870 protein-coding genes, 2 tRNA genes, 2 other RNA genes, 21 pseudogenes and 1 riboswitch (2 of these 896 running past the window's edge) are annotated in these 906,304 nt (G+C 63.4%); of the genes and pseudogenes, 361 read left to right on the top strand and 534 right to left on the bottom strand.

Going from position 1 to position 906,304, the window contains the following annotated elements; all coding sequences use genetic code 11:
• The 3 genes in view from FJ972_RS15115 to cobT are tightly spaced (at most 24 nt apart) and all read left to right on the top strand, a layout consistent with a single transcriptional unit that may run on beyond the window.
• A protein-coding gene (locus FJ972_RS15115) for a cobyrinate a,c-diamide synthase (RefSeq protein ID WP_140521155.1) crosses the window boundary here: on the top strand, nt 1–105 show its final stretch. Its footprint begins 1,209 nt before the window's first position; only the last 105 of its 1,314 coding nucleotides appear in the window; its start codon lies off the left edge, out of view; its stop codon occupies nt 103–105.
• Between the two features lie 3 nt (nt 106–108).
• The gene (gene cobS / locus FJ972_RS15110) at nt 109–885 is read left to right on the top strand and encodes an adenosylcobinamide-GDP ribazoletransferase (RefSeq protein WP_140521156.1); all 777 of its coding nucleotides are present in this window, start codon (nt 109–111) and stop codon (nt 883–885) included.
• A gap of 24 nt (nt 886–909) precedes the next feature.
• A complete protein-coding gene (gene cobT, locus FJ972_RS15105) occupies nt 910–1,920 on the top strand; it encodes a nicotinate-nucleotide--dimethylbenzimidazole phosphoribosyltransferase (protein WP_140521157.1) in 1,011 nt (336 codons plus the stop codon).
• A 7-nt stretch (nt 1,921–1,927) separates the two neighbouring features.
• On the opposite strand, the gene FJ972_RS15100 is transcribed toward cobT, so the two are convergent.
• The 3 genes from FJ972_RS15100 to FJ972_RS15090 all read right to left on the bottom strand — a co-directional run bounded on the left by FJ972_RS15100 (nt 1,928) and on the right by FJ972_RS15090 (nt 4,634).
• Entirely contained in the window at nt 1,928–3,265 is a 1,338-nt protein-coding gene (locus tag FJ972_RS15100; protein ID WP_140521158.1) for a hypothetical protein, read from the bottom strand.
• A gap of 253 nt (nt 3,266–3,518) precedes the next feature.
• Nucleotides 3,519–3,594: transfer RNA gene (locus FJ972_RS15095), tRNA-Lys, on the bottom strand.
• Between the two features lie 107 nt (nt 3,595–3,701).
• Nucleotides 3,702–4,634 (bottom strand): PhzF family phenazine biosynthesis protein, encoded by a 933-nt coding sequence (locus tag FJ972_RS15090; RefSeq protein ID WP_140495414.1) that lies wholly within the window; start codon nt 4,632–4,634, stop codon nt 3,702–3,704.
• A 130-nt stretch (nt 4,635–4,764) separates the two neighbouring features.
• On the opposite strand from FJ972_RS15090, the gene FJ972_RS15085 reads away from it, so the two are divergent.
• Genes FJ972_RS15085 through FJ972_RS15075 form a run of 3 tightly spaced genes read left to right on the top strand, consistent with a single transcriptional unit; the run spans nt 4,765 to nt 7,989 of the window.
• A complete protein-coding gene (locus tag FJ972_RS15085; RefSeq protein WP_140521159.1) occupies nt 4,765–6,057 on the top strand; it encodes an efflux RND transporter periplasmic adaptor subunit in 1,293 nt (430 codons plus the stop codon).
• A gap of 4 nt (nt 6,058–6,061) precedes the next feature.
• The gene (locus FJ972_RS15080) at nt 6,062–6,769 is read left to right on the top strand and encodes an ABC transporter ATP-binding protein (RefSeq protein WP_140516445.1); all 708 of its coding nucleotides are present in this window, start codon (nt 6,062–6,064) and stop codon (nt 6,767–6,769) included.
• Between the two features lie 2 nt (nt 6,770–6,771).
• Entirely contained in the window at nt 6,772–7,989 is a 1,218-nt protein-coding gene (locus FJ972_RS15075; RefSeq protein ID WP_140521160.1) for an ABC transporter permease, read from the top strand.
• 24 nt (nt 7,990–8,013) lie between these two features.
• Here FJ972_RS15075 and FJ972_RS15070 read toward each other — a convergent pair.
• The 3 genes and pseudogenes from FJ972_RS15070 to FJ972_RS15060 form a co-directional block, all read right to left on the bottom strand.
• Nucleotides 8,014–8,259: pseudogene (locus tag FJ972_RS15070) on the bottom strand (PIN domain-containing protein); the annotation flags it as partial.
• A gap of 88 nt (nt 8,260–8,347) precedes the next feature.
• On the bottom strand, nt 8,348–9,064 hold the full coding sequence (locus FJ972_RS15065; RefSeq protein WP_140516449.1) for a hypothetical protein: 717 nt from the start codon (nt 9,062–9,064) through the stop codon (nt 8,348–8,350).
• Between the two features lie 3 nt (nt 9,065–9,067).
• Nucleotides 9,068–10,180, bottom strand: coding sequence for an endonuclease/exonuclease/phosphatase family protein (locus FJ972_RS15060; protein ID WP_140521162.1), 1,113 nt, complete (start codon nt 10,178–10,180; stop codon nt 9,068–9,070).
• A 188-nt stretch (nt 10,181–10,368) separates the two neighbouring features.
• Here FJ972_RS15060 and FJ972_RS15055 point away from each other — a divergent pair, with 188 nt between their 5' ends.
• The gene (locus FJ972_RS15055) at nt 10,369–10,938 is read left to right on the top strand and encodes a BA14K family protein (protein ID WP_140495400.1); all 570 of its coding nucleotides are present in this window, start codon (nt 10,369–10,371) and stop codon (nt 10,936–10,938) included.
• Between the two features lie 69 nt (nt 10,939–11,007).
• On the opposite strand, the gene ilvC is transcribed toward FJ972_RS15055, so the two are convergent.
• The 3 genes from ilvC to FJ972_RS15040 form a co-directional block, all read right to left on the bottom strand.
• Nucleotides 11,008–12,027, bottom strand: coding sequence for a ketol-acid reductoisomerase (gene ilvC, locus FJ972_RS15050; protein WP_140495398.1), 1,020 nt, complete (start codon nt 12,025–12,027; stop codon nt 11,008–11,010).
• Between the two features lie 25 nt (nt 12,028–12,052).
• Nucleotides 12,053–12,703, bottom strand: a complete 651-nt coding sequence (locus FJ972_RS15045; RefSeq protein ID WP_263482980.1) for a TetR/AcrR family transcriptional regulator — start codon at nt 12,701–12,703, stop codon at nt 12,053–12,055.
• Nucleotides 12,704–12,856: 153 nt separating this feature from the next.
• Entirely contained in the window at nt 12,857–13,315 is a 459-nt protein-coding gene (locus FJ972_RS15040) for a MarR family winged helix-turn-helix transcriptional regulator (protein WP_140516702.1), read from the bottom strand.
• Nucleotides 13,316–13,415: 100 nt separating this feature from the next.
• Here FJ972_RS15040 and FJ972_RS15035 point away from each other — a divergent pair, with 100 nt between their 5' ends.
• Nucleotides 13,416–14,153, top strand: coding sequence for a glutathione S-transferase family protein (locus FJ972_RS15035; RefSeq protein ID WP_140521163.1), 738 nt, complete (start codon nt 13,416–13,418; stop codon nt 14,151–14,153).
• 79 nt (nt 14,154–14,232) lie between these two features.
• On the opposite strand, the gene FJ972_RS15030 is transcribed toward FJ972_RS15035, so the two are convergent.
• Nucleotides 14,233–14,643 carry a winged helix-turn-helix transcriptional regulator gene (locus FJ972_RS15030; protein WP_140495388.1) on the bottom strand — a complete coding sequence of 137 codons (411 nt, stop codon included), beginning with the start codon at nt 14,641–14,643 and terminating at the stop codon, nt 14,233–14,235.
• 134 nt (nt 14,644–14,777) lie between these two features.
• On the opposite strand from FJ972_RS15030, the gene FJ972_RS15025 reads away from it, so the two are divergent.
• Complete coding sequence (locus tag FJ972_RS15025) at nt 14,778–15,671, top strand: SDR family oxidoreductase (RefSeq protein ID WP_140495386.1); 894 nt, start codon at nt 14,778–14,780, stop codon at nt 15,669–15,671.
• A 42-nt stretch (nt 15,672–15,713) separates the two neighbouring features.
• On the opposite strand, the gene FJ972_RS15020 is transcribed toward FJ972_RS15025, so the two are convergent.
• The 3 genes from FJ972_RS15020 to FJ972_RS15010 form a co-directional block, all read right to left on the bottom strand.
• A complete protein-coding gene (locus tag FJ972_RS15020; RefSeq protein WP_140521164.1) occupies nt 15,714–16,754 on the bottom strand; it encodes an SDR family oxidoreductase in 1,041 nt (346 codons plus the stop codon).
• A gap of 40 nt (nt 16,755–16,794) precedes the next feature.
• The gene (locus FJ972_RS15015) at nt 16,795–18,714 is read right to left on the bottom strand and encodes a potassium transporter Kup (RefSeq protein ID WP_140495382.1); all 1,920 of its coding nucleotides are present in this window, start codon (nt 18,712–18,714) and stop codon (nt 16,795–16,797) included.
• Nucleotides 18,715–18,817: 103 nt separating this feature from the next.
• Nucleotides 18,818–19,558 carry a pyridoxine 5'-phosphate synthase gene (locus FJ972_RS15010; RefSeq protein ID WP_140521165.1) on the bottom strand — a complete coding sequence of 247 codons (741 nt, stop codon included), beginning with the start codon at nt 19,556–19,558 and terminating at the stop codon, nt 18,818–18,820.
• Nucleotides 19,559–19,670: 112 nt separating this feature from the next.
• Here FJ972_RS15010 and FJ972_RS15005 point away from each other — a divergent pair, with 112 nt between their 5' ends.
• Nucleotides 19,671–20,072: an STAS/SEC14 domain-containing protein gene (locus tag FJ972_RS15005; RefSeq protein WP_140521265.1), complete on the top strand. Its 402-nt coding sequence runs from the start codon at nt 19,671–19,673 to the stop codon at nt 20,070–20,072.
• Here the strand turns inward: FJ972_RS15005 and FJ972_RS15000 are convergent.
• The 9 genes from FJ972_RS15000 to FJ972_RS14960 all read right to left on the bottom strand — a co-directional run bounded on the left by FJ972_RS15000 (nt 20,065) and on the right by FJ972_RS14960 (nt 30,795).
• Entirely contained in the window at nt 20,065–21,192 is a 1,128-nt protein-coding gene (locus FJ972_RS15000) for an ATP-dependent DNA helicase (protein ID WP_140516474.1), read from the bottom strand. The two genes, FJ972_RS15005 and FJ972_RS15000, sit on opposite strands and share 8 nt — an antisense overlap.
• Before the next feature lie 128 nt (nt 21,193–21,320).
• The gene (locus FJ972_RS14995) at nt 21,321–21,683 is read right to left on the bottom strand and encodes a nitrile hydratase accessory protein (protein ID WP_181168352.1); all 363 of its coding nucleotides are present in this window, start codon (nt 21,681–21,683) and stop codon (nt 21,321–21,323) included.
• Nucleotides 21,670–22,329, bottom strand: a complete 660-nt coding sequence (gene nthB / locus FJ972_RS14990) for a nitrile hydratase subunit beta (RefSeq protein WP_140521166.1) — start codon at nt 22,327–22,329, stop codon at nt 21,670–21,672. The genes FJ972_RS14995 and nthB overlap by 14 nt, the downstream gene beginning before the upstream one ends.
• The gene (nthA, locus tag FJ972_RS14985; protein ID WP_140521167.1) at nt 22,326–22,949 is read right to left on the bottom strand and encodes a nitrile hydratase subunit alpha; all 624 of its coding nucleotides are present in this window, start codon (nt 22,947–22,949) and stop codon (nt 22,326–22,328) included. Before nthA ends, nthB begins: the two co-directional genes overlap by 4 nt.
• Before the next feature lie 73 nt (nt 22,950–23,022).
• Complete coding sequence (locus FJ972_RS14980; protein ID WP_140521168.1) at nt 23,023–26,184, bottom strand: efflux RND transporter permease subunit; 3,162 nt, start codon at nt 26,182–26,184, stop codon at nt 23,023–23,025.
• Entirely contained in the window at nt 26,181–27,467 is a 1,287-nt protein-coding gene (locus FJ972_RS14975; RefSeq protein WP_140521169.1) for an efflux RND transporter periplasmic adaptor subunit, read from the bottom strand. The genes FJ972_RS14980 and FJ972_RS14975 overlap by 4 nt, the downstream gene beginning before the upstream one ends.
• Before the next feature lie 215 nt (nt 27,468–27,682).
• Nucleotides 27,683–28,279, bottom strand: a complete 597-nt coding sequence (locus FJ972_RS14970; protein WP_140516483.1) for a LysE family translocator — start codon at nt 28,277–28,279, stop codon at nt 27,683–27,685.
• Nucleotides 28,280–28,388: 109 nt separating this feature from the next.
• Nucleotides 28,389–28,961 carry an acetolactate synthase small subunit gene (ilvN, locus tag FJ972_RS14965; RefSeq protein ID WP_023676680.1) on the bottom strand — a complete coding sequence of 191 codons (573 nt, stop codon included), beginning with the start codon at nt 28,959–28,961 and terminating at the stop codon, nt 28,389–28,391.
• Between the two features lie 82 nt (nt 28,962–29,043).
• The gene (locus FJ972_RS14960) at nt 29,044–30,795 is read right to left on the bottom strand and encodes an acetolactate synthase 3 large subunit (protein ID WP_246671750.1); all 1,752 of its coding nucleotides are present in this window, start codon (nt 30,793–30,795) and stop codon (nt 29,044–29,046) included.
• Between the two features lie 475 nt (nt 30,796–31,270).
• Here FJ972_RS14960 and FJ972_RS14955 point away from each other — a divergent pair, with 475 nt between their 5' ends.
• Complete coding sequence (locus tag FJ972_RS14955; RefSeq protein WP_140495364.1) at nt 31,271–33,073, top strand: NAD(P)/FAD-dependent oxidoreductase; 1,803 nt, start codon at nt 31,271–31,273, stop codon at nt 33,071–33,073.
• Between the two features lie 73 nt (nt 33,074–33,146).
• Here FJ972_RS14955 and FJ972_RS14950 read toward each other — a convergent pair whose 3' ends face one another.
• Together FJ972_RS14950 and FJ972_RS14945 are read right to left on the bottom strand one after the other, a co-directional pair.
• The gene (locus FJ972_RS14950; protein WP_140495362.1) at nt 33,147–33,737 is read right to left on the bottom strand and encodes an HD domain-containing protein; all 591 of its coding nucleotides are present in this window, start codon (nt 33,735–33,737) and stop codon (nt 33,147–33,149) included.
• Entirely contained in the window at nt 33,734–34,885 is a 1,152-nt protein-coding gene (locus tag FJ972_RS14945; protein ID WP_140521170.1) for a gamma-butyrobetaine dioxygenase, read from the bottom strand. Before FJ972_RS14945 ends, FJ972_RS14950 begins: the two co-directional genes overlap by 4 nt.
• 118 nt (nt 34,886–35,003) lie before the next feature.
• Here FJ972_RS14945 and FJ972_RS14940 point away from each other — a divergent pair, with 118 nt between their 5' ends.
• Nucleotides 35,004–35,891: a LysR family transcriptional regulator gene (locus tag FJ972_RS14940; RefSeq protein ID WP_140495358.1), complete on the top strand. Its 888-nt coding sequence runs from the start codon at nt 35,004–35,006 to the stop codon at nt 35,889–35,891.
• Between the two features lie 3 nt (nt 35,892–35,894).
• On the opposite strand, the gene FJ972_RS14935 is transcribed toward FJ972_RS14940, so the two are convergent.
• From FJ972_RS14935 to FJ972_RS14925, 3 genes are read right to left on the bottom strand one after another with little or no spacing between them, the layout of a single operon-like run.
• The gene (locus FJ972_RS14935) at nt 35,895–36,416 is read right to left on the bottom strand and encodes a GNAT family N-acetyltransferase (protein WP_140521171.1); all 522 of its coding nucleotides are present in this window, start codon (nt 36,414–36,416) and stop codon (nt 35,895–35,897) included.
• A 49-nt stretch (nt 36,417–36,465) separates the two neighbouring features.
• Entirely contained in the window at nt 36,466–36,774 is a 309-nt protein-coding gene (locus FJ972_RS14930; protein WP_140495355.1) for a hypothetical protein, read from the bottom strand.
• A 4-nt stretch (nt 36,775–36,778) separates the two neighbouring features.
• On the bottom strand, nt 36,779–37,342 hold the full coding sequence (locus FJ972_RS14925; protein ID WP_140495353.1) for a helix-turn-helix domain-containing protein: 564 nt from the start codon (nt 37,340–37,342) through the stop codon (nt 36,779–36,781).
• A 154-nt stretch (nt 37,343–37,496) separates the two neighbouring features.
• Here FJ972_RS14925 and FJ972_RS14920 point away from each other — a divergent pair, with 154 nt between their 5' ends.
• Complete coding sequence (locus FJ972_RS14920; RefSeq protein WP_140495864.1) at nt 37,497–39,329, top strand: ATP-binding protein; 1,833 nt, start codon at nt 37,497–37,499, stop codon at nt 39,327–39,329.
• 221 nt (nt 39,330–39,550) lie between these two features.
• Here the strand turns inward: FJ972_RS14920 and FJ972_RS14915 are convergent, their stop codons facing one another.
• Both FJ972_RS14915 and miaA read right to left on the bottom strand, forming a co-directional pair.
• Nucleotides 39,551–40,342: a GGDEF domain-containing protein gene (locus FJ972_RS14915; RefSeq protein WP_140495351.1), complete on the bottom strand. Its 792-nt coding sequence runs from the start codon at nt 40,340–40,342 to the stop codon at nt 39,551–39,553.
• A gap of 106 nt (nt 40,343–40,448) precedes the next feature.
• Complete coding sequence (miaA, locus tag FJ972_RS14910) at nt 40,449–41,414, bottom strand: tRNA (adenosine(37)-N6)-dimethylallyltransferase MiaA (protein ID WP_140516708.1); 966 nt, start codon at nt 41,412–41,414, stop codon at nt 40,449–40,451.
• On the opposite strand from miaA, the gene serB reads away from it, so the two are divergent.
• Together serB and FJ972_RS14900 are read left to right on the top strand one after the other, a co-directional pair.
• On the top strand, nt 41,404–42,291 hold the full coding sequence (gene serB / locus FJ972_RS14905; protein WP_140521172.1) for a phosphoserine phosphatase SerB: 888 nt from the start codon (nt 41,404–41,406) through the stop codon (nt 42,289–42,291). The two genes, miaA and serB, sit on opposite strands and share 11 nt — an antisense overlap.
• Nucleotides 42,288–42,850: pseudogene (locus tag FJ972_RS14900) on the top strand (GNAT family N-acetyltransferase). The gene serB and the pseudogene FJ972_RS14900 overlap by 4 nt, the downstream one beginning before the upstream one ends.
• Here the strand turns inward: FJ972_RS14900 and FJ972_RS14895 are convergent.
• The 8 genes from FJ972_RS14895 to FJ972_RS14860 form a co-directional block, all read right to left on the bottom strand.
• Nucleotides 42,851–43,111: a toxin-antitoxin system HicB family antitoxin gene (locus FJ972_RS14895; RefSeq protein ID WP_140495345.1), complete on the bottom strand. Its 261-nt coding sequence runs from the start codon at nt 43,109–43,111 to the stop codon at nt 42,851–42,853.
• Nucleotides 43,108–43,503, bottom strand: coding sequence for a putative toxin-antitoxin system toxin component, PIN family (locus FJ972_RS14890; protein ID WP_246671748.1), 396 nt, complete (start codon nt 43,501–43,503; stop codon nt 43,108–43,110). Before FJ972_RS14890 ends, FJ972_RS14895 begins: the two co-directional genes overlap by 4 nt.
• A gap of 85 nt (nt 43,504–43,588) precedes the next feature.
• Nucleotides 43,589–45,103: a DegQ family serine endoprotease gene (locus FJ972_RS14885; protein ID WP_140495341.1), complete on the bottom strand. Its 1,515-nt coding sequence runs from the start codon at nt 45,101–45,103 to the stop codon at nt 43,589–43,591.
• 137 nt (nt 45,104–45,240) lie between these two features.
• On the bottom strand, nt 45,241–45,429 hold the full coding sequence (locus FJ972_RS14880) for a DUF2065 domain-containing protein (protein WP_140521173.1): 189 nt from the start codon (nt 45,427–45,429) through the stop codon (nt 45,241–45,243).
• 6 nt (nt 45,430–45,435) lie between these two features.
• Nucleotides 45,436–46,404, bottom strand: coding sequence for a protease modulator HflC (gene hflC, locus FJ972_RS14875; protein WP_140521174.1), 969 nt, complete (start codon nt 46,402–46,404; stop codon nt 45,436–45,438).
• On the bottom strand, nt 46,404–47,525 hold the full coding sequence (hflK, locus tag FJ972_RS14870; RefSeq protein ID WP_140495337.1) for an FtsH protease activity modulator HflK: 1,122 nt from the start codon (nt 47,523–47,525) through the stop codon (nt 46,404–46,406). The genes hflC and hflK overlap by 1 nt, the downstream gene beginning before the upstream one ends.
• A gap of 166 nt (nt 47,526–47,691) precedes the next feature.
• Nucleotides 47,692–48,210 (bottom strand): dihydrofolate reductase, encoded by a 519-nt coding sequence (locus FJ972_RS14865; protein ID WP_140495334.1) that lies wholly within the window; start codon nt 48,208–48,210, stop codon nt 47,692–47,694.
• Nucleotides 48,210–49,220, bottom strand: a complete 1,011-nt coding sequence (locus FJ972_RS14860) for a DUF4424 domain-containing protein (protein WP_140495332.1) — start codon at nt 49,218–49,220, stop codon at nt 48,210–48,212. Before FJ972_RS14860 ends, FJ972_RS14865 begins: the two co-directional genes overlap by 1 nt.
• Before the next feature lie 124 nt (nt 49,221–49,344).
• Here FJ972_RS14860 and cobF point away from each other — a divergent pair, with 124 nt between their 5' ends.
• A complete protein-coding gene (cobF, locus tag FJ972_RS14855) occupies nt 49,345–50,109 on the top strand; it encodes a precorrin-6A synthase (deacetylating) (protein WP_140495330.1) in 765 nt (254 codons plus the stop codon).
• Nucleotides 50,110–50,244: 135 nt separating this feature from the next.
• Here cobF and FJ972_RS14850 read toward each other — a convergent pair whose 3' ends face one another.
• The 6 genes from FJ972_RS14850 to FJ972_RS14825 form a co-directional block, all read right to left on the bottom strand.
• Nucleotides 50,245–50,586 carry a winged helix-turn-helix domain-containing protein gene (locus FJ972_RS14850; RefSeq protein ID WP_140495328.1) on the bottom strand — a complete coding sequence of 114 codons (342 nt, stop codon included), beginning with the start codon at nt 50,584–50,586 and terminating at the stop codon, nt 50,245–50,247.
• Nucleotides 50,587–50,677: 91 nt separating this feature from the next.
• Nucleotides 50,678–51,790, bottom strand: coding sequence for a molybdenum ABC transporter ATP-binding protein (gene modC, locus FJ972_RS14845; RefSeq protein WP_140521175.1), 1,113 nt, complete (start codon nt 51,788–51,790; stop codon nt 50,678–50,680).
• A complete protein-coding gene (gene modB, locus FJ972_RS14840) occupies nt 51,787–52,491 on the bottom strand; it encodes a molybdate ABC transporter permease subunit (protein ID WP_140521176.1) in 705 nt (234 codons plus the stop codon). Before modB ends, modC begins: the two co-directional genes overlap by 4 nt.
• Nucleotides 52,492–52,506: 15 nt before the next feature.
• On the bottom strand, nt 52,507–53,301 hold the full coding sequence (gene modA, locus FJ972_RS14835) for a molybdate ABC transporter substrate-binding protein (protein ID WP_140521177.1): 795 nt from the start codon (nt 53,299–53,301) through the stop codon (nt 52,507–52,509).
• Between the two features lie 730 nt (nt 53,302–54,031).
• On the bottom strand, nt 54,032–54,826 hold the full coding sequence (locus FJ972_RS14830) for a thymidylate synthase (protein ID WP_140521267.1): 795 nt from the start codon (nt 54,824–54,826) through the stop codon (nt 54,032–54,034).
• Between the two features lie 303 nt (nt 54,827–55,129).
• A complete protein-coding gene (locus FJ972_RS14825) occupies nt 55,130–55,441 on the bottom strand; it encodes a DUF2853 family protein (RefSeq protein ID WP_140495320.1) in 312 nt (103 codons plus the stop codon).
• 167 nt (nt 55,442–55,608) lie between these two features.
• Between FJ972_RS14825 and ssrA the strand changes: the two genes are divergently transcribed.
• Nucleotides 55,609–55,969: a transfer-messenger RNA gene (gene ssrA, locus FJ972_RS14820) on the top strand.
• Between the two features lie 115 nt (nt 55,970–56,084).
• Nucleotides 56,085–56,636 carry an AAA family ATPase gene (locus tag FJ972_RS14815; protein WP_140521178.1) on the top strand — a complete coding sequence of 184 codons (552 nt, stop codon included), beginning with the start codon at nt 56,085–56,087 and terminating at the stop codon, nt 56,634–56,636.
• Between the two features lie 64 nt (nt 56,637–56,700).
• On the opposite strand, the gene FJ972_RS14810 is transcribed toward FJ972_RS14815, so the two are convergent.
• Nucleotides 56,701–57,906: a multidrug effflux MFS transporter gene (locus FJ972_RS14810; protein WP_140516527.1), complete on the bottom strand. Its 1,206-nt coding sequence runs from the start codon at nt 57,904–57,906 to the stop codon at nt 56,701–56,703.
• A gap of 186 nt (nt 57,907–58,092) precedes the next feature.
• Between FJ972_RS14810 and FJ972_RS14805 the strand changes: the two genes are divergently transcribed.
• From FJ972_RS14805 to FJ972_RS14790, 4 genes are all read left to right on the top strand, one after another.
• Complete coding sequence (locus FJ972_RS14805) at nt 58,093–58,782, top strand: TetR/AcrR family transcriptional regulator (protein ID WP_140521179.1); 690 nt, start codon at nt 58,093–58,095, stop codon at nt 58,780–58,782.
• A 145-nt stretch (nt 58,783–58,927) separates the two neighbouring features.
• Nucleotides 58,928–59,461 (top strand): SspB family protein, encoded by a 534-nt coding sequence (locus FJ972_RS14800; RefSeq protein ID WP_140495312.1) that lies wholly within the window; start codon nt 58,928–58,930, stop codon nt 59,459–59,461.
• An 18-nt stretch (nt 59,462–59,479) separates the two neighbouring features.
• On the top strand, nt 59,480–59,677 hold the full coding sequence (locus FJ972_RS14795; RefSeq protein WP_140495310.1) for a DUF4169 family protein: 198 nt from the start codon (nt 59,480–59,482) through the stop codon (nt 59,675–59,677).
• Nucleotides 59,678–59,684: 7 nt separating this feature from the next.
• On the top strand, nt 59,685–59,906 hold the full coding sequence (locus tag FJ972_RS14790) for a ribbon-helix-helix domain-containing protein (protein WP_140495308.1): 222 nt from the start codon (nt 59,685–59,687) through the stop codon (nt 59,904–59,906).
• Between the two features lie 12 nt (nt 59,907–59,918).
• On the opposite strand, the gene FJ972_RS14785 is transcribed toward FJ972_RS14790, so the two are convergent.
• On the bottom strand, nt 59,919–61,712 hold the full coding sequence (locus FJ972_RS14785) for a chloride channel protein (RefSeq protein ID WP_140495306.1): 1,794 nt from the start codon (nt 61,710–61,712) through the stop codon (nt 59,919–59,921).
• A 148-nt stretch (nt 61,713–61,860) separates the two neighbouring features.
• Between FJ972_RS14785 and FJ972_RS14780 the strand changes: the two genes are divergently transcribed.
• The 4 genes from FJ972_RS14780 (at nt 61,861) to FJ972_RS14765 (ending at nt 64,085) form a co-directional block, all read left to right on the top strand.
• Complete coding sequence (locus FJ972_RS14780) at nt 61,861–62,307, top strand: MarR family winged helix-turn-helix transcriptional regulator (protein WP_140495304.1); 447 nt, start codon at nt 61,861–61,863, stop codon at nt 62,305–62,307.
• A 38-nt stretch (nt 62,308–62,345) separates the two neighbouring features.
• Nucleotides 62,346–62,591 (top strand): DUF982 domain-containing protein, encoded by a 246-nt coding sequence (locus FJ972_RS14775; protein ID WP_140495302.1) that lies wholly within the window; start codon nt 62,346–62,348, stop codon nt 62,589–62,591.
• A 267-nt stretch (nt 62,592–62,858) separates the two neighbouring features.
• Nucleotides 62,859–63,164, top strand: a complete 306-nt coding sequence (locus tag FJ972_RS14770) for a hypothetical protein (RefSeq protein WP_140521180.1) — start codon at nt 62,859–62,861, stop codon at nt 63,162–63,164.
• Between the two features lie 33 nt (nt 63,165–63,197).
• Entirely contained in the window at nt 63,198–64,085 is an 888-nt protein-coding gene (locus FJ972_RS14765) for a sigma-70 family RNA polymerase sigma factor (RefSeq protein ID WP_140521181.1), read from the top strand.
• 46 nt (nt 64,086–64,131) lie between these two features.
• Here the strand turns inward: FJ972_RS14765 and FJ972_RS14760 are convergent, their stop codons facing one another.
• Nucleotides 64,132–67,974 carry an AsmA family protein gene (locus FJ972_RS14760; RefSeq protein ID WP_140521182.1) on the bottom strand — a complete coding sequence of 1,281 codons (3,843 nt, stop codon included), beginning with the start codon at nt 67,972–67,974 and terminating at the stop codon, nt 64,132–64,134.
• A 224-nt stretch (nt 67,975–68,198) separates the two neighbouring features.
• On the opposite strand from FJ972_RS14760, the gene FJ972_RS14755 reads away from it, so the two are divergent.
• The gene (locus FJ972_RS14755) at nt 68,199–69,182 is read left to right on the top strand and encodes a Dyp-type peroxidase (RefSeq protein WP_140521183.1); all 984 of its coding nucleotides are present in this window, start codon (nt 68,199–68,201) and stop codon (nt 69,180–69,182) included.
• A gap of 112 nt (nt 69,183–69,294) precedes the next feature.
• Here FJ972_RS14755 and FJ972_RS14750 read toward each other — a convergent pair whose 3' ends face one another.
• Both FJ972_RS14750 and FJ972_RS14745 read right to left on the bottom strand, forming a co-directional pair.
• On the bottom strand, nt 69,295–69,816 hold the full coding sequence (locus FJ972_RS14750; protein ID WP_140521184.1) for a hypothetical protein: 522 nt from the start codon (nt 69,814–69,816) through the stop codon (nt 69,295–69,297).
• 99 nt (nt 69,817–69,915) lie between these two features.
• A complete protein-coding gene (locus tag FJ972_RS14745; RefSeq protein WP_140521185.1) occupies nt 69,916–71,331 on the bottom strand; it encodes an FAD-binding oxidoreductase in 1,416 nt (471 codons plus the stop codon).
• 215 nt (nt 71,332–71,546) lie between these two features.
• On the opposite strand from FJ972_RS14745, the gene FJ972_RS14740 reads away from it, so the two are divergent.
• Nucleotides 71,547–72,032 (top strand): thioesterase family protein, encoded by a 486-nt coding sequence (locus tag FJ972_RS14740; RefSeq protein ID WP_140495288.1) that lies wholly within the window; start codon nt 71,547–71,549, stop codon nt 72,030–72,032.
• A gap of 147 nt (nt 72,033–72,179) precedes the next feature.
• Entirely contained in the window at nt 72,180–72,377 is a 198-nt protein-coding gene (locus FJ972_RS14735) for a hypothetical protein (RefSeq protein WP_140495286.1), read from the top strand.
• A 51-nt stretch (nt 72,378–72,428) separates the two neighbouring features.
• Here the strand turns inward: FJ972_RS14735 and FJ972_RS14730 are convergent, their stop codons facing one another.
• Nucleotides 72,429–72,908 (bottom strand): Lrp/AsnC family transcriptional regulator, encoded by a 480-nt coding sequence (locus tag FJ972_RS14730; protein ID WP_140521186.1) that lies wholly within the window; start codon nt 72,906–72,908, stop codon nt 72,429–72,431.
• Nucleotides 72,909–72,997: 89 nt separating this feature from the next.
• Here FJ972_RS14730 and FJ972_RS14725 point away from each other — a divergent pair, with 89 nt between their 5' ends.
• A complete protein-coding gene (locus FJ972_RS14725; protein ID WP_140521187.1) occupies nt 72,998–73,897 on the top strand; it encodes an EamA family transporter in 900 nt (299 codons plus the stop codon).
• A gap of 8 nt (nt 73,898–73,905) precedes the next feature.
• On the opposite strand, the gene FJ972_RS14720 is transcribed toward FJ972_RS14725, so the two are convergent.
• Nucleotides 73,906–74,805 carry a dienelactone hydrolase family protein gene (locus tag FJ972_RS14720; protein ID WP_140521188.1) on the bottom strand — a complete coding sequence of 300 codons (900 nt, stop codon included), beginning with the start codon at nt 74,803–74,805 and terminating at the stop codon, nt 73,906–73,908.
• A 232-nt stretch (nt 74,806–75,037) separates the two neighbouring features.
• On the opposite strand from FJ972_RS14720, the gene FJ972_RS14715 reads away from it, so the two are divergent.
• Nucleotides 75,038–75,193, top strand: a complete 156-nt coding sequence (locus FJ972_RS14715) for a hypothetical protein (RefSeq protein ID WP_181171994.1) — start codon at nt 75,038–75,040, stop codon at nt 75,191–75,193.
• A 4-nt stretch (nt 75,194–75,197) separates the two neighbouring features.
• A complete protein-coding gene (locus tag FJ972_RS14710; RefSeq protein ID WP_140521189.1) occupies nt 75,198–75,632 on the top strand; it encodes a hypothetical protein in 435 nt (144 codons plus the stop codon).
• A gap of 30 nt (nt 75,633–75,662) precedes the next feature.
• On the opposite strand, the gene FJ972_RS14705 is transcribed toward FJ972_RS14710, so the two are convergent.
• Complete coding sequence (locus FJ972_RS14705; protein ID WP_140521190.1) at nt 75,663–77,978, bottom strand: glucose/quinate/shikimate family membrane-bound PQQ-dependent dehydrogenase; 2,316 nt, start codon at nt 77,976–77,978, stop codon at nt 75,663–75,665.
• 182 nt (nt 77,979–78,160) lie between these two features.
• Between FJ972_RS14705 and FJ972_RS14700 the strand changes: the two genes are divergently transcribed.
• Complete coding sequence (locus FJ972_RS14700; protein WP_140521191.1) at nt 78,161–80,845, top strand: ATP-dependent helicase; 2,685 nt, start codon at nt 78,161–78,163, stop codon at nt 80,843–80,845.
• 186 nt (nt 80,846–81,031) lie between these two features.
• Here FJ972_RS14700 and FJ972_RS14695 read toward each other — a convergent pair whose 3' ends face one another.
• From FJ972_RS14695 to FJ972_RS14685, 3 genes are all read right to left on the bottom strand, one after another.
• Nucleotides 81,032–81,346: a hypothetical protein gene (locus tag FJ972_RS14695; RefSeq protein WP_140495272.1), complete on the bottom strand. Its 315-nt coding sequence runs from the start codon at nt 81,344–81,346 to the stop codon at nt 81,032–81,034.
• A 123-nt stretch (nt 81,347–81,469) separates the two neighbouring features.
• Nucleotides 81,470–83,023, bottom strand: a complete 1,554-nt coding sequence (locus FJ972_RS14690) for a trimethylamine methyltransferase family protein (RefSeq protein WP_140521192.1) — start codon at nt 83,021–83,023, stop codon at nt 81,470–81,472.
• Nucleotides 83,024–83,035: 12 nt separating this feature from the next.
• The gene (locus tag FJ972_RS14685) at nt 83,036–85,447 is read right to left on the bottom strand and encodes a GcvT family protein (protein ID WP_140521193.1); all 2,412 of its coding nucleotides are present in this window, start codon (nt 85,445–85,447) and stop codon (nt 83,036–83,038) included.
• A gap of 303 nt (nt 85,448–85,750) precedes the next feature.
• Here FJ972_RS14685 and FJ972_RS14680 point away from each other — a divergent pair, with 303 nt between their 5' ends.
• A complete protein-coding gene (locus tag FJ972_RS14680) occupies nt 85,751–87,241 on the top strand; it encodes an esterase-like activity of phytase family protein (RefSeq protein WP_140521194.1) in 1,491 nt (496 codons plus the stop codon).
• Between the two features lie 168 nt (nt 87,242–87,409).
• The gene (locus FJ972_RS14675; RefSeq protein ID WP_140521195.1) at nt 87,410–88,882 is read left to right on the top strand and encodes an MATE family efflux transporter; all 1,473 of its coding nucleotides are present in this window, start codon (nt 87,410–87,412) and stop codon (nt 88,880–88,882) included.
• A gap of 12 nt (nt 88,883–88,894) precedes the next feature.
• Here FJ972_RS14675 and FJ972_RS14670 read toward each other — a convergent pair whose 3' ends face one another.
• Both FJ972_RS14670 and FJ972_RS14665 read right to left on the bottom strand, forming a co-directional pair.
• Nucleotides 88,895–90,103: an MFS transporter gene (locus FJ972_RS14670; protein ID WP_140521196.1), complete on the bottom strand. Its 1,209-nt coding sequence runs from the start codon at nt 90,101–90,103 to the stop codon at nt 88,895–88,897.
• A gap of 197 nt (nt 90,104–90,300) precedes the next feature.
• Nucleotides 90,301–90,705 carry an SH3 domain-containing protein gene (locus FJ972_RS14665; RefSeq protein WP_140521197.1) on the bottom strand — a complete coding sequence of 135 codons (405 nt, stop codon included), beginning with the start codon at nt 90,703–90,705 and terminating at the stop codon, nt 90,301–90,303.
• 237 nt (nt 90,706–90,942) lie between these two features.
• Here FJ972_RS14665 and FJ972_RS14660 point away from each other — a divergent pair, with 237 nt between their 5' ends.
• Nucleotides 90,943–91,518, top strand: coding sequence for a TMEM175 family protein (locus FJ972_RS14660; RefSeq protein ID WP_140495258.1), 576 nt, complete (start codon nt 90,943–90,945; stop codon nt 91,516–91,518).
• A gap of 4 nt (nt 91,519–91,522) precedes the next feature.
• On the opposite strand, the gene FJ972_RS14655 is transcribed toward FJ972_RS14660, so the two are convergent.
• Entirely contained in the window at nt 91,523–91,804 is a 282-nt protein-coding gene (locus tag FJ972_RS14655) for a hypothetical protein (RefSeq protein WP_140521198.1), read from the bottom strand.
• Between the two features lie 158 nt (nt 91,805–91,962).
• On the opposite strand from FJ972_RS14655, the gene FJ972_RS14650 reads away from it, so the two are divergent.
• Nucleotides 91,963–92,829 (top strand): SDR family NAD(P)-dependent oxidoreductase, encoded by an 867-nt coding sequence (locus FJ972_RS14650; RefSeq protein WP_140521199.1) that lies wholly within the window; start codon nt 91,963–91,965, stop codon nt 92,827–92,829.
• A gap of 79 nt (nt 92,830–92,908) precedes the next feature.
• Here the strand turns inward: FJ972_RS14650 and FJ972_RS14645 are convergent, their stop codons facing one another.
• The 3 genes from FJ972_RS14645 to FJ972_RS14635 all read right to left on the bottom strand — a co-directional run bounded on the left by FJ972_RS14645 (nt 92,909) and on the right by FJ972_RS14635 (nt 94,775).
• On the bottom strand, nt 92,909–93,349 hold the full coding sequence (locus tag FJ972_RS14645) for a low affinity iron permease family protein (protein WP_181173455.1): 441 nt from the start codon (nt 93,347–93,349) through the stop codon (nt 92,909–92,911).
• A gap of 201 nt (nt 93,350–93,550) precedes the next feature.
• Nucleotides 93,551–94,192 (bottom strand): DapH/DapD/GlmU-related protein, encoded by a 642-nt coding sequence (locus tag FJ972_RS14640; protein WP_140516571.1) that lies wholly within the window; start codon nt 94,190–94,192, stop codon nt 93,551–93,553.
• A gap of 79 nt (nt 94,193–94,271) precedes the next feature.
• A complete protein-coding gene (locus tag FJ972_RS14635) occupies nt 94,272–94,775 on the bottom strand; it encodes a CreA family protein (protein WP_181168350.1) in 504 nt (167 codons plus the stop codon).
• Nucleotides 94,776–94,995: 220 nt separating this feature from the next.
• On the opposite strand from FJ972_RS14635, the gene FJ972_RS14630 reads away from it, so the two are divergent.
• The 3 genes from FJ972_RS14630 to FJ972_RS14620 all read left to right on the top strand — a co-directional run bounded on the left by FJ972_RS14630 (nt 94,996) and on the right by FJ972_RS14620 (nt 98,387).
• Nucleotides 94,996–95,574, top strand: a complete 579-nt coding sequence (locus FJ972_RS14630; protein WP_140521201.1) for an SCO family protein — start codon at nt 94,996–94,998, stop codon at nt 95,572–95,574.
• Between the two features lie 10 nt (nt 95,575–95,584).
• Nucleotides 95,585–96,457 carry a 50S ribosomal protein L11 methyltransferase gene (locus tag FJ972_RS14625; protein ID WP_140521202.1) on the top strand — a complete coding sequence of 291 codons (873 nt, stop codon included), beginning with the start codon at nt 95,585–95,587 and terminating at the stop codon, nt 96,455–96,457.
• An 85-nt stretch (nt 96,458–96,542) separates the two neighbouring features.
• Nucleotides 96,543–98,387 carry an aminopeptidase P family protein gene (locus tag FJ972_RS14620; protein ID WP_140521203.1) on the top strand — a complete coding sequence of 615 codons (1,845 nt, stop codon included), beginning with the start codon at nt 96,543–96,545 and terminating at the stop codon, nt 98,385–98,387.
• A gap of 46 nt (nt 98,388–98,433) precedes the next feature.
• Here FJ972_RS14620 and FJ972_RS14615 read toward each other — a convergent pair whose 3' ends face one another.
• The 23 genes from FJ972_RS14615 to mraZ form a co-directional block, all read right to left on the bottom strand.
• Nucleotides 98,434–98,730: an AzlD family protein gene (locus FJ972_RS14615; RefSeq protein WP_140521204.1), complete on the bottom strand. Its 297-nt coding sequence runs from the start codon at nt 98,728–98,730 to the stop codon at nt 98,434–98,436.
• On the bottom strand, nt 98,727–99,455 hold the full coding sequence (locus tag FJ972_RS14610; protein WP_140521205.1) for an AzlC family ABC transporter permease: 729 nt from the start codon (nt 99,453–99,455) through the stop codon (nt 98,727–98,729). Before FJ972_RS14610 ends, FJ972_RS14615 begins: the two co-directional genes overlap by 4 nt.
• A 104-nt stretch (nt 99,456–99,559) precedes the next feature.
• Nucleotides 99,560–100,252, bottom strand: a complete 693-nt coding sequence (locus tag FJ972_RS14605; protein WP_140521269.1) for a DUF2461 domain-containing protein — start codon at nt 100,250–100,252, stop codon at nt 99,560–99,562.
• A complete protein-coding gene (ligA, locus tag FJ972_RS14600; RefSeq protein WP_140521206.1) occupies nt 100,252–102,456 on the bottom strand; it encodes an NAD-dependent DNA ligase LigA in 2,205 nt (734 codons plus the stop codon). Before ligA ends, FJ972_RS14605 begins: the two co-directional genes overlap by 1 nt.
• A 211-nt stretch (nt 102,457–102,667) precedes the next feature.
• Complete coding sequence (gene recN, locus FJ972_RS14595; protein WP_140521207.1) at nt 102,668–104,341, bottom strand: DNA repair protein RecN; 1,674 nt, start codon at nt 104,339–104,341, stop codon at nt 102,668–102,670.
• 13 nt (nt 104,342–104,354) lie between these two features.
• The gene (locus FJ972_RS14590; RefSeq protein ID WP_140521208.1) at nt 104,355–105,224 is read right to left on the bottom strand and encodes an outer membrane protein assembly factor BamD; all 870 of its coding nucleotides are present in this window, start codon (nt 105,222–105,224) and stop codon (nt 104,355–104,357) included.
• 262 nt (nt 105,225–105,486) lie between these two features.
• Nucleotides 105,487–106,437, bottom strand: coding sequence for a UDP-3-O-acyl-N-acetylglucosamine deacetylase (gene lpxC, locus FJ972_RS14585; RefSeq protein ID WP_140521209.1), 951 nt, complete (start codon nt 106,435–106,437; stop codon nt 105,487–105,489).
• Nucleotides 106,438–106,719: 282 nt separating this feature from the next.
• Nucleotides 106,720–108,402, bottom strand: a complete 1,683-nt coding sequence (gene ftsZ / locus FJ972_RS14580) for a cell division protein FtsZ (RefSeq protein WP_140521210.1) — start codon at nt 108,400–108,402, stop codon at nt 106,720–106,722.
• A 66-nt stretch (nt 108,403–108,468) separates the two neighbouring features.
• A complete protein-coding gene (ftsA, locus tag FJ972_RS14575) occupies nt 108,469–109,776 on the bottom strand; it encodes a cell division protein FtsA (protein WP_140516589.1) in 1,308 nt (435 codons plus the stop codon).
• A complete protein-coding gene (locus FJ972_RS14570) occupies nt 109,773–110,714 on the bottom strand; it encodes a cell division protein FtsQ/DivIB (protein ID WP_140516591.1) in 942 nt (313 codons plus the stop codon). The genes ftsA and FJ972_RS14570 overlap by 4 nt, the downstream gene beginning before the upstream one ends.
• Nucleotides 110,702–111,628, bottom strand: coding sequence for a D-alanine--D-alanine ligase (locus FJ972_RS14565; RefSeq protein ID WP_140495223.1), 927 nt, complete (start codon nt 111,626–111,628; stop codon nt 110,702–110,704). The genes FJ972_RS14570 and FJ972_RS14565 overlap by 13 nt, the downstream gene beginning before the upstream one ends.
• Before the next feature lie 301 nt (nt 111,629–111,929).
• Nucleotides 111,930–112,895, bottom strand: a complete 966-nt coding sequence (gene murB, locus FJ972_RS14560) for a UDP-N-acetylmuramate dehydrogenase (protein WP_140521211.1) — start codon at nt 112,893–112,895, stop codon at nt 111,930–111,932.
• Nucleotides 112,892–114,292: a UDP-N-acetylmuramate--L-alanine ligase gene (gene murC, locus FJ972_RS14555; RefSeq protein WP_140495219.1), complete on the bottom strand. Its 1,401-nt coding sequence runs from the start codon at nt 114,290–114,292 to the stop codon at nt 112,892–112,894. Before murC ends, murB begins: the two co-directional genes overlap by 4 nt.
• A complete protein-coding gene (murG, locus tag FJ972_RS14550; RefSeq protein WP_140521212.1) occupies nt 114,289–115,416 on the bottom strand; it encodes an undecaprenyldiphospho-muramoylpentapeptide beta-N-acetylglucosaminyltransferase in 1,128 nt (375 codons plus the stop codon). The genes murC and murG overlap by 4 nt, the downstream gene beginning before the upstream one ends.
• A 1-nt stretch (nt 115,417) precedes the next feature.
• Entirely contained in the window at nt 115,418–116,569 is a 1,152-nt protein-coding gene (gene ftsW, locus FJ972_RS14545) for a putative lipid II flippase FtsW (protein WP_140516599.1), read from the bottom strand.
• A complete protein-coding gene (gene murD, locus FJ972_RS14540; protein WP_140521213.1) occupies nt 116,569–117,969 on the bottom strand; it encodes a UDP-N-acetylmuramoyl-L-alanine--D-glutamate ligase in 1,401 nt (466 codons plus the stop codon). The genes ftsW and murD overlap by 1 nt, the downstream gene beginning before the upstream one ends.
• A 9-nt stretch (nt 117,970–117,978) precedes the next feature.
• Nucleotides 117,979–119,061 (bottom strand): phospho-N-acetylmuramoyl-pentapeptide-transferase, encoded by a 1,083-nt coding sequence (gene mraY / locus FJ972_RS14535; RefSeq protein ID WP_140495211.1) that lies wholly within the window; start codon nt 119,059–119,061, stop codon nt 117,979–117,981.
• 24 nt (nt 119,062–119,085) lie between these two features.
• Nucleotides 119,086–120,567 (bottom strand): UDP-N-acetylmuramoylalanyl-D-glutamyl-2,6-diaminopimelate--D-alanyl-D-alanine ligase, encoded by a 1,482-nt coding sequence (locus tag FJ972_RS14530; RefSeq protein ID WP_140521214.1) that lies wholly within the window; start codon nt 120,565–120,567, stop codon nt 119,086–119,088.
• Nucleotides 120,564–122,018: a UDP-N-acetylmuramoyl-L-alanyl-D-glutamate--2,6-diaminopimelate ligase gene (locus FJ972_RS14525; RefSeq protein WP_140521215.1), complete on the bottom strand. Its 1,455-nt coding sequence runs from the start codon at nt 122,016–122,018 to the stop codon at nt 120,564–120,566. The genes FJ972_RS14530 and FJ972_RS14525 overlap by 4 nt, the downstream gene beginning before the upstream one ends.
• Before the next feature lie 54 nt (nt 122,019–122,072).
• Nucleotides 122,073–123,782, bottom strand: a complete 1,710-nt coding sequence (locus FJ972_RS14520; RefSeq protein WP_140495205.1) for a peptidoglycan D,D-transpeptidase FtsI family protein — start codon at nt 123,780–123,782, stop codon at nt 122,073–122,075.
• Nucleotides 123,779–124,174, bottom strand: a complete 396-nt coding sequence (locus FJ972_RS14515; RefSeq protein WP_140495202.1) for a hypothetical protein — start codon at nt 124,172–124,174, stop codon at nt 123,779–123,781. Before FJ972_RS14515 ends, FJ972_RS14520 begins: the two co-directional genes overlap by 4 nt.
• Nucleotides 124,175–124,178: 4 nt before the next feature.
• Nucleotides 124,179–125,210, bottom strand: a complete 1,032-nt coding sequence (gene rsmH / locus FJ972_RS14510; RefSeq protein ID WP_140521216.1) for a 16S rRNA (cytosine(1402)-N(4))-methyltransferase RsmH — start codon at nt 125,208–125,210, stop codon at nt 124,179–124,181.
• Complete coding sequence (gene mraZ, locus FJ972_RS14505; protein ID WP_140495198.1) at nt 125,207–125,665, bottom strand: division/cell wall cluster transcriptional repressor MraZ; 459 nt, start codon at nt 125,663–125,665, stop codon at nt 125,207–125,209. The genes rsmH and mraZ overlap by 4 nt, the downstream gene beginning before the upstream one ends.
• Before the next feature lie 408 nt (nt 125,666–126,073).
• Here mraZ and FJ972_RS14500 point away from each other — a divergent pair, with 408 nt between their 5' ends.
• Complete coding sequence (locus tag FJ972_RS14500; RefSeq protein WP_140516714.1) at nt 126,074–127,189, top strand: cystathionine gamma-lyase; 1,116 nt, start codon at nt 126,074–126,076, stop codon at nt 127,187–127,189.
• A gap of 8 nt (nt 127,190–127,197) precedes the next feature.
• Here the strand turns inward: FJ972_RS14500 and FJ972_RS14495 are convergent, their stop codons facing one another.
• The 7 genes from FJ972_RS14495 to FJ972_RS14465 form a co-directional block, all read right to left on the bottom strand.
• The gene (locus FJ972_RS14495) at nt 127,198–127,500 is read right to left on the bottom strand and encodes a type II toxin-antitoxin system RelE/ParE family toxin (protein WP_140521217.1); all 303 of its coding nucleotides are present in this window, start codon (nt 127,498–127,500) and stop codon (nt 127,198–127,200) included.
• A complete protein-coding gene (locus FJ972_RS14490) occupies nt 127,497–127,772 on the bottom strand; it encodes a type II toxin-antitoxin system ParD family antitoxin (protein ID WP_140495192.1) in 276 nt (91 codons plus the stop codon). Before FJ972_RS14490 ends, FJ972_RS14495 begins: the two co-directional genes overlap by 4 nt.
• A gap of 172 nt (nt 127,773–127,944) precedes the next feature.
• An RNA gene (gene rnpB / locus FJ972_RS14485) (RNase P RNA component class A) lies at nt 127,945–128,354 on the bottom strand.
• Nucleotides 128,355–128,419: 65 nt separating this feature from the next.
• Nucleotides 128,420–129,136 carry a lytic transglycosylase domain-containing protein gene (locus FJ972_RS14480; protein ID WP_140516614.1) on the bottom strand — a complete coding sequence of 239 codons (717 nt, stop codon included), beginning with the start codon at nt 129,134–129,136 and terminating at the stop codon, nt 128,420–128,422.
• 210 nt (nt 129,137–129,346) lie between these two features.
• On the bottom strand, nt 129,347–130,102 hold the full coding sequence (locus tag FJ972_RS14475; protein ID WP_140516616.1) for an N-acetylmuramoyl-L-alanine amidase: 756 nt from the start codon (nt 130,100–130,102) through the stop codon (nt 129,347–129,349).
• Nucleotides 130,099–130,818, bottom strand: a complete 720-nt coding sequence (locus tag FJ972_RS14470) for a J domain-containing protein (protein ID WP_140495186.1) — start codon at nt 130,816–130,818, stop codon at nt 130,099–130,101. The genes FJ972_RS14475 and FJ972_RS14470 overlap by 4 nt, the downstream gene beginning before the upstream one ends.
• A 153-nt stretch (nt 130,819–130,971) precedes the next feature.
• The gene (locus FJ972_RS14465; protein ID WP_140495184.1) at nt 130,972–131,181 is read right to left on the bottom strand and encodes a hypothetical protein; all 210 of its coding nucleotides are present in this window, start codon (nt 131,179–131,181) and stop codon (nt 130,972–130,974) included.
• Between the two features lie 235 nt (nt 131,182–131,416).
• On the opposite strand from FJ972_RS14465, the gene FJ972_RS14460 reads away from it, so the two are divergent.
• Nucleotides 131,417–132,664 carry a DUF3419 family protein gene (locus FJ972_RS14460; protein ID WP_224518994.1) on the top strand — a complete coding sequence of 416 codons (1,248 nt, stop codon included), beginning with the start codon at nt 131,417–131,419 and terminating at the stop codon, nt 132,662–132,664.
• Entirely contained in the window at nt 132,661–133,326 is a 666-nt protein-coding gene (locus FJ972_RS14455; RefSeq protein WP_140521218.1) for a class I SAM-dependent methyltransferase, read from the top strand. Before FJ972_RS14460 ends, FJ972_RS14455 begins: the two co-directional genes overlap by 4 nt.
• A 4-nt stretch (nt 133,327–133,330) precedes the next feature.
• Here FJ972_RS14455 and FJ972_RS14450 read toward each other — a convergent pair whose 3' ends face one another.
• On the bottom strand, nt 133,331–134,710 hold the full coding sequence (locus FJ972_RS14450; RefSeq protein WP_140521219.1) for a serine hydrolase domain-containing protein: 1,380 nt from the start codon (nt 134,708–134,710) through the stop codon (nt 133,331–133,333).
• A gap of 316 nt (nt 134,711–135,026) precedes the next feature.
• Here FJ972_RS14450 and FJ972_RS14445 point away from each other — a divergent pair, with 316 nt between their 5' ends.
• Both FJ972_RS14445 and FJ972_RS14440 read left to right on the top strand, forming a co-directional pair.
• Complete coding sequence (locus FJ972_RS14445; RefSeq protein ID WP_140516622.1) at nt 135,027–135,821, top strand: GH25 family lysozyme; 795 nt, start codon at nt 135,027–135,029, stop codon at nt 135,819–135,821.
• A gap of 186 nt (nt 135,822–136,007) precedes the next feature.
• Nucleotides 136,008–137,186 (top strand): lytic murein transglycosylase, encoded by a 1,179-nt coding sequence (locus FJ972_RS14440; RefSeq protein WP_140516624.1) that lies wholly within the window; start codon nt 136,008–136,010, stop codon nt 137,184–137,186.
• Nucleotides 137,187–137,280: 94 nt separating this feature from the next.
• Here the strand turns inward: FJ972_RS14440 and FJ972_RS14435 are convergent, their stop codons facing one another.
• Nucleotides 137,281–138,501 (bottom strand): alanine racemase, encoded by a 1,221-nt coding sequence (locus FJ972_RS14435; RefSeq protein WP_140516626.1) that lies wholly within the window; start codon nt 138,499–138,501, stop codon nt 137,281–137,283.
• Nucleotides 138,502–138,709: 208 nt separating this feature from the next.
• On the opposite strand from FJ972_RS14435, the gene FJ972_RS14430 reads away from it, so the two are divergent.
• Nucleotides 138,710–139,639 (top strand): DMT family transporter, encoded by a 930-nt coding sequence (locus tag FJ972_RS14430; protein WP_140521220.1) that lies wholly within the window; start codon nt 138,710–138,712, stop codon nt 139,637–139,639.
• Between the two features lie 372 nt (nt 139,640–140,011).
• On the opposite strand, the gene metF is transcribed toward FJ972_RS14430, so the two are convergent.
• Both metF and FJ972_RS14420 read right to left on the bottom strand, forming a co-directional pair.
• Nucleotides 140,012–140,929: a methylenetetrahydrofolate reductase [NAD(P)H] gene (metF, locus tag FJ972_RS14425; RefSeq protein ID WP_140521221.1), complete on the bottom strand. Its 918-nt coding sequence runs from the start codon at nt 140,927–140,929 to the stop codon at nt 140,012–140,014.
• On the bottom strand, nt 140,929–141,951 hold the full coding sequence (locus FJ972_RS14420; protein ID WP_140521222.1) for an ArsR/SmtB family transcription factor: 1,023 nt from the start codon (nt 141,949–141,951) through the stop codon (nt 140,929–140,931). The genes metF and FJ972_RS14420 overlap by 1 nt, the downstream gene beginning before the upstream one ends.
• A gap of 179 nt (nt 141,952–142,130) precedes the next feature.
• Here FJ972_RS14420 and tsaA point away from each other — a divergent pair, with 179 nt between their 5' ends.
• The 4 genes from tsaA to FJ972_RS14400 all read left to right on the top strand — a co-directional run bounded on the left by tsaA (nt 142,131) and on the right by FJ972_RS14400 (nt 145,029).
• Nucleotides 142,131–142,652: a tRNA (N6-threonylcarbamoyladenosine(37)-N6)-methyltransferase TrmO gene (gene tsaA / locus FJ972_RS14415; protein ID WP_140516630.1), complete on the top strand. Its 522-nt coding sequence runs from the start codon at nt 142,131–142,133 to the stop codon at nt 142,650–142,652.
• The gene (locus FJ972_RS14410) at nt 142,652–142,966 is read left to right on the top strand and encodes a DUF2293 domain-containing protein (RefSeq protein WP_140495859.1); all 315 of its coding nucleotides are present in this window, start codon (nt 142,652–142,654) and stop codon (nt 142,964–142,966) included. Before tsaA ends, FJ972_RS14410 begins: the two co-directional genes overlap by 1 nt.
• Nucleotides 142,967–143,097: 131 nt before the next feature.
• Nucleotides 143,098–144,054 carry an aminotransferase class IV gene (locus tag FJ972_RS14405; protein WP_140521223.1) on the top strand — a complete coding sequence of 319 codons (957 nt, stop codon included), beginning with the start codon at nt 143,098–143,100 and terminating at the stop codon, nt 144,052–144,054.
• 135 nt (nt 144,055–144,189) lie between these two features.
• A complete protein-coding gene (locus FJ972_RS14400) occupies nt 144,190–145,029 on the top strand; it encodes an SDR family oxidoreductase (RefSeq protein ID WP_140521224.1) in 840 nt (279 codons plus the stop codon).
• A gap of 45 nt (nt 145,030–145,074) precedes the next feature.
• Here the strand turns inward: FJ972_RS14400 and FJ972_RS14395 are convergent, their stop codons facing one another.
• Nucleotides 145,075–145,701: an MOSC domain-containing protein gene (locus FJ972_RS14395; protein ID WP_140521225.1), complete on the bottom strand. Its 627-nt coding sequence runs from the start codon at nt 145,699–145,701 to the stop codon at nt 145,075–145,077.
• Nucleotides 145,702–145,881: 180 nt separating this feature from the next.
• On the opposite strand from FJ972_RS14395, the gene FJ972_RS14390 reads away from it, so the two are divergent.
• Complete coding sequence (locus tag FJ972_RS14390; protein WP_140521226.1) at nt 145,882–146,448, top strand: methyltransferase family protein; 567 nt, start codon at nt 145,882–145,884, stop codon at nt 146,446–146,448.
• Between the two features lie 15 nt (nt 146,449–146,463).
• Here FJ972_RS14390 and FJ972_RS14385 read toward each other — a convergent pair whose 3' ends face one another.
• The 4 genes from FJ972_RS14385 to FJ972_RS14370 form a co-directional block, all read right to left on the bottom strand.
• Nucleotides 146,464–147,585, bottom strand: a complete 1,122-nt coding sequence (locus FJ972_RS14385) for a beta-ketoacyl-ACP synthase III (protein WP_140521227.1) — start codon at nt 147,583–147,585, stop codon at nt 146,464–146,466.
• 221 nt (nt 147,586–147,806) lie between these two features.
• Nucleotides 147,807–148,589 carry a trans-aconitate 2-methyltransferase gene (tam, locus tag FJ972_RS14380; protein WP_224671090.1) on the bottom strand — a complete coding sequence of 261 codons (783 nt, stop codon included), beginning with the start codon at nt 148,587–148,589 and terminating at the stop codon, nt 147,807–147,809.
• 115 nt (nt 148,590–148,704) lie between these two features.
• Nucleotides 148,705–150,354, bottom strand: coding sequence for an energy-dependent translational throttle protein EttA (ettA, locus tag FJ972_RS14375; protein ID WP_140495150.1), 1,650 nt, complete (start codon nt 150,352–150,354; stop codon nt 148,705–148,707).
• A gap of 174 nt (nt 150,355–150,528) precedes the next feature.
• Entirely contained in the window at nt 150,529–151,536 is a 1,008-nt protein-coding gene (locus FJ972_RS14370; protein WP_140521229.1) for a ribonuclease T2 family protein, read from the bottom strand.
• A 186-nt stretch (nt 151,537–151,722) separates the two neighbouring features.
• Here FJ972_RS14370 and FJ972_RS14365 point away from each other — a divergent pair, with 186 nt between their 5' ends.
• The 3 genes from FJ972_RS14365 (at nt 151,723) to FJ972_RS14355 (ending at nt 155,554) form a co-directional block, all read left to right on the top strand.
• On the top strand, nt 151,723–152,655 hold the full coding sequence (locus FJ972_RS14365) for an alpha/beta fold hydrolase (protein WP_140521230.1): 933 nt from the start codon (nt 151,723–151,725) through the stop codon (nt 152,653–152,655).
• A gap of 80 nt (nt 152,656–152,735) precedes the next feature.
• Nucleotides 152,736–153,908, top strand: coding sequence for a CaiB/BaiF CoA transferase family protein (locus FJ972_RS14360; RefSeq protein ID WP_140516648.1), 1,173 nt, complete (start codon nt 152,736–152,738; stop codon nt 153,906–153,908).
• Nucleotides 153,905–155,554, top strand: coding sequence for a thiamine pyrophosphate-binding protein (locus tag FJ972_RS14355; RefSeq protein WP_140521231.1), 1,650 nt, complete (start codon nt 153,905–153,907; stop codon nt 155,552–155,554). Before FJ972_RS14360 ends, FJ972_RS14355 begins: the two co-directional genes overlap by 4 nt.
• 87 nt (nt 155,555–155,641) lie before the next feature.
• Here the strand turns inward: FJ972_RS14355 and FJ972_RS14350 are convergent, their stop codons facing one another.
• The 5 genes from FJ972_RS14350 to FJ972_RS14330 all read right to left on the bottom strand — a co-directional run bounded on the left by FJ972_RS14350 (nt 155,642) and on the right by FJ972_RS14330 (nt 160,474).
• Complete coding sequence (locus tag FJ972_RS14350; protein WP_140521232.1) at nt 155,642–156,091, bottom strand: CHRD domain-containing protein; 450 nt, start codon at nt 156,089–156,091, stop codon at nt 155,642–155,644.
• A gap of 184 nt (nt 156,092–156,275) precedes the next feature.
• Nucleotides 156,276–157,247: an ABC transporter substrate-binding protein gene (locus FJ972_RS14345; protein ID WP_140521233.1), complete on the bottom strand. Its 972-nt coding sequence runs from the start codon at nt 157,245–157,247 to the stop codon at nt 156,276–156,278.
• Between the two features lie 38 nt (nt 157,248–157,285).
• Nucleotides 157,286–158,440 carry an ABC transporter permease gene (locus FJ972_RS14340; RefSeq protein WP_140521234.1) on the bottom strand — a complete coding sequence of 385 codons (1,155 nt, stop codon included), beginning with the start codon at nt 158,438–158,440 and terminating at the stop codon, nt 157,286–157,288.
• Nucleotides 158,437–159,315 (bottom strand): ABC transporter permease, encoded by an 879-nt coding sequence (locus FJ972_RS14335; protein WP_140495135.1) that lies wholly within the window; start codon nt 159,313–159,315, stop codon nt 158,437–158,439. Before FJ972_RS14335 ends, FJ972_RS14340 begins: the two co-directional genes overlap by 4 nt.
• Nucleotides 159,316–159,682: 367 nt before the next feature.
• Nucleotides 159,683–160,474, bottom strand: a complete 792-nt coding sequence (locus FJ972_RS14330; protein WP_140495131.1) for an ABC transporter ATP-binding protein — start codon at nt 160,472–160,474, stop codon at nt 159,683–159,685.
• 130 nt (nt 160,475–160,604) lie between these two features.
• On the opposite strand from FJ972_RS14330, the gene FJ972_RS14325 reads away from it, so the two are divergent.
• Entirely contained in the window at nt 160,605–161,009 is a 405-nt protein-coding gene (locus FJ972_RS14325) for a cupin domain-containing protein (protein ID WP_140521235.1), read from the top strand.
• A 328-nt stretch (nt 161,010–161,337) separates the two neighbouring features.
• Here the strand turns inward: FJ972_RS14325 and hydA are convergent, their stop codons facing one another.
• The 4 genes from hydA to FJ972_RS14305 all read right to left on the bottom strand — a co-directional run bounded on the left by hydA (nt 161,338) and on the right by FJ972_RS14305 (nt 165,986).
• Nucleotides 161,338–162,789: a dihydropyrimidinase gene (gene hydA / locus FJ972_RS14320; protein ID WP_140495127.1), complete on the bottom strand. Its 1,452-nt coding sequence runs from the start codon at nt 162,787–162,789 to the stop codon at nt 161,338–161,340.
• A 64-nt stretch (nt 162,790–162,853) separates the two neighbouring features.
• Entirely contained in the window at nt 162,854–164,104 is a 1,251-nt protein-coding gene (locus tag FJ972_RS14315; protein WP_140521236.1) for a Zn-dependent hydrolase, read from the bottom strand.
• Nucleotides 164,105–164,467 (bottom strand): endonuclease domain-containing protein, encoded by a 363-nt coding sequence (locus FJ972_RS14310; protein WP_246672706.1) that lies wholly within the window; start codon nt 164,465–164,467, stop codon nt 164,105–164,107.
• Between the two features lie 190 nt (nt 164,468–164,657).
• Nucleotides 164,658–165,986, bottom strand: coding sequence for an aspartate aminotransferase family protein (locus FJ972_RS14305; RefSeq protein WP_140521238.1), 1,329 nt, complete (start codon nt 165,984–165,986; stop codon nt 164,658–164,660).
• A 227-nt stretch (nt 165,987–166,213) separates the two neighbouring features.
• Between FJ972_RS14305 and FJ972_RS14300 the strand changes: the two genes are divergently transcribed.
• Complete coding sequence (locus FJ972_RS14300) at nt 166,214–166,849, top strand: TetR family transcriptional regulator C-terminal domain-containing protein (protein ID WP_140495120.1); 636 nt, start codon at nt 166,214–166,216, stop codon at nt 166,847–166,849.
• A 15-nt stretch (nt 166,850–166,864) separates the two neighbouring features.
• Here the strand turns inward: FJ972_RS14300 and FJ972_RS14295 are convergent, their stop codons facing one another.
• Nucleotides 166,865–167,737, bottom strand: coding sequence for a helix-turn-helix transcriptional regulator (locus FJ972_RS14295; protein ID WP_140521239.1), 873 nt, complete (start codon nt 167,735–167,737; stop codon nt 166,865–166,867).
• A gap of 101 nt (nt 167,738–167,838) precedes the next feature.
• Between FJ972_RS14295 and FJ972_RS14290 the strand changes: the two genes are divergently transcribed.
• Nucleotides 167,839–168,681: an SDR family NAD(P)-dependent oxidoreductase gene (locus FJ972_RS14290; RefSeq protein ID WP_140521240.1), complete on the top strand. Its 843-nt coding sequence runs from the start codon at nt 167,839–167,841 to the stop codon at nt 168,679–168,681.
• On the top strand, nt 168,678–169,400 hold the full coding sequence (locus tag FJ972_RS14285) for an SDR family oxidoreductase (protein WP_140495115.1): 723 nt from the start codon (nt 168,678–168,680) through the stop codon (nt 169,398–169,400). The genes FJ972_RS14290 and FJ972_RS14285 overlap by 4 nt, the downstream gene beginning before the upstream one ends.
• Nucleotides 169,401–169,409: 9 nt before the next feature.
• Here the strand turns inward: FJ972_RS14285 and FJ972_RS14280 are convergent, their stop codons facing one another.
• The 5 genes from FJ972_RS14280 to FJ972_RS14260 form a co-directional block, all read right to left on the bottom strand.
• Nucleotides 169,410–169,787, bottom strand: a complete 378-nt coding sequence (locus tag FJ972_RS14280; protein ID WP_140516666.1) for a DoxX family protein — start codon at nt 169,785–169,787, stop codon at nt 169,410–169,412.
• Between the two features lie 69 nt (nt 169,788–169,856).
• Nucleotides 169,857–170,315, bottom strand: coding sequence for a carboxymuconolactone decarboxylase family protein (locus tag FJ972_RS14275; RefSeq protein WP_140495113.1), 459 nt, complete (start codon nt 170,313–170,315; stop codon nt 169,857–169,859).
• Between the two features lie 11 nt (nt 170,316–170,326).
• The gene (locus FJ972_RS14270) at nt 170,327–170,845 is read right to left on the bottom strand and encodes an RrF2 family transcriptional regulator (protein WP_140495111.1); all 519 of its coding nucleotides are present in this window, start codon (nt 170,843–170,845) and stop codon (nt 170,327–170,329) included.
• A 109-nt stretch (nt 170,846–170,954) separates the two neighbouring features.
• Nucleotides 170,955–172,268, bottom strand: coding sequence for an NAD-dependent dihydropyrimidine dehydrogenase subunit PreA (preA, locus tag FJ972_RS14265; protein ID WP_140521241.1), 1,314 nt, complete (start codon nt 172,266–172,268; stop codon nt 170,955–170,957).
• Nucleotides 172,269–172,270: 2 nt separating this feature from the next.
• Nucleotides 172,271–173,635 (bottom strand): NAD(P)-dependent oxidoreductase, encoded by a 1,365-nt coding sequence (locus FJ972_RS14260; RefSeq protein ID WP_140495107.1) that lies wholly within the window; start codon nt 173,633–173,635, stop codon nt 172,271–172,273.
• Between the two features lie 300 nt (nt 173,636–173,935).
• On the opposite strand from FJ972_RS14260, the gene FJ972_RS14255 reads away from it, so the two are divergent.
• Nucleotides 173,936–174,712 (top strand): VOC family protein, encoded by a 777-nt coding sequence (locus FJ972_RS14255; RefSeq protein ID WP_140495105.1) that lies wholly within the window; start codon nt 173,936–173,938, stop codon nt 174,710–174,712.
• 72 nt (nt 174,713–174,784) lie between these two features.
• Here FJ972_RS14255 and FJ972_RS14250 read toward each other — a convergent pair whose 3' ends face one another.
• Nucleotides 174,785–175,273: a hypothetical protein gene (locus tag FJ972_RS14250; RefSeq protein WP_140495103.1), complete on the bottom strand. Its 489-nt coding sequence runs from the start codon at nt 175,271–175,273 to the stop codon at nt 174,785–174,787.
• Between the two features lie 200 nt (nt 175,274–175,473).
• On the opposite strand from FJ972_RS14250, the gene FJ972_RS14245 reads away from it, so the two are divergent.
• Nucleotides 175,474–175,866 carry a DoxX family protein gene (locus FJ972_RS14245; protein ID WP_140495101.1) on the top strand — a complete coding sequence of 131 codons (393 nt, stop codon included), beginning with the start codon at nt 175,474–175,476 and terminating at the stop codon, nt 175,864–175,866.
• A 21-nt stretch (nt 175,867–175,887) separates the two neighbouring features.
• Here the strand turns inward: FJ972_RS14245 and FJ972_RS14240 are convergent, their stop codons facing one another.
• Both FJ972_RS14240 and FJ972_RS14235 read right to left on the bottom strand, forming a co-directional pair.
• On the bottom strand, nt 175,888–178,314 hold the full coding sequence (locus tag FJ972_RS14240; RefSeq protein ID WP_140521242.1) for a GcvT family protein: 2,427 nt from the start codon (nt 178,312–178,314) through the stop codon (nt 175,888–175,890).
• A gap of 66 nt (nt 178,315–178,380) precedes the next feature.
• On the bottom strand, nt 178,381–179,919 hold the full coding sequence (locus FJ972_RS14235; RefSeq protein ID WP_140521243.1) for a trimethylamine methyltransferase family protein: 1,539 nt from the start codon (nt 179,917–179,919) through the stop codon (nt 178,381–178,383).
• Between FJ972_RS14235 and FJ972_RS14230 the strand changes: the two genes are divergently transcribed.
• On the top strand, nt 179,918–180,121 hold the full coding sequence (locus FJ972_RS14230) for a hypothetical protein (protein ID WP_140516680.1): 204 nt from the start codon (nt 179,918–179,920) through the stop codon (nt 180,119–180,121). The two genes, FJ972_RS14235 and FJ972_RS14230, sit on opposite strands and share 2 nt — an antisense overlap.
• A gap of 16 nt (nt 180,122–180,137) precedes the next feature.
• On the top strand, nt 180,138–180,728 hold the full coding sequence (locus tag FJ972_RS14225) for a transglycosylase SLT domain-containing protein (protein WP_140521244.1): 591 nt from the start codon (nt 180,138–180,140) through the stop codon (nt 180,726–180,728).
• 448 nt (nt 180,729–181,176) lie between these two features.
• Here the strand turns inward: FJ972_RS14225 and FJ972_RS14220 are convergent.
• The 6 genes and pseudogenes from FJ972_RS14220 to FJ972_RS14195 all read right to left on the bottom strand — a co-directional run.
• Nucleotides 181,177–183,474, bottom strand: a pseudogene (locus FJ972_RS14220) (dipeptide ABC transporter ATP-binding protein); the annotation flags it as partial.
• A 52-nt stretch (nt 183,475–183,526) separates the two neighbouring features.
• Entirely contained in the window at nt 183,527–184,684 is a 1,158-nt protein-coding gene (locus FJ972_RS14215; protein ID WP_140495091.1) for an ABC transporter permease, read from the bottom strand.
• Nucleotides 184,685–184,696: 12 nt separating this feature from the next.
• On the bottom strand, nt 184,697–185,731 hold the full coding sequence (locus FJ972_RS14210) for an ABC transporter permease (RefSeq protein WP_140521245.1): 1,035 nt from the start codon (nt 185,729–185,731) through the stop codon (nt 184,697–184,699).
• Nucleotides 185,732–185,880: 149 nt separating this feature from the next.
• On the bottom strand, nt 185,881–187,539 hold the full coding sequence (locus FJ972_RS14205; RefSeq protein WP_140495085.1) for an ABC transporter substrate-binding protein: 1,659 nt from the start codon (nt 187,537–187,539) through the stop codon (nt 185,881–185,883).
• 261 nt (nt 187,540–187,800) lie between these two features.
• Nucleotides 187,801–193,854, bottom strand: a complete 6,054-nt coding sequence (locus tag FJ972_RS14200) for a translocation/assembly module TamB domain-containing protein (RefSeq protein WP_140521246.1) — start codon at nt 193,852–193,854, stop codon at nt 187,801–187,803.
• 2 nt (nt 193,855–193,856) lie between these two features.
• Nucleotides 193,857–195,782, bottom strand: coding sequence for an autotransporter assembly complex protein TamA (locus tag FJ972_RS14195; protein ID WP_140521247.1), 1,926 nt, complete (start codon nt 195,780–195,782; stop codon nt 193,857–193,859).
• A gap of 273 nt (nt 195,783–196,055) precedes the next feature.
• Here FJ972_RS14195 and FJ972_RS14190 point away from each other — a divergent pair, with 273 nt between their 5' ends.
• The 6 genes and pseudogenes from FJ972_RS14190 (at nt 196,056) to FJ972_RS14160 (ending at nt 208,366) form a co-directional block, all read left to right on the top strand.
• Nucleotides 196,056–201,554 carry an alpha-2-macroglobulin family protein gene (locus tag FJ972_RS14190; protein ID WP_140521248.1) on the top strand — a complete coding sequence of 1,833 codons (5,499 nt, stop codon included), beginning with the start codon at nt 196,056–196,058 and terminating at the stop codon, nt 201,552–201,554.
• A 212-nt stretch (nt 201,555–201,766) separates the two neighbouring features.
• The gene (pbpC, locus tag FJ972_RS14185) at nt 201,767–203,860 is read left to right on the top strand and encodes a penicillin-binding protein 1C (RefSeq protein WP_140521249.1); all 2,094 of its coding nucleotides are present in this window, start codon (nt 201,767–201,769) and stop codon (nt 203,858–203,860) included.
• Between the two features lie 560 nt (nt 203,861–204,420).
• Entirely contained in the window at nt 204,421–205,446 is a 1,026-nt protein-coding gene (locus tag FJ972_RS14175) for a sulfate ABC transporter substrate-binding protein (protein ID WP_140521250.1), read from the top strand.
• Between the two features lie 21 nt (nt 205,447–205,467).
• Nucleotides 205,468–206,321 (top strand): annotated as a pseudogene (cysT, locus tag FJ972_RS14170) (sulfate ABC transporter permease subunit CysT).
• Nucleotides 206,314–207,200 (top strand): annotated as a pseudogene (gene cysW, locus FJ972_RS14165) (sulfate ABC transporter permease subunit CysW). Before cysT ends, cysW begins: the two co-directional pseudogenes overlap by 8 nt.
• A 125-nt stretch (nt 207,201–207,325) precedes the next feature.
• Nucleotides 207,326–208,366, top strand: coding sequence for a sulfate/molybdate ABC transporter ATP-binding protein (locus tag FJ972_RS14160; RefSeq protein WP_226880267.1), 1,041 nt, complete (start codon nt 207,326–207,328; stop codon nt 208,364–208,366).
• 2 nt (nt 208,367–208,368) lie between these two features.
• On the opposite strand, the pseudogene FJ972_RS14155 reads toward FJ972_RS14160, so the two are convergent.
• Together FJ972_RS14155 and FJ972_RS14150 are read right to left on the bottom strand one after the other, a co-directional pair.
• A pseudogene (locus FJ972_RS14155) lies at nt 208,369–208,778 on the bottom strand (type II toxin-antitoxin system VapC family toxin).
• Nucleotides 208,778–209,052, bottom strand: a pseudogene (locus tag FJ972_RS14150) (antitoxin). Before FJ972_RS14150 ends, FJ972_RS14155 begins: the two co-directional pseudogenes overlap by 1 nt.
• A gap of 212 nt (nt 209,053–209,264) precedes the next feature.
• On the opposite strand from FJ972_RS14150, the gene FJ972_RS14145 reads away from it, so the two are divergent.
• Nucleotides 209,265–210,251, top strand: a complete 987-nt coding sequence (locus tag FJ972_RS14145; RefSeq protein ID WP_140499837.1) for a sulfate ABC transporter substrate-binding protein — start codon at nt 209,265–209,267, stop codon at nt 210,249–210,251.
• 258 nt (nt 210,252–210,509) lie between these two features.
• Entirely contained in the window at nt 210,510–210,959 is a 450-nt protein-coding gene (locus FJ972_RS14140; protein ID WP_013530871.1) for an RrF2 family transcriptional regulator, read from the top strand.
• Between the two features lie 62 nt (nt 210,960–211,021).
• On the opposite strand, the gene FJ972_RS14135 is transcribed toward FJ972_RS14140, so the two are convergent.
• The 7 genes from FJ972_RS14135 to FJ972_RS14105 form a co-directional block, all read right to left on the bottom strand.
• Nucleotides 211,022–211,549: a gluconokinase gene (locus FJ972_RS14135; RefSeq protein WP_181173510.1), complete on the bottom strand. Its 528-nt coding sequence runs from the start codon at nt 211,547–211,549 to the stop codon at nt 211,022–211,024.
• 23 nt (nt 211,550–211,572) lie between these two features.
• Nucleotides 211,573–212,559: an ABC transporter permease gene (locus FJ972_RS14130; protein ID WP_140499839.1), complete on the bottom strand. Its 987-nt coding sequence runs from the start codon at nt 212,557–212,559 to the stop codon at nt 211,573–211,575.
• A complete protein-coding gene (locus tag FJ972_RS14125) occupies nt 212,556–213,536 on the bottom strand; it encodes an ABC transporter permease (protein ID WP_140499841.1) in 981 nt (326 codons plus the stop codon). The genes FJ972_RS14130 and FJ972_RS14125 overlap by 4 nt, the downstream gene beginning before the upstream one ends.
• 13 nt (nt 213,537–213,549) lie before the next feature.
• Entirely contained in the window at nt 213,550–215,097 is a 1,548-nt protein-coding gene (locus FJ972_RS14120; RefSeq protein WP_140521565.1) for a sugar ABC transporter ATP-binding protein, read from the bottom strand.
• A 79-nt stretch (nt 215,098–215,176) separates the two neighbouring features.
• Nucleotides 215,177–216,304 carry a sugar ABC transporter substrate-binding protein gene (locus tag FJ972_RS14115; RefSeq protein WP_140499844.1) on the bottom strand — a complete coding sequence of 376 codons (1,128 nt, stop codon included), beginning with the start codon at nt 216,302–216,304 and terminating at the stop codon, nt 215,177–215,179.
• A gap of 309 nt (nt 216,305–216,613) precedes the next feature.
• Entirely contained in the window at nt 216,614–217,642 is a 1,029-nt protein-coding gene (locus tag FJ972_RS14110; protein WP_140499846.1) for a LacI family DNA-binding transcriptional regulator, read from the bottom strand.
• Nucleotides 217,643–217,806: 164 nt separating this feature from the next.
• Nucleotides 217,807–219,051 (bottom strand): MFS transporter, encoded by a 1,245-nt coding sequence (locus FJ972_RS14105; protein ID WP_140500151.1) that lies wholly within the window; start codon nt 219,049–219,051, stop codon nt 217,807–217,809.
• 198 nt (nt 219,052–219,249) lie between these two features.
• Here FJ972_RS14105 and FJ972_RS14100 point away from each other — a divergent pair, with 198 nt between their 5' ends.
• Entirely contained in the window at nt 219,250–219,537 is a 288-nt protein-coding gene (locus FJ972_RS14100) for a DUF3175 domain-containing protein (RefSeq protein WP_140521564.1), read from the top strand.
• Between the two features lie 33 nt (nt 219,538–219,570).
• Here FJ972_RS14100 and FJ972_RS14095 read toward each other — a convergent pair whose 3' ends face one another.
• Nucleotides 219,571–220,347: a FadR/GntR family transcriptional regulator gene (locus tag FJ972_RS14095; protein WP_140500153.1), complete on the bottom strand. Its 777-nt coding sequence runs from the start codon at nt 220,345–220,347 to the stop codon at nt 219,571–219,573.
• Between the two features lie 103 nt (nt 220,348–220,450).
• A complete protein-coding gene (locus FJ972_RS14090; RefSeq protein ID WP_140521597.1) occupies nt 220,451–221,347 on the bottom strand; it encodes an NAD-dependent epimerase/dehydratase family protein in 897 nt (298 codons plus the stop codon).
• 117 nt (nt 221,348–221,464) lie between these two features.
• Between FJ972_RS14090 and FJ972_RS14085 the strand changes: the two genes are divergently transcribed.
• Nucleotides 221,465–222,403, top strand: a complete 939-nt coding sequence (locus FJ972_RS14085; protein ID WP_140521563.1) for an NAD(P)-dependent oxidoreductase — start codon at nt 221,465–221,467, stop codon at nt 222,401–222,403.
• A 136-nt stretch (nt 222,404–222,539) separates the two neighbouring features.
• Here FJ972_RS14085 and FJ972_RS14080 read toward each other — a convergent pair whose 3' ends face one another.
• Nucleotides 222,540–223,322, bottom strand: coding sequence for a FadR/GntR family transcriptional regulator (locus FJ972_RS14080; protein WP_140499852.1), 783 nt, complete (start codon nt 223,320–223,322; stop codon nt 222,540–222,542).
• A 181-nt stretch (nt 223,323–223,503) separates the two neighbouring features.
• The gene (locus FJ972_RS14075) at nt 223,504–224,493 is read right to left on the bottom strand and encodes a sugar-binding protein (protein WP_140499854.1); all 990 of its coding nucleotides are present in this window, start codon (nt 224,491–224,493) and stop codon (nt 223,504–223,506) included.
• 455 nt (nt 224,494–224,948) lie between these two features.
• On the opposite strand from FJ972_RS14075, the gene FJ972_RS14070 reads away from it, so the two are divergent.
• The 11 genes from FJ972_RS14070 (at nt 224,949) to FJ972_RS14025 (ending at nt 234,996) form a co-directional block, all read left to right on the top strand.
• Complete coding sequence (locus FJ972_RS14070) at nt 224,949–225,692, top strand: ATP-binding cassette domain-containing protein (RefSeq protein WP_140521596.1); 744 nt, start codon at nt 224,949–224,951, stop codon at nt 225,690–225,692.
• Nucleotides 225,693–225,752: 60 nt separating this feature from the next.
• The gene (locus FJ972_RS14065) at nt 225,753–226,751 is read left to right on the top strand and encodes an ABC transporter permease (RefSeq protein ID WP_140521562.1); all 999 of its coding nucleotides are present in this window, start codon (nt 225,753–225,755) and stop codon (nt 226,749–226,751) included.
• Between the two features lie 177 nt (nt 226,752–226,928).
• Nucleotides 226,929–227,756 carry a helix-turn-helix domain-containing protein gene (locus tag FJ972_RS14060; protein WP_140521561.1) on the top strand — a complete coding sequence of 276 codons (828 nt, stop codon included), beginning with the start codon at nt 226,929–226,931 and terminating at the stop codon, nt 227,754–227,756.
• A 117-nt stretch (nt 227,757–227,873) separates the two neighbouring features.
• The gene (locus tag FJ972_RS14055) at nt 227,874–228,317 is read left to right on the top strand and encodes an SRPBCC family protein (RefSeq protein ID WP_140515847.1); all 444 of its coding nucleotides are present in this window, start codon (nt 227,874–227,876) and stop codon (nt 228,315–228,317) included.
• 10 nt (nt 228,318–228,327) lie between these two features.
• Nucleotides 228,328–229,122 carry an FAD binding domain-containing protein gene (locus tag FJ972_RS14050; RefSeq protein ID WP_140499860.1) on the top strand — a complete coding sequence of 265 codons (795 nt, stop codon included), beginning with the start codon at nt 228,328–228,330 and terminating at the stop codon, nt 229,120–229,122.
• A gap of 52 nt (nt 229,123–229,174) precedes the next feature.
• Nucleotides 229,175–229,657: a (2Fe-2S)-binding protein gene (locus tag FJ972_RS14045; RefSeq protein ID WP_140499861.1), complete on the top strand. Its 483-nt coding sequence runs from the start codon at nt 229,175–229,177 to the stop codon at nt 229,655–229,657.
• Nucleotides 229,658–229,667: 10 nt separating this feature from the next.
• Nucleotides 229,668–231,035: a xanthine dehydrogenase family protein molybdopterin-binding subunit gene (locus tag FJ972_RS30170; RefSeq protein WP_140499863.1), complete on the top strand. Its 1,368-nt coding sequence runs from the start codon at nt 229,668–229,670 to the stop codon at nt 231,033–231,035.
• A gap of 1 nt (nt 231,036) precedes the next feature.
• Nucleotides 231,037–232,041, top strand: coding sequence for a xanthine dehydrogenase family protein molybdopterin-binding subunit (locus FJ972_RS30165; protein WP_140521560.1), 1,005 nt, complete (start codon nt 231,037–231,039; stop codon nt 232,039–232,041).
• A gap of 8 nt (nt 232,042–232,049) precedes the next feature.
• Complete coding sequence (locus FJ972_RS14035; RefSeq protein WP_140515853.1) at nt 232,050–232,931, top strand: AAA family ATPase; 882 nt, start codon at nt 232,050–232,052, stop codon at nt 232,929–232,931.
• A 101-nt stretch (nt 232,932–233,032) separates the two neighbouring features.
• Nucleotides 233,033–234,109, top strand: coding sequence for a vWA domain-containing protein (locus FJ972_RS14030; protein WP_181167242.1), 1,077 nt, complete (start codon nt 233,033–233,035; stop codon nt 234,107–234,109).
• Nucleotides 234,109–234,996 carry an amidohydrolase family protein gene (locus tag FJ972_RS14025; protein ID WP_181167212.1) on the top strand — a complete coding sequence of 296 codons (888 nt, stop codon included), beginning with the start codon at nt 234,109–234,111 and terminating at the stop codon, nt 234,994–234,996. Before FJ972_RS14030 ends, FJ972_RS14025 begins: the two co-directional genes overlap by 1 nt.
• An 11-nt stretch (nt 234,997–235,007) precedes the next feature.
• On the opposite strand, the gene FJ972_RS14020 is transcribed toward FJ972_RS14025, so the two are convergent.
• The 7 genes from FJ972_RS14020 to FJ972_RS13990 form a co-directional block, all read right to left on the bottom strand.
• Nucleotides 235,008–235,415, bottom strand: coding sequence for a carboxymuconolactone decarboxylase family protein (locus tag FJ972_RS14020; RefSeq protein WP_140499869.1), 408 nt, complete (start codon nt 235,413–235,415; stop codon nt 235,008–235,010).
• 258 nt (nt 235,416–235,673) lie between these two features.
• Nucleotides 235,674–237,170 (bottom strand): sugar ABC transporter ATP-binding protein, encoded by a 1,497-nt coding sequence (locus tag FJ972_RS14015; protein ID WP_140521559.1) that lies wholly within the window; start codon nt 237,168–237,170, stop codon nt 235,674–235,676.
• Nucleotides 237,170–238,219 (bottom strand): hypothetical protein, encoded by a 1,050-nt coding sequence (locus FJ972_RS14010; protein WP_140521558.1) that lies wholly within the window; start codon nt 238,217–238,219, stop codon nt 237,170–237,172. The genes FJ972_RS14015 and FJ972_RS14010 overlap by 1 nt, the downstream gene beginning before the upstream one ends.
• A complete protein-coding gene (locus tag FJ972_RS14005; RefSeq protein ID WP_140521557.1) occupies nt 238,216–240,339 on the bottom strand; it encodes an ABC transporter permease in 2,124 nt (707 codons plus the stop codon). The genes FJ972_RS14010 and FJ972_RS14005 overlap by 4 nt, the downstream gene beginning before the upstream one ends.
• Before the next feature lie 229 nt (nt 240,340–240,568).
• Nucleotides 240,569–241,594 carry a sugar ABC transporter substrate-binding protein gene (locus FJ972_RS14000; RefSeq protein WP_140499876.1) on the bottom strand — a complete coding sequence of 342 codons (1,026 nt, stop codon included), beginning with the start codon at nt 241,592–241,594 and terminating at the stop codon, nt 240,569–240,571.
• 118 nt (nt 241,595–241,712) lie between these two features.
• Complete coding sequence (locus tag FJ972_RS13995; protein ID WP_140521556.1) at nt 241,713–242,699, bottom strand: ABC transporter permease; 987 nt, start codon at nt 242,697–242,699, stop codon at nt 241,713–241,715.
• Nucleotides 242,700–242,869: 170 nt separating this feature from the next.
• On the bottom strand, nt 242,870–244,405 hold the full coding sequence (locus tag FJ972_RS13990; protein WP_226880587.1) for a DHA2 family efflux MFS transporter permease subunit: 1,536 nt from the start codon (nt 244,403–244,405) through the stop codon (nt 242,870–242,872).
• A 37-nt stretch (nt 244,406–244,442) separates the two neighbouring features.
• On the opposite strand from FJ972_RS13990, the pseudogene FJ972_RS13985 reads away from it, so the two are divergent.
• Nucleotides 244,443–244,670: pseudogene (locus FJ972_RS13985) on the top strand (ornithine cyclodeaminase family protein); the annotation flags it as partial.
• Nucleotides 244,619–245,104 carry an aromatic amino acid lyase gene (locus tag FJ972_RS13980; RefSeq protein ID WP_413466336.1) on the top strand — a complete coding sequence of 162 codons (486 nt, stop codon included), beginning with the start codon at nt 244,619–244,621 and terminating at the stop codon, nt 245,102–245,104. The pseudogene FJ972_RS13985 and the gene FJ972_RS13980, both read left to right, overlap by 52 nt.
• Here FJ972_RS13980 and FJ972_RS13975 read toward each other — a convergent pair.
• The 9 genes from FJ972_RS13975 to FJ972_RS13935 form a co-directional block, all read right to left on the bottom strand.
• A complete protein-coding gene (locus FJ972_RS13975; RefSeq protein ID WP_140521555.1) occupies nt 245,069–245,869 on the bottom strand; it encodes a 3-methyl-2-oxobutanoate hydroxymethyltransferase in 801 nt (266 codons plus the stop codon). The genes FJ972_RS13980 and FJ972_RS13975 overlap by 36 nt on opposite strands.
• A 49-nt stretch (nt 245,870–245,918) precedes the next feature.
• On the bottom strand, nt 245,919–246,230 hold the full coding sequence (locus tag FJ972_RS13970; RefSeq protein ID WP_140515869.1) for a MocE family 2Fe-2S type ferredoxin: 312 nt from the start codon (nt 246,228–246,230) through the stop codon (nt 245,919–245,921).
• Nucleotides 246,231–246,258: 28 nt separating this feature from the next.
• Complete coding sequence (locus FJ972_RS13965) at nt 246,259–247,341, bottom strand: fatty acid desaturase family protein (RefSeq protein ID WP_140500160.1); 1,083 nt, start codon at nt 247,339–247,341, stop codon at nt 246,259–246,261.
• A gap of 85 nt (nt 247,342–247,426) precedes the next feature.
• Nucleotides 247,427–248,608, bottom strand: coding sequence for an aldose 1-epimerase family protein (locus tag FJ972_RS13960; protein ID WP_140499885.1), 1,182 nt, complete (start codon nt 248,606–248,608; stop codon nt 247,427–247,429).
• 4 nt (nt 248,609–248,612) lie between these two features.
• Complete coding sequence (locus tag FJ972_RS13955) at nt 248,613–249,389, bottom strand: ATP-binding cassette domain-containing protein (protein ID WP_140499887.1); 777 nt, start codon at nt 249,387–249,389, stop codon at nt 248,613–248,615.
• 2 nt (nt 249,390–249,391) lie between these two features.
• Nucleotides 249,392–250,411 carry an ABC transporter permease gene (locus tag FJ972_RS13950; protein WP_181165269.1) on the bottom strand — a complete coding sequence of 340 codons (1,020 nt, stop codon included), beginning with the start codon at nt 250,409–250,411 and terminating at the stop codon, nt 249,392–249,394.
• Nucleotides 250,412–250,454: 43 nt separating this feature from the next.
• Nucleotides 250,455–251,399, bottom strand: coding sequence for a substrate-binding domain-containing protein (locus FJ972_RS13945; RefSeq protein WP_140499889.1), 945 nt, complete (start codon nt 251,397–251,399; stop codon nt 250,455–250,457).
• A 55-nt stretch (nt 251,400–251,454) separates the two neighbouring features.
• Entirely contained in the window at nt 251,455–252,369 is a 915-nt protein-coding gene (locus FJ972_RS13940; protein WP_140499891.1) for a sugar phosphate isomerase/epimerase family protein, read from the bottom strand.
• 42 nt (nt 252,370–252,411) lie between these two features.
• Nucleotides 252,412–253,509 (bottom strand): Gfo/Idh/MocA family protein, encoded by a 1,098-nt coding sequence (locus tag FJ972_RS13935; RefSeq protein ID WP_140521554.1) that lies wholly within the window; start codon nt 253,507–253,509, stop codon nt 252,412–252,414.
• A gap of 459 nt (nt 253,510–253,968) precedes the next feature.
• Here FJ972_RS13935 and FJ972_RS13930 point away from each other — a divergent pair, with 459 nt between their 5' ends.
• Nucleotides 253,969–254,997, top strand: coding sequence for a LacI family DNA-binding transcriptional regulator (locus tag FJ972_RS13930; RefSeq protein WP_140521553.1), 1,029 nt, complete (start codon nt 253,969–253,971; stop codon nt 254,995–254,997).
• A 51-nt stretch (nt 254,998–255,048) separates the two neighbouring features.
• Here FJ972_RS13930 and FJ972_RS13925 read toward each other — a convergent pair whose 3' ends face one another.
• From FJ972_RS13925 to FJ972_RS13845, 17 genes are all read right to left on the bottom strand, one after another.
• Nucleotides 255,049–256,068, bottom strand: a complete 1,020-nt coding sequence (locus FJ972_RS13925; protein WP_140521552.1) for an aliphatic sulfonate ABC transporter substrate-binding protein — start codon at nt 256,066–256,068, stop codon at nt 255,049–255,051.
• A 36-nt stretch (nt 256,069–256,104) separates the two neighbouring features.
• The gene (locus tag FJ972_RS13920; protein WP_140521551.1) at nt 256,105–257,004 is read right to left on the bottom strand and encodes an ABC transporter permease; all 900 of its coding nucleotides are present in this window, start codon (nt 257,002–257,004) and stop codon (nt 256,105–256,107) included.
• Between the two features lie 12 nt (nt 257,005–257,016).
• Entirely contained in the window at nt 257,017–257,853 is an 837-nt protein-coding gene (locus tag FJ972_RS13915) for an ABC transporter ATP-binding protein (protein ID WP_140499899.1), read from the bottom strand.
• 13 nt (nt 257,854–257,866) lie between these two features.
• Complete coding sequence (locus FJ972_RS13910; protein ID WP_140499901.1) at nt 257,867–258,193, bottom strand: ferredoxin family protein; 327 nt, start codon at nt 258,191–258,193, stop codon at nt 257,867–257,869.
• Entirely contained in the window at nt 258,190–259,815 is a 1,626-nt protein-coding gene (locus FJ972_RS13905) for an FAD-binding protein (protein WP_140521550.1), read from the bottom strand. Before FJ972_RS13905 ends, FJ972_RS13910 begins: the two co-directional genes overlap by 4 nt.
• A gap of 27 nt (nt 259,816–259,842) precedes the next feature.
• Nucleotides 259,843–260,439: a thioredoxin family protein gene (locus tag FJ972_RS13900; RefSeq protein ID WP_140521549.1), complete on the bottom strand. Its 597-nt coding sequence runs from the start codon at nt 260,437–260,439 to the stop codon at nt 259,843–259,845.
• A gap of 246 nt (nt 260,440–260,685) precedes the next feature.
• Nucleotides 260,686–261,132, bottom strand: a complete 447-nt coding sequence (locus tag FJ972_RS13895; protein ID WP_140521548.1) for an aconitase X swivel domain-containing protein — start codon at nt 261,130–261,132, stop codon at nt 260,686–260,688.
• Nucleotides 261,129–262,379 (bottom strand): aconitase X, encoded by a 1,251-nt coding sequence (locus FJ972_RS13890; RefSeq protein WP_140521547.1) that lies wholly within the window; start codon nt 262,377–262,379, stop codon nt 261,129–261,131. The genes FJ972_RS13895 and FJ972_RS13890 overlap by 4 nt, the downstream gene beginning before the upstream one ends.
• 58 nt (nt 262,380–262,437) lie before the next feature.
• Complete coding sequence (locus FJ972_RS13885; RefSeq protein WP_140499909.1) at nt 262,438–263,502, bottom strand: ABC transporter ATP-binding protein; 1,065 nt, start codon at nt 263,500–263,502, stop codon at nt 262,438–262,440.
• The gene (locus FJ972_RS13880; protein ID WP_140521546.1) at nt 263,502–264,290 is read right to left on the bottom strand and encodes an ABC transporter permease; all 789 of its coding nucleotides are present in this window, start codon (nt 264,288–264,290) and stop codon (nt 263,502–263,504) included. The genes FJ972_RS13885 and FJ972_RS13880 overlap by 1 nt, the downstream gene beginning before the upstream one ends.
• Entirely contained in the window at nt 264,290–265,159 is an 870-nt protein-coding gene (locus tag FJ972_RS13875) for an ABC transporter permease (RefSeq protein ID WP_140521545.1), read from the bottom strand. Before FJ972_RS13875 ends, FJ972_RS13880 begins: the two co-directional genes overlap by 1 nt.
• Nucleotides 265,160–265,224: 65 nt before the next feature.
• On the bottom strand, nt 265,225–266,286 hold the full coding sequence (locus FJ972_RS13870; protein WP_140499914.1) for an ABC transporter substrate-binding protein: 1,062 nt from the start codon (nt 266,284–266,286) through the stop codon (nt 265,225–265,227).
• Nucleotides 266,287–266,326: 40 nt separating this feature from the next.
• Nucleotides 266,327–267,310 (bottom strand): PfkB family carbohydrate kinase, encoded by a 984-nt coding sequence (locus tag FJ972_RS13865; protein ID WP_140521544.1) that lies wholly within the window; start codon nt 267,308–267,310, stop codon nt 266,327–266,329.
• On the bottom strand, nt 267,307–268,359 hold the full coding sequence (locus FJ972_RS13860) for an ADP-ribosylglycohydrolase family protein (RefSeq protein WP_140499917.1): 1,053 nt from the start codon (nt 268,357–268,359) through the stop codon (nt 267,307–267,309). Before FJ972_RS13860 ends, FJ972_RS13865 begins: the two co-directional genes overlap by 4 nt.
• A gap of 3 nt (nt 268,360–268,362) precedes the next feature.
• Nucleotides 268,363–269,088 carry a GntR family transcriptional regulator gene (locus tag FJ972_RS13855; protein ID WP_140499919.1) on the bottom strand — a complete coding sequence of 242 codons (726 nt, stop codon included), beginning with the start codon at nt 269,086–269,088 and terminating at the stop codon, nt 268,363–268,365.
• Between the two features lie 479 nt (nt 269,089–269,567).
• Entirely contained in the window at nt 269,568–269,732 is a 165-nt protein-coding gene (locus tag FJ972_RS13850; protein ID WP_023757858.1) for a DUF3309 family protein, read from the bottom strand.
• 95 nt (nt 269,733–269,827) lie between these two features.
• Nucleotides 269,828–270,007: a hypothetical protein gene (locus FJ972_RS13845; protein ID WP_224619446.1), complete on the bottom strand. Its 180-nt coding sequence runs from the start codon at nt 270,005–270,007 to the stop codon at nt 269,828–269,830.
• A gap of 148 nt (nt 270,008–270,155) precedes the next feature.
• On the opposite strand from FJ972_RS13845, the gene FJ972_RS13840 reads away from it, so the two are divergent.
• Complete coding sequence (locus tag FJ972_RS13840) at nt 270,156–272,558, top strand: tetratricopeptide repeat protein (protein ID WP_140521543.1); 2,403 nt, start codon at nt 270,156–270,158, stop codon at nt 272,556–272,558.
• Nucleotides 272,559–272,726: 168 nt separating this feature from the next.
• On the opposite strand, the gene FJ972_RS13835 is transcribed toward FJ972_RS13840, so the two are convergent.
• The 4 genes from FJ972_RS13835 to FJ972_RS13820 form a co-directional block, all read right to left on the bottom strand.
• Nucleotides 272,727–273,749 (bottom strand): ABC transporter substrate-binding protein, encoded by a 1,023-nt coding sequence (locus tag FJ972_RS13835; protein WP_140521542.1) that lies wholly within the window; start codon nt 273,747–273,749, stop codon nt 272,727–272,729.
• Complete coding sequence (locus FJ972_RS13830) at nt 273,742–274,509, bottom strand: ABC transporter ATP-binding protein (RefSeq protein WP_140500163.1); 768 nt, start codon at nt 274,507–274,509, stop codon at nt 273,742–273,744. Before FJ972_RS13830 ends, FJ972_RS13835 begins: the two co-directional genes overlap by 8 nt.
• Complete coding sequence (locus FJ972_RS13825) at nt 274,506–275,261, bottom strand: ABC transporter permease (RefSeq protein ID WP_140521594.1); 756 nt, start codon at nt 275,259–275,261, stop codon at nt 274,506–274,508. The genes FJ972_RS13830 and FJ972_RS13825 overlap by 4 nt, the downstream gene beginning before the upstream one ends.
• Nucleotides 275,262–275,359: 98 nt before the next feature.
• On the bottom strand, nt 275,360–275,968 hold the full coding sequence (locus tag FJ972_RS13820) for a YkoF family thiamine/hydroxymethylpyrimidine-binding protein (RefSeq protein WP_140499924.1): 609 nt from the start codon (nt 275,966–275,968) through the stop codon (nt 275,360–275,362).
• A riboswitch (TPP riboswitch) is annotated at nt 275,959–276,072 on the bottom strand. Its footprint overlaps the gene before it by 10 nt.
• A 218-nt stretch (nt 276,073–276,290) precedes the next feature.
• Between FJ972_RS13820 and FJ972_RS13815 the strand changes: the two genes are divergently transcribed.
• Nucleotides 276,291–276,608 (top strand): hypothetical protein, encoded by a 318-nt coding sequence (locus tag FJ972_RS13815; RefSeq protein WP_140515911.1) that lies wholly within the window; start codon nt 276,291–276,293, stop codon nt 276,606–276,608.
• Nucleotides 276,609–276,746: 138 nt separating this feature from the next.
• On the opposite strand, the gene msrA is transcribed toward FJ972_RS13815, so the two are convergent.
• From msrA to FJ972_RS13785, 6 genes are all read right to left on the bottom strand, one after another.
• Nucleotides 276,747–277,265, bottom strand: a complete 519-nt coding sequence (msrA, locus tag FJ972_RS13810) for a peptide-methionine (S)-S-oxide reductase MsrA (RefSeq protein WP_140521541.1) — start codon at nt 277,263–277,265, stop codon at nt 276,747–276,749.
• Between the two features lie 184 nt (nt 277,266–277,449).
• On the bottom strand, nt 277,450–277,761 hold the full coding sequence (locus tag FJ972_RS13805; RefSeq protein WP_140521593.1) for a hypothetical protein: 312 nt from the start codon (nt 277,759–277,761) through the stop codon (nt 277,450–277,452).
• Nucleotides 277,762–277,861: 100 nt separating this feature from the next.
• Nucleotides 277,862–278,062, bottom strand: a complete 201-nt coding sequence (locus FJ972_RS13800) for a hypothetical protein (protein ID WP_140499930.1) — start codon at nt 278,060–278,062, stop codon at nt 277,862–277,864.
• On the bottom strand, nt 278,047–278,286 hold the full coding sequence (locus FJ972_RS13795; RefSeq protein ID WP_140521540.1) for an ABC transporter permease: 240 nt from the start codon (nt 278,284–278,286) through the stop codon (nt 278,047–278,049). The genes FJ972_RS13800 and FJ972_RS13795 overlap by 16 nt, the downstream gene beginning before the upstream one ends.
• On the bottom strand, nt 278,283–278,483 hold the full coding sequence (locus tag FJ972_RS13790) for a hypothetical protein (RefSeq protein ID WP_140499933.1): 201 nt from the start codon (nt 278,481–278,483) through the stop codon (nt 278,283–278,285). Before FJ972_RS13790 ends, FJ972_RS13795 begins: the two co-directional genes overlap by 4 nt.
• Nucleotides 278,484–278,485: 2 nt before the next feature.
• The gene (locus tag FJ972_RS13785; RefSeq protein ID WP_140521539.1) at nt 278,486–279,223 is read right to left on the bottom strand and encodes a glycoside hydrolase family 108 protein; all 738 of its coding nucleotides are present in this window, start codon (nt 279,221–279,223) and stop codon (nt 278,486–278,488) included.
• Nucleotides 279,224–279,406: 183 nt separating this feature from the next.
• Between FJ972_RS13785 and FJ972_RS13780 the strand changes: the two genes are divergently transcribed.
• Nucleotides 279,407–280,234 (top strand): O-methyltransferase, encoded by an 828-nt coding sequence (locus FJ972_RS13780; protein ID WP_140515917.1) that lies wholly within the window; start codon nt 279,407–279,409, stop codon nt 280,232–280,234.
• 179 nt (nt 280,235–280,413) lie between these two features.
• Here FJ972_RS13780 and FJ972_RS13775 read toward each other — a convergent pair whose 3' ends face one another.
• On the bottom strand, nt 280,414–282,987 hold the full coding sequence (locus FJ972_RS13775) for a hypothetical protein (protein ID WP_140521538.1): 2,574 nt from the start codon (nt 282,985–282,987) through the stop codon (nt 280,414–280,416).
• A gap of 334 nt (nt 282,988–283,321) precedes the next feature.
• Between FJ972_RS13775 and FJ972_RS13770 the strand changes: the two genes are divergently transcribed.
• Nucleotides 283,322–283,510 (top strand): hypothetical protein, encoded by a 189-nt coding sequence (locus FJ972_RS13770; protein ID WP_140521537.1) that lies wholly within the window; start codon nt 283,322–283,324, stop codon nt 283,508–283,510.
• 39 nt (nt 283,511–283,549) lie between these two features.
• On the opposite strand, the gene FJ972_RS13765 is transcribed toward FJ972_RS13770, so the two are convergent.
• On the bottom strand, nt 283,550–283,741 hold the full coding sequence (locus tag FJ972_RS13765; protein WP_140521536.1) for a hypothetical protein: 192 nt from the start codon (nt 283,739–283,741) through the stop codon (nt 283,550–283,552).
• Between the two features lie 132 nt (nt 283,742–283,873).
• On the opposite strand from FJ972_RS13765, the gene FJ972_RS30360 reads away from it, so the two are divergent.
• Both FJ972_RS30360 and FJ972_RS30160 read left to right on the top strand, forming a co-directional pair.
• Nucleotides 283,874–284,227, top strand: a complete 354-nt coding sequence (locus tag FJ972_RS30360) for a transposase (protein WP_226880586.1) — start codon at nt 283,874–283,876, stop codon at nt 284,225–284,227.
• Between the two features lie 194 nt (nt 284,228–284,421).
• Nucleotides 284,422–284,553: a hypothetical protein gene (locus FJ972_RS30160; protein ID WP_264297144.1), complete on the top strand. Its 132-nt coding sequence runs from the start codon at nt 284,422–284,424 to the stop codon at nt 284,551–284,553.
• Here the strand turns inward: FJ972_RS30160 and FJ972_RS13755 are convergent.
• From FJ972_RS13755 to FJ972_RS13740, 4 genes are all read right to left on the bottom strand, one after another.
• Nucleotides 284,550–285,071, bottom strand: coding sequence for a helix-turn-helix domain-containing protein (locus FJ972_RS13755; protein ID WP_140521535.1), 522 nt, complete (start codon nt 285,069–285,071; stop codon nt 284,550–284,552). The genes FJ972_RS30160 and FJ972_RS13755 overlap by 4 nt on opposite strands.
• Before the next feature lie 416 nt (nt 285,072–285,487).
• Nucleotides 285,488–285,901, bottom strand: a complete 414-nt coding sequence (locus FJ972_RS13750; RefSeq protein WP_140521534.1) for a hypothetical protein — start codon at nt 285,899–285,901, stop codon at nt 285,488–285,490.
• Between the two features lie 112 nt (nt 285,902–286,013).
• A complete protein-coding gene (locus FJ972_RS13745; protein ID WP_140521533.1) occupies nt 286,014–286,475 on the bottom strand; it encodes a hypothetical protein in 462 nt (153 codons plus the stop codon).
• Nucleotides 286,472–286,684 (bottom strand): hypothetical protein, encoded by a 213-nt coding sequence (locus tag FJ972_RS13740; protein ID WP_140521532.1) that lies wholly within the window; start codon nt 286,682–286,684, stop codon nt 286,472–286,474. The genes FJ972_RS13745 and FJ972_RS13740 overlap by 4 nt, the downstream gene beginning before the upstream one ends.
• 165 nt (nt 286,685–286,849) lie before the next feature.
• Between FJ972_RS13740 and FJ972_RS13735 the strand changes: the two genes are divergently transcribed.
• Nucleotides 286,850–287,113 carry a hypothetical protein gene (locus FJ972_RS13735; protein ID WP_140521531.1) on the top strand — a complete coding sequence of 88 codons (264 nt, stop codon included), beginning with the start codon at nt 286,850–286,852 and terminating at the stop codon, nt 287,111–287,113.
• A gap of 10 nt (nt 287,114–287,123) precedes the next feature.
• Here FJ972_RS13735 and FJ972_RS13730 read toward each other — a convergent pair whose 3' ends face one another.
• A complete protein-coding gene (locus FJ972_RS13730; protein ID WP_140521530.1) occupies nt 287,124–287,717 on the bottom strand; it encodes an SOS response-associated peptidase in 594 nt (197 codons plus the stop codon).
• A gap of 179 nt (nt 287,718–287,896) precedes the next feature.
• Between FJ972_RS13730 and FJ972_RS13725 the strand changes: the two genes are divergently transcribed.
• Complete coding sequence (locus tag FJ972_RS13725; RefSeq protein WP_140521529.1) at nt 287,897–289,156, top strand: hypothetical protein; 1,260 nt, start codon at nt 287,897–287,899, stop codon at nt 289,154–289,156.
• Between the two features lie 152 nt (nt 289,157–289,308).
• Here the strand turns inward: FJ972_RS13725 and FJ972_RS13720 are convergent, their stop codons facing one another.
• The 7 genes from FJ972_RS13720 to FJ972_RS13690 form a co-directional block, all read right to left on the bottom strand.
• Nucleotides 289,309–290,022 carry a hypothetical protein gene (locus FJ972_RS13720; RefSeq protein WP_181173440.1) on the bottom strand — a complete coding sequence of 238 codons (714 nt, stop codon included), beginning with the start codon at nt 290,020–290,022 and terminating at the stop codon, nt 289,309–289,311.
• A complete protein-coding gene (locus FJ972_RS13715) occupies nt 290,022–290,525 on the bottom strand; it encodes a hypothetical protein (protein WP_140521528.1) in 504 nt (167 codons plus the stop codon). The genes FJ972_RS13720 and FJ972_RS13715 overlap by 1 nt, the downstream gene beginning before the upstream one ends.
• Nucleotides 290,526–290,527: 2 nt before the next feature.
• Nucleotides 290,528–291,181 carry a hypothetical protein gene (locus FJ972_RS13710; RefSeq protein WP_140521527.1) on the bottom strand — a complete coding sequence of 218 codons (654 nt, stop codon included), beginning with the start codon at nt 291,179–291,181 and terminating at the stop codon, nt 290,528–290,530.
• Between the two features lie 291 nt (nt 291,182–291,472).
• Complete coding sequence (locus FJ972_RS13705; protein WP_140521526.1) at nt 291,473–293,929, bottom strand: hypothetical protein; 2,457 nt, start codon at nt 293,927–293,929, stop codon at nt 291,473–291,475.
• Nucleotides 293,929–294,540 carry a hypothetical protein gene (locus tag FJ972_RS13700; RefSeq protein WP_140499954.1) on the bottom strand — a complete coding sequence of 204 codons (612 nt, stop codon included), beginning with the start codon at nt 294,538–294,540 and terminating at the stop codon, nt 293,929–293,931. Before FJ972_RS13700 ends, FJ972_RS13705 begins: the two co-directional genes overlap by 1 nt.
• 177 nt (nt 294,541–294,717) lie before the next feature.
• Nucleotides 294,718–295,707 (bottom strand): Coat protein, encoded by a 990-nt coding sequence (locus FJ972_RS13695; protein WP_140515933.1) that lies wholly within the window; start codon nt 295,705–295,707, stop codon nt 294,718–294,720.
• A gap of 45 nt (nt 295,708–295,752) precedes the next feature.
• Complete coding sequence (locus FJ972_RS13690; protein ID WP_140521525.1) at nt 295,753–296,664, bottom strand: hypothetical protein; 912 nt, start codon at nt 296,662–296,664, stop codon at nt 295,753–295,755.
• Between the two features lie 305 nt (nt 296,665–296,969).
• On the opposite strand from FJ972_RS13690, the gene FJ972_RS13685 reads away from it, so the two are divergent.
• Complete coding sequence (locus tag FJ972_RS13685; protein ID WP_140521524.1) at nt 296,970–297,284, top strand: YMGG-like glycine zipper-containing protein; 315 nt, start codon at nt 296,970–296,972, stop codon at nt 297,282–297,284.
• 258 nt (nt 297,285–297,542) lie between these two features.
• On the opposite strand, the gene FJ972_RS13680 is transcribed toward FJ972_RS13685, so the two are convergent.
• A complete protein-coding gene (locus FJ972_RS13680; protein WP_140515949.1) occupies nt 297,543–297,866 on the bottom strand; it encodes a hypothetical protein in 324 nt (107 codons plus the stop codon).
• A complete protein-coding gene (locus FJ972_RS13675) occupies nt 297,863–299,641 on the bottom strand; it encodes a portal protein (protein ID WP_140521523.1) in 1,779 nt (592 codons plus the stop codon). The genes FJ972_RS13680 and FJ972_RS13675 overlap by 4 nt, the downstream gene beginning before the upstream one ends.
• A gap of 259 nt (nt 299,642–299,900) precedes the next feature.
• On the opposite strand from FJ972_RS13675, the gene FJ972_RS13670 reads away from it, so the two are divergent.
• Complete coding sequence (locus FJ972_RS13670) at nt 299,901–300,515, top strand: class I SAM-dependent methyltransferase (protein WP_224519113.1); 615 nt, start codon at nt 299,901–299,903, stop codon at nt 300,513–300,515.
• Between the two features lie 143 nt (nt 300,516–300,658).
• Here the strand turns inward: FJ972_RS13670 and FJ972_RS30155 are convergent, their stop codons facing one another.
• On the bottom strand, nt 300,659–300,784 hold the full coding sequence (locus FJ972_RS30155; protein WP_263486360.1) for a hypothetical protein: 126 nt from the start codon (nt 300,782–300,784) through the stop codon (nt 300,659–300,661).
• Between the two features lie 4 nt (nt 300,785–300,788).
• The gene (locus FJ972_RS13665; protein WP_140521522.1) at nt 300,789–301,322 is read right to left on the bottom strand and encodes a hypothetical protein; all 534 of its coding nucleotides are present in this window, start codon (nt 301,320–301,322) and stop codon (nt 300,789–300,791) included.
• A gap of 150 nt (nt 301,323–301,472) precedes the next feature.
• Here FJ972_RS13665 and FJ972_RS13660 point away from each other — a divergent pair, with 150 nt between their 5' ends.
• A complete protein-coding gene (locus FJ972_RS13660; protein WP_140521521.1) occupies nt 301,473–301,844 on the top strand; it encodes a nuclear transport factor 2 family protein in 372 nt (123 codons plus the stop codon).
• A gap of 104 nt (nt 301,845–301,948) precedes the next feature.
• Here FJ972_RS13660 and FJ972_RS13655 read toward each other — a convergent pair whose 3' ends face one another.
• The 5 genes and pseudogenes from FJ972_RS13655 to FJ972_RS13635 form a co-directional block, all read right to left on the bottom strand.
• On the bottom strand, nt 301,949–302,704 hold the full coding sequence (locus FJ972_RS13655) for a terminase large subunit domain-containing protein (RefSeq protein WP_140499972.1): 756 nt from the start codon (nt 302,702–302,704) through the stop codon (nt 301,949–301,951).
• A gap of 348 nt (nt 302,705–303,052) precedes the next feature.
• Nucleotides 303,053–303,781, bottom strand: a pseudogene (locus FJ972_RS13650) (terminase large subunit domain-containing protein); the annotation flags it as partial.
• On the bottom strand, nt 303,669–304,064 hold the full coding sequence (locus FJ972_RS13645; protein WP_140521519.1) for a hypothetical protein: 396 nt from the start codon (nt 304,062–304,064) through the stop codon (nt 303,669–303,671). The pseudogene FJ972_RS13650 and the gene FJ972_RS13645, both read right to left, overlap by 113 nt.
• Nucleotides 304,057–304,437, bottom strand: coding sequence for a hypothetical protein (locus tag FJ972_RS13640; RefSeq protein ID WP_140521518.1), 381 nt, complete (start codon nt 304,435–304,437; stop codon nt 304,057–304,059). The genes FJ972_RS13645 and FJ972_RS13640 overlap by 8 nt, the downstream gene beginning before the upstream one ends.
• Before the next feature lie 696 nt (nt 304,438–305,133).
• Entirely contained in the window at nt 305,134–305,781 is a 648-nt protein-coding gene (locus tag FJ972_RS13635) for a glutathione S-transferase family protein (RefSeq protein ID WP_140499977.1), read from the bottom strand.
• A 253-nt stretch (nt 305,782–306,034) separates the two neighbouring features.
• Between FJ972_RS13635 and FJ972_RS13630 the strand changes: the two genes are divergently transcribed.
• Entirely contained in the window at nt 306,035–306,340 is a 306-nt protein-coding gene (locus tag FJ972_RS13630; RefSeq protein ID WP_140499979.1) for a hypothetical protein, read from the top strand.
• Here the strand turns inward: FJ972_RS13630 and FJ972_RS13625 are convergent, their stop codons facing one another.
• The gene (locus tag FJ972_RS13625) at nt 306,341–306,769 is read right to left on the bottom strand and encodes a DoxX family protein (protein WP_140515969.1); all 429 of its coding nucleotides are present in this window, start codon (nt 306,767–306,769) and stop codon (nt 306,341–306,343) included. It lies immediately after the preceding gene.
• A gap of 395 nt (nt 306,770–307,164) precedes the next feature.
• Here FJ972_RS13625 and FJ972_RS13620 point away from each other — a divergent pair, with 395 nt between their 5' ends.
• The 3 genes from FJ972_RS13620 to FJ972_RS13610 all read left to right on the top strand — a co-directional run bounded on the left by FJ972_RS13620 (nt 307,165) and on the right by FJ972_RS13610 (nt 308,208).
• Complete coding sequence (locus FJ972_RS13620) at nt 307,165–307,344, top strand: DUF3606 domain-containing protein (protein WP_115144153.1); 180 nt, start codon at nt 307,165–307,167, stop codon at nt 307,342–307,344.
• 81 nt (nt 307,345–307,425) lie between these two features.
• Nucleotides 307,426–307,869, top strand: a complete 444-nt coding sequence (locus FJ972_RS13615; protein ID WP_140521517.1) for a GFA family protein — start codon at nt 307,426–307,428, stop codon at nt 307,867–307,869.
• A gap of 87 nt (nt 307,870–307,956) precedes the next feature.
• A complete protein-coding gene (locus FJ972_RS13610; protein ID WP_140499984.1) occupies nt 307,957–308,208 on the top strand; it encodes a DUF982 domain-containing protein in 252 nt (83 codons plus the stop codon).
• A gap of 60 nt (nt 308,209–308,268) precedes the next feature.
• On the opposite strand, the gene FJ972_RS13605 is transcribed toward FJ972_RS13610, so the two are convergent.
• On the bottom strand, nt 308,269–308,565 hold the full coding sequence (locus FJ972_RS13605) for a hypothetical protein (protein WP_140499986.1): 297 nt from the start codon (nt 308,563–308,565) through the stop codon (nt 308,269–308,271).
• A gap of 75 nt (nt 308,566–308,640) precedes the next feature.
• Nucleotides 308,641–309,618 carry an SDR family oxidoreductase gene (locus tag FJ972_RS13600; protein ID WP_140499988.1) on the bottom strand — a complete coding sequence of 326 codons (978 nt, stop codon included), beginning with the start codon at nt 309,616–309,618 and terminating at the stop codon, nt 308,641–308,643.
• 194 nt (nt 309,619–309,812) lie between these two features.
• On the opposite strand from FJ972_RS13600, the gene FJ972_RS13595 reads away from it, so the two are divergent.
• Nucleotides 309,813–310,745: an alpha/beta fold hydrolase gene (locus FJ972_RS13595; RefSeq protein WP_140521516.1), complete on the top strand. Its 933-nt coding sequence runs from the start codon at nt 309,813–309,815 to the stop codon at nt 310,743–310,745.
• 157 nt (nt 310,746–310,902) lie between these two features.
• Nucleotides 310,903–311,217 carry a plasmid stabilization protein gene (locus FJ972_RS13590; RefSeq protein WP_140515975.1) on the top strand — a complete coding sequence of 105 codons (315 nt, stop codon included), beginning with the start codon at nt 310,903–310,905 and terminating at the stop codon, nt 311,215–311,217.
• A 28-nt stretch (nt 311,218–311,245) separates the two neighbouring features.
• Here FJ972_RS13590 and FJ972_RS13585 read toward each other — a convergent pair whose 3' ends face one another.
• Nucleotides 311,246–311,398, bottom strand: coding sequence for a hypothetical protein (locus FJ972_RS13585; protein ID WP_181173439.1), 153 nt, complete (start codon nt 311,396–311,398; stop codon nt 311,246–311,248).
• 228 nt (nt 311,399–311,626) lie between these two features.
• On the opposite strand from FJ972_RS13585, the gene FJ972_RS13580 reads away from it, so the two are divergent.
• Nucleotides 311,627–311,917 carry a hypothetical protein gene (locus tag FJ972_RS13580; RefSeq protein WP_140521515.1) on the top strand — a complete coding sequence of 97 codons (291 nt, stop codon included), beginning with the start codon at nt 311,627–311,629 and terminating at the stop codon, nt 311,915–311,917.
• Nucleotides 311,918–312,026: 109 nt separating this feature from the next.
• A complete protein-coding gene (locus tag FJ972_RS13575) occupies nt 312,027–312,233 on the top strand; it encodes a hypothetical protein (protein ID WP_140515979.1) in 207 nt (68 codons plus the stop codon).
• A 58-nt stretch (nt 312,234–312,291) separates the two neighbouring features.
• On the opposite strand, the gene FJ972_RS13570 is transcribed toward FJ972_RS13575, so the two are convergent.
• Both FJ972_RS13570 and FJ972_RS13565 read right to left on the bottom strand, forming a co-directional pair.
• Entirely contained in the window at nt 312,292–313,356 is a 1,065-nt protein-coding gene (locus FJ972_RS13570) for a sensor histidine kinase (protein ID WP_140521514.1), read from the bottom strand.
• A 281-nt stretch (nt 313,357–313,637) separates the two neighbouring features.
• The gene (locus FJ972_RS13565) at nt 313,638–313,883 is read right to left on the bottom strand and encodes a hypothetical protein (RefSeq protein WP_140499998.1); all 246 of its coding nucleotides are present in this window, start codon (nt 313,881–313,883) and stop codon (nt 313,638–313,640) included.
• Between the two features lie 257 nt (nt 313,884–314,140).
• Here FJ972_RS13565 and FJ972_RS13560 point away from each other — a divergent pair, with 257 nt between their 5' ends.
• Nucleotides 314,141–314,431 carry a hypothetical protein gene (locus FJ972_RS13560; protein ID WP_224519116.1) on the top strand — a complete coding sequence of 97 codons (291 nt, stop codon included), beginning with the start codon at nt 314,141–314,143 and terminating at the stop codon, nt 314,429–314,431.
• A gap of 144 nt (nt 314,432–314,575) precedes the next feature.
• Complete coding sequence (locus FJ972_RS13555) at nt 314,576–315,583, top strand: aldo/keto reductase (RefSeq protein WP_140521513.1); 1,008 nt, start codon at nt 314,576–314,578, stop codon at nt 315,581–315,583.
• A 26-nt stretch (nt 315,584–315,609) separates the two neighbouring features.
• On the opposite strand, the gene FJ972_RS13550 is transcribed toward FJ972_RS13555, so the two are convergent.
• The 8 genes and pseudogenes from FJ972_RS13550 to FJ972_RS13515 form a co-directional block, all read right to left on the bottom strand.
• Complete coding sequence (locus tag FJ972_RS13550; RefSeq protein ID WP_140521512.1) at nt 315,610–316,761, bottom strand: GNAT family N-acetyltransferase; 1,152 nt, start codon at nt 316,759–316,761, stop codon at nt 315,610–315,612.
• Entirely contained in the window at nt 316,758–317,750 is a 993-nt protein-coding gene (locus FJ972_RS13545; protein WP_140521511.1) for a sterol desaturase family protein, read from the bottom strand. The genes FJ972_RS13550 and FJ972_RS13545 overlap by 4 nt, the downstream gene beginning before the upstream one ends.
• Before the next feature lie 326 nt (nt 317,751–318,076).
• Complete coding sequence (locus FJ972_RS13540) at nt 318,077–318,841, bottom strand: slipin family protein (protein ID WP_140515988.1); 765 nt, start codon at nt 318,839–318,841, stop codon at nt 318,077–318,079.
• Nucleotides 318,838–320,211 (bottom strand): NfeD family protein, encoded by a 1,374-nt coding sequence (locus FJ972_RS13535; RefSeq protein WP_226880585.1) that lies wholly within the window; start codon nt 320,209–320,211, stop codon nt 318,838–318,840. Before FJ972_RS13535 ends, FJ972_RS13540 begins: the two co-directional genes overlap by 4 nt.
• 190 nt (nt 320,212–320,401) lie before the next feature.
• Complete coding sequence (locus FJ972_RS13530; RefSeq protein ID WP_140500009.1) at nt 320,402–320,761, bottom strand: SPW repeat protein; 360 nt, start codon at nt 320,759–320,761, stop codon at nt 320,402–320,404.
• A gap of 207 nt (nt 320,762–320,968) precedes the next feature.
• Nucleotides 320,969–321,391, bottom strand: a complete 423-nt coding sequence (locus FJ972_RS13525) for a VOC family protein (protein ID WP_140500011.1) — start codon at nt 321,389–321,391, stop codon at nt 320,969–320,971.
• Nucleotides 321,392–321,460: 69 nt separating this feature from the next.
• Complete coding sequence (locus tag FJ972_RS13520; RefSeq protein WP_140521510.1) at nt 321,461–322,546, bottom strand: D-alanine--D-alanine ligase family protein; 1,086 nt, start codon at nt 322,544–322,546, stop codon at nt 321,461–321,463.
• Between the two features lie 35 nt (nt 322,547–322,581).
• Nucleotides 322,582–323,198: pseudogene (locus tag FJ972_RS13515) on the bottom strand (hypothetical protein).
• 218 nt (nt 323,199–323,416) lie between these two features.
• Between FJ972_RS13515 and FJ972_RS13510 the strand changes: the two are divergent.
• The gene (locus FJ972_RS13510; protein WP_140515996.1) at nt 323,417–323,887 is read left to right on the top strand and encodes a nucleoside deaminase; all 471 of its coding nucleotides are present in this window, start codon (nt 323,417–323,419) and stop codon (nt 323,885–323,887) included.
• 133 nt (nt 323,888–324,020) lie between these two features.
• Here FJ972_RS13510 and FJ972_RS13505 read toward each other — a convergent pair whose 3' ends face one another.
• The 7 genes and pseudogenes from FJ972_RS13505 to FJ972_RS13475 all read right to left on the bottom strand — a co-directional run bounded on the left by FJ972_RS13505 (nt 324,021) and on the right by FJ972_RS13475 (nt 328,934).
• A complete protein-coding gene (locus tag FJ972_RS13505; RefSeq protein WP_140500017.1) occupies nt 324,021–324,569 on the bottom strand; it encodes a YbhB/YbcL family Raf kinase inhibitor-like protein in 549 nt (182 codons plus the stop codon).
• A 134-nt stretch (nt 324,570–324,703) separates the two neighbouring features.
• Nucleotides 324,704–325,495 carry a hypothetical protein gene (locus tag FJ972_RS13500; protein ID WP_140521509.1) on the bottom strand — a complete coding sequence of 264 codons (792 nt, stop codon included), beginning with the start codon at nt 325,493–325,495 and terminating at the stop codon, nt 324,704–324,706.
• Nucleotides 325,496–325,610: 115 nt separating this feature from the next.
• Nucleotides 325,611–325,775: pseudogene (locus tag FJ972_RS13495) on the bottom strand (PLP-dependent aminotransferase family protein); the annotation flags it as partial.
• An 11-nt stretch (nt 325,776–325,786) separates the two neighbouring features.
• Entirely contained in the window at nt 325,787–326,167 is a 381-nt protein-coding gene (locus FJ972_RS13490) for an ester cyclase (protein WP_140500021.1), read from the bottom strand.
• 109 nt (nt 326,168–326,276) lie between these two features.
• The gene (locus FJ972_RS13485; RefSeq protein WP_181173444.1) at nt 326,277–327,476 is read right to left on the bottom strand and encodes a PLP-dependent aminotransferase family protein; all 1,200 of its coding nucleotides are present in this window, start codon (nt 327,474–327,476) and stop codon (nt 326,277–326,279) included.
• 502 nt (nt 327,477–327,978) lie between these two features.
• On the bottom strand, nt 327,979–328,431 hold the full coding sequence (locus FJ972_RS13480) for a GNAT family N-acetyltransferase (protein ID WP_140521507.1): 453 nt from the start codon (nt 328,429–328,431) through the stop codon (nt 327,979–327,981).
• Between the two features lie 215 nt (nt 328,432–328,646).
• On the bottom strand, nt 328,647–328,934 hold the full coding sequence (locus FJ972_RS13475; protein ID WP_140521506.1) for a GIY-YIG nuclease family protein: 288 nt from the start codon (nt 328,932–328,934) through the stop codon (nt 328,647–328,649).
• 241 nt (nt 328,935–329,175) lie between these two features.
• Between FJ972_RS13475 and FJ972_RS13470 the strand changes: the two genes are divergently transcribed.
• On the top strand, nt 329,176–329,823 hold the full coding sequence (locus FJ972_RS13470; RefSeq protein WP_140521505.1) for a DUF922 domain-containing Zn-dependent protease: 648 nt from the start codon (nt 329,176–329,178) through the stop codon (nt 329,821–329,823).
• A gap of 16 nt (nt 329,824–329,839) precedes the next feature.
• On the opposite strand, the gene FJ972_RS13465 is transcribed toward FJ972_RS13470, so the two are convergent.
• The 3 genes from FJ972_RS13465 to FJ972_RS13455 form a co-directional block, all read right to left on the bottom strand.
• Entirely contained in the window at nt 329,840–330,898 is a 1,059-nt protein-coding gene (locus FJ972_RS13465; protein WP_140521504.1) for a Gfo/Idh/MocA family protein, read from the bottom strand.
• Nucleotides 330,899–330,992: 94 nt separating this feature from the next.
• Complete coding sequence (locus FJ972_RS13460) at nt 330,993–331,697, bottom strand: SDR family oxidoreductase (protein WP_140516008.1); 705 nt, start codon at nt 331,695–331,697, stop codon at nt 330,993–330,995.
• A gap of 125 nt (nt 331,698–331,822) precedes the next feature.
• Nucleotides 331,823–332,440, bottom strand: a complete 618-nt coding sequence (locus FJ972_RS13455; protein ID WP_140521503.1) for a helix-turn-helix domain-containing protein — start codon at nt 332,438–332,440, stop codon at nt 331,823–331,825.
• A 131-nt stretch (nt 332,441–332,571) separates the two neighbouring features.
• On the opposite strand from FJ972_RS13455, the gene FJ972_RS13450 reads away from it, so the two are divergent.
• From FJ972_RS13450 to FJ972_RS13440, 3 genes are all read left to right on the top strand, one after another.
• Nucleotides 332,572–333,705: an NAD(P)/FAD-dependent oxidoreductase gene (locus FJ972_RS13450; RefSeq protein WP_140521502.1), complete on the top strand. Its 1,134-nt coding sequence runs from the start codon at nt 332,572–332,574 to the stop codon at nt 333,703–333,705.
• A 49-nt stretch (nt 333,706–333,754) separates the two neighbouring features.
• Nucleotides 333,755–335,359 carry an ABC transporter substrate-binding protein gene (locus FJ972_RS13445; protein WP_140521501.1) on the top strand — a complete coding sequence of 535 codons (1,605 nt, stop codon included), beginning with the start codon at nt 333,755–333,757 and terminating at the stop codon, nt 335,357–335,359.
• 183 nt (nt 335,360–335,542) lie between these two features.
• The gene (locus FJ972_RS13440) at nt 335,543–336,664 is read left to right on the top strand and encodes a serine hydrolase domain-containing protein (RefSeq protein WP_140521500.1); all 1,122 of its coding nucleotides are present in this window, start codon (nt 335,543–335,545) and stop codon (nt 336,662–336,664) included.
• On the opposite strand, the gene FJ972_RS13435 is transcribed toward FJ972_RS13440, so the two are convergent.
• Complete coding sequence (locus tag FJ972_RS13435; protein WP_140521499.1) at nt 336,627–337,181, bottom strand: cytochrome b; 555 nt, start codon at nt 337,179–337,181, stop codon at nt 336,627–336,629. The genes FJ972_RS13440 and FJ972_RS13435 overlap by 38 nt on opposite strands.
• A gap of 148 nt (nt 337,182–337,329) precedes the next feature.
• Nucleotides 337,330–338,049, bottom strand: coding sequence for a 3-keto-5-aminohexanoate cleavage protein (locus FJ972_RS13430; RefSeq protein WP_140521498.1), 720 nt, complete (start codon nt 338,047–338,049; stop codon nt 337,330–337,332).
• A 252-nt stretch (nt 338,050–338,301) separates the two neighbouring features.
• On the opposite strand from FJ972_RS13430, the gene FJ972_RS13425 reads away from it, so the two are divergent.
• Nucleotides 338,302–338,499, top strand: coding sequence for a hypothetical protein (locus FJ972_RS13425; protein WP_181165267.1), 198 nt, complete (start codon nt 338,302–338,304; stop codon nt 338,497–338,499).
• Nucleotides 338,500–338,621: 122 nt separating this feature from the next.
• On the opposite strand, the gene FJ972_RS13420 is transcribed toward FJ972_RS13425, so the two are convergent.
• Nucleotides 338,622–340,718, bottom strand: coding sequence for an EAL domain-containing protein (locus FJ972_RS13420; RefSeq protein WP_140521497.1), 2,097 nt, complete (start codon nt 340,716–340,718; stop codon nt 338,622–338,624).
• A 216-nt stretch (nt 340,719–340,934) separates the two neighbouring features.
• On the opposite strand from FJ972_RS13420, the gene FJ972_RS13415 reads away from it, so the two are divergent.
• Together FJ972_RS13415 and FJ972_RS13410 are read left to right on the top strand one after the other, a co-directional pair.
• A complete protein-coding gene (locus tag FJ972_RS13415) occupies nt 340,935–341,384 on the top strand; it encodes an ester cyclase (protein ID WP_140521496.1) in 450 nt (149 codons plus the stop codon).
• 431 nt (nt 341,385–341,815) lie between these two features.
• Nucleotides 341,816–342,709, top strand: coding sequence for a phosphatase PAP2 family protein (locus tag FJ972_RS13410; RefSeq protein ID WP_226880606.1), 894 nt, complete (start codon nt 341,816–341,818; stop codon nt 342,707–342,709).
• Between the two features lie 55 nt (nt 342,710–342,764).
• Here FJ972_RS13410 and FJ972_RS13405 read toward each other — a convergent pair whose 3' ends face one another.
• Together FJ972_RS13405 and FJ972_RS13400 are read right to left on the bottom strand one after the other, a co-directional pair.
• Nucleotides 342,765–343,301: a hypothetical protein gene (locus FJ972_RS13405; RefSeq protein ID WP_181167216.1), complete on the bottom strand. Its 537-nt coding sequence runs from the start codon at nt 343,299–343,301 to the stop codon at nt 342,765–342,767.
• A 121-nt stretch (nt 343,302–343,422) separates the two neighbouring features.
• Complete coding sequence (locus FJ972_RS13400; protein ID WP_140500048.1) at nt 343,423–343,749, bottom strand: DUF1330 domain-containing protein; 327 nt, start codon at nt 343,747–343,749, stop codon at nt 343,423–343,425.
• 177 nt (nt 343,750–343,926) lie between these two features.
• Here FJ972_RS13400 and FJ972_RS13395 point away from each other — a divergent pair, with 177 nt between their 5' ends.
• Complete coding sequence (locus tag FJ972_RS13395) at nt 343,927–344,619, top strand: winged helix-turn-helix transcriptional regulator (protein ID WP_140521494.1); 693 nt, start codon at nt 343,927–343,929, stop codon at nt 344,617–344,619.
• Nucleotides 344,620–344,706: 87 nt separating this feature from the next.
• On the opposite strand, the gene FJ972_RS13390 is transcribed toward FJ972_RS13395, so the two are convergent.
• Entirely contained in the window at nt 344,707–344,892 is a 186-nt protein-coding gene (locus tag FJ972_RS13390) for a transcriptional regulator (protein ID WP_140500052.1), read from the bottom strand.
• Between the two features lie 123 nt (nt 344,893–345,015).
• Between FJ972_RS13390 and ada the strand changes: the two genes are divergently transcribed.
• The 4 genes from ada to FJ972_RS13370 all read left to right on the top strand — a co-directional run bounded on the left by ada (nt 345,016) and on the right by FJ972_RS13370 (nt 347,781).
• Nucleotides 345,016–346,095: a bifunctional DNA-binding transcriptional regulator/O6-methylguanine-DNA methyltransferase Ada gene (ada, locus tag FJ972_RS13385; protein WP_181173438.1), complete on the top strand. Its 1,080-nt coding sequence runs from the start codon at nt 345,016–345,018 to the stop codon at nt 346,093–346,095.
• 12 nt (nt 346,096–346,107) lie between these two features.
• Nucleotides 346,108–346,338, top strand: a complete 231-nt coding sequence (locus tag FJ972_RS13380; protein WP_140500055.1) for a hypothetical protein — start codon at nt 346,108–346,110, stop codon at nt 346,336–346,338.
• 157 nt (nt 346,339–346,495) lie between these two features.
• A complete protein-coding gene (locus FJ972_RS13375; RefSeq protein ID WP_140521492.1) occupies nt 346,496–347,041 on the top strand; it encodes a methylated-DNA--[protein]-cysteine S-methyltransferase in 546 nt (181 codons plus the stop codon).
• Entirely contained in the window at nt 347,038–347,781 is a 744-nt protein-coding gene (locus FJ972_RS13370) for a 2OG-Fe(II) oxygenase (protein WP_140521491.1), read from the top strand. Before FJ972_RS13375 ends, FJ972_RS13370 begins: the two co-directional genes overlap by 4 nt.
• Nucleotides 347,782–347,931: 150 nt before the next feature.
• Here the strand turns inward: FJ972_RS13370 and FJ972_RS13365 are convergent, their stop codons facing one another.
• Complete coding sequence (locus FJ972_RS13365; RefSeq protein ID WP_140516033.1) at nt 347,932–348,519, bottom strand: dihydrofolate reductase family protein; 588 nt, start codon at nt 348,517–348,519, stop codon at nt 347,932–347,934.
• A 140-nt stretch (nt 348,520–348,659) separates the two neighbouring features.
• Here FJ972_RS13365 and FJ972_RS13360 point away from each other — a divergent pair, with 140 nt between their 5' ends.
• On the top strand, nt 348,660–349,076 hold the full coding sequence (locus FJ972_RS13360; protein WP_140521490.1) for a winged helix-turn-helix transcriptional regulator: 417 nt from the start codon (nt 348,660–348,662) through the stop codon (nt 349,074–349,076).
• Nucleotides 349,077–349,220: 144 nt separating this feature from the next.
• On the opposite strand, the gene FJ972_RS13355 is transcribed toward FJ972_RS13360, so the two are convergent.
• A complete protein-coding gene (locus tag FJ972_RS13355) occupies nt 349,221–349,457 on the bottom strand; it encodes a hypothetical protein (RefSeq protein ID WP_140500063.1) in 237 nt (78 codons plus the stop codon).
• A gap of 141 nt (nt 349,458–349,598) precedes the next feature.
• Between FJ972_RS13355 and dinB the strand changes: the two genes are divergently transcribed.
• Nucleotides 349,599–350,840, top strand: coding sequence for a DNA polymerase IV (gene dinB, locus FJ972_RS13350; protein WP_140521489.1), 1,242 nt, complete (start codon nt 349,599–349,601; stop codon nt 350,838–350,840).
• A gap of 47 nt (nt 350,841–350,887) precedes the next feature.
• On the opposite strand, the gene FJ972_RS13345 is transcribed toward dinB, so the two are convergent.
• Together FJ972_RS13345 and FJ972_RS13340 are read right to left on the bottom strand one after the other, a co-directional pair.
• Nucleotides 350,888–351,421, bottom strand: coding sequence for a sterol desaturase family protein (locus tag FJ972_RS13345; protein WP_140500066.1), 534 nt, complete (start codon nt 351,419–351,421; stop codon nt 350,888–350,890).
• Between the two features lie 280 nt (nt 351,422–351,701).
• Nucleotides 351,702–352,886 (bottom strand): Gfo/Idh/MocA family protein, encoded by a 1,185-nt coding sequence (locus FJ972_RS13340; protein WP_140521488.1) that lies wholly within the window; start codon nt 352,884–352,886, stop codon nt 351,702–351,704.
• A 331-nt stretch (nt 352,887–353,217) separates the two neighbouring features.
• Here FJ972_RS13340 and FJ972_RS13335 point away from each other — a divergent pair, with 331 nt between their 5' ends.
• The 8 genes from FJ972_RS13335 to FJ972_RS13300 all read left to right on the top strand — a co-directional run bounded on the left by FJ972_RS13335 (nt 353,218) and on the right by FJ972_RS13300 (nt 362,613).
• Nucleotides 353,218–354,111 (top strand): MurR/RpiR family transcriptional regulator, encoded by an 894-nt coding sequence (locus tag FJ972_RS13335; protein WP_140500070.1) that lies wholly within the window; start codon nt 353,218–353,220, stop codon nt 354,109–354,111.
• 70 nt (nt 354,112–354,181) lie between these two features.
• A complete protein-coding gene (locus FJ972_RS13330; RefSeq protein WP_140500072.1) occupies nt 354,182–354,964 on the top strand; it encodes an SDR family oxidoreductase in 783 nt (260 codons plus the stop codon).
• On the top strand, nt 354,961–356,496 hold the full coding sequence (locus FJ972_RS13325) for a mannitol dehydrogenase family protein (protein ID WP_140521487.1): 1,536 nt from the start codon (nt 354,961–354,963) through the stop codon (nt 356,494–356,496). Before FJ972_RS13330 ends, FJ972_RS13325 begins: the two co-directional genes overlap by 4 nt.
• Before the next feature lie 38 nt (nt 356,497–356,534).
• Nucleotides 356,535–357,449: a sugar phosphate isomerase/epimerase family protein gene (locus FJ972_RS13320; protein ID WP_140521486.1), complete on the top strand. Its 915-nt coding sequence runs from the start codon at nt 356,535–356,537 to the stop codon at nt 357,447–357,449.
• Nucleotides 357,450–357,550: 101 nt separating this feature from the next.
• Nucleotides 357,551–358,600: an ABC transporter substrate-binding protein gene (locus tag FJ972_RS13315; protein ID WP_140516043.1), complete on the top strand. Its 1,050-nt coding sequence runs from the start codon at nt 357,551–357,553 to the stop codon at nt 358,598–358,600.
• Between the two features lie 278 nt (nt 358,601–358,878).
• The gene (locus FJ972_RS13310; protein WP_140521485.1) at nt 358,879–360,429 is read left to right on the top strand and encodes a sugar ABC transporter ATP-binding protein; all 1,551 of its coding nucleotides are present in this window, start codon (nt 358,879–358,881) and stop codon (nt 360,427–360,429) included.
• Nucleotides 360,426–361,397, top strand: a complete 972-nt coding sequence (locus tag FJ972_RS13305; protein WP_140521484.1) for an ABC transporter permease — start codon at nt 360,426–360,428, stop codon at nt 361,395–361,397. Before FJ972_RS13310 ends, FJ972_RS13305 begins: the two co-directional genes overlap by 4 nt.
• 229 nt (nt 361,398–361,626) lie before the next feature.
• The gene (locus FJ972_RS13300; protein WP_140521483.1) at nt 361,627–362,613 is read left to right on the top strand and encodes an ABC transporter permease; all 987 of its coding nucleotides are present in this window, start codon (nt 361,627–361,629) and stop codon (nt 362,611–362,613) included.
• Nucleotides 362,614–362,661: 48 nt separating this feature from the next.
• Here the strand turns inward: FJ972_RS13300 and FJ972_RS13295 are convergent, their stop codons facing one another.
• Nucleotides 362,662–363,102, bottom strand: a complete 441-nt coding sequence (locus tag FJ972_RS13295) for a hypothetical protein (RefSeq protein ID WP_140500175.1) — start codon at nt 363,100–363,102, stop codon at nt 362,662–362,664.
• Between the two features lie 296 nt (nt 363,103–363,398).
• Here FJ972_RS13295 and FJ972_RS13290 point away from each other — a divergent pair, with 296 nt between their 5' ends.
• Both FJ972_RS13290 and FJ972_RS13285 read left to right on the top strand, forming a co-directional pair.
• Entirely contained in the window at nt 363,399–365,384 is a 1,986-nt protein-coding gene (locus FJ972_RS13290) for an ABC transporter ATP-binding protein/permease (protein WP_140521482.1), read from the top strand.
• 85 nt (nt 365,385–365,469) lie between these two features.
• Nucleotides 365,470–366,183: an SEL1-like repeat protein gene (locus FJ972_RS13285; protein ID WP_140521481.1), complete on the top strand. Its 714-nt coding sequence runs from the start codon at nt 365,470–365,472 to the stop codon at nt 366,181–366,183.
• Nucleotides 366,184–366,210: 27 nt separating this feature from the next.
• Here FJ972_RS13285 and FJ972_RS13280 read toward each other — a convergent pair whose 3' ends face one another.
• From FJ972_RS13280 to FJ972_RS13225, 12 genes are all read right to left on the bottom strand, one after another.
• Complete coding sequence (locus FJ972_RS13280; protein WP_226880584.1) at nt 366,211–366,753, bottom strand: invasion associated locus B family protein; 543 nt, start codon at nt 366,751–366,753, stop codon at nt 366,211–366,213.
• A gap of 139 nt (nt 366,754–366,892) precedes the next feature.
• Entirely contained in the window at nt 366,893–367,360 is a 468-nt protein-coding gene (locus FJ972_RS13275) for a DUF4189 domain-containing protein (RefSeq protein ID WP_140521479.1), read from the bottom strand.
• Nucleotides 367,361–367,410: 50 nt separating this feature from the next.
• Nucleotides 367,411–368,097, bottom strand: coding sequence for a hypothetical protein (locus tag FJ972_RS13270; RefSeq protein WP_140521478.1), 687 nt, complete (start codon nt 368,095–368,097; stop codon nt 367,411–367,413).
• 13 nt (nt 368,098–368,110) lie between these two features.
• Nucleotides 368,111–368,698: an invasion associated locus B family protein gene (locus FJ972_RS13265; protein ID WP_140521477.1), complete on the bottom strand. Its 588-nt coding sequence runs from the start codon at nt 368,696–368,698 to the stop codon at nt 368,111–368,113.
• Nucleotides 368,699–368,705: 7 nt separating this feature from the next.
• On the bottom strand, nt 368,706–373,109 hold the full coding sequence (locus tag FJ972_RS13260) for a YadA-like family protein (RefSeq protein ID WP_140521476.1): 4,404 nt from the start codon (nt 373,107–373,109) through the stop codon (nt 368,706–368,708).
• 196 nt (nt 373,110–373,305) lie between these two features.
• The gene (locus tag FJ972_RS13255) at nt 373,306–373,824 is read right to left on the bottom strand and encodes an AraC family transcriptional regulator (RefSeq protein WP_140521475.1); all 519 of its coding nucleotides are present in this window, start codon (nt 373,822–373,824) and stop codon (nt 373,306–373,308) included.
• Nucleotides 373,825–373,998: 174 nt separating this feature from the next.
• Nucleotides 373,999–375,189, bottom strand: a complete 1,191-nt coding sequence (locus FJ972_RS13250; RefSeq protein ID WP_226880583.1) for a helix-turn-helix domain-containing protein — start codon at nt 375,187–375,189, stop codon at nt 373,999–374,001.
• 107 nt (nt 375,190–375,296) lie between these two features.
• Nucleotides 375,297–375,497: a hypothetical protein gene (locus FJ972_RS13245; protein WP_140500096.1), complete on the bottom strand. Its 201-nt coding sequence runs from the start codon at nt 375,495–375,497 to the stop codon at nt 375,297–375,299.
• 187 nt (nt 375,498–375,684) lie between these two features.
• The gene (locus FJ972_RS13240; protein ID WP_140500097.1) at nt 375,685–376,776 is read right to left on the bottom strand and encodes a BsuBI/PstI family type II restriction endonuclease; all 1,092 of its coding nucleotides are present in this window, start codon (nt 376,774–376,776) and stop codon (nt 375,685–375,687) included.
• The gene (locus FJ972_RS13235; protein ID WP_226880582.1) at nt 376,773–378,545 is read right to left on the bottom strand and encodes a class I SAM-dependent DNA methyltransferase; all 1,773 of its coding nucleotides are present in this window, start codon (nt 378,543–378,545) and stop codon (nt 376,773–376,775) included. The genes FJ972_RS13240 and FJ972_RS13235 overlap by 4 nt, the downstream gene beginning before the upstream one ends.
• Before the next feature lie 131 nt (nt 378,546–378,676).
• A complete protein-coding gene (locus tag FJ972_RS13230) occupies nt 378,677–380,221 on the bottom strand; it encodes an ATP-binding protein (protein ID WP_224655998.1) in 1,545 nt (514 codons plus the stop codon).
• 253 nt (nt 380,222–380,474) lie between these two features.
• Nucleotides 380,475–381,116, bottom strand: a complete 642-nt coding sequence (locus tag FJ972_RS13225; protein WP_140521589.1) for a glutathione S-transferase family protein — start codon at nt 381,114–381,116, stop codon at nt 380,475–380,477.
• A 220-nt stretch (nt 381,117–381,336) separates the two neighbouring features.
• Here FJ972_RS13225 and FJ972_RS13220 point away from each other — a divergent pair, with 220 nt between their 5' ends.
• Together FJ972_RS13220 and FJ972_RS13215 are read left to right on the top strand one after the other, a co-directional pair.
• On the top strand, nt 381,337–381,642 hold the full coding sequence (locus FJ972_RS13220; RefSeq protein ID WP_140500102.1) for a hypothetical protein: 306 nt from the start codon (nt 381,337–381,339) through the stop codon (nt 381,640–381,642).
• Nucleotides 381,643–381,889: 247 nt separating this feature from the next.
• A complete protein-coding gene (locus FJ972_RS13215; RefSeq protein WP_140521473.1) occupies nt 381,890–382,261 on the top strand; it encodes an endonuclease domain-containing protein in 372 nt (123 codons plus the stop codon).
• Nucleotides 382,262–382,461: 200 nt separating this feature from the next.
• On the opposite strand, the gene FJ972_RS13205 is transcribed toward FJ972_RS13215, so the two are convergent.
• The 3 genes from FJ972_RS13205 to FJ972_RS13195 form a co-directional block, all read right to left on the bottom strand.
• A complete protein-coding gene (locus tag FJ972_RS13205) occupies nt 382,462–383,292 on the bottom strand; it encodes an aldo/keto reductase (protein WP_140521472.1) in 831 nt (276 codons plus the stop codon).
• A 160-nt stretch (nt 383,293–383,452) separates the two neighbouring features.
• Nucleotides 383,453–384,085 (bottom strand): glutamine cyclotransferase, encoded by a 633-nt coding sequence (locus tag FJ972_RS13200; RefSeq protein ID WP_140521471.1) that lies wholly within the window; start codon nt 384,083–384,085, stop codon nt 383,453–383,455.
• A 35-nt stretch (nt 384,086–384,120) separates the two neighbouring features.
• Nucleotides 384,121–385,341, bottom strand: coding sequence for a helix-turn-helix domain-containing protein (locus FJ972_RS13195; protein ID WP_140521470.1), 1,221 nt, complete (start codon nt 385,339–385,341; stop codon nt 384,121–384,123).
• A gap of 110 nt (nt 385,342–385,451) precedes the next feature.
• Here FJ972_RS13195 and FJ972_RS13190 point away from each other — a divergent pair, with 110 nt between their 5' ends.
• The 3 genes from FJ972_RS13190 to FJ972_RS30150 all read left to right on the top strand — a co-directional run bounded on the left by FJ972_RS13190 (nt 385,452) and on the right by FJ972_RS30150 (nt 386,806).
• Nucleotides 385,452–386,204 (top strand): DUF899 domain-containing protein, encoded by a 753-nt coding sequence (locus tag FJ972_RS13190; RefSeq protein WP_140521469.1) that lies wholly within the window; start codon nt 385,452–385,454, stop codon nt 386,202–386,204.
• A gap of 120 nt (nt 386,205–386,324) precedes the next feature.
• Nucleotides 386,325–386,645, top strand: coding sequence for a hypothetical protein (locus FJ972_RS13185; RefSeq protein ID WP_140521468.1), 321 nt, complete (start codon nt 386,325–386,327; stop codon nt 386,643–386,645).
• 32 nt (nt 386,646–386,677) lie between these two features.
• Nucleotides 386,678–386,806, top strand: a complete 129-nt coding sequence (locus tag FJ972_RS30150; RefSeq protein WP_263483591.1) for a hypothetical protein — start codon at nt 386,678–386,680, stop codon at nt 386,804–386,806.
• An 84-nt stretch (nt 386,807–386,890) separates the two neighbouring features.
• On the opposite strand, the gene FJ972_RS13180 is transcribed toward FJ972_RS30150, so the two are convergent.
• Together FJ972_RS13180 and FJ972_RS13175 are read right to left on the bottom strand one after the other, a co-directional pair.
• On the bottom strand, nt 386,891–387,889 hold the full coding sequence (locus FJ972_RS13180) for a bestrophin family protein (protein ID WP_140521467.1): 999 nt from the start codon (nt 387,887–387,889) through the stop codon (nt 386,891–386,893).
• Between the two features lie 57 nt (nt 387,890–387,946).
• Nucleotides 387,947–388,561 carry a TetR/AcrR family transcriptional regulator gene (locus FJ972_RS13175; RefSeq protein WP_140521466.1) on the bottom strand — a complete coding sequence of 205 codons (615 nt, stop codon included), beginning with the start codon at nt 388,559–388,561 and terminating at the stop codon, nt 387,947–387,949.
• Between the two features lie 300 nt (nt 388,562–388,861).
• On the opposite strand from FJ972_RS13175, the gene FJ972_RS13170 reads away from it, so the two are divergent.
• From FJ972_RS13170 to FJ972_RS13160, 3 genes are read left to right on the top strand one after another with little or no spacing between them, the layout of a single operon-like run.
• Nucleotides 388,862–389,341 carry a (2Fe-2S)-binding protein gene (locus FJ972_RS13170; protein WP_140516079.1) on the top strand — a complete coding sequence of 160 codons (480 nt, stop codon included), beginning with the start codon at nt 388,862–388,864 and terminating at the stop codon, nt 389,339–389,341.
• Nucleotides 389,338–390,321: an FAD binding domain-containing protein gene (locus FJ972_RS13165; RefSeq protein ID WP_140516081.1), complete on the top strand. Its 984-nt coding sequence runs from the start codon at nt 389,338–389,340 to the stop codon at nt 390,319–390,321. Before FJ972_RS13170 ends, FJ972_RS13165 begins: the two co-directional genes overlap by 4 nt.
• On the top strand, nt 390,318–392,615 hold the full coding sequence (locus tag FJ972_RS13160; RefSeq protein WP_140521465.1) for a xanthine dehydrogenase family protein molybdopterin-binding subunit: 2,298 nt from the start codon (nt 390,318–390,320) through the stop codon (nt 392,613–392,615). Before FJ972_RS13165 ends, FJ972_RS13160 begins: the two co-directional genes overlap by 4 nt.
• Before the next feature lie 155 nt (nt 392,616–392,770).
• On the opposite strand, the gene FJ972_RS13155 is transcribed toward FJ972_RS13160, so the two are convergent.
• Nucleotides 392,771–393,907 carry a helix-turn-helix transcriptional regulator gene (locus FJ972_RS13155; protein WP_140521464.1) on the bottom strand — a complete coding sequence of 379 codons (1,137 nt, stop codon included), beginning with the start codon at nt 393,905–393,907 and terminating at the stop codon, nt 392,771–392,773.
• Between the two features lie 199 nt (nt 393,908–394,106).
• Between FJ972_RS13155 and FJ972_RS13150 the strand changes: the two genes are divergently transcribed.
• On the top strand, nt 394,107–395,066 hold the full coding sequence (locus FJ972_RS13150) for a helix-turn-helix transcriptional regulator (protein WP_140516087.1): 960 nt from the start codon (nt 394,107–394,109) through the stop codon (nt 395,064–395,066).
• Between the two features lie 225 nt (nt 395,067–395,291).
• Entirely contained in the window at nt 395,292–400,301 is a 5,010-nt protein-coding gene (locus FJ972_RS13145; RefSeq protein WP_226880577.1) for an autotransporter domain-containing protein, read from the top strand.
• Nucleotides 400,302–400,353: 52 nt separating this feature from the next.
• Here FJ972_RS13145 and FJ972_RS13140 read toward each other — a convergent pair whose 3' ends face one another.
• From FJ972_RS13140 to FJ972_RS13125, 4 genes are all read right to left on the bottom strand, one after another.
• The gene (locus FJ972_RS13140) at nt 400,354–401,235 is read right to left on the bottom strand and encodes an EamA family transporter (protein WP_140521462.1); all 882 of its coding nucleotides are present in this window, start codon (nt 401,233–401,235) and stop codon (nt 400,354–400,356) included.
• A gap of 131 nt (nt 401,236–401,366) precedes the next feature.
• Entirely contained in the window at nt 401,367–402,605 is a 1,239-nt protein-coding gene (gene arsK / locus FJ972_RS13135; RefSeq protein ID WP_140521461.1) for an arsenite efflux MFS transporter ArsK, read from the bottom strand.
• Nucleotides 402,586–402,999, bottom strand: a complete 414-nt coding sequence (gene arsC / locus FJ972_RS13130; RefSeq protein ID WP_140521460.1) for an arsenate reductase (glutaredoxin) — start codon at nt 402,997–402,999, stop codon at nt 402,586–402,588. Before arsC ends, arsK begins: the two co-directional genes overlap by 20 nt.
• A gap of 85 nt (nt 403,000–403,084) precedes the next feature.
• On the bottom strand, nt 403,085–403,438 hold the full coding sequence (locus FJ972_RS13125; protein WP_140521459.1) for an ArsR/SmtB family transcription factor: 354 nt from the start codon (nt 403,436–403,438) through the stop codon (nt 403,085–403,087).
• A 42-nt stretch (nt 403,439–403,480) separates the two neighbouring features.
• On the opposite strand from FJ972_RS13125, the gene FJ972_RS13120 reads away from it, so the two are divergent.
• Nucleotides 403,481–404,017 (top strand): DUF6428 family protein, encoded by a 537-nt coding sequence (locus FJ972_RS13120; protein ID WP_140516099.1) that lies wholly within the window; start codon nt 403,481–403,483, stop codon nt 404,015–404,017.
• 164 nt (nt 404,018–404,181) lie between these two features.
• Here the strand turns inward: FJ972_RS13120 and FJ972_RS13115 are convergent, their stop codons facing one another.
• The 4 genes from FJ972_RS13115 to minC form a co-directional block, all read right to left on the bottom strand.
• Nucleotides 404,182–405,639: a hypothetical protein gene (locus FJ972_RS13115; RefSeq protein ID WP_140521458.1), complete on the bottom strand. Its 1,458-nt coding sequence runs from the start codon at nt 405,637–405,639 to the stop codon at nt 404,182–404,184.
• 340 nt (nt 405,640–405,979) lie between these two features.
• Nucleotides 405,980–406,252 carry a cell division topological specificity factor MinE gene (gene minE / locus FJ972_RS13110; protein WP_140500137.1) on the bottom strand — a complete coding sequence of 91 codons (273 nt, stop codon included), beginning with the start codon at nt 406,250–406,252 and terminating at the stop codon, nt 405,980–405,982.
• Nucleotides 406,249–407,064: a septum site-determining protein MinD gene (gene minD, locus FJ972_RS13105; protein ID WP_140500139.1), complete on the bottom strand. Its 816-nt coding sequence runs from the start codon at nt 407,062–407,064 to the stop codon at nt 406,249–406,251. The genes minE and minD overlap by 4 nt, the downstream gene beginning before the upstream one ends.
• A 173-nt stretch (nt 407,065–407,237) precedes the next feature.
• Nucleotides 407,238–408,074, bottom strand: a complete 837-nt coding sequence (gene minC / locus FJ972_RS13100) for a septum site-determining protein MinC (RefSeq protein ID WP_140521457.1) — start codon at nt 408,072–408,074, stop codon at nt 407,238–407,240.
• Between the two features lie 337 nt (nt 408,075–408,411).
• On the opposite strand from minC, the gene FJ972_RS13095 reads away from it, so the two are divergent.
• Together FJ972_RS13095 and FJ972_RS13090 are read left to right on the top strand one after the other, a co-directional pair.
• A complete protein-coding gene (locus FJ972_RS13095) occupies nt 408,412–409,401 on the top strand; it encodes a TAXI family TRAP transporter solute-binding subunit (protein WP_140516103.1) in 990 nt (329 codons plus the stop codon).
• An 85-nt stretch (nt 409,402–409,486) separates the two neighbouring features.
• Nucleotides 409,487–411,544 carry a TRAP transporter permease gene (locus tag FJ972_RS13090; RefSeq protein WP_140521456.1) on the top strand — a complete coding sequence of 686 codons (2,058 nt, stop codon included), beginning with the start codon at nt 409,487–409,489 and terminating at the stop codon, nt 411,542–411,544.
• A gap of 189 nt (nt 411,545–411,733) precedes the next feature.
• Here the strand turns inward: FJ972_RS13090 and FJ972_RS13085 are convergent, their stop codons facing one another.
• The 14 genes and pseudogenes from FJ972_RS13085 to FJ972_RS13020 form a co-directional block, all read right to left on the bottom strand.
• The gene (locus FJ972_RS13085) at nt 411,734–412,081 is read right to left on the bottom strand and encodes a hypothetical protein (protein ID WP_140500147.1); all 348 of its coding nucleotides are present in this window, start codon (nt 412,079–412,081) and stop codon (nt 411,734–411,736) included.
• Nucleotides 412,082–412,237: 156 nt separating this feature from the next.
• Nucleotides 412,238–412,332 (bottom strand): annotated as a pseudogene (locus tag FJ972_RS13080) (PRC-barrel domain containing protein); the annotation flags it as partial.
• Nucleotides 412,333–412,551: 219 nt separating this feature from the next.
• The gene (locus tag FJ972_RS13075) at nt 412,552–413,709 is read right to left on the bottom strand and encodes a sulfite oxidase (protein WP_140516107.1); all 1,158 of its coding nucleotides are present in this window, start codon (nt 413,707–413,709) and stop codon (nt 412,552–412,554) included.
• Nucleotides 413,710–414,075: 366 nt separating this feature from the next.
• Nucleotides 414,076–414,225: a hypothetical protein gene (locus FJ972_RS13070; protein WP_127204769.1), complete on the bottom strand. Its 150-nt coding sequence runs from the start codon at nt 414,223–414,225 to the stop codon at nt 414,076–414,078.
• Complete coding sequence (locus FJ972_RS13065; protein ID WP_140521455.1) at nt 414,222–414,554, bottom strand: DUF2934 domain-containing protein; 333 nt, start codon at nt 414,552–414,554, stop codon at nt 414,222–414,224. The genes FJ972_RS13070 and FJ972_RS13065 overlap by 4 nt, the downstream gene beginning before the upstream one ends.
• Nucleotides 414,555–414,754: 200 nt before the next feature.
• The gene (locus FJ972_RS13060) at nt 414,755–415,006 is read right to left on the bottom strand and encodes a hypothetical protein (RefSeq protein ID WP_140521454.1); all 252 of its coding nucleotides are present in this window, start codon (nt 415,004–415,006) and stop codon (nt 414,755–414,757) included.
• 277 nt (nt 415,007–415,283) lie between these two features.
• Entirely contained in the window at nt 415,284–415,880 is a 597-nt protein-coding gene (locus FJ972_RS13055) for a BA14K family protein (RefSeq protein WP_140521453.1), read from the bottom strand.
• Between the two features lie 111 nt (nt 415,881–415,991).
• Nucleotides 415,992–416,513: a DoxX family protein gene (locus FJ972_RS13050; RefSeq protein ID WP_140521452.1), complete on the bottom strand. Its 522-nt coding sequence runs from the start codon at nt 416,511–416,513 to the stop codon at nt 415,992–415,994.
• A 217-nt stretch (nt 416,514–416,730) separates the two neighbouring features.
• A complete protein-coding gene (locus tag FJ972_RS13045; protein WP_140521451.1) occupies nt 416,731–417,228 on the bottom strand; it encodes a tetratricopeptide repeat protein in 498 nt (165 codons plus the stop codon).
• 31 nt (nt 417,229–417,259) lie between these two features.
• Nucleotides 417,260–418,231 carry an MBL fold metallo-hydrolase gene (locus tag FJ972_RS13040; protein WP_140499010.1) on the bottom strand — a complete coding sequence of 324 codons (972 nt, stop codon included), beginning with the start codon at nt 418,229–418,231 and terminating at the stop codon, nt 417,260–417,262.
• A gap of 109 nt (nt 418,232–418,340) precedes the next feature.
• Nucleotides 418,341–418,586, bottom strand: a complete 246-nt coding sequence (locus FJ972_RS13035) for a DUF680 domain-containing protein (protein ID WP_140499012.1) — start codon at nt 418,584–418,586, stop codon at nt 418,341–418,343.
• A gap of 283 nt (nt 418,587–418,869) precedes the next feature.
• Entirely contained in the window at nt 418,870–419,175 is a 306-nt protein-coding gene (locus tag FJ972_RS13030) for a hypothetical protein (RefSeq protein WP_140499015.1), read from the bottom strand.
• Nucleotides 419,176–419,374: 199 nt separating this feature from the next.
• Nucleotides 419,375–420,262 carry a helix-turn-helix transcriptional regulator gene (locus FJ972_RS13025; RefSeq protein ID WP_140521450.1) on the bottom strand — a complete coding sequence of 296 codons (888 nt, stop codon included), beginning with the start codon at nt 420,260–420,262 and terminating at the stop codon, nt 419,375–419,377.
• A 127-nt stretch (nt 420,263–420,389) separates the two neighbouring features.
• On the bottom strand, nt 420,390–421,517 hold the full coding sequence (locus FJ972_RS13020) for a KamA family radical SAM protein (protein WP_140521449.1): 1,128 nt from the start codon (nt 421,515–421,517) through the stop codon (nt 420,390–420,392).
• Between the two features lie 126 nt (nt 421,518–421,643).
• On the opposite strand from FJ972_RS13020, the gene FJ972_RS13015 reads away from it, so the two are divergent.
• Together FJ972_RS13015 and FJ972_RS13010 are read left to right on the top strand one after the other, a co-directional pair.
• Nucleotides 421,644–421,997 carry a hypothetical protein gene (locus FJ972_RS13015; protein WP_140521448.1) on the top strand — a complete coding sequence of 118 codons (354 nt, stop codon included), beginning with the start codon at nt 421,644–421,646 and terminating at the stop codon, nt 421,995–421,997.
• An 87-nt stretch (nt 421,998–422,084) separates the two neighbouring features.
• Nucleotides 422,085–422,615: an imm11 family protein gene (locus FJ972_RS13010; protein ID WP_140521447.1), complete on the top strand. Its 531-nt coding sequence runs from the start codon at nt 422,085–422,087 to the stop codon at nt 422,613–422,615.
• Nucleotides 422,616–422,639: 24 nt separating this feature from the next.
• Here the strand turns inward: FJ972_RS13010 and FJ972_RS30255 are convergent, their stop codons facing one another.
• Nucleotides 422,640–423,875, bottom strand: coding sequence for an SDR family oxidoreductase (locus FJ972_RS30255; protein ID WP_210239838.1), 1,236 nt, complete (start codon nt 423,873–423,875; stop codon nt 422,640–422,642).
• Nucleotides 423,876–423,986: 111 nt separating this feature from the next.
• On the opposite strand from FJ972_RS30255, the gene gcvA reads away from it, so the two are divergent.
• A complete protein-coding gene (gene gcvA / locus FJ972_RS12995; protein ID WP_140499030.1) occupies nt 423,987–424,871 on the top strand; it encodes a transcriptional regulator GcvA in 885 nt (294 codons plus the stop codon).
• Between the two features lie 36 nt (nt 424,872–424,907).
• Here the strand turns inward: gcvA and FJ972_RS12990 are convergent, their stop codons facing one another.
• Nucleotides 424,908–426,530 (bottom strand): ABC-F family ATP-binding cassette domain-containing protein, encoded by a 1,623-nt coding sequence (locus FJ972_RS12990; protein ID WP_140499032.1) that lies wholly within the window; start codon nt 426,528–426,530, stop codon nt 424,908–424,910.
• A gap of 608 nt (nt 426,531–427,138) precedes the next feature.
• Between FJ972_RS12990 and FJ972_RS12980 the strand changes: the two genes are divergently transcribed.
• Nucleotides 427,139–427,405, top strand: coding sequence for a hypothetical protein (locus FJ972_RS12980; protein ID WP_140516127.1), 267 nt, complete (start codon nt 427,139–427,141; stop codon nt 427,403–427,405).
• A 166-nt stretch (nt 427,406–427,571) separates the two neighbouring features.
• Here the strand turns inward: FJ972_RS12980 and FJ972_RS12975 are convergent, their stop codons facing one another.
• Entirely contained in the window at nt 427,572–428,477 is a 906-nt protein-coding gene (locus FJ972_RS12975) for a S1C family serine protease (RefSeq protein ID WP_140516129.1), read from the bottom strand.
• Nucleotides 428,478–428,714: 237 nt separating this feature from the next.
• On the opposite strand from FJ972_RS12975, the gene yghU reads away from it, so the two are divergent.
• Together yghU and FJ972_RS12965 are read left to right on the top strand one after the other, a co-directional pair.
• Complete coding sequence (yghU, locus tag FJ972_RS12970) at nt 428,715–429,581, top strand: glutathione-dependent disulfide-bond oxidoreductase (protein WP_140499040.1); 867 nt, start codon at nt 428,715–428,717, stop codon at nt 429,579–429,581.
• 355 nt (nt 429,582–429,936) lie between these two features.
• The gene (locus FJ972_RS12965) at nt 429,937–430,677 is read left to right on the top strand and encodes a sulfotransferase family protein (RefSeq protein WP_140499042.1); all 741 of its coding nucleotides are present in this window, start codon (nt 429,937–429,939) and stop codon (nt 430,675–430,677) included.
• A 151-nt stretch (nt 430,678–430,828) separates the two neighbouring features.
• Here FJ972_RS12965 and FJ972_RS12960 read toward each other — a convergent pair whose 3' ends face one another.
• From FJ972_RS12960 to FJ972_RS12915, 10 genes are all read right to left on the bottom strand, one after another.
• Nucleotides 430,829–431,791, bottom strand: coding sequence for a hypothetical protein (locus FJ972_RS12960; protein ID WP_181167220.1), 963 nt, complete (start codon nt 431,789–431,791; stop codon nt 430,829–430,831).
• Nucleotides 431,792–431,824: 33 nt separating this feature from the next.
• Nucleotides 431,825–432,856 carry a hypothetical protein gene (locus tag FJ972_RS12955; protein WP_140499046.1) on the bottom strand — a complete coding sequence of 344 codons (1,032 nt, stop codon included), beginning with the start codon at nt 432,854–432,856 and terminating at the stop codon, nt 431,825–431,827.
• Nucleotides 432,853–433,674: a hypothetical protein gene (locus FJ972_RS12950; protein WP_140499048.1), complete on the bottom strand. Its 822-nt coding sequence runs from the start codon at nt 433,672–433,674 to the stop codon at nt 432,853–432,855. The genes FJ972_RS12955 and FJ972_RS12950 overlap by 4 nt, the downstream gene beginning before the upstream one ends.
• Nucleotides 433,671–435,092: a hypothetical protein gene (locus tag FJ972_RS12945; RefSeq protein WP_140521446.1), complete on the bottom strand. Its 1,422-nt coding sequence runs from the start codon at nt 435,090–435,092 to the stop codon at nt 433,671–433,673. Before FJ972_RS12945 ends, FJ972_RS12950 begins: the two co-directional genes overlap by 4 nt.
• A 243-nt stretch (nt 435,093–435,335) precedes the next feature.
• Nucleotides 435,336–436,106, bottom strand: a complete 771-nt coding sequence (locus tag FJ972_RS12940) for an exodeoxyribonuclease III (protein ID WP_140499052.1) — start codon at nt 436,104–436,106, stop codon at nt 435,336–435,338.
• 7 nt (nt 436,107–436,113) lie between these two features.
• Nucleotides 436,114–436,758 (bottom strand): alpha/beta family hydrolase, encoded by a 645-nt coding sequence (locus FJ972_RS12935; protein WP_140521445.1) that lies wholly within the window; start codon nt 436,756–436,758, stop codon nt 436,114–436,116.
• Between the two features lie 213 nt (nt 436,759–436,971).
• Nucleotides 436,972–438,093 (bottom strand): tetratricopeptide repeat protein, encoded by a 1,122-nt coding sequence (locus FJ972_RS12930; RefSeq protein ID WP_140521444.1) that lies wholly within the window; start codon nt 438,091–438,093, stop codon nt 436,972–436,974.
• Entirely contained in the window at nt 438,090–438,998 is a 909-nt protein-coding gene (locus FJ972_RS12925; RefSeq protein ID WP_140521443.1) for a Ku protein, read from the bottom strand. Before FJ972_RS12925 ends, FJ972_RS12930 begins: the two co-directional genes overlap by 4 nt.
• A gap of 225 nt (nt 438,999–439,223) precedes the next feature.
• A complete protein-coding gene (gene ligD / locus FJ972_RS12920; RefSeq protein WP_140521442.1) occupies nt 439,224–441,710 on the bottom strand; it encodes a DNA ligase D in 2,487 nt (828 codons plus the stop codon).
• Nucleotides 441,711–441,830: 120 nt separating this feature from the next.
• Nucleotides 441,831–442,055 carry a hypothetical protein gene (locus FJ972_RS12915; protein ID WP_140499061.1) on the bottom strand — a complete coding sequence of 75 codons (225 nt, stop codon included), beginning with the start codon at nt 442,053–442,055 and terminating at the stop codon, nt 441,831–441,833.
• 341 nt (nt 442,056–442,396) lie between these two features.
• Between FJ972_RS12915 and FJ972_RS12910 the strand changes: the two genes are divergently transcribed.
• Entirely contained in the window at nt 442,397–443,662 is a 1,266-nt protein-coding gene (locus FJ972_RS12910; RefSeq protein ID WP_140521441.1) for an NAD(P)-binding domain-containing protein, read from the top strand.
• A 107-nt stretch (nt 443,663–443,769) separates the two neighbouring features.
• The gene (locus FJ972_RS12905; protein WP_140521440.1) at nt 443,770–444,957 is read left to right on the top strand and encodes an ATP-grasp domain-containing protein; all 1,188 of its coding nucleotides are present in this window, start codon (nt 443,770–443,772) and stop codon (nt 444,955–444,957) included.
• 12 nt (nt 444,958–444,969) lie between these two features.
• Here FJ972_RS12905 and FJ972_RS12900 read toward each other — a convergent pair whose 3' ends face one another.
• From FJ972_RS12900 to FJ972_RS12885, 4 genes are all read right to left on the bottom strand, one after another.
• Nucleotides 444,970–445,788 carry a class I SAM-dependent methyltransferase gene (locus FJ972_RS12900; RefSeq protein ID WP_140521439.1) on the bottom strand — a complete coding sequence of 273 codons (819 nt, stop codon included), beginning with the start codon at nt 445,786–445,788 and terminating at the stop codon, nt 444,970–444,972.
• A gap of 22 nt (nt 445,789–445,810) precedes the next feature.
• The gene (locus FJ972_RS12895) at nt 445,811–447,022 is read right to left on the bottom strand and encodes a GNAT family N-acetyltransferase (RefSeq protein WP_140521438.1); all 1,212 of its coding nucleotides are present in this window, start codon (nt 447,020–447,022) and stop codon (nt 445,811–445,813) included.
• A gap of 480 nt (nt 447,023–447,502) precedes the next feature.
• Nucleotides 447,503–448,804: a hypothetical protein gene (locus tag FJ972_RS12890; protein ID WP_181169975.1), complete on the bottom strand. Its 1,302-nt coding sequence runs from the start codon at nt 448,802–448,804 to the stop codon at nt 447,503–447,505.
• Nucleotides 448,801–449,970 (bottom strand): glycosyltransferase, encoded by a 1,170-nt coding sequence (locus FJ972_RS12885; protein WP_140516153.1) that lies wholly within the window; start codon nt 449,968–449,970, stop codon nt 448,801–448,803. The genes FJ972_RS12890 and FJ972_RS12885 overlap by 4 nt, the downstream gene beginning before the upstream one ends.
• 294 nt (nt 449,971–450,264) lie before the next feature.
• On the opposite strand from FJ972_RS12885, the gene FJ972_RS12880 reads away from it, so the two are divergent.
• Entirely contained in the window at nt 450,265–451,425 is a 1,161-nt protein-coding gene (locus tag FJ972_RS12880) for a DUF1972 domain-containing protein (RefSeq protein WP_140521437.1), read from the top strand.
• A complete protein-coding gene (locus FJ972_RS12875; protein WP_140521436.1) occupies nt 451,422–452,681 on the top strand; it encodes a glycoside hydrolase family 5 protein in 1,260 nt (419 codons plus the stop codon). The genes FJ972_RS12880 and FJ972_RS12875 overlap by 4 nt, the downstream gene beginning before the upstream one ends.
• 33 nt (nt 452,682–452,714) lie before the next feature.
• Here FJ972_RS12875 and FJ972_RS12870 read toward each other — a convergent pair whose 3' ends face one another.
• On the bottom strand, nt 452,715–453,584 hold the full coding sequence (locus FJ972_RS12870) for an NmrA/HSCARG family protein (RefSeq protein ID WP_140521435.1): 870 nt from the start codon (nt 453,582–453,584) through the stop codon (nt 452,715–452,717).
• Between the two features lie 103 nt (nt 453,585–453,687).
• Here FJ972_RS12870 and FJ972_RS12865 point away from each other — a divergent pair, with 103 nt between their 5' ends.
• Nucleotides 453,688–454,578, top strand: coding sequence for a LysR family transcriptional regulator (locus tag FJ972_RS12865; RefSeq protein ID WP_140521434.1), 891 nt, complete (start codon nt 453,688–453,690; stop codon nt 454,576–454,578).
• Between the two features lie 111 nt (nt 454,579–454,689).
• Here the strand turns inward: FJ972_RS12865 and FJ972_RS12860 are convergent, their stop codons facing one another.
• Together FJ972_RS12860 and FJ972_RS12855 are read right to left on the bottom strand one after the other, a co-directional pair.
• Nucleotides 454,690–456,060: a VpsF family polysaccharide biosynthesis protein gene (locus FJ972_RS12860; protein ID WP_140499081.1), complete on the bottom strand. Its 1,371-nt coding sequence runs from the start codon at nt 456,058–456,060 to the stop codon at nt 454,690–454,692.
• Between the two features lies 1 nt (nt 456,061).
• Nucleotides 456,062–458,194: a GumC family protein gene (locus tag FJ972_RS12855; RefSeq protein WP_140521433.1), complete on the bottom strand. Its 2,133-nt coding sequence runs from the start codon at nt 458,192–458,194 to the stop codon at nt 456,062–456,064.
• Between the two features lie 264 nt (nt 458,195–458,458).
• Here FJ972_RS12855 and FJ972_RS12850 point away from each other — a divergent pair, with 264 nt between their 5' ends.
• From FJ972_RS12850 to FJ972_RS12840, 3 genes are all read left to right on the top strand, one after another.
• On the top strand, nt 458,459–459,964 hold the full coding sequence (locus tag FJ972_RS12850) for a formyl transferase (protein ID WP_140521432.1): 1,506 nt from the start codon (nt 458,459–458,461) through the stop codon (nt 459,962–459,964).
• A gap of 320 nt (nt 459,965–460,284) precedes the next feature.
• Nucleotides 460,285–461,316, top strand: coding sequence for a hydroxyacid dehydrogenase (locus FJ972_RS12845; protein ID WP_140521431.1), 1,032 nt, complete (start codon nt 460,285–460,287; stop codon nt 461,314–461,316).
• Between the two features lie 232 nt (nt 461,317–461,548).
• On the top strand, nt 461,549–462,205 hold the full coding sequence (locus FJ972_RS12840) for a GntR family transcriptional regulator (RefSeq protein ID WP_140521430.1): 657 nt from the start codon (nt 461,549–461,551) through the stop codon (nt 462,203–462,205).
• Nucleotides 462,206–462,262: 57 nt separating this feature from the next.
• On the opposite strand, the gene FJ972_RS12835 is transcribed toward FJ972_RS12840, so the two are convergent.
• Together FJ972_RS12835 and FJ972_RS12830 are read right to left on the bottom strand one after the other, a co-directional pair.
• The gene (locus tag FJ972_RS12835) at nt 462,263–463,264 is read right to left on the bottom strand and encodes an NADP-dependent oxidoreductase (RefSeq protein ID WP_140521587.1); all 1,002 of its coding nucleotides are present in this window, start codon (nt 463,262–463,264) and stop codon (nt 462,263–462,265) included.
• A 96-nt stretch (nt 463,265–463,360) separates the two neighbouring features.
• Nucleotides 463,361–464,176: an oxidoreductase gene (locus FJ972_RS12830; RefSeq protein ID WP_140521429.1), complete on the bottom strand. Its 816-nt coding sequence runs from the start codon at nt 464,174–464,176 to the stop codon at nt 463,361–463,363.
• Between the two features lie 104 nt (nt 464,177–464,280).
• Between FJ972_RS12830 and FJ972_RS12825 the strand changes: the two genes are divergently transcribed.
• Both FJ972_RS12825 and FJ972_RS12820 read left to right on the top strand, forming a co-directional pair.
• A complete protein-coding gene (locus FJ972_RS12825) occupies nt 464,281–464,850 on the top strand; it encodes a TetR/AcrR family transcriptional regulator (RefSeq protein WP_140521428.1) in 570 nt (189 codons plus the stop codon).
• 220 nt (nt 464,851–465,070) lie between these two features.
• Entirely contained in the window at nt 465,071–465,376 is a 306-nt protein-coding gene (locus tag FJ972_RS12820; RefSeq protein WP_140499097.1) for a hypothetical protein, read from the top strand.
• A gap of 64 nt (nt 465,377–465,440) precedes the next feature.
• On the opposite strand, the gene FJ972_RS12815 is transcribed toward FJ972_RS12820, so the two are convergent.
• The 6 genes from FJ972_RS12815 to FJ972_RS12790 all read right to left on the bottom strand — a co-directional run bounded on the left by FJ972_RS12815 (nt 465,441) and on the right by FJ972_RS12790 (nt 471,327).
• On the bottom strand, nt 465,441–466,505 hold the full coding sequence (locus FJ972_RS12815; RefSeq protein ID WP_140521427.1) for an ABC transporter ATP-binding protein: 1,065 nt from the start codon (nt 466,503–466,505) through the stop codon (nt 465,441–465,443).
• A gap of 34 nt (nt 466,506–466,539) precedes the next feature.
• The gene (locus tag FJ972_RS12810) at nt 466,540–467,361 is read right to left on the bottom strand and encodes a carbohydrate ABC transporter permease (protein WP_140521426.1); all 822 of its coding nucleotides are present in this window, start codon (nt 467,359–467,361) and stop codon (nt 466,540–466,542) included.
• Nucleotides 467,362–468,267: a carbohydrate ABC transporter permease gene (locus tag FJ972_RS12805; protein ID WP_140521586.1), complete on the bottom strand. Its 906-nt coding sequence runs from the start codon at nt 468,265–468,267 to the stop codon at nt 467,362–467,364.
• 95 nt (nt 468,268–468,362) lie between these two features.
• A complete protein-coding gene (locus FJ972_RS12800; protein ID WP_140521425.1) occupies nt 468,363–469,700 on the bottom strand; it encodes an ABC transporter substrate-binding protein in 1,338 nt (445 codons plus the stop codon).
• 63 nt (nt 469,701–469,763) lie between these two features.
• Complete coding sequence (locus tag FJ972_RS12795; RefSeq protein WP_140499104.1) at nt 469,764–470,423, bottom strand: GntR family transcriptional regulator; 660 nt, start codon at nt 470,421–470,423, stop codon at nt 469,764–469,766.
• A 19-nt stretch (nt 470,424–470,442) separates the two neighbouring features.
• A complete protein-coding gene (locus FJ972_RS12790; RefSeq protein WP_140521424.1) occupies nt 470,443–471,327 on the bottom strand; it encodes a dihydrodipicolinate synthase family protein in 885 nt (294 codons plus the stop codon).
• Between the two features lie 251 nt (nt 471,328–471,578).
• Here FJ972_RS12790 and FJ972_RS12785 point away from each other — a divergent pair, with 251 nt between their 5' ends.
• Entirely contained in the window at nt 471,579–473,540 is a 1,962-nt protein-coding gene (locus FJ972_RS12785; RefSeq protein WP_140521423.1) for an acyltransferase family protein, read from the top strand.
• Between the two features lie 149 nt (nt 473,541–473,689).
• Entirely contained in the window at nt 473,690–473,995 is a 306-nt protein-coding gene (locus FJ972_RS12780; protein WP_140499110.1) for a hypothetical protein, read from the top strand.
• A 107-nt stretch (nt 473,996–474,102) separates the two neighbouring features.
• On the opposite strand, the gene FJ972_RS12775 is transcribed toward FJ972_RS12780, so the two are convergent.
• A complete protein-coding gene (locus FJ972_RS12775) occupies nt 474,103–474,699 on the bottom strand; it encodes a DUF6456 domain-containing protein (RefSeq protein ID WP_140521422.1) in 597 nt (198 codons plus the stop codon).
• A gap of 134 nt (nt 474,700–474,833) precedes the next feature.
• Here FJ972_RS12775 and FJ972_RS12770 point away from each other — a divergent pair, with 134 nt between their 5' ends.
• Both FJ972_RS12770 and FJ972_RS12765 read left to right on the top strand, forming a co-directional pair.
• A complete protein-coding gene (locus FJ972_RS12770) occupies nt 474,834–475,115 on the top strand; it encodes a DUF982 domain-containing protein (RefSeq protein WP_140499114.1) in 282 nt (93 codons plus the stop codon).
• Between the two features lie 99 nt (nt 475,116–475,214).
• A complete protein-coding gene (locus tag FJ972_RS12765) occupies nt 475,215–475,517 on the top strand; it encodes a DUF982 domain-containing protein (RefSeq protein WP_140559951.1) in 303 nt (100 codons plus the stop codon).
• Between the two features lie 241 nt (nt 475,518–475,758).
• On the opposite strand, the gene FJ972_RS12760 is transcribed toward FJ972_RS12765, so the two are convergent.
• Both FJ972_RS12760 and FJ972_RS12755 read right to left on the bottom strand, forming a co-directional pair.
• The gene (locus FJ972_RS12760; RefSeq protein ID WP_140521421.1) at nt 475,759–476,343 is read right to left on the bottom strand and encodes a GcrA family cell cycle regulator; all 585 of its coding nucleotides are present in this window, start codon (nt 476,341–476,343) and stop codon (nt 475,759–475,761) included.
• 128 nt (nt 476,344–476,471) lie between these two features.
• Complete coding sequence (locus tag FJ972_RS12755; RefSeq protein ID WP_224618688.1) at nt 476,472–476,618, bottom strand: hypothetical protein; 147 nt, start codon at nt 476,616–476,618, stop codon at nt 476,472–476,474.
• A 299-nt stretch (nt 476,619–476,917) separates the two neighbouring features.
• On the opposite strand from FJ972_RS12755, the gene FJ972_RS12750 reads away from it, so the two are divergent.
• The 3 genes from FJ972_RS12750 to FJ972_RS12740 all read left to right on the top strand — a co-directional run bounded on the left by FJ972_RS12750 (nt 476,918) and on the right by FJ972_RS12740 (nt 478,317).
• Nucleotides 476,918–477,622, top strand: coding sequence for an XRE family transcriptional regulator (locus FJ972_RS12750; RefSeq protein WP_140499435.1), 705 nt, complete (start codon nt 476,918–476,920; stop codon nt 477,620–477,622).
• Nucleotides 477,623–477,718: 96 nt separating this feature from the next.
• Nucleotides 477,719–478,009, top strand: a complete 291-nt coding sequence (locus tag FJ972_RS12745) for a type II toxin-antitoxin system ParD family antitoxin (protein ID WP_140521419.1) — start codon at nt 477,719–477,721, stop codon at nt 478,007–478,009.
• The gene (locus FJ972_RS12740) at nt 478,006–478,317 is read left to right on the top strand and encodes a type II toxin-antitoxin system RelE/ParE family toxin (RefSeq protein ID WP_140521418.1); all 312 of its coding nucleotides are present in this window, start codon (nt 478,006–478,008) and stop codon (nt 478,315–478,317) included. Before FJ972_RS12745 ends, FJ972_RS12740 begins: the two co-directional genes overlap by 4 nt.
• Before the next feature lie 20 nt (nt 478,318–478,337).
• On the opposite strand, the gene FJ972_RS12735 is transcribed toward FJ972_RS12740, so the two are convergent.
• Nucleotides 478,338–478,640 (bottom strand): hypothetical protein, encoded by a 303-nt coding sequence (locus FJ972_RS12735; RefSeq protein ID WP_140521417.1) that lies wholly within the window; start codon nt 478,638–478,640, stop codon nt 478,338–478,340.
• Nucleotides 478,641–478,813: 173 nt separating this feature from the next.
• On the opposite strand from FJ972_RS12735, the gene FJ972_RS12730 reads away from it, so the two are divergent.
• The 4 genes from FJ972_RS12730 (at nt 478,814) to FJ972_RS12715 (ending at nt 481,123) form a co-directional block, all read left to right on the top strand.
• Nucleotides 478,814–479,182: a hypothetical protein gene (locus tag FJ972_RS12730; RefSeq protein ID WP_140521416.1), complete on the top strand. Its 369-nt coding sequence runs from the start codon at nt 478,814–478,816 to the stop codon at nt 479,180–479,182.
• A gap of 191 nt (nt 479,183–479,373) precedes the next feature.
• Nucleotides 479,374–479,934, top strand: coding sequence for a hypothetical protein (locus FJ972_RS12725; protein ID WP_224519033.1), 561 nt, complete (start codon nt 479,374–479,376; stop codon nt 479,932–479,934).
• On the top strand, nt 479,931–480,551 hold the full coding sequence (locus tag FJ972_RS12720; RefSeq protein WP_140521415.1) for a hypothetical protein: 621 nt from the start codon (nt 479,931–479,933) through the stop codon (nt 480,549–480,551). The genes FJ972_RS12725 and FJ972_RS12720 overlap by 4 nt, the downstream gene beginning before the upstream one ends.
• Nucleotides 480,548–481,123 carry a hypothetical protein gene (locus tag FJ972_RS12715; RefSeq protein ID WP_140516193.1) on the top strand — a complete coding sequence of 192 codons (576 nt, stop codon included), beginning with the start codon at nt 480,548–480,550 and terminating at the stop codon, nt 481,121–481,123. The genes FJ972_RS12720 and FJ972_RS12715 overlap by 4 nt, the downstream gene beginning before the upstream one ends.
• 22 nt (nt 481,124–481,145) lie before the next feature.
• Here the strand turns inward: FJ972_RS12715 and FJ972_RS12710 are convergent, their stop codons facing one another.
• The 5 genes from FJ972_RS12710 to FJ972_RS12690 all read right to left on the bottom strand — a co-directional run bounded on the left by FJ972_RS12710 (nt 481,146) and on the right by FJ972_RS12690 (nt 487,576).
• Nucleotides 481,146–482,261 carry a calcium:proton antiporter gene (locus FJ972_RS12710; protein ID WP_140521414.1) on the bottom strand — a complete coding sequence of 372 codons (1,116 nt, stop codon included), beginning with the start codon at nt 482,259–482,261 and terminating at the stop codon, nt 481,146–481,148.
• A 127-nt stretch (nt 482,262–482,388) separates the two neighbouring features.
• The gene (locus FJ972_RS12705; RefSeq protein WP_140521413.1) at nt 482,389–483,684 is read right to left on the bottom strand and encodes a hypothetical protein; all 1,296 of its coding nucleotides are present in this window, start codon (nt 483,682–483,684) and stop codon (nt 482,389–482,391) included.
• Nucleotides 483,685–483,816: 132 nt separating this feature from the next.
• Nucleotides 483,817–484,833 (bottom strand): ABC transporter permease, encoded by a 1,017-nt coding sequence (locus tag FJ972_RS12700; protein ID WP_140516199.1) that lies wholly within the window; start codon nt 484,831–484,833, stop codon nt 483,817–483,819.
• Nucleotides 484,830–486,395, bottom strand: coding sequence for a sugar ABC transporter ATP-binding protein (locus FJ972_RS12695; protein WP_140521412.1), 1,566 nt, complete (start codon nt 486,393–486,395; stop codon nt 484,830–484,832). The genes FJ972_RS12700 and FJ972_RS12695 overlap by 4 nt, the downstream gene beginning before the upstream one ends.
• A gap of 233 nt (nt 486,396–486,628) precedes the next feature.
• A complete protein-coding gene (locus FJ972_RS12690) occupies nt 486,629–487,576 on the bottom strand; it encodes a substrate-binding domain-containing protein (protein WP_140499137.1) in 948 nt (315 codons plus the stop codon).
• A 318-nt stretch (nt 487,577–487,894) separates the two neighbouring features.
• Here FJ972_RS12690 and FJ972_RS12685 point away from each other — a divergent pair, with 318 nt between their 5' ends.
• Nucleotides 487,895–488,587, top strand: a complete 693-nt coding sequence (locus FJ972_RS12685; RefSeq protein WP_140521411.1) for a RibD family protein — start codon at nt 487,895–487,897, stop codon at nt 488,585–488,587.
• An 18-nt stretch (nt 488,588–488,605) separates the two neighbouring features.
• Here FJ972_RS12685 and FJ972_RS12680 read toward each other — a convergent pair whose 3' ends face one another.
• Nucleotides 488,606–489,496 (bottom strand): SDR family oxidoreductase, encoded by an 891-nt coding sequence (locus tag FJ972_RS12680; protein ID WP_140521410.1) that lies wholly within the window; start codon nt 489,494–489,496, stop codon nt 488,606–488,608.
• 90 nt (nt 489,497–489,586) lie between these two features.
• Here FJ972_RS12680 and FJ972_RS12675 point away from each other — a divergent pair, with 90 nt between their 5' ends.
• A complete protein-coding gene (locus FJ972_RS12675) occupies nt 489,587–490,432 on the top strand; it encodes a helix-turn-helix transcriptional regulator (RefSeq protein ID WP_140685648.1) in 846 nt (281 codons plus the stop codon).
• An 84-nt stretch (nt 490,433–490,516) separates the two neighbouring features.
• Here FJ972_RS12675 and FJ972_RS12670 read toward each other — a convergent pair whose 3' ends face one another.
• Nucleotides 490,517–491,416: a LysR family transcriptional regulator gene (locus FJ972_RS12670; protein ID WP_140521408.1), complete on the bottom strand. Its 900-nt coding sequence runs from the start codon at nt 491,414–491,416 to the stop codon at nt 490,517–490,519.
• A 94-nt stretch (nt 491,417–491,510) separates the two neighbouring features.
• Between FJ972_RS12670 and FJ972_RS12665 the strand changes: the two genes are divergently transcribed.
• From FJ972_RS12665 to FJ972_RS12655, 3 genes are all read left to right on the top strand, one after another.
• Nucleotides 491,511–492,395 (top strand): aldo/keto reductase family oxidoreductase, encoded by an 885-nt coding sequence (locus FJ972_RS12665; protein ID WP_140521407.1) that lies wholly within the window; start codon nt 491,511–491,513, stop codon nt 492,393–492,395.
• Nucleotides 492,396–492,514: 119 nt separating this feature from the next.
• Entirely contained in the window at nt 492,515–493,267 is a 753-nt protein-coding gene (locus tag FJ972_RS12660; RefSeq protein ID WP_140521406.1) for a pseudouridine synthase, read from the top strand.
• 142 nt (nt 493,268–493,409) lie between these two features.
• Nucleotides 493,410–493,811 (top strand): VOC family protein, encoded by a 402-nt coding sequence (locus tag FJ972_RS12655; RefSeq protein ID WP_140521405.1) that lies wholly within the window; start codon nt 493,410–493,412, stop codon nt 493,809–493,811.
• A gap of 6 nt (nt 493,812–493,817) precedes the next feature.
• On the opposite strand, the gene FJ972_RS12650 is transcribed toward FJ972_RS12655, so the two are convergent.
• The gene (locus FJ972_RS12650; RefSeq protein WP_140521404.1) at nt 493,818–494,399 is read right to left on the bottom strand and encodes a histidine phosphatase family protein; all 582 of its coding nucleotides are present in this window, start codon (nt 494,397–494,399) and stop codon (nt 493,818–493,820) included.
• A 219-nt stretch (nt 494,400–494,618) separates the two neighbouring features.
• Between FJ972_RS12650 and FJ972_RS12645 the strand changes: the two genes are divergently transcribed.
• Nucleotides 494,619–495,068 (top strand): universal stress protein, encoded by a 450-nt coding sequence (locus FJ972_RS12645; protein WP_140499152.1) that lies wholly within the window; start codon nt 494,619–494,621, stop codon nt 495,066–495,068.
• Nucleotides 495,069–495,103: 35 nt separating this feature from the next.
• Here the strand turns inward: FJ972_RS12645 and FJ972_RS12640 are convergent, their stop codons facing one another.
• Together FJ972_RS12640 and FJ972_RS12635 are read right to left on the bottom strand one after the other, a co-directional pair.
• The gene (locus FJ972_RS12640; RefSeq protein WP_140521403.1) at nt 495,104–495,853 is read right to left on the bottom strand and encodes a sulfite exporter TauE/SafE family protein; all 750 of its coding nucleotides are present in this window, start codon (nt 495,851–495,853) and stop codon (nt 495,104–495,106) included.
• 21 nt (nt 495,854–495,874) lie between these two features.
• On the bottom strand, nt 495,875–496,087 hold the full coding sequence (locus tag FJ972_RS12635; protein WP_140521402.1) for a hypothetical protein: 213 nt from the start codon (nt 496,085–496,087) through the stop codon (nt 495,875–495,877).
• A 171-nt stretch (nt 496,088–496,258) separates the two neighbouring features.
• Between FJ972_RS12635 and FJ972_RS12630 the strand changes: the two genes are divergently transcribed.
• From FJ972_RS12630 to FJ972_RS12605, 7 genes are all read left to right on the top strand, one after another.
• Nucleotides 496,259–497,131, top strand: coding sequence for a LysR substrate-binding domain-containing protein (locus FJ972_RS12630; protein ID WP_140521401.1), 873 nt, complete (start codon nt 496,259–496,261; stop codon nt 497,129–497,131).
• Nucleotides 497,132–497,257: 126 nt separating this feature from the next.
• Nucleotides 497,258–497,764, top strand: a complete 507-nt coding sequence (locus tag FJ972_RS12625; protein ID WP_140499160.1) for an Lrp/AsnC family transcriptional regulator — start codon at nt 497,258–497,260, stop codon at nt 497,762–497,764.
• Nucleotides 497,761–497,886, top strand: coding sequence for a hypothetical protein (locus FJ972_RS30145; protein ID WP_263486469.1), 126 nt, complete (start codon nt 497,761–497,763; stop codon nt 497,884–497,886). The genes FJ972_RS12625 and FJ972_RS30145 overlap by 4 nt, the downstream gene beginning before the upstream one ends.
• Before the next feature lie 110 nt (nt 497,887–497,996).
• Entirely contained in the window at nt 497,997–498,785 is a 789-nt protein-coding gene (locus tag FJ972_RS12620; protein ID WP_140516312.1) for an ABC transporter substrate-binding protein, read from the top strand.
• 121 nt (nt 498,786–498,906) lie between these two features.
• Entirely contained in the window at nt 498,907–499,578 is a 672-nt protein-coding gene (locus tag FJ972_RS12615) for an amino acid ABC transporter permease (RefSeq protein ID WP_140521400.1), read from the top strand.
• Nucleotides 499,575–500,249: an amino acid ABC transporter permease gene (locus FJ972_RS12610; protein ID WP_140521399.1), complete on the top strand. Its 675-nt coding sequence runs from the start codon at nt 499,575–499,577 to the stop codon at nt 500,247–500,249. Before FJ972_RS12615 ends, FJ972_RS12610 begins: the two co-directional genes overlap by 4 nt.
• A 25-nt stretch (nt 500,250–500,274) precedes the next feature.
• Nucleotides 500,275–501,018: an amino acid ABC transporter ATP-binding protein gene (locus tag FJ972_RS12605; RefSeq protein ID WP_140521398.1), complete on the top strand. Its 744-nt coding sequence runs from the start codon at nt 500,275–500,277 to the stop codon at nt 501,016–501,018.
• A 15-nt stretch (nt 501,019–501,033) separates the two neighbouring features.
• Here FJ972_RS12605 and FJ972_RS12600 read toward each other — a convergent pair whose 3' ends face one another.
• The 5 genes from FJ972_RS12600 to FJ972_RS12580 all read right to left on the bottom strand — a co-directional run bounded on the left by FJ972_RS12600 (nt 501,034) and on the right by FJ972_RS12580 (nt 504,863).
• Nucleotides 501,034–501,732 carry an RES family NAD+ phosphorylase gene (locus FJ972_RS12600; protein ID WP_140521397.1) on the bottom strand — a complete coding sequence of 233 codons (699 nt, stop codon included), beginning with the start codon at nt 501,730–501,732 and terminating at the stop codon, nt 501,034–501,036.
• Nucleotides 501,726–502,136, bottom strand: a complete 411-nt coding sequence (locus FJ972_RS12595) for an MbcA/ParS/Xre antitoxin family protein (protein WP_140499170.1) — start codon at nt 502,134–502,136, stop codon at nt 501,726–501,728. The genes FJ972_RS12600 and FJ972_RS12595 overlap by 7 nt, the downstream gene beginning before the upstream one ends.
• 269 nt (nt 502,137–502,405) lie before the next feature.
• Nucleotides 502,406–503,839, bottom strand: coding sequence for an aldehyde dehydrogenase family protein (locus FJ972_RS12590; protein ID WP_140521396.1), 1,434 nt, complete (start codon nt 503,837–503,839; stop codon nt 502,406–502,408).
• A 152-nt stretch (nt 503,840–503,991) separates the two neighbouring features.
• A complete protein-coding gene (locus tag FJ972_RS12585; protein WP_140521395.1) occupies nt 503,992–504,375 on the bottom strand; it encodes an ACT domain-containing protein in 384 nt (127 codons plus the stop codon).
• Nucleotides 504,376–504,395: 20 nt separating this feature from the next.
• A complete protein-coding gene (locus tag FJ972_RS12580; RefSeq protein ID WP_140521584.1) occupies nt 504,396–504,863 on the bottom strand; it encodes a GNAT family N-acetyltransferase in 468 nt (155 codons plus the stop codon).
• A gap of 415 nt (nt 504,864–505,278) precedes the next feature.
• Here FJ972_RS12580 and FJ972_RS12575 point away from each other — a divergent pair, with 415 nt between their 5' ends.
• Nucleotides 505,279–506,343: a YeiH family protein gene (locus FJ972_RS12575; RefSeq protein ID WP_140521394.1), complete on the top strand. Its 1,065-nt coding sequence runs from the start codon at nt 505,279–505,281 to the stop codon at nt 506,341–506,343.
• A gap of 51 nt (nt 506,344–506,394) precedes the next feature.
• Here FJ972_RS12575 and FJ972_RS12570 read toward each other — a convergent pair whose 3' ends face one another.
• Complete coding sequence (locus FJ972_RS12570; RefSeq protein WP_140499180.1) at nt 506,395–506,892, bottom strand: GAF domain-containing protein; 498 nt, start codon at nt 506,890–506,892, stop codon at nt 506,395–506,397.
• Nucleotides 506,893–506,969: 77 nt separating this feature from the next.
• Here FJ972_RS12570 and FJ972_RS12565 point away from each other — a divergent pair, with 77 nt between their 5' ends.
• A complete protein-coding gene (locus tag FJ972_RS12565; protein WP_140521393.1) occupies nt 506,970–507,374 on the top strand; it encodes an NUDIX hydrolase in 405 nt (134 codons plus the stop codon).
• A gap of 17 nt (nt 507,375–507,391) precedes the next feature.
• Here FJ972_RS12565 and FJ972_RS12560 read toward each other — a convergent pair whose 3' ends face one another.
• The 3 genes from FJ972_RS12560 to groES all read right to left on the bottom strand — a co-directional run bounded on the left by FJ972_RS12560 (nt 507,392) and on the right by groES (nt 509,703).
• Nucleotides 507,392–507,550, bottom strand: a complete 159-nt coding sequence (locus tag FJ972_RS12560; RefSeq protein ID WP_181165260.1) for a hypothetical protein — start codon at nt 507,548–507,550, stop codon at nt 507,392–507,394.
• A 149-nt stretch (nt 507,551–507,699) separates the two neighbouring features.
• Entirely contained in the window at nt 507,700–509,328 is a 1,629-nt protein-coding gene (groL, locus tag FJ972_RS12555; protein WP_140521392.1) for a chaperonin GroEL, read from the bottom strand.
• A 60-nt stretch (nt 509,329–509,388) separates the two neighbouring features.
• Nucleotides 509,389–509,703: a co-chaperone GroES gene (gene groES, locus FJ972_RS12550; RefSeq protein ID WP_140516246.1), complete on the bottom strand. Its 315-nt coding sequence runs from the start codon at nt 509,701–509,703 to the stop codon at nt 509,389–509,391.
• A 245-nt stretch (nt 509,704–509,948) separates the two neighbouring features.
• On the opposite strand from groES, the gene FJ972_RS12545 reads away from it, so the two are divergent.
• Both FJ972_RS12545 and FJ972_RS12540 read left to right on the top strand, forming a co-directional pair.
• The gene (locus FJ972_RS12545; RefSeq protein ID WP_140499188.1) at nt 509,949–510,197 is read left to right on the top strand and encodes a hypothetical protein; all 249 of its coding nucleotides are present in this window, start codon (nt 509,949–509,951) and stop codon (nt 510,195–510,197) included.
• Nucleotides 510,194–510,460, top strand: coding sequence for a DUF1488 domain-containing protein (locus tag FJ972_RS12540; protein ID WP_140499190.1), 267 nt, complete (start codon nt 510,194–510,196; stop codon nt 510,458–510,460). The genes FJ972_RS12545 and FJ972_RS12540 overlap by 4 nt, the downstream gene beginning before the upstream one ends.
• Before the next feature lie 23 nt (nt 510,461–510,483).
• Here FJ972_RS12540 and FJ972_RS12535 read toward each other — a convergent pair whose 3' ends face one another.
• Together FJ972_RS12535 and FJ972_RS12530 are read right to left on the bottom strand one after the other, a co-directional pair.
• Nucleotides 510,484–510,675: a hypothetical protein gene (locus tag FJ972_RS12535; RefSeq protein ID WP_140521391.1), complete on the bottom strand. Its 192-nt coding sequence runs from the start codon at nt 510,673–510,675 to the stop codon at nt 510,484–510,486.
• Nucleotides 510,676–510,680: 5 nt separating this feature from the next.
• On the bottom strand, nt 510,681–510,887 hold the full coding sequence (locus FJ972_RS12530; RefSeq protein ID WP_140521390.1) for a hypothetical protein: 207 nt from the start codon (nt 510,885–510,887) through the stop codon (nt 510,681–510,683).
• Between the two features lie 728 nt (nt 510,888–511,615).
• On the opposite strand from FJ972_RS12530, the gene FJ972_RS12525 reads away from it, so the two are divergent.
• From FJ972_RS12525 to FJ972_RS12505, 5 genes are all read left to right on the top strand, one after another.
• Nucleotides 511,616–512,653, top strand: a complete 1,038-nt coding sequence (locus tag FJ972_RS12525; RefSeq protein ID WP_140521389.1) for a LacI family DNA-binding transcriptional regulator — start codon at nt 511,616–511,618, stop codon at nt 512,651–512,653.
• Nucleotides 512,654–512,716: 63 nt separating this feature from the next.
• Nucleotides 512,717–513,964 carry an ABC transporter substrate-binding protein gene (locus tag FJ972_RS12520; protein ID WP_140521388.1) on the top strand — a complete coding sequence of 416 codons (1,248 nt, stop codon included), beginning with the start codon at nt 512,717–512,719 and terminating at the stop codon, nt 513,962–513,964.
• A 374-nt stretch (nt 513,965–514,338) separates the two neighbouring features.
• Complete coding sequence (locus FJ972_RS12515) at nt 514,339–515,265, top strand: carbohydrate ABC transporter permease (RefSeq protein WP_140521387.1); 927 nt, start codon at nt 514,339–514,341, stop codon at nt 515,263–515,265.
• Nucleotides 515,265–516,122: a carbohydrate ABC transporter permease gene (locus FJ972_RS12510; protein WP_140521386.1), complete on the top strand. Its 858-nt coding sequence runs from the start codon at nt 515,265–515,267 to the stop codon at nt 516,120–516,122. The genes FJ972_RS12515 and FJ972_RS12510 overlap by 1 nt, the downstream gene beginning before the upstream one ends.
• A gap of 21 nt (nt 516,123–516,143) precedes the next feature.
• A complete protein-coding gene (locus FJ972_RS12505; RefSeq protein WP_140521385.1) occupies nt 516,144–518,126 on the top strand; it encodes a glycoside hydrolase family 127 protein in 1,983 nt (660 codons plus the stop codon).
• Nucleotides 518,127–518,200: 74 nt separating this feature from the next.
• Here FJ972_RS12505 and FJ972_RS12500 read toward each other — a convergent pair whose 3' ends face one another.
• The 7 genes from FJ972_RS12500 to FJ972_RS12470 form a co-directional block, all read right to left on the bottom strand.
• Nucleotides 518,201–518,599, bottom strand: a complete 399-nt coding sequence (locus tag FJ972_RS12500; RefSeq protein ID WP_140499206.1) for a DUF1801 domain-containing protein — start codon at nt 518,597–518,599, stop codon at nt 518,201–518,203.
• 96 nt (nt 518,600–518,695) lie between these two features.
• Complete coding sequence (locus tag FJ972_RS12495; RefSeq protein ID WP_140521384.1) at nt 518,696–519,151, bottom strand: DUF1801 domain-containing protein; 456 nt, start codon at nt 519,149–519,151, stop codon at nt 518,696–518,698.
• Nucleotides 519,152–519,162: 11 nt separating this feature from the next.
• On the bottom strand, nt 519,163–519,387 hold the full coding sequence (locus tag FJ972_RS12490) for a hypothetical protein (protein ID WP_140516265.1): 225 nt from the start codon (nt 519,385–519,387) through the stop codon (nt 519,163–519,165).
• A gap of 34 nt (nt 519,388–519,421) precedes the next feature.
• A complete protein-coding gene (locus tag FJ972_RS12485; protein WP_140521383.1) occupies nt 519,422–519,814 on the bottom strand; it encodes a VOC family protein in 393 nt (130 codons plus the stop codon).
• 72 nt (nt 519,815–519,886) lie between these two features.
• The gene (locus tag FJ972_RS12480; RefSeq protein ID WP_140516269.1) at nt 519,887–520,318 is read right to left on the bottom strand and encodes an SRPBCC family protein; all 432 of its coding nucleotides are present in this window, start codon (nt 520,316–520,318) and stop codon (nt 519,887–519,889) included.
• The gene (locus FJ972_RS12475; RefSeq protein WP_140499215.1) at nt 520,315–520,638 is read right to left on the bottom strand and encodes an ArsR/SmtB family transcription factor; all 324 of its coding nucleotides are present in this window, start codon (nt 520,636–520,638) and stop codon (nt 520,315–520,317) included. Before FJ972_RS12475 ends, FJ972_RS12480 begins: the two co-directional genes overlap by 4 nt.
• 130 nt (nt 520,639–520,768) lie before the next feature.
• On the bottom strand, nt 520,769–521,488 hold the full coding sequence (locus FJ972_RS12470) for a gamma-glutamylcyclotransferase (RefSeq protein ID WP_140521382.1): 720 nt from the start codon (nt 521,486–521,488) through the stop codon (nt 520,769–520,771).
• A 212-nt stretch (nt 521,489–521,700) separates the two neighbouring features.
• Between FJ972_RS12470 and FJ972_RS12465 the strand changes: the two genes are divergently transcribed.
• The 3 genes from FJ972_RS12465 (at nt 521,701) to FJ972_RS12455 (ending at nt 526,503) form a co-directional block, all read left to right on the top strand.
• Nucleotides 521,701–522,393: a DUF2270 domain-containing protein gene (locus FJ972_RS12465; protein ID WP_140521381.1), complete on the top strand. Its 693-nt coding sequence runs from the start codon at nt 521,701–521,703 to the stop codon at nt 522,391–522,393.
• 161 nt (nt 522,394–522,554) lie between these two features.
• Nucleotides 522,555–523,829, top strand: coding sequence for a DUF763 domain-containing protein (locus FJ972_RS12460; protein WP_140521380.1), 1,275 nt, complete (start codon nt 522,555–522,557; stop codon nt 523,827–523,829).
• 352 nt (nt 523,830–524,181) lie between these two features.
• A complete protein-coding gene (locus FJ972_RS12455; protein ID WP_140521379.1) occupies nt 524,182–526,503 on the top strand; it encodes a cation:proton antiporter in 2,322 nt (773 codons plus the stop codon).
• Nucleotides 526,504–526,512: 9 nt separating this feature from the next.
• On the opposite strand, the gene FJ972_RS12450 is transcribed toward FJ972_RS12455, so the two are convergent.
• The 10 genes from FJ972_RS12450 to FJ972_RS12405 all read right to left on the bottom strand — a co-directional run bounded on the left by FJ972_RS12450 (nt 526,513) and on the right by FJ972_RS12405 (nt 540,627).
• Nucleotides 526,513–526,656, bottom strand: coding sequence for a hypothetical protein (locus FJ972_RS12450; RefSeq protein WP_181165259.1), 144 nt, complete (start codon nt 526,654–526,656; stop codon nt 526,513–526,515).
• Between the two features lie 199 nt (nt 526,657–526,855).
• On the bottom strand, nt 526,856–527,689 hold the full coding sequence (locus FJ972_RS12445) for a class I SAM-dependent methyltransferase (RefSeq protein WP_226880569.1): 834 nt from the start codon (nt 527,687–527,689) through the stop codon (nt 526,856–526,858).
• Between the two features lie 161 nt (nt 527,690–527,850).
• The gene (locus FJ972_RS12440) at nt 527,851–528,294 is read right to left on the bottom strand and encodes a hypothetical protein (RefSeq protein ID WP_140521378.1); all 444 of its coding nucleotides are present in this window, start codon (nt 528,292–528,294) and stop codon (nt 527,851–527,853) included.
• A 459-nt stretch (nt 528,295–528,753) separates the two neighbouring features.
• On the bottom strand, nt 528,754–529,464 hold the full coding sequence (locus FJ972_RS12435; RefSeq protein WP_140521377.1) for a hypothetical protein: 711 nt from the start codon (nt 529,462–529,464) through the stop codon (nt 528,754–528,756).
• A complete protein-coding gene (locus FJ972_RS12430) occupies nt 529,424–535,822 on the bottom strand; it encodes a hypothetical protein (protein WP_140521376.1) in 6,399 nt (2,132 codons plus the stop codon). Before FJ972_RS12430 ends, FJ972_RS12435 begins: the two co-directional genes overlap by 41 nt.
• 356 nt (nt 535,823–536,178) lie before the next feature.
• Nucleotides 536,179–536,637 carry a hypothetical protein gene (locus FJ972_RS12425; protein WP_140577955.1) on the bottom strand — a complete coding sequence of 153 codons (459 nt, stop codon included), beginning with the start codon at nt 536,635–536,637 and terminating at the stop codon, nt 536,179–536,181.
• Nucleotides 536,638–536,778: 141 nt separating this feature from the next.
• Nucleotides 536,779–537,024: a MoaD/ThiS family protein gene (locus FJ972_RS12420; RefSeq protein WP_140521374.1), complete on the bottom strand. Its 246-nt coding sequence runs from the start codon at nt 537,022–537,024 to the stop codon at nt 536,779–536,781.
• Nucleotides 537,024–539,288, bottom strand: a complete 2,265-nt coding sequence (locus FJ972_RS12415; RefSeq protein ID WP_140521373.1) for a xanthine dehydrogenase family protein molybdopterin-binding subunit — start codon at nt 539,286–539,288, stop codon at nt 537,024–537,026. The genes FJ972_RS12420 and FJ972_RS12415 overlap by 1 nt, the downstream gene beginning before the upstream one ends.
• A 2-nt stretch (nt 539,289–539,290) precedes the next feature.
• Nucleotides 539,291–539,767 (bottom strand): (2Fe-2S)-binding protein, encoded by a 477-nt coding sequence (locus tag FJ972_RS12410; RefSeq protein WP_140521372.1) that lies wholly within the window; start codon nt 539,765–539,767, stop codon nt 539,291–539,293.
• Complete coding sequence (locus FJ972_RS12405; protein ID WP_140521371.1) at nt 539,767–540,627, bottom strand: FAD binding domain-containing protein; 861 nt, start codon at nt 540,625–540,627, stop codon at nt 539,767–539,769. The genes FJ972_RS12410 and FJ972_RS12405 overlap by 1 nt, the downstream gene beginning before the upstream one ends.
• 248 nt (nt 540,628–540,875) lie before the next feature.
• On the opposite strand from FJ972_RS12405, the gene FJ972_RS12400 reads away from it, so the two are divergent.
• Nucleotides 540,876–541,319, top strand: coding sequence for an SRPBCC family protein (locus FJ972_RS12400; RefSeq protein ID WP_140499234.1), 444 nt, complete (start codon nt 540,876–540,878; stop codon nt 541,317–541,319).
• 98 nt (nt 541,320–541,417) lie between these two features.
• Nucleotides 541,418–542,566 (top strand): amidohydrolase, encoded by a 1,149-nt coding sequence (locus FJ972_RS12395; RefSeq protein WP_140521370.1) that lies wholly within the window; start codon nt 541,418–541,420, stop codon nt 542,564–542,566.
• Nucleotides 542,567–542,632: 66 nt separating this feature from the next.
• Here FJ972_RS12395 and FJ972_RS12390 read toward each other — a convergent pair whose 3' ends face one another.
• On the bottom strand, nt 542,633–542,833 hold the full coding sequence (locus FJ972_RS12390; RefSeq protein WP_140521369.1) for a hypothetical protein: 201 nt from the start codon (nt 542,831–542,833) through the stop codon (nt 542,633–542,635).
• 370 nt (nt 542,834–543,203) lie between these two features.
• On the opposite strand from FJ972_RS12390, the gene FJ972_RS12385 reads away from it, so the two are divergent.
• Both FJ972_RS12385 and FJ972_RS12380 read left to right on the top strand, forming a co-directional pair.
• Nucleotides 543,204–545,231 carry an amidase gene (locus FJ972_RS12385; RefSeq protein WP_140521368.1) on the top strand — a complete coding sequence of 676 codons (2,028 nt, stop codon included), beginning with the start codon at nt 543,204–543,206 and terminating at the stop codon, nt 545,229–545,231.
• A gap of 67 nt (nt 545,232–545,298) precedes the next feature.
• Nucleotides 545,299–545,718 (top strand): VOC family protein, encoded by a 420-nt coding sequence (locus FJ972_RS12380; RefSeq protein WP_140499242.1) that lies wholly within the window; start codon nt 545,299–545,301, stop codon nt 545,716–545,718.
• 23 nt (nt 545,719–545,741) lie between these two features.
• Here the strand turns inward: FJ972_RS12380 and FJ972_RS12375 are convergent, their stop codons facing one another.
• The gene (locus FJ972_RS12375; RefSeq protein WP_140499244.1) at nt 545,742–546,389 is read right to left on the bottom strand and encodes a ThuA domain-containing protein; all 648 of its coding nucleotides are present in this window, start codon (nt 546,387–546,389) and stop codon (nt 545,742–545,744) included.
• A 52-nt stretch (nt 546,390–546,441) separates the two neighbouring features.
• Entirely contained in the window at nt 546,442–547,464 is a 1,023-nt protein-coding gene (locus FJ972_RS12370) for an LLM class flavin-dependent oxidoreductase (RefSeq protein ID WP_140521367.1), read from the bottom strand.
• 122 nt (nt 547,465–547,586) lie between these two features.
• On the opposite strand from FJ972_RS12370, the gene FJ972_RS12365 reads away from it, so the two are divergent.
• Together FJ972_RS12365 and FJ972_RS12360 are read left to right on the top strand one after the other, a co-directional pair.
• On the top strand, nt 547,587–548,684 hold the full coding sequence (locus FJ972_RS12365) for a CaiB/BaiF CoA transferase family protein (RefSeq protein WP_140521366.1): 1,098 nt from the start codon (nt 547,587–547,589) through the stop codon (nt 548,682–548,684).
• A gap of 163 nt (nt 548,685–548,847) precedes the next feature.
• Nucleotides 548,848–550,074: an NAD(P)/FAD-dependent oxidoreductase gene (locus tag FJ972_RS12360; protein ID WP_140521365.1), complete on the top strand. Its 1,227-nt coding sequence runs from the start codon at nt 548,848–548,850 to the stop codon at nt 550,072–550,074.
• A 25-nt stretch (nt 550,075–550,099) separates the two neighbouring features.
• On the opposite strand, the gene FJ972_RS12355 is transcribed toward FJ972_RS12360, so the two are convergent.
• The 15 genes from FJ972_RS12355 to FJ972_RS12285 form a co-directional block, all read right to left on the bottom strand.
• Nucleotides 550,100–550,375, bottom strand: a complete 276-nt coding sequence (locus tag FJ972_RS12355; protein WP_140517323.1) for a hypothetical protein — start codon at nt 550,373–550,375, stop codon at nt 550,100–550,102.
• A 165-nt stretch (nt 550,376–550,540) separates the two neighbouring features.
• Entirely contained in the window at nt 550,541–552,037 is a 1,497-nt protein-coding gene (locus FJ972_RS12350) for an aldehyde dehydrogenase family protein (protein ID WP_140521364.1), read from the bottom strand.
• A 113-nt stretch (nt 552,038–552,150) separates the two neighbouring features.
• Nucleotides 552,151–553,413: a D-tagatose-bisphosphate aldolase, class II, non-catalytic subunit gene (locus FJ972_RS12345; protein ID WP_140517327.1), complete on the bottom strand. Its 1,263-nt coding sequence runs from the start codon at nt 553,411–553,413 to the stop codon at nt 552,151–552,153.
• Complete coding sequence (locus FJ972_RS12340; RefSeq protein ID WP_140521363.1) at nt 553,410–554,405, bottom strand: sugar kinase; 996 nt, start codon at nt 554,403–554,405, stop codon at nt 553,410–553,412. Before FJ972_RS12340 ends, FJ972_RS12345 begins: the two co-directional genes overlap by 4 nt.
• A gap of 72 nt (nt 554,406–554,477) precedes the next feature.
• On the bottom strand, nt 554,478–558,287 hold the full coding sequence (locus FJ972_RS12335) for a hydantoinase B/oxoprolinase family protein (protein ID WP_140521362.1): 3,810 nt from the start codon (nt 558,285–558,287) through the stop codon (nt 554,478–554,480).
• 263 nt (nt 558,288–558,550) lie between these two features.
• The gene (doeB, locus tag FJ972_RS12330; RefSeq protein ID WP_140521361.1) at nt 558,551–559,552 is read right to left on the bottom strand and encodes a N(2)-acetyl-L-2,4-diaminobutanoate deacetylase DoeB; all 1,002 of its coding nucleotides are present in this window, start codon (nt 559,550–559,552) and stop codon (nt 558,551–558,553) included.
• A gap of 5 nt (nt 559,553–559,557) precedes the next feature.
• Nucleotides 559,558–560,736, bottom strand: a complete 1,179-nt coding sequence (doeA, locus tag FJ972_RS12325) for an ectoine hydrolase DoeA (protein WP_140499261.1) — start codon at nt 560,734–560,736, stop codon at nt 559,558–559,560.
• Between the two features lie 138 nt (nt 560,737–560,874).
• Nucleotides 560,875–561,867, bottom strand: coding sequence for an ectoine utilization protein EutC (eutC, locus tag FJ972_RS12320; protein ID WP_140521360.1), 993 nt, complete (start codon nt 561,865–561,867; stop codon nt 560,875–560,877).
• A complete protein-coding gene (gene eutB, locus FJ972_RS12315; protein WP_140521359.1) occupies nt 561,867–562,853 on the bottom strand; it encodes a hydroxyectoine utilization dehydratase EutB in 987 nt (328 codons plus the stop codon). Before eutB ends, eutC begins: the two co-directional genes overlap by 1 nt.
• Nucleotides 562,854–562,881: 28 nt before the next feature.
• Nucleotides 562,882–563,658, bottom strand: coding sequence for an ectoine utilization protein EutA (gene eutA / locus FJ972_RS12310; RefSeq protein WP_140521358.1), 777 nt, complete (start codon nt 563,656–563,658; stop codon nt 562,882–562,884).
• 5 nt (nt 563,659–563,663) lie between these two features.
• Nucleotides 563,664–564,323 (bottom strand): ectoine/hydroxyectoine ABC transporter permease subunit EhuD, encoded by a 660-nt coding sequence (ehuD, locus tag FJ972_RS12305; RefSeq protein ID WP_140521357.1) that lies wholly within the window; start codon nt 564,321–564,323, stop codon nt 563,664–563,666.
• Nucleotides 564,324–564,339: 16 nt separating this feature from the next.
• Nucleotides 564,340–564,999, bottom strand: a complete 660-nt coding sequence (ehuC, locus tag FJ972_RS12300; protein WP_140499272.1) for an ectoine/hydroxyectoine ABC transporter permease subunit EhuC — start codon at nt 564,997–564,999, stop codon at nt 564,340–564,342.
• A 208-nt stretch (nt 565,000–565,207) separates the two neighbouring features.
• Entirely contained in the window at nt 565,208–566,059 is an 852-nt protein-coding gene (gene ehuB, locus FJ972_RS12295) for an ectoine/hydroxyectoine ABC transporter substrate-binding protein EhuB (protein WP_140521356.1), read from the bottom strand.
• A 93-nt stretch (nt 566,060–566,152) separates the two neighbouring features.
• Nucleotides 566,153–566,944: an ectoine/hydroxyectoine ABC transporter ATP-binding protein EhuA gene (gene ehuA / locus FJ972_RS12290; RefSeq protein ID WP_140499274.1), complete on the bottom strand. Its 792-nt coding sequence runs from the start codon at nt 566,942–566,944 to the stop codon at nt 566,153–566,155.
• Nucleotides 566,945–567,165: 221 nt separating this feature from the next.
• Entirely contained in the window at nt 567,166–568,551 is a 1,386-nt protein-coding gene (locus FJ972_RS12285; RefSeq protein WP_140499275.1) for a PLP-dependent aminotransferase family protein, read from the bottom strand.
• 84 nt (nt 568,552–568,635) lie between these two features.
• Between FJ972_RS12285 and FJ972_RS12280 the strand changes: the two genes are divergently transcribed.
• The 4 genes from FJ972_RS12280 to FJ972_RS12265 all read left to right on the top strand — a co-directional run bounded on the left by FJ972_RS12280 (nt 568,636) and on the right by FJ972_RS12265 (nt 573,451).
• Complete coding sequence (locus tag FJ972_RS12280) at nt 568,636–569,127, top strand: Lrp/AsnC family transcriptional regulator (protein ID WP_140517347.1); 492 nt, start codon at nt 568,636–568,638, stop codon at nt 569,125–569,127.
• Nucleotides 569,128–569,326: 199 nt separating this feature from the next.
• On the top strand, nt 569,327–570,820 hold the full coding sequence (locus tag FJ972_RS12275; protein WP_140521583.1) for an NAD-dependent succinate-semialdehyde dehydrogenase: 1,494 nt from the start codon (nt 569,327–569,329) through the stop codon (nt 570,818–570,820).
• A gap of 32 nt (nt 570,821–570,852) precedes the next feature.
• Nucleotides 570,853–572,232 (top strand): aspartate aminotransferase family protein, encoded by a 1,380-nt coding sequence (locus FJ972_RS12270; protein WP_140499277.1) that lies wholly within the window; start codon nt 570,853–570,855, stop codon nt 572,230–572,232.
• A 112-nt stretch (nt 572,233–572,344) separates the two neighbouring features.
• Entirely contained in the window at nt 572,345–573,451 is a 1,107-nt protein-coding gene (locus tag FJ972_RS12265) for an alcohol dehydrogenase family protein (protein ID WP_224655844.1), read from the top strand.
• A gap of 68 nt (nt 573,452–573,519) precedes the next feature.
• Here FJ972_RS12265 and FJ972_RS12260 read toward each other — a convergent pair whose 3' ends face one another.
• Genes FJ972_RS12260 through ehuB (FJ972_RS12240) form a run of 5 tightly spaced genes read right to left on the bottom strand, consistent with a single transcriptional unit; the run spans nt 573,520 to nt 577,329 of the window.
• Entirely contained in the window at nt 573,520–574,245 is a 726-nt protein-coding gene (locus FJ972_RS12260; protein ID WP_140517353.1) for a GntR family transcriptional regulator, read from the bottom strand.
• Nucleotides 574,242–575,021, bottom strand: coding sequence for an ectoine/hydroxyectoine ABC transporter ATP-binding protein EhuA (ehuA, locus tag FJ972_RS12255; protein WP_140499280.1), 780 nt, complete (start codon nt 575,019–575,021; stop codon nt 574,242–574,244). The genes FJ972_RS12260 and ehuA (FJ972_RS12255) overlap by 4 nt, the downstream gene beginning before the upstream one ends.
• On the bottom strand, nt 575,018–575,677 hold the full coding sequence (gene ehuD, locus FJ972_RS12250) for an ectoine/hydroxyectoine ABC transporter permease subunit EhuD (RefSeq protein ID WP_140499281.1): 660 nt from the start codon (nt 575,675–575,677) through the stop codon (nt 575,018–575,020). The genes ehuA (FJ972_RS12255) and ehuD (FJ972_RS12250) overlap by 4 nt, the downstream gene beginning before the upstream one ends.
• Entirely contained in the window at nt 575,674–576,402 is a 729-nt protein-coding gene (gene ehuC / locus FJ972_RS12245) for an ectoine/hydroxyectoine ABC transporter permease subunit EhuC (protein ID WP_140517355.1), read from the bottom strand. Before ehuC (FJ972_RS12245) ends, ehuD (FJ972_RS12250) begins: the two co-directional genes overlap by 4 nt.
• A gap of 57 nt (nt 576,403–576,459) precedes the next feature.
• A complete protein-coding gene (gene ehuB / locus FJ972_RS12240; RefSeq protein WP_140517357.1) occupies nt 576,460–577,329 on the bottom strand; it encodes an ectoine/hydroxyectoine ABC transporter substrate-binding protein EhuB in 870 nt (289 codons plus the stop codon).
• Between the two features lie 452 nt (nt 577,330–577,781).
• On the opposite strand from ehuB (FJ972_RS12240), the gene FJ972_RS12235 reads away from it, so the two are divergent.
• From FJ972_RS12235 to FJ972_RS12215, 5 genes are read left to right on the top strand one after another with little or no spacing between them, the layout of a single operon-like run.
• Nucleotides 577,782–578,930 carry a M24 family metallopeptidase gene (locus tag FJ972_RS12235; protein WP_140499284.1) on the top strand — a complete coding sequence of 383 codons (1,149 nt, stop codon included), beginning with the start codon at nt 577,782–577,784 and terminating at the stop codon, nt 578,928–578,930.
• A gap of 9 nt (nt 578,931–578,939) precedes the next feature.
• On the top strand, nt 578,940–580,196 hold the full coding sequence (locus FJ972_RS12230; protein WP_140521355.1) for a sarcosine oxidase subunit beta family protein: 1,257 nt from the start codon (nt 578,940–578,942) through the stop codon (nt 580,194–580,196).
• A 12-nt stretch (nt 580,197–580,208) separates the two neighbouring features.
• On the top strand, nt 580,209–580,475 hold the full coding sequence (locus tag FJ972_RS12225; protein WP_140521354.1) for a sarcosine oxidase subunit delta: 267 nt from the start codon (nt 580,209–580,211) through the stop codon (nt 580,473–580,475).
• Nucleotides 580,472–583,420, top strand: a complete 2,949-nt coding sequence (locus tag FJ972_RS12220) for a sarcosine oxidase subunit alpha family protein (RefSeq protein ID WP_319023028.1) — start codon at nt 580,472–580,474, stop codon at nt 583,418–583,420. Before FJ972_RS12225 ends, FJ972_RS12220 begins: the two co-directional genes overlap by 4 nt.
• Nucleotides 583,413–583,919: a sarcosine oxidase subunit gamma gene (locus FJ972_RS12215; protein ID WP_226880567.1), complete on the top strand. Its 507-nt coding sequence runs from the start codon at nt 583,413–583,415 to the stop codon at nt 583,917–583,919. Before FJ972_RS12220 ends, FJ972_RS12215 begins: the two co-directional genes overlap by 8 nt.
• A 224-nt stretch (nt 583,920–584,143) precedes the next feature.
• Here the strand turns inward: FJ972_RS12215 and FJ972_RS12210 are convergent, their stop codons facing one another.
• The 5 genes from FJ972_RS12210 to FJ972_RS12190 all read right to left on the bottom strand — a co-directional run bounded on the left by FJ972_RS12210 (nt 584,144) and on the right by FJ972_RS12190 (nt 589,083).
• Nucleotides 584,144–584,737 carry a DJ-1/PfpI family protein gene (locus FJ972_RS12210; RefSeq protein WP_140499290.1) on the bottom strand — a complete coding sequence of 198 codons (594 nt, stop codon included), beginning with the start codon at nt 584,735–584,737 and terminating at the stop codon, nt 584,144–584,146.
• A gap of 66 nt (nt 584,738–584,803) precedes the next feature.
• Nucleotides 584,804–585,754: a substrate-binding domain-containing protein gene (locus FJ972_RS12205; RefSeq protein ID WP_140517365.1), complete on the bottom strand. Its 951-nt coding sequence runs from the start codon at nt 585,752–585,754 to the stop codon at nt 584,804–584,806.
• A gap of 57 nt (nt 585,755–585,811) precedes the next feature.
• On the bottom strand, nt 585,812–586,783 hold the full coding sequence (locus FJ972_RS12200; protein ID WP_140499447.1) for an ABC transporter permease: 972 nt from the start codon (nt 586,781–586,783) through the stop codon (nt 585,812–585,814).
• 17 nt (nt 586,784–586,800) lie between these two features.
• The gene (locus FJ972_RS12195; RefSeq protein ID WP_140521353.1) at nt 586,801–588,378 is read right to left on the bottom strand and encodes a sugar ABC transporter ATP-binding protein; all 1,578 of its coding nucleotides are present in this window, start codon (nt 588,376–588,378) and stop codon (nt 586,801–586,803) included.
• A gap of 6 nt (nt 588,379–588,384) precedes the next feature.
• Nucleotides 588,385–589,083 carry a GntR family transcriptional regulator gene (locus FJ972_RS12190; RefSeq protein WP_140521352.1) on the bottom strand — a complete coding sequence of 233 codons (699 nt, stop codon included), beginning with the start codon at nt 589,081–589,083 and terminating at the stop codon, nt 588,385–588,387.
• A 209-nt stretch (nt 589,084–589,292) separates the two neighbouring features.
• On the opposite strand from FJ972_RS12190, the gene FJ972_RS12185 reads away from it, so the two are divergent.
• The 3 genes from FJ972_RS12185 to FJ972_RS12175 are packed head-to-tail and all read left to right on the top strand — an operon-like array spanning nt 589,293 to nt 592,845.
• Complete coding sequence (locus FJ972_RS12185) at nt 589,293–590,516, top strand: iron-containing alcohol dehydrogenase (RefSeq protein ID WP_140521351.1); 1,224 nt, start codon at nt 589,293–589,295, stop codon at nt 590,514–590,516.
• 14 nt (nt 590,517–590,530) lie between these two features.
• The gene (locus FJ972_RS12180) at nt 590,531–592,018 is read left to right on the top strand and encodes an NAD-dependent succinate-semialdehyde dehydrogenase (RefSeq protein ID WP_140521350.1); all 1,488 of its coding nucleotides are present in this window, start codon (nt 590,531–590,533) and stop codon (nt 592,016–592,018) included.
• Between the two features lie 11 nt (nt 592,019–592,029).
• On the top strand, nt 592,030–592,845 hold the full coding sequence (locus FJ972_RS12175) for an alpha/beta hydrolase (protein ID WP_140521349.1): 816 nt from the start codon (nt 592,030–592,032) through the stop codon (nt 592,843–592,845).
• A gap of 59 nt (nt 592,846–592,904) precedes the next feature.
• Here FJ972_RS12175 and FJ972_RS12170 read toward each other — a convergent pair whose 3' ends face one another.
• The 6 genes from FJ972_RS12170 to FJ972_RS12145 all read right to left on the bottom strand — a co-directional run bounded on the left by FJ972_RS12170 (nt 592,905) and on the right by FJ972_RS12145 (nt 599,045).
• A complete protein-coding gene (locus tag FJ972_RS12170; protein WP_140499304.1) occupies nt 592,905–593,273 on the bottom strand; it encodes a putative quinol monooxygenase in 369 nt (122 codons plus the stop codon).
• Nucleotide 593,274: 1 nt separating this feature from the next.
• Nucleotides 593,275–594,249 (bottom strand): ABC transporter permease, encoded by a 975-nt coding sequence (locus tag FJ972_RS12165; protein WP_140499306.1) that lies wholly within the window; start codon nt 594,247–594,249, stop codon nt 593,275–593,277.
• Nucleotides 594,239–595,825 carry a sugar ABC transporter ATP-binding protein gene (locus tag FJ972_RS12160; RefSeq protein ID WP_226880565.1) on the bottom strand — a complete coding sequence of 529 codons (1,587 nt, stop codon included), beginning with the start codon at nt 595,823–595,825 and terminating at the stop codon, nt 594,239–594,241. The genes FJ972_RS12165 and FJ972_RS12160 overlap by 11 nt, the downstream gene beginning before the upstream one ends.
• Nucleotides 595,822–596,991, bottom strand: coding sequence for a Gfo/Idh/MocA family protein (locus FJ972_RS12155; protein WP_140521348.1), 1,170 nt, complete (start codon nt 596,989–596,991; stop codon nt 595,822–595,824). Before FJ972_RS12155 ends, FJ972_RS12160 begins: the two co-directional genes overlap by 4 nt.
• A gap of 64 nt (nt 596,992–597,055) precedes the next feature.
• Nucleotides 597,056–598,177, bottom strand: coding sequence for a substrate-binding domain-containing protein (locus FJ972_RS12150; RefSeq protein ID WP_140521347.1), 1,122 nt, complete (start codon nt 598,175–598,177; stop codon nt 597,056–597,058).
• Nucleotides 598,178–598,217: 40 nt separating this feature from the next.
• Nucleotides 598,218–599,045, bottom strand: coding sequence for a sugar phosphate isomerase/epimerase family protein (locus FJ972_RS12145; RefSeq protein ID WP_140521346.1), 828 nt, complete (start codon nt 599,043–599,045; stop codon nt 598,218–598,220).
• A 314-nt stretch (nt 599,046–599,359) separates the two neighbouring features.
• Between FJ972_RS12145 and FJ972_RS12140 the strand changes: the two genes are divergently transcribed.
• From FJ972_RS12140 to FJ972_RS12130, 3 genes are read left to right on the top strand one after another with little or no spacing between them, the layout of a single operon-like run.
• Complete coding sequence (locus tag FJ972_RS12140) at nt 599,360–600,733, top strand: ROK family protein (protein ID WP_224519041.1); 1,374 nt, start codon at nt 599,360–599,362, stop codon at nt 600,731–600,733.
• A 46-nt stretch (nt 600,734–600,779) separates the two neighbouring features.
• Nucleotides 600,780–601,793, top strand: coding sequence for a substrate-binding domain-containing protein (locus tag FJ972_RS12135; protein WP_140499314.1), 1,014 nt, complete (start codon nt 600,780–600,782; stop codon nt 601,791–601,793).
• Nucleotides 601,790–602,029, top strand: a complete 240-nt coding sequence (locus tag FJ972_RS12130) for a transporter substrate-binding domain-containing protein (RefSeq protein ID WP_181167255.1) — start codon at nt 601,790–601,792, stop codon at nt 602,027–602,029. Before FJ972_RS12135 ends, FJ972_RS12130 begins: the two co-directional genes overlap by 4 nt.
• Before the next feature lie 193 nt (nt 602,030–602,222).
• On the opposite strand, the gene FJ972_RS12125 is transcribed toward FJ972_RS12130, so the two are convergent.
• Together FJ972_RS12125 and rocF are read right to left on the bottom strand one after the other, a co-directional pair.
• The gene (locus FJ972_RS12125; protein ID WP_246674128.1) at nt 602,223–603,245 is read right to left on the bottom strand and encodes an ornithine cyclodeaminase; all 1,023 of its coding nucleotides are present in this window, start codon (nt 603,243–603,245) and stop codon (nt 602,223–602,225) included.
• A 48-nt stretch (nt 603,246–603,293) separates the two neighbouring features.
• Nucleotides 603,294–604,214 carry an arginase gene (gene rocF, locus FJ972_RS12120; protein WP_140521344.1) on the bottom strand — a complete coding sequence of 307 codons (921 nt, stop codon included), beginning with the start codon at nt 604,212–604,214 and terminating at the stop codon, nt 603,294–603,296.
• A 126-nt stretch (nt 604,215–604,340) separates the two neighbouring features.
• Here rocF and FJ972_RS12115 point away from each other — a divergent pair, with 126 nt between their 5' ends.
• Nucleotides 604,341–604,778 carry an Lrp/AsnC family transcriptional regulator gene (locus FJ972_RS12115; protein WP_140499320.1) on the top strand — a complete coding sequence of 146 codons (438 nt, stop codon included), beginning with the start codon at nt 604,341–604,343 and terminating at the stop codon, nt 604,776–604,778.
• 226 nt (nt 604,779–605,004) lie between these two features.
• Here the strand turns inward: FJ972_RS12115 and FJ972_RS12110 are convergent, their stop codons facing one another.
• The 3 genes from FJ972_RS12110 to FJ972_RS12100 all read right to left on the bottom strand — a co-directional run bounded on the left by FJ972_RS12110 (nt 605,005) and on the right by FJ972_RS12100 (nt 607,915).
• The gene (locus FJ972_RS12110) at nt 605,005–606,333 is read right to left on the bottom strand and encodes a cation diffusion facilitator family transporter (RefSeq protein ID WP_140521343.1); all 1,329 of its coding nucleotides are present in this window, start codon (nt 606,331–606,333) and stop codon (nt 605,005–605,007) included.
• A gap of 10 nt (nt 606,334–606,343) precedes the next feature.
• Nucleotides 606,344–606,625, bottom strand: coding sequence for a metal-sensing transcriptional repressor (locus FJ972_RS12105; protein WP_140521342.1), 282 nt, complete (start codon nt 606,623–606,625; stop codon nt 606,344–606,346).
• Between the two features lie 219 nt (nt 606,626–606,844).
• Entirely contained in the window at nt 606,845–607,915 is a 1,071-nt protein-coding gene (locus FJ972_RS12100; protein ID WP_140521341.1) for an NAD/NADP-dependent octopine/nopaline dehydrogenase family protein, read from the bottom strand.
• A 242-nt stretch (nt 607,916–608,157) separates the two neighbouring features.
• Between FJ972_RS12100 and FJ972_RS12095 the strand changes: the two genes are divergently transcribed.
• From FJ972_RS12095 to FJ972_RS30140, 10 genes are all read left to right on the top strand, one after another.
• Nucleotides 608,158–609,129, top strand: coding sequence for a LysR family transcriptional regulator (locus tag FJ972_RS12095; protein WP_140499328.1), 972 nt, complete (start codon nt 608,158–608,160; stop codon nt 609,127–609,129).
• Nucleotides 609,126–610,595 (top strand): NAD(P)-binding domain-containing protein, encoded by a 1,470-nt coding sequence (locus FJ972_RS12090; protein WP_140521340.1) that lies wholly within the window; start codon nt 609,126–609,128, stop codon nt 610,593–610,595. The genes FJ972_RS12095 and FJ972_RS12090 overlap by 4 nt, the downstream gene beginning before the upstream one ends.
• Nucleotides 610,592–611,074: a CMD domain-containing protein gene (locus FJ972_RS12085; RefSeq protein WP_140521339.1), complete on the top strand. Its 483-nt coding sequence runs from the start codon at nt 610,592–610,594 to the stop codon at nt 611,072–611,074. The genes FJ972_RS12090 and FJ972_RS12085 overlap by 4 nt, the downstream gene beginning before the upstream one ends.
• Nucleotides 611,071–611,634, top strand: a complete 564-nt coding sequence (locus tag FJ972_RS12080; RefSeq protein WP_140517387.1) for a peroxidase-related enzyme — start codon at nt 611,071–611,073, stop codon at nt 611,632–611,634. The genes FJ972_RS12085 and FJ972_RS12080 overlap by 4 nt, the downstream gene beginning before the upstream one ends.
• Before the next feature lie 57 nt (nt 611,635–611,691).
• On the top strand, nt 611,692–612,432 hold the full coding sequence (locus FJ972_RS12075; RefSeq protein ID WP_140521338.1) for an amino acid ABC transporter ATP-binding protein: 741 nt from the start codon (nt 611,692–611,694) through the stop codon (nt 612,430–612,432).
• Nucleotides 612,433–612,456: 24 nt separating this feature from the next.
• Nucleotides 612,457–613,284, top strand: coding sequence for a transporter substrate-binding domain-containing protein (locus tag FJ972_RS12070; protein ID WP_140521337.1), 828 nt, complete (start codon nt 612,457–612,459; stop codon nt 613,282–613,284).
• A 66-nt stretch (nt 613,285–613,350) separates the two neighbouring features.
• On the top strand, nt 613,351–614,067 hold the full coding sequence (locus FJ972_RS12065) for an amino acid ABC transporter permease (RefSeq protein WP_140499340.1): 717 nt from the start codon (nt 613,351–613,353) through the stop codon (nt 614,065–614,067).
• Nucleotides 614,068–614,087: 20 nt separating this feature from the next.
• Nucleotides 614,088–614,780 carry an amino acid ABC transporter permease gene (locus FJ972_RS12060; protein ID WP_140499342.1) on the top strand — a complete coding sequence of 231 codons (693 nt, stop codon included), beginning with the start codon at nt 614,088–614,090 and terminating at the stop codon, nt 614,778–614,780.
• 229 nt (nt 614,781–615,009) lie between these two features.
• The gene (locus tag FJ972_RS12055) at nt 615,010–616,365 is read left to right on the top strand and encodes a D-alanyl-D-alanine carboxypeptidase family protein (protein ID WP_226880563.1); all 1,356 of its coding nucleotides are present in this window, start codon (nt 615,010–615,012) and stop codon (nt 616,363–616,365) included.
• A gap of 333 nt (nt 616,366–616,698) precedes the next feature.
• Complete coding sequence (locus FJ972_RS30140) at nt 616,699–617,067, top strand: SH3 domain-containing protein (RefSeq protein WP_246671768.1); 369 nt, start codon at nt 616,699–616,701, stop codon at nt 617,065–617,067.
• Between the two features lie 263 nt (nt 617,068–617,330).
• Here the strand turns inward: FJ972_RS30140 and fdhF are convergent, their stop codons facing one another.
• The 4 genes from fdhF to glp form a co-directional block, all read right to left on the bottom strand.
• Complete coding sequence (gene fdhF, locus FJ972_RS12045; RefSeq protein WP_140521336.1) at nt 617,331–620,123, bottom strand: formate dehydrogenase subunit alpha; 2,793 nt, start codon at nt 620,121–620,123, stop codon at nt 617,331–617,333.
• Nucleotides 620,123–621,796 (bottom strand): NAD(P)H-dependent oxidoreductase subunit E, encoded by a 1,674-nt coding sequence (locus FJ972_RS12040; protein ID WP_140521335.1) that lies wholly within the window; start codon nt 621,794–621,796, stop codon nt 620,123–620,125. The genes fdhF and FJ972_RS12040 overlap by 1 nt, the downstream gene beginning before the upstream one ends.
• Before the next feature lie 149 nt (nt 621,797–621,945).
• On the bottom strand, nt 621,946–622,197 hold the full coding sequence (locus FJ972_RS12035) for a sulfurtransferase TusA family protein (protein ID WP_224618804.1): 252 nt from the start codon (nt 622,195–622,197) through the stop codon (nt 621,946–621,948).
• A 76-nt stretch (nt 622,198–622,273) separates the two neighbouring features.
• Entirely contained in the window at nt 622,274–623,530 is a 1,257-nt protein-coding gene (gene glp, locus FJ972_RS12030) for a gephyrin-like molybdotransferase Glp (RefSeq protein WP_140521334.1), read from the bottom strand.
• A gap of 150 nt (nt 623,531–623,680) precedes the next feature.
• Between glp and FJ972_RS12025 the strand changes: the two genes are divergently transcribed.
• Together FJ972_RS12025 and mobA are read left to right on the top strand one after the other, a co-directional pair.
• Nucleotides 623,681–624,565, top strand: coding sequence for a formate dehydrogenase accessory sulfurtransferase FdhD (locus FJ972_RS12025; protein ID WP_140521577.1), 885 nt, complete (start codon nt 623,681–623,683; stop codon nt 624,563–624,565).
• Nucleotides 624,555–625,196, top strand: a complete 642-nt coding sequence (gene mobA / locus FJ972_RS12020) for a molybdenum cofactor guanylyltransferase MobA (RefSeq protein WP_181165257.1) — start codon at nt 624,555–624,557, stop codon at nt 625,194–625,196. Before FJ972_RS12025 ends, mobA begins: the two co-directional genes overlap by 11 nt.
• Here mobA and FJ972_RS12015 read toward each other — a convergent pair.
• The 5 genes from FJ972_RS12015 to FJ972_RS11995 form a co-directional block, all read right to left on the bottom strand.
• Nucleotides 625,180–627,129 (bottom strand): molybdopterin biosynthesis protein, encoded by a 1,950-nt coding sequence (locus FJ972_RS12015; protein ID WP_140521333.1) that lies wholly within the window; start codon nt 627,127–627,129, stop codon nt 625,180–625,182. The two genes, mobA and FJ972_RS12015, sit on opposite strands and share 17 nt — an antisense overlap.
• 14 nt (nt 627,130–627,143) lie before the next feature.
• A complete protein-coding gene (locus FJ972_RS12010; RefSeq protein ID WP_319023029.1) occupies nt 627,144–628,196 on the bottom strand; it encodes a molybdopterin-binding protein in 1,053 nt (350 codons plus the stop codon).
• A gap of 117 nt (nt 628,197–628,313) precedes the next feature.
• Nucleotides 628,314–629,141, bottom strand: a complete 828-nt coding sequence (locus tag FJ972_RS12005) for an extracellular solute-binding protein (protein WP_140521331.1) — start codon at nt 629,139–629,141, stop codon at nt 628,314–628,316.
• Between the two features lie 20 nt (nt 629,142–629,161).
• Nucleotides 629,162–629,884, bottom strand: coding sequence for an ATP-binding cassette domain-containing protein (locus FJ972_RS12000; protein ID WP_140521330.1), 723 nt, complete (start codon nt 629,882–629,884; stop codon nt 629,162–629,164).
• Between the two features lie 2 nt (nt 629,885–629,886).
• On the bottom strand, nt 629,887–630,579 hold the full coding sequence (locus tag FJ972_RS11995; protein WP_140521329.1) for an ABC transporter permease: 693 nt from the start codon (nt 630,577–630,579) through the stop codon (nt 629,887–629,889).
• Nucleotides 630,580–630,674: 95 nt separating this feature from the next.
• Between FJ972_RS11995 and FJ972_RS11990 the strand changes: the two genes are divergently transcribed.
• Complete coding sequence (locus FJ972_RS11990; protein WP_140521328.1) at nt 630,675–631,550, top strand: helix-turn-helix transcriptional regulator; 876 nt, start codon at nt 630,675–630,677, stop codon at nt 631,548–631,550.
• Nucleotides 631,551–631,577: 27 nt separating this feature from the next.
• On the opposite strand, the gene FJ972_RS11985 is transcribed toward FJ972_RS11990, so the two are convergent.
• From FJ972_RS11985 to FJ972_RS11960, 6 genes are all read right to left on the bottom strand, one after another.
• Nucleotides 631,578–631,784: a DUF6494 family protein gene (locus FJ972_RS11985; protein WP_140499366.1), complete on the bottom strand. Its 207-nt coding sequence runs from the start codon at nt 631,782–631,784 to the stop codon at nt 631,578–631,580.
• Between the two features lie 309 nt (nt 631,785–632,093).
• Nucleotides 632,094–633,149, bottom strand: a complete 1,056-nt coding sequence (locus tag FJ972_RS11980) for an ABC transporter ATP-binding protein (RefSeq protein ID WP_140521327.1) — start codon at nt 633,147–633,149, stop codon at nt 632,094–632,096.
• Nucleotides 633,150–633,174: 25 nt separating this feature from the next.
• Nucleotides 633,175–633,930, bottom strand: coding sequence for a ribonuclease activity regulator RraA (locus FJ972_RS11975; protein ID WP_140521326.1), 756 nt, complete (start codon nt 633,928–633,930; stop codon nt 633,175–633,177).
• Between the two features lie 106 nt (nt 633,931–634,036).
• Nucleotides 634,037–634,915: a carbohydrate ABC transporter permease gene (locus FJ972_RS11970; RefSeq protein WP_140499370.1), complete on the bottom strand. Its 879-nt coding sequence runs from the start codon at nt 634,913–634,915 to the stop codon at nt 634,037–634,039.
• Nucleotides 634,912–635,835, bottom strand: coding sequence for a carbohydrate ABC transporter permease (locus FJ972_RS11965; RefSeq protein ID WP_224646876.1), 924 nt, complete (start codon nt 635,833–635,835; stop codon nt 634,912–634,914). Before FJ972_RS11965 ends, FJ972_RS11970 begins: the two co-directional genes overlap by 4 nt.
• Before the next feature lie 2 nt (nt 635,836–635,837).
• On the bottom strand, nt 635,838–637,121 hold the full coding sequence (locus FJ972_RS11960; RefSeq protein ID WP_140499374.1) for an ABC transporter substrate-binding protein: 1,284 nt from the start codon (nt 637,119–637,121) through the stop codon (nt 635,838–635,840).
• A gap of 311 nt (nt 637,122–637,432) precedes the next feature.
• Here FJ972_RS11960 and FJ972_RS11955 point away from each other — a divergent pair, with 311 nt between their 5' ends.
• Nucleotides 637,433–638,077 carry a FadR/GntR family transcriptional regulator gene (locus tag FJ972_RS11955; RefSeq protein WP_246674124.1) on the top strand — a complete coding sequence of 215 codons (645 nt, stop codon included), beginning with the start codon at nt 637,433–637,435 and terminating at the stop codon, nt 638,075–638,077.
• An 84-nt stretch (nt 638,078–638,161) separates the two neighbouring features.
• On the opposite strand, the gene FJ972_RS11950 is transcribed toward FJ972_RS11955, so the two are convergent.
• Nucleotides 638,162–639,148 carry an aldo/keto reductase gene (locus FJ972_RS11950; protein WP_140521324.1) on the bottom strand — a complete coding sequence of 329 codons (987 nt, stop codon included), beginning with the start codon at nt 639,146–639,148 and terminating at the stop codon, nt 638,162–638,164.
• Nucleotides 639,149–639,436: 288 nt separating this feature from the next.
• On the opposite strand from FJ972_RS11950, the gene FJ972_RS11945 reads away from it, so the two are divergent.
• The 3 genes from FJ972_RS11945 (at nt 639,437) to FJ972_RS11935 (ending at nt 643,838) form a co-directional block, all read left to right on the top strand.
• A complete protein-coding gene (locus FJ972_RS11945; protein ID WP_140521323.1) occupies nt 639,437–640,594 on the top strand; it encodes a mandelate racemase/muconate lactonizing enzyme family protein in 1,158 nt (385 codons plus the stop codon).
• A 54-nt stretch (nt 640,595–640,648) separates the two neighbouring features.
• Nucleotides 640,649–641,545, top strand: coding sequence for an NAD-dependent epimerase/dehydratase family protein (locus FJ972_RS11940; protein ID WP_140521322.1), 897 nt, complete (start codon nt 640,649–640,651; stop codon nt 641,543–641,545).
• 670 nt (nt 641,546–642,215) lie between these two features.
• Nucleotides 642,216–643,838, top strand: coding sequence for an alpha/beta hydrolase (locus FJ972_RS11935; RefSeq protein ID WP_140521575.1), 1,623 nt, complete (start codon nt 642,216–642,218; stop codon nt 643,836–643,838).
• A gap of 8 nt (nt 643,839–643,846) precedes the next feature.
• Here FJ972_RS11935 and FJ972_RS11930 read toward each other — a convergent pair whose 3' ends face one another.
• The 3 genes from FJ972_RS11930 to FJ972_RS11920 form a co-directional block, all read right to left on the bottom strand.
• Nucleotides 643,847–643,987, bottom strand: coding sequence for a hypothetical protein (locus FJ972_RS11930; protein WP_411909462.1), 141 nt, complete (start codon nt 643,985–643,987; stop codon nt 643,847–643,849).
• 243 nt (nt 643,988–644,230) lie between these two features.
• Nucleotides 644,231–645,706, bottom strand: a complete 1,476-nt coding sequence (locus tag FJ972_RS11925) for a Do family serine endopeptidase (RefSeq protein ID WP_140521321.1) — start codon at nt 645,704–645,706, stop codon at nt 644,231–644,233.
• A 656-nt stretch (nt 645,707–646,362) separates the two neighbouring features.
• A complete protein-coding gene (locus FJ972_RS11920; protein WP_224618816.1) occupies nt 646,363–646,617 on the bottom strand; it encodes a hypothetical protein in 255 nt (84 codons plus the stop codon).
• On the opposite strand from FJ972_RS11920, the gene FJ972_RS30355 reads away from it, so the two are divergent.
• From FJ972_RS30355 to FJ972_RS11895, 5 genes are all read left to right on the top strand, one after another.
• On the top strand, nt 646,511–646,933 hold the full coding sequence (locus tag FJ972_RS30355) for a BA14K family protein (RefSeq protein ID WP_318012677.1): 423 nt from the start codon (nt 646,511–646,513) through the stop codon (nt 646,931–646,933). The two genes, FJ972_RS11920 and FJ972_RS30355, sit on opposite strands and share 107 nt — an antisense overlap.
• 57 nt (nt 646,934–646,990) lie before the next feature.
• Nucleotides 646,991–647,551 (top strand): hypothetical protein, encoded by a 561-nt coding sequence (locus tag FJ972_RS11910; protein WP_224655847.1) that lies wholly within the window; start codon nt 646,991–646,993, stop codon nt 647,549–647,551.
• An 806-nt stretch (nt 647,552–648,357) separates the two neighbouring features.
• Nucleotides 648,358–648,903: an HdeD family acid-resistance protein gene (locus tag FJ972_RS11905; RefSeq protein ID WP_181167676.1), complete on the top strand. Its 546-nt coding sequence runs from the start codon at nt 648,358–648,360 to the stop codon at nt 648,901–648,903.
• Between the two features lie 415 nt (nt 648,904–649,318).
• A complete protein-coding gene (locus FJ972_RS11900) occupies nt 649,319–649,840 on the top strand; it encodes a DUF1269 domain-containing protein (protein WP_140499392.1) in 522 nt (173 codons plus the stop codon).
• A gap of 85 nt (nt 649,841–649,925) precedes the next feature.
• A complete protein-coding gene (locus FJ972_RS11895) occupies nt 649,926–650,270 on the top strand; it encodes a hypothetical protein (protein WP_140521320.1) in 345 nt (114 codons plus the stop codon).
• Between the two features lie 31 nt (nt 650,271–650,301).
• Here the strand turns inward: FJ972_RS11895 and FJ972_RS11890 are convergent, their stop codons facing one another.
• The 4 genes from FJ972_RS11890 to FJ972_RS11880 form a co-directional block, all read right to left on the bottom strand.
• Nucleotides 650,302–651,330: an AI-2E family transporter gene (locus tag FJ972_RS11890; RefSeq protein ID WP_140521573.1), complete on the bottom strand. Its 1,029-nt coding sequence runs from the start codon at nt 651,328–651,330 to the stop codon at nt 650,302–650,304.
• Nucleotides 651,331–651,477: 147 nt separating this feature from the next.
• Entirely contained in the window at nt 651,478–651,735 is a 258-nt protein-coding gene (locus FJ972_RS30350) for a YMGG-like glycine zipper-containing protein (RefSeq protein WP_348640292.1), read from the bottom strand.
• A 254-nt stretch (nt 651,736–651,989) separates the two neighbouring features.
• Nucleotides 651,990–653,234 (bottom strand): arginine deiminase, encoded by a 1,245-nt coding sequence (arcA, locus tag FJ972_RS11885; RefSeq protein ID WP_140499398.1) that lies wholly within the window; start codon nt 653,232–653,234, stop codon nt 651,990–651,992.
• Between the two features lie 18 nt (nt 653,235–653,252).
• Nucleotides 653,253–654,686: a basic amino acid/polyamine antiporter gene (locus FJ972_RS11880; RefSeq protein ID WP_140499399.1), complete on the bottom strand. Its 1,434-nt coding sequence runs from the start codon at nt 654,684–654,686 to the stop codon at nt 653,253–653,255.
• Between the two features lie 265 nt (nt 654,687–654,951).
• Between FJ972_RS11880 and FJ972_RS11875 the strand changes: the two genes are divergently transcribed.
• Entirely contained in the window at nt 654,952–656,382 is a 1,431-nt protein-coding gene (locus FJ972_RS11875; RefSeq protein WP_140521319.1) for a basic amino acid/polyamine antiporter, read from the top strand.
• Here FJ972_RS11875 and FJ972_RS11870 read toward each other — a convergent pair.
• On the bottom strand, nt 656,379–657,434 hold the full coding sequence (locus tag FJ972_RS11870) for a helix-turn-helix domain-containing protein (RefSeq protein ID WP_140499403.1): 1,056 nt from the start codon (nt 657,432–657,434) through the stop codon (nt 656,379–656,381). The two genes, FJ972_RS11875 and FJ972_RS11870, sit on opposite strands and share 4 nt — an antisense overlap.
• Before the next feature lie 472 nt (nt 657,435–657,906).
• Between FJ972_RS11870 and FJ972_RS11865 the strand changes: the two genes are divergently transcribed.
• The 13 genes from FJ972_RS11865 (at nt 657,907) to FJ972_RS30250 (ending at nt 674,162) form a co-directional block, all read left to right on the top strand.
• Nucleotides 657,907–659,100, top strand: a complete 1,194-nt coding sequence (locus FJ972_RS11865) for a succinylglutamate desuccinylase/aspartoacylase family protein (protein ID WP_140521572.1) — start codon at nt 657,907–657,909, stop codon at nt 659,098–659,100.
• A 79-nt stretch (nt 659,101–659,179) separates the two neighbouring features.
• Nucleotides 659,180–660,622 (top strand): metal-dependent hydrolase family protein, encoded by a 1,443-nt coding sequence (locus FJ972_RS11860; protein WP_140521318.1) that lies wholly within the window; start codon nt 659,180–659,182, stop codon nt 660,620–660,622.
• Between the two features lie 266 nt (nt 660,623–660,888).
• Complete coding sequence (locus tag FJ972_RS11855; RefSeq protein ID WP_140521317.1) at nt 660,889–661,470, top strand: HdeD family acid-resistance protein; 582 nt, start codon at nt 660,889–660,891, stop codon at nt 661,468–661,470.
• A 15-nt stretch (nt 661,471–661,485) separates the two neighbouring features.
• Complete coding sequence (locus FJ972_RS11850; protein ID WP_140521316.1) at nt 661,486–662,619, top strand: efflux RND transporter periplasmic adaptor subunit; 1,134 nt, start codon at nt 661,486–661,488, stop codon at nt 662,617–662,619.
• Nucleotides 662,616–665,777, top strand: a complete 3,162-nt coding sequence (locus FJ972_RS11845) for an efflux RND transporter permease subunit (protein ID WP_140521315.1) — start codon at nt 662,616–662,618, stop codon at nt 665,775–665,777. Before FJ972_RS11850 ends, FJ972_RS11845 begins: the two co-directional genes overlap by 4 nt.
• A 334-nt stretch (nt 665,778–666,111) precedes the next feature.
• Nucleotides 666,112–666,723, top strand: a complete 612-nt coding sequence (locus FJ972_RS11840) for an META domain-containing protein (protein WP_181173436.1) — start codon at nt 666,112–666,114, stop codon at nt 666,721–666,723.
• Nucleotides 666,724–666,741: 18 nt separating this feature from the next.
• Nucleotides 666,742–667,923 (top strand): alpha/beta hydrolase, encoded by a 1,182-nt coding sequence (locus FJ972_RS11835; protein ID WP_140521313.1) that lies wholly within the window; start codon nt 666,742–666,744, stop codon nt 667,921–667,923.
• Nucleotides 667,924–667,961: 38 nt separating this feature from the next.
• Nucleotides 667,962–668,669, top strand: coding sequence for an MgtC/SapB family protein (locus tag FJ972_RS11830; protein WP_181165254.1), 708 nt, complete (start codon nt 667,962–667,964; stop codon nt 668,667–668,669).
• Between the two features lie 62 nt (nt 668,670–668,731).
• Nucleotides 668,732–668,932, top strand: a complete 201-nt coding sequence (locus FJ972_RS11825) for a hypothetical protein (RefSeq protein WP_140499417.1) — start codon at nt 668,732–668,734, stop codon at nt 668,930–668,932.
• Nucleotides 668,933–669,042: 110 nt separating this feature from the next.
• The gene (locus tag FJ972_RS11820; protein ID WP_140527977.1) at nt 669,043–669,981 is read left to right on the top strand and encodes a helix-turn-helix domain-containing protein; all 939 of its coding nucleotides are present in this window, start codon (nt 669,043–669,045) and stop codon (nt 669,979–669,981) included.
• 653 nt (nt 669,982–670,634) lie between these two features.
• Nucleotides 670,635–671,705 (top strand): helix-turn-helix domain-containing protein, encoded by a 1,071-nt coding sequence (locus FJ972_RS11815; protein WP_140499421.1) that lies wholly within the window; start codon nt 670,635–670,637, stop codon nt 671,703–671,705.
• Between the two features lie 532 nt (nt 671,706–672,237).
• Nucleotides 672,238–673,305 carry a helix-turn-helix domain-containing protein gene (locus tag FJ972_RS11810; RefSeq protein WP_140521311.1) on the top strand — a complete coding sequence of 356 codons (1,068 nt, stop codon included), beginning with the start codon at nt 672,238–672,240 and terminating at the stop codon, nt 673,303–673,305.
• Nucleotides 673,306–673,556: 251 nt separating this feature from the next.
• On the top strand, nt 673,557–674,162 hold the full coding sequence (locus tag FJ972_RS30250) for a L,D-transpeptidase (protein WP_140521310.1): 606 nt from the start codon (nt 673,557–673,559) through the stop codon (nt 674,160–674,162).
• Nucleotides 674,163–674,299: 137 nt separating this feature from the next.
• Here the strand turns inward: FJ972_RS30250 and FJ972_RS11800 are convergent, their stop codons facing one another.
• The 4 genes from FJ972_RS11800 to FJ972_RS11785 form a co-directional block, all read right to left on the bottom strand.
• Nucleotides 674,300–674,752 (bottom strand): universal stress protein, encoded by a 453-nt coding sequence (locus FJ972_RS11800; RefSeq protein WP_140499425.1) that lies wholly within the window; start codon nt 674,750–674,752, stop codon nt 674,300–674,302.
• A gap of 672 nt (nt 674,753–675,424) precedes the next feature.
• Nucleotides 675,425–676,249 (bottom strand): Ku protein, encoded by an 825-nt coding sequence (locus tag FJ972_RS11795; protein ID WP_140521309.1) that lies wholly within the window; start codon nt 676,247–676,249, stop codon nt 675,425–675,427.
• Between the two features lie 137 nt (nt 676,250–676,386).
• The gene (locus FJ972_RS11790) at nt 676,387–677,382 is read right to left on the bottom strand and encodes a YihY/virulence factor BrkB family protein (RefSeq protein ID WP_140521308.1); all 996 of its coding nucleotides are present in this window, start codon (nt 677,380–677,382) and stop codon (nt 676,387–676,389) included.
• Between the two features lie 228 nt (nt 677,383–677,610).
• Nucleotides 677,611–677,916 (bottom strand): preprotein translocase subunit YajC, encoded by a 306-nt coding sequence (locus tag FJ972_RS11785; RefSeq protein WP_140521307.1) that lies wholly within the window; start codon nt 677,914–677,916, stop codon nt 677,611–677,613.
• A gap of 671 nt (nt 677,917–678,587) precedes the next feature.
• On the opposite strand from FJ972_RS11785, the gene cyoA reads away from it, so the two are divergent.
• The 15 genes from cyoA (at nt 678,588) to FJ972_RS30135 (ending at nt 692,493) form a co-directional block, all read left to right on the top strand.
• A complete protein-coding gene (gene cyoA / locus FJ972_RS11780; RefSeq protein WP_246674226.1) occupies nt 678,588–679,457 on the top strand; it encodes a ubiquinol oxidase subunit II in 870 nt (289 codons plus the stop codon).
• A gap of 2 nt (nt 679,458–679,459) precedes the next feature.
• Complete coding sequence (cyoB, locus tag FJ972_RS11775; RefSeq protein ID WP_181173507.1) at nt 679,460–681,463, top strand: cytochrome o ubiquinol oxidase subunit I; 2,004 nt, start codon at nt 679,460–679,462, stop codon at nt 681,461–681,463.
• Entirely contained in the window at nt 681,460–682,134 is a 675-nt protein-coding gene (gene cyoC, locus FJ972_RS11770) for a cytochrome o ubiquinol oxidase subunit III (RefSeq protein WP_140521305.1), read from the top strand. Before cyoB ends, cyoC begins: the two co-directional genes overlap by 4 nt.
• Nucleotides 682,131–682,541, top strand: coding sequence for a cytochrome o ubiquinol oxidase subunit IV (gene cyoD / locus FJ972_RS11765; RefSeq protein ID WP_140521304.1), 411 nt, complete (start codon nt 682,131–682,133; stop codon nt 682,539–682,541). Before cyoC ends, cyoD begins: the two co-directional genes overlap by 4 nt.
• 369 nt (nt 682,542–682,910) lie before the next feature.
• Nucleotides 682,911–683,693: a GlcG/HbpS family heme-binding protein gene (locus FJ972_RS11760; RefSeq protein ID WP_140521303.1), complete on the top strand. Its 783-nt coding sequence runs from the start codon at nt 682,911–682,913 to the stop codon at nt 683,691–683,693.
• Nucleotides 683,694–683,905: 212 nt separating this feature from the next.
• The gene (locus tag FJ972_RS11755; protein WP_246674224.1) at nt 683,906–685,576 is read left to right on the top strand and encodes a methanol/ethanol family PQQ-dependent dehydrogenase; all 1,671 of its coding nucleotides are present in this window, start codon (nt 683,906–683,908) and stop codon (nt 685,574–685,576) included.
• On the top strand, nt 685,557–686,426 hold the full coding sequence (locus tag FJ972_RS11750; RefSeq protein ID WP_140521301.1) for a substrate-binding domain-containing protein: 870 nt from the start codon (nt 685,557–685,559) through the stop codon (nt 686,424–686,426). Before FJ972_RS11755 ends, FJ972_RS11750 begins: the two co-directional genes overlap by 20 nt.
• Complete coding sequence (locus tag FJ972_RS11745) at nt 686,423–686,956, top strand: c-type cytochrome (protein WP_140521300.1); 534 nt, start codon at nt 686,423–686,425, stop codon at nt 686,954–686,956. Before FJ972_RS11750 ends, FJ972_RS11745 begins: the two co-directional genes overlap by 4 nt.
• Nucleotides 686,953–687,966 carry a cytochrome c oxidase subunit II gene (gene coxB / locus FJ972_RS11740; RefSeq protein WP_140521299.1) on the top strand — a complete coding sequence of 338 codons (1,014 nt, stop codon included), beginning with the start codon at nt 686,953–686,955 and terminating at the stop codon, nt 687,964–687,966. Before FJ972_RS11745 ends, coxB begins: the two co-directional genes overlap by 4 nt.
• On the top strand, nt 687,963–689,933 hold the full coding sequence (ctaD, locus tag FJ972_RS11735; RefSeq protein ID WP_140521298.1) for a cytochrome c oxidase subunit I: 1,971 nt from the start codon (nt 687,963–687,965) through the stop codon (nt 689,931–689,933). The genes coxB and ctaD (FJ972_RS11735) overlap by 4 nt, the downstream gene beginning before the upstream one ends.
• Nucleotides 689,930–690,535, top strand: a complete 606-nt coding sequence (locus FJ972_RS11730) for a heme-copper oxidase subunit III (protein WP_140500655.1) — start codon at nt 689,930–689,932, stop codon at nt 690,533–690,535. Before ctaD (FJ972_RS11735) ends, FJ972_RS11730 begins: the two co-directional genes overlap by 4 nt.
• Before the next feature lies 1 nt (nt 690,536).
• The gene (locus FJ972_RS11725; RefSeq protein ID WP_140500656.1) at nt 690,537–690,878 is read left to right on the top strand and encodes a hypothetical protein; all 342 of its coding nucleotides are present in this window, start codon (nt 690,537–690,539) and stop codon (nt 690,876–690,878) included.
• A complete protein-coding gene (locus tag FJ972_RS11720; protein ID WP_140521297.1) occupies nt 690,875–691,753 on the top strand; it encodes a cytochrome c oxidase assembly protein in 879 nt (292 codons plus the stop codon). The genes FJ972_RS11725 and FJ972_RS11720 overlap by 4 nt, the downstream gene beginning before the upstream one ends.
• A gap of 1 nt (nt 691,754) precedes the next feature.
• Nucleotides 691,755–692,141, top strand: coding sequence for a c-type cytochrome (locus tag FJ972_RS11715; protein WP_226880554.1), 387 nt, complete (start codon nt 691,755–691,757; stop codon nt 692,139–692,141).
• 226 nt (nt 692,142–692,367) lie between these two features.
• On the top strand, nt 692,368–692,493 hold the full coding sequence (locus FJ972_RS30135) for a hypothetical protein (RefSeq protein WP_263486168.1): 126 nt from the start codon (nt 692,368–692,370) through the stop codon (nt 692,491–692,493).
• 338 nt (nt 692,494–692,831) lie between these two features.
• On the opposite strand, the gene FJ972_RS11710 is transcribed toward FJ972_RS30135, so the two are convergent.
• Entirely contained in the window at nt 692,832–693,821 is a 990-nt protein-coding gene (locus tag FJ972_RS11710) for an NAD-dependent epimerase/dehydratase family protein (RefSeq protein WP_140521295.1), read from the bottom strand.
• A gap of 605 nt (nt 693,822–694,426) precedes the next feature.
• On the opposite strand from FJ972_RS11710, the gene FJ972_RS11705 reads away from it, so the two are divergent.
• Both FJ972_RS11705 and FJ972_RS11700 read left to right on the top strand, forming a co-directional pair.
• A complete protein-coding gene (locus FJ972_RS11705) occupies nt 694,427–695,269 on the top strand; it encodes an ABC transporter permease (RefSeq protein WP_181169484.1) in 843 nt (280 codons plus the stop codon).
• Between the two features lie 3 nt (nt 695,270–695,272).
• Entirely contained in the window at nt 695,273–696,502 is a 1,230-nt protein-coding gene (locus tag FJ972_RS11700; protein WP_140521293.1) for an ABC transporter ATP-binding protein, read from the top strand.
• 9 nt (nt 696,503–696,511) lie between these two features.
• Here the strand turns inward: FJ972_RS11700 and FJ972_RS11695 are convergent, their stop codons facing one another.
• From FJ972_RS11695 to FJ972_RS11585, 23 genes and pseudogenes are all read right to left on the bottom strand, one after another.
• Nucleotides 696,512–697,450: a glycosyltransferase family 2 protein gene (locus FJ972_RS11695; RefSeq protein ID WP_181173506.1), complete on the bottom strand. Its 939-nt coding sequence runs from the start codon at nt 697,448–697,450 to the stop codon at nt 696,512–696,514.
• Nucleotides 697,447–698,325: a glycosyltransferase family 2 protein gene (locus tag FJ972_RS11690; RefSeq protein WP_140521291.1), complete on the bottom strand. Its 879-nt coding sequence runs from the start codon at nt 698,323–698,325 to the stop codon at nt 697,447–697,449. Before FJ972_RS11690 ends, FJ972_RS11695 begins: the two co-directional genes overlap by 4 nt.
• Nucleotides 698,318–699,262 (bottom strand): polysaccharide deacetylase family protein, encoded by a 945-nt coding sequence (locus FJ972_RS11685; protein ID WP_181173505.1) that lies wholly within the window; start codon nt 699,260–699,262, stop codon nt 698,318–698,320. Before FJ972_RS11685 ends, FJ972_RS11690 begins: the two co-directional genes overlap by 8 nt.
• Nucleotides 699,263–699,303: 41 nt before the next feature.
• Nucleotides 699,304–700,875, bottom strand: coding sequence for a glycosyltransferase (locus FJ972_RS11680; RefSeq protein ID WP_140521289.1), 1,572 nt, complete (start codon nt 700,873–700,875; stop codon nt 699,304–699,306).
• Entirely contained in the window at nt 700,872–701,966 is a 1,095-nt protein-coding gene (locus FJ972_RS11675; RefSeq protein WP_181173504.1) for an NAD-dependent epimerase/dehydratase family protein, read from the bottom strand. Before FJ972_RS11675 ends, FJ972_RS11680 begins: the two co-directional genes overlap by 4 nt.
• Nucleotides 701,963–703,066: a Gfo/Idh/MocA family protein gene (locus FJ972_RS11670; RefSeq protein WP_181165249.1), complete on the bottom strand. Its 1,104-nt coding sequence runs from the start codon at nt 703,064–703,066 to the stop codon at nt 701,963–701,965. The genes FJ972_RS11675 and FJ972_RS11670 overlap by 4 nt, the downstream gene beginning before the upstream one ends.
• Nucleotides 703,050–704,042: a glycosyltransferase family 2 protein gene (locus tag FJ972_RS11665; RefSeq protein WP_140521286.1), complete on the bottom strand. Its 993-nt coding sequence runs from the start codon at nt 704,040–704,042 to the stop codon at nt 703,050–703,052. Before FJ972_RS11665 ends, FJ972_RS11670 begins: the two co-directional genes overlap by 17 nt.
• Nucleotides 704,039–705,055: a glycosyltransferase family 2 protein gene (locus tag FJ972_RS11660; protein ID WP_140521285.1), complete on the bottom strand. Its 1,017-nt coding sequence runs from the start codon at nt 705,053–705,055 to the stop codon at nt 704,039–704,041. The genes FJ972_RS11665 and FJ972_RS11660 overlap by 4 nt, the downstream gene beginning before the upstream one ends.
• Nucleotides 705,052–706,197 (bottom strand): glycosyltransferase family 2 protein, encoded by a 1,146-nt coding sequence (locus FJ972_RS11655; protein ID WP_181165248.1) that lies wholly within the window; start codon nt 706,195–706,197, stop codon nt 705,052–705,054. Before FJ972_RS11655 ends, FJ972_RS11660 begins: the two co-directional genes overlap by 4 nt.
• A gap of 937 nt (nt 706,198–707,134) precedes the next feature.
• Complete coding sequence (locus FJ972_RS11650; RefSeq protein ID WP_140521283.1) at nt 707,135–708,256, bottom strand: aminotransferase class I/II-fold pyridoxal phosphate-dependent enzyme; 1,122 nt, start codon at nt 708,254–708,256, stop codon at nt 707,135–707,137.
• Between the two features lie 11 nt (nt 708,257–708,267).
• Nucleotides 708,268–709,527, bottom strand: coding sequence for a cysteine desulfurase-like protein (locus FJ972_RS11645; protein ID WP_140521282.1), 1,260 nt, complete (start codon nt 709,525–709,527; stop codon nt 708,268–708,270).
• 11 nt (nt 709,528–709,538) lie between these two features.
• Nucleotides 709,539–710,528 carry a pyridoxal-phosphate dependent enzyme gene (locus FJ972_RS11640; protein ID WP_140521281.1) on the bottom strand — a complete coding sequence of 330 codons (990 nt, stop codon included), beginning with the start codon at nt 710,526–710,528 and terminating at the stop codon, nt 709,539–709,541.
• 14 nt (nt 710,529–710,542) lie between these two features.
• On the bottom strand, nt 710,543–711,529 hold the full coding sequence (locus FJ972_RS11635; protein WP_140521280.1) for an ornithine cyclodeaminase family protein: 987 nt from the start codon (nt 711,527–711,529) through the stop codon (nt 710,543–710,545).
• Between the two features lie 11 nt (nt 711,530–711,540).
• Nucleotides 711,541–712,665 (bottom strand): aminotransferase class I/II-fold pyridoxal phosphate-dependent enzyme, encoded by a 1,125-nt coding sequence (locus tag FJ972_RS11630; protein WP_140521279.1) that lies wholly within the window; start codon nt 712,663–712,665, stop codon nt 711,541–711,543.
• 20 nt (nt 712,666–712,685) lie between these two features.
• Nucleotides 712,686–713,495 carry a histidinol-phosphatase gene (gene hisN / locus FJ972_RS11625; protein WP_140500676.1) on the bottom strand — a complete coding sequence of 270 codons (810 nt, stop codon included), beginning with the start codon at nt 713,493–713,495 and terminating at the stop codon, nt 712,686–712,688.
• On the bottom strand, nt 713,482–714,216 hold the full coding sequence (locus tag FJ972_RS11620; protein ID WP_140500677.1) for an ABC transporter permease: 735 nt from the start codon (nt 714,214–714,216) through the stop codon (nt 713,482–713,484). Before FJ972_RS11620 ends, hisN begins: the two co-directional genes overlap by 14 nt.
• The gene (locus FJ972_RS11615) at nt 714,213–714,911 is read right to left on the bottom strand and encodes an ABC transporter permease (protein ID WP_140500678.1); all 699 of its coding nucleotides are present in this window, start codon (nt 714,909–714,911) and stop codon (nt 714,213–714,215) included. The genes FJ972_RS11620 and FJ972_RS11615 overlap by 4 nt, the downstream gene beginning before the upstream one ends.
• A 77-nt stretch (nt 714,912–714,988) precedes the next feature.
• Nucleotides 714,989–715,783 carry a transporter substrate-binding domain-containing protein gene (locus tag FJ972_RS11610; RefSeq protein WP_140521278.1) on the bottom strand — a complete coding sequence of 265 codons (795 nt, stop codon included), beginning with the start codon at nt 715,781–715,783 and terminating at the stop codon, nt 714,989–714,991.
• Nucleotides 715,784–715,805: 22 nt separating this feature from the next.
• On the bottom strand, nt 715,806–716,570 hold the full coding sequence (locus FJ972_RS11605) for an ABC transporter ATP-binding protein (RefSeq protein WP_140500680.1): 765 nt from the start codon (nt 716,568–716,570) through the stop codon (nt 715,806–715,808).
• 129 nt (nt 716,571–716,699) lie between these two features.
• Nucleotides 716,700–718,181 carry a PLP-dependent aminotransferase family protein gene (locus tag FJ972_RS11600; protein ID WP_140500681.1) on the bottom strand — a complete coding sequence of 494 codons (1,482 nt, stop codon included), beginning with the start codon at nt 718,179–718,181 and terminating at the stop codon, nt 716,700–716,702.
• A 223-nt stretch (nt 718,182–718,404) separates the two neighbouring features.
• Nucleotides 718,405–718,497, bottom strand: a pseudogene (locus tag FJ972_RS11595) (integrase); the annotation flags it as partial.
• Between the two features lie 171 nt (nt 718,498–718,668).
• Nucleotides 718,669–720,000 carry an aspartate aminotransferase family protein gene (locus FJ972_RS11590; protein WP_140521277.1) on the bottom strand — a complete coding sequence of 444 codons (1,332 nt, stop codon included), beginning with the start codon at nt 719,998–720,000 and terminating at the stop codon, nt 718,669–718,671.
• A 97-nt stretch (nt 720,001–720,097) separates the two neighbouring features.
• Nucleotides 720,098–721,075 carry a LysR family transcriptional regulator gene (locus FJ972_RS11585; protein WP_140521276.1) on the bottom strand — a complete coding sequence of 326 codons (978 nt, stop codon included), beginning with the start codon at nt 721,073–721,075 and terminating at the stop codon, nt 720,098–720,100.
• Between the two features lie 119 nt (nt 721,076–721,194).
• On the opposite strand from FJ972_RS11585, the gene FJ972_RS11580 reads away from it, so the two are divergent.
• From FJ972_RS11580 to FJ972_RS11570, 3 genes are read left to right on the top strand one after another with little or no spacing between them, the layout of a single operon-like run.
• A complete protein-coding gene (locus tag FJ972_RS11580; RefSeq protein ID WP_140521275.1) occupies nt 721,195–723,642 on the top strand; it encodes an FAD-dependent oxidoreductase in 2,448 nt (815 codons plus the stop codon).
• Nucleotides 723,639–726,104 (top strand): GcvT family protein, encoded by a 2,466-nt coding sequence (locus FJ972_RS11575; RefSeq protein WP_140521274.1) that lies wholly within the window; start codon nt 723,639–723,641, stop codon nt 726,102–726,104. Before FJ972_RS11580 ends, FJ972_RS11575 begins: the two co-directional genes overlap by 4 nt.
• A gap of 14 nt (nt 726,105–726,118) precedes the next feature.
• Nucleotides 726,119–727,675: a trimethylamine methyltransferase family protein gene (locus FJ972_RS11570; protein WP_224684688.1), complete on the top strand. Its 1,557-nt coding sequence runs from the start codon at nt 726,119–726,121 to the stop codon at nt 727,673–727,675.
• 80 nt (nt 727,676–727,755) lie between these two features.
• On the opposite strand, the gene FJ972_RS11565 is transcribed toward FJ972_RS11570, so the two are convergent.
• The 5 genes from FJ972_RS11565 to FJ972_RS11545 all read right to left on the bottom strand — a co-directional run bounded on the left by FJ972_RS11565 (nt 727,756) and on the right by FJ972_RS11545 (nt 733,065).
• A complete protein-coding gene (locus FJ972_RS11565) occupies nt 727,756–729,282 on the bottom strand; it encodes an ABC transporter permease (RefSeq protein WP_210239839.1) in 1,527 nt (508 codons plus the stop codon).
• Nucleotides 729,269–730,399: a quaternary amine ABC transporter ATP-binding protein gene (locus FJ972_RS11560; protein ID WP_413466333.1), complete on the bottom strand. Its 1,131-nt coding sequence runs from the start codon at nt 730,397–730,399 to the stop codon at nt 729,269–729,271. Before FJ972_RS11560 ends, FJ972_RS11565 begins: the two co-directional genes overlap by 14 nt.
• Nucleotides 730,400–730,485: 86 nt before the next feature.
• Nucleotides 730,486–731,499, bottom strand: a complete 1,014-nt coding sequence (locus tag FJ972_RS11555; protein WP_140577957.1) for a glycine betaine ABC transporter substrate-binding protein — start codon at nt 731,497–731,499, stop codon at nt 730,486–730,488.
• Between the two features lie 120 nt (nt 731,500–731,619).
• Complete coding sequence (locus FJ972_RS11550; RefSeq protein ID WP_140500687.1) at nt 731,620–731,973, bottom strand: Rieske (2Fe-2S) protein; 354 nt, start codon at nt 731,971–731,973, stop codon at nt 731,620–731,622.
• 9 nt (nt 731,974–731,982) lie between these two features.
• Nucleotides 731,983–733,065, bottom strand: coding sequence for an amidohydrolase family protein (locus FJ972_RS11545; RefSeq protein WP_140521568.1), 1,083 nt, complete (start codon nt 733,063–733,065; stop codon nt 731,983–731,985).
• Nucleotides 733,066–733,191: 126 nt separating this feature from the next.
• Here FJ972_RS11545 and FJ972_RS11540 point away from each other — a divergent pair, with 126 nt between their 5' ends.
• From FJ972_RS11540 to FJ972_RS11530, 3 genes and pseudogenes are all read left to right on the top strand, one after another.
• Nucleotides 733,192–734,049, top strand: coding sequence for a LysR family transcriptional regulator (locus FJ972_RS11540; protein WP_140521272.1), 858 nt, complete (start codon nt 733,192–733,194; stop codon nt 734,047–734,049).
• A gap of 86 nt (nt 734,050–734,135) precedes the next feature.
• Complete coding sequence (locus FJ972_RS11535; RefSeq protein ID WP_140521271.1) at nt 734,136–735,194, top strand: hybrid-cluster NAD(P)-dependent oxidoreductase; 1,059 nt, start codon at nt 734,136–734,138, stop codon at nt 735,192–735,194.
• A 99-nt stretch (nt 735,195–735,293) separates the two neighbouring features.
• Nucleotides 735,294–735,570, top strand: a pseudogene (locus FJ972_RS11530) (zinc-binding dehydrogenase); the annotation flags it as partial.
• Nucleotides 735,571–735,614: 44 nt separating this feature from the next.
• On the opposite strand, the gene FJ972_RS11525 reads toward FJ972_RS11530, so the two are convergent.
• The 4 genes from FJ972_RS11525 to FJ972_RS11510 are packed head-to-tail and all read right to left on the bottom strand — an operon-like array spanning nt 735,615 to nt 739,213.
• A complete protein-coding gene (locus tag FJ972_RS11525) occupies nt 735,615–737,633 on the bottom strand; it encodes a hydantoinase/oxoprolinase N-terminal domain-containing protein (RefSeq protein ID WP_140622691.1) in 2,019 nt (672 codons plus the stop codon).
• Between the two features lie 5 nt (nt 737,634–737,638).
• Nucleotides 737,639–737,977: a ferredoxin FdxA gene (gene fdxA / locus FJ972_RS11520; RefSeq protein ID WP_140525745.1), complete on the bottom strand. Its 339-nt coding sequence runs from the start codon at nt 737,975–737,977 to the stop codon at nt 737,639–737,641.
• A gap of 10 nt (nt 737,978–737,987) precedes the next feature.
• Nucleotides 737,988–738,680 (bottom strand): CBS domain-containing protein, encoded by a 693-nt coding sequence (locus FJ972_RS11515; RefSeq protein ID WP_140525744.1) that lies wholly within the window; start codon nt 738,678–738,680, stop codon nt 737,988–737,990.
• Between the two features lie 11 nt (nt 738,681–738,691).
• Complete coding sequence (locus FJ972_RS11510; protein ID WP_140525743.1) at nt 738,692–739,213, bottom strand: hypothetical protein; 522 nt, start codon at nt 739,211–739,213, stop codon at nt 738,692–738,694.
• 174 nt (nt 739,214–739,387) lie between these two features.
• Here FJ972_RS11510 and FJ972_RS11505 point away from each other — a divergent pair, with 174 nt between their 5' ends.
• The 3 genes from FJ972_RS11505 to FJ972_RS11495 all read left to right on the top strand — a co-directional run bounded on the left by FJ972_RS11505 (nt 739,388) and on the right by FJ972_RS11495 (nt 741,652).
• Complete coding sequence (locus FJ972_RS11505; RefSeq protein ID WP_224519094.1) at nt 739,388–739,834, top strand: hypothetical protein; 447 nt, start codon at nt 739,388–739,390, stop codon at nt 739,832–739,834.
• A 630-nt stretch (nt 739,835–740,464) separates the two neighbouring features.
• Nucleotides 740,465–740,929, top strand: coding sequence for a nucleoside diphosphate kinase regulator (rnk, locus tag FJ972_RS11500; RefSeq protein ID WP_140525742.1), 465 nt, complete (start codon nt 740,465–740,467; stop codon nt 740,927–740,929).
• Nucleotides 740,930–741,091: 162 nt separating this feature from the next.
• Complete coding sequence (locus tag FJ972_RS11495) at nt 741,092–741,652, top strand: nucleoside-diphosphate kinase (RefSeq protein ID WP_140525741.1); 561 nt, start codon at nt 741,092–741,094, stop codon at nt 741,650–741,652.
• A gap of 8 nt (nt 741,653–741,660) precedes the next feature.
• Here FJ972_RS11495 and FJ972_RS11490 read toward each other — a convergent pair whose 3' ends face one another.
• On the bottom strand, nt 741,661–742,206 hold the full coding sequence (locus FJ972_RS11490; RefSeq protein WP_140525740.1) for a DUF488 family protein: 546 nt from the start codon (nt 742,204–742,206) through the stop codon (nt 741,661–741,663).
• Between the two features lie 71 nt (nt 742,207–742,277).
• Nucleotides 742,278–743,123 carry a LysR family transcriptional regulator gene (locus FJ972_RS11485; protein ID WP_140518333.1) on the bottom strand — a complete coding sequence of 282 codons (846 nt, stop codon included), beginning with the start codon at nt 743,121–743,123 and terminating at the stop codon, nt 742,278–742,280.
• Nucleotides 743,124–743,249: 126 nt separating this feature from the next.
• Between FJ972_RS11485 and FJ972_RS11480 the strand changes: the two genes are divergently transcribed.
• The 3 genes and pseudogenes from FJ972_RS11480 (at nt 743,250) to FJ972_RS11470 (ending at nt 746,286) form a co-directional block, all read left to right on the top strand.
• Nucleotides 743,250–743,912, top strand: coding sequence for a 5-formyltetrahydrofolate cyclo-ligase (locus tag FJ972_RS11480; RefSeq protein WP_140525739.1), 663 nt, complete (start codon nt 743,250–743,252; stop codon nt 743,910–743,912).
• Nucleotides 743,913–744,044: 132 nt separating this feature from the next.
• Nucleotides 744,045–745,610: pseudogene (gene ctaD / locus FJ972_RS11475) on the top strand (cytochrome c oxidase subunit I); the annotation flags it as partial.
• Between the two features lie 55 nt (nt 745,611–745,665).
• A complete protein-coding gene (locus tag FJ972_RS11470) occupies nt 745,666–746,286 on the top strand; it encodes a Tim44/TimA family putative adaptor protein (protein WP_140525737.1) in 621 nt (206 codons plus the stop codon).
• Between the two features lie 302 nt (nt 746,287–746,588).
• Here the strand turns inward: FJ972_RS11470 and FJ972_RS11465 are convergent, their stop codons facing one another.
• The 3 genes and pseudogenes from FJ972_RS11465 to FJ972_RS11455 form a co-directional block, all read right to left on the bottom strand.
• Nucleotides 746,589–746,909: a hypothetical protein gene (locus FJ972_RS11465; RefSeq protein ID WP_140525736.1), complete on the bottom strand. Its 321-nt coding sequence runs from the start codon at nt 746,907–746,909 to the stop codon at nt 746,589–746,591.
• A gap of 524 nt (nt 746,910–747,433) precedes the next feature.
• Nucleotides 747,434–748,969, bottom strand: a complete 1,536-nt coding sequence (locus tag FJ972_RS11460; protein ID WP_140525735.1) for an FAD-dependent oxidoreductase — start codon at nt 748,967–748,969, stop codon at nt 747,434–747,436.
• Between the two features lie 256 nt (nt 748,970–749,225).
• Nucleotides 749,226–749,435 (bottom strand): annotated as a pseudogene (locus FJ972_RS11455) (transaldolase family protein); the annotation flags it as partial.
• A 326-nt stretch (nt 749,436–749,761) separates the two neighbouring features.
• On the opposite strand from FJ972_RS11455, the gene FJ972_RS11450 reads away from it, so the two are divergent.
• The 3 genes from FJ972_RS11450 (at nt 749,762) to FJ972_RS11440 (ending at nt 750,943) form a co-directional block, all read left to right on the top strand.
• Nucleotides 749,762–750,226: a group III truncated hemoglobin gene (locus tag FJ972_RS11450; protein ID WP_140525734.1), complete on the top strand. Its 465-nt coding sequence runs from the start codon at nt 749,762–749,764 to the stop codon at nt 750,224–750,226.
• 61 nt (nt 750,227–750,287) lie between these two features.
• Entirely contained in the window at nt 750,288–750,749 is a 462-nt protein-coding gene (locus FJ972_RS11445) for an RrF2 family transcriptional regulator (protein WP_140525733.1), read from the top strand.
• Nucleotides 750,750–750,799: 50 nt separating this feature from the next.
• The gene (locus FJ972_RS11440) at nt 750,800–750,943 is read left to right on the top strand and encodes a hypothetical protein (protein ID WP_181165452.1); all 144 of its coding nucleotides are present in this window, start codon (nt 750,800–750,802) and stop codon (nt 750,941–750,943) included.
• Between the two features lie 307 nt (nt 750,944–751,250).
• Here the strand turns inward: FJ972_RS11440 and FJ972_RS11435 are convergent, their stop codons facing one another.
• The 8 genes from FJ972_RS11435 to FJ972_RS11400 form a co-directional block, all read right to left on the bottom strand.
• Complete coding sequence (locus FJ972_RS11435; RefSeq protein WP_226880550.1) at nt 751,251–752,486, bottom strand: cyanate transporter; 1,236 nt, start codon at nt 752,484–752,486, stop codon at nt 751,251–751,253.
• Entirely contained in the window at nt 752,483–753,076 is a 594-nt protein-coding gene (locus FJ972_RS11430) for an ankyrin repeat domain-containing protein (RefSeq protein ID WP_224680357.1), read from the bottom strand. Before FJ972_RS11430 ends, FJ972_RS11435 begins: the two co-directional genes overlap by 4 nt.
• Nucleotides 753,077–753,150: 74 nt before the next feature.
• Nucleotides 753,151–753,909, bottom strand: coding sequence for an aspartate/glutamate racemase family protein (locus tag FJ972_RS11425; RefSeq protein WP_140500705.1), 759 nt, complete (start codon nt 753,907–753,909; stop codon nt 753,151–753,153).
• Nucleotides 753,910–753,993: 84 nt separating this feature from the next.
• Nucleotides 753,994–755,436, bottom strand: a complete 1,443-nt coding sequence (locus FJ972_RS11420; protein WP_140500706.1) for an amidohydrolase family protein — start codon at nt 755,434–755,436, stop codon at nt 753,994–753,996.
• On the bottom strand, nt 755,436–757,160 hold the full coding sequence (locus FJ972_RS11415; RefSeq protein ID WP_140525731.1) for a dipeptide ABC transporter ATP-binding protein: 1,725 nt from the start codon (nt 757,158–757,160) through the stop codon (nt 755,436–755,438). The genes FJ972_RS11420 and FJ972_RS11415 overlap by 1 nt, the downstream gene beginning before the upstream one ends.
• Entirely contained in the window at nt 757,160–758,059 is a 900-nt protein-coding gene (locus FJ972_RS11410) for an ABC transporter permease (RefSeq protein WP_140525730.1), read from the bottom strand. Before FJ972_RS11410 ends, FJ972_RS11415 begins: the two co-directional genes overlap by 1 nt.
• Nucleotides 758,059–759,024 (bottom strand): ABC transporter permease, encoded by a 966-nt coding sequence (locus tag FJ972_RS11405; RefSeq protein WP_140500709.1) that lies wholly within the window; start codon nt 759,022–759,024, stop codon nt 758,059–758,061. The genes FJ972_RS11410 and FJ972_RS11405 overlap by 1 nt, the downstream gene beginning before the upstream one ends.
• A 160-nt stretch (nt 759,025–759,184) precedes the next feature.
• Nucleotides 759,185–760,756, bottom strand: a complete 1,572-nt coding sequence (locus tag FJ972_RS11400; RefSeq protein WP_140500710.1) for an ABC transporter substrate-binding protein — start codon at nt 760,754–760,756, stop codon at nt 759,185–759,187.
• Nucleotides 760,757–760,915: 159 nt separating this feature from the next.
• Here FJ972_RS11400 and FJ972_RS11395 point away from each other — a divergent pair, with 159 nt between their 5' ends.
• The 4 genes from FJ972_RS11395 to FJ972_RS11380 all read left to right on the top strand — a co-directional run bounded on the left by FJ972_RS11395 (nt 760,916) and on the right by FJ972_RS11380 (nt 765,853).
• On the top strand, nt 760,916–762,286 hold the full coding sequence (locus FJ972_RS11395; RefSeq protein WP_140525729.1) for an amidohydrolase family protein: 1,371 nt from the start codon (nt 760,916–760,918) through the stop codon (nt 762,284–762,286).
• A gap of 33 nt (nt 762,287–762,319) precedes the next feature.
• Entirely contained in the window at nt 762,320–763,516 is a 1,197-nt protein-coding gene (locus tag FJ972_RS11390) for an amidohydrolase (protein ID WP_140525728.1), read from the top strand.
• Complete coding sequence (locus FJ972_RS11385; protein WP_140525727.1) at nt 763,506–764,981, top strand: amidohydrolase family protein; 1,476 nt, start codon at nt 763,506–763,508, stop codon at nt 764,979–764,981. The genes FJ972_RS11390 and FJ972_RS11385 overlap by 11 nt, the downstream gene beginning before the upstream one ends.
• Before the next feature lie 155 nt (nt 764,982–765,136).
• Nucleotides 765,137–765,853: a GntR family transcriptional regulator gene (locus FJ972_RS11380; protein ID WP_140500714.1), complete on the top strand. Its 717-nt coding sequence runs from the start codon at nt 765,137–765,139 to the stop codon at nt 765,851–765,853.
• Nucleotides 765,854–765,934: 81 nt separating this feature from the next.
• Here the strand turns inward: FJ972_RS11380 and ade are convergent, their stop codons facing one another.
• Both ade and FJ972_RS11370 read right to left on the bottom strand, forming a co-directional pair.
• Nucleotides 765,935–767,734 carry an adenine deaminase gene (gene ade, locus FJ972_RS11375; protein WP_140525726.1) on the bottom strand — a complete coding sequence of 600 codons (1,800 nt, stop codon included), beginning with the start codon at nt 767,732–767,734 and terminating at the stop codon, nt 765,935–765,937.
• The gene (locus FJ972_RS11370) at nt 767,731–768,705 is read right to left on the bottom strand and encodes a LysR family transcriptional regulator (RefSeq protein ID WP_140500716.1); all 975 of its coding nucleotides are present in this window, start codon (nt 768,703–768,705) and stop codon (nt 767,731–767,733) included. The genes ade and FJ972_RS11370 overlap by 4 nt, the downstream gene beginning before the upstream one ends.
• Nucleotides 768,706–768,865: 160 nt before the next feature.
• On the opposite strand from FJ972_RS11370, the gene FJ972_RS11365 reads away from it, so the two are divergent.
• Genes FJ972_RS11365 through FJ972_RS11345 form a run of 5 tightly spaced genes read left to right on the top strand, consistent with a single transcriptional unit; the run spans nt 768,866 to nt 775,233 of the window.
• Nucleotides 768,866–770,647: an adenine deaminase gene (locus FJ972_RS11365; RefSeq protein ID WP_140518203.1), complete on the top strand. Its 1,782-nt coding sequence runs from the start codon at nt 768,866–768,868 to the stop codon at nt 770,645–770,647.
• 15 nt (nt 770,648–770,662) lie between these two features.
• On the top strand, nt 770,663–771,676 hold the full coding sequence (locus FJ972_RS11360; RefSeq protein WP_140500718.1) for a BMP family protein: 1,014 nt from the start codon (nt 770,663–770,665) through the stop codon (nt 771,674–771,676).
• Between the two features lie 29 nt (nt 771,677–771,705).
• Nucleotides 771,706–773,223 carry an ABC transporter ATP-binding protein gene (locus FJ972_RS11355; RefSeq protein WP_140518204.1) on the top strand — a complete coding sequence of 506 codons (1,518 nt, stop codon included), beginning with the start codon at nt 771,706–771,708 and terminating at the stop codon, nt 773,221–773,223.
• Nucleotides 773,220–774,302 (top strand): ABC transporter permease, encoded by a 1,083-nt coding sequence (locus FJ972_RS11350; protein ID WP_224680353.1) that lies wholly within the window; start codon nt 773,220–773,222, stop codon nt 774,300–774,302. The genes FJ972_RS11355 and FJ972_RS11350 overlap by 4 nt, the downstream gene beginning before the upstream one ends.
• The gene (locus FJ972_RS11345) at nt 774,295–775,233 is read left to right on the top strand and encodes an ABC transporter permease (protein WP_140525725.1); all 939 of its coding nucleotides are present in this window, start codon (nt 774,295–774,297) and stop codon (nt 775,231–775,233) included. Before FJ972_RS11350 ends, FJ972_RS11345 begins: the two co-directional genes overlap by 8 nt.
• Nucleotides 775,234–775,499: 266 nt before the next feature.
• Here FJ972_RS11345 and FJ972_RS11340 read toward each other — a convergent pair whose 3' ends face one another.
• Nucleotides 775,500–775,898: a hypothetical protein gene (locus FJ972_RS11340; protein ID WP_140500741.1), complete on the bottom strand. Its 399-nt coding sequence runs from the start codon at nt 775,896–775,898 to the stop codon at nt 775,500–775,502.
• Nucleotides 775,899–777,146: 1,248 nt separating this feature from the next.
• On the opposite strand from FJ972_RS11340, the gene FJ972_RS11335 reads away from it, so the two are divergent.
• The 8 genes from FJ972_RS11335 (at nt 777,147) to FJ972_RS11300 (ending at nt 786,084) form a co-directional block, all read left to right on the top strand.
• Complete coding sequence (locus FJ972_RS11335) at nt 777,147–778,784, top strand: methyl-accepting chemotaxis protein (RefSeq protein WP_140525724.1); 1,638 nt, start codon at nt 777,147–777,149, stop codon at nt 778,782–778,784.
• A 23-nt stretch (nt 778,785–778,807) separates the two neighbouring features.
• Nucleotides 778,808–779,272: a chemotaxis protein CheW gene (locus tag FJ972_RS11330; RefSeq protein ID WP_140525723.1), complete on the top strand. Its 465-nt coding sequence runs from the start codon at nt 778,808–778,810 to the stop codon at nt 779,270–779,272.
• On the top strand, nt 779,272–780,507 hold the full coding sequence (locus FJ972_RS11325; protein WP_140525722.1) for a CheR family methyltransferase: 1,236 nt from the start codon (nt 779,272–779,274) through the stop codon (nt 780,505–780,507). The genes FJ972_RS11330 and FJ972_RS11325 overlap by 1 nt, the downstream gene beginning before the upstream one ends.
• Nucleotides 780,507–781,211, top strand: a complete 705-nt coding sequence (locus FJ972_RS11320; protein ID WP_140525721.1) for a chemotaxis protein CheW — start codon at nt 780,507–780,509, stop codon at nt 781,209–781,211. Before FJ972_RS11325 ends, FJ972_RS11320 begins: the two co-directional genes overlap by 1 nt.
• Nucleotides 781,208–783,475: a hybrid sensor histidine kinase/response regulator gene (locus tag FJ972_RS11315; RefSeq protein WP_140525720.1), complete on the top strand. Its 2,268-nt coding sequence runs from the start codon at nt 781,208–781,210 to the stop codon at nt 783,473–783,475. The genes FJ972_RS11320 and FJ972_RS11315 overlap by 4 nt, the downstream gene beginning before the upstream one ends.
• A gap of 22 nt (nt 783,476–783,497) precedes the next feature.
• Nucleotides 783,498–784,535, top strand: coding sequence for a chemotaxis response regulator protein-glutamate methylesterase (locus tag FJ972_RS11310; protein ID WP_140525719.1), 1,038 nt, complete (start codon nt 783,498–783,500; stop codon nt 784,533–784,535).
• On the top strand, nt 784,532–785,536 hold the full coding sequence (locus FJ972_RS11305; RefSeq protein ID WP_140525718.1) for a response regulator: 1,005 nt from the start codon (nt 784,532–784,534) through the stop codon (nt 785,534–785,536). Before FJ972_RS11310 ends, FJ972_RS11305 begins: the two co-directional genes overlap by 4 nt.
• Nucleotides 785,537–785,781: 245 nt before the next feature.
• Nucleotides 785,782–786,084 (top strand): Hpt domain-containing protein, encoded by a 303-nt coding sequence (locus FJ972_RS11300; RefSeq protein WP_181165450.1) that lies wholly within the window; start codon nt 785,782–785,784, stop codon nt 786,082–786,084.
• 15 nt (nt 786,085–786,099) lie between these two features.
• Here FJ972_RS11300 and FJ972_RS11295 read toward each other — a convergent pair whose 3' ends face one another.
• The 6 genes from FJ972_RS11295 to FJ972_RS11270 all read right to left on the bottom strand — a co-directional run bounded on the left by FJ972_RS11295 (nt 786,100) and on the right by FJ972_RS11270 (nt 793,794).
• Entirely contained in the window at nt 786,100–787,527 is a 1,428-nt protein-coding gene (locus FJ972_RS11295) for a glycosyltransferase family 2 protein (protein ID WP_181165449.1), read from the bottom strand.
• Nucleotides 787,524–788,561 (bottom strand): HEAT repeat domain-containing protein, encoded by a 1,038-nt coding sequence (locus tag FJ972_RS11290; RefSeq protein ID WP_140525717.1) that lies wholly within the window; start codon nt 788,559–788,561, stop codon nt 787,524–787,526. Before FJ972_RS11290 ends, FJ972_RS11295 begins: the two co-directional genes overlap by 4 nt.
• A gap of 2 nt (nt 788,562–788,563) precedes the next feature.
• The gene (locus FJ972_RS11285; protein WP_140525716.1) at nt 788,564–790,318 is read right to left on the bottom strand and encodes a YaiO family outer membrane beta-barrel protein; all 1,755 of its coding nucleotides are present in this window, start codon (nt 790,316–790,318) and stop codon (nt 788,564–788,566) included.
• Nucleotides 790,318–790,710 (bottom strand): response regulator transcription factor, encoded by a 393-nt coding sequence (locus FJ972_RS11280; protein WP_140500730.1) that lies wholly within the window; start codon nt 790,708–790,710, stop codon nt 790,318–790,320. Before FJ972_RS11280 ends, FJ972_RS11285 begins: the two co-directional genes overlap by 1 nt.
• Before the next feature lie 259 nt (nt 790,711–790,969).
• On the bottom strand, nt 790,970–791,347 hold the full coding sequence (locus tag FJ972_RS11275; protein ID WP_140500731.1) for a response regulator: 378 nt from the start codon (nt 791,345–791,347) through the stop codon (nt 790,970–790,972).
• A 5-nt stretch (nt 791,348–791,352) separates the two neighbouring features.
• The gene (locus FJ972_RS11270; RefSeq protein ID WP_140500732.1) at nt 791,353–793,794 is read right to left on the bottom strand and encodes an ATP-binding protein; all 2,442 of its coding nucleotides are present in this window, start codon (nt 793,792–793,794) and stop codon (nt 791,353–791,355) included.
• 217 nt (nt 793,795–794,011) lie between these two features.
• Between FJ972_RS11270 and FJ972_RS11265 the strand changes: the two are divergent.
• Nucleotides 794,012–794,511 (top strand): annotated as a pseudogene (locus FJ972_RS11265) (DUF892 family protein).
• A gap of 562 nt (nt 794,512–795,073) precedes the next feature.
• On the opposite strand, the gene FJ972_RS11260 reads toward FJ972_RS11265, so the two are convergent.
• The 3 genes and pseudogenes from FJ972_RS11260 to FJ972_RS11250 all read right to left on the bottom strand — a co-directional run.
• Nucleotides 795,074–796,198, bottom strand: coding sequence for a phospholipase D-like domain-containing protein (locus tag FJ972_RS11260; protein ID WP_226880544.1), 1,125 nt, complete (start codon nt 796,196–796,198; stop codon nt 795,074–795,076).
• Nucleotides 796,199–796,417: 219 nt separating this feature from the next.
• On the bottom strand, nt 796,418–796,744 hold the full coding sequence (locus FJ972_RS11255) for a low affinity iron permease family protein (protein WP_140632143.1): 327 nt from the start codon (nt 796,742–796,744) through the stop codon (nt 796,418–796,420).
• 179 nt (nt 796,745–796,923) lie between these two features.
• A pseudogene (locus FJ972_RS11250) lies at nt 796,924–797,110 on the bottom strand (serine/threonine protein kinase); the annotation flags it as partial.
• A 221-nt stretch (nt 797,111–797,331) separates the two neighbouring features.
• Between FJ972_RS11250 and FJ972_RS11245 the strand changes: the two are divergent.
• A complete protein-coding gene (locus FJ972_RS11245; protein WP_140495889.1) occupies nt 797,332–797,856 on the top strand; it encodes an EF-hand domain-containing protein in 525 nt (174 codons plus the stop codon).
• Between the two features lie 332 nt (nt 797,857–798,188).
• Here FJ972_RS11245 and FJ972_RS11240 read toward each other — a convergent pair.
• Nucleotides 798,189–798,287, bottom strand: a pseudogene (locus FJ972_RS11240) (DUF488 family protein); the annotation flags it as partial.
• Between the two features lie 31 nt (nt 798,288–798,318).
• Here FJ972_RS11240 and FJ972_RS11235 point away from each other — a divergent pair.
• From FJ972_RS11235 to FJ972_RS11225, 5 genes and pseudogenes are all read left to right on the top strand, one after another.
• Nucleotides 798,319–798,540 (top strand): DUF2188 domain-containing protein, encoded by a 222-nt coding sequence (locus FJ972_RS11235; RefSeq protein WP_140495891.1) that lies wholly within the window; start codon nt 798,319–798,321, stop codon nt 798,538–798,540.
• A gap of 26 nt (nt 798,541–798,566) precedes the next feature.
• Complete coding sequence (locus FJ972_RS30130) at nt 798,567–798,728, top strand: multiubiquitin domain-containing protein (protein ID WP_246679088.1); 162 nt, start codon at nt 798,567–798,569, stop codon at nt 798,726–798,728.
• Nucleotides 798,713–798,838, top strand: a complete 126-nt coding sequence (locus FJ972_RS30125; RefSeq protein WP_246679089.1) for a multiubiquitin domain-containing protein — start codon at nt 798,713–798,715, stop codon at nt 798,836–798,838. Before FJ972_RS30130 ends, FJ972_RS30125 begins: the two co-directional genes overlap by 16 nt.
• A pseudogene (locus tag FJ972_RS30345) lies at nt 798,813–798,887 on the top strand (hypothetical protein); the annotation flags it as partial. The gene FJ972_RS30125 and the pseudogene FJ972_RS30345, both read left to right, overlap by 26 nt.
• Before the next feature lie 36 nt (nt 798,888–798,923).
• Nucleotides 798,924–799,187: pseudogene (locus tag FJ972_RS11225) on the top strand (tyrosine-type recombinase/integrase); the annotation flags it as partial.
• 20 nt (nt 799,188–799,207) lie between these two features.
• Here FJ972_RS11225 and FJ972_RS11220 read toward each other — a convergent pair.
• Nucleotides 799,208–799,283: transfer RNA gene (locus tag FJ972_RS11220), tRNA-Ile, on the bottom strand.
• A 145-nt stretch (nt 799,284–799,428) separates the two neighbouring features.
• Here FJ972_RS11220 and FJ972_RS11215 point away from each other — a divergent pair.
• Nucleotides 799,429–800,139 carry an SIMPL domain-containing protein gene (locus tag FJ972_RS11215; protein WP_140524832.1) on the top strand — a complete coding sequence of 237 codons (711 nt, stop codon included), beginning with the start codon at nt 799,429–799,431 and terminating at the stop codon, nt 800,137–800,139.
• A 296-nt stretch (nt 800,140–800,435) separates the two neighbouring features.
• On the opposite strand, the gene FJ972_RS11210 is transcribed toward FJ972_RS11215, so the two are convergent.
• Nucleotides 800,436–800,792, bottom strand: a complete 357-nt coding sequence (locus tag FJ972_RS11210; protein WP_140516721.1) for a hypothetical protein — start codon at nt 800,790–800,792, stop codon at nt 800,436–800,438.
• A 257-nt stretch (nt 800,793–801,049) separates the two neighbouring features.
• Nucleotides 801,050–801,496: a YcgN family cysteine cluster protein gene (locus tag FJ972_RS11205; RefSeq protein ID WP_140524949.1), complete on the bottom strand. Its 447-nt coding sequence runs from the start codon at nt 801,494–801,496 to the stop codon at nt 801,050–801,052.
• Nucleotides 801,497–801,693: 197 nt separating this feature from the next.
• Between FJ972_RS11205 and FJ972_RS11195 the strand changes: the two genes are divergently transcribed.
• Nucleotides 801,694–803,901, top strand: a complete 2,208-nt coding sequence (locus tag FJ972_RS11195) for an OmpA family protein (RefSeq protein ID WP_140495894.1) — start codon at nt 801,694–801,696, stop codon at nt 803,899–803,901.
• Nucleotides 803,902–804,264: 363 nt separating this feature from the next.
• Here the strand turns inward: FJ972_RS11195 and FJ972_RS11190 are convergent, their stop codons facing one another.
• From FJ972_RS11190 to FJ972_RS11180, 3 genes are all read right to left on the bottom strand, one after another.
• On the bottom strand, nt 804,265–805,131 hold the full coding sequence (locus FJ972_RS11190; RefSeq protein ID WP_140495895.1) for an SDR family oxidoreductase: 867 nt from the start codon (nt 805,129–805,131) through the stop codon (nt 804,265–804,267).
• A 186-nt stretch (nt 805,132–805,317) separates the two neighbouring features.
• Nucleotides 805,318–805,998 carry a helix-turn-helix transcriptional regulator gene (locus FJ972_RS11185; protein ID WP_140524833.1) on the bottom strand — a complete coding sequence of 227 codons (681 nt, stop codon included), beginning with the start codon at nt 805,996–805,998 and terminating at the stop codon, nt 805,318–805,320.
• Nucleotides 805,999–806,006: 8 nt separating this feature from the next.
• Entirely contained in the window at nt 806,007–806,879 is an 873-nt protein-coding gene (locus tag FJ972_RS11180) for a S1C family serine protease (protein WP_140524834.1), read from the bottom strand.
• Between the two features lie 168 nt (nt 806,880–807,047).
• Between FJ972_RS11180 and FJ972_RS11175 the strand changes: the two genes are divergently transcribed.
• Nucleotides 807,048–807,998, top strand: coding sequence for a S1C family serine protease (locus FJ972_RS11175; protein WP_140495898.1), 951 nt, complete (start codon nt 807,048–807,050; stop codon nt 807,996–807,998).
• Between the two features lie 10 nt (nt 807,999–808,008).
• Here the strand turns inward: FJ972_RS11175 and FJ972_RS11170 are convergent, their stop codons facing one another.
• Entirely contained in the window at nt 808,009–808,434 is a 426-nt protein-coding gene (locus FJ972_RS11170; RefSeq protein WP_140495899.1) for a VOC family protein, read from the bottom strand.
• 66 nt (nt 808,435–808,500) lie between these two features.
• On the opposite strand from FJ972_RS11170, the gene FJ972_RS11165 reads away from it, so the two are divergent.
• Entirely contained in the window at nt 808,501–809,094 is a 594-nt protein-coding gene (locus FJ972_RS11165; protein WP_140524835.1) for a TetR/AcrR family transcriptional regulator, read from the top strand.
• Between the two features lie 42 nt (nt 809,095–809,136).
• Here the strand turns inward: FJ972_RS11165 and FJ972_RS11160 are convergent, their stop codons facing one another.
• Nucleotides 809,137–810,090: a LysR family transcriptional regulator gene (locus FJ972_RS11160; RefSeq protein ID WP_140495901.1), complete on the bottom strand. Its 954-nt coding sequence runs from the start codon at nt 810,088–810,090 to the stop codon at nt 809,137–809,139.
• Between the two features lie 108 nt (nt 810,091–810,198).
• Between FJ972_RS11160 and FJ972_RS11155 the strand changes: the two genes are divergently transcribed.
• Nucleotides 810,199–810,834: an FMN-dependent NADH-azoreductase gene (locus FJ972_RS11155; RefSeq protein WP_140495902.1), complete on the top strand. Its 636-nt coding sequence runs from the start codon at nt 810,199–810,201 to the stop codon at nt 810,832–810,834.
• A gap of 55 nt (nt 810,835–810,889) precedes the next feature.
• On the opposite strand, the gene FJ972_RS11150 is transcribed toward FJ972_RS11155, so the two are convergent.
• The gene (locus FJ972_RS11150) at nt 810,890–811,189 is read right to left on the bottom strand and encodes an AzlD family protein (protein ID WP_140495903.1); all 300 of its coding nucleotides are present in this window, start codon (nt 811,187–811,189) and stop codon (nt 810,890–810,892) included.
• The gene (locus FJ972_RS11145; protein ID WP_140495904.1) at nt 811,186–811,917 is read right to left on the bottom strand and encodes an AzlC family ABC transporter permease; all 732 of its coding nucleotides are present in this window, start codon (nt 811,915–811,917) and stop codon (nt 811,186–811,188) included. The genes FJ972_RS11150 and FJ972_RS11145 overlap by 4 nt, the downstream gene beginning before the upstream one ends.
• A 171-nt stretch (nt 811,918–812,088) precedes the next feature.
• Here FJ972_RS11145 and FJ972_RS11140 point away from each other — a divergent pair, with 171 nt between their 5' ends.
• Together FJ972_RS11140 and FJ972_RS11135 are read left to right on the top strand one after the other, a co-directional pair.
• A complete protein-coding gene (locus tag FJ972_RS11140; RefSeq protein ID WP_140524836.1) occupies nt 812,089–812,547 on the top strand; it encodes an Lrp/AsnC family transcriptional regulator in 459 nt (152 codons plus the stop codon).
• Between the two features lie 146 nt (nt 812,548–812,693).
• Nucleotides 812,694–813,896, top strand: a complete 1,203-nt coding sequence (locus FJ972_RS11135; protein WP_140524837.1) for an MFS transporter — start codon at nt 812,694–812,696, stop codon at nt 813,894–813,896.
• A gap of 76 nt (nt 813,897–813,972) precedes the next feature.
• Here the strand turns inward: FJ972_RS11135 and FJ972_RS11130 are convergent, their stop codons facing one another.
• The 8 genes from FJ972_RS11130 to FJ972_RS11095 form a co-directional block, all read right to left on the bottom strand.
• Nucleotides 813,973–814,266 (bottom strand): HlyU family transcriptional regulator, encoded by a 294-nt coding sequence (locus FJ972_RS11130; protein WP_140524838.1) that lies wholly within the window; start codon nt 814,264–814,266, stop codon nt 813,973–813,975.
• A 113-nt stretch (nt 814,267–814,379) separates the two neighbouring features.
• A complete protein-coding gene (locus FJ972_RS11125) occupies nt 814,380–815,054 on the bottom strand; it encodes a PadR family transcriptional regulator (RefSeq protein ID WP_140516739.1) in 675 nt (224 codons plus the stop codon).
• Between the two features lie 168 nt (nt 815,055–815,222).
• Nucleotides 815,223–815,591: a thiol-disulfide oxidoreductase DCC family protein gene (locus tag FJ972_RS11120; protein WP_140524950.1), complete on the bottom strand. Its 369-nt coding sequence runs from the start codon at nt 815,589–815,591 to the stop codon at nt 815,223–815,225.
• A 20-nt stretch (nt 815,592–815,611) separates the two neighbouring features.
• Complete coding sequence (locus FJ972_RS11115) at nt 815,612–815,881, bottom strand: DUF333 domain-containing protein (RefSeq protein ID WP_140524839.1); 270 nt, start codon at nt 815,879–815,881, stop codon at nt 815,612–815,614.
• 106 nt (nt 815,882–815,987) lie between these two features.
• The gene (locus FJ972_RS11110; protein ID WP_140495910.1) at nt 815,988–816,281 is read right to left on the bottom strand and encodes a GYD domain-containing protein; all 294 of its coding nucleotides are present in this window, start codon (nt 816,279–816,281) and stop codon (nt 815,988–815,990) included.
• Between the two features lie 209 nt (nt 816,282–816,490).
• Nucleotides 816,491–818,515, bottom strand: coding sequence for an RNA polymerase sigma factor RpoD (gene rpoD, locus FJ972_RS11105; RefSeq protein ID WP_140495911.1), 2,025 nt, complete (start codon nt 818,513–818,515; stop codon nt 816,491–816,493).
• Nucleotides 818,516–819,036: 521 nt separating this feature from the next.
• On the bottom strand, nt 819,037–820,971 hold the full coding sequence (dnaG, locus tag FJ972_RS11100; protein ID WP_140524840.1) for a DNA primase: 1,935 nt from the start codon (nt 820,969–820,971) through the stop codon (nt 819,037–819,039).
• Between the two features lie 141 nt (nt 820,972–821,112).
• The gene (locus FJ972_RS11095) at nt 821,113–821,508 is read right to left on the bottom strand and encodes an RcnB family protein (protein ID WP_140495913.1); all 396 of its coding nucleotides are present in this window, start codon (nt 821,506–821,508) and stop codon (nt 821,113–821,115) included.
• A gap of 247 nt (nt 821,509–821,755) precedes the next feature.
• On the opposite strand from FJ972_RS11095, the gene FJ972_RS11090 reads away from it, so the two are divergent.
• From FJ972_RS11090 to FJ972_RS11075, 4 genes are all read left to right on the top strand, one after another.
• On the top strand, nt 821,756–821,902 hold the full coding sequence (locus tag FJ972_RS11090; protein ID WP_181165210.1) for a hypothetical protein: 147 nt from the start codon (nt 821,756–821,758) through the stop codon (nt 821,900–821,902).
• Nucleotides 821,899–823,560, top strand: coding sequence for a Na/Pi cotransporter family protein (locus FJ972_RS11085; protein ID WP_140524841.1), 1,662 nt, complete (start codon nt 821,899–821,901; stop codon nt 823,558–823,560). Before FJ972_RS11090 ends, FJ972_RS11085 begins: the two co-directional genes overlap by 4 nt.
• Before the next feature lie 219 nt (nt 823,561–823,779).
• Complete coding sequence (locus FJ972_RS11080; protein ID WP_140495915.1) at nt 823,780–823,989, top strand: DUF2061 domain-containing protein; 210 nt, start codon at nt 823,780–823,782, stop codon at nt 823,987–823,989.
• Between the two features lie 122 nt (nt 823,990–824,111).
• Entirely contained in the window at nt 824,112–825,296 is a 1,185-nt protein-coding gene (locus FJ972_RS11075) for an MFS transporter (protein WP_140524842.1), read from the top strand.
• Nucleotides 825,297–825,410: 114 nt separating this feature from the next.
• Here FJ972_RS11075 and FJ972_RS11070 read toward each other — a convergent pair whose 3' ends face one another.
• Both FJ972_RS11070 and FJ972_RS11065 read right to left on the bottom strand, forming a co-directional pair.
• Complete coding sequence (locus FJ972_RS11070; protein WP_140524843.1) at nt 825,411–825,968, bottom strand: GNAT family N-acetyltransferase; 558 nt, start codon at nt 825,966–825,968, stop codon at nt 825,411–825,413.
• A gap of 52 nt (nt 825,969–826,020) precedes the next feature.
• Nucleotides 826,021–826,725, bottom strand: a complete 705-nt coding sequence (locus tag FJ972_RS11065) for a DNA helicase (RefSeq protein ID WP_140524844.1) — start codon at nt 826,723–826,725, stop codon at nt 826,021–826,023.
• A 290-nt stretch (nt 826,726–827,015) separates the two neighbouring features.
• Here FJ972_RS11065 and FJ972_RS11060 point away from each other — a divergent pair, with 290 nt between their 5' ends.
• Nucleotides 827,016–828,005, top strand: coding sequence for a hypothetical protein (locus FJ972_RS11060; protein ID WP_140524951.1), 990 nt, complete (start codon nt 827,016–827,018; stop codon nt 828,003–828,005).
• Nucleotides 828,006–828,051: 46 nt separating this feature from the next.
• Here the strand turns inward: FJ972_RS11060 and FJ972_RS11055 are convergent, their stop codons facing one another.
• A complete protein-coding gene (locus tag FJ972_RS11055) occupies nt 828,052–828,843 on the bottom strand; it encodes an alpha/beta fold hydrolase (protein ID WP_140524845.1) in 792 nt (263 codons plus the stop codon).
• Nucleotides 828,844–828,945: 102 nt separating this feature from the next.
• Here FJ972_RS11055 and FJ972_RS11050 point away from each other — a divergent pair, with 102 nt between their 5' ends.
• Nucleotides 828,946–829,872 carry a LysR family transcriptional regulator gene (locus tag FJ972_RS11050; protein ID WP_140524846.1) on the top strand — a complete coding sequence of 309 codons (927 nt, stop codon included), beginning with the start codon at nt 828,946–828,948 and terminating at the stop codon, nt 829,870–829,872.
• Between the two features lie 36 nt (nt 829,873–829,908).
• On the opposite strand, the gene FJ972_RS11045 is transcribed toward FJ972_RS11050, so the two are convergent.
• Complete coding sequence (locus FJ972_RS11045) at nt 829,909–830,358, bottom strand: GatB/YqeY domain-containing protein (RefSeq protein WP_140524847.1); 450 nt, start codon at nt 830,356–830,358, stop codon at nt 829,909–829,911.
• A 278-nt stretch (nt 830,359–830,636) separates the two neighbouring features.
• On the opposite strand from FJ972_RS11045, the gene carA reads away from it, so the two are divergent.
• Complete coding sequence (gene carA, locus FJ972_RS11040; protein ID WP_140524848.1) at nt 830,637–831,848, top strand: glutamine-hydrolyzing carbamoyl-phosphate synthase small subunit; 1,212 nt, start codon at nt 830,637–830,639, stop codon at nt 831,846–831,848.
• Nucleotides 831,849–831,861: 13 nt separating this feature from the next.
• Here the strand turns inward: carA and FJ972_RS11035 are convergent, their stop codons facing one another.
• From FJ972_RS11035 to mntR, 3 genes are all read right to left on the bottom strand, one after another.
• Nucleotides 831,862–833,127, bottom strand: a complete 1,266-nt coding sequence (locus FJ972_RS11035; RefSeq protein WP_140524849.1) for a TCR/Tet family MFS transporter — start codon at nt 833,125–833,127, stop codon at nt 831,862–831,864.
• Between the two features lie 157 nt (nt 833,128–833,284).
• Nucleotides 833,285–834,217: a neutral zinc metallopeptidase gene (locus tag FJ972_RS11030; protein WP_140524850.1), complete on the bottom strand. Its 933-nt coding sequence runs from the start codon at nt 834,215–834,217 to the stop codon at nt 833,285–833,287.
• 205 nt (nt 834,218–834,422) lie between these two features.
• Entirely contained in the window at nt 834,423–834,872 is a 450-nt protein-coding gene (mntR, locus tag FJ972_RS11025; protein ID WP_181165236.1) for a manganese-binding transcriptional regulator MntR, read from the bottom strand.
• A 232-nt stretch (nt 834,873–835,104) separates the two neighbouring features.
• Between mntR and FJ972_RS11020 the strand changes: the two genes are divergently transcribed.
• The 3 genes from FJ972_RS11020 to FJ972_RS11010 all read left to right on the top strand — a co-directional run bounded on the left by FJ972_RS11020 (nt 835,105) and on the right by FJ972_RS11010 (nt 838,111).
• Nucleotides 835,105–836,469 (top strand): Nramp family divalent metal transporter, encoded by a 1,365-nt coding sequence (locus FJ972_RS11020; RefSeq protein ID WP_140524851.1) that lies wholly within the window; start codon nt 835,105–835,107, stop codon nt 836,467–836,469.
• Nucleotides 836,470–836,515: 46 nt separating this feature from the next.
• Nucleotides 836,516–837,358 carry a protein-L-isoaspartate O-methyltransferase family protein gene (locus FJ972_RS11015; protein WP_181167698.1) on the top strand — a complete coding sequence of 281 codons (843 nt, stop codon included), beginning with the start codon at nt 836,516–836,518 and terminating at the stop codon, nt 837,356–837,358.
• Between the two features lie 102 nt (nt 837,359–837,460).
• Complete coding sequence (locus FJ972_RS11010) at nt 837,461–838,111, top strand: dihydrofolate reductase family protein (RefSeq protein ID WP_140524852.1); 651 nt, start codon at nt 837,461–837,463, stop codon at nt 838,109–838,111.
• A gap of 61 nt (nt 838,112–838,172) precedes the next feature.
• On the opposite strand, the gene FJ972_RS11005 is transcribed toward FJ972_RS11010, so the two are convergent.
• Nucleotides 838,173–839,042: a LysR substrate-binding domain-containing protein gene (locus FJ972_RS11005; protein WP_140524953.1), complete on the bottom strand. Its 870-nt coding sequence runs from the start codon at nt 839,040–839,042 to the stop codon at nt 838,173–838,175.
• 96 nt (nt 839,043–839,138) lie between these two features.
• On the opposite strand from FJ972_RS11005, the gene FJ972_RS11000 reads away from it, so the two are divergent.
• Nucleotides 839,139–839,738, top strand: coding sequence for a LysE family translocator (locus FJ972_RS11000; RefSeq protein ID WP_140524853.1), 600 nt, complete (start codon nt 839,139–839,141; stop codon nt 839,736–839,738).
• Between the two features lie 62 nt (nt 839,739–839,800).
• On the opposite strand, the gene FJ972_RS10995 is transcribed toward FJ972_RS11000, so the two are convergent.
• On the bottom strand, nt 839,801–840,595 hold the full coding sequence (locus FJ972_RS10995) for an SDR family NAD(P)-dependent oxidoreductase (protein WP_140524854.1): 795 nt from the start codon (nt 840,593–840,595) through the stop codon (nt 839,801–839,803).
• A 192-nt stretch (nt 840,596–840,787) separates the two neighbouring features.
• Here FJ972_RS10995 and FJ972_RS10990 point away from each other — a divergent pair, with 192 nt between their 5' ends.
• A complete protein-coding gene (locus FJ972_RS10990; protein ID WP_140524855.1) occupies nt 840,788–841,252 on the top strand; it encodes a MarR family winged helix-turn-helix transcriptional regulator in 465 nt (154 codons plus the stop codon).
• Nucleotides 841,253–841,293: 41 nt separating this feature from the next.
• Here the strand turns inward: FJ972_RS10990 and FJ972_RS10985 are convergent, their stop codons facing one another.
• Nucleotides 841,294–842,472 (bottom strand): MFS transporter, encoded by a 1,179-nt coding sequence (locus FJ972_RS10985; RefSeq protein WP_140516769.1) that lies wholly within the window; start codon nt 842,470–842,472, stop codon nt 841,294–841,296.
• Nucleotides 842,473–842,666: 194 nt separating this feature from the next.
• Here FJ972_RS10985 and FJ972_RS10980 point away from each other — a divergent pair, with 194 nt between their 5' ends.
• The 4 genes from FJ972_RS10980 (at nt 842,667) to carB (ending at nt 848,740) form a co-directional block, all read left to right on the top strand.
• Nucleotides 842,667–843,023 carry an ArsR/SmtB family transcription factor gene (locus FJ972_RS10980; RefSeq protein WP_140495932.1) on the top strand — a complete coding sequence of 119 codons (357 nt, stop codon included), beginning with the start codon at nt 842,667–842,669 and terminating at the stop codon, nt 843,021–843,023.
• Between the two features lie 70 nt (nt 843,024–843,093).
• On the top strand, nt 843,094–843,852 hold the full coding sequence (locus tag FJ972_RS10975) for a metallophosphoesterase family protein (RefSeq protein ID WP_140524856.1): 759 nt from the start codon (nt 843,094–843,096) through the stop codon (nt 843,850–843,852).
• A gap of 270 nt (nt 843,853–844,122) precedes the next feature.
• Nucleotides 844,123–844,956 carry an SH3 domain-containing protein gene (locus FJ972_RS10970; RefSeq protein ID WP_140524857.1) on the top strand — a complete coding sequence of 278 codons (834 nt, stop codon included), beginning with the start codon at nt 844,123–844,125 and terminating at the stop codon, nt 844,954–844,956.
• A gap of 280 nt (nt 844,957–845,236) precedes the next feature.
• Entirely contained in the window at nt 845,237–848,740 is a 3,504-nt protein-coding gene (gene carB, locus FJ972_RS10965) for a carbamoyl-phosphate synthase large subunit (RefSeq protein ID WP_140524858.1), read from the top strand.
• Between the two features lie 292 nt (nt 848,741–849,032).
• On the opposite strand, the gene FJ972_RS10960 is transcribed toward carB, so the two are convergent.
• From FJ972_RS10960 to FJ972_RS10920, 9 genes are all read right to left on the bottom strand, one after another.
• Nucleotides 849,033–849,425, bottom strand: coding sequence for a Rid family hydrolase (locus tag FJ972_RS10960; RefSeq protein WP_140524859.1), 393 nt, complete (start codon nt 849,423–849,425; stop codon nt 849,033–849,035).
• Nucleotides 849,426–849,568: 143 nt separating this feature from the next.
• Nucleotides 849,569–850,033, bottom strand: a complete 465-nt coding sequence (locus FJ972_RS10955) for a cupin domain-containing protein (protein ID WP_140524860.1) — start codon at nt 850,031–850,033, stop codon at nt 849,569–849,571.
• Between the two features lie 294 nt (nt 850,034–850,327).
• Nucleotides 850,328–850,879 (bottom strand): DUF4142 domain-containing protein, encoded by a 552-nt coding sequence (locus FJ972_RS10950; RefSeq protein ID WP_140524861.1) that lies wholly within the window; start codon nt 850,877–850,879, stop codon nt 850,328–850,330.
• A 79-nt stretch (nt 850,880–850,958) separates the two neighbouring features.
• Nucleotides 850,959–851,702, bottom strand: coding sequence for a DUF899 family protein (locus FJ972_RS10945; RefSeq protein WP_140524862.1), 744 nt, complete (start codon nt 851,700–851,702; stop codon nt 850,959–850,961).
• Between the two features lie 93 nt (nt 851,703–851,795).
• On the bottom strand, nt 851,796–852,620 hold the full coding sequence (locus tag FJ972_RS10940; RefSeq protein ID WP_140524863.1) for a carbohydrate ABC transporter permease: 825 nt from the start codon (nt 852,618–852,620) through the stop codon (nt 851,796–851,798).
• Nucleotide 852,621: 1 nt separating this feature from the next.
• Nucleotides 852,622–853,596 (bottom strand): carbohydrate ABC transporter permease, encoded by a 975-nt coding sequence (locus FJ972_RS10935; protein WP_411969488.1) that lies wholly within the window; start codon nt 853,594–853,596, stop codon nt 852,622–852,624.
• Nucleotides 853,597–853,634: 38 nt separating this feature from the next.
• Nucleotides 853,635–854,903, bottom strand: a complete 1,269-nt coding sequence (locus tag FJ972_RS10930) for an ABC transporter substrate-binding protein (protein WP_140524864.1) — start codon at nt 854,901–854,903, stop codon at nt 853,635–853,637.
• Nucleotides 854,904–855,050: 147 nt separating this feature from the next.
• On the bottom strand, nt 855,051–855,539 hold the full coding sequence (locus tag FJ972_RS10925; RefSeq protein WP_140516793.1) for a GNAT family N-acetyltransferase: 489 nt from the start codon (nt 855,537–855,539) through the stop codon (nt 855,051–855,053).
• 5 nt (nt 855,540–855,544) lie between these two features.
• Nucleotides 855,545–856,456: a lytic transglycosylase domain-containing protein gene (locus tag FJ972_RS10920; RefSeq protein ID WP_140524865.1), complete on the bottom strand. Its 912-nt coding sequence runs from the start codon at nt 856,454–856,456 to the stop codon at nt 855,545–855,547.
• A 180-nt stretch (nt 856,457–856,636) separates the two neighbouring features.
• On the opposite strand from FJ972_RS10920, the gene FJ972_RS10915 reads away from it, so the two are divergent.
• On the top strand, nt 856,637–857,206 hold the full coding sequence (locus FJ972_RS10915; protein WP_140524866.1) for a methylated-DNA--[protein]-cysteine S-methyltransferase: 570 nt from the start codon (nt 856,637–856,639) through the stop codon (nt 857,204–857,206).
• 28 nt (nt 857,207–857,234) lie between these two features.
• Here FJ972_RS10915 and FJ972_RS10910 read toward each other — a convergent pair whose 3' ends face one another.
• A complete protein-coding gene (locus FJ972_RS10910; RefSeq protein ID WP_140495945.1) occupies nt 857,235–857,564 on the bottom strand; it encodes a hypothetical protein in 330 nt (109 codons plus the stop codon).
• Nucleotides 857,565–857,839: 275 nt separating this feature from the next.
• Between FJ972_RS10910 and FJ972_RS10905 the strand changes: the two genes are divergently transcribed.
• Both FJ972_RS10905 and FJ972_RS10900 read left to right on the top strand, forming a co-directional pair.
• Entirely contained in the window at nt 857,840–858,052 is a 213-nt protein-coding gene (locus FJ972_RS10905) for a cold-shock protein (RefSeq protein ID WP_010910991.1), read from the top strand.
• A gap of 267 nt (nt 858,053–858,319) precedes the next feature.
• Entirely contained in the window at nt 858,320–858,520 is a 201-nt protein-coding gene (locus FJ972_RS10900; RefSeq protein WP_140524867.1) for an iron-containing alcohol dehydrogenase, read from the top strand.
• 354 nt (nt 858,521–858,874) lie between these two features.
• On the opposite strand, the gene FJ972_RS10890 is transcribed toward FJ972_RS10900, so the two are convergent.
• The 3 genes from FJ972_RS10890 to FJ972_RS10880 form a co-directional block, all read right to left on the bottom strand.
• Nucleotides 858,875–859,483, bottom strand: coding sequence for a glutathione S-transferase family protein (locus FJ972_RS10890; protein WP_140524868.1), 609 nt, complete (start codon nt 859,481–859,483; stop codon nt 858,875–858,877).
• Nucleotides 859,484–859,596: 113 nt separating this feature from the next.
• The gene (locus FJ972_RS10885; RefSeq protein ID WP_140524869.1) at nt 859,597–860,445 is read right to left on the bottom strand and encodes an EAL domain-containing protein; all 849 of its coding nucleotides are present in this window, start codon (nt 860,443–860,445) and stop codon (nt 859,597–859,599) included.
• Nucleotides 860,442–861,332 (bottom strand): EAL domain-containing protein, encoded by an 891-nt coding sequence (locus FJ972_RS10880; protein ID WP_140524870.1) that lies wholly within the window; start codon nt 861,330–861,332, stop codon nt 860,442–860,444. The genes FJ972_RS10885 and FJ972_RS10880 overlap by 4 nt, the downstream gene beginning before the upstream one ends.
• 216 nt (nt 861,333–861,548) lie before the next feature.
• Here FJ972_RS10880 and FJ972_RS10875 point away from each other — a divergent pair, with 216 nt between their 5' ends.
• Complete coding sequence (locus FJ972_RS10875; protein ID WP_140495950.1) at nt 861,549–862,751, top strand: pyridoxal phosphate-dependent aminotransferase; 1,203 nt, start codon at nt 861,549–861,551, stop codon at nt 862,749–862,751.
• Nucleotides 862,752–862,807: 56 nt separating this feature from the next.
• On the opposite strand, the gene FJ972_RS10870 is transcribed toward FJ972_RS10875, so the two are convergent.
• Entirely contained in the window at nt 862,808–863,203 is a 396-nt protein-coding gene (locus FJ972_RS10870) for a cupin domain-containing protein (protein WP_140524871.1), read from the bottom strand.
• A 324-nt stretch (nt 863,204–863,527) separates the two neighbouring features.
• Between FJ972_RS10870 and FJ972_RS10865 the strand changes: the two genes are divergently transcribed.
• Together FJ972_RS10865 and FJ972_RS10860 are read left to right on the top strand one after the other, a co-directional pair.
• Nucleotides 863,528–865,579, top strand: coding sequence for an elongation factor G (locus FJ972_RS10865; RefSeq protein WP_140524872.1), 2,052 nt, complete (start codon nt 863,528–863,530; stop codon nt 865,577–865,579).
• An 880-nt stretch (nt 865,580–866,459) separates the two neighbouring features.
• The gene (locus FJ972_RS10860) at nt 866,460–866,957 is read left to right on the top strand and encodes a methyltransferase family protein (protein WP_140524873.1); all 498 of its coding nucleotides are present in this window, start codon (nt 866,460–866,462) and stop codon (nt 866,955–866,957) included.
• A 21-nt stretch (nt 866,958–866,978) separates the two neighbouring features.
• Here FJ972_RS10860 and FJ972_RS10855 read toward each other — a convergent pair whose 3' ends face one another.
• Together FJ972_RS10855 and trxB are read right to left on the bottom strand one after the other, a co-directional pair.
• Nucleotides 866,979–867,875, bottom strand: a complete 897-nt coding sequence (locus tag FJ972_RS10855; protein ID WP_140495954.1) for a LysR family transcriptional regulator — start codon at nt 867,873–867,875, stop codon at nt 866,979–866,981.
• An 89-nt stretch (nt 867,876–867,964) separates the two neighbouring features.
• Nucleotides 867,965–868,939 carry a thioredoxin-disulfide reductase gene (gene trxB, locus FJ972_RS10850; RefSeq protein ID WP_140495955.1) on the bottom strand — a complete coding sequence of 325 codons (975 nt, stop codon included), beginning with the start codon at nt 868,937–868,939 and terminating at the stop codon, nt 867,965–867,967.
• Between the two features lie 250 nt (nt 868,940–869,189).
• On the opposite strand from trxB, the gene FJ972_RS10845 reads away from it, so the two are divergent.
• On the top strand, nt 869,190–869,669 hold the full coding sequence (locus FJ972_RS10845) for an Lrp/AsnC family transcriptional regulator (RefSeq protein WP_140495956.1): 480 nt from the start codon (nt 869,190–869,192) through the stop codon (nt 869,667–869,669).
• Nucleotides 869,670–869,842: 173 nt separating this feature from the next.
• Entirely contained in the window at nt 869,843–870,637 is a 795-nt protein-coding gene (locus FJ972_RS10840) for a glycosyltransferase family 2 protein (protein WP_140495957.1), read from the top strand.
• Between the two features lie 15 nt (nt 870,638–870,652).
• On the opposite strand, the gene gmhB is transcribed toward FJ972_RS10840, so the two are convergent.
• From gmhB to FJ972_RS10820, 4 genes are all read right to left on the bottom strand, one after another.
• The gene (gene gmhB / locus FJ972_RS10835; RefSeq protein ID WP_140524874.1) at nt 870,653–871,303 is read right to left on the bottom strand and encodes a D-glycero-beta-D-manno-heptose 1,7-bisphosphate 7-phosphatase; all 651 of its coding nucleotides are present in this window, start codon (nt 871,301–871,303) and stop codon (nt 870,653–870,655) included.
• The gene (locus FJ972_RS10830) at nt 871,296–871,868 is read right to left on the bottom strand and encodes an SIS domain-containing protein (RefSeq protein WP_140524875.1); all 573 of its coding nucleotides are present in this window, start codon (nt 871,866–871,868) and stop codon (nt 871,296–871,298) included. Before FJ972_RS10830 ends, gmhB begins: the two co-directional genes overlap by 8 nt.
• Nucleotides 871,869–871,875: 7 nt before the next feature.
• The gene (rfaE1, locus tag FJ972_RS10825) at nt 871,876–873,369 is read right to left on the bottom strand and encodes a D-glycero-beta-D-manno-heptose-7-phosphate kinase (RefSeq protein ID WP_140495960.1); all 1,494 of its coding nucleotides are present in this window, start codon (nt 873,367–873,369) and stop codon (nt 871,876–871,878) included.
• 122 nt (nt 873,370–873,491) lie between these two features.
• Nucleotides 873,492–874,124 (bottom strand): LysE family translocator, encoded by a 633-nt coding sequence (locus FJ972_RS10820; protein ID WP_140524876.1) that lies wholly within the window; start codon nt 874,122–874,124, stop codon nt 873,492–873,494.
• A gap of 216 nt (nt 874,125–874,340) precedes the next feature.
• Between FJ972_RS10820 and rfaD the strand changes: the two genes are divergently transcribed.
• The 3 genes from rfaD to waaC are packed head-to-tail and all read left to right on the top strand — an operon-like array spanning nt 874,341 to nt 877,257.
• Complete coding sequence (gene rfaD / locus FJ972_RS10815; RefSeq protein WP_140524877.1) at nt 874,341–875,291, top strand: ADP-glyceromanno-heptose 6-epimerase; 951 nt, start codon at nt 874,341–874,343, stop codon at nt 875,289–875,291.
• Nucleotides 875,264–876,271, top strand: a complete 1,008-nt coding sequence (gene waaF / locus FJ972_RS10810; RefSeq protein WP_140524878.1) for a lipopolysaccharide heptosyltransferase II — start codon at nt 875,264–875,266, stop codon at nt 876,269–876,271. Before rfaD ends, waaF begins: the two co-directional genes overlap by 28 nt.
• A complete protein-coding gene (gene waaC / locus FJ972_RS10805; RefSeq protein ID WP_140524879.1) occupies nt 876,268–877,257 on the top strand; it encodes a lipopolysaccharide heptosyltransferase I in 990 nt (329 codons plus the stop codon). The genes waaF and waaC overlap by 4 nt, the downstream gene beginning before the upstream one ends.
• Nucleotides 877,258–877,478: 221 nt before the next feature.
• On the opposite strand, the gene greA is transcribed toward waaC, so the two are convergent.
• Together greA and FJ972_RS10795 are read right to left on the bottom strand one after the other, a co-directional pair.
• Complete coding sequence (gene greA / locus FJ972_RS10800) at nt 877,479–877,952, bottom strand: transcription elongation factor GreA (protein ID WP_008877613.1); 474 nt, start codon at nt 877,950–877,952, stop codon at nt 877,479–877,481.
• 268 nt (nt 877,953–878,220) lie between these two features.
• Nucleotides 878,221–878,754: a tetratricopeptide repeat protein gene (locus tag FJ972_RS10795; protein WP_140495965.1), complete on the bottom strand. Its 534-nt coding sequence runs from the start codon at nt 878,752–878,754 to the stop codon at nt 878,221–878,223.
• Between the two features lie 150 nt (nt 878,755–878,904).
• On the opposite strand from FJ972_RS10795, the gene FJ972_RS10790 reads away from it, so the two are divergent.
• From FJ972_RS10790 to FJ972_RS10775, 4 genes are all read left to right on the top strand, one after another.
• Complete coding sequence (locus tag FJ972_RS10790) at nt 878,905–879,330, top strand: DUF3775 domain-containing protein (RefSeq protein WP_140524880.1); 426 nt, start codon at nt 878,905–878,907, stop codon at nt 879,328–879,330.
• 115 nt (nt 879,331–879,445) lie between these two features.
• Nucleotides 879,446–880,510, top strand: coding sequence for an extensin family protein (locus tag FJ972_RS10785; RefSeq protein WP_140524955.1), 1,065 nt, complete (start codon nt 879,446–879,448; stop codon nt 880,508–880,510).
• Between the two features lie 109 nt (nt 880,511–880,619).
• Nucleotides 880,620–881,435 carry an extensin family protein gene (locus tag FJ972_RS10780; RefSeq protein WP_140524881.1) on the top strand — a complete coding sequence of 272 codons (816 nt, stop codon included), beginning with the start codon at nt 880,620–880,622 and terminating at the stop codon, nt 881,433–881,435.
• Between the two features lie 61 nt (nt 881,436–881,496).
• Entirely contained in the window at nt 881,497–882,204 is a 708-nt protein-coding gene (locus FJ972_RS10775; protein WP_140524882.1) for an LssY C-terminal domain-containing protein, read from the top strand.
• Nucleotides 882,205–882,213: 9 nt separating this feature from the next.
• On the opposite strand, the gene FJ972_RS10770 is transcribed toward FJ972_RS10775, so the two are convergent.
• A complete protein-coding gene (locus tag FJ972_RS10770; RefSeq protein WP_140524883.1) occupies nt 882,214–883,236 on the bottom strand; it encodes a zinc-dependent alcohol dehydrogenase family protein in 1,023 nt (340 codons plus the stop codon).
• A 124-nt stretch (nt 883,237–883,360) separates the two neighbouring features.
• Between FJ972_RS10770 and FJ972_RS10765 the strand changes: the two genes are divergently transcribed.
• Both FJ972_RS10765 and FJ972_RS10760 read left to right on the top strand, forming a co-directional pair.
• Nucleotides 883,361–884,275: a LysR family transcriptional regulator gene (locus tag FJ972_RS10765; RefSeq protein ID WP_140524884.1), complete on the top strand. Its 915-nt coding sequence runs from the start codon at nt 883,361–883,363 to the stop codon at nt 884,273–884,275.
• 81 nt (nt 884,276–884,356) lie between these two features.
• The gene (locus FJ972_RS10760; RefSeq protein ID WP_140495971.1) at nt 884,357–885,667 is read left to right on the top strand and encodes a hemolysin family protein; all 1,311 of its coding nucleotides are present in this window, start codon (nt 884,357–884,359) and stop codon (nt 885,665–885,667) included.
• Nucleotides 885,668–885,717: 50 nt separating this feature from the next.
• On the opposite strand, the gene FJ972_RS10755 is transcribed toward FJ972_RS10760, so the two are convergent.
• From FJ972_RS10755 to FJ972_RS10740, 4 genes are all read right to left on the bottom strand, one after another.
• Complete coding sequence (locus FJ972_RS10755) at nt 885,718–887,034, bottom strand: HlyD family type I secretion periplasmic adaptor subunit (RefSeq protein ID WP_140524885.1); 1,317 nt, start codon at nt 887,032–887,034, stop codon at nt 885,718–885,720.
• A 3-nt stretch (nt 887,035–887,037) separates the two neighbouring features.
• Complete coding sequence (locus FJ972_RS10750) at nt 887,038–888,780, bottom strand: type I secretion system permease/ATPase (RefSeq protein WP_140524886.1); 1,743 nt, start codon at nt 888,778–888,780, stop codon at nt 887,038–887,040.
• Nucleotides 888,781–888,825: 45 nt separating this feature from the next.
• Entirely contained in the window at nt 888,826–890,250 is a 1,425-nt protein-coding gene (locus tag FJ972_RS10745) for a family 16 glycosylhydrolase (protein WP_140524887.1), read from the bottom strand.
• Nucleotides 890,251–890,657: 407 nt separating this feature from the next.
• Nucleotides 890,658–891,536 (bottom strand): DMT family transporter, encoded by an 879-nt coding sequence (locus FJ972_RS10740; protein WP_140524956.1) that lies wholly within the window; start codon nt 891,534–891,536, stop codon nt 890,658–890,660.
• A gap of 294 nt (nt 891,537–891,830) precedes the next feature.
• On the opposite strand from FJ972_RS10740, the gene FJ972_RS10735 reads away from it, so the two are divergent.
• Together FJ972_RS10735 and FJ972_RS10730 are read left to right on the top strand one after the other, a co-directional pair.
• Entirely contained in the window at nt 891,831–892,223 is a 393-nt protein-coding gene (locus tag FJ972_RS10735) for a gamma-glutamylcyclotransferase family protein (RefSeq protein ID WP_246674162.1), read from the top strand.
• Between the two features lie 155 nt (nt 892,224–892,378).
• On the top strand, nt 892,379–892,900 hold the full coding sequence (locus FJ972_RS10730) for a hypothetical protein (protein WP_181168554.1): 522 nt from the start codon (nt 892,379–892,381) through the stop codon (nt 892,898–892,900).
• Nucleotides 892,901–892,961: 61 nt separating this feature from the next.
• On the opposite strand, the gene FJ972_RS10725 is transcribed toward FJ972_RS10730, so the two are convergent.
• Entirely contained in the window at nt 892,962–893,939 is a 978-nt protein-coding gene (locus FJ972_RS10725; RefSeq protein WP_140524888.1) for a quinone oxidoreductase family protein, read from the bottom strand.
• A 97-nt stretch (nt 893,940–894,036) separates the two neighbouring features.
• Between FJ972_RS10725 and FJ972_RS10720 the strand changes: the two genes are divergently transcribed.
• Entirely contained in the window at nt 894,037–894,438 is a 402-nt protein-coding gene (locus FJ972_RS10720) for a winged helix-turn-helix transcriptional regulator (RefSeq protein ID WP_140495976.1), read from the top strand.
• A gap of 53 nt (nt 894,439–894,491) precedes the next feature.
• On the opposite strand, the gene FJ972_RS10715 is transcribed toward FJ972_RS10720, so the two are convergent.
• Nucleotides 894,492–895,097, bottom strand: a complete 606-nt coding sequence (locus FJ972_RS10715; RefSeq protein ID WP_140495977.1) for an NADPH-dependent FMN reductase — start codon at nt 895,095–895,097, stop codon at nt 894,492–894,494.
• A gap of 104 nt (nt 895,098–895,201) precedes the next feature.
• Here FJ972_RS10715 and FJ972_RS10710 point away from each other — a divergent pair, with 104 nt between their 5' ends.
• Complete coding sequence (locus FJ972_RS10710) at nt 895,202–895,570, top strand: winged helix-turn-helix transcriptional regulator (protein ID WP_181165214.1); 369 nt, start codon at nt 895,202–895,204, stop codon at nt 895,568–895,570.
• A 94-nt stretch (nt 895,571–895,664) separates the two neighbouring features.
• Here FJ972_RS10710 and FJ972_RS10705 read toward each other — a convergent pair whose 3' ends face one another.
• On the bottom strand, nt 895,665–896,060 hold the full coding sequence (locus FJ972_RS10705; RefSeq protein ID WP_091579483.1) for an acyl-CoA thioesterase: 396 nt from the start codon (nt 896,058–896,060) through the stop codon (nt 895,665–895,667).
• 128 nt (nt 896,061–896,188) lie between these two features.
• The gene (locus FJ972_RS10700; protein WP_140524889.1) at nt 896,189–897,130 is read right to left on the bottom strand and encodes a phosphoribosylaminoimidazolesuccinocarboxamide synthase; all 942 of its coding nucleotides are present in this window, start codon (nt 897,128–897,130) and stop codon (nt 896,189–896,191) included.
• Nucleotides 897,131–897,336: 206 nt separating this feature from the next.
• On the opposite strand from FJ972_RS10700, the gene FJ972_RS10695 reads away from it, so the two are divergent.
• Genes FJ972_RS10695 through FJ972_RS10685 form a run of 3 tightly spaced genes read left to right on the top strand, consistent with a single transcriptional unit; the run spans nt 897,337 to nt 901,078 of the window.
• Nucleotides 897,337–898,953: a GMC family oxidoreductase gene (locus tag FJ972_RS10695; RefSeq protein WP_140524890.1), complete on the top strand. Its 1,617-nt coding sequence runs from the start codon at nt 897,337–897,339 to the stop codon at nt 898,951–898,953.
• Nucleotides 898,950–900,164: a mandelate racemase/muconate lactonizing enzyme family protein gene (locus FJ972_RS10690; RefSeq protein WP_140495981.1), complete on the top strand. Its 1,215-nt coding sequence runs from the start codon at nt 898,950–898,952 to the stop codon at nt 900,162–900,164. Before FJ972_RS10695 ends, FJ972_RS10690 begins: the two co-directional genes overlap by 4 nt.
• The gene (locus FJ972_RS10685; RefSeq protein ID WP_140524891.1) at nt 900,161–901,078 is read left to right on the top strand and encodes an NAD(P)-dependent oxidoreductase; all 918 of its coding nucleotides are present in this window, start codon (nt 900,161–900,163) and stop codon (nt 901,076–901,078) included. Before FJ972_RS10690 ends, FJ972_RS10685 begins: the two co-directional genes overlap by 4 nt.
• A 90-nt stretch (nt 901,079–901,168) precedes the next feature.
• On the opposite strand, the gene FJ972_RS10680 is transcribed toward FJ972_RS10685, so the two are convergent.
• Nucleotides 901,169–902,107: a diacylglycerol/lipid kinase family protein gene (locus FJ972_RS10680; protein ID WP_140524892.1), complete on the bottom strand. Its 939-nt coding sequence runs from the start codon at nt 902,105–902,107 to the stop codon at nt 901,169–901,171.
• Nucleotides 902,108–902,902: 795 nt separating this feature from the next.
• Between FJ972_RS10680 and FJ972_RS10675 the strand changes: the two genes are divergently transcribed.
• From FJ972_RS10675 to FJ972_RS10665, 3 genes are all read left to right on the top strand, one after another.
• Complete coding sequence (locus FJ972_RS10675) at nt 902,903–904,033, top strand: hypothetical protein (protein WP_140524893.1); 1,131 nt, start codon at nt 902,903–902,905, stop codon at nt 904,031–904,033.
• A gap of 208 nt (nt 904,034–904,241) precedes the next feature.
• Nucleotides 904,242–904,757 carry a hypothetical protein gene (locus FJ972_RS10670; RefSeq protein ID WP_140495985.1) on the top strand — a complete coding sequence of 172 codons (516 nt, stop codon included), beginning with the start codon at nt 904,242–904,244 and terminating at the stop codon, nt 904,755–904,757.
• Nucleotides 904,758–904,908: 151 nt separating this feature from the next.
• On the top strand, nt 904,909–905,403 hold the full coding sequence (locus FJ972_RS10665; RefSeq protein WP_140495986.1) for a YegJ family protein: 495 nt from the start codon (nt 904,909–904,911) through the stop codon (nt 905,401–905,403).
• 16 nt (nt 905,404–905,419) lie between these two features.
• Here FJ972_RS10665 and FJ972_RS10660 read toward each other — a convergent pair whose 3' ends face one another.
• Nucleotides 905,420–906,304, bottom strand: the 3' portion of a protein-coding gene (locus FJ972_RS10660) for a DUF3137 domain-containing protein (protein ID WP_140524958.1). It continues 84 nt past the right edge of the window; the window shows 885 of its 969 coding nt (coding positions 85–969); the start codon falls outside the window, past its right edge; its stop codon occupies nt 905,420–905,422.

The raw sequence follows: 906,304 nt of genomic DNA, 5'->3' as shown, positions 1-906,304 counted from the left end.
CCCCTGGCCGACCTCGCTGACGGGCAAGGCAATCCGATCGGCGCCTCGGGCTACCGGCGCGGCCAGGTCAGCGGCACCTTCTTCCATGCCATCGCAAGGGGCTGAGGCATGAAGTTCCCGAAGGTCACCCTTTCGCCCCGGCAAATCCCCAGCGATGTTGCCCTCTGCCTGGTCTTCTTCACCAGGCTGCCCTTGCCCGTCATCGACTTTCGCGACCGCAGCCTTGCCGCCGCGATCTGGGCCGCCCCGGTCGCCGGCCTCGTCGTCGGCCTGATCGGCGCCATCGTCTTTGCCACGGCGGAACGGTTTGGCCTTGCCATCGGGTCGGCGGCAGCCCTTGCCCTGGTTGCAACCGCGGTCACCACCGGCTGCCTGCACGAGGACGGGCTGTCCGATGTCGCCGACGGTTTTGGCGGCGGCAACACGCGCGGTCGCAAACTGGAGATTATGCGCGACAGCCGAATCGGCGCCTATGGCGCCATGGCGCTGGCGCTGTCGCTGCTCATCCGCTGGAGCGCCCTGTCGGAATTCGTCGATCCCACACAGGCCCTCTTCGCCCTCTTGGCCGCCCATGCCGCCTCGCGCGGTGTATTCGGCGCCTTCATGCATCTCTTGCCGCCGGCGCGCGACGATGGCCTCTCGGCCGGCGCCGGCACCGTCTCGCGGGAAATCGCCATAGCCGGCGCCGTGCTCGGCGCCATCCCGCTCCTCCTGCTTGGAATCGGCGGCGCCATCGCCGCGCTTATCCTGCTCGGCCTGCTCTTTGCCGCCTTCCACGCGCTTTGCCTCAACCAGATCGGCGGCCAGACCGGCGACACGATCGGCGCTATGCAACAGGTGAGCGAAATCGCGGTGCTGCTCGTCGCTTCCGTAGCCCTTTCCTGACTCTGTTTCGGAGAATTTCCTTCCATGCCTTTCAAATCCCTAGATGAATTGCGCGCTGCTTGCCTAGACCTGCCTGGTGGCGATGACGCCGCCGCGAGCGCGGTCGCTCGCCGCCAGGACACGTTGACCAAGCCGCAGGGCAGCCTCGGCCGGCTTGAGTCCATCGCCGCGTGGCTGGCGCGCTGGCAGGGCCGCGACATGCCTAGGCTCGAGCGGGTGAAAGTTTTCGTCTTCGCCGGCAACCACGGCGTTACCGCGCAAGGCGTGTCGGCTTATCCTTCGGAAGTCACGGTGCAGATGGTGGCGAATTTCGCCGGCGGCGGTGCGGCCATCAACCAGCTCGCCCGCATCGCGGGCGCCGAACTCGATGTCATTCCGCTCGATCTTGACCATCCGACCGGCGATTTCACGCAAACGCCGGCGATGGACGACAAGACGTTTCTTGCCGCGGTCTCGGCCGGCTACGATGCGGTGACTGATGATCTCGATCTCGTCTGCTTCGGCGAGATGGGCATCGGCAACACCACGCCGGCCGCCGCGATCTCGGCGGCGCTGTTCGGCGGCGGTGCGGAAAAATGGACCGGACGCGGCACCGGCGTCGACGATGCCGGCCTCAAGCGCAAGGTGGTTGCCATCGAATCGGGCTTGAAGCGCCACGCCGCCATTCTTGCCGACCCCCTGGGGGTTGCCGCGGCGCTCGGCGGCCGCGAACTCGCCGCCATCTTCGGCGCCACGCTTGCCGCCCGTCACATGGGCATACCGGTGCTGCTTGACGGCTTCGTCTGCACCGCAGCCGCAGCACCTTTGGCAAAGCTGCACTCCACAGGCCTTGCTCATACGATCGCCGCCCACGTCTCTGCCGAGTCAGGTCATCGCGGCCTGCTGGAAGCGCTCAATCTGCTGCCGCTGCTCGACCTCGGCATGCGGCTCGGCGAAGGCTCCGGCGCTTGCCTCGCCGTCAACATCGTCCGCTCGGCGCTGGAGTGCCATGCGAGGATGGCGAGCTTTGCCGAGGCCGGCGTGTCGGAGAAATGACAGTACGCTAGCTGTCTATTTCGTCTGCGAGCTTGCGCGCGCCACGACTGGTCATTTCGAACTCGGCTCCGGTAGGTCCAATTTTGGCTCTGGTGGATGCCCGCAGAAGAGACCCCAACGCCTCTGATCCATGGCCGTCGGACGATTTATCTCCTTCGCCAAATAAATTTCTGGAAACACCAGCCACTAAAATGTCTGGAATAGTCGATCCATCGTGTTTGGCTTCCATAATTGTTTCGACGGCCCAGCTGGCCCGATTTAGGTCGATAGAATATCGCTCAAGATCGCGATGAGCGCGCAATCGATCGTGATAAATATTCTTAAGCCAGGCAATCGCATAGACGAGGAAGGCAACCGCACCAATTCCAGTCACAGCAGCCCTGGCAAGAACGACCCACGCCTGACTGGACTGCACACGCGCTATGGCCAATTTGTCTTCCGGCGATTCCATTTTTGAGCCAGCACTTTGTATCGCAGACTTCAGGAGTTGGGAAAACTCCTGAAGCGAATAGACCGATGTCACAGCGAGGAAAACCGTCCCGACTAACGTAAGAAAGAAAACTCCCCACCCAATGAACGATGTTTGCGCTGGAACCATGGAGCTTCTGAGCCTTGTCGCTATCCCACTTGTAATCTGCTCCCTTAGTTCGCGTCGCGCGTGAATGTGATCTCTGTCGTCTAGCTCCTTCGCTCGTGTCTGTAGTTGCTCCTCTCGGCGTTCCAGCGCCTGACGCACGTCATCGAGTGCTTGTTCTGCCAAGGTTTTTCGTTTCTCGAATTCGGTTTCGAGAACCGTCAACCGTTGCGCGGCCTCTTTTTCCAGGCGAATCCGCTCTGAAGCAACCTGCTCGCCAACGGAGACAACGGACTCTTGCATTCTCTCAATCATCCGCTGATGCGAGGCTAGCAATTCTCTATAAGTGTCCGGATCCGAATACAACAGAGCAGACGATTCTATCGAATTTAGGAATATACTGTTAGCTATATTGTTGACTTTATATATTGTATCTTCACCAAATGGATTAGCAACCTGTTGATGGTCATACTGTCCGTTATGGGTTTTAATTCGATCAAAAATAAAGCTTTGGGAATCAGAGTCTCTAGAGAGAGAGACTGAAAATTTGTTTATTGTCGTTGTAATACTCTGTATTAGGTATGCATTTGAACTTGCATAGGGCTCAAATGGTAGATCCTCACTCGCCAGCGGTATCTGCACTCCCTTGGCAGAGCCGAACTGTCGTATGGCGATGACATCGGAGCCGAGGATAGTTGCGACCTGGCGAAAGAACGCTATTAGGTCACAGTCCTTAGCTCGAGGTATTTGTAGATAGTGCTCTACAGCCATGATTCGCCCCCAATAAAGAACCCCAATGCGTGGAGAAGAAATCACACGCGCAACTGGCCGACAAGCAACAATGCTTGTCGGCCAAAACTAAATGATTTGAGGCGGCTGGAGTCAGATGCGCACTGGGTGCGCCGCCAGTGGGAGGCTCAGCAATGATCGGATCAGCCACGGCTGAAATCCTACGTAGGACGGCCGCAATCCCGTCCCACGTTCCCCCGCTTTCCGGGTCTTTCCACCAAGTCTTTGAAGAATTTGGTGGGTGCGCACAGGATTGAACTGTGGACCCGCTGATTAAGAGTCAGCTGCTCTACCAACTGAGCTACGCACCCACTCGGCCGGCAAAAACCGGCGTTGGCGGGCATATAGCCGCCGATGCCGGTCCTGTCCAGCCCTGCCGGAATCATTTCCCGACAAATCGCCGAAGTGACGCAGATGGTCAGACGAACAGCTTGCCTTCCGCCACCTTGACCGCGTTGCCACCGATGCGCGCCGAGACCAGTTTTCCGCCCTGTACACTTAGTTCCAGGCGGATACGCGAGGGCCGCCCCATCTCCAGCCCCTGTTCGATCCACAGCTGCGAAACGCCATCCGTCGGAGCGTCGAAATGCATAACGGCGCCGGCGAAAGCCGCCGCCGCCGAGCCCGTCGCCGGGTCCTCGTAGGAAGGCGTGCCGGGCACGATCATGCGCACATGGAAGGCGCTCTCGTGGTTCACCGTCTCTCGGCAATAGACATAGGGACTGGCAAAGGCCCATTCGCTCTTGCGCGGCGCCAGTTCCGACCACGCCTGATTGTCGAGCCGGATCCGGCCGGCCGCCTCCAGATTGGCCACCGGTATGGTCACGTAGGGCACGCCCGCCGACCAGAACGCGACGCGGTGATTCTCGAAACCGATCTCGTGCGGCGCCAGGCCAAGGGCGGCGCCGATCGCCACCGGGTCGGCTTCGAGCTTCAGCGGCTCCGGCAGCTTCGCCAGGTCGAATTCGGCGAAGGTGGCGCCATCGTGCTTGCTGACGGCACAGCGCACCGGGCCGATGTTTTCCTCCAGCACGAAAATGCTCGCAGCGCCGTCATTGTCGGCCATTTCAGCGAGCGCGATATCGGCCAGTTCGGCCAGCGCGATCGCCGAGCCCACGGTCGGGTGGCCGGCGAAAGGCATTTCATAGTCGGGCGTGAAGATGCGGATACGGGCGCGGTGCTTGGGATTGTCCGGCGGCAGCACGAACACCGATTCCGACAGGTTGAACTCTCGCGCGATGGCCTGCATCGCAGCCGTGTCCAGTCCGCCGCTGTCCAACACCACCGCCAGCGGGTTGCCGGCCAGCCGATCGGTCGTAAACACATCGTAAAGCAAGTAATCGCGTCTCATGGAGGAAACCTTCCGCTTTGATCCGAATTTCTGCCTCAATCCCAACATGAGCGAAATTTAATTTGATATTCGAACCATTAGCACTGATCTGTGCACTCATAGGGACTTATTGCGCTTCAGGGGGTCCGGCGTGGACCAGATTGTCAATCTGCCAAAGACGGAATCGGATTCCGCCATCGAGACCGCGCTCGGGCTCGACCAGACGGGGCGGCGCAAGAATCGCCGCCGCGGCTGGCTCTATGCGCTGCTGGCGCTGATCGTCCTTGTCGCGGCTTTTGCCGGCTACCAGTGGTATGCCGGCTCGCCGGTCAAGATCGACTATACGACGGCGCCCGCCGCCAAGGCCGACCTCACTGTCGAGGTTTCGGCGACCGGCATCTTGCAGCCCCTCACCCAGGTCGACATTTCCAGCCAGCTCTCGGGCATCATTCGTTCAGTCTCGGTCAACGAGAACCAGCAGGTCAAGAAGGGCGATGTGCTGGCCGCGCTCGACACCGCCAAGCTGCAGGTGCAGATCGAACGCGCCGAGGCATCCGCCAAGGCGGCCGCCGCCAATGTCGCGGACGCCACCGTGACGCTGGCCGAGAATGAGAGCGCGCTCGTGCGCGCCGCCGCCCTCACCAAGCGCGGCATGGCCACCGACCAGTCGCTCGAAGCGGCGACCGCGACCCGCGACCGTTCGAAGGCAGCGCTCGATAGCGCCGAGGCCAATCTCGCCATCGCCAACGCCGACCTGAAATCGCAGCAGACCGACCTTGCCAACAGCACCATCTATGCGCCGATCGACGGCATCGTGCTGACGCGCTCTGTCGACCCCGGCCAGACGGTCGCCTCCTCCTTGCAGGCGCCGGTGCTGTTCATCATCGCCGCCGATCTCAGGAACATGGAACTGGTGGCGGCGGTCGACGAAGCCGATATTGGCGCGGTGAAGCCGGGCCAGCATGCCCGCTTCACCGTGGATGCCTTCCCGGAGCGGCCGTTCGACGCCGAGATCCGCGACATCTCCTACGCCTCGGTCACCACCGACGGCGTCGTCACCTACAATGCGCGGCTCGAGGTCGACAACAACGAGCTGTTGCTGCGCCCCGGCATGACGGCCACTGTTTCGGTCGTCACCCGGCAGGCCAAGGACGTGCTGACCGTCCCCTCCTCCGCCTTCCGCTATCGTCCTGCGCAGCAGGCCGCCCGCGGCTGGAGCCTGAGCGACCTGTTCACCGGCCGCATGGGACGTCCCGGCGGCAATCGCCAGCGCCAGGCGGCAGCGCCGCCGACCGACGGCTCACGCATGCTCTACGTGCTGGAGAAAGGCCGTCCGCATCCGGTCAACGTCAGGATCGGCTCGACCGACGGCGAGCTGACCGAGATCACCTCGGGCCTGTCAGAGGGGGCGCAGGTCATCACGGCCTCGCAGCAGCGGAGCTGACTTCGTGGCGATGGGCGCCCCCCTCATCACCTTCGACAAGGTCTGGAAGAGCTACGGCCATGGCGAAGCCAAGGTGCACGCGCTGGCCGGCGTCGACCTGGCGATCCGGCGCGGCGAATTCGTCGCCATCATGGGCCCGTCCGGCTCCGGCAAATCGACGGCGATGAACATCATCGGCTGCCTCGACACGCCGACCGCCGGCACCTATTCCTTCATGGGCGTCGATGCCGGCCGGCTCGACCGCAACCGCCGCGCCATGCTGCGCAACCTCTATGTCGGCTTCGTCTTCCAGGGCTATAATCTGCTGGCGCGCACCACGGCGGCGGAAAATGTCGAACTGCCGCTGATCTATCGCGGCGTGGCCAGCCGCGAGCGCCGCGATCTTGCCATGCAGGCGCTGGCGCAAGTCGGCCTTGTCGGTCGCGAGCATCACACTCCGGCCGAGCTTTCCGGCGGCCAGCAACAGCGCGTGGCGATCGCGCGCGCCATTGTCACGAGGCCGACGCTGCTCGTCGCCGACGAACCGACCGGCAATCTCGACACTGCCCGCACGCACGAGATCATGGAGTTGCTGACGCAACTGAACAAGGAGCTTGGCCTGACCATCACCATGGTCACCCACGAGGCCGACGTCGCCGAATATGCCGAGCGCACGGTGCGCTTCCTCGACGGCCATGTCGCCTCCGACACCATGACCGTCGAGGTGGCCTGACAATGCTCTGGGAAACCGTCCGCCTCTCCTTGCGCTCGATCCGCCGCAACATGCTGCGCTCGTTCCTGACCTTGCTCGGCATCGTCATCGGCGTCGCCGCGGTCATCGCCATGCTCACCATTGGCGCCGGCACCACCGCCAAGGTCAAGGACGACATCGCCAAGCTCGGCAGCAATCTTCTGGTTGTGCGCTCCGGCCGCCCGGCCGGTCCCGGCGGCCCGGGCGGGCTCGACCAGGTCGTCCGTCCGCTCACCGAAAAGGATCTTGCCGCGCTCATTGCCCATCTGACAGGCGCACGCGCCATTTCGCCGGCCTCGCAGAAGCAGGTCCGCGTCATCTTCGGTACCGAGAGCCTGACCTCCGGCGTCACCGGCACCGACAGTGCCTATCTCGATGCTCGCGACTGGAAACTGGTCTCAGGCCGTTCGTTCAGTGAGTCCGAGACCCGCTCGGGCACCGGCGTATGCCTGATCGGTGAGACGGTGCGCCAGCAGTTCTTCGGTGCCGGCGACCCGGAGGGCGAAATCATCCGCGTCAACCGCACCTCCTGCAAGATCATCGGTCTGCTCGAGCCGAAGGGCTATACCGGCTTCGGCCAGGACCAGGACAATGTCGTGTTGATGCCGCTGCATGCCTATCAGCGGCGCATTGCGGGCAACCGCAACATCGACAACATCTACGTCGCCGCCGACGACCGCACCCCGACCAGCGAGCTGCAGCCGCGCGTCGAGGATATTCTGCGCGACGCCAGACGCCTCACGCCCGACCGCGAAAGCGATTTCGCGATCCGCGACATGACCCAGATCGCCGATGCCATGGCCAGCGCCACCACCACCATGACCGGCATGCTGGGCGCGGTCGCCGGCGTCAGCCTGCTGGTCGGCGGCATCGGCATCATGAACATCATGCTGGTGTCGGTCACCGAGCGCACCCGCGAGATCGGCATCAGGCTCGCCATCGGCGCGCATGAAAAGCACATCCTCATCCAGTTCCTGGTCGAGGCGACGGTGCTGTCGCTGCTCGGCGGCATCATCGGCATCCTGATCGGGCTCTCGCTGGCCGGTCTCGCCTCGGCGACGCTGGCCATTCCCTTTGCGCCGAGCCCGGCAGTCATCCTGCTCGCCGTCGGCTTTTCCGCGCTGATCGGCATGGTCTTCGGCTTCTTCCCGGCGCTGCGCGGCGCCAGGCTCGACCCGATCGACGCGCTGCGGCATGAATAAGGCGATTGGAAAGCAAAGGCGCGGCTACGACGCTGTTTCCCAGGGATTAATCGTATTCAATCCGGCGGCCGCGAATGGACTGGTGTCGCGGGTGGCGACCGTAAGACCGTTTGCTGCGGCCGTGGCTGCGATGTAGCCATCCGCATTGCCGATCGCCTTTCCTGAGGCTCTCGCCTTTACCATGAGGTCGGCATAGGCGCGCGACGCGTCGAGGTCGAAAGGCAGAATGCGGCCTGCAAACAGTGGCAACACATCCTGATCGAGACGATTGTCCGCGCACGCACCCGATGTTTGGGGTTGCAGGCAGCCACTCAGACCTTCGTATGCCGGCATTGGCGATCAGCACGGAAGGTAAGGTTTAGTCCGCGTTCGCAAAATGCCACTCGATCAGCGGCTTCATGTGCGGCATCAGCCCGTGCGGCAGGTCGGCGGCGTGGCGGATGATGACCGGACCGACGATCTCCGGTTCGGCCTCGGTTGCGACGAAGGCCGAGATGCGCCGCGCGATCTCCTCGGCGGGCTCGGGAACCCGGTAGCGGCGGAAGATCACCGTGCCGCTTTCCGTCGACAGGGCATGGTAATGCAGGCCGCGTGCGGCGCCTGAAATGTCGAGGCCGGTTTCTTCCCGCACCTCGCGGATCATATTGAAATCGACATCGACGAGGCCATCGCGAAAATCGGCCGGTTCGAAGGAACCGGCGGCGAAATAGACGCGGCCGGCAGTAACGGTGTGGGCGGCCATGCGAATCGCCACCAGCGCATTGTCGCCGGCCACAAGCATGGCATGGGCATAGGCGTGCTCGGCGCCGGAATTCTCGCGCCGTTTACGCCAAAGCATGAACGTGGAGTAGTTGACCGCGTGGCACCGGCCGACGAGGCGATTGTCGCGCCAGGCCAGTCGCGAGAGCAGCACCACGGGGCCGTCGAAGAGCGCGGGGTTGGCCGCGATCTCATGCTGCCAGTTCGCGGCGATCGCCTCGGCATTATCCAGCGAAAAAGGATGCGGGCCAGGGTCGAGCCGGACATCGACGGCGTCGACCGGCAAAATAACGTTGCGCGGCAGGTCGAAGCTCACGGCTCAGGCCATGTCCAGCGTGATCGCCACCGGACAATGGTCCGATGCCTTGGGCCGGTCCCAGCCGGCGCGCGGAAAGCGCTCCACTTCCTGGCCGGCAGGAAAGATCGTGCGCCAGGGCTGGCCGTTGCGGATGATGTCCGGGACGGCGGTGGCGTTCTTAGCCGCCAATCCCTTGGACAGCAGGATATAATCGAGCTGGCACAAATGCCGCTCTTGCGGCCCACGCGTGTGGTAGAAGGTCCAGCGGTTCATTTCCGGCCGCCTCTCGACCACGTTTTCGCAAAAACCGCCGGCCGTCAGCACGTTGATGCAGGACAGGTTCTCGTCGACCACCTCGAAACGATAGCCGTCGAATTCGTCGCCGGCGATCTTCACGCGCTGGCGGTAATCGTTCATGTCGCCGCAGATCGCCCAGCGCTTGTCGGCTGCATGATCCGCCCCGAAGCGCTCCTCGATGATCCGGCGCACCGCCTGCGCCTCCGCGATGCGGACCGGCATCGTCGCTTCACGCCCGTCGAGCCCGTTGCGGGGCGAGCCCATCGACTTGAAGTGCACGAGATAGAGTGTCAGCGGCGAACCGCCAACGGTAATGTCCACTTCCAGGCAGTCGCGCCGGAAGATACGTTCATTGGGCTGGTTGCCGAGCGCCGCCAGCTCCGGCGTGTGCAGCCCGAACTGTTCATAGGTCACATAGGCGTGGCTGGTCATGCGCACGAATTCGATGGGCTGGCCCTGCGCGGTCTCGCTGCGCATCATCACGGCGACGTCGATGCCGCGCGAATCATTGCCGGCAGCGGTGTACTTCTGGCGGTAGCCCTGCCCCACCATCTTGAAAAGATAGCCATATTCGAACGCCTTGAGGGCTTCGATATTGTCGACCTCCTGCATGCAGATGATATCCGCGCGCGTGGCCGCTATGGCCAGCGCCGTCAGCTGCCGCATGTCGTCCGACTGCGCGATGGCGCGGGCCTGCTCCAGCATCTTGTACTCGGCCTCGCTCTGGATATCGAAGAGAGCCAGCGTCCGGTCCTCGTTGAGCTGGTTGCGGTATCCGGAGAAATCGAACCTGTTCATCAGGTTCTCGACATTGAAGGTTGCAAGACGCAGCGACATATCATGACCTTTGCCCGCAAGCGCGGCAGAAAACAAGGCCGGGCAACCACCAGCTGGAATCGATTGATCCTGGCGCGCCTCGCGCCATGGTTGAGGGAACCTTTCCGTTCATCCGCCGTTCAGACGCAAAGACCCACAGTGGGCCCATCCCAGGGTCGGCGTGGGGCCTGTTCTCTTGGAGAAGTGCAATGAACGCGCTCTTTTCTTCCACAGTCAAATCCGGGCTGATAGCGCTCGGTATCTTCTCCGGCATCACGGCACCATCCGCTGCCGGACCAATCCTTCAGCCGGAGCTGTCGATCCCAGCCAGCACCGCGGCGCCGACGGTCACGCCTGTGCGTGACAGCTGGGCCGGCGGCAACAACCGGAGCTTCAACAACGACTGGAGATGGCGCCGGTCGGGCGGGTGGAACCACGGCAATTGGAACCGCGGCGATTGGGGCGGCCGTCACTGGAGCGGTCGTCACTGGAACGGCGGCGATGATTGGCGTTGGCGCCGCCACCATTATCGCGGCCGCTACTATGATGACAGCGCCGGCGCCGCGATCCTGGGGCTTGGCTTGGGGCTCGGCCTCGGCAGCATGTACAACAACTACAATTACTACGATGCACCGCCGCGCCGCTACTATCGCGCCGGCCGGCTGTCGAGCGCCCATGTCCGGTGGTGCTACAACAGATACCGCTCGTATCGCGCTTACGACAACACCTTCCAGCCCTATAACGGCCCACGCCAGCAGTGCTACTCGCCCTATCGCTGAGCCAGGCCGCACAATCCTGCAATAAAAAACGGCGCCGCGCGGCGCCGTTTCTTTTGGAGCGTGGATCGCTCAGTTCTTCGCCTTGTCGACCAGCTTGTTCTTGGAGATCCACGGCATCATCGCGCGCAGCTTGGCGCCGACTTCCTCGATCTGATGGCTGTCGTTGTTGCGGCGGATGCCCTTGAAACGCGACAGGCCGGCACGGTATTCCTGCATCCACTCCGAGGTGAACTTGCCGGTCTGGATATCCTTCAGCACCCGCTTCATCTCGGCCTTTGTCTCGGCGGTGATGATGCGCGGCCCCGAGACATATTCGCCCCATTCGGCGGTGTTCGAGATCGAGTAATTCATGTTGGCGATGCCGCCTTCATAGATCAGGTCGACAATCAGCTTGACCTCGTGCAGGCACTCGAAATAGGCCATTTCGGGCGCATAGCCGGCTTCCACCAGCGTCTCGAACCCGGCGCGGATCAGCTCCACCAGGCCGCCGCACAGCACGACCTGCTCGCCGAACAGATCGGTCTCGCATTCCTCGCGGAAATTGGTCTCGATGATACCCGAACGGCCGCCGCCGACGCCGCAGGCGTAGGAGAGCGCGAGGTCGAGCGCATTGCCCGAAGCATCCTGGTTGACGGCGACCAGGCACGGCACGCCGCCGCCCTTCTGGTATTCGCCGCGCACCGTATGGCCGGGCCCCTTCGGCGCGATCATGACGACGTCGACCGTCGACTTCGGCTCGATCAGGCCGAAATGCACGTTGAGGCCATGCGCGAAGGCGATTGCCGCGCCGTCGCGGATGTTCGGCGCGATCTCGTTTTTGTAGATGTCGGCCTGCAATTCGTCGGGCGTCGCCATCATCATCAGGTCGGCCCATTTGGCGGCGTCGGCCACGCTCATCACCTTGAGCCCGTCGGCCTCGACCTTCTTGGCGGTCGCCGATCCGGCCTTGAGGCCGATGGCGATCTCCTTGGCGCCGGAATCCTTGAGGTTGAGCGCATGCGCCCGGCCCTGGCTGCCATAGCCGATGATGGCGACCTTCTTGCCCTTGATCAGGTTGAGATCGGCATCACGATCGTAATAGACGCGCATTTTTGTCTTCCTTCCCGTTTGAAGATCAGAGGCCTTGCGGCCCGGTTTTTGCTCCGAAAAGAGCGAGAAACTGCTGCGTCGCGCGGACGGCATCACCGCCGATCGCCGCCTCAGTCAATTCCAGCCGGTCGCCAAGCAAGAGACGGATCTGCACGTCGCGGGCGACCAGCCCGAAAAACGTACGGAACGCCGTCTCGGCGTCCGAGAAATCGAGCAGCCCGGCCTGGCGGCCGGCCTCCAGCACCGGCTTCAGGCGCTTGGCGAGGGCAAAGCGCCCGTTCTCCAGCACCACCGCGCCAAGATCATCCTTGCCCGAACCGGCATGGCCGACCGCCACCCGGTTGAGTGCGATCGAAGTGTCGCTGGAAATGACCTTCAGCCAGTCGGAAGCAAATCGCTCCAGGCTCGCGGCCAACGACGCAAGGTCGAGCCCCCTGCCGTCGACCGCCGTCACCCGCACCTTCGAGGCCTGCCATTGCACCGTCGCCGTCAGCAGTCCGTCGCGGTCGCCGAACCATTTGTAGAGCGTTTCCTTGGAGCAGCTCGCCCGCCGCGCCACTGCGGTCATGGTCAGATTGTCGCCCTCTTCGACCAGCAGGCGGAGCGCTGCATCCAGGACCGCCTTCTGACGCTCCGTCAGCGCTTCGCCGTTGTCGATATCGGCATTTGCCTGCAACACGCTCTGTTCCCGTTTGATGGTAGAGCCGTAGATCGCCCGAGCTTAGTACCGTACGTTACGGTTCGGCATATTGCGCAATCCGAAGATCGGCGCAAGGCCAAAATGACGAAATGTCTTCCCCGTGTCCCCGCAGCCGCGCAACGCGTATGTTCAGTCGCCGGCTGGCGGATCGCGCAACCGCCCGAGCAAGGCCGATACCGTGTTCAGTTCTTGCGGCGAGAGCTTGTCGCCAACCAGCTCCGCGATCGACCTGCCATAGACGGCCCACATACGGCGGCGCGTCTCTCGTCCCTTGGCCGTGATGCGGACGGTTTGGCCGCGGCCGTCATCAGCCACCGGCAGCTTCTCGACAAACCCATCGGCTTCAAGTCGGGCCAGCAGCCGCGAAATATTATACTGCGCGAACAGGGTTCGTTCGATCAGCTGGAACGGCCGCAAGCCGCCCTCGCCCGCCTCAGCGAGTTCGTGCAGCACGTCATACCAGGCAAGCGGCGGCAGGCCGCCTTCCTTCAGCGCGTCTTCGGCACGTTCCACCAGCTGGCGTGATACCCGCATCAGGCGTGCCCAGGTCTTGATGGCCTCCGGCGATGGCATGGCTGTCTCGATCATGACGGCATCATAAGAGATAGATGCAATTGCATCAAGCTTGACGACCAATGCATTTGCATCTAGATAGATGCGAATGCATCGATATTGAGAGGCAAATCCGATGAAGCATGCCAGCACCCTCATTCTCGTCAGCCATCCCCTTTGCCCCTATGTCCAGCGTGCGGCGATCTCGCTGACCGAGAAAGGCGTGCCGTTCGAGCGCGTCGACATCGACCTCGCCAACAAGCCTGACTGGTTCAAGGCGGTCTCGCCGCTCGGCAAGGTGCCGCTGCTGCGCGTGCAGCGGGGGAACGATGAGACGGTGATCTTCGAATCCGCCGTCATCCTCGAATTCCTCGAAGAAACTGAGGCCAATCCCCTCCACCCGGCCGACCCCTATGCCCGTGCCCGGCATCGTGCCTGGATCGAGTATGGCTCAGCCATCCTCAACGCCGTCGGCCGGTTCTATTCGGCGTCGACCGAGGCAGGATTCCTTGCCGAGTCTCGGACGCTGTCGGAAATGTTCGATCGTGTGGAGACCGAATTGGCGGGCGAAGCCGGCCGGACTGGACCATGGTTCGAAGGCGGGCGCTTTTCGCTCGTCGACGCAGTCTACGGCCCTGTCTTCCGCTACATCGATACCTTCGACCGGATCGGCGATTTCGGCATTCTGGACGGCAAACCGCTCGTCCAGGCCTGGCGCCAGGCATTGAGTGGACGCCCGTCCGTCAAGCATGCCGTGGCGCAGGACTATCCACTGCGCCTGCATGCCTTCCTGCGGGCGAAGGGATCGTATCTTTCGACGGTCATTCGCAAGAACGATCGGGCCAGCGCGCTTCCGCCAGCCCAGTTCGGCTGAACGGATCGACCACCGTGCCGGCCACCATCGAGGCCAGGAACTGCGGCGAATGCGCGGCGTCGCGGCGCCACCACGCGGCTTATGCCTGGGCGGCATCAAAATCCGCACGCGCTTCGCGCACCGCATCATGGTTGAGTTCGGCCCATAGGATCAGTTGATGAAAGGCGCCGAACATCGAGCGCCCGAGATCGGTCAGGCTGTATTCAACGCTCGGTGGTTTGGTCGGGAACACTTCACGATGCACATAACCGTCGCGTTGCAAATCGTGCAGTGTCTGGGTCAGCATGCGCTGCGAAATGTCAGGCACCAGCCGCCGCAACTCGCCGAAACGATACGGCCTTTCAGCCAGCGCCATCACCAGCAGCGATCTCCATTTGCCGCTGACGCCCTGGATGACATTGCGAACCGGACAATCGGCAAAATTACCGCCCCCGCTCATCGCTTTGTAGGTCTCCAGCTTCGATTTCAGATTGGTGACCTTGCCGTCCATCGCTGGTTCCCTGGGTGTGCCTACCTCCCGAAAAACTGCCTTCTTTACGGCGACAGGTCAATTCCTATTTTAGTGCTGGTCTCTTTCTGAGACCACTAGAGCACCCGCCGCTTCGGCACAAATCAGGATCTCCGATGACCGAAACCCTTCTCGTCACCGGCGCCTCCGGCCAGCTTGGCCGCGGCGTCATCCGCTATCTCCTGGACGCGCATAAAACTCCGCCTGCAAAGATCATCGCTATCACGCGCAATCCCGAAAGCCTGGCAGATTTGGCGGTGCGCGGCGTCGTTGTCAGGGCCGCAGACTTCAACGACGCCATTTCGCTGGAAACCGCATTCAAGGGCGCCGACAAGGCGCTGATCATTTCGACCGGCGATCTCGATCTCAAAAGCGGCAAGCGCCTGAAGCAGCACGAGAATGCCGTCGCGGCGGCCAAAAACGCCGGCGTCTCGCACCTGCTCTATACCTCGATGCCCAACCCGGAACCGGTGTCGCCGGTCCTGTTTGCCGGTGACCACTACAGCACCGAGCAGGCAATCAAGGCGAGCGGCATCCCCTACACGATCTTCCGCAACGGCTGGTACCAGGAGAACCTGTTCATGGCGCTGCCGCACGCGATCGCCTCGGGGCACTGGTACACGTCCGCCGGCGAAGGCCGCATCGCCCATGGCGCGCGCGACGACATGGCAGCGGCGATCGCCGCCGGTCTCGCTTCCGGCTCGACCGACAACAAAACCTACACGCTGACTGGCCCGCAAGCGTACACGACGGCAGAGATCGCCGCCCTTGTCAGCGAAGTCACCGGCAAGCCGCTCGATGTCGTGCAGGTTTCGGATGATGTCCTGACCGAAGGGGTAAAGGCATCAGGCGTTCCCGAGGATTTTGCCGGCGTCATCGTTTCCTTCGACGTCAACACGCGTGCCGGCCGCATCGCCATGGTGACGGACGCGATCGAGATGCTTTCCGGCAGGACGCCAAGGACGTTGAGACAATTCCTCGAGGCGAACAAGGCTGCCCTGGCAGGTTGAAATCCACGCGGCGGGAAGTCTGTTCTCGACTTCCCGCCGCCCCTACTTCGATGTTTTGATCAGGCCGTGCCGAATAAGGCTCTCTCCGGTCGCAGCCAGCGCGTCTTCGCGCGAACGCGACTTCCAGCCGAGCATGCGAACCGCCTTGGCATTGGTGGCATTCTTGACCTTGCCCAGCTCAGGCACGAGCTGCGCGACTTCCGGATTGAACAGTCCCACCATGCGCACCAGCCAATCGGGAAGCTCTCTGGTCGAAACGCGCTTCGCCGCGTTACCGAGCCGCTTTCTCAAGGTTTGCGCGATTTCCCGCACGGTCATGAAATCGCCGGCCACCGCCAAGAAGCGCTCGCCGTTGGCAGCTGGATCGGTCATGGCGCGGATATGCAGGTCCGCCACGTCGCGTGCATCGACGACGCCGAAGGACAGGCGCGGCAGCCCCGGCATGGCGCCATTCATCATGCGTTGGACAAATTCGGTGGAGGTCGAATGGTCCGGGCCAAGCACAGGCCCGAAGATGCCGACGGGGTTGACGGCAGCAAGCTCCAACCCGCCCGCCTCGGCGGCGATAAAATCCCAGGCCGCGCGCTCGGCGAGCGTCTTCGACTTCACATAGGCGCTGACCCTTCCCATCGGATCGGTCCAGCTCTCCTCGGTGAACGGACGGCCGTCGGGCGGCATCTTGCCGTAGCCGACAGCCGCGAAGGAGGACGTCAGCACGACGCGTCTGACACCGGCATCTCGTGCCGCCCGCAGCACCCGCAACGCGCCTTCACGGGCCGGAATGATCAGCTCGTCATCATGCTTGGGCACGCCGGGCGGGAACGGCGAGGCGACATGCAGGACATAGTCGCAGCCCGCAGCGGCTAGCGGCCAGCCGGCATCGCTCATGAGATCGGCGATTGTAAAGGAGAGCCTGTCATCCGGCTCGACGCCACCTGCCTTGAGCATGGCCAGGACATCGGCTTGCCGCCTGGCCGAGCGCACAGTCGTGCGCACGCGGTAGCCAGCCTTCAGCAATTCAAGGATACAGTGAGCGCCGAGAAAGCCAGATCCGCCGGTGACAAGCACCAATTCGCCGCTCATGCCCGTCCCCCGAAGCGTCAGCCCAAGGCGATCGAGACCGTCAGATCGCCACCTGCGTGCCGATCTCTACCACACGGCCGGTCGGTATCTGGAAATATTCAGTGGCGTCGGCCGCCGTGCGCGCCAGCCCGATGAACAGCCGGTCTTGCCACACCGGCATGCCGGAATTGGGCGAGGCTTTCAGCGAGCGCCGGGACAGGAAGAAGGAGGTCGTCATGATGTCGAACTTCCAGCCTTGCTTGCGGCAGATCGCCAGCGCGCGCGGGATGTTGGGCTGCTCCATATAGCCGAAGGTCAGCGTCACCCGCATGAACAGCTCGTTGACCGTCTCCATCTTGACCCGGTCGCTGTCGGGCACCACCGGCTGCGGCGCGGTCACCACCGAGAGGATCACATTCTGCTCGTGCAGCACCTTGTAGTGCTTCAGGCTGTGCATCAGCGCGGTCGGCGCGCTGAGCGGATCGCTGGTCAGGAACACCGCGGTGCCGGATACCAGTTGCGGCTTTTTCTTCAACAGATTGCCGGCCAGGAAATCGAGCGGGATCTCGTTGCGGCGGGTCTTGTCGAAGAGATAACGGCTGCCGCGCACCCAGGTCCACATCGCCAGAACGATGGTGAAGGCCACCGCCAGCGAGGCCCAGCCGCCTTCGAACACCTTGACGATGTTGGAAGCAAAGAACCCGACATCGATGAAACCGAACAAGGCTGTCATCGCGACAGCCACCCACAGCCGCCATTTCCAGATGCGGGTCATGACGACAAACAGCAGCACGGTGGTCACCAGCATGTTGCCGGTCACCGAGATGCCGTATGCCGAAGCCAGCCTGCTGGATTCGCCGAAGCCCACCACCAGCATCATCACCACCAGCGCCAGCAACAGGTTGACGCGCGGCATGTAGATCTGGCCGGACTGTTTTTCCGACGTGTGCAGGATTTCCAGCCGTGGCAGCATGTTGAGCTGCACCGCCTGCCTGGTCAGCGAGAATGCGCCTGAAATCACCGCCTGGCTGGCGATGACCGTCGCGGCGGTCGCCAGCACCACCATCGGGATCAGCGTCCAGCCTTCGTTCATTTCGAAGAAGGGATGTCCGACCACGCCGTTCTTGGCCAGCACGAAGGCGCCCTGGCCGGCATAGTTGAGCAGCAGGCAAGGGAACACGATCGCCAGCCAGGCGAGCACGATCGGCTTGCGGCCGAAATGGCCGAGATCGGCATAAAGCGCTTCGGCGCCGGTGACCGCAAGGAAGATGGCGCCGATGGTGACGAAGGCGACATCGGGCGAATTGATCAGGAAGGCGACGATATAGTGCGGGCTGATCGCCCACAGGATTTCCGGATCGGCGATGATATGGTTGAGGCCGGACAGGCCGATAGCCAGGAACCAGACCGCGGTGATCGGGCCGAAGATCAGCGCCACGCCGCCGGTGCCGAAGCGCTGCACCGAAAACAGAACCGCCAGGATGACCAGTGTCAGCGGCACGACATAAGGCTGGAAGGTCGGCGTGACGACATTCATGCCCTCGACCGCCGAGAGCACCGAAATTGCCGGGGTTATGACGGCGTCGCCGAAGAACAGCGAGGCGCCGACGATACCGATGCCCAGGATGATCGCCGAGCGCTTCGGGAAACTGCCGCGCGCCAATGCCATCAACGACAGCACGCCGCCTTCGCCGCGGTTGTTGGCGCGCAGCACGAACATGATGTATTTGATGGTGACGATGATCGTCAGTGACCAGATGATCAGCGAGAGAACGCCAAGAATGTCGCCACGGTCGGCCACTTCGCCGCCCGACGACGCCACCAGCGCCTCGCGGAACGCGTAGATCGGGCTGGTGCCGATATCGCCGTAAACAACGCCGAGCGCGCCGAGCATCAACACCTTGGTGCTGTGCTGCTCGATCTCAGGATGGCTCGATTGTTCGACGGTTTCTGCCTCACTACCAGTGTTGGCAAGGGCCATGAACGACACTCCGATAAGCGGGCGGTGCTCTACGCTTGCTGCGATGCAATATCAAGTACCGTCGCGTTATGGCTGCCATGCTTTGCACGCGAGGCTGCCACCATTACCACCCGCAAGCCCTGAGAAATCGGCCCACCGTGCCGGCCATGCCATACTCCAACGCGTCGGCTGTCAACCCATGTCCGATCGACACTTCGGCCAATGCCGGAACGCGTCGCGCCAGGGCCGGCAGGTTGCTCACCGTCAGATCGTGCCCGGCATTGACCTCAAGGCCCGCGACAAAGGCCGCATCGGCGGTTTTTCCCAGTCTTTCCAGCTCCTTGGCCGCCTTGGCGGAATCGGCATGGCAACTGCCATAAGGTCCCGTGTAAAGCTCGATACGGTCGGCGCCGGTATCGCGCGCGGCGTTTATGCCGGCAGGATCCGCATCGGAGAACAACGAGACCCGGAAACCGCCCTTCTTCAGGCGTCTCACGATCGGTGTCAGGAACGCTGCATCGGCGATGAAGTTCCAGCCATGGTCCGAGGTTGCCTGGGAGGGATCGTCAGGCACCAGGGTCACCTGTTCCGGTTGATGCTTTTCCACGAGAGCCAGGAAATCCTCGGTCGGATGGCCCTCGATGTTGAATTCGGCCCGCGGGAACTCATCGTCGATCAAGGCCCTGATCTCAGGCAGGTCTGAACGGCGGGTATGGCGCTCGTCCGGGCGAGGATGCACCGTCAGCCCATGCGCTCCCGCCGCAAGCGCGATGCGGCCAAGCGTGATCACATCGGGCCACGGCAGGTCGCGCCGGTTGCGCAGCATGGCGATGGCGTTGAGATTGACGGAAAGCTTTGCGGGCATGGCTTCGGATCCTGCTCGATTTCGGCGCATCTATACCGCCTTTGACTGGAACAGATAGGGGGTTTCCGGTGTTCCAGAAGATCGGATGACGTTTGTGAAAGGATACGATCCCTTGAATTTCCTCGAAGCCGTGCCGGCAATCCGGCGCATCGATACGGACCGTGAGGATCTCTTCGCCATCGATATCGTCGGCCATGTCTCGGCGGCCGACGCGGAAAACCTGTTCGGCCTGCTCGAAGCGGCTTACGCGCTTCACCCGCGAATCGATGTGCTGGTGCGCGTGATCGATCATGACGGCGTCGACTGGAGCGACATATCGGACGAGACGCTGCGACAGGGCGCGGTCCAGGCCGCAGAGCATATCGGCCGTTGTGCCGCGATCGGCGAGCCGGACTGGACGGCGCAGGCGCGAGACTTCCTCCCTACCCCGCCGCCGGTCGAACTCAGGCATTTCAAAGACGAGGCCGATGCCTGGCAATGGCTCGGCGCCAGGCAACTGGGCTCCGCTACCTGACGATCGTCAACCGTTCGGCCGCCCGGGTGATCGCGGTGTAAAGCCAGCGCTGGCGCGTTTCCTTGAACGCCCAGCTTTCGTCGAACAGCACGATCTCGTTCCACTGAGACCCCTGCGCCTTGTGCACGGTCAGCGCATAGCCATAGTCGAAATCATCGAACCGCTTCTTCTGCTGCCACGGGATATCGGCGTCGGGATCCTCGAACGCCGCCTTGAGCAGCTTGATCTTGGCGACACCGCGGTCCGGATCATCCTCTTCGGGCGACACCAGGAGGTTGATGCCAGGTTTCACCGTCTCGCGCGACGAGGTCATCACCTTCCACAGCGAACCGTTGAGCAGGCCCTTGGCCGGGTCGTTGCGCAGGCACACCAGCTTGTCGCCGGCCTGCGGATAGTCGGCATTGAACCCCTTGAGCTCGCGCAGGCGCTGGTTGTAGCGGCGGCGCGTGCGGTTGGTGCCGACCAGCACCTGGTCCGCCCTCAGCACTAGGTCCTGGTTGACGTCTTCCTTGCCGATCACCTGCGCCGTGCCGTAGTCGCCGCGCATGAATTCGCGCCCCTCGCGCACGTCGAGCGCCAGCCGCAGGATCGGATTGTCGCGCGCCTGCCGGTGGATTTCGGTGAGCAGGAAATCCGGCTCGTGGTCGGTGAAGAAGCCACCGCCCGAGATCGGCGGCAACTGGCCGGGATCGCCCAGCACCAGGATCGGCGTGCCAAAGCTCAAGAGGTCACGGCCAAGCTGCTCGTCGACCATCGAGCATTCGTCGATGATGACCAGTTTCGCACGCGAGATCGGGCTCTGCCGGTTGAGCGAAAAAGTCGGCGACATCGACGTCTTGCCAGTCACCTCGTCTTCGACCGATTCCTCCCCCTTGGGCCTGTAGATCAGCGAATGGATGGTGCGGGCATTGACCGCGCCCTTGGAGCGCAGCACCTGCGCCGCCTTGCCGGTGAAGGCGGCGAACTGCACCTGGCCGTCGACATGTTCGGCGAAATAGCGCGCCAGCGTCGTCTTGCCGGTGCCGGCATAGCCGAACAGCCGGAACAATTGCGGCTTGCCGGCCTTGAGCCAGCGCGCGACCGCCTGCAGCGCCTCGTCCTGTTGGGGTGAAAATTCCATCTGATCGTGTGACCGGATTCGCAAGGGAAAGACAAGATGGCGGCCACCGCCATCGAGGCAGCCGGCGGCAAACAAGGTTATCAGGCGAGGACGGGAACGTAAAGGGAACGGGCGGCGTGTCCGCACGATCACCTGACGGCGTGCGGATCGTTCTCCAGCAGGATCGGCTTGCCGTGCGGCGTGGCATGCGCGGCGCGCTCCCAGGCCCGTGCCATCGCATCGACATCGGGCTTGGCGGCCAATCCTTTCGACGCCAGCAGCGTTTCCAGCGCTGCCAACCAATGTTCGTAATAGTCATGGCCGTCAGCCCCGGCGCCGGGTTTCTTCACTTCGGCCGACAGTGCCTGCGCCCACTCGCTCCACGAAAACAGGCCCTTGTCGTGCAGCGCCACCGTCATCGCGAAGGCTTCGGCCTGCCAGGGCTCGGCGAAGACGGGCGCATCGAGGCCGGCGGGCAGACCGGCAGGCCCGTTCGCCTCAGGCCGGTTCAAGATAGTTCTCCCAGGCATCGATGGACACGGTCAGCGTCGGATCGGCCCCGTCGCCCCAGATCTCGGCTCCGTCGAAAACCACCGTATAGACCCATTGCGGGTTCTCGCCCTGCCCATGCGCGTTGGTGTCCGGGAATACAAAGCCGTCGCGCACCGCTTCGATCCTCCCATGCTTGCCACGCGCGTAGCGCGGCAGCCTGGTGTGGCCGGTCGGATTGAAATTCCTGGTCCGCACGCGGTCGCCGGCCCTGAACCGCGGCGCCGTTTCGACCGGCCGGTTGCACGGAGCGCCCTTGGCCAGCACGGCCGGAACGTCATCGGCCTTCAGCACTCTTTTGGGCGTCGCCGCCGCATCGATCGCCTCGCCTGCCTTGAGATCACGCTCGCTGACGAAACCATGGCGCTTGAGCAGGGTTTCCAGCGCCTTGATCCAGATCTGGTAGTAGCTGGAGGCATAATAGTCGGCCGGATGCAGCGATTCCCGCGCATGCCGACTCTCATCGATATTCCAGGCGCCCATTCCGCCGGCGGTGAGCGTCACGCCGAGCGCCCGCCGCTCCCAGTCGGCATGAAAATACGGCTCGTCCCGTTCCGGCGCCACCGGTCCGAATCCCATCTGTCCACCGAGATCCTGCGGGCCGTTCATGCCGGCTCCCCCGTTTGTTCCGTTTTTTGGGCCAGCGCGGTGCCGATCATGGCATCGCGGCTTACCAATTCGGACAAGCGCTCCTCGCTCCAGCCATCGGTTCCTTGAGGCCGCATCGGGACGACGAGATAGCGCAACTCCGCCGTCGAATCCCAGACGCGTATCTTTGTTGAGGCCGGCAGCGTCAGCCCGAATTCCTCAAGCACGCCGCGCGGATCGATGACCGCGCGCGAGCGGTATGGCGGCGCCTTGTACCAGACCGGCGGCAGGCCGAGCACCGACCATGGATAACAGGAGCACAGCGTGCAGACGACGAGATTGTGCGTCTCTTCGGTGTTGAACACCGTCTGCATGTGCTCGCCTTGCCGGCCGGTGTAGCCCAGCGACCCGATCGCCGCCGTCGCATCGCGCTTCAGCCAGTCGGCAAAAGCGGGATCGCTCCAGGCCTTGGCCACCACCCTCGCGCCGTTGCGCGGACCGATCTTGGTCTCGTAGGTATCGACGATGACATCGATCGCGGCCGGATCGATCAATCCCTTGCGGGTGAGAATGGTTTCCAGCGCGCGCACGCGAGCGGCAAACGGATCGAGTTCGTTGTCGTGGTCATGATCGTGGGACATGGCCACAAACTACGGCTGCGATCCGCCGGCCGCAAGCATGACGACTTGGGCCAGTGGGCGCGACGCGGATACACTACTCCGCGGCCGTCTTTTGCGGCTCGCCTCGGATTTCGTCATCATCGTCGAACAGCGAAGGCTGATCCCCCGCTTCGACCAGATGCAATTCGGGCTTGCGCTTCGGCATCAGCCCGACCAGCCAGCCCGAGAAATTTTCCATGTAGACATAGATTACCGGTGTGACGAACAGCGTCAGCGCCTGCGAGGCGAGCAGACCGCCGACAACGGCGACGCCCAGCGGCTGGCGCAGCTCCGCGCTGGCGCCCGTGCCGAGCGCGATCGGGAACGTGCCCATCAAGGCGGCCAGGGTCGTCATCATGATCGGCCGGAACCGCATCAGGCAGGCCTTGTGGATGGACTCGGTGGCCGACATGCCCTCTCGTCGCAATTCGAGCGCGACGTCGACCATCATGATGCCGTTCTTCTTGACGATGCCGATCAGCATCAGGATGCCGATCACCGCGATGACGGACAGGTCCATGCCCGCGAAGCGCAAGGCGACAACCGCCCCCAGCACAGCCGATGGCAAGCCTGTGAGGATCGTGAGCGGGTGGATGAAGCTCTCATAGAGAATGCCGAGAACGATATAGATGGTCAGGATCGCGCCGCCGATCAGCAGGCCCTGGTTGGCGAGCGAGTCCTGGAAGGTCTTGGCCGTGCCGGCAAAGCTGGTCGAGATCGTCTCCGGCATGCCGATCTGCTCTTTGAGCGCGTTGATGCGGCTCACGCTGTCGCCGAGCGCCACGCCTTGCGGCAGATTGTAGGAGATCGTCACGGCCGGAAGCTGGCCGAGCTGGTTGACCGTCAAGGCGCCCGCCGTGCGATCGACCCGGGCGAAGGCGCCAAGCGGAACCAGCGAGCCGCTCGCCGTCCGCATCTGGATGGCCAGCATCCGCTCCGGGGACCACTCGATCTTGGGATCGAGCTCGGTGATGACTTCGTAGCTGTCGGCGGAGCCGAAGATCGTCGAAACCTGGTCGGTGCCGAACCCGCCATAAAGCGCCGAGCGCAGCGTGTCGGTGTCGATGCCGAGCTGGGCCGCCTTGTCGCGATCCACCACCAGCGTCGCCTGCAGCGCATTGTTCTGCAAATCGCTGGTGACGTCGGTGAAGGTCGCATGATCGGCCGCCATCGCGTCATTCAGTTTCTGCGCCCAGATGTCTGTCTGGCCGGTGTCGAGGCCCTGAACCACGAGCTGGTAGGCGCTGGCAGACGAGCGCGAACCCAGCCTCAGATTCTGCACAGGCTGCATGTAGGTCTCGATGCCTGCGACGCCGGCCAGTTGCTTGCGCAGATCGGCAAGCACCTTCTCGATATTGGGCCGCTGGTCCTTGCCCTTGAGCTGGACGAAAAGCTGCCCCTGGTTGAGCGCATTGTTGCCGCTGCCCGCCGACCACGCAACATGGTCGACATAGGGCGAATGCGAGAACACGCTGGCCACCTGCCCCTGCAGCTTTGCCATGGCGTCGAACGAGATGTCCTGGCGCGCAATGGTCGTCACCGATATCTGGCCGATATCCTCCTGCGGGAAAAAGCCCTTCGGCGAGACCTCGATCAGCCACACCGACGCCGCCGCGGTGCCTATGAAGACCAGGAACACCGGGAAAGTGTGCCGCAGGCAGAAGCTCAGGATCCGGTCGTAGCCGCGGGTGATGAAATCGCGCTTGTGGCCATCGCCATGCGCCTCCCGGTCGGCCTTGGTCACCGACAGCAGCCGCGAGCACAGCATCGGCGTCAGCGTCAGCGACACGAACATTGACGCCAGGATGGCGACCGTCACCACGACGGCGAACTCGTTGAAGATGCGCCCGATCACGCCGCCCATCAGAAGCACCGGGATGAACACGGCCACGAGCGAGATCGAAATCGAGATGATGGTGAAGCCGATTTCGCGCGCGCCCTTCAGCGACGCATCGAAAGCCGACAATCCGTCCTCCTCCATGTGACGGAAGATGTTTTCCAGCATCACGATGGCGTCGTCGACGACGAGGCCGACCGCAAGCGTCAGGCCCATCAGCGAAATGTTGTCGATGGAAAAGCCGAACAGGAACATCGCGCCGAGCGTGGCGATCAACGAGATCGGCACCGCCACGGCCGGGATGATGGTCGCCGTAACGCGGCGCAGGAACACGAAGATCACCATGACCACCAGTGCGATGGTCAACAGCAGCGTGAACTGCACGTCGTCCACGGCCTGGCGGATCGAGGTCGAACGATCGTTGAGCAGCTTGATCTGGGCGGCGGCCGGCATCTGGTCCTGGAAGGACGGCAGCATCGCCTTGACCTTGTCGACGACGTCGACAGTGTTGGCGTCGGGCTGGCGCTGCACCGCCATGATGATCGCGCGCGTGCCGTCATACCAGCTCGCAGTCGTCGTGGTCTGCACCGAATCAACGACGCGCGTCACCTCGCCCAGCCGCACCGGATGACCGTTCTTGGTGGCGATGATGAGGTTGGAGAATCCGGCGGCGTCGGTCAGCTGCGTATTGGCCGTGATCGTCAACTGCTGTTTGTTGTTCTTCAGAACGCCCAGCGGGGTGTTGGAGTTGGCGGATGCGATCGCCGCCTGCAGCTGGTCGATCGAAATGCCGCGCGCGGCAAGCGCGGTCGGATCGATCTGAATGCGGACTGCATATTTCTGCTGGCCGAAGATGGAGACCTGCGCCACGCCGTCGATGGTCGACAGCGACGGCGAGATGACGTTTTCGGCGAAAGCATCGAGATCGGTCAGCGGAACCGTATCGCTGACCAGCGACATCAAAAGGATCGGCGCGTCGGCCGGATTGACCTTGCGGTAGCTCGGCGGCGAGGTCATCTGGGGCGGCAGCGATCTTTGCGTGCGCGCGATCGCTGCCTGCACGTCCGCGGCCGCGGCATCGATGTCGCGGTTGAGCACGAACTGGATGGCAATCGAGGTCTGGCCGAGCGAGTTGGTGGTCGAGATCGAGTCGATGCCGGCAATGGTGGCGAATTGCTTGATCAGCGGCGTCGCCACCGACGTTGCCATCGTTTCCGGCGAGGCTCCGGGTAGCTGAGCCGAGACGTTGACGACAGGGAATTCGGCACTGGGCAGCGCGGCCACCGGGAGGAACTTGTAGGCGAACAGCCCGCCCAGAACGAGGGCGAACGACATCAGGAGGGTGGCGACAGGCCTGCGAATGCAGAACTCGGAGATCATTGGGCCGCCTCGCCGGCCTTGTCCGCTTGCGCGATCTTGGGTGCTGCCTGGTCGCCGGATCCGGCGGATGCCTTGCCTTCGTGCACGGCAGCCCCGTTCTTCAGTCGCGTCTGGCCTTCGATAACAACCTTCTCGCCGCTTTTCAGGCCATCGCTGATGGCGGCGCTCTGACCCACGGTCAGCGCCACTTGCACCGGCCGCATTTCGACTGTGTTGTCAGGCTTGACCACATAGACGAACGGCCCCTTCTGGCTGGGCTGCACCGCGACCGTGGGGACGGACGTCATCTGCGGCATGATGCCCGCGTCGAGCACGACATTCACATATTGGCCCGGCCACAGCGACAGATCGGCGTTGGGTATGCTGGCTCGCGTTGCGATGGTGCCGGAAGCGGTATCGACGCTGGAATCGACGAAATCGAGCGTGCCCTTGCCAATGGGTGTCGGGTCGCCGTCCTGGGTCAGGGTCACTGCCCCTTGCTGTGGCTTTGCCAGTGCCTTGTGCAGCAGCGCAAGGTTGCTTTCGGGCAGGTTGAAGTTCACCTGCAGCGGATCCATCTGGGTGATGGTGACGAGCGGGGTCGAAGTGCTGCTGCTGCCATTGCTCGTGGTCACGAGATCGCCCACGGCAACGTTGACCGCGCCAAGCCTGCCGGAAATCGGCGCGGTGATCCTGGCAAAGCCAAGCTGGACATTGTCTGCATCGATTGTCGCCTTGTCGGCATCGACAGTCGCTGCCGCCGCCTTCTGCGCGGCAACGGCCTGGTCGTAGGTCTGCTGCGTACCGGCCTGCTTGGCGACAAGATCCTTGGCGCGCTGAAGATCGGAATTCGAACTGGCAAGCAGCGCCTGATCCTTGGCGAGCGTCGCCTGATCCTTGGCGAGCTGCGCCTTCAAGGCACGGTCATCCAGCGAAAACAGGAGATCGCCGGTTTTCACCATCTGCCCGTCCTTGACGTCGATCGACACGATCTGGCTGGACACGCGCGCGTTGATGCTGACCACGGCGGGAGAGGAGACGAAGCCGATGGCGTAGCGCCGGACCGGGAAATCGGCCGTCGTTGCCGTGGCCGAGATGATCGAGGCCGAACGGGCGCCAGTGCCGCCAGCCGCCTGCTTGCCCCCTGCCTGCGGATCCTGGCTATCCGGCGCCGGCTTGTCCGACGCGACCTGATTTACACCGATGATCTGCCGGGCCCTGCTCAGCGCATCGGGAGACAGATAGAGCCAGGCCGCGCCTGCGCAGGCGACCGCAAGCAATGAAAGAATGACTTTTCCACGCATCGACAAAAGACCCTCTCCGTCCGACACGCCATAGCCAGGTGGTCGTATTCTAGCTCAAATCACGACGCCCTGCCGCGATTTCGCCGAATAGATAGGACAGGGCTTTGGCGGAAAAGGGCCAAAACACGGCATTACGAAGATTTAATGTGCACTGCACAATGGATGGGCTGGCCACCATGATCGCGTGCAAAAGGCGGATCGCGAACCTGGACAACTCACCGCAGCATCGGCCAAAGCGTCGCGGCCAGCAACACGCCCATGGCGATGTTGAACCATTTCAGCCGCACTGGATCGGACAGGAAACCGCGCAGCGCCGTGCCGAATCCCGCCCACACTGAAACGCTCGGCAGGTTGACGATGGTGAAGGCCACCGAGATCAGCGCCACCGACAGGAACGGATGCTCCGGATTGGAGTAGACGGCCATGGCGGTGATCGCCATCACCCAGGCCTTGGCATTGACCCACTGGAACGCCGCCGCCTCGATGAAACGCATCGGCCGCGCCTTCGTCTCGCCTTTGCCGCTGAGCGAGCGTGACATGGCGATTTTCCAGGCAAGGTAGAGCAGATAGGCGGCGCCGGCGATCTTGAGCGCGGTGTGCAGCGCCGGGAACGCCGTCAGCACGGCGCCAAGACCAAGGCCGACCGCCAGCAGCAAGACAAGAAACCCGATGCTGATGCCGAACATATGCGGCACGCTCCTCACCAGGCCGAAATTCACACCTGAGGCGAGCAGCATCAGATTGTTAGGCCCGGGCGTGATCGAGGTCACGAAGGCGTAGACAAGCAAGGCGAGGAATGCGTCGAGCGACATGATATCCTCCCAGATAAGCCAGTATTATTGTCTCTTCCAACGACCGCACAAATGCCACCCTCGGCCGGTGGCCGATCCCGTCGTCACGCTGTGGAGAAACTTACCGGTGCTACATCCCCTGCGGGCCACGGTTCATCGCCGCCACGCCGGTGCGGCAGATTTCGACCAGGCCGAGTGGCTTCATGATGGCGATGAACTGGTCGAGCTTGGAGCCCTTGCCGGTGATCTCGAAGATGAAATGCTCGGTGTTGGCGTCGATGACGCTGGCGCGGAAGGCATCCGCCAGGCGCAGCGCCTCGACGCGGGCCTCGCCGGTGCCGGCGACCTTGACCAGCGCCAGTTCCCGCTCCAGCGGCCGCTCCTGGCCGAACTCCTGCGAGCGCACGGTGAGGTCGACGACGCGGTGGACCGGCACGATGCGCTCGAGCTGGTGCTTGATCTGCTCCAGCACATGCGGCGTGCCGCGCGTCACGATGGTGATGCGCGACAGATGTTTCTCATGCTCGGTTTCCGAGACTGTCAGGCTCTCGATGTTGTAGCCGCGCCCGGAAAACAGGCCGATGACCCGGGCAAGCACGCCCGGCTCGTTGTCGACCAGCACGGAAAGCGTGTGGTTCTCGGGCTTTTCCGTTTCCTTGGCGATGAAATAGGCGGAGCCGGTCGGTTGTAGCTGTGCGTTCATGATGTGAATCTCGACTTCAAACTCTTGGATCTAATCTCTGTTTACGCACGGCTTCTCGCGACAGCCCTGCCTCTGTCCGCTGCTAAACCAGTTCCCTGCCCTTGGCGTCGATGGCGTTGGCCACCGCTTCGTCCGTCGCCTCGTCCGGCAAGAGCATCTCATTGTGCGCCTTGCCCGACGGGATCATCGGGAAGCAGTTGGCGAGCGTCGCCACGCGGCAGTCGAACAGCACCGGCTTTCTGACCGAGATCATCTCCTTGATGGCATCGTCCAGCTCGTCCGGCTTGTCGCAGCGAATACCGTGGCCGCCATAGGCTTCGGCCAGCTTGACGAAATCAGGCATGGCTTCGGTGTAGGAATGCGACAGCCGGTTGCCGTGCAGCAGCTGCTGCCATTGCCGCACCATGCCCATATACTGGTTGTTGAGAATGAAGATTTTGATCGGCGCGTCGAACTGCACCGCGGCACTCATCTCTTGCATCGTCATCTGCACCGAAGCGTCGCCGGCGATATCGACGACCAGCGCGTTCGGATGCGCGATCTGCACGCCCAGTGCCGCCGGCAAGCCGTAACCCATCGTGCCGAGCCCCCCGGACGTCATCCAGCGGTTCGGCTTCTCGAAATGGTAGTGCTGGGCCGCCCACATCTGGTGCTGGCCGACCTCCGTCGTGATGTAGGTGTCCATGTCCTTGGTCAGGGCATAGAGCCGCTGGATGGCATATTGCGGCATGATCACGTCGTTGTTCATCTTGTACGCGAGCGAATCGCGCGCGCGCCATTTGGCGATCTGCTCCCACCAGGGATAGAGCGCCTTCTTGTCGGCCTTGGCGGTTGCCCGCCACAGCCGCACGAGATCCTCCAGAACCCGGCCGACATCGCCGATAATGGGCACGTCGGTGTGGACGTTCTTGTTGATCGAGGACGGATCGATGTCGATATGGATCTTCTTCGAGTTCGGCGAGAACGCGTTGAGCCGGCCGGTGATGCGGTCGTCGAAGCGCGCACCGATGCAGACCATCACGTCGCAGTCATGCATGGCCATGTTGGCTTCGTAGGTGCCGTGCATACCGAGCATGCCGAGCCAGTTCTTGCCAGATGCCGGATAGGCGCCGAGCCCCATCAGCGTCGAGGTGATCGGGAAACCGGTGAGGTCGACCAGTTCGCGCAGCAGATGGCTCGCTTCCGGACCGGAGTTGATGACGCCGCCGCCGCTGTAGATGATCGGTTTCCTGGCACCGGCCAAAAGCTCGACCGCCGCCTTGATCTTCTCCAGATCACCCTGCACCTTCGGCTGATAGCTGGTGCGTGGCGCGGTTTGCGGAGAAACGTAAAAACCCTTGGCGAACTGCACGTCCTTCGGGATGTCGACCACGACAGGACCGGGACGGCCGGTGGTGGCGACATGGAAGGCCTCATGGATGGTTGCGGCAAGTTCGTTGACGTCCTTCACCAGCCAATTGTGCTTGGTGCAGGGGCGCGTGATGCCGACCGTGTCGCACTCCTGGAAAGCGTCCGAACCGATCAGCGAGGTCGGCACCTGCCCGGTCAGGCACACCAGCGGGATCGAATCCATCAGCGCGTCCTGCAAAGGCGTCACCGCGTTGGTCGCGCCCGGACCCGATGTCACCAGCATGACGCCTGCCCTGCCGGTCGAGCGCGCATAGCCCTCGGCCGCGTGGCCGGCGCCCTGCTCGTGCCTCACCAGGATGTGCTCGACGTCGTCCTGCTGGAATATCTCGTCATAGATCGGGAGAACCGCGCCGCCCGGATAACCGAAGACATGCTTGACGCCATTGTCCTTCAGCGCCTGCACCACCATTTCGGCGCCAGTCATTTCGCGCCGCTCGCTCTGTCCGTTGCTCATCGGTTTGGTCCCGTACTGTCCGCCATCTGGCGATTTGCTGGTCGTTTAGTCGTGTTTAAGGCAATAAAAAAGGCCCCCGAGGGAGCCTGTGTGTTGCGCATGGGAGGTTTTCGCCCGGCGGTTACACCGCCTTGCCCACGCGCCTTCCTACGAGAATGAGTGCCTTTTTCATGGTGGCGAACCATAAGGGTGAAAGCAGCCGTTCGTCAATGGGGTCGATTCCGCTTTCATGCCGGCTTGCCCGGTGCATGGCACGAAGCACGCGCACGCCGTCATTTAGACCCGGCTCGACGTCGGGTCGCTGGTCAAACCCTTGAAAACAAGCCGAACTATTTGGCGACGTGACGCGGCCCATGGTTTGCCGCGATACTGCCCGAGGCCGGACCCCAAGCTCGGCAAAGGCAGCTCGCAACGAGGCCGATCAACAAAAACGCGGAGGAAACTGATGCTCGACAAGGCCCCGAACAGGAAGCTTTCCGACCTTCTCGAACGATTTGGCGCGGCCCTTGCCGCCGGCGACGTCGACAAGGCGGTCGAATGCTTCCAGGAAGATTGTTATTGGCGCGACCTCGTCACCTTCACCTGGAATATTAAGACCATGGAAGGCCGCGATCAGGTGCGTGACATGCTGGAAAGCCAGCTGTCGAAGACGAAGCCATCACATTTCGCCATCGCCAGGGGCGAGGACGCGACCGAGGCGAACGGGGTGATCGACGGCTGGATCAGCTTCGAGACGGATGTGGCGCGCGGCTTCGGCCATATCAGGTTGAAGGACGGCAAGATCTGGACGCTGCTGACCACGATGGTCGAGCTGAAAGGGCATGAAGAGCCGGCCGGCTTCGCCCGGCCGATGGGCGCCAAGCACGGCTCCGGCAAGAACCGCCCGACCTGGAAGGAAGAGCGCGAAAAGGAAGCGGCCGAGCTTGGCTTCAAGACGCAGCCCTATACGGTCATCATCGGCGGCGGCCAGGGCGGCATCGCGCTTGGCGCGCGGCTCCGCCAGCTCGGCGTGCCGACGATCATCATCGAGAAGAATGAACGTGCCGGCGACAGTTGGCGCAAGCGCTACAAGTCGCTCTGCCTGCACGACCCGGTCTGGTATGACCATTTGCCCTACATCGATTTTCCCCGGAACTGGCCGGTTTTCTCGCCCAAGGACAAGATCGGCGACTGGCTGGAAATGTACACCAAGGTGATGGAGCTGAATTACTGGTCCTCAACCGAGGCCAAGAGCGCTTCCTACGACGAGGAGAAGAAGGAATGGACAGTTGTCGTCCACCGCGACGGCAAGGACATCACGCTGAAGCCGAAGCAGCTGGTGTTGGCCACCGGCATGTCCGGCCGTCCCAATCTGCCGAAGTTCAAGGGCATGGAGAATTTCAAGGGCGATCAGCACCACTCCTCCAAGCACCCCGGCCCCGACCAATATGCCGGCAAGAAGGTTGTCGTCATCGGCTCGAACAATTCCGCGCACGACATTTGCGCAGCACTGTGGGAAGCCGGCGTCGACGTCACCATGGTGCAGCGATCGACCACCCACATCGTCAGATCCGACACGCTGATGGATATCGGGCTTGGCGCGCTCTACTCGGAGCAGGCGGTGCAGAACGGTATGACCACCGCCAAGGCCGACCTCATCTTCGCCTCCCTGCCCTACAAGATCCTGCACGAGTTCCAGATTCCGCTTTATGAGAAGATGAAGGAGCGCGACGCGGCGTTCTACAAGGGCCTGGAAAAGGCGGGGTTCATGCTCGACTGGGGCGACGACGGCTCCGGCCTGTTCATGAAATATCTCAGGCGTGGCTCCGGCTACTACATCGATATCGGCGCTTCGCAGCTGATCATCGATGGCGCCATCAAGCTCAAGAGCGGCGTCGATGTGGCCGAGATCAAAGAACATTCCGTCCTGCTCAGCGATGGCACCGAACTGCCGGCGGACGTCATCGTCTACGCCACCGGCTACGGCTCGATGAATGGCTGGGCGGCGGAGCTGATCTCAAAGGAGGTTGCCGACAAGGTCGGCAAATGCTGGGGGCTCGGCTCGAACACCACCAAGGATCCCGGCCCATGGGAAGGTGAGCAGCGCAACATGTGGAAGCCGACGCAGCAGGAGGCGCTCTGGTTCCATGGCGGTAACCTGCACCAGTCGCGCCATTATTCGCAGTTCCTGTCGCTGCAGTTGAAGGCCAGGCAGGAAGGCATTGCGACGCCCGTCTATGGGCTGCAGCAGGTTCACCACAAGGGATAAGCCAGATCGTGGTGAAAAACCGAGGGAGGCGCGGTTTTGGACCGCGCCTCCCTTTCCTGATCGGTGCGATCGGCTACGCCGCCTGGTCGGCCGCGAACCGCGCCACCACGCGTTCTAGCAACGGCACATAGTCGCGAAACGTGCGCGTCCTCATGTCGGCGACCTTGCCGCCCTCGTCCCAGATGCGGACGCGCACCGCCTCTTCGTGAAACGGGTTCTTGCGGAACCCGGCCACCTCGTCCGGGCTCATCGGCCCGCCCTGCAACGACAGCGTATGAACCGAAGCCGGCGACAGCTTGTCGAAATAGGTCGGGTCGGTGGCGCAGAGATAGCGCTTGGCCGAGACATGCAGCCTGACGCATTCGACGATGACCGGCGGGAAGAACGGCGCCAGCACCTCGCCGCCGGCCTCGTCATGGTGCTTGTCCTCGACGTCATCGGGCGAATAGGTACCGAACTCGCTGGTGTAGTGGCCGATATCGTGCAGCAGGGCTGCTGCCACCAGTTCTTCCGGCGCACCATCCTGCTCTGCGAGCCAGGCGCCCTGCAGCATATGCTCGGACATCGTCACCGGCTCGCCGAGATAGGATTCGGCTCCCCGGCGCTCGAAGATATCGGCGATGAATTCGACGATGTTGCCGGCGTTCAGATCATGTGCGTTCATTCCGCCGCCTCCTTGAAACCGTGCTCGATCGCCGCCAACGTCGACAGCAGGCCGTCCTTGTCGGCATAACAGCCCTGCAGCCAGCGTTTGCCGGTTCCCGAAAACGCCTTGCGCGCATGCATGACGCGGGTGTTGTCGACGATGAAGGCCTGCCCCGGCTCAAGCTTGAACGTTACTTCGAAAGCCGGATCCTCGATCAACTCCGCAAAGCGGCGATAGGCGGCGTAGTAGGCATCCATCTCGGCGAAAGGCACGTCGATGGTCGGCGCCAGCGAGCGGTTGTTGAAGCGGATGCAGATCAGTTCGCCGTCCGGCCCGAGTTCGATCATAGGCCGCTTCGCCTGCAGCCGCACGCCGGACGATCCGGCATATTCGAAACGGGCAGGATGCGAACTCAGGAGTCGGAAGCCTTCGGGATTCTCGGCCTGCAAGGCGGCCGCCACGGCGAACCCGTCGACCACGCTGGACTCACCACCCTCCACCGTGTTCTCGATACAGGACAGGATCTGCAGCGTCGGCACCGGGTCGCGATAAGGATTGTCGGTGTGCGCCTGGAGGCCGAGATTGGTGTAGGCCAGATTGTTCGGATTGACCTCGGCGCGCACTTCGAACCAGCGCCCGTAATTGGTCTCCCTAATGTAGCCGAACAGGTCGGAGACCTTGCACAGAGCGCCGGATTCGGCCGGCAGTCCGTCCATCACTGCAAAACCGTAGGCCCTCACCGCCAAGAGCCATTCCCGCAGCACACTGCGGCTGCGGCTTGCCTTCGGATAACCGGCGCGCGGCACCGAATTCTGCATCGTGGCCCTTGTCCAGCGCTGCACCGCGTCGGCGGTCCATCCGGACTGAGGGGCCTCGGCGCGATCATAGGCATTGGCTCGAAGCCACGCCTCGGGAAAGCTGACCGTCTTCTTCTCGGGCACGAATCTGATCTCCACGGCATTGCCCTTGATCGAAGCGGCACCGATCCGCGTCTCGGCTGGAACATCGAGGATGGTGATCAGTCGCTGGCCGTTGCCGGCGCTGCGTGTCTTGTCGTCGAGTGCGTTGTCGCGAAGCCACATGGCGTGGAATCGGCAGCGTGTCCCGTCCTTCCAGCCCAGCTCGATCATTCTTCCTGCGTCGCCTATCAGCGCATCGGTCAACATGGAGATGTTCCTGTCCGTTGCGCCCCGCAGTCCGCTCAGCGGGGCCTCGATTGCATGTTGACCGAGCGAAAGGTATAATTGAAATTATCATTTTTCGGTCAATGGCTGCAAAACCATAATGCCTGCGAGAACCATCCCCACCTTGCCCCCACTCGACTGGCTGCGCAGCTTCGAGGCAGCGGCGCGGCTTTCGAATTTTACGGCGGCGGCCGCCGAGCTCGGCCTGACCCAGGCGGCCGTCAGTCAGCATATCCGGTTGCTTGAGGAGCGGCTGAAGACGCGTCTGTTCTCACGGCTGGCGCGGGGCGTCGCACTGTTGCCGGAGGGTGCCGCCTACTTGCCCCACATCCAATCAGCCTTCGCCACCATCGGCAGCAGCACGGCGGAACTGTTCGAGCCCCGCGCCGTCGAGACCGTTACCTTGCGGGCGCCGATCTCCTTCTCTTTGCTGGTGCTCGTTCCGAAGCTGCCCGACCTTGCCAAGGCGCTGCCGCGCATCCACCTCCACCTGGTGACGATCCATCGCCCGACCGACTATGACCTGCCGGGTTCAGCGCTGGACATCCGTTTCGGCAACGGATCCTTTCCCGGACGCATAGCCGACAGGCTGACCGCCGAGCGGCTTGTGCCGGTGGCCGCCCCGGCCTTGGCCGGTGCCGCCGACTGGATATCCCTGCCGCTGCTCCTGGTCGCTGGTGCGCGCGAGATGTGGGCGGAATGGTTCGCCGCGGCGGGATTGGCCGGTCACCCCAGGCGCTCGCATCGCTTCGACAGCTTCGTGGCTGCGATGGAGGCTGCGCGAGCCGGCGCGGGCGTGCTTCTGGGCTCGCGGCCGCTGATTGACGCGGCACTCGAAAGCAAGGCCCTGGCCAGGCTTTCCGATTTCGAGCTCCCGAGCACATCGGGGCATTTTCTGACCAAGGCACCGATCGCGCGACTGACCGGTGCCGAGCAGGATTTCCGCCAATGGCTGCTGTCGCGCCTCGGCGAGCCATCTCCGACATGACGTTCACCGGCCGATGCGCTTCCAGTAGATGAGCGTGCCGGTCAGCCCGCCATGGGGCTTCAATGCATAGTCCGGTATTTCCCCGGTCAGCGTGAAGCCCAGCCTCTCATAGAGCCCGGACGCCCCCTCTTCGGTCGCCGTATCCAGAACCAGAAGCGTGCGGCCCCTCTCCACCGCAAGGGCCTCGGCCGCTTGCATCAGGCGGGTCGCCACGCCTTTGCCTCGACGATCGAGGCGCGTCATCAGCTTGGCGATCTCGGCCGGGTGCGGCTGGTTGGGCGGACAGTCGAGCAGCAGCGTGACCGTGCCGACCAGCGTGTCTGCCTCCCACGCGCCAAGCACCACCCGCTCACCTCTTGCGGCCGCCGTCAGCGACGTGTCCCAGAACCTGCGGGCGGTTTCCGGCGCCAGCGGATGCATGAAGCTCACCGACCCGCCCGCGGCAACCGTTTCGACCAGAAGATCGCCAAGCAACGCCTGTGTCCGCGCGTCCTGCGTCAACATTCTGATCTCGATGGAATGCATGCTCGTTCTGCTTGGCTGAGATGGAAGGATCGATACGGTCGAACTGGCGTCAATCGAAAGCGCTGAATCGCTTTCCCTTGCGCGCCGCCTTGATCGCGGCGATGCGTTCGGTGTCCTCTTCCTGAAGGTGGCGTCCGCGTTCGAGGAGTTCGAGCGTGTATTCCTCATAGGTAAGTCCCAGCCGTTCCGCCTTGTCCACGCGCATCAGCATGACGTCGCGGCTCGGTGCTTTCAACGCCTTGGCATGCGCGGCCTGCCAGGCCAGGAAAATATAAGGATCGCCCTTGCCCCATGGCGGCCCCTTGTAGTCGTCGAGCGGCGGTCCCCCATTGTGGGAGCGCTTTGGACGTCTCGGCATGATGTCAGGCCCTGACCAGCGCGACGAGATAGTCGGCGCCCGCCTCGAGCGCATGGAAGGTGCAGTCCGACGGCGCGCCGAGCGCCAGACAGTCGCCGGGCTCGAGCCTGTGCACCAGATCGCCCTCGATGAATTCCAGCCGTCCGGAGATCAGCCATATCTGCTGTTTGATGAAGGCGTAGGACGCCGCGGGCAAACTGACCTTGGCGCCCGCCGGCAGATGAACCCTGATCAGTTCGAGCGGCATGTCGCCGGCCGGCGAAAGATGCCGCCTGACATAGCCGGTATCGGGATCGCGCCAGACGGGCTGGTCGCTCGCCCGCAGCAAGCCGCCACCCTGCAATTCCGCGCGTGCGATAAGGGTCGACAGCGTCATGCCGAAGGCGGCGGCGATCCGCACCAGGAGCGCTGCCGTCGGGCTGGTCATGCCACGCTCGATCGTGCTCAGCATGGCTTTGGAGACGCCGGAGCGCTCGGCGAGTTCGGCCAGGGACCAGTCCCGTATCGTCCTCTCGGCGTGTATCCGCCTGCCGATTGTCGAGGAGATGTCGTTCGCTATATCATCCATTCGTCTATTATAGCGAAAACTGATAACTGGAAAAGAGCCTTGTCGCGACAATTTTCGCCGGCTTCTTAATCCTCCCTACACCATCCGGCCACACTCGACCTTAACCCCGTTCCTGTAGGCTTCGACGTGAGGGAAAATGGGGATTGGCCTGTCCATGTATGTCGAACGCGAAGCCTCGGTCGGAGAACCGACATCGCAGGAGCGCCGCAACGCCGAACAGAACGACAGGCGCATCCTGGGCAATGTCGTGCAATGCGACGGCGCCCGCGCCACCATCAGCGCCTTTGCGGACGACGTCGACGGCGCGGTGACCGGCCTGTGGACGGTCGGCAAGATGATCTCGGTCAATCTCGGCACGACACGCACCGTCGGCCTGGTCTATGCGATCGGCAAGTCGGATCGCGCCTGGAACAGCGAAGGCCAGAACGCCATCGAGGTCAGCATCGAGCTGATCGGCGAAGTGCGCGACGGCGCCGAACCCGGCTCCAAGCCGATCTTCGACCGCGGCATCACCACCTATCCCCATATAGGCGCCATCGCGCACCGCATCCGCAGCCGTGACCTGCAGGCCGTCTACGATCTGGCCGGGCGTCATTCGATCACCATCGGCTCGCTGTCGCAGGACGAGGCGATCGCCGCCAACATCGCCATCGACGACACGCTGGCGCGCCACTTTGCCATTGTCGGCACCACCGGCGTCGGCAAGTCCACCGCCGTCTCGCTGCTGCTGCGCAAATCGATCGCGGCGCGGCCGGATCTGCGCATCCTGATCCTCGATCCGCACAATGAATTCGCCGCGTCGCTGCCCGAATATTGCGTCAAGGTCGATTCCAAGACGCTCGACCTTCCGTTCTGGATGTTCCGGCTCGAGGAATTCGCCGAGGTTCTATTTCGCGGCCGCGAGACCGTGCCCGACGAGATCGATGCGCTGCGCGACCTCATTCCGCTCGCCAAAAACCTCTATCGCAACCCCAATTCCGGTGCCTATCTCAGGCGCGGCAGCGATGCGCTGACCGCCGATACGCCAGTGCCCTACCGCATTGCCGATCTGCTCAAGCAGATTGACGAGCGCATGGGCATGCTCGAAAGCAAGAACGAGCGCCCGACGCTCAAATCGCTGAAGACGCGCATCGAATCGGCGGCAGCCGATCCGCGCTACCGTTTCATGTTCAACTCGCGCCTGATCGAGGACACCATCCACGAGACGATCGGCAACATCTTCCGCGTGCCGCATAACGGCCGCCCTGTGACCTGTTTCGAAATGGCCGGCATGCCGTCCGAAGTGGTCAATTCCGTCTGTTCGGTGCTGGCGCGCCTGGCGTTCGACCTTGCACTGTGGAGCGAGGGCAAGCTGCAGCTCCTATTGCTGTGCGAAGAAGCGCATCGCTACATGCCGGCCGATGCGCGCCTCGGCTTCGCGCCGACAAGGCACGCGCTGTCGCGCATTGCCAAGGAAGGCCGCAAGTATGGCTGCTATCTCGGCGTCGTCACACAGCGCCCGGGCGAACTCGACCCGACCATCCTGTCGCAGTGCTCGACCTTCTTCGCCATGCGGCTCGCCAATGAGCACGACCAGGCGATCATCCGCTCGGCCATCGCCGACTCGTCCGCCTCCACGCTTGCTTTCCTGTCGTCCATGGGCCAGCGCGAAGCGATCGCCTTCGGCGAAGGCGTGGCCACGACGATGCGGCTGAAGTTCGAGAGACTGCCGGCTGAACTGATCCCCGGCACGGCCAAGCGCGAACAAGCCATGTCGTCGAAAACCGGCGACGATGTCGATCTGGTGACGATCGTGGAACGGCTTCGCAACGTTCCAAAGCCGCAGCAGCAGGCGATGGCCTTTGCCGAAGTGGTCGATTCTGGCCGCCAGGCCGGCGATCCCGACTACCGCAAGCCGCCGGCCGCACGCGTGCAATCGGACGATGATTTCGACATGCGCTACGGCCTAAAGCCCGCCACCTTCGGCATGCGCCCCCAGAACGATTGAGCCTGCAAGCTCTCTGACGACCGGCCGGGAAGCCGCACACAAGCTTCCAAGGGCTTCACATCATCGAACCAGCTTGGTCAAATCCCGAAAGGGAATTCATCAGGCCGGATTGAATGGCGTGGTTTCGAGAAGCCGGAGCGGAGCGGACATTCAGTCCGTGAGCACCGGAAGTCGAAAAAGCCGCGTCAGGCAACCGGCCTCGTGAATTCTTCTTCGGGATTTCAGGCGCAGACGCGGTTGCGGCCTTGCCTCTTGGCCTCGTAGAGCTGGCGGTCGGCGCGGCGATAGAATTCTTCCGCCGTCTCCTTGCGGTCCCAGACGGCAAGGCCGACGCTGGTGGTGATCTTGAGCCGGACATTGCCCGAAAGAACCGACATGTTGGCGATCGCCTTGCGGATACGCTCGGCGAATTTCGACAACAATTCCGCCTCCATGTTGGGCGTGACCACGGCGAATTCCTCGCCACCCAATCGCGCCACCACGTCATGGTAGCGCGTCATGTCCTTGAGACAGCTGGCGACGGCCTTGAGTACCTCGTCGCCAACGTCGTGGCCATGTGTATCGTTGACCTGCTTGAAATGATCAAGGTCGAGGATCATCAGCCCGACGGGTTTCTCGATGCGCTTGAACTCCTCGAGATATTCCTTCAGCGCGTCGTCGAAATAGCGCCGGTTCTGCATGCCGGTCAGGCTATCTGTCAGCGCCGCATGTTCGAACGTCTCGGAGCGGGCGCTCAGTGACACGGTCATGGCCCGCAGCTTGCCTTCCTCCGTCGCCTGCCTGCGGATCAGCGGGTAGATGAAGAAGATGCCGAAGAACAGCGCGGTCGCGAGCAGCACGCCCGTCGCGAAAAGCAGCTTGTTGAGGTAGATGACCTTGTCCAGGCCGGAGGCCGTGTGCAGTTCGGTGGCAAAGGATTGCAGCAGTCCATAGGCATGCAGCGTCACCAGGCCGGCGGCCAGGATCACGAAGATAAAGACGAAAAACGCCGATTCCGCCTTGTGGAAACGCATCTGCTCCCCGATGGAAAAATGCCCATCGACCTTATGGCATGGCGGGCCTTACGGAGGGTTAATTTGGACAACCACAACGAGAACCTTTCCGTGAAGGAAAGGCTTTCTAGGTTGCATTAGCAACAAGCGTTTGGATCGTGGTTTCGATATCGTCACCAGGATGCAATCTTTGCCATTCCGGTCCTAGCTGGTGCCGAAACCAGGTCGTCTGCCGCTTGGCATATTGCCTGGTTGCGATCTTGGCGCGCTCAATCGCCTCGGGAAAACCCGATTGTCCGGCCATCGCCGCTTGCAGTTCGCGAACGCCGATCGCCTTCATCGCCGGCAATTGCGGATCGAGACGAAGCGATGCGAGTTGCCTGACTTCGTCCAGTGCGCCCTTGGCCAGCATCTGGTCGAAACGCCTTTCGATGCGTCCGACCAGCGCGGCCCGGTCCGGCTCGATGACAAAGAAGCGGGCCGTCTGTCTGTCGATGAGCGGCCGGCCCCGCGCGGCCTGCCAGTCCAGGATCGAGCGGCCGGATGCGTCGAGCACTTCGAGCGCCCGCACGATGCGCTGGCTGTCCGTGGGCTTCAACTGCATGGCTGCCCTGGAATCCTCGCGCAGCAGGATGCCATGCAGTTTGACGGCGCCTTGCTCCTTCAACTCGTAGCGCCAACGGTCGCGTACCTGCCGCGGAATGTCGGGCATTTCCGAAATGCCCTCGGCCAAGGCGCGAAAGTAAAGGCCGGTGCCGCCGACGAAGATCGGTCGCCGCGAGAGCGCACCGTCTTCGATCAGCCTCGTCACGTCGCGCAGCCACGCCCCGGTCGAGTAGGCGGTGCCGGGATGGACATGCCCATAGAGATAATGCGGTGCCCGAGCGAGGTCGGCCGCCTCCGGCCGGGCGGTCAACACGTCGAGAACCGAATAGGCTTGCATGGAATCGGTGTTGACGATCACGCCGCCTATACGTTCGGCCAGGTCGAGCGCCAGCGCCGACTTGCCGCTGGCGGTCGGCCCGGCTATCAGGATCGCGTTCTTCACGCGGCCTTCGCCCGCATCCGCACCGGAATTATCGATGCCGCTTATCGCCACGCTTGTTTCTCATCCCGCCGATCGTGCCTTGTCGCCATCGCTTGCGAATATGGCCTCACGGTCGGTGGGCGCAAGCACTGTTCGCTGGATGGCCGAAGACATTGCCTGCGATCTCGCACTGCCAGCGAATGCACAAGCCGACGAGGCGGCCGCCAATCTGCGCGCAGCGCTGGCCGCCGAGCCGATCGACGTGATCGTCCAGCAGTCGGCAACGCGCCGCAAGAAGATCCTCATCGCCGACATGGATTCGACCATGATCGACCAGGAATGCATCGACGAGCTGGCCGACGAGATCGGCGTCAAGGAGCACGTCGCGGCGATCACCGCACGATCGATGAATGGCGAGGTCGCCTTCGAGCCCGCCCTGCGCGAGCGCGTGGCGTTGCTCAAGGGGCTCGATGCGGCCGTGGTCGATCTGATCGTTGCCAACCGGTTGACATTGGCCTCCGGCGGTCGCGCGCTGGTGCAGACGATGCGGGCCAACGGCGCCTGGACCGCCCTAGTCTCGGGCGGCTTCGAGGTCTTCACCTCACGCATCGCCGCCATGCTCGGCTTCCATGAAAACCGCGCCAACCGCCTGCTCGAACAGGATGGCCTCTTTGCCGGGTTGGTCGGCGAGCCGATCCTCGGCCGCGCCGCCAAGGCCGAGGCGCTGATCGAGATCACGGCGCGTCTCGGCCTCACCCCGGCCGATGCCATTGCTGTCGGCGACGGGGCCAACGATCTCGACATGATCCGCCTTGCCGGCACCGGTGTTGCGCTGCATGCCAAACCGATGGTGGCTGCACAGGCAAAGGTTCGCATCGACCATGGCGACCTGACCGCATTGCTCTATCTGCAAGGCTACGGGCAGGAAGAGTTCGTCCAATGAAACCAATGCGCACCGAGCGCCTGATCCTGCGCAACTGGGAGGATCGCGACCGGGAGCTGTTCCATCGCATCAATTCCGATGAACGCGTGATGGAGTTCTTCCCCTTCCGTCGCGGCCGCGCCGCAGCAGACGCCAAGATGGACGAACTGCGGGCCATCATCGATCGGGACGGCTATGGCTTTGCCGCCGCCGAGGTCGCCGCATCAGTCAATGCATCGGCTTTGTCGGTATCACCGGGACCGACCATCTGCCGTTCCTTCCCGCCGGCACCGTTGAGGTCGGCTGGCGGCTGGCGCCCGAATTCTGGGGCAAGGGTTATGTCACGGAAGCTGCCGAGGCATGGCTGGCCTACGGCTTCGAAAAACTCGGCCTTGGCGAGATCGTCTCCTTCGCGGTCGAGAACAACCGCCGCTCCACTGCCGTCATGAAGCGCCTCGGCATGACCGCCGATCCCTCGGCCAACTTCGACCACCCCGGCATTCCCGACAGCCACCCGGAGCTGAAGAGGCATGTGTTCTACAGGCTGACGAGCGCGGATTGGCGGAAGAATCGTCGCTGATCAATGCCTGTCAGGTGGAAATTCGTCGCCGGACTGTGGCGATCTGTCTGCGACCCGCCCCAGCATTTTCGCGAAATCGCCCGGTGACGCGTCGCCGGCACGACGACGCAGGAAGTCAGCTGCCGCTTCCATTGCCCCGACCTTTTGCGCCACAGCCGACGCAATCCATTGATTGAGCGACACGCCATCGGCCTTCGCGAGGCGCGCGGCTGCTTCCTTAACCGACTGTGGCAGTTTCAGCGGATAAGTCGCTTTGCTCATGTACGAAGTCCTTCCAAGAACTCGGCCGGGCTCACAAGCAGTACATCAAAACGGCCTGCCGCAGCTAGGAAGTCCCGGCGATTGTGAGTCACCAACGCATCGGCCCGGCCGTTGATCGCTGCTTCAAGCACCATCTCATCCTTCGGATCGTTCAATTGCGGCCGCCAGAGAAAGTGCAGCTCGACCGGCTCAGCCAGCAATGCAAAGCCGGCCAGCAAACGGCCCAGATCCGGCGCGGACAACCCGTGAGCCGCCACCTGCTCGGGTCTGGCCAGCACGGTTTCATATTCAAGAAACAGCGCTGTCGTCACTAATGGGCGAATTTGCCGATCCGCAATCAGCTGCAGGATGGCGAAAGACGCGCCATTCCTGCTTCGCAAGCCTGCCGTCAAAACGTTTGTGTCCAGTACGATCCGCCTCACAAGTCAAAATAGTACATCCCATGGGATGTTACAATATGACCATCGTTAGCGATCCTCAGTCCATCCGGATCGTCACAAACCTCAGCTCACCGGTCTTGGACGCCAGCATCAACAGTGCGTTCTTGCGTCCCTGCTCCTTCAGCGCGCCGATCCGGTCCATCACATCCTTGGGCGTGGCAACCGATTCCTGTGCAATTTCGGTGATCACCTCGCCCGGCTGGATGCCGCGTTCAGCCGCGGCCGAATCCTTGGCGACATCGGTGATGACGACGCCCGAAACATCGGCGGCGATGCTGAACTTCTTGCGCGTATCGTCGTTCAATTCGCCGACGGTCATGCCGAGCACCGAGGCCGTCGAAACCGCCGGCGCCTTGTCGCCTTTGTCCTGGTCGGTGTTGCCGTTTTCGCCGCTGGCGAGCTTCTCGCTGTCCTCGAGCCGGCCAAGTGTTACCTTCACCGTTTGCTCGACACCCTTGCGCACGATCAGCACGTCGACCGCCTTGCCGACCGGGCTCTCCGCGACCACACGCGGCAGGTCGCGCATTTCGTGGATGTCCTTACCGTCGAACTTGATGATCACGTCGCCGGCCTGGATGGTGCCGTTGTCGACCGGTCCACCCTTGATGACGCCGGCGACCAGCGCACCCTTGGCGGTCGCCATGCCGAGGCTCTCGGCAATGTCGTCGGTCACCGGCTGGATGCGCACGCCAAGCCAGCCGCGCCGCGTTTCGCCATATTGGCGCAGTTGCTCGACAACGCCCGATGCGAGCTGCGAGGGGATGGAGAAGCCGATGCCGATCGAGCCGCCGGACGGCGAAATGATCGCCGTGTTGATGCCGATGACCTCGCCGGCGCTGTTGAACAGCGGCCCGCCCGAATTGCCGCGGTTGATCGCGGCATCGGTCTGGATGAAATCGTCATAGGGGCCTGAATTGATGTCGCGGTTACGCGCCGAGACGATGCCGACCGTGACCGTGCCGCCGAGGCCGAACGGATTGCCGATCGCCATCACCCAGTCGCCGACGCGCATCTTGGTGGAATCGCCGAACTTCACCGCCGTCAGCTTGTGGCCCTTCGGATCAACCTTGAGCACCGCGACATCGGTCTTGGTGTCGGTGCCGACCAGCGTCGCCTTCAGCGTGACTCCATCGGAGAAATTGACCTCGATATCGTCGGCATCGGCGATGACATGGTTGTTGGTGACGACGATGCCCTGCTCGGCGTCGATGACGAAACCGGAGCCGAGCGACTGCACTTTCTGCGAGCCATTGTCCTTGTCGCCGCCGCGGTTCTTGAAGAAATCGTCGAAGAAATCCTGGAACGGCGAGCCTTCGGGAAGCTGCGGCATCGGCACCGCGCCCGGACCTTCCGTGCCCTTCACCGTCTGCGACGTCGAGATGTTGACCACCGCGCCGAGCAGGCCTTGCGCCAGGTCGGCCACCGAAGCAGGCCCGTCGGCGGCCATTGTCGGCGTCACGAAGGCCGGAACGGCCACGGTGCCCAGAAGAAGCGCTGCCGCGCCAGCGACGAACGTGCGTCGAGCCGCGCGCAAAAGGGTGTTGGATGTCATCGAGAAGCCTCCCGGCACTTCTGAAAGAGAAAAGCGCTTCGACGGAAACGCCGTGTCGCGCCATGATGGCAAGAAATAGGGCACGTTTGCGGCTATGGCTATTGGCAGAGTGTAAATCCCGCGTTTTTGCACACCCCCTAGCCGCCGCGGATCAGCCAGACGATACCGACGCCGGCGGCAATCGCCACCAGCCCGGCGATCCGCAATGCGTTCTCCGGCAACGACAGCACCTCAGCCGCCAGTTTCCTGGCGAAACCGGGAAAGCCGCCATAGACCAAGCCCTCAATGACGAGGACCAGGCCTATTGCGGCGAAGAAATCCTGCACCGGCCGCTACTGGCCGGTGCCGGGCGAAGTTGCGGGTGCGGTCGCCGGTGCGGCAGGAGGTGCCGGTTGCGGAGCCGCCGGCCTTGCCGGCGCCTCCTTTCCGTCAGGGTCGCGGAAGAAACGGAAGAACTCCGAATTCGGCGACAGCACCATTGTCGTGCCGGTGTTGTCCAGCGCCGTGCCATAGGCGTTCATCGACCGGTAGAAATCGAAGAACGCCGGATCGCGCTGATAAGCCTCGGCAAAGGTGGCGCTGCGCTGCGCCTCGCCCTCGCCGCGCAGGATTTCGGACTCCTTCTGCGCTTCCGCGATGATCTCGACCACCTCACGGTCGGCGCGGGCCTTGATGCGCTGCGCCGCCTCATTGCCGCGCGCCCTCAGCCTTTCGGCCTCAGCCAGACGTTCCGCCTTCATGCGATCGAAGGTCTGCTGCGAGACTTCGGCGGTGAGGTCGGTGCGGCGGATGCGGACATCCTCGATCTGCAGGCCGAGCGAGGTGGCGTCGGGCCGTAGCTGATCGCGCACTTCGCGCATCATCACAGCGCGCTCCTCCGAAAGGGCGGCCTCGAAGTCGCGCAGACCGTAGACGCGGCGCAAGGCAGCGTCGAGACGCGTCCTCAGCCGCGCTTCGGCGAGCTCGATCTGGCCGGATACGGCGGCACGGAAGACACGCGGATCCGAGATGCGGTAGGCGATGAAGGCATCGACCTCATAGAACTTGCCGCCCGAGACCTGGACGCGGATGTTGTCGAGGTCGAAGCGCAGCACCCGATTCTCGATCAACTGCACCGTGTCGGCGTCGAAGAACGAGAACGGCGCCTTGAAGTAGATGCCGGGCTCGGTCTTGACGTCGACGATCTCGCCGAACCTCAGCACCAGCGCCTGCTGGCGCGCATTGACCACGAAGACTGACGAATAGAGCAGGAACAGGATGACCGCCGCGATGACGACGATGACGGGGAGACGGTTGGCCATCACTGGTTACCTCCCGTCGTCGCGCCAAGCGGGGCCGGAGCCGGCGCTTTCTGCTGCAATGCCGGCAGTGGCAGATAGGGGACGACCCCCTGCCCGTTGCCTTGCTCGACAATCACCTTGCCGGAGTCCTTCAGCACCTTCTCCATCGTTTCCAGGTAAAGCCGCTTGCGCGTCACGTCGGGCGCCTTGGCATATTCGTCATAGACGGAGATGAAGCGCTGGGCCTCACCTTCGGCCTCCTGCACCACCCGGTTCTTGTAGGCGGCCGCGTCTTCGCGGACCTGTGCGGCCTCGCCGCGTGCCTGGCCGAGCTTCTGGTTGGAGTACTGGTTGGCCTGCTCGACGAACTTATCCTCGTCCTGCTCGGCGCGCTGCACCTCGTCGAAGGCGTCGGCGACCTCACGGGGCGGCGCCGCGTCCTCGATCGAGATGGCGTTGACCTGAAGCCCGGCCTTGTAGCCGTCGAGCGTGGTCTGGATGATCTCGCGCACCGAAGCCGCTATGCCCTGGCGATCGTCACGGAAGATGTCCTGCGCCGGCCTGCGGCCGACGGCCTCGCGCATCGCGCTCTCGGCGACCTGCCGCAGCATGCCATCCGGGTCGGAGACGTCGAACAGATAGGCGCGGGGATCGGAGACCTGATAGGCGACCGAGAACTGCACGTTGACGATGTTCTGGTCGCCCGAAAGCATCAGCCCCGACGTGTTGCCGCTGGAGGCGCCACCGCCAATGTCGACGAGCTGCTCGGAAATCTTGGCCGTTTCGACGGTTTCGAGCGGCCACCAGTGGAAATGCAGGCCGGGCTGCGACAGCTCGGCCTTCGGCTTGCCGAAGCGCAGCTCGACCGCGACCTCATCGGGCTGCACGGTGTAGACTGCCTGGAACGCCCATAGCACGACCAGCGCCGCGCCGATCAGCCCGAATATGGCCGGACTGGCGCCGCCACCGCCGGGCAACGCACGCCGCAGCCTGTCCTGGCCACGGCGGATGATGTCCTCGAGGTCGGGAGGCGAGCCTTGCGGTCCGCTTGGCCCCTTCGGTCCCTGCCCCCAGGGTCCCTGATTGTTGCCGCCGCCGCCCCATGGGCCGCCGCCACCGCCACCTTTGTCGTTCCAGGGCATGAATGTCCTTTCGCTTGGAATTCCCTCAAGCGCCGGAATTTCGGCGCAAATCCAGTCTTGTTCTTCTATAGGGACGCCACGGCATGCTTTCAACGCGATGCTCTGCCGGCATCATCGGTTTTGGGCCGGTCGCGACCCTTTGTCGTCTTTAAACGCCTTTTTTCTTTCAATGGCTCTCGCGGCGTCGCTCGTAAACCGTATAGCGCGTCGCGTGGCTGTCCTTTTCGCCGACCGGGATCTCCTGCGAACTGACTTCGCGCCAGCGTTTCGGATCGATCGGCGGGAAATGCGCGTCGCCGTCGACAGCGGCCAGCACATGGGTGACATGCAGCCGGTCGGCTAGCGGTAGCGCCTGCGCATAGATTTCGCCGCCGCCGATCACGCAGACCTCGTCCACCCCGCTCATGCAGCGCCCCCGCACATCAGCCAGCTGGATCGCGTTCTCAAGCGTATGCGCCACCTCGACGCCGTCGGCGCGCCAGGTCTTGTCACGGGTGACAACGATGTTCAGCCTGCCCGGCAGCGGCCGGCCGATGCCTTCATAGGTCCTGCGGCCCATGATGATAGGCTTGCCCATCGTGTCTGCCTTGAAGCGCTTGAGATCGGTGGAAAGCCGCCAGGGCAGCCCCCCGTCCCGCCCGATGACGCCGTTCTCGGCGATGGCGACATAGATTGCCACGTGCATCAGTTGCCGTTCCCATTGTCGGATGGATCGAGGATAAGGATGTCGATGTCGCGCTCTGGATAGAAGTCCTCAGCCGTCATCTCGAAACTCGTCGGCCCGACCTTCCTGACATTGTCGCCGCAGAACGAGACCAGGGCTTTGGGATTGCCCTTGTCGACGGTCAGCTTGAACTTGCCGATGCTGCCGGCCGCCCAGTTGCCGCCGGTGGTCAGGATGTAGGCGATGCGGCTCTCGTAATATTTTGGATAGCCGTCGGGATCGTTCTTGGCAGCCTTGCGCACTGCGTTCTCGAACGTGTCGTCCATGCAGTAGCGGGACTTGTAGGCGGCGTACTGTCCCTGGAACTTGCCGTCGTAGAAGAAGCTGACCGACGAGGTGCCGCCGACGCTCGGTTTGTAGCGGTGGGAAACGTGGACGTCCTTGTTGGCCGGAAAGGTCGAGCGCCACCAATAGGTCGAGCGCAATTGCCAGAACGGTGCATAATTGGGTTTCGCGCCAGGGCTGTCATCGACAGTGTCCTCGATGATGATGCCGCGGGTGACCCAGTCGTCCGCCACCGTTTGCGGCAGCTTCCCGAGCGCCGCCTTTGCCGCTTCGCCGAATGGGTTGAAAGGCACGTTCTGCGCCTTCAGGTCGGCACCGATGTCGATGCCGAGCGCGAACGCCTTCTGCTCGAGCTCAGGCTTTGCCGCCACGCCGTCGATCGTCACCTCGAAGCCAAGGAAATTGTCGCTCTGGTTTTCGGGGATCGCCGGCATCTCCTCGGGATCGCCGGAGATGTCGGGCATTGGGAAGGCGACGATCGCGTCGACGTCCTTATCGGTGTTGTTGTGGAAGACGTAATCCACGGTCACCTTTTCCGGCGAGATGAAGAGGTCCTCGCTCTGCATCGCCACGGCATCGCTGCGCGACAGCACCAGGCCGCCGGTGCCGAGTTCGGCAACGGAATCATTGGCGAACGCGGGTGCGGCCGACAAGGCCAGCACCGCCGTCAGAACATATCGCAACATGAAAGCCCCTCGGCGAGAATGTCGCGATGACCCTAGCGGTTTCAACGTGGCGTTTCAAAGCCCTTCCGCATCCGCGCCACGCCAGTCTGGACTAAAGGGTTGCGATCGGGCAGGAGTTCGCTTCATGCGCAAGCTTCTCGTCATCGGCATCGGCGCCGGCAATCCCGACCATATGACCGTGCAGGCCATAGACGGCCTCAATCGGGCCGACGTGCTGTTCATCCCCGACAAGGGTGCGAAGAAGAACGATCTTGCCGAACTGCGCCGTCACATCTGCGACCGCTTCGTCACCAACCCGAATTCACGCCGCGTGGAATTCGACGTGCCCGTGCGGGCCGAACCGGCGCCTTCCTATCGCTCGACTGTCGATGACTGGCACGAGGCAATCGCCGCCATCTATGAAGACCTGATCCGCGAAGAGATCGCCGAGGATGGTTGCGGCGCCTTCCTGATCTGGGGCGACCCCTCGCTCTACGACAGCGCGCTGCGCATCCTGGAGCGCGTACGCCTCAGGGGCAACGTCGCCTTCGAACTGGAGGTTATTCCCGGCATCACCGCCATCCAGGCGCTCGCCGCCAGCCACGCGACAGCGCTGAACCGCATCGGCGATTCCATCCTGATCACCACCGGCCGCCGGTTGACGGAAGAAGGTATGCCGCAAAATGCCGGCAGCGCCGTCGTCATGCTTGACGGCAAATGCGCCTTCAACACGCTCGCCGACCAGGATCTTTTCATCCAATGGGGCGCCTATCTCGGCACGCCGGACGAAATCATCGTCTCCGGCCGCCTCCGCGACGTCGGCGCCGAAATCGAGAAAATCCGCGAGCAGGCCCGCGGGGAAAAGGGCTGGATCATGGATACGTACGTGCTGAGGAAGGTAGGGGAGTAGGGCAGTAAGGCAGTAAGTGAACGAGACATCGGGAGCCGGAACACAAGAAAGCACACGAAAAATTCGACGCGCCCGAGTTGGTCTGCCCTACTGCCCTACTGCCCTACTGCCCTACTGCCCTACTGCCCTACTGCCCTACCCCTCCTCAATCTCCGCCTGCAACGCCTCCATATGCGTCGCGGCCGCCGAAGCCGCCGCGCGTTCGATGGCGCGGAAACGGCTGACTACGGCCAGGCCCACCGCCGTCAGTTGCGCGCCGCCGCCCTTGCGGCCGCCGGTCTGCGCGGCCACCAGCGGCTTGCCGAACACCCGGTTCATGTCCTCGACCAAGTCCCACGCATGCTTGTAGGACATCTCCATGCCGCGCGCGGCGGCCGAGATCGAACCGAAGGCGGCGATCTGCTCCAGCAATTCGATCTTGCCCGGCCCGATGCGCCCGTCGGGGTCGAGGTTTATCCGCAAGCTCAGCGACGGCATTGTCTTCCTCCGCGATCACGCCGCCATGTTAGAGCGTCCCTGGCGGCCTCGCTATTCCAAATCGATATAGCGCAGAGACCCGCTCGTCGTCTCAGCCGTCCGCCTCCGCGGGCAGCCCGCCCCCGGTGTTTGCCTGGTCGAAACTCACCGTCTTGATCACGGCGAAGACCTGTCCGCCGAGCCGCAGCTTCAGAACCTGCCGCGACTGTTCGGTGACCCGTGCCAGCACGGTCGCGCCGTTGCAGTCGATACCGATCTCGACCGTCGGCCCCTCGCCCGGCCTGATCGCGACGATCGTGCCGGCCAGGATGTTGAGCGCGCTGAGACCCGACGGCCGTTCGGTGGCGATCATGACGTCGCGCGCGCGGACGCGGATACGCACCGGCGCGCCCACCATCGCCGCCAGCTTGGGCACGCGTATCTCGCCGGCGTTCGAGCCAAGCACCGTCATGCCGAAAACCTCGTCATGCTGCAGTACGCTGGTGTCCAGCACCGCGCCGCCCTCGCCGCGCTCCTCCGCCGGCAGAAGGTCCGGCCTTTGCATGACAGCCGTGGTCGGGCCGCTGGCGGCAAGCTTGCCTCGCGCCAGCATCACCACGTCGCTCGCCAGCCGCGCCACCTCGGCGATCGAATGGCTGACATAGACGATCGGGATCTTGGTCTCGTCGCGCAGGCGCTCGACATAGGGCAGGATTTCGGCCTTGCGCGCCTCGTCGAGCGAGGCCAGCGGCTCGTCCATCAGCAACAGCCGGGGGCTGGCGAGCAGCGCCCGGCCGATCGCGACGCGCTGCCTCTCGCCGCCCGAGAGCTTTGCCGGCCGCCGCGCCAGCAGCGGCTCGATGCCGAGCAATTCGACGACGGCGTCGATCTCGGCATAACGCTCCGCCGCCGGCGTGAACCAGCGGCCATAGCGCAAATTGCTCGCCACGCTCATATGCGGAAACAGACGCGCGTCCTGGAACACCATGCCGATCCGGCGCCTGTGCTTCGGCACGAAAATGCCCTTGGCCGTGTCGACCAGCACACGGCCATCGACCTCGATGCGTCCCTGGTCGGGCCGGATCAGCCCGGCAATCATATTGATCAGCGTCGTCTTGCCCGAGCCGGAGGGCCCGAACAGCGCCGTCAGCCGCCCGGCGCTCTCGAAGCGGATGTCGAGGGGGAAATCGCCGAGCCGATGGCGGATGTCGACAAGGACCGTCATTCGATGTCCATCCGCCGGCCGACGCGCCGCGCCAACACTTCCGAGGCCACCAGGGCGGCCATCGAGATGACGATCGAGATCAGCGTCAGCCGAAGCGCTCCGGCATCGCCGCCCGGCACCTGGGTGAACGTGTAGATTGCCGACGGCAGCGTCTGCGTCTCGTTCGGGATGTTGGAGACGAAGGTGATCGTCGCTCCGAACTCGCCCATCGCCTTGGCGAAGGAGAGGATGGCGCCGGCGATCAGCCCGGGCAGGATCAGCGGCAAGGTGATGGTGCCGAACACCCATGGCGGGCTGGCGCCGAGCGTTCCGGCCGCCGCCTCCATCTTGCGGTCGACGGCCTCGATCGACAATCGGATCGCCCGCACCATCAGCGGAAAACCCATGACGCCGCAGGCAAGAGCCGCACCCGTCCAGCGAAAGGAAAAGACGATGCCGAAATGCTCGGCCAGGAATGCGCCGGCCGGCCCGCGCTTGCCGAAGGTCAGAAGCAGGAGATAGCCGGTCACCACGGGCGGCACGATCAGCGGCAGGTGCACCAGCCCGTTGAGCAGCGTCTTGCCCCAGAAGCGGCCGCGCGCCAGGAGCAGCGCTATCGCTATGCCCGGCGGCAGGCTGGCGATCATCGCCACTGTCGCCACCTTGATGGACAGCCGGACCGCATTCCATTCGTCGGGAGTGAGGTCCAGCAGCCAGTTCATGCGCAGGTGGCTATCCTAGTTGACAGGCGCAAGGACCGTGAAACCCTGCTCCCTGAATAGATCCGATGCCTTTGCCGTCCGCAGGCACTTCAGGAAGGCAGGCGTGTCCTTGTCCTTCGAATCAGCCGTTTGGGCAACCGGATAGATGATCGGCGGATGTGAATCCTCGGGGAAAACACCAACCACCTTGACGCCCTTTTCGGCATGCGCGTCCGTGGCATAGACGATGCCGAGAGCCGCTTCGCCCGTCGAGACCAGCTTGAGTGCCGCACGCACATTCTCGGCCTGCGCCACCTTGCCCTCGACCGAGGACCAGACGCCGAGCGATTCAAGCGCGGCCTTGCCGTATTTGCCGGCCGGCACAGCCTTGAGGTCGCCCATGGCGAGCTTGCCGTCGCCGACCAGCTTGGCCAGATCAAAACCCTTTTCGATCTTGGCTTCAACGCCCGAATCCTTCGGCGCCACCAGCACGATCTGGTTGCCGAGCAGCTTCACTTCGGTAGCGGGCTTGGTCAGCTTCCTGTCGGAAAGATACTTCATCCAGTCGAGATCGGCCGAGATGAAGACGTCCGCCGGCGCGCCGCTTTCGATCTGCTTGGCGAGCGCCGAACTCGCCGCGTAGGAGATGGTCGCCGCTTCGCCGACATCAGCCGCGCAGGCCTTGTTGACCGCGTCGAGCGCGTCCTTGAGGCTGGCGGCCGCAAACACCACGACCTCGTCTTGCGCGCGCGCCGCCGGCACTGCTGCCGTCCACGCCGCCGCGAAGCCGCCAATGGCGACCGCCGCCACTGCAAAACCGTTGCGCGTCATGAACTCTCCCTGAGTTGACATCCGGCCTGCTCGAAGCCTGCCATCCGATATATCCGGATGAATATAACAAGGAAAGGTTTTTCGCACAGCGTCGCCATTGAATGCGCGGCGTCCTCGCGACCTGCGATAGACCAGCACGGATACAGCGAAAGGCAGACGAAGACGTCACAAGAAAATCGGCACCCGTTGCCCTCGACGGAACCAACGCTGAAATCCTCTAAAGCGCGTCGTTCCCCCAAAACTGCGGTCACTTTTGGGCGACATAGCTGTCGCCGCCGTGATCTATTGGGAGAGGCGAGACAATGTCTAAATGCAGATAAGTGTGTGTCGAAACGAGCCTTCCGGCGTCTTCACCATCCGCACTTTGCAGACATACCGCGTCTCGCTTGATATGGCGCTTGCGGGAAGGTCATTCCCCTCTGCGTCAGCGGGCTTGCAAGTCGCGCGGGGACAGTTTGGCAGCTTCGCAGCTGGATCGTCGCAGAACGGCTTCATGCTGTTGTTGATGCATTCACACCCGCACTCGGCAAATGCGTGGGCATTGAAAGCGAAGACAAAGACGAGCGCAAATACCGCTGCTGACAGTCGCATGGACGCCTCCCCGGAAATCTCCTGGCCTGAGGGTAAGGTCGACCGATCTTGTCGAAAAGATATCAAAACGACGTACCGGCGAGGCACCACCATCGCCACGGCCTCGAGACATCAAGGTCGGCAAGGTTGCGCCGGCGGTTCAGACCGCGATCGGCGCCTTGATCGTCGCGTCGGCGACATAGTTTTCCAGCCGGAAATCCTCGAAGCGGAAGGCGAAGAGATCCTTCACTTCAGGGTTGATCCACATGGTCGGCAGCGTTCTTGGCGTGCGCCGAAGTTGCTCGCGCGCCTGCTCGAAATGGTTCGAATAAAGATGCGCGTCGCCGAGCGTATGGACGAAATCACCGGGCTTCAGGCCGGTCACCTGCGCCACCATCAGCGTCAGCAGGGCGTAGGAGGCGATGTTGAACGGCACGCCGAGGAAGATGTCGCCGGAACGCTGGTAAAGCTGGCAGGAAAGCCGGCCTTCCGAGACGTAGAACTGGAACAGGCAATGGCATGGCGGCAACGCCATCGCCTCCACCTCGGCCGGATTCCAGGCCGAAACGATCAGCCGCCGCGATTGAGGATTGCGGCGTATCTCTTTCACAAGATTGTTTATCTGATCGATCGACCCGCCATGGCCGTCCGGCCAGGAACGCCACTGCTTGCCATAGACGGGGCCAAGGTCGCCATTCTCGTCAGCCCATTCGTCCCAGATGGAAACGCCATGGTCGGTCAGATATTTGATATTGGTTTCGCCGGCCAGGAACCACAAAAGCTCATGAATGATCGATTTCAGGTGCAGCTTCTTGGTGGTGGTGACGGGAAAGCCGCGCGCCAGGTCGAAGCGCATCTGGTAGCCGAACACGGAGCGCGTGCCCGTGCCCGTGCGGTCGCCGCGGTCGGCGCCATGATCCAGCACGTGCTGCAGAAGGTCGAGATACTGGCGCATCGGTTCGGCTCGATTCGATTGTGCGAGCATTATAGCTGCTAGACAGGCGGCCGAACACATCAAAACGGCGCAGGCGACGCTTGCCTCATCACTGTTTCGGCGTCTGCGCCGACATCCAAGCAAACTGGCCGCAGCCTCGGTGTCCGTCTTGCAACGCCGGCAATTGGCGAAACCATCGGTGACAGCATTCCTCTCCCCGTCTCTATACGGGGAGAAGATGGCGGCAGCCAGATGAGGGGCAGCACAAGCCGTGCCCGTTACAAACCAGCGGCGCGCCTCAGCAACCGCGCGAGCACGGAATTCTCAGAGCGAACCGAGCTTTCCCAGGTCCTTGGCAACGAGGTAGTAAAAAGTCACTCGATTCTTGGTGTTGTCTGCGGCCATCGCCTTGCAGGTCTTCTCGATCGCAGCATCTGCCTTCGCCGCATCGGCGACGCCGAGCTTCTTGCCGACCCAGTTTTCCCGGACGCGCTCGAGTTCTTTGGGATCGGTGCAGGACACCAGCGAGGAGTCGCGGTTCCTGAGCGCGATGCCCAGATGCTTGACGATCTTCTCAACAATTTCCGCACTCGCCGCGGCGTCGTATTTCTTCACGTCTGCAAGATAGTCGGCCATCAAAATTCCCCTCGTCGGCGCCACGGATCCGGTCGATGAGGGCTGTGGCGCGCTCCGCAACTCGTGCGCTCGGTCGGTAACTCCTCACCGCGGCAAAGCTTCGGTTGAGACCGTTCCCAAGTCAACCCTGCCGCGTCGCATTTTGACACAGGGACAAAGCACATTGCGGTCTTTCATTTCTGGCGATGGACCCCTATATTCGCTTCGTCGGCTTGACCGACTATGGCGATAAACTGGCGATGAAATAAGCCGTTCGGACCCGGGGGCGGTACCCGGCGCCTCCACCAAAAACCGCTCTGGAAGACGGAGCGGCTTTTGCTGGGGGCGAAATAGGATCGACGAAGGTGTAAAGATCGTACTTTTGCCCGGCATTGTACCACCGTCATCGGGCTAAACTTATAGTTGCCAACGACAACTATGCGGAAGCACGTCTCGCTGCTTAATGCAGTGCGATAGCTTCAAATCAAGCCCTAGGGGTTCGCACTTCTAGGCGGGGTTCGGAGGTACCTGGCAACAGAAACCTCCACTTCTCCCCCTTTTCATCGGCATCACGCGCAACGGCACGCTCGCGCCGGCTAGACTTCGGTCGGCCCATGGGAGGCGACGCAGTGGAGCCGCGTGCCTCCTTCGACATGGGTAAAAAATGCAAAACAATTCCGACCGATTCTTCGTGCTGACCGGCGGTCCGGGCTCCGGCAAGACCGCACTGATCGAAGCCTTGCGCCGTGCAGGGTTCGCCACCTCGGTCGAGGCCGGACGCGGCATCATTCGCGACCAGTCCGCCATTGGCGGCTCCGCTTTGCCTTGGAGCGATCGCGCATTGTTTGCCGAATTGATGCTGTCCTGGGAGATGCGCTCGTACCAAGCCGCGATCGAACAGGAAGGACCGGTCTTCCTCGATCGTGGCGTGCCCGACACGCTGGGCTATCTCCGCCTCAGCGGTCTGCCGGTGCCCGATCACGTCGGCATCGCAGCGAAGCGTTGCCGCTACAACCCTCGTGTCTTCGTTGCCCCGCCTTGGCCCGAAATCTTCACGCAGGATGAAGAACGCAAGCAAACGCTCGACGAAGCCGAGCGTACCTGTCACGCGCTGGTCGGCGTCTATGCCGAACTCGGTTATGAACTGGTACGGCTGCCCCTGGCGCCTGTCGAGACACGGCTGCGCTTCATGCTGGACGAAACGGGATTGGCATGAAAAAGGCCGGGATCGCCCCGGCCTCTTTCAATTTCCCGGCCTCTTTCAATTTATTGGCGATTGCCTACTCCGCCGGCGCTTCGACAGCCTCGCGCGAACGGCCGAGCGTGATCTTGGCCAGGGTGAAGGAGATCACCGCGCAGAGCGTGATGCCGGCGACCATCGGCAACGGCGTGCCGTCGAAAAAGATGCCCGCGACACCCATGGCGAGCGCACCGATGGCGAAGTGCAGCGTGCCCATCAGCGCCGAAGCCGTGCCCGCGATCTCGCCATGCTCCTCCATGGCCAATACCGAGGTGGTCGGAATGACCAGGCCGAGAAAGCCATAGCCGACGAACAGCAGCGCCGCCATCACATCCAGCCGGTCCACACCGGAAGCCATGACAGCGAACAGTGCCACCATCGTCGTGGCGTAGCCGGTCACCGCCACCCACACCACCCGCTTGAGCCCGAAACGCTCGGAAAGCAGGCCGGTGAGCTGCGACATGCCGATGAAGGCGACGGCATTGATCGAGAAGAACACGCTATAGACCGAAGGCGACAGGCCGTAATGGTCGATCAGGATGAAGGACGAGCTCGACAGATAGACGAAGAAGCTCGCAATGCCGAAGCCCGCGATCGCCACCAGGCCGAGGAAATTGCGGTCCCCCATCAGGAAACGGTAGCCTGAAAGGGCGGTGCCAAAGGAAGAACCGGCGCGTTCTTCAGCCGGCCGCGTCTCCTTGAGCGAGGTCGCGAGCAGGATGGTTGCCAGCACCGCTGCGGCCGTGACGGTCCAGAACACGGCGCGCCAGCCGAAACTCTCGATGATCTGGCTGCCGGTCAGCGGCGCCAGGATCGGCGATACCGAGAACACCAGCATCAGCAACGACATCAGCTTGGCGGCTTCGTTGCCAGTGTGCAGGTCGCGCACGATCGCGCGCGGAATGGCCATGCCGGCGCTGGCGCCAAGGCCCTGCAGGAAACGGAAGGCGATCAGCCATTCGATGGTCGGCGCCAATGCCGAACCGACGCCGCCGACCATGAACAGCGCAAGACCGCCATAGAGCGGCAGCTTGCGTCCGACCATATCGGAGATCGGCCCGACGACGATCTGGCCGAAGCCCATCGACAGGAAGAAGATCAAAAGGCTCATCTGCACGGCTGCGGTGCCGGCGTTGAGATCCGCGCCGATCGAGGGCAATGCGGGCAGATACATATCGATGGCGAAGGGCCCGATGGCGGACAACAGGCCGAGCACGACCGCGATGCGGAGGAATTTGGGACTCATGATGTTGGCTTCTTTCGAATCTGGTTGCCGCCGCAAGGCGACGTCTGACCCCAGGACGTTCGATCCCGTGGGATTCCGACTCTCCGAGAGCGAATTGTTCGCCTGTCCAGAGGTGAACCCCTTATAGCGTGTCCACAAATTTAGACAGTCTTGTCTAAATCGTCAATCACCTCTATATAGATTTTCATGAGACCGGGTGTTTCTCCTGACAGTTTCCCGCCACGCAGCCACGAGGCCAAGCGCATCTCGGTGGTCGACGCAGCCGCTTCCGTGTTCTGCCGCGAGGGCTTTGCCGGCGCCAATATCGACCTGATCGCCGCCGAGGCGGGTGTCTCGCGCCAGACCGTCTACAACCACCATGGCGACAAGGAAAAGCTCTTCATCGCCGTAGTCCGCGATCTCACCGAGCGCTGCAATGCCGGCATCTTCGCCACCATCGCCACGTTCCCGGACCAGCCGAGGGATCTGGAAGCGGATCTGATCGGCTTTGCCGTGCGCCTGAACCAGAACTGCATCTGCAACCGCGACGGAAAATTCCTGCGCAAGCTGATCCAGACCGAAGGCGAGCGCTACCCCGAACTGTTCGCCGAATGGCGCGAACAGGGTCCTGGCAGGACATGGCCGGCAATCGCCGCCCGCTTCGCCCGCCTTGCCTATGGCGGTTACCTCGCGATCGACGACCCCGACGTCGCGGCGCGGCAGTTCCTCGGCCTCGTCAATGCTGAATTGCAGACGACCTTCATGCTCGGCGGCACCCCGGCCGAGGACGAGGTCGTGCAATCGGCGACAAATGGCGTGCGCACCTTCCTGCGCGCTTTCGGCAAGCGCCCCTCCCCGACCGGCGTCAAGAAACACGCCGCGCTTGCCAACGCGTGACATTTGCGGGTGACGCAAGCCGGCTTCCGCGATCAAATCTCGGCAATCGTCCTCGCTTCCTCGCGGCGGCGGTCTATATGCGGTTTACGCCGCGCTCAAGCTTGATTACAGCTATGCGGACGATTCAACGGAACCCGACCGCCACATGGCCGACGACCACATCCGCTATGACATTCTGGCCCAGGAGGCGTTGCGCGGCGTCATGCGCAAGGTCCTGGCCGAGGTCGCGCGCACCGGCCTCCCCGGCAACCATCATTTCTTCATCACCTTCCTGACCGGCGCGCCGGGCGTGCGCGTGTCTTCGCGGCTGCGCGAGCGCTATCCGGAGCAGATGACCATCGTCATCCAGTTCCAGTATTGGGACCTGAAGGTCACCGAGACCGGTTTCGAGGTCGGGCTCTCCTTCTCGGACGTGCCGGAAAAACTCGAAATCCCGTTCTCGGCGGTGCGCGGCTTCTACGATCCGTCGGTTAACTTCGAACTCGAATTCGACGTCAAGACCGAAGGCCAGTCAGATGACGAACCAGCTTCCCAGCCGGCGTCCGAACCGCTCGCCATCGTCTCCGAGAAAAAGCCGAAGGCGGAGAAGAAGGCCGCCGAACCCGAGAAGAAGGCGGCCGATGCCGATGCCGCCAAGGGCGCCGAAGTCGTCTCGCTCGACGCCTTCCGCAAGAAATAAGCCTTCGGGTCGCGCGTCATGGCCGACATCGTCAATCTGCGCCAGGCTCGCAAGCAGAAGGCAAGGCTGGAGAAGGAACGCACGGCCAGCCAGAACCGCGCCCTGTACGGCCGCTCCGGGGCAGAGAAGGAACGCGACCGCCTGGTTGCCGAAAAGGCCGAGTTCTTCGTCGCGGGCCATCGGCGTCAACCGTCGCCCGATCCGGACCCCAAATGAGCTCCAGGTGAGCCCGGTCGAAAAACGCTCGGTGACGATCCGTGGCCACCGCACCAGCTATTCGCTCGAAAAGCCGTTTTTTGACGACCTTGTCGCCATCGCCGCCGCGCGCAATCTGACCCTTGCCGCGCTGGTCGCGGAAGTCGACGAAAACCGGCCGCGTGACACCAATCTGTCCTCGGCGCTCCGGATCCATGTACTGGCCTGGGCGAAGCGCGGCCGCGCCTGACGCCTGGCTCCGTCAGGCAGTGCCTTCCTGTTTCCCGCGGCGGGTGCCGAACCCCAGCAGGGCCGTGCGATCGCGCTCTTCCGCCTGCTTCCTGGATCTGACGCGCATCAGGTCCTTCCAGCCGACGTAACCGACCAGCGTTCCGTCGTCGCGTGCCACGACCGGCAGATGCGACACGTTGGCCGTCAGGAGCTTGTCCGACAGGCCTTCCAGATATTCATCGGGATAGGCAAGCGTCACCTTGCTGCCGGCCAGCAAGTCGCCGAGCGTCGTCGTCCGGTGCTTGCCGGCACGCCGCCAGCGCAGAATCGCCGGTGGATCGATGAGGCCGAGCACCTGCCTGTTGCCGTCAATGACCGGGAAGCTCGGATGACGCGTCTCCGGCGCAGTCAGGAATGCCGCTGCGCCATGCAGCGTCATCGTCGCCGGCACGCTCTGGACCTGCGTGGTCATCACTTCATGCACCCTGGTCAGCGCGAACGGATCGACCCGGTATTCGCGCACCAGATGATGCCCTCGCCTGGCGATCTTCTCGGTCAGGATGGAACGTTTCATCAAAAGCACCGTCACCGCATGGGCGGCGGCGCAGGCCGCGATCAGCGGCACCAGCACATGCGTGTTGCCGGTCAATTCGACCGCGAAGAAGGTCGCCGTCAGCGGCGCGCGCATCGTGCCGCCCATGGTCGCCGCCATCGCCAGCAGCGCCCAGAAGCCGGGATCGGCCGCCGGCAGGAAGCCGGCGAGCACCGCGCCCATCGCGCCGCCCATGATCAGCAGTGGCGCCAGCACGCCGCCCGACGTTCCCGAGCCCAGCGCCACCGACCAGATGACCGCTTTCACCACCAACAACAGGAGTGCTGCCGTCGCAATCGTGCGGCCGTCCAGCATGTTGGATATGTTGTCGTAGCCGACGCCGAGCGCCTGCGGCTCGATCAGGCCGCCAATGCCGACGACGAGGCCGCCGAGCATCGGCCACCACATCCAGTGGATCGGCAGTTTCTGGAAACCGTCCTCGCAGGCATAGACCATCTGCGTCAGCAAGGCAGACAGGAGGCCGGCCGCAATACCGATCAGGACCCAACCGCCAAGACCGGCAAAGGAAATCGCCATGCCGCCCTGAAACGGAAAGATCGGTCCCGGCATGTGCAGCATGGTGCGCTCGACCTCCGCCACGATGGCAGCCACCGCCACCGGAATGAAGCTGCGCGGCGTCCATTCGAACAGAAGCAGCTCCACCGCCAGCATGATGGCGGCGATCGGCGTTCCGAACACGGTGGTCATGCCCGCGGCGGCGCCCGCCACCAGCAGCGTCTTGCGCTCATTGTCGCTGACCGGCAGCATCTGCGCGATCAGCGAGCCGATGGCGCCGCCGGTCATGATGATTGGGCCCTCGGCGCCGAACGGTCCACCGGAGCCGATCGAGATCGCCGACGACAGCGGCTTCAGCACTGCGACCTTGGCGTCCAGTCGCGAGCGCCCGAGCAGGATCGCTTCGATCGCTTCGGGAATGCCGTGGCCACGGATTTTCTCGCTGCCGTAGCGCGCCATCAGGCCGATAATGAGTGCGCCGATCACCGGCACGGCGACCGCGGCATAGCCAAGCGGCGTGTCCTCCAGCCTCAGATCGGCGAGCGTGAATTGACCGAAATAGGCGACGTTGGTGGCGAGCCGGATCAATTTCAGCAGGATGATGCCGGCAAACAGCCCGGCCGTCGCCACCACCACCGCGATGCCCGCGATCAGCAACACCCTGGCGTCGGTGGTGAAATCGCGCAGATGTCCGGGACTGCCCTGTTCGGTCTTCATTGCCTGCCTGCTTTCCGTGGCGTGTCGCTGTTGGAGGATCGGCAAACCGTCAAAACGGCTTTGCCGGCCGCTATGTATCGTAATACGATATAAATATTCAAGCGGGCCTGGCCCGAAATCGTTTGAGCTTTGGCCGGAATGACAACACATGTCTGATATGTCGCATCCGAAAGAACCCCGCCCCGCCATCAGCCAGGCCGACTACCAGCGGCTGTCGGAGTTCCGCTATCTGATCCGCCGCTTCCTGGAATTCAGCCAGCTACAGGCCGAAGACGCCGGTCTGACGCCGCGCCAACATCAGGCACTGCTCGCCATAAAGGGTTTTCCCGGCGGAGGCCCGGTAGCTATCGGCGACCTCGCCGAACGCTTGCGCATCCGCCATCATAGCGCCGTCGAACTGGTCAACCGCCTGTGCGAGGCCGGGCTGATCGTCAGAGATCAGGACAAGGAGGACCAGCGCAAGGTGCTGCTGCAACTGACCGAGCGGGCCGATGCCTGCCTCGCCGACTTGTCGGCCGTGCATCTCGACGAGCTTTCGCGCATCGAACCCATGCTGAGGAGCGTGCTCGCCCGAAAGGACCGCGACACGCTCTAGAGACAAGTTTCGCAACCTAGCTGAATGGAGGCTATGCCATGTACAACATCTGGTTTTCCAAGGCAGTCCCGGTTTCCACAGGCGTTACTGGCGACGTTCGAAATCTGTCCAATGCCGAACAAGCTCTCGACCTTCTCACCAATCACTGGCGCGATGCGGGAAGCATCAAGCATAAGGCTGCGCTGCGGGCGTGCCGGCAGGCCATGAACGGCGGCGTATCGGCCGATACCGCCAGGGATGCTTTTGTCGAAGCCGCGAGGGAAGCGCGCATTCTGGTCGAATAACTGCCGCGCATGGCCTGGGCGTTGTTGGCCCAACCACCGGCCCGACATACCGTCCTCGATCGACGGTGAGCGCACGATGAGATCGCGACAGCCGTCAGCAACGCGCCGTCGTCCATTCAACTTTTGCGAAGCCCGGCTACCATCGGGAAGATGGGACATAAGGGGCCGCATAAAAAAATTCCGGAAACCCCGAATCCTTTGGCTCCGCCGCTTCGTCTCGGACATGAGCGACCTGCAAGGTGCAGGGCCGGCAAAGGAACAGACAAGATGAAACACCATTTGATACGTTACAGGACCAAACCGGAGCTGGTCGACGAGAACGAGCGGCTGGTCAAGGCCGTGTTCCGGGAATTGCGGGATAAATCGCCCGAAGGGTTTCGCTACATGACATGGCGGTCCGGCGACGGTACCTTCTTCCATCTGGTCGAGGCGGCAACCGAGGAGCAGGCCGGCACCCTTCCGGGGCTAGCGGCATTCGCGACTTTTCAGAACGGCATCAGGGATCGCTGCATCGAGCCTCCGCATCGCGAGGCGATGACGGTAGTAGGCAGTTACCGGATGCTGGACCAGTAGGCGCGATCAAGCGATGTAGAGAACGACGGGCGTATGAACATCCTCATTCCTGGCGAGCACCGCGCGCTCATCGAACGCCTGTTTGGGGAGTTGCGCCCAAAGCTGCACCGCTATTGCGCGCGCATGACGGGTTCCGTCTTTGACGGCGAGGACGTGTTGCAGGAAGCGCTGGCCAAGGCGTTCGAGGCTTTGCCGAACGCCGGCCAGATCGCAAATCCGGAGGGCTGGCTGTTCCGCATCGCGCACAACACGGCACTCGATTTTCTGCGCCGGCGAGCCCGCGAAAAGGCCTTTTCCGATGAGGATCCGGACATGATCGTCGACCCGGCCAACGCCACCTTCGACCGTCAGGCCGCTGCCGCCGGCCTGCACACCTTCATGCGCCTGCCCGTCGCGCAGCGCAGCAGCGTCATCATGATGGACGTTCTGGGTTATTCGCTGCAAGAGATCAGCGCCGCGCTGGACACCAGCGTCCCGGCCGTCAAGGCGGCGCTGCATCGTGGCCGCGGCCGCCTGCGCCAGCTCGCCGCCGAGCCCGAGGATCGGCCGGTTCCCAGGCTGGGCGTCTCCGAACGCCTGTTGCTCGAAGCCTATATCGATCGCTTCAACGCCCGTGATTTCGACGCCGTGCGCGACATGCTCGCCGATGAAGTTCGCCTGGAGCTGGTGGCCAGGACGCGGTTTACCGGACCCAACGAAGTGGCTACCTATTTCCACAACTATTCCCGCCTCCGCGATTGGCGTTTCGTGCCGGGATTCGTCGAGGACAGGCCGGTGGTCCTCGTTCACGACGGCAACGACCCGGCTGCGCGACCAGCCTATTTCATCCTGCTGGTCTGGCAGGAGGGCAAGCTTGCCGCCATCCGCGATTTTCGTCACGCCCGCTACGTCGCCGACAGCGCCGAACTGCTCGTTCTTTGAACGATCGAGGGAAATCCCCTGCCTACTGCCCTACTGCCCTACTGCCCTACTGCAAAGACTTCAGCAAATTGTCGATCGTAGACGGATTGAACTGCGGTTTGGCCGGAGGCGGATTGTCGTTGGCCACCGGCGGCGGCGCCCGTTCCGGGTTCGGCGCCTGCTCGGCGCCCTTGCGCTCTGCTTCCAGCCTTGCCTTCTCCTGCGAGGCGGTCCGCATCGCCTCCTCGGCCTTTGCCTCGGCATCCGCTTTGGCCCTGGCCTCTGCTTCGGCCCGCGCCTGAGCTTCCGCCTCGGCTTTCGCCTTGGCGTCGGCCTCGGCCTTCAGCCGCGCCGCCTCCTCCTGCTGTCGCAGCTCCTCGGCCGCCTTGTCGCGCTGGTCCTGCAACGCAGCGTAATAGCGCACCTCGCGCCGCAGCCGCTGCTTCTCCAGCAACGCGGCCTGCATCGCCTCGACCCGCTGCTGCTCCTTCTCGAGCGCGCGCTGGGTCAGGAACTGCGCCAGCGGTTCGCTGTCGAACTGCCGTTTGACGGCGCCGAACGGCCCCTCGACGCTGAAATTCATCGCCGGTTCGGAACCGACGAGCGCTTCGTCGCCGGGCCGGTAGGTGACCGCGCCCTTGGCGGAGACCGTATCGGCATTGAGGTCCGCCGTGATATCGGCGGACAAGGTCGCCGAAGGATTTTCGAGGCTGATCGGCGGCGCCCGTAGCGTGCCACCTGCAATGGTGAAGGCGATGTCGGTATCCTTTGCCGCGAAACTGCCATCTGCCGCGATAGCAGGGGCGAAGCCGGCTGTCTTGGCTGCATCGATATCGCGGCCGATCGCGTCGGCCTTGGCGAGGAAGGTGCTGAACGCATCCGGATTGACGCCGGCGACCGTGATGCCCTTCAGCGCCGCCGTGCCCGAACCCGACAGAGCGGCGATCATCGCGTCGACCGATTTGCCGCTTGTCGAAAACGCCGCCGAGACATCCCCCTTGCCGTCGATGCCGGCATCCGGCAGCACGGCTGGCAAATCGGCACCCGCGAGCTTCATCTGGCCGGTGAAAAGCCCAGTGCCGTCATTGTTTTTCAATTCGAACAGGCCTGTCAGCGCACCGCCAAGGAATTTCGCCTTGAGATCGGACACGCGGATGCCTTCCCGGTCGAGCTTCAGCGACAAGGCCGCGTCATAGGCGGTCGCGAATGGCCCTGCGGCAAGGGAAGCCGTGGTCAAGTCGAGATCGGCCGTGAATGGAAGGCTGGATTTCTGGCTGAACGGGGCCGACGGCCACACACCGCCTTTATTGTCTCCGCTCTTGTCCGTGAACGCGGAATCGCCGAACAGCGCCACCGCGATCGGGTCGAGATCAAGTTCGTCGAGCGCCAGTGAGCCGGCCAGATGCGGCACGCCATCCTTGCCGTCAATCCCCTCCTTGACGTCGATGTTCACGTCACCCGACACCGCAGCTTCGTTGATGGCGGCGTTGAGGCCGGAGAGCACCAGTAGGCCGTTGCCGTAATCGGCCTGCGCGGTGAGCGACGTCGACGTGCCTGTCCCCATGCCCGGCAGGCCTATGCCCGATGTCATCAGCCAGGGCTCGATGTCGGCCGCATCGAGGCTGACCTTGCCCTTCGCGACCGGACCTTGGGGCGTGTCGGCTACGGTGCCGTCGAAACCGGCGTTGAAGTCGTTGCCGGCAAGGCTGAAGCTCGTCGCAAGGCCGCCGCCCAGCGTGCCCTTGGCCTGGATGTCGGTGCTTGCCTCGCCGAGCATGCCGAGCGGCAGCGCCGGCAAGCCGTAAAGTGCCAGCAGCGCTGTGGCGTCGGGGTTCCTGGCATTGAAGGTCAGCGCCACAGGCGCTTCAAGAAACTTGTCGACCGCTCCCTTCCCCGACAGCGAGGCGGAAAAGGACGATCCGCCGGCCTTGCCTTGCCCGCTCACAGCAAGCCCTGTTGTGCCGTCGCCATTGTCGGCAGCACTCACCACAAGATCGACGCGCGAATCCTGGAACAGGTCGGGATAAGCAGCGGCGCGGCTTGCCAGTCCCTTGAGCACGGCATTGTCGGCATAATGCTGCGCCGCCACGTCTATCAGCGGCTTCAGGTCGACGGCGACCACGGAGGCGTCAAGCTTGCCGGTCGGGCTCGCCGGAAAATCCTTGATCCGGCCTGTGGCGCTGATCGACGCGCCGGCCAGCCCGCCCACCGACAGTCGGTCGATCTCAAGCAGCCCGTCGCGCAGCCTGAGCGCGGTGTCGACCGTGTCGGCGGTCAAGCCTCCGGCACTGACCGGTCCCGCCTTGATCTGGAAATCGAGGTCGCGATCGGCAAATCGGTTGGCGCCCTTGTCGCTGATGAAGATCGAAGCGAAGGCCGCTAGCCCGTCGACATCGAGATCGCCGCCTTCCAGCCGCATCAGCACCGAGGGCCTGGCGTCGTCGGGCTGGCTGGAATCGATGCGGCCGGAAAACGTCGCTTTGCCCAGGACCAGTTCGAGATCGCTGAAGGCCTGGCGCTTTTCGGAGAGATCGACTTTAGCCCGGAAGCCGGCGGCGGGCAGACGCCGGATCGCCTCGTCGACGTCCTTCGACAACCAGGCAGCGAAGCCGGAAGGCTGCGCCACCGCCAGCAGCAGCGAACCGGTGAAGCCGAAATGGTTCTCGACGCTGAGCAGGCCGTCGGCCTCCAGCGTGGCGCGGCCGGGCAGTGTCGCGGCGAGCGATTTCACCGACCAGCCGCCATCGACCGGCTCGGCGGAAAGATGAACGTCGCGAACCGTGGTGTCACCGGCCACCACGGCCGGCAACCTGACCTCGACCGTTCCGGGAATGGTCGGCTTAGGCAGGTCGAGCAAGGCCTGTTCCAGTCCGGCAATGCGGTGATCCAGTGTCAGGCCGGCGCCTGCCGCCGCACCCACGGCCTCGTCGAACTGCACCTGCGCGCCATTGGCCTCGATGGCGAAGCTCGGCTTCTGGCCGAGATCGATCGAGGCCTTGCCGTCGGCGGTATAGGGATTGTCGAGGGGTCCGGTCTCGAAGCGGAATTCATCGATGCCGAGCTTCTGGTGATCGAGCGCGAACTTGCCGTTAACCCGAAAGCCGGGATTGGACTTGCCGGTGCCGACCTTCACCGTCTCGCCATCGGTGCCCCGCAACTGGGCTGAGTTCTTATCGGCGCCGGAAATCTTGAACTGTCCGGAGTAGATGGCGGCACCGTTGACGATGCCGGCGTTGCCGTCGGTTTCGATGACCAGCGGATACGCGTCGGGATCGGCCTTGAGCCGAAACCGCATCTGGCCGTTGGCTTCGGCCTTGCCGGTCGTGGCGGCAACCGTCGTGCGCAGGCCGTCGAACCTCAACGTGCCATCCATGCGCCACGGGCCCGCCAGCGATTTGGCCGAAATGGTCGAATTGATCTCGGACATGGTGTGGCTGCGTCCGCCGGCGGCATGACGCAACTCGATCTGCCCTTCCGTCACCGTCAGCTTCTCGATCGAGATCTGGTTGAGATTGAAGGGCGAGGACGGCCGCATCGCCCAGTCGACGGTACCATTGGCGGCGATGTCGATCGTCGCTTTCGGCCGCACCAGCCGCATGTCGAAAATCAGCACCTCGCCACGCAGGAACGGCGCCAGTTCCGCATCCATCGAAAACGTCTCGACGGTCATCGCCGGCTGGCCGGCGGGGCCGCCGGCAACGGCGACATTGGAGAAGGTTACCGACGGAAACGGCAACAAGCGCGCCGTGGCGTCGCCCTGCACGGTCACCTTGCGGCCGAGAATGGCGCTCGCTTCGCGCTCGAACTGCGCCCGATAGCCGGACCAGTCGACAAAATACGGCCCCACCAGCGCCGCGCACAGCACCAGCACGAACAGGCCACCAAAGATCACGAACAGGCGTGCGAGCATCAGTTCCGAACGGTTTGGTTGAAATCAGCCGCACTCTACCTGCATCCGCGTGTCGATAAAGAGGCAATTCGATCGTCGTCGGCGACAACCATGGACGGCGTTCGATGTTGCGCGGTCGCTCTTGATCGCGATACCTTGCTTTGGGCGTCCTCGCCCTGTTTCGGTCGCGGCGTTTTCCGATCCGGGATCGTCTGAAACAATCCTGGAAAAGCGGAGAATTGGGGATGTCGGGGAAGAACTGGGACCGTGTGCCGATCGATGCGCAGAGCGTCGACGCGCCGCTTTCGCAATCAGCGATTTTCCTTGTCGTCACCATAGCCGATGAACAGCCGGTTCTCGCAAGGGTTTGTTCCGTGCTCGGCGACCTTGACGACATGGTCAAGACTGTCGGGTTCCGCGACCTCGGCGGCCGCCTGTCCTGCATCGCCGGCATCGGCCACGATCTATGGAACCGGCTCAGCCCCGGCCGGCGGCCGGCGGAGTTGAAGCGGTTCGCGCCGATCAAGGGAGCGGTTCACGCCGCGCCCACCACGCCGGGCGACCTTCTCTTCCATATCCGCTCCGAGCGGCCCGACATGTGCTTCGAGTTCGAGCGTATCCTGCTGGACAGGCTTGGTCCCGGCGTGACCGTCGTCGACGAAGTCTCGGGCTTCCGTTATTTCGATGCCCGCGACCTGCTCGGTTTCGTCGACGGCACAGCCAACCCCACCGGCCTCGATCTGCCCGCCTCGGCGCTCGTTGGCGACGAAGATCCCGATTTTGCCGGCGGCAGCTATGTCGTCGTTCAAAAATACCTGCACGATCTCCAGGCGTGGGCGCGAATCCCCACGCCCGTGCAGGAGGCGATCATCGGCCGAACCAAGATCGACAACATCGAAATCGATGATGACGAAGCGCCGCGCAAATCGCACAAGTCGCTCGCCACCATCGAGGATGCCGACGGCACCGAACATGACATATTGCGCGACAACATGCCGTTCGGCCGGCCGGGGCAACGGGAATTCGGCACCTACTTCATCGGCTATTCGAGATATCTCTGGGTGATCGAGAAGATGCTGCAGCGCATGTATGTCGGCGATCCGCCCGGCGCCTACGACCGGCTGCTTGATTTCTCCACCCCTCACACCGGCACGACATTCTTCGCACCGACACGGCCGATGCTGCAGGTGCTTGCCGAAGCAGCGCCAGAGAAGTTGGCCACTCGGTAAACGACGCACACAGCAAAGCGGCCTGTCGACCACGTGCCGGCGGAGAAGCGTTTGTCGTGCTTCGGCGTGCTGCGGAGATCAGCACGCGATCATCGGCGTCATCAGTGCGAATTCAACGCGCGTCGCGCTTTGCCTGCGCCACCTTGGCCGCTTTGCGTTGTCGGCCGAGCTCGGCCGGCCGAACCAGATTCGGCGTCCTCTGGTTTGCCACCGCTCGCATGCCCTTGTGCGCAGTGCGCGCGTTGAACGCTGGACCATCCGTCGGCGCTTTCTGCTTCAGGGCCAGCGCCTTGCGCGCGCTGTCGACCAATGAGACGCGCGCCGTCAACTGGCGGCGCCGTTCGGCCTCGCCATTCAACCGCCGCATGGCCATCGCCAGCACCGCAAGCTTCAACTGAGAGCCGCCATCGGCCTTTGAAGCGACAGCCCCTTTCGGTGTGCCCTTGCCCCGGATTTCGCGCCGGCGTCGACGCGCCTCGGTCTGCGCCTTGTCGCGCCGCTCCCGCAGGCGTTTGACGAGGCCGGACAGATCGGCGTCGGAAAGGTCCTGGACCGCCGGATGGTGCGATTTTTCCACCAGCTCGTGTTCGTCGGCACTCAGCGCGCGCGCTTCTTCCTTGCGTGAAATCGCCATGACACCACTCCTCCGCTTGGGTTGCCCGTCTTCTGGGCCTTCAGCACACGGAGTCTCGGCCCGATTGGAGGTGGGGTCAAGACGAGCCGATGACGGCGTCTACTCGGCAGCCGGCAGGATCTTGCCCGGGTTCATGATATCGAGCGGATCGAGCGCCTGCTTGATCGTGCGCATGATGTCGACGCCGTGGCCGAGCTCATGGCGCAGGAAGCCGATCTTGCCTTGGCCGATGCCGTGCTCGCCGGTGCAGGTGCCCTCCATGGCGATGGCCCGCATGTTGAGCCGCGCCACGAACTTTTCCGACAGCGCGATTTCCTTCGGGTCGTTCACGTCCATCAGCACCAGGACGTGGAAATTGCCGTCGCCGGCATGGCCGACGATCGGCGCGACAAGCCCCATTTCGGCGATATCGGCCTCGGTTTCGGTGACGCATTCGGCAAAACGCGAGATCGGAACGCAGACGTCGGTCGACAGGCCCTTGGCGCCTGGCCGCAGCGTCAGCGACGACCAATAGGCGTCATGTCTGGCCTTCCAAAGTTTGGTGCGCTCCTCGGCGACACTGGTCCACAGGAACGGTCCGCCGCCATTCTCCTCGGCGATCATGCCGAAGGTCTCGGCCTGCTCGGCAACGCCGGCATCACTGCCATGGAATTCGACGAACAGGCACGGGCTTTCGGGATAGTCGAGCTTGGAATATGTCTTCATCGCCCGCATCTGCAGCGCGTTGACCAGTTCGATGCGCGCCACCGGAATGCCCATCTGGATCGTCGCGATGACGGCGTTGCAAGCCGCTTCGACGCTCGGAAACGGGCAGACACCACCGGAAATCGCCTGCGGAATCCCTTGCAGCCTCAAGGTCAGCGAGGTGATGATGCCGAGCGTGCCTTCCGAGCCGACCAGCAGCCGTGTCAGGTCATAGCCGGCCGAGCTCTTTTTTGCCCGCTTGCCAGTGGTCACCGCCTCGCCATCGGCCATGACGGCCGTCAGCGATAGCACGTTCTCGCGCATCGTACCGTAGCGCACCGCGTTGGTGCCTGAGGCCCGTGTCGCCGCCATGCCGCCCAGCGAGGCATTGGCGCCGGGATCGATTGGAAAAAACAGGCCGGTGTCGCGCAGATGCCGGTTGAGATCCTCGCGAGTCACCCCGGGCTCGACCGTGCAGTCGAGATCCTGCGGATTGACCGAGAGGATCCGGTTCATCCGGGAAGTGTCGACCGAGATGCCGCCGCCCGGCGCGTTGGTGTGGCCTTCGAGCGAGGAGCCGACGCCGAAGGCGATCACCGGCACGCGGTGCGCGGCGCAGGCGCGCACGATCTCCTGTACCTCGGCGGTCGTTTCCGGGAAGACGACGCCGTCCGGCGCCTGCGTCGGGATGTAGGTTGTCGTATGCGCATGCTGGGAGCGAACCGCCTGGCCGGTCTGAAAGCGCTCGCCAAACCGCTGCTTGAGGATGCCGAGCACGGCGGCGATGCCTTCTTCGTTGCGCTCGACCGGATTGAGGTCGCTCAGGGCCATGAATTCCTCCGCGAATGGACCAGTGTCCATGCTTGTCATGCATTTATGGATGATGCCTAACGCAATTCCAGGAAAAGTGTGAAGCGGTTTTCCCCGGAAAAGCGCCTAGCGCTTTCCCTGGGGAATTGTATCAAAGAGGCGGTCCGACGTTTCCGTGAAACGATGAACCGCTCTTACAACCACGCTCTGTCCAGCACCAGAACAAGGAAGTTGCCATGCCGATCCCCGCCCCTTTTGTTTCTCAGCCAATGGCTATCGAGAAGGACTGGATCGATTATAACGGCCATCTCAACATGGCCTACTACAACGTCCTGTTCGACCGCTGTTCGGATGAAGCCTTCGAGGCGATGGGCATGGGGCTGGACTATGTCAAGAACCGTCGCCTCACCATCTACACCGCCGAAGTCCATGTCTGCTACGTGCAGGAACTGCATCTCGACCACAAGGTCACGGTCTCCTTCCAGCTCATCGACCATGACGAGAAGCGGCTGCGGTTCTACCAGGAAATCCGCCATGCCGACGGCTGGCTCGCCGCCACGTCCGAGCAGCTTGCACTGCATGTCGACATGTCCGGGCCCAAGGTAGCCCCCTTCCCCGCCGACGTGCTGGCCAAGATCGAAGCGATGCGCGCCGCTCACGCAGCCTTGCCGATGCCCGAACGCGCAGGCCGCTCGATCGGCATCAAACGCAAGACGGCTTGAACCCGCCCGGGGCGCGCGTTAACCTTACCGAGGTTTTAACGGGAACAAGCCGATTGGACCGTTGCGCGACTCAGCGGGCCGTTCGAAAACGATCCGCATCGAAGTAGCGACACGGGCGGCGGGGCATAGCCGATTCGGGGGACGTGCATGAAAACCGATATCAAAGTCGAGGTGGACAGGCTCGCCGCCGATCCGCGCATTACCGACTATGATTTCTGGCGCTCGCTGAAGAACGTCAACAACGAGATCTTCCACATCGCCAACAACAATGAGCCGATCCCCTTCGACATGATCCGCTGGCGCGTCATCCTTAAGCAGGCCCGCATGAAGCGCGGCCACGCCTGACGCTGCGGGTAGAGCGGCCACTTCCATTGACGACATTCCGGGCGTTTGACCTCAACCCTGCCGCCTGATCGCCGCCAGCGGCGAGCGCGCCGCCACCGGCGAAGACTGGATGATCGCCGTGTTGGTCATCGCGTAGGGAATGATACGGTCGATCACCCGTTCGAGTTCGGCCACCGAGCCGACATGCGCCAGCGCGATGAAACAGTCCTCGCCGGTTACCCGGTCGCATTGCGCGATCTCGGGTAGGTCGCGGATGATCTCGGCCACGACGGCGAGCTGCCCCGGCACCGGCCTGATGCGCAGCCATGCCGACAGGTTCAGGCCAAGCGCCGCCGGATTGATCCGCACGCAATAGGCTTCGATGACGCCGCTCTCCTGAAGCTGCTTGACACGCTCGGACACGCTCGGCGCCGACAGGCCGACGGCGCGCGCCAGCTCGGCCGTGCTGGCGCGCGCATCTTTTTCCAGCAGGCGCAGTATCTTCAGATCGACCGCGTCGAGGTCGAGATTTTCGTTTCGAAGGCGCTTCATCAAAAACTCCTTGCATCCGGAAAGCGACCGAGGTCCCTGAACGACCACGACCCATATCAGACGGAAAAAATACCTGCGATACTGATCCGATGAACGATCGGACGCAAGTCCAAACCACGCCCACAGGTGCGGCCTTTACCAGCCTGCCGACGTCGCTGCCGCCGCATGTCTGGTTCTGTGTCAGCGCCGTGTTCCACTATCTCGGCCCTGCCTTCGCCGTGCTTTTGTTTGCGCAGATCGGCGTGCTTGGCATGGCCTGGCTGCGCATCGCCACCGCCGCCTTGATCTTCGCGCCGCTGACGCGTCCGTGGCGGACCTTCGCCCAGGCCGATCGGTCGACACGGCTGCTGCTGCTCGCCTTCGGCGCCTGTCTCGCAGTAATGAACTGCTCCTTCTATCTGGCGCTCGACCGCCTGCCGATTTCGCTGGTGGCCGCGATCGAATTCGTCGGCACCATCGGCGTCGCGCTGGTCGGTCTCCGAAGCGCGCGCAATCTCGCTGCCCTTGCCGTCGCCGTGGCCGGCACCTTGCTGCTGATCGACGTCAAATGGTCCAGCGATCCCCTCGGCCTGTTCTGGGCCTTCCTCAACGGCGCGCTGTTTGTGGGCTATATCGTGCTTGGCCACCGCGTCGCCGCTTCAGGCGCCGGCGGCGGCATTGCCGGGCTCGGCGCCGCCATGGCCGTGGCCTTCCTGGTCGTGCTGCCGATCGGCCTCACCGACGCGTTGCCCGCCTTTTTCTCCGCGCCGCTGCTGCTGGCGGCCATCGGCGTCGGCATCTGCTCCTCGGTCATCCCCTATATCTGCGACCAGCTCGCCATGGCGCGGCTGCCGCGGTCGAGCTTCGCGCTGATGCTGTCGCTGCTGCCAGTCACCGCGACGCTGATCGGCATTCTCGTGCTGCGCCAGATCCCCGGCATCAGCGACTGCATCGGTATTGCGCTGGTGGTGGCCGGCGTCGCCTTGCACAGGCCGGCGAGCACGCAGTAGATCCTGTGCTAAGCCAGTTTCTCCTTCAGGAAGGCGACGGTCCGGCCCCAGGCGAGATCAGCCGCCTTCTTGTCATAGCGCGCTGCCGAAGTGTCATTGTTGAAGGCGTGATTGGCGCCTTCATAGACATAGACCGTGTATTCGACATGCGCGGCATCGAGTTCCTTCTTGAAGGCGTCGATGCCGGCATTGGTGCGTTTGTCCAATCCGGCATAGTGCAGCAGCAGCGCCGCCTTTATCTTGGAAACGTCCGCGGCCTTCGGCTGCATGCCGTAATAGGCGACACTTGCCGCCAGATCAGGCGCGTTCACGGCGAGCATGTTGGCCGTGCCGCCGCCCCAGCAGAAACCGACGACACCGACCTTGCCGTTGCCGTCCTTGTCGGCCTTGAGGAAAGCCACCGTCGCGACGCCATTGGCGACGGTCTGCGCCGGATCCAGCTTGGTGAACATGTCGCGCGCCTTGTCCTCGTCGGCGGGCGTCTCGCCGAGTGGCGATAGGAAATCCGGAGCGAGCGCCACGAACCCCTCCAGCGCCACGCGCCGGGCGACGTCGCGTATATGCGGGTTGAGCCCCCTGTTTTCGTGGATGACGATGACGGTGCCGAGCTTGCCCGTCTGATCCGCCGGCTTGACCAGATAGCCCTTCATCTCGCCGCCGGCGCCGGGATAGGTGATGTCCTGGCCTTTCACGCGGGGATCGTTCTCGGCGACGATGGCCGCCTGGGCGGAATTCGCCGCCAGCATCGGTGCGATCGCCGCGGCCGCCGCCCCTGACCCGGCAAGCCGGGTCAGCTGCTCCATGAAGCGGCGGCGATCGAGTGTCAGATGCGTGTATTCGTCATAGGCGTCGATCATCGCCTGGGTGATCCCAGGCTTTGCGGGTCTAGTGGCGGCTGCTTTGGTCATGGCGCATTCCTCGGCTTCAAGCTTCAGTACCGGAGCTACATAGGAGCGCGGCTGGCCCGGTCCAGCCTGGATGGGCGCTGCGGCGAGCATTGCCCGCAGCCGGCAATGTCGGCGCCCACATCACATTTTGGTCATCGCCATGAATCCTGCAGGCACCTGCCACAACAATAAGGGAAACTGCGTGCTACCGATGCGCCGTGCCATCCCGTCCCGACCAGAAGGAGCGCCGCCGATGACCATGCCGATCCTCACCAGCGCGTTCGTCCTTGCCCTGGCCGCCGCTCAGGCATTACGCTTCAGGCTTGCGGACGCAGGCAGGCGGTCGATGATCGAGCTTCGCATCGGCCGGGACCACTGCACGGACCCGAAATTCCCAAATTTGAGGTGAGACCATGAACGTCCAGGATATTCTCAACACCGTCTCGCAAAAGGCGGGCCTCGACCAGGCAACGACCGAGAAAGTCGTCGGCACCATCTTCTCGGTGCTGGAGCACGAGGCGGAAGGCACCAACGTCTCGGGTTTCTTCGCCAAGATTCCCGGCGCCGACGATCTCGCCCGCCAATACGACGTCATGGCCGCCGGCGCGGCCGGCGGTGGCGGCCTGCTGTCCTCACTGCAAGGCGCGCTGGGCGGTGTTCTCGGCGAAAAGGCCGGCGCACTGATCAACGGCGTCGCCGCGCTCAAGGCCTCCGGCCTCGACATGGCGCAGATCAGGCAGGCTGGCGCCACGCTGATCCAACAGGCCGAAGCCGCGGCCGGGCCTGATCTCACCAATGAAGTGCTCGGCTCGGTGCCAAGCCTGAAGAGCCATCTCGGAATCAGCTAGGGCGCGATCCTGCGGGACCGAACCCATTCCTTACTTCGGCAGTGCGTATGCCATTACATAATCGCCGGGCTTGGTGCCGACCGAGCCATGGCCGCCGGCGACGATGACCACGAACTGGCGCCCGTCAGCCACCGTATAGGTCATCGGCGTCGATTGCCCGCCGGCTGGCAGGCGCGCCTGCCAGAGCTGCCTGCCTGAGGTCAGGTCGTAGGCGCGCAGGTAGTCGTCGACCGCGGCGCCGAGGAAAGCCACCCCGCCGGCGGTGATCATCGGCCCGCCAATGCCGGGCACGCCGACCTTCAGCGGCAAAGGCAGCGGCGTCATGTCGTAGACCGTGCCGTTCCTGTGCTTGTAAACGATCTGTCCGGTCCTGAGGTCGGCGCCGGCGACATAGCCCCATGGTGGCGCCTGGCACGGAATGCCGAGCGGCGACAGGAACGGTCCCATCACCACCGCATAAGGAGCGCCGTCATTTCGGTTCAGCCCCTGCTCGCTGCCCTTGGCGTCGCCTGGCGGCGGCACGTCCGCGCGGGGCACAAGCCTGGAGGTGAAGGCGAGATAGGTCGGCATGCCGAACAGCACCTGCCGGACCGGATCGACCGCCACGCCGCCCCAGTTGAAGACGCCGAAATTGCCGGGATAGACCAGCGTGCCCTGCAGCGATGGCGGCGTGTAGCGGCCCTCATAGCGCAGCCTGTGCAACGCAATCCGGCACGCCAGCTGGTCGAACATGGTGATGCCCCACATGTCGGCATCGGTCAGCGGCTGCGGATTGAAGGAAAGGTCCGACACCGGCTGCGTGGGCGATGTGTGGTCGCCTTCGATGGCGCCGCCGGGCGCCGGCACTTCCTTGACCGGGATGACCGGCTCGCCGGTGCGCCGGTCGAGCACGTAGAGGTCGCCCTGCTTGGTCGGCCCGACCAGCGCCGGCACGACCGTGCCGTCGGTCTTGGTGATGTCGACAAGGCTCGGCTGCGCCGGCACATCCATGTCCCAAAGGTCATGATGCACGGTCTGGCGCACCCATTTCAATTGCCCCGTATTGAGGTCGAGCGCGGTGATCGAGGAGGAGAATTTCTCGACATTGGCGCTGCGGCCGGCGCCGAGCTGGTCCGGCGTCTGGTTGCCGAGCGGTATGTAGAGCAGACCGAGCTTTTCGTCGGCACTCGGCGTCGACCACATGTTGGGCGAATTGGCGGTGTAGGTCTGGCCTGCCGCCAGCGGCGTGGTCTGGTCGGGATTGCCGGAATCCCAGTTCCAGATCAGCGCCCCGGTGGAGGCATCGAAGGCGCGGATGACGCCGGACGGCTCCTGCGTCGAATAATTGTCGTTGACCGCGCCGCCGACGATGATCTTGCCGCCCGATATCAGCGGCGCCGAGGTCGAATAGTAATAGCCGGACTTGGGATAAGGCATGCCGGTCAGAAGGTTCAGCGTGCCGCCTTCGGCAAAGGACGGACAGACCTGACCGTTGGCGGCGTCGAGCGCGATCAGCCGCGCGTCCGAAGTCGGCAGGTAGACACGCGCGGCGCAAGGCTGCCCGGCACCGATCTTGGCGTCGGCGTAGTAGGAGACGCCGCGGCAGGTCTGGTGCTGGCGGTCCTTGTCGAGCTTGACCTGGGGATCGTAGCGCCACTTCTCCTTGCCCGTGGCGGCGTCGATGGCGATGGCGAAATTGTGCGGCGTGCAGATGTAGAGCGTATCGGCGATCTTCAGCGGCGTCACCTGATAGGTGGTCTCGCCGACATCGTCGGGACCTTTCACGTCGCCGGTGCGATAAGTCCAAGCCGGCTGCAGGTTGGCGACGTTCTCCGGCGTGATCTGGTCGAGCGGCGAATAGCGCTGGCCATAGGGTGTACGGCCGTAGAAGTGCCATTCGCCGGCAGGTATGTCGCCGCCTAGATCGGCCGCCGGGGTCACCTTGTCGGTGTCGAGATTGCCGGCAATATCCTTGGGATCGGTCGTCATTGAATAGCCGGCGACCGCCAGCGACGCCAAAACGGCGAGAATGAGCGGCGCGCGGCCATCGGGACCAACAAGGCCCCGCCTCGCCCACGGCGTCAGCAGCCACAACGCGACGAGCACGATGATGCCGCCGCGCGGCCCGAGTTCCCACCAGTCGAAGCCGATTTCCCAGACCGCCCAGGCAAGCGTGCCCAGCACGATCGCGGCGTAGAGCCAGAGCGCGGTGGATCTGCGCCGGTAGAGCAGCCATGCGGTGATGAGGAAGGCGATGCCTGATATGATGTAGTACCAGCTACCTCCCAGTGAAGCCAACCAGATGCCGCCGGCGCCAAGCGCGAGGCCGATGAGGAGGAGAATGAGGGAGGTGATGGTGACAGCCAAGATGATACTCCTTCGACTGTTGCGCGCCTCGAGGCGGCCGTGGGCAACAGGATCCCCTCCCTGCCCTTTGCGCAGCTTTCCCTCACCCGCCCTGCCTGTCAAGCAGGCCGGAAACAATCAGGGGTGGAACAAAACGTAGACAGTTCTGGTCTTTCTCTGCCGAATCACTACATTCGGGGGCGATGTCCGGCTTTTCCGAAGACATGCCCTTTTTCGATGAACCCGATGCGCGGCCCACCGCCCCGTCGGGCATCGCCGCGCGCGCCATGGCTGCCCGCAGCGGCCACAACAACGCGCCCGACTATCTCAAGGGGTTGAACCCCGAGCAGCGGCTGGCGGTGGAAACCACCGAAGGTCCCGTTCTGGTGCTGGCCGGCGCCGGCACCGGCAAGACGCGCGTCTTGACCACCCGCATCGCCCACATCCTGGCGACCGGAAAAGCCTTTCCCTCGCAGATCCTGGCCGTGACCTTCACCAACAAGGCCGCGCGCGAGATGAAGCAGCGCATAGGCATCCTGATCGGCGAAGGCAATGTCGAGGGCATGCCCTGGCTCGGTACCTTCCACTCGATCGGCGTCAAGCTCCTGCGCAGGCACGCCGAGCTTGCCGGGCTGAAATCCGACTTCACCATCCTCGACACCGACGACGTCGTGCGGCTGATCAAGCAATTGATCCAGGCCGAGGGCCTCGACGACAAGCGCTGGCCGGCCAAGCAGTTCGCGCAGATGATCGACGGCTGGAAGAACAAGGGGCAAGGCCCGGCTGATATCGCCGAGGGCGATGCGCGCAGTTTCGCCAACGGCAAGGGCCGCGAGCTCTACAAGGCCTATCAGGAGCGCCTGCAGACGCTGAACGCCTGCGATTTCGGCGATCTGCTCTGCCACCCTATCCGCATCTTCCGCGCCAATCCGGACGTGCTGAAGGAGTATCATAAGCGGTTCAGATACATTCTCGTCGACGAGTACCAGGACACCAACACCGCGCAATACATGTGGCTGCGGCTCCTGGCGCAGCGGCCAAATAGCGGGCGTAGCGCGACGTCTACGGATTTGCATTCGGCCGAAGGCCGCAAGCCCGACCGGGCGTCCGAGCCTTTGCGAAGCCCCTCCCGCGACGCCGAAGGCGCGCAGAAAAGAGGGGTCGGGCCCGCGCCGGCAGGCGCGGAACAGCCCGTGAGCGAAAACAAAGTAAACATCTGCTGCGTCGGCGACGACGACCAGTCGATCTATGGCTGGCGCGGCGCGGAGGTCGACAACATCCTGCGCTTCGACAAGGATTTTCCCGGCGCCACCATCATCCGGCTGGAGCGCAATTATCGTTCCACCGCGCATATCCTCGGCGCCGCTTCGCACCTCATCGCCCACAATGAAGGCCGCTTCGGCAAGACGCTGTTCACCGATCGCGACGATCCCGAGGATGGCAAGGTCAACGTCCACGCAGCCTGGGATTCCGAGGAGGAAGCGCGCGCTGTCGGCGAGACCATCGAGGCTTATCAGCGCCAGAAGCACAATCTCAACGACATGGCGATCCTGGTGCGGGCGTCCTTCCAGATGCGCGAGTTCGAGGACCGCTTCGTCACGCTCGGTCTCAACTACCGCGTCATTGGCGGCCCGCGCTTCTATGAGCGCATGGAGATCCGCGACGCGCTTGCCTTCTTCCGCGTCGTCGCGCAAGGCGCCGACGATCTCGCCTTCGAGCGCATCGTCAATGTGCCCAAGCGCGGCCTCGGCGAAACCACCATCCGTCAGATCCACGACACGGCCCGCGCGCTGCGTGTACCGATGCTGGAAGCCGCTGCCAAGCTCGCCGAGAGCGATGAATTGAAGCCCAAGCCGCGCGCCGCATTGCGCGAGGTCGCCGCCAATTTCGAACGCTGGCAGAAGGCGCTGGAAACCACGCCGCATACTGAGCTCGCCGAGACCATCCTGGAAGAGAGCGGCTACACCGACATGTGGAAGAACGACCGTTCGGTCGAGGCGCCCGGCCGGCTGGAAAACCTCAAGGAGCTGATCCGCTCCATGGAGGAGTATGAATCGCTGCGCTCCTTCCTCGAACATGTCGCTCTGGTCATGGATGCCGAGCAGAACGCCGAACTCGACGCCGTCAACATCATGACGCTGCATTCGGCCAAAGGCCTCGAATTCGAGACCGTTTTCCTGCCGGGCTGGGAGGAAGGCCTCTTCCCGCACCAGCGCGCGCTGGACGAAGGCGGCCGTTCCGGCCTGGAGGAGGAGCGCCGACTGGCCTATGTCGGCGTCACCCGTGCCAAGAAGAACCTGCACATCTGGTTCGTCTCCAACCGCCGCATCCACGGCCTGTGGCAATCGACGATTCCCTCCCGCTTCCTCGATGAACTGCCTGAAACCCATGTCGAAGTCGCCGAAAGCGGCAACTCCTATGGCGGCTACGGCAATTCCTATGGCGGCGGCTCGTTCGCTTCCGGCCGGGGCGGCCGCCAGAACCCCTATGGCGCCTCGCGCTTCGACAATGTCGGCGCCGAAAAATCCGGTGCCTTCTCCAACAGCTACGCCACGCCGGGCTGGCAGCGGGCGCAGCAGAACCGCACCGAAGCGACCGATCGCAACTGGGGCTCGCGCTCCGGCCATCAGATCGAGCGCATCGGCTATGGCGAGACCGACAGCGGCTACGGCGCCGGCCGCACGAGCATCAAGGGCCGCACCATCGATGGCGAGTTGGTCGCCAAATCCGTCGCCGACACGCCGTCCCCCTTCAACGTCGGCGACCGCGTCTTCCACCAGAAGTTCGGCAACGGCAACATCGCGGCCATCGAAGGCAACAAGCTGACCATCGACTTCGACAAGGCCGGCCAGAAACGCGTGCTGGATGGGTTTGTCGCGGCTGTGTGAGAAAAAATGGACACTCACTCGCGTAAGGAGCTGGTCAAAAATCCTGAGGTTTTCTTGTGAAAATCGAAGTAGATTTTGACCCTAATTATGTTTGCGATTTCACAGCTAAAATTGATTGGAATGAATTCCAATAGCGTGGACGTCCGAAGTGAACGGAACTTTCGGTAGTCACCCGGGCCGGACCGCTCAGTCCACCTTCTTCTCTCCCGCCTCGCCAGCCTTGACGATATCTCCCGTCGTAAACAGGATTTCCTTCAGTTCCGCGCGCCAGTCCTGCTTCTGACGCAGCAGGAATTCGAGATCCATGCCGAAATGCTTGAACTCCTCGCCTTGCGCGTTCTTCATGATGGCGCGGGCCTGCGGGTCCTTCTCCACCGACATGCGCTGTTCGTACCAGGAGATCGCTTCCGCTTCCTCGATCAGCGAGGTGATCATGCGGGCGAAGGTTCGCACCTCCTGCGACAATTCTTCGGGCGGTTCGTGATACTGGTCGAAACCCATGTGGTCGTCCTCCCTCAATGGCTCGCAATGCGAGCAGGCACCGGCCGTCCCATGAATGCATGAGAGGTGCAGCGGGTTCCGGATCGCACCCACAATTCAGGACGATGAGAGGAATAAGCTATCTCACGATACCGGCGCCGCCCCGCCCTGTTCGGTGCGGCGCGCGATGAAATCATCGAGCACAGCTGATGTGGCAATAGCCGTCGCCGGCGGCTCGAAATCGGCGAGGATGCGCTTCCAGATACCGGTGGCGCGTTCGGTTGCGGTCTTGGAACCGGCCTGCGTCCAGTTGCCGAAATTCGACCAGTCGGCCACCAGCGGCTCGTAGAAGGCGGTGCGGTAGCGCGCCATGGTGTGACCTGCCGAGAAGAAATGGCCGCCGGGCTGCACTTCGGCGATCGCCTCGAAGCCGATGGCATCGTCGTCGCCGGGCGTGGCGGCGCACAGTTCAGCCACCGTCTGCAACGCCTCGATGTCGGTGACCAGCTTTTCGAAGGAAACGCTCAGCCCCCCCTCCAGCCAGCCGGCGGCATGGATGCACACGGTGGCGCCTGCCAGCACCGAGCCCCACAGCGCAAACTGCGTCTCATGCGCCGCCTGCGCATCGGAGATGTTGGCCGCGCTGCCGCCGCCCGAACGCCACGGCAGGCCGGTGAAGCGCGCCAGTTGGCCGGCTCCGAGCGTCGCCTTGATATGCTCCGGCGTGCCGAAGGCCGGCGCGCCCGATTTCATGTCGACATTGGAGGAGAAGGAGCCGTAGACGACAGGAGCGCCCGGCCGCACGATCTGCGCCAGCGTCAACCCGGCCAGCGCCTCGGCATGCTGCAGCGTCAGCGCGCCGGCCACCGTGATCGGGGCCATCGCACCCGCCAGGCAGAAGGGCGTGATGATCAGGACCTGGCCCGCCCTGGCGAAGTCGATGATGCCTTGCGCCATCGGGATGTCGAGCTGGCGCGGCGAATTGGTGTTGATGACGGTGTAGCAATGGGCGCCCGAGCGGAACTCGTCCTCGGACAGCCCGCGCGCCAACCTGATCATGTCGAAACTATCGTCGACCTGCGGGGTGCCGCGCGCGAAGATGAAGGGAAGCTTGTCCGACAGGGTCAGTTGCGCCCGGTTGACGGCGTAGTGGCGAAAACGGTTGTCGATGTCCTGCGGCTCGACGCAAGGTCCCAGCATGTGCAGCACGTCGAAATGCTGCACCAGCTTGATGAACTCCTCGAAGGCCGCCAGTGTGCCTGGTCGGCGGCCGCGTTCGAGGTCAGTGACGTTCGGCGCGCCGCACCCTGCCAGGAAGGTCATCGACCCGAGTTCCAGCGTCAGATCGCGGGAGCGGTCACCGGCATGGGTCTGGATCGATTTTGGCGCCGAGGCCAGTGCGGCCGCCACCATGTCGCGGCCGATCCGCACCATGTCGGTTTCGGGGTCGATCAGGGCGCCGGCGCGAGCGAGCAGGTCGCGCGCCTGCGGCAGCAGAACCTTGATGCCCAGCTCTTCCAGCACGCGCAGCGCCGTGTCGTGGATCGAGGCGACGTGGTCGTCCGAAAAGATTGGCTGCGGCAGGAACGGGTTCTTCAGAGAGCGGTAATTGGGCCGGCGGCTGCCCTCGCTGCCGGCCTCGCCGATGCGTCCTCGCCGGCGCTCGCGCCTGCCTTCGCGTGCCGCGTCATCGATCATCCCGAAACCTCCTCATTGCCGCATCGCCTTGCCCAAGGGATCGTAGGGCGAAGCCGGAATGACACGCGCCGGCCGCTCGGTGCCGACAATGTGCACGCAAAGCGCCGTTCCTTCCTCGGCAAAATCGTCATCCACCAACGCCAGCGCGACGCTCTTGCCGATCGTGTAGCCAAAGCCGCCGGAGGTGACGAAGCCGACGCGCCGAGCGCCGTGCCAGACCGGCTCGAAGCCGCTGGCGTCCGCGTCGACGGCATCGACTTCCAGCGTCACGATCCGTCGTGCAACACCGGCCTTGCGTTCCTTCAGCGCCGCCTCGCGGCCAATGAAATCGCCCTTGTCGAAAGCAATGAAGCGGTCGAGACCTGTCTGGCCGGGCGTGTAGCCTTGCGTGAATTCGCGCGACCAGATGCCGAAGCTCTTTTCCAGCCGAAGCGCGTTGAGTGCGTAATAGCCAATCTCGGCGAGGCCGAGATCCTCGCCGGCGGCAAGCAGCGTTTCGCGCAATGTGGCATGCATGGTGGCCGGGCAGTTGATCTCGAAGCCGAGCTCGCCGGCGATCGAAAGGCGAGCCATCCGCGCCCCCACCATGCCGATGTCGAATTCGCCGCATGCCATGAATGGCAAGGCTTTGGCGGAGATGTCCTGGTGCGTCGTGCGCTCGACGATCTTTCTGGCATTGGGGCCGGTGACCAGGAAGCCGGACATCGCATCTGAAATATCGGTGACGCAAACGCCTTCAGCCATATGCGCTTCGAACCAGCGCATGTGAAATTCGCGCAGATAGTAGGAGCCCATCAGCCAGTAGTCGCCATTGCCCCAGTTGAAGACGGTGAGATCGCCCTTCAGCCGCCCGTCCGGCCCGAGCATCGGCGCCAGCCTCGCCTGTCCCGCCTTCGGCAGCCTGCAGGCCAGCAGCCTGTCGAGCCAGGCCTCCGCGCCCGGTCCCGTGATCGCGTAGCGCGCATAGGCCGAGATATCGATGAGGCCGGCGGCGCGCCGGACTTGCAGCGCCTCGTCACCGACGATGTCGAAGGCGTTGGAGCGCCTGAGCGTCGTCTCCTCGCGGAATCCCATCGGCGCGAAATAGGCGGGGATTTCCAGCCCCCAGGAAGCCGTCCATTCGCAGCCCGCCGCACTCATGCCGTCATAGGCGCCGGGGCGTTTCAGCGGCCGGCCCGCAGGCAGCCGTTCGTTGGGAAAGGTCATGACGAAACGACGAGAATAAAACTGTCGCGTCGTCTGCCTGAGATATTCCCGGTTTGCGGCGAAGGCGCCGTAGCGGGCGATGTCCATGCCGAAAATGTCGGCCTGCGGCTCGCCGTAAATCATCCACTCGGCCAGCGACTTGCCGACGCCGCCGCCCTGGCTGAAGCCGGCCATGACGCCGCAGGCGACCCAGTAATTCTTCAGGCCGCGGACCGGCCCGACGATCGGATTGCCGTCCGGGGTGAAGGTGAAGGCGCCGTTGACCCATTTGCGGATGCCTGCCGTCGCCAGGCAAGGGAAGCGCTCATGCGCCTTGGCAAGTTCCGGGCCGATGCGGTCGATGTCTTCGGGGATGAGCTCGATGCCGTAATCCCACGGCGCGCCGTCCATGTTCCAGTGCTTCGGGTTCTGCTCGTAGACGCCGAGCAGCACGCCCTTGCGCTCCTGCCGCAGATAGGAAAAGCCGTCGAGATCGACGGCCAGGCCGATCTCCTTGTCGAGGGCAGCGACTTCCGGAATGTCCTCGGTGACGAAATAATGGTGCTCCATCGGCGTCACCGGCAGTTCAACCCCGGCCATGCGGCCAAGTTGCTTGGCCCACAGCCCACCGGCATTCACGACGTGCTCGGCGGTGATGGTGCCTTGCTCGGTGACCACGTCCCAATGGCCATCGGCCCGCGCCTTCAGCTCGACCACGCGGTTGCGCAGGATGACGTCGGCACCGCGCTTCCTGGCGGCACCAACATATGCATGCGTCGTGCCGTAGGGGTCGAGATGGCCCTCGTTGGAATCGTAGAGGCCGCCAAGCACGCCGGTGACGTCGACGATCGGGCAGATCGCCTTGATCTCATCAGGCGTCACCAGCCGGGCGGTTTCGATGCCGACCGACTGGAATACCGCCCAGGCCGATTTCAGCCACTCCCAGCGTGCCGGATCGCTGGCGATGTTGACGCCGCCGGTCATGTGCAAGCCGACGTCCTGGCCGGATTCGGCCTCGATCTCGCGGTAAAGGTTGATGGTGTAATCCTGCAGCGCGGCGACATTGGGATCGGCGTTGAGCGCGTGGAACCCTGCCGCCGCATGCCAGGTGGAGCCCGCCGTCAATTCGCAGCGCTCGATCAGCGCCACATCCGACCAGCCGAACCGCGCCAGGTGATAGAGCACCGAAGCGCCCACCACTCCTCCCCCGATGACGACTGCGCGGTAGTGAGACTTCAAGACTTCCCTCCCCGGACTGTCCGGCACCATATACGCACTGTACATAAGTGTCTAGTACTGCGAACAGCTCCTGGACGCTGTCGAACCTGTGTCGGAACGATCGATTTTCCGGCGCGGTCGCACTTCCCCAGCAGCGTCGCGGCGGGCCGCCCCGAATGCGTCACCAACTGTCATGCAAGCATCATGTTCGCGCCTTAGACCGCTTGGCGTGGGCACAAGCGGCCCTCCAGGGCGGCAGCCTCGCCGCCCCCAGGCAACCTCGGAATTCCGCCGTCCCGGCGCTTTGTCATCAAGGGGATATCCATGACGCATCTACGCTCATTCTCGTTGCGGCTGCTGGTCGCCGCGCTGGCGGCCTCGGCCGTTTCGCTGCCCGCCTTCGCCGACAGCTCGGCCAGCGTCGGCGGCGCCAGTTTCGTCAACAAAGGGCTGGTGGGGGTTGGCCGTATCCCGGCCGGCCAGCGCGACAGGTTCGGCGAGACCTTCGGCTCCGGCTCCGGCATGTCGATCGACACCGCGGGCTGGACGCATGATGCCGGCACCTACAAGGGTTCGCTGTGGCTACTGCCCGACCGCGGCTATAACGTCGTCGGTACCACCGACTACCGGCCGCGCCTCAACACGATCAACATCGAGTTCGCCCCGGTGGCGCCAGGTCTAGCGCCCGCGGCCGGCCAGGAGCAGACCGGCGTCAAGGCGACGCTCGCCGACACCATGCTCTTGACCGACGACAACGGTGCCGACGCCAGCGGTCTCGACCCGCTGAACGGCGTGCGTCCCGCCGCCGGCGACATGCCTGTCCTGCCGCGGGCCGACAATGGCAAGCTCGCGCTCGACAATGAGGCGATCGTGCGGCTGCCCGACGGCACCATGCTCGTCTCCGACGAATACGGTCCCGACATCTACCGCTTCTCCGCCGACGGCCGTCTGATGTCGGCGACCCAGCCTCCGGCCGCGCTCGTGCCGATGCGCCACGGCACGGCCAATTTTGCTTCCGACAATCCGGGCCCAGGTGCTGCCGAACCCGACCCAAAGGATCCCGAAACCGGCCGCCAGAACAATCAGGGCCTCGAAGGCATGGCAATGACGCCGGACGGCAAGTTCGTAATCGCGGTCTTGCAGTCGGCGACCCGGCAGGACGGCGGCGATTCGGCCTCGACGCGCCAGAACACCAGGGCGCTGGTCTATGACGCCTCCGATCTTGCCCATCTCAAGCTGGCACATGAATATGTCGTGCCGCTGCCGGTGTTCAAGGACGCCAAGGGCAAGACCAAGGTGGCTGCGCAAAGCGAGATCGTGGCGCTGTCGGACACGGCTTTCCTGATGCTGGCGCGCGACAGCGGCAATGGCCAGGGCCTGAAGGGCGAAGAGTCGCTGTATCGCAAGATCGACATTGTCGACCTTTCCGGCGCGACCGACATCGCCGGCGGTCCCTTCGATGCCGCCGACAAGCCGGTGGCGCCCAAGGGCGTGCTCGATCCGTCGGTGACGCCGGCAAGGCTGACGCCGTTCATCGACATCAACGACAAGGCCGAGCTTGCCCGCTTCGGCCTGCACAATGGCGCGCCCAATGACAAGGACAACCTCTCGGAGAAGTGGGAAGCGATGTCGCTGGCGAGCGTGCTCGATCCGAAGCTGCCCGACGACTATTTCCTGTTCGTCGCCAACGACAACGATTTCCTCGCCCAGGACGGTTTCCAGGTCGGCGCGCCCTACAAGGCCGAGGACGGCGCCGATGTCGACACCATGTTCCTTGTCTATCAGGTCACGCTTCCCGGCCTCGCCAGGAAGTAAGCATCTTGCAGCAGGCGCCGCCTGGCGCCTCCTGCCCGACAAGCTTGATCGGATGCACGACGGCGTGCTTTGCCCGCCGTCGCTCCTTTCGCAAGGGTGCATCCCGGTCGGGCCTGCGGTATCCTGCGTGCCGGACTCAAAAGAACCAGCTTTGCCGGATTGCCCGCCATGGATGAAAAGATGCCCGCGCGCCGGCGCACCGGTGACCTGACCAGCGGCCCCATTCCGCGCACGCTCCTGCTGTTCGCCCTGCCGGTGCTCGGCTCCAACGTGCTGCAATCGCTCAACGGCTCTGTAAACGCCGTCTGGGTCGGCCGCTTCCTCGGCGAATCCGCGCTCACCGCCACCTCCAATGCCAATCTGGTGCTGTTCCTCATCCTCGGCACCGTGTTCGGCATCGGCATGGCGGCCACCATACTGGTGGCGCAATCGGTCGGCGCCCGCGATCTCCCCGAGGCACGCCGCATCGTCGGCACCAGCGCCACCTTCTTCTTCTTCGTCTCGGTGCTGTTCGCCGTCTGCGGCTGGATCTGGGTAGACGCCATTCTGGGCGCGCTCGGCACACCGCCCGACGCCTTGCCGCTGGCGCGCTCCTATTTGCGCATCATCTTCGTGGCCGTGCCGATGATGAACCTTCTGTCCTTTGTGATGACGGTGCTGCGCGGCGCCGGCGATTCGCGCACGCCGTTCTTTTTCATGGCGCTCGCCGTCGTGCTCGATGTCATCTTGAACCCACTGCTCATCCGCGGCATCGGGCCGTTTCCAGAGCTCGGCATCGCCGGCTCGGCAACCTCGACGCTTGTGGGCCAGACAGTGAGCGTCATTGCCATCCTGATCGTGCTCTATGTCCGTAAGCACCCGCTGCGTCTGGCCGGCGCCAATCTGGCGCTGCTGCGGCCGGATCCCGCCTTGCTGCGCGTCGTCGTTTTCAAGGGGGTGCCGATGGGTTTGCAGATGATCGTGATTTCGGCCGCGGCCCTGACGGTGATGGGCATCGTCAATTCCTACGGTTCGCAGGTGGCCGCCGCCTACGGCATCGCCGCGCAGTTATGGACCTACATCCAGATGCCCGCGCTCGCCATCGGCGCGGCCGTGTCCTCGATGGCGGCGCAGAATGTCGGCGCCGGCCGCTGGGACCGCATCAGCCGCATCGCAGCGTCAGGCGTCGGCTTCAACCTGGTGCTGACCGGCGCTCTCGTGGCACTTCTATGGGTCTTCGACCGCTCGATCCTCAGCCTGTTCCTGAGCCGCGACAGCGCGGCGATAGACATCGCTGCTCACATCAACAACGTCGCGTCCTGGTCGTTCATCCTGTTCGGCGTCACCATCGTGCTGTTCGCCACTGTGCGCGCCACGGGCGCCGTGATGCCGCCGCTGGTCATACTGGTGATCTCGGTGCTGGTCGTGCGCACCGGCTTTGCCTATTTCATGCGGGATGTGATCGGCGAGGAAGCGCTGTGGTGGAGTTTCCCCGCCGGCTCGATCACCTCCCTGCTGCTGGCCGCAGCCTACTACCGTCTCGGCGGCTGGCGCACCCTGCACATGATCGAGAACAGGCCGGCCGCCGGCGAGCCGCCCGACACCGGGCTCGGCGTGCCGCGCCAGCGCGCGCATTTTTCCCCAGAGACGCCGAACGGCTGAAGCTGGCCGCTCTCAAGGCCTGTTTTTCAACCCAAAGCCCAGCGCGACCAGCGCAAACACGATGATCATGCCGGCGAACGCCAGGCTGGCCGCGATGGGGCTGGCATAGGTCGAGATGATGCCAATACCGATGACGGGCAAGGCATTGCCGATAAAGCAGCAGATGAAGAAGCTGGATACCACTTCGGCGCGGCGATCCTCCGGTGCGATCTCGTTCACCACCTGCAGGCTGCCACGATAGCCGAGTGCGGCCGTCACGCCGCAGCAGGCGGTGGCGGCGATCATCAGCGCCATCGACGCCAGCATCTGCGCCGCCACCACCATGAGGATGCTGGGAATCATCAACGCCAGCGCGGTCAGCATGGCCTTGCCGCTCTGCATTTGCTTCAGCGCTACGATGCTGAGCGCGGTGACGATCGCCAATTCGAAGAACAGCGCACCGGCGACAGCATGGTTCGTCTCATGCAGTTGCTGCGCCAGGATGCTTGGCGCCACCGCGGCATAGAAGCCGACCAGCGCCATGGCGCCGAAACCGGTCACCGCCGGCGCGACGAAGCGCGCGCGGATTTCATCCGGCACGGCAAAGTGCGGCCGCATGGAAATCTGCCCGAGGCCGCCAGGCTCCGCCACCGTTTCGCGTGTACGCCAGACCAGGATGGAGACGAATACAAGCGCCGCCAGATAGACGATGAAGACCAGGCGCAAGGGCCACGGTTCATACTGCGCCAACAATCCCGAGACGAGTGCGCCGAAACCGAGGCCCAGGAAATTGGTGCTGGTGGCAATGACGCTGGCGCGCGCCTTGTCAGCGCCGGGGAGAAGCTCGGCGATCCATGCCGTTCCGGTCCCCGCGCCGACACCGATGCCAAGCCCGCTCAGGACGCGCGCCACATCGAGCAGAACGACATTGTTGGCGAACAGAAAGACAAGCGCGCTGGCGATGGCGACGATCATGGCCGCGAGAGCGGCAGGCCGGCGCCCAACGACATCCGACGCGCCGCCCAACATCAGCAGGGCGCCGAGATTGCCGACGACATAGACCGCGTAGACCAGCGTTAGCGTGATCTGTGAAAAGCCGAATTGCTGCTTGTAGATGATGTACAGCGGCGTCAGCACCGTGCTGCCGGCAAACAGAACGGCGATCATTGTGGCGACCACCGGGATTGCGAGAGCCTCGCCGCCTGCTTCGTTGCGCGTATGCGCCAAGTCACGAATGGCCATGGCCAAACCTCTTCATCAGTTTCAGGGATCGCGACCTTAACGCGCCCTTACTCCCGACGTTCCGGCCGGCCGGCGGGCTCCTGACAGCATGACGGACGTTGTCTGGACCGGGAAACCCGTTGGCTGAACAGGCTCGTGTCGGAGCCGATGGTTCCGATCCGTCACGACATCCTGTCGTGTGACCCCGCTGCAATCCGTTATTTGCAGGAGAAACCTGGTGCGATCTTGCACTTCCCGGGACGCGGTTTGTGCGGTGGGCGATGGTGCGGAGGACGGTGCGGCCGATGCTGCCAGTGCGGCGGACCATGCGGCGGGCGCACGATGATCACTGGCGGGCGAACGACATGGGCCCGCGAGAGATAGCCGGAACTGGCCCAGCCGCTGAGGCCGCCGCCATGGATTCTGCACCAACCCGGCTGGCAGCCGGTGACGTTCACCCTGTAGCCGACTGGCAGCGTCCCCACCTTGGCATATCCCGCCCCGGGCCCGGAGCGCACGTTGAGGTTGGTGGTGGTGTGGGCGCTGTAGGCGAACGCGGCGGCCGACGTGCCGAGGATGGCGGCCAGAATGGTCGCGAGGCAGAGCAGAAATCGAAATCTCATCAGTCACTCCATTCGATCGCTCGGCCTTATGTGATTCAGCCGAGGCTGTCTTCGATGGAGGACTGTGGCAAGAAAAGTCAACAATTTGCCACAGCAAACCATTGCCGCGAGCCGGCCTGGCGGGAGAGTTTCCCCTGATATAGTTGAGAAATTCCCCGGATGGCGTTTATCGGCCTGACAACATCAGCTAACGATTTACCATCTTCAACGATCGACACCGGACATAGGGCGCAAATCATGGGCAAAGGCAGGGTCGAGGCATTCACCGACGGCGTCGTGGCCATCATCATCACCATCATGGTGCTTGAACTGAAGGTGCCGCATGGCGAGGATCTCTCGGCCTTGCTGCCGCTATGGCCGATCTTCTTCAGCTACGTGCTGTCCTTCATCAACGTCGGCCTTTACTGGAACAATTTGCACAATATGTTCCACACCGTGCAGCGGGTCGACGGCCGCGTGTTGTGGGCGAACCTCAATCTCCTGTTCTGGCTGTCGCTGATGCCGGTGACGACGGCCTTCATGGGCGAAAACCACTTCGCGCCGGTGCCGGTCGCCGTCTACGGCGCCGATCTTGCGCTGTGCGCCATCGCCTACTTCATTCTCGTCGTGACGCTTCACCGATTGCACGGCAACGATACGGCCTTTGCCAGGGCGATCGGCAACGACCGCAAGGGCAAGATCTCGCTTGTCGCCTATCTCTGCGCCATCCCGCTGACCTTCATCAGCCAGTGGATCGGCGTCGCGATCTATGTACTGGTTGCCCTGGTCTGGCTTGTGCCGGACCGGCGTTTCGCACGCGTGATCGAAAAATAGGGATCTATTCGCGCATCGCTTTCAGCTTCTCGGCCACCGACGCGGCAAGATCGGCGTAGCGCTCTTCCAGCCGTTCCGCCGCCTTGATGACCGCAAAGTCATGGCCGAACTTTTCCAGCGCCATGCGCAGCTTCTCGACGAAATCCGCCTGTTTTTCCAAGGCGGAAAACAGCGTCTTCACCTGTGCTTCGTTGATCTCGGGGTTTGCCAGCATCTGCGGCACTTCGCGGCTCATCTGATCGCCAATGGTGGTCTGCTGCTTCAGGATTTCGATCCAGTCCATCAATCGGGAAATCTCCTTTTTGCGAGGCACCATGCGCAGTCTCGGCTGGACCGGTCAACCCGCCCCAGCAGGCTGCTGAAGCGCAGCCAGGCGCGTGGAGGCTTGCGCCAGCCCGCTCCGGCGCTAAGTTCGGCGCCATCGCAAGAAGGAATCCGCCGCCCATGCTGACCGACGCAGAACTCCAGACCGCTTTGCCCGCGCTTGGTTCGGGCAATGCCGCCGTCATTACCGGTGCTGCCAGCGGCATTGGTCTTGCGGCCGCGAAGCGGCTGGCTCTCATTGGCATGAAGATCGTGCTCGCCGATATCGCCGGCCCGCGTCTTGAGGATGCGGCCCGTGTTGTTTCCGCGATCGCCGGCGACGATGCCGTGCTGGCCGTCGCCGCCGACGTTTCGAAGGCACAAGACGTGGATCGTCTCGCCGAAAGAGCCTTTGGCGCCTTCGGCAATGTGTCGCTGCTGATGAACAATGCTGGTGTCGGCAACAACCCGGGCAAGCCGTGGGAGAACCGCGACGCTTGGAAGCAGCTGCTGGACATCAATTTCTGGGGTGTCGTGCATGGCGTCGAAGCCTTCGTGCCCCGCATGCTGGGAGCCCGCCAGCCGGGTCTGATCGTCAACACCGGCTCCAAGCAAGGCATCACCACGCCGCCTGGAAACCTTGCCTACAACGTCTCCAAGGCCGGCGTGAAGACCTTTACCGAGGGACTGGCGCATGCCCTGCGCAACGAACCGGGTGCCCATCTGTCGGCGCATCTGCTGATCCCGGGCTTCACCTATACCGGCCTGACCGAGGGTGCGACCGAGAAGCCGGCCGGCGCCTGGACCGGCGAACAGGTCATTGATTTCATGCTGGAATCCCTGACAAAGCGCGACTTCTACATCCTGTGCCCTGACAACGAGGTGACGCGTCCGCTGGATGAGAAACGCATGGCCTGGGCGATCGGCGACATCATCGAAAATCGCCCTGCTCTGTCGCGCTGGCACCCCGACCACAAGGATGCCTTCGCGGCATTCATGAAGCAATGAGCATGTCCGAAAAATGAGAGCCGGTGTTCGGATCGGGTCGCATTCGAGCAACGACGGAACCCTTGGGGGTTAACCGGTTTCAGCCGGTGCTTCGAGCCACCTGCTTTTTCGGTTTGCTCTTTGACGCCACGGCTTTCTTGGCAGCTTCGGCCGCGATTTTCTCGTCATGCCGCTTCGCTGCCCGCTCGCATTTGGCACGGATCTCCTGGACCTCGGCTTCGGTCAGATGCTCGATACCGATGAAGGTGTTCTTGGCTTCGCTGACCCGGATCAACTCGTCCAGTTTGGCCTGGATTGCCGCGCCGTCTCGATTCTGGGTGTTTTGGATGAGAAACACCATCAGGAAGGTGATGATCGTCGTCCCGGTGTTGATCACCAGTTGCCAAGTGTCCGAGAAGGCGAAGAGTGGGCCGCTTACTGCCCAGATGATGACGATCAGGCAGCAGAGTGCGAATGTCGGCGACAGCCCCGCAAGGTGGGCTACCCGGTTGGCGATTTTGGTGAAGAGCTTCTCGATCATGGGGTCCCTCAAACAGCGCCGCGCCGTGCGGTACGCCGGAAGGAACAACCGGCGGCCATATCGGGTTCCCATCGGAAAGAAATACAACCGCCGCAATCGAATGCATGACGGAAGGGGTTCAGTCCGGAGCGCTCGCACAGTGGTTCCCTGAAGCGCGCCTTTGGCGCAAATGCGCGTGCTCTTCAGCCGCGCCGGCGTCACTCACGCGGCGTGATTTTCCCAGCGGTCCAGGAAGGTCTCGATGGTCATGGCCTGCATGTCGGGAACGGCGCTGGCGAGCTTTTCGACCGGCCAGTCCCACCAGGCGAGAGCCTCGATCCGCGCCGCGACATCGGCTGCGAAGCGCGGCCGAAGCGGCTTGGCCGGCACCCCGGCGACGATCGTATAGGGCGGCACGTCATGCGTGACGACGGCATTGGCGCCGACGACGGCGCCATTGCCGATGGTGAGGCCGGGCATGATCACGGCCCCGTGGCCGATCCACACGTCATGGCCGATGCTCACCGCCTTCGCCTGGCGCCGTTCGCGGAAGACGGCATCGACGCCCAGCCAGCGGAAATATTCGTTGGGCCGGTAGCTGACCTTGTGCTGGGTCAGTCGCTCGATCGGATGATCCAGCGCATTGATGCGGCTGTTGGCGGCAATCGAGCAGAATTTGCCGATGTTCGTGTAGATCGCCTCGGCGTGCCGCTCGAAATAGGAAAAATCGCCGACGCTCACTTCGCGCAGCACCACCCGCTCGCCGATCGAGGCGTAGCGACCGAGCTTGCATGCTTTCAGCTCCGCCGTCGGATGGATACGCGGCTCAGGATCTTTCAGCACGAGATTTTCGGAACGGTCCATGCGGGCGGCTTTACGTCAGAGCAATAGCTCCCGCAAGCCGGGAGCAATTGTCGGTCAGGTCAATTGCACGAAAGAACATCTATTTCGGCTTGCCCTTGGTCCACACCACGTTCTGGCCGTAGAGCGGCACGGTGGTGACCGACATCTTGGCCGAGCCGTTCTGCACCTGGCGCGAATGCGAGAGGTAGATCAGCGTCTCGTTGGCCTTGTCGTAGATGCGGTTCACCACCTGCTTCTTCCAGATCAGGCTGATGCCTTGCTTGAACACCTCCTCGCCGCCTTCGCTCATGTCGATGTCGCCGATGGTGATCGGACCGGTCTGGCGGCACGAAATCGAGGAATCGGAAGGATCCTCGAACCAGTTGCCCTTGTGCAGGCGGTCGATGATGCCGCGGTCGAAATAGGACACGTGGCAGGTGACGCCGTCCACCTTCGGGTCCTTGATCGCTTCGACGATGATGTCGTTGCCGAGCCAGTCGACGCCGACCTTGCCGACTTCATCGGCGACTGCGGCACCGGCGCCAAGGACAACGCACGCGGCCAGGGCGCCGCCGATCAGATTTCGCCCAATCAGTCGTTGCAAGATAGCCTCCGAGGTTCAAGTTTGCCGGTCTCAGGTGGGGCGAAGGACGTTGCATTGCAAGCCGGCGGCCCCGATCAAAACGCCGGCATAGGTCATGGCCGGTTGCGTCAACGCGGCACCTTTGCGTGTACCCGGTCGAACCGCTAAGACTGTTCGCCGAACCGAGGGCTGCCTGGCCATGGCCGGCATGCCGATGAAATTACAAGACGGAATCCTGCGGATGATGCGCTCAATACTGATCGGCATTCTCGTCCTGATGGCGGCCGGCATAGGCTGGCTGACCTTCGACTGGTATCGCGGCCACTATGGCGGCGAGCCTTTCGGTGCCGCCTTTGCGCTGGTCGACCAGAAAGGCACGCCGATCACCGAGGCCGCCTTCCGGGGCCACCCCAGCGTCGTCTTCTTCGGCTTCACCCATTGCCCAGAGGTCTGCCCGACCACGCTGTTCGAACTGTCCGGCTGGCTGAAGACGCTTGGTGACGATGGCAAGAACCTGCATGCCTACTTCGTCTCGGTCGATCCGGAGCGCGACACCCCCGCGGTCATGAACGCCTATGTCAGCAATTTCTCTGACCGCATCACCGGCATATCGGGCGACCCGGACAAGGTCCACGCCATGGCGAAGTCCTTCGGCATCTACTGGAAGAAAGTCGACACCGGCGACGGCGACTACACGATGGACCATACCGCCTCGGTGCTGCTGCTCAACGGCAAGGGCGATTTCGCCGGCACGATCGCCTATGGCGAAAGCGCCGACACCGCGGTGGAAAAGCTCAAACGCCTCGCGGCCAAGGGCTGATGCGAAATCCATGACCCAGACGCGGCTCCATTTCACCGCCGGCAAGATCGAATCCACCAGAATTTTCGCCGCCCTCGATGCCGCCTTTGAGGACGAAGGCTTGCCGATAGCCGTGCTGGAGGTCGATGAGGACGCGGACATTCATGAAGTCTCTCTCTATGCCGACGGCGATGTGGATGCGGTCGAGGCGCGGGTGAAGGACATTCTGGCAGGGCTAGCCCTGTCCAGGCCGGTCGAGCGCGAGACCTTGCCCGATATCGACTGGGTGGCGCGCTCGCTGGAAGGGCTGAAACCGGTGCGTGCCGGCCGTTTCTTCGTGCATGGCGCGCATGATCGCCGCAAACGCCACAGTGGCGAGCTTGCCATCGAGATCGAAGCGGGGCTGGCCTTCGGCACCGGCCACCACGGCACCACCGCCGGATGCCTGGAAATGCTGGAAAAGGTGACGCGGCGCGAGCGGCCGCGCAACGCGCTCGATCTCGGCACCGGCAGCGCGGTGCTGGCCATCGCTGTGGCCAAGCTCTTCCATATTCCCGTGCTGGCGACCGACATCGATCCGGTGGCGGTAAGCGTTGCCGCCGCCAATGCGCGGCTCAACCACGTCAAGGCGCTGGTGGAAACAGTGACCGCACCCGGATTCCACCATCCGATCTTTGCCAGGCGTGCGCCTTTCGACCTGATCGTCGCCAACATATTGGCGCGGCCGCTGATGCGGCTTGCGCCGGAAATGGCGCGACACATCAGCCTCGGCGGCTCGCTGGTGCTGTCAGGCATCCTCGACCGGCAGCGCGACGCGGTGATCTCCGCCTATGTCGGCCAGAGCTTTCGCCATGTCAGAACGCTGCACCGCGAAGGCTGGGTGACGATCCATCTCAAACGGTGACGCAGCCCCGTCTGGCCCTGCTGAAATCGATTCCGGTTTCCAGCTCCATGCGCTACGGTCGGCACTATCCGAGGGAGACGCCACCATGTTCCAGACCTTTGATTCCGCTGGCAATCCGGCCGTCGGCAGACCGCGCGTGGCGCTGCTGCGCCAATGGCTGGCGGAAAACGGCCTGGATGGATTTGTCGTTCCCCGCGCCGACGAGCATCAGGGCGAATATGTCGCCGACCGCTCGGCGCGGCTAAAATGGCTGACCGGCTTCAGCGGCTCCGCCGGCGTTGCCATCATCCTGCGCGACCGCGCCTTCATCTTCGTCGACGGACGCTACACGCTGCAGGTGCGCGGCGAGGTTGATCTCGGTATCTTCTCGATCGAGAGCCTGGTCGACAATCCGCCTGCAAATTGGCTCAAGGATAACCTCGGCAAGGGCGCGCGGCTCGGCTTCGACCCCTGGCTGCACACGATCGGCGAGGTCAAGGCGCTGCGGGCCTCGGCCGAAAAGACCGGCGCCGTGCTGGTGCCGCTCGAGGCGAACCCGATCGACATAATCTGGAAGGATCAGCCGGATGCACCGGTCGCTCCTGTCGAACTCCATCCCATCGGTTTTGCCGGCGAGCTCGCCAAGGACAAGCTGGCGCGGCTGGCGGCGGCGATCGGCCAGGAGGGCGCCACCCATGCGGTGCTGACGGATCCCTCCTCGATTGCCTGGGCCTTCAACATCCGTGGCGGCGACGTACCGCACACGCCGCTGGCGCTCGGCTTCGCTGTCCTCGCTGCCGACGGACGGCACCGGCTATTCATGGACAGCCGAAAATTCTCGCGCCAGGTTGCGGCGTATCTCACCCAGCTTGCCGAGCCCCATGAGCCCGGTGAATTCGAGGCCGCGGTCGTGGCGCTGGCCAAGAGCGGCGCGAAAATCGCGCTAGACCCCGTTTTGGCCGCCTACAGGCTGCGCATGCTGGTCGAGGACAATGGCGGCGAGGTGATTGCCGCTCCCGACCCGGCCCGCATCCCGCGCGCCACCAAGAACCAGGCCGAGATCAACGGCTCGCGCGCCGCGCATCGGCGCGATGGCGCGGCGGTGGCGAAGCTTTTGTGCTGGCTCGACCGCCAGAAGCCCGGCTCGCTCGACGAGATCGCGGTCGTCACCCGGCTGGAAGAGACGCGCCGGCAGACCGGCGAGGAAACGCAAATGCCGCTGCGCGACGTCTCCTTCGACACCATTTCGGGCGCCGGCCCGAATGGCGCCATCATGCACTACCGCGTCTCACGCGCCACCAGCCGCAAGCTCCAGGCCGGCGAGCTGTTCCTGCTCGATTCCGGCGCCCAATATCAGGACGGCACCACCGACATCACCCGCACCGTGCCGATCGGCCAGCCGACCGAGGAAATGCGCGAACGCTTCACGCTCGTGCTGAAAGGCATGATCGGCATTTCCACGCTGCGTTTCCCCGCCGGCACGCGCGGCTCGGAAATCGACGCCGTCGCCCGCATGGCGCTGTGGAAGCACGGCTGCGACTTCGCCCACGGCACCGGCCATGGCGTCGGCTCTTATCTGGCGGTGCACGAAGGCCCGCAACGCATCGCCCGCACGGGCACCGAAAAGCTGCTCGAAGGCATGATGCTGTCCAACGAGCCGGGCTATTACAAGGAAGGTTCTTACGGCATCCGCATCGAGAACCTCATCCTGGTGACGCCGGCCGAGCAGATCGACGGCGGCGACATCGCCATGCACGGTTTCGAGACGCTGACCCTGGCGCCGATCGATGTCAGGCTGGTGCGCTCGGATTTGTTGACCCGCGACGAGCTGCATTGGCTCGACACCTACCACGCCCGCGTGCTGGCCGAGATCGGCCCGATGCTCGACGGCGAGACGCTGGCCTGGCTGGAAAAGGCAACGGCGCCGTTACCGCATGGCGCTAAGATTTGAGTGCGTCTAAGGCGGCGCCAGCGTTCGAACGATCGCGCCCGGAACTCTACCCCACGAACTGCCGCGCCAGGATCAGCATCGCCGCACCAGCCAAAAACATCGCCATCAGCCCGCCGCGCAGCGAAACCATGGCGGTGACAACCAATGCCGCCCATTCCGCCGGTCCGGCATTCAACAGTTCCGGCGCCACCAATGTCGTCAGCACCGCCGCCGGCACCGCGTTGAGGCCGGCCTCGACGCGCGGATGGATATTGTCGAAGCGCGAGATGACCAGATGCCCGCCGATCCGCGTAAGATAAGTGGCGATCGCGCCGGCGATGATGATCCAGAACGTCGTGCTCATGGCCGTGCCTTCACGCCTGAGTGGTGGGGCGGCAGGATGACGGCCAGCAGCACGCCGGCGATGGCGCCGATCGAAACGTGCCAGGGTGAACCTACCATCTTGTAGGCGACGATCGAGGCGCAAGCACTGGCGACGACCACCGGCAGCCACAACGGCCGCTTGCGGAAGCCCATCACCAGGCCAAGGAAATAGATCGGCAGCAGGAAATCGATGCCCAGCGCATGCGTGTCGGGGATGAGCTTGCCGAACACCGCGCCGAGCGCGCTTTCGATCACCCAGAATACATAGACCGGCAGGCCGAGCCCGAGATACCAGGCGAAGCCGACCGTCTCGCCGGACTGCGCCCTCGCCTCGGCGACGGCGAACTGCGGATCGGTGAGGATGAAGAAGCCGAGCGCTTGGCTGACCACGGGCCAGTGCGCTATGCGCCGGCCGATACCGGCCGAATAGAGCACGTGGCGAAAATTGACGGCGAAGATTGACAGCACGATCAGCCACGGCGCGACATGCTGGCCGAACAGCTCGATGCCGACCATCTGGCTGGCGCCGCCGAAGATCATCGCACTCATCAGGAAGGCTTCGAACACCGAGAAGCCATTGTCGACGGCCAGCGCCCCGAACAGCACCCCGAACGGCGCCGACGCCACAACGACCGGCATGGAAAGCCGCACGCCTTGCCAGAAATCGCTCTTTGCGCCGTTCTCGGAAATTGCATCCGACACCATGGATAACTCCCAGGAGAATGGCCTGATCTAGGTAGCGTGGCCCGCCTTGTCACACGAATTCGGTTGAGCCCAACAATCAGCGGAAATGATTGCCAGGACCAATCCTAGCCCTGCGCCACCTTGCCCTCTATCGCCCTGCCCCAATCGAGCAGCGGCTTGGCGCGCATGGTGAAATCGACCAGCTCGTCGACCAGCGCCGCCGTGTGGATCCCCGCCGGATCGATGACATGCTGGACGTAGAAATGACGGTTGCGGATGGCCTCGGCCAGATCGGAATCGCCGACATGCTCGAAGCCCCGCGGCGTGCGCTTCATGCGGCCCTCCGTCTCGAATTCCAGACCGTTCTTCTTCAAGGCGCCCACCAGGGCGCGGAACCTGTCCGGCCTTGCCGCGATGGCCTTGCGCATGGCGAGCAACAGTTCCGGGGCGGGCTGCCACCAGGCAATGTCGGCGAAGCAGCGTTCCAGCCCAACGTGGACATAGAACACGCCCTGCTCCATCTTGGTGCCGTCGGGCGACAGGATCGCCGACAGATGCCGGTTGTAAGGCCGCTTGTCCTTGGCGAAGCGCACGTCCCGGTTGATCCGGAACAGTGATTTCTTGCGGTCGCCCTTGAGGCCGAGCCCGGCCTCGCCGAAACGGCGTGTGAGCGTCTCCACCAGATCGCCCAGCGGATCGCGCAATTCCTGTTCGAACAGGTCGCGATTCTCTACGAACCACTCGCGACTCTGGTGGAAATCAAGTGCCTTCAGGAACGGAATAGCCTTTTGGCCGAACCCCTTGAATTCGCCTGACATCATGCCTTGCCGATCCGCTGCAGCCACGCGTCCTCGTCTATGACCTCGATGCCGAGTTCACTGGCAAGCTTGAGTTTCGAGCCGGCGCCGGGCCCCGCCACTACCAGATCGGTCTTGGCCGAAACCGAGCCCGCCACCTTGGCGCCCAGCCGTTCGGCCATCGCCTTGGCTTCGGAACGCGTCATCTTTTCCAGCGAGCCCGTGAACACGACGGTCTTGCCCGCGACCACGCTGTCGGCCGAGACGGTGACGACATACGGCTTCGGCCTGACCTGTTTAAGCAACGCCTCAAGCACGTCGTCATTGCGCTCATTGCCGAAGAAATCGGCCAGCGCGTTGATCACCGTATCGCCGATGCCGTTGATCGACGGGAAGACACTATGCGGATCGTCAGCCGCCGCGGTCTCCTTGCCGACGCGGATCAGTTCCTCGATTGTCGAAAACGTCCGGGCAAGCACGGCCGCCGTCGTTTCGCCGATATGGCGGATCCCAAGCGCAAAGATGAAGCGGTCGAGCTCGGGTTCGCGGCGCGAATCGATCGCCGCAAAGAGCTTGTCCAACCCTTCATAGTTGCGGTCCTCGACGCTGCGCACATTCTTGCGCGTCTTGCCCGACGCCGCCTCGCGCTGCCTCGCCTGCTCCTCGCGCCGCTCGGCCAGCGCCTTGGTGACGGCGGGACGCCGATCCCTGAGCGTGAAGATGTCGGCGGCCGTCTTGACCAGGCCCGCATTGAAGAACAGGTCGATGTTTTCCGCGCCTAGTCCCTCGATATCCATGGCCCCGCGCGACACGAAGTGGCGCAGCCCTTCCACGGCTTGCGCGGGGCAGATCAGTTCGCCCGTGCAACGCCTGCGGGAATCCTCCTTGCCGGTCTTCTCGTTGATTTCGCGCGTCGCCGGCGAGCCGCAGATCGGGCAAGTATGTGGGAATTCGTAAGGCACGGCATCCGGCGGACGCTTGTCGACGACGACACTGACGATCTGCGGGATGACATCCCCTGCCCGCTGGATCACCACGGTGTCGCCGATGCGCACGTCGATGCCGTCGCGGATCGGCTGGCCGTTGCTGTCGAAACCCTTGATATAGTCTTCGTTGTGCAGCGTGACGTTCTCGACCACGACGCCCCCGACTGTCACGGGCGCAAGCCTCGCCACCGGCGCCAGCGTGCCGGTGCGCCCGACCTGGATATCGATCTTCTGCACGGTCGTCATCGCCTGTTCGGCCGGAAATTTGTGCGCGATGGCCCAGCGCGGTTCGCCGGTGACGAAGCCCCACCGGCGCTGCAACTCCAGTTGGTCGACCTTGTAGACGACGCCGTCGATGTCGTAGCCCAAGGAAGAACGCTGTTCCTCGATGCGGTGATAATGCGCGATCAGCTCGCCGACCGACCTCGCCCGCACCATCAGCGGGCTGACTTTGAAGCCCCATTCCGCGAATTTCTGCACCGAATCGTATTGTGTCGGAGCGGGGTCGGCTGTCGTGTAGCCCCAGGCATAGGCAAAGAATTTGAGGTTCCGGCTGGCGGTGACCGATGGATCCTTCTGGCGCAGCGACCCAGCCGCCGTATTGCGCGGATTGACATAGTCCTGGCCGCCGGCGGCCGCTGAGCGCTGCTTCAGCGCCTCGAATTCGGCATAGGTCATGTAGACCTCGCCGCGTATCTCGATGATTTCGGGCCAGCCCGAGCCTTTCAGCCTGCCGGGAATATCGGCGATGGTCCTCAGATTGGCGGTGATGTCTTCGCCGACAGCGCCATCCCCGCGCGTTGCGCCCTGCACGAACACGCCGTTCTCGTAACGCAGCGAGGCCGACAGGCCGTCGATCTTCGGTTCGGCCGTGAAGGCGATGTCGAGATCCTTGTCGCGGTCGAAGAAGCGCCGGCCGCGTTCGATGAAATCGGCGACGTCCTCGTCGGTATAGGCCTTGGCGAGGCTGAGCATGGGCACGGCATGGCGCACCTTGGCAAAGCCTTCCGCCGGCGCGGCACCGACCCTGCGCGATGGCGAATCCTCGCGCACCAGGGCGGGAAAGCGCTGCTCGATGGCGAAGTTGCGCCGGGTCAGCGCATCATAGGCGGCGTCGGTGATAACAGGCGCGTCCTCGGTATGGTAGCGGCGGTCGTGCTCCGCGATCTCCTGCGCCAGGCGCTTCAGCTCCGCTTCGGCTTCGCTCTCACTGAGTGAATCGACTGGTCTTTCAGACATCGCACGGCTTCCCTGACCAATGCACGCCGCCCAAAATACGGTGCGATTTTGGGGCAACGACATGCACAAAACAATAACCAAGGCGCGGCGCACTTTGGTTGGGCGCCACTATAAATCAGGATTTGGCAGGAGGGAGCCGGCCTGCGAAAAAATCATTCCTGAACAGCAGGATGCAGCCATATCCTGACTCGCCTTCACGGGAAACGAGCTTTCAGGCAGCCGCCGTATTCTCCCGCAGCAATCTCTCGGCGGCCGCGCGCGCTTCGTCGGTGATGGTGGCGCCGGCCAGCATGCGCGCGATCTCTTCCTGGCGCGCCGCCCGGTCCATTTCGGCGATGCCGGTCGCGACCTTGTCGGTGCTGCCGGACTTGGAGATCAGGAAGTGCGTCGCCGCGCGGGCCGCCACCTGCGGCGCATGGGTGACCGAGAGCACCTGCACGCGCCTGGACAATCTTGCCAGCCGCTGGCCGATGGCATCCGCGACGGCGCCGCCCACCCCTGTGTCGATTTCATCGAAGACCAGCGTTGGCGCCGAGCCCCGGTCGGCCAGCGCCACCTTCAGCGCCAGTAGGAAGCGCGAAAGCTCGCCGCCGGAAGCAACCTTCATCATCGGCCCGGGTCGCGTGCCGGGATTGGTGCGCACCCAGAACTCGATCTGGTCGATGCCCTCTTCCATGCGGCTCTCGGCCTCGCTCTTCATCTCGACGATGAAGGCGGCGCGTTCGAGCTTCAGCGCCGGCAGTTCGGCCATCACGGCCTTGGTCAGGCCGACCGCCGCGGCATGGCGAAGCGAGGACAACTGCGCGGCGGCGATGTCATAGGCTTCGCGCGCTGCGGCCGCCTGCTTTTCCAGCCCATGAAGGCGCTCCTCGCCGGCATCGAGATCGGCAAGATCGGCAACCATCGTGTCGCGCAATTGCGCCAAATCATCGACGGCAACGCTGTGCTTGCGCGATGCCGCGCGCAGCGAAAACAACCGCTCTTCCGCCTTTTCCAGCCGCTGTGGATCATATTCGGTGGCGCGCAAAGCCGCCTCGACACCCGACTGCGCCGCGTCGAGCGACAGCATCGCCTCATCCAGCGACTTGACCACTTCGTCGAGCAGCCCGGGGGCCTCGCCTGCCTTGCGCTGCAACCGCCTGAGCAGGCTGGCCAGTTGCGGCAAGGGCGAGGATGGACCCGAAAGCACGTCCTGCGCGTCGTGGATTTCGGAGGCGATCTTCTCGGCCCGCATCATGTGGGCGCGCAAGTCGGCAAGCTCAGTCTCCTCACCCGGCTGCGGATCGAGCTTGGTCAGTTCGGCAACCGCTGCGCGCAGGTAGTCCGCTTCGCGCGCCGCCGCCGCCACCTTGGCACGATGGCGCGAGAGCTCCTGCTCGCAGGCGCGCCAGTGCCGCCAGGCCTCGCCCGTCGACCGGACGGCGCCGAGATGGCCGCCGAAAGCGTCGAGCACGTCGCGATGCGCGCCGGGATCGACAAGGGCGCGTTCGTCATGCTGGCCGTGGATCTCGACCAGCGCGCGGCCGACGTCGCGCATCAGCGTCACGCTGGACGGCTGATCGTTGACGAAGACGCGGGTGCGGCCGTCCACAGTCTGCAAGCGGCGCAGGATGATGTCGCCGTCGTCCTCGATGGCATTCTCGGCAAGCAACGCGCGCACCGGATGGTTGCGCGGCACGTCGAACACGGCAATCACCTGGCCCTGTGCCGCGCCGTGGCGCACCAGGGAAGCGTCACCGCGAGCCCCAAGCGCCAAGGACAGAGCGTCGAGCAGGATGGATTTTCCGGCGCCGGTCTCGCCCGTCAGCACCGAGAGACCGGGCTGGAAGTCGATATCCAGCTTCTCGATCAGGACGATATCGCGGATCGACAGCCTGGAAAGCATCGTTACGCCTGCATCAGGCGCCGGTGATCAGTTTCCCGGCCTTGGATATCCACGAGCCAGCACTCTCGCGCGGCGCAAGCCCGTTGCTCTGCAGGAGCTTGTAGGAATCCTTGTACCATGGGCTGTCGGGATAATTGGTGCCGAGAACGGCGGCAGCGGTCTGCGCCTCCGAAGTCAGGCCCATCGCATAATAGCTCTCGGTCAGGCGCGCCAGCGCCTCCTCGACATGCCGGGTGTTGGAATAATTCTCGACCACATTGCGAAAGCGCTTGACCGCGGCGATGTATTCGCGACGTTCGAGATAATAGCGGCCGATCTGCATCTCCTTGCCGGCGAGCTGGTCGTTGGCGAAGCGGATCTTTTCCTTGGCGTCATCGACATATTCTGAATTAGGCCAGCGCGTCACGAGATCCTGCATGGTCTGCACGGTCTGGCGCGCTTCCTTCTGATCCTGCGTCACGTCCTTGATCTGGCGGTAGTAGCTAAGGCCGATGATGTACTGCGCATAAGCCGCGTCATCCGTTGACGGATACAGCGTCAGATAACGCTTGGCCGACGCGATCGCTTCGTCGTAGCTGCCCTTGCGATAGTCGGCGAACGCGCCCATCACCATCGATTTGCGGGCCCACTCCGAATAAGGATGCTGGCGGTCGACCGCGTCGAACTTCTTGCTCGCCTCGTCGAGGCGTCCGGCATTCAGATTGGCGAGCCCTTGGTTGTAGAGAACGTCGGCCGGTTCGGTCTGGTCGACATAGGTCGACAGGTCGATATCTTTTTCCGACGACATGCAAGCAGACAGGAAGAGCGATGGAACAACCACCGAAAGCGCCAGGAAAACGGACCGCTGCGGCGCTTTCAATTGACCGACTCGCTTGAAGAACATGATTGGATTGCGCCCTTTCGGCGTTATTTCAGTGCCTGTTGCATATCGTTTCCCCAAAACTGGTCCCCACTTCCAGGCGACATGCACTATCGACGGCAGCAGCCATAAACCATAACCGCCTTGCCCGGCAACGCTATGTCTAGGCAATCGAACATTTTTGTGGCGGCCGGGCCGCGCCGGAGCATCCCTGCGATTTCGCCGGCAAATGATGCATTCATGCAACACTAGTGATCTGCGATGGCATCCGGAAAGTGGCGGTGACTCAGATCATCCAGGGCGCATAGAGAGGCGCGTTGACGGCGCTCATCTCGGCCGCACGGCCGCGCTCGCGGCGGGTCGTTTCGACGATCTCGAATGCGGTACGGTCCGACAGCACGCGCCGCAAGGCGGCCGCATTCAGCCTATGGCCGCCACGATAGGAGCGGAAGCAGCCGATGAAGCGGGCCCCAGCCAGTGCCAGGTCGCCCATGGCGTCCAGCGTCTTATGGCGTACGAACTCGTTGGGGTAGCGCAAGCCGCCCATGTTGATGACGCGGTTGTCGTCACCGATGACCAGCGAATTCTCAAGCGAGGATCCCAGCGCATAGCCGGCGGCCCACAGCCGCTCGACGTCCTTCATGAAGCCGAAGGTGCGGGCGCGCGCGATGTCGCGGCGGAAAATGTCCGCATTGATGTCGGACGCGAACAGCTGCCGGCCGATCGCTGGGCTTTCGAAATCGATCTCGACCTCGAAGCGAGTGCCGTCATAGGGCCTGAACTCAGCCCAGGAGGCGCCGTTCTCGATGCGGACCGGCTTGACGATCCGGATGTAGCGCCGCTTGACCGACAGCGTTTCGATGCCGGCCTGGTCTATGGCCTCGACGAACGCCATGGCGCTGCCGTCGAGGATAGGGACCTCATGGCCGTCGATCTCGATGATGACATTGTCGATGCCGAGCCCGAACAGCGCCGCCATGATGTGCTCGACCGTGGCGATGTGCTCGCCAGAGGGATCACCGAGCATGGTGCACAGGTCGGTTGCGCCGATCTCGGAAAACAGGGCGCGGAACTCGCGACCTTGCCCGTTCTCACTAAAAAGCTGGAAAACGATGCCGGTGTCGGCATCCGCCGGGAGAAAGCTGATGGAAACTTCCTTGCCGCTGTGAACGCCGGTGCCCGTAAGCGACGCGCGCGCCTTCACTGTCGTCTGATAGTCGTGCAAGACAATCCCCATAAGCCCGAAATGCCTAGGTCCGCTTCTCCAGCCCGAGGGCGCGGCTCTCTTGTAAAAATCGGCAGGCCAGGTCACTTCCCCCGAAATCCCGGCAAACCGACGACGGTAGGCAGCGAAGATAATGTCCCATCAGGGATAGTCCAAATCACGGTTTCTTACTCTCTGTAACCGCAACCGACGTATGGATAGCCTCTTAAGTGCCTGAATTTGCATCCTTTTAAACGTTAACAGGCAAGCAATTCCTTGCCTGCCTGTTAACAATTGTTACAGCCCGTTAACCGCTCAGTTGGCCTGGCGGCGCAGGAACGCCGGAATTTCCAGCTGGTCGTCCTCCTGAGTCGCCCTGGCCTGCGGCGTCAGGCGGCCTTGGTCATCGAGCTGGCCGCGACGGGGCGCGTAGAGCTGCGCGTCCTGGCTTGCCAGACGGCGCACTTCCGGTGCCGCCTGACGCAGCTTGGGCTCGCGCGGCTGCGCCGGCTGCAGGCGTGCTGGCTCTTCCTCGCGGCGCGTCAGGCCGTTGGTCAGACGCTTCAAGAGCCCCATCGGTCCGCTGTTCTCATGGTCGGCCGGGCGGCTCTTGGCGTCGACCTCGGCCTTCACGACAGGCGGAAAGTCCTCGACGCGCGGCATGCGCTGGGGAGCCATCGCGACCGGCTGCTGGACTTCGCGCAGGATCTCGCGCGGCTGAGGCGCCGGCTGCATCTGCTGGACCACGGGCTGCACCATCGGTTGCGGCTGCGCCGGCGGAGCCTGGAAGATCTTGCTCTGCGGACGGAAATCATCCGCATGGGCAATTGGCGCCGGACGGGCTTGCGCCATCGCCGCGGCGTTTGCTTCGGCCAGTTGGATCGCTTCCGCGACCGGATCGGCGGCGCGCGGCTCGTACGCAGCCTGCTGGGCCGGCGCGGGGCGGCTTTCCGCCGCGGCAACGGCCGGGCGGGCGGCTGGCTTCTGCGGCGCGGTGCGGATCGAGATCGGCGCGGCGGCGATTTCGGCCGCCGACTTGTCGATGCCGGTGGCGACAACCGAGACGCGGATGACGCCTTCGAGCTCCTCGTCGAAAGTGGCGCCCAGGATGATGTTGGCGTCCTGATCGACCTCCTCGCGGATGCGGGTCGCCGCTTCGTCGACTTCGAACAGCGTCAGGTCGCGGCCGCCGGTGATCGAGATCAGTAGGCCCTTGGCGCCCTTCATCGAGGTCTCGTCGAGCAGCGGGTTGGCGATCGCGGCTTCCGCGGCCGCCATCGCGCGGCCCTCGCCCGAGGCCTCACCGGTGCCCATCATCGCCTTGCCCATCTCGCGCATCACCGAACGAACGTCGGCGAAGTCGAGATTGATCAGGCCTTCCTTGACCATCAGGTCGGTGATGCAGGCTACACCCGAATAGAGCACCTGGTCAGCCATGGCGAACGCGTCGGCGAAGGTGGTCTTGTCATTGGCCAGCCGGAACAGGTTCTGGTTAGGGATGACGATCAGTGTGTCGACGCATTTCTGCAGCTCCTCGATGCCGAAATCCGCCGTCTTCATGCGGCGCTGGCCTTCGAAATGGAACGGCTTGGTGACGACGCCGACAGTGAGGATGCCCTTCTCGCGGGCGGCGCGCGCCACGACCGGCGCCGCTCCCGTGCCCGTGCCGCCGCCCATGCCCGCGGTGACGAAGCACATATGGGTGTTGGACAGGTGATCGATGATCTCGTCGATGCATTCTTCCGCTGCCGCGCGGCCCACTTCAGGCTGGGATCCGGCGCCCAGCCCCTCGGTGACATGCGCGCCGAGCTGGATCAGCCGGTCGGCTTTCGACATGGTCAGCGCCTGCGCGTCGGTGTTGGCGACAACGAACTCGACGCCGCGCAGACCGGCGGTGATCATGTTGTTGACGGCGTTGCCGCCGCCGCCGCCGACGCCGAACACGGTGATGCGTGGCTTAAGCTCGGTGATGTCCGGCTTTTGCAGATTGATGGTCATTGTCTCCGTCCTTTGCCTTTCCTGCCGCTTCGCCGCCGCGGCCACTTATGGGGCTGTCCCCGTCAATTAGAAACTGTCTCTCAACCACTGACTCATGCGATGCAGTTTTCCGCCCGTTCCAGTCATCCTGAGACCGGAAATTCCTTTCGCCGGATGGCTCTCGAAGCTCGCCATCTGCGGATAGATCAACAAACCGACGGCCGCCGAGAAGGCCGGCCCCTTCGCCGCTTCGGGCAGGCCCGCCACGCCGAGCGGGCGGCCGATGCGCACATTGCGCCCCAGGATGCGGCGCGCCGCTTCCGGCAGGCCGGCAAGCTGGCTGGCGCCGCCGGTCAGCACCACGCGCTTGCCCACCGCATTGCCGTAGCCGGACTTGTTCAGCCGGTCGCGCAAAAGCTCGAGCGTCTCGTCGATGCGGGCGCGCACGATACGCGTCATGACGGAGCGCGGAATCTGGAGCGGCACTTCGCCCTCGTCGCCGATCGGCTGGATCGAGACCAGGTCGCGGTCATCGGCGCTGCCGGGCAACGCCGAACCGTGCATCACCTTCAGCCGTTCGGCGGCATCGAGCGAGGTGGACAGTCCCTTGGCCATGTCCAGCGTGACGTGGTTGCCGCCGATGGCGATGGCGTCGCCATGGACGAACTTGCCTTCCGAAAACACCGAGATCGTCGTCGTGCCGCCGCCCATATCGATGCAGGCGGCGCCCAGTTCCAGCTCGTCGTCGACCAATGCCGCCAGCCCGCTGGCATAGGGCGTCGCCACCATGCGCTCGACCGAAAGATGCGAGCGGTTGATGGAGAGCTCCAGGTTGCGCATCGGAGCGGCGTCGCCGGTCAGCACATGCATGTCGACGCCAAGCGTGTCGCCGACCATGCCGCGCGGATCGCGCACGCCGCGCTCAGCGTCGAGCGAGAAGCCGACGGGGAGCGAATGGACCACCTCGCGCTCGGTCTTCAGCGCCTGCTTGGCGCCGGCACCGAGCACCCGCTTGATGTCGGCCTCGTCGGCCTCATGGCCGCCGAGATTGATGGTTGCCGAGAAAGCTTCGCTCTTCAGCCGGCCGGCGGTCATGTTCACGATCAGCGAATCGACCGTCAGCCCGGCCATGCGCTCGGCGGCGTCGACGGAGAGACGAATGGCATGTTCGGCACGATCGAGATCGATGACGACGCCCGATTTGACGCCCTGCGACTTCTGATGGCCGATGCCGATCACCTGGATGCGGTGCGAGCGTCCGCGCAGCAGCTTGCCGTCATCGCACGGCTTCAGCTTCGCCACCATGCAGCAGACCTTGCTCGAACCGACATCCAGCACCGTCAAGGTGCCGGAGCGGCGCGACGAGGCATCGCCTGAACCGCCAAGCCAGCTCATATCTTCGTCTCCGGCTTGCGCTTCAGCGTTTTCGGTTTCTCGTTGAGCGCGGCTTCGCGCTGAGTCGCCGCCTCCGGCGTCAGCTGCACGACCAGCCGGTCCGACAGCCGCATGTCGACGGCGGCGATGTCGCGCGACAACAGCCCCTTGTCATGGTCCATGCCGACGAGTTCGGCGAGTGCCTGATCCTCGCCATCCTCGGGGAGCTTGACGGTGATGCCATTGTCCAGCTTCAGGTCCCAGCGCCGATCGCCGACACGGACATAGCCCCTGATGCGGGTCGCGAGATCCGGGTATTTTTCGATCTTCGCCAGGAATTCCGGCGCCTTGGCCGGCGCGCCGGCTCCGATCAGCAATGGCAGCAGCACCTGCTTGCCACCCGAGAACGGCGCGATAACGGCACCGTCTTTTTCGATGACGGAGAGATCGCTGCCCTGCTGCCAAAGCGCGAACGCCTGACGCTCCTCGACGCGCACCTCCAACGTGTGCGGATAGACCTTGCGCACCGCGGCGACCTCGATCCAGGGCAAGGTGGCGATGCGTTCCCGCGCCGCCTCGGCATCGAAGCCGATCAGCGACGTCCAGCCATCGAGCTCGAGCCTGTCGAGAATATCGATCTCGGACGTCTGGCGATTGCCGACCACCTTGACCTGGTCGACGGCAAAGCCGGTCCGGGCAGTGATGCTCTGGACGATGCCGTCGGCATGACCGCCGAGATAGGCGCCATAGGCGCCGCTCGAAGCAATGAGCACTGCCGACATGATCGCGGCGGAGAAGCGCGGCGCCTGGAATTCGCCCTCGCCCAGACGCGCCAGGATACGCACCGGGCGGCGAAGCACGCGCGGCAGCACGAAATGGTCGAACGACAATGGCAGGCTGAACAGCGCCGGCCCGGCCACGCCCTTCCCCTTGCCCTGCCCCCATTTCAACGCAGACACGAAGCGTCCTCCACCATCCAACTCAACAGATCGCCGAACGAATGCCCTGCCTGGGCGGCGATTTCAGGCACCAGAGACGTCGGCGTCATGCCCGGCTGGGTATTGACCTCGAGCCATACAACCTCGCCATTTTCGGAGTGACGATCGTCATAACGGAAGTCCGACCGGGAAACGCCCCGACAGCCGACAGCTTGGTGAGCCTTGAGCGCCAGTGTCTGTATTTTTTGGTAAATATTCGGTGAAACTTTTGCGGGGCATTCGTGTTTTGATCCGCCCGCGACATATTTTGAATCGTAGTCATAGAACGAATGGCCCGTCGGGATGATCTCGCAGACGCCAAGCGCCACGTCGCCCATGACGGCACAGGTCAGCTCGCGCCCATGGATGTAACGCTCGACCATGACGGTATCGCCATATTTCCACTCGGACGAGCCGATGACCTGCGGCGGATGCGACTGCCCCTCATGCACGATCACGACGCCGAAGCTCGACCCCTCATTGACCGGCTTCACCACATAAGGCGGCTTCATCGGATGGTTGTTCTGAATGGCGAAGCGATTGGCGACCTTCGATTCGGCGACGGGGACACCGGCCAATTTCACGACTTTCTTCGACTGCTCCTTGTTCATCGCAAGCGCCGAGGCGAGCACGCCGGAATGGGTGTAGGGAATGCCGAGATATTCGAGAATGCCCTGAATGGTGCCGTCCTCGCCAAAAGGACCATGCAGCGCATTGAAGGCGACATCGGGCCTGAGATCGGCAAGCACGGAGCCGACGTCGCGCCCGACATCGACGCGCGTGACTTGATAGCCTTCCGTCTCAAGCACATCGGCACAGGCCTTCCCCGAAGACAGGGACACGGGCCGCTCGGACGAGAAACCACCCAGCAGGACGGCCACATGCTTGTTTTTCATTCCCCGTCATCCCCTCTCACGGCGGATCAAAAACCAAGATTTCCGCAACATTGAGTCCGAGTCTCCCGGCAGGTTGCCCCCCAGACGGAAAACGCGGGAAACGCGTCGAACGACTCAAATCAGGAAACGCTTTGGAGCAGAGAATCAGAGAGTTGATTCACTGGCAAGTGCTTATGATTCCGGGAGATTCACTTTCTGAGAAAATGGATGCGAAAACCGCGCTGTTGAGTCTTTGGAGCAACGGTTGCGCGGTCGTTCCGGACCGGTTGAAGTTCATGCGTCACATGAACTTCAACCGCGGCTAGAGCAGCTGTCCAAGAAACTCCTGCACGGCGTGTCCGGGGCGGAAGTCCCCGATGCGCTTGATCTCCCAGTGCAGCCGGATGCCGGAATGTTCGAGCACCCGCGTGCGCACTGTTTCGCCGAGATATTCGAGTTCGTAGCCGGTCGCTGTCCCGGTGTTGATCATGAAATTGCAGTGCATGGGCGACATCTGCGCGCCGCCGATCAGCAGGCCGCGACACCCTGCCTTGTCGATCTCTTTCCAGGCTGAGGTGCCTTCAGGATTCTTGAAGGTCGAGCCACCGGTCTTCTCGCGGATCGGCTGCACCGTCTCGCGATGGTTCTGCACCGCGTCCATCGCCGCCTTGATCACTGCCTTGTCCTCGGCAAAGCCCTCGAAAATCGCCGAGGTAAAGATCAGCCCGGACGGTGCCGACGAGTGCCGGTAGGCATAGCCCATATCGGCATTGCTCAGCGTCTGGACGTTGCCCTTGCGGTCGAGCGCACGCACCTCGACGACGCGCTCGCGCGTCTCGACGCCATTGGCGCCGGCGTTCATCCTCAGCGCCCCGCCGATGGCGCCCGGTATGCCGTGGTAGAAATGGAAGCCGCCGATGCCGGCTTCCAGCGCCGCCGCGGCAATGCGCTTGTCGGGCGTGGCCGCGCCAGCCTTGATCGATGTCGGCGAAACAATTTCGGTTTCACCGAACCCCTTGGCCGACAGTCTTATGACGAAACCCGGAATACCCCCATCGCGCACAAGCAAGTTCGAGCCGACGCCGACTATGGTCAGCGGTATCTCTTCGGGAACCGCTTTCAGGAAAGCAGCGAGGTCCGCCTCGTCCGCTGGCTGAAAGAGCGCCTCGGCCAGTCCTCCGGCGCGGAACCAGGTGATCTTGTCCATCTCGGCATTCGGCGTGATGCGGCCGCGCAGGCCGGCAAGCCGGCCGCCAAGTCTGTCGATCAGCGCCTGGCCCTGCATCATGAGACGGCCAGCTCCTTGGGCAGCGCATAGGCCCATTGCGTGATGTTGCCGGCGCCGAGAAAGACGACGAAGTCGCCGGGCCTGGCCAGATCACGGACAACAGGCGCTATTGCCTCCGGACCCTCGATGTAGCGCGCGTCGCGATGGCCGCCGGCCCGGATGCGCGACACCAGCGCATCCGAGGTCACGCCTTCGATCGGCTCCTCGCCGGCGGCGTAGACCGGCGCCACCATCACCGTGTCGGCGTCGTTGAAGCAGGCGGAGAATTCATTGAACAGATCATGCAGCCGGGTAAAACGGTGCGGCTGGGCAATGGCGATGACGCGGCCCTTGGTGGCGCTGCGCGCGGCTTTCAGCACCGCAGCGATCTCGACCGGATGGTGGCCGTAATCGTCGAACACTTCGACGCCATTCCAGGAGCCGGTTTGGGTGAAGCGACGCTTGACGCCGGCGAAGGACGACAGGCCTTTCTTGATCGCCTCGGCCGACAGGCCGAGCTCATGCGCCACCGCGATCGCCGCCGTCGCATTGGAAACGTTGTGGCGGCCGGGCATCGGCAGGCGCAGATCCGATATCGTCGTCTGGCCGCGTCCCTTGCGGTCGCGGATCACCACGTCGAATTCCGAGGTCGCGCCGGCCATGCGATGGTTGGTGAAGCGCACGTCGGCCTGCGCGTTCTCGCCATAGGTGATGACGCGGCGATCCTCGATTCGGCCGACCAGCGCCTGCACCTCCGGGTGGTCGGTGCACATGACGCCGAAGCCGTAGAACGGCACGTTCTCGACGAACTGGCGGAAGGCTTCGCGCACCTTCTCGAAACTGCCGTAGTGATCGAGATGTTCGGGATCGATATTGGTGACGACGGCGATATCGGCCGGCAGCTTGAGGAAGGTCCCGTCGCTCTCGTCGGCTTCGACCACCATCCACTCGCCGTCCCCCATGCGCGCATTGGTGCCATAGGCGTTGATGATGCCGCCATTGATGACGGTCGGGTCGAGCCCGCCGGCTTCGAGCAGCGTCGCTACCATCGAGGTCGTCGTCGTCTTGCCGTGCGTGCCGCCGATCGCCACTGCCTGGCGGAAGCGCATCAGTTCGGCCAGCATTTCGGCGCGGCGCACGATCGGCAGCAATTTCTCCCGTGCCGCCTTCAGTTCGGGGTTGGATTTCTTGATAGCCGTCGAGACAACCACCACTTCGGCATCGCCGAGGTTTTCTTCCCTGTGGCCGACAAAGCATTCGATCCCCTTGTCGCGCAGCCGCTGCACATTGGCGCTGTCGGCCTGGTCGGACCCCTGCACCTTGTAGCCGAGATTGTGCAGCACTTCGGCGATGCCGCTCATGCCGATGCCGCCAATGCCGATGAAATGCACGAGGCCTATGGTCTGCGGCATCTTCATGCGTGCGTTCCCTTCTTAAAATCCGAAACGGTTTTGCGGGACGCAATAGCCTCTGTGAGATCGGCGAGCAACCGTGCGGCATCCGGTTTGCCGACCGACTTCGCCGCGGCAGCCATTGCCGTGAGCCGTTCGGGCTCGGCCATCAGGGCGCCGATCAACGCCGCGATGCGCTCGGGCGAAAGTGAGGATTGCGGCTCCACCTCGCCACCGCCGGCGGCCGCAAGAGCGGCTGCGTTCGCGGCCTGGTCGTGATCGAGCGCATAGGGATAGGGCACCAGCAGCGCCGGTCGCCCGATGACGGCGATTTCCGAGACGGTCGACGCGCCGGAGCGCGACATAACCAGCTGTGCGGCCGCTATACGCGCCGCCATGTCGCTGAAGAAGGGCGAGACCTCGACAACGACACCGAGCGCTGCATAGGCCGCCTTCACCCGCCCGACGTCATCGGCCCGAGCCTGCTGCGTGATCACCAGCCGCTTGCGGAGTGCGTCGGGGAGCAAAGCGACGGCCGCCGGCACCGCATCGGAGAAGAACTGCGCGCCCTGGCTGCCGCCGAACACCAGCAGGCGGAAGGGATCATCTCCGGCCGAGGCGACGTAGGCGGTCTTTGCGGCTTCGAGCACCTGTGGGCGAACCGGATTGCCTGTCGTCACCGTCTTGGCGCCGACGGCGCTTTCGTCTTGGGGCAGGAAGCCACCGGCAATCGCATCGACGCGGCTGGCCAGCGCCCGGTTGGCGCGTCCCATCACCGCGTTCTGCTCGTGGATCAGCGTCGGCACCTTGCGCCGCGTCGCGGCGTAGAGCGGCGGCAAGGTCGGATAGCCGCCAAAGCCGACCACGGTATCGGGCCTGATCCTGCCGATGATGGCGGACGCCTGGCGCACGCCGCGCCAGATTTTCCAGAAAGCGCCAAGCAGGGCAACAGGATTTTTGGAGCCCAGCGTCGCGGACTGGATCGGGTGGATGGCGGCGGCCGGGAAGTGGCCGGCAAAGCGCTCAGCGCGGTCGTCGGTCGCCAGATGCACCGTCCAGCCACGCGCGTTCAACTCATGCGCCAGTGCCTCGGCCGGAAACAGATGTCCGCCGGTTCCGCCCGCCGAGAGAAGGATAACGCCTCTGGCCATGTCACTCCGCCGGCATGGCGCGCTGTGGCAAGGCAAAGCCCACCTGCTTGCGCTTTTCCGGTCGCTTGCGCGTCAGCGCCAGCACCATTCCCATCGAGATGGCGATGGCAATCTGCGAAGAGCCGCCATAGGAGATGAACGGCAGCGTCATGCCCTTGGCCGGCACCAGCTGCAGGTTGACGCACATGTTGATGACTGCCTGCAGGCCGAACACGGTGACGAGGCCGCCGACCGCATAGCGGGTGAAATCGTCATGCTCCTTCAGCGCCGTGTTGAGGCCGCGCAGCACGATGAAGGCGAAGATGGACATGATGAAGAAACACATGATCAATCCGAATTCCTCGCCCGCGACCGAAAAGACGAAATCGGCATGGCTGTCGGGGATGACCCGCTTGACGGTGCCCTCGCCCGGCCCGACGCCGAACCAGCCGCCATTGATCAATGCGTCGCGGCCCATATCGACCTGGAACGTGTCGCCTTCGCCAGTGAGGAACTTGTCGATACGCAGGGCGACGTGCGGAAATACCGTATAGGCGGCAAAGACGCCGCCGACGCCGGCCGCTCCGAGCACGACGATCCACAGCCATGGCAGCCCCGCCATGAAGAACATGATGCCCCAGGTGCCGGTCGTCAGCATGGTCTGGCCGAGGTCCGGCTGCGCCACCAGCAGCGATACGACCAGTACCAAGAGCAACATGGCGAAGAGATTGCCCGGAATGTCGGGCTGGCGCTTGTGTTCGGCGAACAGCCAGGCGCACATGATGACAAAGGCGGGTTTCAAAAACTCCGAGGGCTGGATCGACAGGCCGGCAAGCGACACCCAGCGCCGCGCGCCTTTCACCTCGACGCCGATGTAGAGCACCGCCACCATCAGCACCAGCATCAGGCACAGCATGATCAGCGCCATGCGCCGGATTTCTCTGGAATCGAGGAAGGACACCGCCAGCATCACGCCGAGCGCCGGCACGGTGAAGATGATCTGCCTGGTCGCGAAATGGAAACTGTCGAGGCCGATGCGTTCGGCGACCGCGGGACTTGCGGCGAAGGACAAAACTATGCCCAGCCCCATCAGCGACAGGAACGCCGCCAGGAACCAGCGATCGATGGTCCACCACCAGGTCGCAACCGGGCTTTTGTCGAGACGGCTCTGCATTATCGTGCCCCTCCGATGGGTTTGACGCCCTCGATAGCATTCGCAGCTTGCCTGAAGGCTTCGCCGCGGACCTCGAAATTCTTGAACTGGTCGAAACTGGCGCAGGCCGGCGACAACAGCACCACCGCCTCGCCGCCATCGTCCTTGGCCGCATCATGCGCGGCATGCTCGACCGCGGCTGCAAGCGTGCCCGATATCTCATACGGCACCGCCTCGCCCAGGGTCGCCGAAAAGGCCGGCGCTGCCTCGCCGATCAGATAGGCCTTGGCGATACGCGGGAAGAAGCCGCGCAGCGGCTCGATGCCGCCTTCCTTGGGCAGGCCGCCGGCGATCCAGTAGATGCGTGAAAAGCTCGACAGCGCGGGTGCCGCCGCATCGGCGTTGGTCGCCTTGGAATCGTTGACGAACAGCACGTGGTCCTTGCGGCCGACCTGCTCCATGCGATGCGCCAGGCCCGGAAAGCTTTCCAGTCCGGACTGGATCTCGCCGAGGTCGAGCCCGACCTTGAGGCAGGCGGCCACCGCGGCAAGCGCGTTTTGCGCATTGTGCTGCCCGCGCAGCGAGCCGATGCCTTCGAGGAAGGCGACCCGGCTGTAGCGGCCATGCACCGCTTCCATCAAATTGGTGCCATCGGCGAAATAGCCGTCGGTCAGCGGCAGCCGCTTCGAAATGCGGATGACGTGCCGCCCCGCCCGCTCCAGCCGTTCGGCAATCTGCGCACACCAGGAATCGTCGATGCCGACGATCGCGGTCCCGCTGCCGGCAACCAGCCGCTCCTTGATCGAAGCGTAATGCTGCATGGTGCCGTGACGGTCGAGGTGATCCGGCGTCAAATTGAGCAGGATGCCGGCCGTCGGATTGATCGATGGTGCGAGGTCGATCTGGTAGGACGAGCATTCGACGACATAGTGCCGGTCGGGTTGCGGCGGATCGAGTGTCATCACGGCGCGGCCGATATTGCCGCCCATCTGCGTATCGCGGCCGGAAGCCTTCAATATATGCGCCGTCAGCGCCGTGGTCGTCGACTTGCCGTTGGTGCCGGTGATGGCGATGAAGGGGGCGGCTGGCGCGCCGAGCGTCCGCTCGCGGCAGAAAAGCTCGACGTCGCCGATGATCTCGACACCCGAACCGCGCGCCAGTTCCACCGTCCAGTGCGGTTTGGGATGCGTCAGCGGCACGCCGGGCGACAGCACGAAAGCGGAGAACGTGGCCCAGTCGGCTGTGTGCAGGTCGCCGGTTGCAATCCCGGCGGCTGCCGCCTTGGCGACACTGTTGGGATTGTCGTCCCAGGCCAGAACCTCAGCCCCGCCCTCGATCAGCGCGTGCGCGGTCGCGATCCCCGAGCCGCCGAGCCCGAAGAGCGAAACACGCTTGCCTGCGAAGGATGCGGCGGGAATCACGGGGCGCGCCTATCTGAGCTTGAGGGTGGAAAGGCCGACCAGCGCCAGGATGACGGCGATGATCCAGAAGCGGATCACCACCTGGCTTTCGGTCCAGCCGAGCTTTTCGAAGTGGTGATGGATCGGCGCCATTAGGAACACACGCTTGCCGGTCATCTTGAAGTAGCCGACCTGGATGATGACGGACAGGATCTCGACCACGAACAGCCCGCCGACGATGACCAGCACGATCTCGTGCTTGGTGGCGACCGCAACGGTGCCGATCAGCCCGCCCATGGCCAGCGAGCCGGTGTCGCCCATGAAGATCGCCGCCGGCGGCGCGTTGAACCAGAGAAAGCCGAGGCCGGCGCCGATGACCGCGCCTAGCACAACAGCCAGTTCGCCGGTGCCGGGCACGAAATGGATCTGCAAATACTCGGCGAATACGGCATTGCCGGAGAGATAGGCAATGACGCCGAAGGACGCCGCCGCGATCATGATCGGCACGATCGCCAGGCCATCCAGACCGTCGGTGAGATTCACCGCATTGCCCGCTCCCACGATGACGAAGCAGGAGAACGGAACGAAGAACCAGCCGAGATTGATCAGGAATTCCTTGGCGAAGGGGAATGTCAGCGACGAGGAGAACGGCGCCTGGCCATTATGCATGATCGCCCAGGCGGCGATGCCGGCGATGACGAATTCGAGCGCCAGCCGCGCCTTGCCGGAAAAGCCGAGATGCGACTGCTTCGTCACCTTCAGATAGTCGTCGTAGAAACCTATCGAGCCGAAGCCCAGCGTCACCAACAGCACCACCCAGACATAGATGCTCGACAGGTTCGCCCACAGCAACGATGAGCCGATGATGCCGGACAGGATCATCAGTCCGCCCATGGTCGGCGTGCCGGCCTTCTTGAAATGGGTCTGTGGCCCGTCGGCGCGGATCGGTTGGCCCTTGCCCTGGCGCAACCTGAGCGAATTGATGATGGTCGGCCCGAAGATGAAGACGATCAGCGCCGAGGTGATCAGCGCCCCGCCGGTACGGAAGGTGATGTAGCGGAAGACATTGAAGACCGAGATCTTGTCCGCGAAATCGACGAGCAGTGTGAACATGCGCTTTTCGTCCCCGACTTGACCCTAGGTCTGTTTGCCGATTGTCGTTTCAGCCGGGAACTTGCCCAGCAACGCATCGACCAGCTTTGCAAAGCCGATGCCCTTCGACGATTTGATCATCACCACGTCGCCTGGCCTCAGCGCGGCAAGCAGCACCGGCTTCAATTCTTCGGCGCCGGCGCGGTATTCCGTCCTGATCTCGCCCGGCAGCGCTTCCGCCAGCGCCCGCATCTCCGGCCCGCCGAGAAAGACGGTCTGCGTGCCGGTGCCGACGATGAGACCGGCAAGTGCAGCATGCAGCTTGGCCGAATACTCGCCTAGCTCCAGCATATCGCCCAGCACGGCGATGCGGCGGCCTTCGCCCGTCACCGGCGTCGCGTTGAGCAGCGCCATGGCGGCCGCCATCGAGGCGGGGTTGGCGTTGTAGCTTTCGTCGATCAGCGTGATCGGTCCACCGGGGTGGCTTGAAGTCGGGCCGCCGGGATGGCTCGAAGTCGAGCCTCCGGGATGACGCAGCACATAGCGTTTGCCGCGGCCGCGCTCGGCCGAGAGATCGGCCAGCGCCGGGGCAACCTTGTCGAGATCGGCGCCGACCAGACGGGCCGCGCCGAGGACCGCCAGAATGTTCTGCACCATGTGGCGGCCGGGCGCGCCGATGCGAGCCGTCACCTCGTGACCGCCGATCCTGGCGGCAATGTCGGAATGATCGGCATGGACCTCGCATTTGACCAGTCTGAAGGTTGAGCGCGCGTGCTCGCCGAACCCATAGACATGCTCGACGCCGGCGGCGTGCGCCATCTTGTCGAGAAGCTTGAAACGCGCGTCGTCGCGGTTGAGGATCGCCGCGCCGCCAGGTTCCAGCCCTTCGAAAATTTCGGCCTTCGCCTTGGCGATCTCGTCCAGATTGCGGAAGAAGCCGAGATGCGCCGCCGCGATCATGGTGACGATGGCGACATGCGGCCTTACCATCTTGACCAGCGGCCTGATCTCGTCGGGATGGTTCATGCCGATCTCGAACACGGCATAGTCGCAATCGGCCGGCATGCGCGCCAAGGTGAGCGGCACGCCCCAATGGTTGTTGAACGACTGCGCCGAGGCATGCACCTTGCCGACCGCCGACAGCACGTGGCGCAGCGCTTCCTTGGTGGTCGTCTTGCCCGCCGAACCGGTCACCGCGATGATCTTGGCCTGGGAACGGTCCCGCGATGCGACACCGAGCTTTTCCAGCGCCACCAGCACGTCCTCGACGACGATCATCGGCGCCGTCAGCCGGCCAAGCGACGGCAGCTTGCCTTCGGCCACGACCAGCACCCCGGCTCCGGCCTTGATGGCGGCGGTCGCGAAATCATGGCCGTCCATCGCCTCGCCCTTGATGGCGAAGAAGGCGTCGCCCGGCTGAAGGCTGCGGCTGTCGATCGAAATGCCCGATACGCCGTCCGGCATCGGTCCGATCGGTCGTCCGTCCATGGCGGCGACCAGCGTCTCGGATGTCCACAGCAAATTCATGCGGCACGCTCCAGCAGCGCGGCACGGACTTCTTCGTGGTCGGAGAAATGCAGGGTCTCGGTGCCGATCGTCTGGCCTTCCTCATGACCCTTGCCGGCCACGATCAGCGTGTCCCCGGCATGCAACATGGCAACGGCCTCGTGGATCGCCGCGCGCCGGTCACCGATCTCGATCGCGCCGGGAGCGGCGGCAAGGATCGCGGCCCGGATCGTCTCCGGCACTTCCGAGCGCGGATTGTCGTCGGTGACGATGACGACGTCGGCGAGCCGCGTCGCGATCTCGCCCATGATCGTCCGCTTGCCGCGATCGCGGTCGCCGCCGCAGCCGAACACGACGATGACCCGGCCGGTAGTGAACGGGCGCACCGAGGCAAGCACGTTTTCCAGCGCGTCCGGCTTATGCGCATAATCGACATAGACCGGCGCGCCGTTTGCAGTCGTCCCGACAAGGTCGAGCCGGCCGGGTGCGCCCTTGAGTTTCTCCAATGCCTTCAAGGCCTTGGCGACTGGCGTTCCCGTGGAGATGGCAAGCCCGGCCGAAACCAGCGCGTTGGCTATCTGGAAATCGCCGGCCAGCGGCAGGTCGATCTCGTAGAGCATCCCGTCGGCCTCGACCTCGGCACGTTGGCGGTGGCGCTCATGCTCGACCCGCTTCAGCGTCAGGAAATCGCCGTGGCGGCCGACCGTCAGCACGCCGAGCCTTGCGGCCTTCGCCGCCTGGATGGTTGGCGCCGACCACGGATCGTCGGCGAAGATCACGGCCGGCGCGCCCTTCGGCAGCAGCGCATCAAACAGACGCAGCTTGGCCCGGTGATAGTCCTCGACCGTCGGATGGTAGTCCATGTGGTCGCGGCCGAGATTGGTGAAGCCGCCGGCGGCCAGCCTGACGCCGTCGAGACGGCGCTGGTCGAGACCATGGCTGGAGGCCTCCATGGAGGCATGGGTGACGCCGGCGTCCGCCAGTTCAAGCAACAGCTGATGCAAGGCGACGGGATCTGGCGTCGTCAGCGAGCCATAATCGTTGCGGCCCGGCGCCACCACGCCGGTGGTGCCGATCGAGGCCGCGGCAAAGCCGGCCTGCTCCCAGATCTGCCTGACGAAAGCGGCGACCGAGGTCTTGCCGCTGGTGCCGGTGACGGCCACCATCGTCTGCGGCTGTTTGCCGAAATAACGGGCCGCGCTCAGGGCCAGCGCCAGGCGCGGGTCATCGACGGCCAACACTGGAACCGGCAGTCCCCCAAGGGCGCTGTCCTTGCCCGCGACGATGGCGGCAGCCCCTCGTGCGGCGGCGTCCGCGGCATAGGCGGCGCCATCCGCCTTGCTTCCAGCGAGCGCGAAAAAGACGACGCCGGGTTTTACCTGGCGGGAATCCGAAGAGATGCCGGTAACCTCCAGATCGGCGGAAGCTGTTCCTTCGACTGGCAGGATACCGGTTAGATTTTTGAGCTTCATCGAGTTCCGTTCACCGCAACAAAATAGCGCGCAGTTGCCGGCGCGCCCTAAGAATCATTGATAGGAAACCAGCGTTGCACCATTTTCATGGCTGAAATCTGGCTTCACGCCAAGCATGGCCGCGGAACGCCTGATGATATTGCCGGCCATGACCCCGGCATTCGCGGCCGCGACGTCCGTCATGCCCGGCTTTTCCGGGTGCGGAGCATCGGCAATCGTAAACACGAGATATTGCGGATCGTCCATCGGGAATGCGGCGACGAACGTATTGAAATTCAACTCCTTCGAGTAGCGGCCATTGATGACCTTCTCGGCTGTTCCGGTCTTGCCGCCAACGCGGTAGCCGGGGACCCTGGCATTTCTGGCCGAGCCCTTCTCGGCGTTGAGCATGTAGAGATAACGCATGCCCTCGACCGTTTTGTCGGCTACCACTTTCTTGGCCGCCGCCATCGCGTCCTGCTGGCTGCGGACCAGGAATGTCGGCTCCATCAGATATCCGCCATTGATCAGCGCCGCGCAGCCGACAGCCGCCTGCAACGGCGTCGTCGACACGCCATGACCGAAGGCGATGGTGAACGAGTTGACCTGTTTCCAGACCTTCGGCTCAGTCGGACGGGCAACTTCCGGCAGTTCGGTCTGCATCTTGTCCAAGATGCCAAGACGATGCAGGAATTCGCGGTGCGCCTCGATGCCGACCAGTTCGGCCTCCCTGGCCGATCCGATGTTGGATGAATAGAGGAACACCTCCGGCAACGACAGCACGCGGTTCTTGCCGTGGAAATCGTGAATGGCCTGATGGCCGACCCGGATTGGATGCGAAGCGTCGAAGCGGCTCGCCATCGTCGCCTTGCCGGAATCGAGCGCCATGGCCGATGTGAAGCTCTTGAAGGTCGAGCCCATCTCATAGAGCCCCGCCGACATCCGGTTCAGCCGGTCCTTGTCTTGTGCATTGTAGGGATTGTTCGGATCAAAATCCGGCACCGAGGCCATGGCCACCACTTCGCCGGTCTTGACGTTGAGCACGACGGCGCCCGCGCCCATGGCGCGATAGCGCTCCAGGCCGGCGGCAATCTCGTCGCGCACCACATGCTGGACGCGCAGATCGATCGAGAGCTTCACCGGCTTGAGATCCTTCGCCACCGCCAGGCCCGACGCCTGCAGATCGCTCAGGCCCTGCTCGTCGATATATTTCTCCATGCCGGAGATGCCTTGATTGTCGATATTGGTCAGGCCGACAATGTAGGACGAGGTTTCACCACTGGGGTAGAAACGGCGCTTCTCGGTGCGGAAGCCGAAACCGGGAATGCCGAGCTGCATGATGTCGGCCTGCTGCTTGGGCGTCAGCTGCCGCTGCAGCCAGACGAAGCCGGCGCCGCTCTTCAGCTTATGGTAGGTCTGCTCGTAATCGATCTCCGGCAGCACCGTCGACAGCTTTTCGATCGCCTCGTCGGCGTCGACGATGCGGCGCGGCTCTGCAAACAGCGATGCCGTCTTGATGTCCGTCGCCAGCACCTCGCCGTTGCGGTCGACAATGTCGGGTCGCGAGGCCGTCACCCGGCTCTGCGGGCCGCCCGACATGTCGGGGGTCTGGAAGCCGAGATAGACAAGCCGCCCGGAAATGATCGAGAAGATACCGAAGAACACCGCCATCGTCATGACGATGCGCGCCTTGCCCTTGCCTCCGGTCGCCTTGCGGGCGCCATCGACCACGATTGAACCGTCTTCGCTGGCCCTGGGGCGACGTTTCAGCAGTTTGCCGATCATTGGGCGATGCCTCCGGTCACGATGGGATCCTTGCCGTCCGAGGGTGTGTTGCCGGAATTGTCTGCCATGCCGCCTTGGCGCCCGTTCAGGATGTCCTGGATGTCGAGGGTTTTGGCTGGCAGGTCGCCGAGGCCGACGATCTGGTGCGCGCTGACCGGCTCCAGTTCAAGCTGCGACTTGTAGAGCTCGGCGAGCTTCTGTAGCCGCGATGGCTGGGTGAGCAGGCTCCAGTCGGCCTTGAGCAGGTCGATCGTGTCCTCCTCGTAGCGTATCTCAGCATGGATTTTCTGCACTGCAGCCAATTGGTCCTCGGCCTCGCGCTTGGTTTTGTAGGTCAGGGCCGCCGCCGAGACCATGACGGCGATGAGGACGATGTCGCTGGAACGAAACACGTGCTTACCTCTCCCCCGGCCGCTCGATGCCGGGAAGTTTTGGGCCGGGAAGTTTTGGAAGGCCGAAAATCGAAAAATCGACGGCACGCGCCGGCGCATCGGTGCGGATGGCGGCGCGCAGCCTTGCCGAGCGGGCGCGCGGGTTGGCCGCAGTCTCGGCATCACCCGGCGTCACGCCGCCGCCGGACTTGCTGAAGGTGGCACTGCGTGCCCGTGCCTCCGGCATGTGGCGCGAGCCGCTCGCGGCGTCGGAGCGATCGGCAATGAAGCGCTTGACGATGCGGTCCTCCAGCGAATGGAATGTCACCACGGCAAGTCGTCCGCCCGGCTTCAGCGCCCGCTCGGCGGCGAACAGCGCCTTGGCCAACTCACCGAGCTCGTCATTGACGAAGATGCGCAGCGCCTGAAAGACGCGGGTGGCGGGATGGATCTTGTCCTTCGGCGCCCGGCCGATATGCGTCTCGATGGCGTCGGCAAGCTCCAGCGTGCGCTCGAACGGACGCTTTTCGCGACGCGCTTCGATCATGCGCGCGATGCGCCCGGCGTGGCGCTCCTCCCCGAGGAAGCCGAAGATGCGGGCAAGATCGCCCGGCTTGAAGTTGTTGACGACATCTGCGGCGCTGAGGCCCGCCTGCGCCATGCGCATGTCGAGAGGCCCATCGACGCGGAACGAAAACCCGCGCTCCGCCTGGTCGAGCTGCATCGAGGAAACGCCGATGTCGAGCACGACGCCGTCGGCACTTTCGACATGCTGGTCCAGCATCGAGAATGGCGCCTGCACCAATCGCAGGCGGCCGCCTGATTGAGCTTCGAGATTGCGACCAGCCGCTATGGCATCCGGATCGCGATCAATGGCAACCACGGACGCGCCGGCCGCCAAGATGGCCTTGGTGTAGCCGCCGGCGCCGAACGTGCCGTCGACGACGACGTCCCCTTCCGCTGGCGAGAGCGCCTGCAACACTTCGGCAAGGAGGACCGGAATGTGGCGGGCCGGTCCGCCAACGGCGTTGATATCATCGCCGTGGCCCACCGTCATTCCGGTCGCTCCCCAGGCTTCGTCCCCTGCCGAAGCTGCAAAAGCCGGGCCCGCGCCTGCGCTCCGTAGGCCGCAAGCCGTCCCGGCTCCCAGATCTGAAAGAAATTGCCGCGCCCGACAAAGGCTACTTCCGCCGAAAGGCCGGCATGTTCGCGGATGAAGTCGCTGATCGTGATGCGACCATCCTGGTCCAGCTTCAGGAATGTTCCGTCGCCATGGCAGAAGAACGACATGTCGTCCGCCGTCTGCTGGAACGGATCCTCGAGCGCGATGCGCTGCTCGTAGCGGTCGAGCAGGTCGGGCCCGCCGACATCCATGGCCGGCAGATCCAGGCAACGCAGCGCGTAGAGATCCGAATAGCCGCGTTTCTGAACGACGGCGCGAAAATGCGCAGGAACGGACACCCGCCCCTTCGCATCGATCCTGCTCACCGTGTTCGACAGAAACCGGTCCATCACACGTCACGGCCGCTTGCGCCGCCGCACCCCTCTTCGTCGTGTTGCACGCGCCACCGCTACGCGTTCCCTGCCCTGAACCCGCCTCCGTGACAGGGGCGAAAACCGGCAAACGCGCAGCCGCCGCGGCTGCCCGATTGGCGTACGCTTCACTCTGACGCGGAACGAAGGCTTTGGTATCGATATGGGATATCATGGGGTGTTATGGGCGTCAACGGGAACAGGCTTCACAACATGCAGTCGCGACCGATGGAAGCGGCTTTGAAAACACGTCTCGTCTTTATGGATCATTAAGCCTAACGAAGCGTTTAGAGCCGCTTGGCCCAACCGGACGCGCCTTGTCGCGAGCTGTTGCCGGGCATAGCGTCTCACCACACGTCCAGGGTCACCAAGAGGGTTGGAATGTCGATGTCTGAAACAGCACGGTCGCGCGCCGCGGCTCTTGCCCACCTCCGTCGCAACGCACTTGCCGTCGGCGATTCCATCCCCCTGCCACTCACCATGGCTGCCATCTTTCACGCGCCTGGCGACGCCACCGGTTTCAACCAGTATGGCCGTTTCAGCAATCCGACCTGGGATGCGGTAGAGCATATGCTGGCGCATCTGGAAGACGCGCCCTGCGTCGCCTTTCCTTCCGGAATGGCGGCGATTTCGGCGGCATTTTTCGCTGTCCTCAAGACCGGCGACCGCATTCTTCTGCCTTCGGATGGCTATCACACGACAAGGGCACTGGCCGAACGCTTCTTGAAACCACTCGGCATCGCCTACGATGTGAGGCCAACCTCGACCTTCCTCGATGGCGGTTTCGAAGGCTATCGTCTCGCTTTCGTAGAGACGCCCGCTAATCCGGGGCTGGACATATGCGATATCGCGGCGGTGGCCGCGGCCGCACACAAAGCGGGCGCACTGCTTGTCGTTGATAATACGACCATGACGCCTTTCGGCCAGCGCCCGCTCGACCATGGCGCGGATATTGTCATCGCCGCGGACACTAAGGCGCCCAACGGCCACTCCGACGTGCTGTTCGGCCACGTCGCGAGCCGCAACGCCGACATCATCGCCGCGGTGACGGATTGGCGCGAAACGTCCGGCGGCATTCCAGGGCCGTTCGAAGCGTGGCTTGTGCATCGTGGCCTCGAAACGCTCGATGTGCGCTTCGACCGCATGTGCTCCTCGGCGGAAGTGATCGCGCGGCGCCTGCAAGGTCACCCGGCGATCACGGGCCTGCGCTATCCCGGCCTGGAAGGCGATCCTTCGCACAATCTTGCCCGTGCCCAGATGGAACGCTTCGGCTTCCTTGTTTCCTTCGAACTCGCTTCGGAGCAGAAGGCCGAGGATTTCATCAACAACTGCGAATTGATGCAGGCCGCGACATCCTTCGGCGGCGTCCACACCTCCGCTGAGCGGCGTTCGAAACGAGGCGATGCGGTTCCAGCCGGCTTCGTCCGCCTCTCAGTCGGCTGCGAACCAGTTGAAGAGCTTTGGGCGGCGATCGAGGCGTCGCTGGACAGGATCGGCGACTGACCCGACGATTACGAACCGAGGTCATTGGCTTCGACATTGCGATGGCCGTGCAGCACGCGAAGGATTTCGATCACATCGTCCCTAACTCGATACAGAGTGAGATAATTGCCGACGACCAGATGGCGAACACCCGGTGCGATATCGTCTCGTGGCGCGCCTGAGAAAGGATAGGTAGCCAGTTGCTGCCACCGCGCCTCGATGCGGTCGAGCAGCCGGTCGGCTGCGGCCTCGCTGTCGCTCGCAATATGCAGCCAGATCATGATCAGATCGTCTTCGGCGCGCGCGTTCCGGACGATGGGGAGCAAATTCATCCTGCGTCGTCAGATCGCAGGCGTCTCCGCGCCTCGGCCTTGATTTCGTCCATCGATTCAAATCGTCCCGGTCCGCTGTCGATCCCTTCCTGAACTAACCTCCGCAACTCCTCGACCGTATAGCCGAAGAGGTCGCGCCGATCCTTCCATTGCCGGAGCGCATCGCGGATCACCTCGCTAGCCGAAGCATATTCACCAGCGGCGACCACATCGTCGACCGCCGCCGCCAGTTCCGGCGAGAGGGTGATGCTGCGTTTGTCGACCTGTCCCATGATAAGATTCCCAAATGCTATTGGTTGCCTATGGTACGATTTAATCGTACCAGCTTCAAGCAACGGGGGATATCACTTGGCTGGCGAACGGCCTGCCAGCTTGAATCAACAGGCGCGCCCGAGGGCGCAACCTGTTGATCGCAAACTCATCTTTTCGATATCGCGACGAAAAACTGCCAGCTGGCCTATAAGCCGGGTTCTGTATGGCCCTCGCCCCTTGCGGCGCGAGAACGTGGCGGCCATTCATCTTGGGCGCATATTGCCATGCGCCTCACGCAACCTACCCGGACGGTGAGCCGGAAACAGCCCTCGAGGGTTTCCCCTCGCACCGCCCCTATTCGGTCTTGCTCCCGGTGGGGTTTACCGTGCCGCTCCTGTTGCCAGTCGCGCGGTGGGCTCTTACTCCACCCTTTCACCCTTGCCCCGACCCGGCAAAGCCAAGTCGTGGCGGTTTGCTTTCTGTGGCACTTTCCCTGGGGTCGCCCCCGCCGGCCATTAGCCGGCACCGTGTCTCCATGGAGCCCGGACTTTCCTCACCCGCGGCCTTTCGGCTTTTGCTGGTGCGGCCGCCCGGCCAGCTGGCCAGGCGTATAAAGGGGTTCACGCCACAAAACGCAACCAAAAAAGCCGGTTACGACCGGTTCTTGTCACGCCGGCGATCCGACAGCCGCCAGTTGCACCTTGACCTTGCTGCAATAGGCGGCCGAAACCGGGTTCATTCGGGTGGCGCCGTGGCCGGCATTGTATTTCAGGATCGTGCCGCACGTCGTGCCGCCGCCGAGATCCCGCGCCATGGCAAGATACTTCATGCCGTATTTGATGTTGGTGTCCGGATTGAAAAGCCCATTGGCCGAGCCGCTATAGCCCATCATCCGCGCCGTCGCCGGCTTGATCTGCATCAAGCCGATTTCGCCGGCGCCGCCGACGAGGTTCGGCCGATAGTTGCTCTCGATCTTGATAACAGCATGAGCGAGCGACGCCGGCACGCCATAGCTCGCGGCATAGCGCGCCACGATGGCCGAATACTGATCGCCACTGGCCACCGCTGCCGTCGAGGCTGCTGCGTCCTTGATCCCGATCGATGCCGTCGTCGTTTTGTCGACGGCCTTGCGGCCTCGTCTGGTCTTCTGTCTCGTGCTCGGCTTCTTGGCCTTGGTCCAGCTCGCCTTCTCCACTTTCGCGGAAGACCGCTTCGCCGCCTTCACGTCCTTGCTGCTTTTGGCCGAAATGGCCTTGCCCTTGGCGGTCGCTGCGACGAGCCCCTGATCGGCCCGTGGGCTCAGCGGCGCGGCGCTCGCCGCCCCGAAGGCAAAAGTCATTACGCCGGCAGCAAGAGCTGCCGTTACAACGGTCAATTTCTGCATGTGATCCTGTTCTGTCTGAACGCGCGAAGATCTCCGCGCGGCATTGCTTGATTAATGTCGGATCATCCGGGGGTTAGACGCCCGACAAACTGTACGGATTGCCCTTTGAGGCCCGAATTGCGCGCAATGAAGGCGGGGCAATTCACTTTAAGTGACAGTTTGTAACCTAATGTCGGAAAAGCATTACTTGGACGGCATCCTGACCTAAGGTCAAGTTCCGGGGGAAGCGAGCAGCCGTTGAAGCGTGCGTATCGTCGATCCGTCCGCCACTCCATCGATCCGGCGTGGCCGGAAATGACGCTGGAAAGCCTCGACCACGACCCGCGTCTGCTGGTCGAAAACACCCGATATTTCGACCCCATAGCCGTAGAGCGCCAGCATCGATTGCAGCGCCTCGACATCGGCGCCAGCGTCGCCGGTCTTCAGCACGGCGCCGCGCCTGATCGGTGCCGCCGCCACCAAGTGGCCGACGCCGGCCTCGAACAGGGCCCGCCAGGGAAACTTCTCGCCCGGATCGATCTTGCGCCCCGGCGCCACGTCGGAGTGCGCCAGCACCCGCTGGGGGGCAATCGCATGCCGGCTGGCAATTCCGGCACACAAGCCGATCACCGCATCGATCTGTCGCTTGGGAAAACCGGGATAACCCAATGAATGCCCCGGGTTGACGATCTCGATGCCGACGGAACAGGAGTTGATGTCGGTGCGTCCGAACCACGAACTCTTCCCAGCGTGCCAGGCGCGGTCGCTTTCCCGGACCATCTGCACGATATGGCCGTTCTCATGCACCAGATAGTGCGAGGAGACTTCGCTGGCCGGGTCGCACAGCCACGCCTCGGCCCCGGCGCCTGTCGGCATGCCGGTATAGTGCAGCACGATCATGTCGGGCTTCAGCGTCTCGCGCCGTGGCCCGAAATTCGGCGATACCCTGACCTCGGCGCTCGGCTCGTCGGGCAGGAAGCCGCTCATGCGTGCCGCAGGCCCCGCTCGATCATCTCGTAGGCGGTGTTGATCGCCGCGAGCCTCGTCGTCGCGATCTTGATGAATTCCTGCGGCAGGCCACGCGCGATCAGCCGGTCCGGATGATTGTCGGAAACCAGCTTGCGGTAGCGTTTCCTGACCTCCTCGAACGGCTTGCCGCGCTCGATGCCGAGCACGACATAGGGATCGGCCGCACCAAGATTGACGTGCCTGGCAAGGATCGCCTCGTAGTGCACCTCGTCTATGCGGAAGATTTCGGCGATGCGGTGCAGGAACTGGCCTTCACGCTCATGGATCAGCCCGTCGGCCTTGGCGATGTGGAACAGGCCATCGAGTATATCCTCCAGCATCATGCAGTTCGAATGGCCGGAGCCACAAAGCTGCGCCATGCGCTCGGCATAGGTCTCGAAGCCGGCAACGTCACGTTTGGCCAGATCGTAGAGTCGCGCCACGTTGCGCGTCTCCTTTGGCGGCACCTCGAATATTTCCTGGAAGGCGCGTATCTCGTCCTGGGTGACGACCCCGTCGGCCTTGGCCATCTTGGCCGAGAGCGCAATCATCGCCACCGAGAAAGCGACGCGACGGCGCAAATCCGCATCGCCGGAAAAAACGGTGCGTACAGCCTCGACCACGTCGGCGACGCCCGACGAGGCTGAGGACGAAATCCGCGTGATGAAGTCGCCGAGGCGGTCCCAAATCGACATGGCCGCTTCTTAGAGCCAACCGGTCCCCGCTATCAAGCCAATAACGGCCGGCATCATACCTCCGACGACAATCGAACTCGTGTCGGAACCACTACCCGCCTGGGCGAAGGGCCGGCAAGACGCCGGCCCTCGCCAGAACACAGGTACTAATGACTACTGCGCGGGCGCAGGAGCGGGCGTTGCCGGAGCCGGCTCGGCAGGCTTGGTCGAATTATCCGCGGGCGCCGCAGGTTTCATTGGCTGCTCGGCCGGCGGATTGGTGCTCTGGGTGGTGGTGTTATCCGTCCCCGTGCCGCTGTCGCTGCATGCAGCGACGCCGAGCAGCGCAAGCGCGGACACCGACGCAAGAATGAGTTTTTTCATGATATCTCTCCTTCAACACACGCTCACGTTGCAGTGAACGGTCGAGAAGGAAATGCATCACTCAGCCATGGGTTTCGTAACGATGCGTTTCCGCATGTAACATCGCTCGCATCCTCCCCTTGCGCCTCCCCGGGGGTGAAACAGCTTTGCGCTCCCCTGTGCGGATCGCTGTCATCCACCTGTCATAGCCGGGCGTTACCCGCTTGCGGCAAAGCAAATGGGGAATCACCTTGCCATGACGGACGTTTCCGCAGATCTGATCTTTCGCCGTGGCAAGGAAGTTGGAAAAGCCGTCTACCAGAACCGCCCCCTGTCGAAGGCAGGAATTTCCGAACGGCTGTTCGCCTTCCTGTTTTCGGGCCTGGTCTATCCGCAGATCTGGGAAGATCCCGATGTCGACATGGACGCAATGCAGCTTGGCGAAGGCCACCGCGTCGTCACTATTGCCTCCGGCGGTTGCAATATCCTGGCCTATCTCACCCGGTCGCCGGCCAGGATCGACGCCGTCGATCTCAATGCCGCTCACATAGCCCTGAACCGCATGAAGCTGGAGGCGGTGCGCCACCTGCCTTCGCAGGGCGACCTGTTTCGCTTCTTCGGTGCCGCCGGCAACGACCACAATTCTCAGGCTTACGACCGCTTCATCGCGCCGCATCTCGATCCGGTCAGCCGCCACTATTGGGAGCGCCGCAACTGGCGCGGCATCAGGCGCATCGCCGTCTTCGACCGCAATTTCTACCAGACCGGCCTGCTTGGCCTGTTCATCGCCATGGGCCACCGCACGGCTAAATTCTTCGGCGTCGACCCCGCCGGCATCATGCAGGCCAGGAACATTGGCGAGCAGCGCCGCTTCTTCCACCAGGAACTGGCCCCGGTGTTCGAAAAGCCGCTTTTGAAATGGGCGACCTCGCGCAAGGCCTCGCTGTTCGGCCTCGGTATCCCGCCGGCGCAATATGACTCTCTCATCACGTCCGGCGACGGTACCATGGCCAGTGTGCTGAAAGCCCGGCTGGAAAAGCTCGCCTGCGATTTTCCATTGAAAAACAACTATTTCGCTTGGCAAGCCTTTGCCAGGCGCTACCCCCAACCCGGCGAAGCCGCCCTGCCCGCCTATCTTGAAAGGCAGAACTATGAGGCCATTCGCGGCAATGTAGACCGCGTCGCCATTCATCATGCCAATCTGATCGAATTCCTGGCAGGCAAGGACGCGGGTTCCGTCGACCGTTTCATCCTGCTCGACGCGCAGGACTGGATGACCGACGACCAGCTCAATGCGCTGTGGTCGGAAATCACCCGCACCGCCTCCGCCGGCGCGCGTGTCATCTTCCGCACTGCGGCCGAGCCAAGTCTGCTGCCGGGCCGCGTCTCCGCTTCCCTGCTCGACCAGTGGAGCTACGAGAGCGATGCCTCGCGCGAATTCTCCACCCGCGACCGCTCGGCAATCTATGGCGGCTTTCATCTGTACGTGAAGCGCGCCTCATGAGCACTACCGAGCTGCCGACCAATCACGCCGAACTGATGGACGGTGTCTACCGCTGGCAGCGTCACATCTACGACCTGACCCGCAAATATTATCTGCTCGGCCGCGACCGGCTGATATCAGGGCTGGACGTTCCGCCGGGCGGCACGGTGCTGGAGCTCGGCTGCGGCACCGGGCGAAACATCATCCTCGCCGCCCGCAGCTTTCCCGGCGCGCGCTTCTATGGCCTCGACATTTCGGCAGAGATGCTGGAGACCGCGGGCACCGCGATTGCCCGCGAAGGCCTGTCCGATCGCGTCATGCTGGCAAGGGGCGACGCCACGGAGTTCGACGTAAAGGCGCTGTTCGGCCGCGACAGCTTCGACCGTGTCTTCGTCTCCTATTCATTGTCGATGATCCCAGGCTGGGAAAAGACGGTCTCCGCCGCGCTGGCAACGCTCGCTCCGGGCGGTTCCCTGCACATCGTCGACTTCGGCCAGCAGGAAGGCCTGCCGGACTGGTTTCGGACCCTGCTTCGCGGCTGGCTCAGAAAATTCCACGTCACGCCCCGTGAAATGTTGCGCGAGGTGCTGGAATCGGAATCGCGAAAAATCGGCGCAACCTTCCGTTTCCGCACACTTTATCGCGGCTACGCCTGGCTGGCGGTGGTCCGGCCGAGCAGCTGATTGGCTAGCGCAGCGCCTTCACCAATGCCCCGACCATGGTCTGCGGCCTGTAGCCCAGCTTGGCCGGCGTCAGGCCGAGCCGCACCACCACTAATTGCTCGGATGGAATGATGGCGACGGTCTGCCCATCATGCCCCTCCATCCAATAGGTGTCCTTGGGCAGGCCCGCCGCCACGCCGGCACCGGGGTTTTCCTCGTCGCCCGGCGCCTCGATCCACAATTGCCCCTTGCTGTAGACTTTCGAGGCCGACGCAGGTTCGCGCATCCAGTCGACGAAACCGGCCGGCAGTATCTGGTTGCCGTTCCAGACCCCGCCCTGCAGCAGGAACTGGCCGAAGCGGGCCCAGTCATGGGCGGTGGCGTAGAGATAGGATGAGCCGACGAACGTGCCCTGTTCGTCGGTCTCGAGCACGGCGCTGTGCATGCCCAGCGGCTCGAACAGCGCGGTGCGCGGCCACGTCAACGCCTTGGCCTTGTCGCCGACCGCATCCTGCCAGAGCCGCGACAGCATCACCGCCGTTCCGCTCGAATAGGAGAACACCTTGCCCACCTCGCCCGTGAGCGGCTTGGCTTCGGCAAAGCCCGCCATGTCGGGTTCGAGATAGAGCATGCGCGTCACGTCGGCGACGTCGCCATAGTCTTCGTTGAATTCCAGCCCGCTCGACATCGCCATCATGTCGGCAAGGCTGATCGCGGCGCGGCCATCGGCCTTCCACGGCGCGAAAAGGCCCTGGTTGGTCATCGCCATCTTGCCGTTCTTGACCAGCGTGCCGACCATGGCGGCATTGACCGTCTTGGTCATTGACCAGCCGAGCAACGGCGTCCGGGCGGAAAAGCCCTCGCCATAGCGTTCCGCCACGACGCGGCCGTTCTTGACCACCACCACGGCGCGCATGCCGGCGCCGGTCATGGCGGCATCGTCGACGATCTTCACCACCTCCGGGTTCTGCGAGGCTTCGACCCGCTCGCCTTCCGGCCACAGCGCGTCCTGTCTTGTCGCCGAGGGTTCGACATGGATCGCCGTGCGCCGCGCCTTGCCGACATCGCCATCCGGGACCGAGGCGCAGCCCAGCCCGTCGCGGAAAACCGCGATGCTCTTGCCGAGGAAGCCAAGCAGGCCGGCGGAGACTGTGCCCCGGTTCTTGTCGACCGAGACCCGCATCAGCTTGAGCAAGGGATGACCGGGCGCCTGCACATCGACGGCAAGCACCTCGTTGGCATCGCGCCCGGCGACGAAAACGTTCGAGCAGACGATCTTTGCCGAATAGCCCGAGCCGACCCGGATCAGTTCGGGCGGCGCGAAATAAAGCCACCCAAACAGCGCCACGACCGCCAGCACCACCAGGCCGAGCAGCCGTTTGACGATCTTGGCAATGATCCGCATCTTTCCCGCCCCCGAATCCAGGCTCGATCCATGTCATCGATTTGCCGCCATTGCTTCCGCAAAATCATGGGCCTTGTCGAGCGTCGTCAACCAGATATCAACCATGATCGGCGATCACAGGTGCATGTCGCCCAACAGCGCGCCGCGTTTTTGGGATCACGGCAGGAAACAAAATCAAAGCGCGCCGAAAAAATGCGCGTTTTGGCGATATACCGGGCGATGCTGTGGGGCGATCGTCCGGCGGGGGCCAGACCAAGCGCCGGCCATCAGTGCACAGACCCATCAGCAACCGGCTGCAACCGGCTCGGGAGTTGTGATGCGCCGTCTTGCGGCCCTTTTCATGCTGACGCTGCTGGGCGCATGCTCGACCGTGGAGGATCTGTCGCCACTGTCGCCATCCAGCACCCCTTCGGTTGCGGTGCGCGCGCCCCGCTTCGCCGATTCCAAGCCGCATGAATGGGACAGCGGCGCGCCCTGGAATTACGCAGTTCACGGCACCGACGTCTCAAAATACCAGACCTCGGTCGACTGGCCGACCGCCAAGGCCAGCGGTATTTCCTTCGCTTTCATCAAGGCGACGGAGGGCGGCGACCGTTTCGATGATTATTTCAACGAGCATTGGGCGCGCACCAAAGCCGCCGGCGTTCCTCGTGCCGCCTATCATTTCTTCTATTTCTGCACTCCGGCGGCGGTACAGGCGCGCTGGTTCATCCGCAACGTCCCCGTCGACCGTTCGGCCATGCCGCCGGTGCTGGACATGGAATGGAACCCGAAATCGCCGACCTGCAGGCTGCGCCCCGACCCGGCCACCGTGCGCGCGGAGATGACCACCTTCCTCGAAATCGTCGAGCGGCATTACGGCAAGAAGCCGATCATCTACACGTCGGTAGACTTCTTTGAAGACAACGAGCTGTCGACCTTCCGCGGTTATCCCTACTGGCTACGCTCCGTCGCCGGCCACCCGCGTCAGAAATATGGCAGCCACCCCTTCACCTTCTGGCAGTATACGGGAACCGGCATCGTTCCCGGCATGATCGGCAAGTCCGATATAAACGTCTTCAACGGCAGCCAAGCCGCCTGGGACAAATGGTTGAGGCAGAACACCCGTTGACACCGTGTCAACGGGTGCCAAGCCGCCCGGAGGAAGGGTTGCTGCAGAACACCCGTTGACACCGGGCCTGCCGCCTGCTTTCGACACGGCCGGCGGCCAAGAGTGCAACCGCCGGTATTCCGGGGCGACGCGCATCCAGATGGACAGCAAGGCCGCCCGGGAATCCTGAATGTCGAAAGGAAGTCTATGCGACTGCGTCCCCAAGCCCTCGCGGTGCTGTTCCTGTGCGCCACGGCCTTGCCGGCGATGGCGCAGGAATGTGGCGGCGACTTCGAAACCTGGAAGCAGGGCGTGGCAGCGGAAGCCAAGGCGGCGGGTGTCGGCCCTGTCGGCCTCGAAGCGCTCGAGGATGCCAGCTTCGACGAGAGGGCCCTGGCGCGCGACCGTGCGCAGGGCGTCTTCACCCAGACCTTCATCGAATTCTCCAACCGGATGATCTCGGCCTACCGGCTGAAGCAGGGCGCGGCGAACATGAAGAAATATGCCGATATCTTCGCCCGCGCCGACCAGCAGTTCGGCGTCCAGGCGCCGGTCATCACCGCTTTCTGGGCGCTGGAGACCGATTTCGGCGCCGTGCAGGGCGATTTCCATACGCTCAGCGCGCTGGTGACGCTTTCCCATGACTGCCGCCGCCCGCAGCTGTTCCGGCAGCAGTTGGTGCCACTGCTGGAATTGATCGACCATGGCGTGCTGCCGGCCGACGTCAACGGCGCCTGGGCTGGAGAGATCGGCCAGACGCAGATCCTGCCTTCGGATTATCTTGCCCGTGGCGTCGACGGCGACGGCGACGGCAAGATCGACCTGCGGGGCAGCGTGCCGGACGTGATCATGACGACGGCCAACAAGGTGCTGTCGCGCGGCTGGAAACGCGACGAGCCCTGGATCCAGGAAGTGCGCGTGCCCGACGAGATGCCATGGGAACAGACCGGGCGCACAAACAAATTGCCGCTGACACAGTGGACGCAGTGGGGTGTTACCAATCCCGACGGCTCGCCGCTGGTCGACAAGGGCCTGAAGGCCGGGCTGGCGCTGCCCATGGGCCGCAAGGGGCCGGCCTTCCTCACTTACGAAAATTTCGACGTCTATCTCGAATGGAACCAGTCCTTCACCTACGCGCTGACCGCGGCCAATCTTGCCGCGCGGCTTGCCGGCGCGCCACCGATCGACCCGCGCAATCCTGAACCAGGCCTCAACAACGAGCAGATGAAGGCTTTGCAGACCAAACTGGAGGCCAAGGGCTATGATGTTGGCACGGTCGACGGGATCCTGGGCACCAACACCCGCGAAGCGATCCGCAAGGAGCAGACGCGGCTGGGATTGCCCGTGGACGGCTGGCCGACGCCGGAGCTTTTAGCGAAGCTGTGAGTAGTAAGTAGTGACGGAGCCATTTCCCTACTCCCTACTCCCTACTCCCTACTCCCTACTCCCTACTCCCTACTCCCTACTCCCTACTCCCTACTTAATCCGCCATCGTCTCCAGACTCGCCAATCCCACCGGCGCGTCGCCTTCGTCGAAGGACGTCGCCACCTCGACGAAAGTGTCGGGATAGAAGCCGTTGAAACGGGTTCTCAGCGACAGCGAATAGGCGCCGATATGGCCGATCTCGATCCAGTCGCCGGTGTCGACGGTTTCCGGCAGCCAGAACGGCCGCGACAATATGTCGACGGAATCGCAGGTCGCGCCGCAGACCTTGAACGGCACGATGGTTTTCTCGTCGCCATTGCGCGTGCGGATCGCCGGATCGGGAATGAAGCGCGCCGGCAGCGTGATCTTGCCGGTCCATGAATCCGACAGCGACGCCCAGATGCCGTCATTGATGTAGAGCCGCTTGCCCTTGCGCAAAAGCACCCGCACGATCAGCGACAGGCAGCGCGCCACGATCACCCGGCCGGGCTCGGCCACCAGCGGCATCTGGTCGAACTGGTATTCCTTGAGGTCTCCAGAAAGCCGCGACATGATCTGGCCGAGCGACGGCATCGCGACTTGCTTGCGGTTGGGATCATGCCCGTATTCGGCCGGAAAACCGCCGCCGACATCGAGACCGGCCAGGTCGAAGGTCAGCCGGTTGCGCACCCAATCGGCGGAAGCCAATGCCCTTTCGTAGGTGTCGGGGTCCTCGATCTGGCTGCCGACATGGAAGCACAGGCCGACCTTGTAGCCGGTACGGTTCAGCCGCTCGGCGAGCTCGACCGCATAGGCAGGCCCGGCGCCGAACTTCTTCGACAGCTCGTAAGCCGCATGGCCCTTGGTCTGCACTCGAACGAACACGCTGATTGCGCCCGGGTCAATGTCGAGTGCCCTGACCACCCGCGTCAGTTTGGTGATCTCGTCCTCGTGGTCGAGCGCAATGACGCGGATGCCGTATTTCTCCAGCGCCAGCTTGATGTCCGACTGCGCCTTGACGGGATGCATGTAGAGCATCTCGGCATCGGCCGAGACCGCGCGCACGGCGGCGAACTCGCCGGGCGAGGCCACGTCGAAGGCGGAGACACCGGCCTCGACCAGCGTCTTCAGCACGATCTGCTCGCCATTGGTCTTGACCGCATAGGCCGTCTTGCCGGGGAACATGCCCATGAACTGCAAGGCATCGGCCTTCAGCACCTGCGGGCGGAAGCAGTAGACCGGATCGTCCGGGCGAAGCGCCAGTGCCGCCTCGCGGGCATTCTCGAATCGCTGCATGGACGAATCCTTGACCTAGCCTGCGCACAATTAATCCAAGCTAGCGACCAATGAAAACAATTCTGTGTCTCGTGCGCCTGACGGCAGGGCGCTAGGCTTTGTCAGGGGAGACAGGCCATCGGGCAGGTTTCGGGTGGTTCTTGCCTGCGAACCCGATATGGCTTCTGTCTGGCTGCTTGCATTCGGCCGTCCGGGGAGGACGCATCACATGGCAATAGCCGCGACATCAGCACCGCGCCGACCGATGGCGCTCAAGGACTGGGCGCAGCTTCTGCTGCTCGGCGCGATCTGGGGCGGCTCCTTTTTCTTCGCCCGCATTGCCGTGGCGGAGCTTAACCCGCTGGTGCTGGTATTGTTTCGCGTCGCCATCGCGGCACTCGCTTTACAGCTCTATCTCTTCCTGCGCGGCCCATCCTTCCGCCTTGCCCTTCCTCATGCCGGCCTGTTCTTCCTGCTCGCGGTCACCAACAACGTCGTACCTTTTTCGCTGATCTTCGCCGGCCAGACCGAGCTTGGCGCCGGCGTCGCCTCGGTGCTCAATGCGACCACGCCGTTCTGGACGCTGATCCTCGCCAACGCCCTGACATCGGACGAGAAGCTCTCCTGGAACAAGCTGGCCGGCATTGCGCTTGGCGTCGCCGGCACGGCTGTGATGATCGGCCCCGGCCTGGTTGCCGGCCTCGGCGGCCCGGTCTGGGCCAAATTCGCGCTGATCGGGGCATCGTTGTCCTACGGCGTCGCACTGATGGTCGCCCGCCGCTTCAAGGGCGTGCCCTCGCCGGTCATTGCCACCGGGCAGCTGACCGCCTCGACCGTCATCATGATCCCGGTCGTGCTGCTTGCGCACGGTCCCGCCGGCCTGCTCTCGGCCTCGGCGCCGGTCTGGGCGGCGGTGCTGGCGCTCGCGCTGCTGTCCACCGCCTTCGCCTATATCCTCTATTTCAATCTCGTCGCCTCGGCCGGCGCCACCAACGCCTCCCTGGTGACGCTGATCGTGCCGGTGAGTGCCATGCTGCTCGGTTTCCTGTTCCTCGGCGAGCGGCTGGAATTGTTCGAAATCGGCGGCATGATGCTGATCGGTTTCGGCCTGGTGACGATAGACGGGCGCCTGTTCATCCGCAGGGTAGCGCTGCCATGACATGCCAACGACACGAAGCCGCCATAATTTATTCACAGGTTCGTATCTGATTTTTGCCTAGAAGTTTCAACGCCTAACGGCGAAAACGAGGTCGCAAACTCCACAATCGCGTCGCAATGCAGCACATTTTCCGCTTGCCTGTGGCACAAATGACCCTAGACTCCGGCCATAGCTCTTTAAGAGGAGGCTATGTCATGGGACTTACGAGGCCAATCAACGCATTGATGATCTGTGCTGCGTTTGCATTCATCGGCGCCCTCATTATAGGCGTTCTTCCCTGAACCCGCCAAAAACGGGGAAGACCAGCACCCAATAATCAACCAGTTTGAAAGGCCGGGTTTTTACCCGGCCTTTCTGCATCTCAAGCCCGGTTCAGGCGGCTGCGGAGCCAGCCACTTCCGCCTCATGCGAGCGGATGCCGATCATGTGGCAGACGGCAAAGACGAGGTCGGCCCGGTTCATCGTATAGAAGTGGAAATCGCCCACGCCCCGCTCGACCAGATCCAGCACCTGCTCGGCCGCCACCGCCGACGCGACCAACGCATGCGTCTGCGGATCATTCTGCAGGCCGTCGAAACGTTCGGCCAGCCATGCCGGCACCAGCGCGCCGCAACGTGCCGAGAAATTGGCGACCTGGGTGAAATTGTGCACCGGCAGGATGCCCGGCACGATCGGAATGTAGATGCCGGCTCGACGCGCGCGCTCGACATAGCGCTCGTAGAGATCGTTGTCGAAGAAGAACTGGGTGATCGCCCGCGTCGCGCCATTATCGACCTTGCGCTTCAGCATGTCGATGTCGGTGGCGAAGTCGGGGCTTTCCGGATGCTTTTCCGGATAGGCCGAGACCGAGATGTCGAAATCGCCGGCGCTCTTCAGCGCACCGACCAGCTCGGCGCCATTGGCATAGCCGTCCGGGTGCGGACGATAGGCGGTGCCGACGCCCGCGGCCGGATCACCGCGCAGAGCGACGAACCGCTTCACACCCATCTCGGCGAATTCCTGGATCACCGCATCGACCTGAGGGCGCGGGGCGTCGACGCAGGTCATGTGCGCTGCCGGCGTCAGGCTGGTCTCCTTCAGGATGCGGCCTACGGTGCGTGCCGTGCGCTCCCGAGTCGAACCGCCGGCGCCATAGGTCACCGAGACGAATTTCGGCTTCAGCGGTTCCAGTCGGGTGACCGTGTCCCACAGCCTCGCTTCCATCTCGTCGGACTTTGGCGGGAAGAATTCGAAGGAAACCCTGACCTTGTCGCCAATGTCGGGGCGGCGGGAAAAGCGGAACTGGTTCATCAGGCGATTTCCCCTATCGAACTCACTTTGGTCTGCTGGCTGTCATTGGCAGGATCGGCGATCAGCAGGCGCCGGTCGCGGCCAAGCCAGAGCTTGACCGTGAGCCTGGCCTCGGTGCCGCCGCGCGGCTCGAACTCCTGGGCATCTTCGAGATCAAGGCCCGCTTCGGAGAACCACTCGCCGATCTGCCGGTCGGAAAAGCCGAGGCGCATATGCGCGTGCTCGTCGCGCAGGAATTCCAGGGTATGCGGCGCGAAATCGACGATCACCAGCCGTCCGGAAGGGCGCAGCAGCCGCGCCGCCTCATGGACGGCGCGCGCAGGATCGTCGAGATAATGCAGCACCTGATGGATGGTGACGAGATCGAAGGTGTCGCGCTCGACCGGCGGCGAGAAGATGTCGCCCTGCCGCACCTGAGCATTGGAGACGCCGGCCTTGTCGAGGTTGGCGCGCGCGACGGTCAGCATCTCGCGCGACATGTCGATGCCGATGCCGCGCCGGTAGAGCGGCGAGAATATCTCCAAGAGGCGTCCGGTGCCGGTGCCGAGATCGAGCATCGACTGGAACGGCCGCTTGCCGACGAGCTTCATGAGCGCTGCCTCGACCGCACGGTCAGGCACGTGCAGGGAGCGGATATGGTCCCAGCTTGCCGCGTTCTGCGAAAAATACTCCGCCGCGCGGTCCTGCCGCTTGCGCTTGACCGAGGCCAGCCGCTCGAGATCGCGCTCGACCTGCGGATCGGCGCCGCGAATGCCGGCGACCAGCCGCAGCACGAAGTCGCGCGCGGAATCCGTATCCGACAGCCGGAAGAAAGCCCACGACCCCTCCTGGTAACGGCCGATCAGCCCGGCCTCCAGGAGCAGCTTCAGGTGCCGCGACACGCGCGGCTGCGACTGGCCGAGAATCTCGGTAAGATCGGACACGGTGAGATCACCGCGCGACAGCAGCGCCAGTATGCGCAAGCGGCTCGATTCGGCCGCCGCCTTCAATGTGTCCACCATGGTGTCGAGCGCGACATGCATAAGCGTATTCTCTTTGAAAAAGATATAAACATATGTTTATGTCGATTTTCACAGCCTTGCAAGCGCTATGTCGCTTCCGGACAAGAAAATGCCGCAGGCGTGATTTCTCGGTGCATGTCGCGCCTAAAAATGTGTAGCGGTTTCAGGGCAAGACATGCGTCAACAAAAAGATGGATAAAATGACCGGGCGGCGTGAGATGTTTGAGGTGCGGGAGGGTGAAAAAAGGCTCGAGATCGATCCGGCGCTGATGCCGGCGGATGGCGGCGTCGTCTTCATCGGCCGTATCGCCTCACCATGGACGACGCGCGAAACCTGCCCCAAGAACATGCGCGCGGCGCGCGAGACCGGGCAGCCGGCAGCACTGACAATCGACCCGCCCTACCGCGCCGGCCTGCAAGGGCTGGAGCGCACCAGCCATCTCGTCATCCTGTCGTGGCTCCACCACGCGCCGCGGACTCTGATCGTGCAGAAACCGCGCCATGCGGCTGAAGCAAAAGGCGTATTCGGCCTGCGCTCCCCTGCCCGACCGAACCCGATCGGCCTGCATGTGGCGAAACTGGTTGCGCTCGACCTCGCCACCGGGCGCATCGAGATCGACGCCATCGACGTGCTCGACGGCACCCCGGTGGTCGACATAAAACCCTATTTCGCATCGACCGATGCCTTTGCCGAGGCGACCATCGAAGGGCGCGACGAATGATGAAGGCGCCGACCGGCCGTCGGCGCGCCGTCGCCAAGGCGTTGACCGCGCTTCTGCCGCTGGCGCCCTATGCCGATATGGAGAAGATCCGAGCGGATGCCGGCTCCGTCCACATGAAGACCTTGCCGCCGACCATTGCCGTGTGGCTGGCGACGGTTGCCCATATCCGCCACGCCCATACCGACTACGAAAAGCTGCTCGCCGAAGGTTATGACCGCGACTCGGCGCGTTTCTTCGTCATCGAGCAGACCAATGTCGTACTTACCCGCTGGCGCGCCACCCGCCTGCTCGACGCCGACGACGAGGATGATTGAAGCTGTTGCCAGTCCGGCACGGCGCTCGGTAGCATGGCTGGCAGCTTTTCACTTCGAGGACGAACGACGCCGGATGACTGGCTCTATGCCCTCTGCCTGACACCGATAGCCTGTGATGCAAGGAGGTGCCGATGAGCCAGACCGCACAGGATACACGGCCGCTGCCTGTGGTGAGCGACCGCCACGTCGACCCGCATGCTTATCCCGACGGCATCGCCTTCCTCGACGGCCAGTACCTGCCGATGTCGCAGGCCAAGATCTCGGTGCTGGATTGGGGATTCCTGCATTCCGATGCCACTTACGACACGGTGCATGTCTGGAACGGCTGTTTCTTCCGGCTTGACCTGCATCTCGACCGCTTCTTCGGCGGACTGGAGAAATTGCGCATGACGATCCCGTTCGACCGCGATGGCGTGACGGAGATCCTGCACAATTGCGTGGCACTGTCGGGACACAGCGCCCCCTATGTCGAAATGTTGTGCACGCGCGGCGCTTCCCCTACTTTCAGCCGCGATCCGCGCCAGGCGATCAACCGCTTCATGGCGTTTGCCGTGCCGTTCGGCTCGGTCGCCAATCCCGAGCAGTTACAGCGCGGCCTCAATGTCGCCATCAGCGACAAGGTGCGCATTCCGCCGGCCTCGATCGACCCGGCGATCAAGAACTACCACTGGCTCGACCTGGTGCGCGGCCTTTACGATGCCTATGACCGCGGCGCCGAGACAGCGCTCATTCTCGACTTCAACGGCAATGTCGCCGAAGGTCCGGGCTTCAACGTCTTCTGTATCAAGGACAACAAGCTCTCGACGCCAGCGATCGGAGTGCTACCCGGCATAACCCGCCGCACTGTCTTCGATCTCTGTGCGCTGGAAGGCCTCTTCGCCACCCCGGCGGACGTCAGTGTCGCGGCATTGCGCGAGGCCGACGAGGTCTTCATCACCTCTACCGCCGGCGGCATCATGCCGGTCACGATGATCGACGGCAGCCCAGTCGCGGACGGCAGGCCCGGCGCGATTACCGGCCGACTGATGGCGCTCTATTGGGACAAGCATAAGGATCCGGCCTGGTCGAGCGCTGTACGCTACCCCTGACCGGTCGCCGCTCGCGTCCAAATAATTCCGCCACCGCCTCTGGAAAGTCGCGGGACGCACCGTATATGGCACAAAGCGGAGAGGCCTCCACTTATCTCTGAAAAAATTCCAGCTTGCACGGGCAAGGACTTCATCATGACAAACAAGGTTTGGTTCATCACCGGATCGTCGAAAGGTTTTGGCCGCGTCTGGGCCGAGGCCGCGCTCGCCCGCGGCGACCGCGTCGCGGCAACCGCCCGCGATGCCGGCGTACTCGCCGATCTCGTCGAGAAGTATGGCGACAACATCGCGGCGATAAAGCTCGACGTCACCGACAAGAAAGCCGTCGATGCCGCAATCACCGGGGCGCACAAGCGCTTTGGCCGGCTCGACGTCGTCGTCAACAATGCCGGCTATGGCCATTTCGGCGCCATCGAGGAGGTCAGCGAGCAGGAAGCCCGCGACCAGATCGAAACCAATGTGTTCGGCGCGCTGTGGGTCACCCAGGCCGCCTTGCCGATCATGCGGGCGCAGCGCTCCGGCCACATCATCCAGATCTCGTCGATCGGCGGCGTCAATGCGTTCGCCTCGCTTGGCCTCTACCACGCCTCGAAATGGGCGCTGGAAGCCTTCAGCCAGTCGCTGAGCCTCGAGGTCGCGGAGTTCGGCATCCATGTCACGCTGGTCGAGCCCGGCGGCTTCTCCACCGACTGGGCCGGTCCGTCGGCCAAGGTCTCCAAAGCGCTGGACGCCTATGCGCCCGTCCGCGCTGCCATGGCGGAGCGCCGCAGTCGCGCCGTGGCCGGCGATCCCGAGGCCACCGGACCGGCGATGCTGGCGATCGTCGACGCGGCCGAGCCACCTCTCAGAGTATTCTTCGGCGACGGCGGGCTGCCGATGATCAAGCAGGAATACGCCAATCGCATCGCCACCTGGGAAAAGTGGGACCATGTTTCGGTCATGGCGCAAGGCGCCAACAAGAACCGCAAGGCCTAGTCCGGGTCGCTCAGCCACGCCGTTTCGAGCGGCGTGGCTACCTCGTCAGGCGCGATAAATCCACTGCTCGGGCACCCGCACGGAGATTTCCTCGCCGGACCTGACGATTCCGGGCTTCTCGACCCAGCCTACAAGGCCCCGCAGCCGCTTGGCCACTTTCGGAAAGAGCAGCGCGGTGGCGTCATGGTCCGCCGCCCGGACATGCTCGGCGATCGATTGCCCGGCGACGCGGCATGGTTTGTTCTGGGCATCGATCTTGATCGTCACGCCGCCCTTGAAGAACAGCAGCGAGCCGGATGGCAGCATCGAAAGATGCGGTATCCCTTCGATCAGCAAATTGGCGCCGATCCACTCAGGCTTGATCTCCTTGAGGCCCATGCGTTCGGCGACCAGCGCGAGTTCGTCCGCCGACACCAGCGACAATTGTCTCTCGTTGCGCATCTCGGTGCCGCGCTGATACCAGGGTTCGCGCCCGCCGGAGCGTCGCGTTATCCCGGTATGAAAATCGCCCGCTATGCCGTCGAAGCCCAACTGCAATTTCTCGACCGCCTTGGTTTCGAAATGGTCGAACGGAGCGGCATAGAGCGCCACCGCCCTTGCCGCCAGCCTGCGGCCCGGCACGATGTCGACCGTCAGGTCCGCCGGAAAAAGCTCGAAGTTGGTTTCCTGCATCAGTCTCGTCTAGAGGCCCTGCGCAATGCGGTCCAGTCGAAAGCGCTGATGATCCGATCACGCCGTTTGATGCCGATCACGACTTTCTTACCGGAAACGCCGTTGCGGTCCTCAGCGCGCCGCATTGCCGCCGCGCCGCCGGCATAGACGATGGCGCCAGATCGGGAGGAGGTTCGGGTCATGCAGGTGGGACACGCCGTTGCCGCGCTCTGGTTGTTCTGGCTGGTATCGTGGATCCTTGCCGCTTCATGGGCGGATCCCGTGCGCAAGCGGGCGGATTTCAGGGCGGAGGCGCGATATCGGGTTATCTGGCTCGCCGGTACCGTCCTGCTGTTCGTTCCGGCGCACGGCTATGTGGGTCGGCTTCGGCTCTGGACGCCGACGCTCACCCAAGCCTGGATTTGCGTCGCCCTGATCGCCATCGGCATCGCCTTTGCATGGTGGGCCCGCCTGCATCTCGGCCGGCTGTGGTCCAGCACGGTAACGGCCAAGGCCGATCATCGCATCATCGACACCGGCCCTTACGCGCTTGTCCGTCATCCGATCTATACGGGCCTGCTGCTTTCGGTCCTCGCCACTATGGCCGTCAAGGGCACGGTATGGGGCGTCGCGGGCGCCGCCCTGCTGCTTGTCGGGATCGTCATCAAGGCGAGGCTGGAGGAAAGTTTCCTGCGCGGCGAGCTTGGGCCCGCCTATGACGACTACGCGCGCCGCGTGCCGATGCTCGTTCCCTTTTCGCCGGCCTGAAGCGGCAAGCGCGTCCTACAGCATCCGCAGCAGCGCGCCGCCGATCGAATACCCCGCGCCGAAAGCGCAGATCAGCCCGAAGTCGCCCGCCTTCATGTCGGCATGGTTCTCCGACAGCGCGACGATGGCGCCGGCGCCCGCCGTGTTGCCGAGACGCTCCAGCACCATGGGCGCGCGGTCATGATCGACCTCGTGGCCGAATGAGAGTTTCAGGATCATGGCGTTCATGCGCGCATTGGCCTGGTGCAGCCAGAAGCGTCGCACCGCCTGCGGCGTCAGGCCGTGCTCGGCCAGGAACTCCACGATGAATTTGTGCCCGGCGACGGTGACTTCCTTGAACACCTTGTTGCCGACCTGCTTGATCAGATTGCCCTCCAGATCGATCCTGTAGGGATCGTCCTGTGCGGTGCGGGTGTGGTAGCCGAGATTGGTGCGGATGTTGTTCGACATCTGCGTCCAGATGCGCGTGTCGAGCACTTCGAAACGTCCCGGCCGTTTCTCGCCGAGTGCCAGCCCTTCGACCACCATCGACACCGAGGCGTCGCCGAAGATGAAATGCGTCTGCCGGTCGCGGAAATTGAGATGGCCGGTGATGATCTCGGGCGTCGTCACCAGGATGCGCTTGTGGGCGCCCGCACGCACGAGATTGACCGCCATGTGAAGTGCCGCCGCGGCGGATGAGCAGCCGAGCCCCATGTCGAAGCCCGCCCCCTTGGTGCCCAGGGCCTGCTGCATCTCGATGGCGATCGCCGGATAGGGCCGCTGGTGGTGCGAGGCCGAGCAGATCACCAAATCGATATCGGACGGCTTCAGCCCGGCATGATCGAGGGCCTTGCGGGCCGAAGCTATGCCGAACTCGGCCTCCAGCGACAGCGCATCGTCCGGCCGCGCCGGAATGCGCGGTGCCATACGGGTCGGGTCGAGTATGCCTTCGCGCTCGATCACATGACGGCTGCGCACGCCCGAGGCGTGGACGATGAAGTCGCTGTCCGATTTCTGCAGCAGCGGCTGGTCCGTGCCCGACCGGCGCGCGTTTTCCGTGTCGACCCAGCTGTTGAAACTGGCGACCAGTTCCTCATTGCTGATCTCAGGCTCGGGGATTTCGACGCCGATACCGCTGATGATGACGCGATGCATGTCCAGTCCGTCCCATCCGCAGGCGTTCAGGGGCTTTGATGTGGGCGTAAGGGAGGCCCGGCGCAACCCTTGTCGCATTGAGCCGGTTTATGCCAGCTTAAACCGGTTCCCGCGTCCCCTCACCATGCGCACAGTTTGGTGTTAGTCTGTGAGTTGTTCCAGCATGCGCCGTCGTCGCGGCTGCACATGAACTGCCCCGGCTCCTCATCGACGTTGGTCGTTCAAGCCCGCTTGGCGACAATGAAAATGCGCGGGAAACGCAACAGCACCTTGCCATTTGCGGTCTTCTTATAGGCCTTGGCGATCTTGGCCGTGTAGCTTTCGAGGAACAGCATCTTCTCGTCCGCATCGAGCGGGTCGACAAAAGGCTTCAAGCCCGTCGACTTCACCCATTCCACGATCGCCCCGGCGTCGGCCAGCGGATGGTTATAGACCGTGTGCCAGATGTCGAGCCGGTCCGAGAGCGGCGACAACAGATCATAATAGAACGACACCGGCGGCAGCGGCGCGCGCGCCGCCCCTTTCAGCTTGGCTGCGAACGGCATTTCGGCGGCAGTCTCGCGCATCAGCCTGTGGGAATCCTCGCCCATATTGTCTGGCATCTGCACGGCGAGCGCGCCGCCGGGCGCAAGAAAACCCATCAGCCGCTGGAAGACATCAGGATGTTCCGGCAGCCACTGGAACACGGCATTGGCGAAGATCACATCGACCGGTTGAGCCGGCGCCCATGTCGAGGCATCGGCAAGGTCGAAGCTGACATTGGGCAGGCGTGCCCTAGCCTTCTCGATCATGTCGGGAGACGTGTCGAAGCCGCTCACCTGTGCATCCGGCCAGCGCGCGACCAGAAGCTCCGTCGAATTGCCCGGCCCGCAGCCTATGTCGACAACCCTGCGGGGGAAGTCGACCGGCACCTGCGCCACCAAGTCGCGCGCAGGACGCGTGCGCTCGTCCTCGAACTTCAAATATTGGGCGGCGGACCAATCGGGCTTTGCTGGGCTGTTCAACGGTAAGACCTCGCGGCGGTTGCCACCTTCCATGACCGGCGCGACAAGCCGGCTATCCCAATTGGATGACGATCCCGTCGTCGCCGACCCGGAACCGCCACTGCAATAACGGCCCTTACCGCGTCAGCCTCTTATGCGTCATGCGGTGCGGGGCCGCCGCCTCCGCGCCCAGGCGGCGAAGCTTGTCCTTCTCATACTCCTCGAAATTGCCTTCGAACCATTCGACATGCGCGTCGCCCTCGAAGGCGAGCATGTGGGTCGCCATGCGATCGAGGAACATGCGGTCGTGGCTGATGATGACAGCGCAGCCGGCATAGGCTTCCAGCGCGTCTTCGAGCGCGCTCAGCGTCTCGGTGTCGAGGTCGTTGGTCGGTTCGTCGAGCAAAAGCACATTGCCGCCGCCTTTGAGCATCTTGGCCAGATGCACTCGGTTGCGTTGGCCGCCCGAAAGGTTGCCGACCTTCTGCTGCTGATCGCCGCCACGGAAGTTGAAGGACGAGCAATAGGCTCGGCTGTTGACCTCGTGCTTGCCAAGCTTGATGACTTCGGCGCCACCGGAGATTTCTTCCCACACCGTCTTGTTCGGGTCCAGCGCGTCACGGCTCTGGTCGACATAGCCGAGCTTGACCGTCTCGCCGATGCGGATCGACCCCGCATCAGGCTTTTCCTGGCCAGTGAAGGTCTTGAACAGCGTCGTCTTGCCGGCGCCGTTCGGGCCGATGACGCCGACAATGCCGCCCGGCGGCAGCCTGAACGACAGATCCTCGATCAAAAGCTCATCGCCGAAGCCCTTGGTGAGCCCTTCAACCTCGATGACGACATTGCCGAGGCGCTCGCCCGACGGAATGACGATCTGCGTGTCGGTCGGCTTGCGATTCTGCGACTGCTCGACCAGTTCCTCATAGGCCTTGATACGGGCCTTGGACTTGGTCTGGCGCGCCTTCGGCGAGGATTGGATCCACTCACGCTCGCGCCAGATCGACTTCTGGCGGGCGTCGTCCTCTCGGCCTTCCTGGATCAGGCGCTTGGCCTTGGCGTCGAGATATTTGGTGTAGTTGCCCTCGTAAGGGATGCCACGGCCGCGATCGAGCTCGAGGATCCATCCCGTGACGTTGTCGAGGAAGTAGCGGTCGTGGGTGATGATCAGCACCGAGCCCGGATAGTCGCGCAGGTGCTTTTCCAGCCACGCCGTGGTCTCGGCGTCGAGATGGTTGGTCGGCTCGTCGAGCAAAAGCAGGTCGGGCTGTTCCAGGAGCAGCCGGCACAGCGCCACGCGGCGGCGCTCGCCGCCCGACAGATTGGTCACCTCGGAATCGGCCGGCGGGCACTGCAGCGCGTCCATCGCCATCTCGACCTGCTGCTCGAGGTCCCAAAGGTTGAGCCGATCCATCTCGTCCTGGAGCTTGGCCGACTCGTCCGCCGTCTCGTCGGAATAGTTCATCATCAATTCGTTGTAGCGCTCGATGATGGCGGTCTTCCTGCCGACGCCGTCCATGACGTTTTCACGCACGGTCTTGCTGTTGTCGAGCTGCGGCTCCTGCGCCAGGTAGCCGACCGTGGCGCCTTCGGCCAGCCACGCCTCGCCCTGGAACTCCTTGTCGAGCCCGGCCATGATGCGCAGGATGGTCGACTTACCCGAACCGTTAGGACCGAGAATGCCGATCTTGGCGTCCGGGTAGAAGGACAGATGAACGTTATCGAGCACCTTCTTGGTGCCGTAGGCCTTTGACAGGCCTGACATGTGATAGATGAACTGGCGTGCCACGCGCGCTTTCCCTGAAAAACTGACTGATTTGTCGATCTGAATGGAGGTTGGCCGCTATGTAGGCGATGCGGAGCCGAACGGCAATCGCTTTCGCCGCATCGAACCGATCACAGGCCGCACAACAACGGGCGTTGGCGCCCCGGCCTGCCTGCCGGCTGGAATGAAGCTCAGGACCTACTGGAACCCGATCGCGTCGACGGTTCCGGTCGGGCAACCGGCCTTGTTGGTCGGCACCGAGGCCAGCAGCAGGTCCTTGAGCGAGCTGTTTGGGCCGATCGGACCGGCAAGGCCAAGCGTCAACTCTCCGATCAGCCGCCGGCCGCTCGACGGATCGATGACGCAGGAGACGCGCACGCGATCGCCGGCGCCGGCGCCAAAGGCCTGGTCGAAGGCGCCGCGGATCTGATCCGCCGTCAGCTTGCCGCCGATGTTCTTGGCGAAGAGATCGCGCACCGCTGAGCCGTTCACCGCACGCATCAGGCTGAGTGCGTCGGAAAAGTACTCCTGCTGGTTCTTGCCGTAGCAGGTGCCGTGCTTGATCCATTCATGCCGCTCCAACTGCGAAGCAGTGCCCGGCATCACCTTGTCGAGTTCCGTGCGCGTGCCGGCGTCCAAATTGACAGGCGGAAGATCCTTCCAGTGCGCCGGACTGTCGTTGGCCTTGTCGCTGGCCGGTACCTGGCAATAGAAGTTCCCGTTCGGCTGCGGCCACAGGCCGTGCAAGGTGAAGTTGCTGGCATCGAATTCATTCGGGTTTTGTGCCTTGCATTCGCTCTTGCTGGACTTGGTCTCGCAAAAAGCCGGCTGCCAGCTCAGCGCGAAGACATATTCGGGTTTTCCTGACGCCGCAGGCTTGCCCTGCCCGCCGGGGGTCGCCGGCAGCGTTGCTGCGCTGCTGCCGGAGAGATGTCCGCAACTGACCTTCACCCAGCGCCGATCCGGATCTGCGCTCGGCACCAGGATGAGATAGTGCGTCGGCGCATCCTTGTTGCCCGCCAGCAGCTGATAGCTCTGTCCGGCATCAGTCGAGACATTGCCGGGATTCTTGCCGTTCTTGATGGCTTGCGTCGCTGGACAGGAGGCGTCGGCAACGAAGGTGCCACTCATCCTGACGTCGGCATGGGCCGCACCCGTTAACGATGCCGCCAACATGGCCAATCCGAAAACAACAGCAATGCGCATGGGAATCCCTGGATGAAAAAGGTGGGCGACAGACTGAAGCTGTCTCCATGTCAGAATTGCGATATTCCACCGGCCAGACGCAAGAAACATCATCGCGAGAAATCCGGAATGGCGGATTGACGCTGAACCGGCCCCGGCGCAAACAAGGCCGGCGCCACCGAGGCGGGCCAGGGTGGAAATCACTGAATGTCATTCAGCCAGCAGCGCATGGTCCGTTCGCCGACCGGCGCCGACCTCAATCTTCTGGTCCGGCAGGCCGACGGCCATCCGCGCGCCGTCATCCAGATCAATCACGGTCTGGCAGAACATGCGGCGCGCTATGATCGTTTTGCCGATTTCCTGGGCGCGCGCGGCTTTAGCGTCTATGTTCACGATCATCGCGGCCATGGCGCAACGAAGGCGCCCGACGCACCGCTGGGCAGGTTCGCGCATGAGGACGGCCCCGCCAAGGTCATCGCCGATGTCGGCGCCATCCATGATCTCATCGCCAGGGAGCAGCCGGGCCTGCCCGTCATCCTGTTCGGCCATTCGATGGGCGCGTCCGTGGCGCTGAACTTTCTCCTGGCCCATTCGAACCGCGTTCACGCCGCCGCCATCTGGAATGGCAATTTTTCAGCTGGCCTGCTCGGGCAGGTGGCGCTCGGCATCCTTGCATGGGAAAGGATGCGGCTCGGCTCGGACGTCCCATCGCGCCTGCTGCCGAAACTCACCTTCCAGGCCTGGGGCAAGGCGGTGCCCAACCACCGCACCTTGTTCGACTGGCTGTCACGCGATCCCGCCGAGGTCGACAAATACATCGCCGACCCGCTATGCGGCTGGGACGCCTCGGTGTCGATGTGGCGCGATGTCGTGCAGATGGCGCTCAATGGCGGCAGGGACGCCGGTTTCGTCGGCGTTCGGCGCGACCTCCCCGTCAGCGTCGTGGGGGGCGAAAAAGACCCTGCCTCGGATTATGGCAAAGGGATCATCCAGCTTGCCGGACGCATGCGCAAAATGGGCTTTTCGAATCTCGTTTCAAAGGTTTACAGCGAGACCCGCCACGAAAGCCTGAACGAGGTGAATCGCGACATCGTCATGGACGATTTCGCGGCATGGGCCGAGACGATCCTGACGCGATGAAGCGTTGGCCCATTGCAAGAGCCGTGACAGCGGCAATCTCTGTTGATAGAGGCTTCGGTTCCGACCAATTCTGGTGATTTATGGCTGAGCCCCCGCTGAAAGGCGTCCGCGTCGTCGAACTCGCCCGCATCCTTGCCGGGCCCTGGGCCGGGCAGTTGCTTGCCGATCTCGGCGCCGACGTCATCAAGGTCGAAAGCCCGGACGGCGGCGACGACACCCGCAAATGGGGCCCGCCCTTCGTCATGGGCAAGGATGGCGAGAACCTGTCGGCCGCCTATTACCATTCCTGCAATCGCGGCAAGCGCTCCATCGCCATCGATTTTTCGACACCGGAGGGCGCCGAAACCGTGCGCCGGCTGGTGGCAACGTCTGACGTGCTGATCGAAAACTTCAAGCTTGGCGGTTTGAAGAAATACGGACTCGACTATGACAGCCTGCGCAAGATCAATCCGCGCCTCGTTTATTGCTCGATCACCGGATTCGGCCAGGACGGTCCGTACGCGCCGCGCGCCGGCTACGATTTCATCATCCAGGGCATGGCCGGCATGATGTCGATCACCGGCGAGGCGGGACGCGAGCCGCAGAAGGCCGGCGTCGCCATCTCCGACATCTTCACTGGCCTCTATTCCGTCATCGCCATCCAGGCGGCACTTCGCCACGCCGAAAAAACCGGCGAAGGCCAGCACATCGACATGGCATTGTTCGACACCCAAATCTCGGCGCTCGGCAACCAGAACCTCAACTATCTCGTCTCCGGCAAGTCGCCTGTGCAGATGGGCAACGCGCATATGAACATCGCGCCCTACGAGGTGCTGCCGGTCCGGGACGGTCACATCATCCTGGCGGTCGGCAATGACGGCCAGTTCGCCAGGTTCTGCGCGGTGGTCGGGCTGGACGAATTGCCCGGCAATCCCGATTTCGCCACCAATCCGGCCCGCGTCGCCAACCGGGCGGCGCTACGCGAGCGGATCGTCGAGGCGCTGAAGACCAAGGATCGCGACCCGCTGCTGGCCAAGCTGGAAGCGGCCAGCGTGCCGGCGAGCCCGATCAACACGATCGGACAGATGTTCGCCGACCCGCAGGCGATCGCGCGCGGCATGCGGCTCGATCTCGACGACGGCCATGGCAATCTTCTGCCCTCGGTTCGCGCACCGATGATCATGTCCGAAACACCGCTCGTCTATGAGCGCCCCTCGCCCCGCCTGGGCGAACATACTGACGAAATCCTTGCCGAACTGGAGAGAGCAAAATGAAAACCGGCGGACAATTGATCGTCGACGCGCTCGAGGCCAACGGCACCGACCGTATCTTCTGCGTGCCAGGCGAATCCTACCTCGCGGTGCTCGACGCGCTGCACGATTCGGCGATCCGCACCATCGTCTGCCGCCAGGAGGGTGGCGCCGCCATGATGGCCGACTGCCAAGGCCGCCTGACCGGCAAACCCGGTATCTGCTTCGTCACCCGCGGCCCCGGCGCCACCAATGCCTCCGCCGGCATCCATATCGCCATGCAGGATTCAGTTCCCGTGATCCTGTTCATCGGCCAGGTCGCCAGCCACGCCAAGCAGCGCGAGGCCTTCCAGGAAGTGGACTATGTCAGGTTCTTTGGCGACATCGCAAAATGGGTGGTAGAGATCGACGATGCGTCGCGTATTCCCGAATTCGTCACCCGCGCCTTTGCCGTGGCGACCTCCGGACGCCCAGGTCCCGTCGTCATCTCGCTGCCGGAAGACATGCTGACCAGTGTCGTCGATGCACCGGCCGCGATCGCCTACACCCCGGTCGAGACCAGCCCCGCCGAAGCCGAACTCGACCGGCTCGAGGCGCTGCTCAATGCCGCCAAACGACCGATCGCGATCCTGGGCGGCACACGTTGGGATTTCCAGGCTGTTCAGGAAATCACCCGCATCGCCGAGGCGTGGTCGCTACCGGTCGGCTGCTCCTTCCGCCGCCAGATGCTGTTCGATCATCTGCACCCGAACTATGCCGGCGATGTCGGCATCGGCATCAACCCGAAGCTGGCGACAGCAATCAAGCAGGCCGATCTGGTGCTGCTGATCGGCGGCCGCATGGGCGAGATGCCGTCCTCGGACTATACGCTGCTGAAGAGCCCCTACCCTGACCAGACGCTGGTCCATGTCCACCCCGATGCCGGCGAACTAGGCCGCGTCTACCGTCCAACGCTGGCGATAAATGCCTCGCCCGCCGCCTTCGTGCGCGCCTTCGCCAAACGGAAGGGACCGGCATCGCCGGGCTGGGCGGCGGAGACGGCAAAGCTGCATGCCGCCTATCTCGACTGGTCGACGCCGCCGGAAAGCGGTCCGGGCGCCGTCCAGATGGGGCCGATCATGACCTATCTCGAAACGGTGCTGCCCGACGATGCCATCCTGACGAACGGCGCCGGCAACTACGCCACGTGGGTGCACCGCTTCCATCGCTTCCGCCGCTTTGCCACACAGGGCGCGCCGACCTCAGGCTCGATGGGTTACGGAACGCCGGCGGCGGTAGCGGCCAAGGCGCTTTATCCGGATCGCACCGTAGTCGCTTTCGCCGGCGACGGCTGCTTCCTGATGAACGGGCAGGAATTCGCCACCGCCGTGCAATACGGGTTGCCGATCATCGTCATCGTCGTCAATAATGGCATCTACGGCACCATCCGCATGCACCAGGAGCGTGAATACCCCGGGCGGGTGGTGGCCACGGACCTCAAGAATCCGGACTTCGCCGCCCTGGCGCGTGCCTATGGTGGCCATGGCGAAACGGTGGAGAAAACCGCCGACTTCGCCCCTGCCTTCGAGCGTGCTCGCGCCAGCGGCAAGCCGGCAATCGTCGAGATCCGGCTCGATCCGGAGGCAATCACCCCGACCCGAACGATGACGCAGATAAGAGACAAGGCCTGAAAGTCGGTTTCCGGCAGGAGAAAGGGCGGCGCTGTCCCGCAAAGCTTTCGCAAGCAAATACGGGCGCGCGCCCCGAGCGACGTCGCGTTACATCGCCGCCGCCGCCTTTTCGATCTGACCGCGGATCTCGCCGTCCTTGTTGGCCGCGGTGTGTATGTTGACGTAATATTTGCCGGCCTCCAGATCGGTCACCTGCGTATCGGTCAATGTCGCCGATCCCTTGATCGGGCTCTTGAGTTTTTTGAACGGGATTACGGGGTCCGCATTTTCCCCCTTCGCGGCCGGGCCATGAATATGTGCGGCCGTCGCCGGCCCGCTGAGGCCGGAGTATTTGACGTTCCAACTGAGTTTCTTCTTGGCGGTGTCAAAGGTGAATGTGGCGGTTCCCTTGCCCTTGGTAGTGACGGGTGGGCTCTGCTGGCTGCCATCGAGCGTCGCCTTGAACTTCATCATGTCGGCCAGGGCCGGCGACGCGAACAGGAAAGCGGTCGAAATGGCCAGCGCCGAAAGCGTCGGCAAGACGGTCTGTGTGCGCATGAAGAACCTCCGATTGGCTGTAGCATCCGCCGTGGCTCCCCGCACGCGCATGCCTCCGACGCAACGCTCGGCCGCCCCAATGTATCCAGGCACACGCTTTTGTGATTTGGCCGCATGAAAAAGGGGCGGTCGCCCGCCCCTCCAACATCGTCCATCAAGCCCCGTCACGAGGCCGCTTTGAGGCCTACTTGATCGCCTTGTCGGTGATCGCGGTGGTATAGGCGCCCTTCGGCTCCTTGGTGATGATCTTCTGGTCGAGCAACGCCTTGGCGGTACGCTCATAGGTCGCTGGGTCGAGCTTGCCGTCGGCATTGTCGATGAGCTTGGCGACTTCGCTCATCATACGCTTCTGGTGGTTCTCGTCCTGGCCGCCACCGTCCATGACGATCTCGGCCGCTTCGTCATTGTTGTCGACGGCGTATTTCCAACCCTTCATCGAGGCGCGCACGAAACGCACCATCTTGTCCTCGAAGGCCGGATCCTTGAGCTTATCCTCCGAGGCATAAAGCCCGTCCTCGAGCAGGTCGTTGCCCATCGCCGAGTAGTTGAACACGGTGAGCTGCTCCGGCTTGTAGCCGGCGTCGATCAGCTGCCAAAATTCATTGTAGGTCATGACCGAGATGCAATCCGCCTGCTTCTGAATCAGCGGCTGCACGTCAAAGCTCTGCTTGAGAACGGTGACACCATCCGGGCCGCCATCGGTCTTGAGGCCAAGCTTGTTCATCCAGGCGTAGAACGGATATTCGTTGCCGAAGAACCAGACGCCGAGCGTGTGGCCCTTGAAGTCGGCTTCGGTCTTGATCGGGCCGTCTTTCGGGCAGACCAGTTCCATGCCGGCCTTCTTGAACGGCTGGGCGATGTTGACCAGCGGCACGCCCTTTTCGCGGGCTGCCAGCGCGCCGCCCATCCAGTCGACGATGACATCGGCGCCGCCGCCGGCGATCACCTGCTCGGGCGCAATGTCGGGACCGCCCGGCTTGATGTCGACGTCGAGACCCTCGGCCTCGTAGAAGCCCTTCGCCTTGGCGACGTAATAACCGGCAAACTGGGCCTGCGTGACCCATTTCAGCTGCAACGTCACCTTGTCGGCAGCCATTGCCTGGAACGCGGCCAGCGACATCGCGCCGGCCAGTACAGGAATAATCAGTCTTTTCATTTTTTTCCCTCTGGAGTTAGTGCCCAAACCCACCGCCCCTATCCACCACGGACAGAGGGATGCCAAAACGTGACGGCTCTTTCGACAAGAGCGACCACCCCATAAAAGACCGAACCCGCAAGGGCTGCAACTGCGATTTCGGCCCAGACCATGTCGATGTTCATCCGTCCGACTTCGGTCGAGATGCGGAAGCCCATGCCGACGACGGGCGTGCCGAAGAACTCGGCGACGATGGCGCCGATCAGCGCCAGCGTCGAGTTGATCTTCAGCGCGTTGAAGATGAAGGGAGCGGCGGCCGGCAGCCTGAGCTTGATAAGCGTCGGCCAGTAGCCCGACGCATAGGTGCGCATCAGGTCGCGCTCCATATGGCCGGACGCGGCCAGACCGGCGACGGTGTTCACCAGCATCGGGAAGAAGGTCATGATGATGACGACAGCCGCCTTGGACTGCCAGTCGAAGCCGAACCACATCACCATGATCGGCGCCACGCCGATGATCGGCAGCGCCGAGACCATGTTGCCGATGGGCAGCAGGCCGCGCCGCAGGAACGGCACCCGGTCGGCGAGAATGGCCGTGACAAAGCCGGCGCCGCTGCCCACGATATAGCCGAAGATAACAGCCTTGAAGATGGTCTGCCGGACATCGGCGCCAAGGATCGGCAGCGAACTGGCGATGCGCGCGCCGATGGCGCTCGGCGGCGGCAACAGGATGAACGGGATGCCGGCGCCACGCGTCACCGCTTCCCAGATGATCAGGATCCAGGCGCCGAAGATGGCGGGGATGATCAGGCGCAGCGCCGTGCGCATCCAGCTTGCGGTGGGGTGCAGTCCCGATAGCGCCGCGACGCAGCGCCAGCCAAGCAGCCAGGCGGCCGTGAGCAGCACGAAATACGGCGCCAGTGCCGTGCCTTCGAAACCAGCGATACCTGAGATCAGCAGCCAGGCGACGAGGTGGGCGCCGACAAACAGTACGACCGCTTCCACAAAGGGCGAAATCCTGATGATCGAGACCAGGGCCGTCAGCATGGCAAGGCCAAACATCAGGCCCTTCGTTCCGAGATAGGGATAGTTGGCGCTGGTTGTCGGGTCCGCTAGCGCCGCCGCTTCCGGCTTCGACATGGCGCCGAGTGCGACCGCCATCAGGCACAGCACGATGGCCAGCACAGCCTGCCAGGAAGGCTTCAGCCGGTTCATGCCGGCCTCCCGCCCATGGCGCGGTCGACGAGGCGCCCGGCAATGCCGACCACCATGACCAGCAGCGCGGCCACGATCGAGCCCGCGACAAGCGCCGACCAGATGTCGATGGACTGGCTGTAATAGGCGCCAGCGAGCAGCTTGGCGCCGATGCCGGCGACGGCGCCCGTCGGCAGTTCGCCGACAATGGCGCCGACCAGACTGGCAGCCACCGCCACCTTCATCGAGGTGAACAGGAACGGCACCGAGGCCGGCACGCGCAGCTTCCAGAAGGTCTGCGCACGGCTGGCATTGTAGGTGTGCATCAGGTCGAGATGCATGATCTCGGGCGAGCGCAGGCCTTTCACCATGCCAACCGTCACCGGGAAGAACGACAGATAGGTCGAAATCATCGCCTTCGGGATCAGGCCGGTGATGCCGATCGCCGCCAGCACCACGATGATCATCGGCGCCACCGCCAGGATCGGGATGGTCTGCGAGGCGATGATCCATGGCATCAGGCTGCGGTCGAGCGTCGCCACATGTACGATGCCCACCGCGATGATGATGCCGAGCGCCGTGCCGAAGGCAAAGCCCAGCAGCGTCGAGGACAGCGTCACCCAGGCATTGTAGACCAGGCTGCGGTTCGAAGTGACGTTGCGCAGGAACGTGTTCTCGAAAAAGTTCACCGCCACCTGGTGCGGCGCCGGCAGCGTCGGCTTCGGCTGCGAGAGCGTCTTGCCGATGAACTCGACGGTGCCGGGCGTTTCGTTGGCACGTTGGTCGAGATCGCGCTGGAACGGCGTGTTGAGTATGACGGCGAAGACGTACCAGAGTACGACCACGCCGGCGAGGATGGAGGTTACCGGGATGACCTTTGAGCGGAAGGTGTCCATCTAGCGCCGCCCTTCTCCTCTCCCCACCGGGGAGAGGGTGGCCGGAGCGAAGCGGAGGTCGGGGGCCCTTGCCTTCGTCATCCTAGGGCGAAGCAAGGAGCGAAGCGACGCGGCGCAGACCCTAGAATTCATGCCGTTACCTCTCCGCTCCGCGACCATTCGGAATATGGCTCCCTCCGCGCCGCTTAGCCTGCCGAATATTCTCGACTGTTTGCGCCTTTCGGCAGGCGTCACGGCATGGATCCTAGGGTCTACGTATGCCGCTTCGCGGCTACTCCGCCCTAGAATGACGAAGGCGTAGGTGGCCGCTCCTTCGTGAGGTGGAGGCGCCTTTCGGGGCGCTGCCGCCAGTCCATCCTGCCCCCGCTCAATCATCATAGCTGTGCCCTGCCCTTAAGCCGTCTCGCACCCGTGCGGCGATCGCCAGGAACTCCGGCGTCTCGCGGATGTCGAGTGGCCGCTCCTTCGGCAGCGTCGATTCGATGACGTCGCTGACGCGGCCCGGACGCGGCGACATGACGACGATGCGCGTCGATAAATACACCGCCTCGGGAATGGAGTGCGTGACGAAGCAGATGGTCTTGTTGGTGCGCGCCCACAATTGCAGCAATTGCCCGTTGAGATGGTCGCGCACGATCTCGTCCAGCGCGCCGAACGGCTCGTCCATCAACAGAAGGTCGGCATCGAAGGCGAGCGCGCGAGCGATCGAGGCGCGCTGCTGCATGCCGCCGGAAAGCTGCCAAGGATACTTCTTCTCGAAGCCGGAAAGGTTGACGAGATCGAGCGTGCGCCTGATCCGCTCTCCCTGCTCCGCCCCGGACAGACCCATGATCTCCAGCGGCAGCGCGACGTTGCGCTCGATGGTGCGCCAGGGAAACAGGGCGGCGGCCTGGAAGACATAGCCGTAGGCGCGTTTCTCGCGCGCCTGTTCTGCTGTCATGCCGTTGACCGAAATGGTCCCCGAGGTCGGCTTCTCAAGATCGGCGATGACCCGCAGCAAGGTCGTCTTGCCGCAGCCCGACGGCCCGATGAAGGAAACGAACTCACCCTTGCCGATGGTCAGGTCGACATTGGACAGCGCCTGTACCGGCCCGTCATTGGTCTGGAAGGTCAGGCCAAGCTTGCTTGCCGCGACGACGGCTGGCGAAATCCCCGTCATCGGCCGCGGCCTGCCTGTTCCTGCCCCTTTAGTGCCGGCCCGATTCCGATTGCTTTTATCGCGATGTTGTTTTCCACTCGCCCAGTCCCATTGGTCTTGTTCCACTCATTCGACGCCCGGAGTTTCCCCGATGTCGCCTCAACCCACTTGCCATCTTATCCGCCCTGAAAGCTCTTATGAAGGCAAGCAGGGATTGACCTATTTCGCCGGTATCGCCACCGAGTCGGTCGGCTCATCTGGTATCTGCATGCATGTGCTCACCATGCCGCCCGGCGCCCGCGCTAAGGCGCATCTGCATGAGGACCATGAAACGGCGATCTACGTGCTCTCCGGCGAGGTCCATACCTGGTACGGCGACCGGCTTGAGAACCACATCGTCGCCAAAGCCGGCGACCTCTTCTACATTCCGGCCGGCGTGCCGCATCTGCCCGCCAATCTGAGTGGGGCCCCGTCTTCGGCCGTCATTGCCCGCACCGATCCCAAAGAGCAGGAAAGCGTCGTCCTGCTGCCGGAACTGGATGCATTGGTCGCCTGAAGCCGGCCTTGCGGGGCTAAGCGCCCATCGGCCAATTGCTTGAGGTTTGCGCTGCCCCTCATCGCCCTGCCGGGCACTTCTTCCCGTATAGGGACGAGGAGAAGGACGATTTCGCGAAGGATTTCGCCGATTTCCAGCGTTGCCGGAAAGGGCGCCAAGATTGCGTTCAGTTCCCTTCTCCCCGTCCCTATACGGGGAGAAGGTGCCGGCAGGGCGATGAGGGGCAGCACCAACTTCGGCAATCATCAGCACCCGGAAACTTCCCCGCAGACGGTGCCGTCCTTGTCGGCGATCATCAGTTTCTTGGCGCTTTTCGAGCTGCGCAAGCTCAAACCCCAGTCGCCGGAATGCCTGTCCGCTCCACCTTGCGCGGCGCGGTGATCTCCTTCCAGGTCGACAGTGCCCGGTTAACCGCCGCGTTCGGCTCGCGGCCAACGAACTGGCCATGGCCAGGCTTGGCCTTCACCTCGGTCTCCTCGATCGACAATTCGCCACGCGAGAAGACATAGCGCGGCAGGCCTGTCACTTCGACGCCTTCGAAGACATTGTAGTCGATGACCGACTGCTGCTTCTTCGAAGAAATGATCTTCTTGCGCTTGGGATCCCACACGATGATGTCGGCATCCGCGCCTTCGACAATGGCGCCCTTTTTCGGGTACATGTTGAGGATCTTGGCTATGTTGGTCGAGGTTACGGCGACGAATTCGTTCATCGTCAGCCGCCCGGTGTTGACGCCCCTGGTCCACAGCACCGGCATGCGATCCTCGAGGCCGCCCGTGCCGTTCGGGATCTTGGTGAAATTGCCGACGCCGAAGCGCTTCTGGTCCGTGGTGAAGGCGCAGTGGTCGGTCGCCACCACCTGCAACGATCCCGCCTGCAGGCCGGCCCACAGCGAATCCTGGTGTAATTTGTTGCGGAAGGGCGGGCTCATCACGCGGCGCGCCGCATGGTCCCAGTCCTTGTCGAAATACTCACTCTCGTCCAGCGTCAGGTGCTGGATCAGTGGCTCGCCGAACACCCGCATGCCTTTCTGACGCGCCCGGCGGATGGCCTCGTGCGCCTGCTCGCAGGAAACATGCACGACGTAGAGCGGCACGCCGGCCATGTCGGCGATCATGATGGCGCGGTTGGTCGCCTCGCCTTCCACTTCCGGCGGGCGCGAATAGGCGTGCCCCTCCGGGCCATTGTTGCCGGCGGCAAGCAGCTTCTGCGAGAGCGCCGCGACCACGTCGCCATTCTCGGCATGCACCAGCGGCAGCGCGCCGAGCTCGGCGCAGCGCTGGAACGACGCATACATCTCGTCGTCGTCCACCATCAGCGCGCCCTTGTAGGCCATGAAATGCTTGAACGAGGTGATGCCCTTGTCGACGACGGTGGCCATCTCGTCGAACACCTGCTTGCCCCACCAGGTGATCGCCATGTGGAAGGAATAATCGCAGGACGCCTTCGAGGTCTTGTTGTCCCACATCTGCAAGGCCTCGAGCAGCGACTGCTGCGGCGACGGCAGGCAGAAATCGACCACCATCGTCGTGCCGCCGGCTAGTGCCGCGCGCGTGCCGGACTCGAAATCGTCGGCCGAATAGGTGCCCATGAACGGCATTTCGAGATGAGTATGCGGATCGATACCACCTGGCATGACATAACAGCCGGTGGCGTCGAACTCATGGTCGCCGTGTAGGTCGGAGCCAATGGCGACGATCTTGCCGTGCTGCATCAGCACGTCGGCCTTCCATGTGCGGTCGGCGGTAACGATGGTGCCGTTTCTGATGACTTTGGTCATTTTTCTCGTTCCCTTGTTCCTTCGCGCTTCTTGCGAGCAGCGTTTGGAAATCCAGCTTTCCAGCTTACTCCACGATGACCGCTGTCTCCACCACGGCATGGAACAGCACGTCGGCTCCTGCCGCCGCCCATTCCTTGGAGATCTCCTCGGCCTCGTTGTGGCTGAGACCGTCGACGCAGGGGCACATCACCATGGCGGTCGGCGCGACGCGGTTGATCCAGCAGGCGTCGTGGCCCGCGCCCGAGACGATGTTGCGGTGCGTGTAGCCGAGCCGGTCGGCGGCATCACGGATCGCCTTGACGCAGCCCTTGTCAAAGGTGACCGGATCGAAATGGCCGACCTGCTCGATCTTGTACTGGATGTCGAGCGCCTCGCATATCGTGTCGATGCCTTCGCGGATGCGCCCATCCATGGCGTCGAGCACTTCCTTCTCCGGCGAGCGGATGTCGATGGTGAAGACCGTGCGCCCGGCGATGATGTTGCGCGAGTTCGGATAGACTTCCATGTGGCCGACCGCGCCGACGGCGTCCGGCTGGTAGTCCATGGCAATCTCGTGCACCAGTTCGATCACGCGCGCCATGCCGAGCCCGGCATTGCGGCGCTTGGGCATCGGCGTCGAGCCGGTATGCGCCTCCTTGCCGGTCAGCGTCACCTGCAGCCATTTCAGCCCCTGTCCATGGGTGACGACGCCGATGTCGATGCCTTCGTCCTCGAGGATAGGCCCTTGCTCGATATGCAGTTCGAAAAAGGCGTGGATCTTGCGATCGCCGACCTTCTCCGTGCCCTTCCAGCCGATACGCTCCAGTTCCTCGCCGAATTTCTTGCCGTTCTTGTCCGTATGCTCGTAGACGTCGGCCTGGTCGAGCACACCGGCGAACACGCCGGACGCCATCATCGCCGGGGCAAAACGCGAGCCCTCCTCGTTGGTCCAGTTCGTGACCACGATCGGATGTTTGGTCTTGATGCCGAGATCATTGAGCGAGCGGACGATCTCCAGGCCGCCGAGCACGCCGAGCACGCCGTCATACTTGCCGCCGGTCGGCTGCGTGTCGAGATGGCTGCCGACATAGACCGGCGGCAGGCTGGGATCGGCGCCTTCGCGCCTGGCAAACATGGTGCCCATCTCGTCGACGCCCATTTCGAGCCCGGCCGCGTCGCACCAGCGCTTGAACAGATGCCGGCCCTCGCCGTCCTCGTCGGTCACGGTCTGGCGATTGTTGCCACCGGCAATGCCGGGGCCGATCTTCGCCATCTCCATGATGGAATCCCACAAACGGTCTGAATTGATTCGCAGATTCTCGCCGGGTGCGGCCATTCAAAACCTCTCCAATTGCGTGGCGTTCCCCTCCCCCTCGAGGGGAGGGTGGCCGCGAAGCGGTCGGGTGGGGTCGCCGGACATGCGCTCGACCTTCCCTTTGACCACCTGCGCAACATGCCAAGGGTTGTTTATGACATCGGGCTCATCGACGCGAAAGACATCAAAGCCGAGCGAGCGCAGATAGGCATCACGAACGGCATCATGCCGCTTGCCCTTCTCGTGTTCGTGCAGATCGCCATCAACTTCAACGATCAGCTTCACGGCGAGGCAGGCAAAGTCAACGATATAAGGCCCGATCGGACACTGACGACGAAACTTGATGCCGGCCGATTTCAGCTCGCGCAGTTCATACCAGAGCAAGGATTCACCCCTGGTTGCGTGAACTCGAAGCGCGCGCGCCTTTTGGCGCATTTCGTAGCTCACGCGAGTGCGGGGCATCAACGGCAGCCTCGCGGCAACAGATCAGGTCGGCACCCCGTCGCACCGACCCCACCCGACCGCTTCGCGGCCACCCTCCCCTCGAGGGGGAGGGATATCCGCGCCCAGTTCTTCAATCGATCGACCTCAGTACCTCACGCACATGATCGATCAGTTCGTTGATCTGGCCCTTGGTGATGATCAGCGGCGGCGACAGCGCGATGATGTCGCCGGTGGTGCGGATCAGCGCGCCGCGCTCGAACGCCTTGACGAAGGCCGAGAAGGCCCGCTTGGTCGGGCTGCCGGCAATCGGCGCCAGCTCGATCGCACCGATCAGGCCGATGTTCCTGATATCGATGACATGCGGCTCGCCCTTCAGCGAATGCAGCGCGTCTTCCCAATAGGGCGCCAGTTCCTCGCCGCGGGTGAGCAGGCCCTCTTCCTTGTAGGTGTCGAGCGTGCCGAGCGCCGCGGCGCAGGCGATCGGATTGCCCGAATAGGTGTAGCCGTGGAAGAACTCGATCATGTGCTCGGGGCCGGTCATGAAGGCGTCGTGGATTTCCTTCTTCACGAACACCGCGCCCATCGGGATGACGCCGTTGGAGACGCCCTTGGCGGTGGTCATGATATCAGGCGTGACGCCGAAATAATCGGCAGCGAACGGCGCGCCAAGACGGCCGAAACCGGTGATGACCTCGTCGAAAATCAACAGAATGCCGTGCTTGGTGCAGATTTCGCGCAGCTTCTGCAAATAGCCCTTGGGCGGCAGGATGACGCCGGTGGAGCCGGCGACCGGCTCGACGATAACGGCCGCGATGGTCGAGGCGTCATGCAGCGCAACGATGCGCTCCAGCTCGTTGGCCAGCTCCGCGCCATGTTCCGGCACGCCCTTGGAGAAGGCGTTCTTCTCCGGCAGGTGTGTGTGCGGCATATGGTCGACGCCGCCGAGCAGCGTGCCGAACATCTTGCGGTTGGTGACGATGCCGCCGACCGAAATGCCGCCGAAATTGACGCCGTGATAGCCGCGCTCGCGTCCGATCAGGCGGGTGCGCGAGCCCTCGCCCTTCACGCGGTGATAGGCGATCGCCATCTTCAACGCGGTCTCGACCGATTCCGAACCGGAATTGGTGAAGAACACGTGATCCATGCCCTTCGGCGCGACGTCGACCAGGCGGTTGGCCAGTTCGAACACGATCGGGTGGCCCATCTGGAAGGCCGGAGCGTAGTCGAGCTCGGCGGCCTGCTGCTGGATCGCCTCGGTGATCTTGGGCCGGCAATGGCCGGCATTGACGCACCAGAGGCCGGCGGTGCCGTCCAGCACCTTGCGGCCGTCGCTGGTCGTGTAGTGCATGTCCTTGGCGGACACGAACATGCGCGGCGCCTGCTTGAACTGCCGGTTTGCCGTGAACGGCATCCAGAATGCACTGAGATCGTTCGGCGTGACTTTCAGCCGGTTGGACATGACCAAGACTTCCCCTTGTAACCTGTTTCGGTACGTCCAACGCTTGGTCTTTGCCGCGCTTTCGTGCTACGCAAATTTTTGACCGATTGGACAAACGTTAGCACCGCCCTGTCGGCGGTCAAGGGATTACTAGCGGAAATGCGGCTCCTGAAGTGCGTTCCACAGGCCGGGGAAAAACTGGTCCAGAGAATTGGGCCAGACCGCTTTCAACACGAGGGCGCGCAACGGTGAACACCAGCACGGAAGCCCCTCGCCGCACCCGCATCCAGCAGGAGAAGCGCGAACTCATTCTCGAAGCCGCGCTCGAGGTGTTCTCCACCAATGGCTTCCGCGGCTCGACCATCGACCAGATCGCCGAAGCCGCTGGGATGTCGAAGCCCAACCTGCTCTATTACTTTCGCCGCAAGGAAGACATTCACGAGACGCTGATGCAGCGCCTGCTCGACACATGGCTGGCGCCGCTCAGGGAACTCGACGACATCGGCGATCCCCTGACCGAGCTCAGGAGCTACATCAGGCGCAAGCTTGAAATGGCGCGCGATTTTCCGCGCGAGAGCCGGCTGTTCGCCAACGAGATTCTGCAGGGCGCACCACGCATCATGCCCTTGCTGACCGGCGAACTGAAGACGCTGGTCGACGAGAAGGCAACCGTCATCAAGGGCTGGATGCGCGCCGGCAAGATCGCCAGGACGGATCCTTGGCACCTGATCTTCTCGATCTGGGCGACGACCCAGCACTATGCCGATTTCGACGTCCAGGTCCGCGCCGTGCTCGGCCCGAACCGTGGCGGCGACGGCCGCTTCGAGGACGCAGCGAGGTTCCTGGAGCAATTATTTCTCGACGGGTTGAAGCCGAAGGCCTGACCCTGCCCTGAAGGCTCACGCGCTGCGCCGCTCGGCCGGCAGCGCATCAAGCAAGCTCTGCAGCTTGGCGATCGAGTTCTGCTCGGCCAGCGGCGTGTAGACGACCAGCCGCATGTCGGATCCATCGTCGATCGACAGGCTCATGTGCTCGAAGGCCATGGCGCCGGCCGTCGGATGGCGGACGTGCTTCAGACCCGTCAGCTTTCGCGCCACGTCACGTCGGGGCCACCAATCGCGGAACTCGGGGCTCGAGCGCATCATCAGCGCGATCAGCCGGTCGAAATCGGGATCACCGACATATTTGGCGCTTTCGGCGCGAAACGAAGCGAGCACCACGCGGGCAAGCTCTTCCCAGTCGACAAGCAGGCGGCGATGGTGCGGGTTGGTAAATACCATGTGGACGATGTTGCGGGCGTCGCCTTCCAGCAAGCCATAATCGCCGAACACCGCGGCGGCTGCCGGGTTCCAGGCGAGCACGTCCCAGCGCCGGCCAACCACATAGGCAGGCTGCAGCACAAGGCTTTGCAGCATGTGCAGCAACGGCCCGTCGACCTTTTCGGGCGTTGCCCCACGACGCTCCGGCTGCTGGCGGCCGGCGAGGATGAACAAATGCCGCTTCTCGACAGCGTCGAGGCGCAGCGCCTCGCAGAGCGCCGCCAGCACCTCTACGGAGGGCCTGACATCCCTGCCTTGTTCCAGCCAGGTGTACCAGGTGGTGCCGACACCGGCGATCATCGCCACCTCCTCGCGCCGCAGGCCCGGCGTGCGCCGCCGCGCGCCGCAGGCAATGCCGGCGGCCTGTGGCGAAAGCCTCTCGCGGCGCGAGCGCAGGAAGGCGCCGAGCTCGCGCCGGCGGCTGTCTTCAGCGGAATGAGAAGGAGCATCCATGACCCTATTATAGCAGTACCGATACCAGGATAAAGTTTGAACTGTTTGGCGCGCACCCGCTGCCCCATCTTCTGTCGAGAGCAACGAATGGAGGCTCAAACATGGACCTGAAAGACAAGACAATCCTGATCACCGGCTCGACCGACGGTGTCGGCCGGGTCGTCGCGCAACGGCTGGGCGCAGGTGGCGCCCGGGTGCTGGTGCACGGACGCGACGCGGCGCGCGGCAAGGCCACGGTCGCGGACATCGAGGCGGCCGGCGGCAAGGCCGAGTTCTTCGCAGCCGACCTCGCCTCGCTGGCCCAGGTGCGCCGGCTCGCCGAGGCCGTGCGTGAAAAAACCGCTCGGCTCGACATCCTCATCAACAATGCCGGTGTCGGCACGGTTGGCCAAAACGCCAAAAGGCAGGTCAGCGCCGACGGCTATGAACTGCGCTTCGCCGTCAACTATCTCGCCGGCTTCCTGCTTACGGAGGGATTGCTGCCCCTGCTGAAGGCCAGCGCGCCGGCGCGTATCGTCAACGTCGCCTCGGCGGGCCAGCAGGCCATCGACTTTAGCGACGTCATGCTTACCCATGGCTACAGCAGCGTGCGCGCCTACTGCCAGAGCAAGCTGGCGCAGATCCTGTTCACCATCGATCTCGCCGAGCAGCTCAAGGGCAGCGGGGTTACTGTGAACGCCCTGCACCCGGCGAGCTACATGAACACCACGATGGTCCGCCAGGCAGGCGTCACGCCATGGAGCTCGGTGGAGACCGGCGCCGAGGCCATTGTCAATCTCGCCACCTCCCCCGCGCTCGAAGCGCGCAGCGGCCTCTATTTCGACGGCCTGCGCGAATCCCGCGCCGACGCCCAGGCTTACGACGCCAGAGCAAGACAACAATTGCGCGACTTGAGCCTCGACCTAGTCGGGCAGGCTACAGTGAAGAAGGAAGAGCGTTCATGACCAGCAAGATCGAACATACAGTCGTCATCGGTGGCTCGTCCGGGATCGGCCTGGCGACCGCGCGCAAACTGCTCGGCCCCGGCATGAAGGTGACCATCACCGGGCGCAATCAGGACAAGCTCGTCAGCGCATGGAAAAGTCTCGGTGGCGCCGTCGACAAGGCGGCGTTCGATGCCGCCAAGCCCGACGAGGTGCGCCAATTCTTCGAGCGCATCGGCCCGTTCGACCATCTCGTTTTGGCGGCGAGCGGCGGCAAGGGCCTTGGCCCGTTCGAAACACTCGACCTTGCCGATATCGCTGGCGGCGTCGACGAAAAGGTGCGGCCGCAATTATCCTGCTTGCAGGCGGCCTTGCCAACGCTGGACAAATCAGGATCGGTCACCTTCATCTCGGCGGTATCCGCCCAGCTCGCCACGCCGGGCGTCGCCGGCATCGGCGCCGTCAATGGCATGCTCCTGACGGTGGCACCGATCCTGGCCGTCGAGCTGAAGCCACTGCGCGTCAACGTCGTGGCGCCCGGCGTCATCGACACGCCCTGGTGGGACTTTCTGCCGGACGAGCAGCGGCAGGCGATCTTTGCCGACTATGCCGGCAAGACACCGGTCGGCCGCATCGGCCGCGCCGAGGACGTCGCCTCGGCCATAGCCTTCCTCGTCTCCAACGGCTTCATGACCGGCCAGGTATTAACCTGCGATGGTGGTTTGCGGTTCGCGGCCTAGCTGCAACTGTCAAAGCGACTGGGCGATCAGTGTCAGGAAGCCGCCGCTCAGCGCGACATTGCCAACAAAACCATTGATACGCGACGCACGCTCCTGTCCCTGATGATCCCAGAAATTGTGGAACATCGGCGTGGCGACGATCAGGAACAGCACCAGCACCGCACAGGCAGTGGCGGTCCAGAAGCCCGTCACCACCAGCACGCCGGCGACGATCTGCAACACGATGCCGGCCCAAAGTGCCAGCCGCGCCTGCGGCACACCGCGCGCGACCATCAGCCCCGTCAAGAAGCCCGCGTTCTGGATGTTGCGCAAGCCGGCGAAGACAAACCCGCCGCCAAGCAACAGCCGGCCGAGAACCAACAAGGCGGCGGGTAAATCGGCAAGCATCAAACGCTCTCCCTTTGAAATAATGGGAGCGCCGCCTCCCTTGGCGGCGCTCCGATCGTGATCGAACAATCAGGCGGCCTTGGCGGCAGGCATCGGATGAATGGCGTGGAACGGAATGCAAAGCCGGTTCCAGGTATTGATCATGCCCAGCGCCACGGAGAGCTTGACCAACTCCTCTTCCGAGAAATGTTCCAGCGTGCGGGCATAGAGTTCGTCCGAAACACCATTGTTGGCGATCAGCGTCACGGCCTCGGTCCAGGCCAAAGCGGCGCGCTCGCGCTCCGAAAACAGCGGCGATTCCTTCCAGGCCGAAACCAGATAAAGCCGCTGTTCGGTCTCGCCGTCGCGCCTCGCCTCACGGCTGTGCATCTCGACACAGAAGGAGCAGCCATTGATCTGTGAGGCCCTGAGCTTGATCAGGTGCAGCAGGCTTTCCTCGAGCCCGCATTCGTCGACCGCCTTATTGAGCGCCGACACCGCTTTCATGATCTCGGGCGCCTTGGCGAAGAACTGGAGCCTCTGTCTCATCATCTTTCCTTTCATGCTTGCTTGGTTGAACTGGATTTCTGCTGCCGCTGGTGGCGCTCGGTGAAAGCGCAGCTTGCCGCGACCGACCGCGGATCGGCGCCTTTCATGAAGTCCGACACGATGTCGGACAGCCTGACCTCGGCCAGCGCCGCGCGATAGGCGCGCTCCGCCTTCAGCATCGCAGCATTGATGCCGCACGGCCTGACATAGGCCGATGCATCGAGTTTCGTCGGGCCGCGCTGGCGGATTTCGCCGCATCGGAAAGCCGGCTCGCGCCCTTCGACCGCCAGCACGATGTCCAGCAGCGTGATGCGTTCGGCCGGTTTCGCCAACCGGTAGCCGCCCGCCGGCCCAGGAACGGATTCCAGGATGCGCGCAGCGGTGAGCATGTTGAGATGTTTCAGGAGATAGCTCGGCGACAGGCCAAACGCCTCCGCCAGGGCCGCACCTGGCATGGTGCTGTCGCCATCGACGCCAGCCAGCGTCGCCGCGCAGTGGATGGCCGCTTCGACGCCATCGCCGAGTTTCATGATACCAATCTCCAATACATGGATAACTTATATCCTGGATATTTTGTATCTGCAATAGCAAAATGAAAACGGCGCCCGAGGACGCCGCTTTTTCCTTGATTGTTCCGCCCTACTCCGCCGCCACCTTGGCCATTGGGTTGTTCGGGTGCGTGGTCCAGTTGGCGTAGACCGGCGACACAGGCATGCCGGTGCGCTGGTCCATCACCCCGGCGGCCAGCGGCTCCATGGTGATGCAGTTGTCAACCGGGCAGACATTGACGCAAAGATTGCAGCCGACGCATTCGGCCTCGATCACCTCGAAATGCCTGACGCCGTCGACCATGCTGGTGATCGCCTGATGCGAGGTGTCCTCGCAGGCGATGTGGCAGCGGCCGCATTTGATGCAGGCATCCTGGTCGATATGCGCCTTGGCGACATAGTTGAGGTTGAGATACTGCCAGTCCGTGACATTGGGCGTGGCACGGCTGATGATGTCGTCGAGCGAGCGATGGCCCTTCTCGTCCATCCAGTTTTCGAGACCGGCGATCATCTCCTGCACGATCTTGAAACCGTAGGTCATCGCGGCCGTGCACACCTGCACGTTTCCGGCGCCGAGCGCCATGAACTCGGCAGCGTCGCGCCAGGTGGTGATACCGCCAATGCCGGAGATCGGCAGCCCCTGCGTTTCGGGGTCGCGCGCGATCTCGGCCACCATGTTCATGGCGATCGGCTTCACCGCAGGGCCGCAATAACCGCCATGCGAGCCCTTGCCGTCGATGGTCGGCATCGGCGCGAAGCTGTCGAGATCGACGCCGGTGATCGAGTTGATGGTGTTGATCAGCGACACCGCGTCGGTGCCGCCGGCATGTGCTGCTCGCGCCGGCTTGCGGATATCGGTGACGTTGGGCGTCAGCTTGGTGATGACGGGCATGCGCGTGTACTGCTTGCACCAGCGCACAACCATTTCGATATATTCCGGCACCTGGCCGACGGCGGCGCCCATGCCGCGCTCCGACATGCCGTGCGGGCAGCCGAAATTGAGCTCGATGCCGTCGGCGCCGGTTTCCTCGACAAGCGGCAGGATCGCCTTCCAGCTTTCCTCGACGCAAGGCACCATGATCGAGGCGATCAGCGCCCGGTCGGGCCACTCCATCTTGACCTGCTTCATCTCACGCAGATTGGTCTGCAAGTCGCGGTCGGTGATCAGCTCGATGTTGTTGAGGCCGAGCAGACGGCGGTCGGCGCCCCAGATCGCGCCGTAGCGTGGGCCATTGACGTTGACCACCGGCGGGCCCTCTTCGCCCAGCGTCTTCCAGACGACACCGCCCCAACCGGCCTTGAAGGCGCGCACGACATTGTAGGCCTTGTCGGTCGGCGGCGCCGAGGCCAGCCAGAACGGATTGGGCGATTTGATGCCGACGAAATTATTCCTGATATCTGCCATGCTCATGCCCTCCCGTTCGAGGTCAGTGCCCGGTGAATGGATTCCGCCGCATCACGCCCTTGCGCCACGGCCGAGACGGTCAGGTCGTCGCCACCGAATATGCAGTCGCCGCCGGCCCAGACCTTGGCCAGCGAGGTGCGCCCTTCCGCATCGACCTTGATGCGCCCGGCCTCGAGCTCGATCGCAGCACCGCTGCCGTTGAGCGCAGCGGGGACGAAACTCTGTCCGATCGCCTTGAACACCTGGTCGGCAACGAGGGTCAGCGTCTCGCCGGTGCCGGCAAGACTGTCGCCGTTCATGGCGGTGTATTCAAGCTCGATGGCATTGACCTTGCCGCCTTCGGCAATCACCCGCTTCGGCTGTAGCCAGTGTCGGATGACGACGCCGTTGGCGGCCGCCAGGTCCTGCTCGAATTCGGAAGCATTCATATGTTCCTGGCCGCGCCGGTAGCAGATCGTCACCTCCTCGGCGCCAAGCAGCTTCGACTGCACCGCGGCATCGATCGCCGTCATGCCGCCGCCGATGACGACGACGCGGCGGCCGACCGGCAGGCCGGAGAGATCGCTGGCTTGGCGCAGCTCGGAGATGAACTCGACGGCGTTGGTGACGCCCACGGCGGCCTCGCCATCGGCGCGCAGCGCATTGACGCCGCCGAGCCCCATGCCCAGAAACACCGCGTCATAATTGCGGATCAGGTCGGAGAGCTGATAGTCGCGGCCGAGCGCCTTACCGTTCTGGATATCAATCCCGCCAATCGAGGTGACGTACTCGACCTCGGCTTGGGCGAAATTGTCGACGCTCTTATAAGCGGCGATGCCGTATTCGTTGAGCCCGCCCGCCTTCGCGCGCGCTTCCAGGATTGTGACGTCGTGGCCATGGCGGGCGAGCCGATGTGCGGCGGCAAGGCCGGCCGGCCCGGCGCCCACCACGGCGACCGCCTTGCCTGTCGGTGCGGCACGTGGATAAAATTGCCTGTTCTCGCTCATCGCGATATCGGTGGCATAGCGCTGCAGCCGACCGATCTGCACCGGCTTGCCTTCCGCCACTTCGCGCACGCAGACCTCCTCGCACAGCGTTTCGGTCGGGCACACGCGGGCGCACATGCCGCCCAGAATGTTCTGGTCGAAAATGGTCTTGGCCGAGCCGATCGGATTGCCCGTGGAGATCTGGCGGATGAACAGTGGAATGTCGATCGAGGTCGGGCATGCGTTCATGCACGGCGCGTCGTAGCAGAAATAGCAGCGGTCGGCTTCGACCAGCGCCTCGTGGTGGTCGAGCGGCGGATGCAGGTCGGAAAAATTGTCCGCATACTGATCGGCAGGCAGCCGGCCGCCTGCAATGCCTTCCCTGAACTGGCCTTCTGCCATCGTCAGTTCCCCTTGTTTTCGTTTTAGGGAAGGCTAGCACGTTTTATTTTTTTATCAATTGGTCAATTTTCTACATAAGCCTCTGAAAAGGCTCGAATAAAACATGATAATTTAGTTCACGTTTAATATCGTAATGCGCGAATGTCGAACCTTCGAGGAAGGACGGTCCGCTAAGCGGCAGGCCGTAATCATGGCATGCCTGTCGAGCCGCAATTTTTCCTCCGCTGTCGGATTTCCGTCTCGAGGATCGTCCTATGATGGATCGAAGGACGATCGACGCAAAAGGTGAGGAGACCGACGATGCCGAAATCCCCAATGCCCTTCTTCTGGTACGAATTGATGACATCAGACCTCGACGCCGCCGAGGCGTTCTATACCAAGGTGGTCGGCTGGACCGCGCAAGCCTTCGACAAGGCTCCCGGCATGCCGCGCTACATCGTCATGAATGTCGGCGAGCGTGGCGTCGGCGGGCTGATGACGATGCCTGAGGATGCCGCCAAGATGGGCATGCCTCCCGCCTGGCTTGGCTACATCCACACCAGGGATGTCGATGCTGCCGCGGCGTCGCTGCAGAAGGCCGGCGGCGCCGTTCATCGCCAGCCCGACGACATTCCGGGCGTCGGCCGCTTCGCCGTCGTCGCCGATCCGCAAGGCGCGACCTTCATGTTCCTGCAGCCGAACGGGCCCGACCAGCCGGTCGTGCCGGCCAGCACGCCGGGCCATATCGGCTGGCACGAGCTTTACACAACCGACTGGAAGGCCGCGTTCGACTTCTATTCCAGCCAGTTCGGATGGACCAATGCCGGCGATTTCGACATGGGGCCGATGGGAACCTATCAAACCTTCGCGGCCGGCCCCGAATCCGGTGGCGGCATCATGAACAAACCCGAACAGATCCCGGTGCCGGTCTGGCAGTTCTATTTCAACGTAACCGCCATCGACGCGGCGGCAAAACAGGTGACCGACAATGGCGGCAAGATCCTAATGGGCCCGATGGAGGTCCCCGGCGGCAGCTGGATCGTGCAGTGCCAGGATCCGCAAGGCGCCCATTTCGCCTTGATGGCGCCCGGACGGTAAGGGGCTCAACGTCGCACAGGAGGACGGCCTTTGATCGTAAGATTGAGGGCCGTGTCCTCGCTTGGCGCCGAGCTATTCCGGCGTCAGCACCGCGACTTTCAGGCCTGCCTTTTTTGCACCGCTGAACTGGACGGTGGCCGGGCCGGGCGCAAGCTTGAACCGAACGCTTTTGCGAATGTCCGGACAGGTCTTGACCCCGCTGTAGCCGGCCAATTTCACGGTATGGCCGTCTTGAATGACATCGATCCAGGCTTCGCCCGACAGGCTTATCTGGATGCCCCCTTCCGGCGGCACAACCATGCTGGCGACAGCGCCGAACGTGCCAGGCGCCGGGGCACGTTCCGGCGGGAGGGCGAATTCCGCTGTCTCGGCCGGCACCAGAACCAGATCGGCGGCAGCGCCGACCGCCAGCGTCGTCCCCGACGCAGCAGAAGGAGGCGCGGCGAACAGCGCCTGCTCGCGCGTTACCGGCCATTTGAAAGCCTCGCAGCCGGCATCCTCGGCCATCGCGAAGCTGGTACCGGCAAGGATTGCGAAAAAGCTGATGACGACTTTTTTCATAGCGAGAGACCCCCAAACGATTTCAACTATCTACAGATCGATACAACCAGAGGGATAATAATGCAACCTTAGGGAGAAAATATCGACGCGTTGCGGAACATCTCGCATCACCGATTGTTGATGTCCGGTAGCGGGAAGTGAATGGTCCATCTCGGGGCGATAATCTAGGCCGGACCTGGGGGGTGAAAACGGAGTTTCAGATGGCGCTTTTTGAAGGCTTGGCCCGATACCAGCCACAGGCGCTCGGCGTTCTGCGCATCATAACCGCGCTGCAATTCATCGAGCATGGCAGCCAGAAGCTGTTCAATTTCCCGGCAAGCGCCGAACCCCACGCCCTCAGCGGGTTGACGCTGACAGCCGGCATTCTCGAGTTCGCCGGCGGCATCCTGCTCGCGCTGGGGCTGTTTACCCGCCCAGTCGCCTTCCTTCTGGCGGGCGAGATGGCGATCGCCTATTTCATGGCGCACATGCCGCGCGGCTTCTTCCCGGTCAACAATGGCGGCGATTTGGCGATCTCGTTCTGCTTCATCTTCCTCTATCTGTTCTTCGCCGGTCCTGGCGCCTTTGCGCTCGACAATCGCCGCGCTGCCTGATGCGAGCCGGATGCGGATTGTTCACGCCCGCATCCGCTCCAAATTGGCGTCGAACAGCGGCACCGGCTGCATGCGTGCGGCGTGGCGCTTGCCGAGGATTTCGATCTCGAAGCCTTCGCTCTCCTCGGCGATCTCCTTCGGCACGTAGCCCATGGCCACCGATTTCCTTGAATGATGCGCATAGCCGCCTGACGTCACCCAGCCACGCACCGTGCCGCCGAACCAGATCGGCTCGTCGGCGATGACATCGGCGTCGGCAGCCTCGACGATGAAGGCGCGCAGCCTGAGCTTGCCGCCCTGCCTGCGCTCTGCCAACGCCCCGGTCTTGCCTATGAAATCGGCTTCCTTGCCATAGGCGACAAAGCGATCGAGCCCTGCCTCCAGCGGTCCGTAGATCGGCCGGTATTCGCGCGCCCACGAGCCATAGTTCTTTTCCAGCCGCAGTGCGTTCAGCGCACGGGAGCCGAACAGACCAATGCCGAACTCCTCGCCCGCCGCCATCAGCGCCTGGAACGCCGCGCGCTGATATTCCGGCGCCACCCAGATTTCATAGCCGAGATCACCGGTGTAGCTGACGCGGCCTACCAGGCACGGCGCCATGCCGATATCCATCTTGCCGATGGCCATGAAGGGAAAGGCGGCGTTCGAGACATCCGTCCGCGTGACCTTGGCCAGCACGTCCCGCGCCTTCGGCCCGGCGACGGCAAGGCCGGTGAGTTTCGCGCCCGAAGCCTCGATGCGGACAGAACCATCAGCGGGCAGATGCTCTTCGAACCAGCGCATATGGTACTGCTCGGCAATGCCGGAACCGGCGATGAACCACTCCTCGCCGCCGAGATTGGCCAGCGTGAAATCGCCGATGAGCTTGCCGTCCTCCTTCAGCATAGGCGCCAGCGTCATGCGGCCTGGCCTCGGCAGCTTGCAGGCGAGCAGCCGGTCGAGCCATGCGGCAGCACCCTCGCCTGTCACGCCGTATTTGGCGAAATTCGAAATCTCGGCGAGGCCGACGCCCCCGCGAACGTTTGCAACCTCCCTGCCGACATGCGCGAAATCGCTCGAGCGACGCCACGAGAACTCGTCCTTGACGCCTTCGGGCGCGTACCAGAGCGGGACTTCCAGCCCATAGGACACGCCCCATTGCGCGCCCTTGGCCGACAGCAGGTCATAGACCGGCGTGGTCTTCAGCGGCCGTCCGGCGGGCAATTCCTCATTGGGGAAGCGTATCGAAAAGCGCCTGGAATAGTTCTCGCGCACCTTAGCGTTGGTGTAGGCCATCGTCGCCCAGTCGCCATAGCGCGACACGTCCATGGCCCAGATGTCGGCGCCGGGATCGCCCTCGATCATCCAGTTGGACAGCGCGAGCCCAACGCCGCCGCCCTGGCTGAAACCGGCCATGACGCCGCAGGCCACCCAGAAGCCCGGCAAACCGCGCACCGGCCCGACCAGCGGGTTGCCGTCAGGCGCGAAGGTGAAGGGTCCGTTGATGATCTGCTTGATGCCGGTGTTCTGAAAGGCCGGGAAATGCCGGAAGCCGACTTCCAGCGACGGCGCGATGCGGTCGATGTCCGGCTCCAGCAATTCATGGCCGAAATTCCACGGCGTCTGGTGCTCGGACCATGCCTTGTTGGCCTTCTCATAGGTGCCCATCAGCATGCCGCCGCGCTCCTGGCGCAGATAGAGCTCGCCGTCGAAATCGACGGCGTGGATGATCTCGGTGCCGGTCTTGGCGTTCCAGGCGGCGACCTCCGGCATGTCCTCGGTGATCAGGTACATGTGCTCCATGGCCAGCACCGGCAGTTCGAGCCCGACCATGCGGCCGACCTCGCGCGCCCAAAGGCCACCGGCGTTGACGACATGCTCGGCCACGACCTCGCCCTTGTTTGTGATGACGCGCCACAGCCCGTCGGGACGCCGCACGATGTCCTCGACCTTGGTGAAGCGCTCGACCTCGGCGCCCAGCTTACGCGCAGCCTTGGCATAGGCATGGGTGACGCCGGAGGGATCGAGATGGCCGTCCTCCTTGTTGCGGACAGCGCCGACGAACTGCTTGGGGTCGAGCAGAGGCATCAGTTCGGCCGCTTCTTTCGGCGAGATTTCTTCGAGATCGATGCCGAGATAGCGACCCTTGGCGACGACGCCACGCAGCCAGTCGAGCCGTGCCTCGGTCGCCGCCAGCAGCACGCCGCCGGTCAGATGCACGCCGGTCGCCTGGCCGGAAAGCTCCTCGATCTCCTTGTAGAGGTTGATCGTGTATTTCTGCAGCTTGGCGACGTTGGGATCGCCATTGATCGTGTGCATGCCGCCGGCCGCGTGCCACGTCGAGCCTGAAGTCAGCTCGTCTCGCTCCAGAAGCACGACGTCGGTCCAGCTATGGCGGGCGAGATGGAACAGCACGGAACACCCGACAACCCCGCCGCCAATGACCACGACCTTTGCATGCGATTTCATGGGTTCTTCTCTGATATCAGTGAGTTGGATGGGCTAGATGATTCAAAACGGGACGTTCGTGGCGCATCACGGCTCGCCCGCCCCAATCGCTTCCTTGCGCTTGGTCACGTAGGCCTCCAGCGCTTCGCGCACGGTGACGTCCATCGGCGGCTCGACATAGTCTTCGAGCGCCTTCTTCCACAACCGCGTGGCGCGCGCGGTTGCGTCGAGGCCGCCGGCTTCCTGCCAGGCTTCAAAATTCTGCCAGTTCGAAAGCATCGGCTGATAGAAGGCCGTCGCATAACGTTCCAGCGTGTGCGGCTCGCCGAAGAAATGGCCGCCGGTCGGCACCGCGCCCAGCGCCTCGACGGCAAGCTCGGCCTCGTCGACCACGATCGGGCGCAAAAACTCCATCATGTGCTGGATCATTTCGACGTCGATGATGAATTTCTCGAACGACGCCGTCAGCCCGCCCTCCTGCCAGCCGGCGGCGTGATAGACGAGGTTGCCGTGGCCGAGCACAGCGCCCCACAGCGCCATCAACGTCTCGTAAGCGCCTTGCGCATCGGCGGCGTTGGAGGCCGAGCCCGGCGTTGTCCGGTAGGGCAGCCCGTAACGCCGTGCCAATTGCCCCGACGCGATGTTGGCCTTGGTGTTTTCAGGCGTGCCGAAGGCCGGCGCGCCCGACTTCATGTCGACATTGGAGGTAAAGGCGCCATACATGACCGGCGCGCCCGGACGTACAAGTTGCGTCAGGACTACGCCGAACAGTGCTTCCGCATTCTGCTGCGCGAGCGCACCGGCCAGCGTCACCGGGCTCATCGCGCCCATCAGCGTGAACGGCGTCACTGCCACAGACTGGCCGAATTCGGCCATCGTCATCAGCCCCTCGGCCATCATCTCGTCGAAACGGCGCGGCGAGTTGACCGAGATGATGGTGGCGATGCCGGGATCGTCGCGCAACTGGTCCAGCGTCAGCCCGCGCGCGATCGCCATCATCTCGATCCCGTCCAGCGCCCTGCCCCGGCCGATCGCCGAGACATGGAAGCTTTTGTCGGTCAGCGTCAGATTGGTGAAATAGGTGTCGAGATGGCGCGAATTGGCCGGCAATTCGACCGGCGCGCAGACCTGGTTGCCGAGCATGTGCACGCAGTTGAAATGCTGTGCCAGCCGGGTCAGGTCCGCATAGTCGCGCAAATTGCCGGGGCGGCGGCCCCGCGCCATGTCGTGCACATTGGGCGGCCCCGCAACGAGCGTGAAATTGATTGTGTTGCCGCCGAGATGAACGGCGTTGGCCGGATTGCGCGGTGTAAGGGAATAATTGGACCGCGTCGTCTTCAGCGCCTCGTCGACCATGCCGCGGTCAATGCGCACGTTCGCGGACGCGTGGTCCACGCTGGCACCGGCCTGCTCGAACAGCGAGAGCGCCCGCGGGCTCATCACCTCGATGCCGAAATTCTCCAATATGTGGATCGACGCCTGGTGGATCGCCTCGATCTGGTCGGGCGACAGCAAGGCCATCGGCGGATAAGGATTGGTCACCCGCCTCGCCGGCAGCTGCGGGATAGGCCCTGGTCCCCGGTTGCTGGTGCGCTCGGCGCCGCGCTTGCGTCTTGGTTCGTTCATGCCAGGCATCAAAGCCTCGGCAAACCGCGCCAGCTGTCAGAAATACGCCGTTTGCGGGCGCGATTTTAACCGAGGCGGCATTTTCGAAACATCGATTTATGAAAAGCGACAAGATATGTCGGGTGATCAATATGGCATTTTTCTGAAGCGCCCGCATCGGCGGCCCGTTAACGAGGGCAGCAAGATTCCCTTTATGATTTGAGCCTATTGCTCTGCCGATGCGTAGGTCGAGTTTTAGTAAAATTGTAGCGGTTGGTATGCTGCTGGCACTTTCGGCCTGTGCGACGGCCCCCAGCCACATCAACAATGTCTGCGCCGTCTTCGACCAGAATGACGGCTGGTTCGACAATTGGCAGTCGGCCGCCGAACGCGCCGAGCAGAAATACGGCGTGCCCGTCCCCGTGCTGATGGCGACCGTGCGCAAGGAATCGGGATTCAAGAGCAACGCCCGGCCGCCACGCACCAAACTGCTCGGTTTCATCCCATGGAAGCACGTCTCGTCGGCCACCGGCTTCTCGCAGGCGCTGGACGGCACCTGGTCGCAATATCAGAGCGAAACCGGCAACTGGGCGGCGCGCCGGACCAAATTCGCCGACGCCGTCGATTTCGTCGGCTGGTACCATTCCAAGACAGCGGATACCTACGGCGTCGCCCGCAACGACACCTACAATCTCTACCTTGCCTACTATCTCGGCTGGACCGCCTATGGCCGCGGCAATCGTGGCGATTCCGGCGTCCAGAGCTATGCCCGGGCCACCGACAAGATGGCCCGCGACTATGCCGAACAGCTAAGGCAGTGCGGCAGCTAAAGGGCTCCCGCTACAACGACAGCGCCTGTCAGCGCGGCTTCCTGCCGAACACCTTGATGTATTCCGCCTCGCCGCCCTTGGCGAGCGCCTTCGCCTGCTTGACCCAGTCCTCGCGCTCGATGCGGCCCTGGAATCTCAAATGGTCGTCGACCCACTCCCGTTCGGCCTTCTTCCACGAGGCAATTTGAGCGTAGGTGAAGATACCGAGGCCATTGAGGATGGCTTCCGTCTTCGGACCCACGCCGGATATCAATTTCAAGTCGTCCGGCTTGGCAGGCTTGGAGATGCCGGCGGGTCGGTTCCTGTCGGCCGCGCCATCACGCGCCGCGCCTGGTCTGGCCGCACGGCCGCTAATTGGTGCGACACGCGCATTCTCTGCCTGGCGGCCCTCGCCGAGCGTTCTCGGCGTGAAAGGCGCGGAGGTCGCGTTGGCATCGGTCGCCGGTGCACCTGTTTCGGAGACCTCGTCGCGCACCTCGTGGCGGCGGGCTCGCCACACGGCTTCTGTCTCCTCGGCGTCCTCTCCCACCGCGCTGGCTTCCGCACTGGCGGTCTTGCCATGTGGTCGGTTGGGTGGCTGACCGGCAAAGCCCGGGCCGGCCCCATGCGGCGCGTCGTCCGGCACGCCCTCATGGTCGGCATGCTGCTTGTCGAACTTGATCACTGGCTCCATCGTCGCCAGAACGTCGTCCGAGAGCCAGCACAGGCTCATGTGCCCGCCGCCCAGGTTCTTTACCGGCGGCACCTTGGTTTCGCAGAGATTATCCGGCACCAGTCTCTTGTAGCCGCAGCGCGTCTGGAACGGGCAGCCTGTCGGCGGGTTCATCGCCGAGGGTATGTCGCCCTCCAGCACGATGTGCTTCTTGACCACGCTGGTGTCGGCGATCGGGATCGCCGAAAGCAGTGCCTCGGTGTAGGGATGATAGGGCGGCGCGAAGATCTGGTCGGTCGTACCTTGCTCGACGATATAGCCGAGATACATGACGACGACCCGGTCGGCGATATAGCGCACGACCGACAAATCGTGGCTGATGAACAGCATCGTCGTCTTGTTCTTGCGCTGGATGTCCATCAGCAGCTCGGTCACCGCCGCCTGCACCGACACGTCGAGCGCCGAGACCGGCTCGTCGGCCACCACCACCTTGGCATCGCCGGCAAAGGCGCGCGCCACGCCGATGCGCTGCTTCTGGCCACCCGAAAGCTGGCGCGGCTTGCGGCTCTCGAAGGCGCGCGGCAGCTTCACCAGGTCAAGCAATTCCAGCATGCGCTTGCGCCGGTCGGCGACGGTCTTGCCGACGTTGAATTTTTCCAGTGTGCGGATGATCTGCGAGCCGACCGAATGGCTGGGGTTGAGCGTATCGAACGGGTTCTGGAACACCATCTGGATCGACGACACCGTGTCGACGCTGCGGCTCTCGATGCCGGTCGACTGGATTTCCTTGTTGGCGAGCGTGACCTTGCCGGAGCTCGCCGTCTCGAGCCCGAGCAGTACTTTGGCCAGCGTCGATTTTCCGCACCCGGATTCGCCGACAATGGCGACGGTTTCGGATTCGCGCGCCGTAAACGAAATCGTCTCGTTGGCCTTGACGACGCGGCCCTCGCTTGAGCCGAACACCTCGCTGCCGCCAACCTTGTAGTATTTTCTCAAGTCCTCGATCTTGAGTACCGGTGCGCCAGGCACGACCTTCTCATTGACCTTTTTGGCGCCGGGCGGCAGGGCGTCCCAATCAATTTCGTTGAACCGCACGCAGCGCGAGAAATGACCTTCATGTCCCGCGACTTCGATCATCGGGATTTCGGCGGCGTTGCAGACGCCCTCGACGAAATGGTGGCAGCGTGGACCGAAATTACAGCCCTTCGGCCTTTCATGCGGCAGGGGCAGCTGGCCGGGGATCGAGATCAGCGGCCGCGAGTTCTTGTCGGCGCCCGGCAGCGGAATCGAGCGGAAAAGGCCCTGCGTATAGGGATGGCGCATCCGGTCGAACACGTCCTTGATCTTGCCGGTCTCGACGGCCTCGCCCGAATACATCACCGTGATGCGGTCGCAGGTCTCCAGGATCAGGCCAAGATTGTGCGACACGAAGATCATCGAGGTGCCGAACTTCTCGCCCAGCCCCTTGACCAGTTCGACGATGCCCGCCTCCACCGTCACGTCGAGCGCCGTCGTCGGCTCGTCGAGGAGAAGCAACGCCGGCTTCGACAGCAGCGCCATGGCGATGACGATGCGCTGCTGCTGGCCGCCGGAAAGCTGGTGCGGATAGGAGCGCATCATGCGTTCCGGATCGGGAAGCTTCACTGAGCGCACCATTTCGAGCGCACGTTTATAGGCCTCTTCCTTCGACACCTTGTCGTGGATCAGCGGCACTTCCATTAGCTGCTGGCCGATCTTCATCGCCGGGTTCAGGCTCGCCATCGGCTCCTGATAAATCATGGCGATCTTGTTGCCGCGGATGCTGCGCAGCTCCTCCTCGGAGAGCTCGCCCATGTCCTTGCCCTGGAACTTGATCTTGCCGCCGACAATCTTCCCGATGTTGGAGAGGTCGCGCATGATGCCGAGCGACACGGTCGACTTGCCGCAGCCGGATTCGCCGACAATGCCCATCGCCTCGCCGGGCATGACCGTGCAGGAAAAATCCATCACGGCCGGTATCTCGCCTTTGCGGGTGAAGAAGGAGATCGACAGGTTCTCGATCTCGATGATCGGCCCATTGTTCGGCCTGGCCGGATTTCGAACTGCCTCGTTCATGGGTCGCTCCAATCCTTGGTTTTCCGGGCAAGTAGGGTCGAGGACCCCGCCATCAATCCTTCATCGATTGCTCGCGCAGGGAATCGGCGAGCAGGTTTAGCCCCAGCACGAACGACATCAGCGCGATCGTCGGCGGCAGTGCCGGGTGGATAAAGGAACGCAGCAGCCGGCTGGCATCCTTGATCGCCGTGCCCCAGTCGGGACTTTCCGGCGCCAACCCGAGGCCGAAATAGCCCAGCGTGCCGAGCAGGATGGTGGTGTAGCCGATGCGCAGGCAGGCATCGACGATCAGCGGTCCGCGCGCATTGGGCAGGATCTCCCACAGCATGATGTACCATGGCGATTCACCGCGCGTCTGGGCCGCCGCCACATAGTCCCGCGTCTTGATATCCATGGTCAGGCCACGCACGATGCGGAACACGCCCGGGCTGGAGGCGAACACCACCGCCACGAAGATGTTGAGCTGGTTGGGATCGATATGCACGATCTTCAGCGGGTCGGCATCGAACACCAGGCCGGCATAGATCCAGCCGCCGACCACCAGCGTCAGTCCGAGCAGGATGTAGATCCGGTCGGAACGGTTCTTGTAGCGCGTCCAGAACAGCACGCAGAAGAAAATGATCGGGAACAGGAAGAAAACGCCGGCCAGCGCGTAGGGGATCGGCGTGTCCATGATGCCCGGCGTCACTAGGAGGTAGAACAGCAGGATAACCGGGAAGGCCAGCACGAGATTGGCCAGGAACGACAAAACGGTATCGATCTTGCCGCCGTAATAGCCGGCCGGCAGGCCGAGCGTGATGCCGACCATAAGCGCGAAGCCGGTCGCCGCCGGCGCGATGATCAGGACGATCTGGCTGCCATAGACCATGCGTGAAAAGACATCGCGGGCGAGCTTGTCGCCACCGAACAGATAGGCGAGGCCCGATTGCGGTTCGATGGCTCCGGGCAGTGTATCCTTCATGATGGGAATCTGGCCGAGCGGATCGAAAGGCGAGATGGTCGAGGCGAAGATCGCCGTGAACAGCCAGAACAGGCAGATGGCCACCCCCGCTATGCCGACGCCGCTGTCGAACAGTTGGCCGTAGAGAGCCAGCTTCTTCTTGTAGAGGAAGCTCGCGCCCATGACGATGAGAAGCGCGAGCCAGACCGGCCAGAAGCGCCAGAGCACTTCAAGGACGACGGTGGAGGCGCCAATATATTGGGCTTGCATGCGCCGTCTCCCCTACTGGACCCGAATGCGCGGATTGAGGAACGCGTAGCCGACATCGGAAATGAGCTGCGTGATCAGGACGATGAACACCGAGACCAGCGAGCAGCCGAGCAAAAGGTCGATGTCGTTGTTGCCGGCGGCCTCGACCAGTGTGTAGCCGAAGCCCTGATATCGGAACATCACCTCGACGATGACGACGCCGGTGAGCAGCCACGGAAACTGCAGCATGATCACGGTGAAGGGCGCGATCAGAGCGTTGCGCAGCGCGTGCTTGACCACCACGCTTTTGAAGGAAAGACCCTTCAGCCGGGCGGTGCGGATATATTGCTGCGTCATCACCTCGACCATCGAGGCACGCGTCATGCGCGCGATGTAGCCGATGCCGTAGATGGCCAGCGTGATCACCGGCAGCGTGAAGTTATAGAAGGTGATGCCCTGGCTTGCCGATGCGGCGGATCCGTTCAGCCAGCCAAGCCAGGAGGCGAAGATGACGGTAAAGATGACGCCCGATACGTATTCGGGCGTCGCCGTCGAGGCGATCGAGGCGACCGACAGCACCCGGTCGGTGCGCGACCCCTCGCGCATGCCGGCCAGGATGCCGATCAGCAGCGAGACCGGCACCATCACCGCCAGCACACAGAACATCAGGATGCCCGTGGCGCCGAGCGCAGGGAACAGCTTGGCGCCCACCGTGGTCTTGAATTTGGTCGAGCAGCCGAAATCACCCTGGAGCACGCCGGAGAACTTCGGCTCGGCCGGATCATTGCAGAAGGAGAAGCGCTGCGCCGGCTTACCGGTCGCCGGATCGGTTACCGGCTGCTTGGGCACGACGCCCAGCCATTGGCCGTAGCGCACGAAAAAGTTCTGCCGGTAGCCATGATTGACCAGCCAGCTCTCCAGCTGTTCGGCCGAGGTGTGCATCTCGGTCTGGCTGATCGCCAGCTTCTTCAGGTTGGGTTCCAGATTGACGAGGAAGAAGACGACCAGCGTCAGGCACAGCATCGTGAGCAGTATCGTGCCGATGCGTCTGGCGATGAATGAGAACATTGTACCCCCCTGCCGGCCGGGTTGGGGTCAGATAGGTTCAACCCTGTATCAAAAACCTTGTGACGTCACGCCGCCGCTGCATCCAATGCAACGGCGGCGATGCCGCGGGAGCGAAAGGCGCTGGCGCCCCGCTCCCGACAGGCTGTGGGTCACGCCTGATCGAGCCAGACCTTGCCGAAGTCGTGCTCGTAGGTGGGGTGCATCGAGTGGTTCTTCACCTCGGGCTTGATGTTGATGTAGAGCTTGCGCCAGTAAGGCTGGATGATGATGCCGGAATCCTGCAGCATCTGCTCGATGTCCTTCATCACCACCTTGCGCTTCTCCGCGTCGGCGATCCCGAGCGCCTCGTTGACCTTCTTGTCGAAGTCCGGATTGGCGTAGGCCGTCTCGTTCCAGGCTTCACCCGAGCGGTAGGCGATGGCGATGACCTGGATGCCAAGTGGACGCATGTTCCAGTTGGTTTCCGAGAACGGATATTTCGTCCAGTCGTTCCAGAAGGTCGAGCTCGGCAGCACGGTGCGCTTCACCTTGATGCCAGCCTCGCGCAGTTGGGCCGCGATCGCGTCCGTGGTGTTCTTGTGGTAGTCCTCGTCGTTGCTGATCAGCTCGTGTTCGAAATCGATCACGCCGGCTTCCGTCAGCATCTGCTTGGCCTTGGCGATGTCGCGCTTGATTTTGGGCAGCTCGACATATTCGGGATGGATCGGCGCGACATGGTGGTTCTCGGCCGGCGTGCCGGCATTGCCGTAGCCGAGCTGCAGCACCACCGAGTTGTCGACGGCCAGACACATCGCCTGACGCACTTTCTGGTCGCCATAAGGCTTGGCGTTGACGTTGAAGCGCGACACCACGGTGGCGGCGGTCACGACCTCGGAAGGCGGTGCGCCGACGTCTGCGATGATCTTGACGTAGTCGGCGGTCGTCTCATGGTTGGTCTGAACTTCGCCCGATTCGAAGGCCGAAACCGTTGCGGCCGGATCGGTGCCGTAATCGATGAACTCGACGCCATCGAGGAAGGCTTCGCCCTGCCACCACTTGCCGGTCTCGCGGCGCTTGTAGACGACCTTCTGGCCGACGTCGTAGGAGACGAGCTCGAACGGACCCGTACCGATCGGGCAGTTCTTGAAGTTGGCGCCCTTCTCGTCGAAGCTCTTGTGCACCACCAGTGCCGGATAATCGGTCAGGTTGGGGATGATGGCGATATCGGGTTTGGTGAGCTTCAGCTTGACGGTCATGTCGTCGACCTTGATGACCGACCCTTCGCGCAATTTCTTGGTCTTGTCATCGACGAGGCTGCCGAGACGGCCCGGCATGGAGTTGCCTTCCGCGGCCTTGTCGGCCCAGCGGGTGAAATTGTAGATCACGTCGTCGGCGGTGAACTTGTCACCATTGTTCCATTCGACGCCCGGCCGCACATGCAGCGTGTACTCGGTGGCGTCGTCATTGATGTCCCAGCTTTCCAGGAGATAGGGCGCGAATGTGTACTGGTGGGTGTATTTCACCAGCGGCTCGAGCGCCTGCCTCTCGGCATTGGAGATTTCCGACCAGTCGGCCGTGCGCGGATCCTTGGGATCCTTGACCGACATTGCCACCTTGAGCACGCCGCCTTTCTTACCCTGCACGTCCTCGGCCTTGGCCGGCGTCGGGGCGGCGAGCCCCAGAAGGCCATAGGCCATGGCCGTCGAAGCGCCGAAGACGCTGGCAAGCGCGAGGAATTCGCGGCGATCGACCTTACCCGACTTGGCTTCTTCGGCCATGGCCAGGATGTGATCCGGAACGCTATCGCCATTACTCTTGTAGATTGTCATGACTAACTCCCATTGTTGGCTTTCCGCCGATTAACATTCCGCATCCAGGCCATGATGTCAAAGACGGCATGGTTGGGAACATATGACGAATGTGCAACTTTGGAGGGGGAGCGGTTCGCGTGATAGCGACAGTCTTGGCGCAAAATTGCTAGTGCGCGACGGATTTCCACTAAATCTCTTCAGGCGATTAAACTGAGACATTGGCACGGTTTGCGACAGGACCAGCCCTCGCCAGGATGAGGGCCAGCCCAAGTCTCCGCTTCAATATTCCTTCTCGTAGAAGATGCCCCCCTTGGCTTCGCCGGCATCCGTCGCCTCGCCGCGCAGTTTGACGCCGCGTCCGACGTTGAGGTCGATCGTGGCCTTGCCCGAGCCCGGCTTGTCGCCTTTCTGGATCGTCACATAGGTGCGGTCGTTGAGGTACTTGCCGGCAGAAACCGCCGTGCCGCCCTTTTCGTCGGTGGTGACATCGAGATCGTCGACGCCGATCGCGCTGCGCAGGTTTTCCAGCAGCGACGTCGAGCCGCCGACACCGGCGAGTTGCCCGGCGGCTTCGGCCAGTTGCGCGATCTGCAGCGGCGACAGGTTCGACATGGACCGCCCGAAGATCAGTTGCGCCAGCACCTCGTCCTCGGGCAGCGCCGGCACCGAGGTGAAGGTGAATTTCGGATTGGTCGCCTCGCCCGACACCACGATGGTGACGGTGGTGCTGCTCGTGGTCGTTGTCGCGGTCAGGTTGAGATAGGGCACCAGCGAGCCAGAAAAGCCGACCGTGCCCTCGGTGAAGGTCAGCCGCTTGCCGAGAATCGACAGCCGCCCCCGTTGCAGCGTGAAAGTGCCGACCGCTTGCGGCGATGAGGCCGGACCGGTCAGCCTGAGCGAGCCGCCGAGTTCGGCGTCCACGCCCCTGCCCTGGATGAAGATCTGGTTCGGCGCGTTGACCGTGACATCCAGCACAAGACCGCTGCCACCCGTCTTGCCGCTGGTCGTGGCCGGGCGCAGTGCTTTGTCCTGCGCCCTGACCGCGCCGGGCGCGTTCTTGTGTTTGACATCGAGCGCCGAAAGCGAACCCGGCAATTTGTCCGGAACGGTGATCACGGTCTTGGCAAGGTTGACGGTGCCGGCAATCACCGGCGCCGACGTCAGCGGTCCTTTGATCGTCAGGTCGCCGCCAAGATTGGCGGTGACCACCCGCCCATCGGTGTAGCGGCCGTCGGTGAGCTTGATCGACAGATCGGCCGGGAACCCCTGCGCCGGATTGATACCGACCGTGCCGCTGGCCGACAGGCTGCCGCGCGTCGACAGCGTCCCGGTCAGCCGGTTGATCCTGGCGACGCCATTGCCGATGGAAATTTCGGCTGCGATGTCGTTGACCGCAAGCCCGGAACGCGCGTCGAGCAGGCGGGCGCCCGACGTGCTGATGCTGCCGCCGATGACCGGCGATGTAGCGGGGCCGCGTACCTGCACATTGACACTCGCGGTCCCCGTCAGCGACAGGCCTTGCGCGGCGAGCTTCTGACTGAGGATTCCGAACGGCACGGCGCCATTGAAGTCGAGCGCGAGCGCCGGCGTGCCTGATGTCGTCACCGTGCCGCCGCCCTTGAGACCAAGGCCGGCCCCATCGCTGACATTGGCGTTGAAGGTCAGCTTGTTGCCGGCAAAGGTGCCGGAGGAAGAGACACTCACCGCACCGACCCCCGCGCCGCGGGTCTGGGAGGTCTGGACGCCGGCAGCGTCGAGGTTGAACGCCGCACTGGGGCTGGCTGGTGCCCCGGTGACCTTCACCGTGCCCGAAATCGAACCGGCGGCATCGAGACCCCGCGAAAAACTGTTGGCAAGCGAGATCGGCACCCGCGCCAGCGCCGCGTTGATGTCGAGCGCCTGCCCGATCTCGCCGGTCACCGTCGCCGTGCCGCCGCCCAGGTTGAGCACCAGCCTGTCCAGCGTCGTCGTGCCATTGGCGATGGTGACGGTCGAAGCCTGCGCGATGGCAGCCTTTATGCCTTGGACGGTCGCCTCGCCGGAAGCAAGCTCTATGGTCGTCGTGCCGTTTGCCGCCTTCACGCGGCCCGCGGCCCTCGCCGGAATTCCTTTCACCGTCGCGCCGCCGGAAAAGCCGGTCCAGTCGCCGTCACGCTTCAGGTCGACATCGATGCCGCTGATCACCGTGCCGCCCGACGTGACGGTGTCGGCATGGATTTTTCCGGAGATGACCGGAGCGGCGAGGTAATTGGCGATCAATGCGTCGATCGACACGGCCTTCGCCTGAAGATCGCCGCGCGTGACCGAGGCGGTCGTAGCCTTGATGGCGACCTGCGGTGCGGCACCGTTCTTCGAGAACGCAATCGTGCCGCGCACATCGCCTTCCGCTTTTTCCAGCGCCAATGCGGCAAGCGGTCCTATATCGGGCAGGTCGAGAGAGATCGTGCCTTCGGGTATGAACTTGTCGTCCAGCGCCAGGTCGCCGGAAATCCTGTTTTGGCCCAGCGACAAAAGCAGGCCATTGATGGCGCTCTTGCCGTCCGCGGTCGCCAGCACCGCACTGCCTTGCAAGGGTTGGCCCGCGACATTGCCTGTCAGCTGCACATTGGCCGCCGGCTTGGCCGCGTCGGCTTTGCCGGTGGCGGTTAGTCTGAGCCCGGTGATCTCGCGCGACGCCACCGAAAGCTTGTCGCTGTCGACGGTCAGCGACAGATCTGGCGCGGTCGCCGGGCCCTGCGCATTCAGCGCAAAGGCGATGGCGCCTTTGGCATCCTTCGACAGCAGCGAAACATCGCCCAGCACGCCCTTGATGTCGGCGGCCAGCGTATTGTCGGCAAGGCTCGCCTGCCCCTGTGCGGTCAGCGCGCCGGAGGCCAGCGTCAATCCGCCTATGGCGATATTACCGTTGGGCTCGCGCTTCAGCGTGGCGCTCAACTGCGCCCGTTCGCCAAGCATGCCGCGTGCTGCGGCCGGCAGGGCCGACGATGGAGCATCCGCCTTCAGCTTGAGGTCGATGGCGCCGTCACGCAGCGACACCAGGCCGGCGACCTGGCTGTTGAGCGCGTCGCTTTTGAGCGAGCCGCTGTCGATGGCGACAGCGTCGGCTGACAGGCGCCCGCTGAGCGCGGCCGTGACCTTGCCGGCGATCAGCGGCGCGATCGTGGGATTGTCGAGCCCAACCCTATCCACCGAAACTGTGCCCGAAACCGGCCCGGCGCGGTTCTTCAGATCGAACGCATCCGAGTGCAATGCCAGGCTCAGTCCGTCCACCTTCGCCGGTCTCGTCGCGATCGAGGGCAGGATCGCGGACATATCCAATCGGGCCCGCGTGCTCTCGCCCGCCACCTTTGCCGACAGCGACCGGACCTCGATCTTGATGGGACTCTCGGCGCTTCCGACCGTGAGCGGCAGACTTGGACCGGATGAGACGAGGTCAAGGGCGAAATCGCTGGCGCCGTTCGGATTGATCGTGCCGGCAGCTTGACCGGAAACCTTGTCACCGGAGAGCGTCGCGTGATCGAGGACGACGCCGCCGGCCATGGTGTAGCGGCCGGCCGCGTCGACTGCGAGCTGCCCAAGCCCAGTCTGGCGGGTTTGGCTTGTTTCGACACCGGCCAGTTGCACATTGAACCGGACGTCCGGAGCCGACGGCGAGCCCGTTACCTCAGCGCTGCCATCAAGCGTTCCAGCGGCATCGAGGCCGGGCGAAAAGCCGTTGGCAAGGGCAGCCGGCAAGGCGGAGACCTTTGCCGCGAGATCGAGCGTCTGGCCGGCGGTACCGGACAGCGCCACCGAGCCGCCGCCGACATCGAGCGCTAATTTTTCGATGCTGGTGGTGCCATCGGCGATACTGAGCATAGATGGCTCGGCAATTGCCGCCTTGATGCCGCGAATCGTAGCCTCGCCCGAGGCGATCTCGACGCTGGTGACGCCATCGGCGATCTTCACGCGCCCCGCCGCCTTCGCTGGAATGCCGGATACGGTGGCGCCGCCGGAAAAATTCGTCCAGTCTCCGTCGCGCTTCAGATCGACGATGATGCCGCCGACTTGGGTGGTCCCCGACGTCACAGCATCGGCCTTGATCGAGCCTGAAATCGCCGGCGCCTTGAGATAGTTGGCAATCAAGGCATTGACGGCGATTGTGCTGGCCGTCACCTCGCCGCGCGCGATCGACGTGCTCTTCGCGTCAATGGCAACGGAGGGCACGTCGCCACTCTTGGCAAAGCGAATGGTGCCGTTGATGTCGCCGGTCACCGCCTGGCCGGCCAGCGCCGCAAGCTGATCGATTGCAGGCGCAGAAAGAATGAGCGTGCCCAGCGGCATGAACTTGTCATCCAGTGCCAGATCGCCCGACACCTTGTTGTCACCCAGCGACACCGCAAAGCCATTGATCGAGCGCTTGCCTTCGCTCGTCACCAGCGCCGCCTTGATGTCGAGCGGCTGGTCGTTGACGGCGCCGGTCAGCGAAACATTGGCGGAAGGGCTAGCAATGTCGGCCTTGCCGCTCGCGGTCAGCTTGATCGACTTCACCGTGCGGCCCGAGGCCGTCAGGCTATCGCTGTTGGCGGAAACCGTGAAATCCGGCGCGGTCATAGCGCCGCTTGCCGACAGGGCGAAATCGACACCGCCCTCGACCGGGACGCCGACCGTCGGCGACAGCACCGAAACATCCCCCAGCCTGCCTTTGATATCGGCCAGGATGTCGGTACCTTGCATGCTGGCGGTACCGCTGGCGCTGAGCGAACCGGACGTGAGTTCGATCGAGTTGGCGGCGAACGAGCCCTGCGGATCGCGCGACGCTGTGGCCGAGAACTTCACCCGCCCGCCGAGCACCGAGGCGATCTGCTGCGGGAAGGCGGTCGCCACGGCATCGGCATTCATCTTGAGCTGCATCGACAGGTCGGCGAGCGCCACGGTCGCCGTCAGCGAGGCATTGAGCGCATCGGACCGGAGCGTGCCCTGATCGATGACAATGGCGTCCTTGCTGAGGGAACCAGCCAGGCCGACATCGACCTTGCCAGTGACCAGCGGCGCCAGCGTCGCGACGTCGGTTTTCAGGCCACCGGCCCCAAGCTTGACGGTAACCGGCCCGGTGCGGTTCTGGATGTCGAACCCGTCGGAGTGTATCTGCGCCGCCAGGTCGTCTAGCCGCGTCCCGCCGACGACGATCGAAACGAAGGAGGCGCCGATATCGACGACCGGCGCCTTGCCGTCGCCGAACGCCCGGGCGGTGGCATTCTTGATCGCCAGCGTGATCGGCTGCGCCTTGCTGCCGACGCTAACCACCACGGGTGGCCCCTTGGCGGCGAGTTCGACCGAAAGATCGCTGGCTCCGGCGGGATCGACGATACCGGTCGCGGTGCCGTGCACGGCATCACTGTCGATGTTGGCCCGGTCGACACTGATCCCGCCCGCCGTCGTGGCGGTGCCCGCCATATCGAAGCTGGTCTTACCGGCAAACAATGGTTTCAGGTTCTCCGGCAGGAAGCGGGCGAAATCGCCGTCGCCCTTGGCTTCGAGATAGTTACCCTTGTCGGTGAGCTGATGGCGGCCGGTGAGCTGGGTTACGATCCGATGATCGACAAGGAAGGTACCGACGCCACTCCAGTTGGCCAGCGGGCCGGTGCCCGAGACGACGATGTCGACCGGCGGCGTATCCGGCAGATTGAGCAGATTGGCGATGATGCCGCCGGCCGGTTCCGACGCCTTGAGGTTGAGGTCGAGCTTGTTGTCCGCTGGCGCGAAATGGATCTGCGCGTCGACATTGCCCTGTTTGCCGTCATGGCGGGTAATGTTGAGCACCGTCTCGACCGACAGCGGTGCGGCGTCGGCCTTCACCGAGGCCTTGGCGGCGAGTTCGGCGATGCCGCTGCCGGCCAGTTGTTGGCCAAGCGCGACTTCCGGCAAGTCGATCTGCTTGATATCAATGGAAACCGGCAGCGTCGTCGCGCCGCCTTGCGCCGGCTGCTGCGTGCCGGCCACCGGCAGACGCGCAAGTTCGATGCGCTCCGCCGCGATGCGGTCGGCGCTGAAGTTTTTGGACAACAGTGCCAGCGGCGACCAGTCGATGGCCACCTTGCGCGCCACCAGCCAGGCGCCCTCGCGGTCCTCCAGTACGACATGGTCGACACTGAGCGCGCCCGACCAGATACCGTCGATGCCGCTGACGGTGACCTTACGCTCGTCGCTCGAGGCCAGGCGCGAAATGATGCCGGCGAGATTGTCGCGTCCACGCTCGGTCTTGGTCAGCACGAAAAGCGCGCCGATGGCGCCTGCTACCACGATCAGCAGCGTGTAGAGAAAAATGCGAAGGATGCGCCAGACCGTCTTCATGTTCAAAACGCTTGACCAATGCCGGCATAGATGCCGAAATGAGGGTCGCCTGGGTCGCGGTTGAGCGGCACGGCGGCGTCGATACGCAGCGGCCCGAATGGCGTCACATAGCGCAAGCCGACGCCGGCGCCCACCTTGACGTCGGAAAAATCGGGGAACGACTTGGTCGATACCGTGCCGGCATCGACGAACGGCACGATGCCGATCGTGTCGGTGATGGCGATACGCATTTCAACCGAGGTCTCGAAGAAGGACAGGCCGCCGATCGGCTGGCCGGTGAAATCCTTGGGGCCGATGCCCTGATAGGCATAGCCGCGCACCGAGCCGCCGCCGCCGGAATAGAAACGCCGGTCGGCAGGCACGTTCTGCAGGCTGGTGCCGACGATCGAGCCAAGTGCGACACGTTCCGCCAGCACGAATTTCGAAGCGGTATCCAGCGACTGATAGGCCGATCCCTCGCCCTTCAGCTTGAGGAAGGCGGCACCGCTCAATATGTCGTAGCTCGGCTCGGCATAGGCCAGCAACCTGAAACCCTTGGTCGGGTTCAGCCTGACGTCCCTGTTGTCATAGACATATTGCAGCGGGATGCTGGCGATCAGGTATTTATGTTTGCCAAAGGAATCGTGGATGCGTGAATAGTCGAGCGCGACCTCGGCCGACACGGTTTGGTTCTTGGTCAGTTCATAGGACAGGCCGGTGTTGCCCTTGACCGAGAAATGGTCGTAGGCGTCGGGATGTTCGAGCACGGTCTTGATGCCGGCGAAGAATTTAGATGCCGGCCCGATCACGCCGGGTTTCTCGAACATGATGCCGGCATTGTAGTTCAATTCGGACAGGTCATTGCTGCCGATGCCGCTGATGGCTCCGTCGATGCGCAGCTTCTCGGCCCGGCCGAACAGGTTGCGATGGCCCCAATACCCCTCCAGCCCCAGCCCTTCCGTATTCGAGAAGGTGCCGCCCAGCCCGAAATAACGCGGCTTGCGCTCGCTGACCTGGACACCGATCGGAATGTTGCCCTCGGCATCGAGCTTGTCGGCCTCCTTGAAAGTCACGCTGTTGAAGACCTCGAGCGCCAGCAGCCTGTCGCGCGCATCGTCGATCTCCTGAGGCGAGTATTGCCGGCCACGTTTCAGCCCGGTCATGTATTCGGTGAAGTCGCGGTCGACCTTCTCGGTGCCTTCCACCGTGGTCGCGCCATAGCCGGCGACTGGCCCGGCAGCAACCGTCAGCGTCACGTCGAGGGTCGACGTGTCATGGTCGGCGACGATGTGCCTGCTGGTCACCTCGGCCAGCGGCCTGCCCTGCTCCTTCAGCGTGCGCACGATCAGCGCCTCGGCCTTGAGCACCGCGCCAGACCCAGCGTCGCCGCCTGATATCAGGCCGTAATCGGCGCTCATCAGTCCAGCGGCGTCACCCTCCAGCCGGATATCGCCGAGGGTGAATTTGGGACCCGCGGCGATGTTGACGGCCACGGGAATGGGCTGCGGACCCTTGAATTCGGCGTCCGGCGGCAATTCGTCCAGCGGCTTGCCCTCGATGGTGATGGTGACGACGCCTTCGTAGCGGGCATCGGCGTAGAGCGCCGCCACAAGCTGTTCTCGATCGCTGCGCGCCTTGGCCATCAGACCGAGCGAGCCGGAGACGGGATGGTCTTCGTCGCTCTTCAGCGCCGAGGCGTTTTCGAGCTTTTTTACCAGGTCCTTGTCGGCGTCGGGCGCGGAGATGGTCACGGCGTAGCGCATCGGATCGACGATGTCGGCATCCTCATCGCTCGATGAGCCCCACAGCTTGATGCCGAAGATTTCGAAGGCGGCCGCCGGTCCCAGCCCGGCGATCAGCGAGCAGCAGATCACGGCCAGAAGCAGCGCGCGCGAAAGCACGCGCTTTGGCTCGGTACCCCCTGACATCTGCCTTTCATACGCCGGCATTAAGACAACCTACTTTACAAACCTAAAATTGGAATGAAGTTCTGAAGCGCTCGTAAAGGGGCCACAATCCAATTGTCTGAAATAGGACGGGCTTGGAATTCACACCTTTTGCATTGCCGCAAGAATGCGTGATCCCCTGTCCTATGGAGGTACTACCGGCTGTTGGCCGGAAAGGAAACCGTTGGCAGGCGGAACCCTGCCGCGTCCTCATGTTGACAAGCCTGAGTGAAGCTTGAACATGCCCGGACGTCTGCAAATTGTCTGGAGGGTGTTATGGCAATGCGCGCGGCTCGTCGTCTGTCTTTCCTGATCCTTCTCTTCTTCGCCTGGGCCAATGTCTTGGCCTGGGGTAACGTCGCGCAAGCGGCCGAAGCACGGCGAGTCGCAACGACCGACAATTCCGACTATTTCGGTTTCGACCTCCGGTCCGACCAGAACGTCACGCTCGATCAATGCAAGACCACCTGCCTGGGCGATCCCGCCTGCCGCGCCTTCACCTATAACACCAAGGCCAAATGGTGCTTCCTCAAATCCGATTATAACCAGTTGAAGCCCTTCAACGGCGCGGTCGCGGGCAAGGTCGTCAATATCGACGGCGACCCCGACATCGGCGCACCGCCGGAACTCGCCTTCTTCCCCAACTGGATGGCTGACCAGGCCCAGCAATACCGTAACCGGCTGCTCGGCCCGGCCTATGACAGGCCGACCGAGGGCATGGCCGCGCTGACCACGGCGGCCGAGCAGGCGGTGCTCACCGGCGATCATCGCACTGCCGTGCAGAAATACGAGGCCGCGGTCTCTGTCATGCCCGACGATGGCCAGCTCTGGCTCAACCTGGCGCGCGAAACGCTTGCCGTGCAGCCGGCGGCCAACACATCCGAGGCCTCCACCTTGCCGGCAAACGGTACGTCGGCCGCCTTCAATGCCTACAAGCTCCTGCGTACAGCCAGGACGCGGGCGGAGACGCTGGCGCTCATCGGCTCCGGCCTCGACAAGCGCGACCTCTATCGCCCCGCCCTGCAGGCCTATGAAGCCAGCCTTGCCCTGGTACCTTCGCCTGCGGTCCAGGCCGACTATTCCGATCTCAAGGCTCGCAAGGGTTTCCGCGTCATCGACCACACCGTCGATGCCGACACCAGCGCCCCGCGCATCTGCGCCCAATTCTCCGAGGAACTGGTCAAGACCGGCGTCGATTACGCACAATTCGTCACCGTCGACAAGCAGCCGCCCAAAGGCGTTGAAGCCAAGGACAAGCAGATTTGCGTCGAAGGACTGGAACACGGCCAGCATTATGACGTGACCTTCCGCGCCGGCCTGCCGGCCGCCATCGGCGAAGTGACCGCCGCGCCCGTCGTGCTGTCGATCTATGTGCAGGACCGTGCGCCTTCGGCCCGCTTCACCGGCGACAGCTTCGTGCTGCCGGCCGGCGCGCGCCGCGGCATCCCCGTCGTCACTGTCAACATGAACGCCGCCGAGATGAAGCTCTATCGCATCGGCGACCGCTCGCTGGCCCAGCTTCTGTCCGGCTACCAGTTCCTGCATCAGCTCGACAGCTACGACATCTCAAACATTTCCGAGCAGATGGGCGAGCCGGTCTGGGAAGGCCAGCTCGACATCGCCAACGACCTGAACAAGGAGGTCACCACCTCCTTCCCGGTCGACGAGGCGCTGCCGCGGCGCAAGCCCGGCGTCTATGTGCTGACTGCCCAGGCTGTCAGCGAGAAGAGCGACGACTACAACTCGATGGCCACGCAATGGTTCGTCGTTTCCGACATCGGCCTCTCGACCTATACCGGTCAGGACGGGCTCAATGTCTATGCCCGTTCGCTGGGCAGCGCCAAGCCGATAGCGGGCGCCGAACTGACGCTGGTTGCCCGCAACAACGAGATCCTCGGCACCGCGACTTCGGATGCCGATGGTCATGCCGTGTTCAATCCCGGCCTAACACGCGGCGACGGCGGCATGGTGCCGGCCGTGCTGATGGCCAGGCAGGGCGATAACGACTTTGTCTTCCTCGACATGGCCCGCGCCGGTTTCGACCTGTCCGACCGCGGCGTCACTGGACGCGCAGCGCCGGGCGCGCTCGATATCTACGCCTGGACCGAGCGCGGCATCTACCGCGCCGGCGAGGAGGTGCATGTTGCGGCTCTTGCCCGTGACGGCGCCGCCAAGGCGGTCGAGAACCTGCCGCTGACCTTCATCTTCTCGCGCCCGGACGGCGTCGAGGATCGCCGCGTCGTCAGCGATGGCGCGTCAGCCGGCGGGCACGCCGTCGATCTGCCGCTCCAGCCAAACGCCATGCGCGGCACCTGGTCGGTATCGATCTATACCGATCCCAAGCAACCGGCCGTCGCCAGCCAGATGTTCCTGGTCGAGGATTTCGTGCCGGACCGCATCGAATTCGACATGAAGGCCGACAAGCAGGAGATCGCGCAGGGCGAAACCGCCAACATCACCGTCGACGGCCGCTTTCTCTATGGCGCACCGGCTGCTGGCCTCGCGCTCGAAGGCGAACTGACCCTGTCGACCGCGCGTGACTGGGACCGCTTCAACGGCTATTCCTTTGGCCTTGCCGACGAGCAGTCGTCGGAACCGACCGTCATCCCGTTCACCGATCTTCCGGTGGTCGGCGAGGATGGCAAGGCGACCTTCCCGGTCTCCGTCGAGCAACTGCCGTCGACCACGAAGCTCATCGACGCCAAGGTGACGGTCCGTATGCGTGAGACCGGCGGCCGCGCAATCGAGCGCTCGCTTAATATCGGCATCCGCCCGCAAGGCCACATGATCGGCATCCGGCCGGACTTTGCCGATGATGAAGTGCCGCAGGGCGGCACGGCGAAATTCAGCCTGATCGCCGTCGACCCCGACGGCCAGCGCGAGGCGCTGAAAGGTGCGCAATGGTCGCTGGTCAAGGTCGAGCGCAATTACCAGTGGTACCGCTCCAACAACTCATGGAATTACGAACCCGTCACCTTCACCAAATCGATCGCCAATGGCCAAGTCGACCTTGGCGCCGACGGCGAGGCGACAGTGTCGATCCCGGTCGACTGGGGCCGCTACCGGCTCGAGGTCGAGACAGCGGATCCGGAAGGACCCGCGACCAGTTATGAGTTCGATGGCGGCTGGTATGTCTCCTCCACCACTACCGAAACGCCTGATGGTCTCGAGATCGCCCTCGACAAGGACAATTATGCCGCCGGCGAAGTGGCCAGGCTCAAGGTCTCGCCGCACTTTGCCGGCGAACTTCTGGTCAACATCGGTTCCGACAAGCTGTTGAAGACCGTCACGGCGTCGGTGCCGGCCGGCGGCGGCACGGTCGACATCCCGGTCGGCGACGACTGGGGCGCCGGCGCCTATGTTACGGCAACCCTGTTCCGGCCTGGCGACGCGCAGGAAAGCCGCATGCCGGCCCGCGCCATCGGCGTGAAATGGCTGAAGGTCGATCCGGGCTCGAAGAAGCTCGCCGTCACCCTTACCCCGCCGGACAAGACCATGCCGCGCCAGCAGCTGTCGATCCCGGTCGCGGTCGCCGGCGTAGAGCCCGGCAGCAACGCCTATGTCACTGTCGCCGCCGTCGATGTCGGCATCCTCAACCTGACCAACTACAAGGCGCCGGATCCTGAGAATTGGTTTTTCGGCCAGCGCATGCTGGGCATGGAAATCCGTGATCTCTACGGCGGCCTGATCGACGGCTCTCTCGGTACTATGGGCAAGCTCAGGACCGGCGGCGACGGCGCCAACATGCAGGCGCAGGGCAGTCCGCCGACCGAAAAGCTGGTCGCCTTCTTCTCCGGCCCGGTGCAGCTCGATGCCGACGGCAAAGCACGCGTCGACTTCGATATTCCGCAGTTCAACGGCACGGTTCGCGTCATGGCCGTCGCCTGGACCAAGGAAGCGGTCGGCCACGCCCAGTCGGACGTGATCGTGCGCGATCCGGTGGTGATCACCGCCGGCCTGCCGCGCTTCCTGGCGCCCGGCGACGCCGCCGTCATGCGGCTCGACATTGCGGACACCGACGGTCCGGCCGGCGACTATGCGCTGTCGATCGACACGACGGGGGACCTCTCGACGGGCGACAAGCCCCTGCCCCAGAAACTGACGCTGGCGCAGGGCAAGCGCCAGACCCTGACCGTGCCGCTGATCGCACAGACGGCAGGCAATGCCTCGCTCACCATCAAGCTGGCGCACGCCGACGGCACCAAGGTCGAGCAGACGCTCTACGTGCCGGTGCGTCCGGCGCAATTGCCGGTCACCACCCGCTTGGTGGTCGACCTCAAGGGCAATGGCGGCGCGCTGCGCGTCGACAAGGAGCTTTTGGCGGCAAGCCTGCTCGACGGCGCTTCGGTCAGTGTCGGCGTTTCGCAGGCGGCGGCCTTCGATGTGCCTTCGCTCCTGATGACGCTCGACCGCTATCCCTATGGCTGCGCCGAGCAGACCACCAGCCGGGCGATGCCCCTGCTCTATGTCAACGAAATGGCCTCGGGCGTCGGCATGGAGAGCGATCCCGAGCTGCGTGGCCGCATCCAGGACGCGATCTACAAGGTGCTGAGCTACCAGGCTTCGGGCGGCAGCTTCGGCCTGTGGGGCCCGGGCTCCGGCGATCTGTGGCTCGACGCCTATGTCACCGACTTCCTGACCAGGGCGCGCGAGCAGAAATACGACGTGCCGGCGCTCGCCATGAACCAGGCACTGGGCAATCTTCAGAACTCGCTTGGGTACGATCAGGACGTCCAGGACCGCGGCAGCGAGATCGCCTACGCGCTCTATGTGCTCGCCCGCAACAAGAAGGCCTCGATCGGCGATCTGCGCTATTACGCGGACACCCAGCTCGAGGCCTTCACCAGCCCGATGGCTGTCGCCCAGCTGGCGGCGAGCCTGGCGCTCTATGGCGACGCCCAGCGTTCGGAAGCGACCTTCCAGACGGCGCTGCGGCTCGCCAAGTCGAGCACGGACTATGACTATTATCGGTCGGACTATGGCTCGGCGCTGCGGGACGGCGCCGCGATGCTGGCGCTGGCGGCGGAATCAAAACCGGCGCCGACGATCGTGCCGGAATTGATCAAGCTGGTGACCAAACAACGCGCCGAGGTCCGCTGGACCAGCACCCAGGATGAATCCTGGATGCTGCTGGCGGCCCGGGCACTGAAGGAAGGCAATGATTCGATCACGCTTTCCGTCAATGGCGCGCCGCATTCCGGCGGCTATTCCAGCCAGGTCAACGGCAGCGATCTGGCCGACAGCCCGCTCACCATCGCCAACACCGGCAAGACCCCGCTGCAGGCCGTCGTCACCACCGTGGCGTCGCCGGTACAGCCCTTGCCGGCGGGAGGTGACGGCTTCACTATCGAGCGCACCTACTACAAGCTCGACGGCACCGAAGCCAATGTGACGGAGGCAACCCAGAACGAACGCTATGTCGTCGTGCTCAAGGTCAACGAACAGAACAACTGGCCTTCGCGCCTTTTGATTACCGACCTTTTGCCGGCCGGCTTCGAGATCGACAATCCCGGCCTGGTCTCCAGCGCGCAATTGTCGAACTTCTCCTGGCTGGCGCAGACCGACGCCGCGCATCTGGAATTCCGCGACGACCGTTTCGTCGCCGCCTTCAACCCCAGCGACGGCGACCACGACCACAATCTGACGCTCGCCTATGTCGTGCGCGCCGTGACGCCGGGCATCTACGCCCATCCGGCCGCAACGGTGGAGGATATGTACCGGCCGCAATATTCGGCCCGTACCGCCACCGGCATGATGGAGGTCAAGGCGCCGTAAGGTGTCGCGGCGGACATGAACGTGAAGTTTGCGCTGCCCCTCATTGCCCTGCCGGCACCTTCTCCCCGTTTAGTGACGGGGAGAAAGGGGCCTGCACCAAGGCTTTCGCCAATTTTCAACGTTACAGAAAAGGCGCCGACGATTGCGACAGCTCCCTTCTCCCCGCCACTATGCGGGGAGAAGGTGCCGGCAGGCGGATGAGGGGCAGCGCCATGCCCTCAAGAAAATTCCTGCGCCGCGCGGCTATCGCTAGCACCTCCTTGGTGGCTGTTATTGCTGTTTCCGCCGCTACCCTGTGGCAGCTCGACCGCGCCTTCCCGCCTCCGCTTCCTGAAAAGCTTACCGTCTCGACGGAAGTCCAGGACCGCGACGGCCAGCTTTTGCGCGCCTTCGCCACGCCTGACGGCTATTGGCGGCTCGAAACCCGCCTCGACCAGGTCGACAAGCAGTTCGTCGACATGTTGGTCACCTATGAGGACAAGCGCTTCTGGAACCATGAAGGCGTCGATGTGCTGGCGCTTGCCCGCGCCGCCGGCCAGTTCGCCACCAGTGGCCACATCGTGTCCGGCGGCTCGACGCTGTCGATGCAACTCGCCCGCCTGATCGAGCCGCGCGACAGCCGCAGCCTCGGCTCCAAGCTCAAGCAGATGCTGCGCGCCATCCAGATCGAGCGGCGGCTGTCCAAGCACGAGATCCTCGAACGCTATCTGACGCTGGCGCCCTATGGCGGCAATCTCGAAGGCGTGCGCGCCGCTTCGCTCGCCTATTTCGGTAAGGAGCCGAAGCGGCTCACCGTCTCGGAAGCCGCGCTTCTCGTCGCCCTGCCGCAGCTGCCGGAGAAGCGCCGGCCCGACCGCAACCTCGCGATCGCGCACGCCGCCCGCGACCGCGTGCTGTCCCGCATGGCCTCGGCTGGCCTGCTTGGCGAACGCGAGGCCGCGCGCGCCGCGCTCGACGATGTGTCTGGCCTGCGCCGTAGCTTGCCGGCGCTCGCCGCGCACGCCGCCTATGCGATGCTGCCCAAGGCGGTTCCCGGCCAGCCGCTCAAGCTGACGATCCGCAAGAGCGTCCAGGAAGGGCTGGAACAGGTAGCGCGCGACGCCGCCGCCAAGCTTGGGGCGCGTCTCTCCGTCGCCATGGTGCTGGCCGATTCCCGCACCGGCGATATTCTGGGCGAAGTCGGCTCGGCCAATTTCTTCGACGCCAGCCGCTCCGGCTGGATCGACATGACCAAGGTCGTGCGTTCGCCGGGCTCGACGCTGAAGCCATTCATCTACGGTCTTGCCTTCGAACAGGGACTGGTGGCGCAGGAAATGCTGATCGAGGACAGCCCGGCCGATTTCGGCGGCTACCGGCCGAAGAATTTCGATATGGGCTATCAGGGCGACGTCAGCATCCGCGAGGCGCTGCAACTGTCGCTCAACGTGCCGGCGATCCGCGTGCTCGACGCGGTCGGTCCCGCGCGGCTGACGGCCCGATTCCGCCAGGCTGGGGTAAACCCGATCCTGCCGGTCAACGAGGCGCCGGGCCTGGCCATCGGCCTTGGCGGCGTTGGGATTACGCTGCGCGATCTCGTCCAGCTCTATACAGGGCTCGCCAATGGCGGCAAGACGCACACGCTGCATGATGGCACCGAGCCGGTCGATGCCGAGCGCACCACCGCGACCATCCTCGATGACCAGGCGAGCTGGCAAATCATGGACATTCTGTCGGGCGTCAAGCCGCCCGAGGGTGCATTGCAGCGCGGCATCGCCTACAAGACCGGCACCTCCTATGGCTACCGCGATGCCTGGTCGGTCGGCTTCGACGGCCGTTACGTGCTGGGCGTCTGGGTCGGCCGGGCCGATGCAGGCGCGGTGCCTGGCCTGTCCGGCTATGTGTCGGCAGCCCCAATTCTGTTCGAGGGCTTTGTCCGCTCGGGTCTCGCCACCGTGCCGCTGCCGGGAAAGCCCCCCGGCGCCTTCACTCCTCGACGTAACGACCTGCCTGTGACGCTTGCCCGCTTCGGCGCCGGGTCCGACGGCCTGGTTCAGGCCTCGACCCCCACAGAGCCCGCGCCGACCATTATCTTTCCGCCCGACGGCGCCCGCGTCGATCTCGCCACCAACTCGGCCGACGCCTCGCCGCTGGTACTGAAGCTGCAAGGCGGGCGCGCGCCGTTCCGCTGGCTGGCCAACGGCAAGCCGCTGACCGGCATCGACCGCCGGCGCACCGCGACATGGCAACCGGACGGCACCGGCTACTCGACCTTGACCGTAATCGATGCGGCGGGACGCGCGGCAAGTGTGAAGGTGTTTGTTGAATAAGATTGCGCAAGCGATTCAGGGGATTGCGCTTCTTCGCCTGAGGTACGGCGCCTCGCGACAATACTCGCGACGCCAGTTCCTTTACCCGCAATCTCCTCCCAGCCCGCGCCGACGCCCTGCCCGCCGACTTCGTCCGCGTTGCCGGCCCCTCGATCCGCCAGGATATCCGTTACGCCGGAACGGACAATTTTCCTGTACCGCAAGCGAAGCGACGGCAAACCGCAAGCTGCTGCTCGGCGCGATGCACTCGGCCGGATTCAAGAACTATGCACGCGAATGGCGGCACCTTCACGCTGAACCACGATCCCTCCGCCAAGCAGCGCTTCGATTTCCCAGTCCAGCCGGATAGCGTGCCGACCAAATGCCACAGCCTTGCTTCGGCACCGCTTGTTCCTAGATAGGTCGATGGGGATTCGCCAAGGGGACGTTTGAGGGAAAATGTTTCTCCGCACCGCGAAATCAGGTCCAAGATTTTCTCCAAAACGACAAAAAAGGCAACATTTAATGCATCTAAATTCTACCAATTCGGTAGATTTGACGTGGGTTCAACGGAGGCAGAAATGACCAAACCTCGTTTCAGGAGACTGCTCGGCGCACTGGTCGCCACGTCTGTCCAGTTCGGCACGCTCGGTTTCGCGTTCGCCGATACCACCATTCTCAACGTGTCGTACGATCCGACACGCGAGCTCTACAAGGCTTATGACGAGGCCTTCGCCGCTCACTGGAAAGCCGAGACAGGGGAAACGGTCACCATACAGCAGTCGCACGGTGGATCGGGCGCACAGGCCCGGGCCGTGATCGACGGCCTCGACGCCGACGTGGTGACGCTGGCGCTCGAAGGCGATATCAACGCCATCGTCTCCAAGTCGAAAAAGATCAATCCGGACTGGCGCACGAAATTCGAGAACAATTCGGCACCCTACACCTCGACCATCATCTTCCTCGTCCGCAAAGGAAACCCCAAGGGCATCCACGACTGGAACGACCTGGTCAAGGACGGCGTCCAGGTGATTACGCCCAACCCGAAGACATCGGGCGGCGCACGCTGGAACTATCTCGCCGCCTGGGCTTATGCCAACGCCAATGACGGTGGCGACGAGGCCAAGACGAAGGAGTTCGTCGGCAAGCTCTATGCCAACGCTCCGGTGCTCGATACCGGTGCGCGCGGCTCGACGGTGACCTTCGCGCAAAAGGGCCTGGGCGACGTGCTGATTGCCTGGGAAAACGAGGCCTATCTAGCGCTCGACGAGTTCGGTGCCGAAAATTTCGATATCGTCTATCCCCCGACCTCGATCCTAGCCGAGCCGCCGGTCGCTTTGGTCGACGCCAATGTCGATGCCAAGGGCACGCGCAAGGTCGCCGAAGCCTATCTGGGCTGGCTCTATTCCAAGGAAGCGCAGACGATCATCGCCAAGAACCACTATCGTCCGGCCAAGCCCGATCTGGTGTCGGCAGAGGACCTGGCCAAGCTACCGCCGATCAAGCTGGTCACCATCGACGACCCACAATTCGGCGGCTGGAAGAAAGCACAGCCTTACCATTTCGGCGATGGTGGTATATTCGACCAGATCTACAAGCCCCAGTAAGCAGTCGATATTCAGGACGATATGATCACAGCACCCGCTCGGGCGGGTTGGCGGTTTCGACAGCCGAGCGTCATTCCGGGTTTCGGATTGACGCTCGGCTTCTCGCTTGCCTACCTGACCCTCATCATCCTCATTCCGCTGTCGGGGCTGATCTGGCGCTCCGCGGCGCTCGGCTGGACCGATTTCTGGGCGATCGCCACCGACCGGCGCACCATCAACGCGCTCCGCATCAGCTTCGGCACCGCCTTTGTCGCGGCCGCCGTCAATGTCGTCTTCGGCACGCTGGTCGCCTGGGGGTGCTGGTGCGCTACCGCTTTCCCGGCCGCCGCATCGTCGATGCCATGGTCGACCTGCCCTTCGCGCTGCCGACGGCGGTGGCCGGCATCGCGCTGACCACGCTCTACGCGCCCAATGGCTGGATCGGCAAGCTGTTGCTGCCGCTTGGGCTCAAGGTCGCCTACACCCCGCTCGGCATCGTCATCGCGCTGGTCTTCATCGGCCTGCCCTTCGTCGTGCGCACCGTGCAGCCGATCATGGAGGAGATCGACAAGGAGGTGGAGGAGGCCGCCGCCACGCTCGGCGCCAGCCGCTTCCAGATCGTCACCCGGGTGCTGTTCCCGGGCCTGGCGCCGGCCATCGTCACCGGTTTCGCGCTGGCCTTCGCGCGCGGCGTCGGCGAATACGGCTCGGTCATCTTCATCGCCGGCAACCTGCCCTACAAGTCCGAGATCGCGCCGCTTTTGATCGTCATCCGGCTGGAGGAGTACAATTACCCGGCGGCGACCGCCATCGCCGCGATCATGCTGGCGCTGTCGTTCCTGATGCTGCTCATCGTCAACCTGGCGCAGACATGGAGCCGCAAGCGCTATGGCTGATCCGGAGATCAAATCCTACGAGCCGCATCACGACAGCCGCTCGGCGGCGGTGACCGAAAGCCGCCCGGCGCAGGCCGTGCTGATGGCGATCGCGTTCGCCTTCCTCGGCATCTTCCTGCTGTTGCCGCTGATCATCGTCTTCAACGAAGCCTTCGCCAAGGGCGTCGGCGCCTACACCGAGGCGCTCGGCAATCCCGATACGCGCGCTCGGCGATCCGGCTGACGCTGCTGGTGGCGGCGATCTCGGTGCCGCTCAATGTCGTCTTCGGCATCTCGGCCGCCTGGGCGATCGCCAAGTTCGAGTTCAAGGGCAAGGCCTTCCTGACCACGCTGATCGACCTGCCGTTCTCGGTCTCGCCGGTCATCTCGGGCCTGGTCTATGTGCTTCTGTTCGGCGCCCAGGGGCTGCTCGGCGCCTGGCTGAAGGCGCACGGCATCGTCATCCTGTTCGCCGTGCCCGGCATTGTGCTGGCCACCGTCTTCGTCACCTTCCCCTTCGTGGCCCGCGAGCTGATCCCGCTGATGCAGGAGCAGGGCAATGGCGACGAGGAGGCCGCGCTGTCGCTCGGCGCCAATGGCTGGCAGGCCTTCTGGTATGTGACGCTGCCCAACGTCAAATGGGGGCTGCTTTACGGCGTGCTCTTGTGCAATGCGCGCGCCATGGGCGAGTTCGGCGCGGTCTCGGTGGTGTCGGGCCACATACGCGGCCTGACCAACACCATGCCGCTGCATGTCGAGATCCTCTACAATGAATACAACGCCGTCGGCGCCTTTGCCGTCGCCTCGCTGCTGGCCGGCCTGGCGCTGGTGACGCTGGTCCTGAAGACACTGCTCGAGATGCGTTACGGCGCCGAGATCGCCGCGGCGCGTGGACATTGATGCATGTCGCCCAAAAGTGGAAACCGGTTTTGGGATAACGGCATGCATGAAACAAAAGACATGTCGCCCAAAAGCGGGAACCGGTTTTGGGATAACGGCATGCAGCCACTACAAAGGGACTGTTGATGGAAGTTCGCGTTGCCAATGTGCGCAAGGAGTTCGAGCGGTTTCCCGCGCTCCATGACGTGTCGCTCGACATCAAGTCGGGCGAGCTGATCGCGTTGCTGGGGCCGTCGGGCTCGGGCAAGACGACGCTGCTGCGGCTGATTGCCGGGCTGGAGCGGCCGACGCGCGGCAAGATCTTCTTCGGCGACGAGGACGCCTCGCACAAATCGATCCAGGAGCGCAATGTCGGCTTCGTCTTCCAGCACTACGCGCTGTTCCGGCACATGACGGTCTTGGACAATATCGGCTTCGGCCTCAAGGTCCGGCAGGGCTCGACGCGGCCGCCGGCGCAGGAGATCCGCCGCCGCGCCTCCGAACTGCTCGACCTGGTCCAGCTCTCGGGCCTGGAAAAGCGCTATCCGGCGCAGCTATCCGGTGGCCAGCGCCAGCGCGTCGCGCTGGCGCGCGCCATGGCGATCGAACCCAAAGTGCTTCTGCTCGACGAGCCGTTCGGCGCGCTCGATGCGCAGGTGCGCCGGGAACTGCGCCGCTGGCTGCGCGACATCCATGACGCCACCGGCCACACCACCGTCTTCGTCACCCACGACCAGGAAGAGGCGCTGGAGCTTGCCGACCGCGTCGTGGTGATGAGCCAGGGCCGCATCGAGCAGGTCGGCACCGCCGACGACATCTATGACAGGCCGAACTCGCCTTTCGTCTATGGCTTCATCGGCGAATCGAGCTCGCTTCCCGTCAAGGTCGAGAATGGCGAGGTCTGGCTCGCCGATCGCCCGATCGGGCTGTCGGCGCCGGACGCCGCCAGCGGCAATGCCAGGCTGTACTTCCGCCCGCACGATGTCGAATTGCTGAGCGGCTGCTCTGGCTGCATCGCCGGCACGGTGGTCGCCAGCCGCCGCGTCGCCGGCACCCGCCGGGTGGAACTCGAGATCGGCGGCGAACGCCAGCGCGTCGAGATCGAGCTGCCCGTCGACCACCCCGCGGCACAGAAGAGCCGGGTAGCGTTCCGCCCGGGCCGCTGGAAGCTGTTTCCGGCTGCTTGATATTAGACCGAGCACCACTCCAGCCAGTTCTCGATCTTGAGGTTGCGGATTCGCATGAACTCGCCCGTATTGGCCGTTACCAAAGTGATGCCCACAGCGCAGGCGTGCGCAGCAATAAAAAGGTCGTATGGTCAATGGGTTGGCCGGCGGCCTCCAGTTCTGCACGAAGGGCGCCATACTCTGCATCCGCCGGCACATCGAGCGGCAAGACCGGAATCTCGGCCATCAATTGCTCGACTTTTTTGAGCAGCTTGGTTGATCCCTTCCTGGCACAGCCATATCGCAATTCCGAGGCAACCACGATACTTGTGCAAATGGCGTCGTCTCCCTCGCGCTCCACTGCATTGGCCGCTTTGCCAGCCGGATTTCGAATCATGTCACTGATGATGTTGGTGTCCAGCATAAACCGCATCAAAAAATGTCCTCGGATTCGACCGGCGCATCATTGATTTCGGGAAGATCGCCCTCGGGGCCGAGCGGCGGCTCGTTTGCCCATTGGCGAGCAACGCGCCGAGCCCAGCTTTGCGGATCGGCTCAATGACAAGGCGGTCGCTTTCACGGCTGATCAGGACCTTCTCGCCGGGGAGCTCGAACTCGACAGGAATGCGCACCGCCTGGCTGCGGTTATTGCGAAACAGCTTCGCCTCCTTCGACGGCCGCGTTGTTGAATGGCGATGTCGGGGCATGGTTGCCTCCCTTTGTATATGCATATTGTACATGCATGCTGGCTCAGCAATGCAAGGGTAAGGAAGCGTTGGGAGGAACAGAATTCTAATGACAGCGCTCTTGACGACATTTTTTCTTACGGCGGCACCCGCGAAACCATTGCAGGTGCCTCGTCGGGCCAGTGGCGCAGGGCTATGGTCGGGCGATTAAGCACTACACGGAGCCTTATTTCATGAAGCGATTTCTCCTCGGCGTCGCCACCGTCGCCGGCCTGTTCCTCGCATCTTCCCAAGCCTGGTCTGCCGACAAGCTGCTCAACGCCTCCTATGACGTCGGCCGCGAACTGTTCGTCCAGGTCAACAAGGCATTCATCGAGAAGCACCCGGGCGTGAGCATCGACCAGTCGCATGCCGGCACCTCGGCTCAGGCACGCGCCATCGCCGAAGGGCTCGGCGCTGATGTCGTCACCTTCAACCAGGTCACCGACATCGACTTCCTGGTCAAGAAGGGCCTCGTCTCGGCCGACTGGCAGAAGGATTTTCCCGACAACGCCTCGCCCTTCTATTCGCTGCCGTCCTTCCTGGTGCGGGCGGGCAACCCCAAGCACATCAAGGATTGGAACGACCTGGTGCGCGACGACGTGCAGGTGATCTTCCCCAACCCGAAAACCTCGGGCAATGCGCGCTACACCTATCTGGCGGCGACCGCCTACGCCAAGGAGGCCTTCAAGGGCGACGACGCCAAGGTGAAGGAATTCATCACCAAGTTGTTCAACAACGTGCCGATCTTCGACACGGGCGGGCGCGCAGCCACCACCACTTTCGTGCAGCGCGAGATCGGTGACGTGCTGATCACGTTCGAATCCGAAACCCGCGGCATCCGCAAGGAGTATGGCGACGACAAATTCGAGCAGGTCACGCCTTCCGTCAGCCTGCTGGCAGAATTCCCGGTGGCGATCGTCGACAAGGTCGCCGACGAACATGGCACGCGTGATCTGGCCAAAAGCTATCTCGATTTCCTCTATACGCCCGAAGGGCAGGACATCGCCGCTGACAATGGCCTGCGCGCCCGCGACACGGCCGTCGCCGCCAAACACAAGGCCGACTTCCCGGACGTGCGCCTGCTGACGGTGGAAAACGTCTTCGGCGGCTGGGACAACATCCAGAAAGAGCATTTCGCCGCCGGCGGCCTGCTCGACCAGGCCTATGGCAGCCGATAAGGTTTTCGCGGCGCGATAGCACGTTACGATAAGCAAATCAGGAAAGCCGGCGCTTTGCCGGCTTTCGCCGTTTGCGGCAAAATATGGCAAATACGACGCCAGCCGCGCAAAAGGTTACGAAGAATCAACGCGTTTGCGCCTAACGTGCCGACAAATCGGCTTGTTCGCGAAACGGCAGCGCTCCACAAGCCCCGTCATCATTTGCACACAAACAGCCGCCAGATGCGGATTGTTGGGGCTTCATGGGTTGACTCGGGCATGCTGACTAAAAAAGGCAAATACGGCCTCAAGGCCCTCGTGCATCTGTCCGGCTTGCCGGCTGGCCAATTGGCCTTCGTCAACGACATCGCGGTCGCCAACAACATCCCGAAAAAATTCCTCGATGCCATTCTGGGCGAGCTGCGCAATGCCGGCTTCGTCCAGAGCCGCAAAGGCAAGGAAGGCGGCTATCGCCTCGCCCGCCCGGCCTCGGAGATCAAGATCGGCCATGTGGTGCGTGTGCTGGACGGGCCGCTGGCGCCGATCCCATGCGCCAGCCGCACGCAGTATCAGCGCTGCGAGGATTGCGACGAAGCGACGTGCCAGGTCCGGCACATGATGCTCGAGGTGCGCCAGGCAATCGCCGAGGTGCTGGACAACCGCAGCCTTGCCGCCATGCGCGATGCCGACAATGATGATTTTCCGGTCGAGTTGACGTCGCAGATCTAGATCCTGCGCATGCGCCGCACTTGCCGGCGTAAGTCGCATGCCGGTATGGCGCCGATCAAGGTTCAGAACCGCCGCTTCATGCGCACCGCCTCGGCTACGAGGTCGGCGATCAGGCGCGTCGCATCGAGCGTCAGCGCCCGCTCATCCGCCGCCGGCGGCTCGAGAATGGCGAACTGGCTGTCGACCAGGCTTGCCGGCATGAAATGGCCCTTGCGGCTGGCGACCCGCAGCCTCGCCATGGCCGGATCGATCTCCAGATAGAGGAAGACGATGTCTCGGCAAATGCCACGCAGGCGCTCGCGGTAGCTTCGCTTCAACGCCGAGCAGGCAGCGACCACGCTCCGCCCCTCACCGGCCGACGCTGCGATGCGCTCGCCGATTGCATCGAGCCAGCCTTCGCGCAGTTGATCGGTAAGCGGCTGACCGCTTGCCATGCGGGCGACGTTCTCGGGGGGATGAAGACGGTCACCCTCGATGAAGACCGCGCCCAGCGCGGTTGCCAGCGCTGCACCGACGACCGATTTGCCGCATCCGGCGACACCCATAACCACAATGGCTGGGGGTACAGAGCCGGGGGCGGCCTCCGCCATCCGCTGAGCCTTTTCGTCCACTGTCAGCGGCTTGCCGGCGCGCGGCCGTAGAGCAGCAGCATGGCGACGATGACGACGCCGTAGATGATCTGCCTACCCGCCTCCGGCATCTGCATGACCGACAGTATGGATTGCAGGAGCGTGATCAGGATGACGCCGGCGACAGTGCCGAGATAGGAGCCGCGCCCGCCAAGGATCGAGGTGCCGCCCAGCACGACGGCCGCGATCGACGGCAGGAGATAGGCGTCGCCCATCGACTGCGCCGCCTTGGAGGCGTAGCCGGCAAGCAGCACCCCGCCGAAGGCGGAGAGCCCGCCGGAGACGGCAAAGGCGATCATCACCACGCGCCTTGTGTCGATGCCGGAGAGGTAGGCGGCACGCTCGCGGTTGCCGATGCCGTAGACGGTGCGGCCAAAGCCGGTGCGGGTCAGAACGAACACCATCGCGGCGCCGATCAGCGCCCAGATGATGACCGCGTTGGGAACTCCCGGAATGGCAAAGCCGGTAGCCAGGTAGCGCATGGCGCCGGTGGCCGAATCCTGGGGCGAGAAGCCGCCGGTGTAGACCACCATCAGCCCTTGCGCGACGGCGTTGGTGGCGAGCGTGATGATCATGGAGGGAATGCGCAAATAGGCGACGCCGATGCCGTTGACGATGCCGATCAGCACCCCGCACAAGATGCCGAATGGAATGGCCAACGCAACGCCGGCCGGGCCATAGGCGGCCGCAGCGCAAGCCATCATCGCGCCCGCCGCCACCGACCACGGCACCGACAGGTCGATCTGGCCGAGCAGGATGACCAGCATCATGCCGGTGGCGATGACGCCGAGAAACGAGGCCACCTTGAGCTGCTGCAAGAGATATTCAGGCGACAGGAAGCTGCGCGAATAAAGACTGCCCAGCAGGAGCAGGACCACGATGCAGGCAAAGGCCGTCAACACCGCGGGATCGGCGCGGCGAATGAATTTCGGCATGCGGCCGGCGAGGCCACCCAATGTCGTCTCGCTCACAGGAACCACTCCAGCCGGTTGCGGACCCGAAACAGGGCGAAGGCGCCGAGGCTGACGGCGATCAGCAGGATAACGCCCTGGAACAGCGGCTGCCACAGCGGATCGAAATCGAAGACGAACAACAGATCGCCGATAGTGCGGAAGGCGAGCGCGCCGAAGATCGCGCCGATGGCACTCCCCTTGCCGCCGAACAGCGAGACGCCGCCCAGCACCACGGCGGCAATGGAAAACAACGTGTAGGAGTTGCCGCTGGCATAGGCCGCTTCGCCCGTATAGGTGAAGAACGTCAGGAACAGGCCGCCGATCGAGGCCAGCAGCCCCGCCAGCGTATAGGCTGCGAACTTGCCGCGCCGGATGGGCACGCCTGACATGTAGGCCGCCATTTCCGACGACCCTGCCGCATAGGCCGCGCGGCCAAGCACCGAACGGCTGAACGGCACCCAGATCACCAACACGACGGCCAGGAGCACAACCATGCTGGCCGGCACCACGTCAAACACACGGCCCGTCAGCGCGTCGGCCAGATCCTCGTTGACCGATCCGCCCGGGAACGGCCGCAGTAGAAGCCCGATGCCATAATAGACCGCGCCGGTGGCGATCGTGGCGACGATCGGCTGCAGCCGCCCGTAGATGACGATGGCGCCGTTGATCGCCCCGCACAGCAGTCCGACGGCCAGCACCGCCAACACGCCAAGCGCCGTCTGCACCGGCGTGCCCACCACCAGCCACGAGGCCAGGCAGTTGGTCAACAGGAAGATCATGCCGACGGAAAGGTCGATGCCCGCGGTGATCACCACCAGCGTCTGCGCCATGGCGACGAAGGCCAGCAGCACGCCCTTGTTGGCCGCCGTCTGCACGACATTGGCGGTGAAGCCGGCCGGATGGTTCGCGGTGTAGATGACGAACATGACGATGAAGATGCCAAGCGCCAGCAGCGTTCCGCGCTGCTCCGCCAACCAGTAGCGCCAATCCTTCACGCCAAAATCCCTTTCACGCGTTCGCTCCCCGGTTCACCGGGCTATCCCCGCCAGGCATGTTGAGCGCGCTTGATATCAGAGCCCGTTCGGTGATTTCGGCGCCCACCAATTCGCGCTTGACCGCCCCGTCATAGAGCACCAGCACACGGTCGCAGCAGCCGATCAGCTCGTCATAGTCGGTCGAATAGAACAGGATTGCCGCCCCCGCGTCCGCCAGCTTGCGCATCAGCTGATACAGCTCCTGCTTGGTGCCGACATCGATGCCGCGCGTCGGATCGTTGAGCAGGATGATGCGCGGCTGGCGCATCAGCCATTTGGCGATGACGACCTTCTGCTGGTTGCCGCCCGACAACGCGCCGACCGGAATGTCGAGGCCGGCCGTCTTGATCGCCAGCAGGCCGACCATGTCGTCGATAAGCCGCTGCTCGGCGGCGCGGTCTATTATGCCGCCTTTCGACAGCCGGTCGAGCGCGGCGAAAGACAGGTTCTCGCGCACCGTCATCGGCAGCATCAGGCCTTCGGTCTTGCGATCCTCGGGAATGAGCGCCATGCCGATGCCGTTCTCGCGTGCGGCGGCGGGGCTGGCGATGCCCACTGGCTTACCGTCGACCAGGATCTGGCCGGAAAGGCCACGCAGGACGCCGAAGAAAGCGAGCAGCAATTCGCGTTGGCCCTGCCCGTCGAGGCCGCCGAGGCCGACCACCTCGCCTGCCCTGACCGACAGCGAGATGTTGTGCAGGCGATCCGTCCAGGAGAGCTTGCGGGCTTCGAGCACCGGCGCGGTGGTGGCCGGCGCGAATGTCGGCTTGGGCGGGAAGATATGGCTGTATTCGCGCCCGATCATCAGTTCGACGACTTCACTGTCGCTCTTCGAGCCGGCGGGATAGCTGGCGACATTGCGGCCGTTGCGGAACACCGTGCACTGGTCCGCCAATTCGGCGATCTCGTTCATGCGGTGCGAGATGTAGAGCAGCGCCAGCCCTTCCGAACGCAGCCGCTTCAGCACGGCGAAGATCTTCGACACATCCGCCGCCGTCAGTGCCGAGGTCGCCTCGTCGAGGATCAGGATGCGTGGCTTCCTGGCCAATGCCTTGGCGATCTCGACCATCTGCCGGCGTGACAGCGCCAGGTCCTTGACCAGCGCCAGCGGATGAATGTCGGATGCTCCCGCACGCGCCAGCGCGTCCTCGGCGATGCGCCGCTGCGCCTTGCGGTCGATCATGCCGAAGCGTTTCGGCGGATCGGATATGACGATGTTGTCGGCGACGCTGAGTTCGGGAATCAGCGACAACTCCTGGAAGATGCAGACTATGCCGGCCTTGTTCGCGGCGCCCGGCGAGGCGAAGGTCGCCTCTCGCCCGTCCAGCACCATGCGGCCCTCGTCGGGCGCAACGACGCCCGCCATGATCTTGATCAGCGTCGACTTGCCGGCGCCGTTTTCGCCGAGGATGGCGTGGATGCTGCCGGCCTCGACCGACAGGTCGGCCTTCTCCAGCGCCCGCACGCCGCCATAGCGCTTCGATATGCCTTCCATGCGCAAGAGCGGAGCCGCAACGTCCATCAACCCTCCCAGGGCGCTCGAACATTCAAGAACCGGCGCCGCGGCTTAGCCGCGGCGCCGAAACGATATCCACTGGAAACTACTGATTTTCCTTGGTCTGACCCATGATTTCCTGGGCGCTGAAGTTGATGCCGCAGGTCGGGAAGGAGTTGCCGACGAAGAAATTGTCCGACTCTTTCGGGAAGTAATCCGTGCCTTCCTTCATGTTCGGATCTTCGGCGATCGCCAGCGGCAGCTTCACCTCTTGCGGCACCACTTCGCCTTCGAGCGCTGCAATCGCGGTCTTGATGGCGACGGCGACCTGGGCCGGGCCCGAGCCCGCGGAAGAGCACTTCAACCCGTCGGCCGAATGCGCCGCGCAGAACTTGCGGAAGCCGTTTTCGGTTTCACCGCCAAAGGGCACAAACGGATGCTTGGCGTCGATCATCGCCTGCACGATGCCGGTGTCGCCGCCCTGGCCGGTGATGCCGTCGAATGGCCCGTTGGTAGCGATCGCGTCGGCGGTGACCTTCTGTGCCACGCCGTCGTCCCACTTGCCGGCGACTTCGGTGACGTCCCATTTCTTGCCGGAAGCGTCGAGCACCTCGTGGATGCCGTTGTGGCGATCGGTATCGACGGAGGTGCCGGCAACGCCGCGCACTTCGAGAATCTTGCCGCCATTCGGCACCTTCGCGACCAGCCATTTGGCCCACAATTCGCCGAGGCCCTTCTGGTCCACATTGACGTTGATGGCATCCTTGGTGTCGAGGATGTTGTCGAAGGCGACCAGCACGATGCCAGCCTGCTTGGCGCGCTTGATGACCGGGCCGAAGGCAGTCGGGTTCTGCGCGTCGGTGACGATCGCGTCATAGCCGGAATCGATGAAGTTGTTGATCGCCGAGATCTGCGCCGGCACGTCCTCGCCGGTCGAGACGACCTTGAATTCCTTGATCTTGGCTTTGACGTCCGGCTGGGCGGCATAGGCCTTTGCGGTCTGCACCATCTGGATGCGCCAGGTGTTGGCGATATAGCCATTGGCGAAGGCGATGCGGTATGGGCCTTCCTTTTTGGGATATTTGAAGAATTTCGTGTCCGCGCTCCAGGGCGCGAAGCAGTCGGCTTGGGCGGCCGGGCCCGGCACGATCTCGGGGCCGGCGGCCATGGCGGCCGAGTTGAGCATGACGAATGTGCTGGCGGCAACGATGCCACCTACCAGTGACTTGATCATCGATAATCCTCCCATTTTGTAATTCTGACGTGGTTTCGCGATGTGAATTTCGCACGGTCGGCTCCGGCTCCTCCTGCCTTGCCGTACCTGCCTTTCCGATGGCCAATGGTCTAGGCGATGCCTCCTCCCCCGTCGTTCCCAGGTTGCTGGGAAAATAGCATATTATACATAATAAACAAGAATTAGTTGTCGCTTATGTATAATAGACAGGCGCCGTACCGTTGCATTTCTCTTTCCTGTCCGACGACGACGGTAGCGCTACCATGAGCGGTGTGTAAAGCGCCCTTTCTCTTGATCGCGAAAGCGTGTTCAGCGCGCCGTGCTCTCGCGGCGCATGAGTTCGAAACCGAGATCCACGACGCGCTGCTGCGGAGGCTCGCCTCCTATCGCCGCCAGCGCCATGGCCACTGCCCGCCGTCCGATCTCGTAGCGGGGCGTGCGGATGCTGGTGACGGAGGGAAACGCCACCTGCATCATGTCGAGATCGTTGAAGCCGACGATGCCGATCCTCTTGGGCACACCGATCGAAGCGCGATGACACTCGAACAGCGCGCCTAGCGCGATGTCGTCATTGTTGCAGAATACGCCGTCGAGCGTCGGCATCTTGGCCAGCGCGTCGCGGAAAAGTTCGCGTCCCAGCGTCACACTGGACGGCACCGGCGTGGTGGTGATCAGTCGTGGATCGAACAGGCCGGCTTTCTCCACTGCCATGCGGTATCCGGCCAAGCGCCGCTGCGAGCGCGGATCCATGCGCGCGCCGATGAATCCGATGCGGCGGTAACCCGCTTCGAGCAGATGCTCAGTCGCCGCCCTGCCCCCGTCCAGATGCGAGAAGCCGACCATCATATCGACCGGATCCGGGCCGGTTTCCATGACCTGCACCACCGGGCAGCCTGCATTCTCCAGCAGTTTTCGCGAGGCCGGCGTCTGGTCGATGCCGGCCACGATCAGCGCCGCCGGCCTTTGCGGCCCGAACACCTGCAGCAGCCGTTCTTCTTCGAGGCCGGAATAGTGGGTGTTGCCGAGCTGGATGCGGAAGGCGCTATCCGACAGGCTGTCATAGATGCCACGCACCACCTCGGCAAAGACGTTGTTGGTAAGCGACGGCACCAGCACGCCGAACACCTCGGCGCGGGCCGAGGCCAGCGCCCGCGCGTTGGGATCCGGCACATAACCGAGCTCGTCGACGGCGGCCTGGATCTGGCGGCGCAGGTCCTGCGAGACCCGCTCCGGCTCGCGCAAGGCGCGAGATACGGTGATGGCGCCTACGCCAGCCTTGCGCGCGACGTCTGATATGGTCGGGCGGCCGCCGCCTCGGCGCGAGCGCGGCTTGATCAAGGACAGGCTCCATGCGGTGCGTGGCCGCCAAGGCGCTGCCGCAATACGATCGACGTTGCTGTCGCCATTTCACCAGCCTGTGCCGCACCACTCGCCTCTGGCGTCGCGCAGCCCCGGCCCGTTGTCAAGCCGAGGCGCTTGCGGGCGAGTGCTTCCGCTTTGCCTCAGGCCATCGCCGTCGCGCCGCGTCTTGCCTTCCAAAGCACCAGCACCATCACCAGGATGTTCAGCAGGTTCCAGGCGATGCCGTTCAGGAATGCGGCGGCGTAGGAGCCGGTCAGGTCGTAGATCCAGCCCGACATCCAGCCGCCGATCGCCATGCCGAAAATGGTCGCCATGATGACAATGCCGACGCGTTGGCCGGCCTCCCTGGCGGGCATGTATTCCCGCACGATGATAGCATAGCAGGGCACGATGCCACCCTGCGACAGGCCGAAGACCAGCGAAACGACGTAGAGCGAGGCAAGCCCGTCGAAGGGAATGTAAAAGAACAGTGACAGGCATTGCAGCACCGAGCCGATAAGCAGGGTCTTCACCCCGCCGATGCGGTCGGCAACGAAGCCCGAAGCCACGCGGCTGACCACGCCGGCCGCCATCATGATCGACAGCATGTCGGCGCCATGCGCGACGCCGTAGCCGAGATCCATGCAGTAGGCCACGATATGCACCTGCGGCATCGACATCGCCACGCAGCAGCCAAGACCAGCAATGACAAGCAGCACCTGGAGTGCCGTCGGCGACAACGAGATCGGCTGCACCAGCCGGCTGCCCGCGGAACCGGCGGCCGCGATCGGGGCGCCGCGCCGCAGCATCAGCACCAGCGGCACCATGGTCGCCAGGCAGAAGATGCCGATGGCCACATAGGTGAAGCGCCAGCCTTCCGCCTTCATCAGGGGTGGCATGACGGTAGGCCAGATCGTTCCGGCGAGATAGCTGCCGGCCGCGGCCGCCGCCACGGCGACGCCGCGCCGGCGGTTGAACCAATGCGAGATGTCAGCGATCAGCGGCCCGAAGATCGCCGATGTACCGACCCCGATCAGCAAGCCCTGGGCGAGCGTGAACTGCAGGATCGAGGTCGACAGCGCCGCCAGCAGGAAGCCGGCAACCAGCGCCATCGAGGAAACAAGCGCCGGGATCCAGTAGCCGACACGGTCGATGGCGCGCCCGACCAGAACGTTTCCGGCGGCAAAGCCGACCATGGTCGCGGTGTAGGGCAGAGCGGCGTCGGCCCTGTCGACGCCGAACTCGGCCTGCACGGCCGGCAGCACCACGACCACGGCCCACATGCCGACGCCGCCGACTGTTGACAAAAGCATCGACACCGCCAGCCGTATCCATGCATGCGAGCTGTCGACGACCGCATTGCCGGCTGCTGGTGAGGAGAAGATCGAGGCCAAGCTGTTTCCCATTCCGTCATCGACATTGACCATTGTCGCGGTCATGCGGCCTAGCGGCCGACGGTCCTTCCACCACTATCGGCGCATTCGCGGCGCCGAGCAGCGCCACGTGGGAAATTCCATGGTTCCAGGGTTCGCCGGTTCCGGGCTCGCCGGAACGTGCGACGATGAAGGACGTTTTGCAATCGGCTCAACGCGAAGGAGATTGCCATGACCGCGAAACGGAAATGGTCGGCTGAGGTGACCGAGCACAGCAATGCCATGGATCTCGAAGACCATGTCTTCGAATCCCACGACCCGAAGAAGATCGCGGCTTCGCTCAAGCGGTCGGCCGAACACAGCGACCGGCGCAAGGCCGAACCGTTCCAGTCCGCCATGTCGATGCTGAACTTCTACATCAACCGTGCCGGCAGGAACCTGCCGGCGAAGCAGAAGAAGGTGCTCGAGGACGCCAAGGACGAACTGCGCGCGGCGTTCGGACGTGAGAAGGAAGAGTAGGCAGCAAGCCGCGTGACGGGTTCCTGGAACGGCTTATCGTGACCTGATCACGCCGTCTGTGTTGGCGAGCAGCTTGCGCACCGCGGCACGCGCCGCGTCGGGCCGCTGCAGGCGGATGTTCTTCTCGATCGCCTCATGCATCTTCTGTGCGTGCTGCAAATCGTCGAGTTCCCGCGTCGTATAGGTGAAGAGATGGTCGAAGGCGGATTCGATCAGCACCCCGAGCGGCACCAGCAGGTCGTTGCCAGACGCCCGCAGGATCGCGAGATGAAAGCGCGTGTCGGCGCGGGTGCGCTCCTGCAGGCTTGGTGCCTCGCCCATCTCGCGGCAGGCCTGGCTGATTTCGGCCATCTGCTCGTCGGTCCGCCGCATGGCGGCAAAGGCGGATGCCTCCGGCTCGATGATGTGGCGGAATTCCTGCACCGTCTTCAGAAATACCTCGCGGTCCGGCGAGGTCGCGTACCAGGCAAGCACGTCGCGGTCGAGCAGATTCCAACGTTCTTTCGGCTCGACCCAGCTGCCGATCTTCGGGCGCGAGGCGAGCAGGCTTTTGGCCATCAGCATCTTGATCGCCTCGCGTACCGCCGAGCGGCTGACGCTGAAGGTCTCCGACCATTTGGCTTCGTTGGGCAGGATGGTGCCGGGCGGATAGTCGCCGCGCACGATCCTGAGCCCGATTTCGCTGGCCAGCGAGGTGTGCACGCTGGAACCCGGAATGCGCGCCGCATCGGTGCGGCGAACGCCGGCCTGACGCTCGGCCGATGCCGCTTTTGCCGGCGATTTTTCCTTGTTCGGCTTCGCGTCCCGCATAGGCTCCAGAAAGTCCGGATTGAGCAAGCTGTCAAGCACGGCAAGCGGGTTCACCCGCAAAGCCGGCTTCTGTGCACAGCTCAACCCCCGGCGGGGCCTGTTTTCAAGAGATCCTCACGTATTTGCGCCAGCTGTGTTCCGGCCGAAAGCCCAACATGTCGCGCGCCTTGCGGTTGGACAGCAGCGTCTCGAATTCGCCGAGCTCACCCTTGACCGGCACACCGGGATAGAAGCGCTTCAGCAGTTCCGCGGTCGGCAGGTCCGACGACGTGTCGTCATTGGCAGCGTTGAACACCTGGTAGCCGAGCCCATCCTTCTCGATGGCGCGCAGCGTGATCTGGCCGAGGTCGCGCGCATCGACATAGCTCCAGGCGATGCGCTTGCGGAAACCGGGATCGGCGAACCATTTCGGAAACAGGGAATATTCGTGCGGTTCGATGACGTTGCCGATGCGCAATGCATAGATGTCGGTACCGTCGCGCTGCGCAAAGGCCCGTGCCGTCTTCTCGTTGACGACCTTGGAAAGGGCATAGCTGTCCATCGGATCGACGTCGTATTCTTCGTCGAGCGGGAAATATTTCGGCGCGCGCGGCTCGTTGGCGAAGACCAGCCCGTAGGTCGTCTCGCTGGAGGCGATGATCACCTTGCGGATGCCGAGCTTCACCGCCGCCTCGATGACATTGTAGGTACCGAGCGCGTTGATGCGGAACACTTCGTTGTCGGGCGTGATCATGATGCGGGGGATCGCGGCGAAATGCACCACGGCGTCGACGGGCTGGGGACGCAGCGACGGGTCGAATTCATGCAAGCCCGCATAGCTCGACAGCGCGTTGAACACCTGCCCGCTGTCGGTGATGTCGGTGATCAGCGTGCGCACCTTGGGATTGTCGAGCGGCTTGGTGTCGATGTTGAGCACCTGGCAGCCCTGCTCCACCAGATATTGTACGACGTGGCGCCCAGCCTTGCCGCTGCCGCCGGTAAACATGATCCGCTTCATTATTCTGGTCTCCACGAAAGCTCAGGATTATGTGTATTGTCAGACAATATTGCTTTCTGCAACCGCTTGCGGCTAAAACAGCGGCGACATTATCGATAATCGCAACACAGGACAGACAGAATGAACACGACCGCCCCGAGCGAGAAGATCGGCTTCATCGGCCTTGGCCTGATGGGTCATGGCATCGCCAAGAATATCGTCGATAAAGGCTATCACCTGACCTTTCTCGGCCGCAAGAATCGCAAGCCGGCGGAGGATATGGCTAATCGCGGCGCCCACGAAGCCGCGACCTCCCGCGACGTGGCGGCGGCATCGACGATCGTCTTCATCTGCGTCACCGGTTCGCGTGAGGTCGAAGCCATCATTCGAGGCCCCGGCGGTCTCAAGGAAGGATTGAGAAAAGGCTCGGTCGTCGTCGACTGCTCGACCTCCGACCCGGTCTCGACCGTTGCGCTGGCCGCCGAACTCAAGGCGCTCGGCGTCAACTATGTCGATGCACCGCTCAGCCGCACGCCGAAGGAGGCTTGGGAAGGCACGCTCGACGCCATGGTCGGCGCACCCGACGCCGTCTTTGCCAGGGTCAAACCGGTGATCGAAACCTGGGCCGGCCGTATCGTCCATATCGGCGACACCGGCGACGGCCACCGCATGAAATTGCTCAACAATTTCGTCTCGCTGGGCTATGCGGCGATCTATTCCGAGGCATTGGCCTTGGCCGAGAAGGTCGGCATCTCGCCGCAGCGCTTCGACAGCGTCATCCGCAACGGCCGCATGGATTGCGGCTTCTACCAGACCTTCATGCGGTGGACGTTGGAGGGCGACCGCGACGCCCACAAATTCACTATTGCCAACGCCTTCAAGGACTTGACCTACCTCGAATCGATGGCGGGCTCTGCCGGCATTGCCAACCCCCTCGGCAACGCCACCAAGAACGCTTTCGCCGGAGCACACGCCACCGGACCGGCCGAGCAGTACGTGCCGATGCTGGCCACCCATATCGGCAAGGTCAACGGTGTCGATCTGATGCCGATGAAAGATGGAAAGAAACAGACGATTTAAGGGTGAGAAGCGGTCCGCGCACCGGATGAAAAGCCAATAGCTTGGCTTTTCGAGCTTCGAACGCCGGGAGCCTGCGAAAGGCCGCAGAAGGCTACGCATTGTCCATAGAAAGGTGATCACCAAGCGCGAGCGTCGATCACCCTCGCCCTCTTCCGATCCCTTCATCGGTATCGGCGAGTAGCTTGTGCACGGCGTTGCGCGCCGCTGAGGGGCGCTGCAAACGAATATTCTTCTCGATCGCCTCGTGCAGCCTCTGGGCCCGCCGTTGGTCGCCGACTTGCTGAGTCGTGAAGACGAAGAGATGGTCGAGCGCCGACTCGATGAGCACGCCGAGCGGCACCAGCAGATCGTTGCCGGAGGCCCGCAGGATGGCAAGATGAAAGCGCGTGTCGGCCCGGATGCGCTCCTGAAGGCTTGCCGCCTCGCCCATCTCGCGGCAGGCCTGGCTGATCTCGGCCATCTGCTCGTCGCTGCGCCGCACCGCGGCAAAGGCGCTCGCTTCCGGCTCGATGATGTGGCGGAACTCCTGTACCGTCCGCAGGAACACCTCACGGTCCGGCGCGGTCGCGTACCAGGCGAGCACGTCGCGGTCGAGTAGGTTCCAGCGCTCCTTCGGTTCGACCCAACTGCCGATCTTGGGGCGCGAAGCGAGCAGGCTTTTGGCCATCAGCATCTTGATCGCCTCGCGCACCGCCGAGCGGCTGACGTTGAACGTTCGCGACCATTGGGCTTCGTTGGGCAGGATGGTACCTGGCGGATAGTCGCCGCGCACGATCCTGAGCCCGATCTCGCTGGCCAGCGAGGCGTGCACGCTGGCACCGGGAAAGTGCGCCGCATCGGGCCGGCGCATGGCGGCCGGACGGCGGCCGGCCTGTGCCTTGGTCCGAATGGCTCGCTTGTTTGACTTTTCGTCCGGCATCCACGTTCCAATGCGTCGGCCGTACCTGTTCCGGTCAGGAACTGTCGGGTGCGCCGATGCCATTGCCGAAAATTCGAACCACGGGCGCGCCAAAGCCGGAGCCGCTGCCCCTGAAATGCGTGTCCCTGTTCGTCAGCAGAGGTGGCGGGGCGCCCGTTGACGGGCGCCCCGATCGAGACGCCTACTTCTGGATGCAGGTGTCGACCGTATCCTTGGTGCATTCGTCGAGGCCGGTGAACACCGGATCGTCGACCTTCTTGCCTTCGACCAGGTCGATCATCACGGACGGCGCCTTGTAGCCCATCTCGAACGGCCGCTGGCCGACCAGCGCGGTGACAAGGCCATCCCGCGCGATCGCCACCTCGTCGCCGATCGTGTCGGCGGCGCCGATGACGAAGTCGTTGCTGGCCAGCTTGTCCTTCAGCGGTCCAACCAGATCGCGATAGGGCTGCGGCGCGCCGAACAGCGGCCAGCCGCCCATGATGCCGAACGCATCGAGCTTGGGGTTGGCGGCAAGGATGTCGGTCATCGCCTGCACGCCCTTGGCGCCGTCGTCATTGGTGAACACCGGACAGCCCGCCACTTCCGTCCAGCCGCCTTCGCCGGCAAGGGCTGCAAGTCCTTCCTTGCCCGACAGCGCATCACGCATGCCTTGCGCGCGGCGAAGGATGTTGTCGGCCGCCGGATTGCCCTCGATGGTGCAGATCGTGCCGCCCTTCGGCTTGGCCTTCTTTATGTATTCGCCGATCTTCTTGCCCATCAGATAGTTGTCGGTGCCGAGATAAGTCTTGCGAAGTGCTGCGTCTTCCTTGGCAAGATCGGCATCGACGGTCATGATCGGGATCGACGGGTTGGCGCTTTTGATCGTTTGCGCGATCAGCGGCGCGTTGGACGGCGAAATCGCCATCGCCACCGTGTCCGGCTTGCTCAGCATATCCTGCACGATCTGCGCCTCGCCGGCCTCGTCGGAAGTCGACGCCGGACCGGTGTAGAAGCACTCATATTCCGAGCTGGCGTTTTCCTTGTTCCATTTCTCGCAGCCCTGGTGGATCGCCTCGAAGAACGGATTGTCGAGACCTTTCACCACGATGACGAGCTGCTTCTTGGCCAAAGCCGGCCCGGCGCCCAACGCCATGGCGGCGACGGCGGCGAGCAAAACTGTTTTCCTCATGTCAGTCCTCCCTTGGAAACAGACGGACACGGCGTGCCCGCCACACAGATCGGCCGAATGCGAGATGACAGAAGCAAGCGCTCGTGCCGTCAGGCCAGGCCGATAAGTATTTTCAGATGCGACCAGCCCGGCAACGATGCCGGCACGGTCGATAATCCTCTACCGGTTGCGCCGCCAAACAACGTCGTCAAAGCCGGCATATCTTCCTCCGACGCTCAACTAATAACGGCTTGCCGCCAACGTCAATTGCTATTTGTCCTACAAAACGGATTTTTCCCGAAAGGCGGGATCTCATTCGTCCGACAATTGCCCAAATCTTATTCGTCAGACAATTGACGCCCATGCAGGCATTTGCGTAAATGACCGCGTCGCTGCTTCCGGGAGGAGCTGGGGTAGCGAACCGAAGCCGTCGCCCCTTCCGGGACAGACGGCCAGACATGGGAGGCAAAAGGCTGGTGGCGGTTCTCGAACTCACCAACATCTCGAAGCATTTCGGCGCCATCCAGGCGGTGAACGACGTGTCGCTGTCGATCGAGCCCGGCCAGGTCGTCGGCCTGATGGGTGACAACGGCGCCGGCAAGTCGACGCTGGTCAAGATGATCGCCGGCAATTTCCGCCCGAGCCACGGCACCATGCAGATGGACGGCAAGGATCTGATCCTGCACAAGCCGGTCGAGGCCCGCCAGCACGGCATCGAGATCGTCCACCAGGATCTGGCGCTGTGCAATAATTTGACGGCGGCGGCCAATGTCTATCTCGGCCGCGAACTGCGCCGCGGCGTCGGGCCCTTCCGTATCCTCGACTATGCCGCCATGTACAAGCGCGCCGGCCAGATATTCGCCGAGCTCAAATCCGAGACGCGCCCGCGCGACCTCGTCAAACAGATGTCCGGCGGTCAGCGCCAGGCGGTGGCGATCGCCCGCACCATGCTGTCGCAGGCCAAGATAGTGCTGATGGACGAGCCGACGGCGGCGATTTCGGTCCGTCAGGTCGCCGAAGTCCTCAACCTGATCCGCCATTTGCGCGACCAGGGCATCGCCGTGGTGCTGATCAGCCACCGCATGCCCGACGTTTTCGACGTCGCCGACCGCGTCATCGTCATGCGGCGCGGCAGGAAAGTCGCCGACAAGGCGATCGCCTCGAGTTCGCCCGAGGAAGTGACAGGGCTGATCACCGGCGCCATCGAGCAGGTGGCGTGAGAGCGGCAAACCGGATTTCATTGCGCTGGCGCGTTTCGCTGCCGGCAGGAAAGGTCGATAATGGCAGTCACCCTTGATCAGACGATCGCGCAGAAACAGCACAGTTTTCTGTCGCGGCTGCTCTCCAGCCAGACGTTCTGGGTGGTGATCGCCGTCATCCTCGCCTGTATCTTCCTGTCCTTTGCCACGGATGCCTTCGCCACCCCGAAGAACCTCTTCAACATCACCCGCAACGTCACCTTCGTCGCCATTGTCGCGCTGGGCATGACCTTCGTCATCATCACCGGCGGCATCGACCTCTCGGTCGGTTCGGTGCTGTGCCTGTGCTCGATGGTGCTGGCCGTTACCATGCATGCCGGGTTTTCGATCGAAGTCGGCATCCTGGCTTCGATCGTCACCGCACTCGTCATCGGCGGCTTCAACGGCATTCTGATCGCCTATCTCGGCTTTCCGCCCTTCGTGGTGACGCTCGGCATGCTGTCGATCGCCCGCAGCCTCGCCATGGTCGCCTCCAACAACACCGTCGTCTTCCAGTTCGGGCCCGATCACGACAAGCTGCTGGCGCTGGGCGGCGGCGCCTGGCTGTTCGGGATCGCCAATCCGGTGCTCTACATGATCCTTTTGGCGCTGATCACCGGCTTCATCCTGCGCTGGACCAAGTTCGGCCGGCATATCTTCGCCATTGGCGGCAACGAGCATGCGGCGACGCTGACCGGCGTTCCGGTGCGCCAGATCAAGGTCGCCGTCTACATGATCTCGGCGCTGTCGGCGGGAATTGCCGGCATCATCCAGACCGGCTGGCTGGGCGCCGTCACCACCAATCTCGGCAACGGCATGGAGCTGCAGGTCATCGCCGCCACCGTCATCGGCGGCGCCAATCTCGCCGGCGGCTTCGGCACCGCCTTTGGCGCCATCGTGGGTGCCGCCCTCATCGAGGTGATCCGCAACAGCCTCGGCCTGCTCGGTATTAACGCCTTTTGGCAGGGCACCTTCATCGGCGGCGCCATCCTGCTGGCGGTGCTGTTCGACCGCATCCGCAACTTCAGGCGAAGCGATTAAAAGCCTGTCTTCGCCGAACCGCCGTTCATTTCCGTCCTATCGTTCAGTCTGAAAATCGGCTGAGGCGGCCTGCCGCGAATACCGGCCGTGCGGCTATGCCTTGACGGATACGGAAAACCGGCCGCACAATCCCCAAGCAGGCGAAGGGAGGCCAGTCGCCTGCGGGAGGATATACCCATGACGGAAGCGATCAGGCTCTACTGGGGCCGGTTCGGACATGTTTCTGTCCTGAATGTCGCAAGCGACTTCGTCACGCATGCCCATGTCGAGGCACATCTCATCATCTGGCTGGAAGGCACCGCCGGCGAGATGACCATCGGTCGTGAGACGGTCCTGCTTGGGCCTGGCACGGCTGCCGGCATCAACTCGTTGCAGCCGCACAGCCATGTGCTGTCGCAGGACGGCACACCGGGCCTGTTCCTCGCCTTCTACATCGACGCGGATTGGGCACGGCGGCGCCGTGACCTGCCATCGTCCGCGCCGCTTTTCGCGCAGGCGGCAATCACGCTCGAACCCTGGCTGCACCAGGCCGCTGCCGGCCTGCTCGATCATCTGACCGACAATGAGAGCATTGACGATGTCGCCAATTACGAGATCGAGCGCTTCATCGATTCGGTGCTGGATGCCGCCGACGCTTCAGCTCCGCAGGAGCCGCGCGGCCGCGTGAACACCATGCAGGATTTCCGCGTCCGCAAGGCGATCCAGCTGATGAAAGCCAATGTCTGCGAGCGTATCTCCTTCGATGACGTGGCGCGCAGCGTCGGCCTGTCGCGGCCGCATTTCTTCGCCCTGTTCAAAGAACAGACCAGTTTGACGCCCAACGTCTACTGGAACACGCTGCGCATGGAGGAAGCGGTGCGCCAGCTCCAGTGGTCGCATGAGCCGCTGATATCGGTCGCCTGCAATCTCGGCTTCACCACCCAGGGCAATTTCTCGCGTTTCTTCCGCGACCATGTCGGCGTGCCGCCGACGCTCTATCGCGAAGCGGCGCGAGCAGTGTCCTGACGGGCCGGAAACCGGCTATTTTCAGACTGATTGATACGTGCCCAAGACGCATTGATAAGCACCGCGACCACGATCGGCCTACCGTCCCAAGCAGAACGTTTGCAGGGGAAAGAGCATATGGCTGATGTCACCATCTCCACCGTCATCGACGCGCCGGTCGAAAAGGTCTGGGCGCGCATCCGCGACTTCAACGGACTGCCGAATTGGCATCCGCGCATGGTCGAAAGCCATATCGAGGACGGCAAGGACGCCACCACGATCGGCTGCGTGCGCAACTTCCAGCTGGCCAGCGGCGCGCGGCTGCGCGAAAAGCTGCTCGATTTCTCCGATGAGAATTTCCTCGTCAGCTATTCGATCCTGGAAACGCCGCAGCCGCTCACCAACCACAGGGCTACGCTGCAATTGCGGCGCGTCACCGACGGCGACCGCACCTATGCCGAATGGACCGCCAGCTTCGACGCAGCACCCGAAGAAGCCGACAAGCTGGCCGAGGGCATGGGCGCCAATGTCTTCCAGGGCGGCTTCAACGCCCTGAAGAGCCATTTCGCCGGCCAGGGTTGAGGAGCGGGCCGTGGCGCTGGCATTGCAGAGTTTTGCAACGGTGAAAGACGCCAGCGCGGCGCTGAAAGCCGCCGGCACGCGCTATCTCGGCGGTGGCACGCTCGTCTTGCGCGCCGCCAATGAGGGCGACGTTTCGGTCTCCGGCCTTGTCAGGTCGACCGACCCGGCCTTGTCGGTCATCACGGTCTCCGGCGGCACGATCCGCATCGGCGCTTCGGTGACCATGGCGGCGATCGCCCGCCATCCCGAGCTCGGCCAGCTTGCCAAGGCCGCGCGTGCGGTTGGCGGTCCGGCGATCCGCAACATGGCGACCGTCGGCGGCAATCTGTTTGCGCCAAGCCCCTATGGCGATTTCGCAGTCGCCCTGCTGGCGCTGGACGCCATGGTGAGCACCAATGACGGCGAAATGCCGATGGAAGCGTTTCTGGCCAAGCGGGGCGGGAGCCGCGCGATCGTCACCTCGGTCAGCTTCACGCGGCCGGCACAGGGAAGCTTTCGATTCGTGAAGGTCTCGCGGGTAAAGCCCAAGGGCGTCTCGGTGCTCAGTATCGCCGCTATCCTGGAACAAGCCGGCGACGGCACGATATCCTCGGCGCGCATCGCGCTCGGTTGTATGGCCGACCGGCCGATGCGAGCCAAGACAGCCGAAAAAGCGCTGCTCGGCAGGACACTGGACGCGGACGGCATCGCTTCGGCACTGGCCGCCGCGGGCGACGGCACCGCACCAATCACCGACCCGATCGCCAGCGCCTGGTATCGCGCGCAAGTGCTGCCGGTTCATCTCGGTCGGCTGCTGCTCAGCTAGTCACATTCGGGGCGCGCGCTTGCCCTGCGGGGCAGGCGCGCAAGGAGGAAGAATGGCAAAGGTTCCCGTCCAGTTCACGCTCAACGGTTCTGAGAAGGCCGAATTCGTCGAAAGCGGCACCACGCTGCTCAACGCCTTGCGCGACAAGATCGGCGACACTTCGCCGAAGGGCGGCTGCCATCAAGGCACCTGTGGCGCCTGCTCGGTGATCGTCGACGGTGAGCTCCGGCTGTCCTGTCTGACGCTCGCCGAAACCTGCAACGGCGCTGCCATCACCACCACATCGGGTCTTGCCGAAGGCGGCGTCCTGCATCCGCTGCAGCGCGCCTTTCTCGACGCCTTCGCCACCCAATGCGGCTTCTGCACGCCGGGCATGCTCATGGCGGCCAAGGTGTTGCTCGACCACACGCCCGATCCCAGCCGCGACGATGTCGTCGAAGCGCTGTCGGGCAACATATGCCGCTGTACAGGCTACGAGCCTATCATCCAGGCGGTGCTCACCGCCGCTCGCGCCAACTCGCAGAACGCGGCCTGAGGGAAGCAAGATGGAACTGCGCAAAAGCTATTTTTCGGACGTCCGCAAGGATGACCTCAACGAGATCGGCCAGCCGAGGCCCCGCTCGGATTCGCCCGGCCATGTCACCGGCAAAACCGCCTATTTCGCCGACCGCAACTTTCCCGGCATGCTGCATCTGAAGATGGTGCGCAGCCCGCACCATCATGCCCGCATCCGATCGATCGATACGTCCGAAGCGGAAAAACATCCGGGCGTGGTGAAAATTCTCACCGCCAGGGACGTCCCGCACAATGTCTACACCATCCTGATCCTGATCCAGATCGGGCCGGAGGACGAGGCGGTTCTGGCCGACGGCAAGGTGCGCTGGAAGGGCGAGGCCGTGGTGGCGGTGCTGGCCGAGACGGAGCGCGCCGCCCAGGAAGCCGCGGCCAAGGTCAAGGTCGACTACGAGGTGCTGCCGGCCGTCTTCGACATGGAGGAAGCGCTGAAGCCCGGCGCGCCCCTCGTCAACGAGTATCACGGCCAGAACTACTATCTCTATGACAGCGGCGAGTGCCGCAAGGTGCGCTTCGGCGATGTCGAGGCGGGGTTTGCCGAGGCCGACTACGTCCTCGAACAAAGCTACCAGTCCTCGCCGATAGAGCATGCGCCGACCGAGACCACCGGCTGTATCGTGGCACCGGAGGGCAATGACCGCTTCACCTGCTATACCAACACGCAGGCGATGTTCTTCACCCTCGACAACACGTCGATCATTTTGCAGATGCCGGGCAGCAAGCTGCATTTCGTCGGCGGCACGGTCGGCGGCGGCTTTGGCGGCAAGGTCGATGTCATCGTCGAACCGATCGCGATCCTCGGCGCCAAGCTAACAGGGCGACCGGTCTGTTTTACCTACAGCCGCGAGGAGGAGATGCAGATCTCGTCACCTCGCGCGGCCGAAAAGGTCGTCATCAAGGACGGCGTGATGAAGGACGGCCGCATCGTCGCGCGCAAAGTCACCGGCTACACCGACGCCGGCGCCTACTCCCGCCATTCGCCCTATGGCGCCCAGAAGGGCGCGGGGCACTATCCCGGCCCCTACACCATCCCCAATGTCTGGATCGACACGTACTGCGTCTACACCAACCGCACCCCCTCCTCCGCCATGCGCGGCTTCGGCGTCACCATCGGTGACTTCGCGCTGGAGGTGCAGATGGACAAGCTGGCGCGGCTGATCGGCATGGATCCGCTCGAATTCCGCTTCATCAACGCCTATCGCGACGGCGATATGAAGGCGCATCGCCAGCCGACCGAAGGGGCGGCCCTCATAGAGTGCATGCAGGAGGCTTCGCGCGCCGCCAACTGGCCCGTGGCCGAGAAGTACATGGCGATGTCCTCCTACGCGAAGGGAGCTTGAGATGGCGATCAGGCGCGGACGCGGCGTTGCCGCGATCAATTATCCCACGGGCATGAACCTTGGCGGCGATCCCACCCAGGCGCTGGTGCATTCGACCCCAACCGGCAATTTCATGGTGACCCTATCATCGGTCGATCTCGGCCAGGGCATGAAGCAGATCATGGCGCAGATCTGCGCCGAGACAATTGGCGTGCCGACCGACCGCGTCGTCGTCGACACCGCCGATACCGACACCGGCCCGCACTGCATGGGCACTTTCGCCTCGCGCGGCACGCACCGCGCCGGCAACGCCGTCATCCAGGCGGCGAGGGAAGCCCGCCAGGTGATGCTGGAAGTGGCCGCGGAGGAGTTGGAGGTCAACGCCTCCGACCTCGAGACCGACGGTCAGGGCAACATATTGGTGAAGGGCGCGCCGCAGAAATCGATCTCGATCTTCGACGTCGCTCTGTCGGCGCATTTCAAGCGCGGCCGCTCGATCTCGGGACGCGGCATGTTCCTCATCCCGCGCTCCTATCCGGAGAAGGAGACCGGCGCGATGAAGCCGTCGACCTGTTACGCGCATGCCTGCACGGTGGCCGAGGTCGAGGTCGATGACGAGACCGGCGAGGTGACGGTGCTGACGGTGAAGAACGTCTTCGAGATCGGCCGTGCGCTGAATCCCAAGATGGTCGAGCAGCAGCTGGTCGGCGGCTCCTGGATGGGCATCAGCCATGCGCTCTACGAAACGACCGAGCCCTATTATCCTAACCGTGACCACGGCGGCACCGACTTCAACCAGTATCTGATGCCAGGTCCCGGCGACCTGGCCGAAACCGAGATTATCGTGCTGGAGCGGCCCTCGGCAGATGGTCCTTACGGCGCCAAGGGGCCCGGCGAAATGTGCGCCAATCCACAGATTCCGGCGGTCGCCAATGCCGTTTTCGACGCTGTCGGCGTGCGCATCGACACGCTACCGATCACGCCGGAACGCATTTTGCGTGCGCTCAAGGCGCAAGCGACGACCTGAGGACCGACATGCCCGAGGTAAACGCCGAAACGGTCGCGACTTCGCCAGAAGCGGTCGCCGAGCGCCTCGCTGCCTCGCATTATCTGGCTGATGAAAGCCTGGCGACGGCCATCTTCCTGGCGATCCGGCTGGGCAAGCCGCTGCTGCTCGAAGGCGCTCCGGGCGTCGGCAAGACGGAAGCGGCCAAGGCAATCGCCGGGCTGCTCGGCCGCGATCTGGTGCGGTTGCAATGCTATGAAGGCATAGACGCCGCGCATGCGCTCTATGAGTGGAACTACCAGCGCCAGCTGCTCGCCATCCGCCATGCCGGCGAGCAAGAAGTCGATATCTACGACGACCGCTTTCTGATCGCCCGCCCGCTGCTGCAGGTCCTGAAGGCGCCGGAGCAGCGCATCCTGCTGGTCGACGAGATCGACCGTTCCGACCACGAATTCGAGGCGCTGCTGTTGGAGTTTCTTTCCGACTTCCAGATCAGCATTCCCGAGCGCGGCACCATCCGCGCCACCGCACAGCCGATCGTCATCCTGACCTCCAACCGCACCCGCGAACTCGCCGAAGCGCTCCGGCGGCGTTGCGTCTATCACTGGATTGGCTATCCCGATGCCGAGCGTGAGGCGGCCATCATCATGCTGCGCGCCGGCGATGTCGCAGAGGCAACGGCACGCGCCGTGGCCACAGCCGTGCAGACCATCCGCGCGCGTCCACTCGCCAAACCGCCCGGCATCGCCGAGGCGGTCGAATGGGCCAATGCCGCGACCATTCTCGAAAAAGGCGGCAGTCCATGGCCGGAAGCCTTCCGCCGCGCCATCGGCGTGCTGATCAAGGACGAGGAGGATCTGTCCTACATCGCGCCCGAGCTCGGCCGGATCGTCGACGAGGTGCTGGCGTGAGCCGCGACGTCATTCAGCAACGCGGGCGGGACAGCGCCCCCCTCTGTCCTGCCGGACATCTCCCCCGCGCCGCAACGCCCTTGCTCAGCTTCGCTCGCCTGCTGCGCCGCTACGGCTTCGCTATTGCCCCGGAACAAGTCTCCCGTTTCATGCAGGCCGTGACCCTGCTGGGGCCGCGCTCGATGGCGGACATCCGTGAGGCGGCCCTGGCCACACTAGCGCCGCCGCCTGACCGCCGCGACGAATTCGAAGCGCATTTCCAGAGCCATTTCTATGGCAACGCGTCAGCTGTGATCGAAGGCGATGCAGACGAGGAAACGCGCATCAAGGATGATGGCGGTGCCGACGACGAACGGATCGAGGCCGAGCAGAAACAGGAAGGCGGCGAGTTGTCTTCTGCCCTGGAGCAGTTGAGCTCGCGCGACTTCCAGCGCGACGACGACAGTCTGACGGCGTTTCGCCGAAAGCTGTCATCGGCCCTGCCCGCCCGATGTTCCTTCCGCACTGTGCGTACCCATTCGCGCGGCAAGCTCGACCTGCGCCGCTCGCTCAGGGAAATCGTCGGCGCAGATGGCGATGTCCCCTCGCCGCTGCTGCGCCGCCGCCAGACCGTGCCGCGCAAACTGCTGCTCTTGATCGATGTCTCCGGCTCGATGAAGCTGCACACCGCCGACTATCTCAAGCTGGCGCATGCCGCCGTCCAGGGCGCGGACCGCGCCGAGATCTTTACCTTCGGCACGCGGCTCACCCGCATCACCTCGGCATTGCGCATCCGCGACCGCGATCAGGCGCTGGCGCGCGCGGCGGCCCAGGTCGACGATTGGGATGGCGGCACCCGCATGGGACCGACCCTGCTGGCATTCCTCTCGGTGCCGCGCTTTTCGTCGTTCACGCGCGGCGCCGCGGTCGTCATTCTCTCCGACGCGCTGGAGCGCGGCGACCATGCTGAACTGGAGATTGCCATGCGCAGGCTTAGCGCCCGCGCCTTCCGGCTGTCGCTGGCGACCCCGCTGGCCGGCGATCCGCGCTTCCAGCCGGCGACAGCGGCGCTGCGCGCCATCCTGCCCGACCTCGACGATCTGGTCGACGGCTCGTCGCTGGCCGGCCTCACCGATTTCATCCTGTCGCTCGCACGCCCCGCCCCGGCGGCCGCGACCATCTGGAAAAGGGTATCGTGATGCAGAAAGCCATCGACGCGCATTTCCACATCTGGCGCCAGAAGGACCAACCATGGCTGGTCGGCCCGATGGTGCCGCGCATCTTCGGCCCTTACGAACCGATCCGCCGCGACTATCCGATCGATGAATTTTTGGCCGACCAAAAAGGTTCGGGCGTCGAAAAAGCCGTTTATGTCCAGACCAATTGGGCCAAGGAGGATTTCGAGAAGGAGGTCGCCTTCCTGCAGAAGACCGCTGACGAGACCGGCTGGCCGCACGCCATCGTCGGCTATGCCGACATGACGGTGGACGATGTCAGGCCGCAGATCGACCGGTTGATGAAATACAGGCTGCTGCGCGGCGTGCGCATGCAACTGCACTGGCACGAGACCCCGGCCTTCCGCTTCGCCGCCTCGGCCGACCAGGTGATCGACCCCAAGGTCCGCGCCAACGTCGCGCGGCTGAAGGATTACGGCCTGTCCTTCGACCTGCAGCTCTTCCCCGCCCAGATGAAGGACGGGCTGACGCTGGTCGGCGAAAACCCGGAGACGAATTTCATCCTGACCCACGCCGGCATGCTGACCGGCATGGAACCGGAAACCACCGAAGCCTGGAAGGCCGGCCTGCGCACGCTGTCGGCGGCGCCCAATCTCTACGCCAAGCTGTCTGGCCTCGGCACCTTCGTTCACCGCAACGACCCGGCGCTGATCGCCTACATCATCGACAATGCGATCGATATTCTTGGCAGCGACCATCTGATGTTCGGCTCGAACTTCCCGATCGAGAAGCTCTGGACCGGCCACGCCGAACTGATCAAGGCGCACCGCGATGCGGTGGAGAAGCATGGCACGGCGGCGGAAGCCGACATTTTCTGGAACGCGGCGGAGAAGGTTTACAGGCCGGTGTAGCGCGTTTTTCCTCACTTCACCTCGAACTGTGGATCGACCGGGATCTGCATTGCCGTCACCAGATGGTTGGTCTGTCCCGCCAACCCGATGATCGACACCAGTTCGCCATGCTGTGCGTCTGTCATGCCCTTGGCGCGCGCCGCCGCGGTGTGCGAATGGACGCAATAGGAGCAGCCATTGGCGGTCGACACCGCGATGTAGATCATCTCCTTGGTCAACGGATCGATCGCACTGTCTGCAACCATCACCGCCTTGAGCTGTTCCCAGATACGCTTCAGCGCCGCAGGATCATTGGCCAGCCCGCGCCAGAAATTATTGACGAAATCGGATTTGCGCGTCGCGCGGATGTCGTCGAACACCGCCTTTAAGGCCGGGATTTTCTCCACCTCGGCATCGCTCAGGAGTCTGGTGGTGGCCATGGTGTTTCCTTTCGTTTTTTCAATGCCGGACGTTTGAATCGGACGCTGAACAGCCGCCGCCAATCCATTCACTTCATTCGCCTATTCGCCTTTTGCGACGCAAACAGCACCGCGAGGGTGTGTCGAGATTCAGGTCAGGCCGAGTCGAAAACGACGGGTTCCGAGAACCGGAGCGGAGCGTACTTGAAGTACGTGAGCACCGGGAGCGCAGGAAGCCGGCGTTTGCAGGCCGGCCTCACCTGAATACCGACACACCCTCTAATGCACCGCCGCATACATAATCTTCTCCTCCGTCGCCTCCGCCGGCGAAAACTCTTCGACGATGCGGCCTTGGCGGCAGACCAGGATCCGGTCGGACAGGTTCATGATCTCCGGCAGGTAGGACGAGATGACGACGACGGCCAGACCCTCGTCGGCCAGCCGGTTGATGATCTGGTGGATCTCGGCGATGGCGCCGACATCGACGCCGCGCGTCGGCTCGTCGAAGATGACCACGCGCGGCTTCTGCACCAGCCCCTTGCCGATCACCACCTTCTGCTGGTTGCCGCCGGAAAGCTCGACCACGCGCGCATTGTCGTTGATCGCCCTGATGTTCAGCGTCTTGGTCCATTCGGCCGAGAGCGCGCGCATCTCCTGCTGATTGATCACCCAGCCTTTTTCGCGGCCGGCCGCCAGCAGCCCGCCGAACAGGTTCTCGGCAATGCCCATCGTCTCGAAAATGCCTTCGCTCTTGCGATCCTCCGTGACGTAGACGATGCCGTCGGCCACCGCTTCGCTCGGCACGAGATAGCGCACCGGCCTGTCGTCCAGTTCGATCGCCCCGCCGCGCAGGAAATCGCGTTTGTAGATGCCGGACACGATTTTGAACGTCTCGGTACGGCCGGAGCCGATCAGCCCGAAGACGCCGGTGATCTGGCCTTCGAAGATCGAGAACGAATTGTTGCGCACGACATTGCTCATTGAGATGTCCTGCACCGACAGAACTTTCTTGCCCGCCTTGCGCAGCTTGGCCTCGTCGCGCTGGCGATAGATCTGCCCCGATAGCGTGCGCCCGACCATGGCGGCAACGATCCGGTCGCGATCGAAGGCCGACGTGTCGTCGGTGATGACCAACTCGCCATCGCGCAGGATGGTGATGCGGTCGGCAATCAGCAGCGCCTCCTCCAACGCATGGCTGATGAAGACGATGGAGACGCCGCGCGCCTTGAGCCGCCGAATCAGCGCGAAGAAGTGCCGCTTCTCCTCCGGCGTCAACGTCGCGGTCGGCTCGTCGAAGATAATGATCTCGGCATTGTGGTGCACGGCGCGCGCGATCTCGACCATCTGGCGCTTGGCCGCGCCAAGCGTCGCCACCATGGCGTTCGGGTCGACCGGAAAATTCAGCGACTGCAGGAACTGCTGCGCCGAAATGTAGGTGCCGCGCAGCCGGTTGAGGAATTTCTCGGTGCCGAGATAGAGGTTCTGCGCCACCGTCATCGACGGCACCAGGCTGGTCTCCTGGAACACCATTGCGATGCCCGCCTCGAGCGCCGCATGCGGCGAGGCGTAAGCGATCTCGCGTCCCTTGTGGAACATCTTGCCCGAACTGGCGTCGACCACTCCGGCGATGATCTTGGTCAGCGTCGACTTGCCGGCGCCGTTTTCGCCGAGCAGCGCGTGGATCTCGCCCTTGCGCAATTCGAAGCTGACATTCTTGACCGCGGGCACGCCGCGATAATTTTTGGTGACATTCTCCAGGCGCACGATTGGTTCCATCAAAACCCCCCGGCATCGACAGCCAACACGCAGTCGCCGCCCTTCGAGGCGACGAACAGTTCGCCATCTTTTTCAACCACGCTGCAAATGCCGTGACGTATGCCGTTGGCGCGGCTGTGCAGGCTGAACCGAGGCTGCATCTTCTGGTCGAGCCTGACCACCAGACCGTAGGAGCGGCTCGGCGACCAGGGCTTGTGGATGCCCATCGTGCGGATGCCGCCGCATTGCAGCGGTTCGAGGAAGCTGCGGCTTGAGGCCAGAGCCGGTGCGATCCAATAGGCCGGCGGCACCTGCTCGATCATGTCCTGACGGTAATGCGTCTCCTGCAGCACGAATTCGATCAGCCGGTTGCGCGGCGCAAACAGGGTCAGCCACGCGCCGCCATCGGCTGCCGGCGACAGCCGCGCGGGATAGCCGGGCAGATGGGTCAATACCGTCGAGCGGCTGGCGCTTGCCGCATCGAAGCGGATGAGCTGATGGCGCCAGCTCTCGCTGACCAGCACATCCCCGCCGACGGGATGGAGCCCATAGGGAAAGGCGATGGCGCCGGCCACCTTGCGGAAGGTCCCGCCTGCCGCATCCTGCTTCCAAAGCGATCCGGACGCGCCTTTCTTCATCAGGTCGGCCGTCCATTGTGATGGTGCGAATTCGGCCGAACCATTGGCCAGCCACAGAGCGCCGTCATCGGCATAGGCGAGCGCGTTGATGCAGCTGACACCGGCCGGTAGCGAAACATCCCTGCCGCCGACCAGCAGCTTGCCGCTCTCCAATCCGACCGTCAGCTCGCCCGATGGCGAGAGCGCCAGCGCGGAAATGGTGGACGAAAAGGTCTCGACCAGCTTGGGCGCGGTTCCGGCGGCAATCGAATAGACTGCGTTGCCGCTGGAAACGAGCAGCTTGTCGCCAGAGATCAGCAGATTGTCCGGTTCGGTCAGTTCGGCAAACGCCGGCGCATCGTCAAGCTGCGTGTTGGGTCGGAAAGCGCCATCCAGCGGCGGGATCGTCACCGCCTTGCCGCGAAATAAATCCAGGATGGGATCGAGGATCATCGCTTTGCTCCCCAATAGGAAGCCGGGCTGGTCCAGTTCGGATCGGCACCCGAGATCTTGTAGCGGCCGATGCGGTTGTTGAGGATGCCGCCGACGAACAGAAAACCCTTGTGCTCGCGCATCGAGGTGACCATCGGATGCGCGCCGCCCGAGAGGTCGCCCATCGCTTCGACGATGTCGCCCTCCTCCGTGAATTTCACCACGCCCCCGGTGTTGATGTTGGGGAACAGCCATTCGTCCTGCGGCAGCCGGCGTGTCATGCGCTTGCGCATGTCGGGATGGCGCAGCGACAGGTCGAAGCTCGGGGTGCGCATGCCGAGCCACGCCATCCAGTAATTGCCGTCGGAAGCGCGGTTGATGTTGTCGGGGTAGCCCGGCATGTCCCGGATGACGCATTCGGCGGTGCCGGCCTTCGGCCCTTCCAGCCAGTAGCGATGCACACGGCAGGCCCAGCTCTCGGCGAAGAACAGCGACTTGCCATCATGCGCCATGCACACGCCGTTGGTGTAGCGGTAGCCGTCGAGCAGCGTCCTGGTCGATCCGTCCTTCGGATCATAGACCAGCAGGCGGCCGGTGGCGCGGTTCTCGATCGAATCCAGCGCCCAGTCATGCGCGTCGTAGCGCTTGGTCGAGTCGGTGAAATAGATGCGGCCGTCCGGTGCTATGTCGCAGTCGTTGGGATCGCGCAGCCGTGCGTCGTCGACGACCGATGTCCAGGAGCGCGACGTTTCGGCCGACAGGCGTTTGACCTCACGATCGGGCGAGACGGAATAGAGCCCCATGGCGCCGACACAACTGATCAGATTGCCTGATTTGTCGAAGGCAAGGCCGAGCGGAAAGCCGCCGATATGAGCGAACACTTCCGACTTCACATAGTCCGGTGCGAAGAAGCGGACGATCTCGCCATGGCGCGTGCCGCAATAGAGGTGGTCGTCACGGTCGAGGATGACATCTTCCGGTCCCTCCAGTTCGCCGAGCCCGATATGGTCGGCGCCCGACAGCCTGTCGTCGAGTTCGTATGATGTGCCGGAGCCGGGCGCCGCCGACTGCGTCTCGCCCATCCTGAGATAGACCGGCGCGACATAGACCTCGTTCAGCACCTTGTGGCGGTTCTTCAGCCAGCGGATGTCGATCGTCACCGCCACCGCCAGCATCATGCCCAGCACCATCTGGTTGGTGCCGGTGCCGTAGCCCAGCCTGATCAGACCGTTGGTCATGCTGAGCACGATGATGGCGCCCATCAGCCCCTTGATCACCGAGCCGCGCCCGCCGCCGAGGCTGACGCCGCCGACCACCGCCGCGGTCAGCGCCATGATCTCAAGGTTGAGGCCGGTGCCCGGCCCTGCTCCGCTCAGCCGGCAAGCTATGAGGAAGCCGCCGATCGAGGCGCAGAAGCCTGAGAAGACATAAGTCATGAACACGGTGCGGCGCACACGGATGCCGGCATTGTGGGCAGAGCGCCGGGAGCCGCCAACCGCCAGCACATGCCAGCCGGGCCGCGAGCGCGTCAGCGCGATATGAGTGACGATGGCGAGGATAATGGCCAACCACACCGAGACCGACAGGCCCCAGAAGGTGCCGTCGCCGATGAAGTCGAGCACATCGGAGGTGGCTTGGGACAGCTGCACATCGGCGGCATAGGTGGTGACCAGGATGTCGAACAGCGCCCGCCCGAAAATGAAGGTCACCAGCGTGGTGAGGAAGGCGCGCAGCCTGAGGTATCCGACGAGATAGCCGTTGACGGCGCCGAAGACGAGGCCGGCGGCAAGCGAAGCGGCCAGCGCCAGCCAGATCGACTGTTCGAGGATGAAGAAGACATAGACGGCCGAAAAGCAGGACAGCGCAAAGATCGAGCCGACCGACAGGTCGATGCCGCCGCCAAGCATCACCACCGTCATGCCGGTGACGACCATCGAGAATTCACCGAGCTGGCGGGTCGATTCCTGCAGCGAGGTCAGTTTGAAGAAGCCCGGAATGATTGAACCGAACACGCCGAGTGTTGCCACCAGTGCCAGGAAGGGAATGGCATTGTCGGTCCAGCGCTTGGTCAGTATCTCGCCGACCAGATGGTCGGGCACGAGATTGTAGCGCCAGGCCTGGAGGCGTTCGCGAAAGGACATCAGGTCACTGCTATTGCGAGAGAAGAGAAAAAGGTGGCCGGGTAATCGCTCCGGAGCAATTCTCAACTTCGCCGCTGCCCCTCATCCGCCTGCCGGCACCTTCTCCCCGTGAAGACGCCCCCTCTCCCCGTTTTCACGAAGAGAGGGTAAGGTGAGGGGCAGCGCCGAGGTTGGAGATTGTCCACGTACAACCCGGCCGCCATGTTGATATCAGGCGTAAACTCGCGACCTACTTCGCCGCAGCTTCCGCTTGCAGCGCCTTCAGGTCCCAGCAGCTGTCGGGCTTGAGGTCGGCCTTGGTCGTCGCCTTCTCCAGCGTGTAGATGTAGGTGTGCGACGTGCCGGCCGGCTGGCCGCTCTGCAGCAGGAACTTTATGATGGCGTTCATGTCCCCCGACTGCCGGGCAAGGTCGGTCATGACAACCGCGCCATAAGTGCCGTCCTGCAGCTTGTCGCAGTCGGCCGCCTTTTCGCCGCCTCCGGTGGTGACCAGGAAAACCTTGCCCTCGAGCTTGGCATCACGGATCGCGGCCGACGCGCCAGTAGCATCACCATCCCAGAAGTCGATGATCGAGCAGATGTCGGGGTTCTGCTGCAGCATCGTCGTCGTGACATTGCGCGAGGTGGTCGCATCCCAGTTGGAGTCGGGCTTGGCCACGACCTGAAACTCGGGATGCTTTTCCAGTACCTTCATGATGCCGGCGTACTGATAAAGGCTGGAGGAGTTCGCTTGATCGCCCTGCACAAGGCCGATCTTTTTGGACGAGTTCTCGCCGCAGCCCTTGATCGCGGCTTCCGCCTCGAGTTGGCCGAGCCGGTCCCAATCGCTGCCGACAAAGGCATCGGCCGGGAAATTGGCGGGATTGTCGACCAGGATCACGTAGGTGCCGGCTGCCTGCGCCTTCTTCATCAGCTTGGAGTAGGAATTGAGGTCGGGCGCGTGGATGATCAGCACGTCAGGCCTGGTGTCGGAGGAGATGGCATCGGTGATCGCCTGCGCGCCGGCATCGACGACCCAGTTCGGATCGCGCGTCTCGAACGTGCCGCCCCAGGCCTCGACTTCGGTCTTCAGATAGTGCGCCCAGCCCTGCGCCAGGTCGAAGCCCATCGCCAGCGGCACCAGCATGACGCGTTTGCCCTTGAGTGCCTGCGCATAGGCAGCGGGGCCCGGATCGTCGGCAGCGAAGCTCGGCGCCACGAACGCGGTGACCGCAAGCGCCGTCGCGGCGGCCATCAATGTTTTGATCAGTTTCATGTCACATCCTCTGGTTGGTCGTTGTTATTTACGGCCGGCCCCAACCGTCCGCTTTGGTTTAGTCTTCCTGTTTGAGCATGATCTTTTCCGAAAAGTTCCCACTTTTCGGGATCATGCTCTAGATGTCGCCCTGCTGCGCGGTCTGTTCGTCACGCGGATTGATGATGCCGTCGACGATGATGGCACCGAGCAGGATCGCCGCCTTGATCAGGTTTTGGTAGAGCAGCGGAATGTCGATGATGGTCATCGCATTGAGCAGGATGCCGATCAGCGCCGCTCCGACCAGCACGTTTCGCACCCCGCCTCGTCCGCCCGAAAGCCCGATGCCGCCGATCACCGCCACCAGCACGATGTCGTAGAGCAGCGTCGAGTTGACGACGCGGGTGTTGATCGAATGCAGGCTGGCCGCCGTCAGCAGGCCGGCGATCAGCGCGACGAGGGCGGAAAGCACATAGCGCAGGACCAGCATCGGCCGCACTGGGATACCGATGTTGCGCGCGGCGACCGGATTATCACCGGCGAAATAGATGTAGCGGCCCCATTTGGTGTAGCGCAGGAACAGGAAGAACAGGAAAGCCAGTGCAGCGAAGACGAACACCTCGATGGGAATGTCGAGGAAGCGCAGGCCGCCAAGCAGTTCCACCCAATGGCCCTGCGGCACCGGAACCGCATCCTGCGTGATCAGTTGCGAGCGCACATAGCCGAAGACGAAGGAGCCGGTGGCAAGCGTCACGAAGATCGCCGGCACGTCGGCGTAAGCGACGAGAAAGCCGTTGAGCAGGCCGATGGCGAGCACGCCGGCCAGCACATAGGCGAAGGCGAGCCCGTCAGGCGTTCCTGAATTCATCAACTGCAGATACCAGGCGACCGACATCGCCATGATCGCCACCGCCGAGAGGTCGATGCCACGGCCAATGATGACGACCGCCATGCCCAATGCCAATATGCCCAGTACCGAGACCGAACGAACGATGGCAACGAGATTGTTCGGAGCGATGAAGCCCGGCAGGCCTATGGCCGCGGCAATGAACAGCATCACCGCTATGGCAAAGACAATACCTTCCTGGTTCAGGCTCTTGAAACTCGGCCGACCGATCGCGTTCATTGTCTGTCTTCACCCCGGCGGCAGCGCTGCCGCCCCTGGGAAGAAAGCTAATCGGCTCAACGTCGGTTCGTCAAATGAATCCGCGTTCAAAACACGGACTGCCGACGAGACTCGCGATGTGGACGCATTGATTGCTGATGCTGGCGCAATGCCTGGAAACTTCAGCACTTTTAGCAATTGTTTGCGCCATCCCTGCGTCTTGCGCAAGCACGACACCAAGGCGCAAGGCGAAGATGGAATTTAACCCTGCGGTGGATGGGAAAATTCAATTTTCGGTTCCCGGCCATGTGGCCGGAAACCTCGGCGCCGGCGGTCCTCGGCAACACCAGGAAACGGAACGACGCCACCAGCCCGATGACGCCGATCACCAGGAAGGTGACTCGAAAATCGACGAGGTCCAGCGCCGGCTGGGCCCTGGCGATCTGCGACAGGTTGAGGATCGCCGCAGCTATCGCCACACCGAACAGCATTGCCACCTGCTGCAGCATCGAGGACAGCGTCGCCGCCGAGCTGCGCTGCGCCGCGGCGACATCGGCGAAGGCCAGCGTGTTCAGCGCCGTGAACTGCATGGAACGCGACAGGCCGGCGATCAGCATCAGCCCCACCACGAGCGCCTGCGGCGTCTGCGGCGAGATCGCCGCGCAGGCCATGATCGATGCGGACGCAATGACGCCGTTGACGACCATCACCGAACGAAAGCCGAAGTGGCGCAGCATCGGCGTCGTCACCGTCTTCATCCCGAGATTGCCGAGGAAATAGGCCAGGATCATCATGCCGGCATCGACCGGGCTCATGCCAAAGCCGACCTGGAACAAAAGCGGCAGCAGGAACGGCGTGGCGTTGATCGCGACGCGGAATATGGTGCCGGCCGCAAGCGTCGAGATGGCGAAGGTCAGCACCTTGAACGAGGACAGGTCGAGCAGCGGATGGGGCGCGCGCCGGAGATGCCGCACCGCCAACCAGCCGATGACGATCCCTGCCGCGACCAGCAGCACCGTCGGCAGCACGCCGTCGTCGGGATGCGCGATACGCTCGAGGCCGCAGAGAAGGCAAGCAAGTCCCGCCGATGTCAGGAAGAAACCCGGCCAGTCGAGTGGCTTGGGATCGGCTTCACGGTCACCGGGGATGAAGCGGGCGACCAGCGCCAGCCCGATCAGCCCAAGCGGGATGTTGATGAAGAAATTCCAGTGCCAGGAGAGATAGGTGGTGATGAAACCGCCAAGCACCGGACCAACGACAGGCGCGAACAGCGCCGGCCAGGTGATGAGCGCGGTTGCGTTGAGCAGTTCCGATTTTGACGCGTTGCGCAGCACCAGGATGCGGCCGACCGGCGTCATCAATGCGCTGCCCAGCCCTTGCGCGGCGCGCGCCGCGACGAACTCGGTGAGATTCTCGGAGAAGCCGCAGGCGAGCGAAGCCAGCGTGAACAGTGCGATCGCCACCAGGAAGATGTTGCGCGCGCCGAACCGGTCGGCGAGCCAGCCCGACAGGGGCACGAACACAGCCATGGTCAGCATATAGATGGTGATGCCGATGCTCATCGCCACCGCCGGCACGCCGAAGGAGGCACCCATCTGCGGCAGCGACGTCGAGATGATCGTCGAATCCAAGAGCTGCATGAAGAAGGCAATGGCGACGATCAGCGCCACACGCCGCGAATTGCTGGCTGGGTCGGCTAAAACTTCAGTCTCGGGGATGGCAGTCATGACGGACCGCTTTGAACAGCATTTGGCCGGCGACGTCCAGATCCGTGTCCATTCGCGCCGGCCGGAAAAGCCGCGACGGCTTTGCCGCCAGGCTCTCCACCGATCTCGGCAACCCGGTCAAGGCTGTGGCCGACTGGCAAAGTTGCGTCGAGGCGCCGACATCGTCGTCGAGGCCTCGCGGCTGCCGGAACCGCAGCCGCTGCTGAAGACCGAGTGGATCAAGCGTGGCACGCTGGTCGTGCCCTATGGCACGATGAGCGCGGTCCGAAATACCTGTCGCCGGTCGGCGGCGCATCGGCCGGCTTCGTGCCGCTGCAGAAGGCGGTAACATCGATCCTGGCCGCCATCCGCCACAAAGCCAATCCGGTGATGCTCGATTTCCTGCCCGTCTCCGAGGGCGTCGAGGACCATGCCACGCAGACGCCGCTGGCCGTTTCGAAATGCGCCGCCATGATCGCACTGTGGCGCCGGTTGATCGCCTTCGAACTGATGGCGGCCGCCCAGGCCGTCGACCTGCGCGACGGGCAGACGCTGGCGCCGCGCATGGCCGCTATCCATAAGGCGACACGCGCGCTGGTGCCGGCGCTGAAGGAGGATCGGCCGCTCGGCATCGAAGCCGAAGCGCTTCATGCCGCGCTTGTCGATGGGAATTGGCAGCCGATCTTAGCCCCGGCCGACCTTGTCGAGGAACAGACGTAGCTCGGCCGGGTCCATGTGCACCACATGCCTGTCCTCGGGATAGACGCCGCTGTTGACGTCGGCGACATATTCGGAGAATGCGGCCACCCGCTCCGCCTGCAACCGATCATATTCAGCGGCGAAGTTGCGATAGACCTTGGAGTGTCGTGGCATGTGGCCCCGATTCTGCCCGAGGATATCTTCGGCGAACAGATATTGCGCGTCGCAACCGGTGCCCGCGCCCATCGACAGCATGATCAGCGAGGTACGCTCGGAGATCGCCTTGGCGACCTCGACCGGCACCACTTCGATTTCGGCGCCGATCGCGCCGGCGGCCTCGAGCTGTTTCACCGCTTCGAACACCTGCATGGCGGTGTCGGCGGTCTTGCCGACCGCCTTGAAGCCGCCGGTCCATGTCGCGCGGGATGGAATGAGGCCGACATGGCCGATGACGGGGATGGCATCGTCCGCCATGCGTTTGATGGTGGCGTAGCCCGCGCTGCAATAGACCGCGTCGGCGCCGGCCTTGTAGAGCCGGAAAGCCCAACGCAGGAAATCATCCGATATGCCGATTTCGTAGAAATTGTCTCCCGGCATGGTGAACAGGCTCGGTGCCGCATCGCGGTATTGCGGGTTGAGCACGAGTTCCGGCGGCACGGAGACGATATCGACCCCTGCCCGCTCGGCAGCTTCCGCCTCGTCCAGGGTCAGCACGCGCAGCATGGTCAGCTGACGCTTGCCTTTCATGGCGCGCAGGTCGGCGACGGTCGGTCTCTTTCGGCTCATTAAACGTTCCTCTTTTGCTTGCCGCGGTGCCGGATCGGTGTGCCGCGCTTTAGATCTCGATCATCACCTTCCCAGCTTCGATCTTCACCGGATAGGTCGCAAGATTGACGCAGACCGGCGCGCCCTTGGCCTGGCCGGTCTTATAGTTGAAGCGGCCATTGTGCTTGGGACATTCGATGATGTCGTCCATCACCAGCCCGTCGGCGAGATGTGCCTTCTCATGCGTGCAGAAACCGTCGGTGGCGAAGAATTCATTGTCCGGGGAGCGATAGATCGCGAAGGTTCGGCCACCGTGGTCGAAGCGGATGACATCCTCTTCCTCGACATCGTCCACCGCACACGCTTCAATCCAATCGACCATCTCTGTCTCCCGCAACCATTCGCGATCCTTATTCAGCCGCCGCCGACATGTCGAACTCATGGAATTCGCCGCGATAGGGCCTGGCCGTCGGCGGCAGCTCGCGCTTGAGGTAGTAGTCCTCGTATTTCAGCTGCCTGAGCAGGACCGGCCAGACCTCGCGATAGGCATGCCACATCGACGGGTTCGGCACGGGCAGGTCGTGCTTGATCAGCTCATGCAGCCTGGGCAGCGCATGATAGGGCACCATCGGGAACATGTGGTGCTCCACATGATAGTTCATGTTCCAGTAGATGAACCGGCTGATCGGGTTCATGTAGACGGTGCGCGTGTTGAGCCGGTGGTCGACGACATTGTCGGCCAGCCCGATATGCTGCAGCAGGCCGGTGGTCACCATGTGCCAGGTGCCGTAGAGGCGCGGCAAACCAATCAGCACCACCGGTATCCATGACCTGAGGACGACCGCGACAGCGATCGTCGCAATGTACACGGCAACATGCCACCGCGCGGCCGTCACGGCCTTTGCCCATTCCATTTCCGGAACATAGCTCTTTTCCTCGTCGGACAGCTTGCCGAAAGCCTGGCGCACGAGCGTCGGCAGCGAATAGCGGAAATCGAGAATGCCGGTGAAGGCCAGCGCCGCCTTCAACAGGTCCGGCGGCCGCATGACGGCGATCTCGGCATCGCGGCCGACGATGATGGTGTCGGTGTGGTGGCGGGCATGGCTCCAGCGCCACTGCACTGGATTGCGCATCAGCATGAAGGAGGCGATGTGGTACACGACATCGTTCATCCAGCGCGTGCGGAAGGCCGTGCCATGGCCGCATTCGTGCCAGCGCGAGTCGCTAGACGAGCCGTAGAGCACGCCGTAGATGAATAGGAACGGCACCACCCACCATGAGCCCCAGAACCATATGATGCCGGCGGCCGAGGCCAGGATCGCAACAATCCAGATGATGGTGTCGCGGATCGCCGGCCCGTCGGAACGCTGCATCAGCTCCTTCATCACCTTGCGGGGGACATCGGTGTGGTACCATTCGGCGGAGGCCAGGCCGGTCTCGATCGCGGCCCTGGTGCTTTCACCGACCAGGCTGTAATCCCGCTTTTTTGCCATCGTCTTCACACGGGCCTCCAAACTTCTCGCACCGCTCGCAATCCGGTCCGCCGGCCGGAGGGCTTGCTTTGAATACATGTCGCGCTCATGCCGGGCCCGCCAGTCTCCGGAAATTGCCGGAAGGCCGAGGATAATCCTGTTCGGGCTGGCGGGCGATCGCCGCAATCCTGGCTTCGGCGCCGGCGATCGCTTCCCTGCCGTCCAGGACCCGGAACACGGCATCGTAGGCGCGGCCTTCGTCATGCTCCAGCCAGATCATTTCGCCGCGTTCGCGCGCGGCGAGATCGCCGAGCACATGATGCGTCGATGGCTCGATGCCCAGCGCATAGTGTCCGGCCTGGAAATTCTGCCATTGATAGGCGCAAGGCAGCTGGTCTTTCCGCGTCACCATTTCGAAGCCGAGGCCGAGCCGGTCGTTGACCACCGCCACTGGTACCTCGCCCTTTCCATCGGCGTCCATTTCATGCTGCCAGACCTGTTCGCTGAACCCCATTCGCGGTTCCGGCACGGTGCGGTAGCCGACCTTCTGCGCCTCATAGCGCTCGCCGGCATGGCCGGCCCACACCACGTCGCGGATTGGCGCGAGGTAGCGTGAGCCCTCGTCAAGCAGGGGATGACTGACATTCACATGGTAGAAATACATATGCGGCGTGCGATTGAAGCCATGGTTCACGACGCGGTCGGACAGCCGGATCTCGTTGCCGCCGACATCCGCCTCGATCCGCCGGATCAGATGCAGATCCTCGCCGAATACCGCCGATTGCTGGACGATGCCTTCGGCCCACAGCACGCAGCGGTCGCCGTCCCACGCCTCACCGTAGCCGGTCAGCCGCGCCGGGATGGTGCCGACACGGCCATGCAGCGAATGGATCACGGTCTTCTTGCCGGGATAGTTGTAGTTCTCGGCCGGCACCTCTTCCCGACCCAGTATATGGTCGAGGCCGCAGGTGACCAGCAAACCGGAAAAGGAGCGCGCCCAGGCCAGCCCCCCTTCCCCCTCATAGTCGTGAAGACCGGGGTTGCGAAAACCGCCCGGCGAGTGCCAGCCGATCGCCTGGCCCTTGAAGTCGCAATCGGCGATGTCGAGCGCGCGGTCGACGAGTGCGGTGAAGCGCAGGCCGGAGCCGGTGCGGAACTCCAGCATGCGGACACCGCGCTCCACCCCGTCGCCGAGCGTCATCAGCCGCACGCCGGCGAACTGCGACAGCATGCCGGAGCGTTCCGAGACCTGCCGGCGCGAGAGCGTCTTGCCATAAAGCTCTACCATGCCGTCACTGCGCCCTCTTCATCAGAGCCGACAGGTCGGCGCCGGTGATGATGCTTTCCACGGTCAGCAGATCGGTATCGGCGACCGTCTGCTCGGCAACGATCTCGCCGCGGCGCATGACGATGATGCGGTCGGCAACCTCGAACACGTGATGGATGTTGTGGGTGATGAGCAGCACCGAATGGCCGGCCTGACGCATCTCCTTGACGAAGCGCAGCACGCCATGGGTTTCCTCGACGCCGAGATTGTTGGTCGGCTCGTCGAGGATGATCACCTTGGCGGCGAACTGCATGGCCCGCGAAATGGCGATCGACTGGCGCTCGCCGCCCGACAGCGTTGAGACCAGCGCGTCGGCGTCGAGTTTCTTCGAGATGCCGACGCGCTTCAGCAGGGAGGAGGCAGCATCGCGCAGCTTGGCGAGATCGAGCGGCGCAAACACGCCCAACCATTTGAAATTGACCGGTTCGCGGCCGAGGAAGAGGTTGCGCGCGATACTGAGATCCGGCGCCAGCGACGTATCCTGGTGGATGGTCTCGATGCCGAGATCCATCGCGTCGCGCGTCGAGCGGATCGAAACCTTCTGCCCGCGCACATAGATGTCACCGCGATCGACCGGGAAGACGCCGGAGATCGCCTTGATCAGCGTCGATTTGCCGGCGCCATTGTCGCCGAGCAGGGCCACTATCTCGCCTTCTCTCAGCGTCAGCGAGGCATTCTTCAGCGCGCGCACGCTGCCGAAGGATTTTTGCAGGTTCTGCAGCCGAAGCACTTCTTGCATCATAGTCAGCTCCTTGCCGCGTTTTTCTGCAGCAAAGCATGCAGGATGAGCATGGCGAGGATGATCACGCCGACGAAGATGTTGTAGGCGAGGCCGGGCACGCCGACGAGCACGATGCCGTTACGGATGGCGCGCAGCATCAGCGCGCCGACGATGGTGCCCAGGATGGTGCCGCGTCCGCCGGTCAGCGCCGTGCCGCCAACCACCACCATGGCGATCACTTCGAGCTCATAGCCTGTGCCGGCCACCGGCGAAGCGGCCGAAATACGAAAGGCGCTGATCATGCCGGCAAGCCCGGCCAGCACCGAGGTGGCGATGAACAGCCATATCTTGACGGCGTCCGCCGGCACGCCGCGGGCCACTGCCGCGTTGCGGTTGGAACCGATGGCGCTGATCCAGTTGCCGAGCTTGGCATAGCGCAGGACGTAGATTGCCAGCAGCGACAGGCCGACGAACCACCACAGCGAGGTGTAGAAGCGGAACGAGCCGATATTGAAGCTGCCGGCAAGCAGCGTCACGAAGAAGCCAGGCTGGTCCCACGACTTCAGCGGGAAACCCTGCGTGATGTAGAGGGCCGCGCCACGCACGATCAGCAGCATGGACAGGGTCACCAGGAATGACGAGATGCCGATCTTGGTGACGATCACCCCATTGATCGCCCCGATCGCGATGCACAGTAAAAGTCCAGCCAGAAGGGCGACGCCGATATCCACCCCGCCGTTCTGCACCAGAAGCATCACGACCACTGGCGCCAGGCCGAATACGGCACCGACCGACAGGTCGAACTCGCCGGCCGTCAGAAGCAGCGTCATGCCGAGCGCGATGATGCCGAGCTCGGGCAGGAACGCCATCATGTTGGAGATGTTGAGCGGCGACAGGAAATTGCCGTCCGCGATCGCGAATACCACGAGAAGGACGACGAGGATGATGAACGAGGAAAATTGCGGCGAGCGCATCAGCCTCGACCTGCTCCTGGCGCTTGCTGCGCCCTCTTCCGCGGTGACTGCCATGACGTTCTGAACCATGCTGTTTGCAGGCGCCCGCCGCCGGCGCGGCGGGCGTCCATTTTCACTTCTTGTCGTAGAGTTTGAGGATCGGCTCGACGCTCGACGCGTCGTAGAGACCGAAAGTGTGGATGTCGTAGCCGATTGGCTCGCCCGAGGCGGCAAGCCCGAGCAGTGCTACCGGCATGAAGCCCTGCGCCGATGGGTACTGCCAGGCCGCAGCGTTGACGAAACCGTCCTGGACGGCTTGCGCCGTCTCCTTCGAATTGCCCCAGCCGACGACCGGGATTTTGCCTGCCGGCACGCCGGCGCCGTCGAAGACCCGCTTGACGCTGGCCGCCACGGAATCGCCGAGCGCGATGATCGCCGGCGGATTGTTGGCAACCATATAGTCGGTCATCTTGGCGATGATGCCGGCCGGATCGGTGCCGCAATCGACCACGTCATATTTGATGCCGAGCGGATCGAAGACGCTGGCGATGCCTTCGGTCTCGAGCTGCTGGTAGCTTGCGCCGGGGACTTCGACCGGCAGAAAGACCTTGTCACCCTGCTTCACCATTTTGTGGTCGACAAGATACTTTGCCCAGATCGTGCCGGCCTCCTTCAGGTCGGCGCCGACATAGGCCTGCCGCCCCGTCGCCGGATCGTCGGTGTTGAAGAACACGATCGGGATGCCGGCGGCCTTCGCCGCCTTGACCTCCTCGGTCCACAGGCCAGGCTGCGCCGAGGTGGTGGCGATGCCATCGGGCTTGGCGGCAAGCGCGGAATTGAAGGCTTCCTTCTGCGCCGCCATGTCGCCGCCGCTGAAGGAGATCTTGCAGGTCACCTTGAGCTGGTCGCAGGCCTTTGTGGCGCCGGCGTTCCAGTCGATCCAGAACGCATCCGACGGGCCGCCATGCGACAGTAGATAAAAGGTCTTCTGGCCGTCCTGTGCCTGCGCGGCCGACCCGAACGCGATGCCGGCAAGCACAGTCGCGGCGGCCGCCAATTTCAATGCAAATTTCAACATTGCTTTCCTCCTTGTTTGGAGCCGTGCCGCCATGCACAGGCGGCGCGGCCGGCCGTCACAGGCCGTTGGCGCGGAACTTCCCGTCGAGGAATGTCTTGGCGCGCGGCACGTCGTCTTCCGACAGGTGCTCGATGATGACCGGAATGTTCGGGTGCTTCTCGGCAAGCCGCTGAAGATAAAGGTCGTAGTTGAGCGAGCCGAGGCCGGGCGCCGGCAGTTCGATCTCGCCGACGCCGCGGAAGGTGTGGCTTTCCATGGCATCCTCATCGCCGATGTCGGCGTGCTTTTCCGACTTGTCGCTGCCCGAGCGCTTGACGTCCTTGGCATGCGCTATCCTGATCTTGTCCGTCAACGTGTCGAACACCTGGTTCAGGATCTGGTCCATCCGGTCGATGTTGTGCGTCTCGAAATAGTTGGTCGGGTCCATCAGCAGGCCAAGGCCCGGGTGATCGACCTGCGCGAACATCTTGACCGTCTCCTCGACCGAGCCGACGACGTTGTTGACATAGGTTTCGAGCAGGAAGACCGCGCCATGGTCATAGGCCGTCTGGGCAAGATCTGATATCACCTTGCGGCATTCCTCGAACCCCTCCTCGGTCTTGTTCTTGGGGTGGTGCACCCAGTCGGATTCGGTGTTGTAGGTGCCGGTTTCCGAGATCACGTAGGGCGAGCCGAAATGGCGGGCGTTGCGGATGATCTCCTTGAGGTAGCCGACGCGCTTGTCGCGCTCTGCCTTGTCGGGATGGATGATGTTGGTGTAGCCCGACACGCAGCAGACCGGCAGGTTGTGGTCGCGGAAGACATCGCGCACGGTCTTGGCCTTGTCCTTGGTGATCTGCCCGGCGGACAGGTCGATATCCCTGAAATGCAGGTCGAGCTGCACCGTGTTGAAACCGAGCCCGCGGATCTTCTTCGCCGTCTCTTCGAGGCCGTACGGGAAATAGCCCGTGAAAATACCTGCCTGCATCATGGTGTGAATTCCTCCCTGTAAGCGATTCAGTTACCAGTGATTTCAATTGATCGGGTTTGTCGAGATTTCGGAAAGCTTGACCGTGCGGCCCGAAGCGATCGAGCGATAGCCCGCCTCTACCAGCGCCATGGTCTTGACGTTGTCGGCGACGGAAAGCGCCGGTGGCGTGCCTGTCTTCACGGCGTGCTGGAGTTGTTCCATCACGCCGATGAAAGCATGCGGGAACCACATCGTGTCCCAGCTTGGGCTGACCCACTCGCCATCCGTTGTCTCGGCCGAGGCATAGGTGAGCGTCGAGGCCGCACCGGTCGGCCAGCCGATCGTGCCCTTGGCGACGCCCTTGGTGCCGTCGACGCGCCAGTTGATGTGCTGGTCGTCCTTGTAGCCTTCTTGCCGCGGACCGGACCAGACATCCTCCAGCGACACGGCGAGCACGCCGGACGGGAAGCGCAGCGTCGAGACGGTGATGCCGTCGGTGTGTTCGAAAGTCGTGCGCGGATCCTTGCGCGTCAGCGTGGTGATCTCATCGGGATCGCCGAACAGGAAACGCAGCACGTCGAGATGATGCACGCTCATGTTGGCAAGCGTCAGCCGGTCGTACTCCTCGAGGAAGCCTTGCCAGTGCGGGATCGCATGCATGTCGATCTGCGCGAAGACGACGTCGCCGAGCGCGCCGCTGTCGATGATCTGCTTCAGCACGCGCATCGACTGGTCGTAGCGCATGTTCTGGTTGACCGAGAGGATCTTGCCCGCCTTCGCCGCCTCGTCGCGCAGCTTCACCGCTTCCTCGACCGACAGCGCCAGCGGCTTCTGCGCCAGGATCGCCTTGATGTGCTTCTGCTTCAGCGCGTGGCGGATCAGCGCCGGCTGCTGGTCCGGCGGGAAAGCCAGGTCGATGATCTCGACTTGCGGATCCTCGATCAGTCGTTCCGGCGTGTCGTGGACGGTCGGAATGCCCCAGCGCATGGCGACCTTCTGCGCATTCGCCCTTGTACGCGAAGCGATCGCCACGACAGGAAAGCCTGCTTCCTTATAGGCCGCGAGATGGCATTCAGCCATGATCATGCCGGCGCCGACGCAGCCGATCTTGAATTCGCTGGTGCGAACCTTCACGTCCGGCTCGAAGCCTTTGCCTGCCATGTCTTCCTCCCAGAATTCTGTCTTCGCGGCCGTCGTCATCTCGCCAACGCGCCTCCAGATGCTGGCAACCGGAGCCGCGGCATGCGGATCGGATCAGGCATTGGAATTCCCTCCCTCGGGGCCAATGTTTCCTCCACGAGCCCATGAGGGATATTGACGGCAGTCACGGAAGGCTGTCAACATCATGAATAATCAAAACACCTCACAATCTAGCAGAAAGGCGAAGGAATGCGTCATACCGGAATCCATACACCGCTCCTGATGCCTCGATTTGATGGGAAATCTATCTTCCCACGGCGATGCGATCCTGCCGGGCGATCTGATTTAGCCCGGCGGCTTGCGCATCGGCCAAGGCCGGATACATCATTTCCCATCAGAATCGCGGATGGCGAAGAGCAGTCGCCACCCGGCCGGCGGTCGGCATTGCGTGATCCTGATGCATTGAGGAGATGAAAGACGGTGCGTTCCACCCTGACTGACATAGCCCGGGAAGCCGGCGTTTCCGCCGCCACCGTCGACCGTGTTCTCAACAACCGTCCGGGGGTGCGGGCGCGCACGCGCGAAATCGTGCTCGAAATGGCGCAGCGTCTTGGCTACATCGCCGAAGGCGCGAACGGGGCACCTCTCAAGCCCTTGTCCGGCGATGTCATCCGGCTCGACTTCGCGCTGCCGGCCGGCACCAATTCCTTCATCAAGATGCTGCATCGCCACATCGAAGCCCAAGCCTTGGCGCGGCCGGATCTCGATGTCCATATCACCACCATTGAGGGTTTCAATCCCGACCGGCTCGCACGCCTTTTGCAGGATCTGCGCGGCCAGACGCAGGGCGTTGGGGTCATCGCGCTCGACCATCCAACGGTGCGCGAGGCCATCCGCTCGCTGTCGGCCAACGACGTCAAGGTGGTGACAATCGCCTCCGACATCCTGCATGTGCCAAGGGTCGCGTATATCGGCATCGACAACCGCGCCGCCGGGCGGCTGGCCGGCTACCTGCTCAACCGTTTCATGGGCTCGGAACGTCCTGGCAAGGTGGCGCTGTTCGCCGGCTCGCTCTCCTATCGCGGCCATGAGGAACGCGAGATGGGATTCCGGCACATATTGGCCGAGGAATCGCCCAATCTGGAGATCGTCGAAATGCGCGAGATGCTTGACGACCGCGAAAAGGCCTATTCGGAGGCATCAGCCCTTCTGGAGCGGCACCCCGACCTGGCCGCGATCTACAATGTCGGCGCGGGCAACACCGGCATTGCCCGCGCGCTCAAGGAGCGCGGCCGTGCGATCTCGATGGTTTTCCTCGGCCATGAGGTAACCGAAGGCACCAAGGAGCTTCTGCTCGACGGCACGCTCGACGCGGTCATCGACCAGAACCCGCGCGTCGAAGCGCGCGAAGCGCTCAACACCTTGACCCATGCGGTCCGGAGACTGCCTTACGAATTGCACCAGCCGAGGCTCCAGGTGATCTTCAAGGAGAACATCCCAGAGATCTGACACTCTCTGAAATGGAGCGGCGCCGGAACCCCTGCCCGTTCAGCACGCCCGCTACTGGACGGCCGCGACTTCCGCGCCGGCCGCGTCGACAAAGCTCTTGTCGATCCATTTGCCGTAGTCGATCGAGCCCTTCAAAAGCCCGGCACCGGCCATGAATTTCTCTTCGCCCTTGAGCGCCTCGATCGCATCGTCGGGCAGCCTCGGATCCTGGTGAAAGACGCCGTCGGCATAGGTCTTGCGCACCGATTTCTCCGACGACTTGGTCGCCTCGACGAATGTCTTGATCGTCTCGTCGGGATGGGCATCGGCCCAGCGCGAAATCTCGATGTCGACCTTCAGCAGCCGCTTGACCAGGTCGGGATATTTCGCCGCGAAGGCACCGTTGACCGAAATAACGTTCGGCACGTTCCATTCCGGATGGGTGCTGGTGTCGAAGAGCACCCGTGCCTCGCCGGTGTCGACCAGCTTGGCCGCGGTCGAATCCGTTTCGACGAGGGCGTCGATGTCGCCGCGCAGCAGTGCCGGGCCGGATGCCTCGAAAGGCAGGTTCAATCCCTCGACATCACCGGTCGTCAGGCCGACGCTGTTCAGCGCCTTGCTGAAATTCGAGTGCCGCACCGTACCGGTGAGATAGGCGACCTTCTTGCCTTTGAGGTCCTGCAGCGTCTTCAGTGGAGAGTCGGATTTGACCACGATATACGAGCCGCCCGACCGCACATAGCTCGACAGGCCAATCAGCTTGACATCGGCGCCGGAGGCGGCGACGCGCAACGCGGGATTGTTGCCGGTATAGGTGAATTCGATGGCGCCTGTCGCAAGCGCCGTCGTCGCCTCGGAGCCGCCATTGAAGGTGACAAGTTCGACCTTGATGCCGTCCTTGGCGAACTCCTTTTCCCACCAGCCGTCCTTCTGTGCGAGGACGAATTTGAGGTGCCCCGGCGCGGTGCTGCCGATGCGGATGAATTCGGGCTTGTCCTGCGCGAAGGCGGGCATGCCGCCAAGGCCGATGACGACGGCAATGGCGCCCTTCAGGAACAGCCGGCGAAATCCGTCGAATGCAATGTTGGACATGAGGAACATCCTTGCTGATTGGAATGAGTGAACGGCTCAGATGAGCGAGGACTCGGACTGGCCTTTCCAGGCGGTCGCCCAGCGCTCGAACCAGACGAGCAAATAGTTGACGGTGAGCCCGATGACGGTCAGCGTCAGGATGCCGGCATACATGTCCGCCGTTTCCATCATCAACTGCGAGTTCTGAATAAGGAAACCGAGGCCGGATTTGGCCGCCAGCATCTCGGCGCCGATCACCGCGAACAGCGACGACTTCACCGCCAGCCTTGCGCCGGCGACAACAGAGGGGATGCTGGCCGGCAGGATAACCTTCCGGAACAGGTCGAAGTCGGACGTACCCATCGAGCGCGCCGCCTTGATCAGCAGCGGATCGACCGACTTGACGCCGCTGATCGTGTTGACCAGCAGAAAGAAGACCGAGGAGTAGAAGGTGATCGCCACCTTCGATTCCTCGCCGATGCCGAGCAAAAGGATGAACACCGGAAGCAGCGCGAATTGCGAGGTGTTGCGCAGCGTCTGCACAAGCAGGTCAGAGACCTTCTCGAACAGCGAGTAGCGCCCCATCAGCAGGCCGAGCGGAATGGCCACCACCACGCCGAGAGCGAAGCCGATCACAGCGCGCTGCAGGCTGATGCCGATATGTTCGACCAGAACGCCCGAGGCGAGCAGGTTCCACCAAGCGACCAGCACCTCGCTCAGCGGCGGAAAGAAGATGCGGTTCAACCAGCCGAGCCGTGGCGCGATTTCCCACACGAGAAAGAACAGGCCGAGCAGCGGCAAGCCGTAAAGGAAAGTCCCGTGGCTCGTCCCTTTGCGCCGGACCTTGGCACTGTGGGCGGTGATGGCCGGGACTCTTGCGGCGGCCGCCGTCTCGCCGGCGCCGGCAAACAGATGAAGAGCGCCGGCAGGGCCGAACTTTTCGGTAAGATAAGCCATGGCTCTACCTCCTCAATGACTGAAGGCTGGCGACAGCGTCCAGTCCTTTTGCGCCTTGTTGACCTCATCGCGCAGCGCGTCCCAGACGCGGCCGCGATATCCGTTGAATCCGGCGCTGGCGCGGATGTCCCCGTCGCGCGGCCGTGGCAGGTCGATGTCTATGATCTCCTTCACCGCGCCCGGCCGCGCCGTCATCACCACCACGCGGTCAGCGAGGAAGATTGCCTCGTCGATCGAATGGGTAACGAAGATCACTGTTGTCTTGATCTTGCCCCAGATCCGCAGCAACTCGCCCTGCAGGAGCTCGCGCGTCTGCTGGTCGAGTGCGGCGAAGGGTTCATCCATCAAAAGCACTTCCGGGTTGCTCGCCAAGGCGCGGGCGATCGCCACGCGCTGCTGCATGCCCCCGGAGAGCTGGTTGGGGAAACGGTCCTCAAAACCGGCAAGACCGAACAACGATAACAAATGGCGCGCCGTCACCGTGCGCTCGGCCTTGGCGACGCCACGCACCTCCAGCGCGTATTCGATGTTGGCCAGCGCCGTGCGCCAGGGAAACAGCGCATATTGTTGGAAGACATAGCCGGTCTTAGGATCCGGCCTGGTGATGCGCCGGCCGTCGAGCTGGACATCGCCGCCGCTCGCCTGCGTCAGCCCGCCGATGATGTCGAGCAGCACAGATTTGCCCGAGCCGCTCGGGCCGACCAAAGTGATGAACTCGCCTTTGCGGATCGAAAGATCGACGCCGTCGAGCACGGTGACGCGGTCGGTCTCCTCGCCGTCGACGGTGACGAACTGCCCCGGCTTGAGCAGAAAGGTCTTCTTGATATCGCTGACGACGATGCGGTCCATGTCCTGTCGCTTCCTATTGCGCCACGCGGATGCGGTGCGTCGGGTCGAATTCAGAGCCGCCGGCCTTGCCGCGCTTCCAGCCGAGCGCGCGGGCGTAGCCGCCGAACAGTTGACGTGCCTCGACCTGCGCTTCCGTGATGCCGGTCGGCCCCTCGGCGAACTCGGCCACGTAAAGCGCGTCGGTCGGGCAGTAGATTTCACAGAGAAAGCAGGTCTGGCAGTCGTCCTGACGGGCGATCACAGGCGCGCCGTCCTTGGTAGCGTCGAACACATTGGTCGGGCACACCTTGACGCAGATGTCGCATTCGACGCAGCGCGCGGCCGAGACGATCTCGATCATGACGCCAGCTCCGCCAGGCGCTCCGGCGCCCCGGCAATGCGGAAGTCGTCGACGCCGGTGATGACCAGCCGATGCGCGAGGGCCGGGTTCTTGCCCTGCAGATCGGTGCGCCGATGCATGCCGCGGCTTTCTGTCCGATGCAGCGCGGCCGCCACCGACCAGCGCCCCGCGGCGGCGATCGACGCCGCCTCGCGCGCGCGGACCCGGTCCACCCCTTCGCCCCGCAGATGGTCGCGCACGTCGCGCCAGACACTCTCCAGCCGCCCCCGGCTTTTCTCCAAGCTCTCGCCGTTGCGGAAGAAATTTTTGTCGAGCGGCGTCACCTCGTTGCGCACAGCCTCGATGACCTCGGCTGCCGCGATGTCGGCGCGCGCCGCTGCCGCCGGGCGCAGGCCGGCCTGGCCGAGCGGTTCCGCGGTGCCGCGGAATGCCTTGCCGCCGCGACGCCTTGCATGGGCTGAGGCGCCCTTGCCCGCCCACCAGCCGCTGGCCAGCGCCCAGGAGGAGTTGACGGCGCCGCCGCCCGATACCGCTCCGGTCATGATCTCGCGGCTGGCGGCGTCGCCTGCGACATAGAGGCCGGACACGCCGGTGGCGCAGTCGTCGGAGACGATGTCGATGCCGCCGGTGCCGCGCACCGTGCCTTCGGCGCGAAGGGTGATGCGGAACAGCTCGGTGAATGGATCGACACCGGCGCGGTCATAAGGCACGAAGCAGTTCGGCTGCCCTTGGCGCAACCAGCCTTGCAGCGCTGGTTCCGCTTGATCGAGGCGCGCATAGACCGGTCCCCCGATCAATGCGCGCGCCACCTCGTCCTCGCGGTCGCCGATGCCGTTGCGCAGCGGCTCACCGGCAGGGCCCAGGATCGGCGATCCATCCTCGCGATGGAACGAGGCCCAGCGGAACGGCAGCCCCTTGTTCAGCGAAGATCCAAAGGGCGCCAACGTGTATTTGCCGGTAAACTCCATGCCCGACAGGCTGGCGCCGGCCTCCGCCGCCATCAGATAGCCGTCGCCGGTCAGTCCAGTCCCGCCGAGGATGCGCTCACGGAAAGCGCAGCCGCCGGTCGCCAGCACCACTGCGTTGGCGTCGACGCGCCAGTCCTGGCCGGCCTGCCGGCCGATACCGGCCGCGCCTACGACGGCATCGCCATCCGACAGGAGTTCCAGCGCCGGATGATGGTCGAGCACGGTAACGCCAGCCAGAAGCACACGGCGGCGCATGAAGCGCATGTAGTCGGGCCCGCGCAGATTGGCGATGTAGAGCCGGCCGTCATCCTCGCTCGGGAACGGATAGCCCCACTCGGAAAGCCTGAGCAGGTTGCGATAGGCCGTGTCTACGCAGCGCAGCATCCAGCGCTGGTCCGCAAGCTCGCCGGTGCGCTGCCAGCGTCGCTCGACCACCGCATGCCTGTTGTCGCCCGGCGGTACGCACCAGGTACCCGTATTGGACGGCGCGGTGGCGCCGCTGGTGCCGAGATAGCCCTTGTCGGCCAGCACCACCTGCGCGCCGCTTTCGGCAGCGGCGACCGCCGCCCAGGCTGCGGACGGGCCTCCGCCCAGCACGAGCACGTCGGTCTGGAGTTGCAGCCTGTCGGACGCGGATTTTTGAGGCATGGACATGGATGCTCTGCGAAGGAGTGCGAGGCGCTAAGCAGCGCGCGCAGCGCCCGAGAACCACGCCGGCTCATTGCCGGCGCTCCATTTGATGTTGCAGCCGATCGACGGCACCTGGCCGGCGGCGGGCCTGCCGCCCTCCAGCACCGCGTCGACCGCCGCGCGCAGGTCGTTACCCGTCACCGCCTTGCCATTGCCCGGCCGCGCATCGTCGAACTGGCCATGATAGGCAAGCCGCCGGTCGGCGCCGAACAGGAAGAAGTCGGGTGTACAGGCCGCGCCATAGGCTTTCGCCGTCTGCTGCAAGGCATCCTTGAGATAGGGGAAGGAATAGCCGAATTTCTCCACTTCCTCGCCGATGCGGGCCAGCGTCTCTTCGGGATGCGCCTCATGGTCGTTGGCATTGATGGCCACCACTTGCAGCCCCTTGCCCGCATATTCCCTGGCGAAAGCGGCAAGCTGCTCGCGGATCAGCACGACGAAAGGGCAGCGGTTGGAGATGAAGGCGACGAGCAAGGCGGGCTTTGCATCGAAATCGCCGAGCCGGTGCAGCACGCCTTGTGCGTCGGGCAGCAGGAAATCGGCCGCTTTGGTGCCAAGCTCGATCGAGTTGGATTCTGTCTTCGGCATCGATGCGCTCCCTTCTTGCTGCCGCTCAGACGGACCATGCCGTGCAGCGCCGGACGAAGTTAGTCTATGAATTTAGTAGAATTATAGGCTAGACAACCCGCCTCCGGTCAACCGCGCCGCTTGGAATATCCTGCCAATGTTTCGGGCCGGGCGAAAAGTTTGTTCGAACGGAAGGCCGTTTTGAAAGAAATGAGATTTGGCGGGGAGCGAAGCGCCAACTGCCTTCGTCGTCCGCGTCGAGCTTGGTCAGGAAACGGTTTCCTTGCGGACAATTGCCCTGTCCCCGCCGACATCGATCGCGATCCGCTCGCCGGAAACAATGCCGTCAATCTCGCAGACCACCAGCGGCATGCTGATCCCGTAGAGAAATTCCGCGACGATGGCGCCCACTGCCAGGATCGGGTCAGGCCGTTCCAGGAGGATGCCGGCCGGCGCCGTGCCCCTGCGGATTGCCTCGGCCAGCACCGAGGATGAGGACGAGGAGCCGCGCCCGCTCGGCATGATCAGGATTTTCCCGGCGACGTTCTGGCCGAGGCCAGGATGCGAGTGATCCGTTATGTCGCCTGTCGTGGCATCAACGCCGCCCCAGAAGCTCAGCGGTTGCGAGAATACCAACGCCCGACCCTCGGCACTCCCGGCCAGTTGGAAGGTGCCGGATCGCTGGACGACGCCCGGTTCCACCGGCGCGGTCATGACGCGCCCCGCACGACATGCCCCACCGCGGCGGAGCGGATGCAATCCGCCATATCCGCGAACGCAACCGTCACGCCGATATTGCCCGGAGCGTAATGCGCCCATTTGCCGGAATTGGTCATCACCACGCCGTCGAGCCGTTCCCGAATCGCAGTGACATAGGTGCAGGTGTCGGCGACGGGGATCAGGCCGAACGCCTGTGTGCCATCAAGCGCGCCCTCCTCCTGCAATCGCGTCAGCGTCGCGCGACCGGTGTTGACATAGATCGGGATGCCCCTGCCCGGCGCGATGGCACGCAGCAAGGGCAGCAGGCGCATCCATTCCGCATGCGAGAAATGCGGAGTGCCCAGCGACACGGCCGCCAGCGGCGCCCCGTCGGGTACGCGCGACAGCTTGGCCAGTGCATGATCGATATCGGCGCGCGTGATGCGGATCGTCTCTTCCGGCGCTTGACCATGGAACGCCTCGTCGAGCGTTCCCGCTTCGGGCGTGATGCCGACCGCATGGAACAGCGCCACGGCGCCGGTAGTCGCTGCTGCCGCGCCCAGCGCCTTCAGCTGGTCCTCGTCGCGCGGCCGTGGCAGACCTGTGACAACCGGAACGCGATCGCCGCTGGGTTGCCCGATGATCAGTCCGACGCCGACGAACAGGGCGTCGCTCGGCTCTGGCTCAGCAAAGTCCAGCTCGAACAGGATGCGGCCGCGCCGGTTCTCGCTCAGATGCAGGCCCCAGGCCGGCGCGCGGCCCGTCATGGCGCAGCACAGGTCGATGAAATCGCCATAGCGGTTGGTGCGCGCGCCGATCACCGAATTTGCAAACACGATGGCGTTGGATTCGCCCCAGGCGATCTGCTGCCCGAAATCTGGCCGGAACCGCGTCTGGTAGGGCGCGCAGGTGAAGGTCGCCTGGCAGCCGAGCTCGATATGCGCCTTCATCAGCCGCCGCGCCGGCGCTTCCTCCGCCGCGGGCATCTTCACCATGCCGGGATGGATGAGATCGAATGAGCCGACATTGAGCGTCGTCGGCACCTGCACGCGGCCGCCGCCCTCGACCAGCCGTTCGACGAAATCGAGCCCTGCCGTGCCATGGTAGAGGCAGCCATCGATATGGGCGCCGGCAATGTCGAGGAGGCTGTCCGCTCCGACGGCTTTGGAAAAGGCGACGAGGATCTTCATGGCCGCGGCCGCCGACGGCCCTTGCTCGCCGTCGAGCATGGATTGGTCCTCGGCAGTCAATTCCAACGTCATTGCCGCTCTGGCCCCTACTCGATCTTATGGCGCGAAGGAACGCCAGCAGTTCAGTGAACTACCCCGCAGGGATCAACACCGTGCTCTGCGGGGACCAGCGTAGTACGACATGCTGACCTTCCGCCAGCCTGTCAGCGCCGGTGTTCTGGACGATGACCTTCAGCGTCTGGCCGGCACGCTCGACAAAGTAGGTGCTGTTGTTGCCGGCGAAGATGCGTTTGCAAACCTGGCCCTTCAGTATGTTGGCATCGCCGCCCGAAGTTCCGGCATCCAGGGCAATCCGAATACGCTCCGGACGCACGGCGCAGCTTGCCTTTGCGCCGGCGGCAAGCCTGGCGCCGGCCCCGGCGGCGATCGTCGTGCCGTCCGCCAAGCGGATGCCGTTGCCGGTGGTATCGCCGCGAAAGATGTTGGCATCCCCGAGGAAGATGGCGGCGAATTCGCTTTTCGGCCTGTCGTAGATCTCCTCCGGCGGCCCTTCCTGCACCAGCCGGCCATCGCGCAAGATACCGATGCGGTCGCTCATCGTCAGCGCCTCTTCCTGGTCGTGGGTGACGAAAATGGTTGTGATGCCGATCTCGCGCTGGATGCGCTTGAGCTCGATTTGCATGTCGACGCGCAGCGCCTTGTCGAGCGCGCCGAGCGGCTCGTCGAGCAAAAGCACGCGTGGCTTGGTGACGATGGCGCGCGCCAGCGCGACCCGCTGGCGCTGGCCGCCGGAGAGCTGATGCGGCTTGCGACCGCCGAGCGAGCCGAGCTGAACGAGGTCGAGCGCGCGTTGCACCTCGGTGGCAATCACCGCCTTGGCCTCGCCGCGCACCGACAGGCCGAAGGCGACATTGTCGGCGACGCTCATATTGGGGAACAGCGCGTAGTTCTGGAACACCATGCCGATGCGCCGCTTCTCGACCGGTACCCGCTCGACGCTCTCGCCGCCGATGGCGATGCGGCCGCTGTCGGGAAAATCGAAGCCGGCGATTTGCCTGAGCAGCGTGGTCTTGCCGCTGCCTGATGGCCCAAGCAGCGCGTAGAAGCCGCCATCTACGAAATCGATCGAGACGTCGTCCAACGCCTTGTGCGCGCCGAAGCTGCGCGAGACGTTTGATACCTGGACGCCCGCCATTATTTCTCTCCGCCGAATTTGAAGAAGCGCGCTGTGAGCAGCATCAGCGCCATTGACACCACGATTATGATGGTGGAGACCGCGTTGATCTCGGGCGTGAAACCCTTGCGGATCGCGGCGTAGATCTCGACCGGCAGCGTCGTCTGCCCCGGCGTCGCCAGGAAGTAGGACACCACGAACTGATCGAACGACACGGCGAACGCAAACAAGCCGCCCGCGATCACACCCGGCATGATCCACGGCAGCGTAACCCGGTTCGTCACCTGCCACTGATTGGCCCCGAGCGAGCGTGCCGCCTCTTCCAACTCCGGCGCGAAGGTTTGCAGCCGGGCCGAGACGACGACGATGACATAGGGCAGCGCCAGCGCGACATGGCCGAGCAGGATGGCGAACAGGCCGCGTCCAATGCCGATGCCGAAGAAGAAGATCAGCATCGCCGTGCCGGTGATCAGCCAGGGAATGGCGATCGGTGGGAACAACAGCGCCTGCAGGAATTTCTTGCCGCGGAATTCATTGCGGTAGAGCGCCAGGGACGCCGCCGAGCCGAGCACGGTCGAGATGACCGTGGTGATGACGGCGATCTCGATGCTGTTCCAGGTGGCGGCGATGAGCTGGTCGTTCTGCCACAGCGAGGCGTACCATTCCGTCGTCCACTCGAACGGCAGCTGGTAGAATGGCGAGACGTTGAACGACATCAGCGCCATGATAATGATGGGCAAATACAGGAAGGCGAGCAGCACCGCGATATAGAAGCGGCCGAGCCACTCCAGGATACGCGTCGTCGCCATCACGCCACCCTCCGCAGCACCGGTGCGGCCAGCGCCAGAATGATCAGCACGACGGCCAGCAGAATGAAGGAGAGTGCGGCCCCCAGCGGCCAGTTGAACACGGCGACGAACTGGTCCTCGATCACCGTGCCGTAAAAGGTGCCGCTGCGGCCGCCGAGGATCCGCGGCTCCATGAAGGAGCCGACGACGGGCACGAATATGAGGGCCGCGCCCGCCACCAGGCCCGGCATCGACAGCGGGATGATGACCCGCTTCAGCACCTGCAGCCGCGAGGCGCCGAGCGAGCGTCCGGCCTCGAGCAATGAATCGTCGATCGCCTGCAAAGTGAGATAACAGGTCAGCACCATGTAGGGCACATAGGAGTGCACCAGTCCGATGATGATCGCCGGATAGGAATACATGAGGTCGATGTTGATCTTGAACGGCAGCACAGCGTTGAGCGCGGTGTCGAGAATGCCACCTTCGCGCAGAACCATCGCCCAGGAGAAGATGCGCACCAGCCCGTTCGACCAGAACGGCAGGATGACGAGCAGGAAGATCGCCTCGCGGCTGCGCCCCTTCAGCACCTTGGCCAGTACATAAGCCGCGGGATAGCCGATGACGATGCACCACAAGGTCACCTCGAGGCCGAGGCGCAGCGAGGCGAGCAGCAGCGTCAGGTAAAGGTTCTGCGAGAAGAAGGCGGCGTAGTTGCCAAGCGTGAACGCCCACGGCTTTCCCGTCAGCGGCAGGTCGGTCATGAACGAGAAGAACACCATGGCCGACAACGGCAGGAAGATCGCCACCGTCAGCCAGAGATAGGCGGGCGCCAGCAGCGGCAGTGCCGACCTCAGCCCGCCGCGCACTGCGACCGCACCCTCTGCTGCCATGCTATCCTCCTCCCCGGATTGGAAGGACCAACCGGCGCGAACGCCGGCTGGCCCTGGCGCGGGTTTTACTTCACGTCGACCTTGAGCTGCTGCCAGAGCGTAAGATAAGCTTCGCGCTGCGCATCGGTGATCGGAGCCTGGAACTGGATGCGCTTGGCGACTGTGGGATCACCCATCACCTTGCGGTTGAACGAATCCTCGGGCAACGCTTCCACCGCCTTGGTGTTGGCCGACACCGGTGCACCGACCTTGGTGACCCATTCGACATAGAATTTCGGATCGATCATGTAATTGATGAAGGCTTCGGCGCCCGCGACATTCTTGGAGCCGACCGGGATGGAGAAGGCGTCCAGCCAGGCGACGGCGCCTTCCTGCGGGATCACGAGCGAGACCGGCAGCTTGAAATGCGTCTTGGCGCGGTCGGCCGAACCGCTCCAATAGGTGCCGATGTCGATCTGGTTGGAAGCCACCATCTGGTTCCAGTCGTTCTCCGAGCTCCAGAAGGTCTTGATCTGCGGCATCAGCGAGGTGAGCTTCGTCTTGACCGCGTCCATATCCTTGATGTCGTTGATGTTCTGGCCCGTCGCGATGGCGCCGAACTGCACCGCCTCGACGGCGTCGTCGCGGATGACGACGCGGCCCTTGTGGGCGGGATTCCACATTTCGGCGATCGACGTCGGCGGCTTGTCGAAGGACTTTTCGTTGATGGCAAGGGCGGTCAGGCCCCACACCCACGGCACGCCATAGACCTTGCCGTCATGGTCGAGCATCGGCGAGTTCGCCTTGTCCTTGCTGATATCGGCATAGTTGGGCAGCTTGGAGGTGTCGATCGGCTGGATCAGCTTTTCAGCCATCGCCTGGTCGTTGAAGGCGGCGTTGATCATGACGACGTCATAGAGGCCGGGATTGGTGCGGATCTTGGTCAGCATTTCCTGTTCGGAATTGAAGAAGTCGTTGACCACCTTATGGCCGGTCGCCTTCTCGAAGGCGGCGATCGCCCATGGCTCGTCGGCGCCGTAGCCCTTCCAGTTGAGCACGTGCACTTCATCGGCCTTGGCGGCAAAAGTAAGTGCGGAGGTGAAGACGGCCGTCGCCGTCAGCAGGGCAGTAAAGTCAGGCATGCGCATGTTCGTTCCTCTCTTTTGTTTGCCCGCTTCCCGGGCTTAATCAGGCTGTCTGATGGGCCTTCCGGTTCTGGCCTCGCGCGCCGGTCGAGCCACCGTCGGCATGGCTCAGGAAAGTCCGGATCTCCGCGTCTGTGGGCGCGGATGAACCGCCATGGCGAGTGACCGAAATGGCCGCCGCCGCATTGGCGTAGCGCGCCGCCTCGAAAGGCAGCATGCCGCGCGCGAGCGCACTTACGAAGGCGCCAATATGAGTGTCGCCGGCGCCGTTGGTATCGACCGCCGCCACCTTGAAACCGGGAATGGTCCCGGCGGAACCGTCCGCCAGTCGGATATGGCAGCCCCTGGCGCCGCAGCGGATGACGACGCCGTCGGCCTTGGGACAATGATCGGCAAGCAATCGCGCCGCAAGGGCGTCGGCATCGCCCGGGCCGGCAATGTCGGCGGCTTCCGTCGTATTGCAGCTCAGCCAGGTCGTGCGGGCGAGCACCCGCGACAGGGTGGCGCGCGAAATGTCCGAAACGACCGGCGTCGGGTCGAAGACAAGTGGAATGTCCGCCGGCAGCGTCTCGATCCAGTCGGTGAGCGCGTCGCGGCTGCCGGGATAGCTCAGCGTATAGCCTGACGTGAACACCCAATCCTCGGTCGAGACCAGCACCGGAGCCATCATGTCGAGGCTGAGCACGCTCTCCGCCCCCGGCCACGACACGAAGGTGCGTTCGGCATCGCTGGAGATCATGGCGACGCAGTTGCCGCTATCCATCAGAGGCGAAGGCTGCGTCAGAATGTTGATATCTTCGACGGCGAAGGCGGCGCGCAGGAAGTCGCCATTGGGTCCGCTGCCGAGTTGGCCTGCGAATACCACCTTCATCCCGGTGCGGATTGCCGCGACCATCATGTTGAAACCGCCACCGGCGACCTGCGCATAGCTCGAAGCCGTCTTCTCCGTGCCCGGCGCCGGCAAGGCATCGATACGGTAGACATAGTCGACCACCGCGCTGCCGATATGGACGAGACGCGCGCTCATGCCGCCGCGTCCTTGCCGGGGCCGGCCTGCTCCAGGCGACTGTGCGAGGTCCGCGCCGCGACGAGATCGGCGGCGAGCGCACGAACGCCCGCCATGTCAAAGCCTTTGAGGCGGGCGATGCGGTCCTGCGGCAATCGTGAAAGGCCGGTGCAGGCGCCGGCCATGCCTGCGGCGATGGCGCCGATCGTGTCGGTGTCGCCGCCGAGATTGGCGCTGATGACCGCCGCTTGCCAAGCATCGCCGCCGGCGACCTCCAGCACAGCAAAAGCGGCCGGAACGGACTCCTGGCTGGCAACGCCGGTGCCGACCAGATCGGTGATCAGCCGGACCGCGTCTCGTGGCGCCTTGCCGCGGATCAGATCCTGCGCCCAGGCGACGCGCGCGGCGATGTCGCCGCCGGTCACCCAGTGGCCGTGTGTCGCCCCCCGCCTCGCCGCCGCGACGGCGCTGTCGGACGCGGCGCGCCAGTCGCCGCCGGCGATGCCGCGGCTGACGGCGGCCGCGACCGCCGCGGCGGAGGCAATGGCGATCGAGGTGTTGTGTGTCGCCCGGCAGGTTTCGGCCACCTTGTCGACGAGCGCATCCAGCGGCTCCGGCTGCATCATGATGCCGAGCGGCGCGATGCGCATGGCCGCGCCATTGGTGTCGCCGCCGCGCCCAGCCTCCTCGGCTGGCACGCCCTTGTTGATGGCGTCGATGGCGCGCTTGGTCGACGGTCCCAAAAGGTCGTAGCTGCCGCGCGCCTTGACCTCGCGCTCCCAGTCGAGCAGCGCGTTGACCCAGCGCGCATGGTCGAAGCGGTCGCCTGAGGCAACCAGGATGCGGCCGAGCAGCAGCGCCTGCTCGGTATCGTCGGTGATAGTCCCGGCCGGCAGCCCTTTCGACACCGGATGATCGGCAAAGGGCGAGACGAAATCCTCGACATGGCCGTAGAGTTCGGCGATGCGCTGAGGCGACAGAAGCTGCGTCGGCATGCCGAGCGCGTCGCCCAGCGCCCCGCCGACGAGCGCACCCATGGCGCGGTCCATCTCAAGCTCGTTCTCCGGCATCGCTCAGAACCTCATATGCAGCGCGAAATGGGCGGGATTGAGCAGGCTGGTGACATATTCGACCGGCCGCTCATCGGCCGCACGCGTCAGGCGACGGCCGCGCAGGAAGGGTGTGCCTTGCGGGCACCCGAGGATAGCGGCGTCATGGGCGTTCAACATCTCGATGTCGACCCACTCCTCGCCATGGTCGGGTACAAGCCCCGCTTCGCGTAGCGTCTGGTGCAGCGAGCCTTCGCGCAAGCCCCGCAGAGGCACGTCCTCCAGCTCTGGCGACAGCGGCAGGCGGCTGCGTTCGATGGAGATGGCATGGCCGTCGCTGGCATTGGTGCGGACCCGGTCGACGGCGATGAAGAGCGGACTTTCGACGCCTAACAGCACGGCAAGGTCGTGGTCTTCGATCACCTCCAGCCGCAGCGTCCGCGTTTCGGCGTTGGCGCCGGCATTGGCCAGCGCGCGCGACCAGCCGATCGCATCATCGACCGGCTTGCCGTCAAAGGTGACGAAGGAGCCGATACCGACCTTTGTGGTGATCAATCCGCGGCTGGAAAGTTCCTCCAAGCCTTTGCGCACCGTGTTGCGGCTGACGGAGAAACGCTGCACGAGTTCGTTTTCGCTTTGCAGACGGTCGCCGAAACCCAGCACGCCGGAGCGGATCTCGTATTCCAGAACGGTGGCGATCTGCTCGGGCTTGCCCGTGCCGGGAGACAGTTTGATCGCGCTCCGCTTCATATTCGTACCTGTATAATGAACCTGTCTAGTCCTGTTTAATCTCTCCTCGTATAGCGGCTTTGTCAATGGGACGGGTCATGTGCCCCGATGCACTGCTTTCGACGATCCGCCGGCCGCAGGCGGCAACGAAGAAGGAATTTCCCCAGTGCTGGACGCGTCGCACCGTGTCGCGATCCTGCTGCGGTGACCCTACCGGCAGAAGAACGAAAGCCCGCTCCGGGAACCGGGGCGGGCCTTGGAGGAGGACAAGGGGTGGGACCTCTCCTCTTGCTTTCCACGCGGGGTGTGGACCGAAATCCCCTTACGGGAGTTTCGCCAGAGGCCCGATCACAAGCCTGTTTGCCCGCATCACGATCCGGTGCGCACCGGCATCGACATTGGTCACGGGATCGCGATCAGCGACCAATGCATGTCGCCCAAACAATGCATGTCGCCCAAAAGCGGCTCTCGCCTTGTGAGAACGACGTGCACGACGCGCTTTAGATGCGTCCGAGCACGACCAGAATAATGACGATCAGCAACACAAGCCCCAGCCCGCCGCCACCATAATAACCGGTTCCGTAGAACGGACCGCCGCCGAGGCCACTGAAGCCGCCGAGCAGGGCGAGGATAAGGATGATGATAAGGATGGTTCCAAGACTCATGGCTTCCACTCCCGCAGGCACTTGCGCGCCGGTTCGGCACTTCTGGGTTGAGAATGTTGCTCACAGACAACGCTTTGAACGCGTTCGCGTTCCACCTAATGCATGACGTCGAGAAGGCGACGGCGCAATTCGTGCAGCAGTCCTGCCGCAATGGCGGGGCTTTCCGACCGGCCGACGCGCAGGATACGATAAAGCTGAAGGAACGTGACTACGGCGTAAACGGCGAGATTGTAGAAGGATAAAGCCGACAGCAAAAACAGGCGGTTGAGCGTCAAGATCGGATCCACTTCGACTTATCTCGATCTTGCATCGTCAGATCTGTGAGAGCGGATTTGCAATTCATGCTTGCATTTCTGGAACAAATAAGGAACAGTAGGGAACCTAGCTGCCAAGGCGGATTAAAGTTTTGGGGGGACCAGCGATATGATGAGGTGGAAGGATGCGGGGCTCCTCGCCGCCGCGATCGCGCTGACAAGCCTTGCGCCCGACCGGTGGCCCTCAGCCGGGCTTGGCGCCGCTCTCGCCCGGAACACGCCTGCGCTCGCAGCCGAGAAGGATTATGCAACCTGCTTCGGCGAGGACATCGAGTCGGACAAGCGCATTGTTGCCTGCTCCGCGATTGCGGAGGACGCCGCAGAGCCAGCGCGCAGCCGCGCCACAGCCTATTTCCAAAGGGGCGTCGCTCTCGGCGACCAGAAGCAATACGACCGATCGATCGCCGACTACAGCGAGGCGATCGCGCTCGATCCGAACGACGCTTCCGCGTATCTCAACCGCGGCGCCGACTGGTTCAGCAATGGAGACGACGACCGTGCGATCGCGGACTTCAACATCGCCATCAGCCTGGAGCCGTCCTCCAGCGATGCCTACAGCAACCGTGGCCTCGCCTTCCTGCACAAGGGCAAGACCGACGCGGCCATCATCGATTTCCAACAGGCAATCGAGGCGGACCCTCAGAATGGCAAGGCGCATGCGGGCCTGGGCATCGCCTGGGACAGGATGGGCGACCCGAAACAGGCCCTGGCCGAGTATGACGAGGCGGTCCGTATCGATCCCAACAACATATTGGCCAATGTCAAACGCGGTATCGCCCGCGCCGCCGAGAGTGAGTTCGATCCCACTGTCACCGATGACGATGCTGAACAGGCGCCCGGCGAGGACTTATCCGCCGCCAAGGATACGACCAGCAATCGCGCAGCCGCAAAGACCTTGATCGAGCGTGCGCGGATGCGGCTGTCGAAGTATGGCCTCGAGGGCGCGCTTCTCGATTTCGACAAGGCGATCAGCCTCGATCCCGACAATGTGGACGCCTATCTCGGGCGCAGCCGCGCAAGGACACTCAAGGGAGACAGCGCCGGAGCGGCGGCGGATTGCCTGCGCGCCATCGAGCTTGATCCGACGCGGGCAGGAAGCTGCGGCGCTCAGCTTGCCGCCGACCAAAGCAAGCCGGCACCGTTGCCGGACACCCAACAGCAAAAGCAGCGAGCCGTCGTTCCGGATATCACTGCCACCCAAGACACGCTGGCCGCAAGGGTTCTGGAGGCGACCGATCCCCGCGCCCTCGAAGCGATCCTTGGCGGCGATGCCTTCCTGGACATGGGCAAGTACGATCAGGCGATCGGCGCCTACAACAAAGCGATTGCGCTCGATCCGAACAACCGGTTCGCCTATTACGGCCGCGGCAAGGCCCAGGCCGCCAAACGCGTTTACGAGCAAGCGATCGCCGATTACGACACGGTCATCCAGCTCGCCCCCAATTTTGCTGCGGCTCATTCTCGCCGGGGCCTCGCCAAGATCACGTCAGGCGATGCCGAAGGCGCTCTTGCCGATTGCAGCCGGGCTTCAACACTCGATCCAAAAGCGCGCGACGCCTACTTCTGCATGGGCATGGCCTGGCACGCCAAGGGCGACGCGGGGCGCGCGATTGCCGCCTATTCGGTAGCCATCGAGATCGATCCGAAAGACGACGCCAGCCATTACGGGCGCGGCATGGCGCGTGCTGACAGGAAGGACTATGACGAGGCAATCGCCGACTTCGGCCAGGCGATCAAGCTCGATCCCGACAATCGCGATTACGCGGTCGCCCGCAAGGCGGCTGTGGCTGCGAAGGGACAGGGCGATATGGCGGCCGCCACGCTCGGCGCCGTCAGCTCGGCGGCGGCCACCGCCAGTTCAGCCGCCGGTTCGGCCGCACCGAGCGATACTGATTCGGCCGCCAAGGCGCTTTTCGCCAAGGGTCGGAGGCTGCATGAGAAAAATGACTATGACGGCGCCATAGCCCTGTATGGCAAGGCGATCGCACTGGTCCCGGCATTTCATGACGCCTATCTGGCCCGGGCCATGGCTTGGGAGGCCAAGAACGATTATGCTCATGCTGTTGCCGATTACACGCAGGCGATCGCGATCAATCCGAATATAGCCGAGACCTACTACAGTCGCGGCCAGAACCTCAGTTTCCAGGAAAACTACGACGGGGCGTTTGCCGACTTCGAAAAGGCCATCAATCTCAACCCCGCGGACGCAAGGGTCTATGCCGATCGAGGCCTCCTATGGATGGGAGGGCACGAGGACGTCGCCGCGCTGCACGATTTCGAAAAGGCCATCAGCCTCGATCACAAGAACCCCTTTGGCTATTTCGGTCGAGGCGTGCTCCGAACCAGCAGAGCGGACTATGAAGGGGCCATCGCGGATTTCAGCCAGGCGATAAGGCTTAAGCCGGATTTCGCAACCGCCTACGAGGCGCGGAGCCGGGCGTGGGAAGCCAAGGGCAACCGCAAGCGTGCTCAGGCCGATCGCAAGAAGGCACTGAGCCTTGGGGTAGATTAGACGGGCTTTTCGGGAGGGCGCGGATTTTGCGTTGGAGTGGTTTGGGCGTAATGGCAGTCGCCGCTCTGTGCTTTATTGCGGTAAAGGTTTTGCCTTGGGCGCAGCTCTGACGAGGCTGACGAAAGGCAATCAGCTTGAGCAGCGCTGGCGCCCGATGCGGTTTGATCCCTACCCCAAATAGAAGTTACTGAAATAGTTGCCAAAATCCGGTTGCCGGGCAACGGGCTCGCCGTCCCCGTTCCGGAGGATGCCGGCGGCGAAGAGATAGGAACCGATCGCTTCCATCTTGGCCGGGTCCATGCTGCCTATGGCGCCGTTTCGCCGGCGCAGATAGTGCCCGTCGATCAGCGTCTTCAGCGAGGCGTGGATCAATGCCGGATTGGTCAGGGCGTCCTTGTTGGCGGCGATCAGCAGTGTGGCCGCTTCTTCGGGATGATCGACGGTGAACTGGTAGCCGCGCCGCGTTGCCCGTATGAAGCCCGACGCCAATTCCGGATTTGCACGCAGATACGCATCGCTAGAGGAGATCAGCGTGGTGTGCTCGTCGGGCACGCCGTAGTCGGCATAGACGAAGCTTCGCTGTTTGACGCCTTTCAGTTCTGCCTCGACGCCTTCCCAGGTCGAGACCTCCAACGTGAAGTCGACCGAACCGTTGGCCAGCGCCTCATAGGCGGACGTGCCGAGCGTCACCGTTTCGAAAGCCCCCTTACCGCCATCGTGACGGATGATGGTCGAGATCAGCGCGTTTTCCCAGGCACTGCCGAAACCGCCATAGGTCAGGCCGTCAAGATCCCTGGGGGTTTTGATCTCGTCACGCGCTGCATTGAACACCAGCCGTCCGGTTTCGGACTGCACCACGGCATAGACCGCCTTGAGATCGGCGCCGGCGGTTTTCTGGGTGAAGAGGCCGATGGAGCCGTTGATGCCGAAATCGGCAACGCGGTTGGCAACCAGCGTGCCTGCACCGGTATCGCTGTAGGGCAGGATGTCGACCTCGAGGCCGGCCTCGCTGTAAAACCCTTTGTCGCGAGCGACGAACAGGCCGATATGGTTGGTGTTGACCGTCCAGTCCAGCGCCACCGTTACTTTCCGGGCGGCCGCCTGGGCAAGAGATCGGCCTGGCCGGGCTACAAGGGGAAGGCCGGCAGCGGCAGTGAGCAGCAAGGCTTGCCGGCGCGTCAGGTCAGTCATGGTCCGTGTCCTTCTGGTGGCTCGGGTTGAGGAGGATGTCGAGGATCTCGGCTTCGAGGGTGCCGGCCTGCCGTGCAGCGCCGCCGGCCAGTTCGCGTGGACGCGGCAGCGGCACGGTGATCTCAGCGACGACGCGCGCCGGCCGCGCCGAAAGCACATAGATGCGGTCGGACAGGAACACAGCTTCGCGCACGTCGTGGGTGATCAGCAGCGCCGTCCAGCAGTGGCGCCGCCACATCTGTTCCAACCAGCGTTGCATGGCGGCGCGGGTCAGCGCATCGAGTGCGCCGAACGGCTCGTCGAGCAGCAGCATATCGCGTTCCTGCACCACGGTGCGCAGCAAGGCCGCGCGCTGGCGCATGCCGCCGGAAAGCTGCGCCGGAAAATGCCGTTCGAAACCGGCAAGTCCGAATTCCTCGAACAGCGGAGCAACGCGAGCGCGGGCAGCCTTGCGCCTGACACCTTGCACCTCAAGCCCGAGCGTGGCGTTGTCAAGAATGCGCCGCCAAGGCATCAACGCGTCGCGCTGCGGCATGAAAGCGAAATGCCGGCCGTGGTCATCGAGCGGCTTGCCGTCGAAGAATATCTCGCCCTCGCCGTGAAGCGCGCCGGTCAGAAGCTGGAACAGCGTCGACTTGCCGGCGCCGGAGGGGCCCAGAATGGAGACGAATTCGCCGGCGCCGACGCTGAGCGAAATGTCGGCAAGCACGTCGAGTCCTTCGAAGGCCTTGCGCACATGTCGCAGTTCGAGCCGGTTCATCGCCACGGCCCCTTTCCTGCGGCCCGCCCGCCGGCGGTCCGTTCCCATGGCATGGCAAGGCGCTGGACCAGCATCGTCAGCCCGAACAGGACGAGCGTCAGCACGGCGCTGACGGCGACGGCGGCCAGCACCAGGTCCGGGCGGAAGTTGTTCTTGGCGTTGAGCATGTAGATGCCGAGGCCCTTCGCCGCGCCCGCATATTCGGCGAAGATGGCGCCCACGACAGCATAGGTGATCGAGATCCTGACACCGGCGAAGAAGTAGGGCAGCGCCGAGGGCAGCCGCGCCAGGACGAAGACACGCCAGCGCCCTGCCCCCATGGCGCGCAGCATTTGGCCGATCTCAGCCTCCGTCGCCTCATATCCTTCGGCCAAAGCCACCAACATCGGAAAGAAGGTGACCAGCGCCACCAGCATGATCTTGGGCATCAGCCCAAAGCCGAACCACAGCACCACCAGCGGTGCAATCGCCACCAGCGGCAAGGTCTGGCTGACCACGAAGACCGGAAAAAGGGCGCGCCGCAATGGCTGGGAGAAGTCGATCAATATCGACATCGCAAAGGCACCGCCGAGCGAACAGGCAAAGCCTGCGAGCGTGGCACGGAGGGTTGGCACGGCGTTATCGGCCAGCGCGTGCCGGTTGAGCATTGCCTGAGCGAAGACGCGCGATGGCGCCGGGAGGATTGTCGGCTTGATGCCACCAAAGCGCGCATAGAGTTCCCACGCGGCTAGCAGCAGCCCCACCGAAAGCATCGCCGGAGCGGTTCTGGCGATGAGGTCCACGATCGGACGCGAAGGGGCGGACGGGGAGGACACGCAGGTACCCGGAGCGGATGGCGCGGGGCGCGCCGTCAGACGGCGGTGGGGCTGTTGGCCGAGACGGTGACGTCGAGCGTTACGTGACCGGCACCCGGCCCGAAGCGGCAAAAGGCCTCGTTGAGTGCGGTAAAAATGGCGCCTGCGTCGCCGCGCAACTTTGTGCAGAAATGCTTGGAGCGCTCATATACGCCCGACTGCTTCAGGAAGTCGATGCAGCCATAGATCTCGTCCATGTGGTCGTCGGTGCCCATGACGTAAAGCGAGAACTGCGCCGCCGCCGGCTGGCCGGTGACGGCCACGCCGCGCACGGCGGCGATAGCCGCTTCCTTGCGCGGGCCGAGCGGCCCGGCAGGTCCGCCAAACGCGTCGGAGCGGCAGATCGGATCGTCCGGCTCGCCCGGGCAGCCGCGCGAGATGGCGGCCGAAAGCACGCAATGCTTGCCGCTGCGCGCTGCCGCCACGAACAGGTCGCGCATGGCAGGAAACAGCACCTCGGGCGGCCCGACAAGCAAGGTCGAGATATCGTCGGTCTCGATCCGCAGTCGATCACGATAGGGGTCCAGTGCCCCGAGCGCGCCAAGGATGACGCCGACAAAATCGCCGGACATGGGATATAGGGAAATCTGTGCGCCTGAAAACATCGCCCGCCTCGCTCCGCTGGTATTACCCAGATCAGCTTCTAGGGTCTGTGGGCTTGCCGCCCCCGTCTCAGCCCCGACCGTACGGAGCACCCCTGTGGATGGACGCGTTAAAGCACCAATCGGGCGGCTATGAAAGCTGTTTTTTCAGGACCATCGCCGGAAATGCATTGCGCCAGGCCTGATTTATGGGCGGTTCCGTCGGGCCCGGTCTTGAGGGAAATTTGTCCGGAACCTTAGCCACGACGAGTGGTTGTCCCTATAGTCGCAAACGCGACGAACTTCGTGGAAACGAGCGAAGACTTCACAGAAATGGAGACAAACCATGCTCATGAAAATCCTCGCAGCTTCGGCTCTTACCATTGGTCTCGCGACTTCGGCGATGGCGCAAAGTGCTGGCGGAAACGGCGCCAATAATGGGCCCGGCAGCGGCCAGTCGGTCACGGTCGACCCGAACACGCCGGCATCGCCGAACACGGTGGATCCTGGCACGACCGGCAGCACGACCGTCATGCCCGACGGCATGAATTCGAACGCGGACCGGAACTGTCCGGCCAGCCCACAAGGTGCTCAGCCGGATGCCAGCCACACCGCTCCGGGCACCGCTTCGCCGACCGTCAATGACAAGCATTGCGGCAAGTAGCCATTCGCCGAAACTGCTGGAGAATGCCACGGGGCGCCTGTTCCGTGGCGTTTCCGTCTCTTTATGTTTCACCCTCGCCGAACAGGCAGGCGCCTGAGACGTAAACCGCCATCGGCCTTCGTCTCGGTTCGGGGGCGTCTACGAAACAGCCTTTTCGCGAACCGGCAGCTTCCAGCCCGGCCTGACGAAATGACAGGTGTAGCCGTTCGGGTATTTCTGCAGATAGTCCTGATGCTCGGGTTCGGCTTCCCAGAACGCGCCGGCCGGAACCACCTCGGTGACCACCTTGCCGGGCCACAGGCCCGAGGCGTCGACGTCGGCGATGGTGTCTTCGGCGACGCGCTTCTGCTCATCGCTGGTGTAGTAGATCGCCGAACGGTAGCTCATCCCCACATCGTTGCCCTGGCGGTTGCGTGTCGTCGGATCATGAATCTGGAAGAAGAACTCCAGCAGCGTACGGTAGCTCAGCTTGGCGGGATCGAAATTGATCTCGATGGCTTCGGCATGGGTGCCGTGGTTTCGGTAGGTGGCATCAGGCACGTCGCCGCCGCTGTAGCCGACGCGCGTGGACAGGACGCCCGGGATGCGTCGGATCAGATCCTGCATGCCCCAGAAACAGCCGCCGGCAAGCACCGCGCGTTCGCTTGAAGTCGCCATATCAAATCTCCCCAAAGCAACTCCGGGGAAAGGTTGTAGCCGTTTCCGTCCGGAATTGCGCACGATAAAACTGGAGGCCCGGCGCTATGACAGCCGCTCCAGGATTTCCCATAGATGGGCATTGTCGTCGGCTTCGTCCAGTCGACGGGCGCGTCCTGCTGCCGATCACCACGGACGCGCGGCGTCACTCCCCAGGCCTGAACCTGCGCACCACGACCTCGAATACGATATCCGATATCCACATCGCGCAGACGCCGATGAGGAATGCGGCCGCCAGGGTCGTGGTGTCGTCATTGGCCATCGGCAGGCCCATGGCGCGGGAATACTGGACCCCGGGCAGCGTCAGATAGGCGGCGGCTAGCGCGCCGCAGATCGGCGAGGCCACCATCTCGCGCGGTTTGTAGCGGTGGCGCGACAGCGCGCGCAATATGCCGCCGGAAAGGCCGGCGACCACCACCGGCACCTTGATACCGAGCAGGTCGAAAAGATCATGCATCATTTCATTGTCTCGCGATCAGGAAACAGAATGACCGATCCGGCACCGAAGATGAGCGGTCCCAGAGCAGCAGGGCCCGAATCGAGCGGCAACACGATCGTCATGGCTTCCACCCGCACAGTTTCTCGCCCTTGCGGTTGTGCGCCAGCAGCGTCCGGACTTCCGCATCCGACAGTGCTGCGACGGCGGATGCGGACAAGCGCAGCGGGCTCGAGACCGCGCAAAATCCGCCGGTGACGGTGGTGCAGCCGGCTACCGCGACAAGTGCTGCGGCCGCTGCGACAATCAATCCCTTGCCCATGACCTGAGCTCCTTTCGGGCAGTGGCGGCGGGTAGCGCGCCGATATCGTTGTCAACCTGGTTGGCGACGTCCCGCGCCGCCGCCTCGGCCGCGGCCTGCCGGCTGCGTTCGGCGCGCTCGCCGGCAAGCCGCTGGCGAACACCCCAGCCAAACGCAGCGGCGATGGCCGCGCCGATGCCGAGAACGGTCGAATTGCTGAGCAGGAAGGAGAGGAGCGCGCTCATTGGTTTGGCGCGTCCTTGACGAGATAGCCGACGGCAAAGACGGCTAGCGGCAGCAGCGTGGCCCATGTCTCGGCATCGTACCAGGATGGCCAGACATTGCGCACGAAGACGCCGGAAATCGAAACGGCGGCGGCGGCGATGGTCGCGGCCGTCAGTTTGTTGGTCGGGCGGATGGTCGGCTGGGTTGTGGTGGCCATGATCAGAACATTCCTTGCAAGGCGGCGGCGATGTGGTGCCAGGCGGCGTAGGCGACGAGCAGGCACGCGACAATGATCCCGCCCGCCTTGGTGGCAGCTGGGATGTTGGCGCCGGCAGGCGCCGCCGCGACCGGTTCGACGGCATCTACGGCAGCAGCGCCGCCCGGCGCCGCCGCAGCAGCGGCCGGTGCAGGATCTGGCCGCGTGGCCGATGCCTCGCCTGCCCCGACAGCCGTCAGCAGCAGCGCCTGTGCGCGGACGGATCCGACCCGGCTCGACCAGCCTTTGCCGAAAGTCGACCAGGTCGGAAGCCGCTTCAGGAAAGCCAGGCGGGCATCGCAGAGATTGTCGATGACGACGGCGGCCGGTCTGGAACTGACGGCAGCGAGCGTCTCGGGCCCGATGCGGCCGTCCGGGGCGGCGCCGACCACTGCTTGAAGATATTTCGCCGCCCTGCCCGGCCCGCTGTTCACGGCAAAATCGAACACTGCGTAGTCCACGCCATCGGGCAACTCGGCGCCAGCCACCGCATCCCAGTAGAAGCGGCGGTACACCGTGGCGAGTTGGGCATCGCTGATCTTCCTGAGATCCGCCTTGGCGGCATCCGCCTTCACGTAGCGGCGGAAATTGGCGAGAGTGACGCCCTTCATGGTGGCGCCGCCCGGATCGGCCGGATTGTCCGACCAGCCGCCTTCGGATTTGAGGATGAGCGCAAGCGCCCGCGTAAAATTGCGGTCCATGATATCCCTTTCGATTTCTGGTGGATGGGGTGAGTGGGTGATCGCCGGCAGCACAGGGGTGCGGATAGTCGCCGTTGCGCGCGCCTCGGTGCCTACTTGCAGTGCGTCAAAACCGGAGGTCGCCTTGCGCGCCGGCCGGCGCATGGTTAGAAAAAATACAATTTTGGGACGAACAGGTCTGGGATGAGAGACTTTGTTGGCGCCGCGCGGCGCCTGGCCTTCAACAGGCTGTCGGCCGCCATCGATCGCCGCTGGAACGTCGACCCGCTGGGCTCGGCGCCGCGTGCCTCGAAAAAGGAATATCTGAGGCTGTTCGAAGCCACCCGGCGCGTCTCATTCGCTGAGATCGACAGGCTCGAGGCCGAAACCGGCTTTGCCGTCGATCGCGACTGGCTCGACGAACTGGCCCTCCACACCCAGATCACCATCAAGACCAGCGCGCTCGCCTACCCGCACGGGCGGGTGCTCTACAGTCTTCTTCGCCGCCAGCTGGCCGACAGCCCAAGGCCGTTCACCACCGTCGTCGAGACCGGCACCGCGCGTGGTTTCTCCGCGATCTGCATGGCCAAGGCACTCGCCGATGCCGGCGCCTGCGGGCATGTCGTCACGCTCGACGTCCTGCCGCACCATCATCGCTTCTACTGGAATTGCATCGACGACCATGACGGCAGGAAGTCGCGCGCCGAACTGCTTCGGCCTTGGCAGCCGCTGGCCGACCGGATCATTTTCCTGCAAGGCGATTCACTCCTTCAATTGCCCAGGGTCGGCGTGAACCGGATCCACTTCGCCTTCATCGACGCGCAGCACACCAGGAAGAACGTGCTGGCCGAGCATCGCTGCGTTTCGGGCGTTCAGCGCGAGGGCGACATGGTCGTATTCGACGACGTCACGCCAGGGTCCTTCGATGGCGTGGTCGAAGCAGTCGCCGAGATCGAGCGGCAGGGCCGGTACGAGGTGCGCCGTCTGAACGCGTCCAAGCAAAGAACCTATGCCTGGGGCATCAGGCGGTGACGAGACGACAGCCCGGATAAACCATCGGAGGCGAGACCTTGCTCAGAAATATCGCCCGCAGGCTTTATCTCGGCATGCGCCGGAACATCGACACCCCGCCCCATGGCGGCCGATGACTACCTGAAGGTGCCGTACTTCCCGATGGCGACGAAGCATTGCTGATCCTGCAAGAAACCGAACTAGCGCACCACCCAGCGATTGAGCCTGACCGCGCGGCCGGCAGCGGCTGCTGCCGGCAAGGCATTGGTCAGTGTCACCGTGTTAGCCGAAGGTGCGCCGTTCACAGTTGTGTGGTGCCATTGGAGCTCTGCTCCGGTAATCACAGTGTCAAGTTCGATTCCAATACGGTCGCCAGCCGTGATTCCCGCGACGCTTGCTAAGCCAATCGTGGTGGCACCGGAAATGGCGGCGGTGGAGACGGTGGTCTTCAGTAGGAATGTATTTCGATATCCACCAAATTGTGCCCGCTCGATGGTCGCTCCAACGGGAAGATAGCTTTCCATAAGGAAGCTATAGCAAAGCCGGCTGATGTCGGTCTCTTGATCACGCAATCGCAGTATGGGCGCGGCGAAGCCTTGTTCAAAATCGATACTTTCAATGATCGTTGCGCCAATCCATCCGGACGCCCCAACGAAGAATGAGGCAACAGATGGGTGTATCCACAGCCAGTTGGTCGAAAATTCATAAACCGATGCACCGGTTCGAGCGATTGACTGGCCGTTGCTACCTTTTGCATAGTACGGGGCATTGCCTGACAACACGGTGCCAGAGGCGTCGAAACAGATGACGGTAATGGCGCGCGAACCGTTAAGGAAGTTGAGGAACGCGTGCTGTGTGGTGTTGGCTTTTTTGTAGATGTGGCCGACAGCCTGGCCCGAGCTTGACACCACAAGTTGGCCGTCGCCGTTGGCCCGCGACGTGCGCGCCGTGACACCGTTGGTCAGGAAGGGCGATGGAGCTGTATAACCGCCGGTCGCGCTGTCGTACAAAACGACGCCGGGTACCGTGATGCGGCCCTCGGCCTGCACCGGAAAGAACCGCTCGCCCTGAAAGCGCCTCACCAAGTTGGCCCCTCCAGTCGGCCTATTCGACATATCTCGCAGCGAGACAAACAGGCGCTTCAGATCAGGCGAAAGGATGTTCGCGTCATCGATGCCTGACGCGCTCAAAAGATCAATGTTGAAGGAGGCGAAGCCAGTCGCGGATGGCACGTTGACGAGAGCAAGTGTGTTGGTGAAGGCGCTGTAAGTTTCGATGCGCGCATTCTTGAAAAACACGGTGGTCAGGTTGCTGGTGCTGCCTAGCGCGGCGTAGATGAAAGCTGCATGGCTAACGCCGGCCGAGCCACCATCAATGCCGATTTGGGGGCTGTCGATCAACACCTCTTCAACGGCAGCGGTCCCGGCGAGAGTCAGCTTGAAGGTCCCGCGACCCGCCGCCTTCTGGTTGGTGCCGATGTACCAGGTTCCACCGCGGAACTGGTTGTTTACGAAATAGCTCGCGCCAGCCAGATCGCAATGCACATGGGAGCCGTTGTTGTAGAGAGTGATGATGTTGAATTCGTTGCTTACCCAATTTGTATTTGCCGTCAGGCCGTCGAAATAGAGCCCTTCGTCGTAACCACGGGCAGCAAGCCAGAGCTTGCTCTCGGCCATGCCGCCGAAGTGAATGCCTCGCGTGTTGGCGACAACAGATTTGTCTGGTGTATTCTGGACTTCCAACCAGATCTTTGCGCCGCGCAAAACATTCGTTCCGGTCCCACCGATGCGGACCGCCGAAAGGCCGTCGAAAGCACCGCGTATCAGCGCCCCCTTGCCATTGATCTCGCTGATGTCGCGCCAGTCGATAGAAGAGCCAACCGCGTAGTATGTTGCTACGGCAGGCAGGACGAGCACGGCCTTGGTAATCCGGCAATAGGAGCCGAGCGCGTTTAACGCAAGCGCGTTGTCGGCAAGCCCTTCACGGGCGCCAAACATCGTGGCGGTGGCGACGCTTTCATTCAACACCCAAAACCCGCCATTGACCGCATCGGTCGTCCCGTCCGGCATGAAACGGTCGGCGGAGCGGAAATAGGCCAGCGCCGGGTAGCCGCCGGCGGTGATCGCCGCGCGCGACATGCGGGCATAGTTGGCGCCGCCCACCAGGGTTGCCGGGGTCGTGAAGACCGGGGCGTAGAACTGGGTCCTGATGCTCTTGACGCCGGCAGCGATCGTCGAGCCCGATGCCGTCGCCACGGAAGCGTAGATCGGCACGTTGACGCCCGAAACCTGCGCGGCGTCGGCGGCGTATTGCTGGGCCAGGTCGCGCGCGAGTTCCGCGATGTGGATGACTGCCGCCAGCGCTCCGCCGATATCCCCGAGCGGATCATCCGACAGATAGTAGGAGATCACGATGTCGCTCGTGCCGATCACAGGATTGAGGGTCTGGAAAGCGTAGACCAAGCCACCCGAAACAACCCCCTCCTGCACGTGAACGGTCGTTCCCTTCTGCATCGTGCGCGCGGTGCGGGCGTCGGCCGCGCGGTACCAGTAGCCCTCGCTCGCCGTATAGATGCCGTTCAGCCGGGCGTCCGACTGGTTCTTGACCAATACCCGGTCGCCGACGGCGGTCAAAACCCCGTCGATCGTCTTCAGGCCGAGGATCCAGGCAACGCCGTCGACGATGACCGTCTCCAGGTTTGCCGTCGTCGCCAGGCGCACGGGTTCGCGCTCGCCCGTCAGCAGGCGAACGGCGGCAGTTGCGGGTCGGGCCATGAGGCTTGCTCCATAAAAAAAGCCTCGCGAAAGCAAGGCTTGGAATTCGGGTTGGTTGGCGGCTTGGCGATGGGTTCGGAGGGGATAAGCGCTGGCCCGTGCGGCCACGGCGCCACGGTCATTCAGGTTCTTCCTTGAGAAGTTTGGTCACGATCGCTCGGCCAGGCGAGAGACAATTCAGCGGTCGGTTTTCCGTCCTCGGGCACGCACTTCCTGAACAAGCAGCAATGCCGGCTTGCTCCCGGACTGGCTGCCGTGTTAACACCCGCGCACTGCGGTGGCTTGCGCTATGGGAGCGTCAATGTCGCAGCGCTTCCACAAGGTGTGATTTCCGATGAAAAAATCCGCGATTGTCGTCGCTGCAAACGACAACCGCACGGCAGAAGAAAGGCCGTTCGCTTCCCGGTACAAATCCGTTGGAGCGGTGACGGCGCCGGCGGATTCACAGGCAGGAGGCGAAGAGCCGACCGAGGCCCGCGCCCTGACGGCTTTGCAGATGTTCTGTCGCGTAGCGGGCGTCTAGATCGCCTTTGAGGCTTCATCCAGACGGCAAGGACAGGCTCTAAAGTCCCGACCCGCTGTATCTGGTGGCCTCCTTCCACAAGGCGAGCGCAAGGGCGGGTGTCCGCCCCTTCACCGCATAGTCGCGGTCCCGGTAGCTTCCGGCCGCGATCCACACCGTTTTCGAGCGTTGATAGATCGTAATGCCCCGCGCGCTCGCCCGCGCGAACAGTTCTGTGTCATTTCGATACATCGGTTCCAACCCCTGTGGCCCCCTCAAGGGGTAAGGTGCAACGAACATGCCAAAGTTTACGCCTAGCTAAAATTATACATCGCAGAGCTGCCAGCTGCGCCATCGAAGTGCACTGGCAACCCTAAAGCCAAGGTGTTCCGTGGGTGTTTCCGCTGTATTGCACCTGAACTGCCCCCAGGTAACAGAATAGACCAATCCGGAAACATTTGCTTAAAATTGTATTCTTCGGCCATCGGGCGCCGACTGGCCAGAAATTCACCCATCAGGAAATTGGGTGTCGGAACTAGCTCTCCCGGTGGAAGAACGACAACCCACCGTCGATCGAGGAGTTCGTGGAGCGCCGACTACCTGTTCAACAAGCGCTGGCCGGGCGGCTTCACATGCCCATGCTGCGATTCCGGAAAAGCATGGCGCCTCGAGGCTCGGCCGTGGCTTCGGATGCGCAGGCAAAGGGACAGGCCTGGGTGCTGGAAACAGCCTCCATGATCGCTGGGACCGTCATGCAGGGCAGGCACCCACCGCTGCGCAAATGGTTCCTATCTGAGGGCGCCGCACTCCAACTCCATTTCAGCGCTGCAGCTCCAACCTGAGCCGGGTGTCTCCTACAAAACCGCCGGCTGGTGCTCCGCAAGCTCCGGCGGGCAATGGTGAACCGGACACCGCTTTTCGGAACTGTCGACGTGGACGAGTCCGCCATCCCATATCGGCGCAAGGAGAACGCGGTGGAGATGGGTGGCAGCAGCAGCAAAGCCAACCAGATATGGATTGCCGGAGCGGTCGAGACGGTCGGCAACCATGGTTTGGACTACTAGGGAGACGGCGCCGCCACTTCGTCCTCCATGTCGAGCGATTTTTCGACTGCCTCCGGATTCCGGGCGATGGTCCAAAGGAGAGTATTCGCAGCTGCATCCGGTTCCGAGCGGCCTTGCTCCCAGTTTCGAAGCGTTGCCAGATCAAGGCCATACCTCACGGAGAACGCCTCCTGGGACAGCTTCGTGCTATCCCGAACTTCGCGAACGCTTATCGGCCGCGGCGCATGAACCTTCGCGATCACTCCTGCGGACGAGAGTTCGTCCTTCAGTGCTCGCAGGTCGTCGACGCAAGGAACGGTCACGAACGCCTTGCCGTGATCGACCATCTCCGTGAGGACCGCATGGGCCGTCCTCAGCGGCAGATGCCTCCTGACGAGAACCCGAGCAGCTTCAGGAGTATTCGCGCCGTGCAGAAAGCTGAGGCTCAGCCGGACGGGAGAGCCTGACGACACCCGGACGACGTCCCGGGTTCGCACCCGTTGTCCGAACCGCTCCATGAAGTTCGATGTAGTCGACATTAAGCTTCTCCGCGATCACTCGACCGAGCCTGCGCAAGTTGGACCAACCCCATTGGACCTGGGCATCGCCCCCAATATGGAGGTCACGGACGACCAGATGGTTGCTGCCCATTTCCACTTCTCAGCTGAAGCACGCCATCCGGCGTGACGACATCAAAGAGGAGGCATGGGTCCTCCGAGATGTCGGCGTCCAGAATGAGTTTCACGTCATCGGGCTGCAAACGCGATCCCTACGCAATTTGCTTATAGAAAGTATGTCCGGTGCTGGCGAGCGTCAAGGCCTGACCGATCTCCGAGTTGGCGGGATACTGGCAACACCCGATTCCCCGCGCAAACGCGTCGGAGAGTTGGCGGCGTCGGCGAATGTGCCGATAAGGAGCCAGGAGCCGATATCCCTCTCGATTTGTCTTGCTGACTTAGCGCGAGCTCATGGCAGAGTTATCCGCGCCCACCACGTCGCCCAATATGTAGTCCGACAGCCGGCAAGACAGCACAATAGGATCGGCGCCTACCACCGGACTGACTGTTTCGAAGGCATACACCAAATGGGATGAAATCGCGCCCTCCCGGACGTACACCATAGTGCCCCTCTGCAAGGCGCGCGGGCTGCATGTGTCGGCTGGACGACGCCAATGGCCGTCGCTTGCCGTATAGATGCCATTCTGAGTGGCGTTCTTCTGGTCTTTGACAAGCACCCGGTCGCCCACCTGAACCTCCACGGCGTCGATGGTCTGCAAGCCGTAGAGAGCGATGTTAGCAGTTGTCGCCAAGCGCACCGGTTGGCGTTCGCCGGCCAACAAACGAACGGCGGCGGTTGCAGGTTGAGCCATGAGGCTTGCTCCATGAAAAAACCCCGCGAAAGCGGGGCTGTGGGACTTTCAAAACCGTGTGGTCGGTTCAACGCAAAAATCGGCGGATCGCAGAGGGAGAGACCCAAACCCGTCAGTTCCTCGGCAGCTTGTGAATCTCCAACCTTACCGGACCGCCTCGATCGCAGCTCGTGCAGACAAGCGCCCTCTCAACAGTGCTGAACAGCGCACCCTTGCCGTATCGCCGGATAAGCGCGGCCGGCTTCACCTCGGCGTAATGCGAGCAGCGTTTGCACCAAGCTCGCAACATGTGCCATTCGCGCAGATCGCCAAGTGAAACGTCCAACCCGGCATGAATGCTGCCGTTGATGACAGTCTGCGGCGGGATCTTTACCTCGCCCGGAGTGATGATCTTCTCCATGACATGGCGGCTGTTGTAGTGGATCAGCAGCATTCCGGGCCGACGCCGAATGGCCGCCTGCCAAGCTGCCTGGCTGACCATCGCGTCCGGAGATCGGCATATGGTTTCGAGGTGGGTTTTCTCCTCTCGATCCCAGACTTCGATCCGGAAATTGTCTTCTGCCGTCTCGGTCATTGAACGCGCGCCTTGTGCCAGCCGCGAGAATAACCGTTCGAGACTGCGGCCCGGGACAAGCCGAGTTCCCGTTCAAGGTCGTTGTTCCTGGCAAGGACATTCAGCAACGCGACCAAGACATCGCCGCCGGCTGCGGCTATTGCCTGCTCAGCAAGCTTTTCCAGTTCGGACATAGCTTCGCCGGCCGGCGCGTTCTGGCGCTTTCCCATGGCTCTTTCCTGCTCAGATGCCATTCAGGAATAAGGAACAAATTCCTTCCTCGTCAAGAGCAGTCTTGACTCAATGTTCTCTTTTCGTTCACAGTCGGCAGCACAGCCACAGGAGGCGGCTCGCATTGGTTTTGCCGGCAGCGACCGGCGTCGTTAGGAGCAGTCATGTCCGACCACGTCTTACCGGGTCAAAGGAAGCCGAAGCTCATAGTCGTCGTCGCATTTGATCGTGGCGACGAGGGCGATCTGTTTACCGCCTACGGCCCGACAGATCAGCAAAGCGAGGAACGTGCGGTTCGTACGGCTAAGGCGCTGGCTTCCAGACATGTGGGCGTCATCGCATGGAGCCGTGATGCCGACCCCGCGATTGGCGACTACGGCCCGCCTACGACACTTTTCGTCAGCGGCGATGTGCCCGACATGGAATGATCGTCGGACTCTACGAGCTTTCGGGGCGCACCGTCTCCACGGCAAGCGATCCCGCCCGAAGCGGACGCAACAGATCAGCCTCTGGTTTCGTCAAATTGATCCATGCCGCCCAATTCTCCGGTTGGAGCACCACAACCTGCCGATTGTGATACGGCGCGACATCCGGTCCGGGGTCAGTCGTCAACATGGTGAAGGTCGGTGGTTTATTGCCTACGGCTTCACGCCAAAGTCCCGCGATAGCCATAAATGGCGAGCCGTTCAGCGTGAAGCGATGTTTCGCCTTCGGATATTTCGTGCCCGTGAATTCGAAGAACGCGGACGCCGGAATGAGACAACGCTTGCTGCTCCCGAATTGCCGGCCTTCGGAGCGGAAGTTGAACACAGGCCCACCCTTTGGCCCCGACGGCGGAAACCCGAACGTCATAGAAGCGAGCTCAATGCCATCGTCGGCGACGCGCATTAATGGAGCCGGATCGTTAATGCGGATGTCGTCTGCTTGAGGCAAATCGAGTTCGGTCTGGTGGGATGGGATCTTGAGCGCAAGTGATGCCATCATCCGGCAATATTCAGCCCAGAGTACATGCTGCTCGTAGTCATTGCACATGAAAGGCTCCAAACCTGGGCAACCTCAGTTAACATAGAGCAAGCGGACACGTGATGGAAAGCGGAGCGATACAGGTTCTCGCCATTGGTCGGATTCAAATTTGCCCGGTGCAATCCTTTAATTTCCCAATTGACTTTGCTTTATGGTTGCCATTTTCTTGCGCCACTGGGAGGGCGGGCATGAAAGAAGCCGAAGCGATACAAAAGCTCAAGCCGTTTTTGGACAGTAATCCGAAATCGGGAGTGAAGAAGATATCCCTCGCGGGTGAAGAAATTTTGGCTGTAGCGAACCCTTGGGGTGACGCAGCACTTATAATAGCTCTGGACCACGAACCTGACGATATTATTTCGACGCTTAACAAACTTATCTTTCCTGAGCGGCTATCCGCCATATTCCACGTCGAGAGCCGAAGACTTGAAGTTCTCTGGACCGCATACGCACTAAGCCCTAACACTAGTCAGGTATTCGGTCGCGAATTCGATTTTCACTACAATAATAAAGTCCACAAATGCGGGTTTAAAGGCGCGAGCGACGAACTTTTAGCCCTATCGGCAGTCATCAAACCATTCGGCTCATCCGACAATGGCTACCGAAATACACTTTCATTCATCAACTACACGTTATCTACCCATCTAGATGTCGATCTAGATCCAAGATTCGGAAAGCCTGCTTGCTTTTATATCGATGACATCGAATACTCAGAGGACAAAATCATTGAATTTTTAAATTGTTTGAATTTCTTTATGTCTTACTACGATACCCTAACGCCTCGCGTCATTATCCATCCGCCCCAAATACCGAAAGCCCCTAGCGAGGTCGGGACTCGGTACAGATATGACAAATTTCCTTCTGTAATTTCTGCTCGCCCGCTGGACCCGGAGTTGCTTCAATTCTGGGGTGCAACTGATACTGCGGAACCGGCCAGGAAATTTCTGTATGCCTACCGCATCATTGAGCATTCCGCTTTCTTTTTCGTTGAGAACGCCCCAAAAATCGCCGTTAGAAAAGCGTTGATGATGCCGCATGCACTTGATGACATCAGCGGGACAGCAGACCGCGTGCTGGCTGCGGTCAGGTCTTCAACGATAAATGAATACCAGCGCTTCGAATCAGTGATGGCGAAGGCCGTGGATCCTCACGTCCTTTGGAAATTCATCGAGGTCAATGTGGAAATGTTCTCTAAGACGGAGACCTTTGACGGCGGCTTTGAAATCGGAGCCCTTATTGCGGGAACACAGAGCAAAGACGACTTCATGAACAATGGTGTCCGGAACATCTGCAATTCGGCGCGCAAAATACGGAATGCCCTTGCCCACGGTCGCGAAGACAAAAATGCCACGGTCATTCTCCCCACTCGATCGAACTATGAGAAACTTCGTCCTTGGTCCAACCTCATAGTCCGGGCGGCAGGGGAGATTATTCTATACGAACACGCTTAATCGAAATGAGGTTTCAATTTGTTAACCTATTTGCAAAAGGATTTCTTGTATGGCAGAGTGGGAGCCACTACGTTGAGTGCAACTTAGTTCCGCTCCGAAGGGCAACACGGAGAATACGCTAATGACCATCGGTGGTTAATGAAACCCGCCTCTTAAAAGGGGCGGGTTTTGTCTTTGCGGCGCCACACGTCCGAATCCGTTGGCCTCATCTGGTTAGCGCCAGAGCGGGCCTGGGCTGTGTTGCTGCGCCAGGCCACTTCCGCAGCTTGCCGGGCAATCGGATTACCCATGTTGGCGATCAGGTCGAGCCCGCTCTGCTGGATCGCCTCGAAGTTTGCGCCATCGTCTGGGTCGCTCTGCGCGATGGCGCTGAGCGAAGCGTCCTGTACCTTCGCCCACTCCGCCAGCTCATACTCATCGCGCTGCTCCTGCTGCCGCTGCGCCATGCGCGGCGAGCCGGCCGCGCGCATCGGCTCCTTCTGCCTGGCGAAAGCGGCGCGCTGGCTCTCCGGTATCTCAGGCAGAGCCTCGTCGAACAGCGTGTCGAACAGGCCGGGCTTGACCACCTGCCCGCTGCGCGGGTCGACCTCGCCATACATCGCATCGTGCAGGCCGCTGCCGTCGGCCGGCGCATTCGCCGCCACCTCGTCTTCCGCCTGCGCGATGCGCTCGGCGAACCGGCGGCGCGCCAGCTCCGCGTCGAACGCCTCCTGCCGCTCCTTCATCTGCCGGTAGCGCTCGGCGACGGCCGAGAGCTCGTCGCCAAGATCCTGCATCGCCCTGCCGGCCGGCGACCCCTCGGGATAGGAAACGCCATTGCCGGCCTCGAGCCGGCGCTGGGCAAGCTGGAGTGGAATCGTCGCCATCAGTAGAGCCCTCCCGTGAAGGCGCCGCCCGGCGCCGGCGGGAAGGCGCCCTTGCCGAAGGTCACGGCCCTGGTCGGGTCGTAGAGGCGTGAGAGACCGGACACGAGGCCGCCGCCGGCCTTGAAGATCGACGCCGCCGCCGCCTGCCTGCCGGAGTAGCGCGCGAGCGCCGCCTGGCTGTCGAGAGTGTTCCGGCGCAGCGCCGAGCCGTACTGGATCGCCTTCAGGTCGAGCTGGCCCTGCCTGGCATTGGCCGCCAGCACCTCGGCGGGCGAGCCCGACAGGCCGACGCCGGAGGCGCCCGCCCGGGCCCGCGCCTGCGAAAGCAGGAGATCCTGCCTGTGGCGTTCCTGGCTCTGTTCGAAGGCGGCACTTTGCGCATCGGCCTGGGCCTGCTGCCCATAGGCCTTGGCCTGGTAACCGGCCGCCTGGCTCTGCTGCCGGCCTTCGATCAATGCGCCACCCGCCGAGATGGCCGTGCCGAGAAGGGCTAATGTGCACATGGTCAGCCTCGCTGGGATGCGGCAATGGGGTTTTTCCTGGCTGCCCGCGCGCCGAGCGCCGGTCGCGGGTCGAGCGCGCCGCCGGGGTTGGTGAACGACAGAAGCAGCCTGTCGGCCTGGATCGCCGGGCGGCTGAGGCGCGCCGGCGCCGCCGCGCGCGGCCCGGCCATGGCGGCGCGGCGGGCAACGGCCAGGTTCACCTTCAGGTCAGGCATGCCGGCGGCGTCGAAGAGGCCGTTGGCGGTGGCGAGCGCGCGGGCGAGCGCATCGGCCTCGAACAGTTCCTGGCGCAACAGCTCGACCAGGCGGCGCACGGCGCGCCAGCGCTCGGTCAGCACCTCCGCCTTGGCTTTCGCTTGCCCGCCCAGCGCCTCGACGGCGGCGCGCGCCTCTGCCGCGGCGGCCGCGGCACGGCATTTGTCCGCTGCCGCGATGATCTTCTCCAGCAGCGCGACGACGTCGTTGCAGTCGTCCAGCGCGATGCGCGCGGCGGAAAGATCGCCGTCGCCGAAAACGGCGCGGTCCTCGGCCTGTTCGCAGCCGCGCCGGCGGGCGATCGCATCGTTGAGGTCGGCATCGAGCAGGGCGATGACGGCGGCGTAGTCGGCAGCCGTCCGCGCCCTGCCGAGCTGTTCGGCATGGGGGGATGTGGTCACGGGATGGGTTCCTTGTGGGTGGATAGGCGGAGGGCGCAACTGCCAATCCCCCTTGTGGGGGAGATTGGCAGGGCAGAGGGAGGCGCGAAGGATCGCGGCGTTGATTCAGCCTGGGTTCCTCGCCCCACCAAGTGGGGAGAGGTGGCTCGGCGAAGCCGAGACGGAGAGGGGATGGCGCCGAGCTGTGCCGGACTCTCCGGCAGAAGCGCCTGCGCCTTACGAAGGCCCCCTCTCCGACCGCTTCGCGGCCACCTCTCCCCGCCTCGCGGGGGCGAGGAACGCCAGCTCGCCCTACGGCTCGGCGTCGAACACTGGCGTAAATGCCCGTATCGTGCAGGGCGTCGGGTTGACGTGGCGGATCCGCACCCGGCCCTGCCCTTCCCAGCTGTCGTCGATGGGCACCTCAACATTGCCGGTGAACAGGCTTGCCTTGCCGTCGGGCGCGACGAGGGAGGGCATGCGCACGCTTTCCCAGCGGCCGCGGATCAGCGACTGCACCTGAAGCCCTGTCGTGTCGGTTTCGAGCAGCGACAGGATGACACCCGCCACCTTCTTGCGCCGGCCGAGGATCGAGCCGTCCCGGCCGGCGACGTCGAGTTCCAGCGTGTCGGCCTGCGACTGGAACGCAAGCCCGACCTGCCATTTGGCCGCGACGGCGCCGCCGGGCAGCGTCACCTGGCCGGAGGCGACCGGCAGCCCGCGATAGACCTTGCCGCCGGCCAGCACGTCGACCTTTTCGCCGTTGAGATGGGCAAGCCCGGACACGGTGTTGACGGCGGCGCCCGAATAGGTCAGGCCGCAATCGACCTGGAAGGCGTCCTCCAGCGCCCCATATTCGAACGGCGCCGTCATGATCTCGATATAGCGCCTGGTCACGCCGCCGATGGTCCGCCTGACGATCAGCCAGATGTCGTCGACGCCGTCCTGGCCCGGCGTCACCACAGCGCTTTCGACAGCCGCCCAGCCGGAACCGGCGAAGGTTCCGCCGAGGCGGTGACGGTGCATGCCGCGCACCTCCTGCGAGGGCTGGTGGGTGTAGCCGCCGAGCTCGCCACTATCGAGCGGAAACCAGAGCATCGGGTCGGGGTCGGTCTGGAACGCCAGCTCGACCACGCCACGCTTGGCGATATGCTCGGAGATCTGGCCGATATCGTCGGAGGTGAAGCGGCCGGTCGAAGCCTGCGTCAGCTCGGCGATCGAGCGGCGCGAGCGCGTGACATAGAGGAACGACTGGCCGGCATCGACGGGGCGGATGCGGGCACAGCCCGACGTGCGCGAGCGCCGGTTCTTGAACGAGGACGGCGTCAATGCCTCGTCGATGCCGGAGCCGGAGAGTGCGCGGATGCCGCCGAGCGTCCCGATCAGCAGCGCGCCGTCCGATTCCGCGATCCACGTGATGTCGTTCGCCTGGCCGCCGCCGGCCTGGAGGAATTCCAGCGCGTCGTCATCCTTCTCGCCCAATGCGAAATTGTTGAAATCCCCCGTTGCCGAGGCGTAGACGGAAAACTTGCGGCTGAAGGCCAGGCGCTCCTCGTAGAGCGATCCGCTTTCGACATATTTCCCCGGCACGAGCGTGCCCAGGCGCCAGCGGGATATCGGGCTGAGGTCCGGCAGGGCAAATCCATGCAGTTGGACTTTCACCGCCGTGGCGCTGGTGCGGCTGGTGATCTTGGCCCAGCGCCAGCGGCCATCGGACGCTAGCAGGCGAATGGCCCGGCCGACGTCAGAAGCCTGGAAGCCGGCGCCGCCATTGATGCCGGCGGTCGATGACGCCGTGAGGTCGAACGGGGTCTGGCTGGCCGCCGCCCGGTTGAGGTTCAGTTCGGAAAACGCGCTGTCCGAAGCGCCGTTGATCGCCTTCCACGTAAAGCGGTGATACTCGAACGCCAGCTTGTTCAGGAATTCATAGTAGCGGGTTTCGCCGCCCGACCAGCCGGTCTCGCCGGTGCGGCTGTCGAGCGTCACCCATGTCGCGCCGTCATTCGATCCTTCAAGCACCCAGATTGTCGGCGTGCGGTCGACCGTTCCGCCGGTGCGTGCGGTCAGATAGTAGTTTTCGACGATGGCCTGCGCGCCACCGGCAAGCTGGTAGGTGACCGAGCCGTTGGTGGCACCGGCGATGCCGCTGTCCGTCTCTGTCGCCTTGTCGAAAAGCTGGAAGGCGTCCCCTGCCCCGCCCATGCCTGAGACCGTGCCGGAAGGCGCGGTGTTCGACGTCATCTTCGGCGTCAGCGCCCCATAGTCCGCAGGCCTCAGCGTGGTCGGCGTATCGTTGATGTCGTCATAGGGCCCGTCGTCGATCGCGTAGTCGTCGAGCGTCCATGCCGTATGGGCGGTGCGCGTCAGCACCTTGAGCGGATAGTCCCTGTGGGAAATCCACATCTGGTCCGCCGACTGCACATAGTCGAGATCGAACAGGTCGGCTTCAAGATAGGGCGAGGCCACTTCGACCGTGCCGACACGCGCGCCATAGGCGTAGACGCGGATGTAAAGATTGCCGAACTCCAGCATGTAGGCCTGGTCGGCCGAGAAGATGAACGGGATCGCCCGCGTCGCCTTGGCGGACGTCTTGACTTCGCCGACGAAACAGGTGCCGCCGCGCTTGCGGATGCCGCCATGCGGCAGGGTGACGAAGTTTTCGCATTTCGACAGCGCCGCGCGGTAGAGATCAAGCGAGGCGCGCGCGTACAGGCGTGGCGAGATCTCGCCGCGGGTGAAGACGTCCTGGACAGGATAGAGCGTCGCCATCAGCGCATGGCCCCCGCATAAAACCGGCTGTCGCCGCGCTGCCGCGCCCAACTCGATGTCGAAAGCCGTCCGCCGCGCTGGATGGCCTGCGCGGTGAAGGCGGCGTCCAGCGCGCGGTCGTAGGCCGAACGGGCAATGTCGATCATGCCGGCCTTGTGCGTCAGCGGATGCGCGATCTTGATGGCGAGTGCCGCCACCAGCACTTCGGTGAACGGCGCGTCCCAGTCGTTGGGGTCGGTGAGGTTCGCGACATAGCGGATGGTGAGCGGTCCCGCCCGGTCGCTGTAGACCAGCCCCGCCTCCTGCCGCCACGAGATCGCGATGCCGTCCGGCTCGCCATTGTGGGTCAGCGGCAGCGGGCGAAGGCAATCGACGGGGAGTTCATAGACCCAGTTCAGCGTGCAATCGCCGGAACCGGTATCGCTGCCGGCCAGGGATGCCGAAAGGATGGCGAACACCCAGGCGTATTTCGTCAACTCGGCCTCGCGGGTCAGGTCGAAATGCATGTTGAGCAAGCGCGCGGCCTTAATGTCCTCATCAAGGCTGTCGATCGGCGCCTCGTCAAGGACTGCCAGCGCCATATTGGCGATGTCGGTCGGGGTTATGGCCATGGGTAAGGCCTCCGTGGGTTGTGATTGGGGGAAGTGCGTCTTTCTCCCCGTTCACGGGGAGAAATGCCCGGCAGGGCAATGAGGGGCAGCGCCGGCATCGACGGTTGGCGTCAATGTTCAAGCGCCGGCGCTCGCAAGAAGGAGGTGGGCCTGGCCCACCTCCCGGGAGACGAAACCCTATGCCTCGGTCGTCTTCAGAGCGATGAACGTCATGGTCTTGACGCTCGACGCGGTGCGGTCCCAGTTCGCCGCCAGCGCCAGCTCCGCGTCGGTGGCGAATTCGCCGGCGGTGGAGGCGTCGAGGAAGCGGGTGCCCGGCACATGCGGCACGAAATGCCGGCGGCCGACCATTTCCGTCACCCCGCCGCCATGGCCCTGGCGCGGCTTGCGGTCGAACTCGAGCGGCCCGCCTTCGGTGTTCACGGGCAGCTCGTTCCACAGGATCGCCTTGTCCTTGAACATGAACGCGGTGTAGACGCCCGCCGCCTGCGGGATGTCGTCGTCGACCACGCAGCGCAGCCCCATGTAATAGGGGATGAGCGGCCCGCCCTGCTGCGAGGACGGCACATAGTCGATGAGGTCGGCGAGCTTCAGCGCTTTCATCTGCTTGGAATGGATCCAGAGGGTGCGGAACTTGTCGGCGCGGTCGCCCATCAGGTAGGCCGCCTCGATGATGTCGGTGTCGACGATGGAGGCGCCGGTGGCGCGCACCAGGTCGCCGCCGTCATTGGCCAGATTGTCGGCGACGACGCCCTTGAGCATGCCGATGAGGGTCAGCTTGTTGGCGCGCTGCCAGTACTCGGTCTGCCGCTTGACGATCAGCTTCTGCGGATCGTCGCCCGCCAGGATGGAGGTCAGGTCGGGAACGCCCCACGCCTGGGCGCGGACATTGCGGGCGGCGACCTCGCGGCGCGAGCCGATCTTCTTCATCTCGATGGAATCGGCCGGGTCGTCATTGACCGGCTCGGACGGATCGTTGCCGAGGTCCTTCCAGCCGGGCATGTCGACGGAACGGCCGCCCATCGACAGTTTCGAGGAGATGGCCGGATCGGAAAACAGGATGCCGGCCTGGTAGATTTCGAGCGACTGGACGTGCTCCTCGAAAGCGTATTGGGCATAAACGGACGGAACGATCGCGTCCGCGATACGGGTATAGGCGTCTGCCATTTTGTCTTTCCTTTGAGAGATTGATCGGCGGCTGATGCGTCGGGATCAGAGCGGGTTGTTCGGCATCCAGAGATCCGGGTTTTCGCCCGCTTCCCTGGCCAGCCGCCGGGCGCGTTGAGGGTCGCTTTTGACAAGGGCTGAAATGGCCGAAACGTTGCGCTCGCCGGCGGCGTTGCGCCGGAAGGGGTTTTGCCCCCGCGGCGCCGCGTCGGCGTCGATCGTGTCTTCGGGGAACATCGCCTCGCCGATCGCCTGGAAGGCCCTGGCGATCTGCGGATCGGTCAGGGCGCCGTCGGGCAGAAGGATGCCTTTCTGCTTGTAGGCATCGACCAGGCCGAGCTTCTTCATCGCCCGGTTGGCCACCTCCAGCTTCTGGCGAAAGCCATCGCTGTCGGTAGGCCCCCAATCCCTGACAAGATCGTCATGGGTGGCTTCGACCGAGCGGGCGAGCGCTGCCTGCTGGGCCGCCGCCTGCTCGGCCATGTAGCCGACGAACCTGTCATGATAGGCCTGGGCGATCTTCGGCGTGGCGCCGGCTTCGACCGCCCAGGCCTTGGACGCCTGGGCGAGTTCGTCCGAATAGGCGAAGGTTTCCGGCAGGCCGTCGGGCCGCCGGTATTCGACCTTTTCGGGCGATGTCAGCGGACGCATCGCCTCGGGCAGCCGGGCATGGAATTTGTCCCAGTCTTCCTTAGGCGCGTCCCTGGCTGGAACGCGCAGGCTTTCGCCCTGCCGCCGCTCCAGCTCCGCATAGGATGTGAAAACCCGATCGAGGCTTTCAGGCTTGGTCCAGCCCTTGGCTTCAGCAAGCTTGCGGTTGCCTTCGGAAAGACCGTCAAACCAACTTTTGCCGGCAAGCCCGGCGGACCCGTTATCCGCGCCTGCCGGTGGCCGTTCCGGGTTGCCCGCCGGCTGCGACGAGGCAACCACGGACCCGGCATCTGCCAGATCTGTCATGTGATGTTCCTTTTGAGGGTTAGGTTGAAAGTGAGCTTGGTGGCGCCGCCAATCGTCCTTGTGTGAGGGTGAGGAGCGGTCTACGCGGCAGGAAGGGCGGCCAGACACGGCCGGGACCGCTCAGGCTGAATCATTTTGACAGGCATCGGCGCTAGCGCCTTGTTCGAAAGAGGTGTTTCGCCTCCCGGTTCATCAACGCCCGAGAAACCATGTCTTATATCGTGACAGCCTGTGCCGCCGTTCCGCCGCAATGCGGCCGCACGGGACGATCGATAGGGATTTCAAATCTTTAAGGGAGACGTCACATGAACCTTCACAAAACAACTGCCGCCGTTTTGATGATCGCCGCGCTGGCGGGCTGCGCGCAGACGGAAGGCCAGCAGCGGGCCGGAACCGGTGCGCTGATCGGCGGCGCCGGCGGCGCCCTCGTCGGCCAGGCCATCGGCGGCAACACCAAGAGCACGGTCATCGGCGCGGCCAGCGGCGCCTTGCTCGGCGCCGTCGTCGGCTCGGCCACCACCCCGCAGCGCCGCGGCGACCAGCTCTGCCGCTACCAGGACCGCTACGGCCGCATCTACACCGCGCCTTGCGACGACCGGTACTACAACGGCAATTATTGAATCACCGGCGGCCAGACCGCCGATCTCCCCCCTCGTGGGGGAGATGTCCGGCAGGACAGAGGGGGGCGCCGTAGAGCGCCGACCTCGGTCGCTGCCGAACTTTGAACATGGCCATATGTTTGTCGTCTAGGGCCCGGCTTGAGCGACCGCTCGTGATTTGATCGCCGTGCGATGAACACGGCAAGGCCGGCGGGACAGCGCCCCCCTCTGCCCTGCCGGGCATCCCCCCGCAAGGGGGGAGATCGGCGCTTCAGCGCCTCACCTCTCCTCCTCCCGTGCCGCCTTTTCCAGCGCCACGAGCTGCGCCTCGTCCAGCGTCAGGAACCCCATAATGTGCTGCACCACTTCGGCGCGCGCGTTGCTGAGCGCGCTGTGCAGCTCGAAGCCATTGGGGGTTCTGGTCCGCGCCATCCACTCGCCGTATGACGGGCGCCTGAAATAGCCGACCGTCGCCGCGAGATCGGCCAGCACCATTTCGCCGTCCTCGCCGGAGAACACGCGCAGATACGCCTTGACCAGCGCCTCGCGTGCTTTGGCGGGGCCGCCGTTTTGCGACGCGTGGGCGAAGCGTTTGCGGCTCATGCGCGCTGTCCGGCCGGCATCGCGCCCTGGGCGCCGGCATCAGGTGCCGGCCCATCGGCGGTGCCGCCCTGCAGCATGCATTGCAAGCCCTCGAGCAGGCCGCTGTCGCGCGCCTGCACGGCCGCCGGCACCGCGTCCTTGGCCACCTTGCCGGCGGTGGCGATCGCCGCCATGCCGGCCTGCGCCTGGCTGGCCTTGGCCCTCGCGTCGCGCAGGCCCGCCACCTCATCCTTGCGGCGGAAGATGCGCTGCGGGCTGCGGCCGGCGCTCTGCACGATCTTGAGCGCCTCGTCGCTGTCGATATTGTCCATCACATCAGGGTCGAACTGCGCCATCTGCATGGCCGTGGTCACCAGCTGGATGGTGTCGCGCGCTTCCGCCGAGCGGCGCAAGACATCGAGCGGACCGGTGAAGGTCGGCCGCACCGCCTTGCCCGCCAGGCTCGCCGGCGGCAGGAACCGGCTGTCCTCGTCATAGAGGCCCTTGTCCTCCAATATGCCGAGCTCGCGGTCGAGATTGGTGGCAAAACCCGCCTGGATGATCGAGCCCGACGGCCCCAGCAGCGCGCCCTTCTCCTCCTGGCGGATCAGCGCCTCGGTGGCGGTCATCTGCGGGTTCTGCACCAGGGTCTGGAACAGGTTGACGAACATCATGTCGCGGATCTCCTCCGCCCGGCTCGCCGCATAATCGAAGGCGTAGCTCGGGTTCTGCCCGGTGGTGATCGGCGCGATCAGCGGCCTGCCATTGTCGTCGATGAGGCCCGGATAATTCTCGCCCGGATCGAGCACCGGCACGTAGTCGAGCCTGGCCTTCGACGCCGTCGGCGGATCGGTGATTTGTTGCAGCGCGCGCAGGCCCGAGCGGCGGACCGCGTTTTCCTCGCGCACGGTCGTCAAGGCTTCGATGGTCGGCGAGATGCCATAGGCGTCGCCCTCGTAGCGGCGCCAGTTGAAGGCCGACACCGGGAAGGTGCGAAACCCGCTCTCGCGCACGATCTCCTCCTCGTCCTCGATGACGTGGTAGGAGGCAAAGGCGGCGTCGAGATAGCGGTAGCTTCCGCCCGAGCGGTACATGCGGCGCTCGTCACGCGGCTGGATGCACTGGATGAGCGCGATCTTCTCCTCGCATTTGGCGGGATCGTCGACCAGCGTCCTGATGCGCGCCGGCAGTTTTTCGTAGCCGAGCAGCTGCGCCGCCTGGCGCGCGGTGCGTTCGTAGCGGCGGTGGAAGATGTCGACCTGGCCCCAGCGGTTGCGCGAGAGATAGCCTTCCACCACCGGGATCGAGGCGTAGCGGATCAGCGTCGAACCGAACCCTTCCTCGGCATAGAGATAGGCCGGACCGTAGCGCACGACATTGCGCAGGCAGGCTTGCGTCGCCGGCACGAAATTGGAATTGGCGGAGTAGCGCAGCGAAAACAGGAAGTCGCGCAGGTTTTCCGCCCATTCCTTTTCCTCGTCGGTCTCCTCGTCGTCCATCTCGGCGGTGGTCAGCCCGTGCCATTTCTCCGACTGCGGGATGATCAGGCTTTCGAGCCCCGCGGCCAGCCGGTTGGCGGCCGAGTTTATGGTGTTGGCATAGACGCGGGCGCCGCGCCGCTCCTGCCGCTCGGCCTGGCTGTCGCCGCGGCGGGCGCCGCGCCCGGACAGGATATCGGGCGCATCGGGATCGCAGAACTCCGCCACCGCCTCCCACACGGGCTCGTAGGCGGCGCGCTCGCTCTCGAGTTCGGACTGGCGGGAAAGAATATCGCGGGCGCGGGAATCGCTGGTCATGGGGGCCTCGTTAAAACTGGGGGATCTCCCCCCTTGAGGGGGAGATGGCCGCAAAGCGGCCAGAGGGGGTCGGATCGACCGGGTTCGGCCTTCTGCAACAGAAGGAGGTTAGCGCTTCATGCGAGGCGACCCCCTCTGTCGCCTCCGGCGACATCTCCCCCTCAAGGGGGGAGATCGGCAGCTTCAGCCGACGATGTCATTCTTTTGCGCGGTTCTTGGTCTAGGAACGTCTCGCGGCGGGGTTTTGCAGGAGGTCGATGTGACGACGACAAGCCTTGCCGCCCTGAAGAACCAGAGCAAACGTACCGTTAAACGGCTCATCGGCTATGATTCCCGCAACTGGCTGCGCATCCGCCAGATCGAAGCCTTCACCACTTTCCTGACGGCCGCCAACCGCAAATCGCGCGACGTGATCGAGATCTCGCCCGGCTGGAACCGCTACTGGAAGGCGATGTGCCCCAACTATCGCTCGGTCGACTTCCCCGATTTCGACATCTGCAAGGATCGCACCGACGAGCAATATTCCATCGTCATCGCCGACCAGGTGCTGGAACATGTGCAGCGGCCGCAGGCGGCGGCGCGGAACATCCACGCCATGACCCGCGAGGGCGGCTGGGCGATGGTGGCGACGCCCTTCCTGTTTCGCGTACACGCCAGGCCGCACGACTACAACAGGTGGACGCCGGCCGGCCTGAAGCAGCTGATGGTCGATGGCGGCTTCGCCGAGGACAACGTCCAGGCGTTCGGCTGGGGCAACAAGGCCTGCGCCCGCGCCCACATAGGCGGCCCGGTCCGCGCCTACGGCCTGTGGCGGGACCTCAGCAACGACGAGGAATACCCGATGATGGTCTGGGCGTTCGCGAAGAAGGGATGAGCGGTGGAAGCTGCCAATCTCCCCCCTCGTGGGGGAGATTGGCAGCGTTCACCCGCCACGCCGCTTCACCAACCTTGCATGCCGTCTCCAATACCACCAGTCCAGCACGCGCCGGCGAAAACTGCGCTTCATCGCGGTCATGGTTACACCCCCAAAAGCACGCGGCGCTGGCCGGCGAGGCTGCCGGGCGCCAGATCGGTCTTTATGGTGCTGGCCGTGCCCTGGCGTTGTTCGAGCTCAGCCCGAAGTGCTGCTTCGCGCGCCTGCACGTCCTTATCCCCGGCCGTCGGCACTGCCGGCAGCGGCTTCAGTTCCGGTGGTTTTTGAAACAGACACATGGTTCCAGCCTTCTCTTGTCCAGTCGTAGAGGAAAAAATCTTCGCCGTTCCGGCCATATCCGGGCAGCAGGCAACGTTGCGTGGCGCCCAGCCGCGCAAGCCAGCGCAGCGCCAGTTCATTGCCGGCCAGCGCCCGCGCCTCGACCCGCCAGGCACCGCGGGCGGAAACTTGCGGACCGAGCACCGCGTGAAAGAACTCCGTAATCCCGGGCACGCAGCGCCTCATGCGGCGCGTGCCCCAGCTCCAGGCGATCCAAAGCCCGCTCCGCTGTTCGGCCGCGCCGAAGCCGACCTCCGGATTGCCGCCGAGCTCGGCCACATAGGCAAACCCTTGCAGCGCGGTGAGCGCCAGCAGCGCCGGCGACCAGTAGTCGAGCTGGCAATCGATCTCGGCGCGATCCTCGGGCCGCAAATTGGCGGCGATATAGGAGAGATCGCGCAGGGTCGCGGGGATGATGCGGAGGGTCATGCGGATGCCAGAGCCCGGGGGATAAGGTTCATCTGTGTGAGTGCCGCGTGAAAAATTCACGCCCTTGACCGGTCTCCTCTGCGGTGACCTACTTCGACCATAGAATGCGGGAGCAAAACATCGGTCATCCAATTGAAGGGAGACGGGCGAATGGACATTCGATCGGCGCTGACGCAGATATCTGAGGCCTTCAACGCGCACGATCTCGATCGGATCATGGCGTTCTTTTCCGACGACTGCATCCTGGAGATGCCGAGGGGAGGCAATCCTTGGGGCTCTCGTTTCGAGGGCAAGGAAAACGTACGGCAAGCACTGGCGACACGCTTTGAAGGCTTGCCCGATGTCCACTACGGCAACGCCGAGCATTTTGTGGATTCGACCGCCAATACCGGCATCTCGAAATGGATCCTCACAGGTACCACCCGCGAGGGGGAGAAAAAGGAGGTCAGGGGTTGCGACTTCTACACGTTTCGCGACGGCAAGGTGATCCGCAAGGATTCATATTGGAAAATCGTGGAGTAGGCCCCGCAGGGACATCGCAGCGCGGGCTATCGGGCCGGCGCCGGAGCGCCCGTTTCCTCCAGCGGGAATTGCGCTGCCGCGACGCTCCGAAGAGCCCTCCGCCCTCACCTGAACGCCCCCAGCGGATCGCTCTGCCCCTTCGCCCGTCTCGCAGTCCTGAACTCCGCCGGATCGACCACCGCTTCCCTGAGCATCATCACGCCATAACGCGTCGCCGCCATCAAATCGTCGCGAAGTTTGACCACCTGGCCGTCCTTGCGATGATAGAGCCGGAACTCCTCGAACCAGGGGACAAGCGTCGAAAACACCTTGAAGCGGCCGGACTGCATGCGGTCGAGCATCTCCATCAGCCCGGCCTCGACCGAGACCGAACCGTCGGGGAATTGCGCGTGGCGGGTCAGCATGTTCAGCCCATGCGCGGCATATTGCTTGGCGAGCGCGGTGCCCGCCCCTTCCAGCGTCTCGCGGCGGCCGTCGCGCGGCCACGCCCAGGGCAGCCATTCGCCCCAAGGCTTCAGGGTCAGCGCCTGCATGGCGGGAGTCTGCTGCGAGGCGCGCACTGCCTTGGCGACATAGACGACGTCGGCCTCCGTATCCCAGGCGAGCTCGACGGCGGCGGAAGGGTGATCCCAGCCGAAATCGAGCGCTCCGATGCGCGGCCAGTAGCGCGGCAGCCGGAACGGCGCGCAGGCAATCAGCTCCTCCGCCACCGGAAAGATGCGGCCGGACCCCAGCACCGGAATGCCCCGGGCGCGGGCCTCGCGCTCATGCGCGGGATAGGCGGCAACGATCGCCGCGCGCTCCTCGGGCGAATAATGCTCGGCGTCGTCTATGGTCATGAAGGTGACGTGACGGGACATGGGGGATCCTGAATCACTTTCGAGATAATCGATGTAACGTCTTGTGAAGGCTACGTTTTTCGGACCAAACGTCGCGCCGCCCCTCACCTGCCTGCCGGCATCCTCTCCCCGTATAGTGACGGGGAGAGGGGTGCTGTTGTCGACGGTTTCGCCAATCGCGAACGTTCAAGAATCGGCGCCGAGATTGCGGCCAGCTCCCTTCTCCCCGTCATTACGGGGAGAAGGTGGCGGCAGCCGGATGAGGCGCAGCGCCGACGAAGGCGAGCAAGCGCCAAGTGCGATGCCGCTCGTCCCCAATCAGTTTCTTCTCCATCACCCCTTCCCCATCCCTTCCACCTCCGCCGCGCTCAAAAACAGCAGCACCACATCGCTCATGCCGAGCAGCGGCGTGAAGGTGACGATGGTGATGCCGCCGGTGGCGTTGGTGCGGGTGAGGCCCTCGGAATAGATGTCGAGCGGCGGTTCCTCGTCGAACCAGACGCCGTGCAGCGTTTCGCCCTGCCATTTCTCGCGGCCTTTCTCGAAACTCTTGAACGACAGCACGCTCTCGCCGGCCTGAACATCGCCGCCGCCGCCATGGCGCACCACGACGCTGTCGAGCGCGCCCGGCGCGCCACGACCCATCATGGTGTCGACGATGGCATCGGCCGGGATCATGCCGGTGCCCCATTGCGCCTGCTGCTGCGGCGGGCCGACCAGCACGCGCTGCGGATTGTCGCGCGTGCCCTCGCCGGTAACGCCGGCGGCCCACAGCCGCACCGGCGCATCGAAAATTCTGCCTTGCCACCACGCGGGATAGCGGCCCGTCAGGTGCATGGCCCATTCGGCGCCGCCGGCGCGGGTCTTGCCGAGCTGGTTGCCGGCCATGAACAGCCGCTCGCGGTTGGCGGCGCCTGCCGCGTGAAACGCCGCCTGCCTGGCATAGGGCCGGTAGGCGGCAAGCTGGTTGGTACGACGCCTGCGGTCAAGCTCCGCCAGCAGCGCCAGATATTCCGTCCTCGCCGCCACCGGCGATGTCTTCGAGGAACGGTTTGACCGCGGCTTCGAGCGCGCGGATGCGGCTGCGGATCTCTTCATCACTCAGGGCATCCAGATGGTTGACGGCGACATCGAAATCCTTGGGCAGCACCGAAAGCACGATCTTCAAATACTGGTCAGGCTTGTCGGCCCGCACTTCGGCGATGACGCCGGCGCCATGGGCGCGGAAATCTGCGCGCACGGCGGCGAGAAAGTCGTCGCCCAGCGTTTTCTTCGGGCGTTTGCGGCGGGTCTCCGGCGCGGCCTCCGGGCTTGCGCTCCGGCTGGCGGCCGGCTTGCGCCCTTTGCCGCGCGCCGGCACTGCGGCGGTTTCGTCAGCCATGGCCCGTCACCGCCTCGGCATCGCCGGCCTTGGCCTTCGACGGCACGGACTTGACCGACCGGACCCGCTTCTTCTTCGAGCGGGTGGATTTCCTCCTGACGTTCCTGGCGCCCTTCGGCCGCCGGGCAGGTTTTGCGACGCCCGGCAGATCCTTCAGGCCCGCCATGGCGAGGCCGATGGCGCCGCTATGAATTGTCGCCTGCGGGAAAGCGAAGCCGCCGGCCGCGTCCCGAACCATGCCGATCAGCACGCCGGGCGCGACCTGCTCGATCCGGCCGAGCCGCGTCTGCGGTGCCGCACCCTCGAATTCGCCAATGGCGCTGACGACCTCAAGGCCGTCATCCCCGGTGATGATGGTGGCATAGCGTGGCATGGGATTTCTCGCGGACAATCGTCAGGTTCGAAACGTCGCATTCCTTCGCGTCCCCCTCTGTCCTGCCGGACATCTCCCCCACGAGGGGGAAGATCGCAGCTTCGGCGCCTCGCTTTTTTCTACAACGTTGGCGATTGGCGAAAGCCGGGACAACAGCCGATCTCCCCACCCGTGGGGGAGATGGCCGGCAGGCCAGAGGGGGGCGCCGTAGAGCGCCATCGTTCGAAGAGGAAAGCAAAACCAGAAACACAAAACCCGCCTCGGCGGCGGGTCATCGGCGCAACTCAGCACCATAGATAAAAACATAGCATAGTTGCCTTCACCCCGTCAACAGGTTTTAGGAAAAAGTTCCTTATCGGCTTTAGGCATCCCCGCGCAGCGAATGCACGCCTTCACGGCATGGGCGAACAGGATCAGCCCAACTAATGAACCGGGGCTTCGTCACAATCTCGCTGTGAAGGTCGCTAAGCGCGTTGAATGAAGATCCGCTCGAATATCGCGCCAATACCCAGCACGACCGGCGCTCTTGTTTCGGCGCGCCAGAATCAAAAACCCGCCTCGGGGGCGGGTCATCGGCGCAACTCAGCACCATAGATAAAAACATAGCATAGTTGCCTTCACCCCGTCAACAGTCTTTAAGAAAAAAATCCTATCTTGCCCGTCCCAGCGTGATCCTCCCCCGGCCTATCCGCTTTGTCAGTTGGGTGCTGGAGCATTGACCGCGAATTGCGCGGCGAACGCCCTGCCATAGGCGGGCCGGGCTTCGCCGCGGGCCACATAGGCAGCCAGGTTTTGATATTCGTCCAGAATGCCCGACATTCTGAGCCGCAGCAGCACAGATACCATCAACAGATCGCCCGCGCTGAACGCGCCGTCGAGCCAGTCGGCGCCGCCCAGATGGGCCGAGAGCCTGTCCAGCCGGGCGCGAACGCGGTCCTTCACCAATGGCAGGCGCTCCTCGCTCCAGGGCTTGTCGGCCTCGAATATTTTTGCCGTCGTCAGTTCGAGGATCGGCAGCTCGACGGTGTTGAGCGCGGCAAACATCCAGGTGATGGCGCGGGCGCGGGCATCGCGATCCTCCGGCAGCAGCCCCGGATACCGCTCGGCAAGGTGGAAGACGATCGAGCCGGTCTCGAACAGGCAGAGCGAACCGTCCTCGTAGGTGGGGATCTGGCCGAAGGGCTGAATGGCCAGATGGTCGGGCGCCTTCATCTCGGCATGGGAAACAAGACGAACCTCATAGGGCTGGCCCACTTCCTCGAGCGCCCAGCGAACGCGCGTGTCGCGCGCCAGTCCCTTGCCGCCGTCGGGCGACCGTTTGAATGCCGTAATGGTGATTGTCATTGCCTCCGCTTCCTTGCCTGTTTCCTGGGCTTCCTGGCGATGACGAACAAGCCTGCGCTGCAGCCCGACATCGGTCTTGAACTATTTTCCTTGCCGGGGGCGGATCGCGAATGGATGTCCGCGCGTTCTGAACGCCTATGCACGCCGCCTCAAAGTGACCTCGGTTTTGGGCGACATGCGTAGGCCGATACCTGCAAGTGCGTCGCACGGGCCCTGTTCAGCGTGACGCGCCTCACCGATGGGAGCAACCGCCATGAACGTCGCCAACCTGCAACTCGAGGGCCTGCTGATGGCCGTCGCATCGATCAACCACGTCCTGGTCAGGAAGGGCGTGCTGACATCAGAGGAGATCGACATCGCCCTGCGCAAGGCCGAAGCCGGCGAAACCAGCGAGGAGCGGTCCGAGGGCATGTCGGCGTCGAGCCGCGACGCCGTCAATTTCCCGATCCGGCTGCTGGAGCTCGCCAACCAGTGCCAGCCCGAAGCTGACATGCCGTCCTTTTCGAAACTGGCGCGCATGGTCGGCCAGATGAAGGAACCCTACAACGACCAGATGTAGCTACGCCCTGCCCGGCCATCCCGGATTGAGCGAAAGCACGCGGCCCGGCCCGTGCACGGCGGCGAACAGCAGCCCGGCCAGGAAGGAAAAATGGTCGACGAAGAAGCCGAATTCCGCCTGGTTGCCGGCCCAGTGGCTCGGTCCGTGGAAGGCGAAGCCGAGGAACAGCACGTAGACCGCCGCGACCAGCGCGGCCGGCGTGAAGAAGGCGCCGGTGAGGAAAGCGATCACCAGCAGCACCTCCAGTATCGCCGCGCACCAGGCCAGGAACAGCGGAAACGGAAAGCCGGCGGCGGCGATATAGCCGGCGGTGGCGCCCATGCCCATGAACTTGAACGTCACCGCCATTAGGAAGACGGCCGCGAAGATCAGGCGGGCGATGAGCAAGGCGGCGGTCTGCCACGGCGATTGGACGGTTGGCGACGGCATGGTTGTTCTCCCGTTTCGTTTGCTTGTCTTACCCAATTCCGGATGGAAACCGAACTTTCCTGGAATTGCTCCTAGGACGCGCCACGCACCGCGCATCCGACATATCCGCCGAAGTTTTTTCCGGATGTCGCGATCGGCGCCACATGATCGGGCCGCTGTCGCAAAAACCGGAGTCAGTTTTGCCGGCTCCTTGATAGAGGGGGCCGCATCGGCCCTGATGTATCTCTCCGCCATGCGCCTGGAGCCGGCCTGAGGCAGCGGAGCCGATATTCCGGTCCGTGATCGCCAAAGCGCGCAAAAGCCGCTATGGAACCAGCGGCGTCAAATGCTGTTATGTATGACCGCAGGGTCGCGCCGCGACGGCGGCGCGCCGGGGGTGGAAAGTGAGGCTCGGCATGGCGGACGACAAATCGAAGATCAAGCAGGATCGCAAGCTGGTTTCGAGCGAGGAAACCTATGAGGTTGCCGCTTTCGCCCGCAAATACGGCATCCCGCAGAGCGAGGCCCAGACCATCATCAAGCGCTACGGGCCCTCGAGGAAGAAGCTCGACAACCACATGGCCGCGCGCGGATAGCTCTGCGCGACCGGCGTTGGAAGCGTTGCCCGGGCAAGACCCCGGGCGCATTGCGGCACCGAATGGTTGGAGGCCACGGCCATGCCCGACACCGCGCGCAGAACCGGCAGCTGCCTTTGCGGCGGCGTGCAGTTCACCGTCAGCGGTCCGCCCCTGCGGGTGGGTCTCTGCCATTGCAAGGATTGCCGCAAGACCAGCGGCTCCGCCTTTGCCGCCTTCGCCATCTGGCCGCGCCAGGCCTTCGAGACATCGGGCATCCTCGGCACCTATGCCGGCCGCGGCTTCTGCCCGACCTGCGGCGGCCGTGTCGCCTCGCTCAGCGACGACGAAGCCGAGGTGATGATCGGCAGCTTGGACGTGGCGCCGACCGATCTCATGCCGGAGTACGAATTGTGGATCGGCCGGCGCGAATCCTGGCTGCACGCCTTGCCCGATACGCGGCAGTTCGAGCACGACCGGCCCGCCGCGCAGGCTCCCGGCCCGCCGCCGCCGAGGCCGCTGTCGGACGCAGCTCCCGGCGGCTGAAAATTAGTCGAAAAGTTTAGCGGCTGCGACGGAACCCCGGAACGGCGGCCGGCGTTATCGGGCGCCTCAGTTTCAATGGAGATCGCCGTGAACGACAAGTTCTTTCCCCGTCCGGTCAGGCTGAAGGTCGGACCGGCCCGCGAGCGCGTGGTGCGCAGCGCCTGGGAAGGCCTGGAATGCCTGCGCGACTGGCCCGGCAAGCACGGCCGGCGCTACCGCGCCGCATGGCGCAGCTGCCGCGATGCCCTCGATGGCTGGACCCCGGCCGAGAAGGCGATGCGGGCCATGATCGATGCCGGGCGCGAGGCGGAATTTCTGCCCGGCAACGGCAAATCCTGAAAGCCTGCCGCCTCAAGGGGCGGTTCGGAACCCGATAGCTGCATCGCGGCAAGCCGCCGGCTACTGTTTCGGCGGCTGCGGCGGCACTTCACCCGGTTTGATCACCGGCGTCTTGCCTTCGTTGGGCGCCGGCGCGGCCATGCCCTGGTCGCCTGTCGGCGGCGGCTTCAGCACGCCGCCGCAATCGTTCAGCGTCTCGGTCAGCGTGTTGTCGGTCGGCTGCTGGTTGCCGTCGGGCTTGGCCCGGCATTTTTCGCTGGGCGCCTGCTTGTCGGGGTTCTGCTGCTCGGCCTGCGCCAGCGCCGCGGCGGGCGCGGCGAGCATCAGGCTGACGGACATGATGGCGAGAAGTCTCATCTCGGCCTCCTTTCCAGGTTGGGCCGCCCTCACCGGCCGCCCAATAGTCGATGGCGTGCCTTCGATAGGCTTGCCTCAATAACCGCCGACGATCGGCAGGATTTCGCCGGTGATGTAGCTGGAGCATTGCGGCGAAGCCAGGAACACATAGGCCGGCGCGATTTCCTCCGGCTGGGCGGGCCGCTTCATCGGCGTCTTGGCGCCGAACTGCGACACGTCCTGCGCCTCCTTCTCCGACGGATTGAGCGGCGTCCACACCGGCCCCGGCGCCACCGCGTTGACGCGGATGCCCTTGCCGACGAGGTTGCCCGACAGCGCCCGGGTGAAGGCATGGATGCCGCCCTTGGTCATGGAGTAGTCGACCAGGTCCTTCGATCCCTCGATGCCGGTGACCGAACCGGTGTTGATGATGGCCGAACCCGGCTTCATGTGCGCCACCGCCTCTTGCGCCATATGGAAGTAGCCGTAGAGGTTGGTCTTCAGCGTGGTGTCGAAATGCTCCTCGGTCAGGTCGGCGAAATCGGTGGAATGGATCTGGAAGGCGGCGTTGTTGACCAGCACGTCGAGCCGCCCCAGTTCCTTGACGACCCTTGCCACGGCCTTGGCGCAGAAGGCGCGATTGCCGACATCGCCGCGCAAGGCGAGGCAGCGGCGGCCCTCCGCTTCGACCGCTTGCTTGGTCGCCTCCGCGTCACGGTCCTCGCTGAGATAGACGATGGCGATATCGGCACCCTCGCGCGCGAACAGCACGGCCACCGCACGGCCGATCCCGGAATCGCCGCCGGTGATCAACGCCGCCTTGCCTTCCAGCTTTCCCGAACCGCGCCAGAACGGCGCGTCATAGAGCGGCGCCGGCTCGATGGCCCATTCCTCGCCGGGTTTGGGATGATGCTGGGCGGGAAAAGGCGGCGCGGGATATTTTCGCGCGCCGGCCTGCATGGCGCCGTCGCCCTTGGGCTTGGCCTTGGCGCGGTCCTTGGCGTCGACCTTGCGCTGGATGCTGCGCTGCTTGCTGGTTGCTTTCGAACTGTCGCTCTGGGTGCTGGTCGGCATGGTCATCTCCTCTGTGTTTGGACCGGAGACATCCCGAACCTCCTCGCGCAACGCGCGGAACTGTTCGCGATGTCTTCGGTCCAAACGCTCTGCTCGCAGGGACAACGCATGTCGGCGGAAAAAGTTGGCGGCTTTCGCAGGCGCGCATTGCAACCGCTCGCGTCCTGCCGCCGTTTCGCCTGCCGGAGGCAATCATGTTCGAAGGTTTTCAGACCCTCGAGGTCGACTGCGGCGACGCCCGCATCTTCGCCCGGCGCGCCGGCGACGGGCCCGCCGTCCTTCTGCTGCACGGCTTTCCGCAGACGCATCTGATGTGGCGCGACGTGGCGCCACGCCTGGCGGACCGGTTCACCGTCATATGCGCCGACCTGCGCGGCTATGGCGCCAGCTCATGCCCGGCGTCGAGCGCCGATCACGCCCCTTACGCCAAGCGCGCCATGGCCCGCGACATGGTGGCGCTGATGGCCGAGCTCGGCTTTTCCAGCTTCATGGTCGCCGGCCATGATCGCGGCGGGCGTGTCGCCTACCGCCTCGCGCTCGACCATCCCGACCGCGTCGAAAGGCTTGCCGTGCTCGACATCGTGCCCACCGCCGACGCCTGGGACCGGGCCGACGCCAGGCTGGCGCTCGGCTATTGGCCGTGGTCGTTGCTGGCGCAGCCGGAGCCGCTGCCGGAAAAGCTCCTGGCCAGTGCGGCCGACGCGATCGTCGATGATGCCCTGGGCGGCTGGGGCTCGTCGCCAGAGACATTTTCCGCCGGCGTGCGCCAGGCCTATGTCGAGGCCCTGCGCGATCCCGCCCATGCCCATGCGATCTGCGAGGAGTACCGGGCGGCCGCGATGCTCGACCGCGGGCACGACCATGCCGATCGCGCCGGCGGCCGGCGCATAGCCTGCGCGGTGCTGGCGCTGTGGAGCGGGCAAGGCGCGCTCGCCGAATGGTATGCCGGCGAAGGCGGACCGCTGGCCTTGTGGCGCGGCTGGGCCGGCGATCTGCGCGGCCATGCGGTCCAGGGCGGGCATTTCTTTCCCGAAGAAGCACCCGCGCAAACGGCCGCCGAATTGAGCGCTTTCTTCGCCGGCCCCGAAACCGCCGCCCGAGAGGGCAATGTTAGGAAAAGTGCCTAGCGGTTTCCCACCTAGCGCTTTCCCTGGGGAATCGCGTCGAACTAACGCCTGGAGCGGCTCAGCGGGAACCTTCTCAGCCGGCCGCGACCAAGGGAATTGGAACCACATCCTTGGCTGCGCAGTTGCAGGGGCATCGGATGAACCCGGGAGCAGAGCCATGCCACGTGGAGAAAAATCGAAATACACCGACAAGCAGGAGCGCAAGGCAGACCACATCGCCGAGGGCTACGAGCATCGCGGCGTGTCCGAGAAGGAAGCCGAGCGCCGCGCCTGGGCCACCGTCAACAAGGATGATGGCGGCGGCAAGAAGGAGGGCGGCTCCGGCCGCGGCAAGCACACCGGCCATCCCGCCGCGCACAAGGGCGGCGAAAAGGGCGGCAAGGCTTCCGCCTCGCGTTCGGCCGCGAGCCGGTCGGCATCGGCCAGGAAGGCAGCCGCGACCCGCAAGCGCAACGAAGCGCACGCCCATTGATGCGCGGGGCGACCGGATCGCGAAATTCTTATGCGCCTTGCCTGCCCTCGCCCGGGCCGCTCTTGATCAGATCGCCGCCCGGCGGATCATCGAAGTTCGGCTCGGCCGGATTGTCGGACGGCGGTCTTTGCGGACAGTCCTCGTAGCCGTGGTCGCGGCCGCCGCAGAACGAACAGCACATGGCTTCGCGCTCCCTGTTCCCGGGCGGCCATCGCGGGGTCTGGTAAGGCTTCCTGCCGAGCATGCCCAGCAATGCGCGAGGCGCGATTTGGTTGCGCGCCCGCGCCGTCCCTGGCAAGAGAAGACGCCGGCTGTTGCGCAACCGCCAGACAAAGTGCGAATCTCCCCGGTATGCCGCGACCAGGCGCAAACCGCCCGGCGTTGCGGATCATGCCTTGGAGAGACCGCCATGTCCGTTCGAATACTGTTGCCGACCGTGGCTGCCATGCTTGCCGCCACCGGCCTGGCCGAAGCCCGGCCCGACAGCCGCGCCATGAGCTGCGCGCAGATCCGCGCCATGATCCAGAGCCACCGCGCCGTCGTGCTGACCACCGGCCCCAACACCTATGACCGCTATGTCAGGCAGTTCGGCAATGAATGCGATTGGCCCGAAGTGCCGATGTCGGCCTATATCCCGGCCCGTGACGGGCACTGTCCGGTCTACCGCTGCGAGGAGCCGGTCAACAATTTCCCGAATTGACCGGTCGGCCAGGCGCCGGCATCGACGTTCGGGGATTGCCGCATCCCTGCCTGAAACCATTCCGAGGGGCCGGCGTTGACGCGTGGGGTGGCCGCCACAGGAGATGCCCATGACCGTCAACTGCCGCGTATCCATCGACAACCGGCCTCAATCGATCGAGGCCGTTTTCCAGGCCGTGCCCCGGATCGGCGAGAGCGTTTCGCTGTCCGTCGACGGAAACGCCCAGGACCTGCGCGTTTCGCGTGTCGTGCATGTGCCCGACGGCTCGCTCGAAGGGGCTGCGATCATCGTCGAGGTGACGGGCAACATCCTGTAGTCGCCTGAATCCGCAAATGCGGCGCGCCTTGGCCACGGCGGATCGGCAGCGGCAGCTTTCAGATGCCTAAGCCGATCGTCTGGCCGGCGTCTTCCATAGGGTGCTGCGGCACAATGATCGACGCCAGCGGCGCATTCAGCGTCCATCTGAAATAGCCGGGCGAGCGCTCGATCACGGCGGACCCGCCGAGCGACTGCGGCGCCACCCTTTGCAGGACAACGGTGCCGAACCCCTTGCGCGTGGTGTCGTCGCGCTCGTCGCCGCCGCTATAGGGGGGCGACCGCTCCTCCCAGACAAGTTGGAATTCGCGTTCGGCCAGAGCGTCGTCGCTCATGCTCCAGGTCACCTCGACCCGGCCGGAATCGCTGGCGAGCGCTCCATACTTGGACGAATTGGTGCCGAGCTCGTGGAAAGCCATGCCGAGATTCTGCACCGCATTCGACTGCAAGGTCAGCAGCGGTCCCGAAAGCAGTATCTGCTCCTCGCGGCCGAACGGTTTGAGATGTTCCTGGACCAGGTCGAACAGGCTGGCTCCCGCCCAGTTCGAGGTGACCAGCAGATCGTGCGAGCGTGACAGCGCCATGATGCGGGCGCGGATCATCTCCTCGAACTCGCGCGGGTCCTGCGAGCGCTTGCTGGTTTCCCTGACCATCGACAGGATCACCGCGAACTGGTTCTTGACGCGATGGTTGACCTCGCGCATCAGCATCTTGATCCGGCGCTCGTTCTCCCTGCTGGCACTGATGTCGCGGGCGATCTTCGAGGCGCCGACGATCTCGCCGCTGGCGTTCCTGATCGGCGACACCGTCAGCGAGACGGCAATGAAGGTGCCGTCCTTGCGCTTTCGCGTCGTCTCGTAGCTCGCCAGGCGCTCGCCGCGGCGGACCTTGGCGATGATCTCGGTCTCCTCGTTCTTGAGGTGATCGGGGATGAGCATCAGGATCGACTGGCCCACCGCTTCCTGCGCGCTGTAGCCGAACATGCGTTCGGCCGCCTGGTTCCAGCTTTTGATGATGCTGTTCAGGTCCTTGCTGATGATGGCGTCGAAGGAGGAATCGACGATCGCCGCCAGCTGCGCATCGGCCGTTGCGTCCTGTTTTTCACCGCTTGCTATGTCAGCCATTGCCCCGCCAGGTGTCAGCCTATAGCCACTAGATAACGCGTGCGCCGGACAAGGCAATCACGTTGAAGCAGCCTGCTGCTTCAACTTCATCGAAATCGCCTCGCCGGCTGGAGTGATCGAGGGGAAGGTCGTTCCGCAGATCAGGGCGGCCGGCATCGGAGACGCCAGCGACCATACAAACGGTTTTCGAGCACCAGGACAGAGCGGACATTCAAGTCGATGGGCACCGGAAGCGCGGAACCCGTCCTTGCGGGCCGGCATCACCTGAATGTCACCGCGCCTCAGTCAGAATGGCCGTCGCCCACATTGCCGTTGCCGCCTGGGGTGGACAGCAGTCCGAAGTCCTGGGACTTGACGCCCTGCTCCGCCGCCAGGAATCCGTCCGAGGCGAGGCCACGCCGCAAGAGCTCCCTGACCGCGGCCGAGCGGCTCGGCATGCGCTTGTCGAAGCGCCAGTTCTCCAGTGCCGCCAGTTCGTCGGCGGTCAGCATGACCTGCAAGCGTTCAGGACGTTCCAGTTCAGTCACGGCACTTCCTCGCACAACCGAATACGTGAATGAGTATCTGTCTCATTCCACTAATAATTAGGATAGCAATCCTAACACGTCAAGGTCGGCAAATACGCGACCTCCCCATCCTGCTCATGATGGCTATAAAGCGTCGGGCGCGCCTTTGCGTAACCATGCTAACTAACTGATATATATCGAGTATTTTCAGATTTCCGCTTGCCACACACCGATGCGAGGCGCATGCTACAAAGGCAAAACCAGTCCAGGAGGTTTCCATGCGGTATGACTACTCGACGCGGTTGCGCGATGACGTTCAATCCGCGGTCACCACGGCTTTCAGGACGTACGGCATCGTCAACATCACCGCGGTGGCCGAACGGATCAGGCTCAGGAACCTCGACGAAAACGTTGCTCTCGAGGACGTCGAGCACCTGGTCCTGGCGGCCGCCCAACTGCTTGGCGCCGCCATCGAATTCGAGGGCCTGACCATGATCGACCGCCTGCCGGACGCTCATGTCAACGGCCGCCCCGGCGGACCGGCCCCTGCCCTGAAGCGCCTCGTCTGAACGGATTTGAGGCGACGCGCCAAGTCATTTCGGGCGACCTGCATCAGGGCTCCGGTGGCCGGGCGAGCCCGCTGGACGCGGCCTACCTGTGGAAATTGAGCGCGCGCGCTATATGGTGTTGAATTCCCCTCCGGAGAACACGCCATGACGCTCGACACACGCAAGCTCGGCAGCCAGGGGCTGCGGGTTTCTGCCATCGGCCTCGGCTGCATGGGCATGAGCCAGTCCTACGGCCCGGCCGACGAAGCCGAATCCATCGCCACGCTGCACCGCGCCATCGAACTCGGCTGCACCTTCCTCGACACCGCCGAGGTGTATGGCCCTTACGCCAATGAGGCGCTGCTCGGCCGCGCCTTGAAGGGCAAGCGCGACCAGGTGACCATCGCCACCAAATTCGGCTTTCGCATCGAAAATGGCCGGCAGGTCGGCACCGAACGCGACAGCAGGCCGCAAACCATCAGGGCGGCGGTTGAAGGGTCGTTGAAGCGGCTCGCCACCGACCATATCGACCTTCTCTACCAGCACCGTGTCGACCCAGCCGTGCCGGCCGAGGATGTCGCCGGCACGGTCGGCGAACTGGTCAAACAGGGCAAGGTCCGCTTCTTCGGCCTGTCGGAGGCGGGAGCCGCGAACATCCAGCGGGCGCACGCCGTGTTTCCGGTCTCGGCGCTGCAGAGCGAGTACTCGCTGTGGGAGCGCAATCTCGAGCCGGAAATCATTCCCCTGCTGCGGCAAACCGGCATCGGCCTGGTGCCGTTCTCACCGCTCGGCCGCGGCTTCCTGACCGGCGGCGCCAAGCGCGCCGAGGACTATCCGGAAGGCGATTACCGCCGCGGCGACCCGCGCTACCAGGGTGCGAACTATGACGCCAATGTCGAGGCCGCCGCAAAGGTCCGCGACATCGCCGCCGCCAAAGGCGTCAAGCCAGGGCAGATCGCGCTGGCCTGGCTCCTGGAGAAGGGCAACGTCTTCAGTGTCGACATCGTGCCGATCCCCGGCACCAAGCGGATCAAATATCTGGAAGAAAATGTCGCCGCTGCGTCGCTGAAACTGGAGGCCGCCGAGATGGCGGCGCTCGACGACGCGCTGGCCCCGGGGAAGGTCTCCGGCCCGCGCTACGGCGACCGCACCATGATGATGATCGACCGATAGGTTCGCACGTCGCCGGTGAATCGGGCCTATTCCACCGGTGCGGGCTTTTGCCGAGGATCGGGCCGCAACCGCTGGTGAAGTTCCCTGCCGGCGTGCAGGGTCCGGTCCGCCAGCGCGGCGAGTGTTCCGCGCAAGGTCCTTGTTCCCAGCACCGAATCCAGCGTCACCGACTGGGTCGCGAAGCGCCGCTTGAAGTCCTCGCCGCCGCACAGGAAGTCGATCATCGTCAGCCCTCTGTCGATCGACCACTGGATGTAGTCCATCATCAGCACCATGCCGGGAGACGCCCGTTCGACATCCGGATCGTAGGTCGTGACGAAGGCCATCATCGTGTTGCGCTGGACGAAATTGATCGAGACCGCCACCACCATCCCGGCGCATTCCAGCACGAAGACATGCAGGAGCCCTTCCCTGGCCAGCACCGCGACCAGCGCGGCCAGGGCCGGCGACCCCTCATCGAACAGGTTGGATTCGTGTCCGCGCGCGGCGAGCCATTTGCGCTTGAACTCGGCGAGCCTGTCGAGGACGGGCTGCATCGGCTCGTCCGGCGACATGAGGCGGAACCGCACTTCGCCGCCTTCCTCGAGGAATTTGCGGCCACGGCGATAATTCTGGCGCATCTTCTTCGTTTGTTCCCCGAACCAGTCCGCGCCCGTACGCCATGGCCCGGCGACCCGGAAGCTGGTTTCGCTGCGGCGGTTCGGGCGCAGCGCCATCTTGGGCGCCGAAGCGGGAGCAAGCAGCGTGCGCATCGCGGCGTCCGGCAGCAGGCGGTTCAGATAGACGAGATCGAAGCCGCCCGCGGCCGAAATTTCCTGCCATAGCGCCGCGACCGCCGCCGGATCGCAGTCCGGCGCGACCAGCACGTCGCCATAGTCGCTGTGGTCCTTGGCAGCCCATTCCAGGACGTTGACGCCCTTGCGCCGCACCGTCGCCAGCGGGATGACGGAGTCGATCCGGTCACCGTTCCAGACGAGGCCGATCCTGAGACCACGCAGCTCCCGGTCCGGGGCCGTCTGCCACCACGCCGTGACCCAGGCGTGGCTTTGAAAGATCAGCCCCTCCGCCCGGCGCCACAGCTCCGTCCAGGCCGGCCCGACCGACGCGAGGCGCTCCTCGGAGGTGACGATCTCCAAAGCGCCGGCCTTCGGGCCCTCGATCGCGGCGTGAGCGTTCATGGCTGCGGGCTCCGTGTCGGCTCGGACGAAGCGCGGCGGCGAAACCGCCGGGCGATGTGCCCCCACATCTTCTTGAGCGGCAGCACGTAAAGCCCCGACAGGGATTGATAGTCGCGCGCGCCGCGTTCCATCAATCCGAACCTGAAATCCTCATCGGGCTTGGGCACGCACAACGTTCCGAATAGCCGGTCCCAGAACGAGAACAGCAAGCCGAAATTCTTGTCGTAGTGCCTTGGATCGACGCTGTGGTGCAGTTGGTGCCAATGCGGGCACAGCACGATGTTGTTGAGCGGCCCGAACGATATCTTGAAATGGGTGTGCCTGACGAAATCCATCATCAGGATATTGCGCATGACGTAGACGTTGACGCCGAAGATCGTCACTTCGACGAGGTTAAGCGACAAAAGGGTCCAGATGCCGAAGCAGATCCCAGGTATGACGCCGTCCCAGGCGCGGTTCATGAGCTCGTCGAGCGGATGAACCCTATCCTTGGTGATCCCGACCATCACCTCCGCCGAGTGATGCACCTTGTGCAGTTCCCACAGGAACGGGAAGCGGTGCTGGGCCACATGGTACAGGTAATAGGATATGTCGTAGGCGATCAGCATCGTCACCGTGAAGATGACGATCGTCACCGCTCCCGGCGGTCCCGGCAGCAGCGGCGGCTCGATCTGGAGGAGTGCCGCCAGCGTCCGATTCGTCGCGTAACCGACGGCGACGACGAAGGTCACGCCCGCGGGCAGCATCAGGAAGGGCATAATCGCCTTGCGGGTGATCCAGAAAAGCAGGTCCGCCCGCGCCGAGGGGTGCGTGACGATCTCGTTGGGAAAGACGAAATCGAAGAATTCCCTGAAGCTCTTGCGCTCCGCCGTCCGCCAATAGGCGATCAGGGCGCTGCCCAGCGCGGTCAGCAGCAAAAGGCCGGCCGCAATCAGGCTGGAGCCGGACAACTTGTCCAGGATCCTTTCGATGATGCCGGCAATCGACATGGGCCCACTCATTTATGCAACCGAAGCTTGACTTGCAGGAGGCGATTGACCTGACTGGCCGGGCAAGCCGCCACGCCGTCAGGGCTCTCGATCATTTCACCGTCACCCTAGTCGAGAATCCATAGCGAAAGCTTAAGCTAATTAAAAACAATGAATCCGCTAAAAAGCCCGCTATATATTGCCGAATTCTGAATAAAACTCCTAAAATTGACAGCAAAGGACCGGCAGCGCTTGGCGTGGAGATCGCAACTTCGGGGAATCGCCGGGTGATCGTGCCGGTCCCGAGCTCGCCGGCCCGCGGCCGGGCTGCCAAACCCCTCCCAAGCTTATTTCCCGGCGCCCGGCTGCTTGTTGAAGATCGCTAGCAGGTCCATCGGCAGCGGAAACACCACCGTCGACGAGCGCTCGCCGGCGATGTCGTGCAGCGCCTCGAAATAGCGCAGTTGCATGGCCTGTGGCTCCTGCGCCAGCATCTTGCCGGCCTCGACCAGCTTTGCCGCCGCCTGCTGCTCGCCATCGGCGTTGATCACCTTCGCGCGCCGCAGCCTTTCAGCCTCGGCCTGCTTGGCGATGGCGCGGACCATGTTCTCGTTGAGGTCGACATGCTTGATCTCGACATTGGACACCTTGATGCCCCATGCATCGGTCCGCTGGTCCAGGATCTCCTGGATGTCGCTGTTCAACTTGTCGCGCTCGGCCAGCATCTCGTCGAGTTCGTGCTTGCCGAGAACCGAGCGCAACGTGGTCTGCGCGAGCTGGTTTGTCGCGGCCATGAAGTCCTCGACCTGGATGACGGCCCGCTCGGCGTCGACGATGCGGAAATACAGCACCGCGTTCACCTTCACCGAGACATTGTCGCGCGAGATCACGTCCTGCGGCGGCACGTCCTGGACCACCACGCGCAGGTCGACCCGCACCATCTGCTGGACGAAGGGGACGAGGAGGATGAGGCCGGGGCCCTTCACCCCGGTGAAGCGGCCGAGCGTGAAGACCACGCCGCGCTCATATTCCCGCAGGATGCGAATGGCGGCGGACAGGAAGATCAGCACGATGAGGGCGAGCACCAGATAGGCGACGTAACCGATGATCATTGCCTTGCTCCATTGTTCCTGCGCCGGACCGTCAGCACGAGATCCCTGACGTCGGCCACCTCGACGCTGTCGCCGGGGGCGAGCGGTTCATCGGCTTTCGCCCGCCAGCGCTCGCCCTGCGCGAGCACATGGCCCTCGCTTCCCGACCAATCGAGGATCCTGGCCGGCAGCCCGTGCATGGCCTGCGCGCCGACACGCGGCAGGCTCCTGCGCGCCCTCCACAGATAGCTGCCGGCCAGCAGCGCCAGGCCAAGCGTCAGCGCCGCGGCGGTGCCGATGAGCGCCCACGACATCTCGAAGCCGGGGCCCTCGACCTTGAGCAGCATGGCGGCGCCGAGCAGGAAGGCGGCCACGCCTCCGAGCCCGAGCACCACGGTCGGGTTGAAGGCCTCGATGACGAGGAAGGCGATGCCAAGCAGCATCAGGGCGAGGCCGGTATAGCTGATCGGCAGCAAATTGAGGGCATAGAGCCCGAGCAGCAGGCAGATGGTCCCGATCACGCCGGGCGCTACGGCGCCTGGGCTGGTGAACTCGAAGACGAGGCCGTAGACGCCGGCCAGCATCAGGACGACGGCGATGTTGGGATCGGTGATGACGGCGAGAAGCCGGATCAGCCAGCCGGGATCGAGCGTCTCGACCGCCACGCCCTTGGTCGCCAGCACCTGTTGCTTGCCGGCCACCTCGACCGTGCGGCCGTCGGCAAGCTGGAGCAGCTCGGCCGTGTCGCGGGCGACGAGGTCGACTACATGTGCCTGAAGTGCCGCATTGGCGGAAAGGCTGGCCGCTTCGCGCACCGCCTTTTCGCCCCAGTTGGCATTGCGGCCGCGCAGTTCGGCGAGCGAACGGATCAAGGCGACCGCGTCGTTCGTCACCTTGGTCATCATCGCGTCGCCCGCCGGAGGCCCGGTGGCATTCTTCTGGTCGCCCTTGTCCTTCTCGTCGCCACCGGGAAGGGACGGCAGCCCGCCAAGCTCGACCGGCGTGGCGGCGCCCAGATTGGTGCCGGGCGCCATCGCCGCGACATGGGTGGCATAAAGGATATAGGTCCCGGCACTTGCCGCGTGCGCGCCGGCGGGCGCGACATAGCCGATGACGGGAACCGGCGAGGCAAGGATATCGGCGATCATCTCGCGCATCGAGGTGACCAGCCCGCCCGGTGTATCGATCTCGAGGACAACCGCTTCGGCGTGCCGTTCGGCGGCGTTCGCCAGCGCTTCGTTGAGCTGCCTGGCACTCGCCGGGCCGATGGCGCCGTCGATCACGACGCGCAACGCGACCTTCTCCGTAGCCTCCGCGGTCACGGGAGAGTGACTGGCGGCCGCGGCGGCCATGAAAGCCGCTGCAAAAACCGCCATCCGCGCGAGGGTCACGCTCAAAACTCCCTGGATTACGCAGGATATGCTGTGCAGGATATGGCGTTCGGTCCGTCGAAATCCATGGCCTGGCCTCAGATTGCAAGCCGGCGACCCTGCCCTTCGCAGCCGGCGGCAAACGCAATGGGCAGACGTTCAAAGCCGGAAGGGGCCCCGCTCGCGCGCCGGCCCCGTCCTTGGTCAGCGGTCACGCATGTGCGTGCGGGTGACGGACGTCCCAGACGGCCCAACCCGATACGGCAACCACCAGCACGCCGAGAATGACGTGGGTGGCCATCGCATTCGTGTTCGCCATGAATTTGAGCAGCCAGGGCGACACGATCAGCCAGAGCCCGAGAACGACACCTACCCATTCCTCCCACTCGGCGAAGGCGGCAAGCGCCGCCACGGCCACCGCGCCCAGCACGACGCCGACAATCCAGGCGTTCCATGCGGGAGCGGTTTCAGCAGCGAAGCCGATTATCCAGGGTGAGATAAACAGGCAGACGGCAAGGACCAGATTGAGCCAGTCCTGGCCTTTCTTTCCTTCCATGAGTGTATTTGCCATGACAACCTCCATAGATGAAGCTTGGCCAAAGCGTTGTATTCGCGTGCAAACGCACGCTTAATGGTTGATGTAACTATGCCTCACATGGCCTTCAAGGCCCGCCCCGCGCGGGGTCGCCTTGGCATCGATCGAGTTCCTCCACCCGATTGGGATCAAGCCGGGACGGGCCACATCAAGGCAAAACCACCCGCCTCTTGTCGGCGCATTCTAGAACGTGATCTTCACCGAGGCGGCACTGCGGTTGGCCGCCCCGTGATGCACCGCTTCGATGTTGTTGCCGTCCGGGTCGAGAAGGAAAGCGGCGTAGTAGCCGGGGTGGTACCGGCGTTCACCCGGCCCGCCATTGTCCCTGCCGCCGCCGTCCAGCCCAGCCTTGTAGAACGCATCGACCATGGCGCGATCCTTCGCCTGGAATGCCAGGTGATGGCGACCGGTCAACTCTCCCCGGGCCGCGCGGCTGTCGGCGGTTGAAATGAAAAGCTCGTCGGCCCAGAAATAATCGGCGGCGCTGCCGCCGATCGGAATATCGAGCACTCGAAATACTGCTTCGTAAAAGCGGCGGCTGGCGGCGATGTCCCTGACCACTAGCTGGATATGATCGATGAGCCGGCCGCGATGCAGTTCTTCCATGCAAGCTCTCCTCTCGCCAACGGCTCGAATCTAGCTTCGCATGATCCGGCGTCAATGCCCCGCCGAACGTCAGGACTTTCGCGCGGCATGCCGCGCCAGTGCGTGCTCGATCAGCACGTCGATGACCTGGCTGTAGCCGATGCCGATCGCCGCCAGCGCCTTGGCATACATCGAGATGTCGGTGAAGCCGGGCAGCGTGTTGACCTCGTTGACCAGCAGCGAGCCGTCGGCGCGCAGGAAGAGGTCGACGCGGGCCATCGCCTCGCAGCCGAGCGCCTGGAAAGCCCGTGCCGTCATCTCCCTTGCCTCGTCGGCGACCGCGGACGGGACATCGGCGGGCACGTTCACCACGGCGCCGTCGGCGTCGAGATATTTGGCCTCGTAGGTGTAGAAGCCGTGCCGGCTGGCCGGAATGATCTCCCCGGGCAGCGAAACCGTCAGTTCGCCATCGGCCTGCTGCAACACCGCGCACTCGATCTCGCGGCCTTCGACGAACTCCTCGATCAGCACCTTGCCGTCATAGCGGAAAGCCGTCTCGACGGCCCGTTCGAAGCCGTCCCGGTCGTTCACCTTGCTGACGCCGAAGGAGGAGCCCTGGCGCGCCGGCTTGGCGAAGAAAGGCAGGCCGAGCGCGCCGGCGATCTCCTGGAACGGCCCGACATCGTTTCGATGCACGGTGACGGAACGGGCAACCGGCAGCCCGGCCTCGCGCAGCAGCCGCTTGGCGACATCCTTGTCCATGGCGGCGGCCGAGGCGAGAATGCCGCAGCCGACATAGGCGACGTCGGCGACCTCGGCATAGCCCTGCACCGAGCCGTCCTCGCCGAAAGGACCGTGCAGCACGGGAAAGACGACGTCGACCGGCGGCAGGTCGGGCTGTGCTCCGCCGCCCGGTGCGGCCACCAACCTGCCTCTGCCACCGGGCAACAGTGCGACCTCCACGCCGTCCTCAGACATCGGCGCCCCTGCTCCGTCGTCGCCGGCTTCGGATGAAGATTGCAGCAGCCATCGACCATCCCTGGAAATGGCGATCGGGACCACCTCGTAGCGCGTCCGGTCGATGGCCTTCAGCACATTGGCGGCCGAAAGGCGCGACACGTCATGCTCGGCCGAACGCCCGCCATAGAGGACGGCGACCCTAATCTTGGTCTTCATTGAAAAGCCTTGTCCTTCATCGAAATCCCTCGAGATCAAAGGCTGACGGCAATGCCGCGATTGGCAAAGAAGCGGTCGAAATCGGCCGGCGCCAACACTGCGTTCGCCTGTGTGGCGCCGGTATGGCCGGACGGGTTGTGAAAGCAAAAACCCTCATCCGATGCCGACATGACCAGCGCCAGATGGCCGCCCTTGGAGGGGGGCTCGCACTCGGGCCAGCGGATCGAACTGCTGACCGAGGCGATGAAGAAGCGCGACTGCCCGAGGATCGCCCGAATATCCGATGTAGCGACACTGGTCATCACCTTCGCTTCCAGGCCGAATTCCGCCTTCACGAACCTGACAAAGGGGGCGTAGATCAGGCCCTTGATCGATCGTTCGGTGACGACATAACCGCCATATCCGGTGCAGCGCCTGGCCAGTTCGATGGTCGGCACGATCTGGCCGCGCGCCGCCAGGATCATCTTGGGCACGCCATGCCGCAGACATTGGCGGCCCACAGCGCGTATTCGTCGAGTGTGCGCGCGCCCGAGTTCTCCCACAGCGGATCGCGCCGCAGCGCCACCTCGGCGCCATCGGCAAGGACGGCCGAAGTCATATCGGGCGTCTCCCACTGGCTGAAAAACGGCACGGTTCCAGGCGGTGGGCTCATCAATTCCTCAAACAGATCATTTCAATTTCGTATACAGGGATACGAGAGGGGAGAACAGTGCTTCAAACCTCATTCGCCTGATCAGGCGATGGCCCGCGCTCGGGTTTTGCCCGCCGGGCGAAGCTTGCCAATGCCCGCCGATCGGCGCACTCTCAGCCCTACGAAGCCGGTCGCCGGGTGTCGGCTCCTCTCCTCGCCCGTCGTGTTAGGATTGCGCAATGACCCGCGACCAGATGCTCGCCCACCTCCGCGCCGCCGACGCCGTCGCTCGCGAGGCGGCCGTGCACGGCCATCATCCGTTCGGCTGCGTGCTGGTCGGGCCGGACGATCGTGTGCTTATGCGCCAGGGAAATCTCGACACGGTGCGCCATGCCGAGACGGAGCTCGCCCGGCGCGCCGCGGCTGCCTACGAGCCGGATTTCCTCTGGTCCTGCACGCTGGTCTCGACCGGCGAACCCTGTGCGATGTGCGCCGGAACGCTCTACTGGGCCAATATCGGCCGCCTGGTCTACGGCTTCGAGGAGACGAAGCTCCTGGCGCTCACCGGCGATCACGCTGAGAATCCGACGATGAGCCTGCCCTCGCGCACAGTGCTCGCCTCGGGCCAGAAGAAGATCGAGGTCTTTGGCCCCTTCCCCGAGATCGAGGACGAGCTGATCGCGCCGCATCGCGATTTCTGGACGCGCTGACGCGCCGGCCGAGGCCGCGCGCAAAGCCGCCAGATGGCCACCGGAACGGAATTCAAACGATCTCTTGGAACGTGTTTGCCAACAGCGTCGTCAATGCGCTGGTGGCCCGGGCGACTGCCTGAACCGGTCATGCTTACCGCCCATAGGTGTACGTCACGCTGGTCTCGCCGAGCGCCTGGCTCTTCGCGGCCACTGCCACCATTTCCGGAGAGGGATTCTCCGGCGCGCGCAGCTTCGGCGCGCCGAGCGCATAGAGCGTGAAGACATAGTGATGCGTGCCGCTGCCGGGCGGCGGGCATGGCCCGAAATAGCCTGCGCGGCCGATGCCACCCTTGCCGAGCACCGTACCCTTGGGCAAGCCTTTGCCGCGCTTCGAGCCAGCCCCTTCGGCCAGGCCCTTCGCGCTTGCCGGGATGTTCCAGGCCAGCCAGTGCCAGAAACCCTTGCCGCCGCCGGCGTCGGGGTCGAACATGGTGAGCGCGTAGCTCTTGGTGCCTGCCGGCGGGTCCTTCCATCTCAAGGCGATCGATACGCTTTGCCCGCTGCAGCCGCCGGCCTTGTCGCCGAGATATTTTTCGGCCCATTTGCCGTTGGAAACCGACGGGCTTGAAATCTCGAAAGCCGCCGCCTGATTGGCGAGGCCGAACAGCACCAGCACGGCGAAACCGAGGCGCAAGCTCATGGCTTCCTCCACTTCCAGCCAAGATGCCGACGAGTTTAGCCGAAAAGCGGCCCGAAATTAGGCAATTTGGCGCGAAACTGCTGGTGGGAGCCGCGGGAATTGCTGGTCCCTGCAACAAAAGCTGCCGGACGGCGCTATTCCGCCGCGCTGCATTCTTCGGTCGGCTCAGCCGGACCGATCGCCGAGATCCAGAGCCGGTCGATGTCGGCTAGCTGCGCGCCGTCGATTTCGTCGAGATGGTTCCAGTACATGCCATCCTCGTAGAAATAGCCGAGCTCGCGCTCGATTTGCTCGGCCACTTCGACCCTATGGTGATGGATGCGCGCACGCGCATCCATCTTCATGCCGGCGAGGCGCTCGGGGGACAGTAACCGCAATTCCTCGAAGGACAGCCTTGGGAAGACCAGGCGGCTTTGCGGCAGGTCCGACAGGTTGATGCAGAGCGTGCCGCGTCGCAGCGCATGAATGAGCAGGCGGGCGGATTTGGCCTCGAGGCTCTGCAGCGTGACATCGTCGCGCAGCGGGTCGGCGCGGCCGATGCCGTAGAAATGGGTGTCGCCGGCCGTGTCGTAGATCATGTCGCAGCCGAGGAAGGCGAGCACGTCCGGCCTCTGGCTGTGGACGGCCCAATAGGCCGCTGTCAGCGACATGGTGGCGCCGGCATAGACGAAGCCGCCGAAAGTATTCTGGGCCGGCACGTAATGCGCGGCGCTGAAGATCTCGGCCTGCCGCAGCGGTTCCAGAGGCGGCATCCGGTTGGACGGGAAATCGCCGGCATGCACCAGCACGTCCCAGTCGGGGCGCACGCGCCAGGCATTGTTGATGGCGACGATGCTGGCGAAGGTCTCCTTCGGCCAGGCGGCGCAGCGCACGACGTCGGGCGCGCTGCCGAGAAGCAGCGTCACTCTGGGCGTTGCGGAGACCATGACATCCTCATTCGACCGGCAAAGGCACGCCCGCATTTACCGCACGCCTTGCCAGGCGCACAAGGGCTGCCGACAAGCCGGCCTGACGCCCCGGGGCCAGGAATCCGGTCGGTTGCTAGTTCCTCAGCAGCTTGGCCAATCTGGGAATGCCCTCGGTCACAGCGCGGCGGTCGGCCAAGGTGAAGGACAGCCGCAGCGTGTTGCGCCCGGTGCCATCGGCGAAGAAGGCGCTGCCGGGCACGAAGGCGACACGCGCTTCCTTCACCGAGCACGCCAGGAGAGGTTCGTGGTTCAAAGCTGGGCTTCGATGGCGGCCTTGTCGATGATGGACCACACGAGCCGGATCTTCGCGCCGCGAAATTCATAGAAGACGTTCTCGGCGAAGGACACTTTCCGGCCGTCTACGGCAAGCCCGAGGAAATTTCCCCTGGGCGTGCAGTCGAACATCAGGCGGCTCGCGACATGAGGCGGATCGCAGACCAGCAGCCGGATATCGAAACGAAGATCCGGAATGTCGTCGAAATCCTTCTCCAGCATCGCACGGTAGCCGGAGAGACCGATCCGCCTGCCATTGTGGGACACGTCGTCGTCGACGAACTGCCCGAGGTTCGGCCAGTCCTGCCGGTTGAGGCAGGCAATGTAGTCGCGGTAGATACCGGAAAGGTCGGTCATGGCGCATGAACCGCGTTCGTGGACACAAGGCTATTTTGCACCCGCAACAAGTCAGGGCAACCCGGGTTTGTTCGCCGCTGGAGCGATGCACCGTCGTCTGGCCGGCGCCTTAAGCCTTGAGCAGCGCCGCCAGCCGCGGGATACCCTCGGTCACCGCGCGGCGGTCGGCGAGCGTGAAGGACAGCCGCAGCGTGTTGCGCCCGGTGCCATCGGCGAAGAAGGCGCTGCCGGGCACGAAGGCGACACGCGCTTCCTTCACCGAGCGCGCCAGGAGCGTGGTGGCGTCAGCGCCTTCCGGCAGCGTCACCCAGACGAACATGCCGCCTTCCGGGCGGCTCCAGGTCACACCCTTCGGCATGTTGGCTTCAAGCGCCGCAAACAGGCCGTCGCGGCGTTCGCGATAGGCGCCGATCAGTTTTTCGACCTGGGCCTCGAACACCGCTTCGGCCGCCCGGTGCATCACCATCTGGTTGATCGACGGGCTGTGCAGGTCGGAAGCCTGCTTCATCAGCACCAGCTTGTCCACGACATGGCGCGGCGCGCAGACCCAGCCGACGCGCATGCCCGGCGACAGGATCTTCGAGAACGAGCCGCAATAGAGCGTGCGCGCCTTGTCGATGCCGCCGGAGCGCGCGCAGTCGAGCGCCAGGATCGGCGGCACGCTTTCGCCATCATAGCGCAGCGCCCGGTAGGCGGCGTCCTCGACGATGGCGATGTCGAGCTCGCCGGCAAGGTCGAGCACCGCCTCGCGCTGCTGCCTGTCCAGCGTGTTGCCGGTCGGGTTGGCGAAATCCGGCACCAGATAGGCGAACTTGACCCGGCCGCCATTCGCCGCCGCCGCCGCGCGATAGGCATCCGGCGTCATGTTGCCGCCTTCCGGCCGCAGCCGGTCGTAGCGCGGTTCATAGGCGTTGAAGGCCTGCAGCGCGCCGAGATAGGTCGGCCACGTCACCAGTGCGGTGTCGCCGGGCGACAGCAGCAGCTTGCCGATATAGTCGAGCGCCTGCTGCGAGCCCGAAGTGATGAAGATGTTGGCTTCCTCGCAGGCGACGCCGAGCTTGCCCATCTGCCCGGCGATCCATCGCCGCAGCGGCAGATAGCCCTCGCTCACCTGGTACTGAAGCGCGGCCCCCGCCTCGCCGCCGCCGAGCACGTCGGCATAGGCGTCGCGGATCGCCTCGGCCGGAAACAGCGCCGGATCGGGAATGCCGCCGGCGAAGGAGATGATGTCCGGCTGGTCGAGCAGCTTCAGGAGCTCGCGGATTTCCGAGGCCTTCATGCGCGACGAGCGCGAGGCCAACAGGTTCATAAGGGTCAAGCACGCCTCCCCGGACGCATCGAATATAGGTCAACTTAGCTGACCTATATCTGGTCTCGCCGCAAATTGAATAGGGCCTGCTAGCCTTCCCGCATGCGCCAGCCGCCGCGGGGCTAAGAGCGGATCAGGGACAATTGTTAAGTCTGCGTTTGGTCAATCCGACTTGATAGGCACTCTGCGGATGCCTTCTAAGCCGCCATGCTCGAAGACATAAAATGAGAGCAAGATACCCAAAAAAACAAAGAAAGAGCCACAGGGTCCCAAGATCACTCACAAAGCACAAAAAAAAATCAATGAGACGGCAACCACGGCATAATACAAAATCGAGGCCCAGATGTATTTTTCCATTTGAGAGCTATTCATCGATCGCCTTGGTCCGAAAGTGCAGTCATATTTACCGATGCTAAGCGATTCGTCCCAAATGTGCTCACAGTATGACGCGGATCTCCAGCATTCTGGCCATTGACGAACGACATCCGATCGAATTTTCGGCCTAAATGTTCTGTTTGTAGCCGAGATGGGTGCCGGTGAAGCCGAGGCTTTCATAGAACCGATGCGCGTCCGCTCTGGTCTTGTCGGTGGTGAGCTGGACGAGGCCGCAACCGCGCGCCCGGCATTGATCAACAGCCCATTCGATCATCAGCCTGCCTATGCCTTCGGAACGGCGGTGCCCGGCCACCCGCACCGCCTCGATCTGACCGCGCCAGGCGCCCTTGCGCGACAGCCCGGCAAGGAAGCTGATCTGCAAGGTGCCGACCACGTCGGCGCCATCGACCGCCACCGCCAGCAACTGGTTGGGGTCGGCATCGATGGCGTTGAAGGCATCGACATAGCCCTGCGCCAGCGGCAGCGAGGCATCCTCTCTGGCCGCGCCAAGCGGATCGTCCGCCAGCATGGCGACGAGGGCAGGCAGGTCGGAGGCCAGGGCCTTGCGGAAGGTGATCATGAGCACGACTTACGGCGACGCGCCGGCGCCGGCAAGGCCGTTGGTTTGGAAGCCTCACCCTATCTTCGTCATCCTAGGGCGGAGCAGGAGCGAAGCTCCGTCGCGGAGACCCTGGAATCCATGCCGTGACATGGGAGCGCCGCTACCGTGCGGAATTTCGATCACCGAGCCCCGCGACATGCCCCGAGTCAACCCGAGGACGAAGTGGCCAATGGCTACCATCCTGTTCCACGAAATAGCTCGAACCATTCAGGATTGGCCTTTTCGATCAGTTCGACCTTCCATTGCCGCCGCCAGCGCTTGAGCGATTTCTCGCGCTGGATGGCGTCCGTGATATCGAAATACTCCTCGTACCAGACCAGTCGCTGCACGCCATATTGGCTGGTGAAGCGCGAACCCTGGCCCGACTTGTGTTCTGGCATACGACGACCGAGATCGTTTGTGACGCCGATGTAAATGGTGCCGGCCTTCTGGCTGGCGGTCATGTAGACATAGCCGGTCATGTGTCGGGGCTATCGGGCCATGCGTTGGGAGAACATCCTGATTCGCTGCATTCTTCGGCAGGTGTCACGGCATGGATCCTAGGGTCTGCGCCGCGTCGCTTCGCTCCTTGCTCCGCCCTAGGATGACGAACCGAGGGTACTTCTTCAACCCCATCCCCATCCTGGTCTTGCCGCACGGCGCCAGCGCCTCCCTCCAACACATTTGCAGCACCCGCCGGCAGCATATAGGAAAAGCCACAAGATGGCATTGGCGTCGGCGCCGGTCCTGGTTTCGCGGAGAGCGGTGTTGAGAGCGTGTGTTCGTCTGTGCCTGTCGCTGGTCGCGGTGCTCGCCTTGCCGCTTGTCGCCCATGCCCAATGGAAGCCGGTCGAGACGATCGAGCCCTACGCCATCTCGGGCCGGACCGGACAGGAGCTCTACCGGTCGATCGGCGAGAACGGACCGCTGATCCGCGGCGCCAAAACGCGCACCATCGCCTACACCAATTTCAAGCTGACCTGGACCAGGGACTACCAGAACAAGGGCCGCGATTGCGTGCTGGCATCGGCAAGGCCGAAGCTCATCATCACCTATGCCTTGCCGAAGCCGTCAGGGTCCCTGCCGCCGGCCGTGCAGAAGAGCTGGGACAGCTTCATCGCCGGCGTCGCCGCCCATGAGAAGGTGCATGGCGCCGATATCATCGCCATGGTGCGCAAGATCGAGGCGGCGACCGTCGGGCTCAGCGTTGCCGACGATCCCAAATGCGCCAAGATCCGGACCGAGATGACCAGGCGCCTCTCCGAATTGTCGCAGGCGCAGCGGCAGGCAAGCCGCGATTTCGACCGCGTCGAATTCGGCAATGGCGGCAATTTGCAAAAACTGGTTTTTGGCCTCGTGACCGGTCCCTGAGAGGAAGGCGCCGCCCTCACCGCGTCTGCGCGCTCGCCGCGAGTTCCGCCCGCTTCTCGTCCGACACCACGGCCAGATCCAGCACCTTCTGCAGTTCGGCGGCGTGGCGGAAGGACGGTTCGGCCTGCACGCCGGTCCGCACCGCGTCGGCGAAACGCTGGTAGTTGGTGGCCACCGTGCCGGCGTCGAGCTCTTCCCATATCCCATCGTCGACATTTTCGCCGAGGCAAGCCTTGAGCGACGAGCCGTCGAGATTGTGCACCACTTCGAGACCGCCTCTGTCGCCATAGATGCGCAGGCGCAATTCGTTGAGATGGCCGGTCGCCCAGCGGCTGGCATGCACCACGCCGAAGGCGCCGTTGGAGAAATCCACCGTCATGGCGAAACTGTCATTGGCGTCGAGCCCATAGTCGCCGATGCGGTTGCCGGGCGCCTTGTCGAAGGAACGCAGCCGGCAGAATACATGGTCGATGCCGAGGGCCGCGCCGTAGCTGGCGAAATCGAGGATGTGGATGCCGACATCGCCGAGCACGCCGTTGGAGCCGTGGCCGCGCGACAGCCGCCAGAGCCATTTCGGGTCGCTGCGCCAGTCGCCCCAGAATTTCGACACCAGCCAACTCTGCAGATAAGACGCCTCGACGTGCCGGACCGTGCCGATCTCACCGGCCTGCACCATCCGGCGGGCCTTCTGCAGCGCCGCGACGTTGCGGTAGGTGAGGTTCACCATGTTGACGATGCCGGCTTTCTCGGCGGCCTCGGCCATCTCGATCGCCTTGCCGAAATTCTCGGCCAGCGGTTTCTCGCACAGCACCGGCTTGCCGGCCGCGATCAGCTGCATGGTGGTCGGGTGGTGGATGCGGTCCGGCGTGACATTGGCCACGGCGTCGAAAGCGCCCCATTTGAGCGCCTCGTCCAGCGCGGTGAAGCGGTTGGGGATGTTGAAGCCGTCGGCGAATTCGCCGACACGCGCCGGATCGAGGTCGACGGCCCCGACAATGTCGACGCCATCGATGGCGCTGAATTGCCGTGCATGTTCCTGCGCCATCCAGCCGGTGCCAAGTATCAGAAGCCGCATTTTTCCTCCTTGGTGCGAGATGTCGTCGCGTCAGGCGGGATGCCGGATCGCCTCCGCGACGCGGGTCGGACAGGCCTTCCCTCCCGGACCCGCCTCAAATAGCGCGAATGATCCCGCCGTCGACGCGGATGTTCTGGCCGGTGATGTAGCCGGCGCCGTCCGAGGCCAGGAAAGCGATGGTCGCAGCGATCTCTTCCGACGTGCCGTAGCGCTGCATGGGCACGGAGTCGCGGCGCTCTTCCGTCGCCGGCAGGCTGTCGATCCAGCCGGGCAGCACATTGTTCATGCGCACATTGTCCGCTGCATAAGTGTTGGCGAATATCTTGGTATAGGCGGCAAGGCCGGCACGGAACACGGCCGAGGTCGGGAACATCGGGCTCGGCTCCACCACCCAGGCGGTCGAGATGTTGATGATGGCGCCGGCCTTCTGCTTGACCATCTGCGGCGCCACGATGCGCACCGGCCGGATGACGTTGAGCAGGTAGACGTCCATGCCGGCGTGCCACTGTTCGTCCGTGATCTCCAGGATCGGCGCGCGCGGCCCGTGGCCGCCGCTGTTGACCAGAACGTCGATGCGGCCATAGCGCTCCAGCGTCAGGTCCGCGAGGCGCCGCAGATCCTCGTTCGACTGGTTGGAGCCGGTGACGCCGATGCCGCCCAGTTCCTTGGCCAGTGCCTCGCCCTTGCCGGATGAAGACAGGATGGCGACCTTGAACCCGTCCGCCGCCAGCCGCTTCGCCGCCGCAGCCCCCATGCCGCTGCCGCCGGCCACGATGACAGCCACTTTTTCTGAACTCATTGGGTTTTCCTCTCAAGGGGGTTGGCGGGAGTTGCGGTCTCAGCGGTCATATAGCCGGTTTCGTCGGCCGCTTCGAACCAGAAAGGCTGAACCGACCTGCAGAAAAATGCGACGCGCCAACCGCCCTAGCCTTCCACCGTCTCCAGCACGCTGAGCAGCGTGCCTTCCATGTCGGGCTCGTCGCCGGAGCAGACGCACAGCATTTCGGCGTCGCCCTCGCCCACCGAGAGGTAGGCGTGGCCCATGGTGGAATCGATATAGACGCTCTCGCCCTGTTTCAGCCGCACCGGCGCGTACTGGTCGGTGTGCAGTTCGATCTCGCCCTTGAGCACGATCAAAAATTCCTCGCCGGCATGTTTCGTCAGCGGGCCGAACTCTTCGGGCGTGCGGGCGCGCGCATAGGCGTGGATCGGCACCATGCGCTTGCGCACCAGGTCGGTGGCCAGGTACCGGTAGTCGTAATTGCGGGTCAGCTGGCGCAGTGTGTTGGACGGTGAGGTAACGGAGCGGCGGGTGCGCGCCGCCGGCTGCTTGCGGTCACCGCTGAGCAGTTCCGTTACATGGATGCCGAGCCCTTCGCAGATCTGCAGCAGCTTGTCGTAGCTCAGGGACATCTGGTTGTTCTCGACCTTGGACAGCGTCGACACCGCGACCCCGGTGAGCCTGCTCACCTCCTGCAAGGTCCAGCCATGCGTCTTCCTCAAGCCGCGCAGGCAATCACCCAGCTTCGGTTGCTCCGACATATCAGCTCCATGCCGCGGGATCGCGCCGCTCCATCCTACGTAATTGAACTTCCCGCCGTCATCAACAACGCCAACAATTTTCTTATACGCTAAATATTGACTGGATAAGAAATTATTTTTACGACTGAACGATGCAGTCGAATTCACTCCCGAAAATCGTCGTCATCGGCGGCGGCATTGCCGGCCTCTCGCTTGCCGCCGAGGTGGCGGACTGGGCCGACGTCACCCTGATCGAGCGCGAGAGCCAGCCGGGCTATCATGCCAGCGGCCGCTCGGCCGCCCTGTTCACCGAGACTTATGGCAACCGCCTGGTGCGCGCGCTGACGCTGGCGAGCCGCCGGGCGATCTTCGACGGCGGCTTCGTCGCGCATCAACGTGGCGCGCTGCATGTCGGCCGCGCCGATGACGGCGCGGCCGTCGACCGGCTGGCCGGCGAATTGCAGGCCATGGTACCGAGCGTACGCCGCCTCTCCGCCGCTGAGCTGCATGCGCTGGTTCCCGTCATCGATCCGCAAACCACATGCGGCGGTGTCTATGAACCGGGTGCGGTGGACGTCGATACCGGCAAGATGCTTGCGGCCTGCGCTTCGGCACTGAAGGCCAGGGGCGGCATCATGCGCACGGGCGAAGAGGTGCGCGAGGTCGCGCCCGCCGGCAATGGCTTGCGCGTCGCCACCAGTGCCGGCGCCTATCCCGCCGACATCGTCGTCAACGCCGCCGGCGCCTGGGTCGATGTCGTGGCCGGCCTGGCGGGGCTCACCGGCCTCGGCTTCCAGCCCAAGCGGCGCACCGCCTTCCTGTTCGACCCGCCCGCGGGCACCGACATTGCCGGCTGGCCGCTGGTGGTCGATCTGCACGAACAATTCTACTTCAAGCCAGACGCCGGCAGGCTGATCGGCTCGCTGGCCGACGAAACCGATTCCGAGCCTTGCGACGCCTGGCCGGAAGACATCGACGTCGCCATTGCCGTCGACCGCATCGAGCAGGCAACGTCCATGCGCATAGGCCGCCCGTCGACGCCCTGGGCCGGCCTGCGCACCTTCGCGCCCGACCGCACGCCGGTCGCCGGCTTCGACCCGCGCCTGCCCGGCTTCTTCTGGCTCGGCGGCCAGGGCGGCTATGGTTTCCAGGTATCGCTGACATTGGCGCGGCTCGGCTCGGCGCTGATGCGCGGCCAACCCTTGCCCGACGATGTCACCGCGCTTGGCGTCACCGCCGCGGGGCTGGCGCCCGACCGCTTCCTGGCCCCGGCGGCGACGCCATGAATTTCATGCCCTTCCCTCAACCAGAAAAATGTCATCAGGAGCGTTTGCGATGAAATCCACCGTTCTGCGCACAGTGCTTGGCTCGACCCTTCTGGCCTCGTCCGTCCTTCTCGGCGGGCAGGCTCATGCCAAGACGCTCGTCTATTGCTCGGAGGCCAATCCCGAGACGTTCAACCCGGCGATCGGCATCGCCGACTCCACCATGGACGCCGCCGCCAAGACGATCTTCAACCGGCTGGTCGAGTTCAAGCCGGGCACGACCGAAGTCGGACCGGCGCTGGCCGAGAGCTGGGATGTCTCGCCGGACGGCAAGACCTACACATTCCACCTGCGCCATGGCGTGAAATTCCAGTCGAACGAGCATTTCACGCCGACGCGCGAGTTCAACGCGGACGACGTCCTTTACACGTTCAACCGCCAGCGCGACGCCAACAATCCCTACCACAAGCTCGGCGGCGGCTCTTACGAATACTTCAACGCGCTGGGCATGGGCACGCTGATCGACAAAATAGACAAGGTCGACGATTACACCGTGCGCTTCACGCTGACGGCACCCAACGTCACCTTCCTGGCCGGGCTGGCGCTCGACTACCTCTCGATCTTGTCGCTGGAGCAGACCGAAAAGATGGTGGCCGCCGGCACGCCGGAGCTGATCGACAGCCAGCCGGTCGGGACCGGCCCGTTCATGCTCGATGCCTATGTGCCCGACAGCCAGGTGCGCTACGCCGCCAACAAGGATTACTGGCGCGGCGCGCCGAAGATCGACACGCTGGTCTTTGCCGTCACGCCCGAGCCGACCACCCGCGTCGAGCGCCTCAAGGCCAATGAATGCCAGGTGGCGGCCCCGCCCCCGCCCAGTGCCGTCGCCGAATTGCGCGCCGATCCAGACATCACGGTCCTCGACCTCAAGGGCCAGAATATCGGCATCCTCGGCTTCAACGTCGAGCATCAGCCGCTGGGCGATGTCCGCGTGCGCACCGCGCTTGCCAAGGCCGTCGACCGCAAGGCAATCGTCGATGCCGTCTATGCCGGCGCCGGCACGGTTGCCGGCAGCGTCGTGCCGCCGGCGCAGCTCGGCGCCGTCACCGATGCCGGCATCGACTACGATCCCGACGGCGCGAAGAAACTGCTGAAGGAAGCAGGCCACGAAAGCGGCCTCAAGATCAGCCTATGGGCGATGCCGGTGTCGCGCCCCTACAACCCCAACGCCAAGCGCATGGCTGAGATGATCCAGGCCGACTGGGCGAAGGTCGGCGTGCAGTCCGAGATCGTCAGCTTCGAATGGGGCGAATATCTCAAGCGCACCGCCGCGGGCGAGCAGGACGCTTTCCTGCTCGGCGGCAGCAGTGACAATGGCGATCCCGACAACATGCTGAGCTATCTCCTGTCCTGCGACGGCGTGAAGGGTGGCTCGAACCGGTCGCGCTGGTGCGACAAGGATTTCGAGAAGCTGCTGGATGAAGGCCGCGTCGCCGCCGACCCGAAAGAACGCGCCGCGATCTACGGCAGGGCGCAGGCAATCCTGAAGGCCGAGGTGCCGGTGGCGCCGATCGCCCATTCGCTGGTGGCGATCCCGATCCGCAAGTGCGTGCTCAACTACATCCTCGACCCCTTCGGCCGGCAGAATTTCGCCGCGGTCGATGTGGCTGAGTGAGGGCAGGCGCTCCCTGTCCTTCCCCCATATGGGGGAAGGTGGATCGGCGCGCAGCGCCGAGACGGATGAGGGGTGTTCCAGCGGAATGAGACGTTGGTGTTCCCTGGAGCACCCCTCATCCGACCTCGCTTCGCGAGGCCACCTTCTCCCACAGGGGGAGAAGGAAAAAAGAAAGCGATATCAATGCCGAAAGACCTGACCTCCCTCCTCAACAGCTACCTCGCCGACGGCGCGGTGGGTGCCTCGCTGGCCTATTCGACAGGCGCCGCGCCAATCGCCCTCACCGCGGGCCTAGCCGATCGCGCACATGGCACATCAGTCACACCGGACCAGTTGTTCAAGATCGGCAGCTGCACCAAGACCTTCGTCGCCGCCGCCCTGGTCAAGCTCGCCGAGACCGGCAAGCTCGAGCTCGGCGCGCCGATCTCCTCCTGGTTCCCGGATCTGCCGGGCGCCGGGAATATTTCGGTGCGCCAGCTGATCAACCATCGCAGCGGCCTGCCGGAATTCGAATATTACATACCGATGGATCCGGGCCGGCAATGGACGCCGCAGCAGCTGGTCGACATCGCCTTCGCCTCCGACAAACAGAAGGCACCGGGCGGACCCGCTGTCTACAACAACACCGGCTATGTGTTGGCCGGCATGGTGATCGAGGCCGTCACCGGCCAGTCGCTCGGCGCCTATGTCAGAAGCGCGGTCCTGCGGCCGCTCGCCCTGGAAAACACCTGGTCGCCAGCCACCGAAGCATTCCCGGAAAGGTCGATGGTGCGCGGCTACTACCACCGGCCGCCGCTGGCGCCGGGCGCACCGACAGACATCGCTTCCGGCGGCGAGATGTGGCGCATGGACGGCGTGCTGCCCTACTCCGACGAATTGCAGGATTCTTCCGATTCCTTCCCATTCGGCGCCGCCTATGGCTGCGGCGACATGGTGTCGACGCCGTCCGACATGGTGAGCTTCATGCGCAGCCTGTTCTCCGGCAAGCTCTTGTCGCCGCCTTTCTTCGCCGAGATGTTCGAACGCCGCGTGCCGGCGAGATTCCCGGGCACCCGCATGCGCGAGACCGGCGCCGGCATGTTCCAGAGCGCCTATGCCGACCGCGCCTTCTACGGCCATCAGGGCAGCATTCCGGGCTATGTCGCGGTCATGCTGCATGATCCGGCGACCGGTCTTACCATCGCCATGACCAGCAATGTCGGCTCCGGCAACCGCCTGTCCTTCCAGGCCAGCGGCCTGCATCCCGTGGTGGATCAGGCGATCCGGATCATTCTGGAGCAGCCAAGCCGGGCAGCATCTGGCTGAGCACGCGATCTCGCAGAAGAACGTGGTGGAAGACGGCCGCCGCGGCGTGCAGGCCGGCCAGCCACATGAGGATGTCGCCAAGCGTGCCGTGGATTTCCGCCAGCGAAGCGCCGACGTCCCATGGGGCGAAAAGCGAACCGATCGGACCGAAGCCGTACACCGTGACCGGATGGCCGCCAAACCATGCGCCGAGCATGGCGGTCACCGGCACAGCGAACATCAATGCGTAGAGCGCCCAATGTACCGCCTTCGACCCGACATACATCCAGGCGGGCATGGACGGAGCATCGGGAATGCGATCGAACAGCCGCCAGGCCAGGCGGATCACCAGCAGCCAGAAAACCGCGAAGCCGAGCGATTCATGAAGCAGCAGCATCGAGGCCCTGGGCGCTGAATAAACGCGCGTAGGAGGGCCGCCTGCCGAGACCAGGAAGGCGATGAGCACGAGCAGTGCCGTCAACCAGTGGAATGCCTGGGCAAGGCTTCCGTAGCGAGTTGTGGTACCGGACAGTGACATGCAGGAACTCCGCGGCAGTTGCACAAGGCTCCCCGCGCCAGGCCGAATTTGCCTTTATTTAGCTGCGCCTCGAGTGAGAACGATTTATGGCGGAGCAGGTCGGGTCGGCTTGTCGCACCGGCTGCACAGCCAAGGCGCTTGAGACCCTTCAGGTTTTCGACCAAAACACCGCCGCCGCCCCCGCGACGATCTCCGCATTGTCCAGCGCCACCTTTCCATCGGGAAGCGTCCTGCCGTCTTCCAGTCCGACCCGCGTCGACCAGCGCCTTCGACGCGCGAGCTCCACGAACGGCCAGACCGTGGCATCGGCGCCGTGCAGCAGGATCGGCCGCCGCACCCCGGCGCGGTCCAGCGCGGCGGCGATGCCGTGCGCCTCGGCGAGTGCGGTGGGCAATTCCTGTATGTCGATCTCGATCAGGATGCGCAGCACCCGGTCGTGATCGGCAAGACTGACGAACCGCTCGGTATCTTCCGTTGTGGCAAGGCCGGCCTCGATGCCGACGCCGCGCTGGCGCAAAAGCTCCATCACGCCGGGCGCGTCGGCCTCCGAAAGATTGACCGAGGCATAGTCGGGCAGTTCGCGCCAGCCGGCGATCGCCGCGCGGGTGCGCTCGACGTCATTCTCGATCCAGGCGCCTGTCGACACGCCGATCAGCGTGCCGGGACAGGCCCGGCGCACCGCCAGCACGGTCGCGTCCACGGCGGCCAGGCTCTCGCGCCCGTCCGCGCCGCGCGGATGGATGTGCAGCTCGGCCGCGCCCGTGGCGACGCAGGCGGCCGCATCGCTCGCCATCGCCTGCGCCGTCAGCGGCAATTTCGGATGAAAATCGCGCGGTCGTGCGCCATTGATGCAGGCCTGGACGATCATGGCTGCCATCCTCGGACAAGGGAGCCAGCACTCTAGCTGCGTGGCAAGGCATGGCAAAGAGTTGGGCGTTGTCTCTCCTGACAGCGGCCGGTGAGACTGCCGATCTCCCCCTTGTGGAGGAGATCGGCAGTTCCACGGCCTCGCTCTTCCTTATCGGAATCCCGGCATTTGAATAAAATCCGCCTGTGGATATTTACCCTGTGTTCCGCCAGACCGGCCAAGATATATTAGGGCGAGGTAATGGAGGGATCATTGACCAGCGATTTTTCAGCCGCCCGGGTGCATCTCGAACGCGCCTATCACTATTTGCGCGGCGATGACGAGACAAGCCGCTCGGCATGCGAAGCCCTCGACCTGCTGATCGAAGCGGTCGCGGAGGCGCAGCACAGGCGATCGGAGGCAGAGGTGTTGGAGTTTCCGCGATCGGCACGGTTCGCCGACCGCCAGTGATCGTTCCGCCACGCCCGGCCGACCGCCCGGAGCCGTTCCAGAGGCCGTGCTTAACAGCTCTTCGGGATTGCCTAATGGAGTGTTGGAGTGGCTCGGCGATTCTGGCGGGCGGCTTGCCCGCTTCAGGCGCGCCGCCTGTCGGGCATTCCGGCCGTCGCGCGCGAAACGATCGCCTCCAGCGGCTCGGGACGATGCAGCAAGAAGCCCTGGCCATAGGCGACGCCCATGTCCTGGAGCATGGCCAGCGTATCGTGCCGTTCGATCTTCTCGCCCACCACGGCGAAGTCGAGGCTCCTCGCAATGCCGGTCATCGCCAGCACGATCTCGCGATCGAAGCGGCTGTCGGTGATATGTTCGATGAACGAGCCGTCGATCTTGATCGCATCGACGGGAAAGCGCCTGAGATACTCGAACGAGCTCATGCCGGCGCCGAAATCGTCGAGGCTGACCCGGCAGCGTCGCTCGCGCGCCTTGCGCACGAAGTCCTCGGCGGCGTCGAAATTGGTGACGGCCGCGGTTTCGGTGATCTCGAATCCGATGCCGGAATGCGGCGCACCGGTTTCCTCGATGGTGTTGTCGACGAAATCCCACAGCCCCGGATCGCTCAATGTCTGAGCCGACAGGTTGAAGCCCAGCGTCAGCGCCCCGGCAAGCAGCGCCGGTCCGTGCCGCAACAGCGCCGTGCGAATGATCCAGCGGTCGAGTTTCGAGGCGATGCCGAAACGCTCGGCCACCGGGATGAATTCGCCCGGCGGCACCAGCCGCCCGTTGCGCGCGGCGAGCCTCGCCAGCACTTCGACGTGCCGGCACTCTTGCCATGGCTTTCCCAGGAGATGGATTTCCTGGCCGAACAGTTTCAGCCGCCCGTCGTCCATGGCATCGACGGTGTCGGCTGCGATGCGCGCCGCATTGAGGCCGGCGGCCCCAGATCGCGCCGCGGCCGAAAACACCGCGAAGCGGTTGCGCCCCGCCGCCTTGGCCGCGTAGCAGGCGTCGTCGGCGCAAGCCAGCGCATCGGCCACGGTAGTCGTGGCGTCATCGATGAAGGCGATGCCGATCGAGGCCGCCAGTCGGCGCGATGACGCGGCCGGGCCGAGATCGGCCTCACGCACCGCCCCAAGCACGGCGCCGGCGATCCGCTCGGCCTGCACCGCGTCGCAATGCGGCACCAGCAGCGCGAACTCGTCACCGCCCAGGCGCGCCGCATGCGCCGACGGCGGCAGGCAGCCGCGTATGCCCCCCGCGACGCTCTTCAGCGCCAGGTCGCCGGCGGCATGCCCGGCGAAGTCGTTGAGCGCCTTGAAGTAATCAAGATCGACATAGAACACCGCCAGCGGCGCTCCCGCCGCGATATGCTCGCCAAGCAGCCTGTCGAAGGCGGCGCGGTTCCACAGGCCGGTCAGCGCGTCGTGGCGGGCGGCATAGGCCAGTTCCTGTTCGCGCAGCTTGTCTTCGGTGATGTCGCGCACCGTGCCGAGGATCTGGCCGGCGGCACCGGCGGCGGCGACGAAACGCACCAGCGATTCGACATGACGGATATCGCCGTCGCGCCTGATGATGCGATATTGCGCGGCAATGACGCCGTCGGTTTCCAGCGGCGCCCTGTGGGCGCGTTCGGCCGCCTGCTTGTCGTCGGGATGCAGGTAGCTGTGCCATAGGTCTGCCGTCACCTCGTCGGTAACGGCGACAAGGCCGAATATTTCCCTGGTGCGGGAATCCCAATAGCTTTTGTTGCTGGCGATGTCGTAGTGCCAGATGCCGGTGCCGCTGGCCGCGAGCGCCAGGCGGAAGCGGATGTTGACCTGTTCCAGCGCGGCCTCTGCCGCCTTCTGTTTCGAAATATCGGTCTGCACGCCCATCAGCCGGATCGGTTGGCCGTCGCGGTCGCGTTCGACGATGCCGCCGCGGTCGAGCACCCAGACCCAGTGGCCTTGCTTGTGCCGGAGCCTGAGCTCGGTCTCGATGGTGTCGGTCAGGCCGGCGATGTGACGGTCGCCGCTGGCCAGCGCCTGCTCGCGATCGTCGGGATGGGTAAGCCGCAGCCAGAGGTCGCTGCTGTTGGCAAGCTCGCTTTCGTCATAGCCCAGCATCCGCGCCCAGGTGGCGGAATAGAAACACTCGCCTGTCCGAAGGTCCCAGTCCCAGACGCCAAGTTGGGCGCGCTCCAGGGCCTTCTCCCAGAACGTTCCATTACGGCTTTTCTTGTCCTGACCCGCCATCTTCCGTTTCGTCCAACCCCGCCGGGGGCAATCTGCGGCAAAACCAGAGAAGAAAGCGTTACCACGCCGGTGGCTCCGCCGCGTTCCTCGCTTGCGGTCCCGACTTTCGATTGGCGGGCAAGAAGCGGAGTTTGCCCGCCCGCCAATCCTCCTAGTGTTTGCGCGGGGTCGCCGCCCGCCCTGGCGATCTCGTGCAAACACAAGAGGACTTTTCCCATGACCAAACAGGAAGACAACAAGGCCGTCGTCGCTAGATGGTTCACTGATTTCTGGGGTGAAACCTGCGATCTTTCCGTCGTCGACGCCATCGCCGCGTCCGACATGCTGCTCAAATATTCGCTGCATGAACCGCGCCGCGGCCGCGAGGACATCAAGGCCTTCATGACCGATTTCCGCGCTGCCTTCCCGGACCTCAACTTCTGGGCCACCGCCGACCTCATCGCCGAAGGCGACTATGTCGTCGGCCAGTGGGAAGGCGGCGGCACCCATGCCGGTCCGGCCTTCAGCGATTTCCTCGTCGGTTCGCTGCCCGCCGCCACCGGCCGCACCATGCGCTTCACCGGCACCACGGTGCTGAAGGTGATCGAGGGCAGGATCGTCGAGGAGATCGGCCTCGACGACGGCGTCGCGGCGTTGACCCAGCTCGGCCTGATCAAGGCGGCTTGAATGAGAGGGACCATCGCCGTCCAGGCAGTGGTCCCTCTCGATTGCACGTGCGTCACGAAAGGCCTCTTGGCAGCAACCCAACACAGGGCCAGCACCGCCATCGTCCTCAGAATACAATACTACACTATTGAGTATTACATTGGAAACCAGACACCATTACGGGTGCAACAAGATATTAATAGGTTGCCGCCAGAACATTCATAACAAGTTCGAAAGCTGGCGGGACCTCCCTGATGAGTGGGTACACCGGAACACAGGGCGGCGATCTCCGATCGGTTTCCACTGTTGATCTTGGCGTGGCGACAACCAGAAGCAGCTGGCTGCTGACGGGCCTGTGCCTGGTCTGCGTCGCGACGGCGCTTTGCCTGCGGCCTGAGCGATATCTTCTGCTGTCCATAAAGTACTTCGGGACATTCCTCGGCTTGCTGCCGGTGCTGCTGGTGGTTGGCCTCGGGTTAACGGCATTGGTGTATGGCGGGCCCAGGCCGACAAGATTCATGGTGCACATACTCAAGGAACGCGGGCCGGCGGCCGCGCGGGTCGTCTTGCTATTCTTTCTCGGCATCATCGCTTTCACGACATTCAGGATCACCATACCGGAGATCGTGCCTTACTATGCTGATCCCATGCTGGCCGACCTCGATCGTTGGCTGCACGGCGTCGATCCTTGGGTATGGACGCACGGCATCGTTTCAGAGCCCGCCTCCATGCTGGTTTTCAAGGCCTATATGTCCTGGTGGTTCATGCAATGGCTTGGCGTCGTGCTCTTCGTCGCCTTCTGGAACAGTCCCGCCCGGCGCATCCGCTATCTCTGGGCGTTCGCGCTCACCATGGTGTTGTGTGGCACCGTTCTTCCAATCATGCTGTCATCCAGCGGGCCGATATTCTACGACCGGTTCTATGGCGGCAGCCGATTTGCCGGGGTGCTCGCAGCGCTGATGGCAGACCCGTATGCGTTGCCGGTGCGGTTCGCCGCCAGCTATCTGCTCGATGCACACGACAGCGGTAGCTCCGCGCTGGGCAGCGGCATCACGGCGATGCCAAGCATGCATGTCGCCATCGTCACGCTCAATGCCTTCTTCCTCACCGGCTTTGGTCGTCGCTGGGCCGTTGCAGGCTGGTCGTTCGCCGCACTCATCCTGTTCGGCTCGGTCTATACCGGCTGGCACTATGCCGTGGACGGCTACCTATCGATCATCGTGGTCTCTCTGCTCTGGTACCTGACCGGACGCTTCGTTCTACCGGCATCGGGGCAGCAGGCTTCCGACGTGGCCCAACAGTCTTCCGATACGGGATCGGCGGCCCCCAATCCCGCGCCGCGATAACGGGCCGGAGCGGACAGCGTCGAGCCAGGCGGCCTTCACCGCCTGGCTTCATTGCTTACTGGCTGGGCGCCACCGCGTGTTCGCACGACACTTTCGGGTTCATGTCGGCGAAGGTGCCGGTCGGGTTGCCCTTCCAGGCCCAGACATGCAGCTCGTAGAATTCGCCCAGGCCGTAACGGTTGGGCGCACTGTTGAAGTTGAACAATTGGCCGTCCAGTGACGCCGGCCCCTTGGCGGTGATGTATTCGACCGCCACCAGCTTCAGTGTGCCGTCGGCCATCGGCTCGTACATCACGGCCTCGGGACGGGCAATGTCGATCTTGTCGTCCTTCAGGTACTGGCCGTTGACATAGTGAATGCCCATCGCGCCGCCGGTGATGCCGCTGGCGCAGGGAATGGGCGCATAGCCTTCGTCCGTGGCGACTTTGACGTCGAGGAACCGGCCGTTCGCCGCCCGCACCTTACCGGCCAGTGGATTCGCGCCGGATGTAAATGCGACCTCGTCCTGATGGGCCTGGGCGAAAGTGGCGCAGACGGCCAGCATGGCCCCCGCCATGAGAAGCCCGTTGTGGAATTTGCGTATCATGTTCATTCCATTCTTCTTGAAAAGGCCCAGCGCGCCGGCCGCCGGAAATACGGAGGCGCGGCAGGCAAGCGCCGTGATTGTCGTTGCTCGGAGAGCCCGAAAGCGATGCGACGGATGGAGGAAAGCTTCATCCCTTCGGCAGATACGGGATCGTCCCCGCCAGGTCTGTGTTGTCGATCATCTGGAAGCGGCTGTCGCTACCGTCCTGACGGGCCGAGACGAAGGGCGCGTAGGCCGGATCGTTGGCGAAGGCGCGCGCCGCCGCTTCCGACGGGAATGCCATCAGCGCGATCAGAGTGGTGTCGAGCGGCTTGCCTTCAAGCGTCTTCACATTGCCGCTGCGCGACAGATACTTGCCGCCATGCTTGTGGACGAGGTCGTGCACCGATGCGGCGTAGGCCGGCATCCACTGCGGGTTCTTCACCTTGATGTCTGCAATGACGTATGTGGTCATGGTCTTCTCCCTGTTACGGCGCACAGGGGAGATCCCCGCGGCCGGTCAAAGGGCTCGCATGGCAGGGCCGGCGCCGGCCAGTCCGCGATCTGTACCGGGCCGGTACAGTTTCCGTACTGGCCGCTTCCTTCATGAAGGCCTAATGTTCAGCCCAGTTTCGAGGGAGGACGTCGGATCATGGCCCAGCACGGATACAAGCAGTTCTGCCCGCTATCGATGGCCGCCGAGGTGCTGTGCACCCGCTGGACGATGGTGCTGATGCGCGAATTGGTGGCGGGTTCGACCCGTTTCAACGACCTGCGCCGCGGCGTCCCCAAAATGTCGCCCAGCCTTCTGTCGCAACGGCTGAAGGAGCTCGAGCTCGCCGGGATCGTCGAGCGCAAGGAGGTGCCGGGCGAGACGGGCATCTCCGAATACCGGCTGACGGAGGCCGGCCGGGATTTGCGCCCCGTCGTCGAGGCGATGGGCTTTTGGGGACAGAAATGGGTCGAGTCCCGGCTGTCCCTCAAGAACCTCGATCCGTCGCTGCTGATGTGGGACATGCGGCGCAATCTGAACCCCTCGCCGCTGCCCGACGGGCGCACCGTGATACAATTCCTGTACCAGGAGCTGCCGGCGTCCAAACGGTCGTGGTGGCTGATCGTCGAAAAGCATGGCGAGGTCGATCTGTGCTGGTACGATCCGGGCTTCGATATCGACCTCTACGTCTCGACCGACCTGCACACGATGACGGCGATCTGGATGGGATTGATCACCGTCGAGAAGGCCGGCGCGAAGGTCGCCTTGACCGGAGATCAGCACATCGCAAGGAAGATGCAGACCTGGCTCGGCCTCAGCCCGTTCGCGGTCGAGCCCAAACGGGCGGCGTAGAAACGAGGGCTCGGGGAACAGCGATCGGGCACCGGGAGCGGCGGCTTTCGCCTTTCGCGACAGGTTGAATGTGTGAGTGAATAACCTTCAACGGGATGTGGGTGCTTCGATAGGGTAGTGCTTATCCTCATAAGCGTCGATCAAGGTCGCGAGAACATCAAACCGGTAATCGCCAAGAGAGCCGATTTCCGGCTCGTTCTCGAAATATTGGATGATTTCGGCAATCGCCCGATCGTAATCGGCCTCGGTCTTAAGGGGTCGAATGTTTTCCATCACACCTTCTCCGGATCAATCTTGTCATATCCTTTGTGTGTCCCGACGAATACGCTCGCGTCCACCTCTCAATTGGCAGGAAACGGGTGGCGACGCGGGTCGTCTGCGGCTTCAATGCCGGCCATGTTCATCACCCTTGCCAAGGATCTCAAACCCGCGCCGCTGCCGGTCGCCGACGATCCGCGCTGGACGCAAGTCGTGGCGCGCGACAAATCGGCCGATGGCAGCTTCTGGTATTCGGTGGCGACGACCGGCGTCTATTGCCGGCCCTCCTGCCCGTCGCGGCGCGCCAACCCGAAGAACGTGCAACTCCACGACACGCTGGACGAGGCCAGGGCGACCGGCTTTCGCGCCTGCCGGCGCTGCAATCCCGACGGACCTTCGCTCGAGGCCGGCAACGCCGCGATGGTGGCCGAGGCCTGCCGCAGGATCGAACAGAGCGAGGAGGAACCGTCGCTCGGTGAACTGGCCGCCGCCGCCGGCCGCAGCGCCGGCTATTTCCACCGCACCTTCAAGGCCGTCACCGGCCTGACGCCAAAGGACTACGCGGCCGCCCGGCGCGCCGAAAGGGTGCGCCGGCGCCTGGAAGACGGCGCCAGCGTGACAGCGGCCATCTACGATGCCGGCTTCAATTCGAGCGGACGCTTCTATGAGAAGTCGGCCGGCATGCTCGGCATGACGCCGACGCGCTACCGCGCCGGCGGCGCCAGCGAGGAGATCCGCTTCGCCGTCGGCGAATGCTCGCTCGGCGCCATCCTTGTCGCGTCGAGCAGGAAGGGCGTCGCCGCGATCCTGCTCGGCGACGACCCGGACGCGCTGGTGCGCGACCTGCAGGACCGTTTCCCCAAGGCGCGCCTGATCGGCGCCGACCGCGATTATGAGGCGCTCGTCGCCCGCGTCGTCGGTTTCGTCGAGGCTCCAAGGCTTGGTCTCGACCTGCCGCTCGACCTGCGCGGCACCGCGTTCCGGCAGCGCGTCTGGCAGGCCCTGCGGGACATCCCGGCCGGCCGCACCGTCTCCTATGCCGAGATAGCAGGGCGCATCGGCGCGCCGAAGGCGACCCGCGCCGTTGCCGGCGCCTGCGCCGCCAACGCGCTCGCGGTCGCCATTCCCTGCCACCGCGTGATCCGCAAGGACGGCGCCCTGTCCGGCTACGCCTGGGGCGCGGAGCGCAAGCGCGCGCTGCTCGGCCGCGAGGCCTGAGGAGGAGCGGCAATGGGCGCGATGGCAAGGTCTTCCACCACCGATGCGGACATTGGGATCCCCCATCGCGGCGCCGTCAGACGCGCCAAAGATGCGCGGTCGCTGGTGATGGCTGCGCTCGGGGAGCTTGTCGAGAGCGGCAAGGCCGAGTGGAGCCGTGGCGCGACCGGCGAGATCGAACTGCGGCTGTTATCAGGCGAGGTTTTTTTGCTTGGCGAGGTTGCTGTCATTCGTATCGCATAAATCAGCGCTCTACGGCGCCCCCCTCTGTCCTGCCGGAGGGGGGCGCCGTAGGGTACTTACCTCCGCACCGTTCCGGAAATTGAATTTGAAAGCAAGCATCGGAGTGAGGAACGGAAGGCACGCGGCTAGGGTTCAGGCACACAGAAGGAGTGAAGCAATGAACCTCATGCAAACCCACACGCCGGCGACAGCCTCCGGCGCCGACACCATCATCTACGCCATCGCCCAATCCGCGATCGGCAAAATCCTCGCCGCGCGCGGTTCCCTCGGCGTCTGCGCCATCCTGATCGACTCCGACGCCGAGGCGCTGGCGCAGGATCTCGCCAGCCGCTTCCCCGGCAGGATGCTGGTCGAGGACGAGACCGCCTTGCATGACGATCTTGCGGCGATAACGCGTTTCATCGAAACGCCCGCCGCCGGCCTGGACCTGCCGCTCGACATCAGCCACGGCACGCCGTTCCAGCAAAAAGTTTGGGGCGAGCTTCGCAGCATCCGCCGCGGAGCAACCATCACCTACGCCGCCCTTGCCCAGCGTCTCGGCCAACCGAACGGCGCCCGCGCCGTGGCGACGGCCTGCGCCGCTAACGCGATCGCGCTCGGCATTCCCTGCCACCGCGTCGTCCGCGCCGACGGCACGCCCTCCGGCTACCGCTGGGGCACTGAGCGCAAGCACGCTTTGCTGGACAAAGAGGCCGCGATATGAACGCCCATGCCAAGGTTGCGGCATCGGTGGTGAAAGCCGCCGAGGAACGCGTTGCCGCTTACGACTGGCCAGCCCTAGCCGCCGAACTCGACGGCTTCGGCTGTGCGGTGATGGAAAAGCTGCTCACGCCGCAGGAGTGCCGACAACTCGCCGGGCTCTATCCGCATGAGGAACATTTCCGCAGCCATATCCACATGGCCAGGCACGGCTTCGGCAAGGGCGAATACCGCTATTTCCGCTACCCCTTGCCAGACCTGATCGGCGGGCTGCGCACGGCGCTCTATCCCAGGCTCGCCGAGGTCGCCAACCGGTGGAACGAACGCATGGGCATCGCCACGCGCTATCCCGAAACGCATGCCGCCTTTCTCAAGCAGTGCCACGCCGCCGGCCAGGTCAGGCCGACGCCACTTCTGCTGCAATATGTGCCCGGCGACTTCAACTGCCTGCACCAGGACCTCTATGGCGACCTCGCTTTTCCGGTGCAGGTGGCGGTTCTGCTTTCAGAACCCGGCGAGGATTTCACCGGCGGCGAGTTCGCCCTGACCGAACAGCGGCCGCGCATGCAGAGCCGGGTGGAAGTGGTGCCCTTGCGCCAGGGCGATGCCGTCTCCTTCGCCGTCCACAATCGGCCGGTGCAGGGCACCAAGGGCAATTACCGCGTCAATCTGCGCCACGGCGTCAGCCGCCTGCGCTCGGGCATGCGGCACACGGTGGGCATCATTTTTCATGATGCGAAGTGAATTGGTGAGGCCAAGGTGTTGACCAAGAGTACATCGAGGCGCGTGTTCCCTTCGCCCCTGGGGCTAAGGCACAACCGCGCTTGGTGCTGCATCGCCGACTGCCATGCCCAAGCTCAACGGCAGGCATGATATCAGTGCAATGCCTTTCGATTAGCCGGCCGGCGCGTAGCGGCTCACCACCATGCCGCTCGCATAGGATTTCGAGCCGAGCAGCCGCAGCCTGCCGAACCCGCCTTGGTCGAAGATGCGGCGGCCGGCGCCCAGCACGGCCGGGTTGATGAACAGCTGGAACTCGTCGACCAGCCTGGCCGCGATCAGCGCCGAGGCGAAGCCGGCGCCGCCGAACACCGCGATGTCGCCGCCCTCACCCCTCTTCAGCAAGTCGACCTCCCGCGGCAGGTCGCCGCTGACCACTGTCGTGCCCTCCCATCGCGAGGCCTTGAGCCTGTCGCTCGGCACCACCTTCCTCGCCTCGACGATGCGCTGGGCGAAAGCATAGAACGGGTCGCGCGGATATCTCTTCGCCGCATTGCCCCAATGGGTGAGGTAGCCTTCCTCGGCCATCTTGCGGCTCAAGAGGATGGTATCGATGCCGGCGAAGACGGCGTTGAAGTCCCGCTTCAACTCCTCGTCCCAGGCGCTGTCGTCGCCCCATTCCCAGAGCTGCCAGCGATGATCCCCGGCGGCGCCGACAAAACCGTCGACCGACATCTGCATCTGGAGGATCAGCTTTTTCATCATGGTTCTCCCAGTCAAGGGCCGAGCGGCTCGTTTTACCCGTCCGGCCGGCACGGTTGCCGATGGTTTACATTTGGAACTATTGACCTGAGATGAAAACGATGTCAATAGTAAAGCGATTTAAAAATGGAACCATACACATGTCGACACGGGACCGGTCTGGCTGCCCCATCAACCTGTCGCTCGAACTGCTCGGCGACCGCTGGACGCTGCTCATCATCCGCGACCTGGTCTTCGCCGGAAAAAAGCACTTTCGCGAATTCCTGCAATCCGATGAGGGCATTTCCTCGCGTACGCTGGCCGAGCGCCTCCAGACATTGCAGGACGAAGGCATCCTCACCCGCAGCGGTGATCCCACGCATGGGCTGAAGGCGATCTATCGCCTGACCGAGGCCGGCATCGACCTTTTGCCCGTGCTGGCCACGCTCGGCGCCTGGGGCAGCAAGCACCGCAAGGCCGACGATGATCTGGCAAGGATCGCCGATAAGCTCGCTGCCGACGGCGAGCCGGCGCTGGAGCGCCTCAAGCAGGCGCTGCGGGCGGAGCATCTCGGTTGATGGATGTCGCCAAGGTGGCCTCGGGGACAACGACCCGCACAGGCAACGCGCGTTAGAAAGTGCGTCACGGCCCTCTGTTCGGAATAGCGCAAAAACAAGCAATTGGAACGGTTGCGTGATGCATTGCAGCACGCCGGCGACGAGCTATGGCGTGCGCAATATGTCGGCGCCCGCCTGCTCATCGAACAGCACGGCGCAGCCGCACTGCAGCGCGACTTCACTCAGCGCATTCGCGACCGTTTCGTCGGCCGAGACGAAATCGCCGGTCAGCACCCGCAATTCCTCCACGGCCTTGGCCATCGAAACCAGCCGCCCCGCGGCGCGGTCGGTCGAGCAGGCGTTGACGACGCAAACCAGATCGATCATTTCAAAGTTGCCCATGCCAGCCTCCGCACGCGGCGCCCTTCGGCCGTCAACGCGATTGTGAGCGACAATGTTCCGGCGGATCGCGACCTCGCTTGACAGCGAGCAATGTTTGTTCTCTTTATGTTCCATACTCTACAACGTCGCGAGGAACCGGGGATGGAGCCCACCATCCTGCATGCCGATCTCGACGCTTTCTACGCCTCGGTCGAGCAGCTTCTCGACCCGTCGCTGCGCGGCAAGCCGATCGCGGTCGGCGGCGGCGTCGTGCTCGCCGCCTCCTACGAAGCCCGCGCCTTCGGCGTGCGCGGGGGCATGCCGGGGCGCAAGGCGCGCGAGCTCTGCCCGCAGTTGATTTTCGTCGGCGGAAATTTCCGCGACTACCAGCGGCTCGGCGACGCCGCGATGAAGGTGCTCGACGATTTCACGCCGCTGGTCGAGCGCATCTCCATCGACGAGGCCTTCGCCGATGTCGCCGGTTGCACGCATCTGTTCGGCCAGCCGCGGGAGATCGCCTCGACCATTCGCCGCCGCGTGCGAAGCGAACTCGGCCTGCCGATCTCGATCGGCGTGGCGCGCACCAAGCACCTGGCCAAGATCGCCTCGCAGGTGGCCAAGCCCGATGGGCTGGTGGTGGTCGAGCCCGGCACCGAGATCGCCTTCCTGCATGACCTGCCGGTCTCCCTGATGTGGGGCGTCGGCCCGGCGACCAGCGCGCGGCTGGCCGAGATCGGCGTCCAGACAATCGGCGAACTGGCCAGGACGCACAGCGGCGCGCTGGCGCGGCTGCTCGGCCCTGCCGCCGGCGAAAAGCTTGCCGCCTTGTCGTGGAACCGCGATCCGCGCAAATTGGAAACACGTCGCCGCGCCCATTCGGCCGGTGCCCAGTCGGCGCTTGGCCGCAAGCCGGCACTGGAATGCGTCTACATCCCTGTCCTGCTGCATCTGGCCGACCGGGTCGCCAGCCGGCTGCGCGCCAAGGCGCGCCCCGGCCGCACGGTGACGGTGCGCGTGCGCTTCGCCGACCTCAGCGCCGTCACCCGCTCGATCACGCTCGACCAGCCGATCTCGGCGACGGTGATGCTGGCCGAGATCGCGACAGACCTGGTGCGGGGCGTGCTTGCCGATCATCCGCATGACAGGACGATTTCGCTGCTGGCGATCTCGGTCTCGCATCTGGAGGAAAGTGCCGAATTGCAGCTCGAACTGCCGCTCGACCTCGCCGACGAAAAGCGTCGCCCCGGCACCAGCAAGGGTCTCGCGCGCTTTGGCGCCGATCGCGCCATCGACAAGATCCGCGAGCGCTTCGGCAAACAGGCCGTCGGCTACGGCACCGTGGCGCTGGAGGCGGCCCGCTCCGTGCCCGACGAGTTCAGGGAATTGGCGCAGAAGGAATTGTAAGCGGGAATGGCTGTCTGCGCTCCTCGAATGGCGCACACCAGTTGGCTTCAGAGCCGCATCGTGCCGAAGACCCGATCCCAGAACAGCGACGTCACGCCGAAATTGACGTTTTCGTCGACATGATGATGCAGCGCGTGGCGGCGCTTCAGCGTGTAGAGATAGCTCGGATGAGTGGGATGCCAGTGATGGATCACATGGTGGATGCTGACGTACCATAGGTAGCCCAGCATCAGCCCGCAGCTCGCCGCGCTGGCGACCGCGAAATCCGAGACCATCCATACGGGAAAGAACGCGACAAGCGCATGCACGCCGAGGCTGAGCCAGGTCGGCGTGCCCACCGGACTGCGCTCCTCGACATGATGGCGGGCGTGCAGATCCCTGATCCAGGGAATGTGGTGAAGGACGAAGCGGTGCATGACGTATTCGATCAGCGTCCACAGACACAGGCACGCCAGCGCCGTCGCCAGCCAGCCTGGCGCGCTCTCTTCGCCGGCCTCGATAAGCCCGGCCACAGCCAGCAGGGCGATCGCCAGGGGGTAAACCACGAAGTCGCTGTAGTATCCAATGAGACCGAGTTCCATCGGAGCAAGCCTTCAACGCCGAAGAAGCGACAGATTGCCGAATGCGCGGGCGGGGAGCAACGCGGATGCGCCTGACATAGCGTCGCAATCACCTCGCGCAAGGTCGGCGGCAACGATTTGGAAGCCAGTCAACCGGCTGTTGCCTTCGAAACCAGCCTCGCAACGGGCTTGAAAAATGGCGGAACACAGCGCGGTCCCGAATGGACGGCCAACTCTTGATCGCCGTCAACCGCGCGGCACCGTCGGGCGTGGCCGCGATGTCACATTGGATGGCACACCCTCACCCGAACCTTGCCGCCGTCCACGCCCCATCAGCCGCGTTCGACTCCACCGCCGCGGCGACGAACTTCACGCCGCGCGCGCCGTCGACCACATCGGGCACCTGCGCCGCCCGGGCCGCATCGACAGCAGCGCCCGAACGATGCGCGCGGATGATGTCGGCGGCGTCGCGGTAGAAATTGGCGAAGGCCTCGATATAGCCTTCGGGATGGGCGGCCGGCATGCGTGACACGCGCCGGCTTTCCTCGGTCGAGCCATGGCCGCCGCGCACGAGCGTGCGGCTTTCCTCGCCATATCTGGAGAAACGCAGTTCCTCGGGCCGCGTGCCCGACCATTCAAGCCCCGCCTTGTCGCCATAGATGCGCACGGAGAGATCATTATAGTGGCCGGGCGACGTCTGGCTGGCCAGGATCGTGCCGCGTGCCCCGCCCGCCCAGCGCACCAGCACATGCGCGTTGTCATCGAGCCGCCGTCCCGGCACGGCGGTGAACAGGTCGGCCGACACCGTCTCGGCCTCGCGGCCGCTGATGAAACTCGCCAGATTGAAGGCATGCACGCCGATATCGGCCAGCACCGCCGACTGGCCGGCGCGCGCCGGGTCGGTGCGCCATTCCGCCTGTTTCTGGCCGTCGGCATCGATCGGCCTGGTCAGCCAGTCCTGGATATAGGCGCCGTGCACGGAGACGATGCGGCCGAGTTCGCCCGCCGCCACCATCTCGCGCGCCTGGCGCACCATGGCGTAGCCGGTGTTGTTGAGGGTGACGACGAAGCGGCGATTTTTCTCCCGCGTCAGCGCCACCAGGGCTTGCGCCTCGCCCAGCGTCGTCGACAGCGGCTTGTCGCAGATCACATCGATGCCGGCTTCCAGAAAGGCTGTCGCGACCGGCGCGTGCAGATGGTTGGGCGTGACGATAACGACCGCCTCGATGCCGTCCGGGCGCGCCGCCTCCGCCTTGGCCATCATGCGGTAATCGGCATAGCTGCGCTCCGGCGCGATGCCGATCTCGGCGGCCGAGGCGGCGGCATTCCCGGGGTCGGACGACAGCGCGCCGGCCACCAGCGCGATCTGGTCGTCGAGCCGCATGGCGAGGCGATGCACCGCGCCGATGAAGGCGCCCTGCCCGCCTCCCACCATGCCGACGCGCAAACGCTTGCCCGCCGATCCGTCCGATGTCGCATAGACCATGTTTGTCTCCTCCGATTTAAGGATGTTAAGCCAGCACCCACCGTCGAGTTCTGTAGCGCCCCCCTCTGTCCTGCCGGACATCTCCCCCACAGGTGGGGAGATTGGCAGCGTCGACCGCGACGCCTTTCATGCAACGCTGGCAATTTGGCGAAAGCCGGCGTGACATCCGATCTCCCCCCTTGTGGGGGAGATGTCCGGCAGGACAGAGGGGGGCGCCATAGGGTGCTATGTTGAATGCATCGAACTTCTTCGCTGCAGAACAGCTACCACCCTCGAACAGGATTTCCAATTTTCATATTGTAAAACGATCGTATCGCGCTAGCCTGAAATCATGAGCGGGGCGCGCAAATCATCCGGACGGTCCAGCGCCGACGAGGCGACGACCCGCAAGCGCGGGCGCTCGCTGGCGGCGCTCGGCTATATCAAGCCGCAGACTTACGAGGAGCTGCGCGCGGTGCTGTCGTCGGGCACGGTCCATTTTCCCAAGCGGCTGCGCCAGGTCGCGATCTTCCTGTGGCAGCATCCGAGCGACGTCGCGCTCGGCACCATCGCACAGGTCGCCGCGCAGGCAGGGGTGCAGCCTTCGACGCTGGTGCGCTTCGCCCAGATCTTCGGCTATGCCGGCTTTTCCGATTTCCAGGGCCTGTTCAAGGACCATGTCAAGGCGTCCTGGCCGGAAGGGCGCGGCCAGGAACGCACGCCGCGCGTATCCAATGCCGACCTGCATTTCCTGCGCGGTATGGTCGGCGCCTCGCAGGCCTCGCTCGGCCGCATCGAAACCGGCTTCGATATCGAGAGCTTCGAGAAAATGGTGGCGTTGCTTTCGGCCGCCGAGCTGATCTACGTCATCGGCTCCAAGCGCGCCTTTCCCGTCACCAGCTATCTCTCGCTGACCTTGTCGCAGCAAGGCGTGCGCAATGTGCTGGTCGACAATGTCGGCTCCACCGCGCTCGACCAGGTCGGCTGCATCGGCAGACGCGACGCGGTGCTGGCGGTCTCCTTCAGTCCCTACAATTCGATCACGCCCGACCTCGTCGCGGTCGCCCACGAGCGGCGCGCGCGGATCGTCACCATCACCGACAGCACTTTTTCTCCGCTGGTCAAGTTCTCGGACACCTGGCTGGAAGTTGTGGAACAGGACTTCGCAGGCTTCCGCTCGCTGGCGGCGTCGCTCGCCGTCGGCATGGCTTTGGTCCATGGTGTCGTGGCCCAACGGGCAGAATGATTGCGCGGTTGACTAACGGGAACTGACATTCCATATCTTCAGAAATAGAAACTTTGTTCCGGGAGGAGGAATGGAGCTTCAGCTCGACGGCAAGATGGTGCTGGTCACCGGCGCGACGCAAGGCATCGGCCGGGCAGTCGCCGAAACCTTGGCGCGTGCCGGCGCCGGCGGCCTGCTGGTCACCGGCCGCGACGGGACGCGCGGCGAGGCCGTTGCTGCGGAGCTCTCGCAAGCGGGCACGCCGGCACACTTCATCGCCGCCGAGCTTTCCGACCCGGCAGCCCCTGCCCTCCTGGCGCAAGCCTGCATCGACCGCTTCGGCCGTATCGACGGTCTCGTCAATGCCGCCGGCCTGACCGACCGGGCCTCCTTCCTCGATGCGACCCCCGACGACTGGGCCTCGCTGTTCGCCGTCAATGCCCGCGCCCCTTTCTTCCTCATGCAGGCGGCGATTGCCGACATGCGGAAGCGGGGCCAGGGCGGCGCGATCGTCAACATCCTGTCGATCAATGCCCATTGCGGTTCGCCCGAGCTCGCCGTCTATTCCGCCACCAAGGGCGCGCTGGCGACGCTGACCAGGAACGCCGCCAACGCCCACCGCTTCGACCGCATCCGCGTCAACGGCATCAATGTCGGCTGGACCGATACGCCCGCCGAGCGCGTCATGCAGGCCGAGACGCTCGGCCACGGCGCCGGCTGGCTCGATGCCGCCAACGCCGCGCAGCCCTTCGGCCGGCTGTTCTCGGCGGAGGACGTGGCCAGGCTCGCCGTCTTCCTTCTCTCCGACGCCGCGGGACCGATGACCGGCTCGCTGATCGACCAGGAACAGTGGGTGATCGGAGCCAACCGGTGAGCAGAGCCGCGCACGAGACGCTCGGTCCGGCCTTGCTCGGCCGCCTGACGGCGACGGTGCAAAGGCCCGGCTATGACCGTGCCTTGCTCCAGGCAGGCATGGCGCATCTCGGCGTCGGCGCCTTCCACCGCTGCCACCAGGCCGAATACACCGACGACCTCCTGGCGCGGAGCTTCGGCCGCTGGGGCGTGGTCGGCATCAACATCCGTCCGCCGGCGCTCGCCGATACGCTCGGCCCTCAGGACGGGCTCTACACCAGGCTCATCCGCCAGGATTCCCATGTCGAGGCCCGCGTCATCGGCAGCATCGTGCGCATTGTCGATAGCCAGGCGAGCGCTATGCCCGCGCTCGAAGTGCTCTCCTCCCCGGACATCGAATTCGTGACGCTGACCGTTACCGAAAAGGGCTATTGTCATATTCCGGCCAGCGGCGCGCTCGACCTCGACCATCCCGACATCGTCCACGATCTCGCAAACCCGCTGACGCCGCGCAGCGTGCCCGGCATTCTGGCGCGGGCGCTGGAGCAACGCATGGCCACGCACGGCCGGCCGCTGACGCTGCTCTCCTGCGACAACATCCCGGCGAACGGCACCATCCTGGAAAATGTCGTGCGGACTTTTGCCGAACGGCGCGGCAACGGCCTTGCCGGCTGGATCGCCCCCAATGCCGCCTTCCCCAGCGCCATGGTCGACCGCATCGTGCCGGCGAGCACGCAGGCCGATCTCGACGGTGTGGAGCAGCTTTTCGGCTACCGCGATGGAGCCGTCGTTGCCGGCGAGCCGTTCCGGCAATGGGTGATCGAGCAGAAATTCGCCGGCCGCGTGCCGCGCTGGGACCTGGTGGGGGCAACCTTCGTCGACGACGTCACGCCGTTCGAGCATCTCAAGATGCGTGTGCTGAACGGCGCTCAGACGACGCTCAGCTATCTCGGCGTGCTGGCCGGCCTTGAACACACTTTCGATGCGATGGCGGACCCGCTGCTGTCGGCCTTCGTGCGCCGCATGCTCGTCGAGGAGACGCTGCCAACGTTGAAGCCGGTGCCCGGCATGGACCCATCAGCCTATGTCGAGCAGAGCCTTGGCCGTCTGCAGAATACCGCGATCCGCCACCGCAACCACCAGATCGCCACCGACGGCTCGCAAAAGATCGTGCAGCGCCTGCTCAACCCGATCCGCGATCGGCTGGGCGAGGAAAAAAGCATTGCGCTGCTGTCGGTATCCGTCGCCGGCTGGATGGCCTATCTGATCCAGGCTTCATCCCGGTTCGGCCGGCGCTGGCCGGTGTCGGACCCCTATGCCGGCAAGATCGCAGGCATAGCGGAGGCAAGCGGACGCGACGTCCCGGTACTGGCTGCGGGCATCCTGGCGATTGACGCCATCTTCGATCCCGCCCTCGCCGCCAACGACATGTTCCGCAAGGCCGTCACATCGGCGCTCGACGGGCTGTTGTCGGACGATCCGATGGCAACCGTCAGGCATGCATGCGCGCAACCGGCAGATGAGCGGTTGAAGCAACCGGCACGATCTGCATAGTAGGAATCGGTCGTGAATTCACGACCAGGGGAGGCACTATGAGGCTTGGACTGCTCACCGCACCGTTCGCGGAGACGCCGCTCGACGCGGTCGCCGACTGGGCAAGCTCGGCAGGCTTCGAGGCGCTGGAAATCGCCTGCTGGCCGAGAGCCTCCGGCGCCAGCCGCCGCTATGCCGGTACAAGCCACATCGACACCGCCGCGACCTCGCCGGCGCAGGCCAGGGACATCGCGGCAAACCTTGCCGGCAAGGGGCTGACCATTTCCGGTCTCGGCTATTATCCCAACCCGCTGCATCCCGATGCCGCCCACCGCAAGACAGTGATCGACCATCTGAAGCGGGTGATCGTGCTGGCCGCGAATATGGGCGTTCCCCTGGTCAACACCTTTTGCGGCGGCGATGCCTCGAAGACCGTCGACGTCAACTGGCAGCACGCGCTCGAAATCTGGCCCGACATCGTCGCCCATGCGCGCGACCACGGCGTCAAGCTCGCTTTCGAGAACTGCCCGATGATCTTCAGCTATGACGAATGGCCGGGCGGCCACAACATCGCCTATTCGCCGCTGGTCTGGCGCCGCATCCTCGAAACCTGGGGCGGCGATGTCGGCATGAATTTCGATCCTTCACACCTGGTCTGGCAGATGATCGACCAGGCCCGCTTCATCAGGGAATTCGGCCCCTACATGTTGCATGTCCACGCCAAGGACCTGATGATTGATCATGATGGTTTGTACGAGCGCGGAATCATTTCGTCTGGCATAGGCTGGCAGGTGCCGCGCATGCCGGGGCTGGGCGATGTCGGCTGGAACGGCTTCTTCTCCGGCCTCTACCGTGCCGGCTATGACGGCCCGATCATCATCGAGCACGAGGACCGGTGGTTCGAGGGCAGCGACGATAAGGTCAAGCGCGGTTTCCTGCTTGCCCGCGACGTGCTGCGTCCCTTCGTCAAATGAAGGCGCAAAAACAACATCGAGGCGCCGCCTGAATCTCTTTCTGCGCGGCCCGGTGTAACGACTTGGAATTGAAATGAAAATCAAAGTGGAGGAAATCTGAAATGAAGAAATACCTGACCATGGTGCCGCTGCCCATTGTTCCGCTCCTCGCCGGTGCTGCCTTGCTGGCCTCGATGGGCGCCTCGTCCGCCGAGGGCAAATACACGATCGGCATCTCCAACACCGTGCAGGGCAATGGCTGGCGCGAGGAGATGGTCTGCGCCATGAAGGCGCAGGCGCTGGCCTCCGGCGAAGTGACCAAGCTCAACATCGCCCACCGCAACACTGACGCCGCCGGGCAGCTCGAGGACATCCGCAACCTTATCAGCGCCAAGGTCGACGCCATCGTTGTCAATCCGGCTGATCCCGCCGGCATCAAGGCCGGGCTGGAGGAAGCCACCAAGGCCGGCATCGTTGTCGTCGCCGTCGACCAGGCGGTCACCGAACCCTCGGCCTACATCATCTCCAACAACCAGGAACAATATGCCTATCTCGGCGCCAAATGGCTGTTCCAGCAGATGGGCGGCAAGGGTGAGGTGTTCTATATGCGCGGGGCCGCCGGCGCCTCCGCCGACTCGGATCGCGACAAGGGCTTCAAGAAGGCGCTGGCCGAATTCCCCGACGTGAAGGTCGCGCAGGAAGTGTTCACCGGCTGGCAGCAGGACCAGGCCAAGCAGCAGATGCTGTCCTTCCTCGCCACCGGCACGCCGTTCAACGGCGTATGGACCTCGGGCATCGACAACGTCATCGTCGACGCGCTGGTGGAATCGCAGGCGCCGATGGTGCCCGTGGTCGGCGCCGACAATGCCGGTTTCGTCGGCCAGCTGAATTCGGTCAAGGACCTGGTCGGGGCGGCCGTGACCAATCCCGGCTCGATCGGCGGCGCCGGCGTGACGCTCGCGCTCCAGATCCTCGACGGCAAGAAGCCGGCGCAGCAGACCGTTCTGGTCGAGCCGCAGCTCTGGGAGAACGCCACCGAGGAAGGCAAGGCCAAGCTGAAAGCCGCCGCCGATCCGTCGCTCAGCCCGGAATGGCCGGTCTCGATCTCGATCCCGGACTGGACGACGTACACCAAGGACCAGATCGTCGCGTGCAAGGGGCCGGGGGAATAAGGGCTATTTTGATTGGCTAGCGAGGATGGCGTTTGCCGTCCTCGCCAACCAAAGGTTTGATAGGTTAGCGCTCTACGGCGCCCCCCTCTGTCCTGCCGGACATCTCCCCCACTTGGGGGGAGATTGGCAGTTTCTGCGCCGGCTCTCGTCTTGCCACGTTGAAAATTGGCGAAAGCCGAAGTTGCGGCCGATCTCCCCCCTTGTGGGGGAGATGTCCGGCAGGACAGAGGGGGGCGCCGTAGAGCGCCAGCAATTGAGTTTCTGGTACGGACAGCAATTTGACCACCAAACCCCTCCTCGACGCCTCCGGCGTCGCCAAGAATTACGGTGCGGTTGCCGCGCTGCGCGACGCGTCGCTGTCTGTCCTGCCGGGTGAGGTGCATGCCCTGATGGGCGCCAATGGCGCCGGCAAGTCGACGCTGGTGAAGATCCTGACCGGCGCGGTTCCTGCCTCGGCCGGGCGCGTGCTGATCCGTGGCGAGGCGCGTGACATACGCTCGCCCGCCGCCGCGCGCCGCGCTGGCCTTCTGCCCGTCTACCAGGAACCGTCGCTGATCCCCGATCTCGACATACTGTCCAATCTGCGGCTGACCGGCACGCCCGTCGAGCCGTTCCGCGCCTGGGTGCGCGAACTTGGCATTCCCGACCTCGACCTGCGCGACACCGCGCGCGACATTCCGCTGGCGGTGCTGCGCGTGCTCGACCTGGCGCGGGCGCTCGCCGTCGAGCCCGACGTGCTGCTGCTCGACGAGATGACCGCGGCGCTCCCCGCAAATCTTGCCGAAAAGGTGCTGGAAGTCGTGCGTCGCCAGGGCGACAGCGGCCGCGCCGTGATCTTCATCTCGCACCGCTTCGTCGAGATCTCGGCGCTCTGCGACCGCGCCACCGTGCTGCGCGACGGCGCGACCGTCGGCGTTCTCGACATCGAGCCCGGCGTGGAGGAAAAGATCGTCGAGCTGATGCTCGGCGCCCGCATCGAGAAGACCAAGGTGACCGCCCGCGCCGCCGGCCAGGCCGCCACATCGGCCCCTGCCCGCCCGCGTCTCGCCGTGCGCAATCTGCGCGTCGGCACCAAGCTCAACGACGTCTCCTTCGAGCTCGCCGACGGCGAGGTCGCCGGCGTCGTCGCGCTCGAAGGCCAGGGCCAGGATGAATTGTTCGCCGCCCTTGCCGGCTCGATCAAACCGTCCGGCGGCACGATCGAGGTCGACGCCCAGCCGGCGAAATTCACCCATCCGATCGACGCCATCCGCGCCGGCATCGCCTATGTGCCGGGCGACCGTTCCGAAGCCCTCGCCATGCAGCGCTCGGTGCGCGAGAACATCGCGCTGCCCTTCAGCGCCGCCTTGCGCAACTGGGGGCCGATCGCCATGCGCAAGGAGCGCGCCACGGTGGCGAGCGCCATCGCGCGCCTCCAGATCGACACCCGCGCGCAAGGCGAGGTGCAGCGCCTGTCCGGCGGCAACCAGCAGAAGGTGACCATCGCCCGCTGGATCGCGGCGGATGCCCGCACCATCCTGTGCTTCGACCCGACGCGCGGCATCGATGTCGGCACCAAGCAGGAGATCTATAAATTGCTGCGCGAGCTCGCCGGCCACGGCAAGTCGGTGCTGTTCTACACCTCGGAACTCGAAGAGGTGCAGCGCGTCTGCGATCGCGTCATCGTCATCTTCGGCGGCCGCGTCGTCGATATCTTCCCGGTCGAGGAAGCGGACGAGCCGGCACTGATGCGCGCCGCCTACGGCCTGCCGCGCGGCGTCAAGGCCGATATCGGCATTTTGGCGGACCCGACAGCAAATGCCCCGGATGCGCCGGAGGCGACGCCATGAGCCATCTCCTGCGCCGCCAGGGCTGGGTCGCCGGCCTGTTCGCCCTCCTCATCGTGCTGTTCGTCGTCACCAAGCTGATCCAGCCCGGCTACGGCAGCGGCGATTTCGGCTCGCTGGCGCGGGCCGTCTTGCCCTACGCCTTTGCCGTGGCCGCGCAGACCGTCGTCGTCATCGCCGGCGGCATCGATCTGTCGGTCGCCGCCATGATGGCGCTGACCAGCGTCACCGCCGCCTCGATGATGGCCGGCGCCTCGGAAGAATACGCGCTGTTCGTGGTGCCTTTCGTACTGGCCATGGGGTTTGTGCTCGGCGCGCTCAACGGCCTGCTCATTGTCGCCACCCGTGTCCCCGACATCGTGGTGACGCTCGCCATGCTGTTCGTGTTGCAAGGGGCGGCTCTTCTGGTGCTCGGCGCGCCGGGCGGCGCCGCCGCCGAATGGCTGAAGGCGATGATTTCAGGCACGGTCCCGATACCCGGCCTGCCGCAGAACATCGACGCCTGGCTGCCGAAGGCTCTGCTGGTGCTGATCATCTGCCTCTGCATCGTCTGGATACCGCTGCGGCGCTCGCGCCTCGGCCTGTCCATCTACGCCATCGGCTCGAGCGAGCTGGCGGCGTTCCGCAGCGGCGTGCCGGTCAAGCGCACCCGCATCATCGCCTATGCGCTGTCGGGCCTGTTCGCGGCCATGGGCGGCCTGGCGCTGACCATGAGCACCGGCATCGGCGCTCCTATTCCCGGCCCCTATCTGCTCGCCAGCGTCGCGGCCGTGGTGCTGGGCGGCGTGGCGCTGGGCGGCGGCAAGGGCGGCCTGCTCGGCCCCATCGTCGCCGTCTTCGTGCTGCGCCTGGTGCGCACCGATCTCACCCTGCTCGCCATTGATCCCAACGTCACCGCCATCATCGAGGGCCTCATCATGGTCGCCGTGGTGATGTTCGGGGCTTTCATTACGATGCGGGGTCGGCAATGATGAGGGAGAATGAATTGGCGCATAGCGCTCTACGGCGCCCCCCTCTGTCCTGCCGGACATCTCCCCCTCAAGGGGGGAGATTGGGAGCTTCGGCGGCTCGCTCATTCTTGCAACGCCGACAATTTGCGAAAGCCGTCACCCCGTCCGATCTCCCCCCTAGAGGGGGAGATGTCCGGCAGGACAGAGGGGGCCGCCGTAGGGCGCTACATTTGCAGACAAGAGCCACCCCATGAGCACCACCGCAATCACGCCCCAACCCGTCCCCTTCGGCCGCCGTGTCAAACGCTTCATGGCCGACCGGCCGCTGATTCCGCTGGTCATCCTGCTGGTCATCCTGGTTGTGATTTTGCAGATCCTGCGCCCCGGCATCGTCAACGAGCGCTGGATCGCCAACACCATCAAATTCGCCATTCCCTTGGCGATCCTTGCCGGCTGCCAGACCATGACCATGCTGACCGGCGGCATCGATCTCTCTGTCGGCACGGTGGCGACGATGAGCGCCTTCATCATGGCTACGCAAGCCGTCAACCAGGACCCGGCCGTGGCCTTCCTCCTGGCGATGATGCCGGCGGTAATGATCGGCCTCGTCAACGGCATCGGCGTCGGCGTCTTCCGCGTCCATCCGCTGATCATGACGCTGGGCACCAGCCTGATCGGCACCGGCTTCCTGCAGGTCTATCAACGCACGGTGATCGCCTCGGGCGCCAAGATCCCCGATTTCCTCGCCTGGCTCGGCACCGGCGTGACCGCAGGGTTTCCCAACGCGCTGCTTCTGTTCGTCCCCGTCGCGGTGCTGATCGTCTTCGGCCTCAACCGCACCGGTTTCGGCCGCCTGCTCTACGCCGTCGGCGACAATGAGCGCGCGACCCGCCTTTCCGGCGTGCGCTACTGGCAGGTCATCACCGCGCTCTACGTCCTCTCCAGCCTGCTCGCCGGCATCACCGGCTTGCTCTATATCGGCTTGATCAAGGCCCCTTCCCTGTCCCTCGCCGAACCGCTGGTGCTGCCCTCCGTGGCCGCCGCCGTCATCGGCGGCACCTCCATCTTCGGCGGCCGCGGCGGCTATACCGGCACCATCATCGGTGCCTTGATCCTGACCGTGCTGACGACGCTGCTGACGATTTTGCAGATGCCGGAGGGGGCAAGAAGGATCCTGTTCGGCCTGATCGTGCTGTTCGTGACGGCGGCCTATCTGCGGATCGTGGAGGAGCGGTAGGGAGGGGCCGCCGGCTCATCCCTGGAAACACCGACGCAGTGATCGCCCTCACTTCACCGTGATGCTCATGCCGCTGAGATCGGCGTTGACTTGCAGCCCTACCTGCCTGCCCGTGAGCTCGAGCTGGGCGCCCTTGTCGTTGGTCATGACGATCACCTGGGCGCCCTTGCCGAGCGCGCCGCCGCCGCCCGCCGCGCCGTACACACCCGTCACGTCCCGGGCGCGCTTGATATGGCGCACGGTGCCCCGGAAATAGGTCTTGGAGGCACCGAAGGCGAGGCCGCCCGAAATGCCGCCGACCGAGATCGGATACCGGCGGCCATGGAAGGTCAGCGTGCCCTCGCCTCCGGCGCCGCCGATGAAGAAGGCCGCCTTGTAGATGGAGAAGCGGATCGTTCCGGTGTCGGCGTGCGCGACACTGGCAAAGCCAACGCCCGCGGCAGTGATGACGGCGATGGCGACTGAACGAAATCTGGACGAAATCTTCATGACAAGGGGCTCCTCAAGGTCGCTGCTCACCCGACCGGGCCGGGACGTCGGCGTCGCATCGAAGTTCATGGCTAAACAGTCTCGCCCATCATTGGTTCCAAGCACACGGTCTCGTTCCGGCTGCGAGGAGACCGTCGCTAAACGGGCCCGCCGGCTGGCGAATTGTCCAGCGGCGGCTGGCGGCATCGCGGGTCGAGCAGGGGAGCACGGGGAGACCCATGGCGCCGTCTGGAGCGGGCCTGGTGAAACTTTTTGATTTTTAGGCCGTTGTCGCCGTTACATCCGAGGCTGAACTCATGCCGAAAACGGTCGACGGCGCCAGGCGGCGCAAGGCAGAGAAGTCGCACCAGGAGAAGGCCTCGACAGTCGAAGTTGCGTCCGAGGTCGTGGGCGAGGCTGCGCCGCCGCCCGGGGCCATCGAACCCGGTCCGGAGCTGACGCCGCAGGAGGCCGAGCAGGCGCGCAAGCGATACCTGCTGAGGCGCTTCTGGATCAGCGCGCGCGGCTACTGGAGCACGCGCGGCGACAAGCTGGCCTGGCCGTTCACGATCGGGCTGTTGATGCTGATATGCATCAATGTCGGCTTCCAGTATGGGATCAACATCTGGAACCGCTCGATCTTCGACGCCATCGAGCAGCGCAACGCCCACACCGTCTATGTGCTCAGCGCCGTGTTCCCGCCGCTCGTGGTTGGAAGCGCAAGCCTTGTCGTCGCGCAAGTCTACCTTCGCATGACGATCCAGCGCCGCTGGCGTTCCTGGTCGACCACCGCCATCATCGCGCGCTGGCTCGCAAGCGGCCGCTACTATCAGCTGAACCTCGTGGGCGGCGACCACACGAACCCCGAGGCACGCATCGCGGAGGATTTGCGGATCGCCACGGAATCGCCCGTCGATTTCATCTCCGGCGTGATCAACGCGTTTTTGTCGGCCTCCACTTTCATCGTGGTGCTGTGGACGATCGGCGGGGCGCTGACTTTGCCGATCGGAAGCTGGAGCGTCACCATTCCCGGCTTCCTGGTCGTGACCGCGGTGATCTACGCCGCCATCACCTCCACTTCGATGGTGGTCATCGGCCGCCATTTCGTGCGGCTCTCCGAGCAGAAGAACCAAGCGGAAGCCGATTTCCGCTACACGCTGACGCGCGTGCGCGAAAACGGCGAGAGCATCGCCTTGCTCGGCGGCGAGGAGGAGGAGCGCAGCGGCATCGACAAGACGTTCGGCACGGTGCTCCGGCAATGGGCGCTGCTGACAGGCCAGCACATGCGCACAGCGCTGGTGTCGCAGGGGTCGAGCCTGTTTGCGCCGGTCGTGCCGATCTTGCTTTGCGCGCCAAAATTTCTCGAAGGCAGCATGACCCTTGGACAGATCATGCAGGCTGCCTCAGCCTTCGCCATCGTGCAGGCCGCGTTCGGATGGCTGGTCGACAACTATCCCCGCCTCGCCGACTGGAACGCCTCGGCACGGCGTATTGCCTCGCTGATGATGTCGCTTGACGGGCTGGAGCGCGCCGAACGCAGCGACGCGCTGGGCCGCATCAGGCACGGCGAAACCGAAGACGGTGCGATGCTCAGCCTGGACAATCTCTCGGTATCGCTCGACGACGGCACCGGCGTGGTCAAGGAAACCGAGGTCGAGATCGAGCCTGGCGAGCGGGTGCTGGTGGCCGGCGAATCCGGTTCGGGCAAGAGCACGCTGGTGCGGGCCGTCGCGGGCCTTTGGCCGTGGGGTGGCGGCAGCGTCGACTTCCACCCCGGCAGGCGGCTGTTCATGCTGCCGCAACGTCCCTACATCCCCTCCGGGACGCTGCGCCGCGCGGTCGCCTATCCGGCCGCCGCCGAGAACTGGACGCTGGAGAAGATCAACGCCGCCCTCGACAAGGTGGGGCTCGATTATCTCAAGGACCGGATCGAGGAAGACGCGCCCTGGGACCAGACCCTGTCGGGTGGCGAAAAGCAGCGGCTCGCCTTCGCGCGCCTCCTGCTGCACCATCCCGATATCGTCGTTCTGGACGAAGCGACCTCGGCGTTCGATGAGAAGAGCCAGGACAAGATGATGGAGACGGTCATCCATGAATTGCCGAAGGTGACCATCATAAGTGTGGCGCATCGCGCCGAGCTGGAAGCCTTCCACAGCCGTAAGATCACATTGGAGCGGCGCGAGGGCGGCGCAAAGCTTGTCAGCGATATTAATCTTGTCCCGCGCAAGGGCGGACGGAACCTGCTCAGGCGCGCCTTGTGGGGCTCCGGCGCTGCGGCCCAAAGGCCGCGCGAGCTGGAGTAGGCGGCCTGAAAGAAGACCTACATCCAATTGCCGACTTACTACCACCTTTTGCCTTTTGATAAGATCCGCTTATGGAGGCACAGCCATGCGTGTTGCAACGCTGCTTTTGGTCGGCATCGCACTCTCGACGGTCAATTCTCACGCCGAGGATTACGAGACAGCTTCTGCGGCTTGCGATCGACTCGCCGCTCACCCAGACGAACCTGGATATGAGGGCAAAGGCGTCGAATTTGATAAGATTGATATCGCTGAAGCGAAAAAGCACTGCCAAGCCGCGATGGTCCAGGATAAGGTAAAGAGTAGCGACATCTATCATCTCGCCAGAGTTTATCAGGCGGAGGGCAACAAAGAGGCTGCTAGTGTTGGGCTGAACCTTGCAATCCAAAAAGGCTACGTCTTCGCGGAATATATGTATGCGGCCGCACTCGCGGATGAAAAAGACTACACGTCCGCGCGAGCTTGGTTGAAGGAAGCACAGTCACTGCCTGCGGCAATGGCCGAGCTGGGCTACCTGGAATGGAACGGCTTGGGAGGTCCTGTGGATCAAGCGGCGGCCATCGAACATTCGAGGCAAGCCGCTGAACTCGGTAACAAGATCGGCGCCAGTAATCTAGAAACGTATCTTGAAGAGCTTGCCAACGCGCAGGAGCCAGTCGATGCCAATGGGCAAACTCGTGACGAGGCTGTGATGGAGATCCAGCGCGAAGAGGAAGAAAGACGGCAAGACGTCGAACGGCAGAACTGCCAATACAATCGCTCTTTCGGAGATGCCGCAGCGGCGTGGTCTGGCTGCAACTAATCGCCCCAGCTAAAGCTTCGTCCCGCCTCAGCGCCCGCTCAGCGCCGCGACGCGGTCGAGGGCGGCGCCGAGGCCTTTCAGGGAGACGGGGAAGTTGAGCTTGGTCTCGGCGTCGGTGACGACGTTGAGCGTCAATACGCCGCCCGCCTTCAGCTTCTGCGCCAGCGCCCGGTCGATCGGAAACTGCGCCACGCATCCGTTCGGCAGGCAGGTGCGGAACCGCAACTGGCCGAGGGGCGGCTGGTCGTCGACCTGGATCGTCACGCCTGGGTCGAACAGGATGCCGAAAGGCAGAAGCAGGGTTCCGGTCAATCCACCCTTCGGCCCCGCGCGCAACTCCACGGCCAGCAGCCTCTGGCCGTTCTTCTGCGTCTGGTCCTGCGAAACCGAGCAGGCGCGTGCATTGTCCTGGATGGTGCAGGCCAGGCTCCAGTCCTGATAGGTCTCCTGGAGCGACGACGCGCCGTTTGGAAGCGTGGCCGCCTGCTGTTGTTGCGCACAGGCACTCGATGCAGCCAGGGCCACCGCGCAGATTGCGGCCGCCTTCAGAAGAACAAATCTGTCAAACAACGATGGCGACTTTCTCTTTCGGGGTTCACGCGCATGGCCCCGAAAACCGGATGGGATTTTCGGGGCCGTGGGCATGGTCATCTGCCTCACGCAGGGTGCAAAAGCAATTCCAAAGCGCGTCGCGTGAGCGCGGTGCGCTTCAGGTACAGACCCACTCGCGGATCTTGCATTCGGTTCCCGCCGCCTCGCAGGCTTGCAGAGCGAGGTCTTCCGCGTCCTTGCGGGTCTCGGCCGAGTTCGCCCCCCAGGGCGTCAGCCGGTCGCTCTGCTTCTCCCTGGCCACGGCCAGGGCGCCGCAGTGCTTATAGGGAAAGCCCGTCTCGTCGTCGTCTGTCCAATGGCGGTGATTGCGGAACACGGTGACAACAGTGCAGCCCTTGCCGCCGGCGTTCTCGCAATATTTCATCGCGGCGTCCTTCGCCTCCTGGCGCTTGTCGGCGCCCCAGAAGAAGCCGTGCTTGGTATCGATGTTGGAATAGGCGATCGCCCCCCAGATGCCTTTTTCCTCCTTCGGCTCCGGCTCCGGCGGCGCCACAAGGTCGGCCGAGACAACCTGCCCGCTCCACAGCAGGGCCATGCACAAAACTGCCAGACGTCGCGATTTCATGGTCTGCAATCCTTTCCAGGAGCCCTCGCCCATTCGCCTATCCCGTTGTCTCACTTCGACGCCGACGCGATGGAAATCACCACGCAGCTATTGCCGGTCGGCAGCAGAAGCGCTTCGCCCGAATTGCCGCCCAGCTCGTACACTTCGACCTGGCCGAGATGATCGGTGATCTTGCTGCCTTGCGGAAGAACGGACGGGATCTCCGAACACGGGCTGGCGAACGGTGCCACCCGCACCATCGCGCCTTCGCAGCCGGAAGCGGTGGGCGATGCGAAAACCACTCCGGCGGCCGGTCCGCTGTATTTTTCCGTCGAATAGTCCATGCCGACGAGGGCCTGCACGGCGTGCTTGTCGGCGGCCTGGTCGTTCCACAAGGATTTGACGCTGTATTTCGAGCCCGTCGTCAGAACCTGTCCGAGCACGGGAAAGATCGTCGAGCAGGCCTGCACGCCGGCCTGTTTGACATGTTCGAGGAAAGGCGAGTCCGGCAATGCGGGCGGCGCCGTCCGGGCCTGCGCCGCCGTCGGGGTGCCGACGAGACCGGCGATCGCGGCATAGTTGGCGGCAGCGAAGCCGATGCCGATCATGGCCAGCCCCAGCAGCGAGAAGGCTAGGACGCGCGGCCACCGCCGCTGCGGCTCGGCGCCCCTCTTGCGATCGGGCTCGACGATCCTCTTGCGGTCCGGCTCCACGCTCGGGCCGCGCGCTGGGGAGATGAACGGGTCTTGCTGGCTCACGGTGCTGCCTCGGTTATTTGATTGGCGCAAGGGCCTCGGACAGCCCCTTGAGCGTTGCGGTCACGGTAATCGTCTGGCCGTCGACGGTCGGGTAGGAGATGGCCGGCGTCGCTTTCTGCACTATCTGCTGGCGGATGACGGGCCCCACCGGCAGCATGCCGACGCAGACCACTTCGTTGCAGCCGTTCAAGTGGACGTCGATCGGGTCGCGCCCGTCGAACTTCAGCGACACCAGGCCGTCGCTTTTGGCGTTCGGCGCGGTGCGCAGGATCATGTAGGGCTTGCCGTCCTGCGTGGCCGCGAGCGACCAGCTGAAGGCCATCCTGCCGGCCCCGTCCTCGATCACCTGCGAGACATTGCAGACCTTCTTGCGCGCCTTGAGGTTCTCGTCGCAGATCAGCGTCCAGTTCTCGAAGGGCCGGATGGTGCGCTGGTATTGGCCCAGCTTCACATCCGGCGGCACCGCCACGTCGGATGGCTTGATCCTGTAGGGCGCGGTCGCTTGCGCGGCGGCTGGCCCGGCGGCCAAGGACAGGCCGCCGGCAAGCGCCAGGCAGGTCAGGAGGAAAAGCCGGGCATGACGGCTGGTTGCCCCGTTCATTCCCGCCTCAGTTTAACGTGAAGCTCAGGCCGGCGCCGACACCGACATTTCCGCCCGCCGCCGTGCCCGAGACATTGCCGCGGATGCGGCCGTCCTCGCTGGTGTAGCCCGCGCCGAAGGCAAAGGCGCTGGCGTCCCGCCAGAAGCCGCCGCCCGCCGCGACGCTCAGCTTTCCGGGACGGTCGTCGTAGCGCAGCGAGGCTGCGGCAAGGCCGATTGCCGCCGCTTGCCGGGCTTCGTCGCGGATGCCGCTGATGTCCGAATTCAGCTGGCCGAGTTTCTGGTCGGTATAGTCGTTGGCCTGTTGCAGGGTCGTGGCCGCCACCTTGTCGGTATAGCTGTTGGATGTGCTGATGGCGGTGTCCAGGCCCTTGGTCAGCTGGTTGACATTGACCGCGTCGGTGCCGGCGACGCCGGGTCCGACATTGGAGATGACGACCGGCGCGTTGACGTCGCCGCCTTGCAGCGTGATGGTGTTCGTCTTGGCGCCGCCCTGCGTGTCATACGTCACCGCATTCTGGTTGAGATTTCCGACGCCGGTTTGCAGGGCCTCGATCGCCTGGTTGGAGGCGAAGAGTTGCGAACCGTTGATCGCGTCGGTGCTGTCGGCGGCGATCCGTCCGGCAGCGACATTGGTGATCGTCCTCTCCGCGCCGGCATCGCCGACGCTGACTGTCCCGGTCGGCGTCGTGCCGGCAAAGGCATAGGTCTTGCCGTTGATGACGGTGCTGGAGGTGCCGACGGCGGTCTGCGTCACCGAGCCGGAGCCGAGCGCCACATCGTTGGCGTTGTTGGCCTGCGCGCCCTGGCCGAGCGCGACGGCGCCCGCCCCGGTAGCCGTAGAGCCATGGCCGGCGGCCAGGCTGTCGTTGCCGCTCGCCACGCTTTCGGGCCCGATCGCCACGGCGTCGGTGCCGCCGGCGATACTGTCGGCCAGCGACGAATTGGCGTGGAAGTACTTGATGCCGCCGCCATTGCTGATGGTGGTCAAGGCATTGTCGACCGCCGTGAGCCCGTCATAGACGGTCGTGTAGGTGTTGCCCTGGACGGTGTAGGTCGGCCCGGTGATCGAGCCGTCGGGGTTGAGCGTGGTGGTGCCGCCGAACAGGTTGGTCACGTTTTGCGACACGCCGCGCAGCTGCGAGACGTTGACGCCGTCGGTGTCGGCCGAGCCCGCCGCGACATTGGTGAGCTTGCGTTCAGCTCCGGCGTCGCCGATCGACACCTCGCCCACCGAGGTCTGCGGAGCGGTCAGGGCAAAGGCCGCGTAGCCGGCCTGCGCACCGACCGAGGTGATGGACTGCGCGCCCAGCGCCACGCTGTTGATGAAGGTGCTTTGGGCGCCGGCGCCGAGCGCCACCGACTGGATGCCGGAGGCGAGCGAATTGGTGCCGAAGGCAAGGCCGTCCGCCAGCATCACATGGGCGTTCTGGCCGATGGCGGTTCCGCCGGGCGCCGTCTGGTCGACGATGGCGCCGTTACCGATGCCGATGCCGTTATCGCCGTTGACGACCGTGGTCGGACCGACCGCGACCGATTCCGCGCCGACCGCCAGTGAGTCGGCCGCCACCGAATTGGCATGGAAATACTTGGTCGAGGTGGCCGACACGGCGGCGATGGCGCCCGCGAGCTGGCGCACCGTCACCGCGTCCTGGTCCTGCGTGCCGTCGGCGACATTGGTGATCTGCCGGTAGGAGGTGGCGTTGCCGACCGAAACGGCGCCGAGCAGCGCCTTGTCGGTGGTGTTGTACTGGATGAAGTTGGATGGGCCGGCGGGCAGTTGCCCGGTAGCCGGAGCGATCGGGCGATCGGAGAGCGAACCCGAGCCGAGGGCCACGCCGCCGTCGATGCTGGCATTGCTGTCGCGGCCGAGCGCCAGCGCGCTGACGCCGGTGGCGGTCGCATTGTAGCCGACCGCTGTGGAGCCGACGCCCTGGGCGAAGGAATCGGTCTGCGCCAGCCCGAACTCATTGGTGCGGGCATAGCGGATGCCTTCGCCATTGGCGTCGGTGAAGACGGTCGACGTGTCGCCGGTGATGTTGTTGATCGTGTTGCCGAGATTGGTCACGCCTGCGCCGATATTGGAAATGGCGGTGGTGTTGGCCGTCACCTGCTGATTGGTGGCGAAGAGCTGCGAGCCGTTGACCGCGTCGGTCGAACCGCCGTTCAACTGTCCGGCGGCGACGTTCTGGATCTGGCGCTCGGCGCCGGCCGAGCCGACCGAGAAGGCGCCCGCCGGCGTGCCGCCGGCGAAGGTATAGTTGACGCCGCCGATCGTCGTGCCGCCGACATTGGTCGTGGCGCCCGACGTCGAATTCAGGCCGATCGCGACATCGCCGGCATTGTTGGCGACCGCATTCGGGCCGACAGCGACGGAATCGGCTCCCAGCGCCTGCGAATCCGCCAGCGTCGAGTTGGCATGGAAATACTTGATGCCGCCGCCGACATTGATGTTGTTGACGACGGCGCCGATGGCATCGACCGCCTGGTTGGTGGCGAAGAGCTGCGAGCCGTTGATGGCGTCGGTCGAGAGCGCGCTGATCCGCCCAGCCGCCAGGTTGGTGATGGTGCGTTCCGCGCCGGCCGCGCCGATGCTGACCGTCGAGGTCGGGTTGGTGCCCTGGAAGGCGTAGGTGGTGCCGTTGACCACCCCGCTGGCCGTGTCGACCGCCGTGGTGGTCACCGAGCCCGAGCCGAGCGCCACGTCGCCGGAGCTTGCCGCCGCCGTCGCGCCATCGCCGAGCGCGACATTTCCGGCGAGGCCGGCCGCGCCCGCCGTCGAGCCGTTGCCCAGTGCGACCGAGCCCTGCCCGATCGCCTTGTTGCTGTTGCCGATCGCGACGGCGCCGTTGGCCATGTTGGCCGCGGTGGCGGTCGCCGTGCCGTCGCTGTTGGCGATGTTGTTGGCGCCGCCGGTGAAGGCGCCGGTGCCGCTGGCATAGCTCGGGTCGCCGATCGATACCGCGCCGTCGCCAAAGGCGGTGTTGCCGGAGCCGATGGAGACGGCCTTGCCGCCGGTCGCTACCGCATTGGTGCCCATGGCGACCGCTTCGGCGGAATCCGCCTTGGCGCTGGCGCCCAAGGCGATGGTGTTAGCCGCCGTCGCGTTGGTCGAGGGGCCGATGGCGATGGAATTGGCTCCGCTCGCGGTACTGGTGGCGCCTACCACAATGGAGTAGGCGCCGGACGCAGTGGAGCCTGCGCTGCCCACCACGGTGGCGCCGGCGCCAGTGGCGTTGACGGAAACGCCAAGCGCCACGGCCTGCGTGGCTGTCGCGTTGGTAGAGGAGCCCATGGCGATGGCACCGTCCTCCGTGGCATTGGCCAGCGTGCCGAGCGCCATCGCGTTGTTCTTATTCGCAAGCGCGCTGGTGCCGATGGCGATGCTGTTGGGCACGGCCGTGTCGGCCTGCACGCCTGCCTGCGCGCCCACACCGAATGCAATGGACTGGTTGCCCCAGGCGCTGGCGTTCTTACCCATCGCCGTGGCGCCCGTTCCCGTTGCCTTGCTTTGGCGTCCGATTGCGGTGGTGTCGACCTGAGACGCCGTCACGTCCGTACCGATAGCAACGGCGCTCTGGGCCAAGGCTCCCGTCCCGGCAGCGGTGCGCGAGCCGAGATAGACGGCGTTTATCGCGGTTGCGGTCGACTGGAAGCCGACGGCGACGGCATTTTGGCTGTTCGCAACGGTGCTGGTGCCTTGTGCAACAGCATCCAGCCCGGACGCCCCTGCGAACTGCCCAATCGCAGTGCTGCGCAGCCCGCTGGCTACGGATCCGTAGCCAGCGGCGAACGCATAGTTGTTGCTGGCCGTGGCGCTGACACCGACTGCGGTGGAGTTCCCTCCCGAAGCTTGGGCGTTGGTGCCCAGCGCGCTGGCCCCGGCCCCAGTGGCACCCGCGGCGACGCCGATCGCTACCGTGTTGATATTGCTTGAAATCGTACCGGAGCCGATCGCCACTGCGCCGCCGGTGCCCGTGGCCGACGCGGTGCGACCAATGGCGACGCCGTATTGCGCCGTCGATTGGGCCTGGAAGCCGAGCGCTATGGCCCAGTTAAGGCTGGCGTTTGAGCCGTTTCCGACCGCGATGGCCTCGGGAGCGGTCGCCGAACCGCCGCCGGCCTGATATTGCGCCTGAGCCGGCGTCGCGGCCATGCCGATCGCGAAGGCGCCCAGCGTCACGGCTGTCCCGAGCGCCCCGCCGACGCCCAGCGTTCCCAGCCCCAAGCGCTTGCGCCCCATGCCCAGCGCACGATGCGCCATGCGCAGGACCGCCATCAAGCGGCGCCGGGCCGAACGGGACCGAGGATCGCCATTCGCGATCCAGTGACTGGCGAAATGCGCCGCACGGCGCTGAACAAGGAGCGAGCCGCCCGAAATATGGCCGCCCGAAATATGATTGTCGGTCATGGTTCCCTCTCCGCTGGCCGGCACGAAATGTCTGACACTTCCACTCCACAGCAGGAAGACATGATTCCCCTTCGCGGTATTTCACGAAATTGCTGTCTTGTGAGAAAAGATACGAGCATATACGCGGAGGTTAACGGCTCGTTACCTTAGCAACTGCTTTAAAATCAAGTAATCAAATAATGACGAGAGCGCGGCTTCATCTAATCTTTGCGTTAAACTTGCCCGCCCGCGCCTGCATCGGCGTCATCTGCCGGTATTTCTTCATCATGGTGGTGAAGTGGCTCTGGCTCGAAAACCCGCTGAGATGGGCGATGTCGGCGATGGTCATGCGGCTGTCGGCAAGAAGTCTTTCCGCGAAGTCCAGCCTGAGATCGAGAACATATTGATGCGGCGGCATGCCGAACGTCCTGGAGAAGGCGCGCACGAAGTGGTACGATGAAAATCCGCAGACGGCGGCCATTTCGGCAAGCGCCAGCTTGCGCGAGAAGTTCTCGTTCAGGAACTCCTGCACCTTGCGCGCACTGCGGACGGAAAGCCCGCCCTTCACGTTGAGCAGCGGCTGCCGGGCCGGATTGGCTCCGGATACCGATCCGGGGGGACCATCATCGCCCGGCATTTTTCGGCCTCCCGATATTTCCCAGATGAACTTCAACCCGAGGCCTCCCTCCCCGTTCCCCTGAAAAACAATTCGTGATTGATCGAAGCGGGCCCGCATCGCCAACCCCGCTCATGTGATCGATCCGGCCGGATGGCAAGCAATGCGCGAACTGAATGGCATTCCAAATGACTCCAGCAAAGCTTGGGGCACAGGTGGTGACGGACGTATTTTGAAAAACTCCGGAAGCCTTGTAGGAAATTCCGGTCTTGGATCGCTGGCCAGCAGCTGTTGCTACTTTGCCATGGTCGGGCTTTCAATTCCTGCGGAAAGCGTCACCAGCCCGCCTGGCGTCCTTCCCCTGTATCTCTTCATGGTCGCGGCCAGGTGGCTCTGATCCGAAAATCCGGCAAGGTAGGCGACTTCGGCAATCGGCAACTCTCCGCCGGCCAGCAGCTTTTCCGCGAGATCGAGGCGCAGGTTGATCAGATACCGATGCGGCGGCATGCCGAATGTCCCGGCGAACCTTGCTATGAAATGATTTGGTGACACCCCCGCGACCGACGCGAGCTCGGCGACCATGACTTTCCGCACGAAGTTCTGGTCGAGATACTCTCGCACGCGTCGGGCGCCAACGGCGGAGAGCCCGCCTTTGGGCGACGCGGCCTGCCTCTTGCGACCCGTATAACCGCGCAGCAGATGCACTCCGAACACCGTCAGCAGCGAGTCCAGATAGAGCTCGTTCGGCGGCAGCCTGTCGGTCAGTTCGGCAGTGATCATCTGGGCTATGTTGAGCGCCCTCAGGTCAACCGTGCCGAACGCGGGCGGCTCGAGCTTGACGTCCGGGAGGTCGAACTCATGGGCCGCCAGCTCGGACAGCGCTTCGGGAGAGATCGAAACGACGGCGTTCTCCCTGGTCTGCGACCAGGCCAGCGTGCTGTCGACGCCCGCCGGATTGACGACGAGACAGCCGACCGGCGCATCGTACTGCGTGATCCTGTCACTGCCGAGCGAGGCTCTCAGCTTGCGTGCCGGCCTCAGCACAATCCCCGTGGAATGCTCCCTGGCCAGGAATTTCTGCGATCCCGGACTGCGGACGGAATAGATGACGCTTCCGCGGGCGGTGGCTCTTCTGGGACCAGCACTTTCCGGAATGATATCCAGGACGTATCGAGCTGCCCGCTCTTGATCGACGCCCTGGGAATCGCCGCTTTCCCGAGCCCCGCCCGCATGTTTCATACGTGTTGCCTCAGCCGGCTTACCGCCGCTTGGTATCCCCTTCCCCTGACCCGGAATCAACGTAACGCACACGCCTCGAATTGAAAAGAACTTCCACGCGCAAAGAAAATTCTTTATTCGAGATAAGAAAGAAGAACTGACCGTCGAAGGAAGTTCAGCAGCATTTCTGTCAATAGCGAAGAGCCTTGACGGATCTTCGCTTCCGGATTCGTCGGCCCGGGCGTAAGCCGGCAACGCATCGGTCACGAAGAAAGAGTTCACATGCGAGGCTGTGTCGGCCCTGTGGTTCGACAGCGTTGTTCGGCATCAGTGGCACGCAACGGCGCGGCGCGGAGCCAGTCGTTCACGGCCGTCTATTGCGGGTCCCCGCGACCTTTTTCGTAAAGGTCCCACGCGAGTTCCACAAAAGCCAGAAGCACATCATCCTTGTCCCAGCCGGCCGCGACAGCCGCCTCGACGATTTCGCCCACGAGAGGCAACAATTGGCGCTGGCAGGCGAGCGGGATGTCAGCCTCGGATTCATCCACCGGAGGTCCATCGAAGTTGAACTTCATCGTTTGGCGCTCCCCTCGCCATCAAACGAAATGCTACTCGTTCCCAACAAACGAAGTGCTATTCGCCAGACCTTATTCCTATACAATAACTCCAACATTAAACATAGCAGGCTAGGCCGCCAACGGAGCGCAACACCGGATAATCCGTGTATCGACCGGCTGTCCTAGTGACGCTGGGGAAGCGTTATTACATCACTGTCCAAGGCAAGCTGCCGAATGGACGCCCGTCGGCCGCGCCGTCATGAAGCACGAGGAGTTGGCCGGGTTCGGAGACGAACCAGGCGAACGAGCCCCAGGCAAGCTGCGCGACGGTCTTCTTGAAGCCGGCGGACTGGCGATCCTGGTAGGCGGTCAGGAACGCGATCTGTTTTCGGTCGAAACCGGCCGCGTCCGTGACAGCATGGAGGGCATCGCGCCGGCGATCCGTGATCGCGCCATCGGTCGCCACCACTTCCACGAACAGGATCAACGGCTCCTTGCGGCCGAGATCGGCGAGGATGATGTCGGGCAAGTTCCTGTCGGCCTCGATCTTGAGGCCGATCGCACTGGCGATGGCGTCGTCGCGCAGGACCACCTTGTTGCCGCTCTCGCTCAGCCACAACATGGCAGGGGCGGCGAGAAACCGTTTGGCGAACACCTCGATGACGGCTTGCGCAATGACCGAACTCGGTCCCGGCGCCAAAAGCCTGGTGTCGCCGTTCGGAAAGGTGACGCGGATGCCGGCGGTGTTGGCGACGGCGCCGGCGCGCATGATGGTCACGCGGGCCAGCGCGCCCTTGCTGAGATGCGTTTCCTGGAAGTCCGCGATGGCGGTTTCCAGCGCCTCGCCTTCCAGCGCCGGGTCGAACAGGGCTGCAAACGCCGCCCTCAGCGCATAGCGGGGCTGGCCTGAAGTCGTCGGCAGATCCTCGCGACGCAGCACCGCGCCGATCGCCACCAGCCCGTCCCGCAGCGTCTCGTCGCGGATGGGCTCGCGCGTATTGTCCGCGTACCAGCGTGATCCCGCGACGGCGCCGTTCTTGCGCAGGACAGTTGCGGCGTAGGCATCCCGATCTGCATCGTCCGCCAGCGCCGCCTGCTCGCGGGTCATGCGATAAACATGGACAGGGCCCAGGAATCGCCCCGAACCCTCGACGGCGCCGATGTAGAGAGCGGCGAACACGGTGCTGGCGGCAAGTTCGCGGATGCAATAGATGCGGTTCGGCGTGCCCTCCGGAAAGATCAGCGGCAGGCGCCCGGCGACAAGATCGCGCGTAGCATAGGGCGGCCGTGCCGTCATGCAGGCTCACCGTAGAGGCGGCTGCATTCCGCCTCGATCCTGTCGCGCGTCGCACCGGCTGCGACGAGCTTCGCCAACGTGCTGGTGCTCTTGGGCGGCGGCAGCGGCAGCGCTTCCAGCTCGAAGGCGGAAACGGCGACGCTGCCGCTGATGCAGCGGAAAAGATCGTCGACGACACGGCTGTTCAAAAGCGCCGCCACGACCGCCGCCGGCACCTTCGTGCTGCCGGTCGCGCGGACCATGTTGAGATGGTTTTCGACGACGACGCCGCCATGCGCATCGATGAATTCCTGGCGAAGTTCGGCGGCAATCAGGCGCCGGGCCTGTTCCTTGGCGGTGGTGCGCTGGACGAGGATGCAGGGCGCCTCGACAAGCAGCCAGCCGTCGCCGGCCTCCAGCTTGAAGTAGGGAGCGTGGTTCTTCTTGCGCGCGCGATAGGCGAACTGGCCGTCGGCGGTCACGGCTTCGGCCCAGATCAACGGATGCACCCCCTTGCCGCCGGCGCGATCGCGCAATTGACCCTTGAAGCGGTTCCAGACCAGCGGGCCGGTCGAGACCCCATAGCCCCAGTCGGCAAGGCGATGCGTCATCGTCTCGGCCTGGGCGATGAGCCGGCTGTGCTCCGGCGTGCGCGGCGCAAGCCAGGGCATGGCGCGGTCGGATGGCAAGCCAATCGTGCCGTTGCGGGCAATCCCGGCCTCGGTCTCGGAGGCGACGGTCAGGTAGTGGATCTGCGCGCGCCGCGGCTCGGCGCCGTTGACGTAGACGGCAAGCAGCGTCTCTTGCAACACATCCTCGAAAACGCCGCGCCGCGCATGCACGAAGTCGATCGCGACGGGCGGCGCCTCCTTGGCCAGAAGGCTGCGCAGCGCCGAGTAGTATTGGCCGCCGAGAAAGCTTGTCGGCGTCAGGAAGGCGATAAGGCCGCCAGGCTTGGTCCAGCGCAACGCGGCATCGGTGAAAACGCCGTAGAGATTGGCGTGCCCGTAGAGGCCGCGCGCATAGCGCTCGCGCAATTGCGACGGCAGCGAGACCCGCCCATAGGGCGGATTGCCGACGACGAGATCGAAGACGGGTTCCGGATCGGCTTCAAGCGTGTCGCAGGCCGTCACCATGGCCGGGGCGGCGCGCCCGGTCCTGGTCGCAATATCGGCGAGCGCGATCTCCAGGGCGCCTTGCGCCAGCCGCGCCGCGAGAGGATCGAGCTCGAAACCGGCAAGCCTGGTGCCGACATGGCTGAGCGCGAAGGCGGGCTCGCAATCGCCGAGCGCGGCGATCATGCGGTGCGCGGCATGAAACAGAAACGTCCCACCGCCGGCGGCGGGATCGAGAACCCGCGCGCTGCGCCAGTCCAGGCCCTCTTCCTCGGCCTGGTCGAGCAGGCGGTTGACCAGCGCCGGCGGCGTGTAGAAGGCACCGCGCTCACCGCGCTCCCTGGTCGGCAGCAGGACCGGATAGAGGCTGGTGACGAGATGCAGCGCTTCGAGGATCGGCAGCCGCGCGGCGGTCTCTCCGATGCTGTGCGCAAGCGCGGAGGCCGGCTCGTCCAGCGCTTCCGTTTCGAAGGCGAGCGAGGGGCAGATCGCCGGAGAAATGCCGAGGGCCGCCGACAAGGCCTCCAGCGCGCGCCGGGTCAGCGAAACCGCATAAGTTTCGCGGTCGCATTCGTCGATCGTCTCGCACCATGCGCGTGCCAGAAGGCGAGCCTTCGACAGCTCCGCGCGCGCCGCTCGCAATGCATCAGCCACCGAGCGCAAGACGGCAGGCAATTTCGACCCACGAATCTGTGAAATTTTTCCCATCGCCCTCGACCGTACCGCGCAAGACTCACCGATGCGATAGAGTATCACATGTTCTCGTTATGTTCCAGTGGACAACCGCAACCGTCCCGCCCACGCCATCACAGCGCCAGGCTACCCTGCTCCGTCTCCTCGGTATTGGGATCGCCCGGCGCCGCGTTGCGGTCGCCCGGCGCCGCATTTGGGTCGCCCGGCGCCGTCGCCCAGGCGAGTTCCACCAGTGTGACGGTGCGCCGGCCGGTACCGTCGAGTTGGCACACGATCAGGCCCTGCTCCTCGATGTAGGTGAGCAGGCGCCGGGCGCGGCGCATGGAGTGCGAACCATAGGCGCGGGCGATCGCGGCGTCGCTCGGGCAAGGCCAGCCTTCCTTGGCCGCGCGGGCGATCATCATGAACACGCCCTGCATGTCCTCGGGTAGCAGCGAAGCGCGCACGGAGACGTCGCGCCACGCATCGTCCTCGGCCATATCGGAGCCGACGCCGGCGCGGGCGCGCGTCAGCATGCGGCGAAACTCCTGCAGATCGGGCACGACCGAGGCCAGTCCCTCGATGCGGCAGCGCACCACGAACTCCTGGTAGAGCACGCCGATGACGCGGAAGCCCGCATCGGGCTCCGCCAGGATGGCGCGCAGGATGCGGTCCATCCGCTCGCGCCGCTCCGCCAGGTCCTCGGCGCTGGGCGCCGGCTCGGCCGGTTCGGGGCGGATCTCCAGCGCCGCCGACTTCGCCGCCATCAATTGGTCGAGCAGGTCCGGCGATGTCATCCGCCGCTGCGGCCGCGCGGCCTCCGGCGGCGGTGCCGCCAGGATGATCGCGCGGGCATCCTCCAATGCCGCTTCCGGCAACGGCATCAGGCGCGGCGTGCCGTTGCGCGGGCTGGTATCCGTCGGCCCGATGCGCAGGCCGAGCGGGCGGCGCGACAGCGCCGGGCCCAGCGCCATGAAATGCCCGCGCTCCAGGTCGCGAAAAGCCTCCGCCTGCCGCCGCTCCATGCCAAGCAGATCGGCCGCGCGCGCCATGTCGATGTCGAGGAAGGTGCGGCCCATCAGGAAATTGGACGCCTCGGCCGCGACGTTCTTGGCAAGCTTGGCCAGTCGCTGCGTGGCGATGATGCCGGCAAGCCCGCGCTTGCGGCCGCGGCACATCAGATTGGTCATGGCGCCGAGCGAAAGCTTTCTCGCTTCGTCGGAAACTTCGCCGGCCACCGCCGGCGCGAAAAGCTGCGCCTCGTCCACCACCACCAGCATGGGATACCAATGGTCGCGCGCCACCTCGAACAGCCCGCCGAGGAAGGCGGCGGCGCGCCGCATCTGGTTCTCGGCGTCGAGCCCTTCGAGATTGAGCACCGTGGAGACGCGGTGGATGCGCGCCCGCTCGCCGGCGCTCTGCAACCCGCGCTCGGTATGTTCCTCGGCATCGATCACCAGATGGCCGAAGCGTTCGCCCAGCGACACGAAGTCGCCTTCGGGGTCGATGATGGTCTGCTGCACCCAGGGCGCGCTCTGCTCCAGCAGCCGGCGCAACAAATGAGATTTGCCGGAGCCCGAATTGCCCTGCACCAAAAGCCGCGTCGCCAGCAGTTCCTCAAGGTCCAGCGCCGCCGGCGCGCCGGCGGTCGTCTGTCCCATCTCGATCGCAACGGTCATGTCAGACTCAGCCGCTCCTTCGCAGAGGGACTTATCAATCCGATTGCAAAGCGTCGAGCGCCGATGGCCGCCAGTTGGGCGTTGCGCACAGTTGTGCGAATGCTGCCTGCCTGATGCAACATCCGGCGGGCTGAACGATCGCATGACAAGCGCGCAATCGTTTCGGATGCACGTGAAAACAAGCAGTTGAAGCGGAATCGCGATTCAAGCCCTGAAGCCTGGTCGACCGCTCCCGCGTCGTCTCACGCGGGCATCACCGTCCGGGGACCGGGGCCAATGCGGGCGCGTCCAGCCCCTGGAACGGATCGCGCCAGGCCTCGATCTCTTCGAGCCGGCGATACCAGCGCTCGATTTGGGGATAGTCGCCGAGCGGCAAGCGGGCGGCGTCGTTGAAGGGTAGGAACGTCGCCATGCGGAAATCGGCATAGGAGACCGAAGTCCCGGCCAGCCATGGCCGCCGGCCAAGTGCCGCCTCGAGGATCGGCGCCGTCCTGTGGAACTGTTCCAGTCCCTCCGCGACCTTTTCCGCGTCGATCGGCCCGATGCCATAGCGCTGCTTGGTGCCGCGCTCGAAATGCACGATGTCGCAGGCCCTGACGAACTCCTCCTTGCCCCAGCTCAGCCAACGGATCATCTCGGGTTCGCCGTCGCCCGCGCGCCAGAAATCCGAACCCAGGTCGCGCGAAAGCCGGCAGGCTATGGCGTCCGCTTCCCAGAGGCTCCCTCCAGGCCAGGCCAGCAAGGGCAGGGAAAGATTGGGATTGAGCGGACGGAACCGCTCCGCCTGCCCCGGCGCCATGGGCGAAGCGAATTCGAACGCGACTTTCGCCCCGAGGTGACGAGCCACCGCGACTCCCAGGCGCGGATTGGGGTTGCGGCTGAAGAACAGTTTCATCTCCGCGTCCGCCCCGTGCGGTTTCGGCCCGACCTTGTCACTCGCCATCGCCTCGCTCCTTGTTGCGGCATGCACGCCAAGGACGGATAGCGCCGATCGAATCCGACAATGCGGTCGCGACCGCAAGGACCGGTTTGCGAAAAGTCCGGGTTGACCGCTTCCGGACGCGAGGCGACTATCCCTCTCGAAGCATGGCAATGGATCTCGAGGAGGATGAGCGATGGATGAGCCCGACCGCTGGCGCCACATGTCAAGCGCGCCCAAGGACGGCAGCCGGATCCTCGTCACGGTCCGGCCGTCCGAGCAGGGGCCGGCGGAAGTCGACCTCGCCTATTGGTCGGATGGCGACCAGTTCGGCGAAGAAGGCTGGCGCGCGTCGGACTCCTCGCCCGGCCGCATCGTCGAATATGCCGAGCCGGAGCTGAAATGCTGGATGCCGATGCCCTCGGCCAACCTCGCCCGCGCCTCCATGCCCTCGCCCTGGGAAGGCGACGACGCCCAGCAGCTGGACGGCTCGGGGATTTGAGGCACTGAAGCTGCTGATCTCCTGAGACGCCGGCGGGACAGCCCCCTCTGCCCTGCCGGGCATCTCCCCACAAGGGGGGAGATCGGCTGTCGCGAATGCTTTCGCCAATCTTCAACGTTGAAGAATGTAGCGCCGGAGCCAAAGCTGCCAATCTCCCCCCTTGTGGGGGAGATGTCCGGCAGGACAGAGGGGGGCGCCGTAGAGTAAAAACGTTGGTGACCAACTTCAGCATCAAGCCTCTCACACCATGCCACACACACCCTTGCCCCCAAGACACCGCGCTAACGCGAAATCGATGCGCAGGATCATGACCGATGCCGAACTAAAGCTCTGGAACGAGCTGCGTGCGCATAGGCTGATGGGCCTGGGCTTTCGCAGGCAATTCCCCATCGCCGGCTACATCGTAGACTTCGCCTGCCCGGAGAAAAAGCTGATTGCAGAGGTCGACGGTTCACAACATGGCGACCCGGGTCTTGCCAATGCTGACGAGGCCAGAACCAAACGCTTGGAACAGGATGGCTGGATCGTCTTGCGCTTCTGGAATGACGATGTCATCCGCGACATAGACAATGTCTGCCAGCATATCGTTATCGCGGCTGGTTTGGCAGACGCGCCCTGACAGGCTGGCGGGACAGCGCCCCCCTCTGCCCTGCCGGGCATCTCCCCCACAAGGGGGGAGATTGGCAGCTTTGGCTCCAGCGCCACATTTTTCAAAGTTGAAAATTGGCGAAAGCATTCACGACAGCCGATCTCCCCCCTCGTGGGGGAGATGTCCGGCAGGACAGAGGGGGGCGCCGTAGAGTAAAAACGTTGGTGGCCTCAAAACAAGAACGCCGCCGTCGCAGGGTTCGGCCCGACGCGGCCATCGGTTGAATCCATGCCGCGGATGGCCTTCAGGTCCTGCGCGTCCAGTTCGAAATCGAAGACGTCGAAATTGGCCGATATGCGGTCCTGGTGAACCGATTTCGGGATGACGATCAGCCCTTCCTGGAGGTGCCAGCGGATCATCGTCTGCGCCGCGGACTTGCCGTGCTTTGCGGCGATGCCTGCTATGGTCGCGTCGCTGAGCAGCCTGCCGCTGCCGAGCGGGCTCCAGCTTTCGGTGTGGATGTTGTGCCGGGCATGGAACTCCCTGATCTCGCGCTGCTGGAAACGCGGATGCAGCTCGATCTGGTTGACGGCTGGCGTGACGCCGGTTTCGCCGATGATGCGCTCCAGGTGATCCCGGTTGAAATTCGACACGCCGACCGATTTGATCCGGCCGGCTTTCTGCAGCTCGATCAATGTCTGCCAGGCCTCGACATATTTGTCCTGGCTGGGCACCGGCCAGTGGATGAGGAACAGGTCGATCTGTTCGATGCCGAGCTTGTCCATCGTATCGTCGAAGGCGCGCAATGCGGCATCGCGCTGGTGCGCGCCGTTGCGCAGCTTCGAGGTGATGAACAGCTCGCCTCTCGGCACGCCCGCGCTCCGGATCGCCTCCCCGACGCCCTTCTCGTTCTGGTAGCCTTCGGCGGTGTCGATCAGCCTGTAGCCGGCCTTGATCCCCCAACCCACCACCTTGGCGGTGATAGCGGGATCGACTTGCCACACGCCAAGGCCGAGCCGGGGAATGGTCGAGCCGTCGTTCAACGAAATCTGTTCAGGCATGGTCTGGTCCTCTGCGAAGATGGTCCAGCCTATCTAGGCCCGGCATCGGGCAACGGCCAGCCGGCGGCGGACAAATTGCCGAATCTGTGATCGACACAGACGATGCTCCTGTCGCTTGTCCGCAGGCGTCGGCACGTGAGCTCACCGCAAAGATCAGCCCTCATTTCGGTCGGCGCACGGTCCTCACCACGCCGCCCGGGCCGCCGCCGCAGAAGAAGCGGTCGCCGCCGTCGGATTCGAGCCCCGACACGCCCTTGCCGGGCGGCATGTCGAGCCGTTCCAGCACGTCTCCGTTCTCCGGGTCGACGCGCCGCACATCGCTCTGGTCGCCTTCCCAGGTGCCGTGCCACAGCTCGCCATCGACCCAGGTCACGCCGGTGACGAAGCGGTTGGATTCGATGACGCGCAGGATCGCCCCGGTCTCAGGGTCGATCTGGTGGATCTTGCGCTGGCGGTTCTGCCCCACCCACAACGTGCCCTCGGCCCAGGTGAGGCCGGAATCGCCGCCGCCGCCGGGCGCCGGAATGGTGGACAGCACCGCGCCGGTGCCGGGATCGATCTTCTGGATCCGGTCCTTGGCGAGCTGGTAGAGGTACTGGCCATCATAGGCCGTCCCGGCATGCGCGGCGACATCGATCGAGCGCACCGCCTGCCCGCTCTCCGGGTCGAAGGCGGTGAGCCCCTTGCCCGAGGCAAACCAGACGTTCTGCCCATCGAAGCTCACCCCATGCACGCTGTCCACGCCCGCAAAGGGGCCGTATTCACGCAGGATTTCGGCCGCCGCATGTTTCATGTCTTCATCCTCACCCTTGATCGTGTGATCCATTCCTAGCCGTTCGGCAACGGCGCCGGGAGTAACAAGGTGGTCGTGAAACCCGCCACCGGCGGCGTCATCCAGCGGCGCGCCCGGCCGTGGCCGAACCATTGCACCTTGCCGGTCTCGGCAAGCTGCTCCAGCGCGCGCTGCACGCTGCGCTGGCTGGATGCGAGCGCCAGCGCCAGTGCCGAGCTCGACCAGGCTTCGCCGTCGGCGAGGAAGGCGAGCACTGCCGCATGCCGCTCCTCGAGAGGCCGCGCCAGCACCACCACTTCGCCGCCCCGTTTCGGCGCCAGCGAAAAACCGCGCTTCGTCGCCTGGATGTCGGCCAGCCCGCGCAGCTCGGCGCGCAGCCGGCCGATCTCGACCCGCAGCCGGGCGCGATGCGATTCATCGGCGTGCCTGCCGCCGAAGGCCCTGGCGATGAGCGCCGCACGCGGCATGTCGCCGGGCCAGGCCTCGGCCAACGCGCGCGCCAGCGCAAACAGCACCGGGCGCGTCGCCAGAGAGGCCCGCGCCTCCTGTCTGCGCACGGCATAACGAAGACCGTCGACCACCAGCGCTTCCGATGCCTGCAAGGTCTCGACTTCCTCGAGCAGCAGCGGATGCTCCTGGCCGTTCGCGATCAGCCGCGCCGCCGGGGTTGCCAGCACCCGGAACGCGCTGTCGACCTCGGCCATCAGTCCGGGAATGCCGGCCCGCCATGCGGCGTGGCGGGCCCGCTCGAGTGCCGCGCGCGCGGTCTTCGTCCTGAGGCGCCGCATGGCGATGCCGGCGACGACCAGCTCGTGCGCGGCCCGCGAAGCCGGCGGAAACGGCGTCGCATCGAGCCCGGCCAGCACCTGCTCGGCCTCGTCGAGACGGCCGATCAGCAACAGGAATCGCACTTCCAGGTGCCGCGCATGCGCGGCGTTCAGCCGGTCGCCTTGCTTTTCCAGCGTCGCCCGCGCCGCGTCGAGCGCCTTGGCCGGCCAGCCGAGGTCGCGCGAAACCAGCGCGATCTCGGCTTCGGCGATGACGCATCTGGCGCGCGCCACCGCTTCCCTCGGCCCGAAGGTGCGCCCCGCCCGCCGCAGCAGAGCCCTGGCCCGGTCGAGATCGCCGAGCTGCGCCATGGCGATGCCGCGCAGCGCCAGCGCCGGCGCGTCCTCGCGCAACGCCACGCGGTCGAGCGCGCCGAGCGGGTCACCCGCCGCCAGCAACAGCCCCGCGGCCGTGATCAGCGAATCCATCAAAAAAATCCCGCCACGGCGAATCCCGCCACACTTGTAACTCTCACCATCCCGCTGTCCGGCGCTATGTCAGTCGCGTCACATCAAACCGGAACAGCGAGGCAAAAGCCATGACCAAGCAAATGCACACACCGCCGATCGTTTCCCAGCAAGCATGGGAGGCGGCGCGCCAGCAGTTGCTCGTAAAGGAGAAGGCGACGCTCCGCGCCAAGGACGCACTGGCCGCCGAGCGCCGGCGCATGCCGTGGATGGCCGTCGAGAAGGATTACACGTTCGAAGGCCCCAACGGAAAAGCGAGCCTGCTCGACCTGTTCGAGGGCCGCCGCCAGCTGATCGTCTACCGCGCCTTCTTCGAGCCGGGTGTGTATGGTTGGCCCGATCACGCCTGCCGCGGCTGCTCGCTGGGCGCCGACCAGGTCTCCAACCTCGCTCATCTCAACGCCCGTGACACCACGCTGGCCTACGCCTCGCGTGCGCCGCAGGCCGACATTGCGCGGCTGAAGAAGCGGATGGGCTGGGCAATGCCCTGGTACACCATCACCGACAGCTTCGACAAAGACTTCGGCGTCGACGAATGGCACGGCCACAACGTCTTCATCCGCGACGGGGACCGCATCTTCCGCACTTATCTGATCAACAACCGCGGCGACGAGGCGATGGGCACCGTCTGGAGCTACCTCGACGCCACGCCGCTCGGCCGCCAGGAGGTCTGGGAGGACTCGCCCGAAGGCTATCCGCAGACCCCGACCTACAAATGGTGGAACTGGAGCGACAACTACGACGCCGACACCGCGCCGGACAGGAAATGGGACGAAGTGTCTGCTGCCGGCGAGGCGGCGTTCCGCAACAAGGACGCCCAGTAGAGCCTGGCTAGAGCGCCGGCTCGACGCAAGCGCAGCCGGACGCTCTTCGCAAGGCGGCAGCTTTCCCAGGATTGCTGCTGCTTTCCGGGCTCGCGCCAATGCGCAACCGAGGAGAAAGACATGAGCGACATCCATACAGACGCCCTTCCCTGTCCCGATCAGGACGCGGCCCGCCTCGGCATCGCCGACTGGCTGGGCCTCGCCGCAGCGCCGACCTTCGCCCTGATGGCGCTGCTGGCCGGCATCTTCGGCGGCGATGCGGCGATGCTGTGCATGGGCACTTCTTCGCCGCTCACCGGCATGCCGGCCATGTACCTGCTGATGAGCGCCTTCCATCTGGCGCCTTGGCTGCGCGTGATTTCCAACAGGCAGGCGGGCCGGGAGAAAGCAAAGCGCTTGGAGAAAACTCTGCAAAAACAGAGCATTGCGCAACCAGTTTGAATCGCCGATGCAACCCACCAAGGAGAAGAACCATGACACGGACGAGTGAGACGCACGGTCCCGACACACGGGAGCCGATCGAGGCGGAGCCGACACGGCGCGGCGACGAGCCCTCGCAACCCGCCAAGGGCTGCCCCTGGTGCACGCCCGAAAAGACCTGACGCTTCGACGGCGGAGCGGCGCGCCGCCCAGGCGCAATGAAGCCGGCCGTTCGCCCTGCTCATCACCGCCAAGCGCGCTGGCGTTTACGTCGCGATGTCGTTGACAGGCAGCAATGGCGCGGGAAGGTCGACCTCGCCGAGCCCGGTCCGCATCTCGATCTCGATGTCGCGGCAGATCTGCGAGATCGGCACATCGTTGGCGTTGCCCTCGAAAGGGTTGGCGCTGCTCTCGCCGACCTGGTCGAGCGACATGTATGCCCAGCCCAGCAGCGTGCTGAACGGGATCGTCAGCCAGATCGCGATCGAGCTCAGCGCCCCGCCGAATTTGCCCATCTCGGCGAAGACCGGAACGACGCCGAACGGCAACAGCGTGCAGAAGATCATGACGAACATGGAACTGACGATGGCGTATTGGCGGGGATAGGGATTGTTCTTGATGCGGTCGCAGCGCGCCTGCTGGTCGTGGAAGTCGCGGATGAGTTTTGTCAGTTCGCCATAGATCTGCGGAGGAATCTTGGCATCCTTGAACAAGCCGTTGACCTGCACCGATTGCATTTCGAGCAAGGCGATCGCCGGGCGGGGCGATTTCAGGACGCCCTCGGTCTGCTCGGCCAGCAACGGCCGCAATTCGTCGGCGATCGAGCCCGTATCCTCCTGGACATGGTAACGCCGCCGGTATTCGATATTGGCGGCCCGCGCCATGGATTCCCATGGCATCGGCCGCCGCAGCGCGAAACGCAGCGCCGTCATCCAGGCGATGTGGCGATAGATGAGTTGCTTCGCTGTCGGGGCGTCGGTGAAGTCCCTGCAGAAATTGGACCACAACCGGCTGCTGGCCGTGATTTGCGCAAACGCCTGCAGCGCTTCACCGCTGCGGGTAAACACCTGCGAATTCTTGAAGCCCGCAACCAGTGACACCGTGGTGCCGAGCACCAGCACGACAGACCACGGCACCGAGAACCCGGCAAGTCCGGGAAAACGGTAGGCGGCCACCGCCAGTCCGCTCACCACCACCATGTAGATGACGCTGCGCCGCGACCAGAGCGCGAAATCCATCACCTTGTAGGAACGGCCCACATACATAAGATGCCCCCAAATCGCGGACGTGCCCGCTAGCCGCAGGCCAGTCTCCAGTCGCCCTCACCTAGCCTTGGCGGCGCCGAACCGCAATCCGTCCATCAGCAGCCGGACCAGCCGGCGCGAGCGATCGCGCCAATCCGGGGTGTCGGGCGCCGAATAGATGCCGCCCAGCGCGTGCAGCACGTCGGACGCGTCGACATCGCCACGGATGGTGCCCTCGGCCACCGCCGCCTCGACCAATTGCCGCAACGCCGCCGAGACCCGACCCGACGTGTCGGAATAGAGATTGGCATTCGCAGTCAACAGGATGCGCAGGCTGGTCGCAAGCCCTCGCTTGGTGGCGATATAGTCGACGAAGCGCCGCATCCATTCTTCCAGCGCGACGTCGGACGGATGCTTTGTCGCCAGTTCGTCGGCGGCCGCGCACAGCCCTTCCACCTCGCGCCGGTAGACCACCTCGACCAGGTGCTCGCGCGTCGGGAAATGGCGGTAGAGCGTGCCGATGCCGACGCCCGCGCGGCGCGCGATCTCCTCCAGCGAGGCATCGATCCCGCGCTCGGCGAAGACCGAGGCCGCCACCTCGACCAGCCGGTCGCGGTTGCGCTGCGCGTCGGCGCGCAACGGCTTGGCCTCTGCGGTCTTCTGGTCGGGGATGGCGGACGGCTCTGCGGCCAATTTTTTCTCCACTGTCGAAATATGGGGCTTGAACCCCATCGGGTCAGCCCCCACGTAATAAACGGAGGCGCCTCCGCTTTAGTGGAGCACCTTTATCATATAATCAGGGGAACCGGTATGTCACGTGCTGAAAGCTTGCAAGCCAAGGCCGATATTCGTCAGGGATTGGTGAAGGCGCCGAAGAGCGTAATCTCCCCCCGCGGGGGGAGATCGGCCAAGCTGACCACATTGCGCCTTGCCCTTCCCCGCCCCGACACCACTTCATTTCCCTCAGCGTCAAGCAACTGGAGCCAGACGCCCATGACGAACACCACAATCCCCGTCCATCTCGATATCAACGGCCAGCCGCATACGCTGGACCTCGAACCGCGCGTCACGCTGCTCGACGCCTTGCGCGACCGCCTCGGCCTGACAGGCACCAAGAAGGGCTGCGACCACGGTCAGTGCGGCGCCTGCACGGTGCATGTCGACGGCGAGCGCGTGCTGGCTTGCCTGACGCTGGCGGCACAGGCCGAAGGCCGCACCGTCACCACCATAGAGGGGCTTGCACGGGAGGGCGAACTGCATCCCGTGCAGGCTGCCTTCCTCGATCAGGACGCCTTCCAGTGCGGCTATTGCACATCTGGCCAGATCATGTCGGCGGTCGCCTGCATCCGCGAAGGCCATGCCGGCTCCGATGACGAGATCCGCGAATACATGGCCGGCAATCTCTGCCGCTGCGGCGCCTATCCGCACATCATCGCCGCCGTGCGCCAGGCAGCGCTGGAGGCCGCGTCATGAGGGATTTTTCCTATCTTCGCGCCGCCTCGGTCGACGCCGCACGCCAAGCGGCCGCCCTGCCCGGCGCCATGCTGCTGGCCGGCGGCACGACGCTGATCGACCTCGCCAAATGCGGCGTCGCCGAGCCCGATAGCCTGGTCGACATCAGCCATCTCAAGGGGCTCGATACCATCGAGATCGACGAGCGCGGCGCCGTCATCGGCGCGCTCGCCAGGATGAGCCATGTCGCCGACCACGCCGGCATCAAGGGCGGCTTTCCCGCCGTCTCGGAGGCGCTGTGGCAGGCGGCTTCGGCGCAGCTCCGCAACATGGCGACCGTCGGCGGCAATCTGATGCAGCGCACACGCTGCCCCTATTTCCGCGATCCCTCGAATTTTGCCGCCTGCAACAAGCGCGAGCCCGGCAGCGGCTGTTCGGCGATCGGCGGCGTCACCAGGGGCCATGCGGTGCTCGGCACCAGCGAGGCCTGCATCGCCACCTATCCCGGCGACCTCGCCACCGCGCTGGTCGCCTTCGATGCGGTGGTCCATCTCGGAGAACGCCGCGTCTTGGTCGACGACTTTTTCCTGCTGCCCGGCACCACGCCTCAGAAGGAACACGCGATCGAACCGGGCGAGATGATCACCGCCATCGAAATCCCGGGATCCGCCGCCGCCCGCCGCTCGAGCTACGTGAAGGTCCGCGACCGGCAGTCTTACGAGTTCGCCGCCGCCAGTGCCGCCGTCGGCCTCGAACTCGAGGCCGACGGGCGCACCGTCCGCGACCTGCGCGTCGCGCTCGGCGGCGTTGCCACCAAGCCCTGGCGGGCGCGCACCGTGGAAGAGGCGCTTAAAGGCAAGGTGCTGGAGCCTGAGGTTGTCCGCGCGGCCAGCCTGCTCGCCGTCGAGGGCGCCGTCGACCATGGCGCCAACCACTACAAGATCGAGCTCGCGCCGCGCGTGGTGGCCAGAGCGATCCTCAAACTGGGAGAAGCGGCATGACCGTTCACATCGCAAGACATGGCGACGCCTCCGACGGCGTGCTGGCACAAGCCGTCGGAGGCCGGCTGTCGCGCGTCGACGGCCCGGCCAAGATCACCGGCGCAGCCAAATACGCCGTCGAACAGCAGCTCGAAGACCTGGCCTATGGCGTGCTGGTCGACAGCACGATCGCTTCCGGCAAGGTGCGCGCCATCGATACGGCGCAGGCTGAGGCGGCGCCCGGCGTGCTGCAAGTGCTGACGCCGGACACCATCATGGCCCTGAAAACCGCGTCGGACTGGTTCGGCACGCCCCCGCCCGACAAGCCTTATTGCCCGCTGGCGCGCGACATCAGCTTTTCGGGCCAGCATATCGCCGCCGTGGTCGCGGAAACCTTCGAGCAGGCGGTTGCGGCAGCGGCCCTGGTCAAGGTCGACTATGACGAGACGCCGGCCATCGTCGACCTCAACGATGCCAAAGCCGGCGACGGCATTCCGATCGAGGCCATGACCAAGGAATGGGGCGACGCGCAGGCTGCCTTTGCGTCCGCCCCGGTCCGGATCTGCGCCGCCTACAACACGCCGCGCGAATACCAGGCGCCGATGGAGCCGCACGGCCTGATCGCCCGCTGGGAGGGCGACCGGCTCACCGTGTGGGAGCCGAGCCAATGGCTCGATGGGATGGCGCGCACCTATGCCGAGTGGTTCGATGTGCCGTTCGAGAATGTGCGGCTGGTCTCGCCCTATATCGGCGGCGGCTTCGGCTCCAAGGCGCTGGCGCTCGGCCACGGCGCGGTTGCCGCGAGTGCAGCCAAAATGCTCGGCCGGCCGGTGCGCCTGGTGATGACGCGCCCGCAGACCTTCACCGGCTATGGCGGCCGCGCCGCGACGCGCCAGACGGTGGCGCTCGGCGCGGATGCGGAAGGAAAAATCCAGTCGATCGTGCATCGCGGCGTCAATGAAACGTCGATCGATGGCATGTGGGTGGAGCCGTTGGCCTCGGTTACCTCGATCATGTACGCGACGCCGAACTTTTCGTCCCGGCAGAACGTCGTGCGGGTGAATTCCGTGGTGCCGGGCGCCATGCGCGCGCCGGGCGAGAACCCCTCGGCCTTCGGCATCGAAAGCGCCATCGACGAGCTCGCCTATGAGGTTGGCATCGACCCGCTGGAGATCCGGCTGCGGAACTATGCCGAGCAGGACCCGGAAGTGAAAAAAGCCTGGTCCACCAGGCAGTTGCGCGAGGCTTTTGCCACGGGCGCCGAGCGCTTCGGCTGGGCCAGGCGCTCACCGGAGCCGCGTTCGATGCGCGACGGCAACCATCTGATCGGCTGGGGCGTGGCCGCAGGCACCTATCCGGTGCGGCGCGCCTATGGCGAGGCGATCGTGCGCATCCTGGCCGACGGCTCGGTCGAGGTCGAAAGCTCCTCGATCGACATGGGCCAGGGCACCTACACCATCCTGGCGCAGACGGCGGCCGAGACGGTTGGCGTGCCGGCCGACGACGTCGTGGTGAAGCTGGGCGATTCCCGCTTCCCCCGCGCCGGCGTCGCCGGCGGCTCGCGCCTGGCCGGCGTCATGACGGGCGCCGTCTACAAGGCCGCGACCTCGGCGCTCGACCAGTTGGTCGGGTTGGCGATCAGCGACCCGCGCTCGCCCTTCCATGCGCTGCAGGCCAACACGCTGGTCGTCGCCAATGGCCGCATCACCGCACCGCGTGGCGACGGCCCCGATGTGTCGATCGCCGAGCTCCTCAAAAGCGTCGGCCGCGATCGCATCGAGGCGACAGGCGATACCATGCCGGCCAATTCGAGTGCCGAGGACCGCTACAGGAACTACACCACCATCGCCATGGCGCTGCCGCACACGGAAGGCGATTATTCCCGCCATTCCTGGTGCGCGCATTTCATCGAGGTCCGCGTCGACGAGGATTTCGGCACCGTGCGGGTCTCGCGCGTCGTGTCGGCGCTGGATTCGGGACGGCTCTACAATCCGAAGCTGGCGGAAAGCCAGTGGAAGGGCGGCATCATCATGGGCATCGGCCAAGCGTTGCTGGAAGAAGGCATCATCGACCGCCGCCACGGCCGCATCGTCAACAACAACCTCGCCGACTATCTGGTGCCGACCAATGCCGACATTCCCGACATCGAGGTGATTTCGGTCGGCATCCCCGACCCGCACTCCTCGGTGCTCGGCGGCAAGGGCGTCGGCGAACTGCCCATCGTCGGCGTGGCGCCGGCGATCGCCAACGCGGTGTTCCACGCGACGGGGAAGCGCGTCCGCGATTTGCCGATCACGCTGGAGAAGCTGATCTGAGCGGTGGAAGCGAGCAATCTCCCCCCTTGAGGGGGAGATGGCCGGCAGGCCAGAGGGGGGCGGCCAGGCGCGATCCCGGCAAGCGCTTCGCGCCGGAGCCGCCCTGGCGGCGGTGAGGCTGATCTCCGCCCTTGCGGCGAGACTACGCCTTAGCCTCAATGCGCTGCCAGGGGCGTGCCTATGTCCGAGACGAGCTTGACGAGATCGGCTTGGCGTCTCGTCCCGGTTTTGGCGAAGATACGATTGAGGTGTGTCTTCAAGGTGTTTTCGCCGATGCCGAGCGACAAAGCGCTCTTCGACGCCGACAATCCGCTGCCGATCCGCAGCAGGACCCGCGCCTCCGCGGGCGTAAGGTCGAACAGCGTGGTCAGGACGGCCTCCGGGAGAGGAGAAGCCGACGTTGTGGTCGATATGAAGACAGCCGCGCATGCCGGCCGGAAAGCCGCGCGCGCGGTTCCTTCGGTCAGCGGCAGCACATAGGCGACAGCGGGCGGCCGGCCTGGGGCCGAGACCGGCAGTCCTATGCCCCGGGCGCCAAGCGAAGCATCTGCGTTCGCGGCGCTGGCGATCGCTTCCAGCAGGGCGCGGGCGACCGCCGGATTCTGCGCCTGGAGCAGGCCGTTCCTGGAAAGAATCGGACCTTGCGCCGACAACATCCGTTCGGCAGCGCCATTGGCATGGAGGATGGCCCCGTTGGCGCCGGCAAGCACGACAGGCACTGCGAGATTGTCGAGCGCCTGGCGGTAAAGGCTGGCGGTAACGCGAGCCTGGTCGAGCAGGTCTCCGATCAGGGAAGCACGGCGCAGATGCGGCGAGAGCAACGCCAGGAAATGTTGGTCCTCGGCTGATATGATCCCCCTGTCGGCCCATGTGGTGCAACCCATGAGCCCGATCCGGTCCGATGTGTGGACGAATTTGGTGATGCAGGCTTCGCGCAATCCCTGCGGTTCGGCCCAATTCTGAAAAAATGCCGTCTGCCCGAGTTCGGCTTCGCTCATCAGCGACAGCGTCGCGACGGGCGTGTCGACGTCGCCGATGACCGCCGTCTTCAGACCGGGAATTGCATCAAAGTCATAGTCCTGGAGCACGCGCATTTGCACGGGATCCCAGGGCGATTGAGCGGCGAAGCGGCCATGATTGTCGGCGGTGCTGGCGAGCGCGATGGTTGTATAGGCCGCGTCCATGGCCGTCGTGATCCGGGTCATGACCCCGGCCCAGCCTTCCGGGTTCAAAACGCAATCGTAGATATCGCCGATAATGGAACCAAGGACTTCGCTGCTCAGCCTCTCCACCACGCCTCCAGACACACTGCGATCTCGCCTCGGAGAATTTTGTGGCGTCATACTTTTGGATGACGCCACTCCTGGCCGATCTCGATTAGGATTCAACTCGATTGCTTGACGCCAGCCGCCACTGTTGCCGGTTATTCTGCCGATTGAAAGTATGGCGATCGGTATTTTTTAAGCGCGGATACTTTATCGAGGTTTTCCATTGTCGCGAAAGACGGTGTTTTCATCGGCTCAGTTGCCGCCGCATCTTGGCGAACGCGAGCGATTTTCCCTGTGGCAGGACATCCACGTCGCGGAAATCTGGTCGGTGGAATACGGCATATCGGAAAACCTGCCCTTCGAGGCCTCGATCGAAGCCACGGCTGTCGGTTCACTGGTTCTCGGTCAGATGTCCGGAACGATCAAGCAGGCGACAAGGAAGGCGAGCAACATCGCCGAGGACGACAATGACGGCTATTTGCTGTTGATCAACAAGGCCGACACCCTCTTGTCGGGCGTGCAGGTCGGCCGCGAATATGCCGTCGGTCGGGGAGAAGCGGTCCTCGTCACGGCCTCGGAGGCGCTGAAAATGACCGGTGCCGACAGCAATATCTGGACCAATGTGGTGGTCCCACGCGCGGTCCTCATGCGCGCCTTCCCGCAGATCGACGACCGGCTGGGGTTGAAGATCGGCGCCGACAACGAAGCCCTCGATCTTCTCAAGCGCTATTGCGAGCTTCTTGAAAGCGGCAGCCCGCTCGCCTCGGCCGATCTCATAACCCATGCGACGGACACGATCGTGGACCTGATCGGCCTGGTGACCGGGGCGAAAGGCCGGGCTGCCGAATTGGTCGGCCTTCGCGGCCTGCGCGCCGCCAGGCTGGAGGCGATCCTGGCAACGATTGCCGAGGATTTCGCCGATCCTGGCATCTCCGCCCAAGGTGTCGCGCAACAGCTCGGCCTGTCGGCGCGCTACGTCCATGATCTCCTTCAGGAAACCGGAGTGAGCTTCTCCGAGCGCGTTCTCGAACTGCGGTTGCAGAGCGCCCATAGGATGCTCTCTCAGAGACACAGCGACATGCGGGTCAGCGATATCGCGATGACGAGCGGGTTCAGCGATGTATCGTATTTCAATCGCTGCTTTCGTCGCCGTTTCGGCTATACGCCGACCAGCGCCAGATAGGGTTGCGGCACTTTCTGTGGCCGGCCCTGGCGCGGCGTCCGATTCTCTCTTTGAGAGGCCGGTGGAGCGGCACCTGCGCGATCGTGGCGCAGAACTGCCACAGTGCGCGCAAAAGGCTCGGCTTTTCGCTCCAGTCCAATTCCAGTGCGGCCCTGCCCAAGACAAGCCCGAGCTCCAATGACATGTCAGCCTCAGGGTGAAATGACTATCATGTCAGGGGTTTGGATGCCGCAGAACACATTTGCAGGCCGCAAGGCGACGGGGATGAAGTATCTGTTGCTGGCTTCGACCGCGCTGGTCGGTCTTGGTCAGCCGCTCACCGCGGCGGCAGCCGAGATCTGGACCGGTGCTGCCTCCACGAACTGGTTCACGGCCGGAAACTGGACCCCAGCGTCGGTGCCGACAGCGGCCGATAATGTCACTATCAACACAAGCGCCGTCAACCCGACTGTCATCAACGGCGCAAATGCTTTTGCCGCCGGTGTCACCATAGCAAATGGCTCTTCCTCGACCGGTGATCTGACCATTTCGAATGCCGGCACTCTGACCAGCCAAGACGGTACATTGGCATATTCGGCAACCGCCAATGCATCGGCAACGATCACCGGCGTCGGCTCCTCGTGGAGTACTTTCGCTAGTTTCGCCCTTGGATATGGCGGCACCGGCACGCTGAACGTTGCCAGCGGCGGTGTTATGAATGATGGCAGTAGTTTTGTCGGTTATAATTCCGGCTCCGTTGGAACGGCCACGGTCGACGGCACCGGGTCGCAATGGAACAGCGCGGGCAATCTCTATGTCGGTTTCGGCGGCACCGGATCGGTGACGGTTTCAAATGGCGGCCTGTTGTCGGATGATCTTGCCAATATTGGCGGGAGTTTCTCGGCCTCCGGCACCGTTGTGGTGACGGGGCTAGGCTCGGCCTGGACGAATGCTTCCCAGGTAACTGTCGGCGATCAGGGCACCGGATTTCTGGACATCTTCAGCGGAGCAACGGCGACGGATGTGACCGGCGTTGTCGCCGCGAATGCCGGCTCCCACGGCACAGTCAATGTCTCCGGCACGGGGTCGACATGGACCAACAGCGGGAACCTGACGGTTGGACAGACTGGCACGGGCGCGATGATCGTTTCCGCCGGCGGCAAGGTGACCGACAGCGTAGGCACAATTGCCAAGAATTCAAACTCCACGGGTACGGTCATCGTCGACGGCACGGGCTCGACCTGGACCAACGCTTCCCACCTGTTCATCGGCGATCAGGGCACCGGTACGCTGACGGTTTCGAACGGCGGCAAAGTCAGCAACCTGAGCGGCATTTTGGGTAACCTGGCGGGTTCCAGTGGCACGGCAACCGTCGATGGCGTTGGCTCCACCTGGGCCAACGCCGCGCTCGCGGTCGGCAACGGGGGTTTCGGCACGCTGACGATAACGAATGGCGGCAAAGTCACCAGTTCGGTGGGATATGCGGGCTATGCCGCGGGCTCCACTGGCACGGTGGCGGTCGACGGTAACGGATCGTCCTGGACAAACACTTCCAACCTGTTCATCGGCGACCAAGGCCAGGGTGCGCTCACAATCTTGGGCGGCGGCGCGGTCAGTAGCGCCATCGGCACGATCGGCGCGCTGACGGACTCTATCGGCTTCGCGACGGTCACCGGTTCCGGCTCGACCTGGACCAACAGCTCGGATCTATTCGTCGGCGATAGCGGCAGCGGCACGCTCTTGGTTGGGAGCGGCGGCGTGGTCAGCAACGCCTCGGGGAATATCGGCGCGAAAGCAGGTTCAACCGGTTTCGTGTTCGTCGACGGCGCCGGCTCGACCTGGACCAACAGCTCCAATCTGGCTGTGGGCGATTTCGGTACCGGAACACTGGCGATCTCCCACGGCGGGGTCGTCAAGAACAGCTCGGCGGTCATTGGCGCGAAAGCAGATTCGACCGGCACTGTGTTCGTCGAAAACGCCGGCTCGACCTGGACCAACAGCTCGGACCTCATCGTTGGCGATCAGGGCACGGGTACGCTGGCGGTCTCGAACAAGGGCGCGGTCAGCAATCAGAACGGCATTTTAGCCAACGTTGCGGGCTCCACCGGCACGGCAACGGTCGACGGTATAGGCTCGACCTGGGCCAGCGTAGCTCTTGTTGTCGGTTCCGCCGGCACCGGCGAAATGAACATCCTCAACGGCGGCGCGGTCAGCAGTGGCCTGGGCTTCGTTGGTTTCGATTCGGGTTCCGCCGGCACGGTGACGGTCGACGGCACGGGATCGACCTGGACAAACAGTTCCAACCTGTTCGTCGGCGATCAGGGTACCGGCACGCTGAATATCTCGAACGGCGGCAAGGTCAGCGATACCACAGGCTATGTGGGCACATTGTCGGGCTCGACGGGCACGGTAACGGTCGACGGTGGGGGGTCGGCCTGGAACAACAGCTCGGACCTGTTCGTAGGCGGTTTCGGCACGGGTACTCTGACGATCTCGAACAGCGGCACGGTCAGCAATGGCTGGGGCTATATCGGCTACATTGCCGGTTCGACCGGCATGGCGGCGGTTGACGGCGCGGGATCGAAGTGGACGAACAGCGGGGACCTCTATGTCGGAGGCTTTGGCACGGGCACGGTGACGGTTTCGAACGGCGGCATGGTCAGCAATGGCTTGGGCTTGATTGGCTACGCCGCGGGTTCGCTCGGCACGGTAGCGGTCGACGGTGCCGGCTCGATTTGGGCAAACAGTTCGAACCTGAGCGTCGGCGACCAAGGTACGGGCACGCTGGCCATCACCAATGGCGGCACCGCCAGCAACCAGACCGGCTATTTGGGCAAGGCTGGGGGTTCCACAGGCATCGCCACCGTTGATGGGTCGGGTTCGCACTGGATCAATTTCTCGGACCTGCGCATCGGCGATTCCGGCACGGGCAAGTTGACGATCTCGAACGGCGGCAGCGTCGTCAACCTGGTGAGCACCGTAGGCTCCGCCGCGGGCGCCATCGGCTCGGTGACAGTCGACGGCGTCGGCTCGGTTTGGGCCAATAATGCTTCCCTTTATCTCGGCGAAGACGGCACCGGCACGCTGGCGATCTCAAACGGAGGTATCGTTACCAGCGCTGCTGGCTATCTGGGCTTTGACGCCGGGGCGGTGGGCACGGCAATCGTCAGCGGCGCAGGCTCAAGCTGGACCAGCAGCAACCTCCTTCAGGTCGGTCAGGGTGGCACGGGATCATTGACCGTCTCGAACGGTGGCAAGGTCGCCAACACCGATGGCTATCTGGGCTTTTATGCCGGGTCCATTGGCATGGCCAACGTCAGCGGCGCCGGCTCGACATGGGCCAGCAGCGGAGATCTCGATGTCGGCGTTAGTGGAACAGGCACGCTGACGATTGCCAATGGCGGCGCGGTGTCGAGCGGCGGCGTGGTCAACATCGCCGCCATGGCGGGCTCCGTCGGCACGCTAAACATCGGTGCGGCGAGCGGATCGCCAGCGGCGGCCGCGGGCACGCTCAATGCGGCGAGCGTCCAGTTCGGGCCGGGCGCGGGTGCGATCAACTTCAACCACACCGATACGAACTACGCCTTCGCGTCGGCGATCGGTGGCGCGGGCACGATCAACCAGATCGCCGGCGCGACGAACCTCACCGCCGATTCGAGCGGCTTCACCGGTGCCACCAATGTGGATGGCGGGCGGCTGGCCGTAAATGGTTCGCTGGCCAATTCGCTGGTGACGATCTTCGGTGGCACGCTGGGCGGCAACGGCACGGTGGGTGGTGTCATGGCGCGGTCGGGCGGCATCATCGCACCCGGCAATTCGATCGGTACGCTCCACGTCGCCGGCAATCTCGACCAGGCGGCCGGCTCGATCTACCAGGTCGAGCTGACCTCGACCGGCCAGTCCGATCTCATCCACGCGACGGGCACGGCGACCATCGCCTCCGGCGCGATCCTCCAAATGGTCAAGACGGACGCAGCGCCTTACGTGCCGGGCACGCATTACACGGTTCTGCAGGCCGACGCGGGCGTCATCGGCACCTACACAATCAGCGGACTGGGCCTTTTCACCGGCCTTTACGCCAATTACGATCCGACGCATGTCTACATCGACGCGGTGCAGGCAAAGTCCTTCGCCGATGTCGGCCTGACGCCAAACCAGATCGCCACCGGCGGTGGTGCCGAAAGTCTTGGCAGCGGCAATCCGCTGTTCGATGCGATATTTGCTTTGCCGAGCGAAGCAGCCGCCCAGGACGCCTTCGACCAGCTTTCCGGGGAAATCCACGCCTCGGCCAAGGGCATGCTGCTTGAAGACAGCCGCTTCGTCCGCGACGCCGCCAGCAATCGCATTGCTGCTGCCTTTGGCGATGGCGGCGCGGCGGCGCTGCCGGTCATGGCCTATGGCGAGGGTGGACCGGAAATGGTGGCGGCCGATACCGACCGCTTCGCCGTCTGGGGCCAGGTGTTCGGTTCGTGGAGCAACACCGACAGCGACGGCAATGCCGCCGCCTTCGACCGCTCGACCGGCGGCCTGCTGGCCGGCGCCGACACTTTGGTCGGCGGCTGGCGTGTCGGCGTGCTCGGCGGCTACGGCCATTCCTCCTTCGATGCCGACGACCGCGATTCGTCAGGCAAGAGCGACAGCTATCATCTCGGTCTCTATGGCGGCACCAACTGGGGCGCCATCGCCTTCCGCAGCGGTGCAGCCTATAGCTGGAGCAGCATCTCGACCAGGCGCTCGGCTACTTTCAACGGCTTTGCCGATCAACTGTCGGCGGACTACGACGCCGGCACCGCGCAAGTGTTCGGCGAACTCGCTTACAAGGCTGATGCCAGTGGCTTCCATTTCGAACCCTTCGCCAACCTCGCCTATGTCAGCGTGCACACCGACGGCTTCACCGAAACGGGTGGTGCCGCGGCGTTGACCAGCGCCAGCACAAACAACGACGCCACCTTCACCACACTCGGCCTTCGCGGCGCGACCGACTTCGCGCTTGGCGGCATCGATGCCACCGCTCGCGGCATGCTCGGCTGGCGTCACGCCTTCGGCGATGTCACGCCGACCTCCGCTTTCGCCTTCGCCGGCGGCGATCAATTCACCATCGCCGGCGTGCCGATCGCCAGGGATGCCGCGGTGATCGAGGCCGGCCTCGATCTCAACATGTCGGCCAATGCGACGCTCGGCCTGTCCTATACCGGCCAGTTCGGCAGTGGCACGGTCGAGCAGGGCGCGAAGGTCGATCTGGGCGTGAAGTTCTGAACGACGGTGACGAAACCGGCTTTGCAGCACGAACCTGTACGTTGACCCGCCCCTACTCCGGCGACGGCACCGGCGGCTTCGACGTCAGTGCGGTGCCGGCGGCCGCGACGATGACGGCGGCGATGCCGGCCAGTTGCGGCGCGGTCAGGCTCTCATGCAAGAACAGGAAGCCGGCCAGCGCGCCGAGCCCTGGCTCCAGGCAGGTCAGCGTGCCGTAGATGCGGGCCGGCATCCGGGTCAGCGCCACCATCTCCAGAAAGAACGGCAGCGCGCTCGAGAACAGGCCGACGAGCAAGGCACTGACCAGAATCGACGGCGCAAGCAGGCCCGCTCCCGCCTGCGCCACGCCGAAAGGCAGCACCAGCACGGCGGCAATCGCCATGCCGTAGGCGGTGGTGCGGGTGCCGAGCTCGGCGCCCGCCTTCTGCGCCAGCACGATGTAGAGCGCCCAGAAACCGCCGGCCGCCAGCGCCAGCATCACCCCAGTCGGATCGAGCGGCTGGAACGAACGGATGAAGGGCGACAACAGCACGATGCCGGCGACCGCCAACGCGATCCAGGCAAAGTCGCCGGCGCGCCGCGAGGTCAGCGTCGCCACCAGCAGCGGTCCCGAAAACTCCAGCGCCACCGCAACGCCGAGCGGAATCGTGGCGAGCGCGGCGTAGAACAGGAGGTTGAGCGCGCACAGCGTTACCCCATAAGCGACCAGCCACGGCACGGTGGCGCGCGAAGGCTGCATCTGCCAGGGCCGTAGCACGGCGATCAGCATCAGCGCGCCGACGACCAGCCTCAGCGTCGTCGTGCCCTGCGCGCCGATCACCGGAAACAGGCTCTTGGCGAAAGTGGCGCCGATCTGGATCGACACCATGGCCCCCAACAGCGCCATCACAGGCAAAGGCGCCGCTTCGCGACCGACAACCGGCGTCGATGTCACTTGATCCCGTCCTCCGTACGCCATCAGGCAAACGCTGCGTCATGGGAGATAGGGCGAACCGGCCCGCTCGTCGTGAGGCAGGGCCGGCATCTCGATGGGGCAAGAAAGGGCCACGGACGAGCCGGCCGCCCTCAGACGCGGCCGTTGCGCGCGTTCGGCAGTCTCGTGATCGCCGTCAGGACCAGCAGCGCGGTGCCGCCCAGAAACGCCATTGCCCCCAGCGACCAGGCAATGCCGACATGGACGATGGCAAAGGCCAGCGCAAACGGCGCGACGGCAGAAACGAGCAGCCGGGCCGATGTGACGCGCCCCTGCAGCCGGCCATAGTCCGCACTGCCGAACAATGTCAGCGGCAGGGCGCCGATGACGATGCTGAAAAGCCCATTGCCCATGCCGAAGACGACGGCGAAAACCATCGCGCCTGCGACGGAAGGCGCCGTGCAGTTCAGCACGACGACCCCGCTCGTCATCAGGCCGGCCGAGATGATGGCCAGCGTCAATGGCGGCAGGTTGATGCCGAAGATCATGTTGATGAAGCGGCTCAACACTTGTGACGGCCCGAACAGCGTTCCGACGACGGCAGCGGTCGCCCCGAGGCCAAGTCCGGAAAGCAGCGGCACCATATGCACCAGGACAGCGGCGCCAAGCAGGTTCTGCAGCGAGAAGGCGATGACCATCAACGCGAAGCCGAGCGGCCGCGCCGAGGCCGGAAGCGATCCCTGGACATGCCGTGGCGGCTCGGTCGCCGAGCGCCTGCTCCTGGCCAGCCCGTGCGAGAGCCAGGCGTGCAGCGGCAGGCAGACGAGCAGGTTCAGCCCCGCGAAGACGAGATAGACGGTTCGCCATGACATCTGCGCGTGCAGGGCCGAGGTGATCGGCCAGAACACGGTCGATGCGAAGCCGGCGATGAGGGTGAGATAGGTGATGCTACGTTGCGCCGCGCGCGGCCTTATCTGCACAAGCAGCGCGAAAGCGGCGCCGTACTGGACCAGGTTCGATGCCACTTCCAGCACGATCAGCGCCGCCACGAAGGCCCCGGCCGCCGGCGCGTAGGCACAGGCGGCGAGCGCAGCCGCGGCAAGGATCGAGCCGGCGGTCATGATCTTGCCGGCGCCGAAGCGGTCGATCCAGTTTCCGAGCCAGGGCGCCGTCAGGCCGCCAACCAGCAGAGCCGCCGAGAGCGCGCCGAAAATCCATTCGGTCGGCCAGTCCAGATCCCTGGCCATATCGGCAGCGAGAATGCTGAAACTGTAGTACAGCGTGCCGTAGCCGATGATCTGGGTGACGCCGAGGGCGGCAATGGCGGTCAGCGGCGAGCGCTCCGGGACTTCGAGATCGGAAAGGCTTCGATCACTTGATGCCACGGTCATGGATCACTACCTCGCCGCCTTCCTTGGTGAAGCGGGCCACCGGATGGTCGAGCAGATCGAGCACGAGCTCGGACGGACGGCACAGCCGCGTCCCCTTGGGCGTCTCGACGATCGGCCGGTTGATCAGGATCGGATGCCTCAGCATGGCGTCGATCAGCTGTTCATCGGTCCATTTGGCGTCACCCAGGCCGAGTTCGGCATAGGGCGTACCCTTTTCGCGCAGCAAGGCGCGCGCGGGAATTCCCATGGCGGCGACCAGCTGGCGCAAGCGGTCCCGGCTGGGCGGATGTTTCAGATACTCGATGATGTCAGGCTTCTCGCCGCTCGCCTGGATCATGGCAAGCGTGTTGCGCGAGGTGCCGCAGTCGGGATTGTGGAAGATCGTAGCGGTCATGGCTTGGCCTCGACGGCAAGAGGTTGGATTTCGGATTGCTGATGCGGCGCGGTCGGGACGATCGCCCGGGCTGTCGGCGCGACGATCACTGAACCGGTCCCTTCACATCGGCCGCGCAGCAGTCTAGAGCCAACGCCGAAGCGCGGATCTCCAGCCGGCCGGAGCAGCAATCCTCCATCAGGAAACGGATGAGGCCGCTCAACGCGTCATATTCGGCGCTGTAGACCATGGAGCGCGAATCGCGCCGCACGCTGACCAGCCCTGCCCGCTCGAGCTCCTTCAGGTGGAAGCTCACATTCGAGGCCGAGACCTCGACTTTTTCGGCGATGGCGCCGGCGGCAATCCCGTCGGGACCGGCAATCACCAGATGCCGCAGGATGCGCAGGCGCGTTTCTTGCGAAAGAGCCGCAAAGGCGGAAAGGGCTTGACGTTCATCCATATTTCAACAATCCTAAAAATGTTGAAACAAGGATTACCGCACATGCTCGTTTCTGACAATCGGGAATTTGAACCCGCTGACGTCGTTGATCCCGACGACATCACCATCGCTGGCCTGCTGGAGTTTCTGGCGGGCTACGAGGACCGGCGGCTGGTGTTCTTCTACGACGGCCGGCCGGTGAGGCCTGGTTACCACGTCACCGAGGTGAAGGCCGGCCAGTTCGCTGCGCTGGACTGCGGTGCAAACCCGGAATCCTGGGCCGAGATCTTCGTGCAGCTCTGGGACGTCGAGGAGGACCGCACGCATATGCCGGCCGGGAAATTCTCGGCGATCATCCGCAAGGTGACGGAGCATGTCGGCCTCGACCATTCCGCCAAGCTTACTTTCGAAGTCAGCGACGGCGTGCGCCCGATGCAGCTCTACCGCGCCGCGCTCCCCCGGCTCGCGGGTGATGCGGTGCATGTCGAGCTTTCGCCGCGGCCGGCAAGCTGCAAGCCGCGCGACCGCTGGCTGGAGGAGGAAAGGAAAGCCAAGGCCTGCTGCGGACCTTCGGCCGGACCCCAACCTTGCTGCGGCTAACGCTTCGCAGCCGAGCAGATGGCTTGGCGCCGTCTTGACGGCCAAGACAGCCTCCCGCTCGCTCAGTTCAGCGATTTGCGCCGCGGCGGCGTGCGATCGCGTTGAGGCAGCGGGCGCGGAACGCTGCCCCGCAGCGGGACCTGCGGCCATGCCGGCGAAATGAGCTACGGCGTGGCGCGGAGGTTCCTGCGGATGCGCCGCCTGCCCGTTCCACGGGCTTTCTCCGCCACAACGGCGGCGATGTCGACCACGTCGGCCTCGCGCGATCTGCCGTTGGTGGCCTTGTGAAGCCGCTCGTAAGGCAGCAATTCCTTGATCCGCGCATTGAGCGACGCGATTTCAGCTTTGAGGTCCTCGCATTCCTGCCTCTGGACATCCAGCTGTATCTGTTCCGATGCTTGTTGCAGCGCAAGCTGCGAAAGATTGGCGTTCGCTTTCGAAAGGCTCGTCTTGTCGTTTTCGTTCTCGTCGGTGAGCGAGGACAACCTTTGATCGGCGATTTTCTTTTCGGCCAGCGTGTCGTTCAAGTCGGTCTTGAGCCTGGCGATCTCGGCTGTGGCCTCGCTGTTCTCGTGCGAGGCCCGCTCCAGCCGTGATTGCAGGTCCTGGATCTCGGAACGCAATCCGCGCATTTCCGTCTGGCTGCGGGCGAGCTCAGCTTGCCTGTCGTCTTCCATCATGCTGGCCGCTTCGGTCATTTCCGACAGCTTCGCCTGCGCGGTCTCGAGTGACTTCTGGAGCCTTATCTCCTCCTTTTCGCTCTTGCCGAGCGCGGTCAGCAGTTCGGCAAGCCGCGCTGCTTCGCTGGCATGGATCGTCGAGAGCTCGTCGAGCCTGTGGCGCGTCTGGGTTTCCCGCTTCAGCGCCTTGTCGAGCTCGATCGACAGGCTGACATGTTTTTCCCGCAGCATCTTGCTCTCGCGCAGGCGCCTGTTGGCCTCGACCGCCCTGGCCGTCAGCCGCTTGGCGATGTCGCCGAACTCCGCGTCGCGTTTTGCGCTCGCATTGGCCGTCTCGGCAAGTTCCAGCCTGGCCGCTGCGAGCGCTGCGCGAAGCGCCTCCCTGTCCTGGACCAGGCTTGTCTCGCGCTGTTGCAGCAATTCGCAGGCGCTTTCACGCTCGCGCAGCTTTCTTGCCGTGTCGTGCAGCTTTTCCGACAGCGTTCTTTGTTCCGCGACCAGGTCGCCATTTGCGAGCTCCAGCTCGTTGGCGCGAAGAATATCGGTGTGGAGGATGTTGAGGAATTCGCGCGTCAAATGGTGTGAGGTAGCGATCTCCGACAATTTGCCGTTGATCTCGTCCATATAGTTCCTGGCGTCATGGAACATCCCTTCGAAGGCACTCAATGCCGCCATCCGGGTCTGGGTATGGGGCGTCAGTCGTGGTGCGGTTTCGGTATCGTCGGCGTTGCCCGCGCCGTCCGGATTATCCGCATCATCCGCATTGGCCTCGGGTGCCGAGGCCTCGGCTCCTGGCGCGGAATCTGGGATATAGCCGCTGTCCGGCGGCGCGTCGTATTCGGTATCGAGGCTGGCATCCAGAGCGTCCGCCAGATCGGCCTGCAGCTCCTGGAGTGCATCATCTACGTCTTCGGCACGCTTGATCAGACCCTTGAAATTCATAACGAATGCCCTTTACGCATACCCCATTCAGTATTTAATAATTGGCTAATATGTATGCTTACATCCACTGATTGCGCAGGGGAAGCCCCCCATTAGGGGGAGCGTAAAGTTTGGACATTTGGGGTTGGGATGCGGCGGGCGACCAGTGCCGCGGCCGTCTTTTTGCAGAATTGACGCACCCGATTTCTGGGTGGAATCTGATGCGGAAAATCCTGGATCCTACCTTCCCCTCGTGGAAGGTAGGACTGAGGCGCTGGCGCTGAAGGATGCTCGTCCTGTAGCGCCGCGCCAACTCCGCCCGCTGCTTGCAGCGACCCTCCCCACAAGGGGAGGGTAAAAGTCAGCCCGCCATGGCCAGCGGCACGGCGCTTTTGTTGGGGATCTGGATGTCGATTTCCAGCGTCGACATGGTCTCGCCGCGGTCCATCGAGATTTGCAGATAGTCCTGGTCGATCTGCACGTGCTTGGCGATGACGGCCATGATCTCCTCGCGCAGCACGGAGACGAGATCGGGCTGGCCACGGCTGCGGCGTTCGTAGGCGAGCAGCACCTGCAGCCGCTCACGCGCCACGGGCGCGCTGGAGCGCCGCTTGAAGAGGTCGAGAATGTTCATGCCGCCCTCCTTCCGAGCAGCCTGTCGAGGAAGCCCTTGCGCTCGAAGGGAACCACGACCGGCAGGTCTTCGCCTTCCAGTCTCCGCGCCGCTTCGATATAGGCTTTGGCGGCGGCGTTCAGCGGATCGCTCAGCGTCACCGGCGAACCGAGATTGGAGGCCCTGAGCACATCCTGGCTCTCCGGGATGATGCCGAGCAGCGGCACCGACAGGATTTCCAGCACGTCGTCGATGGACAGCATCTCGCCGCGAGCCGCGCGGCCGGCATCGTAACGCGTCACCAGCACGTGCTTGGCGATTTGCTCGCCCTGTTCGGCACGCATGGTGCGGGCGTCGAGCAGGCCGATGATGCGGTCGGAATCGCGCACCGACGACACTTCCGGATTGGTGACGATGACCGCCTCGTCAGCGAAGCGCATGGCGAGCTGCGCGCCGCGCTCGATGCCGGCCGGGCTGTCGCAGAACACATAGTCAAACACCGAGCGCAGCTTCTCGATCACCTCGCCGACGCCTTCTTCGGTCAGCGCGTCCTTGTCGCGCGTCTGCGAGGCCGGCAGCAGGAACAGCGTATCGACGCGCTTGTCGCGGATCAGCGCCTGCGACAGCTTGGCCGTGCCCTGGATGACATTGACGAGGTCGAACACCACGCGCCGTTCGGCGCCCATGATCAGGTCGAGATTGCGCAGGCCGACGTCGAAATCGACCAGCGCCACTTTCTTGCCGGTCCTGGCGACCGCGGCCCCCAATGCGGCCGTCGAGGTCGTCTTGCCGACACCTCCCTTGCCTGAGGTGACCACCACTACCTTGCCCATGAAAAAAGCCTCCGTCGCCTGATGTTGTCGTTTGTTATTGCTCCGTGCATCGCACGGCTATTGTTGGAACCTGCCATCATCCCACGCGAAACCGGTCCCAACCTTGCGGACCTGAACGTCCTGTTCGCGGTCGCGCAAAACAAGAACTGGTCCGGCGTTTTCATCCCGGCGCCCTAGTTCAGCGGCACGACGCGCAGCACGCCGTCTTCGAGGAAGGCCTGCACCGGCTTGCCGCGCGAGGCGCCTTCCATGTCCTCCGCCGTGGTGTACCAGCCGTCGATGGCGAGCAGTTCGGCCTCGTTCCTGCGGCAGAAGATGCGCGCCGAAATATTGCCTTCCGAGCCCGCAATGGCGCGGCCGCGCAGCGTGCCGTAGACATGGATCGAGCCCGCCGCAATGATCTCGGAACCGGAAGCGACCGATCCAAGCACGATGACATCGCCATGCGGATGAAAGATCGACTGGCCCGAGCGAAGGGGCGACTTGACCATCAGCGTTCCGGCCAGGGCCGGCTCCGCCGCGCCGGCTTGCTGTTCTGTCTTGGCTGCCTTGACCCTTCCAGCCTCGGCCCTGCCCTCGTCGGGCTTGCCCGTTTCCTTGCCGCGTTCCGAAGACACCGCTTCCGTCTTGCCGGCCTCTTCCGCCAGGCCTGCCTTGCCGTTGCGGCCGGGCTGCGCCAGCAGGCCATCTGAAGTGGCCTCCTTGGCGCCGGCCAGCAGCGGCGGCAGCTCGGGCCCGAGCGAGGCCCCTTCGAGCTCGATGGCATAGACCCGGATGCCACGCGTGCCGAGCGAAGCGACCAGCGCCGCGATCTCGTCGGCCGCAGGCTTCAGCGCATTGAGATCGAGCACCACCGGCCGCCCTGAGAAATAGCCCGGCGAATTGCCGATCCAATGATCCAGCCCCTCCAGCCAAGCACCGATCGGCGCCTCCGGCGTCAGCGTGAAAGCGACGAACGAACGGGCGCGAAAGCGAATGGATTTGGTCTCCAGGGGAGCGGCAAAGGTCACGGCTGGCGAATCCTTACTCAATGGTTAAAGGGTGCCGGCCGAATGGTTAACAAATGGTTAATAAAGACGGCTGGCACCTTGGAAGCCGCCAGAAATTGGAGGGTCGGCTAACCGCCAGTTGCGGATGCCGGCTGACAACACGCGGAATGTGTTGATAGCGCCGCGTCAGCAAGCGGATTACCGCCGTTCAATCGACAAGCTAGATCTCAAAATGCGCCATGACGGCAACAGGGAGGGGGCACCGCCAGCGACGACAGATCCCCTCCCGAAAGGCGCGCGCAGGTTGACAATCCTTGGGTTGATGCAACATCCTGCCGATCTTTGACCGGGAGGTAGTATGACTGTTTCGATCAACCGTCGCGTCTTTTCCGTCGGCGCGGGCACTTTGGCGCTGGCCGCGGCAGGGTTTTCGCCGGCGCGCGCGCAGCAGGCTTTTTTCCGTATCGGCACCGGCGGCACGTCCGGCACCTACTATCCGGTGGGCGGGCTGATCGCCAACGCGATCTCGGCGACGGGGCCGGCCGGCGTCGAGGGCCTGGTTGCCAGCGCCACGTCCTCCAACGGTTCGGTGGCCAACATCAGCGCCATCCAGTCGGGCGCTTCCGAATCGGGCTTCACGCAATCCGATGTCGCCTACTGGGCGCATTCGGGCACCGGCCTCTACGAGGGCAAGCCCAAGGTAGAGGATCTGCGCCTCATTGCGACGCTCTATCCTGAAACCATCCATCTGGTCGCGCGCGCCGACGCCGGCATCAAGACTGTGGCGGATCTGAAGGGCAAGCGCGTCTCCCTCGACGAGCCGGGTTCCGGCACCATCGTTGATGCGCGCCTGGTGCTCGGCGCCTACGGTCTAACGGAGAAGGACGTAAAGCCCGAATATCTCAAGCCCGGCCCGGCCGGCGAGCGCCTGCAGGACGGCGCCATGGACGCCTATTTCTTCGTCGGCGGCTATCCGACCGGCGCCATCGTCGAGCTTGCCAGCACCAAGAACATCACGCTGGTGCCGATCACCGGCCCCGAGGCCGACAAGCTCCTGTCCGAACAGAAGTTCTTCTCGACCGACATCGTGCCCGCGGGCACCTACAAGAATGTCGGCGAGACCAAGACCATTTCGGTCGCCGCGCAATGGGTGACCAGCGCCAAGCAGACCGATGACCTCATCTACAAGATCGTCAAGTCGCTCTACAGCGACGAGACCCAGAAGGCGCTGCAGGCTGGTCATGCCAAGGGCAAGCTGATCACGCTCCAGAACGCGGTCACCAGCGCCGGCATTCCGTTCCATCCGGGCGCGGAGAAATTCTACAAGGAAGTCGGCGCCCTGAAATAAGAGGCCATCAACAGACTGGCGACAACGAGGCGGAAGGCGTGCTTTCCGCCTCGTTTGTCTGGGGATTCAGGATACGGAACCGACTATGAGCGACGACGACAAAATCAGGCTTTCCGGCATGGAGTTCGACGAGGAAAAGGCTCGCGAACTGGAGGAGAAATTCGACTCCGAGATCCGGTTCCGGCCGCTGACCCGGGCCGCCGGCTGGCTGGTCGGCTTCCTCCTGGTGGCCTTGTCGCTGTTTCACTATTACACGGCTGGATTCGGCTTGCTGCAGGAGATGCTGCACCGGGGCATCCACCTGTCGATGGTGCTGTCGCTGATCTTCCTCGTCTTCCCTCTGGTGAAGAAGGGCTACGACCAGCCCGCCCAATCCAGCTTTCTGCGGCCGCTCGGCATACCGGTTTTCGACTGGCTGCTGGCGCTTGCCGCGGTGATAGCGGTCCTGCACGTGCCGATGATCCCGCTCGACGATCTTGCCTTCCGCGTCGGCAACCCCACGACGACGGACGTGGTGCTCGGGCTGACCCTCATTCTGCTCCTGCTGGAAGCGACGCGCCGGTCCGTCGGCATCCCGCTGCCCATCATCGCCATCCTCTTCATGGCTTATGCGCTGTTCGGCCCCTATATGCCGAGCATCCTGGTGCATCCCGGCGCGTCCGTCTCCCAGCTCGTCGACCACCTCTACCTGACGACGCAAGGCATCTACGGCATCGCGCTCGGCGTCGTCGCCACCTACGTTTTCCACTTCGTCCTGTTTGGCGTCTTCGCCACCCGCATCGGTCTCGGCCAGCTCTTTCTCGACTGCGCGGCATGGGTCGCCGGCCGCTACGCCGGTGGTCCGGCCAAGGTATCGATCTTCGGCTCGGCCCTGTTTGGCATGATCTCTGGCTCGTCGGTCGCCAACACCGTCACCGTCGGCTCGCTTACCATCCCGGCGATGATCCGGCTCGGCTACAAGAAGCATTTCGCCGCCGCGGTGGAGGCGGCTTCCTCCACCGGCGGGCAGGTGACGCCGCCGATCATGGGAGCCGCCGCCTTCCTGATGATCGAGTTCCTCGAACTGCCCTACACGACCATCATCCTGGCAGCGATAGTGCCGGCCTTCATGCACTTCTTCGGCGTGTTCATGCAGGTGCATTTCGAGGCCAAGCGCACCGGCTTGCGCGGCCTGCGGCCGGACGAGATGCCCGACGTGGTCGAGGCATTGAAACGGGACTGGCCGACCATCATCCCTCTCGTCGTCCTGATCGGCGTGCTTCTTGCGGGTTATACGCCTTACATGGCTGCCTTCTGGGGCATTACCCTGTGCATCCTGGTCGGCCTGTTTAACCCGCGCCGGCGCATGTCTGTCGCCGACATCGTGGTGTGCCTGCGCGACGGCGCCAAGTATGCGCTCGCCGTCGGCGCTGCCGCCGCCACGGTCGGCATCGTCGTCGGCGTCGTCACCCTGACCGGCGTCGGCTTCAAGCTGTCCTACATCGTCACTTCGACGGCAGGCCATCTGTCGCTGCTGTTCGGCACCTTTATCCCCGAAGCGATCTTCTCGACGCACGGGCTGACCCTTTTGTTCACGCTGATCATGACCGGCGTGGTCTGCATCCTGATGGGTTGCGGCATCCCGACGACAGCGAACTACATCATCATGGTGACGATTGCCGCGCCGGCACTGGTGATGCTCGGCACCGAGCCGATCGTCGCCCACTTCTTCGTTTTCTATTATGGCCTGCTGGCTGACATCACGCCGCCGGTTGCGCTGGCTGCCTACGCTGCCGCCGGCATGGCGGGAGCTGATCCATTCAAGACCGGCAACACTGCCTTTCGGCTCGGGCTCGGCAAGGCGCTGGTGCCCTTTGTCTTTGTCTTCTCGCCGTCGCTTCTGCTGGTGACGAAAGATTTCACCTGGCCGAACTTCTTCCTGGCTTTCTTTGGCTGCGTGCTCGGCATCACCTGCCTGGGGGCCGCCCTCTCGCGCTACCTGCTCGTGCGCACCCGGCCATGGGAAAACGTGTTGCTGGTCTTGGCCGCCCTGCTTCTGGTGGCGCCCGAACTCTATTCGTCCCTACTCGGCCTGGTTCTGACCATTCCCGTCATCTGGCGCCATTGGAGCGCGCGCAACGTCGAAGAGGCGCGACCGGCTTGATCAGCGCCGCCCCAACGATCCCTCCCCGAGAACTCAAAGGGGCCGGAAACGTTTTGGGGACTTCAGGAAGTCAGCGTGCTCTCAACCTGAATCTGACGCGAACCGCCAGGATCGGTTCCGCGGGGGAAAAGTTCCCCGAGAGCTGACAGACAGCCTTCGACATCAGAAAGCGACAGCCGGAGTTTCAAGTCATTGAGGGTCAGTGACGAAAGGCATGATGTCCACGCCGTCTCCCGGGAAGACGGTGAAATGCGGATGGCTTTCGAACAGGCGGGCGGCGGCATCGATTGTATCGGCCTCGACGACAATGTAGCCGCAGAAAGGGTTCACGGCGTCTGCGACCCCATCCTTGGTAACGCGCGTCGTCCTCCCGACCATGCCGCCGCGATCGGGGAAAGATGCGGCATTTCTCTCCTCCCAGTCCGTCCACTGCTGTAGGCCGACGCTATCAATCGCATCTTGCTCGGGCTTGGGCAGGCTGCGAAAGCGGGCAAGGTCTTCAGGCTTCATGGTGTAGACGGCAAGAAAGCGGGGCATGTGACGGTCTTCGCGCTGACAGAACCGATGCCAGCCTAGACTCTCGGTTGGCCGAAGTCACTAAGCACTACCACCCTCAGGCACGGCGAATTGCCCTTGTCCGGGCACTTTCGGATCATCTCACTCTCCTTTCGAAAAGGGCCACGGTCGGGCCCTTCAGTCTCGGTGCTCCGGCACTCCTTTCAGCTGGTCCTTGGTCCATTGGGTCACGGCGTGGCGCCGTCCTCGTCGCGCATAAAGTCGAGCTCGGTGACGGCCACCGGGCTCGGCGAAGGACGAGGAACGCCAGCCGTTCAAGTTTTCTCCGCGTCCGCGCAGGTCACTAAACACCGCTCTTGGCGCTGCGATGGAGTCGTCATCGCATCGTCTCTGGCCAGCTTCAGGCCGGCGCCTGGTCGGATGTGGGTGACCCCATGCCAAAGACATGGGGGCACATCGCTCTCAGACACTTTGATACGACTGCCCGCCAGTCAGTGAATGTTGATACGTCGCGTCACCTGACCGTTGCTTTCCCAATAGGTATGCTTCTTGGCAATGATGGGATCGTCCATTGCGGGTTGGACCTGCCCTCCCGTATCAACCGCGCGCGAGGTGACGGCGTGCTCTCCGGCGGAAGGCTTGGGCCAGTCGACGGACCATAGTTTCCAGGCAAAGTCCGCCTTGTCGGTTTCGTCGATGGCCGCCGGCATCCATGGCCCGTCATCGATCTTCACCTCGACCCGGTCGACCGGTGCGCCCCAGGCGGCCCCGACGATCCGGTAGTCATCGCCGATATGAGTGACCCGGGCCGGTGCCGATTTCAGCCTCGCCCGCCCGACCGAAGTTTCCACCCATACTGTCTCGCCGTTGTGGTCTTCCTCGCGCAGCGTGACATAATCGCGTCCCATGAACCGGTTCTCGAAGCGCTGATCGTTCACGTCTATGCGCTTGATCCATTTGACGTTCGCGATCCCGTACCATCCCGGCGCAATCAGCCGCAGCGGGAAGCCGTTGTCAGGAGGCAAGGGGGACCCATTCATCTCGTAGCAAAGGATGTTTTTGGGATCCATGGCGTCGGGAAGTGACATGCTGCGCGCAAAATTCTGCGTGAACTTGACGTCGTCGGCCCGCTTGATTTCCCCTTTATCGGTGCCCCAGAAGACGACCTCGATACCAGTGTCGAGGACTCCGGCCTCCGTGAGGATCGGCGCGAGCGGCGTGCCCGCCCAGCGCGCATTGCCAATGCCGCCATTGAAAAACGGCAGACCGGTATTGCCCGAACATTCGACCGTGAAGGTGACTTCCTGGCGCGGTCGAGCCTTGATGTCGGCGAGCGTCAGGGTTGTCGGCTTTTTAACGGAGCCGCCGATTTCGAGTTTCCAGGTGCTTTCGTCGATCACCGGCCGGTCGAAATGCGCGATTGAAAAGAACTTGTCGTTGGGCGTCACCCAGGAATCGAGATCCTCCCACACCAGCTGATTTTTGATGACTTCCGGAACCGGGTTCGGCGGCAGCTGATCCAACCATTTGATGACTTCCTCGCCGGCCCGGCTTGGAAAGGCAGAGGCAATCCGCGATTGAAAGGACGCCAACGCTGCGAGGGCTGCCCCGCCTTGAACGATGAATTCACGTCTGGGAAGGTAATGCATGACGACTTCTCCTCCAGTGAAAAGCTCAGTTCTCCTTCAGTGATAGATGCAATAGCGACCGGGATCGCGCAAAGCAGAGGCCGGCCGCGGCGGGCAATTATGAGAGCGTGTGAAACAACCCGAGTTAGAAGCGCGCCGTAGTTAAAGCGACGTCTCCGCTCTCAATCGCCAGCTTGTCAGGTCCGAGCCGGCGATCTTCAACTATATGCCCTATATGTCCTCGTGGCGAGGGCAAGGGCCGCATCTTCGCATCACGATTGGCATCTGCCTCGTGTTCCAAAATCCAATGCAGCCTACAATTGGTGGGTCGGATTTTGTGAGCGGCAGGGACAACGCCGAGAATAAAGGACCAACGAGTCGATTTCCTCAATGGCGCTTGAAATACTGCACCTCGCGCTCATGCTTCTCCGCCGCCTCGCGGCTATCGAAAGTCCCCAGGTTCCGTCGCTTGCCCGTCTTCTCATCCTTCTTGCGCGAATAGAGCCGGTATTTTCCGTCCTTGAGTTTGCGGATCATTTGGCCTCTCCCTGACCGGGATTTCGCCGCCGCTTGCCCTTCAGCCCGAGTGCTGCCTGTTCGATCGCGGCGCGGTCGTTGCCCAGCCTGTCGATCAGGTCCTGTGCCTGCTTGCCTGATATGCCGGTGCGCATGGCCAGCTCCTCGACCGTAAGCACGTCGGTGCTGGCAATCTCGCGCGGCGGCGCGTTGCCCGCCGCCATCGACAGCTCCCTGTCGATCTCGGCCTCCGCGCGATGCCAGTGCTGCTCGGGGTCGCCGCCGCCTTCGCGCTCCCAGATCCGATAGGCGCGCTCCCGGATTTTCCCATGCCGTTGGTCGTCGCCCATTTCTCAAATCCTCCATTGGGTAGCATCTGAACGCCGCCCGCCTCCGAACGATCCAAAGAATTTGCGTGATCGCCGGGCCGGGTCGTTGGAGATTGGGATGACACGAGGCGCGCCGGGCAGAGCCCGGTCATGGAGCGAAATGATCCAGGCGGCGGGTCCCCCCGCCGCCTGGATGCCGGCCGCGGCGGCCGGCTTTGTTGTCAGCGTCCCCAGACGCCCTGACCATAGCCCTGTGCAGGCATGTCGGAGTTCGAGTTTGCCCCCATTGCGCTGTCAGTGATGCTGTTTGTGACGCTCGGGACAACCGCCTTGGCGCCGCCCGACATCATGGCATGGGCGGTTGGATAGCTGCTTGCGGCAGGGATGAAGTCGGAGCCAAAGTGGTCGCTGCCGGCAAAAGCCATGCCGGAGGCGAACAACAACGAGGCAACGGTCAATACGATCTTCTTCATTTCGGTTTCCATCTTTTGAAGTTGACATTTGGCCCCGACGCGCCGCCCGCCCGCGTTCATGGGACCGTGTTTGTTGTTTCAGGCGAAACCGGCCAACCGCGATCCCACTGGATCTTGCAGTGACAGGTCGTTCAGCGCACGACCGTCTCGGTCCGTTGTTGCGCTGTTGGCGGCTTGATAAGGGCGTGGTGTTTGTGTGGGCGTGGTAGGCAGCGTGGTAGAAACCCTTGCCGGAGTGGAATTTTGCGTGGAATGCAGCCGGAAAGCGCAGCGCCCGCTATTGGCATTGCCGCCTCGGCCCGCCGGAATAGGGCTGGTAGCTGTTGTCTTCCGGGCGGTAGGAGCGGTAGCGGCTGAAGCAGGAGGCGACATGGTCATCATCGCCAGCGGCCGCATAGGCGCCCGGCCCAGTGCCGTTGTCCTCGACGTAGCTGGCCTCGGCGGCGGGCGGCGCGGCACGGTCGGCGTCGAGATAGGGCGAGATGCAGGGGCGCTGCTGCCCGCTATAGGACATGTAGCTGTTGTCCTGCGGCCGGTAGGAGCGGTAGCGGCTCGCGCACCAGGCGACATGCGGCTGCGGCAGTTCGGCCGTGGCGGGCGCGATGGCGCCGGTGGCGGTGGGATCGGTCTCCCCGGCCTGGCGCTTGGGCTCGATATTGGCGGGCGCGGGCTGCTCGGCCGGCAGGCGCTCGAGATTCTGCGCCGTTCTGTCCACCGGCCGCGCCGTTTTGGTCCAAAGCTCCGCCATACTGACGGTGGCCGGTGCCTGGCGCGGTGGGTTCGCGGTGATTAGCCAGACGGCGAAGGCCAGACCGCTACCGAACACCGCAAGGGTCAAAACGAAACCGCAGACCAGTCCCAACAATGCTTTCACGCCGCGCTCCTTGAGCCCCTGCTAAAGCAATGCGGGGGGTCAAGGCTGGTTCCAGCAAAGCGCGGGAAATAGGCGCGGCGCTCCGCTGGGCGAATGCGAAGGCGGCGCCGTTCAAACCAGCTGCTTCACGTCCACTGGCAATTGGGTCTCCGCTGTGGGCAACGCGGCCGGCATGTCCTCGCCGCGCTGGCGCTGCCGCAGATGGAGCGCCAACAGCCGGTCCAGCGAGACCCTGCCGGCCCCGGCAACGGCCAGCACGAACATGCCGCCCGATATCGCCAGGTCCTTTTCGAAATGCAGCAGTTCGTTCTGGCTGCCGAAATTGGTGTGGAACAGCATGGCCGTTGCCAAACAGAACAGGCCGAGCGCGATGGCGCCAAGCCGCGTCAGCAGGCCTGACGCGAGGGAGAGCCCTGCCCCCAGTTGCAACGCTACGGTGGCGACAAACAGCGGCAGGTTGACACCAAGCGCTGCCATGGCTTTGGCGGCGGCATTGAAATGGGCGGCCAGCGTGGCGCCCTCATGCAAAAAGATGAGAGACAGAAGCAGGCGGCCGGCAAGCAGGCCCACGTCCCCGAGGTGGTATTTAGCGGCAAGACCCTGCAGCTTCGCGGAGCGTTCGGTCAATGTCATGGTCAGCCTCCGATCTTTTTGGCACGGGCAGGCGCCAAGCGCCTGATGTTGAAAAGGCCGGAGCCGGCGCGAGGGAGAGGATGCCGGCTCCGGCAAAGCGCGCCAGCCACGAGCGCCCAACCGTGGTGGACGAAGGGGCGAGTTCGGTGCCAACGCCCCTGCTCCGTCTCGGCTACGCCGAGCCAGCTCTCCCCATTTGTGGGGAAGAGAAAAGGTCCTACTTCGTCACCTTGGTGTCGATGGCCTGCCGCAGGTCGGAAAGCTCGTCGCACCCGGCCGGGCACAGCTGCTGCAGGGAGGCCAGCTGCTCCTTGGCCTTGTCCATGTCGCCGGTCTCGACATAGAGCTCGCCCAGATATTCGCGGGCGGCTCTGTGGTCGGGCTTCAGCTCCAGCGCCTTGGTGTAGTAGGTGAGCGCGGTCTTGTAGTCGCCGGTCTTGCGCAGGGTGAAGCCGAGCAGGTTGTAGACGTCCGCCTGCTGCGTGTCCTGCGCCAGATCGCGCAGCTCGGCCAATGCGCCGGAATAGTCCTTGGCATCGATCTTGGCCTTGATGGCGGTGAGATCCGGCGCGTCGGCGCCTTCGATGTCGTCGACCGCATGGGCCGGCATGATTGTCGCAACGGGAAGCACGGTCAGCACGGCAATGGCGCCGAGCAGGCCGAACAGGGCATGTCTGCCCGACAGGGCATTTCTGCTCAAAAGGGATCGTTTCATTGTCTTTCTCGCTTGCGTTGGAAGCTCGTGCTCAGATCTGGACCGGGGTAAATCCGTATGCCTTGCCGTCCTTGACGAAGGTGCCGGTGCCCGGGAACGGGAAGTGCGACCCGGAAATGCGGATATTGTCCGATATCACCCGGTCGATGATCTTGTGGCGCGTGGCGATTGCCGTCGGTCCGTCCTGGTCGTAAGCGCCCTGCCACTCCGGATGCGGCGCCAGCAGCGCCGGCACATACATAGTGTCGGCCGAGATCATGATCTGCTCCTTGCCGGAGTTGGCCAGGTAGACAGAATGGCCTGGTGTGTGGCCGGGCGCGGCGATGATCTGGATGCCGGGCGTGACCTCGGCGCCGTCCTCGACCAGCTTCCAGTTCTTCCATTTCGGAAAGTTCTCGGCGATGCGCTTGCCCGCCGGCTTGCGGCCCTCGGGCAGCTTGGCCAGCCGGCTTGGGTCGGTCCACCACTTGTATTCGGTGGCGTTGACGATGAGCTCGGCATTGGGGAACACCGGCGCGTTGGTGCCCTTTTCCATCAGGCCCCAGACATGATCGGGGTGGAAATGCGAGATCATGACGGTGTCGATCGCGTTGTAGTCGATGCCGGCCGCGGCCATGTTGGCCGGCAGATGCGTGGCATTGGCCTGCCACTGGCCGACGCCCGAGCCGGCATCCATCATGATCAGCTTGCCGCCCATCTTGAGCACGACGACAGTGAGCGGGATGGGCATGAAGTCGGTGGTCAGCCCCGCTTTGGCGAGTGCTGCCTTGGTGTCCTCGACCGAGACATCCTTGATGAAGGCCGGGTCGTGCGGCTTGCGCCAGATGCCGTCATAGATGGCGGTGATCTCGATATCGCCGACTTTGTATCCGTAGAAGCCGACGGTGGGCTCCACCGGAGCTTGCGCGAAGGCCGGACGGATGAATTCAAGCTTACCGGCAAGGCCGAAGGCAGCAGCAGCGGCGGCGGTGCCAAGCACTGTGCGGCGTGTCATGGTGAACATGGTGATCTCCTGTTCGAGGTGGTGGCTAAAAGTCGCGAATGGCCAAAGTCCTGGAAGGAATGACGAGGAGAGGCCGGTACCCGTCGGGAGCCGGCCCGGCCCCATGAATTCAGCGACCCCAGAGGCTGTCGTTGTTGTGTCTGGTGATGATGTCCTGCACCGACCCCTGGCTCGGCCCCGTCTTTATCTTGGTGTCGGCGCCATTGGGGCGTGCGGTGTAGGCGATCGAGCCGGTGGCATTGGTGTCGACCGGAGCGACCGGCTGGTTGGCGTTATTGGCGCCATGATCGCTGCCGGCGAAGGCAGCGCTCGAGGCAAGCATCATGGCAGCCACGCTGAGAGCGAGCTTGGTCATTTTGGCTAGGTCCTTGTTTCGTTTCCTCGGCGCGGGCCGTCAGATTGGCCCGCTACAGTGAAGACCCTGCAGCCCCGCGCTTTATTCCCGGGCGCGATGAGTTTCTTTTGAAGGAGAAAAATCAGGGGCTCGGCGGCCAGGACTGAAGTCCTCGCCCACGAATATTAGCGAGAGGAACCAGGCTGGGAATGCCGCCGCGTTCCGGCACGCCGACCGCGTGCACGCACGAAAGGCGCCGGCGCAGCGCGCCGGCGCCTCTGATGATACGCCGAGTCCGTTCTGGTTACGGACAGGTCTTCTTGCCGCAGACCGCGATGCAGATCGCCGGGTTCGAACAGGTGTAGGTTTTTCTCGAGCTGGTCCCGGACGAAGACCCGCTGCTGGAAGCGGCGATCTGCCCGGACGCGCCTTTGGACAGGTCCAGCGCCTTCATGTCGGGATCGCGCGCGGCGATCTTGCCGCATGTTTCGCTGCCGCAGACCGCCCTGCAGATTGCCGGATTCATGCATTTGTAGGCCGCGAAGACCTCGGTCGGAAGAATTGCGCAGAAAACCGTAATGCCCAGTATCAAGCTTCTCGCCGCACGCATTTTTATCTCCAGGGCCAGCTTTCCGATGTCACGGAGGCCTGGCCGCTCGCCCCCGCTCCCGCGCATGCCGTTGCACCCGCGTCCGCCGGCGCGACCATGCCCGCACCGGCGATAAAGGCGTATCGCACTGGCGGCACAGGCAAGTGGCACTGACGGAACAGGTGACCGGGTTTGCCATGCGTGAGCGGCCGCATGCGTCTTACGGCGCGCGGCCGGCGCGCACCTCCGATGGGGTCATGCCATAGCGGGACCGGAACTGCCGGTAGAAGGTCGAGGGTTCGACCAGCCCCGCCTCGAAAGCGAGGTCGGCGATCGGCCTTGCTGAAAAAAGCGGGCTGGCGAGCTGCCGGTGGACCCGCTCCAGCCGTCTTTGCATGACATAGTCGGAAAACCCCTGCCCCTCTTCGGCGAAAAGGCGCCTGATGTAGCGCGGGCTGAGCCCCAGCCCCCGGCCCGCCGTCTCTGCCGAGAGGCGCGCATTCACGGCTGCGGCGGCGAGTTCCAGCGTCGGCCCGATCACCGCCTCGGCGTCCTGACGGCTCATTGCGGGCGCGGCCCCGTAGAGGCCCACAAGATGCCCACCCAACAGCGCCGCCAACGGCGCGTTGCCGGAAATGACGCGCATATTGTGCTCGTCCGGCGCCTTTAGGAATGGCGCCAGCAGGCGGCGCGGCATGGTCAGGTTGAGGCTGTCGAAATCGGACGTGCCCGTCGACTGGGCCTGTGCCAGGTCGGCCACGATCAGGTCCCCCGACGAGGCCTTTTCATCCGATGCGCCATCGCGCCGTCCATGGCTTCCGCGCAGGCAGACCTGCACAGTGATGTGATCGAGGCCGTCGCGGCCGATCCGGGCGCGCGAGCGGTCGAAGCTTTGCGCGATGCACCTATACGAGGTGAGAACGATCTCGCCGAAGTGAAAGGCATCGGCGTGGAAATGAAACCGGTCATCGCCGGCATTGCGCAGGCGAACGTCGTAGAGCAGGCCGATATTCTCCTGCCACAACGCAAGGGCTTGCCGAGGCGCCAGGCCTGCCGTGTCCAGCACGCAGCGCTGAACCCCGGTGTCGACGAATTGCCGTTGGGACACAACGCCTTGACTGCTGCCTGCCACTGCCACCCGCCCATGCTCCGCAACCGCGAACCGCTCACAATATGCATTTATGCCGGGGGCGCGACAACGCCTGATTGCACGGCCGCCCGCCGGGAATGTCGGCTCAGAGCTGGCTCACCACTTCGGTGTATTCCCTCACCTTTCCATCCTGCCCACGAATGCGCCAGTTGCCGCCGTCGCGGTCTTCCACGTAACCCGGCCCGATCGGCACCTTGCCGCCACCGTCGGGCAGGTCGAGCACGTAGACCGGATTGCAGATGCCGGACAGGCGCGCGCGCAGCGCGGCCACCAGCGCCTGGCCTTCGGCGATCGTGGTGCGGCGGTGCGCCATGCCGCGCGCGAGGTCGCCATGGTGGAGGTAATAGGGCTTTACCCCCAGGCGGTACATCAGCTCGCGGCAGAGTTCTTCCTGCACCTCGACAGTGTCGTTGACGCCCTTGAGCAGGACGCTCTGGTTGAGCAGCACGAAACCCGCCTGCCGCAAGCCACGGCAGGCCGCCTCGGTCGCATCGGTGATCTCGCGCGGATGGTTGAAATGAGTGACGACCGTGATCATCAGCCGGCCTTGCAAGGCAGCGACCAGCCCTGGCGTGATGCGTGAAGGCAGCGCGACCGGTACGCGGGTGTGGATGCGCATCAGCCGCACATGCGCGATCGCCTCGATGCGGGCGCGGATTTCGCTGAGCGCCTTGTCGGGCAGCGAGAGCGGGTCGCCGCCAGTCAGGATCACCTCGCGGATCTCGGGGTGGGAAGCGATATAGGCGAGCGCCGGCTCCAGGGCTTCGCGCGTATAGCCGCGTCCGATCGAGGTCAGGGACTCCTTGCGGAAGCAGAAGCGGCAATAGACCGCGCATTGATAGGTGGGAAACAGCAGCACCCGGTCGGCATGGCGATGCGTCAGCCTGGGCACCGGACTGAAGGCGTGGTCGCCGATCGGGTCGTCGAGCTCGCCTTCGCCGGTCACCAGCTCGTCGGGAGACGGGATGACTTGCGCCCGGATAGGATCGGCGGGGTCTTCCCAGTCGATCAGGTCGAGATAGGATTTGGGGATGCGCACCTTGTGGCGGGAGACTGCTTCCTGGGCCGCCGCGCGTTCGCCCGGCGACAGTGGCAGCACGGCCAGATCGCGCACATGGCGCACGCCGGCGCGGATGTCGTCCTGCCAGGCGGCGTCGGCATCGGAAACGGGCTCAACTTCGGCCGTCGTCGCATCGTGGAGCTGTGTGATCATGGGGTTCTCGAGGTTTTTAGCGGACCTATCGGCCGGATGGCCTGCCGGGTCAACCGCCTTGCGCCGGCCTTCCCCGTGTAGCAAGGAGGGTCTGTGCTCTCGAAAATGCCGCGGAGAAGACCCGGGATGAGACTTGTGGTGTTGGTGGTGCTAGCCACGTTGGCAACTGGATGTGTGAGCTCTCCGGTGGATTATGGGGCCTCGCTTTCGACGCAAGACCCGAAATGGATATCGCCGGAATGCCAACAGGCCCGGGTCGAGGCCTCGAACTATGATGCGCGTGAAAAAGAGCATCCCGGTTGGGGGACCGGTGTCTTCCTTGGCCCTTACGGATTGGGTCTCGCGGCAGCCATCAAGGAGCACGAGCAAAAGGAGCGCAAGATATTCGCCCGCAGGATACATTTGCAGTGCTCGAGTTTGCCGCTGCCGAACGAACTCGCGGGCGAGCCGAGCCCCCCGGCCACGACAAAATATCCATAGATGATATGCTTTGATGCTTCTGAAGGCAGGCCAGCGTTTGATGGGATCGCAGAAGCGGAAGCAGGACTGAACTTGGGAACGCCGCCCATGACGACCATTTACGAATTCGCGGTTGTCGAGGGCCAGGAATGGGTGCTTCCGGTCGACGAGGCCTACTACGAGGTCTTCTTCTCCCTTGACGGAACAACCCTCGAGAACTGGGACCCACCGGTCATGCGCCGCGCGTCGGAGGGCGACCCCCTCTATTCGGACTTCCCTTGGCTTGGCGAGCATGCGCCGCTTTTGCGCAAGCCTGCCGTCGACGCGCTGAAGGCATATCTGCTGCCCTATGGCCAGCTGATCCCGTTGTGCGGGGAAGAGGTCTGGCTTTTCAACGCGACCACCGTGATCGATGCGCTGGACGAGGAGCGGTCTGGAATCGTCTATTTTGATGACGGCGCCATTCTCGCGATCGAGCGATACGAATTCGATGCGGACAAGATCGGCACCGCCGAAATTTTCAAGCTGCCGATGCGCGCGTCCCCGGTGTTCGTCAACGACACATTCGTCAATCGCGTGCGCGACGCCGGACTGCGGACGGTATCGTTCAAACCCAGGTGGCGCCGCATCGAAGCGTGATGTTTGACGACCCTGCGGTGCCAACTAGATCAGGTTCTGTCCGCCATCGATGCGGATCGTCTCGCCGGTCGTGAATTCGCTTTCCATGAGGTAGAGATAGGCAGGGGCGACGTCGGCGGGCGTAGCGACCTTTCTCGCGGGCAGGCGGGCGGCTATGCCGGCGAAAAAACCGGATTTGGCCTCACCGACGAGTTCGTCCCACATCGGCGTGTCGACCCATCCCGGCGACACGATATTGACGCGCGTCGGGGCCAGCTCCAGCGCCAGCGCCCGGGCGAAATAGCTGAATGAACCGGCGATCGCGGAAACAACCGAGCCTCCGGGAACCGGCGGGCGGTCCTTGTTGATGCCTGATGTAAAGGTCATCGACCCTCCGGCTTTCAGCGTGCGCACGCCATGTTTGGCGAGCATCACGGCGCCGATCAGCTTGTTGTCGACGAAGCGCCGCACGTAGTCCATGTCGGTCTGGCCGATCGGGTCGTTGGGCGGCGGCGTGCCGGCCGTCGAGACGAGGTGGTCGAAGGCACCGGTTTCGTCGAACATCCGGGCAATGTCCGCTTCCTTCGTCATATCAGCCGAAAGGCTTCGCACGCGACCGCCTGGGCCGAGCGTCCGTTCCGCGGCCTTGAGCTTTTCGCCCGAGCGGCCGACGATCACCAGCTCCGCGCCGCGCTCCAGCGCGGCTGCCGCTACGCCGAGCCCTATGCCGGAACTGCCTCCGACGACAATAATTCTCTTGCCCTTGAGCGATGCCATGGGAACCTCCGTCTTCAGGATGGACTGCTGGATTACGCCTTGCCGGCGTGGGCCGACAATGATCTTGCTCATCTTGTACATCGCCTGCCGCGCCCGCCCCGCCTTGTCGCGGTCCGGGTCGTTCATCAGGCGCAGCGCCGCTTCGGGGATCACCTGCCAGTAGACGCCGAATTTGTCCCTCAGCCAGCCGCAAGGCTTTTCAGCGCCGCCGCCCGCCGTCAGCGCGTTCCAGTAATAATCTGTCTCGGCCTGGTCCTTGGTCTCGATGTAGAGCGAGATCCGCTCATTGAACGGCGGCATCGAGCCGGCATTGAGCGCGGTGAAGCGCTGGCCCTCGAGCTCGAAGTCGAAGATCGCGTGCGGCACCGTTTTATTCGTGCCGCCGACGAAATCGGTGAATTCGATCGCCTCAAGCGCCCGGCCATTCTTGAACACAGACAGATAGAAGTCGCGCGCCTCTTCGGCGTTGAGATTGAACCAGAGGAAGGGGTGAACGGTAGCCATGCTGCTCTCGTGACGTTTGATCACAAATCCTGCGAGCATTCTGTCCAGCATGCGCTGGACAGACAATCCAAACTTTGGCAAGGATTTGTGATCAAATCTCACAGATTGGCCATGATCCGCAGACTTCCCCCACTCAACGCGCTGCCGGCCTTCGAGGCCGCCGCGCGGCATTTGAATTTCTCCAGGGCAGCCGACGAGCTCAACGTCACGCACGGCGCCGTCAGCCGGGCGATCAAGCACCTTGAGGAACAGCTCGGCGTGCTTCTGTTCGAGCGCGCGACGCGCTCGGTGCGCCTCACCGCCGTGGGCGAGCCCTATGCGAGGGCGGTCCACGAGATGCTCGACCAGCTTGCGGCCGCCACCCAATCGGCGACGGCCGCCCATTCGGGCTCGACATTGAACGTCTCCACCTCCGACGGCTTCGCGGGAAAATGGCTGGTGCCGCGGCTCTATCGCTTTCATCGCGCGCATGGCGACATCGACGTCAGGATTTCGACGACGGGCAGGTTGACCAATTTCCTTGGCGACGGCATCGACGTCGCCATCCGCTATGGCGCCGGAAACTATCCGGGTCTCACATCGGAATTCCTCACTGGCGAGGAGGTGTTTCCAGTGTGTAGCCCGAGGCTCATGCAGGGCGCCTGGCCGCTGGAGAAGCCCGACGATCTCAGGCACCACACGCTGATCCATGATGGTTTCCCGATCGGCTGGGCGGCCTGGCTGTCCAGCGCGGGAGTGGAAGGCGTGGATCCGCGGAGCGGGATTACCTTCGATTCCGCCACTTTCGCCGTCGAATCGGCCGTGCAAGGTGAAGGCGTGGTACTTGGCCGGACCATGCTCGTGGCGGCCGACCTCGCCACCGGAAGGCTTGTCCGCCCTTTCGGCCACGCGCTGAAATCGGTTTCCAGCTTCTACCTGGTCTACCCTCCGGACGCGGTCCGACGGCGCAAGGTGAAGGCTTTTCGCGATTGGCTCTTTTCGGAAATGACGGCGTAGCGTTCCACGGCCGCTTCCGGAGAGTAGCCTCTGTGCTTATCCCCTCAGCCCCGGTGCCTCCTGCCCGGTGCGCTCGACATATTCGGTGTAGCCGCCGCCATAGGTGTGGATGCCATCCGGCGTCAGTTCCAGCACGCGATTGGACAGCGCCGCGAGGAAATGGCGGTCGTGCGAGACGAACAACATGGTGCCCTCATACTGCGACAGCGCCTCGATCAGCATCTGCTTGGTGACGATGTCGAGATGGTTGGTCGGCTCGTCCAGCACCAGGAGGTTGGGCGGGTCGAACAGCATCAGCGCCATCACCAGCCGCGCCTTTTCGCCGCCCGAAAGCACCCGGCACTTCTTCTCGATCTCGTCGCCGGAAAAACCGAAGCAGCCGGCAAGCGCCCGAAGCGGCGCCTGGCCGGCCTGCGGAAAATTGTCCTCCAGCGTCTGGAACACGGTGCGCTCGCCGTCGAGCAGCTCCATGGCATGCTGGGCGAAATAGCCCATTTTCACGCTAGGCCCGCGCGCCACCGAACCCTGGTCGGGATCGGACGCGCCGGCCACCAACTTCAACAACGTCGACTTGCCCGCGCCATTGACGCCCATGATGCACCAGCGCTCGCGCCGGCGCACCTGGAAGTCGAGCCCTTCATAGATCGAACGGCTGCCATAGGCCTTGTGGACGTTCTTCAACGTCACGACGTCCTCGCCGCAGCGCGGCGCCGGCTGGAACTCGAAATTCACCGTCTGGCGGCGCTTCGGCGGCTCGACGCGATCGATCTTGTCGAGCTTCTTCACCCGGCTCTGCACCTGGGCCGCATGCGACGCGCGCGCCTTGAACCGTTCGATAAAGGCGATCTCCTTGGCCAGCATCGCCTGCTGGCGCTCGAACTGCGCCTGCTGCTGCTTGTCCGCGATCGCGCGCTGCTGCTGGTAGAATTCGTAATTGCCGGAATAGGCGGTAAGCGACCCGCCGTCGATCTCCACCACCTTGTTGACGATGCGGTTCATGAACTCGCGGTCGTGCGAGGTCATCAGGAGCGCGCCGTCATAATTCTTCAGGAACTGCTCGAGCCAGATCAGGCTTTCCAGGTCGAGATGGTTGCTCGGCTCGTCGAGCAGCATGGCGTCGGGCCGCATCAGCAGAATGCGTGCCAGCGCCACGCGCATCTTCCAGCCGCCGGAGAGTTTTCCGACGTCACCATCCATCATCTCCTGCGAGAAACCGAGACCGTCGAGCACTTCCCGCGCCCGGCCGTCGAGCGCATAGCCGTCGAGTTCCTCGAAGCGGTGCTGCGCCTCGCCATAGCGTTCGATGATCTCGTCCATCCGGTCCGCCTGGTCGGGATCAGCCATAGCCGCCTCCAGCGCCGCCATCTCGGCCGCCACTTCGCTCACCGGCCCGGCGCCGTTCATCACTTCGGCCACCGCGCTACGGCCGTCCATATCGCCGACATCCTGGCTGAAATAGCCGATCGTGACGCCGCGATCGACCTGCACCTGGCCCTCGTCGGGCTGTTCCTGCCCGGTGATCATGCGAAACAGTGTTGTCTTGCCGGCGCCGTTGGGGCCGACGAGCCCGACCTTTTCGCCTTTCTGCAAGGCGGCCGACGCCTCGATGAAGACAAGCTGACGGCCGTTCTGCTTGCCGATGTTTTCAAGTCTGATCATGAGTGGTCCGGGAGGCTGATGTGAGGGTGCGGGAGTTGCCCCGGCCCATACGCGAATGACAGCGGCGGGGAAAGAGGCAGAAGCGCCGCAGCGGGCGCAGCGCTCTTACGTTTTCCCACAGCGGAGGAGGGAGAAGCGCCCTCCAGACACACTTTAGAAACAAGATTCAACGTCCGGGAAAAACTGGAGAAAAGCGGTGCTGCGATAACCACCCCCGCGGCGGCCGGAACCGGTCGCGGCGCAACGCAAAGGGATGGTCCCGAAAATGAAACCACGTTCGACCGGATGGATGGGTGCCCTGCTTGGCATTTCGTTTGCCATCAATGCGGTCGCACCGTCGGGTGCGGAAGCGCGGTTACCCGGAGCGAGTCTTGCAGCCGGCTCGGTCTTCAATTCGACAGAGCCATCGAGACGAAAAACGACATCGGTGCCAGTGCGATCCATCTGGCCGAGGCAACCGCGCTCCAGAACAAGGCCAGCCGTTTTTGTGCCGAACGCAAGGAGGCGCAGGGCATCCGTACCTTCGCCAAGGCCTCGAAGCTTCTGGGCGTGACACCGGTCGACCTGAACCAGTGACGTCCACCATCTTTGAAACAAGGAAGCCTTTCATGAACAAGCCCCTCCTCTCCGCGCTCGGCCTGGCCATTGCACTCGGTCTCGCAATGCCGGTTCTCGGCGCCAGCACCGTCAACACGGCCGCCACCACGGCAGCCTCGACCGCGGCTCCGCTCGCTGCCGCTGCCGTGAAGAAGCCGGTCAAGGCAGCCGCGCACAAGCATGTCAAGCATCGCAAGCACACCAGCAGGCATGTGAAGAAGCCTGTACGCAAGCACAGCCACAAGCACGCCGTCAGGAAGCACAAGGCCGCGGCTTGATCTTCTCAAGCCCGAACAACGAGATAGAGCCGCATCTTGATTCTCTTTGACCGCTTACCTTCCTGACGTCCTCCAGGAAAAAGCCGCCCTCGCGCAAGCGACGGCGGCTTTTTCTTTTAGACTGGGCTGTGAGCTTTCCTTCTCTGCTGTCGAGAAGGTAACGCGCTCACTGCAACTGCGGCTTCTTCAGGAAACTGTCGCGATCGGCGGATTTGACGCGCAGCCAGGTTTCACGGCCGTCGCGCAGGACCCGCATCGGGATCTCGGCGCCGGCCGAACCGCTGTCCCATAGCTTGCGATAGAAATCGGCCAGCCCGTCGACCGCGCCGTCTCGTATGTCGGAGATGACGTCGCCCTCGCGCAGGCCCGCCTTGGCGGCCGGACCGCCTTCGGTCACGCTCATCACCACCACCCGGCCGTCGCTTTCGGCCGAGAGGGCGCCGAGCCATGGCCGTGGCGGCCGCGCCACCTGGCCGCGCGTCAGGAGATCGTCGAGGATCGGCGGCAACAGGTCGATCGGCACCACCATGTTGATATCGGCGACCTCGCCGTTGCGGCTCATCTGCAGGCGCAGCGACCCGACGCCGAGCAGCGCGCCCTTTGCATCGAACAGCGCCGCGCCGCCCCAGGAAGGATGCGCCGGCGCGATGAAGATCGCTTCCTCGAGCAGATATTCCCAATAGCCGGCGAATTCCTGCTTGGTGACGATCCTGGCCTGAACCGACTGGCCGATGCCGTCGGCGAGCACCACGCTATCCCCGATCCTGGCCCTGCCGGCGTCGCCCAGCGCCACCGCCGGCAGGCCAAGCGGCGCCAGCGCCTGAACCAGGCCAAAGCCCGATTCCTGGTCGTAGGCCAGCGCATGCGCAGGCACGACGCGGCCGTCATGGGTCGTAAGCCACACCTCTTCCGCCTCGGTAATGAGATAGCCGATGGTCAGCACCAACCCATTGTCGCGGATAACGACGCCGCTGCCTTCGCGCAGCGTGCCCAATGCCCCGGCAGTGAAGGCATCGTCTGGAATGGTGGCGCGCACCGCCACGACGGAGCGTCTGTTGGGATTGATGGGCATGCTCTTGTCCTGGACGGGCTTGGGGGTCACGTTCCTATAGGTATGGCACGCGAACCAAGGCGCAAGGGGTTGGGGGGCATCCCCTCCATCCTTTCGAAGCCCAAAGGGAAGATGAGAGGCATGGTCATTGACAATAGTTCAACGCAAGTTGAACTTTCCCGTTTGCAGCCCTAGCTGTAGGTGCAACTGCCAGTCCCGCTTCCAACCTGTCTCTCCCCCACAATACGAGGCCCCGCGATGACCGAATACACTCCGCCGAAAGTATGGACCTGGAACAAGCCGAGCGGCGGCGCCTTCGCCAGCATCAACCGCCCGATCGCCGGCCCGACGCATGACAAGGTGCTGCCGGTGGGCAAGCACCCGTTGCAGCTCTATTCGCTGGCGACGCCGAACGGCGTCAAGGTGACGATCATGCTGGAGGAACTGCTGGCGCTTGGCCACAAGGGCGCCGAATACGACGCCTGGCTGATCAGGATCAACGATGGCGACCAGTTCGGCAGCGGCTTCGTCGAGGTCAATCCGAACTCCAAGATCCCCGCACTGATGGACCGCAGCGGCGCCACGCCCATCCGCGTCTTCGAGTCGGGTTCGATCCTCACCTATCTCGCCGAAAAGTTCGGCGAGTTCCTGCCGACCGACCAGCCGGCGCGCGCCGAGACCCTGTCCTGGCTGTTCTGGCAGATGGGCTCTGCCCCTTATCTCGGCGGCGGCTTCGGTCATTTCTATGCGTACGCGCCGACCAAGATCGAATACGCCATCGACCGCTTTGCCATGGAAACCAAGCGCCAGCTCGACGTGCTCGACCGCCGCCTGGCCGAGACCGAATATCTTTCCGGCGCCGGCTACTCGATCGCCGACATGGCGGTCTGGCCCTGGTATGGCGGACTGGCGCTCGGCCGCATGTATAATGATTCCGGCGAGTTCCTTTCGGTGCAGGACTATAAAAACGTGCAGCGCTGGGCGAAGGCGATCGACGAGCGCCCCGCGGTCAAGCGCGGACGCATGGTCAACCGCGCCTTCGGCGAACCCGCGATGCAGCTGCACGAACGCCACGACGCCAGCGATTTCGACACGAACACGCAGGACAAGCTCGCGGCTGAGTGAACTGCGAGGGCGGGCAGCGGCGCTGCCCGCCCTCCGTTTGATTTTGCGAAAGCGTCGATAACGGCAACGTCTCACCTAGAGGCGTGGACATCACGCTGATCCGCTCCGCGCCGTTCAAGACGGCAATGCGTCTTCTTCTATCATCGTCCGACGTCAACAGCGGTCCTCTCACACAGGCTCCATAGAAATCTGTTGCGCAAATGCCGGCCGAGGCGCAACGTGTTGCCAGCAGATCGATGCAAGCGAGCAAATCGATCCTGCAGCGCGGCGTCCTTGTCGCGCAGGGCATGCCTAGGGTTGCCGCGGCGTCCTTTTTGGGCGCGAGCACGCGGCCTTGGTTTGGTCGGGGGAACAAATGACGCTCACGCTGATCGGGGCCGGCTTCGGGCGCACCGGTACATGGTCGACCTTCGTCGCGCTGAACAGGCTCGGCCTGCCCTGCTACCACATGCAGGAAGTGATCCTGAACAAGGCCAACAAGGGCCATCTCGATTTCTGGCGCAAGGTGGCCAACAGCCCGCCCGGCACGCAGCAGGACTGGAGCCGGGTATTCGGCAATTACAAGGCGACGGTCGACAATCCAGGCTGCTGCGTGTGGCGCGAACTGATGGCCGCCTATCCCGACGCCAAGGTGCTGCTCACCTTGCACCCGCGCGGCGCGGAAGCCTGGTACGAGAGCACCATCGACACGATCTACTTCACCGAGAATGTCTGGCAGTTCAAGATCCTGGAATGGCTGACGCCGTTCGGCCGGAAATTCGGCGACATGTCACGCAGGCTGATCTGGGGCCGCACGCTAGCCGGCGTCATGGGCAACCGCGCCAAGGCCGTGGAGCGCTACAACGCATATGTCGAGGAAGTGAAGGCGGCGGTGCCGCCGGAAAAGCTGCTGGTGTTCAAGGTCAGCGAAGGCTGGGCCCCGCTCTGCCACTTCCTCGACGTGGCGCAACCGAACGAGCCCTTCCCCAATCTCAACGACCGCGAGGCCATCAAGAAGATCATCGCCGACATCATCAAGGGCTCCTACATCATGCTGGCGCTAAGCGTGGCGGCCGTTATCGCGGTGATCGCGGCGCTATGGTGGTGGCTGGGGTAGTTGGGCGCCGTTCGTCGATCCCTCGGTGCAGCGGGAGCGAAGCGACGAAGGCTTTGCGATCCAGGCCACGCGATTGCGAAAAAGCGCTGCGGTCAAAACAAGGGCGTCGTTGTCGATACCGCCAAGCAGGCTGAATCGCGCGATCACCGCGTTAATTGGTGCCGCCGTCCGAGGACCGTCGTACCCGAATCTCGATACGCCGGCGTTCCCGAACATCGCCAACGTGGCTGCCATCGGCGATAATGTCTCCCGGCATTACGAGCTGTGCCGCTGACAACGGAATGATCTTCACACTGCCCAGCCGTCCCGTCTGGATCAGCGCGTTCGCTACCGCGATAGCGCGCGAGAGCCCCAGCCCCGCATTGTCGGCCGGGGTCAAATCGCTGATAGCGCTGGCTCCGTTCATCGCCGAGATCGCAACCGCATCGAGGTTGGACGGCTTGGCCGGATTGATTTTCTGCTCATCCGTGTGACCGACGATCTCGACGACATCGACTTTGTAGCGTGTCAGCAAAGACAGAACGTCGTCCGTGACCTTGGTCTGCAAACGAGCCCGGAACGCGTCGGTGAGAGCAGCGCTGCCACGTTCAAATGTATAGCCGTCGTCGCTCAACGTTATCATCGGCGGCCACTGCATCGACGATTCAGCGTCCGCGCTCCTGTCGTTGGAGGCCGAGAGCGTCTTTTCAAGTCGGTCCAGCAGACGGGGGTCGGCGGCTTTGGCTTCGCTGATTTCGAGCAGCAATTTCCGCAGCGTCGGATCTGACGTCGGCGCGGCATCGATGCCCTTTTCCGTAAGCCCGTCGATCACCGCTTTGGCCGCAACGAGCTCGGTCCAGTTGGCTGGCGGCAAAGGAAGCGCCGCTTTTGGAAACAGCGCCTGCAGGCGCGCCAGTTCGGCACGCATGTCGGCAAGCTGGCCCACCGTGATGTCCAGGTTCGCGGAGGCCTGCAGCTCGGCGATCCTCTCATCTTTTCGCTGTGCGATGCTGGCCGAGACCAGAAGGAGGCAGAAAAGCAGAAGGAGGAGAAGCTCGGCCATTGTGAGCCCAAGCACCACGCCTCGGCGATGGCCGCGTTCCCCTTCGGCGATAAGCGAGGAAGGCATCTTCATCGACATCGTCCCACACTGACCATGCAACGCGCTTTAGCCGCCACGCCAGAGCCGTCTGAATAGACCCTGCCGCGTCGGCGCTCGATCATAACCCTCAAATGTCGCCGCAAGTTTGTCGAGCACATCGCTGGCCCGAAGCGCTTCCGCCGTGGACTGTTCCAGCCCGCGCCGAAGCTCCGCCACATCGCCAAGACGGGAAGAGAAATCGCTCATGGCGGTTTCGATCGCCCGCTGCAAACCGGCCACGACCGGCTCCAGCCGAACCTCGATGACCTTGTCGGGTGTCGACATGCCAGCGAGCTTGTCGGCCATCATCTGTGTCGCGGTCGCAATCTGCGTGCTGGCGCTGGTCAGGATGGCGTTGATATCGTGAACTGCCTTGGCTGTCTGGTCGATGCCGCCCCGCAGCTCCTTGGTGTCTATTCCGCTCTGCATCGCCAGCGAGGATGCCCTGATGTGCTCGGAAGCTTCCTTGGCGAGCAGGTCCAGAGACTGGACCAGGGATTTCGCCGAGGTTTCCACTTGCGTTCGTATCTCGTGATAGCCCTCTTGCAGCATCTGCTGGTTGGAGCGTTGGAAATGGTTCATCTCGCTCAGGATGCCATCGAGTTCCCGGCGCACCTTGCGGGATGCTTCTGCGAGCTCGAGACGTGACACGCGTTCCACTTCCATGGGGTCGCGTCGGAGCTGATTGAAGACGATGCGAAATGCAATGCCGGCGATGGTGGAGGCAACCGCGATGCCGAAATTGCGCACGATCTCGTCGACTGCGCCACCGCCTCCATACTGGTAAAGCGAAACGGCGAGGCTGGTGAGCGTGAAGATGAAGCCCATATAGTAGAAGTTGTCCCCGGTTTGGTCGTCGCGCAGCCGGAGCCCGCGCGCGATCATGATCATCGCCGCGTAGCCCATCATCAGCGCGATCGGCACGAAGGTAACGACGAATGCCGACACGGAAAGCGATTTGGCCACGACTATGTAGGCGGCGCCCAGGCCGGTAAAAACGATAAAGACCAGTGGCGCCGCAGCGTCCAACTGCCGGCTGGCCACGCGCGGCCGCCTCACCCTTCAACTCCTTGCAACGACTTGGCAGAGCTGAAAACGCCGTGATTGTAATCAATCCACTGCTGCCAGAATGCCATCAACGCGACGCTGTCGACGGGCGACTTCGCCCGGCGTATGAGCCAGATCGACACATCGCTGCCAGCGAGATCCGTAGCGAAGCGGTTTGCCGCGGGCGACTTTTTGAAGGCATCGAAATCTGTGGCGCCGCGGTAGTGAGAGAAGAATTCGGTATTCTCGAACATGTCCGAAACGACAATCAGCCGCGAGGGGACCGCACGCGTTTTCTGGGCGACCAGATGGCTGACGGCTATCGACTGAATGCCGGCCATGATCGGCGAGCTGTCGGCCTTGTTTGCCTCGACCGCTTTTTCAAGCGCAACCAGCAGCGGCTGGCCGAATCCCGCTTGCCAACGCTCTCGCGCCAGCGCCGCATTGCCGGTGAAAGCACTGAGGTCGCCGCCATTGCCGGGGTTGCACAGCGAGAAGAGTTCTTTCGTATAGGGTACCGCTGATGTAAGGGCCCTGATCTCGAGCAAGCCACCGCGCTGGATGCCGGAGGCGGTATCGCGCAGCAGGGTCTGGATGTTCAGTTTGGTGACGTCAGCGATTGCATCCGTGGTATCGATCAGGATGATGGTTTGCGACGCAGCTCCGACGACCGGGCAAAGCCGATCGTCAAGTTCGACGAGTTGCGAGCGCGCCGAGACATAGACGTAGGTAAAGCCTATCGCGGCGGCAATGAGGCCGAGCGCGAATAGAATAATCCAGCCCCAGTTGACAAGGTTGGAAGGCGAGCGCCGGGACCGTCGACCGCTCATTGGGCTTCAGGCACCAGCACATCCAGTTCGCGATACTGCTTCAACGCAGCCTCGAACTGTTCACCCAAGGCGACCAGCATCTTGTCGAGGTCGCCTTGCGCATCCTTGATGGAAGCTTGCAATTCGTCGCTGTTCCATTCCCCGTCGCGGAAATACTGGACGCCGATGCGGCCGAGTTGGTATGGCCGCGAAAAGCGCTCCGGCGCGGGTGTCGTGCGTACAGCGATATTGGCGTCCCTGTAGATTCGGAACAGGCTGTTTGCCGCACGTTCAAGCTGAGCTTGGTGGGCGTCGAACAGCCCAACCAACCGAGAGCGATGGGCCACGATCGCATCGTGTTCTGTCCGCTGCTTGCTGAGGTCGGCGCGCGCATCGGCGAGTTCGTCCTCATAACCACTGCGAACATCGGAAAGCTCGCCGATCAGGCCTTGCCGCTTGTTTCGATAATTTGCCCGCGCCTCGTCAAGCCGGTGATCAACCGTGGCGTAGCCTGGATAAGTGTCACGCATGCTGAGCCCATCGATCAGGGCAAAGAGTGAAAACATCACACCGAGGAAGAAGAGTATCCAGGAGCGAAATTCGTTCAGCGCGAATGGCGCGCTTAGCAAGCGTCGCATCACCTCGTCGCCATTGGTCGCGATCGTTCCGGCAACCTCGCGGTAATGCGCCAGACCAAGATTGATGGCAATCGCTGCGCCGATATAGGCCGCGATGGCGAGAATGCCGACAAACTTACGGAAAATCGAGCGATGCGCGATCTCGCGCACGCCATAGAGGGCGAACATCAGCGCGACGCCGACATTGAGAATCGCGAAGATCAGCGCCTCGACGATGCCGCCGACCAGCCCGAGCTCGTTTCGCTTTGCAAGCAGTTCGCCATTGATGACGAGCTCTGCCATCACCAGCGCCACCACAAAGAGCCATTTCAACGTCGTACCGATGGCGGTGGTCTTCTTGCAGGGCCGGCGAAGCCCGTTCTGATCCTTGAAATCACGATGCCAGGACTCTGCCTCCTTCAGATCGCGACGCAGCCCATGCAGATCATCGATTCCCATCTGCAATTCGGCTTTCAAGTCGGAGAGACCAGCCGTGGATGCCGCTTTTATATTGGCAAAGCGCGATTCAAAGTCGAGGTCGATGAGACGCTGCCTGAACCCCGCAAGTTGGTTCTCCAGATGATCGTGGGATTGTTTCTGGGCGGCTCCGACCAATTCGATGATATCGTTTTCAACGGCATCGTAAGGTAGGTCATCGCTTTGAGGCAGATTCTCCCTGCCCCGCTTCTCGCCTTTCTCCGCAAGCCGCATATCCGGTGCAATGCGCTGGACGTCAATGTCGGGGAATGACTCTGTCGTCGGCCTATAGGCATGCGGCGGCCGCAACAGCCGTTGCTTGAGCTTTTCCAGTGACCCGAACATTCCACCCCACGTACACTCTTCCGACCACCCGGATCGAGGCTAGCGGTAAGCTCCGGATTCTTCAACGAGTTTCGCCCAATCGAAAGTGGAGCTTTTGCGGACGCAAAAGCACGGCAATTCCATCAGAATGACTGTCTACTGCTAGGGAGCCGTATTTTACTCTGCGCCGTATACTGTATGGTCGCTGTCGCCGAAGGGCGGAGAAAAAGAGAGCGGGCATTCTGCTTCGCCAAACGCCGCCCCTCACCGCAACTCCACCCACACCGGCGCGTGGTCGCTGGCGCCGTCCTCACCGCGCACGTCGCGGTCGATGCCGGCAGCCTTGAGCTTGCGGGCGAGCTTCTTCGACAGGAGGATATGGTCGAGCCGCAAGCCCGCATCGCGCGGCCAGCGGTTCCGCCGGTAATCCCAGAAGGTGTAGAGCGTCTCTTTGGGGTACACCTTGCGCAGTGCGTCCGTCCAGCCTTGCTCGATGAGCGCCGCAAAGGCTGCCCGGCTTTCCGGCTGTACCAGCGCGTTATCGTCGTAGGAGCGCGTGGCATAGATATCGCGCGGCTCGGGCACGATGTTGTAGTCGCCCGCCAGCACCACCGGCAGACCGGTGTCGAGCAACTGTTCGGCATGCGCCGCCAACCGTGCGTGCCAGGCGAGTTTGTACTGAAATTTCGGCCCCGGCTGCGGGTTGCCGTTCGGCGCGTACAGGCAGCCGATGACGATTCCGTTCACCGCCGCCTCGATGTAGCGGCTCTGCCTGTCGGCATCGTCGCCGGGCAGCACATCGCGCGTCAGCACCGGCTCGGCGCCCCGCGCCAGTATGGCGACGCCGTTCCAGGTCGGCTCCCCCTTCCACACCGCGCCGTAGCCGGCATCGGCCAGGGCAGTGCGCGGAAACTGCATATCGCGCGCCTTCAACTCCTGCAGGCAGACGACATCGGGTCTTGCCGCCGCCAGCCAGGTCAGCAGATTCTTCAGTCGGCTGTTGACGTTATTGATGTTGAAGGAGGCGATTTTCATCGGCGGGTCAAGAGACGAGCTTGCCCGTCCAAGCCTTCACCGTTTCGGCCAGCGTCTTCAGATGATCGGCGGTCGAAAACCCCGAGATGCTCTTGCGCGGCTTCAGATCGTGATCGCCATCCTCCAACCATACGACCTCGATGCTGTCGGAGAGCCCATAGCCGGCAATCTCGTCGGGCGTGCCGAACTCGTCGCGCGTGCCCTGGAAGATCAGCGTCGGTATCGTCAACCCGGCCAGATGCTTGGTCCGCAACTGCTCGGGCTTGCCGGGCGGGTGGAAGGGATAGCCGAGGCAAAGCAGGCCCGAGATTTCGCCCCTGGCAAACATCTCGTCCGCCACCATCGAGGCGACGCGACCGCCCATCGATTTGCCGCCGATGATCAACGTCCCGGTCACGCCCCTCGCCCTGAGGTCGGCGATCGCCTTGATGTATTCCGGGTTCACTGTCTCGGCGCGCGGCGGCGGCTTGCGGTGGCCATAGCGGCGGGACGCCATATAGTGGAACTCGAACCGCGCGACCTGAAAGCCTACTGCCGCCAGCGCCTTGGCGGTGGCGGTCATCGAAGGAGAATCCATCGACGCGCCAGCGCCATGCGCGAGCAGGATGGTGACGGGAGCTGTGTCGTCGCCGTCGAAGAGGAAGGTGGTCATGGAATAGGGCTCCCGTGGCTCGGCGTTGGTGACCCCTTCTCCCCTTGTGGGACCCGAAGGGCGGGCGAGACCGTTGGCTCGCCCCGGGGTGGTCTCGCGAAGCTCGGCCGGATCACGGGTGTTCCAGGAAACGCAAACGCCTCATTCCGACACGCACCCCTCAACCGTCTCGGCGCTGCGCGCCGATCCACCTTCTCCCAAAACGGGAGAGCTTTACCCCGCCGATTTCGCCAGCTGCATGTCCACGAACTGCACGCCCTTGGCCGCAACTCCAGCCCACTCCGACTCCGCGTCGAGCTCCAGATACCGCGCCCACAGCCGCCGCGCTTCCAGCAAATTGCCGGCGTCGAATTCGAGCCGGGCGAGATTGAAAACCGGATCGGCGTAATTGCCGTCGAGCGCGATCGCCTTCCACAAGTGCCTTCGCGCCGACGCCGTCTTGCCCTCCTCGCTCATCAGCCCGGCGAGATTGAACCAGGCCTCGACGAAAGCCGGATCGAGCTTGATCGCGCGCGCATAGTCATGGGCCGCTTCCGCCGGGTGGCCGCCGGCGCGCAGGCAGTTGGCGCGGTTGAAGGCGGCGATCGCGTCGCCTGGATCGATTGCAAGGCAGCGCCGGTAGAGCGCGGCGGCACCATCATGGTCGCCGCCCTCCTCCGCCGCTTCGGCCTCGGCGAACAGCTCTTCCAGCGGATCGTCGTCGGAGGCGCCGAGATCGAACAGCAATTGCCCGTCGAGCTCGCTCTCGCCGCCATCCAGATAGATCGCATCGGGCCGCCCGGATGCCGAGCCGACCGCGAGCGACTTGGCGGTGAGCGAAGCCACCGGGCCGGAACGATGCACCGAGCGCGCGATCGCGCCCCATGTCGCGCCGCCGGCGACCAGCCCGGCATATTTGCGCGCCAGGATCAGGTCGCGGAAGGAATAGGGTTCCGAGTCATGTTCGAAGGCATCGAACAGCGACAAGAGATCGAGGTCGGCGCCGGATAGCTGCGACTGATCGATCAGCGATTGCCGCGACAGCGAGGAGGCCTCAGGCGCCTTCATCAGTCCGAGCAGGCGCAGAAAACCGTTCTCGCTGAGCAATGTGCGCCCGGCGCCGCGCTCGGCGGCGACGCGGCGTTCGACCTCGACATCGCCGGTCTTCGTGAGCCCGGCTTTGACCAGCCCGGCCTTGACCAGCAGACCGCGACCGAACACGACATGCGTGGTGCGCCGGATGACACCGCGCCTGAGTTCGCCATGCTGGCGCGCGACCTCGCGCGCCGCCAGCCTGAGCGGAAACGCCGCCAGCGCGCCGATCGTGCCGAATATAGCGCCGGCTGGTGCCGTCACTTCTTGCTCTTGCCGACCGCCTTCAGCAGGTTGGCTTTCAGCGGATTTTCAGCAGCGCCGCCCGCGGCCGTCTTGGCCTTGGCGGCGGGCTTCTCGTCGGCCTTGCTCTTCGACTTGGCCGGCGGCTTCGACTGCGACTGCGACAGGCTCGCCTTCAGCGCATCCATCAAATTGATGACGTTGCCGCGCTCGGGTGCCGCCGCGATGATAGGCTTGTGGCCCTTCAGCTTCTCGCGGATCATCGCCATCAGCGCGATCTCGTAGCGATCCTCGTAGTTCTTCGGATCGAAGGTGGTTTCCTTCTGCTTGATCAGCGCTTCGGCGAGTTGCAGCATTTCAGGATCCGGGTTGCCGGCAGGGATATTGCCGAAATATTCAGCCGTGCCGCGCACTTCGTTCGGGTTCCTCAACGTGCACACGAACATGCCGTTTTCGCGCGCGCCGATCGTCACCACGCGCTCGCGGCTGGACAGGACTAGCCGCGCGATCGCCAGCTTGCCGGATTTGCGCATGGCTTCGCGCAGCACGGCGAAAGTCTCCTCCGCCATCGCGCCGTCCGGCGCCATGTAATAGGGCGCGTCCTGGTAGATGACGTCGACCTCGTCCTCGTCGACGAAGGCCTCGATGTTCATCGTGTGGTTGGATTCGATGCGCACCGCGTCGAGGTCGCTATCGTCGATGATGATGTACTGCTTGTCCTCGTACTCGTAGCCCTTGACCAGGTCCGAACGCTCGACCAGTCCGAGTTCCGGATCGACCGGCTTCATGTTGATGCGGTTGTGGGTCTTCTTGTGCAACTGGTTGAACGAGATGCGCTCGCTGGCGCTGGTGGCGGGGTATAGCCGCACCGGACAGCTCACCAGACTGAGCTTGAGGTAACCTTTCCAACTTGCCCTGGGCGCCATGATGAACTCCTACGCGGCCATGCACTGAAACTTTTCGCAGCGCTTTCGTCCGAAGGACGAACAAGGCTGCGCAAATCCTACACCGACCCCGCACCTTACCGGCAAATCCTGACGAAATGTTTTAGGACGCCGGAAGGGCCGCGAGTAGAGAATAATTCAAATTGTCAAAAGCGTCGATGGACTTGGGTTTCCTCGCCCCCGCGAAGCGGGGGAGAGGAAACCAATCTATTTGAACGTGGGCAAATCCCGAGCAAACTCGTCGATCTCAGCCCACGGATCGCCCGACGTTTCCAAGAGTCCCGGCAGCGACGCATAGTTCAGGTCCTGCGGCGCGTCGATCGTCTCCAGATCCGCCCAGCTCACCGGCGTCGAGGCCGGCAGGTTGGTGCGGGCGCGCAGCGAATAGGGTGCGGCGGAGGTGTGGCCGCGCGCGTTGCGGTGATAGTCGATGAAGATGCGCTTCTTGCGGTTGTCCTTGCCCATTGTGGTGGTGAAGGTGTCAGGCGCGCTTGCCGCCAGATGCGTGGAAATAGCGCTGGTCGCCTGGTGCAGCGTCTTCCAGTTCTGCCTGGCGGTCACCGGCACGGTGATATGGATGCCCTTGCCGCCCGAGGTTTTGGCGAAGGGGACCAGCCCCAGCCTCTCCAGTTCGCCCTTGATGTGCACCGCGGCCTCCACCACTTCGCGCCAGGAGATCCCTTCGCCCGGATCGAGATCGAAGACGATCTGGTCGGGCCTGTCGAGGCTGGTGCGATGCGTACCCCAGGTGTGGAACTCGACCACGCCGAACTGCGCCAGCGCCAGATAGCCCTTTGCGCCCTCGACCGAGAGGTAGGATTTGGTCTCACCCTCGGAATTGGTCGCCTCGAAGGTGGCAACCGAAGGCGGCATGCCGGTGAAGGCATGGCGCTGGAAGAAGCAGTCCTTCGGCAGGCCGGTCGGGCAGCGCACCAGCGACACTGGACGCCCTAGAATATGCGGCAGCATGAAATCTCCGACCAGCGCGTAGTAGACGGCGATGTCGAGTTTGGTCGGCCCGGTCTTGCCGAACAGGCGCCTGGTCGGGTTGGTTACCCAGATCGTGGCGAGGTCAGCCTCCGCGATCAGCCGCTTGCGCTTGGCCGAAACCGGCGTCGAGAGGCCGACATCCCTGAGGCCGCGAAACACCGCATGGCGCAGAGCATTGTCCGCCGTGCGGTTGGCGTAATGGATATGGGCTGAAAACAGCGGCTTCACCCAATGCATCTCGCGCATGATTTCGCGCGGCGCGCCTTCGGGCGCCATGGCGCCTGATGTGAGCGGCTCCAGCCGGGCCAGAAGATCGGCCGCGGTCTCGGCGTCGAAGCCGGTGCCGACCTTGCCGCGATAGTGAAGCTCGCCGTCCTCGAATTCGGCAAGGCCAAGCGCCGCCAGCCCCTCGGCTGCATCCGAAACGGTGTAGCCGGCGATGACAAAATCGCCGGTTTGCAGCGCCTTCGTCTTGGTCCAGCTCTTCGTGCGGCCGCTCTGGTAGGTCGCGGTTGCGCGCTTGGAGACGACGCCTTCCAGGCCAAGCTCCGAGGCCTGGTCGTAAAGCCCCTGCCCGTCGCCGCCCACGTGATCGCTGTACTGGATCGCGGAGTTGGCGCGCAGGCCGGCGAGCAGTTCGGCCAGCAGCGCCTTGCGCCTTTCCAGCGGCGCCTTGCGCAAATCCCAGCCGTCGAGATGCAGGAGATCGAAGGCGTAGAAATGCAGCTTGCTGCCGGCGCCCTCCGCCAGCGCGTCCTGCAGAAGCGCGAAGCGGGAAATGCCCTTGCCGTCGAGCACGACGATCTCGCCGTCGATGATGGCCTCCCGGCACGGCAGCTTGGCGAAGGCATGCGGCAGATCGCCATAACGCTTGGTCCAGTCGATGCCGCCGCGGGTGATCAGCCTGACCTCGCCACCTGTCAGATGCGCCATGGTGCGGTAGCCGTCGAACTTGATCTCGTGCAGCCAGGACTCGCCGGTGCGGTCGCCAGGATCGTCACCGCCCGGCGGTTTCGGCACCTGTGTCGCCAGTTGCGGCTCTATGCGGGCGGCGGGCGAGGTCTTGACCGCGCCGGGCAAGGCGCCGGGCTTCAGCGTACCGGGCCTTGGCGCAGCCTTGGCCGGCGGCGGCGCCACCAGCTCCTCGATACGGCGGCCGGATTTCACGCTCTCCGGCCGCTCTTCGAGGATGTCGAGCGTGGGATTGGAAGCGAGATCGCGCTCCTTGAACAGAAGCCAATTCTTCTTGCCCTCCTCTTCGCCGGGCTTCGGCTTCAGCCTGGTCAACATCCAGCCGCCATTGAGCTTTTTCCCGGCCAGCCGGAACTTGAAGGCGCCGGTGCGCAAGCTCTTCTCGACATCCTCCATCGGCGCCCAGCTGCCCGTGTCCCAGACGATCATCGGCCCGCCGCCATACTCGCCTTCGGGAATGACGCCCTCGAAGTCGATATATTCGAGCGGATGGTCCTCGGTCTCGACCGCCAGCCTTTTGTCGGCCGGATTGAGCGAAGGTCCGCGCGGCACCGCCCAGCTCTTCAGCACGCCGCCGACCTCAAGGCGCAGGTCGTAGTGATCCGCCGTGGCATGGTGCTTGTGGACGACGAAGCGGTTGCCCTCCTCGGCGATCAACCCACCCGCCGGTTCCGGCGTCTTCGAGAATTCGCGCTTGGCGCGGTAAGGTTTGAGCTTGGAGGGCGTCGTCATGGCATCGACCGTCGCAAGCCAGCCAATTGCAACAACAGAGCGCCATGCCTGCTCGAACGGTCCGATGCGGCATGTATCAGGGTGACTAGCCGAAACGTCGCTGCCAACCAGTCACCACGCTCAATCGTCGGCCGCCGGCGTCAGTTCGAGCTCAGCGGGCGACAGGCCCTGCCGCAGCTGGCTCAAGCGGAATTCGTCGACCCAGTAGGCCTCGCCATCGACCAGCACGCGCGCCCTATAGGTGCCGCCTGAAAAACTCTGCGCGGTGATGTAGACCTTGTGGCGGTCGAGCGCCTTGCGCACCGCGGCACGCTTGGAGTTCTGGCTGTTCACGGCACTGGACATGCGCTTCGCCCTCGGTCGCCCTGACACGGAACTCGACCGCGCTTCGCGGTCCGGCGACTGGCGTCAAGGATGGCGGAGAGCGGCGCGGGTGTCAATTTCCTCGCCGCGGCGGCTTCCCTGCAAGACGCAAGCATAGCCGACGGCATCGGCTCGATTATGTCCGCGAACCTGTGGGCTGGAACAGTATGACATCTTGTTTGGCATATGCGCCGAGGCGGCTCGGCGCTTCTGCTTTCCGCATTGTTAACCTCGGCGCGCCTAGGAATAGGCGGGCTCCGGCCGCGGCGCCAATGCGTCAGAGCGGCGCGGGGATGGCGCGGCCATCCAGGAGAACAAGGCTCATGACCGCTTCCGTGCGAAGCAATGACTGTGAAGTGGCTGTTGTCGGCGCCGGACCTTTCGGACTTGGCGTCGCCACGGCGCTCAGGGCAGCTGATGTAGACGTGCTTGCCTTTGGCAGCCCGATGGGCTTTTGGCGCGAGAACATGCCTCGGGGCATGCGGCTTCGCTCGCCCTGGCGCGCAACCTTTATCGGCAACCCGAACGGCCCGCTCTCCCTCGATTCCTACGCCAGCGGCCAGCGCGTCCAATTGCGCGAGCCATTGCTGCGGCAAGATTTCGTCGACTATGGAATGTGGGTTCAGGCTCAGGCGGTTCCGGATCTCGACACGCGCATGGTGAGCCGTGTCGAACGGACCAATGCGGGATTCCGGCTGATCCTTGCCGACGGCGATGTGGTGCGCGCCGGCCGCGTCATCGTCGCCATGGGCCTGAAGAACCAGGAACTGGTGCCCGCCGCCTTCACCGGCCTGCCCTCCGAATTGGTCAGCCATACCAGCGCGCACACCGGATTCGAAGCCTTTGCCGGCAAGCATGTCGCCGTCGTCGGGCGCGGACAAAGCGCCTGCGAATCCGCCGTCCTGCTGAGAAAGGCGGGAGCCGATGTCGAACTCGTCTGCCGAGGCGACATCCATTGGCTGGGCGCGCCGTCCAGCAGCCGGGGCCGCAATGTGCTAGGCGCCGCCGAGGAACTCCTGGCGTCGCCCTCGCGCGTCGGCCCCTTCCCGTTGTCCTGGCTGATCGAGGCGCCGGGTCTCGTGCATGGTTTGCCGGCGGCGGCACGACGCTGGGTCAATGCGCGTGGCCTCAGGGCCGGCGCGTCGGGCTGGCTGCTGCCGGACTTCGGCGGCATCGAGGTCAAGGCCGGCCGCGTGATCGTCGGCGCCTCCGCCAGCAACTCCGGAATAGACTTGCGGTTCGAGAACGGCTCGACCGCTTACGATCACGTCCTTCTTGCGACCGGCTATCGCATAGACATCGGCAAGCTCGGGCTCTTCGCCCCCGATTTCCTCGATGCGATAGCCTGCCGTGACGGATCGCCTGTCCTTTCCACGGGACTGGAATCGAACATTCCCGGCCTGCATTTTGTCGGCGCCAGCGCGGTCGCGAGTTTTGGCCCGTTAATGCGTTTCACCGCCGCCACCCCGTATGCGGCGCAGGCCGTCACCCGTTTCATACGCACTGCCAGAAGCAAGGGGCAGAACGCACGGCGCTCCACCATGAGACTGGGCGAAGCCTCGGTTCCCGCCGGCCCGAAGCCGCGTTGAGCGTCGCCGGCCCCGCCATGTATCAGCGCGATCAGGCGGGGCTCTCGCCTGTCAAAGCGGAAGAGCTGGGCAACCGGCCGTGCCGGACAGCATGTGAGGATGTAGGCTTGGCGACGTCAGGCGCAGTGTTTCTTGGGGGCGCGCACGGCACACTTGCCCTGGCGCGCAGCCTCGGCGCGCAAAAAGTGCCCCTCACCTACATCACCAATGATTCGCCGCTGCCGGGCTGGTCGCGATTTGTCGGAGCCACCATCCGCTGGCCCGGCCCAAACGATGAGCGGGCACTGCCGTTTCTGCTGGAAGCGGCGCGTAAACACCGGCTGGAGGGATGCCTCCTGATCCCGGCCGCCGATCCAGAGGTTCGCCTGGTCTCGGAAAACCTCGCCGCCCTGTCGGCGATCTATAAGATCTTGCTGCCTTCCTGGGATGCGTTGCAGTGGGTCTGCGACAAGCCGTTCCTCTACAGGCGGGCAACCGAGTTGCGGCTGTCCATTCCAAGGACCTATGACATCGCATCCATGGCGCAGGCCTCATCCCTGGACATGGTTTTTCCGGTCGTTCTCAAGCCTCACATGGGCGGCGGCAACACCCGCATCGCCAGGGCCAAGGTCGTCCAGGCCGACGACAGGGCCTCGTTTCTCGCCGCCTATCGCGGCGCGGCCGAACAGATCGGCGGCCAAAACGTCGTCGTGCAGGAGCGCGTGCCGGGCGGGGGAGAAAGCCAATTCTCTTACGCCGCGCTCTGGAAAGAGGGCAAGCCGATCGCGGAGTTCACCGCGCGCCGCTCGCGGCAGTATCCGGTCGACTTCGGCTATACCAGCACCTTCGTCGAGATCGTCGACGAGCCCCGCGCCGTCGCTGCCGCGCGCACATTGCTGTCGTCGATCGGCCATAGCGGCCTGGTCGAGGTCGAATTCAAGCACGATTGTCGCGACGGCACGCTCAAGCTTCTCGACGTCAATCCGCGCCCCTGGTCGTGGTTCGGACTTTGCGCGCCTGCCGGCGTCGACCTGGGGGCGATGCTGTGGGAGACAGTGAACGGCCGGGCCACCGCAGCCGCTACCGCTCGCCCGGGAACGGCATGGATGTATCTGGCCCGCGACGCTGTTTCATCCGTGACGCTGATGCTGGGCGGCAGGCTTGGCATCGCGGCCTATGTCAACTCCTTCGCGACGGTTCGATCCTGGGCGGCGTTCGCCTCAAACGATCTGCTGCCGGGGCTGATCGAACTGCCGCTGACGGCATGGCGGGTGCTGACGAAACGGCTGCTGAACCCGGCCGGCCGCCGGCCCTGACAAAATCGCCCTTTATGATGGCCGGTAGTCGAAGATCGCGTAATCGATGGTCCGCACCGCGTCGAGGAAACGCGGCATGGGCGGCGTCACGCGTTGGTGGAAAGACCCGGCATCGTGGATGGCGGGCTTCGCCCATTCGATGGCCCTGTGGCTCGAACTGCCGTAAACGACGAGGCAGGGCCGCGGGTGCCGTTCCAGCGACGACATGAGATTGCCCAGCACGATTTCGAACACGTCCCTGGAAAAGGGATTGTAGAAATAGACCAGCAGCGGCGTCGGCGGGAACTCATACGTCGCGGCATCCGCTTCGATAACTGCAATCTGGCGGCATTTCTGGGCCGGGCTCTTGTATCGCTCGATGTTGCGCCGGGCGATTGCGACGAGCTCCCGCGCGAACTCCACACCGACAATCGCGGCGAACGGGTAGTGCGAGGCCAGCAGGAGCGTGCGCGACTTGCCCGAACCGATATCGATGAAGGTGTAGTCTGCAAGATCGTCCGTCAGCCTGTCCATGATGAAGGCGAAGGATCTGGGCGACGTGCAGACGCATTCATTGCCCTGGTCCCGGTGCGGTCCGACGACATCGAGCGCGTCGAGCCGGATCGAACCCGCCGTGTCGACGCCATTGTCGCGATCCCACTGGCGCGCCAGCCGGTCGGCAACGAGATGGCGGATGTTGCGTGCGACGAAGCGGCCGCTGTCACCAAGGCCATGCCGTCGCACGAGCCGGAACGGTTCGAGGATTCCTTGCTGCCGGACGAACCGCAGCGCCCTCGCGATGCGTCCTCTCGACCGGTCCTGCAAATCGATGCTGTACGTTTTAGGGTTCATTGCGGATCAGCTCGGTTGCCTGTCAGCGCAAGCGGCGCAGGCCGCGCACCAGGCCTTGGCCGGCCTTGAGCAGCCGCGGTTTGGAGCGAATGAAAAGCTCGATCCGGCAGCGCAGCGAAATATAGGCGGTGGCGCCCCATCCCCGCAGTGTCATCGACTGGCACAGTTCCGCCAGCACCGAACTGGCGGCGCCGATGTGCTCCTTATAGCCCTGGCTGCCGACCGAAAGGTCGAAATAGTCGAACCCGTGCCCGCGCCCCCACATCATCAGCTTGCCAAATGTCGTCAGTCCCGGCGGGGCAATGGCATTCTGGTCGATCCCAAGCAACAGGGTATGGAGCGTGCCTTTCCTGACCAGTACATAGATGACGGCGAGCCAGGCTTCCCCTCCGCGCAATCCGAAGATGCGCACCGAGCCGTCGGAAAGGCCATGCAGCGCGGCATCTCGGTAGAAGTCGACGACGGGCTCCTGCGTCAAAAGGTCGAAACGGCCGAGCTCGCGAAACCGCTTCAGTCGCAGTTCAAGGAGCGTGTCAAAGAGCGTTTCCGTCAGCGCCGGCGTGTCGGCCTCGACCAGGCTCAGGCCGCCGCGCTTTTCGAGGCGGCGGCAATGCTTGTGAAAGCTCTTGGCGAAGGAGGGCCTGCAGATGCGCTTGATAAGCGTTTCCGGTTCGCCGTGCAGGATTAGGCCGGAGGTGATCTGGAGGGAATCGTGCGCCGCCGAAAGCAGCGCCAGAGGATTGGCGACTCGTTGGATCTGTTGCGGGATTCCCAAGATATGGATGCGATCCGCCGGTGGCAGCACGGCGCGGACTGCCGCCCATGCGGCGTCGGCGCCTTGCCTGGTCCATGCCCTATCATCCGCCAGCAGCGGTGCCGAATAATCGCAGACGCCGCAGCTCAACCATTCGATCACGGAGTGGCCCGGCGCCCGGCGCCGCATCAGCGGCAAAAGCATGACCGGCGCGCCCGTGGCGGCGTCGTTGACCTCGACGACAAGCAGTTCCGCGCCTTTGGGCATCAGCCGTTTGGCGATCCCCTCGACCCACGCATAATGCTGATGCGCGGTGCACACGCCATCGGCCTGAAATCGCAGCCAGAGCGGCTTTACAGTGTCGAGGCTGGTGTGCAGCCGGGCTTTGAAGCGCGCGGCTGTACCGGCGCTGGCGGCAGTCGGGGACAATAACCCATCGGATAGATCCGTCTTGGGAGCCGTTCCCGTGGCTTGCCACATGCTTCTCCTGTCCTCCCGGCCGGCCATAAACATCGTCCACGCAAGCAGTGTAAACCCCGCCAACTCAGGACCGCTCCGGGCAGCCGTGCGTTGGAGCGCACGAAAGCCATGGTTGCGGACCAATGGCAGCGCTTGCGATACCCCCGCATCGTAAACCACGGCAAAGTTCGGTCAGGACCAGACCTTTGGCGCCATTATGTTCGTTGCTTTCGCCTACCGGCCGATGGCCGAACTAGTCGAACCTTTGCCCGCGTGCCCAGCTCGTCGACCTGCCATGAGGCCCGGTGAGACGTTGGGCACTTGCGCTCAGGTCGATCGCTAGCATCAAAGCATGAACGGTGCGTTGATGGACACTCAGAAATTGCACCGATCGGTCGTGCCACGTCGGGGCCATTCGTGAGACCACGCCGACGACAAACGGGGCCTTCCCGCCGCGTGCGTCCGTTACACCCTCACTGCCTCGCCTGCCACCGGTCTCTGCTACCGTTTTACCGGGGCGAACGGGACCGACCGCCGCCACCCGCCCAACCAGCTGTCGCGCTGCTGGTCCGGGTGCTCGATGTTCCATATGCGGTGACGTGCGAAATACCATGACGCCGCAAGGACGAAGATTTCGGAGACCGCGGAACCCAACAGCGACCACGGCGGAGGCGCGATTGCCAGCAGGATTGCGATCAGCGTCAGCCCGATTATTGCGCCACCGGTCGTGATGAACGCGACGGTCCGGAAATCACCGAGGACCTCAAGGATGATGCGAGGCATGACATAAAGCATGACCGGGATGAAATTCGCGATCACGAAAAGTCCGATGAATCCGACCGAGGCATCCTGGAGGGCCTGGGATTTTATCATCGGCAGGACGAATAGGATGGCACATCCATAGACGAGGCCACCGATCCCCATGACCAGCGACCAGATCTTCGCTTGCGCCCAGACACGGCTTGTTTCGTTGTTACGCATCAGCTTCGCCAGCTCCGGCTGCGTCATGTTGAAGAGAGCAAGGCTGATGATGCGTAGTGGGGCAAACAGCACGAGGACCGCCGCCAGCGGTGCGTAAGCGGCGGGTCCGGCAATGCCCGCGACCAGCAGGGCCAGGCATTGACCCTGGATGTTCGTGGTGGTCGCGCTGAACGCCGACCAGCGCAGCTGCGGCCAGAGCCTTGTATAGCGGCGGCGCGTCGGCATGCGGAAGCTGATGCGAGGTGTGCGGCGCGCCAGCCGAACCAGGACGACGATGCCGAGTAGATTTGCGGCCGCAAGCGCATAGAACACGGTTTGCAGCGCGTCCTTCGCCAACCACATGGTCAGTCCGGTCAGGATGATGCCGGTGATCGTGAAAGCGGCGTCGCTGATGGAGACGATCACCTGCTGGCGCCGAGCGAACAATGCCGTGCGCATGTGGCTGCGCAGCGACCATGCGCCGACGAAGCAGCCCGCGGCGATGCCGCTCGGATCGCCCAGCAGATGCATCAGGATCGCCGTGCCGACCGCCATCAGCAGCGACACTACCAAAGCCGCTGTTCCGAAGGCCACGTCATGGGCATCGACGCCGGCACTGTTGGTGCTCTTGCCCATCCATATCGAGGCGGGGACGGCAGTGAGCGAGCGGATGTACGACAGGCCGACGCCGCCCATCACCATGCCGATGGCGAAGAGACCGTAACCTTGCGCCGACAGTATGTGCAGCAGCGCGATGTTGAGGGCAAAGTGAAAGCCGCTCTGCATCGCCTCGCCGCCGACCATCAGCACGAGGCGTCGCAGCAGATGGACCGGGAATTTCACGGCCGGGTCTCCGCCTGGCGGGCGGTTGCCGGCCTGCCCGGCCTCGCCATCGTCACTTTCAGCTTGTCGGCGGCGATCGCCGCGATCGCGGCCGCTGCGACCGGTTCGCTGAAGACTGTCTCGTAGCGCGCACGGCCGGCGGCAATAAAACCGCGCCAGGCCTCGGGCCGCAGGATGATCGCCTGCAATTTCGCGGCAAGGGCGGCGGCGTTGTTCGGCGGAACATGCCAGCCGGTCTCCCCGTCGCTGACCACCTCGACCAGCCCGCCGATCGCCGATACCAGTGGCGGCCGACCATAGGCCATCGCCTCGATGGCGACGCGGCCCAGCGATTCCGGGCGCCGCGACGGAACGGTGACGATGTCGGCCCAGCGGTAGTGTTGCGAGGGGTCCGATATGAACGGCAGCACGCTGACGCGATCGGCCAATCCCATGGTGTTCACCAGCTCGGCCAAGGCCAGTTCGCGCTCGGTGCTTTCGAAAGCGCCGCCCACCAGCCGCACTTCTATGCGCGAGCGCAATTCCGGCGGCATCGAGGCGACCGCCTCGAGCAGCACCTCCTGGCCCTTGATCCTGTTGATGCGGCCGAGCAGCAGCACCCGCAACGGCCGGCTGCCGTCATAGTGCATCGGCTCGACCGCAGGCGGGCCGGCAACGCCATTATAGACCACATGCGTGCGTGAACGTCCGGCAATGCCGAAAGCGGCGCGCGTGGCGCGTGAATTGAAGATCAGGTCGGCATGGCTCCAGCGCATCAAGGCGACCAGGATCGTGCGCATGAAACCTTCGGGGATCTCGTGGATATGCAGGACAGCCTTGTGAGGCAGCAGGCGGGCGGCCAGCGCATAGTCGGCCACGATCGAGGTGTTGACATAGACCAGATCGCATTGCCTCAAACGTCGCCATGCCCGCCATAAGGCCAGCGGCAGGCGCGCCATCTCGACGGTCGCGAGGCGCAGGATGGCTTGGCGCCGCAACACCCAGAGCGGCTCGAAGACGATCCGGCTGGCATGCGGTTCGAGGATCTGCACGATCGGCCCGCTGCGCGGCAGCACGACTTCGATGTCGGCGGACGGAAACGCGGCGCGCAGGGCTGCGACGCTTTCCGCGAAGCTTCGGTCGGAGCCATAGAGTTCGTAGCCCTGATGAACGCAGGCAATCCGCATCTTAATATCCCGCCAGGTTCATACCCCATCCAGCATCGCGCGAGGCGGATGGCTGCCGAAGTCCAGGAGCAAGGATCATGCCCGGTCCGCTTTCCCAGACGGTTAGGCCGAGGAACCCCGGCAACGCCTCGTTTCGATACAGATACGCCCGGAAAGTTGACCGATAATGAAACAACTCCGGCGTTTGGTAAGAATTTTTTACGACGTTCTGCGACAGTTGCTCCCACTCTTGCCCGGCTGGAAGTCGCAGGGTGGGTTCTGGTGCAATGAACATTCCGGAAAGTCCCGTCGGCCATGACATCAAAGCCCTCCATCCTGATCCTGGGAACGCGCGGCATACCCGCGGCCCATGGCGGTTTTGAAACCTTCGCCGAGAAGCTGGCGCTTTTCCTCGCCGGACGCGGCTGGAGGGTCGGCGTTTACTGCCAGGACGAAGTCGAGCGTGTCGAGCACAGGGCGCGCAGCGAAACCTGGCGCGGCATCGAACTCATCCACATCCAGGTCGCCTCGAAAGGTCCGCGCGCGACGCTGGAATTCGACTGGCAATGCGTGCGCGATGCCGTGCGGCGGCCCGGCGTGTGCCTCGTGCTGGGTTACAATGGCGCGCTTTTCCTGACCTGGCTCAGGCTGATGCGGCGCAAGATCATGACCAACATGGACGGCATCGAATGGCGCCGCCCCAAATGGGGCCTGGCGGCGCGAAGCTGGTTCTGGCTCAACGAATGGATCGGCGCCTGGACCTCGCATCGCCTCGTCGCCGATCATCCTGTCATCGCCGATCATTTGGCGACACGCCGGCCGCGCAGCGCGATCGTCACCATCCCCTATGGCGGCGATCCGGTGACGACGGCGCCGGAGGCACCGGTCAGGGCGCTCGGGCTCGAACCTGGAAAGTACCTGATCTCGATCGCGCGCATCGAGCCCGACAACAACATCCTGCCGATCGTCGAAGCCTTTTGCAGCAAAAAGCGCGACATGAAGCTGGTGGTGCTTGGAACGCTCTCAGATGAAATCTCCTATCACGCCGCCATCCGCAAGGCCGCGAACGGCTCGGTGGTTCTGCCCGGGGCCATCTATGACCAGGCGACCGTGAAGGCGCTGCGGTACCACGCGCGCGCCTATATGCATGGCCACACGGTCGGCGGCACCAACCCGTCATTGGTCGAGGCGCTGGCGGCCGGCAACATGGTGATCGCCCACGACAATCCCTACAACAGGTGGACCGCGGGCGCCGCCGCCCTCTATTTCACCGATACCGGCACTTGCGCCGGCCGGATCGATCGGGCCATCGAAGACGACGCCCTGGTCGAGAGTTGCGGTGAGGCCGCCAGGGCGCGCGCCCGCGAAGCCTTCCGCTGGGAAGACGTGCTGCTGGCCTACGAGAATGAAGCCTTCCGGCTGCTCGGCGTCGTCGCCGGCGAGGCCATCCCGGTCGACCATCCCTCGCACGCATGACGACGTGGTCGCGCCGGCGGGTTCTCGGAGCGGCGCTGTCCACGGCGGGGTTGTTCGCGCCGCTTTCTCCCGTGTCGTCCAGCCTGGCCGCCACCGGCGAATGGCGCTTCCGGCGCGGCGTCAACGCCTTCCCCTGGTTTTCGCTGACGCGCGAATTCCCCGCACCCCGTACCGACTACGACTGGCCTCCATTCCAGCAGCGGCCGGTGCCGACGGCGGCCGATCTGCGCAGGCTGCGCGCGACAGGTCTCGATTTCATCCGCCTGCCGGTCGATCCCGGCCCGTTCCTGGCCGGCGATGCCGGCACGCGCGGCCGTTTGCTGGCGATGCTCGATCGGGCGGTCACCGCCGCTCTCGACGCCGACCTCGGCATCATCGTCAACGTGCAGGCCAATAGCGCGACCCACTATTGGAATCCGGACCGCATGGTCTCCAGCACTGCCGCGCCCGCCTTCGATCTCTATCGGACGCTGATCGGCGAGCTTGCCGGCCGGCTGGCGCGGTTTCCATCGGGCAAGGTCGCGCTGGAGCCGGTCAACGAGCCGCAGCAATCCTGCGAGTCCAACGTCTGGTCGCAGGTCCAGTTCGCGCTCCTGACCGAAGCCAGGGCATCGTCCGTTACCCTGCCGCTGGTCGTGACCGGTGGCTGCGGCTCCATGGTGAGCGGGCTGACCGCGCTCGATCCGGCGCCGCTCTCGCGCTTCGAACCGATCCTGTTCACCTTCCACTTCTATGAGCCCTACCTGTTCAGCCACCAGGGCGCGCCGTGGATGAGCGAACCCGTCTACCGTTCGCTCAACAACGTGCCGTGGCCCGCCTCGGCCGGTTCGCTCGAGGCGACGCTAGCTTCGGTGCGGGCGCGCATGGCCGAGGACGCCGAAACCTCCGAAGCGGACAAGAAAGCCGCCTACGCGGAAACCGAGCGCGTGCTGAAGGTCTATTTTGACGCCCAGCCCGGCCGCTGGTTCATCGACAGATACCTTAGCCAGGCGCGCGATTGGGCGGATAGCCATGACATCGCGCCCGAACGCATCATCATGGGCGAGTTCGGCGCGCTGCGCACCGACGCCCGCTACGTCGCCGCGCCCGATCCCGACCGCGCCCGCTACATCGCCGACGTCAGGCAAAGCGCAGAGTCGTTCGGCTTTGCCTGGGCCTTCTGGGCCCTCTTCGACGGCATGGGCATGATGGACGACACCACGCGCGCCCTGGACCCGGCGATGATCGAGGCGCTTGGGCTGGAGATGCCGGGCTAGACGGCCTATCCCCGTTGCTTGTCCTTGCTTCCGTCAAGCGGAGGCAGCGATCGCCGAGGCGAAGTCGCGATATGGGCGCAGTGGGCGTCCGAGCAAGGCGGTCAGGCGCTCGACGTCGCCGGCCTCAGGCAGCATCCCGTTGGTCAAGAACCGCTCGCCCATCAGGCGCATGTCGTAGGCCATCCAGGCGGGCAAGAGCTGCTTGAGATTTTGCTCGAAGCCTTCGGTATTGTCGCCGCCGTAGTTGATCGGGCGGCCAAGCACCTCTGACCAGATTGCGGCGATATCCGTCCCGGTCAGTGTCTCCGGGCCGACGAGGTTGATTCGGTCGAGCGCAAGCGGCTCGGAAGACTGTTCGCGGCGCAGCAACTCGAGGGCGGCGATCTCGGCGATATCACGCACGTCGATCATGGCGAGCCCCTTGGCGCCGATCGGCATTGGGTAGGTGCCGTGGCCGGTGATGACGTCTTCGATCATCAGATCGTTCTGGATGAAGTAGGCCGGGCGCAAGATCGTAGCCTTGAAGTCCATCTCCTCGATCATGCGCTCGACGCCGAACTTGCCCGCGAAATGGGGTACGTTCACATAGACGTCAGCGTGGACCACCGACAGATAGACGATCCGCTCGATGCCGGCAGATCGGGCGACGTTGAGCGCGACCAAAGCTTGGGTGAATTCGTCCGGTACCACGGCGTTCAAGAGGAACAGAGTAGAGACTCCGGACATGGCTTTCCGCAGCGAATCGACATCGAGAAAGTCGCCTTGCACGACGGAGACGCCTGCCGGGAAGTTGGCTTTCGACGGATCGCGGACGAGAGCACGCACATCTGCGCCGCGCTTGACGAGATGTTCGACGACTTGGCGGCCAATGTTGCCCGTGGCGCCGGTAACGAGAATGGTCATGAAATTTCTCCTGTTGGATTGCTTGACAGCTCCAATATGTGTGGCTCACTAACAGCCCAACAGGCGGAAATTTTAGACACGTCGTCTCACTGGTGGAACACACATGGACCTCCTTGCCCTCGCCGATTTCAATCTCGTTGCCCGTCATGGCGGCTTCGGCAAAGCGGCAAGGGCCACCGGCCGGCCCAAGGCAACCCTGTCCCGGCGCGTTGGCGAACTGGAAAGCAGTCTTGATCTGCGCCTGTTTGAACGGGGTGCGCGTAACCTCAAGCTCACCGAAGAAGGACGGGCGCTCTTCGAGCGGACGGGAGCGTTGCTCGCCGAACTCGACGAGACCGCTTCGGCGATTGCCTCGGGCGGTCAGAGACCCAAGGGGAGGCTGCGGATCAGCGCGCCTTTGCATTTTTCTCAGACCGCAATGGGAAGGATCGCCGCGGGGTTTGCCCTCAAATATCCGGAGGTGAGGCTGGAGGTCACGACCGAGGACCGGGCCGTGGACATGATCGAGGAAGGCTATGACCTGGTGATCCGGGTCAATCCGGATCCCGACGAAAGCCTGGTCGGACGGGCGTTTCTGCGCGATCGTCTGGTCGTGGTGGCTCGCCCCGACCTTCCTCGCCCGACCGGTGGACTCGCCGCTCCTGGCGTTGCGCGCGGGGCAGGCGATCTGCAGACATTGCACGTGAAGACACAAGGCGGCCGGTCAACGATCAGGATCGAGCCGGTCGTCGCTTTGTCGACGCTCATCATGGTCCGGGACGCGGTGCGGGCCGGCGTCGGTGCGGCACGTCTTCCCATTTCGTTGGTGAGCCACGACCTGGCTGACGGCACACTGGTAAGTTGGGGGGAGATCGACGGCCCCGAGATCGCTCTATGGACGCTCTACCCCTCTCGACGGCTGCTCAGCGCGCGAGTGTCGGCGTTCATGGACTTTCTAAAACAGGCCTTCCCAAACGGCACGCCCGATGAACTGGCCGCCTATATTGGCAGGTGACGACCGCACCCGCTTTCGGGCGTGGAAAGCCTTAAGAAGCGCTTTCCCGGCGTCCTGGCTGAGCCCCATGTCACATGCCGGCGTCTTGGCGAAACGCGGGGGAACCTGCCGCTAGCGGTGGAGAGGCAGCCCTCTTCGCGGGTCGTCTCCAGTTACGCGCGCTGCTTGCGTCTTTTGCCGCGCCACCGCCCGCGCCGGCCGGTACAGCACCAGCGCCAGCACTACGAATTTGGTCAACAGCGTCGTCTTGGAGGCGAGGGTCTCGGAGGTGTTGAGCAGGATCAGCCAGCCCAGCATGGGCAGCCAGATGCCGGGATGGCAGCGGCGTGCCACCTCGTGCATGAACAGCACGAAGCCGAACAGCATCAGCAGGGTAAAGAAGGCGCCCTGATAGAGCACCATGCGTATGATCGGGTTCTCGATGCCTTGTTCCAAGCCGTTGATGCGGCGCATGCTTTCGATCAGATCGATATCAGGCCCCACGATCAGGTCGCCCAGCCCTAGATTCTTGAAGAGGTCGAACATTTCGACGCGGGCATTGGCGCTGCCGCTGTCGGACACGAAGCGCTCCAGCAGCGCGTCGAAGAAGCCATAGGAAAAGAGAAGGGCGACCGCCACCGGCAGCAGCGTGGCGAGCAGGACCGCAAGGGCCGCGCCCAGCAGGCTGACGCGTCCATGCCGCAGATAGGCAACGCCGCTGAAAAGCAGATAGATGCCGCCGAGCGCGAGCGTGATCACCATCGCCGAACGTCCGCCGAAGGCGACCAGCGCCGCGGTTTGCAGGCCGATCAGCGAAAGCCGCAGCGGCATCGACAGCGACCGTGAGCCGGAGAGCAGCGCCAGCACATAGACCGCGGTGATCGTGGCATTGGCCAGCGGATGGCCCTGAAGCGCGGTCGAGCGCAGGTCCGTGAACACCTCGCCGTCGAGCCGGTAGGGAAACACCAGCGTCTTGGTCGCGAACTCGAACAGCGCCAGCACCGCATTCGCCGACATCACCGCGTGAACGACCGTCTGCAGCCGCGCGAAGGTCCGGTCGTCGTCCTCGGCCAGCATCAGCACCAGCAGCGCCGCCGTCACGAACGTATCGACCATGCCCGCCATGCCCGGGCGATGCCTGACGACGACCACCACCAGGAGCACGACCGAGATGACCGCCATCAGCGCGCTGGCCGGCCGCCGGTCGGCAACGGCAGCCATATAGCCGACCGGATTGCCGAACGTGCATGAACGCCAGGCAAACACCAGCACCAGGAGATAGGTCGACGGATGGATCTTGGTGGCCGGACTGCCGAGCAGGCCGTCGTAATTGTAGCCCACCAGCCATAGCATGCCGCCGGAAACGGCGAACAGCACCGCCACCGTGACGACCAGGCCGAAGCGGGTCACCCAGTCGATGGAATTGCCGGTGCGGGATGCGGCGGCGGCTTGACCCGGCGCGGCCCAGCCGGCTGCCGGGCTGGCGGGCCGGACGGCGGCCATGTCAGGCCGCCTCGTCGACCAGCAAGGCGCCGGTCGGCAACCGCCCCATGACGGAAATGGCCTGCGAGGCCGCCGCGACATCGCGCATCGGCGTCGAGTTCAGCGTGGCGACGAGCAGGATTTCGTCGGCCATCGCTACCAGCGGCGAGGCATTGAGGTTGTCGGCCAGCGCGCCGCCATCGATGACGACGAGTTCGAAGTTGCGGCCCGCCTGGGCCAACATCTGCTGGGCAAAATAGACGCCCTGCGCTTCCTGGAAGACGGCCTTTGACCGGCCCCTGCCCAAAAGCGCGACATTGCTGCCGGGCGTATACTGGCTCAACGCCTCGATGCCGTATTCGCCGCGCAGCACGTCGAGTACGCCCGGCTGCTGATCTTTCTGGCCGCCGCCGGCATTGGTATCGATGAACAGGATACGGCCGCCCCGGGCGGCCGCGGCATTGGCCAGCAAGCGCGCCACCCTGCCGCGATGCGCGGCGTCCTCGGGCGGCGACGTCACCAGTATGGACGGCACCAGCGGCCAGTCCGGCGGGCGCCGGCCCGACGAGAACATGCGCCTCAGCGCCAGCCCCACAACCGCGTCCGTCTTCTGGCTCGCCGCGGCGGCCGCGCCGCCAAAAGGCCACCAGCGGCGGGTGTTGCCCGATTTTGCCGGCACCACGCCAAGCACCGGCGCGTCGATGGCCGATTGCATCTGCGCGCTGGAAAGCACTGTCGGCGAGGAATATTCCGCGATCAGCGCCAGGCCGGTGCCGAGCCCCAGGCCGCCGAAGAGCGCGCCCAGGACAAGCAGCGACAGCGGCGGCCAGCTCTTCTTCAGGGCCGGCAGGGCGCTGGAGATGATCCGCGCATTGGTGCTGTCGACGTTGATCTGCTCGCGCGTCTCCTGCACACGCTGCAGATAGTTGGCATAGACGGAGCGAACGGCCTCGAGATCGCGCTGCAACTCGCGCAGCTTGACCGAAGCCTGGTCCGTATCGAGCGACTTGGTCTTCATGCCGGCGACCTTGGCCTCCAGCGCCTGCTGGTTGGCCAGCGCTCGCTCGTAGTCGGTCTCGGCAGCCGCTCCGATGCGGCCGAGCTCTCGCCCGATCAGCGCACGCGTGTCGCGCAGCTGCTGCTGCGCCGCGATCATCGAGGGATGGCGTGGCCCAAGTTCCGTGCCGAACTGCGATACCTTGTCGACAAGCGTCGCCTCCTGCGCCCTGAGGCTCGAAATCACCGAGGAGCGCATCGCTTCCGAGGTCGCGTCCGGCGCCCCGCCCGACCTGCGCAACTGGTCGACCTGCGCCTTCAGCGCCGCGGTACGGCTTTGCGCTGCCGAAAGCTGCGTATTCAGCTCGGTCAGTTCCTGGTCGCTGACCAGATTGCCTGCCGCCATCACCATGTTGTTGGCGGACCTGTAGGCCTCGACGGCATTCTCGGCCTGCTGGACGCGCTTGCGCTGCTCATCCAGTCGCGCGGCGATGGCGTCCGAAGCGTCCTTGGCCATCCGCGCGCGTGAGCTCGCCTGATCCGCCAGATAGGCCTGCGCGATCGCATTGGCCAGCATCGCCGACTTCTCGGCGTTCTTGGTGGTGATGATCACCTCGATGACCAGCACTTTGTCCGCTCGCCGCACCGCCAGGCGTGCGCGCAACGCATCGAGTGTCTTGGCCGTCTTGTCGGCTTCGCCCGACCCCGAACCCAGCAATCCGCCGAGTAAGCGTCCCAGCATGCCCTGCCCGTTGAATTCAGGATCCTCAGTCAGGTTGGTCGCCTTGATGGCCCTGAGCAGCACCCCCGTCGACTGGACGACGCTGACCTGGCTTTCCACACGGGTTATGCCGCCGTCGGGCGGCACCTGGCTCGGATTGACGTCGTTGCTGACCACCTGCAGGTCTTGCGGGTCGATGATGATTTCCGCCGCCGAGCTGTAGAGCGCCGGCGTCATAAGCCCATAGAGCAATGCGCCGAGGGTCAGCAGCGCGGTGATGGCAAAGATGAGGAAACGGCGGCGCACCAGTATGCGCTTCACGTCGCCCAGCTCGACGGTCGAGGCCGGGTAGGAGGGCGCCGACGGCACCGCTTCGGGCGCGTATTGCATCGCCTCCGGAGCGTATTGTTGCGGCAACGAGAGCAGGGATGATTGCAAGGGTCGCTCCGACAACACTCCATGCGCCTGCAAAGATAAAATTGCGGCTTTGTCTTAGCTATGCTTCCAACTGTTAAAACACTGTTAATTATATTGAGAGCTCTTGTGATTTTTGGCACGGAGTTTGCCTAGAAGAGGCACGGGTGTTGGAACGGCGCGGGCAACGGGGAAACGACATCGAATGGGGCAAAGCTTCATCCGTCCGGCCGTTTCCCGCGTCCAAACACTGCCCAATATCGAACATCACAACGATGAGGATGCGACATGCAGGTGAGCCTGCGCCTGGACAGGGAATGCCCGCGTGCCTTTCACTTGACGCTGCTGGAGCGCCTGGCGGCGCTGGCGCATGTCGAGGTCTCCGTCGATCTCAGGCCGGCCGAGGGCGGCATACCACCCAGCGCCGCGGCGCTGTTTCAGCTGGAGACGGCCATCCATGGCCTGTCCGCGAACGGGCTGGCGAAACGCCTGCCGCTTTCGGCGCTGGCACCCTATCAAGCGCGGCCGCCGGCAGCGCCCGATCTGGTGATCGACCTCTGCGGCGACGTGCAGCGCGAAGGAACCCGCGTCTGGCGCGTGACCTATGATGGCGCCGCGGGCGAAGCAGCCCTGCTGGCGCTGATCCTCGATGGGCGAACGCCGATTGGCCGTATAGAGGAAAACGGTACGTACCTCGCCGAAGGCCGCTTGGGCACCGAATATGGCGGCATCGCGCTTGCCTCGTTCCAGGATATGCTGGCGCGCACCGCGAGCCTGATCCTGGCGGCGATGACCGGCGCCGCGCGGCACGCTCTCCCCGTCCTGCCGGAGCCGGCGCACGGCAATGCCGCGCCCGCCATGCCGTCCGCCGCCAAGCTTGGCGTCAGGGCCGGCAAGGCGCTGGCGCGGCGCGTCGTCCAGAAGATCTACCATCTCTGCTACAACGCCCCGCACTGGAAGGTCGGCTGGCGGCAAACGCAGGGGCAGGACCTGCTCGACCTGCGGGCGCATCCGGCAACGGGCTGGCAGGTGCTTCCCGACGACGGCAGCCGCTTCTACGCCGACCCATTCCCGATCCTGTATCAGGGCAAGGTGACCCTGTTCGTCGAGGACTATATCCACTGTTTGGGCCGGGCCATCATCTCCGCCGTGCCGTTCGGCCCGTCGGGGCCGATCGGCCGCCCGGAACCGGTGCTCGACCTGCCCTATCACCTGTCCTATCCGTTCGTCTTCGAGCGCGACGGCGAAGTCTGGATGGTGCCGGAGAGCTGCGCCAACCGCACGGTCGACCTCTACCGCGCCACCGCCTTCCCTGGCGGCTGGGTCAAGGAAGCGACGCTGCTGTCAGACATGGTCGCCAGCGATGCCACCTTGGTCGAGCATGGCGGACGATGGTGGCTGTTCGCCACCGTCAGGGACGGCGGCGGCGCCTTTTCCGACGCGCTGCATCTGTGGTCGGCGCCGGACTTTCGCGGACCGTGGACGCCGCACCCCAAAAACCCCGTCCTGATCGACATCGCCTCGGCGCGACCGGCGGGCCGCATGGTAGAACGGGAGGGCCAATTGCTGCGCCCCGTGCAGGACTGCCGCAGGAGCTATGGCGCGGCGCTCGGCATCGCACGCATTGTTCACCTGGACTTGGACGGCATGAGCCAGGTTGTCGAGACCATCTTGACGCCTGGCGCGTTATGGAGCGGGCGCAAGCTGCACACGCTCAACGAGGCGGGCGGCCTTGAATTCATCGACGGTTCCGCGATCGCGCCGCGCTGGAAGCAAACGAGCGGCGGGCGCTGACGACGGCCTGCGCATAAGGTCGATACGGCCCTCCGGCAAAAAGCCCCCGCCAGTCATGGCCGGCGGGGTGAGGCTCTGGAGTAAGCCGGAATCGGTCCGGCATGGATCAACGTATGGAGCGGTGGTTGGTTGCGGCGCCAGAAGCGCATTCCCTTTCCCTTTTTTGGGCCCTTGTGCAAGAACGGCCCCTCGCCCCAGCCGCAATCCCGCCTTTCTTGTCGCGAAATTTTCCTCCTCCGTATGCATGTTGTAAGTCGTTTAATCCGGGATAGATTGGATCCAGAAGGGCGCCAAAACGATCGCGCCGGGAGGAATTCGCCATGTCCGACAGCGCCCTGCCGCTGGTCATCAGCGCGCCCGAACCGCGCACGCTCGACCTCATCTTCACGCCGCCGCAGCTGGCGCGCTTCAAGGCGAAATATCGCATCGTCGAGACGACGCCGGACGGCGTGGCGAAACTGCCGGCCGATGTGCTGGCCGAGGCCCGCTACATCGTCGGCCAGCCGCCGATCGCGGCCGAGACGCTGGAGAAGATGAAGGCGCTGCGCTGCGTCTTCAATGTCGAGAGCAACCTCATCGACAACATGCCCTATGAAACGCTGTTCGCGCGCGGCATCCATGTCGTCACAACGGGCCTGGTCTTCGCCGAGCCGGTGGCCGAGCTCGGCCTTGCCATGGCGCTCAACCTCGCCCGCGGCATCGTCGATGCCGACCTTGCCTTCCGCAAGGGCGAGGAATTGTGGGGCGGCGACGGCAACCGGACGGCGCGGCTGTTGTCAGGCGCCGATGTCGGCATCATCGGCTTCGGCGATCTCGGCCGCGCGCTGAACCGGCTGCTGTCGGGTTTCCGCACCAGGACAAAAGTCTTCGATCCCTGGCTGCCGCCGTCGATCCTGATCGACAATGGCGTCGAGCCGGCCTCGATGGACGAGGTGCTATCCGTCAGCGACTTCGTCTTCGTCGTCGCCTCGGTGACCAGCGAGAACCAGGGCTTCCTCGGCGCCGACGCCTTTGCCAGGATGCGCAAAGGCGCGGCCTTCATCCTGCTCAGCCGCGCCGGCGTGGTCGACTTTCCCGCTTTGATGGCGGCGGTGAAGGGCGGCCACATCCTCGCCGCCAGCGACGTCTTCCCCGAGGAGCCGCTGGCGCGGGACCACCCGGTGCGCGCCTTGCCTGGCTTCCTGCGCTCGGCCCACCGCGCCGGCGCGCTCGACATCGCCTTCAAGCGCATGGGCGACATGGTGCTGGAGGACATGGACCTGATCGACCGCGGCCTGCCGCCGCTGCGCTCCAAGCGCGCCGAGCGCGAAACGGTCTCGCGCATGCGCTCAAAGCCGGTGGACAGGAACTGACAGGGCGGCGACGTCCCTCGCGTCGCTTGACAAAAGCATGGCCAGCGACGACCCTCGCCCGGCCCATCTGGGGGCTCGGCAAGCGGCAGGGACCGTCGGCGGTAATGGCGCAGCTGGCGGGCTCAAGGCCAATCGGTCCGGCCGGCCAAGCGGTCCGGTTCTCTTTTTTCGCCATGGCAAGGCGGCAAGAGCGGCCCTCGCTATGAGACTGTCGAAAACGCGACGGAGCGCGATGCTCAACACGATCGATTATGGCGGCAAGGAAGCCGATATCGTCCACGCGCTGGAGGAAGACATCATCTTCGGCAGGCTGGCGCCCGGCGCGCGCCTGATCGAGGACGTGCTGCTCGCCCGCTTCCCGGTGTCGCGCCATACCATTCGACAGGCGCTCTATCAGCTCGAAAGGCTAGGCGTCGTCACGCGCGAGCGCAACAAGGGCGCCATGGTGCGGCGGCTGTCGCCCGACGAGGTACGGCAGATCTACGAGGTGCGCGAGATGCTGCAGCGCCAGGCGGCGCTGATGATCCGCCTGCCGGCGAGCGATGCGCTGATCGAAGAGCTGACGCAGATCCTCCGCATCTATAACGACCATGTCGAGAGCGGCTACCTGCGCGGCATCCACGAGGCCAATGATCGTTTCCATCTCACCATGTTCTCGGCCTGCGGCAATGCCTATCTGGTGGCCTCGATCGAGCATTACATGCGCCTCAGCCTGCCGGTGCGGGCTAACTCGCTGGCCGACAGGGAAAAGCTCGACATCTCGCGCCAGCACCACGCGATGATGATCGAGGCGCTGAAGCGCCGGGACAATTGGGTGCTGGCGCAGCTCTGCGTCGACCATTTGCAGCCTAGCAAGGCGTTCTATCTCCAGGAGATCGAGAGCGGCTGAGACCGCCCTGGCTAAAAGGCGCAAGACTGATAACAGGCCGAGCGGCGCCGGCGCCTTCTATCTCACCTTCACGACCACCTTGCCCTTGGCGCGCCCCGTCTCGACATAGGCCAGCGCCTCGTTGGTCTTTTCGAATGGGAATACCTGATCCATGACAGGGTGTATGACGCCGGATTGGATAAGTGACGTGATCCTGTTCAGCTGATCGCCCTGCGCCCACATGAACAGGAACGAATATCCGACCCCGGCGCGTCTGGCCCTGCCGCGTATGCCGCGGCTCAGCAGGCGCAGGACCAGTTTCAGGACAATGTTGAGGCCTTTGTCCCTAGCGAATTCGGGATCCGGTGGACCGGAGATGGAGATGAGCTTTCCACCCGGCTTCAGCACATGCAGGGATTTCTCGAGCGTCTTGGCGTCCTGGCTGTTCAGGACGACGTCGTAGCCGTGCAGGACCTTCTCGAAGTCCTCCTTCTTGTAGTCGATGACGACATCGGCTCCGAGACGTCTCACCAGATCGGCGCTCGCGGCACTGGCCGTCGTCGCCACGGTGGCGCCGAGATGTTTTGCCAGTTGGATGGCGAATGTCCCCACACCGCCCGAGCCGGCCTGGATGAACACCCTCTGCCCTTTCTTCAGCCCTGCCCTGTCGACGAGCACTTGCCAGGCCGTCAGGCCGACCAGCGGAATGGAGGCCGCCTCCTCCATGCTGAGACTGTCGGGCTTCACGGCCACGTCGGCTTCTTCGACGGCGATGAACTCGGCGAAAGTCCCGATCCGGCCGTCGCGCGCCCGCGCATAGACTTCGTCGCCGATCTTGAATTTGCGTACTTTCGACCCGACGCTAACGACGATGCCGGCCACGTCGTGGCCAAGGATGAAGGGCGGGCGGTAAGGCAATATGAGTTTGAACTCGCCGTCCCGGAGTTTGGAATCGAGAAGGTTTACGCCAGCGGCGTGGACCTCGATCAAGACGTCGTTGTCGCGCGGTTCCGGCTCAGGCATCTCTGCAAGCCGCAGGGCGCCCTTCTTCTGATATTTGTCGACGACAAAGGCTTTCATCATATTCGCTTTCTTGAAATGAATCCCGATATCGGACAGGCCGGGCTTTCGGGGCAGCGAAACTGCTTGTGCGGGCACCGACTTGGCACGTTCCGTTCAGGCAGGCAGGCGGAACTGCTTGCGCAAGGTCTTGTCGAACGTCGCGGCGGGCGCGAACCGCCGCAGCGTGCTGACCAGGCGGGCTGTCTTGCCGGCGGTGTAGCGTCGGCGCTGACGCTTCTCGGTGGCGGCCCTGAGTACCACATTCGCCACCGCTTCCGGAGGGTCTGCTTTCGGCATCACGTCGCGAAGCAATGCGTCGATACCGGCGCGGGCCTGATCGTATTCCTTCATGACGGAATCGGGCTCGAGCCCGTTCTGGTCGAACACGGTGCGCACGAAGGCAGGTTCGATGACCGAAACCCGGATGTTGAAAGCGCGAACCTCGTGGTCGAGCGATTCCGAATAGCCTTCGAGCGCGTGCTTGACGGCGGAATAGTGGGCCGAGTACGGCGCGGGGACCAATCCCAGGATCGAGCCGATATTGACGATGCGCCCCTCGCCGCGCCGCCGCATCGACGGCAGCACCGCGTTGATCATCCGCATGACGCCGAACAGATTGACATCGAACAGGGCCTTGGACTGGGAAACCGAGGATTCCTCCGCGCCTCCCAGCAGCCCGACGCCGGCATTGTTGATCAGAAGGTCTATCCGGCCGGTCCTGGCGAGGACATCTGAAACCAGAGCTGCGACCGACGCGTCATCGGTCACGTCACAAACCAGCATCGATATCCCGTCCGAGCCCTGGCCTGATATTTTGCGGCTGGTGCCGAAGACGGTGAAACCCGCCCGCGCCAAAGCCTCCGCGCTGGCGCGGCCGATGCCGGAGGAGGCGCCGGTCACGATCGCCGTCTTTCCTGAATTCCGGTTCATCTGGTGACTCCGAACTCGAGAGGTCTTGCCTCTCGGCGATGATTGAATTATGATCGTAATATCACATTACGGGTGTAATGCAATAGGGAAGCGGAAGGAGCGCCATGCGCTACGAAAAAGGCCGGAAGGACGCATCACGCAGCCGGATCATGGAGGTCGCCGCCGAACGGTTTCGCGGTGACGGCATCGCCGCGTCCGGACTGGCAAGCATCATGAGCGACGCCGGCATGACGAACGGCGCCTTCTATCCACACTTTCAATCCAAGGCCGAACTCGTCCGCGAGAGCATGGTCGCGGCACTGGAGGCTCAGTCGCAGCAATTGCAGGAGGCGTTGGCCTCGGGAGGGCTGGATCTGGCCCTCGCCATGTATTTGTCGCCCGAGCACCGGGATCATCCGGAGACCGGCTGTGCTTCGGCGGCGCTGTTGCCCGAAATCGCGCGTCAGCCATCCGAGACCCGCGCGCTCTACACCGAACGATTAATGACTCTGGTGCGCCAGCTATCGGCGCAGTTGCCGCCTGGAATCCCTGATCCGGAGGGCGTTGCATTGCGCGTTTTCGCGGCGCTCATCGGCGCCCTTCAACTGTCCCGCGCGGTGGAGGGAACCGAATTGTCCGATCGCATGCTGACGGCGGGAGCGGAGGCGGCGCGGACTCTGGTCCAGCCGCGCTAGGGTGAAGAGGAAGGCGCTATCCCGTGCGATGTGCCCCCGCTGCAAATCTAACGATGCAGCCAAACGAAGAAAAAAGCGGAAAGTTTCGCCGCCGTTGAACAATATATTTGTTCAGACCGGGCCTCAGCTGGCATGGCGAACCGGAACTTTCCTCCAAACCTTCCGTTTCTTTGAAGATCGTTGCTTCGACGGTCGAAGAGCAACAGGGAAGGATCCTATCATGAACATCAAGATGATCTGCGTCGGCGCGATGACGCTTTCGATGCTCGCGGGCTCGGCCCTCGCCGCCGCTAACAAGGGCACGTCGGCACTCGACGACCCGGCCAAGATGCAGCCCTTCTACACCGACTCCAGCATGAAGAAGATGCGCAGCAGCGACGAGTTCACGAAGGCATGGAAAGCGCTCACTCCGGAAGACCAGAAGATGATGATGACGGCCTGCGACGACGAGGCCAAGGACGCCAACGCCGCCAACAGCCATCCGGAGTTCTGCAGCAGCGTCAAGGCGAATGGCGGCAGCAAATAGACCGGCAAAGAGCAGGCTTTTATAGCCCGCACCCTGAAGACAGCCCCGTCCCGCGGGGCTGTTGTCATGCGCCGACGCGCCGGCCGGTTTCGGCGTCGAACAGATGCGCGCAGGCGCGGTCGACCTCGATGCGCACCGGCTGGCCCTGCTTGAGCGCCAGCCGCTCGCGGAAAAGGCAGTCTATCTCCTCGCCGCCGCAATCCACCTTGGCGAAGATCTCCGAGCCGGTGGCTTCCAGCAGCGTGACGCTGCCGGGTATGCCTTGGCTGCCGGCGCGGATGTGTTCGGGGCGGATGCCGTAGACCAGCTCCCCGCCCGGGACCTGTGCCGGATGAAGCGGCGCCGGCAGCGGCAAGGTCAGCCCGCCTGCGCTGCGGAAGACGCCTTCCTCGATGCGGCCGCGAATGAAATTCATGGCGGGCGAACCGATGAAGCCGGCGACGAAGAGATTGGCCGGCTGGTCGTAGAGGTCGAGCGGCGCGCCGACCTGCTCGACCAGGCCGTCATGCAGCACCACGATCTTGTCGGCCATGGTCATGGCCTCGATCTGGTCATGCGTGACATAGATGGTGGTGGTGCCCAGCCGCTGGTGCAGCGCCTTGATCTCGCCTCGCATCTGCACGCGCAGCTTGGCGTCCAAGTTGGAGAGCGGTTCGTCGAACAGGAAGACTTGCGGGTCGCGCACGATGGCGCGCCCCATGGCGACACGCTGGCGCTGGCCGCCCGAAAGCTGGCGCGGGAAGCGGTCGAGCAGCTTTTCCAGGCCGAGGATACTCGCCGCCCTGTTGACGCGGCCGGCGGTATCGGCCGGATCGGCTTTCTTGATCTTGAGCGCGAAACCCATATTGTCGGCCACCGTCATATGCGGGTAGAGCGCGTAGTTCTGGAACACCATGGCGATGTTGCGGTCTCGCGCCCTGAGATCGTTGACGACCCGCTCGCCGATGGCGATCCTGCCGGCCGAGATCGTCTCCAGCCCCGCGATCATGCGCAGCAGCGTCGACTTTCCGCAGCCCGAAGGTCCGACCAGGATCACGAACTCGCCATCGGCGATGTCGACGCTGACGTCGTGAATGATCCTGGTCGCTCCGAATGCCTTCTGCACATTGTTGATGGTCACCGCTGCCATTTCATGTCCTCACCTGGAAAGAGTGTCGTCGGCTTCAGCCGCCCTTGACCGCGCCGGCGGTCAGCCCGGCGACGATCTGCCTTTGCGCGAACATGGTCAGCACCAGCACCGGCAGCGTCACCACCAGTGCGGCGGCGGCCAGCGGCCCCCAGCTCACCTGCTCGTAGGAGAGCATGTTGTAGACCGCGACCGGCAAGGTCCGCGTCTCGCGGCTGGCCAGCACCACGCCAAAGACGAAATTGTTCCAGGAGAAGATGATGGACAGGATGAAGGCCACCACGATGCCTGGCCTGGCGATGGGCAACGCGACCAGCCGGAACACCTGCCATGAGGAGGCGCCGTCCATGCTGGCGGCCTCCTCCAGCTCCATCGGCGTGGTTTCGAAATAGCCGATCATCACCCAGACCACGATCGGCACCGTGACCACGAGATGGATGATGATCTGCGGCCACAGCGTGCCCAATATGCCCGCCCACTGGAACAGCAGGAACAGCGGGATGAGATAGGACAGCCCCGGCGTCATGCGCGCGATCATGATGACGACCGCCGACCGTTCGGCCTTGAGCCGCGCTATGCCGTAGCCGGCAGGCACGCCGATCAGCAGCGCCAAGAGCGTCGCCGTGCCGGTCACCAGCACCGAGTTCCAGAAGTAGAGCAGGAAATTGTTCTCCTCGAACACCTTGGCATAGTTCGACCAGGCCACGTGCTCGGGGATGAAGACCGGCGGCGAGGCGCCGTTGTCGATCTCGAATTTCAGGGACAGCGAGAGCATCCAGAGGAAGAACAGGATCGCCGGCGAGACGAAGACCAGGGCGGCGAAGAACAGGCCGATCCGGTTGAGCAGTCGCGAACGCATCTATTTGCCCTCCGCGTCGGTCCAGCGGCTGCGCTGGCGCAGCATCAGCAGGACGAAGGACAGCGCTACGATAAGAACGAAGAACACCACCGCCATGGCCGAGCCGTAGCCGACGTCGTAATAAGAGAAGGCGATGTTGTAGAGATAGATGTTGATGGTCTCGGAGGCCGTGCCCGGCCCACCCTGCGTCATCGCATAGATGATGTCGAAGCTCTTCAGTGCGTCGATCGTGCGGATGATCACCGCGATCATCAGGAACGGCGCGATCATCGGCAGGGTCAGGTAACGGAACTGCTGCCAGGCATTGGCGCCGTCGATCTCGGCGCTCTCGAAGGGTTCGCGCGGCACCGAGGCCAGCCCGCCCAGCACGATCAGCATCACCAGCGGCGTCCACTGCCAGGTCTCGACCGCAACCAGCGAGGGGATGACCGTCCTGGCATTGAATATCCATTCCTGCGCCGGAATGCCGACCAGCGACAGAAGGTAGTTGAGCACGCCGAGTTGCGGATGGAACATCATCGTCCAGACCAGCGCCACGGCGACGGGCGTGGCCATCATCGGCATCACGAAAATGCCGCGCAGCACGCCGCGCAGCGGGAACCGGGCATCGAAGATCAGCGCCGCGACCGTGCCGAGCAGCATCGGCGCGGCCACCGAGAGGAAAGTGTAGGACAAAGTGTGCGCGAGCGATTCCCAGAACCGCCCATCGCCGACCAGTCGCAGATAGTTCTCCATCCCCGCGAAGCTTCGCGACTGGCCAAGCGTCCAGCGGTTGACGCTCATCCACAGCGTGAAGGCCCAGGGAAAGACGATGACGGCGCCGACGACGACCAGCGCGGGGACGACGAAGGGCCAGTAGCTGGGAGCCAGCTTGACGGGCCGGCCCCCTTCGCTTGCCTGTTTCATCACCCCGGTACGATCCGTAGTCGCCCCGGCGCGATCCGTCGTCGCCCCGGCGCGACTCGTCGTCGCCTCGGCGCGCTCTGGGGCAGTTGCGGACATCAGCCTTGCTCGCTCCTGTCGAGGACCGGCTGGAACTGTTCCGTCGCCTTCTTCAGTTCCTCCGCCGGGTCGGCCCCGGCGAGCAGGTTGCTGAGCGCCACGCCATAGATGTCGCGGAATTCGGTGACCGGGATGATGACCGGCAGCGCCAGCCGGCTGACATTGCCGGAGCCGACCACGGCATCGAGCCAACTCGCCGGCATGGTCACGCCTTCGCGCACCTTGGGGTCTTCCAGCACCGATTTGCGGAACGGCACGCCGGCACCTGCCTGCAGCAGCCGCGCGCCCATGCCGGCCGACACCGCCCATTGGCAAAAGAGATAGGCGGCTTCCTTCTTCTCGCTGGCCGTTGTCACGCCGAGCCCGTCGCCGAACGTACCCGAGGCATGCGCCTTGGGGCCCTTGGGCATGACGCCGTAGCCGACCTTGCCGACCACCCTCGACTTCTCCGGATTTTCCATCGGCGGCGCGAAACCGACGCCGTCGAACCACATGCCGATCTTGCCTTGCAGGAAGGCGGATTGCGCTTCGGCCCAGTTGAATCCGGTGACGCCGGGCGGCGCGGATTTGGTCATCAGCCGCTGGTAGAGGGCGGCCGCCTCCACCGCCTCGGGCGCGGTGGTGCGCAGCTTGCCCTTGTCGTCGAGCGGCGTCATGTCGTAGCCGAGCATCAGCGAGGTCCAGACCGGCGTGTTGGCGTTCTTGAGGCCGCGCGCGACGAAACCGTAGGTGTTGGTCGACGGGTCGGTCAGAGCCTCCGCGGCTGAAACGAGCTGATCGAAGGTTTCGGGGTATTTGAGGCCCTTGGCCTCGAACAGCTCCTTGTTCCAGTAGATTATCCAGTAGTCGACCGAGAACGGCAGCGAGCGCAGCACGCCCTGGCCGTCCTTGGCGAACAGCATGCCGGCATCGGCAAAGTCCTTTTCGACCAGGCTCGGATCGGTCAGCGTCGGGTCGGCAAGGTAGCCCGATATGTCGGCCAGCCAGCCGCCCTTCTCGAACTGCCGCTTCTGCACATGGTAGCTCAGATGCACGACGTCGAAGCTGGGTTTGCCGGAGCTGAGCTCGATCACCGTCTTCTGGCGCTGCTGCTGCTCGGGCGTCGCCTCGGCATTGACCTTGATGCCCGTCAGATCCTCGAACTCGGCGAGATATTTGATCAGCGTGTCGCTGCGCGGGCTTTTCACCAGATTGACATCGAGCGTCGTGCCCGCGAAGCGCTTCCACTCGACGCCGGCGGCAAGGCTCGGGCGGATACCGGCAAAGCCGGCGCCGGCGAGCATGGCGGCGCCCGCAAGGAGCTGCCTTCTGGTTGGGTTGAATGGATTGGACGGCATTTCTTCCTCCCGGTTGCTGTCGTTGTCGATTGCGCCGCGACAGGCACGGCGCGGCCTGCTTCCTCAGATATGGAGCGCCAGCCGGCGCGCATTGTCGATATGCTGGCTGATCGCCTCGACCGCCTTTTGTGGATTGCGGCTTTCGAGGGCTTCGATCACGCTCAGATGCTCGCGCATCACCGGCACCACGCGCCCGTCGATGCGGAACCGTTCCTGGTGGATCAGGCGGATCTTCACCGAATTGACCAGATAGGCCTTGGCAATGATCTCGTTGCCGAGCGCATCGATGAAAGTATCGTGCATGGCCCAGTCGATGGTCTGAGCCCTGGCCTCCATCTCCGGCGTCGGGGTCTGCGCCAGCGCCTGCGCCAGCATGTCCTCATGCTCGCGGCGCAAGCGCGCGAGTTCGTCGTCGGAGGCGCTGACGGTGAACAGCGCCACCGCCTCGCGCTCCATGAACAGGCGGAACTGGAAGGCCTCGCGGATCAGGCTGATGTCGATATGCGCAATCTGCATGCCGCGCTGCGGGATCGTCGTCAACAACCCCTCGGCTTCCAGGCGCGGCACGATCTCGCGGATGGCGCCGAGCGGCAGGCCGGTGAACGCGACGAGTTCGCGCTGCGACACGAACTGGCCCGGCTTGAGGTCGCGGGCCAGCAAATGCCGCGTGAAGCTGGCATAGGCCTGCTCCCGCAGATTTGTCTGGTCGCCGCCATTGGCCATTTCAGTGCTTCCTTCCCCGTCAGGCCGCCGCGGCCGCGAAAAGAGTGTCGTAGGCAGCGCCAAGCTGCTGGCGCTCCGGCGCCGCGATCGGCTCGAGCGGCGGCCGCACCGCCAGCCAGCGCTCGTCGCCGGTCTTGCGCGCCACCATCACCTTGACCGCCGGAAGGACCGGGTGCTTGAGCAACTCGAGCACGAAACGCTCGACGCGCACGTCGTCGTGCCCTTTCTCGGCCATGGCGAGGACCTCGCCAGCGGCGAAATTGGCCATGCCCGAAATCGCGCCCTGGCCACCGATCCTGACCGCCCGCGCCAGATGCCGCTCGTCGCCGATCAGGATCACCAGATCGCCATGGGCGCCGAGCAGCGCCTCGCTATAGGCCCAGTCGCCGCCGGAATCCTTGACGCCGGCGACCACGTCCGGAAACGCCTGGCGCAGCCGGCCGATCAGCCCCAGCGAAAGCTGCACCGTGGTGACCGAGGGGATGTTGTAGAGCAGCACGCCGCGGGCCAGCGGACCGAGAGCGGCAAAGACAGCGGAAAACCAGCCGAAAAGGCCATCGTCGCCGATATTCTTGAAATAGCTGGGAGGGGCAAGGAGGATGTTGCGGGCGCCGCGCTGCAAGGCATGGCGAGCCTGCTCGGCTGCATCCTCGGCCGCATCGACCAGCACGCCTGCGACAAGCTGATGCGGCGCGATGCCGGCCGCCAGCATCGCCTCGGTGACGGCCCGCCGCTCCCCGGTGCCGACCGAAGCGCCCTCCCCGGTGGTGCCGAAAAGCGTCACGCTGGTGCAGCCCTGTGCCAGGCAGCTCCGGGCCAACGTCACCATGGGTGGAATGAGGATTTGCCCCGACGCATCGAAAGGCGTGGCCAGGGCAACCGAAAGACCAAAACGCGATGTCACCAGCGAGTCTCCCAAAGAGCAGTGCGCAGGTAGTGCTATCACGCTAACATGTTAGTCGTAAATAGGGCGGATGCAAATTTACGGAAACGCAAGTTGTGATGGTTCCGGTGCAGGCGCTATCCATGCCCAGGCCCGTTTGTGCCGTTTTTCCTTTTTCCTGCCATGTTGCGTTGCGAAAGATTTGTTGCATTGCGATACGATCCGCCCCGGCCGACAATGGCCGCGGGTTGGGCTTGCACGAAGGATTTGTCGTGGCAGCATCGTTCCGACCCGATATCGAGGGAATGCGCGCACTGGCGGTAGCCGGTGTCGTCGCCTATCATTTCGGCCTCACAGCCCTGCCCGGCGGCTTTGCCGGCGTCGACATCTTCTTCGTCATCTCCGGTTATCTGATCACAAGACACCTTTTGCAGGAGATCGGCGAGAGCGGCCGGCTGAACCTGTGGCGCTTCTATGCCCGCCGCGCCCGGCGGTTGCTGCCGGCCTCGCTGTTCGTCATCCTGGCCACGCTGCTGGCCGGCGCCTTCATCCTGTCGCCGGAGGAACAGGCGCTCTATTCGAAGGGGGCGATGTTTGCCTCGGCCTATATGATCAACCTGTGGCTGATCCGCTGGTCGTTCGACTATTTCGCTTCAGACGCCGCCAACAACCCGTTCATCCATTTCTGGTCGCTATCGGTGGAGGAGCAGTTCTACCTCGCATGGCCGGCGCTGCTTGTTCTCGCCGCATGGCTGCGGCCGGGACGGCGCGCGGCCATCGTGGTCATCGGTGTCACCGGCCTGGTGTCGTTCGTGGCCTGCGCCTGGCTGACCAGCGTTTCGCCGCCCTGGGCTTTCTATTTCTCGCCGCTGAGGGCCTGGGAGTTCGCCGCCGGCGGGCTTGCCACGACGGTGCCGGCAAGTTTTCTCCGGTGCCACCCGCGGCTGCGCGCCGCGCAAGGCTGGCTCGGCCTGGCGCTGATCGTGCCCGCCTATCTGCTGCTGGACGAGGCGCTGCCCTTCCCCGGCCTGCTGGCGCTGCTGCCGGTCGTCGGCACGGTGCTGCTGCTGGTCAGCGGGGCAGGCGAGCGCCAAGCGGATGGCAAGCTGGCCGGCGGCCCCGCGGCTCTCCTGTCGCTGCCGCCCATGCAATGGATCGGCAAGCTCTCCTACTCGCTCTATCTCTGGCACTGGCCGGTCATCGTCTATGCGGGAATGGTCACCGCGGAGCTTTCCGGGCTGGACAGGTTTGCCTGCCTGGCACTGACGCTGATGCTCTCCATCTTCACCTATCACGTCATCGAAAACCCCGTGCGCCGCAACGGCTGGCTGATGGCAAGCGCCGCCCGCGCGCTCGTGCCCGCGGCGCTGCTGACCGGCGCCGGCGTGGTCGCGGCCTACGCCAATGCCAAGTTTGCCGTTCACGAACTCGATCCGGAGCAGCGCGTCATCGCCCAAAGTGCGGCGCGTCCATCCACCGCGCGCGCCAGGGGCGGCTGCGTGCTCGACTACGAGACCATCACCCCGAAGCCCTGCGTGTTTGGCGCCAAGAATGTGAAAGGCACGATCGCCTTGTTTGGCGATTCACATGCCGACCACTGGTCGACGCCGCTGATCCAGGCGGCCGAAAAGCGCGATTACCGGGTGGTTACCTGGCTCAAATCCTCGTGCCGGGCGTCCCGGCTGTCGACATGGTCGAGCAAGCTGAAGCGCGACTACGCCGAATGCGACCAGTGGCGCGAGCAGTCGATCAAGGAGATCCTGGCGCTGAGGCCGGCCCTGGTGGTGATCTCGGAAATCGCCCTGACCAGTTCGCGCAAGATGGCCGCCGGCAAAGATGAGCCCGACAGTCAGGACGCGGAGTGGAAGGCTGGCCTGCGTTCGACGCTGGAGACGTTCAGCAAGGCCGGGCTGAAAGTCGCCTTCATCCGCGACGTGCCCTTCAACGACGAGCAGGTCGACACCTGCGTGGCGCGTGCGCTGTGGCGCGGCGACACGCCCTCGCTCTGTGATCAGACGCGCGCCTATGCCGCCAACGACGCCATGGCCGCGGTGGAGCGCGACGTCGTGCGCAGCATTCCGAACGCCCGCTATGTCGATATGACCGACCAGTTCTGCAACCAGACCACCTGCCATGTCTTCATCGGCGGCAAGATCGCCTTCCGCGACCGCCACCATCTGGCGACCGCTTTCGCCGAGACGCTGGAGAAGCCGCTGGAGAAGGCGCTGTTTTAGAAGGGGTTAACGTCCCTTCTTCAAAGGCGCGCTGCCAAGGCGCCGCCCCCTCACAGCGCGCGCGGGCACGAAACATTGGTTTACCGGCTTTATGGGAACAGGGCCGCGAGGGCAGCGTTTATTAGATGAGCCTTAAAGAGGAGGTTGCCATGAAGAAACTCTTGCTCGCATCCGTGATTGCCGTCGCTTCGGCGGTGGCCGTGATCGCCCCGGCAAATGCCGCCAGCATCACGCTTGGCATCGGCAACGGCTATGACGACGATTATTATGTTCCCAGATATCGTCACCACTATCGCGATTATTCCGACGATGACGGCTACTATCGCCGCTACAGCATGTATGACGAGAGCTACCGTCCGCGTTACTACGGTCATCGTCGCTGCCACACCGAGGTGATCAAGCACTGGCGTCATCACCATCGGGTCATCGAGAGAGTCCGCGTCTGCAGGCGTTGACCTGACAACCAATCCGGCCGGCATCGCGCCGGCCGGATGTCATGCACAGCGCCATGCCCTGGAGCGGAGCACTTGTCGTGCGCGCCGCAACTCCTCGGGGCCCAACCCTATCGTCGCATCATCATCCCGTAGTGCATCGCCAGCAGATCGAGCCCGATTCTCAACAGCTTTGCCGCCACGTCCCTGCCCTCGCTCATCTCTCCCGCCACGCCTCTGACCGACTGCTCCAGGCACACGATCTTCCGGACCACGTCGACCACCTCCCAATGGCCGAGCGCGCGGGTCGCGGCGGCGTGCGACCGTCCGGCATTGAGCACGCTGTCGGTGATGCCGCCGCTTGTCCTGTCGCCGTCGACGCGTTCGCTCCAGCGCATCGGCTTGATATCAGCCTGCTGGCTGGCGCGGAAATCCTCGCGGTAGCGCAGACCGGCTTCGCGCTGCTGGCGCGACAGCGAGGTGATGCCCAGCAGCGGATCGATGCTGCGCACCCGCACGATACCACCGGTGGAGGTATGGCCGTCATTGGACACCTCATAGACGCGCCGCGCCTCCGATGTCCCGGTTGCGAGCCGCTTGCGGCCGAACTCATCGTCCCGCAACGCGAAATCATGGCCGACCTCGCGGCGGATGCGCACCTGCTCGGCCTCGCCCTTCGGCAGCTTCGGCGTCTGCGGTTTGGCTGATCTGGCGGCTTTCTTGCTCATGGCTGCGTCCTTGTGGGGAGTGGATTGAGGTGCTGGCTGGCGCGGCAGCGATCCCTGGCGAAATTGGCTGCGTGCGCCGGAACCAGCGGCGAGGCTGGGCGTTGTGCCGCACCAAACCAACAGGAGGTATGCCCATGACCGCCTTCATGCCGGTGACCTTGCGCTTCTGCGACAACAAGACCATGCTGGTGGGCTCCATCGCCCAGGCGGCGACCGCGCTTCGCCGGCAATGGCCTGACAAGACGGCCACCGCCTATCTGGATGCGGCAAGGCTGGTCAGGCTCGCCATCGACGGCAGCTGCCGCCAGCGCGTCGCCTTCGAGGCTTTCACCAAGGCGGCCGGGCAGCAGGGGCTGCTGGTGGCTAAGCCGCGTAGCCGCGCCCATGAATGGCTCGACGCCGCCGCGGGCCCGTGAGGTGGCTGAAAACGTGATGCAACCGCGCCGCCGCCTTGCACGTTGATAGGGGCTGGCTTCCGAGCCGCGCGCAACGCCAAGGTAACCGCCGTGGGTACCATGAAAACAGGATCTCCGCTCAAAGTATGCCTGGACGGGCATGTCGAGGTGATCGACGGCGTCGCTGAGGCAGCCGACTTCCTGCAGCGCTGGCCGATTGAACGGCGTGGTCATGTCTACCGCAGTGCGCTCAACGCGTGCAGCGCAGCCATCGCGGCGCAGATTTCGCACGCCGACGCGATGAAAGCGTTCACCGGCTTCGCCCGGGTTACCCGTATATTGGCCGGCGATGACGGCCGGCCAGCGATGCCTGATGCAATAAGCGTGCGGATGCCAAAGCAGGGCCACGATCTGCCAAAATAAAAGCGTTGCGTGGCCGCCGTTCTCGCCAGATCGCCAACACTGCAAAAGAAAAGCCAGCGTTGCAGCTAGTCTCTTTCTCCCCGTTTTACGGGGAGAAATGCCCGGCAGGGCAATGAGGGGCGGTGCCACCGCTTCGATACCTTGCATCTGACCCAATCTCCCTCCCGAATTCATGCCGTTCCCAATCCTGCACCCGGCGCCGCCCGCCTGCCGTTAGCTCCTCTCCAGAACGGGAGGAAGCTCACCCCGCCTCGCAGACACGCCGGCGGAAGCGCGCCTGATGATAGGTGCAGTAGCTTTTCATCGCCCTTGTGCGCATGCCGCAGCACAGCATGTGGACGCCCGGCCGGCCGCCGGGCGCGTCGTTTTCCGGATTTTGCTCCAGCGCCAGGTCGAGCGGAGCGCGGCAGCGGCCGAACAGGCAGTCGACGAAGCGCATTGCCACGCCATGCGGCTGGCGGCCGATCGGGCTTCGCTGCGGCACCGGCACCTCCAGGCGGTAGGCTTGCCCGTCCGCCATCAGCACGCCGGCCTCGCGTGCTGCGAGGCGTTCCGCACCTTCACCCTTCGGCACGCGCTTGCGTCCGGCCTTGGCGGCGCGGTCGGCGGCCTTGTCATTCGCCCTCTCGGCTGCCGCGATGCGCTTGCTGTTGGCAAAACCGATCGAACTCAGCATGGCGTTACGGTGAACGATGCCGATGATGGCGTCGCGCGACACCGGGCTGCCTCGCGACGCGCTGAACCGAGCCGCGATGCGCGAGGCGGAAAGTCCGTCCGTCAGCCAGCCGGCGATCGCCTGCAATTCCTTGTCGCCGTAAAGTGCCATATCTGGTCTCCGTCCATTGCGCGGCCGCGGCAGCGCGCGACGCCGCCGGCGAGTATCGGTGTCGGCCCGCCGCAGGCGGTGGGCATTGTTGGGTTGGATCCGGCCTGTCGGCCGTTGGATTGGCGGCCTCAGCCCGGCCGGCCGCCCAGCGCGGCGAGGCGCGCCAGCCGCGCCTCTGCCGTCACCCGGTCGGGTGCGAAAACCGCCCTGCCCGTCAGCCTGTCGAGCAGGATCACGGTGCCGTCCTCGGTGCGGATCAGGGAGCGGATCCGCACCGCGCTGAATTGGGGGCCGGAGCCGCGGGGAGCGGCGGCTCCGGCCGTTCCGGCCGCCGGTGACGGGCGGACCGGACGTGCGGCTGATGCATCGGGGCAATCAGCCTCACGCTTCGCCCTGGCCGGGGAGGAGGACAGCCGGGGCGAAAGGGAATGAGCGCTGGCCGGCTCGCGTGAAGCTGGCCTGAGGGCGCTTTCGACTCGTAAGGGGTTGAGCTTTTGCATGAACGGATATAAGCATAACTCAAAAACTTATGCAAGCCATTCTTTCATGGACGAAAGCAGCGCTTGTTGGTCACATGGGCGCCATGGTGAAAACGCAACTGTCGATCAAGGTCGGGGCGGCAATCCGCCAGGCGCGCAAGCAGCGCGGCCTGGTCATGCGCCACATCGCCGAGCACAACGACACCGACGTCGCCGCCGTCGGCAATTGGGAAACCGGTCGCAACCTGCCCAAGACGGAAAACCTCCTGAAGACTGCCGCCTTTCTGCGTGTCGACCCGGTCGCGCTCGGCAAGGGCGAGGTGGTTTTCCTCGACGATGCCGGACCGGTCAACGACGCCGAGATCGTCACCGACGCCGGGCCGCCCCCCGCCGGGCCGATGGACATCCAGGTGCTGGGCGCCGCCGTTGGCGGCGACGACGGCGATTTCACCTTCAACGGCGAGCCCGCCGGCTACGTCCAGCGCCCACCCGGCATCCGCAACCTGGCCAAGGTGTTCGCGCTGCATGTGCTCTCGGATTCCATGGTACCCCGTTACGAGCCCGGAGACCTGATCTATTGCGGCGGCCGCGATGCCGTCCCGGGCGATCACGTGGTGATCGAAACCTTCCCGGAAGAGAACGAACGCAACGGCAAGGCCTTCATCAAGAAATTGGTCAAGCGCACCGCCGCCGAACTGGTGGTCGAACAGTACAATCCGCCGAAGACGTTGACCTTCAACCGCTACGCCATCAAGCAGGTCTGGCGGGTCATTCCGTTGAAGGAATTGCTGGGCTATTGAGCGTTTCATCGCCCACGGCCCATCATTCGACTGGCCGTTGGCGGTAAAAAGTGTATGATTAAGTCACACACGTTACAATTTGCTTGGGGAACGACGATGCGCAGCACCCAGCCACTGACTATCACATTGCCGCTTGAGATGGCGCAGATGGTGAAGGACAAAGTTTCATCCGGCGAGTACGCCACGGAGAGCGAAGTCATCCGCGATGGCCTGAGAACGCTCGCGGCGCGCGACGCGGCAATCGATCGCTGGCTGCGAGAGGAGGTTGCGCCAACGATGGATGCGCTCGAGAAGGATCCTTCGCACGTCTCACCTCTGGAGGATGTGCGAAAGCGACTTCATAGCCGCATCGACGCGCTGGCCGGGAAGCAGTCACGCCAAGCATGACGCACAGGGTCGTTTTCAGCAAGGCTGCCGAGAAAGACCTGCTGGATTTGCTGACCTACCTGGTTCCACAGGCTGGCGAACGAATTGCGCGGGCTTATATCGATCGCCTCATTGATTACTGTGCGCACTTTGACACGTTTCCTGAGCGCGGGACCCGCCATGATGATATCAGGCCAGGCCTCCGCACCGTGGGATATCGCAGGCGGGCGACGATCGCGTTTGCCATTGAAGACGAGACCGTGACCATCCTTCGGGTCTTTCACGGCGGCCGACACGCCATCCTCTCCGATGAAGATGATGCCTTCTGACGGCCATCTGCCGCCGCCCCTCAAGCCTGTCTCGATCCCTCCAGCGGCATCTCGCGCTCGCTCAGCATCAGCGCCTCGCTGCGCACGCGCTGGCGCTCGTTGATAAACGCCGCCCGGATCTGGATCGCCGTGCCCGGCAGCCCGTCGGCGCGGCAGGCCGAGCAGACCAGCCGGCCCGAAAGCGCTGCCAGCGGCGTATTGCCAGTCACGCCGAAGCGCCGCAGCTGATCGGGCTTCCACCACCTGTTGCGGCCGCAATCGGCGCATTCGACCGATATCGAAACGACATCCGCAATCACTGATCCCTTGCCCGTCAATGCCATCGCGGCTCGCCTTTTTGTTCCTTGTTTGTTCGCATATTCCTGTGTTTTGAAACGAGAGTCGAGTCGCATCTTTCAGGGCTCCGCAAAAGTTTCTCTTTCGCCAATTTTTGAGTTATGCTTCTATATGACTTGCAAAGCCGAGTCGGTGCGCGTGCAGCACCCCGGGAGAGACGATGGACGCCCTTGCCGCCGATTTCGCTCATGCCTGCGGCTATGACGGCGACAGTCACGCCCTCATCGAGGCTTTCGCGAGAATCCGCGAACACGGCATCCGCCAGGCGCGCCTCGGCCATTTCAGGCGCAAGGCGGTCGTCGACGCGCTGAAACAATCGGAAGCACTTTTCCTGGCGGCGATCGGCCCGGCGCTATCGGCACAGGAAGCCATCGAGAACGCCGCCCGCTTCATCTCCTTCTGGCGCAACATGCCGCGCTGGCGCCAGGAACGGCGCCTGGCGGACCTCGCCAGGGCGAGGCAACAACGCCTGCTGGCGCGCTTCTTTCGCCGCTACGGCCACCGCATTTGGGCCTTGCAGGCGGCATAGGCGGGCTCGCTAAGCCGTCGGCGACCACACTGCGCCACGAGAGAGACGCAGCCACGAGAAGGACTGGGCAATGCCGCCATTTGCGGGTTCCCATCCGCGCGTTTTCTTCCTAGATTGCCTGCGGGTGGCTGATCGTTCGACGTGCATATCAGGGAATGTTCAAGACTGCCCGTTCAAGAGTCCAGGCCTGGATGACGGCAGGCGCGGGAACCATCGCCGCGCTGTTGGCGGCCGGCCTCATGGGCGCCTTTGGCGCCCTGCCCGCTCACCCTCCGCCGCAACTGCCGTCCGATGCCGCCATCGATGCCGGCCGCTGGCGCATCAAACCGGTGCGTGCCTATGTCAGCCATGCCGACATCCATGGCGTGCCGCTGAAACCGGGCCAGAAGGCACTGGTGCTGGAGGCCGACATGACCAACCGCACGGCCGAATCCAACAAGGCCTACTTCGCTGTCTTCAAGCCGGAGGGAATCACCCTGCCGGACTCGATGCCGATGATCGCCCTGATACGCGATTCGACCCTAGCGCCGGAACTGCACCCCGGCATGACCGAGCGCCTGGCCTATGTCTGGCCGCTGGCCGGCGACGCCGCCGTGCCGCCGACGCTCGCCTTCGGCGTCACCGCGGAGATCTTCAAGCCGCGCGACAATCTCTACGGCACGCCCGGCTGGTACAATCCCTACCGTCTCGGCACCGTGACCTTGCCGCTCGCCGATATGCCGGCAACGGACACGCCGGGAGCCGGCTCATGAGGATGCGGGTCCTCGGCAATCTCGCGATTCTCGCCGCCACCGTGGCGCTGAGCTACGGTATGCAGCTTTCCAAGCCGCATTATGCCGACCTCACCGCGCCCATCCCGGTCGACGGCGCCATGCACGACACGGTGCGGGCACGCAGCTTTGACGTGCGGCTTGACGAGGTTGTCTTTGCCCGCGCGCTGAAGACCAACCAGTTCGGGCAGCAAAAGCTTTTGACGACGAGCGGCGTGTGGGCGGTGGTGACGACCAGCCTCACCGCGACCGACGCCTCCATCACGGTCGCGGACGGCACCTGGCAAGGTCCGACCGGTCTGCGCTACCGCCAGACGGAGCGGCTGGGCTATCGCCAGGACATGCCGCCGCACGGCGTCGATCCCGGCTTGCAAAAACGCGGCCTGTTCGTCTTCGAAGTACCGCCCGACCAGATCGGCGGCGCCAGGCTGCTGGTCTCGGAACGCCAATTCGGCGCGCTCGACGCGCAGGCCCGCATCAGCTTCGACGGGTTGTCTGCCGGCGCCGATGGAGAACCGGCCGGCATCCTGCCGCAATACGATCTGGATGCACCACCGGGCCAGACTTCTCCGGGCCAGACACCGCAGGGCAAGCCATGAGCGCCGTCGCGACCGACATGGGGCCGGCCGCCGAGCGGCAGGTCGAGAAAAAATGGCGCAGGCGCAGCCTGGCGGCGCTTGTCATCCTGCTGCCGCTGGCGCTGGCAGAAACCAGCCATGACAGCTTGCGCGAATGGCTGGGCGGCGAAGACCTCATCGCCAGGGATGTCGAGTTTGGCCAGTCCGCGCACTTCGGCGGCAGCGACTGGAAGCTGGCGGACCTGCGCGGCGGCAAGGCCGGCCGCTTGCCCGATCAGGCCTTCGCCGTCATCGCCACCTTCTCCGTCACCGTCGGCGATCCCGACTTGCAGAAGCAATGGCTGGGCTGCAGGCTGATGCTGACCGATGCCGCCGGCCGCCGCTGGCTCCCCGACATGATTTCGGGCGTCAGACTGCCGGACGGCGTGATGAACTGCACCTCGGCGATCTTCTCCGGCGCCAAGACAGGCGACGTCATCACCATCGGCGACACCTTCATCGTGCCGGAGGATGCCATCAAGACCATCCGTCCCGCCATTGGGCTGGGAAGCGGGCGGCCGTGGTACCTGCGGTTTCAACGGCCGCCGAAGTAGCGACAGCGCCGGCAGTCCGGAGTCACGGCACGGCGATCAACAGGACGTAGGCAACAAAGACGACGAGGTGAGCAAGTCCGGTGAGAACCGTCGTGCGTCCGGTACTGAAACTTACGACACTCACCGCAAGGGCCAGAACCAGCAAAATCACGTCGCTCGGACCGAGACCGAGGTTGAGCGACTTTCCGGTGATGAGGCTGGCCGCCGCCACTGCCGGGATCGTCAGTCCGATGGTCGCGCACGCCGAGCCCAAAGCGACGTTCAATGCGCGCTGGAGCTCATTCCCCCACGATGCCTTGATGGCGGAGATCGCCTCGGGGAGCAGCACGACAAACGCAATCATCGCGCCGACGATCGCATCCGATTGCGGGATCTGCAGGTAGGTAAGGCCATCTTCAACGCCAGCCGCGACCCGTTCCGTCAGCAGGACGATCCCGACCAGTCCCAGAAGCAGGAAGACGAAATGCGTTGGCACGCCGTGGACCTGCGGAGAATGGCTTTCCGGAGCGCTTTCACGCAGCTGCACCTCCAGGAAGTCCTCTTTCTGGCTGTAGCTCTGGGCGAAAACGAAACTGCCGTAGAGCAAGAGCGACAGCAGCGCGACGAAAGCCAGTTGCGTGGGAGAAAATGTCCCGGGGCTGGTGGCAAGCGTATAGTTCGGGAGCACCATCGTCAGCACCGTGATCGCGGTCAGCACCGAAAGAAAGGAACTTGTGCCTTGCCTTCGGATGTCCTGGTGGCGGTGCCGCCACCCGCCAAGTGTCAGGCACAGCCCCACGATGCCGGTGCAAACGATCATGACCGTGGAGAACACGGATTCTCGCGCCAGGGTCGGATTGTTGGCGCCATGTCGCATCATCGAGACGATGATCGACACTTCGATCGTCGTTACGGCCAAGGTAAGGACCAGGGTGCCGTACGGCTGTCCAACACGTCGGGCTATCGCCTCCGCATGTCGCACCACGGCAAAGACGGTTGCCAAGGTAAGGATGATCGATATGCCGGCAACGATCACCACAATCGCCGTCCGATCTTCGATCGGCTCTATGTTCGATTGCAATATCAACGCCAGCGCGCAGCAGACCACAGGCAGGCCGAAGGTCATTGCCTCACTTCGACGGCGGAAGAAGTAAGTCATGCCATTCTCTTCGATCTTGCGAGTGCAAACAGGCGGTCTGTTTACGAGACCAGGAAAGATCGCACTTTCGCCCCATCGCACGTACATGGCAAGGCGCGGCAAGGATACGCTACGGCCGTTCCCGTCGCTACCGGGAACGACCGCCCGTCTCACCCGTCCCCTTGGAAAGCGAGAACGCCGTCTCCAGGACGGCGGCGAGGAAGCAGATGCGCAGCGGCTCGATGAGGATGCCGGTGGAGGAATCCTGGAACGGGCTGCCGAACAACAGCGTCACGCCATGCGACAGGATCTGCCAGACGTCGAGCTCGTGCGGGCCGATCAGCCGCGTCGCGCCGAGCCACAGCCAGGCCGCGCCCCAGTCGAGCAGGCGATAGCCGACGATCAGCGTACACAGCAATACGAGGCTGGAACTCACCGTCAGCCGCACGCCATTGGCGATCGGCAGATAGCGCGAGCGGTAGCCGGCGACGAAATGCTCGACGAAATCGCGCAGGAATTTCGGCAGGCCGGCATAGCGCTTGCCGACGCGTTCCAGCCGGCCGTGCACGCGCATCAGTGCCGTATCGTCGCGCACATCATAGCCATAGATCAGCGCCGCCATCACCAGCCAGATCAGCGGCAAGAGCATGTAGAAGAACAGGTTGACGGCGATCGTCGAGGGCGCGATCGAGGTGATCTCGACCGGCACCATCGGCGCGGCCGTCGCCGTCGGCACCGGGCTCGCCAGCCCGTCGGCCGACGCCTGCAGAACCGACCAGAAATTGCGGCTCATCAGCCATTGCAGCGCGCTGTCCTTCCAGCGGCTGATGACGTAGAGGCCGACGAAGATCCAGTTGGTCTCGCAGATCACCACCACGATCTGCCAGAACGAGGCGGCGCCCGTTTTCGCCTGCATGAACTTGGCCAGCCGGCGCACCAGCCAGGACACCGCCACCGAGACCAGCAGCCAGCGCGAATCCAGCACGTCCAGAACATTGGCGCTCTGGCCGAAGCCGGCCTGGTCGAGCGTTTCGCGCGAATATTGCCGCACGATGTCGCCGAGGAACCCCCAGGCCGCGTAGTAGGCGAAGAAGGGTAACAGCGCGATGGTGATCATGCGCACCAGCCGCGAACCGCGCCGGTCCGCGGTTCCCTGCCCCTCGGCGACCGTGGCCTTTTCCGCGCCACGCTGCGCGGCCAGCACATGGGGCAAGCCGGGACGCAGCACATGGAACATCGCCACCGTCACCACCAGTTGCGCCAGTGCCACCAGCGTCAGCATGGCGAACCCGGCGAAATGATTTGCGAGCGCCACCTTGGCCGCCAGTTGCAGCAAGAGATCGCCGGCCAGAACACCGGCCAGCACCAGCACGACGAGCTGCGGCCAGAACCGCCGCAGCAGCGAAAAACTCAAGCTGATCGGTCTGATGATATCGGCAAACATGAGGTTCTCTCAGAATGCCACCCGCCCGAAATCCTTCTAGCAAAGGGGGGTTGTTTTGCAAGAAAGGTAGCGAGCTCTCCTGCCTATGGCAGAGCGGCGATTTCCCCTTCTCCGACGACAAGGGAGAAAGAATTAGCGCCTCACCCGCGACTTCAGCCAGCGATCGAACGCCACCGCCAGGATCAGGATTAGGCCGATGACGATGCTTTGCGTGTAGGACGAGACGTTGTTGAACTGGAGCCCGTTCTGTAGCACGCCGATCAGGGCGGCGCCCACCACGGTGCCGCCCACCGAGCCGATGCCGCCGAACAGCGAGGTACCGCCGATGACGACGGCCGAAATGACCGTCAGCTCGTAGCCGATGCCGGCCACCGCTTCGGACGAATTCAGCCTGGCCGACAGCACGAAGGCGGCGAGCCCGGCGAAGAAGCCGACGATGACATAGACCGAGACCAGGATGCGGTCGACGCGCAAGCCCGACAGCCGTGCGGCCTCGGCATTGCCGCCGACGGCGTAGACGGCGCGTCCATAGCGCGTGTAGCGTAGCACGATGTGGCACAGGATGGCGGCCGCCGCGAAGATGATCGCCGGCACCGGCACGGGGCCGATCAGCCCGGTGCCGAACCAGCGCATAGAAGCGTCGAAGCCCGAGATCGGGCCGCCATTGGAGATGGTCAGCGTCAGGCCGCGAAACACGGTGAGCCCGCCAAGCGTGACGACGAAGGGCGGCACTTTCAGCCTGGTGATGGCAAAGCCCTGAACACCGCCGGCCACCGCCCCCACCACCACGGCGGCAAGCAGCGCCGCGAACCAGCCATAGCCCTGCGTTCCCGACGTCGACAGCGACAGCGTGTTGGCGGTGCCGCCCTTGGCGACCACGGCCGCCACCATGCCGCAGAAGGCGAGCAGCGAGCCGACCGAAAGATCGATGCCGGCGGTGAGGATGACGAAGGTCATGCCGAGCGCGATCAGCCCGGTGATCGATATCTGGCGGGTGATGTTGAACAGATTGATCGGATCGATGAAGCTCGGCTTCAGCACGGTGAAGACGACCACCAGCGCCGCCAGGAATAGCAGCGGCCCGAAATTCATCAAGAGCCGCGCAATGCTGATGCCGCCACGCCGGCTCTGCTCCTCGGCCACGCTCATCGTGCCTCCTCCTCAACCGCTCCCGGCTGGTCGAGCGCCATCAGTTCCATCAGTTTTTCCTCGCTTGCCTCGATGCCTGGCATCTGCCCGGTGATGCGCCCCTTGCGCATGGTCACGATCCGGTCCGACACAGCCAGCACTTCGGGCAGCTCGGACGAAATCATCATCACCGCTATGCCGCGCGCTGCCAATTGCACCAGGATCTGGTGCACCTCGGCCTTGGCGCCGACATCAACGCCGCGCGTCGGCTCGTCGACGATCAGCACCTTGGGGTCGCGCGCCAGCCAGCGCGCCAGGATCACCTTCTGCTGGTTGCCGCCTGACAGGCCCTCGATCGCCTGCTCGGCCGACGCCATGCGGATCGATAGCATTTTCCGGAACCCCGCCAGCGCATCGCGCTCGCGCCGCTCGGCCATGAAGCCGAAGCCATTGCTGAACCGCCCGAGCGAGGCGACGGAGAAATTCGGCAGGATGCCGAGCGCGGCGAAGATCGCCTGATGCTTGCGATCCTCAGGCACCAGGCCGATGCCGAGCGCTATGGCATCCGCCGGCGAGGCCGGCGCGATGGGCCTGCCGTTGAGCGTGATCGTGCCGCCCGCGATCCGGTCGGCGCCGAAGATGGCGCGCGCCAGCTCCGTGCGACCCGAGCCGACGAGGCCGGCGACACCCAGGATCTCGCCGGCCTTGAGGTCGATATCGACGCCGTCGAGCACGATGGCGTGCGGCGCTTCGGGATCGCGCACCGTGCGCAACCCGCGCACCGACAGCACGACGTCGCCGGCCACCGTGCGCTGCGCCGGCCGCGCATAGAGCTCGGACGCCGCGCGGCCGACCATTTTCTCGATGATGCGCGGCAATCGGATCGGCCCGCCTTCGCGGTCGAGATTGCCGGCCAACCTGCCGTCCCGGAGCACCGTCATGCGGTCGCAGATGGCGGCGGCCTCCTCCAGCCGATGGGTGACGAACATGATGGCGACATGGTCCTTGCGCAGCCTGTCCATGATCGACAGCAGCCGCTGCACCTCTGTCTCGGTCAGCGCTGATGTCGGCTCGTCCATGATGATCAGCCGGCTCTTCAGCGACAGCGCTCGTGCAATCTCGACGAGCTGCTGCTCGGCCACCGAAAGCGCCGAGACCGGCGTCATCGGATCGATCGTGAGGCCGACGCGGGCGATGATGGTGCGGGAGTCCTGCTCCATCTTGCGCCAGGAGACGAGGCCGAGCGGACCGGTCGGGGCGCGGCCGATGAAGATGTTCTCCGCCACCGTCAGCGTCGGGATCAGGCTGAGCTCCTGGTAGATGGTGACGATACCTAGCCGCTTGGCATCCTGCGGGCTCGACGGCCGGTAGTCGGCGCCGTCGAAAATGATATGGCCGCTGGAAGGCGGCATGACGCCCGACAGGATTTTCAGCAGCGTCGATTTGCCGGCGCCGTTTTCGCCGAGCAGGCCGAGGATTTCGCCGGGCCTGACGTCGAGCGAGACATCGTTCAGCGCGGTGACGCCGGCGAAACGCTTGGTGACGCCCTCGACGGCGAGCAGGACGGGTGCGGCTTCAGCCATGGAATGGGTGCTTCCCTCGATGCAGTTTCCGGACCCGTCGGCGCGTGAACACCCCCCTCTGTCCTGCCGGACATCTCCCCCGCAAGGGGGGAGATTGGCTGTCTGTTCCGCATTCGCCAATTTTCAACGCCGCAATGAGAATGCGGACATCGACACTGCCGATCTCCCCCCTTGCGGGGGAGATGGCCGGCAGGCCAGAGGGGGTGCTGCCCCGCCGACCTCTCCATGCGAGCTCACTTCGTCTCGTTCAACCTCTCGGCCTTGTCGAGATTGTCCTTGCCGATGACGATCGGCGTCAATAGCACCAGCTTCTCCTTCGGCTCCGTCTTGTCCCTGGCGTAGGCGACGGCGATCTGCACGGCGGTGCGCGACTGCTGGCCGGGGAACTGTTCGACCGTGCCGGCGAGCTTGCCGTCGCGGACCGCGACCAGCGCTTCCGGCAGCGCATCGAAGCCGTAGATCTTGACGTCGGTGAAGTTGCGCGCCGCGCAGGCTTCGAGCGCGCCCAGCGCCATGTCGTCATTGGCACAGACGATCGCGTCCGGCTTGCCGTTGGCGGCAAGGCCGGCTTCCGTCACCGACAGCGCCTCGGCGCGGGCGAAATTGGCGGTCTGCTCGAAGACGATCTGGTACTTGTCCTTCAAGGGATCGAGCACATTGTGCACGCCCTTGTTGCGGTCGATCGCCGGCCCGGCGCCGGGTTGGCCCTGGAGGTGGAACAGTTTCGCGCCGTTGGGGAACGCCGCCACCACGGCCTGCGCTTCCGCCTCGCCGCCCTTGACGTTGTCGGCGCCGACATGGGCGAGGATGCCCTCGACGCCGTCGACGCGGCGGTCGATCGTCACCACGGGAACGCCGGCCTTGACCGCTTCCTCGATGGCCGGCGCCAGCGCGTTGACGTCGAGCGGCGAGATCACGATGGCGTTGACCTTCTGCACCAGGGCCGCCTCGATGTCGGCGGTCTGCTTGGTGGCCGAGTTCTGGCCATCGCTCTCGGTCAGGTTGACGCCTTGCGTGGCGGCTTCCGCCTTGATCTCGTTCAGCATGTGCACGAAGAACGGAAAGCCGAGACTGGGCACCGAGCCGAGAATGGTGAGCTTGTCCTGCGCAAATACCGAGGGCGCGGCAAGCACCATCGCGCCCGCGGCCACGGACGTCATCAGGAATTCACGTCTGTTCATGGGATCCTCCTCCACAAGAACGCACGGCCCCGGAAACCGGGACGGTTTCAGGAAGGATCATGCGTCGGTTCAAAGTGTTGGAGCATCCTCCTTGCGTTTGCTAACGCATGCCGCTCCAGCTGATCGCCGTTGCAAAAACTGCCTCCCGTCGGCACCAGCAAACGGATGCTAGCCCAGGCTCAACCATTTGTGCAACATCGATATAACAGGCCCAGTCGGCAATGGTCGGAATTTGGATGAGCCGGGTGCCCAGCTTCCATTCTCCGGCGCTGGCCCTAGTTTGAACCGCGCCTGAGCCCATTCCCTGGAGACACCCGCATGAAACCGCACATCATCTGCCATATGATCGCGTCGCTGGACGGCAGTCTCCACCCGAGCCGCTACACGGCCAGCCCGGACGGAACCCGGGCCGAATGGTCGAGCCTCTACGAGTATATCCATAATGATTTTGCGGGCGACGGCTGGATCGTCGGCCGCGTCACCATGGCCGAGATGAGCAAGGCCGGCGCGCACCCGCCGGCCGATGCGGGCAAGGTCGACCGACCCTATCATGTCGCGCAAACCGGTACGGGAAGCTACGCGGTGGCGCTCGATCCATCGGGCAAGCTCCACTTTTCCAAACCCGACATTGGCGGCGACCATGTCGTGGTGCTGCTTGGGCACGATGTCGCCGACAGCCACCTGGCCGAGCTCGCTGCCGACGGCGTGTCCTATATCGTGGCGGAGACGGCCGACATGGATCTCGGCCGGATGCTCGAAGTTCTCAACCGCGAATTCACCATTCGCCGGCTGCTGCTCGAGGGCGGCGCCGGCATCAACGGTTCCTTCTTCGCGGCCGGCCTTGTCGATGAGCTCAGCCTTCTCGTGGCTCCCGCCCTTGACGGGCGGGCGGCGAACCAGGGTTTCGTCGAATTCGGCGAGACCGGCCTCGCGGGCAAGATGCAACTGTCGCTCAAAAGCTGCGAAGCCCTTGCCCACGGGCTCGTCCATTTGCGCTACGCCGTCGGCTGACGACGCTTTATCGGCGCGTCAAGCGTCGTACCGCATGGCCTCGAGATCGGCGATCAGCGTCGGGCCGGTCGGTTGCCAGCCGAGCCGCGCCTGGGTCAGCGCGCTGGAGGCCGGCAGATCCATCGGGGCGAACATCGCCATCCAGCCGAAATGCTCCGCCGCCTGTTCCGGCGCGATCGAAACCACCGGCACGTTGAGGCCCCGCCCGATCACCTCGGCGATAGCGCGTACTTCCACGCCTTCCTCGCCGACCGCGTGATAGCGCGCGCCCGGCTGCCGCTTTTCCACCGCCAGCCGGTAGAGGCGCGCCGCGTCCACGAGATGGCCCGCCGCATAGCGGTTACGGCCCTCGCCGACATAGGCCGAAACGCCTTTCTGGCGCACGATTTCGATGAGCGGCGTGATGAGCCCTTGCTTGACCGGGTTGTGAACCTGCGGCAGCCGCACCACCGAGATGTTGACGCCGGCTTCCAGCAAGGCATTGCCGGCGAGCTCCGAGGCGATGCGCGGATTGGGATGGCTGGGGTTGAAAACGTCCTCGCTGGCAAGCTCGCCATGTCCGGGGCTGCCCACGCCGACGCCGGAAGTGATCACCAGCGGCCGGTCGGATCCGGCCAATGCCTGGCCGAGTGCCGCGATGACACGGCTATCCTTCTCGCAATTCTCGGCAAACCGCGAAAAATCATGGTCGAACGCCGTGTGGATCACCGCTTCCGCCTTTGCCGCGCCGTCGCGCAGGCCCTCGGGATCCTCGAGCGTTCCCCGATGCACTTCGGCGCCCGCCGCTGTCAGCGCTTCGGCCCCCGCTTCGGAGCGAGTGACGCCGACCACCTGATGGCCCGCCTTGATGAGCTCGGCAACGAGCGCCGAGCCGATGAAACCGGTCGCGCCGGTCAAAAAGATACGCATGCGAATTCTCCTGCACGATTGCCTGCGCAGTATCGCCGGTCTATTATTCCATTAAAGTAGTGATCTTATCGTGGTATAATGGCTAACAGGATGCCCACCAATTCCGCCGGTTCGCTCGCGGCGTTTCTGAGAGACCGGCGCACCCGGCTCGATCCGGCCTCGTTCGGATTTTCAGGGCGCCGGCGCACGCCGGGGCTGCGCCGGGAGGAAGTGGCCCAGCGCGCCAACATCAGCCCGACCTGGTACACATGGCTGGAGCAGGGTCGTGGCGGCGCGCCTTCGGCCGATGTGCTGAACCGCATCGCCAAGGGGCTGATGCTGACCGAGGCCGAGCGCGAGCATCTTTTCATGCTCGGGCTCGGACGCCCGCCCGAGGTCCGCTATATCGGCGCGGAAGGCATCAGCCCCCGGCTGCAGCGCCTCCTCGACACGTTTGAAGCGAGCCCCGCCTTGGTCAGGACCGCTACCTGGGATGTCGTTGCCTGGAACCGCGCCGCCCAGGTCGTGCTGACCGATTACAGCGCCCTGCCCGCAGACCAGCGCAACATTTTGCGCTTCATGTTCCGCAGCCCGGCCATCCGCGAAAAGCAGCACGACTGGGAAAACCTCGCCCGTTTCGTGGTGGGCGCCTTCCGCGCCGACGCGGCGCGTGCCGGCGCGGTGTCCGAGGTACGCGAACTCGTCGACGAACTGTGCAGCGCCAGCCCCGAATTCGCCGCCCTGTGGCGCGAGAACGACGTGCTCAGCCATGGCGACGGAACCAAGCGACTGAAGCACCCCGTGCTCGGCGACATCGAGCTGGAATATTCGGGATTCGCGGTCGACGGCCGCCCGGATCTGAGCCTGACCGTCTACAATCCGGTCGACAGCGCGGTCGCGGAGCGGATTCGCGAGCTGGCGAAGCGCGCCAAGGTGTCATTGGACCCGCCGCGATGATCCCTGCTCGTTCCTGGAACATTCCAGAAATGCGCAGCGGGTTGCATCCGACGATGCGTCCCATGAAACCGTCATCGCGGCGCCTCACCACCGCATCCCGCCGACAAAGTCGACGAATGCCCGCAGCGGCGCCGGGATGAGGCGGCGGCCGGGGTAATAGAGGAACGGGCCGGAAAACTCCTGCCACCAGGGCTCCAGCACCGGCTCGAGCCGGCCATCGTCGAAATAGGGGCGCAGCCAGTCCTCGAACAGCGAGACGATGCCGCCGCCGGCGACCGCCACATCGAGCGCAAGCGCCATAGCGGTGCCGGTGCTGACCAGCAGCGGCCCGGTCGGCTCGACGCTCACTATCTCGCCGTCGCGCTCGAACTCCCAGGGCGGCGTCAGGCCGCTGGCGAAGCGGCCGCGCAGGCATGCGTGATCGAGGAGGTCGCGCGGATGGTCGGGCCGGCCACGCCGGTCGAGATAGGCCGTTGCGGCAGCGGTGGCGAAGCGCTGCCGGCGCGGGCCGATCGGTACGGCGATCATGTCCTGCTCCAGCCGCTCGTCATAGCGGATGCCGGCATCGCAGCCGCTCGCCAGTATGTCGACGAAACTGTCCTCGGCGGTCACCTCCAGTCTGATGTCGGGATAGGCGGCAAGAAAGGGCGGCAGAAGGCGCGGCAGCACCAGTTTCGCCGCCACGACAGGCACGTTGAGCCGCAGCGTGCCGGCCGGGCGGCCGCGAAAGCCGTTGACGACATCGAGTGCCGCCTCGACCTCGCCGAGCGCGGGGCCCAGCCGCTCCAGCAGGCGCGCGCCGGCCTCGGTCGGAGCGACGCTGCGCGTGGTGCGGTTGAGGAGCCGCACGCCGAGCCCCGCCTCCAGCCGCCGCACCGTTTCGCTGAGGCTGGAGGCGCTGACGCCGCTGATCCTGGCCGCCTCGCGAAAGCCGCCGGCGCGCGCCACCGCCATGAATGCCTGGAGGTCGCCCAGATCCGCCATTGTTCGCCTTTCCGCACAGCCTGTGCCGATTGCGCCATATTATCGCGCAAGCGTGCATTGTCTACATCTGGCCGATCCAAAGGAGATTGAGACCATGACTGACATCAGCAAGGCCGGAACCTTCAAGCTCGGCGACCGCACCGTGAAGCGCATGGGCTACGGCGCCATGCAACTGGCCGGACCCGGCGTGTTCGGCCCGCCGAAAGACCATGACGGTGCACTCGCCGTGCTGCGCGAGGCGGTGGCGAGCGGCATCGACCATATCGACACCAGCGATTTCTACGGTCCGCACGTCACCAACCTGATCATCCGCGAGGCGCTGCACCCCTACCCCGCCAACCTCACCATCGTCACCAAGGTCAGTGCCCGGCGCGGCGCCGATGCATCGTGGATCCCCGCAATGTCGCCGCAGGAACTGACGCAGGCCGTGCACGACAATCTCCGCAATCTGGGACTGGACACGATGGAGGTCGTCAACCTGCGCTCCATGCACGGCATACACGGCCCGGCCGAAGGCTCGCTCGAACCCCAACTGAATACGCTCGCCGAACTGCAGCGTCAGGGTCTGGTGCGCCATATCGGCTTGAGCAATGTCACATCAACCCAGATCGCGCAGGGGCGCGGCATCGTCGACATCGTCTGCGTGCAGAACCAGTACAACATCGCGCATCGCGAGGATGACGCACTGATCGACGAGCTTGCCGCGGCCGGCATCGCCTATGTGCCGTTCTTCCCGCTCGGCGGCTTCACGCCGCTGCAATCCAGCACGCTGGCCGATGTCGCGCAAAAACTCGGCGCGACGCCCATGCAGGTGGCGCTCGCCTGGCTGCTGCACCGCGCGCCCAACATCCTGCTCATCCCCGGCACCTCGTCCGTCGCGCATCTCAGGCAAAACATGGCGGCGGCGGAGCTGGAGCTGCCAGCCGACGCGCTTGCCGTGCTGAACGGGATCGCGGGCGAGACCGACCAAGCGGCCTGAGCTGCCTCTGCCGCAAGCTGGGCGACAGAGGGGCGCGCCGTAGAGCACGGCCGATGGTGCCAAAACTGCCTCCGCCGGCTTGCGAAGTCAGCGCCGCCCATGGCATCAGTCGGCTCGCAATGACACCACGGCGGATAGAAAACACCGGCAGACAGGCAAGCACCGGCGTCAGCCTCAACCGCGCGCTGTCGAAGCTCGGCCTGTGCTCGCGCACCCAGGCCGAGCGGCTGATCGCCGAGGGCCGCGTGCGCGTCGGTGGCAAGGTCGCGCGCGATGCTTCCCTGCGCGTCGATATGAAGCGCGACCGTATCGTCGTCGACGGCGAAGACGTCGTTGCCGAGCGCAAGGTCTATCTCATGCTCAACAAGCCGCGCGGGCTGGTCACGACCCGCGACGACCCGCTCGAGCGCGACACCGTCTATGCCTGTCTTGAAGGGCTTGACCTGCCTTTCGTCTCGCCGGTCGGCCGGCTGGACAAGGCGAGCGAAGGCCTGCTGCTGATGACCAACGACACGCGCTTCGCCAACCGGCTGATGGACCCGGCCTCGCACCTGCCCAAGACCTATCATGTTCAGATCGCCACGGTGCCCGACGCCGCGGTGCTGGAAGCGCTGCGCGCCGGCGCTCCCGTCGAGGGTGAAATGCTGACTGCGAACTCGATCGAGCTGCTGCGCAGCGGCGGCCGCACCGCCTGGCTGGAGATCGTGCTCCACGAGGGCCGCAATCGCCACATCCGGCGCCTGCTCGCCGCCCACGGCATTGAGGTCAAGCGCCTGATCCGGGTCGCCATTGGCAGCTTGCCGCTCGGCGACCTCGCCAAGGGTACTGCGAGGCATTTGACGCCCGACGAATTGGCGCTGCTGGCGGGATGAATAGGCGCAAGGTCGGCACTGTCGTTCGGCAGATCTGAAAATCGACCGGCGCTTCCGGCTCCTGACGGAAAGCTGTCAGGAGCCCCGGCCTATAGAAGGCCGGGAGCCCAGCCGCGGCTTCGACGATCAAGGAGCCAATGCGATGAATTTCGTCTCTGTCCGCATCATCACGTCCGATGTCCAGCGCCTCGTGCGCTTCTATGGCGAGATCACCGGCATGCCGGTGACGATGTACACGGAGGACTTCGCCGAACTGGCGACGCCGGCCTGCACGCTGGCGATCGGCAGCACGCGCACCCTGATGCTGTTCGGCAGCGACATCGCCCGCCCAGCCGACAACCGCACGGCCATCATCGAATTCCGAGTCGGCGACGTCGATGCCGAATTTGCCAGGCTGGCGGAAACCGTCAAGGGCGCAATTGTCCAGGAGCCTACCACCATGCCCTGGGGCAACCGCTCGCTGCTGTTCCGCGACCCCGACTGCAATCTAGTGAATTTCTTCACGCCTGTAACCGCCGAGGCGATCCGGAAGTTCGACAGCTAGGCCGCCCTACTTCCCGTTCCACTTGCGCACCACCGGCTCGCCGAGGTCATGCTCGTAGCCGAGCACGCTGATGCTGGCCGTATCGAGCACGAACAGCGCGCCGTCCTGCGGCGGCAAGCCGAGCCAGCGGGCGGTGAGCACGCGCAGGAAGTGCGCGCTGGAAAAGATCAGCATGTCGGCATTTGCCTCGCGCAGGCGATCGATGATCCTGTCGGCGCGGGCGCCCACATCGGCCGCCGTTTCGCCTTGCGGGCAGCCGTCGCGAAAGACGTTCCAGCCCGGCCGTTCGGCCAGGATCTCCCTGGTGGTTCGCCCTTCATAGGCGCCGTAGTCCCATTCCTGCAGGTCGTCCATCTTGATGCTTTGCGCCCCGAAACCGGCAAGCAGACTGGTGTTGTAGGCGCGCTGCGAGGGGCTCGACCACACGGCCGAAAACCGCAGGCCTTTCAGCCGATCCGCCACACCCCGCGCGGCCGCCTCGCCGGCTGCCGTCAGCGGCATGTCGGTGCGGCCGGTGTGCTGGCCCGACAGGCTCCACGCCGTCTCGCCATGTCGGACCAGATGGATTTGAGGAAACGCACTGCTCATGGTGGGCCTTTCGAAGTTGCCGCACCTTAAAGGACGATGCGGCGAAGGGGAATCCAGCTGGCGCGAAAGTCCGGGGGTGGAACGCTCGTTTGGGCGCGGTCCACGCGATGCCCACCACATTCCCTGGCCCTGATCCCCGCCGCATTGGCACAATGACTGGGCGCCGGGCATAACTATGTGTGGTCCATAGTTCACCAAGCACGATAGGTCACGATCATCATGTACAAACATCTGCTCATCGCCACCGACGGGTCGGAACTGGCCGACAAGGGCGTTGCCCACGGCCTCGGGCTGGCAAAGGGCCTCGGCGCCGCCGTGACCTTCGTCACCGTCTCGGAACAATTCCCGATCTTCGCCTGGGGCGGCGCCATGGCCGGCTACGCCGCGGGCGATGAGCTGGCCGCCTATCAGGAAGAAGCCCGCAAATACGGCAAGGAGGTGCTCGACAAATGCAAGGCTTCCGCCGAGGGGCTGGGCGTGTCGGCCAAGGTCGTGCACATCGAGGACAGAAGGCCCGCCGAGGCGATCCTGGAGCTGTCGCAGACCGAACGCTGCGACCTGATCGTCATGGCCTCGCACGGCCGCCGCGGATTGGGCAGGCTGCTTCTGGGAAGCCAGACGGCGGAAGTCGTGTCCTACAGCGAAATCCCGGTCCTGGTGGTGCGGTAGGCCGGTCCGGCCAGTCGGCGTTCGGCAAGCGGTGCTCAAAACGCCGCTTCGGCCACCAGATAAAATCCCAGCGCCAAGAGCCCGGCGAAGAACACTTTGCGAAAAGTCTCGACGCTCATGCGCTGGCGCAGCGCCTGGCCGACAGCCATGCCGGCGAGCGCAGGCGCCAGCACCGCGACCGAACCCGCCAGCCCGGCCGTCGGCGAGGCCAGGGCGCCGGCCCTGAACAGCCCGATGGCCAGCGCCGCCGTCGACACGGTGAAGGACAGGCCGAGCGCCTGGATCAGCTCTTCCCTGCCCAGCCGCAGCGATTGCAGGTAGGGCACCGCCGGAATGACGAAGACGCCGGTGGCGCCGGTGACCAGGCCAGTTGCCACCCCGACCAGCGGCGATAGCAAGGCCTCGTGGCGTGGCGGCGTTGAGAAGCCGGCCTTGGCGAGGCCGAGAACGGCATAGAGCATCAGTGCCACGCCGAGCGCGCCGGACGCGGCCGCCGTATGCGCGCCGGTGAGCAGGCCGGCGCCGGCAACGGTGCCGATCACCACGCCGGCCATCATCGTCCATAGCCGCCTGACGAGCCCGCCGAACGAAGGACCGGTGAATAATTGCCACAGGTTGGTAGCCAGCGACGGGATCAGCAGAAGCGTGGCCGCCTCGGCCGGCGCCATGGTCACCGCCAGCAGGCCCATCGCCACCGTCGGCAGGCCCATCCCGACCACGCCCTTGACGAAGCCGGCGGCAAGGAAGACGGCGCAGATCCAGGCGACGGCGGCGGCGCTCAGCATGATGGCGTGTCCGGCAGCGGCTCAATCATGGAGCAGCATGTCGGCAGCGTCGATCCCCGCTGCCGGCCCCGCCGGTCCGGCGGCGGCGCTGCTGACAGGGGCGGATGTCATGGCGCATCCTGGCATGCCGGAACCCGAGCGCGCCACGGCCAGAAGGGCGACGGCAACCGCCAGCAGCATCGCCGCGCTTTCAGCGATGCCGAGCCCTTGCCGGTTCGATGCTGGTTTTCTCATCTTGGACCTCCACCGAAACTGTTTGACGAAATTCGCCGTCACCCGCAATGTGGAAATCGCGGCACCAGCCTTCGGCTGAGGCGAAGGCTGGCGCCGCAAGCCGGTCGGCCCGCTGCGCCATCGATCGCGTGATAGCGGCCATCGCCCGGGCTGTCTTGCGGGAGGAAAAAGATGCGCTTCGACCTCGTCGATCTCCGGCTGTTCCTGCTGGTCGCCGAGCGCGGCAGCATCACCCATGGCGCCGAGCTCGCGGGCCTCGCGCTGGCCTCGGCCAGCGCCCGCATCAAGGGCATGGAGGATAGGCTCGGCGCGCCGCTTCTGGAGCGCCGCCGGCGCGGCGTGGTGCCGACCGCCGCCGGCCAGGCGCTGCTGCACCACGCGCGCGCGGTGCAGAACCAGATCGAGGCGATGGCCGGCGAGCTCGGCGCCTATGCCACCGGCCTGCGCGCGCGGGTCCGCCTGCTCGCCAACACGGCCGCCACCAGCGAACTTCTGCGCGACAGGCTGCCGGCCTTTCTGGTCGCGCATCCCGGCATCGACATAGACCTCGATGAGCGCCCCAGCCACGAGATCGCCGAGGCGGTGGCGAGCGGCGCCGCCGATCTTGGCATTGCCGCGACCTGGGCCGGCCTTTCCCATCTCGAGCAGAAACCGTTCTTCGTTGACCGGCTGGTGGTGATCGCCGCGCGCAACCGCCCCGGCCTCGAAGGCCGCGCGACCGGCCTCGCCGACATTCTCGGTGAAACCTTTGTCGGCCTGAGCGCCGGCCATCCCTTGCAGGAGCACATCTCCCGCCAGGCCGCGCGCCTTGGCGGTCATCTGCATTTTCGCATCCGCGTGCCCGGCCTCGACAATGTCTGCAGGCTGGTGGCCCAGGGCGCGGGCGTCGCCATCGTGCCGGAAAGCATCGTGCGCCGCTCGGCGCCCAGCCTGCGTAGCCTGCGGCTGACGGACGACTGGGGAACCCGCCAGCTCAATCTCTGCGCCCGCCGCTTCGACACGTTGACGCCGCAGGCCAAGCTGCTGGTCGCCGCACTGGTGTGAAGCCGCCGCCCACATGCTGAATTCGCGTGGAATCATGCCTTGCCTTTAAGGAGTCCATGAAATAGCTTGTTTGCACATAGGCAAAAAAATCGCCTAGCTTTTTTCGTTTTATGAAAGACGGGGGACTTGCGGGAACATCTCGATCTGACCGATCGGCGGCTGGTCAAACAGCTGTCGCAGGACGCACAGCCGGGCATCAACCGCCTCGCCGAGATTCTGGCGATCTCGGTGCCGACGGTGCGCACGCGGCTGCGCAACCTGCTCGACCGCAACCTGCTCAAGATCGTGGGGCTCTTGAACCTGACGGAGCGGCCCGAACTGATCTCGGCCATCGTCGGCATCAACGCGCAAGGGCGCGGCCGCGCCCGCGAGCTGGCGCAGCGCATTTCCGAACTGCCCTTCGTCAACTCGGCCTCGGTCGTCACCGGGCGCTTCGACATCATCGTCGACGTGACGGTGGCCGGCGACGTCGCCGATCTCTACCGCGTCACCAGCGAGTTGATCCCGGGCGCCGGCGAGCCGGGCGAGGTCGTGCGCAGCGAGACCTTCGTCGTCATGGCGTCCTGCAACAAATGGGTCAGCCTGCCGGAAGGCTGCTGGTCCGACGACAGCATTCGCAAGGAGCCGGCATGAGGATAGCGGTTCTCGGGGGCCTCGGCCTGCTCAACCCGCTGCTGCATGTGCCGGACGCGCCTTTCTTCGACGCGTTGGCCAGCCGCGGCATCGCGGTCGCCGAAACGGCGGCCCGGCACTAAGGAGACGGATTTTCGAACGGTGGCCGCCGCCGGCAACGGCGCCGCCGCTCAAAAAGCACCCTGTAGGGTGGACAACAAGACGACAAAAGGAGGAATGCCCAATGAAACCAATGAACATTGCCAAGCTTTTCATCGCCGGCCTCGCACTGGCCGGCCTCACCGCCGCCGCCAGTGCCGGATCGCTCGACGACATCACCAAGCGCGGCGAACTGCGTGTCGCCGTGCAGACACAGGGACCGCCCTTCTCGCTGGTCGGCGCCAATGGCGAACGCACCGGCAGCTCGGTGGAACTGGCCGAACTGATGGCCAAGGAAATGGGCGTCAAGATCACCTTCCTCGACTTCGACTGGGACGGCCTGATCCCGGCGCTGCTTTCGGGCAAGGCCGACCTTCTGGTCGCCGACATGACGCCGACGCTGGCACGCGGCATGAAGGTCGCCTTCACCACGCCTTACATGTATACGGGCAGCACCGTCTTCACCAAGGCCGACGGCAAGTTCAAGACCGCCGACGACTGCAAGGCCAAGGGCACCAAGATCGCCGTGCTGCTCGGCGCCACCGGCGAGAAGGAAGCCAAGGCAGCCTTCCCCGATGCCGACATCAAGAGCTACAAGGGCGGCGGTCCGCTGCTGCTCGACGCCGTCAACAACGGCCAGGCCGATTGCGGCGTCAACGACGTCTCGGCGGTCAAGGGCCAGTCGACGGCTTATCCGGCCGGGACCTTCACAATCATGCCGGACCTCCTCTCGAAGGAGCCGCTTGCCTTCGCCACCCGCTATGACGAGCCGGATCTCCTGATCTGGATGAACCTGTTCCTCAACCAGGTCACCATCGACGGCCGCCTGCAGAAGAACCTCGACTACTGGGTCAATTCGGAAGACTGGAAGAAAGATCACTGATTAGGGATTAGGGATTAGGGATTAGTGAGTAGCGAATTAGTGAGTAGTGGATAGGGAATTCCGGATCCGCCTGCCTACTCACTACTCACTACTCACTATTCCCTACCCACCATTCACGGCCATGCTCGAGAATTTCAGCTTCCGCACCATCGTCGAATACCTGCCCCTGTTCGGGCAGGGCCTGGTCACGACCGTGTGGCTGTCGGCGCTGTCCTTTTTCGGCGCGCTCGCGGTCGGCATCCTGCTGTGCGCGATGAACCTGCAGCGCGGCTGGCTGTTTCGGGTGCCGGCCAAGGCCTATATCGACGCCGTACGCGCCACGCCCTTGCTGGCGCAGCTCTATTTTCTCTATTTCGGCCTGCCGCGCCTCGGTTTCGTGCTGCCCGAACTCGTCGTCGGCATCCTCGCGTTGTCACTGAACAGCGGCGCCTATGTCGCTGAAATCATTCGCGCCGGCATCCTGTCGATCCCGCGCGGCCAGGTTGAGGCCAGTGTTGCTTCGGGCATGACCTATGTCCAGCGCATGCGCCTGGTGGTCTTGCCGCAGGCGTTCAAGGTGACGATCCCGCCGCTACTGGGACAAGCGATCGTGCTGGTCAAGGATTCGGCGCTCCTGTCGCTGATCTCGGTTGCCGAGCTGACGCGCGCCGGCCAGTTGCTCGCCTCCGACCGTTTCATGCCGGCGGAAGGATTTCTCACCATCGCCGCCTTCTACCTCCTGCTCTATTACGGCCTCAAAGGGCTGGCGGTTCTCTCCGGCCGCTGGCTCGGCTCGGCGGGAGCGCGCATATGATCTGGCAACAGTTGCAAAGCCTTGCGGGCAGCTATCCGCTGGCGCTGCGCGGCCTCGGCATGACCGTGGTGCTGTCGCTGATCAGCCTGGTGCTGGGCACCCTGCTCGGCTTCGGCCTGGGCATCTTGCGGACCGGCGGCAACCGGTTGATCGCCGGCGTGATCGGTGCCTGGGTAGACCTCATCCGAGGCACCCCGTTCCTGGTGCAGATATTCCTGATCTTCTTCATCTTGCCGGAGCTGGGCATCGAGCTCGACGCCTTCACCGCCGGCATCATCGCGCTGACCAACCTCGCCGCTTGCTTCATCTGCGAGATCGTCGCCGCCGGCATCCGTTCGGTTCCGACAGGCCAGGTCGAGGCGGCACTGGCGTCCGGCCTGTCGCGCTGGCAGCGCATGCGCCAGGTGGTGCTACCGCAGGCGATGCGCATCGTGCTGCCGCCGCTGGTCGGGCAATATGTGCTGCTGATCAAGGACTCTTCGGTCGTCTCTGCGATCGGCCTGACCGATCTCACCCGCGTCGGCTGGCTGGTGGTGCAGCGCGTGCCGAACGGCCTGCTGGTGTTCTTCCTCGTCGGCGTCGGCTATTTCATCGTCTGCTATCCGCTGATCATGCTCGCCCGCCGGCTCGAACGGCGCATCGGTGCCGCCCATGGCGAGGTGCAGATATGACATCGAACCCAAAGGTTCCGACCACATGACCAAAACGGGCATGATCGATTTTCGCGGCGTCAACAAATGGTTCGGCACGCTCAACGTGCTGAGGGACATCACGCTCAGCGTCGAGCCGCGCGAAGTGGTCGTCGTCTGCGGCCCGAGCGGGTCGGGCAAGAGCACGCTTATCCGCTGCATCAACGGGCTGGAGACGATCAAGGACGGCGACCTTGTCGTCGACGGCCAGCGGCTCGGCCACCCCGCCACCAACATGACGAAGCTGCGCACCGAGATCGGCTTCGTCTTCCAGTCCTTCAACCTCTACCCGCACAAGACCGCGCTCGAAAACGTCACGCTGGCGCCGATCCATGTCCGCAAGATCCCGCGCGCCGAAGCCGAGCAGGCCGGCCGCGAACTGCTGGCCAAGGTCGGGCTTGCCGACAAGGTCAACGCCTATCCTGCGCAGCTTTCAGGCGGCCAGCAACAGCGTGTGGCGATCGCCCGCTGCCTCGGCATGCGCCCCAAGATCATGCTGTTCGACGAGCCGACCTCCGCCCTCGACCCCGAGATGATTTCGGAAGTGCTCGACGTCATGGTCGCGGTTGCCGAGGAAGGCATGACCATGATGGTGGTGACGCATGAGATGGGCTTTGCGCGCAAGGTCGCCCAGCGCGTGGTGTTCATGGATGCCGGCGCCATCGTCGAAAGCGGCACGCCCGACGAGTTCTTCTCGCATCCAAGGACCGATCGCAGCCGCGCATTCCTGAGCAAGATCCTGCGGCACTGACCGGCGCCGCCGCCTTCAAGTGACCGCCAGCACCTTGCCCGTATCGTGCCGGCGCACGAAATCCACGCGGCGGCCGTCCCAGTGATAGCTGTAGTGCCTCCCCTGGACGGGGACGGTGATTGCATCCGGCCAGAAGATGCCGATGCACTGCCCGCTCGGCATGCGCACGCTGCTCCACACCAGCCCGTCGCTGCCGGCCGCGCGCAAGGCGCGGCCTTCGGCCTGCGAGGCGGTGTAGTCGTCCGGGTCAAGCGCGCCGGGCACCGCGTTGACGTCATCGAGGTCGCGATCGACGCTGCCGATCAGCACGCGGAAATCCGCGGTCCAGCCCGGCTCCTCCTTGGTGGCGCGCATAAAATTCTGGTGGTGGTGGATGGTTTCGGCCAGCGCTACCTCCTCGCTGTCGCCGGCATAGTAGATGCCGTAGCTGCCATCGGAAAACCGCCCGGGCCGCAAGGTCGAGCAATGCACGAAGGGCGCCATCACGAAACTTGCGCCGGGTCCGGACACCCGCCTTTCGGCAGGAACCTTGCCGAGGTCGCCGAGTTCCAGCCGGATGCGCGGATTGGTCTTCTCCTCGACGGCGGCCAGCGCTTCCCAATCGCGTGGGTCGGCAATGTCCTCGAAGAGGTCGATCGGCGGATGGATGGAGCGGATGATGCGGAAGGTCTGGGGCCAGTGGACGCGGCGCCGGACCGCGAGCCCACTCACCATGCACCACGCTCCGCGTCGAGCCATTCGCGCATCGCGGCAAGGTCGGAGATTTCGCCGCGCAGCATCAGGTCGAGCGCCGACTGGCCGCCGAACGTGGCGTTGGGTTTTCGGATCCAGGCATAGCCGCGCGCCGGCTCGGTGAAGAGATAGCGCAAGCCCTTATGGATGCCCATCAGATGCGCCATGCGGGTGCGCAGATCGCGGTCGATCCGACCGATGCCGCCTTCCTTCCAGCGCGCCCAGGTCCGCGCCGACATGCCGCCGAGCAGGATGCAGGCCTCGAGGTCGGTGAGGCCCCACGCCTTGAACAGGTTGACCGTGGTGCGCGCCAGGGCGCCCGCCTCTTCATCCGAGATGGCGCTGCCGACCGCGGCCGGCGTGGTGACGATGGACTGAAGCTGCATTTTCTGCTCCCGCTATTGGCAGACATATAGCATGTATTTGCCAATTGGCAAGGAAACAGGACCAGAGCGGCCACCTAAAAGGTGGCGCGGCATAACAGACCAGGGTTCCGCCCCCACGAAGGTGAGGGAGAGGTAGCTCGGCGAAGCCGAGACGGATATGCCGTGAAACCTTCCAGCGCCGCAGCCCCCTCTCCGACCGCTTCGGGGCCACCTCCCCCCGCTTTGCGGGGGCGAGGAACCCACGTTCTGTGAGGGCGGCTCTTGTCCGCCTACTCCGCCGCCTCATACCCCGCGATACCCTTGATCTCCAGAAAATCCTCCAGCCCGTATTCGGCGTATTCGCGGCCGTTGCCGGATTGCTTGTAGCCGCCGAAGGGCAGGCCGGCGTCCCATTGGGGATAGTTGATGTAGACGTTGCCGGAGCGCATGCGCGCCGCGACGTCGCGCGCCTTCTGGATATCCTTGGCCTGGATATAGGAGGCAAGGCCGTAGACGGTGTCGTTGGCCTGCTCGACCGCCTGTTCGACCGTATCATAGGGCATGATCGCCAGCACCGGCCCGAAAATCTCCTCGCGCGCGATGCGCATATCGTGGGTGACATCGGCGAACACGGTCGGCCTGACATAGTAGCCGCGGTTGAGTTCGGCCGGACGGCCGGGGCCGCCCGTGACCAGCGTGGCTCCCTCGTCGATGCCGCTCTGGATCATGTCCTGGATCTTGTCGAACTGGGCCTGGCTGACGACAGGGCCGAGCTTGGTGCCGGGAGCGTCGGCCGGACCGACCACGAACTTTTCCGCCGCCGCCTTGGCGTAGGAAGCTGCCTCGTCATGACGGTCGCGCGGCACGAACATGCGCGTTGGCGCGTTGCAGGACTGGCCGCTGTTGCTGAAGCAGCCGGCGACGCCCTTGGTCACGGCGGTGGCGAGGTCGACATCCGGGAACAGGATGTTGGCCGACTTGCCGCCAAGTTCCTGGTGCACGCGCTTGACCGTGTCGGCGGCGGCCTTGGCCACCAATATGCCGGCCCGGGTGGAGCCGGTGAACGACATCATGTCGATGTCGGGATGGCTGGACAGCGCCTGGCCGACGCCGGGGCCGTCGCCATTGACGAGGTTGAACACACCCTTCGGCACGCCGGCCTCATCGAGTATCTCGGCGAAGATGATGGCGTCGAGCGGCGCGATCTCGGACGGCTTCAGCACCATGGTGCAACCGGCGGCGAGTGCCGGACCCACCTTGCAGGTGATCTGGTTCAGCGGCCAGTTCCATGGCGTGATCAGGCCGACGATGCCGATCGGCTCCTTGACGATCAGCGAGGAGCCCTTGACCTGCCGGAACTGGAAGCTCTTCAGCACTTCCGCCATCTTGGCCAGATGCGCGAGCCCGATGCCGACCTGGCTGTCGAGCGCCATCCGGCGCGGCGCGCCCATCTCGCGCGACACGGCGAGCGCCAGGTCCGGGCTGCGCTTCTTGTAGACCTCGATGACGCCGTTGAGGATGTCGAGCCGTTCCTCGACCGAGGTGAAGCCGAATGTGCCGAAGGCGCGCTTCGCGGCGGCCACCGCCTTGTCGACGTCGGCCTTGGAGCCCAGCGAAATCTGCGCGAAGGCATCTTCGTTCGACGGATCGATGACATCGATCGTGTTGGGCACGACAGGATCGACCCACGCGCCATCGATGTAGAACTGCAGATTGTGTGACATGATTTCTCCTGAGGGGCGCCCGCACAGCCGTCCGGCGTGATATCTGGCTAGAAATAACGATGCGCGACCGGCACTGTCAAACGCAACCCCCGAACTGGTGAGCGAGCCGCGAGCGGTTGAACCAGCCGGGCGGATAGCTGGAATAGAACGAGTTAAAGCAGAGTATGCCCGGCTTCGCCCAGAAGCCGTGTCGCCGCGACCCGATCGGCGGCTTTCACCAGCAGGTGATCGCCGTCGAAAGTCGACACCACGAAAATGCCCAGCTCGTTTTCCGACAGCGGCCTGATGACCGACAACACGATGCCGGTTTCGTCGAAGGCGAAAGGTCCTTGGAGCTTGAAGGCGACCCACTCGTCATCCCGCTTGACGCCATCTGGAACGCGATCCTGCAGACAGACGATCGAAAGTTCATCCTCGGTTCTGGTAATGCTGACGAAGCCTGGCCCGTCCGCCCAACCGGGAATGCTCGCTCCAGGCTCGAGCCGCGAAATCGCGTACAGCCCGGGCAGTTGCTTCAGCCTGATTTTGGCAGCCATTGTCGAACTCCGATTGCGGTCTATCCAGCGAGCCTCTTGCTCATATAAACAGACGTACCGTTCATGAACGGCTCCTCCCGGTCGATCCTATAGCCGTGCCTCTTGTAAAGCGACACATTGGCCGCGAAGGCGCCATTGGTCAGCAGGCGAAGTTCGTTGCGGCCCGCTTCGGCCGCCTTGCGTTCAGCCCGCTCCAGCAACAGCCGGCCGATCCCCCTTCCCTGCGCATGCGGTGCCACGCAGACATTCTCGATCCAGACATGATCATCGGCTGGCATGGTTTCGATCGCGCCGACGATTTCGCCCTGCTCGGTCGCAAGGTCGAACTCATGCTCTGCAACCGCTATGTCGTAGTCGGCGCGCATGGGCAGCGGTTCGCGGCCGATCAGCGGCACCCATTTGGCATAGGCCAAGCGCACGATGTCCCGGATGGCTGCGGCGTCCGCCGGCCCGGCCTGCCGGAACTGGATGGAAGGATTGATGCTCATCGAGGGCTCCAGACATGAACAGCCCGCCGACGGTTGCGCGGGCGGGGCTGGGAAGAACGAACCGGAATTAACGGGCCACTCCTCGTCGTCGCGCAATCATGCCGCCTCGCAGTGTACAGGTTCGGCGTCGCATGACATTGGCGCGGGGAAGAACGAACATGGCGCCAAGCTGGCGCAGCATGAGTGGCCCGTCAAGCCAATGCCAAGCCATCTTCTGGCGGTGCCAGGCCTCTTTGCCGCGCTGCGTCACCAGCCGCAATTAGTTGCATGCCGATACCGGCCTTGGCCTGCAACGGCATTTTGGTCCGCAAGCCGGAAACCGTCCTGAAAAATCGATCATTCTAACGAAAATAATTCATTGGAAAGATTAGTTGGGGAATGGCATTCCCCGGGCGAAGTCGCCTGGAGCATGACGTTGTCTTCCTTATCCCACATTGCGAACGATATTCCAAAAAGCCTGATTTCCGCCGAACCCGCGCAGCGCCGCAAGGCGCTCGACTCGACCAAGGCCGGACCCGTGCCCGGTATGATATTGGTCGCGATGATCACTGCGGTGGCCTTCTCGGCCCACAACGTCTCCGGCTTTGCCCTGTTCAGCCCGATGATAATAGCCGTCGTCGCCGGCATGATCTACTCCAACGTGCTCGGCACGCCGGCGCACGCCAAGGCCGGCATCGCGTTTTCGCAGCGCCGGCTGCTGCGCTTCGCCATCGTGCTGCTCGGTTTCCAGCTGACGCTCGGCCAGGTGGTGTCGATCGGCGCCGGAGGTGTCGGCATCGTGGCAGCCACCCTTGGCGCCACCTTCGTCTTCACCATCACACTCGGCCGGCTGATCGGCGTCGACGCGAAACTGGCGCATCTGATCGCCGCCGGCACCTCGATCTGCGGTGCCTCGGCAATCGTGGCCACCAACATCGTCACCGACGCGCGCGACGAGGACGTCACCTACGCCGTCGCCTCGATCACCTTGTTCGGCACCGTCGCCATGCTCGGCTTCCCGCTGCTGGCGCCGCTGCTCGGCCTCGACCAGCATGCTTTCGGCCTGTGGGCGGGCGCCTCGATCCATGAGGTGGCGCAGGTCATCGGCGCCGGCTTCCAGAACGGCACCCAATCGGGCGAGATTGCCACCGTCGCCAAGCTCACCCGCGTCGCCATGCTGGCGCCGATGGTCATCGCGCTGGGCCTGATGGCGCGCCGCAAGAGCAGCAGCGACCAGCAGGCGGCGCGCCCGCCCATGCCATGGTTCGTCGCCGCCTTCGTCGCCGTCGTGGCTCTGAACAGCCTTGTCGCGATACCCGCCGACGTGAAATCGGCGATGGCGCTCGCCACCACCATCATGCTGACCATGGGGCTGGCCGCCATGGGCCTGCAGGCCGATATCTCGCAGCTGCGCTCGCGCGGCCTGCGCCCGCTGGCGCTCGCCTTCTCGGCCTTCCTGTTCATCGGCGGCTTCAGCCTGATGCTGGTGAAGTTGGCCTAGGCCCCAAAGGTAGCGCTCTACGGCGCCCCCTTCTGTCCGGCAGGAAAGCGCCTAATCCTCGAACGAACTGGCCGCGACATAGATCGCGGCCAGCGTTTCGATGCCGGCCTGGTCCGCCTTGTCGAAGCGGCCGGGCAGCGGGCTGTCGAGATCGAGCACGCCGAAGACGCCTTCATCGTCTTCGAGAAGCACGACCAGTTCCGAACGCGAATCGGCGTCGCAGGCGATGTGGCCGGGGAAATCGTGCACGTCCTTGATAAGCATCGAGGTGCCGAGTTCGACCGCCGTGCCGCATACGCCCTTGCCTACGGCAATGCGCACGCAGGCCGGCTTGCCCTGGAACGGACCCAGCACCAATTCCTCGTCCGAGGCCAGGAAATAGAAGCCCGCCCAGTTGAGATCGGGCACCATCTGGAAGATCAGCGCCGCGGTGTTGGCGGCATTGGCGATCGAGTCGCCCTCGCCCTCGAGCAGCGCCTTCAGTTGCGCGGCAAGATCGCGATAGAACGCGGCCTTGTCCGAAGTGTCGATGGCCTTGGCTGCGAACATGGCTTGTCTCCGAACTGAGAATCGCGGTTCCGTTTCCGCAGGCGCCCTGCACCGAACGGCCACCGGAACAGTCTACCGTGAATCCTACCCGCCACGAAAGCCGCAAGATAAGGGTCGCTCCCGGCGTCATCGCGGATGCGTCGGGCCGGCTGCTTCTGGTGCGCAAGCGCGGCACCAGCGCCTTCATGCAGCCCGGCGGCAAGATCGAGCCGCGCGAGTCCCCGCTCGATGCTCTGGTGCGTGAATTGCGCGAGGAACTCGGATTGGCGGTCGACCTCGCCACCACCTCCCGGCTCGGCCTGTTCTCGGCCAACGAGCCGGACAGCACGGTCGAGGCGGAATTGTTCGGGCTCTCCATCGACAGCCAGCCGATAGCCGCCCCCGAGATCGAGGAGATCATCTGGCTGGAGCCCGGCTCGACCAGTTCCGTCGAACTTGCGCCGCTGACGCGCGATGTGGTGCTGAGGTTGAGCGGAATGTAGCGGCGGCGGCGCCGCTATTACATCGGACGCTTGGGTTCGCCCTTTTGTGGCATTGCCGGATCGGGCTCGGATTTCTTGTGCTTGTCGGCGGCAATCCTGCGGATGCGGTCGAAGCGGCTTTCCTCTGTCGTTTCGGTCGTGACGACCGTCTGTGGCTTCTGCACGAACACGATCATGGATCGATCTCCTGGGCCAGAGGCCTGCGCGCCGGGGGAGAATCCCCCGGCGATAGTCGTCTCGCCTGCGGCAAAGGCCGGTTCGGCGAGATACGGATCAGGTCTGAAAGACGGCTTTTATGAAACCACCTTCGCGAGCCGGCCGAATCCTAGTAGCCGCCCATGCCGCCACCGCCGCCCGCAGGCGCGGCATCCTTGGCCGGAATGTCCGAGATCATCGCTTCGGCGGTGATCAAAAGCGCGGCGATCGAGCCGGCATCCTGCAACGCGGTGCGCACCACTTTCGCCGGATCGACGATGCCCGCCTTGATCATGTCGACATACGCCTCGTTCTGGGCATCGAAACCCTGGTTGTGATCCTTGCTGTCGGAGAGCTTGCCGACGACAACGGAGCCTTCAATGCCCGAATTCTCGGCGATCTGGCGGAGCGGCGCTTCGAGTGCCCTGAGCACGATCGAGATGCCGGCGGTGACATCGGCATTGGCGCCGTTCAGGCCGGCAAGCGCCGTCCTGGCACGCAGCAGGGCCACGCCGCCGCCCGGCACGATGCCTTCCTCGACCGCCGCGCGCGTGGCGTTCAGCGCGTCGTCGATGCGGTCCTTCTTTTCCTTGACTTCCGACTCGGTGGCGCCGCCGACGCGGATGACGGCAACGCCGCCGGAGAGCTTGGCCAGCCGCTCCTGCAGCTTCTCCTTGTCATAGTCGGAAGTGGTTTCCTCGATCTGGCCCTTGATCTGGGCGACACGCGCCTGAATGGTCGCCTTGGTGCCGGCGCCGTCGATGATCGTGGTGGTGTCCTTTTCGATCAGCACGCGCTTGGCGCGGCCGAGCATCTCGATGGTGACGTTCTCCAGCTTGATACCGAGATCCTCGGAGATCATCTGGCCGGATGTGAGCACCGCGATGTCTTCCAGCATCGCCTTGCGGCGGTCGCCGAAGCCCGGCGCCTTGACGGCCGCGACCTTGAGGCCGCCGCGCAGCTTGTTGACGACCAGCGTCGCCAGAGCCTCGCCTTCGACGTCCTCGGAGATGATCAGCAGCGGCCTGCCGCTCTGCACCACCGCTTCGAGGATCGGCAGCATTGCCTGCAGATTGCCGAGCTTCTTCTCGTGGATGAGAATATAGGGCTCTTCCAGCTCCGCGCGCATCTTGTCGGCATTGGTGACGAAATAGGGCGAGAGATAGCCGCGGTCGAACTGCATGCCTTCGACGACGTCGAGTTCGGTGTTCGCGGTCTTGGCTTCCTCGACGGTGATGACGCCGTCATTTCCGACCTTGTCCATCGCCTTGGCGATCATCTCGCCGACGCTGGCATCGCCATTGGCGGCGATTGTGCCGACCTGCGCGATCTCGGCCGACGACTTGACCTTCTTGGCCTTCGCCTTGATTTCCACGACGACGGCCGCGACGGCCTGGTCGATGCCGCGCTTGAGGTCCATCGGGTTCATGCCGGCGGCAACCAGCTTGGCGCCTTCGCGCAGGATCGAGGCGGCCAGCACCGTGGCAGTGGTGGTGCCGTCGCCGGCGAGGTCGTTGGTCTTCGAGGCCACTTCGCGCACCATCTGCGCGCCCATGTTCTCGAACTTGTCGGCAAGCTCGATTTCCTTGGCGACGGTGACGCCGTCCTTGGTGATGCGCGGCGCCCCATAGGCCTTGTCGATGATGACGTTGCGGCCCTTGGGGCCGAGCGTGACCTTGACCGCATTGGTGAGGATCTCGACGCCGCGCAGCATACGGTCGCGCGCATCGGTGGAGAATTTGATTTCCTTGGCAGACATGATTTTATCCAGTTCGCATTTGGAGTGGAGCCGTCACCGCGCAGAGGCGCGGCGCTTCAGTCAGGCGGCCTTCTTGGCTTCGACGCTCTTTTCGATAACGCCCATGATGTCGGCTTCCTTCATGATCAGAAGATCCTCGCCGTCGATCTTGACCTCCGTGCCCGACCATTTGCCGAACAGGATCAAGTCGCCGGCCTTGACGTCGAGCGGAACAAGTGCGCCGTTTTCGTCGCGGGCGCCGGGACCAACCGCGATCACTTCGCCTTCCTGCGGCTTTTCCTTGGCATTGTCGGGAATGATGATGCCGCCCTTGGATTTGATATCGCCTTCGGCGCGCCGGATGACGACGCGGTCGTGGAGTGGCCGAAATTTCATGAGAACTTCTTTCTGGGGCCGGCATAGGCGGCCGCCCCCTTCTATAGGCTCTTTGGCACTCGATAGATAGGAGTGCCAAAATTTATTCCGAGCGGATATTGAATAATCATAGTATTATTTCGGCGCCCGGTTTCATCGGGTCGGAAAACGACCAAATATTTCAAAAATTTGAATTTTCCCGGCAGAGTGCCTATTTATCGGACAAGTTCATTTTCACGATTTCAGACGCAAGGGAGATTTCCTCGATGGCCGACGGCAACCAGACGATCATGGAAAAAGCTGAAGCGCGCTTTGTCGACAAGCAGAAGAAGACGGCGGAGCGCAACAAGGCAACCGCCGAATATATGTCCGAAGCGAGGGCCAGGGAGATCAAGACGGCAAGGCTGAGGCAATTGCGGCTGGCCAAGGAAGAAGCCGACCGCGTGGCCGAGGCCCTGAACCCGACGCCGAAGAAGAAACGCGCGGTGAAGAAAACGACGGAGGCAAAATCATGAGCCTGACCTTCCCCAACCGCAGCCGCAGCTACGACGAGGCCGGCAAGCGCATCCGGTTCGTCGGCTATGACGGCATGTTCCAGATTTCCTTCTCGGTCGCCGCCGATGCCATGACGAGGATGCAGCCGGCGACGGCAGCCAATGAAGCCGGCTATCTCGCCACCTTCGACACCGAGAGCAGTGTCATCCGCGACGTAGCGTCAAAGGCCTATGACCGCACGCGCAAGAGCATGTATGTGCTGACGGCCGACGACTTCCGCTGAGACGACAGGCGGACGGCGCTGGATCAGGATTTACGCTCCGCCTTCTCCCGGCGCTTGACGTCCCGGACATTCATCTGATCGACCATGGCGTTGGCGTCGCGCGGGCTCATGCCGACCATCGCCCTTTGCCTGACGACGACGGGCTGGCCGGTGAAGACGTCGATGATGGCCCAGCTTTGGGGCAAGTCCATGCGCAGTGCGTAGCGGTTGGCCATTTGCCTCAGCCCTGCAACATGAAGAAGACCATGCCCAGGACCGATATCGTCCAGGCGACGACCGACAGCTTCAACACCATGCCGCCATGGGCGGCCAGCGCCTCCCGCAGCCGCGGGGCGATACCTGCCGACGGGACCGGTTCCACCGTAACGGCACGGGGTCCCTTGGCGCCAAGTTTTCCAAAGACGGGCAACAGCGACGGTTCACGCACGAAAATGGCCTCGAATGTCGGGGAAAGTCGGAGCGGGCAAGCTCTTGCCCTTCCATAGCACTCTTTTGGCGAGTGCCCTGCATGCCAAATGCAAATAGGCTGCTTTAACGCCGGCCGCATGCCACGTGACCCCGATCGTCAGATGCTGAAAGCGCGCAAGTCGGCTGGGTAGCAGTCTTCTTGCCGGCACATCAGCGTCACAACGAAGACGAGGACCTGTCCGGCCCAGGTCGCAAATGCAAGCTGGCAAGACCCATCGCCCTTGATGGTCCGACGCAGGCTCTACGTCATATGATTTTTTGGAGGCCTCGCCTCGGGATCGAACCGAGGCTTCAGAGATTTGCCGTCTCCAGCGTAGCCGCTCCGCCACGAGGCCATGACTAGCGAACTAACCGATAATATTTGCGCAAGCGTTAAGACCGAAGAGTCGTTTGTAGACATGTCGCCGATTGCTGCTTTGGCCGGCTCGCGCCGTGGGCAGCACTGACGGCTGCCGATCAGGAATTCGCCTGATGAACTCGCCGGGCGCCGAGCCCGTGAGCCCGCCCTCCGGCGGCCACTTCGCACCACCGGAGGACCAGCCACTTTTCCTCTTGAACAGCCTCTGGATCTGGCCTAGTTTGGGTTGAGAAAAGGTTTTTCCAAACATTTCCGAGCGGGCTCGGCCATTGGCCGGGTCATTACGGCCTGTAAGAGAAAACCTTTTCCCAATCGGGATTTTCGCCGCAATGGCATTGGACGATCAGCCAGCCTTTCCCAAGCCCGTCACCTTGCGTGACGTGGCAGCCGAGGCTGGCGTCAGCGTCGCCACCGCCTCGAAGGCGCTCAACGACCAGGGCCGCATGACCGCCGAGACCCGCGAGCGCATCCGCGAGACCGCGCAGCGCCTCGGCTTCCGGCCCAACAGCCTGGCCCAGAGCCTGCTGCGGCGACGCTCCTTCACCGTTGGCCTGCTCACCAACGATACCTATGGCCGCTTCTCGCTGCCGCTGATGTCGGGCATTTCCGACGCGCTGGTCGACGCCGGCGTTTCGGTGTTCCTGTGCAATGTCGAGGAGGATCCGCGTCTCGGCCAGCTCCATGTCGAGGCCATGCTCGACAAGCGCGTCGACGGCATCATCGCCACCGGCAAGCGCATCGACCGTCTTCTGCCGGTCGATCTGTCCAATCTGCGCATTCCGGTGATCTATGCCTTCACCCAGCCCGATCCCGACGCCGTCGCCTTCGTCTCCGACGACGCTGGCGGCGCGCGGCTGGCAGTGGAGCATTTCTGTCGGCTCGGCCGCAGGCGCATCGCCCATGTCTCGGGACCGGCGAGCTTTGCCGTGGTGCACGCCAGGGCGCAGGCCTATCGCGATGTTCTGACCGAGAACGGCCTGTCGGGCACCGAGCCGCTGCTCGGCTCGTGGTCGGAGGCCTGGGGACACGAAGCCGTGGCGAGGCTGTTCGACGGCGCAAGCGAAAGGCCGGACGCCGTCTTCTGCGGCAACGACCAGATCGCGCGCGGCGTCATCGATGCCTTGCGCGAGCGCGGTCTCGACGTGCCCGGCGATGTCGGCGTCATCGGTTTCGACAATTGGGAGATCGTGGCCGAAGCGACGCGCCCGCCGCTGACCTCGGTCGACATGAACCTGGCTGCGCTCGGCCGCGAAGCGGGGCTGACCTTGCTTTCCCTGGTCGGCGGCAAGCCCGCCGCGCCAGGCATCCGGAAACTGCCGTGCCGGCTGGTGGTGCGTCAGTCCTGCGGCCGCCTGCCGGACGGCTGAAGAACCAAACGCCGCAATCGGCGGCAAGCCGCGCATCGCGGCCAAAACGTGGAGGAGGAGAATATGAGGACTTTGATTGCCAGGCTGGCCTTGACGGCCGCCGTATTCGGCTGCGGGCTGCAATTTGCCGCCGCCGAGACCGCCAACATCTGGGTGCGCGCCGACGGCTCGAACTTCATGCCGCGCATCGTCGATGCCTACAACAAGGGCCACACCAACCAGGTCAAGCTCGACATCATCCCCAACGCCGAGATCATTCCGAAATACGGTGCTGCCGCCGCCGGCGGCACGGCGCCCGACGCGCTGTCGCTCGACCTGATCTACACGCCCTCCTTTGCTGCCGCCGGTCAGTTGGAGGACATCACCGACTGGGCCAAGTCGCTCCCCTATTTCGCCAGCCTGTCGCCGGCTCATGTGAAGACCGGCACGTACAAGGACCGCATCTACGGCCTGCCCTTCTCCGCCGACGCCTCGGTGCTGATCTGGAACAAGAAGCTGTTCAAGCAGGCCGGCCTCGACCCCGAAAAGGGCCCGGCCAATTGGGCCGAGATCGAAGCCGACGCCGAAAAAGTCAATGCGCTCGGCGGCAACATCAAGGGCTTCTACTTCTCCGGCAATTGCGGCGGCTGCAACATTTTCACCTTCACGCCGCTGGTCTGGGCCTCGGGCGGCGATATTCTCTCACAGGACGGCTCCAAGGCGACGCTGGACAGCCCGCAGCTGCGTGGCGCCATCGATCTCTACCGCTCGATGGTTAAGAAGGGCCTGGTGCCGGAAGGCGCCCAGACCGACACCGGCGCCAATTTCTTCGCCGCCTTCGCCGGCGGCAACATCGGCATCTCGCCTTCGGGCGCCTTCGCCATCGGCGCGCTCAACACCCAGTATCCCGACATCGACTACGGCATCACCTTCCTGCCGGGCAAGGATGGCGGCTGGTCGTCCTTTGCCGGCGGCGACAATTTCGTCGTCACCAAGGGCACCAAGAAGATCGATGTGGTGAAGGAGTTCCTCGACTTCGCCTATTCGCTGGAGGGCCAGACGATCCTGGCCAAATATGGCAGCCTGCCGGTGCGCGGCGACATCGCCAAGGACGCGCTGAAGGACCTCGACCCGCGCTACCAGGTCGCAGCCGAGGCCATGGCCAAGGGCAAGACGCCCTATTCGGTGGTCTTCAACGACCTGATCAACTCCGCCAACGGCCCGTGGACGCAGATGGTCAACGAGGTGTTCTTCGGCGACGACGTCGACGGCGCCATCGCCAATGCGCAGGAGACTATGCAGTCGATCATCGACCAGGCGCCGCAGAAATAGGCGCCTGCCGGCCGCCCGCCTGTCTCCCTGAGCGGGTGGCCGGATATTGTTTGGTTCAGATACAGGGCTATCGCGTTGAGAAGACTCACTAGCATCGACAGCTTGGGACCTAGCGCACTTCGCCTCCCCTTCTCCCCTTGTGGGGTGAGGAGCGGTCCGCGCAGCGGACGAAAAGCCAACTGCTTGGCTTTTCGAGCTTCGAACGCCCTGAGCCTGCGAAGGGCCGGGTGGTGGCCGATCCACTCTGCCGGGTCCCCGCTGCTTCGCAGCGTCCCGGTGTTCGCCGGCCTTTCATCGTGCCACTGGCACGATGAATTCGCCTCCGGCGAACCGGCCGCTCACCCCACAAGGGGAGAAGGAAAAGCGGGCCAGCCATGACCACCATCACAGCAACCACCGCCCCGCCCCGCGCCCGAAAACTCGTCGGCGCCGGGCGACGGCAATGGATCGGTCTCATCTACGTCGCGCCGGCCGTGGCGCTGGTCATGGTGTTCTTCGTCATCCCGCTCGGCATGACGGCGTGGATGTCGCTGCACAACTGGCCGCTGATGGGCGGGCACTCCTTCATCGGCCTCGACAACTATGCCGCGATCCTGCGCGACACCAGGTTCTGGAACGCACTGAAATTCACCGGCTACTACACTGTGATCGTCACCATCGCGATCTTCGCCGTCGCCTTCCCGCTGGCCATCTTCATCGAGCGGCCGCGCCCGCTGACCAATCTCTACCGCACCGCCTTCTTCATGCCGGCGGTGGTCGGTTTCGCCTCGGCGAGCCTGCTCTGGTCATGGCTGCTCAACGTCGATTCCGGCCTGTTCAGCCCGGCCGCCTACAATCTCGGCCTGATCGACAGGAAATTCAATCTTCTGGCCACCTTCCAGCCGGCCTTCTGGTCGATCATCGCCATGGTGGTGTGGAAGGTCGCCGGCTTCACCATGATCATCCTGATGACCGGCCTGCAATCGATCCCGCAGGATTTGCAGGAGGCCGCCGTCATCGACGGCGCCGGCCCGTTCGCGAGGTTCCGGGCCATCACCTTGCCGCTGATGCGCCGCACGCTGGCGCTGGCGCTGATCCTGTCGGTGGCCGGCTCGGTCCTCGCCTTCGACCAGTTCTACATCATCCTGCGCGGCGGCCCGCGCAACCAGACGCTGACGGCGGTGTACTGGATTTTCAACCAGTCCTTCGTGTCGTTCAAGCTCGGCTATGGCGCGGCGCTCTCCATGGTGCTGCTGGTGATCCTGGTAGCGCTCAGCCTCGTGCAGCTCTGGCTGCTGAGGAAGCCCGAGGGCCTCGACTGATGGCGCAGGCAATGTCCGCTCAAGGCAAGCTCGCCGCCAGCGTCGTCAGGCACTCCACCGGCATCGTCGCCTCGGTGCTGTTCGTGGCGCCGATCGTGTGGGCCGCGCTGTCGGCCTTCAAGCCGGCGCAGGAGGCGCGCCAGCCGCCGCTGCCGCCCTGGCCGACGACAGGCTTCTCGCTGGAGAACTACGCCACGCTCAACACGTTCGGCGACGGGCTCTGGGTCTCGGCGCAGAACAGCATCTACGTCTCTGTCATGACGGTGCTGGTCTCGGTCGTCGTCTCCGTGCTCGCCGGCTACGGTTTCTCGCGTTTCCGATTTCCGCTCAAGGACCTGTTCTTCGTCCTCATCCTGTCGACGATCATGATCCCGTTCCAGTCGATCCTGACGCCGATCTTCCTGGTGCTCACCAAGCTTGGCCTGCACAACACGCTGACCGGGCTGGTCGGCGTCTATGTGACGCTGCAACTGCCGTTCTCGATCTTCATGATGCGCAACGCCTTCGACGCGGTGCCGCGCGAGATCGAGGAGGCCGCGCGCATGGACGGCGCCGGAAACGCCACCATGCTGTTGAAGGTGATGCTGCCGCTGGTCTGGCCGGGCGTCGTCACCATCGCGCTGTTCGCCTTTCTCGGCGCCTGGAACGAGTTCCTCGCCGCTTTGGTGCTGATGACCGACCAGTCCAAGTTCACGCTGCCGGTGATGATGACCGCACTCCAGTCCGGCCGCTTCGGCGCCATCGACTGGGGCGCGGTGCAGGCGGGCGTCACCGTGATGATGGTGCCGTGCCTGATCCTGTTCCTGGCTTTGCAGCGCTTCTACATCCGCGGCCTGATGGCCGGGGCCGTCAAGTGATCGATCGAATGGAGTAAGTTCATGACCGCATCGTCTTCCGCCAGGCCTGCCAGCGCCTCCAGGCCCAAACTCGCCTTCCGGCCGCTACCGGTGCCCCAGGTCGACGTGCACGGCTTCTGGGGCGACCGTGCCGACGCCGTCGCCGCGCGCACCGCCGATATCCTCTACGACCGCTGCGTCGAGGCGGGCATGCTGGAGCAGATCGATCCGGACCGGCCCTCGCCCGGCGTCGTCATCCCGTTCCATTCCCCTTCGCCCGACGAGGCGGCCTCCCCCGGCTTCACCGGCTCGACGGTGACGACGCAGATGTTCTGGGACTCCGACTGGGGCAAGACGATCGAGACGGCGGCCTATTCGCTCTACCGCGCCAAGAACCCGGAGTTGGAGAAGAAGATCGACGCCGTCATCGACCTCTACGAAAAGCTGCAGCAGCCGGACGGCTATCTCTCGAGCTGGTACCAGCGCATCCAACCCGGCCTGCGCTGGACCAATCTGCGCGATTGCCACGAGCTCTATTGCGCCGGCCACCTGATCGAGGGCGCCGTCGCCTATTACCAGGCGACCGGCAAGCGCAAGCTGCTCGACGTCATGTGCCGCTATGCCGACCATATCGCCTCGGTGCTCGGGCCCGAGCCGGGCAAGAAGAAAGGCTATTGCGGCCATGAGGAGATCGAGCTGGCGCTGGTGAAGCTGGCGCGGGTGACTGGCGAGAACAGATACATGGAGCTGGCGAAATATTTCATCGACCAGCGCGGCCAACAACCGCATTATTTCGACGAGGAGGCGCGCGCCCGCGGCACCGATCCCAAGGCCTATCATTTCAAGACCTATGAATACAGCCAGTCGCACATTCCGGTGCGCGAGCAGGACAAGGTCGTCGGTCATGCGGTCAGAGCGATGTATCTCTATTCCGGCATGGCCGACATCGCCACCGAATATGGCGACGACAGCTTGCGGGTGGCGCTCGACCGGTTGTGGGACGATCTCACCAGCAGGAACCTCTACATCACCGGCGGGCTCGGGCCGTCGGCGCACAATGAGGGCTTTACCAGCGATTTCGACCTGCCCAATGAGAGCGCCTACGCCGAGACCTGTGCCGCCGTCGGCCTGGTGTTCTGGGCCAGCCGCATGCTCGGCATGGGGCCGAACGCCCGCTACGCCGATATCATGGAGCGGGCGCTCTACAACGGCTCGATCTCGGGCCTGTCGCTCGACGGCTCGCTGTTCTTCTACGAAAACCCGCTGGAAAGCCGGGGCCGGCACAACAGATGGAAATGGCACCGCTGCCCGTGCTGCCCGCCCAATATCGGGCGCATGGTGGCCTCCATCGGCAGCTATTTCTACAGCCTGGCGGACGACGCGCTTGCCGTCCATCTCTATGGCGATTCCACCGCTCGTTTCGACATAGCGGGCGTGCCGGTAGCACTGACGCAGGCGAGCCGCTACCCCTGGGACGGCGCGGTCGCCATCACCATCGAGCCGCAGGCGCCGGTCGCGTTCACCCTGCATCTGCGCGTGCCGGCATGGAGCGCCGGCGCGGCGCTCAAGGTCAATGGCGAGACGATGAAGCTCGAGGACGTCACCAGCGATGGCTACGCGGCGATCCGGCGCACATGGAAGAAGGGCGATAGCGTCCGCCTCGATCTCGAAATGCCGATCGAACGGCTCTACGCCAACCCGCAGGTGCGCCAGGACGCCGGCCGCGTGGCGCTGTCGCGTGGCCCGCTGATCTACTGCGTCGAGGCGACCGACAATGACGGCAGCCTGCACCGCATCGCATTGCCGCGCACCGCAAGCATCGAGGCGCATGACGAGCCGGACCTGCTGGGCGGCGTGGTGGCGCTTTCGACCACAGCGCTGGCCGACACCGATGAGGGCTGGCAAAACGGGCTTTACCGCACCGACCCGCCCGCTGCCAGACAGACGCGGCTGACCGCCATCCCCTATTTCGCCTGGGACAACCGCGAGCCCGGCGAGATGCTGGTATGGCTGAGGGACGGGTGAGGTCAGGAGGGCGCGAAGGAGCGCGACAGGCTTCGTTCTGCCCGCCGCGTTCTTCGGTGCCAGTTACACGGAGCCTATCGCCGGGCCTTTGACTTGTTCAGAGCGACGGCGGCGTGGATAAGCGCCTTGAACGCTTCCTCGTCGACCTCCTCGCCCTCTTGGAAATCGATGGCGCGCCTGGTGTTTCCTTCCAGGCTGGAGTTGAACAGGCGCGACGGATCGGGCAGCGCCGCACCCTTGGCAAAGGTCAGCTTGACGACGTTCTTGTAGGTCTCGCCGGTGCAGATCATTCCGGCATGCTCCCACACCGGGACCCCGCGCCATTTCCACTCCTCGACGATCTCGGGGTCGGCTTGCCGGATCAGGCCGCGCAGCCGGCTCAGCATCTCGCCCCGCCAGTCGCCGAGTTCCTCGATCCTGCCGTCTATGAGCTGCGAAGGAGATCTGCCTTCTGGCGACCCGCTCTTCGTCATGTCCGTTCTCCTTCAGCCTTGAGGGCGGTCACCGCCCGTCCGCCCGATCATAGGCGCTCTGTTGCGCGCGGCAAATCCGGGCCCGGCGCGCAAATCTCACATCCGTTCGCCGGGCAGTCGGCTCGCCTGTTTCACCCACTCGGTGAACTGGGCCTCGTCGAACTGGTCGTCCTCATGAATGTCAAGGTAACGCGTGTCCTTGCTTTTGGACTGGCCAGGCGGCACCGGGTCCAGCGAGATGCCGCGGAAGAAGGCTACCTTTATGTATTTCGTGAAGCAATGAAAGCTGAGGAACCAGCCCTCGCCTTCCACGCCATAGAAGGGCGAGTTCCATTTGACGGCCTTGCGCACATCAGGCACGGCACGCTCGATGAGCGCGTCGAGGCGGCCGCCGGCCTCGCTCTTCCAGCCCGGCATGGCCGCGATATAGGCCTGGACGGGCGCGTTGCCTTCGCCCTTGGCGATCTGCGGATTGCCGCCAGAAAGCAGGACCGGACCGGCGGTTGCAGGCCTGGCGGCGCCTTTGGCTGATTGCCCCTGCCTCTTCGCCATCCATCCCGTCCTTACTGGCTCGCGCGCTGCCGCCCGTCAAGCCGCTTGGCGGCGTATGGCAGCACGAACATGTAGAGGCCGCTGAACAGCAGCAGGAACAGCGGCAGCAGCGGCGAATAGACCACCCAGGCGGGCGGCTGCCCCAAGCCCATGGCGACGAAGTTGGCGAGGACGGTCCCCGTGAAGATGATCGACAGCCAGCGATGCGTTTGCCGGACCCATTTGTTCCAATCCATGCTATCTCCTCCTGGAAAATGAACGAAACGCCGCTTACCAGCGCGCCAGCTGCGTGATCTGGATGAGGTTGCCGCAGCTGTCGTTGAGCTGCGCTATGGTCGAGCCGGTCACTTCGGTCGGCGCCATGGCGAAGGCCGCGCCCCGCGCCTTGATGCGCTCGTGATCGGCCTTGATGTCGTCGGTGAAGAGCATCAGCGCCGGCTGGCCCTGCTTGAACAAGGCCTGCTGGTAGGCCTTGGCCGCCGGGCTGTCGTTCAGCGCAAGCTGCAGCTCGGTTCCCTCAGGCTCGTCCGGCGAAGCCACGGTCAGCCAGCGAAACGGACCGTTGCTGAAATCGGCCTTCTTGGTGAAGCCCAGCACGTCGGTGTAGAAGGCAAGTGCCTTCTCCTGGTCGTCCACATAGACGCGGGTCAATTTGATCTTCATCGCATATCCTCCATAGGTTCGTTTGCTCCGGGCTGCCCTCGAACAGTCTTGCGATGACCGTGCCGACCGACCTCAGTCCGTCCGTGCCAGGAGCTCTTCCAGCTTCTCCAGGAATTTCGGCCATCCCATCTTGGCGCCGCCGTAGGCCCGCCTCTGCTCGGGCCGGAAACCGGACTGCTCCATGCGCAGATGGGTCCCGGCGGGCGTCGGGGTGAGCGTGAAGGTCACCACGCTCCTGAGATCGAAGGCCGGGTCCTGGTGCGCGAGGTTCCAGGTGTAGGACAGCGTCTTGTGCGGCTCGACGGCAAGCACCTCGCAATCCAGCACGCCGCCCCAGGCGGTGCTGAGGTTGAAGCGATGGCCCACGACCGGATTTAAATCGTTCTTCATCAGCCACTCCTCAATCAGATGCGGTTGCGTCAGTGCGCGCCAGAGTTTTTCCGGCGGATGCGAAATCTGCCGCTCGACGACGACAGTGCGGGTCTCGGCGGCACTGTCGTTCACTGGTCCATCCTTTTGAGCAGATCCTCGAGATCGTCGAACCGGCTTTCCCAGAACCCGGCCATCTCACGCGTCCAGTCCATCAGCGGCGCCAGTGCGCCGAGCTGCGCGCTGTAATGCGTCTGGCGGCCTTCATGGCGGTCGCGCACCAGCCCGGCCTGCTTCAGCACGCCAAGATGCTTCGACACGGCCGGCTGCGAGACCCCCGACTGGATCGTCAGCGCTCCCACCGTCTGCTCTCCCTGGCGGCACAGCCGTTCGAAGATGGCGCGCCGTGTCGGGTCGGCGAGCGTCCTGAAGAGCGCATCATGAGCATCCGGCATTTAATCGATAACCCGTTGGCTATTGATTAACGTATAACTGTCGGGATATGTATTCGTCAAGCGGAAGATTTGGAGGGGCGGGAAAGCGTCCGGAAACTTTCGGGTCGCGCTGCGCTGGGAACGCCGATCGCTAAACCGTGGCGTGGACGCGGTTGATCTCCTCGGCCACCAGCGCCTGCAACTGCCAAAGGTTGCGATCGCGAATGCCGCAGGCGTCAAGGTGGCGGATGGTCTCGAACAGATATTGCGCGCCCGAGCCCCAATGGCCGGCGGCCCGGGCCAGCGTCGCCGCGATCGCCCGTTTGTCCAGCCTGCCGACATAGCGCGTATTGGCGGGATCGACGACGAAGCCGAGCGCGCGGCACATGCCGCCCTCGGTCCTGACCCGCAGCCAGCGCGGCACGTTGACGGCGGGCAGGATGGTCATCTCGCGGCGCAGCAGCGCCTCGAGATTGTCGGCAACCGGCTCCGCGATCTCGAACACCATGCCCTGGCATTGGCCACCACGGTCGAGCGCCATCATCAGGCCGGGCTGCTCGACGGTGCCGCGAAACCGCTGCACGGTGAAGCAGAAAGAGCGGTGCCAGCCAGTCGCCACCGCGCGCTCGCCTCCCGTGACCTCGCCCGCCGGCTTCCATAGCAGCGAGCCATAGGCGAACAGTTTCAGCGGCCCGGCCGGCGCATCGGCCAGTATTTCGTCGCTGAAACGCGCATAGTCGGCGTCGGTCATGTAGACCATGCCCGGCGTCGGCCCGGCATCCTCGACCGCGCGCAAGGTGCGGGCGACCAGCGCCTCCGTCAGCGCCATCGCCGCCTTGCGCGGCGATACGGTGGAAATCGGCTTGTTCATGTTCGCCATGTTGCCCAAGGCAAAGGGATTCTCAAGAGCCAGAGCCACTCGGACGCGGACTCAGAAGCTGAGCGAACCTGCCTAAGCGTTTGAAAAGCCTCGGCGCACCGCCGTCGCGATAGAATTGGCCGAAAGTCCGCCTGGGTCGGCGCCATCCGCCGCCGGCGGAACGAGATCGCGTTCGACGCGTTTCATAGGGTTGGGAGGGAACTATGAACGATGCGCCGGCAACGCCCATCGGCAGGACGCTTTCGCCCAGCGAAATGGTCACCGTGATGTCGCATTTCCATCGCGCCGAGATTGCGCGCATGGCGGGATGGCGCGACCGTATCGACAGGACCAGCAACTGGGCGATCACCGTCGTGGCCGCGATGCTGTCGGTGTCGCTGTCGACGGCCAGTGCCCACCACGGCGTGCTGTTGTTCGCCATGCTGCTGGTGCTGCTGTTGCTGTGGATCGAGGCACGGCGCTACCGCTTCTTCGACGTCTACCGCGCCCGCGTGCGCCAGTTCGAGCGCCACTATTTCGCGCAGATCTTCTCGCCGCAGCCGGACTTCGCCTCGGACTGGCTGCTGATCGTCGGCGAAAGCCTGCGCACGCCGAAATTCCTGGTCTCGCAGCGGGTGGCGCTGGCGCGCCGTTTGCGCCGCAACTACATCCATATGATGCTGATCCTGCTGCTCGCCTGGATCCTCAAACTATCGACGCCCAGCCTGCTCGATCGGGCCGCGCCGGTGGGTTTCGTCGGCACATTGCGCGAGGCCGTCAGCGCCGCCGCCCTGGGTCCCGTGCCCGGCGTGGTCATCGTCACGCTGGTCGCGATCCTCTTTGCCGGCCTGCTGGCCGTCGCCTTGCTGACGCCCGACGACAACGGCGAACTCTCCTTCGGCGACGTGCATGTCTAGTCCGCGATGGACAAAAACGCTTTGCGAACAACCGGGTGAGACGCCATCCTGAATCAAACCGCGAATGAGCACCTGCTGCCAGCTTGGAAAATGGCCGCATGGATGCCATCTAGAGGGAGAGAGCCGGCCTCTGGGCGGCCAGCCACGGAGCATCGAAACAAGTGACGCAGCGAAGCGGCAGCGCCGACCTGCCGCTGCATGGCGGACGGGTCCCGAAATGGCTGGGCGACCGCATGACGCGGCTCGGCGCCGTGCTGTGCCAGGCGATCGTCCACCATTATGGCCGCGACGAGCTGCTGCGCCGGCTGGCGCATCCCTTCTGGTTCCAGTCCTTCGGTGCGGTGATGGGCATGGACTGGCATTCGTCCGGCATCACCACCAGCGTCATCGGCGCGCTGAAGCGCGGGCTGACGCCGCTGTCGGGCGAGCTCGGCATCCATGTCTGCGGCGGACGCGGCGCGCATTCGCGCAAGACGCCGCATGAGCTGGAGATGATCGGCGAACGCGTCGGCTTCGACGGCGCGGCCCTTGCCACCGCCAGCCGCCTGGTCGCCAAGGTCGACAGCGCGGCCGTTCAGGACGGTTTCGACCTCTATCTGCATGGTTTCATCGTCACCGACGACAGCCGCTGGGTGGTCGTCCAGCAAGGCATGAACGGCGACAGAAGACAGGCGCGCCGTTACCACTGGTTGTCGGAAGGGTTGAAGAGTTTCGTCGACCAGCCGCACGCGGCCATCGAGGGCGAGCGGCAGGGCGAGATCGTCAACCTCACCGACCATCGCGCCGAGGCCTCGCGCAGCGGCCAGCTCGATCTTCTGCGCCAGCTTGGTCCCGACCGGATCGTGCGCGAATTCGCCGCCATCGAGCCCGCGACGGCTTCGGCAAAGCGCGACAATGCACAGCCGATGCTGCCCAATCTGGTCATGCCGGCGCATCATGACGTGCGCGAAAGCGACATCGTCATGCGCCGGCTGCACGGCAACATCTCCGCCGCCATCGAGAGCGGCCCGACGGACTTTCCCGAATTGCTGCTGGTTCCGGGCGTCGGCGCCCGCACCGTGCGGGCGCTGGCGATGGTGGCGGAGGTGGTGCATGGCGCCCCGTGCCGCTTTTCCGACCCGGCGCGCTTCTCGCTGGCGCATGGCGGCAAGGACCGGCACCCCTTTCCGGTGCCGCTGAAGGTCTATGACGAGACCATCGCCGTCATGAAGTCGGCGGTCGCCAAGGCCAAGCTCGGCCGCGAGGAGGAGCTTGGCGCCCTGCAGCGGCTCGACGGCCAGGCGCGGCGACTGGAGCGCTACGTCACCGGCCCGAGCTTGAAGGAGATCGTCGCCGGCGAGTTCGACCAGTCGCACCTGCTCGGCGGCCGCAGCGTCTTCGGCCCGGAGCCGCCGCCTGAAGGTGCTTTGCCGGGCGGCGCCAAGAAGTCGGGCTAGATCGCCGATCGCGGCCAGCGACGATTGGCGAAGCAATCCGCGGGCAGCGTCCAGCCGGTAGATGGGCCTTTCTCCCCGTCACTATACGGGGAGAAATGTCCGGCAGGACAATGAGGGGCGGCGCCAAGGTTTCGGCAAATACCATCTGGATCCTGTATTTTTCCCATGTCGGCGCTGCCCTCATCCGTCTGCCGGCACCTCCTCCCCGTATAGCGACGGGGAGAAGAGCGCTGTCTCCTATGTCGGCACTTACCCAGACAGATTGGCCCGAACAGATTGGCCCGACCTGCCGCAACCTTGCGCGGCATTGCACGTTTATGCGCAGCGGACTTGATCCGCGTTGAGGGGTTGGATGACTAGGCACTGGCCGCAAACGAGATTTCTTCCTGCCATTCTCATCCCTTCCGCCGTCCTTGCCTTAGCAGGCCCGGCCTGGGCAGCCCAGGCAAGCAGCCACGCCGCGGGCATGGGCGGCTCGGCGGAGGGCGTTTTCGTCGCCGAGATCGTGCTTCTGCTACTGGTCGGGCGCGGCCTCGGCGAAATCTTCCAGCGCTACGGCCAGCCGGCGATCATGGGCCAGTTGATCGGCGGCATCCTGCTTGGGCCTTCGCTGTTCGGCTGGCTCTGGCCCGATGCGCAGCAGCTGATCTTCTCGACCGACCCCGCGCAGAAGAGCATGATCGAGGCGGTCTCCCAGCTCGGCGTCCTGCTGCTCCTGCTGCTCACCGGCATGGAGACGGACCTGCGCCTGGTGCGCCGGGTGGGCGCGGCGTGTTTTTCGATCTCGGTCACCGGCGTCGTCGTGCCCTTTGCCTGCGGTTTCGCGCTGGCGCAGTTCCTGCCAGACACGCTGCTGCCCGACCCCGGCGAGCGCGTTGTCGCCGGGCTTTTCCTCGGCACGGCCCTGTCGATCTCCTCGGTCAAGATCGTCGCCATGGTGGTGCGCGAGATGAACTTCATGCGCCGCAATCTCGGCCAGGTCATCATCTCCTCGGCCATCATCGAGGACACGATCGGCTGGCTGATCATCGCCGTCACCTTCGGCATCGCCACCAATGGCAGCCTTCAAATCGTGCCGCTGGTGGTCACGGTGGCCGAAGTGGCGCTGTTCATGGTGTTCTCCTTCACCATCGGCCGCCGGCTGGTGTTCACGCTGATCCGCTGGAGCAACGATTCCTTCCGCAGCGAATACGCCGTCATATCGGTCATCCTGATCATCATGGGCGTGATGGCGCTGATCACCAACCTGATCGGCGTCCACACCGTGCTCGGTGCCTTCGTCGCCGGCATATTGGTCGGGGAATCGCCGATCCTGTCCAGCCACATCGAGAGCCAGCTGCGCGGCGTCATCACCGCGCTTTTCATGCCGATCTTCTTCGGCATGGCCGGGCTTTCGGCCGACCTCACCGTGCTCGCCGACCCGACGCTGGCGCTGCTGACGCTGGCGCTGGTGCTCATCGCCAGCATCGGCAAGTTCGGCGGCGCCTTCATCGGCGGCCGCTTCGCCGGCATGACGCTGAAGGAGGCGACCGCCGTCGGCAGCGCCATGAACGCGCGCGGCTCGACCGAGGTCATCGTCGCCTCGATCGGCCTGTCGATGAACATCCTCTCCCACAATCTCTTCACCATGATCGTCACCATGGCTGTCATCACCACGCTCGCCATGCCGCCGATGCTGCGCTGGGCGCTCGGCCGGCTGCCCGTCGAAGATGCCGAGAAGCAGCGCGTCGACCGCGAGCTGCTCGACGAGCGCGGCTTCGTCTCCAAGCTGGAGCGGCTGCTGCTGCTGGTCGACGACAGCCCGGTCGGCAAGTTCACCGCCTATCTCGCCGGCCTGGTCGGCGGCGGCAGCGGCATGCCGACCACGCTTCTCCACCTCAAGGACGGCAGGCTTGCCGGCCCGGCCCGCGACAAGGGCCCGGAGCGCGCGCTGAAGGAGGTCAAGAAAGGTGCCGCCAGGAGCGCCAAGGCGGTGAGCAAGGCCGAGGACACGCCGGTCGAGAAGGTGCATCTCACCGCCCGCAGCGAACGCGAGGCCACCGCACGAACGATCGCCGAGGAGGCGCGCAAGGGCTATGGCCTGCTGCTGGTCGGGCTCGAGGCCATGCTTACCGAGAAGGGCTCGTTCACCGAAGCGCTGAACGACATGACCAGCGGCTTCGACGGTCCGCTCTGCCTGGTGCTGAACGGTGCCGGCGCCGGGGGCAAGATGCCGGTGCTGCGCGCCGGAACCACCATCCTCGTTCCCGTCAACGGCACGGAAGTGTCGCGACGCGCCGCCGATTTCGCCCTGGCGCTGGCAAGGCCGCACCGGGCGCGGGTCAAGGTGCTCTATGTCTCGCAGGCGCGCAAAGGCGCCCGGCAAGGCACCGTTTCGCACCGCCGCGAGGAGGCGGTGCTCAAGGATGTCGCCGATCTCGCCGACCGCTACGGCGTTGCCGTCGATACCGCCATCCGCGCCCGCGCCACCCCCGACAAGGCGATCGCCAGGGAAGTGGCCAAGGGGGCGGCGATGGTGGTGATGGGCGTCACGCAGCGGCCGGGCGAGGAACTGTTCTTCGGCGACACCGCCATGGCGGTGCTGGCCGCCGTCCCCTGCCCGGTCGTGCTCGTGGCAAGCGACCGCATCCGCGCCGAAGTAAGGCCCGAGGCCGCGGCCGAAACCGGCGCCTGATGGCGGAGCCTAGAGGCCGAAGAATTGCCTGCCGATCATGTAGCCCAGCGCGACCACGGCCAGCGGGAACAGCGCCGGCGCGACCTTGCCGAGGACCGAGCCTTGCTGTTCCTTTGGCGGCACATAGCGTGCATTGCCGAGATTCTTGGTCATTGCGTACCCCCGCGCGAACCGGTTCATTAGCAGATGCTTATTAACACCATGGCCGAATTAACGGTTCGCGAAGAAATTCGCTCGAAAGCCGGCCATTTGAGTGGAGATCTGGCGAATGCGGCTTGGCTAGCCTCGATCTTGGAATCGGGTTTGCCTGCGGCCTCCCGCAGCGCCGCGGCATCGGCCGTCGCGGCGGGCACTACATCCGGCAAACCGCCGTGACGAAGAATTCGCGGTAGCAGAAGTCCGGATCGTCGAGCAGGCGATCCGGCCGCTCCTTCAGTTCCCGCCAATAGGCCTGGTCGGCGTCAGGCAGGGCATAGCCCGGCGCGACGCTGGCAAAATAGGCCAGCAGGTCGCGAACATAGTCGCGCGTGAAGCGAGGCGCGGGCGCCCAGCGCTCGACCAGCCAGCCCTTGCGGCTGACGACCTGCAGGCCAGCCTGGCGCAGGCGCGCGGGAAGCGTCGAACCGCAATCGGTGCCGAGCACGCCCCGCTCGCGAAACCCCTGCAGCCTGGCCGCCATGAAGCGCGCCAGCAGCGCCCGGTCCATGGGCAGGATCTGCAGAATGGTCGAATCGAAATCCTTGACGGCGAAGATGCCGCCCGGCTTCAGCACGCGCCTGGCCTCGCCGACGGCAAGCTCGAACTCGGCCGGCGTCAGATACTGCATGACATTGCCGGACCAGACGCAATCGAACGATGCGTCGGCGAAGGGCAGCGACAGGATGCTGCCGACATGCGTGGCCATTTCCGGCGGCTCGGACAGCGTGCCCGCGAGCGCCTCGACCCGGGCGATGTTTTCGGGCGCGAGGTCGAGCGCGGCGATGAAGCCGGAGGGGCCGACGGCGCTGGCGATGAGCGGCAGGAAGCCGCCGCTGCCGCAACCGGCATCGAGCACGCGCCAGCCCGGGCGGATGCCGGCATCGAGCAAGGCCGCCTCATATTCGGGGCGCGACGATTCGAAATGAAGGTCGAGCCAGCCCGCCTCGCTCGCTTCGTGGCCGGTGGACGTTTGGTTCCTGGCAGACAAATGATTACCCCCCAATGACGCGCCACGGATAGAAGCGCACCGAGCGGCATCACGCAATGCCCTGCGAAGCTGAGTGAATTAGCGCCGGTGATTGCCCTCGTCAGTTGAAGGTTGGATGGACAGGATGCGGCGCCTCTTGTTGGAGTCTTCGATCGCCCCCGTCACACCCGTCCACCTTTCTTGAGGACTTCAGCGGCATCAAACGCGCCTTGGGCGCCGGATTCATCGGCATGGAACATTATTACAGTGACACCGATATCAGCCGTCGGAGCATACATGGGCGTGTTGATGGTTGTTCCGCTATAAGTACCGTAAGCCGTATTGCCCATGATTGTTGCATTTGCATTCCCAAATGTATTGCTGGACATACCGACAAACCGAGAACCGCTGGCAGTCGAGGCTTGGTCAAAACGAAAGTGTGTATAGCCGCGAGACAGTGTCGCCTCGGCTGCTTTCTTCAACGTGATCGCACCTGCAGATCCGGTAAAAAGGGCGCCGCTTGCGTGAGTATCCAACCGTACCACGTTCGGCGCCAGCGGCATTTCGGATGTAGTCGCGCAGCCAGCAAGTGCTAGCGCGGCAGTCAAAATGACAGCCCGATACATTGTGCTCCCCCTCCCAAGGTCTGGTAGTTAGAACACAGGTCTGCCGTCAGGTCGATTCCAATTGAGCGAGAACACGGCCATTTCAGTCACTTCGGAGATCGCCAACTATCACGCCCATATCTACTAGTCAGGCAGACCGAGCGGCAAGCAGGTCGAATGGCTGCGCCTGCGCATAGGCGAACGCTTCCGCGTGCGCATCAGGCGGAAGAGGCGCTGGAAGTGAATACGGGGCCCACGTTGAGAGCGTAGCAGGTCAAATCCTGAACGGCTGCTTTGCGCAGCATCTCGGACGTTCAACCAAATCTTGCCTGTAGCCGGAAGCGTACGTTCGAGCCGAGGCCAACAGAATAGCCGCTCGGGTCTTCATCTCAGATATCGAGAACAGATTCGATCATGATGCGTGTCATGCGCGTTCTGTTTCTCTCGCCTCTATGCGAAGGAGCGCTCTGCCCGGCCAGACTATAATTCCGAGTTGTCGTCTTCGTCCTCGTTAGGTGGTACCGTGACTATCCGGATTTGCGGGAGCCCTTCATTTATCAGGAGTTCGTACGGATTGGGTTTAGGGATGGGAGGGAGGCCACTCACCTCCCGTTCCAGAGCGTCGAGCGCCTGTCGGGCATCTTCGATCTCTGAAAGCACGTAAGTCTTGGGGTCAAAATCATTGGCCTCTGCTTGGCGCTTTCGCGACCGCCGTTTAGGTTTCGCCTTCAACCTTTCCTTTTGATACTCGGCAAGCCAAATATTCAATGCGCCGACTATTTCAGCCTCCTCGTCTGAAAGAAACTTGCTTTGTTCAACCTGGGTGGCAGGCGCTTTATCCAGCAGACGGAAGATGATGATCTGCCGCACAGCGGAATAGAGGTCCCAAAGCGCGGTGCTTCCGTTTCCTCTGTACCCGCCCCATCTATTTTCATCGGGATTCAACGTTCTTATGACGCTGAGCATAGGTTTGAGCTCGCGGAGCGGATCGATTCTATCCATCGACCGGCGGTGCTCCCAAAACTTCAAGATTGCGGCCACAGCAGCGGCCCGGCGATCGCTGACATCTGCAGCGGCTCCATCTTCAGCGTCTCGGATAAGCTCGGCGATATGATGAACCAGCCACCGACCAAGGGTATCTACGCTGGAGTCAAGCCCGTACTCGGCGACGAGACGTTTGCCAAACGCCAAAGTGTCCTCTGTAGTCGCGGATGGAGCCGTCCCCTGCGAGGAGGAGGATTTTGTCATGAGTTTTCTTTTTTTCATCCGAGTCGTAAGAGCTCCGGTATTCATTCCTAAGTCTGCGATCGATCCGCACTTCGCAGACCAAGTCCATTTTCTTTTCCATTAAGAACGATTGAACTATACCCGCCCGTGCCCAAAGCCGCCAACCGTCCGATTTGGTTTGGCGAGGGTAATCGTCTTCGCGAGACGGCTCATCGCACCATGCTTCGTATATTAAAGCAGCCTCGCCCGATTTTTTACAAACCCAAACTACCTCACCATCCGTTTGCTGCACCAATTCGAATGAATTGACCAGCGCTTGGCCCGGGCCGGCTTGGATTCGACCGACCTCATAACGAGAAGGATCGCGGTCATCGAAGCGGGTATCTCCCTGAAAATGGGCGAGCCAGCCGGTCAGCTTGTAGAGGGGCTCGTTGATTTCATCATCGTCACCCTCATCGGGAATACGGAAATCATAGTGGTTGCTCACCGTTTGAAGCGCCCGGACCAGCGACAAGGCAGGTTTGGATGAAACCAGCGCGGTATGAATGGCGGTATTGGCTTCCCGTTTGGGAAAATGCGCGGTGCAGTAGCCTTTGACAACGATCCATCCGGGCCGGGAGGACTTTAAGAGCCCGATTTCCTTCAGAACATCATCCCGTCCCGCATTTGAGAGCCAACCTTGGTCAGTTCGCGGGTCTTCGCGCCAGAATTGCGCTTCCAGCGGAGTTGTAGTGCGGTGGTCGGACAACCACTCGGGCGGCGATGTTGGGAGAGAACGGCTTAGCCAGTAGTCGAAGCGATCATAGTACATCTCGCCTTTTGCGACCGGATGAGTCTCCAAGAGTTCGCCGATCGTACAGTGCATGGCATGCCATTCAAGATGGCTTCCGTATCGCTCAATGGTGGGCAGCGAACCGTGGCTGGTGCTCCAGAGACCGAAACGTCGCTCGTTGTAACGGCCCCTTCTCGACTCCTTGTCCCACCGGTTTGCCTCGGGATCCGCCCCCCATTTGTCAACGATCCATCGCTCCGCGATCTTCAGAACCTGGTCCGGAAAGACGGTCGGAAAGATACGCAAAATGTCTTCGTACCAGTATCGCAAGGTGTCCAGGCCATCGAACCTGAACCGCCGCTTTTCATCCCGGCTATATTTGTCAAATGATGCGCCCAATTTTCTTTCTTTGCCAGTCTCGCCTTTGAGAGGAAGGTTGACGCTATCAAGCGCTAGTTTCTCGGCGGCATCCAAGCCGATGTCGCCCGACGAAGCCAGTTGAATGAGCGTGCGTTTGGCATATTCGCGGATCCCCACGTGTGGCAGAACCCGTGAGGTCGCAAGGCTCAGAATGACATCTTTGAACGGCGCAAGCGCTGAGGGGCTTTCTGCGCTGACTCGATACATCGCGAGCGCAAGCCACAAGCGCGCACCGAGAAAGAAAAAGGGCGCGGTGGGATCGCGGAATGCCGGGTCGTCAGCGCGGTCCATTTGCGAGATCGTCGCACTGACAGCGTCCTGACATTTAAATCTCGCGAGCCTCCGGAAGCAATGAGCGGCACGCCAACGGATGCGCGTGTCGATGTCGCTCATGAGCGCAACGACAAATCGGCCGATCGCCTCTGCCGTCCGCAACGGGACGTTTTGAAGCGGGAAGCTTTGGCGTTGTGCCGCTGGGATTCGGGCGAGCATCCGGTCGCTGTACCAACTCAAGATAAGGCCGAGGTCATGGGGCCCGATGTTCTCGCAAATCAACTCAGCGACGCCAAAGAGGGAACGGCTTCCTAAAGCATCGCCATCTTCAGCTACTCCTGAGAGGATCAAGCTCAGCTTGCCGCTGGCATCAAGGCCGGTCAGTTGCAGCATTTCTCCTAGCGTCGATTGGCCTTGCTTGATCCAGCGCGCGAGGCTGCCAAACCACCTGACGACAACAGCGGGAAGCTCGTCACGGCACCATCGATCTACGCCTGGCGTGCCTTTCCATCGTTTGATGGCTGCGAAGAGAGCCTCCTCTCTGGTCCCCCTCCAAATCGCCTCATCCGAGATGGAAACAATCGCTTTGAGAAATGGAACCCGGTGCTTCACATCCGACGACGCATCCATCATCTTCTCGAGCAGCACACGATCAGTGTGGCGCAACCCCGACGCGGTAGCCTCCTTGAGAACCGTCTCAATCGCTTCCGCGTTAGCAAACGGTCCGGTCGGTTCAAACACAAATTCCTTGGCGAGTTCGTCGGCTATTTCCGAGCGGGCCGGGCGGCCACGGCCAGCCACTCGCGCGGGCTGTTCTCGGTTTCCAAGCAGTTTGTGGAATTCAACGGTCCGTTGAAGCCGCGCTGTCCAGGACGACCGGTGCGCAGATGCTGGGAGTTGTTCAAGGATGGCACTAGAATTACTGACGCGTCCCGACTGGGAAGCGAGCAGCAGCGCGTCTTTGGCGACCTCCTCAACCACCTCAGGATCGGAACCGGCCGCGTGGACCGCTACTTCCCGGCAGATCGTCGCATCAGCGGATTCCATGACAAGGGCCAGCGCTGCCGCCTCTCGGGCGCCGATCAGTTCCCTTTTTAGCGCGAGAGGTATCAGCGTCTCTAAAGTGATCTCTATTTGCACCGCCCCCTCATCCGCCCATCGCGAAACGGCAGCAAGCGCGCAAGGCAGGTCGGTAGCGACCAAAGCCCCAACAGCTGCATTCCAATTGAAATCTCGACTGGACAGCCGTTCGTAAGCCCCGGAGACGAACGTGAACAAATTGCCGGCAATACGGCGGCCTTCCTGCGGGTCGTCGAAGCTAGCCGCTTGGGCTGCCGCCTCGGCAAACTCGATTTGATCGATCGCCTCGTGGTCGATCTCCTTCGCGATGCCGACGGCATCGTTGAACAGGGCTTCGGAATCGGACCGGCTGACGGGCAGCGCTAGCCGTGCCAGGCGGACCATCGTTTCCAATTTGTCGGAAGCGGAAGCCCGCGCATCGCGCACCTCTGCCGAAGCTTTGGCGATCAGCTCGATGAGAGCATTCGCCTCCGCTGGGCGTACCCGCATCTGCTCCCAGAGCTTGGCTCGGCGTACGGCGAGCCAATCGCCGTATTTGCCACGCAGCAGGCCGCTAGCCCTTGCCTCAAGCTCGACGGCCGTAAGCCGGGGAACGATTAGCAGGCTCATAACAGCGCGAGCGGCGACAGCGCGCAGATAGATACTGTCGTGGTCCTGGTCGAACTCCCATGCCGAAGAGCCGATTGAACCTAGCGGTTCAAGAAGCGATGGAGATATGGACTGCGCATTTCGGCTAGCAATCAATACGGCAAGACGAGCTGCATACACAGGAAACAATGTGTGCAGGATGATCTGAAGGCGGCGATCCCTTTGATCGTCTCGCGGCGAATGGGGTGTCGCTTTCTTCGAACCCCTTTTGGGTTTGTCTTCCGGCGGTGGTGGTGGCTCCAACGACTTAACGTAGCTTGAAAACTCTTTGATGTCCGATGCGTCACCGCGAAGTTCGGTGCGCAACAACCAGCAGCGATATAGCGCATCGATGCGGTAGAAATCGTGGCTATATAAATGACGCGGCTTGCCCTCCACGCATTTCATAATTTCGTTCAATGTTCCGAGAAGTACCGTCGTATCTACATTGAGGCGGTATGCGAGCTCACATGAAACGATGAGCGAATCCAGCAGGCTCTTTTGCCAGCCTTCTTCACCATACGAACTCAAGAATTCTCCAGGGTCCGGTACGAGTCTGCGCCGGACACGTTTCAATGACTGTTCGATGGCCTTGGCGTCAACGCTCTCACCCGCGCTCGCAAGAGCCGTCCAAACGACCAAGTCCCATGGCCTAGGAACGAGGTTTTGATTCAGCAAGTCGCGCAGGACGCTCGACTTGCCCGTGGCGATAAGTTGGGGAATGAGGATGAAAGCGACGCGAAGAGGCACGCTGCGTGGTGACCACCGCATCAGATTGAGAAACGCTTGCTCCGGCCCTCCAAGGTAAAGGATTGCTTCCGTCCGCGCGGCAATTTCTCGATCTTCAATCTCCCAGTCCTTGATTTTGTCCTCCGGAACATTCCGGCGTTCCTGGAGCCATGCATCGTAAAAATGGAGTTGTTCCCTGGTTGTTATGCCGTCATCCGCGCGGCCGGCTCTTGCCGCGTCATAGGCGAGAAAAGTGCCGTGCTCGGCAATACGATCACGCTCCAGCAATATGGTCCGTCGCAGAGAGGCCCCGCTGAACTCGACGGACAAGTCCAGTTCCTTTTCGAGCAAGTCGGTGAGCGTGCTGTCGTCCTTCTCGGCCTCGGCGCTAATGAGAATGGTTTTCAGCGCATCAACTACGGTACCGGCATGCCGAGACGCCCGCAGCGCGAGCCATAGCCGCCGCACCTGAACCTGGCGTTTCAAAACGGCATCACCGATAGCGCCTACCTGCGGGTCGCGTTCGACAACCGTAAGAAGCTGGTTTGCCCGATCAGCGGCGCCAAGCGCATCAGCTACGTGCAGGGAGGCATAGGCGTCGGTTGCGAAGTTCGACAGGAAATCATCCGCGATGCGTGCGAGAGTGGGGATTCTGTCCTTAGACGATGTCTCTCTTATGTATGCTTCGAAGTCCTCATCCGCGATAGAGATCGCTCCGTCATCGAGCCTGAGGCCCGGTAAGAGGTCACCCGCCCAATCGCGAACGATGCCATCTTGTGAACCTGCGACGCGAGCTATGGCGCCGACATTGGCTGGGGCAGGAAGGAACGCGAGCGCCGCCAGCAGCCGGTCAAATATCGCGGACTGCCCGAGCTTCTTTAACGCTGAGTCAAACGTCAATCTGAGAACGTCGGGCAGCGTTTTTCCACCAGGGCGTAGGACGTCCAGAAGCTTGGAACGATCCGAGCTCGACGCAGAAATCGCGTATGCCTGCACGCGGGGATTCTGGTGTGAAAGCGCATGGAACTGTTCAGCATAGGTATCGGAGGGGTTTGACACCACAGTCTCTAGGTGTTGCTTCGTCTCCGATAGGTCGAATAAAGGGCACTCGACTTCGATGATATCAGACGGCAGCAGGAGCGTGTCCTTGCGTGCCGTGCGTGCTGAAAGAATGAAGCGGATATTGTCCGGAAGCTCCGCAAGATTGGCGTTGGCGAGATCGTGGACAAACGAACGTTCCTGCGGGTTTGCGGCACTGGCCGCTGCCACGGAGTTATCGGCCGCGTCTATGATGATGACGAGGAACGCATTGGGGTCGAGTTGTTCTAGCGCTTTCGCCGCAGTTCTAAGTTTTGACAGGAATAGCCCGATATGGGCCGGATACTTCAGGTCGCGAGGGATAAAAAGCGGCAATTGCAGAGCTAATGCAATCTCGTTGGTTAGTTGCAAGAAGGCTTTTTCCGGCAGATGACGTTTGTCGTCCGCATAGATGTACCGGCCGCCGCCAAAGCAATCAAAGTTCACAGAAACGGATCCTGACGGAAGTCCATCCTGAACCTGCCGCATGAGTGTGGTTTTCCCGCAGCCGCCAACACCGTGGACCAAGACGACGCGTGATCCATTGTTCAACTGATTCAGCACGGTATGGGCGGCAGCGCGTTTAATGGGATTGGCGGGAAGACGGATATCGGGTTCCGATGGAAACAGTCCATCACGAGCAGAAAAACCGAACCACAGGAGGACATTCTTTCCTGTGACCACCTCATTCGCGCGTTCCGGCAACATCAGCTCGCGGACACGCATCTGAAGATCGCGGGCTTCCGAGGAAACATCGTCGCCAAGATGTTCTGCGACAACGCTGACAATGTTCTCCTGAAGCTTGAAGCGCGAACCAACGCCGCATTCAGTGACATCGAGGCAGGCGACGAATTCGGCAAACTCTGATTGGTTCAAGCCGCTAGCGCTTTGTAAATCGCGCAGGTTTGCAACAACAATCTCCGGCAGCCCCGCCGTAGCGAGATCGCCTGTCCATCGTGCCGCCAGCGCCGTACCGAGGTCGTCAGCAATCGCCTGATTGCTAACGAAGCGGATTCTCATCGCCGTTCCGGTTTTCATACGGGCTCGTCCACCCTTGAAGGCGTCTGCCAACTTACGCAGTGGAGAGTTGTTTCCCTTTTTCGCGGTGTTGTAAGTCATCCGGGCTACGGTCCACGGAGTCTCAGGATTCGCCGAGGAATATTTTAGCTGAGCGAATTCAACCCGGTCGGCGTCTTCGAGCGACGCAGCTCCATAATACAAAGCGACATCAACGCCGTCCCATGTCGGGCCATCGGTGCCAGCCGGCGTGTCCGCCTTCACTCCCTCAACGCCAACTGCGGTAAGGCTGGTTCCCGGCTTTAACAGTTCAAGAATTTGCAGCAAAGCCCAAAGCTCGTGGAATTGGTCCCCTGCGTTAGAGCCCCGCGCCCCGCGGTAATCTATGTTAGTCGTCGAATTGACCAAGTGAACTCGCAGCCTGATGGACTATGCCTAGTTGGATACCGTAACGATGGACTGGACGGCGTCCCGCGTCTTCCATTCTTGAACTGACACACCGCTCCGGCCCCATGGGCTTGGGAGGCGGATAGACCTGAGAGCAAATGGGATGTGACGGATTTTTCTCATGTGTGTCCGTCCTAGTTCAAAGCCCACGGAGGAGGTCGACCTCCGAATGAACTAGGATGTAGCTGCGGTTCGAACGATCAAGCACCCAATCGACCACTTCAAGAACGGGTGCGCTAGGTGAACCACTGCATGCTGGCATCCTTTTGTCCAAAGTCCTTGCCCGCAGGCAGTTCGAGAAAAACGCCAACCCGATATTGAAGCTGCTCACGGAAGGCCTCAAGCTTTATGAGATCGCAGCGGCGTGGCTGCCTGTTTGTGGTCAACTTGATTTCGACTGCAAGAATGTTCTCTTGATTGTCGCCGCGCCGATGCACGACGATGTCCGGAAACACGCGCGCGTTCTCGCCGCCGCATTCCATCGGAAGATTTAGGCGCTTGGCACTACCATCAAGGCCGACACGGTTGTACTCGGCATCGACACGATGGTCAGGAAACATCTCTCGCACAAACAAATGGGCGAGCGTCGCCCCGATGGCGCGCTCATTAGCATTAAGTTCGAGCAACTGGCTTTGGTCGTTCATGAACAACTCGACAGCCTTCTCGAAGCGGGCTTGGATGTCTTCTATCTCCATACGGTCATACTGACACAGGCATCTTCGCTCGTCACTCGGCGACGATCGTCCGGGTTGGCGCTCAGGAGGCCAAAAGCGGCCAGTCCGCAACCGGCCCCTAACAAGACGTTCGCACCTTCGGCCAAGCGATACCTATCCCCCTCACCCCCCAGCCAAGCGCGGCAGCAGAAAAATCTCCGCCCCTTCCGGCAGCTTCTTCCCCCACGTATCGCGATAAATCACCCCATCGATCGCCACCGCGATCCCCCGATCTATCAGCGGTTCAAGCCCGGGATACTGTTCAGCCAGTTTCCTGAACAGCTCCCTTATGTCCTTGGCCTCGACCTCGACCTTGCTCTGGCCTCCGGCGGTCGCGGCAAGCGCCCCCCAGAGCGTCACTTGCACCATCAGCCTTCCCGTTCCGCCTCGATCGCCGCGAGGATGCGCGGCGGCGACATCGGGATGTGGGTCATGCGCACGCCGGCGGCGTTCGACACCGCGTTGGCGATTGCCGCCAGCGGCGGCACGATCGAGGTCTCGCCGACGCCGCGCACGCCATAAGGGTGGTTGGGGTTGGGGATTTCCAGGATCTGCGTGTCGATCATCGGCAGGTCGGAACAGACCGGGATGCGGTAGTCGAGGAAGCCGGCGTTCTGCAGCCGCCCGTCCTTGCCGTAAATATACTCCTCGTTGAGCGCCCAGCCGATGCCTTGCGCGGCACCGCCCTGGTACTGGCCCTCGACATAGGTCGGGTGCACCGCCTTGCCGGCATCCTGCACCACCGTGTAGCGGATCACCCTGGTCGAGCCGGTCTCGGGATCGACCTCGATGTCGCATATATGGGTGGCGAAGGAGACGCCGGCGCCGTCGGCGACGAGCTCGCTATGGCCGGCGATCGGCCCGCCGGTCTTGCCGGATTGCGCCGCGATCTCCTTCAGCGACAGCTTGCCGAGATTGCCGTGCTTCTCGCCCTTGGCCACCGCATGGCCCTGTTCCCAGACCACGTCGTCGACCGAAATGTCCCACATCTGGGCGGCGCGCTCGCGCAGCACCTTGATGGCGTTGCGGGCGGCCGAGATGGTCGCCATGGAGGAGGAGAAGGTGCCGCGGCTGCCGTCGGTCATGTCGTTGTAGCCGAGGCTGGACGTGTCGGCGACGACGGCCTTGACCTGCGAATAGTCGATGCCGAGCTCCTCCGCCGCCACCAGCGACAGCGACGCGCGCGAACCGCCGACGTCGACCGTTCCGACGGCAAGCGAGACCGAGCCGTCCATGCCGATGTTGAGGTCGGTGCAGGTCTGGCCGCCGAAATTGAACCAGAAGCCGCAGGCCATGCCGCGCCCCTGGTTCGGGCCGAGCGGCGCCTTCATGTGCGCATGGTTCTTGACCGCCTCCAGCGTCGGGCCGATGCCGATCGGGCCGTAGACCGGGCCGTAGGACGAGCGCGTGCCTTCCTGCGCCGCGTTCCTGATGCGGAAATCGACCGGGTCCATGCCGATCTCCTTGGCGAGCTCGTCGACGGCGCTTTCCACCGCGAAGGCCGCCATCGGCGCCGACGGCGCGCGGTAGGCCGCGGTCTTCGGCCGGTTGACCAGCACCTCATAGCCGACGGTCTTGACGTTCTCTAGCCTGTAGCACGCGAACGCCGTCATGGCGCCGATCTCGGCCCAGGTGCCGGCATAGGGGCCGCTGGTGTAGCGCAGCGTCGCTTCGGCAGCCGTGATGGTGCCGTCCTTGCGGGCGCCGATCTTGACGTCGATCGAGGTGGCGCTGGTCGGGCCCGAGGCGCGGAACACCTCGTCGCGGGTCATCACCAGCTTCACCGGGCGGCCGGCCTTGCGCGAAAGGGCCAGCGCCACCGGCTCGGCCCAGACATGGGTCTTGCCGCCGAAGCCGCCGCCGATCTCGGAGGAGGTGACGCGCAGCTTCGAGGCTTCCATGCCCAGCAACTGGGCGCAATGCTGGCGGTAGACGAAATGGCCTTGCGTGCAGACCCACAGGTCCGCCGTGCCGTCGGAGCTGACATTGGCCACGCAGGCATGCGGCTCGATATAGCCCTGGTGCGTCTGCTCGGTCTTGAAGGAGCGCTCGACGATGAAGTCGGCCTGCCCAAAGCCTTGATGGACGTCGCCATGGCCGAACTGGCTGCGCTTGGTGACGTTGGACGGCTTGACCGGCTTTTCCTCCAGCCCCTCGGTGAAGACGGCGTCGTTGATCAGCGGGGCGTGGTGCTGCATCGCCTCGTCGACATCGGTGACATGCGGCAGCACCTCGTAGTCGACCTCGATCAGCTTCAGCGCCTGCCTGGCGGTGCGGGCGTCGATCGCGGCGACCGCGGCCACCGCATGGCCGTCATAGAGCGCCTTGGTGCGCGCCATGCAATTGTCGAGGATGTCGTACATGGCGGCATCGCCGTCGGTGAGGTCGGGCAGGTCGGCGGCGGTGATCACCGCCTTCACGCCGGCGAGCTTTTCCGCCTTCGAAGTGTCGATCTTCCTGATTTTGGCGTGCGCGTGCGGGCTGCGCAGCACGCGCCCGACCAGCTGGCCGGCCATGTTGAAGTCGGCACCGTAGCGGGCGCGGCCGGTCACCTTGTCGACGCCGTCGGGACGGATGGGACGCGTGCCGACCGAAGCGAAATTGCGATTGGAAAAACGCGGATCGAAATTCATCGTCAGGCTCCCTTCATCACGCTTGCCGCGTCCTGGACGGCGCGCACGATCTTGTCATAGCCGGTGCAGCGGCAGAGATTCCCGGCGAGGCCGAAGCGGATCTCCTCCTCGGTCGGGTCGGGGTTCTTGGCCAAAAGATCCTTCGCCGCGATCAGGAAGCCCGGCGTGCAGACGCCGCATTGCAGCGCGGCGTGCTCGAGGAACTTCTGCTGGAGCGGATGCAACCGCTCGCCATGCGCCATGCCCTCGACGGTCTCCACGCGGCGCCCTTGCGCCTCCGCGCCCAGCACCAGGCACGAGCACACCAGCCGGTCGTCGAGGATGATGCTGCAGGCGCCGCAGTCGCCGGTGCCGCAGCCTTCTTTGGCGCCGGTCAGCCCGAGCCGGTCGCGCAGCACGTCGAGCAGCGTCTCGTCGGGCTGGCAGAGATATTCGACGCTGTCGCCGTTGATCGTGGTTGAAACTGCTACACCGGCCATCACTTGCCTCCTGCACGCTTGTAGGCTGACGTGGCGGCCCGCCTGGCCAGCACGCCCGCGACTTTCCGTCTGAACTCGATCGTGCCCCGCTTGTCGTCGATCGGCCGGCAGGCCCCGGAGCAGACCTTGGCGAGCCGCTCGAGCGCGGCTTCGTCCAGCGTCCTGCCGATGAGGGCCTCGGCGGCCTCCTGCACCAGAAGCACCGTGGGCGCGGCGGCGCCCAGCGCCACGCGGGCCGCCTTGACGACACCTTGCTCGTCGAGCGTCAGATTCACGCCGGCGCTGACCACCGCGATATCCATCTCGGTGCGGGGAATGAACCTGAGATACGCGTCGCCCGAGCGCGGGGCTTGGCTGTCGAGCAGGATCGCCTCGATGATCTCGCCCTTGGCGAGCGACGTCTTGCCCGGTCCGGTCGGCACGGCTTCCACGGCGATGGTGCGCCGGCCCGCGGGCCCGACGATCACCGCCCTGGCTCCGGCCGCCACCAGCGCCGGCACGCTGTCGGCCGCCGGCGAGGCGTTGCACAGATTGCCAACGATGGTGCAGCGTCCCTGCACCTGCTTCGAGCCGATCAGCTTGGCCGCCTCGACGACGCCGGGCCAGGCCTTCTTCAGGGCCGCGTTCTCTCCCAGCACCGCGCAAGGAACCGCCGCACCGATGCTGAAGCCGTCGGGCGTCTCCCTGATTTCGCTCAAGGCCGCGATCGCCTTGATGTCGACGATCAGTTCGGGTTCGATGAAGCCGCCCTTCATCCTCACCAGCAGGTCGCTGCCTCCGGCGAGAATGGCCGCCGTTCCGGCCGATCCGGCCAAGTGGCCAACGGCATCTTCGATTGAAAGTGGACGTATGTAGCGCATCGTCTCCCCTTGGTCACAGCGATCTCAGCGACCGTTATAAACAGTCTCCTCATAATGGCTATCCGGTTCGTCATTTTCGACGATTGGGCCAGCCGCCGCAAAATCGAGTCCCAACCCAGGCTGAACTGGCGTAAGCCAATCGCGCAGGCCACGGCCGAGGCTCTGAAAAAATTCCGGGAGCCGGTGTCGGGCTGGCCGGGCCCCGCTCGTCCTTGGGGCATCGAACAGGCATTATGAAAGGATATGATATGCCCGGCACCGTACGTTTGCACCGTGTTCTCACCACCAGCCCGGAAAAAGTCTATCGCGCCTTCGTCGAGGCCGACGCGCTGGCGAAGTGGCTGCCGCCGAACGGCTTCACCTGCACGGTTCATCACTTCGAGGGCAAGGTGGGCGGCACGTTCAAGATGTCGTTCCGCAACTTCACCACCGGCGACAGCCATGCCTTCGGCGGCGAGTATCTCGAACTCGTTCCCGGTGAGCGCCTGCGCTACACCGACAGGTTCGACGATCCCAATCTGCCGGGCGAGATCCAGGTGACCGTAACCCTGAAAAAAGTATCTGTCGGCACCGAGATCGACATCACCCAGGCCGGCATTCCCGACGTCATCCCGGTCGAGGCCTGCTATCTCGGCTGGCAGGAGTCGCTGCGGAACCTGGCAAAGCTCGTCGAGCCCGAGATAAATCAATAGGCCAGACGGTGGCGGTTTCAGCCATTTGCCGCTAGCTATCCTTCCGACGCGCCCGGTCGATCGGGCGCGTCGTGAGCGATACAGCGGAGGCCAAAATCATGACTCTCACCAACCGGGACATCGTCGAGCTGACCGAATGGCGGCGCAAGTTGCACCAGCAGCCGGAAATCTCGAACGAGGAGGAAAAGACGGCGAAAGCCGTCGTCGACTTCCTCGCCGATACCAATCCCGACAAGGTGCTGACCGGATTGGGCGGACATGGTGTCGCGGCCGTCTACGACAGCGGCAAAAACGGACCAACCGTCCTGTTTCGTTCGGAACTCGACGCGCTGCCCATCGAGGAACTGTCCGGCGTGCCGCATGCCTCGCGCGTGCCGGGCAAGTCGCATATGTGCGGCCATGACGGACACACCGCGATCCTGGCGGCGCTCGGACGCCAGCTCGGGCGCGAGCGGCCTGCAAGCGGTCGCATCGTGCTGATGTTCCAGCCGGCGGAAGAGACCGGCAATGGCGCCGCCGGGGTGGTGGCCGATCCCCGCTTCGGCGAGATCGCGCCCGATTTCGCCTTCTCGCTGCACAATCTGCCCGGCGTGCCGTTCGGCGAGGTGCGGCTCAAGCCCGGCGTGGTCAACTGCGCCTCGCGCGGCATGCGCATCGTGCTGGAGGGCAAGACCGCGCATTCCTCCATGCCCGAGACCGGAATTTCGCCGATGCCGGCGATCAGCGCGTTGATGCCTGCCCTGCCCGCGCTCGGGCACGGAACGTTCGCCGACGACGATTTCGGCATGGTCACCGTGACCCACGCCGAGATGGGCGAGGCCGTGTTCGGCATCGCGCCCGCCCACGCCGAGGTCTGGGCGACGCTGCGCACCAGGCGCGACGAGCGCATGGCGGATCTGTGCGCCGCCGCGGAAGCGCTGGTCACGAAGATCGCCGGCCAGCATCGCCTGTCCGCAAGCTGGGACTACCACGAGATCTTCGTCGCCAGCGTCAACGCGCCGGACGCGGTGGAGCATCTCCAACGCGCCCTCGACGAAGAGGGCGTCGCACACACGCAAGAGGCCCTGCCGATGCGCGCCTCGGAGGATTTCGGCCTGTTCGGCCACAGCGCGACGTCGGCGATGTTCTTCCTCGGGGCCGGCGAGCGCCACCCTGCCCTGCACAATCCCGACTATGATTTCCCCGACGATTTGATCCCGATCGGCTCAAGGATCTTCATGCGCACGGCGCGCAATTTGCTGGGGTGAGGCAGGCCGGATGGCCGATCGGGGCGAGCCGGCACGCCACGCCCGGGCTGTGGCGGAACGGCTTCGCTAAACGTCGAGAACAACCGTCATTCCACGGACCTCGGCCATCTCGAGCAGCAGGTCCTGCAGGCGGTCCTCGGTCATCGTCTCGCCGGTTCTCTCCAGCAGTTCGTCAATGCTTTCCTTCATCGAAATGGCGGCAACCCCGGTTTTTTCGGAGAGCAGCCGCCCAATGGCAGCGCGGATCAGGGCATTCTGGTCAGGCATGATCCCCCTTTCATGCTGGGGCGGCATGAGTTTTCTTCAATGCATGCTTCTGCCGCAACTTCTGCGAGCTTCAGCTTAAGCTTGCAAGTCGTTTTGAGGGACTGATATTCACTATTTGGCGAATAGTTGCCCACGGACGACACCAGAGGCGCAACTCCTCGTTGCCGGATCCGGACCTCGCCGCTCCAGAAGGCACCTGACGCGCCGTCTCTATTAGAGGTTGCATCGGTCAGCCGCTTTTTGCCAACCGGGATATGCAATCGCGGCACCGCGCCCGACCCGCCAGGACCACCGTCAATCGCGATTGGCCCTTGCCGAAGCCGGCGGCCTCGCTCATCCATGCCTGGAAACGACCGCCAGGGACTAGAAGATGACCGATGCCAGCTTTCACATCGTCGAAGCGACGATCGAACAGTTGCGGAGCGCGCTTGAGGAGGGCCTTGTCACCAGCGTCGAACTTGTCGGTGCTTATCTCAGGCGCATCGCGCATTTCGACCGGCACGGCATCAGCCTCAATGCGGTGCCGGTTCTCAATCCTGATATGTTCGAGGAAGCCGCGGCTTCGGACCGGCGCCGCAGTCAGGACAAGACGCTCGGCCCGCTCGATGGCATTCCCTACACCGCCAAGGACAGCTACAAGGTGTCTGGCTTGACTGTTGCCGCCGGCTCTCCGGCCTTCGAGCATCTTATCGCCAACGAGGACGCCTTCACCGTCGCCCGGCTGCGCGCCGGCGGCGCGGTGCTGATCGGCCTCACCAACATGCCGCCCATGGCCAATGGCGGCATGCAGCGCGGCGTCTATGGCCGCGCCGAAAGCCCTTACAATGCCGATTACCTGACCGCCGCCTTCGCGTCCGGCTCCTCGAACGGCTCTGGCACCGCTACGGCGGCGAGCTTCTGCGCCTTCGGGCTTGGGGAGGAGACCTGGTCGTCCGGCCGTGCGCCGGCCACCAATAACGCGCTGGTAGCCTACACGCCGTCGCGCGGTGTCATTTCGGTGCGCGGCAACTGGCCCCTGGTGCCGACCATGGATGTCGTCGTGCCGCACACGCGCAGCGTGCCCGACATGCTCGAATTGCTGGATGTGATCGTCGCCGACGATCCCGAGACGCGGGGCGATTTCTGGCGCGCGCAGCCCTGGATCGCGCTGCCGAAGAGTTCCGAAATCCGACCGCCGCGCTATACCGATCTGGCGCTAGCGGGGTCGCTGAAAGGCATGCGGCTTGGCGTACCCAGAATGTATATCGGCCGCGACAGCGGCGCCGACCGGCGGATCGAAACCCGCGCCTCCGTGCTTGATCTCTGGGAGCAAGCGGCGGCGGACCTGAGACGGCTTGGAGCCGAGGTGATGGAGGTCGATTTTCCTGTCGTCTCCAACTACGAGCGCGATCGCCCCGGCGCGCGCACCATGGTCGACCGCGCTCTGGTGCCGCCGGACTTCGCCGATCGCGAGATCTGGGACCTCTGCATCTCAGCCTGGGATGATTTTTTGCGCGCGAACGATGATCTGAACATTCCCGATCTCGTTTCGGTCGACGGCCCGAAAATCTTTCCGCAGCCACCGGGCACGCTGCCCGACCGTTATGAAGGCGGTTTCGACTTGGCACAGTATGTCGAGCGCGCGAAATCAGGCGTCACGCCGTTCCGGGCCATTCCGACGATGGAGGACGGGCTGAAAGGGCTGGAAGCGACGCGGCGGCTCGATTTCGAGGACTGGCTGGACGCGAACAGGCTTGATGCCGTCGTGCTGCCTGCCGTCGCCGATGTCGGGCCCGCCGATGCCGACATCACTGAGGCCTCCGCGGCGCTTGCCTGGCGCAACGGCACCTGGGTCGCCAACGGCAATCTGGTGTGGCGGCATTTCGGCATCCCGACCGTTACCGTGCCGATGGGCACCATGGCCGACATCGGCATGCCGGTCGGCCTGACCTTCGCCGGCAAGGCCTATGACGATGAAAGGCTGTTGCGCATGGCCGGCGACTTCGAACGCTCCACGCAGCGCCGCACCCAGCCGCCGCGCACGCCGGAACTCGCCGATGACGTGTTTTCGCGCCAGCCCACTCAAGCCGGCAATGGCAAGGCGCTGCCGCTCGCAATCAAGCTTGCGGCCGAGGCGCGTGGCACCGGCGATCAGGACGAGATCATCATCACGCTCGACCTCCCCGTCGACGCAACCGAGGCGGAGCACGCCAGCATCAAGGTGCACGTCAACGGAGATTTCGTCGCGATGCACCGAGCCGGCGCGCGTCTGACCGGCCGGGCGTTTGTCCCGGCCGCGGAGCATCAACGGATCCACAGCGTCTGGCGCGGCCCCTACGGCTCGATCGTCACGGCGGTGATGCGGCTGCGGGATGGACGCAGCGCGGGCGCCTATGTGGTCACCGGCGGGATTGAATGACGATGAGCCCACGCGGGCCAATTTCGCGCCGGGCTATGTGAACCTGCGAAATTATGAGGAGCCAGCCATGATCAAGGTCAAACAACTCGCCCATGTCTGCATCTTCGCCAATGATCTGGACGAGACACGGCGCTTCTACGAGGATGTCCTGGGCATTGATATCCAGTTCAATTTCCTGCGCGACGGAAAGATTTTCGGTTTCTACCTTAATTGCGGCGGCCGCAGCCATATCGAGGTTTTTCACAAAGAGGGTGCGCGGTTCAGCGAGACGAACCAGATCAACCATTTCTGCCTGGAGGTGGAGGATATCGACGCCGCGATCACGCATATCGCGTCCAGGGGCGTGGAGGTCACCGCGAAAAAACTCGCCTGCGACGACACCTATCAGGCTTGGCTGCGCGACCCCGACGGCGTGAAGATCGAACTGTTCGAATACACCGGCAAGAGCGCGCAATTCACAGGCGGCGATCGCGTCGCCGATTGGTAGGCTGTCGCGGTTTCAGTGGGCAGCTACCCCCGCGCGGCCCAGAGCAAACCACGCTCGACGATGACAGCCATTTCCGGCATCGCGAACTCATCCGCCGTGTGTCCGAGCGAACTGTAGAAGACCTTGCCTGCGCCATATCTTCGCTTCCAGACAACCGGCATGTCGACGCCGCCGATGCCCGGGAAATGCTCGTCGGTGAAGGTGGTCGTCGCCAGCACCTCGTTGCTCGGGTCGACATGCATGTAGTACTGCTCCGACCGGTAGGCGAAGTCGCTAATGCCTCTCGTGATCGGATCGTCCGGTTTGGTGATGACCACGCGATAGTCGATGATGTCGCCGGGATGCGCGACCCATTGGCCGCCGGTCATGAACTGATAGTCCGGCTCGTTGCGGAAACTGTCGCCCATCGTGCCGTGGAAACCGCCGAGTCCCGTTCCCTGTCGAACCGCGCGCGTCAGATTCTGCAGCTCGGACTTTTCGATCTTCGACATGGTGATGACGGGCACGATGAGATCGAATGAGTTCAGCTCCGGATCGGCAAACATCCCCGTGCCCTCGCCGAGCGTGACCGTGTATCCATTGCGCTCCAGCATGTCGCGCACCACAGTGGCGCTGCGCTGGGGCGTATGGCCTTCCCACCCACCCCAGGCAATCAAGGCCTTCTTTGCCATGCAGTGAACCTCCTGAACTGTCCGCAGCAGCGATGGTTACACGGCTCGGCTGTCAGCGCCAACCCAGCGCCGGCGCGACATGGGTCAGGATCGCCTCGATGGCATGGGCGTTGTAGTCGACGCCGAGTTGGTTGGGCACGGTGAGCAGCAGCGTGTCGGCCTCGGCGATCGCCTCGTCCTCGGCCAACTCCTTGATCAGCACGTCCGGCTCGGCGGCATAGCTGCGCCCGAAGATCGCCCGCGTGTTTTCCTCGATGAAGCCGATCTGGTCGCGGCCCTCATTGCCGCGCCCGAAATAGGCGCGGTCCCGGTCGTCGACCAGCGCGAAAATGCTGCGGCTGACCGAGACGCGCGGTTCGCGTTCATGGCCGGCCGCCTTCCAGGCCTCGCGATAGATCCGGATCTGCTCGGCCTGCTGGATATGGAAGGGCTTGCCGCTTTCGTCGAATTTGAGGGTCGAGCTCTGCAAATTCATGCCCAGCTTCGCCGCCCACTCCGAAGTGGCGTTGGTGGCGGCACCCCACCAGATGCGCTCGCGCAGGCCTTCAGAATGCGGCTCCAGGCGCAGCAAGCCGGGCGGGTTGGGAAACATCGGCCGCGGATTGGGCTGGGCGAAGCCCTCGCCGCGCAGCGTGTCGAGGAAGACCTGGGCGTGATGCCGCGCCATGTCGGCGTCGCTTTTGCCTTCCTGCGGCGCGTAGCCGAAATAGCGCCAGCCATCGATCACCTGTTCGGGCGAGCCCCGGCTGATGCCGAGCTGCAGGCGCCCGCCTGCGATGATGTCGGCGGCACCCGCGTCCTCCGCCATGTAGAGCGGATTCTCGTAGCGCATGTCGATGACCGCCGTGCCGATCTCGATGTGGCTGGTCTTGGCGCCGACCGCCGCCAGCAGCGGAAATGGCGAGGCGAGCTGTCGGGCAAAATGGTGGACGCGGAAATACGCGCCGTCAGCGCCGAGTTGCTCGGCCGCGACGGCGAGATCAATGGATTGCAACAGCGCGTCCGACGCCGAGCGCACCTGCGATTGCGACGAGGGCGTCCAGTGCCCGAATGACAGGAAACCGATTTTTTTCATGGCCCTGACGTATATACCGGCGACACGTGCTTCAATGCCAAAAGAGCAGGGTTACACACCGTCGCCCCTGCGTGACACCAAAAGTGTGCCTTACCGAAAGTTTGAATGCCGTGGAGGGTGGGATGCTCAGGGGAATCCGCATCGTCGAGATCGAGGCGTTGGGGCCGGCGCCCTTTGCCGGCATGCTGCTCGCCGATCTCGGCGCCGACGTGATCGTCGTCCACCGCAAGCATGCATCCGTGCCGGGCCTTCCCGAGCGCTCGCTGCTCGATCGCGGCAAGCGCTCTATCGCGCTCGACCTCAGGGATGCCGAGGACGTTGCCGTGCTGATGCGCCTGATCGCCACCGCCGACGGCCTGATCGAGGGCTTCCGGCCGGGCGTGATGGAGCGTCTCGGGCTTGGTCCAGATGTGTGTCTGGCCGCCAACCCTCGCCTGGCCTATGGCCGCATGACCGGCTGGGGGCAGGAAGGCCCGCTCGCCCGCACCGCCGGCCACGACATGAACTATACCGGCGTGTCGGGCGCACTCTGGTATGCTTCCCTGCCGGGCGAGCCGCCAATGGCGCCGCCGACGCTGGTCGGCGACATAGGCGGCGGCGCGCTCTATCTGGTGATCGGCATGCTGGCCGCCATCATGAACGCCCGCGCCGGTGGTGAAGGCACGGTCGTCGACGCGGCGATCGTCGACGGCTCGGCCCATATGATGAACCTGTTGATGTCGCTCGCACCATCCGGCGGGCTTGCCGCCGAGCGTGGCCGGAGCCTTCTGGACGGACCGCATTGGTGCCGCGTCTACCGCACGTCTGATGGCGGCTTCATCAGCGTCCAGTGCGTCGAGCCGAAATTCTATGCGCTGTTCCTCGACAGGCTTGGTCTGGGCGGCGATCCGCAGTTCGCCGCTCAGTTCGACCGCGGCCTCTGGCCTGAGCTCGGCAGCCGGCTGGAAGCGATCTTTGCCGAAAAATCCCGAGACGAGTGGATGAAATTGTTCGAAGGAACGGATGCCTGCGTCGGGCCTGTGCTCAGCCCGCATGAGGCGGCGCTGCATCCGCACATGGCCGCACGCGGCTCCTGGTTGGTCGAGAATGGCGCGCTCCAAGCTGCCTCCGCCCCCCGTTTTTCCAAACGGACGGCAAAGGCACCGGCGAAAAGTCCGGCACGCGACGAACATGGTGCGGAGATTCGTGCCGAACTTGCGGATCCAGCCGCAAGTCGTTGAATAGGCTACCCGCCTTTGCTGAGGAAATCGCCGACTGGCCTGCGCCCGGCTCGGACCGAAGACGATATCGTGGCGGCACTTGCGGCAGTCGTGGGCGGCATACTTGAAAAGCATCTCGTATACGAGTATACGAGATGCTTTCATTGGGAGGAGGCTGCGCTCCATGTCCTTCAACTCGACTCGCGTCCAGACACCAATGGATGCCGTGGTCATCGGCGGCGGCATCGCCGGCTGCACGCTCGCCTATGAACTGGCCCGCCACGGTCTCAAGACGACGATCCTCGAGCAGAGCATGATCGCCGCCGAGTCCTCAGGACGAAACACCGGCACCTTGCTCACCGGCCCGCAGAAAGAGGTCGTCGAACTGCTGGACGCCAGCGTCGCGATCTATGCCGAGCTTGCCGACGGACCCGTTCCCTTCGAATTCGCCGCCATCGCACATCTGCTGATTTCCGAAGACGAGGCGAGTTTCGAGGCGGCTGCCGCCGTGGCCGACCGCTACAGGGAAGTCGGCGTGGCAATGGAAAAGATCACGGGCAAGGAACTGGCGCGCGACCACCCGCGTGTCGGCTTCAACGTGGCAGGCGCCTATTCCGTCGGCCGTGCATGGACGCTGGAACCCATGGGCGCGACACATGCCTTCGCCCACGCCGCCCGTGAGGCCGGCGCGACGATCCGCACCGGCCTGCGCGTCGCCCAGATCTTCTCCAGGGGCGGCAAGGTCCAGGGTATCTTGACCGACCAGGGGATCGTTCCCGCCGATCTCATCTTCATCGCCAACGGATTGTGGATGTCGGACCTTCTGCGCCGCACCGTCGGCGACGGACCGCTGCCCGGCCTGCCCTTCACCGCCGGCCGCGGCTGGTTGATCCAGTTGGGAAAACTCGACTTCGAGCTGCCCTGGATCGTCGAGGAATTGACCTGGCCGGATCAGGAAGAGCTCGGCCGGCGCATGAGGCTCGACGGCCTTGCCGATGTCGCCGCGCAGCGCGACGACCAGCCGGCGGTGGAAGCCATCTGCCTCAACCCCATGGGCGGCGGCGATGCCAGGCTTGGCGCCTCCGTCCAGCCGGCCTTCCGCGATCTCGTCCGCAACACCGACATGGCGAGCCGGATCGCCAGCCGCACGCTGCGCATGCTGCCGGGCCTCGGCGCGCCGCAGGTCAGGAACGTCTATCCCGGCAACCGCCCGATGCTGTCCGATGGCTTGCCGGTCGCTGGCAGGACGGCCGTCGAGGGCCTGTTCGTGCATGGCGGCATGGGTTCCATCGGCATGCATGCCGCCCCCGCCACCGCGCGCTGGCTGGTTGACGCCGTGTTTTCCGGCAATGGCAGCCCAGCCCAGACATGGCTGCGGCCGGACCGCTTTCCCGGATGGGAAGCGTCATGAGCCTGCTTGCGGAGCGGTCGGCCCGCTATTTTCCGCAATGGTGATCGTTGATCTTGTTCAGCGCATTCGCATCCGGCCCCACCCGGTGGTAGGAACAGGCGCCGGCGGCCGTCGTGACAAGCTGCCGGTCATAGTAGCGCGGGCCGCCGAACAGTATGTCAATAATATCGCCGTCAGCGGGAACATAGCGTTCGGGTTCGCCCTGGTGGTGGCGGTGCCTGGCCCCGGCGGACGCCGAAGAGACGATGCCGCAGCCCATCACAAGGGCGAGAGCGCAGATCGCGAAGCGTTTCGTCGTCATCGACAACACCTTCCTGGCCAACCGGATTTCATCTTATATCCAAAAATCGCCGGATAAAGAAAAGTTCCTGAGAACGGGCGCCGGTTGATTTGCAGCCGGCGTGCATGAGCGGCAGCGTGAGAACCGGCGGCGCAGGCCGGCTCGCCTGACAAACCGACAAAAGCCTTAGTCGGTCTGGATCCACACCGACTTGGTCTCCAGATATTCGTGCAGATGTTCGATGCCGCCCTCGCGGCCATACCCGGACATTTTCATGCCGCCGAACGGCACGGCGGGGTCGATGGCGTGGTACATGTTGACCCAGACGGAACCCGCCTTGACCCGGCGGGCAAGCTTGTGCGCCGTGCCGAGATGGGTGGTGAAGATGCCGGCGGCCAGCCCATAGGGCGTCGCATTGGCGCGGGCGACGGCTTCGTCAAGCGTATCGAAGGGCATTGCCGAGATAACCGGCCCGAAGATCTCTTCGCGCGCGATGGTCATTTGGTCGGACACTGCGCCGAAGACGGTCGGCGCGATGAAGTTGCCGCCGTCATAGAGGCCGCCGGTCAGCCGCGATCCGCCGGCGACCAGTTCCGCGCCCTCCTCGCTGCCGGCCTTGATGTAGCCCTCAACCTTGCCGGCCTGCCGCGCATTGATGAGCGGCCCCATTTCGGTTTCGGCTTCGATGCCGTGGCCGATGCGCAGCCTGCCGGCGAAGTCAGCGAGCCGGCGCACGAACTCGTCATGGATTTCGCGCGCCACGAACAGCCGCGAACCGGCGATGCAGACCTGGCCCGAATGCACGAAGACAGCCATCGCCGCGATCGGAACGGCCTTGTCGATATCGGCGTCGCGGCACACGATGAGCGGCGACTTGCCGCCGAGTTCTAATGAAACGCGCTTTAGATTGGCAACACCCGCCCGGGCGATCGCCTGGCCGGTGAGCGTCGAGCCGGTGAAGACGATCTTGTTGACGTCGGGATGTTCGGCAAGCCGCGCGCCGGCTTCGGCCCCGGTTCCGGTGACGATGTTGACAACGCCGTCGGGAACGCCCGCTTCCTGCATCAGCCGCGCGATCAAAAGCGGCGTCAGCGATGCATCCTCGGAAGGTTTCAGCACGATCGTGCAGCCAGTAGCCAGCGCCGGCGCGATCTTCCAGATCGACGCGGCGGTCGGCGCGTTCCAGGGAATGATGGCGCCGACCACGCCCACCGGCTCGCGCCGGGTGAAGGTGACGATCTCGCCCGGGATCGAATTGTCGATTGATTCGCCATGCAGCGCGGTCGCCATCCCGGCATAGAAGCGCAGCATGCCGATGACCCGGCGCCGGTTGGCGAGCGTGCGCGTGATCGGCAGCCCCATGTCGAGGGTGTCGGAGACGCAGAGCTCTTCCCAGTTCTTCTCGAAGAGATCGGCGATCCTGAGCAGCACGCACTGCCGTTCGTAAGGCGAAAATCCGGACCACGGACCTTCGAAAGCGGTGCGCGCAGCCGCCACCGCCGCGTCGATGTCGGCGGCGCCTCCGCGCGGCACCGTCGCCAGCACCTGCCCCGTCGCCGGGTTGAGCGCCTGCATCTCCTGTCCGGACTGCGCAGCGACCCATTTGCCGCCGATGAACATCGGCCGGAATTCGCCATGGTAGAGCGTCGCGGCCTTCGCCCTTGGGTCGAAGTTCAGCGTCATATCCTCCTCCTCGCCATTCCGTCGCGACTATTACCCCGGTGCAGGCACACCTCAAGCAAGTAAGCCGACAAGTCGTCGAAATGACCGAACTGCGTCCCCTGGCTATCGGCCGCTCAACCGCTGGAGGCGAAGCGGTAGCCCTCCAGCGCCTGCTGAACCGCGGCCACCAACACCGCCTCCGGATCGAGCGGCTGCCCGGCAAAGCGGTCGAGCGCGGGCAGATGCTGATGGAACAGCGTCACCGGCACGGCCTTGCCCGACAAGGCGGCCGTCAATCGCTGGACAGCTTCCATCGCCTCCTGATGGTTCCAGTAGTAACGTATGCGGTCCGACAGCGAATAGTGCCGCTGCACGCGCTGTTGCGCCGCAGAGCCGTGGTAGTGGCTGTGCCAGTCCTTGGCATCGGCCGTCATCAGCGCTTCCATGGTCTGATAAAGCGGGCGCGCGCCGTAGTCGGGCAACAGATCGGAGGCGATCAGGTCCAGCCCATAGAGCGCTTGGCGCAGTTCGAAAGTCAGCTGCGGCCCCACCTTGAGGATGGCAAAGCCGTCCTCGACCAGTTCGCGTAGGGCCGCTTGCGTCTGATAGTCGGTGGAATGGGCTTCGTAGACCAGGCCCGCTTCCTGGTCGAGCAATTCGCGCAGATGCAGCGCCTTGGCGCGATCGTAGAAGACCACGTTCTCGTTGCCGAACTCCACGCCCGGCTGCACCACCACGGCGATGACCCGCGAGAAGGCGTCTGCGAGGCCGTTCTCGTGGAAGATCTGCCGATGCACCGCCAGTGTGTGCTGGACCGCGGACAGGCTTGTGGGGCTGATTTCGCCGATGAGATGATCCGCTCCGCCCGGCGGCGGAACCTCGGTGCCGATCACGTAGAGTGGCCGGTCGGTCCCGCTGGCGGCGTCCTCGGCCTTGCGCGCCAGGCGGGCGGCGCGCCTGGCAATCGTAGCGTCATCCAGCGCCGCCGGCTCGCCCGCGCATCCCATGGAGGCATCGAGATGGATCTTGCGGAAACCGGCCCGGACATAGGCGGACACCATGTCCTCGGCCTTCGCCATGGCCGCGCCGGCATCTTCCTTTCGCCATGGATTGGGACCGAGATGATCCCCGCCGAAGATGACCCGCTCGGGCGCAAGGCCTTCGGAGCCTGCAATAGCGGTCACCGCCGCGACGAAGTCAGCGGGCTGCATGCCGGTATAGCCGCCGAACTGGTTGACCTGGTTGCAGGTCGCCTCGATCAGCAGCGGCCGCGAGAACAGCGCGGCGTCGCGCACTGCGGCCCGGATCACGACCGGATGGGACGAGCAGACGGAGGTGATGCCTTCCGCCGCGCCCCGCCGCCGGGAATTTGCAAGTTTCAGCAATGGATCGGTCACGGGCGTCGCCTCGGCGTGTTGGCAATGAACAGATCGAGTTCGGCGCGCGTACCGGCTCCTTCCATCGGGCCTTGCCGCGTGACGTTGCGCGCGCCTGCCGCATTCGCGTAATCGAGCGCGGTCACGGCAGGCATGCCGAGCCTGCGGCAGGCGATGTAGGCACCGCCAAAACAGTCGCCCGCGCCGGTCGGATCGATCTCCTCGACCAGGAAGCCGGGCGACTCGACGCGGCTGCCGTCGGCGCCGAACAGGGACGCGCCCAACGCGCCGCGCTTGACGACGACCTCGCCGGCGCCGCGGGCAAACAGCGAGGCGAGCGCGTCGGCTTCATTGTCGTTGCCCGAAGCGGTGTGGAGTTCCTCACCCGACGGCAGGATCAGATCCGCAATGTCGAGAAGCCGCGCGAAGCGCTCGCGCGTCTGGCCATGGCCGAGCAGTTCCTTGCGAAGATTGGGATCGAGCGAGATGCTTCCGCCACGCGCCTTGACCACATCGATGGCATGGTCGAGCACCTGCCAAATGGCGGGAATGCTGAGTGCGGTGCCCATGACGTGCAGGTGGCCTGAACGCGCCAGCAGCGCCCTGGCCTCAGGGGTCAAGCCGACCCGCGCCGCGGCCGATTTGCCGATATTGTAGACGAAGTCGCGCGAACCGTCCTCACGGTAGCGCACGAAGGCGCTGCCCGTCGGATAGTCTGGGCTGACGGCGATGGCCGAGACATCCGCACCGTCCCGGCGCAGGCGCTCGATATTGATCCTGCCGAAATCATCATCGCCGACGCAGGCGATGATGCCGGCCCGCCCGCCAAGCCTGGCGCATTGGTCGACGAAGATCGCCGGCGCCCCGCTCGGATAGGGTCCGGTCAGCGCGATGGGCTCGAGAAAGCCGTTGCCACGGCTGGTGGCCATGATCTCCACCAGGATCTCGCCCACGGTGACGGTCGGCCCGAGTCCATCGGGCGCCAGTGTCTTCAATGGGGATTTGCTTGGCATGGCGAAGGCCCCGTGTGAAAGGCAAGGGAAATGCGGATTCCAAAAAACGGATAGAGCGGTTCCGCGATTCTATCAAACGTTGGACGGCCCTGGCTCCGGCCTTCCAAACGCTCCGGGTGTCGGCGTCGTCACGATGACGGCGTCGCCGGCCTGAAGCACCGTCTGGTCGCAGGCTTTCAGCACCTCGACCGTGCCGTCCTTGCGGCGCACCTTGGTCGAGCCGGCCTCGCCATCGCCACCGCCGTCCAGCCCTTGCGGCGGCCGGTTGCGATGCGAGGACAGGATGGCGCATTCCATCTTCTCCAGGAAGCGGATGGTGCGCTTCGTGCCGTCGCCGGCATTCCACCTGCCCTTGCCGCCGGAGCCCTCGCGGATGTGGAAATCCTCCAGCATCACCGGAAAGCGCAGCTCCAGTATTTCGGGGTCGGTAAGGCGCGAATTGGTCATATGGGTGTGAACGCCCGACGTGCCGGCAAAGCCGCGGCCGGAATTCATCTGGCCGGCGGGCGAACCGGAACAGATCGTTTCGTAATACTGGTACTTGCTGTTGCCGAAGGTCAAATTGTTCATGGTGCCTTGCGCATTGGCCATGGCGCCCATGGCGCCGAACAGCGCGTTGGTGACGTGCTGCGAGGTCTCGACATTGCCCGCGACGACGGCGGCGGGATAAGCGGGTTTCAGCATCGAGCCATCCGGGATGATGATGTTGATGGGCCTCAGGCAACCGGCATTCATCGGGATCATGTCCTCGACCATGACGCGGAAGGCATAGAGCACCGCGGCCCGGGCGACAGGCTCTGGCGCGTTGAAATTGTTCTTCATCATCGGCGACGTGCCGGTGAAATTGACCGTCGCCTCACGCTTTTGCCGGTCGACCGATATCTTCACCTTGATCACCTGGCCGGTGTCGGTGGGATATTCATAGGCCGATGTATCCGGCAACCGCTCGATCACGCGCCGCACGCTTTCGGCCGCATTGTCCTGCACATGGCCCATATAGGCCTCGACGACATCGAGCCCGAAATGCGCCACCATCTTGCGCAGCTCCGCCACGCCCTTTTCGTTGGCAGCGAGTTGCGCCTTGAGATCGGCGATATTCTGGTGCGGATTGCGGGCCGGATAGCGGTGATCGGTGAGCAGCGTCTGCAGCTCATTCTCGCGGAACTTTCCGCGATCGACGATACGGAAATTGTCGAACAGCACGCCTTCCTCGTCGACCGTGGTGGCAAGTGGCGTCATCGAGCCCGGCGCGGTGCCGCCGATGTCTGCGTGGTGGCCGCGCGAGGCCACCCAGAAGAGGATCTTGGGCGATTGGCCAATCTCCCCTCTTGTGGGGGAAATCGGCCGCTCTTCCTCGAAAACCGGCGTTACCACCGTGATATCGGGCAGATGCGTGCCGCCATTATAGGGGGCATTGAGGGCAAAGACGTCGCCGGGATGAATGTCGCCGGAATTCAGCCGGATGATGGTCTCGACCGAGCGGTCCATCGAGCCCAGATGCACCGGCATATGCGGCGCATTGGCGACCAGCGCGCCGTTCCGGTCGAAAACGGCGCAGGAGAAATCCAGCCTTTCCTTGATGTTGACGGAATAGGCGGTGTTCTGCAGCGTCACGCCCATCTGCTCGGCGATCGACATGAACAAATTGTTGAACACTTCCAGCATCACCGGATCGGCCTCGGTGCCAAGTGCTGCCTGCCGGCGTTTCTTGCTGGTGCGCCGCATCAGCACGTGGTTCCTGGCCGTGATCTCGGCCTGCCAGCCCGGCTCGACGACGATCGTCTGGTTGGGCTCGATGATTAGTGCGGGGCCGGCGACCCGATCGGACGGCCGCAAGGCCTCGCGCCGACAGACGTCGGCTTCGTGCCATTTTCCTTCCGTATAGATCCGCCGGACCTCCTCGGCCCTGGCTTTTGATGGCTGCCCCGCCGGCGCATAGGCTTCGGCATTCAGCTCGCCGCCCGCCTCCATCCCCTCGACGCTCACCGCTTCGACGATCATCGGCTTGTCCTCATAGACGAAACCGAATTGCGCCTTGTGAGCGGCCTCGAAATCGGCCCTCGCCCGCAACATCGAGCCATGGTCGAAATGCACCGGAAGTGCGGTGTCGGTGCCGTCATAACGGATCTGCAGCGCCGGTCTGGCGGTCACCGCGTCCTCGGCGATGCCTTGTGCGGCGAGTTCCGCGACAACGGCGGTTTGCAAGGCCGCGATCAGGCCTTCGATTGCCCGTCTGGATTCTTCCGCCAGCGGTGCAAGCAAGGCCTGCTGGCGTGAGGCAAAGACCGAAGACAGGCCGATGCCGTAGGCCGACAGCAGGCCGGAAAACGGATGGATCAGCACCGCCTCTATGCCGAGTGCGTCGGCGACCAGGCAGGCGTGCTGGCCGCCTGCGCCGCCAAAACAGTTCAGGAGATATTCGGTGACATCGTAGCCGCGCTGCACCGAGATCTTTTTGATGGCGTTCGCCATGTTTTCGACCGCGATGGTGACGAAACCTTCGGCGACCGCTTCGGCCGAGCGGCCGTCGCCGATTTCGGCGGCGAGCGCGGTGAATTTCTGGCGAACGGTGTCCACATCGAGCGGCTCGTTCTGGCCGGGGCCGAAGATGGTCGGGAAAAAATCCGGCTGCAGCTTGCCGAGCATGACGTTGGCGTCGGTGACGGCGAGCGGGCCGCCGCGCCTGTAGGCGGCGGGGCCTGGATTGGCGCCGGCGGAGTCCGGGCCGGTGCGAAAGCGGCCTGCTTCGTAGTGCAGGACCGAGCCGCCGCCGGCCGCCACGGTGTGGATGCGCATCATCGGCGCGCGCACGCGCACGCCTGCGACCTCGGTATCGAAGGCGCGCTCATATTCGCCGTCATAATGGGCGACATCGGTGGAGGTGCCGCCCATGTCGAAACCGATCACCTTTTCGAAGCCGGCGATCTTTGCCGTCTCGACCATGCCGACGACCCCGCCGGCCGGGCCAGACAGCAGCGCATCCTTGCCCTGGAACAGGTCCGCGGCGGTCAGCCCGCCAGAAGACATCATGAACATCAGGCGGGGATTTTCCCTTCCCCTCGAGGGGAGGGTGGCGGCGAAGCCGCCGGGTCGGGTCGGATCGACGGAGTTCGACGTCTTGGTGGTGCCTTCTGCGGCGATCCCCTCTGCCGGCTTCGCTGACATCTCCCCCTCGAGGGGGGAGAGAACGCCGAGTTCCTGGCCTACCCTTTGCACATATCTCGACAGGATCGGAGACAGATAGGCGTCGACCACGGTGGTGTCCCCGCGGCCGACCAGCTTGATCAGCGGCGACACCTCGTGGCTGACCGAAACCTGGCCGAAACCGAGCTTGCGGCAGACCTTTGCGACTGCCTTTTCGTGATCGGGATATTTCCAGGCGTGCATGAAGACAATGGCGACCGCGTCGATGCCGTCCGCCTTTGCCTGTTCGATCGCCGGGCGACAGGCAGCGATGTCGAGCAGCCGTTCGACACAGCCGTCGGCAAGCACGCGCTCGTTGACCTCGATGACGCGCTCGTAGAGCTGTTCGGGGAGGATGATCTTCTTGGCGAAGATGTCGGGCCGCGCCTGATAGGCGATCCTCAGCGCATCGCGAAATCCCTTGGTGATGAGCAAAAGCACGCGGTCGCCCTTGCGCTCCAGCAGCGCATTGGTGGCGACCGTTGTGCCCATCTTTACGTCGCCTATCAGCCCGGCGGGGATAGGCTCGCCGGGGCGCAGGCCGAGAAGGTCGCGAATGCCCTGGATGGCCGCGTCGGCATAGGCCTCGGGATTTTCGGATAGAAGCTTGCGCGGATGCAGGCCGCCCTCGGGATCACGGCCGATGACATCGGTGAACGTGCCGCCGCGGTCGATCCAGAAATCCCATTTTTGTTGCATTCCGACACCCTCTTTATCGCGAGTATGGCAGCAAAGTCATACTCTTTGATACCCGAGTTCGCGCCGGAACAAGTCGTCGCGCCGGCGCCTCTTCGATGACGGTGGCTTTGGATGTCTGAGGCGATGGCAAGGCACGTGCCGCCGCGACGCGCCGGCCGGAGCCGTGAGCGCGGCCGGGCTGGCTCGCCGGCCGCTATCTGGATCCAGGGTGGAAGAATGCGAGATAGGTCCAAGCCTGCCCGCCGTGCAGGCCGACCCTTCCGTTAGTCGACCAATGCGGCAACCACCGAGACGCAGTCCCCGGCCTTGACCAGGCCGGGGAAATGCCGCGCCGCCAACATGCCCGACATTTTTGCCCGGATCTCCTGGGGGGCGATGCCGGTTCGGCCGGTGGAATGGATGCGCGCCAGCACCGCGCCCTTCTCGACAGGCTCGCCGAGATCGACCATCGTCTCGACCATGCCGTCTTCCTCCGCGAAGGCAAAGCAATCGCCGGACGGCATGTCGAGCCATTGGGTTGGCGTCTTTTCGACCGCACCGGCAACGATGCCGGCATGCCTCAGCACGTTGAGCATGCCGCGCCGGGCGATCCGCACCGTCTCGGCTCTCGACGTGCCTCCACCGCCGAGCTCGGTGGTGACGAACACCTTGCCCATGTCCTCGGCGGCGGTATCGTACATGCCGACGGCATCGATTTCGATCATGCGCATCGAGAACGGCGCCGCGAAGGCTTCGACCGCCGCGAAGGCCCTCTGCTCCAGGGCCTTGTTCGGCAGCGTATGGGCGGCGCAGAACGGCACGAAGTCCAGCGTCTTGCCGCCGGAATGGAAGTCGAACACGATATCCGCGCGGGGAAGCAGCTCCCGCTGGAAATAATCGGCGATCTTTTCCGTCACCGTACCGTCTGGCCGGCCTGGAAAGCTGCGGTTCATGTTGCCCTTGTCGATCGGCGAGGTGCGCGTGCCGGCGCGGAAGGCCGGATAGTTCATCGCCGGCACGATGATGACCGTGCCGCTGACTTGGGCGGGATCGAGCGTGCGCGCCAGATCATAGAGCGCCAGCGGCCCTTCATATTCGTCGCCATGATTGCCGCCGGTCAGAAGGGCCGTCGGCCCCTTGCCGTTGCGCAGGACGCAGATCGGGATCATCACCGAGCCCCACGCCGAATCGTCGCGGCTGTAGGGCAGGCGCAGGAAACCGTGCTGTGCGCCGTCGCGATCGAAATTGACTGAGGGCGAGACCGGCGACGGACGAAGGTCGGACATCGGTTTCAATTCTTCACCACCAGCTTGCGCGGCACATTGGCCAGGCACTCGACGCCCGTCTCGGTGATCAGGATGGATTCGGTGATTTCCAGCCCCATCGTCTCCAGCCACAGGCCGGTCATGAAATGGAAGGTCATGCCGGGCTTCAGCTCGGTGCGGTCTCCGGGGCGCAGGCTCATCGTGCGTTCGCCCCAGTCCGGCGGATAGGAAAGGCCGATCGGATAGCCGGTGCGGTTGTCCTTGACGATGCCATATTTCTTCAACACCGCGAAGAAGGCGTTGGCGATGTCTTCGCACGTGTTGCCGGGCTTGGCTGCCGCGAGCCCCGCGTCCATGCCTTCGAGCGTCGCCTTCTCCGCATCGAGGAATTCCTGTGTCGGCTTGCCGAGGAACACTGTTCGCGACAACGGGCAGTGGTACCTGTTGTAGCACCCGGCGATTTCGAAAAACGTGCCCTCGCCCGACTTCATCGGCTTGTCATCCCAGGTCAGGTGCGGCGCCGAGGCGTCGGCGCCCGACGGCAGCAGCGGCACGATCGCTGGATAGTCGCCGCCGATGCCGTCGACGCCACGCGTGCCGGCATCATAGATCTCGGCGACGAGATCGCATTTGCGCATGCCGACCTCTATCTTGTCGACGATGCGCTGGTGCATCGCCTCGACGATGCGGGCGGCCTTGCGCATATAGTCGATCTCGGTCGGGCTCTTCACAGCGCGCTGCCAGTTGACCAGCGCGGTGGCGTCGACGAAACGGGCATTGGGCAGGTGCTTCTGCAAAGAGGCGAAGGCGGCGGCCGAGAACCAGTAATTGTCCATCTCGACGCCGACGGTCAGCTTGCCCCAGCCGCGATCGGCAAGCACGCTCGACAGGAAATCCATCGGATGGCGCTCGGTCGACTGCACATAGTGATCGGCATAGCCGACGATGTTGTCATGCGCGAGATAGGCGGTGCGCTTGGCGCCGTTGGCGTCCTGACCGCGGCCATACCAGACCGGCTCGCCCGACGGCGGCACGATGACGGCCTGATGCACGTAGAAGGACCAGCCGTCATAGCCGGTGAGCCAGGCCATGTTGGAGGGGTCGCTGACAATAAGCAGATCGACGCCTTTCGCCGCCATGGCTTTCCGCGTTTTGGCGAGGCGATCCGCATACTCGCTTCGCGAGAATTTCAAATTCGGTTGCATTTTGTTGGTCCTCGTTTGTTGGGCCCTGGAACCCGCTTCAACTTCCGTTGAACCTGGCTCCAGGTAATTTTTTGTTTGAGCATGATCTCCTCGGAAAACCGGTTCCCACTTTTCCGGATCATGCTCTTGCGGCCAGCATCAACTTTCAAAAATGGTTCCGGCTTTCGCGACCCGGGCCCGGTCACGGGCTAGCGTGGCGATCGCGGTGTCCTGCACGCCGGTGCCGGTCAGGTCGGCGATGGTGATGTCGTCCGCCGCACGCCGGCCATGCCGTTCGCCGGCGATGATCTGACCGAGTTCGGCCACCTCCGTGTCCGCCGCCATCACGCCGGCGGAGATGGCATGGTGCAATTCACCGAGCCGGCGCGTCTGCCTTGCGCTGTCGGCGACATAGAGATCGGCCATGCGCAGGATTGCCGGTGCGATCTCGTTCTTGTGCTCGGCGTCCGAGCCCATGGCGGTGATGTGCTGGCCGGCCGAGACGAAGCCGGCCTTGATCAATGGTTCTGTCGAGGGCGTGGTGGTGACGATGATGTCGGCGCCGGCGACCGCCTTGGCCGCATCCGGTTCTGCGCGCACCACGATGCCCAGTTTTTCGCTCAAGGCGCCGGCCGCGGCTTGCGCCTTGGCCGCGTCGCGCGCCCAGATGCGGGCTTCTTCGATCGGCCGCACCAGGCGCAGCGCCTCAAGCTGCAATCCGGCCTGCACGCCGGCGCCGAAGATGGCGGCAATGGATGAGTCCGGCCGCGACAGGTGTTTTGCGGCGACCGCCCCGGCGGCTGCGGTGCGGACGTCGGTGAGATAGCCATTGTCGAGCAGCAACGCCTCGACCAGACCGGTTTTTGCCGACAGCAGCACCATCATGCCGTTGACGCTGGGCAGGCCGAGCTTGGGATTGTCGAAGAAGCCGGGGCTGATCTTGATGGCGAAGCCATCGATGCCAGGCACATAGGCGGTCTTCACGTCGACCTCGCCGCGATGCTCGGGGATGTCGAGCCGCAGGATCGGCGGCATCGCCACCGGCAGGGTAGCGAGCGCCCGGAAGGCGTTTTCGACGCAAGCGACGGCGTCGAGATCGAGAGCTACGATCTCGCGTAGTTCTTTCTCGGTAAGGATGGTCATCCGGTTCATCAGGCGCGCTCCGCAACTACTTCGCCGCAAACGATCTTTCTGTGCAGGCTCATATCGATATTACGACCGGAAAGCAGAACGACCACCGGTCCGTTTGGCTTCACCTTGCCGGCAAGCAGCGCAGCGATACCGACCGCGCCGGCGCCCTCGACGATCTCGCGCTCCTGTTCATAGGCATGGCGGATGCCGGCGGCGATCTCGTCTTCGGAAAGCAGCACGACGTCGTCGAGCAGGTCTCGGCACATGGAAAAGGTCAGCCGGTTGTCGAGGCCAATGCCGCCGCCGAGCGAATCCGCCAGCGTCGGCAGCTCCTCCACCTGCACCGGGCGCCCCGCATCGAGGCTGGCTTTCATCGCCGCGCCGCGCGCCATCGAGATGCCGACGACCTTTGTGCTCGGCCTGACGCCCTTGACCGCTGCGGCAATCCCGGAGGCCAACCCGCCGCCGGAGAGCTGCACCAACACCAGAGCGGCGTCAGGAACCTGCTCCATGATCTCCAGCCCGAGCGTGCCCTGCCCGGCGATGATGTCGGGATGGTCGAAGGGTGGCAGCATCACGAGACCCTCTTGCGCCACCAGCCGCTCGACCTCCTGCTGCGCGTCGTCCTGGCTGTCGCCGACAATGCGGATTTCCGCGCCGAGGCAGCGGATGGCATCGAGCTTGTTCCGAGGCACCAGCCGCGACATGCAGACAACCGCGCGCATGCCTTCGAGCCTGGCGGCATGGGCGAGTGCGCGGCCGTGATTGCCGGTCGAAGCCGCGACAACACCGCGTGCCCGCTGCTCGGCATTGAGCGAAGCAATGGCGTTCGAGGCGCCACGCAGCTTAAAGCTGCCCGTGATCTGGCGGTGCTCCAGCTTGAGGTGAACGGGAAGGCCGAGCCGCTCCGACAGGCTCTCGGATGGCACGACCGGTGTCGGCTCGACCTTGCTGGTGATGCGTTGGCGCGCGGCGCGGATGTCTGAAAGGGCGACGGCGTGCGTCATGGGTCGCTCGTGCATGCAGGACATGACCTTACTGTCCAAGCGGCAAGGTCGTCAGCCGCCCGAACTCCGGACGCGGCACATCATCGCCACACAGTCGCAGGCAATTCCACGCGCTCGCCTGGTTGCTGGTGACGACCGGGCGGCCGATAGCCTGTTCCATCGCGGCAACCGCCAGCGCCGAGCGCAGCGCCGTGCAGGACACGAACAACGCCTCGGCCTGCGGGTCAGTCGCCTCGCACGCCAGATCGACGAGGGCTGCCGGCGCAATGCGCGCCATCTCGCGGTCATCCTCGAAGCCGAGACAGGTGAAGCTGGCGATCTCGAAGCCGCGTTCGGCGAAATAGGCCGCCATCGGCCGGCTCGTCTCGACGGTGTAGGGGGTGAGAATACTGATCCTCTTCGCGCCCAGAGCCCTCAGTCCGCGCACGCCCGCCATCGGCGGCGTGACCACGGGCACGCCAGGCTTGGCCGCCTGGATCGCCGCCTCGATCTCGGCATCGCCGATCACCACGGAGGCCGACGTGCAGGAGTAGCAGATGGCATCGAGCGGTTCGTCCGGCAGGATCAGCGCCGCGCCAGCCGTCAGTTCGGGCTGCATCTTGCGCAGATTCTGAGGTGTGGTCGGATTCTTATAGGGGATGCGGGCGACATAGATGCCGATCCTCTCACTCGCCACCATGCGACGGAAGTCCGGCTCGCTGGTGTGGTCGGTGGCCAGGATGATCAGGCCGACGCGCTTTTCCAACGGGCGCACCTCGAGTGCGGGCCTTGTCGGCATCAGCCTGATTTCGGGAAGCGGCTTCATGGGAACTACCTTTCGATCTTGCCGTAGCGATGTTCCAGCCAGCGCAGCAGCATAACCGAGAAAAGGCTGATGATCAGGAAGAAGGCGCCGACCAGCGTCATCGGCTCGACATAGCGGTAATAGGTGTTGGCGACGCTCTTGGCCTGGTTCATCAGCTCCAGCACGGTGATCGCCGACAGCAGCGGCGTCTCCTTGAACATGGCGATGAAATAATTGGCCAGCGCCGGGATCATCGGCGGGATTGCCTGCGGTATGACGATGTGGGTCCAGGTCTGGCGAGCGCTGAGATTGCAGGCTTTGGCCGCCTCCCACTGGCCGCGCGGCACGTTCTCGATGCCGGCGCGATAGACCTCCGCCGTATAGGTGCCGTAGTGCAGCCCAAGACCGATAACGCCGGCCACCAGCGGCGGCAGCAGGATGCCGAAATCGGGCAGCACGTAGAAAATGAAGTAGAGCTGCACCAGCAGCGGCGTGCCGCGGATGAATTCGGCCGCCCAGCCGACCGTGCGCGACATCATCTTGTTCGGCGAGCGGCGGGCCAGTGCGATGCCCAGCCCGACGATTGCCGCCAGCACCGAGCCGAGCACCGTCGCCAGGATGGTGATCTTCACCCCCTCGATCAGCGTCGGCAGGATCTGCCGGACGAAATCCCAGTCCCAATCCATTACAGGGCCCAATCCATCAGACGCGCACTCCGTCGAGGCCGCGCGCCATGCGCCGCTCCAGCGACCGCACGCCCCAGGAGATGACGAGCGCGAGCGCGAAATAGATCACCAGGATGGTGGTGAACGGCATCAGCGTGCTGCCGGTCTGCGAGCGCACCACCTGCGCCTGGAAGGTGAGATCGGCGAGCGAAATCAGCGAGACGACGGATGTCGCCTTGAGCAGTTCGATGGCGTTGTTGCCGAAGGTCGGCAGCATCACAAGAAGCGCCTGCGGCAGGATGACATGGCGCATGCCCTGCCAGCGGCCGAGATTGAGAGCCGTGCAGGCCTCGTACTGCTCGGCGCCGACCGACTGGATGGCACCGCGTACCACTTCCGCCGCATAGGCGCCGACATTGAGGCCCAGCGCCAGCACGCCGGCTTGCAGCGGAGTGAGTTCGACGCCCGCCAGGGGCAACACGAAATAGGCCCAGAACAGCTGTACGAAAATCGATGTGCCGCGGAAGAACTCGATATAAGCGGTGGCGAGCGCCCGCAACGCGAAGAAGCGCGACAGCCGCCCCATGCCGGCCAGGAAGGCCATCACGAGGGCCAGCACCGACCCCATCAGCGTCAGCTCGATGGTGACAAGCGCTCCCTGCAATATCAGGCCGAGATAGCCGGACCATTGGGTCATGTATCAGAGGCTTCCAACGTTTGGTTTTAGCAACTTCTCCTCTCTCACGGGGAGAAGTTGCCGGTTCACCCTCCTTAGCTGCAGCGCAGCTGCCGCGAAGGACGGGCAGGCGGATGAGGCGCGGCTCCAAGCTCGCAAAAACGCGCGCTGCCCCTCATCCGGCCCTTCAGCCACCTTCTCTCCGTGGACGGGGAGAAGGGAAAAGCGCTTATTTCGCCGCGCAGAGCTTGTCGCGCGTCGTCGACATCGCCGCCGCCGCCGAGAAGCCGTAGGGCTCGATGATCTTGGCGAACTCGCCCGACTTCTTCATCTTGGCGAGCTCGACGTCGAAGGCGTCGCGCAGCGCCTCGTCACCCTTCTTGAAAGCGGCGCCGTCGCAATAGACGGGCGCGCCCTGCACGGGTGCTATGACTTCGAGGCTCGGGTCATTGGCCTTCTTCATCAGATCGTTGATCGACAGGACGGGGAGCGAATAGGCGTCGATGCGGCCGTCCTGCACCATCTTCAGCCCGCTCTGGCCGTCGGGCACGACGATGACGCGGTCACGCGGCACGCCGGCGTTGAGCGCGAGCTTCTCCTCAGTGCCGCCGCCGGGCGCGCCGATGGTAGCGGAGGTGTCCTTGGCGACATCCTCATAGCTCTTGAAGCCCTTCGGATTGCCTTTCTTCACCAGCATCGCCTCGGCGTCGCACAGCACCGGCTCGGAATAGGCAACCGCCGCACAACGCTCCGGCTTCATGAACAGGCCGGCGGTGACGACGTCGAAGCGGCCGGCCTGCAGGCCGGGGATCATGGCACCATATTCCGAGATCGAGGCGGCGACGTCGGCGACGCCCAGCCGCTTGAAGATTTCCCGCGCCACGTCGGGCGCGGCGCCCGAAACCTTGCCGTCGGCGGCGACCGCCGTGTAGGGCGGCTCGTTGGCGATGGCGAGGCGGGCGAAGCCTTGCGCCTTCAGCTGCTCGAGCTTGCTGTCGTCGGCCGATCCGACGTTCGAGGCCGCGAGCACCGCGGTCAGCGCAAGACCGGCGACGCCGGCCAGAATGCCAAGTTTTTTCATTGTTCCCAACTCCATGTTTGTGTTCTTGGTTGCAGTCATTTCAGGACGGCAATGCCGCCCTTGCGGACGGTGTCGCCGCCTCTGGCATGGCGGTCAGACGCGATGTCCGGCCGCGATGATCTTCTTCAGGAAACCTTGCGTGCGCTCCTGTTTGGGATGGCGGAAAATCTCATCGGGTTTGCCCTCCTCGACGATGCGGCCGCGGTCGAAGAACAGCACCCGGTCGGCGAAGTCGTGGGCAAAGCCCATTTCATGGGTGACGAGCAGCATCGTCATGTCGGTTTCGGCCGCGAGCTTGCGCATCACGTTGAGCACCTCCTCGACCAGTTCGGGATCGAGCGCCGAGGTGACCTCGTCGAACAGCATGATCCGGGGCGACAGCGCCAGCGCGCGGGCAATCGCGACGCGCTGCTTCTGGCCGCCCGAAAGCTGTGCCGGCATGGCCTTGGCCTTGTCGGCCATGCCGACCATGTCGAGCAATTCCATCGCCCGCTTCTCGGCGGCAGCGCGCGGCGTGCCCTTGGTCAGCATCGGCGCCAGCGTGACATTGTCGATGACGCATTTGTGCGGGAACAGATTAAACAGCTGGAAGACCATGCCGATCTTCTGGCGCATCCTGGCCAGATGCCGCTCGTCGGCGGCCAGCAGCTGGCCGTTTCGCTCCATGTGATAGAGATGCTCGCCGTCGATCTGGATGTGGCCGCCATCGATGCGCTCCAGCGTCATCAGGATGCGCAGGATCGTCGTCTTGCCCGAGCCGGACGGGCCGATCAGCGCCAGCTTCTCGCCGGGCATGACCTGCATGGACAGGCCGTCCAGCACCTTGAAAGTGCCGAAGCTTTTCGAAATGCCATCGACCTTGATGATAGGCGCGGATGCGGACAAACGAATTTCCCGTGCTGGAGAAGCCTATGCCCTTAACGATGCGGAACCCGCCAAATCATGTCAATTGGGAAAATAATATCATGACAATTATTCTGATCCCGCACAATTCTTGGGCATTCAGTGCCTAGCAATGTGCCGAGATCGAAATCAAGTCGACCCGAAAATGACAGCACCGGGGACGCCTTTGGCGGTCGGCATCGTCTGGATAGCGGCACATCTCGCTAGATTGCGAGCAGCAGATGCTCGGGGTCGCCAAGCAGCAGCTTGGTGACAACGCCGAGGCCGGCGCGCAGTTCCCCTTCGGTGGTCGAGCCCAGCGAGATGCGCACCGCCGGTTGCCAGGGCGCTTGCGAGATGCGGAAGGAAGCGCCGGGCGCGATCGCCACGCCTTGCAGGCGCGCCTGGGCGACGAAGCTCTCCTCGGCACGGTCGGCCGGCAACTGCAACCAGACATGCAGTCCGTCGCGCCGGGTGCGATAGTCGACGCCGGCCAGCACCTCGGCGACGATGTCCTGGCGTCGCCGCAATGCTGTGCGCTGCCAGCGCACCAGTTCCATCGCGGTGCCGTCGGTCACCCATTTGGTGGCGATCTCCGCCACCAGCGGCGTCGCCATCCAGTTGGAAACCAGATGCCGGTTGGCGACCGCGGCGACATAGCGGTCGGGGGCGGCGAGATAGCCGATGCGCAGGCCCGGCACCACGATCTTGGTGAAGGACGTGACGTAGAGCGTGCGTTCAGGCGCGAAGGCGGCGACCGGCGGCGGCCGGTCCTCGACCAGCGGCCCCAACACATCGTTCTCGATGATGGCTATGTCGTGCCTGCGCGCAACCGCCGCAATCTGCTCGCGCCGCGCCGCATCCATCAGCGTCGCCGTCGGGTTGATCACCGAAGGCTGCACGAACACGGCGCGGATGTCGGAGATCCGGCAGGCCTCGTCCAGCGCTTCCGGGATAAGGCCATTGCCGTCTATCGGCAGGCCTTCGAGGTTGAAGCCGAGATAGCGGGCGAGCGGCACCAGCGTATGGTGGCCGATCGCCTCGGTGGCGACGGTCGAGCCGGGCGGCGCCACGCTCATCAGCGCCACCGTCATGCCGGCGGTAGCGCCATTGGTCAGGCTGATATTCTGCGGCGAGGCATCGAGACCGCACAGCTTCAGCCACTCGACCGCCACGGCGCGGTGACGGGGAAACACCATGTTGGGCCGGAACGACAGCGCCGAACTCGACGGCAGGTTGTCGGCCAGCCAGCCCAGCGCCTGCTTCAGCCGCTCCAGATGCATCGGCTCGCAGACCGGCTTCAGGATCGAGAGATCGATCACTTCGCCCAGCCGCTCCGGCAGATAGGGCGGTTCAGGCTCGCGCCGCTGCGTCTGGACGAAGCTGCCGCGGCCGATCTCGCCCGAGATCAGGCCGCGGCGAATCAGTTCCTCATAGGCGCGACTGACCGTCTGCACCGATAGTTTCAACTCGTCGGCCAGCCGGCGATGCGTCGGCAGCCGCGCGCCGTTGGCGAGCCGCCCATCATGAATGGCGCGTGCGAACTGGTCGGCCAGCGACTGGTAGGCGGGCCGCCGGATGAGCGCGGGATCAGGTTGCCATAATGTCATGACTTATTAGAGATCGAAATCAGTGCAATTGACAATCGAAATAATGCGCCGTCATGGTACGGCGGGACCAAAAAGTGGATACAGATGGCCGCCGCGAAACTCGACCCGATCGACCTCAGAATCCTCGACGCGATCCAGCGTGACGGGCGCATCACCAAGCTGGCGCTGGCCGACAAGGTCGGCCTGTCACCGACGCCGTGCTGGATGCGGCTGCGCAAGCTGGAAAAGGCCGGCATCGTCTCCGGCTATCATGCCTCGATTGCTATGCGCGTCGTCGCACCCGTCGCCACCGTGCTGATGGAGGTGACGCTGGCCAGCCATCGCCAGGCCGATTTCGACCGCTTCGAGCGTGTCATCCGCGACATACCTGAGATTGTAGCCTGCTGGTCGGTGGGCGGCGGCGTCGACTACGTTCTGAAGGTGATGGCGCGCGATATCGATACCTATCAGCGGCTGGTCGATGCCTTGCTCGAACGCGAAATCGGCATCGATCGTTACTTCACCTACATCGTCATCAAGACGGTGAAGGACGAGACCGTGCTACCGCTTGCCGATCTGTTGCCGGTGCAGTCCTGAGATCGAAACCAGCGTTCATCTGGCACCGTACGCTCGGAGAATGCGCGAAAGCACCCGCCCCACCCCTGCGGCTAGACAGATCGTCCTGCTCCCCAGCCGAATAGAGAGAATCTCTCTATATAGCTGCACCTAAACAGCCTCATCCTTCGCGCCGACGCCCCTAGTCTTGCGGCATCACCCCAATCGGGAGCAATCGATGATGTCCGCGCACTTTGCCCGTTCGCACCGCCATGAGGCGCTCGACCGCCTCGCCGACCGCCGGCTGCTGCGCGAGCTTGCCTATGTCGACGGGCACTGGACGGCAAGCGAGGCGGCGGAGAGCTTCGAGGTCACCGACCCGGCGACCGGCGCCACGGTGGCCTTTGTCGCCGCGCTCGATGGCCGCCAGACGGCAAGTGCGATCGACGCGGCGGCGCGCGCTTTCCCTGCCTGGCGGGCGCTGTTGCCGCAGGAGCGCTCGAAAATCCTGCGCAAATGGTTCGACCTCATCATAGCCGCGAAAGACGATCTCGCTCTGCTGATGACGCTGGAACAGGGCAAGCCCTTGAAGGAATCGCTCGGTGAGATCGATTATGCCGCCTCTTTCGTCGAATGGTATGCCGAGGAAGCAAAGCGCCTCAACGCCGAAAGCGTAACTAGCCATCTGGCGAAGGCGGAAATGACGGTGCGGCGCGAGCCGCTCGGCGTCGTCGGCGTCGTGACGCCGTGGAACTTCCCGTCCGCCATGCTGACCCGCAAGGCGGCTGCGGCCCTTGCCGCCGGTTGCACCATCGTCGCGCACCCCTCTTCGGAAACGCCGCTCTCGGCGCTGGCGCTGGCCGAACTCGGCGAGCGCGCCGGCCTGCCCGCCGGCGTCTTCAACGTCGTCACTGGCAAGGCGTCGATCATAGTCGGGCGAATGTGCGAGGACCCGCGCGTGCGCGCCATGAGTTTCACCGGTTCGACCGAGATCGGCAGGCTGATCGCGGCCCAGAGCGCGCCGACGATGAAGCGGCTGGTTATGGAGCTTGGCGGCCACGCGCCGCTGATCGTCTTTGCCGACGCCGATCTCGACAAGGCCGTGCGCATCGCCGTCGACGCCAAATTCGCCACGTCCGGCCAGGACTGCCTCGCGGCCAACCGCATCTATGTCCAGCGGCCGATCTACGATCGTTTCTGCGCCGCCTTCGCCAAGCGCATCGAGGCGCTGCGGACCGGCAATGGCCTTGCCGACGAAAGCGACATCGGCCCGCTGATGCATGAGCGCGCCGTCAAGAAGGTCGAGGAGCAGGTCACCGACGCGCTCGCCCATGGCGCCCGCTGCCTCGCCGGCGGCAGAAGGCACCAGGCCGGCCCGTTGTTTTACCAGCCGACGCTGCTGGCTGACGTATCTGACGAGGCACTGATCATGCGCGAAGAAACGTTTGGTCCGGTCGCAGCCGTGACGCCGTTCGACAGCGAGGACGAGGTGACCGCGCGCGCCAACGCCTCCGAATATGGTCTGGTCGCCTATGTCGTGACCGAGAACGGCGCCCGCCAGCAGCGCCTGGGCAGGGCGCTGGACTACGGCATGGTCGCCATCAACCGCGTCAAGATCACCGGTGCGCCGATCCCGTTCGGCGGCGTCAAGCAGTCCGGCATTGGCCGCGAGGGTTCGCGTCAGGGGCTCGAAGCTTTCACCGATCTCAAATATCTTTGCCTGGACGTCGCTTAAGCCGCGTCCACGTTCCTCAAGGAGTCAAAAGAATGCTCGACCAGTCCAACGAACTCGCCGCCTGGGATCGTGATCACTTCTTCCATCCCTCGACGCATATGGGCACCCACGCGCGCGGTGAATCGCCGACGCGCATCATGGCCGGCGGTGAAGGCGTCACCGTCTGGGACAGCAACGGCAGAAAAAGTATCGATGCCTTCGCCGGCCTCTACTGCGTCAATGTCGGCTATGGCCGCCAGAAGATCGCTGACGCCATCGCCGCCCAGGCCACGAACCTCGCCTATTACCACGCCTATGTCGGCCACGGCACCGAGGCCTCGATCACGCTGTCGAAGATGATCATCGACCGTGCGCCGAAGGGCATGTCGAGGGTCTATTTCGGCCTCTCCGGTTCGGATGCCAACGAAACCAACATCAAGCTGATCTGGTACTACAACAACGTGCTTGGCCGCCCGGAGAAGAAGAAGATCATCTCGCGCTGGCGCGGCTATCACGGCTCCGGCATCATGACGGGATCGCTGACCGGGCTCGATCTTTTCCACAATGCCTTCGACTTGCCGCGCGCGCCGATCCTGCACACAGAGGCGCCCTACTATTTCCGCCGCGCCGACCGCTCGATGAGCGAGGAGCAGTTCTCGCAGCATTGCGCCGACAAGCTGGAAGAGATGATCCTGGCCGAAGGCCCCGAGACCGTCGCCGCCTTCATCGGCGAGCCGATCCTCGGCACTGGCGGCATCGTGCCGCCGCCCGCCGGCTACTGGGAGAAAATCCAGGCGGTGCTGAAGAAGTACGACGTGCTCCTGGTCGCCGACGAAGTGGTGACGGGCTTCGGCCGGCTGGGCACCATGTTCGGCTCCGACCATTACGGCATCAAGCCGGACCTGATCACCATTGCCAAGGGCCTGACCTCCGCCTACGCGCCGCTGTCGGGCGTCATCGTCGCCGACAAGATGTGGCAGGTTCTGGTGCAGGGCTCCGACAAGCTCGGCTCGCTGGGGCACGGCTGGACCTATTCGGCGCATCCGATCTGCGTCGCCGCGGGTGTGGCCAACCTCGAACTGATCGATGAGATGGATCTGGTGAGGAATGCCGGCGAGACCGGCGCCTATTTCCGCGCCGAATTGACCAAGGCCGTCGGCGGCCACAAAAACGTCGGCGAGGTGCGCGGCGACGGCATGCTGGCGGCGGTCGAGTTCGTCGCCGACAAGGACGACCGTGTGTTCTTCGATCCGGCGCAGAAGATCGGACCGCAGATCGCCACGACCCTCGCCGCAAGCGGGGTCATCGGCCGCGCCATGCCGCAGGGCGACATTTTGGGCTTCGCCCCGCCGCTTTGCCTGACGCGCGAGGAGGCTGACACCGTGGTGGCCAAGACCGCCGATGCCGTGAAGAGCGTGTTCGCCAATCTCTAATTGCCGAGATCGGCGCTGCCCCTCATCCGCCTGCCGGCACCTTCTCGTCGTTCACGGAGAGAGGGTAAAGGTGAGGGGCAGCGCCACCTACAAGTATTCGGAAGTGAACGCGATGACCTCTCATCCCACCCTCCCCGCCACCATGGCGGCCGTGCAGCTTACCGGCCACGGCGGCCCGGAAAAGCTCGTCTACCGCACCGACGTGAAAGTGCCTGTGCCCGCCGCCGGCGAAGTGCTGGTCAAGGTCAGCGCCTGCGGCATGAACAACACCGACGTCTGGGTTCGCCAGGGCGCCTATGGCACGGAGGAGGACGCAGGGGCCGTGTCGACATGGCGGCGCCAGGGCAACACCCTGACCTTTCCGCGTATCCAGGGCACCGACACGGTCGGCACCGTCGCTGCCGTTGGCGCAGGGGTCTCGCCGGAACGCATCGGCGAACGAGTGATGGTCGATTTCTCGATCTACAATCGCGACGACGATTCGCTCGCCGACATTGACTATATGGGTCACGGCCGCGACGGCGGTTACGCCGAATACCAGGCTGTACCGGCCGAGAACGCCCATGTCGTCGACACTGACTTGAGCGATGTCGAACTCGCCACCTTCTGCTGCGCCTATCTCACCGGCGAGCAGATGCTGGAACGTGCAGGGCTCAAGGCCGGCGAACGCGTGCTGGTCACCGGCGCCTCGGGCGGCGTCGGCTCCGGCATCGTGCAATTGGCGCGGGCGCGCGGAGCCATTCCCTATGCCGTCGTCGGCAAGGGCAAGGAGCAGGCAGTGCTCGACATCGGCGCCGAAGCCGTGATCACCCGTGGCGTGGCCGACCTGCCGCAAGCCGTGATCAAGGCGACCGGCGGCCAGCCCATCGACGTCGTGGCCGACCTTGTCGGCGGCGCGATCTTCAACGATCTGTTGCGCATCCTGAGGCCCGAGGGCCGCTACACCACCGCAGGCGCGATCGCCGGCCCGGTCGTCCAGCTCGATCTCAGGACCATGTATCTCAAGCAGCTTCAGCTCCACGGCTCGAGCCAGGGCACACGCGCGGATTTCCGCCGTATCGTGCGCTATATCGAGGAAGACAAGATCCGGCCGCTGGTCGGCGGCGTCTACAGACTTTCCGATTTCCACCGCGCCCAAGCCGATTTCATCGCCAAGGATTTCGTCGGCAAGCTGGTGGTGGTGCCTGATGCCGTGGCTGAACGGCGGCACCCTAAATAAGAGGACGGAGCAGCAGCGCTTCTCGGCGCCGGGATGACAAGCTGCGTCACCGTGCCAAAGGACGACCGTCAGGTCTTGCCGTCAAATTCATCATGTCGGCCGGCATGGCGCACCATGCGCCGAAAGCTCATCGAGATATGGGCTCGCCTGATGTGCCCGATCGATTCCCAATCCCCGATTTCCGCCGCGGCCAGCACTTCCTCCATTTCGCGCCGGAAGGCCGTGAACTCCTCCACAAGGCCGAGTTGCGGCATCATCTTGAGGACTACGCGCGCAACCTGAAAATACAGTCTTTCGCTTATTTCGCGCAGGGGCTGGTTCCCGGTCATGCCGGACAGTTCAGTGAAGAAGTCCATGTTCAGCTGCAGAAAGGCACGCTGATCCGGGTTGAGCATATCGGAATCGCAGCGCGCGATGAGCGCTCGGATGCGATCGAGGTCGACCGCCGTTCGGGGAATTGGCGAAAGCTTGCCGACAAGCAGCGCGAGTTCCAGTCGCAGATGATAGACCTGCTGCAACTCCTCGATGTCGACGTCGGTAACGATCGTACCGACGCCGTGGATCGATTGCACAAGCCCTTCGGCCTCGAGCCGCGCCAGCACGCGTCGGACCGGTGTGCGGCTGATCTCGAATTCCTGGGCGAGTTCTTCCTCGGAGAGCCGGCTCCCCGGCGGATAATCGAGAAGGCAGATACGGTCGCGCAGGATCAGGTAGATGCGTTCGAACCGTTCGCGCGCCGAAAGCGGACGCGAAGGCGGCACGGTCTTGGCCGAGGCATCCGTATCAAGCGTCATCCAGCCTCCAGGACAGCGTGCAGGAACTGTCGCGTCCGCTCATTCTTGGGTGCGCCGAAAAGCTCTGCCGGCGGCCCCTGCTCGCAAATTTTGCCCTGATAGAAGAAGCAGACGCGATCGGAAAATTCCTTGGCGAAGCCCATCTGGTGGGTGACCATGAGCATCGTCAGATCATGCTCGCGGCCGATTTGCCTTATCACTTGCAGCACTTCGCCGACAAGTTCCGGATCGAGCGCGGACGTCACCTCGTCGAACAGCATTATCTTGGGCCGCATCGCCAGCGCCCTGGCAATGGCGACGCGCTGTTGCTGGCCGCCGGAAAGCTGTGAAGGATAATGATCCTTCTTCTGCGACAGCCCGACCATGTCGAGAAGCTCGGCCGCCCGTGCCTCGGCATCGGCCCGCTTCATGCCAAGCACGGTCATCGGCGCCTCGATGCAATTGGCCATCGCCGTCATGTGTGGAAACAGGTTGAAAGACTGGAACACCATGCCGATCTTCGCCCGGATGCGGCGGATGTGGGCAAGATTGGCGGGCACCAGCTTTCCGCCTTGCTTCATATGCGTCAGTGGCTCGCCTTCGACCCAGATGACGCCGTCATTGATCGTCTCCAGCGTCATCAGCATGCGCAAGACCGTGGTCTTGCCGGAACCGGACGGTCCGATGACGGAAACCTTCTCGCCGCGCGCGATTTCAAGGTTCAGCCCGTCGAGCACGGTGAGCGCGCCATAACGCTTCGAGACATTGTCGAAACGGACCATCGGTTGTTCGGTCATCGCGCGGTCCTTCGGTTGAGCAGGCGTTCGAGGGCACGGATGAGCGCGGCCGAAACCAGGCTCATGGCCAGGAAGAACAGGCCGACCAGCGTGATCGGTTCGGTGTAGCGGAAAGTCTCGGAGCCGATGATCTTGGCCGTCTGCATGAGTTCCAGCACGGCGATGGCCGACAGCAGCGGCGTCTCCTTGAACAGCGCGACGAGATAGTTGCCGAGCGCCGGCACGATCGGCGGTATCGCCTGCGGGATGATGATGTCGCGAAAGGTCGTCCAGGAGGAGAGGTTGAGTGCGATCGAGGCTTCCCACTGGCCGCGATGGATGTTGTCGAAGCCCGCGCGGTAGACTTCCGAGCAATAGGCGGCGTAGTGAATGCCGATGGCCAGAACGCCGGCCGTGAATGCGTCGAGCACGACGCCGAATTTCGGAAAGACGAAATAGAGGAAGAAGATCTGGATGAGCAGCGGCGTCGAGCGGATCAGTTCGACCAGCACCGAGATCGTCCAGCCGGTCCAGGGCACCGCGATACGGATTACCGCGAGGACCAGCCCGAGCAAAGCCGCGATGACGAAGCCGAGCAGCGTCGCCTCGATCGAGACGACGGCGGCGCGTGCGAGCACCGGCAGGATCTCGGCGGCAAAACTCCAATCCCAGATCACGCCGCCCTCCCCCGCGCCAGACCGAGCGAGGCCCGCCTTTCGAGAAGCCGCATGCCGATAGAAACGGTGAGCGACATGGCGAGATACATCAACAGCACCAGCGTGAAGATAGGAATGGTCTTGAAGGTGTTCTGGTTCATCTGCTGCGCCTTGAAGGCGAGGTCCGTGAGCGTGATCAGCGAAACCAGCGCCGTCGATTTCAAAAGCTCGATGAACAGATTGCCCCAGGGCGGGATCATGGCGACGAAGGCTTGGGGCAGGATGATCCGGCGCAGCATTTGCGCGCGGCTCATGTTGAGCGCCGTTCCCGCCTCCCATTGGCCGCGCGCGACCGACTGGATTGCGCCGCGCACGCATTCGGATCCATAGGCGCCGACATTCAAGCCAAGCGCCAGCACCGCGACGGGAAACGCGTCGAGCGTGACCCCGAATTGCGGCAGCACGAAAAACAGCCAGAACAATTGCACCAGCGCCGAGGTGCCGCGAAAGATTTCGACATAGACCGTCGCCAGCCATCTGAGGGGCGCCGGACCATACATGCGCGCCAGCGCGGCGAGCACCCCCATCACGACCGCCAGCAGGCTGCCGAGGACGGCGATCTCGATCGTCAGGACGGCACCCTGCAATAGTCCCGGTAGGAACAGCCTGTATGTCTCCTGCGTCGCCAGCGCCGCGATCACGGCCAGCGAAACGACCAGCATGGCAACGAGCGTGCGGATACCCATCTGCTTCTCCGAGGAAAAAAGAGGGCGGCGTTTTCACGCCGCCCAGCAGTTGGGAATTTATTCGCCCTTGCAGAGCTCTGCAGTCGACTTGTTCGGCAGATAATCCTTGCCGAAGCCGAGCGGCTCGACCAGCGCGATATGCTCCGGCGTACCGAGGAACTTCTTCAGTTCGGCGTTGAACGCTTCCTGCAGATCGGTGTCCTCCTTGCGGAAGCCGAAGCCGCCATGGCCCTTCACCGACTTGCCGGCAACTTCACCGAAGGGCTTGGTCGATTCGACGCCATCGGCCTTCTTGGCCATGTCGGCGATCGAGAGCGCGGTTAGCGCGGCAGCATCGGCACGGCCAGACTGGACCGCCGCGACCAGGCTGGATTGGTCGGGCAAGGAAACGACTTGTCCTTGGGCAACGCCGGCGTCCTTCGCATATCCCCCCTCGACGGCGCCCGCCATCACGGCGAGCTTGAGATCGGGATTGTCCTTGATGCTCGAATAGTCCTTCACGCCTTTCGGATTGCCCTTCGCGACCAGCATGGCCTGGCCGATGCCATAGGACGGTTCGGAAAAATTGATCTCGGCGCAGCGCTTGGGATTGATGAACATGCCGGCGGCGATGATGTCGAAGCGGCCGGCCTTGAGACCCGGAATGAGCGAGCCGAATTCGGTCAGCACGCCGTCGACCTGCGCAATGCCCATCTTGGCGAGCACCGCCTTGGCGACTTCCGGCGCTTCGCCGGTCAATTTGCCGTCAGGCGTGGCGAAACCGAACGGCGCCTCATTGGCGAAGCCGACGCGGATATAGCCGTCCTTCTTGGCGCGTTCCAGCGTCGTTTCGGCATGGGCCGGCAGTGACGTGAATGCGGTCGCGGCGAGCGCAAGACAGGCTGCGGCCTTCACGAGCGCGCGGCGGGATATCTGTGACGTGAACATGCATTCCCCTTTTCTTCTTCGATAGTTGTCGGCTCGAACGACGTTTCTCCACCATCGCGTCAAGCGCACTAAGACGTATACAACTCATCTGGACATATCGCAAGACGCACTGTACGAATCTGGAAAAATCGCCATAGAGCTTGATTGTGCGGCTTTGTGATGCGCAAGTTGTGCACAATTAAGATGTGCTTTCTCGATGCGGATACGAACCGCATTTGGATGAGGGCAGGAAGGAAAACGGCTTTGGACGCGTCGGGCGGGTTCAGCAAGGCGGAATACGCGCAGCGCCTGGCCGACGTGAGACAACGCATGGCAAGGCCGGCTTCGATCTCATCATCTGTCAGGACCCCAGCGTCACCGAAGGCGGCGGCGAGCGGCTCTGCGACGTGGCCCCCGATCCCATCGTCATTGACTGACCATCAGCCCAGGACCGGCAACTCAAGGACACCTCAATGGACCGCAATCCCTTTTCCGAAGCCGAGATCGCCGGCCGCTTGTCGAAAGTTCGCACGGCATTGGCAGAGCGCAAGCTCGACGCCGCCGTCTTCGCCTCGCCGGAGACTGTTTTCTACCTCACCGGCCTCGACCATTGGGGTTATTTCGCGCCGCACCTCCTGATCGTCACGCTCGACCGGCGCCCTATCCTGGTCACCCGGTCGATGGAGAAGGTGACGATCGAGAATCAGGTGAAGGCAGCAGAATTCCGCGGTCACTCTGACAGCGAGACGGCGGCCGACCTCGCCGCGCGCGTCATTTCCGAACTCGGCCTGGCCGGCAAACGGATCGGCATCGAAAACTGGACCTCCGGCCTCAGCCACGGCCTCGCCCTGAAGCTTGAGGCGCAGGCCGACGCCAAGTGGAGCGACGTCTCGGGACTGGTCGACAAGATGCGGTTGGTGAAGAGCGCCGAGGAACAGGTGCTGATGCGCCGCGCCGCCAAGGTCACGGATGCTGCGGCAGGTGCCGCCATCGCTGCCATCTCCGACGGCGCCGCCGAGCAGGAGGTTGCCGCCCAATGCGTGGCGGCGATGGTGCGCGCCGGCGGCCACGCGCCGGGCTTCGGCCCGTTCATCCGGCCCGCCGCCCGGCTCGGCGAGGAGCACACGACCTGGGGCGACGGCATCTATCGCAGCGGCGAGCCGGTCTTCGTCGAACTGTCGGGCTGTGTCTCGCGCTATCACGCGCCGCTTGGCCGGCTGATCCGCATCGGCAACATCAAGGACGAAGACGCCGCCATGGCCGAGGTCACGGCCAAGGCATTCGAGGCCGTCGTCAGGGCGCTCGAGCCCGGCGCCAGGGCGCGCGATGTCTACGCCGCCTGGCAAGGCGTCGCCGACGAGGCCGGCCTGTCGCATTATCGCCGCCATCATTGCGGCTATCTCGTTGGCATCGGCCAGCCGCCCTCATGGACCGGCGGCAATTCGGTGACGGGCCTCAGGCACGATTCCGATCTCGAAATCGAGACCGGGATGAGCTTCCACATCCTGTCCTGGCTGATGGGCACCGGCCGCGGCGACCATTTCATCTCCAACACCGTGCTGCTGACCGATGCGGGGGCCGAAGTGCTGACCCGCACCCCAGCCGGCCCGATCGTCCGCTAGACCATGAACATGGCTCGCTATTCGGCGTTTTCGATTTTCCGCAATGCCCTTTCCGGCCAGAAGAACTGGCGGCGCGCCTGGCGCGCGGCCGAGCCGAAGCCCGCCTATGACGTGATCGTCGTCGGTGGCGGCGGGCATGGCCTTGCGACGGCTTTCTACCTCGCCGAGAACCACGGCATCCGCAATGTCGCCGTTCTGGAAAAGGGCTATGTCGGCGGCGGCAATGTCGGCCGCAACACCACCGTCATCCGCTCCAACTACCTGCTCGACGGCAACACCCAGTTCTACGAATTCTCGGTCAAGCTGTGGGAAGGCTTGTCGCGGGCGCTGAACTTCAACGTGATGTTTTCGCAGCGCGGCCAGATCGTCACTGCCCATTCGGCCGATCAACTCGACACATTCAGCCATCGCGCCAACATCATGCGTCTGAACGGCATCGACGCCGACATACTCGACCGCGACGCTGTGCGCCGGCTGGTACCCTATCTCGATTTCTCCGAAACCGCGCGATTTCCGATCCATGGTGCGATCTTGCAAGGCCGCGCAGGCACGGCGCGTCATGACGCCGTCGCCTGGGGCTATGCGCGCGCTGCCGACGGCCACGGGGTCGACATCATCCAGAATTGCGAGGTGACCGGCTTTGTCCGCAACGGCGAAAGGATCGTCGGCGTCGAGACCAGCAAGGGCCGCATCGGCGCCGGCAAGGTCGGCCTCGCCGTCGCAGGCCATACTTCGCTCCTTGCCGCCGAGGCCGGCCTGGAACTGCCGATCGAAAGCCACGTGCTCCAGGCTTTCGTCACCGAGCCGCTCAAGCCGCTGGTAGATCACGTCGTCGCTTATGGCGCAGACCATTTCTATGTCAGCCAGTCCGACAAGGGCGGGCTGGTCTTCGGCGGCAATCTCGACGGCTACAATTCCTACGCCCAGCGCGGCAATCTCGGCGTCGTGCGCGAAGTGGCGGAGGCGGCGATAGCCCTGATGCCCTGCATCTCGCGTGTCAGGCTGCTGCGCCATTGGGGCGGCGTCATGGACATGACGCCGGACGCCAGTCCGATCATCTGCCCGACCCCGATAGAAGGGCTCTATCTCAATGGCGGCTGGTGCTATGGCGGCTTCAAGGCGACGCCGGCCTCCGGCTGGTGCTTTGCCCATATGCTGGCCACCGGCAAGCCGCATCCGCTGACCGCCGCCTACGCGCTCGACCGTTTCCGGACCGGCCACACGCTCGACGAAGCCGGCGCCGGCCCCTCGGCCTGGCTGCAATAGAGAACGAGAGAAATGCTTCGCATCGACTGCCCATGCTGCGGCCCGCGCGACCATGACGAGTTCCGCTATGGCGGCGACGCTTCCGCGGTGCGTCCGGCGCATGACGATCCCGATCCGGAGGCGTGGTACCGCTATGTCTATGTGCGCAAGAACCCGGCGGGGCTGCACCGGGAATTCTGGCAGCATGTGACCGGCTGCCGGCAATGGCTGGTCATCGAGCGCGACACGAGGAACCACGCTATCGCATCGGTCGGCTTCACCAGGAACATGCCAGCATGAAAATGATTGGAAATCGTCTGGCCGCCGGCGGCCGCATCGACCGCACGCAGCCGCTCCGCTTCACATTCGACGGCCGCGAGCTGGGCGGCTATCGAGGCGATACGCTTGCTTCCGCGCTGCTTGCCAATCGGCTCATGCTGACAGGCCGCAGCTTCAAATACCATCGGCCGCGCGGCATCTTCTCGGCCGGCCCGGAAGAACCCAACGCGCTGGTTACGCTCGGAAGCGGTGGACGGCGCGAACCGAACCTTCCGGCCACGACACTGGAACTGGCTGAAGGTATGACTGCCGAAAGCCAGAATCGCTGGCCGTCCCTTGCCTTCGACGTGCAGAGCGTCAACGGCCTGTTTGCGCCCCTTCTTTCCGCCGGCTTCTACTACAAGACCTTCATGGGTCCGACCCGCCGCGCCTGGATGTTCTACGAGCATTTCATCCGTAAAGCCGCGGGATTGGGCCGGGCCGGCACCGAACCCGATCCCGACCGTTACGAGACCCGGCATGCATTTGCCGATGTTGCAGTCGTCGGCGGCGGCCCTGCCGGCCTGTCGGCGGCGCGCGCCGCGGCAGCCAGCGGCGCCAGGGTCGTCCTCGTCGAACAGGACTTTCTGCTCGGTGGCCAGCTTCTTGCCGAGCGCACCGATGGCAAGGCGGCAGCCTGGCTGACAAAGATCGAGGCGGAGCTTGCAGGCCAGCCCAACGTCACCCTGATGCGCAAGACGATGGCCTTCGGCACCTATGACGGCAACACGCTGGGGCTGATCGAGCGGCATGACGGCCAGGTCGCGCAAGGCGCTGCGCGGCAGGTTTTCACCGTGCTTCGCGCCGGCTCGATCATCTTTGCCGCCGGTGCTATCGAACGGCCGCTGGTGTTCTCCAACAACGACCGGCCAGGCATCATGCTGGCGTCCGCCGCCCGGACCTATCTCAACCGCTTCGCCGTGCTGCCGGGGAAGAATATCCTCGTGGCCACGATGAACGACGGTGCCTATCGCGCTGCTTTCGACCTCGCCGCCGCCGGCGCGCAGGTGACGGTCGCGGATCAGCGCGGCGCTCCGCCCGCCGGTCTGGCGGCGGAAGCCGGACGCCTGAACGTAGAGATCCGCTCCGGAACCCGGATCGCCGATCTGCGCGGCAGCCATGCGGTGAAGGCCGTACGGCTTGCCGGCCCGAGCGCCAAATCGGAAATCGCCTGCGATTTCGTCTGCGTCTCCGACGGCTGGTCGCCGACGGTGCATCTCACCTCGCATCTTGGCGTCAGGCCCGTCTATCGCGACGACATCGACGGCTTCGTTCCGGGCGGCTTTCCGGCAGGCCAGTTCGGCGCCGGCGCGGTAATGGGGCGCTTCTCGACCGCCGACGCGATCGAGGACGGCCACCGCGCCGGCGTCGAAGCGGCATGCTTCTGTGGAAAACCGGCGGCCATGCCGGCGCCGGATGAACTCGATCTCGAAGGGGCCCCGGCCGCTCCCTTTCGTGCGATCTCTTCCGCTGGGCGCGGCAAGGCCTTCGTCGATCTACAGATGGATGTAACCACCAAGGACATCGAGCTCGCCCATCGCGAGGGCTATGAATCGGTCGAACACCTGAAGCGCTACACCACGCTCGGCATGGGGACCGACCAGGGCAAAACCAGCAATTTCGCAGCACTTTCGGCCATGGCGGCGCTGCGCCGGGCAACGATTGCGCAAACCGGAACCACGACCTTTCGCCCGCCCTACGCGGCGGTCGCGATCGGCGCGCTGGCCGGTCGCGCCGTCGGTCATCACTTTAAGCCGGTCCGCCGCACGCCGATGCACGACTGGCACCTGGCAAACGGTGCCGAGATGCTCGAGGTCGGCCTCTGGATGCGTCCGTATTTCTATCGCGATGCCGGACGCGACGTGAATGAAGCCTATGTCGCGGAGATGCGGGCCGTACGCGGCGGCGCCGGGCTGATGGACATTTCCACCCTCGGCAAGATCGACGTGCAGGGACCGGACGCGGCCATCTTCCTCGACCGCGTCTACGCCAATGGTTTCGCCAAGCTTCCCGTTGGCCGCGCGCGCTACGGCGTCATGCTGCGCGACGACGGCATCGTCTTCGACGACGGCACCACCACGCGCTTGTCGCAAAATCGCTTCTTCATGACCACCTCTACCGCCAAGGCCGCCGACGTCTTGTCGCGGCTGGAATTTCTGCTCGACACCGCCTGGCCGGATTTGCGTGTCGCGGTCTCATCGGTAAGCGACGAGTGGGCGGCGATGTCGATCGCCGGGCCACGAAGCCGCGATGTCCTTGCCGCCGCCTTTCCCGCGCTCGATGTCTCCAACGAGACGCTGCCGCATATGGGCGTCATCGAAGCCGGGTTCGACGGACGGGCCCTGCGCGTTATTCGCCTCAGCTATTCCGGCGAGCGCGCCTACGAGATCTATGTCGGCGCCAGCGCCGGCAAACAGGCCTGGAGCCGTCTCATCGAAGCAGGCGCGCCGTTCGGCCTCAAGCCCTATGGCGTCGAGGCGCTTGGTGCGCTGCGCGTCGAAAAGGGCCATGTCGCCGGGCCCGAGATCGATGGCCGCACCACGCTCGACGATCTCGGCCTCGGCCGCATGGTTGGCAAACGCAGCGGATTCGTCGGCGACGTCCTCCGACGCCGCCCGGCGTTTCAGGCGCCCGACCGCCAGCGCCTCATCGGGCTGGAATGCATCGAGGACGGCAAGCGGCTGCGCGGAGGCGCCATATTGTTCCTGCCTGGCGATGCCGTCACCGGCCACGGGCGCGGCCGGATCACGTCGGTCACCTTCAGCCCGGAACTCGGCCACTATGTCGGACTGGCGCTGTTCGCCGGCAATGCCCCGGCCGAAGGAGACGAGATCACCGCGGTCTACCCGATGCGGACAGAGACGGTTCGCGCCCGCGTCGTGCCCTCCGTCTTCCTCGATCCCAAGGGAGAGCGCATGCATGGTTGAACCTGTGCTGTCGAAGGACTTCAACCTGTGGGCCTCCGATTGCCCGATCGTTCAGATCGAGGGCTGGGACGGAACACTGGCAAGATTCGAAACGAGCGTCTCGCAGGCCTTGGGCGCGACGCTTCCTGCCGACGTCGGCGAGACGGTTCGGCATGCTGGCGCCCTCATCGTCAGGATCGCGCCCCGCCGTCTTTGGCTGATCGTCGAGACAGGTGCGGAACCGCCGGCCATTGCGATCGATCCTGAATTGGGCTGCTCGGTTCTGCTCGGCGAAGGCCGGGTGCGATTCAGGATGGAGGGTGCGCGTCTTCAGGACATTCTCTCTGCCTGCATGCCGGTCGACTGGTCGTCCGCCGCTTCGGCTCCCGGCCGTGCCGTACAGACGTCCGTCCATCACGTGCCGGCGCTCTATCTGCGAACGGGCGAGAGCAGCTGCGACCTGATCGTGCCGCGAAGCTTCGCCCGCAGCCTTGCCGACTGGATTGCCGCCGCGCGTTAAAGCAACCCCAGGAAAAGTGCGTAACGTTTTTCCGCTCGCGATTGCGTAAGGAAAAAGCTGGACCTGTCCGGCGATCCTGTCGGCCGCTAAACCGGCAGGACTCACCGCGCGCATACCTTTTGCACGACGCTCGATACAGTCGTCCGCATCGGCGAAGGTCTCGGCATCACTGGTGGAGGCCGACACGCCACGGCAGCGCGCCGGCCTCCGCCTTGGTTAGCGGCTCAGTTGTGGCGGATTTCCGTGCCGAGCACTTTCAGGCACTCACGGATGAAGGCGGCCAGCGCCGTCCATCCCTTGGCCGACACCATCGTACCATCGACATAGGCTTCCGTCGGCGAGAGGTCGATATAGGTACCGCCCGCGAGAGTGACTTCCGGCTCGCAGGCGCCCAGCGCCCCGACCTTCTTGCCGCGCACGACGCCGTCGACCGCAATCAGGATCTGCACGCCATGGCAGATCGTGAAGATCGGCTTCTTGGTCTCGTGAAAGTGTCGAACGATCGTCTGCACCCGCTTGTCGGTGCGGATGTATTCCGGTCCGCGTCCGCCCGCGCAGTAGACCGCGTGGTACTGGTCGAGCTGCTTTTCCGCATCCGAGAACGTCTTGTTGATCAGCGCGTAGTGCCCGAGCTTTTCGGTGTAGGTCTGGTCCCCTTCGAAATCGTGCAGCGAGGTCTTGATCAGGTCGCCCGCATTCTTGTCGGGGCAGACGACATGGACCGTGTGACCAACGGCTTCCATCGCTTGCTGGTAAACGAAAATCTCGTATTCCTCGGTGAACTCACCGGTCAGCATCAATATCTTCTTGCCTGGCATAGCTCTTCCTCTCTGTTGTTGGCATGCAAGGCGCATCACGCGCCTTGCCTCATTCGGATGCGGGCCTCAGAACGGGGAGTCGGGGAAGTAATATTCCTTGGCGTTGGCCTGGGTTATGAGCGGGGCGTCGAGTTTGACGGCACCGCGAACCGGAGCCTGGCCGATCAAGTTGGCCACGGTCATGTAGATAGCGGTCTTGATCATCGCCGGCGGATACGGCGTCTCGACCGGTGTCATCGCATCCCCGTCTATCACCTTCTTCACGATGTCCTTCATGCCGTTGCCGCCGAGCGCTAGCTTGATATCGGTTCGGCCGGACTGCTTGACGGCCTCGAGCACACCGAGAAGCATGTCGTCGTCATTGGCCCAGACCGCATCGATGTGCGGGTGCTTGGCCAGGTAATCCTGCATGAGCTTGAAGGCCTCGTCGCTGTTCCAGTGGGCATACTGCATGTCGAGCACCTTCAGGCCGGTGCCCTTGATGGTATCCTCGAAGCCCTTGATGCGCTCGTCGTCGATGACGGTGGGAATGCCGCGCAGCACGACGACGTCACCTTTGCCGCCCAGTTTGTCGATCATGAACTTCGCCGTGTTGGTGCCAACCGCGATGTTGTCGCCGGCAAGATACAGGTCCTGGATGGAAGGGTCGGTCAATCCCCTGTCGACGACGGTGATGAACGTACCCATCTCCTTGATGGCTTTCACCGGCTGGGTCAGTTCCTCGGAGGTGTAGGGCAGTATCACCAGCGCATCCATCTTGCGGCTGGCCGACAGATCCTCCAGCGCGCTTACCTGGTCGGCCGCCGAGGGCGACGTCTTCACGACGACTTCGACATCCGGGAAGGCCGCGTTGATTTCCTTTGCGGCGGCCTGCGCGTGATAGACGATGCCGGCCGTCCAGCCATGATCCGCCGCCGGGATCGACACCGCGACCACCTTCTTGTCGGCTGCAAGCGCCTGGCCGGCCACCATCAGTGCGCCGACTGCCGCAACGGCAACCCATTTCCTGCTAAACATAAATACCTCCCAGAGATATGGACCACACAACAGGCGCCCGTCCGGTCCGAAGACGAGCTATTTCGAAAATCTTTGCACGAGCATGGCGATGATGATGATGACGCCCTGCACCGCGGCGACGAGGTATTCGGAAACGAAATCCGACAACACCATCAGGTTGGCGATCAGCTCCAGGATCACCGCACCGGCGATGGTGCCCCAGATGCGGCCCTTGCCGCCCCGCAGCGCCGTTCCGCCAATGACAACGGCCGTTATCACCTGCAGCTCCCAAAGCTGTCCGGTGGTCGGGGTGGCGGCTCCCAGACGAGGCACGTAACAGATGGCGGCGACCGCCACGCATGCACCCTGGATGACATAGGCAATGGTGCGCGTCTTGACGACCGAGATGCCCGAATAGCGGGCGACGTCCTCGTTCGCGCCCACCGCCGCGCATTTGCGGCCATATTTGGTCTTGTAGAGGACAAATGCGCCGACCACCGCAACGAGCGCCGACAGAAGGATCGGCACCGGAATGCCCGCGACGGCGCCGAAATAGACCGGCCGGTACGCGTCCCGCAGCGAGCGATCGATCGGGATCGTGCCGCCGTCGGTCATGTAGGTGATCAGTGCGCGGAAGATACCCATTGTGCCGAGCGTGGCGATGAACGGCTCGATCCTTCCGACCGTGACGATGAGACCGTTCGCGAGGCCGCATAGAAGCCCCGCGACGACTGCTATCACCATGCCTGCCGGGATGGCCCAAAGGCCGAGGCTGGGGGCCATCATGTTCATGAACATGATCGTGACGCCGGCGATGAAGGCGACCATCGAGCCGACCGAAAGGTCGAGCCCGCCTGATGAGATCACGAATGTGGCGCCGACGGCTATGATGGCGACATAAGCGCTGCGCGTGATCACGTTGCCTAGGTTTGTCGCGGAAAGAAAATCCGGATTGATGAGGAATCCCGCCACCAGCAGTGCGAACAATGCGAGGAAAGGGCCGGCATCCGTCCACGAGAAATGGTGCTGCCTGTCGCTTCGGGCAGACATGGAATGGGTAAGCGCCGTCACTGTCTTCCTCCTTGGGCCGTGCCATGGCCTTTGTCACTGGTCGCCAGCAGCGCGATGTTGCTTTCGATCATCGTTTCGCCCGAGACCTCGCCGCTGATCCTGCCTTCGCGCATGACCAGGACGCGGTCGCAGATGCCGACCAGTTCCTGCATCTCCGACGAGATGACGATGCAGGCTTTGCCTTGGCCCACGAGTTCCTGGATGAAGGCGTAGATCTGCGCCTTGTTGGCGATGTCGATCCCGCGCGTCGGCTCATCGATGATCACGACCGAAGGATTGGTCAGGAGCACCTTGGCCAGCAGAAGTTTCTGCTGGTTTCCGCCCGAAAGCTGCCCTGCCCTGGCGTTGTGGCTCTTCACCCGGATGTCGTAGCTGGAGACGGCCCGGGCGAGCGCCTCGGATTCGCGACCGCGCAGAACCAGCAGTCCCGGATGCAGAAGGTCAAGCGACGAGAGAGTCAGGTTCGGCGCCAGCCGCTCCTGCAAAAGCAGGCCCTTGCCCTTGCGATCTTCCGTCAGATAGCCGATGCCCGCCTCTATGGCCTCGCGCTGCGAACGTATCTGTATCGGCGACCCGTTGAGCTCGATCGTAGCCGTCGCCGGCCTAAGCCCCACAATGCCTTCGAACAACTCGGTTCGCCCCGCCCCGATCATGCCGGCGAAGCCAAGAATCTCGCCTTTGTGAACGGTAAAGGACACGTCCCGTGCATAACCCGGAACAGTCGCGTTTCTGACGGTCAGCATGGGCCGGCTCGTCTGGACCTCGCGCTTGTGAGGATAAAGCGCGGCGAGTTCGCGCCCGACCATAAGCTGCGCCATGTCGGCCTGGCTCAACGCATGGCCGGGATAGGTGCCGATCATCTTGCCGTCGCGCAGGACCGTGACCTTGTCCGCCAGCCGCTGCACCTCGTCGAGGCGATGGCTGATGTAGAGAACCGCGATGCCCCGCGCCCTGAGCCCGAAGATGATGGCGAGCAAACGCTCGACCTCCCCACCGGTCAGCACCGCTGTTGGCTCGTCGAAGATGACGACCCTGTGGTCGTCGAGCAACGCGCGGGCGATTTGCACGAGCTGGCGATCCGCCAGCGAAATGTCTCGGACCAGCGCGGTCGGCGACACCTCGCAACCGATCTCGGCCAGTTTCGCGGCCGCTATGCGGCGCATGGCGCCATCATCGACGATTCCGCGCCTGGAGAGCTCGCGGCCGAGAAAGAGATTGTCAGTCACCGTGAGCGCTTCGGCCAGGAGGATTTCCTGATGTACCAGCGCGATGCCGGCCGCCTGCGCCTGGTGAGGTGTCCTGAAACTCACGCGGTCACCGGCCATGGACAGGCTGCCGGCGGTTGGCTCGATGTAACCGGAAAGCAAGCGCATGAACGTCGACTTGCCGGCGCCATTCTCGCCGATGACGGCATGGATCTCGCCAGGGAAAATATCCAGCGTGATGTCCGACAACACGGTCACCGGGCCGTATTGTTTGCAAAGCCCTTCCGCGCGCAGCACCGGAGCCACAGCCGGTGTGGGCTCCGGCGGCAAAGCGGTGACGCTTCCGTCGATGCGAGTGGCAACTGGCATCGCGGCCTACTCGAATGCAGGCAGGAGCCTGTCCCGCGAATTCTCTATGTGCACGCGCATCGCCTTTTCGGCGGCAACCGGATCGCTGGCCGCGAAAGCGGCGAGGATGGCTTCGTGCTCGTCGAGCGCCTCCTCGGTGACCCGCGAGTGATACATCAGGCGGAAAATGTGGAAGTGGGTGTGCTGGTGGTTCAGCGTTTCGCGGATGAGCTCGTTCTGCGCGAACTCCATGACCTTGTCGTGGAAGATGGCATCCTGGCGGGCGAAGTTCGAATAACGCAGGCGTTCGTCCTTGCCCACCCGCCTGGCCATCACGCCAGCCGCCTCCTGCAAAATCATCAGCCGGGCTTCATCGAGCGCAGCGGCTGCCTTGGCGGCGGCTGCGGGTTCGAGCAGCAGGCGCAGTTCATAGAGTTCGTCGAAACGGCGCCGTGTGATCTGGGGCGCGGCCCGGTACCCGATCAGATGGGTTTTCACCACCAGGCCCTCGCCTTCCAGCCGCCCAAGAGCTTCGCGGATCGGCGTATGCGAGACGTTGAACTCCTTGACAAGGTTGTCGACGGTGATCCGCGATCCCGGAGCTATTTTCAGCGACATCAGCTGCTGGAAGATCGCCTCGTAGACGTCGCCCGACAGGCTGTTGGCGCGCTGAATGCGGCCTATCAACCGAGCGTCATTGTCGACGGTAAGGTCTGGATTCTGCATGTTTTGCCTCTTGACAGGGGCGACCTCTAACACGATGCTCCGCGCAATTCAATCCTATATCCTATACGATTTTATAGAGGATATTTCGTGAGGCAGGAAAACTCGACGACGGCTCTGGCCCGTGCCTTGCCCGAACCACGCCACGCACGCTGGGCAAGCGGTGATCTCCGATCCCCCGCTCCCCAATCCATATTCGAAGGACACAGTTCATGACGCTATTTGCAGCAGCCCGGTTGCCGCGTGAGATTCTTTTCGGCAAAGGCCAGCGCCATGCGCTGCCTGATATTGCCGCCAAATATGGCCGGCGCGCATTCATCTGCACGGATGAGCGTTTCGCCGGAACGCCAATGTTCGCGCAAATCAGCGCGGCACTGAGAGCTGGCTCGATCGAAACGCTCGTGTACGATCGCATCCTCCCGGATGTCCCCCGTGACAGCGTTGCCGTCTGCGTCGCCCATGCGAAGGACTTCAAGCCGGACATGGTGATCGGGATCGGTGGCGGCAGCTGCCTGGACATGGCCAAAAGCGCCGCGTTGCTGATTAGCCACGGCGGGCGGCTTCAGGACTACTACGGGGAGTTCAAGGTGGCCGGCCCCACGCTCCCGGTAATCGCGGTCCCGACCACCGCCGGCACCGGTTCGGAAGTGACGCCGGTAGCGGTGATCTCCGATCCGGAGCGAACACTGAAGGTCGGCATTTCCAGTCCCCATCTCATTGCCGCGGTCGCGCTCTGCGATCCGGAACTCACCGCGACATGCCCGCCCTCCCTCACGGCAATCGCCGGAGCCGACGCGCTCACCCACGCGATCGAAGCCTTCACGTCCGCCAAACGCGGCTCCGATCCGCACTTGCCGCAGCGGCATGTCTTTGTCGGCAAGAGCGCGCTGACCGATCATTTCGCGCTGCTGGCCATCCAACTCCTGGGCCGCAGTCTCGAAAAGGCTTACCGGGACGGCTCGGACGAAGACGCACGCGCCGATGTCATGATGGGAGCGCTGGCGGCCGGCTGCGCTTTCGGCACGGCCGGAACGGCGGCTGCCCACGCCGTGCAATATCCCGTCGGCGCGCTTACCCATACGCCGCACGGATTGGGCGTGGCGACGATGCTTCCCTACGTGATGAGCTACAACCTGCCCGCCGCGACCGACGAAATAGCGGCGGTCGGCGCCGCTCTGGGGGTGACGGAGACAAAGAGCGCCGAGGCGACCGCGCGCGCCACCATCGATGAGGTGGCCCGGCTGTTCGCGGCGATCGGCATCACCCGCACGCTGGCCGATCTGGGTCTTCCACACGACAAGATCGACTGGACCGCCGAGCAGGCGCTCGGCATCGATCGGCTGATCAAGAACAACCCTCGTCCTTTCGACATCGCCGCGATGCGGCGGCTGGTGAGGGCTGCCTATGACGGCGACATGGCCGCAAGCTCAGTCTGACCAGAGGTGATGAGATGAACGTACCCCAAGGGCAACTCAACGAAGATCCGGACATGTTCGACTACACCACATTCTCGCACGGCCTCTATATCGACGGACACTGGCGACCGTCTTCCGACGGTCGCCTCATTGAGGTGATCGATCCTTCCACGGAGGCCGTGATTGCGGCTGTCCCGGACGCCACGATTGCCGATGCCGCCGCTGCCGTCGAGGCGGCTGCGAAGGCGGCTGCAAGCTGGCGCGCAACCGCGCCGCGCAAGCGTTCGGAAATCCTGCGGCGTTGTTTCGAATTGATGGTCGAACGGTCCGATACGCTGGCGGCGCTGATCTCGCTGGAGAACGGCAAGGCGCTGCGCGACGCGCGCGGCGAGGTCGCCTATGCGGCTGAATTCTTCCGCTGGAATGCCGAGGAAGCGGTGCGCATCAGCGGCGAGTTCGGCCTGGCGCCGTCAGGCGCCAACCGGATCGTCGTCGATTATCATCCGATCGGCATCTGCGTGCTCATAACGCCCTGGAATTTCCCCGCCGCCATGGCGACACGCAAGATCGCGCCGGCGCTGGCCGCCGGCTGCACCGTCATTCTGAAGCCCGCCAGCGAGACGCCCCTGACCGCCTACGCGCTCGCCGCGCTGTACGAGGAGGCGGGTGTGCCTCCCGGCGTCGTCAATGTGCTCACCACTTCGAACCCCGGACCAGTGACCTCCGCCATGCTCGCCGACCCGCGCGTCCGGAAGCTATCCTTCACCGGTTCGACCGGCGTGGGTCGTGTTCTGCTGGCCGAAGCCGCCAAGCACGTCATCTCATGCTCGATGGAACTCGGCGGCAACGCCCCGTTCATCGTCTTCGATGACGCCGATCTGGACGCGGCCCTCGACGGCGCGATGGTCGCCAAGATGCGAAACGCCGGCGAGGCCTGCACGGCAGCCAACCGCATCTACGCGCAGGCCGGCATCCATGACGCTTTTGCCGAAGGTCTGCGCCAACGCATGGCCGCGCTCAAGCTCGGTTCAGGCACCGACCCGGACACCGAATGCGGTCCGATGATTACCAGGAAGGCCGTCGACAAGATCGATCGGCTGGTCAAGGACGCGGTCGCCCGTGGGGCCAGGATCCTGTGCGGCGGCGCGGTCGCCGACGACAAGGGCTATTTCTATCCGCCGACCGTCCTTCGGGACGTGCCCGCCAATGCCGAGATGGCGCAGGAGGAGATATTCGGTCCGGTGGCCCCGATCAGCCGCTTCGAGAACGAGGACGAAGTCATCGCGCGCGCCAACGACACGGAATACGGCCTTGCCGCCTACATCTACACGCGTGATCTGGCCAGGGGCATGCACGTGGCATCGAAGATCGAAACGGGCATGGTCGCGCTCAATCGCGGCCTGATGTCGGATCCGGCGGCACCTTTCGGCGGCGTCAAGCAGAGCGGCCTTGGCCGCGAAGGCGGACAGAAGCACGGCATTGCCGAGTTCATGGAGGCGAAGTACATCGCCGTGACCATGTGAACGGGCACCCCATGCAGAATGATCCTTTCCGCATCCGCGACCACGTCGCCGAGTTCGACGACATCGTCGCCGAGATCGTTCGTCGCAGCACGGAGGTGCGCGCAACAATACCGATGGTTGCCGACATCGCCTATGGAGCGGATGCCACCGAGACCATCGACCTGTTCTTTCCGGAGGGCAAGCGCGACCGCCTGCCGGTCCATGTGTTCATCCATGGCGGCTACTGGCGCATGTTCTCCAAGCGCGACTATTCCTATGTCGCCGAGACGGTGACGCGCGCCGGCGCAATCGCGGTCATCGTCGATTATGCGCTGATGCCGGCTGTGAGGATGGCCACGATCGTCGACCAGGTGCGGCGCGCCAAAAGCTGGGTGCTCGACCATATCGGCGATCACGGCGGCGATACCGAGCGCCTGACCGTGAGCGGACATTCAGCCGGCGCCCAACTTGCGACGATGCTTTTCAATGACGACGGCCGGACATCGACAATCAAAGGCGCGTTGCTGCTTGGCGGGCTCTACGACCTGAAGCCGCTTCAGACCTCCTTCCTTGCCGCCGAGATCGCGATCACGGACGAGGATGCAGCCAGGTTCTCGCCGCTCACCCGCCGTTTCGATCCGTCAGTGTCGGTCGAGATCGCTGTCGGCGCCGACGAAACGCCGCCATTCCACAGGCAGGCCGAGGTGTTTGCGCGGCATCTGAAGGAGCAGGGACTACAGGTCTCGCAGACCGCCCTTCCTGGAGCCAATCACATGAGCAGCGTTCTCGACCTCGGCTTGGCCGGCACCGAGGCGGCAACCATGCTGACAAACCTGGTTTCCGGCTGAGGCCATTGGCGTTCCGTCAAAAGCTGGCACTTTCAGCTGTCACCCGCGTCCCGAGCGCTTTACCTGTCTCCATCGGATCTGCTCTCACCGCGCGGGGTTGGAAACGATCGCTCATGCGATGCCAGCGCCAGCTGGCTGAGCATGACGAATTGACGGACATCCACCGGCCGCGCAACGAGGTCGTCGAGCTTCCCGAACAGCGGCATCAGATGTGGCATGGAGAGGTGCCTGTCGAGATCGTCCTTCGAACGCCAGTTCTCGTAAAACATGAATACGCAGGGGTCAGCCGGGTCGACATGGAAGTCGTAGTTGATGCAGCCCTCCTCGGCACGTGTCGGTTCGACGAGGCCCGACAGGATTCTTTGCAGTTCATCGCGGGTTTCGGGTTTGGCAACCACGGTGCCGATGACCGTATAGGGAACCGTCATCTCATTTCCTCCCCTGGCTGAGTGCAACGGCAAGGATGATGATGGCGCCGCGCGCGATTAGCTGCTGGCTGAACTCCAACCCCATCAGAATCAGGCCGTTATTGATGAGGCCGATCATCAGCGCGCCGACAATTGTCCCGATCACCGTGCCGGAGCCGCCGAACAGGCTGGTGCCGCCAAGCACCGCCGCGGCTATCACCGACAGTTCGTCGCCTTGGCCGAGTTGGAAGCGCCCCGATTGCAGCCGGCCGGCGTAAAGCATTCCGGCCAGCGCCGCCGCCATGGCCGAGATGGTAAGCACGCGGAACTTGACCGACTTGGTGTCGATGCCGGAATAACGCGCCGCGATCTCGCCGCCGCCGGTGGCCAGCACGCGGCGGCCAAAGCTCGTTCGCCTCAAAACGACGTGGCCGACGGCTCCCAGCACCAGCATCCAGATCAGCAGCACCGGCACCGGCCCGACATTGCCGCCGCCGAAGATCCAGGAGTAGCTCTTCGAGATGATCGGCACCGCAGCCGTATCGCTGATCCACATTGCGGTGCCGGTAGCGATGCCCATCATAGCCAACGTGGTAAGGAAGGATGGAATTCCGACCCGCGTCGTCAACAGGCCGTTGAAGGTGCCGACGACGGCGCCTGTGGCGAGCCCCGCCATCACACCGGTGATCGGTCCGCCGGCGTCGATCGCCATCGCCGTCGTCACCGAGGCGAGACCCGCGACGGCACCAACGGACAGGTCGATCTCGCCTGCCGACAGAACATAGGTCATGGCGATCGCCATCACCGCGATCATCGCCGTCTGCCGCACGATGTTGAGCAGGTTGTTGAGGTTGAGGAAGCCCTTGTCGAACAACGTTATCGCGAAAATGATGAAGATGACGACGAAACCGATGTAGATGATGTTCTGCCGCCAGTTGGTGAGCCCAAGCCTCGCTGCCAGCGAGGACTGGGACGCGGCAGCCTGACTAGTGGACATGTATTCCTCCCTGGCTCTTGCTCAGCGCTTTCTGGATGACGATCTGCAGCTTGCGCTCGGCCGCCTGGAGTCGCGCAACCGGATCGTTCTTTGGCGCCGAGGGATCGTCGAGATCGGCGCGGCTGACATCGTTCACGACGCGCCCCTCGGAGACGACGATGATACGGTCGCAGGCCGACAGCATCTCGGACAGCTCCGACGAGATCATGATGATTGCCTTGCCGGCGTTGGCGAGCTGGCGAACCAGCAGGATGATTTCCGACTTCGAACCGATATCGATGCCGGAGGTCGGCTCGTCGAGGACCAGGATCTCCGGATTCCTCGAAAGCCATTTGCCGATGACGACCTTCTGCTGGTTGCCGCCCGAAAGTGTGCGCACCGGGCTGTCGCGCGATGCAGTCTTGATCCGCAGCTGGGCGATCTGGCGATCAGTCAGCTCGCGCATCTTTTTCGTCGACACAAAGGCCTTGCTGCTCAACTGGTCGAGCACGGCGAGCGTCATGTTGGAGGCGACCGAATGCTCCGCGATGACGCCCTGCCGTAGCCGATCCTCCGGCACCAGCGCCACACCGGCCTCGATGGCGTCACTTGGTCTGGCGATCGCCACCGGCTCGCCGGCAATGCGGATCTCGCCTTCGACGATCGGATCTATGCCGGCGATGACGCGCGCGATCGCCGACCGCCCGGAGCCCAGCAGCCCGGCTAGGCCGACCACTTCGCCGCTGTGGACGACGAAGCTGACGTTCTTCGGTTTCTCCACCCCTGAAACACCGTCGAGCTCAAGCAGCGGCGCCCCGACATTCGATTCGCCGCGTCCCACGTCGGACAGACCACGCGAGCGTTTGCCGACAATATGCTCAATCATCGTTTCGATCGGCAGTTCCGACATCGGCGCGGTGATGACGTTGCGGCCATCGCGCAAGATCGTGGCGCGGTCGGCGATGCGGGCTATCTCGTCCATGCGGTGCGAGACATAGATGATGGCGACGCCTTCCGATCTCAGTTTGCGCAGGAAGGCAAACAGCCGCTCGACATCGGATACCGCCAGCGCCGTCGACGGTTCATCCAGGACCAGCACTTTCGCATTCTGCGAGATCGCCTTGACGATCTCCGTCAACTGCCGTTGGCCGGCGCCGAGATTGCCGACCGTCGCTTTCGGATCGACCTCGACCTGCAGCATGTCGAACAGGTCCTTGGCGCGCTTTTCGGCGGTGCGATCGTCGATCAGGCCGAACGCGACCTTGGCTTCGCGGGTCAGGAAAACATTCTGCGCCACGGTCAGCGTGGGGATGAGGCTCATTTCCTGGAAGATCATGGCGATGCCCGCCCGCCTTGAAGCTTCGGGCGAGATTTCGGCGAGTGGCTTGCCATCGACTAGAATGGTACCGGTGTCCGGCACATGAACGCCGTTCAACACTTTCAGGATGGTCGACTTACCGGCACCATTGCCACCGAGCAATGCGTGGATTTCGCCTTTCTCTACCCGCAGGTCGACATCGACCAGCGCCTTGACGCCGCCGAAGGATTTGGTGACGCCTTTCATTTCCACCGCATGAACAGGCGCCGCGATCGTCATGGTCGGACCTTGGTCCACTGGCCGGATTGGCCGGATTCGATCAGCGCGTCGGCCACCCGCTCGGTCTTGTAGCCATCCTCGAAATTGGGCAAGGGCTGCTTGCCCGAAACAATAGCCGAGAAGAAATCGAAACACTCCACGATCTTGGTTTCGGAATAGCCGATGCCGAGCGCCGGGATTGGCCACAGACCCGACCCATAGGGGTGCGCCGGACCGGAATAGACGGACCTGAAGCCGCGTGCATCCGCAGGATCATCGGCAAACATCACCTGCAATTCGTCGCGCCGTTCGTAGTTGAAAGCAATGGAGCCTTTGGTGCCGTGGATCTCGAAAGTGATGAAATTGTTGCGGCCATAGGCGTTGCGGGTCGCCTCCAGCGAACCGATCGCGCCGTCGGCGAATTTCAGCAGCGTCATCACCTCGTCGTCGACGTCGACCTCAGCCCGCTCGGTATCGGTATTCCTCTCTGCCGCGCCGAGCCTGTCGAGATTGCCGCGTTGGATCGGTCGCGTTTTGTTGTAGGTGCGCACCAACGCGCTGACCTCGGCGATCTCGCCCACCAGATAACGGGCAAGGTCGACGACATGGGTGCCGATGTCGCCGATCGAGCCGGACCCGGCGATCTTCTTCTGAAAGCGCCAGGACAGAGGCGAATCCGGATCGGCCGACCAGTCCTGCAGATAGGTGCCGCGGAAGTTGAGAATCTTACCGATGCGGCCTTCCTCTATGTACTGGCGGGCAAGCGCCACTGCCGGCGTGCGACGATAGTTGAAGGCAACCATGTGGATGACGCCGGCTTTGTTCACCGCGTCGAGCATGGTCTTTGCCTCGTCGCCGCCGCGCGCCAGCGGCTTTTCGCAGATGATGTGCTTGCCGGCTTCAGCGGCCGCGATCGCGATCGCGGCATGGCTGTCGTTCGGGGTGACGATGTCAATGACGTCGATGTCGGATCGCGTCACCACCGAACGCCAGTCAGCGGATGATTCCTCGAATCCGTAGCGACGGCGGCCTTCGTCGGCCAGTGCCTCGGTGATGTCGACCACCACCTTGCGCACGGGGATGGCGGGGGCGGGCCAGAAGAACATCGGCATCGTCGCATAAGCGAGCGCATGGGCTTTACCCATAAAGCCGCCGCCGATCATCGCCACGTTGAGCGTCTTGGTCATGATGGTCTCCTGTCGAATTGAGAAGAGGTGCGGCCGGCTGGGAGTGCGCCGGCCGCAGGGCGCGCTACATGCTGCCCTTGATCTTGTCGGTCGCCTCGGCGTGATAGACGGCTTTCCAACCCTCGAGCAGCGTGTCCTTGGTGACGGGCAGCGCCGGCAAGGCGACGAAGGCCGGAGCCTCCTTGCCGAGCAGACCGTAGCCTGCGAGCAGGGCTTCGGTGACGCCCTGGTCAAACGGACGCTGGGCGCCCAGGCCCTTCACGAAGCCCCCGCCCGCCATATTGATTGCGACGTTCTCGCCGAGGTCGCAGGTGGTGATGACAAGGTCGTCGCGACCAGCGGTGCGGGCCGCCGAGATGACGCCTTCGGCCGGCACGTCCCACACCGCCCAGATGCCGTTGATGGCAGGGTTGGAAGTGAGGATGGCCGATGCCGCCTTTTCGGCGTCGCCGGTGAAGTCCGGGCCGCCAATGCCTTGTTCGGCGACAATCTTGATATCGGGGTAGTTGTCGGCGATCGTCTTCTTGAAGCCATCATAACGCTGTTTGGTGACAAAGAAGTCGGCGGCGTGGAAGACCAGACCAATGTCGCCCTTGCCCCCCAGCGCCTTGGCCATCAGATGCGCTGCGGCGACGCCGTTGCCATAATTGTCGGCCGAGACTACGGAGACGTAATCCTTGCCCGCGACGAAGCCGGCCGGCACGTTGTCCATGAACACCAGCTTCACGCCCTTATCGGCAACTGCCCTGTACGCGGACGCCGTCGCCGACGGGTCGGTGGGGATCGAAACGATGATCTTGGGGTTCTGGGCCATCACAGTTTCGAGGTCGGCGACCTGCTTTTCCGGCTTGAATCCGGCATCGGTCGTGGCGATCACCTCGATGCCCATCTTGCCAAACTGGTCTTTGAGGCCGGCGATCTGCGCGCGTGACCAGTCATTGCCGCCATAGTGCATGACGACCGCCGCCGTCGCCTTCATGTCCTTGATCTTGGCCAGTTCCTCCTGCGTCAGATTGACGGACGCCGCCGACGCTGGAGCTTCGCCGTTCGGCCCCTTGGAGAGCACTGTCTTCTGCAGTTCGGCGAGTGCTGAATCGGGGTCGGCGAAAGCGGGAGCTGCGGTATAGAGGCTGGCGGCCAGCAATGCCGCCGTGAACGTCCCGGCTATTGTGTTGAAACGTGTCATTTGGGTCTCCTCCCTGATGACAGGCTTGGTACCTGTCGGTTCAACTCTGCTTCAAAGCGCTCTTCAGATATTTCATGCTGAGTTCCGCCCCTTGCTTGGGGTCTGGCCAGGCATCCAGCTCGGTTGCGATCCAGCCGGAAAATCCGGCGTCCTCGAGCGCCTGGATGATCGGCTCCATATCAAGGTCGCCGCGGTCGAGCGGCGTGAAGGCGAAGGGATCGCGCTGCCAGCCCTTCAAATGCACATAGCTGATGCGCTTGCTGAATTCGCGAATCTGCGCGGCCGGATCACCGCCAGCGGCTGCCAGATGCGCGGTGTCCGGACAGAAATCGATCGCGGTATGTTTGAAAATCTCGCGAACTTCGTCGGGACCTTCGACGATGGTCGACAGATGCGGGTGATAGTGCGCGCGCAAGCCCGCCTTGGCTGCGATGTCGATGACCTTGTCGAGCGCCGCGCCGAGGCGCTTGAAATCATCTGGCTGCCGGCCTTTGGCTCGCTTGGCGCCACCGCCGACGACCAGATGCTCGCCGCCGAGTTCGGCCACGGCAGCCGCTCCGCGTTCGATCCGCGCCAACTCCTCGCCAAGGATATCGTCGAAGATAAAGTTGGCACCGGAGTAGCCGGCCACGAGCACGACGCCGGACTGGTCCAAGGCAGCGCGCAGCGCGCCATTGCGTCCTTGATAGTCGAGGAGATTGCCGTCGAAGAGTTCTGTTCCGGTATATCCGGCCGATCCAATGTCGCGGATCGCCTGCTCCATGTCACCGAAGGTGCGATAGGTAAGCTGGGTGATCGAAGTGACGCCGACGGCGTTGCCACCGAGCGCACCCCAGCAATTGGCGTGATAGGCCAGTTTCACCGGCATCTCGTATCCTCCCTGCCTGTAGCCGATGCATCACCGCGCGCAGCGCGGGGCCGGCATCTTTGGCTGGAGAAGAATTCGGACAACGGACGTGCGACATCCTTCGCCTTCGCGAGGGCTGTCGACGTTAGGAGCCCTCCTCCGAGCCTGGCTGATACTTATGCCCGCCTTTCGCCGCTCGTCAATCATTAAAATGCAAAAGTCGGCATACTTTTGTTTGTAAAATACATAAGTTCCTGCTTGATCCGTAAATGAGGCCACGGTACCCATGGCTAACGGCGTGATGACCCTGAGCCGGCAGCGATAGAGATCGGGAGATGAGCCTCGGCAAGACTATGGACGAGCGCAGCGCCACAGACCCCGTACAGTCGGACCAACCGCGCCGCGCCGCCGGCCGGCCGCGTGCCAGCGAATCCGCGCATGGCAGCCTGGCCACGCTGCTCAACCTTATACGGACCGAGGCGGCAACGACCCGCCAGGAGCTAGAGAACCAGTCGGAACTGGGGCGCGCCGTCGTCACGGATCGTCTCGCCACGCTGCTTCGGCTAGGGCTGATAGAAGAAGGCGAACTCGGCCCGGCGATCGGCGGACGCGCACCACGCCATGTCCGCTTCCGGCCGCGCATTGGCATGATCCTGGCCGCCGTGCTCGATCATTCCTCGCTGGCAGTCGGTGTATCAGACCTGTCCGGCCGCCTGCTGGCCGAACATCACGAAGCGGTGGAACTGGCCGCAGGTCCCGAGCCGGTGGTCCAGCGGCTAGCAACGCTGTTTGCCTGGATGCTGGAAGAGCATGGCAGTGAGGCCAGCATCTGGGGCATCGGGCTGGCGGTGCCCGGAGCCGTTGAGAAATGCGATGATCAGCGGCTGTTCGCGCCGGCGCTGAATGCGTTCCAGAACTGGGATGGATTCCCTTTCGTCGAGCAGTTGGCCACGCTTGTCGGCGCGCCGGTATGGGTGCGAAGCGGCGTCCAGACGATGACGATGGGCGAACTGAAGTCCGGCAGCGGCCTCGCCGACATGATCTTCGTCAAGCTCGGCCGCTCGATCAGCGCCGGCGTGGTTTCGGAGGGAGCGTTGCACCGTGGCGCGCAGGGCGCTGCCGGCATGATCGGTCATACTTTCATCGAGGGCAGAAATCTCGAAGCTGTTGCCGGCAGCGAAGCGCTCGGACGCGAGGCCCGCCAGGCGGCCGAGAGCGGGAGCAGCCCCTATCTGGCCGAGATGCTTGCGCGCGCCGGCGAAGTGACGGTCACCGACGCTGGCCACGGCGCCCAATTGGGCGATCCGTTCTGTATCGACCTTCTCGGGCGTTGCGGCCGTGCGGTCGGCGAGGTACTGGCGCCATTGGCCAATCTGCTGAACCCGTCATTGATCGTACTCGGCGGCAGCGTGGCCCAGACCGGGGACATACTGTTGGCAGCCGTACGCGAGGCGGTCTATCGCCAGTCGCATCCGATCGTCACCCGCGACCTGCGCATCGTCCGTTCGCAGATGGGCGGCTCGGCCGGACTGGTCGGCGCCGCCCAAGTCGTTGCGGAAGCACTGTTCGATGCGAAATTTCTGCAGGGGTGGATTACGCTCGGTTCACCGCGTGAGCATCCGGAATTCAAGGATTTTCTCGCGCGGGCCGCACTCGGAACCAGCGCTCGCCCGGCAAAGCCACGGCCACCGGGAGGAGCGCTTGCATAGCATCGCCAAGTCGGCCGGGCCGCGTGAACCTGGGGAGGGTTGAGGAATGGCGATCACCGGCCTTGGGCCGCATGGCGAACGGGCGGTTCCAGCCGACCAGGTCGGGTTGTCGAATGCCGACGCCGATCTCGCCCGCAACCGGCGCTTCTCGGTCGCCATCGTTCTCCACACCACCAAGAGCGACTGGGCTAAGGAGGAATTGGCCGGGATCGTCACCACGCTTGGCCGCTACGGAGCGGCGGTGGTCGAGGTCGTCGACTGCGGCTTCGACATCGAGCGGCAAATTTCGGAACTGAAACGGCTGGCCGGCGAAGCCGTGGATGCGGTGGTCTCCATTCCAATCGGCAGCAACCGTGCCGCCGACGCGCATCGTGCAATATCGGCGGCCGGAAAGAAGCTGTTGCTGCTCGACAATGCCCCAACCGGCATGCTGCCCGGCAAGGATTACGTCAGCGTTGTTTCCAGCGACAATTTCGGTCTCGGTCAGATCGGCGCAGAACTCCTGGCGCCACATATACCACAGGGCGGAAAGGTCGGCGTTCTGGCCTATGGCATCGATTTCTTCGCGACGCATGAGCGCGAGATTGCTTTCCGAAAATGGATGGCTGCTCGACGTCCCGACCTGACGCTGGTTCGCGGCAAGTTTGCCGACGTGTCGCAAGCGAGAGCCGCGACCGCCGACTTGCTGCAGGCCAATCCGGAGCTCGCCGGACTGTTTGCCGTCTGGGACGTGCCGGCAATCGCTGCCGTCGCGGCGATCCGCGATGCGGGCAAGGCTATTCCGGTGACGACAGTCGACCTCGGCAACGACGTCGCCACGGACCTCGTTGGTGGAGGCCTGATCAAGGGCATCGCCGCGCAACTGCCTCACGATCAGGGCGTTGCTACGGGCATTGCCACAATTCTCGGCCTGCTCGAACGCCAGCCGCCGGCCTGGATCGCGCTTCCCGGGCTCAGTGTCACGGCCAGCAATGTAGTAGAAGCCTATCAAGTCGTCTGGCGCACACCAGCGCCCGCCGCCTTGCTAATGGCGCGCAAGCCACGAAACAGCCTGCCTTGACCGACAATGTCGTCTTCGCGAGGGACCGCGCGGCAAAGAGCAACGGCACGCTGATCACAAGCGGTCCGCGTCTCGTCGGCGCCATCATGGCGTCAAATGTTTGCCTGGGCATCCGCAAGCAGGAGCCCGAGCTTCAGGCGATCCTCAACAAGGCGCTCGGCGAGATGGCCGCGGACGGTACGCTCGCGCAGATGTCGAAGAAGTGGTTTGAAGTGGGCTTGAGCCCGAAGAGCTAAAACAATTCCAGGAAAAGTGTAGAGCGGTCTTCCCGGAAAAGCGTGTAGCGCTTTCCCTGGAGAATTGCATAAAAGTGATAGAGCGCTTCGTCATTTCCATCGAACGATGAACCGCTTTAGGATATCGAGCCGCGCGCCGCTCGGCGCCGCAGCTATTGCGAGGCGGACATTCGGCCGCAGGTTCTGCGAAAACTCAGCTGGATACGGCCGTGATCTGGGCGGCCTTGTCGGCGCGCAGCAGCATGCCGAAGAGGTCGCGTGGCTCATCCGGGTCCGCCAGCAGATCGAGCTCCTCGTAGAGGCCGGTGCGCTGAAGCTGGTCGCGGACGTAGCGCAGCGCGGAAAAGTCCTCGATCGCAAAGCCGACGGAATCGAACAAGGTGATCTGGCTGGCATCCCGGCGGCCGGCGGCCTTGCCGGTCATCACTTGCCACAACTCCGTCACGGGATGGTCCGGCTCGAGTTGCTGGACTTCACCCTCGATGCGCGACTGCGGCGGGTATTCGACGAATATGTCGGAGCGCAGCAGAATATCGCGATGCAATTCCGTCTTGCCGGGGCAATCGCCGCCGACGGCATTTATGTGCACGCCCGATCCGACCATGTTATCCGTCAGGATGGTCGCGGAGCGTTTGTCGGCGGTGACCGTCGTGATGATGTGAGCCCCTTCCACCGCCTCCTGCGCCGAAGCGCAGATCGCGATGTCGAAATCGAACCCCGCAAGGTTTTTCGCGCACTTCAAGGATGCCGACCGATCGATGTCATAGAGGCGAAGCCTGTCGATGCCGAGCAGGGCCTTGAAGGCGATGGCCTGGAATTCCGACTGGGCGCCATTGCCGATGATTGCCATGCAGTCCGCCGCATTGGGAGCAAGGTATTTGGCCGCGACGGCCGACGTCGCCGCCGTGCGCAACGCGGTCAGGATGGTCATTTCCGAAAGCAGCATCGGATAGCCATTGCCGACATCGGCCATCACGCCGAACGCCGTCACGGTCTGGCGCCCGTCGCGCGTGTTTTTTGGATGACCGTTGACATACTTGAAGCCGTAGAGCTGTCCGTCGCTCGTAGGCATCAGTTCGATGACGCCGTCGATGCTGTGCGAAGCGATGCGCGGGGTCTTGTCGAACAATTCCCAGCGTCGGAAATCCTCTTCGATATAGGCAGCGAGATCGATGAGAAAGCGATCGATGCCGACGGCAAGAACCAGCTTCATCATGTGATCGACGCTGACGAAGGGCACGATGTTCAGACGGGGGGTCACAGTTCAATAACTCCGTGTGGGACGGTCCATGATCCGCCGGCCCATCAGGCTCGCGGTCAGGTCCACGAGAAGGGTTGCGGTGCGGTTGCGTTCGTCGAGTGCGGGATTGAGCTCGACCAGATCGAGGCTGGTGACGAGATGGCTGTCGTGCAACATCTCCATCACCAGATGAGCCTCGCGGAAGGTGGCGCCGCCCGGCACGGTGGTGCCGACGGCAGGCGCGATCGAAGGGTCGAGAAAATCGACATCGAGGCTGACATGCAGCATGCCGTTTTCGGCACTGACCCGCTCGAGAAAGGCGCGAAGCAGCGGGGCCATGCCGTATTCGTCAATCATCCGCATGTCGTGCACGGTGACGCCCGCCTTGCGTAGCGCTTCGCGCTCCGCCGGATCGACGCTGCGGATGCCCAGTGTGCAGATACGGGCCGGATCCACGCAAGCCGCCAGGCTGGGGAAGTAGCCTTCGAAGCCGGGTTGCCCGCTGGCATAAGCCAGCGGCACGCCATGCAAATTCCCGCTGGTCGTGGTGTCGAGCGTGTGAAAATCAGGATGTGCGTCGAGCCACAGCACGAACAGCGGGCGGCCGGCTTCCGCCGCCCGGCGGGCGATACCGGCCAGCGTGCCGGCGGAAATGCTGTGGTCGCCACCAAGGAAGATCGGCAGGGCGCCGGCGCTGGCTGCATAGGCCGCCTCGGTGATCGCCGCCGTCCATGCGACGATTTCCGGCAGCGCCTTCAAGGCGGCATTGCCGTGGCTGATCGGGCGCATATCGGCAGAGGCGACGGTGCCAAGGTCGGCCAGCGTATGTCCGAGTTCAGTGAGCGCGGCCGCCAGGCCTGCGGTACGCAGCGCACTAGGCCCCATCTCGCAACCCATCCGGCCCGAGCCGACCTGGATCGGTGCCCCGACGATCGTACAATGCATCCGTATTTCCCCGCGCGTTTTCTAGGCGTCATTGGAGCGCGGATAACTGGCAGGATGAACATATCAAATTGGCAAATTTGTCGAAATGAGCTATCAAAATGGAATGATTTGATTGCATTCTGAGCCATGGATCAGCTTGACGAACAGCTCATCACGCTTTTGCGGCATGACGCGCGGCGCAGCATCTCGGACCTTGCCATGGATGTCAGCGTCTCGCGGGCAACGGTCAGGTCTCGCATAGAGCGCCTTGAAAAAGCCGGTGCGATCATCGGTTATACCGTCATCCTGCGAGCCGATGCCGTCGACCAGCGTGTACGCGGCATCATGATGGTGGAAATCGAAGGGCATGCCGCCGATCGTGTGATCCGCGCTCTTGGCGGCTTCTCGGAGGTTTCGACGATCCATACCACCAACGGCCGCTGGGACCTGGTGATAGAGCTGGGGACGCAGACACTGACCGAATTCGACGCCGTGCTGCGGCGCATCCGCCTGATCCCCGGCATCACCGGCAGCGAGACCAGCCTGTTGTTGGCGACACCCCGGAGCACCAAGGCGCGGCTTTGATCGCTGTCTGCGAATAGCCTAGCTGGCCAAACCGGCAGTGCTGCTCCTGCACCGTTGTGCGGCGCAACCCTAAATGAGCTCGGACTTGGCCAACCTGTGGCAACCTCCAGCGGGGGCGGACCTTGCTGAGAAGAACAGAGCTGCGTGAGCGGCGAGATCTGTCATCGACCCGCGTCACGCGACACCGATTGAGCGAACGCGTCAAGTCGCGCAAGTCTGCCCCGTCCTAGTGTTGGTGGCCTTCCGGCTCAACCATCTTGAACGGCAGGACCTGTTGCTTGCCCTTAGAGGTCAGGATCAGCCTCGCCTCGAACTCGTGCGGCTCGGCGGGGGCGACGCTGCTTTCACGGCGGTGGTGATTGCCGGCGACAGGCCCGAGCGAAAGCGTCTCGGGACCTTCGGACCGGTCGATGATCACGGTCGCCCCCAGATCGTCGGCATGGCTGTCGATGGTGAGACGCAAGCGCTCGCCAGCGGGCGTATCGACGATTTCGAGCGTTCCCGTTGCCAGGTCGCTGACGACCTTGAAAGGCTCCGGCGCATGATCGGCGTGGGCCGAACCGCCCGCCACGGATCCGCCTTCGCCTTCCAGACGGATGTTCGCCTCCGAGAGCGCCGGCAGGTGGTCGAACAGCTCCCCTCTCAAAGCCTCCGCGATGCCGACCACATCCTTTGCGCTCGCTGTCTCGGCCACCTTGATGGCGATATCCGCATGCAGCCTGTGGCCGATCCAGCGCGCCCGCACCTGGGCGACCCGTTGGATGCCCCTCACATGTTCAGCCGCATGATGGATTTCCTCGACGATGCCCGGCTCGACGCCATCCAGCATGCGTGTCAGCACCGCCTTTGAGGACTGCCAGACGATGGCGAGGATAGCCACAGTGATCAAAAGGCCGATGATCGGGTCCGCGAGCGGGAAGCCTAGCCAGACGCCGGCCGCGCCAAGCACCACCGCAAAGCTGGTGAAGCCATCGGTGCGGGCGTGATAGCCGTCGGCGATCAGGGCCGCGCTGTTTATCTCGCGGCCGACGCGGATGCGGAATACCGCGACAGCCTCATTGCCCAGGAAACCGACGAGGCCGGCGGCGGCAACCCAGCCGAGGAAGCTGATGGCTTGGGGATGGATCAACCTGTCGATCGCCTCATAGCCGGCGACGATGGCACTGAAGAGGATAATCAGGACGATGATGATGCCGGCCAGGTCCTCGACCCGGCCAAGGCCGTAGGTGAAGGTCTTGCTGGGCTTGCGCCGCGCCAGCATGAAGGCGATCCACAGCGGGATGGCGGTGACCGCGTCGCCGACATTGTGGATGGTGTCGGCAAGCAGCGCCACGCTGCCCGAGAGGAATACGATGACCAGTTGCAGCACCGCTGTGAGGGCTAGCAGCACGAACGACCATTTGATCGCCCAGATGCCGCGTGTGGTCGTCGCGATTGTGGGATCGACCACGCCATGCGTGTGGCCGTGTCCGCCCTCGCCATGGTCATGGCCATGCCCGCCGAAGCCTTGAGCTGCCGGGCCGAAGCCGAACCAGCCGCGAATGCCGTCCATCATGGAGCGTGTCTCACAAGTATTTGGTGATGTCCTTGAATTCATCGATCGAGCGGCGCTGCTCACGCGGCAGCGGCCCCACGACATCTTCCAGGCAGTTGTTTAGGTGATCCTGGATGAGCGTCTTCTTGGCCTGGGAAACAGCCCTTTCGACGGCATGAAGCTGCTGGGCAATGTCAAGGCAAGGCCGGCCTGCTTCGATCATCTCAATAACGCCCCTCAGATGACCGTCGGCCCGCTTCAGCCGTTTGACGATGTCGGGATGGGTCTCGTGAATGTGGGGACGCTCTTTCATTCTGAAGTGCTATCCCCCCGGAGGGGATATTGTCAATTCAGGATGCTCGATTCCCCGCGGCGTCCCGAACGCTACTTTCGAGGGTTGCATGGCTGGTTCTGGCGATCGCGGCGCCAGCGACATCGCCCTGACGCTGCGCACCACTGTTAAAATGCACCGACGCGATGACGTAGCGCGGCGCCCCTAAATGTGATCATGCCGTATCGGCTGCGGGCGCACTCAAAACCCCGTGCGGCAAAGGTTTTCAAGATCCGCCTTTGCTATTCCCTCGAGGCCGAGCGCGGGAAGAATATCGTTATCCCCCTTGAGATCGCGACCGTAAGCCGCCGATAATATCGAAACTCCAGACTCGTGGAGCGTCGCCGGTTTCTCGGTGATCTTACCCAACAATACGGTCGGCAGCAGTCCAAACGGAACATCCTCGAGAATGTAGCGGCTTTCGATTGTTGTCGGACCAAAGCCGCCACGGCCTTGACGATCCATCTCCTGGTTCATCTCCGAAACGGTTCCCTTCGGAACATGAAACGACAATGAAAAATGCTCCTGGACGGTGCGAACCGCGATACCAAAATGGGCCGCGATGGCTAGCCGTTCGGCATCCAGAGCCTCGATAAGGCGGCCAGCGGCAGGGGTGACGTTTCCCCCCTGGCTCCATTGCTCGGCTTTTTCCATGCGTGTCAGGTTGAGAAGGGCAATTCCCAAGTGGTTTTGCGGATTGAGGTTGCTGAGCGCGATCGCAAGCATGCCGTCGCGCTTGACGAAACGATCACCGAATAAGCTCGTGCAAAGTCCGTATCCTTCATCCTGAGCTTTGAAAGGCAGCGTCGCGACATCAAGCTTCTGGCGAATGGTGGTGACATGGACCTCGGTTGGCCCGAGTTGCCGCCCGGTCAACAGTGTTGTGCCCCACAGGACGATCGGCAAGCTGACCTTGCGCTCCGCCAACCGCCTGGAGAGATACAGTGCCCCGAACGAACAATGCGAACTGATGATGACCGGGATTCCATCGATCAGATGGGGGGCGGCAGCATCCATCACCATCCTGTGGCCGTAAGCCGGAAGTGCAATCACCACCACGTCCGCGTTGGCGATGGCATCCTTGCAATCCTTGGCGATGCGCACCGGTACCGTCGCCGCGATGTCCCCCGTCGCTTTCAACAATTCGCCGGTAGCCAACCCCTTGGTGCGCTGCCCCGACGGTGACCAAAGCATTGGCGAATGCCCCGATCCTGCCAAATAGGCGGCAAGGCCATAAGCAATCGCTCCGGCGCCCAGAATACTCACGCGCATAATATTCCTCCTGTCGCAGGCTTTGTGGTTCGAGAATCCTTGCCGCCGTCACCTGAATTCTTTTCTTCAGGAGGCTTCGCAAGCTGGAGCCGCGTCTGACGTCCCTGTCCGCCTCCGACCCGGATTCTGGCGCTGAGGCCGGCATATGCACAAAGCCCGTAACGAACATTCGTTTCCGCTTGACATATATCAAAAACGAATGAGACGATGTCAATCATACGGATTACGCATGTAGGAGAAACATGGAAACCCGGGACCTTCAGACCTTCCTTGCGGTTGCTGCCAGCGGCAGTATCACCAGGGCGGCTGACATGCTCGGGCGTTCCCAGCCTGCGGTGACGCGCACCATTCAGGAGCTCGAGGCCGAACTTGGCTTCGAATTGCTGCATCGGATCGGTCGACGGGTGCAGTTGTCTGAAGAAGGAGTCGCGTTCGAGGAGGAAGCACGACGCCTGCTGATGTCCTTCACCGAACTCGCAGCGCGGGCCAAGATGATCGCCGCCGGCAGAGGGCGAATCCTGCAGATCGTCACCACCTCCGCGATCGGCACCGGCTTGATCCCTACGGCCTTGGCTGAACTCCAAGGTGCCGAGCTTCCGCACGAGACGCATCTCGGGCAGTTCCTTCCCTCGACCGTCGCTCAGGAAGTGCGCAGCGGACGTGCCGAGGTCGGGTTTTCAAGCCTGCCGCTCGATACGCCCGGTCTGGATGTCCTGCGGCTCTATTCGGCGCCTGATGTTGCTGCCGTGCGGGAGGATGATCCGCTGGCCGAACTAGATGTCATACCGCTTTCCGCTTTTGCCGGCCGCCGCGTCGCCACGTTGCTCAACCCGCTGCGTTTCCAGTTGCATGTCTCCAAGGCGTTGGCGGCCAGGGGCATCGACACCGGGCCAGTAATCCGCACGAATACCGCCTATGGCGCGTTGCAGATCGTACGCCGGACTGGTGTTGCGGCTGTCATCGATCCCCTCACCGCCTATGGCGTTGGCTTGCCTGGGGTCGTCATCCGCCCGATCGACGTAACCGTCCTCTTTTATTGGGGTGTTGTGGCTGGCGAAAAACGCCCCCTTCGTCCAGTCGCGCAGGCGTTGGTGGATGCGGTCGAGGCGGTGGCTGAACGGTCGATCGTTGGCTTCAAGAAACTCGATCCGACCCTGGCCGGCCAATTGGTGGCCGATCCTGCCTCCGGCACAAATCACGGAACGGGAATATGAAGCACACCCCCAGTTCGCTCCCCCCGAGAGGTCTAGCCGCGCTTGAAGCACAACTTGCTCAGGACCTCGATTTTCTCGAACTGCCTGCCAAGCCATGGGTTCCCGCGCGTTCGCGCGATGGCGTGCCGGTCCGTGACGTCGTTGTGATCGGCGCCGGCATGTGCGGACTTGCTGCCACCGCAAAGCTGGTGCTGACGGGGATAACCAATGTCGTCGCCTATGACGCGGCTCCGGCCGGCTTCGAAGGGCCATGGATAACGTTTGCCCGCATGCAAACGCTCCGGTCGCCGAAAACGCTGCACGGTCCGTCGCTCGGCCTGCCGCAGCTGACATTCCGCGCCTGGTTCACGGCACAATGGGGCGTCGAGGCATGGCGGTCGCTTGACAAAATCCCCAAGGGCCAGTGGATGGACTACCTGGTCTGGTATCGGAACGTTCTTGGTCTGCCGGTGCGCAACAGCGTGCGCATGACAGGCGTTGCAGCCGTTGGCGATCTGATTGCGATCGATGTCGAGGGCGCGGAAACCGGCCGGGTTCTCACCCGTCGTCTCGTTCTAGCCACCGGTCGGTCCGGTCTGGGCGGTTTTGCCGTGCCCGATTTCCTCAGGGGCATCGATCGCTCCTATTGGGCCCATTCTGCCGACGATATCGATTTCGATGCACTGAAGGGCAAGCGTGTGGCGGTTATCGGCGCCGGTGCCTCTTCGATGGACAATGCCGCGACGGCGCTCGAGGCGGGCGCCGGTTCAGTCGACATGTTGATCCGGCGCAAGGAAATGCCGCGCATCAACAAGCTGACCGGAATCGGCAGCCAGGGTGTCATCCTCGGCATGTATCATTTGCCTGACGCCTGGAAGTGGAGATTCTTCGACTACACCGCCTCGACCCAGACGCCGCCGCCGCGTTCATCGACGCTTCGCGTGTCTCGTCATGCGAATGCCCGCTTCTTTCTCGACTGTGGTGTGGTCGCGGTGAAGGAAGATGCCGGAGGCCTTCTGGTCGGAACCACGCAAGGGCCGATGCGCTACGATTTCATGATAGCTGCGACCGGCTTTTCAAATGACTTCAGTGGTCGCCCGGAATTCGCTGCCCTCGCCCCACACATTCGCACCTGGTCGGATGGTCGATATACGCCGGACATGGGGCCGCCGCGCGCAGGCATGTTGGAGGCACCGGATCTCGGCCCCGCTTTCGAATTTCGCGAGCGCGTCCCCGGTTCCTGCCCGATGCTGGCGCATGTCCACTGCTTCAACGACGCCGCCATGCTGACCCATGGCAAGGTCTCCGGCGATATCCCGGCCGTCAGCGCCGGCGCCGACCGTCTGGTCCGCGGCATTGCCGCGTCGCTGTTCGCCGAAGACGTCGAAACCCACTTCGCCAATCTGATCGCCTACGACACCCCGGAGCTTCTGGGCGACGAATGGGTCGATTCAACACCCTTGTTGCATAAGGAGGCCGCACTGTGATCGACGCAATGGACAAGGCTGCAGGTCTTTCACCGGACGACGCCCTTTTCGCTGCACGGCGGTTTCGGCCCGAATTCGTGCGAGGGGCCGAGGAATGTCGCCTCTCCGTCCTGCAGCCGGCAAACGATCAGGGGCTGGCGCCGAATTTGCGGGTCGCTCTGGCCCGTCGCATGGCAGCTCTGAACGCCGATCCTGTCCTGATGGCCGAATATGACGTGCAACTGGCTCAGCTTGGTCCCACGGAGCAGCTTCTGTCCTTGGCCCGGGGGGAAACGGATTTGAATGAACCTCTGGCGACCATCGCCCGACATGTTGACCTGATCACCCTGACGCCGAAAAAGGCGGAGGCGAGCCACATTGCCCTGCTCGCCCAAGCCGGATTGAACGATCCCCAGATCGTTGCGCTCTCCGAATTGATTGCCTTCATCAACTTCCAGACCCGGGTCGCGACCGGCTTGCGATTGATGAGGCGGGCATGATTTCCTCGGTGCGCCTGAAGCCGCTGAATTGGCATCCCTATATCGCACCGGTCGAGCTATCGGAGGCAACGCCGGAACAGCTCGAAGCAATGAAGGTTACGCCGTCGGCCAAGAAAGTTTCGGAATATGTGCGCACCCTTGTGCATGATCCCGAGAGCTATCTTGCCCGCACGGTGTTGTTCAACGCGATCATGTACGTCGAGGGCGGGCTTGCCCGTCCCGACCGCGAGCTTGGCGCACTGGGTGCCTCGATCGTCAATGGCTGCAAATTCTGTGCCGTCGTTCACGCCCGCCGGCATGCAGAGCTGACCAAGAGCGATGAAGTGGTCACGGCGCTGTATCTCGACAAACCTGAAAAGCTTGGGTCGCGCGATGCGGCAATCTACAACTTTGCCCGCCGCCTGTCGGCGGCGCCGTCGGAAGCGACGGCAGACGACGTCGCCTCGCTGCGATCAGTCGGCATGAATGATGCCGAGATCATCGACCTCGTCCACGCCATAGCGATCTTCGGCTGGGCAAACCGGCTGATGCACGTCCTGGGCCATGCGGAGAGCGGGTGATGACGTTGCATCCGGTCAAGCCAGTCCGTCCCACACTTCCCGAAGGGCCAACCAGCAATGCTTGAACTCAAAGATATAAAGCTGTCTTACGGAAGCACGCAGGTCCTGAACGGCGTCAATCTCTCGGTAAAGCGGGGTGACGTGGTGTCGATCATCGGCCCCAGTGGCACCGGCAAGACCACGCTGCTGAAATGCATCAACTATCTGGCCAAGCCGTCGTCAGGAACCATCGCGTTCGATCAGATTCGGATGGACTACCAGCGTGCCGACAAGGCCGCTGTCCAGGCGATCCGGTTGAGGACGGCGATGGTCTTTCAGCAGTTCAACGTCTTCAAGAACATGACGGTCCTCCAGAACGTGATGGATCCGCTCGTTGTGGTGCAGCGCAAATCCAGGGAAGAGGCGCGGGAAATCGCGCTCAGAGAGCTCGATCGGGTCGGTCTCTCGTCGAAGCGAGACAGCTATCCATCCCAGCTCTCGGGCGGCCAGCTCCAGCGCACCGGCATCGCACGCGCGCTGGCGGTGCGTCCTGACGTCATCCTCTTCGATGAGCCTACGTCATCGCTGGACCCTGAACTTGTCGGTGAAGTTTTGAAGGTGATCAAGGATGTCACGTCGTCAGGGATCACATCGCTGCTTGTGACCCACGAGATGCAATTCGCAAAGAACATCTCGAACCGGATCGTTTTCATGGACCGTGGCGTGGTTGCCGCCGACGGCAGTCCGGCTGAAATCTTCGACGCGCCTTCCAGTCCACGACTGGCTCAATTCCTGCAGTCAGAACTCGCTTTTCAATAGCTCAACAAGAAGGGAACCCAAGAAATGTCTGCAATCACATCCTGTTTTTCCCGCCGCTATGTCCTGGCCGTCGCTGGTGGCATCGCAATTGCCCTTGCAACCGCGGGGGCCAGCTATGGTCAGACCGTCCGGACGATCAAGATCGCGACGTCTGCCGAATCCAAGCCGCTGGCCTGGGGCGCCATCGGCGTCGAACCGCAAGGCTATGAGCCCGATCTTCTGAGGGCGATCAATGCGAAGCTGCCGCAATACAAGTTCGAAATGGAAGGTGTCTCTGATATCGCCCAGGAAACCGGCCTTGCCACCGGGAAGTACGACATCGCCGTAGGTGGCTACTACAAGTCGCCCGAGCGAGAGAAGCAATTCATCATTCCAGAGAACCCGATGGGCGCCAGTCTGATGAAAATCTACAGCAAGAAAGACAGCGGCATAAAGGAAATGAAGGACCTGGTCGGCAAGAGGATCGTTCCGACCACAGCCGGTGGCGGAACCTACAAGTTCATCATGAACTGGCAGAAAGAGAATCCGCAATACAAGCTCGACGTCACGGCATCGAGCGCCGGGATCCCCTACCCGAACCGCCTGGATGAAGTTCAGAACGGCAAGTTCGACGCATTGGTTCTACCGTCTAACCTCGGTGAGCAGGCGGTCATCGACAACAAGAAGCTCGATATCGTGGCATCCGATCCGGTCTACAGCAACAACACGTACATGCTGATTCACCGGTCAGCGGAAAACAAGATCCTGGCCGAGGACGTCAACAAGGTGCTCAAGGAACTGAAGGACGACGGCACGATCGACAAGCTCTCGCAGAAGTGGTTCGGCGAGGACATCGTGAAGTACATGAAGTAACAAGGCGTCCTCAGCTGCATCTGGATAGCCGGCGTTGAGGCAGAACTGCAAGAAGGAGTGTTCCAAGTGGACGTTTCTGCTATGATTCCCGAGTTGCTCTCGGCGTTGCCGCTGACGCTGGCCATCACTTTTACGGCCCTCATTGCTGGGTTCTGCCTAGCTCTCCTTGCGACAACACTCCGGGTCCGCAGGGTGCCAGTGATCAGTCACCTGGCGGATCTCTACGTATCCTATGCCCGGAGTGTTCCCGTCGTCCTCCAATTGTTCGTTGCGTTTTACGGGCTTCCCTTGCTGGTAATCCTGTTCGGCTCCGAAGATTTTTTCTCGCCGACGATCGCCGCCATGGTGGCATTGAGCTTTTATCACGGCGGCTACCTGTCAGAAGTCCTGCGACCTGCATATCTGGCCGTCGATCGCGGCCAGCATGATGCGGCAGACAGTCTTGGATATACCTTTCGCCAGAAAATCACGCGCGTCATCGGGCCACAAGCAGTGCACTTCGCATTGCCGGGCTACGGGAACTCCGTCATCTACCTGATCCATAACGTTGCGCTGGTGATGTACATCGGGGCGGCGGATGTCATGGCGACCGCGCATTTGATCATGGAGCGCGACTATAATCAGTACCAGTTCGAAACCTATCTCGTGCTGGCGGTCATCTATTCGGTGATGTGCCTGATCGCATGGCTCATCGTCCGCTTCTTCGAGCTTCGTTCCCCGATGCAGGCACCGGAGGCTACGACATCTGCTCAGATCAAGAACACACTGATCGCGAGCGTGTGACCTAACAAGGGTATTTGACCATGTTTGAGACCGATATCCTGCTCCAGGACTCGCGGGAAATTCTGGGCGCCGTACCCGTAACGCTTGCAATGGCCCTCACGATCTTCGTGCTCTCGACGATGGTCGGCAGCCTGTTTGCTCTTGTGGAATATAGACGGATTCCCGCACTGCGAGAGCTCGTCATGGCCTACAAGGTCGTCTTCAAGGGCGTTCCGATGGTGATCGTGATCTTCCTCGCCTATTTCGGTCTTCCCCCCGCGCTTCAGTTTCTGTTTTCATTGGTTGGCATAGACTTCAACGCCCACCAAACGCCCAATTGGGTTATCCTTGTCATTGCGGTGACCGGCTGTGTCGCCGCGTTCCAGGCCGAGATTATCAAAGGAGCCCTCAACGCCTTTGACACCGGTCAGGCAGACGCAGCCTATTCGCTTGGCTATACAAGGGGCCAATTGTTTCGACGGGTGCTATTTCCCCAGGTCGCCCTGACAGCAATTCCCGATCTGACAACCTCGATGATGGTTATCATGAAGGCGCTTTCACTCGGATTCGCCATCGAGGTTGTCGATATCTTCGCGCAATCACAACTGACCGCCGCGTTGAATTTCTACTATCTCGAAGCCTTCGTGATTGCCGTCGTGATCTACATGGTGATTGCCTATATCGTCACACAGATCGCCGACAGGATGGAGCAAGCGCTTAGGGTACGGACCTGAGGATGTGGAATAGAATCTTCTAGCAAGATCGACTTGTCTTCCGCGGAAGCATCCTGGTAGTCGATGCCGCAATCGATGCGCGCCTCGAGCCGTGCGGCGTTCCGCGAACCGTCACGGCGGCCGACCTTATCTGGTGCGGAATCGAGGGATAGAGCCGAGACAATTTGAGGCCTCTCGTTAAGAATGCGATAACCAATTGGTAACGGTGCCTGCCTAGCTTCGTGATCCGATGGCCGGCTCGCCCGGCCACATTTTACACGGAGCGGCGACGGGCGGGCGGATGTATCTGGTATTGGAGAAGCTTGTCGCCTTGCCGGCGTCATTGTTGAAATTCGCCTTGAGGATCTCGGTCGTCATCGTGTTTTGCGCCGCCTTTGCTTCCGCCGTGCAGGCCAATTCCAGATTTTCAGCCATTGTCATCGATGCCAAGACCGGCAAGACCCTCTACAGGGATCATGCGGATGCTCCGCGCTATCCAGCATCTCTCACCAAGATGATGACGCTCTACCTCATCTTCGACGCCCTTGAGAGCGGCAGGATCTCGAAAGGCACGGCAATACCGGTATCGGCCAATGCTGCCAACGAGGCGCCCTCCAAGCTCGGACTGAAGCAGGGTCAAACGATCACCGTCGAACAGGTCATATTGGCGCTGGTAACGAAGTCCGCCAACGATGCCGCGACGGCCATTGGCGAGTTCCTCGGCGGGTCGGAGGTCGGCTTTGCACGTCTCATGACGCAAAAAGCACGACAGTTGGGAATGACCTCCACCACGTTCAGGAACGCTAACGGACTGCCCGACACAGCCCAGAAGACCACGGCGCGCGACATGGCACGCCTTGGCCTGGCGCTCAGGGATCATCACCCTGGCTATTATTCCTACTTCAACACCCGATCCTTCAAATACAAAGGTCGGCGCTTCGGCAATCACAACCATCTGCTCGGCCGGGTGAAGGGCGTGGATGGGATCAAAACGGGATACACGAATGCCTCGGGCTTCAACCTGGTTTCTTCCGTCGAGGCGCAGGGCCGCAGCATCGTCGCGGTGGTGATGGGCGGACATACGGTCAGGAGCCGAGATGCACGCATGAAGCGTCTCATCAGCCGCTATCTGGCTAAGGCTTCCAACGGTCCGGACCGGTTCAGGATCGATCGTGGCGGAGAAAGCGCATTGGTCGCCTCCGCGGCTTCGAACGCATCGGTGCCCACTCCGACGTGGAAGCCAGCCCGGGTGGCCGATTCCCGAGCCGCTTTCGCCGCTGAGGCGATGGGCGATGTGTCCAGGGAGCAGGCCTTGTCTGCCGATGCCATCGATCCGATCAGCACCGCTTCCACCCAAGAAGGTCAATGGATCATCCAGATTGGATCGATGCCAAGCAAGGCCGCAGCTCGTGAAATCCTTTCACTCGCGGCTCGCAAAGCGCCAAAACTGCTTTCGAACACTTCTGCTTTTACCGAGGCCTTCGAAAAAGATGGCGATGTGTACTACCGCGCCCGATATGCCGGCTTCGATAACAAGTCGGAAGCGTGGCGCGCTTGCGGGCGACTGGCGCTCAAAAAAATCGATTGCTACGCGCTCACTCGGTAGGTGGGATCGAACGCCCATGCGAACGCTGCAACTCGCCTCTCCCGACGTTGTCTCACCAGGACCACGCGGCAATATCGAAAGATGTCCTCGAGCCCTCTTCAATCCTTCGCATGGGGCTTCGCTGTGAGACGCCGCGGTTGTGCGCCTCGGAGCAACGTCGTCTCGTCGACTTATCAAGACGCCGGTTGCGGCTTTTTCGTCACGGGTAGCGTCCTTCGTTGTTGCCTCATCGCTGCACTATGTGTTGCAACTGTCACAAAGGCTGGCCCTCAAGCTGCCGCCAATGGGATTGCCTTGCCCCGCTTCGCGTCGTTGAAGAGTTCTCCTGTGAATATGCGGGTCGGACCGGGCACCCAATATGACGTCGAATGGGTTTATGTCCGGCCCAGGATTCCGCTTGAAATCTACCAGGAATATGGAAACTGGCGGCGCGTGCGAGACTGGCAGGGAACATCCGGCTGGGTCTTCGGTCCGCTTCTTTCGGGGCGAAGGACCGCTGTAACCGCCCCATGGAGCAAGGACAAGATCGCGCTGCGCGGGAAGCCTTCGGTTTCCAGCCTCGTTACCGCATGGCTGGCGCCGGAAGTAATTGTCGAACTGGTGCGCTGCGACGGCCAATGGTGCAGGGTCGCGGTCAATTCGCTGGCAGGCTTCGTCAGGCAAACCCGCCTTTGGGGCATCTATCCTAACGATATACTCTAACAGCAGCACTCGTCGGAAGGCTGCTGCTGGTCGGCCGGTGATCGCATCTCGCGTCGCCTTCAGCCAAATCAAACCTCGCGAGAAAAACGCCGAGTTGAAGGCGTTCCGCACAACTATGGCTGACATCTGGCCGCCGACAGAGCCCCTCCCACCTGTCGCGAGCCTTCGCGACGGCCTGCCCGACTATTCCGGCGGCCGTCGGACAATGGACTTCCTCAAGTCAGCCATCGCCCAACACCACCTCCGCGGGCAGTTTCCAAACGTCATTCGGCAGCTTCGACCGATCTCGATGCCGGCACGATCCGCGCGGCACAATATTTGAACTCGGGGATCTTGCCGTAAGGATCGAGCATAGGATTGGTAAGCATGTTGGCCGGGCTCTCGTTAAAGCAGAACGGCATGAACACCATGCCATCGGCGACCTCTCGATCGGCCCGCAGAATGGCTTCGACGACGCCGCGCCGCGTCTCCACGTTGATCACGTCTCCCTGCGCAAGGCCGCGGCGCTTGATCTCGTAGGGATTCATCGCGGCAATGCCGTAGGGCTCGATCGCGTTGAGCACCCCGGCGCGGCGCGTCATGGCGCCCGTGTGCCAGTGCTCCAGCAAGCGACCAGTGGTTAGCACCAGAGGATATTCGTCGTCGGGCACCTCGTCGGGAGGCAGGAGGTCGGCGGGCACGATGCGCCCGCGGCCATCCGCGGTCGGAAACCCGGTGGTGAAGACGATCTCGTTGCCAGGAACATCAGGACCATCGGCAGGATAGACGACGGACTCCTCGCGTTCGATGCGCTCCCAGGAAATGTGCTTCAGCGACGGCATTACTTGCGCCATTTCGCCGAAGACGTCCGAAACGTGCCCGTAGTTCCAGTCCAGCCCCATGCGTCTGGCAAGCTCGATGATGAGATCGAGATCCTGCCGCGCCTCGCCCGGCAGGTTGACGGCCGGCCGGCCGATCTGCACCTGCCGATTGGTATTGGTGTAAGTGCCGAGCTTCTCAGCATGCGCGGAGGCAGGGAGCACCACGTCGGCATGCCACGCTGTTTCGGTCAGGAAGATGTCCTGAACAACCAGATGCTCTAGCTTGGCGAGTGCGGCGCGCGCATGGCTCTGGTCCGGATCGGACATGGCCGGGTTCTCGCCCATGATGTACATGCCCCGGATCTCGCCGTCATGGATCGCGTCGACGATCTCGACGACGGTCAAGCCGCGTTTGGGGTCGAGCGTCTGGCCCCAGAAATTCTCGTACTGGCCGCGGATATCGGCATTCTCCACCGATTTGTAGTCGGGGAAATACATCGGGATGAGGCCCGCGTCCGAGGCGCCCTGGACATTGTTCTGGCCGCGCAGCGGATGCAGGCCTGTGCCGGCGCGCCCGACATGCCCCGTGATCAGCGCCAGCGCGATCAGGCAGCGCGAATTGTCCGTGCCGTGGGTGTGCTGCGAAATGCCCATGCCCCAAAAAATCATCGAGCGCTCCGCCTTGGCATAGGTGCGCGCCACCTCGCGCAGTACACCGGCCTCGATGCCGCAGACGGGAGCCATCGCCTCGGGCGAAAAATCCTTCACCTTGGCCTTCAATGCCTCGAAGCCGGAGACATTGGCCTGGATGTACTGCTCGTCATAGAGCCTCTCTTCTATGATGACGTGCAGCAGCGCGTTGAGCATCGCCACGTCGCTGCCCGGCTTGAAGCGCAGCGCATAGCTGGCGTGGCGCATCAGTTCCTGGCCGCGCGGATCCATCACGATCAGCTTGGTGCCGCGCTTTGCCGCTTGCTTGAAATAGGTGGCGGCCACTGGATGGTTTGTCGCCGGCCGCGCCCCGATGATGATCACGCATTCGGCCTTCATGGCGTCCATGAAAGGCGCCGAGACCGCGCCAGAGCCGACGCCCTCCATCAGAGCGGCCACGGAAGAGGCGTGGCAGAGCCGGGTGCAGTGGTCGATATTGTTGGTGCCGAAACCCTGCCGGACGAATTTCTGGAAGAGATAGGCCTCCTCATTCGACCCCTTTGCCGAGCCGAAGCCAGCCAGCGCCTTGCCACCATGCTGGTCGCGGATGCGTTTCAGCCCGCTGGCAGCGCGCTCCAGCGCCTCTTCCCAGCTGGCCTCGCGGAACACTGTCAGCGGGTCGACACTGCGCAGATCAATGTCGCCGGCCTTCGGCGCGTCGTCGCGACGGATCAGCGGCTTCGTCAGCCGTTCGGGCGACATCACATAGTCGAAGCCAAAGCGCCCCTTGACGCAGAGCCGGTTCTCGTTCGCCGGACCGTTACGGCCGTCAACCTGGACGATTTTATTGTCCTTGACAGCGACCTGCGTCTGGCAGCCAACGCCGCAAAACGGGCAAACCGTATCGACGACCTTGTCGAACGCCTGGACGACACGCGTCTTGCCGGTCTCGTCCATCAGCGATTTCTCGTAGAGCGCACCAGTCGGGCAAGCCTGGACGCATTCGCCACAGGTGACGCAGGTCGACAGGCCCATCGGATCGTGCATATCGAAGACAGGAATCGAGTGATTGCCGCGCTCGGCCATGCCGATCACGTCGTTGACCTGCACCTCGCGGCAGGCGCGCACGCAAGCGCCGCAGGTGATGCACGCGTCGAGATTGACGGCAATGGCCGGATTGGTGATGTCGAATTCTGGCGCTAGCCCCTCCTCGGTGAACTTGGAACGGTATCGGCTGCCCGAAATCCCCATCGAACCGGCCCATTGCCAGAATGCCGACTGGTTGTCTGGACCGTCGCTCGCCGGTCGCATGTTGCTTGCGAGGAGCTCGAATACCATCTCGCGCGATTTGCGGGCGCGTTCGGTATCGGTTTTCACGACCATGCCGGCGGAAGGCTGGCGAACGCAGGAGGCAGCCAGCACGCGCTCGCCTTCGATGTCGACCATGCAGGCGCGGCAATTGCCGTCGGGACGATAGCCCGGCATGTCGACATGGCACAGATGCGGAATCTTTGTTCCCTGGCGCTTGGCGACATCCCAGATAGTCTCGCCAGGGGCGGCGCTCACGGTTTGCCCATTGAGGGTGAATACCACGCTCTCGGCCATCAGAGGTCACTCCGGAAATGCGTCAGCAGATGGTTGATCGGATTGGGCGCCGCCTGGCCCAGGCCGCAGATCGACGAATCGCGCATCACGGCTTCGAGGTCGCGAATCTTGTCTTCCGGCATCGGGCCCTGCTCCTGCAAGATAGCCACCAACTTTTCGGTTCCCTCGCGACAAGGCGTGCACTTCCCGCAGCTCTCATGTTTGAAGAATTTCATGAGGTTGAGCGTGACCTGCTTTATATTGTCGGCCCGCGAGAACACGACTATAGCATGGGACCCGACGAAGGCGCCCTGCTTGGCCAGATCGCCGCCGAAATCGAGCGGAATGTCCCCCAGTGCTGCTGGCAGGATGCCGCCTGAGGCGCCACCCGGCAAATAGGCCTTGAACTCATGACCGTCCGCCATACCGCCGCAATAGTCGTCGATCAATTCGCGTACCGTGACGCCGGCCGGCGCCAGCTTGACGCCGGGATTTTTCACCCGGCCGGATACGGACCATGAGCGGATGCCACGGTGGCCGGGCCTGCCCTGCGCAGCGAACCATTGCGCGCCCTTTTCGACGATGTCGCGGATCCACCAGAGCGTCTCGACATTATGGTTGAGCGTCGGTCGTCCGAACAGGCCGACCTCGGCGATGTAGGGGGGGCGGTGGCGCGGCATGCCGCGCTTGCCCTCGATGCTTTCCAGCATCGCACTCTCCTCGCCGCAGATATACGCACCAGCGCCGCGGCGGAGCTCGATGAAGCCCGGCTTGACGATGCCGGTGGCCTCGAGTGCGGCGATCTCCTGACGAAGAATGGCGAGCACCGCAGGGTATTCGTCACGCATGTAAAGATAGATCCGTTCCGCCTCGACGGCGTGCGCCGCGATCAATGCACCCTCAAAGGCACGGTGCGGATCTCGCTCGAGATAGATGCGGTCCTTGAAGGTGCCGGGCTCCCCCTCGTCGCCATTGATCGACATCAGACGCGGGCCCGGATAGGAACGCACGAACTGCCACTTCTTGCCAGCGGGAAAACCCGCACCGCCCAGACCCCTCAAGCCCGCATCGCCCACGGTGGCGATGAGCTCGTCCGTGGTCAGCGCCCCAATCCGTACCCGCTGCAAAAGCTGGTAGCCGCCCGCCTGCCGATACGCCTCCAGCCCGACATAATCGGGCACGTTCACACCGGTCTCCGCTGCCGCGGCCATGCGCCTCAGGCCCTCGGCGGTTGCCTGGTCGACCTCGCGATCACCGATACGCGCGGCAGGCGCGCCAGCGCAACGGCCCATGCAGGGCGCGCGCATGACCCTGATCGCCGCTGGATCGGCGCCCGCTTGCAATTCAGCCAGGAGCGTGTCGGCGCCCGCCAGCATGCAACTCACTGAATCGCACACGCGGATTGTCAACGGCGCAGGCGGCATCTCGCCTTCCTTCACAACGTCGAAATGGTCGTAGAAGGTCGCCACCTCGTAGACCTCGGCCTGCGACAAGCGCATATCTTGCGCCAGCGCCCGCAAATGCCGCGCCGACAGGCAGCCATATCGGTCCTGGATCAGATGAAGGAATTCGATCAGCAAGTCGCGCCGTCGCTGGCGCGCGCCCAGGAGCGCCTGAACCTCGGCGAGCGCAGCGTCATCCAGCGGCCTGCCCTTTGGTCCGCGATCACGCGGCCGTCGTTCCTGGATCGTCATGTGCTCACCTCCCCGAGTGAAACGCCCTTACCTCTTAACGATACCCCGCGGACCAGGATGTCGACTATGAGGCACGACATGTCCCCTGCACGACTAGCGCAAGCATTGCGTCGCAAATCTTGGGGCCGCCGCCGACGGGGTGCAACTCGTCACATCGTCGCGGGCTGCGTCTTTTCGATCATGAACACGACGCGATCGCCGTCGCGCTCCGTCGCTTCAAGTCGCTCGCCCATCTCGTTGAGCAGATTGGGGATATCGATGACCGCCAGCGGGTCCGTGCAGTGAACCTCGAGCCGCTCGCCTGGCCTCAAGGCTTTCAACGCCTTGCGGGTCTTGAGCGCGGGCAAAGGGCACTTAAGCCCGGTCAGATCCAGCTTCGTCGTGGTTATCATGGTCGGCATGATGCCCGACGGGACCTGGCCGCGTCAATCGAGCCTGGGTTGCGGCTCTCGTTTCGAGGACGCGATCCGACGGCGCTCACATAAGACTGGAATAGGGGAGGAACTGGACCGTGTGACCTGGCTCGACACGGACTATCTCCTCTCCCAACTCGACGAGACCGTCGGTCGCGACCAGGGATGACAACAGTCCTGCGCCTTCCCTGGGAAACTTCGTCGCTTCGTAGCATCCATCCGCGGCCGCGCGTACGCTTGCTCGCACATACTCGCGCCGTCCCTGCTTTTTGCTATAGGAAAAGGCGGCCCGCATAGCGATCGGGGTCGGTGGTTGCTGGAGGGCCCCCGCAAGGGCGAGGATTGCCGGGCGGGCAATATGCGCGAAGGTGACGAAGCTCGCCACCGGATTGCCAGGAAGTCCGATCAGCGGGGTTCCATCGATCACCCCCATGGCGACCGGCCGGCCCGGCTTGATCGCGACGCGCCAGAACACCAGGGTTCCGGCACTCTCGACGGCGGCCTTCACGCAATCTGCCTCGCCCGTCGACACACCGCCCGAAGTCAGGATCAGGTCATGGCTTAATGCCGCTTCGCTCAGCTTTTCAGCGATCAGTCTGCTGTCATCCACGAGGATACCGAGATCGGTGATGTCGCAGCAGAGTCGAGCGAGCATCGCCGTCAGCATGAAACGGTTGGAGTCGAAAAGCTGCGCCGGTCCGCGCATGTCTCCCGGCGCGACGATTTCGTCCCCGGTCGAGAACACTGCGACGCGTATCCTGCGCCTAACCTGGAGTTCCGTGAACCCCAATGCGGCGGCGAGCGCGATATCTTGCGGCCGCATCCGATGGCCCGCCGGGAGGACGGCCTCGCCCAATGCGACATCTTCACCCGCAGGGCGCACATTGGCACCCTTTTTCAGGCCGGGCGGGAGAAGGATCCTGCCGGAGCCGTCGATGCTCACGTCTTCCTGCATGAACACCGTGTCGACCCCGTCGGGCATTGGAGCGCCAGTGAAGATGCGTACCGTCTGGCCCGGCCGCACAGGTTCATTCGCCGCCATGCCGGCCTGAACCCTCCCGGCAACGGCGAACGCCGTCTCGACAGTCTGCGGCAGGTCTGCCCCTCGCACGGCGTAGCCGTCGACCGCGGAATTGGTGAAGGGCGGCAGCGGCAGCGATGCCACCATCTTTTTTGCCAGGACGCGCCCATCCGCCAGCAAGAGCGGGACCGTCTCGACCTCCTCTACGGCGCTGAGTTTCGAGGCGATCAGCGCGGCAGTCTCGTCGATGGGCCGCATCTGTCCGCCGAAAGCGAAGCAGTCATCCGAGATTTGCGCCATTTATATTCCCACTCTACGAGCGTGTCGGCTTCTTCGTAATCGCATCAATCCGGCTTTTTTTAATCAGCTTCGGTTGAACAGCCTGTAAGATACGGCAAGCTAGCGCAGGCGCGAGCCAGAATACGACGTCAGGAGACTGCCATGCCTTTGATGCTACGCCAACCGGAACACGCCATCATCACACCCGATCCGCAAGACCAACGGCTGACGGAGCTGGTTGCGGGCATCGACCAAACAGGCGCGACGGTAGAGGTCCGCGTACCGATCGAACGTGCCCTGACGCTCTATCTCAACGCTCAGGAGATCGTCACGATGATGACGGTCAACGACTACCCTGAATATCTTGCGCTCGGCTATCTGCTGAACCAGAACATGCTTCTGCCCACCGATGTGGTGACGGACGTCGAGTATGACGAGGACCTCCAGGTCGTGGTCGTTCGCACCGAGCGCAACACCGACTACGAGCAGAAGCTCAGAAAGCGAACGCAGACTTCGGGTTGCGCCCAAGGCACTGCCTTCGGCGACGTGCTGGAGGCGATCGAGGACATCACGCTCCCGCCCGCTGAGCTTCGCACCTCCTGGCTCTACGAGCTGACGCACAAAATCAACACCACGCCGTCGCTCTATCTGGAAGCAGGCGCCATCCATGGCTGCGTCCTTTGCAGGAAGGGCACGCCAATCTGCTATATGGAAGACGTCGGCCGCCATAACGCTGTCGACAAGATCGCCGGCTGGATGTACCGCCACGCCATCGATCCGGGGGATAAGATCATGTACACGACCGGGAGGCTGACCTCCGAGATGACGATCAAGACGGTTCGGATGGGCATTCCCATCCTGGTTTCGCGTTCCGGCTTCACCGCCTGGGGCGTGGCGCTGGCCCGCCAAGTGGGGCTGACGCTGGTCGGTCGGGCGCGCGGCAAGCGCTTCACCGCACTTTCAGGCCAGGAGCGGATCGTCTTCGACCAGGATATCGCTTCGGTCGATGAGGAAGCGCCGCGCCACCGCCGCAAGGGTGCCGAGCATGACGACTGAGCGGCCCATGACGCTGGGCGTCGTGCTCGCCGGCGGTCTGGGTCGGCGCATGGGCGGCGGGGACAAGCCGACGCGCGTGATCGGCGGACGCACGATGCTCGAGCATGTCATCGAACGGCTGGGACCGCAATGCGACGGGCTCGTGCTTAATGCCAATGGCGACCCCGTTCGTTTCGCCCGTTTTGGCCTGCCCGTCGTCGCCGACACGATCGAGGGTTATCCGGGGCCGCTCGCCGGCATGCTCGCCGCGCTCGATTGGACGGCGGACAACAGGCCCGACGTCGAGTGGATGGTCAGCGCCGCCGGTGATTGTCCTTTCCTGCCGCGCGACCTCGTTGCACGCCTCCAGCGGGCGCGCATGACCGAGGGGGCGGATTTGGCGGTGGCGGCATCCGGTGGTCAGGCGCATCCGGTCATCGGGCTCTGGAAAGTCGCCCTGCGGGACGAATTGCGGCATGCGTTGACCAACGAGGGCCTGCGCAAGATCGACCGGTGGACCACCCGCTACGGCCTTGCCACCGTATCCTGGCCGGCAGAGCCCGTGGACCCGTTCTTCAACGCCAACACGGTCGAGGACCTCGCCGAAGCCGAGCGGCTGGCCGCGTTGCTCGACGCTAACCCGGCCGGCTGAACCCCGCGCGCTCCAGCGCCGAATGCACCTCGTCGGCCTGGAGAACTTCGAGGAACGCGTGCACCGCGGGCCGATCCTTTCGCGCGCAAACCAGCGCGAAGTCGTAGTGCTCTTCGGTCAACGGGATAAGACCGAGCCCGGCCGCACGCGCGACCGGCGCAATGGTGACGCCCCAGTCAGCGCGCTTCTGTGCCACAGCCGCGGCCACGGCATTGTGTGTGCGCGGCTGGTTCCAGTAGCCGTCCGGGCGTTCCGCGCCGAGGAGTTGGTCGATCAGGATACGCGTTCCCGAGCCTTGGTTGCGGTTGACCATCATGCAATCGGGATCGGCGAGCGCGGCACGGACCGCATCCTCCGCGCCGAGGCCCTCGAAGCGCTCGTCCCCTCGGCGGAACACCAAACCTTGCATGCGCCGCCAGCCTGGCACGAGTTCGAGACCGTCACCGAGGAAGGGCGCGTTGTAGTTCCGCGTCTTCGGGTCGAAGAGATGGATGGGAGCGAGATCGCACTCGCCGCGCTTGGCCGCCGCAAGACCGCCCAGGCTTCCCACAGACAGCGAGCGCACCGAAATACCGCGACGCGAAAGTTCGCCAACGACCAGATCGAGGCCGACGCAATGACTGCCGATGACGACGAGGTCGGGAACGCGGACCCGCGGCGTGAACAGCGTCACCGGCACGTCGGCACCGGCAGGCACGTGATCGGCCAGGGCCTCGATGCGGATGAAGCCATCCGCCTGGGTAAAGGATGTTATCGCTCCCGAGCCCTTACCAGTCGGATAGGCCGTCAATCCTCCCTGCCCTTGCACAAGGGAGACCATCGCGAATTCGGTCCGTCCGAGTTCTGAAGGAACCCGCAACGGAAGGCTTGCGGTGACCTGAGCATCGACGCGCGGCGGCAGCCCCGCCATGCGCCGCAGGGCGGGTACCACCATGTCATGGAAGGTGAACATGGCCGAGGTCGGAAATCCCGGCAGGACGATGACCGGCTTGCCCCCGCACACCGCAAGGCAAAGCGGCTTTCCGGGCTTCAGCGCCACGCCGTGGGCGATGATGCCGGGTTTGCCCAGTCGGCCGATAATGCGATGCGTGACATCCCCTGCCCCTTTGGACGTGCCGCCCGACAGGATCATTACGTCGTGGGCGGCGAGCGCCTCGCGCATAGCCGTCTCAAGCGTTGCCTCGTCGTCCGGGAACGCGCCGAGAAAATGCGCTTCGCCGCCATTTTCAGTGACAGCCGCAGCGATGATCGGCCCGTTGGCGTCATAGATGCCGGCCGCCCGCAGCGGCTCGCCCGGCTGAACGAGTTCATCGCCAGTGGAGAGCACGGCCACGCGTGGCCTGCGCGCCACGGCCACTTGTGCGATTCCGCACGCGGCGAGCATGCCGATTTCGCGCGAGCCGATTTGCGTTCCGGTGCGCAGCACGACCTCTCCTCGCGCCATGTCGGATCCTGCATTGGAGACAAACTGGCCGGGCGAGATGCCGCGCCCCACCTCGATGGCACTCAATCCCACCGGATGCGTATGCTCCACCATGATGATGGCGTCCGCGCCACGCGGCAGCGGCCCGCCGGTTGCGATGGGCGTGGCGGTTCCGGTCAGAACGGGGAGTTGCGGAACCGTGCCGCAGGCAATCGCTTCCGCATTCAGCTCAAGCCGAACGGGACGGGTTTCAGAGGCGGCAGCCAGATCGGCCGCACGTACCGCGAAGCCATCGACATTGGAGCGGTCGAAGGGCGGCACGTCGACCGGCGCCGCCACGTCCTCGGCAAGAACCAGCCCGAGCGCGTCGGCCAGCGTCCGCGTCTCGGTCGGCAACGGGCGGGGAAACAGCGCTGCCTCGAAGCGAGCCAGCGCAGCTTCGCGCGACAATATCGTCAGGAACTGCTCCTGCCCGCTGTTCTGCCGGGCCGATGATGGAGAATTCGTCATAGCGGCTCACTCGATCAAAAGTTGCGGAGCGGAAAGGCGGAGACGGGCGTACCGGCGGCATACCCTTCGCTATCGCCCGGGACCGCAAGCCAGGCGTCGGCAAGCCGCATCGCGTCCAGCGAAAAGTCGCCGACCGCGAGCGGCGTCCACATGTCCCTTTCCTTCCCGAGCAGAACGAGCTCGTAAAGTCCGACCGCGGATGAGATTTTCCGCGAGAGCGGCAAGATGATGCCGGGCCGTTCAGATCTGCCCGACAGGCGGTCCAGGACTGGCTGGACAAGCGCAAGGAACCCGGCGAAAGCTTGGTGCGGCGATCCGGCCAATGCGACCACCGGTGTCTTGCCGAGCCGGCCTATTGCCGTTGTCCTTCCGGGCCGTAAGGCAATGCCGTGCCCAATCAACACCCCGCGCCGCGCCAGAGCCTCGGCGGTCACGTCGGCGTGGCCGTCACCAGTACCGCCGATCAGGAGCAGAAAATCGCAGGCCTCGCCGTCAAGAGCGACAATGATCGATGCCGCGTCGCGCTCTACGGTCTCTATACCGACGATCGAAACGCCCGAGGCACTCAGGCTCTCGACCACGAGCCGCATGGAGAATGTCTCGTGGCTGTCGGCAGCGACATCGATCACGCGCACGCGCGGGCTCCGTATGGCAAGCTGGCTCAGTCCCACTTTGCGGGCGACCAGCAGGTCGGCGACGCCGATCGCCTTTCCCTCAAGCATTGGCGGGCGGGCCGCCGCCATATCCTCGCCCGCCCGGCGCACACCCTGACCGGGCACCGCTTCAGCTGCTGCTTGGATCATCGGTCCACTGCAATCGACGAGGCCGGCCTGCAGCACACAGTCGCGATCTTCAGGCATGGCCTCACCCGTCTCGACCCAGATCGGCGCGACCGGCAAAACTAAGGGCGAATAGGCTGATGCCCCCATGAGGTCGAGGGCGCGACACGCCCAGCCGTCGACGGCAGCGATGTCTCGCACAGGCTGAGCCGGCACGACAGGCGGCATCCCGGCAGCGACATAGCCCAAGGCTTGTTCAGGCGGCACCAAGCGGGGGGTGACGGGCATTACACCATCGAGCAGCGCGTCGAGCGCCGCTTCCAGGGGAGTCAGCGGGCCCGTCGAAGAAAACGTTCTCGTCATGGCGCGATATTGAAGCAGACGCGAGCCTGTTTGCAACCAGCTTCAGGAACGCCCGCGCTGCGCGTTCGGGAAGAAGAGCTGCTGGCCGTCGATCTTGTACTCTCCGATCGCCTTCTGGCCTTCCGGAGAAATCAGCCAATCGATGAAGCGCTGGCCGGCCTCCACTTTGACGCTTGGATGCTTATGAGGATTCACCAGCATCACGCCATACTGGTTGAACAGCCGCTTGTCGCCCTCGACGGCGATGTCCAACTCGCCACGATTCTTGAACGACAGCCAGGTGCCACGATCGGAAAGCGTATAGGCGTTCATGGCTGCCGCGGCGTTGAGCGCCGCCCCCATGCCCTGCCCGATCTCCTTGTACCATGGGCCCCTGGCCGCCTCGATGTCGATGCCGGTCGTCTTCCACAGACCCAATTCGGCCGAATGGGTGCCGGACCTGTCACCACGCGACACGAAGGCCGCCTTCTTGGCTTTGATGGCAATCAGCGCGGCTGCGATGTCCTTGGTCCCGCTGACGCCCGCTGGGTCGCTCTTGGGGCCAACGAGGACGAAGTCGTTGTACATCACGTCGAAGCGCTTCACCCCGAAGCCTTCCTCGATGAACTTCTCCTCCTGCGCCTTGGCATGGACGAAGACCACGTCGGCATCGCCGCGCCGACCGGTGTCGAGCGCCTGACCGGTGCCCTGAGCGACAATCTTCACGCCGATGCCGGTTTTCTTCTCGAACAGCGGCAGGATGTGATCGAACAGGCCGGAATCCTGGGTCGAGGTCGTCGACGCCACGACGATCGACTGGTCCTGGGCAGGCGCGCCGCCTGCTAGCATCAGAAGCACCACAAGCGCAGAGAATATTCGGCGGGTCAGCATCTCAATCTCGGTCCAGTTGATCAAAGCACGAGCTCGCCGCGCACGAAGGCAGCGGCTTGCGGGGTCGCGGGGCGGTCAAGGAAGTCGTCGGCGTCGGCATGCTCGCAAACGCGCCCTCGGAGCAGAAAAACGACGTCTCCCGCGATTCTGCGCACTTGACCGAGATGGTGCGACGCCATGATGATCTTCGTGCCCGATTGGGCAGCCGTGATGATGATCTGCTCGACAAAACGCGTCGCCGCCGGATCGAGGCTGGCTGTCGGCTCGTCGAGCAGCAGGATTTCCGGCTGGCGCGCCAGGGCGCGGGCGAGGGCCAGCCGCTGCTGCTCGCCACCGGAGAGATGCCGTGCCGGACGTGTCGCGAGATCGAGAAGACCAACGCGCTCGAGCAGTTCCTCCACGCGCGGGGCCCGGAGCCGGCGCGGACAGCCCGCTTGAGCCAGTGCATAGGCGACATTCGCGGCTGCCGAGCGACGCAGCATCACCGGCTTCTGGAACAGGATTGCACGCCGTGTCGGCGGGGAAAACGTTCGTCCCCCCCAAGTCAGGGTTCCAGCAGAAGGTGCAACAAGCCCCATGCAGAGCCGCAGCAGGGAGGTTTTGCCCGACCCGTTCGGGCCGACGACCAGAGTCGGCGCGCGCGGCCCGATCGTCAGGTTCACCCGGTCCAGGATGGTCGTCGCACCGGCGACCAGCGACACGTCATCGAGGACAAGTGGAAGATCGCTCTGAGCAGCCCGCATCCCTAGCCAGCCCGTTGCTCGGACCAAACTCGCACGCCCCAGGCGGCGGCGTTGATCAGCAAGATGAGGAAAATCAGCATCAGGCCGAGCCCCATGGCGAGCGGCAGGTTTCCCTTCGAGGTTTCAAGTGCGATTGCCGTCGTCATGGTGCGGGTGAAGCCATCAATGTTGCCGCCGACGATCATCACGGTGCCGACCTCGGCCGCCGCCCTGCCGAAACCCGCGAGCAGAGCCGTGACGAGGCTGAAGCGGCCGTCCCACAAAAGCGTGGCGACCAAGCCCGCCGGCCCGACCTGCATCGCAGTCAGTTCCTCACGGTACTCGCGCCACAGATCCTCGACCGTTTGGCGAGTCAGCGCGGCAATGATGGGCAGCACCAGTAGCGCCTGCGCGATGACCATCGCGGCGGGTGTGAACAAGAGGCCGAATTCACCCAGCGGCCCGGATCGCGATAGCAGCAGATAGACCGTCAGCCCGACCACCACCGGCGGCAGGCCCATGAAACCGTTCAGCAGCACGACGATCGCCGAACGACCGGGAAAGCGCGCCAGCGCGATAATTGCGCCCAGCGGAAGGCCGGCGATCATGGCGATCGCGACAGCCGAAAGGCTCACGGCGAGCGACAGGCGCACGATGGCAAACAGCGTGGCGTCGCCGCTCGCGATCAGTTGCCATGCGCCCAGCCCTTCCGACATTGCTCCTCGCAGTCCTGTCCCGTGTCAATGTCCTGCAACTCCTCCGTCACTGTCAAATCCTTGAACCTGAACAGGAATATGCATATCAATGCAGGATGGATTTGCTGACGACGTCCGAAGCCGCCGACTATCTGCGCATTGGTGAGCGCAAGCTTTATGAGCTGATTGCGGAGGAGCGTGTCCCGTGCAGCAAGGTGGCGGGCAAGTGGCTGTTTCCTCGGCATGAACTCGACCGTTGGGTCATGTCGGGGTTGATCCGGCCCGCAGGAATGACGCAATCCGAGCCGCCGCCGATCGTCGGTGGCAGCCAGGACGACCTGCTCGAATGGGCTCTCCGCCAATCAGCCTCCGGCCTGGCCTTTCTGACGGAAGGCACGGAAGCCGGCGTGACACGCCTGCTGCGCGGCGAGGTGTCTGTCGCCGCGATTCATTTCCACAGCCCCGACCCGGACCCGAATGTCGCCGCGATTGCGGCCAGACCGCGGCTTTACGATGCGGTGCTGGTCGGATTCGCCCGCCGCGAGCAAGGCCTGCTGCTCGCGCCAGGCAATCCAAAATCGCTCAACAACCTGACCGACGTACTTGCGACCGGCGCACGCATCGCGGTTCGTCAACGCGGCGCAGGCGCGGACATGCTGCTCACGCAATTGCTGGCGGACTCCGGCGCGAAACAGGACGACGTCAACCGGTTGGAGCCGCCCTGCCTGACCGGACCCGATCTCGCGGCTGCCGTGCGCATTGGTAGGGCCGATTGCGGAATTGCCACGCGCGCGGCCGCCCGCGCCGCTGGCCTCGATTTCGTTCCATTGGCCTGGGAAAGCTTCGATCTCCTGATGCGGCAGCGGACCTACTTCCAGCAACGGATCCAGACGCTCCTGCGTTTGCTAGGGCAGGAAATCTTCGCCAGCCGCGCCGCCGAGCTTGGCGGATACGATCCATCGCCCGCCGGGCAGATACGGTTCTTCAAGTAGCAGCCGACCCCGATCAAGCCGCAGCTCTCATCCAAGATCGATCTCGCCCTCCACGACATGGCGCAAGCCTGCCGGCTCCGAGGTGATGACGGCCCTCACGGTCAGTCGGCCCTGTCCTTTCAGGCCCTTCTCCGCCACGGCTTTCTCGATTGCCTGCTGCGAAGTCACGCCGACCTGCTTCAGGAACTTGCGCATGGAGACGTTGAAGGGATCGGTTTCCATATTCTGGGTCATATGATTGCCTCGAACGGTGTGGACGATATGGCCGGTCCGGCAAGCTTGGTGCCCGCAACGGCGGCGCTGCGCCAACGGAGCACGGAATGGCCCGGGGTGCAATGAGGACGACGCTCGCACTATGTCTGACGCGGTCCGTTCCTCTGTGGCGTAACAACGCGTGGTGCCGAGATCCCTGGTCATGCCGGAGCGCCGCGGGCGATTGCCGTGACGGCCGATGGGCAAACGGCGATCACCGGTGGTTTCGCAGCAAGTGGCAACTGATGAAGGGCATGATGGGATGGGCTGTTTTTCGCCCGTCAGCGCGCCCTAAGCAATCCTGGTACCACTACGAGCATCGAACAGATGCACCTTGGAGACCATGATCTCCAACCCAACCTCTTGATCAAGTTTGAAGGGCGGCTGATCCCGCACCTCGGCCACGAGGTCGACTCCACCTGCACTTAATGTAAGCTCCTGGGCCTCACCGGTCGGCTCGACCACTTGCACCCTCGCCTGAGAGTGGTTGCCACCAACCGAAATGTGCTGCGGACGAATCCCATAAACTACCCCATCCCTGTCGCACATCCGAGCATCCGCCGGCAAGGGTAAGCGCAAGCCGTCATCGGCGACGAATGCTCCGTTGTCGATGCGGCCCTCGATCAGGTTCATTTCCGGCGAGCCGATAAAGCTTGCGACGAACAGATTGGCTGGGTTCTCGTAGAGCTCGGAGGGGCTGCCGATCTGTTCGATCCGGCCTTTGTTCAACACCACGATGCGGTCGGCGAGCGTCATCGCCTCGGTCTGGTCATGCGTGACATAGATGCTTGTTCGGCCGAGCCGTTGGTGAAGCTTCTTGATTTCGGCGCGCATCTTGACACGCAACTTGGCATCGAGGTTGCTAAGCGGCTCATCAAACAGGAAAGCGGCTGGATCGCGCACGATGGCGCGGCCCATGGCGACACGTTGGCGCTGGCCGCCGGACAATTGCCGCGGCATGCGGCCAAGCAGATCCTGCAGGCCAAGGATTTCGGCCGCCGCCTTGACCCTCGAGACAATCTCTTCCCTAGGGACCTTCGCCAGTCGAAGCGCGAAGCTCATATTGTCGGCCACGCTCATATGCGGATAGAGCGCGTAGCTCTGGAAGACCATGGCTATGTCGCGCGACTTGGCCGGCATCTCGTCGACGACACGCCCGCCGATGCGGATCTCGCCGGTCGTCTGCTCTTCCAGCCCGGCGATCATGCGTAGCAGCGTTGACTTGCCGCAGCCTGACGGACCGACCAGCACCACGAACTCGCCGCTGGCGATCTCGATATTGACATCGCGCAAAACTTCCACGGCGCCGAAGCTCTTGCCGAGCTGTTCTATCTCAATTGCAGACACCTATTGTCCTCCCGTCCGGCACCACTCATTTTTGTTGAGCATGCCGCCATGCTCGGTATTCGGCCTCGCCCTCGGGGCTCAACGGATAGTATTTCCGCAGGTCTCCCCCTTGCGCCAGGCGCGAGCGCGAAAACTCTTCCCACTCAATATGCGCGCCGGCGAGCTCGACCAATTTTGGAGCAAGGGCGACCGGCACGACGACCACGCCGTCATCGTCGGCGACGATGATATCGCCAGGGATGACCAGCACGTTCGAGCAGGCGATGGGAACGTTGACGGCGAACGGCACGATGTTGGTTTGGGCGTGGAAATTCGGCGTGACGTCCCTCACCCAGATGCCGATGTCCAAAGCCGCCGCCTGGGCGGAATCGCGGATGCAGCCGTCGACAACCACGCCGGCCCCGCCGCGCCCGGCGAAATAGGTCAGCATCATCTCGCCGAAGATGCCGCTTCCCAGATCGCCGCGCGCATCGACCACCACCATGTCGCCCGGCTGCGTGGGATAGAGCACGTGACGGTGTAACTGCCGCTCCGGCTCCTCATATTCGGTCTCGTTGTAGAGATCCTCGCGCTTCGGCATGCACTGGAGCGTGAGAGCAGGCCCCGCCGCTGTGCGGCCCAGCCTCAATGGACGCGGGCCCCGTATCTGCGGGTCGCGAATGCCCATCTTGTGGTAGAGTTCGCTGGCCAGCGTCGCCGAGCCGATCGCCGCAAGCGCATCGACCAATTGTCTCGGCGGCCGCGAAATGTCCGATATCGCCGGTATCTGATCAGCTGCCATTCCGTATCCTCCGATTGCGCGGCGAGGTCCCTGACCCCACCGATCGTCACTCAGTTGCGTATCCCGTCGTCGAAGCCGTCGAGCGTTCTGGGTGCATGTCCGCCATTCAGCCGCGGACGGCACCGGTGGTGAGACCCTTGACCAGCAGCCCCTGGGCAAACCAGACAAACACCAGGGTCGGGATGACCATCAGGACGCCGGCTGCCGACATCGCGCCCCAGTCGATGCCGAATTGCGAGACGAAGTTGGTGAGCCCGACCGGCAGAGTCTGCGCGGCCTTGCTGGAGGTCAGGGTCAGGGCAAGCAGCAGGTCGTTCCAGGTGAAGAGGAAGGTGATGACCGCGCTGGCGCCAATACCAGGAGCAATCAGCGGCGTCACGATCTGGACCAGCGTGCGCACCGTGCCGGCGCCGTCCGACTGGGCAGCCTCCTCGATCTCTTTCGGCACGTCCTGGATGAAGCCCAGAAGCAGCCAGATGGCGACAGGCAGTTTGGCCGCCGTATGGCTCAGGATCAGCGCCCAGATGGTGTCGAGAATGCCCATGGCGGCAAACACGGCAAAGAGCGGAATGGCAAGCGCTATGACCGGGATCATGCGCATGATCAAAAGCATCCCGAAAATCAGCATGGCGCCCGGCATCCTGAAACGCGACAAGGCATAGGCGCAAGGAATGGCCAGCAGATGGACGAGGATGACCGTCGCCGCCGAGACGATGACGGTGTTCCAGACATAGTCCATCGTGTCGTACTCCGCGAAAACGGAGACGTATTGTGTTAGCGTCGCGGTCTCGGGAATGATGTGCACCGGCACCGAGAAGATGTCGGCCGAACTGCGGATCGACGTTAGGAACAGCCATACCAGCGGAAAGACGGTGAACGCGACGGTCAGGGCCAGCGCCATATACTGGCCGGCGGTTCCCACCGTAAATCGACGGCGCCGGCGCTTTGGCCTGGGACGTGCGCTAACGATTGCGGCTTCGCTCATATCGCTCTCCGTTTCGCAATCAGCCACGGTATTCCGTAGAGGAGCCCGAGCACGAACAGCGACATCCCCAAAGCAATGTAGGAGACGGCCGCCGCATGTCCGAAATCCACCGCCTGAAACGCCAGCAGGTAGGAATAGACGGTGAGCAGGTTGGTGGCGCCGCCCGGCCCGCCCTGCGTCATCAGCCAGACGACGTCGAAGGTCCGGAACGTGTCGATGATGCGAAGCATCAGGGCGATCATGATGATCGGACGCATCAGCGGCAGCACGATATGCCAGAAGCGCTGCCATGGCGTCGCGCCGTCCACGGTGGCCGCCTCGAGCGGTTCCTGCGGCAAGGACTGCAGGCCGGCAAGGAACAGTAGCACCATCAACGGCGTGTTCTGCCAGACATCGGCGACGATCACGGAGACGAGCGCCCAGGTCGGATGGTTGAGCCATGGAATGTCGGGCAGGTTGAACATGCGCAACAGCGCGTCGACCAGGCCGTACTGGGTGTTGAACAGCCACCGGAAATTCAGGCCCACCACTGCGGGCGCGATCATCGGAGGCACCAGGAGCAAGGTGCGCGCGAGCCGCATGCCGCGCAATTTGCCATTGACGAGCACGGCGATCGCCATTCCAGCCACCACTTCAATCGTGATCGAAATGATGCTGAATATGGTCTGATTTCGCAGTGCCTGGTTGAACTGGCGGCCGAAGAGTTCGTCGGTGTAATTTGCCATCCCGATGAAGGGCGCCGAACCGCTCAGATCCCAGCGGAAGAAACTCATGGTGAAAGAGTATCCGAGCGGATAGAGCAGGATAGCCAGCATGACGAGGAGCGCCGGGCTGGCCAGAAGGTATCCTCTCTGCCAGGTGTAGGGCAGCGGGGAACGTCGCCGACGCCCCGACACCGTATGCTGCGCGACGGACGGCATCGTCAATCGTAAGCTCCGGCCCGACGCATGATCTCCTCGGCCTCCGTCGCCGCCTGGTTGAGCGAGTCCGCGGGAGAGACCTGGTCGGTCAAGGCCTGTTCGATGGCCGAAAACATCAGCGTGCAGACTTTCGAGAAGCCGGCTAGCTTCGGCCATTCCTTGCCGTTGGCTATCGTCGTCTCGAGCTGCTGCAGCCACACGGCCTGAGGCCCCTTTGCCGCTGATATCACTTCCTTGGCGATCGCCTGGCTGCTGGGGAAGTTGGTGAATTGATCGAACTGCAACCGCTGCGCCTCCGGACCGACCGTATACTTGATGAATTCGACGGCGGCGTCCTTGCGTCCGGATTGTCCGTTGAGCGCCATGGCATGCGAAATGGCGCATGAAATCGCGGCCTTGTCCTTGACATAGGGCGCAGTCGACCACTTGCCGACGACACGTGAGGTCTCCGGATTCGATAGGGTCGCGAAGGCGCCCGGCCAATCGAAATTCGCATAGACCGTGCCGGACGAGAATTCGGTTGAATTCTCGTTCCACTGATAGCCGACCGCATCGGGTGGCACGATTTTGTGCTTCTGGATGAGATCGCGATAGAAGGTCAGGGCCTTGATGCCGGCTTCGGAATTGAAGGCCGGCTTGTTGGCCTGGTCCACCCAATCGCCGCCGGCTTGCCAGAGCAGATCGCTGAAGGTGCGTTGTGCTGGATCGCCCTGCCCCGGCACGACCAGCCCATAATGGCCATTGCCGGTCAGTTTCAGCCCGACGTCGACGAGCTCCTCCCAGGTCTCAGCCGGCTTCAGGCCTTTTTCCTGATAGATGTCGCTGCGGTAGTACTGGACGCGCGAATCCATGTTGCGCGGAATGGCCGCCAGATTTCCAGTCTTGGGATCGCGCAGATACTTGACAGCGACCGGGTAGAATTCCGCGAGTTCGCTGTCGCTGAAATAGCTGTTCAGCGGCGCAAAATGGTTGAAATAGGAATCGATCTGCGCCGTATGGGTGCTATAGACGTCGTATTGGCTCGATCGCGCTGCGCTCAACGTGACCACCTTCGCGGTCAGCGGGGTGAATTCCAGCAAGTCGTAGCGAACCTTGATACCGGTCTTGGCGGTGAAATCCTGAACGATCTTTTCCCAGTATTTGGGATAGAGCGGGCCGCCGGTGATCAGCAGTGCGGTGATCTCGTTCGCGTCTGCCCTGGCGATCCATGGCGCGGCTAGCGAGCCGGCCGTCACTGCCGCGCTCGCGGCCAGGAATTTGCGTCTCGATAGGTTTGCGGACATCATAATCTCCTCCTTGGTTTGATTGGTCGGCCCATCCAAGGGTCGGCCGATAACTTCAACCTTTCCGGCAAATCCGCGGCGGCTTGCTCCTCCCGCAGCGAGACTGCCTGGACTACGTCCCGAACGACGCTTGCGAGCCCGCCGGGCACCGTTCGATCCTCCCTTTCCGCAGGCCGAGTTATAGGCTACTGAGCACCATGAGATAAGTTGACTGCATATCTAGCTATCAGCCTATAAGCTTATCAGACAAGTGGATGTTAATGATGGATGCCATGGAGGTCAAGCTTCAAACTTTGCCCAAGCAGGTGGCCGGCGTGCTCGCGCGCCGCATCGCCAGCAGCGGCGTCGCCGGCGGCCAGGGACCATCGGAGCAGCAGATCCTTCAGGAGTTCGGGGTTTCGCGCGCGGTGGCACGGGAAGCGCTCAAGATCCTGGCGTCTCTCGACATGATCGAGATCGCGCAGGGACGACGCGTGGTGCTGCGTCCCGCAGACGAATGGGACTATCTCAGTCCATTGCTTATCGACTGGCTGCCGCCCGAGCAGACCCGCGAGATCTTGGCGGAAGCACACGCAACGCGGATAATCATCGAACCGGCCATCACCGCCATCGCGGCCAAGCATATGACCAAAGAGAACCTCGAGCGTCTTGGCACTCTGCTGGCAGCGATGTCGGCCAGCGAAGACAATGCGGACGCCTATCTGAAACTCGACCTGGATTTCCACATGGAGATTTGCCGGGCAGCCAAGAATAGGATCCTCGACCGCTTCATGTACTCCTCCCGGTGGTGGCAGATGGCAAGCAGGCGCATCAGCAACCAGGTGCCTCATGCCCTGCCCTCGGCGACTGAGATGCACAGAGCGATCTACGAGGCGCTCGTGGCGCGTGATGCAAAACGGGCGGAAGAGGCGATGCGCCGGCACCTGAAGATCACCACGGCCGTTGGCCTGCCCCCATAAGAAATCGCCAGCCGATGCTCCCGAGCGGCGCAGCCAGCAATCGGGCTGGCCGCGCCGCTGCGCGCCGGGAGGACGCGGCCGATATCAGGCGCTTTTTGCTTGCTGTTCCTGGCGCTGGCGCGCGCGAAAACCGAACATGTCGCCCTTGTCTTTGATTTCCGCCCATACCGGTCCGGTAATCTTGTCGATGGCAGCGATGTCCGCGTCGGAAATCGCCCAGCCTGTGCTCTCAGCATTTTCCTCGAGTTCCTTGACCGTGCGCGCGCCGACCAGCGGCGAACTCACGCCCGGCCTGCTGGTAAGCCACTGGATCGCAAGCTGCGGAACCGTCTTGCCGTAGCGCGCCGCAATCGGCTTCAGGGCGTCGACGGCGTCAACCGCGCGCTCGTAGGTGCCCGGCTGGAACAGAACGGTGGTGCGGCGCTCATCGCCTTCGACGAATTTGGTGTCCGGCGACAACAGCCCTGTAAGCAAACCCTGGGCGAGACCGCTATAGGGCATCACGCCGATATTATGCTTGCGGCAATAGGGCAGCGTCTCAGCCTCAACCTCGCGCCACAGCATGTTGTAGGGTGGCTGGAGCACGTCGATGACGCCATGCTGACGGGCGCTGTCCATGTCGGCGGTGCTGAAATTCGAGACGCCGACTGCCTTGATACGCCCGGACGACCGCAGCCGCTCCATCATCTCCATGGTCGGGCCGATCGGAAAATCCGAGTTCGGCCAGTGGACAAAATAGACATCGACATAGTCCGTCTGCATCCGCTTCAGCGAACCGTCGAGCGCCGCCTCAATCGCGGCGGGTTCGAGGTGATTGGGCGCAACCTTGGTCGCGATAACAGCCTTGTCGCGACGGCCAGCCAGTGCCTTTCCGACGATCTCCTCGGCATGGCCATGTCCATAGGCTTCGGCCGTGTCGATCAGCGTTATGCCAAGCTCCGCGGCGCGTCGGATCACCCGGATCGATTCCTCGTCGTCGGCCGCGCCCCAAAAGGCGCCGGACATACCCCAAGTGCCTAGACCGATCTCCGATACCCTGACCGGCGACGATCCCAACTGTCGCTGTTGCATCCTGTTCCTCCTGATTGGCAGGCAGGGCCATCACCCTGCTGATGTCCAATTTATACGCTTATATACTCGTCTAACAAGTAGGTTCCGGCGGATTTATGGCGCTTGGCGCGGAGCCACGAATTTCCCAAATGATTCAATGATACCTGCCGTTGCAAGGTGTATTCGCGCAAAATCGTTCAAAGGGGGTTTACGTTCCATCTTCTCATCTTGTATGCTTATTGGACAAGTTGACCTAACGGACCATATGCATTTGTAGGCGCCGCGCGCCATCACGGGGAGGAGGTTTCGATGAAGATCACGGACATCAGGACAGCGGTCGTCGCCTATCACGGCAAGGCGACCCTGATCCGCATCGATACGGACGCCGGCATCTCCGGTTATGGCGAGGCAAATCCCGATGCAGGCGCCGCCGCAATCGTCGGGCTGATTTCGGAACTGAAGTCGGAACTGATCGGCCAGGATCCGCGCAATGTCGAATATTGCTGGGACAAGATTCGCCGTGACCATGTGTTTTCCGGTGCGCAAGCCGGCGTCTTTCTCATCGCGCTGACCGGGCTGGAGATGGCGCTCTGGGACGTGGCGGCGAAAGCCGCCGGGCAGCCGCTTTATCGCTTGTTCGGCGGCAAGTTCCGCGACCGGATAAGACTCTATGCAGATTGCGGCGATGGCGATGAGGAATCGGGATCGCCGCAGGGATGCGCGGCACGCGCGCGCCGCATGGTGGCGGAAGGCTTCACGGCGCTGAAATTCGACATCGACAATCTGCGCCACCCGGCGAAGTTCGACGCGGTGAACCATACCATCAACGGCGCCGAGTTGCGCTTCATGGTCGAGCGTGTTGCAGCGGTCCGCGATGCGATCGGCCCCGACGTCGATCTCTGCATCGACCTGCACGCGCGCTACGACGTGCTCAGCGCCAGCCGCATAGCGGCCGAGATGGAACGGTTCAACCTTCTCTGGCTGGAAGAGCCGATCCCGGCGGAAAATGTCGAGGCCCTGAAGCAGATCCGCATGCGGACCAAGACGCCGATCTGCGTCGGCGAAAATCTCTACCTGCGCTGGGGCTTCCGCGAACTGTTCCAGAACTATGGCGCCGACGTCATCATGCCTGACGTGCCGAAATGCGGCGGCCTTGCGGAAAGCCGCAAGATCGCGAATCTCGCCGAGATGTACTATGTGCCGTTCGCGCCGCATCTGGTGTCGACGCCGCTGGGCACGATGGCGACATGCCATGTCTGCGCCAGCGTTCCGAACTTCCTCGTTCTAGAGTGGCACGCGCTTGAAGAGCGGGAGGCGTGGGACAGTTACGTGCGCCTTCCGGACGGCGCGAAGTCGATCGTCGAAGACGGCCACATCGTGGTGCCTGACGTGCCCGGCATCGGCGTCGAGCTCGACATGGAAGGCGTCCGCAAGCACGCCGTGCCAGGCTTCGGCATCTTTGAATAGGCCGGACCGGGCGGATTGAACTGCTCGATCAAACAAATCCGTTGTGAGGAAGCCATGGGCAAGCGGATCATCTTCACCGGCGGCAGCGGCAAGATCGGCCGTCACGTCATACCCTACCTGCTCGAGCGCGGGCATCAGGTTCTGAATCTCGACCTGACGCCGCTCGATGTGCAGGGCGTCGACACCGTCATCACCAATCTTGCGGACGCTGGCGAGACCTACAATGCACTGACGCTGCATTTCGGGTTCAACGAATACTTCGGCGGAAGGAGCCGCGGCCCGGTCGACGCAGTGGTCCATTTCGCGGCGATCCCGCGGATATTCCTGCGACCGGATAACGCCATGTTCACCGCCAATGTGCAGTCGACCTACAATGTGATCGAAGCCGCCACCAAGCTTGGCATCCGCAAGATCGTCACTGCTTCCAGCGAAACGGTGTACGGTGTGTGCTTTGCCGAAGGCGACCGCGATTTCACATCGTTTCCGGTGGACGAGGACTATGACGTCGATCCGACCGACAGCTATGGTCTCTCCAAAGTGCTGGGCGAGAAGATTGCGCGCTCTTTCGCCTCCCGTACTGGAGCCGACGTCTATGCCCTGCGGATCGGCGGAGTCGTCGAACCGCGGGATTATGGCCGCTTCCCGGAATTCCTGGCCGACGCCTCGAAACGGCGGCGCGACGGCTGGACCTACATGGACGTGCGCGATCTTGGCCAGATCGTCGATCTGTGCATCGAGAAGGACGGCTTGGGGTTCCAGATATTCAACGCAGTCAACGACAACATCGTGGCCGAGATGCCGACGGCGGAATTTCTCAGCAAGCACGCACCCAACATACCAGTCACACGCGCCCTGGATGTATTTGAGGGACCGATCTCAAATCGGAAGCTGCGCGACATCCTTGGGTTCCGGCAAGAGTATGACTGGCGCACACAGCCTGCGGATACTTGACTGGTGGCGGAGAAGGCGGCGGTAGATGGGGATGTTCCTGAGGCCAAGGTTGGCGCAGAGACCAGATTTTCCTGAACTCAAGCAGCGCGCTGGGTAAACGTAGCACTCGGTTCACGAATATTGCCGGCGCTGCGGTGCCACATGGCTTCAGGGCCTTTGGCCGGGCTAGTCCAACGTCTGCTTCCTAGCTCACGCAGTTTGGAGCTAAACGGCGGGTTGGAGGCGCAAAGCTGCCATCCGCAGACGATGCGATCGGCGAGTGTCTAGACCATCGCCTCGAATCGCCTTGGCGAACCGCTTCGTAGCCTAATGGCGGATAACGACAATGGTCGGCCCGGAGGGTCGACGTCTTCTACTGGAAGTCAACACGTTAGCGGAGGGTTCGGCAACCCGTTTCCTTCATATTCTCTGGTACGGTCTGGCGAACCTAGGGACCGGGAGGAGCACTAGTTTTTAATGCGCGTGGTATCTCTGTCTTATCCCGCAAACGGGTCGATGCATGTTGACCCAGGGCATGAGCCTGACTGGTTAGGGGGCCAATAGCGGACGGGCGACTCCGAAGATATAAAAACCATAGGCCAACGTTATCCTGCGGCCCAACTCGAGGCGTAACACCCAAGTGACAACTACTCGTTTCCTTAGTATCTGGCGATCGCTCTCCGGTGTCGGCATGGCCCTCGGCATGCTGTTCTTCGCAGCCGCCCTGACGCCGACGCTCGTTCCCCGCACCGACCTGACGCAAGGCGTACTGGCGGGCGCGTGCTTCGCCATCGGCTACAGCCTTGGCGTCGCCTTGCGGTGGCTGTGGAAATATCTCGAGATTCCGGAACTGCCGCCACGGCCGCGTTTGCTGTCCAAGGCGATCATCCTGGTCCCGTGCCTCGGCCTTGCCGTTGTGGCACTGTGGCGATCCGGCGCGTGGCAGAACTCCATCCGCGCGGTGATGGGCATGCCGGCTGTCGATGGCGCTCATCCCGTCAATGTCTGCGCCCTGGCCATTTGCACCTTCATCGTCGTGCTCGCGCTGGCGCGCCTTGTCGCTTGGCTGGTGTGCGCCATCGCCGGGGCACTGAGACGCTACATACCCCGGCGCCTGGCGAATGTCGCCGGCGCCGCTGTCGCCGTGCTGCTCATCTGGTTGCTGGTGAGCGACGTTGCGATCCGCGCGATCTTCGGCGCGCTCGATTCCTCGTTCGCCAAGTTCGACGCACTCATGGAACCGGAGCGCCAGCAGCCGAGCGAACCCTCCAGGACCGGAAGCCCCGCCTCGCTGGTCAGGTGGGACGAGCTCGGCCGCGCCGGCCGCGAGTTCATCGCGGACGGTCCCGCCGCCGCCGAGATAGGGACCTTCACCGGCCGGCCGGCGCAACAGCCGGTCCGGGTCTATGTCGGGCTGGGAGCGGCGAACAGTGCGCAAGCCCGCGCGAAACTCGCGCTGGAGGAGCTGAAGCGGGCGGGCGGCTTCAGCAAATCCACGCTTGTGGTCATCACGCCGACCGGCACCGGATGGATCGATCCGGCCTCGATGGATGCGCTCGAATATCTGTGCCGCGGCGATGTCGCCAGCGTCGCCGCGCAATATTCCTATCTGAGCAGTCCGCTGTCGCTGCTGGCGCAGCCGGAATACGGCGCCGAGACGGCCCGGGCGCTGTTCCTCGAAATCTACGGCTACTGGACCACCCTGCCGAAGCAGTGGCGGCCGAGGCTTTACCTGCACGGGCTCAGCCTTGGCGCCATGAACTCCGAAAGATCGGCCGGGCTGTTCGAGATATTCAGCGATCCGATCAGCGGCGCACTCTGGAGCGGCCCGCCCTTCGAAAGCCGCATCTGGCGCTCGGTGAGCGATACGCGCAACAACGGCTCGCCGCAGTGGCTGCCGATCTTCCGCAATAGCAGCCTGGTCCGGTTCATGAACCAAAGCGGCCCGGCGGTGGCGCCCGACACGCCCTGGGGCCCGCTGAGGATCGTCTACCTGCAATATGCCAGCGACCCGATCGTATTCTTCGATTATCGCGACGCCTACCGGCAGCCGGATTGGATGAAGGCGCCGCGCGGGCCGGACGTCTCGCCGCAACTGAGCTGGTACCCGGTGGTGACCATGCTGCAGCTCGGTCTCGATATGGCCGTGGCGACAACCACGCCGATCGGCTACGGCCATGTCTACGCGCCGCAGGACTATGTGGAAGCCTGGAGTGCGGTGTTGGGCGTGAAGGACTGGTCGCGACAGGACCTCGCCGCCCTCAAAACCCATCTTGCCAGCAAGGTTGCAGCACAGGCCGACAGAGGCGGCTAGCTGGGGCTTCAGGGCACGGCCGAAATCAGCAGGAACATGGCGAGTATGCCGAGATGGACCACTCCCTGGAGTCTCGTCGTGCGGCCCGTGCCGAGCGTGGGCGTGCTGACGAACATGGTGAGCAGAAGAAACACCGCGAGCCCCGACATCTGTTTAGGTTCACGCCGCAGTCGATTTGCCACTGATGTAAATGGCGGAAAACGGCAGCGGGCGTAAGGGAGCCCGCTGCCGCCAGGAGCGAGGCACGACGACGGACTGACGTGCTCGGCTCCTTGTTCCCGCAGCGGCTTGGCGGCAGACATCGCCGCGGGAAATTGCTGGATGTTCCGCGGCTATCGCGGCGGCATTTGGGGCGGGCGCCCTGAAACCGCCAGGCTCCAGGCCGCGTTCTGTCAGGCCTTGCCCACGGGCAGCGCGACGAACCGGCTCGAGTCGTCGCGGGTGATCTGCATCAGTACGGCCTTGCGGCCAGCCTTGGCTGCCTCGGCCATGGCCTTGGAGACGTCATCAGTGGTGTTCACCTTGGCCGAACTGACGGCGGTGATGACATCGCCCGGCTGGATGCCACGATCGGCCGCATCGCTGTTGGGATCCACATCGGTGACGACCAGTCCTTTGCCATCGTCTGACTTGGTGATGGTCAGGCCAAGATCGGCCAATGCGTCGGCCTTGGCAGGCGCGACCTGCTTGCCGTCATCGCCGGAGGCCCGCTTGTCGCTGGACGGCAGTGTGCCGAGATCGACCTTGATCGTCCGGCTTTTGCCGTCACGAAATACGGTAAGATCGACCGATTTTCCCGGCGCATAGGCGCCGATCGTGCGGGCGAGTTCCTTCGGCGAGGCGACATCCTTGCCGTCGACCTGGGTGATGACGTCACCGGCGGCAATGCCTGCCTTGTTGCCGGGACCAGCGTCCTGGGCGTTCGAGACCAGTGTGCCCTTGTCGGATTTCAGACCAAGGGATTCAGCAATTTCAGCGGTGACCGGCTGGATCTGGACGCCGAGCCAACCTCGCTTGATGGAGCCTTCCTTCATCAGGTCTTCCACGACCTGCTTGGCGGTCGAGGCCGGGATGTCGAAACCAATGCCGACACTGCCGCCCGACGGCGAGAAGATGGCTGTGTTGATACCGATCACCTGGCCATTGAGATTGAAAGTCGGGCCCCCCGAATTGCCATGATTGACCGGAGCATCGATCTGGATGAAGTCGTCATAGGGGCCGGCGCCGATATCGCGGCCCCGAGCGGATACAATGCCGGAAGTGACGGTGCCGCCGAGGCCGAACGGGTTGCCGACTGCCACCACCCAATCACCGATGCGGATCTTGGAGTCGTCGGCGAAGTCGACATAGGTGAACTTGCCGCCGCCATCGACCTTCAGCACAGCCAGGTCCGTCCGCGGATCGGTGCCGACCAGCTTGGCGTCGAGTTCCTTACCGTCACTGGTGACGATGGTGAAGGACGAGCCTTCCGAGACGACGTGATTGTTGGTGACGAGATATCCGTCCTCCGAGATGAAGAAGCCTGAACCCTGTGCCACCGGGCGCGGCTTGCCGTCACCATGTTTGAAGCCGCCCTGCTGCCGGTTGTCGGGCAGGTTCTCGAAACCATCCTGATCGTCGGAACCGTCGTCGGCGACCGGCTGGACCGTGGACTTGACCTTGACGCTGACGACCGCCGGCGAAACCTGCTCGACGACATCGGCGAAGCTCGGCATCTGCGGCGCCTGGACATGCACCGCGTCGGCCAGCACGGGGGCAGTGCCGGAAACAACAGCTCCGACGCCTACAGCGCCTACAGCGCTCAGCGACACTACAGCCGCCGCCAGGCGCCGACGAGTTCCGGAATGCGAATTGGGGACAATATTCATGGGGTTCCATCCTTTTGAGTGAGATGCACTGAGCATCCTTGGCCGGGATGGTTAGAAGAACCTACATTACGGCATCATTGCCATATCATGAAAGTTTTGTCATTTTCATTCCATAGTATTTATAAAGACGATATGTATAGTTATTTTCACTAATATTGCAAATTTGTAACTTGCACGTTCGATTATTATTCAATTCTGTGACATCGAATTCGGTGGATTTGCGATGTCACGACAATCTAAATCGACACTAGAAAAAGTGAATGTGCCTTCCGATTTATTCGGAGTTTACGCGACATTGGGCCGGGGCTTGCCGGGCGGCGATTTCAGATCGAATTTCATCGCGAGTTCTCTATGTGTTGATTGCATGGCAGGCCATTTGAAGGTAGCGCGCATGGCATTGGGCGCGCCTTTGTCGCCGGGACGCCAAGAGGCCGCTCCGGGCGGTGATTTTCCGCAGGGTGAGAGCCTCCCCAGGAGGTGATTATCGTCCAAGCGAGGCGTCGAGAGGGTCTGTCGCTAGCTCGCTAAAGACCGGCGCACCGCTACCATACCACTGGCCCTCCGTCCCGCATCGCCACCGGCATTCGAGCAACACTGGTGGCGCCTGTCGCGACGGGCGTCATTGGCGGAAAGACATGCTGTTCGACTAGCCTCATTCATACCGCAAGCAAGAAATAAACGCTCGATCCACGTTTGGGATTCACCGCATATTCCAAGAAAACCAGGTACTGCCTTAAATTACTTGGCTTTGATGCCATCCGCAGCAGCAGGTCGCACGGCGGGATGAAGTCCACGGAGAAGCATATGAGGCGCATCATCGTCGCTGCGATCATCGCAAGCATGGCAGCCCCCACCTGGGCAATGCCCGTCGGAGCGCTAAGGCCGTCGGTTTCCGATACGGTCACGAACATCGACCTAAGGAGGCCTTCCCGCCATCGACCGGGACATGGAGTACGGCCACCGCACCACAGGCCGCCCCATTATCGGCCCTCGCGTCCGCCACGCCATCACCGGCATTCGAGGAACAATAGCGGCGCCGTCGCCGCGGGCCTCATTGGCGGAATGCTGCTCGGCGGGATGGCGATCTCGGCTGCCCGCCAGCACAATCACAGCGCTTGGAACAACCATGTGAACTGGTGCTCGCAGCGGTACCGCTCCTACCGGGTCTCGGACAATAGCTGGCAGCCCTACAATGGCCCACGCCGGCAGTGCATCTCGCCCTTCTGAGTGCGCTCTGGGCTCGCTGGTGCTAGGAAGCCTACTGGGATTTGTTGAAACGGCTGAATGCAAGCTTGGACGGGAGCAAAAGCGAGCCTGGCAAAGGCCGGCGGGGCCATTGGCGTGAGCCAGCGGAAGTATCCCGCCTGTTCAAAGAGCATCTCCGCGAAGGCGTTTGCCGATCAATTGATACATGTCCGGCGTTCTGGTCGATGCGACGAATCTCGGTCCGAAAGTCGCAGGTCCGCAGGGAAGACATGGTTCTCTGTTTTCATCCACGTCGATGCGCCAGTTGGGAGGACTATTGTGCTAAAAAATCTATCGATCGCGGCAATCAGCGCCATCATGATTGTAAGCTTCAAGCATTCCGCGTTTGGCACGTCGATCGGCGTGGGCAATCCCTACCCGGTCAGTCACTACGAGTGCCAGGACGGCACGCGTCTGGCAGTGCGTCTCCTCGGGGATCGCGCTTCTGTATCCGTCAACGACGCGGCCGAGGTCGATCTGCCCTCCAAGGGACCGGAAGGAACGACGTATTCGAACGGTCAGTGGACGCTGACCATCATACAGGGACGCCTGTCCTGGGGTGTTGGCCGAGCTGTGCCATCTCTATGCGCCGGCGGTTGAGCCTCCCACCTCAGGAAAACTGATGAAGACTATCCAGTTCGGTCGCGCACTTCATCGCAGCTTTCGAGATCCAGATACGCGTCGGCTCCTCGTGCATTGCAGTGTTTCTGGACGCCTGGTGCCTCGGCGCGGCCGGCGGCAGGAACAATGGCACCCATGACAATCTCCATCCGTCAAACCAGCGGTTAATGCATGTCGCCCAGAAGTGCGCAGCGGTTCTGGGACAACGATATGCATCAAAACAAAGACTTAAAGCGAGTCGCCTGAATCTGTTTCGACGCGACACGCTTTAATCCCAAGAGATGCGCTTCGACAATAATACCGAAAACGCACGCGCTCTGACGGCAGTGCATAAAATGCAAAGAATCCAGAAACTAGGCATTGTGTCTCCAAATATCCGAGCCACCATGCAGAATTATTGACAACGTGTTCGCATGCGCGTGATGTCGGCTTAATTCACCAAAGAGGACGAAAGATATGCGGAGATATGCACTAGCTGCCCTGTTAAGTGCCGCACTCGGCTTTGGTATTCCTCTTGCCGCTGTGTCCCCAGCGGGAGCTGTGACCGTAAATATAAATATCGGATCAAACCTTAACAACGGCCGCGCGATTACTTGCGCTCAAGGCCAGCGATTGATTCAGAGCAGAGGCTTCAGGGACGTGCGTCGCGTGGACTGCCGGGGACGCAATTTTGTTTATCACGCGCGTCGCATTGGCGGCAGCACTTTCGAAATAGTGCTGAATGCCCGTACTGGCCGCGTGGTGGATTTCCACCGCATTCGTAGATGACTCAGAGAGGCAAGGGAATGACGCAGTTGTCCGAGACCCAGCAACCCAGACGATCTGCGTGGACGAACTCGGCGATCGGAATCGTCTTTATCCTGGCAGGGATCTTCGTGTTGGGCGATCTGGCGCTGGCCACGACCATCAGCGCACTTGTCCTGGGAATTGCGATCGTATGCGCCGGCTTTGTCGAGATCGCCCTCGCCATCTGGGCCGGCGGGTGGCGTGGTTTTCTCTGGCAGACGATGCTCGGCATCCTGTACGTCGTTTTTGGCTGCCTGCTCATCAGCTTGCCGGTGCTGGGATCTATCATCCTCACATGGGTGCTCGGTGTCGTGCTCGTGATATCTGGGCTCGGAAGAATGTCTTTGAGCCTGCGCTACCTGTCCACCGACCGATGGATGATGCTTGTTTCCGGCCTGTTCGGTCTCGCGGCTGGCTTCTTGATACTCATCGGATGGCCATCGACCGGGGTTTGGGTGATTGGGGCGTTCATGGGTATCGACCTAGTTCTTCACGGCCTGGGCTGGCTCGTTACAGGCTTTCGGCCAACGGATACGACCCGATGATCCAACCATTTTCACCGTGACCGTTACCCGCTTTGCGGCATTGGCTCCTGTCCTGCCGCGACGGTTCCCAAGCGCGGCAAGCTTTTTGCGTAGGGTTTCATTTTGTCCTGGACGTCGCGAACGGCCCGTCGATGCGCACGATGCCGCATGATCGGGATCAGCCACCCCTCGAGACCAGCAGCGCGCCTCTGATCACATAGGAGAAGTTCGGGCGGCTCCGGACGAGAATTCGTCGCGACAAAGCCGAGCGCAACGGACGAAGCGGCCGACAACCAATGTCGAGACCGCAGGCTTGCCAGTCGGACAGGCAAGCAAAATGAGACGTGCTGCACACTATTCGGATTTCCGGCTCAATCTTTCACCTTCTAGGATGTGTATTACGTGCCCTTGGAAAGTCTTAGCCTAGGAGGGCCCCATGTCCGATTTGATCGTCATCGTCTATCCAAACGAGGCCAAGGCTGAAGAGGTACGTCAACGGCTCATAGGACTTCAAAAGGAATACGTTATTAAACTTGGCGACGCGGTTATTGCCACGAAGACCGAGGCGGGTGCGATTAAGCTCAATCAACTTGTGAATACGACGGCGGCAGGCGCTGTATCCGGTAGCTTCTGGGGCTTGCTTATCGGTGTTCTCTTCCTGAATCCGCTGATCGGGCTTGCGGTCGGCGCCACCTCCGGAGCCCTTGGCGGCGCTTTGACGGACGTGGGTATCAACGATGCGTTCATGCGCGATCTGTCAGCCAGCATCCAGCCTGGGGACGCTGCCCTGTTCGTGCTCGCGCACGAGATGACAGCGGACAAGGTGCTCAAGGAGATCCAGGCCTTTGGCGGCGTGGTGCTTAAGACGTCGCTGGATGAGACGAAGGAGCAGGTTCTGCGCGATGCGCTTCAACGCGCTTCCGCGATGGCCGGCCAAGGCGCGGCCGCGACCGCCTGACCGCGGTCACGGAACATCCCGGAATCGGAACTCTGCTGGTCGGCAAGGGCGATGGATGGCCCGATAGTAAGTGGGCGATGCAAGCATGTCCGGCCTTGAGACAGCGGCCCTGCTTTTGATTGAAGCCATCTGCGGCGCGGGCGGAGCTTTCGCTACGACTTGGTTTTGGCGCATGGCTGCGCTGGGTTGGAAATCTGGCGCGGCGGCTGGCGTCGTGGGAGGACTGACCCTGACAGGGCTGGCCGGTCGGATTCCCGCCTTGGCAAACTTCCTCGGCAACGTCGAAAATGCTGTCGATGCCACCGCTCGCGGTGTCGGCACCCTCACGCCCGGCGTGCTGATTGGCGTCGGCATTGCCGGCCTTCTTGGCGGCATCCTGTCGGTTTGTATCATCGGCCTCGTCCGGGGCGCGGGATCCGGACGTCGCTAGGGGCCCGGCCAATCGAATTTCCTGGCGGCAATCACGCGTTCCGCCGATCGGCGGACCCAAGCAACTGAGCGATCCAAAGGGTCGCCGGCGATTGCGAGCAAAAAGTAACCAGCGCGATGGTGATGGGCACACCTATGAACGCGCCGAACACACCCCAAAGAAACGACCAGAAGAAGACCGAAAACAGCACCACAAAAGGCGACATCGCCAACACGTAACCGGCAACCCGCGGTTCTATGTAGCTGCCGATGACGAACTGAATGATGTTGAGGCCGGCAAAAATCGAGACGGCGGCCTGTGGCGATCCGAACTGCGCGAGCGCGTAAAGCGTCGGCAAGAATGTCGCGACGAACGGCCCCATAAACGGAATATAGTTCAAGGTGAAGGCGATAACGCCCCACTCGGCGGCAAACCGCAGTCCGAAAGCCGCCGAAAGCGCGCACACCATCGAACCGGTCGCAAGGCTCATCAATGTCCGAACCAGCATGTAACGTCGCCATTTCGATGCTGTCTGACTGCTGCCATTGATCAGTGCGGCCGCCACCTGGGCGCTCAGCGCTACACGAGCATTGCGAGCCGCCGCTTCAGCGTCGAGAAGACCCAGAAGCACGTAAACGACGACAACGATCCAGAACGAGATCACGGTATTCAGCCTTGCGGTCACGCCTTGAGCTATCCGCACGAACCAGCCGACATTGAAATGCTCGGCCCAGGCGCCGGCCATCACGACACCGTGCCCTTCCAACCACTCGGCGAGTTGACTGTAGAGTCCTTGAAAGCGGGCGCTGTCGGCGAGGACCGATCGGCCAATGCGGCCAAAACCCCAACTGGCGATCGATGCAAAGGCGAAGAATGCCAGGACGACGACACAGACGACTATCGCCAGTGCGATCAGCTTTGGAAGAAGCCGCTGCAGGTTGCGCTGCAATGGCCACACCAGCGCGATGAGGAAAAGAGCGCACACGACTGGCGCGAAAATTGAGGCAGCGGCCTGCAGCGCCCATATGACGGCGATAACCGCCAGAATATACGTAGGCGCAAAGAGCGTTCGCTTCGCCATGGTATAGTCTGTTCCCGGCCGGCTGGATGACGTTACAGACAACTCCGAAATTGGTCCGGAAGCTTGCTCAGCGCCCAGACCAATGTTCATCGATATCGCTTAACCAGCTCGATTCGTGCTGAATAAAGCTGATCTTACGCATCGCGCCTAGCACCGTTTTGTGATGGGTCGACCCTGACGATCGCGAACCGTGTGACCCCAGCGATCACGAACCCAGCATTCGCGATGATGCGCGCGCGGTGCCGTCGCAGCGCCGACCACAGCCCCTGTGCCGCCACCGACCGCCGCGCCTACAAGGGCACCTCGACTGCCGTTTGCAAGGCCGCCGATGACCGCACCCGTTCCGGCTCCTGCCAACGCCGTGCCTGCTGTTCGCTGTTCCGTGGCAGTACAACCCGCGGCCATCAGAGCCAAAGCAGAAACGAATATAATACTTCTCATGGTTTCATCTCCTGGGTACATTTACATCCGCTCGCCAACAACGAGCATTCCGTCCAACAATGTGCCGATTGTTCCTATAGGATTGGGAGCGACTCCAACGCTCTATGAGCAATTCTGGGGTAGACGGTCTTTATGTGCTGGAGGCCGTCCGACAGGTATGGCCTTCAGACTATTTGGGGGCCGACCGGCCGCCTGTATCGAGCCCGGCCGGGTTGCTATCAATAGTCGACCGCATCGCGAATGATGGGACAGGTCATGCAATGACCCCCGCCTCGGCCGCGGCCGAGCTCCGCGCCTGAGATAGTGATGACTTCTATGCCTTCCTTGCGCAGCAGCGTATTTGTGTACGTGTTGCGATCGTAGGCAAAGACGACACCAGGCGAGGCGCAAACCAAGTTGGCGCCGCTGTCCCACTGGGTGCGCTCGCGCATGTAGTCGTTGCCGCCGGTTTCAACGACGCGCATCTTCTTGAGACCAAGCGAGTCACGCACCGTCTCAATGAAACTGCCTTTGTCCTTGTGGAGTTCGACGCCCCCCTTGCCGTCAGGGCGATAGGAGAATGCGTCAATGCCGTTGACGATGTCCGGATACATCAGCACGCAGTCGCGATCGGCAAACGTGAATACCGTGTCGAGATGCATCGCCGCGCGCAGCTTAGGCATTGCGGCGACGATCACACGTTCGGCAGCTCCTTTCTCAAACAGGGCCGCCGCCACTTGGCTGATAGCCTGGCGCGAAGTGCGCTCGCTCATGCCGATAAGCACATTGCCCTTGCCGATAGGCATGACGTCCCCACCCTCGAATGTGGCAAGCCCCCAATCCCTGGTCGGGTCACCCCACCAGACATTGACCTTGCCGGCGAAGTCCGGGTGGAACTTGTATATCGATGTGGTGAGGATGGTCTCCTCGTGGCGCGCAGGCCAATAAAGGGCGTTCAGCGTCACGCCGCCATAGATCCAGCAGGTGGTGTCCCGGGTGTAGAGCGTGTTGGGCAAAGGCGGCAGCAGATATTCGTTGACGCCGGCCGCGTCACGGATCAGCGCCAGTTGTTCGCCGCCGATGCTTTCCGGGAATTCGAAGGTCGACAGCCCGCCGATCAGTGTTTCAGCGAGGTCGCGATTAGAGAGGCCGTCGAGATAGGAGCGGACCTCGTCGATGAGGCCGAGGCCGACCTGGTTCGGTACGATCTGCTGGTCGAGGATCCACTTCTTGGCTTCCGGAATGGCGACCGTCTCGGCGAGCAGATTGTGCATCTCGACCACCTCGACGCCCCTGTCGCGCATCTTGGTCATGAAGTCGAAATGATCGCGCTTGGCATTGTCTACCCAGAGCACGTCGTCGAAGAGGAGTGCGTCACAATTGCTGGGTGTCAGCCGCTGGTGGGCGCGGCCGGGAGCGCACACCATGACCTTGCGCAACTGACCAACCTCTGAATGAACGCCGAATGAAGTATTGTTTGTCATGACCTTCCTTCTTTCTGTTCAAGGTGCGATGGCGCCCGTCAGCAGCCCGTAGGCTCCGATCAGGCCAGCGATGAGCGTGACGGCGAACACGAAGAGTTCGGCGAGCGTGAACAGCTGCAATTTCTGCTCGCGCCGCGCCCAGACGTAGAGGATAGTTCCGGGCGCGAAGAGGACGGCAACAAGCAGCACGTATTTGAGCCCGGCGGCGACGAACATGAAGACCGTGTAAATCGCCGCGATCCAGGCGAAGATCTGGTCGCGGCCGCGCTGATCCGGCGTCTTTTCGTAGCCAACGCCGCTACGAGCGAGCAGGATGCCGTAGCCGGCCACGAGCAGGTAGGGCAGCAACGCGGTGACGCTCGTCATGTCGAGCATGAAGTTGAACGCGTCCCGCGACCAGTAGGTGGAGATCACGAAGAGCGATACGACGATGTTGGTGAGCCAGAGTGCGTTAGCGGGAACCTTGTTGCCATTCTGCGCTGCGAAGAGCCTTGGCATGTCCTCCGACTTCGCCGCCGCGAACAGCACCTCGGCGCAGATCAGGGACCAGGCGAGATAGGCGCCGAGCACCGAGATCAGAACGCCGATCGAGATGAAGACCGCACCCCAGTGACCGACGACCGCTTCGAGAACGCCGGCCATCGACGGCTGCTGGACACCGGCGACAGCCGATTGCGGCAGAGCCGCGTAGGGCAGCAGCGTGACCGCTACCATCAGGCCTGTGACGCCGACGAAACCGAGAATCGTCGCCGTACCGACGTCGGAACGCACCTTGGCAAAGCGGGAATAGACGCTGGCGCCCTCGATGCCGAGGAAGACGAAGACCGTGATCAGCATTGTGTCGCGCACCTGGGCGATCAGGGACTTTGGCGGCATGTCCAAGCCGCCGAAGAAATTCTCGCGGAACTGCCCGAAATGGAAGAAGAAGATCAGGAGCAGGATGAAGACCAGGATCGGCACGATCTTGGCGATCGTCACGACAGTATTGATGAAGGTCGCCTGCTCGACGCCGCGCAGGATCATGAAGTGGAAAGCCCAGATGCCGATCAACGAGACGATGATGGCGATGGCGCTGCTGCCGTCCCCAAAGATCCCGGGAAAGAACCGCCCCAGCGTCGAGCCGATGAGCACCCAATAGAAGACGTTGCCCAGGCAACTACCGAGCCAGTAGCCGAAGGCGGACAGGAAGCCCATGTAGTTGCCGAAGCCGGCCTTGGCATAGGCGAAGACGCCTGAGTCGATGTCTGGCCTCTTCTCGGCCAACGCCTGGAACACCCGCGCCAGCATGTACATGCCGGTTCCCGCAATTGCCCAGGCGATGATTGCGCCGAACGGACCTGTCGCAGTCGCGAACCGGCCAGGCAGATTGAAGATGCCCGCGCCGACCATCGATCCCACCACCATGCTGGTCAGCGCAAACAGCGAAAGCTTCTGATTTTCGTTTGAAGTCATAAACCGCTCTCCTGGCTGCGCGAACCAGAGTTCGCGATCAGACGCCTCGCCGACACGTCTCGGTCCAGCAAGGTTAGGTCTGATCAGAAGCAGTAAATGCGAATGTCGGCAACCGGTTAAACGAGCCAAGGCAAAGGTTTTGGACGTCAGGTATACTAGTGGGATTTTATGCCAATCACGTGGGCGCTAGATTCGAGATAGGTTGCAGGCGTAACAATGAGGCCGCTGGACCGCCGTCCGCCAAGGAATTGTTGATCCAAATTCAATGAACTCGACCGTTCAGCAAAAATTCTCGATATGGACCCTGACGGCTATGGTCGTCGGTTCGATGGTCGGCGCGGGCATCTTCTCTTTGCCGCAGGCTTTTGGTCGCGAGACCGGTCCGTTCGGGGCCATGATCGCTTGGGCCATCGCTGGCGTCGGAATGCTGATGTTGGCCTTCGTCTTCCAGACCTTGTCGGTTCACAAGCCGGACCTCGATGCGGGCGTGTATGCCTATGCCAAGGCCGGCTTTGGCAACTATCTCGGCTTCCTCTCGGCCCTCGGTTACTGGTCTGCCGCCGTTCTCGGCAACGTTTCCTATTTCGTGCTGATAAAGTCGACGCTGGGGCTTTTCTTTCCTGTGTTCGGCGATGGCAATACCATCACGGCGATCGTCATTTCCTCGATGCTTCTGTGGATCGTACATTCGCTGATCCTGCGGGGCGTCAAGGAAGCGGCGGCGATCAACACCATTGTCACTTACGCCAAGATCATTCCGATCTTTCTCTTTATCATCTTCGTTATCTACGGCTTCAGCGCCGATGTCTTCACGACCAATTTCTGGGGCGGGGAAGAAGTCAGCGTTGGCAGCATCGCGAGCCAGGTTCGCGGGACCATGTTGGTGACAGTATTCGTCTTTGTCGGAATCGAAGGCGCGAGCGTCTATTCGCGTTACGCACGCAACCGCGGGGATGTCGGGGTCGCGACGCTCCTTGGTTTTCTCGGCGTGCTCTGTCTGCTTGTGCTGGTCACCATTCCCTCCTACGGGATCATGCTTCGTCCTGAACTGACAGCGCTGCGCAATCCCTCCATGGCCGGCGTATTGGAAGCGGTGGTCGGGCCATGGGGCGCCAAGTTCGTCAGCTTCGGCCTGCTGATCTCCGTTGCCGGTGCCTATCTGTCCTGGGTGCTGCTGGCCGCTGAAATCCTGTTCACCGCATCACATCACCAGACAATGCCGCGTTTTCTTGCGTATAAAAACAAGCATGGCGTGCCGTCGCGGGCGCTCTGGCTGACCAATACGGTCGTGCAGGTTTTTCTGGTCCTGACGCTCTTTGCTCAACAGGCCTTCAGGCTCGCTCTCGAGCTGACCAGTTCCATGATCCTCATCCCATATCTTCTTGTCGCCGCTTACGGGGTCAAGCTCGCATGGGGCGGCGAGAGCTACGAGAACGACCCCGTAGCGCGGCGTGTCGACTTCGCAAGGGCGGCGATAGCATTGATCTATACGGCCGGTCTCATCTACGCCGCCAGCGCCAAGCACCTGCTGCTCTCGGCCGTCATCTACGGACCGGGCACGATCCTCTTCGTCATGGCTCGGAAGGAGCGGGGGCAGAGGGTGTTTACTCCCGCCGAGATGGGGATGTTCGTCGTCGCCGCACTTGGCGCGGTCGCGGCAATCTACGGCATCCTTGCCGGCGCCATCGCAGTCTAGGGCCCAAAGCTGTTTCGCAGCAGAAGACCACTCAGCGTGTGCGCCCTGCTGTCAGGCTGGCTGATCTGCTGCGAGCTCGTGGCCTGGGCGCCTTGCCAGCCTTCCACGCGTGCCTCCTTTGGCGTAATGCCGAATTCCTTCCTGAACATCCGGCTATACGCCGACGGATCCGTGAAGCCCCAATCCCCGGCAATGGCGGAGATCGGGCGCCCATCCAAGCTGTCGGAAAGTATATCGCGTGTCTTGAGCAGGCGTTTGTGGCGAATATAATTCGAAACACCTCCGGCCGGTTCGAATATCCGGTAGAGGCGAGAGCGGGACACACCGAGTTCGCGGCAAAGCCTGTCGGATGCCAAGGACTGATCATTCAAACTTTGTGCAATGATTTTGGCAGCGCGCTCGGCGATCACGGCGTCGATCACACGCTTCGCCTCGGTGATGCGGTCATGTGATGGCGACACGCACGCAGCCAGCAGATTGGTGGTGGCAGTGGCAATGTGCGACACATCCACGGCCCTCAGATCGGAAAAGGAACGGTGCAGCAGAAGCATGTAGTCTGCCAGGAGTCTTTTCGACTCCTCACGTATTTCAATCCTGGACGATTGGATGAAAGGCAGGTCGCGTGGCAGGAAAACGGCAAGGAGGGCGTCGTTCTCCATCACGCATTCGTAGGGCTCTGCAAAAGATTGCAGGGTCGTTCTCACGACCTGCCAACTTCCAGGAAGCCTGCCCTTGGACAAGGGCAGGCTCAAATACCAATTGTCCACCGAAGGGTTTTTCAAATGCCGCCAGCGACAGCGGTAGCCACTGCCAGGCAATTCGAGGAACATGACAGCCAACGTTCCCAGATCCCACACTGTTTCATGTGCTGGAAACGAATGGCTCCGTTCTTGCATAAGTTCAGTGTCGGCAACGCCTTGATACCAGGTTCGAAACAGGTCGAATTGCTTAGCAGGCGGTGCCGTGGAGGTATCGATGTCGACGGCGCATTGCAGGGACTTCTCGGCACCTGCTCCTCCAGATAGCCCGGCGGCATGAACCATAGCATCCATAGCAACTATCCGTCTTTGTTGGTGCAACACGGGGTTATTGCAAGAACATTAGTTAATTCTAATATATACAACTCCGGCAAGCAATGTTGAAGGTGGATGTAATACCCTGTCTACTACCAGCATAGAAGCATGTTAATCAATCGTTAACATGCCATCTGGCCCATTTGAGGTATCCACCAGGAATTCGTGAACTGGGCTTAATTGTACCCGACGGAAGTTGTGGAGGTGGCTGCGTGATATCCGAGGCTTATCAGACCGGTTGTGGTGGCTCTCAACTCAGTATGCAAGGCATCCCAATCATAGACCACCAGTCCATTTTTCTTGTTGGAGGCTGTACTCCCTGAAATGTCTTGTGGGACTAATGCCCGGATACCACGCGCACAACGGGAATCGGTAAGGACGATCTAGCCGCCCTCGCAGGCGTCACCGCGAGATCTGCAGCATGATCCTCATCGGCAGGGACCACACAGCCATGGCGCATGAAACCAGCGAGGGCCTCGGACGTCGCGACTTCATGATCGCATCGGTCGCTACCATCGGCGCTGCCGCTGCGCTCATGGCCGGGCCGGCGCAGGCGCAAACGGGCTCGGCACCTGCAAGCGCGTCTCCCGCAGGGACGTCGGGGACCGTCTATACCGGCGATGTCATCGACGGAAAGAAGGTCATCAGTTCGCTTGACATCTCGGATCTGAAACCAGGCAAGCACAGCTTTTATTTCCAGGGCGTACAGATGCCGACGGGCCAGCACTGGTACGTCTCGGTGATGGTCGCCAAGGGGGCAGCCCCAGGCAAACGACTGGGGCTGATGAGCGGCGTGCATGGCGATGAAATGAGCCCCATTCAAACCGTGCAATCCGTAATGCGTGAGCTCGATCCGGCCGCGATGTCGGGATCGGTGATGGCGGTACTCGACATTTCGCGCCCCGCAATGGAAGGCATGGAACGGAGATGGCCGAATTCGGGGCGCGGGATCGACCTGATCGACATCAATCGGTTGTTCCCTGGCAACGAGGACGCTCCCGACGCGCCGACGCGCCACGCCGGCCTGATATTCAACCGGCTTCTGCGGTCAAACCTCGACTACGGGATCGATTTTCATACAGCCGCCACGGGCATGGACGCGACGGCGTTCCACCTTGCACGCATGGATCTCCCCGAAGTGCGGGCGATGGCGGAACTCTATCCGGTCGATCAGATTTTCGACAACTTTGGCGAGCGAGGTCTTCTCGCCAATGCCCTCATCGATGCCGGCATTCCCGCCTTCACGCCCGAGATCGGCAAGCCGCGGATCTTCGATCACGACATGATCGCCCTGTTCGTCGAAGGAACGATGAACGTCATCAAGCACCACGGAATAATTTCAGGCCCTATCGGCAGAACCAGCAAGGATTCGAGCGTTTTCGTCGCGGACGGCATGTTTCCCGTCACCGCGACGCATGGCGGTTTCATCGAATTGTTGGTCGAACTCAATGAGACCGTTCGGCCCGGACAGAAAGTTGCAGTCCAAAGGAACACCTTCGGGGAAATCGTCGCGGAATACTCCGTGCCTCTCGGCGGCGAAGTCGGCGCCAGGCGGACCGATGCAACAGCGGAGTCGGGGACTCCGATCGTATTCCTCATCTTTGACAGCGCCAATCCTGTCGGCGGCGATGTGTTGGTCGAGTAACGGGACCTGAAACGACAAGAACCGCGACACGAAGCGCCGTCCGGCAGGTGTCAGTGTCGCTCAACCGAAAGCAAAAGACATGCTGCGGCTAGGCTCGAAGTACGGTCACCTCGTTCACAGTTCTGGTTGCGGTTGTCTCAATCCCGATCTTCAACGAGTCTCTCGTCGTCTGGAGGCCTTTTCCAGGCGTAGTTTTCTCTCCGGTTTCGGGGCTGCCGCCATCGCCGGGGTGCTGACAAAGCCGTCCTTCGCGCAGACGGCCGCGCCCCCTTCCAAGATCCTGTTTCGCGAAGTCCGGCTATTCGACGGCAAGTCGGGTACGGTGAAGGACGGAGCGCAAATCCTGGTGGAGGGCGGCAGGATTTCCGGAATCGATATGACGAACGCCCCTCCCCCGGAGGACGCCACCGTCATCAAATGCCGCAATGGCGTCCTCATGCCAGGGCTCATCGACGCGCATTGGCATGCGATCTTCGCGGCGGTCCCGGTCAACATCCTGCTTAACGGCGACCCGGGGATTATCTTCGCAGCGTCCACCGCCGAGGCGGATCGCACGCTCAGTCGCGGCTTCACCACCATACGCGATCTGGGAGGTCCCTCCTTCTCCTTCAAGCAGGCTATCGACACCGGGCTGATCCCTGGCCCGCGCATCTATCCCTCCGGCGCGATGATCACGACCTCCGGGGGCCACGCCGATCTTCGCCTGCCAAGCGAGATTCCGCGCGACGGCGGCAAGCTCAGCAAAGGTGAACTCCTGGGGGGAGCGGCCATCGTCGACGATATCGGCGACCTGAAGATGCGGATCCGGGAGCAGCTTCTCCAAGGCGCGTCACAGATAAAGTTGGTGGGCGGCGGTGGCGTATCATCGCCCCGCAGTCCGCTGGACATCGTCACCTTCAGCGAAGAAGAGCTGCGGGCAGGCGTCGAGGTGGCACAGGATTGGAGCACCTACGTTACCGTGCACGCCTATACGTCTCGCGCGATACGACGCGCGCTGGCAGCTGGGGTGCAGTCGATCGAGCACGCGCATCTGATGGACGAGGACACTGCGGCGATGATCGCCGAGAAGGGCACATGGCTAAGCACCCAGCCCTTCCTGACGGCGGAGGACACCGGCCCGCTGACGGGACCTAGCGCCGACCGCGCCCAGGAGCTTTTCTCAGGGACGCCGAGGATATATGCCTTTGCTCGCAAGCATGGCATCAAGACGGCCTGGGGTTCCGACGTGCTGTTCTCGCCTGCGTTGGGTCCGCGCCAGAGCATGATGCTCACGCATTTGGCCAACTGGTACAAGAACGCCGAAGTCCTGCAGATGGCCACCTCCGGCAATGCCGAACTGCTCGCACTCTCCAATCTGCGCAACCCTTATCCGGGCAAGCTCGGCGTCATCGAAGAAGGAGCTTTCGCGGACCTCTTAGTCGTGGACGGCAACCCGCTCGACGACATCCGGCTGATCGAGGATCCGCATAAGAACTTCGTCGTCATCATGAAGGACGGCCGGCTTCACAAGAGCACCCTTTGAGAGTCAGCGGAAAACCGTATGCCGCCTTTACTTCCCAGCAATCAGTTAATCCGGCACGACCTCATGGTCCTGACGAAGCAAGCCCGCGAGAAAATCTCGACTAGGCAGCCGTCGTCATCGGGAAATCTCGCCGCGAGGCAACCAGACAGGCTCCTGACGCTCCGTCCGGCAGACTTCTTCCTGATACTTTCCATTGAGCGCTCTCGGCTCTCTTCTCTGCCCGCAGGGTGCGAGATCGATATTTAGAACCTGCATGGAACGGGGACATGCCAGAAAAATCGGATCACCTACCTGCAACGCCATATGAACGGGCCGAAATCGAGCAGGGCAAGTGGCGCAGGTTTCTGCTCTTTGGGCTCCTCCTGCTTGCGGGCGGCGTGTTTTCAGTCGCAGTTCCCAGCGTTTCCAATTTCGCATCCAACGTCGTGTTCGCCGTGGCCCTGATGGCAGTCGGCGTCATCAAGGTCATCCAATCGCTCTGGATCAAAAGTTGGGTGGGCTTCGTGTGGCAGGAACTGACCGGCTTCTTCGAGCTCATCGGCGGCATCATGATTTACTTCAATCCTATCAAAGCATCGGCCGCAATATCACTGTTCATAGCGTTTGTACTATTTGTCCACGGCGTTCTTCAATTAATCATCGCCGCTGAAGTCAGGAAAGTCGGCGGCTGGTATTGGTTCGCCGTTTCCGGAATCGTGGCCATATTCGCTGCTTTCTCCATACTGCTGAAGTGGCCGATCGTCAGGGAGATGCCGACTGGCTTGGTGGCCGGATTTTCCATGATGATTGCTGGACTGGCGTATCTCGTCATTGCCCTGAGCGTGCGCAGGACGAAGATTTTGTCTTGAGAGCAGGATCCGACGATGATGAAAAGCAATTTTGACTTTCGAGCCAGGGTCGTGGCGGCCGCATTGCTAGTCGGCGTGGGCGGCTTCGCGGGAGCGGCACGTGCGCAGACCGCGGCGACGGTGCCAGTGGTCGTGCAGAAGGTCCAGTCCGGTCCGGCAAACGCGCCGCTGACATACAACGCGCAGGTCGAGGCGATCGATGCGGTCGACATTCAGGCGCGCGCGTCCGGCCTGCTCAAGGAGATCAGGTTCTCCGAAGGCCAGCGCGTGAAGGAGGGCGATCTGCTTTTCGAAATCGAGCCGGATCAACTGTCGGCGGCGGTAATGTCCGCACAGGCGCAAGTGGCCAGGACCGAAGCCACCCGCAACGCCGCGCGACAAAGCCTCTCACGCGCCAGGGACCTGCTCAGCCGCAGGACTATTTCTCAGGCCACGTTGGATGACGCTCAGGCTGCATTCGATGTCGCCGCGGCGGATGTTCAAAGCGCCAATGCAGCCCTCAATACGGCCGAACTCAATCTTTCCTATGCTCAGATCAGGTCTCCCATCAATGGCACCATCGGCCGCTCCCTGGCGACGCGCGGTAATCTCGTGGGGCCCGGCTCCGGATCATTGGCGCGCGTCGTACAACTCGATCCTATCCGCGTCGCATTCTCGATCGCTGACAGCACTTTGGTCGACATCAGGCAGAAACTTGCCGGTGGCCAGAAGATCGATGCGAACAAATTCCACCTGAGTCTGTCTCTCGCCAACGGCACACAATTTGCTTTGCCGGGGCGGGTGCAGTTCATCGACAACGAGGTCAATCAGCAGACCGGTACCGTCGCTGTCCGCGCGCTGTTCCCCAACCCCGACCACATTTTGGCGCCTGGCCAGTTCGTCCGGCTAACAATCGTCGACGAAGAAGCCAGGAAATTGCCGATGGTGCCGATGGCGTCCGTTCTTCAGGACCGCCAGGGCAAGTTCGTCTTCGTGCTCAACGACAACAATACCGTGACCAGGCAGGCGATCACGACCGGTGCGCGCATCGACAATCGCTGGGCGGCGACGAGCGGATTGGAAGGCGGCGAAACGATCGTCGTCGAGGGCCTGCAACGCGTTTCCGATGGTCAGCAGGTCAACCCCCGCGAAGCGGAGGATACGCCATGATCTCGGACCTCTTCATCAGCCGCACCCGGCTCGCGATCGTCGTCTCGATCATCATTTCGATCGCCGGCGGGATCGCGGTGTTTTCCCTTCCCATACAGCAGTATCCGCAGATCACCCCTCCAACGGTGACGGTGTCGGCCTCCTATCCGGGAGCAAGCGCGGAAGTCATCGCCGACGTGGTGGGCGGCCCGCTGGAGACGGCCATCAATGGCGTGGACCACATGATGTACATGTCGTCCACCAGCTCCAATGCCGGCCAATACACGCTATCGGTGACCTTCGAGGTCGGAACCGATCCCGAGACAGCACAGATCAACGTGCAGAACCGCGCTCAGCTGGCGATCTCGCGCCTGCCGGCAGCGGTCGCGCAGCAAGGTGTCTCCGTGCGTGCCCGCTCGCCGGATTTTATCCTCGGCATCGCTTTCTATTCGCCGGACGACAGCCTCGATGCGCTGGCGATCACGAATTTCATCACCACGACCGTCGCCGACACGATATCGCGCGTGCGGGGCGTCGGCGAGGCTTCGGTCGCCGGGGCTTCGGAATACTCGATGAGGGTGTGGCTCAACCCGCAGCGCATGGACGCGCTTGGCCTGACGCCCGACGATGTCTCGGCCGCCATCCAGCGGCAAAACATCCAGGCGACGCTCGGACAGGCCGGCGCCCCCCCGCAGGCGCAGGGCTCGGAGCTGCAATACACTCTGGTCGCGCAGGGGCGGCTGAGAAGCGTCGAGGAATTCGGGGACATCGTCGTGCGCACGGGCTCGGCGGGGGCCAAGGTCTACCTGCGCGATATCGCGCGGCTCGAGCTTGGCGCGTTAAGCTATGCTTCGAGCGCCAGCTTCGCCGGACACGCCTCGGCGATGATGCAGATCAACCAGTCGCCCGGCGCCAACGCCATCCAGACCGCGGCGTCGGTCCGCGCCGAACTGGAGCGCCTCTCGTCACGCTTTCCCAAAGGCATGCAGTATCACATCGTCTACGATGCGACCCGCTTCGTGAATGCCAGCATCTCGCTGACGGCCAGAACCCTGCTTGAAGCGTTCCTGATCGTTCTCGCAGTCACCTACGTCTTCCTGCAGGATTGGCGCGCCATGTTCATCTCGGCGCTTGCCATCCCGGTTTCCATGCTCGGCGCCTTGGCGGTGCTGTTTGCCGCCGGCTATTCGCTGAACATGATTTCTCTTTTGGCGCTGGTGCTGGCGATCGGCCTGGTGGTGGACGATGCCATCCTTGTCGTCGAGAACGTCAAGCATGTGCTGGAGGATACCCCTGACATCGCGGTCGCCGACGCCACGCGCAAGGCGATGCACCAGATCACTGGGCCGATCATTTCCACGACCTTGGTGCTGCTTGCCGTGGTGACGCCGACTGCGTTTCTCGGCGGCATAGGCGGCCAGCTCTACCGGCAGTTCGCCGTGACGCTGTCTTCGGCCCTGGTGATTTCTTCCTTTGTCGGATTGACCCTGAGCCCGGCGCTGGCCGCACTGCTTTTGCGGCGCGATATGGGCCATTTCAAGCGTGGCCCGTTGGCCTGGTTCACGGCATTCATGAACGAGACGCGAGACGGCTATGGACGCCTCGTCGGGTTTCTGGTGCGGCATTGGTACGTGCCGGTGGCGGGATTGCTTGCCTGTTTTGCCATCGCCTATCTGATCTTCACCGGGCTACCGTCGACTTTCCTGCCCGACGAGGACCAAGGCGCGCTGTTCGTCGACATCCAGTTGCCCAATGCCGCTTCGCTCGACCGCACGAAAGCCATCGTGGAGGACGTGCGCAAGATTCTGACCGACACCGGAGGCGTGCAAGACGTCATCACGGTTGCGGGGTTCAGCATCCTTCAGTCGACGAGTTCGCCGAGCGGCGCAATGGCAGTCGCGGCGCTGAAGCCCTGGGACGAGCGCACGTCCAGCGAACTGCAGCTAGCCGGCATCCTGCAGGCGCTGCGGATGAAGTTCTCCCAAATCCCGGGCGCGAACGTCGCCGTCTTTGCTCCGCCGGCGATTGCCGGCATCGGCTCGGTCGGTGGCCTGGACTTTCGCCTGCAAGCGCTTGAAGGGCAACCGCCGCAGGAGATCGCGCAGGTCGTCGGCGCCCTACTCGGTGCCTTTAATCACCTGCCGGAGCTCGGCGGCGCCGCCACCACCTTCAGCGCCAATGTCCCGCAGGTTTATGTCGATGTCGACAGGACGCGCGCCGAAGCGCTTGGGGTAAGCGTGTCGGACGTCTATTCCACCATCGGCGCGGCCTTCGGATCGCGCTACGTAAATGATTTTACGCTCAATGGCCGCGTGTTCCAGGTCAATCTGCAGGCCGATGCCGATTTCCGTGCCCATGCGGAAGACATCTTGAACCTGCATGTGCGTAGCCGGAACGGCACCATGGTGCCCTTGAACAATCTGGCGTCGTTGACGACGATCCTGTCGCCATTCGCCATCCAGCGTTACAATCTGTCGGTCGCCGCTCCCATAAACGCCATTACCGCACCTGGAAGCAGCAGCGGCGGCGCCATGGACGCGATGGAGAAGACAGTGGCCCAGCTGTTGCCAAATGGCTATGGCTTCGAGTGGTCAGGCCTGTCGTTTCAAGAGCGCCGCGGCAGTGGCCAGGAGGGGCTGGTCTTTGCGCTGGCGTTCCTCTTTGCCTATCTCTTCCTTGTCGCCCAATACGAGAGCTGGTCGCTTCCGTTGATCGTCACCCTTTCGCTCGGAGCGGCTCTCTTCGGCGCCATAGCGGCATTGAAGGTCTTCGGGTTGCAGAACAGCCTCTACGTGCAGATCGCCATCGTGCTGCTGATCGGGCTGGCGGCGAAGAATGCCATCCTGATCGTGGAATTCGCCAAGGAGCGGCGCGATGAGGGACTAAGCATAATGGAGGCGGCGCGGATCGGGGCCGAGCAGCGCTTCCGGGCCGTCATGATGACCGCGGTTTCCTTCATCCTCGGGATCATTCCTCTTGTCGTGTCGACTGGCGCCGGTGCGGGCGCGCGGCGGGCTGTTGGCGTCACAATTTTCGGGGGCATGGCCGCGGCTACGACTATTGGCCTGTTGATCATCCCCTCCGTCTATTTTGTCGTCCAGAAAGCAACCGAGTATCTGTCGTCCCGGCGTCGGGGAGATCGTACGGAACGCCTCGATATGATCGAACCATCACATTGAGGTTCGTCCTCGCCAAAGGGCGGTCGAAATGGCCCGCGGCAACCATTTATATTCTTGGAATCTCAATTCTTGGCTTTGCGTCCATTTTTTCGCCGAACGGACTCCTTCTCCGAAACGTGACGATGGACTGACGGCCGGATGCAAGTACATTCGGCGCAATATTTGGCGAAGTTGCCCCCAGAGGCCGGTTTCCGGGCGGCCTTCGAGTTCAGTGACGCATCGTCTGGAGGCTGCAACCGTGAGTCCAGAGTCCTGCTCATCCTTGCCGTTGGCCGCTTCGCTCGCGGTGTTGTCGCTGTACGCCACCGCAACGAGCAATGCGGAGGCTGCCTCGTTGGCTGCACGCGGCAACGAACCCGGTTGGCAAATTAGGATCTCGGACACCGCGCTCAGCTTTAATGCCTTAGGGGGCGAGACCTTCACAGTTCAGCCGGCTCCGCGCCCCACAAGGCAAGGCGACGCCGACACCTATCTGGCGACGGTAGACGGCCGGCAACTCGCGCTGACCATCGCTGCCAAAATATGCGTCGATATCATGAGCGGAATGCCATACCCCCAAACCGCGACCGTCATCCTTGGCGACCGGAAATTTGAAGGCTGCGCCGGAGAGCCGGGCGACCTCCTTCACGGAGATTGGCTCGTGGACGAGATTCGAGAAGAAACCACGGTCGCGGGTTCGAAACCCACCCTTGCCTTCGAGCCGGACGGACGCATCCATGGGAATGGTTCGTGCAATCGGTTCTTTGGCGGCTTCGCCTTGACCGGAGAAGCGCTGACGATCTCGGAAACCGGCTCGTCCAGGATGATCTGCGATCAACCCCTCATGGATCAAGAGCGCAATCTTCTGGAGGCACTCGGGTCCGTCCGTCGCTTTGAAGCCCCACAGACAGGACGAGTGCAACTGTTGGACAAGGATGGCCAAAGGCTGGTGAGTTTACGAAGATAAGCCGGCGCGGCCAGCAGCATGCAGAACCCCGCAGGACGATTTGTGTTGGTTATCTCGCTGGCGTTGCTGGTGCAAAGCTGCGCCGGTCCAAGAGCCGTGACGGGCCTTGCCTCGCCTGTACAAATTAGCAACGAAATGTCGGCCATTTCCTTCCTGATCGCCACCACGCGCACAAGATCGCCTATCTCCGAACCGCCCTATTCGCGGGATCGTTCCCCGATATTGAGCTTTTCGCAGTTGACTGTCGTCGTGCCGGCCACACACCGGCCGGGCACCGTCGAGACGTCATCGACATCACCCGATCCGAAGCGCCATTTTTCCGCTCGTGATCTTGTCCGCTTCGAGAACAGAGCATCCTTCGCAGGTCGGTTAAACGGTATGCTGGCGAAGCGTCCGCCTTCGGAGCGCGAGGTGTTTATCTTCGTGCACGGCTACAACAACAATTTTGCCGAAGGCCTGTTTCGTAATGCCCAAGTCGTCCACGACTACCGCATCTCCTCGGTTCCGGTTCATTTCTCCTGGGCGTCGGCGGGATCTATCGGCGCCTATCTTTTCGATCGCGATAGCGCTCTCCAGGCGCGGGACGGCTTGGCCGAAACGATCGAAATCGCAGCTCGATCGAACGCTAGCGGTGTTTTCATCGTCGGCCATTCCATGGGCGCGTATGTCGTAATGGAGGCGCTTCGCACCCTTGTATTGCAAGGTAAGGCGGCGGTGACCTCAAGAATCCGCGGCGTCTTGCTTGCCGCGCCCGATATCGATCCAGATGTCTTCAGCAGCCAAGTCAGGGACATACCCCAACTGCCGCACCCCTTCACGATCGTTGTCTCTCGGCGAGATCGCGCCTTGAGCCTGTCGCGGCGCATTGCAGGTGGCCAGCCACGAGTCGGCAGTGGCTTCGATATCCCGCTCCTCCAGAAAAAGGACATTCAGGTTATCGACATTTCCGACGTGGACGGCGGCGGCCACAGCGGCTTTGCAACGTCGGAAACACTGATGAAGCTGTTGAGGTCCGGCCCCCTGCTGCGCCGTCTCATCGTGAACGAAGATATGCCGGTCGAAGACAAAGCCGAAGAGACCCGGCAGATCATCTTCGATAACGCCTCCCTCGTTCTCCATCTGCCGCTCACAATCCTGAAGCGGTCGGCATCCCGGCAATCCGTGTCCCAGCAGCCGGCGTCCGAGATCGGCGCCATGTGATGAAAGCCCCTGCATTTTGAATCAGACGGAATGAACATTTGGAAGCTGAAGTCGCGATAACTCAATCAATCCTGCTGAAGCTTGTGCTTGCGTTGCTGCTCGGCGCGCTGATCGGTGCGGAACGCCAGTACCGGCAACAATATACAGGACTTGTGACGCACGCGCTGGTCGCACTGGGCGCGGCGGCATACTCCTCACTGCCGGGCGCTCTTGGCTCAGGTCTCGATCTTAGAATGGGGGCTCAGGTCGTAACCGGCATTGGCTTCCTTGGCGCCGGCCTGATCATCAGGGACGGTTCCAACATAAGAGGGTTGAGTACGTCCGCGACGATCTGGAGCACTGGCTCTGTCGGGGTCTTCGTAGGCTTTGGCTTTCTGCTGCTGGCCGCGGAAACCGCAATGCTCATTATTATACTCAATTCGCTTCTTCCTAATTTCTCAAGATTCTTTCGAAGGCACTCTCAGGAACAACCTGCCGTCGAATACACGTACACCATAGAGATCGTATGCTCACGGGATAATGTTTATTTGCTCAGATCGATTCTGCTTCAGACCATCAATACAAACCTCCTCCGCCTACGCTCCCTTAACAGCCATCCCATCAATGAGGGCGACGCCATGAGAATAGAAGCAACGTTGTTCAGCAACCGTGATGATGCGCAATCAGTCGAACGCGTCGTCGCTCACCTCGCGCTCGACTCGAATGTTCAGTCGGCTTCCTGGGAGCCGGAAGAAAAGACCGAATAGAGCGAAAGCCAGAAAGACCCTCGACACCACCTCGAAACGTCAAATTTTAAGGAGCTGCTACAATGGAAGGAAACACCAAGGCCTTGTTGGCAAACAAATTGATAGCTATCGGCCTCTTGCTCATAGGCTTTCTCATTTTTGCATCGGGCTATCGCTATGGCTCTCCATCGAGCATCATGGTTGGCTGTCTTCTCTTTGCTATCGGAATCATTCTTCTGATTATAAAGATCGCCCGCAGAAACAAGCCGGACTCGGTTGCTTGACTTATCGAGTTGGACGAAAGCGATCGCGTCCAACTCCAGTCCGGACAAAAGACTTGGAGAGGCCCTCGTTGTTGGAGGCTCCTAACTGGTACGCCCGCCAGTATAATTCCGTGGTCGCGCGCACCCGCGAGTCCGATCCCGACGCGAAATTCCATATCCAGCAGATTGGCGAGCAGCGCCATGCATCGAGCCTTGCAACGATAGACTATGGCGACGCGTTCGTCCTGGATTTGCGGGACAAGGGTGGCATCGCCATGTCCGGGGCGATCAATGACGATGCGTTGACGGCGGTGTTCCTCTGGGGCGAAGGCACGACCTTCAACGGACAACGGAGTGAAGTACCGCAGTTGCGGATCATCGGCCCGGGAACAGAATTCAAGCTGGAGATGCCAGGAAGCTATCGCCTCATGCGGATCGGTCTGCGTGGGTCCGCGCTCGAGTCTCTGCGCACGGCATCAGCCTCCCACCTGGGCCAGAGGACCGCGCTGATGCCAGGGATACATGAGCAACGCCTCACGGCAGGAGCCGAGCTGGAGCTTCAGCAGAGGCTGCTGCGAACCGTCGGGTTCGCGGAAGCTGCAGCACAGCGTGGCTATGACCTAAGTGCCGGCCTGGCCGTTGCGGCGAGCGAAGCGGGCGCCGCGCTCGCGCGGGTGCTTTCCCTCACGGAGCAACCATCCCCCCGCACCTTCGGCTCCAGCGATCGGCGCGATATCGTTGATGCCACCCTGGCCATTCTGGAGGCAAGGCCTCATAGCCCTGTTTCCGTCAGTGCAGTCTGCGAGGTACTGGGCATTGGCGAGCGAATGTTGGAGCGCGCCTTTCAGGAACGTCTGGGAGTCAGCCCTCGAGCTTACGAGCGGGAGCGGCGGCTTCGGGCCGCGCACGGCCTTATCCTGACGCAGGGCGATCGCCTCTCGATCACCGACATCGCCATGAGCTTTGGTTTCTGGCACCTGGGCCGTTTCGCTGGAGCCTATACGTCAATCTTCGGATGCTCCCCCAGTGAGGCGCGTCGGCGCTTCTGGAGACACGCAGCACCAGACTGATGGGATGCTCAAACCTGCCGATCCGAGGCTGGTTAACGCGGTGCCTCAGGCATTTTGATCAGGATGGGAAGACGATGAAGCCGTCGGCTCCTGTGGACGGAGGCAGTCGGCAGAAATGCCGGATCCCCCGCGGTCGGCGAATCCTAAAGCCAACGACACACCTACGCGTAGGGCCTCATCACAGCTATGTGCAGCCCGCATTCGGCCTAGTTGCCTGCTGAACCACCCCAATCCGAGAGCTTTCGGGCACTCCGTCGGAAAGTGGATAGAAATTGGTTGGCCGTCAGGAGATTCTGATGGCGCGACCTCAGTGGGGCCGCAACAAACCTTCCGACCGGTTGGTCGCAAGCAAGAGAAACGCAAGGTCACTCCACATGGCGCGCTCGGCGCCGATGAGAATGGCCATAGTCGCAAGGGTAAATACGATGCGAAAACGCTGTCCCAGCTTCCACGAGAAATAAACGCATTGTCTACGTTTGGGATTCCTAGCCCACTCTAGGGGAGCATCTCCGGCTTAAGATTGCCTCAAAATCAATCTCATCCGCGGCGGCAGGTTGAGGGTGTGTTTTATTGTCGGTTTCCTTGCGGGAAACGGCCTGCCGACCTCTTGAGCTGCCTATACTTCGGCGTCTCATGTACGACAGGAGTTTGTTATGGACGCGAGAGTAACCGCTGCCGGCATTCCCACCGACCCTTTTGCGGATGAGCCTCTAAGATGCGCCATCGACGTAAATAGCTTGTCGGCACCCCCAGCCGAACAGTTTGATTTCTATCGATCATGGTTTGCTGGGGTTGCCGAAATACAGCTTCTTCGGGCCGAGCACGCCGTGTTCCCGGCTCGTCATCAGGTATGGCAGTTGGGCGATCTGGCGTTGAGTTCCATCGAAATCCCAGGCTCCGGCTACGAGATACAATGGGAACATCGCAGACGGTCCCTGTTGGATCACTGGATGCTGTCCGTGCCGTTCTCGCAGTCTGCTGCCGGCGAGATGATATCTCGTCGGCCCCGCATGAGGTGTCTGGCCTTGCCCGATGTTGGAGTGAGCAACGATGATCTGTTCATCACACTGTTTCTGCCCCGCACATGGCCGGCAACCAGATCATCGAAAATCGAAGCCAGCGACGAGGCACTGGATTTTCTTGCGCACTACGCCGTTCTGCTGCACCGCTCACTTCCTCATTTGAGAGAAGCGGATCTGCCCCATATCGTCACCGCGACTGCCAACATTTCCGCGGCTGCTCTTATGCCGACAAAAGATCATCTGGCAGAGGCGCAAGGGCCTGTGAACGCGGTGTCTGCCGCTCGGATTGCCAAGCGTATCGCAGAGAGGTTGAGCGATCCCGACTTGACGCCCAACAAACTCTGCCGTGCGGTCGGTGTCTCACGCTCCCGTCTCTACCGGATTTTCGAGCCGGTGGGCGGTGTGTCCAACTATGTGCGGCGCAAGCGGCTGCTGAAAACGCGCGACGCTCTAGCGGACAGTTCGGACAGGCGAACGATCTCCAGCATTGCCGAAGTATGGGGCTTCCAAGATCCGTCTACCTACAGCCGGATGTTCAAAACAGAGTTCGGCATCTCTCCAAGGGAAGCGCGCGAACTCGGGTGGCAGGGCGTCAAGCATTCGACCTGGCTGACTGTGGATGAGCCCCTCGCGGATGCTGGCATCCTGAGCAACCTTCTGATCAACAATTCATTGGGATTGTCCCTTTCTTCAAGACAGTGACGGATTCCTGGCAGAGGTCGGGGCGCCTGGAGATCATCCCACAAGCTACAAGAAATATACGTCAAACCCATATTATGGATTCCTCGCATATTTTTCAAAAATCGATGACCGTTTAAGCTCGGCCGTGTCCTCGTCATTAGCATCACGATTTTCGATAACTCCACTCTGGATTTTTAATTGTCAGGACCGTCTCCTTGCGAAAAGCACATCGTTCATTGTTGATCTGCTAGCTCGATAGGAGCTTGTGATGGAGGTAACAGTACGAAGCGATACTCTTGGCGAGCCGATCGCTGGAGCAGTTGCCATACACGCTGCCGACATCCGCACATCATCGATTCTGCTGGCTGGGCGAGATGTTCTTGTCGACTGGTTCTATACCACCCAAGCAGGTGCGGGTGTCAGGATTTCAAGTCCCATAACCTCGATCTCGCCGCGGCTACATCCGCCGGGGATGAGCCCGATACGTCTGGTCTCTTGATCGAGAATTCCATGGGGTTGCCGTCACCCTCTTTCCAGCAATGAGTTTGCCTCAATGCAAGACAAGCCATCAATTGTCAGCGAAAGCGAAACGATCGGGACCCCAGAACCTCTAAGATGCGTCGTAGACGTTGATACCTCGCAGGCGCCACCGCCCGAGCAATTCGACCTTTTCCGGAGTTGGCACTCAAATATAGCCGACGTCGAATTGCTGCGAGACGAGTTCGGCTCGTTCTCTGCGCGCGAGCGGGCGTGGCGGTTGGAGAGCCTCGTGCTGGCTTTCATCGAATATCCCGGGATGGGGTACCGTCGGCGGTGGCGCAGCAGAAAGAGTCCGGTGTTCGACCACTGGGCTCTTTCGGTGCCCCAGACAATCCCCGCGGGCGGCGGCACGCCAAGAATGGGACAGCTGCGCTGGCAATGCCTGGGTGCACCCCATGAAGACCAGGGTGAGGATGACGGTGTCCTTGCGCTATTCCTTCCGCGGGATTTCGCCTTCTCGCAACCCTTCACGCTCGATATCCGGCCCGAGATGGCCGCATTCGTCGCCGACTATGTTCTGCTGCTCTATCATTCCTTCCCCCATCGCACGGAAAGCGACGTCCCGTATGTCGCATCGGCGACCACCAGCCTGCTTGCCGCGTGCATTTCCCCGTCCCGGGATCACTTTTTCGAAGCACAGGAGCCGATCGACGCGGTCATCATGGCCCGCGCGAACAAGATCATAATAGCCAATCTGGCCGACCGGAATCTGACACCGGGAAAGCTCTCGCAAGACCTCGGAATTTCACGCTCTCGACTTTATCGGATTTTCGAACCAGCCGGAGGAATCTCGCACTATATCCGGCGACAGCGGCTGCTGAAAACGAGGGACGCGCTCGGAAACATCGCGGATGGACGCCCGATTTCGAGCATTGCGGAGGAGTGGGGCTTCATGGATCCCTCGACATATAGCCGGACATTCAGGCGCGAGTTCGGAATCTCGCCCAAAGAGGCGCGGGAGGCGGGCTGGCTGGGCCTCAAGCACCCTCCGTTGGCGGAGCGGTCGAACAACGGCAAACCTTCTCTGAACAGCCTCCTGGCCAACAATTGCCTTCTCAGCCATCAGCTTTCGACTACGTGATTGGAGTCTTCGGCTGAGGTAATCTTGTCGAAGACAAGAGTGAACCCATTCCTTGGCGAAGCTGGAGATTGGGCGCCGGTTCGAACTGCCCGCCGGGAACACCACGCAGTCTGACGAGGCGCTCGTATGACATAAGAGATTGCACCCTCAGCGGAGAGGCCGATGTCAGAAGTGTTGGTCCCGATAGCGCAGGCTCATCGAAGCTCATAAAATACCAGCCAAGAAGTCATTAAATTTCGGAGGTTCATTTGGTGAATTCTTTGAGCAGACGATCCGTGATCGTTGGGGGAATATCATTTCTGGCGCTGTCCGGGCATGCGGAAGCTTCCCAAAAGAGTTGGTATATCGGGAGAATTCCAGATAAGCCTTTTGACATCCCTCTCGTAGACAAGACGCGCATCCCCCGGCAATTCCGTCGGCAAACAGTGCCTTACTTGGGTAGGGAAACCGCCGGAACAATCCTAATCAACAAGCAGGAGCGCTTCCTGTACTATGTCGAAGACGCAGGCAGGGCGATCCGCTTCGGCATCGCTGTCGGTCGGGATGGACAGCGATGGGGTGGAGAAGCCATCGTTGAACGAAGAGCCCAATGGCCGACCTGGACCCCCACCGCCAACATGCGACGCCGTAATCCGAGCTTGCCGCAGCGCGTTCCGGGAGGCCCAAACAATCCTCTCGGCGCCCGGGCGCTGTATCTGTATCGCAATGGCCAGGACACGCTGTATCGCATTCATGGGACCAATGAGCCGTGGACCATTGGAAAAGCTGCATCATCCGGCTGCATCAGGATGTTGAACGAGCATATTTTTGAACTCTTCGGAACGGTGCGCAACGGCGCGCGCGTTATCGTTGTCTAGCCTGCGGCAATCATGAATGCCATTGCGCGGCACCTCTAAATGCCGAGGCCGACGCGTGGAGACATCCTCGTCACAGGACACCGTCTCTCCGGAAGCTTGAGCGCAGAGGAAGCCGGCGCTTCTCCGGTTTCGTTTGGCTACCGCACGACCAATACAGGCACACTTCCATCCGCGAGAACCTCCGACGTCTGGCTTCCCAGCAAAAGCTTTCTGATGCCACGACGGCCATGGGAAGCCATCACAATCAGGTCGCAGCCTCGTGACTTGGCGGTGTCGATAATCGCCTTGGCCGGGTAGGTATCCGGGACATGTAGAAATTCTGCGGAAACCCCCATCCGGTCGGCTGCCTCCCTGACTTGATCGAGGACTTGCCCTGCGAATTCCTTGCTCGCGGCCTCAAAACTATCAACCTCCTCCTGCGAAGGAATAGACCCGGAGGTAAATCCGGTTCCATAGTCAATCAGCATTGGCTCCGTGACCGTGACAACTGTCGCCTTGGCAGCCAAGGCTTTCGCCAGGGCTATCCCCTGCTCAACGCCCTTCCTGGCGACGTCGGAGCCATCCGTGCTCACGAGGATATGAGTGTACATCTGAGTTCTCCCTGCCTGGTCGACCACGGTTCCGGCAACACCAACACTCGTCGAGATATGCACGTTGGTGCACTGCAAGCCCTCTCTTGGACATCCAACTCACGCCGCTTGTATCGCGACGCTGGGCACATTCGGGAGCGGACGCACCATCTCCAAACCGCGGAGGAATAACGCTAGCCCGGCCCGACGATCACTAATTGCCTTTTCGTGTACCAGCTATGGTTAAATCACAGACAAGACGACAGATATTCGCAATGCCTTTGTTGCCCCTCAACCTACAATTCATCGAGTCATTGCGTTATGTGCAATTTATCCCAATGAATTGCATCTCGTCCAATTCTCCTTATTGCGACGTGCATATGTTGGCGATTCCCCTTTCGACCCCAAAATCGAACAATATGATTTGATCAATGTATCTTTCGGTGAGTATCTCCATGTGAAAAGAAGCACATTATTGACTGGAGGGGCGGCAGCCGTCACCGCCTGTCTGCAAAGCCCGCCTTTTCGCAGTCGATGGGACGTGCATCTTGGGGTTAAAGGCGACGCGCCCCTGCACCGCGCGAATGACTCGGGCGGAAGCCCCGAGCCCGAGCGACCAATCGATCTTTTCTGATCCCGGCACAGGATCGTTTTCGGTCATAATTCGAAGAAAGCAGACAGCCAAATCCGCGACTATGCCGATTTGCGTCCGGCTTTGGCTTTGGGGCGGTCCTTGATGCCTTCCTTGGCGAGACTCTTGCGGAGAACCGACGCCAGATCGATAACGTTCTCCTTGGGCGGGGGCACCGGTTTGGGCGGCTGCTTGCCCTTGCGTTTTGCGTCGATCAACGCGATGAGCGCATCCTCGTAGGTGTCTTCAAATTTCGACGGATCAAACTTGGTCACTTTTTTGTCGATCAGCAGGCCTGCGATTTCGAGCAGTTCCTGGTCATATTCATGGCTTTCCAGGTCTTTGAATACGGTCTCTTCCGAGATCATTTCGTCATGGGTCCGCAACTCGGTAAGCAGCATTCCCTTGCCATATGGCTGTATCACGACTTCGCGCCCGCGTTGGTACAGCACCACGCAAGACCGCGCCGCCACAGCCTTCTTGGCCATCGCTTCGCGCAGCACTGAGAAGGCCTCGGTGGAAGCGCCGTCGGCAGGGATCAGGTAGTAGGGCTTTTCCAGGTAGCGCGTGTCGATGTCCTTGATGGCGACAAACTCGTCGACCTCAAGCGTGTGCTCAGACGTCATCTTGAGCTTTTTGATCTCGTCCGGTTCGACCTTGATGAAATCGCCCGCGTCTGCCTCGTAGCCTTTGACTTGGTTTTCGCTATCGACGACATCGCCCGTCTCTTCGTCAACATAGGCAGCCTTGACGGGCAATCCATCTTTCCTATTCAAAATCTTGAAGTGGATTTTCGATGCCTCACTGGTTGCACCCACAAGCTTCACTCCGCACGACACGGACCCGACTTTCAGAAATCCTTTCCAAACTGCTCGTGGGGCCGCCATGCAGTCCTCCTGTCGCGCCGATCCTTGGCACAAACGTCAGCCGGATCGTTCCGTTCCGCCCGCCTGATCAGCATCGACGCACGCGATCGCATCACGGATGGTGCGGCTTTCCATGCCAACGGTGCCTCCGCGCGGCGTCAATCCTGCTTTCGCCGCGACAAATGCGAGACCAGCGCGGTGATCAGGCTGCTTACCACAATCCATGCGGCGATCTCGCCGTCATGCACTTCAGGCCGGCGCGGCATGTCTATCTTGTTGCCGCTCAACGCCACTACCGGCGCAAGGTCTGGCCGACTTCCGCGCCTGACCGAGTAAGCGCGCGTAATTTCTGCACCGAAGAGGAATATCTGCGCTGAATAATAGACCCAAAGCAGCACCACCATCAGCGCGCCTGCCGCTCCGTAGGAAGTCGCTATCGCGCTGGTGCCGATATACCAGCCGATCAGCGACTTGCCGATGGTGAACAGCAACGCAGTAACCACCGAACCGACGGCAACATCGCGCCATTTGAGCGTGCGATCCGGCAAGACCTTGTAGATCGCCGCGAAGAGCAGCCCAATTAGCAAGAAAGAGACAACGGTGTTGACGCTGCTGAGCACCAGTTCGCCGAACGGCAGGTGGTGATTGATGACATCGCTCAGCGCGGTGATCGCTGCGCTTGCCGCCAGCGATACCAGCAGCATGAAGCCCAACGCGGCAACCAGGCCGAGGCTTGCCGCCCGCGCCCGCACCAGGCGCGAAAGCGACAGGCCGTCGGCTTTTACCTTCCAGATCTCGTTCAACGACTGTTGCATCTCACCGAAAACACCGGAGGCAGTGAAGAAGAGCGTCACCAATCCGATGAGCGTGGCAAGCGTCCCGGACCATCTGTGCGAAGCCGTCTCGATCGTCGCCTTGAGCAGATCGGCACTCTGCGCGCCCATCGCGCCGGATATCTCCGCTGACAGGGCGAGTTGGGCCGCATCCTTGCCCACGGCCAGACCGGCGATCGCCACGACGATCAGAAGGATCGGCGCCAGCGATGTCGTGGCGTAGAAAGCCACCGCCGCCCCGTGGCTCAACGCATTATCGTCGATGAAGCCGGTGACGGCGTCCTTCAAGAGAATCCAGGTACCGCGAACCCAGTGTGGCATCTCCCCTCACCAGTCACGCCATATGGGACGCGGAGCGTCGCGACCTATCTCGATCATGCCTGTCACGGCTCGTCGCACAGGGCTTCCCGTAGCCGATACACCGCGCGGGTTGGGGTCAAGCTCCATCGAGCGCAGCCCGTCGGTAAGGCTGGCGCGGTGAGATGGCGTGGATAATCCCATCCCGCGAGCTCGGCCTCGTTGGCGAGCTTTGCGTCGCAGGGTGATGCGTCAGCCATTTCGGGCCGCGCAATTCTTCTTGAGCCTTATGATCGCCGATTTGTGGACGGTAACCACACCGCCACAGTCAATCCGTACGCTCAGCTTGTTGGTTGCGGGATCGACCCGAGTGACATCCCCAACAAGAACGACTTTGTCTCCGACGTGAGTTCTGGGGGGCGCATCGATCGCATAAGGACGATCATAGGAGGGGATGCTCACCCTGGCGCGTCCACTGGGAAGCATGTCCATGACCGTACTCGTCAGGGCAACTTCATCACCGATTGCAACTTCTCGAGGCAGGTTGAATTGCAGCATGGTATTTCTCCCGAGACTATCCCAAATCAATGCTGGCAGCTCGAGTTGGTTGCCTGAAATCGCACCTACATAGCAGGCAATCGGAGACGTGCCGACGCGGATCGCGAGCCGCGGGCTCAACAGCTCGCCGGGGAGGAGCACACGGGGGCGGAACCTTTAAGAGCCAAGCCAACCGATATTGCGTGATCGCGAAACGTCCCAGCGCGCAACGGCGTCTCGCCCGAGGTTGGGTTGCATCTTGTAGGGCTCGCGTTCGCCGTAGCACCGGCGGTACCCCCGAGTTGGACATTTGCTGTCCGTTCCCGCAGGAGAAGCATCCAGCCTGCAGCACGTTAGGCGCAGTCTCTTTTCGCGAAATGTTGAGGCGAATTGCGTGGCCGACAAGGCAGGCCGACCACACGGGCGCCAGCTTGCCGTAACGCTGACGTAGAACAAGTTGAGATCGGAGCATGGGGCGCGCGAGACGCTCCGTCATCTCAATGCAGCGCCCTTCGCCGTTGGAGACAAAAGCGCATCTTTGCGGAACAAGCAGCCCGCGCCTCAGTTATGCAGGTACTCATCCCCGGGACGGCGGCTGGCTAAGATGTTTTCCAGTGTTACACCGTTGTAGTCGAGGCCTATCGCTTCTCTGGATTTTCGCGGCGGTAACCCTGTCGGGTTGCGCGGGAGGCGTGCTCGACCCGCAGGGACCGGTCGGCGCGGGGAACCGCACGATCCTCCTGAACTCACTGGCCGTCATGCTGGTCATCGTCATTCCGACGCTGGTCGCGCTGCTTGCCTTCGCCTGGATATTCCGTGCCTCGAACCGCAGGGCTCGGTATGATCCAGAGTTCACCTATTCCGGCCGGATCGAGCTCATCGTCTGGTCGATTCCGACGTTGACCATCCTCTTCCTCGGTGGCTTGATCTATTATGGATCGTACCATCTCGATCCTCGCAAGCCGATCGACTCCAGCCGGCCGCCACTCGAAATCCAAGTCGTGGCGCTCGACTGGAAGTGGCTGTTCCTCTATCCCGATCACGGTGTCGGAACGGTCAACCAGCTGGTTATTCCGACCGGCATGCCGGTGCGTTTCAGATTGACCTCGGCCAGCGTCATGAACACCTTCTTTGTGCCCCAGCTCGGCAGCATGGTCTATGCCATGAACGGGATGCAGACCGAGGTCAACCTGCAGGCTGATCGCGAGGGCGAGTACTTCGGCCTGTCGGCGCATTTCAGTGGCGATGGCTTTTCGGACATGAATTTCCGTGTCAGGGCAGTCTCGGCTGACGCCTTCGCCAGTTGGGCCTCCTCCTTGCATGGCGGAGGCGGCGTGCTCAACGCCAGCGCCTATCGCCAGCTTGCCAGGCAAAGCATCAACGCGCCGGCATCCTCGTTCGGCCATGTGCAGCCGGGCTTGTTCGATGCGGTCGTGCACCAGACGCTACCTCCGGGGCCGGGACCTGCTGGAACCGCCGCCGGAGAGCCGCAGGTGAGCCCGAAAGCTGAGCCCAAGGCGGGAGCGCCGCCCATGGCTCACCAGCACGATGAAGGAGGATGACGATGCTCGGCAAGCTCGACTGGTCGGCCGTTCCCTTTGACCAGCCTATTCCGCTCGGCGCGGCCCTGATCGTCTTCCTCGCCGCCGCCGCCGTTCTGATCTGGGTAACGATCAAAGGCTACTGGCCCTACCTTTGGCATGAGTGGATAACCTCCGTCGACCACAAGCGGATCGGCGTCATGTATATCGTGCTGGCGGCGCTGATGCTTCTGCGCGGCTTCGTTGACGCCGTCATGATGCGCACCCAGCAGGTGCTCGCCATCCACGGGCCGGGATACCTGCCGCCGGAGCACTACGACCAGGTCTTTTCGGCCCACGGCACGATCATGATCTTCTTCGCCGCGATGCCCTTTGTCATTGGGCTGATGAATTTCGTCATCCCGCTGCAGCTCGGCATCCGCGACGTCGCCTTCCCGACGCTGAACTCAGTGAGCTTCTGGCTGACCGCGACCGGCGCGCTGCTCGTCAACATTTCGCTCGTCGTCGGCGAGTTCGCGCGCACCGGGTGGCTACCTTATGCACCGCTGTCGGAGACGACCTACTCGCCAGGCGTCGGCGTCGATTATTATTTGTGGTCGATCCAGATCTCCGGCGTCGGCACCCTGCTCACGGGCGTCAACCTGGCGACCACCATCCTCAAGATGCGCGCGCCAGGCATGGGCTATCTGCGCATGCCGATGTTCTGCTGGACCTCGCTTGCCTCCAACATGCTCATCGTCGCCGCATTCCCTATCCTTACCGCAACCCTCGCCATGCTAACCCTCGACCGTTATCTCGGCTTCCATTTTTTCACCAACGAAGCCGGCGGTAACCAGATGATGTTCGTCAATCTCATCTGGGCCTGGGGTCACCCCGAGGTCTACATCCTCGTGCTTCCCGCCTTCGGGATCTATTCGGAGATCTTCTCGACCTTCTCGTCGAAACCGCTGTTCGGCTATCGTTCGATGGTTGCGGCGACGATGTTCATCTGCATCGTCTCCTTCATGGTCTGGCTGCACCACTTCTTCACCATGGGCGCCGGCGCTGATGTCAATGCGGCTTTCGGCATCGCCACCTCGGTTATCGCCGTCGGCACCGGGGTCAAGATCTACAACTGGCTCTTCACCATGTATGGCGGGCGCGTGCGCTTCGAAACGCCAATGCTGTGGGCGCTAGGCTTTGTCACCACTTTCATCATCGGCGGCATGACCGGCGTGCTGCTCGCCGTTCCGCCGGCCGATTTCATGCTGCACAATTCGCTCTTTCTCGTGGCGCATTTTCACAACGTCATCATCTCGGGCGTGCTGTTCGCGGCCTTTGCCGGCTTCACCTATTGGTTCCCGAAAGCCTTCGGCTTCCGGCTGCATGAAGGTTGGGGCAAGGCGGCGTTCTGGGTCACGCTTGCCGGCTACATTCTGGTGTTCGTGCCGCTCTATATCGTCGGCCTTCTCGGCATGACCCGCCGCCTTCAGCATATCGACATGGATATGTGGGCGCCGTGGCTTGTCGTGGCGGCCTTCGGAATCGTGGTGATGATCGTCGGCGCCGCATGCCAGGTCACGCAGCTTGTCGTCTCGATCAGGCATCGCGACGAGTTGCGCGACGAGACCGGCGACCCTTGGGACGGGCGCTCGCTGGAATGGTCGACATCCTCGCCGCCGCCCATCTTCAACTACGCGCGGCTGCCGCATGTCGAAAACGAGGAGCCCTACTGGACCGTCAAGCAAAGGGCAATGGACGAGCAGAGTCAGGAGACCGAAGAGGACTACGAGGCGATCGAGATGCCGCGCAATAGCCCCACAGGCTTCGTCACCGCCTTCTTCAGCACTCTGATTGGCTTCGCGCTCATCTGGCACATCTGGTGGTTGGCGATTGTCGGCTTCATCGGGGCCTATGCCACCTTCGTTGTATTCGCCTGGCGCGAGCATGGCGATTACGAGATCCCTGCCGAGGAGGTCGGCCGCATCGATCTTGACCGCAAGGCAGCCCAACTTGCCTGGATGCATAGACGCGAGCGTGGGGCATGAGCGACATCCCCGCCGGCACCGCAACGCGCGATCCCTACCGGCTGGGCCGCACCGCAGGGCATGGCCATCACGTGTTCTCGGCGACCGGCCACGGCGAGGGAGGCCCGGCTTCGAAGTTCGTCACGGTTGCCTACGGCTTTTGGATCTTCCTGTTGTCGGACATCATAATGTTCTCGGCTTTCTTCGCCGCGTATGCCGTCCTGTCCAATTCGGCGGCGGGCGGGCCAACAGGCAAGGAGCTGTTTGAGTTGACGCGCGTCGCGGCACAGACGGCGCTGCTGCTCACCTCGAGCTTCACCGGCGGCCTTGCGATGCTCGCGACCCACCGCCGGTCAATGGCCGCCGCCCAGTTCTGGTTGCTGGTGACCGGCCTGCTTGGTGCAGCCTTCCTGTTCCTGGAGGTGCAGGAATTCGCGGCCATGGTGAATGAGCAGGCGGGCCCATCACGCAGCGCCTTCCTGTCCGCGTTCTTCGCCCTTGTGGGCTGCCACGGAACCCATGTTGGACTTGGCCTGCTTTGGCTCGGCACCATGATGGCACAGCTCTGGATAAAAGGCTTTCGTCCCGACATATTGCGCCGGCTTCACTGCTTCAGCCTGTTCTGGCACGCGCTCGACATCATCTGGATCGCCATCTTCACCCTGGTCTATCTGCTGGGAGCGTCATCATGAGCGAAATGGACAGCCGGAACGAGGACATGCTTGACCGCCGCGATTCCGCACCAGGCGAAGAACGCAGCGAGGAACACGAGGTGGCGGGAGGCCTTTCCGGCTATCTGCTGGGCTTTGGCCTGGCAATGTTGTTGTCAGTGGCGTCCTTCATTGCGGCACAAACCGATCTAATTTACCAGCCGGCCGTGATCTCGGCCCTGACGGTGCTTGCCATCGCACAAATGGGCGTACATCTCGTCTTCTTCCTGCACCTGACGACAGGACCTGACAACACCAACAACGTGCTCGCGCTCGCTTTCGGTGTGCTGATCGTGACCTTGGTCGTTTTGGGCTCGGTGTGGATCATGAACCATCTCAGCCAGAACATGGGAGCGATGGATGCGCATCAGGCTCACATGATGCCATAATGCGGTTCCAGGTCTGTGGCCTGGGCGCAAAACCGCCTGTCCGTCGGTTCGGTTACCTTGCGCATAGCGTCTGCACTTTCAGGCGTCGAAAATCCATAGGTGCGGAGAGCGGTGAGGAGCTGGTCGAGCTGTTTGGCCCGGCAATGTCTATATCGGCCCGCTCACGGTCGGCGGCAGAATGAGCTGCTGCCCATGGTCGCAACGTCTGTGCCTTCCATCATAATTTCAGGAACTAGGAACATAGGGGCCTCGTCCGAGTTCCATTGAAAGTGTGGGAACATAGCTCAGTTTGCCAAGGGATCGGGCGAGGATTCCTTGCTCTGTGAGCGCTCCCACTTTCCACATTGTGTTCAACGAATGCTCCGGATCATGGGTCGCCCACAGCTTTCCTCCCTGGCTTTCAGCCTCCTGGTACTCGTTAATTGTGCATTGCTGCAAAGCAGGGCCTGGGCACAGCTACCCTGCCCCGCCGACCACGCCAAGCTCCTGGCTGCCCTCAAGGCAAACGTCAAAGCAAGCGGAGGCCCCGCCAATGGCGGCTTCGAGACCAATGAATGGGCGGCGATCGTTACGCGTGACGGGACAGTTTGCGCCGTTGCTTTCAGCGGCCCCACCAGCGATGCGCAGTGGCCCGGCAGCCGGCTGATCGCAGCCGAAAAGGCCAGCACGGCCAACGGGCTCAGCGTTGCCCAGATGGCTCTCTCGACGGCGAATCTATATGCTTCTGTTCAGCCGGGTGGCCCATTGTTCGGCTTGCAGCTTACCAATCCTGTCAACCAGGCAGCCGCTTATGCCGGCGACAGCAAGACCTTTGGGAGTGCGAGCGATCCGCTGATTGGCAAGCCGATCGGCGGCGTCGTGGCATTTGGCGGCGGCCTTGCTCTCTACGACGGCAAAACGATTGTCGGCGGGCTTGGCATCAGCGGCGACTCCTCCTGCGCCGATCACAATGTCGCTTGGCGCCTGCGTGCGGCCCTGGGCCTGGACAAGGTTCCGGCGGGCGTCAACCCCAACGCCAAGGACGCCATCGTCTACGATCTCGATCCTGGCGGAAAGAGCGCCTCCGGCTGGGGTCATCCGTTGTGCGCGGGAACCGAGGCGGACGTCGCGGCGGAACTCGGCGCCGGAGTGGGAGGTTCGATCCGCAAATGAGGGGATCTCTGAAAGTGGCGGGGAAATACGCATCTGCGACACCAGACGGCCGAGGAGCGGAAAGGGGCCGCGGTTTCGACTTTAGGCCGTTGAAGTGGCTGGTGCTGGCCGCAGGCTGCTCATTGCTGAACGCCGCGGCCGCGCAGTCCGCGGTAACACCCGCCATCACACCGCCCGCCGCGGCCGCGCCACCTGATGACGGCCAATGGACAATGCCGGCTAAGAATTATGCCTCGACGCGCTACAGCGAACTGGCGGACATTAACGAGGACAATGTCAAGAACCTTCAAGTTGCCTTCACTTTTTCGACCGGAGTGAACAAGGGTCAGGAAGCGGCGCCACTCGTCGTCGGCAACACGATGTATATCGTGACGCCTTTTCCAAACATCGTCTACGCGCTCGATCTTTCCAAACCGGGCGCGCCGATGAAATGGAAGTACGAGCCAAATCCTGAGCCTGCCGCGCAGGGCGTTGCCTGCTGCGACGTCGTCAACCGCGGTGCGGTCTTCGCCGACGGGCGCCTCTTCTTCAACACGCTGGATGGTCACACGATCGCGCTGGATGCAGCCACTGGCCAACCGGCGTGGAACGCCCATGTCGGCAACATCAACATCGGCGAGACCATAACCATGGCGCCGCTTGTGGTGAAGGGCAAAGTGCTGGTCGGCAATTCCGGCGGCGAGATGGGCGTGCGCGGCTGGGTCAAGGCGCTGGACGCGGGCGACGGACATGTCGTCTGGACGGCTTACGGCACCGGACCGGACAAGGACGTGCTGATCGGGCCGGATTTCAAGCCGCACTACGAAATGGACAATGGCAAAGACCTTGGCGTGACCACATGGCCGCCAGAAGCCTGGAAGATCGGCGGCGGCAACATGTGGGGCTGGATCTCTTACGATCCGGACCTCAACTTGATCTATCACGGGACCGGCAATCCAGGGCCGTGGAATCCGGACCTTCGACCCGGCGACAACAAATGGACCTCCGGGATTTTCGCGCGCGATCCCGATACCGGAGCCGCGAAATGGTTCTACCAATGGAGCCCGCACGACCTGCACGATTACGACGGTATCAACGAGCAGATCCTGCTCGACATGAATTGGCAGGGTAAGCCGCGCAAGGTGCTGGTCCGCCCGGAGCGCAACGGCTATCTCTACATTCTGGATCGGACCACCGGGGAAGTCCTGTCGGCGACACCCTATGGGGCCGTCAATTCCAGCAAGGGCGTCGATCTGAAAACCGGGCGTCTGATCGAAAACCCGGACAAGAAAACCGGCACCGGCAGGGTGATCCGGGATATCTGCCCGACAGCATCCGGGCTCAAGGATTGGCAGCCATCTGCGTTCTCGCCGAAGACAGGACTGCTCTACATTCCACACAACAATCTGTGCATGGACGAAGAGGGCCTCGAGGTGAACTACATCGCCGGCACCCCCTATGTCGGCATGAATGTGCGCATGATCCCGGGCCCGGGGGGCAACCGCGGCGCCTTCACCGCATGGGACATCGCGGCTGCGAAGCCGGCTTGGAGCCTGAGAGAGAATTTTCCGGTGTGGAGTGGCGCGGTCGCCACCGGCGGCAACGTCGTGTTCTACGGCACAATGGAGGGCTGGTTCAAAGCTGTTAGCGCAAGGACAGGGGAATTGCTTTGGCAGTTCAAGACCTCGTCCGGGATCATCGGCCAGCCGGTCACCTATCGCGGCCCCGACGGGCACCAATATGTCGCGATCCTGTCGGGCGTCGGTGGTTGGGCCGGCGCGATCGTATCGGGCGACCTCGACCCGCGCGACGCCACCGCCGCGCTCGGCTTTGTCAACGCGATGAAAGACCTGAAGAACGCGACCACGGCGGGAGGCACGCTCTATGTGTTCCGGCTCCCCTGATGCTTTCGAGTTGAAGACAGTTCGAAGACGCGAGGCGAACGGGCGTCTTGTGGCCGCGGTGGTAGCGTTTGCCTCGCTGCTCTTCGCGGCTGTCGCCGACGCACGTGAACTCAAGGTATGTGCCGACCCTAACAACATGCCGTTTTCCAACGCCGCTGGACAGGGCTTCGAAAACAAGATTGCCCAGATCATCGCCAAAGAGCTGGATGCAAGACTTTCCTATACCTGGTGGGCCCAACGTCGCGGTTTCGTTCGCAACACGCTCAAGGCAGGCCTGTGCGATCTCATACCTGGCACTCCCGCCAATCTCGAAATTCTCCGCGCCACCGCTCCCTATTACCGCTCGACCTATGTCTTCGTGACGCGGCGGGACAGTCCCGAGATCACGTCTTTCAACGATCCACGCCTGCGCACTCTGCGCATCGGCGTGCAGCTCATCGGCGATGACGGGGCCAACTCCCCACCGGCCCAGGCACTCGGCCGCCGCGGCATTGTCGGTCATCTCGTCGGCTATCCAGTCTATGGCGACTATTCGGCTCCCAACCCGCCCGCGCGCATTGTCGAGGCGGTGGCCAGCGGCGAGATCGATGTTGCCGTCGTCTGGGGCCCGCTCGCTGGTTATTTCGCCGCCAAGCAGAAGACACCGCTGCGCATCACGCCCGTGACACCTCGAATCGACGGGCCTCAATTGCCAATGGTCTACGACATCTCCATGGGCGTCCGACGCGGGGACGACGCGCTGCGCGACGAAGTGGATGCAGCTCTTGCCAAGCACAAGGCTGAGATCGACGCGACCCTGGCCCGATACGGTGTGCCGCGCCTTGATACCGGCGGGAGCGCGGACCGATGAGGCGGAACCTCACCGTGCTCTTGTCGGCGATGCTGGCCCTTGCCGCTTGCCAGCGGGAAGAGCGCGACACACGTCCGCAATCGGCCCTTGGGTCCGGCCAACAGCCAACGCCGGTGACTGCGCTGGAGCCAGGCGGCCAAAGGCCGCTCCCGAGCGACAACAAGGCGGCCAGCTTCGAGGCCAATGCCTTTCATCTCAGCGAGGGCAAGCGCCTGTTCAGCTGGTTCAATTGCACGGGGTGCCATGCCAATGGCGGCGGCGGCATGGGACCGGCGCTGATGGATGAGAAGTGGATTTACGGCAACTCGATCGAGAGTATCCACGCAACGATCCGGGACGGGCGGCCTAACGGCATGCCGAGCTTCCGAAACAAGATAGCCGATGATCAGATTTGGGAGCTTGCAGCCTTCGTACGTTCGCTGAGCGGCAACGCGCCCTCCTCCGCCGCACCGCAGCGTAACGACGACATGATGGTCCATCCGTCGGAAAATCGCCTCCCCGATGCCGCGACGCTGGGGAAATCGCCGTGAAACGATTTTTTCCCAAAGCGTGTTGCGCAGCCGCTCTCCTGGCGCTTTCAGGTTGCAGCGGCTGGCAGTCCGCTCTCGATCCGAAAGGCCCGGCCGCGGGCGAGCTCGCCTGGCTGATCTGGTTTTTCACTGCCCTGTGCGCGGCCGTGTGGATGCTGGTGATGGTCGTGCTGGCCGCTACCCTGTTCCAGCGAGTTCGAACAGGAAAAGATCCGCTCGTGCTCGACCTCGCTTCCGAACATCGCAAAAGGCGCGTGGTCTTGACCGCGGTTGGGGTGACTGCGGCGATCCTAATTGGGCTGACCCTGTTGAGCTTTTTCGCCAACAGGACGCTTGCCGGGATCGGCTCGGACGAGGCGCTGACGGTCCGCGTGACCGGCCATCAATGGTGGTGGGAAGTGCGCTACGAGAATGCCCAGCCAAGCCGCATCCTGACGACGGCGAACGAAATCCACATTCCGGCCGGCGAGCCGGTTCGGCTTCTTTTGACTTCAACAGACGTAATCCACTCCTTCTGGGTGCCGAGCCTTGCCGGCAAGCTCGACCTCATCCCCGGACATATGAATGTGCTGGACATCAGGGCTGACAAGCCAGGCGTCTATCGTGGTCAATGTGCTGAGTTCTGCGGCGCGCAGCACGCCAACATGGGCACCTTCATCATTGCCGAGCCGCGGCCGCAGTTCGATGCCTGGCTGGACGACCAGTTGCGGCCTGCCGCCGCTCCGACCAATGCCGAAGCCAAGGCCGGCGCGGATCTTTTCCTCCAGCGGCCCTGCGTGATGTGCCACAGGATCGGCGGCACACCCGCAGGCGGCACGGTAGCGCCCGATCTTACCCATATAGCCAGCCGGCAAACTCTCGCAGCCGGAACGCTGACGATGAGCCGCGGCAATCTCGCCGCTTGGATCACCGACCCGCAAGGCATCAAGCCCGGCTCCCACATGCCTGTAACGGTTCTCAATGGCGACGAGCTCAATGCCATCATTGCCTACCTCGAGGGGCTGAAATGACCGGCGCCGACCTGACGAGCGGACGCGACCTGCGGGCGGAGGCGCAAGCAAAGGGAGATCTCGCTCCCGAGCATGACGGACCGCGCGATACCGGTATGGAGCAAGCCGATCTCCAGCGGTGGCTGGAGCGCACCTGGCGTACGCCCCCGGGCATCATCGGCGCGCTGTCGAGCGTCGACCACAAGGTGATCGCCAGGCGCTATCTGATCACTGCCTTTGTCTTTCTGTGTCTGGGCGGGCTCAACGCAGTGGCTATGCGTGTTCAGCTCTCGGGACCACAGCGTGGGCTGATCGGGCCGGACCTCTACAACCAGCTGTTTACCATGCACGGCGTCACGATGATGTTCCTGTTCGCGGTACCGATCGTGCAGGCGACCGGCATTTATCTCGTGCCGCTGATGGTCGGCACCCGCAACATCGCGTTTCCGCGGCTGAATGCGTTCAGTTACTGGGTCTATCTCTCGGGCGGCCTGTTCGCCTGGGTGTCTTTCGCTCTCAACATGGCGCCGGACGTCGGCTGGTTCGCCTATGTGCCGCTGTCCGGTCCCGAATTCGCCCCTGGCAAGCGCGCCGACGTCTGGGCGCAGATGATTACCTATACCGAGGTGTCTTCACTGGCTGTGGCAGTGGCGACGATCGTCACGATCTTGAAGCAGCGTGCTCCCGGCATGTCGCTGGACAAGATCCCGCTATACGTCTGGGCGATGCTGGTCACCTCCTTTGTCGTCGTCTTCGCAATGCCGGCGGTGATGATCACCTCGACATTCCTGATCCTCGACAGGCTGGTCGGCACACACATCTTCAACCCGGCCGAAGGCGGTGATGCCTTGCTGTTCCAGCATCTGTTCTGGTTCTTCGGTCACCCCGAGGTCTACATCATCTTCCTGCCGGCGACCGGCATGGTCTCCTCGATCATCCCGGCTTTCGCCCGCCGACCGGTGTTCGGCCATCTCGGCATGGTTCTGTCGTTGATCGCGGTCGGCTTCCTGTCCTTTGGCCTGTGGGTCCACCATATGTTCGCGACAGGCCTGCCCAAGCTCGGCGCCAGCTTCTTCACCGCTTCCAGCATGATGATCGCTATTCCCAACGGCGTACAGATCTTCTGCTGGCTGGCAACGATGTGGGACGGCAGACCGGTGATCCGCGCGCCAATGTTGTTCGTGTTCGGCTTCTTCTTCATCTTCGTCATCGGCGGTCTCACCGGCGTCATGCTGGCCTCCGTGCCGCTGGATCTGCAGGTGCACGACACCTACTTCGTCGTCGCGCATTTCCACTATGTGCTGATCGGCGGATCGGTATTCCCGCTGCTGGGTGCGGCCTATTTCTGGTTTCCTAAAATCACCGGCCGCATGATGAGCGAGCGCCTGGGCCGCTTGCATTTCTGGCTGGCCTTCATTGGCTTCAACGCCGCCTTTTTCCCGATGCACATCGTGGGGCTGTGGGGCATGCCGCGAAGGGTCTACACCTATCCGGCCGAGCTTGGCTGGGGGAACATCAACCTGTTCATAACAGCAGGCGCGGTGGTCTTCTTCCTGAGTTTCGTCCTGTTCACCTTCAATCTTGTGCATGGCGCGTTGAAAGGCGCAGCGGCAGGCAACAATCCCTGGGAGGCCGGCACCCTGGAATGGGCAACGCCCTCGCCGCCGCCGAGCTATAATTTCGCGCGCATTCCGGTCGTCACCAACGCGGAGCCACTCTGGGCCGAGCGCGACGCTCTTCCTGTAGCGACCGGGCTTCGCGTCGACGCGCGCGAGCTGCTGGTCTCGACAGTCGCTGAAGCGCATCCCGACATTCGCGAGAAATCGGCGACACCGTCGATCTGGCCGCTCTTTGCAGCGTTCGCCGTAGGCGGCACGTTTCTCTATTCGATCTTCACCCCCTGGGCCATCGTGTGGGGCGCCCTGCCAATCGCCGTCACCTTGATCGGCTGGTTCTGGCCAAAAGGTGATCTGGAGGACGAGGAATGAACGAGCGTCCCGTCACAGATGTTTCCGGTCTCCCCACCTTTGGGCATGGTCCGCGCAGCCCGACCTGGTGGGGCACGCTCGCTTTCATGGCTCTGGAGGGCACCGGCTTTGCGCTCGCCGCAGCCGCCTATCTCTACCTGGCGGTCTCTTGGCCTGAATGGCCGTTGAGTGCACCGCAGCCGAACCATTGGCCAGGAACGATCGTCACGCTGCTGCTGATCGCCAGCCTGGTGCCGAACCACATCCTCGATCGCTATGCCAAGCAATGCGCCATCGTGCCGGTGCGGATCGGACTGGTTGTCATGTCGCTGCTCGGCCTCGCCCCGCTCCTTGTGCGCTGGTTCGAGTTTCCGGCCTTGAACGTTTACTGGGATACGAACGCCTACGGCTCGATGCTTTGGGTGCTGCTCGGGCTCCACACCACGCATCTGATAACAGATGTCGGCGATACGATCGTGCTGACGGTGCTGATGTTCACGCGCCATGGCTATAGCGGGCGACGCTTCGGCGACGTCGGCGACAATGTTTTCTATTGGGATTTCGTGGTCGCAACCTGGCTTCCGATCTATCTGCTGATCTACTGGGTACCGAGGCTCGGCTGACATGCGCGCGGTCCGGTTGGGAACTTCTTGGGGTGGGCTTTTGTCGGGCCCGTTGGCTTGGGCGGTCTCGACGCAACTGAACTACTCGCTGGTTCCCTGGCAATGCAATCACCAGGTGCCGGTCGTGCTTCCCTTAGCGTTGCTGCTCGCCTTGTTCTCGCTTCTGGGCGGTGCTCTGTCCTGGCAGGCAAAGCGGCAAGGCGGCGCTGCTTTCAAAGCAGAACGCACGCGCGGTACCGAGCATTTTGTCGCCGATCTCGGCATGCTGGCGGCTCTCCTGTTTGCACTGGTCATCATCATGCAGGGAAGCGCCGCACTCATCCTGGACGAGTGTCTGCGATGAACCTGGCCACGCTCTTCTCCACCTCGATCTGCTATGGCTCCGGCGCGCCCGAGGCCGGATGGACACTTGCGCTTCCCATCACGGTCCCGCTGACGGCGGTCGCGCTCATCTACATGGCCGGTGCGATGCGGCTGTGGCGCCGCAGCACTCGCGGCCGTCCGCTGCGGATGCGTCAGGCGCTGCTGTTTGCCGCCGGCTGGAGCGTACTGACGGCAGCGTTGGTCAGTCCGATCCATGCTCTCGGCGAGCGGCTGTTTGTCGCGCACATGATCGAACACGAGTTGCTGATGGCGGTGGCGGCGCCGTTGCTGGTCATCGCCTGCCCCGCCCCTGCTCTGCTGTGGGCATTTCCCGTAACGTTTCGGCGTGCCCTGGGTATGGTTGGGCATGGCAAATCGCTGCGAGCGCTCTGGACCTTTGCGAGCCGGCCTGTCACCGCAACGATTGTTCACGGGATCGCGATATGGGTGTGGCACATTCCGGTCCTGTTTGAGGCAGCGCTCGAGCATGGCGTGCTGCACTATGCCCAACATGCGAGCTTCCTCGGCACAGGCCTGCTCTTCTGGTGGGCGTTGCTGCCGCGCCCAAGCCAACAGCAGACCTATGGAAATGCCGTGATGCATCTTTTCTTCACCTCCCTGCACACCGGCCTGCTCGGCGTCCTGCTTCTTCTATCGCCGAAGCTCTGGTACCCGGAGAATGCTGCCGGGGCGGCAGTGTGGAATTTAAGCCCGATCGAGGACCAGCAGCTTGCCGGGCTCGTTATGTGGGTCCCGGCCGGCCTTATCTATGGCGGGGCAGCGCTATTGCTGGCCGGCCTCTGGATAACAACGAGCGGAACCAGGAAGGTCGCGCATGCGCCCTGGCCCATCTAAATTGATCATCGCCGTGTGCATTCTGCTGGTCGTCGCGGGCGGCGCGCTCGCATTGTGGGCCGACCGAGCCCGTCGGGTGCAGCAAGAGGCGGATGCCGCTACCGGCGGCGTCGGTGCACGTGCGATACCGATCATGCTGGCGAATGGCTGCGCCGGCTGCCACACCATCACCGGTGTACCCGGTGCGGTAGGCCACGTCGGCCCACGCCTGGACGCCAGTCTATCTGACAGGATCTATGTTGGCGGTGTGCTGGCTAACAATCCGGAGAACATGATCCACTGGATACGGTCAGCAAGGGACATCAATCCGCACACCGCCATGCCCTCCACCGGCATCACCGAGCAGCAAGCGCGTGACATCGCCGCCTATCTCTATGCTTTGAGATAGACCGCCGCCTCGGCGGGACCACGGGCTGCGCCCAGGACCATAGCCGACGACGGGGAACAAAGCTGCCCGATTATGGTTTGGACAGCAGCCGGCGCAGTACAAATTCAAGTCCGCCGTGCTGCTGGGTCATAAGCCCCAGCCAAGAGCCCGCTTCCCCCTCCCTCAAGAGCGGGCTCTTTCCTTGTGGATCGGATGCGGAGCGATCAGGGGCGAGGACTGAGGCGACATGAAGCAACTTCTGTCAGATCTCGCCGCAATGGCCGAACCCGGCTTCTGGATCGCCTTGGGGCTTTTAGCCCTGCCTTACTCCGTGGGAGTAATCTTCCTGATCAAGACATGCCACTGCCTCTGATCGCCCAGCCTTCCGATCGTACGGGCTTTATTACCTGCCAGCGCAAGATGTGAGTGACCATCACGAACTGGAATCGTCGCCGAGGCCATCCGCGCCGCTCGAACACCCATAAGGTTGCCGACCACGCGTTGGAGGAGTTGCTGGGAGCATGCATTGCCGCGGAGGAGCCTTCCGCACTTGTATGTCGCCTTTGGTGGGCCCTGAACGATGCGCGGAAGCGCGCGTTCACAGCATCGAACTGGCCGGTTGAGCATACCGCGACGTTGGTCGAAGAATCCGGATTGCGGCGAGCACATTTCTCCCCTTTTTCGGTCACATTTTATCGGGGCGGATCCCACTCACACCGATGCGGCAACCATCGAGTCCGAGGAAACACTGGACAAGTCGTTCTGTTGCTGGCGGCGAAACCAGTCCAGGGTGAGGCGCACACCCTCTTCAAGAGGTATTTGACAGGCCCAGCCGGGGATGATCCTCCGCGCTAGAGTTAAGTCCGGGCAGCGGTTCGTCGGATCTTGGGGGATCGGATCAACATGCACGATTTTGGTGCCTGGCACCAAGCCTGCGACGTAACGGGCAACATCGATAACGGAAATCTCACGATCGTTTCCGATGTTCAGGGGACCAATATAACCATGCTCCTCCCCCCAGAAGAATTGTTCTAGGCCGTCCACGATATCGCTGACGTATCCCCAACTCCGCGACTGCAAGCCGTCGCCAAAAACGATTATAGGTTTGCCGAACAGCGCATTCGTGATGAAATTTGATACTGCACGTCCATCGTCAGGTCGTGTCCTAGGTCCGTAGACGTTGAACAATCTTGCAACTCGAATGTCGAGCCCGCTCGATCGGTTACTCTCAAAAAGCAGGGCCTCGGCGCAACGCTTACCTTCATCATACGATGAACGCGGCCCCGTGCAATCAACGGAGCCCCTGTAAGTTTCCGGTTGCGGCGTTACCAGCGGATCGCCGTAAACCTCAGACGTGGACGTGAAACAGAAACGGCCCCCGGCGCGAAGAAGGGTCAGAAGCCGCATAGTTCCTATTACGTTGGCCGAGATGGTTCGTACCGGATCTTGCATATACCAGGGAGGCGAAGCAGGCGAGGCGAGATGATAGATCTCGTCAAAAAGGCTCCCCTGCTGAAAATCTTCAACAGCCACATCTACCACGACCAAGCGAGGGTCGGCGATATGATCCAGATTGGCACGAGTACCAGTCCAGAAATTGTCAACAGCAACAATTCGATTGATTTCTTGCCTTAACAACAGTCGATCAACCAGGTGGGATCCGATGAACCCGGCTGCTCCCGCGACAAGAACACTTTTCATTTCCGACCCAAAGCTTTGCAGCTTGCTCAGGAGCTATGAACGCTGACTCGTCAAGCCGTCTGAATTGCCAATGAGATGTCACTCCCTCCACGCAATGATGGTTCGCGCAACGCGCATCGCCCGAACAACCCAAATCCGCGCAAATAGTACCACCCCATTGGACAATGGCACATCTTAAGGACCCTGTCACCAGCGGTGCAGTGCATACACTACACTGTAAAAACGAAAGATTTCTGTAGCCTGACTATCTTCGATGGGCATAACATCACCACAAGTTCAATAGGGAAATGTATCCTCGACAACCCAGCACAGGTGGGAGAATAGCGATAGAAACTCAGACGGCCCGGGCAGGTGTTCGTTCGCATCCGGATCGAACGTAAAGTCCGTGTGCGAGAAATGCCCTCCGTCCGGTTGGACTTATCGAACAACGGGGATATGCGGCGCGATCTCGCGCCTCCGGAGGATCTGGTCGAGCATTGAGGGCGGCTGCTATGCGCTCTCGAATGGTGAGGCTCGTGAACGGCAGGCACCATCAAAAGTGCTGATTGCACTGCGCGGAAATGTAAGCCTCAATGGGGCTGTCAAGGGAGGCGGACGCCATCATCGTGTCGGACCAGACAGGCGCGCAATCAGCTGTCGTGACAATCATCGATCCGTCCCGCAAGCGAGGACTGTTCGAACCTTCCGAGCTTTGGCGATATCGGGAAGTTGTGTTCTTCCTGGCCTGGCGTGATTTCAAGGTCAAATACCGGCAGACTTATCTGGGCATCCTTTGGGCAATGCTGCAGCCGCTCGTTGCTATGTCGGTCTTCAGCATCTTCTTCGGCAAGCTCGCAGGCATTTCGTCCAACGGCGCGCCATACCCGCTATTTGTTCTGTGTGGGCTTGTGCCATGGAGTTTTTTTTCGCGAGCCGTCGCCAGCATGACGGGCAGCCTCGTCAGAAACCAGGAACTGGTGAAACGCGTCTATTTCCCGCGTCTGATCATTCCCATCTCCACGATGGCCTCATGCCTGACCGATATGCTCGTCGGCTTCGCTCTTTTGTTCGCCGCCATGCTGGCATTCGGAAGCTGGCCGGCACCACAAGCAGTCTTCTTGCCGCTGTTCGTGCTCGTAATGGCTGCGTCAGCGACTGGAGTGGGCGTGGCATTGTCGGCGATCAACGTTCGCTTTCGCGATGTGGGCTATCTGTTGCCGTTCAGCCTTCAGATACTTCTGTTCATGACCCCGATCGTGTACCCAGCCAATCTCGTCCCTCAATTGTGGCGGCCGCTTTATAGTCTGAACCCAATGGTTGGGACAGTCGAGGCCATCCGCTGGAGCGTGCTGGGCACGCCTGCGGACTGGCTCATGATCTCGATATCAACGCTCTCCTCGCTAGCCCTTCTCGTTGCCGGACTGACTATCTTCTCAAAATCCGAACGCGCGTTTCCGGACCTGATCTGAGTGATGACCGACATCGTGATCCAGGCTGCCAATCTCTCCAAGGCGTATAGACTTGGTGTGGCGAACAACAGCTTCCCCACGCTGCGAGACGCGCTCGCCAGCAAAAGGCGGGGTCTTCGCGGGGAGGCCGATACAAGCCACCGAAAAGGTGCGGACGAGCCGTTCTGGGCGTTGAAAAACGTCTCCTTCGAGGTGCACGCAGGCGAAGTCCTTGCCGTGATCGGTCCCAACGGTGCAGGAAAGAGCACCATTCTCAAGATACTGGCGAAGATCGTGGAGCCGACTTCCGGCCGCGCGACGATACTTGGACGGCTGGGAGCTTTGCTGGAGGTCGGCACGGGGTTCCATGCCGAACTGACCGGCCGTGAGAACATTTATCTCAACGGGGCCATACTCGGCATGCGGCGCATCGAGATCAATTCCAAGCTTGACGAGATCGTGGATTTCTCCGGGGTCGAGCCGTTTCTCGATACGCCTGTCAAACGATACTCAAGCGGCATGTACTTGCGTCTGGCCTTCGCGATTGCCGCCCACGTCAATCCCGACATTCTGGTGGTCGATGAGGTCTTGGCCGTCGGCGATGCCACGTTCCAGAAGAAATGCATCGCCAAGGCAGCGAGCATCGCCGGGACAGGCCGCACCGTGCTGATCGTCAGTCACCAGATGCCGGTTCTGCAGCGACTTTGCACCCGCGCAATCCTTATCGACGGCGGGATGGTCCAGGCGGACGGTCCGACTCAGGACGTGGTCCGGGATTATCTCCAGACGCTTGAGGCCCGCGCAGGAACCGATCTGAGTGTGCGATCCACGCGCACCGGGCGCGGCCGCCTCCGTGTGGTCGGCATCGAAGTTTTCAATGAAATGGGTCCCGTCGCGTCCGGGCAGCCGGCAACTTTTCGGCTTCAGGTTGATGGGCCGCGCGAAACATTGCAGTGCCTTGTGACTATCATTGATGATCTCGGGGATCCTGTGACCTCATTTGATAGCCGGGAGCAATCCCTGCATGACCGTCACGGCGAAGTCTACACGGTACATGTGGACAGCCTTATGCTGAGACCAGGGCGCTACAGGATTGACGTAGCGCTGGTGGCGGACGACAGGGTGGTCGAAGACCATGTCGAGACGGCCGCTGTGTTCGATGTCATGCCCGGTTTGCTCGACGATCGACCGGTCAGCGCCCAGCCTGGCTTTGGCAATGTCAGCTTCCCGCATCGATGGGTGGTCAGGAAGTGACGCCTGTTTTCACCTGGCCACGTGCGCAAGCTGTCGCCGAATCCTGCGCCGCTGCTTTGCTGTCCACATCATGATCTTCAGGGCAAGCCGTTCGGCTTTGCTTCCGATCGTTGCAGGCGTGACATAGGGCGCGCGTGCCAGCCGCAGCGCCAATTGGAGGCGGAAATCCCGCGTTCCACTTTCCATCATATGCTCCGCGATCCAGTCCAGAAAAGCGGCGCGGGCGGGGTGTTTCCCCATCCGATCGTAGAGCCCTCGCTGAGTGGCAATCGCCGAGGCCGAACTGGAATGCTGCCGGTAACGTGCGAGAGTTACAGGAGTGATAAAGGCTGGGAATCGCAGGAATAGCTTCGCCCACAGAGCCTGGTCTTCATAGAGCTCAAAGTGCTCCTCAAAGCCACCAACCGTGCTAACCGCGCTTCTCCGCAAGAGCACGGAACAGGTACACGGAACGTGGCCGTCCTGCATCAGCACCAGCCGACCCAAAAGCCGGGGGGGCTGATGTAAGCGTGCGGCAAGTCCATCTGTCGGCTCGACCCAGTCGGAGCGCGCTCCATCCGGATACCACCATTTGGTCGGCCCGAAAATCATTGCGGCATCCGGGTTGGCATCGGCTGCCGCCAGGACCGTCTGCAGCATATGCGGCTCGTACAAATCATCTGCATCCAGGAAGGCAAGCAAATCGCCGCAGCTGGCGGCTATTCCGGCGTTTCTCGCTGCCGCGGCGCCACGCTTGGATCCGGGAGGCCTGCGCAGCACCTTAATTCGAGGATCGATTGCCGCGGCATCATTGGCGATCCTGATACTGTCGTCCGTCGAATTGTCGTCAACCAGCAAGAGCTCCCAATCTGCAATCGTCTGGGCCCGGACGCTGGCGATCGCTTCACCCAGATTTGACGCCGCATTGAGGAAGGGGGTTATGATCGTCACCCGCGGCACGGAAGTCATCGCTGCAGCCGTCTTACGATGCTTCGCTTGCTCGTCTTCCAGGTTTCGCGCGCGAGCACTTTCCAGATTGCGGAACGAATGCGGAAGGAGGCGCCCTGATCCGCCATCACCCCATTCAGCCATCTGAGAAACGTGATACGCGCGGCTTCGTCAGCGCCTGCCCTGGCAGAAGCGGCAGAGCAGCTTTCGACGTGCTGGCGGTATCTCGCCCAGGTCTGGCCGGACACGTAGACGGGCGCGAATGCGAGCGCCTTCGCAAAGAATGTCTGGTCTTCGAACATCAGGCGAAAGCTGTTCTCGAATCCCCCGAGCGTTGCCAACAAACTTGAACGCATCAGGGCGTTGCAAGTTGTCGGCGTCTGGGCTTGGTTCTGCAGCAGCAGTTCCAGCAGCACGGGCGGATCGTATCGGGCGTTCGGTTCGACTCCGAGCGGGTAATAGTAGTCCGCACGACCAGCAAGCTTTGCCCAGCTATGCCAGATCAACGTCCGGCCGTAGATTAGACCGAGCGCCGGATCGTTTTCCATGATGCAGACTTGTTCGGACAGCTTTTCGGGCAGCCATGTATCGTCTGCATCGAGAAACGCGACATAGGCGCCCCGCGCCTCGGCCAGCCCGCGGTTGCGCGACGCGCTGATACCATGATTGCCGTTATCGGGATGGGAGAGTAGTCGCACCTTGCCTGGCAAGCGCTGCGCATACTCGCGCACGATGACAGATGACCGGTCCGTCGAGCCATCGTCGACGACGAGGAGTTCCCAGTCGGTGAAGCTTTGACCTACAACGCTGTCAATAGCTTCTCGGAGATATTTCTCGCCGTTGAACACGACGATGATTCCCGTGACGCGCGGTTCTCGGCATGCATGGTCAGCCATGGCAAAGGACCGCGCGCCGGAACTCTATCTCACCCCAATCAGCGACCGTGACCCGCGGCAGTCGGAAAGGGTCGACCCTGAGCCCAGCTTCACGCGGCAGGATGGTTACTGCATAGTCCATGCCAGCAGATCTTACCGCTTCGGCGGTGCTGTCGTCGAAGTCTCCGAAGGGGTATGCGAATCCCGCCACCCTCCGCCCTGTAATCTCTTCGCATTGTTGACGGCTAGCAGAGATCTCGCGTTCAAGACTGTCCCGTTTCAGCAACGGCAGGGATGGATGCGTGCAGGTGTGGGCACCGATCGAAACGCCATCGGTGTCGGCGAGATGCCGCAGCTCCGAATGAGTCATGGCGCGGTCACGCCTTCGGGGGCTGGCGTCGGTTCCTGCCCATCTTGCCAGCTGCTGCAGCGCCCTCCTCCGTTCGTGTACTCTCAACGGCTTCAGCAGTGCGTGCAAGCCGAAATGGAGCGCCGTGCGGCTGATGACGAGATTCGATTTCGCGCGCGTGGCGTCCTCCGTCACGAGCCAATCATAGTTTCGGCCTGCGATCTGGATCGCGAGCCTCTCCGGGAGAGCAGGCGTTTCCAAAGTGATGCGCGACAGAATATCCCACCAGAACACTGAGGGGTCGCTGAGCGCGTGGGTAGTGACGAAGACGGTCACAGGAGCGTTCATGCGTAGCATGACCGGCACGGCATTTTGCACGACATCCGCATAACCGTCGTCAAAGGTAACTGCCGCGGCATTTCTCGCTGGCTTTCCGTCCCGAAGCCGTTGTGCCAGCCATTGCAGGGGAACAATATCGCGCGCCTTTGTCAGGATTTCGATTTGGCGTGCGAAATTTTGTGGCGAGACCGAGAGTTCCCAAGGATCGACGCGTGGTTCTCCGACGCGATGATACATCAGCACGAGCGGCCGGTTGTAACCGGCAAGCAATCGGCCCCGTCGCAGGAGCTTGCTAAGAGCTTGACGCACTGTCACGCCGCTCGTCGCCTGAAAGCGCGCGCGGCGACAATCACCGGGCAACATGGGTCATGCACATCGAGCATTGCCAAATTCAGCTCATGCTCCGCCAAGCCATAGAGAAACCCGGTAGCCGAATAGGCGTTTCCATAGTGGCGGACTTCGACATTCTCCACCCCGAACCTGTCTGAGAGAAGCCGGCCCAGCGCCGCCGGGGTTATCGACCAGAACCAGCTCTCGCCCCATTCTCCTCGGTCAATCGGGCTTACCCAAGGGACCGTGACCAGAAGCACGCCTCCCGGTTTCAGCATCCGCCATAGGGTTGCAACCGCGACAGGCATGTTGAAAAGGAGGTGCAGGGTCTGGGTGAGCACGATGCAGTCAAATGTCTCGAGCGGCAGGTCGTCGCCGTTGGCCAGATCGCCAACGAAGGTCGTCAGCGGGTGGCCTTCATATCGGTTTAGAACGTCGCTCCTGGCAACTCGACTGCCTCCGAAGCGGGTCGTATAGGCGTTGTCCCCGATCTCCAGAACCCTGCCGGATATGTTCAGCGAACATGATGCGAGGAAAGTCTCGACATAGCGGCGGTCCACTGGCTTGCCGCGATCAAAACCGAAATTTGTACTGAAGGGCAGCGGGCGGCTGAGGTCACCGAACCGGACGCCCGATCGGCGCCGACTTGACCAGCCCTTGAAACGCTGCCGCAGCATCATGGTGGTCTGCAATGGCGCTGCGAGCGAAACGGCAATGGTGTTCAGGAGCTGACCGCCGAGCGAAGAACGGGATCGAACCGCTGTACTAAGCTGTCCCAGTTGCATGTGCGCATAATAGCGTTTCCAATTTTCGACGCCCTGATGGTAGGCGGCCGTCCAGTCTGGATTGGTCCGCGCAAGATTCCTCTGCCGGCCAAGGACTTTGAGCGCCGCGCGCAACATCATCGGATTGCTGTTGGACATATTCGTTGCGTGCCTGCGGTAATCTGCGAGACACTCCGGGGTGCATGCGGCCTTGTTTGCCCGAGACAGGCGAAGGTAGACGTCGTAATCCTCGCAAGCCCGCAGGGATCGGTCAAATCCGCCAGCAGCCTCCAATGTGCTACGCCGATAGAGCACTGTCGCATGCATTCCAATCAGGTTGCCGGTCAAGAATCCGGCATACGGGTCCTCTCCCACCGGCCTCAGCGGAACTGAATTCCTGACTGCGCCGGCCTCATCGATGTAGCAATAGGCTCCATAGACCAAGGCGCAATCCGGACTGTCATGGAACAAAGCAAGATTGGTAGCGAGCGCCGTCGGGCGCAGCCTGTCGTCGGCATCCAGGAACGCGATGAATTCGCCACGTGCTGCCTTCATTCCCGTATTGCGGGCAGCGGCTAAACCCTGGTTTTCTTGGCGGATGTAGTGGACGTCGACATACCGGCGAACAACATTTTCGGGATTGTCCAACGAACCATCGTCCACAACGATGATCTCATCGGGCCGCACGCTCTGGTTCCGGACACTGTCGATCGCTTCCGCGAGAAATCGAGCATGGTTATAGGTCGTAATGACAACCGAGACACAGGCTGCGGCGGGTCTGACGGTCATCTTTCGCCCACTTGGCTCCGCGCAGTCGGGTAGCCGGCAAAGGTTAGCCATGCGACTGAGCGCCGACATGCCTCCTCGAAGCCGACCACCGGCTGGTATCCGAGCTCGCGCTCGGCCTTGGCCGACGGGAGTTTCACCCGACACCGGTGCAACAGCGCACGTTCTTCAGATACCTTGATCTTTGGAGCCATAGGCGGCCTCTGATCGAGCCCTGATTTCCGCCACTCGGCATAGCCTACCTTTAGTCCGCTACGAACGGGTCTCGGGAGGCTTCGGACAAGCCGCCGGTAAAGGTCGCCATCTCTCAGCCATTGTGTCCAGTTCGGCGCGAATGACAATGGCGCGGAAACCGAAATCGCAGCCAGGTCGAAGCCCAATGCCTCGGCTATCGGGCGGCAAAGATCTGCCCAACTTATCCTTTCGCGGTCCCCGACCAGATAAGTTCGCCCAGCCGCCTCGGGCACTTCGATGGCAAGCTTGATCGCATGAACGACATTGTCGACATAAGCGCTGTTGCAGATGCCATGGCCGCCATCCACCAGATAGGCAGAGCCGTCGAGGAGATCGTTGGCGAAGCCCCCCGTCCAGCTGGAGCGCGGGCCAAAGACAATTCCGGGCCGCAGCACCACCACCTGGACTGCACCGTCCCGTGACAATTCCCCGAGACGACGTTCAGCACGAACCTTGGCATTGTTGTACTCGACCGTCTGGCCGTCGTGCAGCGCGCTCGTTTCGTCCGTTCCGGGCAGCGGCGATTGGCCATGAACGGATGCGCTACTGAGGTAGACCAGGCGAACGACGCCCGCAGCGGCGGCGGCAAGATAGACAGGCTCGACGGCATCGACGATCGTGCGACTATCACCGGCAACTGCATGAACAACGGACTGACAGCCAAGAAGGGCCGCAGTAAGAGCCGGAACGTTATGCGCGTCCGCCACCCTTCCATCGATCGCAAAGCGGGACAGGCTGGCGAAAGCACTCGGCCTGCGAACGATCGGCCTCACCTCAGCCCAGCCGGAAAGATGCAGCAACTCCACTGTCCGGCAACCTATGAAGCCGTTGGCGCCAAGCACGGCAACAGTGCCGGTCATTGTCTGGTCTCGGCGGAAGCAATGACGTGGCGAAAGTCTTCTGCTCCGAGCCAAGGCATGTCCAGCCGTTTCCGTCTGGCATAGCATTCCTCGATTCGCTTGAGCACGTTGCGCCCCGCTGTGGCTGACCCGGAAAGGAGGGTTCCATTTCGGACCGTGTCGACCAAGTCCGAAATCTGATCGCAGAACGCGTCGACGAAATCGCGCGACCGGTCGTCGGTGTTGGTGAAGGAGGCGGTGGCTGCCGTGCGGCATCCTTTCAAGGCGATCTCTACAAGCTCAGTCTCATTGACTGCCCAAGAAATCGAGCCACGTTCGCCCTCAAGACGGTAAAGGTTCGGACGAGCCCAATCACGGCTCAGCCGGACCGTTGCCTCGAAGCCGCCAAAACCTAACCGGACAAGGCAGTTCGCCTCGACGCCGCCCATTGCGTCATCGGCGTAGTGGATTTCATGGGGCTCTCCGAACCACCAGGTCAGGAGGTCAAGGCAATGCGTGCCTATGTCCTGAAGCACGCCACCGCCGGATTCCGCGCGGCTGAAATAGCTCGTCGAAGCGACAGGCCACTGGAAAGGGCCACCCTCAAAACAACAGACACCTTGAATTTTTCCGATCAATCCGCCCTCGACCATGGCCTTTATCGATCGGGTGGCAGGGAACTGCCTTCTGACGAGGCCTGTTGCCACATGCAGATTGTTGGCTGCCGCTACCGCCAGGATAAGGTCCGCGTCGGAGCTGCTCGTGGCCATCGGCTTCTCGCATAGAACATGCATGCCGGCCCGCAACGCCTGCATCGACTGATCAAGATGGTATCGAGGCGGGGAAGCGATGATCGCCACATCGGCGCCCACAGCCAGAAGGCCGTCGAAACTGGCTGCAACCTTCGCTCCGGGCAGCCGCGCCTGCACGACCGCGGCCGATTTCGCTTCGGGATCAAAGATGGCTGCGACTGCGATCTGGCCTCTGCCTTGAAGGCGCGACAGCGCTTCCGCATAGTAGAGCTTCGTGACGGCGCCACATCCGGCCAAAACGAGACGGACAGGCTCACCTTGCCGCAGCCGTGCCGGCTGCCGTTGCACAGTTTCAATTTGGGCGGACAATCTCGCCTCCCTGCTTCGCAACGAGCCGCAGCATACGTCCAATTGTCTTGAGCGACGGATCGAGTTGGAAGGCTTCACTCATTTGCGCGAGGCATCCAGCCCAATCACCAGAGCCAAGCAACCGCCGCCCGGTTTCGAGAGCGCTTTGCGAATAAGTCCGCCGAGCCGATGCGGCGACATCGTCCGCGAGTTCGCTTGGAAGATAGCTCTTGAAAATATCAATCGCCATTCGCGTGTAGGCCATGTCCGCGGCATTCCGGATATGGCGCCCTGTGTTCGATTGCGGGTGCATCCGATAAAGCGCAAGGGCTTGCGGTTCGTACCAGACAGGAAAACGAGAAGCGATGCGTATCCACATCTCCCAGTCTTCGCTGCATTTCAGCCGCCGGTCGAAGCCGCCGAGTTCTTCGTAGACCGCGCGTCGGACCGCGATGGACGGCGTCATGATGCGCTGTTCGAGCGCCAATCGGACCACCGCATTCTCAAGCCTTCCGGAGATTGACTGCATTGCAGGTTCGATCGACAACTGCTGTCCGTGGGCGTCCATGAAGACCGTCCGGCAGAACGCCGCTCCTACTCTCGGATCCGCATCGAAACCCCGACCGAGCAATTCGTAAAATTCTGGTCGGACGGCATCGTCGCCGTGCAGGAGATGGACAAGTTCCCCCTGGGCTCGGCTCAGACAGGTATGGAAGTTGCCGATGTGGCCGAGGTTTTGCGGCTGGCGGAAAAAGCCGACACGCCTTCCCCCGATTTCGTTCACGACTTTTTGCGGATCGTCGGACGAACAATCGTCAACCACTTCGATCTGCATATGAGCCGGGTCAGGGGCTTGCGCGAGCACGCTTTGCAGCGTTGAGGCAAGAAAGCGGGCGCTATTATAGACGGGGATCATCACCGACCACTTCGGACGAACAGCCGCCTGTGGCAATGACGGGACCGGATCGCGATTCTCGAAGTTGCGGAAAGCCGTCATCTCCCGAGCACCGAGGATTTCAGCAGGAGCAGTGCCAACCGCGCGATATCGCGTTTCGGCACGTTGTTTCCGCCAGTGCCGCTTCGCAGCAATCGTAGGAAGCACGATCTGGCCGACGGCAAGTCACCTCCGTTCAGATACTGCTTCGACCATTCGTAAAAGTAGCGGGAACAGCCGCCACGGGCAAACTGTGCCCCACGGGCATCCATGACATTCGCCATTCGCCGGTAGAATCCCTCGATCGCATCAAGCCTGAGCGGGCTTGGCAGCGCCGATACAAGCCCACCCGGGTGCAGACGATAGATACCTGCCACCTCGTCGACAAAGGCGAGGTCTGCTGTCTTTGCGCAATGCACATACAGCGGCCAATCAGTAATCGGAAAGAAATCTGCATACCAAGACGGTACATCCCGAACGCACGCGGTTCGCATCATACCGCCGCAAGTGGCGAAGGGATTGCCTTCCCAAATTTCCCTTTGTGTGATTAAGGGCTTCTGATCCCGTGGCGTCCACCGCCGCGACGTGATCTCGTCGCCGTGCGCCACGAGCGCATTGTAAAATATGGCCGAGAGCTCAGGATGCGCGTCAAGATGGGCCACCTGATCTCGCAGCTTGGTCTTGGATGTCCACAGGTCGTCGCCATCAAGGATCGAGACATAGCGCCCGCGCGCAACCCGGAGTCCTCTCGCAACGACCTCGTTGGATCTCAAATTGCTGCCAGAATAGATCGCCGATAGTCTTTCGGGATAATCGGATACATACCGCTCCACGATCTCCCGGGTACCGTCCGTCGAAAAATCTTCGCTGATCAGGATCTCGACACCGGATTCCGTATCTTGCATGAGAACGCTGTCGATCGCTGCCGCTACGTAGCGAGCGTGATTGTAGGTGACAATGAGCACGGTCACACTGACCGTCGGTTCATTCACTGTCCGCTCAAAAGTGCATTCTGCCGTCTGAGCCAAATTGCGGCCCGACGACATCTGCTCTTCCGACAGCAGCAGCTTCTTCATTCCAAGCCTCTAAGGAGAAACGGGCTGTCTGAGCCGCTGCCCTCTTGGGGCATTGCAAAGGTTCCTCGTTCGGGATGCTGCGCCAAATAGCCTCCGCAGGGTCCAAGTTTGCTGTCCATTGCAGCCAGATTGTTGAGCAAGGCACGGTAATCGGTATTCTCGCCGCGATCGAAAAGCTCATCGACAGCGTAGTCCCAGAACGGTTTCCCGATCCCCGAGCTGCGGCCTTCGCGTTCCAGTTTGGTTCCTTGTTTCGCCTTGCGCCGGAAAATGGCAAGCGTCGCACCGACGACTTTCGCGAACTGCGAGGGCGATCGCCAGAGCACTCTGGCGAAGTTCATGCCGACGGCAGCAAAGCGGCGCCTTTTAAGCCCGAGCCTGGCGATCTCGACATCGTTACGGAACATCACATCCGATAGGATCGGGCTCACCATCTCGCTGCAGCGAGCAAAGAGGCTCTCGAGCACCATCCGACGCGAGATGAGCATTCGGACGAAATCTTGCGACATGGCTCCTGGCGTTCGGCGGTATCCGACCAAGTGCTCCTTGACGACATCGAATCGGTATTTCGAGGCGATACTCAATTGGAGGAAGAAGTCCTCACAACCCTCCGCACCGTTTTCGCGCAGTCGCGAGGAATAGCCACCCATTTCGAGTAAGACATCGCGCCGGAACATTGCCGAACTTCCGTGACCGATAAAGTTCTGTCCGAGATGCTGCATGAATACCCATCCGTGCGGGTGCATGCGCTTAGGCGTAATGATCGCCTTATCATCGGCATCAATCGTCCGGTAAAGCGTATAGACAAGCCCAACATCATTGCCTGCTGCAGCGAAAACACGCAGCTGCTTTTCGAGTTTGGTTGGGTGCCAGAGATCGTCGGCGTCTATAGGTGCTATATAGATACCCTTGCTTGCACGTATCCCCGTATTCCGCGCCGACGCGACGCCACTGTTCTTCTGTTGGAGCAGCTTGATACGCGGGTCGTCATTGGATAGTCGGCGGACGATTGATGCAGTTTCATCAGTCGAACCGTCATCAACGACTATTATTTCGATGTTTCTGTAGGTCTGGTTTATCACCGACGCCAAGGTGCGTTCGATAAATTGTTCTGCGTTGTAGGCAGGGATAATGACAGCCACAAATGCGTGAGTAGGACATTGTGAGTTGCTCGTAGAACAACTCCCCTTGGTGCGGCCACTTCCCTTCACTGTCACCCGGCCTCTGAGCCCTGCATGTACTGCTAAACGGCCGCTGTCCGGCTCACTAACATTTGGGGCCACGCACACTGGACGGCCCTCGCGCGGCCTTCTTAGGTGGCCGATCCATTCTCCTTGTGCGACAGCCCATAGCGTATTTTCCTTTCGCCCCTGGCGGACTTGGTGTTCGAAAACTCACGCAATAGCCACGCCGCCCCCTGCCTAAGTGACCCGAAATGATCTCGCCCGTGCGTAGAGCTGCCCACGCAGAGTGGCGGATCCGAGAGTATCTGCCGTTCCTGCAATCTATGCTCCTGGATGGCGAGTAGATAGATCGTCAAAAGCGGTACCCGTTAAGGACAATTCGCGACCGTTTCGGGATGCCCCGAGAATAAACGGTCTCTTTGCTGAGCGCGTTCACGAATGTCACGAGCTGACTGAATCGCACCCAAGGCTGCGGAAATTCGCGTTCCATCTGGAGTTCGCCCCTGGGACCGGACAAATTGAACAGCAGAATTGACTTGGAAGCCGGGCTTTCGAAGGATGGAAGCGATGGTGACTTATCGCACGCACAGCATCGAGTTCAAACGTCAAGTAGTGCAGGAGTTCCTCTCTGGCGAGACGCTGCATGGTCTCGCCAGGCGGCACGAACTGCCGCGTAAACCTGATCCGCATCTGGGTCCTGAATTACGAGGCCGGCTCCTTCGACGAGACGTGGCGGCGGCTGACACGATGCAGACGTATGAGCGCGGATCGCAGCCTTGGAGCGGCTGGTAGGCCGACAAGCCTTGGATCGAGTTTCCAAAGGGCTCTGAAAAGCGTGCCACGTCCCAGAGGCGGGACTACATCTGCCTTCGGCGGCAGGACCTCGCCGTATATGTCACGACCTTTGCCGGGAAGAATGCTTGCGAATCGCTGCGGAGATCGCCGCCAGGCCACCCCGCAGTTCGTCCTCAAGAGGATAGAGGAAGCCGATACGCATGTGGTTGCGCGGCATCTCGAACCAGTGGCCCGGACCGACATAGGTGCCATAGCTTTCCAGCAGGTCGGCGTAAAAGTCGTCGAAATCGAATCCCGGACCATGACGGAAACGGGGGAAGCAGACCACGCCGCCCTGGGGCTCGACCCATTCGATCAGCTCGTCGCTCTCAATCCAATCGCGCATGATGGCAAGGCGTCCGGCCAGCACTGGCGCCTGCGCGGCGAGGAAGGCGTCGCGGCCTTCCAGGATGCGGGCGCCGATCCACTCGTCGACGACGCTGCCGCAGATGCCGATCTGCTCCTTCGCCGCCAGGAAGCGCTCCATCAAGTGCACGTCGCGCGTCATGATCCAGCCCACGCGGATGCCCGGCGCGCCGTAAGCCTTGGACAGCGAAGCCACACTGATCGCGGCGGGGCTGAGCGAGGCGGCGGGGGGCAGCATCTCGCCATGGGTCAGGTCGCGGTAGGTTTCGTCCACCAGTAGCCTGCATCCCGCCTTTTCGACCAAGGCGATCAGCGCGTCCAGTTGAGGGCGGCCGATCATCGTGCCGGTTGGGTTATGCGGGCAGGTGATGCTGACATAGCGGGTGTTCGGGCGCAGAGCGCTGGCGACGGCATCGATGTCGAGGCCGAACCGATCGTCGAATTTGAGGTCGATAAAGGTGATGCCGCAGCCGATGGCGCGCGGCGTCTCGATGTTAGTGGCATAGTTCGGCCGCACCACGACAAGATGGTCGTCGCGCGATAGAAGCGTGGTGGCGATGATGAACAGCGCGCCAGCGGCGCCGGCGGCCACCAAAACGTCGTTGGGGCCGAGGCCCTTGCCCTGCGCGGCTACCAACGCCCGAAGCTCAGGGTCGCCGCGATGCTCGCCATAGGGCAGCAGCAGGTCAGGGACGGAGAGATGGAAATCGGACAGCTTACGGTCTCGTACGGAGCTTTCCGACAGGTTGAAGCGAATGCGGTCATAGCCGTATTCCTCCGGTGATTCCTTCTCGATCACCATGCGTGCGTAGTCCATGCTTTCCCCCGTCAGGCTGCCAGCCGGGCGACGGCCAAAACGGCCTGGTCGACCTCGTCTACTGTGGTGTAATGCGATAGGCCGAGCCGAGCGACTCCGCCTTGCTCGCGCAGACCGAGCAGGCCGGAGGCTTCATAAGCGTAGAAATCGCCGGCCCAGCCGAAGATGTTTTCGCCCGCCAGCGCGGCTGCGATCTCCTGCGGCGACCTCTTGGCCAGCCGGAAGCTGAAGGTGGGCACACGGGCGTCCAGCCGGTTGCGGCTGGCGATGCCGCAGAGCTTGAAACCGGGAATGCCGGCAACACCCGCCAGGAACCGGTCCATCAGTCCGGCTTCGTAGTCGGTCGCCGCCTCCAATCCCGCCACGATGCGCTGGCGCAGCGGCGCGGCAACGTCGACGCCGGCGCACTGCTCGCCGAGCCAAGCGATGTGCTCGATCGCCGCCTGCGTGCCGGCCTGCGCCTCGAAGGAGGGAGTGCCGGGGGTGTGGCGCCACGGCATGTCGAAGGAGGCGGGCCGCACCTTGAGCGGCGTGAGCCGGTCGCGCAGCTCCGGCCGTATATACATGACCCCGGCGTGCGGACCGAAGAACTTGTAGGCAGAGCATGCGAGCAGGTCGCAGCCGATCGCCGACACGTCGAGGGCCAAATGCGGCGCCGACTGCACGGCATCGACCATGGTGACGGCGCCGGCAGCTTTACCAGCAGCCACGATACGGGCAACGTCGTTGACGGTGCCGAAGATGTTGCTCGCGTGATTGCAGGCAATCAGACGCGTGCGTGGGCCGATCAGTTCGTCCAGCATGTCGTAGCGATATTCGAAGGTTTCGGTATCGAACTCGAGCCAGCGGACGGTGACGCCACGTTCCTCGGCTGCGATGATCCACGGGCCGACATTGCCATCATGGTCCATGCGGGTAAGCACGATCTCGTCGCCCGGTTTCCAGTCGCGTGCCACCATGCGCGAAAAATGGAAGATCAGCGAGGTGCTGTTGAGGCCGAAGACGATCTCGTCCGGCTGTGCGCCGAGCAAGGCGGCCGCCGCTGCATGCGCTCCCACCAAGATGCGGTCGCTATCACGCGAGGTGTGGAAGGCACCGCCCTCGTTGGCGCAGCTTCGCAGCATCACCTCGCTCATGCGCTCGACCACGCGTGCCGGTACTTGCGAGCCGCCCGGCGCGTCGAGATAGATACGTGGCTTGCCGTCGTCGGTGATCGCCAGCGCCGGGAAGGCCCCGCGCACCGCCTCGATGTCCCATCGTCCAGTCGTCATGGAATTCCCTTTCAGGTCGGTCGCACCGCCGCGATCGCGGCCGTCAGTTCGTCGTAGTCGAAATTCCCGCCGCACAGCACGATCGCATTGACTTGGCCGCGGTACCGTTCCGGGTGCTTCATCAGCCCTGCCAGCGCTAGGCCGGCTGCACCCTCGACCAATAGATGCTCTTCGATCGCGAGACGGGCGAGCGCGCCGGCGATCTCGGCTTCGGAACAGATGACCACATCGTCGACGACCGACCGGGCGAGGCCGAGCGTGACTGAATCCTCATCCATGCCGCCGGCGACGCCGTCGGCCAACGTCGGCAAGTGCTCGACATCGATCACCTTGCCCGCTTCCATCGACGCTGCCAGCGCCATGCTGTTGGCGGCCGCGCAGCCGATGATCCGCGTGCGCGGACTGAAGGCCTTCATCACGGCGCCGATGCCGCCGATCAACCCGCCGCCGCCCATGGCGATGAAGACATTGTCGATATGCGAATGCTCTTCCAGCAGTTCGAGCCCGATCGTGCCCTGGCCAGCAACAACATCGGGATCGTTGTACGGAGATACGTAGACGAGTCCCTTCTCCTCGCCCAGGCGGCGCGCGTGCGCCTCGGACTGGCCGCTTTCGTCGCCATGCAGGATCACGTCGACGCCAAAGGACCGTATGCGCGCCAGTTTGGCCTTCGTGACATTGTGCGGAAGCACGACCGACAATTTTCGGAACAGGCGCGACGCCGCGAAGCTGGAGGCTATGCCGTGGTTGCCGGACGAGGCGGTGACGAACGGCCGGCCCCCGGTCGCATCGTCCATCGCGGTCAGCTTCGAGAAGGCGCCTCGCGCCTTGAAGGAGTTGGTGAACTGGAAATTTTCGCATTTGAACAAAACGGTGCTACCGATCGCGTCGCCGACGGCGGACGCGCCCAGCAGCGACGTCTTCGCGATATGACCGCGGATGCGGGCATGCGCCCGCACGGAACGCGCGGCAGCGGCGGCGATGTCACCTTCGTTCGACATGGTTCTGTCCTGGGTCAAGAGTTTGCGGCTGTGCCGGCGCTCGCGAGGATGGCGCTGGCGATTGCCGCGTCCTCTGCGCCGAGGCCGGTCAGGTCGGCGATGCTGATGTCGCCAGGCTTGCGCGTCAATGAGCCAGTCCGCAGCGATACGCCGATCTCACCGATCCGCTCTGGCTCGACGAGGCCGGCCGCGATGGCATGAGCGAACTCGCCATGGTCGATGCTCTGCAGGGCCGAATCGGCGAGCAACGTGTCGGCGCGCGCGACCAACGTATTCTCCAATTCCTGTTTGCCGGGCGCATCGGCTCCGACGGCTGTAATGTGCGTGCCGGGCGCGATCCATTCAGCGCGCACCAGCGGCGCGGTCGCGGGCGTCGTGGTGACAATCACTTGTGAATCGGAACAAAGGCCGGCGAGCGAGCCGACTGGCGATACCTGGAGGCCAAGGTCGGCCACGTCGGCGGCGAAGCGTCCCGCCGCCGCTGGGGAGCGGCCCCATACCGCGACCGAAAGCGGCTCGCCGTGAGCCAGCGCTCGCAGCGCGCGTAACTGCATGCGTGCCTGGGTTCCGGTGCCGACGATGCCGAGGCGCGTCGCGCCCTTGGGCCAGCACAGCCGGGTCGCCAGCGCGCCGGCATAGCCAGTGCGCCAGTCGGTCAGCATGCCTTGGTCGAACAGCAGCGCTACCGGTTCGCCTGTCGTGGCCGACAGCGCCACCATCATGCCGTTGCCGCTTGGAAGGCCCTTGGTCGGATTGTCGTAGAACCCAGTCGCGACTTTGACGACGAAGATCGACGCGCCCGATACATGGGCGCATTTCACATGGCAATCGCCGTTCGCCGCCGCGAATCCCATGTGGACGACGGGCGGCTGCTGGACTGCCCCGGCGCTGTAGGCGACGAGGCTTTCGCGAACGGCCGCAATACCGGCGGCGTGGTCGAGCCGCCGCAGGATCTCCGCTCGGTCGAGGATGAGCGGCATGTTTGCGGCTGGCCTAGCCATGGTCGTTCCGTTCAGGCCGCCGAGCGGGCAAGGCCGCGCAGGAAGAGCTGCACACGTTCCAACCCGCCTTCCAGGACATGCGCCGGCGCGCCGATGCCGACGCGGAAATAGCCGTCCATGCCGTAGACGTCGCCCGGCGCGACAAGCACGCCCTGCTCGTCCTTGACGCGATGCGCCAGCTCGGTCGAATTTATCGGCAAGTGATAGCGCACGAATGCCATGCCGCCTGCCTGCGGCGGCGCCAGCGAGACCAGCCCCTCGTTGGCGCGGACCCAGCGCACCATCATGTCGACATTGCGTGACAGGAGGTCCCGGCTGCGGTCGAGGATCGCCTTGCGGCGCGCCGGCTGCAACACCATCGACGCGACCAGTTCGCTGACCGCGCCGGTAGTGATGGAGGTATAGTCCTTGCGCTGCCAGGAGGCATAGATCTCGGCAGCGGGGCCGACCAGCCAGCCGATGCGCAGGCCCGGCATCGCCATCGCCTTCGACAAGCCGCTGGTGACGATGGCTTTCTCATAAAGGTCGACGCTGCTCGGCGGCTCGAGGGTACCGTATTCGGCTCCCTTGTAGACCTCGTCCGTATGTAGCCAGATGCCGTTGGTGCGTGCGATGGCCACAATTTCCCCGAGCAGGTCCGCCGGCACCACGCGTCCGGTCGGATTGTTGGGCGTGCAGAGCGTGATGACCTTGGTGCGGGGCGAAATCGCCGCGCGGATGTCGGCCGGATCGGGCAGCCAGCCCAGTTCCTCGCGCAGCGGCACATCACGTACCACCGCGCCGAGCGCCTTCGCCCATCCCCTGATCTGCAGGTAGTTGGGGACGACGACGATGATCTCGTCGCCCGGCTCCAGCAGCGTCATCGCCATCAGAAAATTGGCTTCGGCCGAGCCGTTGGTGACCATCACCTCGTCGACCGTACGATTCTTGTATGTGGCCGCGATCGCCTCGCGAAGGACGACGGCACCGTTCGTCCAGCCGTAACCGAGTTCGGCGGCAAGCACCTTTTCGCGTTCCTCCGGGCTCAGCAGTTCGTTGAGCGAATAGGGGTGTACCCCGCTATCGGAGAGGTTGTACTCGACGATGTTCTCGTAGAGCGACTGGATGCGTTCGAGGGTGAATTCTTCGATCTGCATGTGTGTACGATTCCTCTTCTTCAGGAAGCCGCGCGGGCCGGTGAGGTCGCGTTGGCCAGGATGCCTAGCACAGTTCTGTGCAACTCAGGTGTGGCGCTGGCCACGACGGAACGGCGGCCGGAACGGATCGTCAGCTCGCCGCCCTGCCAGTCGGTCATGACGCCACCGGCGTTACGCACGATCGGGATCAGCGCGCAATAATCGAAGGCGTCCAGCCCCCCGTCCACATTGATGTCCAGCGCGCCGTCGGCGACGCGGCCATAGGCATGGCAACCGCCGCCATAGACGCTCCAGCGCACCTGGCGGCGCAGCCTCTTGTAGGCGGCCGTATCCTTGTCGTCGAAGGATTCCGGGTTGCCGTTGCCGACAAGGGCCTCGCTAAGGTCCTGGCAGGCGCGCGTGCGTACGGGCTTGCCGTTGAGGGTGGTCGGCGAACCGTCGGCGCCCAGCCAGCGCTCGTTGGTGACGGGATTGTCGATGACCCCGAGCATGGGAACGCCGTTGCGGGCCAGCGCGATCAGCGTGCCGAAGGTCGGAATGCCGGTGATGAAGGCTTTGGTGCCGTCGATCGGATCGATGACCCAGACCCATTCCGCGTCGAGGCCGACGGACCCAAATTCCTCGCCGAGGATGCCGTGGTCGGGATACGCCTCCTGGATGCGCGCGCGCAGCCTCTCCTCGACCTCCCGGTCTACCGCGGTGACAGGGCTTGCATCGCCCTTGGAAACGAAGCCGTGTTGCTCGCTGAGCGCTTCCTGGATTGTCGCCCGGCTGACGTCTGCCAGCGAACCGGCGAAAGCCGTAAAGGTCTTGGGGTCAGATGCCGGCATTGTCGGCTCCCTCTATGAGTGGGGTTGCGGGTTCGTCCAGAGGACGCGTGTGTCGTGAAAGCCTGTATTCGAGGGCGCGCAACGCCGTGGTGAGCACGTAGGTAATGGTGAGGTAGATAAGCGCCGCGGTGATGAAGAGCTCATAGGGCGCGAAGGTGCGGGCGACGATCGTGTTGGCGGCGCCGGTCAGCTCCATGACGGTGATGGTCGAGGCGAGTGATGTGGATTTCAGCATGCTGACCACCTCGTTGCCGTAAGCCGGCAGGGCGATGCGGAAGGCGCCCGGCAGGATGATCGTGCGGTAGGTCAACGCCGTCGACATGCCGCAGGCACGCGCCGCCTCGATCTCACCGGCTGGCACCGCCTCGATGGCGCCGCGCAGGATGTAGGCGGTGTAGGCGGCCGTGTTCAGGCTGAAGGTCAGAATGGCGCACACCCAGGCCTGGCGCAGATATGGCCACAGAAAGCTGTCGCGAACGACCTCGAGCTGGGCGAGACCGTAATAGACAAGGAAGATCTGGACCAGGAGCGGCGTGCCGCGGAAGAAGTAGATGTACCAGTGCAGCAGGAGGCGCACCGGCGCCGGGCCGCTGACGCGCAGGATGGCGACGGGAAGTGCCACCGCCATGCCGCAGAAGAGTGAGGCGACGAGCAGTTCGATCGTCGTGACGGTGGCCGACAGCAGCGCCGGCAGGCTCTCGACCATAAGCTCGAAGTTCATCGCGCCAGCTTCCTCTCGCCGCGCGTCGCACGCCGTTCCAGCGCGTCGACAATCGAGGTGTTCAGTATGGTGAGCAGGAGGTAGATCAGCGCCGCGGCGAGGTAGAAGCGGAAGGGTTCGCCATTGACCTGCGTCGCCATGGTGGAGATGCGCATCAGCTCCTCCAGCCCGACGATGGAGATAAGCGACGTGTCCTTGATGAGCGAGATCCAGTTGTTGCCGAGGCCGGGCAGCGCGTAGCGCCACATCAGCGGCAGGCGGATGTGGATGAAGCTGGTCGCGGCCGACATGCCGAAGGCATCTGCCGCCTCGATCTCGCCCTTGGGAATGGCGAGATAGGCGCCGCGCAGCACCTCGGCCGCGTAGCCGCCGAAGACCAGGCTGAGCGCGAAGACGCCGGCCGGCATCGCCGGCACTTCGAGAAAGCGGATGCTGGGGTCAATCATCTTCGCCAAGCCGGTCAGGGCCACCGTGCCGCCGAAATAGGCGATGAGGATGATGAGGAGTTCGGGCGTGCCGCGCACGACCAGAGTGAAGCCCCGGCCGATGGCGCGCAGCACACAGTTCGAGGAGAGCTGTGCCAGCGCGCCGAGAATGCCCCAAACGAGGCCGACCGCCAGCGACAGCAGCGCGACCTCGACGGTGGTCATGAGCCCGCGCGCGACCTCCAAACCCCATCCCTGGAAAATGTCCATCTGCCGCTCCTGCGGTGGCAAGAAGAAAGACGCCGGCCATCGGGTGAAATGGCCGGCGATGAACCGTACGGCTCGGCCTAGTTCGATGCCGGCAGCACGCTGAACGACCAGTACTTGTCGTTGATGGTCTTGAACGTGCCGTCGTCGATCATGGCCTTCATCGCCTTGTCGAGCTCGTCGCGAAGGCCGGCATCGTCCTTGCGCATGCCGATGCCCACGCCTGGCCCGAAATACTTCACGTCCTTGATCTCCGGACCGATGAATTTGTAACCCTTGCCTCGGTCCTTGTTGAGGAAGTCGTTGGCGAGCTTGATCGGGCCGGCGAAGACGAGATCGGTCCGCTTCGAGGTCAGGTCGAGCAGCATGTTGTCGGCCGTGTCGTAGAGCTGGATCGTGGCCTCAGGAAAGTTGTCTCGCATGTAGTTCTCGTAAGTTGAGGCACGCTCGATCCCGATGGTCTTGCCCTTGAGACCATCGGGGTTGGGCTTGCCGTCGTCCGTCAGCGGCTTGGCATCGCTTCCGTCCGGACCGACGAACCGGGCGGTGGAGGAGCGGTACGGGATCGAAAAGTCGATGCTCTTCTTGCGCTCGTCGGTGATCGACATCGACGCGGCGAGAAGATCGAACTTGCCGGCGACAAGGCCCGGAATAAGCGAATCGAAAGGCATGCAGACAAAGGAGGCGTCGGCGCCGAGGCGCTTGACAACTTCCTTCGCGACATCGATGTCGAAGCCGCGCAACTCGCCGTTCGCGTCCTTGTAGTTGAACGGCGGGTATGTGCATTCACTGCCGACGCGCAGGTCGCGCGCCGAGACCTGCGTGGCGAAGGCGGCGAGGCCGGCCGCAAGCATCAAGACAAGTTTTTTCATCATGTTCCCCTGTTGTTTGTCCTGTTCAAAGAACGCGCTGCAGGAAGGCCCGGCAGCGCGCCGATTGCGGATCGCCGAGAACCTGTCCCGGCGGGCCACGCTCCTCCACCATGCCCTGGTGGAGAAAGAGCACCTCGCGCGAGATCTCGCGCGCGAAACCTATTTCATGGGTGACGACGATCATCGTGCGTCCTTCTTCGGCGAGCGTGCGCATGACCGAGAGCACCTCGCCGACCAGTTCCGGGTCGAGCGCGGAGGTCGGCTCGTCGAACAGCATCAGCTTCGGCTCCATCGCCAGCGCGCGGGCGATGCCGACGCGCTGCTGCTGGCCGCCGGAAATATGCGCGGGGTAGTGGTCGCGCTTCTCGAACAGCCCGACCTTGGCGAGATAGGCCCCGGCTCGCTGCCGGGCCTCCTGTTTGGACAGGCCGAGCACCTTCATCGGTGCAAGCATCACGTTGTCGAGCACGGTGCGCTGGCTCCACAGATTGAAGCTCTGGAAGACCATGCCGATGCGGCTGCGGATGCGATTGATCTGGCGCGCATTCAGCTTCGCGCGCCCCGAACTGCGATCCAGCGTCAATTCCTCGCCTTCCACCGCGATCGTGCCGGCGTCGGGAATTTCCAGAAGATTCATGCAGCGCAGGAAGGTGCTCTTGCCCGACCCGCTGGCGCCGATCATGGTGATCACGTCATGGGCATGGGCGACCAGGTCGACGCCTTTCAAGACTTCCAGAGCGCCGAAGCTCTTACGGATGTTATTTGCCCGCAGGACGGTGTTTTGGTCCATGTCCACTTGGTGCCCTTGCCTCCCGATCGGCTGGACACGGAGATTGTCCCGGAAGCGCGGCTGCCCAAAGAGCCAATTTCGCCGACGGGCAGCGGACCAATTCCAGTCCCGTGGGCTGTGAATGCGTCGTCAACCGTGTTCGAGGATAGTCTGCGCGAGGATGTCGACGCAACGCGGGATGCGGCGGACCGACGTGTTGCCGAAGCCCAGCACAAGACCCCTCGGCTTGGTTTCCCGGCGTGCGTAGCGCGAGAGTGGTGGGCAGTCCAGCCCCTTCTGGAGCAGTGTTCGCGACACGGCCACGTCGTCAAACGGTTCGCGTGCGTGGACGGTCAGGTGCAGGCCGGCGTGAACGTCGGGAACGTCGAAGCCGTCTCGCAGCTTTGCGCGCAGGCATTGTGTCAGGCAGGCGGCGCGATCGCGGTAGATGGTGCGCATACGCCGAAGGTGCGAGGCGAGTCGCCCCTGGTCCATGAAGTCGGCGACCAGCGCCTGGTCCGGTAGCGGTGCGTAGAAGGAGAAAATACGCTGGGCGAGGGCGAACGCCTCGACCAGCGGCATCGGCGCGATCAAATAGGCGAGCCGCAGGCCGGGCGCCAGCATGCGGTTGAACGAGCCGGCATAGATGACCCGCCGCGGATCGCGCGCGTAGAGCGTCGTCTGCGCTTCGCCCGACCAGCGGATCTCGCTATTGGAATCATCCTCGAATATCCAGCCGGGCCGGTCCGCCGCCCAATCAAGCAGCTTTTGCCGGCGATCCGATGTCATCGTGCAGCCGAACGGCCATTGCTCGGTCGGGGAGACAACGGCCATACGCGCCTCTCGGACCATCACGCCGGCGGCTTCTGTATCGAAGCCTTGCCTGTCGAGCGGGGCGGGAACGGTGACAAGGCCGAAGGCTTCCAGCGTGGCGATCTCGGGCATGTGGCAAGGATCCTCGACCAGAACGGTGTCGCCGCGGTCGAGCAGAACATGAGACGCGAGAGCGGCCGCTTGCAGCGTATTGCCGATGACGATGATCTGTTCGGGACGACAGTTGATCGCTTTAGCCTCCGCCAGATAGCCCGCGATGCGGGTGGCCAGCAGTGGCGCGCCGCGCGAATAGTCATAGCCGGTGTGGGCGCTGGCGTGCTCGCGCCAGCGGCGGCTAGCGATCTGAGCGAACTCGTCATAGGGGAACTCGTTCAGCGCCGGCACGCCGGCGCTGAGATCGTAGGTCTCGATGCGTTCGGCTGGCAGGTTCATGTCGAGCAGCGCCTGGCCGCGGCGCGAGGGTGCCGGGAGCGCATTTGGACCTGACACCGGTATGACCGCCGTCTCGGCTCGGGGGTGATTGTCTTCCGGCAGCATGGTTTCGACGAAGGTGCCGGCGCCGATCCGACGTGCGACATAGCCCTCCGTGGCAAGTCGCTCATAGGCGAGGACAACGGTGTTGCGCGAGAGCCCGAGTTCCTCGGCCATGACGCGGCTTGGCGGCAGGCGCGCTCCTGGCGCCACGATGCCATCCCGTATCCAGCGGCGCAACTGCTCGAAAAGTTGCTCGTTCAACGGCGTGCCACGGCTGCGGTCGAAGACGATCCTGTTCCAGCTGGGATAGTTGAAAGCGTGCATGTCTGTTCACCGGCTACGGCGGGACCTCACGAGCGGCGACGCAGCCATAAGGATGATCTTCCTATCGAATTGAAATCACCCTATCACATGACGAACGATGAGCAGAAAGCCTTCTCTGCATGCGTCGAATGCCAGCTTTCAGCCACTGGCAGCGTGCACCAAATGGCCGAGATGCACGCGCAAATTGTTCACGGCTCCACTCGTGAAGTGGAGCCGCTCTTGATCACACCTCAGTTGCCTCGGCAAGTTCGAGAGCATCTTCTACATCGACTCCCAGATAGCGGACCGTGTTCACGATCTTGCTATGACCGAGCAAGTCTGGATGGCTCGCAGAGGATAACTGACCTCAATCCAACAAGCATGTTTCTGACAGCTCAGCCTCCGCACGTCGACAGAGCCGGTTTGGGCGGGCCCGGTCCTTTCCGAATGATTCTCTCTGCTGCTCAGCCGCCGCCAAAGGTTTGTGCCCCTCCGAGCACAGGAACCGTTATTGACCGCTGAATGCCGCAAAGCTTTTTTCGAAGCGGTCGACGACGTCCTCGATATCGGACATTGCCAAGCAAAGCGGCGGACACATGCGGATGACGTTGCGGTACGGTCCCGAGCGGCTGGCGACGAGGCCGTTGCGGCGCGTTTCCTCGAAGATAGCGAGGGTCTCCTCCGGCGCCGGCTCTTTTGTCGCGCGGTCCTTGACAAGTTCGATCGCGAGCATAAGCCCGCGGCCCCTGACATCCCCGATGATTGGAAAGCGCTCCTTCATGTCGTTAAGGCGACCCTTGAGCACCGCGCCGACATCCCGGGCGTTCTCTTGGAGTCGTTCCTCTTTTATGACCTTTAGGACGGCTCGACCGGCCGCGCATGCCACCGGATTGGCGCCATAGGTGTGGAACAGAAATTTATCGGCCATGGATTCAGCGACATCTCGCTTGGCGATGACCGCGCCGAGAGGGATGCCGTTACCCACACCTTTGGCGACGACGACGATATCGGGCACAATGCCATGGGATTCAAACGCCCAGAAGGCATCGCCGGTTCGGGCGACACCGGATTGCACTTCATCAATGATACAGAGACCGCCGGCCGCGCGGACACGCTCGACAGCGCCGGCGATGTAGCCCGCCGGCATCGGCACGATGCCGCCATAGCCCTGCACCGGCTCGATAATCATGCCGGCCAGCCGGCCGCTGGTCGAGCTCGCTATGGCGCGCTCGACCTCGTCGAGATAGGGCTGCAAGCCTTCGCCGTGTATGCCGCGATACTGGTTGGGCTCGGCCACGAAAGTGACGCCGCCAAGCTGGGGTACGGGATGGCGAAAACCCGCTATCCCGGTCACCGACTGCGCGCCGAAAGTGGCGCCGTGATAGCTCGAGGCAAGCGCCAGCATGTCGATGTTGCCGGTATGCGAGCGCGCCATCAGCAGCGCAAGATCGATCGCTTCGGCCCCGCTGTTGGTGAAATGTACGACCCAATCGTGACCGGCCGGCATCGTTGCCACCAGTTCCTCGGCGTACTGAGCCGGAACCGGGTGGTAGAACATCGTCGTGCAATGCGTCAGTTCCGCCAGTTGCTCGGTGGCCGCCTTGACCACCTGCGGATGCGCGTGGCCGACCGAGATGCAAAGGTTCATGCCGAGCAGGTCGATGTATTTACGATCCTTCTCATCCCAGACATACTGGCCCTTGCCGCGCTTGAGGATCAGCGGGTCCTTGTAAGGAACGAACTTGCGCTGCGTGGCCGAATAGAAGCGGTTCCGCCGATCCACGATGGCCTCGGTCGACCAGTCGATGTCCAGGTTGGAATGGACGTGCGGGGCGTTCATGCCATGTCTCCCGTGTTGCGAACTCCTGGATTGAAAACACGGAATGCGCGGCGCGCACACCGCCAAACCTCCTTATCAGGATAACTGATGGAGTTGATTAGTCATGCAACGAGGGGCGATCGACGGCATAGCAGTCGGCGGGAAGGCCAGGCAGGCGCGTGCTGATCGCGTTGGTCAGCACCTCCGCGGTACGCGTGGCGAAAGCCTCGGGGAGGTTTCCGAGCTCCCGCTCGCGCGCGACCAGAAGGATGTTGCGCGACAGCCCGGTGAACGGCAAGGGATGGACGTCAATCTCCATACCCTCCGCCAGCCCGTCGATGAGCAGGGTCGGCGTCAGGATCGCAAAGCCCATGCCGGCCGCGACCGGCGCCATCACCACGCTGGAGCGGTCACCTTCCATGGCACGCGGGATCTCGATGCGCAGGCGGCTCAGATGCTGGTCGACGCGCAGGCCAACCGGCGTCTCGCGCGAGAAGCGCACGAAGGCGAGCTTCTTAGAGAGCTTGACGATGTCACCGACATCGCCGGCAAAACCCTTTGGCGTCACCAGCAGGAATTTTTCGGTCATCACAGGATAACGTGTCAGTCCCTCAATCTCGAACAGCTCGCCGGAGGTGACGGCGAGGTCGGCGCGGCGGGCCCGCAGCAAGGCGACGTGGTCGGTCGCCAAACCCGCGAACAGGCTGAGCTCGGGAATGCCGAACCCCTTGCGGGCAAGGACCGAAAGCGCCGGCGCCAGCGTTGTCGCGATCGACGCCAGAAGCGCGATGCGCAACAGCGGCAGCGGTGCTGCATTGACGCGCCGCGCGTCCGTGCGCAGGCCCTCGACCTCGGCCAGTATGGCAACGGCGCGGCGATGCAGCGCGATGCCGGCTTTGGTGAGCTCGATCGGCCGCAAATTGCGATCGATCAGGCTGACGCCGAGCGCGCTTTCCAGGTTCTTCAGATGCTGCGAAGCGGCCGATTGCGTCATGCCCAGCATCTGTGCCGCCTGGGTGACGTGCCTGGTCTCGACGATGGCGACGAAAACCTCGATCGATCGGAAAAGGTTGAAATCGAAACTGCCGCTCTTCACCCGCAACTCCGCCCGTGAAGCATCATAAGTTTTCCTAATGTTGCGAAATTTGGGTTGAGCGCAAGTGGTTTAGCGGGAAAAGATCGCGCTGTTCCAATCCAGCGAAGGTATCCCACAAGGTGAATGGCAGCGCACGCATCGTGATCATTGGCGGCGGTGTCATTGGCCTCGGCATTGCCTATCACCTTGCCGAACTGGGCGTGAGCGATGTCGTCCTTCTGGAGCGCCACCAACTGACCAGCGGCACATCCTGGCACGCCGCCGGAATCGTCGGTCCGTTACGCGCCAGCCTCAACCTGACAAGGCTGGCGCAATATGCGACCGAGCTGTTTCCACGCCTCGAGGAACTGACGGGCCAGGCGTCCGGCTACCGCCGCACCGGCGGCCTGTGGCTGGCGCGACGTGCGGAGCGCATGGACGAACTGAAGCGCATCGCGCATTTGGGCGATGTCTGCGGCCTCACCGTTGGGATTGTCGATCAGGCGGGCGTGGCCGAGCACGTGCGCGGCATCGTCACCGATGGCGTCGAGGGCGCGCTGTGGGTCGAGGAAGACGGCCAGGCCAATCCAGTTGATATCTGTGCGGCCTATGCAAAACGGGCCCGCGCCGCCGGTATCCGCATCCTCGAGGGGTTAGCCTGTTCGGGCATCGTGACCCGCAACGGCCGGGTCGCTGGCGTCAAGCTGGCCTCCGGCGCCACCATCGATTGCGAGACCGTCGTCAACTGTGCCGGCGCCTGGGCGCGCGATATCGGCGCGCTCGCCGGCGTTCCTGTGCCGCTGCAGGCCGTCGAGCACATGTATGTCGTGACGGAGCCGATCGCCGGTCTGCAGGATCCGTTTCCCATCCTGCGCGACCTCGACGAAGGCATCTACATCAAGGGCGATTCCGGCAAGCTGGTGTTGGGCGGCTTCGAGCCGAACGCCAAGCTCTTCGATGTTCGCGGACCGGCTGGCGACAGGCCATTCCTCGAACTGCCCGAGGATTGGGAGCAGTTCGAGCCTTTCATGTCGGCCGGACTGAAACTCCTGCCGGCGCTGTCGCAGACCGGCATCAGGCACTTCATGAATGGCCCGGAGAGTTTTACCCCCGACACGCGGCCGCTGATGGGCGAGTCGCCCTATCTGCGCGGCTTCTATGTCGCCGCCGGCTTCAACTCGACAGGCATGATGTCGTCGGCCGGCGCCGGCAAGGCCATGGCCGAATGGATCGTCGACGGCGAGCCCAGCCTCGATCTGTGGGCGCTTGACATCGCCCGCTTCGACCGCGCCGCCGCGGCGCGCTCTTTCGTCGGCGCCAGGATGGAGGAAGCGGTTGCCGACCTCTTCCGCATGCATTGGCCTTACAAGCAGGCCGCCGCCGGGCGCGACGTGCGGCGTTCCGCCTTTCACCGTACGTTCGCCGAAGCGGGTGCTGTGTTCGGCGCGCCGACCGGCTGGGAGCGACCGCTCTGGTTCGGCGGCACGGAGACGCGCGGCTATTCCGTCGGCGCTCAGAAATGGTGGAGCCCGGCCAGGGCCGAAGCCGAGCGAATGGCGCAAGGCGTTGGCCTGTTCGAGCTTTCGCCCTTCACCAAGATCGATGTGCGTGGACGCGACGCGATCCAGCTGATGCAAAGCCTGTGCGCGGGGGACGTCGACAGGCCCGAAGGCCGCGCCGTCTATACGCAGATGCTCAACGCACGCGGCGGCATCGAGGCCGATGTGACGGTCACGCGAGTCGACGAGCACGGCTTCCGGGTTATTTCAGGTGCCGCGACCAGACAGAAAGATTTTGACTGGATCGCGCGCCATGCTGAGGATCTTGGTCTCAACGTCTCGGTCTTCGACGCCACGTCCGCAGAGGCCGTTCTCGGGGTCATGGGGCCGAATTCGCGGGCGCTGCTGCAGAGCCTGACCGACGTCGATCTTTCGGACGCAGCCTTCCCGTTCTCGACTTCGCGCCGCATCGACATCGGCACCGCGAATGTGCGGGCGACCCGAGTCAGCTTTGTCGGCGAGCTCGGCTTCGAGCTTTATGTGCCGGTCGAACACGGCGAGAGCCTGCTTGCCATGATCGTCTCAGCGGGCGGCGCCCATGGCCTGACCTTTTGTGGCCACTACGCGCTGGATGGCTGCCGGTTGGAAAAGGGCTATCGCCATTGGGGCCATGATATCGGGCCGAAGGACACGCCGCTGGAGGCGGGCCTGTCCTTCGCGGTGTCCTGGAAGAGGGATGATTTCATCGGCCGCGATGCCCTGCTGAAGCAGAAGGCCGATGGCCTGAAGCGCCGGCTCATGCATTTCGCCGTCGACGGCGACAATCCGCTTCTGCTGCATGACGAACCGATCTATCGCGACGGCAAACTTGCCGGGTTGACGACGTCAGGTGGCCTCGGCGTTCGCACGGGGCTCAGCCTTTGCCTGGGCTACGTTGCCTGTGATCCAGGCGAGACGAAAACGCAGCTGCTTGCCTGCGACTACCAGATCGCGGTGGCCGGTGCGCGCTACAGGCTGCGCCCACTCGACAAGCCACCCTATGACCCAACCGGATCGCGCATGCGCGTAAGCGCGGAGGAAAATTCATGAGACAACAGGCCCGCGTGGTCGTTATCGGCGGCGGCGCCATGGGCGTGTCGCTGCTCTATCACCTGGCCAAGCGCGGCTGGAGCGATGTCATGCTCGTCGAGAGGCAGGAGCTGACAGCAGGCTCGACCTGGCACGCCGCCGGGCTCTGCACGCATTTCGCCCACAATGCGACGATCATGGAGATGCGCGCGCATTCGGTGCGGCTCTATCGCGAAATCCTGACCGCCGAGACCGGGTTGCCGACAGGTTTCCACCCAAGCGGCGCATTGCGCATTACGCGCTCGCCGGAGCGCATGGACGAATTCCGCCATGTGCAGGGGCTTGGCCGGTTCGTCGGCCATGACTTCCACATTCTCAGTCCCGATGAGCTCAAGCAGATCTATCCGCTCTGCCATACCGACGGCATCATAGGCGCGATCTACGAGCCCAATGACGGTCATGTCGATCCGACGCTGGCGACCAACGCAATGGCCAGCGGCGCGCGCTCGCGCGGCGCCGAGATCGTGCGCCACAATCCGGTCCTGGCAATCGAGCGCAAGCCATCGGGCGAGTGGCTGGTCCGCACACAACAGGGTGACATTGTCGCGAAGCATGTGGTGAACGCGGCCGGCACATGGTGCCGCGAGATTGGCGCCATGATGGGGCTCGACCTGCCCGTGGTGCCGATGCTGCACCAATATGTCGTGACCGATACCGTCCCCGAGATTGCCGACCGGATCGCCGCCGGCGCCAAGGAACTGCCGATCATCCGCGATCCGGAAGAAAGCTGGTATCTGCGCCAGGAGCGCGACGGCTTTATCGTCGGCCCCTATGAAAAGTCGGCTCACCCCTGGGCGGTCGATGGCGTGCCACCAGAATTCGGCATGGACTTGCTGCCGCCCGACCTGGATCGGGTCGAGCACATCATCGCGCTGGCGATGGAGCGTGTCCCGGCACTCGCCAATGCCGGCATCAAGACGGTGGTCAACGGGCCGATCACCTTCACGCCGGATGCCAATCCGCTGGTCGGTCCGGCATTCGGCCTCGGCAATGGCTGGCTGCTCACCGGCTCAAGCATGGGCGTGATGGAAGGCGGCGGCGCCGGTCGCTTTCTCGCCGACTGGATCGTCGACGGATCACCGCCAATGGATGCGCTTGCCATCGACCCACGCCGCTTCGGCAATTATGCCGACCGCGACTATCGCATCGACAAGGCGGTGGAAGGGTTCGGCCTGCAATTCGGCATCCACTATCCCAACGAGGAACGCGAGGCCGGCCGCCCGCGCCGCACGACGCCGGCGCTCGAACTTCAGAGAAGCCAGGGGGCAGTGCTGGGCGCCGCCTATGGCTGGGAGCGGCCGAACTGGTTCGCTGCCAACGGCGCCGACCGTGACCCGCCACTGACCTTCCGCAAGCCCGGCTGGTTCGACGCGGTGCGCGGCGAGTGCCGTGACGTGCAGGCCAGCGTCGGCGCCATCGACCTTTCGGCCTTCTCCAAATTCGAGATCGGCGGACCAGGCGCCAGCGCCTTCATGGCTTCGCTCGGCGCCAACCGACCACCGGAACGTCACGGCCGCATCGGGCTCATTCACGCGCTGACGGCAAAGGGCGGCGTGGCGTCGGAATTTACCGTGACCCGACTCGGCGACGATGGGTTCTACTTGACCAGCGCAGCACTTGCGGAGCGACATGACGAAGGTCTGCTACGCTCACGCGCCGCAGCGTTTCCAGGTGTGACGATCGACAACGTCACCGAGAGGCGCGGCGTGCTCGGCGTGATGGGGCCGCGTGCCCGTGACCTCTTGGGAAAGATCTGCGAAGCCGATCTATCGAATGCTGCATTCCCCTGGCTTTCCGCGCAGATCATCCGCGTGGCCGGCATCAAGACGGCAGCGCTCCGGGTCTCTTATGCCGGTGAGCTCGGATGGGAACTGCACGTTCAGTTGGCGCAGTTCGGCAAGCTCTACGAAGCGATCACCAAGGTCGGAACGCAGTTCGACCTGCGTCCGTTCGGCATCTACGCGCTCAACGCGATGCGGTTGGAAAAAGGTTATCGTGCTTGGGGCGCCGACCTGACCACCGAACGTACGCCGCTGGAGGCTGGGCTGGGTGCGCTGGTCAAGACTGACAACCGGACGTTCGTCGGCCGTGAGGCGATGCTGGAGCGCATCGGCGAAAGCGCCTGGTCCATGCTGCTGCTCGAGATCGATGACGACGGCGAGAGGCTGCCGTTCTACGCCCACGCCGTGATGCAGGCGGGGCGCCCGGTCGGGGTCGTTACCTCCGGCAGCCACGGCTTCCGCACCGGCAAGACCGTTGCGCTCGCCTATCTGCGACCCGGTGTTGCGGCTGAAGGCCTGACCGTCTCGATCCTCGGCAGGGAACTGACGGCGCGGGAGCTGAAGAAAGCGCCTTACGATCCGGACAATCTGCGGCTGCGCGGCCTTCAGGCCGATGCGCCGGCCGCCTTCATGCCTGCCTGATCACGGAGACGAAAATGGACAAGGACGCGATGATCGACGCTCCAGCGCCACGAAGCGGGGGCCGAGCGGGAAGGCAAGGCCAGCGCCTGGCCCAGCAGGCGCCGCGGCGTCCCTACATCAGCCGGCGGATCGGCACGTTCAATATCCTCGACGAGGAAGGCCTGAGCCTGATCGAGGCGAATGCCGACCGGCTGCTCAAGGAGGTCGGCATGGAGTTCCATGACGATCCCGAGATCCTCGACATCTTTCGCGATGCAGGCGCCGACGTGCAGGGCACCAGGGTTCGCTTCGAGCCCGGCATGTGCCGCACGATCATCCGCGCCACCGCGCCTTCGCAATTCAAGCAGCACGCTCGCAACCCAGCCAACACGGTGGTGATCGGCGGCGACAACACCGTGCTGTGTCCGTCGTGGGGACCGCCCTTCGTCCACGATCTCGATCGCGGACGGCGCTACGCCACGATCGCGGACTTCCGCGATCTGGTGAAGATCCATCAGATGATCCCGCATCTACATCATTCGGGCGGCGTCGTTTGCGAGCCTGTCGACCTGCCGGCCAACAAGCGTCATCTCGACATGCTCTACACCCACATCCGCCATTCGGACCGTGCCTTCATGGGCGCGTTCATCGGTTCGAGGCGAGCACAGGACGCGGTCGACATGGCCAAGATCGTCTTCGGCGAGGAGTTCGTCGCCAACAACGCTGTGCTCTACAACGTCTCCAACACCAATGCGCCGCTGGTGCTCGACGCCAACATGTCGGGTTCGCTGAAGGTCTGCGCCCGCAACAACCAGCCGGTCGCCTGCACGCCATGGACGCTGGCCGGCGCGATGAGCCCGTGCACGGTCGCCGGCACGCTGGCGCAGGTGCTGGCCGAGGCGCTCGCCTGTCTCAGCCTCGTACAGCTGATCAACCCCGGCGCGCCCTGCCTGATGGGAAGCTTTGCCAGCACGATCTCGATGCAGAGTGGAGCGCCGACCTTCGGGACGCCGGAAGCGGGCAAGATGGTGCTCGCCTGCGGGCAGTTGGCGCGTCGCGTCGGCGTTCCGTTCCACACCGTCGGTTCGCTGTCGGCCTCAAAGCTGCCCGACGCACAGGCCGAGCAGGAAGCGACATGGGGCATATTGATGTCGATGTTTGCCGGCGCCAACGTGATCAACCACGCCACCGGCTGGCTCGAGGGCGGACTGGTCACCGGTTTCGAAAAGACGGTCATCGACGCCGATCTCTGCGGCAAGGTCGCCAGCCTGTTCGAAGGCATCGATCTGTCGCTCAATGCGCAGGCGATGGAGGCGATCGAAGCGGTCGGGCCGGGATCGCATTTCCTGGGCAGTGCGCATACGCAGTCCAATTTCCTCTCGGCCTTCTATCGCTCCACCAGCAGCGACAACAATTCCTTCGAGCAATGGAACGAGGACGGCCGGCTCGACGCCGCGCAACGCGCCAACCGGCAATGGAAGAGGCTGCTCGACGACTACCAGGATCCGGGGCTCGATCCGGCGATCGACGAAGCGCTCCAGGCCTTCATCGCCAACCGCAAGGCCAGCGAGCCGGACCAGGCTTATTTCTAGAGCCGGTACCGCATCTTTGATGGCCCGTTCGTGGAATGTTGACCGGCCGAGCTCCACGAGAAGATCGTTCCCAAACGGCTTTATCTGGTTCGTCCTTGCACGATACGGTCGATGATCATGGCGCAGAGAAGTATGGCGAAGCCCGCGAGCAGTCCCTGCCCGACAGCTGCGTATTGAAGCGCATTGAGGACATCTTCTCCCAACCCTTTGGCGCCGATCAGGGAAGCGATGACCACCATTGAAAGGCACATCAAAATGGTCTGGTTTATGCCGGCCATGATGGAAGGCATCGCTAGCGGGAGATCGACCCGGGTCAGGAGAAACCATCTTGTTGCACCATAGGCTTGCGCGGCCTCTCTAATGGCCGGCGGGACACCCTGCAAACCGAGCGCAGTCAGGCGCACCACTGGCGGCGTACCGAAAATCAGCGTGGCGATGACGCCGGGCGGCTTGCCGATGCCGAACAATGCGATCACCGGGATCAAATAGACAAATGCCGGCATGGTCTGCATGAAGTCGAGCACCGGCCGCACGGCGGCATAGACGCGCGGTCGGCGCCCGCACCATATCCCAAGCGGAATTCCTATCGCGAGGCAGATAATGGCCGATGTGCCCAACAGGGCGACTGTTTCCAGGCTCTTTTCCCAAAAGCCAAGCACGGCAAGATAGGCGAGCGCAGCCGCGGTGAAGATGGCGACGCGCGGCCCCGCCAGTTGCCAGGCCAGGGCTAGAATGATCGCCATTGTCACTGGCCAGGGCATGCCCGTCAGTCCATAGGCCAAGGCATCGAGCACCAACGATATTGCGCCTGTGATGCCGCCGAAAAAGCCCTCCCCGAGATGCGACACCGCTCCCATCAGGCTGTCCAGACCCGATGACAACGCGGCCTGCCACTCGCGATTCGAGGGCGCGGCAATCAGCCAGACGGCTGGTGTCGGCGCGGCGAAGCGATAGACCGAAAGCCCATAGGCTGCGATGCAGAAGGCAAGGGCGCATAGCGCCAGCGGATGATTGAGCCCGCGCTGAAGCGTCGGGTTCGAACGCCAGCGCGCGAAGCGCCGCTCCAGCATCCGGTTGGCGAGGAAACCGGCGATCAACCTGGCGAAGAGCAAAGTGACAATGCCGGACCCAATTACAACCGGCGCCTTCGCTTTTGCGGCGTCGGCCCGCATTCTGGCCGTGTTGGCAGCTTTCTCCAGAGCGGCCGCTGATGATTTCAGGCCAGCTGCATTGTCCGCCCCCGCTGCCTCGGCGGCCTTTGCCTGTTCCGCGCGCACCTGTGCCTGCTTGGTGACGCGTTCGGCGCGTGCTTGCTCCCCGGCGCCGAGGTTGCCAGCCGCGCCGACGCCGATCTGAACCACCGCAAGCGTCTCCAGGAAGAAGATGAGCCAGAACAGAAGTGTGATGCCTCGGGCAGCGGCCCACACCGGTCCAAGCAGCACGGCCGCCAGGTTGAACGGCCAGACGGCACCGGAAGCCCGCCGGATGCGGGCGAACACATCGATATAGTAATCGGGGTTGCGGAGGACGAATTCTCGTACGAGTCCTTCCTCTACCGGTTGGGCGTGCTCTATCGATTGCACAGCGACAGGATCATGGGCGTTCACGGATTTCGCCCTTTCGCAGACCGTCGAGCAGTATCTGCCTGTCGACGATGCCGACGACAGACCCACCGGGATCTGTCACAGCAAGCGGTGCGGCATCCCGTGCCGCGAGTTCGACGAGTTCGGCCAGGGATTCTCGAGAATCCACCCTGCGCAACCGCTCGACGTCCAATTCCGGATGAGACCGGCTCTTGAAACTCTCGACCGACTCCATGATGCGCCCGGCGGTGATCACCTTCAGGCGCGAGATGTCGGCGACGAATTTCGCGACATAGTCGTGCTTCGGAGATGTGACGATCTCCTCGGGCGTGTCGGTCTGGACGATGACGCCATCTTTCATGATCGCGATGCGATCGCCGATCCGGATCGCCTCGTCGAGGTCATGGGTGATGAAGATCACTGTCTTTCCCATCGAGCGCGAGAGGGCCAGGAACTCGTCTTGAAGTTGCCGCCTTATCAAGGGATCGAGCGCGCTGAATGGCTCGTCCATGAGCAGGATCGCTGGATCGGCAGCCAAAGCGCGGGCGAGGCCGACGCGCTGCTGCATGCCGCCTGAGAGCTCATGGCAGTAGCGATCCCCCCAGCCCGACAGGTTCACCTTGGCAAGTGCCGCCTCGGCCGCGTCAAATCTCCGCTGCTTGGTCGCGGCTTGGATCTCCAGCGGGAGCGCGACGTTGTCGCGTACGGTGCGATGCGGAAGCAGACCGAAGCTCTGGAACACCATGGCGATCCTGCGAGACCGCAATGCCCTCAACTCAGCGGGCGACTTGGCCATGACGTTTTCACCGTCGACGAAAATCTCGCCGGCGGACGGCTCGAGCAGGCGGTTTATATGGCGGATCAATGTCGATTTGCCACTGCCCGACAGGCCCATGACGCAGAAGATTTCACCCGGCCGAACCGAAATGTTGACGTTGGCGACGCCCACGACACATCCGAAGCGCCTGGCCACTTCGTCCTTGTCCAGGCGGTCGCGCAAAATCGCCATCATCGCCACTGGCGCGCGGGCGCCAAAGATTTTCCAGACGCCCTTCAAAATGATGGCGGCACCGTGGCTTGCCGCGTCTCCGCGGTCCGCCAGGCCGGGTCCTCCCGGCGCAATGATCGGTGCGGTGTCCACCGTCTACCGCTCCCGTCCGATCACGGATTTGAGCGGCCGGGCAACAGTGCAGGCCGGTTCAGAGCCTGCAATGCCGGCCCTGGCCTTCAATGACCGAACCACTTCGCCACGTCGTCGGGGTGGGCTTTGATCCATTCCTTCGCCACATCGCCTGCCGGCTTCTTGTCGACGATGATTGCATAGGCCCATTTGCTGATGTCGTCCGGATTGAAAGTAATCCGATCCAGGGCGGCGGTCAGTTCCGGTTGCCGCTGGGCCAGCGAACCAGCATAGGCGATGTGCACGGTGGTGTCAGCATATGCCGACGACACTTTCGATTTTTCGAACCATTGAGGATCCTCGCTCGGTTGCAGCATCATGAACTTGGCTGGGTCGTGTTTCGGTTCGGTGAGAAAGGCAAGCTTGTAGCGGGCGAAATTCTGGTGTGGGCCGTAGCAGTAGCCGACCCATGGCTTGTCTGCCTTCGCGGCCCGGTCGAGCGATGCCGCGGCCACCGCTTCGTCGGTCACCTGGAGATCGAAGAAATCGGCGAATCCATAGTCGCGGGCCCGCACCTTTTCGATGTTTGTCGACTGCCAGCCTGACGCGCCGATCCAGATTTCGCCCTTGCCGTCGCCATTGGTGTCGAAGATCTTGGCGTTGTCCGGATTGGTGAGATCCGCGACATCCTTGATGCCATATTTGTCGATCGTGACCTGGGTGACGCAGTAGCCTTGCTTGGCTTCGTAGCCGTTCTGCGCGAGTTTCACCGTGCCGGCGCTTTTGACATATTTGTCTACCAGGCCCTGCTGGTTCGGCAGCCAGACATCTGGCCAGATGTCGACCTCCCCTTTGTTGCGATCCATGGCTTCCCAAATGACTGGGACTGCGGTGGTGGTGACGGTGGAAACGTCGAGCCCAAGCTCCTGTTCGGCCGCGTTCTTGATGACGTTCATGACCGCCGTTGCGGTAGCATAGTTTGGATCCGGCATAGTCACGTCTGCACCGAACGCCGACGATACCGGCGCCAACAATAGAACGCCGAGAGATGGTGCAAGAAGTCGGTTTTTCATATCGTTCCCCAGTTGAGTTGCGCTGATTTTTCTCAGCTTATTGGTCAAGTTAGCGAAACGTGCAGGCAATCCATCCCAAATTGTGCCGCATTAGCAAAAACGATGAAGCGCATAAGGCGGTGGTTGAGATTCCGATACCCGCTCTGTAGGCAGAGGGTGTCTCCATGCTCAGGCCGTCACGTATATGCTCCCTGCCTCGACGGAGACTGGGAACGTCCTCGCGCGAACGGACGGGTTGACCAATGCTGCGCCCGACCTGATGTCGAATTCCCACCCGTGCCAGGCACAGCGAACGATTTCATTCTCACGGTGATAGATGAATTCGGCTCGCTCGACGGGAGCAGTCGTTCCGCATTGCGGTCCCTCACAAAGGGGGGCCCCTCGATGCGGGCATACATTCAGCAGCGCATGGAAACTATCGCCGATCCGGAACACGCCGATCGACAGGCTGCGCACCTTGGCGATGAACGGCGTTCCGACCTGGATCTCGTCGGCGCGACAAATATACGTCTTCTCAGCCATGTCAGGTCGTCACGCTGCAGCAGCGGCTTGCGGGCGGGGAATGCGCTTGTAAACGTCTAGCGCATTCTGGCCGAGCACCTTGCGGCGCCATTCCGGCGGGATGTGCAAAGTGTTGACGTCATCGTAGTCCCAATGGGGGTAGTCGGACGCAAACAGCAGCGTGTGCTCCCCGTCCATGGCCTCCAGGATCGCCCAGAGGTGGTTGACATTCGAAGGCTGCTCCAGCGGTTGGGTGGAGAAACGTATGTTACGCCGGCAATATTCCGACGGCAGCATTTTCAGCCATGGCGTCTCTTTTCGCAGTGCTTTGTAGTCGGCATCCAGGCGCCACAGGACCGACGGGACCCAGGCGACGCCGCACTCGATGATCACGAAGTAGAGGTCCGGCCATTTCTCAAAAACGCCATGGGCAATCATGCTTGCCACATGCGACATGGCCGACATGTGCAGGATCGCATGGGTCTCCCAGAAGAAAGTGGTGGGCGCTGGCGCGACAGCGTTCCAGTTGATGCCGCCATGTCCACCAAGATGTATGGCGAACGGCAAACTGACCTCGGCACAGGCCTCGAAGATCGGGTGATAGAACGGGTCGCCATACGGCCGCACAGAGCCTTGGGAGGCCAGAACTTGCGCCATCCGGGGATGCGCGCCGAGGCGCCGGATCTCCGCCGCCGCAAGGCGCGGGTCTTGCGGTGCGATGATGATGGAGCCCATGAAGCGGCTGTCTTTCGGCAGCCATTCATTGATCTGGTAGTCGTTGTAGGCGCTTACCAGCGCGCTAGCGTAATAGGGATTTGCCAGTGTCGACGCTTCGATGGGCTCGTCGCCAGTTAGGATTGCCACTCCGACATTGTATTTATCGAGGTGCTTCTCCTTCATGATCAGGTAGTTGTCCGCCTCCACCTTCGGTCGCACATCCTTGCGGGAGAAATCCTGCGGATGAAACCAGGGGCGATGGCCGTGCGGAAAAGCGCCGACCGGGCCGGTCTTCTCGCCCTCGATGAACATGTCTTTCCAGACACCGGACAGGTAGGGCTCCAGCACCGTCGCGTTGGACCAATAGTTGTGGCAATCGCAATCGACTATGAACATTTTTCCCTCTTCCTTTGATGCGGCCGTCACTGACGCCGTGGCTTCTGCACCGAACTTCCGCTTTGATAGTGCACGGATCAAGCGTATGAACAGCTAGATACGATCGCAAAAATCGATGGCTCGCCTATGCAGTTGGAACAAATAGAAACGTTTCTCGACATCATTGAATCGCGAAACTTCAACCGGTCGGCGGAGCGCCTCGGACTGACGCAATCGACGGTCAGCACCCGTGTCAAGAACCTGGAGGCCGCCGTGGGGTCCGAACTCTTCCATCGCGGCCGCGCCGGTGCCGAGCCGACCGCGGCAGGGCGGCGGTTTGAGGTTTACGCGCGGTCAATGCTGTCGACCTGGTCCCAGGCCCGTCACGACGTGCGCGCCTTTAACAGATTCGAAGGCAGCCTTCGGGTCGCTGCCCAGGTTGGAATGACCCGCTCGATCCTGCCTGGTTGGTTGGAAATGCTGCTGCAAGTCTTGCCGCGGTCCTCGATCCATGTCGAATCCGACTACTCGCCGCAGATGATATCTGATCTGAGCCTGGGAAACCTCGATATTGCTGTTGTTTATGCTCCACGCTACCTGCCCGAGATCACATATGACCAACTGATGGTCGAGGAATATACAATGGTCTCGACCAAGGCACGCCGGCTTAGCGATGTAAGCCCGGACAATTACATCCGGCCGGGTTACACCGTTGCGCTCGAGAAGGCTCATGCCGAGGCGTTGCCAAATCTGACTGCGTGCCGGCTTTCGATGGGCTCCGAAACGCTGGCCGACAATATGCTGAGGCGCGCAGGCGGCACCTGCTACATGCGCGCCGACGATGCGCGTCGCTTCGCCGCCGAGCAACCCTCCCACATTGTGGAAGGTGCTCCAACTCTGCATCAGCCCGTCTACACCGCAATTCTCGCGCGACGCCGGCATGAGCCAATCATAAAGAAAGGCATTCGCGCGCTTCATCTTGCGGTCATGTCGCTGGAAGGTTGATCGATATTGTCGATCATAGATGTTTGAGGTTCCTCCTGTATCGAACGTAGGCCTGCTGGCATTCTTGGCCCCTTAATGGGAGCCAGATGATGAACGCCCTCGTTTCTTTCGCTCCCTCCTGCCGATCCGACCGCGTCAGCGGACGTCACACGCTGATCTGTCGCGGCATCGTTCAGGAGACGCACGACGTGAAGACCTTCGTCTTTTGTCCAAAGCGCGGGCAGGCCGGCCAGTTCAAAGCCGGGCAGTTTATCACTCTGAACCTCGTGATCGACGGCGCTCCGGCCGTCCGGACTTACTCGATCTCTTCGCCGCCAACCCGGGTGGGAGACCTCAGGATAACCGTCAAGCGCGTCCCCGGCGGCCTCGCTTCCAATTGGCTGCATGACAATCTCGAACAGGGAAGCGAAATAGAGATCGACGGCCCGTCCGGCAGCTTCAACTGGGATGACCTGCGGAGCGACCGGCCGCTTTTCCTCTCCGGCGGCAGCGGCATAACACCGGTGATGTCGATGCTGCGCACGCTCGCCGACAGTGGCTCCGACAAGGATGTCTGCTTCATTCATAGCGCACGCTCGCCGAAGGACATCATCTTCGGTGACGAGCTTGACAACCTGGCACGGGACCATCGCAATTTTCACGTCCATGTCGTCTGCGCCGAAGCTGTGCATAATTGGGCCGGTCCAACTGGATTGGTTGGTGAGTCCATGTTGCTGAAGTTTGCTCCCGACATTAGGGAGCGCACCGTTTATGCCTGTGGGCCCGAGCCTTACATGAACGCAGTCCGGAACGCCCTCAACAGCATCGGCTTGGATCCTGGTCGGTATCATGAGGAGAGCTTTGGCGGCCTGCTGAAGCCTGCACCGGTGTTGCAAACAGCCCAGGCCGCTTCCGTGCGTTTTGCTCGCACAGGTGTCACCCACCAATGCCGTTCGACACAGACCCTGCTCGAAATCGCTCGGAGCGTTGGTCTGTACCTGCCAAGCGCTTGCCAGCAAGGGATTTGTGGGACCTGTCGTGTGCTGAAGGTCAGCGGCGACGTGGAAATGGCTGATTTCGGCGGACTCAGCGCACAGGAGAAGGACGCCGGATATGTGCTCGCCTGCTGCACACATCCCATGGGAGCGGTGTCGATAGACTTGTAACTGCAGGCGCACACCGCGGCCGTGCAAATCACAAAGCAATTCAATACCGATATTGTCGTGGAAGGCACCGAACCGATGACCAATTCGCGTGAGAGATAAGACATAGGCAGCATCGATCTGGTGTTCGACGTCATCGGTGGCGACATCCAGAAGCGGTCTGCAGCCCTGATCCGGGGCGAGGTATGCTGGTGACCGTCGTCGGACCAGCCGAGGCGCAGCCCGCGGATGGGTTGGCGGTCGATTTCGTCGTCGAGTCCGGTCGTGGCCAGTTGAGCGAGATCGTCCAGCAGGTGCGGAACGGACGGCTGCGGACGAACATTGGCAAGGTCGCGATCTCGACGAGGCGATCGCCGCCTCAGGAAAAAATACTGTCAGAGCATTGTCACCCGACAACGCTTCACTCACAACAACGCGTGCATGTCACGACGCGATTCGCGGCCGCCCGGTGGCTGTCGCGACGACGATGGCTTCCACGAAACTGCGCTCGCCTTCGATTGTAGCAACTCTTATGTCGCGTGCGATCTCGATCCGAGCCTGATCGGCCCCGGCGCGCTCGGCAAGACCTGCCGCCAAGACTCGAATGTGGGCTTCGGCTGCGGCCATCGCCTCGTCCTCGGTGTCATAGTCGTCCAGCCGCTCGCCGGAATTGAGACGGAAAAGCCCGATCTCCGGTTGGCTGACACGCGCTTCCGCTGACATTCGCACCTGCCCAACCACGGCGCCCAACGCATTTGCGACATCGGCGTGTTCGGCAATGCTGCATTCATTGCCGATCAATTGCGGCAGCCCGGCAAAGTGCAGCGAAGCCGACGCCCCGAGGCCGATCACCGGCCGGTCGAGCGCGATCGACAGCCGCGCCATGCCGCCTCGCCCGCCAACCGCCCGCTGAACCAGCGGGTTGGCAACGGAGACGCCGCCCTCCAGCCCGTCCTCGGCAAATACCGATTCAAGAATTACTTCGGCAGAACGCCGGGTGACGGCGGCAAGAACCATCTCGGAAAACGCTTCTGCGCCTTTGGCGACACGATGCCCCTGGCCGTCGCGCTTGCGTGAGAACAATTCGGCGCCCAGTCGAGCCGCGACAGGATCCCAGTTCCCTTGCCGGCCGAGCACATGGGCTGCATCGGATGGCGTGAAGCCGACGATATGCACCAGGCCACGTGCGACGAGGCGATTGAGCGTCGCGACCTGTGACGTCGATACGAGCAACCGGTCGAGCGCGGCGGGAATTGCCGAAATGTCAGCATAGAGCCGCGTCTCGGTAACCGTCAGGCCTGCGGCTAGACGTTCGGGCACACCTGTGCGCAATGCGAAGCGGCCGTCCAGCCGGCTGGTGTTGGGACTGAGCAATTGCCGCTTGAGACCTTGGTATATGGCATCGCCATGTTTCACCGCGGCGAGCGCGAGCGGTACCAGCCGCCGGGGCCCGAGCACGATCGTCGAAGCCAACGACTGCTCATGAAGCGAAACTTCCGAATCCCCACCAAGGCCAAAGGTGCGCATGGCGACGGCTTCCACCATGGTTCGCATTCCGCCGACGGTGGCGCCTTCCGGATCGAGCCGCAGGCGGCCGCCGTCCAGAACTGCGATGTCGGTGGTGGTGCCGCCGATGTCGGACACCACCGCATCATCGATGCCGGTCATGTACCGCGCCCCCACCAGGCTTGCCGCTGGTCCTGACAGAATGGTCTCGATTGGCCGAGCGCGGGCGAATTCTGCGGTAATGAGCGCGCCGTCGCCGCGCACGACCATGAGCGGAGCGACGATCCCGCGTCTTGCCAGAAAGCTCTCGGTGGCGTCGACAAGGCGATCGATCATCGAGATCAACCGGGCGTTGAGAAGCGTGGTCAGCGCCCGACGCGGGCCGCCGAGTTTCGACGACAATTCATGCGAACAGGTCACCGGGAGCCCGGTGCGCTCGCGGATGACGTCACGTACCGCGATTTCGTGTTCGGGATTGCGAACGGCAAAATAGGAGGCCACGGCGACGCCTGAAACTGTGTCGGCTAGAAACGGCAGCGCAGCCACGAGAGCGTCGAGCACCAGCTCACGCGGATCTCCGTGGACGTCATGTCCGCCCGGGCAAAAGATCACGGGATCGGAGCCGAGGGCTTTTGACAATCCGTTCCGGGCAAGGTCGGCTTCAGTGAAGCCGATCATCACCAGCGCGACCCGCCCGCCCTGCCCTTCGACGAGGGCGTTGGTGGCCAGCGTGGTCGACATCGAGACGAGCTTGATCGCGCTGGGCTCGATGACTGCCTCGGACAAAACAGCGTCTGCGGCGCCGGCGATGCCCTCGGCAAGATCGTGTCGCGTGGTCAGCGACTTGGCCTTGGCCACGATGCCTGTGGATTCCGACCACAGCACGGCATCGGTGTACGTGCCGCCAGTGTCAATGCCCAGATAAAGTGGCGACGGCTGGTGCGCACATGCGTTCATTTTGATCAGTCACCCGACCCAGGTTCCGGCGAAAAATATTTCGCGAGCTTGTCCGCTTCGCCGTCGAACGCCTTGGCGTCGGCGGGTGGATCGCGCTTGATCGCAATATTGGGCCACACAAACGCATACTCGGCGTTCAGCGCGAGCCAATCGTCGAGACCAGGCTCGGTATCGGGAAAAATGGCCTTCGCCGGGCATTCCGGCTCGCAGACGCCGCAGTCGATGCATTCATCGGGATGGATGACGAGCATGTTCTCGCCTTCGTAGAAGCAGTCCACCGGGCAGACTTCCACGCAGTCCATGTATTTGCATTTGATGCAATTGTCGGTGACCACGAATGTCATTCGGTGGCCTTCAGACCAAGCCGTAGGTCATATCGAAGGGAATGCGATGGTCATCGATAGCCCGCACGCCAGCGGTGTTTTCAGCCAGGACGATCGAGGCTTTCCGCTCCTGCTCCGACAGATACGTTCCCCACAGGGTGACCACGCCGTTGTTCACGATCACGTCCGAACTCGAGGGCCACGATTCGGATCGCAAGGCATCGACAATCTCCATCCTGATGCTGCTGTCGTCATGCAAGGCCGGAGCGCGCCACCCTTTCCTGGCAATGACCAGCGCTCGCACCAGATTAGCGCGACTGACGATCCCAACCACCTGCCCGTCGCGCAGCACTGGGACACGCTTGATCCGATTGTGCTCAAGCAGGATTGCGATCTCGGCGACTGGCGTACTCTCGACCACCGTCGCAACCTGCTGTGTCATGACGTCGATCACATGATCGGAATGAGATTTGACATAGTCTTCCGCCTGAACCGCGTTGTTGGTGAATAAATGAAGCCACCAGGAACGACCCTGCGGTGCTGTTCCGATCTCCGCCCGGCGGATCAGGTCTCCTTCACTGACGATGCCCAGCAGCGCACCTCGATCGATCACCGGCACGGCGCTGATCCCGTGCGACAGAAGAATATCGGCGACCTCGTCCACCGTACTGTCAGGCCCTACCGCGATGGCCGGCGACGTCATGACGTCCTTGGCGATCAGCATTTCGTTCTCCTTCACCGGCCTGCAGGCGGCAGTACCGGCGGCAAGGTCGTTCCAGAGCCTTGCCCGTTGCCAGCATGGAGATGGATCGCGCGACAAAACTCCCTTGCATGGAAAGCGTACGCTTCCAGATCGGCCGGATCGCCAGCGAACAGCCCCATGTCCTCGGCTTTGTGGAAGAACCAGGGAGCGGGCAAACCAGGATCGAGCGCGTTCACGGCAACGGCCGCAAGCAATGGCAGGCCTTCGTCCGCATCGTCGTCCATCAGTTGTTCGAGTGCACCCTGGATCACGCCTGTTGCTTGCGAACCAACCATGCTCTTGGCCAGTCTTGCATAGGTGATCGGCAGCCGGGTCCGTGCTTGCAGGAGCAGTTCCTCGCGCAGCCGGGTTTTGAGAGCATTGTCATCCACGGGTACGATTGGGATGCCGTCATCTGCGTCAGGGCGATTGGCAGATACCATTCGACCGACGACATGACGCCGAATGTCCGGGCCAGAAAGGATCCTGCCGAAATCGTGTTCAAGCCTGTCCATTATTGTCATTGCCGAGCCCAAGGTGCCCTTCGCGCGATATCGCCAAACAGTCCCCTAGCGTTGAGACCTGCTGGCTGGCACCCAATCTGTCGTTTCGCTACGCACGAGCTTCACTCATCCTTATCTGCAAGACAAACGAAATTTATTGCCGCTTCAGCACAATTATTTTGCATCATGATTCCGATCGCGGTGAGGGGCGCAACCCTTTCCTTTTCGGATTCGATATGCATTTTTTACGGACGCGGCCGTCGCACTCCCAGCGTCCTGGGTTTCAGCAGGCGGCAATTCGCTCCCAAAGCGATCCAGAAGGAGATTTTGAGGATGATCACTGGTGCTCAATGCCGTGCCGCTCGCGCACTGGTCGAATGGACCCGTGAAAAGCTCGCCGGCAATTCAGGCGTGGATGCGCTGGTCATCGAAGAATTCGAGCGCCGGATCAACCTTCCTGACCGAGATATCTGCGACACGCTGCAAACCGCGCTTGAAAGCGCCGGCGCCGTTTTCATTGCCGAGAACGGCGGCGGTATCGGCGTTCGCCTGAAGCTCAACCGCTCGGAAGTCAAGCGGATCGGCGTTCTGGAGAATGAAGGCGGCATTGTCGGAACAGATGCCGTTCCATAAGCAAGACCTTCCGGGCCCAATGAATTCATGGTCGCAGCCCGTCGCTGGACAATTCAGGATCGGCATCGGCTTGATAGTGCACACAAGGGAGATGGCTCTCATGACAGTTATCTGGAACGATCTCACCAACGAGGAGCAGACGGCACTCAAGCGAATGAACCGCGGACCCTACCCATCTCTATCGAAAGCCTTGGCCGAACGTCTTGTCTTTCTCGGACTGGCTGAAGAAAGACCCAGCGGGACCGGAATAAACCGGGCCGGAAGAGAGCTGGTGATAAGAACGTTGCTTGGCGCTCGCTCTGACTAAGTTTAGGATTGATAGCCGCCAGACTGCACCGAGGTGGCTGACTTGACTTCCCGGATTGCTTCACCAACTATGGTCCTATGAACGCCGCAGTCAGAATCCGTCGCGATTTTCTTTTCCGGGTTTGCCCCATAGCGGGAATGTAGCCCCCGGCTCGGCTGCCATGCGCGCCCCGAGCCGAGGGGCGGTGTGTTTGCCCACACATGGGATGGTTCCGCAGGGCCTCAAGCCTCCGGAGCATCGGCGTTCCATCGAGATTTTCACGAATTGGCCCGATTCCGGCACCCTCCGTGGCGGCTGGTCCGAGCGGAAGCATGAGTATTCAAATGCAAGACAACACGAAAACCCGGCGCAAGCCGAACATCCGCATCTCACAGTCAGACCATGCGCGTCTGTCGGCGGTTGCGAGCACCGTGGCCGCGCGCAATCCGGAGGCCTCCGATGAACTGCTCGCCGAACTCGAGCGGGCACGTATAGTCGCCGATGGTTCGGTCTCCGCCGGCACCGTCCAGATGGGTTCGACGGTGACATTCAAGCCCGATACTGGCAATGCCAAGACAGTCACGCTGGTTTTTCCTGGCGACGCGGATATCTCCGAAGGCAAGGTTTCAGTCCTCACGCCGATCGGCACGGCCCTGATCGGCCTCTCGGCCGAACAGTCGATCATGTGGACCGCGCGCGATGGGCGCCGGCACAAACTGTCGGTGCTCGCCGTAGGCCAACCCGCTGCGGACGGCGATGCAGTCGATCGGCGCGCACCAGCGTCTTCGGCGATCCCGGCAGACGCCTAGACATGGGCGTTTCCATCCGTCTCCTCAATCACGCAGGCAGTTTGATCGCGGGAGTGTGACCCCTGCGCCGGCCTGTTCTGGTCCGGCACAGGGGGTAGCTTCCACATCCGATCAAATGCTTGACGCCGGAACCCTTTCACGGGTCCGTCTTGGAGACGCACCATGCCCACTATCGATAGCTGCCAACTGACCACCAAGGACTTCACGATTCTTGAAGTGATGCAAGAGCGCCATCCCCGCGGCGATGCCTTGTCCGTTGTCCTTCAACGGAAGATTTCGAGCGCAATTGTGATGTTTCGAGAAGACATTCCGCCAACGGTCGTGACGCTCAGCACCCGAGTGACCTATCGTGTAAACGACGGCCCTGCCGAGACCCGCATCGTCGCACATGACGAGATGCGCGGTCTGGTTGGCATGCTTTTGCCGATCACCAACCCGCGCGGCCTCGCGCTGCTTGGTCTGGCCGAAGGTCAGTCCATGTCCATTCCGACCGCGCAAGGCGGCCATGAAACACTGACTGTGCATGAAGTGGTCTACCAACCGGAAGCCGCAAGGCGTGAGAGATTGAAGCTGGCGGGGAGTGCGGCGCCGGAGCCGTGGCGACCGAACGGACCGGTTTTGCGCGTCGTCCATCACTCTGATGAGGCAGAACCCAACGCGGAAAACAGGGCCATGGCGGCTTTCAACGACGGGTTTGACGACCCGGGGCCGTCGGCCGCCTGAGGCCTCGACTACCCAGAACGCGGGGAAGGCGGGTAGACAAGCGTTCCGTCGAGCCTTGCCTCCACACCGTCGGTGAGCTTCGCCGGCTCGACCTTGTCATGGCCCATCAGATGAAAAACAGACTCGCCACGACTGATCAGATAGTCCGCGACGATTCTTCTGTGGCAACGCCACCAAAGCGTTTCCGAGCACATGATGGCGCACCGCTGCTGCCTGCCAAGGGACACAAGCCGCTCCAGGCCGCCATGAAACTCCGCCGACAGCGCGTAGTCGGCGTAGTTGTGAAAACTCTGGTTGATCCAGAATGCATTGAGCGTCGGTGGAATGGGGTGCGCCTTGCCGCGCAGGCCGCCAAGCTCGGCAATATGCTCATATCCGATCGCGAAATCCGCAAGGCTGTCCGGCAGCGTTTCGCTGTTGAATTGCGGATTCGCCCGCGATCGCCGGATGGTCCTTATGTCGACCACGAGGGTAATCTCGCCAACCCGCAACAGGGCGACGAATTCGGCGATCGACCGGGTCGAGTGACCGATGGTGTGGAACGGATAAGGCATGTTCGATCAATCCATGGCGGTGGATTTCTTTCCGGCCGCGTGATCAGTGATTTGGAACTGAAAGAACGCGGTCATTTCACCACCTGCTTCAATCCACGTAGCGCCTCCTGTACGTCGGTTCGCGACGCGCTTGCATCCGGATAGACTGCATAGGCCGGATAGGTGAATTCCGGCGCGCCCTCCACGACCTCCAACTGCCCGGCCTCGATATGGGGCGCTGCCGCGCCCCTACGGAAATAGCCCATTCCGCCGGCGCGCAGGATGTAGCTCAGCCCAAGCGGACCAAGGCCGACCATCAATCCCGGCTCCCCGAAGGCAGAGGAACTGGCGCCATGTTGGGCCGCAAACAGCGGCCCCCAATCGACATAGACATAGTCCCTTGAGGCGTCCAACTCTGAGTCCCTGTCCGTGCTCCGAACCAAGACGAGCTGCTCCTCCACGAGGAGCTCCACCCTGAAGCCTGGCAGCAGCTTCGGCGCATAGAGCACCGCGATGTCGAGAACGCCAGTCCTGAGCTGCTCGAGGAGCTGGTCCGGCACGCCGACCTGGGCTTGGATGGCGATTTCCGGCCTGGCCTTCTTCATCCAGACCAGCCAATCGAGCAGCAGCGGGTTCCACAGGCTGAGCTCCCCGCCCAGGGCAACGACGCTTGTCCGTCCCGATGGGATGGCGAGCTGGTGGCGTGCTCGTTCCCAGATTTGCACGAATGATTGCGCGAACCGCTCGAACTCCCGGCCCGCCTGCGTCAACTGCGCACCATTGCGATTGCGGACAAAGAGCTGACGTCCGAGCTCTTCCTCCAACGTGCGTATCCGCGCGCTGACAGTGGTCTGGGTGACGTGGAGTCGGTCGGCAGCTCTCAGAAAGCTGCCGGAATGGACGATTTCCAAAAACGTGCGCGCGCGGTCGATGTCCATGCTGGTTCCCGATTAGTGCAATAATCTTGCATCAATACAGCATTTAATTCCGTTTGCCTTCCTGTTTTACGCAGCGCAACGTCCACGTAGGCGAGGGTCTCCGCTGTAACGGATATGGAGCGTGCGATGTCTGATCGGGAGGATGTATGTCCGGAGACGAGAGAATACGCCTCTCCACCATGCTTTATGGATGAGCTTGTCCCGGGGTACGGCACTGAGCCGGCCGTTCAGGACGCATGGCCCGATGTCTGTCGATGGCGCAAGGCGGAACGCAAGCGTCTAATCGATGAGCGTCTCGCGATCGACGCCGAGGAACGCAATGCGAGGTCTTTACGCATCGCTTCCGTTCTCGACCTGGCCGTCGGTCGGGTGAGCGGGCGGATCGTCAGCGGCTATTGGCCGTTCCGCGGTGAGCCCGACCTCCGCAACTGGGCGATAAAGGTGATCGAGCGCGGCGGGCGGATTGCGCTTCCAGTCGTCATCAAGAAAGGCTGGCCGCTGGAGTTTCGCATCTGGGGGCCGGGAGACCCGCTCGAACGCGGATTCTGGAATATTCTTGTCCCCTCTCATGGACCTGCCGTCCAACCGGATGTGGTCATCGCGCCCGTTGTCGGTTTCGACGAGGCTAACTATCGCCTGGGTTATGGCGGCGGCTTCTTCGACCGGACCCTGGCCGCGGCGCCCAGGCGGCCTCTCGTCGTCGGCGTCGGTTACGCCCGTAGCAGGATCCGAACCATCTATCCGCAGCCGCACGACATTCCGATGGATGCGATCGTCACGGATGAATGAAAGAGCGCAGGCAAGACCTGGCCCCGTGTGACGGCGGATCGCAGGTGCCGTCCATGGTTGAGGCCGCCTCGCCTGCCGGAAGAGGAGAGCAGGAAGCATATCATGTCCATTCCAGCCACGACCTTGGATGATCACAAGCCCCGGTTTCTCGTCCGATGGCTGTTCTCGACCAACCACAAGGATATCGGGACGCTTTACCTGCTGTTCTCGATCATGGCAGGCATCTTCGGTACGGCGCTTTCCGTGTTGATCCGCATGGAGTTGCAGGAACCGGGTTTGCAGATATTTGGCGATCCGGGCGTCTACAATGTGGTCGTCAGTGCCCATGGGCTGGTCATGATCTTTTTCGTGCTCATGCCGGCGCTGATTGGTGGCTTCGGCAACTGGATGGTGCCGATCATGATTGGCGCACCCGACATGGCTTTCCCCCGCTTGAACAACATCTCGTTCTGGCTGCTGGTGGTGTCATTCATCCTCTTCATCACCTCGATGTTCGTTCCGGGAGCGCCCGGTACACTCGGCCATGGCGGCGGCTGGACGCTCTATCCGCCTTATTCGACGGATGGCCAGCCAGGTCCCGCCGTCGACCTCGTTATTCTGTCTATCCACCTTTCGGGGGCCTCCTCGATCCTCGGCGCGATCAACTTCATCACGACCATCTTCAACATGCGCGCACCCGGCATGACCATGCACAAGATGCCTCTGTTCGCCTGGTCGATGCTGGTCACCGCCTTCATGCTTCTCATGTCGCTGCCGGTGCTCGCCGGCGCGGTCACCATGCTGTTGACCGATCGCAATTTCGGGACGACCTTCTTTTCGCCGTCCGGCGGCGGTGATCCGATCCTCTACCAGCATCTGTTCTGGTTCTTCGGCCATCCCGAAGTCTACATCATGATCCTGCCTGGCTTCGGCATCATCAGCCACGTCATCTCGACCTTCGCCAAGAAGCCGATCTTCGGCTATCTCGGCATGGCCTATGCAATGGTGGCAATCGGCGCGATCGGCTTTGTCGTCTGGGCACATCATATGTATACGACCGGCCTGTCGGTCGACACGCAGCGCTACTTCGCCTTCGCATCGATGGTCATCGCCGTTCCAACCGGCGTGAAGGTGTTTTCGTGGCTGGCGACCATGTGGGGAGGATCGATAGAGTTCAAGACACCCATGATGTGGGCTCTCGGCTTCGTCTTGCTGTTCACCATTGGTGGCGTCACTGGCATCATGGTTGCGAACCCCGGTATCGACCGCGTGTACCACGACACTTATTTCGTGATCGCTCACTTCCACTATGTGCTGTCTTTGGGGGCGGTCTTCGCGATCTTTGCCGGCTTCTACTACTGGTTCCCGAAGATGACCGGCTATATGTACAGCGAAACGCTCGGCAAGCTGCATTTCTGGCTGATGTTCATCGGCGTCAACCTCGTCTTTTTCCCGCAGCATTTTCTGGGCATGGCCGGCATGCCGCGACGTTACGCCGACTATCCCGATGCTTTTGCCGGCTGGAATTTCGTCTCGTCGATCGGTTCCTACATCTCAACGGCCGGGCTTGTCGTCTTCTTCATCGCGGTTGCCGAGGCCTTCAGCCGAAGACGCCAGGCAAGCGCCAATCCTTGGGGCGAAGGGGCGACGACGCTGGAATGGCAGCTGCCATCGCCGCCGCCCTTCCATCAATGGGAGAAGCTGCCGCGCATTGCCTAGTGTTCGCTCCGGTTCCGAACCGGCGCCTGTTTCGACATTCTGTCGGGAGAACGTCATGAACGAAACCACAGATCCAAACAACCAGATCCTGCTCGTGGCGATCATAGCGTTTTATTGGGCATTGCTGGGCAGTTGGGGCCAAACTCTGCCGCGCTCGGGCAACGACAAGGCCAAGCAGGACGATGCGCCGAGAGAGCAGCGAACCGGCAGTATCGACGATATATCCTATACGGACACACGCTTGGATGCGATCCGAGAGATCGACCCAACTTTCGACCTTGCCGCGTTTCTGACCGGTGCCAATATGGCTTATGAAGCTATCCTGCGCGCGTATGCGGACAGCGACATCCCAACGTTGAAGCGTCTCGTCGGGCCGGAAGTGCTCGATATCTTCGGACGAGCGATTGCCGGCCGCCGGGATCGGGGGGAGATGCTGCAACTCACCTTCATTGGCACGAAGGAAGCAAAGGTCGTCGACGCTCTTGCGGAGAACGGCACCGCTGAGATTGCCGTTCGCTTCGTTTCCGACGTGGTCAGCGTTACACGCTCGGCCAACGATGCGATCGTCGCCGGCGATCCCCAGCAGATCGTTGAGGTGATCGATACGTGGACGTTCGCCTGTGACACCCCGTCAACAAAGCGCAATTGGATGTTGATCGCCACGGAAGGCGAGTAACGAGTGCATGCTCATCCGATGCCTGCCTGACAGCCTTGTCAGGTCAACCCGGAGCGCTCGAGCCGCGCGGAATTTCAGCTTTTGACAATGTGCATCCACGATTTGTGTATCACGATCAAATCGGCATGACCGGTTCAGTCGATCATTCTCAAGCCGCGAGCGGGTAGCACCGCCAAAGATCCACTCCCTGAACCTGCTGTAGCCTCAGGCGCCGGATATGGTCAGATCCGCATGCATCGCATCGGCCATATCAGCGATTGATCCACCATCAGATCTTTCCGGAGACACGTCAGCCTTCGCCCTTACGCCGTGGCTCGAATGGAAGGCGACGCATCGTTCAGGCTATTCCAGGTTTCATCGGTCGCGGCATCCTCGATCGTGATTATACCAGCCTCCTGAGCCATTTGAAAAAGGGGCACGGCATCGGTAACCGCGCGCTTGGCTTCACGCCTATCCTTCCATCCGACAAGAATCTTGTTGATGCGGAAATTTTCCTGGCTGGTCGAGGCGACGAAGACAGGCCGTCCTGCCTGAAGGATCAGGCTACCGAGGTCGGGTGGAACGACGAAAATTGCCAGAAGAGGCGCCCTCGGGCGACGCTGCGACGATGCCGGCTTGGCCAAGGGGAAAACGTCAACAGACACCCTGCCGCGCAACGCGGCTTCACAACGCGACAACCCTCAAAGCCGGAGGTCTACCTGCACAGTTTCAAAAAAGTCGATGATGGACGATGGTTGTGGTGAGAAGTACGCCGGCCGACGTGATTGTGAATGTCCTCCCTACTCGAACATGATCCGAGCGGTGCCTCTTTTGGCAATCAACCGTCTCCGAGCCTCTTGGATCCGCTCAGCCTGTTGTTTGGAATAGGGACCCATTGGCCGAGTCTTTTCATCGCCGCGACGGACCCTGCAGTACCAGCGGCCCCTGTCCGAAAAGATTTCGACCGAGGTCGGCGCCTCATCGGACGCTTCCCTGGCCACACCGGTAGCGAACTTGACGATCTTTGAATGAACGGCGTCCAATCCGTTGGTGGTGCTCGGTTCCTGTTGCATTGTGGACATAAGTCGAACTCCTTTCAGTCACAGCGACGCACCGCTGCGCCATACGGGTTGCGCTCTCTACGGATCGCGGTGCCCAAGAGCGCTTGCTACCTTGCCATTTGGCGCTCCATTTCCATCTCTGCCCCTAGACTTTCGATGTCACGGAAGATCGAAGCGACAGCCAGCGTGCGCCCTTCGCGCTTGAAGCGCAGCAGGCAGTCCCTGGCACCGATGTCTCCATCGACAGCAATCTCGTCCCATTGCCCGGCATGGCCGACATAGTTGATGGGAACGTCGTAGTGCTGGCTCCAGAAGAACGGCACGGCCGCGAATTTCTCGCGATGGCCGAGGATGTTCAGGGCCGCGGTTTGCCCCTGCCTCTCTGCAACCACCCAATGCTCGACCCGAATGTTCTCGCCAGTGTGAGGATCCGGCCACCGCGCAATGTCGCCGGCCGCGAATATGTCCGGTGCGCTCGTCTCCAGAAAGGCATTTACGGCGACGCCGCGGTCAAGAGTGAGCCCCGCCCTTTCGGCAAGCCCGGTCCGCGGACGCACGCCGACGCCGGCGACGACGAAATCCGCCGTCAACATGTTGCCACTGCTTAGTTTCACTTTGTTGCCGTCGATGCTGCTCGCGGTGTCCTCGAGATGGAACACGACTCCATGCTCCTCATGGAGTGCGCGGATGAAGTCACCCATTTGCGGACCGAGGGCCCGTTCCATGGGTCGTTTATCCGGCGCCACGACATGAACTTCGATATTGCGCGCGCGCAGCGCTGCGGCAACTTCCAAGCCAATGAAACTGGCGCCAAGCACGATGGCGCGGCGCGCAGTCGTGGCTCGCTCGATGATCACCTTGCAATCTGCAAGCGAGCGCAGCGTGTGAACATGTGGCTGATCCGCGCCGGGGATGGAGAGGCGCACCGGTTCGGCCCCCGTGGCAAGTAGCAGTCTATCGTAAGGAATCCTGCTTCCGTCAGCCAGAATGACCTCGCGAGAACGCAGGTCGATATCGACGGCCTTCGTATCGAGACGCAGGTCGATGTTGTTTTTTGAATAGAATTTCTGGCCGCGCAGCGGAATCCAATCCTCCGGAGCCTTCCCTGCGAGGTAGTCCTTGGAGAGATTCGGCCGGTCGACGGGCGGCGCATGGTCGTCGCTGATCATGACGATGCTGCCCTGGTACTGCTCTCGCCGCAGCATTTCGGCCGCCGCGAAACCGGCCGCGCCGCCGCCGACAATGACGACTTTCTCGGGGACCCCGCCCGCGCTTCCGCCGCGCGGCTTCGGCGCCGTCCGTTTGAGTTTCTCGCCCACGAATATCCGCCCATCGCGCTGTTCCACCGACCAGCAAGCGAGTGGATTGAAGGCAGGCGCTCGCAAGGCTTCGCCTGTGCGCAGATCGAAGCAAGCGTGGTGCCACGGACATCGAATGGAATCCGACACCACAAGACCGTCACCGAGCGGCCCGCCGTAATGTGTGCATGTCGCGCCAATGGCGAAGATCTCGGCCCCGCGGCGCACCAGCAACACCTGCTCGTCGCCGCAATGGCCGACAAGCTTTCCGCCATCGGGAAGGTCGGACAGCGCGATCCCCTGGACCAGATCCGGTCCGTTTGATTTGGTATCAGCTTCAGCCATATTCTCGTCCTTGGCGATCCGTGTCAAAACCGCTCGTGCGGCGAGGCGGCACACTGCTTCGGGGTACCTTCTGCCTGGCTAGTGCGCCTTCAAATTCTCAGCATTATCCGCGCCGACATTCCGACTGCGTCATGTACTGGGCTGAGTGGCTCAGACCGCAGTCTCCCGCTCTCGCGGACATCATGCAAACGAATTTAATCGATAGTTGAGTGCAGTTTTCATGATGGCTTTCCCTCCGCGATTCCACTGCGCACAACTACAAGATCGCCTGCCCAGTCTTTCCCCAGTCGGCAAGAAACGACTTGAGGCCCTTGTCGGTGAGTGGATGTCTGGCGAGGTTTCTGAGTATCGCTGGTGGTACGGTCGCGACATCCGCGCCTGCGATCGCCGCCTGTTTGACATGGAGTGGAGTGCGAATTGAGGACGCCAGGATTTCCGTCGTGAAGGATTTGCCGTTGTCGTAGATCACACTTCAGGTTCGGGAGCGACTCCGGCTGGCAGGGTCATCTGATGAGGCGCTGGCGACTCTCGAAACTGAGCCACATCGGGAATTCCCCGCCAATTTAGATACTTCCGGCCTCGGGCCTGGGGTGATGTCCAGGCAGTTCGGAAATGCCTAGGATTCAGGGCTCGTCATTCGCCGCTTGGTCGGACAGACCCATTTCTGGTGCGGCATCACGGCGTCTTGCCACGCAATAAGATAGATTGATAATATATCTTATATAGAGGATCACATCGAAGAGCGAACCAAGGCTTCAGCCAGCTTGCGTCGGAGAAAACAGGAGCTTCGGAATGACCGCGAACGGTCGAAGCAAGAGAACAATCGTGGTCGACGGCGTGCCATTGCCCAACATGCTCGACGAGGCAATGATCCGCAGTGTAGTCCACGGGTTTTATGACGAAATTCGCCGTGATGACCTTCTCGGTCCCATTTTCCACGATCGGATCGAGCCAGATAAATGGCCGCAGCATCTGGCGAAGATGTGTGACTTCTGGTCCGCTACTCTACTTCGGACATCCCGATACGACGGCAGGCCACTGCCGCCGCACCTGGTCATAGCCGGCCTCGGCGCGGCGCATTTCCGTCGCTGGCTAATATTGTTTCGGACAACGGTGCGTCGCATTTGCCCGGCCGAGGTGGCGACGCTTTTTATGGATCGCGCGCTGCGAATTGCTCACAGTTTCCGTCTCGCGATCGCCTTCAACCGCGGCGAGACCACGATCGGCATCGAACCTATCGTCGAGAGAGACTTGTGATGCACGACCGGTTTGTGAGTGGTTCCTACAATGCACAGCGATCGACAGGGAGCCGTGATTCATGCGGCTGACCAGCTTTTCGGATTATGCATTGCGGATGCTGATGTACACTGCCGCCGCCGGTAGCCGGCTTATCACGATCGAGGAGGTTGCCCGCACCTTCAACGTGTCGAAGACGCATCTGAACAAGGTCGCCAACACCCTGACCCGTGGCGGCTATATGAAGGCAATCCGCGGCCGTTCCGGTGGTCTCATTCTCAGGCGCCGGCCTGAGATGATCCGGATTGGCGATGTCGTGCGGTTAACCGAGCCGGATTTCGCGCTGGTCGAATGTTTCGCGACCGGAAACCGATGTGTGCTAACCGCCTCCTGCAAGCTTTCAGGCATGTTTGACGAAGCGACAGCCTCCTTCCTGAACGTCCTTGACCGCTACACGCTCGCCGACATCACACTGATGCCCGAAGACTTCCTCGGCGGTCAGATACCACCCGTTCGCACCGGGGCGACACGCAAGACCGTATAATGTTGCGCGGCTTCGACGCGCGCTGTTTTTGCTCGGATGTGAGATGGGCCATGGCTGAACCAAAGAAGAATGATCAACAGGTCACAAAGGACATTGATTCTGATATCGACCCGGACAACACTCTGCTGCCGATGCTTATCGGTGGGCTTGTCCTGATAGTTATCGGAGCGATCATCGTGATGATGTTTGTGTAGTTTCGCAACGATGGCGTGTGACTTTATCGGCCCGGCTGTTGTCTGGGCGCCTGCAACCCCAATTGCGATTTGGCGGATGGAGAACTGTCGGCCGAGGAGGGGAAGTACAGAGCGCGCGACCGGCGGGCGCTTGGACAGCGCATAGCCGGCGACGATGAGCTGCAGGAGGTATATCGTCGTCTGCGCCAGCCCGGCCCCGATGATCCGGCAGAGCCGATCTCCACGGCCGAGATGCGGCGCAAGCGCCTGCTACTCACCCCGCGGAGACGTACGTCGTCATTGAGTTCAGAACTTGCATTCCGCTTCGTTAAACTACCATTTCGCACTGCTCTTGTTCCGAGCCCCTCATGACGTCGGCGTACCGTTTTGGGTTGAAGTGCAGATAGAGAAACGCTGTGACGGTCACGCAGCCGAGATGCATGATCCATCCGCTGCTGAAGCTCCCGCTCCAGCCATGCAGGAGCGCGGTGGCGAATGGACCAAGCGCGGCGATCAGAAAACCGCCGCCCTGCATCAGCGCAGCCAGCGCGCCCGCCTGCTCCGGGCGCGGCAGATGATCGAGCGCCGTGACGATTGCAAGCGAGAAGCTTCCGCCAAGACCGGCCCCGCATATCCCCACCCACAGAACGGGCGACAGTGCGGGAAAAACCGCAAGTCCGGCAAAGCCCGCAGCCTGCAGCAGCAGGGTCAGCCAGAGCCAGGGACGGCGGTCGATGCCCCGGCGCGCCAGGACAGGCAGCACCAGGGCCGAAGCCGCCTGGCAAATGGCCATCACGGCCACAAGATTGCCGCTGGCGGCACTGCTCCATCCTTGCGCCTGGTAGTAGGGCGCAAGCCAGGCGACCATAGATGAATAACCGGAGTTGACCAGGCCGAAGGCCGCCATCAGGACCCAGGTCCGTGGACGGCGAAGCAGAAAACCGGTCAAGGCGCGATCGGGTCTTGAAGCCTTGGCGTCGGACAGGACGCGGAATGCGGCGCACAGCGCGATGGCGGCGGGAGCCGCGAGCCAGGCAAGGGCTGCCCGCCAGTCGTATCCGTTGTTGACGAGCAGGGGCGCCAGACGTGCGCCAAGCGCCCCACCGCCCATGATCATGCAGGAATAGAGGCCGGTCACGGCGGGTGTGCTGGTCGGGAACTTTGCCTTGATGATCCCCGGAAACGCGGCCTGGATGAAGGCCACCCCCGCCCCGCAAAGTGCCGCCGTCAGGATCAACGACAGGCCGCCGGGCACGACAAGCCTGAGCAGCGAGCCCGCTGTCAGCACCATTAGCGCCGCGAGCAGGCCCCGGCGCGTTCCGACGGCCGCCTGGATGCCCGGTGCAACGAACGCACCCAGGCCCATCAGCAGCATCGGCAACAGCGTCAGCATGGCCAGGCTGCCATAGCCCATCCCGGTGTCGGCCACGATATCGGCCAATATCGGTCCCGGCGCCGTCAGGAAGGGACGCAGGTTGATCCCGATTAGCACGACGAGGGCAAGCAGCGTCCATTGCCTGTCGGTTGCAGGCTGCGCGGTCATCGACATTTTCGCGCTGTTCATCTGGCGCCCGCTTGCACCAGCAGGGTTATCATCTGCGCATAGCCGTTCCTGCGCGCGTGCCGCAGCGGTGTCGCCCCGTCCTTGTCGGCGAGATTGACGTTGGCGCCGGCCTCGATCAGCCGCCTCACGATCTCGACATGACGCTGCCCGCCATCGCCGAGGATGATGGCCTCCAGCAACGCGGTCCAGCCGAGCTTGTTGACGTGATCGACATCAATACCGGCATCGATCAGCGCGCCGACGGTCTCGACATGTCCGCGTTCGGCAGCCGGAATGAGCGCGGTACCGCCATAGCGATTGGTGCTCTTCAGGTCGGCGCCGTGCGCAAGCGTCATCTTCAGGATTTCGAGATGCCCGCGCGCGCCGGCGTAGAGATATGGACTATCCTGGATATCGTCCTTGGCGTTGACGTCCGCGCCAGCCTCGATGAGAGTCCTGGCAGCGCTGACCTTGTTGCCGTGGGTCGCGACGAGAAGAGCCGTGCGGCCGTTCTTGTCGCGCGCGTCGATCCGGGCCCCCTCGGAAACAAGCATCTTGATCATGGAGACATCGTCATTTGCCGCAGCCGAGTGAAGCCTTGTCTCATTCATGTTCTGCCCCAACGCTATCGATGGAATGCAGGCGACGATGACGCCCAGCAAAAGTCTGCGCTCGATCATCGGCATCAGCCCCCCGACACGCTGTGCGTGGAAGCCGAGCGGGTTGCTGCGGCGAGCGAAGCCGTCATGCTCCGCCGAGAGGTGGCGAAAGCATCCTGCCTGGGACGGAGTTCCAGGCCGACGAGCAATTCCGCGAGCCTGACAGCCGCCGACACCCCTTCGACGACCGGGACACCGTGAAGGCTGGCCAGTCGCCGCGCCATATCCGACATGCCGGCGCAGCCAAGCACGATGGCGTCGGCGCGATCGACCCGCAGCGCCTCCTGGATTTCTTCGCTGATGATCGACAAGGCCGCCTCGCCATTAGCTTCCAGCGCCAGGACGGGAATGCCGCTCGCCCGCACGGTGGCGAATGGCGAAAGGCCGTAGCGAACCAGATTGTCCTCGAGAATGGGAACGGAAACCGGCAAGGTGGTAATCACCGTGAAGCGCCTCGCCACGATGCTGGCGACACGGGCGGCGGCCTCGCCTATGCCGATGACCGGCTTGCGCGTCAGCATCCGCGCGGCGTCGAGTCCGGTATCGTCGAAGCAGGCGATGATATAGGCGTCCACGGCGTCACTGCGCTCGGCCCCTTCGATACGGTCGAGAAGACCTGGGACCGCCTTCGCGCCATCGATCGCGCCTTCGATGGAAGCCGGGCCGCTGTCGTTCTGCATGGCGATGATTTCGGTGCCCGCCTGCGCGGTTCGCCGCGCCGCGACGGCGATGGATCCCGTCATCGACGCGGACGAATTGGGATTGATGATGCCGATGCGTACCATGGGAAAAATTCCTGAAGCCGCCGCCCGGCCGAACGTGCATCGCTGCCGTTCCGCATCACCGGTGGCCTGTCTCGATATTGAAGCCTATTCGATCAGATCCGTGTCGCGGCTGTGCCGCCAGAACCGGTCCGGGGTCCTGAGCAGATCGCGCAAGCCCAGCCGCTCGATCATCAGTTCCGTCTCCCGTTGCGCGGCATCGAGCACGGCATCCTGATCGACATGAACCGGCTTGCGGTCGCGCAACAGCACGCGTCCGCCGACCAGCACGGTGTGGACGTCGTTGCCGTTGGCAAAATAGGTGACACGGAATTCCGGCATGTTGGCCGGGTAGAGATGCGGGCGCCGCAGGTCGACAAGAATGACGTCGGCCTTCTTGCCGGGCTCCAGCGATCCGACCTGATGGTCGAGGCCCAGGACACGCGCGCCGTCGATGGTGCACATCTCCAGGGCCTTGCCCGGCGGAAGCCAGCTCGGATCGTGGAAATGAGTGCGATGATAGTGCATGCATTGCTGCATGTGACGGAACATGTCCGCGGAGCGGTCCGGCGCGGTCGCATCGGAGCCGATGGCCACCACGACGCCAGCGTCGAGAAGTTCCGTGACCGGGCAGCGCGCGAGAATGGCGGCCACGGCGCTCGGATTGTGCACGATGCTCGTGCCGGTTTCGGCGCAGATCGCTATTTCTTCGTCAGTCAGGGCGGTCGCATGCGACAGCAGTGTGCGCGGCCCCAGAATGCCGATCTCCCCGGCGATCTTCACGCTGCCCTTGGTATGACCATCCTGGGTGAAGATCAGGCCGCGCTGTTCGGCGATCTGCCTGACCTTGCGCGATTGCGCGATGGCGTCCCCTGCCCCGGGACCATCGAGATGTTCCTGATGCATGGTCGGCGTCAGCAGGGCGAGATGCAGACGATCCTCGTGGGTGCCGTGCCAGCGGTCGGCCAGCTTTTGCGAGGTGGCAAGCTGCTGGTCGAACGACACCGGATAATCGGTACGGCTGGCGCCCTTCCAACGTGCATAAGTCAGGGGGTGCGGCGGGCGCGTGGTGCCGACGGCGACCACTGAGCGCGTGCCGATGCCAAGCACGCCTTCCATATGGGCGTTGCCATAGGCCGGATCGTCGGTGCGCATGACCGAATCGCCGCCGCCCAGCAAGGACACGCCGGTCGTCACGCCGAAACGCAGGCGTTCCAGCGCGGCAAGCTGCGCCTCCGCATGCCAGAATTCCGGCGTCGAACCCACCGTATAGGCACCTTGGCATGCCCTGTACCAGAGGTCGCTGCGGCCGCCGCCCATCGTCTTGATCAGCCCGTGCCCGGCATGGGCGTGGCTGTCGACGAAGCCTGGCATGACGGCCATGCCGCGGGCGTCGATCGTCTCGCGCGCCGGATGGTCCCGCGCCACGTCTTGCGAAGCGCCGACGGCCACGATGCGGTCTCCCTCGATGGCTACGGCGCCATCGGGAATGATCCGCCGATCGGGATCGACAGCGATGACGGTGCCGTTTCTGATCAGAATGTCTGCCATCACAGGCTCGCTTCTCTTTTTTCGCTGCAAAGGATGCGGTCGAGCGAAGGCGCGAGGCGCAGGAGTTCGCGCGTGTATTCGTGAGTGGGCGCGGAGAACAATGTTTCGGTATCCGCGAGTTCGACGATCTCGCCGCCTTTCATCACGGCGACCCGGTCGCACATCTGCCGTATCACCGCGAGGTCGTGGCTGATGAACAGCATCGACAGCCCGGCAAGATCTCGTAGGTCCTTCAACAGGTTGAGAATTTGCGCCTGCACCGACACGTCGAGCGCCGAGGTCGGCTCGTCGCAGATCAGCAGCGATGGCCGGGGGCCGAGCGCCCTCGCAATCGCGATGCGCTGGCGCTGGCCGCCTGAAAAGGCATGGGCGAACCGAGAGCCGGCCTGCGCCGGCAGGCCCACCGCCTCGAGCAATGTCTCGGCGTCCAGCCGCGCTTCCGCCGCGCTGGAGGCAAGCTTGTAGAACAGGATTGGCTCCGCGATCGCCGAATTGATCCGCAGCCTTGGATTGAGGGCCGAATACGGGTCCTGGAACACCATCTGGAGTGACTGGCGCACGGTCTTGTCGCGACGGGCGGCCAATGCCGTGCCCTGAAACTCTATGGTTCCCGAACTCTGCGTCACGAGACCGGCAATGGTGTTGGCGACCGTGGTCTTGCCGCAACCGGACTCGCCGACAAGCCCGAAGATTTCGCCGCGGCGCACCTCGAAGGAGACGTCCTTCACGGCCTTGAAGACCGATGCCTTGCGGCCCGGGATGAACGAGCGCTGGCCGTATTCCACGCAAAGATTGCGTACCGTCAGCGCGGTTTCGCCGTTGCGCCCCGCAGCGGTGCCGGTGTTCTTGGAGCGCACGGCTTCGCGCGCCTCCAGTGTTGTCTTCGTTTCCTCGCTTGGGACCGGCAGACGGTCAAGGCGAATGTCGATCGGCGGAACGGCGGCGATCAGCGTGCGCGCGTAAGGCGCCTTGGGCGCGGTCAGCACATCGCGTGTCAATCCACTCTCGACCACGCAACCGTTCTGCATGATCGTGACCCGGTCGGCAATTTCCGCAACCACGCCCATATTGTGGGTAACCAGCAGGACGCCGACGCGGCGATCATCGGCAAGTTCGCGGATCAACTTGAGGATTTGCGCTTGCACCGACACGTCGAGCGCCGTCGTCGGCTCGTCGGCGACGATCAGCCTTGGGTCGCAGGCAAGTGCGGTGGCGATGACGACACGCTGGCGTTGGCCGCCCGACAATTGATGCGGATAGTTGCCCAGCCGGCGTTCCGGCTCGGGAATGCCGACGGCTCTCATCAATTCGAGCGCGCGGGCCCTGGCTTCGCGGCGCCCGATCTTCAGATGCGCCAGCATGCCTTCGCACAACTGGCTTTCCACGGTGAAAAGCGGGTTCAGGCTTGTCATCGGATCCTGAAAGATCGCGCCGACGTCACGGCCTGGAATGATCCCCTTGGTGCGGCCGGTTCGGATGTCGATCGGCTTGCCCGCTATGGTGATGGTGCCGGAAGCAATCCTGCCGGGAGCCTGCAACAAGCCCATCAGCGCATTGCCGACGGTGGTTTTTCCCGCACCGGATTCTCCCACCAGTGCATGTATCTCGCCGGGCCGGATCGTCAGGTCGATGTCATCGACGGCAGCGAGAATGCTGCCGTTGGCAAGCGGATATTCGACCCGCAAATTCCTGATGTCGAGCGCGTGTGGCGTTGTGTTTTCCATCAGTTCGCCATCAGTTTGGGGTTGAAGCGATCGCGCAGGTAATCGCCGATTATGTTGACTGCCAGAACCAGGACGACCAGCACGACGGCGGGCATAACGGCGATCCACCACAGGCCAGAGAACAGGAACTCGTTGCCGATGCGGATCAGCGTGCCGAGCGAGGGATAAGTGGCCGGCATGCCGGCGCCGAGGAACGAGAGGGTCGCCTCCGTCAAGATCGCGCCCGCCAGATTGATGGTGGCGATCACCATGACGGAGCTCATCACGTTGGGCAGGATGTGCCGCATCATGATGCGGCGGGAGGGAAGACCGATGACCTTGGCGGCTCGTACATAGTCGCGGGAAATTTCCACCATGCTGGAGGCCCGCACGGTGCGGGCATATTGCACCCATTCGTTGACGGCGATCGCGAAGATCAGGATGACCGGTGCCCAGTTCGAGACCGTATCGGCGCTCAATTGCGCGCGGGCTATGCCGCTGATCAGAAGCGCGACGAGGATCGTCGGAAAGCTCACCAGAACATCGGCGATCCGCATCACGATGCTGTCGATGATACCGCCGAAATAGCCGGCTATCGATCCCAGCGTGACGCCTATGGCAGCGGCCAACAATACCGCCCCGGCGCCGATCAGCATCGATATGCGCAGGCCGAAGAGGATGACCGAGACCAGATCGCGTCCCTGATTGTCGGTGCCCAGCAGGAAGCGCGGATCGCCACCGTCCATGAACACGGGCGGGATTTCCATGTCGATCAGCGAATATGAGGAGACATCGCGCGGATCGATGGGTGCGATCAACGGAGCGAAGATCACCAGCATCAGCATGGTCACCAGGATCAAGCCAGCGATCATGACCGCGATGGGAGGAAGCCTGCGCGACAAAGACACCTGCGTTGCCATCATTTTGTCCTCAGCCGCGGATCGATCAATGCGTAGAGCATGTCGACGACCATGTTGATCACGACGAACAGGAAGCCGACGAACAGCAGATAGGCCGCGAGGACGGGGATGTCCGGATAGCCGACGGCGTTGGTGAAAAGCAGCCCCATGCCCGGCCACTGAAAGACGGTTTCGGTGACAATGGCGAAGGCGATGAGTTGTCCGATCTGCAGCCCGGTGACGGTCACGACCGGCATCAAGGCATTGCGCAGCGCCAGACGGCCGTAGATGTAGCGGCGGGGCAGACCGCGCGCGAAGGCGAAGCGGACATAGTCCGAAGAGAGCACGTCGATCATCTCGGAGCGCACGAGGCGCATGATCAGCGTCAACTGGAACAGCGCCAGTGTGATCGAAGGCAGGATCAGCGATTTGAGGCCGGAGGCCGTCAGGAAGCCTGTCTTCCAGAAGCCGAGATCGACAAGCTCGCCACGCCCCGAGGACGGCAGCCAGCGCAGACTGACGGCGAAGATCAGGATGAGCAGCAGGCCGGTGACGAATGTCGGCATGGATATCCCGACGAGGGTCAGCGACTGGATCAGCCGCGACAGAAAGCCGTTCGGTTTCAGGGCGCAGAGAACCCCCGTCGGGATGCCGATGAACAGCGACAGGAGGGTCGCGACCACGACCAGTTCCAGCGTTGCGGGAAGCCTGGTCAACAGCAGGCTGACGACAGGCTCCTGGTAGCGAAAGCTGGTGCCGAGGTCGCCATGAAGCGCGCGCCCGACGAATTCGAGGAACTGTACGAAAAGTGGCCTGTCGAGTCCGAGAGCGACGCGCAAGGCATCCTTCTCAGCCTGGCTCGCGCCTTCGCGCACCATCGTGGCGACCGGATCGCCGACGAAACGGAACATGATGAAGGCGATGGCGGTTACGGCAACCATCACGAGGATGGCCTGCAACAGCCGCACCGATAGAATCCGGATCATCAGGAAAAACCTTTCAAGAAGCGCGGATCGAGACAGGCGGGGCTTGCGCCACCGCTGGAGCAGCTCGCGATCCACCACGGATAGCAGGCGCTCCAACCAAGTCAGGCGTGTCCGCGAAAGCTCCCTCGCAAGCGCGGGCACGCCTTACCGGCGCATTTTCCTAGTTCATATGCGCGAACCAGGGACGCACATACTCGTCGGGGAATTGCGGCATGTCGACCTTGTCGCTCATCGCCCAGGCGACCGGCTGCTGGTGCAGCGGCAGATAGAGGGCCTCATCATGCGTGATCTTGAAGGCCGCCTTCAGCATATCCACCCGCTTGGCCTCGTCGAGTTCGGTCGATGCCGAACGGGCCAATTCGTCAATCTTGGCGTTGGAAAGCCCGTTGGGGTTGCTGCCGCCATAATTGCCGTCATTGGTCGCCAGCAAGGCTTGCAGCACGCTGTAGCCATCCATCGGCGGTAGCGAGGCCCATCCGAGCATATAGATATCGAGATCGCCCTTATCCATTCGAGGGAAATAGGTCGTCTTGCTTTCGACGTGCACGTCGGCCTCGACGCCGATCTTGGCCCACATCGACGCGATTGCCAGGCAGATCTGTTCGTCGGCGATGTAGCGGTCGTTGGAACAGGCCAGTCCAACCTTGAAGCCGTCGGGATAGCCGGCTTCCGCCAGCATGGATTTCGCCTTCGCGACATCATAGTCCAGCGCTACGTCGATCGACTGATCGTAGCCGGTGACCTGTGGCGCGACCAGTGTGCCGGAGGTGCGCGACTTTCCGCGCATCAAACGCTTCTGGATCGTGTTCAGGTCGACCGCGTGCCAAAGCGCCTGGCGCACTTTCACGTTCAGCAGCGGATTGGGCTTGCCGGGCGCTGCATGAAGCTCCGGCCGGAAGCTGAAGCCGAGAAAGATCTCGCGCAGCGACGGGTTCTCGACAACCTTCAGGCCGGCGGTGTTGGCGACCCGGTCGATGTCCTGCAACGGGACCGGCGCGATCATGTCGAGTTCGCCCGAAAGCAGCGCCGCGACGCGCGTGGCGTTCGAAGCGATCGGGCGGAATTCCACCCCCGTCAGATTGTGCTGCGGCTTGTCCCACCATTCCTTGTTGACGGCGAAGACCGAGCGCGAGTCCGGCTCGTAGCTGACCAGCTTGAACGCGCCGGTGCCATTGGCATGATTGCTGGCGTAGGTGACGACCCCCGTTGAGGCATTGCCGGGCTTGAGGGCATTGTGCTCCTCCATCCATGGCTTGCTCATCATGTAGATGGCGACGAGATCGTTCAGGAGCAGCGGATAGGGTCCGCGCAGGATCAGGTCGACCGTGTAGTCGTCGACCTTCTCGACGCCGGTTACGGCGGAGAGGTTTTCTCGGTTGCGCGCGCCGGGATCGATCTGACGTTGGATGGTGGCGACGACATCGTCGGCATTGAAGGGTTGACCTTCGTGGAACTTGACGCCCTGCCGCAGCTTGAAGCGCCAGCGCGTCGGCGAGACGATCTCCCAGGAGGTCGCAAGCGCAGGCTCGATAGCCATTTCCTTGTTGCGGCGCACCAGCCCGTCGAACACCATGTTCTGGACGCTCTGGGTAAAACTGTCGACCTGGGCATTCGGATCGTACGAAATGACGTCGCCGGCCGATGACCAGCGCAGTGTCTGTGCAAGCGAAGGCGCTGTCACCGACATCACCATCGCAAGTCCGGCGAGCAGGACCCTAACGCATTTTCTCATTTTCTTCTCCCACTTGTATACGAAGTTTCCGATCTATTGGATACCATTTATCCCCATTGATATCGTACACACATTGTGCACAATATCAAGGCAGGCATGTTCGATTTCGTTTCTCATGTGCAAAACCGCTCAAGTGACCGTTCCGAAAAGGGATTCCGAATGACCCAGGCCTTGCTGATAGAAAACGGTGTCATCGTCACCATGGATGCGAGGCGCCGGATTTTCTCGAGGGGTCATGTCCTGGTGGAGGATGGCCGGATCGTCACCGCCGGCGACGGCGCGGCCCCCGCCACAGATCAGAAGGTGGCGCGCATCGATGCTTCGGGAATGGTTGTCATGCCGGGTCTCGTCGACACGCACGCGCATGCGGGTCACATGCTGACCAAAGGCCTGGGAGACGATTCCGAAGCCTGGATGACTATCGCGGGGCGTATCTATGCAGAGGCGTCGGATACGGAATTCTGGGCAGCCGAGGCCACATTGTCGGCCCTTGAGCGCATAAAATGCGGAACGACCACCGCTGCCCTGCTGTTTGGCGGCGGGCCGGACATCATGCGCACCGAGGCGCCGGGGGCAGCACGGGCACATCTTGCCGCCATCGCCGAAATGGGAGTGCGCGAGATACTCGCCGTCGGGCCGAACCGGCCGACCTCGTCCCATGTCTATCGGGACCACGCATACGTTCCGTCTGTCGAAATCACCATTTCGCCGGAAACCCAGTTGGCAGTGTGCGCGGAAATCATCGATGATTGGGCTGGTCGCGATGGCCGCGTGCGGATTGCGGTCTCTCTCCCGGTGTTCACTCGGCGCGAACTTGACGAACAAACGGTATACAATCTGTCCCGCAATGCTCGCGACCTTGCTCGCGCAAAAAACGTGCTGTTCATCCAGGATGGCCATCGCGACGGTTCCATCGCCGCCAATGCGGAACGGCTCGATCTGTTCGACGAGCATTCGCTGCTGGCGCACTGCATCGAACTGACCGAGGCAGACATCGCCGCGCTGAAACGCAGCCACGCCAAGGTGGCGCATAATCCAAGTGCTCTGATGTCGGTCTCGGGCCGTTGTCCGGCGACGGAACTGATGGAAAGGGGTGTCACCGTGTCGCTCGGCACCGACGCGGCGGCGCCCGATCGCTCTTTCGACATGTTCCGCAACATGTTCCAGGCGCACCGCTATCATGCCCGGCACTTCAGGAACGATGCGGTCCTGCCGCCGATGCAATTGCTGGAGATGGCGACCATCGAGGGCGCGCGTGCCCTGTCGATGGAGAACGAAATCGGCTCGCTGGAACCGGGCAAGCGCGCCGACATCATCCTGGTCAACATGCGCCAGCCGCATCTGTGGCCGCCGGCGCACCCCGCGCAGCGGCTGGCACGCTTCGCCAACGGCGCGGATGTTGACACGACGATCGTCGACGGGCGTGTCCTCATGCGCGGACGCCGCCTCGTCGATCACGATGAAGACGCCATTCTGGATCGCGCCGAAGGAGCCTTCCATCTGATGATGAAACGCGCCGGGCTGGCATAGGCCGAGTTCCGGGGCGCAAACAGGGAGACCCAGATGACCGAAGACCTTCTCATTCGCAATGTCAGGCCCTTGGGCGGCGCTGTCACGGACCTCTACATTCGCGACGGTCGGTTCGCGCACGCAACCAGCGGGAAAGCGGCGCATGAAATCGACGGGCTTGGACAGGTTGCCCTGCCCGGCCTGGTCGAGGCGCACACGCATCTCGATAAGACGCTTGTCGGCATGGACTGGTTTCAGAACCGTGTGGGACCCACGCGCAACGACAGGATCCTGGCCGACAGGAAGGCCAAGCGGGAACTCGGCATCGATGCGCGCAGGCAATCGGCGCGTCAGATCGTGCAGACGCTGGCTTTCGGCGTGACGCATATCCGCAGCCATGTCGACGTGGATACGGAAATCGGCATTACCAACATCGAGGGTGTCGTTGCAACGCGCGAAGCCTTCAAGGGATTGGTCGACGTGCAGGTCGTCGCCTTCCCGCAAAGCGGCATGCTGGGACGCGAAGGCACGCAGGCGCTGATAGAGGACGCATTGAAGGCGGGGGCCGATATTGTCGGCGGCATCGACCCGGCAACGATCGAGCGGGATCCGGTTCGCCACCTGGACGCAATCTTCGCGCTCGCGGATCGATACGGCAAGCCGGTCGACATTCATCTGCACGAACCGGGAGAATTGGGCGCCTTCTGCCTTGAGCTGATCGTCGAACGGACCAAGGCGCTCTCCCTTCAGGGCCGCGTCATGGTGAGCCATGCCTATTGTCTCGGCATGCTGGACACGCATAGGCAGCACACGTTGATCGACGCGCTGGCGGCTGAAGACATCGCCGTCATGACGGTCGGCAGCCCATCCGCGCCGGCGGTTCCGCTGCGCATGATGCGCCAGTCCGGCCTCGTCGTGGCATCCGGTTCCGACGGCATCCAGGGCACCTGGGAGCCATGGGGCAATGGCGACATGCTGGAGCGGGCCAAATATCTTGCGCAGCGCAACGGCATGACCAACGATGCCGATCTGGAAGAGACGGCGCGCGTTTGCACCTTTGGCGGCGCGCAAGGTATCGGCCTGACGGATTATGGGCTTTCGCCCGGTTGCCACGGCGATGTCGTGCTGGTTTGCGCGCGGACCCTGGCGGAAGCCGTGGCCCTGACCCCACGGAAGCGCACGGTCATCCGCGGCGGCCGCGTGCTCGTGCGTGACGGTGCGCTGGCCGGAGATCTGCCCGATGTCGCATAGTCGTCGGACGAACCAGCGTGACGACGGACCCGTCCTGCTCACCGCACGATGGGTTGTCGGCCACCGGGACGGGCGCCATATCCTTCTGGAGAATGGCGAGGTCGTCCATGAGAACGGCAGGATCGTCTTCGTCGGCCATCGCTACGGCGGGCCTGTAAAGCGGCGGATCGATCATGGCAGGGCGCTGATCGGCCCGGGTTTCATCGATCTGGATGCGCTTTCGGACCTGGATACGGGCGTGCTCGGCCTCGATCATCAACCCGGCTGGAAGAAGGGCCGCGTCTGGCCGCGCGACTATGTGGAAGCCGGGCCGGTAGAAATGCTGGCGCGCGAGGAGCTGGCGTTTCAAAAACACTATGCCTTCGCGCAACTCATCCGCAACGGCATCACTACTGCATTGCCGATCGCATCGCTGTTTTATCGTGCATGGAACGAGACATCGGACGAATTCGCATCCGCCGCCGAAAGCGCCGCAGAGTTGGGCCTTCGCGTCTATCTCGGGCCTGCCTTTCGCGCCGGCCATTCCGTCATCGAAGCGGATGGCGGCATCGTCGTCGAGGTGGACGAAGAGCGCGGCGCGGAGGGTCTGGACGATGCCGTTGCCTTTTGCCTGGAGCACGAAGGACGCTTCGGCGGATTGGTGCGAACCATGCTTGCACCGGACCGTGTCGAGTTCTGGACCGCCGACCTGTTGCGCAGGACCGCCAATGCCGCGCGAGACCTCGGCGTGCCGGTCCGTCTGCATTGCTGCCAGTCTTCATTCGAGATCGAGACAGTGCGTCGCCGGTTCGGCACGACATCCGCCCGCTGGCTCCAGGACATCGGCTTTCTCAGCGAAAGAGCGTTGTTGCCGCATGGCACCCACGCCGACGGCGATGATCTCGAAATCATCGCCGGTTCGGGTGCCACATTGGTGCATTGCCCGCTGGTGATGGCGCGGCATGGCGCGGCGCTCGACAATTTCGCCCGCCTTCGCGGCCAGGGTCTGCGCATCGGCATGGGCACGGACACCTGGCCACCCGACATGGTGCAGAACATGCAGGTCGGCCTGATGCTCGGCCGCGTCATGGCGGGCAATCTGGAGACGCCGAAATCAGCCGATCTCTATGACGCGGCCACGATTGGCGGCGCCGACGCGCTCGGCCGGTCGGACCTGGGACGTCTGCAGGCGGGAGCCGCCGCCGACATCGTCGTGTTCGACCTGTCCGGCAACCATCTGGGACAGGTCCTCGATCCGATCGCCTGCCTGACGACGTCCGCAAGCGGACGCGATGTGCACACGGTCATCATTGACGGGCGCACCGTGATGAGCGCCCGAACCATTCCGGGTTTCGATCTCGATGCAGCCCACCAGCGCGCACAGGCCCAGTTCGAACGGCTTGTCCAGCGTTATCCGCAACGCACCTGGCGACATCCGACGGTCGCCGAGATTTTCCCTCCCAGCTATCGGATGTTCATGGCATGAGGGCTCCAGAAACGACACACAACGATTGGAATAAACCTTGATGGCACGCGAGCCGACGGCATTGGCCCTCGACGCCGGGCCGTTTGCATCTCTAAACTCCGGCTTTGCGGATGCTTTTCTTCTTGTGTGCTTGGATATGAATTTCAGGATCGGTCATGACAATCAACATTCGCAATAAAAATCCGAAATCCGCCGTATCCAAGTCCGACGCGGTCTATCGCACGTTGAAGCGCGTCATACTCGACCAGGCGCTGACCGCGGGAACAAAGCTGCCTGAGGATTCGATCGGCGAGCGGCTGGGCGTCAGCCGCACCATTGTCAGGCAGGCGCTGGCAAGGCTGAACGGCGAAGGCCTGGTCGAATTGCGCCCGCACAAGGGCGCCTGCGTCGCGCAGCCGAGCCTGGAGGAAGGCCACAATATATTCGAGGTGCGGCGGGCGCTTGAAGCGCTGGTGGTCGACACGCTGATCGGCAAGCTGACGCCGCAAAAGATCAAACAGCTCGAAGCTCATGTCGACGCGGAAGAGATGGCCAAAGCCAACAATGCCGCGTCGTCGATTCAGCTGGCCGGCGAATTTCATGTGCTGCTTGCCTCGCTCACCGGAAACGAACTGTTGCTGCGCTATGTCACGGAACTCGTTTCGCGTTCATCGCTCATCCTGTCGCTCTACGGACGGCCGCATTCGTCCGACTGTGCCGTATCCGAGCATCACGAGATCATTGCCGCCCTGGCCGCGGCCGACCGGAACAAGGCTGCTGCCTTGATGGACCATCATATTGATGCAATCACCACACGTGCACTGCTGAAAGCGAAACCCGAAAATGACTTTCCGGACCTTCTTGCTGCCTATGCGCGGGAGGAAGGGCTATGATTTATTGGATGAATGCCGAAGAGACGAGGAGTGACCCGAAAATGATCAGGACGAAGGTGATGTCAGGTTAAATCCGCCTCCTCATGCGGTCGTGGCGACCAGCACTTCGGTCGGCTGGAACTTCAACACATCGATCAGTCCGATGTCGGAGATGCGCAATTCCGGGATGACGACAAGCGCCAGCAGAGAGTGCTGCATATAGGAATTATTGAGGGCGCATCCGCAGGCAAGCATCGCCGCGATCAGGCCATTGGCTTCTTCTGCCACGATTTCGGCGCGCTGGTCAGACATCAGTCCGGCGATCGGCAGCTTGACAAGTGCAAGTTCGCGTCCTTCGCTGAACAGCACGACGCCGCCGCCGACCTGTCCCAGCCGATTCGCCGCCAGCGCCATGTCGTCCTTGTCGGTACCCACCACGATCATGTGATGACTGTCATGGGCGACGGTGCTGGCGATGGCGCATGGTTTATCATAACCGAAGCCGGAAACGAACGCGTTGATGACCTTTCCCGTGCCGTGATGCCGTTCCACCAGCGCGATCTGGCAGACGTCACCGGTCCGATCCATCTGAACGATACCATTCAAGGCGCCGAGCGAAGCCTCCAGGGCACGGGTCGGTGCCTGGTTCTCGAGCACGCCGATGACCCGCGCCATGACCTGGTTCGCACCCTCGGGCGCCACGATGTCGAAGTCCGCCGCTGAGAGCTTCTTGCCCAAGCGAACCGTGTTCTTGGTCGAGGCGGGATAGTCGTAGGGCGTGATGTCGGCGACGAGCTTGCCGTCGTTCGACACCACACAGCCGCGTGCGATGACGGTTTCGACCGGGAGTTCGGTGAGATCGGAGGTCAAAACCAGGTCGGCGCGCCGCCCGGGCGTTATCGAGCCAAGCTCACGCTCCATGCCGAAATGCTGAGCAGTATTCAGGGTGGCCATCTGAATCGCGGTGATCGGCTTTAATCCCTGGGCGATGGCATGGCGCACAACGCGGTTCATATGGCCGTCATTGACTAGTGTGCCGGAATGGCTGTCGTCGGTACACAGCACGAAATTGCGCGAGTCCAGGCTGAGCTCGGTCAGCGCCTTGATCTGCGCGTCGACGTCGTACCAGGCGGAGCCAAGCCGTAACATGGCGCGCATGCCCTGGCGCACCCGCGCAACGCAGTCCGCCAGGCTGGTGCCTTCGTGATCGTCGGACGGACCGGCGGCGACATAGGCATGGAAGGGCAGACCGAGATCCTTCGAGGCATAGTGGCCGCCCACCGTCTTGCCTGCCGCCTGAGTGGCAGCGATCTCGGCCAGCATGTCGCCATTTCCGGCGACCACCCCAGGAAAGTTCATCATCTCGCCGAGGCCGACGATGTTCGGCCACGACATCGCCTCACGCACGTCGGCGGGACCGAGGCTGGCACCCGCGTTCTCGAGGCCCGGAGCGCTCGGCACGCAGCTCGGCATTTGCACGAACACATTGATCGGCAGTCCGGCAGCCTCGTCGTGCATCAGCTTGACGCCCGGCATGCCCAGGACGTTGGCGATCTCGTGCGGGTCGATGAACATCGAGGTGGTGCCATGCGGGATGACCGCACGCGCGAACTCGGTAACGGTGACCATGCCGCTCTCGACATGCATATGCGCATCGCACAGCCCCGGCAGCGCGTAGCGGCCCTCTCCGTCGATAATCTGCGTCTCGGGGCCCACGGCATGGTCGGCATTCGGGCCGATGAAGGCGAAGCGGCCGACCGCGATGGCAATGTCCGTCGCGGGGATGATCTCGCCCGAATGGACATTCACCCAGCGCACGTTCCGGACCACCATGTCGGCCGGCGTGCGTCCCATGGCGACATCAACCAACTGCGGCGCGCATTCGAACCAGCTCTTGATCATCTGTTGTTTTCTCCCCCAGCGCGCGCGCCCGCAAAGGGCCGCACGACCTCGACGCAATATCTTGGCGAACTGTAAGCGGCGCGCTGGCGGTAATAGTCCAGGCAGAAATCAAGGAAGGCGGCGAACTTACGCGACACATACCGGCGTCGCATGTAGAGCAGATTGATTGGAACCAGTGGCGAGCGCCATTGCGGGAGCACCGGCACCAGATCGCCGTTCTTGCACTCGATCTCGGTGAAGAAGGCTGGCAGATAGACGATGCCCTCGCCGGCTACGGCGAAGTATTTCAGCATCCAGTAGTCGTTCGCCATGCACTGCGCGGTCGGCATGAAGTCGACCGTTTCCGCGCCGCGCTCGAGATGCCAGGATTGCACGCCGCTCGGGCGGCGGAAGGCGACGGCCCCATGGCCCGCCAAGTCTGCGGGCGTCGACGGTTCCCCGAATTGCTCAATGTAGCGCGGGCTGGCGTAGAGACAGAAGGAAGCCTCCCCGAGCTTGCGAGCGATGTAGTCTGAGTTCGCCGGCTCGCCCCAGTGGAATATGCCGTCGAAAGGCTGGTGCTTTTCGGGCGCCAGGAAATAGCCGAGCGAAAGGAAGATCACGTCGACATTCACCTGCGGATACTGTTGGCGGAAGGCGAACAGCAGTTCCGAGGTGAAGGAAGTGCCGAACTCGCCGGTCGAGCCGATCGTCAGCGTGCCGGCGATATCGTGGCCCGCCTCGGCGATCGCCGCTTTGGCTCCTTCGCAACTTTCCTTGATGCGTTGCGCATGGTCGAGGAACTCGGCCCCGGCATCGCTCAAATGCAGTTCCCGACCGTCGCGCACAAACAGTGCGACACCGAGCGAATCCTCCAACGCGCGCACTTTGTGACTGAGGCTGGACTTGGGCAGTCCATACAGTTTCGCGGCGTGCGAGAGCGACTGCGCCTCCGCCACTTTGATAAAATAATCGATCGCTTCAAAATCCATCGATCGTCCAAGAATTTGAACGGTGCGTCCAGAACTAGCCGGAAACTGCCATTTGCATGGACGACCCTAATACGACAGGATCAGAGCGCGCAAGGTGGGATTTTTGGCGCAGAGAAGCTTGGTCCCAAGCCCGAGCGAGGCCACACGAGCGGAGATGAATTTGTCCGACATACGCGAATTCATCCGTGCTGGTCGCGCCGAGCATAAATCGACTCTCATCGTCACCGGCGGCACACTAGTCAACGTCGCTTCGGGTGAGATCTATCCGGCCGACGTCGCCGTCTACAAGGATCGCATCGTCGCTGTCGGAGACGTCTCGGAGTACCGCGGCCCCGAGACCGAGATGATCGATGCTACTGGTTATTTCCTCTGCCCTGGCCTGATAGACGGCCACCTCCACGTTGAATGTTCCAAGATGTCGGTAACTAGCTTCGCCAAGGCGGTGGTGCCGCTCGGCACCACTTCGATTGTGTCGGGCCTCGACCAGATCCTCGTGGTGTCCGGCCTGGAAGGCGCCCGCGAATTCCTCGACGAGGCCAAGGCAACCCCTCTCAAGATCTTCTGGGGCGCACCATGCAAGACGCCCTACACACTGCCTCGCTCCAACGTCGGCTATTATTTCGGACCGGACGATCACCGCGCCACCCATTCCTGGCCGGAATGCATCGGCATATGGGAGACGGTGCGCGAGTTCGTCGACACGATGGATGAGCACGTTCTGCAGGCGGTCGAGATCGCCGAAAAGAGCCGTCTGCCGATTCTCGGCTGCTCGCCGATGTGTCGCGGCAATCGATTGAACAGCTACCTGCAGGCCGGAGTGCGCTCCGACCACGAGAGCTACACGGCGGACGAGATGCTGGAGAAGCTGCGCAAAGGCATGCATGTCGTCATTCGCGAATCTTCGATCTCCCATTTTCTCGAAGAGAACCTGCGGATGGTCACCGAGATGGGAATAGCCGCGACGAGCCGGGTCAGCTTCTGCACCGATGACGTGGTCGCCTCGGATATCCTGGCCCGCGGCCACCTCGACAACATGATCCGCATGGCGGTCGCGATGGGAGTTCCGCCGCTCACCGCCATCCAGATGGCGACCATCAACGGCGCCGAGGCGCTGCGCATCGGCCAGAAGGTCGGCTCGATCTCGCCCGGGCTCGCCGCCGATATCCTGCTGGTCAAGGATATCGCGGATTTCCATGTCTCAGGTGTCATCGCGAAGGGCAAGCTGGCCGCCCGCGACGGCAAGCTCGTGGACGATCTTGCGCCGCCTGCCCGCAGCGCCGTTGTCACCAACACATTCAAGGTAGCGCCGGTTTCACAGAAAGACCTATTGGTGCGCGCGCCCGGAGCGGGCGACAAGGCGGCCGTGCTGGCGATCGCCGTTACGCCCGAGAGAATATTCGTACGCACGCGACGTGATGTCGTGCTCCCGGTCCGCGACGGCTATATAGACGCGGATCCATCACAGGACGTGCAGTATCTCACCGTCGTCGAACGCTACGGCCGCACTTCCCATCGGCCGGTCGCGTTCGCTTCAGGCTTCGGACTGCGCTCCGGCGCACTCGCCACTTCGACGGCGCCTGATGATAACAACATCGTTTGTGTGGGCACCAATCCCCACGACATGTCGTTGGCAATCAACCACATTATCGAGAACAATGGCGGCCAGGCGGTGGCGGACGGCGGTCGGATCGTGTCATTCCTGCCCCTGCCGATCGGCGGAATCGTATCGGACATTGATCCTCCAGAGATGGCGAAGAAAGAGCAGGAGCTCGACGCCGCCGCGCGCGCGCTCGGCTGTAGGCTGCCATGGCCTTTCATGTACATGTTCGTGCTGCAGATCACCGCGATACCCGATTTCGCGATAACCGATCTCGGCCTGATCGATTGCATAAACCTGACGGTGGTCGATCCGTTAAGCCGGCCTCATGACTGGGAACGCTAGAAAAGGGAGGGAACCATGCTGAAAAACCTTGTTGTCGCTGTTTCGCTCGTGGCCGCGACGTGGCTGTGGGGCGGCCGCGTACAAGCCGAAGAGCCGACCAAGCTCAGGATCGCCGGCATTCTTTCGGCGGGCAAGGAAGCACCGTGGGAATCATCCTTCGTGAGTTCCATGGACCGGATCATCGCCGCCAAGCCCCACGGCCTCGACATCGAGGTCAATTATACCGAGAACGTTTACGACAATGCCGAGCAGGTGTTCCGCACCTATGCTGAGACCGGCGACTACGACATCTTGTTCGGCGACACCGCCTATGCAGATGCGATCGAGAAGCTGAAGGACGAATTCCCCGATACGATGTTCGTCATGAGCGGTTCGGGCAATCGCGGACTCGGCGGCAATGCCTATTGGATATTCGTCCACGCGCACGAGCCTGCCTACGTGATGGGGCAACTGGCCGGCAAACTCACGAAGTCGAATGTCATCGGCGCCATCTCCACCTTCCCGGCCGAAGATACCAACGATCAGATCAATGCCTTCTTCACCGGCGCCAAGGAAGCGAACCCAAAGGTGAAACAGAAGATCACCTTCATCCAGTCCTGGTTCGATCCGGCTAAATCGAACGAGGCGACCTCGGCGCAGATCGCCGCCGGCGCGGACATGATCTACCAGATGTCGGGCGCCTTCGAGGTTTGCGAGGAGCGCGGCATAGGCTGCTTCGGCAATTATGTGGACATGTCGAAAGTGGCGCCGAAGTCGATCGTCGCCTCCACCATCGTCAAATGGGATCCGCACATTAATTGGATCATCGATGAATGGTGGAAGGCAAAGACCATGAACGCCAAATTCGACGCGCCGAAGGAACCAAGGTGGTTCAGCTGGCAGCAGGGTTCGGGCGACCTCATCCTCAATCCTGCCTGGGAAGCCAAAATGCCCGATGACGTAAAGGCGCTTGCGGCTGAAACGGCCAAGGCCATCCAAGGCGGCAAGAAGAAAATCGAGCTCAATGTGAACGAGCCGAAATCGGACTGACGCCGGAGGTGGTGCCGGGCCGATCCGAGATGAGCAAGATACCGCGCCTGTCGGTTCGGCACCTGACGAAGCGTTTCGCTGCGCTTGCTGCCAATGACGACGTCTCGCTCGACGTCATGCCCGGAGAATTGCATTGCTTGTTGGGGGAGAATGGCGCAGGCAAGTCGACACTGTCGTCCTGCCTCTACGGGCTCTACCAGCCAGACGCCGGCGAAATTCGGGTGGACGGCAAGACCGTCCAGCTAGGCTCGCCGGGCGAAGCCATCCGCGCCGGCATCGGTATGGTGCACCAGCATTTCGTCTTGGTGCCCAACTTCACTGTGCTGGAGAATGTGGCGGTAGGAACGGGCTCCGGCTGGCGGCTGGGCCGGGCTGAGGCTCTCTCCAGGATCGAGACGATCTGCTCCACCTACGGCATCTCGCTCAACCCACACCGGCACGTCGGCGACCTTTCCGTCGGCGAACAGCAATGGGTCGAGATCGTCAAGGCGCTCTACACTGGCGCCAGACTGCTTATCCTCGACGAACCGACGGCGGTGCTGACGCCCGAGGAATCGCGCCGCCTGTTTGCGATCGTGCGGCGGCTCACCAGTGAAGATCTGTCGGTCGTGCTGATCAGCCATAAGATGTCGGAAGTGATGCAATCCGACCGGGTCAGCGTGCTGCGCAAGGGCAGACTGGTCGGAACGGTCATAACCTCGAACGTCAGCCGCGACCAACTCACCACCATGATGGTCGGCCGCTCCGTTGCGGCGCCGGCGCGCGCCGCAGATGCGAAAGCGACCGGCGAGACGGTGCTTTCGGTGCGTGGGCTCACGCACCTGCGCGATGGAAGGCCCGTGCTGGACAACGCATCGCTCGACATCGCAGCCGGCGAGATCGTCGGCATCGCCGGCGTTTCCGGGAATGGCCAAGACGAGCTGTTCGAGTGCCTCGCAGGCCTCGCCGCGCCCGACGGCGGCACGGTCTTGCTCGATGGCGAAACTCTGCAGGCGTACTCACCGGCGACGGTTGCTGCGAAAGGCATTGGCTACGTGCCCAGCGACCGCTTCCGCGACGGGCTCGTTGCCGATCTCGATATCGGCGAGAATCTTGTCCTTGGCCAACAATGGCAAACGCGCTGGCGCAATGGGCCATTCATCGACACCGCGGCGCTCGACGCAAATGCGCGCATGGTCATCGCTGCCTATTCGATTGCCGCAACCGGGCCGTCGTCACCCTCTCGCAAATTGTCTGGCGGCAACGCGCAGAAGGTCATCCTCGCCCGCGAGTTCGCCAAAGCGAAGCGGCTTCTGCTGTGCAACCAGCCGACGCGCGGACTCGATGTCGGCGCCATCGAATTCGTTTACCGACAACTCCTGCACAAGCGCGACGAAGGCTGCGCCATCCTGCTTGCGAGCGAGGAACTGGAGGATCTTTTCGCTCTCAGCCGTCGTATATGTGTGATGTTTCGCGGCCGCATCCTTGCGGTGCTCGATACGGAAAAAACCACCTATGACGAAATCGGCAGCCTGATGGCCGGCCATGGGAGCGAGGCTGCGGCGTGACCGATTTCAATCTCGTGGAGTGGCGCCTCGAGCGCCGGCTGGAACCGCGGCCGACCGCGCGCATTGTTGCACTTGCTTTGGCGGCGATCGCGGCGGTTTTGGTTTGCAGTCTGCTTTTCGCCGCCGCGGGCGCCAGCCCGGGTGCCGCCTTCACGGCTCTCCTGAAAGGCAGCTTTGGCTCGTTGCGCGCCGCCGGCGAAACGCTGGTCAAGGCAACGCCCCTGATCTTCACCGGTCTTGCCGCCTGTGTCGCCTTCCGCGCGCGTATCTGGAACATTGGCGCCGAAGGCCAGGTTTTTGCCGGCGCCATGTTCGCTTATTGGGCGCAGCACAATCTCACCGGATTTTCGCCTTTCATCCAAATTCCTGTGGTTATAATCGGTGGCATTGTCGGCGGCGCACTCTATGCCGGCCTTGCGGGCGTGCTGAAGACCCGCTTCTCGGTCGATGAGGTGATCTCGACCGTCATGCTCAACTACATCATCGTCTATGTCCTTTCGCTGCTGCTGCTGCGCGGCCCATGGAGCGAGGCGGGCGCCTTCTTCGAACAGACGCCGAAGGTCGATCCGGGCTCGGTGCTTCCGTTGCTGTTTTCCGGTTCACGCCTGCATTCCGGCTTCCTGCTGGCGATTGTGGCGGCTGGCTTGGTTCACATGCTGTTGACGCGCACACCGCTGGGCTATGAGATCAAGGCTGCCGGGTCCAACATGCGCGCGCTCGATGTACAGGGCACCAATACTCGAAGGCTGGTCATAGTTGTGCTTCTGGTTTCCGGCGCGCTTGCGGGGCTCGCGGGGATCACGGAAGTCTACGGCGTCCATTACCGCCTGAAGGCAGGCGTAATAGCAGGTTACGGCTACAGCGGCATCATCGTGGCCATCCTCGGCCAATTGCATCCGCTTGGCGTCGTCGTTGCCTCGGTGCTGTTCGGAGCGTTGCTCAACGGCGCTACGCTCATGCAGATCAAGACCGGCGTGCCCTCGGCGCTGATATACGCCATCCAGGCGATCCTGCTTTTGTTCTTCCTAGCTGGCTGGGCAGCGTGCAATTTCCGCCTGCGGAGGGTCGGCCGTGCTTGACGCACTCTTTCAAACCTCAATCCTGGTCAGTGTGGCGGCGGCCACCATCCGCATCAGCACCCCGCTCCTGCTCGCCGCACTTGGCGAACTCATCGCCGAGCGCAGCGGCGTCTACAATATGGGTCTTGAGGGCATGATGCTGATGGGAGCCTTCACCGGCTATCTCGCCGCCTATGAAAGCGGGTCGTTATGGCTGGGCGTCCTCGCTGCCGGATTTACCGGCGCGCTGATGGCTCTCGTCTTTGCCGTGCTGGTGATCACGCTGAAAGTAGAGCAGATCGTCACCGGTCTTGCCGTCAACCTGCTCGGCGCCGGCCTTTCCACATACTGGTTGCGTTCCGCTTTCGCTGGCGACGGCAAGACGCCGACCATCCCTTTCTTCGCCGATGTGCCGGTGCCAGGGCTGAGCGATGTTCCCGTGCTGGGCCCCATCCTGTTTGACCAGCGGGTGCTGACCTACATAGCCTTTCTGATGGTGCCGGCGGTATGGCTCTTCCTGTTCCGGACGCGTTATGGACTGATCGTGCGCTGCGCCGGCGACAATCCCAAGGCCCTCGATGTTAAGGGGGTAAAGGTCGCGCCGGTGCAATATGCCGCCGTGCTCTTCGGCGGCCTGATGGCGGGCGTTGCCGGCGCGTTTCTCTCCGTCGGCCAGGCGGCGCGTTTCGTGCCGGACATGACCAACGGGCGCGGCTGGCTGGCCATCATCATCGTCATCGCCGGCCTATGGCGCCCCTACCCGGTTTTCGTGGCGGCTCTGGTGTTCTCCTTCCTCGACGCGCTGCAATTGCAAATCCAGGGCGTCGGTATCGCCATCCCCTACCAATATATGTTGATGATGCCTTATGTTGCGGCGATCGTTGCGTTGATGATCCGTCGCTCGCGGACCAGCGCACCGGCTATGCTGGGCGTGCCGTACAGGCGGGAATAGGGCGGTCGGTTTTCATTCTGCTGCTGTAAGGCTGCCTGTACGTAGCTGCTATGCGGCATGGCCCAACCCGTGACCGCGGCAGCAAGCTTCCAGCAAGATCGACCGCTTTGGCGGAGCCGGTATTGTAGCCCAACCCGCCCAGGCAGGGAGACCTGACCGTCAGTCACGGGACGTCACAGGGCAAGCAATTTGCCGCCCTGGAAATCTGGATCGTTGGAACTCGACTATCCCGCTGGTGGTTAGCCAGAAGGCTGCATAAGCCTCGCTCAGGAACGCCAGCCACCACTGCCGAAGTGACCTGAACTACGGAGCGTCGCCAGCAGGATGTTGGCTGCTCCGCGTTGATCAATCTTCGCTTGCTCACCAAGCGGAGACGCATTCCAGGCAGCCAGTTCTGACACCAAAAGAGCGGTATCCCCGTCTACCGATGCGCATCTAAGTTGTCCGTTCTTCCCCATCACGATTATAGCTGTACCTATCACGCCATATCCAATCGCAGCTATCCGCTGAACCCAGGTATCGCCGTCAACGCGGACATCGAACAGAACCGACCCTTCGGTTTTTTCCGCAGCGTCCGCCACACGATCACAGAACGGTCGATTGAGGCCTTCGATGTTGCCGAGTGACTGCTCAAACAAGGCCAATTCGACATGCTCTGCCACCATAGCTGTGAGAGTGCGCGCTAGCTGGCCCAATCAGCAAGACACCAGGACCATTATCCACAGCAGCCACAGATGGTCCCCTTTTTGCCTACTTAATGCCCCCCGTCGGACCGCGAGCCGGGCAACGGCCTCTATGGCTTGGTCGACCTCGTCCGTCGTGGTGTAGTGTGACAGACCCAGCCGGGCGACGCCGCCTTTTTTCGCGCAGTCCAAGCCTGCCGGAGGCTTCATGGCATAGAGTCGCCGGCCCAGCCGAAGATGTTTTTCCTCAGCCAGCGCGGCCGCGTTTTCCAGCGGCGAGCGATTGGCCAGCGGCGAGGTGCCTGTTGAGCGGCAGATTCAGGGCCCTGATATCTGCGCACGCGGCACATCTTGCCCACCCCGGTTGATCGCCTAAATGTTTGGTCCCGGCATTTGCTGGAGCGGATTGAGTCTGAAGCGTTCCGGCTGTGACGCCCACGCCTTGCAGATGAACTCGTAGCGATCCTTCCGCAGTCAGCCTCCGGTTCAGCGGTCAGCTTCACTCCAATTTCTTCAAGCGATTGCGGGCCTCATCTATTCTCGGCACTACAATTGTCAGCCTACTGAATCCAGCATTCTCTTTATCACGGAAAATTTGAAGGTTCGCGCCTGCGACGCCACGCCATATGGATCAACCCCGGCATGGGACGGTCATCAGGCCCCGGGTCGAACAGGTGAGTATAGAACTTCTCTCCACCGCTCATGCTTGGATGTTGCGAGTGCGTCGAAAATTCCTTGGATTTCCGTTGTGCGCGTCCTTCCAAGTCACCAGCATCTGCAATTAGAGAACGTTTGGCTTCGTTCCAAGATGGTTCTCGGGCGGCAGCGCAAAGTCCGCTCGGCGTGCACACCATATGTGTCTCAGCTCGGCCCTTTTTTACTTTGCGTTGGATTCAAGGTGAAATTAGGGGACGCAAGCGAGAGGTCGGCTTTCGGCATCAAGCGGGCTAAGCAGTCATTCAACTCCTGGCCTCAAGCAGCTCATGCACGCTCCACTTGACGGTGCGTGCCGCCCCAGCCGATGTCGGGTTTATCTATGTCGACGGCGAGACATGCCTTTGACCACGCTTATTGGGGGCGCCGACTGGCGAGCCGCTTCGCCATCATTAGCGATGGAACGGAAAAGAAACCATTCTGCATAAGACTGCTGCTTTTCGACGCACCTTTTCGAAACGTCGGAACGAGCGCTTTTCGCGCAGGCCTCAATGCCCCCATAGGTGAACCGGTTCCATGACGAGTCTGACAATACGCCACCGCATCCTCGTCAGTTTCGCTGCCGTTCTGGTGGTTATGTCCGTGATCGCCGTTATCGCGTACGCCTGGTTTCTTCAGGCGGAGCGGGAGGCAACTGAGGTCGAGAAGGGCATCCTTCCAGACCTCTATCACAGCACCGAGATCATGATGGGGCAGATGAAGGCACATAGCCTGCTTCAGGAATATGCCCTCCAGGACAACCCGTCGGATAAAAGCACGCTTGAAAGCACGATCGCGACCAATCGCGACCAAGTGCGGCGGTTGATGGACGAGTATGAAGCAACGATCGTCTCCGACATCGACAAGCAGAATTACGCAGTCGTCAAAGAACTCGCCAACCAATTTCGGCTGGCGGAAACTGCTGTGCTGGACACGAGCCGAGCTGCCTTGTCGAAAGGTGAAACTCCCAATGAAAGCCCGGTCATCAAGAACACGGTAGAGCCGATCTTTGTGAAATTGCAGTCCGCTCTGCAAGCCATGCTCGAGGATCACAGAGGCGAGGCAAACAGCGCGACGCAGCGAATCAGCTCAATCGTTAGCACGGCGGAAGTCGGTTTGAGCGTGGGCTTGTTGATAGCCCTCGGACTAGCCCTTCTTTTGGGTTACCAGCTGTTCCGCGCTATCACAGCTCCGCTCACACGTTTGGTCGACGCAGTTCAAATGATACGGCAAGGCGACTTCAGCGAACGCCTCGATCTGAGGCGCCGGGACGAATTCAGCGTGCTTGCCGACGGCTTCAACGCAATGGCAGACGATCTCACAACTCTCATTGGTCAGGTACAAAGGTCCAGCATACAGGTCGGCACGTCGATAACTGAGATTGCTGCAACCTCCAAGCAGCAGCAGGCAACAGCGACTGAAATCGCCGCGACCACAACTGAGATCCGCGCGACAGCCAAGGAAATTTCCGCCACTTCAAACGAGCTGGTTCGCACGATGAACGAGGTCTCGACAGTTGCCGAGCAAACGGCGGCCGTCGCCGGCGGAGGGCAAGAGGGGCTGACCCGTATGGAAGGAACCATGCAGCAGGTCATGGACGCGGCGGGTGCGATCAATTCCAAACTCGCGATCCTGAGCGAGAAAGCTGGCAGCATCAATCAGGTGGTGACGACCATCACCAAAGTGGCCGATCAGACGAACCTGTTGTCGCTCAACGCTTCCATCGAGGCTGAGAAGGCCGGCCAATATGGCCGGGGCTTTGCAGTGGTGGCGACAGAGATCCGAAGGCTTGCGGACCAGACGGCCGTCTCCACTTACGATATCGAGCAGATGGTCAAAGACATCCAGTCGGCAGTCGCTGCCGGTGTGATGGGCATGGACAAGTTTTCCGAGCAGGTCCGCCGGGGCATGCACGAAATCCAGCAGGTCGGCGGGCAACTCTTCGACATCATCCAGCAGGTCCAGGGGTTGGTGCCACGTTTCGAAGTCGCCAATGAAGGCATGCAAGCACAAGCGATCGGCGCGGGACAGATAAGCGACACGCTAACCCAGCTAAGCGAGGCAGCTCAGCAAACAGTCGAGTCCCTTCAGCAATCGACGCTCGCGATCGACGAGCTCAATCAAGTCTCAGGTAGCATGCGAAGCAGCATTTCAAGGTTCAAGCTGAGAGCATAGCGGGCCGGCAGTAGGAGGTGATAATGCTATTCCTCGCCTTCAGTATGGGTTCGGATCGCTACTTGATCGATGTCCACCAAATTGAAGAGGTGCTGCCCTATATCGATGTGAAAGTTCTGCCGGGTGCGCCAACCGGTGTGGTCGGCCTGGTCAGTTATAACGGAATACCCATCCCTCTCATCGATGTTACTCTTCTTGCGCTTGGCCGGCCATCGGAGCGCCTATTGAGCACCCGGATCGTTGTTACGCGCTACCCGGCGCGAGATGGCGAGCAACGCCTGCTTGGGTTGGTCGCGGAACGGGTGACGGATACGGTCGAGCGAGACCCTGCCGACTTCGCGCCGTTCGGCCTCGAGCCAGGAACGCCGTCTTATCTTGGTCCGGTGACTTCGGATGGCACGGAGATCATTCAGTGGGTCAAAGCGGAAGCGCTGCTTTCGGAAGAGATTCGTACCGCATTGCTCCGCCAGGCCGTGATGGGTGTTTAATGACCGGCGCAATAGAAAAGCTCCTGATGGAAACCATTGGACTGGACAGTGCCAGCGTTGGCCCGACAGTGGTCCGTCAGGCGGTCAGAGACCGGATGGCAGCGTGCCGGATTGCCAATCCTCAGGCCTATAGGGAACACTTGACCGGTTCCCCGCAGGAGCTTCAGGAGTTGATCAATGCGGTGGTGATCCCGGAGACTTGGTTCTTTCGCGACCGAGAAGCGTTCACGATGTTGGCGCGGCATGCGCGCGTGCACAAGCGTGCTCAGCCAACAAAAGTCTTGAGCCTGCCATGTTCAACCGGTGAAGAGGCCTATTCGGTCGCAATGGCCATGTTCGATGCCGGTTTTGAGGCGCACGAGTTCAACATCGATGCGGTGGACGTCAGTACCCGCAATATCGCGCTGGCTGAACGTGCCGTCTACGGGCGCAATTCCTTTCGCGGCAGCTATCTCGAATTCAGGGACCGCTATTTCGAAGCGGTCGAGGGTGGGTTGCGGCCCAGTGCTGCGGTGCTGAAACAGGTTCGCTTCAGGGTCGGCAACCTATTCGGTACTCGCGCAATTTTTGGGCAAGAGGTCTACGACATCGTACTCTGTCGGAATTTGCTGATCTATTTCAATCGCGAACTGCAGGATCGCGCATTGACCCGCCTGAAAGACCTCTTGGCCACGGACGGACTTCTTCTGGTCGGTCCCGCGGAAGCAGCACTTCCAAGGCTGCATGGCTTTATTTCCGCTGAATGGCCCTTGGCCTTTGCCTTCCTAGAATCGGAGCCCATCAAGGCCGCGGCGCCGACAACTGCTATCCCGGTGCGGACATCAACCCCGAAGCTCAACAAGAGCAAGCCCGTTCTTCGGCCACGACTGACCGTCGGCAAGGAAAACAGTGCGCCGGCCCTGGCCAAGCCCGTTGATCAGGTCTCGGAAAGCCTAGTCGCGGTTGAACGGATCGCCAATGCGGGTCGGGTAAAGGAGGCACAGGAGGTCGCCCTCGCCCATCTCGAGAAATTCGGTCCTTCCGCGCAAATCTTCTACCTGCTGGGCCTCGTTCAGGATGCGGATGGCGCTGCATCCAAGGCCGCGCAAAGCTATCGCAAGGCACTCTATCTCGCGCCAAATCATCGAGAGGCTCTGGTCCACCTGGCTTTGCTGCTTCGCAAGCAAGGCGACCACAGCGGCGCCGAGGCGCTGGCCGACAGGCTGGTCCGGGTCCAGAAAAGGAGCGGCACCTGATGCCGGCTTCGACAAGGATCGCTCTGCCAGTGGAGCAGATTGAAATCGACGATTGCTGGCGGCGGATAGGCGTTCGGGGTGACAAGTCCTGTCCCCAACTGGAGCAGCATCTACACTGCCGGAATTGCCCGACCTACAGGAAGATTGCACGGCGCCTCCTTGATCGTGCGGCGCCCTCGGCATATCGCGGCGAATGGCCCGATAGCGCTGGTCGTGCAGCGGTCGTTTCGGCGGACGATGAAGCGCCACAGACGGCCGTTCTCTTCCGGTTGGGGCACGAATGGCTGGCGCTTCCAGCTGGCATTTTTCATGAAGTGGCTGAATCCCGTCCCGTTCATTCCCTTCCACACCGCAGGAATAGTGCAGTGCTCGGCATCGCCAATGTCCGGGGCGAATTGCTGATTTGCCTGTCGCTCGCTGAATTGCTCGGGATCGACGAACCCAAGGAGGAGGAACAAGGCAGACGAGCCAAGATATTTCGCCGCCTCGTCGTGGTGGGCGAGCGGGACAAGCGGGTTGCTTTCACGGTTGATGAGGTCCACGGCTTACATCGCTACCGGGCACGCGACACTCTCGCCGTGCCAGCTACGATCGGCAAGACGCTGTCGGCGGCTACTGTTGCCGTTTTGCCCTGGCGGGAACGGGCTGTTGGCTGTCTCGACCCGGGACAACTGCTCACGATGATGGATCGGAGCATGGCATGACAGATGAGGACTTCAGCCAGGTTTCGATGTTGAGCCTTTTCCAGGCCGAACTGGAGACGCAATCACAGGCTTTGACCTCCGGCCTTCTGGCGCTCGAACGCGATCCTGTCGCCACCGACGCACTGGAAGAATGCATGCGGGCCGCGCATTCGCTGAAAGGAGCAGCCCGCATCATCGATCTGACGCCCGCCGTCAAAGTTGCAAATGCAATGGAAGATTGCTTGGTCGCCGCGCAACGTGGGCATCTGAGGGTACGCAAGGAGCATATAGATGCGCTTCTGCAAGGCTCTGACCTTCTGAAATTGATCGCATCGGGATCATCGAACGAGAGCGTCAACCCGGAAGTCGAAAGCTTTCTGGCGAAGTTTGAGGAACTGTCCCTCCCCGAGCCCGCACCCCAAGATTCGGCAGCTGATTTCGCAACGCCAGAGCATAGCCGAAAGGAGCCGGCGGCAACCTCGTCAGCGAACCCCCTTGTCGAGCCGAAAGCTCAAGCCCGAGGGAGCATCGGCTCAGATAGAATGGTTCGGGTGACGGCAGAAAGCCTGAACCGATTGCTCGGTTTGGCCGGCGAGTCGCTGATGGAAGCTCGGCGGCTCAGGCCATTCGCTGACGGGCTGCTGCGGCTGAAGCACCTTCAATCAGACATCGCAAGTGCGTTCGACAATCTTGATGCAGTGCTGCTGCCGGTCACAAAAGATGCGGCTGTGGTGGAAGCGCTGGTTGAAACGCAGCGAAAGCTTCGGTTGAGCCAAGCCTTCTTGGCGGAGCGTCTCGATGAGTTGGATTCAGTCGATCGGAAAGCCACCGATCTTGCCAACCGATTGTACGAGGAGACGTTGGCGAGCCGGATGCGACCTTTTGAAGACGGGGTGAGACATTACGCAAGAACGGTCCGCGACCTCGGTCGTACACTTGGCAAGCGAGTGCGACTGGAGATCATAGGCGGCTCGACCGGCATCGACCGCGATATCCTCGAGCAGCTGGATGCCCCCTTGGGGCATCTTCTGCGCAACGCGGTAGACCATGGGCTTGAACCGCCTGATGAGCGCCTCGCAACCGGCAAACCCGAAGAGGGACTCATCAGGCTCGAAGCGAGGCACAATGCCGGACTGCTGCAAATAGCCGTGGTGGACGACGGCAGAGGGATCGAGCTCTCGAAGCTGCGCGAGACTGTCGTCGCCCGGCAGTTTGCAACCAGGGAAAGCGCCGACGCGCTCAGCGAAACGGAATTGCTGGCATTCCTTTTTCTGCCCGGCTTTTCGATGAAAGTTGGCCTGTCCGACGTCTCCGGCCGTGGCGTGGGACTCGACGCAGTGCAGGCGATGACGAAGGAGGTTCGCGGAATCACGAGCGTCTCCTCGGAATTTGGTCGAGGAACCCGGTTTCAACTGCAACTGCCGCTGACGTTGTCAGTCCTGCGCACCTTACTCGTCGAAGTCGATGGGGAGCCCTATGCGTTTCCACTCGCTGCCATCTCCAAGACAATGAAATTGCAGCGGGTGGAGATCAACCTCCTGCAGGGCCGCCCGCATTTTCGCTTGAACGATCGACAGATCGGGTTGGTGACAGCGCGCGAGGTGCTGGATCGAGGAGAGTCTGCGTCCGAACCAGAGGAACTCTCGGTCGTCGTGGTGGAAACGGGTCGGGGGGACGCCTACGGCGTAATCGTCGACCGTTTTCTCGGGGAACGCGAACTGGTGATCAGACCTCTCGATTCCCGGTTTGCCAAGATCAAGGACATCAGCGCAGCGGCCCTGATGGAGGACGGTTCGCCTGTTCTGATCTTCGACGTCAATGATCTGGTTCGATCGGTGGAAAAGCTTGCGTCGTCCAGCGGATTTCGAGCCCTTCGGCGAGCCGCGGGCGGTCCCGGACCGAGCAGACGCAAGCGCGTGCTGGTGATTGACGATTCACTCACGGTTCGCGAACTCCAGCGCAAGATGCTGGGCAATCACGGTTATGACGTCGAAGTGGCAGTCGACGGTATGGACGGGTGGAATGCCGTCCGATCTGGTCCTTTTGATCTCGTCGTCACTGACATAGACATGCCGCGCATGGATGGTATCGAACTGGTGAGCCTGATCAGAAAGGACGTCCATCTCAGGAACACACCCATCATGATCGTTTCATACAAGGATCGGGAAGAAGACCGCTCGCGCGGGCTTGACGCCGGTGCCGACTATTATCTGACCAAGAGTACCTTTCAGGACGAGGCGCTGATCCATGCCGTCGTGGACATGATCGGCGAGGCGACTGAATGAGATCGAAATTGGCGATCAACGAATGAGAATTGGCGTAGTCAACGACATGCCGATGGCGGTTGAACTTCTGCGCCGGCTGGTCATGTCGACCGGCGAACACCAAGTCGCATGGATTGCGACCAATGGGCGTGAGGCGGTCGAGGTCTGCAGACGTGATCTGCCGGATCTGATACTCATGGATCTAGCGATGCCAGAGATGGACGGGGTGGAAGCGACCCGCAGAATCATGGCGGAAACCCCATGTTCAATCTTGCTGGTGACCGCCAGTATCGAAGCCAACGTCGCCGGCGTCTACGAAGCGATGGCGCATGGCGCGCTCGACGCCGTCGATATTCCCTCAGTAGGCATCGAAGGTGATGCGTCCTCGCAATCCGCACGGCTGTTGACCAACAAGATAGCAACGATCGGCAAGCTGATCGGCGATGCGCCGGGCAAGGCAAGAAGGAGGATGTCCCGTGCGGCTGAGCCGACAGCTCGACGGCTAATTGCAATCGGTGCCTCTGCTGGCGGGCCGGCCGCCGTTGCCGCAGTCCTGAGCGCGTTTCCCGTTGATTTCGCCGCCGCCATCGTGCTCGTACAGCATCTCGATGCCCAATTCGTTCCAGGCCTTGCTGATTGGCTCGGCCAGCATACGCCTCTCCCGATCCGTCCAGCGCGGGAAAACGATAGTCCTCAAGCGGGCACCGTTCTCATTGCCAGTTCCGCGGATCATCTGGTTTTCAAGTCAGCTCAGCAACTTGGCTATACGCCTAGCCCCGAGGACAGCGTTTATCGGCCGTCCGTAGATGTGTTCTTCGAAAGTGCCGCGCAATGGTGGCCTGGCTCGGTGATTGGAGTCCTGCTCACAGGCATGGGCAAGGATGGTGCGCACGGGTTGAGACAGCTCCGCGACAAGGGGCATCTCACAATCGCGCAGGATAGAGCAACCAGCGCCGTTTACGGCATGCCGAAGGCCGCCGCCGATGTCGGCGCGGCTGTTGATATTCTTCCTTTGAGTGCGATCGGCTCACGCATAATCGAAGCCCTTTCAGCGCTCCAGGTGAAAGGGTTCGTCCGATGACGCTAGAACCACAGCTGGTCCCACCACTTGCAGATAACTATTCATCCATGGTTCTGCTCATCGATGACCAGATCATGGTTTGCGAGGCGGTCAGGCGCGCTCTAGCCAGCGAGCCTGATATCTCGTTACACTTCTGCACCGACCCTTTGAGAGCGATCACGGTCGCCGACGAGGTAAAGCCAACCGTCATCCTGCAGGATCTCGTCATGCCCGGGGTCGATGGGCTGCATCTGGTGCGAGAATACCGGAAGCATGCTTCGACACGCGCGGTACCAGTCATTGTGCTGTCGAGCAAGGAAGACCCAGCCACCAAGGGCGAAGCGTTCGCTGCGGGAGCGAACGATTATCTCGTAAAGCTTCCGGATCGTATCGAGCTGATTGCACGCGTTCGATATCACACGCGGGCCTATCTGGATCACGTCCAGCGAGAAGCTGCATACCGAGCGCTAAGGGAAAGCCAGCGACAGCTGATCAGTGCTAATCTCGAGCTTGAACGTCTGACGCGGATCGATGGCCTGACGGGCCTCGGCAACAGGCGCTATTTTGACGAATATCTGGCGTCTGAATGGAAGCGTGCTTTTCGCGCACAATCCCCATTGTCGCTGTTGATGATCGATGCCGACAACTTCAAACGATACAATGATACCTATGGCCATATGGCCGGCGACGAGGTGCTCAAGCAAATCGCCCGCGTAATCCAGAGCGGTTCCGGCCGTTCCACCGATCTCGCTGCGCGGTACGGAGGCGAAGAGTTCGTCATCGTGCTGGTCGACACTTTACTGGAACAATCCAGTGCGATCGCAGAGCAGCTCGTCCAGAGCGTGCGGGAGCTGAACATACCCCACGGCTCGGATCGCGTGACCATCAGCGTTGGCGTCGCAACAGCGGTGCCCACCGAGAACGAAACGCCGAAGGATTTCGTCAATGCCGCCGATCTGGCTCTTTTTCGTGCCAAATCGGAAGGACGAAATCGTATTGCGCTTCAGATGTCCCGCGCTTGACGAGTGGCTAGGCAAACCGCAGCAGGCTCCAAACATTTGAAAATACGTTGAATGCACCCCGCTCGCCGGCCTTCAAGAAGGTCTATGCCGACCAGCTCGCTCATTCCGCAGTTGGACATCAAAAACTCATCGCCATTGCATTTGGCTGAAGCGGGCGCCGCAGTTCTGCTCTGACAGGAGCGTGGACCGCAAGCAGTTCGTTCCACTCCACCGAGTTTTCTGCTTGAATACCTCTAAAGCCATCCATGGAGGCCCCTTCCATTCTGAATGATCCCTTCGCCCCCTTACGACAGCGTTTCCTGGCTCGGTGCGCCACTCAACTCGCGGAGTTGAGGGCGGCGCGTCAGAGAGGCCCGTCAGTGGGCTCCAACGACACCCTGATTCCCACCGCGCACTCGCTCGCCGGGGCCGCGGGGACATTCGGGTTTGCGGAGATCAGCGCGCGGGCATCGGCGTTGGAGACATTGCTGATCGAGCAGGCGGACGATGGGGCCTCGCACGCCGCACTCGATGCGCTTATCACGGAGATCGAGCGGACGCTGAAGTGACTCAGCAGACGGGGCTCACTTCTTCGCGCCGCCCAGGCCGGTCCTGGTCATCTCACCCCAGCTCTGGTCGGCCCGAAGAAATTGCCACCAGCCCTTCACGCGCCAGAAATTGTTGAGCTGGCGGTAGCCGAAATTCTCGATCACGGCGACCGCCGTCAATACCGCGAGGTCCCTGGCGCGGGGAAAACGCTGCAACTCGGCCTCTTCGAGAACGAGGGAGCATACGCTCACGCAGACGCCATAGGTGAAGATGAGCGAGGTGAAGGCCAGAAGATATTCGGCCGAAAGGACACCGAGCAGCCAGAAGGCGGGGATGAGGATATAGCCCAGCACCTCCGCCACCGGTCCCAGAACGTCGACAATGAAGATGTGGCCGAAGCCGAGAAAGCCGACGCGGCCATAGCGCGGGTTGAAGAGCATGGAGCGGTAGCGGAAGAAGCATTCGAGCGAGCCGCGCTGCCAGCGCGTGCGCTGCCGGGCAAGGACGCTCAGCGATTCCGGCGCCTCGGTCCAGCACACCGGCTCCGGAATGAACTGGATGCGGTATTTGCGCTTTTTATCCCGCATATAGCGGTGCAGCTTGATGACGAGGTCGAGGTCCTCGCCCATCGAACCCTTGGTGAAGCCGCCGACCGCCACCACTTCGGCCCGGCGAAACATGCCAAAAGCGCCGGAGACCAGCATCAGTGTGTTGATGCGGCTCCAGGCAAGCCGCGCCATCAGGAAGGCGCGCAGGTATTCGACCACCTGGAGCAGTGGCAACAGACGGCGTGGCAGACGGACTTCGCGCACCCTGCCTGCCTCGATCCTGGAGCCGTTGGCGATGCGGATCGTGCCGCCGACGGCAATGGTGCGCTCGGGGTCGTCGATGAATGGCTGGGCGGCACGCATCAGCGCGTCGGGCTCAAGGATAGAGTCGCCGTCGATGACACAAAAGAGCGGCGCGCGACAGACATTGATGCCGGCGTTCTGGGCGTCGGCCTTGCCGCCGTTCTCCTTGTCGACGACGAACAGCCGCTCGGTCATCGGTGACGAATAGAGGCCGCGGATCGGATTGTGCGCGAGCGCCTCCTCATAGGGCCGATGGAACTTTACCAGCTTGAACGCCTCGATGAGGCGCAGCAAGGTCTCGTCTTTCGAGCCGTCGTTGATGACGATGACCTCGAAATTGGGATATTCGAGCGCCAGCATGGAATGGACGCTCTCGACCACGTTCAAGGCCTCGTTGTAGGCGGGCACCAATAGCGCGATCGGCGGCGCGACATCGCCATAGCGGTGCCAAAGCAGCGCCGAGCGCGCGACCGGTGGGCGCTTGGACAATGCATAGCCGGCGACGATGAGCTGCAGGAGGTATATCGTCGTCTGCGCCAGCCCGGCCCCGATGATGAACCAAGACAAGATGGTGGCGGCAAGAACGATCTCGTCGCTCCAGTCGGCGATCATACGGCTGGTCCCTCGGCAAGAATGAGCGAGGCGGTGCGCTGGCTGCGCGAGACCTCACTGTCGGCAATCTGGCGCAGCAACCGCTCTCCCGGCTGGCCGAAGGAGCGCAGCGCGTTGGCGGCGGCATAGCGCACGTTCCACACCTCGTCGCCCATCAGCTTGGATAGCGGCCGGCCAAGTTCGGCGAGGCCGAGGCGGCCGGCGGCATCGGCGGCCGCGCTGCGCACCTCCCAGTCGCCTTTTGTCATCGCGGTCGAGAGGATCGCCGGCGCGTCGGCATTTCCGGTGAGGCCGAGCGCCCGCAGTGCCGCCGCGGCAACCTCGGGCGAGGCGTCGTCGGCCAAGCGGGCGAAGAGATCGGCGAAGCGGAAGCCGCCGGCGCGGGCCAATGCGTCGATCGCGGCCGCCCTTATGAAGGGCACGGCGTCGGCGCGCGCGGCATGGTCCGCCAGTTCCTCCAGGCGCGCGTGCGGAAAGCCCCTGAACAGCTCGATCAGGCGTCGCGAGCGCTGCCCGGCCACGCCGATCTTGCGCAGCGCAATGCCGAGCGGCGGCAGGCTGTTCAGATCGCAGAGCGCTATGGCGACGGCGATCCTGACCTCGCGCGAGCGGTCGTGGTCGAGCGCGGAAAGCAGGCTTGCCACCGCACCTTCCGAGCGCAGCGCCGCCAGCATCTCGGCCGCATGGATGCGTTCGGCGCCGTTGCCCTTTTCCAGTTGCCTGCCGACAAGGGCCGGCAGGCCACATTCCTTGAAAGCAGCAAGGACATCGTCGTGCTCCTCGCCGCGCAAAAGCGAAATGAACTCGAAGCCGGTATTGATCGCCACGCCAGCCGGCACCGAAAGAATGGCCGTTTTCAACACCTCGCGGTCGCGGCTCTCGGTGAAGGCGATCAGCGCAGTCAGAAGCTGACGCCGCTGGTCGGCCGCAGCCTTGCTCCGGCGCTCCTGCAGGACGCGTCTCGCGATCAGGAACAGCATGATCACCAGCGAAAGAGCGCTGAGCAGTATGGAGAGATCCCAGATGTACCACATGGTTAGAACCGCGCGGTCAGGCCGAGACCGAATGTATTCCGGTCGAATCTCGGTCGTTCTTCATGCGCGATGCTGGCGCGCAACGTCAGCGGATCGCTGATGTCCCAGGAAACACCACCAAAGACCGCGCGCGTCGGCACCAGCGTGCCGTCGGAGATTTCGGGAGCGTCGGCATAACCGCCGAACACGTTGAAGTGCGGTGTCGCAGCAAGGTCGACGCGAAGCACATAACCGTCTGCGCCCGTGCCGATATCATCCTGCGCATGAACCCAGCGGGCGGAAAGCCCCAGGCGGCCGTCTAGGATAGAGGTCTGCACCCATGGCGAGATGCTGGTGACATTTGTGTCGGCGAAATTGTCGTACCGGGCGTCGATGTTGAGCGAAAGCGGGCCGAACGCCTTTGCCGACGCCATGACCTGCCACGAAGCCCCGGCGCCGATCGAATAGCGCGCGAGGAAATCAGCGTCCGGCGTCGCCGCCGCCAGAGCATAGGCAGAGAACGCCGGCGAGAAGGCCTGGTCGATACGGCCTTCGATCTGGACGTCGGTGCGGCCGAAGCGTGTGGCCAGCCGGGTGCGACCGGAAATCGTGGTGCGCGGCGACAGCCGATAGGCAAGGCCTGCCGAACTGTCGGTCCAGTCGCCGAGCTCGCTGGTGAGATCGCTCACCTCGCTGCCGAGGTCGAGCCGCCATTTGCGCGGCGGCGGCACGGCCAGCCTTTGCTCGATATCGAAAGAGCCAGGCTCGACGGCGAGCGCTTGGCTGTAGGCATCCCGCGCGTCCTCCTCTTTACCCTCGGCGCGGCGCACATCGCCGAGCCCGACCAGCGCCTCGGCATTGCGCGGATCGGCCGCAAGCACGCGCTGGAACGACTGCCCGGCCCGCGTGTAATCGGCCTCGAGCAAAGCCACTCTCGCATCCAGCTCGAGCGCCTCGACATTGCCTGGCACTGAGGCCAGCACGCCATCGACCAAGCGGCGGGCGCTCGGCGCGTCGCCCCGCCAGATCGCCAGGCGCACCTTGCCGAGCCGCGCGTCGAGAAGGCCCGGCTTGATCGCAAGCGCGCGGTCGAAGAAAAGCCCCGCCTCGTCGAAGCTTTGGCTGGAGCCGACGACCAGGCCAAGGGCGACGAGGATGTCGGTGTTCTTCGGCGCCAGTCCCAGTGCCCGGCGATAGACTTTCTCCGCCTCGGGCAGCTTTCCCGCCGCTCGCAGGCGTCTGCCCTGCTCCATCAGACCGGCGACGGGATCGGGCCGCCGGCTAGTCGGTTTCTTTGTCGGCGCCGGAACCGCGGGAGATCGTCTCACCTCACTGCCGGCGGCTTGCTTCGCCTTCTGGATATTCGCGATAAGCGTGGCGGCGTCAGCGTTGCCGGGCTCGGCCCGCAGGGCCGTTTCGGCTAGCGGAAGCGCGGCATCCAGATTGCCCGAGCGGAACTCGACCTCAGCCATGCCAAAGCTGGCGTCCCGATAGGTTGGGGCCAAGGACAGGGCGTTGGAAAAAGCGTCGCGCGCTGCCGACAGATTGTCGCGGCCGAGTTCGGCAAAACCGAGTTGCACCAAGGCGTCGGCGTTATCGGGTTTAAGCGCAAGGGCGCGCCGTAAAAACTCCACCGCCTCGTCAAAATGCTGCGCTTGCCTGGCCTTGACGCCGAACTCGTAAAGTTCATCCACCGTCTGCGCCAGCACCGCGCCCTGGGGCGCAGCGATCGCCAGGATCAGACATGCGCCAAGGGCTGCGCACCGGCAGCGCCGCATCAGCGTTTCCCGCTCTTTCGCGCGAGCAGACGCGCCAACCGCGCCAGAAGCTCCTCGGGGATGAATGGCTTCACAAGGTAGTCGTCGGCTCCTTTTTCGAGGGCCGAGACGATGTCCCTTTCGCCCTTGCGGGCGGTCAGCATGACGACCGGGGTTTCGGACAAAGCCGGATCGCCCTTGATGCGGGCAAGGACCTCCAGGCCGTCGGCCTTGGGCATCATCGCGTCGAGCACGATGATGTCCGGCGCCTCATGCTCTGCCTTCGAGAGCGCTTCCGCCCCGTCTACTGCTTTGATGACCTCATATCCCTTTGCCCTGAGCCTGAATTCCATCAGCTCGATCAACAAGGGATCGTCATCGCAAATCAGAACTCTTGCCTTCGCTCCGTTCACCAGCCTTGCTCCGGTTCCGTCGCCCCCCGGAGTGATCCCATGAACCGACATCCGCCAATGCGGTCCATGCAGACAGAAATATTCGTCTCGACTCTCTCATCGACGTCCGCCGATGCCACGCGATTATAGACAACCTGATTCGCTGCGCCTGCACCTCGGCACAATCAGTAGATGAATAAGGCGACATGGTATAGGAGCCCTGAACGGCATCGCACAGTGTGCAGACAAACTGCGCTCGGTGGCCAAGCCATACGTCGGCTCAGGTGCGCGATAGAAGCAATCTTTTGACTTCACCGGCAAGCGCAAGCGGGTCGAAAGGTTTGGCGATCACCCCCACCGCCCCCATAGCCAGATAGCGTTCGACCTCATGCGTCTGGGTGCGCGCGGTGATGAACACCACGGGTATCGACGCCGTCGGCCGGGACTCGGCCAGGCGCCTCAGCGTCTCCGGTCCGTCCAAGTCCGGCATCATCACATCGAGCAGGATGAGGTCGGGCCGCCATTCGGCGGCATCGGCCAGCGCCTGCATGCCCGAAGAACAGGATCGCACCTCGAATTCCGGCTCGAGCTCCAGCGACATCTGGGCGATTTCGCGGATATCGTCCTCGTCGTCTACATAGAGGATCCTTGCGGGCATTAGCATCACTCCTTGGCGTGCGCGGCAGGCCGAGTGCCATTGCGGGACGAAACCAACATGTTCCGTACCAACTTTGCCACATCGATTTCCGACGCTCTGGTCTTGGTCATGATCGCCTGCACCCGATCGCCGAGCTTCTGGTCGAGTTCCGCCGCCGAGAACACGATGACCGCAGTCTCGAGCGGCAGATCGGTCAGGAGGTCGAGGCCCGATCCGTCGGGAAGCGCGATATCCAGGATGACTAGGTCGAAGCGATAGCGGGCGATCGCCTCCTGGGCCTGCTTTAGTGTCTTCGCCGAGGTGATCGAGACGCCCGAACCCAGCCCTTCTGACATCACCGCAAGCACGCCCTCATCGTCTTCGACATGCAGGATTTGTGGCTTCGGCTCGACCCTACGGCCGACGATCTTGGCAAGAGCGGCGTGAAGCCGTTTCGAATCCACCGGCTTCTCCAGCCAGTCGACGATGCCGACGGCGCTGCCGTTCAGCGAGCGCCTGGCCTCGTCGGCGACGGCGGAGATGACGATGACCGCAATGTCGGAATTCACCGGTGATGCCCGTATGTCGTGGAAGAGCTTGATTCCGGATTCCCCCGCCAGCTTGATGTCGAGCGTCAGCGCCACGTAGTCGCGCGAGCTCAGCAGCGCTTTGGCGGTGTCGATATCGGGCGCGACGTCGCTGGCAAAGCCTTCTGCATCGAGAAGTGCTGCGATCACCACAGCAATGTCAGGCTCGTCCTCGCAGATGAGGACACGCAGGCGGCCATCGCGCTTGCGCGCCCGGCGCTCGACCGAAACCGGCTTCTCGGTCTGCCTGTGCGCTTCGGGGAGGTCAATGTGAAACGAGGTTCCCTTGCCTTCCTCGGTTTCGAAGGAGATGCCGCCGCCCAACTTTTCAGTGATGGCCTTGACGATGCTCAAGCCCAGGCCAGTACCGCCTATCTTGCGAGTGCTGGAGGCGTCCGCCTGCTCGAACTTCCCGAATATGCGACTGCGGAACGCCTCGGGGATGCCAGCGCCCTGGTCCACGACCGAGATGCGCAGCATATCGGGGGCACGACGATGGAGTTTCACCGTGACGATGCCATCAGTGTGCGAGAACTTGATCGCATTCGACAGCAGGTTGGCCATCACCTGATGCAGGCGATCCGGATCTATGTTGGCTTCGGCGCGCGGGGCATCGTCGACCAAGACGATCCTGATTCGGCTGTCGGCCATGTAGTTGGTGCTGGCGGCAATCGCCTGTTCCAGGACCGGGCGGACAGCCATCTGCCTGATCTTGAAGGTGATCACGCCAGATTCGATCTTCTCCATATCAAGGATGTCGTTGATGAGAAGAACCAGCCTTTCACTGTTGGTGTGGGCGATGTTGACGAGATTGGCGGCCTTGGGCGGCAGTTCGCCGGCGACGCCGGCCGCGATCAAACCAAGTGAGCCGCGGATGGAGGTCAGTGGGGTGCGCAATTCGTGGCTGACCGTCGAGATGAAATCGTTCTTCAGCTGGGCATTTCGCTTTTGCTCGGTGATGTCGCGATTGTAGGTGATGACGCCGCTGATCTTGCCGGTCTCGTCGCGGAACGGTGCCTTCAGCGTGTAGAGCCAGCCTTGTCTGCCGTCCGGGAAAACCGCCGGCTGGTCGATGCGCAGCGTCTGCCCGGCTTCCAGAGCGCCCATCTCATCCTGCCGGAAGCGCTCGGCCACGTCCTTAGAGTAGAAATCGAAATCCGTCTTGCCGATAAGCTGTTCGACCGAAGCGGCGCGCATCATTTCGGCAGTGGCGGGATTGGCGGCGATGAACCGGCCGTCGACATCCTTAATGTTCAGGCAATCCGGGAGTTCGCGGACCATGGCCCGGTAGATCATGTTGGACATCGCAAGATCGCGCCGCCGCTGCTGCCGGTCCAGCAGAACGCTTATGAGGACGGTGCTGAGGAAGCGGAACACGAGTGATGGGAGTGTGCTCTGCTGCACCAGGTCGGCAACGACTTGCGAGGGGATGATCAGGAGCGTGATCAGCCCGGCGAAAGCTACCGACACGCCGAGTCCGAATATGTCGAACATGGTGCGAGACCGGGCAGTAACGATGTGGTGCCACGCAATACCGACTATAGCGGTGATGAGGATCCCCACGACACCGACGCTCGCGCCCTGTCCACCGAGATAGATGCGATAGGCAATGGAGCCGGCAGTAGCGATGAACATCGCCGGCCATCCACCGAAGAACGCGGCAGCCGCAATGAAGGCGGCGCGGAGATCGACGACGAAGCCGGAGACGGACAAGCCCGTCGCCATGGAAATGATCGCGCCCATGCACATGACCACACCAAGAACCAGCGACTGCATCCGCGTCGACAGGCGCCCGGTGAAGTCCGCCACAAGATCCCAGGCGACCACGAGGATGGAGACCAGGGCAAGATTGGCGAGGAGTGACTGCCAGAACTCGGTCATGACTTTCCCGCTCCTTTTCCCGATAGATACCGCCAAAACCTATCCGAGGTCTAAAGAAGCTACAGACTCCGGCCCTCTGCCAGTTGAGGCTCGCTGCTCGAAGTCGCGTCGGTGGTTAATCCGCGCGTCGACAGCCCTCTGGCCGAGCCTGCCATAGCCCGGGCGGAACCATCCTCTCCGCTCGCGGTTTGGGCGAGCAACCCAAAGGGAGAGCTTCATGACACAATCGCGCGACTGGTTGATACAGTGGCTGAGAGACGCTCACGCCATGGAGGAGCAGGCCGAGACGATGCTCTCCGGGCAACTGTCACGCCTCGAAAGCTATCCGGAACTCGGCGACCGCATCCGTCAGCGCGGCAGCAGGCCTCGCGCCTCAAAAGCTGTCTTGACCGGATCGGAGAGGGATCCTCCGCGATGAAAGACGCAGGTGGCAAGCTCACCGCCATGTCCCAGTCGATCAGCGGCGTGTTCGCCGGCGACGAGGTGATGAAGGGTTCGCTTGCCAGCTATACTTTCGAGCATATGGAGATTGCCTCCTACACGATGCTCATCGCCGCGGCCAACGCCGAAGGGGAGGCCGAGGTGGCGCGTGTGTGTGTGAACAGAATCTGCGCGAAGAGGAGGCGATGGGGGGATTGGCTCAAGAGCCATCTCGCCGAGACGACGCAGATGTTCCTGTCTCGCGCCGCTGCCGACAGCGATGCCGCGAAACGGTGACGCCCAAATGGCGCGGGCGGACTTTTTTTCTGGCGATCGGGTCCGCTGGGCGGCTCTTGCGCCGGCCGCTGGGTCTTAGGTCGCAGCTAAGAGCCCGCTTCTCCTCCCACAAGAGCGGACTCTTGTCTCGAGTTTATGATCGGCCGCGGATTCGTCAGGGCACGGGTGGGGCAACATGAAGCGACTTCTGTCAGATCTCGCCGCAATGGCTGAGCCCGGCTTCTGGATCGCCCCGGGGCTTTTGGCGCTGCCTTACGCAAGTGGGCGTATTCGTCCTCATTAAGACATGCCGGTGCCTCTGATCGCTCAGGCTTCCAGCCGCCCATGCGCGGACCTTAATACACCATCGTTGAGAGCACTTTCGGGTCTCACTGTCATGATCGCAAAGGGGCCGCGTGACCGACGAGGTGGGGATGCATCGACCGATGAAGTTGCTGGGCGCGTGTTGAGCAATCCGCTCGGTGTTATTGCGGGGTTGCTCCCATTCTTGCGCGTGGCGCACCATATTAGCCATTTGACGGGCGCAGATGCCGGTTTGCGGGGACTCGTCCACCAAGAGGCTCTAGAGTTGCGAGTGTAGTCTGCTGGCCAGCCAGTCCGATACTTTTTCGGTCAGGGGGCGCGCTTCCCATTCGCCCAAACTGATCTGCCTTGATCGCGCAAGATCCTGGCTGAACAGGTCGATCTGCGTTTTGGCAAAATCCCGGCCGTAGACATTCAGCGTGGCTTCGTCGTTCAGCCGCAAAGAGCGCTCGTCCAGGTTGGCAGAGCCAAAGCTCGTCCAGACGTCGTCGACGATCAGGAGTTTGGGATGATACATCGTTGGCTGGAACTCGAAGATCCGGACCCCAGCTTTGAGCAAGTCGCCCCAGAAGTACCGCGAGCCCTTTCGGACCAGGGGCACGTCTGTGAGCCAGTTGGGCACGATCACGTCGACTGCTACCCCTCGTTTCCTGGCGTCCAAGATCTGCTGCAGGGCAATATCGTCAGGCACGAAATAGGCCATTCCGATGCGAAGATGATCCCTGGCGGCAGCGATCGCCGCCAGCATCATCAGTTCCATGTTCTCCGAGCCATTTGGCTGCGATGACAGGATCAGCTGAGCGCTAAGCGACCCCGCAGGTTCGGAGGGTGGGTAGAACTTCTCACCTTGCAATGTCTCGCCGGCCGTCTCCAACCAGTTTTCCGCGAATGCCGCCTGGAAGGCAGACACTGCGGGTCCTTTGACTTGATAGTGCGTGTCGCGCCACTCATCTGGGTTGCGGGCGTTTCCGAGCCAGTTGTCGGCAATACCGACGCCGCCGGTGAACGCGACCAGCCCGTCGACGATGAGCAGCTTGCGATGGGTCCGGTTGTTTACACGATCCAACGTATACCAATGAATAGGTCTATAGCGCTGGAACCGCACGCCGGCGCTTGTCATGATCTCGATCAGGTCTTCATCGAACGGCAGGCTGCCGACCCAGTCAACGAGCACACGGACCTCGACACCCTCCCGGGCTTTGGCTGCCAAGGCGGTCGCGAACTCATAACCGACGACGCCCGACCAATAGATATAGGTCTCGAAATCAATTGTAGACCGAGCCGCATGGATTGCCTGCAGCATTGAAGGAAAGATCTCATCTCCGTTGACAAGGGTTTGTACCGCGTTTGAATCGAACAGCTGTCCTTGTGAATAACTGCTCATGCTCCTTGCAAATTCGGGATCCGACGCGTCGAATCGGTGCGGGACAAGCGTTCGCAAAATGCGTGGCTCTGGTGCCAAGTTTATGCTGAGCAACGTGATCAGGCTGGCGATGACGGCAACGGCCACGTATTTGAGGCTGTTAAGCAGCCTTCCCCGGTTTACGCCAAACCTCACTGGGTCCGCACCCGCCCGTAGCGCCGCGAGTCCGCATGGCACATCTCAATCGCCCTGCTGTTTACGAGTGCGATGCTTTTCGATTTCCTCTGGTTCCTCATCATCGATTCTGGTGATGTTCGATGCCGAGCTATTCGTTCGCAACATCTCATCCAGCTTGGCATGGATCGCCTGCGTGTCGCGATGTTCTGCGCGTTGAATGAACAGTGTCATGGCCCAGGTGAACAGGGTCGCCGCGCCGTGCCAGTTCAAACTCGCCCTGTCGAGAAATAGCCAAAGGGCCGCGTAAGCCAGCAGCACCAGGAATGCTGCCGGCCGAGAGGTCAACGTGCCAATTGAGGTGAGCACGCTCGTGATCGGGCGAGTTGCCATCATCAAGAACTTTCGACTGCAACGCAGGTTCCCGTTGTGCCAAGCTCTACAATGCATGCCGGCGGAGCGCCAAGCAGTGGTGGGAGCGCATGTTCCATTCCAAGCGGCGTTCGATCATCTTTTTTAGGAGCAGCCTGCGAGCATTCTCTATCTCACCATTTCGGCAGCAACGATCACCGTGGTTTGTGTTCCTCGATTGCGCGTTCGATAGCCTTTACGCGTCTCACCCAAGCGAAGGTCGGCAGTCTGGAAATCGTCTGATGGCCGCGCCACTGACAGTCTCCGAAGCCGACAGTTCCTCAACACGGGTTCGGGCGTCCAGCCGTGTGAAGATGCAATCGCTTCCAGTTCGGCGGCGGTTTGCGTCGTCGGCGCCCGCCAAACGGTGAGTACCCCGCAGCCGTGAGCGAGGCGGCCCATCAAATGACCGAAGATGTTGTCGCTCGACATCGCTGCATCGTACTTCAGCTGCCGAACCTCACGATTTGAGCTTCTATTGTGCAGCTTGCATCCGGAACCAAAGTCTGAGGAGCAAGTTTGGCCGTGATGCCGAAGTTTGGCATGGCCATTCAAGGAAGGAAAATCCGATGAAAGTACAATGTGGGACGACGGCGGCTGCCGCTGCTTTGGTCATGTTAAGCTTGCCGGCGCTGGCCCAGACGAGTGGGACACCGGAGCTTAAGCCGCCGCCGCAGCAGTCTGGATCCACACCACTGCCAGGCCCTAACAAACAGACAGAAGACCAGACGCGTGAGATGATGCGGCAGATGATGGACGAGATGTTACAGGACAAGCTGCAGGGAGATCGCGGCCCCGAAGAAAGGCTTCCGCATCGGCAAGATTGGCACCGGGACATAGGGCAAGGGCCGCACGATGGGGACAGGATAGCTCGAAAGCCTGATCGCATGGGGCCTCGCATGATGCACGCGGCCAGGATGAAAATAATGTTTGCGATAATGGACGCCGACGGCGATGGAGCACTTTCGCAGAGCGAGATCCAGGATGTGATCGGGAGGATATTTGACGTCGTCGACGAGAACGGCGATGGCAGGATTGACTTGGAGGAGATTGAATCCTTCTCACATAGTCGCGGAAGTGGAGAGATGCAGTAGCACTTCGAACTTAGGCGCTTTTTTGGACGCTATCCCTAGCACCGGTTGGTAGTATGCCCGGCTGGTCGATCGGACCTCCACACCGATGCGAGCATGCTCGTGCAGTGACCCGAAGCAGGCAAGCGTCTCTTCAATTCGTGGAACGTGCCAGAGGCCGAAGTGCCTCGGCGCTTCCAGCAAGGTTTCATGAATTGGCTCAGTTCCGCACCCTGATGGGCGGCTGGTGCAGGCAAAGCACGTCTATTCAAATGCAGGACTGCACAAAACCCGGCGCAAGCCGAACATCCGCCTCACACACCCGACCTTGCGCGTCTCCGATGCCGCGGCGGCGCGGACTCGCCACGACTGATCAGATAATTCGCGACGATTCTCCTGTGGCAGCGCCACCAAAGCGTTTCCGAGCACATGATGGCGCACCGCTGCTGCCTGCCGACGGACAAACGAACCTTAACGGAGACTTTCATGGGCAAAAATCAGCATGTCGTACCTCGCGACGGTCAGTGGGCGGTGCTCGGCGCCGGCAATAACCGCGCCACTTCGCTTCATCCGACCCAAGCCGGTGCGGTCGCCTCGGCAAGAGACATCGCCATCAACCAGCACAGCGAGGTGGTGATCCATCGCCCCAACGGGCAGATCCGCGACTCGAACTCTTACGGCAACGATCCCTTCCCGCCGCGCGGTTAGCGGCTTCAACACAAGGATATCCTAAAATGCAGACCCAGGAGAACGAAAAGGGCAAGGACAAGACCGTCACCATCATTGTTGACGGCAGCCCCTACGAGGTCCCGAAGAAGGACACCATCACCTACGCCGAGGTGGTGACACTAGCTTATCCCGATTATCCGCAGCACCCGAGATCACCTACTCGGTAACTTACACCCGCGGCGACGGTCACAAGCCGGAAGGCATCCTGGCTCCGGGTGGCAGCGTGAAGGTCAAGGAAGGAATGGTCTTCAGTGTTAATCGAACTGGCCAGTCATAACGACGACATCCGCCGACTGCTTGAAAAGGGCTACGCCCTGAGGATCGACACATTGCACCTCGTGGTCCGGGACGTTCCGTACCTCGCTCTCGCCGGATTGCCGAAGGGCCTTACACTGCACGGTTTGAGGAAGTCACTCGGGGTTTATCTCGCCGAGGCGGAAGCATCCACCAGGCAGATGATGGACGTTCTCGGCCATGACGATATCGACCATGCCGAACTCTATTCCCGGGAAGCGTCGCAGGTGCGTTTGGCTGTGCAGGGCATGGACCGAGTCGTAAGGCTGGTAACGCGCAAACCATTGCTTGGCGAAACCTGTTGGCCAACCTCGTGGCGAACCACCATTTAACGCACTATAAATAACGATAATGGTGGGCCCGGAGGGACTCGAACCCCCAACCAAGCGGTTATGAGCCGCCGGCTCTAACCATTGAGCTACAGGCCCCACGCGGGCTGGATTAATGTTTTTCGCATCGCGGCACAAGGCTTTCCGGGACCGCTGGTCACAATCGTCCAAATCAGCCCATAATCGCGCCATAAGGAGCCGCGTGCGCCCGCTGGGCGCGGATATGCTTACCCGAGGAGATTTCATGACCAGACCTCTTTTGCCCCTCGCACTCGCCGCCGCCATCGCCTTTCCGGCGCTGGCCGCGGCCGCTGAGTCGCCGACACCGCCCCGTATCGTGGTTTCGGGCGAAGGGGCGGCGACTGTAGCGCCCGACCTGGCGGTCCTGACGCTCAGCGTCATGCGCGAAGCCAAGACGGCGCGCGCCGCACTGGATGCCAACAACGACGCCATGGCGGCCGTGATCGCCGCGATGAAGTCGGCCGGCATCAAGGACCGCGACCTCCAGACCGCGGGCATCCAGATCAATCCGCGCTATAACTACACAAACAAGCCCGACGGCGGCCAGGAGGCCGAATTGATTGCTTACCAGGTAACCAACACACTGTCGGTGCGCGTGCGCGACGTCGACAAGACCGGTGAGATCCTCGACAAGGCGGTGTCGCTGGGCGTCAACCAGGGCGGCGGCATCGTCTTCACCAACGACAATCCGGCTGCCACCGTCACCGAAGCGCGCAAAAAGGCGGTGGCCGATGCCATGGCCAAGGCCAAGACGCTGGCGGAAGCAGCCGGCGTCAGTATAGGCCGGGTGATCGAAATCACTGACCAGAACATCGCGCCGCCACCGATGCCGATCAACGCCAAGGCCTTCGACGCGGCCGTCGGTGCTGCTCCGGTGCAGGCCGGCGAGAACGCCTACAATGTCCAGGTCACCGTTACCTTCGAACTGAAATAAGCGTCTTCGATGGTCCATGGCCGAGCCCGACCCTGAACCGTCCGCCGTGGTGCATGAAAAACCCGCGGGATCGCTCCCGCGGGTTTTTTGAGCCGCATTCTTCCCGAAGGAAAGCGGCTCCACTACTCCAGACCGACCTTCGCAGAAGGTCGTGTCTCCAGACTGATCCTGAAAGGATCATGTCTCCAGACTGATCCTGACAGGATCGATCTTCGCAGAGGGTGGGTGTCTGCCGACTGACCCCGCAGAGGATCATGCCGCTACCAACCCTCGCAGAAGGTCGCGCCTTAAGAGGCTCAGCGGTTGATGATCGGGCAACCACGCTCATTGGCGAACACGATGACGACGCGGTCGCCATACTGGCGGCCCATCACCTTGACCGTGCGGCGGCTGACGTCGACGACGCGGGCACGGTGCAGCCCCATGCGTTCGGCCTTGTTCAGGGCCCAGTCGGGCGAACAGCCGCGGCGCCAGTCGTCGCGGCGTTCATCGCGGCGGTGGCGATAGCCGTCATCGCCGGCATAGACGCCGAAGCGCGGATCGTTGTTGTTGCCGAAGCCCAGGTAAAGGCTGTCGGCATGGGCGGGAACGGCCGCCAGCGTGCCGAGGCCGACGAGGGCCGAAAGGGCTGCCGTTTTCACCGAGTTGAACATGGTCTTCTCTCCTTGTTGCGGGCTCTCGCCCGTCCTCTTGAAATCGATGATGGGAGAATGCACCCGCCTGTCTGAACTATTTACGAACCTGCCGTTCATCGGCGGTTCATGTGGCGGAAAAAGGAAGCTTCTACGGGTTTTCCAACAATGTGCCCCAAACGTCTCGCATGGTTCCTGGTTCCTGCGCGCCCTTGCGGACACCGGCCTCAGGGCTCGTCATCCCGATGCGAGCTATGGTTCCTCGTCCCGATGCGAGCTTATGGCTCGTCGTCAAGCATATAGTCGAAATAATCCTCCGGCTCGGCCAGATCCGTCTCGTTGGCCTTGACCCGGCCGCGCATCGACATGCCGGCCTCATGCACCGTCTCGGCACTGCCCGACACCAGACGGTGCCACCAGTAGAGATCGTGCCCCTCCGCGACCAGCCGGTAGGCGCAGGTGCTGGGCAGCCAACTGATGGTGCGTACATTTTGCGGCGTCAGCCCGACGCAATCGGGAACGCGCGCCAGCCGGTTGTGATAGTCCGAACAGCGGCATGTCTGCGCGTCGAACAGGCGGCAGCCGACGCTGGTCCAGTAGATGTCGCCAGTATCCTCGTCCTCGAGCTTCGACAGGCAGCATTTGCCGCAGCCGTCGCAGAGCGATTCCCACTCGGCCGGGCTCATTGCTTCCAGCGTCTTTGTTTTCCAGAACGGCGTTTCCATCTCCGGCATGTGGCCCCAGCCGCCGCGAAGGTCAAGCAGGGCAAAGGCTGGAATGGGGCGGCACCCCCGTCGAAAGACATGAAGTTGCCTTCAAAAGGCCGGCCAATCGCCCCGTACGGTCCCTAACCATGAGCCGCCGGAACCAATTTCGTTAAAATCGGTTTCGGCAAGGATGGGACCCCACAAGGAGAATTTCGATGAAACGCCAACCACGGATTCTGGCAGGCACCGCACTCGGCCTGCTGATGGCATCCGCGCCGTTGGGCGCATCCCCGCTTCAGGGAAGTGCCGCGTTCGGCCCCATGCGAGACAGCGCAATGCCGCTGGTCCTGGCCCAGGACACCCAGACTGACGATGCACAGCAGAGCGACCAGGAACTGCTACGCAAGAAGAAGCGCGATCAGCAACAACAGCAGACCGAACAGGCACCCGCACAGCAGCCCGCGCCAGCCGCCGAGGAACAACAGCCACGCAGGAAGAAGCGCGATCAGCAGCAGGTCGAGCAGGCGCCCGCTGGTGAAGCCGCGCCCGCCGTCGAGGAACAACAACCGCGCAGGAAGAAGCGCGATCAGCAACAGCAGACCGAACAGGCCCCCGCGCAGCAGGCCGCACCAGCTGCCGAGGAACAACAGCCACGCAGGAAGAAGCGCGACCAGCAGCAGGTCGAGCAGGCGCCCGCCGGTGAAGCCGCGCCCGCCGTCGAGGAACAGCAGCCGCGCAGGAAGAAGCGCGACCAGCAGCAGCAGACCGAGCAGGCGCCAGCCGGTGAGGCAGCACCCGCCACCGAGGAACAGCAGCCGCGCAGGAAGAAGCGCGACCAACAACAGCAGACCGAACAGGCACCGGCGGGCCAAACGGAACCTGCCAACGACAACCAGCGCAAGAAGCGCAAACAGGAGCAGCAGGCCGAGCCCAGCGCCGTGCCGACACCGAAGGAAGCACCTGCCGCAGAAGCACCCAAGGCAGAACCGGCACCCTCAGGCGAGCGGCCGGCAGCCCAGGGCGAACAACCCCAGGACAAGAGGAAAAAGAACGCCAGACAACCGGCTAGCGAGCAGCCGGCGAATGGCGAACAGCAGCCGGCCAATGGCGAACAACAGCAAACCGGCAGGCAGCCTGCAACGGGCGAGCAGCCGGCCACGGGTGAACAGCCCAGTGCCGGCAAGGCCGCGCCTGTCCAGGGGCAAAACCCCGAGCAGGCCGAGACGTCCGCCGACAAGAACGCTGCCCCCATTCTCGACAGCCAGAAGGATGCCAGACGCCGCGGCCGCGGCGAGAACGGCCAGGCCAGCAGGAACCCCGCCAACCAGAATGGCGAGCAGCAAAATGGCGAGCAGCAGAATGGTGGGCAAAACGCCCGGCAGGGCGGTGCTCAGGGCCGCCAACCCGCGGTCGCTCCCGTCGACCAGGGTCCGCCCCCGACCGACGATAGAGCTGCTCAGCAGGAGATCAAACCGGAAAAAATCGTCCCGGTTACCGAGGAGAAGGGCAAACGCCTCGAGCGCGCACCGGACGAGAACATCCGCGACCGCCGCCGCCCCAAGGGTGTCGACGTGCTCAAGGAGATCGGCGATCGCGTCATCATCCAGCTCAACGATCAGACATACGTTCAGAGCAGTGACCGGCCGCGCCTGACCCGCGGCGCCAAGGATGTCTACTATGAGGATCTGTCGCAAGGCCGCACGCGCGAGACAGTCGAGCGCGACAACGGCGTGCAGATCGTCACCATCCGCAACCGCTACGGCGACATCATCCAGCGGTCGCGCATCATGCCCGACGGTCATGAGTATGTGTTGAGCTATGTCGACGAACGAAGCTACGACGACGATAACGATTGGCGCGATCCGGGCGACGACCTACCACCGATGCGGCTGACCATTCCGCGCCGGGACTACATCCTTGACTCCGAAGAGGTCGAAAGCCCGGACGACTACTACACCTTCCTCGAGCAACCGCCGGTGGAGAAGGTGCAGCGCCTCTATTCGATCAACGAGGTCAAGCGTTCCGCACGGGTGCGCGACATTGCCCGACGCATCGATCTTGACACGCTGAACTTCGAATTCGGCTCTTCCTCGATCTCCGATGCCGAGGTGCAGAAGCTCGAGGGTGTCGCCACGGCCATGGAGAAGCTGTTGAAGAAGAACCCGGCCGAGACCTTCCTTATCGAAGGCCACACGGACGCTGTCGGCACACCGGAGGCGAACCTCGCTCTGTCGGACCGCCGCGCCGAAGCGGTGGCCGAAGCGCTGACCAACGCCTTCGGCATACCGCCTGAAAACCTGACCACGCAGGGCTATGGCGAGGAATATCTGAAGGTCGACACCTCAGGCCCCAATCGCGAGAACCGGCGTGTCGCCATCCGCCGCATCACCTCGCTGGTGGCGCCGGTGGCGAGCAACAACTGACCACGATCCGGGAGCCGGAAACCGGCTTTCGGAAAAGATCATGGTCCACAAATGTCTGCATTTCCAGGCGCTTGAGCAGGCTTCTGGAATCGGATCGGTAAAAAGCCCATCCCGGTTTCGCCGGGATGGGCGAGATCGCGGCAACGGCCCAAGTTCAACAAGAATTGTCCTGGCGTCGGGTCCCGCTCATTGAATCGCGAGATGGCCTACCCCAGATTCAGGATCGGGCGTTCCCTGCCCCGTCCCGACTCCAGCGGGACGCACTGAGCCCCGCCGGCCCTCTCCGGCGGGGCTTTTTGCTCAGAGCAACTCCAGGAATGTCTGAAACCGAGTTCCATCCGGAATTTGCGCCTCGATACATCTTTAGAAAGCCGTCCTGATCTTCGTGTCGGAATTGGCAAACACCTCGTCCGGGACAAAAAAGTCGCCGGCCAGCGGCCCGGCCGCACCCGGCGCATACACCGAAAAATCGCTGATCCCCTCGGCGCGCAGCACTTCCTCGTCGATGTAGAAATTGCCGGTCGCTTCGCGTGATGGCCGCATGAAGATGGCATGCGCGGCATCGGCCATGATTTCGGGCGAACGGCTCATCGCGGCCACCGTCGCGCCGCCCAGAAGATTGCGCACCGCCGCGGTATCGATGGTCGAGATCGGCCACAGCGAATTGACCGCGATGCCGTCCTTGGCGAACTCCGCGCTCATGCCCAGCGTGCACATGGACATGCCGAACTTGGCCATGGTGTAGGCGACATGGTTCTTGAACCACTTGGCCTTCATGTCGAGCGGCGGCGCCAGATTCAAGATATGAGGATTCCCGGCCAACTTCAGGTGCGGAATGCACATTTTGGAAACGAGAAACGTGCCGCGCGTGTTGATCTGGTGCATCAGGTCGTAACGCTTCATGTCGGTTTCCAGGGTCCCGGTGAGCTGGATAGCGCTGGCATTGTTGACACAGATATCGATGCCGCCGAATTTTTCGACCGTCTTCGACACCGCTTCGGCCACTTGCGCCTCCTCGCGAATGTCGCACAGGACCGGCAGCGCCTTGCCGCCGGCTTGCTCGATCTCTTCAGCGGCGGTGTAGATCGTGCCCGGCAGCTTCGGATGTGGCTCAGCGGTCTTGGCCGCGATCGTCACATTGGCGCCGTCGCGCGCGGCGCGCAAAGCGATCGCCAGCCCGATGCCGCGCGACCCGCCGGAGATGAACAGCGTCTTTCCCTTGAGCGACATTTTTCCTCCGCTTGCTTGTCTCGTAGCGCGATCCTTGCCTGTGGCGGTCCCCGGATACAAGAGCTTGCGGCAGCGGCTGACGGTGACGCTGCGGAGGGTCCGTTCCTTGCCGCTGTAAATGATCTGGAGCTATAGGGGCAGCGCTGACTTTGACGATGATCGTCAAATCCTGGCTGAGACGGCACCCTAGACCAGCACCAGCCCCTGCCGCATCGCAATGGCGATGGCATCCGTGCGGTTGGCAGCGCCCAATTTGATCAGAATCGCGGCGACATGGAACTTCGCCGTATGAACGGAAATGTCGAGCCGCCGCGCGATCACCTTGTTGGGCGCGCCTTCGGCCAGCAGCGCCAGCACTTCCGCTTCTCGCGGCGACAGCGTCGGGCGGGCGGCATGCTCGTCGGGATGCTCCTCGTCGAAAAGGCCGTCGCCGCCAATATCGCCGCCTTGGAAATCATCGCGGCGGCCAGGAACGGATCCGCTGTCGCCAAAGACGCGGTAGCCGGCCGCCGCCAGCCTGGCGGCGGCCGCAATCAGCATTGCATCCGCCGCCGTCGGCAGCACGGCGAACACCTGCCCCTGCGTCCGTGCCAGGCCGGCCTGCGAAGACAACAGCACCCGCGCGGTCGCGGCGGGAACGGCGTCGCCCTTCCCTGTTCCCGCACCCGTGGGGCCGGCGGTCTCGTCGACGATGGCGACATCAACCGCTTCGCTGCTGCCCGGCGTCACCGGCAGCAGATCGTCGGTCGCGGCAAGCGACACAGACAGCCGCTCGGCGCGCGCGGCATCACCGAGCGCCACCAGCACGACCAGCTGCCGCTCGCCGGTGCCGCTTTGCGTCATCTCGCCTGTCGCGATCGCGTCCATCAATCCTCTCAGTTAAGCGGCTTTTCGCCGATCGTCAGCGCCACGTCTCGCTGTTCTCCGCCGCGCACGACACCGAGCGTAACCGAAGCTCCGGCGCTGTCGGGCCCGAGCCTGCGGATCAGCTCGCGCGGGCCGCTCACCGCCTCGCCGTTCCAGGCGACGATGATGTCGCCGAGGGAAAGGCCGGCGGCCTTGGCCGGACCGTTGTCATCAAGGCTCATGACGATGGCGCCGCGGGCCTCGCCGTCGCGGATCGGATGCAAGCCGGCGCCGAGATAGCCGCGGGCGACATGGCCTTTTTCGCGCAGCGTCGCGACCGCCCGCTCGATCGTCTCGTAAGGCATGACCAGCGCGCGGCCGCGCGGCCCGAACAACAGCATGCCGATCAGCGCGCCCTTGGCATCGAGCACCGGGCCGCCCTCGAAACGGCCGCCGGCGCCCACCGCCAGGTTGATGCGCCGGTCGATGGTGCCGCCGCGCATTGAGCGCCAGGCCGGGCCGACTTCGCCGACCGAGCCTGAAACTGCCAACGCCGAACCCCGGCTGTTGCCGATGGCGACGGCAATGTTGCCGGGCCGCACCGCATCCGCTTTGGCCAACGGCTCGGCATTGGTAGCACCGGCCGGCTTGAGCAGGGCGACGCCGGTCGAGGGATCGCGGCCGACAAGATCGGCCTTCACCGTCTCGCCCGAAGCCAGCGTCAGCTCGATCTCCTCGCCGGCCTCGACGGCTTCCTCGGCGGCAACGAAGTAGCCGTCGCGCCAATGGAAAGCGCTCGCTGTGCGATGATTGTGGGTGGTGAAGCTCGCGGTCGCCGGTGCCGCCTTGGCTGCCAGATCGGCAATGGCTTCCGAAAAGGCACTTAGATTGAATTCGCTCATAACAGTCTCCTGGGTTCATCCATGCCCCAGATATCGCGCGGCAGCGCGCTTGGAGATACTCGCCTGACGGCTAGTCGGCCGGGCGACTGGCCATCTGGTCAGGTCGCGGCGGATGAAGCCGCTCCGCACATATAGTCATCGTTGCGCCTGAAAACATGGAGCCTGCCAATGGCCGTTGCTGCCGCCAAATTCCAATCCGACGCCGCGCTGCTCGACGCCTACTCGACGACGGTGGCCGATGCTGTCGACCGCATCGGCCCGGCCGTCTGCCGCATCGAGCGCATCGGTGGCCAGGGCGGGCATGGGTCGGGCTTCGTCATTGCGCATGATGGGCTCGTCGTCACCAACTTCCACGTCGTCGGCGATGCCAGAACGGTGCGCGTATCGATGCCCGACGGCGCCTCCAGCGAAGGCCGCGTGCTCGGCCGCGACGCCGACACCGACATCGCGCTGGTGCGCGCCGACGGCAGCTTTGCCGATGTCGCGCCGCTGGGCGATTCCAAGCGCCTGCGGCGCGGCCAGATCGCCATAGCCATCGGCAACCCGCTCGGCTTCGAATGGACCGTCACCTCGGGCGTCGTCTCGGCGCTCGGCCGCTCGATGCGCGCTTCCACCGGGCGGCTGATCGACGACGTCATCCAGACCGACGCCGCGCTCAACCCCGGCAATTCCGGCGGACCGTTGGTATCCTCGGCGGGCGAGGTGATCGGCGTCAACACCGCCATGATCCATGGTGCGCAAGGCATTGCCTTTGCCGTCGCCTCCAACACCGCCAATTTCGTCATTTCGGAGATCATCCGTTTCGGCCGCGTCCGTCGCGCCTTCATCGGGGTGTCGGCCGACACCGTCAACCTGCCCCGTCGCGCAGCCCTTCTGTCACAAGTATCGAGCAAGACCGCGGTTCGGCTGCGCGGCGTCGAGAAGGAGGGCCCTGCGGCCAAGGCCGGCCTCAGGGAAGGCGATATCGTCGCCGCGATAGACGGCCGACCGGTCACCGGCGTCGACGACCTGGTGCGTTTGCTCGACGCCGAGCGGATCGGCCGCGAGACGCGGTGCACGGTGGTGCGCCGCACCGGCGTCAGCCAGGTGACAGTGACGCCAGTGGCAAGGGCTGGTTGAGGGTTTCCACTCAGGCGCTCACTGCACCCTGCGCATACTGTGCCAGGAATTCCTCGCTTGGCGGGATCGGCTTGATGACATCGATCAGGACGCCGTTGGGATCCCTGGTGATGAAATGGCGCTGGCCAAAAGGCTCGTCGCGCAGGGACCGAAGGATGGGCAGGCCGGCGGCTGTGATCCGCTCATAGACCGCATCGGGATCACGGACTTCGAAGTTGATCAGCAGGCCCGAGCTCCGACCCCGTCCCTCTTCCGGGATCGTCTCATGGTCGCCTTGCACGATACCGAGATTGACGCGCTTGCTCTCCACCGATTGCAGATGCACGTACCAGTCGCTCGTAAACAGCGGCCGGAAGGCGAAATGTTCGACATAGAACGCCGCTGTGCCGGCAACGTCCCCGGTCATCAGCACCGGATAATAGCTGGTCGTCTTCATCTTTCCTTCTCCCGTCAAGCAACATACAGTCTGCATGTAAATTGAATTAACATACAGGCTGCATGTATGCAACAGAGATCAGCGCGCCGTTCGAACCGTGACCGCACCGAGGCGACACGCGCCGAACTGATCGCCGCGGCGCGAAAACTGTTCATCGAAAAATCCTACGCCGAGACCGGCACACCAGAGATCGTCGCCGCGGCCGGCGTGACGCGCGGCGCGCTCTACCACCACTTCTCCGACAAGCAGGCGCTGTTCGGCGCCGTCGTCGAGCAGGAGGCTCAGGCGGTGGCGCGGGAGATCGAGGGCGCAGCGCCGCCTTCGCTCAATGCCCGCGACGCGCTCATTGCCGGCTCCGACGCCTATCTTGCCGCCATGCGCGCGCCCGGCCGCACGCGGCTCCTGCTGCTCGACGGCCCGGCCGTGCTCGGCCGCGCCGAAATGGACGCCATCGACAACCGCCATGGCAATCGCTCGCTGCGCGAAGGGCTGGTCGCGGCGATGCGGGCGCGGACCATAAAGAAGCTTCCGGCCGAAGCGACGACCGCCCTGCTCGCCGCCGCCTTCGACCGCGCGGCACTTGCCATTGAGGCGGGCGGTTCGGCCGAAGACTACCGCACCGTTCTCACGGCACTGATCGATGGGTTGTCCCGCGCGTGATCCGAGGCTTCCCGCCGATGAGATCCAGGGCAAAGGTTGGAATCAAATCTGTGCGCTGGAAATTTCCGGCTCTTCGTCGGGCGCCTCGCCCGGCTCGAACTCGTTGAAGCAGCCAAGTTGGCGCTTGAACTGGTCGATCAGCCAGGCCGCCGCCGGCTTCGGGCTGCGGTCGGCGCGGTGCATGGCATAAAGCGGCGAACGCACCTCCCTGAAAGGCTCGAGGTCGAGTTCCACGAGACGGCCGGTAGCCAGATCGTCAGCGATCAGCCAACGCGGCAGCCCGCCCCAGCCCAGCCCCTCACGCATCAACATATGTTTGGTGCGCAGGTCCGTCAGTCGCCAGGTTCGGTAGGCGAAGACGCCAAAATCGCGCCCCTTGGTACGCTCGGACTGGTCGGTGACGACGAGTTGTGTGTGTTCGCGCGCGTCCTCGATCGCGACCGGTTTGGGCAGCAGCGCCAGCGGGTGGGTGGGCGCGGCCGCCAGCACTATCGACATGAAGCCTATGCCCACCAGGTGGACGTCGACATCGCCCAGCAGGCCGCCAATGCCGAGATCGGCCTGGCCACCGACAACATGGTCGGGGATTACGCCGAGTGTGCCGATGTGCAGGCGCAGCATCACGGTCGGAAATTGCGCCTCGAACGCCTTGAGCACCCGCACCAGCACTGGCGAAGGCAGCGCCGCATCCACCGACAGCGCGACTTCCGCCTCCAGCCCCCGATGGTGACCATCGACGCGCGAGCGTATGCGGTGCAGCACGCTGATCATCCGCCGCGCGTCTTCCAGCATCGCCCGACCGATCTCGGTCAGCTGCGGCTCTCGCGTGCCCTCGCGCTCGAACAGCTTCAGCCCGAGTTGCGCCTCGAGATTGGCGATGCCGTAGCTGATGACGGATTGCGCCCGGTTGAGCTTGCGGCCGGCGGCGGAAAAACTGCCGGTGTCGGCAACGGCCACGAGGATCTGAAGCTGGTCGAGTGTCGGGTTGGGTTGCATTATTGTATCTAATTAATGGATGGATCGTATAGAAAATATACCAGTTTATCTGATGGATCGAAAGCCCATATGTAGCGGGACAATCCAATTCCACTGGAGAGACCCACCATGTCCATTCTTCTCGTCACGTCGAGCCCGCGCGGCGCGGCCTCGCACTCGACCCGTATCGCCACCGAATTCGCTCAGAAGCTGCTCGCCGCCGACCCGTCGAACACGCTTGTCGTGCGCGACCTCGTCGCCAACCCGCTGCCGCATATCGATACCGACTATGCGACCGGCATATACACCCCTGCCGAAGCCCGCACGCCGCGTCAGGCCGAAGTGGTCGGGGTCTCGGATGCCGTGCTCGACGAACTGTTTGCCGCCGACACGGTGATCCTGGCCACCGGCTTCATCAACTTCAACATCTCCTCGACGCTGAAGTCCTGGGTCGACCATGTCGCCCGATCCGGCAAAACCTTTGCTTACGGCGAAAATGGCCCCAAAGGCCTCGTCACCGGCAAGAAGGTCTATATCGTGCTGGCATCCGGCGGCATCTACTCGGAAGGCGCGGCTGTGCAGTTCGATCACGCCGTTCCTTATTTGCGCTCGGTGCTCGGCTTCATCGGCATGACCGACGTCGACGTCATCCGCATCGAAGGCGTCGCCAAGGGTCCTGACGCAGTCAGCGAAGCGCTCGCCAAGGCAACCGCCAAGGTCGACGCCGTGGTGGCTGCCAGCCGGGATGTCGCGGCAGCCGCGTAAAAGCTCTGATTGCCAACCAGATCGAAGGCAGGCGCCCGCGCCTGCCTTTTTTGGCCTATCCAATGATGTGCCGCAGCAGTCCCGCCGAAGCGACCCCGATCAGCACGGTCGGCAGCATCGAAAATCGCGTGGCGGCAATCAGCGTGACGGCCAGAGCCAGAAGATCGGCCGGGTTTTTCGAGACGAAGGCAGGCGCGATCACCGAGATCAGCACGCAGCCGGGCGCCGCCTCCATCACGGCCGTTGCCCGCGCGCTGAGCACCCGATTGCGCAGCACGACATAGCCGCCGACGCGGCTGAGGTACGTGACACCGGCCATCAGCACGATGGTGAGAAGCGTCTGCGCGTCGATCATGCCTCATCCCTCCACAACAGCCAGGCCGAGACCAGCCCCGCCAGCGCGCCCGCCGCTACATACCAGGCGCCGGGAACGAAAAGGTAGGTCAGCGCCGCGATGATCAGACTGACCAGCCACGGCCGCGCAGCGGCAACATCCTTCCACATGCCGCGCAGCAGTACCAGGAAGACGGCCGCGAACGCCATGTCGAAGCCGTAGGTCTCGGCGTCGCCCAGCACCGGGCCGAGCAAGGCGCCAATTATGGTGAAGGCCACCCAGGTCAGGTACATCGCCAGTGCCGCGCCCATATAGTAGCGCCGGCTGAAGGCCGGCGCGACGCCGTCGGCGGCGCGCCGTTTGGCGTCGGCCAGGCCGAGCGCCCAGCTTTCGTCGCACATGAAGAACAGCGCGGAAAACGCCTTGCGCCGCGGCAGGTCGCGCAGGAACGGCGCCAGTGCCGCCCCCATCAGGAGATGGCGGCTGTTGACCAGGAAGGTGATGGCGACGATGAGCAGGACATGCGGCGGCGACGTCCACAGCTGGATCGCCGCGAATTCCGAGCCGCCAGCGAAGTTCAGTCCCGTCAGCAGCGACAGTTCTGCGGTGCTGAGCCCTCTCTGTGTGGCCTGTGCACCAAGCACCAGCGCATAAGGGATGGTGCCGAACAGCACGGGCGCGCAGGAGGCCACGCCCCGCCGGAACTCGGAGTTCAATCCGCCGCCCGCCGCCGATCTCGCAATGCTCATGATCTTCCTCCGGCCGCGCCGCGCGGCCGCCTCTGCCGGTTCCGTTGGATGTCGCTGATGTCAGGGCGACCATAGCCGCCAGGCCTCGCAATTTGGTTGCGAAGATTGTTGTCTTTCATCAAATTTTGGCATCTTGTACCATTAATCACCAGAGAAACGGAATTTAGAGCCATGAAACTTGACGAGATCGACAGGCGCATCCTGCGGGCGCTGCAGCGCGATGGGCGCATGGCCAACAATGAACTGGCCGCTGAAGTCGGCCTGTCGCCGTCGCCGTGCCTGCGTCGCGTCAAGCTCCTGGAGGAGGCCGGCGTCATCGACCGCTACGTCGCAGTGCTCAATCCGGCCCGCATCGGCAAGGGCCTGACCTTCTTCACCCGCATCTGGCTGAAAGCGCAGGACGAAGACACGATCGAGCATTTCGCCACCGAAGTGGCCAAGCTGCCGCAGGTGATGGAATGTTATCTGATGCTCGGCGACTGCGACGCCATGGTGCGCGTGGTGGCGGCCGGCATCGACGACTACCGCCGCTTCCAGTCGGAACATCTCAGCCGCATCAGGGGCGTGCAGAACGTCAAGACCGACGTTCCCAGCCAGACCATCAAATACACATCGGAACTGCCGATCTAGGCGCCGGGGAATGGCCCATCCCGGACTGGATAAAAAATGCAACCGGATTGTAGGATTGGTGCCGGCGCCGGCGTCCTTCGGACGCAAGCGGCAGGCCAAGTCAGGCCGTGCCGCACAACAAATGCCTTACGGCATGGGAGAAAACCATGAACCTTTCCTATCGTTGGGTCATTGTCGCGGCCGGCGCGCTGATGTCCTGTGTCGCCATCGGCACGATGTTTTCGCTGGCGATCTTCCTCGAGCCGATGGCGCTCGATACCGGTTGGTCACGCGCCGGCATATCGAGCGCGATGACGCTCAATTTCCTGGTCATGGGCCTTGGCGGCTTCGCCTGGGGCGCGCTGTCGGACCGCTTCGGCGCCCGCATCGTCGTCACGATCGGCGCGTTGCTTCTCGGCCTGGCCTTGGTGCTGGCCAGCCGCGCGGGCTCGCTTATCACCTTCCAGATCACCTTTGGCGTGCTCGTCGGGCTCGCGGCCAGCGCCTTCTTCGCACCGATGATCGCGCTTACAACAGGCTGGTTCGACACCAATCGCGGCCTTGCCGTGTCGCTGGTCTCGGCCGGCATGGGCGTCGCGCCGATGACGATCTCGCCCTTCGCCCGCTGGCTGATCTCGGCCTATGAATGGCGCACCGCCATGTTCGACATCGGCATCATGGCTTGGGTGCTGCTCCTGCCGGCGGTGCTTCTGGTGCGCCAGCCACCGAAGCCTGTCCTAACCGACACCGGCTCCTCGCCGGTTGCCGAGGGCGCCGGCCTGAGCGTCGGCCAAGCGCTGCGCTCGCCGCAATTCATCGTGCTGGGGCTGACCTTCTTCGCCTGCTGCGCGGCGCATTCGGGGCCGATTTTCCACATGGTCAGCTATGCCATGCTGTGCGGCGTGGCGCCCATGGCCGCCGTCTCGATCTACAGCGTCGAGGGCCTTGCCGGGCTTGGCGGGCGTCTGCTCTATGGCGTGCTCGCCGACAGGCTTGGCGTCAAGCCGGTGCTGATCGCCGGCTTGTTGATCCAGGCCGTGGTGATCGCCGCCTATCTCTCGGTCAGCCAGCTCGACCAGTTCTACATGCTGGCCGTCGTCTTCGGCGCCACCTATGGCGGCGTCATGCCCCTCTACGCGGTGCTGGCGCGCGAATATTTCGGCCAGCGCATCCTGGGCACCGTGTTCGGCGCCGCGACCATGCTGTCCAGCCTCGGCATGGCGCTCGGCCCGCTGGCCGGCGGCATGGTGTTCGACGCCTACGCCAACTACCATTGGCTGTTCATCGGTTCGGCCCTCATCGGGCTGGGTGCGGCAGGCATCGCCATCGCCTTCCCGCCACTGCCGCGCAGAGCGTTGCAGCCGGCATAGCGAGCAAACGAAAGGGCCGGCCCAGGATCTGGGCCGGCCCTCGGGTCTGTCGAATTCTTGAGCTGTTCGTCGGCGCCTACCCGAACATCCGCTCGCCCTGCTCGTCGACGAGCTGGATGCCCTTCTTGATCGAGATGTCGACGGCATCGTCCAACCCGGCGAAGCGGTCGGCGCGGATGAATCTGTGTTCCTTCAGGACGCCGTCGACATCCTTGGAGACGACGCCGCAGGTCTGGTACTGGCCATCGGCCTTGTAGGGCGTGGCGCTGATCGTGAAACCCTCGTGCTCGACCTGCTTGGCCGGTGCGGCGCTCTTTGGCTCGGCCGCTTCATCACCGCCACCGCCGAAAAGACGCTTCAGAAAAGACATCGGACTTCCTCCAACAGCATTCATCCCGCACCACATAATCTGGCGCGGGATGAATTTCACTATCGCTCCTTGCCTGAACGGGCAAGGGCCGTGCCGGTTGGACCGAAGCCGGGTTATTTGCGCGACAGCGCTTCGAGCGCCGCGGCGGCGTCTTCGAGGATGCTCATCGCCTCGGCCTGCTTGTCCGCCGGCGCATCGACGATGTCGCTCAGCGCGGCGCGCAGCCGGTGGCGCAGCGCACGGAATTCGTCGCGCTTTTCCGAACGGCCGCCTCGGCCGTCGCGCCGATCCTCGCTATCGTCGTTCCAGCCGAACCAGTCGCGCGCCTTGGCCATCTTGCGGCCGAAGCGCTCGAGATGGTCTAGCACGCCGTCGATCATCTCACGGTTGTCGGCAAGATGCGCCTGCCCGGCCTCGGTGATCGAAAACACCTTCTTGTTGCCTTCGCTCGAGGACACGGCATAGCCTGCCTCTTCCAGGAAGGTCAGCGTCGGGTAGACCACGCCCGGGCTCGGGCTGTAGATGCCGCTGGTGCGCTCCTCCAAGGCCTTGATGATGTCATAGCCATGGCGTGGCGCCTCGGCCAGCAGCGACAGCGTGATCAGCTTGAGGTCTCCGTCGGCCAGCATGCGCCCGGCGCGGAACATGTCGCCCGGGCCGCCGCGTCCGCCGCCCCTGCCATGGCCGAACGGGCCAAAGCCGCCGCCCCCGCCTCTGCCGCCAAATTTGCCGGCCATGTGCATGAAGACGCGCTCGGCGCGATCGCCAAAATGATTGTGTCCGTGCATTGATTGCTCCTTGAGTTATATCTTACGACATATCTTAGCTAGGCACACGCCAGCGTGGAGTCAAGATATATCTTACGATGTATCGGGCCGGAAGCGAACAGCATCTGTCGGACGCCGATCCGTCGGTCGCGCTCGAACATGCGTTCATCATGATTGGAGTAGCCGGCGCTACCAGCGGCCGTTGCGCCGGTTCCAGGCATAGAGCAGGTCGGCGAAGCGGTCGTAGCCGAAGCGAGCGAGCGGTAGCGTAAGGGCGTTGCCGAGCAGCTTTGCCAGCCAGCCCTCGCCCGGCGTCAGCGCCCACACGGCGATGGCGACATCGGCGCCGACCAGCAGCCTGCCCTGAGCATCGGTCGCGTGCAGCCGGCGGCGGATGTCTTCCAGCGAAGCGCCAAATCCGGCCAAGGCTGCCGGTTCATGATTGATGTCGCGAAATTCGATCCGCCCGGCCTTGACCGCCTCGATCAACCGCCGCTTCTGCCTGGCAATGCCGGCATCGCAGACCGGGCAGCGCGTGTTGTACCAGACGGTCAGCAATGGCCTGGTTCTGCTATCGATCACTTCAGGCCCATCGCCGTCTTCGGCCCGACGCATTTGTTGTCGCGAAACAGCGCCCACTCTTCGCACAGCCGCCGATTGGGCAAGCGGCAAAATCCATATTCATTGCCAGCCTTGTCCTTCTTGATCATCAGGCGCCCGCCGATCTCTCCGCAATGGACCGATGCGGGATTGGACATGCCGACCGGTTTTTGCGGGGCAGTGTGGGCATCGATCGGCATCGACGACCACGCGGCAAGGCTGATAGCCAATATCGAAACTTTCTTCATCGCGATCTCCGCTGGCTGCACTCTATCACGATGGAGCGCACCGTCTTGCCGCAAGGCGCCGTCGAGCCGGCACCTGCTCATCGGCTCCGGAACGTCCCGATTTGCATCATCCAAGCGACGAGATGATCTCGCGGTAAGCAAGCTCCGGGAAAGCCTTCAGGGTCCGTGACTTGACGTTGCCGCCCGCGGCCAGCATCAGCGCGAAACGCGCCAGCACCGCATCGTCGGGCGCTTCGACCACCGCCACCATGTCGAATTCGCCCATGGTCAGGTAGAACGACTTGAACGATCCCCCCATCTCGCCCAGCTGCGTCTTGGCGGCATCGAGGCGCTTGGGGGATTCGCGCACGTTCTTCGCGCCCTGCTCGGTCCAGTTCATCAGCATGATGTAAGTCGTCATGGCACGCCTCCTCCGGGGCCACGGAGCACGGTGCTCAGGCCATGGCGATGTCGACACGGCCTCGACCGGGGCGGGCTTCCCGGGCTGTCGCCCAGAAAAATGCATCCGACACGAAATTATCCTCCCTAAGGGCGCGTGCCGCAATGGCGAGCGCCAAAGAAAAAGGGCGCCACGATGGGCGCCCTTGATCTCTTCACAATCGGTAGGCCTCAGCTATCCAGGAAGCTTCTAAGCTTGCGCGAGCGGCTCGGGTGCTTGAGCTTGCGCAACGCCTTGGCTTCGATCTGGCGGATACGCTCGCGGGTGACCGAGAACTGCTGGCCGACTTCCTCGAGCGTATGGTCGGTGTTCATGCCGATGCCGAAGCGCATGCGCAGCACACGCTCCTCGCGCGGCGTCAGCGAGGCGAGCACGCGCGTGGTGGTCTCGCGCAGATTGGCCTGGATCGCCGCGTCGATCGGCAGGATCGCCATCTTGTCCTCGATGAAGTCGCCCAGATGCGAATCCTCCTCGTCGCCGACCGGCGTTTCGAGCGAGATCGGCTCCTTGGCGATCTTCAGCACCTTGCGCACTTTTTCGAGCGGCATTGCGAGCTTCTCGGCCAGTTCCTCCGGCGTCGGCTCGCGGCCGATCTCGTGCAGCATCTGGCGCGAGGTGCGCACGATCTTGTTGATCGTCTCGATCATGTGCACCGGAATGCGGATGGTGCGCGCCTGGTCGGCGATCGAACGCGTGATCGCCTGCCTGATCCACCATGTCGCGTAGGTCGAGAACTTGTAGCCGCGGCGATACTCGAATTTGTCGACGGCCTTCATAAGGCCGATATTGCCTTCCTGGATCAGGTCGAGGAACTGCAGGCCGCGATTGGTGTATTTCTTGGCGATGGAGATGACGAGGCGCAGATTGGCCTCGACCATTTCCTTCTTGGCGATAGCCGCTTCGCGCTCGCCCTTCTGCACCTGGTTGACGATCTTGCGGAATTCCAGGATCGAGATGGCCGTTTCCGTGGCCAGATTCTGGATCTCGGCGCGCAGGTCCCTGATCGCGTCCTTCTCATTCTTGGTGAACTCCTTCCAGCCGCGCGAGGTCAGATTGGCAATTGAGCGCGTCCAGTTCGGGTCGAGCTCGGAGCCCTGATATTCCTTCAGGAACTCCTCGCGGCGCACGCCATAGCTTTCGGCGAGACGCAGAAGCTTGCCCTCGTTCTGCACCAGGCGCTTGTTGATGTCGTAGAGCTGCTCGACCAGCGCCTCGATGCGCGCCGTGTTGAGCGACAGCGACTTCACCGCCTTGATGAGCTGATCCTTCAGCTCCTTCAAGCGGCGGTCCTGGCTGGGCGACAGCGTGCCGGCCGCGGCCAGCCGGTTCTCGACCTGCTGATCCTGCAGCTTGCGCAGCTTCTTGTAGGTGTCGGCGATGACGTCGAGCGTTTCCATGACCTGCGGGCGCAGCTCGGCTTCCATTGCCGCCAGCGACAGGCTGGCCTCGTCCTCGTCCTCCTCGTCGTCATCTCCGATGCCGCGCGTGTCGGCGCCGACATTGGTGATGTCGTCTTCATCGTCGCGTCCGCGGCGCGGCTTTTCCTCGACCTTGGGCGCTTCCTCGACGCGCTCCACCACCGGCGCCTGCTTGGCCTCGGGGCCGGCATAGGTGGCTTCGAGGTCGATGATCTCGCGCAGCAGGATCTTGGATTCGTTGAGCTCGTCGCGCCAGATGATGATGGCCTGGAAGGTCAGCGGGCTTTCGCACAGGCCCGCGATCATCGTCTCGCGGCCGGCCTCGATGCGCTTGGCGATGGCAATTTCGCCCTCGCGCGACAACAACTCGACCGAACCCATTTCGCGCAGGTACATCCGCACCGGATCGTCGGTGCGGTCGGTCGGCTCTTTCTTGGTGGTTGTGGCGGCGACGGCGGTGCCGGTCTGCTCGGCCAGCTCGTTGGCGTCTTCCTCGGCATCCGCCGCGGTGTCGCCGGCCTCGGCCTCTTCGCCCTGCTCGTCGTCCTCGACGACGTTGATGCCCATGTCGGACAGCATCGCCATCGTGTCCTCGATCTGCTCGGAGGTCACTTCCTCGGAGGGCAGCACCGAATTCAGCTCGTCCATGGTGACATAGCCGCGCTTCTTGGCGGCCTTGATCATCTTCTTGACAGCATCATCGGAAAGGTCGAGCAGAGGGCCATCGGTGGCGCCTTCGCGTTCGGTCTCGACCTCTTCCTTTTCCTTTGTCGCCATAGTCTTTATCTTCTCCTAGCGGCCCGACATCGAGGCCGCGCAAGCTGTCGGACCGGTCAAATCGGCTGGGCTCGCTTTTGCAACGCGCTTCACCGGGCCAATAACTGCATCATCTCTTTGTTGGTGCCCTGTCGTCGCCCAAAACCGGTTTCCATTTTTGGGCGACATGCATTAAGTCCAGATTAACCCTGATATCTGTGGCAGGCTGGCTGCCTGTCCAGTGACCAAGACCTCACATCGCTGCTTTTCCCGTCGACGCGGGTGCGGGTTAACGTTTCGAATCGTCCTGATTCCGCCATTCTGCCGGAAGGTCAAGCGCCTCTCGCATGATTCGCATGAAAAAAGCGAATCAATTACCCGACTTAGCGCGGTCCGGCTCTAGAAGATCCATGACAACGCCGTCATTCCTGCACTTGCTGGCATGAGCCCGTCCCAACCCTCGGGCCGAAATGAGCTCCGCCTTTCTTCTGCTGGAGTATGATCGTTCCCGAAAACCGGGTCCCGCTTTTCGGAACCATGCTTCAGGCCCGACCAGCCCTGCCCGACGAAACACCGAAACCTTCGATCAGCGCTTCCGTCGCTTGTACATCCCGAAATTGCGCTTGAATTTCGATCAGATGGCGGAAATTCTCGTCCGAAGGATCCGCATCCATCGCCGCTTCCGCCTGTTTCAGCTCCTTATGTAAGGTGCGCGCGCTGCGCTGCAAGTGCAGCGCCTGGTTCAGAGCGTCGCGGGCATCCTCGAGCGCTGCCGTCTCCAGCGCCGGCCACTGCCGCGCCCGCCTGATCAGGCCGACGGCACGCTCCCAGATCTCGGCGCAGCCGGCGCGCTCGATCGTCGCCACCACGGCGTGGCGGTCATTGGCCATGTCATGTGCCATCGCGTCGAGGATGGCGCCGTGCAGCCGCTTCAGCTCGGAATTTGCGAGATCGAGGAACTCGACATGGGCGAAATTCTCGTCGATCAGCGCCGGGTGGTTGACCAGTGCGACGATGATCGTCGCCTCGCGCACCGACATGCCTTCGCTGCCGCGCTTGACCAGTGCCGACTGGCCGAGGCTTTCCGTGATGGCGATGCGACCACCGCCGGCCTTGGCGAATTGTCCGCCGGGAGCGGGCGCCTTGCCCTGCCCCGGTTTCCAGTCCGGACGACCTTGCCGCGTTGCGCGCTGAGAACCGAAGAAGTTCAGCACGCGCTCGCGCATCTCCTGCTGGTAGTGATATCGCAGGCTTTCATCACGGATGCGGCTGGTCAGTTCGCGCAGCCGCTTCTCCAGTTCGGCCCGGCGCTCCGGCGTGTCGAAGACGCCGCCCGCCGTCTCGCGCATCCATAACAGATCGGCAAGAGGAAGCGCTTCCGCCAGCACGGCGCGGAAGGCATCCGGCCCCTCCGCCTTGACCAGGTCGTCGGGATCCTTGCCTTCCGGCAGCAGCGCGAAGCGTGCGGTGCGCCCCGCCTGGACTACGGGCAGCACCATGTCGGCGGCCCGCCATGCCGCCTTCAGCCCGGCCTTGTCGCCGTCGAAGCACAGCACCGGCTCGGCGGCCATACGCCACAACAGTTCGAGTTGGTTTTCGGTAAGCGCCGTGCCGAGTGGCGCCACGACATTCTCGAAGCCGGCCTGCGCCAATGCGATGACATCCATATAGCCTTCGACGGCGATGACCGTGCCGCCCTTGGCCAGCGCTTTTCGCGCGCGGGCGAAATTGTAGAGTACGTTGCCCTTGTGGAAGAGCTCGGTATCGGGCGAGTTCATATATTTGGCGAGCGCATCCGGCGCCAGCGCTCGCCCGCCGAAAGCGATGATCTTGCCGCGCGAATCCGGAATCGGGAACATGATGCGGTCGCGGAACCAGTCATAGGAAACCGGAATGTCGTCGCCATGGCGCACCAGCCCACAGGCCTCGATATCGGCCTTCGGCACGCCCTTTGCGGCCAGATGCTCCTTCAGCGAATTGCGGCTGTCGGGCGCATAGCCCAGCCGGAACGCATGCTGCGTCGCGGGCGTCAGTCCGCGGTCGCGGAGATACGCACGGGCTTTGGCGCCCTCCGCGCCCTGTAGCCGCTCCTGGAAAAAGGCAGTCGCCATTTCCATGACGTCGGTAAGGCTGGCGCGTTCCTTCTCGCGCCGCTCCTCCTGCACGTCGCGAACCGGCATCGGCACGCCGGCCATGTCTGCAATCTTCTCGACCGCCTCGGGAAAGCTCAGTCCGTCAAGTTCGGTCAGGAACTTGAAGTGATCGCCCGAGACCGAGCAGCCGAAACAATGGTAGCGGCCCTTCTTGTCCTCGCAATGGAAGGATGGGCTCTTCTCGCCATGAAACGGGCAGCAGGCCCAATAATCGCCGCGTGACGCATTGGTCTTCTTGCGATCCCAGGCGACGCGCTGGCCGATGACCTGCGAAATCGGCACGCGGTCGCGTATCTCGTCGAGGAAGGCGGGCGGAAAGCGCATCGGGGAACTCGTTTATCCCCCATATAATCATGCCCGCGAAGTCCGGCGACCCCTAATGCTGACGATGCCCGGTTTCCACAGGGCAAAAGGAAAGGCGGCCGTTGCGGGCCGCCCTTCCTCCAGTCTGGCACTATCGGGACTTTACTGCGCGGCGATGGCGCCAAAGATGATGCCGGAGAGGGCGCCGACCAGCACATAGTCATTGCCGACGCGGATCCATTCCTGGCCACGGCCCGGGCGATGCAGGCCGTAGCGACCATAGTCGCGGACCGGCTGATGCTGCCGCCAGCCGGAATATTTCTGGCCATTGCGCCAGTTGTTCCGCTTCACGACGACCTTCTTTTGAATGATACGCTTCTGGATAACGCGCTTCTGGATGACGCGCTTCCTGACATCCCGGTTGGTGGGCTTCTGCCAATCGACATTGGTATAGTTCGACTGCGGCGCGACCGGCGCATTGAGCGGTGCGGCCTGGCCCGTCAGGGACGTGGCGGCCAGCATCGAGAAAGCAAGACCGGAAAGAACAATGCGCTTCATGAAGGAATCTCCTTGGTTGTCAATGCCGCAGAAATAGCCGTCGAAGAATGAACCGAAACTGAACATGAGCATTACAATTCCGTAATAAATCCGAAGCTTTAGGCCGATTGGTTGAACATCCTCGCAAATTCCGGGCGAAGGGCGGGGGGCAACATCGGCCGATCCGCTGCGTCAGGGCGGCGGGGCTCATGCAACCATTTCGGCATCCGTCCATTCTCCGACACGGCCCGTCGCGCGCGGAGAGCCCTTGAAATCGACAAATTTTTATTATCCGGCTAAAATATTCGAGCTATTATCGGCCAACGTCATGATCATGATTCGCACCCCTCCTCTTTCTCCCGACCGCCGCGCTGCCCGTGTCGCCGGCCTTGTCCGTATCGGCGCGCCGCAATGAGCGGCTCCGTGGTTCTCCTGCATCTGGCCGGCGCCGTGGCGCTGATGCTGTTTGCCACGCGCATGGTGAAGACCGGCGTCGAGCGCGCCTATGGCGACGTGCTGCGCCACAAGCTGCGCGCCACCATGCGCAATCCTGTCATGGCGGTGCTGGCCGGCACCGGCCTCGCTATAGCGCTGCAGAGCTCCACCGCCGTCACGCTGCTGGTCGGCTCCTTCGCGGGCTCCGGCATCGTCTCGGGCGCGGCCGGGCAACTGGCCGTGCGCGGCGCCGAGATCGGTTCGGCTCTGGTGGTCAAGCTGCTCACCTTCGATCTCACGCTGCTGGTGCCGCTTTGCCTGATCACCGGCACGGTCATGTTCATGGCCACCGAGCGGCGCGACTGGCGCCAGACCGGTCGCATCCTGGTCGGCATCGGCCTTTTGATCCTGTCGCTGGAAATGATCGGTCAGGCATCCGAGCCGCTGCGCAACAGCCAGTTGATGCCGGTCATCATCAATTACTTCTCCGGCGATTCCATCACCGCCTATCTGCTGGCGGCGCTGATCACCTGGCTGTTCCAATCGAGCATCGCCGCGGTCCTGTTGATGGCGACGCTGGCGGGCCGCGGCCTGATCACGCCCGAACTCGGCGTCGTCCTCATCCTGGGCGTCAATCTCGGTTCGTCGATCATCGCGCCCATGCTGACCCGCTCCTCCGGCCCCGAAGTGCGCGTCGTGCCGATCGGCAACCTCTTGATGCGCGGGCTTGGCTCGCTGGTCATGCTGATCCTGGTCATGATCTTCAGGCCGCATTTCGCGTTCCTTGGCGCGACGGCAGCGGACCAGATCGTCAATGCCCACATCCTGTTCAATGTGCTGATCCTGCTCGCCGGCCTGCCGCTGGCGGGTCTCGTCTACCGCGCCTCGGAGAAGATCGTGGCGCTCGGCACCAAGGCGCCAGCCGCCACGCTCGACGTCGTCGAACTCTCGGCGCTCAACGAAAGCGCGCTCGACGTGCCGAGCCAGGCGCTGGCCAATGCCACCCGCGAGGTGGTGCGGGTCTGCGAGACGGTCGAGATCATGCTCAAGCGCATCATCGAGCTCTACGAGAGCGCCGATGCTGACAAGATCAAGGCGCTGGCCGCCCTTGACGACCGCGTCGACCGCAAGCACGCGGCGATCAAGCTCTACCTCGCCAAGGTCACCAAGAACCCGCTGACCGAGGACGAGGCGTTGCGCTGCCAGGAACTGATCGGCGCCTGCGTCAAGCTGGAGCAGGTCGGCGACATCATCGTGCGCAACATGCTGGTACATGTGAAGAAGAAGTTCGACCGTGGACTGGAATTCACCGACGAGGGTTGGAGCGAGCTGTGCGCCTTCCACGCTTCGGTGCTCGCCAATGCGCGGCTTGCCTTCAACGTGCTGGTGTCGCGCGATGCCGAGACGGCTCGCCAATTGGTGCTGGAGAAGGAACGGCTGCGCGACGCCGAAAAAGAGACCAGCGCCAGCCATTTCCTGCGGCTGCGCGAAGGCACTGCCAAAAGCGTCGAGACCAGTTCGATCCACCTCGACACCATCCGCGATCTCAAACAGATCAACTCGCTGCTGGCATCGATGGCCTATCCCGTGCTGGAAGAACGCGGCCTCCTCGGCGGATCCAGGTTGAAGGCGAGCTGATCAACGACATCTCTCCCTTCTTTGAGACACCTCATCCCCACCTCGCTTTGCGACGCCACCTCCCAACAAACAAGGGCAGAAGGAAGAGCGCCGCACTCTGCCGAAAAAATTGTATTGCGGCAGAATTGCATGGCGTCGGTCCTTCGGCGGCAAAATTGCCATTGCCGCGTTTCCATCGCTCGGGCTAGGCATATCAGCCAAAGCTTTCGGAGGAGATCGATGGACACCCATTCGCGCAGTTTCGCCAAGGCGCTTTCGTGGCGCGTGACCGGCACCATCGATACGATGATCATCTCGCTGGTGGTGACCGGAAGCGTCAAGCTGGCGGCCGCCATCGGCGTGACAGAAGTCTTCACCAAGTCGCTGCTCTATTATTTTCATGAGCGGGCATGGCTGAAGGTTCCTTATGGACGCAAGACCCCGTTCTGAACCCGGGGTCAAGATTTTGAACCCGGAGATCAAGAAAAGCTAAAGCGGCGACAAAAATTTCTGGATTGCCGGCAGCGCGCATCCGTGGTTTGAGGCCTGCATTCGAGGATTTAATTCCCGCCATGTCGCTTCCGCTCATCGCCCTGTTCATCGCTGCCCTCGCTTTCGGCACCACCGAATTCGTCATCGCCGGCGTGCTGCCGCAGGTGGCGCAAGGGCTTGGCGTTTCGGTTCCGACATCGGGCTATCTCGTCTCCGGCTATGCCTGCGGCATCGCCATCGGCGGTCCGCTTCTGGCACTTGCCACCAAGTCCTTGCCGCGCAAAACCTTGCTGCTCGGCCTCGCGGTCGCCTTCACCATCGGTCAGGCGGCCTGCGCGCTGGCGCCCGACTTCACCTCGATGCTGCTTCTGCGCATTGCCGTCGCAGTCGCGCATGGCGCTTATTTCGGCGTCGCCATGGTGGTTGCGGTCGGGCTGGTGCGCGGGGACCAGCGCGGCATGGCGGTGGCCGTCATCCTGTCGGGCCTCACTGTCTTCAACGTGATCGGCGTGCCAGCGGGCACTGCCATCGGCAACATCTGGGGCTGGCGCGCGACCTTCTGGGTTATGTGCGCATTGGGCGTGGCGGCCACGCTTGCCATGGCAGCCCTTTTGCCGCGCACCGCAGGCTATCAGGCCAAACCCGCCGGCCTCGCCCGCGAGGTCCGCGTGCTTGCCCGCCAGCAGGTCTGGACCTCGCTGATCCTGATGCTGATGCTGATGATCGGCCAGTTCGGCCTGTTCACCTACATCACCCCGACATTGCTTGAGATCACCGGCCTCGACGAGAACCTGGTGCCCTGGGTGCTCTTGCTCAATGGCGTCGGCGCCACGCTTGGCGTCTTCCTCGGCGGCAGGCTAGCCGACTGGAAGCTGATGCCCTCGCTGATCACCATGCTGGCCCTGCAGGCGGTGACGCTTGCGGTGATCTATGCCGTCAGCCCCTATCCCGTGCCGATGGTCGTGGCGATCGTCATCTGGGGCGGCCTCAACTTTGCCATCGGTACGCCGATCCAGACCCGCATCCTGTCCTGGACTGCGGATGCCTCGAACCTGGCCTCCTCGCTGATCCCATCCGGCTTCAATGTCGGTATAGCGCTCGCGGCATCGCTCGGTGCCGCCATGCTCAATGGCGGTTACGGTTATCGCAGCCTGCCGCTGCTTGGCGCTGTGGCGATGCTCGTCGCAGTCGCGGTGGCGCTCGCCTCACACATCTGGGAGTGGCGCAGCAACGCCACGCCACCGCTGACGGCAGCGGCTGAGTAGATTATCCGCGTCAGGACATCCACCACCGATCATGCCTGATCCGGGCGTCCACCGGCGCAAGCACGACGCGATGAACAGTCATGTCTCGCCCGGCGGCTGCGCAGCTCCAACGCATTACAGATCGATGCGGAACCGCAGGGTCTCCGCTCCGCCATAGGCGGCATCTTCGAGGAAACGTTCGACCAGTCTGCCGCCGTTGGCCAGGATCACTTTGTGCGAGGCCGGATTCCCAGGTTTTGCGGTGATGTCGACATGAGCCAGGCCGACCGCCCTCGCCTCATCCAGCATAAGCCGCAGCGCTTCCGTCGCGTAGCCGCGTCGCTGTTTCCACGGCACCACGGCGTAGCCGATATGGCCAAGCACGTGCGGCGGCAGCGCCGACGTGCCCTTCTGCCAGCGCAGGCCGATCGAGCCTGACGTCTCGCCGTCCCACATCCAGCGCCTGAAGCCCGGCAGGCGCGGGACCTGTCTGCCGTCAGGCAAGGTGATCGGCGGCCCCTTGGCCTCGGGATCATCGAGGCTGGCCAGGAACGCCGCCGGATCCTCCTCGATTGCGGCAAGCTGCTCGCGAGCTGCCTCCATGAGCCGTACATTGTCGGGCGACCAGCCGCGCTCGAGCGCAACCTTGTAGGACGCCAGATGCTTGAGCCCGGGCTTGACGATTTCGATCATGATCCATGCTCCCTCGCAGGCCAAGCAGGCATAGCGATGGCCACTGGAACGCTCAAGCGGGCTGGAAGCGGATCGCGCCCTTGTTGAGGAAACACGCTTTGCTGAACAGCGACAGATCCAGCGGGTTCGGTAGCCGAACGTCGCTGATATCGGGAAACGGCTTCGTTGACGGATCGTAGGAGCGGTCGATCTGCGAGATGAAGACCAGGATCACGCCCCTGTCACGCGCAAAAGCCTTCAATGTCCGGACCTGGTCCATCAGCTCCGGATTTTCCCGCTTCTGGTCGAGCAGTTGCAGATAGTCGATGACCGCGAGCGTCCCGCGCGCCACCGATCCCAACACCTCGACGATGTAGTCGGCGCTGATGGCTTCGGAAGTGTCGGACGCGAACAATCGGTCGAACTGGGCGGGGTCCGCCCCGATGGCGCGAAACCGGTCCAGCACATCGCGATGCGTGTATTCCAACGAGAAGAACACGCTGCGATGGCCACGCTTCATGGCTTCGACCGCGAGCTCGAGGCTCATCAGCGTCTTGCCGTGGCCTGGTCGCGCACCGACCAGAACCAGGTCGCCGGGCATCAGCCGCGAGAACAGCCTGCCGGCGGCCGTCGTCTCGGCTGCCTTGGCCGCAAGCAGACTCCAACTCGCAAAACCTTCGCGGGCTGCAACACGGTCAAGCGCCTGATGGAGCGGAATCTTCTCCTTGCGGGACAACAGCCTGGCTTGACGCTTCAGATGGTAAATGGGCGCAATCATCGCAAACCTCCTGGTGCGAGCAGTCTTCGCAACCCCTCCTTATGCTTGGTGCTCGAACAGTCGGTTCGATGATCGGATTGCCCCGCATGAATGATGCTTTCCCGACGGAGGGAGGAGGCGTGGGCGCGCCGGAATCAGACAATACCCCAATGCTGACGGGTCGAAAACGCGCATACGTGCCGGGAATGCTGAACAAGATGTGTTTCGCCGGCCGGCATAAGCCGATTTATGATCGTGCCGGGGGTGATTCACCGCCAAAACACAAACGCTTCGACAGGAGAACGGGTCTGGTGCGGTTGAGATCTATCCCGCTGGGTGTCGTCGCCAGCCTCTTCCTCGTTGTCGTCGCTTTGACGGCACGGTCCTTTGCCGCGCCCTCGGCCATTCCGGCCTGGCTGCAGGCCCATGTCGGCGAAGGTGATGGCCAGATCTCAGCTGTGGTCCTGGAGCGGGCCCGAGCGCTTTACCTGAAGAAAGTCGGCGCAGGAGCCGTTAAGAATCCCTGCTACTTCGCCATGGATGCAACGCGCCCTAGCGGTCTGGGCAACAACAAACTGGGTCACCGTTATTACATCATCTGCGAGGCCAGCCAGGCGTTTCGCGCGGTTTCGGCGGGCCACGGCAGCGGCCGGAATCTGAAGGGCGTCGCCGATTTCGCCAATGGCAAGCGCTGCGCGAAGAACTTCGGCAATGCGCTGGATTCGTCACTGACCGCCGGCGGCGCCTATATGACCGGCGAGGCGAAAACCTCGTTCAAAGGCTATTATCGCACTGCGGCGAAGCAGGACGTGGCTTTCATGCGTACCTTCGTGCAGTTCGATGGCGAGGGCGAGGCCGCGAACGCCAGGCAGCGCGTGATCGGCGGGCATCCGGCGGAAGTGTTGAAGGGAATGTGTCTTCGCAAAGATCCGGCCAGTTCGCATGCCGACCATGACGGCTACGTGCCGTTCGGCAAGCTGGTGGATTATGCCGGCGGCCGCAGCAATGGCTGCACCAGTTGGTCGGCGGCGGATGCGCAGCAGATCATCCCGATGGTGAAGGACAATCCGACTACGCTCTACATCTACCCTGAATCGCGCGACATCGCCGCCGTTGCGCAAATCGTGGCGGCGGGCCGTTCGCTGTCGGACGCTGGCCCCTATTGGAACGCATCCTGCCTGAAGGAAATCGGCACGCCGAAATTCTGGCCGCGAAAGACGCTCGAGCCGATCATTGCCCAATACAGGAAGGACCACCCGGCAGCGCCGCCGCAGCCGGTGCCGATCTGCAAGGAGCCGTGAGGTCCGTCCCGGCTCCGGGGATGCGGGGTCTACGGGATCGCATCCCTCAGCGCAGAAAATCGAACACCGCCTGCATGAAACCGGATGGATATTCGACATTCGACAGGTGAACCGCCGGCAGGACGACCAGCTTCGCGCCGGGCACCGCCGCGGCGATCAGTTCGCTGTGGCTGGCCGCCGTCACCGTGTCGTGCTCGCCGGCGATCACCAGCGTCGGCCGCGAGATCAGCGCCACGGTGCGGCGAAGGTCGGCGTCGCGCACCGCCGCAAAGAGGCCCGCCAGGCCTTGCCGGTCGATGGCGAGCAGCATGGCGCGAAATTCCTCGATGACGGGCTCGTTGGCCGCCACCATTTTTGCCGGGAACCAATTGTTGAGGAACGTTTCGGCGGTTTCGGCCATGTCGGGCGCCTGCCGGACGGCGGCAATGCGCTCGTCGAAATGGCGTGCCGGTCCGAGATGCGACGAGGTGTTGCTCAGGATCAGCCGGTCGATCCGCTCCGGCGCGTGGATGCCGAGCCATTGCCCGACGAAGCCGCCCAGCGACAGGCCGAGGAAATGCACGCGGCCAAGGCCGAGCGCGTCGAGCAGCTCGATCACGTCGCCGCCGAGCCGATCGAGCGAATAGGCGCCGGCCGGCACGCTCGATCCGCCATGGCCGCGAAAATCATAGCGCAGAAGATGGAAATGCCTGGACAGCTCGCCGACCTGTCCATCCCACATATGCAGTGTGGTGCCGATGGAGTTCGACAGCATCAGCACCGGGTTTGCCGCATCGCCGTCGAAGCGGTAGGCGATGCGCGTGCCATCGCCAACAGTTACGAAATTCAGCTCATTCATGATGAAAGATCCTTCTGGAAGGGTTGAATGAGACAGAGCGTAGCCATGTCGTTGTTTTGTTGATATTACAAAGTGAGGACAATCTCTGTAATCAAAGCTGACATGGCTGACTTCACCTTGCACGACCTGCAGTGCTTCGACGCCGTGATCCGCACCGGCGGCTTTCAGCCGGCGGCGGCCCTGTTGCATCGTTCACACCCGGCTGTATTCGCCGCTGTCGCCAAGCTGGAACGGCAGCTCGACCTCGTTCTCCTGGACCGCAGCGGCTATCGCGTGCGCCCGACCGAGGCAGGGCTGTCGTTCCACCGCCGGGCGCAATCGCTGCTGCGCGAAGTGGAAGGCCTGCGCGTGCATGCCGCCCAGCTCTCGATGGGCGAAGAAAGCGAAATTCATGTGGTGATCGGCGACCTATGCCCACGACCGCAGGTGCTGGGCCTGCTCGGGCGGTTCTTCGCGCAATGTCCCGGCACGCGTCTGCACCTGCACTTCGAGGCCGTCGGCGGCCCTTGGGAACGCCTTTTCGACGACGAGGCCGATCTGGTCCTGCACTGGATCGACAAGGGCGATGCGCGGGTGGAATGGATCGATTTGTGCAAGGTGCCGTTCATTCCCGTGGTGGCACCGGGCTTTCTGCCGGAGCGCATCGAGCCGCCGATCACACCCGACCAGATGCAGGCGCTCACCCAATGCGTGATGCGCGACACTGCCCGCCATTCACCGCAACAAGACTACTTCATGGTCGAAGGCGCGCCGCAATGCCTGGTCGCCGACCAGGGCATGAAGAAGGAGATCATCCTGCAGGGCCTCGGCTGGGGCCACCTGCCACGCTTCCTGATCGAGGAGGAGCTGCGTGATGGACGCCTGCGGTCCATCGCCGGCCCTCATATGCCGGGCCGCACCGACGAACTGGTGGTTGCGCGTCGCCGCGACCGTCCCCACGGGCCGGTCGCCAACCGTTTGTGGGATCATATCCAGCAGGAGGCGCCGGCATTGCGCCACGCGTTGGAGCCCCAGAAGGTTGTTTTATAGGCAGGCGAGCGCTGGCGCTCGCGCTCGACGCGCCGACTATTGCAAAAGCCCCTTGATGATGCCGCTTGCCTTGCCGAAATCCATCTGGCCGGCATATTTCTGCTTCAGTGCCGCGATCACCTTGCCCATGTCCTTCTGGCTGGCGGCACCGGTCGCCGCGATCGCCTCGCGCGCCGCGGCGGTGATGGCGGCATCGTCGAGCTGCGTCGGCAGGAAATCGCGGATGATCTCCATCTCGCTGCGCTCCTGCGCGGCCAGTTCCGGACGCTTGCCGTCTTCGAAGGCCTTGGCCGATTCTTCGCGCTGCTTCACCATCTTGGCCAGGATCTGCAGGATCGCCTCGTCGCTGGCCGGTTCCTTGCCGGCACCGCGATTGGCGATATCGCGATCGTGGATGGCGGCTTGGATCAGCCGCAATGTCGGCAGCCGGTGCTTGTCCTGCGCCTTCATCGCGCTCTTCAGGGATTCGGCGATTTTTGCGCGCATCGTGCTCTCTCCTTCGGTCGGCGCGGACAATAGCGCCCGGTGCGGACCAACGCAAACCCTGATATGTCGAGGCAAGCCTATGATATTGCTCAATGAAATAAATCGTAGCGGCATTTCCCATCATCATTGACCGACCTGCCCCCTTCCCCTATGTACTGGGCCTTGCATGAACTGAAGCTTGAGTGCGTGGAGGCAGCGAATTCGCCGCTCCGCGCCGTTTGCCGCGCAAATAGCCCGCCGGGCCTGTTTGAAGCGCGCGGCCTGATAGGAGTGCCGCCATGGCCGACACCGCGTCCACCCCCGCTTGGGCCACCGAGAAACCGACGGCATTGCTGGTGCTGGCCGACGGCACCGTCATTGAGGGTCGCGGTCTCGGCGCAACGGGTTCGGCGGTCGCCGAGGTCTGCTTCAACACCGCGCTTGCCGGCTATCAGGAGATCCTGACCGATCCGTCCTATGCCGGCCAGATCGTCACCTTCACCTTCCCGCATGTCGGTAATATCGGCACCAACGGCGAAGACATCGAGGACCTCAATCCGGCTGCTCGCGCCGGTGCCGTCGGCGCCGTGTTCAAGGCCGATGTCACCAATCCCTCCAACTACCGCGCTGCCGGCCATCTCGATCAATGGCTGAAGAAGCGCGGCATCGTCGCCCTCTCGGGCATCGACACCCGCGCGTTGACCGCGTTGATCCGCGAAAAGGGCATGCCCAACGCCGTTATCGCGCATGCGCCCGACGGCGTCTTCGATCTTGACGACCTGAAACGCCGCGCCGCCGCGTGGTCCGGCCTGATCGGCCTCGACCTCGCCAAGGAGGTCACGTCAGGCCAGTCCTCGGTGTGGCGCGAGACGCCTTGGGTGTGGGACGAGGGCTTTGGCGAACAGGACGAGCCCTCCATGCATGTCGTCGCCATCGACTATGGCGTCAAGCGCAACATCCTGCGCCTGCTTGCGGGGCTTGGTGCCAAGGTGACCGTGGTTCCGGCCAAGACCGGCGCCGAGGAAATCCTCGCCATGCAGCCGGACGGCATCTTCCTGTCCAACGGCCCCGGCGACCCTGAAGCCACCGGCGCCTACGCCGTGCCGGTCATCCAGGACCTGCTCAGGACCGAGATTCCGGTGTTCGGTATCTGCCTCGGCCACCAGATGCTGGCGCTGGCGCTGGGCGGCAAGACCGCCAAGATGCATCAGGGCCATCACGGCGCCAACCATCCGGTCAAGGACCACACTACAGGCAAGGTCGAGATCGTCTCGATGAACCACGGCTTTGCCGTCGACGCCGACTCGCTGCCGTCAGGCGTCGAGGAAACCCATGTCTCGCTGTTCGACGGCTCGAATTGCGGCATCGCGCTGACAGGCCGGCCGGTATTCTCGGTCCAGCACCACCCCGAGGCCTCGCCCGGCCCGCAGGATTCGCATTATCTGTTCCGCCGCTTCGTCAACCTGATCCGCGAAAAGCGCGGCGAGGAACTGCTGGCCGAACGGGCTTAGTTCCGACAGATCCTCATATTCGTGCCCCATCTTCCGCGACGCCTTTGGTGACGGTTCCGAGTGCCGCAGGCCTCGCCACTTTCGTAACGAAGACAACGAGCGCCAGCACTAGGAAAACCGCGCCAACCAGGTAAGGCGCACCGCCGAAGGTCACTGGCGCGCTTGGCCCGGTGAACCAGGAAAAGATCGCGGTATAGAGCAGCGGCGTGACGATCGATGTGATCGAGAAGATCGACGTCATCGCGCCTTGTAATTCACCCTGCGCCGAAGGCGGCACCTTGGCGGCGGCGAGGCTCCTGAGCGGCGGGTCGGCCAGCGCTTCCAGGCAGCCGACGACGATCACCGCATAAATCATCCAACCCTGCGTCGCGAAGGCGTAGCCGAAAGCACTGAGCGCCGTGAACGCCAGACCGATCACCGCCGTCCTCCACTCGCCAAGCCTGGGAATGATGCGTGGCAGCACCGTTGCCATGACGATGGCTCCGCACAGGCCGAAAGCGCCGAGCGAAAAACCGATCTGCTGCTCGTTCCAGCCATAGCGATAGTTGGAGACGAACGACCAGACCGCCGGATACATCATGTGGCCGAGCGTCATCAGGAAGAAGACGAGCCCGATCCAGCCAATGCCTTGATATTGGCGCATCTGCAGAAGCGTGCCGACTGGGTTGGCGCGCTTCCACTCGAAGCGCCGGCGGTGCTTTTCATCGAGCGTTTCGGGCAGCAGGAACAGCGCGATCAGGAAGTTCACAAAGGCAAGTCCGGCGGCGAAATAAAACGGCACGCGCGGCCCGAAGGTGCCGAGCAGCCCGCCAAGGACCGGCCCGATGACGAAGCCGACGCCGAAGGCGATGCCGAGCAGGCCGAAATTCTTGGCCCGGTTCTCATCGTTCGAGATGTCGGCGATGAAGGCTGATGTGGTCGAATAGCTGGCGCCTGAAATGCCGGCCAGCACGCGCCCGATGAACAGCATCGGGTAGGACCAGGCTATGGCGCAGATCAGATTGTCGATGGAAAACGTCAGCACGGAGGCGAGAAGGATCGGCCGCCGGCCGAACCGGTCGCTCAACCCGCCCATGATGGGCGCGAAGAAGAACTGCATGGCCGCATAGACGAAGAACAGCCATCCGCCCTCGATCGCCGCCTCCGAGACGCCGACGCCGGTCAATTCTTGCAGATAGGCCGGCAGCACCGGCATGATGATGCCGAATCCGATGATGTCGAGGAGCAGCGTCGTGAAGACGAGCGCAAGCCCCCGCTTGGCGGTTTTGGGATCGATCATGGTTTCGTCTGCTCCTTCCCGGCGCCTGGCGCGCAGGCGGAGGCACTTATAGGCGAGCCCGCCATCAGGAACAATGAGGGAACAAGCAGGACGTTCGCATCCTGACACCCCCTGACGACATCCTTGCCGTCAGGTCACCCGTGAAAGAACCGGATGCTCAGATCGGGTTGTTGAACGTATCGCAGTCGGAAAGCTTGCCGCTCTTGTAGCCGCGCGCCAGCCAGGTCTGCCGCTGCGCCGACGTGCCGTGGTTGAAGCTTTCCGGCACTACATAGCCCTGCATTTTCTTCTGCAGCGTATCGTCGCCGATCTGCCTGGCGGCATTGAGCGCGCTTTCCATATCGCCTTGCTCCAATATGCCCTTCTGCGCCGTATAATGCGCCCAGACGCCGGCGAAGCAGTCGGCCTGAAGCTCGACGCGCACCGACATCTGGTTGGCTTCGGCCTCGCCCATGCTTTGCCGCATCTGGTTGAATTTGGACATGATGCCGGTCAGATTCTGCACGTGATGGCCGACCTCATGCGCGATCACATAGGCCCGCGCGAACTCGCCCGAGGCGCCGAACTGCTGGTCCAGCTGCTGGAAGAATGTCATGTCGAGATAGACCTTGTGGTCGCCGGGGCAATAGAACGGTCCGGCCGCCGACGAGGCGAAGCCGCAGGCCGAGCGGATCTGCCCGCTGAACAGCACCAGCTTAGGGTCCTCATAGGTCAGTCCGTTGGCCTTGAAAATGCCGGTCCATGTGTCCTCGGTCTCGGCCAGCACGGTTGCCACGAACTGCTTCATCTCGTCGGAAGCCGGCGCACCGGTGCCGCCGTCCTGGCTGCCGCTGTTGTCCGTTATCTCGCCGCCGCCAGGCAGCAGGCCTCCACCGCCGCCGCTCAGCACCTGGATCGGATCGATGCCGAAGGCTTTCAGGCCGAAATAGAGCACGACGAGGATGATGATGGTCGAGATCGACATGCCGCCGCCGCTTCTGCCGCCGATCGGAATGCGGAACTGGCCGGGTCCGCCACCACCAAATCCGCCGCCGCCGCTGCTGCGCTGGTCCTCGACATTGTCACTCTGACGACGGCCTCTCCAGAGCATGGCAACTCCCCGCGCTGCGAATTTACTGGTCGATCCGGCGCGAGGCCGGCTCCACCTCATGAACAATTATCTCAATGGTTGCGCCAAGTCACAGCATTTTTCGCGGCCGTGGCCGTGCTGGCATGTTGGCTCCGCTGCTCTGGCCGCGACTGTGGAATGTCTATGGTATCGCCGGCGAAACGGGGCCGGCGTCTTGGCAAAGTCCCTAGCCCGCCGTCATCGCCTTGCGGAACGCTTCCAGTGTCTCGGCGCTGACATGGTGCTCTATGCCCTCGGCATCGATGCGCGCCGTCTCGGCGCTGACGCCGAGCGAACGCAAAAAAGCCTCCACCGTCTGGTGGCGAATGCGGCTCTCTTCCGCGACCTTGCGACCGGCTTCGGTCAAGAACACGCCGCGATAAGGCTTTCTAGAGACCAGCCCGTCGGCACACAGCCTGGTCAGCATCTTGGCCACTGTCGGTTGGGCGACCCCCAGCCTGGCCGCGATGTCGACCTGGCGAGCCTCGTTGCCGTCCTCGATCAGGTCGGCGATCAACTCGACATAGTCCTCGACCAGCGCGCTGCGGCGCGCTTCGCGCGTCTGCCGGAACCCTTCCGAATGGACATCGGCATCGGGCAGCGGCTCACGCGGGACCGGTCTGTTCTTCAGCGCCAATATGCGCTCCTCCTTGGCTGCCCGAAGATTGAATCGGCCCGCATTCATAGCACGGGCCCCCACAATCCTGGCGTTTATTTGCATTCGGGCCCAGGCGCAACCGCATCGCCGCCGCGTCGGAGCACGATCGATCACATCACAAAAGCATGATCAATGAAATATAGCATATTGCATAATGTTGAGCCGCGACATAGATAGGAGACATCATCCATTGCATCAAGCGGAATTCGCCATGTCCGAGACCGACGCCACCGCCATAGCCAGACCCGCGTGGCGGTTCGACAGGCCAGGCGACGAGCAGCCGAGTCTGCGCGAGGTCAATTCCTCGATCGCCGTGCCGAATTCGGGCGTCTGGTTCCGTCGCCTGTTTGCCTTCATGGGGCCGGGCTACATGGTCTCGGTCGGCTATATGGACCCGGGCAACTGGGCGACAGACCTCGCCGGCGGCGCCCAGTTCGGCTACACGCTGCTGTTCATCATCATGCTGTCCAACCTGATGGCGATCCTGCTGCAGGCGCTGGCCGCGCGTCTCGGCATCGCCACTGACCGCGACCTCGCCCAGGCCTGCCGCGCCTACTACCCGCGTCCGGTGAACTTCGTGCTGTGGATCGCCTGCGAGCTCGCCATCATCGCCTGCGACCTCGCCGAAGTGATCGGCACCGCGATCGCGCTGCAGCTCCTGTTCGGCATTCCGCTGATCGGCGGCGCCATGCTCACCGCGCTCGACGCCTTCCTGGTGCTTTTGTTGATGAACAAGGGCTTCCGCTATCTCGAAGCCTTCGTCATCGCGCTTCTGATCATCATCTTCAGCTGCTTTGCCATCCAGATCTTCGTCGCCGCGCCGCCGGCCGGCACGATCCTGCATTCGATGTTCGTGCCGTCATCCGAAATCGTCACCAATCCGGCGATGCTCTACATCGCCATCGGCATCATCGGCGCCACCGTCATGCCGCACAATCTCTATCTGCACTCCTCAATCGTGCAGACCCGCGCCTATGAACGCACCGACGAGGGCAAGCGCGACGCCATCAAATGGGCAACGACGGACTCGACCATCGCCCTGATGCTGGCCCTGTTCGTCAACGCCTCGATCCTGATCGTGTCGGCGGTCGCCTTCCACAACACCGGCCACCAGGACGTCGCCGAGATTGGCCAGGCTTTCGAACTGCTGTCGCCGCTGCTCGGCCTGAGCATCGCCTCGATCCTGTTTGCCGTGGCGCTGCTCGCCTCCGGCCTGAACTCGACGGTGACCGCCACGCTTGCCGGCCAGATCGTCATGGAAGGCTTCCTGCGCCTGCGCATTCCGCAATGGGCGCGGCGCCTGCTGACGCGCGGCCTCGCCATCATCCCCGTGGTGGTCGTCACCGCGCTCTACGGCGAAAAGGGCACCGGCCAGTTGCTGGTGTTCAGCCAGGTGATCCTGTCGATGCAACTGCCCTTCGCGGTAATCCCGCTGGTCCAGTTCGTCTCTGACAGGAAGAAGATGGGCAGCCTTGCCATCCCGCGCGGCGTTGCGGCGCTCGCCTGGGTGGTCGCCGCCATCATCCTGGTGCTCAACTTCAAGCTGCTCTACGACACGCTGTTCGGGATCGGCTGAGATCGGCCGCGACAAAGACGCGGCCCGCGCTATTTCTCGGTCGATCATGACCACGATAGCCCAATCCCGAAGCTTCTATGCCAAGCTGATGGCTGCCCAGGCGCGTTCCGCCGATCCGCGTCTTGAAGAGGTGTTCGCGGCCGTGCCGCGCGAGGCGTTTCTCGGTCCTGGCCCATGGACGATCGTCGCCGGCCAAGGCGCGGTCGAGACCCCGAGCGCCGACCCGCGCTTCATCTATCAGAACGTGCTGGTGGTGCTCGATGCCGACAAGGGCATCAACAATGGCGAGCCGTTCCTGCACGCCATGTGGATCGGGAAACTCGCGCCCAGGCCCGGCGAGGCTGTCACTCACATCGGCGCCGGCACCGGCTACTACACGGCTTTGCTGGCCAGGTTGGTTTCACCTGGCGGCACCGTTGCCGCCTTCGAACTGGACGCCGATCTTGCCTCGCGGGCAAAGGCAAACCTTGCGGGCTACGAGAACGTCACTGTCATTCCTGGCGATGCCGTCACATCGGATTTGCCGCCGTCGGACGTCATCTATGTCAATGCCGGCGTCGCGGCACCTCCACCCGGCTGGCTCAAGGCGCTGAAGCCGGACGGCCGCATGATCTTCCCGTGGCGCCCGGCCGAGCGCGTTCCCCTGGCCGTTCTGGTGACCCGCACCGAAAACGGTTTTGCCTGCGACCCTTTCATGCGCTCCTGGTTCATCCCTTGCTCCGGCGCGTCGGTTGCAAGTCTCGCGGCAAAAATCCCGACGCGCGACCAGGCCGCGCGCAGCCGCTCGATCTGGCTGACAGCGGACAAGTTGCCGGACCGCACCGCCACCGCGATCTTTGAGCATGTCTGGTTTTCGTCACGCAGCCTCGATGCGCGGCCTCGGGTCTGACGAACCGAAATTCGGCACGCCCTGTCGGACGGCCAGCCAGTCATCCGTCCTTGGGCTGAAGTCCGGCCCTGACGGCGTGGATCGAAACAGGAGGAGCATCCCATGAGAAAGATCATAGCGGCGACATTCGTCAGCCTCGACGGCGTCATGCAGGCGCCGGGCGGCCCGGAGGAGGATCCCGTCGGCGGCTTCAAGTTCGGCGGCTGGACGTTCCACTATTTTGACGAAGTGGCGGGCGCGGCAATGGATGAACTATTCTCCAAACCCTTCGCCCTGTTGCTCGGCCGCAGAACCTACGACATATTCGCCGCATACTGGCCGTATCAGAAAGATCCGATCGCGGATGCCTTCAACCCTGCGACCAAATACGTAGCGACGCATCGTCCGGATTCGCTCACCTGGCAGAACACGCAATCGCTTGGGCCTGATATCGTCCCGGCGTTGCGCCGCCTCAAACAGGAAGATGGACCTGACCTGCTCATCCAGGGATCGGCCAATCTGATCCAGACCCTGCTCGCCAATGGGCTGATCGACGAGATTCGGCTGATGATCTTCCCGCTGTTGCTGGGCAAGGGCAAGCGGCTGTTCGGCGATGACGCGATGCCGGCCGCCTTCAAGCTGACCCGCTCGCAGGCTTCCAGCACCGGCGTCATCATGGCGACCTACGAGCGCGCCGGCGAAATCAAGACCGGTTCCTTTGTCACGGGGGAGCCATCCGACGCCGAGCTCGAGCGGCGCAGGACCTGGAAGTAAACGCTTCTTTTCCTCTCCTCCACGAACGTGGAGGAGAGGAAACCAGGTTCTGAAAATTCCCTCAAGCCGCCTGCGGCCGGCGCGCCAGCCCGTCGCGTATATGCCGTGCGAACGCTTGCGCCGCCGGGCCGACGCCGTGCCTCGGCAGATGCAGGTTGATCGAGAAATTCGGCAGCGGCGGCAGGCCGGACTCGGACGGCAATATGTCGAGATCGGCCGGCACCGTGGAGGCCAGCCAGGTGGTGACGGCCAGATCGGAACGCACCGTTGCGGTCGTCGCGTCGATATTGCCGTTCTCGAACACGGTGCGCCATTCCAGCCCATGCTCGTGGAGCGCCGAAAGCACAACCGGCCGGAAGGCGCAGCTGTCGGCGACCATCGAGACCGGTAGGGGGCGCTTGGCGCGCGCGACACCGCCCTTGGCGCCGACCCACACCAGCCGATCGATGGCGAGGCACTCGCCATCCGATGCCCCCACCCGCTCCTCGATGACCGCCAGGTCGATAGTGCCGGCCGCGAGCGCCGCGGCCAATTCCGGTGAGGAGGCGCAGACCAGCGATATCTCGACCTGCGGATAGGTTTGCGCATAGGCTTTCAGCACCGGCGCCAGCGTCGTGCCGACAAGGTCGTAAGGCACGCCGAACCGCACCTGGCCGGCCACGACATTGGCAGCCATTTCGGCCCAGATCTCGTCGTTGAGGCTGAGCAGCCGCTTTGCCTTGCCGAACAGCCGCTCGCCGGAAGAGGTCAGCCGCAAGCCGCGCCGGTCGCGCTCGAACAGGCTGCGGCCGAGCGCCTCCTCCAGCCGCCGGACTTGCTGGCTGACGGCGCCTTGCGTCAGGTGCAGCGCATTGGCCGCCGCCGTCATGCTGGCCTTGTCGGCGACGGTGACGAAGGTGCGCATGAGCGTCGTATCGAGGTTGCGGATCATGTCCTGCATTATAGATGCTAATGCCTGTCATCGTAAACATTGCATTTACTGATATGCGGCTGCATTTAACATGGGGCCTTCGACAGAGGACGCCGCATGCTCCAACCCGTCATCCCGCTGATCCTGTTCGCCCTGGTGGCGACCAGCACGCCCGGCATCGCCACCACCTTGTCGACGGCGTCGGGCGCGCAGTTCGGCTTTCGCCGCTCCATCCCGCTGGTGGTCGGCAGCGCGGCCGGCCTAGCCACAGTCACCGGGGCGGCGGCCGCCGGGCTGGCCGGCCTGCTTCTCGCCATGCCGTCCTTGCAGCTTGCCATGAAGATCGCCGGCTCACTCTACCTCGTCTGGCTGGCGCTCAAGATCGGCCGTGCGGGAGCGCCCAAGCTCGACCTGACGATGGTCAAACCGAACAGTTTTCTCGGCGGTGCCGGCATTCAGTGGATGAACCCCAAGGGCTGGGCGATGGGGCTTGGAGCCGCGGCATCCTTCGCCGCACTCGCCGACGGGCCGGCGCGGCTGGCCCTGCTGCTCGGCTCCACCTTCGGCCTCACCGCCGCCTTCTCGCTGTCGCTATGGTGTGTGGCCGGCATGCTGCTCGCCCGGCTGCTGAAGACCGAGCGGCAATGGCGCGCGCTCAACATCCTGCTCGGCCTGGTGCTGGCGGCATCGATCATTCCGATGTGGCGGCAGGCGTAAGATGGGCCTGCAGAACCTGGGTTCCTCGCCCCCGCAAGGCGAGGCGAGGAACCCGAATCCTGTCAAGCCGCGTAGCGTGCGGCTGGCTTGTCGGCGTGCAGGCTGCCGTAGAAGGTCTGCCGGGCGCCGAGGAAGGCGTCCAGCTTGGCCGTATCGGCAAGCGCGGGCACGGTGACGGCTTCGCCCCTGGCCAGGCCGACAAGGGCAGCATCGACCATATCGTCGGCAGTCATGATGATTTCCTTCGGAAGCTGGTCGATATCGCTTCCCGCGGCTTCCCAGAAATCGGTCCGGGTCGCCCCCGGCAGCACCACCTGCGCCTGGACATGGGTGCCGGCAACCTCGCGCTGCAGGGCTTCGGTGAAGTTGACGACATAGGCCTTGGTGCCGCTGTAGATGCCGCCGAATGAGGTGTCGAAGGCCAGCACCGACGCGATGTTGACGATAGCGCCGCGGTTGCGCGCGAGAAATCCCGGCAGCACAGCACGCGTCAACCGCGTCAGGGCGATCACATTGACCTTGATCATGCGTTCAGCCGCATCGGCGTCCGCCGTCGCAACCACCTGCGCACCGCCAAGCCCGGCATTGTTGACCAACAGCGTGACGCTGTCATCCGTCGATACCGCCCGCTCCACCCGCCGCACATCATCGTCGTCGGCCAGATCGGCACTGATCACGCTGGCCTTGCGGCTATAGGCATAGCGCAGCCTTTCAGCCAATTCCTCGAGCCGGTCGGCGCGGCGCGCCACCAGCACCAGATCATATCCCTGCCCCGCCAGCCGGTCGGCATAGACAGCGCCGATGCCGGAGGAAGCGCCGGTGATGACGGCGGTGCCCTTCTTCTCATTCTTGCTCATTGTCCTGTTCCTTTCGCGCTCTTCGCTCTGGTTCGGCTTCGACGGATGCGCCGGCTGCCGAGCTTCTCGATCGTCAATTGGTGGCATATGCCACTTTCGGCCAAGTAGGTATATGCCACTATCTTGTCAACGGCGGCCGCGAAAACTATTTCTGCGGCAGGCTGGCACAGGCTTTGCCAGCGAGGAGTTGACATGACCGATCTTCAGCAACCGGGATTCAGCCGGTGCAACAATGCCACCTTGCGGCGCACCGCGCGCAGGCTCGGCCGCTTCTACGACGACGCGCTTGCGCCTTCCGGGCTGAAAGGCACGCAATTTGGCCTGCTCTTTCAGATCAGTGCCAGCAGCGAACCGGCGATGGGGACCGTTGCCGAGGCGCTGATCATGGATCTCTCGGCGCTCGGCCATACGCTGAAGCCGCTGGTCCGCGACGGCTATGTCGAAACCTTCCCCGATAAGGACGATCGCCGCGTCAAGCGCGTCCGGCTGACGCCGCACGGCCAGGCCAAACTCGAAGAGGCGATCAAGCTGTGGAGTGTCGCACAGCAGCGCTTCGAGGAGATGATCGGCGCGGAGCAAGCCGCGAAGCTGCGTGCGACGCTGGATGCTGTGGCCTCTCTGGACCTCGAAACGCCGGCGGCCGCTCCCTCCAGTTGAAGCGGCCGCGAAAGAACCAGCGACGAAAAGCTTGGCGCCCTCTACTCCGCCGGCATGGCGACCGGCCGCGCCAGCATCCGGCCGGCCAGCACGATGCCGAGCCCGACGACGGGGAAGACGGCCGCGATGAGGCCCAGATCGGCCGGACCGCCATAGCGCAGCACGGCGCCGCCAACCACCGCGCCGAGCGCCACGCCGAGGTAGAGCGCGGAGGCGTTGAGCGACAGCACGATCGGGGCAGCGTCCGGGGCGAGCTTGATGATGCGGCTCGCCTGCGCCGGCGGGAAGGCCCAGCCGACGATGCCCCATGGCACCATCATGCCCATCAGCGCCGGCCCGGCGAGATGATGCGGCAGAAAGGCCGGGATCAGCGAGAAGGTGACGAGCATGGCAGCGCTCAGCGCCAGCGACCAGCCGACGGTGCGCGTAGCGCCGAAGCGGTCTGCGGCCTGGCCGCCGGCGATGTTGCCGATGACGGCGCCGACGCCGAAGGCGAGCAGCATGCCGGGCAGCGCTATCGGGGAGAGCCCGCTGGCTTCGATGGCCAGCGGCGCGATGAAGCTGAACACGGTGAAGGCGCCGATGAGGGCAAGTGTGGTCGTCACCAGGATCGGCATCACGCCGGGACGCATTGCCGCCGCCAGCCGACGCTTCAGCGGCAGCTTGGTGCCGATGATGCCGCGCGGCAGCCGGTACCAGAGGATGGCACCGGCGAGCGCGCCGAGGCCTGCGATGGCATAGAACGTGCCGCGCCAGCCGGCTATCGCCGCGACCAGCGCACCGAGCGGGGCGCCCACCGCCACCGCCACCGTGGTGCCGCCGACGACGACGGCAATGGCGCGGGCCCGGTGATGATCATCGACCAGCGCCACCGCCGTGCCTTGCGCGGTCGCCGCGAACAGGCCAGACGACAGCGCCATGATGATGCGCGCGGCGAGCAGCACTTCGAAGGAGGAACTCAAGGCCGCGGCAACATTGCCGATGACGAAGAACACCAGCGTCCACAGGATGACGCGGCGCCGGTCCCATTCGCCGGTCAGCGTCGCCAGGATCGGCGTGCCGACCGCATAGGCGAGCGCGAAGGCGGTGATCAGCGTGCCGGCGAGCGGAACGGAGATGCCGGCATCCCTGGCGATGTCGGGCAGAAGGCTGGAGATGACGAAGCCTTCGGTCGAGATCGCAAACGATCCGAGCGCAAGCCAGAAAATCCGCTTGTCCATGGCGATGTGTCCTTAGTTCAAAAGTTATTGAACAATTGGACATAACCCGGCAGGATGTCAATGAAGCCAGGGAAAAATAGCACAACCATCCTGACAGCCCTGTGTCAGCACGGTCGTGAAAGGGAGAGCGGGGTGCACGGCAGACGCGGAGCGGGTGCGTTGAAATCGGCCGGAACTGTGCTTAGGTTGCAACCATGAGCCTGCCACATCCCAATACGGACCAGATCAGCCTGCCGATCGTGCTCGCCGTGCTCGGCGACCCGACGCGGCTGGCGATCGTGCGTTATCTCGCCAGCAAGGAAGGCGTGCCGCTAAACTGCAGCAAATTCCTCGATCTCGCCTCGAAGACCAATCTGAGCTACCACCTGGCAAAGCTGCGCGAGGCCGGCGTGACCCGCGCAGAAGTGGCCGGCACCAACCGCATGATTACGCTGCGCCGCGCCGATCTCGATGCCCGCTTCCCCGGCCTGCTCGACAGCATTATTGCCGCCGCAGGCGACGATCCGGCGCTGCCGGCGGTCGGCGGCCATGATATCGAAGTGACGGCCTGACTCGCGGGATCTGGGTTCTCGCCCCCACGGTAGTGGGGAGAGGAAACGCTGCCTCACAACCGGAGTTCCCATGCGCATTGCTGTCCTCGCCGATATCCACGGCAATGTGCTGGCGCTTGACGCCGTGCTCGCCGACCTCGAGCGGCGCGGCGGCGCGGACATCACGGTCAATCTCGGCGACAGCGTTTCGGGTCCGCTCTGGCCGCGCGAGACGTTCGCGCGGCTGGAAGCGCTGGACCTGCCGACCGTGCGCGGCAACCATGACCGCCGCGTCGCCGCCGATCCGGCCGATGAGACCATGTGGGCCTCCGACATCTACGCGCAGGAACGACTGACGGGGGCGCAGCGCGAGGTGCTGTTCGCCCAGCCTCTGACGCTGGAGATCGCGCCCGGCGTGATCGCTTTCCATGCCAGGCCCGATCACGACGAGAAGTACCTGCTCGATACGATCACCGAGGGCCGGCTGGTGCGCGCGCCGCTGGCGGCGATCCGGCGGCGGTTGAAGGCGCTCGATCCGGCCTGCCGCCTGGCCCTGTGCGGCCATAGCCACCGGGCCGAACTGATCCGCTTGCCCGGCGGTCCGGTGATCTTCAACCCGGGCAGCGTCGGCTGTCCCGCCTATGAAGACTCGACGCCGCCGGCGCATTTCTCCGAGCAGGGCGCGCCGCATGCGCGCTACGGCATCGTCACTTCAGACGAGCCCGGCCGACCCGACCGTTTCGAGGCCATCGCCGTCGACTACGATCACGAGGCGGCCGCCAGCCAGGCCGAACAGGCGGGACGGCCCGAATGGGCCCATGCGCTGCGAACCGGCTTCATGCCCGGCTGAATGCTTTTTGCATTCGTGCCCGGCTGAATGCTCTTCGCATTCGTGCCCGGCTGAATGCTCTTTGCATTCATGCCGCGAGCAAGCGCATGCCCGGCTGAACTCGCTCCTCGCTCCCGATGATCCCCTTCACGCAGCTCCGTCTCTGCCGGAAGAAAATCTCGCTTCTGGACAGGGCGCAGCGTCGTCGCCTATAAAATCGGCTTCGCGTGTGGCGGCGTTTCGTATCTGGCGGTGCCTTTGGTAATGCAATCTATCGGCCACGGCGAAGTGATGAAGCGCTGGTCTACGCTCCGAACGACGCTCTTCGCGCTGATCGCCGCTCCTGTGCTTCTGACGGTGGCCCATGCCGAGGATGGGCCGTTCATCTCCATCGTCACCGGCCTCGCTCCCGACGATCTCCTCAACGTCCGCGCCCATCCGTCGCCGATCGGCAAGACCGAGGCGCGGCTGGCCAACGGCGCCAGCGTGAACAATCTCGGCTGCATCGACGTAGACGGCCGGCAATGGTGCAAGGTCGAGGCCGAGAACCCGAAAATCAGCGGCTGGACCCCTGCCCGCTACCTGAACCCCGTCAATCCGGCTTCGCCGCCCGATCCGGATCAGGCGGATGGAGGCCAGGCGCTCGACGCAACGGCCGGCCCGACAGCCGCTCCGCCGCCCGCGTTGCCGCCCGACCTGACGGCGAGGCTGGGCGGAGCCGACAACGCGGCTGCAACCACGCCGAAATCCGCGGCGGCAGTTGCCATGCAGGATGCTTACGGCCTGGCGCTGGTGGCGAATGAACCGCCGCCCACTGGGGAGAATCCGCCTCAGGCGGAGGCCAGCGCCGGAGGCGCCGCCATTGAAATTCCCTGTGCGCGCAATGTTGGCCAGCCGATGACCCTTTGCGCGGCAAGCGTCGAGCACAAGGGCAGCGACAAGGCCGACGTCACCGTGACCTGGCCGGACGGCGGCAGCCGCGTCATCTCCTTCTACGGCGGCCTGCCCGCAGGTTCCGACGGCGACAGCGATTTCCGCTTCACCCGCGAAGGCAGCCTCAGCATGATCCGCGTCGGCATCTCGGAGCGATTGGAGATTACGGACGCGGTGGCGTTTGGGGATTAGTTTGGAAGGCAATAGGGCAGTAGGGCAGTAAGGCAATATGTGAAGTGCCTGGAGTGACTGCCCTACTGCCCTACTGCCCTACTGCCCTACTGCCCTACTGCCCTACTGCCCTACTGCCCTACTGCCCTACTGCCCTACTGCCCTCATTTTCGGGGTTACATCAGGCAAAACTCTTCCCTATAAGGCCCTCCTAGCCTGATACCAGAATCGCAAGCACAACCGGCCGGGTCTCCCGTCCCGGTTTTTCGTGCAAGCCGCTCGCCGAACGGAATTCATAAAGATGCCAAGACGCACCGACATCAAGTCGATCCTGATCATCGGGGCCGGCCCCATCGTCATCGGCCAGGCCTGCGAATTCGACTATTCCGGCACGCAGGCCTGCAAGGCGCTGAAGGAAGAGGGTTTCCGCGTCATCCTGGTCAATTCCAACCCGGCCACCATCATGACCGACCCGGAACTGGCCGACGCCACCTATATCGAGCCGATCACCCCCGAAGTCGTGGCCAAGATCATCGCCAAGGAGCGACCCGACGCGCTGCTGCCGACCATGGGCGGCCAGACCGCGCTCAACACCGCGCTCTCGCTGCGCCGCATGGGCGTGCTGGAGCGCTATAATGTCGAGATGATCGGCGCCGACGCCACGGCCATCGACAAGGCCGAGGACCGGGCGCTGTTCCGCGAGGCGATGAAGAAGATCGGCCTGGAAACGCCGAAGTCGATGCTGGCCAACGCCACCGACGTCAAGAACGCCGACCGCAAGACGCATGAGGCCGAGCGCGCGGCACTGAAGGCCGAAAAGCCCGACAACCTCGACGCCGCGCTCGACGCGCTGGAGACAAGCTGGAACCTCGGCGAAGGCGACCGCAAGCAGCGCTACATCAGCCACGCCATGGCGATCGCCGCCCAGGCGCTCGACCATGTCGGCCTGCCCGCCATCATCCGCCCCTCCTTCACCATGGGCGGGACCGGCGGCGGCATCGCCTACAACAGGGCCGAATTCTTCGACATCGTCCAGTCCGGCCTCGACGCCTCGCCGACCACCGAAGTGCTGATCGAGGAAAGCGTGCTCGGCTGGAAGGAATACGAGATGGAGGTCGTCCGCGACAGAGCGGACAATTGCATCATCGTCTGCTCCATCGAGAACATCGATCCGATGGGCGTGCACACGGGCGACAGCATCACCGTCGCGCCGGCGCTGACCTTAACCGACAAGGAATACCAGATGATGCGCAACGCCTCGATCGCGGTGCTGCGCGAGATCGGCGTCGAGACCGGCGGCTCCAACGTGCAGTTCGCCGTCAACCCGGCCGACGGCCGCCTCGTGGTCATCGAGATGAACCCGCGCGTCTCCCGCTCCTCGGCGCTGGCCTCCAAGGCGACCGGTTTCCCCATCGCCAAGATCGCCGCTAAGCTTGCCGTCGGCTACACCCTGGACGAGCTGGAGAACGATATCACCGGCGGCGCGACACCCGCCTCGTTCGAACCGTCTATCGACTACGTCGTCACCAAGATCCCGCGGTTTGCATTCGAGAAATTCCCCGGCGCGGAGCCGGTGCTGACCACCGCGATGAAGTCGGTCGGCGAAGTCATGGCTATCGGCCGCACCTTCCAGGAATCCTTGCAGAAGGCGCTGCGCGGGCTGGAGACGGGCCTCACCGGCCTCGACGAGATCGAGATTCCCGGCCTTGGCCATGGGACTACGCCCGCCAGCCATGTCGACGACCGCAACGCCATCCGCGCCGCCCTTGGCACCCCCACCCCCGACCGGCTGCGCATGGTGGCGCAGGCGATCCGCATGGGCACCTCGCTCGAAGACGTGCACGCAATGTGCAAGATCGACCCGTGGTTCCTCGAGCAGATCGCGGGCATCCTCGCCATGGAATCCCGCATCCGCGAGCACGGCCTGCCTGAGGATGCCGCCAATCTGCGCATGCTGAAGGCCATGGGTTTTTCGGACGCCCGCCTCGCCTCATTGACGAAGAGCGACGTGGAAGTCGTTCAGAAGATTCGTGAAAAGCTCGACGTTCATCCGGTTTATAAGCGCATCGACACCTGTGCGGCCGAGTTCGCGTCGCCCACCGCCTACATGTACTCCACTTATGAAGTGCCCTTCGCCGGCGCGCTCGCCAACGAGGCGCAGGTGTCGTCGCGCAAGAAGGTGGTTATCCTCGGCGGCGGTCCGAACCGCATCGGCCAGGGCATCGAATTCGACTATTGCTGCTGCCATGCCGCGTTTGCGCTGCGCGACGCCGGCTATGAAGCGATCATGATCAACTGCAACCCCGAGACCGTGTCGACCGACTACGACACCTCGGACCGGCTCTATTTCGATCCGCTGACGGCGGAGGACGTGCTGGAGATCCTGCGCGCCGAGCAGGCGTCGGGCGAGCTGGTCGGCGTCATCGTCCAGTTCGGCGGCCAGACGCCGCTGAAGCTCGCCGACGCACTGGAGAAGGCCGGCATCCCGATCCTCGGCACCTCGCCCGACATGATCGACCTGGCGGAGGACCGCGACCGCTTTCAGAAGCTGCTGCACAAGCTCAACCTCAGCCAGCCGAAGAACGGCATCGCCTATTCGGTCGAGCAGGCCCGCCTCGTCGCCGGCGAGCTCGGCTTCCCCCTGGTGGTGCGCCCCTCCTATGTGCTGGGCGGCCGCGCCATGCAGATCATCCATGACGAGGGCATGCTGCAATCCTACCTGCTCGACACCGTGCCCGGCCTGGTGCCGGAGGACATCAAGCAGAAATACCCCAACGACAAGACCGGCCAGATCAACACGCTGCTGGGCAAGAACCCGCTGCTGTTCGACACCTATCTCAGTGACGCCATCGAGGTCGATGTCGACTGCCTCTGCGACGGCAAGGCGACCTTTGTCTCTGGCATTCTCGAGCATATCGAGGAGGCCGGCATCCATTCGGGCGACTCGGCCTGCTCGCTCCCCGTCCACTCGCTGCCTGCGGAGCTGGTCGACGAGTTGGAGCGCCAGACGGCAGCCCTTGCCCGCGCGCTCAATGTCGGCGGGTTGATGAACGTGCAGTACGCGATCAAGGACGGCACGGTCTATGTGCTGGAGGTCAACCCGCGCGCATCCCGCACCGTGCCCTTCGTCGCCAAGACCATCGGCCGCCCCATTGCCAAGATCGCCGCCCGCATCATGGCCGGCGAGAGCCTGGAAGACGCCTTCGCCCATTACGGCGCCATGCCCGACCCTCGCAATCCCGGCCACATCGCGGTCAAGGAAGCCGTCTTCCCCTTCGCCCGTTTCCCCGGCGTCGACATCCTGCTCGGCCCGGAAATGCGCTCGACAGGCGAGGTCATGGGCCTCGACCGCGATTTTGCCCTTGCCTTCGCCAAGAGCCAGTTGGGCGCAGGCGTCGACCTGCCCCGCTCGGGCACTTTGTTCGTCTCGGTACGCGACGAGGACAAGAAGGGCATATTGCCGGCGGTCAAGCGCCTCGCCGGCCTCGGCTTCAAGGTGATGGCCACGTCAGGCACCGCCCGCTTCCTCGCCGAAAACGGCGTCGTCGCCGAGAAGATAAACAAGGTGCTCGAAGGCCGCCCCCACATCGAAGACGCCATCCGCAACCGCCAGGTGCAGATCGTCTTCAACACCACGGATGGCCAGAAGGCGGTGTCGGACTCGAAGTCGTTGCGGCGAGCGACGCTGATGCAGAAGGTGCCGTATTACACGACTCTGTCGGGTGCGGCGGCAGTGGCCGAGGCGATCGCGGCGTTGAAGGCGGGGAGTTTGGAGGTCAGGCCGCTGCAGGAGTATTTTGCTTAAGGCGACAGCCAATCAGTAAAAAATTCCGAGACGATGACTCCCACGGGAAATCAAAGGTCACTTTCTCCTCGGATTCTTAAGCGCTATCAAATAGTCGGCAGACGAATCGACACTATTCTTTGGAAACGTTAGGCTCTTTTTATTCCGGTTCGTTTTAGAAACACCTTCAATTTGCTTCGACCATTGACCGAACGTATCTAGAATCTGCTGTATCTGCGACAGAGAAAACTTCTCCCCCTTGGCGAGAGGAGTGGGGTTACTCTTCACTTGGATGCAGGCCATTGGAGCCTGCTCACCCCACCGCCACACACTCAATCTCGATGTCAAACTCCATCGGCCAAGAAGCCACCGGCACAAAGCTCCGCGCCGGCGGGTTGGTCGAGAAATACCTGGCATAGACCCGGTTGATCGCGTTGTAGAAGCCGGAATTGACGGCGTAGATGCGCACCATCACGACATTGTCCAGCGAGGTGCCGGCCGCTTCCAGGCAGTGTTTCAGCGCCTTCAGCGACGCCTCGGTCTGCACCTCGATGTCGCCCCGCACCATCTCGCCGGTCACCATGTCCACCGGCGGTGTCGCCGAGATGAACACGAAGCCGTTGGCCCTCACCGCCGTCGAACAGGGCACGCCGAGCGCCCGCACCTTGTCCGACATGACGGGCACTTCGATGACTTCCTTTTTCACAGTGGTGCTCCCTGGGTTTGGGGGGAGCTTATAGTGCCGGCCGGGGAACGCCAGCGCCGACCCGCAGTCCAGAGCCGGAACTCGTCCCTCGCCTGCGAAATCTCGTAGGGCGCTCCCTCTGGCGCCGACGCGTTGTCCAGCCCTCACCCTTGCCCCGGATAGGGCGTGCCGTCCTTGTGCAGGAAGCGGCCGTCCGAACTCGGGCTCATCATGTCGATGTCGGAGCAGGTGATGACATCGTCCGGGTTGCGCGAGCCGACCTCGAGGTAAAGCGCCGTCGTGGACGAGCGGTTGATCAAATGGTGACCATTGCCGCTGTTCTTGGCGAAGGTGGCGCAGTCGCCGGCGCTGAGCAGCGACTCCCCGCCATCCTCGACCAGCGTCAACTCGCCTTCCAGCACATAGACGAACTCGTCCTCATGGCTGTGCCAGTGACGCTGGCTTGACCAGCCGCCGGGCGGCAGCGTCATCAGGTTGACGCCGAAATCGGTGAGGCCGCCGGCATCGCCAAGCCGGCGGCGCGTGCGGCCGGCGCAAGGGGCGTCGAAGGGCGCGGGATAGCCCGAGCCCTTGCGGACGGGCAGCGATGCGAGGTCGAGTTTGGGCATGGGTGCTCTCGGGGTGGTGGTGCGGCACTGTAGTCCCACGCAGGCATGGGAAGAACCCTGTTGCGAGATGTGAGCCGTCGCGCCCTACGGCGCCCCCCTCTGTCCTGCCGGACATCTCCCCCACGAGGGGGGAGATTGGCAGCTTCGGCGACGGCGCTCTTTCTTCCAGCGCTGAAGATTAGCGAAAGCATTCGCGACAGCCAATCTCCCCACCTGTGGGGGAGATGTCCGGCAGGACAGAGGGGGGCGCCGTAGAGTGCTGTCGTCTGCGGTTCAGCTCCCTCTCGACCGCCCTCACCCCTGATGCGCCGCGCCCAGTTCCTTCACGTGCTTCTCGTGCATCTTCAGCGTCGGCAGCGTCTTCTTGGCGAATTCCTTCATCGCCGGATCGTCGCCCGATTGGGCATAGGTGCTGAAGAGCGCGACGGCGTCCTTGTGAGCTGCTGTCTGCATCATGATGTATTTGGTGTCGAAGTCCTTGCCGCTGGTGGCCTTGAGTTCGTCGAGCTGGCCCTGTTCTTTCGGCTGAAGCGCCGGGCCGGCCGGCTTGGTCGAGGCGGTGGTCTGGCCCTGCGCGAGTGCCGCCTTGAAGTCCTCGCCGGCCTTGGTGTGATCCTTGATCATCTGTTTGGCGAAGGCCTTGACGTCGGCCGACGCCGATTTCTGCTCGGCGAGCTTGCTCGACTGGATCTCGAACTCGTTGGCGCCGGGCACCGTCTTGATGAAGGTCTGCGTGTCGACCTTGCTGTCGGCTGCCAACGGCGTCGTTTGGGCGGTGGATTGGGCAAGCGCGGCGGGCGCGGCGGCGAGCAAGGCCGCGGCGGTCATGGTTAGAAGCGTTTTCATCTGCAATCTCCGATCGGAATGGTTCCCTCGGGATTCCAACGCCGCAGATGAGCGGAAGTTGCGCCGGGGCACCTTGCCGTCAATGGCAGCATGCCTCGCCATATTGCAGCTGCTCGTGCCAGTTCGGCCGGCCCTCCGGGGTGAAATCCATCAGGTTCCACAGGATCTCGCAGGTGCCGATGGCGCGCGGGTCCTGGCCGGGCTCGGGCGGGGCGAAGCCCAGCTCTGACGACCAGAAATGCCTGATGCCGTCAGCGTCGCGGTTGAACACCGACAAAAGCGGGATCTGCGCGCGGTCTGCATCCTCGGCATTGTAGTCGCGCTTGAAGCTGTTGTTGGCCGACGACACCAGCCGCATGTTCTTCCAGCCACGGTCGCGGCCGAGCGTGACGAGGTTTTCGAGCGCGGTTTTCGCCACCACGGCGAAGTTGAACCCGGCCGCCTGGAGATGGCCGACGGCGCCGTCGAACTGGTCGAGCAGCGCCGTGCAGGACGGGCATGGCTGGTCCGGCCGTGCCAGCTTCGCCGTGCCGCCCGTCATTGCCACGTCGCGCGTCTCCTGCGGATGGCGCGGAAACATCATCTGGTAGAGGATCAGCGTGTCCTTGCCGGGTGCGAACAGTTCCGACAGCTTTATCTCAGCCGCCCTGCCCTCGGCATCCAGCCCATCGAACACGTAATCCTGTGGCACCAGCCCGCCCGGCGGCAACGCGCGGCGCGCCACGGCCACATCCTCCATGGCGCGGCGCAGCGCGATTTCCTTCTTCAGCAGCTTTTCGCGGGCGGCGCGGTATCTGGCGGATTCGTTGGGGAAGGTGATCATGATCGGCTCCTTGGGTCACAGCGCCGGCGTCCCGGCGCGGTTGCTCTAAGACCTAAGGACGCGCCGCTGCGGCCGGTTCCGACAATTTTCCCCTCACCCCTTCACGCCGCCGGCGGTGAGGCCCGAAACGATCTTGCGCTGGAAGATCAGCACCAGCACCACCAGCGGCACGGTGACGATCACCGATGCGGCCATGATGTTGCCCCATGGAATCTCGAACTGCGAATTGCCCGACAGCAGCGCGATCGCCACCGGCACGGTCCGCTGCGCGTTGTTGGAGGTGAATGTCAGCGCAAACAGGAACTCGTTCCACGCGCTGATGAACGCCAAAAGCCCGGTGGTCGCCAGCGCCGGCCACATCAACGGCAGGAAGATGCGCGTGATGATGATCCACGGCGTCGCGCCGTCAAGGATCGCCGCCTCCTCGACCTCGACCGGCAGGTCGCGCACGAAGGCGGTCAGCACCCAGACGGTGAACGGCAAGGTGAAGATCATGTAGGAGAAGATCAGCGCGACAAGCGAATTGTAGAGGCCGAACATCCGCACCAGTTCGAACAGCCCGGCCAGCACCGCCACCTGCGGAAACATCGACACCGACAGGATGGTAAGCATCAGCGCCGAGCGGCCGCGGAAGCGCACGCGCGCCAGCGCGTAAGCCGCAGTGACACCGAGCAACAGCGAGAGCGCAACGACCGCGCCGGAGACCACCAGCGAGTTGATGAGATTGCGCACGAAAGCGCCTTCTGTCAGCACATTCCTGTAATTTCCGAGGCTGAACGTCTTCGGCCAGAGGTCGGCCTGGAACAGTTCGGTCCCCGATTTCAGGCTGGTGACGATGGCGTAATAGAAGGGGAATACCGCGACCAGCACGATGACCGCGACCAGCAGGTAGAAAGCCGTCCGCTTCAGGATCCACATCTCAGCGGCCCCCCTCGAGGCTGATCCGGCCGATCCGGATATAGGCCATGGTGAGAAGGGCAAGAATGAGGAACAGCAGCGTCGAGGCGGCCGAGCCGTAGGCGAATTTGTCGAACTCGAACAGGTTCTCGCGGGTGAACACCGACATCGACTTGGTGTGCACATTGTTGGGCGTCAGCACATAGATGAGGTCGAAGATGCGCAGCGCGTCGAGCGCGCGGAAGATCACCGCCACCATCACCGCAGGCCGGATCAGCGGCAAGGTCACCCGCCAGAATATCTGCCACGGATTGGCGCCGTCGAGCCTGGCGACCTCGATGATCTCGCGCGGCAGCATCTGCAGCGCGGCAAGGATGAGCAGCGCCATGAACGGCGTCGTCTTCCAGATGTCGACGACCAGCACGGCCGCCATCGCCGTGTCGGCGTTGGCCGTCCAGGCGATCTTGGTGTCGATCAGGCCGAGATTGAGCAGAACCACATTGATGATGCCGAACTGGTCGTTGAGCATCCACTGCCACATCTTGGCCGAGACGATGGTCGGGATCGCCCAGGGGATGAGGATCGCCGCCCTGACGATGCCGCGGCCCGGGAATTCGGCATTGAGCACCAGCGCGACGACGATGCCGAGGATCGTCTCGCAAGTCACCGAAATCACCGCGAAGCGCACCGTGTTCCAGACGGCGCTCCACCAGATCGGATCGGCCAGCACACCATCATAGAGCACCCGGCCGCTCGGCATGCGCAGCACCGAGAAGTAATTGGCGAAACCTGCCCACTGGCGGGCGTCGAGATCGGCCAGCGAAGCGTCGGTGAAACTGAAATAGACCGTGCGGGCGAGCGGCCAGCCGGCAGCGGCGGCGAGCACCAGGAGCATCGGCGCCAGGAACAGCCAGGCCGAACGCACGCGCTGGCGCATCAGCCGCGAGCGCGGGCGGTGGGTCGCCACGGCTTCAGGCCTCGGCTCCGCTTCTGTCATCCCTCGCGCCGGGCGGGACATGGAGGCGCGTTGTGGCGTCACCAGCCACGCCCCTTCAGCCTGGTCAGCATGGCTTCGAGGTCGGCCAGATTGTCGCCCGCGGTGCCATCGCCCGACAGCGTCTTGTGGACGGCGTTCCAGAATTGGCTCGACGCCTCGTTGTACTTGATCCTGGCCGCGGCCGAGGGACGCGGCACCGCATTGAGGAAGATCTGCTTCCAGCGCGGAACGATCGGCTGTTGTCTGGCGATGTCGGTATCGTCATAGAGCGCCTGGATGGTCGGCAGGCTGGAGTTCCTCAGCGCGCGGTATTTCTGCATCGCGGGCGAGGCGATGAATTTGACGAGCCCGATCGCAGCGTCCGGGTGCTTGGAATATTTGGACACGGCAAGATTCCAGCCACCCAGCACCGCCGCCGGACGCGCGCCTTCGCCGGTGCCGGCCGGCAGCGGCGCTACGTCGAACTTGCCCTTGATCGGCGAGCCTTCGGAATTGCCTAGTGCATAGGCGTAGGGCCAGTTGCGCATGAAGACCGCATTGCCGGTCTGCCACACGCCGCGCGATTCCTCTTCCTGATAGGCCAGCACGCCGGGTGGCGCGATGGTTCCGACCCAGCCTTTGGCCGTGTCGAGCGCTGCCGCCGCTTTTGGGTTGTTGATCGAGATGGTGCCGTCCGGCTCGATGATCTGGCCGCCGCCGTTCGACATCACCCATTCCAGCGCGTCGCAGGTCAGCCCCTCATAGGCATTGCCCTGGAAGACGAAGCCCCAGATGTCCTTGTTGCCGGCAGCCCGTTCCTTGTCCATGACCAGCCTGGCGGTGTCGGCCAGCTCCTTCCAGGTGGCAGGCACCTTGGCGTCGTATTTGTCGAGCAGGTCCTTGCGGTAGTAGAGCGCCGGCGCATCGGTGAAGATCGGCAGCGCCACCAGCCTGCCGTTGACGGTCTGCGACTGGATGATCGAGGGGAAATGGGCGCCGACGACATCCTTGGTCGCCGCGGTCAGGTCGACAAGCTGGCTGGCGAGCTGCGGCGCCCAGATCACATCGGTCTGGTAGACGTCGATATCGCTATTGCCGGCGGCAAGCCACAGCCTGTACTGGCCGAACTGGTCGGTCCCGGATGCCGGCATGACGACGATGCTGACCTTGTTGCCGCTGTCCTTCTCATAGCGGTCGAGGATTTCACGCAGCACCTTGATGCCGATTCCTGTGTCGCCCGATACGATCGACAATTCGACGGCTCGCGCAGGCACAGCCGCAATCATCGCGGCAGCGACCAACGTGGCAAATGCGTGAAAGAGCCTCATGGCGGCGGAGGATCTCCTTTCGGAACGGCGACGCAAGCCTTCGAGGCTCCGGAAGCTCGTCGGACCCCTCCACCACTCTTTGAATGCGGAGCGGCGCTCTGGGTTCCCGAGCGATGCCCGCGAGCGGCGGTGGGCCGGGCCGCGGCTTCAGCCTTCCCAGGCGACAGGGCTCATCCCAAGCCGCTGATAGAGCCTGACAGCGGCGGCATTTTCCACCGTGTTGGTCTTGAGGTCGACATGGTCTGCGCCGCGTTCGCGAAAGACGGCGAAGGCGTGCCACATCAGCGCCTCGCCGATGCCCCTGCCGCGCGCCTGCGGATGCACGGCGAGATCCCTGACGAAGGCGCTCGTCCAGCACAGCGCCGCCGCCACCAGCAGGCCCTTGGCGTCGATGACGAGGAAACAGAGCGCAGAATCGAATTCGGGGTCGCCTGAGATGCGTGGCCACCATTCGTCGAACGGGCCGTCGGCGCCATCGTCGAACACTTCGGTCAGCAGCGCATGCAAGGCCGGCGCATCGCCGGGCTCGAGGGTGCGCATGACAAAGCCATCCGACCAGTGCGCGGGAACCAGCGTCTCGTCGAGGATCTTGCGCAGCCGGATGTCGTTCGGAGCCGGCGGGCGCGGTTCGGGCATTTCGCTCAGGCGTCGGGCAGCAGGCGGCGCCGCTTGCGGTCGACGCCGAGGCCGGTCGCCTCGAGCAGGCCCTTGCGCTTGGCGTCGAAATAGTAGCCGGTCTGGTAGAGCCAGTCGGCGCGCTTGGCGTTGCCGTCCGACACCAGCCAGGCGCCACGCAGGTATTTGACGGCGTATTTCAGGTTGGTTTCGGCATCGAACAGGCCCCTGGCCGGTCCGTCATAGCCCATGCCGCGCGCCGTCGCGTGCTTGATCTGCATCAGCCCCCAATGGCCGTTGTTGTAGGCTTTGGGATTGAAGGTGCTTTCGCGGTTGACGACATGGCGCACAAGGTCGACCGGCACCTGATAAAACGCGGCGTATTTTACGATCAGCCGGTCGATATCGCCGCGCACGCCGGTCGCATGCTCTTCCTGCACCGGAGCGGCAGGAAACTGGACGAGGGCAGCCGGATTCTGCGGCACAACATAGGCCGCCTGCTGCACGCCGGGCATGGCTTTCTGATCGTTCCTGGCGATCGCCGGCACGATGAGCCCGGCGGTGGCGTAGGTGGCTGCCGCCTTGATTGGTGCGCCGGCGCCAGCCGGCGGCGGCGCCTGCCAGGCATTGGCGGTCACCACCGCCGGCACGGCCGGTGCGGTTGGGGTCGCTCCCGCAAAGGCCGCGGTTGCCGCGGCCGCCTGTGTGGTCGGGCCGGCGGACAACTCAGCGGTTTGAACGGGCGTAATCCCCGACGATTCCGGCAGCACCGAAACCGTCTCCGGCAACGGTATGGTGAAGCCGGCATCGGTGCCGGCGACGGTCGCTGTTTCGGTCAGGGAAGACGCGGATTTCATCTGCGATGTCGACGTGCAACCGCTGACGCAGGCCATGGCCGCGATCACGCCGAGCGCGATAAGGGTTTGTTTTGCTGGCAAGCCGCGTTCGGGTCCGGTTCGTCGGATGTTAAGAAATCCCTTACACCAGCGATTCCTGGCGAGCAATCGGGGCGCTCAGGTGGTTTTCGGGTGGCGAGACTCGGGCCGAAATGCCATATTGTTCCTGATATGTACCGGCATGAATGCCGGTTTCTGGCCATTTTGCGAAAGGAGCACGCCATGCAAACGCCGTCGCAGATCACAGCCGGCCACGCAGTGTTAGAAACAGTGATCGGCTTCATGGGGATTGCCTGGAGCGAAAAGGGCCTGATCCGGCTCTGCCTGCCCGAACGCAGCCGCGAGGCAGTGGAACGGCGGCTGCTGCGCCATGCCGGCGTTTCGGCCGCTACCGTGCAGCCGCCGTGGGTGGTCGAACTGATCGCCTCGATCAAGGCCTATGCGGCAGGCGAGGACGTCGATTTCTCCTCCGTGCCGGTCGATCTCGACGGCATCGACGATTTCCGCCTCGCCATCTATGGCGCGGCGCGAAAGCTAGCCTATGGTGAAACCACCACCTATGGCGAACTGGCCAAGCGCGCCGGCCATGCCGGCCTGCCGCGCGAAACGGGTGCCGCGCTTGGCGCCAATCCGGTGCCTCTGGTCATTCCGTGTCACCGCATCGTCGCCGCCGGCGGCAAGATCGGCGGCTTCTCCGCGCCCGGCGGCTCGACCACCAAGGAAAAGATGCTGGCCATGGAAGGCGTGCGCGTCGGCCCGCCGCCGCCAGCGCAGGTCTCGTTCGGATTTTGACGCGATAACAGCCGCGCCAGGCTATGGCCTAGTCGTTATGAAAAAACCGCCGGCGGAAACGCCGGTCGTTGTCCGGTCGCTTGCAATTGTAGACCGGGCAGGATTTCGTATCGGCGCTCGGCACATAGGCGCGTGTCCTCACCTCGCCCATGGTGCAGAATTGCTGGCTCTGCACGTAGCGGTCGTAGAGTGGCAGTCCCGGTACCCGCCTCGACTGGTAACGCAGGATGACGGCGCCCTGCCGCGCGATCGTCGCCTGCACGCGGCCACACTCCATCCGCGTCGGATCGTAGCGCGAGATCGCCTGCGCCTCGGCGGCAATCAGCGTCAGGCATGCTGCCAGCAGAATGGTCTTCATGGTCCTCTCCCCTGATGCGCGGCTCACGGACAGCGCCATCTGACGCAACGGTTTCACCGGATTGGGGCGGCCGTTGGGCGGTCCCTCGATCACGGCTTTCTCACGCAGTCTTGTATTTCGTGCGAAAGCAGCCTATATCAACCCCATTGATATTTCGGCCGATCGATCCGGGCCTCGCGATCTTCGCGTTTGCTGACGTCTATCTCCAAAATCTCGATGCACACCGGCTGGACCTCGGTTCGGTCAAACCAAAGCAAATGTGAAGGACTATTTTTATGGCAACTGGAACGGTCAAGTGGTTCAACGCCACCAAGGGCTTCGGCTTCATCCAGCCTGACGCGGGCGGCGCGGACGTTTTCGTCCACATCTCCGCTGTCGAGCGCGCTGGACTGTCGACCCTGGTCGAAGGCCAGAAGATCAACTTCGAGATCGAGCAGGACCGCCGCACTGGCAAGTCGTCCGCTGGATCTCTGAGCAAGGCAGCCTGATTTTGAAAATGGCGCGCGCCGGGCGACAGCCCGGGGCGCGCGGCAAGTCACGGATGTACTGACGGTCGCGCGAGAAGCGCGCCGGAGCGGAAAGACCCGACAAGCCGGATCAGCAGATAGCTGCCAGCCCGGACCGGACGCTCCCGATCAGGCTACCGAAATGGGAAGGCGGGCATTGTCCCGCCTTTTTATTTGCCTGGATTCCAGGCATGTAAAGCCGACCCTGGAGTCCCACCTGTGGTACCACTAGAGTGGTATTATCCGGCCATGACCAAGCTTGAGCAAATCGAAAAGTCCATCACCGAACTGAGCCCCGAGGAGTTGAAGGCGTTTGCCGCATGGTTCGAGGCGCTCCAGGCGGACCTGTGGGATCGGCAGATCGAGGCCGACGTGAGGGCGGGGCGATTGGACAAGCTTGCCGAACAGGCATTGGCTGACCATCGCGCCGGCCGGACTCGCCCTCTGTGAATCACGGCGCCTCTCCATCATTCTGGAAGGCTTATGAAAAACTGTCATCGTCGATCAAAGCAAAGGCGGACAGGGAGTTTTCTCAGACTGCGTTCCGATCCTTTTCATCCCTCCTTACATTTCAAGCAGGTCGGTTGCTATTGGTCGGCGCGGGTCGACGAAACTACCGGCTGTTGCCATACGCAACAATGAAGATGTGATCTGGTTCTGGATCGGCACCCTATGCCGACTACGACCATCTGTTGAAATAGCTCCCGCGCAGCTTCCCGGACGATGGGCGGCCGGGCCTCGCGCCTGTTGACGCGTGCCCCGCCCCCAAAGAGCCGCGAGGCGGCGACGAGGTTGAGGATAAAGCTACCCCACCCACTCCATCGGCACATGCCCCGGATCCGCTTCCACTCGTTTCAGCCACGCAGCCACCGCCGGGTAGGCGTCGAGCTGGAAGCCGCCCTGCTCCGCCGTATGCGTATAAGCGTAGAGCGCGATGTCGGCGACGCTGTAGGCGCTTCCGGCGAAGAACGCGTTGTTCTCCAGGTATTTATTCATGACACCGAGCGCCTTGTTGCCGCGCTCCAGTGTCACCGCCAGCCGCTCCGGCGTCGCGTCCTTGGCCCTTTCGGGAAAGGTCAGCAGCGCCTTGCGCACGGCGATATAGGGCTCGTGGCTGTACTGTTCGAAGAACAGCCATTGATAGGCGAGCCCGCGCTCATACTTGTCCGCGGGCAGGAAGCGCGTGCCCTCCGCGAGGTAGAGCAGGATGGCGTTGGATTCAGCGATCCGCTTTCCGTCGTCGAGTTCCAGCAGCGGCACCATGGCATTCGGATTCTTGGCGACGAAATCCGCTTTTCGCGTATCGCCCGTGTGCGAACTCACCTCGACAGTGGTGAAAGGGAGGCCGAGCTTGGCCATCAGCAGGCGCGGCTTGTAGCAGTTGCCGCTGTCGATCATGCTGTAAAGTATCATCGCTGGTCCCCCGAGCGCTGCCATGTGCAGACGCGATTATCGTAGCCGCGCCGTCCTCACCAATGATTAGTTTTGGCGCGACGATCAGCGCCGCTGATGTGTAGCACACGGCGCTACCCGAACAGCGGCACCACCTTGCTGTCCCTGCCCAGCAGCGCGTCGATGGCGAGCGGTCGCTCGTCGAAGATCACCCCGGCCAGCGCCGGCCGGGCGAGTAGAAAACCTTGCAGCAGGTCGACGCCGCCATCGAGCGCGACGCGCAGATGGGTGGGCTGTTCGATGCCCTCGACCAGGACCTTGGCGCCGCGGTCGTGCAGGCTGGAGACCAGCGGGCGGAAGAACCGCTCGGCGGCGGCGTGGCGGCAGAATTGCGCGAACCAGCCACCGTCGATCTTGACGATATCGGGCTTGAGCAGGCTGACCCGCTCCTCGGTCGAGTGGCCGGTGCCGAAATCGTCGATGGCGATGCGGATGCCGTCGCGGCGCATCTCGCGTACCAGCGTGGCCAGCAGCGTGTCGTCGGCCGCCTGTTCGGTGATTTCGCAGACCAGCATGCCGGGGGCCAGGCCGAGCTCGCCGAGATGCCTGCTCATCAGCCGGATTTCGGCCAAGGCCCGGCCCCGACGGGCGTTGACCAATGGATTGTAGTTGAAGAACAGATCGAGCCCATCGACGCCGATATTGCGGAAATTCCTGAGATGCAGCACCCGGCACATGGTTTCGACGAACAGCCGGTCCTGGGCCGCGACGCCTTCGAAGAACGCCCGTGCGGCGCCCGGCCGGCCGGCGCGATGCGGCTCGATCAGGCCCTCGACCGCGATTGCGTGCAGGAAGCGGCCGCGCGGCGCGAAGATCGGCTGGTAGGCGCTGCGCAGGCGGAAGTCGCCATAAACGCCATACTCGATACCGACCTCGTCCATGAAAATCGCATCGCCGACATCGCGCCGCCGCTCGGGCCTCATCGTGTGCCCCTGCGCCCAAAGGCTTTGGCCGCTCGCGCGGTATGCGGCGCGGCGGCCGGGGCCGAAGATGCCCTGTCGGCGACAGGCGACGGCCCGTCCTTGCCGAAGACGCGGAAGCTGGTCGGCGCCAGTTCCGGCCGTGCCAGCACGAAACCCTGGACCATCGAAGCCCCGGATTTCTCGGCCAGCTCCAGCTGCCAGCCTTCCTCGATGCCCTCGAACACGGTGCGGATGCCTTGTGCCTCGAAGCTTTTCACCATGGACGTCAGCAGCGCGAAGCCGGCGCCGGACTCCATCAACTGCGTGATCCAGTGGGCATCGAACTTGACGATGTCGGGTTTCAACTCCTTGATGCGGTTGATGTCGGAATCGTCGGCGCCATAGTCATCGACGGCAATGCGAAAGCCGTTGCCCTTCAACGCCGCGACGAAACCGTGCAGGGTCTCCTGCGAGGCTGGACGCTGCTCGGTCACCTCGCACACGACACGGCCCGGATCGATGCCGGCCTCGTGCAGCACCAGGCGCATTTCGCGCAAGGCATTGTCGGCAACGGCGCGCTCGGTGAACACCGACGGATCGAAATTGACGAAGATCGACGCTTCCTGCGGCAGGCAGGCGCCGGCATTCAGCAGATGCAGCGTCCTGGTCAGCGCCTCGACATGAAGCCGGTCGGCGGCCGGGCAGGTGCTGAAGAAGCTCATTGGCGATTGCGGCTCGCCGTCGCGGAACGGCCGGATCAAGCCCTCGAAGGCGGCAACCGACAGCTTGCCTTCCCTGAAGGCGAAGATCGGCTGGAAGGCGCTTTGCAACGTATAAATGCCCCAGACACCTGACGAGGTGCCGTCATCATGACGGATGATATGGGCAAGCCCGATGCTGCGCGACAAGGTTCCTCGCTCCGCGAACTGGCGCAATTGGGTTACGATCCTGCCACGCAAGCCTCTACCGCCCGTTAATGAACTTTCTGTTGCCGATCACGGCTCATTAACCTCCTTGCGGCACTGGCCCAGCCGACAATGCTTGCACTCACGGGAATGATGCGACATGAGAAGCGCCGCGGCCGCTCCTGGCCGCGCTGATCCTTTCTGGAGAGAAAAAAGGTCATGGCCTTCCTTGCCGACACCCTTTCCCGCGTGAAGCCTTCCGCCACCATCGCGGTGACGCAGAAAGCCCGCGAGCTGAAAAATGCCGGCCGCGACGTCATTGGCTTGGGTGCCGGCGAACCGGATTTCGATACGCCCGACAACATCAAGAATGCGGCGATCGAGGCCATCCGCCGTGGTGAGACCAAATATCCGCCGGTGTCGGGCATCGCGCCGCTGCGCGAAGCGATCGCGAAGAAATTCAAGCGCGAGAACAATCTCGACTACAAGCCGGAGCAGACCATCGTCGGCACTGGCGGCAAGCAGATCCTGTTCAACGCCTTCATGGCGACGCTGAACCCTGGCGACGAGGTCATCATCCCCCGGCCCTATTGGGTCAGCTATCCCGAGATGGTGGCGATCTGCGGCGGCACTTCGGTGTTCGCCGACACTTCGATCGACAACGGCTTCAAGTTGACGGCAGAAGTGCTGGAAAAGGCGATCACGCCGCGCACAAAGTGGCTGCTGATGAACTCGCCGTCGAACCCGTCGGGCGCCGCCTACACCGAGGCCGAGCTTCGGTCGCTCGCCGACGTGCTGCTCAGGCATCCGCATGTCTGGACGCTGACCGACGACATGTACGAGCATCTGACCTATGGCGACTTCGTCTTCAAGACCATCGCCGAGGTCGAGCCGAAGCTCTATGAGCGCACGCTGACCATGAACGGCGTGTCGAAAGCCTATGCCATGACCGGCTGGCGCATTGGCTACGCCGCGGGTCCCGTCCAGTTGATCAAGGCGATGGACATGATCCAGGGCCAGCAGACATCGGGCGCCTGCACCATCGCGCAGTGGGCTTCGGTCGAAGCGCTGAACGGCCCGCAGGACTTCATCGCCAAGAACAAGGCTATCTTCCAGGGGCGTCGCGACCTCGTCGTCTCGATGCTCAACCAGGCGCGCGGCATCTCTTGTCCGTCGCCGGAAGGCGCCTTCTACGTCTATCCATCCTGTGCCCAGCTGATCGGCAAGAAGACCAAGGCCGGCAAGGTGATCGACACCGACGAGGCCTTCTGCTCGGAGCTGCTCGAGGCCGAGGGCGTGGCGGTGGTATTCGGTTCGGCCTTCGGCCTCGGTCCGAACTTCCGCATCTCCTACGCCACGTCGGAGACGCTGCTGGAGGAGGCGTGCACGCGCATCCAGCGCTTTACGGCATCACTGACCTGATCGTGAAAACAAAACCCGGCCAAACGCCGGGTTTTTAGATCGGCTCGACACGGTACTCAGCCGCCATATTGGGCCGGCGTCACCGCTTCCAGCCAGTCGGCATGCACGCCCTCGAGCGCTTCCTGCATCGCTATATGCGTCATCGCCGTTTTCGGCCCGGCCCCATGCCAGTGCTTTTCGCCTGGCGCGAACGAGATGACGTCCCCTGCCCTGATCTCCTGGATGAGACCGCCCCAGGTCTGGGCGAGGCCGGCACCCGACGTGACGTACAGCGTCTGGCCAAGCGGATGCGTGTGCCAGTGGGTCCGCGCGCCCGGATCGAAGCTGACCAATGTCGCCCGCAGCCGTGCCGGAGCCTCCTTCTCGATGATCGGCGTCTGCAGCACCCGGCCGGTGAAGTACTTTTCCGGCGCGATGACGGTCGGCGTGCTGCCGCAAGCAATGATCTTCATCGTTCGATCCCTGGAACTGGTGGCGATGCGGGCGGCGGCGACGCCGCTCTTCTTTCGAGACCCTAGTTTCGGCCGATATGGCCGTCGACGCAACCGGTCTGTTCGGCTTGCAAGTCAGCGGCAACCGCACCGCGCGCTCAGCCCTGAGGCTACCTATTTTCCTTGCCCTGCCGGCAAACAAGTGGGACGATACCTTTGGGCCGGTTGAAGACAAGCCCGCCCGCGACGGTCGAACAGGCCGGCCGCCGCTCAGGACCGACTGACCTTGGCCTGAACCATGAATGCCAGTCGGTCCCCAGGGAAACGCCTGAGTGGAGGTCAGTCATGGGTAATCGCGCCGGAGGACGACGCACGGGACCGAAATGCATTGCCATAGTCGGTCCCTTCGCAAGCGGTAAGACGACACTTCTCGAAGCCATATTGGCCCGCACGGGCGCCATTCCCCGCCAGAACCCGGTTTCCTCAGGAAACACCGTTTCAGATCATTCGCCCGAGGCGCGCGCGCACGCCATGAGCGTCGAGGCGACCTTCGCCACCACAGAATTCATGGGCGAGCAGTTCACCTTCGTCGACTGTCCCGGATCGATCGAATTCTCCTTCGAGGCCGAACCGGTGCTGGCCGCCAGCGACCTCGCAGTGGTCGTCGCCGAAGCCGACGAAAAGAAGATTCCCGCCCTCCAGCTCATCATGCGCAAGCTCGACGATCTCGGCGTGCCGCGCATCCTGTTTCTCAACAAGGTCGACAAGGCGATCGCGGGCGTGCGCGACACGTTGAAGATGCTGCAGCCGGCAAGTGCGGTGCCGTTGCTTCTGCGCCAGATACCGCTGCGCAAGGACGGCGTCGTCATCGGCTCGATCGACCTGGCGCTGGAACGCGCCTACATCTACCGCGAATATGCCGAGAGCGAGGTGGCCCAGATACCTGGCGACGAAAAGGCGCGCGAGCTGGAAGCCCGTTTTTCGATGCTGGAAAGGCTGGCCGACCATGACGACCAGTTGATGGAACAGCTGCTCGAGGAGATCGAGCCGCCCAAGGACGCGGTCTTCGACGATCTTGCCGCGGACCTGCGCGACGGCGCCGTCACGCCGGTGCTGATCGGCACCGCAGAGAAAGGCAATGGCGTGCTGCGTCTCCTGAAGGCGATCCGCCATGATGCGCCCGACATCGACGCGACCCGCAAACGGCTCGGCGCCCCCGAAGGCAACGCGACCGTGGTTCAGGTGATGAAGACCATCCATACGCCGCATGGAGGCAAATTGTCCGTGTCGCGCATCCTTTCGGGACAAGTCGCCGATGGCTCCGAGCTCTGGCTGCCCGGCGGCGACATGGCAAAGGTGTCCGGCATCTACAGGATGCTTGGCAAGGACCAGTCGAAGCTCACCGCGGCGAAGACCGGCGACACGGTCGCGCTCGGCAAGCTGGACGCGGTCAAGACCGGCCAGACGCTGACCTCGGCCAAGGGCGGCATGAAGCCGCTGCTACAGTTCGAGCCGCCGCAGCCTGTCTTCGCTTTCGCCTTGCGGCCGAAGGAGCGCAAGGACGAGGTGAAGATGTCGGCCGCCATCCAACGGCTGGCCGAAGAAGATCCCTCGCTCAGCCTGCATCATAACCAGGACTCGGCCGAGACCGTGCTGTCGGGCCATGGAGAAATGCACCTGCGCGTCGTACGCGAACGGCTCGAGGGCAAGAACCAGATTCCGGTCGAAGGCCATCCGCCGGCGGTGCCCTACCGCGAGACTATCCGCAAATCGGCGCAGCAGCGCGGCCGCCACAAGAAGCAGTCCGGCGGCCACGGCCAGTTCGGCGATGTGGTGATCGAGATAAAGCCGCTGCCGCGCGGCGCAGGTTTCCAGTTCACCGATACCATCACCGGCGGCGTGGTGCCCAAGACCTACATCCAGTCGGTCGAAAGCGGCATACGCGATTACCTGAAGTCGGGCCCGCTCGGCTTTCCCGTCGTCGACGTCGCCGTCAACCTGTCGGACGGCTCCTACCACGCGGTCGATTCCTCCGACATGGCCTTCCAGATGGCGGCCAAGCTTGCCATGAAGGAAGGCATGGCGGGCTGTTCGCCCGTGCTCCTAGAGCCAGTGATGAAGGTCGAGATCGTGACGCCCTCCGATGCGACCTCGAAGATCATCGCGCTGATCCCGCAGCGGCGCGGCCAGATCCTCGGCTACGACGCGCGGCCCGGCTGGCCAGGATGGGATGTCGTCGAGGCGACCATGCCGCAATCCGAGATCGGCGATCTGATCATCGAGCTGCGCTCGGCCACCTCGGGCGTCGCCAGCTACCGCGCCGTCTTCGACCACATGGCCGAACTCACCGGCCGGCTCGCCGACGAAGCGATGAATGCCAACGGCAAGGCAGCCTGATACTGATGCATGTCGTCTAAAGTGATCTCGGCTTTGGGACATCGACATCCACAAAGATTTGGGTGAGTGCCCTCTCGAACCTTGTTCGAGAGGGCGCAAACAAAAACAAAAAACGACGCCCGGGGGGGCCGGACGCCGTTTTGTTTGCGGACCGTTTTCTTGGGAGGAGAAACGGCAGGTCCGCCGCATCTTGAAGTCGCCGCTTCGGCGGAAGAAGGTTCGGACGCGGTAGCCGCCTGAGCCCGGATCGTCCGAGTGATGCCCCCATCTCCCGTCCGACCACACCGCGTCCTATGATCTGCTTAGCAGGAGCCGAGCGCCTTTGACATGTTACCAGAGGTTACATGTCACTGTTACGTGGCTATTTCGGTGGATTTTCCCGCCCTTCCGGCAGCGTCCGGGCAACAAAAAAGCCGGATCAATGAAGATCCGGCTGAGTTTGATTGGAAGTGCCTGTTAAGGCTAACCTCCAGAGGGGAACACTCGAGGGCGCTAATGGGAGGAGAACGCGCCCAGGAGATGAACTATATATGTGCTCATCATGCCCAAGAAACAAGCATCTATTTTGCAACACACGCATGCAAAAAGACGCAGGCTGTGGTCTAAGCCATTTCTGGACCCAATAGGACCAGCAGAATCACCGAAGCGGAACCCGCAATGAGACAATTGTCACGGCGGAATCGCGAATCACGCTCGGTTTTCATCCCGAAATGTCAAAAATGCGCAATGGCGTGGAATGAGGCAGCAGGCGTTTATTTCCGAGGCAACTAATGCATGTCGCGCAAAGTGTCCTCGGTTCGGCCGCGACGTGAACAACAAAGACTTGCGCGCGTCGCGGGAATCGGTTTGGGCGTGACATGCTTCAGGCGGGAGACAAGCAATGCGGACCTTTTCGGCGATCGCCGGCAGTGCTGCGTTCTTCATCGCGGCACCCTGTATCGTCGCCGGCCTCGTGCCGTGGCTGCTGACGGATCGCTGGGACCGGCCATGGTCGAGCCTGCCGGATCTTGCCCCGCTCGGCTGGATCCTCATCGCGGTCGCCGTGGCGGCGCTGCTGCATGCATTCGCCTGCTTTGCGCTTGAAGGCCTCGGCACGCCTGCTCCGGTCGCTCCGACCGAGAGACTGGTGGTCGGCGGGCTCTACCGCCATGTCCGCAATCCGATGTATGTGGCGGTGCTGTCGATCATCATCGGCCAGGCACTGCTGTTTTCAAGCTGGACGCTTGTCGCCTACGCCGCCATGGCAGCCGCGGCCATGGCCACCTTCGTCAAGCTGTACGAGGAGCCGACGCTCGCACGCCGCTATGGCGATGAATACGAAACCTACCGCCGCAACGTGCCCGCCTGGCTGCCCCGCCTGACGCGCTGGCGGGGGTGAGAGTCTGCGCGATCTCCGGGGTCAATACGACCAGCTCCGCGCCTTGGCGATGATGAAGTCGCGAAACACGTGCAGCTTCGCCTGGTTCTTCATCGCGTCGGGGTAGGCGAAATAGGTGTCGAAGGAAGGCACCTCCGTTTCCGGCAGGAGCTGCACCAGGCCGGAATCCTTGGAGATGACATAGTCGGGCAGCATGGCGATGCCGGCGCCGCCCTGCACCGCGCGCTTGATCGACAATATATCGTTGATCTGCAGCGTCGGCACGCGCTGGCCGCCCTCGAAATCGCCGACCGTCTCCAGCCAGTTCAGCTCCGACAGATGCGCCGGCACCGGCACGCCGAAAGTGACGATGCGGTGCGCCTTGAGCTCGGCCACCGAAGCCGGCCTGCCATGCTTGGCGATATAGCCTGGCGACGCATAGAGGTGGAAATGCACCGTGAACAGGCGGCGCTGGATAAGGTCCGGCTGCTGCGGCTGGCGCAGCCGGATGGCGCAATCGGCCTGGCGCATGGTGAGGTCGAGCTCCTCGTTGGCGAGGATCAGTTGCAGGCTGATTTCAGGATAGAGCTCGATGAACTCCTGCACGCGCTCGGTCAGCCAGCCGGCGCCGAGCCCGACCGTGGTCGTGACCCTGAGCACGCCGGAGGGGCGGTCCTTGGTCTCGGTCAGCCGCGACTTGATGGTCTCGAGCTTCATCAGCACGTCATGCGCCGTGCGGAACAGCATCTCGCCCTGTTCGGTCAGCACCAGGCCGCGGGCGTGACGGTTGAACAGCGGCACGCCGACATCGTGCTCGAGCGCGCTGACCTGGCGCGAAATCGCCGATTGCGACAGGTGCAGCGTCTCGGCCGCATGTGTAAACGACCCCGCTTCCGCCGCAGCGTGAAACACGCGTAGCTTGTCCCAGTCCAACGCCATGATTCCCCTCGTTCCTGTTTGGCGTCTGAATGAAAAATCAGGCTTTTACACGGCATTTCTAAGCCGTTCTTTCAACAGTTTGCGAACCGCTATTCGGCCGCCTCGCGATGCACCTCGATGCCGGCCAGGTACTTCTCCGCCTCGAGCGCCGCCATGCAGCCCAGCCCCGCCGCAGTCACCGCCTGGCGGTATATATCGTCGGTCACGTCGCCGGCGGCGAACACGCCGGGCACGTCGGTGCGGGTCGAATCCGGCGCCGTCCACAGATAGCCGTTCGGCTTCTGCTTCAGCTTGCCGACGAACAGCTCGACCGCCGGCGCATGGCCGATCGCGACGAACACGCCGTCGACCTCGAGCTGCGTCTCGACACCCGTCACCACGTTGCGCAGCTTCAACCCTTCGACCGAAGGCGGCAGTGGCGTCTTGCCCGGACGGCCGGTGATCTCGTCGACAACCGTGTCCCAGATGACGCGGACATTGTCCTTCTTCAAGAGCCGCTCGCGCAGGATGCGTTCGGCGCGGAAGTCCGAGCGCCTGTGGATGACCGTCACGCTCTTGGCGAGGTTCGACAGATAGAGTGCTTCTTCCACCGCCGAATTGCCGCCGCCGACCACCGCGACATCCTTGCCGCGGTAGAAGAAGCCGTCGCATGTGGCGCAAGCCGATACGCCGAAGCCCATGAACGTCTGTTCGGTCGGAATGCCAAGCCATTTGGCCTGCGCGCCGGTGGCGATGATCAGGGCATCGGCCGTGTAGACGGTGCCGGAATCGCCCGTTGCGCGGAACGGCCGCACGTTGAGATCGACCTCGGTGATGATGTCGGCGATGATGTCGGTGCCGACATGTTCTGCCTGCCTGAGCATCTCGCTCATCAACCACGGACCCTGGATGGGTTCGCCGAAACCGGGATAGTTCTCGACGTCGGTGGTGATCATCAGCTGGCCCCCCTGCTGCAGGCCGGCGACCAGCATCGGCTTCAGCATGGCGCGGGCGGCATAGATCGCCGCGGTATAACCGGCCGGGCCGGAACCGATGATGAGGACAGGCGCGTGCTTGGTGGTCATGAAAAGCCTCTGCGGAGGGCTGCCGGCGTTTGCGGCATGGAAAACTCGTCGATGTCGCGCGTAATGTAAGTGTTGCCCACGACGCCAGCAAGGCAAGTTGGCGCTCGTCCCCGGAAAGCTTTGTCGCACCGGGCGAACCGCTCTGGTGCTGCGTGGATTTCCGCGTGGGGGATGGCGTGGACAGCAAAGTCGTTTAATTACAAAATCCCGCAAGATTCTTTCGCCACCCGCAATCATCGAAAGCCCCGAAATGCCGCTCAAGGCCGACCTCGACGCAATCGACTGGAAGATCCTGCGCGAATTGCAGGCAGATGGACGCATGACCAATGTCGAACTGTCGAACCGCGTCGGCATTTCGGCACCACCTTGCCTGCGCCGCGTCAAGCGACTGGAGGAAGCCGGCATCATTCGCGGCTATCGGGCGCTGCTCAACGCGCCGGCGCTCGGTCTCGACGTGGTCGCCTTCTGCCTGGTCGGCCTGCACCATCAGGCCGATGCCGAGCTTCGCATCTTCGCCGAGCGCACGCGCGGCTGGCCGGTCGTACGCGATGCCTGGATGGTGTCGGGCGAATCCGATTTCCTCCTGCACTGCGTGGCAAGCGACCTCGGCGCCTTCCAGACCTTTGTCATCGAGGAACTGACCTCCACGCCGAACGTCGACACGGTGCGCACAGCCCTCACCATCCGCCGGGTCAAGGATGAAGGGTTGGTCTCGTTCGAGCGGCCGTGACGCCGATCGATTGCGGCGCCCGGCCAAAGCGAATTCCGGAATTTCGCCACATCGCCGCCGCGTTGATAACGGACAGGCGCAGGCAGCCGGATCGTCCTGTGCGATTTGGCGCCTGATTGGTTTCCTTGCCCAAGCAGCGTAAGTTCCAAGGACGATCCGCCGTGGAAGGGACCATGACCAGGTTTGCAAGCCCGATTTCGGCGCTCATCATCTGCATGAACGAGGCCGATATGATCGGCCCGTGCCTCGAAAGCATCGATTTTTGCGCCGAGATCGTCATCGTCGATTCAGGCTCCACCGACGCCACGTTGGACATCGTTCGGCAGTTTGTCGCTGAGGGCTATCCGATAAAGCTGCTGCACAATGGCTGGCCGGGTTTTCCGCATCAGCGGCAATTCGCGCTCGACCACGCCACGCAGCCCTGGTGTCTTTCGATCGACCCGGACGAACGCGTCGACGACCGGCTGCGGCAGTCGATCGTGGCGGCGGTCGAGACGGCGAACGCCGGTATCAGCGGATGGTACATCCGCCGCCGCGACTGGCTGAAGGGCTACGGCTATGCCCATCGCTGGGTGCTGCACAACAGGCTGTTGCGGCTTTTCCGCCGGGAAGGTGCGACCATGGACGTGACCGCGCGGGTCCATGAATCCTTCGGCGTTTCCGGCGAGACCAGCACGATCGAAAACGGCGTGCTGCTGCATCGCCGCGAAATATCGGTCGAGGAGGATCTGGCCCGGGCAAATGCCTATTCCAGCCTCAAGGCGGCCACCCTGGTCGAGAAAGGCAAGAAGCCGGGCCTGGTGCGGCTGGTGCTTTCACCGCTCGGCAACTTCCTGAAATTCTATCTGGCCAAGCGCTACTTCCTGTGCGGCCGGCACGGCTTCGTCTATTCGATGTCGGTGATGATCTATTCCTTCGCCACCGAGGCCAAACTGTATGAGGCCTCGCAAGGCAGCGAACCGGCGTGAGCGGTCGGATCCGGGTCAGGACGGCTTGGCTCGCCCATCGAGCCGTCCTATGGCGGCGATGAGACCGTCGAGGTCGCTGCTGTCCCGCAAGGGCCTGATGACGAAGCCGGAGCGAAGCTGCGCCTCGCCGCCGACGAGCCAGCCCTGCGGCAGGCCGGCGCCCAGGCCTGCCTCCATGTCGGCCAGCTTGTCGCCGACGATCACGGACCGCCGGAGATCGAGATCGAGGCGTCTCGCCGCCTCGAAGAGCATGCCGGGATTGGGTTTGCGCATCGGGTGATCCGATATGCCCAGCGGCCCCACGCCAGCCTCGTGGTAGGCGCAGGCCAGCACCATGTCCACGACAACGCCCTGATCGCGCAACAGGTCGAGCACGCGGCGGTTCACATCGGCGAAGGCACTCCAACCGAAATAGCCGCGCGCGATGCCGGACTGGTTGGTCACCACCACGACCGGGATGCCAGCATTGTTGGCGGCGGCGATCGCCGGCAACATCTGCGGCCGGAGCTCGATCTCGGCCGGATCGCTGGGATAGTCGGTATCGACATTGATGGTGCCGTCGCGATCGAGGAACAGCGCCGGCTGGCCGGCGGGAAAAACCCTGCCGCCGATCCGCTCCACCCACAGGCCCGGCTCGGCCAACGGGTGCGGCGCCTTGTCAGCCATTGCTGAGGCGCGCTTCCACCACCTCGCACAGGTGATGGTAGAGGCACAGATGCCCTTGCTGGATGATCGGCGTCGAGGTCGAGGGCACGTTGAGCAGGATGTCGGTGAGCGGCGCGAGCTTGCCGCCTGTGTCGCCTGTCAGGCCGATCACCGTCATGCCCATGGTCCGTGCCTGTTCGGCGGCCGCCAGGATGCTCGGCGAATTGCCGCTGGTCGAGATCGCCAGAAGCACGCCGCCGGCCGCGCCATGCGCCTCGACCTGGCGCGAAAAAACGGTGTCGAAGCCGTAATCATTACCCCAGGCGGTCAGCACCGCGGCATTGGCCGGCAGCGCGATGACATTGTAGCCCTTGCGCTCCTTGAGAAAGCGGCCGACCAGTTCGCCGGCGATGTGAATGGCGTCGCTGGCCGAACCGCCATTGCCGCAGATCAGCAGCGCCTTGCCCGACGAAAGGGCGGCGACGATCGCGCTCGCCGCACGTTCCATCGCGCCTGTTAGATCGCGCTCGACCAGCGCCGTGATCGCGGCCGCCGAGCGGACCAGGTAATCGTTCAGTTCGGACATGAAACCCTCAATTCTTGTTGCCGGCCGAGCGCAGCCTGCCGATGGTGCCGGTCGTGCTCTTGCCGGCGACGAGATCGACCAGGACCACGCGCCCGCCCGCTTTCTGCACCACGTCCGCGCCGACCACGGTGTCGACCGTGTAGTCGGCGCCCTTGACGAGTATGTCGGGCAGAAGCGCCTCGATCAGCGCCAGCGGCGTGTCCTCGTCGAAGACCACCACCGCGTCGACCGACGCGAGCGCCGCCAGCACGCAGGCGCGGTCGTGCTGGTCGTTGACGGGCCGTTCCGGCCCCTTCAGCCGGCGCACCGAGGCATCGCTGTTGAGGCCGAGCACCAGCCGGTCGCACTGGCTGCGCGCCGCGTGCAGCAGGCTGACATGGCCGGCATGAAGGATGTCGAAACAGCCATTGGTGAAGCCGACGCTGAGGCCTTCCTCCTTCCACGCCGCCACCAGCCGTGCGGCCGATTTGGCGTCGAGGATGGCATCCCTGTGGACGCTCGGACCGTGCGATCGAAACAGCGCGCCGTTGAGTTCCTCGACCGTCAGCCGCGCCGTGCCTCGCTTGCCCACCACAACGCCGCCGGCTGCATTGGCGATCGAGGCGGCCGCGGCCGGATCGGCGCCGGCGGCAAGCGCCAGCGCGAAGGTCGCGATCACCGTATCGCCGGCGCCCGACACATCGAACACTTCGCGCGCCTGCGTGGCGATGTGGCGCGCCTCCGTCGGACCGACGACGCTCATGCCCTTTTCGCTGCGCGTGGCGACGACGAAGTCGAAGCCATGCGCCGCAAGCAGCTCGCGCGCCGCGGCCACGATCTCGTCATCGCTGAACACCGGCCGTTCGACCGCTTCGCCGAGTTCCTTGCGGTTGGGCGTGATGGCGGTCGCGCCGGCATAGCGTGCATAATCCCGGCCCTTCGGATCGACCAGCACCGGCTTTCCCGCCTCGCGGCAGATCGCGATCAATTCGCCGGCGACGCCGTCGAGCAGGATGCCCTTGCCGTAATCCGACAGGATGACGATGTCGGCGTGCGCCAGCGCGGCGCGGAAATGCCGGACCAGCGCCGCGCGCTCCGCCGCGCCGAGCGGCTTGATCTCTTCCTCGTCGAAGCGCAGCACCTGCTGGTTGAGCGCGCTGAAGCGGCTCTTGGACGACGTCATGCGGCCGCGCTCCCGCGCCAGGCCTGTCGTGTCGGCGCCAAGCTCGCCGAGCATGCGCACCAGGCTGTCGCCTGCCGTATCAGAGCCGATCACCGAGACCGGAATGGCGGCGGCGCCGAGCGAGATGATGTTGGCCACGACATTGCCGGCGCCGCCCATCGCCAGGCTCTCGCCGCGCCCATGGAGCACCGGGATCGGCGCTTCAGGCGAAATCCGCTCGATGATGCCGTTGACGAACCGGTCAAGGATGAGATCGCCGACCACCAGCACGGTGGCCTGGCCGAAGTGCGCGATGGCGCGGTGCAAGGGCTCGGGGGAAAGTGGGTCGTGCTTGGTCATGTCACTGGCAACGCGCAAAAACCGGTTTTGAAGATGCATGGAGGACAAATTGGCCGGGATCGGTCGTTCATGGCGATGCCGATATACCGCAATTCGAGCCAGCGCAACGCCGGCTGGCCTCCTCAACTCTTCTGCAAGGCGACATGGACGCCAAGCCCGACCAGCACCGCGCCGCCGGCTCGCTGCATCATGCGCTGGGCGCTGCTGGAGCGGCGCAGCCTGCCGATCACGGCACCAGCCAGGAACACGCAGACGATATCGGCCGAGGAGAACATCAGGTTGACTGTCGTGCCCAGCACGACGAATTGCAGCCAGACCGGGAATGCGGCAGAGGCATCGATGAACTGGGGCAGGAAGGCCATGAAGAAGATCGCGGTCTTCGGATTGAGCACCTCGACGGCGATGCTCTCGAAAAAGGCGCGGCAAGCCGATTTCCGCTCGATCGCCGGCAGTGCCATGTCGCCTTCCGCGCGTTTGCGGAACAGCGCCACACCGAGCCAGATTAGGTAGAGCGCGCCGACGAGCTTGACCGCCATGTAGAGCGGCGGCACGGCGTGGAAAAGCACGGACAGGCCGGCGGCAGCGGCAAAGACGTGAACATAGCCGCCCAGATGAATGCCGAGCGCCGCAGTCAGGCCGGACCAGCGGCCGCGCGCCATCGTCTGCGCGGCGGCATAGAGCATGGCCGGGCCTGGAATATAGGCGAAGATCGCCGTGGTGGCGAAAAACGCGACGAGCAGCTCTGTCGACGGCATTCCTGGTCCCTCATGATCGCGCCCGGCGGCGCGAGCCGACTGAAGCGGCAGCTTTGCGGCGCCACTGTGGCGCGCTGCCCCGCGCAGGGCAATCGCGGACGGGTCCACCCCTCGATTGTTCTTGCGGATCCCAGTGCCGCCCGGCAACGCTGCTTTGTCGACAGCTTCGCAAGCCTCCCTTATAAGGACCGGAATCGCAAGCAACCAGAGGCGTTCATGATCATCGTCACGGGCGGCGCCGGCATGATCGGCTCCAACATCGTCGCCGCGCTCAATTCGGAGGGCCACGACGACATTTTGGTCGTCGACGACCTGAGCGATGGCCACAAGATCGCCAACCTTGCTGACTTGCGGATCGCCGACTATCTCGACAAGGACGATTTCCTGGCCCGCCTCGAGGACGGCGGGCTCGGCCGCATCGAGGCCGTCTTCCATCAGGGCGCCTGCTCGACCACCACCGAATGGAACGGCAAGTTCATGATGGAGGTGAACTACGCCTATTCGAAGCGGCTGCTGCATGCCTGCCTGGCGCTGCGCGTGCCCTTCCTCTACGCCTCCTCGGCATCGGTCTATGGCGGCGGCTCCGAGTTCCGCGAGGACGCGGAGCTTGAGCGGCCGCTCAACGTCTACGCCTATTCAAAAAAGCTGTTCGATGACTATGTCAGGCGCAATGTCTTCGATACCGATCATTCGCAGGTCGCGGGCCTGCGCTACTTCAACGTCTATGGGCCGCGCGAGGCGCACAAGGACGCCATGGCCTCGGTCGCCTTTCATCTGTTCAACCAGGTCGGGCGTGGCGAGAATCCAAAGCTGTTCGGCGCCCATGACGGCTTTGGCCCCGGCGAGCAGAGCCGCGACTTCATCCATGTCGGCGACGTCGCCGATGTCAATCTGTGGCTGTGGAAGCGCGGCGCGAGCGGCATCTTCAACTGCGGCACCGGCCGGGCGCAACCCTTCCGCGCCATTGCCGAAACCGTCATCGACGCGCTGGGCAAGGGCGAGATCGAGTACATCCCCTTTCCCGACCACCTCAAGGGCAGCTACCAGAGCTTCACGCAAGCTGATATGTCGCGTCTGCGCGCCGCCGGTTACAATGGGCAATTCCGCAGCGTCGAAACCGGCGTCAGAGACTATGTCGAATGGCTGAAAGCCCAGCGATCCTCGTGATCGGCCCACGCTGGGTGGGCGATATGGTGATGGCGCAGTGCCTGTTCTCGGCGCTGAAGGAGCTTCATCCAAATGCAGCCATCGACGTGCTGGCGCCGGCCTGGGCGGCCCCTTTGGTCAAGCGTATGCCTGAGGTCCGCCAGCAGATCGATTTCCCGCTGAAACCCGGCGCGCTCGAATTCGCACATCGGCGCCGCTTCGGCCGTCTGCTGCGCGGCCGTTACGACAGCGCCTATATCTTGCCGGGCAGTTGGAAGTCGGCGCTGATCCCGTTCTTTGCCCGCATTCCGCGGCGTTTCGGCCATCTCAGGGAAATGCGCTACGGCCTGTTGACCGACATCGTTCCGCTGCCGGAGGCCGTGAAACGGCGCACGGCGCAGGCCTATTTCGGCCTTGCACAGGGTGGCGATTTTCGGGCACCTCATCTGACGGTGGACGCCAATAACCAGGCCACCCTGCTCGACCGTTTCGGCCTGGGGCCGCAGAAATTCGTGGCGCTGATGCCAGGTGCCGAGTTCGGCCCGGCCAAGCGCTGGCCGAGCGAACACTATGCCGGGCTTGCCCGGGAGTTCATGGCCAGAAGGTTCAAGGTCGCGCTGTTCGGGTCGAAGAACGACCGCGACGTGACCGCGGAGATCGCAGCCCTCGCTCCTGGCGTGGTCGACCTGGCCGGCCAGACGCGGCTGGAGGACGCCATCGACCTGATCGCGGCCGCCGGGCTGGCGGTCTCCAATGACAGCGGGCTGATGCATGTTGCGGCGGCGGTCGGCACGCCGGTTGTCGCCGTCTATGGTTCGACCTCGCCACAGAATACGCCGCCGCTGGCCGAACGGCGCGAACTGGTCTGGCTCGGCCTCTCCTGCTCGCCTTGCCACCGCAAGATCTGTCCGCTCGGCCACCTCAATTGCCTGAAGACGCTCGAGGTCGCACGGGTCATGGCGGCGGCGGACCGCCTGCTGGACATCCCGGCCTCCGCATGAAGGTGCTGATCGTCAAGACCTCGTCGATGGGCGATGTCATCCACACTTTTCCGGCGCTCCAGGATGCGCGCCGCGCACGGCCCGATATTGCCTTCGCCTGGTGCGTCGAGGAGGCTTTCGCCGGCATCGTCGCGCTGCACCCCGCAGTCGGAACCATCCACACGGTCGCCATCCGGCGTTGGCGAAAACATCTCTTCGACAAGGCCACCTGGCGCGAGGCGACCGCCTTGCGACGCGCCTTGCGTGCGTGCCGCTATGATCTGGTCATCGATGCGCAAGGCCTGTTGAAATCGGCGCTGGTGGCCAGGCAGGCGAAGGCGCCGATCGCCGGCTTCGACCGCTCAAGCGCGCGCGAGCCTTCGGCAACGCTGCTTTACGACGTCGGCCACGCCGTCCCCCGCAACCTGCACGCCATCGAGCGGACGCGACGGCTTTTCGGGCAGGCGTTGGGTTACCGGCCCGATCTTTCGATACTGGATTCGGGCATTGTGCCGCCGCCCGGCAATCTGACCGGCATAGCCGGCAACACGGCCTTCCTGCTGCACGGCACCAGCCGCGAGGACAAGAAGTGGCCTGTTGAAGACTGGATCGAAACCGGCCGCCTGCTGGTTGAGCGCGGCATGACGCCGGTCACGACCTGGTCGGACGAGCGCGAACAGGCGGTGGCTGAAGCGATCGCCCGGGCAGTTCCATCGACGAGCATCGTGCCAAAATCACCATTGGCCGACATCGCGGCGATCCTGGGCAGCTCGAGGCTGGTAATCGGCGCCGATACGGGGCTCACGCATCTCGCCAGCGCCTTCGGCCTGCCGACGGTCGCGGTGTTTTTGGCCACGGAGCCGGGTTTGACCGGTCCGCGCGGCCCCTATGCATCGACGCTGCAGGCCGCGCCCGGTGAGCGAGTGTCGCCCGCGAGGGTGGTGGCTGAGGCTGAGAGGCTGCTGGAGCACCAGACGCATGGTCAGGCCGGCGCTGGCAAGAACTGATCTATTCAATCGGAAAGCTGGCGCTGCCCCTCATCGCCCTGCCGGGGAGAAGGACACCTTCACCGATGACTGCGCCAATTTTAAGCGTTTGCAGAATAGACGCCGACTTCGCGTTCAGCCGTCTTCTCCCCGTCACTATACGGGGAGAAGGTGCCGGCAGGCGGATGAGGGGCGGCGCCAACCTTGGCTAAAAACGCGCAGATCAGCGCCCCTCGAACCCCTTAGATAAACTGCACCTGGACGATCTCGTATCCTCTTGCACCACCCGGCGCGTTGACCTCGATGGCGTCGCCGACTTCCTTGCCGATGAGCGCCCGCGCGATCGGCGAGGAGATCGAGATGCGGCCGGACTTCACGTCCGCCTCCTGATCGCCGACGATCTGGTAGGTCTTCTTCTCCTCGGTGTCCTCGTCGACCAGCACCACGGTGGCGCCGAACTTGACCTTGTCGCCGCTGAGCTTGGTGACATCGATGACTTCGGCCCGGGCGATGAGATCCTCGAGCTCGTTGACACGGCCCTCATTGAGGCTCTGCGCCTCTTTGGCGGCATGGTATTCGGCATTTTCGGATAGGTCGCCGTGCGAGCGCGCTTCGGAGATCGCCTCGATGATGCGCGGCCGCTCCTCCTGCTGGCGCCAGCGCAGTTCTTCCTTCAATGACGCGAACCCCTCGCCTGTCATCGGGACCTTGTTCATGATACCTGACCTTTCCTGCCGCCACCCCCGCATTTCGGGGAAAGCCTTATCGATGGTGCAAAAAGAAAACGGTCCGGCAGCCTCGGGCTAACGGAACCGTTCACCGCAATTTCCCTGAATATAGCAATCTTTGTGGGCTTTTCACGCCCAAAAATCGGTTTCTGAAGAAATCATCACCGTTTTCGCGCGCGCCGTCGCAGGAGCCGGCATGGCAACAAAAAACCGGCCGTGATTGCTCGCGGCCGGTTCGAAAAGGCATTGAGGGGGGTCAGCTCCTCATGAAATGGTCGATCTGTTCGGCCAGCATGCCGTATTCGCGTGAACCCTTGCCGGTTCGCTTTTCGATCTCCATCAGCTGTTGCTGGGCGCCGGCCAGGTCGCCGATCTGGAGATGGGCTTCGCCGAGATATTCGCGCACCAGCGTGTAGTTGGGATCGATGCGCAGCGCTTCCTCGTAATAGCCGAGGCCAACGGCGACGCGGCCGGAATGGCGGTGCGAATAGCCGAGATAGTTGAGGATGCGCGGGTCCTGCTTGTTGGCGGCGAGGCTGAGCACGGCGATCGCCTCGTCATAGCGGCCGGCCATCGCCAGGTCATGCCCGGCATCATAGATGCTGTCGTCGTCCAGCATGCCTTCCTGGGGTGCGACGCACTTGTTCTTCTTCTTGTCCCAGACCATGCCTTTCTTGCATTTGGTGGTCGTACTGGTGTCGTCACCGCTGCCTGCGGCAAACACCGGAACGGCAAGGAACTGCAGAGCGAGAAGCGCGCTCGCCGCCTGGATCAGCACTCTTTTATGCATCGGAGCCTCCTGGAGGGGTGAGAATGCAACACTAACGCAGCGTGTCGGCGGTTTCATCCCGGAAAAAAGCAAGGGGCTAACATGAGGTGACGGATGCTCGAAATCCGCTATCATCGGCGGCGATGAAAGCTGAGCCAGCGGAGACCGCCAGTGCAGCGACGGCTTGAAAAGAACTGGGATTTGACGATCGGGCCCGACACCGTGCGGCTGTTCATCCTCAAATGCAAGGCGTTGAGCGCCGCGATCAATGAAGACTATGCCGACGGCGCCGAACACGAAATCGAGTTCGATGGAAACACCCGTGACAATCATCATCATGACGGACTCGCCGAGGAAAGCTCGGAAAACCTGACCGAAGAGGAACTGCGCGAGCTGATCAACGACCTCAATGTCGACGAGGCGGCCGAGCTCGTCGCGCTCGCTTGGGTCGGCCGTGGCGACTACGATGCCTCGGAATGGGCCGACGCCGTCGCCGCCGCGCGCGAGCGCGCCAACAAGCACACGGCCAAATACCTGCTCGGCTTGCCGTTGCTCGCCGATTGGCTGGAGGAAGGGCTGGAAGCGATCGGTGCGTAACGCGCCGGTAATCGATTGTGATCGGGCCTAAGCGCCTTCCAGGCAACTTCGAGCATCCCGGCACCGTTTCGAGGCGATGGCAACACTGAGCTTTTCCCGAAAATACAGGATTGCATTGGTCATGGTCGTGACAGCACTGCTGGTGACGCCGGCCGATGCCAGGCATCGTCACAGGCATCACGAGCCGCTTTTACCACGGGTGGAACAGCCGCTGACGCCGCGGGTTGACCGGCCGCTGAAACCGCGCGGCGAAAGGCATCGCAAGCCGAAGCCGGCACGGCAGAGGACGCAAAAACCGAAGCCGGTACGTGCGGATGTCCCAGTGCCTGAACCGCGCCCCGCTGACGCGCCAGAGGCGACAGAACCGAACACGCAAAATCCAGCCGCAACATCCGACCGGTTTCAGGAGGAAGGATCCCCTCGGAAGCAACAAGCCCGGCCCGAGCCGCCAGCCGATGCGAAAGGCGAACCGGAGCCGCCAGCCGTGGCGCCGACGCCGACACAAAGGCCTGAGACTGCGGAACCGGAGGTTGAGCCGCCGGCCCTCGCCCCGCCACCGCCGCCAAAGCCGGCGGACGCGGACAAAAAGGAGATGCTTCCCGATCCGCGTTCGGCTGACCTGCCAGACGCGAAAATGCCTGCCGAGGAAGTCGCCTGCCGCGAGCGGCTGAGGGGTCTCGGTGTCGAATTCGAGGAGCACAAGGCTGAAAGCGATCGCGATATCGGCTGTTCGATCCCCTATCCCCTGGTGCTGAAGAGCCTTGGCAAGTCGATCGCCATTGCCCCGGGCGCCGAGCTCAATTGCGCAATGGCCGAGGCGGCGGCACGCTTTGCCGGCAACGTCATCCAGCCGGCGGCGAAAGCCGAATTCGGCACCGACCTGAAATCGATCGGCCAGGCATCGGCCTTTGTGTGCCGGCCACGCAACGGCACGCGCAAACTGTCCGAACATGCCTTCGGCAATGCGCTCGATATTGCCAGCTTCACACTTGCGGACGGCAGGACGATCGAGGTCGGCCCGGCGCCACCGGACAAGGACGCCAAATTCCTCGACGCGGTGCGCAAGGCCGCCTGCGGGCCGTTCAAGACCGTGCTGGGCCCGGGCAGCGATGCCGATCATTCGCTGCATTTGCACCTCGACCTCGAGCCGCGCCGCCACGGCGGTACCTTCTGCCAGTAGGGCCGGCTCAGAAGCGATGCCGCAATTCGGCCGCAGGCATGAACGCCGGCGCTGATTTTTCCTTTACCGTTGATCGTTAAAATCCCGCCTATCGGGAAAGGGACTGCCGATGGACGGGATATTTCGTGCCGCGCTGGCGCTTGCGCGGCAATCGAAACGCGCGCGCGCCGCTGCCGGCGGGGTGGCCGCCCTGCTTGCGCTGGCCGCGGTGTCGGCCTGCAACACCGGCAACGTGCTGGCACTGGAGCCGGCCGTCGATGTCGGCGCGCAGACCGCGGCCGTGCCGCAATATTCAGGCATGCAGCGGCTGGTTCCTTCCAATCCCTACATGACGCAGGCCGCCTATCCACGCATGGACGAGCCGATGTCGCCGGTCGAGCAGATGCCGGCCAGCGAGACCGACTGCCGTCAGCAGCTGAGGCGCCTCGGCGTCACCTTCACCGACCTGGCGCCGATCCATGAAGGCCAGTGCGGCATCGACTATCCGGTGAAGGTTTCGGCCATCGGCAGCGTCGAGATGAAGCCCGCCGCGACGCTGACCTGCGACATGGCCGCCAGCTTCGCCGCGTGGACGAAGAACGAGCTCGTTCCTTCCGCCCGCTGGCGCTACTTCTCCGGCGTCAGGACCATCCACCAGGGTTCCAGCTATTCCTGCCGCAACATCGCCGGCGAAGGCGTGCTGTCGGAACACGGCAAGGGCAACGCGCTCGACGTGATGAGCATCGAACTCAACAATGGCGACGACATCGACGTGCGCAAGCCCGGCCTGTTCGCCTTCCGCACCCGCGGCTTCCTCAACAATGTGCGCGCCGACGGCTGCCAGTATTTCACCACCGTGCTCGGCCCCGGCTACAATTACGACCACCGCAACCATTTCCACTTCGACATCAAGAACCGCAAGAGCGGCTATCGCGCCTGCCGCTGATCCCTTTGCCTGGCGGCGGCTTCGCCGCGTACAGTGACGTCGTAGAACTCGAGCGGCATCGATGAGCCAACGAAGCTTCCGACGACGCGCTGCGACCTGGCTGGTGTTGCTTCTGGCGACCTATCTGGTGCTGGCCTATGTCGCCGCGCCGGAATTCTGGACGTTTCGCGATCGCGGCTTTCGCAGCCAAAGCTTCGAGATGGTGACGCACACCCCGCAAGGCATTCCGGGCGACCCGATCAATGTCGGCCTGATCGGCACGCAAAAGGAGGTTGTCCATGCCTTCGCCGTCGCTGGCTGGGACACGGCCGACGCCGTGACGCTGAGAACCGCGATCGATATTGGCGAAAGCGTCTTGTTTTCGCGCCCCTATCCGGACGCGCCCGTCAGCCGGCTGCTGTTCGAAGGCCGCGCCCAGGATCTTGCTTTCGAGAAGCCGGTCGGCGGCAGCGCCGACCGCCGTCACCATGTGCGCTTCTGGCAGACTGATGCCACGGGCGACGATGGCCGTCCGCTGTGGCTGGGCTCGGCCAGTTTCGACCGTGGCGTGGGCCTGAGCCACGACACCGGCGCCATCACCCATCATATCGGCCCCGACATCGACGCCGAACGCGACTTTCTTATGCAGGATTTGACCGCCGCCGGAATGCTGATCTCAACCAGCGACCTGGAAGGCATCGGCGCCACAACGCACGGGCGCAATGGCGGCGGCGACCCCTATTTCACCGACGGCAAGGCCGTGCTCGGCGTGCTGAAGCAACTGCCGTGATGCCTGAAGTCAGCTCGTGGCGACCACGACCTTGCCGAACGGTCCCTTCTCCAGATGCTGGAAGGCCTGCTCCACCTCCTCGAAGCCGAAGACCTTGTCGACCACCGGCCGGATGCCGAGCACCTCGATCGCCTGGTTCATCCGCTCGAAGGCGCGGCGATGGCCGATCGATATGCCCTGCACGACGATGCGATTGCGCAGGAACGGCACGATCGGAAAGCTGAGTTCCATCGAGCCCAGCAGGCCGATGACCGACAGGCGGCCGTCGGCGGCCAGGGCATCGAGCGATCGCCGCGCATTGTCGCCGCCGACCATCTCCAGGATATGGTTGACGCCGGTTCCACCCGTCAGGTCACGCGCGGCTTCGTCCCATGCCGGCTGGGTGCGGTAGTTGATCACTTGCCAGGCGCCGAGTTTCCTGGCCCGCTCGAGCTTGTCGTCGCTGCTCGAGGTGACGATGGCACGCAGGCCGAAAGCGGCCGCGAATTGCAGTGCAAACAGCGACACGCCGCCGGTACCCTGGATAAGAATGGTCTGGCCGGGCACCGGCTTCGTCGCCTCCGCCAAGGCAAACCACGCCGTCAGCGCCGCGATCGGCAGCGTCGATGCCTCGGCGTCGCTGAGCGAAGGCGGCGCCAGCACGACGGCATCCTCGTGAAGCAGCACGTAGTCGGACAAGGTGCCGGGCAGTGACAATCCCAGCGTGTGCTGGTGAAGCACCGGCGGCGCATCGCCGTCAGGCCAGTCGGCGATCACTTGGCCCAGCACGCGTTGCCCGGCCTGGAAGCGGCTGACGCCACCGCCGACCGCCACGACCTCGCCCACCGCATCCGATGTCGGCACGAAGGGGAAGACGAGGTCCGGGATCAGCACCCCGTCTAGGATCATTCGATCCTTGTAATTCAGCGATATAGTCTTGATCCGCACCAGCAGCTCACGAGGCCCGGGTGCGGGTACCTTTCCCCGCGCCGGTTGCAGCTTGGACAGGCCAAAACCGGTCATTTGCCAGGATCTGTTGATGTCTCTGTTCATCTCGTCTGCTCCGGATTGAGTTGCTGGCGAGATCTTTACGTCATTCCACTATGGAAAAAAGTGCTTCTATGTGGCATAATTGGAAACGAATTGAAGATCATTATTCTACAATAGGGGCACAGCCATGGAATCCGCCGATCTGCAGGGCATTGTCGCCTTCGTTCAAACCATCGAAGCCGGCAGCTTCACCAGTGCGGGAGAACGGCTGCGCGTGACGAAATCGGCGGTCGGCAAATCGATCGCACAGCTGGAGCATCGGCTTGGCGTGCGTCTGCTCAATCGCACCACCCGCAGCCTGAGCCCGACAAGCGAAGGCCTCAGCTATTACGAAGCCTGCGTCAGGGCGCTGTCCGAAATCGAAGCCGCCCAGTCGCTGCTTGCCTCGCACCGGCAAGTGCCCTCGGGCCGGCTTCGGGTCGATTTGCCGTCGGCCTTCGGCCAGCGCTGCGTTGCCCCAGTTTTGTTCGACATTTCCAAGCGCTTCCCCGATCTGGCGATGGAGATCTCCTTCAACGACCGTCGCGTCGATCTCATCGAAGAAAGCATCGACCTGGCAGTTCGCATGGGCGAGCTCGACGACAGCCTGTCGCTCGCGGCGCGGCGGCTCTATGTCCAACGCTCGTGCGTATTGGCCGCCCCCGCCTACCTCGAGGAGCACGGCAGGCCGCGAACGATCGAGGAGCTCGCCGCTCATAAGCTGATCGGCTACACCCGTAACGGCGTCGCCCATCCCTGGACCATAAGGCACGCCGACGGCCAAATCGGAAAGTTCACACCGCGGGCAAGGCTGGTCCTCGACAATGGCGAGCCGATGCTCGACGCCGCCCTTGCCGGCTGCGGCATCACCTTCCTGCCGACATGGTTGGCGGCGGACAGCCTCAGGAGCGGTGCGCTCGAAATGGTGCTGTCGGACCGCCTCGTCGAAAACATTGCCGTCCACGCCGTTTGGCCGGTGACGCGAGCAGTGACGCCGAAGGTCCGCGTCGTAGTCGATGCGCTGGTCGAGCATTTTTCGGCGCCGCCCTGGGATGCCGCCTGACGGGGCCGCATGCGCTGTCATCTTCCTGAAAACGGCTGCTGACTATTTTCCAATCCAGCATGGCAATGCTATTGACCCCTGATGCTATATGTTGAAATCGCCACCGTGGTCGTCCTCATCTGCGTGAACGGCCTTCTGGCAATGTCCGAGCTTGCCATCGTCTCGTCGCGGCCGGCCCGCCTCAAGGCAATGATCGATCGCGAGGTTAAGGGCGCCGGCCGGGCGCTTGCGCTTGGCTCCAACCCCGGCAAGTTCCTGTCCTCGGTACAGATCGGCATCACCCTGGTCGGCGTGCTGTCCGGCGCCTTTTCCGGCGCCACGCTCGGCGAAAGGCTGGCGCAGTTCCTGGCCTCGAACGGCATCCGCGAAAACATCGCCGATCCGCTCGGCGTCGGCATCGTCGTGGCCATCATCACCTATGCCTCGCTGATCATCGGTGAGCTCGTGCCCAAGCAGATCGCGCTGCGCGACCCCGAGCGGGTCGCCGTGCGCGCCGCCCCGGCCATGACCGTCCTCGCCACCGTCTCGGCGCCGCTGGTCTTCCTGCTCGATATCTCGGGCCGCGCCGTGCTTTGGCTGCTCGGCCAGCGCGGCGAGAGCGAGGAGAAGGTTACCGACGAGGAGATCAAGATGCTGGTCGCCGAGGCCGAGCATCACGGCACCATCGAGTCCGACGAGCGCCGCATGATCGCCGGCGTCATGCGGCTTGGCGACCGCGCCGTGCGCGCCGTCATGACGCCGCGCACCGAGGTCGACTGGATCAACCTCCAGTCCGACGATGCGACCACCCGCAAGCTCCTGATGGATACGCAGCATTCGCGCTTGCCCGCCGGCGACGGCGGCGTCGACGCCATGATCGGTGTCGTCCAGACACGTGATGTGCTGGCGGCATTGCTGGGCGGCCGCGCGCTCGACCCGCGTCGGCACGTGCGCACCGCGCCCATCGTGCACGATCAGGCCGACGCGCTCGACGTGCTGCAGACGCTGAAGGAATCCGACGTGCCGATGGCGCTGGTGCACGACGAATACGGCCATTTCGAAGGCATCGTCACCCCCGCCGACATCCTGGAGGCCATCACCGGTGTCTTCCGTTCCGACCTCGAAGCCGGCGAGGAGGAGAATGCCGTCAAGCGCGACGACGGCTCATGGCTGCTTGCCGGCTATATGCAGGCCGACGAGATGGCCGAGGTGCTGGGCATCGACCTGCCGGAAAACCGCGACTACGAGACCGTCGCCGGCTATGTGCTGTCACACATGCACCATCTGCCGGCGACCGGCGAATGCGTCGACGCGCAAGGCTGGCGTTTCGAGGTGGTCGATCTCGACGGCCGCCGCATCGATAAGCTGATCGCCACGCGCCTGCCCAGCGGCCACCGCGAAGTGGTGCGCTGATTGTTCCAACTTTGCCTCGGGCCAAGCGGTCATTGGCCGTCCGTCCGCGCCTACTGCTCCCTGAAGGCGCGGGCGAACGAATCGAGCATCGGCCGCGCGAGATATTCCAGGAAAGTCCGGTCGCCAGTGCTGATGAACGCCTCGACCGGCGTCCCGGGATAGAGCTGTTCGGGCTTCACGCGGGATGGCAGGTCGTCGATCTTCAGCTTCGCCCGGAAATAGGGTTCACGCGTAGCCTCGTCGGTCAGCCGATCCGCGGAAATCTGTGTCACGGTGGCTGGAACCTCGGGCGTGAGCCGCGTGTTCAAGGCGGACAATCGCAGTTTCGCCGGCTGGCCGACGCGCACCTGATCGATGTCCTTCGGCCGCAGCTTCGCGTCGACGACCAATCCCGATGCCGTCGGCAGGATCTCCATGATCTTTTCGCCCGGGGCAACTACGCTGCCCTTGGAATTGTAGGTCGACGACACCACGATGCCCGCTGCCGGCGCCTTGATTGTCGTGCGCCGCAGCACCGCCGCGGCCGCCCTGATCTGTTCCTCGACGTCGGCCAGGTTGGAGCGAACCTCGTCCAACTTCGTCAGCGCCTCCTCCACCCGTTGCGTGGTCAAGCGCTCGGTCTGCTCCTGCGCCTCGACGATCTGGGTGCTGGCCGATGCAAGACTGGCCTCCAGCGCTCCCGCCTGGCCGACGAGGTCGGCTTCGCTGCGCAGAAGCTGGGAGTATTCGGTGCGGTTGGTCAGGCCTTTGTCCAAAAGGCTGGTCTTGATGCCGAGCTCCTTTTTCACCACGTCTACCTGCTGCTGGATGGCTTGTTTCTGGGCGTTCAATCCCACCACGGACTGGCGATGCATGGCGACCCGCTGCGCGAGGATGGATCGTTCCGACCGGAACCGGGCGAGCCTGGCGTCGAATTCCTTCTGCTGTTCGCGAACCAGCATTTCGAAATCGTGCTGAAGCGGCGCCGGCGCCGCTGTTGTGATCGGCGCCAGCCTGTCCAGCCCGTCCCGCTCCGCCTCTAGCCGCGCCGCACTTGCCCTGAGCGCGATCGACTGCCTCGTCAGCCGGTTGAGCTCGGCCTGCGCGGCGGTTGGATCCAGCACGATCAGATCCTGCGCCTGCCGCACGCGATCGCCTTCGTGGACCAGCAACTCTTGGACGATGCCGCCCTCGGGGTGCTGGATGAGGATGTTCCCGCCCATCGCCGAGATCGTGCCTTGCGTGATCACCGCACCGGACAAGGGGGCATAGGCCGCCCAATAACCGAAGCAACCTGCAAATATCGCTATCGCCGCATAGCCGGCCAATGCCACGCGCCCTGTGTCGGTGCGCGGGCTGCGTTCCCCGGCGAGGCTGTGCACTGCCATCATCTACGATCCAAAGCGGGTTTTTTGCGGGGCACTGCGGATCGTCGTGGCGAACGACCCCGTCACCACCGTATTCTGCTGGGGAGAATTGCCGGCGAGCGGCTGTCGCAGCAAATCGCCGCTCGGGCCGAAGGCTTCGATCACGCCGTCGCGCAGCAGCATCACGCGGTCGCAGGCCGCCGCGATCGAAGGGCGGTGCGTGATCACGATCAAGGTAGTCCCTGCCGCGCGCGCAGCCGAGAGCACCGCTTCGAGCGCCGCCTCGCCGGCGCCGTCGAGATGAGCGTTGGGCTCGTCCAGGACGAGAATTCTGGGGTTGCCGTACAGGGCGCGCGCCAGCCCGATCCTTTGGCGCTCGCCGCCCGACAGCGCCCTGTCAGAGAGACCGATCATCGTCTGGTAGCCGTCGCGCTGCGTCAAAATCAGTTCATGGGCCTGGGCACGCTTTGCCGCCTCGACGATCGAGGCGTCATCCGCGTCGGGGTCGAAGCGGCCGACGTTCTCCGCGATCGATCCCGGGAACAGTTCCACCTCCTGCGCGAGATAGCCGATATGCCTTCCAAGCTGCTTTTCGTCCCAGGTCCTGAGATCGGCACCGTCGATCCTGACCGAGCCGCTGACCGGTTGGAGCGCACCGACAAGCAATCTGGCGAGCGTCGATTTGCCGGCTCCGCTCGGGCCGACGATCGCCACCGCCTCGCAGGCCCCGATGTGGAAATTCAGCCTCTTGACGATGGGCGGACCGCCGGGCGTATTCGGCGCGACGTAGATCAGATCCTGCGCCGAAATCGCGCCTGACGGATCAGGCAAGGCCAGTTTTTGCACCGCGGACGGACGTGCCGAAAGGGTTGCCTCCAGCCGTTTCCACGATCGTCTGGCGTCGACGATCTGCCGCCACGAGCCGATCAGTTGGTCGAGCGGCTGCAGCGCGCGCGACGATACCAGGGAAGACGCGAAGATCATCCCGGCCGTCATCTTGCCTTGCAGGACCAGCCACGCACCCACGCCCAGTATCGCCAGCTGCAGCATCATCCGCACCGCCCGCGACGTTCCGCTGAAGATCGCATTAGCCGTCGACGCGCGGTCGTGAACGATCAGCGCTTCGGCGACGTGCTTTCCCCACGCCCGCGCGGCGTTCTGGACCATGCCCATGGCGCGCAGCGTCTCGGCGTCGCGGGCAAAGGCCTGCTCCGACTGGCTGGCGACCGCCGAACGTCGTGAAAACAAGGCGTCGTTCCTGCCGATGGCAAGCTGGGTTGCCAGGACTAGTGCAAGCAGCATCGCCACGCCAGCCAGGGTGAGCCAGAACAGCACGGGATGGATCAGGTAGAGCAGTCCGAGGAAGAACGGAGCAAACGGCAGGTCGAACAGGACCGCCACGCCGCGCGACCTGATGAAGGCGCATACCGAGGCGAGATCACGCAATGGCGACAGGCCTGCGGAGGCGTGGTCGGCGCCAAGCGTAGCGGCGAACGTCTCCGCCCCGAGCTTGCTGTCGATGCTGGCCGCGACGCGCTGCGTGTAAATGGAGCGCACCGCGTCCAGAAAGCCCAGAAAGACCAGCGCGAGAACCGCGATGACCGACAGGTAGACAAGCGTCTCGACATTGGAGGAAGGCAGGACCCGATCATACACCTGCAACAGATAGAGCGGGATCACCAGCAGCAGGACGTTGATCAGCAACGAGAAAACGCCGACATCGGCGATGGCGCGCCACAAGACCGCCCGCAGACCTGACTGTCCCATCGTTCCCGCGCTCCCTTGGCGGCTCATGTCCCGAGACATCGGCGCTCAGACCGAGTGGTCGCCCGCGACGTCCAGGGGGTGGTGCTGCAGGTCATCCAGCGTATAGGCGCGGATATAGTCGATCTTCATCTCCGCCGGCGTGGCGAGATGGTCGGGAGGCGCGCCGGCAAAACCGCCGATGGCGAGATCGGCCAGCATGTACATGGGCGTGTGCATGTCGGACGGCGTCGCGGCTTCGGCGACCTTTACGCCGTCATAGGTCCAGACGAGCGTATCCGGTGTCCACAGCAGGCCATAGGTATGGAAGCCGTCGGTGTCCGAAACATTCACCGAGGAAGAGACCTTGGTGTGCTGTCCCGTCTCGTTCGTGTGCGCCGTCATGATGAGCGTGTTCGGATCCTGCCCGCGCGCTTCCAGGACGTCCAGTTCCGGCGGCCACGAGCCGTCTTCCGGCAGCAGCCAGAAGGCCGGCCAGGCTCCGGCCGTTTCGGGCAGGTCCGCCCGCATTTCGAAATAGCCGTAGGTTTGCGAGAAGCTTTCGTGGGTCGTCAGGATGCCCGAGGTGTATTCGTAATTGTTGATCAGTGGCTTGATGTCTTCGGGCGCTTGCGCCGCGGTGATGGTGAGCACCCCGTTTTCCACGCTGAACGGGTGGACTGAGCTGGTCGGGCCGTAATTGGCGTCGATGTACCATTGCAGCTCCCCATTGCTGCTCAACGTGCTTCCGTTCGGCGCTCCCCACCAGAAGTTGGAATTCCAGGTGCCATCATGGCCGTTCCAAAGGCTGAGCGTGTTGAAGTCGTCGGAAAAGGACAGCGCCATTCCGGACTTGTCGATCGGCAGTTCGAACTGGCTGGGCGCCAGCTTGTCCACCGTCGTGTTGTTGAACACCAGCACCTCGTCGGATCCGAGGTTCAGCAGAAGGTTCGATCCTGCCTGGGTCATATGTGCCTTGACGTCGTCGAAAGACATGAAGTCGTAGCCATTGAGGCGGACCGTGTCGTCCGCGCCGAAATCGGTGATCAGGTCGCTTCCATTGCCCTTGGTGATGATGAAAGTGTCGGCGCCGCTGCCGCCGATCAGCACGTCGTTGCCCTGACCGCCATCCAGCGTCTGATGGCCCGAGCCACCCTTGATGATGTTGTCCAACGCATTTCCGAACGCATAGCGATTGTTGCCGGTGACGACGAGATTCTCGAAATTGTCGGGGAGCTTGTAGCTCATCCATGTGTCGATCGTGTCGATGCCAGCCCCGGGATCCTCCACCACCTTGTTGTTGGTGGAATAGAGGTGATAGTAGTCGTCGCCCGCGCCGCCATAGATGGTGACGTTGACGCTGGCGTCCCCCCAGAAGGAGTCGTTGCCGGAGGTGCCGTGCAATTCCGGCCCGGATCCGGTCGCCGAGAACCAATGGGTGGACGTGCCCGTGTAGGGGAGAGGGATGCCTTTGGCGTTCACGACGGTGCTCATCAGGAAATCCTTTCCTCGCGCCTGTTCAGGTCATTCGAAACGGCAACCGCTTACGGAGCAACGTTGCCATGCACGATGTCGTTCCAGGAGCTTGCCACACAGTTCAGCATTACATCGACTGTTGGGTGACATTTTTCGAAACGAAAGCACTAGAGGCCAAGAAATGGTCTATAAATCGTAATGAAGTCAGTAAAACTTTTAATAAAATTTTCGCTTATACCGAGAAAACGGCGATATACTTGCTGCCACGCCTGGCGTAGGTCACAAAAAAGCGATTCCGGCTTTCTGGCGGGCCGTAACATTGCCGCTCTGGAGCGATGGGCGAATTCGAGGGCTGGCGCATCGAGCGAGGGAACAGGCCTCGGGCCGGCGGCGCAGTGCCTGCTATTTGTCGCAGGGGAACACCGTCAAACCGCGGCTTCGATCGGTTCGGAAAGCTTCGGGTTCGAGCGCGAGGCGATCAGGCAACTGGCCACGATGAGGCCCGCTCCCGCCAGCGTGGTCCAGGTCACCGCCTCGTCGAAGAAGAACCACCCAAGCGCAATCGCCCAGATGAAGGCGGAGTATTCGGTCGGGATCAGATATTGCGCTTCGGCGCGCGCGTAGGCCCAGCTCATCAGGAATTGGCCGGCGAGCGAAAGCGCCGTCACCCCGGCGAGAGGAAGCCAGAACTCGCTTGGCAGCGCAATGGCAAGCCAGGGTGCGGCGAGACCGAGGATGACGGCAACGCAAAGGTTCTGGAACAGCATGATTTCGATCGGCTTGGCCAGCAACGCCTGTTGCCGCGCGAGGATCAGGTTGTAGGCGTAGAACACCGTCGATACCAGCACGGCGGCCGTGCCGAGCAGGGCATCCTCGGCATAGGTCGCATGCCCGAACTGTCCGGCTATTATGATTGCGACGCCGGCAATGCCGGCCAGCGATGCCCAGATCGCCTGCCGTTGTATCCGTTCGCCCAACAACAGCGCGGCCAGCAGGAGCGCAAACAGCGGCGCCACGAAACTGAGGCCGATCGCCTCCGCCAGCGGCAGCCTGGCAAGCCCCCAGAAGAACGACAGCAAGACAATGCCGACAACAACGGCACGCAGCGCATGCAGCCTCAACACGGAAAGGGCGGGAAATGAACGCGATCCTGCCGACCAGCCGGCGCCCGCGACCACGGTCGCCAGCATGCTGCGCCATAGCACCGTGTTGTAGACGCCCACGGCAATGACCAGAACCTTCATCGCCGCATCCATCCCCGACAGAAGGAAGATGCCGAGCGCGCACACCAGCACCGGGATCATGGGGGAAACGACGCCTGCCAGGCTGGATGACTTCACGGGGCTTTGCTCATGTGATGGATCGCGGCCGGATATATCAGGGCAGAACGGCCGAGCCAGATGGCAGTTCCGCCCATATGGAGGGCCAACCCGTATCGGTCCGGCATCGCGCGAAAGCAACCTTCACAGCTCCACGCCTCAGCCCGGATACGATGCTGAATCCGCTGTCTTGCTCACTTCCGCTGCCCGAACGCCGATGAAAACAGATGAACTTCCAAGCTTGGCCGGCGTTCCCCGCGCATGATGCGGAAACTCTTCGTGTTTGGTACCTTGAAGAAAGGCTTTCCCCTTCACGGCGAGGGTTTGTCCGAAGCCGCATTTCTGGGCGCCTACAGGACGCGAGAGCGCTTCCCGATGCTGATCGCTGGACCTCGCTTCGCTCCGATGATGTTCAATGAACCAGGCGTCGGCTTCCAGGTCGGCGGCGAACTCTACGCCGTGGACGATCGCGCCTTGGCAAACCTCGACAGGATCGAATCCGTTGGCAAGCCCGGAAATTTGCGCGTGCTGATCGAAGCAGAGCCTGTCGATGGCGGGCCGCCTGTCTCGGCGTACGTCTACATGAAATCCCGGCATCTCGCCGCGCCGATCCACTCCCGATATCTCAAAGACTACAATGATCGGCGCTTCGCGCTTTCATGGGGTGGCTAGAACAACTCCAGGAAACGTGCGTGGCGTTTCCCGCCTGGTTCGGCTTTTCTGCGACGCCAAGTGGTTTCACCTCGCCACTGATGCTCCGGCACGTTTTAGCGCCAAGGGATTTTGAGCTAAGGTGACGCATCACCGATGCGGCATAGAGCATTCTCATGACTGAACGTACCGGCGCCGGAGACAGCAACACGGCAGTCGCAAGCGATCCTGCCGACGACGATCCTCGCCTGGCATTTATCTATCAGGAGGCGGTGCGAGGCCTCAATCATCAGCAGAATCTCGTCGAGAACATGAACACGCGCGCGGGCAGCCTCATCTTCGCCACCGCGTTTGTAAACTCGTTGCTTGGCGCAAGGGCGCTTTCCGACGGGCTCGGGCTCTGGGATTGGATCGCAGTGGCCCTGCTGTTCGGCATCGGCGGACTGATCGTCTTCCTGCTTTGGCCCTATCACAAATACACGTTCCGCTTCGATCCGGAAGAGCTGCTCCATCAATATGTCGATGGCGACAGGCCGCTGAAGATATCGGCCATGCAGCGCGCGCTTGCCCTTCGCATCAAGGCCGACATGGCCAGCAACTGGCGCATCATCCAGCGGCTTCGGGTGGCATTGCAGATCGCGCTGGTTCTTTTGTTGTTCGATATCCTGGCCTGGCTTTTCGCCGTCGCCGGCGTTTGACACGCACGATTTTGGGCCGAAGGCTATTTCCATCCCCAGCGGATTGCGCGGCAGCCCGACGCTAGGGTATCAGCACGACCTTGCCGATCGAGCGGTGCTCTTCGAGCAGGCGATGCGCCTCGCCGGCTTGGTCGAGCGGAAAGCGCCCGCCAGTCGTGACGACAATGTCGCCGCTGGCAGCCAGATCGAAAAGCTCCGAAAGGCTCGCTCTCAGCACCCCAGGGGACAACAGCGGGAGCAGCGCGAAGCCCTTCAACGACTGATTCCTGCCGATCATCGCCTCAAGCCGGGCAACGCCAAGCGCATAGCGGCCAAGTGCTGCAAACACGAGCTCGCCACCGGGCGCCAGGATATCGAGGAAGTCCCCGGTCATCGCTCCGCCGACGGTGTCATAGATCGTATCGAGACCACCCTGCGCGGCGTCTCTGGTTTCGGCCTCCCAGTCTCCGGAATGACGATCGATGGCGATGTCGGCACCGTGCGACATGGCGACGTCGAGCTTGGCCTTGCCGCCGGCGAGCCCAATGACCCGGCGCGCGCCTTGGCGCTTCGCCAACTGGACGAGCAGCGAACCGACCCCGCCCGCGGCGGCGGGAACCAAAACCGTCCTGTTCGCCGGCGGACTTTGCCGCAACAGATGAAAGGCGGTCAGCCCCTGCACCATCAACGCCGTCGCCTCCTCGGACGAAAGCGGAGCCGGTAGGGGAAGGCCCAAGCCTGCGTCGATCGTCACATACTCGGCATAGCCGCCAAAGGGGCGTGTCGAGGCAAACAAGGGCGCCGCGATCCGGGTCCCGATCAGCGCACCGTCCACCCCTTGCCCGACGGCCTCGACGACGCCCGCCGCCTCGACGCCGGGAACCATCGGCAATTGCGGCGTCACCGCATAACCATCCGCGCGCATCAGCACCTCGAAAAAGTTGATGCCGGCGGCATGAACGCGGATCAGCACCTCGCCGGCCTGCGGCTCCGGCGTCGGCAGGTCGACAGTCTCCAGCACCTCGGGGCCGCCGAAACGGCTGAATTGTGCGGCTTTCATGGCAAACTCCGATCGCTATGGCATCGGCCGCGGTTTGCCACTATCTGCGAGACCTCGACTACACACTCATTTGTCCCCTGCTGACCAGGTGGTGACCATGGCGGGAATAACCAAGAGACTGCCGATGCTGCCGGCGGAGCGCGCCCTGAAAGTGATCGCAGGGCGCTGGAAGGCGGTCATCCTCTACCATCTCTTCGACGGCCCAAGGCGGCTGACCGCACTCAAGGCGCTGATGCCGGGCATCACCCAGAAAGTGCTGATCCAGCAGCTCCGCGAAATGGAGGAGCACGGTCTCGTCAGCCGCGAAATCTTCGCCGAAGTTCCGTCGCGCGTCGAATATTCCGCCACGCCGCTCGGCCTCAGCCTCGAGCCCATCCTGCTGGCGCTGTGCCAATGGGGCCAGCACCACGCCGACGAACTGAACGAAAAGCATCGCCTTGCCGACTGCGTCATCCGGCCACGACCAGGGCGGGACGAGCAAGCAGCCTTTCGCAATTGAAAAGGGCGGCGCAAGCGCCGCCCCACATCCTTGGGAGGATGATTTCGAGGCGGTCAGGCCGCCTTGATTTCCTCGTCTATGGCGTCGGCCTGGCGCGCGGTCTTGAGCGCCTTGGCCCACCAAGCGACGTCGTTGACGAGCGCGGTCGCGGCCTGGTTCAGGTGCTCGATCTCCTCGAGCTTCTTCTCGCCCTGGCGCACCGCGAGGAAATCGCCCCAGGCGATATGGACGGCCGACTTGACCGGCGCCATCTGCAATTCGACCGCGTGGAGGCGCAGCTGCTCGACAGCGCGGGCACCGCCGACGCTGCCATAGCCGACGAAGCCGGCCGGCTTCTTGTTCCATTCATTGGCGGCGTAGTCGATGGCGTTCTTCAGCACGGCCGTCGGGCCGTGATTGTACTCGGCGGCGGTGAAGATGAAGCCGTCATATTCGGCGACCTTCTTCTGCCAGCGCTGCGCCACCTCGTTGGTCGATGGCACCCAGGCGGAGGATGCGACCTCGTCGAAGAAGGGCATCGGGAAATCGCGCAGGTCAACGACATCGACCTCGATATCGGCATGCGATTTGGCGATCTTGGCGATCCATTGGGTGGGCACGTCGGCGAAGCGCGCGGCGCGTGTCGAACCGACGATGATGGCGATCTTGGGTTTGGACATAGGGGCTCTCCTGGTAAGCAATTCCTGGGCAGGTAAGGCTGGTATCGTTTGGATACCGGGGCTATATGAGTTCCTGTCAACTTCATGCGCAAGGAGGCACCTTTTTGTTACTGAGGAACCCGCACAACACCGAAGACTGCCGTGCCGTTTCGGAAATCCTGCAGCGCGTCGGCGACAAGTGGACCGTGCTCGTCGTCGGCAAGCTCGGCGACGGACCGCTGCGCTTCAATGAGCTGCGCGCGGCTGTCGGCGGCATCTCGCAGAAGATGCTGACCACCACCTTGCGAGGGCTGGAACGCGACGGTTTCGTCACCCGCACCGTGTTCCCGACCATTCCGCCGCGCGTCGACTACGAGCTGACCGAACTCGGCCATGAACTGCTGGTCCCCGTCAGCGCGCTCGGCGAATGGGCGCGCAGGAACACCACGCGCGTGCGGGCCGCGCGTGCGAAATTCGATGGCCTGCATGGCTGAAATTCTACAGTCGTTCAGCAATCATTGACTGATTGTCTTCGTGTCCGCACCGCCGCCGCAGGGCTGAAAGACAGTTTCACAGCGGTCCCAGGCTTTAGCTTTCGGCCGGAACGGCCTTCGGCTTGCCCTCGCCGTCCAGCGCCACCATGACGAAATCGGCGTGCGTGACCTTTTCCATCAGGTCGGAGAGATAGCGCTGCGCCCAGGCCTCGACCTTGAGCGTCATCGAGGTGCGGCCGACGCGCTCGACATGGGTGTAGATGCACAGCGTATCGCCGATCTTCATCGGCTTGGCGAAGGACATCTCCTTGACCGCCGCCGTCACCACGCGGCCCTTGGCGCGCTCGGCGGCGCGGATGCCGCAGGCCAGGTCCATCTGCGCCATCACCCAGCCGCCGAAAATGTCGCCGGCGGCATTGGCGTCCGAAGGCATGGCCAGCGTGCGCAGCGTCAGATCGCCGATCGGCCGCCCGTCCGCGTAATGCACCATGCGAGTTATCCCCAGAGATTGACTGCCCTGATCCCGTATCGTCAAGGCGCCAACGCGTCAACGCGAGACGATCGCGATCCACGGCTCGGACCTTCATTTCGAGTCCCCCCGCAAGGGCTCGCGGCCTTCTAGAAATAGCGCTCGAGGTTCGCTCGAATGCGATCGAGAACAGTATGCCCGGAAACGTCAGGGACGAACGTCTTGCCGGTGATGGCCTCGTAAGCCTGCGCATAGACTTTGGAGGCCTGTTCGACGATCTCATCCGGGATTTCCGGAATAGGCTCCCTGTAGGGATCGCAGCGCGCCGTCACCCACGATCGGATGAAATCCTTGTCGAAACTTTCCGGCCGAGTGCCGTTCGCCAGGGCCTGTTCGTAACTCCCGGCGATCCAGTACCGGCTGCTGTCGGGCGTGTGGATTTCGTCGGCCAGGATGATCGTCCTGTTTTGGTCGATGCCGAATTCGTATTTCGTGTCGGCGAGGATCAGGCCGCGTTCGGCGGCACGCGCCTGGCCGCGGGCGAACAGGTTCAAGGCGTAATCCGAGACGGTGTCCCACTGCGCCTGGGTGAGCAGGCCCTGTTCGATGATCTCGGTCCTGGACAGCGGCTCGTCATGGCCGCCATGCGCGGCCTTGCTGGTCGGCGTGATGATCGGTCCGGCCAGCTTCTCATTGTCGCGCAGGCCGTCCGGCAGCCGCATGCCATACATGTCCCGTTCGCCGCGACGATAGCGGGTCAGGATCGAGGTGCTGGTGGTGCCCGCCAGATAGCCGCGCACGACGATCTCGACCGGCAGGATGTCGAGCCTGGTGCCGACGACGACATTCGGGTCGGGATATTCGAGAACATGGTTCGGGCAGATATCGGCGGTTTCCTCGAACCAGTACCGCGCCGTCTGCGTCAGGACCTCGCCCTTGAACGGGATCGAGGTCAGGATGGTGTCGAAGGCGCTGAGGCGGTCTGTGGCGATGATGATGCGCCTCCCGTCCGGGAGATCGTAATTCTCGCGGACCTTGCCCTTGTAGTGACCCGGCAGTTCGGGAATGAAAGCATCCGACAGGACACGCATGGGATCTCCTGCCTTGCGCAGATTGGCCGATGTCCTCGCATAAGCTGTCGACCCCATGCGTATCAAGCGGGATTGTTAAGGGTTCCCCGCAACTGGATCCGGCATCGCGGTCGCTTTTTTCACAACGCATGCCGGAAGGCCCAGCGACGCGGCAAGCCCGCCCCGTCTAGGCTGCGGCCAGATTTCCGGAGCCGGCCATACCCATCATGCAGACCTACGACTTCATCATCGTCGGCTCCGGCTCGGCCGGTTCGGTGCTCGCCGATAAATTGTCGGCCTCGGGCCGCTTTTCGGTGCTTGTGCTCGAAGCCGGCGGCAGCGACCGCCGCTTCTACGTGCAGATGCCGCTCGGCTACGGCAAGACCTTCTTCGATCCCACGGTCAACTGGAACTACAAGACCGAGCCGGATCCCGGTCTTGGCGGCAATGTCGACCACTGGCCGCGCGGCAAGTTGCTTGGCGGGTCCAGCTCGATCAACGCCATGGTGTGGATCCGCGGCGCGCGCGAGGATTTCGACGACTGGCGCGACGCGGGCAATCCCGGCTGGGGCTATGACGACCTGCTGCCGGCCTTCAAGGCGCTGGAGGACAATGAAGCCGGGGCCGATAGATGGCGTGGCAGAGGTGGCCCGCTGCACATCAGCGATACGTCTGATGCCGTCCACCCGCTGACGAAGCGCTACCTCGCCGCCGGCCAGCAGGCCGGACTGCCGTTCAACTCCGATTTCAATGGCGCTGCCCAGGAAGGCGTCGGCGTCTACCAGATCTCGACCCGCAACGGCCGCCGCATGTCGGCCGCGCGCGCCTTCCTGCGCCCGGCGATGAAGCGCGCAAACGTCCGTGTCGAGACCAACGCGCTGGCAAGCCGCATCCTTTTCGAAGGCAAGCGTGCGGTCGGCATCGAATATCTGCAGAAGGGCCAGACGAAGACGGCCCGCGCCGGCCGCGAAATCACCCTGTCCGCCGGCTCGATCAACTCGCCGCAGCTTTTGCAGCTCTCCGGCATTGGCCCGGCGGCGCTGCTCAACGGGTTTGGCATCCCGGTCATTCACGCCAACGAGAATGTCGGCGCCAATCTGCAGGACCATGTCGGCATCAACTACACCTTCAAGGGCAGGCTGCCGACGCTGAACCAGATACTGCGTCCCTGGTGGGGCAAGCTCATGGTCGGCATGCAGTACATTCTCACCCGCTCCGGCCCGCTGTCGCTGTCGATGAACCATGGCGGCGGCTTCTTCCGCACCGACCCCGCCTTTTCGCGCCCCAACATGCAGCTCTACTTCCAGGCGTTTTCGACGGTGATCCCGAAGAGCGGCGAGCGCCCGATTTTGACTCCCGACCCCTGGCCGGGCTTCTCGATCGGCTTGTCCAACTGCCGCCCGTCGAGCCGCGGCGAGATCATGATCCGCTCCAGCAATCCGTTGGACCATCCCAAGATCGTCGCCAACGCCTATTCGACCAATGCCGATGTCGAGGAGATGCTGGCGGCGGTGAAATTCGTGCGCAAGATCGCCTCGATGCCGGCCATGGCCGAGATCATCGCGGAGGAGGTTTTGCCAGGCCCATCAATCACTTCGGACGCCGACCTGATCACGGATTTCAGGAAACGCTCCGGCACCGTCTATCATCCGGTTTCGACCTGCCGCATGGGACCCGATCCCGCGCGCGCCGTGGTCGATCCGCGGCTCAAGGTACATGGGCTGGAAGGCTTGCGCGTGATCGACGCCTCGATCTTTCCCGACAACATCACCGGCAACACCAACGCCGCCTCGATCCTGACCGGATGGAAAGGCGCCGAACTGGTTCTGGAGGACCAAGAATGAAGATCACCGACGTCAAGACCTGGGTTGTCGGCAATCCGCCGCCCGGCATCGGCGGCAAGTATTTCATCTTCGTCAAGCTTACCACCGATGGCGGTGTGGTGGGTTACGGCGAGGCCTACAACGCCACCTTCTCCGCCCATGTCACGGCCAGGATGGTCGAGGACATGGCCGAGCGCTATCTCGTCGGCCGCGATCCGCACGACATCGAGAATTTCTTTCGCCGCGCCTATTCCTCCGGCTTCACGCAGCGGCCAGACGTGTCCGGCATGGGCTGCTTCTCGGCGCTGGAAATGGCCTGCTGGGACATTATTGGCAAGGAAGCGGACAAACCCGTCTACAAGCTGCTCGGGGGCCAGGTGCACGAGACGCTGCGCTCCTACACTTACCTCTATCCGCATACCGGCAGCGTCCATTCCGAGGACGCCCCGGACGGCAGGAATGTCTACAACGACCCCGAAATGGCGGCGGCCTGCGCGCTCGAATATGTCGAGCAGGGCTTCAATGCCGTCAAGCTCGACCCGGCCGGTCCCTACACCGCCTTTGACGGCCACCAGCCGCGCCTGCTCGACATCGACGTCTCGACCCGCATGATCAAGGCGATCCGCGAGGCGGTCGGCACGCGTGCCGACATATTGTTCGGCACGCACGGCCAGTTCACCGCCTCCGGCGCCCTGCGCCTTGCCCGTGCCATCGAGCCCTATGACCCCTTGTGGTTCGAGGAGCCGGTGCCGCCCGATATGCCCGAAGTCATGGCGCAGGTCGCCCGCGCGACTTCCATCCCGATCGCCACCGGCGAACGGCTGACGACCAAGTTCGAATTCGCCCGCGTCATCGAGAACCGCGCCGCGACCATATTGCAGCCGGACCTCGGCCGCTCCGGCGGCATTCTCGAAACCAAGAAGATCGCCGCCATGGCCGAGGCCTACCACATCCAGATCGCACCGCATTGCTATTGCGGCCCGATCGTCGGCGCCGCCAACATCCAGCTGGCGGTGACGCTGCCCAACTTCCTGATCCTGGAATCGCTGAAGCAGTGGGACGGTTTCCACGCCACGTTGCTCAAGAAGAAGATCGAGTGGCAGGACGGCAACGTCATCCCGTCGAAGGAACCTGGGCTCGGCGTCGAACTCAACGAAGACGTCTGCGACGCTCACCCCTACACCGGCAAGGACCTGCATTTGCAGATGATGCAAACGCCGCTGATGCCGTGAGCGAACGCTACGCCTTCATCGGCCTTGGCCATCTCGGCGGCAAACTTGCCGCCAGCCTGGTGCGCAACGGTTTTGCCGTCACCGTCTTCGACCGGGAGCCCACCGCCGTCCAGCGCCTCGTGGCGCTCGGCGCTATTGCTGCCGGCAGCCCCGCCGAGGCGGCTGAGCGGGCGGGCAATGCCATAACTTGCCTGCCGTCACCGAGGGTCAGTGAGGCGGTTCTCGCGGGGCCTGTTGGACTGCTCAACGGCCTCCCCGCCGGCGGCACCTGGATTGAGATGTCGACCAATGGCCGCGACGAGATCGTGCGCCTCGCGGGCCTTGCCTCGGCCAGGGGAATCGAGACCTTGGAATGCCCGGTCACCGGTGGCGTGCATCTGGCGGCGGCCGGGAAAATCACCGCGCTGGTCGGTGGCGATGCCGATCTTTACGGGCGTCATCGCCCTGCCATCGATGCGATGTGCGCGAAGTCGTTCCTGATGGGCCCGATCGGCTCGGCGGCGGTGATCAAGGTCATCACCAACATGCTGGCCTTCATCCATCTCGTCGCCGCCGGTGAGGCGCTGATGCTGGCCAGGCAAGGCGGGCTCGACCTCGCCCAAGCCTATCACGCCATCGTCGCCTCCTCCGGCAACAGCTTCGTCCACGAAACCGAAAGCCAACTCATCCTGAACGGCTCCTACGACATCGGCTTCACCATGGACCTGGCGCTGAAGGACCTCGGCTTCGCGCTCGGCCTGAGTCGGGATTTCGGTGTGCCGGTGGAACTGGCATCGCGCGTCAATGCGATTTTCGAGCAGGGCAAGGCGGCTTACGGCGGCGGCGCCTGGTCGACCCAGATCGTCAAATTGCTCGAGGACGCTGTCGGCGCCGACCTGCGCGCGCCCGGTTTTCCGTCCAAACTGGAAATCTGAATCCGGGAAACTTGAAGCGGTTTCAAAAGGTTGAGCGCTCATCTGGAATCAGGACCGGAGCGACCTGAATCAAAGCCGCAACGTCTTGATTCAATATCTGAGCGTCAGAGCGCCGGGCAGGATCTCGAAGGTCGCTGGTATGCGCCCGGGCGACTCGCCGTCGATGTCGACCAGCGCGCCGTTCTTTTCCACGTCGCCGAGCGGTTCGACAACCACTTTCTTGCCGCGCAGGATGGTGATGGCCGGATGGTTGCGATGCCTGCCGCCATAGAGCAGGCGGATATCCCAGATCAGCTTCAGCTTGCTGGCCGCGCGCAGGATGACGATGTCGAATTGGCCGTCGGTCAGTTCGGCGTCCGGCGCGATCATCATGCCGCCGCCGAAGAATTTGCCATTGGCCACCGCGACCAGCGCCATGCGCGCCTCGACCGGCGCGCCGTCATCGACTGAAATCGTTACATCCTGGAACCGGTAGCGGGCGAATTCGACCACGGTGCGACACAGGAACAACGTCTTGGCCGCAACCTTGCCCTTGCGCTTGTCGGCGTTGACGGCGCGATCGGTAGCGCCCGAGAGCCCCAGGCTCGCAATGTTGACGAAGTGCCGGCTGGCCAGCGCGCCATGGTCGTCGATATAGCAGATGCGCCCTGCATCGACCGCCCTGCCCTTGGCCCCGGCGATCCGCTTCAGCGTCGCGTCCACCTCCTTCGGCAGGCCGAGCCCGCGCGCGAAATCGATACCCGTGCCGCACGGCAGCAGGCCGAGTTCGGGCGCGCGGCCGTTTTCCTTGGACGCCTGCAACAGGCCGTCGGCCACTTCGCTGGCCGTGCCGTCGCCACCGGCCGCGATCACCAGGTCGAACCCGTTTGCCGCGAGGTCGAGCGCCAGCCTTTCGGCATCGCCTTCGGCCTGCGTTTCGCGCAGTTCGAAATCGCCGAAGTGATTTTTCAACGAAGCGGCGACCTCGGACCAGTGCCGTTTCAGCCAGCCGCCGCCGGCAATCGGATTGAGCACCACCCCGACCTTCAATGCGCATCCCTCCCCGCAAGGCGCCAGGCACGCACTGCCCGATCCTTTGCCGGCATTGAAGCCCGCGCCCGTCGGCTGAGCAATAGGCGCTCTCGGTTCGGGTCCCGAAAAAGCAGGGCAGGCTGTCTAAGGCCTTGGAGGGCGAAATTCCGAGACTTCTGGCAATGGTCCCCGATAATCCCGCTATCCACAGGCCCGCGGGCATTCCCCAACATCCTTGGCCGGCGTAAGTTTAACCCATCTCAGGCGGCTACCAATCGCCCAGCCGAAAGGCGAAAGTGAAAGGCGGATTTCCTGAGGCCCGTACGGCCCGAAGCGAGAGCAGGCTCGCCTGCTTCGAGGGACGGAAGCCGAGACCTACGGGGCCGCGGAAAGCGTGCCAACGCCGACGGCGGACCGATGCTGCCATGAAGGACGGCAAAAACCTTCGATGGCCGCAGGGCAAAGCCCGCAAGGGTGGAGACCGGCGTGGTCTGGAACGGGCGCGGCCTTCGGGCGGCGACTGGCAGGACCGTCAAAATCAAGGCCGGCTTGGTGCGACGACTTTACGGAAGTTGCTGCCGTGACCGTGTCCTGGTCTGACAGGGAGGCGCTGGGAGAAATCCCGGCGCCGACTGTCTTTTTCCCTCCCGCTCAAGCGCCTTCCCGGCGAAGTTGCGGGCGCCGCTTCACCGCGCGCCAAAATCGGTTAGTATCGCCCTGTCAGAGTCCGTTTGCGTTTGCAGGCGGGTTCGCTGAAGGGGGTACTTCATGACATTGATCCAGAAGCTTGCCGCCGCCCTGGCCTGACCGGCCATGGTCCTGTTTCGCTTCATGAAGCGTATCATCAGGACGATCCTCTGGCTGATCGTCATCATTGTCCTGATCCCGATCGCCGGGCTGGCCTACGGTTTCCTGACGACGCCGTCGCTGGACAAGACACCGTTGCCGGGTATCGCCGAAGGTGCACCGCCGCCGGCGCTCGCCGCCAGGGTGCGCGCCGAAATCCCCCGCTACCAGCGACCTGAGGAATCGACCTTCCTCACCTACCCGGAATGGGCCATCGTCTATGCCGCGCGCGAATATGCCGGCTTCGTCGCCAAGGACCAGCCGAGCGGCTTTCCCTATTTCGCCTATGTCGGCCGCTTCTGGCAGGACTACGCCATGGTGATCCGCGCCAGCTCCGCCTACAAGTTCAACTACGCCAACCACCAGATGCCGGTCGTCATCGGCACCAGCCACACGATCGAGCATGCCGTGCAATGGGCTTATGAAAACACGGTCGGCCGCATCACCGAGGCGATTGCGGGCAGGCGCACGGCGACTGACATCTACCAGGGCAAGGTGGCGGCCGAATACGCCGCCTTCCTCGACCAGGGGCCGTGGTACCAGTTTCCCTATGCCGAGAAGCGCGCCGGGCTTTTCGCGGTCCAGCCGGCGCCGGGCGACAGCGCCGTGCGCTCCAGCGAACGAAAGCTTGCCTTCGGCCTCGCCGACACGATCAAGCAGTTCTATGCCAGCCTGATCAGGCAGGCACTCGCGGCAACGTCCGATCCGGCCTTGCTCGACATCCACGTCTGGGCCAAGGGACCGGTCGGCGAAGCGACGCGCAACGAAGCCGACACCTTGCTCGAACGCGACTACGGCCCCGACGGCACCGTTTTCGTCACCAAGCGCTACCAGATGTTCACCGACATGATTCCGCGCCTGATCGACAAGGGCGTCTCATTCGTCGAGATCGGCGGCAACGACGAGATCATGATCACCGTGCTCTCCACGGATTCGATCGCCGTCCCCGAAGGCATGCGCATCCTGTTCAGCTATCCGCTGCCGGCCGATCCATCGACACGCCGCACCGGCATGGTCGTAGCCGTACCCAGGCTGCATCTGGTATTGCCGGCGCTGATCAAGTCAGGCGCCAGGCTGGAGCACGTCTACGACTACTGAGGCCTTTCGGCCACGCTGCGCGGAGAACGGCCGTGTCGAGCGCCACGCCACGCTCATTTCACAATCGCGGCCAAATCCCGCCTTGTTCGCGCGCGATGGACTGTCGCATGTCGCCCAAAGCGTGCCCGCGGGCTCCGCTCAGGGACCGGTTTGGACAGCGACATGCACCTGAATGGGCTGCCGAGGGGCACATCGAGGGGACGAGACCGTGATCAAGACCGCCCTTGTCGCCATGACCATCGTCGGCTGCGACTGCGACGCCAAGCTTTGCGAATATATCGGCGAGACGCCGGCCAAGTGGTCGACCATCGCCGAGTGCGAAGCGGCGATGAAGAGCCAGATGCTGCACGAGCGCAATTTCAACTATCCGCTCGTCTCTGGCATCTGCCGCGCGAAAGGTTCCGCGTCCTCCTCGCAACTGGCCGCGACCGCTTCGCGCCCGGAGCTGAGGCCCGCCAGCCGCGCCGTTGAACCGACGCTGCCGCCCGAGCTGAGCCACAGGCCGACGGTCCCGGTCGGCTCGCCGACGACGGCGATGGAAGCGGCCGCCGCGCGGCCGGTCGCCTATGAACAGGTGGTCGATGGCGGCACCGGCGTGCTCTATCGTACGAAAAACGGCTATGCCGTCGTCAAGACCGATCTTGGCCGCGCTGTATCGGCGACCGCCGACATGGCCAAGCGGTCAGCCAACTGGCTGGCTGGCCTGGTGCCGAGCAAGCTGTAGGGACGAAACTTTCTTCACCGGCGTCACCATCCCGGTCTGTCATCAACGGTCGCCGCCACCTTGGACCTGAAGAGACAAGACTCGCGCAAAGGTTGCAAACCGGATGGGGATGCAGCATTGTGTCGACCGCAACGATGAAGGGGGGCCTTCCATGAAACCAGCGGTTCGAACTGCGGCAGCCTTGATGCTGGCGCTTGCTCCGGGATCGGTCGGCGCGCAAGGCGTGGATCCGGGTGACGACAAGGGGATCATCTTCGCTCCGGGCGATCCCGACATGGCGGCGGCGACCGCGCAGGCGCTCGCCGGCCTCGATGAATTCCTGGCACTGTCCGAAATGCCTCCCTCCGGCACAGGTAGGTTCAAGTTGAAGGTCAAGGTGCGGGATGGGCATGTCACCGAGCACTTCTGGGTCATACCGTTCCGCCGTGCCGGGACAGGGTTTGTCGGCATATTGGCCAATGAGCCGGAGGCAGTGCACAACGTCGTGCTCGGCCAGAACATAGAATTCACCAGGGACGACATTTCCGACTGGGGATATACGCGGGACGGCCATCAGGTCGGCAGCTTCACGATCTGCGTGATGTTCAAGCGAATGTCGAAAGAAGAGGCGGACAACATGCGCGAAAAGTACGGCTTCGATTGCTGACGGGAACGCCGGCTGATCAAGCCGCTTCGTCCCTGGCGCCGATCTTGCGCACCAGCGCTGCCGTCGCCAGCATCGCGCCCATATCCGATATCATCGGCGCGACATGGGTCTGGTAGTCCAGTGGCACCGAAATGGCGGGCAATTCGAAGAAATTCTTCGCCTGCGGCAGGAGCAGAAAACCGTCGCTGCCGTTGAGGGCCACGCGCGCCGGTTCCTCCGGCCAGGTTTCGCCCAGCCATTTCAGCGCTTGCGCCAACCGGCCGCTCACCAATGGCTGCGCCGCCTCGGCATTGTCGGTGCGGAACTCATAGGCGGCATCGAGTTCCGGCACGCCGGATGACAGTTCCTGCATCTTGCTGGCGAACATGCCACGGAAGAAGCCGACGACGGCATTGGTCCGCCGCGTCGCCACCAATATTCCCGGAAACGGTTCGATGGCTTCGAAGGCGACGATCACGCCTTTGAAGGCCGTCGATGAGCCCTTGCCTGTCCCTTCCCGCAGTTCCGCTTCGTAGAGCTCGAACGAAAACTCTTCGTAGCGGCCGGAAACGACATCGTCGAACGACTCCCGGTTGAACGGCCCGACCGCCTCGCGCGGCAGCCGGTCGAAGGAATTTGGCCGCCCGCCATGCGCGTAGCGCACGTCGCGGATGAAGCCGAAGATGATGGGCAGCAGTGTTTTGCGAAATGATTGCTGCAGCCGCGTCGCCGGCTTCATCGCCTGGAAATAAAGCAGGATCGAAGCTGCGAAACCGACGACATAGAGGAACACATGCGGCGTCGAGAACCATTGCTCGTTGGGATCGGCGACCTTGTTGAACAGCCAGGCGATCAGCACCACCGTCGCCAGCACCAAACCGACGAACAGCGGCACCCGCCAGCGTACCTGCCGCACCACGGA

It is taken from the genome of Mesorhizobium sp. B2-1-1 (genome assembly GCF_006442975.2).
Taxonomy (GTDB): Bacteria; Pseudomonadota; Alphaproteobacteria; order Rhizobiales; family Rhizobiaceae; genus Mesorhizobium.
This window is presented reverse-complemented; position numbering and strand designations above follow the sequence as displayed.

Coding starts and splice junctions, on each gene's coding strand:
- cobS (WP_140521156.1), top strand. CDS start 109: ATGAAGTTCCCGAAGGTCACCCTTTCGCCCCGGCAAATCCCCAGCGAT.
- cobT (WP_140521157.1), top strand. CDS start 910: ATGCCTTTCAAATCCCTAGATGAATTGCGCGCTGCTTGCCTAGACCTG.
- FJ972_RS15100 (WP_140521158.1), bottom strand. CDS start 3,265: ATGGCTGTAGAGCACTATCTACAAATACCTCGAGCTAAGGACTGTGAC.
- FJ972_RS15090 (WP_140495414.1), bottom strand. CDS start 4,634: ATGAGACGCGATTACTTGCTTTACGATGTGTTTACGACCGATCGGCTG.
- FJ972_RS15075 (WP_140521160.1), top strand. CDS start 6,772: ATGCTCTGGGAAACCGTCCGCCTCTCCTTGCGCTCGATCCGCCGCAAC.
- FJ972_RS15060 (WP_140521162.1), bottom strand. CDS start 10,180: ATGTCGCTGCGTCTTGCAACCTTCAATGTCGAGAACCTGATGAACAGG.
- FJ972_RS15055 (WP_140495400.1), top strand. CDS start 10,369: ATGAACGCGCTCTTTTCTTCCACAGTCAAATCCGGGCTGATAGCGCTC.
- ilvC (WP_140495398.1), bottom strand. CDS start 12,027: ATGCGCGTCTATTACGATCGTGATGCCGATCTCAACCTGATCAAGGGC.
- FJ972_RS15040 (WP_140516702.1), bottom strand. CDS start 13,315: ATGATCGAGACAGCCATGCCATCGCCGGAGGCCATCAAGACCTGGGCA.
- FJ972_RS15035 (WP_140521163.1), top strand. CDS start 13,416: ATGAAGCATGCCAGCACCCTCATTCTCGTCAGCCATCCCCTTTGCCCC.
- FJ972_RS15030 (WP_140495388.1), bottom strand. CDS start 14,643: ATGGACGGCAAGGTCACCAATCTGAAATCGAAGCTGGAGACCTACAAA.
- FJ972_RS15025 (WP_140495386.1), top strand. CDS start 14,778: ATGACCGAAACCCTTCTCGTCACCGGCGCCTCCGGCCAGCTTGGCCGC.
- FJ972_RS15020 (WP_140521164.1), bottom strand. CDS start 16,754: ATGAGCGGCGAATTGGTGCTTGTCACCGGCGGATCTGGCTTTCTCGGC.
- FJ972_RS15015 (WP_140495382.1), bottom strand. CDS start 18,714: ATGGCCCTTGCCAACACTGGTAGTGAGGCAGAAACCGTCGAACAATCG.
- FJ972_RS15010 (WP_140521165.1), bottom strand. CDS start 19,558: ATGCCCGCAAAGCTTTCCGTCAATCTCAACGCCATCGCCATGCTGCGC.
- FJ972_RS15000 (WP_140516474.1), bottom strand. CDS start 21,192: ATGGAATTTTCACCCCAACAGGACGAGGCGCTGCAGGCGGTCGCGCGC.
- nthB (WP_140521166.1), bottom strand. CDS start 22,329: ATGAACGGCCCGCAGGATCTCGGTGGACAGATGGGATTCGGACCGGTG.
- nthA (WP_140521167.1), bottom strand. CDS start 22,949: ATGTCCCACGATCATGACCACGACAACGAACTCGATCCGTTTGCCGCT.
- FJ972_RS14980 (WP_140521168.1), bottom strand. CDS start 26,184: ATGATCTCCGAGTTCTGCATTCGCAGGCCTGTCGCCACCCTCCTGATG.
- FJ972_RS14975 (WP_140521169.1), bottom strand. CDS start 27,467: ATGCGTGGAAAAGTCATTCTTTCATTGCTTGCGGTCGCCTGCGCAGGC.
- FJ972_RS14970 (WP_140516483.1), bottom strand. CDS start 28,279: ATGTCGCTCGACGCATTCCTCGCCTTGCTTGTCTACGCCTTCGTGACC.
- ilvN (WP_023676680.1), bottom strand. CDS start 28,961: ATGAACGCACAGCTACAACCGACCGGCTCCGCCTATTTCATCGCCAAG.
- FJ972_RS14960 (WP_246671750.1), bottom strand. CDS start 30,795: ATGACTGGCGCCGAAATGGTGGTGCAGGCGCTGAAGGACAATGGCGTC.
- FJ972_RS14955 (WP_140495364.1), top strand. CDS start 31,271: ATGCTCGACAAGGCCCCGAACAGGAAGCTTTCCGACCTTCTCGAACGA.
- FJ972_RS14950 (WP_140495362.1), bottom strand. CDS start 33,737: ATGAACGCACATGATCTGAACGCCGGCAACATCGTCGAATTCATCGCC.
- FJ972_RS14945 (WP_140521170.1), bottom strand. CDS start 34,885: ATGTTGACCGATGCGCTGATAGGCGACGCAGGAAGAATGATCGAGCTG.
- FJ972_RS14940 (WP_140495358.1), top strand. CDS start 35,004: ATGCCTGCGAGAACCATCCCCACCTTGCCCCCACTCGACTGGCTGCGC.
- FJ972_RS14935 (WP_140521171.1), bottom strand. CDS start 36,416: ATGCATTCCATCGAGATCAGAATGTTGACGCAGGACGCGCGGACACAG.
- FJ972_RS14930 (WP_140495355.1), bottom strand. CDS start 36,774: ATGCCGAGACGTCCAAAGCGCTCCCACAATGGGGGACCGCCGCTCGAC.
- FJ972_RS14925 (WP_140495353.1), bottom strand. CDS start 37,342: ATGGATGATATAGCGAACGACATCTCCTCGACAATCGGCAGGCGGATA.
- FJ972_RS14920 (WP_140495864.1), top strand. CDS start 37,497: ATGTATGTCGAACGCGAAGCCTCGGTCGGAGAACCGACATCGCAGGAG.
- FJ972_RS14915 (WP_140495351.1), bottom strand. CDS start 40,342: ATGCGTTTCCACAAGGCGGAATCGGCGTTTTTCGTCTTTATCTTCGTG.
- serB (WP_140521172.1), top strand. CDS start 41,404: ATGCCGCTTATCGCCACGCTTGTTTCTCATCCCGCCGATCGTGCCTTG.
- FJ972_RS14895 (WP_140495345.1), bottom strand. CDS start 43,111: ATGAGCAAAGCGACTTATCCGCTGAAACTGCCACAGTCGGTTAAGGAA.
- FJ972_RS14885 (WP_140495341.1), bottom strand. CDS start 45,103: ATGACATCCAACACCCTTTTGCGCGCGGCTCGACGCACGTTCGTCGCT.
- hflC (WP_140521174.1), bottom strand. CDS start 46,404: ATGGCCAACCGTCTCCCCGTCATCGTCGTCATCGCGGCGGTCATCCTG.
- hflK (WP_140495337.1), bottom strand. CDS start 47,525: ATGCCCTGGAACGACAAAGGTGGCGGTGGCGGCGGCCCATGGGGCGGC.
- FJ972_RS14865 (WP_140495334.1), bottom strand. CDS start 48,210: ATGCACGTGGCAATCTATGTCGCCATCGCCGAGAACGGCGTCATCGGG.
- FJ972_RS14860 (WP_140495332.1), bottom strand. CDS start 49,220: ATGTTGCGATATGTTCTGACGGCGGTGCTGGCCTTGTCGGCCGCACCC.
- cobF (WP_140495330.1), top strand. CDS start 49,345: ATGCGCAAGCTTCTCGTCATCGGCATCGGCGCCGGCAATCCCGACCAT.
- FJ972_RS14850 (WP_140495328.1), bottom strand. CDS start 50,586: ATGCCGTCGCTGAGCTTGCGGATAAACCTCGACCCCGACGGGCGCATC.
- modC (WP_140521175.1), bottom strand. CDS start 51,790: ATGACGGTCCTTGTCGACATCCGCCATCGGCTCGGCGATTTCCCCCTC.
- modB (WP_140521176.1), bottom strand. CDS start 52,491: ATGAACTGGCTGCTGGACCTCACTCCCGACGAATGGAATGCGGTCCGG.
- modA (WP_140521177.1), bottom strand. CDS start 53,301: ATGACGCGCAACGGTTTTGCAGTGGCGGCGGTCGCCATTGGCGGCTTC.
- FJ972_RS14830 (WP_140521267.1), bottom strand. CDS start 54,826: ATGCGCCAGTATCTCGACCTTCTGCAGCACGTGCTGGATCATGGCGCC.
- FJ972_RS14825 (WP_140495320.1), bottom strand. CDS start 55,441: ATGGCCGACTATCTTGCAGACGTGAAGAAATACGACGCCGCGGCGAGT.
- FJ972_RS14815 (WP_140521178.1), top strand. CDS start 56,085: ATGCAAAACAATTCCGACCGATTCTTCGTGCTGACCGGCGGTCCGGGC.
- FJ972_RS14810 (WP_140516527.1), bottom strand. CDS start 57,906: ATGAGTCCCAAATTCCTCCGCATCGCGGTCGTGCTCGGCCTGTTGTCC.
- FJ972_RS14805 (WP_140521179.1), top strand. CDS start 58,093: ATGAGACCGGGTGTTTCTCCTGACAGTTTCCCGCCACGCAGCCACGAG.
- FJ972_RS14800 (WP_140495312.1), top strand. CDS start 58,928: ATGGCCGACGACCACATCCGCTATGACATTCTGGCCCAGGAGGCGTTG.
- FJ972_RS14795 (WP_140495310.1), top strand. CDS start 59,480: ATGGCCGACATCGTCAATCTGCGCCAGGCTCGCAAGCAGAAGGCAAGG.
- FJ972_RS14785 (WP_140495306.1), bottom strand. CDS start 61,712: ATGAAGACCGAACAGGGCAGTCCCGGACATCTGCGCGATTTCACCACC.
- FJ972_RS14780 (WP_140495304.1), top strand. CDS start 61,861: ATGTCTGATATGTCGCATCCGAAAGAACCCCGCCCCGCCATCAGCCAG.
- FJ972_RS14775 (WP_140495302.1), top strand. CDS start 62,346: ATGTACAACATCTGGTTTTCCAAGGCAGTCCCGGTTTCCACAGGCGTT.
- FJ972_RS14770 (WP_140521180.1), top strand. CDS start 62,859: ATGAAACACCATTTGATACGTTACAGGACCAAACCGGAGCTGGTCGAC.
- FJ972_RS14765 (WP_140521181.1), top strand. CDS start 63,198: ATGAACATCCTCATTCCTGGCGAGCACCGCGCGCTCATCGAACGCCTG.
- FJ972_RS14760 (WP_140521182.1), bottom strand. CDS start 67,974: ATGCTCGCACGCCTGTTCGTGATCTTTGGTGGCCTGTTCGTGCTGGTG.
- FJ972_RS14755 (WP_140521183.1), top strand. CDS start 68,199: ATGTCGGGGAAGAACTGGGACCGTGTGCCGATCGATGCGCAGAGCGTC.
- FJ972_RS14750 (WP_140521184.1), bottom strand. CDS start 69,816: ATGGCGATTTCACGCAAGGAAGAAGCGCGCGCGCTGAGTGCCGACGAA.
- FJ972_RS14745 (WP_140521185.1), bottom strand. CDS start 71,331: ATGGCCCTGAGCGACCTCAATCCGGTCGAGCGCAACGAAGAAGGCATC.
- FJ972_RS14740 (WP_140495288.1), top strand. CDS start 71,547: ATGCCGATCCCCGCCCCTTTTGTTTCTCAGCCAATGGCTATCGAGAAG.
- FJ972_RS14735 (WP_140495286.1), top strand. CDS start 72,180: ATGAAAACCGATATCAAAGTCGAGGTGGACAGGCTCGCCGCCGATCCG.
- FJ972_RS14730 (WP_140521186.1), bottom strand. CDS start 72,908: ATGAAGCGCCTTCGAAACGAAAATCTCGACCTCGACGCGGTCGATCTG.
- FJ972_RS14725 (WP_140521187.1), top strand. CDS start 72,998: ATGAACGATCGGACGCAAGTCCAAACCACGCCCACAGGTGCGGCCTTT.
- FJ972_RS14720 (WP_140521188.1), bottom strand. CDS start 74,805: ATGACCAAAGCAGCCGCCACTAGACCCGCAAAGCCTGGGATCACCCAG.
- FJ972_RS14715 (WP_181171994.1), top strand. CDS start 75,038: ATGACCATGCCGATCCTCACCAGCGCGTTCGTCCTTGCCCTGGCCGCC.
- FJ972_RS14710 (WP_140521189.1), top strand. CDS start 75,198: ATGAACGTCCAGGATATTCTCAACACCGTCTCGCAAAAGGCGGGCCTC.
- FJ972_RS14700 (WP_140521191.1), top strand. CDS start 78,161: ATGTCCGGCTTTTCCGAAGACATGCCCTTTTTCGATGAACCCGATGCG.
- FJ972_RS14695 (WP_140495272.1), bottom strand. CDS start 81,346: ATGGGTTTCGACCAGTATCACGAACCGCCCGAAGAATTGTCGCAGGAG.
- FJ972_RS14690 (WP_140521192.1), bottom strand. CDS start 83,023: ATGATCGATGACGCGGCACGCGAAGGCAGGCGCGAGCGCCGGCGAGGA.
- FJ972_RS14680 (WP_140521194.1), top strand. CDS start 85,751: ATGACGCATCTACGCTCATTCTCGTTGCGGCTGCTGGTCGCCGCGCTG.
- FJ972_RS14675 (WP_140521195.1), top strand. CDS start 87,410: ATGGATGAAAAGATGCCCGCGCGCCGGCGCACCGGTGACCTGACCAGC.
- FJ972_RS14670 (WP_140521196.1), bottom strand. CDS start 90,103: ATGGCCATTCGTGACTTGGCGCATACGCGCAACGAAGCAGGCGGCGAG.
- FJ972_RS14665 (WP_140521197.1), bottom strand. CDS start 90,705: ATGAGATTTCGATTTCTGCTCTGCCTCGCGACCATTCTGGCCGCCATC.
- FJ972_RS14660 (WP_140495258.1), top strand. CDS start 90,943: ATGGGCAAAGGCAGGGTCGAGGCATTCACCGACGGCGTCGTGGCCATC.
- FJ972_RS14650 (WP_140521199.1), top strand. CDS start 91,963: ATGCTGACCGACGCAGAACTCCAGACCGCTTTGCCCGCGCTTGGTTCG.
- FJ972_RS14645 (WP_181173455.1), bottom strand. CDS start 93,349: ATGATCGAGAAGCTCTTCACCAAAATCGCCAACCGGGTAGCCCACCTT.
- FJ972_RS14640 (WP_140516571.1), bottom strand. CDS start 94,192: ATGGACCGTTCCGAAAATCTCGTGCTGAAAGATCCTGAGCCGCGTATC.
- FJ972_RS14630 (WP_140521201.1), top strand. CDS start 94,996: ATGATGCGCTCAATACTGATCGGCATTCTCGTCCTGATGGCGGCCGGC.
- FJ972_RS14625 (WP_140521202.1), top strand. CDS start 95,585: ATGACCCAGACGCGGCTCCATTTCACCGCCGGCAAGATCGAATCCACC.
- FJ972_RS14620 (WP_140521203.1), top strand. CDS start 96,543: ATGTTCCAGACCTTTGATTCCGCTGGCAATCCGGCCGTCGGCAGACCG.
- FJ972_RS14615 (WP_140521204.1), bottom strand. CDS start 98,730: ATGAGCACGACGTTCTGGATCATCATCGCCGGCGCGATCGCCACTTAT.
- FJ972_RS14610 (WP_140521205.1), bottom strand. CDS start 99,455: ATGGTGTCGGATGCAATTTCCGAGAACGGCGCAAAGAGCGATTTCTGG.
- FJ972_RS14605 (WP_140521269.1), bottom strand. CDS start 100,252: ATGTCAGGCGAATTCAAGGGGTTCGGCCAAAAGGCTATTCCGTTCCTG.
- ligA (WP_140521206.1), bottom strand. CDS start 102,456: ATGTCTGAAAGACCAGTCGATTCACTCAGTGAGAGCGAAGCCGAAGCG.
- recN (WP_140521207.1), bottom strand. CDS start 104,341: ATGCTTTCCAGGCTGTCGATCCGCGATATCGTCCTGATCGAGAAGCTG.
- FJ972_RS14590 (WP_140521208.1), bottom strand. CDS start 105,224: ATGTTCTTCAAGCGAGTCGGTCAATTGAAAGCGCCGCAGCGGTCCGTT.
- lpxC (WP_140521209.1), bottom strand. CDS start 106,437: ATGGGGATTGTCTTGCACGACTATCAGACGACAGTGAAGGCGCGCGCG.
- ftsZ (WP_140521210.1), bottom strand. CDS start 108,402: ATGACCATCAATCTGCAAAAGCCGGACATCACCGAGCTTAAGCCACGC.
- ftsA (WP_140516589.1), bottom strand. CDS start 109,776: ATGAGCTGGCTTGGCGGTTCAGGCGATGCCTCGTCGCGCCGCTCCGGC.
- FJ972_RS14565 (WP_140495223.1), bottom strand. CDS start 111,628: ATGAAAAACAAGCATGTGGCCGTCCTGCTGGGTGGTTTCTCGTCCGAG.
- murB (WP_140521211.1), bottom strand. CDS start 112,895: ATGATGCAGGGCCAGGCGCTGATCGACAGACTTGGCGGCCGGCTTGCC.
- murC (WP_140495219.1), bottom strand. CDS start 114,292: ATGAAGATGCCGCAGACCATAGGCCTCGTGCATTTCATCGGCATTGGC.
- murG (WP_140521212.1), bottom strand. CDS start 115,416: ATGGCCAGAGGCGTTATCCTTCTCTCGGCGGGCGGAACCGGCGGACAT.
- ftsW (WP_140516599.1), bottom strand. CDS start 116,569: ATGCAGAGCCGTCTCGACAAAAGCCCGGTTGCGACCTGGTGGTGGACC.
- mraY (WP_140495211.1), bottom strand. CDS start 119,061: ATGTTCACACTGCTCGTCGATTTCGCGGACAAGATCTCGGTCTTCAAT.
- FJ972_RS14530 (WP_140521214.1), bottom strand. CDS start 120,567: ATGAATTTGCTGTGGACATCCGAGACGCTGGTCGCCGCCATGGACGGA.
- FJ972_RS14525 (WP_140521215.1), bottom strand. CDS start 122,018: ATGAAGCTCAAAAATCTAACCGGTATCCTGCCAGTCGAAGGAACAGCT.
- FJ972_RS14520 (WP_140495205.1), bottom strand. CDS start 123,782: ATGATCGGCAAACTGCTGAAACGTCGCCCCAGGGCCAGCGAAGACGGT.
- rsmH (WP_140521216.1), bottom strand. CDS start 125,210: ATGACGGTGGGCCACGGCGATGATATCAACGCCGTTGGCGGACCGGCC.
- mraZ (WP_140495198.1), bottom strand. CDS start 125,665: ATGGACCGGTTTCTGTCGAACACGGTGAGCAGGATCGATGCGAAGGGG.
- FJ972_RS14500 (WP_140516714.1), top strand. CDS start 126,074: ATGTCTGAAACAGCACGGTCGCGCGCCGCGGCTCTTGCCCACCTCCGT.
- FJ972_RS14495 (WP_140521217.1), bottom strand. CDS start 127,500: ATGAATTTGCTCCCCATCGTCCGGAACGCGCGCGCCGAAGACGATCTG.
- FJ972_RS14490 (WP_140495192.1), bottom strand. CDS start 127,772: ATGGGACAGGTCGACAAACGCAGCATCACCCTCTCGCCGGAACTGGCG.
- FJ972_RS14480 (WP_140516614.1), bottom strand. CDS start 129,136: ATGCAGAAATTGACCGTTGTAACGGCAGCTCTTGCTGCCGGCGTAATG.
- FJ972_RS14475 (WP_140516616.1), bottom strand. CDS start 130,102: ATGAGCGGCTTCCTGCCCGACGAGCCGAGCGCCGAGGTCAGGGTATCG.
- FJ972_RS14470 (WP_140495186.1), bottom strand. CDS start 130,818: ATGTCGATTTGGGACCGCCTCGGCGACTTCATCACGCGGATTTCGTCC.
- FJ972_RS14465 (WP_140495184.1), bottom strand. CDS start 131,181: ATGAAAAAACTCATTCTTGCGTCGGTGTCCGCGCTTGCGCTGCTCGGC.
- FJ972_RS14460 (WP_224518994.1), top strand. CDS start 131,417: ATGACGGACGTTTCCGCAGATCTGATCTTTCGCCGTGGCAAGGAAGTT.
- FJ972_RS14455 (WP_140521218.1), top strand. CDS start 132,661: ATGAGCACTACCGAGCTGCCGACCAATCACGCCGAACTGATGGACGGT.
- FJ972_RS14450 (WP_140521219.1), bottom strand. CDS start 134,710: ATGCGGATCATTGCCAAGATCGTCAAACGGCTGCTCGGCCTGGTGGTG.
- FJ972_RS14445 (WP_140516622.1), top strand. CDS start 135,027: ATGCGCCGTCTTGCGGCCCTTTTCATGCTGACGCTGCTGGGCGCATGC.
- FJ972_RS14440 (WP_140516624.1), top strand. CDS start 136,008: ATGCGACTGCGTCCCCAAGCCCTCGCGGTGCTGTTCCTGTGCGCCACG.
- FJ972_RS14435 (WP_140516626.1), bottom strand. CDS start 138,501: ATGCAGCGATTCGAGAATGCCCGCGAGGCGGCACTGGCGCTTCGCCCG.
- FJ972_RS14430 (WP_140521220.1), top strand. CDS start 138,710: ATGGCAATAGCCGCGACATCAGCACCGCGCCGACCGATGGCGCTCAAG.
- metF (WP_140521221.1), bottom strand. CDS start 140,929: ATGAACCAGTTCCGCTTTTCCCGCCGCCCCGACATTGGCGACAAGGTC.
- FJ972_RS14420 (WP_140521222.1), bottom strand. CDS start 141,951: ATGCATGTCGCGCTCGACACCATGGTGGACACATTGAAGGCGGCGGCC.
- tsaA (WP_140516630.1), top strand. CDS start 142,131: ATGACCGGGCGGCGTGAGATGTTTGAGGTGCGGGAGGGTGAAAAAAGG.
- FJ972_RS14410 (WP_140495859.1), top strand. CDS start 142,652: ATGAAGGCGCCGACCGGCCGTCGGCGCGCCGTCGCCAAGGCGTTGACC.
- FJ972_RS14405 (WP_140521223.1), top strand. CDS start 143,098: ATGAGCCAGACCGCACAGGATACACGGCCGCTGCCTGTGGTGAGCGAC.
- FJ972_RS14400 (WP_140521224.1), top strand. CDS start 144,190: ATGACAAACAAGGTTTGGTTCATCACCGGATCGTCGAAAGGTTTTGGC.
- FJ972_RS14395 (WP_140521225.1), bottom strand. CDS start 145,701: ATGCAGGAAACCAACTTCGAGCTTTTTCCGGCGGACCTGACGGTCGAC.
- FJ972_RS14390 (WP_140521226.1), top strand. CDS start 145,882: ATGCAGGTGGGACACGCCGTTGCCGCGCTCTGGTTGTTCTGGCTGGTA.
- FJ972_RS14385 (WP_140521227.1), bottom strand. CDS start 147,585: ATGCATCGCGTCATCATCAGCGGTATCGGCGTCGAAATCCCCGAGCCT.
- FJ972_RS14370 (WP_140521229.1), bottom strand. CDS start 151,536: ATGCGCATTGCTGTTGTTTTCGGATTGGCCATGTTGGCGGCATCGTTA.
- FJ972_RS14365 (WP_140521230.1), top strand. CDS start 151,723: ATGTCATTCAGCCAGCAGCGCATGGTCCGTTCGCCGACCGGCGCCGAC.
- FJ972_RS14360 (WP_140516648.1), top strand. CDS start 152,736: ATGGCTGAGCCCCCGCTGAAAGGCGTCCGCGTCGTCGAACTCGCCCGC.
- FJ972_RS14355 (WP_140521231.1), top strand. CDS start 153,905: ATGAAAACCGGCGGACAATTGATCGTCGACGCGCTCGAGGCCAACGGC.
- FJ972_RS14350 (WP_140521232.1), bottom strand. CDS start 156,091: ATGCGCACACAGACCGTCTTGCCGACGCTTTCGGCGCTGGCCATTTCG.
- FJ972_RS14345 (WP_140521233.1), bottom strand. CDS start 157,247: ATGAAAAGACTGATTATTCCTGTACTGGCCGGCGCGATGTCGCTGGCC.
- FJ972_RS14340 (WP_140521234.1), bottom strand. CDS start 158,440: ATGAACCGGCTGAAGCCTTCCTGGCAGGCTGTGCTGGCCATCGTGCTG.
- FJ972_RS14335 (WP_140495135.1), bottom strand. CDS start 159,315: ATGGACACCTTCCGCTCAAAGGTCATCCCGGTAACCTCCATCCTCGCC.
- FJ972_RS14330 (WP_140495131.1), bottom strand. CDS start 160,474: ATGACGGGGATTTCGCCAGCCGTCGTCGCGGCAAGCAAGCTTGGCCTG.
- FJ972_RS14325 (WP_140521235.1), top strand. CDS start 160,605: ATGTCGCCTCAACCCACTTGCCATCTTATCCGCCCTGAAAGCTCTTAT.
- hydA (WP_140495127.1), bottom strand. CDS start 162,789: ATGACCAAAGTCATCAGAAACGGCACCATCGTTACCGCCGACCGCACA.
- FJ972_RS14315 (WP_140521236.1), bottom strand. CDS start 164,104: ATGGCCGCACCCGGCGAGAATCTGCGAATCAATTCAGACCGTTTGTGG.
- FJ972_RS14305 (WP_140521238.1), bottom strand. CDS start 165,986: ATGTCCAACCGGCTGAAAGTCACGCCGAACGATCTCAGTGCATTCTGG.
- FJ972_RS14295 (WP_140521239.1), bottom strand. CDS start 167,737: ATGGATGCTCCTTCTCATTCCGCTGAAGACAGCCGCCGGCGCGAGCTC.
- FJ972_RS14290 (WP_140521240.1), top strand. CDS start 167,839: ATGGACCTGAAAGACAAGACAATCCTGATCACCGGCTCGACCGACGGT.
- FJ972_RS14285 (WP_140495115.1), top strand. CDS start 168,678: ATGACCAGCAAGATCGAACATACAGTCGTCATCGGTGGCTCGTCCGGG.
- FJ972_RS14280 (WP_140516666.1), bottom strand. CDS start 169,787: ATGCTTGCCGATTTACCCGCCGCCTTGTTGGTTCTCGGCCGGCTGTTG.
- FJ972_RS14275 (WP_140495113.1), bottom strand. CDS start 170,315: ATGAGACAGAGGCTCCAGTTCTTCGCCAAGGCGCCCGAGATCATGAAA.
- FJ972_RS14270 (WP_140495111.1), bottom strand. CDS start 170,845: ATGAAACTCGGCGATGGCGTCGAAGCGGCCATCCACTGCGCGGCGACG.
- preA (WP_140521241.1), bottom strand. CDS start 172,268: ATGGCAGATATCAGGAATAATTTCGTCGGCATCAAATCGCCCAATCCG.
- FJ972_RS14260 (WP_140495107.1), bottom strand. CDS start 173,635: ATGGCAGAAGGCCAGTTCAGGGAAGGCATTGCAGGCGGCCGGCTGCCT.
- FJ972_RS14255 (WP_140495105.1), top strand. CDS start 173,936: ATGCCGAAATCCCCAATGCCCTTCTTCTGGTACGAATTGATGACATCA.
- FJ972_RS14250 (WP_140495103.1), bottom strand. CDS start 175,273: ATGAAAAAAGTCGTCATCAGCTTTTTCGCAATCCTTGCCGGTACCAGC.
- FJ972_RS14245 (WP_140495101.1), top strand. CDS start 175,474: ATGGCGCTTTTTGAAGGCTTGGCCCGATACCAGCCACAGGCGCTCGGC.
- FJ972_RS14240 (WP_140521242.1), bottom strand. CDS start 178,314: ATGAAATCGCATGCAAAGGTCGTGGTCATTGGCGGCGGGGTTGTCGGG.
- FJ972_RS14230 (WP_140516680.1), top strand. CDS start 179,918: ATGCCAGGCATCAAAGCCTCGGCAAACCGCGCCAGCTGTCAGAAATAC.
- FJ972_RS14235 (WP_140521243.1), bottom strand. CDS start 179,919: ATGAACGAACCAAGACGCAAGCGCGGCGCCGAGCGCACCAGCAACCGG.
- FJ972_RS14225 (WP_140521244.1), top strand. CDS start 180,138: ATGCGTAGGTCGAGTTTTAGTAAAATTGTAGCGGTTGGTATGCTGCTG.
- FJ972_RS14215 (WP_140495091.1), bottom strand. CDS start 184,684: ATGCAAGCCCAATATATTGGCGCCTCCACCGTCGTCCTTGAAGTGCTC.
- FJ972_RS14210 (WP_140521245.1), bottom strand. CDS start 185,731: ATGTTCTCATTCATCGCCAGACGCATCGGCACGATACTGCTCACGATG.
- FJ972_RS14205 (WP_140495085.1), bottom strand. CDS start 187,539: ATGACAATCTACAAGAGTAATGGCGATAGCGTTCCGGATCACATCCTG.
- FJ972_RS14200 (WP_140521246.1), bottom strand. CDS start 193,854: ATGAAGACGGTCTGGCGCATCCTTCGCATTTTTCTCTACACGCTGCTG.
- FJ972_RS14195 (WP_140521247.1), bottom strand. CDS start 195,782: ATGCCGGCGTATGAAAGGCAGATGTCAGGGGGTACCGAGCCAAAGCGC.
- FJ972_RS14190 (WP_140521248.1), top strand. CDS start 196,056: ATGGCAATGCGCGCGGCTCGTCGTCTGTCTTTCCTGATCCTTCTCTTC.
- pbpC (WP_140521249.1), top strand. CDS start 201,767: ATGCCCTCAAGAAAATTCCTGCGCCGCGCGGCTATCGCTAGCACCTCC.
- FJ972_RS14175 (WP_140521250.1), top strand. CDS start 204,421: ATGACCAAACCTCGTTTCAGGAGACTGCTCGGCGCACTGGTCGCCACG.
- FJ972_RS14160 (WP_226880267.1), top strand. CDS start 207,326: ATGGAAGTTCGCGTTGCCAATGTGCGCAAGGAGTTCGAGCGGTTTCCC.
- FJ972_RS14145 (WP_140499837.1), top strand. CDS start 209,265: ATGAAGCGATTTCTCCTCGGCGTCGCCACCGTCGCCGGCCTGTTCCTC.
- FJ972_RS14140 (WP_013530871.1), top strand. CDS start 210,510: ATGCTGACTAAAAAAGGCAAATACGGCCTCAAGGCCCTCGTGCATCTG.
- FJ972_RS14135 (WP_181173510.1), bottom strand. CDS start 211,549: ATGGCGGAGGCCGCCCCCGGCTCTGTACCCCCAGCCATTGTGGTTATG.
- FJ972_RS14120 (WP_140521565.1), bottom strand. CDS start 215,097: ATGGACGTTGCGGCTCCGCTCTTGCGCATGGAAGGCATATCGAAGCGC.
- FJ972_RS14115 (WP_140499844.1), bottom strand. CDS start 216,304: ATGATCAAGTCACTGGTAGGTGGCATCGTTGCCGCCAGCACATTCGTC.
- FJ972_RS14105 (WP_140500151.1), bottom strand. CDS start 219,051: ATGGGAAACAGCTTGGCCTCGATCTTCTCCTCACCAGCAGCCGGCAAT.
- FJ972_RS14100 (WP_140521564.1), top strand. CDS start 219,250: ATGACCGCGAAACGGAAATGGTCGGCTGAGGTGACCGAGCACAGCAAT.
- FJ972_RS14095 (WP_140500153.1), bottom strand. CDS start 220,347: ATGCGGGACGCGAAGCCGAACAAGGAAAAATCGCCGGCAAAAGCGGCA.
- FJ972_RS14085 (WP_140521563.1), top strand. CDS start 221,465: ATGAACACGACCGCCCCGAGCGAGAAGATCGGCTTCATCGGCCTTGGC.
- FJ972_RS14080 (WP_140499852.1), bottom strand. CDS start 223,322: ATGCCGGACGAAAAGTCAAACAAGCGAGCCATTCGGACCAAGGCACAG.
- FJ972_RS14075 (WP_140499854.1), bottom strand. CDS start 224,493: ATGAGGAAAACAGTTTTGCTCGCCGCCGTCGCCGCCATGGCGTTGGGC.
- FJ972_RS14065 (WP_140521562.1), top strand. CDS start 225,753: ATGGCAGTCACCCTTGATCAGACGATCGCGCAGAAACAGCACAGTTTT.
- FJ972_RS14060 (WP_140521561.1), top strand. CDS start 226,929: ATGACGGAAGCGATCAGGCTCTACTGGGGCCGGTTCGGACATGTTTCT.
- FJ972_RS14055 (WP_140515847.1), top strand. CDS start 227,874: ATGGCTGATGTCACCATCTCCACCGTCATCGACGCGCCGGTCGAAAAG.
- FJ972_RS14045 (WP_140499861.1), top strand. CDS start 229,175: ATGGCAAAGGTTCCCGTCCAGTTCACGCTCAACGGTTCTGAGAAGGCC.
- FJ972_RS30170 (WP_140499863.1), top strand. CDS start 229,668: ATGGAACTGCGCAAAAGCTATTTTTCGGACGTCCGCAAGGATGACCTC.
- FJ972_RS30165 (WP_140521560.1), top strand. CDS start 231,037: ATGGCGATCAGGCGCGGACGCGGCGTTGCCGCGATCAATTATCCCACG.
- FJ972_RS14035 (WP_140515853.1), top strand. CDS start 232,050: ATGCCCGAGGTAAACGCCGAAACGGTCGCGACTTCGCCAGAAGCGGTC.
- FJ972_RS14025 (WP_181167212.1), top strand. CDS start 234,109: ATGCAGAAAGCCATCGACGCGCATTTCCACATCTGGCGCCAGAAGGAC.
- FJ972_RS14020 (WP_140499869.1), bottom strand. CDS start 235,415: ATGGCCACCACCAGACTCCTGAGCGATGCCGAGGTGGAGAAAATCCCG.
- FJ972_RS14015 (WP_140521559.1), bottom strand. CDS start 237,170: ATGGAACCAATCGTGCGCCTGGAGAATGTCACCAAAAATTATCGCGGC.
- FJ972_RS14010 (WP_140521558.1), bottom strand. CDS start 238,219: ATGATCCTCGATCCCATCCTGGATTTATTTCGCGGCAAGGCGGTGACG.
- FJ972_RS14005 (WP_140521557.1), bottom strand. CDS start 240,339: ATGTCCTTTCGCGAACGCCTCCAGGCCTGGCGCTACAATCTCGTGCCC.
- FJ972_RS14000 (WP_140499876.1), bottom strand. CDS start 241,594: ATGAAACTGATCAAAACATTGATGGCCGCCGCGACGGCGCTTGCGGTC.
- FJ972_RS13995 (WP_140521556.1), bottom strand. CDS start 242,699: ATGAACGCGATCGGTCGGCCGAGTTTCAAGAGCCTGAACCAGGAAGGT.
- FJ972_RS13990 (WP_226880587.1), bottom strand. CDS start 244,405: ATGACTGCCATCCCCGAGACTGAAGTTTTAGCCGACCCAGCCAGCAAT.
- FJ972_RS13975 (WP_140521555.1), bottom strand. CDS start 245,869: ATGAGCCGAAAGAGACCGACCGTCGCCGACCTGCGCGCCATGAAAGGC.
- FJ972_RS13970 (WP_140515869.1), bottom strand. CDS start 246,230: ATGGTCGATTGGATTGAAGCGTGTGCGGTGGACGATGTCGAGGAAGAG.
- FJ972_RS13965 (WP_140500160.1), bottom strand. CDS start 247,341: ATGGCAAAAAAGCGGGATTACAGCCTGGTCGGTGAAAGCACCAGGGCC.
- FJ972_RS13960 (WP_140499885.1), bottom strand. CDS start 248,608: ATGGTAGAGCTTTATGGCAAGACGCTCTCGCGCCGGCAGGTCTCGGAA.
- FJ972_RS13955 (WP_140499887.1), bottom strand. CDS start 249,389: ATGATGCAAGAAGTGCTTCGGCTGCAGAACCTGCAAAAATCCTTCGGC.
- FJ972_RS13950 (WP_181165269.1), bottom strand. CDS start 250,411: ATGGTTCAGAACGTCATGGCAGTCACCGCGGAAGAGGGCGCAGCAAGC.
- FJ972_RS13945 (WP_140499889.1), bottom strand. CDS start 251,399: ATGTTGAAATTTGCATTGAAATTGGCGGCCGCCGCGACTGTGCTTGCC.
- FJ972_RS13940 (WP_140499891.1), bottom strand. CDS start 252,369: ATGATGCAGGCAGGTATTTTCACGGGCTATTTCCCGTACGGCCTCGAA.
- FJ972_RS13935 (WP_140521554.1), bottom strand. CDS start 253,509: ATGGCAGGCAAAGGCTTCGAGCCGGACGTGAAGGTTCGCACCAGCGAA.
- FJ972_RS13925 (WP_140521552.1), bottom strand. CDS start 256,068: ATGTCCAACATTGCATTCGACGGATTTCGCCGGCTGTTCCTGAAGGGC.
- FJ972_RS13920 (WP_140521551.1), bottom strand. CDS start 257,004: ATGGCTTATCTTACCGAAAAGTTCGGCCCTGCCGGCGCTCTTCATCTG.
- FJ972_RS13915 (WP_140499899.1), bottom strand. CDS start 257,853: ATGGACCGCATCGTCGTCAGCGATATCAAGAAGACCTTTCTGCTCAAG.
- FJ972_RS13910 (WP_140499901.1), bottom strand. CDS start 258,193: ATGATCGAGATCGTCTCGGCCGCGCGCTGCGTCGAATGCGACATCTGC.
- FJ972_RS13905 (WP_140521550.1), bottom strand. CDS start 259,815: ATGTCCATGCCTCAAAAATCCGCGTCCGACAGGCTGCAACTCCAGACC.
- FJ972_RS13900 (WP_140521549.1), bottom strand. CDS start 260,439: ATGCCGAAGACAGAATCCAACTCGATCGAGCTTGGCACCAAAGCGGCC.
- FJ972_RS13895 (WP_140521548.1), bottom strand. CDS start 261,132: ATGACCGCGCCGGTGGAACCGGGCGTCGTCCAGCGATCCGGCACCTTC.
- FJ972_RS13890 (WP_140521547.1), bottom strand. CDS start 262,379: ATGACGTTGGAATTGACTGCCGAGGACCAATCCATGCTCGACGGCGAG.
- FJ972_RS13885 (WP_140499909.1), bottom strand. CDS start 263,502: ATGGCGGGCGTCCAGGTATCAAACGTCTCGCGCAGCTTCGGCGCGCAC.
- FJ972_RS13880 (WP_140521546.1), bottom strand. CDS start 264,290: ATGGCGACGACGCGTATCCTGGAGTGGCTCGGCCGCTTCTATATCGCG.
- FJ972_RS13875 (WP_140521545.1), bottom strand. CDS start 265,159: ATGGCAGCAGAGGGTGCGGTCGCAGTGCGCGGCGGGCTGAGGTCGGCA.
- FJ972_RS13870 (WP_140499914.1), bottom strand. CDS start 266,286: ATGCGCATGCCTGACTTTACTGCCCTGCTGACGGCGACGGCCGTCTTC.
- FJ972_RS13865 (WP_140521544.1), bottom strand. CDS start 267,310: ATGAGCGCGCGTCTCGTCCATATCGGCAGCGCGGTGGTCGACTATGTC.
- FJ972_RS13860 (WP_140499917.1), bottom strand. CDS start 268,359: ATGCCGGAGAACGAGCTTGAGATGGACCGCGCCATGGGTGCGCTCGTC.
- FJ972_RS13855 (WP_140499919.1), bottom strand. CDS start 269,088: ATGAAGCGGAGCGCGATCAAACTGTCTCCCGGCACGGGCAAGCCCGAG.
- FJ972_RS13850 (WP_023757858.1), bottom strand. CDS start 269,732: ATGAGTCTTGGAACCATCCTTATCATCATCCTTATCCTCGCCCTGCTC.
- FJ972_RS13840 (WP_140521543.1), top strand. CDS start 270,156: ATGATGAGGTGGAAGGATGCGGGGCTCCTCGCCGCCGCGATCGCGCTG.
- FJ972_RS13835 (WP_140521542.1), bottom strand. CDS start 273,749: ATGACTGACCTGACGCGCCGGCAAGCCTTGCTGCTCACTGCCGCTGCC.
- FJ972_RS13830 (WP_140500163.1), bottom strand. CDS start 274,509: ATGAACCGGCTCGAACTGCGACATGTGCGCAAGGCCTTCGAAGGACTC.
- FJ972_RS13825 (WP_140521594.1), bottom strand. CDS start 275,261: ATGCTTTCGGTGGGGCTGCTGCTAGCCGCGTGGGAACTCTATGCGCGC.
- FJ972_RS13820 (WP_140499924.1), bottom strand. CDS start 275,968: ATGTTTTCAGGCGCACAGATTTCCCTATATCCCATGTCCGGCGATTTT.
- FJ972_RS13815 (WP_140515911.1), top strand. CDS start 276,291: ATGCTCATGAAAATCCTCGCAGCTTCGGCTCTTACCATTGGTCTCGCG.
- msrA (WP_140521541.1), bottom strand. CDS start 277,265: ATGGCGACTTCAAGCGAACGCGCGGTGCTTGCCGGCGGCTGTTTCTGG.
- FJ972_RS13805 (WP_140521593.1), bottom strand. CDS start 277,761: ATGCATGATCTTTTCGACCTGCTCGGTATCAAGGTGCCGGTGGTGGTC.
- FJ972_RS13800 (WP_140499930.1), bottom strand. CDS start 278,062: ATGGGCAAGGGATTGATTGTCGCAGCGGCCGCAGCACTTGTCGCGGTA.
- FJ972_RS13795 (WP_140521540.1), bottom strand. CDS start 278,286: ATGAGCGCGCTCCTCTCCTTCCTGCTCAGCAATTCGACCGTTCTCGGC.
- FJ972_RS13790 (WP_140499933.1), bottom strand. CDS start 278,483: ATGGCCACCACAACCCAGCCGACCATCCGCCCGACCAACAAACTGACG.
- FJ972_RS13785 (WP_140521539.1), bottom strand. CDS start 279,223: ATGGACCGCAATTTTACGCGGGCGCTTGCGCTCATCCTCAAATCCGAA.
- FJ972_RS13780 (WP_140515917.1), top strand. CDS start 279,407: ATGAGAGACTTTGTTGGCGCCGCGCGGCGCCTGGCCTTCAACAGGCTG.
- FJ972_RS13775 (WP_140521538.1), bottom strand. CDS start 282,987: ATGGCCCGACCCGCAACTGCCGCCGTTCGCCTGCTGACGGGCGAGCGC.
- FJ972_RS13770 (WP_140521537.1), top strand. CDS start 283,322: ATGAAAAAATCCGCGATTGTCGTCGCTGCAAACGACAACCGCACGGCA.
- FJ972_RS13765 (WP_140521536.1), bottom strand. CDS start 283,741: ATGTATCGAAATGACACAGAACTGTTCGCGCGGGCGAGCGCGCGGGGC.
- FJ972_RS13755 (WP_140521535.1), bottom strand. CDS start 285,071: ATGTCGACTACATCGAACTTCATGGAGCGGTTCGGACAACGGGTGCGA.
- FJ972_RS13750 (WP_140521534.1), bottom strand. CDS start 285,901: ATGGCTCAACCTGCAACCGCCGCCGTTCGTTTGTTGGCCGGCGAACGC.
- FJ972_RS13745 (WP_140521533.1), bottom strand. CDS start 286,475: ATGACCGAGACGGCAGAAGACAATTTCCGGATCGAAGTCTGGGATCGA.
- FJ972_RS13740 (WP_140521532.1), bottom strand. CDS start 286,684: ATGGGAAAGCGCCAGAACGCGCCGGCCGGCGAAGCTATGTCCGAACTG.
- FJ972_RS13735 (WP_140521531.1), top strand. CDS start 286,850: ATGTCCGACCACGTCTTACCGGGTCAAAGGAAGCCGAAGCTCATAGTC.
- FJ972_RS13730 (WP_140521530.1), bottom strand. CDS start 287,717: ATGTGCAATGACTACGAGCAGCATGTACTCTGGGCTGAATATTGCCGG.
- FJ972_RS13725 (WP_140521529.1), top strand. CDS start 287,897: ATGAAAGAAGCCGAAGCGATACAAAAGCTCAAGCCGTTTTTGGACAGT.
- FJ972_RS13720 (WP_181173440.1), bottom strand. CDS start 290,022: ATGGCGACGATTCCACTCCAGCTTGCCCAGCGCCGGCTCGAGGCCGGC.
- FJ972_RS13715 (WP_140521528.1), bottom strand. CDS start 290,525: ATGTGCACATTAGCCCTTCTCGGCACGGCCATCTCGGCGGGTGGCGCA.
- FJ972_RS13705 (WP_140521526.1), bottom strand. CDS start 293,929: ATGGCGACGCTCTATCCTGTCCAGGACGTCTTCACCCGCGGCGAGATC.
- FJ972_RS13700 (WP_140499954.1), bottom strand. CDS start 294,540: ATGGCCATAACCCCGACCGACATCGCCAATATGGCGCTGGCAGTCCTT.
- FJ972_RS13695 (WP_140515933.1), bottom strand. CDS start 295,707: ATGGCAGACGCCTATACCCGTATCGCGGACGCGATCGTTCCGTCCGTT.
- FJ972_RS13690 (WP_140521525.1), bottom strand. CDS start 296,664: ATGACAGATCTGGCAGATGCCGGGTCCGTGGTTGCCTCGTCGCAGCCG.
- FJ972_RS13685 (WP_140521524.1), top strand. CDS start 296,970: ATGAACCTTCACAAAACAACTGCCGCCGTTTTGATGATCGCCGCGCTG.
- FJ972_RS13680 (WP_140515949.1), bottom strand. CDS start 297,866: ATGAGCCGCAAACGCTTCGCCCACGCGTCGCAAAACGGCGGCCCCGCC.
- FJ972_RS13675 (WP_140521523.1), bottom strand. CDS start 299,641: ATGACCAGCGATTCCCGCGCCCGCGATATTCTTTCCCGCCAGTCCGAA.
- FJ972_RS13665 (WP_140521522.1), bottom strand. CDS start 301,322: ATGACCCTCCGCATCATCCCCGCGACCCTGCGCGATCTCTCCTATATC.
- FJ972_RS13660 (WP_140521521.1), top strand. CDS start 301,473: ATGGACATTCGATCGGCGCTGACGCAGATATCTGAGGCCTTCAACGCG.
- FJ972_RS13655 (WP_140499972.1), bottom strand. CDS start 302,704: ATGTCCCGTCACGTCACCTTCATGACCATAGACGACGCCGAGCATTAT.
- FJ972_RS13645 (WP_140521519.1), bottom strand. CDS start 304,064: ATGGCTGACGAAACCGCCGCAGTGCCGGCGCGCGGCAAAGGGCGCAAG.
- FJ972_RS13640 (WP_140521518.1), bottom strand. CDS start 304,437: ATGCCACGCTATGCCACCATCATCACCGGGGATGACGGCCTTGAGGTC.
- FJ972_RS13635 (WP_140499977.1), bottom strand. CDS start 305,781: ATGACAATCACCATTACGGCATTCAAACGGTCGCCCGACGGCGGCAAG.
- FJ972_RS13630 (WP_140499979.1), top strand. CDS start 306,035: ATGAACGTCGCCAACCTGCAACTCGAGGGCCTGCTGATGGCCGTCGCA.
- FJ972_RS13625 (WP_140515969.1), bottom strand. CDS start 306,769: ATGCCGTCGCCAACCGTCCAATCGCCGTGGCAGACCGCCGCCTTGCTC.
- FJ972_RS13620 (WP_115144153.1), top strand. CDS start 307,165: ATGGCGGACGACAAATCGAAGATCAAGCAGGATCGCAAGCTGGTTTCG.
- FJ972_RS13615 (WP_140521517.1), top strand. CDS start 307,426: ATGCCCGACACCGCGCGCAGAACCGGCAGCTGCCTTTGCGGCGGCGTG.
- FJ972_RS13605 (WP_140499986.1), bottom strand. CDS start 308,565: ATGAGACTTCTCGCCATCATGTCCGTCAGCCTGATGCTCGCCGCGCCC.
- FJ972_RS13600 (WP_140499988.1), bottom strand. CDS start 309,618: ATGCCGACCAGCACCCAGAGCGACAGTTCGAAAGCAACCAGCAAGCAG.
- FJ972_RS13595 (WP_140521516.1), top strand. CDS start 309,813: ATGTTCGAAGGTTTTCAGACCCTCGAGGTCGACTGCGGCGACGCCCGC.
- FJ972_RS13590 (WP_140515975.1), top strand. CDS start 310,903: ATGCCACGTGGAGAAAAATCGAAATACACCGACAAGCAGGAGCGCAAG.
- FJ972_RS13585 (WP_181173439.1), bottom strand. CDS start 311,398: ATGTGCTGTTCGTTCTGCGGCGGCCGCGACCACGGCTACGAGGACTGT.
- FJ972_RS13580 (WP_140521515.1), top strand. CDS start 311,627: ATGTCCGTTCGAATACTGTTGCCGACCGTGGCTGCCATGCTTGCCGCC.
- FJ972_RS13575 (WP_140515979.1), top strand. CDS start 312,027: ATGACCGTCAACTGCCGCGTATCCATCGACAACCGGCCTCAATCGATC.
- FJ972_RS13570 (WP_140521514.1), bottom strand. CDS start 313,356: ATGGCTGACATAGCAAGCGGTGAAAAACAGGACGCAACGGCCGATGCG.
- FJ972_RS13560 (WP_224519116.1), top strand. CDS start 314,141: ATGCGGTATGACTACTCGACGCGGTTGCGCGATGACGTTCAATCCGCG.
- FJ972_RS13555 (WP_140521513.1), top strand. CDS start 314,576: ATGACGCTCGACACACGCAAGCTCGGCAGCCAGGGGCTGCGGGTTTCT.
- FJ972_RS13550 (WP_140521512.1), bottom strand. CDS start 316,761: ATGAACGCTCACGCCGCGATCGAGGGCCCGAAGGCCGGCGCTTTGGAG.
- FJ972_RS13545 (WP_140521511.1), bottom strand. CDS start 317,750: ATGTCGATTGCCGGCATCATCGAAAGGATCCTGGACAAGTTGTCCGGC.
- FJ972_RS13540 (WP_140515988.1), bottom strand. CDS start 318,841: ATGATCATCGGTTACGTCGCCTATCTGGTGCTCGCCCTCATCGTGCTG.
- FJ972_RS13530 (WP_140500009.1), bottom strand. CDS start 320,761: ATGGCAAATACACTCATGGAAGGAAAGAAAGGCCAGGACTGGCTCAAT.
- FJ972_RS13525 (WP_140500011.1), bottom strand. CDS start 321,391: ATGGAAGAACTGCATCGCGGCCGGCTCATCGATCATATCCAGCTAGTG.
- FJ972_RS13520 (WP_140521510.1), bottom strand. CDS start 322,546: ATGAAGACCAAGATTAGGGTCGCCGTCCTCTATGGCGGGCGTTCGGCC.
- FJ972_RS13510 (WP_140515996.1), top strand. CDS start 323,417: ATGACCCGCGACCAGATGCTCGCCCACCTCCGCGCCGCCGACGCCGTC.
- FJ972_RS13505 (WP_140500017.1), bottom strand. CDS start 324,569: ATGAGCTTGCGCCTCGGTTTCGCCGTGCTGGTGCTGTTCGGCCTCGCC.
- FJ972_RS13500 (WP_140521509.1), bottom strand. CDS start 325,495: ATGGTCTCCGCAACGCCCAGAGTGACGCTGCTTCTCGGCAGCGCGCCC.
- FJ972_RS13490 (WP_140500021.1), bottom strand. CDS start 326,167: ATGACCGACCTTTCCGGTATCTACCGCGACTACATTGCCTGCCTCAAC.
- FJ972_RS13485 (WP_181173444.1), bottom strand. CDS start 327,476: ATGAACCTGTTGGCCTCGCGCTCGTCGCGCATGAAGGCCTCGGAAATC.
- FJ972_RS13480 (WP_140521507.1), bottom strand. CDS start 328,431: ATGATCACCTTCCGCAAGGCCCTGGCCTCCGACCTGCCTGCCCTCGTC.
- FJ972_RS13475 (WP_140521506.1), bottom strand. CDS start 328,934: ATGACCGGCTATGTCTACATGACCGCCAGCCAGAAGGCCGGCACCATT.
- FJ972_RS13470 (WP_140521505.1), top strand. CDS start 329,176: ATGGCATTGGCGTCGGCGCCGGTCCTGGTTTCGCGGAGAGCGGTGTTG.
- FJ972_RS13465 (WP_140521504.1), bottom strand. CDS start 330,898: ATGCGGCTTCTGATACTTGGCACCGGCTGGATGGCGCAGGAACATGCA.
- FJ972_RS13460 (WP_140516008.1), bottom strand. CDS start 331,697: ATGAGTTCAGAAAAAGTGGCTGTCATCGTGGCCGGCGGCAGCGGCATG.
- FJ972_RS13455 (WP_140521503.1), bottom strand. CDS start 332,440: ATGTCGGAGCAACCGAAGCTGGGTGATTGCCTGCGCGGCTTGAGGAAG.
- FJ972_RS13450 (WP_140521502.1), top strand. CDS start 332,572: ATGCAGTCGAATTCACTCCCGAAAATCGTCGTCATCGGCGGCGGCATT.
- FJ972_RS13445 (WP_140521501.1), top strand. CDS start 333,755: ATGAAATCCACCGTTCTGCGCACAGTGCTTGGCTCGACCCTTCTGGCC.
- FJ972_RS13440 (WP_140521500.1), top strand. CDS start 335,543: ATGCCGAAAGACCTGACCTCCCTCCTCAACAGCTACCTCGCCGACGGC.
- FJ972_RS13435 (WP_140521499.1), bottom strand. CDS start 337,181: ATGTCACTGTCCGGTACCACAACTCGCTACGGAAGCCTTGCCCAGGCA.
- FJ972_RS13430 (WP_140521498.1), bottom strand. CDS start 338,049: ATGATCGTCCAGGCCTGCATCAATGGCGCACGACCGCGCGATTTTCAT.
- FJ972_RS13420 (WP_140521497.1), bottom strand. CDS start 340,718: ATGGCGGGTCAGGACAAGAAAAGCCGTAATGGAACGTTCTGGGAGAAG.
- FJ972_RS13415 (WP_140521496.1), top strand. CDS start 340,935: ATGACCAAACAGGAAGACAACAAGGCCGTCGTCGCTAGATGGTTCACT.
- FJ972_RS13405 (WP_181167216.1), bottom strand. CDS start 343,301: ATGAACATGATACGCAAATTCCACAACGGGCTTCTCATGGCGGGGGCC.
- FJ972_RS13400 (WP_140500048.1), bottom strand. CDS start 343,749: ATGACCACATACGTCATTGCAGACATCAAGGTGAAGAACCCGCAGTGG.
- FJ972_RS13395 (WP_140521494.1), top strand. CDS start 343,927: ATGGCCCAGCACGGATACAAGCAGTTCTGCCCGCTATCGATGGCCGCC.
- FJ972_RS13390 (WP_140500052.1), bottom strand. CDS start 344,892: ATGGAAAACATTCGACCCCTTAAGACCGAGGCCGATTACGATCGGGCG.
- ada (WP_181173438.1), top strand. CDS start 345,016: ATGTTCATCACCCTTGCCAAGGATCTCAAACCCGCGCCGCTGCCGGTC.
- FJ972_RS13380 (WP_140500055.1), top strand. CDS start 346,108: ATGGGCGCGATGGCAAGGTCTTCCACCACCGATGCGGACATTGGGATC.
- FJ972_RS13375 (WP_140521492.1), top strand. CDS start 346,496: ATGAACCTCATGCAAACCCACACGCCGGCGACAGCCTCCGGCGCCGAC.
- FJ972_RS13370 (WP_140521491.1), top strand. CDS start 347,038: ATGAACGCCCATGCCAAGGTTGCGGCATCGGTGGTGAAAGCCGCCGAG.
- FJ972_RS13365 (WP_140516033.1), bottom strand. CDS start 348,519: ATGAAAAAGCTGATCCTCCAGATGCAGATGTCGGTCGACGGTTTTGTC.
- FJ972_RS13360 (WP_140521490.1), top strand. CDS start 348,660: ATGTCGACACGGGACCGGTCTGGCTGCCCCATCAACCTGTCGCTCGAA.
- FJ972_RS13355 (WP_140500063.1), bottom strand. CDS start 349,457: ATGGGCAACTTTGAAATGATCGATCTGGTTTGCGTCGTCAACGCCTGC.
- dinB (WP_140521489.1), top strand. CDS start 349,599: ATGGAGCCCACCATCCTGCATGCCGATCTCGACGCTTTCTACGCCTCG.
- FJ972_RS13345 (WP_140500066.1), bottom strand. CDS start 351,421: ATGGAACTCGGTCTCATTGGATACTACAGCGACTTCGTGGTTTACCCC.
- FJ972_RS13340 (WP_140521488.1), bottom strand. CDS start 352,886: ATGGTCTATGCGACATCGGACGGATCGGCGGGCAAGCGTTTGCGCGTC.
- FJ972_RS13335 (WP_140500070.1), top strand. CDS start 353,218: ATGAGCGGGGCGCGCAAATCATCCGGACGGTCCAGCGCCGACGAGGCG.
- FJ972_RS13330 (WP_140500072.1), top strand. CDS start 354,182: ATGGAGCTTCAGCTCGACGGCAAGATGGTGCTGGTCACCGGCGCGACG.
- FJ972_RS13320 (WP_140521486.1), top strand. CDS start 356,535: ATGAGGCTTGGACTGCTCACCGCACCGTTCGCGGAGACGCCGCTCGAC.
- FJ972_RS13315 (WP_140516043.1), top strand. CDS start 357,551: ATGAAGAAATACCTGACCATGGTGCCGCTGCCCATTGTTCCGCTCCTC.
- FJ972_RS13305 (WP_140521484.1), top strand. CDS start 360,426: ATGAGCCATCTCCTGCGCCGCCAGGGCTGGGTCGCCGGCCTGTTCGCC.
- FJ972_RS13300 (WP_140521483.1), top strand. CDS start 361,627: ATGAGCACCACCGCAATCACGCCCCAACCCGTCCCCTTCGGCCGCCGT.
- FJ972_RS13295 (WP_140500175.1), bottom strand. CDS start 363,102: ATGAAGATTTCGTCCAGATTTCGTTCAGTCGCCATCGCCGTCATCACT.
- FJ972_RS13290 (WP_140521482.1), top strand. CDS start 363,399: ATGCCGAAAACGGTCGACGGCGCCAGGCGGCGCAAGGCAGAGAAGTCG.
- FJ972_RS13285 (WP_140521481.1), top strand. CDS start 365,470: ATGCGTGTTGCAACGCTGCTTTTGGTCGGCATCGCACTCTCGACGGTC.
- FJ972_RS13275 (WP_140521479.1), bottom strand. CDS start 367,360: ATGAAATCGCGACGTCTGGCAGTTTTGTGCATGGCCCTGCTGTGGAGC.
- FJ972_RS13265 (WP_140521477.1), bottom strand. CDS start 368,698: ATGAACGGGGCAACCAGCCGTCATGCCCGGCTTTTCCTCCTGACCTGC.
- FJ972_RS13260 (WP_140521476.1), bottom strand. CDS start 373,109: ATGACCGACAATCATATTTCGGGCGGCCATATTTCGGGCGGCTCGCTC.
- FJ972_RS13255 (WP_140521475.1), bottom strand. CDS start 373,824: ATGCGGGCCCGCTTCGATCAATCACGAATTGTTTTTCAGGGGAACGGG.
- FJ972_RS13245 (WP_140500096.1), bottom strand. CDS start 375,497: ATGAAGTTCAACTTCGATGGACCTCCGGTGGATGAATCCGAGGCTGAC.
- FJ972_RS13240 (WP_140500097.1), bottom strand. CDS start 376,776: ATGACGGCACGGCCGCCCTATGCTACGCGCGATCTTGTCGCCGGGCGC.
- FJ972_RS13230 (WP_224655998.1), bottom strand. CDS start 380,221: ATGACCGTTGCGATCGAGATGGGACAGACGACCGCCGGCGCGCCGGCG.
- FJ972_RS13225 (WP_140521589.1), bottom strand. CDS start 381,116: ATGAAACTGTTCTTCAGCCGCAACCCCAATCCGCGCCTGGGAGTCGCG.
- FJ972_RS13220 (WP_140500102.1), top strand. CDS start 381,337: ATGGATGAGCCCGACCGCTGGCGCCACATGTCAAGCGCGCCCAAGGAC.
- FJ972_RS13215 (WP_140521473.1), top strand. CDS start 381,890: ATGCCACACACACCCTTGCCCCCAAGACACCGCGCTAACGCGAAATCG.
- FJ972_RS13205 (WP_140521472.1), bottom strand. CDS start 383,292: ATGCCTGAACAGATTTCGTTGAACGACGGCTCGACCATTCCCCGGCTC.
- FJ972_RS13200 (WP_140521471.1), bottom strand. CDS start 384,085: ATGAAACATGCGGCGGCCGAAATCCTGCGTGAATACGGCCCCTTTGCG.
- FJ972_RS13195 (WP_140521470.1), bottom strand. CDS start 385,341: ATGGATTCGCTGATCACGGCCGCGGGGCTGTTGCTGGCGGCGGGTGAC.
- FJ972_RS13190 (WP_140521469.1), top strand. CDS start 385,452: ATGACCAAGCAAATGCACACACCGCCGATCGTTTCCCAGCAAGCATGG.
- FJ972_RS13185 (WP_140521468.1), top strand. CDS start 386,325: ATGAGCGACATCCATACAGACGCCCTTCCCTGTCCCGATCAGGACGCG.
- FJ972_RS30150 (WP_263483591.1), top strand. CDS start 386,678: ATGACACGGACGAGTGAGACGCACGGTCCCGACACACGGGAGCCGATC.
- FJ972_RS13180 (WP_140521467.1), bottom strand. CDS start 387,889: ATGTATGTGGGCCGTTCCTACAAGGTGATGGATTTCGCGCTCTGGTCG.
- FJ972_RS13170 (WP_140516079.1), top strand. CDS start 388,862: ATGACGAACACCACAATCCCCGTCCATCTCGATATCAACGGCCAGCCG.
- FJ972_RS13165 (WP_140516081.1), top strand. CDS start 389,338: ATGAGGGATTTTTCCTATCTTCGCGCCGCCTCGGTCGACGCCGCACGC.
- FJ972_RS13160 (WP_140521465.1), top strand. CDS start 390,318: ATGACCGTTCACATCGCAAGACATGGCGACGCCTCCGACGGCGTGCTG.
- FJ972_RS13145 (WP_226880577.1), top strand. CDS start 395,292: ATGCCGCAGAACACATTTGCAGGCCGCAAGGCGACGGGGATGAAGTAT.
- arsK (WP_140521461.1), bottom strand. CDS start 402,605: ATGACCGTGGCATCAAGTGATCGAAGCCTTTCCGATCTCGAAGTCCCG.
- arsC (WP_140521460.1), bottom strand. CDS start 402,999: ATGACCGCTACGATCTTCCACAATCCCGACTGCGGCACCTCGCGCAAC.
- FJ972_RS13125 (WP_140521459.1), bottom strand. CDS start 403,438: ATGGATGAACGTCAAGCCCTTTCCGCCTTTGCGGCTCTTTCGCAAGAA.
- FJ972_RS13120 (WP_140516099.1), top strand. CDS start 403,481: ATGCTCGTTTCTGACAATCGGGAATTTGAACCCGCTGACGTCGTTGAT.
- FJ972_RS13115 (WP_140521458.1), bottom strand. CDS start 405,639: ATGAATTTCAAGGGTCTGATCAAGCGTGCCGAAGACGTAGATGATGCA.
- minE (WP_140500137.1), bottom strand. CDS start 406,252: ATGAACATTCTCGACCTCTTCAAGCGGCGCTCCAGCGCGCCCGTGGCG.
- minD (WP_140500139.1), bottom strand. CDS start 407,064: ATGGGCAAGGTAGTGGTGGTCACCTCAGGCAAGGGAGGTGTCGGCAAG.
- FJ972_RS13095 (WP_140516103.1), top strand. CDS start 408,412: ATGACTGTTTCGATCAACCGTCGCGTCTTTTCCGTCGGCGCGGGCACT.
- FJ972_RS13090 (WP_140521456.1), top strand. CDS start 409,487: ATGAGCGACGACGACAAAATCAGGCTTTCCGGCATGGAGTTCGACGAG.
- FJ972_RS13085 (WP_140500147.1), bottom strand. CDS start 412,081: ATGCCCCGCTTTCTTGCCGTCTACACCATGAAGCCTGAAGACCTTGCC.
- FJ972_RS13075 (WP_140516107.1), bottom strand. CDS start 413,709: ATGCATTACCTTCCCAGACGTGAATTCATCGTTCAAGGCGGGGCAGCC.
- FJ972_RS13070 (WP_127204769.1), bottom strand. CDS start 414,225: ATGATCCGCAAACTCAAGGACGGAAAATACCGGCTCTATTCGCGCAAG.
- FJ972_RS13065 (WP_140521455.1), bottom strand. CDS start 414,554: ATGGGCGACGACCAACGGCATGGGAAAATCCGGGAGCGCGCCTATCGG.
- FJ972_RS13060 (WP_140521454.1), bottom strand. CDS start 415,006: ATGAAGAAGATCGTATTGACCGTTGCCTCGTTGTTGTTCGCCTCCGGC.
- FJ972_RS13050 (WP_140521452.1), bottom strand. CDS start 416,513: ATGACATTGACCGAACGCTCCGCGAAGCTGCAGGGTCTTGCCGCTAAA.
- FJ972_RS13045 (WP_140521451.1), bottom strand. CDS start 417,228: ATGAAACGATCCCTTTTGAGCAGAAATGCCCTGTCGGGCAGACATGCC.
- FJ972_RS13040 (WP_140499010.1), bottom strand. CDS start 418,231: ATGTTCACCATGACACGCCGCACAGTGCTTGGCACCGCCGCCGCTGCT.
- FJ972_RS13035 (WP_140499012.1), bottom strand. CDS start 418,586: ATGACCAAGCTCGCTCTCAGCGTGGCTGCCATGATGCTTGCCTCGAGC.
- FJ972_RS13030 (WP_140499015.1), bottom strand. CDS start 419,175: ATGCGTGCGGCGAGAAGCTTGATACTGGGCATTACGGTTTTCTGCGCA.
- FJ972_RS13020 (WP_140521449.1), bottom strand. CDS start 421,517: ATGATCACACAGCTCCACGATGCGACGACGGCCGAAGTTGAGCCCGTT.
- FJ972_RS13015 (WP_140521448.1), top strand. CDS start 421,644: ATGAGACTTGTGGTGTTGGTGGTGCTAGCCACGTTGGCAACTGGATGT.
- FJ972_RS13010 (WP_140521447.1), top strand. CDS start 422,085: ATGACGACCATTTACGAATTCGCGGTTGTCGAGGGCCAGGAATGGGTG.
- FJ972_RS30255 (WP_210239838.1), bottom strand. CDS start 423,875: ATGGCTACCGTTCACCCCTTCCTCTGGTTCAATCTCAACGCCGAAGAG.
- gcvA (WP_140499030.1), top strand. CDS start 423,987: ATGATCCGCAGACTTCCCCCACTCAACGCGCTGCCGGCCTTCGAGGCC.
- FJ972_RS12990 (WP_140499032.1), bottom strand. CDS start 426,530: ATGATCAGACTTGAAAACATCGGCAAGCAGAACGGCCGTCAGCTTGTC.
- FJ972_RS12980 (WP_140516127.1), top strand. CDS start 427,139: ATGAACAAGCCCCTCCTCTCCGCGCTCGGCCTGGCCATTGCACTCGGT.
- FJ972_RS12975 (WP_140516129.1), bottom strand. CDS start 428,477: ATGCCCATCAATCCCAACAGACGCTCCGTCGTGGCGGTGCGCGCCACC.
- yghU (WP_140499040.1), top strand. CDS start 428,715: ATGACCGAATACACTCCGCCGAAAGTATGGACCTGGAACAAGCCGAGC.
- FJ972_RS12965 (WP_140499042.1), top strand. CDS start 429,937: ATGACGCTCACGCTGATCGGGGCCGGCTTCGGGCGCACCGGTACATGG.
- FJ972_RS12960 (WP_181167220.1), bottom strand. CDS start 431,791: ATGAAGATGCCTTCCTCGCTTATCGCCGAAGGGGAACGCGGCCATCGC.
- FJ972_RS12950 (WP_140499048.1), bottom strand. CDS start 433,674: ATGAGCGGTCGACGGTCCCGGCGCTCGCCTTCCAACCTTGTCAACTGG.
- FJ972_RS12945 (WP_140521446.1), bottom strand. CDS start 435,092: ATGTTCGGGTCACTGGAAAAGCTCAAGCAACGGCTGTTGCGGCCGCCG.
- FJ972_RS12940 (WP_140499052.1), bottom strand. CDS start 436,106: ATGAAAATCGCCTCCTTCAACATCAATAACGTCAACAGCCGACTGAAG.
- FJ972_RS12935 (WP_140521445.1), bottom strand. CDS start 436,758: ATGACCACCTTCCTCTTCGACGGCGACGACACAGCTCCCGTCACCATC.
- FJ972_RS12925 (WP_140521443.1), bottom strand. CDS start 438,998: ATGGCGCCCAGGGCAAGTTGGAAAGGTTACCTCAAGCTCAGTCTGGTG.
- ligD (WP_140521442.1), bottom strand. CDS start 441,710: ATGACGACGCCCTCCAAGCTCAAACCTTACCGCGCCAAGCGCGAATTC.
- FJ972_RS12915 (WP_140499061.1), bottom strand. CDS start 442,055: ATGTCCAGTGCCGTGAACAGCCAGAACTCCAAGCGTGCCGCGGTGCGC.
- FJ972_RS12910 (WP_140521441.1), top strand. CDS start 442,397: ATGACCGCTTCCGTGCGAAGCAATGACTGTGAAGTGGCTGTTGTCGGC.
- FJ972_RS12900 (WP_140521439.1), bottom strand. CDS start 445,788: ATGAACCCTAAAACGTACAGCATCGATTTGCAGGACCGGTCGAGAGGA.
- FJ972_RS12895 (WP_140521438.1), bottom strand. CDS start 447,022: ATGTGGCAAGCCACGGGAACGGCTCCCAAGACGGATCTATCCGATGGG.
- FJ972_RS12885 (WP_140516153.1), bottom strand. CDS start 449,970: ATGCGGATTGCCTGCGTTCATCAGGGCTACGAACTCTATGGCTCCGAC.
- FJ972_RS12880 (WP_140521437.1), top strand. CDS start 450,265: ATGACATCAAAGCCCTCCATCCTGATCCTGGGAACGCGCGGCATACCC.
- FJ972_RS12875 (WP_140521436.1), top strand. CDS start 451,422: ATGACGACGTGGTCGCGCCGGCGGGTTCTCGGAGCGGCGCTGTCCACG.
- FJ972_RS12870 (WP_140521435.1), bottom strand. CDS start 453,584: ATGACCATTCTCGTTACCGGCGCCACGGGCAACATTGGCCGCCAAGTC.
- FJ972_RS12865 (WP_140521434.1), top strand. CDS start 453,688: ATGGACCTCCTTGCCCTCGCCGATTTCAATCTCGTTGCCCGTCATGGC.
- FJ972_RS12860 (WP_140499081.1), bottom strand. CDS start 456,060: ATGGCCGCCGTCCGGCCCGCCAGCCCGGCAGCCGGCTGGGCCGCGCCG.
- FJ972_RS12850 (WP_140521432.1), top strand. CDS start 458,459: ATGCAGGTGAGCCTGCGCCTGGACAGGGAATGCCCGCGTGCCTTTCAC.
- FJ972_RS12845 (WP_140521431.1), top strand. CDS start 460,285: ATGTCCGACAGCGCCCTGCCGCTGGTCATCAGCGCGCCCGAACCGCGC.
- FJ972_RS12840 (WP_140521430.1), top strand. CDS start 461,549: ATGCTCAACACGATCGATTATGGCGGCAAGGAAGCCGATATCGTCCAC.
- FJ972_RS12835 (WP_140521587.1), bottom strand. CDS start 463,264: ATGAAAGCCTTTGTCGTCGACAAATATCAGAAGAAGGGCGCCCTGCGG.
- FJ972_RS12830 (WP_140521429.1), bottom strand. CDS start 464,176: ATGAACCGGAATTCAGGAAAGACGGCGATCGTGACCGGCGCCTCCTCC.
- FJ972_RS12825 (WP_140521428.1), top strand. CDS start 464,281: ATGCGCTACGAAAAAGGCCGGAAGGACGCATCACGCAGCCGGATCATG.
- FJ972_RS12820 (WP_140499097.1), top strand. CDS start 465,071: ATGAACATCAAGATGATCTGCGTCGGCGCGATGACGCTTTCGATGCTC.
- FJ972_RS12815 (WP_140521427.1), bottom strand. CDS start 466,505: ATGGCAGCGGTGACCATCAACAATGTGCAGAAGGCATTCGGAGCGACC.
- FJ972_RS12810 (WP_140521426.1), bottom strand. CDS start 467,361: ATGCGTTCGCGACTGCTCAACCGGATCGGCCTGTTCTTCGCCGCCCTG.
- FJ972_RS12805 (WP_140521586.1), bottom strand. CDS start 468,267: ATGAAACAGGCAAGCGAAGGGGGCCGGCCCGTCAAGCTGGCTCCCAGC.
- FJ972_RS12800 (WP_140521425.1), bottom strand. CDS start 469,700: ATGCCGTCCAATCCATTCAACCCAACCAGAAGGCAGCTCCTTGCGGGC.
- FJ972_RS12795 (WP_140499104.1), bottom strand. CDS start 470,423: ATGGCCAATGGCGGCGACCAGACAAATCTGCGGGAGCAGGCCTATGCC.
- FJ972_RS12780 (WP_140499110.1), top strand. CDS start 473,690: ATGAAGAAACTCTTGCTCGCATCCGTGATTGCCGTCGCTTCGGCGGTG.
- FJ972_RS12775 (WP_140521422.1), bottom strand. CDS start 474,699: ATGAGCAAGAAAGCCGCCAGATCAGCCAAACCGCAGACGCCGAAGCTG.
- FJ972_RS12770 (WP_140499114.1), top strand. CDS start 474,834: ATGACCGCCTTCATGCCGGTGACCTTGCGCTTCTGCGACAACAAGACC.
- FJ972_RS12765 (WP_140559951.1), top strand. CDS start 475,215: ATGAAAACAGGATCTCCGCTCAAAGTATGCCTGGACGGGCATGTCGAG.
- FJ972_RS12760 (WP_140521421.1), bottom strand. CDS start 476,343: ATGGCACTTTACGGCGACAAGGAATTGCAGGCGATCGCCGGCTGGCTG.
- FJ972_RS12750 (WP_140499435.1), top strand. CDS start 476,918: ATGGGCGCCATGGTGAAAACGCAACTGTCGATCAAGGTCGGGGCGGCA.
- FJ972_RS12745 (WP_140521419.1), top strand. CDS start 477,719: ATGCGCAGCACCCAGCCACTGACTATCACATTGCCGCTTGAGATGGCG.
- FJ972_RS12740 (WP_140521418.1), top strand. CDS start 478,006: ATGACGCACAGGGTCGTTTTCAGCAAGGCTGCCGAGAAAGACCTGCTG.
- FJ972_RS12735 (WP_140521417.1), bottom strand. CDS start 478,640: ATGGCATTGACGGGCAAGGGATCAGTGATTGCGGATGTCGTTTCGATA.
- FJ972_RS12730 (WP_140521416.1), top strand. CDS start 478,814: ATGGACGCCCTTGCCGCCGATTTCGCTCATGCCTGCGGCTATGACGGC.
- FJ972_RS12725 (WP_224519033.1), top strand. CDS start 479,374: ATGACGGCAGGCGCGGGAACCATCGCCGCGCTGTTGGCGGCCGGCCTC.
- FJ972_RS12720 (WP_140521415.1), top strand. CDS start 479,931: ATGAGGATGCGGGTCCTCGGCAATCTCGCGATTCTCGCCGCCACCGTG.
- FJ972_RS12715 (WP_140516193.1), top strand. CDS start 480,548: ATGAGCGCCGTCGCGACCGACATGGGGCCGGCCGCCGAGCGGCAGGTC.
- FJ972_RS12710 (WP_140521414.1), bottom strand. CDS start 482,261: ATGACTTACTTCTTCCGCCGTCGAAGTGAGGCAATGACCTTCGGCCTG.
- FJ972_RS12705 (WP_140521413.1), bottom strand. CDS start 483,684: ATGTTTGCCGATATCATCAGACCGATCAGCTTGAGTTTTTCGCTGCTG.
- FJ972_RS12700 (WP_140516199.1), bottom strand. CDS start 484,833: ATGAGCGTGGCCGAGGAGCAGAGCCGGCGTGGCGGCATCAGCATTGCG.
- FJ972_RS12695 (WP_140521412.1), bottom strand. CDS start 486,395: ATGGCTGAAGCCGCACCCGTCCTGCTCGCCGTCGAGGGCGTCACCAAG.
- FJ972_RS12690 (WP_140499137.1), bottom strand. CDS start 487,576: ATGAACAGACGTGAATTCCTGATGACGTCCGTGGCCGCGGGCGCGATG.
- FJ972_RS12685 (WP_140521411.1), top strand. CDS start 487,895: ATGAAACCGCACATCATCTGCCATATGATCGCGTCGCTGGACGGCAGT.
- FJ972_RS12680 (WP_140521410.1), bottom strand. CDS start 489,496: ATGCGTATCTTTTTGACCGGCGCGACCGGTTTCATCGGCTCGGCGCTC.
- FJ972_RS12675 (WP_140685648.1), top strand. CDS start 489,587: ATGCCCACCAATTCCGCCGGTTCGCTCGCGGCGTTTCTGAGAGACCGG.
- FJ972_RS12670 (WP_140521408.1), bottom strand. CDS start 491,416: ATGGCGGATCTGGGCGACCTCCAGGCATTCATGGCGGTGGCGCGCGCC.
- FJ972_RS12665 (WP_140521407.1), top strand. CDS start 491,511: ATGACTGACATCAGCAAGGCCGGAACCTTCAAGCTCGGCGACCGCACC.
- FJ972_RS12660 (WP_140521406.1), top strand. CDS start 492,515: ATGACACCACGGCGGATAGAAAACACCGGCAGACAGGCAAGCACCGGC.
- FJ972_RS12655 (WP_140521405.1), top strand. CDS start 493,410: ATGAATTTCGTCTCTGTCCGCATCATCACGTCCGATGTCCAGCGCCTC.
- FJ972_RS12650 (WP_140521404.1), bottom strand. CDS start 494,399: ATGAGCAGTGCGTTTCCTCAAATCCATCTGGTCCGACATGGCGAGACG.
- FJ972_RS12645 (WP_140499152.1), top strand. CDS start 494,619: ATGTACAAACATCTGCTCATCGCCACCGACGGGTCGGAACTGGCCGAC.
- FJ972_RS12640 (WP_140521403.1), bottom strand. CDS start 495,853: ATGCTGAGCGCCGCCGCCGTCGCCTGGATCTGCGCCGTCTTCCTTGCC.
- FJ972_RS12635 (WP_140521402.1), bottom strand. CDS start 496,087: ATGAGAAAACCAGCATCGAACCGGCAAGGGCTCGGCATCGCTGAAAGC.
- FJ972_RS12630 (WP_140521401.1), top strand. CDS start 496,259: ATGCGCTTCGACCTCGTCGATCTCCGGCTGTTCCTGCTGGTCGCCGAG.
- FJ972_RS30145 (WP_263486469.1), top strand. CDS start 497,761: ATGAGGATAGCGGTTCTCGGGGGCCTCGGCCTGCTCAACCCGCTGCTG.
- FJ972_RS12620 (WP_140516312.1), top strand. CDS start 497,997: ATGAACATTGCCAAGCTTTTCATCGCCGGCCTCGCACTGGCCGGCCTC.
- FJ972_RS12615 (WP_140521400.1), top strand. CDS start 498,907: ATGCTCGAGAATTTCAGCTTCCGCACCATCGTCGAATACCTGCCCCTG.
- FJ972_RS12610 (WP_140521399.1), top strand. CDS start 499,575: ATGATCTGGCAACAGTTGCAAAGCCTTGCGGGCAGCTATCCGCTGGCG.
- FJ972_RS12605 (WP_140521398.1), top strand. CDS start 500,275: ATGACCAAAACGGGCATGATCGATTTTCGCGGCGTCAACAAATGGTTC.
- FJ972_RS12600 (WP_140521397.1), bottom strand. CDS start 501,732: ATGGTGAGTGGGCTCGCGGTCCGGCGCCGCGTCCACTGGCCCCAGACC.
- FJ972_RS12595 (WP_140499170.1), bottom strand. CDS start 502,136: ATGCAGCTTCAGTCCATCGTCACCACGCCGGCCGCGGTCGGCAGCGCC.
- FJ972_RS12590 (WP_140521396.1), bottom strand. CDS start 503,839: ATGTCACACAATCTGCAGTTCTACATCGATGGCGCGTGGGTCGATCCT.
- FJ972_RS12585 (WP_140521395.1), bottom strand. CDS start 504,375: ATGGCTGCCAAAATCAGGCTGAAGCAACTGCCCGGGCTGTACGCGATT.
- FJ972_RS12580 (WP_140521584.1), bottom strand. CDS start 504,863: ATGAGCATCAATCCTTCCATCCAGTTCCGGCAGGCCGGGCCGGCGGAC.
- FJ972_RS12570 (WP_140499180.1), bottom strand. CDS start 506,892: ATGTTCGCAGCCAAGGCCATCGACACTTCGGACAAGGCCGCGTTCTAT.
- FJ972_RS12560 (WP_181165260.1), bottom strand. CDS start 507,550: ATGATCGTGTTCGTGCAGAAGCCACAGACGGTCGTCACGACCGAAACG.
- groL (WP_140521392.1), bottom strand. CDS start 509,328: ATGTCTGCCAAGGAAATCAAATTCTCCACCGATGCGCGCGACCGTATG.
- groES (WP_140516246.1), bottom strand. CDS start 509,703: ATGAAATTTCGGCCACTCCACGACCGCGTCGTCATCCGGCGCGCCGAA.
- FJ972_RS12545 (WP_140499188.1), top strand. CDS start 509,949: ATGGCCGACGGCAACCAGACGATCATGGAAAAAGCTGAAGCGCGCTTT.
- FJ972_RS12540 (WP_140499190.1), top strand. CDS start 510,194: ATGAGCCTGACCTTCCCCAACCGCAGCCGCAGCTACGACGAGGCCGGC.
- FJ972_RS12535 (WP_140521391.1), bottom strand. CDS start 510,675: ATGGCCAACCGCTACGCACTGCGCATGGACTTGCCCCAAAGCTGGGCC.
- FJ972_RS12525 (WP_140521389.1), top strand. CDS start 511,616: ATGGCATTGGACGATCAGCCAGCCTTTCCCAAGCCCGTCACCTTGCGT.
- FJ972_RS12520 (WP_140521388.1), top strand. CDS start 512,717: ATGAGGACTTTGATTGCCAGGCTGGCCTTGACGGCCGCCGTATTCGGC.
- FJ972_RS12515 (WP_140521387.1), top strand. CDS start 514,339: ATGACCACCATCACAGCAACCACCGCCCCGCCCCGCGCCCGAAAACTC.
- FJ972_RS12510 (WP_140521386.1), top strand. CDS start 515,265: ATGGCGCAGGCAATGTCCGCTCAAGGCAAGCTCGCCGCCAGCGTCGTC.
- FJ972_RS12505 (WP_140521385.1), top strand. CDS start 516,144: ATGACCGCATCGTCTTCCGCCAGGCCTGCCAGCGCCTCCAGGCCCAAA.
- FJ972_RS12500 (WP_140499206.1), bottom strand. CDS start 518,599: ATGACGAAGAGCGGGTCGCCAGAAGGCAGATCTCCTTCGCAGCTCATA.
- FJ972_RS12495 (WP_140521384.1), bottom strand. CDS start 519,151: ATGGCGAAGAGGCAGGGGCAATCAGCCAAAGGCGCCGCCAGGCCTGCA.
- FJ972_RS12490 (WP_140516265.1), bottom strand. CDS start 519,387: ATGGATTGGAACAAATGGGTCCGGCAAACGCATCGCTGGCTGTCGATC.
- FJ972_RS12485 (WP_140521383.1), bottom strand. CDS start 519,814: ATGAAGATCAAATTGACCCGCGTCTATGTGGACGACCAGGAGAAGGCA.
- FJ972_RS12475 (WP_140499215.1), bottom strand. CDS start 520,638: ATGCCGGATGCTCATGATGCGCTCTTCAGGACGCTCGCCGACCCGACA.
- FJ972_RS12470 (WP_140521382.1), bottom strand. CDS start 521,488: ATGAACAAGCCGATTTCCACCGTATCGCCGCGCAAGGCGGCGATGGCG.
- FJ972_RS12465 (WP_140521381.1), top strand. CDS start 521,701: ATGAACGATGCGCCGGCAACGCCCATCGGCAGGACGCTTTCGCCCAGC.
- FJ972_RS12455 (WP_140521379.1), top strand. CDS start 524,182: ATGACTAGGCACTGGCCGCAAACGAGATTTCTTCCTGCCATTCTCATC.
- FJ972_RS12450 (WP_181165259.1), bottom strand. CDS start 526,656: ATGACCAAGAATCTCGGCAATGCACGCTATGTGCCGCCAAAGGAACAG.
- FJ972_RS12440 (WP_140521378.1), bottom strand. CDS start 528,294: ATGTATCGGGCTGTCATTTTGACTGCCGCGCTAGCACTTGCTGGCTGC.
- FJ972_RS12425 (WP_140577955.1), bottom strand. CDS start 536,637: ATGGAGATAGAAGACATCCAAGCCCGCTTCGAGAAGGCTGTCGAGTTG.
- FJ972_RS12420 (WP_140521374.1), bottom strand. CDS start 537,024: ATGGTGCAAGTGACGCTCTGGGGGGCGCTTGCCGCGACCGCCGGAGGC.
- FJ972_RS12415 (WP_140521373.1), bottom strand. CDS start 539,288: ATGAATTTCGATCCGCGTTTTTCCAATCGCAATTTCGCTTCGGTCGGC.
- FJ972_RS12410 (WP_140521372.1), bottom strand. CDS start 539,767: ATGGCCGGTGTAGCAGTTTCAACCACGATCAACGGCGACAGCGTCGAA.
- FJ972_RS12405 (WP_140521371.1), bottom strand. CDS start 540,627: ATGCGCTACATACGTCCACTTTCAATCGAAGATGCCGTTGGCCACTTG.
- FJ972_RS12400 (WP_140499234.1), top strand. CDS start 540,876: ATGCCCGGCACCGTACGTTTGCACCGTGTTCTCACCACCAGCCCGGAA.
- FJ972_RS12395 (WP_140521370.1), top strand. CDS start 541,418: ATGACTCTCACCAACCGGGACATCGTCGAGCTGACCGAATGGCGGCGC.
- FJ972_RS12390 (WP_140521369.1), bottom strand. CDS start 542,833: ATGCCTGACCAGAATGCCCTGATCCGCGCTGCCATTGGGCGGCTGCTC.
- FJ972_RS12385 (WP_140521368.1), top strand. CDS start 543,204: ATGACCGATGCCAGCTTTCACATCGTCGAAGCGACGATCGAACAGTTG.
- FJ972_RS12380 (WP_140499242.1), top strand. CDS start 545,299: ATGATCAAGGTCAAACAACTCGCCCATGTCTGCATCTTCGCCAATGAT.
- FJ972_RS12375 (WP_140499244.1), bottom strand. CDS start 546,389: ATGGCAAAGAAGGCCTTGATTGCCTGGGGTGGGTGGGAAGGCCATACG.
- FJ972_RS12370 (WP_140521367.1), bottom strand. CDS start 547,464: ATGAAAAAAATCGGTTTCCTGTCATTCGGGCACTGGACGCCCTCGTCG.
- FJ972_RS12365 (WP_140521366.1), top strand. CDS start 547,587: ATGCTCAGGGGAATCCGCATCGTCGAGATCGAGGCGTTGGGGCCGGCG.
- FJ972_RS12360 (WP_140521365.1), top strand. CDS start 548,848: ATGTCCTTCAACTCGACTCGCGTCCAGACACCAATGGATGCCGTGGTC.
- FJ972_RS12355 (WP_140517323.1), bottom strand. CDS start 550,375: ATGACGACGAAACGCTTCGCGATCTGCGCTCTCGCCCTTGTGATGGGC.
- FJ972_RS12350 (WP_140521364.1), bottom strand. CDS start 552,037: ATGACGCTGAACTTCGACCCAAGGGCGAAGGCCGCGACGCTCTACCAT.
- FJ972_RS12340 (WP_140521363.1), bottom strand. CDS start 554,405: ATGCCAAGCAAATCCCCATTGAAGACACTGGCGCCCGATGGACTCGGG.
- FJ972_RS12335 (WP_140521362.1), bottom strand. CDS start 558,287: ATGCAACAAAAATGGGATTTCTGGATCGACCGCGGCGGCACGTTCACC.
- doeB (WP_140521361.1), bottom strand. CDS start 559,552: ATGTCCGACCTTCGTCCGTCGCCGGTCTCGCCCTCAGTCAATTTCGAT.
- doeA (WP_140499261.1), bottom strand. CDS start 560,736: ATGCAACCGAATTTGAAATTCTCGCGAAGCGAGTATGCGGATCGCCTC.
- eutC (WP_140521360.1), bottom strand. CDS start 561,867: ATGAACCGGATGACCATCCTTACCGAGAAAGAACTACGCGAGATCGTA.
- eutB (WP_140521359.1), bottom strand. CDS start 562,853: ATGACGCACGCCGTCGCCCTTTCAGACATCCGCGCCGCGCGCCAACGC.
- eutA (WP_140521358.1), bottom strand. CDS start 563,658: ATGAAGCCGCTTCCCGAAATCAGGCTGATGCCGACAAGGCCCGCACTC.
- ehuD (WP_140521357.1), bottom strand. CDS start 564,323: ATGGATTGGGACTGGGATTTCGTCCGGCAGATCCTGCCGACGCTGATC.
- ehuC (WP_140499272.1), bottom strand. CDS start 564,999: ATGACCCAATGGTCCGGCTATCTCGGCCTGATATTGCAGGGAGCGCTT.
- ehuB (WP_140521356.1), bottom strand. CDS start 566,059: ATGAAAAAACTTGGCATTCTGGCCGGCGTCGCCGGTCTTGCGCTGACC.
- FJ972_RS12285 (WP_140499275.1), bottom strand. CDS start 568,551: ATGACATTATGGCAACCTGATCCCGCGCTCATCCGGCGGCCCGCCTAC.
- FJ972_RS12280 (WP_140517347.1), top strand. CDS start 568,636: ATGGCCGCCGCGAAACTCGACCCGATCGACCTCAGAATCCTCGACGCG.
- FJ972_RS12275 (WP_140521583.1), top strand. CDS start 569,327: ATGTCCGCGCACTTTGCCCGTTCGCACCGCCATGAGGCGCTCGACCGC.
- FJ972_RS12270 (WP_140499277.1), top strand. CDS start 570,853: ATGCTCGACCAGTCCAACGAACTCGCCGCCTGGGATCGTGATCACTTC.
- FJ972_RS12265 (WP_224655844.1), top strand. CDS start 572,345: ATGACCTCTCATCCCACCCTCCCCGCCACCATGGCGGCCGTGCAGCTT.
- FJ972_RS12260 (WP_140517353.1), bottom strand. CDS start 574,245: ATGACGCTTGATACGGATGCCTCGGCCAAGACCGTGCCGCCTTCGCGT.
- ehuA (WP_140499280.1), bottom strand. CDS start 575,021: ATGACCGAACAACCGATGGTCCGTTTCGACAATGTCTCGAAGCGTTAT.
- ehuC (WP_140517355.1), bottom strand. CDS start 576,402: ATGGGTATCCGCACGCTCGTTGCCATGCTGGTCGTTTCGCTGGCCGTG.
- ehuB (WP_140517357.1), bottom strand. CDS start 577,329: ATGTTCACGTCACAGATATCCCGCCGCGCGCTCGTGAAGGCCGCAGCC.
- FJ972_RS12235 (WP_140499284.1), top strand. CDS start 577,782: ATGGACCGCAATCCCTTTTCCGAAGCCGAGATCGCCGGCCGCTTGTCG.
- FJ972_RS12230 (WP_140521355.1), top strand. CDS start 578,940: ATGGCTCGCTATTCGGCGTTTTCGATTTTCCGCAATGCCCTTTCCGGC.
- FJ972_RS12225 (WP_140521354.1), top strand. CDS start 580,209: ATGCTTCGCATCGACTGCCCATGCTGCGGCCCGCGCGACCATGACGAG.
- FJ972_RS12220 (WP_319023028.1), top strand. CDS start 580,472: ATGAAAATGATTGGAAATCGTCTGGCCGCCGGCGGCCGCATCGACCGC.
- FJ972_RS12215 (WP_226880567.1), top strand. CDS start 583,413: ATGGTTGAACCTGTGCTGTCGAAGGACTTCAACCTGTGGGCCTCCGAT.
- FJ972_RS12210 (WP_140499290.1), bottom strand. CDS start 584,737: ATGCCAGGCAAGAAGATATTGATGCTGACCGGTGAGTTCACCGAGGAA.
- FJ972_RS12205 (WP_140517365.1), bottom strand. CDS start 585,754: ATGTTTAGCAGGAAATGGGTTGCCGTTGCGGCAGTCGGCGCACTGATG.
- FJ972_RS12200 (WP_140499447.1), bottom strand. CDS start 586,783: ATGTCTGCCCGAAGCGACAGGCAGCACCATTTCTCGTGGACGGATGCC.
- FJ972_RS12195 (WP_140521353.1), bottom strand. CDS start 588,378: ATGCCAGTTGCCACTCGCATCGACGGAAGCGTCACCGCTTTGCCGCCG.
- FJ972_RS12190 (WP_140521352.1), bottom strand. CDS start 589,083: ATGCAGAATCCAGACCTTACCGTCGACAATGACGCTCGGTTGATAGGC.
- FJ972_RS12185 (WP_140521351.1), top strand. CDS start 589,293: ATGACGCTATTTGCAGCAGCCCGGTTGCCGCGTGAGATTCTTTTCGGC.
- FJ972_RS12180 (WP_140521350.1), top strand. CDS start 590,531: ATGAACGTACCCCAAGGGCAACTCAACGAAGATCCGGACATGTTCGAC.
- FJ972_RS12175 (WP_140521349.1), top strand. CDS start 592,030: ATGCAGAATGATCCTTTCCGCATCCGCGACCACGTCGCCGAGTTCGAC.
- FJ972_RS12170 (WP_140499304.1), bottom strand. CDS start 593,273: ATGACGGTTCCCTATACGGTCATCGGCACCGTGGTTGCCAAACCCGAA.
- FJ972_RS12165 (WP_140499306.1), bottom strand. CDS start 594,249: ATGTCCACTAGTCAGGCTGCCGCGTCCCAGTCCTCGCTGGCAGCGAGG.
- FJ972_RS12160 (WP_226880565.1), bottom strand. CDS start 595,825: ATGACGATCGCGGCGCCTGTTCATGCGGTGGAAATGAAAGGCGTCACC.
- FJ972_RS12155 (WP_140521348.1), bottom strand. CDS start 596,991: ATGACCAAGACGCTCAACGTGGCGATGATCGGCGGCGGCTTTATGGGT.
- FJ972_RS12150 (WP_140521347.1), bottom strand. CDS start 598,177: ATGACACGTTTCAACACAATAGCCGGGACGTTCACGGCGGCATTGCTG.
- FJ972_RS12145 (WP_140521346.1), bottom strand. CDS start 599,045: ATGCCGGTGAAACTGGCCTATCACGCCAATTGCTGGGGTGCGCTCGGT.
- FJ972_RS12140 (WP_224519041.1), top strand. CDS start 599,360: ATGAGCCTCGGCAAGACTATGGACGAGCGCAGCGCCACAGACCCCGTA.
- FJ972_RS12135 (WP_140499314.1), top strand. CDS start 600,780: ATGGCGATCACCGGCCTTGGGCCGCATGGCGAACGGGCGGTTCCAGCC.
- FJ972_RS12125 (WP_246674128.1), bottom strand. CDS start 603,245: ATGATGAAGCTGGTTCTTGCCGTCGGCATCGATCGCTTTCTCATCGAT.
- rocF (WP_140521344.1), bottom strand. CDS start 604,214: ATGCATTGTACGATCGTCGGGGCACCGATCCAGGTCGGCTCGGGCCGG.
- FJ972_RS12115 (WP_140499320.1), top strand. CDS start 604,341: ATGGATCAGCTTGACGAACAGCTCATCACGCTTTTGCGGCATGACGCG.
- FJ972_RS12110 (WP_140521343.1), bottom strand. CDS start 606,333: ATGATGGACGGCATTCGCGGCTGGTTCGGCTTCGGCCCGGCAGCTCAA.
- FJ972_RS12105 (WP_140521342.1), bottom strand. CDS start 606,625: ATGAAAGAGCGTCCCCACATTCACGAGACCCATCCCGACATCGTCAAA.
- FJ972_RS12100 (WP_140521341.1), bottom strand. CDS start 607,915: ATGCGCGTGAGTATTCTGGGCGCCGGAGCGATTGCTTATGGCCTTGCC.
- FJ972_RS12095 (WP_140499328.1), top strand. CDS start 608,158: ATGGAAACCCGGGACCTTCAGACCTTCCTTGCGGTTGCTGCCAGCGGC.
- FJ972_RS12090 (WP_140521340.1), top strand. CDS start 609,126: ATGAAGCACACCCCCAGTTCGCTCCCCCCGAGAGGTCTAGCCGCGCTT.
- FJ972_RS12080 (WP_140517387.1), top strand. CDS start 611,071: ATGATTTCCTCGGTGCGCCTGAAGCCGCTGAATTGGCATCCCTATATC.
- FJ972_RS12075 (WP_140521338.1), top strand. CDS start 611,692: ATGCTTGAACTCAAAGATATAAAGCTGTCTTACGGAAGCACGCAGGTC.
- FJ972_RS12070 (WP_140521337.1), top strand. CDS start 612,457: ATGTCTGCAATCACATCCTGTTTTTCCCGCCGCTATGTCCTGGCCGTC.
- FJ972_RS12060 (WP_140499342.1), top strand. CDS start 614,088: ATGTTTGAGACCGATATCCTGCTCCAGGACTCGCGGGAAATTCTGGGC.
- FJ972_RS12055 (WP_226880563.1), top strand. CDS start 615,010: ATGGCCGGCTCGCCCGGCCACATTTTACACGGAGCGGCGACGGGCGGG.
- FJ972_RS30140 (WP_246671768.1), top strand. CDS start 616,699: ATGCGGGTCGGACCGGGCACCCAATATGACGTCGAATGGGTTTATGTC.
- fdhF (WP_140521336.1), bottom strand. CDS start 620,123: ATGGCCGAGAGCGTGGTATTCACCCTCAATGGGCAAACCGTGAGCGCC.
- FJ972_RS12040 (WP_140521335.1), bottom strand. CDS start 621,796: ATGACGATCCAGGAACGACGGCCGCGTGATCGCGGACCAAAGGGCAGG.
- FJ972_RS12035 (WP_224618804.1), bottom strand. CDS start 622,197: ATGCCGACCATGATAACCACGACGAAGCTGGATCTGACCGGGCTTAAG.
- glp (WP_140521334.1), bottom strand. CDS start 623,530: ATGGCGCAAATCTCGGATGACTGCTTCGCTTTCGGCGGACAGATGCGG.
- FJ972_RS12025 (WP_140521577.1), top strand. CDS start 623,681: ATGCTACGCCAACCGGAACACGCCATCATCACACCCGATCCGCAAGAC.
- mobA (WP_181165257.1), top strand. CDS start 624,555: ATGACGACTGAGCGGCCCATGACGCTGGGCGTCGTGCTCGCCGGCGGT.
- FJ972_RS12015 (WP_140521333.1), bottom strand. CDS start 627,129: ATGACGAATTCTCCATCATCGGCCCGGCAGAACAGCGGGCAGGAGCAG.
- FJ972_RS12010 (WP_319023029.1), bottom strand. CDS start 628,196: ATGCCCGTCACCCCCCGCTTGGTGCCGCCTGAACAAGCCTTGGGCTAT.
- FJ972_RS12005 (WP_140521331.1), bottom strand. CDS start 629,141: ATGCTGACCCGCCGAATATTCTCTGCGCTTGTGGTGCTTCTGATGCTA.
- FJ972_RS12000 (WP_140521330.1), bottom strand. CDS start 629,884: ATGCGGGCTGCTCAGAGCGATCTTCCACTTGTCCTCGATGACGTGTCG.
- FJ972_RS11995 (WP_140521329.1), bottom strand. CDS start 630,579: ATGTCGGAAGGGCTGGGCGCATGGCAACTGATCGCGAGCGGCGACGCC.
- FJ972_RS11990 (WP_140521328.1), top strand. CDS start 630,675: ATGGATTTGCTGACGACGTCCGAAGCCGCCGACTATCTGCGCATTGGT.
- FJ972_RS11985 (WP_140499366.1), bottom strand. CDS start 631,784: ATGACCCAGAATATGGAAACCGATCCCTTCAACGTCTCCATGCGCAAG.
- FJ972_RS11975 (WP_140521326.1), bottom strand. CDS start 633,930: ATGGCAGCTGATCAGATACCGGCGATATCGGACATTTCGCGGCCGCCG.
- FJ972_RS11970 (WP_140499370.1), bottom strand. CDS start 634,915: ATGAGCGAAGCCGCAATCGTTAGCGCACGTCCCAGGCCAAAGCGCCGG.
- FJ972_RS11965 (WP_224646876.1), bottom strand. CDS start 635,835: ATGCCGTCCGTCGCGCAGCATACGGTGTCGGGGCGTCGGCGACGTTCC.
- FJ972_RS11960 (WP_140499374.1), bottom strand. CDS start 637,121: ATGATGTCCGCAAACCTATCGAGACGCAAATTCCTGGCCGCGAGCGCG.
- FJ972_RS11950 (WP_140521324.1), bottom strand. CDS start 639,148: ATGCAACAGCGACAGTTGGGATCGTCGCCGGTCAGGGTATCGGAGATC.
- FJ972_RS11945 (WP_140521323.1), top strand. CDS start 639,437: ATGAAGATCACGGACATCAGGACAGCGGTCGTCGCCTATCACGGCAAG.
- FJ972_RS11940 (WP_140521322.1), top strand. CDS start 640,649: ATGGGCAAGCGGATCATCTTCACCGGCGGCAGCGGCAAGATCGGCCGT.
- FJ972_RS11935 (WP_140521575.1), top strand. CDS start 642,216: ATGGCCCTCGGCATGCTGTTCTTCGCAGCCGCCCTGACGCCGACGCTC.
- FJ972_RS11930 (WP_411909462.1), bottom strand. CDS start 643,987: ATGTCGGGGCTCGCGGTGTTTCTTCTGCTCACCATGTTCGTCAGCACG.
- FJ972_RS11925 (WP_140521321.1), bottom strand. CDS start 645,706: ATGAATATTGTCCCCAATTCGCATTCCGGAACTCGTCGGCGCCTGGCG.
- FJ972_RS30355 (WP_318012677.1), top strand. CDS start 646,511: ATGAGGCGCATCATCGTCGCTGCGATCATCGCAAGCATGGCAGCCCCC.
- FJ972_RS11920 (WP_224618816.1), bottom strand. CDS start 646,617: ATGTTCGTGACCGTATCGGAAACCGACGGCCTTAGCGCTCCGACGGGC.
- FJ972_RS11910 (WP_224655847.1), top strand. CDS start 646,991: ATGCAAGCTTGGACGGGAGCAAAAGCGAGCCTGGCAAAGGCCGGCGGG.
- FJ972_RS11905 (WP_181167676.1), top strand. CDS start 648,358: ATGACGCAGTTGTCCGAGACCCAGCAACCCAGACGATCTGCGTGGACG.
- FJ972_RS11900 (WP_140499392.1), top strand. CDS start 649,319: ATGTCCGATTTGATCGTCATCGTCTATCCAAACGAGGCCAAGGCTGAA.
- FJ972_RS11895 (WP_140521320.1), top strand. CDS start 649,926: ATGTCCGGCCTTGAGACAGCGGCCCTGCTTTTGATTGAAGCCATCTGC.
- FJ972_RS11890 (WP_140521573.1), bottom strand. CDS start 651,330: ATGGCGAAGCGAACGCTCTTTGCGCCTACGTATATTCTGGCGGTTATC.
- FJ972_RS30350 (WP_348640292.1), bottom strand. CDS start 651,735: ATGGCCGCGGGTTGTACTGCCACGGAACAGCGAACAGCAGGCACGGCG.
- arcA (WP_140499398.1), bottom strand. CDS start 653,234: ATGACAAACAATACTTCATTCGGCGTTCATTCAGAGGTTGGTCAGTTG.
- FJ972_RS11880 (WP_140499399.1), bottom strand. CDS start 654,686: ATGACTTCAAACGAAAATCAGAAGCTTTCGCTGTTTGCGCTGACCAGC.
- FJ972_RS11875 (WP_140521319.1), top strand. CDS start 654,952: ATGAACTCGACCGTTCAGCAAAAATTCTCGATATGGACCCTGACGGCT.
- FJ972_RS11870 (WP_140499403.1), bottom strand. CDS start 657,434: ATGGATGCTATGGTTCATGCCGCCGGGCTATCTGGAGGAGCAGGTGCC.
- FJ972_RS11865 (WP_140521572.1), top strand. CDS start 657,907: ATGGCGCATGAAACCAGCGAGGGCCTCGGACGTCGCGACTTCATGATC.
- FJ972_RS11860 (WP_140521318.1), top strand. CDS start 659,180: ATGCTGCGGCTAGGCTCGAAGTACGGTCACCTCGTTCACAGTTCTGGT.
- FJ972_RS11855 (WP_140521317.1), top strand. CDS start 660,889: ATGCCAGAAAAATCGGATCACCTACCTGCAACGCCATATGAACGGGCC.
- FJ972_RS11850 (WP_140521316.1), top strand. CDS start 661,486: ATGATGAAAAGCAATTTTGACTTTCGAGCCAGGGTCGTGGCGGCCGCA.
- FJ972_RS11845 (WP_140521315.1), top strand. CDS start 662,616: ATGATCTCGGACCTCTTCATCAGCCGCACCCGGCTCGCGATCGTCGTC.
- FJ972_RS11835 (WP_140521313.1), top strand. CDS start 666,742: ATGCAGAACCCCGCAGGACGATTTGTGTTGGTTATCTCGCTGGCGTTG.
- FJ972_RS11825 (WP_140499417.1), top strand. CDS start 668,732: ATGGAAGGAAACACCAAGGCCTTGTTGGCAAACAAATTGATAGCTATC.
- FJ972_RS11815 (WP_140499421.1), top strand. CDS start 670,635: ATGGACGCGAGAGTAACCGCTGCCGGCATTCCCACCGACCCTTTTGCG.
- FJ972_RS11810 (WP_140521311.1), top strand. CDS start 672,238: ATGCAAGACAAGCCATCAATTGTCAGCGAAAGCGAAACGATCGGGACC.
- FJ972_RS11800 (WP_140499425.1), bottom strand. CDS start 674,752: ATGTACACTCATATCCTCGTGAGCACGGATGGCTCCGACGTCGCCAGG.
- FJ972_RS11795 (WP_140521309.1), bottom strand. CDS start 676,249: ATGGCGGCCCCACGAGCAGTTTGGAAAGGATTTCTGAAAGTCGGGTCC.
- FJ972_RS11790 (WP_140521308.1), bottom strand. CDS start 677,382: ATGCCACACTGGGTTCGCGGTACCTGGATTCTCTTGAAGGACGCCGTC.
- FJ972_RS11785 (WP_140521307.1), bottom strand. CDS start 677,916: ATGCTGCAATTCAACCTGCCTCGAGAAGTTGCAATCGGTGATGAAGTT.
- cyoB (WP_181173507.1), top strand. CDS start 679,460: ATGCTCGGCAAGCTCGACTGGTCGGCCGTTCCCTTTGACCAGCCTATT.
- cyoC (WP_140521305.1), top strand. CDS start 681,460: ATGAGCGACATCCCCGCCGGCACCGCAACGCGCGATCCCTACCGGCTG.
- cyoD (WP_140521304.1), top strand. CDS start 682,131: ATGAGCGAAATGGACAGCCGGAACGAGGACATGCTTGACCGCCGCGAT.
- FJ972_RS11760 (WP_140521303.1), top strand. CDS start 682,911: ATGGGTCGCCCACAGCTTTCCTCCCTGGCTTTCAGCCTCCTGGTACTC.
- FJ972_RS11755 (WP_246674224.1), top strand. CDS start 683,906: ATGCCGGCTAAGAATTATGCCTCGACGCGCTACAGCGAACTGGCGGAC.
- FJ972_RS11750 (WP_140521301.1), top strand. CDS start 685,557: ATGTGTTCCGGCTCCCCTGATGCTTTCGAGTTGAAGACAGTTCGAAGA.
- FJ972_RS11745 (WP_140521300.1), top strand. CDS start 686,423: ATGAGGCGGAACCTCACCGTGCTCTTGTCGGCGATGCTGGCCCTTGCC.
- ctaD (WP_140521298.1), top strand. CDS start 687,963: ATGACCGGCGCCGACCTGACGAGCGGACGCGACCTGCGGGCGGAGGCG.
- FJ972_RS11730 (WP_140500655.1), top strand. CDS start 689,930: ATGAACGAGCGTCCCGTCACAGATGTTTCCGGTCTCCCCACCTTTGGG.
- FJ972_RS11725 (WP_140500656.1), top strand. CDS start 690,537: ATGCGCGCGGTCCGGTTGGGAACTTCTTGGGGTGGGCTTTTGTCGGGC.
- FJ972_RS11720 (WP_140521297.1), top strand. CDS start 690,875: ATGAACCTGGCCACGCTCTTCTCCACCTCGATCTGCTATGGCTCCGGC.
- FJ972_RS30135 (WP_263486168.1), top strand. CDS start 692,368: ATGAAGCAACTTCTGTCAGATCTCGCCGCAATGGCCGAACCCGGCTTC.
- FJ972_RS11710 (WP_140521295.1), bottom strand. CDS start 693,821: ATGAAAAGTGTTCTTGTCGCGGGAGCAGCCGGGTTCATCGGATCCCAC.
- FJ972_RS11700 (WP_140521293.1), top strand. CDS start 695,273: ATGACCGACATCGTGATCCAGGCTGCCAATCTCTCCAAGGCGTATAGA.
- FJ972_RS11695 (WP_181173506.1), bottom strand. CDS start 697,450: ATGACTTCCGTGCCGCGGGTGACGATCATAACCCCCTTCCTCAATGCG.
- FJ972_RS11690 (WP_140521291.1), bottom strand. CDS start 698,325: ATGGCTGACCATGCATGCCGAGAACCGCGCGTCACGGGAATCATCGTC.
- FJ972_RS11680 (WP_140521289.1), bottom strand. CDS start 700,875: ATGACCGTCAGACCCGCCGCAGCCTGTGTCTCGGTTGTCATTACGACC.
- FJ972_RS11675 (WP_181173504.1), bottom strand. CDS start 701,966: ATGACCGGCACTGTTGCCGTGCTTGGCGCCAACGGCTTCATAGGTTGC.
- FJ972_RS11665 (WP_140521286.1), bottom strand. CDS start 704,042: ATGACGGCTTTCCGCAACTTCGAGAATCGCGATCCGGTCCCGTCATTG.
- FJ972_RS11660 (WP_140521285.1), bottom strand. CDS start 705,055: ATGAAGAAGCTGCTGCTGTCGGAAGAGCAGATGTCGTCGGGCCGCAAT.
- FJ972_RS11650 (WP_140521283.1), bottom strand. CDS start 708,256: ATGGACTACGCACGCATGGTGATCGAGAAGGAATCACCGGAGGAATAC.
- FJ972_RS11645 (WP_140521282.1), bottom strand. CDS start 709,527: ATGACGACTGGACGATGGGACATCGAGGCGGTGCGCGGGGCCTTCCCG.
- FJ972_RS11640 (WP_140521281.1), bottom strand. CDS start 710,528: ATGTCGAACGAAGGTGACATCGCCGCCGCTGCCGCGCGTTCCGTGCGG.
- FJ972_RS11635 (WP_140521280.1), bottom strand. CDS start 711,529: ATGGCTAGGCCAGCCGCAAACATGCCGCTCATCCTCGACCGAGCGGAG.
- FJ972_RS11630 (WP_140521279.1), bottom strand. CDS start 712,665: ATGCAGATCGAAGAATTCACCCTCGAACGCATCCAGTCGCTCTACGAG.
- hisN (WP_140500676.1), bottom strand. CDS start 713,495: ATGCCGGCATCTGACCCCAAGACCTTTACGGCTTTCGCCGGTTCGCTG.
- FJ972_RS11620 (WP_140500677.1), bottom strand. CDS start 714,216: ATGAACTTCGAGCTTATGGTCGAGAGCCTGCCGGCGCTGCTGTCGGCC.
- FJ972_RS11615 (WP_140500678.1), bottom strand. CDS start 714,911: ATGGACATTTTCCAGGGATGGGGTTTGGAGGTCGCGCGCGGGCTCATG.
- FJ972_RS11610 (WP_140521278.1), bottom strand. CDS start 715,783: ATGATGAAAAAACTTGTCTTGATGCTTGCGGCCGGCCTCGCCGCCTTC.
- FJ972_RS11605 (WP_140500680.1), bottom strand. CDS start 716,570: ATGGACCAAAACACCGTCCTGCGGGCAAATAACATCCGTAAGAGCTTC.
- FJ972_RS11600 (WP_140500681.1), bottom strand. CDS start 718,181: ATGCACGCTTTCAACTATCCCAGCTGGAACAGGATCGTCTTCGACCGC.
- FJ972_RS11590 (WP_140521277.1), bottom strand. CDS start 720,000: ATGAACGCCCCGCACGTCCATTCCAACCTGGACATCGACTGGTCGACC.
- FJ972_RS11575 (WP_140521274.1), top strand. CDS start 723,639: ATGAGACAACAGGCCCGCGTGGTCGTTATCGGCGGCGGCGCCATGGGC.
- FJ972_RS11570 (WP_224684688.1), top strand. CDS start 726,119: ATGGACAAGGACGCGATGATCGACGCTCCAGCGCCACGAAGCGGGGGC.
- FJ972_RS11550 (WP_140500687.1), bottom strand. CDS start 731,973: ATGGCTGAGAAGACGTATATTTGTCGCGCCGACGAGATCCAGGTCGGA.
- FJ972_RS11545 (WP_140521568.1), bottom strand. CDS start 733,065: ATGTTCATAGTCGATTGCGATTGCCACAACTATTGGTCCAACGCGACG.
- FJ972_RS11540 (WP_140521272.1), top strand. CDS start 733,192: ATGCAGTTGGAACAAATAGAAACGTTTCTCGACATCATTGAATCGCGA.
- FJ972_RS11535 (WP_140521271.1), top strand. CDS start 734,136: ATGATGAACGCCCTCGTTTCTTTCGCTCCCTCCTGCCGATCCGACCGC.
- FJ972_RS11525 (WP_140622691.1), bottom strand. CDS start 737,633: ATGAACGCATGTGCGCACCAGCCGTCGCCACTTTATCTGGGCATTGAC.
- fdxA (WP_140525745.1), bottom strand. CDS start 737,977: ATGACATTCGTGGTCACCGACAATTGCATCAAATGCAAATACATGGAC.
- FJ972_RS11515 (WP_140525744.1), bottom strand. CDS start 738,680: ATGCTGATCGCCAAGGACGTCATGACGTCGCCGGCCATCGCGGTAGGG.
- FJ972_RS11510 (WP_140525743.1), bottom strand. CDS start 739,213: ATGGACAGGCTTGAACACGATTTCGGCAGGATCCTTTCTGGCCCGGAC.
- FJ972_RS11505 (WP_224519094.1), top strand. CDS start 739,388: ATGATTCCGATCGCGGTGAGGGGCGCAACCCTTTCCTTTTCGGATTCG.
- rnk (WP_140525742.1), top strand. CDS start 740,465: ATGCAAGACAACACGAAAACCCGGCGCAAGCCGAACATCCGCATCTCA.
- FJ972_RS11495 (WP_140525741.1), top strand. CDS start 741,092: ATGCCCACTATCGATAGCTGCCAACTGACCACCAAGGACTTCACGATT.
- FJ972_RS11490 (WP_140525740.1), bottom strand. CDS start 742,206: ATGCCTTATCCGTTCCACACCATCGGTCACTCGACCCGGTCGATCGCC.
- FJ972_RS11485 (WP_140518333.1), bottom strand. CDS start 743,123: ATGGACATCGACCGCGCGCGCACGTTTTTGGAAATCGTCCATTCCGGC.
- FJ972_RS11480 (WP_140525739.1), top strand. CDS start 743,250: ATGTCTGATCGGGAGGATGTATGTCCGGAGACGAGAGAATACGCCTCT.
- FJ972_RS11470 (WP_140525737.1), top strand. CDS start 745,666: ATGAACGAAACCACAGATCCAAACAACCAGATCCTGCTCGTGGCGATC.
- FJ972_RS11460 (WP_140525735.1), bottom strand. CDS start 748,969: ATGGCTGAAGCTGATACCAAATCAAACGGACCGGATCTGGTCCAGGGG.
- FJ972_RS11450 (WP_140525734.1), top strand. CDS start 749,762: ATGACCGCGAACGGTCGAAGCAAGAGAACAATCGTGGTCGACGGCGTG.
- FJ972_RS11445 (WP_140525733.1), top strand. CDS start 750,288: ATGCGGCTGACCAGCTTTTCGGATTATGCATTGCGGATGCTGATGTAC.
- FJ972_RS11440 (WP_181165452.1), top strand. CDS start 750,800: ATGGCTGAACCAAAGAAGAATGATCAACAGGTCACAAAGGACATTGAT.
- FJ972_RS11435 (WP_226880550.1), bottom strand. CDS start 752,486: ATGAACAGCGCGAAAATGTCGATGACCGCGCAGCCTGCAACCGACAGG.
- FJ972_RS11430 (WP_224680357.1), bottom strand. CDS start 753,076: ATGAATGAGACAAGGCTTCACTCGGCTGCGGCAAATGACGATGTCTCC.
- FJ972_RS11425 (WP_140500705.1), bottom strand. CDS start 753,909: ATGGTACGCATCGGCATCATCAATCCCAATTCGTCCGCGTCGATGACG.
- FJ972_RS11420 (WP_140500706.1), bottom strand. CDS start 755,436: ATGGCAGACATTCTGATCAGAAACGGCACCGTCATCGCTGTCGATCCC.
- FJ972_RS11415 (WP_140525731.1), bottom strand. CDS start 757,160: ATGGAAAACACAACGCCACACGCGCTCGACATCAGGAATTTGCGGGTC.
- FJ972_RS11410 (WP_140525730.1), bottom strand. CDS start 758,059: ATGGCAACGCAGGTGTCTTTGTCGCGCAGGCTTCCTCCCATCGCGGTC.
- FJ972_RS11405 (WP_140500709.1), bottom strand. CDS start 759,024: ATGATCCGGATTCTATCGGTGCGGCTGTTGCAGGCCATCCTCGTGATG.
- FJ972_RS11400 (WP_140500710.1), bottom strand. CDS start 760,756: ATGAGAAAATGCGTTAGGGTCCTGCTCGCCGGACTTGCGATGGTGATG.
- FJ972_RS11395 (WP_140525729.1), top strand. CDS start 760,916: ATGACCCAGGCCTTGCTGATAGAAAACGGTGTCATCGTCACCATGGAT.
- FJ972_RS11390 (WP_140525728.1), top strand. CDS start 762,320: ATGACCGAAGACCTTCTCATTCGCAATGTCAGGCCCTTGGGCGGCGCT.
- FJ972_RS11385 (WP_140525727.1), top strand. CDS start 763,506: ATGTCGCATAGTCGTCGGACGAACCAGCGTGACGACGGACCCGTCCTG.
- FJ972_RS11380 (WP_140500714.1), top strand. CDS start 765,137: ATGACAATCAACATTCGCAATAAAAATCCGAAATCCGCCGTATCCAAG.
- ade (WP_140525726.1), bottom strand. CDS start 767,734: ATGATCAAGAGCTGGTTCGAATGCGCGCCGCAGTTGGTTGATGTCGCC.
- FJ972_RS11370 (WP_140500716.1), bottom strand. CDS start 768,705: ATGGATTTTGAAGCGATCGATTATTTTATCAAAGTGGCGGAGGCGCAG.
- FJ972_RS11360 (WP_140500718.1), top strand. CDS start 770,663: ATGCTGAAAAACCTTGTTGTCGCTGTTTCGCTCGTGGCCGCGACGTGG.
- FJ972_RS11355 (WP_140518204.1), top strand. CDS start 771,706: ATGAGCAAGATACCGCGCCTGTCGGTTCGGCACCTGACGAAGCGTTTC.
- FJ972_RS11340 (WP_140500741.1), bottom strand. CDS start 775,898: ATGGTGGCAGAGCATGTCGAATTGGCCTTGTTTGAGCAGTCACTCGGC.
- FJ972_RS11335 (WP_140525724.1), top strand. CDS start 777,147: ATGACGAGTCTGACAATACGCCACCGCATCCTCGTCAGTTTCGCTGCC.
- FJ972_RS11330 (WP_140525723.1), top strand. CDS start 778,808: ATGCTATTCCTCGCCTTCAGTATGGGTTCGGATCGCTACTTGATCGAT.
- FJ972_RS11325 (WP_140525722.1), top strand. CDS start 779,272: ATGACCGGCGCAATAGAAAAGCTCCTGATGGAAACCATTGGACTGGAC.
- FJ972_RS11320 (WP_140525721.1), top strand. CDS start 780,507: ATGCCGGCTTCGACAAGGATCGCTCTGCCAGTGGAGCAGATTGAAATC.
- FJ972_RS11315 (WP_140525720.1), top strand. CDS start 781,208: ATGACAGATGAGGACTTCAGCCAGGTTTCGATGTTGAGCCTTTTCCAG.
- FJ972_RS11310 (WP_140525719.1), top strand. CDS start 783,498: ATGAGAATTGGCGTAGTCAACGACATGCCGATGGCGGTTGAACTTCTG.
- FJ972_RS11305 (WP_140525718.1), top strand. CDS start 784,532: ATGACGCTAGAACCACAGCTGGTCCCACCACTTGCAGATAACTATTCA.
- FJ972_RS11300 (WP_181165450.1), top strand. CDS start 785,782: ATGGAGGCCCCTTCCATTCTGAATGATCCCTTCGCCCCCTTACGACAG.
- FJ972_RS11295 (WP_181165449.1), bottom strand. CDS start 787,527: ATGATCGCCGACTGGAGCGACGAGATCGTTCTTGCCGCCACCATCTTG.
- FJ972_RS11290 (WP_140525717.1), bottom strand. CDS start 788,561: ATGTGGTACATCTGGGATCTCTCCATACTGCTCAGCGCTCTTTCGCTG.
- FJ972_RS11285 (WP_140525716.1), bottom strand. CDS start 790,318: ATGCGGCGCTGCCGGTGCGCAGCCCTTGGCGCATGTCTGATCCTGGCG.
- FJ972_RS11275 (WP_140500731.1), bottom strand. CDS start 791,347: ATGCCCGCAAGGATCCTCTATGTAGACGACGAGGACGATATCCGCGAA.
- FJ972_RS11270 (WP_140500732.1), bottom strand. CDS start 793,794: ATGACCGAGTTCTGGCAGTCACTCCTCGCCAATCTTGCCCTGGTCTCC.
- FJ972_RS11260 (WP_226880544.1), bottom strand. CDS start 796,198: ATGAGCAGTTATTCACAAGGACAGCTGTTCGATTCAAACGCGGTACAA.
- FJ972_RS11255 (WP_140632143.1), bottom strand. CDS start 796,744: ATGGCAACTCGCCCGATCACGAGCGTGCTCACCTCAATTGGCACGTTG.
- FJ972_RS11245 (WP_140495889.1), top strand. CDS start 797,332: ATGAAAGTACAATGTGGGACGACGGCGGCTGCCGCTGCTTTGGTCATG.
- FJ972_RS11235 (WP_140495891.1), top strand. CDS start 798,319: ATGGGCAAAAATCAGCATGTCGTACCTCGCGACGGTCAGTGGGCGGTG.
- FJ972_RS30130 (WP_246679088.1), top strand. CDS start 798,567: ATGCAGACCCAGGAGAACGAAAAGGGCAAGGACAAGACCGTCACCATC.
- FJ972_RS11215 (WP_140524832.1), top strand. CDS start 799,429: ATGACCAGACCTCTTTTGCCCCTCGCACTCGCCGCCGCCATCGCCTTT.
- FJ972_RS11210 (WP_140516721.1), bottom strand. CDS start 800,792: ATGTTCAACTCGGTGAAAACGGCAGCCCTTTCGGCCCTCGTCGGCCTC.
- FJ972_RS11205 (WP_140524949.1), bottom strand. CDS start 801,496: ATGGAAACGCCGTTCTGGAAAACAAAGACGCTGGAAGCAATGAGCCCG.
- FJ972_RS11195 (WP_140495894.1), top strand. CDS start 801,694: ATGAAACGCCAACCACGGATTCTGGCAGGCACCGCACTCGGCCTGCTG.
- FJ972_RS11190 (WP_140495895.1), bottom strand. CDS start 805,131: ATGTCGCTCAAGGGAAAGACGCTGTTCATCTCCGGCGGGTCGCGCGGC.
- FJ972_RS11185 (WP_140524833.1), bottom strand. CDS start 805,998: ATGGACGCGATCGCGACAGGCGAGATGACGCAAAGCGGCACCGGCGAG.
- FJ972_RS11180 (WP_140524834.1), bottom strand. CDS start 806,879: ATGAGCGAATTCAATCTAAGTGCCTTTTCGGAAGCCATTGCCGATCTG.
- FJ972_RS11175 (WP_140495898.1), top strand. CDS start 807,048: ATGGCCGTTGCTGCCGCCAAATTCCAATCCGACGCCGCGCTGCTCGAC.
- FJ972_RS11170 (WP_140495899.1), bottom strand. CDS start 808,434: ATGAAGACGACCAGCTATTATCCGGTGCTGATGACCGGGGACGTTGCC.
- FJ972_RS11165 (WP_140524835.1), top strand. CDS start 808,501: ATGCAACAGAGATCAGCGCGCCGTTCGAACCGTGACCGCACCGAGGCG.
- FJ972_RS11160 (WP_140495901.1), bottom strand. CDS start 810,090: ATGCAACCCAACCCGACACTCGACCAGCTTCAGATCCTCGTGGCCGTT.
- FJ972_RS11155 (WP_140495902.1), top strand. CDS start 810,199: ATGTCCATTCTTCTCGTCACGTCGAGCCCGCGCGGCGCGGCCTCGCAC.
- FJ972_RS11150 (WP_140495903.1), bottom strand. CDS start 811,189: ATGATCGACGCGCAGACGCTTCTCACCATCGTGCTGATGGCCGGTGTC.
- FJ972_RS11145 (WP_140495904.1), bottom strand. CDS start 811,917: ATGAGCATTGCGAGATCGGCGGCGGGCGGCGGATTGAACTCCGAGTTC.
- FJ972_RS11140 (WP_140524836.1), top strand. CDS start 812,089: ATGAAACTTGACGAGATCGACAGGCGCATCCTGCGGGCGCTGCAGCGC.
- FJ972_RS11135 (WP_140524837.1), top strand. CDS start 812,694: ATGAACCTTTCCTATCGTTGGGTCATTGTCGCGGCCGGCGCGCTGATG.
- FJ972_RS11130 (WP_140524838.1), bottom strand. CDS start 814,266: ATGTCTTTTCTGAAGCGTCTTTTCGGCGGTGGCGGTGATGAAGCGGCC.
- FJ972_RS11125 (WP_140516739.1), bottom strand. CDS start 815,054: ATGCACGGACACAATCATTTTGGCGATCGCGCCGAGCGCGTCTTCATG.
- FJ972_RS11115 (WP_140524839.1), bottom strand. CDS start 815,881: ATGAAGAAAGTTTCGATATTGGCTATCAGCCTTGCCGCGTGGTCGTCG.
- FJ972_RS11110 (WP_140495910.1), bottom strand. CDS start 816,281: ATGACGACTTACATCATGCTGATGAACTGGACCGAGCAGGGCGCGAAG.
- rpoD (WP_140495911.1), bottom strand. CDS start 818,515: ATGGCGACAAAGGAAAAGGAAGAGGTCGAGACCGAACGCGAAGGCGCC.
- dnaG (WP_140524840.1), bottom strand. CDS start 820,971: ATGCGCTTTCCGCCCGCCTTCCTCGACGAGATACGCGACCGCGTGCCG.
- FJ972_RS11095 (WP_140495913.1), bottom strand. CDS start 821,508: ATGAAGCGCATTGTTCTTTCCGGTCTTGCTTTCTCGATGCTGGCCGCC.
- FJ972_RS11085 (WP_140524841.1), top strand. CDS start 821,899: ATGAGCGGCTCCGTGGTTCTCCTGCATCTGGCCGGCGCCGTGGCGCTG.
- FJ972_RS11080 (WP_140495915.1), top strand. CDS start 823,780: ATGGACACCCATTCGCGCAGTTTCGCCAAGGCGCTTTCGTGGCGCGTG.
- FJ972_RS11075 (WP_140524842.1), top strand. CDS start 824,112: ATGTCGCTTCCGCTCATCGCCCTGTTCATCGCTGCCCTCGCTTTCGGC.
- FJ972_RS11070 (WP_140524843.1), bottom strand. CDS start 825,968: ATGATCGAAATCGTCAAGCCCGGGCTCAAGCATCTGGCGTCCTACAAG.
- FJ972_RS11065 (WP_140524844.1), bottom strand. CDS start 826,725: ATGATTGCGCCCATTTACCATCTGAAGCGTCAAGCCAGGCTGTTGTCC.
- FJ972_RS11055 (WP_140524845.1), bottom strand. CDS start 828,843: ATGAATGAGCTGAATTTCGTAACTGTTGGCGATGGCACGCGCATCGCC.
- FJ972_RS11050 (WP_140524846.1), top strand. CDS start 828,946: ATGGCTGACTTCACCTTGCACGACCTGCAGTGCTTCGACGCCGTGATC.
- FJ972_RS11045 (WP_140524847.1), bottom strand. CDS start 830,358: ATGCGCGCAAAAATCGCCGAATCCCTGAAGAGCGCGATGAAGGCGCAG.
- carA (WP_140524848.1), top strand. CDS start 830,637: ATGGCCGACACCGCGTCCACCCCCGCTTGGGCCACCGAGAAACCGACG.
- FJ972_RS11035 (WP_140524849.1), bottom strand. CDS start 833,127: ATGATCGATCCCAAAACCGCCAAGCGGGGGCTTGCGCTCGTCTTCACG.
- FJ972_RS11030 (WP_140524850.1), bottom strand. CDS start 834,217: ATGCTCTGGAGAGGCCGTCGTCAGAGTGACAATGTCGAGGACCAGCGC.
- FJ972_RS11020 (WP_140524851.1), top strand. CDS start 835,105: ATGTCCGAGACCGACGCCACCGCCATAGCCAGACCCGCGTGGCGGTTC.
- FJ972_RS11015 (WP_181167698.1), top strand. CDS start 836,516: ATGACCACGATAGCCCAATCCCGAAGCTTCTATGCCAAGCTGATGGCT.
- FJ972_RS11010 (WP_140524852.1), top strand. CDS start 837,461: ATGAGAAAGATCATAGCGGCGACATTCGTCAGCCTCGACGGCGTCATG.
- FJ972_RS11005 (WP_140524953.1), bottom strand. CDS start 839,042: ATGATCCGCAACCTCGATACGACGCTCATGCGCACCTTCGTCACCGTC.
- FJ972_RS11000 (WP_140524853.1), top strand. CDS start 839,139: ATGCTCCAACCCGTCATCCCGCTGATCCTGTTCGCCCTGGTGGCGACC.
- FJ972_RS10995 (WP_140524854.1), bottom strand. CDS start 840,595: ATGAGCAAGAATGAGAAGAAGGGCACCGCCGTCATCACCGGCGCTTCC.
- FJ972_RS10990 (WP_140524855.1), top strand. CDS start 840,788: ATGACCGATCTTCAGCAACCGGGATTCAGCCGGTGCAACAATGCCACC.
- FJ972_RS10985 (WP_140516769.1), bottom strand. CDS start 842,472: ATGGACAAGCGGATTTTCTGGCTTGCGCTCGGATCGTTTGCGATCTCG.
- FJ972_RS10980 (WP_140495932.1), top strand. CDS start 842,667: ATGAGCCTGCCACATCCCAATACGGACCAGATCAGCCTGCCGATCGTG.
- FJ972_RS10975 (WP_140524856.1), top strand. CDS start 843,094: ATGCGCATTGCTGTCCTCGCCGATATCCACGGCAATGTGCTGGCGCTT.
- FJ972_RS10970 (WP_140524857.1), top strand. CDS start 844,123: ATGAAGCGCTGGTCTACGCTCCGAACGACGCTCTTCGCGCTGATCGCC.
- carB (WP_140524858.1), top strand. CDS start 845,237: ATGCCAAGACGCACCGACATCAAGTCGATCCTGATCATCGGGGCCGGC.
- FJ972_RS10955 (WP_140524860.1), bottom strand. CDS start 850,033: ATGCCCAAACTCGACCTCGCATCGCTGCCCGTCCGCAAGGGCTCGGGC.
- FJ972_RS10950 (WP_140524861.1), bottom strand. CDS start 850,879: ATGAAAACGCTTCTAACCATGACCGCCGCGGCCTTGCTCGCCGCCGCG.
- FJ972_RS10945 (WP_140524862.1), bottom strand. CDS start 851,702: ATGATCACCTTCCCCAACGAATCCGCCAGATACCGCGCCGCCCGCGAA.
- FJ972_RS10940 (WP_140524863.1), bottom strand. CDS start 852,620: ATGTGGATCCTGAAGCGGACGGCTTTCTACCTGCTGGTCGCGGTCATC.
- FJ972_RS10935 (WP_411969488.1), bottom strand. CDS start 853,596: ATGACAGAAGCGGAGCCGAGGCCTGAAGCCGTGGCGACCCACCGCCCG.
- FJ972_RS10930 (WP_140524864.1), bottom strand. CDS start 854,903: ATGAGGCTCTTTCACGCATTTGCCACGTTGGTCGCTGCCGCGATGATT.
- FJ972_RS10925 (WP_140516793.1), bottom strand. CDS start 855,539: ATGCCCGAACCGCGCCCGCCGGCTCCGAACGACATCCGGCTGCGCAAG.
- FJ972_RS10915 (WP_140524866.1), top strand. CDS start 856,637: ATGCAAACGCCGTCGCAGATCACAGCCGGCCACGCAGTGTTAGAAACA.
- FJ972_RS10910 (WP_140495945.1), bottom strand. CDS start 857,564: ATGAAGACCATTCTGCTGGCAGCATGCCTGACGCTGATTGCCGCCGAG.
- FJ972_RS10905 (WP_010910991.1), top strand. CDS start 857,840: ATGGCAACTGGAACGGTCAAGTGGTTCAACGCCACCAAGGGCTTCGGC.
- FJ972_RS10900 (WP_140524867.1), top strand. CDS start 858,320: ATGACCAAGCTTGAGCAAATCGAAAAGTCCATCACCGAACTGAGCCCC.
- FJ972_RS10890 (WP_140524868.1), bottom strand. CDS start 859,483: ATGATACTTTACAGCATGATCGACAGCGGCAACTGCTACAAGCCGCGC.
- FJ972_RS10885 (WP_140524869.1), bottom strand. CDS start 860,445: ATGAGGCCCGAGCGGCGGCGCGATGTCGGCGATGCGATTTTCATGGAC.
- FJ972_RS10875 (WP_140495950.1), top strand. CDS start 861,549: ATGGCCTTCCTTGCCGACACCCTTTCCCGCGTGAAGCCTTCCGCCACC.
- FJ972_RS10870 (WP_140524871.1), bottom strand. CDS start 863,203: ATGAAGATCATTGCTTGCGGCAGCACGCCGACCGTCATCGCGCCGGAA.
- FJ972_RS10865 (WP_140524872.1), top strand. CDS start 863,528: ATGGGTAATCGCGCCGGAGGACGACGCACGGGACCGAAATGCATTGCC.
- FJ972_RS10860 (WP_140524873.1), top strand. CDS start 866,460: ATGCGGACCTTTTCGGCGATCGCCGGCAGTGCTGCGTTCTTCATCGCG.
- FJ972_RS10855 (WP_140495954.1), bottom strand. CDS start 867,875: ATGGCGTTGGACTGGGACAAGCTACGCGTGTTTCACGCTGCGGCGGAA.
- trxB (WP_140495955.1), bottom strand. CDS start 868,939: ATGACCACCAAGCACGCGCCTGTCCTCATCATCGGTTCCGGCCCGGCC.
- FJ972_RS10845 (WP_140495956.1), top strand. CDS start 869,190: ATGCCGCTCAAGGCCGACCTCGACGCAATCGACTGGAAGATCCTGCGC.
- FJ972_RS10840 (WP_140495957.1), top strand. CDS start 869,843: ATGACCAGGTTTGCAAGCCCGATTTCGGCGCTCATCATCTGCATGAAC.
- gmhB (WP_140524874.1), bottom strand. CDS start 871,303: ATGGCTGACAAGGCGCCGCACCCGTTGGCCGAGCCGGGCCTGTGGGTG.
- FJ972_RS10830 (WP_140524875.1), bottom strand. CDS start 871,868: ATGTCCGAACTGAACGATTACCTGGTCCGCTCGGCGGCCGCGATCACG.
- rfaE1 (WP_140495960.1), bottom strand. CDS start 873,369: ATGACCAAGCACGACCCACTTTCCCCCGAGCCCTTGCACCGCGCCATC.
- FJ972_RS10820 (WP_140524876.1), bottom strand. CDS start 874,124: ATGCCGTCGACAGAGCTGCTCGTCGCGTTTTTCGCCACCACGGCGATC.
- rfaD (WP_140524877.1), top strand. CDS start 874,341: ATGATCATCGTCACGGGCGGCGCCGGCATGATCGGCTCCAACATCGTC.
- waaF (WP_140524878.1), top strand. CDS start 875,264: ATGGCTGAAAGCCCAGCGATCCTCGTGATCGGCCCACGCTGGGTGGGC.
- waaC (WP_140524879.1), top strand. CDS start 876,268: ATGAAGGTGCTGATCGTCAAGACCTCGTCGATGGGCGATGTCATCCAC.
- greA (WP_008877613.1), bottom strand. CDS start 877,952: ATGAACAAGGTCCCGATGACAGGCGAGGGGTTCGCGTCATTGAAGGAA.
- FJ972_RS10795 (WP_140495965.1), bottom strand. CDS start 878,754: ATGCATAAAAGAGTGCTGATCCAGGCGGCGAGCGCGCTTCTCGCTCTG.
- FJ972_RS10780 (WP_140524881.1), top strand. CDS start 880,620: ATGGACGGGATATTTCGTGCCGCGCTGGCGCTTGCGCGGCAATCGAAA.
- FJ972_RS10775 (WP_140524882.1), top strand. CDS start 881,497: ATGAGCCAACGAAGCTTCCGACGACGCGCTGCGACCTGGCTGGTGTTG.
- FJ972_RS10770 (WP_140524883.1), bottom strand. CDS start 883,236: ATGAACAGAGACATCAACAGATCCTGGCAAATGACCGGTTTTGGCCTG.
- FJ972_RS10765 (WP_140524884.1), top strand. CDS start 883,361: ATGGAATCCGCCGATCTGCAGGGCATTGTCGCCTTCGTTCAAACCATC.
- FJ972_RS10760 (WP_140495971.1), top strand. CDS start 884,357: ATGCTATATGTTGAAATCGCCACCGTGGTCGTCCTCATCTGCGTGAAC.
- FJ972_RS10755 (WP_140524885.1), bottom strand. CDS start 887,034: ATGGCAGTGCACAGCCTCGCCGGGGAACGCAGCCCGCGCACCGACACA.
- FJ972_RS10750 (WP_140524886.1), bottom strand. CDS start 888,780: ATGGGACAGTCAGGTCTGCGGGCGGTCTTGTGGCGCGCCATCGCCGAT.
- FJ972_RS10745 (WP_140524887.1), bottom strand. CDS start 890,250: ATGAGCACCGTCGTGAACGCCAAAGGCATCCCTCTCCCCTACACGGGC.
- FJ972_RS10740 (WP_140524956.1), bottom strand. CDS start 891,536: ATGATCCCGGTGCTGGTGTGCGCGCTCGGCATCTTCCTTCTGTCGGGG.
- FJ972_RS10730 (WP_181168554.1), top strand. CDS start 892,379: ATGACTGAACGTACCGGCGCCGGAGACAGCAACACGGCAGTCGCAAGC.
- FJ972_RS10725 (WP_140524888.1), bottom strand. CDS start 893,939: ATGAAAGCCGCACAATTCAGCCGTTTCGGCGGCCCCGAGGTGCTGGAG.
- FJ972_RS10720 (WP_140495976.1), top strand. CDS start 894,037: ATGGCGGGAATAACCAAGAGACTGCCGATGCTGCCGGCGGAGCGCGCC.
- FJ972_RS10715 (WP_140495977.1), bottom strand. CDS start 895,097: ATGTCCAAACCCAAGATCGCCATCATCGTCGGTTCGACACGCGCCGCG.
- FJ972_RS10705 (WP_091579483.1), bottom strand. CDS start 896,060: ATGGTGCATTACGCGGACGGGCGGCCGATCGGCGATCTGACGCTGCGC.
- FJ972_RS10700 (WP_140524889.1), bottom strand. CDS start 897,130: ATGCGTGTCCTGTCGGATGCTTTCATTCCCGAACTGCCGGGTCACTAC.
- FJ972_RS10695 (WP_140524890.1), top strand. CDS start 897,337: ATGCAGACCTACGACTTCATCATCGTCGGCTCCGGCTCGGCCGGTTCG.
- FJ972_RS10690 (WP_140495981.1), top strand. CDS start 898,950: ATGAAGATCACCGACGTCAAGACCTGGGTTGTCGGCAATCCGCCGCCC.
- FJ972_RS10675 (WP_140524893.1), top strand. CDS start 902,903: ATGGTCCTGTTTCGCTTCATGAAGCGTATCATCAGGACGATCCTCTGG.
- FJ972_RS10665 (WP_140495986.1), top strand. CDS start 904,909: ATGAAACCAGCGGTTCGAACTGCGGCAGCCTTGATGCTGGCGCTTGCT.